Consider the following 922746-nt stretch of genomic DNA (forward strand, 5'->3'; position numbering starts at 1 on the left):
CCTGCGCGGCATCCGGCGCGACACGGTGTCCCTGTCGGCGCTCGCCGACCCGGGGCTGCTCGGCGATGCCGCGGTGGTCGTCAACACCACCTCGCTGGGGCTGCACGACGCCAGCTTCCCCCCGCTCGCGGCGGAGGCCACGCCGCGACGCTGCCTCTTCGTCGACCTGCTCTACGGCCGCGACACGCCGTTCCTGCAGCGCGCGCGCGCCGCCGACCGCCGCGCCTGCGACGGCGCCGAGATGCTGCTGCACCAGGGAGCGCGCGCGTTCACCCTGTGGACCGGGCGGCGCGCGCCGCTGTCCGTCATGCGCGAGGTACTGAGCGAGCAGTCAAAATAGCGATTGACCGGGCACCTGACCGCCGCTACCGTCGCTCCCCGCCGCATGCGCGGCATATGACGGTGATTGTGATCGCCCCATGAGCACCAGGCTCGGAGAGCTGCTCGTCAAACGCGGGCTCATCACCTCGGCCCAACTCGACAAGGCGATCGAGCACACCGACAGCCAGGAGAACGGCGCGCTCAGCACCTCCCTGGTCGAGCTCCGCCTGTTCGGCGACGCGGAGCTCACCGCCTTCCTGCAGAAGGAGTACCGCCTGCCGCTGGTCGATCCGGCGGCGATGGAGGTGCCGCCGGAAGTGGTGCGGCTGGTACCAGCCAATCTGGCCCGTCGGCATCATCTGGTGGCGATCAGCCTGACCGGATCGACGCTGACCCTGGCGATGTCCGATCCGTCGAACCTGGTCGCCATCAACGAGGTCAAGTTCCTCACCGGCTACGACGTGAAGGTCGCCGTCGCCGCCACCGGCTCGGTGACGCAGGCGATCAACCGCCTGTACGACGAGGGCGCCGACTACAACAACGTGCTGGCGGAGGTCGAGAGCGACGACGTCGAGCTGGTGAAGACCGAGGACGACGTCGACGTCAAGGAGCTCGAGCGCGCCACCGAGGACGCGCCGGTGGTCCGCCTGGTCAACGCCATCCTCACCAGCGCGATCAAGCGGCGCGCCAGCGACATCCACCTCGAGCCGTTCGAGAAGATGTTCCGCGTCCGCTACCGCGTCGACGGCGTGCTCGAAGAGATCATGAAGCCGCCGCTCAAGCTGAAGAACGCCATCACGTCGCGCATCAAGGTCATGGCGCAGCTCGACATCGCCGAGCGCCGGTTGCCGCAGGACGGGCGCATCAAGCTCAAGTTCGGCCCCGGCCAGGACATGGACTTCCGCGTCTCGGTGCTACCGACGATCTTCGGCGAGAAGATCGTGCTGCGCCTGCTCGACAAGTCCAACCTGCAGCTCGACATGACCAAGCTGGGCTTCGAGGAGCAGGCGCTCAAGGATTTCAAGGACGCGATCTACAAGCCCTTCGGCATGGTGCTGGTCACCGGCCCGACGGGCAGCGGCAAGACCACCACGCTGTACTCGGCGCTCTCGGAGCTGAACAAGATCACCTCGAACATCTCCACCGCCGAGGATCCGGTCGAGTACAACCTGGTCGGCATCAACCAGGTGCAGATCAACGAGGACATCGGCCTCAACTTCGCCAACGCGCTGCGCTCCTTCCTGCGCCAGGACCCGGACATCATCATGGTCGGCGAGGTGCGCGACTTCGAGACCGCGGAGATCGCGATCAAGGCCGCGCTCACCGGCCACCTCGTGCTCTCCACCCTGCACACCAACGACGCGCCGTCGACCATCAACCGCCTGCTCAACATGGGCGTCGAGCCGTTCCTGGTCGCGTCGTCGGTCAACCTGGTGCTGGCGCAGCGCCTGGCGCGCCTCATCTGCGGCGCCTGCCGCGAGCCGGTCGAGATCCACCCGCAGGCGCTGATCGAGCTCGGGCTCAGCCGCGAGGACGCGCAGGGCGCGACCTGCTTCCGCGGCGCCGGCTGCCCGCAGTGCGGCGGCACCGGCTACCGCGGCCGCGTCGCCCTCTACGAGGTCATGCCGGTGAGCGAGGAGCTGCGCGACCTGGTGCTCAACGGCGCCTCCGCCACCGACATCAAGAAGACCGCCGTGTCGCTCGGCATGATGAGCCTGCGCCAGAGCGGCCTGCTCAAGCTGCGCCAGGGCCTGACCACCATCGAGGAGGTCCTGCGCGTGACCATGGCGGATTGATGCACACCGATGCCGCGGCTCAGCGACAGAAGGACACGAATGCCCACCGAGGAACACGGATGAACACCGAGGAACACAGATGAACACAAACCCCACCTCCCGCGCCCCAATGAACGCCCAATCCCTTGCCGTCAGCACGCAGCGGTGGAGTGGCGGGGCCCTGTGTTCATCGGGGGGCGGGAGGTGGGGTTTGTGTTCATCTGTGTTCCAGGGGCCGAGCGCATGAGCGACGCAGCCGAAACCTCGGTCTCCGGCGCCCCGACGCTGCAGGATTTCCTGCGCATCGTCGCCGAGAAGGGCGGCACCGACCTGCACATCACCTCGGACAGCGCGCCGGTGATGCGGGTCAACGGCGAGCTGCGGCCGCTGCCGTTCCCGCCCCTGTCGGCCAACGACACCAAGCAGCTCTGCTACAGCGTGCTCACCGAGACGCAGAAGCACCGCTTCGAGGAAGAGCAGGAGCTCGACTTCTCCTTCGGCATCCGCGGCCTCAGCCGTTTCCGCGGCAACCTGTTCCTGCAGCGCGGCGCGGTCGGCGGCGCCTTCCGCACGATCCCCTATTCGGCGCGGCCGCTGTCCGAGCTCGGCCTACCGCCGGTGGTGGGCGAGATGACCAAGCTGCCGCGCGGCCTGGTCCTGGTCACCGGGCCGACCGGCAGCGGCAAGTCGACCACGCTGGCGGCGATGATCGACAAGATCAACCACGAGCGCCACGAGCACATCATGACGCTCGAGGACCCGATCGAGTTCGTGCACCAGCACCGCAACTGCGTCGTCAACCAGCGCGAGGTCTTCGCCGACACCCACAGCTTCAACGAGGCGCTGCGCCACGTCCTGCGCCAGGATCCCGACGTCGTGCTGATCGGCGAGATGCGCGACCTGGAGACCGTGCAGTCGGCGCTGACCGTCGCCGAGACCGGCCACCTCGTGCTCTCGACCCTGCACACCAACAGCGCCGTGCAGACGATCAACCGCATCATCGACATCTTCCCCGAGCAGCAGCAGCCGCAGATCCGCGCCCAGCTCTCGCTCATCCTGCAGGCGGTGGTGTCGCAACAGCTCATCCCGCGCCAGGATGGGCGCGGCCGCGTGCTGGCGGTCGAGGTGATGATCCCCAACCCCGCCATCCGCAACCTGATCCGCGAGAACAAGATCCACCAGCTCTACTCGCAGCTCCAGGTCGGGCAGTCGAAGTTCGGCATGCAGACCATGAGCCAGTCGCTGCTCGACCTCTACACCCGCAAGCTCATCTCCTACGAAGAGGCGATGGGCCACGCCACCGAGCCCGACGAGCTGCGCCCGATGCTGGGCACGCCGTCGCGCCTGTCCCGTTCAGCGTAACCGGCCGGCCGCGCGCCCGCGCGGCCGCACCGCGCGCTGACATCGCAGCGCACGCCGGCCGATGCGCGGGCGCCGGTCGGGCGCGTCGTGCCGACCCGGCGCGCCGTGCCCCGTACCCTCGTTCGTACGGCCGCGCGGGCGCGCGGCCCGCTAGGCGATGTTGGCGCACGGACGTCCGCCGTTGCCTGCGAATGAACACATTGCAGATGACATGGCACGCGCTTCGACATGCCAGGCGATCGAGCGATGGACGCATCGTGGCACAGGCCGTGCTGTTCCTGCGGGCGCAGGCCGTCATTCGACTCCAAGTCGTTGAGAAATCGCGCACCTGCGGAACGGAGCGGAGGTCAAAAAAATGGCGATTTACCGGTGGCAGGGCGTTTCCCCGCGCGGCGAGACGATCAGCGGCGAGATGGAGGCCCCGACCCGCGACGCGGTGCTGGCGCGGCTGCGCGCCCAGCGCATCCAGCCGGTGCCGGCGAAGATCCGCGAGCGCGGCAAGGGGCTCGACCGCGAAATCGCGCTGCCCGGCCTGGGCGAGAAGGTGCGGGCCCGCGACGTCGTCGTCTTCACCCGCCAGCTCGGCACCATGATCGACGCCGGCCTGCCGATCGTGCAGTGCCTCGACATCCTCGCCGCCCAGACCGAGAACAAGAAGTTCCGCGGCATCATCCGCCAGCTCAAGGACGACGTCGAGGCCGGCTCGACCTTCACCGAGGCGCTGCGCAAGCACAACAAGATCTTCGACGACCTGTTCGTCAACATGATCTCCGCCGGCGAGGTCGGCGGCATCCTCGACACCATCCTGCAGCGCCTGTCGGTCTACATGGAGAAGTCCATGAAGCTGAAGGCGAAGATCAAGGGCGCGATGATCTACCCGGCGACCATCGTCACCGTCGCCACCGGCGTCACCGCCGTGCTCCTCATCTGGGTCATCCCGGTGTTCGCCGAGCTCTTCTCCAGCTTCGGCCAGGATCTGCCGGCGCCGACCCAGTTCGTCATCAACCTGTCGAACTTCACCATCGCCTACTTCCACTTCATGGTGATGGTGCTGATCGCCGCCGCGGTGGCGCTGCGCTACGCCTACCAGACCGAGAACGGCCGTCTGGCGATGGACCGCGGCTTCCTCGAGGCGCCGGTGTTCGGCGACCTGATCCGCAAGTCGTCGATCGCCCGCTTCACCCGCACGCTCAGCACCCTGGTGTCCTCCGGCGTGCCGATCCTCGACGCGCTGCTGATCACCGCCAAGACCTCCGGCAACAAGGTCGTCGAACGCGCCATCCTCGCCACCCGGTTGAGCATCAGCGAGGGCAACTCGATCTCCGAGCCGCTGGTGGCGAGCAAGGTGTTCCCGCCCATGGTCTGCCAGATGATCGCGGTCGGCGAATCGACCGGCGCCCTCGACGCCATGCTGCAGAAGATCGCCGAGTTCTACGAGGACGAGGTCGACAACATGGTCGCCAACCTCACCACCCTGATGGAGCCGCTGGTCATCCTCTTCCTCGGCGTCATCATCGGCGGCCTGGTGATCTCGATGTACCTGCCGATCTTCAAGCTCGGATCGGTGATCGGGTGAGCGCCATGACCGCCGCCGCGCCCGACGCCGCCGGCGAGCTGCGCAGCCGCCTCAAGTGGTTCCTGCTCGGCCGCGTCGCCGCCATCTCCTGCTTCCTCGCCATCGTCGCCGCGCCCTACATCTGGAGCGCCCGCGAGCGCTACGACGTCCCGATCCAGAACCTGATGCTGGCGGTGGCGGTGACCTATGCGTTCTCCGCGCTGTCGGCGCTGGTCCTGCCGCACGCCCGCCGCCTGCGGCTCTACACCTACGTGCAGATCGCCTTCGACATCGGCCTAGTGTCCGGCGTCATCTACCTGACCGGCGGCGTCGACAGCCCGTTCTCGTTCCTCTACAGCCTGCCAATCATCAACGCCGCCGTGCTGCTGTTCGGCGAAGGGGCGATGGTCGGGGCCGTCGCCTCCGGCGTCGCCTACGGCGCGCTGGTGACGACGCTGGCGGCGTTCGGCGACCACGACGGCGATGGCCAGATCGGCCTGCGCATCGGCTCCGCGCTCCTCACCTTCGGCCTGATCGCTTTCCTGGCCAGCATTCTCACCCGCCGCCTCGACGCCGCCGAGCGCCTGCTGCGCGAGAAGCAGGCCGAGCGCGACCACCTGGCGCTGCTCCAGGACACGCTGTCGCGCACCATCAACAGCGGCCTGCTCACCGTCGACGCCGACGGCCGCATCACCTCCGCCGACGCGGTCGCCGCCGAGCTCGCCGGCCGACCGGCCGACCTGCTGGTCGGCGAGGAGATCGGCGCCGTCTTCGCGCCGCTGCGCCAGACCGCGGCGGCGCGCCTGGCATTCCTGCAATCGTCGGCGGCGTCGGGACCGGTCGAGTTCCTGCACGCGGCCGACACCGACCGTCCGGCGCACCTGCGCTGCGTCGCGGCGCCGCTGGCGAGCACCTTCGGCTATCCGATCGGCGCCCTCTACGTGCTGCAGAACGTGACCCAGCTCAAGCAGGAGCTGGCGGCGGCGGAGCCGCCGGCCGGCGATGCCGGCGAGGACGCGAGCCGCTTCGACCTCGACGCCGGCGGCGAGGTGGTGGACGCCGCCGACGGCCTGTACGGCGTCAGCCCGGCGATGGCGCGCATCCGCGAGCTCATCGATCGCGTCGCCGCCTCCGACGCGACGGTGCTGATCGCCGGCGAGAGCGGCACCGGCAAGGAGGTCGTCGCCCGCGCCATGCACGCCCGCGGCCCGCGCCGCGACAAGCGCTTCGTCGCCATCAACTGCGGCGCCATCCCCGAGAACCTGATCGAGAGCGAGCTCTTCGGCCACGTGCGCGGCGCCTTCACCGGCGCCGTCGCCGACCGCCCCGGCTGCTTCCGCCAGGCCGACGGCGGCACGCTGTTCCTCGACGAGATCGGCGAGCTGCCGCTGCACCTGCAGGTCAAGCTGCTGCGGGTGCTGCAGGAGCGCACGTTCCGACCGGTCGGCGGCGAGACCAACGTCGCCGTCGACGTGCGCATCGTCGCCGCCACCAACCGCGACCTGCACGCCCAGGTGAAAGCCGGCAAGTTCCGCGAGGACCTCTTCTACCGCCTCAACGTCATCGCCATCGAGCTGCCGCCGCTGCGCGAGCGGCGGGAGGACATCCCGCTGCTCATCCGCCACTTCCTGCGCCAGTTCTCCGACATGCACGAGCGGCGGGTCTGCCGCTTCTCGGTCGGCGCCGGCCGTCTCCTGCTCCAGCACCACTACCCGGGCAACATTCGCGAGCTGGAGAACGTCGTCGAGCACGCCGTCGCGCTCTGCGACGGCGAGACCGCGACCGAGGAGCATCTGCCGCCGTACCTGACCGGCGACGTGCCCATGCGCGCGCCGGCGGCGGCGCCGGCGCAGCCGATCGCCATCGCCGCGGGCGCCGACGCCGGCCACGCCGCCGCCGGCTGGCCGGCACCGCCGCGCCTGCCGACGCCGGCAGACCCGGTCGACCTCGAAGCCGACCTCGCCGCGTATGAGAAGGCGATCCTGTTGCGCGCCCTCGATCAGGCGGGCGGCGTGAAGAAGCGTGCCGCCGAGCTGCTCGGCATCAACTACCGCTCGCTGCGGCACCGCCTGCAGAAGTACGGGCTCAGCGACGCCTACGACGACCAGGCGATGGCGTCATAGGCAGCACGCATGCGCTCTCGCCACGCTCATCTGCCGCCGGCCGCGACCGCGGCGGCGCCTGCCGCCATGCCTGCCGTGGCGGCATCACCCGCGATGCCGGCGACGGCGCGGCACGGTTGGCGTCGCGCCGACACGGCATACGCTTCAGCGTCACAATTCGGATGCCGGCGGCGTCCGAATGGCGTCGGCCATCGACACAAATCGTCACTCCGTGCCGGCGCCTCCATTCGGCCCGTGCGGAAGCTCCGATCGGGTACGGAGCAAACCGGATGGTACACCGCTTGCAAAACCTCCTGCCGTGGAACGCGACAACATGAATGCTCCCGGGGACGGACAGGAGGTGTCGATTGCTGCCAACTCACAGCCCGCCTTGACGAATAGGACGCACCGACGGTCGCAACGATGTGACGGTCGGATTCACGGATCCAGAGAAGAACGCAAACCACCCATCACGGTCTTCGGACCCACAAACAGGAGGAGAAGAGAAATGAAGGCACTCAGGGACAGCAAGGGCTTCACCCTCATCGAGCTGCTCGTCGTCGTGGCGATCATCGGCATCCTGGCCGCCATCGCCATCCCGCAGTTCGCCTCGTACCGCCAGCGCGGCTTCGACGCCCGCGCCAACTCGGACCTGCGCAACGCGGCGACCTCGGAGGAGGCCATCTTCGCCACCACGCAAGCGTACGTCACGTGCGCCAACGGTGCGTGCAATGATCCGGCGCTGCCCGGCTTCCAGCTCTCCGGGACGGTCGAAATCGGGATGACCGGCGCGGCCGGTACGAACCCGTCGTTCACCGGCACGTCGACCTCGACGAGCGGCTCGGGGAAGGTCTTCTCGTACAACAGCGCCGCTGGCGGCATGCAGTAAGCGCCTGCTGACGCGCCAACCCAGGGGAGGGCCATTGGCCCTCCCCTTTTTTTTCCCCGCAGGGCCGATGAGGGGCGCGAAATCGACGTCGACGGCGGCGCCAACCGCCGCTAACCTGCGACCTGCCATGCTGCGGCCAATCGTCAGAGGCACCACCTGGGTGCTCGCCTCCGTGCTCTTCGCCTCGGCCGCCGCCTGGAGCAGCCAGCGGCTCGATGGGATGGCATCGCAGACCGCCGACAGCGAGCCGGTCTACCTGCCGCGCGCCGAGTACCTGCGCCCGATGGCGCTCGGCTGGAACAACGCCCTGGCCGACGTGCTGTGGTTCCGCACCATCAGTTACTTCGGCGCCCACTATCGCAGCGATCACACCTATCCGTGGCTGGCCGCGATGTGCGATCTGGTCACCGACCTCGACCCGCGCGCCGAGCACGTCTACCGCTTCGCCGGCGTCATCCTGCCGTGGGAGGCGAACCAGGTGGACGCCGGCATCGCGCTGCTCGAGAAGGGGGCGCGGCAGTTCCCCGACGACTGGGTCCTCCCCTACTACCTCGGCTTCCACTACTACTTCTTCAAGAACGACATCCCGTCGGCGTTGCGCCACCTGAAGACGGCGATGGCCCTGCCGGGCGCCCATCCCTCGATCGCCCACCTGGCCGCCGTGCTGGCGCAACGTCAGTACGGCCCGGAGACGACCCTGGCGTTCCTCGAGGAGGCGACGGGCAACATCGACTCGCCCGAGGTGCGCGGCGTCATCGAGGAGCAGAAGCGCGAGGCGTATCTGGCGCGCGACCTGGCGCGCTTGCAGGCCGCCGTCGAGACCTACCGCGAGCGCACCGGCGTGCTCCCGTTCTCGCTCCAGGCGCTGGTCGACGCCGGCATCCTCGACAGCATTCCCGCCGAGCCGTTCGACAGCGTCTACGAGCTCGATCCCGCCACCGGCGCGGTGCGTTCGGCGAGCGGCCGCACGCCGTCGGCGCTGCACGAGAGCCGCATCCGCCAGCGCGCGGTGCGCGGCGAATCGGTGCGCGACCTATGACCTCCCTCGCCCTCCTGCCCGCCGTCGACGCGCCGCCCGCCTCCTCCTGGTCGGCGCCGGCGCCGGATGCCGAGCCCCTGCCGCACCTCGAGCTGCGCGGCCTGACCAAGGACTACCGGCACAACTGGACCATGCGCCGGCTGCGCGTGCTGCACGCCCTCGACCTGGTGGTGCGGCGCGGCGAGATCCTCGGCCTCATCGGGCCGAACGGCGCCGGCAAGACGACCACCTTCAAGTGCCTGCTCGGCCTGCTGCGGCCGAGCGCCGGCCAGGTGGTGTTCGAGGGCCGGCCGCTCGACGTCCGCCAGCGGGCCGCCATCGGCTTCCTGCCCGAACAGCCCTACTTCTACGACTACCTGACCGTGCGCGAAACCCTGTCGCTGTACGCCCACCTGTACGGCATGCACGGCGGCGCCGCGCGCGCCCGGGTCGCCGAGGTCATCGAGCAGGTGCAGCTCGGGCCCAAGCAGCGGGCGTCGCTGCGCACGCTGTCGAAGGGCACCATGCAGCGCGTCGGCATCGCCCAGGCGATCCTCAATCGGCCGCGACTGCTCATTCTCGACGAGCCGATGTCCGGGCTCGATCCGATCGGCCGGCACGCCATGCGCGAGTTGATCCGCTCCCTGCACGCCGGCGGCACCACCGTCATCTTCTCCTCGCACATCCTTCCCGACGCGGAGGCGCTGTGCGACCGCGTCGCCATCCTCACCGGCGGCCGACTGCGCGAGATCATCGACCTGCGGCTCGACGCCGGCGCGACCGTCTACCATCTGGTCGTCGGCGCCCTGCCGGCCGAGATCCTGACGGCGCTCGAGCGACTCGCCGGCGCGCCGCCGATGCCGCAGGGCAGCGGTTGGCGCCTGCGCCTGCCCGGCTCGAACATCGTCGGACCGGCGCTCGACCTGGTGCGCAACGCCGGCGGAACCGTCGAGAGCCTGGTGCCGGCGCATCCCTCGCTCGAAGAGCGCTTCCTCGCCCACGTCGGCGCCACCTCGCTCGAATGACCGCGCCCGCCCCCACCACGACATCGGATCACTCCCCGCGGCCGGCGCGGCGCACGCGCTGGGACGTCATCGCGATCGCCGTGCTGGCGTTGCTGCCCTACCTGAACGCGATCGGCGGCGACTTCGTCTTCGACGACGTCGGCGTCATCCGCGACAATCCCGTGGTCCAGCGCGAGCCCGCGTGGCGGGTCTTCACCACGGTGTACGAGCCGGGCGCGCTCTACCGTCCGCTCACCATGCTGTCGTACGTCGCCAACGCGCGGATCGACGGCGGGGCGAACGCGTTCCATGCCGTCAACGTCGCCCTCCACGTCCTGGTGGCCGTCGCCGTCTACGCCCTCGCCGCCCGCCTGCTCGGTACGCGCGGCGCCGCCTGGGTCGCGGCGGCGCTGTTCGCCGTCCACCCCATCCACACCGAGGCGGTGACCGGCATCGTCGGCCGCGCCGAGCTGCTCGCCGCCCTCTGCTCGCTGCTCGCGCTCCTGGCGCTGGCGCGCGCGCTCGCCGGCGGCGTCGCGTCACGGCGCTGGCTCGCCCTGTCGGTGGCGGCGTTCGCCGCCGGGCTGCTGTGCAAGGAGAGCGTCTTCACCACCATCGCCCTGGTGCTGGTCGTCCACTGGCGCCTGGCGCCGGCCGACGGCTGGCGGCGGCGGCTCGCCGTCGTCCTGCCGTACGCGCTGGTCGGTGCCGCCTACCTCGGGCTCCGCCTGGCCGTCGTCGGGGCGCTCGGGCTGCCGGCGCCGCCGGGCGCCCTCGACAATCCGCTCGCCCACGTCGACGGCGCGACGCGGCTGCGCACGGCGCTCGCCATCCTCTGGGATTACCTGGCGATGCTGATCGCCCCCGTGCACCTGTCGGCCGACTACTCGTTCAGCCAAGTGCCGCTGGTCGCCAGTTGGGCCGATCCGCGCGTCTGGGTGCCGGTGGCGATCCTGGGTGGGGGCGCCGCCGCGGCGCTGGCGTCACGCACGCGGCGGCCGGAGCTGCTCGTCGCCCTGGCGTTGTTCGCCATTCCGCTCTCGTTGACCGCGAACATCCTCTTCCCCATCGGCACCATCAAAGCGGAGCGCCTGCTCTACCTGCCGTCGGCCGGCGCCTGCCTGGCGGCGGGGTGGCTCCTGCTGCTCCCGTGGCGGACACGGCCGCGGACGGCGGCAGTGCTGATCGCCGCCGTGCTCGGCCTCTTCGCGGCGCGGACCTGGGTCCGCAACCAGGATTGGCGGGACGAGGGCACGCTCTACGCCGCCACGGTCCGGATCGCCCCCGACAGCGCCAAAGCGCATCACAATTTCGCCGTGGCGCGGCAGCGCGCCGGCGCCTACGACGAGGCCCTCGCCCACTACCGGCAGGCGCTGCGGATCTATCCCGACTACGCCGACGCCGCGTTCGGCATCGGCCACATCGCCACCCTGCGGGGCGATGATGACGCCGCCCTGCGCTGGTACACCGCGACCCTGTCGCTGGACCCGGATTTCACCAAGGCGCACCTGCAACTCGGGCTGCTCTATCAACGCCACCGCGATTTCGCCGCCGCCGAGTCGGCCTTCACGGCGGGGCTGGCCAAGGACCCGGACAACCCGCTGCTGCTGGTCAACCTGGCCGCGGCGCGGCTGTCGCAGGGGAACCGCTGGGGCGCGATCGAGGCGCTGGCGCGCCTCGATCGCGCCCGGCCGCCGGTGGATCAACAGACGGTGGCGCTGATCGCCACGGCGCGCCGGGAGGTCGAGGTGGCGGTCCGATGAGACAGATGGCGGCAATCGCGCTCAACACGGCCCGCGAGGCGATCCGCAATCGGATCCTCTACTCGATCCTCTTCTTCGCCATCCTCATGGTCGGCGTCTCGGCCGGCTTCGGCGCCGCCTCGATCGGCGATCAGGTGAAGTACATGAAGGACTTCAGCCTGATGAGCGTCTCGCTGTTCGGGGTCATCATCGCCGTCGTGCTCGGCGTCAACCTCCTGCACCAGGAGCTGGGCAAGAAGACCATCGTCAACATCCTCTCCAAGCCGGTGGCGCGCTGGCAGTTCCTGGTCGGCAAGTTCTTCGGCCTGTTCGGCACCCTGATGATCGTCGTCGGCGCGATGGCCGGCGGCGTGGTGCTCGCTTTCGCGCTCTTCACCGGCGGGCTCGACTGGGGCCTGGTGGTCGCCGCCGGCGCCACCCTGCTCGAGATCATGATCGTCATCGCGGTGGCGGTGTTCTTCTCCTCGCTGGTGGTCACGCCGTCGCTGGCCGGGATGTTCACCGCCGCGACCTTCATCGCCGGGCGGTCGTCGAGCTACCTGCTCTACTTCCTCGGCGACGATCACTCGCCCGCGCTCCGCGTCGTCGCCCAGGGGCTGTACTGGGTGCTGCCGCGCCTCGATCACTATGCGATCGCCGACCAGGTGGTGTACGGCCAGATGCTGCCGCCCGAGTACCTCGGCGCCCTGGTGGGCTACGCCGGCGCCTACGCCGGCGTGCTGCTCCTGCTCAGCGTCGGACTCTTCTCGCGGCGCGAGTTCGCCTGAGACACCGATGGACGCCGATGGCCACCCCGGCGGCACGTGATCGGCGACATGGTCCGATGACCTTCCCGTTCATCTGGAAGGGGGAACCAGGCTCCGTGTGCATCGGTGGCCATCGGCGTTCATCTGTGTCTACACGGGGCCGATGCTGACGGTCGCGGTGTTCGTCTTCGGGGCGCTGGTCGGGAGCTTTCTCAACGTCTGCATCCATCGCATCCCGGGCGGCGAGTCGATCGCCTTCCCCGCCTCGCACTGCCCGCGCTGCCACGCGCCGATCAAGCCGTACGACAACATCCCGATCGTCAGTTGGCTGCTGCTGCGCGCCCGCTGCCGGCGCTGCGCGGCGCCCATCTCGCTGCGCTATCCGCTGGTCGAGATGCTGGGCGGCATCGCGGCGGTGGGCGCCGTCCACGCCTTCGGCCCCACCGCCGGGGCGCTCCTCGTCTTCGCCTTCCTCGCGGCGCTGATCGTCATCACCTTCATCGACCTGGACCACCAGATCATCCCCGACGCGATCAGCATTCCCGGCATCTTCGTCGGCTTCGCCGCCGCGCTGCTGTTCGGCCGGCCGACCTGGCTGTCGTCGCTGGCCGGCATCGCGCTCGGCGGCGGCATCCTCTGGCTCGTCGCCGCCGGCTACGAATGGCTCACCGGCCGCGAGGGCATGGGCGGCGGCGACATCAAGCTGCTGGCGATGATCGGCGCCTTCCTCGGCTGGCGCGCCATCCCGGTGACGGTGCTGATCGCCTCGCTGCTCGGCAGCGTCATCGGCCTCTCGCTCATGGCGGTTCGCGGCCGCGACACCAGGATGGCGATCCCCTTCGGACCGTTCCTCGCCGTCGCCGCGGTGTGCGCGCTCTTCTGGGGCGACGCGCTGATCGAGTGGTACCTGAACCTGGCGCGCCCGATCTGAGCTGATCGCGGCGGACACCGATCCGCCGCCTGGCGTTCCGGCATCGAGGCGGCGACGCGATTGACGCTGGCGCGGCGCGCGTCCTACCCGGGGGCGCATGACACGGCGCGGTTTCACGCTGCTCGAAGTGCTGCTCGCGGTGGCCCTGCTCGGCGTGCTGGCCGGGATCGGCGTCCCTTCGGCCCAGCGCCAACTCGAGCGCTGGCGGATCGCCGCCGCGGCGCGACAGGTGGTCATGGACCTCAAGGCGACGCGCGGGCGGGCGATCATCGGCGGCGCCACGCACCGCCTGCGATTCGCGGTGCCCGGCGAGAGCTATCGACTGGAGCGCCAGCGGCCCGGCGGCGCCTATGCCGCGGCGGGGCCGGCGACGCCGCTGCCGGACGGCGTCCGCGTCGTCGCCTGCACCGCCGCCGGCGACGGCATCGGCTTCCGGCCGCGCGGCCACGCCATCACCTTCGGCACCGTCATCCTGCGCAACGGCCGCGGCGACGAACGCCGGGTGATCGTCGACATCGCCGGCCGCATGCGGGTGCAGTAATGCGCGCCGCCGCCGGCTTCACGCTGATCGAGGTGATGGTGGCGCTCTGCCTCTTCGCCCTCGGCGCCGCCGCCCTCGCCGAGACGCTGATGATCGCGCAGCGCGTGCGCGCCAGCAGCGCCCGCTGGAGCCAGGCCGTCGGACTCGCCGAGGACCGCCTGGAGCGCCTGCGCGCCGGCGACCGCGACGACGACGCGGCGCCGATCGGCGAATTCACGCGCGCCTGGCGGCGCGAGCCCTGGACCGACGCGCCGGGGCTCGATCGCGTCGAGGTCAGCGTCGTCTGGGAGGACCACGGCGCGCAGCGCTTCGCGCTGCAGGCGCTGTTGCGGAGGTGAGACGTGATCCGCACGCCCCGTCCACCGGCGCCGCCGCCGCGCGGCTTCACCCTGATCGAGCTGCTGCTCGGCATCGTCGCCTGCACCCTCTTCGCGACCGGCGTGCACCAGTTCAGCCGCGCCATGCTGCGCGGCGTGCGCGTGCTCGAGGCCGCGGCCGAGGCGCAGGAGGCGGCGCGCCTGGGCGCGCAGCTCATCGCCGGCGACCTGCGCGACGCCGGCTTCAGCCCCGACGGCCGTCTCGGCAACGGCCTGCGCCGCGCCGCGCCCGACGCGGTGGCGCTGGTGCGCGACCTCAACGGCGACGGCGACAGCGACGACGCCAACGAGGCGGTGGCGTACACCTACGACCGCGGCCGGCGCTGCCTGCTGCGCGCGCCCGGCGGGGCGTCGCCGCAACCGTTGCTCAACGACATCGCCGCCGATGGCGTCCGCTTCGCCTTCGTCGCCGCCGATGGCGTCGCGCTCGCCGGCGGCGAGCTCGACGCCGCGGCGCGCGCCCGGGTGCGGCGCGTCGTGGTGCGCGTCGCGGTGGAGATCGCCAACCCCGACCCCGCGGCGCGCCAGCCGCTGCGCGCCGAACAGGAGACGACGGTGGTGTTGCGCAATGGCTGACCGCGGCGGCAACGAGCGCGGACACGCGCTGCTCACCGCGCTGATCGCGACCGCCCTGCTGCTGCCGTTGGGCGCCTTCGCGGTGATGCAGGCGCGGCTCGACTTCCTCGTCCAGCACTACGCCCGCGCCGCCAGCGAGACCTTCGCGGTCGCCGAGTCCGGGCTCGAGCACGCCCTCGCCGACCTGGCGCGCGACCCGCGCTTCGAGCGCCTGCTCGCCGGTCCCGACGGCCGCCTCGGCACCGCCGACGACGGCGACTATCCGTTCGCGCAGCCGCCGCCGGCATTCTTTCCGGCGGCGCCATCGCGCTACGACGTGCGGGTCGCGGCGCAGACCGCCGAGCGGGTCGAGATCGTCGCCCGCGGCTACGGCGCCCTCGGCAGCGTGCGCGGCGTCGCGTCGGCGGTGCAGCGCGCGGCGCTGCCCTATCTGCCGGGCGCGCTCGCCACGGCGGCGGGCGCGCCCGACCTTCAGCTCGGCGCCGACTGGCGGATCGACGGCGCCGCCGGCGTCCCGCCGCTGGCGGTGGCGAGCGACCAGGCCGCCGACCATCTGCGCCGCGGGCTGGATGCCGACGCGCGCAGCCGGATCGCCGCCCCGGCGGGGACGCCCGACATCGGCGTCGCCGCCCTGCCCGACCTCGCCGCGCTGCTCGCCGCCGCCGCCCGTCGCGGCGACCTGCGCGCCCTCGGCGGCGAGGTCAGCGGCGCGCTGGGCGAGGGCGTCTTTCTCGCCCCGGCCGGGGCCAGCCTGCGCGACGTCGTCGGCGGCGGCATCCTGTTGGTCGACGGCCCGCTGGAGATCGCCGGCGACTTCGGCTTCGACGGGCTGGTGGCCACCACCGCCGGGTTGACCGTGGCCGCCGACGCGACGGTGCGCGTCGCCGGCGCCGTCCTGCAGGGCCCGCGCGGCGGCGCGCTCGCCCTGCGCGGCAGCGGCCGCATCGCCTTCGACGAGCGCGTCGCCGAACGCCTGGCCGCGCGCTACCCCGGCCTGCTGCCCTCGCGCGCCCGCGTGCTCGCCTGGCGCGAGCTCGCCGACGCCGAGGGCTGAGCCGGCGCTGGGCGCCTGACATGGCGTATGGCGAGCGCGGGCCCCATGGAAAAAAAACAGCGCTGCGGAGGGGAAACCCCCATGCTAAATTGCGCCGCGGCTGGATCGGGTGACTGGCAGATGAGCAAGAAGATTCTGGTCGTGGACGACAATGTCGACAGCATCATGATCCTGCGCTCGATCCTCGAATCGCAGGGGTACACGGTGCGCACCGCGCAGAGCGGGGTGGACGCGCTGACGCTCCTCTCGCACGAGCTGCCCGATCTGGTGCTGCTCGACGTGATGATGCCGCAGATGAGCGGCATCGAGGTCCTCGAGCGCATCAAGACCACGCACACCTGGTCGCGGGTGCCGGTGATCATGGTCACCGCCAAGATCCAGGACGAGGACGTGATGACCGGCTACCAGCACGGCGCGGACTACTACATCACCAAGCCCTGCACCGCGAAGCAGCTCCTCTACGGCATCAGCCTGGTGCTCGACCGCGTCGAGGCCGCCGCCGCCAAGGAATAGGCGGCCGGGCTCTGGCCCTCTCGGCGGACGTCCGGGCAAAGCCGGCGCCGCACTCCACGCCGGCGCGGCGACCGTGTATAGGACTGCGCCATGTCTGCCGCGGGATGCCTCATCGCCTTCGAGGGGCCGGAGGGCGCCGGCAAGTCGACCCAGTTGCAGCGCCTGGCGGCGGCGCTGCGCGCCGAGGGCCGCGTCGTCGAGATCACCGCCGAGCCCGGCGGGACGGCGCTCGGACGTGACCTGCGCCAGCTCCTGCTGCACGCCCGCGACACCGTCCCGGTGCCGCTCGCCGAGCTCTTCCTCTACCTCGCCGACCGCGCCCAGCACGTGCAGCAGCTCATCGCGCCGGCGATCGCCGCCGGCGCCGTGGTGCTCAGCGATCGCTTCTCCGCCTCGACCATCGCCTACCAGGGCTACGGTCGCGGCCTCGATCTGGCGCAGGTGACGCGCGCCGATACCTGGGCGCGCGGCGGCCTCGAGGCGCGGCTGACCCTGCTCCTCGACTGCCCGGTGCGCATCGGCCTGCAGCGCGCGCGCGGCGAGAACGACCGCTTCCACGCCGAGGAGGAGGCGTTCCACGAGCGGGTGCGCGCCGGCTTCCACGCCCTCGCCGCGGCGGCGGCGGAGTCCTGGCGGGTGATCGACTCGACGCAACCGGCGGACGCGGTCCACGCGGCGGTGCTGGCCGCCGTTCGCCCGGCGCTGACGCCATGAGCCTGCCGGTCCTGCACGGGCACGCCCAGACCTGGGCGCACCTGACGCGCCTGCTCGACGCCGGCCGGCTGCCGCACGCGCTGCTCTTCGTCGGCCCGCCGGGCATCGGCAAGGCGCTGGTGGCGCAGCGGCTGGCGGCCCGCCTCGCCTGCGGCGGGCCGACGCCGCCCTGCGGCGCCTGCGCCGGCTGCCTGCAGGTGGTCGCCGGCAGCCATCCCGACCTGCGGGTCATCGGCGCCCCCGGCGCCGGCGGTCGCAAGGAGGGGCGCACCAAGAAGGAGATCGGCATCGACCAGGCGCGCGAGCTGAAGCGCTTCGTCGCCCTGCGGGCGATCAGCGCCGGACGCAAGATCGCGGTCATCGACGACGCCGACCGCCTGTCGATCGCGGCCCAGAACGCCCTCCTCAAGACGCTCGAGGAACCGCCGGGCGCGGCGATGCTCATCCTCATCACCGCCAGCCCCGGCGCCCTGCTCACCACCGTGCGCTCGCGCTGCCAGCGCATCGCCTTCCGGCCGCTGGCCGCGACGGCGGTGCAGGCGGCGCTGGTCGATGCCGGGATCGCGGCCGACGAGGCGGAGCGGCTGGCGGCGCGCGCCGAGGGCAGCCCGGGGCGGGCCCTGGCGCTGCGCGGGAGTTGGACGGACGACGATCAGGGCGAGATCCGAACCCTGCTTGCGGGTCTGGCGGGCGGCCGATATGGGTCGGTGCTCGCCATGAGCAAGGCCCTCGGCAAGACGGAGCAGGAGACCGTCGCGCGGCTCGACGGCCTGCTCGCCGGCTGCCGCGCCGACGCGGCGGCGGCGATCGCCGACGGCGACGCGGCCCGCCTCGCCGAGATGGTGCGGCGCGGCGAACTGGTCGCCGAGGCGCTGACCACGCTGCGCCGGCGCACCCCCAACCGCGCCCTGCTCACCGAAGCCCTCGCCCTGCGGCTGGCTGGCGGATGATGCCGATGGTGGACCCCTTCGAGCTCGAGGACCCGCCGCCGCCGCCGACCATCGCGGTGGTCGGCATCCAGTTCCGCGCCACCGGCCAGGTGGCGGACTACGACGCCGGCTCGATCCCGCTGCGCATCGGCGATCGCGTCCTCGCGCAGGTGGCGCGCGGCAGCGCCCTGGGCACCGTGGTCGTGCCGCCGCACCCGGTGGACGCCCGCATCGCCCGCAACCTGCCGCGGGTGCAGAAGCGCGCCGATCACCGCGAGCTGGCGCGCGAGGACGCCAACCGCCGCCGCGCCGCCGATGCGCAGCGCATCTGCCTGCACCGCATCCACGAGCGCGGCATGCCGATGAAGCTCATCAAGACCGAGGTCTCCTACGACGGCTCGAAGATGATGTTCTTCTTCTTCGCCGAGGATCGGGTCGACTTCCGCGACCTCGTCCGCGACCTCGCGCAGACGCTGCACATGCGCATCGAGATGAAGCAGATCGGCCATCGCGACGAGACCAAGCTGATCGGGGGCATGGGCCCGTGCGGCCGCGAGCTGTGCTGCTCGAGCTGGCTGCGCGAGTTCAGCTCGGTGTCGGTGAAGATGGCCAAGGAGCAGGGCCTGTCCCTGAACCCGTCGAAGCTGGCCGGCATGTGCGGGCGCCTGAAGTGCTGCCTGCGCTACGAGTACGACACCTACCTCGAGCTCGGACGGGCGCTGCCGCCGATCGGCAAGCCCGTCGAGTCGGTCAAGGGCGACGGCATCGTGCTGCGCCACAACATCCTCAAGCAGACGGTACTGATCCGCCGCCGCGAGGACGACGTCGAGGTGGAGGCGTCGCTCGAGGATCTGGTGGCGAAGAAGCCCGACGCCCCCTGAGCCGCGGCGCCCGCCGCGTCGCGATCCCGCATGGCCCGCGTCTATCTCACCACGCCGATCTACTACGTCAACGCCGAGCCCCACCTCGGCCACACCTACACCACCGTCGTCGCCGACACGCTGGCGCGCTGGCACCGGTCGCGCGGCGACGAGGTGCTGTTCGTCACCGGCACCGACGAGCACGGCGACAAGATCGTCCAGGCGGCGGCCGCCGCCGGCGTCGAGCCGCGCGCCTACGTCGACCGGGTGAGCGCGCTCTTCCGCCGCACCTGGGACGAGTGCGGCATCGGCTACGACCACTTCATCCGCACCACCGATCCCGAGCACGTCGCCTGCGTGCAGGACGTCCTGCGCCGCCTGCACGCGGCCGGCGACGTGTACTTCGGCAGCTATGGCGGCCTGTACTGCTACGGCTGCGAACGGTTCTACACCGAGAAGGAGCTGGTCGACGGCCGCTGCCCCGATCACCAGGTCGCCCCCACCTACATCGAGGAGGAGAACTACTTCTTCCGCATGAGCGCCTACCAGCAGCGGCTGGCCGAGGAGCTGGAGCGCGCGCCGTCGCGCATCCTGCCCGATCGCTACCGCAACGAGGTGCTGGCCATGCTGCGCGGCGACGCCCTCGGCGACCTCTGCATCTCGCGGCCGAAGAGCCGCCTGAGCTGGGGCATCGAGCTGCCGTTCGACGACCGCTACGTCGCCTACGTGTGGTGCGACGCGCTGACCAATTACCTCACCGCGCTGCGCCACCTGCGCCCCGACGCCGTCGACGCCTGGTGGCCGGAGGCGCAGCACCTGATCGGCAAGGACATCGTCAAGCCGCACGGCGTCTTCTGGCCGACCATGCTGCTGAGCGCCGGCCTGCCGCTGTACAAAGGGCTGCGCGTCCACGGCTACTGGACGCGCGGCGAGAGCAAGATGTCGAAGAGCCTGGGCAACGTCATCCGCCCGCTCGACATGCGGCAGCGCTTCGGCATGGACGCTTTCCGCTACTTCCTGCTGCGCGAGATGGCGTTCGGGCAGGACGCGACCTTCAGCGAGGACGCCTTCGTCACCCGCGTCAACGCCGACCTCGCGAACAACCTGGGCAATCTCGTCAGCCGCACGCTCGCCATGCAGCAGCGCTACTTCGCGGGCGCGGTGCAGCCGCTCGGCGCGTGGACACCCGAGGATCGCGAGCTCGCGGCCAGCTACGCGGCCGCGATCGCCGAGATGCCGGGCCACATGGAGCAGCTCGCCTTCCACCGCACGCTCGAGGCGCTGTGGCGCGCCATCGACGCCGCCAACAAGTACATCGTCGCCACGGCGCCGTTCACGCTCGCCAAGACCCCCGCCACCCTGCCGCGCGCCGGCGCGGTGCTGCACCACCTGCTGGAGGCGCTGTTCGCCACCGCCGTGCTGCTGCGGCCGTTCCTGCCGGAAACCTCGTCCCGCATGCTGGCCCTACTCGCCATGCCGACCGATGCCGTGCTGCCCGGCGGCGACGCGTGGTGGGGCACGACGATTCCGGACGCGCACGTCACCAACAAGCCGGAGATCCTCTTCCCGCGCATCGAAGACTAGCCGCCGCGATGGCCTGGAAACCGCTCGACGCCGTCCCCGACCTGCCGCCGCTCCACGGCGCGGCGCTGATCGACTCGCACTGCCACCTCGACATGGACTTCGACGCCGACCGCGGGGCGGTGCTGGCGCGCGCCCGCGCCGCCGGCGTCGAGGCGATGATCACCATCGGCGCCAGCGGCCGCTTCGACGCCAACCGCGCCGCGGTCGAGATCGCCGACGCCAACGAGGCGGTCTACGCCACGGTCGGCATCCATCCGCACGAAGCGGCGTCGCTGGACGACGCGGCCATCGCCGTCCTCGGCGAGCTGGCGGCGCACCCGAAGGTGGTGGGGATCGGCGAGACCGGGCTCGACTACCACTACGAGCACGCGCCGCGCCCGGCGCAGCGGGCGGCGTTCGCGCGCTTCCTCGGGCTGGCGCGCGCCCTGCGCAAGCCGATCGTCGTCCACCTGCGCGAGGCCGACGACGATGCCGTCGAGGTGCTGCGCGGCGAGCGCGGCGGGGAGATCGGGGGCGTGATCCACTGCTTCTCCGGCGATGCGGTCAGCGTCCGCCGCTTCCTCGACCTCGGCTTCCACATCTCCTTCAGCGGCATCGTCACCTTCAAGACGGCGGACGCGCTGCGCGAGGCGGCGCGCCTCGTGCCATCGGATCGCCTGATGCTCGAGACCGATGCGCCGTTCCTGGCGCCCGTCCCATACCGGGGCCGCCGCAACGAGCCGGCGCTGGTGGCGCAGACCGCGGCGACCATCGCCGCGGTGCGCGGCGAATCCATCGCGCAGGTCGCCGCCGCGACCAACGCCAACACCCGGCGACTGTTCCATCTCCATCGATGACCGCCGATCCCGCCGCCCCGCGTCGATGGATGCGGAGCCCCGCGGCCGCCATCGAGCGCAGGCGGGCGCGGGCGACCTCGGTGTTCGTCGGGGCGAGGCGGCGGGATCGGTATCCGCCGGTGTGTCACGCGGCCTGGCGCCGCTGGGCGCGGAGCTGGCGCAGGACGCGGCGCACCTCGTCCTGGGTGCAGGGCTTGGCGAGCACCGGTTGCGGCGGCAGCTCCTGCCGCAGGCGGCTGTCGCTGCGCCAGACGCCGCCGGTGACGAAGACGACGCGTTGGGCGAGCGCCGGGTTCGACGCCGCCAGGCGGCGATAGATCTCCGGTCCCGGGAGATCCGGCAGCCGGACGTCGAGGAACACGGCGTCCCACGATTCGGACTCGAGCAGCGCCAGACCCTCGGTGGCGGTGGCGGCGTGGACGACGCGCAGGCCCTCGCGCACGAGCATCGCGGTCAGCGCCTCGGCGACGTCGGGCTCGTCGTCCACCAGCAGGGCGCGCTCGAACCCGCTGCTGCTCGCCACACGCGCCGCCATGGGCAACAGCAGGGTGAAGGTCGTGCCCACCCCGGGCGTGCTGTCGACGCGCAGGTCGCCGCCGTGGGCACGGGCGATCGCGTAGCTGACGCTCAGGCCGAGGCCGCTGCCTTCCGCCTTGGTCGAGAAGAACGGGTCGAAGATGCGCGGCAGGACGTCGGGCGCGATCCCGGGGCCGCTGTCGGAGACGCGCAGCGCGAGCTGGTCGCCGACGCTCGCCACCTCGACGCGCAGCCAGGCGTCGCGGCGACCGGCCATCGCCTGGATGGCGTTGCCGAAGAGGTTCAGCAGGACCTGCTGGAGCTGCTGCGGGTCGGCCTCGGCGGGGGGCAGGTCCGGAGCGTGGACCGACTCGAGGCGGATGGCCTGGCGGGCGAGGTCGTGGCGCACCAGCTCGAGCGTCTTCGCCGTCAGCGTCGCCAGATCGACCGCGACCGGCGACGGCGGCCGCGGCCGGGCGAAGCCGAGGACGCCGCGCACGATGTCGGCGATGCGCCGCGCCTGGGCGTCGACCCGCGCCAGCGCCTCGCGCAGCTCGCCGGGGTCCCGCAGCTCCGGCCCTTCGGTCTGGCCGAAGATCGCCGCCAGGGCGTTGTTGATCTCGTGCGCGATGCCGGCGGCGAGCTCGCCGACGGCGGCGAGGCGGTCGGCGCGTTGCATCTGCTCCTGGAAGCGCTTCTGTTCCGAGACGTCCTCGAGGATCACCACGGCGCCCTGGATACGGCCGTCGCTGTCGCGGATCAGGCTGGCGTTGAGCGTGATCGGCAGCGCCGTGCCGTCCGGCCGGCGGATCGTCGTCTCGCCGCGCCAGCTCCGGCGCTGCAGGGTGTCCGCGAAGTGTTCCAGCGGCTCGTCGAGACTGGCGATCTGCAGCGCATCGCGGCCCATGATGTCCTCCCGGCGGACGCCGAGGGTGCGGATCAGGGCCGGGTTGACGAAGATCACCCGCCGTTTGGCGTCGGTGATCAGCACCGCCTCCTCGGTGCTCTCGACGGCGCGCACCAGGCGGCGGCTGTCCTCCACCAAGCGGGCGCGCTCGATCGCAACCGCGGTCTGGCGGGCGATGCCGTCGGCGATCGTCATGTCGCGCTGGGTGAACGAGCCGCGGGCGCTGCGGCGCGCCAGCTCCATCACGCCGAAGAAGCGCGGGCCGCTCGACAGCGGGGCGATCAGCACCGCCGGGACGTCGGTCGGCACCACCTGCAGGCTCTCGGTCACCGGCACGACGACGCAGTGGCCGAGCCGGCGCACCCACTCGAAGTCCGGCACCTGCTCGGCGGTCAGGTGCGTCCCGTCGGTGGCCGCGCCCGGCGAGGCGACGGTGCGCACGTACTGGCCGCTGTCCTCGTCCCACAGCGCGATGCCGCAGTAGTCCATCTCGATGGCGCGGGGCGCGATCTCGGTCACCTTCTCGAGGATCTCGTCGAGGCGAGTGAGGCTGCTCACCGCTTCGCTGACCATGAGCAGCGCGTTGGCGACGGCGGCGGAGTTGGCGTCGCGGTCGATGGTCAGCCGCGGCCGCGGCGGCACCGAGTCGAGCGCCGCGCGCAGCCAGATGGCGGCCAGCGGGCCGCCGACGACGGTCTCGACGATCGCGAACCAGACCACGTGGCTGAAGCTCCCCTTGACCAGGTCGCTCAGGGGGACGACCGAGATGAGCACCTCGCGATCGGCCCACTCCATCGCCCCGAGCATCGTCGCCGCGGCGGCGAGGAAGATGGCGCCGACCGCCGGCCCGAAGACCAGGGTGTAGGCGATCGCCTTCAACGGCAGCAGCAGCATCAGCGGGCTCAGGTGTCCGCCCGAGGCCGCGATCGGCAGGCCGAGGGTGAGGATGTTGACCCCGATGTCGAAGGCGATGAGCGCGTTCGACCCGCGGCCGAAGCGGTAGCCGAGCACCGCCACCAGGTTGAGGAGCAGGTAGGCGATGAAGGCCCCCTGCACCACCCAGCGGACCGCCTGGATCGAGAAGTACTCGTTGAAGAACAGCCAGGCGATCAGGCCTTCGACGACGCGGATGATCAGCCACGGGCCGACGGCTCGGCTGACCTGCTCGATGGTCGCGCGCCCGCTGAAGCGCCCGCGCCCCCACGTCATGCGGCCAGTCTAGATGCGCCGCTGGAGGGGCGGCAAGCGGGATTCGCCGGAACGCCGCGGCGTCGGCGTTGCCCCGCGAGCGCCGGCGTCGCTCGACGCCGCGCCGGGCGGTTGTCCGTCGTCAGGTGGTTGGTGGGTCCGGGCGATCCCGTCGGGACCTCGACGGCGCACCGCCCACAGGCCTGGAACCCTCAGCGCGGCGGCGGCGGCTCGGCCTTGGGCGTCGCGCCGCCACAGGGCTTGTAGTTCTCGGGCAGCATGAACAGCGCATACTCCGCCGCCTTGCTGTCCTTGGGCATGACGCGATCGCCGAGATTGATGATCTGCGCCTTGCCCTTGCGCTCGACCGTGGCCCCGAGGAGCAGGCGGAACGTGCCGTCGTCCGTGGTGCGGGTGCGCACCGTCCAGGTGTTGGGGAGATAGAGGCGGACGAACTTGCCCTTCAGCGGCTCGCCGTTCTCGTCCTTCAGATGGCCGGTGAACTGGAGATCGTAGGCGTAGGGAATGCGGGTCGGGTAGTTGGCGTCGAGCAGGCACTTGCCGCACGGCTTGCCGTCGTTGAACCCGTTCTCCGCCCCGGTCTCGCACTTGGCGCCCTTGGAAGCGGGGTTCTGGCAACTGTTGCAGTCGACGATGACGGCCAGCGTCTTGCCGTCCGGATCCTTCACCAGGTCGGTGGTCGCCCCCGCCGGCGCGACCAGGGACACGAGCATCAGTACGAGCACACCCATCAACCGCATGTCAGATCCTCTCCTCGCCGCGCCGCACGGGCCGCGGCGTGTCCGGCAGTTCACGATCCTGAATCCTATACTGGACGCGGTGCGGCGCTTCAATTCGCGCCGCCCGGGGCAGGCCGTGCCACGCCGCGGGTGGGACGGCGAATTGCCCGCGCCGCCACCCTGGTCTACTCAGGAGCCGGGTCGATGCCGCTCGAGTTCCGCAAAGAGGATGGACGCCTGGTCTGGGTGCGGAACCCGTTCACCGGCACCATCACCTACTTCACCGAGGTGCATCGCAAGACCAGCGGATTCCCGCGCCGCACCCAGGAAATGCCGGCGTCGACCCCGCCCGACTGGACGGCGGCCGAGGCGGCGCGGATGGCGGAGCTCGAAGCGGCGCGGCGCGACTGCCCCTTCTGCCCGGGCAACGAAGCCCTGACCACGGCCGAGGTGCTGCGCGTTCGCCCCGACGAGGTGCCCGGCGCCGTCGCCACCGGCTCGCCGTGGCTGATCCGCGCCTTCCGCAACCTGTTTCCCCGCATTCCCGAGATCTGCACCGGCGGCCGCAACGAGTCCTACGTGGTGGTCGAGGACCCGCGCCACTTCGCCGACGACGCCCGCCACCACGACGAGCTGCTGTACACCGCCCTGCTGCCGCCAACGCAGTTTCTCGCCATGCTGCGCGCCGACATCGCGGTGGCGCGCATCGCCTACGAGAACCCGGCCGTGCGCGCGGTGCTGATCCGCAAGCACCAGGGCCGGGAATCGGGCGCCTCGCAGCCGCACCTGCACAACCAGGTCATCGGCACCGATTCCTCGTTCCCCCCGATCGACCAGGAGCGCGCCTGCGGCGAGCAGCATCCCGACATCTGGCGCGAGATCCTCGCCTTCGCCGAGGACGAGGGATTCCTGATCGCCGAACGCGACGGCTGTTTCCTCTACTTCTGCCCGTTCGGCATCTTCCCGCGCAGCTACGAGATCGTCTGCCCGGCGATCGATGGCCCGATCACCGAGGTGCCGCCGGCGACCATCGCCGCCTTCTCGGCGCTGCTGCACCAGGCGCTGCAGCTCCTCGGCCCGCTGCCGCTCGACTACGAGGTCCACGACGGACGCGGCGTGCCGCTGCACGCGCACGTCTGCGCCCGCTTCTTCCCCTATTCGAACGTCGGCGGCACCCTGAATCTCCCGAGCGAGCTCGCCCCCAGCACGGCTCCCGGACGGCGTGGGTGAATCGTCGCTCACCAGGGTGGGCGAGCGATTGACAAGGTCACCCCACTCGCATAGGTAGGCGAGCGGCGGTGGGGCTGGGACGGTTGGAACCCCTCCGTCTACCCTCACAATTTCAGACTTCGGGCGCCTGCCAAAGCCCGTCATTCCACAAGGAGGATAGTTCGATGGCAGTAGCAGACGACATCAAGGCGATCTTCGACGCGATGCCGACTCAGATCAACGCTGATGCGGCGAAGGGCATGAACTCGACCATCCAGTTCAAGCTCACCGGCGACGGCGGCGGCGACTACTACGTCGAGATCAAGGACGGCACGGCCAAGGTGTCGCAGGGCTCGGCGCCCTCGCCCAACATGACCATGACCCTGGCCGCCCAGGACTACGTCGACCTCATCGGCGGCAAGCTCAACGGCCAGATGGCCTTCATGAGCGGCAAGCTGAAGATCGCCGGCGACATGGGCCTGGCGATGAAGATGCAGACGCTGTTCAAGCGTCCGTAAGACCGCCATCCGGTTCGATCGAACGGCGCGGGGCCAGCGGCTCCGCGCCGTTCGTCGTTTCTGGGCCGGATCCGCCGCGGTTCCCGCCGCGGCATCGCCGGGATATACGCCCACCGTGCTGCAGGACGACATCCGCGCCATCTTCGCCGCCGCTGCCGACGCGCAGCGCCAGTTCGTCGAGCGGCACGTCGACGCCCTGGCGGAGGTGATCCACGTGACCGTCGCGGCGTTGCGCAACGGGCGCACGCTGTTCTTCTTCGGCAACGGCGGCAGCGCCGCCGATGCCCAGCACCTGGCGGCCGAGTTCACCAACCGCTACCTGCTCGACCGGCCGCCGTTGCCGGCGATCGCGCTGACCACCGACAGCTCGGCGCTGACCAGCATCGCCAACGACTTCGGCTACGAGGCGGTGTTCGCCAAGCAGATCGAGGCCCTGGCCCGCCCCGGCGACGTCGCTTTCGCCATCTCCACCAGCGGCAACGCCGCCAACGTGCTGCGCGCCGTCGCCGCCTGCCGGGCGCGCGGCGTGACCACCGTCGGCATCAGCGGCGGTCGCGGCGGCCAGCTCGCCGACGCGGTCGACCACCTGCTCTGCGTCGACGGCACGACCACGACCCCGCGCGTGCAGGAGGCCCACAGCGTCATCGGCCACGTGCTGTGCGAGCTGGTCGAACGCGAGCTGGCGGCGAGCCGGCGCTGATGGCACCGCGCCGCCCATCGCGCCGCCCGCTCGGGACGCCGATCGACCTGTCGCGCGTCCGCACCTACCCGCTGGCGGGCCGCCACAGCAAGGTCGCCGCCGCGGCGCTGGGCGCGATGCCCCGCCCGGCGATGGCGCTCGGCCGCTTCCTCGACTCGCTGCCCGACATCCTCGCGGTGCGCGACCTGCGCGCCGTCGCCGCCGCGATCGCCGAACGCCATCGCGCCGGCGGCCGCGTCGTCCTCGGCATGGGCGCCCACCCGATCAAGGTCGGCCTCAGCCCGTTGATCATCGAGCTCATGCGGCGCGGCATCCTGTCCGCCGTGGCCCTGAACGGCGCCTGCATCGTGCACGACTTCGAGCTCGCCTATCACGGCGCGACCTCCGAGGACGTCGCCGCGGCGCTCGGCACGGGCGCCTTCGGCATGGCCGAGGAGACGGGACGCTTCCTCAACGCCGCCATCGGCGCCGGCGCCGAGCTCGGGCTGGGAGCGGCCGTCGGCCGCGCCATCCTCGCCGCCAGGCTGCGGCACCGCCAGCTCAGCATTCTCGCCGCGGGCGCGCGCCTGGGCGTGCCGGTGACCGTGCACGTCGCCGTCGGCACCGACATCATCCACATGCACCCGAGCGCCGACGGCGCCGCCATCGGCGCCGCCAGCCTCGCCGACTTCCGCCGCCTCGCCGGCGTCTGCGAGCACCTGCACCGCGGCGTCTTCATCAACCTCGGCTCGGCGGTCATCATCCCCGAGGTCTTCCTCAAGGCGCTCAACCTGGCGCGCAACGTCGGCACCCGCGTCGGCGAGCTGGTCACCGTCGACATGGACTTCATGCGCCACTACCGCCCGGCGGTGAACGTCGTGCAGCGACCGACCATGGGCGATGGCAGGGGCTACCAGCTCACCGGCCACCACGAGCTGATGTTCCCGCTCCTCTGCGCCGCGATCCTGCACGCGCTCGACACCCCGCGCCGGCGCGTCCGCCGCGCCAATGGCCGCTGAACGCCCGGCGCCGCCGCCGCGAGCCGCGCTGGCGCTCCCCTCTCCTCGTCCCGTCGGGGCGCGGCTGGAGTCTGTGTCCATCGGCGGCCATCTGTGTTCATCTGTGTCCCCATGACGACCGCCCAACGCGTCCGCGATCTCGCCGCCGAACGACGTCCACTGGTGATGGGAGGCGTCTACGATGGCCTCACCACCCGACTGGCCGAGCAGGCGGGCTTCGAAGTCCTGTTCATGGGCGGCTTCAGCGTCGCCGCGACCCTGCTCGGCGAACCGGACTTCGGCTATCTGACGCAGACCGAGATGGCGGAGGCGGCGCGACGCGTCTGCCGCCTGACGAGCCGGCCGGTGCTGGTCGACGCCGACACCGGCTACGGCAACCCGCTCAACGTGCTGCGCACCGTCGAGCTCTACCACGCCGCCGGCGCCGCCGGGCTGTTCCTCGAGGACCAGGTGTGGCCGAAGCGCTGCGGCCACATGCGCGGCAAACAGGTGGTCGAACGCCGCGAGTGGCTCGCCAAGCTGAAGGCGGTGGTCTCCGAACGGGACCGCCGCGATCTGTTCCTGGTCGCCCGCACCGATGCCCGCGCCGCCATCGGCCTCGAGGAGGCGATCGCGCGCGGCCAGGCGGCGCGCGATCTCGGCGCCGACGCGGTGTTCATCGAGGCGCCGGAGTCGGTCGCCGAGCTCGAACGGATCGCCAGGGCCATCCCCGGCCCCAAGGTCGCCAACATGGTCGAGGGCGGGAGGACGCCCCTGCTGCCGCCCGACGAGCTGCACGCCCTCGGCTTCGATCTCATCGTGACGCCGTTGGCGGCGCTCCTGTCGGCGGCCAAGGCGGTGCGCGAGACCTACGCCGAGCTGCGCCGCGCCGGCACCATGCGCGGCCAGCTCGACCGCCTGCTGAGCTTCGACGAGTTCAACGCCCTGATCGACCTCGAGCGCCACTACGCGCTCGAACGCCGCTTCCGCGACGAGCCATGACCGCCCACACCGAGTACCTGACCTTCTCGACCGCCAGGCGACGGGAGCTGATCAACATCACCGACCGGCTGGCGCAGATCGTCGAACGCTCGCGCATCCAGGAGGGGATGTGCCTGGTCAGCGCCATGCACATCACCGCCGCGATCTGGGTCAACGACGAGGAGGACGGCCTCAAGCAGGATTTCCAGCAGTGGCTGGACGAGCTGGCGCCGGCCAAGCCGGACTACCTGCACCACCGCACCGGCGAGGACAACGCCGACGCGCACCTGAAGCGCACACTGGTCCACCACCAGGTGATCCTGCCGATCACCGCCGGGCGCCTCGACCTCGGCCCCTGGGAACAGGTGTTCTACGCCGAATTCGACGGCCGGCGGAAGAAGCGGGTGGTGGTCAAGATCCTCGGCGAGTGAGGCGCGCGGACCGGACCCCCACCACCTGGCGCGGCGCTGCCTTGCAGCGGCGCCACGGCAGACGCCGCGGCGACCGCCGGCACCCGCCGGACGCGACAACGGCCGTTTGCCGGCGCGAGGCACGGCCGTTGCTCGACCGTGGCGGTCGGGGGTAGACGGCATGACCATGCGACCAGCGCGGCTGCTCGCGGCCATCGGCGCCGCGACGCTACTCGCCGTGACCGCCGCCGCTGCGGCGACCACTCCTGCGGCGCTGCGCCGCGTCATCGGCGCCGGCGATCCCGTTCCGCGCCTCGGCCGCGTCGGCACCTACGGGTTCACCCTCGCCGGGCTGGACGATGCCGGTCGCGCCCTCCTGGTTCGCGCCGGTGGCGGCCGCACGCCGTCGCTGTACTGGGCCGACGAGCGAGGAATCGCCACTGCCTTCGCCCCCGAGGGCGTCGCCCCACGACGCCCCCTGGAATGGGAGTTGGGCTGGAACGTGCGTGGCGCGCTGGCCGTGCGGCTCACCGATCCCGCGCCGGCGTGGTCGTGGCGCGGCAGCGCGCTGCACGTCGTCCAGCCGGATGGCCGCGGCGAGACCTGGGTCGCCGCCGGGGCGGCCGACGCCGAAGGCAACATCCTGTGCAACATCGATTCGGCGCGCATCAACGATGCCGGCCAGGTGGCGATCGGGGCCTGGATCGCCACCGGCGGCCGCCCCTGCGGCGAGCGGGACGAAGAGGGCGACACCCGCGACGAGAGCACCGTCTACGTCTTCGACGATCCCGCCGTGCACGAGTTGGCGGCGGCGCGCACGATCCACGCGGGCGATCAGCAGCGAGTCGGCCTGGTCGCGCTCGCCGAGGACGGCGCCGCGATCGTCGCGGTGACGACGGCAGGGCGCGGGCCGAGCCTCGTGCGCTTCGACCGCCAGGCCCCGCCCGTGGTGCTCGTCGATCCCGGCACGCTCGGCGCGGACGGCGCGCCCTTGGGTCCGGTTTCGGTGATGGCGGCCAATCGGCGCGGCGACGTGCTGTTCGCCGGCGCCGAGAATGGCCGCGCCGGGCTCTACCGCACCGCCGGCCGCGGCATCGTCCGCGTCTTCGCCAACGGGGACGCACCGCCGCCCGGACTGCGCTACCCGCTCGCCGTCATTCCCGATGGCTGGGCGGCGCTCGACGACGCCGGCGACGTCATCGCCCAGGTCGAGTATCGCGCCGTCCTGTTCCCGGCCGACGGCCCGGCCGCCCGACTGCTCGACGGCATCGCGCTCGCCGGCGCGCTCAACGACCGCGGTGACATCGCGCTCACGGAGTTGGTGGGTGACGGCGTGATCGCAGTGACCCGCTGGCGCGATGGCGAGGCGACGCGCCTGGCGCGCACCGGCGACGTGCTGCCGGACGGCGACGTGCTCGCCGACGACGGCATCCACGCCGGCTGCGCCGCCGCGGACGGCCGCATCGCCGTCGGCCTCGAGGGCACCGAGGGTGTCGCCGGCCTGGCGTGCATCGACGCCAGCGGCCCGCGGCTGGCGGCCCGCGTCGGCGATCCCGCGCCCGGCGGCCGGCGCTTCTACGCCTTCCACCAGTGCGCCTTCTCGCCCGCCGACTCGCTGCTGTTCACGGCGTCGATCCTGGTGCCGAGCGACGACTTCGGCAGCGACGGCTACACCAGCTATCGCGTCGAGCCGTCGATCTACCGCGCCACGCCGGCGCGGCTCGAGCGGGTCATCGGCCGCGGCGATGTCGCGAGCGACGGATCGGTCGTCTTCGATCTCCAGTTCGCCTCGATCGACGACGGCAACTACCCGCTGCTGCTCGACGCCGATGCGCGCGGCCGGGTGCTGGCGCTGGCGACGCTCGACGGACCGTACGGTCCCAACGCGCTGGTCGTCCGAGACTCCGACGGCAGCCTGCAGCGCCTGCCGATCGCGCTCGCCAACGGCGGCGGGTCGTCGAGTGGCGTCGGCTTTCCCGACCCCAGCATCATCGACCACCGCTTCCTGTCCGGCGAGACCGACACGCCGACCCTGCCCCCCTTCACCAGCGCCGCCCTGGCGGGCGCCGGCGCGTCGCGGTCGGGCGGGGCGCGGATGCAGGCCGGCACGGGAGGCGACGGGCGCTACCGTCTCCACCAGGCGCGCCTGTTCGGCGACGGCGTCATCCTCCTCGCCAGCGAGCGCATCTACCGCAACTTCGGCGCCGACTACTACGAGCAACCCGTCGTGCTGGTGTGGTCGGCCGGCATGTTGACGCGCGTGCTCGAGGCCACCGGGGTCGACGCGTCGTACGGAACCTACTACGGCGGCCTGCGCGTCGTTGGTCCGCGCGCCGCCTTCCTCGTCCCCGGCGACCGCGGCGCCCGGCTGTTCACCTACACCGCCGGCGACGCGGCCGCGATCGAGCAGACGGCGCCGCCCGGGCGGGCGCCGAGCTGGAGCCTTCCCTACCTCGGCCTCTGGCGCGACGGACGCTCGCTCCTGTCGGGGCTGGCGAACGACGGCGAGGTGACGGCGTGGGACGGCGCGACCGAGGAGACGCTGCTCGCCATCGGCCCGGGCGAATGGCTCGATCTGGTCACGCCCGAGGCGCTCTTCGTGCGCGACGGCAACACGCTGCGCGCGCTGGCACCGGCAGCGGATCCGTCGGCGGCGTGCCCGGCGCCGCCGACCCTGGTGATGCCGACGCGGACCGTGACGCCGCTGTGGTCGCCGACCCCCAGCCGGTCGCCGTTGCCGGCAACGCCTCCCCATGGGACATCGCCGACGCCGGCCGGCGACTGCATCGGCGGCGCCCCGTGCCTGCACGTCGGCACCGCGACGGGGCGCGCCGGCGAGCATGCCACTCTGGTCGTCGCGCTCAGCGGTGGCGGCGACGTGGCCGGCACCCAGAACGATCTTCTGCTACCCGGCATCGCCGGCCTCGACGACTGCAGCGCCGGCGCGGAAACCGGCAAGCAGGCGATGTACCGAGAGACGGAACGCGGCTCGCGCGTGCTGGTGCTGTCGCTCACCGACGTCGATCCGATCGGGGACACCGCCACACTGTACACCTGCACGCTGCGCATCGCGCCCGGCGCGGCCCCGGGCCGATACCCGATCGGCTGCAGCGGCGCCGGCGCTTCCGACCCCAAAGGCCGGGCGCTGCCCCTCGGCTGCACCAGCGGGGCGCTCGTCGTATCCGACGCGCGTACGCCCACCGCGGTGCCGGTCGCGACGAGTCCGGCGGCGCGGGCCACCACCACGCCTCCGGCGGCGCAACGCGCGGACGCCGCCCATGCCAGCGGCGGCTGCGCGGTGACACCCGCGACGTCGGGCGACGCCTGGCCGGTCGGCGCCCTGCTGCTCGCCCATCTCGCCGCGGCGCTGGCGTCGCGCCGGCAGCGACGCGTCGTCCGCCCCCCGGCTCGACCCGACTCGTGACCCGCCGTCCGCTGTCGCGCCGCTTCTACTCGCGTCCGACGCTCGAGCTGGCGCGCGCCCTGCTGGGCAACTGGCTGTGCCGCGAGCTCGACGGCCAGATCCGCCGCGGCCGCATCGTCGAGGTCGAGGCATACACCCACGATGCGGCGTCGCACGCCCGCGACCATCGCCGGACGCCGCGCAACGCCGTCATGTTCGGCGCCGCCGGGCACGCCTACGTCTACTTCACCTACGGCATGCACCACTGCGTCAACGTCGTCGCGGAGCGCGACGGCATTCCCGGCGCGGTGCTGATCCGCGGCCTCGACGGCCTCGGAAACGCCAACGGCCCGGGGCGTCTGTGCCGCGCGCTGGCGATCGACCGGGCGCTCGACGGCGTCGACCTCACCGCCGGCGAGCGCCTGTGGATCGAGGCCGGCCGCCACCGCGAGGCCATCGTCGAGACGACCCGCGTCGGCATCCGCCATGCCGCGGAGCTGCCGTGGCGCTTCTATCTCCTCGGCAGCCCCGGGGTGTCGCGGCGCGACCGCGCCCTGGAGGGCGCCGCCGGTGCGCGCCGCGGGATCAGCCGGCGCTGACCGGGATGCGCCGTGGCTTGGCCTCTTCCGACCGGGGCAGATGGACCGCCAGGACGCCGTCGATCAGCTTCGCGGACACCCGCGCCGGATCGAAGCGGTGGCGCGGCGACAGCGCGAAGCGGCGCAGGAAGGAGCCGACCCGGTACTCGCTGTAGATCGGCGTCAGCCCCTCGTACGGCGCCGGGCTCACCTCGCCCTGCACGGTCAGGACGTTGTCGTGCAGCTCGACCGACACCGCGTCCGGCTCGACGCCGGGCATGTCGGCATACAGCCACAACCCGTCCTCGCCCTCGGCGATGTCGACGTCCGGCACGTAGTAGCGGCCGGGGCGGGTCTGTTCGCCGCCCTGCACTTCCTGCTTCTCCCTGGGAGTGAGCTGTTCGCTTGCCATGACCTCCTCCACTACGCGGCGCGTACCGAGATCTGCCGCGGCTTGGCGGCCGCATGCTTGCCAAGGCGAACGGTCAGGACGCCGTTCCGGCACTCCGCCGCGACCTGCTCGGGATCGATCTCCGGCGGCAACTGGAGCGTCCGCGAGAAGCGTCCGAACTGGCGCTCGCGCCGGTGCAGGCTGCCGGAGGACGCGGGCATCGAACGCTCTCCGCTGATGGTGAGCTGGCCCGCCTCGACCTGCACCGACAGCTTGTCCGCCGGAATGCCCGGAACCTCGGCGCGTACCACCATGCCATTCGCGTCGGTGAACACGTTGACCAGCGGGTAGACGCTGGCGCCGCTCAGGCCGGAGTCGACCAGCGGTTTGCCGAAGAAGCGGTCGAGCTCCGCCTGTAGCTGCGACAGCGAGTCGAATGGGAAACGCGGCATCGCAACCTCCTTGTTGGGCTGTGAGAGCGCCCGCAAGCTAATCCGGGTCGCGGTGCTGTCAACGTGCGGCGCGAGACTTTTCCGGCGCCGCCGCGTAGGGTGGAGCGAGTCCGTTCGGCCGGCGCCGGTCCCTGCGATCCGCGGTCGCCGGCAGCTCACGCAGACAGGATGGGAATCATGCGACGGTCACGGATCATCGCCGGCGCCGGACTGGCGGCGCTCGGCTTTCTCTGCGGTCTGGGCTGGAATGCCCTCAGCCCCGCGGTCGGCGTCGCCACCCGCAGCGGCCGCCTGGCGAGCGCGCCCGGCAGTCTCACCGAGGCCGAGCGGGCCACCGTCGACCTCTTCCAGCGCGCCGCGCCGTCGGTGGTGTTCATCACCTCGCTGGAGCTGCGCCGCAACGTCTTCCGCTTCGACGTGACGCAGATTCCGCGCGGCACCGGCTCCGGCTTCATCTGGGACACCCGCGGCAACATCGTCACCAACTTCCACGTCATCCAGGGCGCCGACGCGGCGCGGGTGACGCTCGCCGACCAGACCTCCTGGGAGGCCAAGCTGGTCGGCGCCGCGCCGGAGAAGGACCTGGCCGTGCTCCACATCGACGCCCCCGCCGCGCAACTGCAGGCCCTGCCCCTGGGAGCCGCGAGCGAGCTGCTGGTCGGCCAGCAGGTGTTGGCGATCGGCAATCCCTTCGGGCTCGACCACACGTTGACCACCGGTGTGATCAGCGCCCTGGGACGCGAGATCGGCTCGCTGGCGGACGTCCCGATCCGCGACGTCATCCAGACCGACGCGGCGATCAACCCCGGAAACTCCGGCGGGCCGCTGCTCGACAGCAGCGGCCGACTGATCGGCGTCAACACCGCCATCTACAGCCCCTCCGGCGCCTACGCCGGGGTCGGCTTCGCGATCCCGGTCGACACCGTCCAGTGGGTGGTGCCGGATCTCATCCAGCACGGGCGGGTGATGCGGCCGACGCTCGGCGTGCAACTGGCGAGCGCCCAGGTGGCGCGGCAGCTCGGCATCCGCGGGGCGCTGATCCTCGACGTCAGCGGCCGGGCGGCGCGCGCCGGTCTCCAGCCCACCCGGCGCGACGAGCGCGGGCGGCTGATCCTCGGCGACGTCATCACCGCGATCGACGGCCAGGAGGTCAAGTCGTCCGGCGACGTGCTGCTCCTCCTCGAGCAGCACGACGTCGGCGACAGCGTGCGGATCACCGTCGCGCGCGGCGGCAGGACACGCGACGTCGCGGTCGTCCTGCAGGCGCCCAGCGCGGGACGCGAACGCGGCGAGCGCGCGGAGTAGAAGGGCGCCCCGACGACGAGGGGACGGCGGTGCTCAGCGAGCCCCGGCCAGGACGACGTTGCGGTAGGTGAAGCGCACGCGATCCGCCTCGCGACGGGTGGCCAGCCCCATGGCATCGCCGGGGATCGATTCGCGGAACATCTGCCGAATGGTGGCCTCGCTGCCATCGACCGGGAACGAGCGCTGGAGGAGGTCCTCGACGTCGACCTCCATGCTCCAGAACGCCTCCCGCGGCGGCGGGAAGCCGGCGGCGTGAAACAGCCCGCGCAGCTCGTCGAGCGTGAGCGCGCGCGCATGCGACGGATCGCGCAGCGTCTCCATGCGGTGGAACGCCGCGGCCTTGGCGGGATCCGGCGACGCCGTGAGGTCGGCCACCACCACCCGACCGCCGGGCCGGCAGACGCGCCGCATCTCCGCCAGCGCCGCCGCCGGATCCTGGAAGTGATGAAAGGCGAAGCGCGAGACGACGATCGAGAAGGACGCCTCGGCGTAGGGCAGCGGCAGCGCGTCCCCCTGCTCGAAGGTGACGTTGCCCAGTCCCTGCTCGGCGGCGAGTCCCCGCGCGTGCGCCAGCATCGCCGGCGTGAGGTCGATGCCGGTGACCTGCCGCGCGGTGCGCGCGAAGGCGCAGGCGACCAGGCCCGGACCGCAGGCGACGTCGAGGACGGTGTCGTCAGCGGTGGTTCCCGCCGTGTCGACGATCAACTGGATCGCCGCCGCGTCGCGGATCGGCGCCGCCGTGGCGAACGGGACCGCCTGGCGGGTGAACTGGTCGACGATGGTGTCGCGGTGCGAGGACATGCGCTGGCGGGGTCGCGCTCCGCGGCCGCGGCTACTTGCAGGCCTGCTCGTACAGCGCGCTGAGCTGGCCGCGCAGGTCGGCGTCGGACAGCGCCGGCAGCGATGGGCGGAGGGCCTCGAGGCGCTTGCAGGCGCCCGTCGCGTCGCCGGCGGCGACCTGCAGCCGCGCCTGCTGGTACTCGCCCTGGAACCAGCCCTGGTCGCCGGCGCGTGACTTCTTGGTGTAGTCGGCCCAGTGGGCCTGCGCGGCGGCGAGATCGCCGCGCGCCTCGGCCACCCGCGCCAGGCCGCGGACGGCCAGCAGGGCGTTGGGATCGGCGGCGACGATGCCCGCATACGTCGCCTCGGCGGCGGCGAGGTCGCCGGTCGCTTCCTGCAACTGCGCCGTCTCCATCCGCTGCTTGGCGCCGCCGCCGCGCTCGCCGGCGAGGGCCAACAGGGCGAGGGCGGTGCGCGCCGCGGCGGCGCTGCCGGCGGCGTCGCCCTCGGCCTTGCGCCGCGCCGACGCCTTGCGGAAGCCCGCCGCCAGGCCCTCGAGCGCGTCGCCGCGCTGCTCGGCGGCGAGCGCCGGACCGTGCGCCGTCACCACCTGCTCCGCCTCGGCGAAGCGGCCGAGGGCGAGCAGCGCGCCGAGGCGCAGGCGCACCGCCTGCGGCAACAGCTCCTTCTGCTCGGGGAAGCGGGTCGCGAAATCGACCAGCAGCACCGCCACCTGCTCGTCGCCCTTGTCGCTGGTGAGGCTGAGGTACACGGCGCGCAGCAGCGTCGCCTTGGCCTGGATCTCGGGCAGGGCGATGGCGGCGCCCTTCTGCGTCTGCAGCGCCCTGGCCTGCGCATCCACGGCGTCGAGATCGGCGCCGATGGCCGCCAGCCGCGCCGTGCGCGCCGGCGGCTGCGCGTCGGTCTTCAGCAGCTCGAAACGCGACTGGAGGGTGCCGAAGCGGGCGCGCAGGACGTAGGCGGGATCGCCCTGGACCTTGCCGTATGCCTCGATGGCGGCGGCGAAGTCGCCGTTCGCCTGCAGCAGCTCGCCCGAGCGGTAGCGCGCCTCGTAGGCCAGTGGGTGGTCTGGATTCCTCTCGAGGAAGTCGCGCAGAGCCGCCTGATAGCGCGCGGCGAGCGCCGGATCGGCCTGCCGCTGCGCCATCAGGCTCTCCAGCGCCTTGAAGCGCAGGTAGCGCGCCTCGCCGGCCCACTCGCCGCCGCCGGCCGCCAACGCGGCGTCGAGCTCGCCGGCCGCGGTGAGGAACTCGTTGTTCTTGAAGGCGCCGACGCCGAGCCAGTAGTGCGCCTCGGGCTGGAATTCCCTCGCCTCCGCCGCCTGGCTCGCCGTCACCTGCTGCAGCAACGGCGTCGCGCCGGCATAGTCGTTCTTGACGAGCATCAGGCGCGCCAGCTCCCACTGGACGCGCGGCGAGTCGGCCTTGCCGGCCCACTGGCGCGGATCGTCGACCCGCGACACCAGCAGCGCGTCGACCTTGTCCGACCAGCCCTTGCCGGCGGCCCGCAGCGTGTCCATCAGGCTCGCCGCCTCCCGCCGATAGCGGTCGCCCTCGGCGCCCTTGGTCTTGTCGGCGGCGTCGAACAGGGTCACCAGGCGCACGTAGCGGACCACGGTGGCGTCGGCGGCCGGCACCTGGCCGCCGCGCAGCAGCTCGTCCGAGTAGCGCAGCGCGTCCTGGGTGCGCCGGGCGCGCGAAAAGGCGTCGAGCATGGCCAGGCGGGCCTTCGCCTTGCGCTCCGGCGACGCGACGGGCGAGTCGATCACCAGTTGGAAGTCGCGCAGGGCGCCGGCGGTGTCGCCGAGCTCGAGATTGGTGAGACCGCGGCCCAGCAGACTCTCGGTCTTCAGCTCGCCCGGCTGGTCGCCGATCGCGAACTCGCCGAACCCCTTCTCGGCGGCCGCCAGCAGCTCCTTCTGGCGCCCGCCGTCGTAGAGCCGGGCGCCGTAGTAGTCGAGCCAGTTGCGATAGTAGAGCGCGGCGGCGGCGACCGCCTGCGACTGCTTGAATTCGGGCGTCTCGTAGAGCGCCTCGAGGTCGCCGTCCTGATCCATGACCCCCTTGGCCAGCGCCTCGAGGCGGGTGGCGCGCGCGCCGTAGATCGATTCGAGCGGCCCGTTGATCGCCTCGAAGGCGGCGCGCAGCTCGTCGCGCCGCGACGTCTCGGCGCCGGCGCGGGCGGCGCTGTCGCACTGATCGATGAACGCCAGCACCAGCTCGCCGAGCTGGGCGACGCGCTGCTGCTCGACCGCGGCGTCGCCGCTGGCGCCGCCGATGCCGCGCGCCTGGGCGCGAATCTCCGCCGTCGACAGCGCCGCCGCCGGCCGCGTCGCCACCGCCAGCAGCGCCAGCGCCGCCACCACCCCCGCCGCGCGCCGCATGAGTCTAGGAGAGCTCCTTGAGGTGCGCGGCCATCTCTTCCTTCCAGCGCGTGCCGAAGGTGAGCACGAGCACGTCGCGGATGAGCTTCTTGTCGTCGTCGAGGCGCACGAGGTCGCCGCCGCCCTCCTTGGCGAGGTCGCCGTAGATGCGCGTTACGTCGGCATAGAATTCCGGCTTGGGCGGCGCCTCGAAGGGCTTGTCGCCGTGCAGCGACTTCCACATGGCGCGGCTGAACTCGAGGTGCAGATGGTCGGTGACGTCGATGGTGCTGAGCGTGCCGCCATCGCGGCGGAACTCGCCGATCAGCGCCTCGAGCGGCTTGACGTCCTCGGGATGCGGCGGCGAGCCGCCGATGACGATGATGATCTTCTTCGACTTCTTGCGCCAGCTCAGTTCCTTCATCGCGGCGTCGACGCCTTCGAGCACCGCCTCCTCCCAATCGCCGCCGCCGGAGGCGCTGATGGTGGAGATGAAGCTGGTGAGCTTGTCGGTCTTGAAGCTCAGGTCCGACCACTTGGTGACGTACTCGTCGCCCTGGTCGCGGTACACCACGACGCCGACGCGGCTGGTCGGCACCATGCGCTGGATGGCCTTCACCAGCGAGGCGGCGTGCTGCTTCACCTCGTCGATGACGAACTGCATGCTCTCGGTGGTGTCGATCACCAACACCAGGTCGAGGCCGGTCTTGCGCAGCCCGCCGACGTAGTCGCCGAAACTGCCGCCGAGGCCGCCGACGCCGCCGCCGCCGAGCGACAGCGCGGCGCTGTCGAGGTCGACCTTGGGCCCGGTCCCCAGCTTGGGCCCGATGCTGGCGAGCGACGGCACCCGCGGCGCCTGGACGTTGCGCACCACGGGGCCCTGCGGCCGCTGCGCGTCGCGCCGCGGCGCTTTCGTCACCTCCAGGAGACCGGCGTAGTCCTCGAGCGACGGCGCGCCGTCGCTCTCGATGCCGACCTCCTCGATCTTCACCGGGATGGTCTGGACGCTGCGGATGACGGTCAGCGAGATGCCGGCGAGCACCAGGAGCAGGACGACGTGCACCACGGTGGAGACGGCGAAGAAACGCGCCCCGCCGTACTGGCTCCCCGACCAGGGATCGAACCGGGCGGGATCCTGGTTCTGGTCGGAGCCGGGCGGGCGCTCCTCGCTCATGGCGGCGCGCTCACTCCGACTTGCTGCGCTGCGCGGCGATGGCGACCTGCGAGGCGCCGGCCTTCTGCGCGATCGAGAGGATCTTCACCGCCTCGCCGAACAGCACCTGGCGGTCGCCCTCGAGCACCACCGGCACGTCCGGCTTGCCGCTGATGAGGGCGCGCAGCACGTCCTCGACCTGGTCCATCGAGGTGGGCTGGCTGTTGACGTAGATCTCCTGCGCCGAGGTGACCGTCACGGTGATCTCGCGCGGCTGCGCGGTGGTGCTGTCGACCTCCGGCAGGCTGATCTTGGCGCCGGAGTCGATCATCGCCGCGCTGCTGACCATGAAGATGATCAGCAGCACCAGGAAGATGTCGGTGAGCGGCGTGATGTTGATCTCCGACATGATCGGAGAACGGCCGCGTTTCTTGAGACTACCGAGCGCCATGCGCCTGGCGGCCGAGGTGGATGGCGTCGAGCACGCGGTTCGAGGCGATGGTGAGGGCCGCTTCGACGCGCTCGATGCGGGTCTGGAAGTAGTTGTAGAAGATGACCGCGATGATGGCGACGGCGAGGCCGAGCCCGGTGGCGACCAGCGCTTCCGAGATGCCGGCCGCGACCACCGAGAAGCCGCCGCTGCCCATCACCGCCATGTTGTGGAAGGCCTTGATGATGCCGACCACGGTGCCGAACAGGCCGATGAACGGCGCGCTGGCGCCCACCGTGCCGAGCACCCAGAGCGGCCCCTTCAGCGCCTCGACCTCCTCGAACCGCTTCTCCTCGGTGAGGTCGGCCAGGTACTCCAGCGAATCGCTGGCGTGCCGCGACAACACGTCGGTGAAGATGCGCCCGGCCGGGGTCGCCACCCGGGCGCGCGCGGTCTGCAGCGCCTCGCTCACCTGTCCCTTCTCGAGGCTCGGCGTCAGGCCGCCCGAGAGCTGCAGGGTCTCCGTCACGACGTTGCGCAGGGCCCACAGGCGCTCGAAGATGATGCTCACGGTGACGATCGAGAAGACGATCAGCGGGTAGGTGGCCATCCACCCCTTCTGGATCATTTCGAGGACGCTCAAACCCTCCACGGGAGGTCTCCTTCTGTCAGGCGACTCGGGGCGGTCGCGCGCCGATGCGATGGCCCACAGCCCGAGCGCCGTCGCGAGTCCGGAATGTCGCCGTCGCGAATCTGGGATGTACGGGGATCAAGCAAGCTTCGGTCGGATCGTCCCTCGTTACCGGCCCCCCTGTGGGCTGTCAAACCTTCCCCGCCCTGCGGCTCGCCGACGCCGGCGACCGGGCGCGGACGCGGCGCCAGCGGCTCGCCGGGACGAATTATTTCCTTGCGTTGGTCGTCAGGGAGCGCATGATGCGGCCACACCTGGTCAGGTGGGGGCCTGTCCACTCCACACACGGGAGACAGGCGATGCACGGAATCGCGAGACTCACCTTCAGCGGCGGCGAGCGACTGATGCCGGCGCGCAACGGGTACGACCGCGAGTTGGTCTTCGACGAGGCCGAGTGCTGCGCCAAGCGCCACGGCGAGGTCCGGCTCGAGCTCAGCGCGAGCGCGGTGCTGATCCGCCCGACACCGGTACCGGTCAGCGCCTGCGCCCAGTGCGAGCGGCCGATCGACCGCATCGACTTCGCCATCGGGGCTCGCCATCTCTGCCGGCGCTGCGTGCGACTGAACGCCCGCTGAGGTCCGCCCTTCCGCACCGACGGTCGACGGGGCAGAATGCCCCATGGCCGTGAAGGACACGTCCGCCAGCGAGCCCTGGCTGGTCACCGAAGAGGCGGCGGGGCGGCTCGCAGCCGAGCTCGAAGCGCCGGCCGACGTGCGCCTGCGCGCCGGCGTGCTGTCGCTGGTCGTCGGCACGCTGCTGCTGGGCGCCAAGTACCTGGCGTACCAGCTCACCGGCTCGACCGCGATCCTCTCGGACGCCCTGGAGAGCATCGTCAACGTCATCGCCGCGCTCTTCGCGCTCGGCGGCCTGGTGGTCGCCGGCTGGCCGGCGGACCGCAACCACCCCTACGGGCACGGCAAGATCGAGTTCTTCAGCGCCGCCTTCGAGGGCGGCCTGATCGCCTTCGCCGCGGTCCTCATCATCAAGGAAGCGGGCGAGGCGCTGCTCTTCGGCCACGAGGTGAAGCAACTGAGCTTCGGCCTGCTGATCACGATCGGCGCCGGCCTGGTGAACGCGGCGCTCGGTCTGTTTCTGCTGCACACCGGCCGCCGCCATCATTCGGCGACCCTGATCGCCGACGGCACGCACGTGCTCACCGACTTCTGGACCAGCGTCGCCACCGCCGTCGGCCTCGGCCTGGTGATGCTCACCGGCATCGTCTGGCTCGACGCCGTGGTCGCCGGCCTGGTCGGCCTCAACCTCGTGTGGACCGGCCTGGAGCTCGTCCGGCACGCCGCCGGCGGCCTGCTCGACGAGGAGGACGTGCCGCTCCTGCAGCGCGTCATCCACGCGATCAACGCCAACCTCGTCCCCGGCGTCGTTCGCGTCCACTTCCTGCGCGCCATCCGCTCGGGACGCTTCACCCACGTCGACGCCCACCTCGTCGTCCCCGAGTTCTGGAGCGTCGAGCAGGCGCACGAGTTCGCCGACCGCTTCGAGCGCCGGGTGATGCGCAGCCTCGATCTGGACGGCGAGATCGCCTTCCGCATCGATCCCTGCCACCGGCAGTTCTGCGCCGGATGCGACGTCGACGCCTGCCCCATCCGCCTGACGCCATTCAGTCGCCGCACCTGGATCCCGCTCGACGAGGCGGTGCGCCCGGACGGCTGACACGGACGAACATCGAGCCCCTCCCCCCGCCTGCCACTGTCCGGGATCAAGCGGGGCTCTGTGTTCACCGGGAAGGGCCGCCGTGTCTCACTCCCGCGTCAGATCGCGCCCCTCGCGCGCGGCCTGCTCGATCTCCTCGACGGTGAACGACTCCCCCGCCGGCGCGCCGGCGAGATCGCGCAGGCGGACGCCATCGACGTCGGGCCGCTTCCGCAGCGCGTAGAAGTCGACGTAGCGCGCCACTTCCCGCTCGACCTCCGACCGCGAGCGTCGGGGAACCCCCAGCGGTCGATCGCGCGCCAGATCGCGCTCGTAGCTGTTGTAGACGTAAGCCGCCCAGGGGAAGTCGATCGCGCCGCTGGCGACCCGCGACGACACCGCGGTGATCAGGTCGAACAGCTCCGGCACCAGCGCGTCCGGTGGCGGGCTCAGCAACAGCAGGCCATGCATCCGCGCCACCGCCGCCCGCCGCTCCGCGAGCGACCCGCTCGCCTCCTCGCGCGCCGCCACCCGCTCCAGGTACCAGCGCGCGCCGACTCCGATGAGCTCGCTCTGCCAGTACCAGCCGGCGCCGCCGAGGACGACGGCACAGCCGGCGGCGGCGATCGCCAACCGGGCCGGGCGCCTCACGCCCCTCCCCCGCGACATGACGGCGGCGCGGAGGCCGTCATTGGATGAGCTCCAGCAGCTCGAGCTCGGTCTCCGCCGTGCGCCGTCCGAGGCTGGCCAGCTCGACGCTCTGCACCAGCCCGTCGAGATGCGTCTTCGCCTGGGCGATGCAGATCGTCGCCCACTTGAGGTTGCCGAAGACCTCCCAGAAGCGAACCCGTTCGGCGCCGACCTCGGCGCCGCCGGCGGCGCGGTAGGCGGCGAGCAGGTCCTCGCGCCGGCCGATGCCGCCGACGGGCCGCTCGTCGCTGCCGAACCGCCAGGCGCGCACGCACAGCCACCCGAGGTCCTCGGCGGGATCGCCGATGTGCGCCAGCTCCCAGTCGAGGATGGCGCGCAGCCCTTCCGGTCCGAACATGACGTTGCCGATCCGATAGTCGCCGTGCACCAGCGTCCGGTGGGCGGCGTCGGGCAGCCGCTGGCGGAGCCAGCGGAAGGCGAGCTCGAACACCGGATGCGGCTCCGGCGCGATGCCGCGGAAGATCTGCTCGTAGCGTTCCACCTCGGCCAACGCCGGCGACTCGCCCGCCGCCGGCGCGGCGAGGAAGCCGAGGTCGTGGGCGGCGACGTCGATGGCGTGGATGCCCGCCAGCGTCGCGCCGAGCTGCGCGGTCAGCGCCGCGCGCGCCCCGGCGTACGCCTCGTCGCGCAGCAGCCGGCGCGGCAGCGTCTCGCCCTCCACCCGCGCCATCACGTACGACGGCGCCCCGAGCTCCGCATCGTCCTCGGCGAGCCAGTACGGCCGCGGCACCGGCACGCCGCAGGCGAAGGCGGCGCGCTGCACGCGGTACTCCTCCCGCCGCTGCGTCTGCATCGTGCTGCGACCGGGATCGCGGCGCAGGATCAGCGGCAGGCGCTGGTCGCCGATCGTGGCGTCGAACGACCAGATCTCGCGCGACGCTCCGCCCGGCAGCTTGCGCAGGTGCTCGACCCGCACGGCGCCACCGGTCTGGCGCGCGATGAAGGACTCGAGGCGCTGGCGCAGCTCGTCGGCATCCATCGTCTCACTGCTGCCACAGTTGCCCGGCGATGAGTAGTCGCGGCGCGCTCACCGCTGGACGGACGCGCCGGCGCTCGGCGCGACGACGAAGCACGGCTCGCCCCCCGCCGCCGCCGGGCGATCGCGGTAGAACGTCTCCCGCATGCGCCGCACGAAGCCGCCGGCCTCCCCCGCCGGCACCAGGTTGATGGTGCAGCCGCCGAATCCGGCGCCCGTCAGGCGGGCGCCGAGCGCCCCAGCGGCGCGCGCCGCTGCCACCAGCGCCTCCAGCGCCTCGCAACTGATCTCGTAGTCGTCGCGGCAGCTCGCGTGCGACGCGTCCATCAGCGCCCCGAGCGCCTCCCACTCGCCCGCGGCGAGCGCGCCCGCCGCGGCGTCGACCCGCTCGGCCTCGGTGAGCACGTGGCGGACGCGACGCAGCAGCAGCGGATCGGGCGCCGGCTCGGCCCGCGCGAAGCGCGCGACCCAGTCGCGCAGCGGCCGCTCCGGCAGCCGGCGGCGCAGCTCGCCCAGGGTGGCGAGCGGTGGCCCGCCGCCGCCGAGCAGCCGGTCGAAGATCCGGCACGCCCGCGCGCACTCGCGGACCCGCTGATTGTACGCGTCGCGCGCCGCGCCCGCCTTTTCCGCCTCGACCAGGCTGTGACAGACGACGAACGCCGCGCCGGCCGGGATCGGCACCGGCCGGGTGCGCAGCGGATCGAACGCGATGCGCAGCGCGTGCCCGCGCTGCGCCAGCAGGCAGACCGCCTGGTCCATGCCGCCGCTCTGCGTGCCGACGTAGCGCTCGGCGCGCGCCGCCAGCTCCGCGAGACCGGCCGGCGGCAGGTCGCGGCCGCTGATCGCCAGCAGTCCCAACATGCTGCCGACCACCAGCGCCGAGGACGAGGACAGGCCGGCGCCGGGCGGGACGTCGCCGTCGATCAGGAAATCGCCGCCCCGCAGGGCCGCGGGCCCGAGCACGTCGATCAAGCCCTGCGCGGCGGCGCGATGATAGTTCGCCCAGTCGCCGGACGGCGCCGGTTCGATCGCCGGCGCCAGGAGGTACTGGCGCGGCGGGAAGCGCGCGCTCGAGCTGGCGAGAACGACGTGGCGGTCGGCGCGCGGCGCGGCGGCGATGCGCACCGCGCGGTCGATCGCGAAGGGCAACACCGGCAAGCCGTTGTAATCGGTGTGCTCGCCGATCAGGTTCACCCGCCCGGGCGCCCGCACCAGGGCCGTGGGTGGCCGCCCGTAGCGGGCGGCGAAGCGCTGCGCCAGCGTCGCGTCCGTCGGGCTCACCGACGCGGCTCCGCGAACAGCGTCTGCGCCGCCGCGAGGTCCTCGGGCGTGCCGACGTCGGACCACGGCCCGCGCACCGGCAGCGCGCGCACGTCGCGCCCGTCGCGCACCATCTGCGCCACCGCCTGTGGCAGCTCGTACTCGCCGCGCGGCGACGGCGGCAGGCGGCGCGCGTACTCGAGGGCGATCGGCGCCAGGGCCATGATGCCGGCGTTGTTCCAGCCGGTGGTCGAGCTGCCGCGGGGCGGCTTCTCTTCGACCCGCCGCACGCGCCAGGCGGCATCGACGTAGACGGCGGCGCCGCGCCAGGGATCATCGACGGCGTTGACCGCCAGCAGCGCCTCGCACGGCCGCGTCGCCCAGGCATGCAGCAGCTCGCCATAGAAGGCCATCGGCACCAGGATATCGGCCCAGCTCACGACGAACGGCGCCGCGTCGAGCAGGTCCGCGGCGAGCAGCAGGGCCGGCGCGGTGCCATCCGTCCGCTCCTGGCGGCGATAGGTGATCGCCAGCCCGAGCCGGCGGCCGTCGCCGAGCGCCGCCTCGATCTGGTCGCCCAGGTAGCCGGTGACCACCACGGCCCGCCGCACCCCGCCGCGCGCCATGCCGGCGAGCACGCGCCCCAGCAGCGGCTCGCCGGCGACCGTGAGCAGCGGCTTCGGCGTCCGCGCCGTCAGGACGCCCATGCGGGTGCCGCGCCCGGCGGCCAGCACGACGGCGGTCTCGATCGCGGCCATCGTCACACGCTACCTGCTCGCCGCCCGCTTGTGGAGCGCGGCGCGTCGGCGCCGCCGCTCCACATCGCGGCGCAAGTGTGGTTTCCTCGCCGCTTCGCAGGAGGTGCGTAGATGTCCGCCCGACGATCGGCGCTGGTGCGCCCGAAGCTCGACTATCCCCGCGTCCCCTACCACGGCCTCCTGCGCCGCACGGTCGAGCGGTGTCCCGACAAATGGGCCACCGTCTTCCACGACGAGATGGTCACCTTCCGCGAGCTCGAGGGCCTGAGCAACTCGCTCGCCAACGGCCTGCGCGCCCTCGGGATCGGCAAGGGCGATCGCGTCGCCCTGTTCATGACCAACCGCCCCGAGTACCTGGTCAGCTTCGAGGCCACCTCGAAGGTCGGCGGCACGGTGACGCCGATCAATCCCGCGTACCACGCCGAGGAGGTCGCCTATCAACTCGACGACTCCGAGGCGCGGGTATTGATCGTGCACGAGGACCGCTACCCGATCGTCGAATCGATCCGCGCCAACCTGAAGACGGTGCGCCACGTCCTGGTGATCGGCGACCAGGCGCCCCCGGGCACCGAATCCTGGGACGCGATCGTCCGCGCGCATCCAGCGAGCGCGCCGCCCGCGGTCGAGCTCGATGTCGAGCGCGACCTCATCGCCCTGCCCTACTCCAGCGGCACCACCGGCCTGCCGAAGGGGGTGATGCTCACGCACCGCAACCTGGTGTGCAACCACCTGCAGTGCACGTCGGCGGCGCGCATGAGCGAACGCGACGTGCTGCTGCTGTTCCTGCCCTTCTACCACATCTACGGCAGCATGCTGATGGGCGCGTCGATCGCCAGCGGCGCCACGGTCTGCATCATGGAGCGCTTCGAGGCGATGACGGCGCTGTCGATCACCCAGCGCTACCGGGTCACCCTCTTCTACGCCGTGCCGCCGGTCCTGCTGGCGCTCAGCCACCTGCCGCAGCTCCGGGACTTCGACCTCTCCTCCGTGCGCTACATCATGAGCGGCGCGGCGCCGCTGCCGCCCGAGGTCGCGCGCCGCATGCAGGAGGTGAGCGGCATCACGGTGCTGCAGGGCTACGGGCTCACCGAAGCGGCGCCGCTGACGCACCTCAACCCGGTGGACGACCCGCGTCAGGTGCGGCTCGACTCGGTCGGCCTCGGCATCTCCGACCAGGAGGAACGGATCGTCGACGCCGACGACCCGACGCAGGAGCTCGGCCCGGACGCCGTCGGCGAACTGATCGTGCGCGGCCCGCACGTCATGCAGGGCTACTGGAAGGCGCCGGAGGAGACGGCGCGGGCGCTGCGCGACGGTTGGCTGCACACCGGCGACATCGCCCGCAAGGACGCCGACGGCTTCGTGTACATCGTCGATCGCAAGAAGGAGATGATCAAATACAAGGGCTTCGGCATCGCCCCGGCGGAGCTCGAGGCGGTGCTGCACGAGCATCCGGCGGTCGCCGACTGCGCGGTCGTACCGCGCAGGGATCCGGACGCCGGCGAGATTCCGCGCGCCTTCGTCGTGCGCGAGCGCGGCGCGACCGTCACCGAAGCGGAGCTGATGCAGTTCGTCGCCGGCAAGCTCGCGACCTACAAGCACGTGCGCGAGGTGACGTTCATCGACGAGATCCCGAAGAATCCGTCGGGAAAGATCCTGCGCCGGGTGCTGAGGGAAAAGGACTGATCGACGCGCACGGAACCCCGCCGCGACTGATCCACCGATGCACACGACCCCCCGCCGCCCCGATGAACGCAGGACCGCCCCGCCTCTCCCCCCAGCACACGCGGGGCTTCGCCATTCAATTCTGGGCGGCCACCGCGCGCGGCGCTGAATCCGCGATTCCATGCGCGTCCTGATCGCCGGGGCTGGCGCGCTCGGGTCGGTGTTCGGCGCGTTCCTGGGGCGCGCCGGGGATGACGTCACGTTGCTCGGGCGGGCGGCGCACCTGGAGGCGATCGCGCGCGACGGACTGCGGGTGGACGGCCTGTGGGGCGAGCATCTGGTGCGCGGCCTGGCGACCGCGACGGATGCCGCCGCGCTGCGGGGCGTGTTCGATGCGATCCTGCTCCCCGTGAAGTCGTACGACACGGCGGCGGTGAGCGAGGCGGTCGCCCCGCGGCTGGCGGACGACGGGGTCGTGATCTCGCTGCAGAACGGGCTCGGCAACGTCGAGACGGTCGAGCGCATCGTCGGCGCGCCGCGCGTCCTCGGCGCGCGCGTCATCTTCGGGGCGACCATTGCGGCGCCCGGGCACGTGCGGGTCACGGTCTTCGCCGACCCGACGGCGATCGGCGCCCTCGCGCCCGGCCGGCACCCGGGCCGCGATCGCGCCGCGCGCGCGTGGGCGGCGCGCATCGACGCCGCCGGCGTGCCGGCGATCTACACCGAGACCCTCCCGGCGCTGTTGTGGGCGAAGGTGTTCTACAACGCGGCGCTCAACCCGCTCGGCGCGCTGCTCGACCTGCACTACGGCGCCCTCCCCGAGCATCCGTCGAGTCGCGCGCTGATGGACGCGGTCATCGACGAGGCGTTCGCCGTCGCCCGCGCCGAGGGCGTGGCCCTCGCGTGGCCCGACGCCGCGGCCTACCGCGACGAGCTCTACGGCCGGCTGGTGCCGGCGACGTATCACCATCGCTCCTCCATGCTGCAGGACCTCTCGCACGGCCGGCGGACGGAGATCGATGCGATCAACGGCGCGGTGTGGGAGCGGGGCGCCGCGGTCGCGGTCGAGACGCCGATCAATGCGGCGTTGACGCGCTTGCTGCGGATCGCGGCGGCGAAGGGCGCGACACGAGGCCGGTCGTCTTGAAGGCGGCGCGCCAAACCCTCTATGGGGGGGCCTGGCCGGTGCCCCGATGCCCATCCTGACCAACGCCCTGCTCGACGCCATCCTCGACGATGCGCGCGCCTGCTTTCCCGACGAGGCCTGCGGCTTCATCGTCGACCGCGACGGCGTCACCGAGGCGGTGCGCGTCACCAACATCCAGAACCAGAAACACGCGGAGAACCCGGAGCAGTTCCCCCGCACGGCGGCGACGGCGTACACGATGGGGCCGGAGGCCGTGCCGGTGCTGATCGGGCACGACCGTGGCGAGCTGGTGATCCGCGCCGTCTACCACTCGCATCCGCAGCATGCGGCCTACTTCAGCGCCGAGGACAAGGCGCAGGCGACGGTGTGGGACGAGCCGAGCTATCCCGAGGCGACGCAGATCGTGGTCTCGGTGATCGACGGCGAGGTGCGCGACGTGAAGGCGTTCCGTTGGCAGGAGGCGGCGCGCGACTTCCTCGAGGTGCCGCTCGAGACGGAGGCGTGATGGCGCTGCACTACACGCTCGCCGGCGACGGACCACTCGCCGTCGTGCTCAGCCATGGGCTGGCCGCCGGCGAGGCGGTCTGGGCGGCGCAGGTGCCGGCGCTGGCGCCGCGCCACCGCGTGCTCACCTGGGATCTGCGCGGTCACGGCCGCTCGGCGCCGGATCCCGGACCGTGCACGATCGCGGACCTCGCCGACGATCTGCGCCGCGTGCTCGACGCCGCCGGCATCGAGCGCGCGGTGGTGCTCGGCCACTCCGCCGGCGGCGTGGTGGCGATGCGCTTCGCCATCGACCATCCGGCGCGGACGGCCGGCCTGGTGCTGGTCGGCACCGCCAGCGAGTGCAACGACCGCGCCCGCCAGTTCTACGAGGACCTGGCGGCGATCGCCGAGGACCGCGGCATGGAGTCGGTGCGCCGCCGGCTCGGGGTCAACGCCGAGCAGGGGCGGCAGTCGCCGACTGATCCCGCGACCTTCGCGCGCGTGGCGCGCGCCATGGCCAGTCTGAACGCCGCGCCGCTGACGGCGCGCCTCGGCGAGATCCGCTGCCCGGCGCAGATGATCGTCGGCGAGAAGGACTTCCTCGGCGCCGGCGGCTCGGTCATCCTCCACCGCCACATCGCCGGCTCGCGCCTGGCCATCGTGCCCGGGCGGGGGCACGGTCTCTTCGCCGAGGATCCGCCGGGCTTCAACGCCCTCGTGCTCGAGTTCCTCGACACGCTGCGTGCCTGAGCGCGCCGGGCCGCGTGCTGCCGCGCGCGGCGCGCGCCTCAGCGGCGCCGGAAGGCCTCGTCGAACAGCGCCTGGTTGCGGCCGTAGATCTGCTGGCCGCCGGCGACGTAGAGCACCTCGCCGGTGATCCAGCTCGCGGCCGGCGAGGCGAGGAACACGGTCGCGTAGGCGATCTCGTCCGGGCCACCGAAGCGCGCGATGGGAATGCCCTCGCACAGCGTCTCGATCTGCGGATCGTAGGTGACCTTGAACGCCTCCGTCTGGATCGGCCCCGGCGCGATGCAGTTGACCCGCACCGTCGGCCCCCACTCGATCGCCAGGCTCTTGGCCAGCTCGAGCAGGCCGGCGCGCGCCGCCGAGGTGTGGGCGATGCCGGGAAAGCCGCGGCCGATGACGGCGATGATGGTGGTGATGCTGCCGCCGCGGCCGTCGAGCATCTGGCTGCCGAGCACCTGGGTCATGTTCCAGGTGCCGGTCAGGTTGGTCTCGATCACCGCCTGCCAGCCCCTGGGGGAGAAATCGCGCGCCGGCTGCGCGAACTGGCCGCCGGCGTTGTTGATCAGCATGTCCACCTGGCCGTGGCGCTGGCGCACCAGCTCGCCGAGCGCTTCGACGCTGGCGCGGTCGCGGATGTTGACGAAGGCGGTCTCGACCTGCCGTCCGTGGGCGGCGCGGATCTCCGCCGCCGCCTGCTCCAGCCGCTCGACGTTGCGCGCCGCCAGGATCAGGTCGGCGCCCGCCTCGGCGAGCTGATCGGCGATGGCCCGTCCGAGCCCGGTGCCGGCCCCGGTGACCAGCGCCGTCTGCCCCTTGCAGAGCTCGGGATGGAAGACGCGAATGCGCGCGGGAGGAGGAGGGAGCACGCGAACCTCCTCAGCGCCGAGACGCGGAGACGCCGAGGCGTCCCGCCACCCGTCCAACTCGCGCCGCGCCTCGGCGTCTCCGCGGTGCGGCACCCATCACACGTTCCCGTACCCCTCCAGCTTGGCGATGATCTGCAGCATCACCTCGTCGGCGCCGCCGCCGATGCTGAGCAGGCGCGAGTCGCGCCAGTAGCGCGACACCAGGTACTCGTCCATGTAGCCGTAGCCGCCGTGGAACTGCATGCACCAGTCGGCGACCTTGCGCACCAGCCGGCCGGCGGCGAGCTTTGCCATCGAGGTCTCGCGCGTGCACTCCTCGCCGGCGACGTACATGCGCACGCAGTGGTAGTTGAGCTGGCGCAGCAGCTCGATCTCGGTCTGCAGCTCGGCGAAGGTGAACTGCACGTGCTGCTTGAGCGACAGCGGCTTGCCGAAGACCGCGCGATCCTTGGTGTACTGGATGGTGCGGTCGAGCATCGCCTGCGCCCCGGCCGCGGCGCCGATCGCCGCCACCATGCGCTCCTTCTGGAACTGCTTCATCTGGTAGATGAAGCCCCAGCCCTCCTCGCCGATGCGATTCTCGATCGGCACGCGCACGTCCTCGAACACCAGCTCGGCGGTGTCGGAGCAGTGGTTGCCGACCTTCTCCAGCTTCTTCGCCACCGCGAAGCCGGGCGAGTCGGTGGGCACGACGAACAGGGTGAAGCCGTGGTGGCCGGCGTCGGGATCGGTCTTGGTCAGCAGGGTGATGAAGTCGGCCTGGGTGCCGTTGGTGATGAAGATCTTGCGCCCGTTGATGACGTAGGAATCGCCGTCGCGCCTGGCCTGGGTGCGGATCGAGAACACGTCGGAGCCGGCGCTCGGCTCGGTGACGCCGATGGCGCCGACCATCCGGCCCTCGATCGCCGGCCGCAGGAAGCGCTGCTTGAGCTCCTCGCTGGCGAAGTCGTGCAGCGCCGGGGTGCACATGTCGGTCTGCACCATCAGCGCCATCGGAATGCCGTTGCACGGGCAGGCCTCCGACATCGCCTCGCAGTAGGCCGCCGTCCACCAGTAATCGAGGCCGCTGCCGCCGTACCGCGGGTCGTAGGTGATCCCGAGCATCCCGAGCTCGCCGGCGCGCCGGAACACCTGGTGCGCGGGAAATGTCCGCGCCTTCTCCCACTCCTCGATGTGCGGATTGACCTCGTTGACGAAGAAGTCGCGGATCGTCTTCTGGAAGGCCTTCTGCTCGGGCGTGTAATAGTCCATCGCCGATCGACGTAGCATCCCCGCCCGGGGCTTGGTAGCCGCGGCGCAGGCCCGCATCGCCGTGCGCGGCTCCACCCGGGCGGGTGGGCGGCATGGCCATCCGTCCATCCGGCCGAGGCGTTCGCGTCGCCGTGCGCCGAGCGACGACGCGGCTACGCGGCGGCGCGATACCTGAGAATGCGGTGCACCGGATAGCGCTCCGCCAGGCGCGCCCACATGCCGTACATGACCGGCAGGACGACCAGCGTCAACGCGCAGGCGCTCAGCGTGCCGCCGACGATCACCACCGCGATCGGGCGCTGCACCTCGCTGCCGATGGCGTGGCTCATCGCCGCCGGCACCAGGCCGAGGGCGGCGAGCGCGGCGGTCATCAGCACGGCGCGCAGGCGATCGCGGCAGCCGGCGCGGATCGCCGCGTCGAGGGCCCGGCCCGCGCGGCGCTGTTCGAGAATGGCCGACAGCACCAGCACGCCGTTCAGGGACGCCTGGCCGATGAGGGCGATGAACCCCACCGCGGCCGACACCGACAGCGGCATGCCCATCCACACCAGGCCGGCGACGCCGCCGACCAGCGCGAACGGAACGTTGAGCAACACCAGCACCGCCGGGGCGAAGGTGCCGAAGGCGTTGAACAGCAGCACCAGGGTGATCAGCAGGGCGACCGGGACGACCAGACGCAGGCGCGCCATCGCCCGCTCCTTGCTCTCGAACTCGCCGCCCCATTCCATGGTCACGCCGGCCGGCAGCGGCGCCGCGGCGGCCACCTTGGCGCGCGCCTCGTCGACGAACGAGCCCATGTCGCGCCCGCGCACGTTCATGCGGATGCCGATGTAGCGATGGCCGTTCTCGCGGCTGATCGCGGCGCGCCCGAGGCCGACGTCGACCCGCGCCAGGGTCTCGAGCGGCACGGTGATCGCCCCCTGGACGGGGATCTGCAGCTTGCGGATCTTCTCGATGTCGTCGCGCGCCGCGGTGGGATAGCGCAGCACGATGTCGAAGCGGCGCTCGCCGTCCCAGAACACGCCCACCGGCTGGCCACCGAGCGCCGCCTGCAGGATGTGCTGGAAGTCCTGCATGTCGAGGCCGTAGCGGCCGAGCGCCTGGCGATCCGGCTCGACCCGCACCTGCGGCACCTCGCTGCTCTTGACGATGCCGAGGTCGGCGACGCCGGGCACGCCGGCGATCGCCGCCGTCGAGCGCTCGGCGAGATCCTGGAGCTGGCGGAGATCGTCGCCGTAGATCTTGAGCGCGATCTGGCCGAACTGACCGGAGATGTTCTCGTTGACGTTGTCGCGGATCGGCTGCGAGTAGTTGGCCTCGATGCCCGGGATCTCCGCCAGGGCGGCGTCGAACTCGGCGATGACGTCGGTCAGCGAGTTGACGCCGGGCTGCCACCGATCGGGCGGGGTGAGGCGCACGAAGAATTCGAGGTTGTTGGTCAGCGTCGGATCCGTGCCGTCCTCCGGACGTCCCAACTGCGACAGGATGGAGTCCACCTGCGGGTTGTCCTGCAGGAGGTGGGTGATGCGCGGCACCAGCGTCCGGCCCTCGTCGAGGCTGATGTTCGAGGGCAGGGTGAAGGTGATGTAGAGCGAGCCCTCGTTGAGCTCGGGCAGGAACTCCGACCCCTGCCGCGACAGGGCGACCAGCGCGGCGCCCAGCGCCAGCACGCTCCCCAGCAGCACGAGCGGCCCGTGCTTCAGCGCCCAGCGCAGGGTCGGCTCGTAGGCCGCCTGCGCCAGGGTCAGCACCGGCGAGACGCGGTGGCGGATGGGTTTGCGGAACACGAAGGTCGCCAGCACCGGCACCAGCGTCACCGAGAAGAGGAGCGCGCCGACCAGGGCCGCCACCACGGTGTTCGCCATCGGCGCGAAGATGCGGCCCTCGACCCGCTGCAACATGAAGATCGGCAGGTAGGCGGCGATGATGATCAGCAGCGCGAAGACGGTCGGCCGCACCACCTCCGTGGTGGCGCGCTCGATCACACCTCGGATCGCGTCCGGCCCGCCCTCGGACTCCCGCGAGGACAGGCGATGGACGATGTTCTCGATGATCACCACGGCGCCGTCGACGATGATGCCGAAATCCACCGCCCCCATGCTGAGCAGGTTGGCGCTCATCCCGCGCAGGTGCAGGTAGAGGAAGGCCGAGAGCAGGGAGAGCGGGATCACCACGGCGACGATCAGCGCGGCGCGCAGGTCGAGCAGGAAGACGAACAGCACCAGGGTCACCAGCAGTCCGCCCTCGAGCAGATTGCGGGCGACGGTGTGCAGCGTGGTGTCGACCAGATCGGTGCGGTCGTAGAAGGGCGACACCTGGACGCCGGGCGGCAGCAGGCGCTCGTTGAGCTCGGTGATGGCCTCGCGCACGCGCTCGAGGACGACGGTGGGGTTCTCGCCGCGTCGCATCAGCACGATGCCCTCGACGGTGTCGAACTGCTCGGCGCGGCTGACCACTCCCTGGCGCGGCGCCCAGCCGTCGGCGACCGCCGCCACGTCCTGCACCCGCACCGGCGTGCCGTCGCGCGTCGTCACCGTCGTCTTGGCGATGTCGTCGAGGTGGCTGAACAGCCCCTGGCTGCGGATCACCATCTGCTCGGCGCCGCGGCGGAGGATGCCGCCACCGGCGTTGCTCGAGGCGCTGAGCAGGGCGCGCTCGAGGTCCTCGAGGGTGAGATCGTAGGCGGCGAGCTTGGCGGGCGAGGGCTGGACGTGGACCTCGCGCACCAGGCCGCCGTAGCTGACGACGTCGGCCACCCCGTCGACGCGCAGCAGTCGCGGCTGCACCACCCAGTCCTGCAGGGTGCGCAGTTGCATCGGATCGCCGCCGGCGCCGGTGAGCGTGTAGCGGTAGATCTCGCCGATCGGCGTCGCCAGGGGGCCCAGCTCGGGGGTCACGCCCTCGGGCAGCTCGGTGTTGCGCAAGCGCTCGAGCACCTGGGCGCGGGCGAAGAGCGGATCGACGCCGTCGTTGAACGTCAAGGTGATGTTCGACAGCCCGAACAGCGACAGGTTGCGCAGCCGCGCCAGTCCGGGCGTGCCGTTGAGGGCGCGCTCGATCGGCAGGCCGATCTGTCGTTCCACCTCCTCCGACGGCTGGCCGTTGAACAGGGTGATGACCGTGACCTGGGTATCGGTGGGATCCGGGAACGCCTCGATGGTCAGGCCGCGGTACGCCGAGATCCCGGCGACCACGACCACCAGCGTGAAGAAGAGCACCGCGCCGCGACTGCGCAGCGCGAAGGCGACGATCCGATCGAACATCACGCGCTCACTGGCTGGCGAGATCGACGGCGTTCAGCAGCAGCAGCGCGCCCTTGGTCACGTACGCCTCGCCGGGCGCGAGGCCGCTCAGCACCTCGACCTGTCCGCCCTGCTGGTGCCCGAGCGTCACCTGGCGCCGATCGAGGGCGGTGTCGCTGCCCGCGGCGCGCACGAAGACGAACGACTCCTGGTCGTCGGTGACCACCGCCCCCACGGGCACGACGACGCGCGGCTGCTCGTCGGGCGTGAAAGCCACCTGCACGAACCCGTTGGGGCGCAGACGCCCGGCGGCGTTGGGCACGCGGACGCGGACGTCGACCATGCGGCGCTGCGGGTCGACCACGGCGCCGATCGATTCGATCGTGCCGGAGACGCCGCCATCGCTCGCCCCGCTTTCCAGGATGCGCGCCGTCTGCCCGACGCGCAGCTCGCCGACGCTCGCCTCGGGCACATCGGCGGTGACGATCACCTCGTCGAGGGCCGCGATCACCAGCAGCGGATCGCTGCGTTCGGGGCCCACCTGCTGGCCGGCCAACGCATCGCGCGCCACCACCACCCCGGCGCGCGGCGCGGTGAGCCAGTACAGTCCTTCGCTGGCGGTCGCCACCGACAGGCTGCGCAACTTGGCCTCGGCGGCGGCGCGCGCGAGCTGCGCCTGCGTGTGTTCCTGCTCGGCTTCCACCAGTTTCTTCTCCGGCTCCGCGGCCAGCGCCACCAGCGCCCGCAGGCGCTCGACGGTCTTCGCCTTCGCCGCCTCCTTCGACTTGATCTGGTCGAGCTCCTTGGCGAGATCGACCAGGTCGGGCGAGCGCACCGCGATCAGGTGCTCGCCCGGCTCGACGCGCTCGCCGAGCTTCACCGCCACCGTATCGATGCGCCCCGGCAGCGGCGCCTCGATCGGCTGGGCGCGCGCCTCGTCGACCGCGACGCGCCCGGGGACCGGCGGCGGCAGGAGCGCCGGCTGCAGCGCGGCGTCCGCGAACGCGAGATAGGTCCAGGTCGGCGCGCCGGCCCGCACCTCGACCCGGGTGCCCTCGACGGTGAAATTGGCCTCGCGCGCCACCGCGGGCTCGCCGCTGCCGCGCAACGCGGCGCTGAGGCCTGCGCCGAGCGCCAGGGCCGCGGCGACCACCACGGCCAGGCGGGCCGGGGTCACGTGCAGCGGGGAATGCGGCAGCGCCGCGCCGTCGTTGTCCGTCATGGGGTGTCGCTCCTGTTGGCGGTGCCGTCATCCGCGAGCCCCGGCGCCAGCGGCGCGCCAGGGGGCGTCGGGAACAGCGCCGCCGCCTGGCGGCCGGCCAGCGCTGCCGCATAGCCGTCGAGATCGAGTTGCGTCCGGTCGAGCAGGACTTCCTGGTAGCGGCGCCGCGCCAGCAGCACGTCGACCTGGGAGACGCCGCCCTCGCGCGCCGCGCCGCTCATCGCGGTGCGCAACTGGTCGGCCTTCTCGAGCGCGGTCTCCAATTTGGCGCGCCGCTCCGCGATCAACCGCCGCCGGCGCAGCGCCGTCGCCAGCGCCACCTCGCCGGCAGCGGTCACGGTGTCGCGAGCCCGTCGGGCACCGAGCAGCTCGGCGCGTGCCCGCGCCTCCTCGGCCTGGCCGCGGTCGGCGACCGGTAGTGGCAGTTGCATGCCGACGCCCAGGCTCTGGCGCTGGTTCCCGGCGACGACGAAGGTGTCGTAGGTGTACCCGAGCCGCAGCGTGACATCGGGGATGGCCTGGTTCTTCGCCAGCGCCACCCGCTGCTCGGCCGCGCGCTCGGCGGCGGCGAGCGCCGCCAGATCCGGCCGCCGGGCGGCGATCTCCGGCGACCACGCCGGCGGCAGCGACGCGCCGGCGCCGGCGAGCAGAAACGCCCGTGCCGCCTCCTCGCTGCCGAACGGCGCGCACGGTTCGGCGACCAGCTCGGCGCAGGCCGCGCGCGCCTCCTCGAGATCGCTGCGCGCGCCGTCGCGCTCGGCGACCAGGCGCATGTGCTCCGCCTCGGTGCGTGCCGCCTGCATCCTGGCGATCTCGCCCTTGTCGGCGCGCGCCTGTTCGAGCTGCAGCAGGCGCTCGCTCTCCTCCACCTGGCGGTCGAGCATGGCGGCGCGCTCCTCGGCGGTGGCGATCTTGCCGATGGCCGCCAGCAGCGCGAAATACTGGTCGGCGAACGTCGCGATCGCGCGCCAACTCGCCGCCTCGCGCTCGGCGCCGCTGGCCGCCTGGCGCGGCCCGCGCTTGCCGAGCTCGATCAGTTGCGAGAGCCCGGCCGTATAGTTGGGCACGTTGCCGAGCGGATCGTTCAGGTTGCGCGGGTTGCTGGGCCCGACGGGAATGGTTCCCCACTCGAGGTCGAGCTGCGGGTTGGGCAGGAGATGCGCCTTCACATCCTCGCTGGCCGCGACCATCGACTCCTGGCGGGCGTCGATGACGTCCGGGGACCGCTCCCAGACGGCGGCGGCGAGTCGCGCCTCGTCCGCGTAGTCATCCGGGGTCAGGCCCGCATCCGCGAGAGCAGGGCTCCGGCCAGCGGCGGCGAGCGCCATCCAGGCGACCATGCAGGCGGCCCGGCATCCCACTGTCCACGCCGGTCGAGACGTGCGGCGGCCTGCCGCCGGTCGGTCTACCCGCACGTTCCGTTCCCCCCCGCCCTACCCGGGTAGCGCCGTCTTCGCGCACGTCACGACCGCCACAGACGGCGGAAGCGAACGGAGATTCAAAGTTTTCTGTTTCCCCCGCCGCGGCCGCGGCGCCCTCCGGTACCCCGGCGGCGGTCAGGCGGCGATCAGCGTGTGCGCCGTCGCATCGGCGACGCGCACCCGCACCAGGTCGCCGGGCCTGGCGTTCCCGGCGGGCAGCACCGTGGTCTTGAACTGCGGCGTCTTGCCGGCGACCCAGCCCTCCGGCCGCTTGGCCGGCCCTTCGACCAGCACCTCGACCTCGCGGCCGACCCAGCCGCGGTTGATCTCGGCGGCGATCTCCTCCTGCAGCGCGATCACCGCCTGCAGGCGGCGGGTCTTCTCGACCTCGTCGACGGTCTCGTCCCACTTCGCGGCGCGGGTGTGGTCGCGGCGCGAGTACTTGAACATGAAGGCGCTGTCGTAGCGCACGGCGCGCATCAGTCGGAGGGTCGCCTCGAAGTCCGCCTCGGTTTCGCCCGGGAAGCCGACGATGATGTCGGTGCTCAACGCCAGCTCGGGAACCGCGGCGCGCAGCCGCTCGACCAGGCCGAGATAGTCGTCGGCGCTGTAGCCGCGCGCCATCCGCTCGAGCACCGCCGTCGAGCCCGACTGCAGCGGCAGGTGGAGCTGCGGCGCCACCTTGCCACAGCGCGCCATGGCGTCGATGGCCGCCGCGGTCATGTCGCTCGGATGCGGCGAGGTGAAGCGGATGCGCTCGATGCCGGCGATGCCGTCGGCGGCGCGCAGCAGGGCGGCGAAGTCGGTGTCGCCGTCGCGATACGCGTTCACGGTCTGACCGAGGAACACCACCTCGCGGTAGCCCTGCGCCGCCGCGTCGCGCACCTGCTCGAGCACCGCAGCAGCCGGCACGCTGCGCTCGCGGCCGCGCACGAAGGGCACGATGCAGAAGGTGCAGAACTTGTCGCAGCCGCGCATGATCGTGATCCACGCCCGGACGCCGTCGCCGCGTTGCGGCGCGATGTCGGCATAGGTCTCGTCGCGATCGAGGCGCACGTCCACGAAGGGATCGCCGCTCAGCAGCTCGGGCAGCCGCCGGTAGGCATCGGGCCCGACCACGAAGTCGAGCCGGTCGAGCAGCCGGTCGCGAAAGTGCTGCGCCATGCAACCGGCCAGCCCGATCTGCAGGTGCGGCTTGCGCAGCTTGTGCTGCGCCAGGGCGCCGAGCCGGCCGAAGATCCGCTCCTCGGCGTGCTCGCGGATGGCGCAGGTGTTGAGGAGGATGACGTCCGCCTCCGCCGGATCGCTGGCCGCCGTGTAGCCCGCGCGCGCCAGGTGGCCGCGCATCAGCTCGCTGTCGGCCAGGTTCATCTGGCAGCCGTAGGTTTCGATGTAGACGGACGGCATGCGACTGCGAGGTATAGCCCAGCCCGCCAGCGCGGGACAGGCGGGGCCGCTGGACCTCGCGAGGCGGCTGTGTCCTCTGTGGGGACCGCCATGCGCATCGCTTCCCTGCTGCCCAGCGCCACCGAGATCGTCTGCGCCCTGGGGCTCGCCGACCAGGTGGTCGGGGTCTCGCACGAGTGCGACTTCCCGCCCGAGATCGTCGGCCGGCCGGTGCTGACGGCGTCGAAGATCGATCCCCGCGGCACCTCGGCGGCGATCGATGCCGCCGTGCGGCGCCTGGTGCGCGACGGGCTCAGCGTCTACCGCATCGAGGAAGCCGCGCTGCGCGCCGCCCGCCCCGACCTGATCGTCACCCAGGACCAGTGCGAGGTCTGCGCCGTGTCGTTCACCGAGGTCGAACAGGCGGCGCGGTCTCTGCTCGACACGCCGGCGCGCGTCGTCTCCCTGCGCCCGTCGCGGCTCGACGACGTCTTCGACGACGTCACCCGCGTCGCCGAGGCGGCCGGCGTGGGCGAGCGCGGCGCCGCCCTGGTGACGGCTGGCCGGCAGCGGCTCGACCGCATCCGGCGCGCCGTCGCGCCGGCGCGCAGCCGGCCGCGCGTCGCCTGCATCGAATGGCTCGAGCCGCTGATGGTCGCCGGCAACTGGGTGCCGGAGATGATCGCGCTCGGCGGCGGCACCTACGACCTCGTCGCCGCCGGCGCCCACAGCCCGGCGATCACCTGGGACGCGCTCGTCGCGGCACAGCCGGACGTGGTGATCCTCATGCCCTGCGGCTTCGACCTGGCGCAGACGCGCCGCGAGCTGCCAGCCCTGACCGGCCGCGGCGAGTGGCAGGCGCTGCCGGCGGTACGCAATGGCCGCGCCTACGCCATCGACGGCAACGCCTACGTCAACCGCCCCGGCCCGCGCATCGTCGACAGCGCCGAGCTGCTCGCCGGTTTGATCCAGCCCGGCTTCTGCGCCAGCTTCATGCCCGCGGGGTGGGAGAAGATCTGAACCGATGACCGTCGCACGGGGACACGGAGGGCATCCGGTCCCGGCCCCGCTCCGCCGCTGCTCCGTGTGACCGTGCTGGGGGGACGCCGATGCCAGGTCCGTTGGAAGGGATTCGCGTCGTCGAGCTGGGCTTCTGGGTCGCTGGCCCCGCGGCCGCCGGCATCCTGGCCGACTGGGGCGCCGAGGTGATCAAGCTCGAGCCGCCGACCGGCGATCCGATGCGCGGCCTGTTCCTCACCGCGGCGGGCGTCGACGTGCCGATCAACCCGCCGTTCGAGCTCGACAACCGCGGCAAGCGCAGCGTGTCGATCAACCTGCAGTCGGCCGAAGGCCGCGCCGTGGCGCGCCGCCTGATCGAGCGCGCCGACGTGCTGGTCACCAACCTGCGCATGGGCGCCCTGGCGCGCGTCGGGCTCGACTTCCCCAGCCTGCACGCGATCAACCGCCGCCTCGTCTACTGCAACCTCACCGGCTACGGCGCCGCGGGGCCCGATCGCGATCGGCCGGCCTACGACGTTGGCGCCTTCTGGGCGCGCGCCGGCGTCGCCATGTCGCTCACGCCCAAGGGCGGCGCGCCGCCGCAGCAGCGCGGCGGCATGGGCGACCACACCACCGCCATCGCCGCGGTGGGCGCGATCTGCGCCGCGCTGGTGGCGCGGCAGCGCAGCGGCGTCGGCCAGTTCGTCTCCACCTCGCTCCTGCGCACCGGCGTCTACGTCCTCGGCTGGGACGTCAACACTCGCCTGCGCCTCGGCCGGGTGGAGTCGCCGTACGATCGCCACCACATCCCGAACCCGCTGGTGAACTGCTACCGCGCCGGCGACGGCAAGTGGTTCTGGCTCCTCGGCCTGCAGGCCGACCGCCACTGGCCCGACCTGGTGCGCGCCCTCGCCCGCCCGGCGCTGCGCGACGACCCGCGTTTCGCCAACATCCGCGTCCGCCGCGAGCACGCCACCGCCTGCGTCTCCCTGCTCGACGAGATCTTCGCCAGCCAGCCGCTGGCGCACTGGACGGCGGCATTCGACGCCGCCGGCATGTGGTGGGCGCCGGTGCAGACGATCGGCGAGATGCTGGAGGATCCCCAGGTCCGGGCCGGCGGCGTGCTGGCCGAGGCGGAGGTCGCCGAGGGCCGCGCCGAGATGGTCGCCAGCCCCGCCGAGTTCGCCGGCACGCCCTGCGCCACCCCGGCCATGGCCCCCGAGCTCGGCCAGCACACCGAGGAGGTGCTGCTCGAGCTCGGCTACGACTGGGACCAGATCGCGGCGCTGCGCGAGAGCGGCGCGCTCGGCTGACGGCGCGGATCCGGCTCGCGAAGGAAGCCTTGCACTTTCTCCTTATTTTCGCCATGGGCAGTCTTGGCGATCGAGGGGTGCCTATGACAGGAGGGTTCTGGATATGAGTGAGGTCGCGAAGAAGGCGGCGCGCAGACCCCCCAGAAAAAGCGCACCTGCGACGGGAGCTCAGTTGCCTCTTCGCCAAGTCCTCCCGCCGGATGTGCCGCCATCAACCCCGCCGCGACACCGGCAGTCGCTCCAGGCGGTCGGACTGTTCGCTGGAGTCGGCGGTATCGAGTTCGGGCTGCACTCGGCGGGGCATCGAACCCTTCTTCTCTGCGAGAACGATCCCGGCGCGAGTGAGGTCCTCAAAGTCCGATTTCCGAACACGCCTCAGCATCAAGACGTCCGAACACTCTCTGCTCTCCCCAAGGAAGTCGATTTGGTGGCGGCTGGCTTCCCTTGTCAGGATTTGAGCCAGGCCGGCAGCACCAGAGGGATCTCGGGGTCGCGGTCGGGGCTCGTCGGGGAGGTCTTCCGGCTACTCGAACAACGCCGTGTCGATTGGGTATTACTCGAGAATGTCCCGTTCATGCTCCAGCTCGCATCCGGTCATGCGCTCGACGTTATCGTTAGCCAGCTAGAGCGCCTCGGCTATGCTTGGGCCTACCGAACGGTCGACACGCGGGCGTTCGGTCTCCCCCAGCGCCGGGAGCGCGTATTCCTCCTAGCCACGAACCAAGGGGACCCCAGGACTGTATTGTTCGCCGATGACGCTGGAGAGCCCGCCCTTCCCGAGTACCGGTCCGGCGCAGCATTCGGCTTCTACTGGACGGAAGGAGTTCGCGGTCTGGGCGCTGCAGTCGATGCCGTACCCACATTGAAGGGTGGATCGACGATCGGCATCCCATCGCCTCCTGCCATCCTGATGCCGAACGGAGATGTTGTGAAGCCCGACATCCGAGACGCGGAGCGGCTGCAGGGATTCCCCGCGGACTGGACGCAACCCGCGTGTAGCATTGTAAAGCCCGGCCACCGATGGAAGCTGGTAGGGAACTCCGTAACGGTCGACGTCGCAAGGTGGATCGGTGAGCGCTTGGCAGTGCCGGGCGTCTACGATGGCTCTTGGGACGCGCGAATCCTCCCAGGGGCCCCCTGGCCTCGGTCGGCTTGGAATCTCGGGGAGGGCAGATACACAGCGCAGTTGTCGACTTGGCCCTTCCAACGGCCAATCATCCGGCTCGCCGAATTTCTCCAGTACCCGACAACGCCTCTCTCCTCCAAGGCAACCGCGGGATTCTTGACACGAGCCGGAAGAGGGTCACTCCGTTTTCCCACAGGGTTCCTCGCCGCCATCCAAACGCACCTGAGCAGGATGGAAGCTAGCAACGCCGGGGAACCTCCCCGCCGTGCGAACCGTGACAAGCGTGCACGCACCGATCGAACCACGGCTTCGGCGACGTCGATCCAAGCCTGAGGACGAACCGCGAGATCCGTCCCGACGAGGCCTCGAATCAGATACCGCAACATCCCAGAGGCTTCGGGCGATCCCGCGTCAGGGAACGCGGACCGAACGAGCCGTGCGTCGACTGCTCCACGAAGCTGGGCTCCGGTTCCGGATTGAGAACGGCGATCTACCAGGCTCGCCCGATGTTGCGAACCGACGTAATCGTTGGGCGGTCTTCGTCCACGGTTGCTTCTGGCATCACCATGTCGGATGCCCTCGGGCAACGGTCCCCAAGCGCAACGCGGACTTCTGGAAGGCAAAGTTCGCGGCCAACCGCGCTCGCGATGAGAGAGCGGTTCGGTACCTCCATAACGGAGATTACTACGTTCTGACCCTGTGGGAATGCGAGGTCAGCAATCAAGCCAGACTCCGTCAACGGTTGAGCGATCTATTCCACTACGCTCGCGGGAAGCGGGCCTCGTAAAGTTGAACCAGGCGGTGAATCATTGAGTCGTAGTGGAAGATCTCGCCCGGTGCCGGCGCCGGACGTTCCTCCGCTAGCCGAACGGGAGTTTTCCCGTCGTTGCGGCAATCGACGACGGTGATGGCGAGTGCATCGAAACCATCCTGCCCGACACCCGAGCGCCTCGGGAGTTCTTCGAGCTTCCGGATGACGCTCGATGTCACGTCCGGTTGCCTGTGCGACGATAACGCCCCGCCCCGCATCGGGCTCACAAATTCGCGCGCGATGTTCACCATCACGAATCCTACCGCGATCAATATCTCGCCTGACCCGTGGATCGTCTGATGGCTGGAATTGAGCTCGTCGAACAACCGCGGGCGCGCCTTCATGTGTTCAGTCATGCACGCTTTTGCCTCCAAAGCACACTGCACTACCCCCACCGGCCCTTCGTACATCGGCGGCAAATCACGCAAGGCGTTGCGATCTTCATCGCTCAGTTCGATGCGATATTGAGGAACGAGGTCGAGAAGGGCCCGGGGACGTTGCCCCGGCGTGGGACGACCTGGCGTACAGATTACCAAGTCGAGGTTCTTTCTTCGGTTCTGCTTGAAGTCGCGCATCTCGTGATTGATTCCGAACACAACCTCGCCTCGCTCGGCCTGCCGCGCGAGAAGTTCGCAATTCGCCATCAGGTCCACGAGAATTCCCCAACAGGCGATCTTCGAGTGGCGGTCACTGCGGGGATGGTACTGCCAGTTGGCCGCTGAGCGGCCCATCGGAACCGGCACACTCAAGGAACGTACGAGAATCTCAGGGCCCCGCATTTCGCGGGGACCTTCTCACGCATGTCCAGCGCCAGTCAAAGCGCACCGCGCGGGACCCGATTGGGCGTTCGGGTTCTACGGCTGCGCTTGCCAACAACGGCCCCCCGCACACCGAGGAGGTGCTGCTCGAGCTCGGCTACGACTGGGAACAGATCGCGGCGCTGCGCGAGGGCGGCGCGCTCGGCTGACCTTGCGGATCCGGCGCGGTGTCCATGGCATCGGCCGCGGCGGCGGGGAACGGCCAGCAGGCGTCGGGGCGCGCGTACTGGCGCACCAGAGCGTGCCAGTCGACGACCTCGCCGTGGCGGCCGCGCGCCGTGGCGAGGCAGGCGCGGCGCAGTCGACGGCGCAGCAGTGGCCAGCGCCCGGTGGCGAAGTCCGGCCACGCGTCGGCAAGGCGCTGGCGGCCGATGTCGACCACCGCCCAGGCGCGGTCGAGCCCGTAGGTGAGCGGCACGACGACGCCGTCCGGCTCGAGCACCAGGATGCGCGGCGCCTGCGGCGCCCGCAGGGGCGCGCCGTGGAGCGCTGCCGGGGCGCGGCGGGCCACCAGCCGATGCACGAGGTCGAGCTGGATACGCAGGCGCGGATGGGCGTCGCCGAGCACCGCGGCGAGGAGCAGCGCGTCGAGCCGCTGCTGCGCGTCGAGCGCGGTCATCGCCGTCGCCGCGGCGCCGCGACCCGCCGGCTCGAAGGGGTGCAGTTGCAACAGCGTCGCGCCCCACTCGCTGGCCAGGGCGGCGACGTCCTCGAGCTCGGACAGCGATTCGGCGCACAGCGTGTGGATGACGCCGAACGGCTGCCCGGCGGCGCGCAGCAGCGCCGCCGCCCGCTGCACCTGCGCGAAGGAGTGGCGAGCGCCGCGAATGCGATCGTGGCGCGCCGCCAGGCCGTCGAGGCTGAGCGCCACGACGCCGAAGCGGCCGGCGGCGCGGGCGTAGCGGGCGGTCGCGATCAGGGCGCCGTTGCTCACCAGGTTGACCCGGCTGCCGACCCGTTCGGCGGCCGCGAGGATCTCGTCGAGGCCGTCGTAGAGGAGCGGCTCGCCGCCGGAGAGCGAGACGATGCCGAATCCGAGCGCCGCCGCGTCGACGATCGCCGCCGCCACCGCCGCCGGCGCCAGTTGGTCGCGCTCGCGTGGTGACGAGGCCGAGTAGCAGTGCGCGCACGCCAGGTTGCAGCGGCGGGTCGGATGCACCTGGAAGATCCCGTCGCCGGCCACCCCGGCGTGCGCGCGCGCCATCACTTGCCCTTGGTCGCGATGCCGATGTCGATGCGCCCGATCTCGGGATTGATGATCCCGTACGGGAACACCTCGAAGCGCCCGAGCCCGGGCCGCGCCGTCAGCGCATCGACGATGCGCTTGGCGCTCGCCGCCGAGCTGGGGAGGACGCTGATCACCCACTCGTCGGGGAACGGGATCCCCTTCGGGAAGACGCGCACCTTGCCCAGATTCTCCAGGCTGGTGCCGACCAGCTTGTTGGCGATCGCCGCCTTGGCTTCGACTGGCAAGGCCTTGAGCGCCGCCGACGTTCCGCGTGCTGCCATGCGAACCTCCTGTGACTGACGCTGCGGACCGCACGCCCCATGCGGCGATCCTCGTGATGGCCGCCGCGTACACCCGCCGGCGCGGGGCGCCCAGTTGGGACTTTCCCTGATGCCGTCCTGCGGCCGTGGCGCCGGCGCGCGAGCGCGGCCGTCCAGTCACCGGAAGCGGTAGCGGACGTACCCCGGCCACGCCGACGGGTGGCGCAGCACGCCGGCGATCAGGGGCAGTTGGTCGAAGTAGACGGTGCGCTCGGCACCGAGGCCGTCGCGGAGGAGGAAGCGATCGACGGCGGGGATCCGCACCACCGAGCCGCCGAGCGGAAAGCGCATCGTCCACTCGACGAAGACCACGCCGTCGCCGCCGCCGGCGCGGTGGACCTCGCCGCGCAGCGCCGGCAACCAGCGGAACAGGCGCTGAAACTCCGCCAGCGCGGCCGGCCGCCCGCGCAGCGGCGGCCGGTGCGGCTGGTAGAGCACGACGTCGTCGGTGAGCAGCGCCACCAGCCGCTCCGCCGTCGGCGCCGCCCAAGCGGCGGCGAACTGCTCCGCGAACGCCAGTTCGGCGCTGCTCACGACGCCGCCGCCGATTGCGCCCCCAGGCGGTGCAGGCGGACGGGAACGCCGTTCAGCACCGATTGCCCGACCACGGCCTCGACCACCTGGTCGTCGGTCCAGTCGTTCGCCGACACGCCCGGCCGGCGCCCCGCGACGGACTGCCACGGCGCCGCGTCGGCGTGGCCCCAGCCGTGCGGCAGGCTGACGACGCCCGGCCGCATGTCGTCGCTGAGCTGCACCGCGACGGCTCCCGAATGCACGCGGCTCTCGAGCAGCGCCAGCTCGCCGTCGGCGACGCCGGCGCGGCGCGCGTCGTCGGGATGCACGAGCAGCGTGCAGCGCTCGCGCCCGGCGACCATCGCCTGCACGTTGTGCATCCAGGAGTTGTTGGTGCGGATCTCGCGCCGGCCGATGAGCAGCAGCTCGTCCGCCGGGGGCGGTGCCGCGGTCTGGCGCGCCAGGTCGCGCAGCGCCCCGAGCAGCGGTGGCGCGTCGAGATGGACGCGGCGATCGGCGTGGAAGATGCGGCGCGCCGCGCCGGTCTCCAGCGGCCCGAGATCGATGCCGTGCGGCGCCGCCGCGAGCCGCCGCCGGTTGAGCCCGCGCCGCCAGGGGAGGAAGCGGTCGCCGTGGCGGCCGCCGCGCAGCGCCAGCGCCGCCATCCGTTCCGGCGTCCAGCCGAGGCCGAGGCGCTTGCCGAGGCGGAACAGGCGATCGACGAACGGCCGTCCGGTCGGGCCGCCGCCCAGGCGCTCGGCGATCTCGAGCAGGATCTCCCAGTCGGCGCGCTCCTCGGGCCCGCGCGCGAAGACCGCCGGCGACCAGCGGGCGACGTTGCGGGCGAAGAAGTTGGCGAACATCACGTCGACGTGCTCCTCGCCGAGGCTCCAGGCGGGCGGCAGGATGACGTGCGCGTGGCGCGTCGTCTCGTTGAGGTAGATGTCGATCGCCACCATGAAATCGAGCCGCGCCAGCGCCGCCGAGACGCGCCGGCCGTTGGGTGTCGACAGCACCGGGTTGCCGGCGTAGCAGAGCAGCGCCCGTACCTGGCCCGGCCCCGGCGTCTCGATCTCCTCCGCCAGCACCGAGGCCGGCAGATCGCCGAGCGTCTCGGGCAGGCCGCGGACGCGGCTGCGCCAGCGGCCGTGACCGTCGCCGCCCATCAGGCGCACCAGCTCGACGACGTCGATCGCCGGGCTGGCGAAGAGCGCGCCGCCCGCGGCGCCCAGCCGGCCGGCGGCGAGGTTGAGCAGGTCGGTGGCGTAGGTGGCGAGCGTTCCGAAGGCGCTGTTGCAGACGCCGACGCGCGAGTAGGCGACCGCCGACGGCGCGCCGGCGAACTCCAGGGCCAGGCGCTCGATGATCGCCGCGTCGACGCCGGCGTGCGCCGCGACCCGTTGCGGCGTGAAGCGCGGCAGCTCCGCCGCCACCGCGTCCCAGCCGACGCTGGCGCGCGCCAGCGCCTCGCGGTCGATGCGCCCGCGCGCCGCCAGCACCTGCACCATGGCGAGCAGCAGCATGGCGTCGGCGCCGGGACGGATGGCGACGTGCTCGTCGGCGGCGCGCGCCGTCTCGCTGCGCCGCGGGTCCACCACCACGACCCGGCCGCCGCGGGCGCGGATGGCGCGCAGGCGGGCGCGCATGTTGGGGGCGCTGAGGAAGCTGCCGTTGGAGACCACCGGATTGGCGCCGACCACCAGCAGATACTGCGTCCGGTCCACGTCGGGGATCGGAATCGACAGCGAGCTGCCGTACAGGTACCACGAGGTCGCGAAGCGCGGGCTGGTGTCCTGCGAGCCGGCGCTCATGCAGTTGCGCGAGCCGATGGCGCGCAGCAGGCCGGCGCGCACCATCAGGGCGCCGTGGTTGTGGACGATGGGATTGCCGATGTAGACCGCGGTCGCGTCGGCGCCGTGCGCCGCGCGCACGGCGCGCAGCCGCTCGGCGACCAGCGCCAGCGCGGCCTCCCAGCTCGCCGGCCGGAACGAGCCGTCCGGCTGCCGGATCAGCGGCTGGCGCAGGCGGTCGGGATCGTGGTGGACGTCGGCGCTGGCGATGCCCTTCGGGCAGGCGTAGCCGCGCGAGAGCACGTCGTCGTCGTCGGGGCGCACCGAGACGACGCGGTCGCCCTCGACCTCGAACGTGAGGCCGCACGAGGCCTCGCACAGCGTGCAGGCGCGGAAGACGGTTCGGCGCATGGCTTCCTCCTCAGGCGGGGCGCGCGGCGCGCAACAGGTGGAGCGCCTCGCGGACGGCGACGAGCGAGACGCCAAGCTGGTCGCACAGCGTCGCGAGGTCGAAGAAGAAGCGCTCGCCGACGAGCAGACCGTCGGCGACCGCAAAGGTGCTGACGAACGGCAGCGATGCCGTGCGTCCGCTGGCCGGAACGGCCGGCAGGTCGCCGCGCATCGTCATCCGCGCCGTCCCCCAGCAGGCAACGGCGCGCGCGGCGAAGGTCATCTCGTCCACCGTCACGCCGTAATCCGGGAACACCCGGAAGAACGCGCGCAGGTGCGCGGCGGTCTCGGCTCGGTCGCGCGACGCGAGGCCGAAGCCGACGGTCTCGAGCTGGAAGTCGGGGTGGCAGAAGGCGAGCGCGCCGTCGACGTCGGCCCGGCACTTGGCGCGGGCGTAGCCCTCGACCAGCGCCCGCAGGTGTCTGCGATCGGACATCGCGCTTCCCCGCTCAGCGCGCCGGCGCCGACGCGACCTTGTAGGTGACGGTGGCGCGCGCCGCCAGCGTGCCGTCGATCCCGTGCACGGCGACGTCGCACACCGCGATCGAGGCGCCGCGCTGGATCACCGCCGCCGTGGCGACCAGGTCCTGTCCGCGACCCGCGGCGAGGAAGTTGATCGAGAAGCCGATGGTCGTGCCGCGCGCCCCGGGCTCGACCCGCGGGCTCGCCCAGCACGCGGCGGTGGCGGCGACGTCGACCAGCGAGGCGATCGCGCCGCCGTGCACCATGTCGGCGATGGTCGTGTTGTCCTCGACATACGGCAACCGCACCCGCACGCGATCCCGCTCGACCAACTCCTCGAGACACACCCCGAGCCGCCGCGCGTACGGCGCGCCGACGATGAAGGTCTCGACCAGGCTCCTGATCTCATCCAGCCGTTGTGGCTCCATGGCGGCGCATGGTACGAGCGGCAGTGGCACCTGGAAATATCCACTTCTGGCTCTTTCGATGATGCCACTTTCCCCTCCGCGGATTTCGCGGATCAGAAGCCGAGCGCGTCTCGGGCCTCGGTGCGCGAGTCCCTCCGCGTCTCATCGGTGACGTCCGCGCCATCCCTGGTGTGGATCGGGCGACCGCATGCACTCCCTCTGGCTGCGCCTGGACGGCGAGGGTCCGCGCTTCCGGCAGCTCTATCGGGCGCTGCGGGCGGCGATCGTGGACGGCACGCTGGCGCCGGGCGCCAGGCTGCCGGCGACGCGCGCCCTGGCGGGCGAGCTCGGCGTGTCGCGGACGACGGTGTTGCTGGCCTTCGAGCACCTGGCGGCCGAGGGCTACCTCGCCGGCCGGCACGGCTCCGGGAGCTACGTACAGGCCGCGCCGGCGCCGCGCCGGACGACGCTGGCGCGCGGCGCGAACCAGCCGGCGCCGCGGCTGTCGGCGTACGGCGCGGCGCTCGCGGCGGCGCAACGGCGGCCGCTGTTCAGCGGCTACAGCAGCGAACGGCCGGCGCTGCCCTACGACTTCCGCTACGGCGCCCCGTCGATGGTCGATTTCCCGCTGCGCGCCTGGCAGCGCTGTCTCGGCCGCCGCGCCCGCCGCGCCGCGCCGCGCGCCTACGACTACGGCCATCGGCAGGGCTCGCCGGCGCTGCGCGCCGCCCTCGCCGGCTACCTGCGGCGGGCGCGCGGCATCGCCTGCGAACCGGACGAGATGCTGATCGTCAACGGCTCCCAACAGGCGCTCGACCTCGCCGCCCGCGTGCTGCTCGACCGCGGCGACCGCGCCGTGGTCGAGGAGCCGGGCTTCGAAGGCGCGCGCAACGCCCTGCGCGCCGCCGGCGCCGAGTTGGTGTTCGCGCCGGTCGACGGCGAGGGGTTCGACCCCGCCGTGTTGGCGCGCGGTGGACGCGCCGCGCGTCTCGCCTATGCCACCCCGTCGCACCAGTATCCGCTCGGCGGCGTGATGCCGTACGGCCGGCGCGTCGCCCTGCTCGACTGGGCGGCGCGGGCCGACGCGTGGGTCATCGAGGACGACTACGACAGCGAGTTCCGCTTCGCCGGCCGGCCGCTCGAGGCGCTGAAGGCGCTCGACGAGCAGCGCCGCGTGCTCTACGTCGCCACCTGCTCGAAGGTGATGTTCCCGGCGCTGCGCATCGGCTACGCGGTGCTGCCGCCGGCGCTGGTCGAACCGTTCACCCGCGCCAAGGCGATCGCCGACGGCGGCTCGCCGGTCCTCGAGCAGGACGCGCTCGCCGACTTCATCGCCGGCGGCGACTTCGAGCGCCACCTGCGCCGTTCGCGGTCGCGCCTCGGCGCCCGGCGCGCCGTCCTGCTGGCGGCGCTCGAGCGCGAGCTGGGCGACGCCGTCGAAGTGGCCGGCGCCAATGCCGGCATGCATCTCGTCGTCTGGCTGCGCGACGTGCCGGCGACCCGGATCGGGGCCCTCGCCCGCGCCGCGGCCGAGGTCGGCGTCGGCATCTACTCCGTGTCCCCCTTCTACGCCACGCCGCCGGCGCGCGCCGGCCTGCTGCTCGGCTACGCGGCGCTGGACGAACGCGACATCCGCCTCGGCGTCGAGCGCCTGGCGCGCCTCATCGCCCATCGCCGGTGGGGCGACGGATCGCCCGCTTGATCTGGCGCTGCGACAGGCGACCGGTCACTGAATCGCTGCGTGGCGAGTTGCTGCACGAGCACCGCCCGATGTGCTCGCCATGCCAGCTCGAGCGCGTGCCGGGCACTGTCGCTTCGAGGGACAGCCGCGATGCTGCGAGAGGCAGCGCGGCGCGCCGATGCCACCGCAGGGGACTACGCCGCCGGCTGCAGCGCGATGCTGCGCGAGGCGAACCGGCCGCACCACGCGCGCACGTCGGCCAGCACCGCGTCGGTCGCCGCCGCCGATCCGGCGGCGCGACCAATCCGCGCCGTGCATTCGTCGAAGGAAATGGGCTGCGGATGCTGCTCGTCGCGATCGCGGCTGCGGTCGAAACGCAGCGGTCCCTCCCCACGGACCACGAGCTTGTCGTCCGCCGTGATCACCGCCAGCAGGTTCTGCCGATACCGCTCCGCCATCCCGGCCAGCCGCGGGTAGTGAAAGTGCTCGGCCACCGCGAACGGGTGCGCCGCTCGATGGCCCGCGTCCAGCAGCGTGTCGCTCCATCGCCGTTCGCCGGCGCTCGCCAGCAGCACGCCGAAGAGGTCGCGGGTGCTGACGATGTCGTCGATCGACGCCGCGCCGCGATCGGGGTGCCGGATCCAGAGCGGCACGTGCAGATGGGTGTCGTACACCGACGCATCGTGCAGGTAGAGCCCGTGCTCGCCGAAGGCTTCGCCGTGGTCGCTGGTCAGGATCACGACCGTGTCATCGAGCAGCCGGCCGGCGGCCGCGAAGAACGCCGCGAGCTTGCGATCCATCAGCTCGATGGCGCGGTGATAGCGACCGCGCAGGACCACGCCCGTGCGCGGCCTCACCTGCGCCCCCTCGCGCAGGTACGCGTGCTGGCCGAGAGCCGCGAGATGGAACGGAACCGACAGGTTCTCCCACACGGCGGCCGGCGAGCGCCACGGCCGCAACAGCGAGTGCGGCTGGGGGGCGTACGGCGCGTGCACGTCGTACAGATTGCAGCAGATGAAGACGCGCTGCCCGGCGCGCCGCTGGGCGGTGATCAGGTCGAGCACGCGCGCCAGCGCGAGGTCGTCGGCCGGCATGAGGGTGCGCGCGAAGGCGCGCACGAAATCGCGGCCGGCGGCGTGCCGGGGATGGAAGAAGCCGGTGCGCTGAATGTGCCGGCGCACCCGCGGCTTGGCGAGGGCGAGGAACATCGCGGCCAGATCGGCGCGGGAGGAGCTCGCGATGGGGCGCTCGCGGATCTGAAATCCGCGCGTCACGCCGGGGATCGCGCCATCGAAGACGAAGTTCCGCGTCACCAGGGCCGTCCGATAGCCGACCGCAGCCAGGCGTTCGGCTATGGTCGGCGACGGATTCCTGTACGCCATGGTTTGGAAATGCGCGCCGTGCTCCGAGGGGAGCCGTCCGGTGAACATGCTGAGGTGGCTCGGCAGCGTCCAGCACTCGCTCGCGTAGGCGCGCCGGAACCACAGCGCCTGCTCGCCGAGCCGATCGAGGAACGGGGTGGTGGGACGCCCAGGCCCATGGCCGCCGAGCGACGCGGCGCGCAGCGAGTCGACCACCAGCAGGAGGACATCGCGCCGGCGCGCGCTCACGCCAGCGCTCCGCGCCGTGCCGGGACGGCGCCGCGCGCGACCAGCAGCGCCGCGGCGCCGAGCGCCACGACCAGCGCCATGTACTGGACGTGGGGCAGCGGCGTGAAGCGCAGAAACTCCAGCAGGAACTGCCCGGTCCCGTACGCCGCCATGTAGAGGAGGAACACCTGCCCGTCGTACCGCTTGTGCCGCTGCAGCCACAGCGCCAGACAGCCGAGCCCGAGGGCGAGCAACGCGAAGTACACCTGCAGCGGGTGCACGGGCAGCGTGGCCGTAGCCGTGCGCGGCACCAGGTCGGCGCGCACCTGCGCCCACCAGAGCTGCGAACGGGCCGGGAACGCGATCGCCCACGGCAGCGTCGAGGGATGGCCAGCGCAGCAGCCGGCGAGCAGGCAGCCGATGCGGGCGATCGCCATCGAGAAACCGAAGGACGGCGCGATGACGTCGGCCAGTGCGCCGGCCGAGATGCGTCCCCAGCGGCCGAGCGCCCAGAGGGTGATGGCGACCGCGATCACCGCGCCGGGAAAACGGTAACCGGCGAACACTTCGGTCCCGATCGGCGCCAGGATGCCCGGCCGCTCGATCAGGCCGTACAGCTTGGCGCCGAGCGGCGCCGCGATGGTCAGGACGAACAGCGCGGCGAGGAACGGGCGCATCGCGAGCCGCGCCCGGCGAGCGCACAGGATCGCGACCGTGGTCCCGACCAGCGTGCCGGCGACGAGAAAGATCGGGTACGCCCGCACGCCCGCGAGCATGGGGTGCATCGCGGCTCACCCGTCCACGACCATGCGCTCTCAGTCGCCGCCTGCGGCGCCGGCTGCCGCAGCCGCGCCCTGTGGCACCGGGCCTTCCCAGGCCCAGGTCCCGCTCTTGCCGTGCAGCGTCGTGAACGTGCCCGCCATCCCATCCGCGGTGACCGTGCCGGTGAAGGACGCCAGCGCCGGGCCACCGCTCGGGCTCGCCACCGTGCCGGCCAGCGTCGAACCGTCGAGGTGCCAATCGACGGTGCCCAGGCGGTCCGCCTGCAGCGGCACGCCGGCGACCCGCACGGTGCCCGTCACCCCCTGGGCGCTGATCTGCAGCCGCTGCGCCCCGGCGCCGGCGCCGTCATCGAGCGCCCTGGCGGTGAGCGCCAGGGTGCCCGACATCGGCGCGGCAACGGCCGCCGCGTCCGCCTCCACGCCCGAGCTGGGCGACCCGCCGAGGGCGAGCGCCGAGACCAGCATCGCGGTCGCGATGTACATGCGCATGGTCGTGTCCTCCCTCCCACTCACGGGCAACCGCAATCGCCGCAGACCACCGTCACCGGCACGTTGGTGCTGGCGGCGCCGAAGTACGTCGTCGTGTCGCCATCTTCCTTCAGCATCCGCCATTGGAAGTTGTAGGTGTCGGCCGGCGACGGCGCCGTCACCGTGAAGCTGAACGTCACCTGCTCCCCGGGCGCGACCCCCGCGGGCGGCAGCTCGACGCGGTTCAGGCCCCAGGTCGTGTTGTCGACGTCGTTCACCGCCCCGAGCGCGAAGCGCGGCAGCGTGTCGGCCATCCACACCGTCCCGCCGGTGTTCTGCATCCGCACCCACACCTCGTAGTCCGCGCCGGCGATCATGTCGGTCGGCACGCTCTGGCTGACGAAGCTCGCCCCGTCGCCGCCGCCGGCATTCACTCCCAGGCTTCCGCCCTCCACCAGGGCCTCGAAGGTGTCGCCGTAGATATCGCTGATCACCGGGTTGAAGGTGTCGATCATGTGCCGGCCGGTGATCGCGTCGTTCAGGATCTGCGCCGTGCAGACCGCCAGCGCGCCATCGGGCGCCACCGGGCACGGGCAGTGCAAGTCGCCCATGCCGCCGCCCGGCGCCAGATCCGAGAGCACCAGGCGCTCGGCCTTGAGGCCGAAGAGGTTGCCGTCATACGGCGTGCTGCTGCTCAGGCGCATGCCCTTGGCGGCGAGCGCCGGAGCCGCCGTGCACTGCGGCAGGGTCATCGCCAGCGACTGGTAGATCAGGTCGAGGCTCACCCCGGCGGGCTGCGCGGCGCCGCCCACGTAGTCGATGGTGAAGCGGATGGTGTCGCCGGGGTTGCCGGCCGCCGATCCGATCTTGAGCGTCACCGGCCCCTGTTCCCCCACGTGCGCGATGGCGGCGGCGCCGGCGCACCCCATGAGCGCCGATTGCACGCCGCGGATGAGCTCGTTGATCGCCACCTCGCCGTCCGGCATTGGCCGGGCGCGCCGGTCCACCACGTCGAACGCCGGACATGCCTCGAGCGGCGCGAGGCCGAGCGCGATGTTGACGCCGACCAGCAGCTCGTTGATGGCGACGTCCTGGTCGCAGTTGCAGTCGCCGACGCAGGTGGCGCCGCACGGCGTCGGATACGGCGTCGGCGTTCGCGTCACCGTCGGCGTGCGCGTCCGCGTGAAGGTCAAGACCGGCGTCGGCGTATTGGTACGCGTGCTCGTCCGCGTGCCGGTCGCCGTCGCCGTGCCGGTGATCGTCGGCGTCAGCGTCTGCGTCACCGCCTGATACGCCCCCATGTCGTAGCCGGTCCCCGGAGCACCGGCGCGCGGCCGCGGCTCGCCGTTCGCATCCTGCGACTGCGCCACCCGCACCGAAAAGCCGTGCAAGGCTGCGGGCGTCGCCGGCGGAACCGCCGCGTTCACCCCGGCGCTGTTCGGCGCCAGGATCAACGACGCATCGAGGAAGGTCGGCATCTTGTTGACCTGTCCGGTCGACTTGCTACAGCCGTCGCCGCCGGTCGAGAGGTTGTAGCCGCAGTGGCGCGTCGTCGCGTCCACCAGCAGCGGCCCACCGGAGGCCTTCACGACGGAGTTGTACACGTTCATGATCCGCCCCTGGTAGATCTGCCGCTTTTTCTTGCCGTCGTTGTCGACGAAGGTGTTGTTCAGAATGTTGCCCTGCGTATTCTGCGCCGCGTCTCCGGCGTTGATGCCGTACCGCGCATTCTTGTGCAGGACGGAGTTCTCGACCTGCAACGTCGAACGCACCGCGGTCCGCGACGGCGTCGCGCCGACACCCCACATGATTATTCCGTTCCCCTGATCGGGCTTCGGTGTCGGCGTCGGCGTTCCTGGCGTCGGCGTCCCGCGCAAATTGGGCCCGTTGTCCACGGCCTGCGAGCACAGCACCTCGACGAGCGGTCCGCCGACATTGTAGCCGTGGCCTTTGTTTCCAGTCGCATTGGAGTTGAGGAATTGGATCCGGTCCAGTGACACCGGGGCAGGATTCACGACCCGAAATCCATCCGCGGCGTTATTCATGACGGTCACGCCGCGGAGATCCAGGGAGCCCGCAGCAGTAGCCGCGACAGAGATTCCGTTACTAGAATTAAACTGGCCACCAGCATCCATCACCGCTGCATCGCGAGCACAGAAATTGGTTCCCCCGATCGTGATGCCTGCGGTCGCCGATCGAGAGATAGCCACCCTCTCAAGCGTGACGTTCTGCGCCGTGCTTCTGATCACAACCGGCTGATTGAAGCGTATGGGGTTGGGCGTCGGAGTGGTCGCGCCGACTGGAGTTCCGTCGAATTTGGCTACGATCCGAATGTTCTTGATCGCGACGTTCGTGCCGGAAATATCGAATAGATCCTGCGCGTTATCACTATTTGACTTCGGCGCAATCGCAACGCCGAAATCGCCTGTGCCTTCGATGACGACGTTCGTCAGGTTGGCTCCGATCACCTTCACCTGCGACACGCAATTCGCACTCGGCGAGATGAGCACACGCCGGCTTGATTGGAAGGTGTAGGTATCCAATGCGGAGCAGGAAATCGAATCCGTCGACGTCGTGGTTGGCACTCCGCAGCGCGGCAACAGCGTGGGCGCTGGGTTACACCACGGCGTGGGCGTTGGCGTCTGGCCGAAGCTCGCCGCTGCGAAGACGGCGTTCGCGGCTGTAGCCAGAACGACCGCCCATATTGGCCGCAGCGGCGAATCCAAACCATCGAACCCCGCTCCTCGCGGAAGCAGTGCGACGTGGCAACTCATGGACATCCCCCCAATGCGCGGCTGACGGCGCGCACCAGCTCGTCGATCGTGATCAGGTAATCGACGTTCCCATCAGCGGCCAGACATTCACGGACGACGCTGGGTCTCCCGTTCAGCGCGCCGCCGGTGGCGGACACCAGCTCATCGATCGACACCCGCCGATCCCCGTTGCAGTCCCCCGCACACTCGCCGGTGCGCTCGACCGTGTAGCGCTGCCCGTAAACCTCGCAGTCCTGCGATCGATGACAATCGGTCCAGGCAATGAGCCAATCGCCATTGGCCATCCGGGTCACGCCGGCGCCGTACGCATCGCCGAGGCTATCGATGGCGATGCTCAGTTCACCCCGAAACGTATCGTCGACGTCGAACAGGCGCGCGCGCATTCGCGGCCGCGGGGTGTCGGGGCCGCTATCCTCCATCCAGGTGACCATGACCTCGCCGTCGCTGCAGGCGACGTTCGGCACATATTGGTACGGACTCCCTTCTTCGGGATCGACCCAGAACGCCGTGCCGCTCGGGCTGCCTTCGCGATCAACACGCTCCAAGATCACCGGTCTCGACTCTTCAAGGTCGTCGCCGTCGGTCGCCCAGGCTACCGCGATCTGCCCGCTCGGCTGCGTACACAGCACCGGTCCCTGAAAAAACAGGGTGATGACGGAGTTCACCTTGTGCGACGGGCCGGTCGGCTCGACGCCGCGGAATTGCTGCGCACGGACCTCGGCGTACCAGGGCTCGTACCACGCGACGACGTAGGTGCCGCTCGGCTCCGTCGGCGTGGGAACGAAGAAATACTGCGTTCCGGCGGTGATCGGCACCGAGGCGCCGGGGCCCTCCGGACCCACCAGGCGCACCCGACCGCGGGGAAACTGCGGCGTGTCGTCCTGCCAGGCGACCACGAACTGCCCGGTGCCGATCGCCGCCACCGAGGGCTCGCTGCCGATCGGGTACGGCCGTTGCGAGATGCTCAGCAGCGGGCCGATCGGCTGCAGGCTGGCGTCGAGCCGCTGGCCGACGATGCCGGTGACCGGCTCGGGAAAGCCGCGCGGTTGGATCAGCGCCATCCACACCACCAGCAGCGTGCCGTCCGGGGAGACGGCGGCGCGCGCCACCGGGTTGATGCCGCCGTGCATGGCGTTCACCTGCACATCCGGACCGAGCGGCTCGGCGTTGCCGTCGAAGCGCCGCACCGCGACGCCGCCGGGGTTCTGGAAGAGCACGACGAAGCCGCCGTCCGGCATCGCCACCAGTTGCCGGAGCTGCTGGTCGCCCTCGGTCACGCTGTTGAGCTGGAACTCCCCGCCGCGCCGCGCCAGCGCCGCCGCCGCGGTCTCCGCGCCCAGACAGAGCACCAGGGCGGCGACTACGGCGACGCGCGCCCACAACCCCTGCCGATCACACCGAGCCATGCAGTTGCCCTCCCAGTGCGATTCGAGCGGTCCCGCCACTGCCATGCAACCGCGGCACGGCCCCTGCGGCCGTCTTACCCGGTGCGGTGCGAGCCGCACGGAGCGTGGCCGATGATGGTCGCTGCTCGGGCCTGAAGCCGCGCCAGCAGCCCTACGCCCCCCCCCGCGGCTGTTCGCACGCCTCGACCGACCGGAAGGTTCGTCCACGACAGGGTGGCGTCGCTGTGTGACTTCTAGATGAGTTGATACTATCATTCTGTCGCTGCTCATCCGCCAATTCACGTCGAGGGCGCGGCAGCTATCGCGCGCATTCATCTTTCCTGTCAAGTGTGTAGTTTTATTTACATGACGATGCATGGGCCGCGTGTGCGTTGAATGCATGCGCTGCAGTCAGTGGCCACGCCCGCATGGAATACCGACCAGCGACGCGGAATCCCCGAAGTTCCTGGCCCCCGCGAGCGCGGCGTCGCCGAGGAGCCGTCGCGACATCGCCGCCGGCATCGCGCGCCTGGCCCGGACCATCCGCAGCGTGGCGGGCGCCGCTCCCGAGGAACCTTTCCTCCGATCTGCGGCGTCGCGAAACGATCGCCATGGCGGGCGCCGCAGGCGAGAAACCTCGCCTGGCGAAGACCGTTCAACGTAATTGCGTGCGCGCCGCTACGACGAACCTCGGATCCGGCGAGGCCGTTTCAATACGATGCCGTGGAGGGCGCCGCTCCGTCGGCGCTTGTTGAAAGGGCCTCCGTCGGTCGTTTCAACGGGCGCCAACGGAGCGGCGCCCTCCACGCGCATTACATTGCCCCACACGCCACCGCAGGTGGTCCAAGAGCGGCGAATCCACACCATCGAACCCCGTTCCTCGTGGCCGCAGTGCGACGTGGTGATTCATGGACATCCCCCCAATGCGCGGCTGACGGCGAGCACGAGCTCGTCGATGGTGATCAGGTAATCGACGTTCACATCTGCGGCCAGACACTCCCGGACGAGAGTGGGCCGCTCATTCAGCGCCCCGATGGTGGCCGACACAAGTTCATCGATCGAGACCTGCCCGTCCTGATTGCAATCGCCGGCGCACTTGCCGGTCCGGTCGAAGGTGTAGCGCTGGGCGAAGACGTCGCAGTCGACGGATCGGTGGCAATCGGTCCAACCAACGAGCCAATCCGCACTGCCCAGCCGGGTCACGCCGGCACCATCGGTGTCGCAGATGTGGTCGATCGCCACACTGACCTCACCACGGATGGCCCCATCATCGCCAAATAGCCGCGCTCGGACCCGATTCCGGGGAGAGCTTGGGCCGGTGTTTTCGATCCAGGTAAGCATGACATCCCGATCGCTACATGCGATGCCAGGTATTGTTTGATATGGGTTACTTTCGTCGGGATCTACCCATCTCGGTCCGCCGATAGGGCTTCCATAGGGTGGTGTCGGTCAAGTGGTGGAAAAGAGTCGCGCCTCGCATCCGGCAGCGTAACCAGTAATGGACTCTATGCGGTCAGGCCGCGTTGCTCCGTTGGGTAACCGCCGGCATCTCCTGCCAGCCGACCATGCGCCGCAAGGTGATCTGCCCGCTGCGGATCAGGCCGAAGAGCAGCAGCAGGACGGCATCCTCGCTCGGCAGGCTCGCCTGGGTCTTGGTGCGGCGGCGGAACTCCTCGTTGATGCGCTCCAGCGCGTTGGTGGTGCGCAGCGCCTTCCACTGCGCCACGGGATAGCGCAGGAAGGTGAAGAGGCGATCCCCGCCTCCTCGAAGCTGCTCCACGCCGCCTTGCAGCGCAGCTTCCACTTGCGGCTGAACGCCACGCGCGCCTTCCACGTCGGCTGCCGTCGTGCGGTAGATCATCCGTTGCAGTCCCTCCGCGGTTCTCGCGCAGGTGCGCCGGGGCCTTGGCGAGCAGGTTCAGAGCTTGTGATTGGTGCAGCGCTGTACTGTCGAGCTGCGGCCAGGTCGCCCGCCAGCAGGGGGCCGCCTTCCAGGCCGGGTTGCCGTCGATCACCGCCAACACCGCGTCCCAGCGCTGGCGCTTCTGCAGCGCCTCCAACACCTCCTGCCAGGCGGTGGCCGTGCTCTCCTCGCCCTCGCCACGCGCAGATCGAGCAGCACCCGCCGCCCGTCCGCGCACGTCCCCATGTCACCAGCACCGGGACCGTACCCGCTTCTTTTGCCGATGTGGACCCGTGGATACCAGCCGTCGAGGAAACAGGTAGCGGATCTGCTCGGCCGCCAGGTCCCGCTGGCTCCACGTAGAAGTCTTCTGCGCAACGCCCGACCAGGCGCGCGAGATCGCGTCCCCCAGCGGCGCGCCGCGCAGCACGGCGCCGCGCCCTGCGTACGCCGCGTGCTGGTGCCGCTCTGTAGATCCCCAACAGCCCTCGTCGACCCGCGCCGTGTGCGCCGCGCGTAGCGCTCGAACATCGCGCTGCGCCACTGCGCCTCGCCGGCGGCGTCGCAGCCGGGCGACGCGGCAGCGCGAACGTCGTCGGTCCCGCGCTGGTGCTTCAACGTCCGCGGCCGCCGGCCGTGGCGATAGCCCACTCGCTCGCCGCCCACTCGCGCCGATTTCGCCGCGCCCAGCGCCGCTTCCAGCTCCTCCTCGACCAACACCTCGATCGTCTCCCGAATCCGCTCCCGCATCACCTGCTCGATCGAATCGCGGCCGAACGCTTCTCCCGGTCTCGTCCCCTTGCTATCGCTTCCCATGGCGTCATCCTCCGGCACCCGCTCTGGCCAGCGGGCGCGAGCTGTGGGTTACAACTCGCCGGATGATGACGCCTTTTCGCTTTTCCACCAATCAGCCGACACTACCTTCCATAGCGGTCATACCTCGCAAAGATTACAGGCCTCGACTCTTCGAAATCATCCCCATCTGTCGACCAGCCGACGGCAATCTGCCCGCCGGGCTGCGTACACAGCACCGGTCCCTCGAAGAAACCGGTGATGACAGAGCTCACCTTGTAGGACGGGCCGGTTGGCTCGATGCCGCGAAATGCGCGCGCGCGGACCTCGGCGAACCAGGGCTCGTACCAGGCGACCAGGTACGTTCCGCTCGGCTCGGTCCACGTGGGAACGAAATAGTACTGCGTCCCGGCGGTGATCGGGACCGAGGCGCCGAGTCCGTCGCGGTCGACGAGGCGCACCCGACCGCGGGGGAATTGCGGCGTGTCGTCCTGCCAGGCGACGACGAACTGCCCGGGGCCGATCGCCGCCACCGACGGCTCGCTGCCGATCGGGTACGGCCGTTGCGAAATGCTCAGGAGCGGGCCGATCGGCTGCAAGGTGGCGTCGAGGCGCTGGCCGACGATGGCGGTGACCGGCTCGGGGAAGCCGCGAAACGGGATCAGCGCCATCCACACCACCAGCAGCGTGCCGTCCGGGGAGACAGCGGCGCGCGCCACCGGGTTGATGCCGCCGTGCATGGCGTTCACCTGCACATCCGGACCGAGCGGCTCGGCGTTGCCGTCGAAGCGCCGCACCGCGACGCCGCCGGGGTTCTGGAAGAGCACGACGAAACCGCCGTCCGGCATCGCCACCAGTTGCCGGAGCTGCTGGTCGCCCTCGGTCACGCTGTTGAGTCGGAACTCCCCGCCGCGCCGCGCCAGCGCCGCCGCCGCGGCCTGCGCCCCCAGACAGAGCACCAGCGCGGCGAACACGGCGACGCGCGCCCACAACCCCTGCCGATCACAGCGAGCCATGCAGTTGCCCTCCCGGTGCGATTCCAGCGCTCGCGCCTCTGCCATGCAACCGCGGCGCGGCGCCGGCCGCTGCGATTCCCCGTTCGGCGCGCGCCGCCCGGAGCGTTCGCGTGGTCGGACAATGGTCGCTGCTCGGCCGCGAAGCGGCGATCGCAGCCTGAGGTGCGCTACGCCCCCCGCCGCCGCGCCGCACGCCTCGACCCACCCGCGGGCTCGCCCGCAACAGGACAGCATCGCTGTGCGATTTCTAGCTTGGTGGAGAACTATCATTCCGTCACCGCTCGTCCGCCAATTCACGTCGTGGACGCGGGCACTTATCGCGCGCATTCATCTCGCCTGTCACGTGTGCATGTCGATTTACACTATGGTGCATCGGCACGACGACGCGACGAGGGCGTTGAATAGATGCGCCGCAGTCAGTGGGCCCCGCGCTGGCACGGCGCGCGGCGTCCGCCTCGCCGTTGGCGTTGCCGGAAGCGGCGAAGACGATGCGCGCCAGCAATGCGAGCGTGGACCTCCGACGCGCTCCAGCGAGGCGCGCCGCCCTTGCCTTCCGCCGCCGCCGAATGATCGGTTCCCAATGCTGAGCTCGTCGCGGGCGCGCCGTTGCCATCCACGATGCGCGCGCGAGCTCGACCTTGATGAGACAGAAAACTCCTCACCACGGAGGCACGGAGACACGGAGGGCTCGGTGCCATAGCGAAGGCGCGGGGCCTCTTCTCACTCCATTTCTAATGAACGTTGGGATGAACGCTGGGCGGGCTTCGAGATCAGTACTCTCCGTGTCTCCGTGCCTCCGTGGTGAAAGTCTTTTGTCGCATCAAGGTCGATTACTAGGTATGCGCCGACCGGTGCGCCGCAGCGATCGGCCGTCGAGCCGTCCGCAGCGACGGAGAACCCGGGAGCGCACGCTCCGGCCGCGCCACCGCGACGGCGACGCGGCGGGCGGTCAGTGCTCGCGACCGCCGCGGCGCCGAGCGCTTCGCCGCGACCACCGGACCACCTTGCGAACCGGCGGCGGCTGGCCGCGACCGTCGTCCTCGATCACATCCTCGCCACCGACGTTGCTGGTCGAGCAGGCGTACCAGACGCCAACCAGCAGCAACGCCAGGGTGCAGCCGAACAGCGTGAAGTCGATCATCGTCGCCTCCGAATCCATGCCGGTGCGGAGCAATCGCCACACCAGCCGGCGCGCGGCGCCACGGCGTCGGCGACGCGCGCCCGCTCACCGCCGGGTCCACGACCCGCCGGCGCCGCCAGCTCCCGGATCGTGCGAACTGCCCGGCGCCAAGTCATCGAATCAGCGCGTTTCCCCAAGCGCCCGGACCGGTGGAGCGCGCCTCCGGGCGGCGCATCGGGCGGGATGCACGATGTTCCGCTATGCATCGAGGCGAGATGCGGACACGGAATCGCTGGCCCCGTGCTTGCTGAATCGGCATGCGGAGGAGTGAGGCATGGCAGACCTGATCTTCATCCTGGTGACGGTCGTGTTCTTCGCGATCGCCGCCGCCTACGTGCGCGGCTGCGACAGGCTCTGAAGAGGACGGCGGCATGGCCCTGGACTACGTCGTCGGCGGCGTCATCGCCGTCCTGATCTGCGCCTACCTGGCGTACGCGCTGCTGCGTCCCGAGCGCTTCTAGGATCGAGCGATGGAGCTCGTCGGCTGGTTCCAGATCCTGCTCTTCTTCGCCGCGGTCGTGGCGGTCACCAGACCGCTCGGCGTCTTCATGTACGATGTCTTCGAGGGCGCGCGGCAGCCCGCGCCGCGCCTGCTCGGCCCGATCGAGCGCGGCCTCCTGCGGCTGTGCGGCGTCGACCCGACGCGCGAGCAGCCGTGGACGGACTACGCCCTGTCGCTGCTCGCCTTCAGTCTCTTCGGCGTGCTCGTCACCTACGCCATCCAGCGCCTGCAGGGCGTACTGCCGTTCAACCCCCAGGGGCTGCCGGCGGTGAGCGCGGACTCGACCTTCAACACCGCGGTCAGCTTCACCACCAACACGAACTGGCAGGGGTACGCCGGCGAAGCGACCATGAGCTACCTGACCCAGATGGCGGGCCTGGCCTGGCACAACTTCACCTCGGCGGCGGCCGGCATGGCGGCCGCCATCGCCCTGGCGCGCGGCCTGACGCGGCAACCGGCGGCCGACGGCACGCGCGGCATCGGCAACTTCTGGGTCGACCTGATCCGCGCCACGATCTACGTGCTGCTGCCGATCAGCATCGTCATCGGACTCGTGCTGGTGGCGCTGGGCGTGATCCAGACGTTCGGCCCGTACGTCGACGTGACGACGCTCGAGGGCGTCAGGCAGACGCTGGCGATGGGCCCGGTCGCCTCACAGGAGGCGATCAAGCAACTCGGCACCAACGGCGGCGGTTTCTTCAACGCCAACGCCGCGCATCCCTTCGAGAACCCGAGCCCGCTGTCGAACTTCCTCTCGATGTGGCTGATCTTCGCCATCCCGGGCGGGCTCACCTACACCTTCGGCCGCATGGCGCGCGATCAGAAGCAGGGCTGGGCGCTGTTCACCGCCATGGCGCTGCTCTTCCTGGTCGGCGTCGGCGTCGCGTACCACTTCGAGGCCGGCGGCAACCCGGTGATGCAGGGCCTGGCGGTCGACCAGGGAGCCGGCAACCTGGAGGGCAAGGAGGTGCGCTTCGGGGTCGCCAACTCGGCGCTCTACGCGACCATCACCACCGACGCCTCGTGCGGCGCCGTCAACGCGATGCACGACAGCTTCACGCCGCTCGGCGGCCTGGTGCCGCTGGTCAATATCATGCTCGGCGAAGTCATCTTCGGCGGCGTCGGCGCCGGCCTGTACGGCATGCTGGTGATGGTGCTGCTGGCCGTCTTCATCGCCGGCCTGATGGTCGGCCGCACCCCGGAGTACCTCGGCAAGAAGATCGAGCAACGCGAGATCACGCTCGCCATGCTGTACGTGCTGATCTTTCCGCTCCTCATCCTGGGCTTCGCGGCCTGGTCGGCGGTCGCGCCGTACGGTCTGTCGTCGCTCAACAACGCCGGCCCGCACGGGCTGAGCGAAATGCTGTACGCGTTCACCAGCGGCGCCGGCAACAACGGCTCGGCGTTCGCCGGCCTGAATGCCAATACGCCCTGGTACAACACCACGCTCGCGCTGACGATGCTCGCCGGCCGCTTCCTGATGATGGTGCCGATGCTGGCGATCGGCGGCTCGCTGGTCGGCAAGCGGACCGTGCCTCCCTCGGCGGGCACCTTCCCGACCGACGGCGGGTTGTTCGTCGTCCTGCTGATCGGCGTCATCATCATCGTCGGCGCCCTCACCTTCTTCCCGGCGCTGGCGCTGGGGCCGATCGTCGAGCATTTCCTCGCCAACGCCGGCCGCTTCTTCTGATGACCGCGATCGTCACCCGGAGTCACGGCAACAGGGAGCGGAGCGCGGTCGCCTCCGTGCCGCCGCGTCTCGGCGTGAGGGAGTGAGGACACGATGACCAAAGCTCGCGAGCTCTCGCTCGTCGACCCGGACATCCTCGCCCAGGCGGCGATCGCCAGCCTGCGCAAGTTGGCGCCGCGGCACGTGGCGAAAAATCCCGTCATGTTCGTGGTCGAGATCGGCAGCGCGCTGACGACGCTGGTCTTCGTGCGCGACCTGGCGACCGGCATCCACACCGCGCCGCCGTGGTTCACCGCCACCATCAGCCTGTGGCTCTGGTTCACCGTGATCTTCGCCAACTTCGCCGAAGCGGTCGCCGAGGGGCGCGGTCAGGCGCAGGCCGCGAGCCTCCGCAGGATGCGCCAGGACACCACCGCCCGCCGCCTCAGCAACGGCCGCGAGGAGGCCGTGCCGGCGTCCCAGCTCCGCAAGGGCGACACGGTGGTCGTCGAAGCGGGCGAGCTGATTCCCGGCGACGGCGAGGTCATCGAAGGCATCGCCTCGGTCGACGAGTCGGCCATCACCGGCGAATCCGCGCCGGTGATCCGCGAGAGCGGCGGCGACCGCTCCGCCGTCACCGGTGGCACCAAGGTGCTGTCGGACCGCATCGTGGTGCGCATCACCACCGACCCCGGGCAGTCGTTCCTCGACCGCATGATCGCGCTCGTGGAAGGCGCGGCGCGGCAGAAGACGCCGAACGAGATCGCGCTGCACATCCTGCTGGTCGGCCTGACGATCATCTTCCTCATCGCCTGCGCGACCCTGGTGCCGATCGCCCTCTATTCGCACGTCACGCTGCCGGTGACGGTGGTGGTGGCGCTGCTGGTCTGCCTCATTCCGACCACCATCGGCGGCCTGCTGTCGGCGATCGGCATCGCCGGCATGGATCGGCTGCTGCGCAAGAACGTCCTGGCCATGAGCGGCCGAGCGGTCGAGGCGGCCGGCGACGTGGACACGCTGCTGCTCGACAAGACCGGCACCATCACCCTCGGCAACCGCATGGCGACCGAGCTGATCCCGGTGGCGGGCGTCACGGCCGAGGAGCTGGCCGACGCGGCGCAACTCGCCAGCCTCGCCGACGAGACGCCGGAAGGGCGCTCGATCGTCGTGCTGGTGAAGGAGCAGTACAAGCTCCGCGGCCGCGACGTGCGCGAGCTCGGCGCGCACTTCATTCCGTTCAGCGCCCATACCCGGATGAGCGGCTGCGATCTCGATGGCCGGCAGGTGCGCAAGGGCGCGGTCGACGCCGTCGCCGCCCACGTCCAGTCGCTCGGCGGCCACTTGCCGCCCGGGCTCGACGCCATCGTCCACAGCATCTCCGACACCGGCGGCACGCCGCTCGCGGTCGCCGACGGCCCCCGCCTGCTCGGCATCATCCACCTCAAGGACGTGGTCAAGGGCGGCATCAAGGAACGCTTCGACCGCTTCCGCGCCATGGGCATCCGGACGGTGATGATCACCGGCGACAACCCGCGCACCGCGGCGGCGATCGCCCGCGAGGCGGGGGTCGACGACTTTCTCGCCGAGGCCACGCCGGAAACCAAGATGCAGCTCATCAAGAACGAGCAGGCCAAGGGCAAGCTGGTGGCGATGACCGGCGACGGCACCAACGACGCCCCGGCCCTGGCGCAGGCGGACGTCGGCGTGGCCATGAACACCGGCACGCAGGCGGCGAAAGAGGCCGGCAACATGGTCGACCTCGACTCCAACCCGACCAAGCTGCTGGAGGTGGTCGAGGTCGGCAAGCAGTTGCTGATGACCCGCGGCTGTCTGACGACGTTCTCGATCGCCAACGACGTCGCCAAGTACTTCGCCATCCTGCCGGCGCTGTTCGTCGTCGCCTACCCCGAAATGAAGGCGCTGGACGTCATGCACCTCACCTCGCCGTTCAGCGCCATCCTCTCGGCGGTGATCTTCAACGCCATCATCATCATTCTGCTCATCCCGCTGGCGCTGCGCGGCGTGCGGTACCGACCGCTCGGCGCCGCGGCGCTGCTGCGGCGCTCGCTGCTGATCTACGGCATCGGCGGCGTGATCGCGCCTTTCGTCGGCATCAAGCTCATCGACATGGCGCTCGCCGCCGTCGGCCTGGTGTGAGGAGAACCCCGATGCGCTCCATCCTGCTCACCGCGCTGCGTGCCACCGCCGTGACCCTGGTGCTCACGGGGATCGTCTACCCGCTGCTCATGACCGGCCTGGCGCAGGGCCTCTTTCCCTACCGCGCCAACGGCAGTCTGCTGCGGGACGGGACCGGCGCCGTCATCGGCTCGGAGCTGATCGGCCAGGCCTTCACCCGCCCCGAGTACCTCTGGCCACGCCCCTCGGCGGCCGGAGCCAACGGCTACGACGCCACCGCGTCCGGCGGTTCGAATCTCGGCCCCACCTCGCGGACGCTGCGCGACCGCATCACCGCCGAGATCGCGCGGCTGCGCGCGAGCAACCCCGAGGCGCCGGGACCGATCCCCGCCGACCTCGTGACCGCATCCGGCAGCGGCCTCGATCCGCACCTCTCGCCGGCGGCGGCGCGCTGGCAGGTGCCGCGCATCGCCGGCGCGCGCGGCGTGGCGCCCGAACGCGTGCTGGCGCTCATCGAGGACAGCGTCGAGGGCCGGACCTTCGGCGTCCTCGGCGAGCCGCGGGTCAACGTCCTGCTCGTGAACCTGGCGCTGGATCGCCAGTTCGGAAAGACGCCGCGGTGAGCCGATGAGCGCCGCTCCACGGTAGGAGGCTCGTGACCGCGCGCCGCCCAGAGGACTTCCTCGAGATCGTCGAACGCGCCAAGCGCGGGCGGCTCAAGGTGTACATCGGCCCCGCCGCCGGCGTCGGCAAGACCTACCGCATGCTCGAGGAGGCGCACGCCCTGCGGCAGCGCGGCGTCGACGTGGTGCTCGGCTTCGTCGAGACGCACGGCCGGCCGGAGACCGAGGCCCTCCTGCCGGGCCTGCCGGCCGTGCCGCGGCGGCAGGTCGAGTACCGCGGGTTGCGCGTCGAGGAGATGGATCTCGATGCCGTGCTGGCGCGCCACCCGCAGGTGGCGGTGGTCGACGAGATCGCCCACACCAACGTCCCCGGCTCGCGCAACCGCAAGCGCTATCAGGACGTGCTCGAGCTGCTGGCCGCCGGCATCAACGTCATCTGCGCCTTCAACGTCCAGCACCTCGAGAGCCTGAAGGACGTCGTCGAACGCGCCACCGGCGTCACCATCCGCGAGACGGTGCCCGACACGCTGCTCAAGCAGGCGGACCAGGTGGTGAACCTCGACCTCGATGCCGAGGACCTGCTCGAACGCCTGCGCAGCGGCAAGATCTACGCCGCCGACAAGGTCGAGTGGGCGCTGCACCACTTCTTCAAGGAGGAGAAGCTGTCCAGCCTGCGCGAGCTGGCGCTGCGCGAGGTGGCGGAGCGGCTCGACTCGCGCGCCAGCGCGACGCCGGGCGGCGGTGAGACGCGCGCCCCGACTCCCGGTCGGGTGATGGTGTGCCTCGCCTCGGCGTCGCCGCGCGCCGCCGAGCTGCTGCGCCGCGGCTCGCGCATGGCCGGGCGGCTCAACACCGACTGGTTCGTCGTCTACGTCGAGACGCCGGGCGAGGCGCCGACGCGCATCGACGCCGAGGCGCAGCGGCGCCTGCTCGACAACATCGAGCGCGCCACCGAGCTGGGCGCCCAGGTGCGCCGCCTGCAGGCCGCCGATCCGGTGCCGGCGCTGCTGCAGTTCGCGCGCACGCACGGGGTGTCCCACATCCTGATCGGCCGTTCGCAGCAGCCGCGCTGGCGACAGCGGCTCGGGCTGACCTTCGTCCACCGCATGCTGCGCGCAGCCGACGATTTCGACCTCCACATCGTGTCGCTCGAGCGCGAGGAGAACGCGTGAGCTTCCGCGTCAAGGTGCTACTGGCGCAGGCGCCGCTGGCGGTGGCGCTGCTGCTGATCGCCCTCGTCGCCATCCGCTCGAGCACCTCGCTGGGTGCCGGCGCGGGCGCGATCCTCACCGAGAACTACCGCAGCGTGCTGGCGGCGCAACGCATGAGCGAGGCGGCCGAGGCCCTCGACCGCGCCGCGCTCCTCCATCTCACCGGCCTGGGGGCGATCGACGCCGCGATGATCGAACAGCAGACGCGCCGTTTCGAGGCGGAGCTGGCGGTGGAGCAGCGGAACTTCACCGAAGCCGGCGAACCGGTCCTGGCGGCGGAGCTGACGCAGCGCTGGCAGGCGTATCGCGACCGCCTGTCCGCCCTGCCCGGACTGGACCCCGCGGCGGCGCGCGCCGCTTACGTGGACGAGCTGGCGCCGGCGTTTCTCGCCGTGCGCGCCACCGCGACGCGCATCCTCGAGCTCAACCAGGACGCGATGGTGCGCAAGAGCGACCGCGCCCGCGCCGAGGCCGAACGCACGGTCTCGGCGATGCTGCTCGCCACCGCCGCCGCCCTGGCGATCGGCTTCCTGGTGTCGTCGCTGCTCACCACCCGTCTGCTCGGCCCGCTCAGCGCGCTGCGCGCGGCGGCGGATCGCATCGGCAGCGGCGACTTCGGCGCCCGCGTCCCGGTCGACGGCCGCGACGAGCTGGCGCAGCTCGGGGCGACGTTCAACGTCATGGCGGAACGCATCGACCGCTACCGGCGCAGCTCGCTCGGCGAGCTGCTGCTGGCGCAGCAGGCGGCGCAGTCGGCGGTGGACAGCCTGCCCGACGCGGTCCTGGTGTTCGACGCCGAGGGCGAGGTGCTGATCGTCAACCGCGCCGCCGAGGAAGTGCTCGGCATCGGCCAGGCGGGCAGCACGCGCGCCGCGCTCGACCGCCTGGAGCCGCCGCTGCGGGCCGTGATCGACGAGGCCCGCACCCACGTGCTGAGCGGCCGCGGCGCCTACGTGCCGCGCCTGTTCGAGGACGCGGTGCGCCGCGCCGCGGCGGGGGATGGCGACCTGTACTACCTGGCGCGGGCGACGCCGGTGTACGGCGAACAGGGCAGCATCTCCGGCGCGACGGTGATCCTCCAGGACGTCACCCGTCTGCACCGCTTCGACCAATTGAAGAACGATCTCGTCGCGACGGTCGCGCACGAGTTCCGCACGCCGCTCACCTCGCTGCACATGGCCATCCATCTCTGCCTCGAGGAGGTCGCCGGCCCGCTCAGCGACCGCCAGGCCGACCTGCTGCAGGCGGCGCGCGAGGACTGCGAGCGCCTGCAGCGCATCGTCGACGAGCTGCTCGACCTGGCCAGGCTGCAGGGCGGCCGCCTGCAGTTGCGGCGGCGGCCGGCGGCGGTGCGCGACCTCGTCAGCAGCGCGCTCGACGCCCAACGCGCCGTCGCCGCCGACCGACAGGTGGTGCTCGCCGCCGAGGTGGCGGCCGGCCTGCCCGAGGTCGTGGTCGACGAGGATCGCCTGCAGTTGGTGTTCGCCAACCTGCTGACCAACGCCATCCGTCACTCGCCCCCTGGCGCCGCGGTGACGACGCGCGCCCTCGCCGGCGACGGCGGCGTCCGCGTCGAGGTCCGCGACGAGGGCCCCGGCATCGACCCGGCGCGGCGCGACGTCATCTTCGAAAAATTCGCCCAGGGACCGGAAGCTCCGGGCGGCGCCGGCCTGGGTCTCTCGATCGCCCGCGAGATCGTCACCGCCCACGGCGGCAGCATCGGCGTCGACAGCGAGGTGGGCCGCGGCAGCACCTTCTGGTTCACGCTGCCGGTCGACGCCAGCGCGTGACGGCCGGCGCCGCGACCCGGAGATCGGCGCCGCGACCGACGGCGTCAGCCGCCCTCGTAGCGCTTGCGCCTGCGGTACAGGGTCGACGCGTCGATGCCGAGAATGCGGGCCGCGTCGTCGAGCGTCGCGGTGCGGGCGATGACGCGCAGGATGTGCTCGCGCTCGATCTCGTCGAGCGTGCAGTCGCCGCCCAGCCGGGGGCCGGCTGACGGTTGGGCGGCGATGCGCTCGGGAAAGGCCGCCGGCACCAGCACCGGCGCCGGCCACAGGATGAGGGCGCGCTCGATCGCGTTGCGCAGCTCGCGCACGTTGCCCGGCCACGGGTAGGCGACCAGCGCCTGCGCCGCCGGGGGCGAGAGCTCCGGTACCGGCCGCCGGGCGGCGCGCGCGAAGAAGACGAGGAAGTGGCGGGCCAGGCGCAGGATGTCCTCCGGCCGCTCGCGCAGCGGCGGCAGGCGCAGCTCGACGACGTTCAGCCGGTACAGCAGGTCCTCGCGGAAACGCCCGGCCTTCACGTCGGCCTCGAGGTCGCGGTTGGTGGCGGCGAGGAGACGCACGTCGGCGCGCCGGGTCTCGGTCTCGCCGACGCGCTCGAACTCGCGCTCCTGCAGGAAGCGCAGCAGCTTGGCCTGCAGGCCGGGCGAGATCTCGCCGATCTCGTCGAGCAGCAGGGTGCCGCCGTCCGCCGCCTCGACGCGCCCCGGCTGATCGCGCACCGCGCCGGTGAAGGCGCCGCGGGCGTGCCCGAACAGCTCGCTCGCCAGCAGCTCCTCGGAGAGCGTCGGGCAGTTGACGGTGACGAACGGCCGCGCGGCGCGCGGGCTGCCGGCGTGCAGGGCGCGCGCGACGACCCCCTTCCCGGTGCCGTTCTCGCCGCGCAGCAAGACCGTCGCGTCCGACGCGGCGACGCGCGGCAGCACGTCGAGCACGGCGCGCATCGCCGGCGCGTCGCTGTCGAGCTCGACCTCCGGCGTCGCGCTCGCCAGCTCGGACTGCAGCGCCGCCACCCGGCGCACCAGGCGCTGGCGGTCGGCGACCTGTTCGACGACGTGCCGGATCTGCGCCGGCGTGAACGGCTTCGGCAGGTAGTCGCGGGCGCCGCGGCGCATCGCCTCCACGGCGGTGTCGATGGTGGCGTAGGCGGTGATGATCACCACGTCGAGGTCGGGCCGGCGCGCCAGCAGCTCGGGCAGCAGATCGAGCCCGCTGGCGTCACCGAGGCGGAGGTCGAGAAAGGCGAGATCGTAGCCGGCGGCGGCGACGGCGGCGCGCGCCGCGTCGGCGGTGGCGACCCCGGTGACCGCGCAGCCGAGCCCTTCGAGGCAGATCGCGACGGTGGCGCGGATGTTCTTCTCGTCGTCGATGACGAGCACCCGCAACCCCGGCCGGTCCGTCATGGCCCCGCGATGCTAGCGCGGGGCTCGGGCGCGCGCCACGCCGACGCCGTGGACCGGCCAGCGGCGGCGCGGTAAGCGTGCCGCGTGCTCGTCGCGAGCCTGCTCTCCGCCGTCGCCGGCCTCGCCGGGGCGCGCGCGTTGGCGCTCGGCCATCCGCTCGGCCTGCTCGGCCTCGCGATCGGCGCCCTGCTCCTGCGCTGGCCGGTGTCGCTGTGGACGGTGCCGCCGCCGCCGGAGCTGGCGCCGCGCGCGCGCCGCTGGTTGCTGCTCGGGGTGACGGCGGTGGCGGCCGGCTTTCGCTGCTACCGCCTCGACCAGCCGGGGCTGTGGGGCGACGACGCGATCAACGGCCTGCTGGCGTTCGACGTGCTCGACGGCAGGATCACCTCGCCCTTCGCCCTCGTCGCGCATGCCCACAGCGTCTTTCACGCCCTGTCGAGCTATCCCGTCGCGGCGGCGTTCCACCTCTTCGGCGCCGACCTGTGGACGCTGCGTCTGCCGGGCGTGCTCATGGGCATCGCCGGCGCGCCGCTGCTGTACGCGATCGCCGCGCCGCTCTTCGGCGCCCGCGCCGGCCTGCTGGCGGCGCTGATCTACGCCTCCTCGCCGCCGCAACTGACGCACGCCAAGCAACTGGTGCAGATCATCACCGGCGAATTCCTCCTGCTCGCCGGCCTGGCGCTGCTGGTGCAGGGCTGGAGCGCCGCGCGCCGCTGGTGGGTGGTCGTCGCCGGCATCCCCCTGGCGCTCTCGGTCTGCACCTACCACGCGACCCGCATCGCCCCCCTGATCGCGGTCGCCTACGTCGCCGCGGCGTGGCGGCAGCAGCGCCGATCGCCGGCGCGCCGGATCGGCGGCGGCACGCTGCTGCTCCTGCTGCTGGTGTTCGCGGCGGCGCTCGCGCCGGCGATCGTCGGCTATGTCCGCGATCCGGACGCGCTCACCCATCGGGTGAACGCCACGTCGATCTGGGTCACCATGCGCGAGGCGCACAGTTGGCGGCCGCTGTGGGAGGCGACCTGGCGCACGCTCGGCATGTTCCACTACCAGCAGGGCCCCGAATACCACTGGTTCGGCCTCGGCTTCGATCCCGCGTTCAACGTCGTGGTCGGCGCGCTGCTGGCGCACGGGCTGATCGCCAGCCTCCTCGGCTGGCGTCAGCCGCGCCACGTCCTGCTGCTCGTCTGGGTGGCGATCGGCCTCGCGCCGGGCATTCTCTCGGGCGGCGCGCCGCGCCTCTACCGCTCGCTGCTGGCGACGCCGCCGCTCTACATCTGGTCGGCCCTGCCGCTGGCGCAGATGCTGGCGGCGGCGCGGGCCTCGACCCTGCCCGCCCTGCGGGCGACGGCGCTGGCGCTCGCGATCGCGGTGCCGCTGATCGACTCGCAGTACTACTTCTATCGCGTCTACACGCATCCGCTGTTCCACTGGTACCAGGGCGAGCGGCTGGTCGAGATGGCGCGCACCCTGCGCCGCCGCGGCGCCGGCTGGACCGGCTACCTGCTGGCCGACGTCTTCGATGCCAACCACGAAACCTTCCGCTTCCTGGCGCGCGCCTGGCATCTCGACATCGAGCCCGTGGCAAGCCTCGCCGACGTGCTGCCGCTGCGCGAGCCGCCGCCGCGCGGCGCGCTCTTCATGATGAGCGAAGCGGCGCTGCCGGCCGCCGACGCCGTGCGCGCCATCTACCCGGAGGCGGGCCCCCTGTCGCTGCGGCACGAGCCGGCGCTGCGCTCGTGGTTCCTCGACCGCTGGTGGCCACTCGCCTCCTGGCCCGACCCGCCCCGGCCGGTCGCCGGCTTCGTGGCGGTGGATCGCGCGGCGCTGGCGCACCCGCGCCTGCAGCCGCCGATCGGCCTGAACGCCGACTACGACTTCGGCTCGCACACGCTGGTCCGCCGCGAGCCGTATCCGTTCTATGCCTTCCTCACGCCGACCTTCTCGGCGCCGTTCAGCGCGCGCTTCAGCGGCCGCCTGCGGATCCCCGCCGACGGCTACCGGCTCGACGTCGACAGCAACGGCGCCTGGACGATGCGGATCGACGACCGCGAGGTCGGTCCGGGCGACGCGCTCACCGCCGGCTGGCACGCCGTCGAGCTGGCGCTGCGCGGCGTGCCGCCGACGCTGCGCCTGCGCATCGAGTGGTCGGCCCCGCGGCAGAAGAAGGAACCGGTGCCGCCGGACGCGTTCGCTCCATGACCCGAACGGCTACAGCCACCGCTGCAGCCACTCCAGCGCGGCCTCGACCTCCGGCCCGCTCATGCCGTGGCCCTCGCCGTCCAGGCGGAGATAGCGGAAGCGAGCGGGATCGCCGGCGCGGGCGTAGGCGTCGGTGAGGATGCGCGCCGTCTCGTCGGCGCAGTCGACCGGGATGAGCGGATCGCCGGCGCGATTGACCATCAGCAGCGCCGCGTGGGTGATCGCGGCCGGATCGCGGATCACTTCCTGGGTCCGCATCCACGCCGCGTAGTCCGGCGCCAGACGCAGCGGCTGGCCGTTCATGCCCATGGCCGACCCCTGGAGGAAGCGCTGGTAGTCGGCGCACGCGGCGATCGCCACGACGACGCCGATGCGCTGATCGACCGCGGCGGCGCGCAGGGCGATGAACCCGTTGGTCGAGCCGCCGACGAAACCCAGGCGCTTCGCATCGACCTCCGGCTGGGCGATCAGCCAGTCGACCACCGCCGGCACGAATTTGTCGGCGGTGGTCGAGATGTCGCGCAGGTAGCGTTCGCCGAGCACGGCCTCGCTGGGCGAGGCCAGGACCCACTTGCCGACCACGGCGGCATCGGGCGCCGGCGTCGGCGCCGGCCCCAGCAATCCCCAGCGCACGGTGTAGGTGGCGGCAACGAAGCCGGCGGCGACGATCGGGTGGGTGTCGCCGAGCAGCGCGATGACGGCCGGCTTCGGCCCGCTCGGCTGCAGCGGAATGTTGAGACGGACGGTGACCGCGCCATTGACCAGGGTCGCTTCTTTGACGAGGTAGGTCGTGGTGGGCGGGCCCGGCGGCGCCGCGCCATCGTCGGACCGCACCGCGCCGCAGGCGACCAGCAAGGGAACGAGCAGGATGAAGAGGCGGGTCGGCATCGCAGGACCCACGCTACGCGAGCGGTGGCTCGCTGGACAACCGCTCGCCCCCCTCGGGCTGGCGATCGCAGCCGCGCTGCTGTCGTGCGGCTGCGCGACCCGCCCGCTGCTCGAGCGCGCGCTGGCGGCCCGCGGCGGCCCGCTGCACGGCGTCGTCCTCGACGCCGCGGCGCGCGTCTACAGCGGCGCGCCCGGCCGTTGGCGGTATGCGCGCGTCTACCTGTCGCCAGGTCTCTACGCCTGGCGCATCGAGACCGCCGGCGAGCCCGACACCTACATCTTCGACGGCGGCGCCGTGCGCGCGTACATCGGCGCCGCGGCGACCTCGGTGGACGCCAGCCCGACGGCGCCGCTGCGCAGCCACGCGCGCTGGACCGCCGTCTCGCTGCTCGACGGCCTGACCGCGCCGGACGTCAGCGTCGCCGAGCTGCCCGCCGACGAGGTGCCGGCCGGCGCCCGCGAGGGACTGCGCGTCACCTTCGCCGACGGCGGCACCTACCGGCTCGGCTTCGACCGACGGGCCCTCCTGACCTCGATCGACGGCCCCCTCGACCTCTCGCCGCTGGCCAGCGGCCCGGCCAGCGCCCGCTACGACGATCCGCGCCGCGTCGGCGGCGTCACCCTGCCGTTCCGCGCCACCTATTTCGCCGGCGGCCAGCGCGTCGCCGAGGAGGCGATCCAGGCCGCCTGCGTCAACCCGCCGGCGCTGACCCCCGCGGCGTTCACGGCGCCCGAGCGGCTCCCGACCTGCGACGGCGGGCGGTAGCCGACATCGCGCTTGACGGCGCCGCGCCGCCTCTGTTACGCGAGGCTAACGACTGTTAGCCAGAAGGAGACCCTCCGATGCAGTACGACATCGTGTCGGCCGATTCGCACATCATCGAACCGCCGGACCTGTGGGAGAAGTGGTTGCCGAGCGAGTTCCGCAAGCGCGCCCCGCAGCTCACCAAGGACGAGGAAGGCGGCGACGCCTGGGACTTTCACGACGGCGGGCGGCCGATGACCATCGGTCTCGTCACCAAGACCCGCGGCAAGAGCTACGACCAACTGCGCTGGGGTGGTTCGAAGTACGACACCATCAACCAGGGCTGCTTCGAAGCGACGGCGCGGGTCAAGGAGATGCTCGAGGACGGCGTCCAGCTCGAGGTCATCTACCCGCCGCAGCGCACCATGCGCCACTTCATGCTCGACGAGGACAAGGAGTTCCACCTCGCCGGCGTGCAGGGCTACAACGACTGGCTCGCCAAGGGCTTCGTCGGCAAGGCGCCGCAACACTTCGTCGGCCAGGCGCAGATCCCCAACCTCGGCGTCGAGACGGCGATCGCGGAGATGCAGCGCTGCCACAAGATGGGCCTGCGCGGCGTCGTCATCTCGAGCTGGCCGTCGGGCAAGCCGTTCCTCGACGACGACTGCGATCCCTTCTGGGCCGAGGCGGAGAAGCTGAACGTCCCGGTGAGCGTGCACATCAGCCTGGTGCACCGCGGCCAGCAGCGCGAGCAGATCGGCAACATCGCCCGCAAGGGCGAGGCGGCGCTCACCGGCTTCAGCGCCGCCGGCCTCACCACCATGCCGCTGATCGTCGGCGAGACCATCTTCTGGGGCCTGTTCGACAAGTTCCCGAAGCTGAAGATGGTCGGGGTCGAGTGCGGCGCCGGCTGGGTGCCGTACTTCCTCGAACAGATGGACGACCGCTACTGGCGCAATCGCGGCTGGGCCAAGAGCACGCTCAAGCACCAGCCGAGCGAGTACTTCCGCCGCCACTGGATGACGACCTTCATCGTCGACCACTACGGGGTCCAGAACCGGCACGCGGTCGGTGTCGCGAACATGATGTGGTCCACCGACTACCCGCACCACGGCGCCGACTGGCCGTACTCGCGCAAAGTCATCGACGAGATGTTCCTCGGCGTCCCGGCGGAGGAGCGGCAGCGCATCCTCGCCGGCAACTGCATCGAGCTGTACGGCCTGGGCAACTGAGGAAGTCAGGTCGGGGGGATGGGGTTGGGAGCCCCTGACCCGCATCCCCTCGCCTCCATCCCCGCTCATGCGGGACTCCGCCGCCATCGTCGGCATCCATCAGACGCCGTTCGCAGCCCGGCTTGGCGGCAGCGACCTGTCGCTGGCGACGCAGGCGATCGTCGCCGCCCTCAACGACGCCGGGCTGTCGCCGCGCGACGTCGACGGACTGGTGAAGAACGCCATGGAGGAGACCGAGGAGCACGCGGTCGCCCGCGCCCTCGGCATCCACAACCTGCGCTTCTTCGGCCAGGTGCCGTACGGCGGCGGCGCCACCTGCGGCATGGTGGCGCAGGCGGCGATGGCGATCGCCGCGGGGCTGGCGACCACCGTCGTCTGCTGGCGGGTGCGCAAGCGCGCTTCCGGCGGACGGCCATGGGCGCAGGGCGGCCCGCGCATCGGCGGCGACGCGCAGTTCGCCGCTCCGTACGGCCTGCTGCGGCCGGCGGATCACGTCGCCCTGTTGATGCGCCGCCACATGGTCGAGCGCGGCAGCAGCAGCGCCCAGCTCGGCGCCATCGCCGTCGCCTGCCGCGCCCATGCGGCGCGCAATCCGTTGGCGCAGAAGCGCACGCCGATCACGGTCGCCGATCACCAGGCGTCGCGACCGGTGAGCGACCCGCTGCGTCTGCTCGACTGCTGCCTCGAATCCGACGGCGCCGCGGCGCTGGTGCTGACGGCCGCCGACCGCGCCCGCCACGGCCCGCGGCCGCCGGCGCTGGTGCGTGCCGCGACCCAGGCGACCGGCGCCCAGGTCGGGCGCATGCTCGACTGGAACAAGCCCTTCCCGCTCGAGTCCTCGGGCCGCGCCGCGGCCGACGTGCTCTATCGTCAGGCGGGACTCGGCCCGCGCGACATCGACTGCGCCCAGATCTACGACTCCTTCACCCCGTTCGTGCTCTTCGCGCTCGAGGACTACGGCCTCTGCCCGCGCGGCGAGGGCGGTCGCTTCGCCGCCGACGGCCACCTGCAGTGGCCCGACGGCGACCTGCCGGTCAACACCCACGGCGGCTCGCTCTCCGAAGGCTACATCCAGGGCATGAACCACGTGGTCGAAGCGGTGCGGCAGTTGCGCGGCACCTCCACCTGCCAACTGACGCGCGTCGATCACGTGCTGGTCACCAGCTCGACCAGCGTCCCCACCAGCGCGCTCATCCTCGGCCGCGACCACTGAGCCACGGCGCCGGGCCGCCGCGCGGCGCACTCCGCCGCGGGGAGATGGCCTCACCCCGGCGCGCGGCGCCACCGCCGCGGCCACCCGCCTCGCAGCCGGAGCCAGATCCCGTACAGGATCAACGCCAGCGCCAGGTCGATGGAGAAGCGGGCGCCCATCAGGTGGCGGGGCAGACCGAAGAAGCCGTCGCCGAGCACGCTGGCGATCACCAGCACGACGGCGTTCATGAACAGGAACGACAACGCGGCGTGCCTCCCGTCCCAGCGGCGCGCCAGGGCGGCCCGCGCCAGCGCGAGCAGGCCGACGCCGAGCAGGAACCCGACGAGCGGGAGGGGCGCGCCGCGCAGGCGCGCGAACTGCCACCACCCGCGGTAGACCGCCGGCGGTCGCGCGCGGTCGGCGAAGCTCGGATCGGCGGCCGTGGTCTGGCGAAGCGCCGGCAGCAGGCGCGGCAGCGCGCGCGTGACACGACGCGGATCGCGGGCGTAGGCGAGCACGACGCGGACGCGCGACAAATCGCGCAGCGCCGCCGCGGAGCGGTCGCGTTCCGCCGCGTTCAGCTCGAAGTAGGCGCGACCGACCAAGGGCGCCTGCCCTGGATCGACGCCCAACTCGGCGAGCAGGCGCGCCGGGTCGTCGGCGACTTCGGCGACGCCGCGGAACACGACGTGGTGGTTGTTGATGTCGGGAAAGCGATAGCCGCCGCCGGCGGTGAAGTGCCAGGTGGTGAGCGCGCCGGCGAGCAGCAGCGCCACCAGCAGCGGCGCCGCGGCGCGCAGGTGGGCCGCCCACGGGCGCATCGGCCGGGCCAGCACCGCCGCCGCGACCACGAACGGGGTCAGCATGTAGAGGTTCTTGCTGAAACCCGCGAGCAGCGCCGCGCCGTTGAGCAGCGCCGGCCGCATCCAGCCGCGCGCGTCGCCGGCGCCGGCGAGCAGCGCCAGCGCCACGGCGAGCACGCCGAGCAGGGCCGCCGGGTCGGCGAAGAAGCTGTTGCAGTAGAGCGAGTACGACACGTCGAGCGCCGCCCAGGCGAGCAGGGCGCAGAGCAGCGCCGGCACGCCGGCGCGCATCGCCAGCGCGAGGGCGAGCGCGTACAGCAGGAGGTACACCGCCCCGACCTGGCGGATGTCGAGCGCCGCCGCCCCCATGCCGATTCCGAGCGCCTTCGCGGCCACCGCGAGCAGCGCCGCCGACGAGAACCCGGCGCCGAGGTGGGCGGTCGATACGCCGTAGGTTGGGCTCACGTACTGGTGGATCACCGCCTCGCGCGCGTCGAGCGGCACGATGCCGGCCGGCCTCATGACCCGCCAGAAGTCGCCGTTCTCCGCCGCGCCGACGAGCGGCTGGCGGAGCAGGATGGCGGCGTGGCCGGCGATCACCGCCACCAGCAGAACGATGCCGACGCGGCGATCGCGCCGCGGCTCCGCCGGCAGCCCGGACATCAGGCGTGGTCGCTCCCGAACGCGCGACCGTCGTCAGCCATGCCGGGCTCCAGCGGCGGGCATCGGCGTGTCAGCGGTGGAGGGTGCCGATGCGTTGGCCCAGCCGCACGGCGGTGCCCGGGGGCTGGACGTCCAGGGTCAGCAGGCCGGGGGCGGCGACGAGCACGATCGTCGATCCGAACTCGAAACGGCCCCACTCTTCGCCCTTGGCGAGCGGAATGCCGTCGCCGTAGCCGCGCGCCTCCAGCGCGCGGGTGCGGCGGTTGGTGGTGAGGTCGTCGAAGGTCACCCGAACCTTCCCGACCATGGTGGCGCCGACGGCGACCAACGCCAGCTCCTCGCTCGCGCCGGCGACGGAGAGGAAGGCGCAGAGCCGTTCGTTGACCGCGAACAGACCGGCGATGCCCTCGACGCCGATGCGGTTCACCGGCCAGAGCGCCCCCGGAATGTGGACGGCACGCCGCACCCGGCCGGCGCACGGGGCGTGGAAGCGATGGTAGTCGCGCGGCGAGAGATAGAGCGTGGCGAAGGCGCCGCCCTCGAACCGCGCCGCCGCCGCGGCATCGCCGAGCAGCGCGGCGCAGTCGTAGTGCCGGCCCTTGACCTGCAGCAGTTGTCCCTGCTCGATGCGCCCGGCCGCGCCCCAGGCGCCGTCGCAGGGCGACACCAGCGCGTCCGGGGCGGCGTCGATCGGCCGGACGCCGTCGCGCAGCCGACGGGTGAAGAAGGCCTGCACGCTCTCGAAGGCCTCGAGCGGCTCGGCGACCTCGGAGAAGTCGACGCCCACCGCACGGCCGAACGCGCGCACCGCCGGGGCGCGCAACGGGCGGGGCAGCCGGCGCGCCGCCAGCCACCCGGCGCCGCGCGACAGCGCGTGCGTGGGCAGCGCCCGGAGCAGCGCCAGGGCGATCCGGTGCGATGACATCCCGGGGTCCCTACACAGCCACCGCGCGCCACGCCAGCGATGCCGGACGAAGCGCGCTGGCGCGGAGGCGAATTGCGGCCGTCTGACATTTTCTCATGGGCGCAGCAAAGCGCTGGACGCGCTCGTCTCTCCAGTCGGATCCGCCGTCGCGACTCCGACTCTTCACTTCCCCCTCATGCCCCTGTCACCACGCTCCAGTATGCTCCTCGCCAGTCGCGCCCGGACGGCGATGCCAAAGGTGACTCACCGCGTTCCCTGTCCGCTGTGCCGCATCGAGTTCGATCTCTTCGCCGCGACGTGGTGCAGCCACCTCGAGGGCGAGCCGTCGAAGATCTGCCCCCACTGCCGGCAATGCCTGTGCGAACACCCCGCCTACCTCGAGCCCAACTTCTGGAAGGACGCGCCGCTGGCGTTCCGCCAGCAGGGCTTCCAGCGGCTGTTCCTGCTCTACCTCTGAGCGCCGCCGCGCCACCGGGAGCGGCTGCGGCGATCGACTGGCGGCTCACGCTGCCGGCGCGTTCGCCCTACGACCGCCAGGTCCTGGCGCAGACGATTCGCGCCGCGATCGCCCGCTGGGGCCGCGTGCGCGTCGCCGTCGGCCGCGTCGTGCTCCTGCTCGATGCCGCCGCCGGCGCCGCCGAGCCATGCGACCGGTGCGGGCGGCGCGCCGACCGGATGCAGTGCCGGCTCGAGGCAATGGCGACCTGCCTGCGCTGCGCGCTCGACGCGGTCGCGACGGACGTGGACGCGACCCTGGACATCGGCACCCTGACACCGGTCGCGCCGCATGCGGCGCGCTCGCCGCACAGCGGACGCCGCAGCAAGCGCGGCGACGCGCCGCGCCCATCGGTGACACGGCATCGTCAGTGAATTGACACTGATGGCCGTTCGCTGCCGTTCGAAGTCGTGCGGCCAGAGCCCGATTCGGCGCTTTCCCGTCCGGTGACCGACGTCCGTTTCTTGGCACGTTTGTTGGTCTTTGCGACGCGAGGAGGGGTGCCGTGCGAAAGCTGCGCAGCCAGGGCAAATCGCGAGCCGCCGAGCGCGGGCTCACGCTCATCGAACTGCTGATGGTGGTGGCGATCATCGGCGTCCTGGCCGCGATCGCGCTGCCCCAGGTCCTCAGCTATCGGCAGATCGCCTTCGACGCGCAGGCGAAGTCCGACCTGCGCAACGCCGCCAACGCCCAGGAGGCGTACTTCCTCATCGAAGGCGACTACCTCGACTGCGCCAACGCCACCTGCGCCAGCCAACTGCCCGACTTCCGGCTGTCCAACACCGTGTCGATCGCCATGACGGCCGACAATGGCGCCCAGCCGACGTTCACCGGCACCGCCGCTTCGAACGGCGGCAAGCGCACCTTCACCTACGACAGCGCCGCCGGCGGCATGATCAACTGACGATCCGCGCGGGTGGGCCTCGCCGCCCCTTTGCGCGCCGCCGCCGGTTCGGGTTTCCTCTCCTGACGGAGAGGGGCCAGGGTGAAGGGAAGCCGAGCACGCGCCAGCACGTCGCCACCGGCCCGGTGGGTCCTCGGGCTGGCCGCCCTGGCCACCCTGCTCGCCGCCTGCGCCGTCCGCCCGGCGCCCCGCGGTTCCGCCGTCGATCAGCCATTCATCCTCACCTTCTGGTGCGCGCCGCCCCTGCCGGTGCTCGACGATGCGCGGATGGCCGAGATCGCCGCCGCCGGGTTCACCACCCTCGGCGCCCCGTGCGAGGGCGACCTCGAACCCGCCGAGAACCTGCGCATGCTGGCGCTGGCCGAACGCCACGGCCTGCGCGCCTGGGTCGCCGACCACCGCCTGTACTCCGCCGCCGCCGGCGCGGCCGATGGCAGCGCGCTCACCGCCGCGGTGGTCGACACCTACCGCGCCGCGCCGGCGCTCGCCGGCTACGTGGTGGCCGACGAGCCGATCACGTCGCAGTTTCCGCGCCTGGCGCCGGTGGTCGCGGCGCTGCGCGCCGCCGACCCGGCGCGGCTCGCCTACATCAACCTGCTGCCCGACTACGTGCCGCCGCCGCTGCTCGAGGCCGAGTCCTATCCCGACTATCTCGAACGCTTCGTCGCCGAGGTCCGCCCGCGGATGCTGAGCGTCGACTACTACCCGTTCGGCAAGCACAAGGATCGCTCGACCTTCTTCGCCAACCTGGCGGCGCTGCGCGAGACCGCGCTGCGCCACGACCTGCCGTTCCTCTGGATCGCGCTCGCCATGCCGCACGGCCCCTACCGCGCGCCGAGCGAAGGCGAGCTCTCCTGGCAGGCGTTCCACGCCTTGGCGTACGGCGCCCGCGGCGTCTCCTACTTCACCTACTGGACGCCCTCCGGGGAGAGCGACTGGCATCATCGGCGCGGCCTGCTCGACGCCGGCCGGCCAACCGCGCGCTACTTCCAGGTGCAGCGCATCAACCGCCAGTTGCGGGCGGCCGGCGACGCGCTCGCCGGCTGGCGCTCGCTCGCCGTCGCCGACTCGCGCGGCGAGGTCGCCGCGCCGCTGCCGATCGGCCCGCTCGCCGGCGTCGACGGCGGCGACTTCACCATCGGCTTCTTCGGCGACGGCGACGGCATCGCCGCGCTGGTGGTGAACCGCGACTATCGCGACGGCGCCACCGCCACCCTCCGCCTGCGCCCCGGCGTCGCGCCGCCGCTCGAGCTGGTCGACGGCCGCTGGCAGCCGGCGCGTTCCCTCAGTTGGGTGATCGAGCCCGGCGGCGCCCGCCTGCTGAAGTGGGCGTCCTGACCCCGCCGGCGGGCGCGGGCGCGAATGGCGATGCCCGGCGTCGCCCGGCCGAAGCCGACGCGGGTCCTCCAGGTCACGTTCCGAGCAGCGCCACCAGCCCCTCGGCGACGGCGCGCTCGGCGGCGCGGGCGCTCAGTCCCTGGTGGACGCGCAGCACGTGCCAGGTGGAGAAGCCACAGAGGGCGGCGACGACCGCGGCCCGCCGGCGGCGCTCCGGCGGCGGCAGGCGGCGCAGCTCGGCGGCGAAGACGCGCCCCGCCTCGCGGCGCTGCGCGCCACGCAGGGCGGCCAGTCGACCCGCGATCGCCGGCGAGGTGCCGGCGATCAGCAGCGCCGCGCGACGCACCGGCGCGATGAGCGCGAACATCCGCGCCCGCTGCGCCGCCAGCGCCGCCGCCCGCTCCGCCAACGGCAGGCCGGGGTCGATGGCGGCGCGCAGCGCGGCGATGCGCGCCGTCTGCCGGTCCGACACCGCCGCGTAGAGCGCCTCGCGGTCGGCGAAGTGCTGGAAGACCGACCGCACCGAGACGCCGGCGCGGGCGGCGATGCGCGGCATCGACGGCTGCTGATCGCCCGCCTCGAGCAGCGCCAGCAGCGCCTCGACCACCGCGGCCCGGGTCGCCCGCGAGCGGGCGCGCCGGCGATCGCCACGGCGCGGCAGCCGCGCCGACGAAGTTCTTGCACCCATAGTGCAGATTCTGTAGACGGCCGGTCGGCGTCGGGCAACCGGCGCCGCCCGCCATGGACGCGCCCTACACCCTCTACGGCATGGATGTGTCGTACTTCACCGGCAAGCTCGAGGCCTACCTGCGCTACAAGCGCGTGCCGTATCGGCGGGTGGAGGCGACGTGGCGCATCCTCATCGGCCCGCTGCGCCGGCACACGGGCGTCGCCAAGGTGCCGGTCGTGCACACGCCGGAGGGCGACTGGCTGCAGGACTCGACGCCGATCATCGACTGGTTCGAGGCCCGCTGGCCGGACGGCGCGGTGCTCCCCGACGATCCCCTGCAGGCGTTCTGCTGCCGGCTGCTGGAGGACTATGCCGACGAGTGGCTGTGGCGGCCGGCGTTGCACTTCCGCTGGAGCCATCGGCGCGACGCGCGCCTGCTCGGCGATCGCATCGCCGCCGAGGTGCTGGCCGGCATCCCGCTGCCGCACGCCCTGCGCGCCTTCAACATCCGCCGCCGGCAGTACAAGGTGTACGTCGCCGGCGACGGCGTCACGCCCGCGACCCGCGCGCACGTCGAGCGCGTCTACACCGACACCCTGGCGCGTCTCGAGGCCATCGTCGGCGCGCGACCGTTCCTCCTCGGGGCGCGGCCGTGCCTGGCGGACTTCGGCTTCTTCGCGTCGATGTTCCGCCACTTCAGCCTCGACCCCACGCCGGCGCGGTTGATGCGCGACACCGCGCCCGCGGTCTACGAATGGGTGGCGCGACTGTGGAACGCGCGTTGGGATCGCGTCGGCGCCGCCTGGCCCGCCGCGGGCACGCTGCCGGACGGCTGGGCGGCGCTGCTGCGCGACGTGGGCGAGGCCTACCTCCCGTACCTGCACGCCAACGCCGTCGCCTGGCGCGACGGACGTCGCCGCTTCGACTGCGACCTTCAGGGCGCCCCGTATCGGGCGCTGCCGGCGGTGCGCTACCGCGTCTGGTGCCGCGAGCGGCTGCAGGACCATTTCGAGGCGCTGCCGGCGGCGGCGCAACCGGCGGTCCGCGGGCTGCTCGAGGCCCACGGCTGCTGGGAGCCGCTGTGGCGGGATGGTCGCATCGCCTCGCGCCTGCACGATCACGACGCGCCGCCGCTCTGCCGGCCGCGCCCCGACCAGCGCCGCTGGTCGACCTCGCCCTGGAACCCGTGACCCGGGGCATGCGAAGGAGCCGACCATGAAACGACTCGCCCTCCTGCTGATCCTGCTCGCCGCGTCCGGCTGCGACCGCATCCTGCAGCGCCAGGTCGAGAAAGGGATCGAACGCGACACGGCGCTGCTCGAATCGCCGGACATGACGGTCATCCTCTGCGGCACCGGGTCGCCGCTCGCCGATCCGCAGCGGGCCGGGGCCTGCACGGCGGTGATCGCCGGCGGCCAGCTCGTCATGGTCGATGCCGGGCCGGGCTCGTGGGAGACGCTCGACCTCACCAAGGTGCCGACCGGCAAGCTGAGCGCCGTGCTGCTCACCCACTTCCACTCCGACCACATCGGCGATCTCGGCGAGGCGATCACCCAGAGCTGGATCGCCGGCCGCGACGCGCCGCTCGACGTCTACGGGCCGATCGGGACCAAGCGGGTCGTCGACGGCTTCGACGAGGCCTACAGCCAGGATGCGGACTACCGCACCCTGCACCACGACGAGCAGCACATGCCGCGCGCCGCGGCGCCGGCGTTGGCGCACGAGATTCCGCTCGGCGAGGCGGCGGACGCCGACGCGGTGGTGTTCGAGCGCAACGGCCTGAAGGTCACCATGTTCCGCGTGCTGCACGACCCCGTGAAGCCGGCGGTCGGCTACCGCTTCGACTACAAGGGCAACGTCGTGGTGATCAGCGGCGACACCGCGAAGAGCGCGAGCGTGATCGAGCACGCCAGGGGCGCCGATCTCCTCATCCACGAGGCGCTGAGCCGCGAGATGATGGGGCGCATCGCCGCGATCGTCTCGCAGCACGATCCCCGCCTCGGCAAGATGGCGAACGACACCCTCGGCTACCACACCAGCCCGGTCGAGGCCGCCGAAGTGGCGCGCGACGCCGGGGTGAAGACGCTGGTCTTCAGCCACGTCGTGCCCGGCCCGCGCAACGTCATCATGCGCCGCATGTTCCTCGCCGGCGTCGACGACGTCTTCAAAGGCGAGGTCATCCTCGGCGAGGACGGCCAGCGCTTCACGCTGCCGCCGAAGCGCTGACGCACGCCCCGCTTGTCGGCCACGCCGGCGACCGCTAACGACCGGTCAGCTCGCGAGGTCGACGCCGTGGACATCCAGCACATTCCCCTCGATCAGATCGACGTCATCAGCGCCCGCCTCTACGGCGAGCACGGGTATCCGCACGACGCCTGGACCCGGCTGCGCCGCGAGTCGCCCGTGCACTGGAGCCAGCCCGAGGGCTACCGCCCGTTCTGGGCGATCACCAAGCACGCCGACATCATCGAGGTCTCGAGCCAACCAGAGATCTTCCGCAGCGCCGGCCGCTTCATCCTCTTCCCCGAGGCGGCGTCCGGCTTCGGCCCCTCGATGGAGGAGGAGCCGCCGCTGCGCATGCTGGTGAACATGGATCCGCCCGAGCACCGCGAGTATCGCAAGCTGGTGAGCGCGTGGTTCACGCCGCGCGGCATCCAGCGCCTGCGGCAGCGGCTGGAGGAGATCACCGCCGAGCTGTTCGACGACCTGGCGGGCGACGGCGGCAGCCGCGAGGGCGACTTCGTCACCGACATCGCCGCCCGCCAGCCGCTGCGGATGATCACCGAGATGCTGGGCATCCCGCGCCAGCGCGAGGACTTCGTCCTGCGCATCACCAACGAGAACTTCGGCATCGAGGATCCCGAGTTCGCGCGCCAGGGCGACACCCGCGAGGACCGCCTCGGCTTCCTGCAGGAGGCGTTCGCCTTCCTGTCGGAGATCACCGAGGACCGCCGCCGCCAGCCGCGCAACGACCTCTCGTCGGTGCTCGCCAACGCCACCATCAACGGCGAGCCGGTGCCGCAGTTCGAGCTGTTCTCGCTCTACTTCCTGGTCATGGTCGCCGGCCACGACACCACCCGCAACGCCATCTCCAGCGGACTGCTGGCGCTGCTCGCGCACCCCGACCAGTTGGCGGCCCTGCGCCGCGCCCCGCGACTGGTCGCGACCGGCGCCGACGAGATCGTGCGCTGGACGACGCCGGTGAACCACTTCTCGCGCACCGCCACCCGCGACTACGTGCTGCGCGGCCAGCAGATCCGCGCCGGCGATTCCGTCGCCCTCTTCTACGCCTCCGCCAACCGCGACGAGGAGGTGTTCGCCGACCCGTTCGCCTTCCGCCTCGACCGCGAGCCCAACCCGCACCTCGGCTTCGGCGTCGGCGAGCACTTCTGTCTCGGCGCCCATCTCGCCCGCCTCGACCTCGAGGTCTTCTGGCGCCAGTTCGCGGAGCGCGTCGAATCGATCGAGCTCACCGCCCCGCCGCAGTTGCTGCACGCCAGCTTCGTCGGCGGCCCGAAGCACATTCCGGTGCGCTACCGCATCCGCCCGCGCTGACGGGGCGGCCGCGCGCCGAGCGGGCGCTCAGGAATCGCAGGCGCCGAGCGCGGCGGCGACGGCGGCGACGATCTCGTCGATGGTGATCGCCGCGTCGCCATTGCCGTCGATCGCCGGGCAGACCTGGAGCGGCGTCGCGCCGTTGGCGATGCCGATGGCGAGCACCAGCTCGTCGATGCCCACGGCGCCGTTGCCATCGCAGTCGCCGGCGCAGCGCGCCACCGGGCTGGCGCTGGGCGGCGCGGTCGGCGTGACCGACGGCGTCGCGCTGGGCGGCGCGGTCGCCGTGACCGAGGGCGGCGTGGTGGGGACGCGCGTGGGCGTCACGGAGACCGTCGGGGTCGCCGCGGTCGTGGTGGTCGGCGGCGGCGCCGTCGCGGTGGCGGTGCGGGTCGCGCTCGGCGCCGCGGTGCGGGTTGCGGTCGGGCGCGCCGTCGGCGTCGCCGACGGCGCGTCGACATCCACCGTCAGGATGCCCGGAACGGCGCGGACGCCCAGCAACAGGGTGCCGTCCACGTCGGCCGCGAACGGACGGTCCAGGGCGAGCGGGTAGCCGCCGGGCGGGGCCTCGGGGCGCAGCGGCGCCGCGCAGGTGAGCAGGGGACCGCCGCCGAGCACCTGCGCGGGAACCGTCTGCTCGGACACCACCAGGCGCAACCGCCGCAGATCGGGCGCGGTCGGCGGATCGCCCACCGGCGCGGCGCTGAGCGCGTGCGCGGTCACCCGCGGGTCCAGGGCGCAGCCGGGCGCCACGACGCGCACGTCGAAGACGGCGACCGGGAGGAGCAGATCGAGCGTCAGGCCGGACACGCGCTCGGTACGGTCATCGAGGCTGATGCGGATCACCGCGGCGGCGCCGGGCGCGGCCACGGCGTCGGCGGCGCGCAGCAGCACCGCCGGGGTCGACGTCGGGGTCGCGGTCGGGAACGGCGTCCGCGGCGTCAGGGTGCGGGTCGGAGTGCGCGTCACCGTCGGCGTGCGCGTGACCGTGCCGGTCGCGCTCACGGTCGGCGTCGGGCTGGCCGTCGCGGTGACGCTCGGCGTCGCGGTCGGCGTATCGCTCGGCACCGGCGTCGGCGAGGCCGTCGCGGTGGCAGTGGGCGCCACCACCTCGATCGCGCCGCTGCTCCCCGCCACCGCCAGGGCGCGGCCGACCACGCCGGTGGCGCGCGGCGCCAGCAGGCGCAGCGGGTAGCTGCTCCCCGGCGCGGCGGTGGGCGCGATCAGGAAGGTGCAGGCGTAGAAGAGCCCGGCCGGCAGCGCGCCGCCGCCGGCCGGGCGGAAGACCAGGGCGCGCAGGCGGGTGCACGTCCCCCCGGACTGCGTCACGCAGGTGAAGCTCGGCGGCAGAATCGGCGCCAGCGCGGGGTTGGCGACGCAGTCGAGATCGCCATCGGCGCGGATGCGAATCGGGGTCGACGCGGTGAGCTCGATGTCGTTGCCGCCACCGATGACCGTCTGGTCGGCGGGATCGATCCGCACGTCGATAGTGACCGCGCCCCCGGGCGTGCCACGCCCGCTGCCGACGGCGATCTCGACCGGCGCGGCGGCCGCGGCGTTCGCCGTCGCGATCAGCAGCACGAGCAGCGCGCGGACCATGATCGTGGGGAGTCCTAGCCGGGATCACCAGGCGATGCCACGCCGCGCCGCCGACCGGCGCCGGCGCCCGGGTTGCTCGCCCGGTCGCCCGCCGCTAGTGCACCGTCGTTGAGATAGGGTTGAGCAGGTTGCCGGTCATCGGCGGTCCTCGCGAGGAACGCCGACGCAGGAATATCGGGAATATTCCAAGGAGGCGTGACGCTGCGAGGGACGCCGAGGGCCGGCAAAATGCTTGAGCCTATCTCAACGACGGTGCACTAGACGGCTGAGGGCGGCACGCGCATGGGATTTCTCTTCGTCGATCGGATCGAAGCGCTGGACGAGCACGGGGCGCGCGGCACGTTCGACCTCGCCGCCGGCGACGGCGCCCTGCCGCCCTGGCTGGTGCTCGAGGCCGTCGGTCAGCTCGCGGCCTGGGTGGCTATGGCGCGCACCGACTTCCTCAGCCGACCGGTCGCGGCCCTGATCGGCGACGCGGCGCTCGATCGGTCGCTCTGGCGCGAGCGCGCCGAGGGGCCATTGCTGCTCGCGGCGCGGCTCGAACGCATCGACAGCCGCGCCATCCTCTACAACGGCACCGCGCGCTGCGGCGGACGGGTCATCGCCGAGCTGTCACGGTGCGTCGGTCCCCTGCTGCCGGTGGCGCTGTTCGACGATCCCGACCGGGTGCGCGCGCACCTCGGCGCGCTGCGCCGCGGCGAAGCCGTGTCCGGACACGAGCCGATGCCGCTGCCGGCGGCCGAACCGGTCGAGGTCGAGGCCAACGGGCTGCGCCGGACACGACTCGTCGTGCCGGCGACCGCACCCTACTTTCCGGAGCACTTCCCCCGCCGGCCGGTGTTTCCCGCCTCGCTGCTGGCGGCGACGCTCGATCGCCTCGCGGCGCCGGCCGCGGCGGCGGCGCTCGGCGTCGGCGCCGCGTGCACCGTGGCCGTGCACGACTACAAGGTCCGCGCCTTCTGCGAGCCGGGGAGCGCGCTCGAGCTCAGCGCCGAACCGCAGGCGGTGGTCGACGGGCTCGCCTCGATCCGCGTCCACGCCGCGGCCGGCGGCAAACGCACCGCGAGCGGTCGTTTCGACTACCGCGTGGCGTCGTGACCGACCCGGCGGCGCCCGCCCGCCGGCCGCCGCCGTCGCCGGCGCCGGCCCGCATCCTGATCAAGGAGGTCAACTGGCTCGGCGACCTGGTGATGACGCTGCCGGCGCTGCGCGCCCTGCGACGCGCCTTTCCGCGCGCCGCGCTCGCGGTGCTGGTCAAGGAGGAGCTGGCGAGCTTCTTCGACGGCACGCGCTGGATCGACGAGGTGCTCGGCTACCGCGTCCGCCGCGGGCTCGCCGGGTTCGCCGACCGGCGCCGCATCGTGGCCGACATCCGTCGCAACCGCTTCGACCTGGCGATCCTTCTGCCGCGCAGCTTCGAGGCGGCGCTGTGGGCGCGGCTGGGGCGCGTGCCGAAGCGCGTCGGCTACGTCGCCGATCGCCGCGGCCCGCTGCTGACGCACCCGGCGGTGCGCGGCGCGGCGGTGTTGCAGCAGCACCAGGTGCAGGACTACCTGCACCTGCTGCACGCCACGCTCGGCATCGTCGGCGATCCGGCGGAGTGCGGCATCGACGTCGACCCGCGCCATCGCGCCAGCATGGACGGCTGGCTGGCGGCCCACCGCCGGCGGCGCGGCCCGCTGTTGGCGCTCGCTCCGGCCGCCGCCTACGGTCCGGCGAAGGAATGGCCGGCGGCGCGCTGGAGCGCGCTCGCCGACCGCCTGGCGGATCGCCACGGCGGCGAATGCGTGCTGGTGGGCGCGCCCGGCGAGCGCGCGCGCTGCGCGCAGATCGCCGCCGGCACGCGCCAGGGGGCGCTGGTCGCCGCCGGCGAGACCAGCATCGGTCAGATGGTCGCCCTGCTGGCGCGCTGCCAGGGATTCGTCGGCAACGACTCCGGCGCCGCGCACGTCGCCGGCGCCCTCGGCATTCCGACCGTGGCGCTCTTCGGCTCGACCAACCCGCAGCGCACGGCGCCGCTCGGCCCGCGCACCCGCGTCGTCTACCACCACCTCGACTGCAGCCCGTGCATGGAACGCACCTGCCGATTCGGCCACTACGACTGCCTGCGGCGGATCGAGGTGCCGGAGGTCGAGCACGCGCTGCTCGCGCTCGGGGCGCTGCCGGGCAGACCGTGAGTTGGTGACGCGCGCGCGCCGGCGCGCGGACTCAGCCGTAGGCGCGCTGCACGAAGAGGAAGACGCCGGCGGTGAGGATCGCGAAGGAGCCGTACTCGATGATCGGGCGCTGCAGGCGGCCGTCGCCGATGCGCCAGGCGTACTGGAGCAGGGGCCAGAGCAGGAGCACGCAGGCGACCTGGCCGAGCTCGACGCCGAGGTTGAACCCGAACAGCGTGACGGCGAGGCGCTCGCTCGGCAGTTGCGCCTCGAGCAGCACGCCGGCGAAGCCGAAGCCATGGACGAGGCCGAACAGGAAGGCGACGGCGGCGCGCAGCGGCGCCGGGCGGTCGAGGGTCGCCAGCAGCGCGAAGTAGCAGCCGGCGAAGAGGGCCAGGCCGAGTAGCGTGAGCGCCGGCACGGCGCCGCGGCCACTGGCGGCGAGCGCGGCGAGAGCGAGCAGGACCAGCACGACCGCCCAGCGCACGGCGCGGCGGCGGCCGCCGGCGAGCCACAGGTTCTCGGTGGCGACGAGCGCGATCGACAGGCCGATCAGCGCCTCGATCGCGCCGCGCGGAGGGCGGGCGACGCCGAACACGGCGAGCGCCAGCGTCAGGCTGTGGGCGATGGTGAAGCCGGTGACGATGCGGACGACGTCGCCCAGACGGCCGCCGAGCAGGATCAGGCCGAGCAGGAAGACGAGGTGATCGTAGCCGGTGAGAATGTGTTCGATGCCGAGCGAGACGATCGACAGGAACGAATCGGCGAGCGGCGCCGGGCCGCCGGCGGCGGCGACCGTCCAGGTCTCGGCGCCGGCGGAGAGCACGCGCTCGAGCGCCGCGCCGTCGGCGAAGCGCAGGCGGGCGAAGTGGAGATGCGACGGCGCCTCGGCGCGCAGCAGGTCGCTGCGCACTTGCAGCGCCGTACCCTCCGGACAGGTGAGCTCCCAGTCGAAGACCACCTGGTCGGGCGCCGCGGTGAGGCGCTGTGGCGGTCGCGACACCGCGCAGGGCGCGCCGTCGCTGCGCGCGGTCAGCCTCTGCGACAGGTACAGACCGAGGCGGGTGTTGACGTCCGGGCCGGCCGCCGCCGCCCAGGGCAGCCGGGAGACGTCGAGGGCGGCGAGGCGCGCGGTGACGCGGATCCGCGGCGGCGCGATCTCCCACGTCGAATACGAGACCGTCCGCTCGTGCGCGGCGGCGGGCGCGGCGACCAGCAGCAGGAGCAGCGCGGCGCGGCGGATGGAGCTCACGGCAGCGGCTCGCGGAGCGTGATCGCGGCGCCGGCGCGCAGCTCATCGAGATAGCTGCGCAGCGCCTGCTCGCTGGCCTGGCGCTGGAATTCGGCCGCCACCTGCGGCCGCACGTCCTCGAACGCCGGCGCGCTGTCGGCCTGGCGTTCGGCGACCTGCAGGACGTGATAGCCGGTGCCGGAGCGCACCGGGTCGCTGACCTCGCCGACGTCCAGCTCGAGGGCGGTGCGCAGCGCGGTCGGACCGAGGTAGTCGCGGAGCTTGCCCGGCGGCAGCGCCGCATCCGGCAGCGGCGCCAGCGGCGGGTCGCCGAGGGCCGCCTGCACGGCGTCGATCGACTCGCCGGCGCGCAGGCGCTGCGCCGCCTGGTCGGCCCGCGCCAGCGCCGCCGGGTCGCTCGGGGTGGTGACGCGGATGAAGACCTGGCGCACGCGCAGGCGGCCGGGGCCGGCGAAGACGTCGCGGTGGGCGTCGAAGAAGGCCCGCAGCTCCGCGTCGCTCGGCTGGCGCTCGCTCGCCTGGCTGGCGATGCCGTCGATCACCGTCTGCGTCAGGTCGGCGCGCACGCGACGGTCGAGGCGCGGCAGATCGAGCGTCAGTCCGCGCTGCACCAGCAGCTCCTCCTCGATCAGCCGGTCCAGCACGCGCTGCTTGTCCGCCGCCTCGAGCGGCGCCCGGCGATCGCCGGCGACGGCTTCGCACATGCGGACGTAATCCTCGGTGCGGATCGGCGATTGGTTGACCAACGCCACCACGTCGGGCGGCAGGGACGTGCCGCCGGAGGCGGTGAGCCCCGCCGCCGCCAGCAGGGCGCCGAGCACCGCGCCGGCGGCGAGCAGCGCCGTCGGGCGGCGTGGACCGGTCTTCGTCATCGTGTCAGCTCTCTCGCCGCCGGCGGCGCATCGGTCAACCGCGCCGGCCGCGGTCCTCCACAGGACGCGCCGGCGCCGCACTTTGCAAGCGTCGCGACGACACGATACAGAGCGCCAACTGTTGTTGGGGGGAGGATCTATGCCGAAGAGCGTCTGCCAGTGGCTGAGTGGGGCCGCCGTGCTGCTCGTCGCCTCGGCGGCCTGGGCGCAGCTCGCGCAGGACATCACCGATGCGGTGAAGGACGGCGTTCCGGTCGTCGGACTGGACGTCGGCGCGGCGCTGCCGATTTCATCCTTCCGCAGCTCCGGCGATCCCGGCGGCTCCGTGTCGCCCTGGGTGGGATGGCAGATCGGCAGCGGCGCCGGTTTCACGATCACGCCGGTCCTGCAGGCGCAGTACGCCGGCTTCACCAAGAGCTCGTCGAACAACGACGCCCCGAGCTTCACCTCGCTCGGCGGCGGCGCCCGCGCGGCGCTGAACGACGAGGCGGCCGAGATCTACTTCGGCGCCGGCGGCAACTATTACTGGGCGACCAGCGGGCCGCTCGACAACGGCGGCGGCTTCAACCTCAACGGCGGCGTCAACTACGAATTCTGGCGCGGCACGGCGCTCGGCATCTTCGCTCGCTACGACCAGGTGTCGGTCAACTCGACGCCCAGCGACGACCTGACCAAGTTCATGACCACCGGCCTGGAGGTGCGGCATCGGTTCCTCCCCGAACCGCCACCGCCCCCACCACCGCCACCCGCTCCGGTCGCGGCGGCCCCGGCCCCGCCGGTGAAGAAGAAGATCGTGCTGCGCGGCGTCAATTTCGACTTCGACAAGGCGAACATCCGCGCCGACGCGGTGCCGATCCTCGAAGAGGCCGCGAAGACCCTCAAGGAGGAGAGCGAGCTCACGGTGTCGGTCAACGGGTACACCGACAGCGTCGGCACCGAGGCGTACAACCTCCGCCTCTCGGAGCGCCGCGCCGACGCGGTGAGAGCATACCTGGAGAAGCTGGGCGTCGCTGGCTCGCGCCTCACCGCCAGGGGCTTCGGCAAGTCCAACCCGGTGGCGAGCAACGAGACCGCCGAGGGCCGGGCGCAGAACCGCCGCGTCGAGCTGATCGTCAATCCCTGACGCCTTCCCCCGGCGTGCGACATCCTGTCATCCGGCGGCCGGCGCGTGCTAGCAATCGCGAATGTCGTTTCGCGCCCATCTGCCGATCGAGGTCCTGCCACCGCCGGGCACCGGCGCCACCCTGCCGCGGCGTGAGTTCCTGCGCCTGCTGAGCGCCGCGCTGGGCGGAATCGCGGCGCTGTCCGTGTTGCCGGCGCGCCGCGCCTTCGCCGGCGCGGTGCCGGCGCCGATCTTCCCCGACGGCATCAAGTCGGGCGATCCGAAGCCCGGGAGCGGGGTGATCTGGACGCGCGTCGCGCCGCTACGGGACGGTCCGGCGACCGTCCTGTGGTCGGTGGCGGAGGACGCCGCGATGCAACAAGTGGTCGCCGGCGGCATGGTGAGCGCCGACCCGGCACGCGGCCACACCGTGACCGTCCCGGTGCGCCGCCTGCGCCCGGATCGCTGGTACCACTACCAGTTCGAGCACGAAGGCGTGGCGTCGCCGGTGGGGCGGCTGCGCACCGCGCCGGCGGTCGGCACGCGACCGGATCGGCTGCGCTACGCCTTCGCGAGCTGCCAGCAGCGCAACGACTCGTACTACGTCGCGCACCGCGCCATCGCCGCCGAGGGCGTCGACTTCCTGCTCCACTTGGGCGACTACGTTTACGTGAGCGACGGCGGCACGCTGACGCTCGATGACTACCGCGGCGTCTACCGCCGCTTCCACTCCAATCCCCTGCTCCAGGAGTTGCAGGCCGCCGTGCCGCTGGTGGCGGTCTGGGACGACGGCGAGTTCTACAACGGCGTCGACGCCACTGGCCCGGCGGAACGCCTCGCCGCGGCGCGCACGGCCTGGTTCGAGCACATGCCGGTGCGGCGGCCCCGCAACGACCGCGTCTTTCGTACCGTCCGCTGGGGACGGCTCGCCGAGCTGCACGTCCTCGACACGCGCCAGTACCGCGACCCCGAGGTGCCGGCGAACACTCGCTTCGGCGACATCATCGACGCCCAAGACACGGCGCTGCCGCCGGGCGAGCAGATGTTCGCGCCGGGCCGCACGACGCTCGGCGCGCGCCAGAAGCGCTGGCTGAAGCGCAACCTCACGCGGCGCCGCGCCACCTGGCAGCTTATCGGCAGCAGCTACGACATGGCGCCGTGGAAGCTCGTCGATCGCGACACCCCCGAGCTGCGCGCCATGGATCCGATGCTGCAGCGCAACGGCGGCATCTACGTCTCGAACGAGGCGTGGGACGACTACCAGGCTGAGCGCCGCGAGTTGATGGAGCACATCGACCGCCACAGCGTCGCCAACGTCGTGGTGACCAGCGGCCACACCCATTTCTACAAGGCGAGCGAGATCATGCCCGACTTCGACGACCCGACGTCGCCGATCACCGCCGTCGAGTTCGTCACCGGCTCCCTCACCGCCGATCCCGACCCACGCACCATCGCGCCGGAGGCGCTGCTGCACGTCGCGGAAGCCATCATGCTCGGCGCCAACGCGCCGTATCTCAAGCAGGTCGATCTGCTGCACCAAGGCTATGGGCTGGTCGACATCACGCCCGAGGAGACGATCGTCGACTTCCGCGTCCTCGACACCTTCGATCCCGACGCCACCGCCAGCACATTCGCCCGCTTCCGCGTGGTCACCGGCCGGCCCGGCATCGAACAGGTGCTGTGACTCGACGCGAGGAGCGATCGGCCCAGTGATCCGCCACCGGCCCGAGTCCGGCGGCGCCGCGGATTGGGCGCGGAGAGTCAAACGGCGTCACCCGGCCCAACGCGCCCGCACGGCGGCGCGATGGATCTTGCCGCTGTCGGTGCGCGGCAGGGCGTCGACGAGCTCGAGCTGCTCGGGCAGCTTCGGTTTGGCGAGCCCCGCGGCGAGGAGGAACCGCGCGAGCTCGGCGAGGGTGAGCACGGCGCCGGCGCGGGGGAGCACGACGGCGCAGGCGCGCTCGCCGGTCCGCGAATCCGGGAGCGCGACGACGCACACCTCGGCGACGGCGGGATGGCGCGCGATCGCGGCCTCCAGCTCCGCGAGGCTGAACTTCTCGCCCTTGCGGATGACGATCTCCTTGAGCCGACCGCTGATGCGCAGGTAGCCGGCGGCGTCGACCGCGCCGAGATCGCCGGTGCGGAACCACCCGTCGGCGGTGAAGGCATCGGCGTTGAGGGCGGGATCGGCGTAGCCGACGCAGCACTCCGGACCGCGCGCCTGCACTTCGCCCTCGCCGCCGGGTGGCAGGGGGCGGCCACGGTCGTCGACGATGCGCAGCTCGGCGGGAGCGATGACGCGCCCCTCGCTGACGCCCCCCATGGTCTCGGCATCGGTCACGTCGGTGGTGGTGATGGTCGGAAACTCCGTCGAGCCGTAGACGCGTTTGGCGACGCAGCCGAGCGCGACGCGGGCGCGGCGGACCAGCTCGGTGGATACCGGCGCGCCGCCGCACGAGAACAGGCGCAGCGAGGTGCCGCCGGCGGGGGCGCGGTCGCTGAGGTCCTGGAGGAACGTCGGCGCGCCGACCATGTAGCTGATCCGCTCGGCGGCGATCAGCGACAGAGCGGCCACGGCATCCCAGCGCTCCATCAGCACGACGCTGGTGCCGAGCAGCGCCGGCGTCAGGATGGCGTGGATCACCCCCGAGATGTGGGTGAGGGGGGACGGCATCAGGGTCCGATCCGCGGGCGTGAGGGCGTGCACGCGCTCGAGGCTGCGCACCTCGGCGAGCAGCGTGTTGTGGGTGTGCAGCACGCCCTTGGGATCGGCGGTGGTGCCGGAGGTGTACATCAGCATCAGCAACCCGTCGGGATCGACGGCGACCGACGGCGCCGGCGCGTCGGCGAGGAGATCGGCGAACGGCTGCGTCCCGTCCGGCGCGGGCGCGCGAACGACCAGCACCGTGCGCAGCGCCGGGGCGTCGGCGCGCAGGCGTGCGATCAGCGCCGGATGGTCGCAGCCGCGGAGCTCGCCGGGGATGGCGAGCACGCGGGCGGCCGACTGGCGGAGGGTGAAAGCCAGCTCGCGCTCGCGGAACATCGGCAGGAGCGGATTCACGACCGCGCCGATGCGCGCCGCGGCGAGGAACAGAACCGCGGCCTCCCACCAGTTCGGCAGTTGGTAGGCGACCACGTCGCCGCGCTCCACGCCCAGGCGTCGCAGCCCCTGCGCGACCGCGGCCGACCGGCGATCCCAGTCGGCAAAGGTCAGGCGGCGGTCGCCATCGATCAGCGCCACGCGCGCGCCATGGGCGCGGCAGGTGCGCGCGAAGCAGGCGCCGAGGGGCTCGTCGCCCCACTCGCCGGCGGCGTGGCGGCGCCGGATCTGTTCCGGCGCGAGGGCTGTGGGGCGGAGCGTCATGGCCGTCCGCCCTCTGTGCGCCACCGCGTCCCCGGTGGTCAATGGTCGTCGTTGCAAGTCGTCCGGGCGCCTCGCTATCGTCCAGCGAGTGGGCATGACGACCCGGTTTGACTCGCTTCAATCAAACGCCCTATAAGCCGCTGCGCTTTCCGGCGGGATCCAATTCAGTGGGAGCAGTGTCACGAAGAATGGCGTTGGCGCTGGCGTGCGGCCTGAGCCTCGCGGCCGCGATCGTGTCGCCGAGTGGCGCGGCGACGACGCCGGCGGGCGCCGCCCGGCTGAAGGACAATCTCTACGGCGCCAAGTTCGTCGATCCCGACTCGGGGTGGGTGGTCGGCGGCTTCGGAACCATCTTCCGCACCGATGACGGCGGTCAGACCTGGTCGCCGCAGGCGTCGAAGACCTCCGAGCACCTGTACGACGTCGACTTCGTCGACTCGCAGCGCGGCTGGGTGGTCGGGCGGTCGGGCACCATCCTGCACACCGACGACGGCGGCAAGACGTGGACGCCGCAGCAGTCCGGCGTCGGCATCGAGAAGCACCTCTTCAGCGTCGACTTCGCCGACGCGCAGCACGGGGTCGTCGTCGGCGACTGGGGCGTGATCCTCACCACCAGCGACGGCGGCCGCACGTGGGAGGACCACTCCCTGCCGGACGACGTGATCCTCAACGACGTTTCGATGGTGGACCCGCAGCGCGGCTGGATCGCCGGGGAGATGGGCACGGTGCTGCGCACCGAGGACGGCGGGCACACCTGGACGCCGCAGACGACGGGCGTCGACAAGACGCTGTTCGGCATCTACTTCGCCGACCCGCAGCACGGCTGGGCGGTCGGCATCGACGCGCTGATCCTGCACACCGACGACGGCGGCCAGACGTGGGTGGTGCAGCACGGCTCGACCGAGATCCACGAGCTGGAGCAGGTGGGATTCAGCTCGGCGTATGACAATCCGAGTCTGTACGCGGTGCAGGTCGTGGGCGACCTGGGCGTGGCCGTGGGCGAGATCGGAGCCGTGTACACCAGCGCCGACGGCGGCCGCACCTGGGTGCGGCGGCCGGGCGAGGCGAAGGGCGGGCCGAAATGGTTCCGCGCGCTGTCGCTGGTGCCCGGGACGCACGGCGTGATCGTCGGCGCCGGCGGGGAACGGCTGCGCATCGTGCAGGGACGGGTCGAGTCACCGGACGGGGGGACGCGTGCTGCCGAGACACTTCATTGAAGCGTATCTCCGCTTCCTGCTCCGCTACCGGATTCCGGTCGCGGTGGTGGTGTCCGTCATCACCGGCTTCTTCATCTGGTTCATCGGCGCCCAACTGACGATCTTCACCAACTTCTTCGACCTCTACCCGCCGAAACATCCCTACATCGAGGTCTACCAGAAGTACCGCAAGATGTTCGGCACCTCGAACGTCCTGCTGATGACGGTCGAGGCCAAGGACGGCGACCTGTTCTCCGATCCCGACGTCATCAAGACCGTCGACCGCATCACCATCGACCTCCTGCACAAGGTGCCGGGCGTGAACGGCGAGCAGGTGATGTCGATCACGCACCCGAAGATCAAGACCACGCTGACCACCGGCGCCGGGCTGAAGACCGTGCCGCTGACCTATCCGCGGCTGCCGGAGGACAAGGAAGATCTCGAGTTCTTCCGCCGCAAGGTCGATACCACCGAGGGCGTGCGCGGCTTCCTCGTCTCGCAGGACGACAAGGCGACGCAGATCATCGCCGGCTTCTGGGAGGAGTACTTCGACCTCGGCGGCATGTGGAAGCAGGTGCAGGAGATCGTCGCCCGCGAGGAAGCGGGCGGCAAGGTGAAGATCTACGTCTCCGGTCCGCCGGTGCTCTTCGCCTACTTCGGCGACGCCGTGCACGTCATGGTGTGGTACCTGATCGGCACGCTGGCGCTGATGATCCTGCTGCTGGTGTTCTACTTCGGCACCGTCCAGGGCGTGATCATCCCCACCTTCTCCGCCCTGCTCAGCGCCATCTGGGGCCTCGGGTTCGCCGGCCTGTTCGGCTACAGCCTGGACCCGCTGGTCATCGTCGTCTTCGTGCTCATCACCGCCCGCACCCTGAGCCACTCGGTGCAGTCGATGGAGCGGTACCACGAGGAGTACTTCCGCTGCCACGACAAGCACACGGCGATCATGCGCTCCTACATCAGCCTGTACGCGCCGGCGATGGTGTCGATCATCGCCGACGGCCTGGCGATCATGACCATCGCCGTGGCGACGATCCCGCTGATGCAGAAGCTCGCCTTCGTGTCGGCGTTCTGGATCATCTCGATCTTCATCAGCGTCGTCACCCTGCACCCGATCATCCTGAGCTTCGTGCGGCCGCCGAAGACCCACAACACCAACAGCGCCTTCAACCGCATGGCCAACGCCGTGGGCCGCCGCCTGGTGACCCTGGCGATCGGCAACATGCGCTACGCCGTGGTGGCGCTGTTCGTCGCCACCATGGTCTTCGGCGTCTACTTCGCGCACCAATTGCGGACCGGCGACACCTCGCCGGGCATGGCGCTGCTGTATCCGGATCACCCGTACAACGTCGCCTCCGCCAAGGCGAACCACTACTTCGTCGGCAACAGCCCGCTGGTCATCATCGCCGAGGGCAAGAAGCCGGGCGCCATCAAGGACGCGGCGACGCTGAACCAGCTCGACCTCTTCCAGCGCTACATGGAGCAGGGCGAGGGGGCCGGCGGATCCGTCACCGCGACCACCATGCTGAAGACCATCTTCCGCGTCTTCCACGAGGGCGACCCGAAGTGGGAGATGTTGCCGACGCGCAACGATCACGTCGGCCAGCTCTTCTTCATGGTCACCGCCGGCACGCGCCGCGGCGAGCTCGATCGCTTCTTCTCGCCCGACTACACCAACGCGACGATCACCGTCTTCTACAAGAACTACGACCACGAGACGATCAAGGGTGCGATCGAACGCGCCAAGGAGTACATCGCCACGCACGCGCGGCCCGAGGACAGCGTCCGGTACCGCCTGGCCGGAGGCCTCTTCGGCATCCTCGCGGCGCAGATCGAGGAGGTGGACTGGTCGTACGAAGTGAACGTGCCGCTGATCTTCCTCGTCGTCTTCCTGCTCAGCTACCTGACCTACTGGTCGGTGCTCGGCGCGCTCATCGTGATGCTGCCGTCGATCGTCGCCCAGCCGCTGTCGGAAGCGGTGATGTACCTCGTGGGCATCGACTTCAACATCAACTCGCTGCCGGTCGCGGCGATCGGCATCGGCATCGGCATCGACTACGGCTATTACGTGCTCAGCCGCATCGTCGAGGAGTACGAGGTGACGCGCGATTTCGACGAAGCCAACCGCCGCACCCTCACCACCACCGGCGAAGCGGTGATGTTCACCGGCCTCACCATCACCACCAGCATGGTGCTGTGGCTCTTCCACCCGTTGAAGTTCGAGGCGCAGATGGCGTTCCTGCTGATGATGCTGATGGTGTTCCACGCCATTGGCGCGCTCGTCTTCATCCCGGCGATGGTCTCGCTGCTGCGGCCGCGCTTCGCGACCCAGCGCGCCGACCAGCGGGCCGATCTGGCCGTCGAGGCCTGACGGGGGACGTGCCGAGGTGACGACGGAGCGCCGGGCACGGCCGACGCCCGCTGCGTCAGCACGTCGGGATCTCGGCGCGGCTTCCCCATGGACTTCCGGCTGACCGCCGCCGAGGATGCCTTCCGCGACGACGTGCGGCGCTGGCTGGCCGTCGCGCTGCCGCGCTTCCTCGCGGTGCCGGCGCAGCGCGAGCCGCGCACCGCGGCCGAGCGCATCGCCGCCTCGAAGGCCTGGCAGCGGACGCTGCACGACGGCGGCTGGGCGGGCATCACCTGGCCGCGGGCGCACGGCGGACGCGGCGCCAGCATCGTCGAGCACCTGATCTTCAACGAGGAGTGCGCCGCCGCCGGCGCGCCGGACAGCATCAACCTGGCGGTGGCCCTCGGGCTCGCCGGGCCGACGATCATGGCCTGCGGCACCCCGCAGCAGCAGGCGCGGTTCCTGCCGCGCATCCTGGGCGGCGACGACATCTGGTGCCAGGGTTTCTCGGAACCGAACGCCGGCTCCGATCTCGCCGGCCTGCGCACCCGCGGCGTGCTCGAGGGCGACGTCATCGCCGTCACCGGGCAGAAGATCTGGACCAGCTTCGCCCAGTACGCCGACTGGTGCATCCTCGTCGTCCGCACGGATCCGAGCGCCGGCAGGCACCGCGGCCTCACCTTCCTGCTGGTCGACATGAAGAGCCCCGGCATCACCATCCGGCCGCTGGTCGAGATGACCGGCGAGGCGTGGTTCAACGAGGTGTTCTTCGACGACGTGAAGGTGCCGCGCGCGAACGTCGTCGGCGAGATCCACAAGGGGTGGGACGTCGTCCTCACCACCCTCGCCCACGAGCGCGGCGGCTCGGCGCCGCACGCGCGCCTGCGGCGCGAGCTCCACGGCCTGCTGGACCTCGCCCGTCGCCGGCCGCGCGACGGCGTCGCCGCGGCGCGCGATCCGCGCACCCGCCAGGATCTGGCGCAGCTCGCGGTCGAGGTCCAGATCGCCAAGCTGACCGCCTACCGCAACGTCACCGTCATCCAGCGCACCGGCAGGCCCGGTCCCGAGGGGTCGATCCTGAAGCTCTTCTGGAGCGAGCTCGAGCAACGCCTGATGGAGACGGCCTGCGCCGTACTCGGCCCGCATGCCTCGCTCGCCGGCGATGAACCGCGCGGCGTCGACGCCAACGTCTGGACCCGCGAGCTGTTGTGGACCCGCTCGGCGACGATCTATGCCGGGACGTCCGAGGTGCAGCGCAACATCATCGCGCAGCGAGTGTTGGGGTTGCCGCGAGCCTGAGGGAGAGACCGCCCCGCGGAAGCGGAATCACGGCGTCGACGCCCCTCCGGGCCTCGGGGCCGCCGTGGGGCAGAATCTGGAGTGAACGCATGGAGATCATCGACGTGTGGACGCAGTACCTGTCGCCGACGCCGCCGGAGAAGCGCTCGGTGGCGGCGGAGAACGTGTTCCGCAACTACGGGCGGCTGGACTGGTACCACAACGGCACCGACGTGGCGCAGATGCTCGACGACATGGACCGCAATGGCGTGCGGCTCGCCTGCATCTCCGGCGAGCCGGCGCACGTGCGCGAGGCGGTGCGCCGCCACCCCGACCGCTTCATCGGCGAGTACCATGCCGATCCCACCAACATCATGGCGGCGGTGCGCGGCCTCCAGGAGCACGTCGAGACGTACGGCTTCAAGGTGCTGCGCATCGAGCCGTTCATGTGGCGCAAGCCGCCGACCGACCCCTGCTACTACCCGCTGTACGCCAAGTGCATCGAGCTCGACGTCGCCTTCCAGACCCAGGTCGGCCACACGGGGCCGCTCTTCCCGTCGGAAACCGGCCGCCCGATCTACATCGACCAGGTCGCGCTCGACTTCCCCGAGCTGCGGATCATCTGCGGCCACATCGGCTGGCCGTGGACCGAGGAGATGATCGCCGTCGCCTGGAAGCATGCCAACGTCTACATCGACACCTCGGCGCACGCCCCCAAGCACTACCCCGCCGAATTCGTCCACTTCATGAAGACGTTCGGCAAGAAGAAGGTGCTGTTCGCCACCGACTACCCGCTGCTGCCCTTCGACCGGGTGCTCGCCGAGCTCGACGCGCTCGAGCTCTCCGACGAGGTGCGGACGTTGTTCCTGCGCGACAACGCGCGCCGCGCGCTCAAGATCGGCTGACGCTGCTCGGCCTTCCGGCTCGTCCTTCGTCCTTCAGCCTGCCCAGGAGATCACGATGTCGTTCGAAGCCATCACCTACGTCCTCGAGAACCAGGTCGCGTGGATCACCCTCAACCGGCCGGACGCGCGCAACGCGGTGAACGACGCGATGCGCGAGGAGCTGCTGCAGGTCCTGACCGATGCGCGCACCAATCTCGACATCCGCGCCCTCGTGATCACCGGCGCCGGCAAGGGATTCTGCACCGGCGCCGACCTCAGCCGCCGCGGCAGTGGGCCGCAGGGGCCGGGGGCGGCGCGCGAGATGCTGCGCACCCGCTCGCAGCGGCTGATCCGCGCCGTCTGGGAGCTGGAGAAGCCCGTGATCGCCGCGGTCAACGGCGTCGCCGCCGGCCTGGGGGCGCACCTGGCCTTCGCCTCCGACATGGTCATCGCCGCCGCGGAGTCCAAGTTCATCGAGATCTTCGTCCGCCGCGGCATCGCCATCGACGCCTGCGGTGCCTACCTGCTGCCGCGGCTGATCGGCCTGGCGAAGGCGAAGGAGCTGGTCTTCTTCGGCGACGACCTCGCGGCCGACGAGGCGCTGCGCATCGGCCTGGTGAATCGCGTCGTGCCCGGGACGCAGCTCCTGGCGGCGGCGCGCGAGTGGGCGGAGCGGCTGGCGACCGGTCCGACGTACGCGATTGGCATGTCGAAGCGGCTCCTCAACCGCTCGCTCGAGGTCGACATGGAGACGGCGCTCGACGACGAGGCAATGGCGCAGTCCCTGGTGACCCAGTCCGAGGACACCAAGGAAGGGATGCTGTCGTTCATGGAGAAGCGGCCACCGAAGTTCACCGGCCGCTGAGGCGGGGCGGTCAGGCGCGCTCGTAGCGCCAGCCGTCCTCGCGCATCCACAGGCGATGGCGCGACCCGGGGCGCTCGAGCTCGGCGTCGTCGTAGCCGGCGTCGCCGGCATAGAGGGTGACGGCACCGCCCTCGATCGGGAACAGGCGCGGCTCGAAGACCTCGAGCGGACCGCGGCCGAGCGCGGCCAGCGCCGATTGCGCGGTGCGGTGCGCCGCGATCGCCGTGATGGTCACGAAGGTCGGCGGGGGCAGCTCGATCTCGCCGGCGCGCTGGGCCGCCAGCGCCTCGGTTGGCGCCATCCAGGCGTGGTCGTGGATTTCGCCGCCATCGACCGCGACCGGCGCATCGGTCCCGGTGGCGGCAAAGAACCAGGTGTCGAAGCGCTTCGGGAGCTGCACCGGGGTCACCCAGCGCGAGATCGCCACCAGATCCCCCGGGGCGAGCACCAACCCGGCTTCCTCGCGGGCTTCGCGCACCGCGGCCCGCCGGGCGGCGGCGAGCACATCGTCGCCCGGAATCCAGTCGTCGGGGTCGAGCCGCCCACCTGGGAACACCCAGGCGCCGCCGTGGAACGACAGTTGCGCGCTGCGCCGGACCAGCAGCACCTCGCACCCCGAGGGACGGTCGCGGATCAGCACCACGGTGGCGGCGGGGTGGGCGGGAGCTGGCTCCTGGGGCATGATCGGAAGCTCTTTAAATCAGGCGAATTGTCGCTTCGCCAGGGACCGATGAAGGAGGCGGGCGAAAAAGTGTGAATCAATCCTGGGGGCGCGCCGTCTGAAAGGGCATACGTAGCGAGCAACGCGGACCCCCCCTCCGCGCGCTACGGCGCATCTGCGGAACCCGTTCCGCATGCGCCTCCTCCCCCCGAAGGCCGGCAGCCGGTCCCCCCTGGCTGCCGGCCGCTTTTTTCTGGGGGCGGAAATTTTCGTTTCCGCCGACTTTCGTCGTGAATCATCCTGGGAAGCGCGCGTCCAACCGGCTCGCGTGGCTGGTGGGACCCCCCTCCGTCACTGGCTGCGTGCGCTCCGGGCGACCGGCGCGTTGCTTCCTCCTCCCCGAGAGGGCCGGGGGCGCGATCCCGCGAAGATCGCGCCCCCGGCGTTGCCTCAGCCGGCCGCGGGCCCGGGATGGAAGAAGCAGTCCGGAGACGGCACCAGCCACATCGTCTCCGACTCGGCGCACATGCGCTCGGATCGTTCGCGCCAGCCGCGCAGCTCCGGATCGCCCGCCCAACCGTCCATCATCCGGCAGAGGTGGCGGAAGTCCGGCGCCGCCCACAGGACGAGCACCTCGTCCGATCGCATGGGCACGGAGTAGGCACCCATGAGGGTGCATTCACGATCGCGCAGCAACGACGCGAAGCTCTCGCGCACCGTCGCAAGATAGGCCTCGCGTTGCCCCGGCTGTGTTCGCGCCAGGGTGTGCACACAGACCCAGGCCCTGAGACCGTCGGCGCGCAATTGGTCACGGGTGGGCGACCCGGGCGCCGGTTCGAGGATGCGGTCGAACCCGCCGCTGCGCCACTGCGTTGCCTTGGCCCACCACGGCGCCAGTGCCGCGTCGACCCGTCCGGGCAGGAACTGCCGCTCGAGGGTCCCGGCCCACTGCTCCCAGCCGTCCATTTCCCAGAGGTTCACCACCCGCGGCCAGCGATGGGTGCTGCCGATCACCTTCCAGGTCCCCATCAGGCGGGACATGCCCTCGCGCTCCGAGTGGCGTGCCCGTTCGCCGACGGTCTCGAGGTACGATTCCTGCCCGGCGCCGATGATGTCGATGATCTCGTGCAGATAGAGCATGGCGCGACGACATCGGGAAATGCGGGACGAATGTCAAAGCGCGAGCGGGCGACGCGAGAACGCCACCACGCGGCCGCGGAGAGCGCGGTCCGGTGTCTCGTACCGAGAATCCCCCACCTGCCGCCGCGCCACCCCGCCGCGTTGACAGTCCGAGCCGCGCGCTGGTATCGCGGCTAACGCTCGTTAGCCCGATGTCGATCAACGGACCCGACACCAGCGCCCCGCCCGCTTCCGTCGCCGCCGCGCTGCGCGCCCGCGCCGAGGACTGCGCCGACCGCATCTTCCTTCGCGCCGACGACCGCTCGTGGACGTTCGCCGCCGCCCATCGCGAGGCCTGCCGCTACGCCAACCTCTTCCTCGCGCGACGCGGCGACGGCCCCTTTCACGTCGGCGCGCTGATGGACAACCTGCCGGCCTTCGTGTTCGCCGAGCTGGGGTGCGCCCTCGCCGGCGCGACGCTGGTCGGGCTCAACCCGACGCGCACCGGCGACGCCCTGGCGCGCGACATCGAGTATGCCGACTGCCAGCTCGTCCTCACCGAGGCGCGCTATGCCGACTCGCTGCACGGCGCCATCGGCGCCCGTCTGCCGGTGCTGCTCGCCGACGGCCCGGCGCCGTCGCTGGCGGCGGCTCTGGCGAGCGCCGACGACCGCGACCCCGGTCTCGAGATCGCCGCCGACGCGCTGCTGATGATCGTCTTCACCTCCGGCACCACGCGCGCCCCCAAAGGCGTGCTCAACAGCCAGGGTCGACTGATGATGCTGGGCTGGGGCGCGTGCCTGCAGATGTGCCACGCCACCGCCGACGACGTCATCTACTGCGCCATGCCGCTCTACCACGGCAACGCGCAGGTCCTCGCCTTCGCGCCGCCCCTGGTCAGCGGCGCCTCGCTGGCGCTGGCCCGGCGTTTCAGCAAGTCGCGCTTCCTCGCCGACATCCGCCGCTACGGCGCCACGCTGTTCAACTACGTCGGCAACCCGCTCGCCTACATCATGGAGACGCCCGCACAACCGGATGACGCCGACAACCCGCTGCGTCTAGCCTACGGCAACGAGGCCCCGCGCCAGTACATCGCCGCTTTCGCCGAGCGCTTCGGCTGCGAGGTGATCGACGGCTACGGCTCCAGCGAGGTCGGGGTCGGTTTCTCGCGCACCGCCGATGATCCGCCGCGCAGCCTGGGCCGCGCGCCGGGCGTGAGGATCATCGGCGAGGACGGCCGCGAGTGCCCGCCGGCTCGGCTCGGTGGCGATGGCCGGCTGCTCAATCCCGATGAGGCGGTCGGCGAAATCGTCAACACCAACGGCCGCTTCCTCTTCGAGGGCTACTACAAGGACGAGCAGGCGACCGCCGATCGTACCCGCGGCGGTTGGTTCCGCACCGGCGACCTCGGCTACGCCGACGCTGACGGCTACATCTACTTCGCCGGCCGCGACGCGGAATGGATCCGCGTCGGCGGCGAGAACTTCCTCGCCCGCCCGATCGAGGAGGCGCTGGCGCAACACCCGGACGTGCTGCTGGTCAGCGTCTACGGCGTGCCCGATCCGGAGGCCGGCGACCAGGTGATGGCCGCCATCGTCCTCCGTCCCGGCGCGCATTTCGATGCCGCCGCGTTCTCGCGCTTCCTCGACGCGCATCGCGGCCTGCCGCCGCGCTGGCGTCCGATGTTCCTGCGCATCGCGTCGCAGTTGCCGATGACCGCAACCAACAAGATTCTCAAACGGACGCTGCGGCGGGAGAAGTTCCTCCTCGATCGCGTCGCCGATCCGCTGTACTGGCGGCCGCGCGGCGCCGAGACGTTCGCGCCCTTCACCGCCGCCGACCTGCAGACCCTGCGCACCCGCTTCGCCAACGCCGGTTACGCCGATCGCCTGGAGGAGTGAGATGAGCACCCCGCACGGCCTCGCCTTCGCGCCGGTGAAGATCGGCGTCCTGATCGACATGGACATGGGCACCAAGGCCGACTTCCTGGCGACCCTGTGCTTCGCCTTGGACGAGGCCCACGAGCAGAAGATCATCACCCGCCCCGTCGAGCTGGTCGTCGAGGAGGCCGTCGGGCTGCCGCGCCTCGAGGCGAGAAATGCGATCGACGGCTATCGCCGTCTGGTCGACGCCGGCGTGTTGGCGACCATCGGCCCGCTCATCACCGACAACTCGCTGGCGCTCGCGCCGGTGATCAACGAGCTCGGCGTGCCGGCGGTCACCTGGACGGGCACCGATCGCTACTTCGGAGAGTACTGCTTCAACCTCGGCAACGGCGGCCTCGCCGAGGAGGCGGCGCTGATGGCGACCTGGATCCGCCGCCAGGGCTTCAAGACGGTGGGGATGATCCACGAGATCAGCCCCGGCGGCGTCGAGTACGCCGGCAATTTCCGCTGGTTCGCCGCCCGCGAGGGCGTCGACATCCTGATCGAGGCCTACACGACACAGGTGCCGGACGACCTCGAGACGACGCTGCGCAAGATCCGCGACCAGCGCCCCGATTGCCTCGCCTATCTCGGCTACGGCTACCCGACCATCCTCATGGCGCCGATGTTTCCGCGCCTCGGCTGGAACCCGCCGCGCGTCATGACCACCGCCTTCCAGTTCTGTTACGCCAAGCCGGAGTGGATGGCGGCGCTCGAGGGCTGGCACGGCGTCGACCAGATCTGCGAGGACAACCCGCGGCTGGCGCCGATGCTGCAGCGCTTCAAGGCCAGGACCGGCAGCACCAAGGATCACACGGTCATCGCGCTCAGCTATGACACCGCCCGCCTGCTCGCCGAGGGCATCGCCCGCGCCAACCTCCTCACCCCGCGCGGCGTGAAAGAGGGCCTCGAGAAGGTGCGCATGCTGCCCGCCGTCAACGGCGGCCCCCGCACCCACATGAGCCTCGGCCCCTTTGACCACAAGGCCTACAAGGGCGACTGGCTGCTGATCCGCAAGATCGAGAACGGCAAGACCCGCTTCGTGGAGCTCTATGAGCCCTGACTCGAGCCGCAGAGACCGCCCGGAGCCCGCGATGCCCCACTGCGACGTCGCGCCCCACCGGCGCGTCCGCCGGGCGCGGGTCGTCGACGACGCCTGATGCCGCTCCCGACCTCGCTCGACTTCCTCGCCCTGCAGCGCGCCCGCCGCGGCCCGCGCGGGGGATTGATCCACCGCGATCGCCACGTCGCCTACGGCGCCCTGCACGCCGAGGTCCAGGCGCTGGCGACCTGGCTGGCGCGGCGCGGCCTCGGCGCGCGCCAACACGTCGGCGTCATGGCGGGCAACTCGCCGGCGATGGTCGTGGCATCGTACGCGGCCTGGAATGTCGGCGCCGCCAGTGTCCCGATCGCCGTGCGCTCCACCGCCGCGGAAGCGGCGCGGCTCCTGACCCACTCGCGCGCCGCGGCGCTGATCTGTGATCCGGCGCGGGTCGAAGTCGCCCGCGAGGCCGGCGCCGCCGCCGGCGTCCCGGTGTTCGCCATCGAGGCCACGTTGCCATTGCGGCCACGCGTCGCCCGCCGTGCCCCCGCGGCCGCGGCGCGCGCCAGCCGCGCCCCGCGGGCCCAGGACCTCGCCGTCCTCGCCTACACCTCCGGCACCACCGGCGCGCCGAAGGGCGTGATGATCCGCCATGCGCACCTGCAGTGGGCGGCGCTCGCCTGCGCCACCGCGCGCGGCGACACCCAGGACGGCGTCGGCGCCAGCATCAGCCCGCTCACCCACACGCCGGTCTTCGTCTCCCACCTGCTCTGCCGGATCCTGAGCGGCGCCACCACCGTGTTGCTGGAGAAGTTCGACCTGCCGACGCTGCTCGAGCAGGTCGAGCGCCACGGCATCACCGACCTGCCGCTGATCGGCGGCATGACCTTCGAAATGGTGGCGATGGGCGACCTCCCCGGCGGCGTGCGGCGCACCGTGCGCAAGGTCAGCGTCGGCGGCGCGCCGACGCCGATGACCACCAAACGCGCCCTCGCCGAGCTCTACGACGACGCCGAGATCATCGAGGCGTACGGCCAGACGGAATCCACGGACGGCGTGACCATGGCGCGCGGCGGCACCATCTTCGAGCGCCCGGGCACCGTCGGCCGCCCCAATCCGTACGTCGTCGTCGCCGTGCGCCGCGCCGATGGCCGCCTCGCCGCGGCCGACGAGGAGGGCGAGATCGTGGTCGGCGGACCGACCGTCATGGCGGGCTACTACCGCGACGCCGCCGCCACCGCCGCCACCCTGCGCGACGGGTGGCTGCACACCGGCGACCGCGGTCGTCAGGACGGCGACGGCTACGTCTTCATCACCGGCCGGATGAAGGACCTCATCATCACCGGCGGCGAGAACGTGTCGCCGATCGAGGTCGAGGAGGTGCTGCGCGCCCACCCGGACGTGGACGACGTCGCGGTGATCGGCACGCCGCACCCGAAATGGGGCGAACAGGTCACCGCCATCGTCGTCGTCCGCGGCGGCGCCCGCCTCGACGCCGCCGCCATCGCCGACTTCGCCGGTCAGCGCCTCGCCGGCTTCAAGAAGCCGCGCCGCGTCGAGTTCGTCGATGCGCTGCCCCGCAACGCCGCCAAGAAGGTGATGACCGGCGTCCTGCGCGAGCAGTTCAAATGACGTCGTGCACCGCCGAGACGAGGACACGGCCTCCCGTGCAGCCGTCATCCGGCCTCGCGTCTCGACGGCGCTGCGGGAAAGGATCTGCCTGATGGAGCACATTCTCTACGACGTCGCCGAGGGCATCGCGACGATCACCCTCAACCGCCCGGAGCAACTGAACGCGCTGCTTCCCGAGATGAACGACCACCTGCCCGAGCTGGTGGCGCGGGCGGAGCTCGACGACGCGGTGCGGGTGATCATCCTCACCGGCAACGGACGCGCCTTCTCGGCCGGCGCCGACATCAAGCGCATGAGCGAGCCGGGACGCCTCGGGCGCAGCGCGCTGGTCGGCCGGCAGCGAACCCTGCACGGCGCCGAGGTCGTCGAGGCGCTGCTGCGCCGCGAGAAGCCGATGCTGGCGGCGGTCAACGGCGTCGTCGCCGGCATGGCCTGCTCGTTCGTGCTCGCCTGCGACTTCGCGATCGCTGCCGACCGCGCGCGCTTCATCTTCAGCTTCGTCAAGGTCGGCTTCATCCCCGACTCCGGTTGCACCTATCTGCTGCCGCGCCGCGTCGGGCTCGCCAACGCGCAGCGGCTCTGCCTCACCGGCGAGCCGATCGACGCCGCCGACGCGCTCCGCCTCGGCCTGGTGAGCGAGGTGGTGCCCGCCGCGGATCTGGCGGCGCGAGCGCGGGCGCTGGCGACCACCATCGCCGGCCATTCGCCGAACGCGGTGGTGCAGACCCGCGGCCTGCTCGAACGCGCCGCCGACAGCGACTACCAGCATGCCACCCAGGCCGAGGCGCTGGCGCAGGGCATCCTCGGCGAGACCGCCGATCACCAGGAAGCCGTGCGCGCCTTCGTCGAGAAGCGGCCGCCGGCGTTCACCGGCAAGTGATGGAGACGCTCGGCGCCTTCCTCGATACCGTCGTCGCCGCCGCGCCCGATCGCGAGGTGGTGGCGCACGCGCCGGCCGACCGGGTCACCGCGCGGCTGTCGGCGACCCAACTGCGCGACGCCAGCCGCGCCGCGGCGCGCGCCCTGGTCGGCCTCGGCGTCACCAAGGGCACGCGCGTCGGATTCCTCTGCCCCAACCGGCTCGACTGGCTCCCCATCGCCTTCGGCGCGCTGCGCATCGGCGCGGTGCTGACGCCGCTGTCGACCCTGTGGAAGCGCGACGAGATCGCCTATGCGCTGGCGCACGCCGACGTCGTGACGCTGATCGCCGTGCCGCGCTTCCTCAAGCACGACTACCACGCGCGCCTGCTGGAGATCGCCCCGGACCTGCGCGACCTCGGCGGCCGGGTCCTGCGCGAACCCGCGGTGCCGAACCTGCGCCGCGTCGTCCTGCTCGACGACGGCGCCGCCGGCCTGCCGCGCTGGCGCGACCTGCCGGCCGATGCCGACGATGCGCTCCTCGACGCCATCGAGGCGGCGGTGTCGCCGACCGACCTGGCGACGATCTTCTTCACCTCCGGCACGACGGCGCAGGCGAAGGCCGTGGTCCATGCGCACGGCGCGCTCACCACCTCGGCACGACGCATCGCCGACTGTCTCGGCGTGACGCCCGACGACGCGTGGTGGGGCCACATGCCGCTCTTCTGGAGCGGCGGCTTCGTCCTCGGCGCGCTGGCGACGCTCGCCGGCGGCGGCCGCGTCGTGCTGCAGGAGGTCGTCGACCCCGGCAGCGCGCTGACCCTGCTCGAGGCCGAACGCTGCACCATCATGGCCGGCTGGCACCAGGCAGCGCCGCTGCTCGAGCATCCCGACTTCGCGCAGCGGCGGTTGGCGCTGCGCAAGGGGACCTACCACGTGCAGGCGGCGCGGCTGATGGGACCGGACAACCAGACGATCGGCGTCTACGGCATGTCGGAAACCGCCACCTGCGTCACCGCCGCCCGTTTCGACGATCCCGAACCGATCCGCAGCGGCACCTTCGGGCGCGCCCTGCCCGGCATGGAGATCCGCATCGTCGACCCCGAGACGCAGCGGGCGCTGCCAGGCGGCGAGAGCGGAGAGATCCTGGTCAGGGGCTCGACGATGATGGAGGGCTACTACCGGGTGCCGCGCGACGCGACCTTCGACGGCGAGGGTTTCTTCCGCACCGGCGATCGCGGCTGGCTCGACGAGGCCGGCAACCTCCACTTCGGCGGCCGCATCAAGGACGTGATCAAGACGGCCGGCGTCAACGTCGCCGCCGCCGAGGTCGAGGACGCCCTCGCCCGCCACCCGGCGGTGCAGAGCGCCCACGTCGTCGGCGTGCCCGACCCGGTGCGCGGTGAGAACATCGTCGCGCTGGTGGTGCTGCGCCCGGGCGCTCCCGCCACCGCCGACGCCCTGCGCGAGCTCTGCCGCGCCGAGCTCGCCAGCTACAAGGTGCCGCGCCACGTCTTCGTGGTCGACGCCGACGCCGTCCCGCGCACGGGCACCGGCAAGGTCGAGAAGCCCGCCCTCCGTCGCGCCGCCGAGGCCCTGATCGCCGCTCGCGGGCACCCCTGAGCGGAGCGCGGGCGGCCTACTCACTCCGCGCAATTCCGGCGCCGCTGCCGGCGGGCGAGCCGCCTAGATCTCCTGCGGCGTCTCTGTCTCGGTCTCGGTTGCCGTCGCTTCCGGGGTGATGGTGGCGCTGACCGTGCCCACCGGCGTGGCGGTCGGCGTCCAGGTGGGAAACTCCAGCGACTCGCTCGGCGTCGGACTCGGCTCCGACTCCGGCGTGATGGTGGCGCTGACGGTCCCCGCCGGCGTTCCGGTTGGCTCCTCTTCCACGTCCGTCGGCGTCGGCGTCGCCTCCGAGTCGTCCGGAGTGATGGTCGCGCTCGCGGTGCCGGCCGGGGTCGCGGTCGGCGTCCACGTCGGATCGTCGTCGCTCGGCGTCGCGGTGACATTCGCGGTGCCGGCCGGGGTACCGGTGGGGGTCGCGGAGAAGTCCTCGGTTGGAGTGACCGTGGCGGCGGTGGTGCCGGCCGGCGTCCCGGTGGGCGTCTGCTCGCCCGCGGCGGCGGTCATCGTCCGCGTCACGGTCGCCGTCGCGGTGCGGGTGGGAGTGAACAGCGGGAAGATGATGAACGGCGTCCGGGTGCGCGTCGGGGTGGCGGTGCGGCGCCGGGTCGGCGTCTCGGTCGGCGCCTCGGGTTCGATCGTCTCGGTGGGCGTGACCTCGACCGGCGTCTCGGTGACGTCGGGGCAGCCCTCGAGCGAGTTGACGACCGCCATCACGATCTCATCGATGGTCGCCTCGTCGCCATAGACCGGGCAGCGCGCCGGGTCGGTGATCTCGAGCGCGATCCCCACGCCGCGAATGATCTCGTCGATGGTGACCTGGCCGTTCTCGTCGCAATCGCCCATGCACTGGGCGGCGGCGGTGCCGCCCCACGCGAGCAGCGCGGCGACGCAGCCGGCGGCAAGGAACAATCGCTGTCGTATACGCATCAATCAGGACCCGCGTTTCGAGATGCCATGCCGTGACGGTCTATTGCATGAAATCGAGCATGCCGCTCGATCAATCTGACGCCAGCAACGGAACCCCGCGCCGCGCATCCGTCCGACAGGCAGGCGCCGCTCTAGCACGTCGGCACCCGAGCGCCAACCTCCGCGCCACGCTAGCGGACACCGGCCTCGGCACCGATGCCGCCGCCTCTGGCGCGGCCCTCGGTTGCGCATTGTCCCGCGCGGACGCGGGCGGTAGACTCCGACGCACCCTATCTGGAGGTTCCCCTCATGAGCCAACCGTATCTCGGTGATGACATCACCCGTTCCACGTCCGTCGGCGTCAGCTCGCGCTCGGAGTTCATCGCCCGTACGTACACCCACCTGCTCGGTGCCATCGCGTTCTTCCTCGCCATCGAGGTCTGGCTGTTCCAGAGCGGCGCTGCCGAGACCATCGCCCGCGCCATGCTCGGCACCAGTTGGCTGGTCGTCCTCGGCGGTTTCCTGATCGTCAGTTGGCTCGCCAGCTCGGCGGCCGCGACATCGCTGTCCAGGCCGATGCAGTACGTGGCGCTCGGCGCCTACGTGGTCGCCCAGGCGATCATCTTCGTGCCGATGCTGTACATCGCCAACGCGGTGGCGCCGGGCGCCATCCAGAGCGCCGGCCTGCTCACCGCCCTCGGCTTCGCCGGGCTCACCGCCGTCGCCTTCATCAGCCGCACCGATTTCAGCTTCCTGGGCGCGCTGCTGAAGTGGGCCTTCATCGTCGCGCTGCTGGCGATCGTCGGCTCGGTGCTGTTCGGCTTCCAGCTCGGCACCTGGTTCTCGGTCGCCATGGTCGGCCTCGCCGGCGTCGCCATCCTGCGCGACACCTCGAACATCCTGCTCCACTTCCCCGACGACCGTTACGTCGCCGCCGCCATGCAGCTCTTCGCCTCGGTGGCGCTGATGTTCTGGTATCTGATCCGGTTGTTCATGGATCGCCGGTAGAGAAGGGGAGCGGGGGGGTGGGGTCCGCCCCCACCCCCCTGATCCCCGTCCGCCGCGCCTACCGGCGCTCCGCCACGCTGCCGCCGCTCGCGCATGAAGAACATCCTCGCCGCCGTCGATTTCTCTCCGGTGTCCAGCGCCGTCATCGAACAGGCCACGGCGCTGTCGCAGGCATTCGGTGCCGCGCTCTGGATGCTGCACGTGGCGGCTCCCGATCCCGATTTCGTCGGCTACGAGCCGGGACCGCAGAGCGTGCGACGCTCGGTGGCAGCCGGGTTGCACGACGATCATCGCCGGCTGCAGGAGGAGTCGGCGGCGGTGCGCCAGCGCGGCGTCGACTGCACCGCGTTGCTGGTGCAGGGAACGACGCCCGACACCATCGTGCGCGAGGCCGATCGGCTGGGCGTCGATCTCGTCGTCCTCGGCTCGCACGGCCACGGCGCGATCCGTCGCGCCCTCCTCGGCAGCGTCAGCGAGCACGTGCTGCATCACGCCCGCCGCCCGCTCCTGATCGTGCCGGCGCCGCGCGCCTGAGACGGCGGTGCCGCACGTCGAGCGGCCGAGCGCGGCCATCTACTACGAGGTGTGCGGCAACGGGCCGCCGCTCGTCTTCGCGCACGGCGCCGGCGGCAACACGTTGGTGTGGTGGCAGCAGGTCCCATACTTCGCCGGCCGCCATCGGGTCGTCACCTTCGACCATCGCGGCTTCGGTCGTTCGCGCTGCGCCAGGGGACACGAGCAGGCGCGCCATTTCGCCGATGATCTGGCGGCGGTGCTCGACGCGGCGGGCATCGAGCGCTGCGCCCTGGTCTGCCAGTCGATGGGAGGGTGGACCGGCCTGCAACTCGCGCTGGCGCACCCACGGCGCGTCGCCGCCCTGGTGCTGTCCGGGACGCCGGCCGGCATCGCCACCCCTGGCGTCGTCGCCGCGCTCCGCGCCATCGCCGCGGCGAGCGCCGCCGCCGAGCTCGCCGCGCCGGCGTGGAACCAGCCGCACGTCGCGCTCGCCGCCGATCTCTTCGCGCGCGATCCCACCCGCGCCTTCCTCTACGAGCAACTCGCGGCGCTCAATCCCGCCGATGCGTTGGCACGCAGCGCCCTGCACGAGGTCATGACCGACCCCGCCCACCTCGTCGGCTGGCGGATCCCCACCCTGCTGATCGGCGGATCCGAGGACCGGCTGTTCTCCCCCGCCGTCCTGCGCGAGGTCGCCGCGGCCATCCCGGGGGCGACCTTCGAGGAGATCCCGGTCGCCGGCCACTCGCCCTATTTCGAGACCCCGGAGCGGTTCAACGCCCTGGTTGGCGGCTTCGTGCAGGCCGTTCCCTGACGGCGATCATCGCCGCGGGTGACGTTGAATCAACCCTGCGCGTGTGGAACAGACCCGACTGTGCGACGAGACCGGGGTGACGCGCTGCGACACTGACATCGGGGGTCCCATGACACACGGCAGGATCGGACGCGCGCTGGCGATCGCATGCCTCGCGCTGGCATTCGCCGGCTGCGGCGGCGGCGACGGCGGCGGCTCCGGCACCGCCGCCGCGACGGCCTGGGTCCACCACTGGAACGAGATCGCCATCGACGCCGCCGGGCTAGACCACACGCCCGTGGCCCCGGGCGAGCAGCGCGTCTTCGGCGAACAGATCGGCCCCGGTCGCTCGGCGCGGGCGATGGCCATCGTGCACATCGCCGTCTTCGACGCGATGAATGCCATCGCAGGCGGGTACGAGAGCTACACCGGGATCGCGCCGGTGCGCGGCACGGCGTCGATGGAAGCGGCGATCGCCCAGGCCGCCTACGAGACCCTGGCGACGCTCTACCCGTCGCAGGCGCAGGCCTTCCACGACGAGCTGACGGCGGAGCTGGCCGGCATCCGCGACGACGAGGCGAAGACCCGCGGCATCGACGCCGGCCATCGCGCCGCGGTCGCCATCCTGGCGCTGCGCGCCTCCGACGGCTCGCAGCATGCCGAGCCGCGCTACGGCGTCGACTACATCGCCGGCGACGGCCCCGGCGAGTGGCGACAGGACCCGGTCAGCCGTCATCCGCTGGCGCTCGGTGCCCGCTGGGGCGCGGTGCGGCCGTTCGTCCTCGCGGCGGGCGACCAGTTCCGCGCCCCGCCGCCGCCGGCGCTCGACAGCGCCGAGTACGCCGCTGCCTATGCCGAGGTGCAGAGCCTGGGCGGCGACGACATCACCACGCCCACGGTGCGCACCGAGGACGAGACCCACATCGGCATCTTCTGGGCCTACGACGGCACGCCGAGCCTCTGCGCGCCGCCGCGCCTGTACAACCAGATCACCACCCAGATCGCCGAGCAGCGCCACACCAGGGGCATGCAGTACGCGCGCCTGCTGGCGCTGGTCAACGTCGCCATGGCCGACGCCGGCATCGCCGTCTGGGACTCGAAGTACCATTACAAATTCTGGCGCCCGGTGACCGGCATCCGCGAGTCCGATGCCGGCACCGGCCCGACCGGGCTGGGCGACGGCAACGACGCGACCGCCGGCGACCCCGACTTCACTCCGCTCGGCGCCCCGGCCAGCAACCTCACCGCGCCCAACTTCACGCCGCCCTTCCCCGCCTATCCGTCCGGGCACGCCGGCTTCGGCGGCGCGCTGTTCCAGACCCTGCGCCGCTTCTACGGTACCGACCAGGTGCCGTTCACCTTCGTTTCCGACGAATTCAACGGCGTCACGCGCGACAACCGGGGCAACGTCCGGCCGTACCTGCCGCGCAGCTTCACCCGCCTCTCGCAGGCGGAAGACGAGAACGGCCAGAGCCGCATCTACCTCGGCATCCACTGGGCGTTCGACAAGTCCCAGGGCATCGCCCAGGGCAACCGCGTCGCCGATTACGTCTTCGAGCACGCCTTCCGGCGCCGGCGGTAGCCTCAAACCGCGGCACCCGCCACACTCGCCAGGTGCGTTCTCCGGGACCATCACGGCGCGCCTGGTGGAGGAGCGGCGCGGCCCTGGCCATCGCCGCGCTCCTCGCCGCCTGCGGCGACGGCGGCAGCGCCGACGGCTCGGCCGCCGCGGTCCTGCAGTGGAACGAGGTCGCCCAGCGCGCCGCGGCGATCGACCACCGTTACGTCACCCGCAGCGAGGATCCGCGCTCGGCCGGCTGGCAGTTCGGACCGACGCGCACCAGCCGCGCCTTCGCCATGGTCCAACTCGCCGTCGCCGACGCGGTGGCGACGACCAGCGGCGCCTTCGCCCCCTATCTGCGCCGCGCGCCCGCGGCGGCGGACACCGATGCCGACGCCGCCGTCGCCCAGGCGGCGCACGATGTCCTGGCCGCGCTCTACCCGCTGCAGGCGGCGGACCTCGCTCGCGATCTCGCCGACGCGCTCGGCCCGCCACCCCACCCGGCGGCGGTCGACCGCGGCATCGACCTCGGCCGCGACACCGCCGCCGCCGTGCTCGCGGCGCGCGCCGACGACGGCGCGCAATGGCAGACGCCGTTCCAGCCGGTCGATTACCTCTACGGCGACGGCCCCGGCGAGTGGCGCGCCGATCCATTGCACCCCGACGTCAAGCCGCTGACCCCGCACTGGGGCGCGGTGATCCCCTTCGCGATCGCCAGCGGCGCGCAGTTCCGCGCCCCGCCGCCGCCGGCGCTCGACAGCGTCGCCTACGCGCAGGCCTTCGCCGAGGTGCACGCCCTGGGCGGCGACGGCCGCGGCTCGCCGACCGCGCGCACCGCCGATCAGACGGTCGCCGGCATCTTCTGGGGCTACGACGCCCAGCCGTTCCTCTGCGCGCCGGTGAAGCTCTACAACCAGATCGCGGTGCAGATGGCGCGGCGCCGTCACCTCGGCCGCGCCGCCGCGGCCCGCCTGCTGGCGCTGGTCAACGTCGCCATGGCCGACGCCGGCATCGCCGTCTGGGAGACCAAGTACTACTACAACTTCTGGCGCCCCGTGACCGGCGTCCGCGAAGCCGATCCGGGCAGCGGCCCGACCGCTCTCGGCGATGGCAACCCGGACACCACGGGCGATCCCGACTGGCTACCGCTGGGCGCGCCGGCCGACAACGGCAGCGGCCGCAACTTCACCCCGCCCTTCCCGGCCTACACCTCCGGCCACGCCGGATTCGGCGCCGCGCTGTTCCAGACCCTGCGCCGGTTCTTCGGCCGCGACGACGTCCGCTTCACCTTCGTCTCGGAGGAATTCGACGGCGTCACCGTCGACCAGGACGGGGTCGTCCGCCCGCGCCTGCCCCGCACCTTCGCCAGCTTCAGCGCCGCCGAGGAGGAGAACGGCCAGAGCCGCATCTACCTCGGCGTGCACTGGGCGTTCGACAAGGTCGAGGGCATCCGCCAGGGCCGCGCCGTCGCCGACCAGGTGTTCGATTCGATCCTGCGGCCGCGTCGCGCGGCGCCGCGCTGAGCGCGCGCCCGGCCGGTCAGGACAACAGCTCCACCTCGATGCGCGCCTTGGCCGTGACCTCGTCGCGCTGGTTCTCGCACCACACCTCGAGCGTCACCATGTTGCGGCCGTTCTCGCGCGCCTTCGCCGCCACCTTGCCCTTGGTCCAGGTGACGTCGCCCATGTAGTTGAACTTGCGGTACTGCGCCTCGATCTTGCGCAGGATGCCGTTGTCGCCCATCCAGTTCGTCGCCCCCTGCATCAGCCAGGCGCAGCGCTCCGGCCCGAGGTCGTAGGCGCCGGGCAGGCCGAGCAGGTTCTTGGTGAACAGGTTGTCCCAGTGCACGCGCTGCGGCGGCTCGGGGACGCCCTGCTCGTTGGGGATCATCAGCTTCGGGTGGCGCTTGTAGAGGTTGGCGGCGACCTTGTTGCCGACCAGGTAGACGCCGAAGAACGATTCGAACGCGATCTCCGCGGTCGGCGTCAGCGGCCCCTTGAGGATCGGCTTGAGCTCGTCGCCGACCTGCACGCTGTCCCAGGTGCGCTCGACGGCGCGCTCCTCCTCCTCGTACGACTTCCAGAGCTCGTGGATCTGATCGAGCGTCCAGGTGGAGAGCTCGGTGCCGCCGTACTTGCCGGTCTTCTTCGTGGTGTGGCGCTCGTTGCGGATCCAGGTGTCGTTGCGGACGCCGATCTTCTCGTCCTTCTGGTTCCAGTAGACCGCCTCGTAGGTCTGGAAGACGGTGCGGCCGCCGGCGAAGCTGCTCTCCACCTCGCGGACCTCCTTGAGGTACGACTTCGAGCGCACCTTGTCGCCGAGCTTCAGCGGCTGGTCGAACTCGTACATCGACCCGGACCAGATGGAGTGTACCCCCGGCAGGCCCTCGGGCAGGCCGGCGCTGCCGACGGCGCGCAGCGTGTCGAAGCACTGGATCATGATCGGCGGCGCCAGCAGCGTGCCCCAGCGCGTCCGCTTGGCGTAGTCCTCGTCGACGTACAGCGGGCTGAGATCGCCGATCGCCAGCGCGAGATGGTAGATCGCGTCGACCGTCACCTCGGTCCGCCATGGCCGCCGGTTCTCGAACCCCTTGCCGATGCGGGCGCGAATGCGCGTCAGCTCGGCTTCGGTGATCTTGCCGTATTCGACATCTGCCATCTCGAAATCCGCCTTTCGTGTCGTTGGTCGGAGAAAGGCGTGGCCGGCGACCGGTCACGCAGTTGGCTGTTCCTCATCCACCACCCGCGCCGCCTTGAACGCAAACCGCGGCAGCGCGTTCGGCGCCAGGAGCTCCAGATCGACGGGCACGCCGAGGCGCTCGCGCGCCCGCTCGGCGATCGCGGCGGCGACCGCGGCGCCGTCGCTGGTCCCGGCGGCCGGATGCTCGACGCGCAGCGGCAGCGCCCGCAGGCCGGGGCGGCGGACGATCTGGTACTCGATCGCGGTGCCGGCGAGCGGCGCGCAGTCGACCAGCGCCAGCAGCACGTCGATGGGCAGGATCTCGCGGCCGGCGACCGGCACGATGTCCTTCACCCGTCCTTCGTAGAAGAGCCGCCGGTGCGTCTCGCCGCACGGGCACGGCTTGTCGTTCACCCGCAGCACGTCCTGCAGGTCGTAGCGCAGGAAGGCGTTGTCCTTGCCGAGCACCGTGACCACCAGGTTGCCGCGCTCGCCGTGGCCGACCGGCCGGCCGCTGTCGCGGTCGAGCACCTCGGCGATGGCGAGATCCTCGTGCACGTGGGCGCCGTCGTCCTCGTCGCAGGCGGTGCCGAGCATGCCCAGCGCCTCCAGGCCGGCGCTCACCGACTTGTACTGCTCGCGCGGATCCTCGCCCTGCACGTGCAGGTTGAGATCGCGCTCGGCGTCGTACCCGGCGGCGCGCGCCGCGTCGGCGTACTGGGCGCCGGCGTTGCCGAAGAAGCGGTAGTGCTCGGGCCGCACCATCGCCAGCAGGCGCACCACCTCGCGCGTCCACGGCCCCTTGCCCGGCGGCGCGCACGGCACGTTGAGCAGCCCGAGCGCCTCGATGCCCTTGGAGAAGCTGATGCCGCCGCCGTACTGGCCGAAGGGATGCCCGTGCGCCAGGCTCGAGCCGGGGCGCAGCCCCCAGCGCCAGCGCCCGCGGCACACCGCCTCGAGGTCGACGGCCTGGTCGGTGCGGGTCCAGAGGATCAACGTCGGCTTGCCGCTGGTGCCGGTCGAGCAGCCGATGCGCACGCACTCGTCGATGGTCGAGCCGCGGTAGTCGCCGAGCGGCGGGTGCTCCGCTTCGCTGGCGCGCAGGTCGTCCTTCACCGTCGTCGGGATGGCGCGCAGGTCGTCGAGCGAGCGGATGTCGCGCGGCGTCAGCTTCGCCGCCTCCAGCTTGCGGCGGAAGAAGGGGATCGGCCGCTCCCAGATGCGCGCCACCAGCGCCTGCAGCTTCTCGAGCTGCAGCGCCGCGATCCGCTCGCGCGGCATCGTCTGCACCTCGGGCCGGTAGAAGCGTCGATCTTCCGCGTTCATCCGTGGCTTCTGCGATCGAGGATGGGCGAGGCATCGGCCGCAATGGCGCTGGGGTCGACGAGGCTCACCTCCATGTTGATCAGCACGTGCGCCTTGAGCCGGTCGCGCACCGCGGCCGCGAGCGCGGCCGTGGGCTCGGCGCAGGCGATGCGGATGACGGCGGTGTCGTAGCGCTCGCCGGGCGGGTGGTCGACCTCGATCTGGAAGGCGCCGAGCTCGGGAAAGTGGGCCAGGGTCTGCTTCACCTGCGCCGGGTGGACCAGCACGCCCTTGATCTTGCGGATGCCCCCCACCTGGCCGACGAAGGCGACGCGCGGCGACGGGTCGCCGCACGGGCAGGGCTCGGCGTAGGTGCGAAACACGTCGCCCGGCGCGTAGCGCAGCAGCGGCATGGCGCGCTCGCCGAGCTGGGTCACCACCACCTCGCCGCTCTCGCCCGGCGCCACCGGCGCGCCGCTCTCGGGGTCGAGGAGCTCGACCCACATCTCGCGCGCGTGCAGGTGCATGCCGTCGTGGACGTGGCACTCGCCGGCCAGCGGCCCCATCACCGCCTCGCCGCAGTGGTCGAACAGCTCGATGCCCAGTCGCTCCTGCAGGCCGGCGCGCAGGCGCGGCGTCAGCGCCTCGGCGGTCGAGAAACCGAGCCGGTAGCGCAGGGGCAGCCGCTGCTGCTCGGCCGCGTCCGCGATGGTGGCGAGAAACGAGGGCGTGCCGACGTACACCGTGGCGCCGAGCGCGCTGGCGATCTGTGCCTGCAGCTCCGAGTTGCCGACGCCGCCGTTGATCACCCGGCAGCCGAACGACTCGAAGGCGCGGTGCATGCGCAGGCCGCCCGGCATGATGTGGTACGAGAGCGTGACGTGCGCCACGTCCTCGCGCCGCACGCCCATGTGCCGCAGGCTCTCGTGCAACGCCTCGACGCCGGTCGGCTCGTCGGCGGTGCGCGGGATGTACAACGGCCCGGGCGAGATGCTGACGCTGCCGATGCGCTCGACCGGCACCGCGAGCATCGGCCCGAAGGGCGGCGCCGTCTTCTGCGCCGCCGGCACCTCCGGCTTGCGGGTCAGCGGCACCAGGCGACGGAAGTCGTCCGGCGTGCGGATGTCCGCCGCGAGCACGCCCGCGGCCGCCAGCTTCTCGCGGTAGAACGGCGAGTCGCGGGCGACGCGCGCGAGCGCCTCGCGCACCTGTTCCCAGGCGTCGGTTGTGGACGAGCTGGCGGTCACGACAATGCCCAAACGACCGTTTGGCTATCAGACGTTAGCCGCGAGGGTCAAGGCACGCGACCGGCGCGCGGCGGGCGTCGTCGCCGCGCCTTTCTCCACCGCCGCCGTCTGTGCTCTACCTGCCCGCCATGTCCGACGAGCTCGCCCTCCTCGATGCCACCGCGCAGGCGGAGCTGGTGCGGCGCCGCGAGGCGACGCCGCTAGACCTGGTGGACGCCGCGATCGCCCGCTGCCAGCGCCTGAATCCGGAGCTCAACGCGGTCACCCTGCCCGCCCTCGAGCAGGCGCGGGCGCGCGCCGCCGCCGCCGATCTGCCGCGCGGGCCGTTCCACGGCGTGCCCTTCCTGATGAAGGACCTCGGCGGCATCGAGGGCGGGCGCCCCTACACCGCCGGCATGCGCTGCCTGAAGGACGCCAACTGGACCGAGACCACCAACGCCTACCTCACCGACAAGCTTCTCGCCGCCGGTCTGGTCATTCTCGGCCGCACCAACACCCCCGAGCTCGGGCTGCTGCCCACCACCGAGCCGGCGGCGTTCGGCGCGACGCGCAATCCGTGGCAGCCGTCGCACAGCCCCGGCGGGTCGAGCGGCGGCTCGGCGGCGGCGGTCGCGGCCGGCATCGTGCCGGCGGCCCACGCCAGCGACGGCGGCGGCTCGATCCGCATCCCCGCGGCGCACTGCGGCCTGGTCGGCCTCAAGCCGACGCGCGGCCGCAACTCCTTCGGCCCCGGCGCCGGCGAGCGCTGGAACGGCTTCTCGTCCGAATTCGTCGTCACCCGCTCGGTGCGCGACGCGGCGGCGCTGCTCGACGTCACCAACGGCGCGATGCCGGGCGACCCCTACGCGGCGGCGCCGCCGTCGCGCCCGTACACGGCGGCGCTGCAGACGCCGCCGCGCCGCCTGCGCGTCGGGTTGATGCGCAGCGCGCCGCCCGATCGCGGCTTCGCGCTGCATCCGGAGTGCCGCGCCACCGCCGAGCGCGCCGCGCAGCTCCTCGAATCGCTCGGGCATGTCGTCGAGGTGGCGCATCCGCCGGCGCTCGACGATGTCGGTCCGCTGCAACAGTTCGTCACCGTGGTCGCCGCCAACATCGCGCGTCTGCTCGACGCCACCGGCGACAAGCTCGGCCGCGCGCTGACCCCCGACGACGTCGAGCCGCTCACCTGGGCGATCGGCGAACGCGGCCGCCAGCTCTCCGCCGCCCAGCTCCTCGCCGCCCTCGAGGCGGTGCACGGCTTCGGCCGCGCCCTCGCGGCGTGGTGGCGGGACGGCTTCGACCTGCTCCTGACCCCGACCACCGCGCAACCGCCGCCGCCGCTCGGGCATCTGTGCTCGCCGCCCGACCAACCGTTCCTCGGCTTCATGCGCTCCGCGCCCTACGGCGCCTACACCTCGGCCTTCAACCTGTCCGGCCAGCCGGCGATCTCGCTGCCGCTGGGCTGGACCGCCGACGGTCTTCCGCTCGGCGCCCAGCTCGTCGCCGCCACCGGCGGCGAGGACCTGCTGCTGCAGGTCGCAGCGCAGCTCGAGGAGGCCGCGCCGTGGGCCGGGCGGCGACCACCGGTCCACGCCTGATGCCACACGCCGTGCCGCCGCCGCGCCACACGGGCGGGCAAGGTCGCCGCGCGCTCGCCAGCGCGCTGCTGGGCGCCAGCCTCGCCGGCTGTGGGGCGAGCGCCCCGACGGGCGCGCCGTGAACGGCATCACCTGGCCGCCGCGTTTCGCGCCGGCCAACTGCCCGGTCCACGTCCGCAACGAGCTGGCGATCGCCGCCACGCCGGAACGCGTCTGGCACTGGTTGGTGCGCGCCCCGGACTGGCCGCGCTGGTACGTCAATGCCGCCGACGTGCGCTTCCTCTCTGGCGCGCCGCCCGATCTCGCCGCCGGCACGCGCTTCCGCTGGCGGACCTTCGGCGTGCGCATCGAGTCGACGGTGCGCGAGTGGGAGCCGCCGACGCGCCTCGCCTGGGACGCGCGCGGCATCGGCGTCGAGGCCTACCACGCCTGGCTGATCACCCCGACCGCCGACGGCTGCCACGTGTGCACCGAGGAGACGCAGCACGGCGGCCTGGCGCGCCTCGGCGCCCTGCTCATGCCGCGCCGCATGTGGCGCTACCACCAGATCTGGCTCGAGAGTCTGCGCGCCCGCGCTCTCAGCGGGCCACCGGCGTGAGCGCGAGGCCGGCGGTCACGCCGCGTCCAGGCTGGGCTGACGCGGCGCGCCGCGAGCGCTAGGGATCCGGCCATGTCCAGCCGCCGCGAATCGCTGCGACCGGTCGCGCGGCAGACCCCGCGCGACGGCGACCTGCCACTCGCCATCGCCATCCGCCGCGCGCTCGCCAGCGGCTACGACACCGCCGCGCTGCGCGCCGACCTGCTCGCCGGCGCGGTGGTCGGCATCGTCGCGCTGCCGTTGTCCATGGCGCTGGCGATCGCCGTCGGGGTGCCGCCGCAGCACGGGCTCTACACCGCCATCGTCGCCGGCGCGATCGCGGCGCTGTGCGGCGGCTCCAAGTTCCAGGTCACGGGACCGACGGCGGCGTTCGTCGTCATCCTGGCGCCGATCGTCAGCCGCCACGGCCTCTCCGGCCTGCTCACCGCCGGCCTGCTCGCCGGCGGGTTGCTGGTCGCCATGGGCGCCGCCCGCCTCGGCCGCTTCGTCCAGTTCATTCCCTATCCGGTCACCAGCGGCTTCACCGCCGGCATCGCCATCGTCATCGCCACGCTGCAGCTCAAGGACGTGCTCGGCCTCGCGGTGGCGAAGATGCCCGACCATTTTCCCGACAAGGTGGCGGCGCTGTGGGCGGCGCGTGGCAGCGCCTCGCTCGCCGAGCTCGCGGTCGCCGCCGCGACCCTGGCGCTGCTGCTCGCCGTGCCGAAGCTGGTGCGCCGGGTCCCGGCGCCGCTGATCGCCCTCGGCGCGATGGCGCTGGCCGCCTGGGCCCTCGGGCTGCCGGTCGACACCCTCGGCACCCGCTTCCACACCGTGGTCGGCGACCGCACCTTCCCCGGCATCCCGCCGCTGCCGCCGACGCCGGCGCTGCCGTGGGGCGCGACGCCCCTGAGCCTCGGCCTGATACGCGAGCTGCTGCCGGCCGCGTTCGCGATCGCCATGCTGGGCGCCATCGAGTCGCTGCTCTCGGCGGTGGTCGCCGACGGCATGACCGGCAAGCGCCACGATCCCGACGCCGAGCTGGTCGGCCAGGGGCTCGCCAACCTCGTGGCGCCGTTCTTCGGCGGCATCGCCGCCACCGGCGCGCTGGCGCGCACCGCCACCAGCATCCGCGCCGGCGCCCGCTCGCCGATCGCCGCCCTGGTTCACGCGGCGGTGGTGCTGGTGTCGATGGTCCTGCTGGCGCCGCTGCTCGCCTACCTGCCGATGGCGTCGCTGGCGGCCCTGCTGCTGCTGGTCGCCTGGAACATGGCCGAGCTGCGCCACATCGCCCACATGCTGCGTGTCGCGCCGCGCAGCGACGTCTTCGTGCTCGTCGTCTGCCTGGTCCTCACCGTCGTCTTCGACATGGTGGTCGCGGTGACCGTCGGCATCGTGCTCGCCGCGCTGCTGCTGATGCGGCGCATGGCGGAGATCACCCGCTCGCGCGTCCTGCAGGAGGACGACGGCGGCGAGACCTCCTACGCCATCCCGCCCGGCGTCGCCCTCTACGAGATCGCCGGCGTGCTGTTCTTCGGCGCCGCCGAACAGGCGATGAAGGCGCTCGGCGCCATCGGCGGCGACATCAGGGTGGTGGTGCTCGGCCTCGGCCGCGTGTCGGTGATCGACGCCAGCGGCCTGGTGGCGCTCGAGAGCGCGCTCGAGCGGCTGCGGCGCGACCGCAAGTTCGTCATCATCACCGGCCCGCTGCCCGAGCCGCGGCGCGTCTTCGAGCGCGCCGAGTTGGAGGCCAACCTCGACCACGTGCTGTTCGCCGACGACCTGGCGGCCGGCCTGCAGATCGCCGCCGACCTCGCCGCCCTCAACCCGGACTGGAACAGCGCCCGCCTCGGCGCGGCGGCGCCCTGAGATCCTGCTCGGCGAGGTGCAACGGTCGCGCTGTTGCCGCGCTTCGTGGCCGTGTGTTCCTCGGCCGCGGAGCGGCCCGGCATCCGGCTCGATGAGGGGCGTCTACATCGATCAGACGATGGCGATCGGCGACCCCGGCGATCATGCGCGGGGCATCGTCCGCCGCGAACACAACGGTCAAGCGGCGGGGCCGAGACGAAAGGAGGTCAACGCGGATCGATCCGTCGGGATCCGACGAGCGCTCAGAGCATGAGCACTCGCCGCAGGCGGTCCTCGTAGGCGCGCAGATCCCGAGTCGCGATCCGGCCTATGGTGCGCTCGATCATTCCACGCTTGATCGTCCGGAGGATGCCGGTCACCACCGATGGCTTCGGAAGACCCGCGACCTTCCATTCGTCCAGTTGGAGATCCCCCGGCAGCAGGCGAGCCAGGTTGCTCGTGACCGCCGCGACGACAACCTCCTGACGCCCGGCGTGGTACTCATCGCCCGAGAGGATCAAGACGGGGCGTCGCTTCGCGCCTTCCTCATCGGCAAACACGAAACGAACGAGCGCGATGGCGCCGCGATCACAGGTCGTCGTAGACGGCATCGGCGTCGTTCGACCAGAGCTCTCCGAGCACCGGATCGTCGTCGGCACGCAGGGCGGATGGCGCATCTTCCGCCAACTGCCGCTCGACAGCGCGTCGCACGTACTCCTGGAGCGTGAGGTCACGCCTGGCCGCGATCGTCCGAAGCCGCCGGCGCATCGCCTCGGAGAGATCGACCGTGATCCTCGAGCGAGCAGGCCCTCCTCCGGATTTCGCCATGGCGCCTTTCTGCCATGGCGATCAGACCGCCGCAAGGACCTGACGCAGCACCTGCCCCTCGCCGTCGGCGCCAGCGGCGGCTGCAGCACCGCGTGGCGGAACCGCGCGAGCGCGGATTCACGAGAGCACTCCCGCGCGATCACCGCCCGTCTGATCCATTCCGCCTGACACCCGGCCACATAAGGCGCGACGCAGATGCCATTGCCATCGCAGGTACGGCCGCCATCCTCGTTGCAAGCCGAGCCCGCTTTGCGTTCACCGCCCGCGGGATGCCACCGGCGCGCGAAGGCTCACGCAGCCCGACGTGATCGAAGGACGATCGCCGTCGTCTCGCACGCTGACCGAGCTTCCCTTCCATCGGGAACCGCCCGTTGGCAGTCGCCCCAGAAGCCTGGCTGGGGGGTCCTCGACCGCTCGCAGTCGGTGCCGCACGCGGTGGATGTCGCGCGTCACGGCTGGATCGGCGGGCGAACATGCGCCGGCGATCCTCGCCGACGCGGGGCGCCGGGCGATCCGCTCGGCCAGCGTCACGGTTCGGGCCCGATGCTGCGGCCCCCGACCGCTCGACCGATCGGCGTGCCAATTCGGTGGCGATCGGCCGCCGACTGTGCTCTTGCGGGCCTGGGTGAGGAGACAACCATGACCGACACCACTCCCGTTCCGTCCAAGGGCCAGGCCGGCGCCGATCCCTGGGCGATCCCGCTCGAGCGCATCGACGTCTCCGACTCCGAGCTGTTCGAGACCGACACCCACTGGGGCTACTTCGAGCGGCTGCGCCGCGAGGACCCGGTGCACTACTGCGCGCGCAGCGACTTCGGGCCCTTTTGGTCGGTGACCCGCTACGACGACGTCCTGCACGTCGAGAAGCATCCGGAGATCTTCTCCTCGGCGCACAGCATCGTGCTCGGCGACCCGCCCCCCGAGTTCCCCCTCGAGGCCGGCTTCATCACCATGGACGGCGCCCGACACGACGCGCACCGCAAGGTGGTGCAGCCGGTGGCGGCGCCGCGCAACATCGGCTTCCTCGAGCCGCTGATGCGGGCCCGCATCGCGGAGATCCTCGACGGGCTGCCGGTCGGCGAGACCTTCGACTGGGTCGATCGCGTGTCGATCGAGGTGACGACCTGCATGCTCGCGACGCTGTTCGACTTCCCCTACGAGCAGCGCCGCAAGCTGACCTTCTGGTCGGACATGGCGACCGCCAGCCCCGCCGGCGTCGGCGCCGTCGGCGTCACCGAGGAGGAGCGCCGCGTCGCCCTGATGGAGTGCCTCGAGGTCTTCACGGCGCTGAGGGAGGAGCGCCAGCACGCGCCGGCCAGCGGTCGCATCGATTTCGTCACCGCCCTGGCGACCGCCGAGGCGACGCGCGGACTGTCGCCGATGGAGTACCTCGGCACGCTGGTGCTGCTCATCGTCGGCGGCAACGATACGACGCGCAACTCCATCTCCGGCGGCGTCCTCGCCCTCAACCAGCACCCCGACGAGCTCGCCAAGCTGCGCGCCCGCCCGGAGCTGGTCGCCAACATGGCGAGCGAGATCATCCGCTGGCAGACGCCGCTGGCCTACATGCGCCGCACCGCCACGCGCGACACCGAACTGCGCGGCAAGCGCATCGCCCGCGGCGACAAGGTGGCGATGTGGTACGTGTCGGCCAACCGCGACGAGGACGTCTTCGCCGAGCCGAACGCCTTCCGCATCGAGCGCGAGAACGCCCGCGAGCACCTCGCCTTCGGACGCGGCGTCCACTTCTGCATGGGCAGCCGCATCGCCGAGATGCAGCTCCGCGTCCTCTGGGAGGAGATCCTCGCGCGCTTCCGCGACGTCGAGGTGGTCGGCGAGCCGGTGCGCGTGCGCTCGAACTTCGTCAAGGGCTACAGCCGCCTGCCGGTGCGCGTCCACCGCCACTGACCACCGAGCGCGAGCGGTCACGGCCCGGCGGCGTCGCGGGCGGGGGGTTGGTAGCCCAGTTCCCGTGAGCTATCCGCGCGCCACGCGGCTGGATCGAGATTGGAGAGCTCGGCCTCGAGCAGTGACGCAGGGATCCGCGAGCACATCACGACGACCCGTCCGTGCCCGGCCGCGACCACCCCATAGCGCGTGCTGATGCGCGCGTCGGGGCTCAGCTCCAGCAGGGCCGCCAGCGAGGCCATGTAGGCATCGGCGCCCTCGATCCGCCCGAAGCCGATGCGGCGACGGTCGTCGAGCGCGAAGTCGTCCGGCAGCGTGGCGCGCACGGCGGCGAGATCGCGCGCCGCGAAGGCACGCACGCACGCCACCAGCGCCGCCGGCATGCGGTGCTCGTCGCTGCGCAGGTAGCGCGCCAACAGCTCGGCCTCCGCCGCCGCGCTATCGTCGCCATCGAACGCGATGGCGGCGACGACGCGGCCGTCGCCGTCGCCTCGACGAGCTCGGGCGTCTCGACTGCGGCGGCGTGCGCGAGCAGGCGTCCGACGGTGCGCGTCGCCGCGTTGGGCGGGATGTGCGCTGGATCGGTCTGCCGGGCCGCGCGTCACTCGGGCGCGGCGGCGGCCGCCTGCAGCTCGGCGAAGCGCGCCCGCGCCAAGGCGAGTTGATCGACGTCGTAGACGTCGATGCGGGTGAACCGCCACTGCGCGTCCAGCTCGATGACGGCGACGAACGCGAGCGCGAAGGCGCCTCCTTCGCGCGAGCCGGCGAGGGCGATCTCCGCCAGGATGCCCCGCGCGCAGCCGCGGACGTGCGTCTGGCGGGCGACGATGTCCGGGGCGAGGTCGAGCCAGACGCGGACGTTGTTCTCCACCCACTGGTCGGCGCCGCGCGTCGTACCGAGGCCGGTGAGGCGGCGGTGATCGTGCTCGACCAGGGTCGGCGCGCAGAGCGCCGCGACGCCCGCCCAGTCGCGGGCGGCGACGCCCTGGATGAATCGGGTCACCACGCCGCCGTGGACCGCCCCCTCGCCCGCATCGTAGCGGCGATCGAGCTCCGCGTGGGCGGCGTCGACGGCGTCGGGATCGAAGAGGACGACGAAGGCGCTGCGCCCCTCGGCGTCGACCTCGTCGAGGCCGAGATACTCGATGGCCAGCGCCCCGCCGCTACCGCCGACCTCGCCCTCGTAGACGATGTGGCTGAGCGCCAGCCGTTCGCCGCGCGTGGCCAGCGGCCGGATGGCGAAGCGACTGCCCGGCACGTCGAAGAGGAAGCGGAGCTGCGCCATCGACGAGTCCGCCGGCAACTGCATCTGCATCAGCCGGCGGCGGTCATCGGCGCAGTGCGGCGGCGGATGCAGCGCCAGGATCGCCTGCCAGTCGCCGGCGCGCCAGGCGCGCACGAAGCGCTCGTTGAAGCGCGTCGCGGCGTTGGCGAAGGGGTCGGCGGGAGACGATCGCGGCGACGGCCGCTCGCCCGCGTCCGTGCTCCCGTCGCGGCGGTCGAGCAGCGCGTCGAAGCGGGCGAAGGCCTCGTCCTCGCCGTCGACATCGAACAGCTCCCAGTGCGTGATCCGACCGTCGTCGCCGCAGCGCCAGAGGACCAGGCACTCGCCCTCGAAGGCGCCGCCGCTCTCGCGGTCGAGGCCGGTGAACAGTCGCCGCAGGAGCAGCGCCGCGGGGTGCGACGCGAGGACATCGACTTCACGGCCATGATGCGCCTCGCCGACCGCGAGCCAGGCATCGACGTGCCGCAGCGCGGCCGGCAGGCCGCGCGCCGACCACGTCCCGAGCAGCCGGTGATCGGCGAGCTCGACATCGGCCGCCAGCGCCGAGGCGATGCGCCCGCGCTCCAGGGGCCCGGTCATCAGAGCGAGCGATCGGGCGACCGCCGCGGCGCGATCGCGTTCACGCCCCTCGGGCAGCAGCGCCGCGTAGCGCTCGTAGAGGCGCGCGACGGCGTCGCCGAGCCGGTCCGGGGCGTAGGTTTCGAAGACGCCGCAGCGGCCGGCGGCGTCGACCTCGACGACCCCGACGTGCTCCATCTCGTAGGCGCCGACGTCGAAGGCGCCACCGGCGGCGCCGCTGGCGCTCACCCGGCGGCGGAGGAGCGCGAGGTCGTCGCCGAGCGTCGCCAACGGCTCGACCCGGAACGACAGACCGGGAATGCGCATCATGCGCCGGCTCGACTCGAGCTGGCCCTGGCGCCCGTAGGCGGCCTCGGTCGGGTGGTCGACGCTCTCCATCGCCTCGCCGAGCAGCGCATCGACGGCATCGAGGTCGCGTGCCGCGAAGGCGGCCTCGGTGCGTGCCATCATCGCGGTGGCGCGGTTGGCGCGAACGCGGCGCATCGGCGCGACGCCGGCAGGCGCGCGCCGCGGCGCCACCGTCGCATCGGCCGCCACGGCGCCGCCCTCCCACTCGCGCGGTCGCGCCCGTTCCGCCAGCAGCGTCGCGCCCTTCGTCTCCCACAGCGCGATGGCGCGTCGCTCCTCGGCGGCGGCGTCGGCGGGACGACCGGCGGCACGCAGCGCGGCGGCGAGCACCCGGCGAGCGTCGGCGTGATCGAGCAGCGCGTCGGTGGCGGCGGCGATGGCCACCGCGGCCCGCGCCAGCTCGATCGCCGCGGCGTGCTCGCCGCGTCGCGCCAGGACCTCGGCGCGGGCGCCGTGCCAGGCGATGGCGGCCTGCAGATCGTCCCCGGCGAGCGCTTCGCTCTCGTGCGCCAGCGCCTCGGCCTCGGCGGCGCGGTCGCCGGCGAGCAGCGCCCGCGCCAGCAGCGCCCCGGCGCGAGCGGCGTCGATGCCGAGGCCGAGCGCGCGCAGACCATCATAGGCGCTGCGCAGCCGGCGTTCGGCGCCGGCGGCATCGCCTTCGAGCAGGTCGACGCGGCCGGCGAAGACGTCGCACTCGTGCAGGCGATGGGCGATGCCGAGGTCCTCGACCATCTGGCGCGCGCCGGCGAGCATGCGCCGCGCCGCGGCGGTGCGGCCGCGCAGCGCCTCCAGGACGCCCTGGCAGCTCAACGCCACCGCCTCCACCGCCGGCGCGCCCTGGGTGATGCGCAGGACGCGCACGACGTCGAGGCAGCGGCCGCTGGCGCGGGGCACCGGGCTCGGCCCCCAGAGCGCGGCCAGCGGCGCCCCGGCGAGCACCGCATTGGCGCGGCGGCGGTCGCCGGCGCGGCGCGCCGCGGCGAGCGCCGTATCGAGCGCCGCCTCGCAGGCGCCGACCTGGCCGAGGCGCGCCAGCGCCTGGGCGTGCACGGAATGGGCTTTGGCCTCGCCGGCGGCATCGTCGACCGCCGCCAGGGTGGCCGCCGCGGCGGCCACCGCGGCGGCGGTCGCCTGCAGCGCCTGCGGCGCGGTGAGGACGGTGAGCTGGCCGGCGAAGCAGGTGTGCCAGGCGGCGAGGCGGGAATTGGCGGCGCGGGGGCGGAGGGGGATCGCATCGTCCGCGGCGCCTGCCGGCTCCGCCCCCGGTCCCGGCGCCGACGCGACGAGCCGCTGCAGCTCGGCGATCGCCTGCGCCGCCGGTCCCACGTCGCCGGCCGACAGCAGCGCCTCGCACCAGTCCAGCAGCAGATCGGCGCGGCCTGGGTCGCCGGCGTCCAGGCGGGCGAGGGCGCGGCCGAGGAGGGCGGCGGCGAGCGCGACATCGTCGCCGGCGAGGGCGCGACGGCCGGCGGCGGCGAGGCGCGTCGCGGCCCGCCCGCCGAGCGCGGTGGCGGCGGCGTCGAGCGGGCCGAGCTCGGCGAGGAGCTGATGCGCCTGCTCGAGGTGCCAGCCGATGGTCTCGTCGTGCTCGGCGGCGTCGCCGACCTGGGCCTCGATCCAGTCGGCGAGGCGTGCGTGCAGCGCGGCGCGCGTGCCCTTGAGCAGGCGGCGATAGGCGGCGTCGCGGATCAGCACGTGGTGGAAGCGCAGCGCCGGCTCGCCGAGCAGCCAACTGGCATCGCGTTCGATCAGCTCGCTGCGGCGCAGCGATTCGAGCCGCGCGTCGAGATCGGCGGCGCCGATCTGCAGCAGCGCCGCGACCGCGCCGCGCGAGAAGTGGCGGCCGACGACGGCGGCGCGCTCCAGCACTTGGCGCTCCTCGGGGCGCAGGCGCTCGATGCGGGCGGCGAGCAGGGCGTGGATGGTCGGCGGCATCTCCAGCGCCGCCAGGCCGGCGCCGACGATCCAGCGCTCGCCCTCGCGGGCGAGCGCGCCCTCCTGTACCAGCATGCGCACCAGCTCGCCGACGAAGAGCGGGTTGCCCTCGCTGGTGGCCAGCACCTTGGCGGCGACCGCGGCGGGCAGGTCGGCGGCGCCGATGACGTTCGCCGCCAGGCGCGTGGCGGCGCCGGCGTCGAGGCCGGCGAGGATGACGACCTCGGCGACCAGGGCGCCCGGGGCGGCCAGCGTCGAGCGCAGCTCGCGCAGCTCGGGGCGGGCGCCGACCAGCACGAACAACGGCACGCCGCCGCCCCACTGCACCAGATGCTCGACGAGGTCGAGCAGCAGGGGCTCGGCCCAGTGCAGGTCGTCGATGAGCAGCATCACCGGCGACGCGGCGGCGAGCCCGGCGAGAAAGCGGCGGACGACGAAGAAGGTCTCCTGCGGCGGTGGCGGCGCGCCGGCGAGCAGGGCGGCGACGCCGCCGGCGATGCGGGCGCGCTCGCCGTCGTCGCCGGCCAGCGCCCCCTCCACCGCGGCGCGCACCGCCACCACCGTGGCGCCGTCCGCGATCCCGAGGTGGGCCCGCAGCGCCGCCACCAGGGGCGCGAAGGTGGCGCCGCCGGCGGCGTCGCAGTGGGCGGCGAGCCGGATCGCCGCCTCGCCGCGGCGGCGGCCGAGCTCGTCCATCAGGCGCGACTTGCCGAGCCCCGGCGAGCCGAGCAGCACGGCGAGTCGGGTGGCCGGCGCGGCCACCGCGTCGGCGTACACCGCGTCGAGACGCGCCAACTCGTCGGCGCGGCCGACGAACGGCGCCGCCGTCGCGCCCGCCGGCGGCGCCAGCGAGACCACGCGGTAGGCGGCGACGCTCCCGGCGCGGCCCTTGAGGGGCACGCTGCCGAGCGGCGCGAGGGTGATCCGCGCCGCCACCAGCCGGTGCGTCGCCTCGCCGACCACCACGTCGCCGTCGCGCCCCTGCTCCTGCAACCGGGCGGCGACGTTCACCGGATCGCCGATGAGGTCGTCGTCGGCGCCGCCGACCACCATCTCGCCGCTGTTGACCGCGACCCGCAGCCCGACGGCGCCGAGCCCCGCCTGGTCGCGCACCAGCAGGCGGAAGGCATCCTGCATGGCGACGCCGGCGCGCACCGCGCGCAGCGCGTCGTCCTCGGCCACCCGGCGGATGCCGAAGGCGGCCATGACGCCGTCGCCGAGCAGCTTCACCACCGTGCCGCCGTGCGCCTCGACGGCGCCGCGCAGCGCCGCGTAGTAGCGCTCCATCAGGCGGCGCGCCGATTCGGCGTCGAGCCGCTCGTGCAACGCCGTCGAGCCGGCCAGATCGGCGAAGACGATGGTCACGACCTTGCGCGCCCCGGCCTCCGCCGCCGTCAGCGGCGCGCCGCAGGCGTCGCAGAACCGCGCCCCGGCCGCGCGCTCGGCGCCGCACGACGGACAGCGCGCAACCAGCGCCGCGCCGCAGTCGCCGCAGAAACGGGCCCCCTCGCGACAGGCCTTGCCGCAGTTGGTGCAGATCATCGTCGGCGGGTGCGAGCGCGGGGCGCCCGTCGATGTGGGGAGAGCGGGCCCATCCACGTGTCGCGCCGCGACACCCGGGGCGTCCATTTCAGATCCCGGGATTCACGGCAAGCGAAGATTCGCCAGCTCATACGCCGCATCGAAGACGGGCCGCCGCCTCGAACCGCGATATGGCGCGCGGCCGACCGCGGGCGCATCCAGACTGGAGCCCCGCGAGAGAGGACGCGGCCCGATCGAGGAGATCGAGGGCGGCGACGATCCGCCGCTGCCGCTCGATCGGGCCATGGGCATCGCCGACGACAGGAAGCGCGACGAGCGGATGATCGCCGACCTCGGCAACCACACCGTCCGCCTGGCGCCGAAGTCGCCGAGCGGCGCGAGCGGCGCCACGCGTCGTTGGTCAGCGCCAGCCAGCGGTGGACCAGATCGACGCCTGGCATCGTGCGCGGCGACTACCACTTCGCCAACCTGATGTAGGCGCTCGACGGGCCGCGCCTGGTGGCGATCGTCGACTGGGAGATGTGCACCATCGGCGACCCGCTGCTCGACCTCGGCTGGCTGATCGCCACCTGGCCGAGCGAGGCTTCGCCAGTCCCGCCACCGCGCTGGCGGAGGGCGGCGCGCTGCCGAGCACCGACGAGATCGTCACTCGCTACGCCGAGCTCTCGACCCGCGAGCCCTCCTCCATCCAGTGGTACGCGGTGATGGCGTGCTTCAAGCTCGGCATCGTCCTCGAGGGCACGCACGCCCGCGCCTGCGCCGGCAAAGCGCCGCAGGCCACCGGCGACCTCCTGCAGGCGATCGCCCTCGGGCTCTTCAGCCGCGCGCAGGAGCTGATGCGGGCGTGATCGGCGGACATTCCCCGGCGCCCGTGTTTGGGGTATGGGGCGGCTGCGGCTTGTCCGAAGGTCAACGAGATCTCGCCGCCGGAGGGGTTCGATGAAGACGTCGCTGCTGCTGGTTTCGTTGGCGCTGCTGCTCACGGCATCGTCGGGCATCGCCGGGCCGCTCCCGCCGGAGGCCTGCTGCGCCTGTCTGGAGAGCCTGGGGGCGCAGACGGCGCAACTCCCGGCGTCACCCGTGCCCGCGTTGTTCTGCCGGCTGGTCACCAGCCAGGCAGAGCAACTGGCCTTCGCGGCGAGGTGCGACGCGATCCACGGCGCCGGCCTGTGCCTGTCGCAGACGGCGAACGCGGGCCTGCAGGACAACCTCGACTGCCGCGCGCTGCTGGCCGAGGAGCAGATCCTCTGTCCCAGCGCCGTGCCGGCGCCCACCGCCAGTCAGCCGGTGCTGGCCTTGATCGTCGCCGCGCTGGTCGGAGTCGGGGCGTGGGCCACACGCCGTCGGCGGCGCGGCGCTCGCGCCTGAGCAGGCGCCGCGCCTTTACTGCGCCGGGCCGCAGGCGCCGATGCAGGCCTGGAAGGTCGTCCTGCAGGACTCCTGCAGCGCGATCACCAGCGGGTGGGCGCGCCAGCTCTCGCGGCAGTTGTCGCGGCAGATGAAGCTGGTGACCTGGGCGGCGTCGACGCAGCCGTCGCAGGTCGTGTCGCCGTTGCAGGGCGCACCGCACGCTGTCTCGGCGGTCTCCAGGCCGGCGCGGCAACCGTCGGTGCCGGTGGCGCGGTTGGCGAGCGTGCCGCCGCCCGCCAGATGGCCGGTCGCGAGGATGGGGCCTCGACGGATTCGTTCTGGAGCGTGCCCATCGCGTCTCTCCCGAGCGTCGGCGAGCCCGCTCTCAGTCCGAGGCGCGCAGATCGTCCAACAGGGAGCGGGCCTCGGCGAGGTCGGCGGTGGAGAAGCCTTCGCCGAACCAGGAGTAGACCGGCGAGAGCGCGGCGAGGGCGGCTTCCCGCTTGCCCCGGCGGCGCAGGAGCCGCGCCAGGCTCGTCGCCGCTCTCAGCTCCTGCGACTTCGCGCCCTGTCCGGCGGCGATGGCGACGGCGCTGCGGAAGTGCTCCTCCGCCGCCTCCTCCGCGGTCTGCATCGCGAGCGACGAAGGGTCGGCGCCGGAGAGGCGATACTCTCCCCGCAAGCGATGCAGCTCGGCGTCCCAGAAGTGCTGCCCCAGATGCGCCGCGAGGGCGGTGGCCATCTCCAGCGTCTCGACGGCCCGGTCGATCCTCCCATTGGCCCGGAAGACCTCGGCCAGCATCGCCTGAAAAACGGGGGCGCCGGCCTGCCCGCCGAGCCGCGTCGCCACGTCCATGCCGGTGAGCATCCGCGTCGTCCCCTCCGCGGTCTGGCCTCGCTTCAGAAGCGGAACTGCGGAGAGCATGTTTCCCAGCCCGAGCCACAGCGGAAACCGATGCCTCTCGGCGATGCGGACGACCTCGTCGGCCGCCTCGGCCTGCGCCTCGAAGTCCCCCCGCATCCACTGGACGCAGGCGCCGAAAGCGATCGCGAAGCCCAGGCTGAAGGGATGCCCGCGACGCCGCGCCAGCTCGACGGCTTCGCGCGCGCGCACGGCCGCCTGGTCGGGGAATCCAAGCTGCCACAGATTCATGGCGCAGTAGATTCGCACCGGCACCCCGGGCTCGGTGGGATAGATCCAGGCGAGCGCCTCGCTGCGGGCGTGGTCGTAGCGCGTGTCGTAGATCTGCACCCCGGCCTCCGCGTGCCGCAGCGACGAGGCGAACTCGCCGCGGTAGTACTTCGGGACGGCGAACTCTTCGTGCGCGCTGAGGAAGTGGATGTCCTCGCCCGTTCGCTCGGCGATCTCGAGCAGCCGCTCGGCGAACTCGATGCCCCGCTGTAGTTGCCCGGCTGCCGTGTGGATCACCGACAGACCCCAGGCGCTCGGGGCGCGTTGCCAGTCGTCGGCGGCGTGGTCGCAGAGCGCGTTGGCCCGCTCGTAGGCAAGGCGCGCCTCGTCGCTCGACAAGCTCCGCGCCGACATGAGGGAATTGCCGAGAGCGAGTTGCAGAGTCAGCTCTCGCTGCGAACGATCCGGAGTCGGCGGCAGCGTCTCCAGCAGCTCGAGGGCACGGCGCAGGTGCGCAATGGCCTCCTCGTGAGCCGACCGGATCACGGCCTGGCCGGCGGCCAGCTCGTAGTGTCGCACGGCGCCGTTCGGCTCTGCGGCGGCCTCCCAGTGACGGCCGACGACCTCGGGCTCGCGCACGGCGCGATCCGGGAAGCGCGCCTCGAGCGCCGTCGCGATGCGGCGATGCAGATCACGACGCGTGTTCTTCAGCATCGACTGGTACGCCGTCTCCTGGATCAGGGCGTGCTTGAAGACGTAGGCTTCCTCGGCCGACGCGTCGCTGCGGAACAGAAGCTCCGCCTCCATGAGGCGAGCGAGGCCGCCCCGCAGCTCGGCCGGCGGATGCGTCGCCACCGCCTCGAGCAGGGCATACGAGAACTCGCGCCCCAGCGCCGCCGCCACCTGCGCCACCTGCTTCGCGGTGTTCAGCCGGTCGAGGCGGGCCATGAGCGAGTCCTGCAAGGTCATCGGCACCGTCGGCTGGTCCGCGTCGCGCCGAGATCCGGCGCGGGTCTCGTCCGCCACGCTCGACTCGAGCACGGACTTGGTCAGCTCCTCGATCCACAGCGGCACGCCGTCGGCCCGTGCGACGATCGCCTCGGCGACCTCGGCGGGAAAGGCCGTATCGCCGGCGAGCCCCATGATGAGCGCGTGGGCATCGGCGCTCTCGAGCCGACGCAAAGAGATCGTCTCCGCCGAAGGCGGAGCCCAATCCAACCCCGCTTCGGCGCGCACGGTGAGCAGAACGAGGACGCGGTCGCGCGAGCTCTGAGCGATCAGTCGCTCCAGCAGCTCGAGCGAGGAGGGATCGCACCAGTGGAGGTCTTCGACCACGACCACCACCGGTTGCAACCGGCTGAGGGCGACGATCCAGCGGACCATCGCCTCGAGCGTCCTCTCGCGTCGCAGCCCGCGCGGCAGGAGGGCGATCGGATGCTCGTCGGGCAAGGGAATGGAGAGCAGCGCGGCCAACGGAGCGACTGTCTCTTCGGTGCCGAGCGCGACGGCGTCGAGGCCCGCCCGCAGTTTGGCGAGCCTGTCCGCGGCGGTGTCCGCCGGCGCGAAGCCGAGGGCCTGTTCGAGCAACTCGATCGCGGGCTGAAACGCGCTCTGCTGCGTGAACGGAGCGCAGCGGCTCTCGAGCCAGAGCCACGACTGCTGCTCGCCCCGCAAGCTCTCCCGCAGGCCGTGGACCAAGCGAGACTTGCCGACGCCGGCTTCACCCGAGATGATCACGGCGCCGCCGGCGCCGGCGGAGCTCGCCTCGCCGGCGCGCCGGAGGACGGCGATGTCCTGGCCTCGCCCGAGCAAGGGCCCGAGGCGTGCGCCGCGCACTTCCCAGCGGCTGCTCACGCTGCTCGGCTGGATGACGCGGAAGGCCTGCACCGGTTGCGGAATTCCCTTCAACGTCTGCGGTCCCAGATCCTCGGTGTCGAAGACGCCGCGCACCAGGCGCAGCGTGGCGGAGCTGATGACCACGGTGTCGGGCGCCGCGACACCCTGAAGCCGAGCCGCGAGATTCGGCGCCTCGCCGAACACCTCGAGCTCCTCCCCGCCCCCGGCTCCCACGACGACCGCGCCGGTATGCAGACCGACCCGAACCGAGAGAGCAAGGGCGCTCCTGCCCTGGAGTTGTCCATTGAGCGAGGCGACGGCTTCGACGATCGCGAGGCCGCCGCGGACGGCGCGCTCGGCGTCGTCTTCGTGCGCCTGCGGGTAGCCGAAGTAGACGACCAGGCCGTCGCCGAGATACTTGGCGACGTGACCGCCGTAGCGCGTCACCGCTTGGCTGGCGGCGCGCTGATAGGCGCCGCCGATCTCGTGCCACTCCTCCGCGTCGAGCCGCGCCGCCAATTCGGTCGAGCCGACGAGGTCGCAGAAGAGGAGCGTCAGTTGGCGCCGCTCGCCGACGCTCCGAGGCTCCGCCTCCGGGAGCATCGGCCGTCGCGTCTCGGCGCCGACCGCGCCGATGCGGGCGCCGCACTGGTCGCAGAACCTCGCGGTGTCGAGAACCGCGGCACCGCATCCGGGACAGCGCGCGGCGAGCCGACTGCCACACTCGCTACAGAACCGAGCACTGGCCGGGTTGTCCCGTCCGCAGCCATCGCACTTCATCCCGTTCCGCGCGTCCCTCGCGGGTGCGTCGCTCCCTAGCGCGCGCCGGCGTTCCGGGTCAAGCCGACGTCAACAGCCGACGTCGACCGGCGTCGAGTGCCCCGTTTGCGGGTCACCGTCTGCGTCGCCGTTGGTGTCGGCGACGTCGTCGCTGGCGGCGCTGGTGCCGCGGCCGCGCGCCAATCTGCTCCTGTACCGCGGCGCGTCTGCACGCCCGGCCGAGAATTCACACCGACATACGGCGGCCCTGCCCGTCATGTGAGATCGTCAGCTCATACGCGCGATCCGCCGGCGGCGCGGGTGAGCCGGGCAGCCAGATTCTGGTCCAGCAGGCCCGCGCCGGCGAGGCGCCGAAAAGCGTCGCCGTAACTGTCAGGCGTGCCGAGGTTGAAGCGCAGGCACGCCGACAATCCGAGGTCGATCACGATCTGGACGGCCTGCCACAGGTGCAGGATGACCGCATCGGCGGCGTCGCTCGCCGGGAGAAGATCCCTGGCGTTCTCGGTCGGCTTGCCGGGCCGGATGAAGTTCAGCTTCACCCCGTGGCGGTACGCCCAGGCGTCGAGCGCCTTGCCGGCGAACTCCGGCCCATTGTCGATCACGATCATTCCCGGCACGTCGCACTCGGCGACGACAGCGTCGATCTCGCGCACGATCCGCTCGCCGGGCAGCGAATGATCCACCACGATCGCTGGCGCTTCCCGCGAGAAATCATCGACGAGATTGAAGGTACGGAAGGTGCGTCCATCGGCCAAGCTGTCGCCCATGAAGTCCATCCAGTTGAGGACGACATCGGCGGAGTGGACGCCGTGGGCGGGCGCCTCGGCGCCCGCCCACGCGACACGGTCTCCGTCGGCAGGGCGCACGCCTACGACCGCCGCTGGTGCCGCGTTGGTAGGCGAAGCAGCGCGCGCTTGCGAAGCGCAGTCTGTGCTGGCACTGTGCTGGCATGCCGGTACAGATCACCATCCGCGACGTTCCCGAGTTGGTCCGCGATGAGCTGGCGGCGCGGGCGGCGCGCGAACGAAAATCCATGCAGGAGTATCTGCGCGAGGAGCTGGAGCGCATCGCCGCGCGCCCCTCGGTTCACGCGTGGGTGGAGCACGTCCGTGAGCGCAAGCACGCGGCCGGGCGGCGGATCGCCGCGCGCAGGATCATCGACCATCGAGACGCCGATCGGCGATGAGCCTGGTCGTCGATGCCTCGTTGCTCGTCGCCGCCACGACCGACAGCGGTCCGGAGGGCACGTGGGCGGAGGAGATGCTCCTGGCGGGCGGGATCGTCGCTCCGCATCTCGTATTGGTGGAAGCGACGAACATCCTGCGCCGCCTCGAGCGCGCGCAGGAGTTGAGCCTCCTGGAGGCGACCGCCGCCCACCGAGATCTGGTGCGACTCGCCATCGATCTCCTTCCGTTCGAGCCGTTTGCCGAACGGGTCTGGGAGTTGCGCGCGAACGTCACCATCTACGATGCGTGGTACGTGGCCATCGCCGAAGCGTTCGATCTTCCCCTGGCCACGCTCGACGCCCGGTTGGTCCGAGCGACCGGCCCGCGCTGTCGATTTCTCACCTGCTGAGCGCGACCGGCTCCTCGCCTCGAGAATCGGGCGACGCAGGCGGATCGGCGTCTCCTCGGCGCTCGACGGCCTCGGGCGGAGCAAAAGGAGGAGCCGGTGGGCGTCAACATCGAGGCCGCGCCATCGAGGGGCCCTGCCACCGGATCGCCGGCACCACCGCCACGTACCGGATCGCCGCCGCCGGCAGCGGCCCGCCGTCGGCGAGTAAGGGGCGTGCGGAACGCCGTTCCGCCCTCACTGGTCCGTTCCGCGCTCGCCCGGATGGGCGGGCGCGTGGAAGATCGGGGACGCCAGGAGGACATCGGCGGCGAGGCGATGTCCGGCCGACGTCCAGTGCGCGTCGACCGCGTAGATGAGCCGTTCGCCGGCCGCGGTCCGTTCGCGGAACGGCTGCGACAGATCGAGCATCGCGATGCCTTCGCGCCGCGCGATGTCGTCGACCATCGCGTGCACGGCGCGGACGTACGGGAACGGCGCCTCGAGCTCGAGCTCGCTGCGCTGCGGGACGTAGACGAGCCAGAAGCGCGCCCCGTGCTCGCGCGTCAGGCGCTGCATCGCGGCGAGCAGGCGCGCGGTCACGGCGTAGCCCGGCAGGTCGTGGAAGTCGACCGCCGGCGCGTCCCGGTAGCCGCGCTCGTCGTTCGCCTCGCCGGCAAAACGGCGCTTCAGCGTGCCCAGTTGGACCTCGAGGAAGCGGTAGGCGCGGCTGTGCTCCTCGACGAATCGCTCCAGCGGGTTGCCCCGCGCCGCGGCGGGCTGGTTGCGCGGACGCAGATCGCCGTCGACCAGCTCGAAGTAGGGCCGGTGGCCCTCCTTCCCGTCGATGTTGTCCGCCAGATCGTTGATGAAAAACAGCAGCACCACCGCATCGTAGGCGCGCGCGGCGAGCTCGCGCCGCAGCAACAGATACTCCTGCGCGGTGCCGAAACCGATGACGCCGCGGTTGTACACCGCGACGCCCGGCGACAGAGCGGCCTGCAGCAGGTCCGTGAACACCTCGCCCTGGCCGACGCCCCAGCCCCAGGCGAAAGAGTCGCCCAGCACCAGGACCCGCTGCGCCGCCACCGCGGGTCGCGCTGGCTCCGGCTGGCGCCACCCCTCGGCGTCGAGCCGCACGGGCGTGGCGAACTCCGGTCGGCGGAAGCGCAACTGGACGTCGGGCTTGCCCCTCCAGCCGAGGCTCGGATCGTCGTCGTGAAAGGCGAAGAGCGGGCTGCCGACTTCGGGCACGGCATCCGAGACGCGCAGCACGATCTCCAGCGCGACGCCGGCCAGGAGCACGCCGAACGCGATCAGTCCTACGCGTCGAAGCACGCCGGGCATCGGGCAACGTCGAAGGGCACCGCCGTAGGAGGCCACGCGATCGTGCCGGTGGCAAGCGGCGCCTGGATCAGCCCCCCGGATCTCAAGCGATGCCGTGGAAAGCCCACGGGACGAGCCGCACCTCAGCGCCGGCCGCTGGTTGGACGCCGAGCGAGGCCACCCGCGCGCTCATGGACACGGATGACGGCTCGACCGACTTCGCCCTCGAGCTCCGCCGCGCCACGGCCGCCGGCGCGGAACCCCGCACTGACGGGGATCGCGGAGCAGCTCGACGCGGAGCAGCGCCGCGATGGCGCGCGGGCCACCGCAGGTGGCGCACCTCTTTGCTGCACGGGCGGCACCCTGGACGTGCCCCCGAACGACCACGCGGCCGGCGCGGACCGTCCTACGAGTGCCGCCGCAGGGAGAACCATCCGGCGATGGCGAGCAGCGCGGCCAGGGCGATCACGCCGGTCGTCCCGACCGACGGCGCGGCCGCGCGGCCGCCGGCGGGAGCCGGGCCAGAGGTCGCGCTCGGGGTGCCCGTCGGCAGCGCCGTACCGGTGGCCGTCGCGGTGGCGGTCTGCGTCGCGGTGGCGGTGGCAGTGGCCGGGCCGGACGCCGAGAACGACAGGATCACCTGGCCGGCGGCGCCGGCACCGCCACTGCGGTACAGCGCCACGCCGGCGTTGCCGACGCCGCCGCCGCCGGCACCGCCAGGCGCGCTGCCGGCGCCGGGCACGGTGGACGAGTTGCCGCCGATACCGCCGGCTCCTTCGCCGGTGCCGGCGGTCTGCCCGGAGGCGTTGCCACCGCTCGCGGTCGCCTGCGCGGAGCCGCCGCCGCCGCCGCCGGTGTTGCTGCTGACGGCGTTGGCGCCGATGCCGCCGGCGAACATACTGGCACCGCTGGCCGTGCACCCAGTCACGTCGCCGCCGGCGCCCCCACCGCCGCCCTGGCTCCGACCGCGGGCGCCGCCATTGGCCACCAGGCCGCTGATAGACGTGCTGGTCACCGAGCTCGGCCCGCCGTCGGTGGCGGTGTCGGTGAACTGCAGCGCGCCGGCGCCGGCCTCACCGACGCTGACGGTCAGCGCATCGCCAGGCATGACCGAAAACACCGCGCCGCAGAAGGAGCCGCCGCCGCCACCACCACCGGAGAGGTTGCTCCAGCCCGCCCCGGCGCCGCCGCCCCCGCCCCAGGCGGAGATGGTGACCGACATCATCCCGGCCGGCACCTCGCAGACGACGTCAGCGGTGATCGCGATTCCATCCGGACAGTCGGCGGCGAGCGCCGCCTGCGCCGCCCAGAAGACGGCGAGCGCGCCCAGCCAATGACTACCGCGGGCTCGAAGTGTGGTCGCGCTTCCCACCTCTCTCCTCCCTTTCGGCGGCATGTCATGACGATTTCAGCGCCGACCGTCAATGATCCGGGTATCCACCGCCCCCCAGGGCGGGATGCGGTCGGCTCCGTCGTGCGTCGCGCGCCGGCGGCGGCGGGCGCCGCCGTCAGTCGAGGTCCTTGCCGTCCATGCCGGCGTTCTTGCGGGCGCTGCGCATCAGCGTCTCGACCAGTGGCCCGATCCTCGTCGGGTCGTCGACCGGCTCGACCGTCGGGCCGCGGTGCCAGCCCTCGGCGACCGCCAGCACGGCGCCGGAGGCCTCGAAGACGCGGCCGCTGATGGCCGCCGACTCGGCGCTGGCGAGCCAGGTGACGATCGGCGCGATCCAGCGCGGGTGCATGCGCGCCTTCGCCGCCTCGTCCATCTGCCCCATGCCGAGATCCTCGGTCATGCGGGTGAGCGCGCCGGGGGCGATGGCGTTGACCGTGATGCCGTAGCGGCGCAGCTCGCGCGCGGCGATGATCGTGAACGCCGCGATGCCCGCCTTGGCGGCGCCGTAGTTGGTCTGGCCGGCGTTGCCGTAGATGCCCGACACCGAGGTGGTGTTGATGATGCGGGCGTCGACCTTCTGCCCCTGCTTCACCAGCTCGCGCCAGTGCGCGGCGGCGTGGTGGGCGGGCGCGAAGGTGCCCTTCAGGTGCACCTTGATCACCGCGTCCCACTCGGCCTCGGCCATGTTCACCAGCATGCGGTCGCGCAGGATGCCGGCGTTGTTGATCAGCACGTCGAGCCGGCCGAAGCGGGCGACGGCGGCCTCGATCATCCGCTGGGCGCCGGCGAAGTCGCTGACGTCGTCGCCGTTGGCGATCGCCTCGCCGCCGCCCTGCGCGATCGCCTGCACCACCTCCTCGGCCGGGCCGAGCGAGGCGCCGGTGCCGTCGCGCGAGCCGCCGAGATCGTTGACCACCACCTTCGCCCCGTGCGCCGCCAGCATCAGCGCGTACTCCCTGCCGATCCCGCGCCCGGCACCGGTGACGATGCACACCCGTCCGTCACACAGCTTGGCCATCATCTTCTCCTTCGGGGTTGTTCACACGGAGAAGCGGAGCGCCGGAGCGACGCCGGCTCGGCGCCGCGCCTTCGTTCCTCCGTGTGGGATTCGTTCGTCTCAGCTCTTCAGGATCCACTCGCTCATGGGGGCGGTGTTGATCGATTCGAAGTCGCTGAAGGTGGCGATGTCGTCGAGCACGCGCTGAATGTTTTCCGGCGCGCCGAAGAAGCGGTTGGGGTCGAGCAGGTCCTCGAGGGTGCGGAAGCGCTCCTCGACGATGGCGCGATGGGGCGGCGCGCCGGGCGTCAACACCCGCGCCACCGCGTTGCGGGTGTACTCCCACAACGGATGGATCTCGAACGACAGCGGCGTGTGGTGGCCGTGCCAGCGCTCGTAGAAGACCTCGTCGCTGATCCGCTCCGGCTTCGGGAAGGCGGTCCACAGCGTGACGCCGGGGCTGCGCGTCCCGTCCGGCCAGTCGCGGTCCGGACAGCGCAGCGGCATCGACTCGGTGACGAGGTAGCCGTCCACCCGCGCGGCGATGCCGCGCAGCGCCTCCTCGAGCTCGCCGCGGCGATCGATCGAATCGACCCACACCGACACCGAGGCCGCGATCGTCTTCCCCTCGCCCAGGTACTGCGATGTCCCTCGTCCCACCTGCTCACGCAGGTCGGACACATTGACGATGAGCCGCGACACCCCACCGGCGAGCAACTGCTGCGCGACGTCGCCGACGAGCCGATCGCGAAACCCCTCGATCGCGTCGCCGTCCCGCTTCCACGTCAGATAGACGATCTTCTCCATTACTGTTCCTTACCGCAGAGACGCCGAGAGCGAGCCGATGGTCTCCGCGTCTCCGCGCCTCCGCGTCTCCGCCGTGAAGAGGATCACAAGCAGAGCTCCGCCATGAGCCGCAGCGTCTCGACGTCGCGATTGGCCAGCAGCAGGGTCGTGATCGGCGTCTTCTTCCACTCGGCGAGCCGCTCCCGGATGCGCTCGATCGGGCCGACGAGGGAGATCTCGTCGGCGAACTGGCTGGGCACGGCGGCGACCGCCGCCCAGCGGTCGCCGGCCATGAACAGCTCCTGGATCTTCTCGGCCTCGTCGGCGAAGCCCATGCGGCCCATCAGCTCCTTGTGAAAGTTGCGCTTCTTGGCGCCCATGCCGCCGATGTAGAAGCCGAGCATCGCCTTCACCGGGTTGAGCCCGGCCTCGATGTCGTCGGTGACGTTGACGGTGAGGAACTGGGCGATCTCGAAGCCCGGCTTCATGCCGGCCAGCGACTCGGCGTACACCTGCGGTCGGAACGGCGAGTAGTAGAGCGGCAGCCAGCCGTCGCAGATCTCGGTCGCCATGGCGACGTTCTTCGGCCCCTCGGCGCCGAGGAAGACGGGGATGTCGGGGCGCAGCGGATGGGTGATGCTGCGCAACGGCTTGCCGAGGCCCCAGGCGTTTGGGCCGTGGTAGGGCAGCGGGTAGTGCGGGCCGTCGTTGGTGACCGGTTCCTCGCGCTTCCAGATCTTGCGCAGGATGGAGATGTACTCGCGCGTCCGCGCCAGCGGCTTGGCGAACGGCACGCCGTACCAGCCCTCGACCACCTGCGGGCCGGAGACGCCGAGGCCGAGGATCATCCGGCCGTTCGACAGGTGGTCGATGGTGAGCGCGTGCATCGCCGTCGCCGCCGGGGTGCGCGCCGAGAGCTGGCACACCGAGGTGCCGAGCTTGATGCGCGTCGTGTGGGCGCCGATCCAGCACAGCGGCGAGAAGCAATCCGAGCCCCACGCCTCGGCCGTCCAGACCGAGTCGTAGCCCAACCGCTCCGCTTCCTGCGCCAGCTCGACGCAGCCGGGAGTGGGGTGCGCCTGCCAGTAGCCGAGTTGTAGTCCGAGCTTCACGTATCCTCCGGGCAGCGGTCGGCGATCCGCTCGCCGCCGGGGTTCGCCGGCGGCGAGAGCCGACAGCGGGGCTAGATGGTGAGTCCGCCGTCGATCGAGACGATCGAGCCGCTCATGTAGCGGCCCTCGTCGGAGGCGACGAAGGCGATCAGCGCCGCCACCTCCTCGGTGCTGGCGGTGCCGAGCGGGGTGCGCAGCTTGGCCAGGCGGGTGGCGTCGGCGCCGTCGGGCAGTTGGTGGAAGCTGCTCTGCAGCGGCGTCTTCATGCCGCCGGGCGCGACGCAGTTCACGCGCACCTTGCGGGTGAAGAGGTACTCGTCGGCGAGCGCCCGGGTGAGTTGGATGACGCCGCCCTTCGAGGCGCAGTACGCGGCGCTGTAGGGCTGGCCCATCAGGCCGGCGTTGGAGGCGATGGTGACGATGTTGCCGCCGTGCTCGAGCATCGCCGGCAGCACCGCCTGCGCCAGCAGGAAGGTGCCCGTCAGGTTGACGCCGATGATCCGCGACCAGTCGGCGAACGGCATCTCGTGCGAGTTGGCGAAGCGGCCGATGCCGGCGCAGGTGACGAGGACCCGCGGCGGGCCGAGATCGCGGGTCGCCGCGCCCACCGCCTCGCGCACCGAGGCGGGGTCGGCGACGTCGACCTGGTAGGCCCGCGCCGTGCCGCCGGCGGCGCGGATCTGCTCCGCGCTCTCGCCGGCGGCGTCGAGCGCGAGATCGAGACAGGCCGCCGCCGCCCCCTCCTGTGCGAGCCGCGCCGCCGTGGCGCGGCCGAGGCCCGAGCCGGCGCCGGTGACGACGGCCATCCGTCCTGTGAAACGACTCATGTCGGGTGCGATCCTCCTCCCCCTGCCTGACGCAGCGGCGCGGCGAAATCTAGTGGACCGGCCGGCGCGCGCGCAACGGCGGCGGCGCGCCGCCGCTTGCCATGGCGGCGCGATGCGGCCTACACGCCGGACCGCATGGCAGGCACGACGCGGGCGGCAGGACGGCGTCCGGCGCGCGCGCCGGCATCTCCAGCGCGCGGCCCGGCGCCGCGATCGCGCCGGCCGCCGCGCCGGGGCGTCGACTGGCGCACGCTCGCCGGCGCGGCGCTGATCGCGGTCGTCTCGTTCGTCATCTACGCGCCCGCCCTGCGCGGTCCGTTCGTGTTCGACGACATCCTGCTGGTGTCGGACAACCCGCTGCTCAAGCTGGCGGACGGCCCCTACCGTTTCTGGTTCACCACCCAGGCGGTCGACTACTGGCCGGTGACCAACACCTGCTTCTGGATCGAGTGGCGGCTGTGGGGCGCCGATCCCACCGGCTATCACCTCACCGGGCTGCTGCTGCACATCGCCATCGCGCTGCTCGTCTGGCGCGTCCTCGCCGTCCTGGCGGTGCCCGGCGCGTTCCTGGCCGCGCTGCTGTTCACCGCCCACCCGGTGAACGTCGAGACCATCGCCTGGATCGCGCAGCGCAAGAGCCAGCTCGCAGCGCTCTTCGCGCTCCTGGCGACGCTGGCCTTCCTCCACGCCGAACGGCCGCCGCCGCTGTCGGGCGCCTCGCGCCCGGTGTGGAACCGCTGGTACTGGCTCGCCCTGGGGTCGGGCGCCCTGGCGATGCTGAGCAAGATCTCGGCGGCCGTCCTGCCGCCGGCGCTGCTGCTGATCGTCTGGTGGAAGCGACCCCTGACGCGGCGCGACCTGGCGCGCGTCGCGCCCTTGTTCGCCCTCGTCGCGGCGCTGCTCGCCGTCAATCTCTGGTTCCGCAGCCGCGGCATCGCCATGGGGCCGGCACCGAGCAGCGCCGGCCCGCTCGAGCGCGTCCTCGGCGCCGCCGGCGTGGTGTGGTTCTACCTCGGCAAGGCGGTGCTGCCGCGCGATCTGGCGCTCATGTATCCGGACTGGCACGTCGACGCCGCCGCGATCGGCTGGTGGCTGGCGCTGGCCGGGGCGGTGCTCGTCACCGCGGTGCTGTGGTGGTACCGGCAGCGTGGGACGCGTTCGCTGCTGTTCGCCTGGCTGTTCTTCGGCGGCACGCTGTTTCCGGTCATGGGCTTCACCGACGTCGGCGTCGGCCAGCACATCGTCGTCGCCGATCACTACCAGCACCTGGCGCTGATCGCCGTCGTCGCCGTCGTCGCCGCCGCCCTCGCCGGCTGGCGGTCGCGCCTGCCGACGGCCCGGCAGTGGTTGCCGCCGGCCGTCGGGATCGCGGTCGCCGGCGTGCTCGCCGTCCTCGCCTGGCAGCAGAGCGCGCTCTACGGCGACGGCGTCACGTTGTACGAGGACACGCTGCGCAAGAACCCCGACGCCTGGGCGGCCCACAACAACCTCGGCAGCCTGCTGTTCGACGCCGGGCGCCTGGCCGAGGCCGAGGCGCACTTCCGCCGCGCCCTCGACCTGAATCCGAATTACGCGGAGGCGCACGACAACCTCGCCAACGTCCTGCAGCGCACCGAGCGCAACGCCGACGCCATCGCGCACTACCAGCGCGCGCTGGCGATCCGCCCCGCCTATCCGCTGGCGCACAACAACCTCGCGGTGGCCCTGATCGGCACCGGCGATCTCGACGGCGCGATCGAGCACTTCCAGCGCGCGCTGGCCCTCAAGCCCGACTATCAGAGCGCCCGCGACAACCTGGCGCTGGCGCAGGCGCTGAAACAGGCCGCCGAGAGCGGCCAGCCCGCGCCCGTTCCGGGCGCCGTCCCGTGAGCCAGGCGCGGACGCCATCGCCGGCGTGACATCGCTCGTCTCCATGCGCTAACAGGCAGCGCAGCGCGCGAGACGAGATGCGGACCGGACGACGCACCTTCCTGACCCTGCTCGGCCGCTGCACGCTGGCCCTCGCCGGGGTCGGTCTGCTCGGGCGCCGCCGCGCCGCGGCGCTCGGTGGCACGCTGGCCGCACGGCCCGTGCGGAGCGCCGACGCGAGCGCGCTGCAGGCGATCATGACCTCGTGCGTCAACGACGGCGATGCCTTCTTCGGCCGCTGCGGCGAGTGGCCGCTGAGCTGGGCGGCGGAGCTGGCGCAGACGCGTCCCGACTCGCCGGTGATCACCCGCAACGGCGTCGCGGTGGCGTTCTTCGAGGTGCCGCCGATCCGACCGGCGATCGCGCTCGCCGCCGACGCCTCGCCCGCCGAGGTGGCGCAGCACGCGCTGCGCGAGCAGCGGCGCACGACCTTCCGCGTCCGTGCCGCGGGCGTCCGCTTCGACCAGCTCGGCGCCGAGGATGCCGTCCGCGTCTTCCGCACGGCGCTGCTGGAAGGGTTCCGCGCCGCCCGCCAGCTCGGCTACACGCACGTCGAGGCCTGGGCGCCCTGGGATCGGCACCCGCTGCTGTCACGCCCGTTCACCGACTATCCCGGCTGCGAGCTCATCGAGCCGGTGGCCTCCGACCCCGCCGGCGGCGCGGCGGTGTACCGCCTGCGCTGGCAGCTCGCCGATGCCCTGGCCGCGCTGGCGACCGAGGCGCACTACGATGTCGCGTAGGCTGGCCGCCGCCGGCGCCGTCGCGGCGCTGCTCGGCATCGCGACCGCGGCCGGGGCGGCGGTGACGCTGGAGGCGACGGCCGATACCTTCGTCGACAGCGAGATGGCGACGGTGAACTTCGCCGGCTTCTCGATCGCCGAGGTCGGCGTCGGCGGCGCGCCGAAATACCCCATCGACCGCGCCCTGCTCGCCTTCGATCTCGGCGCCATCCCGGCGGGGACCGAGATCCGCGGCGCCCGCCTGCGGATCCTGCTCAGCGGCGGCGCGCCGGATCCGCCCGATCTCCCGGTCACGGTGGCGCTGGTCGACGGCGGGTTCGACGAGGCGACCGTGACCTGGAACACCCAGCCGGCGGTGCTGCCGTCGCCGATCGCCACCGCCGTCGTCAGCGAAACGATCGGCAGCGTCGCCACCATCGACGTCAGCGAGCTGGTGCGCGCCCAGCGCGCCGGCCCGATGCCCGCTGTGCTCTCGCTGCGCATCGCGGCGAGCGACGAGTCGACGATGGCGGGCGGCCGCCTCATCGAGATCGCGACAAGCGACGCCCAGCCGCCGCGCCCGCCGCTGCTCGTCATCGATCTCCCGGAACGCGCCGTCCCCGCCCTCTCCGGCGGCGCTCGGATGCTGGTGCTGGCCGCGCTGTCGACCCTCGGCGTGCTCGCCCTGCGCCGGCGAGAACGAGAACGGCGGCGATCAGGGTGAGCCACCCGCGGTCGCCGTCGACCCCGGGCGGCGCCTGGATCGCGCACCCCCCGCCGCCGGCGCGATCGCGGTCGGCCGTCGGCGACGCCGCCACCGGCGCGGTCGGGGTCGGGGTCGGCGTCGGGGTCGGCGCGTCGCCGGCCGCGATGACGAGCGCATAGGGCGCCGAGACGTCGCCGACGAAACCGTAGAAGACGCTGCCCGGACAGCCGATCTCGGACTCGTAGTTGACCGACAGTTGCAGGCTGGCGGCGCCGCTGCCGACCGCGGTGAGCCGGAAGGTCACGGTCTGCGACACCGGACCCGATCCGGCCACGGACGTCTCGCCGCTCAGGAGGGGCTCGGCGCCGAGCAGGCGGAAGCTCGGGATCCCGCCGCGACCGTTGACCGTCACCCGTACCTCGACCGAGTCGCCGACTACCGGCTGGTCCGGCGTGACGGCGACTGCGAACCCCAGTCCTGCCTGCGGCGTCCGCGAGGTCACCGAGCCGTGCGCGCACATGGCGTCCAGCGGCGCGCCGCCGGCGGCGGTGAGCGTCAGATCGCGACAGCGCAGTTGGTGGGAGCAGGTGTCGGCCGGCTGATCGGTGATCGCGGCCTGACAGCGGAAGAGCACGGCGTCGTCCGCCACCACGGCGGCGCCGATCTGCACCTCGGCCCGTACCGCGGCGCAGTCGACCCCGGCGGCGCAGCCGACCGGCAACCAGCCGAAGCTGGCGGCCTCGACCGCGGCGACCGGCTCGCAGTCGGGTCCGCCCGCGGCGGCCACCGCGATGCGCGCCTCGGGCGCGAAGTCGATCGTGGCCGTCACGCGGGCGGGGGCGACGCCGCCGGTGTGCAGCGCCACGTCGACCGGCACGGTCGCGCCGGGCGCGCCGGTGACGTCGGCGATGTCCAGGCGCGCCACGTCAGCCCGCAGGGTCGGACAGAAGGAGGCGCCGACGTCGAACGTGCTGACCGTCACCGGGCGCGGCGCCCAGCAGCCGTCGAGGGTGCAGGCCGGCTCGGTCCGCACCGTGTACTCGCCCGGCGGCACGTTGGTGAAGGCGTAGAAGCCGGGGGACAGACCGACCGTGGCGCTCTCGGTGCGGCGACCGAGCGGCTCGAGCACGACGGTGACGCCGTCGACGCCGCCGTCGCAGGGCGGCGATTCCGTCACGACGCCGCTGATCGTGTGGCCGGTGCCGGCGTCGAGCGGCTCGAGTCGGATGTCGAGCTGGCGCAGCGGCACCGACGTGTACGGGGCGTCGCTGAATGGCGCGTAGCCATCCGCCTCGGCGAGCACCGGAACGTCGTAGTCGAGTTGGCAGGTGTCGGGCCGGCTGCCGAAGGCGCCGTAGGAGCCATCGTCGTTGCTCAGCGTTTCGATGCCGGCGACGGTGACGCGCGCCCGCGCCAGCGGCGCGCCGGTGCGCGCATCGGTCACCGTCCCGGAGGCGCCGTAGGCGAGCTGGCAGGGAGCACCCGCCCCGTCCACCGAGCCCCCGCAGCAGGCCGTGCCGTCGCAACACGACCTCAGCGGCGTCGGCGTCGTCGCCGACAGGCGCTGCGCATCGACCGCGCCGAGCCAGATGACTGCCGCCGCCAGCCAGATACCTCTCCCGTTCATTCGTGGCCCCGCCATGCGTCCCTCCAACCCCAGAGAGGCGGAGGAAACAAAACTTGTTGCATCGGGGCGAGCCCGGGGGGGCTACAACTGGACCTCCTCCGGGAAACACCAGCCCCAGGTCTCGCCCGGCTCGAGCGAGCGCATGATCGGGTGCTGCGTCTCGTGCCAGTGGCCGGTGGCGTGTCGGTAGGGCGAGGAGTCGCAGCAGCCGACGTGGCCGCAGCTCATGCAGATGCGCAGGTGCACCCAGCGTGTGCCGTCGCGCAGGCACTCCTCGCAGCCGGGCGTGCGTGGCCGCACGACGGTGATGCGGTCGAGGTGCGCGCAGGCGGCGTCGGCCGCCGGGCGCAGCTCGACGCGCTGCGTCGTGTCGACCCGCCGCCGCTCGGTGGCGCTCTCCAGCGCCGCCGTCTCGGCCTCGGAGAGCGTGCCGACGCGGAACAGCGGCGCCGCCTGCGCGAAGGCATCCGCCGAGCCGGCGAGGCACAGCTCGTCGCCGGCGGCCACCTCGGTGCTGGCCGCGGGCTCGGCGAGCGCGCGGGCGCCGCGGCGCAGCGACTCGACGTGGATGGCGAATCGCCGCTCGAGGTCGAGGGCGGCGAGCGTCTGCCCCGCCGCCGGCGCGCCCGCGCGCACCAGCACCGTGCGCCGGTCCAGGCAGTCGGGGCCGAGCGTGCACTCGGCGACCGGCTCGCCCGGCCGGCCGAGGTCGCGCAGCGCCGCGTAGCCGGCGCGGCGGATGCCCTCCTCGTGCTCGAGGATCTCGCCGCCGTCGATGTGGTAGGTGCGCATCACGTCGGTGAACAACTGCACCACGCTCTCCAGCTCTTCGGCGATGACGCGGTCGACGCCGACCGCCGCCAGCGCCTCGACCTCGGCGACGTAGGGCGTGCGCACGAGGATGCGCATGGTCGGATTGACGGTGCGCGCCACCGCGGCGATGCGCCGCGCCGTGCCGGGATCGTCGTCGGCGATGACCAGGAGCTTGGCGCGCTCGACGCCGGCGAGTTGCAGGGTGTGCAGCTTGGTGGCGTCGCCGCGCAGCACCGGCAGGCCGTCGGCATCGGCCTCGTTGGCGCCGGTCGGGCTCAGGGTGGTGATGACGTACGGGATGTGCGAGCCGTGCAGCACCCGCACCAGCCGCCGCGCCGCGTCGCCGTAGCCGGCGACGACGACGTGGTTCTCGAGCCCGGCGTGCGTGCCGGCCTCCGGCGCCCGTTGCTCCACTCGCGCCTCCGCGAGCTGGCCGAAGCGGCGGCCGAACGACACGCCGAGCGAGGAGAGCAGCGGCGTCGCGACCATCAGCAGCACGGTCGAGGCGATGAATACCTGCGAGCCGTCCGCCCCCAGCCCCGCCGGGCTGAGCCCGAGCGCGCGCCCGGCGCGCTCGAGCACGAAGGAGAATTCACCGATCTGCGCCAGCATCAGGCCGCTGGCGGCGGCGACCGGCAGCGGGTAGCCGAGCAGGCGGACGCTGCCGGCGGTGGTCGCGACCTTGACCAGCAGCACCGCCAGCACGGCGAGCAGCACCAGCGGCAGGTGGGTGACGAGGAAGGCGAGGTCGAGCAGCATGCCGACGGAGACGAAGAAGGCGGCGCTGAAGAGGATCTGCAGCGGCAGGATCTCGCCCAGCGCGTGCTCGCTGAAGCGGCTCTCGCTCACCACCAGCCCGGCGAGGAAGGCGCCGAGCGAGAGGCTGACCCCGGCGAGGTTGGTGAGGAAGGCGGTGCCGAAACAGATGGCGATGACGCTGAGCAGGAACAGCTCGGGCGAACAGGTGCGCGCCACCTGCTCGAGCACCGGCGGCATCACCCGCCGCGCCACGACCAGCACCAGGGCGATGATCGCGCCGGCGCGGCCGAGGGCCGAGCCGATCGCCGCCGCCGAGCCGCCGCCGCCGGCCAGCATCGGCACCAGCAGCACCATGACGATGACCGCCAGGTCCTGGAAGATCAGCAGCCCGAGCGCCACCTGCCCGTGCGGGCTGCTGGTCTCGAGGCGGTCAGCGAGCAGCTTGAGGACGATCGCCGTCGAGCTCAGGGCGACCAGGAAGCCGGTGTACAGGCCGGCCCGCCACTCGACGCCGAACAGCGCCAACAGCGCCAGCATGCCGAGCGACGCGCTCGCCACCTGCAGGCCGCCGCCGCCGAAGATCAGCCGCTGGATCCGCGCCAGCTTCTCCAGGCTGAACTCGATCCCGATCGTGAAGAGCAGGAACATGACGCCGATCTCGGCCGCGGCGTCGACCATCGCCTGGTCGCGCACCAGGCCGATGCCGTGCGGCCCGATCACCACGCCGGCGACGAGGAAGCCGACGATCGGCACCAGGCCGATGCGGAAGCAGGCGTAGGCGATGAGCGCCGCGGCGAGGATCAGGGCAACGGCTTCGGCGATCGCGTCGTGGCCCATGGGCGGCATCCATACGTGGGATGCGGCGACGGGAGAAGGGGTGTCGGCGGCGACAGGCGGCGGCGACGATGGCGGTTGACTCGCCGCCGTGGCTCGGTCACCAACGGCGCATGGAGCACCCCGCCCGGTTCGCCATCGCCAGCGCCATCCTCGCGGTCATGGCCATGATCATCTGGCTCGGCGCGCCCATCGTCCCGACCGTCATCGGCGCCGCCCTCGCGGGGTACTACGTGTACTGGCGCGACACGCGGCGCCGGCGCTGAGCCGGTTCCTCACACCAGGCCGTGCACCTTGGCGAAGGGGTCCCAGCTCGCGTCGCGGTGCCAATCGTACTCGGCGCCGGTGGCGAGGGTGTCGGCCACGTCCTGGCCGAGCAGCTTGGCGATCACGGCGAGGGACATGTCCATCCCCGCCGAGACGCCGGACGAGGTGAAGAACGGGCCGTCCTCGACCCAGCGCGCGGCGCGCACCCAGTCGACCTTCGGCCCCTGGTCGGCGACCCACTGGAAGACCGCCTTGTTGGTCGTGGCGCGGCGGCCGTCGAGCAGGCCGGGACGGGCGAGCAGCGCGGTGCCGGTGCAGACGGTCATCGTCAGCTCGGCCTGCGGCACGCGGGCGCGCAGGAAGTCGAGCAGCGCCGGATTGTCGATCTCGGCGCGGGTGCCGATGCCGCCCGGAATCAGCAGCAGATCGCACGGCGGCGCGTCGGCGAAGCCGTGATCGGCGACGGCGCGCACCCGCTGCGCGCTGGCGACCGGACCGGCCGCGGCGGCGATGGTGACGATGTCGATGATGCCGCCGAGATGGCCGAACAGCTCCAGCGGCCCGAACGTGTCGAGCAGCTCGAAGCCGGGGAACAACAGGGCGCCGAGGCGGCGGGAGGTCTGCTGGCTCATGCGAGTCTCCTTCGTGGTGGCGGCGAGCCGGCGGCGGCGTCGCGGCGGAAGCGGCGGCGGTAGTCGAACGGCAGCACCCGCAGATGGCGGCGGAAGGCGCGGCGCATCTGCTCGCCGGAGGCGAAGCCGGCGCGGCTGGCCACCTCCTCGAGCCCGAGCGCCTCGTCCTCGAGCAGGCGGCGGGCGGCGTCGAGGCGGGCGCGCTCGACGAACTTGGCCGGCGTGACCCCGGTCTCGCGGTGGAAGACGCGGGCGAAGGTGCGCGGGCTCATCGCCAGCCGCTCGGCCAGGCGTTCGACCGCCAGGTCCTCGGCGAGGTGGTCGACGATCCACGCCGGCAGGTCGCGCAGCCGGCCCGGCGCCGGCGTCTGCGCGGCCAGGTGGGCGCTGAACTGCGACTGGCCGCCGGGGCGCTTGAGGAAGACGACCATCCGCCGCGCCACCGCGAGGGCGAGCGCGTGCCCGAGGTCCTCGGCCACCATCGCCAGCGCCATGTCGATGCCGGCGGTGACGCCGGCGGACGTCCAGAGGCGGCCGTCGCGGACGAAGATCGCGTCCGCCTCGACACGGACGCGCGGGTAGCGCCGCGCCAGGCGCGCCGCGGCGCGCCAGTGCGTGGTGGCGCGCCGGCCGTCGAGCAGACCGGCCTCGGCGAGGATGAAGGCGCCGCTGCACACCGAGGCGAGGCGGCGCACCCGCCGCGACCAGGCAATCAGCCACCGGCGAACGCCGCGATCGGCGGCGATCGCGCGCACGTCGCCGCCGGCGACGATCAGCGTGTCGACGCCCGGCCCGACGTCGCGACAGGCGCGATCGGCGAGCAGCCGCAGCCCCGAGTGCGCGGTCACCGGCCCGGCGGCGGGCGCGACCACCTCGACGCGGTAGGCGGGCGGCGCGCCCGCATCGCGCTCCTGGCATTCGAGATTGGCGAGCGCGAAGACCTCCAGCGGCCCGGTCGCGTCGAGCGACTGCAGGCCGTCGAAGATCAGGATCACCACCCGCCGGGTTCGCGCCTGCCGCCTGGCCATGGCGGCAGACTAGGCGCGACGCGCGGTGGCGGCAATGACCTTCTGCACGCAATTCCTGCCAACGCGCCGGGAGCGCGCGGCGGTCCGTCAGCGCTCGCCGGGGACGGCGAAGCGCGCCTGGTACGCCGCGTAGCGCGCCCGCTCGACGGCGGGATCGAGGGAGGCGTCGGCGAGCGTGTAGCGGTGGGCGCCGTGCTTGTGGCGCGGGTTGCGCGCCAGGAAGGCGCGCATGCGCGTCTCGGCCTCGCCGCTCAGCGCGCGGCCGACGTGAGCGTAGATGCGGCGCACCATGGCGATCTCGTCGCGCAGGAATTCCGCGAACTGCATGTCGAACGGCGGCGGCGCGGTCGTCGGCCAGCGGTCGCGGCTGGCGGCGGCGCGGGCCAGGCCGTCGGCGAGGAAGCGGGTCCACTCGGCGCCGATCGCGGCCCGGTCGATGTCCGCGCTCGCCATGGCGCGCAGCGTGGCGACCAGGCTGGCGAGCGAGGCGACGACCGCGAGCGGATCGCGGTGCGTCTGCACGACGCAGGCGTCGGGGTACTCGGCGAGCAGGGCGTCGAGCGCCCAGAGGTGGCCGGGCGATTTGAGCACCCAGTGCTCGGCGGGACAGCGCCACTGCAGGTACTGGAGCTGGCGGCGGTGCGAGCGGTAGACCGGCCGCAGGTCGGCGCGGTCGAGCCACGCCTGATAGCTCGGCACGCGGTGCGTGGTGCTGAACAGCATGCTGGCGAAGTCGTGCGCGGTCAGCGCGACGCACTCCTGCGGCAGCTCGGCGCCCATCGGGTGCATCGTCTTGAATTCCGGCAGCAGGCGATCGACGCCGGCGAGGTGCCGGTCGAGCGCCGCGATGCGCGGGTCCGTGGCGTAGGTCGCGCGCTCCGGCGGCGGGTACGGGTGCATGACCTCCCAGGTCATGGGGACGCGGTTGGCGGGATCCTGCGCCAGCAGCTCGTGCAGGATCGAGGTGCCGGTGCGCGGCAGGCCGACGATGAACAGCGGTCGCCGGATCGGCGCCGCGGTGATCTCGGGATGGCGGGCGATGACGTCGGTCATGCGCAGCCGGTTCTCGAGCAGGCGGGTGAGATCGCGGCGGGCGATCACGCGGCCGAGCAGATGCAGCGCGGCCTCGCCCTCGAGCGCGGCGAGCAGCACGGCCAACGGCTCGCGGAACCACGGATCGCCGAAGTCGTCGAGCCCGGTGGCGCGCCGGGCGCGGGCGCACAGCGACGCCGCATCGAGGCGGAGCAGCGGCACGCCGGCGGCGCGCAGGGCACCGCCGGCGGCATTGAAGGCGCGAACGGGCAGCGGCAGCGGCATGGGGGCGCTTCAGCACACGGGCGCCCCCGTGGTCCAGCGCGCGGAACGCGCCGCGGTGGGACGGTCGCCGCGCCCGCCGCGGGGTCGGAAGCGCGCGCCCGCGCCGCGCTCCGGGCAGGTCAGGAATAGCGGTCGTTGCGCCAGGGGTTGGCGGTGTTCGAGTAGCCGCGCTGCTCCCAGAAGCCCTTCTGGTCGTGGCGCAGGAACTCGAGGCGCGTGACCCATTTGGCGCCCTTCCAGGCGTAGAGTTGGGGGGTGATGACGCGCACCGGCCCGCCGTGCTCGCGCGGCAGCGGCTGGCCGTCGACGGTGTGGACGAGCAGGACGTCGTCCGCGAGCGCCTCGTCCAGCGGCAGGTTGGTGGTGTAGCCGTCCTTGGCGTGGCAGAGCACGACCGCGGCGTCGTCCTCGAGATCGGCGAGCGCGGCGATGGTGGAGAGGCGGACGCCGCGCCACGGCACGTCGAGGCGCGACCAGCCGGTGACGCAGTGGAAATCGCTGACGTCGTCCACCTGCTCGAGGGCGCTGAAGTCCTCCCAGCTCAGTCGGGTCGGCAGGCGGCAGGCGCCGTCGACGGCGAGCGACCACCGGTGCAGCGGGATGATCGGATGGATGCCGAGGTCGAGCACCGGCCACTTGCCCGGCGCGGTCGGCGTCTGGCCGACGGGGATCTTCGGCATGCCGTGCCGATTCGGCGGGCCGCTGCCCTGCGGTCGGGCATCCGCGGCCGGCGTCTGGGCGCGGCGGGCGAGAAAGCGCTCGCGCAGCTTTTGCCGCGCGGCGAGGATGCGGTCGCGGGTCTCGTCGTTCATGCCGGCGCCGCGCTCGCTCTACCGCGAATCCCGACGTCGGTCCACGGCGATCACCCGGCCTGCAGCATCGCCGGCCCGTGGTCGACCGGCGACAGGTACCAGCGGCGCGGGAAGTGGCGGAGGGCGATCGGACGTTGGGCGACGGCGACGACGGTGACGTTCGGCAGCCGCTCGGCGAGCAGCTCGTACACCTGCTGCTCGCTCGCCTCGTCGAGCGCCGAGGTGATCTCGTCGAGAAAGAGCCAGTCCGGACACTGCACGAAGACGCGCGCCACGGCGAGGCGCTGCTGTTCGGCGCCGGAGAGCCGTTGCTCCCAGTGCGCGCGCTCGTCGAGGTGCGGCGCCAGATGGCCGAGGCCGAGCATCTCGAGCACCTCGGCGATGCGCTCGGCCGGCACGTCGTCGGGCGGCGACGGATAGGTGACGGCGGCGCGCAGCGTGCCGATCGGCAGATAGGCGCGCTGCGGAACGAACTGGATGCGCGCCGCGGCCGGGATCTCGATGCGGCCGGCGCCGAACGGCCACAGGCCGGCGATGGCGCGGAACAGGGTCGTCTTGCCGGTGCCGGCGGTGCCGAGGATGGCGACCCGCTCGCCGGCGCGGACGGTGCCGTTGGCGCCGCGCACCAGCACCGTGCCGCTCGGCGCGTCGAGGCGGACGTCGGTGAGACGCAGCACCGGCTCGGAACCCGGGGCGACGTGGAGCCCGGCGCGGTCCGGGTCGACCTCCTTCGCGGTGGTGCGCATGGCGCGCGCGAAGGTGGACAGACGCTCGATGTTGGCGCGCCAGCGGGCGATCTCCTGGTAGGCGTTGACGAACCAGGTGAGCGCGCCGGAGACCTCGGCGTAGGCGACCCGCACCTGCGCCACCATGCCGAGCGTCAGATGGCCGGCGAAGAAGAGCGGCGCGGCGATGAGCAGCGGCACGACGGTGTTGGCGTGGCCGATGCCGCTGGTGAGCAGCGTCAGGTCCCGCTGCGCGCCGATCAGGCGCAGGTAGTTCGCCACCACGCAGCGGAAGTTGGCGGCGAGCGATGTCTGCTCGACCCCTTCCCCGCGCGCCAGCAGGACGGCCTCGGCATGGTCGCGGAAGCGCACCAGCCCGTAGCGGAAGTCGGCCTCGCAACGCAGGCGGTCGAAGTTGATCGGCACCAGCTTGCGGCCGACGAGGTGGGTCACCCACATCGCCAGCACGGCATAGATGATCGCCACCCACATCATCAGGCCGGGGACGTGATACGCGACGTCGCCGACGTGGATCGGCCACCGCCCCGAGAGCTGCCACAGGATGCCGCCGAAGGAGGCGAGCGTGACCACCGCCGAGAGCAGCGACAGCGACAGGCCGAGGGCGCTGGCGACGAAGTCGCGGATGTCCTCCGCGATGCGCTGGTCGGGGTTGTCGATGTCGCCCTGGTGCAGCTCGGCCTGCCAGTACGCCTGGGCGCCGACCCAGCGATGGACGTAGTCGTTGGTGAGGAACTCGCGCCAGTGGATCTCGAGGCGCTGGCGCAGATAGATGCGGAACGTCGCGGCGAGGAGGGTGCCCAGCGCCGCGGCGAGGAAGAAGGTGAGGCCGACCCCGAAATCGGCCGCGGCGCGGTCGCCGAGCGCGTCGAAGATGCGGCGCTGGCCGTCCGACAGCAGGACGTTGCCGTAGACGGTCGCCAGCTCGAGGCTGATCGCCCCCAGCAGCAGCAGCCCGCCCCAGCGCGCGGACCGCGACGTCCAGTAGATGCGAACCAACCGCCAGAGCTCGCGAGCGAACGCCCGCCCGAACACGGCGCTCCGCGGCATGCGGAGTTCTGACATGCGGCGACTCCCTCCCGGGACGGGTCGCCGCCGCCAGCGCGACGCGCGACCGGTCCCGCGTCGCGCTTACAGGCGGTGCCGCCGGGGCGCAAATCGCCGCCGGCGGCGGCGCTCCCGGCCGCGGGGGGGACGGCCGGGAGCGCGGGGGGAGGAGAGGGTTACTCGGCGCCGAGGCGGCGGCGCCGCTGCACCATGAAGTGGATCGCCTTGCGCCGCCGGCCGCCGCCCTTGCGCAGCGAGCGCAGCGCGCAGCGCGAGGTGGCGTTGTCGTCCGCCGGTCGGTCCGCCAGCGCCAGCAGGCGGCAGCGCGCGTAGTCGGCATTGATGCCCAGCGCCTCGCAGACGCTCTCGAAGGCGAACACCCAGGCGCGCGAACGCGACTCCACCCAGGCGCGCGCCTCGGCATAGAGCTGCGGCCGCTCGTTCATCGGCGCCGCCTGACACATCAGGCAGAGCACCGCGTCCTGCAGCATCGCCTGCATCAACGCCTTCTCGGGCCCGCCGACGCCGTTGGCGCGCGGACCGCCGAGCAGATCCTCGAGCTGCTCGCGCACGAACGGGCTGACGATCGGGCCGTCGTCGGCAACGAAGGGGTCGCTGGTCAAGATCTCCACCGGGGCGTGCTGCATGGTCTCCTCCTCTGCGCGGCGACGGCATCTCCAGCCGCCGGCGCGCTCCAGACAGTCGGGAGAAGGGAATTGCAGCGCCTGTGCCAGGCCCGGAAAAGGCTTGCCCGGACGGCATTTTTCCGGTTGGCGCGGGGCCGGTGGCCGCTTGCAGCCGGTGGCGGCCGAAAGGAACCAGCCGCCCGCGGAGCGCGGTCCTCCAATCAGGGCGGCGGGTGTGGCAGAAGACGGCGATGCCGCGCCGCGTGCTCGCCGCCCTCGCCTTCGCCGTCGCATTGCTCCTGCTGGTCTGGGGCGCGCTGGCGCTGCGCTTCGCCGCACCGCCGGCGCTGGCGACGGCGCTGCCGATCGCCTGGAGCGCCGGCGGCCTGGCGCTGCTCCTCCTGGTGCGACCGCGGCGCCGCGGACTGCTCGCCTTCGCCGCCGCGTTCGCAATGCTGCTGGTCTGGTGGACGCACCTCGAGCCGCGCAACGACCGCGACTGGCAGGACGACGTCGCGCATCCGCCGACCGGCGAGGTGCACGGCGACTTCCTCACCCTGCACAACGTGCGCAACTTCGAGTACCGCTCGGACAGCGACTTCCGGCCGAGCTGGGAGACCCGCACCTACGACCTGTCGCGGCTGCGCGGCGTCGACCTCGTCCTCTCCCACTGGGGCTCGCCGGCGATCGCCCACACCATCGTCAGTTGGGACTTCGGCGGCGACGACCACCTCGCGATCTCGATCGAGACCCGCAAGGAGAAGGGCGAGTCGTACTCGGCGATCGCCGGCTTCTTCAAGCAGTACGAGCTCTACTACGTCGCCGCCGACGAGCGCGACGTCATCCGCGTGCGCACCAACGTGCGCGGCGAGGACACCTACCTCTACCGGCTGCGCGCCCCGCTCCCCGCCGTCCGCGCCCTGCTGCTCGACTACGTGGAACGCATGAACCAGCTCGCGGCGCAGCCGGTGTTCTACGACGCCGCCACCCAGAACTGCACGACGACGATCCGCATGCACACCCGGCACGTCGGCGCGGCGCGCCCCTGGGACTGGCGGCTGCTGGTCAACGGCTATCTCGACGAGATGCTGTACGAGAACGGCGTCATCGACACCGGGCTGCCGTTCGCCGAGCTGAAGGCGCGCAGCGCGATCAGCGAGCGCGCCCGCGCCGCGAACGACGATCCCGACTTCTCGACCCGCATCCGCGAGGGCCTGCCGCAGCCGCCGCCCGCCCCCTGAGCCGCCGGCCGCGCCGGCTCCGTGAGAGTCGGCTCACGGCCCCTCCCCACGCCGCATTCGATGCGGTATGCGGTCGCGGTACATGGCCCCCGCCACCCGCGCCCTGCCGCCGTATCCGAGCGGCTGGTACGTGCTCGCGTTCTCGCCGCAACTGTCGCGGGAGCGCCTGCTGCGCCGCGCCGCCTTCGGGCGCGAGCTGGTGCTGTGGCGCACCGCCGCGGGGCGCGTCGCGGCGATCGACGCCTACTGCCCGCACCTCGGCGCCCATCTCGGCCACGCCGGGCGGGTGCGCGGCGAGCAGCTTCGCTGCGGCTTCCACGGCTTCTGCTTCGACGCCGAGGGCGCCTGCGTCGCCACCGGCTACGACAGCAAGCCGCCGCCAGCGGCGCGGCTGGCGACCTGGCCGGTGCGCGAGGTGAACGGCATGGTGCTCGTCTACCACGGCGCCGACGGCGCGGCGCCGCCCTGGGAGGTGCCGCCGCTCGAGCAGCGCGGCTGGAGTCGGCCCGTCCATCGCCGCTTCGAGCTCGCCGCCCATCCGCAGGAGACGACCGAGAACAGCGTCGACCTCGGCCACTTCGCGCACGTGCACGGCTACGACACCGTCCGCATGCTGCGCGACGTCGTCACCGACGGCCCCTATCTCAGCACCGCCTACGCCTCGCGCCGCCCGCTGCCGCTGCTCGGCCGGCGCGCCCGGCTGCGCTTCGACTTCGAGTTCGAGACCCACATCCACGGCCTCGGCTACTCGCAGGTCGACGTCCTGGTGCGCGGCTTCGACATCCGAGCCCGTCTCTGGGTGCTGCCGACGCCGATCGACGGCCACCGCCTCGCCCTCCACCTCGCCGCCAGCGGCGACGGCAACGGCGACGACGTCCACCGGCTGCTGCGCTGGATCCCGCGCCGCCTGCGCGCCGTCGCCGTCGGCTACGGGCTGCTGATCGGTCTGGTCGCCGACGCCCGCCAGGATTTCGCCATCTGGGAGCACAAGCGCTACGTGCACCCGCCGGCGCTCGCCCAGGGCGACGGCCCGATCGGCCGCTACCGCGCCTGGGCGGCGCAGTTCTACGGCGAGCCGCCGGCCGCGATCGACGCGCCGCCGCTGCCGCTGCGCGCCACCCACGGAGCCGTCGGTTGACGAGTCGCCGGCCGCTGCTATGGCGGCAGTGAGTCGCGGGAGGCGTTCGTCGGCCGGTCGGTTCAGGCCACTGTGCGGATCACGCGCTCGGCGGTCGCCCGGTGCGCCTGCCGAGCCCAACCATACGCGAGGAGGTCGTCATGCCATTGTCGCGCAAACTGGCGGCGGAGCTCATCGGCACATTCTGGCTGGTCTTCGGCGGTTGCGGCAGCGCCCTGTTCGCCGCCGCCTTTCCCAACAATCTCGGCATCGGCTTCGCCGGCGTCGCCCTGGCCTTCGGTCTCACCGTGCTGACGATGGTCTACGCGGTCGGCCGCGTCTCCGGCGGCCACTTCAACCCCGCCGTGTCGCTCGGCCTGGTCGCCGGCGGCCGCTTCAGCGCCAGCGAGCTGCTGCCCTATGTCGTCGCCCAGGTGGCCGGGGCGGTGCTCGCCAGCGCCGTGCTCTACGTGATCGCCAGCGGCGCCGCCGGCTTCAGCCTCGCCAACGGCTTCGCCGCCAACGGCTACGGCGAGCACTCGCCGGGCGGCTATTCGCTCCAGTCCGCCCTGGTCGCCGAGTTCGTCCTCACCTTCGCCTTTCTGTTCGTCATCATGGGCGCGACCCATTCGCGCGCCCCGTCCGGCTTCGCCGGCATCGCGATCGGACTGACGCTGACGCTGATCCATCTGGTCAGCATCCCGATCACCAACACCTCGGTGAACCCGGCGCGCAGCACCGGACCGGCGCTCTTCGTCGGCGGCTGGGCGATGGCCCAGCTCTGGCTCTTCTGGGTGGCGCCGCTGCTCGGCGGCACTGCCGGCGGGTTCGCCTACCGCGCCCTGATCGAGGGCGGCGAGGAGTAGCCGGCCGGATTCGCGCACCCGGGGGCGACGGCGGCGCGACCGCCGCCGTCGCCCCGGCAGGTCAGCCCAGCCCGTACAGCTTCACCGCGTTGCCGGCGCACATCCTGGCGCGCTCGTCGGCGGGGACGCCGGCGAACAGCTTGTCGACCGTCTCGCGGGTGTGCGGCCAGTCGCAACCGTGGTGCGGGTAGTCGGTCGAGAACATCAGGTTGTCGACCCCCATCTTGTGCCGGTTCTCGATCGCGTAGCGGTCGACCATGAAGGTCGAGCGCCAGTTGCGGCGGTAGTAGAAGCTCGGCTCGTGCTGCAGCTTGACCGGCAGCCAGGAGCGGTTGCGCTCCCAGCGATCGTCGAGCTGCTCGAGGATGTAGGGGATCCAACCCGAGCCGGCCTCGACCATCACCCACGTCAGGTCGGGGAAGCGATCGTGCACGCCCGACTGGATGATCTCGCCCATGTCGACGATCATGTTGGCGGCGCCGACGCTGGCGAGGCCGATGAGGTCGTCGCCGCGCGCCCCCTTCGGCTTCGGCTTGGCGAGGGCCCGCATGACGCGCACGTGGAAGTGGATGGCGACGCCGTTGGCCTGCGCCGCCGCCCAGAACGGGTCGTCCTCCGGGCGGATGGCCGGTCCGACGCTGGGCATGGTGTTCAGCCACACGCCCTTGAAGCCGAGCTTCAGACAGCGCTCCATCTCGGCGATCGCCGCCTCGACGTTCAGCGCCGGCATCGCCGCCAGGCCGATCAGGCGGCTCGGATCGACGGACAGGATCTCCTGCGCCAGCCAGTCGTTGTAGGCGCGCACGCCGGCGAGCTGGAATTCGGGGTCGGGGTCGGAGAAGAAATGGCTCATCATCCGCGCCGAGCCGAACATCACCTCGGCGTCGATGCCGTCGGCATCCTGCTCCTCGAGGCGCGGCTGGCCGCGGAAGTTGCCCTGGTTGGCGGCGGCGAAGGTGACGCCGGTCCAGCGGATGTCCTCGTGCGCCCGGCCGGCCGAGGCGTAGATGCCGATCGGCGCCGGCGGAATGTCGGGCGCGAACTGCCACGCCTCGCCGCCCTCGCCGTCGGACACCACCCGCGGCACTTTGTCGTGGAATTTCTTCGGCATGTAGGTGGTCCACAGGTGCGGCGGCTCGAGCACGTGCGAGTCGGCCGAGATCAGCGAGTACTGGCGCGTCATGCGGGTCGTCCTTTCCTGGCGGCCCGGCATGCGTGCGCGGGTCCGCGGGCTGGGGAGATTGATTAATTCGCTATCGAATTATACGAATTGAACCATGAGGGCAAGACCGAAACGCGGCCCGCAGGACCGCACGCCGCCGGCGGCGCTGGCGCCGGCGCGGCCGGTGCGGGTGCCGAAGGCGGCTGAGCTGATCGCCGACGCGGTGCGCGGCCAGATCGCGCGCGGCGAGTTGCGGCCGGGCAACCCGCTGCCCAACGAGAGCGAGTTGCTGGCGCACTTCCGGGTGGCGCGGCCGACCGTGCGCGAGGCGCTGCGCATCCTGGAGGCCGAGCGGCTGGTCGAGATCGCGCGCGGCGCGCACGGCGGGGCGCGGGTGCGCGAGCCCGACATCCGCGCCGCCTCCGGTCACTGCGCGCTGCTGCTGCAGTTGCGCGGCGCCACCATCGCCGACGTCTACGAGGTGCGCCTGATGCTCGAGCCCGCCGCCGCCCGCCTGGCGGCCGAGCGCGCGCCGGGCGACGCGGCGCGGCAGCTCGAGGCGGTGATCGCCGAGGAGGAGCGGATGGTCGACGGCGGCGACTCGCTGGCGACCCTCGCCATGCGCTTCCAGGAGACGCTGGTCGAGTGCTCGGGCAACGCGGCGCTGGTTCTGCTGGTGCGCCTGCTACACGACCTGGTGGCGCGCCAGGCGGTGTCGCGCACGCCGATGATCGACGTCGACGCCGCCGGCCGCGACCAGCTCCGCCGCCGCCTGATCCGCGCCCAGCGCGACGTCGCCGCCGCCATCGCCGCCGGTCGCGGCGCCGACGCCGAGACGCAGTGGCGGCGCTACCTCACCGATCTCGCCGCCACCGTCCTCGGGCAACACGAGGGCCGCGCCAAGGTCACCCGCCACGCCGCGCAGCGCGGCTGAGCCCGCCTCAGCCGCCGCCGAGCGCGCGGTCGGCGGCGAGATAGCCGACGGTGATGGCGAGCACGAGCAGCGCCCCCATCAGCTTCGGCGGGCTCGGCACCGGGACGTCGAACACCCGACAGGTGGCGCCGATGGCGAAGGCGAGCAGCAGGCCGATGAGCGATTTCGTCATGCGCCGCTCGTACGCGGGCCGGCGGCGCCGGCGCAACCGAGGCGCCCCGCCGTCAACCATCGGTTGCCAGCGGGCGGCGGACACGGTCAGCGCCGGAAGTAGTCCGGCGCGGCGCCGGTCTTCCATTTGATGTTGCAGCCGATGCTCGGTCGCTGCTCGGGGCCCGGCGTCTCGCCGGCCAGCACCGCGTCGGCGGCGGCGCGCAGGTCGGCGCCGGTCACCGGCCGGTCGCTGCCCGGGCGGCTGTCGTCGAACTGGCCGCGGTACACCAGCCGCCGCGCCCGGTCGAAGAGGAAGAAGTCGGGCGTGCAGGCGGCGCGATAGGCGCGCGCCACCGCCTGCGTCTCGTCGTAGAGGTAGGGGAACACGTAACCGGCGCGCCGCCGCTCGGCGACCATCCGCTCCGGCCGGTCGTCGGGATAGACGCTGGCGTCGTTGCTGTTGATGGCGACCATCGCCAGGCCGCGGGCCTGGTAGTCGCGTCCGAACCGCGCCAGCCCGTCGCGGATGTGGATGACGTACGGGCAGTGGTTGCAGATGAACATCACCAGCAGGCCCGGCGCGTCGCGAAAGTCGTCCCGGGCGACCAGGTTGCCGTCGGTGTCCGGCAGGCGGAAGTCGGGCGCCGGCGTGCCCAGCGGCAGCATCGTCGAATTCACTGCGACCATGGGCAGGGTTCTGCGCCGGACGGCGGGTGCGCGCAAGATGGGAGGAAGACGACCGACCGCGTTCGTCGTTCTCACCCTACCAGCGCACGACGCCGGCGCCGCCGCTGACCGCGCCGTGCGCGCTCTCGACGGTGACCGGACCGCTGGCCGTCACGGCGCCGTGGCCGTCGCTGCCGAGACTGAAGGTCGGGCTGCGGAAGCGGGCGCCGCCGCCGACGGCGAGGCTGCCGCGCGGCGTCGGCTCGATGCCGAGCAGACGCAGGTAGGCGAGCAGGGGCTGGGCGTGGCTGTGGTTGTTGTTCACCGGATACTGCTGCATCGCGAACAGCGGCGCCGCCGACCAGGTGCGACCCGGGCGCGTCGATTCGGGACCGTTCCACGCGTCCGGCCCCGACAGCGTGCCTTCCCAGATGTCGGGGTAGGCGGCGGTGTGGGCGGCGAGCGTCATGCGGCGCCACGCTTCCCAGGCGAGATCGGGGTCATGGCGCGCCGCCGCCCAGACCAGGGTCATCTCGATCGCGTACCAGATGCCGCCGCTGGTGCCGTCGCCCCAGGTGCCGGCCTCGACGCGACCGGGTTCCGCCGGCCAGCGCAGGCGCGTCCCGAGCGGCGAGCCGGCGCGCGGCCCCTGGTCGAGCGTCGCCAGCAGCGACGCCGCCTGCGCCGCATCAGCGGCGCCGCACAGGATCGCCCACGGCTGCACCTCGAGCCAGCAGTCGTGCTCGCCCACCGGCGCGACGCCGGGCGCGTAGGCGCGGTGGAACCAGCGCCCGTTCCACGCCTGCGCCACCAGGGCGCGCAGCTCGGCGGCCTGCGCCGCGGCCTCGCCGGCCAGCGCCGCCTCGCCGAGCCGCGCCGCCAGCCCGGCGAACACCGACAGCACCCATGCGGCCATGGCGGAGTTCAGCACCGACCCGCCGCGCTCGATCATCGTCGCGCGGTCGACGCCGGACTCGGCGATGGCGACGTCGTTCCAGTCGGCGTTGAGGATGCGCACGTGGCCGCGCTCGCCGCGGCCGATCCGGTCGACGAAGAAGCGGAACTGCCGCCGCAGGTGCTCGCGCAGCGGCACCGGCTCGGCGGCGCGCGACGGGTGATAGGCGAGCGCGGCATCGAACGCCGCCAGGTCGCCGGTGGCGGCGGCGTACTCGCTCGCCAGCCACAGCGCCCACAGGTTCTGATCCGACGGCCGGAAGCCGAACGCCTGCGGCTGCTTCCTGGCGTCGAGCGCGTACGGCAGGTCGCCGTCGGCCCCCGCCCAGGCGCAGGTGTTGCGCAGCACCGAGAGGGCGCGCGGCGGATCGAGGTAGACGAGCGGCAGGGCGTGCTGCAACGGGTCGCGCGCCGCGCCGTTGAAGCCGATCGCGTAGGCATACGCCGAGCCCTGGTTGAGCGAATGGCCGCCGAGCACGCGGTCGGCGGCGAGCCCGCCGGTGAGCAGCGCCGCGTGCCAGGGAACCTCGCGCCGCGCCTCGGGGGCGCGCGGCGCGCCGGCGCGCGGCAGGCGACCCGCCAGGGCGCGGCGCGAGTCGCGCAGCACGGCGGCGGGGTCGATCGCCGCGTCATCGGGGCGTCCGAACCGGAACCACAGCTCGCGGCGTTCGCCCGGCTGCAGGGCGATCGGCACCGCCAACCGCAGCGTCGGATGCGGCGCGCCGGCGGCGCTGGCGACCGCCGCGCGGGCGCCGAGCTGCTCGAGCCGCAGGGTCGCCGGCGGCCCGATCAATGCCTGCGCCGCCTGGCCGACCGCGCCGCCCGCATCCGGGGACGCGAAGCGCTCGCGCGCTTCGACCATCCCGATGCCGGTGGCGACCTCGTACTGCACCGCCAACTCGGCGCGCTGGCGGCGCTGGTCCGCGGTCTCGAGGAAGTTGCAGAAGCGCGGCCGCAGCGCCCACTGCTCGCTGAGCTCGATGCGGCGCTCCGCGGCGTCGGCCGCCAGGGACAGCCGCACCCGCACCAGCAGCCACGGCACCTCGCCCTCGGGACAGAGCACCAGGCGCGCCAGCGCCAGCCCGGCGCGCGAGTCGCGCACCTCGAACCAGGTCGGGCCGAAGGTGCGCAGCGGCGGCGCCGCGCCGCCGCGCTGGCGGTAGTCGCTTCCCCAGGAGCTGCCGTCGCTCTCGGCGACGAGCGAGATGCCGGTGCCGACCGGGTCGGGAGCGGTGAGCCAGCGCAGGCCGTCGCCCTCGTCGAAGACGCCGACCGTGCCGTCGTTCGCCACCTGCATGCGGATGGCGCGGTTGCCCACCATCACCCAGTGCCGGCGCGTGCGCGGCGCGAGGATCGGATCCCACTCCGCGGCGGCGAGCGCCTCCTGGTCGGCCGAGTAGACGAACGCCGGCACGCCGCCGCGCCGCACCCAGCGGCCGTATGGACTCGCCCCCACGCCGCCGCCGCGCGACGCCAGCGCCCGCGCCCGGCCGCGGGCGCCGATGCCGGCCATCATGGCGATGCCGCTCGCCGCCGCGAGGCGGAGAAGCTCACGCCGCCGCATCGCCCGCGGCCGCGTTGGCGGGCGCCGCTACCGCGGCGCCGGTCTGTGCCGTCATGCGTCCTCCTCGCCGATCGTCACGCGGCGCACCGTCCAGTAGCCGCCGGCCGCCTCGGCGGCGTTGGCCGGCGGCGTGAACTGCTCGACGACGTGCGACGGCCCGAGATCGACCTCGATGCGCAGGCTGCCGTCCGGGTCGGCGACCAGCACCTGCGGCGCGTCGGCCGCGCCGCCGACCCGGTACGCCGCGCCCGGCCGGTAGATGCCGGCGGTGCGCACGGTGGCGCGGCCCGAGCCCTGGATCTCGAAGCCGTCGCGGTCGACGTGGCGCAGATCGAGGAACTCGCGCACGTCGCGCGCAACGTCGACCTGGTAGCCCCAGACGCTGAACGACGGCGCCACCGAGCGGTAGCGGAAATCGGCGCGCGGCGTCGGCGACGGATCGGCGACGTCGGCCGGGTGGGGATCGGCGAGGCGCGCGAGCAGGAATGGCAGATGGCGATCGCGCAGCCACGGCGACCACCAGCGCCAGGCGTGCGCCCCCTCGCCCTCGCGGTATTCCAGCCCGCCGTCCCCCGCCGCTCGCACCGCGGCGAGGCGGCTGCTGAAGGCGCGGTTGGCGGGAACGAACACCTGCTCGAACTGGTAGGCGAGGCAGTTGTCGACCATCCGATCGGCGTCGCAGACGGTGCCGATGTCCATCGTCACGTCGATGCCGTCGAGGTTGCTCGCCAGCTCCACCGGCAGGCTGCCGCGGGCGAACGCCGGCGCGGTGCCGGCGGCGAGGCCGACGAAGGTCAGCCCCGCCAGGTTGCCCGACATCGAGCCGGCGGCGACGAACCGGTCCGGCGCCCTGGCGGCGAGGTGCAGCGCGCCATAGCCGCCGTTCGACAGGCCGTCGATGGCGCGGCCGTCGCGCGAGGCGATGGTGCGGAAGTGCCGGTCGACGTAGGGAATCAGGTGGTCGAGCACGTAGCGCTGGTTGCGCAGGCTGCCGTCGATGTTGTCGTACCACTGCGCGTCGGTGCCGTCCGGCGCGACGACGATGGCGGCGGCGCTCGGGTCGGCGGCGATCGCCGCGTCCATGATCGCCGGCACCTGGCCGAACACCATCCAGTCGGCCTGGTCGCCGCCGCCGCCGTGCAGCAGGTAGATGACCGGATAGGCGAGGCCGCTCCTGAGGTACCCGGGCGGCAGGTACACGCAGGCGCCGGCGGTGAAGGCGAGGCCGCCGTCGTCGGCGAGCGGTCCGCGCGGCAGGATGCGCAGCAACAACGAGCCGGCGCTGTCGCGCAGGGTGTCGGCGCAGGCATCGGCGGGGCGCACGTGGTTCGGGTCGCCGAACGGGTTGCGGCCGTCGGCGCCATTGTCGAGCGCCGGCGGCAGCTCGTCGTCGATCGTCGGGGGCGCGGTGGCCGACGGGGTCGCGCTGGCGGTGGCGATCGCCGTCGCGCTCGCCGCCGGCGCCAGTGTCCAGGTCGGCGTCGGCGACGGCCGCGCCGTCGCGGTGAACGGCGCGGTGGCGGTCGCCGGCGGTGGCGCGGTGGCGGTGAGCGGCGCGGTCGCGGTCGCCGTGGCGACCGGCGTCGGCGTCGCCGGGGGCGCCGCGCCGTCGCTGCCGCCGCACGCCGCGATCAGCAGCAGCGGCAGCAGCAGCCCGCCGCCGCGCCTCAGGTGACGATCCCGGCGCGCATCGCCGCCGCCGACACGCCCGCGGTCGCGTCGATGATCTCGGTCACCGCGCGCCCCACCGGCTCGAGGCTGGCGACGTGGATCTTGTCGAGCGTGTCGCACGAGTCGAACAGATACATCGGCGCGGTGAGAAAATGCACGAGCGGCACGCCGGCGGGATGGAAATAGGCGCCGTCGGTGGTCGGCATCGGCCCGAAGACGTCCGGCCGCAGGACGAGCGAGCGGCGCAGGTCGTGCGCCCGCAACGCGGCGCCGACCGCCGCCTCGAGCCGCGGATTGCGGCTGGTGAACCACCACCGCACCTCCGGCTCGTCGGTCGGCACCAGCGCGCCGTCCACCGGCAGGCAGCGGCGCGCCGCGTGCTCGAGATGCACCTGGAGCACGACGCGCGGCAACAGCCCGGCATGCCGGGCGATGAAGGCGCGCGTGCCGGCCGCCTCGGCCATGTGGCCGGCGCTGAGCAGGAAGAGGAGGTTGTGCGGCCGCGCGGCGCGCGGCTGCGCCGCCCAGTACGCCGCCTGCGCCAGCACCATGGCGACGCCCGAGGCGTCCTCGACCGCCGACGCCCACGGGGCGTCGTGGTGCGAGGCGATGATCACCCACTCGTCCGAGGCGCCGGGCAGCGTGCCGACGACATTGTGCGAGGTGGCCGGGTGGCGGTCGACCTCGACCGTCAGACGCGCCCGCGGCGCGGCGTCGCCGAGACCAGCCAGCAGCCGGCGTCCGTCGCCGGCCGACAGCCACAGGCCGGGGATCGGACGGGCGATCGCATCGTACGGCACGTAGTAGTCGCGCGTTTCCCAGGGAAAGCCGGTGAGCAGGCCGACGAAGCCGACCGCGCCGGCCGCGATGGCGGGATCCATCACCTCGCGGAATCGGGCGCCGAACGGCAGCACCTGCTCCAGGGTGTCGAAATCGGCGTCGGGATCGTAGGCGGCGGTGGCGAGCAGGCGGAAGCCGCTCTGCGGCATCCGCAGCAGGGCGAGCTCGGACACGGCGATGCCGCCGGCGAGCTCGCCCCCCTCGCGCACCAGCGCGGCCTCGATGTCGCCGCCGGCGGCGTGCGGCAGGGGAAAGCCGGTGAACGACTCGCCGGCGAATCGCAGCTCGGCCCGCCGCGGCGCCCAGTACGGCAACGCGAGCGGCTCGAGACGGACGTCGGCGACGCCGAGCTGGCGCAGTCGTTCCGCCGCCCACGATTCCACCCAACGATCGGCGGGATACGCCGGCCGGCGCAGCCCCTGCGCCACGATGGTGGCGATCCACTCCATCATCCGCGCGGCGCTGGGGAGCTGGCTCACCAGCGCATTTCACCACAGCGCCGCGCGGAGGAACACCGACGGCCTCCGAGGCGCGCCGCCGTGCCCCGCCGCGGGCGCGCGCTTGACAGCTCGCGCCGCGGTCGCCAAGCGTGCGCCGATGCGGCGGCTGCTCTCGCTCCTTCTCGTCCCCCTGCTCCTCTCCGCTCCGGCGCGCGCCGCCTGGGTCGTCGACGCAGCCGGCGGCTGCGTCGAGCAGTGGGCGCCGAGCGACATGCTGCGCGGCCCGACGGCGGTGCTGAACGGCCCCATCCTGCCCTTCCGCCAGATGGCGGGCGGCGCCGCGTACGCCTGGAACACCCAGGAGTGGTGGCCGTGGCAGATCGCCGGCATGGGCCCCGGGGTGACCCTGTTCAGCGGCGCCGCCGGCGTCCTCGAGGGCACGTGGTGGATGACCACGGGCCTCGCCGACACGGTGACCGGCGGCTACTTCCAGGTGGCGCCGGAACAGGCGACCGAGCTCAGCATCGAGCCGCAGGTGTCGACGATGATCGCCGACGCCGCGCCCACCCCGAAGCCGACCACCGATCGCTGCGGCCGGCCGCTGGCCGCGCCGTGACGGCGGCGCGCCGGCGTCTGGCCGCGCGGGACCTCAGAGGCGCGGCGCGGGGGGGCCGGCGGCGACCAGGAACATGACGGCCTTGCCGGCGGCGTGCGGCGAGAAGAGCTCGATGACGTCGTCATCGAAGAAGGTCAGGCCGGTGGCGCCGAGGCCGAGGGCGTAGGTGGCGAGATAGAGCTTGCCGCCGGCGATCGCCGCGGCGAGGGCCGCGGCGCGATAGCTGCGGTCGCCGGCGTCGAGCAGGCGCGGCAGGTCGGCGAGACAGTAGACGTTCACCGCCGCCTCGGCGGCCAGCGCCTGGCCGAGGTCGAGATGACCGGCGACGGCGCGGAGATCGCCACGCGACAGCGGCGTCAGCGCCGGCGCCCGGCGGTCGAAGGCGTACGTACCGGGCGGCAGGTCGGTGACCGCATGGACGATCAGGTGCGGCTCGACCAGCGCCATGCCGTCGCTGCCGTCGTCGAACGGGATGCCGCCGCTGGCGGCGCGCAGCATCGCCGCCAGGGCGTCGAAGGCGATCGGGGCGCGGGCGAAGCGTCGCGCCGAGCCGCGACGGCGGATCACCTCGTCGATCGGGCGCGCCGGCGCCGGAGCTGGTGCCGGGAGGGGAACCGGCTCGCCCATGCCGGCCGCCGCCGGGCGCGGCGCGAGGGCCGCCAGACGCGTCCGCCAGGCGCGCACCGCGGTGGCGTCGGCGAGTGAGGTCGCCGCGTGCGCGGCGCGGATCAGCGGATAGTCGACCTCGCGCGCCGACAGCGGTCGGGTCGCCAGGCGCAGCGTCGGAACCGCCGGCGCCGGCGGCGGCGGCGCGCCGCGGCCGAGGGCCACCAGCGACAACGCGACCTCGCGCGCGCCGTCGAGCCCGAGCAGCGCGTTCACCGCCGCATCGGCGAAGCCGACCACCACCCGCGCCGGCACGCCGTCGGCCGCCGCCACCGCCAGCAGGTTCGCGAGCAGCGTGCCGGCGTCCCAGAAGCAGTGCCGATAGGTGCGCGCCTGATACTTCCAGGCGTTGCGCCAGAAGGTCGACGCGCAGACCAGGAGCGCCGGCGCGGCGGCGACCGCCGGCTCGCCGCCGCTCGCCTCGGCGAGCACGGCGCGGAAATCGCCGCGGCGCAACTGGTGCAGCGCGCCGTCATGCGGCCCGAACTGGTAGACGCCCGCCGCCAGGCCGGGCAGCGCGCCGCACGCCACGTAGACGTCGATGTGGTAGAGCGCGCCGGTGCAGGCGGCGGCGCGGAAGTCCATCACCTGGCCGCCGGGATACGTCCGGCGCCGGGTGATGCCGGCGCTCAGGTGCAGCAGCCGCGCCAGGTGCCGCAGGTCGGGCGTCGCGACCTCGCCGCCGCCCGGCGCGGCGAGCGCCGACAGCGCCGGCCGCGCCGACGCGCCGAGGTCGCGCGGCAGGGGCAGCGCCGGCGCGTCCTCGTAGATCTTGAACGGCAGCGGCTGGATCGCCCAGTCGAGCGTGTGGCGACTGGCGCGCACGCTGGCCGGCGAATGCTTGCTGCGCTCGTGGTACTCGGCGATGCTCGTCATGGCGGGCCGGCGCCAGCACACCAGGGATCGCGCGCCGTGTCGATGGCCCCGCCCGGGAGCGGCCGCGGACGATCCCACCCTCGTCAAGCCATATCGTCTCCGGCCGGCGTCTGTGTCAGGCTGCCTGGCGACGTCGATGTCCCGCTTGCCCTCCGCCACCGCCGGCGCCGCGCTGGCCGTCCTGCTCCTCGGCGGTTGCACCGTCGGCCCCGACTACCACCCGCCCGAGCCGGCGATGCCGGAGGGGTGGGAGGAGCTGTCGAGCGGCGTCACGCAGCAGCCGGCCGACCTCTCGCGCTGGTGGACGCTGCTCGGCGATCCGACCCTCGACGGGTTGGTGACCGAGGCGCTGCACGGCAACCTCACGCTGCGCGAGGCGGTGGCGCGGGTCGACGAATCGCGCGCCCGCTACCGCATCGCCCGCGCGGCGCTGTTCCCGCAGCTCGACAGCACCTCGACCGTGACCGGCAATCTGGCGAGCGAGAACGGCCCGGCGTTCAGCGGCGACACCACCGACGCGCCGCAGGTGCCGAACCCGCCCACGCCGCAGGTCTACGCCGAGTACACCATCGGCCTCGCCGCCAGTTGGGAGCTCGACGTCTTCGGACGGGTCCGGCGCTCGGTCGAATCGGCGAACGCGCTCGCGCAGGCGAGCGAGGACGATCTGCGCGACGTGCTGGTGATCGTCTGCGCCGACGTCGCGCAGTCGTACGTGACGCTGCGCACCATCCAGCAACGCCTGTCGGTGGCGCACCAGAACCTCGCCTCGCAGGAGGAGATCTTCCGCCTGACCCGGACCCGCTTCGAGCTCGGCCTGGCCTCCGGCCTCGACGTCGCGCAGGCGACGCAGGTGCTGGCGAGCACGCGGACGCTGATCCCGCCGCTCGAGCTGGCGATGACCATCGAGCTCAACCGGCTCGGCGTCCTGCTCGGCGAGCAGCCGGGGGCGTTGCGCAGCCGCCTCGCCGACAGCGCGCCGATCCCGCATCCGCCGGAGCGCTTCGGCGTCGGCCTGCCGGTCAACCTGCTGCGCCAGCGGCCCGACATCCGCCGCGCCGAGCGCCAACTCGCGGCGGCGACGGCGCGCATCGGCGTCGCCGTCGGCGACCTCTATCCGCGCTTCGTCCTGCTCGGCACCTTCGCCTTCGACTCGACCCAGGTCGCCAATCTCATCGAGGGACCGAGCCGCAGCTTCACCGTCGGCCCGGCGATGGTCTGGAACGTGTTCGACGCCGGCCGGCTGCGCGCCCAGCTCAACGCCGAGGAAGCGCTCACGGCGCAGGTCCTGGCGCGCTACGAGCAGCAACTGCTGATCGCGCTCCAGGAGGTGGAGAACGCGCTCGCCGCCTACGGCCAGACGCGCGAGGAGCGCGGCGCCGTCGCCGACGCGGTGGCGGCCTCGAGCGAGGCGCTGGACCTCTCGATCCTGTTGTACAAGGACGGCGCCGTGGACTTCCAGAACGTGCTCGACGCGCAGCGCACGCTGCTCGACCTCGAGGAGCGCCTGGCGATCACCGACGGCAACGTGGCGCGCAGCGTCGTCCAGCTCTACCTGGCGCTCGGCGGCGGCTGGGATCCCGACGCGGGAACGGCGCCGCCAGCGCAACAGGTCGCCGCCGCGTCGGCGGCGCCAACGGAGGCGGCGCGGTGACGCCGCCGCGCCGCCTCGACGGGAACATCGCATGAGCCATCCCTCCCCCACCCGCATGGTCGAGACGCGCGGCGAACAGATGTTCCCGCGTCTCAGCGACGCCCAGCTTCTGGACCTGCTGCCGTTCGGCGACCACCGCACCTACGCCGCCGGCGAGATCCTGTTCGCCGAGGGCGAGCGGCACGTGCCGATGTTCGTGGTGCTGTCGGGCGCCGTCGACATCGTGCGCCACGGCCGCGACGGCAGCGAGGTGCCGATCGTCACCCACCTGCCGGGGCAGTTCACCGGCGAGGTCGGCGTGCTCGCCGGCCGCGGCGCCATCGCCAGCGGGCGGGCGCGCGAGCCGAGCCGCGTGCTGGTGATCGCCGAGGCGAAGCTGCACGAGCTGGTGGTCAACCGCGCCGAGCTGAGCGAGCTGATCATGCGCGCCTTCATCCTGCGCCGCGTCGCCCTGATCGACCAGCCGGACGCCGGCCTGACGCTGATCGGCTCGCGCCGCGCCCCCGACACCCACGCCCTGCGCCAGTTCCTGGAACGCAACGGCCAGCCGCACGTCTACCTCGACCTCGACGACGATGCCGACACGGCGGCGGTGATGGACCTGCACGGGGTCACCGTCGACGAGCTGCCGGTGGCGATCACCATCGGCGGCCAGGTGCTGCGGCGCCCCGGCATTCGCGAGCTCGCCGACGCCATCGCCCTCACCCCCGATCGCCTCGACGGCCGGACCGTCGACGTCGTCGTCATCGGTGCCGGTCCCGCGGGGCTCGCGGCCGCGGTCTACGCCGCGTCGGAGGGCCTGTCGGTGGTGGTGGTCGACGCCAAGGCGCCCGGCGGCCAGGCCGGCTCCAGCTCGAAGATCGAGAACTACTTCGGCTTCCCCACCGGCATCTCCGGCCAGGCGCTGGCCGGCCGCGGCTTCGTCCAGGCGCAGAAGTTCGGCGCCGAGGTGGCGATCCCGCGCCGCGCGGTCGATTTCGAGTGCGGGCACCGGCGCCGCACCGTGGTCATCCTCGACGGCGGCGAGCGGCTCACCGCGCGCGCCGTCGTGCTCGCCACCGGCGCCCGCTACCGCAAGCTCGACACGGTCGACAACCTCGAGCGCTTCGAGGGCCGCGGCGTCTACTACGCGGCGTCCATGATGGAGGCGACGCTGTGCAGCGGCGAGGAGGCGATCGTCGTCGGCGGCGGCAACTCCGCCGGCCAGGCCGCCGTCTTCCTCGCCGCGCACGCCAAGCACGTGCACGTGCTGGTGCGCGCCACCGGGCTGGCGGCGAGCATGTCCGACTACCTGATCCGCCGCATCGCCACGACCAGCCGGATCACCCTGCACACCGAGACCGAGATCACCGAGCTGCTCGGCGACCGCGTGCTCGAGGGCGTCGTGTGGACCAGCCGCGCCACCGGCGCGCGGGCGCCGCGGCCCATCCGCCACGTCTTCCTCTTCTGTGGCGCCGAGCCGCACACCACCTGGCTGCGCGACTGCGTCGCGCTCGACGACAAGCACTTCATCCTCACCGGCGACGACATCGGCGCCGAGGCGCTGCGCGCCGCCGCCTGGCCGCTGGCGCGGCCGCCGATGCGGCTCGAGACCAGCCACCCCGGCGTGTTCGCGGTCGGCGACGTGCGCAGCGGCTCGGTGAAACGCGTCGCCGCCGCCGTCGGCGAGGGCTCGACGGCCGTGCAACTCCTGCACGCCTACCTCGCCGAGCAGGCGGGGGAGGCGCCGTGAGACGCGCCGCCTCGACGATCCCGGAGGGCCGCGCGGGCCGCGGCGGCGCGCGAGCGCGGACCTCCAGGGCGCTGCTCGCGCTCGCCGCGCTGCTCGCCGCCTGCGCCCAGGCGCCGCCGCCGGCGAGCGTCGCGCCGCCGAAGGTGACGGTGGCGACGCCGGTGGCGAAGTCGGTGGTCGAGTGGGACGAGTACACCGGCCGGCTGGAGGCGATCGACGCGGTCGAGGTGCGGGCGCGGGTGAGCGGCTATCTCGAAGCGGTGAAGTTCACCGACGGCGCGATGGTGAAGAAGGGCGACGTCCTGTTCATCATCGATCCGCGGCCGTACACCGCCATCCTGCGCCGCGCCGAGGCTGAGCTGGCGCTCGCCAAGGCGCGGCTCGAGCTCGCGGAGAGCCGCTACGAACGCGCCAGTCGGCTGGTGGCGCGCAACGCCATCTCGCAGGAGGAGGCCGACACGCGCGCCGCCGAGGCGCGACAGGCGGCGGCGGCGGTGCAGGCCGCGCAGGCGGCGCTGGAAGCCGCGCACCTCGACGTCGAGTACACCGAGGTGCGGGCGCCGGTGAGCGGCCGGGTGAGCCGCAAGCTGGTGACCGAGGGCAACCTGGTGAACGGCAGCTCCGGAACCCAGGGCACGCTGCTGACCACCATCGTCTCGCTCGACCCGATCTACGTCTACTTCGAGGCCGACGAGCGCTCCTATCTGAAGTACGTGCGCCTGGCCCAGGAGGGCAAACGCCCCAGCTCGCGCGACACGCGCAATCCGGTGCAGATCGCCTTCGCCGACGAGGAGGGCTTCCCGCACCAGGGCTACGTCGACTTCGTCGACAACCGGCTCGACGAGCAGACCGGCACCATCGCGGCGCGGGCGGTGCTCGCCAACCCCGACCTGCTGCTCAGCCCCGGCCTCTTCGCCCGCGTCCGTCTCATCGGCAGCGGCGAGTACGCGGCGCTGCTCATCCCCGACGCGGCGGTGGGCACCGACCAGGCGCGCAAGTTCGTCTACGTCGTCGACGCCGAGAACCGCGCCCGCTACCGTCCGATCGTCCTCGGCCCGATGATCGACGGCCTGCGGGTGGTGCGCGAGGGGGTGAACGCCGACGACCGCATCATCGTCACCGGCGTGCAGCGGGCGAAGACCGACGCCCTCGTCGATCCGCAACTCGCCACGCCGGCGGCGACCGCGGCGGCGCCCGCCACGCCCTGATCCATGTCGCGGTTCTTCATCGACCGGCCGATCTTCGCCTCGGTCATCTCCATCGTCACCATCATCGTCGGCGCCCTCGCCTATCGCGCGCTGCCGGTGGCGCAGTACCCGGAGGTGGTGCCGCCGACCATCGTCGTCCGCGCCTCGTATCCCGGCGCGCCGCCGGAGGTGATCGCCAACACCGTCGCGACGCCGATCGAGCAGGAGGTGAACGGGGTCGAGGACATGCTCTACATGTCCTCGCAGTCGACGACCGACGGGCAGATGGTGCTGACCATCACCTTCAAGCTCGGCACCGATCTCGACAAGGCGCAGGTGCTGGTGCAGAACCGCGTCGCGATCGCCGAGCCGCGGCTGCCCGAGGACGTGCGCCGCATCGGCATCACGACCCTGAAGTCGTCGCCCGACCTGCTGATGGTGATCCATCTGCTGTCGCCGGACGGCCGCTTCGACCAGCTCTACATCGGCAACTACGCGCTCATCCAGGTGCGCGACGCGCTGGCCCGGGTCGACGGCGTCGGCGACGTCAACCTGTTCGGCCTGCGCGAGTACAGCATGCGCATCTGGCTCGACCCCGAGCGGCTGGCGTCGCGCAACCTGACCACCGGCGACGTCGTGGCGGCGCTGCGCGAACAGAACATCCAGGTCGCCTCCGGGATCATCGGCCAGCCGCCGGTGCCGGCCGGCGAGGCGTTCCAGCTCCCCGTGGTCACCCTCGGCCGGCTGCTGACGCCGGAGCAGTTCGAGCAGGTGGTGATCAAGAGCGGCGAGGACGGGCGGCTGATCCGCGTCCGCGACGTCGCCCGCATCGAGCTCGGGGCCCGCGACTACGCCGTCAACAGCTACCTCAACAACCAGCCGGCGGTGGCGATCGCCATCCTGCAGCGCCCCGGCTCGAACGCGCTCGCCACCGCCGACGCGATCGAGGCGACGATGCGCGAGCTGGCCTCGCACTTCCCCGCCGGCCTGGAGTACCGCATCCTCTACAACCCGACGGTGTTCGTGCGCGAGTCGGTGAACGCCGTCATCCACACGCTGTACGAGGCGGTCGGGCTGGTCGTGCTGGTGGTCCTGCTGTTCCTGCAGCGCTGGCGCGCCAGCCTCATCCCGCTGCTGGCGATCCCGGTGTCGCTGATCGGCACCTTCGCCGCCATGGCGGCGCTCGGCTTCTCGCTCAACATGCTGTCGCTCTTCGGCCTGGTGCTGGCGATCGGCATCGTCGTCGACGACGCGATCGTCGTGGTCGAGAACGTCGAGCGCCACATCGCCAGCGGCATGACCCCGCGCGACGCGGCGCGCCTGGCGATGGACGAGGTGACGCCGGCGGTGATCGCCATCGCCTTCGGCCTGTGCGCGGTGTTCGTGCCGACGGCGTTCGTCGGCGGCATCTCCGGCCAGTTCTACCGCCAGTTCGCGCTCACCATCGCGGTCTCGACGCTGCTCTCGGCCTTCAACTCGCTGTCGCTCAGCCCCGCCCTGTGCGCGCTGCTGCTGCGGCCGCACGACGCGCCCGCGGACTGGTTCGAGCGCCTGTGGGAGCGCCTCTTCGGGCGCTTCTTCCGCTGGTTCAACCACAGCTTCGAACGGCTGGCGCACGGCTACGCCGGGGCGGTGCGGTGGCTGCTGCGACGCTCGGTCATCGCCTTCGCCGTCTACCTGCTGCTGTTCGCCGCGGCCGGCGTCGGGTTCCAGGTGCTGCCGAGCGGCTTCATTCCCGCCCAGGACACGGGCTACCTGATCGTCGCCATCCAGCTCCCGGACGGCGCCTCGCTGGAGCGCACCGACGCCGTCATCCGCCGGGCGTCGGACGTGATCCTGAAGACGCCCGGCGTCCGCTTCGCGGTCGCCTTCGCCGGCTTCTCCGGCGCCACCCGCGCCAACGCCTCCAACGCCGGCGCCATCTTCGTCGGCCCGGAGCCGTTCGAGGAGCGCACCGCCGCGAGCCCGACCGCCGACGAGCTGATCCACGCCCTGCGCGGCCGGCTGAGCGAGATCCAGGACGCCGACATCTTCGTCATCCCGCCGCCGCCGGTGCGCGGGCTCGGCACCTCGGGCGGCTACAAGCTGCTGGTGCAGGACCGCGCCGGGCGCGGGCTCGCCGCGCTGCAGGACGCCGCCGACCAACTGGTCGATGCCGCCAAGCACGATCCCCACCTCACCGGCGTGTTCACCACCTTCCGCGCCGCCACGCCGCAGCTCTATGCCGACGTCGACCGCATCCGCGCCGAGAAGCTCAACGTCCCGATCGCCAACATCTTCGACACCCTGCAGGTCTACCTCGGCTCGGTGTACGTCAACGACTTCAACCTCTTCGGCCGCACCTTCCAGGTGCGCACCCAGGCCGAGGGCAGCTACCGCGCCGAGCCCGAGGACATCGCGCGGCTGAAGACGCGCAACGCCTCCGGCGGCATGGTGCCGCTCGGCTCGGTGCTCGACGTCCAGTGGCGCAACGGCCCCGACCGCGTCGTCCGCTACAACATGTACCCGAGCGCCGAGATCACCGGCGACACCGCCGCCGGCGGCAGCCTCGGCACCGCCATGGCGACCATCCAGCGCCTCGCCGACGAGGTCCTGCCGCCGGGCACCGCCATCGCCTGGACCGACATCGCCTACCAGGCGCAGCTCGCCGGCAACACGGCGCTGTTCATCTTCCCGCTCTGCGTGCTGTTCGTCTTCCTCGTCCACTCCGCCGAGTACGAGAGCTGGTCGCTGCCGCTGGCGATCATCGCCATCGCGCCGATGTGCCTGCCCTTCGCCCTCGCCGGCCTGTGGCTGCGCGGCATCGACAACAACCTCATCGCCCAGATCGGCTTCGTGGTGCTGATCGGCCTGGCGGCGAAGAACGCGGTGCTCATCGTCGAGTTCGCCAAGCAGCAGGAGGAGCACGGCAAGGACTGGTTCAGCGCCGCCGTCGAGGCCTGCCGGCTGCGCCTGCGCCCGATCCTGATGACCTCGTTCGCCTTCATCCTCGGCGTGCTGCCGCTCGCCCGCGCCACCGGCGCCGGCGCCGAGATGCGCCGCGCCCTCGGCACGGCGGTGTTCAGCGGCATGCTCGGCGTCACCGCCCTGGGCCTGTTCCTGACGCCGGTGTTCTACGTCAGCCTGCGCCGCTTCTCGACCTGGCTGCTGAGGAAACGCGCCCTGGAGGGCCGCGCGCCCGCGCCGCCGTACGACGCGACCGCCTCGCGAGAGGGATCGCCTGGGCGCGACGGATGATGCGCCCGCGTCGCCCGGCGGCGCGGGCGCGCGGCCTCCAGGTCAGGCGGCGAGCAGGTGCCCGGACAGGTAGTGCCAGTAGGTGACGGCGCCGTCCTGCCAGCAGGCGAAGCGCACGCCGCCGTCCTGCGAGACGATGATCGCGACCGCCTCGGGCATCGCCTGGCAGAGGCGGTAGGCGGAGCGGTGCCGGGTGCCGACGCGCTCGGTGGACTCGGGCACGCGCACCGTGCCCTCGAGGTCGTGGGCCCGCATCACCACCGGCACGTCGGGCAGGTTGCCGGCGATCTCGGCGCCGAAGCCGAGCAGCTCGAAGGTGTGGGTCATCAGCACGGCGCCATCGACCGCGGCGAAGCCGGCGATCAGGTGCGCGACCTCGAACAACGCCTCGTCCAGCCCCGCGACCGTCGCCCCGCTGCTGTGCCGGTACTCCGCCCAGCCCACCGCCTCGGCCAGCGGTCCGGCGTGCTGTGCCGCCAGCGTATCCATGATGCGCAGGATCAGGGTCCGGTAACGGCGCCGCGCCTCGCCGTCGGCGAGGCGATAGTGCACGCGCAGGAACGACGGCGGCGACGACAGCGCCGCCTCCGCCGCGGACGGGACGACCAGCACGGTGGCGCCGTGGCGGGCGGCGCGGATGACGGCGATGAGCTGACGCACCATGTGCTGGCCGATGCCACGGATCAGGCTCTCGTCGAGCGGCGCCCACGGCACCTTCGCCGTGGCGCGGTCGGCGGCGTGTTCCGCCAGGAGGGCCGCGCGCACCGCCGCGAAGCGGCGCGGCAGCCACTGCGAGGCGAAGACGTCGACCGTGGTGCCGCCGATGCGGCCGGCCTCGAGCCGCGCCAGCACCTCGTCGCCCAGCTCCACCTCGATGCGACCGGGGCCGCCGACGCTCACCACCAGGGCGCGCGGCAGCGCCGGCGCCGGCAGACGGCCGCCGGTGCGCACCCGCAGCCAGCGCGCGCCGGCGTGGACGATGCCCCACAGCGCCGGCCGGCCGCCGTCGCCGATGCAGGCGCCGATCAGCGCCCGATGGTACGGCGCCGCGGCGGCGAGCCGGCGCAGCTCGCTGACGTCGCAGAGCCGGCGCTCGCGGAAGCGCAGCACGTGCAGGCCGCTCGGCGGTCCGCCGCCCTCCGGCATCACCTCGGGCGGCGCGACCAGCAGGCGGAAGATCACCTGCCGCCCCTCGTCGCGCAGCAGGCTCGCCTGGTAGGCGGTCGAGAGCAGCGACTCGAGGCGCGCCGGCTCGAGCAGCGGCGAGGCGACGGCGCCGTCGCCGCGGCGGCGCAACGCCGCCAGCACCGCCGCCGCCAGGTCGGGTGGATAGGCGTGATGCGCCGGCGGCTCGCCACCCGCCGCCTCGTCGCGATCGCGCTCGTCGGCCATGGCCGTCAGCGCGCGGCCGCCGGCCGCGCTGGCGATGGCGGGCGTGTCAGACGCCCGCCTCGTCGACATGACACCAGCGCCAGCGCTCGCCCGGCGGAGCGCGCCGTCACCGCGCGAATGGCGGCGGGATGTTCACAGGGCATGCCGGCCATCCTGCCGTCGGGCGTCACCACACCGTCGGCGGCCGACGCGAGAGCCTTGGCGCATGGACCCGAATCCTAACCACAACGGGCCATCGAGGACACGGGGGGCGCCATGCGCCCCCACGACGGCCGCCGAGGGGACCGACGGAACCCGGCGTTCCGCGACCGGCCGGCTGGTGATAGGGTCGCGCGCGGGATGGCCGGCGCGCGCATCGAAACGATCGCCGAACTGTCGCGCCGGGAGCGCCAGCGGATCGCCACGGCGGGGGCCGGAGGGACGACCATGGACGAACCGGCGGACAAGGTGGGCGCCCTGCGAGACGCGGTGCGTGCCCTCGACCAGGTGGCCGCGGCGTGCGCCCTGATCGGCGGGGTGGCGGTGGGCATCCGTTCCGGCCTGCCGCGCGCCACGCTCGACACCGACCTCGCCGTCGTGTCGACCGCTGACCGTGCCGCGACGGTGCGCGCCCTCGTCGCCGCGGGCTTCGAGCCGCGCGGCGAATTCGCGCACAGCGTCAACTTCCGCCATGCCAGCGGCGAGCCTCTCCAGATCGTCTTCGATCCCTCGTTCGACCCGATGATCGAACGGTCCGAGGTGATCCCGGTCGGCGGCGTGCCGGTGCGCGTCGTCACGACGGCCGATCTGATCACCATGAAGGAACGCGCCGCCGCGGATCCCGGCCGGCGACGCAGCAAGGCGCTCCGGGATGCCGCGGACGTCGCGCTCCTCCGCGGCGACGTTCCGGATCCCGACGAGGGCTGGTGACCGTCCGGCCCGCGGGCGCGATGGCGCGCGCGGACGATCGCGCTTGTGGCCGCGGGCGCAGCGGAGTAGGCGGCTGCTCATGCGCCGCCCTGCCCTCTTGGCCGTTCTCGCCCTCCTCGCCCCGGCCGCCGGCGCGGCGCAGAGCGCGCCGCCGCCGACGCCGCTGATCGTCGGCGTCACCGACAGCCGGCCGCTGTCGTACCAGAACGACGACGGCGTCTGGACCGGCCTCGGGGTCGTCGTCTGGGAGCAGATCGCGGCGCAGGTGGGGCTCACCTACGAGCTGCGGCCGATCGCCATGGGTGACGTCACCCACGCCCTCGCCGACCACTCGATCGACGCCGCGATCGGCGCCATCCCGGTGACCCCGGAGGGCGAGGCCGTGCACGACTTCAGCCAGCCCTACCTGGTCACCGGCCTCGGCTTCGCCCAGCGGCAGCAGGACGGCATGCTGTGGAGCGCGCTCATGCGCGCGTTGCTCGACCCGCGCCTGCTGACCATGGTGGGCGGGATCATCGCCAGCGTGCTCGTCGTCGGCGTGCTGATCGCCCTGGTGGAGCGGCGCTCGCACAGCACCGACTTCGGCGGCTCGATGCGCGAGAGCGTGTCGATGGGCGTGTGGTGGGCGGCGGTGACCATGACCACCGTCGGCTACGGCGACGCGACCCCGAAGACCACCACCGGCCGCGCCCTGGCGCTGGTGTGGATGTTCGTCGGCGTCGTCGCCGTCGCCTTTCTCACCGCCACCGTCACCTCGGTGCTCACCCTCGCCCACCTGCGCGGCGCGGTGGAACACCCCTCCGATCTGCTGCGCATGCGGCTCGGCGTCGTCGACAGCGGCGCCGGCGCCGACTACCTCGGGCACCGCCACGTCGCCTACGCCACCTACCCGACCTACGAGGACGCGCTGGCGGCGCTCGATCGCGGTTCCGTCGACGCGGTGGTGGGCACCCTGCCGGTGTTGCGGGCGCTGGTGTCGCAGTCGTGGACCGGCCGCCTGCAGGTGTCGCCGATCGTCCTCGAGCCGCTGCTCTACGGCGTCGCCCTGCCCGACGGCAGCCCGCTGCTCAGCCGCGTCAACCAGGCGCTGCTCGCCATCACCCACGACGACGCCTGGCACGACACCGAGGAGCGCTTCCTCGGCCGCCGCTGAACGGGTCAGCGGGCGGCGTCCGCCTCGCGCGACGCCGGCGGGTAGAGCCAGGCCAGGACGGGCGCCGCCATCATGGTGGTGGCGATCGCCATCAGCACCATCATCGCGAACACCTCGGGGCCGATCAGGCCGAGGTCGAGACCGAGGTTGAGGATGATCAGCTCCATGAGACCGCGGGTGTTCACCAGCACGCCGAGCCCGGCGGCGTCGCGCCAGCCGAGGCCGACCAGGCGCGAGGCGATGAGCGTGCCGCCGAGCTTGCCGGCGACCGCGACCGCGATCAGCAGCGCCACCAGCGCCCACTCGCCCGGCCCGTCCAGCAGGCCGATCTGTGTCCGCAGACCGGTGTAGGCGAAGTAGAGCGGCAGCAGGAAGACGGTGGCGAAGTCCTCCACCGTCGCGCCGAGCGCGCGCGCGAAGCCATCGCGCTTGGGCACGACGACGCCGAAGAGGAAGGCCCCGAACAGGGCGTGGATGCCGATCGACTGCGTCGCCAGCGCGCTCAGCATGAGCAGCACCAGCATCGCCGCCAACACGTTGGGCGTCACCCGGCCGACGGCCCGCGCCGCAAGCCGCGCCAGCAGCGGACGCACGACGCCCAGCATCGCCGCGGCGTAGAGCGCCACCTGCGCCAGCACGCCGGCGACGCCGATCCCACCGCGCGCCGCGCCGACGGCGGCGACCAGCGACAGCAGCGTCCAGCCGGCGACGTCGTCGACCGCCGCGCAGGTGAGCGCCAGCGCGCCCAGCCGGGTGCGCAGCAGGCCGCGCTCCATGAGGATGCGCGCCAGCACCGGAAATGCCGTGATCGCCATGGCCGCGCCGAGGAAGAGCGAGAATCCCGCCGCCGTCGCCGACGGACCGGCGTGCGCCGGGTAGAGCGCCACCGCCACCCACGCCCCGAGCGCGAAGGGCAGCGCGATCCCGGTGAGCGAGATCACCGCCGCCACGCGCCCGCGCTGCCGCAGCAGCGCCGGATCCAGCTCGAGGCCGATCAGGAACATGAAGAGGATGATGCCGACCTCGCTCAGCAGCTTGAGGAACGGCATCGCCGAGGCGGGAAACAGGGCGGCGGCGGGCGCCGGCGCCAGCCAGCCGAACAGCGACGGTCCGAGCAGGATGCCGGCCACCACCTCGCCGATCACCTGCGGCTGGCGCAGGGCGCGGAAGGCGAGGCCGAGGACCCGCGCCACGGCGATGATCACCGCGATCTGCAGCAGCAGGACGGCGAGGAGATGGTCGATCTCGGCGGCGGGCATCGGCGGCGGTCGTCGGCCCCAGCCACGTACAGGATGCGCCGGCCGCCGCAAGGGGCGAACGGCGTTTCCCCCGGCGCCGCGCCCCGTCTCCCGCCCGCCCGTCGGGCCCAGCGGGCCCGCCGCCGCGGACGCGGCGTACATTGAATCAATCGCGCAAAAGTGAAAAAAGCTGAAGGCGCATGTCGAACACCGCGTCGCCCGTGGGCGCCGCTCGCCGCGCCCGCTTTGCCCTCGCGATCGCCGTATCGCTCTCCCTATCGCTCGCCGCCTGCGGTGGCGGCGGGAGCGGCGGCGGCAACGGCGCCGCGTCCCTCGACCGCCGGCTCGAGCGCCTGATCGCCGACAACCATCTGCACGGCCATCCGACGCTCGATCATCCGCCCCTCGGCGCCGAGCAGACGGCGCTGCTCGAGAAGCGGATCGAGCTCGGGCGTCTGCTGTTCTTCGACCACGCGCTGAGCGGCGTCGAGCAGACCTCGTGCGCCACCTGCCATCACGCCGCCTTCCAGTTCAGCGACGCGCGCAACATCGCCCGCGGCGTCTTCTGCGACCTGGTTCCCGAGGTGAGCATCACCTGCCACCCGGCGCCGGCGCCGGGCAGCGATGGCAACGTCGTCGGCCCCGAGCGCGCCTCGCCGCTCAACAGCCGCAACAGCCCGTCGCTGATCAACGCCGCGCTGTTCCCGCGCCTGATGTGGAACGGCCGCTTCCGCTTCATCGACAACCGCAGCACCGACGTGAACCAGTGCGATCCCGAGGAGGGCTTCCGCCTGCCGGCGCCGGAGGGCGACATGTTCGTCCGCTCCCTGCTCACCGCCCAGGGGCACATTCCGGTCACCGAGCTGGTCGAGATGACCGGCAACTTCCCGCACAGCGACGGCAGCATCGAGGACGCGGAGGAGGCCAACCCCGAGATCCGCGAGGCCCTCACCACCCGCATCGACTTCACCCCCGCCTACCGCGCGCTCTTCGAGGAGGCATATCCCGACCGGCCGGACCTGATGCTCTCGCCGCTCGATCCGATCGTCGGCCCCAACGACGACCTCAGCTACCTCGCCATCGCCGACGCGCTCGGGCATTTCCAGGAGTCCCTGATCATGACCGACGCGCCGTGGGACGCCTACCTCGCCGGCGATCGCGGCGCCCTCAGCGCCGCCGCCAAGCGCGGCGCCATCGCGTTCTTCGACGGCGGCCGCTGCTCCTCCTGCCACGCCGGCGAGCTGTTCAGCGACTTCGACAACTACAACATCGGCGTGCCCCAGGTCGGACCCGGCACCGGCCGATCGGCGGCGCGCGATGCCAGCTACGGCGGCCGCACGAACTGGGACTTCGGCCTCGAGGAGATCACCACCGAACGGAGCGACCGGTTCAAGTTCCGCACGCCGCCGCTGCGCGGCGTCGCCCTCACCTCGCCGTACATGCACAACGGCGCCTACGCGACCCTCGAGGACGCCATCCGCCACCACGTCGACCCCGCCGCGGCCTATGCCGCGTACGACCTGTCGCAGATCGAGCCCGCCATGCAGGCCTTCGGCCTCAACCCGGCGGGCCCGGTGTTCGACGCCCGCAATCCGGTCGTGCTCGGCCGCGGCCCGGGGCAGCGGCGCATCGATCTGAGCGAGGCGCAGGTGGCGGACCTGGTCGAGTTCCTCAAGGCGCTCACCGATCCGCGCATGCTGGACACGGCGGCGTTCGCGCCCGCCTCGGTGCCCAGCGGTCTGCCCGTCGATGTCGCCGGACCACGCCATTTCCCGACCTACGAATAGCCGTCGCCGTCCGCTCATCGGTGTCGCCGTCGCCGCCATCCTGCTGTGCGGCGCCGGCGTCCGGGCGCAGCAGACGGTCGACTTCCTGGCGCCGTTGTCGTTCCCCATCGGCGGCATGCCGAACGACATCCTGGTGCGCGACTTCGACGGCGACGGCGCGCTCGACATCCTGACCACCAACTTCGACGCGGCGACGATCTCCGTCCTGCTCGGCGACGGCCACGGCGACTTCACGCCGCTCGACGACCAGTTCGCCTCGTCGGCGCCGTCGCAGGTCGCCGCCGGGCTGTTCAACGACGACCCCTACCTCGACCTGGTGATCTCCGAGGGCGAGGGCGACTGGGTGAACATCATGCTCGGCAACGGCGACGGCACCTTCCAGGCGCCGCGCCAGAGCCCGTGCAGCCACGATCCCGCCGGCGTCGCGGTCGCCGACATGAACGGCGACGGCATCCTCGACATCGTCGTCTCGATCGCCGCCGAGGCGAATGGCGAGATCGACGTCCTGCTCGGCCGGGGCGACGGCACCTTCAGCTTCGACCCCGAGACCCAGGGCCGGCGGCTGAGCGCCCAGGCGTACGGCGTCGGCGTCGGCCACCTCGACGGCGACGGCGCGCTCGACGTCGCCGCCGTCACCACCAACGGCCAACTCGCCATCCTGCTCGGCAACGGCGCCGGCGGCGTGTCGCGGCCGGTGAGCCAGCCCACCGGCATGGCGCCGCTGCGCCTCGCGCTCGCCGACCTCGATCGCGATGGCCGGCTCGACGTCGTCACCGCCGACAGCGGCAGCGACCAGCTCACCCTGTTCCGCGGCGACGGCCTCGGCGGCGCGACCAGGACCGGCACCGTCGCCACCGGCCAGGCCCCCGTGTCCCTGGTGCTCGCCGACATCACCGGCGACGGACTGCTCGACGCGCTGACCGCCAACACCACCAGCGGCGACCTCAGCGTCGTTCCCGGCCGCGGCGACGGCACCTTCGGCCCCGCCCGCCACTTCGTCTCGCCGGTGCGCCCGTTCGCGGTCGCCAGCGGTGACTTCGACAACGACGGCCGCGTCGATCTGGTGAGCGCCAATTCGGGCAGCTTCGGCGGCGAGGCGGTCGTCCTGCTCGCCCGCCCCGGCGGCTACGACGCGGTCGAATCGCTGCTGCCCGGCCGCGGCGTCCGCGACCTCTCGCCCGCCGACCTCACCGGCGACGGCCTGCCCGACCTGCTGCTCGCCGTCGCCAGCGACAAGACGCTCGCCGTCCTGCCGGCGCTCGCCGGCGGCGGCTTCGCGCCACCGCTGGTGCTGGCCAGCGGCGTCGACGCCGCCTACGTGCGCGCCGCCGACGTGAACGGCGACGGGCGGCTCGACCTGCTGGCCTTCGACGCCGAGCAGCCGGATCTGCACGTCTTCCTCGCCCGCCCCGACGGCAGCTACGCGCCGGCGCCGCGCGCCGACCTGCCGGGCCCGGCGATCGGCGTCGCCATCGGCGATCTCGACCGCGACGGCCTGCCCGACGTCGTCGCCACCGGCCGCTCCGGGCTCAGCGTCGGCGTCCTATTCAGCAATGGCGACGGCACCTTCACCGTCGCGCCGTCGCTGCCGCTCGCCGGCGAGGCGGCGGGGGTGGCCATCGGCGACTTCGACGGCGACGGCCGCCGCGACATCGCCGCCGGCAACGTCCGCACCAGCAGCATCACCGTGTTCCGCGGCGCCGCCGGGCGCCAGTTCCAGTCGCCGCAGGCGCTCGACACCGGCCTCGGCCCGTTCGCCCTCGCCGCCGCCGACATCGACGGCGACGGCTTCGACGATCTCGCGGTGCTCACCAGCGGCGCCCGCCAGGCGCGCCTGTTCTTCGGCAGCGCCGCCGGGACGTTCACCCCGGTGACCGGCCCATCGGTCAGCGGCGCCACCATCGCGCTGCGCGACGTCACCGGCGATCTGCGGCCGGACATCCTGATCGCCGACCAGATCGGCAACGCCGTCGCCATCGCCCCCGCGCGCGACAACCGCAGCGTCGGCCCGCCGCGATCGTACCTGGTGGGTCTGCGCCCCAATACCGTCGCGACCGCCGACTTCGACGGCGACGGCCGCTACGACGTCGCGGCGCGCGGCAACGGCAACTGGGTGCTGACCAACCAGGCCGGCCCCGACGTGCGGCGCGGCGACGGCAATGGCGACGGCCAGCGCACCGCCGCCGACCTCGTCGCCCTCGCCCGCGCCCGCCTGGTAAGCGACCGCCCGGTCGAAACCGCCGCCCGCGCCGCCGCCGCCACCGCCGGCATCGACGCCAACGGCGACGCCCTGGTCGACGCCCGCGACGTGGGCGCCCTGTGCGCCCACCTCTTCGGCGGCTGAACCGCGTCCCGACCCGCCGTCGATCACGGCAGAAGGCGCGCCCATCGGCCGGGCCGCGGCCTGTGACCTTCGGCCACGGGGGTGGACCCGGGCGAGGCGCTGGGGCTACGATTCGACCGCGTCACGCTGCACACGCAGCGGTCTCGTCTCCCGGCGATCGTTGGCACGGCTCGTGCCCTGGTAGATCGGCACCGCGTCATGCGGATTACCCCATCACGAGGAGGACACGATGGACGAAGCGAAGTTGGAGGCTTTCGTACACCAGGCGCTCGGCGACATAGGGTCGGCGCTGACCGCCGCGCTGGTGGTGATCGGCGACAAGCTCGGGCTCTACCGCGCCATGGCGGGCGCCGGTCCGCTGACCTCGAGCGAGCTGGCGGCGCGCACCGGCACCACCGAGCGCAGCGTGCGCGAGTGGCTCGCCGGGCAGGCGGCGGCCGGCTACGTGACCTACGACCCGGCGAGCGAGCGCTACGAGCTGCCGCCGGAGCACGCGGTGGCGCTGACCGACGAGAGCAGCCCGGCCTGCGTCCTCGGCGGCTTCCAGGGGATGACGGCGGCGATGCGGGCGACGCCGAAGGTCGTCGAGGCCTTCCGCCACGGCCGCGGGGTCGGCTGGCACGAGCACGATCCCGAGCTGTTCCTCGGCACGGAGCGGTTCTTCCGCCCCGCCTACAACGCGCACCTGGTGGACGAGTGGATCCCGGCGCTCGACGACGTGCAGGCGAAGCTCGAGGCCGGGGCGGAGGTCGCCGACGTCGGCTGCGGCTACGGCGCCTCGACGATCATCCTCGCCAAGGCCTTCCCGCGCTCGCGCTTCGTCGGCTTCGACTACCACGCGCCGTCGGTGGCGGCGGCGAGCGAGCGGGCCGGCGCCGCCGGGGTCGCCGACCGGGTGCGCTTCGAGGTCGGCACGGCCAAGAGCTTCCCCGGCCGCTACGATCTGGTGGCGTGCTTCGACTGCCTGCACGACATGGGTGATCCCGTCGGCGCCGCGGCGCACGTGCGCGATGCGCTGCAGACCGACGGCACGTGGCTGCTGGTCGAGCCATTCGCCCATGACCAGGTCGCCGGCAACCTCAACCCGCTGGGCCGCATCCTCTACTCGGTCTCGACCCTGGTCTGCACCCAGGCGTCGCTGGCGCAGGAGGTCGGCGCCGCGCTCGGCGCCCAGGCCGGCGAGGCGCGGCTGCGCGACGTCGTCACCCGCGGCGGCTTCAGCCGCTTCCGCCGCGCCGCCGAGACGCCCTTCAACCTGGTGTTCGAAGCGCGTCCGTAGGAGCGCGTCCGACGGCCCCGCCGCCGGTCAGCCGCGGCCCGCGACCACCGGCAACTCGCTGCGCCGCCCGGCGCGCGCGCCGGCCCGCTGGGCGGCCGCCGACGTGCGGTAGAGCTCCAGATCGGCGACCGCGGCCGGCGCGATGGCGGCGTCGGAGTAGTCGCGGCGGCGCGGATCGCGCGCGATGCGGCGCCGCATGCGGTCGATCGACCACAGCAGCTTCAGGGTCGGCACGTAGGTCGTGACGATGTCGCGCACGCGGCGGACGGCGAAGGTGGCGAGAGGCTCCCGCGGCAACCCGCTGCGGCGCTGGCGGCGCAATTTGCGTCGCAGCAGGCCGCCCTGCAGCGGATGGACCCCCTCGAAAGCCGCCGTGGCGTAGAAGTAGAAGGCCATCTCGGCGACGCGGCGACCACTGGTGCCGTTGGCCATGGCGCGCCGGATGAGCGTCGCGATGTGATCCGGCGAGTAGTACAGGTGCCAGGCGCGGCGATAGATGCCGGCCCATTCGGCGTCGGACATCCGCGGGTGCGCGGTGGTCACGTGCTCGCTGTCGTAGCGATTCATGTCCGGGTCCATGGCGACGCCGGCGCGCGCCAGCTCCTGGTGGTCCTTCGAGCCCGGCAGCGGCGTCAGCATGAAGAACTCCAACGCGTCGATCGGCAGCTCGCGCTGGATGATGCCGATGTCGCGCTCGATGCTCGCCACGGTGTCCTGCGGAAAGCCCAGGATGTAGCCGGCGAAGGTGAGGACGCGCCGCCGCCGCCATTCCTGCAGCATGGCGCGGTACTCGTCGATCTGGTTCTGCCCCTTGGAGGTCGCCCGCAGGCTGTCCGGATTGATGTTCTCCAGGCCGATGAACACCTTGGTGCAACCGGCGCGCGCGGCCTTGGCGATGAAGTTCGGGATCTTGTGGCAGCAGGTATCGACCTGCATGTTGAGATGGATCTTGAATCCGTGCTCGTGGCGCAGCGCGATGATGCGGTCGAGAATCGCCTCCCAGTTCCGGTTGCGGGCGAAGTTGTCGTCGGTGATGAAGAAGCTGCGGATGCCGCGCGCGGCGTTGACGCGGATGAGCTGTTCGACGTCGTCGGCGCTGCGATGGCGCGACGTGCGTCCCTGGACGTTGATGATGGTGCAGAAGCTGCAACTGAACGGGCAGCCGCGACCAGCGTCGAAGGAGGCGATGTTGCCGAGGTAGCGGCGGACGGTGCGCCGCGGCAGCACCGGCAACGGTTGCGCCTCGAGCCCGGGCAGATCGCTCATGAAGTTGTAGAGCGGCGCCAGGGTGCCGGTGTCGGCGGCGCGCAGCAGCGCATCGAGCCGCCCCTCCGCCTCGCCGGCGAAGAGGGTGACGCCGAGCGCCCGCGCCTCCTCCAACTCGGGCGGCAGCGCCGGCAGCATCGCCAGGCAGCCGCTGACGTGGAACCCGCCGATGGCGACCTGGATGCCGGCGGCCCGGAGCGGCCGCGCGATGTCGAGGGCGCGCGGGAACTGGTTGGTCTGCACCCCGACCAGACAGACGAGCCCGCGCCGCCGGTTGCGCTCGAAGCGGCGGATGATCCGGCGCAGCGGCAGGACGGTGGTGGTCTCGTCGCGCACCCGCACGTCGAGCCGCACCTCGCTGCCCAGCACCTGCCGCTGACTCGCGCTCGCCGCCAATCCGTAGAGGCTCGACAGCGAGTTCGAGGGGACGCTGCCGCGCCACCACTGGATCACATAGCCGTCGTCGTCGTAGTGCGACGGCTTCAGCAACTCGAGCAGAAAGGTTCCGGCCCCGGCGGATGATCGCTGCATGCGTCCCCTTGGGTGGTGGCCGCGTGGACCCGGTCCCGCCGCCGAAGCCCACCTGCGCCGGCGCCGCGGACGACAGACCCGTGATGGCTGCGCCCGGGCCCAGTAGAGCGCCCGCGCGCGTTCGGACAAGGGCTCTCGCAAACTGTGACAGAAGCGTGATGAACGGGCGCGCGCCATTGGTTGGTTGCGACGGGCCGCGCGGATCGCCCATCGCGCGCCCCGCTCCGCGGTCATCCGCACCTCACCCTCGCTTGCGGTCGCGGGGTCGATGGGCGATGGTGGCCATGGAGCGGTGAGGACGGTGGAGGAGGAGGCAGCCCGCTGCCATCCGTGGCGGCAGCAGAATGGAGGCCTCTTCCATGGCGTCCGCTTGGTTCGGCCCATGCCCGCACTGTCATTCGGCCCTGTCCTATCTGGAGGGCGTGACCGGTAGCACCATGAAACCCGTCTGTCCGCGCTGCCGGGTCGCCGTGGCAGTGGAGCGCGCGACCTTCCTGATGGCGGACCACTCGCGGCCGGTGCCCTATCCGAAGGAGCGCCGCCCCACGAAGGTCGAGTAGGGAAGCGCGGTCCGCCGCGATCGTTCGCGAGCGCGGTCGACGGACCGGGTCTCCGGCCGCCAACTGTCGATTCAGATCACGCGACGGGCGGCGTCTCGCGGGCGGCGAAACGATCGCGGCGGACGATCGCGAAGCGGGCCGTCAGGCGCTCGGTGTCGTAGTCGTTGGCGACGCTGCACAGATCCTCGGGGCCGCCGTAGGTGACGTCGCCGCCGACCAGGGCGCGCAGGTGCAGGTCCTCGGTGACCTGGTAGCCGTCGAAGTGGGTCCACAGCGCCTGCCGGCCCCACCCGAACTGCGGCGCCAGGCGCAGGTAGACGTCGAACGGAATCGGCACCACCGCGTACGCGGCCGGATCGAGCCCCAGGTCGGCGCAGACGCGCGGCCCGCGCCGGCGCACGCAGTCCTCGATCGCCCGCCGCGACAGCGCGCGGCGGCGCGGCAGCGCCAGCGCGTCGAGCAGCGGGGTGCGGGCGTTGGGATCGCTCTCCGGAACGGTCTCGACGAGGAGGGTCTCGGCGCCGAAGTACGGCAGGTAGCGGGTGCCGGCCGAGGTGACGAAGGGATGCAGCATGAGCAGGTCGAGGGCCTGGCGCAGGGTGCCCGACATGCCCGGTGGATAGGCGTGACCGCAGGTGCTGCCGGCGGCGGCGCGGTGGGTTTCGGTCAGCGGCCGCTCCGGGAAGGCGGCGCGGGCGGCGCAGTCGCAGCTCAGGTAGTCGTTCAACGCCCCGTCGTCGGCGATGGCGATCATCGCCAGGCCGAGCGCCTCGGCCCGCCGCGCCACGTCGTCGGCGAACGGGGCGCGCAGCGATTCGACGAGGTTCGCCGGCGGCAGCGGAATGCGGACGCGCGCCAGCCGGCTCTCCGGCATCGCGACGAGGAGCGCCGCGCTCAACCGCTCCGCCTGGTCGAAGTCGCCCTTCTCCGCCGCCTCGATGATGCGCCGCTGCACGTCGCCGGCGCTCACCGGCGTCGGCGCGGCCACGTCGGCGACCACCTCCAGACGCTCGAAGTGCGCCAGGCGGGCGCGATAGAAGTCCGCCCGCTCGCGGTCGCGCGCGATCAGCAGGCGGAGCCAGGCGACGCACTCGTCGCGGGCGCGGCCGAGGTGCGCGCTGGGCCGGACGATCAGGCCGCTGAGCGCCAGGGCATCGGCGTCGGCGACGAAGACGCGCGGCCCGTAGACGACGTCGCCGAGCGCCAGCAGGCGCTGGTGCGCGGCCAGGTGGTGGCGGTCGCGCGCGCCGCGCTGGGCCAGCGTCCGCACCGTCGCCCAATCGCCGCGCTCGGCGCCCTGGCGCAGCTCCCGGGTCAGCGCGCCGAGATGGGCGCGCTCCTGCCGCAGCGCGGCGTACCGCTCCTCGGGCAGGAGCGGCGCGAGCAGGGCCTGCGCGCGCTCGAGATAGACCTCGCCCCAGGGGAGATCGGCGGCGTGCAAGCGCACCAGGGCTTCGATCGCCGCCAGCTCGCCGTCCTGCGCTTCGATCATCGCCGGCCCCGCCCACGCATCACCGCGAGTCTCCTCACCCACCTTCCACCGGCCCCGATCGGTGATCAAGCGCGATGCGTTGCAGATCGCCGGCGACCGCCGCGTTCCAGCCCAGGGTCGCGCGCAGGGACGCGGCCAGCGCCGCGGCGGCGGCGGGTTCGCCGTGGACGACGAAGACGCGCCCCGGCGGCCGGGTGAAGCCGGCCGCCCAGCGCAGGATCTCGTCGCGATCGGCATGGGCCGAGAAGCCGTCGAGGGTGACGACCCGGGCGCGCACGGGGATGTCCTGGCCGTACATGCGGAGCGCGCGGGCGCCGTCCTGCAGCGACCGCCCGCGCGTGCCGGCGGCCTGGAAGCCGGGCAGCAGCACGGTGGCGCGCTCGTCCGGCAGCCGACGCGCGAGGTGGTGGAGCACCCGGCCGCCGGTGGCCATGCCGCTGCCGGCGATGATGATCATCGCCCCCTGGCGGTCGTTGAGCGCCCGGGAAGCCGCCGCGGTGCGCACCAGCGTGTAGTGCGTCGTCGAGAGCGGCGACTGGTTCGCATCGATGAGGCGCCGCATGTCGAGGTCGTGGTCTTCCGGATGCCGGCAGTAGATCTCGCTGACGTCGATCGCCATCGGGCTGTCGACGAACACCGGCAGCGCGGGAATGGCGGCGGATTCCTCGAGCTGGCGCAGGGTCCAGACCAGCTCCTGGGTGCGGCCGACGGCGAACGCCGGCACGATCAGCGGCCCGCCGCGCGCCACCGCCTCGCGCACCACGGCAGCGAGCGCCTGCGCCGCCTCGGGAGCGTGGACGCGATCGCCGTACGTGGACTCGACGAGCAGCACGTCGGCGTCCCGCGTCGGCTCGGGATCGCGCAGGATCGGCCGCTGCCAGCGCCCGAGATCGCCGGAGAAGACCAGGCGCAGCGGCCGCGGCCCGACCTCGAGGTCGACCGTGGCCGACCCGAGGATGTGGCCGGCGCGGCGGAACAGCGCCGACAGCCCGGCGACGACGGGAAAACGGGAGCCGTAGGGGTGCGCCATCGCCAGCTCGACCGCCGCCTGGGCATCGGCGGCGGTGTAGAGCGGCAGCGCCGGATGGTGCTTGGTGTAGTGGTAGCGGTTGGCGCGCTGCGCTTCCTCCTCCTGCAGCTTGGCGGTGTCGAGCAGCAGCACCGGCAGCAGATCGGCGGTGCCCGCCGTGCAGTGGATCGGACCGCGGAAGCCGCGCCGCACCAGCAGCGGCAGGTAGCCGGAGTGGTCGAGATGCGCGTGGCTCAGCACCACCGCGTCGATCGTCGCCGGATCGAAGGGCGGCGCCTGCCAGTTGCGCAGCCGCAGCGCCTTCAGACCCTGGAACAGGCCGCAGTCGAGCAGCACGCGGCGGTCGCCGACGGTGACGAGATACTTCGACCCGGTGACCGTCCCCGCCCCACCGGCGAACAGCAGTGTCGGCGCCTCGCTCATCGAGCCTTGCCCATAGCGGAACCCGCCGCCGATGCCAGCGGCGGGGCGCGGCGGATGGCGTCGGCCACCCGCGCGTTCACGGTGGCGCGGGGCCGGCGGCGGCTCCGGCGACTGGCGGGCCGAGCGAGCCGCAGAGGACGTCCGCGAAGACGATGCCGACCTGCAACTCGACGATGGGGCCGATGACGCCCGCGAACGCCCCACAGCGCTCCGGGCGAGCGTCGAGGCGCGCGCGATACGCCTCGGTGGCCTGCTGCCCGCAGGCCAGGTCGTCGAGTCGGCGGTCGCGGAGAATGCTCGTGCGGTGGCACGCGAAGAGATCGTCGATCAACGATCCGCTGGCGGCGAGCGCCGCGGCGCTGCAGCGGACCCGCAGCCGGGGCGCGTCCGGACCGGCCATGTACCGGACCACCCCACGGAAGCCATCCACCTGCGCGCGCAACCGCTGCCCCAGCCGCTTGGGATCGAAGCACGTGCCGCAGCCGACGACCGTCCGGTCGTAGACGGCCTGCGCGGCGGCCTGACACGCGGCGAGATCCGGCGCGCCGGCCGCGGCCTGGCGCTCGCACCGCAGCAGCCGGCGGACGAAGGCCATGGCCTGCCTGGCGCTGCGAAGCTGGCACGCCGTGCGCGAGGCCTCGGTGTCGACCCCCGGGGTGACCAGCATGCGCGACAGCCAGCGACTGCTTGGCGGGCGGAATGCCCGACGGGTCGGCGGGTCGACGTCCCAGAAGCGCAGCTCCCGCCCCTGCCAGCGGTCGGAGCCGGTGGCGACCAGGGCCAACGCCGCCGTTCCCGGAAGGAGATGCCGCGCGAAGACGCCGGCGACCGGCGTGGGCAGCGGTTGGTTCTCGAGATAGACGGTCGCGCCGGGCGGCGCCGCTTGCGCCGCCGCGGCGACGCGCGCGAGTTGGCGGTCGACGGTCTGGCGGACGGCCGCTCGCGGCCTGATCCAGACCGGATGCCGATACAGCCCCCACGCGTCCACGGCGACCAGCGCCAGCCCGGCGACGATCCACGCCGTCCATCGCCGGCGCGCCAGCGCGACCACGGCGGTCGCCAGGCAGAGGGTCAGGACGGCGGATCCGGCGTAGTGATACCGCTGCACGGTCGCCGTCGCGTCCGGGCCGCCCCAGGAGCGACCGAGCGCGATCACGCCGTACACCGCCAGCGCCAGCAGCAGGGTCGCGACGATGGCCCGGCGCGCCGCCGCGTCGGCCCGGACGACGGCCGCCGCCAGCGCCAGCGCCGCGGCGGCCGGCAGTCCCCACGACCACGGACCGGCCGCGCCGGCGAGCGGGGCCCAGGGGCCGGCCACGATCCCGAGCAGCGCTTGGCGAAGGAGCCCAACGAGGATGACGGGCACCGCGTCCAGGTGCTCGGCCGCCATGCTCAGCGCCAGGTCGTTCTGCCACGAGCTGTCGCCGATCCAGCGGGCGAGCCAGCGGAGCCCGAAATAGAGGAGCGGCGTCGCGAGCGACGTCCCCAGCAACGCGGCGCGCGCGCCGCCCCGCCGGGCGGCGGGCGCGATCAACATCACCGCCAGCGGCGCCGTCACCGCGATGGCGAGGCCGGTGCCGAAGCAGGTGGCGCCGAGCAGGAGCAGAAGGCCGGATGCCGCCGCGACCGCCGCCGACGGGTGCCGATCGCCGAACGGGCGCGGGGGCAGGACGAGCGCCAGGGCGCCCAGGAGCGCCGTCGCGCTGAGCACGTGGCCGTACACCGCGTACCACCCCAACGGCTCGGCGTGCAGCGGCGAGGTCCCCCACAGCAACGCGCCGATGGACGCCGCCAGGCGCCGACCGGTGAGCAGGCGGAGGACGCGGAAGAGCAGGCAGACGTTCAGCAGATGGGTCGCCAGGACGACGGCGAAGTAGCCTTGCGCGTCCAGGCCGAAGAGCCCGAAGTGGAGGCACATCAGCAGGTTGCGGGCGACCAGGACGTGCCCGGCCATGGGCTCCAGGGCGAAGCGCGCGCAGCCGCGGTCGGCGATGCGGGTGAAATTGAAGAGGTCGTCGGCGAAGAAGTAGCTGCCCAGCAGCGGCGCGTAGACCAGCGCGCTGGCGACCACGGGGAGGGCGACGGCCGCCGCGGTCCACCCTCTGCCCCAGCGCCCTGGCACGACCGACCGACCCGCGACTACGCCGGCATCCCGGCGACGCGGCGCGGCGCGGTGCCGATGGCGGGGATCGCGTTCTCCTGGTTCACCTCGTCGAGGCGACCGAGGCGCGCGCTCGTCACCGGCAGACCCTCGACGGCGCCGCGCCGGGCGCGGCGGTGGTGAGCGTGCCCTTCTCCACGTCGCCGCGCAGGTACGACACTCCCCCCAGCGGGTCAACCGCGCGGCGCCCTGAGGGCCGGATCCCGGCGCCAACGGAGCGCCGCCCCCCGGCCGGCTCGCCCACCGCGCGGCACGTGCCCGGCGCCGCCGGCTGCCACGCCACGGCGGCGGGCGGCGGCCGGCGCCTCACGGCGCGGTCTCGGCCGGGGCGCTGCCCTTGAGGAGGCGGAAGAACTCGCTGTCCGGCGACAGGATCGCGGTGGTGCCCTCGCCGAGCGTCTTGCGGTAGGCCTCCAGGGTGCGCACGAACCGGTAGAAGTCGGGATCGCGCCCGTAGGCGTCGGCGAAGATCGCCACCGCCTGCGCGTCGCCGGTGCCGCGCAGGATCTCGGCCTTCTGCCGCGCGTCGGCCATCAGGATCTGCACCTGCTTGTCCGACTCCGAGCGGATCTTGCGCGCCTCCTCGTCGCCCTCGGCGCGGAACTTCTTCGCCAGCCGCTCGCGCTCGGTGCGCATGCGGTTGAAGACGTTGAGCTCGTTCTTCTCCGGCAGGTCGACGCGCTTGACGCGCACGTCCACCACCTCGATGCCGTACTCGCGCGCCTTCTCGTCGCTGCGCGTGGTGACGCTCTGCATCAGCTCGCTGCGTTTGCCGCTGACGATCTCGGCCAGCGTGTGGCGGCCGAGCGTCTCGCGCAGGTTGGAGTAGACGATGTCGTCGAGGCGCGACTGGGCGCCGTTCTCGTCGCGCACCGAGCGCACGAACTGCAGCGGGTCGACGATGCGCCAGCGGGTGTAGTTGTCGACCACGAGCTGCTGCTTGTCGCGGGTCAGGATCTCCTTCGGCGACGACGCCTGTTCGAGCAGGCGGCGGTCGAAGTAGGTCACCGTCTGGATGAACGGGATCTTCCAGTACAGGCCGGGCTCGCGCACCACGCGCACCGGGTCGCCGAGCTGGACGACCATCGCCTGCATCCACTGCGGCACCACGAACAGCGCCGTGTTCCACAGCAGCACCAGGGCGGCGAAGACGGCGACGATGCCGATCCAGCGCCGATCCATCACGGCGCTCCCGGCGCCGCGTCCGGCGCGCCGCGGCGCATCAGCGGGTCGAGCGGCAGGTAGGGCACCGCCTGGCGCGCGGCCGCGTCGTCCATGATGATCTTGTTCATGCCGGGCAGGATGCTCTCCATCGTCTCCAGGTAGAGCCGCTGGCGGGTCACGCCGGGCGCCTTGGCGTACTCGGTCTGCAGCGCCGTGAAGCGCTCGGCCACGCCGCGGGCGTCGCGCACCTTGGCCTCGCGGTAGGCTTCGGCCTCGTTCAGCAACTGCGCCGCGGCGCCGCGGGCGCGCGGCACGACGTCGTTGGCGTAGCCGGCCGCCTCGTTGATCAGGCGCTCCTTGTCCTGCTGGGCGCTGATCACGTCCTTGAAGGCGTCGGACACCTGCGGCGGCGGATCGACGTCCTGCAGCTTGACGGTCACCACCTCGACGCCGACGCGGTAGCGGTCGAGGATCGCCTGCAGCACCTTCTGCGCCTCCTCCTGCACCTCCTCCTTGCCCTCGGTCAGCGCCTGGTCGATGGCGGTGCGGCCGATGACCTCGCGCATCGCCGCCTCGGCGGCGGCGCGCACGGTCTCCCGCGGATCGCGCACGTTGAACAGGAAGTCGGTCGGCCCGCTGGCGTCGGCGCGCACCTTGTACTGCACGATCGACTCGAGCGAGACGATGTTCTCGTCGCCGGTGAGCATCAGCGCCTCCACCGGCACCTCCTGGTAGCGCGCCGGCGGACCCTGCGAGACGGTGCGGAAGCCGATCTCCTCCTTGCGGATGGCGGTGATGCTCGGTCGGATCACCTCCTCCATCGGCCACGGCAGGCGGTAGTGCGGACCCGGATCGGTCTCGCGCACCACCTTGCCGAAGCGCAGCACGATGCCGCGCTCGTCCGGCGCGACGATGTAGACGCCGGTCAGCAGCCACAGGACGACGAGCACGCCGAGGATCAGGAAGGGATTGAGGGTGAACCGGGGCGGGTCGCCGGCGCCGCTGGGCAGGCGCGCGCGCAGGCGCTCCCAGAGCTGGCGCAGGTCGTCGAAGGGATCCTGGGACGACCGCCGCGGCGGCCACTCGGTGCGATCGGGCATGGGTCGCCGCAGCTTGCAGGTGCGGCAGCGGCACGTCAACGCGCGGCCGCCGATTTCCGCGCCGCGCGCCGGATCGCGACGCGATCGGACTACGCCAGGAGGGCGCTCAGCGGCTGCGACGCCTGCAGCGAACCGGTGCCCCAGGCGCCGACGGTCAGGCCCATCACCTGCTGCACGGTGAGCCCGATGCGGGTCACCGGCTCGCCGTTGCCGCGCACGTGCACGCCGGCGCGCAGGCGGCCGCCGGCGCGGCCGGCGATCATCACCGGCAGGGCCGTCACCTGGTGCGACTTCGCGAACGAGCTCTCGGAGTGGGCGAGCACCAGGCAGTTGTCGAGCAGGCTGCCGGCGCCCTCCGGGGTCGATGCCAGGCGCTGCACGAAGCCGGCCCAGGCGTCCATCGACGCGAGCACGAAGCTGGTCGCCTGCGGCTGGTAGCCGAGCACCGGATCGACCACTTCGTCGTGCGTGTACTGGTGGTGCGCCGTCTCGGCGCCGCTGCGGCGCAGCTCCGAGGTGCCCCAGGAGAAGAGCATGTTGAACACCCGCGTCTGGTCGCACAGCAGCGCGAAGACCAGCAGGTCGGTGAGCATGCGGTGGGTGGCGGTGGTGCGGTCGAGATCGGTGCCGAGCCGCTCGCCGGCGGGCGGACGCGGTCGCCTGCAGGCGGCGAGGTCGGGCGGATCGAGCGACAGCGCGATCTGGTTCTCGAGCTGGCGCAGCGAGGTGAAGTACTGGTCGAGCCGCTGCCGATCGTGGCTGCCGAGGCGGGCTTCGAGGCGCCGCGCGTCCTCGCGCACCAGCGACAGGACGCTCTGCCGCAGCACGGTGCGCGGATCGGGCATCTGGTTGCCGTCGCCGGGGGCGACGAACTCCGGCCCGAAGATGCGCGTGTAGAGCTCGAGCGGCGACACCGTGCTGGCGTTGACGATGCTCTGGCTGGCGCGGCTGTAGCTCTGCCCGGGTACGCCGGTGGCCGCCAGCTCCAGCGAACGGAAGCGGGTGGCGCCGCCGAGCCGGGCCGAGATCAGCACGTCGAGGGTCGGCGCCGGCACCTCCGGTTCGACGCTGGGCACCGACCCCGTGAGGGTGGCCATCACCCCGGTCCAGTGCGGCAGGTTCGGGCGCCCGTCGAGGATCACGTTGAAGCCGCTGAGCACGCTGACGTGCTCGCGCACGTCGGCGATCGCCGTCAGCTCCGGCGGCAGCGCGAAGGCGGCGCCCTCGGCGCTCGGCACCCAGCGATCGGGGTTCATGCCGCAGCCCCAGAACCAGGTGCCGAAGCGCACCGGCAGCGGCGCCCCCTGGGCCAGCGCGGTGCCGTGGTCGTTGAGGAAGCAGTCGAGCAGCGGCAGCCCGAGCGACACCGCCGCGCCGCCCAGCATGCCGCGCAGCAGGGTGCGCCGGGTGATGCCGGCGCGCGACGCGGTGCGTTGGCTCATGGCATCGCTCCCGCCGCGATCCAGCCGCGGATGGCGGCGATCTGATCCTCGCTCAATGGTCCGCCGACCAGCGGCATGCGGGCGCCGTAGGTGGCGCTGGTCGGCTGCGTGAGCTTGACGAGCAGGAAGCTCTGGTCGGGCTCGAACGGCGTGACGCGCGCCCATCCGGCGGCGCGCGCCGCGGCCAGCGTCGGCGCCGCGCCGACCAGATTGTCGTAGGCGGCGCCGGCCTCGAGCACCAGCCCGCCGGAGCGCGCCTGCTGGCTGTGGCAGTAGCGGGTGGCGCAGCTCGGGGTGAGGATCTCGTCCTGGATCTGCGCCAGCGTCGCGCCCGCCGGCGTCGCCGTCGGCACCGCCGGCGAGGGCGTGGCGGTCGGCGCGCCGCCGCCGGTCGGCGGCGCGCCGCGGGTCGCGGTGGGCGTCGCCGCGGGCTCGCCCGGCGTCGGGGTGGCCTCGGCGACGCGCGCGCCGGAGGCGCCGCGGAAGGGAGCGCTGAGGACGATGGCGCGCAGGATGTCGCGCAGCCGGTAGCCCTCGGCATCCAGGCGCGCCTCCAACTCGGCGAGGAACGGCTGGTCGCCGGCGACGAGGTCGCGGCCGACGGCGTAGCGGTACAGGCTCTCGACGAAGCACGGCCCGAGCGCCGGGTGGCGCGCCAGCACCTCGCCGAGGCCGCGCGCGTCGGCGAACGGCTCGCCGTCGAGCTGGCCGGAGGGATCGATGGTCGCGCCGTTCTCGGTCTCGCGGTAGACGCCGATGCCGTCGAGCTGTTCCAGCGCCAGGCCGATGGGGTCCATCAGGCTGTGGCAGCCGGCGCACACCTCGTTGGCCACGTGCACCGTCAGGCGGTCGCGCGCCGTGCGCCGGTTGGGACCGCCCTCCTCGGCGAACTGGGAGAAGTCGATGTCGCCCGGCGGCGGCGGCACGTCCTGGCAGAGCAGCACCTCGCGCACGAACTTGCCGCGCAGCGTCGGCGAGCTGCGGCCGGGGTGGGAGCGCAGCGCCAGCAGGCTGACGTGGGTGAGCAGGCCGGCGCGCGGGCCGTCGGCGGGGAAGTCGTACGGCTCCCAGCCGGCCGCGGCGCGCACCGGCACCTGGTAGACGAGACCGAGCGAGCGGGTCATGAACGCGGCGCGGGTGGTGAACAGCTCGCGGTAGTCGCCGTCGTCGTCCAGGAGGTGCTGCACGATGACCCGCAGCGTCTGCTCGCGCGCGTCGCTGATCATCTGCTGGTTGAAGGCCGGGAAGAGCGCCGGGTCCTTGCGCACCAGGCCCTGCTCGATCTCCTCGAAGCCGTAGAGATCGGAGAACAGCGCCCGCGCGGCGGCGGCGAGCCGCGGCGAGGCGAGCAGGCGGTCCACCTGACGGGCGAGCCCGTCGTCGTCGACCAGCTCGTCGCGCGCCGCGGCGGCGAGCAGCTCCGCGTCCGGCGTCGTGTTCCACAGCAGGTAGCTGAGCCGCGTCGCCATCGTCAGGCTGCCGAGGCGCTGGCGCCCGGGATCGCCGGGATCGGCCTCCGCCTCCTCGACGCGGAAGAGGAACTCCGGCGACAGCAGCAGCGACGCGAGCGCCGGCTCGAGGCCGGCGTAGAAGTCGCCCAGCGCGCTGGCGCCGGCGGCGGCGAGCGCGACGCGCGGCGCGACGTCGTCGTCGGCGAGCGGCCGGCGCAGCAACCGGCCGCCGACGTCGCGGACGAAGGCCGCCGCGCAGGCGTCGTCGGGCCGCGCCGCATCGCCCGGCGCGCACGGCACCAGCCGGTCGCGGTGCGCGGCGTCGAGGGCCTGCTCGGCGACGCCGCGGGCGATGGCGTCGTACTGCTCGAAGCCGGCGCCGGTGACGCTGACGAACGAAGCGCCGACGGCGAGCAGGCCGTCGCGGCGATTGTCGGGCTCGAAGCGACCGGCGACGACCAGATCGTCACCGAGCACGTCGGCGATGCTGGCGCGGTACTGCGCCTCGGTGAGCCGGCGCATGGCGAGCGGTCCCGGCGGTGGGCCCGGCGTCTGGGTCGGCGCCGGGGTGTGGGTCGGCGCCTCGCTGGGCGGCGCGGTCGGCGGCAGGGCGGTGGCGCTGGGCACGGCGGTCGGAATGGCCGTGGCGACCGCGCTCGGCGCCAGGGTGGCGGTCGACACGACGGTCGCGGTGGCGCTCGCCACCGCGGTGCGGGTCGGCGTCGCGTCACCTCCGCCACCGCCGCCGTCGCCGCAGGCGGCGAGCAGGAGCAGCGCGGCGGCGGCGCAGGGGATCGCGCGCCGCGGGGCCGGATCGCGCTGACCACTGACGCGCTTCGCCCCGGCGATGCCAATGGCGGCGGCGGCGCCGCCCTCCGGGTCGGTCTGCCGAACCATCAGCGGGCGACGAAGGCGGGCACCGCGGTGAGGTGATAGCCGGTCGACAGCGAGGTGCAGCGTCCGGTCCCGGCGTCGTAGTCGCCGTCGGCTTCGCTCACCAGCGCGGCGTGGAAGCCGGTGCAGGTGTAGCCGAGGGCGGCGGCGCCGGCCTGCCCGGCCTTGCGGCCGAAGATGTCGTAGAACTCCTCGAGCGGCTGGTAGCCGAAGATCTGCCCGCGCACGCTGCCGTCCGCTTGGCGCGCCAGGCTGATCCAGGCGTGGCGGAAGGTCAGGTCGCCGGCGACGATCTGGATGTTGATCGGCACCCGCACGTCCATCGGGCCGGCGGTGAGGACGCCGTCGCGAACCGAGCCGGCGCCGACCCCGCTGCGATAGCGGGCGTCGGGATGGACGGTCAGGGTGCCGTAGGGCAGCACCGTGCCGGTGGCGCCGATCGGCGGCGCGTCGAGGCTGCCGAACACCTGGACGCGCACCGCGTCGTCCGCCTCCCAACTGTCGAGGCCGCGCACCTCGACGAGGACGGTCATCGATCCGTCGCGCACCGCCTGGCCGACGACGATGTCGGCGATCTCGCCCGCCTGGAAACCGCGAATGCAGCCGACGGCGCGCCAGAGCTGCAGGTCGAAGCCCGGCTCGCCGAGCGGACCGCTGAAGTCGTCGTGCGGACACCGATCGTCGTCCGGCGCGGCGCGGCGCGACACCTTGCCGTCGAGATCGACGCCGTCCAACGTCCCGGGTGCGTCGAAGGTGCGGAAGTCGGGGTCCTGGCTCGCCTCGGGGTCGAGGCAGTCGTCGGCGAGCGGCGGCAGGCCGCGCGTCAGGCGCTCGACCGGGCCGAGATTGAAGCCGCCGGGGCAGGCGCCGGCCTCGAAGGTCGGGACGACCGAGGCGAAGCTGGCGACGACGAAGCCCGCGACGTCGGCCGGGGGATGGCCGGGATCGTCGTCGGCGCGATAGCGCAGGGTGATCGGCGCGAAGGCATCGGCGATGCCGGCGCCGAGACCGACCGCGGGTTCGTCCAGGGCGAGCGCGGCGCGCGCGTGGGCGACGGTGAAGTGCTGCGCCACCCGCCAGAATTCGGCCGGCGCGATGTTCTCCGGCCGGCAGCCGTCGATCGCCTGCGCCAGCAGCGCCGGCGGAATCGGGAAGCCCGCCTCGACCAGCCGCTCGAGGAAGTTGTTGCCGCCCCAGATGATCGCGCACTGGTCGGTGAAGCTGTTGTGGCCGGCCTGGTCGATCGACACGAAGCGCTTGACCGCCGACAGGTCGTCGTAGGCGCTCTCCAGGGCGCCGACGCCGCCGTCCTCGCTGCCGGCCAGCAGCAGGATCGGCTTGCCCGTGACGCCGCTGCTCGCGTTGCCGGTGGCGAAGCCGATCATCGCCTTCACTTCGGGGTGGTCGGACAACGCGAACGCGGCGCGGCCGCCGGCGGAATGGCCGGCGGTGATGATCCGGCTGGCGTCGACGCCGCCGGCCAGCGGCGAGCCGGCATCGGCGCTGGCCGCCGCCAGGCGGCTCACCGCGGCCAGCGCGACCTCGCCCGGATCGCGGTTGGTGCCGGGCGGCAGCAGCCCGACCTGGGCGAGCAGGCCCCACTCGAGATGGTCGAGCGAGGCGACGACGAAGCCGTGCGAGGCGACGCCGGTGAGGAACCCCGAGTACGCCTGGCGGAAGCCGCCGGCGCCATGGCTGAAGGTGAGGATCGGGAACGGCCCGGCGTGGCTGATCGGCAGGTCGCGGTAGGCGTCCATCGGCACGACGATGTTGAGGTCGGGCGGCAGGAGCGCCTGGATCGCCGCGGGCAGGACGGTGAACGAGGCGTAGCTCGCCGGCTCGGCGCCGGCTTCGCTGCCCGGATCGAGCGGGTACCAGACCTCGATGTCACGATCGCCGATGTTGAGCGTCGTCACCCCGACCGGATACGGGCCGCGCTCGGCATAGGCCGCCCGGGCGCCCGGATCGGGCGTCGCGCTCGCCGTCGCCGACGGCGTCGCGGTCTCGCTCGGCGTGGCGGTGGCGCTCGGCGCCGCCGTGGCGGTCGGCGACGGCGTGCTGCTGCGCGTCGCGGTCGGCGGCGCGGTGGCGCTGGCGATCGCCGTCGCGGTGGCGGTCGGCGCGCTGGTCGCCGTGCCGGTCGGCGCGCTGGTCGCGGTCGCGGTCGGGCGCGGCGCGCCGTCGCCGTTGCCGGCACAGCCCGTCAGCGCGACCAGTGCCACGGCCAGCGCCAGTCCCACCAGGCCTGCTGCCCGATCCCCCACGGCACCGTCAGACCACGATCGCCGCGAGATTGGCAAGCGCGACCCGCGTCGCGCCGGTGCCGGCGCGGCGAGCCGGCAATCAGATCGAATGCACGACGACCGTGTGCACGCGACCGCGGATCGGCTGTTCCCCGCGCGGCACGGCCTGGCACCGCAACGCGTCGGGCAGGCGGATCAGGGTGTCTTCGGTCATGAGGGTGTCGGTGCCGAGCGTCTTGTTCAGCTCCTCGACCCGGGCCGTGACGTTCACCGAATCCCCGATCACCGAGTACTGCTCACGGCGCGGCGTGCCGATGTTGCCGGCGATCACCGCTCCGGTGTGGATGCCGATCCGCATCCGCAGATGCGCCGCCCCCTGCCCGTGCCAGAGCTTGGTCTCCAGTTGTTCCCAGTGGCGGTTCGCCTCCGCCAGCCGGGCCTGCATCTCGATCGCGCAGCGCACCGCCCACTCGGCATGGTCGGGCAGCGCATCGGGCGCGCCGAAGACGCACAACAGGCCGTCGCCGGTGAACTCGATCATGCACCCGTGGTGGCGGTCGATGATCTCGCCCATCAGCTCGAAGTAGGTGTTCAGCAGCGTCACCACCTCGGCCGGCGCCATCTGCTCGCTCAGCGTCGAGTATCCCGACAGGTCGGTGAGGAGCATGGTCACGATGCGCTCCTCGCCGCCGAGCGCGGCCCCCTCCTCCGACGCCAACACCCGCCGCGCGACGTCCTCGGAGACGAAGCGTCCGAAGGTCGCGCGGATCAGCTCGCGCTCGCCCAAGCCGGCGGCCATCTGGTCGAGATGCCGACCGAGAATCCCGAATTCGTCGTTGCGTTGCAGGCGGACGCGCGTCTCGAGCCGGCCGGCCGCGATCTCCGTCGTCGCCTCGGTGATGTGGCCGAGCGGCTTGCGCACGTTGCGCCCGACGAACCAGCCGAGCACCGAGATGCTCAACGCGGCGACTCCGAAGACGCCGAGCGTGAGCATGCGCACCTCGAGCTTCAGTTGCCGCACGTCGGCCGCCGAGACGTCGACGCCGACGACCGCGATCGCCTGGCCCGTGGCGTCGCGGATCGGTGCGTAGCCGGACAGCACGGTGCCCCAGCGGTCGGTGGTGAAGCGGTCCGCGACCGTCGGTTGCCGGAAGCCGGCGTCGATCGACGGCGCCTGCCGCTGATCGTATTCCTCGCCGACCATCGCCGGCGAGGTGCGGCCCGGCGCCACGAAGTCGGCCGCGAAGGCCAGCACGTTCGCCTGCTCGGTCGGGCGCAGCACGTAGATGCTCACGAACTGCGGCTCGTCCGCCGCCACCTCGCGAAACAGCGCGATCAACTCGCGGTACTCCGGCTTGTCGCGGTCCGCCGCGACGTTGAGCGCCTGCACGGCCTCCGGGCGGATCTGGTGCGACAGGGTCACCGCGGCGGTGCGCAAGCGGCTCTGCAGCGCCCGCACCTGATGTCGCACCCCGACCTGGTAGAACGCGATGCCCATGAGCAGGAGCACGAACAGCACGAGGCCGCCGAACAGGCCCGACATGCGAACGTGGAACCGCCGCCAGAAGGCGAGCTCGTGGACGCCACCCAGTGGAGAGGCCGACGGTGGCAGCGGGCGCGGTTGAGGTGGAGTGTCCAACGCGGCTCTGGTCCGGCAGGGGGCGCAAGGCGGATAGTCCGGGAGGCCCGCGGCGGTCAAGACGCCGCACCGCCTCGGCGTTTGAACAATGGTTGCCTTGCCCAAGAATTCGCCGCTCGCGCGAGGCAGCCCCAGGTTGTTAGGTTGTTAGGTTGCTAGGTTGTTAGTTGTTAGGCCTGAACGGCCTCTGAGACTAACAACCTAACAACTAACAACCTAGCAACCTCTATTGGGCAAAGCCAACAATGGTGTCTTCCTCTGGCCGGGGCGCCCGCGGCATCGCCGTGATAGGCGGAATCCGATGAGCCAGCCGGGTGATCCGCTGTGGGTCGTCACGTCCTATTTCAATCCGGCGCGGTCGCCGACCCGACGGGAGAACTTCCGCCTCTTCCGGCGACACCTCGACGCGCCGCTGCTGGTGGTCGAGTTGGCGCCGGCCGGGCAACACCAGTTGCACCGCGGCGATGCCGACGTCGTCGTCTCGCTCGCCGGCGACGATCGCCTCTGGCAGAAGGAGCGGCTGCTCAACCTCGGCATCGCCGCCCTGCCGCGACACGTCCGCCACGTCGCATGGATCGATTGCGACGTCGTGCTCGAGCGCGCCGACTGGCCAGGCGCGGCCGCCGCGCACCTGGCCGAGCGCGGCGGCCTGCTGCAGTTGTTCACGCGGGCGATCCACCCGACACGCGACGGGTCGCGCCGCTTCGCCGGCGAGCGATCGCCGGCCGGTCTCACCCCCGTGCTCAGCGAGGAATCGATCGGCGCCGCCGCGCGGGCCGGCCGCGCCGTGCCGGCATTCCGGCGCTGCCTGGACCCCGCCCAACGGCGCGCCAACGGCGACGTCTGCGCGCTGGGAATGGCGTGGGCCGCGGCGCGGTCGGTGGTCGAGCGCTGCGGCCTGTACGACGGCGCGATCGTCGGCAGCGGCGACGCGCTCCTCGTCGCCGCTGCGCTGGCGCAGGACGACGAGGCGCTCCTCGGCCGCATCCTCAATCGCTCGCAGCGCCGCCACTTCCTGCTCTGGGCGCAGCAGGCCCGGCTGTCCGGGTTGTTCCACCACCTCGACGCCCTGCCGCAGGCGGCCGTGCATCTCTGGCACGGCGACCTGCGCGATCGGGGCTATGGACGGCGGCACCAGATCACCGCGGCGTTCGGCTTCGACCCGGCCGTCGACCTGCAAGCGACGCCGAACGGCCCCTGGCGCTGGTCGGTTCCCGACTCCCCCCTGGCCCGCGCCGTCGCGGCGTACCTCCAATCCCGGCGCGAGCAGTAGCTCCGATCCGCCCCTCGCCGGCACCCGCCCCGGCGAGAGGCGGGCCGCGAGAAGCCCGCCCACCGAGGCGGCGTGCCGCCGACGCGCGCCGCCACCCAACGGCGTGGCAGCCGGCCGCCGTCTGCTCACACCCCCGCACGGGCAGGGTCGTGTCAGGCACCAGCAGCGACGTGCTGTCGTCGAGATCGAGGAACACCACGTTGCGGCTCAGCCAGAGGAACTCGGCATCGCCGAAGAAGCGCAGGCCGGTCGCATAGCCGCCGGCGCGCGTCACCAGCCGGCGGAACACCAGGGCCTGCGCCACATGGCGCTGCGACACGGCTATCGGGTCGGCCGTTGAAACGCCGGCGCCGTGACGCGAGGCGGCGCTACCGCTCGCGCGCGGCGTGCCACGCGATCCCCGGCCCGGCGCTCAGGCCGTGGACGAAGATGCTGAGCAGGACGGTGACGATGACGGCGGTGCGGATCGTCGCCTCCGCCGGCAGGCGCAGCTCCTGCTCGATGTAGACCAGGCCGAGGACGATCGACGCCAGGCCGCGCGGCCCGAACCACCCCATGAAGGCGATGCTCGGCCCGCCGAGGCCGGCGCCGGCGAGCGCCAGCCAGACCGGCAGCATGCGCACCAGGGTGAGACTGAGGACGGCGTAGAGCCAGAACGGCGCGCCGACCTGCATCCAGTCGCGCGCCGCGACGACGCCGAAGAGAAAGAACACGGCGAGGTTGAGCACCTGCCCCCACTCCTCGGCGAAGTCGACGCTGTGCCGCCCGGCGTCGGGAAAGGCCCACTGCACCGCCAGCCCGGCGACGAAGGCGGCGATGAACATGCTGGCGCCGCTCGCCTCGGAGGCGATGAGGCAGAAGAGCGGGATGGCCACCACGGCGATCTGCCGGAAGGACGCGGCGATCCACTCGCGCCGCGCCGCGACGCCGAGCAGCCAGCCGGCGAGGAGCCCGACGCCCAGGCCGACCAGGATGCCGAAGCCGAGCTGCTCGACCATGAACTGCGTCAGGCTGGCGCCGCGGCCTTCGATCGGCGCCGCCGCGAGCGCCATGCAGAAGAGGAGGAAGGGCACCGACAGGCCGTCGTTCAGCCCGGCTTCGACGGTGAGCGCCTCGCGGATGCGCGCCGGCACGCGCGGGCTGGTGACGATGACCTGGCCCAGTCCGGCGTCGGTGGGGGCGAGGATCGCGCCGAGGATGCCGCACTCCCAGGGCGGCAGGCCGAGCACGAGGTGCGCGGCGACGGCGCCGAGCAGGATCGTCGGCAGCATGCCGATGGCGAGCAGGCGCGCCGACAGGCTGCCGGCGGCGCGCAGCGCCCGCAGGTCGGTGCGGTTGGCGTCGGTGAACAGCAGCAGCACCAGGCCGACCTCGGCCAGGTGCAGGAACACCGTCGGCGTCATGCCCGCCTGCACGATCATCGGTCGCAAGGACGTCAGCAGCATGCCGGCGGCGGTGAACACCATCGGCGCCGTGACGTTCCACCGCGCCAGGCGCCGCGACCCGGCGCTGTAGGCGAAGAAGAGAAGGACGAGTGCGGTGAGCAGGATCACGGGATGGAGACTGGGGCGCTTGATGTGACGAAACCATGTCACCACGGAGGCACGGAGACACGGAGCAACCTGGACACGAAGGGGTTCGGCGGCGAGATCCCCAACGCCATCAGCAATGGCCCTAGGGATCGCACCGACCCGCCATTCCGACGCTGCACCCTCCGTGTCTCCGTGCCTCCGTGGTGAAGGTGTCGTGTCGTATCGAGGCTCTAGCCGTCCTGGCCACGGCGGAGAAGAGGGTCGCCGTCATCAACTGTCATCGCGGCGCAGCGGCGCTGTCACCTGCGGCGCGTATGGTCCGCGCCAGGCCCGAACACGAGCCGCGCCCCACGCCAACCCCCGGCGTCGAGTCCGCATCCCTGCGGATGGGGGTGCGGCTCGTGGCGGGTCGAAGCACGGCGCGCATGACCGACCCGGCGATCGTCCTGCAGAGCGGGATCATCGGCATGATCACCGCGGCGGTGGTGATCGCCGGCCGCGACGCCTGCGCCAGGGCGGTGTGGGCACGGTGCCGCCTGGCGCCGCGCTGGCTGCCCGTGTTGGCCGGGGCCGTGACCGGGTCCGGCCTGGCGATGCTGATCGCCGCCGCATGGGTGGTGCACGGCGTGATCGCGCCGCCGCGCTGAGGCGGACCGCCGCCCCGCGCCGTGGCCATCCCGCCGGCCGTGGTGTACGAGCCCGGCATGTGGCGACGCGCGGATCGACGTCTCCTCCCGCGGCTGGCCGGGGCGCTGCTGTGCGCGCTCGCCGCGACCCTGCCACCGGGCGCCTCGCGCGCCGCGGTCGTCTTCGTGAACCTCGGCACGGCGGCGCCGCCGTCGACGCTGGGACCGTTCGCGGTCACGCCCTACGACCAGGGTCCGCAGGCCGCGATCCCGAACATGAGCAACACGTCGGTGATCCCCGGCTCGCCGATTCCGCCCGACACCACCACCAGCTTCGCGGTGCAGAAGCGCACGGTCGGCGACGGCTGGACGTCGTGGAGCCACGGCTACGGCGGCCCCGTCTTCTACACCGTGCCCAAGGTGCCGCCGCTGGCGCTGACCATCGCGCCGGCCCGCGCCTTCTACGTCTACGTCGAGCCGGCCGCGTTCGGATCGCCGTTCGCCGTCACCGTCGCCACCAACGGCGGCGGCGCGTCCGGTCCGGTGTTCGTCGACGCGGCCGGCGGCGCGACGGGGTTCGGCTTCTACACGACGGCCGGCGAGTCGATCACGACGGTGACCATCGACGCCGACCCGAATGCCGGCGGCTTCGCCTTCGCCGAGCTCGGGCTCGGCAACTACGGCATCGGCACGCCGTCGCCGACGCCGACCCCGCGCCCGCCGCTCCACCCCGGTGGCGGCTGCTCGCTGCTGGAGCGGCCGCGCCCGTCGCTGGCCTGGTGGACGGCGGTGGCCGCGATCGCGCTCTGGGGCCTGCGGCGAAGCCGCCGCGCGCGAACGCCGCGGCCTCAGGTGCCGCAGAAGGTGCGATAGCGAGCGGTGACCTCGCGCGGCGCCGGCTCGCTCCAGCGCTCCCAGCCCGGGCGCTCCGCGAAGGGGTGCGTGACGACCTCGAGCAGGCGCTCGAACGGCCCCAGGTCGCCCTGCGCCGAGGCGGCGGCGAGCGCCTCCTCGACGCGCTGATTGCGCGGGACATAGAGCGGGTTGACGCGCTGCATGGCGGCCCGCCGATCCGCTCCCGTTCGCCCGTCGCGCGTCGCGCGCCGCCGCCAGCGTTCGAGCCAGGACGCCGGCGCCGCCGGATCGGGGAACAGCGCCGCGAGCGGCGCCTCGTCGCCGGCGGCGGCGTCGCCGAGCCGTCGCCACGCCAGGGTGAAGTCGACCGCATGTGCCGCCAGGAGCGCCAGCCAGTCGGCGGCGAGTGCCGCGTCGCCGTCGTCGGCATCCGCCAGCCCGAGCTTGGCGCGGGCGCCGGCCAGCCACCGCGCGCCATGGTCCGCCGGGAAGGCGTCGATCACCTCGCTGGCGCGGGCGATGGCGCGTTCGCTCGACCCGGGATCGATCAGCGGCAGCAGGGTCTCGGCCAGGCGCGCCAGGTTCCAGCGCGCGATCGCCGGCTGGTTGCCGTAGGCGTAGCGGCCGTGCGCGTCGATGGAGCTGAAGACCGTCGCCGGGTCGTACGCCTCCATGAAGGCGCAGGGACCGTAATCGATGGTCTCGCCGGACACCGTCATGTTGTCGGTGTTCATGACGCCGTGGATGAAGCCGACCAGCATCCACTGCGCGACCAGCGCCGCCTGCCGCGCCGCCACCCGGCGCAGCAGGCCGAGGTAGCGATCGGGATCGCCGGCGAGGTCGGGATCGTGGCGGGCGATGACGTAATCCGCCAGGGCCCGCACCGTGTCGTGGCGCTGCCGGGCGGCGAAGAACTGGAAGGTGCCGACGCGCACGTGGCTGGCCGCGACGCGGGTCAGCAGCGCGCCGGGCAGCGGCTGCTCGCGCCACACCACCTCGCCGCTGCGCACCGCCGCCAGCGCCCGGGTGGTCGGAATGCCGAGCGCGTGCATCGCCTCGCCGATCAGGTACTCGCGCAGCACCGGTCCGACCGCCGCCTTGCCGTCGCCCTGGCGCGAGAACGGCGTCCGGCCGGAGCCCTTGAGGGCGATGTCGCGCCGCCGGCCGTGGCGATCGATGACCTCGCCGAGCAGCACCGCGCGGCCGTCGCCGAGCTGCGGCACGAAGCCGCCGAACTGGTGGCCCGCGTAGGCCTGCGCGATCGGCATCGCGCCGGCGGGCAGGACGTTGCCGGCGAACACCGCGGCGCCGAGGTCCGGATCGAGCGCGGCGACGTCGAGGCCGAGCTCCGCCGCCAGCGCGTCGTTGAGGCGCAGCAGCGCCGGCGCCGGCACCGACGCCGGCGTCACCGGCGCGTAGCAGCCCGCCAGCTCGCGGGCGTACGTGTTGTCGAAGCGGAACAGCTCGGGGGCGGTGGCGCTCATCGGCGGCGGCACGCGCCGCGGCGGCGGCGCGCGGGCGACGATTCCACGCCCCGGCGGCCCCGGCAAGCCGCCCGGCGCGCGGCCGCGTCGCGGCGGCGCGGGCGGCGGTCGCAGGCCACCGGCCGCCGGGTCACTTGCCCTCGAAGCGCGGCGTCCGTTTCTCCCGCCCGGCGGCGAAGCCCTCGACGAGGTCCTCCGAGACGAAGCCGACCGCGGCGTTGAGCGCCTCGAAGCGCAGCGCCTCGTCGAGCCCGCGATCGGCGAACAGGTCGATGGTGCGCTTGGTCGCCTGCACGGCCAGCGGCGCGGCGGCGGCGATCTCGCCGGCCAGCGCGTGCGCCGCGGCGAAGAGCGCGTCGGGCGGGTGGACCTCCTGCACGAGACCCAGCCGGTGGGCGAGCGCGGCGTCGAAGCGGCGGCCGGTGAGCGTCATCCACTTCGCCCACGACGGGCCGACCTCCTGCGCCAGTCGCAGGTCGAGGCCGCAGTCGATGGCGACGCCGATGCGCACCTCGGGACAGCCGAACACCGTGCCCTCGGCGGCCAGGCGGAAGTCGCCGAGCATGGCGATCTCGAACCCGGCGCCCAGGCAGTGCCCGTGCAGCGCCACGATGATCGGCTGCGGAATCGCCTCGATGCCCTGGGTGCGGCGGTGCGAGCCGCGGTAGCGGTGGTAGTAGCCCAGCACCTTCTCCGCCGGCGAGCGGCCGACGATGCGCTCGCGCACGTCGGGCTTGAGGTCGATGCCGGCGCAGAACGAGCGCCCGGCGCCGCGCAGCACGACGACCCGCACCTCGCGGTCGGCGGCGACCGCTTCCATGCGCTGGCTCAGCGCCATGCCCATCTCCCAGCTCCAGGCGTTCAGGCGCTCGGGACGGTTGAGCGTCACCGTCGCGATCGGACCGTCGCGCTCCAGCAGCACCGCATCGGCGAAGTCGTCGGCCATCGAGGCATCCTCCCTTTGGCGCGGCATCTAGTGCACCGTCGTCGAGATAGGCTCAAGCACCTTCACCACGGAGGCACGGAGACACGGAGGGTGCAGCGTGGGAATGGCGGGTGGGTGCGATCACGATGGCCATTGCTGATGGCGTTGGGATCTCGCCCCCGAACCCTCTCTTGTCCAGGTTCCTCCGTGTCTCCGTGCCTCCGTGGTGAGCTTATTTCTGCCACATCGAGGCTAGTGCGCCGCGCCGGCGGCGGACAAGCCGCGCGGCGCGCGCGGCGCCGCGCCCGTTGACCGCCATGCCCGCGGATGCGACATGGGCGCCGATGTCGTTGCCCGAACCGCCGCCGCTCGGCACCGCGATGCTGCCGGCCGGGACCTTTGCCGGCGAGGTCGTGCTGGTCACTGGCGGCGGCACCGGCCTCGGCAAGGCGATGGCGGTGGAGTTCGCGCGCCTCGGCGCGGCGGTGGCGATCGCCAGCCGCGACGACGCGCACCGGGCGCGCGGCATTGCCGCCGTCGAAGGCGTCGGCGGACGCGCCGCCGGCGTGGCGATGGACGTGCGCCAGCCGGAATCGGTCGCCGCCGCCTTCGACGCCGCCGAGGCGGCGCTCGGCCCGGTCGGCGTGCTGATCAACAACGCCGCCGGCAACTTCCCGGTGGCGGCGATCGACCTCAGCCCCAACGGCTGGCGCGCGGTGGTGGACATCGTGCTCAACGGCACTTTCATCTGCGGGCGCGAATTCGCGGCCCGCCGCATCGCCCGCGGCGCGGCGGGCGCGATCCTCAACATCGGCGCCACCTATGCCTGGACCGGCGGGCCGGGCGCCGCGCACTCGGCGGCGGCCAAGGCCGGGGTGGACAACCTGACCATGACCCTGGCGGTCGAGTGGGCGGAGCACGGCATCCGCGTCAACACGCTGGCGCCCGGCATGTTCCCGCACGAGGACATGGCGGCGCACATGACCGCCAACCGGCCCGAAGGCTACGCCGAGGCCGGCCGCACGATCCCCGCCGGCCGCGTCGGCCGCCTGCACGAGCTCGGCTGGGCGGCGACCTACCTGTGCTCACCGTTCGCCAGCTACGTCAGCGGCCACACCTTCGTCATCGACGGCGCCAACTGGCAGCGCCGCGGCCTGAAGATGCCGGCCGTGGTGCCGATCCGCGAGCAGCTCCCGAAGCGGCCGCCGCGTTGAACGGACGGGCTACGGCAGCAACTCGCGCAGGCGCGCCGCGAGGCGCAGCCGCTCGCCGAGATAGCCGGGATCGTCGGCGCGGTTCTGCAACTGGTCGGGATCGGCGGCGAGATCGTACAGCTCGACCTCGCCGCTGGCGTGCTCGACGTAGGTGTACTGGTTGGCGACGTCGCGCACGCCGAAGAAATCGCCCAGCGGGTAGTCCGGCGCGAAGGCCCCGGCCTGGTCGAGCTCCTCGCGCCATTGCACCATGAGATAGCCGGGCGCGGTGTCGGTGATGACCAGGCGCTGCCCCGCCGGATCGAGCCCGTACGTCGTCCCCGCCACGGCCGCCTGCACCGCCGCGCCGAGGTTGGCGTAGGTCGTCGTCGCGTCGGGTCCGATCGGCACCGCGATCGCTCCGGGGCCGATGCCGTCGCCGGCATCGAATTCGAACACCTGCGCGGCGCGCGGCGGCAGCGGCGGGCCGGACAGCAGGCGGAGGCGATCGCCGTCGCGCGGCTGGTCGCTCCAGGTGAGCCCGTTGGTGCGCCCTCCGGCCCAGTGTTCGAGCAGGAAGTCGTCGCGCCAGGCCGGCGGCGGCGCGCCGGTCAGCCAGCCGGTGAACGCCGCGCCGTCGATCGCCGGCGCGCTCACCCCCGCCAGGTCGGCGATGGTCGCCGGCAGGTCGATGTTCAGCACCGTCGCCGACACCTCCGCCGGCGTGGTCGACACCCGCCGCGGGTAGCGCACGACCAGCGGCACCCGCAGCGCCTCCTCGTACGGCGACTGCTTGCCCTGGCTGAACATCCCGTGCTCGCCCCAGGTGACGCCGTTGTCGCTGGTCAGGATCACCAGCGTGTCGTCGCCGACGCCGAGGGCCTCGAGCTGGTCGAGCAGCAGGCCGAGCTGTTCGTCGACCGCGAGCAGCGATTCATAGGCGCGGCGGCGCATTCGATCGGTGAGCAGCACCGTGGCCGGGCTGGGCGACGGCAGGGCCTGCAGCCAGAGCGGCTTGTCGCTCAGGTCGGACTCGTTGTAGCTCGCCGGTCGCCACGGCGGCAGCGCGAGAAACGCGTCGAGATGGCGCTGCGCCGGCTTGGGCACCAGCCCCGGCGTGTCGGCGTGCGACGCGTAGGGATTGAAGACGACGAAGAAGTTCTTGCCCGCGCGCACCGTCTCGCCGACGAAGGTCTGGATCTCGCCCGCCAGCAGGTCGGTCGAGTACTGCGCGTCGGTGGCGTGGTCCGCGTAGGTGGTCGTGGCGCCGCGCTCGTCCACCAACGTGTACGTCGCGCCGTTGATGCCGCCGTAGTGCTCGCCGCCGCCCATCGCGCGCCAGCGATCCCAGCCCGGCGGCACGTAATACGCGCCGCCCGGACCGGCCGTCGCCTCGCTGCCGCCGTAGGAGTTGAGGTACTTGCCGAACAGCCCGGCGCGGTAGCCGGCGGCGCGCAGCCAGGTCGCGATGGTCTGGCGATCGCCGCCGCTGCGGCGGAAGAACGGCGCGCCGCCGATCGGCAGGACGAGGGTGCGCGTCCCGTGGTTGACCGCGTAGCGGCCGGTGAGGAACGACGCCCGGCTCGGGCAGCAGAGGGCGTTGGGCACGAAGGCGTTGCGGAAGCGCACCCCCTCGCCGGCGAGGCGCGAGAGCAGCACCGGCATGCGATCGATGCCGTCGGCTCGCGTGTCGTCGAGATCGATGACCAGCACGTTCGGGCGCGGCGGCGGACACGGCGTCGTCCCCCTGGCGGCGATGATCCGCTGGGCGCGGTTGCGGCGGAAGGTGCCGAAGCGGCCGCAGGCCCGCTCCGCCCCCACCTGCAGGGCGACGTCCAGAAACGACACCGGGCCGGGGATCTCGGCCGCCGGCGGGCCCGCCAATTGGATCTCCAGGCTGTCCGGCCGCAGGACGATGCGGCGCACGCCGCCGCCCCCCGCCGGGTCCTCGTAGGCGAAGCCGTCGCTGATCGCGCGCCAGTTGGCGCACGCCAGTGGCGCCACCCGATAGTCGCCGACGCCGATGCCGATGCGCAGCCCGGAGCGCGCCGGACAGCGCGGATCGCCGAGGCTCGCGAGGCCGGCGTCGCCGCGGAACGTGAACGACGCGGCGGCGCCGGCGCCGCTGCGCCGCACGCGGGCGACCCGCCCGCCGTGCAGCGGGATCTCGGCCGCCGAGAGCGCCGGCGCCCATGTCGACCCGAACGCGAGCGCGGCCAGCAGCACCCCCCACGCGGACCACCCGCGGCGAACGTGCCCCCGGTCCCCCCGTCGAGCCATGCACGCCAGCTCTAATTTCGCGCCCGCGAGAATGTCAATTGGCGCGACGCGCCGGCGAACGGTCGAGCCCCCGACCGCCGGCCGGCTCAGGAGGCGCGTCGCCGGCGCAGCATCTGCCAGACGCCGATCGCCGCCAGCAGCGCCGCGGCGCTGGTCAGGCCCGTCGCGTCGAGCGCCGGCGCGCCGGCCGGGGCCGCCGCCTGGCACGCCGCGACGTCGGCGCACGTGCCGTCCATCGTCGTGGTGGGGGTCGAGCTGGGGCAGTTTCCGGCGCAGAAGTCGCCGCAGTTGCCGGGACCGCCGAGGTTGTCGAGGTCCCGGCAGGTCGCCTGCGCGCCGCCCGACGGGCACCCGGCGCAGATGCAGCATCCGGGCACCACCCCGGCCGGCGCGCGCGGCGGCAGCGTCAACAGCGCGATCCCGAGCACCGACATCGCCAGCATCATCCCCAGTCGCGCGCGCATGCGTCCCTCCCGAGCGGCGCCGCCTGTATCAACCGGCGGCGCCAAGAGCAATCGCGGCGCCTACGCCCGACGATCCATCAGCGCGACGATGCGCTGCAGCACCTGCGGGCGCCGCTCCATGACCGCGATCTCCCACTGCCGCGCCTCCGCCAGGCGCTGCCGCAGCGTCTGGCCCTCCGCCTGCACCCGGTCGAGCGCCCGCCGCACGTCGGCCACGCTCGGGAGCTGGCCGATCGCCGGTCCCAGCGGCACCGCCAGGCCGAGCGCCTGGCAGCGCGCGGCGAGCGCCGGCTGATCGCCGAAGAGCGGAAAGGAGATCATCGGCACGCCGTGCATGATCGCTTCGTGGGTCGAGTTCAGGCCGTTGTGGGTGATGAAGACCCCGGCACTGCGCAGGGCCGCGATCTGATCCACGTACTGTTCGACGCGGACGTTGGCGCGGCGCAGCCGCGCTTCGGTTCCCGGCGGAACGAAGGGGCTGCCGAGAGCGATCAGACCGCGCGCCTGCGGATGGGCGGCGATGGCGTCGGCCAGGACCTCGAGCAGGGCCATGGTGTAGTCCGGGAAGGTCATCCAGGCGGCGGTGCCGAGCGCCACGTAGATGCGCAGCGATGCGGCCGCATCGGGGCCGAACGGCGGCGGCGCCGCCGCCGGCGCCGCGCCGCTGCCCGCCGGCCAGTACGAACCGAAGAACGCCAGCGGCTCGAACGGCGCCCGCTCCTCGGGGGCGAGAAACTCCGGCGGCTCCGAACAGATGTTGAGGTCGGCGGCGTCGTCGAAGAAGTAGGAGAAGGGCGAGGCATCGGGAATACCGTGTCGCTGCCGCAGCAGCGCCACCGAGGCGTGGCAGGCGTCGGCGACGCGCACCGCATCGCTGGCCTGCAGGGCGGCGAGCGCCCGCGTCGGCTCGAGATTGTGTCCGGCGCGCATGTTGACGCGCGGGATGGCGAGGTGGAAGGCGACGACCCTGCCGATCACCGCGAAGGTATCGTGCAGGACCAGCGCGGGCCGCAGCGGCGCGACCTCGCGCACGATGTCGTCCGCCCAGTAGCCGGCGAAGCTGACGTTGCGCATCGGCACCGGCAGCGAGGTGCCGTCGGGCACGTCCATGTCGCGGCCGGCGTAGACGTCGACGAAGCGGGCGCCCGTCCGCTCGATCTGCCGCCGCGCCATCGCGTGGGCGAAGAAGTCGACCGACACGCCCATCTCGCACAGCCCGGCGACGACCGGCAGCAGACGATTGATGTGCCCCTGCCCGGGAATGGTGAACGCGACCACGTGACGGCGGCTGGTGCTCATCGGCTTCCCTCTCCGATTCGGCGGATCCTGGCGACGTGGGACGGGACCTCGGCATCACGGCCCGCCGCCACCGGCGACGCGCCGCAGGGTATCGCAACTCCGCGCCATCCTGTCACCGCCGCGGGGCTCTCATCCAGCGGCGGAACGGGATATGGGACTCCATCCGGACCGGAACCGATCGCCGAGCCGGAAACGACGGGGACACGGACGGACAGAGGATGCACCGCGGGCTCGAATCACTGGAGGAGGCGGCGGCACCGGATCGCGGCGGCCCGCCGGCGCCGCTGGTCGGGCTGGCCCGGCTCGCGCGCGAGGCCGGAGCGCCGGAGATCGCCGGCGAGGCGTCGGCGCTGGCCGAGCGGCTGGCCGAGGGCCGCTTCTACGTCGCGTGTCTCGGACAGTTCAAACGCGGCAAGTCGACGTTGCTCAACGCCCTCGTCGGACAGCCGCTGCTGCCCGCGGGCATCGTGCCGATCACCACCGCCGTGACCGTGCTGCGCTGGGGACCGGCGCTGCGGGCGCGCGTCCGGCTCGCGCAGGACTGGCGCGAGATCGCGGTGGGCGAGCTCGCCGCCTACGTCTCCGAGGAACGGAATCCCGCCAATCGCAAGGGCGTGTCGCTGGTGGAGGTGTTCGTGCCGAGCCCCGTTCTGGCGCACGGCCTGTGCCTGGTGGACACGCCGGGAGTCGGCTCGGTGATCCGCGCCAACACCGACGCGACGCGGGCGTTCGTGCCGCAGATCGACGCGGCGCTCGTCGTCATCGGCACCGACCCGCCGCTCTCGGGCGAGGAGCTGGCGCTGGTCGAGGACGCCGCCGCGCAGGTGGACACCCTGCGCTTCGTGTTGAGCAAGGCCGACCGCGCGACCGACGCCGAGCGCGACGAGGCGGTGGCGTTCACCCGGCGCGTGCTGGCGGAGCGGCTGCGGCGGGATCCCGGCCCGGTGCTCCAGGTCAGCGCCCTCGAGCGGCTGCAGGGCGGGCACGCGACCGGCGACTGGGCGGCGCTCGAGGAGACGCTGCGCGCGCTCTCCGGAGCGGTCGACGGCACGCGGCTCGACCAGGCGGCGGCGCGCGGCGTCGAACGCCTGGCGGAGCGCCTGCGACGCGACCTCGACGAGCAACGCCGCGCCCTGGCGCGCCCCGTCATCGAGACCGAGCGCCACGTCGAGGCGCTCGGCGCCTGCGTCGCCGACGGCCGCCGCGCCCTGCACGAGCTCGGCTTCCTCTTCGCCGCCGAGCAGAAGCGCCTGCTCGGACGCTATGACGAGGCGTTGCGCGGGTTCGTCGAACGCGAGCTGCCGGTCGCCGCCGCCGAGCTCGCGGCGGCGCTGCACGCGCGCGCCGGGCGGCGCGGCGCGCTGCGCCGCCAGGCGCTGGAGATCGCCCGCGCGATCGCCGATCGCTCCGTCCACCGCTGGATGGTCGAGACCGAGCCGGTGGCCGAGGCGCTGTACGACGAGGCGGCGCAGCGCTTCGCGGATCTCGCCAACGGGCTGCTGCGTCGCGTGGCGCGCGACGGCGACCTCGCCGGCCTCCCGCCCAGCGTCAGCCCGCCCCCCGGCTTCCGCGGCCAGCGCCGCTTCGTGGCGATCGGCATGATGAAGGCGGCGGCGCGCCGCCCGAGCCGCTGGCTCCTGGACGCGCTGCGCCCGCCCGCGGCGGCGCGGCGGGCGGTCGAACGGGACGCGCACGCCTTCCTCGCCACGCTCATCCGCGGCAACGCCGGGCGGGTCGCGGACGATCTCGACCATCGCATGATCGAGAGCCGCCGCGCGCTCGAGTCCGAGATCCATGCCGCGCTCGAACGGATCACCGCCTCGGCCGCGCGCGCCCTGGAGCGCGGCCGCGCGCAACACGCCGCCGGCCACGACGCCGTCCAGGCGGAGCTGACCCGGCTCGACCGGCTCCGAGAGGCCGTCGAGCGCCTGCGCGCCGCGCCGTGATCCGGTGCGACATCGCAACGCGCGGAGCTGGCTCCGCAGGCCGTCGCCTGAAGGGCTCATCGAGCAGCGGTCCGCGCTCGGCCCACAGGTCGCGGGCTGCCGGTTTTCAGGTGCGCCGGGGACGTGTCCTGACGTGCCTCGCCGTCCCCCGGGGCCGAGCAACCGCGGCCAGTGACCAGCCTCGGTGTCCCTCGCCATGGCGCCGGAGCCACGGCGTTGGTCCGCGGAACGTTGGCAACCGCCGGGCCGTCTCGAACGCTGTGAAGGGAGCTTCACAGCGCGGTGCCCCCGCTTCACGGCGCTGGCCTTGCGACGGCACCCGACTGCAGCGTCGGCGAGCCGTGGGGGCCAGGCACGGACGTTGCGCGAGGGGTCGCGAAATGTCCGATCAGGAGATTCTCAAGATGGCTGCCTTCCAGATGCATTCGTGCGCGGGCCGCATCCAGAAGCTGGCCCGCGAGACGAGGCTGTCCGCGGCGGCCGACCAGCTCGCATCGGTCGCCACCGAGTTGCTCGAGATCGAAGCGCGCCTTCTCCTGCTGGCGGGAAGGGGAACCGACCGGGACAGCAGCGAAGCGTAGCGCTGCGGTCGGCTCCGAGCTCGCCCGTTCACGACTCCCCGCTGCGAGCGGAGGCGGGGAGCACCCTACGCGGTCGCACGCGCGCGGCCGCCGCCAGCGCAAGCGCCAGCGCGCACGACCACGCGAACCAGTCGCCCCAGCGACGGTAGGGACTCCCCCCCACGGTCGGGGCGACTTCGCCGGTGATCGCGGCCGTCGCGAAGAGCGGCGTCGGTTGGTGCACGACGCCGTTCGGATCGACCAACGCCGAAACCCCGGTGGTGGTGGCGCGGATCAGCCACGTGCGCTCCTCGACGGCGCGCGGCACCACCATCGCGAAGTGCTGCGCCGGACCGCTGCCGCGACCGAGCCAACCGTCGTTGGAGAGGTTGATGAGCGCCGCGGCGCCCTCCCCCATGCGCGCGCGAACCAGCTCCGGGAACACGCCTTCGAAGCAGATCACCACCGCCGTCGGGCCGAGCGGCGTCGGCAGAATGCCCTGGGTATCGCCGAACGCGAAGGTCCGAACCCGTCCGAAGCGGCGGCGGAGGAAGGCGATGAAGCGGAACGGAAAGTACTCCGCGAAGGGCAGCAGGCGCTCCTTGTCGGCGCGCGCCTGGATCCCGTCGGCGGTGATCGCGAAGGCCGAGTTGTAGAAGATCGGCACGGCCGGATCCGGATCCTCGACGTGCGGCGCGCCGGTCACCAGGGTCGCGCCGAGGTCGCTCAGGAGAGCCTCGATCGCCCCCAGGTGCCGGGGCTCGTTGGCGAGGAAGGACGTGACCGCGCTCTCCGGCCAGATCAGCAGACGCGGGCGAGCGCGCGCCGCGACCTCCCGCGAGAGCGAGAGATAGGTCGGCAGCCCGGCACCGTAGTATTCGGCGCGCCACTGGGCGCCGACGTCGTTGTTGCCCTGGACCACGGCGACCGACACCGGGACGCCGGCCGGCGGCGGCGGCGAGATCCGCCACGCGCCGTAGGCGACGAGGCACGTCCCCGCCGCGGTGGCGACCGCGACCGAGGCGATACGCCCGTTGCCGCCGACGAGGGTGGCGACGGCCGCGTTGACGAGCGCCAGGACGAACGACAGCAGGTAGATGCCCCCGAGGTCCGCGGCCTGTAGCAGCATGGGCGCCGGCACGAGGGCGTACCCGAGGAGCAACCAGGGATCGGCGGTCGGCCCGCGCGCGCGCAGCAGCTCGAAGGCCGTCCACGTGACGGCGAGCAGCAGGACGCGCGCCGCGCCGCTTCGCGTGCGGATCAGCCAACACGCGGTGGCGGCGAACGCCGCGTAGTGCAGGCCGCGGTAGAGGAACGAGCTCACCACGCCGAACGCGACCGCGAACCACATCGGCTGGTCGTAGTAGTAGCTCATCGCCGGCAGCACCCACGCGGCTTCCGCCCAGTGCGCCGCCATCCCCCACGCCAGCCCCCACCCCGCCGCCTGCAATGGCGTGACGCGCTCGATCAGGGCGAGCAGCGGCGCCAGGGCGACGAAGGCCAGCGGCCACCATCCCCAGGGCGGCATCGCCAGCGCGTGCAGCAGCGCCGAGGCGAGGACCGCGGTCGCGGCGGCGCGGATCGAAATGCGAGACACGGACGCGCGAACGGACGGCCCGTCAGCGCAGGCCATACCGCTGCAGCTTGTCGAGCAGTCCCCGGCGGGAGAGGCCCAGCTCGGCGGCGGTATGGGTGTGATTGCCGGCATTGCGCGCCAACGCCGCCTGGATGAGCTCGCGCTCGAGGCGCTCGACGGCGGGGCGCAGCGTGCCGTTGGTCGACTCGAGCGGCTGCACCGACGCGAAGCGCTCCGACAGCAGATCGGGCGCGATCAACGCCTCCGGCTCGGCGAAGGTGAACGCCCGCTCCACCTCGTTGCGCAGCTCGCGGACGTTGCCCGGCCAGTCGTGCGCGGCGAGGATCGCGACCGTCTCCGCGCTGAACCCGGGGGAGGCCTTGCCGCGCTGGAGGCAGAGCTCGGCGAGGAAGTGCTGCGCGAGCTGCGGGATGTCCTCGCGCCGCTCGCGCAGCGGCGGCGTGCGCAGGCTGATGACGCTCAGGCGATAGTAGAGGTCGCGGCGAAAGCGGCCGGCGGCGACGTCCGCCTCCAGGTCGCGATGCGTGGCGGCGATGATGCGCACGTCGACGGGTATCGACCGGTTGTCGCCGACGCGGCGGATTTCGCCCTGGTCGAGCACGCGCAGCAGCCGCGTCTGCAGCTCCGCGGGACAGTCGCCGATCTCGTCGAGGAACAGCGTGCCGCCGTTGGCGACCTCGAACAGGCCCTGGCGGTCCTCGTGCGCGCCGGTGAAGGCGCCGCGCCGGTGCCCGAACAGCTCGCTGGTGAGCAGCTCCGGCGCCATCGCGGCGCAGTTCTCGCTGACGAACGGCCGCTCGGCGCGCGGGCCGTTGTAGTGGAGCGCCCGCGCCACCAGCTCCTTGCCGGTGCCGGTCTCGCCGAGGATGAGCACCGTGGCCTCGCTCGGCACGACGCGCTCGAGCTGCGCCAGGAGGCGCTGCAACGCCGCGCTGGCGCCGATGATCTCGTCGAAACGGTAGCGGCCGCGGGCGTCGCGGCGGAGCTGCGTGTTCTCCTGGCGGAGGCGTTGATTCGCCGCCCGCAGCTCCTCCTGCAAGCGCACGTTGTCGATCGCCAGGCGGTGCACCTCGAGCCCCTGGCGCACGGTGGCGAGCAGCTCCTCCATCGACCACGGCTTGGTGAGGTAGCGGAACACCCGTCCGGCGTTGATCGCCTGGATGAGCGCGTCGATGTCGGTGTAGCCGGTGAGGATGATGCGGATCAGATGCGGGAATGGATCGATGGTGCGCTGGATCAGCTCGGTGCCCGTCATCCCCGGCATGCGCTGATCGATGATGGCGACCGCGATCTCCGGGTGGCGCTCCAGCAGCTCGAGCGCGCGCTGGCCGCTGGTCGCGGTGTGGATCGGGTAGTCGTCCGAGAGCGTGATGCGCAGCAGCTCGACGCTCGCCGGTTCGTCGTCCACCACCAGCACCGCGCGCGTGTCCGCTGGCTCGATCCCCACGCGGCATTGATTCGAGATCACCCCGAGAAAGTCAAAACATCCACCGCGGCGATCGCGCCGCGCCCGATCGGCGTTCTCATCCTGCCGCCGCGTCCCCGTTGAAAGGGGCGGACGCCCCGCCCTGCGGACCGCCCCGCGGCGGTGTGCTAGAGCGCCCTGCGATGCACCGGCTGCGACCGTACTGGCGCCCGCTCCTCGCCGCGGCGCTGGCGCTGCCGTTGCTCATCGGCGCGGTCGCGGTCAGCGCGCCCTGGATCGGCCGCAGCTTCCCCGGCTTTCTCGTCCTCCACGACGGCGTCGTGCCGACGGTGAGCGCGTTCGACTGGCCCAGCGATCGGCGGGCGCTGTTCCACTCCCAGGTGGTGGCCGTCGACGGGCGGCCGGCCGCCGACAGCGCCGCCATCTACGCCGCGGTCGCAGACCGGCCCGCGGGTACGCTGGTCCAGTACCGCATGCAGCGCGACGGCGCCGAGCGCGCCATCACCCTGCCCGTGCGCCAGTTCGGCATCGGCGACTACCTGCAGACCTACGGCGTGCTGCTCCTGTTCGGCGGCATCTGGCTCGCCTGCGGGCTGGTGGTCGGCGTGCTCCAGCCGCGCAGCCGGCAGGCGCGGGTGTTCCTGCTGCAGAGCGCCATCGCCGGGCTCTATCCGATCTCCGCCGTGTTCCTCTATCAGCCCGGCCTCGCCTGGCTGGGCTGGCTGCCGGTGGCGCTCGAATGCCTGCTCGGCGCCACCTGGATCCACCTGGCGCTGGTGTTCCCGGTCGAGCGGCCGCTCGGCGGGTGGCGGCGATCCGCGGCGGTCGGCGCCTACGCGCTCGGCGGCGCGCTCGCGATCGCCGCCGTCCACGGCCTCGCCGAGGCCCCGCCGCGGCTCGGCTGGCTGCACGCCGAGTACGCCTTCTCCGCGTTCGGTGTCTCGGCCTTCGTCCTCGCGCTCGTCGCCGGCTATCGCGAACACCCGAGCGGCCCCGTGCGGGCGCGCATCAAAGCCCTGCTGCCCGGCGCCGTGCTGGCGGGATCGCTGGCCGCCTACGCGCTGCTCAACGCCGCTCTCGCCGGGCGCGATTTCCCCGTCCAGTTCGGCCTGCTGCTGAGCCCGGTGTTCTGCGTCTCGGTGGGCTACGCGATCGCCAAGCACGACCTCTTCGACGTCGACCGCGTGGTCCGCCAGAGCTTCGTCTACGCGCTGCTGACGCTGGTGGTGCTCGCCGCGTACGCGCTGACCCTCGCCGTCTCCGCCCGCGCCCTGCCGGCCTCCGACCGCCTCACCGCGGTGCTCAGCATGGCGTTCGTCGCCCTGCTCGCCTTCGTGCTCGAACCGCTGCGGCTCGCCATTCAGCGGGCCGTGGATCGCGCCTTCTTCCGCTCCCCGGTCGACTACCGCAAGACGCTCGCCGACCTCGGCGAGGCGATGACCACGCTGCTGCACACCGAGGACATCGCCGCCGAGCTGACGCGGGTCGGCACCGAGGTCGTGCAGCTCGAAGCCGCCGGCCTCGCGCTCGTGGAGTACGGCGGCGCGCCGCGCTACTGGCTGCGCCGCGCCGACGCCGCGCCCGTGCACGGCATCGCCCCGGCCGGCATCGCGCCGCTCTGTCGAGCAGCCGACGCGCTCGGCCGCCCGGCGCTGGTCGAGGAGCATCTCCCCGGCATCGCCGACCCCGCGGCGCGTGCGGACGCCGAGCGCTTCCTCGCCGCTCATCGCCTCGAGGTCGCGCTGCCCCTGACCTTCGACGGCGTCGTCATCGGCGGCCTGCTGCTCGGCCGCCGCCGCTCGGGGCGGACGGTGTCGTCCGAGGACATCCGCCTGCTGCGCACGCTCGCCAGCCAGGCCGCCATCGCCCTGCAGAACGCCCGTTCGTACCAGGCGCTGGAGACCCTGACCCGCGAGCTCGACTCCCAGGTCCAGCACCGCACCGCCGAGCTGCGGATTTCCAACGAGCAGCTCAGCCAGGCCTACGACGATCTCAAGCGCGCCCAGGCGCAGATCGTCCAGTCGGCCAAGATGGCGTCGCTCGGCCAGCTCGTCGCCGGCGTCGCCCACGAGCTCAACAACCCCGCCAGTTTCATTCACGGCGGCCTGCAGAACCTGAGCCGCGCCCTCGACCGCCTGGTCCGCCTGCTGCAAGCGCACGAAGCCATCGCGCCGGCGGATCCGGCCGATGCCGAACGGTTGGCGGCGATCCGCCGCGAGATCCGCCTCGACACGCTGCTGCAGGACGTCCCGGCGCTGCTCCGCATCTGCGCCGAGGGGTCGGAGCGGGTGAAGAAGATCGTCGACGATCTGCGCGTCTTCGTCCGCGCCGACCAGGGCGATCGCGCGCCGGTGGACGTCGCGCAGTCGATCGACGCCACCCTGGCGCTGCTCGGCGACCGCATCGAGCGCGGCGGCGTCACCGTGCACCGCGACTACCCGCCCGTGCCGCCCATCGACGGGCAGGCGGGCCAGCTCAACCAGGTGTGGATGAACCTCCTCGTCAACGCCCTCGACGCGCTCGAGGGCGTCGCCGATCCGACCCTGACCATCTCCGTGCGCGCCGCCGGCGAGGCCGACGCCCGCCGCATCGAGGTGACGGTGCGCGACAACGGCGCCGGCATGGACGAAGCCACCCGCGCCCGCGCCTTCGAGCCCTTCTTCACCACCAAGCCCATCGGCCGCGGCACCGGCCTCGGCCTCAGCATCGCCTTCGGCGCCGTACAGAGCCACGGCGGGTCGATCGACATCGAGAGCGCGGGCGGCGAGGGCACCAGCGTGGTGGTGCGCCTGCCCCTGGCGGATCGCCCGCGGTAGCCGACCTGTCCTGCAACGGACTGCTGGAGGACGCCGCTCCATCGGCGCCTGTTGGAATCACATCGCGCCGCCATCCTGCAGGCGCCGATGGGCGGCGCCCTCCACCGGGTGCCTCACTCGTCGGCGGGGAAGCGAGCGATCAATCCGACCACGAACGTCGCGTCCGCCAGCGCCGCCTCGGCGTCCTCGCGCCGGTACTCCTCGGTCGGAATGAAATCGTCGTCGCCGTAGAAGGCGAGCTCTCGTTCCCTGCGCAACCGCTTCGAGATCGCCGCCAGGCGCTCGGTTTCCGCCGCGACGGCCGCCGGCAGGCGGCCTGCGTGCTCCAGCAGCAGCGCCCCGACGTCGTGCTGCTTCGGCGGCTCGATGCCGACGAACCGCAACATGCCCTCGAGCGCCAGCTCCACCAGCTCCTGCGCCTCGCGCACGACGTCGGAATAGGCCTCGTCCTCGAGCAGGGTGCGGAGGGCGCGCAGTCCCCGGCGCGCCTTGTCGAAATGGGCGCGCGCCAGGGCGAGGCTGGTCATAGGCGAATGATCTCGCCGCGCTTGTAGTCGGGCTTGAGATCCCAGTACCACTCGCTTCCGCGCCAGATCCGTCTGGCGCCGCTGCGCCGCAGGCGGGCGCGCAGGTCGTCGAGCGCCGCCGCCAGGATGCCGTCGCGGTCCTCGAGGATCACCGCGTCCTCGGTCAGATCGAGCATCAGCGGGCTGGCGGTGCGGATGTCCTCCGGCGTCCGCAGCACCGGCGAGAGCTCGGTGTGGATGCCGCCGCGCGCCAGCTCGGCGATCGCGTCGGCGAGCCGCGCCTCGACCGGATCGAAGCTCTGCAGACGCGCCCGCCGGCCGCGCGGCAGGTCCGCAACGACGAGGAAGAGATCGACGTCCGAACCCGGTCGCGCGGTCCGCCGCGCCACCGACCCGAACAGCGCCACGCTGCGCAGCCGCTCGCCATAGGTGGCCTTCATGGCCGCCAGGACGGCGCTGATGAACGGGTGCTCGGGCGTCAGTGAGGCAGCGCCGGCGGCCATGTGCGCAGCGTAGCACGAGCCGGCCGCGCCTGTCCCCCGGGGACGAGCGCCCCGGGGGACGGCGACCGCGATCGGGAGCCGCCGCGGACGGCGCGGACCGGCCACGGATTCGCGTTGGAGAGGCTCTCGGTCCGGCCGTTGCCGAAGTGCTCGATCCACTGCCGGCCGGTATCGAGACGCGTGGTCGCCGCATAGTGGAACGTCGCGGCCGTGCAGCTACACGCGGCATTCGCGAGGTCTGAGCACGCGGCCCCGCAACTGGCGCCCTGGAACGCGGGATCCACCATGGGCGGGCCGGCCGCGGGCGCGACGAGGCCCTGCAGCTCCTCGATGGTGGGGATGCGCCAATCGGTGTGGCCGGCGAACCCGGCGCCGGCGTTGAGGTGCACCAGCCAGTCCCAGATCGTGGTGCCGCTCGCCCTCGACGCGCTCGAGGGCGTCGCCGATCCGACCCTGACCATCTCCGTGCGCGCCGCCGGCGAGGCCGACGCCCGCCGCATCGAGGTGACCGTGCGCGACAACGGCGCCGGCATGGACGAAGCCACCCGCGCCCGCGCCTTCGAGCCCTTCTTCACCACCAAGCCCATCGGCCGCGGCACCGGCCTCGGCCTCAGCATCGCCTTCGGCGCCGTGGCGAGCCACGGCGGGTCGATCGACATCGCGAGCGCCGTCGGCGAGGGCACCACCGTCACGCTGCGCCTGCCGCTGCGAATGACGACGAACCTCAACGCGAAGGCGCGACGCCTCGCCGAGCTGGCGGCCTCCCGACGTTGCTCGCCGCCGCGCGGCGCGGCGCTTGCGCGTTGGCGATGTTGAGCGCCGCGCCGCAGCGTCGATATCGCGCTCGCGCGACCTTCAATAGCTTGCCTTGTAGCTCGCCTCGCTGTTCGCGGCCGCGGCCGTGAACGTGCTCTGCCAGCACGAGTCGTCGGAGTTGACCACTTGAACTGTGACCGTGCCGCTCATCGGCACATCGATGACGTCGGGCTGGTTCGTTCCTTGGGCTTTCACGAAGAGCTTCGTGCCACCGTGCGTTCGCTTCAGCATCGCCTTTCGCACGCCAGCGTTGACGCCGTTGGGGTCGACATATCTGTACAGGTTGCTGGTCGAAGTCCACGGCGGCCCGGGCGGAATCGTCGCCACGCCTTTCAACCCGGTATCGTCGTATAGGCAGAGCGCATAGGCGGTCGACTGCGTCGGCTGACCGAACGCTGCCGGGAGTGTTGGCGCGACCCCCGCGTCGAGCTTCACGAGCAGCTTGTCCTTGCGATCGTCGGCGTCGTTATGGATCGCCAGCTTGCTCCTGGCAGCCGGCTGGCATCCGCCGATCGGGCTCGCAGCACACGTACGCTGCGGCGCCGGGGTGCGCGTCACGGTCAATTGCGGGGTGGGAGTGGGCGTGGGCGACGTCACGGATGGCGTGACCACTGCGGCCACGTTCCACTTGCTCGCATGCGTAGAGAGGACCGTGACCTGAACGTCACCGTCAGGCAGATCGACGCGTTCGGAGACGCACGGGTCGGGAACCGCCGCACCGGAGGAGTCGTTGCAGGGGGGTGCCGGGACGCCGTTACGAGGGATCTGGATGGTCGCCGCGTCCACTCCCGCGGGGAGGATCGATGCGTCGACGGTGTACACGAAGACAAGCGGTCTGGACTCGGGCGTGACGCCCGACGTGGCGCCATCGCCAGCGGCGATGTTCTCTGGCGCTTCGACGTCGATGCGGGTGCCGAAGAATCCGAGACTCGTATCACCCGGCAGCGGTTGTCCCCCGCTCAGATGGATGGACACGAAGCCGGCGTTGGGGGTGGTGATCGCGAGCTCGATCGGACTCGCCGGCGTCGCGCCGTCACTCTCGGTATCGGTGCTCAGCGTCCCGTAGGAATCGAGCGTGGCCGAGACCGTCTTCTCGAACAGCGAGCAGTCGGCGGCGCAGCCGTCGCCGTCGAGGAGATTGCCGTCGTCACACTGTTCGCAACCCGGCGTCAGCGTTCCGTCGCCGCACGTGGGAGCGGTGCCGCGGCACTCGCCGCCGCGGCATTCATCGCCGGTCGTGCACGCGACGTGATCGTCGCACGCGATCCCGTCGGCGGCCGCTGGATGCGTACAGGTCCCGGTGCCATCACAGACGTCATCGCGGCAGGGATTGCCATCACTCGCGCAGGCGACGCCGGACATCTGCGGCGCGCACGTGTCCACGCCGGCGCCGCTGCAGTTCCAGCATTCCTCCACTTCACAATCTGACGAGCATCCGTCTCCCGCCAACGAGTTGCCGTCGTCACACGCCTCACCGGCATCGAGCACACCGTTGCCGCACGTGATTTCGAACACCGCGATCGCGGGTGGTGTGGTCATCGTGACGTACAGGTTCCTCCCGTCGGGACTGACCGCCGGCGCGACAGTGCCAATCAGGTTCTCCAGGCCCGGATCTCCGCCGATGCCGCCCCGGTGTTGCTCATGGCGGGTCAGGCCACCGTGCACCGGGTCGACCAGGAACACGGATACGAAGCGATCCCAGGTGACGCCAAACAGGCGCGTCGCGCCGACGCCCATCATCAACTCCGCGGGTTGGGCATAACCGCCGACCAGCGGCTCGACCTCGGAGAAGGAGAGGTCGCCGGTCAGCACGTTGCGCTTGAGCGTCGTGATCACCCCATCACCCCAACTCGCGACGGTGAAGAAAAGACCGTTGGGGCTGAGTGCCATGCCGGCGGGACGATAGAACCCCACCACACCGTTCTCGCCCTGCTTGACGCGGCCGGCGTACGTCACGAGTCCGGAGAGCGGATCGCGGTTGAAGACGCTGACCGCGCTGTCTTCGTACGCGGTGACGTAAATGGTGTTGCCGTCGGGGCTCATGATGGCGCGCGCGTACCAACTGCCGCTCGTGGACGGGGGCGAGAACTCCGCGCCGAGGAACGACAACGTGCCGAAGTCCGGGCTCATCGGGTCGTCGTCGCGGACGAACGCCGCCAGGGAGGAGGGCTGATGCGCGTCGTGTAGATCGCCGGCCGCGGCGGAGTACACGAACTTGCCATCCGGGCTCACAGCGACGTCGGTGGTGCGTGCGAGTCCGGTGTTTGGCGGCACACCGTCGATCACGTCTTGCAGATGCGTCAGTTGCCCAGTGACCGGATCGATGGCGTAGACGATCACGCGCCCGTCACCGCTGCCGCCGCTGGCGCCCAAGTACAAGTGACGGCCATCCGGACTTGCACTCCCGCGCCACCAGTTCGCGCCCAGGCCCGTGTGCTGCTCGATGAACGTCAGACTGCCGGTCGTACCGTTGCGACTGAACGCCGCGATGGCGCTCGTCGGACCTGGACCCTGGTTCGTATACACGAACTGTCCGTCGGGCGTGACGATGATGCCGTCTCCGCCGTAGCCCGCCTCGATCTCTCGGAGCGCCAGCACCGGCGCCGCGGAGACCGTGTTCACGCGCACAGTCGTCGCTCCGACGCACGCGACGAGCACAAGCAGCAGCTCACGGACCCCTCTGAGCGTCACGACTCGCATACGACATCCTTCCCCTTCGTTCGGTGGGTGCGTGCCTCGCGCTCGTGGGCGTCGATCACTCGGCGACGTGTCCCTCGTATCGTGCGTTGCGTCATCGGTCCGAAACGGCCGCGCCGCGGCGGCGGGCCGCTGATGGGCTCCCCCCGGGCGCCGGCTGCTATGCCCCGGCCGGCCATCGCTGTCGTCATGCAAATGGTGGAGGGCACGCCATTCCCCAGCGACCGCCGCTGCCGTCATGCCTGGTGGATCTCGCCCGGCGGCAGGCGCAGGGCGGCGGCGCCGCTCAAGAGCAGGCGGGCCAGTTCCGACTGGCGCGCGGCGCCGGTCTTGGCGAGCACGCGCTGCAGGTGGGTGCGGACGGTCGAGCGGCGGACCCGCAGCTCGGCGGCGATGTCGTCGAGGGTGCCGCCGGCGGCGAGCCGGGCGGCGATGCGCGCCTCGGCCGGCGTCAGGCCGTGGAGGCGGCGCAGCAGAGCGAGGTTGAGCACGGCGGGTCCGTGGTCGGCGGCGAACACGGCCACCAGCGCCTCCGCCGGCGCCGCGACGCTCCAGAGCAGGAGGGTGAGCACCTCGGCGCCCGCCCCGCGCAGGGCGAGCAGGGTGCGGCGCTGGGCCTGCCCGTGCGCCGCGGCCACGGCGTGTCGCAGGCGCTGGGTGTCGGCGGCGCCGGCGGCGAGCAGGCGGTGCCCCGAGACGCGCAGCGCGCCGCCGCGCCGCAGCAGGTCGCCGGCGGCGGCGTTCGCGAAGCGCACGCCGGCGTCGGCGTCGACCAGCAGCAGGGCCCGCGGCAGCGCGTCGAGCAGCGCGGCCAGCGCCGCGCTCGGCGCCTCGGCGGTGGCTGCGCCGCCGGCCGTCGGCGGCGCGCACGGCACTGTCGTGGCGGGCTGGGTCATCCGATCGGCGGACCATCGCAACCGGCGTACCAGCGAGGGCGCGGGCATCCGCGCACGGCGGGGACGCCCCCCGCTGCGCAGCCGCTGCACGGCGCCACGGGCGCGCTGCGCAGTTGCCGCACAGCGGCGGCCGCGCGGCCGCGTGGGCGCGCGGCGTGTCAGCGCCGCTGATCGGGTCGCCTCAGCGCGGCCTGGAGACGTCGCGGCGCTGATGCGGCGCGGGGAAGAGCGGCGCTGACGGGCCGCCCTCCGGGCGCGGCCCGTCGGGCGTCGACGTCAGCGTCCCGCGCGACCGCGAGCCGTTCAGAGCTCGCCGAGACGGCGGAGCTTCTCCTTCACCTCGCGCAGGATGCTGGGTGGCAACGTCCCCAACCGCCGGCGCAGGCGGCGATTGTCGATCGCCCGGCTCTGATCGATCATGATCTCGCACTCGGCGGCGTTTCCCGCCATGCGCTTGGGGAGCACGACGCGAAGCAGGTTCTGCCCGGAGAGCCGGGTCGTGCAAGGCAGGACCCAGGTCGAGGGATGCCCGACGCCGTTCAGCAGATCGGTCTGGATCACCAGCACGGGCCGCAGTTTCCAGCCTCCGTACCCCGTGTCGGCCGCAGATCGGCCAGATACAGGGCCCCATGCGCGATCGACGCGCTCAATCGAGCCCCTCGTCCGACAGGTGGTCCAGGTCGTCGGTCGCCTCCCGGCTCGACCACCGCGTGGCGCGGGACGCCTCGCGGTACGCCTCCCGGAGCGCGCGGCGCTCGGTCGTCTCCTGCAGGAGCCGCAACCCGCGACGGATCACCTCCACGTTGCTCTTCAGCTTGAGGCGCGACTTGAGCGCCTGCACCAGCTCCAGCTCGGGTCGGGGAAGGGTCACGCTCGACTTGGTACTCGATTTCATACCGGTCTCGATACCCGGATCGTCCCACGGCGGCAACGCCCGATTCGCGGCGCGGCAAGGACGGTCGCGGCTGATTGCGCGCGGCGCGCGGCGCCATCGCGAGCAGGGTGCGGGCGAGATCTTCACCGCGGATCGCGTCGTCCAACACGTTGCAAAACCATCGACGATCGACGATGCAAAGACGTCGTGAACCCCGCTCGCATTTCGCCGCTGGTTCTCGCGCGGCACGCGCTGACGGCGCTGGTGATGCTGGTCGGGGCGCGGGGGGCGGCGCGGGCGACCTGCAACGTCATCCCCGGCGTCAGCAACACCTTCCGCGGCGCCCGCGGGACCATCGACCGGCCGTTCGCCGGGCCGGGGGACGTGCTGACGCTGCGACTGAGCGCGTCGTGCGACGGTGACGCGAGCGCCTTCGGGACCGACCCCGGCGCCCTGGTGGCGACCTTCGTGTTCACGCCGCCGGCGGGGCCGCGCAACGTGGTGGCGCTGGCGGCCGACTGCGGGGCGCTGGCGGAGCGCCTGGCGCGCTGCCGCGGGCGCGGCGACGTCGCCGGCGCGGTCTGCGTGCCGGCGCGCACCAGCATGCCCGAGGGCGGCGTCGACCTGGCGCTGCGCGACGGGCGGCTCGACGTGCGCGTGCCGGACACCGACGCGCTGCTGCCGCCGGCCGGCGACGGCCGCGGCTTCACCGGAGCGGCGGCGGTCGCGATCACCGGCGCGGACGACGAGCTGCCGTGCGCGCTGGCGGCGCAGCCCTGCCGCGAGCAGGCCGGCGCGCTCGCCTGCATCGACGAGCTCTACAGCGTCAACGACACCTGCGACCGGACGCCGCACGAGCTGTTCTCCCACTTCACCGCCCTGCCGGCGGCGAACGAGTACGGCGCCCTGTGCAGCGACGGGCGCGGCTGCAGCGGCGCCGCGGACGAGCTGCGCTTCACCATCGACGCCGATGGCAACGTGCTGGCGCCGATCCACTGGAGCGACGTGCTGCCGCCGGAGAAGGTCGACCTGGCGCGCCTGGTGCGCGCCACCGTGGCGGTCCGCGCCTTCCCCGATCGACCCGACCTCGTCCGGGTGCCGAACCGCGGCTTCCTGCACGCCTATTCGCCCGAGGGCAGCGTGTTGCCGCCGCTGTTCCTGCCGCAGCGCGACCCCACCGCGCCGGACGGCGTGACGCTCTTCGGCACCGCCGACGCCGACCGCGGCGTGGTGCGCGTCGATCGCCGCAGCGTCACCTTCCACGCCTGCGCCGGCGGCGCCAACGACGGGCTCCCCTGCTACAACGGCGGCGACTGCCCCGCCGGCCGGTGCCGGCCCGCGACCTGCAACGGCGGCTCGCGCGCCGGCGAGCCCTGCGCCGGCGACGGCGAATGCCCGGAGGGCGAGTGCGGCGCCGCCCTCTTCGATTTCCGCACCCGCCTGACCGCCGGCGTCGGTCCGGTCACGGTGGCGCGCACCGGCGCCGGCGCCTGCGCGCGGTCCGGCACCGCGTGCGGCGGCGACGGCGACTGCGCCGCCGGCGATCACTGCGCCGGGTTCACGCTGCGGGCGCAGAATCCGGTCGGCCTCGACGGCCTGTTCGAATCGGACACCATGCTGGTGTCGGTCATCCCGGAGGCGTTCGCCAAGGAGGACCTCGACGGCGACGGCGACCAGACCGACGACGTGCTGCTGCTCACCGATCGGGTGTCGGGCGCGCGCCTGGCCATCGGCCGCGACGGCGCCCCCGGCCGCGCCGTCGCGCGCATCGACACGCCGCCGCTCAGCTTCCCCGCGGTGGTCGTCGCCGACGACCTCGTCGCCTTCCTCGAACCCGAGCCGCTCGCCGGCGAGGCGGATCTCAACGGCGATGGCGACGCGGTCGATACCATCCTGCGGGTCTTCCAGCGCACCCCCAATGGCATCGTCGAGCTCACCGAGGGGCGGGTGCTGACCGCCGACGCGGCGCCGGTGATCGACGGCGACAGCCTGGCGATCATCGGCGGCCAGGTGATCTTCCGCACCGCGGAAGCGTCGGCGGCGCCGCGCCGCATCCGGCGGGTGAGCGTCGCCAGCGACGGCGCGGAAGCCGACGCCGCGTCGGCCGCCCCGGCGATCTCCGCCGACGGCCGCCAGGTCGCATTCGAGAGCGCCGCCACCAACCTGGCGCCCGGCCTCGACGCCCACGGCGTGTTCGTGCACGAGCTCGACAGCGGCGTGACGACGGCGCTGCCGCTGCGCGACCCGCGCCACGACGGCGGCTGGCCAGGGGTGCGCGTGCCGCCCGGCGCCGCCGCCGAGTCGCCCGCCCTCTCCGGCGACGGCCGCTACGTCGCCGTCGCCGCGCCGGACGAGCTGGGGCGGAAGCAGGTCTGGATCACCGACCGCGACGCCGACGGCAACGGCGTGTTCGACGAAAGCGACGGCGTCTCGACGGCGATCGTCAGCACCGACGTGCGCGGCCGCCAGCCCGGCGAGAAGGACAGCCTGTTTCCGTCCCTGACGCCCGATGCGCAACTGCTCACGTTCCTGACCGCGTCGCGCAACCTGCACGTCGATGGCGCCGGCAAGCTGCGCAACATGTGGCAGCACTGGGACCCCGACACCGATACCGTCCTCGCCAGCGATGCCGTGGAGAGCGGGGGCGTGCTGGCGAACACCGACTCGCTCCGCCAGCTCGCCCCGATCGCGCCCAATGGCGACGTCGTCTTCTCCTCGCCAGCCGACAATCTGGTCGACGACGACACCAACGACTTCTGCCTCAACGCCGGCGGCAATACCCGCTGCGCCGACATCTTCGTCTACTCGCCGCTGTACTGGCCGCTGCGCGTGCGCAACGGTGACCGGGAAGACTACCGGCGCACGGGTTTCGAGCGGGTCAGCCTCGACAGCGATGGGCGGCAGGCGAACCAGCAGTCGTCGGCCCCGGCGATCTCGTGGGACGGCCGGTTCGTGGGGTTCATCAGCGTGGCCTCGAACCTGGTGCCGGGCGACACCAACGGCACCGCCGATGTCTTCCTGCGCGACCGGCGCGCGCGGACGACGACGCGCGTGTCGGTCGCCTCCGACCGCGCGCAGGCCGACGGTCCGTCGTTCGACCGCGTCCTCGCGCTCTCGGCCGACGGCCGCTACCTCGCCTTCACCAGCACCGCGACCAATCTGGCCCCCGGCAGCACGCTGTGCGACGCCGACGGCGACGGTCGGGCGAGCGAGACGTGCGCGAACGTGTACCTGCACGATCGCTTCACCGGTTTCACCCAGCGCGTGAGCGCCGGCCTCGGCGGCGCCGCGCCGGATGGCCCCTCGAGCAGCCCGGCGATGTCGGCCGACGGCCTGACCGTCGCGTTCCGCAGCGAGGCCGGCAACCTGGTCGCCGGCGACGACAACCGCACCTGCGCGCGCGGCGGACGCCCCATCAACTGCGGCGACATCTTCGTATCCGAACCGGACCCGGCGGCGCTGGCCGCCGACCCGGCGCTCGATCTCGACGGCGACGGCGACCTCGACGACACGGTCCTGCGCGCCTTCGATCCGCAGTCGCGCACCGTGACCACCATCGGCCGCGCCAGCGCCGCGGCCGCCGCCGGCGACGGCGTCGCCTTCCTCAGCCCGGAATGCGACGGCGGCGCGCGGGCATGCCGCCACGGGATCGACCTCAATGGCGACGGCGACCTCGACGACACGGTGGCGTTCTTCTGGCGGCCCGGCGCGGCCGCCGAGAACCTGCGTCAGGACGGCAGGGAGATCGCCGCCTCGGACAGCGTCGTGGCGGTGGTCACCGATCGACCGCGCCCCTCCGCGGTGCCGCAGGACGGGCCGTACACCTCGCTCAACGTGTACCGCATCGGCGACGCGCCGGGGCAGTGGGCGCACGTCGACCGCGACGCCGCGGACGTGCAGGTCGCCGGTCACATCGTCGCCTTCACCGAGGGCGAGTACTGGCCGAACGGGCTCACCAGACGGCAGGATTTCGACGCCCATGACCGCGTCCTGCGCGTCTACGACGCCGAGCAGCGGGCGATGCGCGCCGGCCTCGAGGGCGCGTTCGCGCAGGCGGCGGACGACTTCGTCCTCGGCACCTCGCTGCTGGCCTTCAGCCAGCGCGAGGGATCGCGGGGGCAGGGCTACAGCAGCGCGTGCGATCCGAACGACGATCACGACTGCCTCGACGGCGTGCTCGAGGTGTACGACCTCGCGGCGGACGAGGTGATGGAGACCGGCCAGGCGGTGACGCCCTGCGCGATGGCGGCCTGCAAGCCGCGGCACGCCTTCCAGGTGTCGAACGAGACGGTCACGTTCCTCACCGACGAGCGACAGCAGGGCGACCGGGATCTGAACCAGGACGGCAAGCTCGGTCTCGTGCTGCAGAGCTTCAACGTCCGCGCCGCGCGCGCGGCGCACGCGGCGGCGACCGCGGGCGCGGCAGCGGTCGGCAGCGGCGGCAGCAACGGCGCGGTCACGGTGCTGGGGGCGATCGCCACCGGCGTCTGCACCACCACCGGCGAGCCCTGCGTCGCCGCCGACGCGTGCGGCAGCGGCGGCGAGTGCTACCTGCCGCCCGGCGGCTGCCTCGTCGATCTCGGCACGACCTGCGACTTCCTCGATCCCGCCATCGCCAACCACGGCTGCCCGAGCGGCGCGTTCTGCGAGCCGACGCGATTCGGCCGGGGCCGCTGTCGCGTCCAACAGGGACCGTGCGCCAGCGATGCCGACTGCTCTGCGCCGGCGCACTGCAGCGACGGCGGCACGTCGTTGCAGCGCCTGCTGGCCCCGTTCACCGACCGCTCCGCCGACGACGGCCAGTTGTTCGTCGGCTCGGGCCGCTGCGTCGAGGATCTCGGCACCGCGTGCAGCCGCGGCGGCAGCGCGTGCGCGGCGGGGCTGAGCTGCGACGTCGCCGACGCCGCCTCCGGCCGCCGCACCTGCCAGCGCCGGTACGGCACCTGCCGGACCGACGCCGACTGCGCCGCCGGCGCGCTCTGCCGCAACGCCGCCATCGTCGCCGCCGCGGCCGACAGCGACGGCGACGAGATCCCCGATCCGTACGACAACTGCCCGTTCCTCAGCAACGTCGACCAGCTCGACAGCACCGGCTCCGGGGTCGGCGACGCCTGCCGCGGCTCCGCGTCGCCGTCGCCGACGGCGTTTCCCACGGTGACGCGGACGCCGTCGCCACCTGCCGGCGCGACGGTACCGGCGACGCCGACGGCGATGGCGACGCGCACGGCGACGGGGACGCTGACCGCGACGCCGACCCGCCCGGCCACCGCGACGGCGCGGGACACGGTCACGCCGACGCGGCGAAACGACGGCGGCGGCTGCGCGATCGGCCGCGGGCGTCGCGGGGCGGCGGATGCGGTGCCCGTGCTGTTCGCCCTGGCGCTGGCCGCCCTGTGCGGCGCCCGGCGCCGGCGCTGAGGGCGCTCGGCATCCCTGCGCGCCGGCGGCTGCCTGGCGCGCCTCCGGAACCCTCGCGGCGCCGCGCGCCGCTACTCGCAGACGTCCCGCGGCAGATCGAGGCAGGAGGCGTAGGTGGTGACGTCGCCAGCGCGGTCGAGCCGCACGCCGCCGTCGGGGCCGAACGTCGCCTGCACGCTGCCGGCGGGAAGGCCGATGTGCAGGATGCCGCCGGTGAAGCACGGCTGGCCGAGCGGATACGCGAGCGGCTGCTCGCTGTGCAGCGCGATGCGCTCGCCCAGGCAGTCGGCGTCCATCGCGCCGTCGATCTCGATCGTGCCGCTGTCGCGGTGTTGCGTCACCGTCATCTGGTGCAGCGTTGCGGCGAAACCGAACGGCCCGTCGCCATGGGTGTCGTCGATGCGGACGGGACCGTCGGCGATCGCGACCACGGTGATCGGATCACAGGTGCCCTGGAAGCCGTGGAATTCGACCGTCACCTGCGTCGCGTCGAACTGCGCTCGCACCGTGCGGCCCTGCGCGCCGGTGTAGGTGATCGGTCCGTTGATGGTGACGACCCCGCCCTTGATCTGGCACGGCGGGTCGCCGAGCGTGAGGTTCCGCAACGTCACCAGCGCGTCGACGCGGGAAGCCAGCAGCGGCACCCGGTCGGAGGATTGGAGCGAGGCGTCGAGGGCGAAGTCGATGGCGACGTTGAACGGCAGAAGCTGGTCGGGGCACTGGCCGGGCGCGGTGATCTCGGCGCTGCCGGTCGACTCGACCACGCCGTCGACGGTGGCGATGGCGCAGTGATCGGCGGTCGCGGAGGTGACGAAGGTGCCCGTCCCCGTGTCCTCGCAGGCGCTATCCAGGGTGCCGCCCAGCTCGCACTCCTGCGAGCGACCGATGCTGTCGAGCGCCCCGGCGACGAGGTCCGAGAGCCCCGGCAGCGGCGCCAACGCGCGCGCGGTCACGAGGGCGACCGCCGCGGGATCGCCCGACGCCGCGGGGCAGCCCACGAGCGCGTTGTTCACGGCCGCGATCAGCTCGTTGATCGTCACCGCGCCATCGCCGTTCGTATCGCCGACCGCGCACGTCGCCAGGTCCGCCGTGCCGAGGGCGACGTTCACCAGGCTGATCAGCTCATTGATGGCGACGGTGCCGTCCGCACTGCAGTCGCCGGCGCAGGACGCGGCAATCACCCGCGAGGACACGAGCAGCGCGCAGCAGGCGAGCGCCGCGCAGGCATGGCGACGCAATGCACCGATGAGAGTCGTCCGCATGAACGTCCACACTTTCACAGCGCGACGAACATGCCAACTCGGGACGCCGACGAGCCAGGCGATCGCGCCGCGGTCTTGGCGGAGGGGGCACGCATACCAGCCCCCGGGGCACTCCAGAGAGTGAAGCGGACCCAAGGGCGTGAGCGCGAAGCGAAGACGCGCGGGATCGGATATCGGACGATCATCAACCAGGCGCTGCCGAAGGCGTCGGCCTGTTCCAGGAACTCGCGTAAGGCGCTCTCCCGACATGCCGCGCTCCTCCACTGCGGCCCGCCGGGTTGCCGTGCAGACGATTCGCAGATTCGGACCGAGACGCGCGCGCCCTCGGCAGGAGCGCGCAGCCCGACGGCACAAGCCTGGGCGCGGCGGCTTCCTGCCGCCAGCCGACGCCTTTCCTGCTGCGCCCATAGCGTCGAGATCCGGCAAACGGATCCCGGCAACCAGGCTGGCGAAGGACCGCCTGCCCAGGGATGCACACGACCTCATCAGGGATATGGAGTCGAGAAGCGGAGCCCCGAGCCCTTGCGGGATGCCGGTTTTCAACTGCGCCGGGGTGGGTGTTGTGGCGTGCCGTGCGATAGCTCCGTGTCCGCAAAACCAGGGCCCCACGGCCCGGCGTGGTGCCCTGGCGTGCCGCGCGGCGCCGCTACGGCCCGCCGCGTTGATTTGCAGGGTATTTGCGGAATCGGACAGCGGAAACGGCTCGCCCCTCACCGGGTGCGCGCGCGGCCTGACGGCGCACGCCTGGCCGGGGCCTGCTTCCTTCTGCCAGCCGACGCCTCCTCTTCACCGGCCGCTCCCACATCGTCGAGATCCTCCAAGCGGACTCCCTTGCCGGCGCGCAGGCTGCCCCGCGCCGCAGCGATGCGATCGAAAAAGGGCGGATCGTTCTCCAGCCGGTAATCGAACCACTCATCCTCGGAGTCAAAACCGATCAGGACGCCGGCCGCCTTGCCATGGCGCGTGATCACGATCTCTTCCTTCGCCGCCTGGCGCAGGTAGCGAGACAGGTCGTCTTTCACTTCCGACAACGGGACTTCCTTCATCGCGCATCCTTTCCTTCATTCTCCGGACGCCTGAGGACCCGGTTCGCCGTGGCGCTCGAGCCAGGCGGCCGCGTGCGACTTCGCCACGACCGCCAGCACTTCGACGCGTTGCTCGACCACGTCGCAGAAGATTCGGACATCCTCCACGCGGAGACGGTACTGCGGGCGACGCATGCCCCGCAGCCTCTTGATCCGGCTTCGGCTGGTCTTCGTTGGTTCATGGCGCAGCCATCGCTCCAGAGCGTCCCGAACCGCTGCTCGATCGGCGGCTCTCAGCGCCTCGAGATCCTCCACTGCCTCGGGGGCCAGGACGATCAAATGGCGCATTCTGGCCAGACTCTCGCCAGATTTCCGGAATGCGGCAACCGACCTCTGGCAACCTGCCGGGACCAGCATGCGAGCTTCGGATACGAACGCGGTGATACCAGCCACCAGGCTTCTGAACTGCTCGGCAGTGATCTTGCGCGCCGCGAGCAGCGCCTGAGGAACCGTGCGATACGCCGCCATCGGTTCGGGCGCGACGCACACCTCGGCCGATCGCGGCACCTCTTCCAGGGCCCGCTGCGGTACTCCGCCAAACGCGAAGGCGGAGACGACGACGCCGGTATCAACGACGACGCGTGGCCTTCGTCCCACGCGTCGCGACACGCTTCCTCCGCACCGTGCGGACTGCCTCCTCGACGTCGTCGACCGTCAGAGTGGTGCCCCGAAACGCTTCGCGCGCCACGCGAAAGGCCGGCTCCAACCGCTGCTCGGGAGAGAGCGCGGCGAGGATGAGCTCCTCAGGGGTGAGTTTCTCGGCACCGGCCTTCACGGTTTCGACCTCTGAACTTCCAGTGGCCAGATCGCTCGCCCGCGTCACAATGAACAAGCCAGAGGGTGGTCCCGCCCAGCCAGTCCACACGAGCATGACCGCACCGCCAGCGGAGGGGGTATGCGTTCCTCTAAAGAAACGACGGAGGGGGAGGGATTCGAACCCCCGAGCCCTTGCGGGCTGCCGGTTCTCAAGTGCGCCGGGGTGGGTGTTGCAGCGCCCCTCGGCGTGCCTTGGTGTCCGGAACATCGGGCCTGCGCGCCCGGTTTCATATCGGCCCGTCCCATGTTGTACCGATTGGTGCCGCGGCGTTGATTTGCAGAGTATTGGCCGATCCCCTCGCAGACCGTGGACAGACCGGCTGAATTTCGGTATTTACCGAAAGTGCGGTTCGAGTGGGATGGTCGGAAGGCCTGGGCGAACCGCGCGAAGCACGGCGTCAGCTTCGAGGAAGCGATTACAGCATTCGATGATCCATTTGCCCTGGTGGCGGTCGATACGCGCCACTCGACGCCGGATGAGGAGCGCACATGGCTGATCGGGGCCGCGGATGTTGCCGCCCTCGTCGTCGTCTACACAACCCGGGACGCGGGCGAGGTGTTTCGTATCATCAGTGCGCGGCGTGCCAGCCGGCGGGAGCGGAAGCGCTATGAAGAAGCTCGAGGAATTTCCGTTTGAGAAGGCCCGGCGACGAACCGCCCGCGAAGTCGAGGCCGCACGCAAGGCCATCGAAACCAAGCTGGGCACGACGCGGCCGCGGCGCGGGCGTCCCCCCAAGGGCGACGACAAGTACACCCCGGTATCAATCCGACTCGATCCACGCGTCCTCGCCTGGGCCAAGCGCGAAGCCAAGAAGCGCGGGCTCGGGTATCAGACGATCATCAACCAGGCCCTACTGAAGGCGTCCGCCTGATTCGGCGTCGCGCGTCGAGCGCTCTGCCGACACCAGCCGAGAGGAAGCGGAGGGGAAGGCATTCGAACCCCAGAGCCCTTGCGGGCTGCCGGTTTTCAAGTGCGCCGGGATGGGTGCCCTGGCGTGCCTCGCCCTCCCTCGGTGTCCGGCAATTCGTGGCCAGTGACCCGACGCCGCGCCTCAGTGTCCCTCGACATCACGCCGTGTGCCGCGGCGCTGATTTGCAGAGTATTTGCAACGATCGGGCTACGCCGCGCGCGTGTCGATCCCCTCGAACCCCACCGACAATCGCCCGCCGAGGGCACGGGCGATACGGTCCAGCAGGTCGAGCGAAGGGGTGAAGGCCGATCCACTCGTTGCCCCTCACGCCGCCTCGATCTCGACCCTGTATCTCAACCCGGCCGCGTCCAGTTCCCCCTGGATGGCGAGACGCACCAGCACGGATTCGGGGTAACCGAGCGTGCGCGCCCACTTCGCCGCACGCTCGGGACTCACGGTCTTGCGCCCCTTCTCAACGTCGCAGAGATGCGACTTCGAGACGCCGAGCTTCTTGGCGCACTCGTCCTGCGAGAGGTCCTCGCTCTTCCGGATGGACTCGATGGCCCTGCCGAGGGTCAGGGAGCCGCCCGAAATCTTCTCCAGCCGCTTCATTGTCTCCGACTTCATTTCCTTGCCCTTGCGCATGGACACCCCGTCAGTAGTCGTGCTTGCTCACCTCTTCGATCGAAACGAACCTGGCCGTGCCTTCCTTGACCTCGTAGATGGCTCGGTACGCACGGCTCAGCCGGATCGACCGCTGGCCCGCGCGGTCTCCCTTGAGCGCCTCATCGTGGTAGCCCCGCACCTTGCGTACCTGTTCGACACCATCGCGTTCGACTGCCGCGACCCAGATCATCAGATTGTCCACAATGTGCCGTGGACACTTGCGGAGCTGTTTCTCCGCAACCCTGGTGATCTCGACCCGGCGGATCATCGGGCGCGACGGTACACCCGTAGGGTGAACCCATCAAGGGGAGCCAACGGGTGCAGGCTGCTCGACTGCTCGGCTCCGGGCGGTCAATCGCGCCGCTGGCTCGACGCCGCATGACGAGCCGCCCAGCGGTTCAGGAACGGAGGGGGAGGGATTCGAACCCCCGAGCCCTTCCCTTGCGGGCTGCCGGTTTTCAAGTGCGCCGGGGTGGGTGCCCTGACGTTGCTCGCCGCCCCTGGTGTCTGGAAATCAGTGGTCGGGGACCCGGCGCGGTGCCTCGGCATCCCTCGTCATGACCTCGTGTGCCGCGAAGTTGATTTGCAGAACATTGAACATTGGCAACTCGCGGGCTAGGCAGCGCGTGTACCGATCCCCTCGAACCCCACCGACAGGCGCCCGCCAAGGGCACGAGCGATACGATCCAGCAGGTCGAGCGACGGGGTGAACGCTGAGCCGCCCTCGATCCGGGCGACGACCGCCTGCGTCGTCTTCGCCCGCGTGGCGAGTTGCGCCTGCGTCAGGCCAGCCTGTGAGCGCGCTCGCTTCACCATCACCGCGATCGTCGCCCGCACGACACTCGCGTCGATCCGGGCGCGCAGACGGGGATTGCCTACCACCCTGCGGCGGACGTCCGCGAGCGCGTCACCGCCGATGTGCGGGTTGCGAGCTTTCGGCTTCTTCATCGGAACCCTCCCAGAACTTCCCTCGCCCGTCGCGTGGCGAGGTCGAGATCGCTGCGCGCCGTTCGCTGTCCCTGCTTCTTGAAGGCATGCAGCAGCACCATCTCCGGTCCGCGAACGATGACGTACGCCACTCGGTGCCGCCCTACCCGAACCTCCCAGAGTTTGCCGTCGAGTTGGTGCAGCGACACCGGCGCATCGAGACCGAACAGTCCGAGCAGCGTCAGAGTCTCATCCCAGTCATCTCGCTCGCGGGTCGGCAGCGTGGCGATATACGCGGACCGGCTCGTCTCCCCAGCGGAGCGGTAGTACCGGATGCGCACGACACGGTTTACTCCCTATCGGGCATACTCCTGCAACGTCGTCTCCGTTGACCATGTCGCCGCCGGCAGGATCGGCGCGATTGAGGAAGCGGAGGGGGAGGGATTCGAACCCCCGAGCCCTTGCGGGCTGCCGGTTTTCAAGACCGGTGCCATAGACCAACTCGGCCACCCCTCCTCATGACGAAATCGACTGCTTACGACGTCTCCTGTTCGACGCAAGGTCCGAATTGTGGCGCTGATGGCGATCCAGTAGGCCTCATCGGCGGAGCGCCCGCCACGCCCGCTCGTCCCTGGGTCCGCCGTGCAGCCGGGGATGAAGGTTCCTCGCCAGGTCCGGCACCCTCCGCCACGGGGAATCCGGAGATCCCCGGCGGCCTCTCGAATGTGCGCGACAAGAACGGATCACCGCCGCCGGCTATCCGGCCAGCTTCTCTTTGAGCCACAAGTTGACAAGGCTCTCGGGGGTGAGGCCTCGCGTCGCGGCGCACCGGCGCACTTCACGCAAGATACCGGGGTCCACCGCCACGAGGAAGCGACGGCGCTTGATGGCCACGTCGAAGACGGCGGCACGCGTCGGCTCGCCAACGTTACCGAGGTCGTGCGTATCCCAGTAGGCTCCGATTTCCTCGTAGGTCTGCGCCTTCGATATGGCGGACCTCTTCGGTTGTTCCCCTCCCTTACTTCTTTTCATAGAGTCTCCGCTCCCGACGGCTTGGCTCGCGCGCACTGAGAATCAGCGCGTCGTGCATGCGCGGTTTGTAAATGAAGAACACGAGCAGGCGCCGGCCGGCGTGCGTTCGACCAAGCGCCACGTACACGTTCTCGCCAGGCTTGTGCCCCCGTTCCACGAAGCGAAATCGCGGCTGCGCTGCGAGCACGTCCTCTACCTCCGCAGTAGTCACGTGATGCTTGCTCTCCAGCTTGTCGACGATCGCTTCGAGCCATGTGATGCCCTCAATCCGCACGCGCTGCGCCTCCGCCAGCTCCCGCCGACCGAGTTACCATAGCAGCATCTCGCCCCGCGACATTCGGGGACGCACAGTGTCCCAGAAGCGTCCACGCAGGGTTCGAAACGAGGAGAACTGATTCGAACGGAGATGCGCTGGGCAGCGCGAGAGAATCCATATGGCCCAGGCATTTCCGCGAAATCCTCCGCCGGCTCTGCGGTTGCGGGAGCCAGCCCAATCAGCTTTCAAGACCGGTGCCATAGACCAACTCGGCCACCCCTCCGGTGGGCTGTTCGTGGCTACCACTCCGCTCGCGGGCAGGCCACTCCGGCGGCACGGGCGAGCGCCCCGCGGCGTCAGTCGCGGCGGCGCTCGCGGGCGCGGTCGGCGCGCAGGCGCGTGGCGCGGTAGAGCAGCGTGATGGCGATCCACACGGCGAGCACCGCGAGCGGGTAGGCGAGCAGCCGCGGGAAGGCGGCGGCGAGCAGGCCGGCGGCGAGCAGGAGCGCGCCGGCCGCCAGCAGGACGCGCGCTTCGATCGGCTCCAGCACGCGCTGGTTGGTGAAGGCGGCGCCGACGGTGCGGCCGATGCGCAGCGCGCCGGCGGCGGCGCGGCCGGCGCTGCTGCTGCGGTCGCCGGGCGCGGTCGCGGCCGGCGGGCGGCGCGGCGGCGATGCGCGCGCCGGGGGTGCAGCACGACCTCGGTCGCGTTCTCCAGGTCGCGCAGATAGACCTGCTCCATGGCGCGCGCGAACCCCTCGTCCTCGACGACGACGTCGAGCTCGCAGTTGCCGAGCCAGCTCGCGACGTTGAGGTTCGTCGAGCCGACGCGCGCCCAGATCGAATCGGCGACCGCGGTCTTGGCGTGCAGCATGGTGCCGTTCCACTCGTAGACGCGGACGCCGGCGGTGAGCAGCGGCCGGTACCCGGCGCGCGACAGCGGCCGCAGCACCGGAATGTCGGTGCCGCCCGGGACCAGCAGGCGCACGTCGACGCCGTCCAGCGCCGCCGCCCGCAGCGCCTGCACGTAGGCCGTGGTGCCCGCGAAGTAGGCGTCGGTGAGCCACAGGCGCCGCCGCGCCACCGCCGCGACGAGCTGGTCGACGCGAAAGAGCGCCGCGGTGCCGGGCAGCGTGGCGACGACGCGCAGCGCGGTGTCGCCGACGGCGGTCGCGGCGACCGCACCGGCATCGGCGGCCGGAATCGGCTCCCCGAGCATGGCCCACATCTGGGCGAAGGCCCGCTCCATCTCCGCCACCGCCGGACCGCGCACCTCGATGCCGGTGTCGCGCCAGGGCTCGAGCCCCGCCTCGGGTCGCCCGATCCACATGTGGCCGACGCACAGGCCGGTGACGAAGCCGATCTCGCCGTCGACCGCGAGCATCTTGCGGTGATCGCGACTCAGCCATCCGAAGGCCGAGTCGACGCGCGGCGGGTTGTAGCACCGCACCTCGACGCCGCCGGCGCGCAGGGCGCGCCAGAAGCGGCGCGAGGTCCGCCCGACGCCACCCATCCAGTCGTAGATCAGCCGCACCCGCACGCCGTCGCGCGCCCGGGCGATCAACGCCGCGGCGAACTGCCGGCCGACGTCGTCCTCGTGGATGATGTAGCTCTCGAAGTGGATGGTGCGCCGCGCCGCGGCGATGGCGTCGAGCCAGGCGGGGTAGTTCTCGCGCGCATCGATCAGCAGCCGGAGGCGATTGCCCTCGACCAGCGGCGCGCCGGCGACCCGCGAGAACGCCTGGTCGGCGCGCGCGCGCGGCAACAGGCCGGCCATCACCTCCCCGCCGCGGCGACGTCCGGCGATCGCGTGGATCGTCGACGCCGGGCCAGGGCGGCCCCCGATCGGGCCCCCCTCGTCAGGCCGATCGGGCGGCGTCCGATCGCTGGCGCGCGCGCCCCGCACCGCGGCATCGCGTCAACCGCGGCGCAGATACTCGACGACCGCCGCCGGGCGCAGCCCGAAGAGCGCCTTGCGCTCGTTGAGGTAGGCGCTGAAGCAATCGCCGCATTCGTGCCGCTGGGCGTGCCGCAGCGCCGCGTCGTAGCCGTCGCGCACGAGGTTCCGAGGGCGAAAGCTGGCGGCGGTCTGCACGCAGGGCTGGACGTCGCCGTTGGGCTCGATGTGCACGTACACGCGGCCCATGACGCAGTCCGAGCGCCCGGCGCTGGGCCGCGTGAGCTGCCCATAATCGGGCCAGGCGACCGCACGCTCATAGGTCGCGGCGGCGAACATCAGCGGCCGCCCGGCGCGCTTCAAGCGCGCCAGCGTGCGGTACATCTCGCGCGTCTCCCCCTCGTTCAGCGCCAGCGACCGGGCGCCGGCGTCGTAGTAGGGCAGACCGAACATCGCCGGCTGGACGTTGAGGCCGATGCCGCGCGCTTCGCAGTAGCGCAGCATGGGCTCGATCTCGCCGAGGTTGGCGCGCACCACGACCATGTTGATGAACAGCCGCGGCGGGCGCGGCCGCTGCCGCGCCACTTCGATCGCCTCGAGCACGGCGCCGTGCACGCCGGCGCCGCGCACCGCGTCGGTGTGCCCCGGATCGACGGAGTCGAGGCTGAACACCACCTCGTCGACGTGGTCGAGCAGCGACGGGTTCGCCGCCACCTTGGTGCCGTTGGTGACCACGGCGCAGCGAATGCCCGCCGCCCGCACCGCCGCGCAGAGGGTGGCGAAGTCGTGCCGCAGCATCGGCTCGCCGCCCTGCCACTTGAGGCGCATCGTCCCGACCGATCCCAGGTAACGGATGACGTCGAGCCACTGCTCGGTGGTGAGCAGCTCGCTCTTGATGTCCGGACAACTGCAGTAGGCGCAGCGCAGGTTGCACGCATTGAGCAGCACCGCCTGCACCTCGAAGGGATGCACCGGCGCGAAGCGATGGCGCAGGAAGCGGCCGGCGAGCCGGAGCTGTTGGCGACGCGACATCCCGGGTGTCCTACACCGGGCGCGCCCCGGACTGTAGAGGGGGTCGGGCTGGCGCCGGCGGGGTGGGCGGCGCCTCAGGGCGTGACGATCGGGAAGTCCGGGTCCGGGCGGTCGAAGAGGCGGAGGAAGTCGACCAGCGCGAGGCGGCTGCCCTCGACCTGGAGCTCGTCCGAGAAGACGAGATCGCGCAGCCCGGCCTGGCCGGTGGCGAGGCGGACCAAGAGCGGCCGCGTCAGCCGGACCGTCACGTCGGCGTCGGGATCGGGAGCGGCGCGCCGGTGGTGCAGGACGCTGTTTTCGAGCGTCAGCACGTAGCTCTCGTCGAGGTCGGTGAAGATGTAGTTGACGACGGCTCTCTTGCCGTCCGCCTTCGGCCCGTCGAGGCGCGCCGCCATGGCGGTCAGGAACTGCTCCGCCGGCACGTTCTGCAGCAGCTCGGCGGCGGCGCGGCGGGTGAGCGCGTTCTCGGCGACGCCGTGGCGCAGCTCCTGGGCGCCGGTGAGATACGAATCGCGCCACGGGCCCGATTCCTGCTGATAGCCGAGCTGATCGTAGGTGCGGGCGAGCAGCGCGCGCGCCGCCGCGTCGTCCGGGTCGGCGAAGACGAGGTGGTCGAGCAGCATCGCCGCCCAGCGATACTCGCCGCGATCGAACGCCGCCTGCGCCTTGTCGCGCACCGCCGCGGCGCCGCCCATCGCCTCGACGTAGCGCGTCCCCGCCTCCACCGGCGGCAGCGGGTCGAGGTGCGCCGGATTGCCGTCGTACCAGCCGAAGTAGTTCTGGTAGACCGCCTTGGCGTTGTGGCGCACGGTGCCGTAGTAGCCGCGCACCGCGAAGACGTGGCGCAGCGACGGCGGCAGCTCGAGCTGCTCGGCGATCTCCTGCGGCGTGGCGCCGCCGTTGGCGAGGCGCAGCGTCTGGTCGTGCAGGTAGAGGTACGCGTCGCGCTGCTGCGCCAGGTAGGTGCGGACGCGCGCCCGCTCCCACACCGGCCAGTGGTGGCTGGCGAACGCCACCTCGGCATCGGGAAACGTCGCCAGCGCCTCGTCGATGTAGCCGCTCCACTTCAGGGCGTCGCGCACCTTGGCGCCGCGCAGCGTGTAGAGGTTGTGCAGCGTGTGGGAGACGATCTCGGCGCCGCAGTAGGCCTTCTGCGCCGGCAGGTAGAAGGCCATCTCCGCCGGCGCCTCGGAGTCGGGCACGTACTGGAAGACGAACGCCACGCCGTCGATGGTCATCGCCTGCGGCGTGTGGTCGACGAGCTCGGTCGGCACGGCGAAGCTCAGCGAGCCGCTCGCCGGCTGCTTGCCGAGCCCGGTGTCGATGTGACCGCGCTCGCCGCGCGCCAGATTGAGGCCGTACATGTATTGGGCCCGCCGTCCCATGGCGATGCCGGCGAGGATGTTCTCGCTCGTCGCCTCCTCGACGAAGCCCCTGGGGGCGATGATCCGCACCTGGGCGCGGGCCGCCGGATCCTCGGGCAGGACGGCGCGCACGCCGGCGAAGTGGTCGATGTGGCTGTGGGTGAAGAGCACCGCCACCACCGGGGCGCGGTCGAGATGGTCGCGCGCCAGCGCCAGCGCCGCGGCCGCGGTCTCGACGCTGGTCAGCGGGTCGACGACGATCCAGCCGGTCGCGCCGCGGATCAGCGTCATGTTGGACAGGTCGTAGCCGCGCACCTGATAGACGCCGTCGGCGACCTGGAACAGGCCGTGGATGTCGTTGAGCCGCGCCTGGCGCCACAGGCTGGGGTTGGCGCTCGCCGGCGCGGCGCCGTCCTCGAAGCGGTAGGCGGTGGTGTCCCAGACGACCGAGCCATCGGCGCGGGTGATGGTCACATCGCCGTCGCCGGCGATCAGGCCGCGGCGCGCGTCGGCGAAGTCCTGTGCATCCGCCAGCGGCAGGGCATCGGCGACCGCGGCGTTGCGGGCGGTGGTGACGCCGCTGGGGGCCGTGTGGCCGCGTTCGTCGGCATCGGCAGCGTGCTCCACCGCCGGCGGTCGGTGACACGCGGCGAGGACGAGCACGGTCGCGAGCAGGGGCCGAACGGAGCGCATTCGGCGCTTCTACCACGCGGCCGGTGGAGCCGCCCAGCAACCGCCGGCGCGGCAGCTCAGTCGACCGGCAGCGTGAAGGCGAACGTCGCACCGTCGCCCGCCAGCGGCTCGACCCACAGCCGGCCGCCGTGCGCCTCGACGATCGAGCGGCTGATCGACAGGCCCATCCCGAGCCCGTTCGACTTGGTGGTGAAGAAGGGCTCGAACAGGCGCTCGCGCGCCGCCGCGGGCACCCCGCCGCCCTGATCGTGCACCGTCACCTCGACGGCGCGGCCGGCGGCGCGCGTCGCGACGCGGAGGGCGCCGCGCGCGCCGGCGTTGGTCATGACCTCGAGCCCGTTGCGCAGCAGGTTGACGATGACCTGCTCGACCTGGACCGGGTCGACGCGCGCCGCCGGCAGGTCCGGCGCCAGGTCCAGAGCGAGCGAGATCGCGGCACGCCGCGCCTCGGCCTCCACCAACCCCACCGCCGACCCGACCAACTCGTTGACGTCGACGGACCGCCGCGGCGACGCGTCCTTGCGCATGAAGACGCGCAGCCGCTGCAGGACGACGCCGGCGCGCAGCGCCTGGGTGGCGATGTGGGCCGCGGCCTCGACCAGGGCGGCGCGGTCGCTGACGCCGTTGCGCAGCCGCTCGGCGAGGCCGCTGGCGTAGTTGGCGATCGCGCCCAACGGCTGGTTGATCTCGTGCGCCAGCTCGGCGGCGAGACAGTTGACGGTCTCCAGGCGCAGGATGTGCGCCAGCTCGGCCTGGTGGCGGGCCGCTTGTTCCTGGATCCGGCGGCGCTCGGTGACGTCGAGGTAGGTGCCGGTCACGCGCAGGGCCCGGCCGTCCGGCGCCCGTTCGACGACCTTGCCGCGCGTCCGCAACCAGCGATACTCGCCCGACTTCGCGCGCAACCGGTGCTCGACCTCGTAGTGCGGGCTCGTCCCTTCGATGACGTGCGCCGTCCAGGCCTGCTGCACCATGGCCTGGTCGTCGGGGTGGGTGATCGTCACCCAGAAGTCCGATGGCCGTTCGATCTCGCGCGCGACGTAGCCGAGGATCTCGGCCCAGTGCGTGTCGCCGACCACCCGCCCGGTGCGGCCGTCCCAATCCCACATCCCGAGCTCGGTGGCCCGCAACGCCAGGTCCAGGCGCTCCTCGGCCTGCCGACGCTGGGCGACCTCGTTGCGCAGGAGCACGTTCGCCGCGGCCAGGCCGGCGGTGCGCTGCTGCACGCGCTGCTCGAGGGAGTCGCGGGCCTGCTCCAGTGCCCGCTCGGCGCGCTTCTGATCGTCGATGTCGACGGCGAACACGATGACACCGACGATCTCGCCGCGCTCGTTGCGGTCGGGAATCTTGTCGGTGCGGATCCAGCGCTTGTCGCCGCGCGCGGTCTGGATCTGCTCGACGATGCCGAGCTTGGGGACCCCGGACTCGATCACCTCGAGGTCGTCGCGGTGGTAGCTCTCGGCCTCGTCGGGAAAGAGCTCCCACGAGGAACGGCCTTCCATGTCCGCCGGCGTCAGGCCGGCCGCCGCGGCCGCCGCGGCGTTGGCGCGCAGGATGTTGTTGTGGCGGTCCTTGTACCAGACCATCGCCGGCATGCCGTCGAGGATGACGCGCAGCTCCTCGCGCTGCCGCGCCTCCTCGGCGCGGGCGCGATGGCGGTCGGTGACGTCGTTGGTGCAGCCGATGGTGCCGATCACCTGCCCGCCGGCGTCGCGGCGCAGCGAGATGCGCAGGTCGACGAAGATCTCGCTGCCGTCCTTGCGCCGGCTGCGCCACTCGCGCTCCGCGACGCCGTGGTCGCGGAGCTCCGCGACCACCCACTGCATGGCCGCGTCGCGGTCCTCCGGAAAGTAGAGGCGCCCGACGGGCTGCCCGATCATCTCCGACGCGCGGTAGCCGTAGATGCGTTCGGCGGACGCGTTCCAGGCGTTCACGACGCCTTCCCGATCGGTCGCCACCACCCCGTCATGGATCTGATCGAGGAGATCGGCCGAGACGGCGGGCGGCGGCAGCGGCGCGTCGTCCGGGTCCGAGGGCCGTGAGACGCCGGCCACCCTGCGCGCACCTGATGCCATCTGATGATTGGCGCTCTAGCACTCCGGGTGCGGGGTGCCCAGCGCCGAGGGGGACCCCGCCGCCGGGCCCCCCGATCGCCCCACCCCCGTTGCCGGCGCGGCGGCTTGACGCTACCCCCGCCCGCACCGATTATGCGGCCTTTGCCGTGCCGGGGGGACGCACTGGGATGAAGCGCTGGGGAGTCTGGGTCGCTGGAATCGCGGTGGCGCTGTGCGCCGCCGCCGCCTCGGCCGAGCCGTATTTCGCCGTCCGCGAGGGCCAGAAGTGCAGCGCCTGCCACGTCAACATGACCGGCGGCGGCATGCGCACCAGCTTCGTCTCGGCGCACGCCAAGGAGATCCTGCGCTATCCCAACTGGTTCGCGCCGCTGACCAAGCCGACGGACCCGTTCACCGGCGACATCAACCAGTACGTCGGCATCGGCGCCGACCTGCGCGTCGACATGACCGCCACCATGCAGGACAAGCCGAACGCCAACGGGACGGTGCCGAACAATGTCGCCTTCCGCGGCCGCCTCGAGGAATTCGACGTCAACGTCAACCAGGCGACCGGCTACCTCAACGTCAACCTGATCCCCGACCTGCTGAATTTCTATCTCGACCAGCGCTTCGCGCCGAGCCTCGACACGCGCGAGGTGTGGGCGATGGCGCTGCTGCCGTACGACGCCTACATCAAGGCCGGCAAGATGTTCCTGCCCTACGGCCTGCAGTTGCAGGACGACACCGCGTTCATCCGCGGCGGCCGCAACGGCTCGGCGACCACCGGCTTCAGCTTCAACGTCAGCCAGCCGGCCTTCGAGATCGGCTGGGAGCCGGGCCCGATCTCGTTCGCCGCCAGCGCCTCGCAGGGCATCGTCGACGACCGCGACGTCCAGGGGACCGGCACCACCTACGCGCTGTTCGACGGCGTGCCGGTGATCAGCAACTTCCTGATCGGCCAGTCCTGGACGTACGCCGGCACCTCCAGCGGATCCAATGCGTGGGTCGGCGGCTTCACCGGCTTCAACCTCGGTCCCTTCTTCTACGAGGACATCAATCTCGGCACCTTCACCTATCTGGGCGAGGTGGACTGGGGCTTCTTCAACTTCGTCGACCCGAACACCAATCAGCGCGTCAAGCCGGGCGCCTTCATCACCTACAGCGAGGCCAACTACCTGTTCTTCAACTGGCTGAACTTCAAGGTGGCGTTCGACTACGCCGACTACGACGGCAGCCTGCCGCGCCAGGGCAGCGACGCCGAGAACCGCGTCAGCGTCGGCTTCGAGCCCTTCCTTGCCCGCTTCCTGCAGACCCGCTTCTTCTACCGCTGCAGCAACGGCATCGAGACCAACGCCACCCACAACCAGGATCTGTGGATCTTCGAGCTGCACGCCTTCTTCTGACCGGCGGCGCCGCGTCCGCGGCGCCGCCCGTCACTCGCTGTTCGGCGCGCCGGCGTCGATCCAGCCGACGAGGAGCGCGATCTGCTCGGCGGTGAGCGGGGCGCCGGTGAGCGGCATCCTGCTGCCCTCGCCCGGGGCCGGCTCGGTCACCTTGATGATGAGGAAGCTGTCGGCGGGCGCGTTGGGCTGGACGCGCAGCAGGCCCTTGCCGCGGGCGACCGCGTTGTCGGGCTGGACGCCGACCAGGTTGACGTAGGACTGCCCGTCGGAGAGGTCGAGGTTGGCCGAGGCGGTGGCGGCGTCGTGGCAGAAGGCGGTGGCGCAGCGGGGATTGAAGATCGTCGTCTGGATGCGCACCAGCCAGGGCAGCGGCGTCTCGGTCGGCGAGGCCGTCGGCGTCTCGGTGACGGTCGCGGTCGGCGGCGCGGTGCCGGTGATGGTCTGGGTCGGCGTCGCGGTGTCGACCGGCGTCGGCGTCACCGTCGGCGTCTCGGTCACCGTCGGCGGCACGGTGGCGCTGGGCGACGCCGTCGGCGTGGCGCTGGGCCCGGCGGTCCCCGGCGGCGGCGCGCCGTCGGCGATCCAGGCGCGGATCATGTTGATGTCCGAGGCGGGGAGCGGGCTCATCCCCTGCGGCATGCGGGTCCCCTCGCCCAGCCCTGGCCCGGTGAGCTTGCTGAGCAGGAAGCTGGCGTTGGGATCGAACGGCGTCACCCGCAGCAGCCCGCGGGCGGCGGCCACGGGATTGGTCGGGGTCACCCCGACCAGATTGCCGTACGACACGCCGGCGCTGAGGTTCAGGTTGCCCGCCTGGTTGATGCCGTTGTGACAGCCGGCGGACAGGCAGTGCGGGTTGAAGATCTGCTGCTGGATGACGTCGTAGGCGCTGTTCGCCCCACTCGGCGGCGGGCCGTCGCCGGCGCACCCGTAGAGAAGCAGCGCCGCCGGCAGCGCCGCGAGAACCGCCCAGCGGCGCACGCGATCACTCGGCCTTGGTCTCGGCGACCAGGACGGATTGCACGCCGCCCTTGACGAACTTCTTGCCGCTGACGGTGGCGCGCTCGCCCGCCAGTTCCTTGACCTTGTCGTACGGGCCGGGATCGTCGTGATCCTCGAGCAGCAGGTAGACGTCGCCGGCGTCGGTGAGCACGCCCAGCGGCATGCCCTTCTTGGCGCACAGCTCGGCGCACTGCTTGTGCCGCTTCCCCTTGCTGCCCTTCGACAGATAGCAGGCGAGGTCGACCACCTCGCCGCTGACCGTGATCGCGTCCTGCGCCCCCGCCCGCGGCGCCGCCACCGCCGGCGCCAGGCCGACCAGACTGGCCAGCGCCAGCCACCGCGTCACCTCGAAGCACACGTGCCGGAGCTCTCGAAGCTTCATCGCGCCACTATCGGACAGCCGCAGGGGTTGAGTCAATTTGGGGGAGAAGAGGTGTCGCTGCTCAGTGATTCTGTCCGCCCTCAACTGCTCAGTGATTCCGTCCCCCCGGGGTTCATCGTGGTGGTGACGGGATCATGTCGGTGGGGGAAACGGAAGGAGCCCGCAGGGCGACTGGAGTTTTCCCCACCGAGGCGGCGCTCGGCGGCCGCCGCCGCCGGCGCTTGAGCGTGCGGAGGGCGCCGGGCGAGGTGGCGGCGGCCGTGGCGATCACCGTGTCGCCGCCGTAGACGCGCCAGCTGCCGTCGAGGAGCTGGCGCACCTCGACGCGCGTCCCCGCATAGCTGCGCTTGCGCGGGCCGGGCGGGATGTCGAGGACCAGGCCGCCGATCCGCACGGTGTTGTCGTTCAGCACGGTCGCCTCGTACTGGAAGCTGCAGATCCGGCTCAGATCGGTCCCCCGTCGCACCGGCCGCCACGCCGGGGTGGCCTCGGCCGGGGGAATGGCAAACCGCTGGTTGTGCTCCGCCCGAAAGGCCTCCAGCACGGCATTGGCCTCCTCCACGGTCGTGGCCCCCACCAACCGGAGCTCGGAGACCAACCGATCCTGCAGCGTGCCCCACAGCCGCTCCACTCGGCCCTTCGCCTGCGGCGACAGCGCGTAGATCACCTCAATCTCCAAGGCCGCGAGCGCCCGGCCCACCTGCGTCGGGTCTTGGACCCCGCGTAACTCCTCTTCCAGCGTCCAGTGCGCGTCGTTGCGCTTCAGGCTCCCGTGCCGATCCATGTAGGCGCTGTACGGAAGTCCTTTCGCCTCCGCGATCGCTCGCAGCACCCGCAGGTACCCTGCCGCGCACTCCTGCTCCACGAACGACGCCCCAGGCAGCAGCTCGCCGGTCGCGTCATCGATCGCTCCCATCAGGCACAGCATCGGCCCGCGCCCCTCGAGCCACTCGTGTCGGCTGCCGTCCCAGAGGATCATCAACCCCGCCTGCGGTTTGCGGTCTCTGCGCCGGCGGTGTTTCGGGGCGCGCCGCCGGCGCGGCGGCCCGATGCCCGCCGCGCGCAGCAGCCGCTGCACGCTGGCCCGAGAGACCTTGACCCCTTCCACGTCCCCCAGCTTCTCGGTGAAGTGCTGGTCGTTGAACCCGTCGTACTTCTTGCGCCGCAGCTCCAGGATCTGCTCCCGCACCGCTTCCCCCAAGCGGTGCTTCGGCGCCCGCCCCGTGTTCCCGTGCTGCACTCCTTTCGCCCCACGCCGCCCCACCGCCCGCCGCAGCCGTCGCACCTGCCGCTTCGACAGTCCCAGCACCTCCGCCGCTTCTCCCACCGTCAGCGCCCCTCGCTCGATCCGCTCCACGGCGTCCAGCCGCTTCCATTGCCGCTTGCTCATCCTCTCCATCCCTCCTTCTTTGCCGCGGAGGGGCGGACATTTTCACTGAGCAGTTAGGCGGACAAAATCACTGAGCTTCAACATTTGGGGGAGAAGAGGCGGCGAGGAGGCGCGCGAGAGCCCGTGGAAGAACGCCTCCCTCGCCTGCCCCTGGCCCCGACGCCGCGCGGCCGCGCGTCACTCCTGCAGCGGCATCTCCCGCCACTTCCCCGACGCCAGCCACTTCACGTAGGCCATGATCGCCTCGAGCTCCTCCGGCTTCAGGTGGCTGCCGAAGGCGGGCATCTGGACGCGCTGGCGGTCGATGAAGAAGCGCGCGGCGCGGTCGTCGCGCAGGCGCGGGATGCCGCCGTCGGCGATCCAGCCGCGCAGCTCCTCGTCGTCGAGCACCAGCTCCTCGTAATCGGAGCCGCCGAAGCCGGGGATGTATCCCTTGAGCGAGCCGGGGTTCGGCAGCCCGCCGCCGCCCATCTCGCCGTGGCAGGCGAAGCAGCCGTTGGCGGCGGCGAGCTCGGCGCCGTGCGCCGCCGGCTCCTCGCTCGGCGCCAGCAGATCGGAGGCGGCGCGCAGGTAGGCGACCAGCAGGTCGACCTCGCGCTCGCTGACGAAACCGCGATACGCCGGCATGCGGATCGCCTGCGCCGCCATCTCGGCCTGGTACGCCGGCCGCGCGCGCTTCTTCGCCGGCGCGCCATCGAGGATGTACTCGCGCAGGTCCGCGTCGTCGTGCGCGTACATCATCACCGTGCCCTCGCGGAACGCCGGCACCTCGCCGCCCTTGCTGCCCGGATTGTGCACGCCGCCGCGCCCGCCCGGGCCGTGGCAGTTGAAACAGCCCAGGCGCGTCGCCAGCGCCCGACCCTGGTCGATGTCGCTGGCGTACGGCGGCATGACGATGTCGCGCGCCACCGGCCAGGCGAGATACGCGGTCTCGAGGCCGACGACGACGAGCAGCACGAGGGTGACCACACGCAGCATGAACCCGCAGGGTTAGCCGGAAACCTCGGCTTTCACCACCGCCGCGGCGCGGGTAGACAGGCGGTGGCATGCCCCCCCTCGCGCCCGTCCTCCTCGCCGCGATGCTGGTCGGCGCGCCGCCGGATTACGTCGGCCGCGCCCGCTGCGCCGAGTGCCATGCCGACGAGGCGCGGCGGTACGCCGGATCGCACCACGACCTGGCGATGCAGCCGGCGACGCCGGCCACGGTGCTCGGCAGGTTCGACGGCCGCCAGCTCACCTACAACGGCGTGACCTCGACGTTCCGCCGCGAGGGCGGCGCCTTCATCGTCCGCACCGATGGGCCGGACGGCACGCTGCGGGACTATCCCGTTGCCTACACCTTCGGCGTCGAGCCGCTGCAGCAGTACCTGGTCGCCCTGCCCGACGGCCGCCTGCAGGCGCTCAGCCTGTGCTGGGACAGCCGCCCGGCCGCCGCCGGCGGCCAGCGCTGGTTCCACCTCTATCCGGACGAGAAGATCGACTTCCGCGACGAGCTGCACTGGACGGCGCCGGCGCAGAACTGGAACTACATGTGCGCCGCCTGCCACTCGACCGGCCTGCGCCGGCGCTACGACGCCGCGACCGGCCGCTTCGACACGCAGTGGAGCGAGATCGACGTGTCGTGCGAGGCCTGCCACGGTCCCGGCGCCGCGCACGTCGCCTGGGCGGCGCGCCCCGACCGCGCCGCCGACCCGAGCCGCGGCCTGACCGTCGACCTGACGCCGCGCGGCGGCGCCTGGGTCTTCGGCGACGGCGATGCGATCGCCCACCTCTCGGCGCCGCGCGCCAGCCGCGCCCAGCTCGACACCTGTGGCCGCTGCCACGCCCGCGCCGCGCAGATCGCCGAGGAGGACGCGCGCGGGCAGCCGCTGGAGCAGACCCACCTCCTCGCGGCCCTCGACCCGTCCCTCTACCACGCCGACGGTCAGGTGCATGGCGAGGTCTACGAGTACGGGTCCTTCGTCCAGAGCCGCATGCACGCCGCCGGCGTCGTCTGCGGCGACTGCCACGACCCGCACAGCGGCGCCCTGCGCGCCGCGGGCAACGCGGTCTGCGCCACCTGTCACCGCGCCGCCGTGTACGACACGCCGGCCCACCATCACCACGCCGCCGGCAGCGAGGCGGCGCGCTGCGTCACCTGTCACATGCCGGCGCACGACTTCATGGTCATCGACCGCCGCCACGACCACAGCTTCCGCGTGCCGCGGCCGGATCTCGCCGCGGCGTTGGGCACGCCCGACGTCTGCAGCGGCTGCCACGCCGATCGCACGGCGACCTGGGCCGCCGATGCCGTCCGCCAGTGGTACGGACCCGACCGCCGCCGCGGCCCCCGCTTCGCCGACGCGCTCGCCGCTGGCCGCGCCCACGCCGCCGGCGCGGGCGCGCCGCTCGCCGCGGTCGTCGACGACGCCACCCAGCCGGCGATCGCGCGCGCCAGCGCCCTCGACCTGCTGGCGCCGTACCTCACCTCCGGTGACCAGCCGCGCCTCGAACGCGCGCTGCGCGACCCCGATCCGCAGGTGCGGCGCGCCGCGCTGGCGCTGCTCGTCGCCTGGGAGCCGGCGCAACGCTGGCCGCTGGGGGCGCCGCTGCTCGCCGACCCGGTGCGCGGGGTGCGCCTGGCGGCGGTGGATGCCCTCGCCGATGCCGCCGCCGCGGCGCCGCCGGCGCAGCGCGCCGCCTTCGACGCCGCCGTCGCCGAGTACCGCACCGCCCAGATGTTGAACGCCGATCGCGCCGAGTCGTGGCTCAACCTCGGCGCGCTCGACGCCCGCCTCGGCGACGCCGCCGCCGCGGAAACCGCCTATCGGCGCGCCATCGCCACCGACCCGCGCTTCGCGCCGGCCTCCGTGAACCTCGCCGATCTCTACCGCCAGCTCGGCCGCGACGCGGACGGCGAGCGGGTGCTGCGCCAGGGCCTGGCGCACTCGCAGGACCCGACCCTGCACTATGCGCTCGGCCTGCTGCTGATCCGCCAGCAGCGGCGCGCCGAGGCGCTGGCGCCGCTCGCCACCGCCGCCGGCACGGCCCCCGACGCGCCGCGCTACGCCTACGTCTACGCCCTGGCGCTCGACGGCGCCGGTCGCCGCGGCGACGCCATCGCCGCCCTGGAAGCGGCCCATCGCCGCGCCACCGGCGACCGCGACATCCTCACGGCCCTGGTCTCGCTCAACGCCCAGAGCGGCAACACCGCCGCGGCGCAGCGCTGGGGCGCCGCGCTGCAGCAGCTCGGCGCCGAGGCGAAGACGCCCTAGCCATGGCTGGCCCCGATACGACAAGACACCTTCACCACGGAGGCACGGAGACACGGAGGGCTCGGTGCCATAGCGAAGGCGCGGGGCCTCTTCTCACTCCATTTCCAATGAACGTTGGGATGAACGCCGGGCGGGCTTCGAGATCAGTACTCTCCGTGTCTCCGTGCCTCCGTGGTGAAAGTCCTTTGTCGCATCAACGCCAGCCCGGATCATTCATGATCCGCGCTGGGCGGCTCAGAAGCCGATGCGGCGCATGACGGCGCGCGGCAGCAGGCGAATCGCCAGCATGATCCAGCGCCAGATGGCCGGCGCGTAGACGACCGGGGTGCCGCGGTCGAGCGCCCGCACGACCCGCCGCGCCACCGCCTCGGGCTCGCCGGCGAAGGGCGGGGTCGGCAGGCCGGCCGTCATGCCGGTCTTCACGAACCCGGGCTTCACCAGCACCACCTTCAGCCCATCGCCGGCGAACTTGTGATCGAGGCCGGTGAGATAGTGCGACAGGCCCGCCTTGGCGGCGCCGTACAGGATCACCGGCTTGCGGGCGCGGTCGCCGGCCACCGAGCTGAACACGCACAGGCGCCTGCCGCCGCCGGCGGCCATCAGGCGCTCGCGCGCCAGCTCGCAGAACTGCACCGTGTTGGCGAAGTCGGCGGCGAGGAGCCGGGCGCGCAGCCCGGCGTCGCGCTCCAGTTGCTCCTGGGTGGCGAAGAGACCGGCGGTGACGACCACGGCGTCGAGGCCGCCGAGGTGGCGCACGGCGGCGTCGAGCGCCGGGGCGAAGCCGCTCGGCTCGAGCAGGTCGCAGGCGACGATGCCGACCTCGCCGGCGGCGCCGCGCACCGCGAGATCGGCGGCACAGCGCTCGAGCTCGCCGCGGTCGCGGCCGAGCAGGCACAGGGTGTCGCCGCGCTCGGCCAGCACGCGCGCCACCGCGCGCCCCATTCCCTTGCTCGCGCCGAGCAGGGCGACCTTCACGGAGCGTCCCCGAACAGGCGCACCGACAACGCGCTCTTCAGGCGCCGTTCGGGATCCCACGTATCGCGCACCGCCTGAAAGGCGGGCAGCCGGTCGCGCTCCATGGCGCGGAAGTGCTCGGCGCGGGTGAGCGCGTCCTTGGCGAGGTAGATGCGTCCGCCCTCGGCGATCACCAACTCGTTCAGCGCGTCGACCAGCGACTGCGTGCCGCGGCCGACCGGCAGGTCGAGCGCGTACGAGACGCCGGGGCGCGGAAAGCTCAGCAGGCCGCGGCCCTCGGCGCCGCAGTCCTTGATGACACAGAGGTAGACGTCGCCGCGGCGCCTGCGCAGGGTGGCGATGAGCTGGCGGTGGCGCGGGTGGTCGTGCGGACCCGGCAGCACCGCCTGGTACTGGATGAAGCCGCGGCGGCCGTAGAGGCGGTTCCACTCGCGGACGACGTCGAGCGGATAGAAGAAGGTCTCGGGGTGCGCGATGGCGTGGCGGACGCGGGCGCCGTGCGCGAGGTAGCGCGCGAGGTTGTGCACCCGCACCATCCACGGCTGCAGCGCCCAGCTCGGCAGCAGCAGTGGCAGCGTCGGCGCGCTGCGCCACGGCGGGCGCCGCGCCGGCGCCTCGCCCGGCTCCGCCCAGCGGCCGCGGACGATCAGGCCGCGTCCGAGGCCCGGGCCGTCGTTGAGCAGGTCGTTCCAACACACCGTGTACGGCCAGTCGCGGCCGGCGTCGGCGAGACGCTCGAGGATCGCCTCGAAGCTCGCGACCTGCTCGCTCTCCTGCCAGATCCAGGGCGAGGGCACGCGCGCCATCTGGAAGGTCACCTCGAGGATGTGGCCGGTGAGCCCCATGCCCCCGAGGGTGGCGCGAAAGAGCGCGCGCTCGTGCTCGTCGCTGACCTCGATCCGGCGCCCGTCGGCCAGGCGCAGACGCAGCGAGCGCACGTGCTCGCCGAAGGTGCCGGCGACGTGGTGGTTCTTGCCGTGCACGTCGGCGGCGACCATGCCGCCCAGGGTGACCCAGTGCGTGCCCGGCGTCACCGGCACGAACCACCCGCGCGGCAGCGACAGGCGGTTGAGCCGCATCAGGGTCACGCCGGCCTCGGCGCGCACCAGGCCGGTCTCGCGGTCGAAGGCGAGCAGGCGGTCGGCGAGCACCGACCCGGCGACGGTGGCGCCGGGCGCGCCGGGCAGCGAGGCGTCGCCGTAGGAGCGGCCGAGGCCGCGGGTCAGCGTCGCGCCCTCGGTGATCCGCTCCAGGTTCTCGGACAGGCGCTGCCGCCCCTGCACCCGCGGGTACATGCCCCAGCCGCTGAGCTCGCTCGGCGGCGGCTCGGCGGGGAGCTCGCGCGCCGGCTCCTTGCCGCCGTGAATGACGCGCAGGGTCGGTTCCACACGGCCCTTGTAGCGCGCCGGCCGTTCTCAACAAAGGCCGGTTTCGCCGCCGCGCGGCGCGCGGGGTCGCAGCCGACGGCGGGGATGCTACAACCGGCGGCGATGCGGCGGGGGTGGCGGACGCTCGGGGCGCTGGCGGCGGCGCTGGTCGTCTACACGCTGTTCTTCTATCGCGACCTGCTGTTCGAACGGCGGGTCACCGTGTTCCGCGACCAGTACGCGATCCTGCTCCCCCTCGACTGGGTGGTGCGGTTCCTGTCGCAGTGGAGCTGGCCGCCGTTGTGGACGCCGTTCCAGGTGCTCGGCAAGCCGCTCGCCGCCGACCCCCTTGCGGCGGTCTACTATCCGCCGAACTGGGGGCTGCGGCTGCTGCCGTTCCCGCTCGGCTACAACGCCTCGCTCGCCGTTCACCACGCGCTCGCGGTGCTCGGCCTCTACGTCCTGCTGCGGCGGCGCGGCAGCGGCCGCGAAGCCGCGGCGTTCGGCGGCCTGCTGTTCGGCTTCGGCGGCCTCTTCGTCGCCTTCGACAACATGAGCAACGCCGTGCAGTCGTCGACCTGGCTGCCGTGGACGCTGGTCGCGTTCGACGCCTGGTGCGAGCGACCGCGCGGCAGCCGGCTGGTCGCCACCGCCGGCGGACTGGCGCTCACCCTGCTCGGCGGCATGCCGGAGGTGTTCTTCTTCGCCCAGGCGCTGTGCGCCGCGATCGCGCTCGAGCATCGCCGGCGCGGCGGCCCGACGCTGCCGCGCGCCGCGCTGGCCCTGGCGGCCGCCAACGCGCTCGGCATCGGGTTCGGCGCCGTGCAACTGCTGCCGACCGCCGAGTACCTGCTGCGCTCGTCGCGGGTCGCCGGCCTCGAGCTGGAAAGCGTGATGCGGCTGGCGCTGCGGCCGCTCGGCCTCTTCGCCTTCCTCGTGCCCCGCCACTACGTGGACGCGGCCGGCGCCTTCCACGAGACCGCGGCGCTGTGGGAGGGCGATTTCAGCGACGCGCCGTGGGCGCTGACGCTCTATCTCGGACCGCTCCTGGTGGTCGCGGCCGCGGCGCGCATCGAACGGCGCAGCCTGCTGCTGTGGTCGGCGATCGGCGTCGCCTTCCTCGCCCTCGCCTGCGGCGACGCCCTGCCCGGCTACCGCTGGACGATCGCCCACCTGCCGCTGCTGCGCGCCGCCCGCCACCCGGAGAAGTTCCTGCTCGTCGCGCACCTGTTGCTGGCGGCGGTCGCGGCGGTCGGGCTCGACGCCGCGTGCCGCGATCCCAGCCGCTTCCGCCGCATCGCGCTCGCCGCGCTCGCGCTGGCGCTGACCGGCGGCGCCGCCGCCGCGGTCCTCGGACTGCGCCCCAGCCTGGGGCGTGATCTGCTGCGCGGCGACCTGTTGATCGCCGGCGCCCTGGCGCTGCTGATCGCCGGCGTGGCGCTGGTCGGCCGGCGCCGTCCCGCGCTGGCCGCCGGCGCGCTGCTGGCGCTCGCCGCCGCCGATCTCTACCGGGTGAACGGGCGGCTGCTGCCGACCGTCGACTGGAGCGAGTTGCGCCGCGTGCCGCCGACCCTGCAGGCGATGCAGCGGGGCGACGATCCCCTGCGCATCTACAGCGACGGCGTCGGTCGCCCGCCGGTGGCGCCGTTCCCCGACGCCTTCCACCAGGAGCGGCACCTGCTGCTGATGGAGGTCGCCAATCTCTTCGCCGTCGCCAACCTCAACGCCCCGGCGTCGATCAACCTGCGCGACCACGAGCGTCTCGCCGAGCTGATCGAGTCGCTGCCGGCGGAGCGCGTGGCGCCGCTGTTCGCGGCCCTCAACACCGCCTACGTCACCAGCGGCAAGGACCTGCGCCGCTATCCCGGCCTGGAGCTGGCGCGCGCGCCGCGGTCGGCGATCGACGCCTACGTCTACCGCGTCGCCGGCGTCGCGCCGCGCGCCTACGTGCCGGCGGAGATCGAGCCGGTCGGCCGCGCCGAGGATGCGATCGACTATCTGCGCCGGGCCACCGCGCCGGCGGCGCGGGTCGCCGTCGCCGCCGCCGACGTGCCGCTCGGCGGCATTCCCGAGCGCATGCGCGGCACCGTGACCCTCGCCGCCTACCGCGCCGAGGCGGTGGAGCTCGACGCCGCCATGGAGACCGCCGGCCTGGTGGTGCTGAGCGACACCTTCTACCCGGGCTGGGAAGCGGACGTGGACGGCGCCCCGGCGCCGATCGTGCGCGCCAACTACTTCAGCCGCGGCGTCTTCGTCGACCGCGGCGCGCACCACATCGTCTTCCGCTATCGCCCGGGGAGTCACCGCGCCGGGCTGCTGGTGTCGTCGCTCGCACTGCTGATCGCCCTGGCGCTGATCCTGCGCCGCTAGCCTCGATACGACACAACATCTTCACCACGGAGGCACGGAGACACGGAGGGCGCAGCGTCGGAATGGCGGGTGGGTGCGATCCCCATGGCCATTGCTGATGGCGTTGGGAATCTCGCTCCCGAACCTCCTCTCGTCCAGATTACTCCGTGTCTCCGTGTCTCCGTGTCTCCGTGGTGAAATGTTTCGGTCACACCAAGGCTAGCCCGGGGCGAGCCGGGGCTGGCCGCGACGGCTTTACATTCCCTCGTCTTCCCTCAAGGTAGGCGCATGACCGAAGCGCAACCGCGACCGCTCGAGGGGATCCGGGTCGTCGATCTGACGCAGTACGAAGCGGGACCGGCGGCGACGCAGATGCTGGCCTGGCTGGGGGCCGACGTCATCAAGGTCGAGCCGCCGGGCGGCGAGCCGAGCCGCCACCTGATCGGCGGCGACGACGAGCGCGACAGCATCGTCTTCGTGCTCTTCAACCAGAGCAAGCGCAGCGTCGTCCTCGACCTCGCCGACGAGCGCGACCGCGCCCGCCTGCGCGACCTGGTGCGCGGCGCCGACGTGCTGGCCGAGAACTTCGCCCCCAACACGCTCGAGCGCCTCGGCCTGCCGATCGACGAGCTGCTGCGCGAGCAGCCGGCGCTGATCGTCGCCTCGGTGCGCGGCTATGGACCGAACGGCCCGTGGTCGGGATACAAGTCGCTCGACTTCGTCGCCCAGGCGGTGGGCGGCGCGATGAGCGTCAATGGCGATCCCGACGGCCCGCCGACGCGGGTCGGCGTCACCATCGCCGACAGCGGCACCGGCCTGCACCTGGCGGTCGGCATCCTCTCCGCCCTCCTGCGGCGCCAGCGCACCGGCCGCGGCGGCCGCGTCGAGGTGGCGCTGCAGGACGCGATCGTCAACCTGATGCGCAACGCGATGTCGCCGACCTACGTCGCCGGCACGGCGGCGGCGCGCACCGGCAGCGCCTACGTCACCTCGGTGCCGAGCGATCTCTACCCCTGCCGCCCGGGCGGTCCGAACGACTACCTCTACATCCTGCTGGCGGCGAAGCAGCACTGGGAGAGCCTGCTGCAGGCGATCGGTCGCGAGGACCTGCGCGACGACCCGCGCTTCGCTCGCCAGTCGGCGCGCAACGCGCGCCCCGAGGAGACCCGCGCCATCGTCCGCGCCTGGACCGCGACCCGCGACAAGTTCGAGGCGATGGAGCACCTGTCGAAGTTCGGCGTGCCCTGCGGCGCGGTGCTCGACACCGCCGAGCTGCTCGCCAACGAGCAACTCCGCGCCTGCGGCATGATCGTCGACCACCACCACCCGCAGTGGGGCGACCTGCGCGTCCCCGCCTGCCCGATCCGCCTCGACGGCTTCAGCGCCCGCCTCGATCCGGCGCCGGCGCTCGGCGCGCACACGGACGAGGTGCTGGCGGAGGTGGAAAAGATGCGCTGAGGCGCCCGCGGATCGCCGTCGTGGATCAGGTCTTCTTCTTCGCTCGCGCCGCCGTCGGCCGGCGCGCCGGCTTCTCGGCCGCCGGCTTGGCGGCCTTCGGCGCGGCCGCCGCCTTTGCCGTCGCGGCGCGCCGCGGCCTGGCGGCCTTCGCTCTGGCCGGCGCGCCGTTGCCCTTCGCCTGCTCGGCCTCGAGCTCCACCTGCGCCTGCACCCAGTGCTCGAAGTCGCGCCCGTGCGGACGCCCTTCGCGCACCCAGATGTGGTACGCGCGTTCCTTGATCGCCTCGTCGGAGATGCCACCCATCGCCATGTCCTGTTGCCCTCCCGGCTCGTGGTCCGCGTCCCCCCCAACGACTGCGCCTTCGTCCTTAGCGAGAAATCGCCGCCGCGGCTACGGGGTTTTCGCCGATTCTCCGATGCGCGAGCGCCGCCGTGGTTGCAGCGCGCCCGCGACGGCGGCGGGCGATCACGCGACCTGGGCGCCGCCATCGCCGCCGCTGATGGCGCGCGGCGAGCGCCGGTGGTCCGAGGCGGCGCGCCCCCGATGACCGTCCCGACGCTGCACCAGTTCCGCTTCTCGCACTACAACGAGAAGGTGCGCTGGGCGCTCGACCACAAGCGCGTCGCGCACCGCCGCCGCTCGTATCTGCCGGGCATGCACATCCTGCCGGTGCTGCGCCGCTCCGGGCAGAAGCAGGTGCCGGTGTGGTGCGACGGGGACACGACCATCGCCGGATCGGCGGCGATCATCGCCCATCTCGAGCAGCGCCATCCGGAGCCGCCGCTGCTGCCCGCCGATCCCGCCGAGCGGGCGCAGGCGCTGGCGGTGCAGCGCTGGTTCGACGAGGAGGTCGGCGGCCCGCTGCGCGCCGCCGGGTTCGGCGTCTGGCTGGACGATGGCCGCTACATGGCGGCGCTCTTCGCCGGCCACGCCGGGCCGCTGACGCGCGCCGCCTACCGGGCGGCCTTTCCGCTGATCCGGGTCGCCATGCGCGCCGACATGGGCCTCACCGCCGAGCGCGCGGCCGCGGGCCTGGCGCGCGCCGCCGAGGCGTTCGCCTTCGTCGCCGAGCGCCCGGGACCGAACGGCTACCTGGTCGGCGACCGCTTCACCATCGCCGACCTCGCGGCCGCCGCGATCCTCAGCCCGGCGGTGCTGCCGCCGGAGTTCCCGTACGCCGCGCCGCAGCCGTATTCGCCCACCTTCCGCCGCTTCCTCGATCGCTGGGCCGACCACCCCGGCGCCGACTGGGTGCGCGAGATGTATCGCCGCCACCGCGACCCGAGCGCCGAGATACGCTGAGGCGCCGAGGGGCGGCTCAGCGGGCGAGCCACCAGATGAGCAGCAGCAGCGGTCCGAAGGTCCAGACCAGGGCGGCGGCGCTCCAGGCGAGGAACGCGACCCGGTCGCCGGCAGTGGCGGGCGGCGCGGCGCGGTCCAGCCCGAGTTGGCGGCGGACGTCGCCCACGGAACGGCTGAGCATCGCCTCCTCGAGCTCGCCCTGGTGATAGAGCGTGCCGGCGTGGCGGCCGCGGACGAAGGCGCGGAACAGCGCCCGCGGCGCCAGCAGCAGACCCAGCGCCATCGCCTGCAGGTTGAGCACCCACGCCCAAACGAACCGCCCGCAGCCGCCGCCGATCTCGAAGCCGCCGATCTCCGCCTCCCCGGTCCAATCCGTCGCGTAACCGGCGGCGATGTGGTGCAGGTCGTGGAGCTTCACCGCCCGCCGCCGCCCTTCGGCGTTCGGGAAGTAGAGCGGAATCGGCCCGGCCTTCAGCTTCACCCAGCGCTCCGCATAGGCGCCGTCGAAGCCGTTGGCGTCGAGATAGCGCTGCCGGGCCGCGCCCATGGTCATGCCGTCGTCGTAGGTGGTGTGCATCGCGTCGTCTCCCCGGTGGCGAGGCCGGCGAACAGCAGGTCGAGGCTGGCGCGCAGTTGCGCGCGCGCCACCTCGGGATCGTCGAGGCTGCCGCCGAGCCAGTTGATGAGGGTGAAGCAGTAGAGGCCGAACGCCGCGTAGGCGAGCTGCCGCGGCTCGAGCGCGGCGGCGATCTCGCCCCGCGCCTGCGCGGCGGTGATCAGGGCGGCGATGCGCTCGAGGAAATCGAGCGTGAACGCCGTCACCCGCTCGCGGCGCGGCGCGTCGAGGAACAGCAGCTCCTTGATGAAGACGCGCGACAGCGCCGGGTCGCGGGCGTAGTAGGCGTAGAGCGCGTCGAACATGTGCAGGAGCTGCGCCCGCAGCGGCCGCGCCGGCAGGCCGGCGAACATCGCCTCCACCACCGCGCCGATGTCGCGATGGAAGAGATGCACCAGCAGATCCTCCTTCTTGGCGAAGTAGAGGAACAGCGTGCCGATGCCGATGTCGGCCCGGGCGGCGATCGCCCGCGTCGTCGTCGCGTCGAAACCGCGGCGGGCGAACAACGCCCGCCCCGCCTTCTCGATGCGCGCCAGCTTGTCGAGCTTGCCCCGCCCCCGCCGCGTGTCGTGAGCAGGCTCATTCCTGAGCATGCTCAGTTCTGGCACGGCGCGGGGGAGGAATGCAACCCACCCGCCCGCTGGCGGGACGGCGGCTACGATCGCAGGCGCTGCCAGCGTTCCATGGTGAGGAAGAACGCCGCGCAGAGCAGGTAGCCGATCGCCCAGCGCCAGCCGGTGGCGAGGCCGATGTCGTAGAGGCCGCCGGCGGGGGTGACGGTGCCGGCGTGCACGAAGCCGAAGAAGGCGGCGACGGCGCCAATGCCGGCCCAGGCGGCGGCGCGGCGGAACTGGCGGTCGATGAGGTGGGCGCTCATCGCCGACCACACCATCGACGTCACCATGAAGCCCTGCGCCAGCGCCACCAGGCCGTCGAGATGCAGGCCGCTCTGCGCGAAGGCGTCCGGGCTGGCGAGCACGCGCGCCGCCAGTCCGCGCTCGCCGCTCACGGCGGCGGCGGCGCCGACGCTCTGGGTGAGCACCAGCAGGCCCCAGCCGGCGATGGCGGGGAAGAGGCCGAACGCCACCGCCGGGGCGTGCGCCGGCGGCGTCGCCTGGAAGGCCTGCGCGGTGATGACGATGCCGATCCACAGCACGATCGCCATGCCGGCCTCCATCGGCACGGCGGCGTTGATCAGGTAGGTGAGGCCGCCGAGCGCGATGACGGCGAAGAAGAGGCCGTTCAGCACCGAGTAGCCGGAGCGCGCGCCGAGCTGCTTCCAGCCGGGATGACCGATGTAGATCGTGGTCGGGAAGCAGGAGCCGAACGCCGCCGCGACCACCGAGCCGGCGCCGTTCACCGCCAGCGACGGCATGGTCGCGTAGCGATCGCCGGCCGCCTCCGCCGACTCGATGTTCTGCAGCGAGCCGAGGATGTTGAAGAGGCCCATCGGCAGCACCACCGGCACCAGGTACTGGCGCAGCAGCGGATGGGCGAGGCCGGCCATCAGGTCGCCGAGCACCGGCACCGGCCAGTAGAAGCCGACCGTCGATGCCGCCGACACGAGCCGCGCGCCGCTCACCGGCGACGGCGCCCCGAGCCCGGCGAGCAGCCAGGCGGCGAGGCTGCCGAGGCCCACCGCCCAGGCGCCGCCCGGGATGCGCCACGGCATCGGCAGGTGCGAGAAATACGTCGTCAGGATCACGCCGAGGGGCAGCATCGCCACCAGCGGCGCGGCGAAGGTCTTGATGGCGAAGTCGATGGCGATGAAGCTGACGGCGATGCCGGCCAGCGTCGACAACAGCGCGGCGCGCGGCGTCACCCGGCGCACCGCGTCCGCCACCAGCGCGCCGACCAGCTCGAGGACGCCGCACAGCAGGCAGGCGGCGAGCCCGAGCTGCCACGCCAGGCGAGCGGCGTCGGCCGCGCTCATCCCGTCGCCCTGCGCCGCCAGCTTCACCGGCAGCATGACCAGGAAGACGTAGGCGAACAGCGACACGGTATTGATGCCGTACGGCAGGGCCGTCACGTCGCGCCGCCCGGTCTCGGCCGACAGCCGCTGCGCCTGCCAGGCGTAGAACAGGTTGCCGACGACGATCGACAGCGCCGCCCCCGGCAGCACGGTGCGCAGGACGAGGTCGAGGGGAAAGCCGAGCACGCCGGTGCACAGCCCGAGGATGAGGAGGAACTGGATCAGGTTGTCGACGGCGAGCCCGAAGAAGCCGTCGACGTCACCGGCGGTGAACAGCGGCTGCGGCATGGCGCGCAGCTAAACAGGCACGAGCGGAAAGATTCAACGCGGAGAACGCCGCGGGCGCAGCGGCGCCCCGGAGCGCGCGGCCGACATCCGCGGCGCCCGCGGCGTCGTCGGCGTTGCATCGCCTATCCGGATGCGCGCTGGGCGCCGGCGATCGCCAGCAGCTTGAACGCCGGCTGCGGCTGGTGGAAGCCCTTGAGCGTCAGCTCGCCCACCGGCTCGGCGAGGAAACCGCGCAGCTCGCCGTAGCTGCGGGCGGAGATGAGGATCTCGCCCGGGCCGGCGGCGTCGGAGAGGCGAGCGGCCAGGTTGGTGACGTTGCCGATCACCGCGTAGTCGCGCCGCCCCTCGTAGCCGATGAAGCCGCAGGTCGCGTAGCCGCTGTGGATGCCCATGCCGACGTGGATGTTGTAGCCCTTGCGCTGCCATCCGGCGCGCAGGCGCTCGACGTCGTCGCGCATCGCCAGCGCCATGCGGGCGGCGCGCTCGACGTGGTCGGGCTGGTCGACCGGATCGTTGAAGAAGACCATGAAGCCGTCGCCGGCGAAGTGCTCGAGGGTGCCCTCGTGCTCGGCGATCCGCGCCCCCATCGCGGTGTGGTACTCGTCGAGCGTCGCGATCACCTCCTCCGGCTCGACGCTGTCGGAGAACGACGTGAAGCCGCGCAGGTCGGCGAAGACCACGGTCACCAGCTTGCGCTGGCTGCCGAGCTCGGCGGCGCCGCCGCGCGCCATCACCTGGTCGATGATCTGCGGCGGGAAGTAGCGCTTGAGGTCGGCGAACTCGCGCTCGCGCGCCCGCAGCCGCTCGGTGGCGACGACGCGCATCACCGCCTGCACGGTCTGCTGGCAGGCGGCGTCGAGGGCATGGATGTCCTCCGCTTCGTACGGATCGCCGCTGGCGCGCGGCCCGAGGGCCAGGCCGCCGAGGACGCGCGCATCCTGCACCAGCGGCAGCAGCAGCGTCGCGCCGAGGCGCTCGAAGCCGGCCTCGCACTCGTCGCGGATGTTGGCGTACTGCGGCTCGACCGCGATCTGGTCGCGATCGATCGCCCGCCGCGTCGCCCGCATCAGTTGCACGATCAGCTCCTCGCCCAGCGGCGTCGCCAGCCGCGGCCGGGCGCCGGCCCAGCGCAGGGTCTCCGCCGGCCCGACGGCGCCGGCGAGCAGAAAGGCGACGCCGCTGCGCGCATCGCACAACGTCGCCGGCGCCGCCGCCAGGACGTCGAGCACGGTCGCCGGGCTCGCCGCGGCGGCGAGCGCATCGCCCATCTCGTGCAGCAGCGCCGGAAAGCGCGCCCGCTCGGGATAGAGGCGGCGGTTCAGCCGCGCCTCGAAGCGCGGCCAGAAGTAGAGCAGCGGGAAGAGCAGCGCCGCGACGGCATACGGGCGTACCGTCGCCAGCAGCATCGCCGCGGCGGTGAGGATCGCCACCGCGGCGGTGTAGAGCACCGCCTTGCGCACGGCGATGCGCGCGTTCATCAGCGCCGGTCGCACCGTGACCCGCGCCAGCGCCAGGACGAAGATGCCGAGCGGCCAGAGGAGGAAGCGATTGTCGATCTCCAGCGCCCCGAGCGCCTCGCGCAGGAACTGCACGACGGCCACCGGCACGCTGCCGAGCAGGCTGCCGGCGAGCAGGATGCGCGCCCGCTGCGCCACCAGCGGATCGCGCGCCCGCAGCGCCAGGTGGAGGCAGCGGCCGACGATCAGCAGGATGCCGAGCAGCAGCACCGTCGAGCCGACGGTGCGCGCATAGGCGAACACCCCCTCGTACTGCCGGGACCAGGCGGCGAGATTGAACGCCGCCTGCGCCGCGCCGGCGCCATAGAGCAGCCAGAGGATGCGCGGCCGGCGCACCAGGATCGGATGCACGATCGGGAACGCCAGCCCGGTGTGCAGCGGCACGTAGGCGACGAAGCCGACCAGCGTCAGGAAGTAGCGCGCCGCCCACGGGTGCGCCGCGTCGACCGGAATCAGCGTCGTCAGCAGCGTGCCGCCGCAGAGGGCGCAGAGGCTGAGCAGGGCCCAGCTCGGCGGCTCGTACGGGCGCAGCGCGAAGGTGATGACGCCGACCGCCAGGAAGAGCAGCCCGATGATGTCGGACGCCCCCTGGGTGAAGACGAAGTCCTCCCAGCGCCACGGCTGCACGGTCAGGGTGATCTCGCGCTCGCCGCCGCCGGGCGCGCGCAGGCGCAGGGTGTTGGTGGCGCCCGGCTCGGTGCGCAGGCCGGGACCGGTGGTGTGCCCGTGGACGGCGTCGGGCGGCAGCGCGATGCCGTTGATGCTCAGGGCGCGCCCGCCGCCGCGCAGACCCGCCTCCGACGCGTCCTGCCGCGTCGGCGACACGGAGATGCCGTCCATCAGCCAGCCGACGTTCGGCGTGCCGATGCGGGTCAGCTTGTCGCCGACCGCGAACGCCAGCCCGATCAACGCCACGGCGACCAGGGCCGCGAAGCGCAGTTGCTGTCCCAAGGTGCCGTCGCGCAGGGACATGGCGGCGTCAGATGTAGCACGGGCGGCGCCGATTGCAGACCAGGGCCGCCGTCTCGCTCCGCGCCGCGCCGCGGCCGCGGCGCGTTCGGCCCGGACCGGCTGTTCGCCCGGCCGCCCGCGCGCTAGCCTGCGCCCATGGCCCCTGTCTTCAGCGCTCGCGCCCCGTGGTTCGGCGGCGATCTGCAGACGATCCGCAACATGCTGCGGCCACCGCGGCCGCTGCCCGACGCCGGCGAGCGGCTGGAGCTGCCGCTGCGCGACGGGTCCGGAGACCGATTGGCGGCGCGCCTGCAGATGCCGCGCGATCGACGGCGGCCGTTGACGGTCCTCATCCATGGCCTCTCGGGCGGCGAGGACAGTCCCTATCTGCTGGTCAGCGCCGCCGCCCTGCTGGCGCGCGGACATCCGGTGCTGCGCCTCAACCTGCGCGGCGCCGGCGCCTCGCGGCCGCTCTGCCGCTTCCAGTACCATGCCGGCCGCACCGCCGACCTCGCCGACGCGCTGGCCGGGCTCGATCCGTCGCTGACCGACGGCGGCGTGTTCGTCGTCGGCTACTCGCTCGGCGGCAACCTGCTGCTCAAGTTCCTCGGCGAGCGCGGCGCCGCGGCGCCGGTGCGCGCCGCCGCCGCGGTGTCGGCGCCGATCGATCTCGCCGCCGCCGCGCGCCGCATCCTGATGCCGCGCAACCGCGTGTACCACTGGAACCTGCTGCGGGCGATGAAGGCGGAGGCGCTGGCGCCCGCCGCCGCCCTGGCGCCGTCGGAGCGCCTCGCCATCGCCGCGGCGCGCCACATCGTCGAGTTCGACGATCGCTTCGTCGCGCCGCGCAACGGCTTCGCCGGCGCCGCCGATTACTACGCGCGGTGCTCGGCGGAGCCGTTCCTGCCGGCGATCCGCGTCCCGACGCTGGTGGTGCACGCGCTCGACGACCCGTGGATTCCGCCCGCCGCCTACCGCCGCGTCCGCTGGGCCGACACCCCCCACCTGTACCCCGCCCTCAGCCCGGGCGGCGGCCACGTCGGCTTCCACGCCCGCGGCAGCCGCCTGCCGTGGCACGATCAGGTGGTGACGGAGTTCTTCGCCGAACGCGCCGCGCCCTGATCCGCGCGTCCGACGGCGATTTCTCGCCGCGACCAGCGCCGACCATGCTATGAGCGCTGCCAGCGATGGCAGTCGATCTCGCACTGGTGCGCGAAGCATTCGATCTGTCCGGCGAGAAGCACTTCGGTCTCGCGCGCCGCCTGTATCCGCTCGTCTTCGGCGGGCGCTGGACCGACGCGGTCCTCGCCTTCGCGTATCTCAAGTGCCTCGACGATCTCGTCGACGAGGACCCCGACGGCGAGCGGGCGCTGCGCACCCTGGCGCGCCAGCGCGTCGCCATCGCCGCGGCGTACGACGGCGACGGCGCGGAGAGCGCCGGCGCCCTGCCCGGGCGCTTCGGCCTGCCGGTCTTCATCCGCGATCGCGCCCGCGGAGCGCGCCTGCGCGGCGCGCTCGAGACCATCCTCGACAGCATGGAGCTCGACACCCGCCGCCGCGGCATCCAGTTGAGCGCCGCCGAGCTCGATGCCTACGTCGTCGAGCTCGGCGGCGCGGTGCTGGCGCTGTTCGCCGAGCTGGCCGCCCCGGGGGCGACCCTGCCGCCGGCGGCGGTGCGCGAGGGCAGCCGCGCCTATCTCTATGCCGACGCGCTCATCGACCTGTCGCACGATCTCGCGCTCGGCGTGGTCAACGTGCCGCGCGAGGACGGCGACTGGCGCACGTGGGCCGGCGCCGGCGCGGAGGGGGTGCGCCATGCCTGGATCGCGCGCCGGGTGCCGCAGGTGCTGGCCCACTTCACCCGCTCGCGCGCCGAGCTGCGCCGCATCCGGCCGTGGACCCTGCGCGTCTTCCTCGGCCTCTACCTCGCCGCCAAGCGGCGCAAGCTGCTGCGCCACCTGGCGCGGCGCCGTCAGGCCGCGGGTAGTGCCGACACAGACCCATCACAGTCATCGACGGCAACTCGAACGGGGAGACCGGAATCGCCGAGCTGATCGCGGCCGTCGACACCGCGATCGGCGCTGTCGACATCTGTTTCGACGGGCGGTTGCGTCCGACGCAATGAGCGAACCGCGTCCAGCCAGAAGGAGCGACTACCCCCTAACCAGGAGACGCCAGCATGACACCGAGCCGCGCCGGCGACCGGTCGTGCTGTCTGGAGATGATCGCAGCGGATTGAGAAGGCCGAGCTCAAGCTTCGACGGGGATTCCGGGAGCGCGCAGAGTACGCGCTGACCGAAGGGGTTCGGGCATCTCGTCCCACGTTCGACCGTCGAGCAGACGCCCGGCCTTCTTCTTGTTTTTGCCGCCCCATTGCTTGAAGAAGAACGCGACGCCTGCACGCGCGCACTGGTCGCGGATATCGATCACCCAAGCTGGATCCATTGAGCGCGCGCGATGACCGGACTCGCCACCAACGATGACCCAGTCAATGTTCGCCAGGTTCAGTTGTCGTAGCGGTCCCAACAGAGGCTCGAGCGAGAGGAACTTCACATGCGCGCCCGTCGTCCGCAGGGCGTCGACACGGTTCACGTAGTCCGCGTTCTCGACGCTCACGCCCACCCACACGTTCCTCGGCCAGTCGATCTCGGGGCTGAGCGCAGCGAGGCGCTCGGCGCGTTTCGTGAGCACCTGGAATCGATGCCAGTTCGCCCGGCGCATGATGTCGACGACGCGCTGGATGTAGTCGAGCGGCACATCCTGGTGGAACAGGTCGCTCATCGAGTTCACGAAAATTGTCTGCGGCCTCTTCCATTGGAGAGGCAGCGCCAGCATCTGTGGCTGCGGCGTGAGCTTGAACCCATTCCTGTAGTTGGCCTGCCCCATGGCCTGCAGGCGCTCCGCCATGCGCTCCGCGTAGCAGTACGTGCAGCCGGGACTGATCTTGTTACACCCCGTAACGGGATTCCACGTAGACTCGGTCCACTCGATTCCGGAACCGAAGGCCATCAGCCCACCTCCCTGAGCAGATGGTTGGCGATGCGGAGCGCGATCGCCTTGCCGCGCTCATTACCGACCGCGAAACAGAAGAGGTACAGGGGGTTGTTCGCCGAGTTGCAGAGCGCAACTGGATGCTCGGCAACACCCGCAAACACCTGCTTCAGGCGGTTGTTGAAGTAACGGGCCATGATGTCCATCGACGCCTTAACCTGGACTCGATCGTCGCCAAACAACGTGGGCTTCGTCTCGATCCTGTAGAACTCCTCGTACCAGTCACTCGTGCCGAGGAATGCGTCCATGCGTTGGCGCCAGGAGTCGGGGAGCTTGCCCGACTTCGGTGCAAGTCGGTTCATCCCCATCCCAAGCGGCACGAGCAGCCAGAGATCAATCGCCCTTGTCGCTGCGACGGCCTCGATTGTGTCCCACTCGACTTGCATGCCGTAGGGATCGAGGAACAGCACCGCGCGGCGCGACCTCCACGCATCGACTGGGGCGCAGAGCTGCTTGATCACATCGTTCGCATCCCCTTGCCGTACGTCGATGTCGTCGGCCAGGGCGGGGAACTCCTGCTTCAGCGCCTCGAGCTGCCGACAGCGGCCCGGGCTCCGCTCGATGAAGATATACTTGTCGAAGCGAGGCTCGACCTGTAGGGCCAGTTTCGCCGAGCCGTCGAGCATCTGCCGGGACGCTGGCTCGTTGAGGTCAGGAAAGAGCCGCCTTCCGGGTGAGCTGCTCGTTTCGCGCTCGCGGGCCGCACGTGAGCCCGTTCCAGCGAAAGCGTCGATATACGCCTTTCGGAACGGCTGAGCGGCCGAGGGCTTGCCCTCCAGCGCCCGAGTGTATGCGGTCAGGTAGTCCTGGAGCAGTCGGAGCTTCGTCTGGGTCCAGTCCCCTCCGAAGCGGTGCGCCTTGCCCTTCGAGATCGGTCGCGGCTTCGCCATCTGAGATGCGAATATACCTCGTAGGTGCGCTCCTGCCGCAAGGTACGAAAGAGATCGTCGCTCACGATGCACCCCGATGACTGCGCCGCATCCGGCCGTGGACCCTGCGCGTCTTCCTCGGCCTCTACCTCGCCGCCAAGCGGCGCAAGCTGCTGCGCCACCTGGCGCGACGCCGTCAGGCCGCGGCGGCGGCGGCGGGCAGCGGCAGGTAGTAGACGACCTCGGCCTCGCTGCGGCCGCGGACGCGGACGTCGTCGCGGCGGCGGAACGCGGCGGCGCGCTCGCCGGCGCGGTGGCGGGTGGTGGCGTCGATGGCCATCAGCGCGTCGAGGTCGCGGGTCAGGCTCTGCAGGCGGGCGGCGAAGTTGACGATGTTGCCGACCGCCGTCCAGATCACCTGGTCGGCGGAGCGGATGTTGCCGACGTGCGCCGACCCGGAGGCGATGCCGATGCCGACCGTGAGCGGCGAGCCGTCGGGGCGGCGCGGTCCCTCGGCGGTGAGCGCGGCGACCAGCTCGTCGGCGGCGACGAGCGCGGCGCGCTCCTTGTCGGGCAGCGCATCGGGCGCGCCGAACACCACCATCAGGCCGTCGCCGCTGAACTCGACCAGATTGCCGCCGTGCCGGCGCAACACCGCCGAGACCACGGCGGTGAAGCGGTCCGTGAGCGCGAAGACCTCCGCCGCCGGCAGCGGCTCGCAGAGCGCGGTGTAGCCGCGCAGGTCGACGAACATGACGGTGATGTCGCGCTCCACCGGCCGCAGGTCGGCGCCCTGCCCGATCGCCGCGGCGACGGTCGCCGGCACGTAGCGGCGCAGCGCGTCGCGCATCCGCCGGGTCTGCGCGATCACCTCGCTCTGCGCGAAGTGCTCGAGGCGTTGCGACGCCGTCTCGCCGACCGTGCCGAGGAGGCGCACGTCGGTCGGCGTGTAGATGTCGCCCGAGCGCTTGCCGCCGAGGCAGAGGAGCAGCGCCAGCTCGTGCCCGCGGCGGATCGGCACGACGACCTCGGCGTCGAGGGTCTCCAGGACGGCGCGCTCGAAGGGATCGAGACGCGCCTCGAAGGCGCCGGCGGCGCCGCGGGCCAACGGCCGGCGCCGGCCCTCGAGCGTGGCCATGAGCGGCCCGTCGAGCGCCAGGTGCGGCGGCACGCTGCCGCCGTGCGCGAGCAGCGGCGTGTAGCCGCCGTCGCCGCGGGCGTAGACGACGCAGGCGCGGGGCCGCACCAGCCGGTGCAGGCGGTCGGCCATGTCGCGCACCAGGCTCGCGACGTCCGCCGCGTCGCGCAACTGCAGGACGAGATCGTGCACGCCGGCGTCGAGCGCGTGGCGCTCGGCGAAGAACAGGCGCTCGATGCGCGGCCGCAGTTGCCGCTGGGCGTAGAAGATGCCGAGGCCGAGCACGCCCGAGAGGCCGAGCTGGCCGACGTTGGCGTCGATGCCGAGCAACTCCGCGCCGGCCTGCGCGGCGCGCGGGATGACGGTGACGCCGACGATGACGCCGCCGGCGATCAGCAGATTGTACGTGCCGGCGGTGCTGAGCAGGCGGTCGATGTCGAACAGATTGACGCGGCGGATGGCGATCAGCAGCGCCAGCGGCAGGCAGGCGACGGCGGCCAGGGTGAGGAAGTAGACGTTGATGTAGGCCGGATCGGCGGCGGAGAGCAGGGCGCCGATCACCGGCGGCAGCGCGGCGCAGTAGACGCCGAAGAGCACCCATTTCAGACGCCGGCGGCCGACCGGATCGGCGCGCCGGTAGGCGCGGGTCGCGATGGCGATGCACACCACCTGCAGCGCCGCGACCACCAGCGCCGCCAGGGCGTTGCCGAGACGCGGCGGCGCCGGCGTGCCGACGTACGCCGTGTGCAGGAGGCCGAGGACGGCGAACAGCCAGGGCCACTGCCGCTCGGGGACGGTCAGGCGGGGGCGGTCGGGGAAGAGCAGGAAAGCGCGCACGGTGAGCGGTCCGACGAGGGTCATGGTGGCGACGTGCAGCAGCATCGCCGTCCACGTCACCCACGGCGCGCCGCCGAAGTTGGCGACCAGGTAGAAGGCGATGTCGACCAACGCCAGCGTGAACGCCCAGGCGGCGGCGTTGTGGCGCGCCCGCAGCCAGAGCACGAGCGCCACGATCACGAACACCGGCGACACCAGCAGCAGCGGCAGCACGATGTCCATCGAGCCGGGCACCACCGTGGTGACGCCGGGCGCGCCGTCGCGCAGGTAGGCGATCGCGATGGGCGCGCCGGTCGGCACCAGCTCGACGAAGCGGACGAAGAAGCCGGCCGGGCCGAGCCCGCGCACGTCGTGGCCGGCGACCGCGAGGAGGCGATCGCCGCGGCGCAGGTCGCCGGGCGCGCCGCCGAGCAGGGTCGGCCGGAAGGCGCTGACGATCGGCGCGCCGCCGTCGGGGTCGGCGCTGACGAAGAACGGCGGGTAGCCGGTGCCGCGGTAGAGCGTCACCGCGCTCGCCGTCGCGCACACCCCCCAGGCGAGCAGGAGGACGACGGCGATCAGGCGCTCGCGGCCGCCGCGGGTCATTTCACCTTGTCCACCACCACCTGCGATTGCTCGAGCACGGTGGCGCCGGTGGCGCGGCCGTAGATCGTCGCCGTGCCCTCGTAGGTGCCGGCGTCGAACTGCTCCGGGGTGGTGAAGTAGGCGCCGTGGTCGTTGGCGAGCGACAGCACGAACCCCGCGAGGCCGGCATCCTTCGCCTGCTGCTTCATGATCAGGCCGAGGGTGGTCACCGGCTCGCCGGGCATGGCGATGAAAACGGCCTGGTTGATGCGCAGGGCCTGGAAGGGCAGCGTCTTGGAGACCCAGTTGCCCGGCAGCGGCACGGTGATCGGGGTGTGCGTCGGCGTCAGGTCACAGACCGTGGTGCTGGAGTTGGCGAGCGGCATGCAGCCGGGATTGTAGCGCACCGCGGGCATGGTCTTGTCGGTGAACACGCCGTGCAGCGTGACGGTCGGATCGGTCGCGGTGGCGGTCCACAGATTGACGACGGCATCCGCCACCGGCTTGGCCGCCGCGGCGAGCGTCTGGCCCGGCGGCTTCTCGGGCGTCACATCCCCCTCGGCCCCGTTGGTGAAGATCGGCACCACCCCGGCGGGCAGCGCCGCGGCCACCTGCGACTCGATGGCGCCCATGTAGTCGGCCGAGGTCTGCAGATTGGCATCAGTGTACCAGGTGCCGTGGACGGCGAAGTTGAACAGCGCCGCGATCGGCTGCGGCGTGGCGCCGGCGGTGGTCACCTTGACCAGCCCGAGCTCGATGTCGGGCAGGCTCGGCTTCGACGGGTAGTCCTTGCCGCGCAGGCGGGTGGCGCCGTTCACCACGGTCGAGCCGATGCCGAGCCGCGCCGGTTGCAGGCCGGCGACGGCGGCCTGCAGGGCCTGCACGGCGGCATCGCGCACCGCGTCGTACACCGCCTGCGAGAAGCAGTCGGAGGCGATGATCTCCCAGGCCGCCTGATCGGAGACGCCGCCCGGTCCGGAATGGGTGTGGGTGGCGACCATCGCGAACAACCCGTCGGTGACGCCGAGCCCCTGGCCGACGCCGGCAACCTCGTTGCGCAGCTTGCGCGACATGCCGATGGCGTCGACCTTGACGATCGCCATCCGATCGGCGCCGTTGTCGAGCACCAGGGCGCGCGCGTACAGCGGATCGAGGGCGCCGGTCGATGGCTTGAAGAACACCGCCGCGGTGCTCGGATCGGGATCGACGCAGACGCCGAACAGCGGCCCGCCGGTGAGCAGGATGCTGCCGTCCATCTGCCGCCGCCCGGCGCTGCCATAGCCGGCGAGCGCCACGCCATTCGGCAGCGCGATCGGTACCGCCGCCGCGCCCGCCGCGAGCGGACCGCTGCTGGCCGCCGCCGGCCCGGTGAAGGTCTGCGGTGTGGGCGGCTTGGCGGCGCAGCAGCCGGCGACCAGCAGGAGGACAGCGGCGATGCGGGGGACGACGGAGCGCATGGCGCGGTCATGATCCTGTTCGCGCCCGCCCGCAATCAGGGAAAACCCTAGCCTTGATGCGACAAAAGACTTTCACCACGGAGGCACGGAGACACGGAGAATACTGATCTCGAAGCCCGCCCAGTGGTCCTCCCAAAGTTCATTAGAAATGGAGTGAGAAGAGCCCCCGCGCCTTCGCTATGGCACCGAGCCCTCCGTGTCTCCGTGCCTCCGTGGTGAGGAGTTTTCTGTCTCATCAAGGCTAGCAGCCCGTTGAAAAGCAGGTCGGCTACTGCGGGCGGGTCTCGTGCGCCAGCTCTTCGTTGCCGAATCCTCGACAAAACCGACCGCTTTGCCTCCGCTTCGGCGCCTCGATCTGGCGCACAATCCCTCGCCCTCGCGACGCCGCCTGCTTTTCAACGGACTGCTGAGCGAGACCACCTGGCGCGTTGCATCCGCATGTGCGCAAAGAACAGCGCATGGACGTCCTGCTGTCGCCGCAGGCTCTGGCGCTGGCGGTGCTCGTCGCCGCGACCGTGGCGGTGCACCTGCGCGGACGGGAGCGCATGAGCCTCAAGCGCCAGGTGAGCGACTACTCGACGTTCACCGCGCCGTACAACGTCTTCCTCTATCTCGCCTCGGCGGTGCCGAACCGGCCGTACCTGGACCTCGCCGCCTTCCCCGAGCTCGAGCTGCTGCGGCGCAATTGGGAAGCGATCCGCGACGAGGCGCGGGCGCTGCACGAGGCCGGCCACATCCGCGCCACCGAGGGACACGACGACGTCTACGGCAACTCGCTGTTCAAGAAGGGCTGGCGGCGCTTCTACCTGAAGTGGTACGGCGACCCCCTCGCCTCGGCGCGGCGGCTGTGCCCCACCTCGGTGGCCCTGCTCGAGCAGTTGCCGCGGGTGCATGCGGCGATGTTCAGCCTGGTCGGGCCGCGCAGCCGGCTCGGCAAGCACCGCGACCCGCTGGCGGCGTCGCTGCGCTATCACCTCGGGCTGATCACGCCCAACTCCGACGCCTGCCGCATCCTGGTCGACGGCGTGCCCTACGCCTGGCGCGACGGCGAAGGCGTGCTGTTCGACGAGACCTACTTGCACTGGGTGGAGAACGACACCGACGAGTCGCGCATCGTCCTCTTCTGCGACGTCGAGCGGCCGCTGCGCTGGCGCCTCGCCACCGCCGTCAACCGCTGGGTGATCCGCCGCGTCGCCCCCAGCACCGCGGCGCGCAACGAGGCCGGCGAGCCGCTCGGCGCCGTCAACCGCCTCGCCGCCGCCTACTATCCGCTACAGCAGGCGGGGCGCCGGTTGAAGGCGCGCAACCGGCGATTGTATTACGGCCTCAAGTTCTCGCTGATGATCGCCGTCGTGGCGGCGATCCTGGTGTTGCTCTGAGGGGACGCGATGACCAAGATGCTACTGCTCGGCCTGGCGGCGCTGGCGGTGATCAGCGCCGTGGCGCTCGCGTCGCGGCCCGCGCCGGCGCCGCGAGACGGCGCGCCCGGCGCCGCGCAGGTCGCCGACGCGCCGTCGGCGCGCGACATCTTCCCCAAGGTCCTGAACCGCTGACTCGGGCGGCGGGACGGCGCCGCCGGCATCAGCGCAGCGTCAGGCTCGGGATGTCGTCGCGCTTCCACTCCTCGTGGAAGAGCGCGCGATAGCCGATGTGCTCGAAGCGCCAGGCGCCGCCGACCTTGACGTAGCGGTCCTCGTAGTAGGCGCCGATGCGGATGCCGCGGTTCTCGCGCGCGTTGAACATGTAGTTGTAGAGCGCCCAGGTGCCGGTGGCGGTGGCGCGGCTGGTGAGCGCGATCTCGGGATGGTGCCCGTGATGGATCGTCACCGAGCCGCGGGCGTCGCCGAGCGACTCGCGCAGGAAGCGCATGATCGCGTCGACGCCGGCGAATTCGTACGTTCCCGAGCTGTAGCAGACCGTCGCCTCGGGGATGAACAACGCCGCCAGGTCGTCCCACTGCTTCAGATCGAGGTGCCGCCAGTAGCGGTACTTGAGCTGCTTGATCGCCTCGATGTCCTCCAGGTGCTGGACGCGGAGAGCGAGCGCGTCGAGATCGGGCATGATTCCTCCAGTGCGCGAGTCCCGGCGCGCGCTCAGCGGATCCGCGGCAGCACCTTGGCCTCGAACAGCCGCAGGCTCTCCCAGCCGATGGCGGGATCGAGGCCGCCCATCAGCGGGTGGAGGATGACGCGACCGGTCTCCTCGGCGAGCCTGACGCAATCGTCGGGCGTGAGGACGGTATAGGCGCCGCTCCGCTTGACGTCGTCCAGGGTGTTCCCCGCGACGTGCATCTGCGAGCGCTGGTCGGGCGTCTGCCAGGCGGCATAGGTCTGGGCGTCGTAGAGGACGTGCGGAGCGATGCGCTGCCAGTCCCGCTCCGGGTCCTCCGACACGTGCACGAAGCCGGGGCCGTTGGGCATGCTGACGAAGCCGCCGTGGAAGCCGAGGCGCGCGCACTCGGCGGTGTAGATGTCGGCCAGGCGCTGATCGCCGATCGCCGGGAAGAAGCCGGCGCGCAGCTTGGCGGCGCGCTTGGCGGCCTTCTCGGTCGAGCCGCCGACCAGGATCATCGGCGGCGACGGCGGCGCCGGGGTCACCCGCACCGTGCGGCCGCGCCATTCGAACGGCTCGCCGGTCCACGCCTGGCGCATCGCCTCGACCGCTTCCTCGAGCAGCGTGCCACGCCGCTTGCGGTCGACGCCCGCCATCTCGAACTCTTCCTGGCGATAGCCGAGCCCGGCCACGAAGCCGACCCGGCCGCCGCTGACCAGCGCCGCGGTCGCCAGTTGCTCCGCCAGCCGGATCGGGTCGTGGAGCGGCACGAGCACGGCGGCGATGTTGATCTGGATGGTCTTCGTCCGCCCGGCGATCGCCGCCGCCAGGGTCACCGGCGACGACATGAACCCGTCGTCGACGCCGTGGTGCTCGGAGAGCACGACGATGTCCAATCCGAGGCGGTCGGCCCACTCGCACTGGTCGAGGCAGGCCCGGTACATCTCGGCGTGCGTCGTCGTGGCGAACGACGGCACCCGCAGGTCGAAGCGAATTCCCACCATGGCCATGGGCGCGGGTCTACAGGTGGGGGCCGACGCGGTCAACGCGCCGGTCGCTCGGCGCGGCGAACGACGTTCATCGCCAGCGAACGCCGGAGGGGCAACTACTCAGGAGGTTCGCTCCATGATCGCCCGTCTCATCTTCTCCGCCGTGCTCGCCGCCACCCTCGACCCGCGCCTCGCCGCCGCCGCCTGCGCCGGCGACTGCGACGGCGACGGCAACGTGGCCATCAACGAGCTGGTGCTCGGCGTCGGCATCGCCCTCGGCGCCGGGTCACTGAGCGGCTGCGGCGGCTTCGACGGCGACGGCGATGGTCAGGTCGCCATCAACGAGCTGGTCGCCGGCGTCAACGCCGCCCTCACCGGCTGCGGCGCGAGCACGCCCGCGCCCACCGCCACCGCGACGCCCGGCAGCGGCGCTTCCGGCAAGCTGGTGTTCACGGTCAACGACTTCCAGACGTTCTCCGCCGACCTCGCGGTGATCAACGCCGACGGCAGCGGCCGCCGCAAGCTGACCGACACTCCCGAGGATTCCGAGAGCCAGCCGGTGTGGAGCCCGGACGGCACCCGCATCGCCTTCATCGACAACGCCGGCATCAGCGTCATGAACGCCGACGGCAGCGGCCGCCGCCAGGTGGCGGCCGGCAGCCCACGCGCCGTGTATCCCGCCTGGAGCCCGGACGGCCGCGAGATCGTCTTCTCCGGCGGCGAGTTCAACCAGATCGAGATCGTCGGCGCCGACGGCGGCAACCGCCGCACCGTGCTCGGACCCGACGCCTTCGAGTACACTGCTCCCTGCTTCAGCCCCGACGGCCGCCGCATCGCCTTCGTCAGCAACCGTCCGAACGGCGGCTTCGGCGAGGTGCTCGAGATCTTCGTCATGGACGCCGACGGCGCCAACGTGAGCCGGATCACGACCGACGACACGGAGAACGCCCACCTCGACTGGAGTGCCGCCAATCGGCTCCTCTTCGATTCCTTCCGCGGCAGCGGCGGCGGCGCCTACGCGATCGCGCCCGACGGCAGCGGCGAGACGCCGCTGATCGCCGACGCCATGTTCCCGAAGTGGAACCGCGACGGCTCGCGCATCGCCTATGCGACCTTCGCCGGACTGGCGACCGCCGCCGCCGACGGCTCCAGTCCCCGGGCGGTCCCCAACACCACCTTCGACGACACGGCGCCGGACCTCTACTGAGCAGCCGGCGGCGGTGGTGCGGCCGCGCGGCGCGGTGTATGGGGCGGGCATGGCCACCGCGCACGATTTCACCGCCACCAGCATCGACGGCACCGCCACGCCGCTGAAGGATTACGCCGGCACGGCGCTGCTCATCGTCAACGTCGCCTCGCAGTGCGGCCTGACGCCGCAGTACGCCGGCCTGCAGCACCTGCACGAGCGCTACCAGGGCCGCGGCTTCGCCGTGCTCGGCTTCCCCTGCAATCAGTTCGGCAGCCAGGAGCCCGGCAGCGAGGGCGAGATCAAGACCTTCTGCGAGACGCGCTTCGGCGTCACCTTCCCGATGTTCGCCAAGGTCGACGTCAACGGCGCCGGCGCGCACCCGCTCTACGCCTTCCTCACCAGCCAGCCGACGCAGCCCGACGGCTCCGGCGACATCCAGTGGAACTTCGCCAAGTTCCTGGTCGGCAAGGACGGCGCCGTGCTGGCCCGCTTCGCACCGACCGAGAAGCCCGATTCGCCCGCGATCGCGGCGGCGATCGAGCAGGCGCTGTGAGCCGGTGAGCCCGCGCGCCGCGGCGGCGCGACGCCCGCGTTGGCTCGCCGGCTGACGGGCGCCCGCCGGTCCCTCCCATGTCAGCCCTCGACGCGGTCGAGTGGGAAGCCTGTCTGCTCGAGCCGGTGGACAATCCGCCGGCCGAGCGGGCGGTCCGCAAGGCGCTCGGCATGGTGCCGCCGGCCATGCGCTATTTCCTCGACTCCGCCTGGTGGGCGGACGCGGCGGTGGCGCTGGGCATCACCCACGCGCCCATCTTCCACGTCCCGCCCGGCCTGGCGGATCTCGTCACCCTGGTGGTCAGCCAGGAGAGCGCCTGCCGCTACTGCTTCAGCCTCACCCGCGGCATGCTCGGCGTCCTCGGCTTCTCCGAGGCGCGCATCCGGCGCATCGAGGAAGACCTCGCCGGCGGCGAGCTCGGCGACGGCGAACGGGAGGCGCTGCGCTTCGCGCGGCAGGTGGCGCGATCGACCCCGATGGTGACGGCCGCCGACGCGGCGCCGCTGCGCCAGGCCGGCTGGAACGACGCGGCGGTCAGGGAGCTCGCCGCCCTCGCCGCCGTCAACGTCTTCTACAACCGCGCCGCAACGCTCCCGGCGCTGCCCTACGAGGACGCCGAGCGGATGTTCGGTCGGCCGCTGTTCCGGGTGCTGGGACCGCTGCTGCGGCCGTTCATCAGGACGCGGCGCGCCCGAAACGCGCCGCCGCTGTCCGCGGCCGAGCGTCGGGGACCGTTCGCCGCCTTCGTCAACGCGCTCGACGGCCTGCCGCTGGCGCCCCGCCTGCGCACCGCGATCGACGCCTGCCTGCGCGGCTCCGCGCTCGGCCCGCGCACCACCGCGCTGGTGTTCGCGGTCGTCGCGCGCGGCATCGGGTGTCCGCTCTCGGAAGCCGAGGCGATCGCCATGCTGCGCGCCGACGGCGTCCCCGCCGAGGAGATCGATGCCGCATTGGCGCACCTCGCCGCGCCGTGGATCGGCGATCGCGAGCGCGCGGCCGCGGCGCTGGCGCGCGACTCGATCTGGCCGCAGCCGGCGGCGCTGCAGCGGCACGCCCGCACCGTGCGGCCGCTCTTCACCCGGCAGGAATTCGTCGATCTGATCGGCGCCGCGGCGCTCGCCAATACGGTGTGCCGGCTGGCGGTCGCGGTCGACCTGGCGCGGAGCGGACACTGACGGCGCTCGCCGCGTCCGCGCTCGCGCTGCTGGCCGCCGCCGCGGCGATCGCGTGGCTGGCGCGCGAGCGCCGCCGCCTGCGCCGCCGGCTGGATGCCGCCACCAGCGAGTTGCAGCGCATGCAATCGGCGTTCGGCCGCTTCGCGCCCGAGGCGGTGGTCGACCGCATCGTCGCCCGCGGCGAGGCCGGCGCCGCGGAGCGGCGCGAGGTCACGGTCCTCTTCGCCGACCTGTTCGGCTTCACCGCGCTCGGCGAGACACTGCCGCCGGAGGCGCTGGTGGCGCTGCTCAACGACTACTTCGGGCGCATGAGCCGGGTGATCGAGCAGCACCGCGGCGAGGTCTCGAAATTCATCGGCGACGGCCTCATGGCGGTGTTCGGAGCGCACGCGCCCAACCCCTGGCAGGTCAACGACGCCGTGCACGCGGCGCTGGCGATGCAGGCGGCGCTGGCCGAGCACAACGCCGCCCGCGCCGCCGCCGGCGGACCGGCGCTGCGGGTCGGCATCGGCATCCACAGCGGCCCCGCCGTCGCCGGCGTGCTCGGCGGCCGCGCCCTGATGGAGTTCACGGTCATCGGCGGCACGGTCAACCTCGCGGCGCGCGTCGAGAGCCTCACCCGCGTCCACGATGCCGGCATCCTCGTCACCGACGCCGTGCGCGCCCGCCTCGACCCGCGCTTCCGCCTGCAGGCCATGGCGCCGACCGCGGTGCGCGGCGTCGCCGAGCCAGTGGCGACCTGGGCGGTGCTGGGGTGGGAGGAGGATGCCGCGAGCGCGTGACCGGCGGCCGGCCCCTGCGGCAGCAGAGGGTGTCTCGGTCCGCATGATCCCGCCACGACCGCTGCCGACGGCGGAGCCGCTCGGCGCCCCTGGTCAGCGCGCACGCCCTCCGCCGCCCGTCATCTCGCAATCCAGGAAGCCGTCGCTGAAGATCTGTCCGATCAGCAGGCGGTTGGCGAAGCGGGCGCCGACGCTGGACGCGGCGATGGGAGTGCCGTCGTTGAGGTAGATCTCATCGACGGTCCTGCCGTCGGCGGAGACGCGCAGCACCTGGGCGGGCGCCGGCACGCTCGGGTCGGTGGCGTGCCTGGACATCGCCAGCAGCTTGGGATGGGCGCCGATCCAGAGCTGGCCTTCGTCGTCGATCTCGATGTTGTCGCCGCCGCTGTGGATCGGGATCTCGCCGCGCGGCGTCAGCGCATCGGTGGCGGGATCGCGGTCGTACACCAGCACGCTGCGATCGGTGACCGCGGCGACATAGATGGTGCGCCCGTCGCGGCTGACGTTGATGCCGTTGGGGAAGACCAGCTTGGCGATCGCGGTGGTGAAGCCGCCGGGCCCGTACCGCAGCACCTGCGCGCCGCGCAACCGCAGGTAGGTCTCGATCACCTGCATGCGCCCGCGGCCGTAGGCGTGGGTGTTGGTGACGTAGAAGCGATCGACGCCGACGGCGACCAGGTCGTTGGGCATCACCAGCCGCGGGTCGGTGAGCGTCGCGCGGTGCGTCAGGGTGTCGCCGGCGAGGTCGTAGATCTCGATCGTGTGCTCCGGCCAGCCGTGTCCAGGCGCCGGGTGATTGACGGCGAACAGCACCTCGCGTCCGTCGGGTTCGCGCCACAGGCTGATCCCGTGCGGCTGCAGGTAGAGCCCGGCGTCGGGCGTCAGGTTCACCGGCACCGCGTCCACCGCGTCGAGCGAGTACGACCAGATGCCGCCCGGCACCGGCCGGCCCGACCGCGCGGCGCGCCGGTCGTAGGCCGAGATGATGGCCCGCCGCGCCGGCGCGTCGATGGTGAGATCCTCCGGCCCGACCGGGCCGGTAACCAGCCGGCAGTGGCCGTCGAAGTGCGGCGTGATGCGGATGAACATCCCCCCGACCCAGGCGAGGCGGGCGAGTGCCGCGACCACCAACGTGGCGATGGCGAGCAGGGCGACGAGGACGATGCGCCGGCGCCTGGGCATGCTCCTCATGTGGCGGCCATGGCATGGAAGTCAATGCGCCGCCGCGACTTGCCGCTGGCGTTGGCCACGTGGCAATGCACGGCGATGCGCATTCCCGCCAGAGGTCTACCGAAGGACGAGATCTTCCGCCGCCTGGAAGCGTTCCGCGCCGACGACGTGAGCTGGCGCAGCGGCCGCACCTGGGCCTACGTCTACGATCCGGGCGCGGAGGCGGAGGCGGTCATCAAGCAGGCATACACGATGTACCTGTCGGAGAACGGGCTCGACCCGACCGCGTTTCCGAGCATGCTGCGACTGGAGAACGCGCTGGTCGGCATGGGCGCCGCCCATCTCAACGCCACCCCGGGGGTGGTCGGCAATTTCACCAGCGGCGGCACCGAGAGCATCATCCTGGCGGTGAAGACGGCGCGCGACCACGCGCGCGCCCATCGGCCGCAGATCACGGCGCCGGAGATCGTCCTGCCGGTCACCGCGCACGCGGCCTTCCACAAGGCCTGCCACTACCTCGACGTGCGCCCGGTGCTGGTCGAGGTCGATGCGACGACGTTCAAGGCCGACGCCGAGGCCATGCGGAGGGCGATCACGCCCAACACCATCCTGCTCGTCGGCTCCGCGGTGTCCTACGCGCACGGCGTCGTCGATCCCATCCCCGCGCTCGCCGCGCTGGCGCAGGAGCACGGGCTGCTGCTGCACGTCGACGCCTGCATGGGCGGCTTCCTGCTGCCCTACTTCCGCCGCCTCGGCGTCGACGTGCCGCCGTTCGACTTCAGCGTCCCGGGCGTCACCTCGATCTCGATGGATCTGCACAAGTACGCCTTCGCCGCCAAGGGCGCGTCGCTGATCCTGTACCGCGACAAGGAGCTGCGGCGGCACCAGATCTACGCCTGCGGGCAGTGGACCGGCTATTCGATCGTCAACCCGACGGTGCAGAGCACGAAGTCGGGCGGCCCGCTCGCCGCCGCCTGGGCGGTGCTGCACTTCTTCGGCGACGAGGGGTACCTGGCGCTCGCCCGTCAGGCGCTGGAGGCGACGCAGGCGATCGTCGCCGCCATCGACGCGATGCCCGATCTGCGCCTGCTCGGCCGGCCGCAGATGAATCTCATCGCCTTCACCTCCGACACGGTGAACGTCTTCCACATCATCGACGAGATGAAGACCCGCGGCTGGTACATCCAGCCGCAGCTCGGCTTCCACGGCTCGAAGGAGAACATCCACCTGTCGGTCAACCCGGCGAGCGCCCGCTGGGTGGAGCCCTTCCTCGCCGATCTGCGCGCGTGCACGGCGATCGCCAGGACGCTGCCGAGCGGCGCCATCGCCGCCGGCATCCGCGACGCCTTCGCCACCGTGCGGCCCGATCAGGTCACGCCCGAGATGCTCGAACAGATGCTCGCCATGGCCGGCGCCGGCGGCAACGCGCTCCCCGGCCGCATGGCCGAGATCAACGAGGTGCTCAACGCGCTGCCGCCACAGCTCACCGAGCGCCTGCTGACCGAGTACATGAACCTCCTGCAGGTGCCGCCCGAGGATGACGGTTGATCGGCGCCCGCCGGGCGCGAGCGGCCCCCACCGCCGAACAGGCGGCTGCGCGGCGCGCGCCGTCCCGGCGGCGCCGAACCGATCCGTCGGGTGAGGAGGACACGGGCTCGGCCCCGACTGGATCGGCGATCGTGGCCGCCTGTGCGGATCCGCCGCCCGCATGGTCGCGAATCCGTCACCGCGCGACATCAGAACATCACCGCGGCAACAACCGGCGGTAACATCGGCGCGATATGTGGCCGAGCGAGGGAACCGCCTGGAGGACCCCGGGGGGGGATGGGCGATGCCTCGAGGGATGATCAGCCGGTCGAGCGCCGCGCTCGGCCGATGGTGGGGGATCCGCATGGAGTCCATGGATGCGTGGGCGGCGCCGCCGCCCGCACGCCTCGTCCTCGTCTTGAGCTCGGAGCGATCGGGATCGACGCTGCTGCGCGTGATCCTCGGCGAGCACAGTCGCATCGTCGCGCCACAGGAGCTGTTCCTGCTCCGCTATCCGGACTTCGACGCCTGGCGGGCTCGCAAACCCGAGGCGCTCGAGAGCCTGCTGGAATTCTTTCTCCTCGCCGGCCACCCGCTCTCGGAATCGGCGATCGAAGCGGCGTGCCGAGGACGGGCGACGACCGACGTGTACGAATGGATGTTGACGCATCTGCCGGCGGGCGGCCTGTTGATCGACAAGACGCCCGCCTATGCCAACGACTCGATCGCGCTGGTGCGCTCGGCGTCCCTGCGGCCATTCTACATCTGGCTCATCCGCCACCCGCTCGCGGTCGTCGACTCGCACGTCCGCCTCAAGGAGGCCGCGCCGGACCGCCGCCCGCTGCCGCGGCGCGTCCTGCGCCCGATCCGCGCCGCGGTGGAGCGGCTGGTGGGCGGCATGAGCGCCCTGGCGCGGGAGCGGGAAGCCAAGTGGGTGGTGCAGAACCTCAACATCCAGACCTTCCTGCGGCGGATCCCGGGCGCGCGACGGGCGACGGTGCACTACGAGGATCTGGTGCGACAGCCCGACGCGGTGATCGCGTCGCTCTGCGCGGCGATGGGCATCGCGTTCGAGCCCGGGATGCTCCAGCCAGAGACGCGACAGCGCCAGAATCCGCACCTCGGGGATCCGAACTTCCACCGGCACGCCGGCATCGACAGGCAGACGGTCGAGAGCTGGCGGAACCGCTACGAGGAGCGCCACCTGCGCCCCGAGACGCTGCAGTTGATGCAGCAGATCGGGGTGCGCCGGGCGGACGCCCTCCACGCCTCCGCGGCGTGACGCGGGCCGCCGCCGGGCGTGCGCCGGCCTCGGCGCGCGCCGCGATCAGGGCCCGCAGCCGTCGTCGAGGGCGTTGTTCAGCGCGGCGATGAGCTCGTCGATCGTCACCTCGCCGCTGCCGTTGCGGTCCATGGCCGGGCAGGTGGAGACGGGCAGCGAGCCGAGGGCGATCGACACGCCGCGGATCAGCTCGTCGACGCGGACGACGCCGTCGCCGTCGCAATCGCCGACGCAGGGGATCGCGGTCGCGGTCGGCGACGGCACCGGCGTCTCGGTCGGGGTCGGCGAGGCGGTGTCGCTCGGCGTCGGCACGGCGGTGTCGGTGGCGGTCGGCGCCGGCGTCTCGGTCGGAGCGACGGTGTCGGTCGGTTCCGGCGTCTCGGTCTCGACCGGCGCCTCGGTCGGCGTCGCCTCCTCCTCGACGGTGGCGGTCGCCGACGCCTCGGGCGTCGGGCTCGGCGACGGCGTCTCGATCTCTCCGGTCGGGGTGGACGGCGCTTCGGTAATCGTCCCTTCGGCCGTCGCGGTCGGCGTGCCGGTCTCGACTTCCGCCGTCGGCGACGGCGTCGCGGTGCGGGTGACGGTGCGCGTGTAGGTCGGCGTCCGCGACGCCGTCGCCGTCCGCGTGCCGGTCGCCTCGGGCGTCGCGGTGCGGGTTTCCGTCGCCGTCGCGGCGCGAGTGGCGGTGCGGGTGGCGGTGTCGGAGGGGGTCGCGGTCGCGGTCCGCGTCGCGGTGTCGGTGCGGGTCGCGGTCGGCGGCAGCGAGCCGGTGATGACCGGCGTCGGCGTGCGCGTCGCGGTCGCGGTGCGCGTTCCGGTCACGGTGCGGGTGGCCGTGACGGTGACCGTCGCGGTGATGGTGGGCGTGACCGAGCGGGTGACGGTGAACGTGCGGGTCGCGGTCGGCGTGCGGGTGACCGTCGCGGTGCGGGTGTTGGTGGGGGTCGGCGAATGGCTCGGGGTGGCGGTGATGCTCGGGGTCAGCGTGATGGTGCGGGTCGGCGTGATGGTGCGGGTCGGGGTCTCGGTGCTGGTGCTGGTGATCGTCGGCGTCGCCGTCGGCGCGGTCGAGGTCACGGTCGGCGTCTGGCTCGGCGTCAGGGTGATGCTCGGCGTGCGGGTCACCGTGCGCGTGCTGGTCGGCGACAGCATGCCGACGACGCGGACGACGCCGTTGTTGCTCGAGGTGAGCAGGGCGTTGCCGGTGGCGCCGAAGGCGATGGCGAGCTCGTTGAGCAGCCCCAGGTTCACCTCGGTCGGGGCGTCCGCGGCGATGATGACGTGGCAGGAGTACACCAGGGTCGCCGGCAGCGGGTCGGCGCCGAACTGGCGGAAGACCGTCGCCCGCACGGTGCCGCAGGCGTCGTCCTGACAGACGAAGGTCGGCGGCACCAGGGCGGAGAGGCCGGGGTTGACGGCGCAGTCGGGCGCGCCGCCGCCGAGGCGCGCCACCGGCAGCAGGGGGTCGAAGACGATGTCGTTGCGGATGCCGACGACGACCTGGTCGCCGGGGTCGAGCGAGACGCCGATGCTCACCTGGGAGCCGGGAACGCCGAGCGCGTTGCCGACGGTGATCAGGGGCTTGGTGTTCATCGCCGAGGAGTCGGTCGGGGTCGGCGAGGCGAACGCCGGCGAGGTGCGGGTCGGCGTGGCGGTGCGCGTCGGCGTCAGCGTCAGCGTGACCGTCTCGGTCGCGGTCGGCGTCGGCGTATCGGTCGGCCGGGTCGGCGTCGCGGTGCGGGTGTCGGTGGGCGTCGCGGTGATGCCCATGGTGGGCGTGATGGTCGGCGGCACGGTGTCGGTCGGCGTCGCGGTGACCGACGGCGTGCGGGTCGCGCTCGCCGTCGGCGACGGCGGCACCTCGCTCACCACCTCGACCACGCCGGCGGCGCCGTCGGACGGCAGCGTCTGATTGACGTTGTCGCGCACCTCGACCGCCACGGTGGACAGCGGATAGCTGCCGAGCGGCGCGGCGGCGTCGACGGCCGCGACGCAACTGTAGAGCAGGCCGCCGGGCAGCGGCGGGCCGCTGCTGCGAAACACGATCACCCGCGTCTTGCGGCAGCCGCCGGCGACGACCTCGAGGCAGTTGCGCGAGATGGCGGTGTTGGCGGCGAGGTCCGGATTGAGGCTGCACTCCGGCTCGCCGTTCGGCAGCCGTTTGAACAGCACCGACGACTGCAGCTCGGCGACGATGTCGTTGCGCGCGTAGTAGACGGTCTGCGCGCCGGGATCGAGCGCGACCGGCACGTCGACCTCGCTGCCCGGCTGCGCCGAGGCCTTGCCGACGGCGACGATCGCCGGCACCACCGGCGTCCGCGTGCGGGTGGCGGTCGCCGACGGCGACTGCGCGAGGGCCGCCGCGGCCAGCCACGGCGCCGCGACGATGAAGCCGATGGTCAGGCGCAATCGATCACCCGAGATGGCGGCGCAGGAACTCGCCGATGCGCGCCTGCGCAGCGCGCGCCTCGGGCAGCAGGCCGAAGGCGTGCCACACGTGGATCATGTCGTCCCACACCTCGAGCGTCGCGTCGACGCCGGCCGCGCTGGCGCGGGCGGCGAAGCGGCGCGCGTCGTCGAGCAGGGTCTCGGCGCCGCCGACGTGCAGCAGCAGCGGCGGCAGGTGGCGCAGGTCGGCGAACAGCGGCGAGGCGAGCGGCGTCCGCGGATCGGCGCCGGCCAGGTAGGCGTCGGCCATGCGCTGCAGGCCGTCGCGCTGCACCATCGGATCGAGCGCCGCGCGGCTGGTCATCGACTCGCCGGACTGGCTGAGGTCCAGCCACGGCGACAGCAGCGCCGCCGCCGCCGGCAGCGGCACGTCGCGGTCGCGCAGGGCGAGCAGCGTTGCGGCGGCGAGGCCGCCGCCGGCGGAATCGCCGGCGATGGCGAGCCGTCGCCGGTCGAAGCCGGCGTCGAGCAGAAAGCGGTAGGCCGCCACCGCGTCCTCCACCGCCGCCGGGAACGGGTGCTCGGGCGCCAGGCGATAGTCGAGCAGCAGCGCGCGCACGCCGGCGGCGCGCGACAGGTCGGCGGCGAGCAGGCGGTGGCTGTTGATCGAGCCGATGCAGTAGCCGCCGCCGTGCAGGTAGAGCAGGGCCCGCTGCGGATCGGCGCCGGCGGCGCCCACCCACTCCGCCGGCCGGCCGCCGACCTCGCACGGGGTGCAGGTGACGCCCTCCGGCGGCGGCGCCAGCGCCGTCAGGTTCTCCATCGCCGCCCGCTGCTCGACGAAGCTCGCGTCGCGCGGAATGGGCTGGCCGCGCAGGAGATCGATCACCATCTGCAGCTCGGCGCTCGCCATGCTCTCCCCCGGGAAATCAACGATTTGTTGCCGTCGCGGAGAACGCAGCTAACCACACGCGCGCGGAATTGAGAAGGCGGCGACCGACGTCGCGATTGGGGCGCGCGCGGCCCCGTGGTACGAGCCCGGCCATGACGGATCGGGTGGACGACCTCCTGGCGCGGATGACGCTGGATGAGAAGCTCGCGCAGCTCGGCTGCGTCTGGTCGACGCAGCTCGTGGCCGACGACGCCTTCTCCCTGCCGCGGGCGAAAGAGCTGCTGCGCCACGGGACCGGCCACATCACGCGCATCGGCGCCTCGACCGGTCTGCGGCCGGCGGAGAGCGCCGCCTTCGCCAACGCCATCCAGCGCTTCCTGGTCGAGGAGACGCGGCTCGGCATCCCGGCCATCATCCACGAGGAATCGACCGCCGGCTTCACCGCCCGCGATGCCACCCAGTTCCCGCAGGCGATCGGCCTCGCCAGCACCTGGAACCCGGCGCTGCTCGAGGAGGTGGGGGCGGTGATCCGGGCACAGATGCTGGCGGTGGGGGCGCGGCAGACGCTGGCGCCGGTGCTCGACATCGCCCGCGACCCGCGCTGGGGGCGCACCGAGGAGACCTACGGCGAGGATCCGTACCTGGCCAGCCGCCTCGGCGTCGCCTACGTGCGCGGCGTGCAGGGCGACGACCTCGCCCGCGGCGTCGCCGCCACCGGCAAGCACTTCCTCGGCTACGGCGCCTCGGAGGGCGGCCTCAACCACGCGCCGGCGCACCTCGGACCGCGCGAGCTGCGCGAGGTCTACGCGCGGCCGTTCGCGGCGGCGATCCGCGAGGCGGGGCTGGCGTCGGTGATGAACGCCTACAACGAGATCGACGGCCTGCCCTGCGGCGGCTCGCGCGCCATCCTCGACGAGCTGCTGCGCGGCGAGCTCGGCTTCGACGGCGTGGTGGTCGCCGACTACTACACCACGGCGCTGCTCTGCGCCTTCCACGCCGTCGCCGCCGACAAGGGCGCCGCCGGGCGCCTGGCGCTGGCGGCGGGGCTCGACGTCGATCTGCCGCAGCTCGACTGCTTCGGCGAGCCGCTGAAGGCGGAGGTCGAAGCGGGCCGGGTGGCGCTGGCGCTGGTCGACCGCGCGGTGCGCCGGGTGCTGCGCCTGAAGGTCGCGCTCGGCCTCTTCGAGCGGCCGCTGGTCGATGCGGCGGCGGCGCCGGCGGTCTACCAGACGCCGGCGCAGCGGGCGCTGGCGCGCCGCGTCGCCCAGCAGTCGATCGTGCTGCTGAAGAACGACGCCGACCTGCTGCCGCTGTCGCCGTCGCTCGCCCGCCTCGCCGTCATCGGCCCCGCCGCCGACGACGTCCGCCTGCTGCAGGGCGATTACAGCTACCCGGCGCACCTCGAGATCATCTACCAGGGCGGCCGCCGCCGCCCGGCGGCCGACATCGCGCCGCGCCCCGACGCGGTCGCCTTCCGCCCCGGCCCCTACTTCGTGCCGATGATCACGCCGCTGGCGGGCATCAGCGCCGCGGTGAGCCCGCGCACCGAGGTGCGGCACGTCGCCGGCTGCGCGATCACCGGCGACGACGACAGCGGGATCGCCGCGGCGGTCGCGGCGGCGCGCGCCGCCGAGGTCGCGGTGGTGTGCGTCGGCGGCCGCTCCGGACTGCGACCGGAGTGCACCAGCGGCGAGTTCCGCGACGCCTCCGACCTCGGCCTCACCGGCGTGCAGCAACGGCTGGTCGAGGCGGTGGTCGCCAGCGGCACGCCCACCGTCGTCGTGCTGGTGAACGGCCGCGTCTTCGCGCTGCCCTGGATCGCGGCGCACGTGCCGGCGATCGTCGAGGCCTGGCTGCCCGGCGAAGAGGGCGGCGGCGCCATCGCCGACGTCCTCTTCGGCGCCGTCAATCCGTCCGGCCGGCTGCCGATCTCGATGCCGCGCACCGTCGGCCAGGTGCCGGTCTACTACGGCCACAAGTCGGGCGGCGGCCGCAGCCAGATGCTCGGCGATTACAGCGACGGCCCGACGACGCCGCTCTTCCCGTTCGGGCACGGGCTGTCGTACACGCGCTTCACCTACGCCGACCTCGCCATCGCGCCCGAGCGCGCCGACGCGACGGCGCCGATCGACATCCGCTGCGCGATCAGCAACGCCGGCCCGCGCGCCGGCGAGGAGGTGGTGCAGCTCTACGTCCGCGACGTCGTCGCCCGGGTCACCCGGCCGGTGATGCAACTGGTCGGCTTCGCCCGCGTCGGCCTGGAGGCGGGCGCCACCCGACACGTCACCTTCCGCCTCGACCCCAGTCAGCTCGCCTTCTTCGACGAGGCGATGCGCTGCGTCGTCGAACCCGGCGACTTCGACGTGCTGATCGGCGCCTCGGCCGCCGACATCCGCCTGCGCGGCCGCTTCACCATCGACGGCCCCGAACGGACCCTGACCATCCCGGACCTGGTCCCCACCGCCGTGACCTGCGCCGGCTGAACCGGCCCTTGCCCGGCGGGGCCGTGGGGGAATCGAAGCGGCGCGCGGATCGGCCGTCGGCGTCCCGCGGGATGCCAGGGGCGTGCGCTGCAGCAGCCGCCCGGTCCGGGCCGTCGGCGTTCGCCGCTTCCCAAAGGCGAGAAAAACTCCTTGAGACAGCTCTGCGCCGATGGGTATCGCTGGCGGTAGCTGGCAGTGGGCAGCGCCGGCCGGGGGGAACATTCGAGTCAACGGGGAGCCTCGAGGGGGGCCGTCCGGCCGGACTGACGCATCACCATCCCCAGGAGTGATCTGTGATGAGGAAGAGCATCGGATTGTTCACCGCCGCCGCACTGACCCTCAGCGGGTCGGTCACTTTCGCTCACGTCATCGACCCGGCCACGGACAAGGCCGCCGCCAAGCTGCGGGCCGACGTCGCCAAGCAGGTGGCGAAGTACACCTTCTGCCTCGTCAAGGCGGCGGCGGGTTGCGAGAAGGGCGGGGCGACCTCCGCCGTCGAGTGCAACCTCGGCACCGGCGCGGTCGCCTACGAGATGCCGGCCGGCGCCGCCACCGCCAAGTTCAACGCGGCGATCGGCAAGTGCGACGACAAGATGGTGCTGAGCAAGAAGGGCAACGACTACATCGGGATCGGCTGCCCCGGCGACTGCGACGCGGGCACGCCCGGCGTCCAGCAGTGCGCCGGCATGAGCGCCTTCGAAGCCTCGGTCGAGTCGGCGGCGGCCAGCAGCGCCAAGGGCCAGCTCGGATTGTTGGCCACCCTGATCGACCTCGCGTGCGGCACCGATCTGGGGGTTCCCAACACCGACCCGGCTCGCATCAAGTGCGCCACCGACCAGGCGAAGCTGATGAGCAAGTACGCGCAGGGCGTGTTCAAGTGCCAGGCCAAGTGCGAGAACGATTTCAAGAACAGCAAGGGCAATGGCGGCCCGAGCAACGGCGCCGAGTGCAAGGCCGGCGACGTGGGCGCCGCCCCGGCCTTCGCCACCTGCGTCAGCGCCGGGCTGGGCAAGGTGTCGCCGAAGTTCTCGCCCAGCGTGGCGGCGCTGGTGCCGGCCATCAACGCCGTGGTCAACGACGCCACCGGCGGCCTCTACAACCGCTTCGACCCCACCACGGCCGATCCCAGCGCCAGCCCGTGCGGCACCTGCGGCAACGCGACCCGCGAGGGCGCGGAGCAGTGCGACGGCGCGGACGACGCCTTCTGCGGCGGTCCGGCGTGCAAGCCGGATTGCACCTGCCCGTAAGCCATCGTCGGCGCGGCTCCAGGGGTGGCGGCCTTTCGGCCGCCACCCCGTCCGCGGCCAGCGGCGCGGGCGGCGCCCCCGCATCTCCGGCGCCTCGCCACGACACGCTCCCCGGTCCTGCCCACGATTCGAGCAGGACTGACTAGCGAAGGGGCATCGCCGCGAGCGTGATTCGAGTTCGCCGGGGCGGCTGGAACCCGTCCCGGGGTGGCATGCATCTCGCTCTCCGGTGCCTTCGCGACTAGGGTTCCGGCCGGCTCATACCCCGGCGACTGGTCCGAGGGTCGCGATCCGGCGACGTGCCGGACACACGGCGGGACAAAAGCCCGGGAGGAATGTCCGAGTGGGGGAACCCCTCGGTTGGGCCTCCTGACGCGGGGCGCCGCCGGGCGGGACTCCCGTCATCAGCACATGGGAGGACTGGCGATGCGCGAGACGACGAGGATCCGGATCACGGCGCTGCTCGGCGCGGTGGCGATGCTGGCGCTGCTCGGCGGCGGCACGGCGCGGGCGGAGGAGAAGAAGCAGTTCACCCTCGCCTGGACGATCTACGCCGGCTGGATGCCGTGGCCCTACGCCGCCGACGCCGGCATCGTGAAGAAATGGGCCGACAAGTACGGCATCGGCATCGACGTCGTGCAGGTCAACGACTACGTCGAGTCGATCAACCAGTACACCGCCGGCAAGTTCGACGCGGTGACGGTCACCAACATGGACACGCTGACGATTCCGGCCGCCGGCGGGGTCGACACCACGGTGGTGATCGTCGGCGACTACTCGAATGGCAACGACGGCATCGTGCTCAAGGACGGCAAGACGCTCGCCGACATCAAGGGCCGCAAGGTCAATCTGGTCGAGCTGTCGGTGTCGCACTACCTCCTCGCCCGCGGCCTGGCGAGCGTGAAGATGAGCGAGCGCGACGTGAAGACGGTCAACACCTCCGACGCCGACATCGTCTCCGCCGCGGCGTCGCCTGACGTCAACGCGCTCGTCACCTGGAACCCGCAACTGAGCGAAGTGGTCAAGATGCCGAAGATGACCGAGGTGTTCTCGTCGAAGCAGATCCCGGGCGAGATCCTCGATCTCGCCGTCGTCCACAGCGAGACGCTCAAGGACAATCCCAGCTTCGCCAAGGCGCTGGTCGGCGCCTGGTTCGAGACGCTGGCGCTGATGGCGAAGAACGACGACGCCGGCAAGGCGGCGCGCAGCGCGATGGCCAAGCTCTCGGGCACCGACCTCGCCGGCTACGATGCCCAGCTCGCGACCACCGCGATGTACTACGAGCCGAAGGCCGCCGTCGCGTTCACCAACAGCCCCGAGCTGATCAGGTCGATGGACCTGGTGCGCACCTTCTCCTTCGAGCACGGCCTGCTCGGCGAGGGCGCCAAGACCAAGGACGCCGTCGGCATCGCCTTCCCCGGCGACAAGACGCTCGGCGACGCCAAGAACATCAAGATGCGCTTCACCAGCCAGTACATGCAGATGGCCGCGGACGGGAAGCTGTAAACGGCGCGGCCACCGATGGACACCGAGCGCTCGTATTCGCGTCCGTCGCCGGCCATCGGTGCGTCCGTGGAGGCGTGATGGCGCGCCGCCTGATCAACCGCCGCCTCGACCGCCTCGGGCTGGTCACGCTCGGGCTGGCGCCGTTCCTGTTGCTGGTCGCGCTCTATGCCGGGGCGTCGGCGCTGCGGCACGCGGAGAACGACGGCGACAAGCTGCTGCCCACCGGGACGGCGTTCGTCGATGCGGTGCGGCGGGTGGCGATCGAGCCGGACGCGCGCACCGGCGACGTGCTGCTGTGGGCGGACAGCGCGGCGAGCCTGCGGCGACTGGCGCTCGGCCTGCTGGTGGCGACCACGCTGGGGATGATCGTCGGCGTCGCCACCGGCCTGATCCCCTACGTGCGCGCCGGCCTGTCGCCGCTGGTCGCCGTCGCCTCGATGGTCCCGCCGATGGCGCTGCTGCCGATCCTCTTCATCGTCTTCGGCCTCGGCGAGCTGTCGAAGGTGGTGCTGATCGTCATCGGCATCTCGCCCTTCATGATGCGCGACCTCGCCCTGCGCATCGAGGAGCTGCCGAACGAGCAGCTCGTCAAGGCGCAGACGCTCGGCCTCTCGTCGTGGCACATCGTCACCCGCGTCGTCGTGCCGCAGATGCTGCCGCGCCTGCTCGACGGGCTGCGCCTGTCGCTCGGCCCCGCCTGGCTGTTCCTCATCTCGGCCGAGGCGATCGCCGCCGAGGTCGGGCTCGGCTATCGGATCTTCCTGGTGCGGCGCTATCTGGCGATGGACGTCATCATCCCCTACGTGGCGTGGATCACGACGCTCGCCTTCCTCATGGATCTGACCCTGCGCGCCCTCAACCGCCGCGCCTTCCCCTGGCTCTACGTCGGACGCGAGGCCTGATGAGCACCGTGTCCGTCCGCAACCTCTGGAAGACCTACGACGGCCAGGTGGTGCTCGAACGCATCAACCTCGAGGTCGGCGCGCACGCGTTCGTCTCGATGGTCGGCCCGTCCGGCTGCGGCAAGACCACCTTCCTGCGCCTGCTCCTCAGCCAGGAGACGCCGAGCAGGGGCGAGATCCTGCTCGACGGCGCGCCGCTGGCGCCCGAGCCGACGCCCGACCGCGGCGTCGTCTTCCAGCGCTACTCCGTGTTCCCGCACCTGACGGTGCTCGAGAACGTCGCCCTCGGGCTCGAGGTCGAACACTCGCCCCTGCTCGGCCGCCTCTTCGGCGCCGCCCGCCGCGCGGTGTTCGCCCGCTGCCGCGAGATGCTCGACCACGTCGGGCTGCACGGCGCCGCCGACAAGTACCCGGCGCAGCTCTCCGGCGGCATGCAGCAGCGCCTCGCCATCGCCCAGACGCTGGTCAAGCGGCCGGCGCTGCTGCTGCTCGACGAGCCGTTCGGCGCCCTCGATCCCGGCATCCGCGCCGACATGCACGTCCTCATGCGCCGCCTCTTCGACGAGACCGGCATGACGGTGTTCATGGTCACCCACGACCTGCGCGAGGCCTTCCAACTCGGCACGCGCGTCCTCGCCTTCGACCGCCATCGCACCCGCGAAGAAGAGCGCGAGGCCTACGGCGCGACGATCATGTTCGACCTTCCGCTCGACCGCGACCGGCGTCGCCGCGAGGCCGAGCGCGAGATCGCGGCGCGGCTCGCCGCCGCCCACGCCAGCCAGGACGACCTGGCGCGCGATGCGGAGCCCCACGCCGGGCTCCACCTCGGGACGACCCGACGTTCCCCCGTCCTCGCCGGCGGGCATTGAGGGAGGTTTTCATGGTTACCGAGGCGGCTCTGTTCGAGGACGAGCTGGCCGGCGGCGCGCACTGGTCGTTCGTCGTGCGCCGCGGCACCATCCTGCGCCTGATCGACGTCGTCGGCGGCGCCAACGTCGGCATGCTCCTCTACAACCCGGCCAATCCGCTCGAGCGCTACAACATGCCGGACACGTTGAAGTGCCAGCACACCTTCAAGCTGACGCGCGGCCACTGCCTGTACTCCGACATGGGACGCATCTTCTGCTCGATCGTCGACGACAGCGTCGGCTGGCACGACACGGTCGGCGGCAATTCCACCCGCGCCGGCGTCGCCGCCCGCTGGGGCCACCGCTCCTACCAGGAGGCGCGCAACGAGTGGACGCAGAACGGTCACGACAGCTTCCTCGTCGAAGCGGCCAAGTACGGCCTCGGCCGCCGCGACCTCGCCGCCAACGTCAACTGGTTCAGCAAGGTGAGCGTCGCCGACGATGGCGCGATGACCTTCCACCCCGAGCACTCGCGCCCCGGCGACCACGTCGCGCTGCGCTTCGAGATGGACACGCTGGTGCTGCTGCACACCTGCGCCCACCCGCTCGACCCCGCGACCACCTATCCGCGGCGCCCCGTCCGCTACCAATTGCTCAGGGCGGAGCCGGTCGCCGCCGACGACTACTGCCGCAACGTCCGCCCCGAGAACTGGCGCGGCTTCGAGAACACCCGCCTCTACCACCTCGACCCGCCGCTGCCCGGCGACCCGCCGGCGCTGCCGCGCCCCTCCGAAAAGGCCGAGCCGCTGCGCGTCCGCACGCTCGCCAGCCCGCGCCTCGCCGCGGACGCCGTCTTCCGCCACGTCATCCCCGCCGGCGACTACTGGCTGCACCAGGTGCGCGAGGGCCAGGCGCTGCGCATCGTCGACCTCGAGGGCAACCAGTCCGCCGATACCCTCTTCTACGCCGCCGCCGATCCGGCGGAGCGCTACAGCGCCGTCGACACGCTGCGCGCGCAGCACAACATCTACCTCGGCGTCGGCACGCCGCTGCGCTCGACCGCCGGCCGCGTCATGCTGGAGATCGTCGCCGACACCGTCGGCCGCCACGACACCCTCGGCGGCGCCTGCGCCACCGAGTCGAACACCGTCCGCTACGCGCTCGAGAAGAAGACCATGCACGCCTGCCGCGATAGCTGGCTGCTCGCCGTCGGCGAACGCCCGGAGGTGGGCATCGGCAAGCGCGATTTCGGCCCCAACATCAATTTCTTCATGAACGTCCCGGTGACGCCCGACGGCGGCCTCACGTTCGCCGACGGCGTCTCCGGACCCGGCCAGTACGTCGAGATGAGGGCGGCGATGGACGTGTGGGTGCTGATCTCCAACTGCCCGCAGCTCAACAACCCCTGCAACGCCTACAATCCAACGCCGATCGAGGTGCTGATCTTCGATTCCTGAGCGGCGCCACGGAGGCGCGCGGCGACCGCCGCGATCCTCCGTGCTGCTCGATGGTTGACCCATGTTCGAGACGGTCCTGGTCGCCAATCGCGGCGCCATCGCCTGCCGCATCTTCCGGACGCTGAAGCGGATGGGCGTGCGCTGCGCCGCGGTGTACTCCGACGCCGACCGGCATGCGCGGCACGTCGCGATGGCCGACGTCGCGCTCGCCATCGGCCCGCCGCCGGCGGCGCGGAGCTATCTCGACGTCGACCGCATCGTCGCGGCGTGCCGCGCCAGCGGCGCCGAGGCGGTGCACCCGGGCTACGGCTTCCTGAGCGAGAACGCCGCCTTCGCCGAGCGCCTGGCGGCGGAAGGCATCCGCTTCATCGGCCCGCGCCCCGAGCACCTGCGCGAGTTCGGCCTCAAGCACACGGCGCGCGCCGCCGCCGAACGCTGCGGCCTGCCGCTGCTGCCGGGCACGGGGCTGCTCGCCGACGCCGCCGCCGCGGCCGACGCGGCGGAGCGCATCGGCTACCCGGTGATGATCAAGAGCACCGCCGGCGGCGGCGGCATCGGCCTGCAGCGCTGTCACGCGCCCGACCAGCTCGCCGCGCTGTTCGCCTCGGTGCAGCGGCTCAGCCGCAGCAACTTCACGGACGGCGGCGTGTACCTGGAAAAGTACGTGCCGCGCGCCCGCCACGTCGAGGTGCAGATCTTCGGCGACGGCCGCGGCGGCGTCCTGGCGCTCGGCGAGCGCGACTGCTCGCTGCAGCGCCGCCACCAGAAGGTGGTCGAGGAGACGCCGGCGCCGCGGCTGCCCGAGGCGACGCGGGCGGCGATGCTCGACGCCGCCGCGCGCCTCGGCCGCGACGTCGCCTACGAATCGGCGGGCACCGTCGAGCTCATCTACGACGACGACGCCGACGCCTTCTACTTCCTGGAGGTGAACACCCGCCTGCAGGTCGAGCACGGGGTCACCGAAGCGGTCACCGGCGTCGATCTGGTCGAGTGGATGGTGCGGCAGGCGGCCGGCGAGCTGCCGCCGCTGACGACGCTGGCGCCGACGGCGCGCGGCGCCGCGATCCAGGTGCGGCTCTATGCCGAGGATCCGGGCAAGAACTTCCTGCCGGCGTGCGGCCGCCTGACGCACGTCGCCTTCCCGCCCGAGGCGCGCGTCGACGCGTGGGTCGAGACCGGCACCGACATCACGCCGCACTACGATCCGATGCTGGCGAAGATCATCGTCCACGGCGACGACCGCGACGCCGCCCTCGCCCGCCTGCGCGCTGCCCTCGCCGCCACCGAGGTGTGGGGCGTCGAGACCAACCTGGCGTACCTCGCCGCCATCGCCGACTCGGAGCTGTTCGCCTCCGGCCGCGTCAGCACCGCCGCCCTGGCGTCGTTCCCCTTCGCCCCCGACACCGTCGACGTCCTCGCCCCCGGCGCCCAGAGCAGCCTGCAGGACTGGCCCGGCCGGCTCGGCTACTGGCACGTCGGCGTGCCGCCGAGCGGTCCCATGGATCCGCTCTCGCACCGCCTCGCCAACCGCGTCCTCGGCAACCCCGACGACGCGGCGACCCTGGAGATGACGCTCGCCGGCCCGAGCCTGCGCTTCAACCAGGACGCCGTCATCTGCCTCGCCGGCGCGGCGATGACGGCGGCGCTGGACGACGTGCCGGTGCCGTACTGGGAGGCAGTGCCGGTCGCCGCCGGCCAGGTGCTGACCCTCGGCCGCATCGCCGGCCCGGGTCAGCGCGCCTACCTCGCGGTGCGCCACGGCTTCGACGCGCCGCGCTACCTCGGCAGCCGCGCCACCTTCGCCCTCGGACACTTCGGCGGTCACGCCACCGGCGTGCTGCGCACCGGCGACGTGCTGCGCCTGCGCGCCGCCGGCGCCGGCGCGCCGCTCGCCGCGCCGTTGCCCGAGGCGCTGCGCCCGGCGCTGACCCGCGCCTGGGATCTCGGCGTGCTCTCGGGCCCGCACGGCGCGCCCGACTTCTTCACCGCCGACGACATCGCGACCCTGCTCGGCGCGTCGTACGAGGTCCACTTCAACAGCGCCCGCACCGGCGTGCGCCTGATCGGTCCGAAGCCGCAGTGGGCGCGCGCCGACGGCGGCGAGGCCGGCCTGCACCCGTCGAACATCCACGACAACGCCTACGCCGTCGGCACCCTCGACTTCACCGGCGACATGCCGATCCTGCTCGGCCCCGACGGCCCCAGCCTCGGCGGCTTCGTCTGCCCGCTCACCGTCGCCCAGGCCGAGCTGTGGAAGCTCGGCCAGCTCGCGCCCGGCGACACGGTGCGCTTCCGTTTGCTGGACCCGGACGAGGCGGCGGCGCTGCGCGCGGAGCAGGATCGGGGCATCCGGGAGGGCGCCGCTCCGGCGGTGGCCGGCGCCGGGCGCGCACGCGTCTCCAGCCGCCCGGCGCCGGCGGCGCGGCCGCCGGCGGACGCGATCATCGACACCCTCGACGCCAACGGCACCGCCGTCTGCCTGCGCCGGGCGGGCGACGACTATCTGCTGGTCGAGCTCGGCGCGCCGCAGCTCGACCTGACGCTGCGCTTCCAGGTTCACGTGCTGATGGAGCAGGTGCAGGCCCTGGCGCCCCCCGGGCTGATCGATCTCACCCCCGGCATCCGCTCGCTGCAGGTCCACTACGACAGCCGCGTCCTGCCGCTGGCGCGCCTGCGCGGCGTGCTCGGCGACGCCCTGTCGGCGCTGCCGCCGGTCGACGACATCGCGGTGCCGACGCGCATCGTGCACCTGCCGCTCTCCTGGGATGACGAAGCGACGCGCCTCGCCATCCGCAAGTACCAGGAGCTGGTGCGCCCGGACGCCCCCTGGTGTCCGTCGAACATCGAGTTCATCCGCCGCATCAACGGCCTCGCCGACGAGGACGCGGTGCGCGCCATCGTCTTCGGCGCCAGCTACCTGGTGCTCGGCCTCGGCGACGTCTACCTCGGCGCGCCGGTGGCGACGCCGGTCGACCCGCGCCATCGCCTGGTCACCACCAAGTACAACCCGGCCCGCACCTGGACGCCGGAGAACGCGGTCGGCATCGGCGGCGCCTACCTCTGCATCTACGGCATGGAGGGCCCCGGCGGCTATCAGTTCGTCGGCCGCACCGTGCAGGTCTGGAACACCTGGCGGCAGACGCCCAACTTCACCGGCGACAGGCCCTGGCTGCTGCGCTTCTTCGACCAGATCCGCTTCTTCCCGGTGAGCGCCGCCGAGCTCGCCGCGGCGCGCGAGGCCTTCCCGCACGGCGCCTACGCGGTGCGCACCGAGGAGGCGGTCTTCCGCCTCGCCGACTATCGCCGCTTTCTCGCCGAGCACGCCGCGTCGATCGCCGCCTTCAAGTCGACGCAACAGGCCGCCTTCGCCGCCGAGCGGCAGCACTGGCGCGACCTCGGGCTCGACGCCGCGGTCAGCGAGGAACCGGCGGCGGCGCCGGCGCCCGACGAGGTGCCGGCCGGCCACGTCGCCGTCGAGTCGCCGATCCCCGGCAACGTCTGGAGGATCCTCGTCGCGCCCGGCGACCGGGTGCATGCCGGTCAGGTGGTGGCGCTGCTCGAGTCGATGAAGATGGAGATGGAGGTCCTCGCCCCCGCCGACGGCCTGGTGAGCGAGATCCAGTGCCAGGTCGGGCGCACCGTCGGCGCCGGCCAGCACCTGCTGCTGCTGGCGACGGAATGATCGCGATGCGCGGAGCCGACGGATGACGATCGAGTCCCTGCGGGCCGAGTATGACGGGGGGCGATCGCCGCTCGACGTGGTCGACGAAACCTTCGCCCGCATCGCGGCGAGCGCCGATCCCGCCGCGTGGATCGCGCTGCGCGATGCGCACGCGGTGCGCCGCGAGGCGGCGGCGCTGCGCGACGCGGACCGCGGGCGGCTGCCGCTGTGGGGCGTGCCGTTCGCGGTGAAGGACAACATCGACGTCGCCGGCATCGACACCACGGCGGCGTGCCCGCCCTTCGCCTATCGGCCGCGCGCCGATGCGACCGCCGTCGCGCGGCTGCGCGCCGCCGGGGCGCTGGTGATCGGCAAGACCAACCTCGACCAGTTCGCCACCGGCCTGGTCGGCGTGCGGTCGCCGTACGGCATTCCGCGCTGCGTCTTCGACCCCGCGTACGTGTCCGGCGGCTCGAGCTCCGGCTCGGCGGTGGCGGTGGCGCGCGGCGAGGTCGCGTTCGCGCTCGGCACCGACACCGCCGGCTCCGGCCGCGTGCCGGCGGCGTTCAACCACGTCGTCGGCGTCAAGCCGACGCGCGGCCTGATCGGCGCCGGCGGCGTCGTGCCGGCGTGCCAGTCGCTCGACGTGGTCAGCGTCGTCGCCGCCAGTTGCGGCGAGGCCGACCTGGTGCGGCGCGCCGCCCAGGGCGCGGATCCGCGCGATCCCTACTCGCGCTCGGCGCCGGCGCGGCCGTTGCCGCGGTGCGGTCTGCGCGTCGGCGTGCTGGCGGCGCGCGACCGCGACTTCGAGGGCGACGCGGCGGCGGCGGCGCAGTACGACCGGGCGGTTGCCGGCGCCGCCGCGCGGTGGGAGACGCGCAAGATCGACTACGCGCCGTTCCGCGAGACGGCGGCGCTGCTGTACGACGGCCCGTGGCTGGCGGAACGCTGGCTCGCCCTCGCCGACGCCCTGGCGCGCCACGGCGAGGCGGTCGACGCGACGGTACGGGCGCTGGTCGAGCCCGCGGCCCGCCTCACCGCCGCCGACGCCTTCCGCGGTCTGCACCGCCGCGCCGCCCTGGCGGCGCGCGCCGCCGCGGTGTGGGAGGCGGTCGACGTGCTGCTGCTGCCGACGGCGCCGACCCAGCCGCGGGTCGACGCCGTGCTCGCCGATCCCATCCGCCGCAACGCGCCGCTCGGCCGCTACACCAATTTCGTCAACCTGCTCGACTACTGCGCGGTCGCCGTGCCGGCGGGCTTCCGCCCCGATGGCCTGCCCTTCGGGGTGACCCTGATCGCGCCCGCCTTCGCCGACGACGACCTCGCCGCCATCGCCGACCAACTGCACCGAGCGCTGGAGCCGACCTGGGGTCTGGCGCGCGCGCCGCTGCCGGAAGGGCTCCCGGCGGCCTGCCGCGGCGGCGGCGTGCGCCTGGCGGTGGTCGGCGCGCATCTCACCGGCCTGCCGCTGAACCACCAGCTCGTCGAGCGCGGCGCCGCGCTGGTGGCGCGCACCCGCACCGCCGGCGGCTACCGGCTCTACGCCCTCCCCGGCAGCGCGCCGCCGAAGCCGGGCCTGGTGCGCGACGCCGCTGCCAGCGGCCCCGGCATCGAGGTGGAAGTGTGGGAGCTGTCGATCCCCGCCTTCGGCGCCTTCGTCGCCGAGGTCCCGCCGCCGCTGGCGATCGGCACCGTCGTCCTCGCCGATGGCGACCGCGTCAAGGGCTTCGTCTGCGAGCCCGCCGCGGTCGTCGGCGCCGAGGAGATCACCCGTTTCGGCGGCTGGCGCGCCTATCTCGCCGCCCGTTGAGACCTGTCGGCGCGCCGCTGCCCACGATTGCGGCACCGCCGCGCCGCCGAATTGGGCACCCTCGCGGCATCGGCCGAGAAAATCGCACCCACCGCGCCAGGCAAATCCGCGCCGCCCGCTGGTATGGGCGTTGCTCTCTCACGGGGCAAACACAACGCGGCTGATCGTGCGGCGCCCGGGTGCGTGGGAGCGCGCGCGGTCGGCTCAACCGGGAGAGAGGGGGCACTGAATGAGCACCACCACACGTATCGCCGTGATCGTCTGCAGCGTGCTGGCGATCCACGCCACACGCGGCTGGGCGCAGGAGCCAGGCGGCGAGGCCGAGTCGACGGAGACCGCCGGCCAGGTCAAGGCGGAGGACAAGGCAGCGTCGGAGAAGACCAGTTGGCTTCCCGGCGGCCTGTCCGGCAACGTCGCGGTCTACAGCGACTACTCCTTCCGCGGCATCTCGCAGACCAAGCGCAACGCGGCGATCCAGGGCGGCATCGACTGGAACCACGACAGCGGCATCTTCCTCGGCACCTGGGCTTCGCCGGTCGATTTCGGCGACGCCTACATGGAGAGCGACTGGTACGGCGGCTATCAGGGGGCGATCGACAACTTCTCGTACAAGGCGAGCGTCACCTATTTCTACTATCCGAACTTCGCCACCGCGAACTACTGGGAGTTCGGCGCCTTCTTCGGCTACGACTTCGGCGTCCTGTCGGTGAACACCGGCTTCATCGGGTCGCCGGACTACTTCGGCTCGCTCGGCACCGGCGAGTACGTCCCCTTCGGCTTCGCGATCCCGATCGGCACCGTCTCCTGCCCCTTCCCTGGCAAGGAGTGGGAGAACTGCTTCGACCTCGGCTTCAGCGCCAATGCCGGCTACACGCACAGCGACGAACAGATCTTCCCGAACACGCACCACTACTGGGACTACAACGCCGGCCTGACGGCGACGATGCCGTTCAATCTGGCCCTCGACTTCCGCTTCGTCGGCACCGACGTCGAGAACTTCTCGGGCTTCGACAACGCCGGCGGCAACCGCTTCGTCTTCGGCGCCAAGTACAGCTTCTGATTGCGGCCGCCGCGCGGCGCCACGAGGGGCACGGAGACATCCGTGCCCCTCTTTTTTTCGCGTCAGAAACAATCAGGCTTGATTGTTTCTTTTGGATCGCCTAGATCCGACGCGTGGCTCCCACCCGCCGGACCCAGGCCGAACGCAGCGCCGCGACCCAGGCGAAGCTGCTCGACGCGGCGCTCGACTGCCTGGTCGAGCTCGGCTACGCCGGCACGACCACGACCGTGGTCGCCGAGCGCGCCGGGGTGTCGCGCGGCGCCCAGTTGCACCACTTCCCGACCCGCGCCGCCCTGGTCGCCGCCGCCGTCGAGCATCTCTACCGGCGCATGACGGCGGAGTATCAGCGCGGCTTCGCCGCCCTGGCGCCGCGCGCCGAGCGGCTGCGCGGCGCCATCCGGCTGCTCTGGTCGATGTATTCCAGCCGCCACTTCCCGGCCGTCCTCGAGCTCTTCACCGCGGCGCGGTCGGATGGCGAATTGCGGGCCCATCTCGAGCCGATCGCCAGCCGGCACGAGCGCAACGTCCATCGCCTGGCGCGCGCGTACTTCCCCGAGGCCGCCCGCCTGGGGCGGCGCTTCGATGCGACGCTGGCGCTGGTGCTCGATGCGATGCAGGGCATGGCGTCGAGCGATGCGCGGCGCGGACCGGTGAGCATCGCCGCCCGTCTCGATTTCCTGCACGACATCGCCGCCGCCGCCCTGGCGAGCGCCACGGAGCCTTCGTGAACCGCCTCGACCTCGACCTCACCCTCTACGCCGTCCCCGCCTTCTTCGCCCTCATGGCGCTCGAGGCGGCGCTGCTCGCCGGCACCGCCTGGCGCGGCTACGAGCGGCGCGACACGGTCGCCAGCCTGACCATGGGCAGCGTCAACGTGCTCATCAGCATCGCCGGCAAGGCGCTGCACTTCGCCCTGCTGGCGCTGGTCGCCCGCGCGGCGCTGTTCGACATCGCGCCGTCGTGGTGGAGCTGGCCGCTGCTGCTGCTGCTCGGCGATCTCGCCTACTACTGGTTCCACCGGCTGTCGCACGACGTCCGCTTCCTCTGGGCGGCGCACGTCAACCACCACTCGAGCGAGCGCTACAACCTGTCGACGGCGCTGCGCCAGTCGTGGACGACGCCGTTCACGCTGATGCTCTTCTACTGGCCGCTGGCGCTGCTCGGCTTCCCGCCGGCGATGATCCTCACCGGCATCGCGCTCAACACCATCTACCAGTTCTGGATCCACACCGAGCTGATCGACCGCGTCGGCCGGCTCGAAGCGGTGCTCAACACCGCCTCGCACCACCGCGTCCACCACGGCACCAACGTCCAGTATCTCGACCGCAACCACGGCGGCATCCTGATCCTCTGGGACAAGCTGTTCGGCACCTTCGCCGCGGAAGGCGAGCCGGTCCGCTACGGCCTGACGCGCAACATCCACACCTTCAACCCGCTGCGCATCGCCTTCCACGAATGGCAGGCGCTGTGGCGCGACGTGCGCCGCGCCGCCACCTGGCGCGATCGGCTCGCCTACTGCCTCGCCCCGCCGGGCTGGAGCCCGGATGGCTCCTCGCTCACCTCGCGCCAGCTCCAGGCGCGCGCCGCCGCCGAGGCGGCGCGGTGACCCACCCCTCGCCCGTCGAGCTGGCGGCGGCGAAAGTGCTGCTCGAGCCGTGGCGTTGGCTGACCGCGCCGCGCTTCAGCGGCCTCGAGCACCTGCCGCGCGACCGGCCGGTGCTGGTCGCCGCCAACCACACGCTGATGGGCGTGCTCGACGCGCCGCTGCTGGTGCTCGGCCTGCACGACCACACCGGCGTCTTCCTGCGCGCGCTCGGCGACCACCTGCACTTCCGCGTCCCCATCTGGCGCGACCTGCTCGCCCACTTCGGCACCGTCGACGGCAGCCGCGCCAACTGCCGGCGCCTGATGCGCGCCGGCGAGTCGATCCTCGTCTTCCCCGGCGGCGGCCGCGAGGTGTTCAAGCACAAGCGCGAGCAGTACCAGCTCATCTGGAAGGAGCGCGTCGGCTTCGTCCGCCTGGCGGTGCAGTTCGGCTACCCGATCGTGCCGCTCGCCGCGGTCGGCGCCGAGGAGTGCTACGACATCCTGGTCGACAGCGACGAGCTGCTGCAGACGCCGCTCGGCCCGCTGCTGCGCCGGATCGCGCCGCGGCCGGACGAGATCCCGCCCCTGGTCCACGGCATCGGCCCGCTGCCGCGACCGGAGCGCTTCTACTTCCACCTCGGCCGGCCGATCGAGACCGCGCCCTGGCGCGGCCAGCAGGACGACGACGCGCTCTGCCTGCGCCTGCGCGAACGCGTCCGCCGCGCCATCCAGCGCGGCATCCGCCAGCTCCTCGCCGACCGCGCCCGCGATCCGCAGCGCTCGCTGCCAGCGCGCCTGCTGCGACAGGTGCGTCGGGCGACGCGCCCGCGCTCCCGTCCCCGGTGATCCGCCGCCAGCCGCCGTGGTAGGGTCGCGGCATGCGCGTCGTCGACAGCGATCAGCATCTCTACGAACCGCGCACCCTGTGGCGCGACCACATCGATCCCGGGCTGCGCGACGAGGCGCTGCGCATCGAGGACGACGCCGGCGGCACGCCGCGCCTGCGCTGGCGCGCGCACGAGCTCGGCATCGCCGAGGTGCAGATTCCCGGCCGCTCGGACGAGGTCGGCGAGCGGCACCGCCGCGCGCGCGCGGGCCTGCCGGCCGGCGAGCGCTACGACGACGTGCTGCCGCGCGACTACTGGGAGCCGGCGGCGCGGGCCGCGAAGCTGGCGGCGCTCGGCGTCGACGAGGCGGTCCTCTTTCCCAACTACGGCCTGCTCTGGGAGCGCGCGTTGCACGCCTCGCTGCCGGCGCTGCGCGGCAACATGGCGGCGTGGAACCGCTGGTGCGCCGCGGTGGCGCGCGACGGCGGCGGCGCGCTGCACCCGGTCGGCCACTGCACGCTGCGCGATCCCGACTGGCTCGAGCGCGAGCTGGCGGCGTTGGCGCGCGCCGGCGTGCGCCTGGCGATGATCGCCCCCTCGCTGGTCGACGGCCGTCCGCTCTCGCATCCCAGCCACGACCGCCTGTGGGCGGCCTTCTGCCGCCACGGCGTGACGCCGGTCTTTCACGTCGCCGACCAGCCGCGCCCCTTCGCCGATGCCTGGTACACCGACCAGGGCACCGCCTTCGTGCCGGCGCTCGAAGCCGTCTTCCTGCACGTTCCGCCGGCGCTCGGCTGCGCCGACCTCATCCTGAACGGCGTCCTGGAACGCTTTCCCGACCTGCGCCTCGGCATCGTCGAGCTGTCCGCGATGTGGGTGCCCATGTTCCTGATGATGCTCGACGGCGCCTGGGCCTTCACCCGCCAGATCAGCGGTCTGCGCGCCGACGCCCTGCCGCTGCAGCCGAGCGACTACTTCCGCCGCCAGGTGCGGGTCTCGTCGTTCGCCTACGAGATGCCGTCGCGCGTCGTCGAGCAGCTCGGCGGCAACGACCTGCTCATGTGCTGCTCCGACTACCCGCACTCCGAGGGCACCGCCACCCCGCTCGCCGACTACGCCGCCTTCGGTCTCGACGCCACCGGCGCCACCGCGCCGGCGTTCTTCGCCGGCAACGCCGACTTCCTGCTCCGCCGCTGATCCCGCCTGGCAAGCCCGCCGCGTCCGGTCTACGTAGGGAAGGGCGATGAACGGGCACAACAAGACCGAAGCGTGGATCTTCGATGCCAGCGGCACGCCGCGGCACGGCTGGCTGGAGATCGTCGAGGACGGCGGCGAGCTGCGGCCCGCCGACCGCGGCTGGCAGCGGGTGAGCGGCTATCCGCTCGAAGGCGGCGCGGCGCGGCTGGCGCTGTGGGCCGACCAGCGCGACAAGTACGTGCTGCGCCTCGACCTCGGCAGCATCCAGCGCTGGCTGATCTGCGAGCGCTTCCCCGCCCTGCTCCACGCCGCCGGCTCGTTGAGCGCCCTCATCCAGCTCGGCCGCGCCTGACCGCCCGCCGCGGGGCGGGTCGGTGGGGTCGTTCCCGAGCGGCCCGGGCGGGCGGCGCTCAGTGCACGGTCGCCGCCGCCTCGCGCGCCGCCGGCACCGCCGCGGCGCGCGGCAGGGTGAAGCGGAAGGTGGTGCCGCGCTCCGGGTTGGGCGTCGCCCACAGCAGCCCGCCGTGGCTCTCGATGATCGATCGGCTGATCGCCAGCCCCATGCCGAGGCCCGCCGGCTTGGTGGAGAAGAAGGGATCGAAGATGCGCGGCGCGAGCGCGCCGAGGCCGCACCCCGGATCGGCGACGGCGACCTCGAGCTGTCCGGCGGCGTCGGCCCCGATCGAGACCGTGATCCGATCGCCGTCCGCCGCCGCCGTCACCGCCTCGAGCGCGTTCAGCAGCAGGTTGACGATCACCTGTTCGATCTGGATGGCGTCCACCGACGCGAACCATTCGCCGCGCGGCGCGGCGATGGCGATCGGCAGCCTGGCGCGCGCCGACTCCGCCGCCACGGTGTGCGCGGCCTGCGCCACCAACGCGGCAACGTCGACGATCTCGCGCTGCGGCGGCCGTTTGGCGACATAGGAGCGGATGCGGCGGACGATCTCGCCCGCCCGCAGGCCCTGCGCCGCGATCAGCTCGAGCCCCTGCAGCAGCTTGGCGCGCTCGTCGCGGCCGCTGCGCACGTAACGGGCGCAGGCGCTGGCGTAGTTGACCATCGCCGCCAGCGGCTGCGTCAGCTCGTGCGCCATCTCGGCCGCCATCTCCCCCATGCTGCTGAGGCGCAGCACGTGCGCCAGCTCCGCCTGCTGCTCGCGCCGCTCCTCCTCGAGCCGCTTGCGCTGGCTGATGTCGCGCAGGATGGCCTCGAAGCCGATCACCGCGCCGCTGCCGTCGCGCAGCGTCGAGCCGGAGATGGACACGGTGAGCTCCGTGCCGTCGCGCCGGCGCCAGCGCATCTCGACGTCGCCCAGCGGGTCGCGGCTGTCGATCAGCGCGCGGCCGCGCTCGACGTCGGTCGGCGCGAACAGCGCCGCGGCATTGGTCCCGAGGAGCTCGTGCGGCTGGTAGCCGAACCTGGTCACCGACGGGCTGATCATCTCGATGCGACCGCTCGTGTCGACCCGCAGGTACACGTCCTGGATGCGCTCGAAGATGCCGCGGAAGCGCCGCTCGCTCTCGCTCGCCCGTGCCGTCGCCGCCCGCAGTTGCGCCTTCTGCCGCCGATCGCGCGCCCGCCGCTGCTCGGCGCGCAGCCGCGCCTCGTCATTGGCGCGGTGGATGAACAGCGCCACCGGGGTGGCGACCAGGAAGATCGGCAGATACTCGTTCACCCAGGGGCTGCCCGAGAGCACGTGGCCGGCGAGCCACCCGAGGTCGACGGCGGCGATGAGCGGGTACGCCCACGCCGCCGAGACGCACAGGTAGCCGACGGCCAGGATGACCAGCGCCAGGAAGCCGATCTGGCTGTCGTCGCCGATCAGCGCCCACCCGAGCAGCACGCGGACGACGAGGACGGCGAGCGCCAGACCGAGCGCCAGGTGGGCGCGGCGGTGCGGCAGACGGCGGCGGGCCTGCGCGCGGCGCAGCCACAGCATGGCGCACATCGCCACGAGGGTGACCGCGAACAACACGCCGCCGCGTGGCAGGCCAGCGCGCAGCAGCGGCAGCGGCGCGGTGACGGCGTAGGTAGCCGCCAACCCGCCGGCGACGTTCCACGCCATCCGATAGGCGGCGGCGCGGTGGATCGCCGCCCGTCGCAGCGGCGACAGCTCGGTCGCCTCGTCTTTCTTCGCTCCGCCCGTCGACATCGCGTGCGGGCGCCCGGCGCCCGCTCCAGATGGCGACCACTACACAGCAAATCGCCACTCGTTGCCAGCGCGGAAGCGGGCGAGGCCGCGCCCACGGAGGACGCGGGGCGGCCTTGCTCGCCGCGCCTCGCATGCGAAAGGAAGGGCAGACATGGGCGTACCCGAGGGGCTCCCGATCGAGGGATTCTGCGACCCCGCCTTCGCCGCGGTGCGCGACGAATTCGTCGCCAACTTCACGGCCCGCGGCGACGTCGGCGCCGCGGTCGCCATCACCGTCGGCGGCCGGCCGGTGGTGGACCTCTGGGGCGGCTGGTTGGACGGCGCGCGCCGCCACCCCTGGCAGCGCGACACGCTGGTCAACGTCTTCTCGGTCAGCAAGGCGCTGAGCACGCTCTGCGCGCTGCAACTCGTGGAACGCGGCCTGCTCGACCTCGACGCGCCGATCGCCCGCTGCTGGCCGGCGTTCGCCAACGCCGGCAAGGAGTCGATCACCCTGCGCCAGGTGCTCAGCCACCGCGCCGGCCTGCCGGCCCTGCGCGCGCCGCTGCCCGACGGCGCGATGCTCGACTGGCCGCGCATGACGGCGGCGCTGGAGACCGAGGCGCCGTGGTGGACGCCAGGGACGGCGCACGGCTACCACGTCAACACCTTCGGCTTCCTGGTCGGCGAGGTGGTGCGCCGCGCCAGCGGCGACACGCTCGGCGCCTGGCTGCGCGCCCACGTCGCGGCGCCGCTCGGCGCCGACGTGCACGTCGGCCTGCCGGCCGCCGAGCATCCCCGGGTGGCCGAGTTCCTTTGGCCGGACGGGCTGCGGCCGCCGCGGCCCGAGCGGTTCGCCGACGAGGACGAGCGCATGCGCTGGAACACCTACTGGAACCCGCCCGGCCTCTCCGGCGCCGGCTGGGTGAACCGCGCCGAGTGGCGACAGGCCGAGCTGCCGTCGACCAACGGCCATGCCACCGCCCGCGGCATCGCCCGCGTCTACGCGGCGCTCGCCGCCGGCGGCGCGCTCGCCGGCGTGCGCGTGCTGGCGCCGGCACTGCTCGAAGCGGCGCGGCGCGAGCACAGCAATGGCCCCGATCGCATCCTGCAGCGGCCGTCGCGCTTCGGCATCGGCTTCCAGCTCACCCAGCCGGAACGGCCGCTCGGCCCCAACCCGGGCGCCTTCGGCCACTTCGGCACCGGCGGCTCGGTCGGCTTCTGCGACCCCGAGGCCGGCGTCGCCTTCGCCTACGTCATGAACGATCTCGGCCCGCGCTGGCAGAACCCGCGCAACCGCGCCCTGATGGACGCGCTGTACGACTGCCTGTGAGCCGGCGGCGGGCTTTGCCATTGTTGGCCTTGATGCGACAAAAGACTTTCACCACGGAGGCACGGAGACACGGAGAGTACTGATCTCGAAGCCCGCCCAGTGGTCCTCCCAAAGTTCATTGGAAATGGAGTGAGAAGAGGCCCCGCGCCTTCGCTATGGCACCGAGCCCTCCGTGTCTCCGTGCCTCCGTGGTGAGGAGTTTTCTGTCTCATCAAGTCTAACAACCTGGGGCTGCCTCGCGGGAGCAGCGAATTCTTGGGCAAGGCCCCGGCGGCGGCCGCGAACCGCCCCACTCCCGCGACCGGTTTGGCGGAGCCCCGGCTGGCAACACACGTCGCGGCCGGCCAGGATCGGGTCATGCGCCGCCGACTTCGCCTGCTCGCCGCCGCGATGCTGCTGGCGGCGTCCGCCTGCGGTGACGGGACGTTGATCATCAGCTTCAACAGCGGCGTCATCGCCGGCCCGCCGCTGTGCCACGGCCCCGGCGGGCAGTTCGATCTGCGTCAGGCGGGCGGCCTGCAGGTGCTGGTGGTCATCACCAGCAGCACCACCATCATCCTCGCCAGCAGCGGCGGCGGCACCTGCGCCGATCTCGACGCCGGCCAACTGGTCGAGGTGCGCGGCCGCGACAGCGGCGGACAGATCGTCGCCTCCAGCATCACCGTCCGCTGAGGGCGGGCGCGGGCGCGGCTGCGCCGTTCGCGCCGGCCGGATGCGAGCGCGGCCCTACGCCTTGCTGATGCGGACCGCGGTGCGCTTGTACTCCGGGGTGTCGGTGCGGCGGTCGCGGTGCGGGCCGGTCAGCAGATTCACCCAGGTCGCCGGCTCGTTGAAGGTGGCGAAGAGCTCGCCCTCCCGCGGCGCGTCGTCGATGTGCAGCGGCAGCGTGGTGCTGCCGTAGCGACTGGCGATGCGCACCCGGTCGCCCTCGGCCAGCCCGTAGCGGGCGGCGTCCGGCGGCGAGATGTCGAGGCGGTCGCCGGGGCGGAGGACGCGGTTCGGCGTCCGCATGGTCATCGTGCCGGCGTTGAAGTGGTACAGCGAGCGGCCGGTGACCAGCAGCAGCGGATAGTCGGCCGACGTCTCCTCGGGCGACGGCCGATGCTCGATGCAGCGCAGCGCGGCGCGCGGCCCGGCGGTGAACGATTCGCCGTGCAGGCGCGCCGTGCCCGGATGCGCGGTGTCCGGACACGGCCACTGCAGCCCGCCGCCCTCGAGCCGCTCGTAGGTGATGCCGCGGCCGGCCGGCCAGACGGCGCGGACCTCCTCCCAGATCGCCGCCGCGGACGCGAACCCGAAGCCGTCGCCGCGACCGAGCGCCCGCGCCACGTCGCACAGCGGCGCCCAGTCCGGCCGCGCCTCGCCCGGCGGCGGCAGCACCTGGCGGACGCGCTGGATGCGCCGCTCCGCGTTCATGAACGTGCCGTCCTTCTCGAACGAGCAGGCCGACGGCAGCACGACGTGCGCGTAGGCGCGCGCCGTCTCGTTGAGGAAGATGTCCTGGACCACCAGCAGCTCGAGCGCCGCCAGGCTGCGGTGGCTGGCCGCGACGTCGGGATTGGTCGGCAGCACGTCGTACCCCATCGCCCACAACGCCTTCAGCTCGCCGCGCGCCGCCGCGTCCATCATCCCCGGCAGGCGCAGTCCGGGACGCGTCGGCAGCGGCGCGCCCCACGCCGCCGCGAAGCGCGGCGCCGCCTCGGCCAGGCGGGCGGAGCCGGTGAGCAGCGCCGGCTCGCACCCCATGTGCGCCGAGCCCTGGACGTTGTTCTGGCCGCGCAGCGGATTCACCCCGCTGCCGGGGCGGCCGACGTTGCCGGTGAGCAGCGCCAGGTTGGCGAGCGCGATCACCGCGTCGGTGCCCTGCACGTGCTCGGTCATGCCGAGGCCGTGGAAGGCGATGGCCGGCGTGTCGGCGGCGTAGCGGCGCGCCGCCTCGCGCAGCAGCGCCGGCGCCACGCCCGCCGCCGGCCCGACGTCCTCGGGGCGGAAGCGCAGCACGTGGGCGCGGAAGTCCTCCCAGCCGTCGACGCGCGCCCGCAGGAACGCCGCGTCGACCAACCCCGCCTCGACGATCGCGCACGCCAGGGCGTTGAGCACCGGCACGTTGGCGCCCGGGTGCAACGGCAGGTGCAGCGCGCCGGGCACGCGCGCCAGCTCGATGCGGCGCGGATCGATGACGATCAGGTTGGCGCCGGCGAGGGCGCGCTGGCGGATGCGGGCGCCGATCACCGGGTGGCCCTCGCTGGCGTTGGCGCCGCACACCAGGATGGTCCGCGCCAGCTCGATGTCGTCGAAGGCGCTGGTCGCCGCGCCGGTGCCGAAGACGTCGGCGAGGGCGGCGGCGGAGGGGGCATGGCAGACGCGGGCGCAGCAGTCGACGTTGTTGGTGCCGAGCGCGACGCGGGCGAACTTCTGGGCGACGTAGTTCTCCTCGTTGGTGGCGCGCGCCGAGCCGAGCACGCCGACCGCGTCGGCGCCGTGCCGGTCGACGATGGCGCGCAGGCGCGCCGCGGTGACGGCGATCGCCTCGGGCCAGGCGACGGCGCGCCAGCCCGCGTCGGTGCGCAGCAGCGGCGTCGTCAGGCGATCGCCGGCGGCGACGAAGTCGAAGGCGTAGCGGCCCTTCACGCACAGGTGTCCCTTGTTCACCGCCGCGTCCATCGCCGGCAGCGCCTGCACGATGCGGCCGTCGCGGGTGCCGACCTCGAGCTCGCAGCCGACGCCGCAGTACGGGCAGACGGTGCGCGTCAGGCGCGTCGGCACGCCGTGCTCGCGGACGCTCTGGTCCTGCAGCGCGCCGCTCGGGCAGGCGGTGACGCAGGCGCCGCAGGCCACGCAGGAGCTGGCGAGCAGCGTCGTGCCGGAGTCGGGCCGGATCACCGTCCGGTCGCCGCGCTCCCACGCCCGCCAGACGAACTGGCCCTGGAGGCCGTCGCAGATGCGAACGCAGCGGTAGCAGTCGATGCAGCGTCCCATGTCGACGTGGATGTAGGGGTGCGCGTCGTCCACCGGCGGCGCGTCGGCGCCGCCGCGCGCCGCGTCCGCCAGCCCGTAGGCGCCGACCAGCCGCGCCAGCTCCGAGGCCGCGGGGTCGCGCAGCGCGTCGGCCGGCTGGCGGCGCGCCAGCAGCTCCAGGGTGACGCGCCGGTGCGCCTCCAGCTCCGGCGAGCGCGTCCGCACCTCCATGCCGTCCTCGACCGCCGTCGCGCACGCCGGCACCGGGTGCGCCACGCCGCCGACCTCGACCACGCACAGGCGGCAGGCCGGCTGCGGCGCCAACCGCGGGTCGTGGCACAGCGACGGCACGTCGCAGCCGAGCCGGCGCAGCAGCGGCAGCAGCAGATGCTCGCCGCTCACCTCGTGGATCCGCCCGTCGACTCGGATGCGCATCGCTCGCCCTCGCCGGATCCTTCGCACATCCCCGCCCGATTTGGAGGGGCGCGCGCCGGCGGCTGGGTCGTCCGCGGAAACGGGCTGCTAGGCCGGCGCGCGGACGGTCAGCACCGGCATGCGGGCGTGACGGACGACCTTCTCCGCCACCGAGCCGAGCACCAGGTGCGCGAGGCCCGTTTTCCCATGCGTGCCGAGCACGACGAGGTGGCAGCCGAGCGCCTCCGCGGCGCGCACGATCTCGCCCGCCAGGTCCGGCGGCTCGAGGCCGCCGTCGAAGACATGCACGTGGACCTCCTTCGCGGCGGGGAATCTCCGCTCGGCGAGCGCCCGCAGATGCCGGCGCGCCTCGCGGCGGATCTCGTCGCAGCGATGCTGGCGCCAGGCCGGCTCGCCGCCCGCATCGGTGACCGAGGAGATGTCGACCACCGTCACCAGCTCCACGGCCGCGTCGAGCTGGCGCGCCAGCTCGGCAGCGACGCCGGCCGCCGCCTCGGCGCAGGGGGAGAAGTCGGTCGCGACGAGAATCCGACGGAACGGTGTCATGACGGCTCGCCGTGCGTCCTCAGGATCGCGACGTCGTCGCCGGTGTGGCTGATGTCGTGGTCGCGACCAGGCCGCGGCGCCGCCCGATCGCCTCGCCGACGCGCTCGATCAGGCGCCGCGACGGCTCGCGGTGGCCGCCGATCGACCCGATGTCCGCCTCGATCACGCTCGGTGTGCTCCTCATTGGCCGGCCCTCGGCGCTGCCGCGCTCGTCGGATGATTGAGCAAGGCACGCGCCAGGCGTTGGCGGGCCGGGCCCATCCGCAGGCCCGGCATCGCTTCCCAGCGCTGCCATGCGGCGCATCCCGGGATTGGGAAGCGTCCCGATCGCGTCGTCAGCGCTATGCGGACGCGGTCGAGCGGTCAGTCGCGCCGCGGCGCCTTGGGGCGCGCGCCGCCGGTGGACGCGGACGGCGCGGCGTCGCCCGGCCGCGCCGCGAAGGCGCCCGTCTCGCGCGCCGCCTCGATCTCCTCGAGAACGCTGAAGGCCTCCAGCACGTCGCTGCGCGTGAGGATGCCGACGACGCGGCCGCCGTCGATCACCGGCAGCGCGCCGATGCGCAGGGTGCGCATCAGCCGCGCCGCGTCCGCCATCGAGCTGCCGACCGTGATCGCGGTGGGCTCGGGGCTCATCACCAGCTCCACCCGCACCGTCTGCGGATCGGCGGTCGGCACCGGCGGCCGCTTGCGGCGCGAGCTCGCCGCGTCGAAGACGGAGGGGAACGCGTCGCGCAGGTCGCGATCGGTGACGATGCCCACCAGACGCCCGTCGACGATCACCGGCAACTGATTGACCCGGTGCCGCTCCATCAGCTCGCGCGCGTGCTGGATCGAGTCGAGCGGCTTCACGGCGTGCACCGGGCTCTTCATCCATCGTCGGACTTCCATTTGCTGCCTCCTCGTCTCTGGCGCCCCGGCCGCTGCCGCTCACCGCGCCGCGGCGCTGGTCACACCACTTCGATCTCGCACGCCAGCACCGGCCGCAGGGCCAGCGAGTTGGTGACCAGGCACGCGCGCTCCGCCTTCTCCAGCAGCCGCGCCGCCTTCTCGCGCTCCGCCTCGGCGGAGAGGACGAGATGGGCGCGCAATGCGATCGCGGTGAAGCGGGTGACGCCCTCGATGCGGTCGAGGGTGCCGTCGCCGTCGCAGGTCAGGCGCACCCAGGTGAGCTTCGAGGCCTGCGCGATGGCGCGGAAGGTGAGCACGAAGCAGGTCACCACCGCGCCGATCAGCAGGGTCTCCGGCGACCACTGGTCCCCCGGACCGCCGAACTGCGGCGGCGCAGCGGCAGCGAGCGGCGGCAAGCCGGCGCCGGTGACGGCGATCGCGCCATCGGCGCCACCCGAGCCCTGGACCCGATACTGGTGCGGAAGTGGATGCATGCCCGGGAATCAAGCAAGCACCTTGCCCGAACCGACGTTCCCCACCAGCGCGGCGCTTCGCGACCGACGGAAGCGCTCGCGTCTCACTTCTCGGAAGATTCGCCGCCGCCACCCCCTCGGTGGGCGCGGCGCGAGCCCGCACGGCAATGGTCTCCGGATTGCTCCCGCGAACGATCGGGAGAACGGCGATGGCGAGGCAGTCGGCAGAGGAGCTGGACGCGGCGAAGACGGTGCTGATCCGCGATCGACGCGAGGGGCTGGAGGCGATGGTCGTGGTCGACGACGTCGCCTGCGGACCATCCATCGGCGGCATCCGCATGGCGCCGGACGTGACCCTCGAGGAGGTGGCGCGGCTCGCCCGGGCGATGACGCTCAAGAACGCGGCGGCGGGCCTGCCGCACGGCGGCGGCAAGGCGGGAATCGTCGCCGATCCGCTCATGCCGGCGGAGAAGAAGGAGCGTCTGGTGCGGGCCTTCGGGCGGGCGATTCGCGGCCTGGACGAGTACATCCCCGGCCCCGACATGGGCACCGACGAACGCTGCATGGCCTACCTGCACGACGAGATCGGGCGCGCCGCCGGACTGCCGCGCGTGCTGGGCGGCATCCCGCTCGACGAGATCGGCGCCACCGGCTTCGGCCTGGCCTGCTGCGCCGAGGTGGCGGCCGACTACGCCGGCATCGCGCTGCGCGGCGCGCGGGTCGCCGTGCAGGGATTCGGCGCCGTCGGCCGGCACGGGGCGCGCTTTCTCGCCGAGCGCGGCGCGCTGCTGGTGGCGGCGGCCGACAGCGGCGGCGCGGTGGTCAATCCCGATGGCCTCGATCTGGCGGCGCTGATCGCCTTCAAGGAAGAGCGGCGGTCGGTGCGCGACTTCCCCGGCGGGCGGCCACTGGCGAGCGACGACCTGGTCGCCGTCGACTGCGACATCTGGATTCCCGCCGCTCGCCCCGACGTGCTGCGCGCCGACAACGCCGAACGGCTGCGCGCCAGGCTGGTGCTGCAGGGCGCCAACGTGCCGGCGACGGCCGAGGCGGAGGCGCGGCTGGACGCCCGCGGGATCGTCAGCGTCCCGGACTTCATCGCCAACGCCGGCGGCGTGATCTGCGCCGCGGTCGAGGTCCGGCACGGCAGCCAGGCCGAGGCGTTCGCGGTGATCGCCGACAAGATCCGCGACAACACCCGTGCCGTGCTCGAACGCGCGCGCCAGGCGCGCATCCTGCCGCGCGCCGCGGCCGACGAGCTGGCGCGGCAGCGACTCGAGGAAGCGGCGAGCTATCGGCGGCACCGGTGAGAAGCGCCGCGGCCGTGCGACGCCGCAACATGGCGATCCTGTCCACCTGCGACATCCGCGCGGGAGCGCCGCCCTCCAGGTTGTGCCGGAGCTGGCCGGGCGCCCAGTCGCGAACCGGGGGGCGGACGGAGCGGCCGGCGGGCGGCCAGGCAACGTCAGTCGATGACGTATCGGCATCCTCGCGCGCGGCGCCGGGTCGGCGCGGGGAAGCGCTCGCATGCCGGGCTCCGGGCGCGGCGCCAACGCCGCGCCGGTGCGTGCCCATGCGGCATTCTGTGCGCTGCCGCCGGTCGCGGGGAGGCCGCGACGGGACGTGGCGCGGCCTACTGGACCTGGAACGTGGCGGTGATCTGGTTGCTCAGGTGGCCGGCGGCATCGGAGGCGCGCACCGCCGCGGCGCAGGTGCCGAACGGCAGCGGGCTGGCGGCGATCGGCGAGGTGGTCTGGATGGAATTGATCAGCCGGTTGCCCGGCACCAGCGCGGTGCAGGTCTGTTGCGGCTCGAGCGGCGCGCAGGTGATGGCAATGCAGATGCGGTTGATGTCACCGTTCAGGTCGGACACGCCGAAGCGGAAGGCGATGGTGCCGGACCGCGACACCGGATTGGGGAGGACGGTGAGGTTGCACAGCACCGGCAGCGGCGAGACCAGGCCGCCGCAGACGCTCATCGGGATGGTCGGCGTGCGTGTCGCCGTCGTGGTCGGCTTCGTCGTGCGGGTCGGCGTCGGGGTCGGGCTGTCGGACGCCGCCGGCGTCACGGTAGCGCTGGCGACCGGCGTCACGGTAGCGCTGGCGACCGGCGTCGCCGACGCGGTGGCGGTCGGCGGGGCGGTCGGCGGCGCCACGCCGCAGCCGTAGAGCAGATTGCTCACCCCGGCGATCAGCTCGCCGATCGCGACCATGCCGTCGCCGCCGTCGCGATCGAACGCCGGGCAGACGTCCAGCGGGGCGCTGCCGAGGGCGATGTTGACGCCGGTAATCAGCTCGCCGACGGTGACCACCCGGTCGCGATTGCAGTCGCCGACACAGACCGCGTCGCCCGCTTCCGCCGTCGGCGGCAGCGGCGAGGCGACGGCCTGGAGCGCGAGGACGATGAGGCCAAGGCGCAGAGCGGCGAAGGATCCGTTGCTCGGCTCACCGCTCATGCCTCCATCCCCTCCTCCAGGCTCCGGCCCGGCGTCTGGCGAGCCAGGCGCCGGTCGTCTGCTGTCGCATCTCAGATCGGCCCCCGGCTGTCGAGCCGAGCGCGGGCAGGGGGACCCATGGGGGCAGAGGACGCGGGGTCGCCTTGGCGGATTGCGTGCGGCCGGCCGAGCCGACCCCACCTCGCCTCAGGGTGGCGTCCACTGCGCCGTGAGGCGCAGTGGACCGGGGGTGCTCATGACCGTGCGCAGCGATTGATCGAAGTGGATGGTGGCATTGCCGACCATGCTGATGGCATTGCCGTCGAAGGCGCCGTACAGGACTCCGTTGCCGTTCAGCGACAGCGTCGACTGCGGCGCGTAGATGGTGCCGGCGAAGGTGCTGTTGCCCGAGTAGGTGACGGCGGCGCCGCCGACCTGGACCAGGCTGAAGTTGCTCGGCAGGCCGCTGGTATTGACGATGCCGTTGCCGCCGATCGACGCCGCGCCGGTGACGTACAGCGCGATCGGCCCCTTGCTCACGTCGGCGGTCAGCGAGGCGCCGCCGCTGATGTCCAGGCTGGTGGCCACGTAGGTGCCGGCGGTCAGGGTCTGCTTGGCGCCGCCGCTGAGCTTGATCGCCCCGAGGTTGACCGCGCCCGCCGGAACCGCCGCCGCCGGCAGCAGGCGCGTCGCCGCGGACTGCTGTCTGAGGCCGCTGACCGTACCGCCGGTGGCGCTGCCGTTCGGACCGGCGATGGCGTTGCCCTTGATGACGGCGTTGGGGCCGAGGGTGATGTCGCCGTTGCTGCCGACGTCGCCGGTGTTGAACACGTTGCTGCCACCGTAACCGCCCAGGCTGGCGTCGTAGCCGTCGGTCACCCCGTTGCCGCCGATGCTGACGTACTCGGCGCCGAACAGGGCGGCGGTGAAGAGCGAGGCCTGCGAACGCACCAGGAGCGCGCCGACCCGGCGCTGCGTCGTGCCGACGGTCGCCGTCGCCACCACCTCCCAGGTCTCCGGCTGGTAGGCGATCAGCGACGACTCGACGCTGTAGGTGCCGGCGCCGAGGGCCTGCTGGCTGAGCGACTTCTTGTAGCTCGCCACCATGCCCGTGCGCGCCTGACCGAGCAGGTCCTTGTAGGCGTCGGGATGGTTCCCCGGCAGGATCACCGCCGCGCTGTTCGCCGCCAGCTTCACCGGCACGCCGGCGGTGACCAGGGAGCTGGCGGGGAGGCGATAGTCGGCGCTGTCGAACCAACGCACGGCGCGCGCGATGGCGCCCTGGGCGAGCGCCTCGGCGGCGAGGCGCTGGCGGTCTCGGCCGCTGGCCTGGATCTGGCGCAGGACCAGGCCGTGCACGCCGGCGGCGATGACCAGCAGCACGACGAGAAAGCCGAGCGCGAAGACCATGATCGAACCGCGCTCATTGCCGCTCCGCTGTCCTCGACGCCGTGTCATAGGACGAGATTCGGCGGCGCGATGCGGGCGCCGAAGGTGACCGTGCGCCGCGCCCGACCGAGATCGGCGGCGCGCGTCTGCACGGTCATGCTGACGTCGATCAGGCGAACGTCGCCCGGCGTCTTGGCGTCGTAGGTGAACTGGAGCCCGGTGACGTTGGGAATGAAGACGCGGCCGTTGCGCGTCAACGCGCCGTTGACGAGCTCGTAGGTGACCAGCACCGCCGGCGTCACCAGCGACCCGGCGGCGAAGTTGTACGTCAGCGCGGGCGTCAGCTTCACCGTGTTGCCGCTGATCGCCTGCACCGTGCCGCGATACCAGCGGCTCTGGTCGCTGAGGTAGACGGTCGCGTCGACTTTCAGTCCGGCCGTCGACAGCACGGTCACGGTCGACGCGTTCATCGCCGCGGCGGCGGTCAGGAAGGTGTGGGCGGTCGAGACGACCGTCCAGAATTGCACCCGCGAGGGTTCGGCGACGACGATCGAGGGGGCCGACGATGGCACCGCCGGTTTCGGCACGCCGAAGCCGGCGTTGGCGATCTCCGCCGTCATGTCGTCGAAGGCCAGGCGCCCGGCATGCAGCATCTCGGCGATCATCATCTGGTCGGCGTGGCGGCGGATCTGGGCGATCAGGCTCGCGTACGCCGTGCCCGCGGCGAGGGCGAAGATGGCCGCGGCGACCAGCACCTCGATGAGGGTCGTGCCGTCGCAGGCGCGCAGGCGCCGCGCCGCCGCACCGCGCTGCCGCGGACGAGATGCCGGCTCGCGCCCCGGTCCGGTCATTTGGCGATCTCGGTCGCGAAGACGCTCCGGCGCTCGCCGCGATCGGTCCAGCTCATCGTCACCGTCACCGCCCGCAGATCGCTGAGCGCGCCGCTCGCCACCGTCGTGGTGCGCACGAAGATCACGCCGGTGCCCGCGCCGGCCGACCACGACAGATCCGTGGTGGTCCCGACGGGGGCCTTGTCGTAGCCGGCCTTGCGCAGATCGTTGATCTTCGCCGCCGCCAGACGACTGGCCTGGTCGATGAGCCGGGCACTGAGGTTGCCGCGGGTCATGCTCACCACCAGCGCGTTCATGCCGATGATGCAGAGCGCCACCAATCCGAGGCCGACGATCACCTCGATCAGACCCATGCCGTGGTCGGAGCGAACGCCGCGCGCCGTGCGGCGTGGCGTCGATGCGGCGCGCGCGCTCCGGGGCGCGCCGCGGCGACCGCCGGCGGGGGCGCGCATCTCAGTCCCCTCCCTCGCGCCGGCCCTCGCCGTCGGCACCGGCGCCGGCGCGCAGGGCGTCGATCGCGGCGCGCTCCCGACGCGCCTCGTCGACGACCAGATTCTCCTGCTCGCGACGCGCCGCGCTGTCCACCCCGGCCGCCCGCAGGAGCCGCAGGTACGCCTCGCGATCGGCGAGGCGCGCCTCGTGCCGTCGCAACTGCTCCGCGGCCGCGTCGGCCGGGTTCGGATGCGCCGACAGCGACACCCCCTCCACCGCCTGCGCGCCGGCGGCCTCCGCGGCGGGCGCGGACGCAGACGCGTCCCCCTGCGGCGGCTGGCGCGGCGCGGGCTGGTTGGTCACGTGCACGACGCCGCGATCGTCGCGCCACTCGTACCATTGGGCCGAGAGCGAGGCCGGGAGGAACACGAAGGCGAGCCCAAGCCATCGCCAGGTCATGTGCTACGGCAGAGCAAAGGCCATACCGCCCGGCCGGTCGCCTCGCGAGCGACCCGCGGACTCGCCGCGCCGCGTCGCCGCGTCGTCGCCCTCGCCGTTCCAGGGGATTCCGTCGTGGGAGTGGCAGAGGCGCGCCTCGCACGGCGGCGGGCAGGAGCCACGATGGCGTCTCGCCGGACAACCCCGGCGGGGCGGATCACCTTTCCGCGAGGCCCGCCGGGGGGAGCGGAATCACGCCGCCCAGTAGGCGTCGACGTCGGCCTGCAGGCGCCGCAGCACCTCGTCCTGGCGCACCGGTTCGAAGAGGTGGCGGTAGCGCGCCTGGCCGCGCAGGTACTCCTCCACCGGACGGCGGCGGTGCGGCACCACGGTGTGGACGACGGCGCCGTCGCGTTCCTCCTTGACCGGCCAGATGCCGCACTCGACCGCCAGCCGGGCGACCTCGACCGAGCGCGCCGGCTCGATGCCCCAGCCCGGCGCGCAGGCGGCGAAGCTGAGGAACAGCTTCGGACCGCGCAGCCGGCGCGCCCGCGCCACCTTGTCCATGAGGTCGAGCGGATGGGCCGGCGAGACGGTGGCGACGAAGGCCGGGCGCTGGGCGCGCCAGAGCGCGAACAGGTCCTGCTTGCGCGCCGTCGTGCCGGCGGGGGCGGCGGCGCCCGGCGGCGTCGTCGCGGTGCGCGATCCGTACGGCGTCGCCGGCGACATCTGGAAGCCGGTGTTGGCGAAGCCCTCGTTGTCGTAGCAGTAGTAGTAGAAATCGAGGCCGCGATGGATGGCGGCGAGGGTCGCCTGCAGACCGATGCCGCCGGCGGCGCCGTCGCCGCTCACCACCACCACCGCGAGATCCTCGTCGGCCGCCAGCGTGCCGCGCGCGATCAGGACGTCGAGCGCGTCGCGGATCCCCTGCGCGCCCGCCGGCGCCGAGGCCATCGCGGTGTAGAGCCACGAGGCCCGGAACGGCGAGTAGGGAAAGGTGGTCAGCAGGGTCAGGCAGCCGGCGGCGTTGACGAAGACGACGTTGGCGCCGAGCGCCTTGTGGAACAGACGCAGGCCGAGCAGGCCGCCGCAGCCGCCGCACAGGCCGGTGCCGCCGGCGAGCGGTTCCTCGCGCGGGATCTGCTGGATGCTCGTGTAGATCTCGCGCCGGGTCATCGCGGCGCCTCCTCGCCGCCACGCGCGATGCGCAGCAGGTCGCGCACCGCCGCGTACTCGTCGGCGGTGAACAGCAGGCGCGGCTCGGCCGACCCGCCCTCGCGCTCGGCGACGTGCAGGGCGGCGGCGATCTGCTCGAGCTCCTGGTCGCGGAAGCGGCGGCCGCCCAGGCCGCCGACGTACGAGAGCAGCGGCGGCGCGGCGCGATCGCGCAGCGCGCTCGCCACCTCGGCGAACAGGATGCCCCCCTTGCCGACCGACAGGTTCTGGTCGACCACCGCCACGGCGCGGCGTCCGGCCAGGCGCGCGGCGATCTCGGCGTGCGGGAACGGCCGCAACAGGCGCAGGCGCAGCAGCCCGATCTTCTCGCCCCGCTGCCGCAGCCGCGCCACCGCGGCGCGACCGACGGTGGTGAACGAATTCGACATCACGATCACGTGCTCGGCGTCGTCCAGCCAGGCCCCCTCGGTGGCGCCGTAGCGGCGGCCGAAGCGCTCGCCGAGCTCGCTGGCGATGGCGGCGTGGGCGTCGAGCGCCGCCTCCATGGCGCGCTGCATCTGGTACTTGAAGAAGGCGTAGGCGCTGCTGCCGAGGACGGCGACGCCCTGGGCCATGGCGTGCGAGGCGGCGAAGCGCGCGTGGGTGGGCGCATAGGGCGGCAGGAAGGCGCGCACCGCGGCCGGGTCGGGGATCGCCACCGGCTCGCGCGTGTACGACAGGTGGAAGCCGTCGAGGTTGACCAGCGCCGGCAGCAGCACGTCGGGGTGCTCGGCCAGGCGATAGGCCATCAGCACCGAGTCGAGCACCTCCTGGCAGGTCTCGGCGTGCAACTGGAGGAAGCCGGCGTCGCGCGCCGCCAGGACGTCGTTGTGATCCGGCTCGAGGGTGATCGGCGCCGCCAACGCTCGCGAGACGTTGACCAGCACCAGCGGCACGCGCCAACCGGCGACGGCGTAGAGCATTTCCAGGGCGTAGAGGAGGCCCTGGCTCGAGGTCGCCGTGAACACGCGCGCCCCGGTCGCCGCGGCGGCGCCGGCGGCGGTGAGCATGGCGTGCTCGGAGTCGAGCGTCACCAGGCGGGCGGGCATCTCGCCGCGCCCGATCCAGTGCGCCAGCGTCTCGATGATCTCGGTCTGCGGCGTGATCGGGTAGGCGGGCACGTAGTCGACGTCGGCGAGGCGCGCCCCCCACGCGGCGGCGCGGTTGCCGCTCAGCAGGTCGACGGTCGCGCTCATGGCGCGTGCTCCGGCACCTCGGCGATCGCCCGCGGCGGGCACTCCGCGACGCAGATCGCGCAGCCTTTGCAGTGCTGATAGTCGACCGCGGGGTAGCGCTCGCCGTCGAGCCGGATCGCGCCCTCCGGGCAGAGCGCGAAGCAGAGCAGGCAGCGCGTGCAGCGGGCGCGATCGATCACCGGCCGGACGACGCGCCAGCCGGCGGTGTCGCGCCGCTGCGAGGTCGGGCCGGCGGTGATCGCCGGCGCCGCCAGGCGCGCCGGCAGGCGCGGCAGGACGAACGGCGCGCCGGCGGCCGGCGGCGGCGCGGGCGGCGACGCGGCGGCGCGGCCGACGACCGGCGCGGCGTGGAAGGCGCGCCGCATGGCCGCGGTGTTGCGCTCGACCACGTCGGCGGCGGCGTCGATCTCCGCCAGCTCGACGCGCAGCGCGCCGGCGGCGAGCGGCCACGGCGCGATGCCGGTGGCGCGCAGCACCAAGCCGGCCATCGGCGCGCTGAGCAGCGCCTGACCGAGCTCGGCGAGGGCGAGCGCCGTGCAGTCGTGCGCCACCGCCGGAGCGTCGCTGCCGCAGCGCCGCTGCAGCTCTTCGCCGGCGCGGCGGCTGTTGGCCACGATCAACGTGCCGCCGCCCACGCCTTCGAGCACCCCGGCGTCGGGGTCGTCGAGCAGCGATTCGTCGAAGAGCGCCAGGGCGTCGGGACGCGCGATGTAGCCGCGTTCGCCGATCGGCTGGCAGTCGAGGCGGACGAATGCCGCCACCGGCGCGCCGCGCCGTTCGGCGCCGTAGAGCGGGAAGTCCTGCACGGTGAAGCCGGCGAGGAACGCGGCGCGGCTCACGATGCGACTCGCCAGGCGAACGCCCTGGCCGCCGCGCCCGTGGAAGCGCACCTGGTAGACCATGGGGCGCAGGGTGAGCGAGGAGCGTGCCACGCCGGCCGCGGCGACCGCGGCGGACGCGCGGGCGACGGGGCGCTCGCGCCGTTGCGTTGCGCTCATCGATCCGGCCGCGGTCTTCCGAGATTCGAGAAGGAGCGCGGCCGATGCTCGCCCGCGGAGGCTTTCGGACCCTCTCGATCCCGGGAACCACCCGCCGCCGGATCCGTGCGGTTGGCCGGGTGGCGGGCCCGGCACGTCGGTTGCGTCGCAGCGGTCGTATGACGTTCCTCATGTTGGAGAGCGGCGCGGTCGCGCTGGCATTCCTGATCGCGGTCGAGATGTGGAACCAGCGCCGATCGTGGGCGTTCATCGTCGGCGGATCCCTGGCGGTGCTCGGCGTCCTCACCCTCATGATCGGCATGTGGCGCGGACACTGACCCCGCCGCGGCGCGCCACGGCGTCCCGCGTCCGACTTGCGCCCCGCCCGGCCAGCGCCCAGGGTGTGCGCCATGCGACGATTCCTCTCCCTGGTGCTGCCCCTCGGCCTCGTCCTCGTTGCGCTCGCGGCGCGCGCCGACGATGCGGCGCCGACCTGGCCGCGGACCTTCGCGAACGATGGCGACCAGCTCGTCGTCGCCCAACCGCAGCTCGACACCTGGGCCAACCGCATCGATTTCACCGGCCGCGTGGCGGTGACGCTGACCCCGAAGGGCGGCGCGGCGGCCAGCGGCGTGCTGCGCATCGCGGCGCGCACGACGACCGACCTGCCGCAGCGGGTGGTGGCCCTGAACGACGTGCGCGTCCTCGACGGCCAGTTTCCGTCGCTGCCGCCGGCCGCGGCCGCGCAGACGGTGCGGCTGGCGAGCGCGCTGCTGCCGACCCAGGGGCTGACCGTGCCGCTCGACTACCTGCTGGCGGCGCTGGTGCAGGCCGGGCAGACCGCCGCCTCGACGACGCTCGACACCGCGCCGCCGACCATCTTCCTCGCCGAGCAGCCGGCGCGGCTGGTGCAGTTCGACGGCGCGCCGGTCTTCGCGCCGGTGGCCGGCACCAACGTCCAGTACGCCGTGAACACCAACTGGCCGCTGCTGCGCAGCAGCGACGACGCGGCCGTCTACCTGCTCGACGCCACCGGCTGGCTCACCTCGCAGTCGCTGGAGACGGGGGTCTGGCAATACGCCGACCAGCTCCCGGCCAGCTTCGCCTCGCTCCCCGACACGGCGGAGTGGCAGGACGTCCGCCAGAGTCTGCGCGCGCCGGCGCCGGTCGGACAGGCGCCGCTGCTGATCGACGTCGCGACCGCGCCCGCCGAGCTGATCAGCATCGTCGGCGAGCCGCAGTACCAGCAGGTGCCCGGCACCGGCATCTACGTCGTCACCAACACCAGCAGCCTGGTGTTCTGGGACGGCTACGCGAAGGCGTACTACTACCTGGTGGCGGGGCGCTGGTTCCGCGCCGCCGCCCTCGACGGGCCGTGGACGTTCGCCACCACCACCCTCCCCGCGGATCTGGCCAACATCCCGCCGGACGGACCGCTGGCTGCCGTCCTCGCCTCGGTGCCGGGCACCGCCGAAGCGCGCGAGGCGGCGCTGCAGGCGCAGATCCCGCGCCTCGCGACGGTGAGTCGATCGACCACGGCGACGGTGGCGTACGACGGCGAGCCGCAGTTCGCGCCGATCGCCGGCACGTCGCTCGCCTACGCGGTGAACACGCCGAACGACGTCGTCCGGGTCGGCGCCGCGTACTACCTGTGCCAGAACGGCGTCTGGTTCACCGCCGCGGCGCCGTCGGGACCGTGGAGCGTCGCCGCCGCGGTGCCGGATGCGATCTACGCCATCCCGCCCAGCTCGCCGCTCTACCACGTCACCTACGTGCGGCTGTACCAGGTGAACGACGCGCAGGCGGTGTACGGCTACACCGGCGGCTATCTCGGCGAGTACGTCGCCGACGGCGTGGTCACCTGGGGCACCGGGTACCCCTACGCGCCGTACGTCGGCAGCGGCGCGGCGCCGATCTACTATCCGCGTCCGTACACCTACGGCTGCGACGCGTTCTACAACCCGCTCACCGGCACCTTCCATCGCGCCGGTTACGGATACGGACCGTACGGCGGGATCGCCGCCGGCGCGGCGTACGATCCGGCCACCGGCACCTACGCGCGCGGCGCGGCGGTGAACGGGCCGTACGCATCGGACACGGCCGCGCAGGCGTACAACCCGCGCACCGGATCGTATGCCGCGGTGGAGACGCGGTCGAATCCCTACGCGGCCTGGGACCAGGGCGTCGTCTACGGCCCGCGCCGCGCCATCCAGGTCGGGTCGGTGTCGGACGCGCGCGGCACGGCGACCCGGGCGCAGACCGCCGGGGGTGGAGAGGCGGTGGCGGTCCAGGGCGACGACCGCTCCGCCACCGTCGTGCGCGCGCCCGGCGGCGACTGGTACGCCGGCAGCGACGGCCACGTGTACCAGCGCAGCGACGCCGGCTGGCAGCGCGCCGACGCCGTGCCCGGTCACGACGCCGCCAGCCGCGAGGTGTGGAACGGGCTCGCCGCCGAGTACGCCGCCCGCCAGCGCCAGATGATGATGCGCCAGCGCTATGCCGGCTGGGGCGGCGGCGACTTCGCCGGCCTCGGCGGCGGCCGCTACGCCGGCGTGCGCGGCGGCGGCCGCCGCTGACCCGGCCCCGTCGATCGTCCGCGTTGCCCGCGATGGACCCCGCGCGCCCACTCGCCCGCTGTGACGGGCTCGAGGTGATCGCGACGCCGGACGGCTACGTCGTCCACCAGCCGGCTCGGGATCGGGTGCACCATCTGAATCCCACCGCGGTGCTGGTGTTCGAGCTGTGCGACGGGACGACGCCGGCAGGCGAGATCGCCGCGCGCGTGCAGGCGGCGTGGGCGCTGGCCGACGCACCGGTCGACGAGGTGCGCCAGTGCCTGGCTCGCCTGCTCGACGAGGGCCTGGTCACCGCCGTCTGAACCCGCGCGCCGCCGATGGCGGGCCGCTCCGCGGGCGGCGGCGATGACGGCTTGGGCCGGGGTCGCGACGGACCAACGCCGCGACTTTGACTCGCTCGCATCCTTCGCCTATCACCGACCCGGCTGGCGGGCGGCGAGACGACGTGACCATCGGAGGACGGCGACATGGCGACGGCACCGAGCATCGAGCAGATTGAGCGCGCACTGCGGACCATCGACCCGGCGAAGCGCCGCCTGGTCGCGAGCCTGGTGAGCGACGCGGAGTTCGCGGCCCCGCTGGTGGCCTCCTTCGCGACCACCGGAGTCTCGAGCCACGCCGTCCAGCCGCAGAGCGGCTCGAACCTCGGCCGCCGCCTGCGGCAGACCCGCTAGCGGCACCGCGTTCCCCGCGACGCGACGCGCACCGCGACACAGCGGTCACGCGTCGCGCCCGGCGCCTCCCGGCGGCGTGCCCTCACCCCCCAACACGGACCTGGCGTCGCCGGACACCGTCCGCCTCTCCGCCGCGATCATCGTCAGGGACGAGGCGGCGCACCTCCGGCGCTGCCTCGCCTCGATCGTGCCGCTCGTGCACGAGATCGTCGTCGTCGACACCGGCTCGAGCGACGACAGCCCACGGGTGGCGGCCGCGTTCGGCGCCCGCGTGTCGTCGTTCCCGTGGCGCGGCGACTTCGCGGCGGCGCGCAACGCGGCGCTCGAGCGCGCCACCGGCGCCTGGATTCTCTACATCGATGCCGATGAGCGCGCGCAACCGACCGACACCCGCGCGCTGCTGGCGACCCTCGCCGACCCGCGGCTGGTGGCCGCCTCGGTGCGCTTCCGGCCGCGCGCCGGCGTCACCCGCTACGACGAGTGCCGGCTGTTCCGCAACGACCCGCGCATCCGCTTCCGCAACGTCATCCACGAGACCATGCTGCCCAGCGTGCACGCCGTGGCGCGCGCCGACGGCCTGGCGATCGGCCGCACGGCGCTGGCGCTCGACCACCACGGCTACGACGGCGACCAGGGCCGCAAGCACCGGCGCAACATCCCGCTGCTGCGCCAGCGCCTGGCGCGTGATCCCGATCACGTCTACTCGTGGAATCACCTCGGACAGGCGCTCGACGGCAGCGGCGACCGCGCCGCGGCGCTCGCCTGCTGGCGCCGGGCGATCGCGATCGTGCGCGCCCGCGGCGTCGAGAGCGCGCTCGACGCGCTGCCCTACGGATCGCTGCTCCTGGCCGAGGGCGTCGAAGACGCGCCGGCGCTGCTCGACGAGGCGCGCGCGCGCTTCCCCGGCGATCTGCTGTTCCGCTGGCTCGCCGGGCGCCGGATGGCGCAGGCGGGCGCGTTCGACGACGCCGTCCGCCTGCTCGACCCGCTCGCCGGCATCGACGCCGAGACCTACTGCGCCGAGAGCGGCGTGTCGTACGACGCGTCCATCTTCGGCGTGCCCACCTGGGACACCCTCGCCATGTGCCACTTCCAGCGCGGCCGCTACGCCGAGGCCGCGTACTGGTGGGGACGCGCGGCGGACGCCGAGCCGCAGCGCCTCGAGCTGCGCACCAAGCGCCGGCTCGCCGAGGCGCGGAACGGCGCGCGGCGTCCCGGGCCGCGACCGGAGCCGGATCGATGAGCGACGCCCCGGTGATCGCGCCGGTGACCGACGGGGCGGCGCGGCCGTTCTGGTCGGTGATGATCCCGACCTACGAGCCCGATCCCGCCTTCCTCCGCCAGGCCCTCGCCTCGGTGCTGGCGCAGGATCCGGGCCCGGCGGAGATGGAGATCGTGCTGGTCGACGACGCCTCGCGGCGCGTCGACCCGCGCGACGGCATCCCGGCCGGCGCCCGCGACCGCATCGGCTGGGTGCGGCAGCCGCAGCACGTCGGCATCGGACGCAACTGGAACGCCTGCGTGCAGCGGGCGCGCGGGCACTGGGTGCACCTGCTGCACCAGGACGACCTGCTGCGCCCCGGCTTCTACGCTCGCCTGCGGGCCGCCAGCGCGCGCTGCCCGCAGGCCGGCGCCGCCTTCTGCCGCGATGTCATCATCGATCGACGCGGCGAGGTGGTCGCCGCGCAACGGATCCTGCGCCAGCCAGCGGGCATCTTCGAGGACTGGATCGAGCACATCTTCGTCGGTCTGCACCTGCGCTGCGTGGCGCTGGTGGTGAAGCGCGAGGTCTACGAGACGCTCGGCGGCTTCCGCCTCGACCTCGACTACGCGCTCGACTGGGACATGTGGAAGCGCATCGCCGCCGCCCGCCCCCTCTGGTACGAGCCCGAGGCGCTCGCCTGCTACCGCAGCCACGGCGCCTCGGCGTCGATCGGCTTCCAGCGGGTCGGCGACAACCTGGTCGAGATCGCGCGCAGCATCGCGCTCTCCGAAGCGCTGCTGCCGCCGGCGACGGCCGCCGCCATCACGCGGCGGACGCGCGCGAACTACACCCGCTACGGCGCCGGCCTGGCGTGGCAGGCCCTCGCGGCGGGCGACCTGCGCACCGCCCTCGCCCAGCTCCGCGCCGCCCGCGCGCTGGGCACGCGGCGGGACATCGCCAGGGCCTTCGTCGCGCGCGCCCGCCGCGCCTGGCACGAGCGCTGAGCGCGCTGCGCGCCCGCCGGGCCCGCGGGCAGGGCCGCGCTCGCGCGCGGCCCTGCCCGCCCTCACCGTCGGACGCTCAGTCGGTGGCGCAACACGACGCCCGCTGCGGCGTCGGTTGCGGGGTGTCGGCCAGCACCGTGTAGATCTCCCACTCGCGGTTGTCCGCAGCGGTGATCCAGAACTTGTCCTGCACCGCATAGCAGCACGTGACGCCGTCCTCGTGCCGCGGCGCGAATCCCTCGCCCGTCAGGCGCGCGGATTCCGTCACCACCTCGCCGGTCGATTCCACCTCGATGCCGAGATGGTTGAGCGAACCCGGCTCACCCATGCCCTCGATGAGCACCAGCTTCAGCGGCGGATCGGCGATCACGAAGTTGGCATAGCCGGGTCGCCGCTTGGCGGGCTCGGTGGCGAAGAGGCGGCGGTAGAGCTCGACCGCCGCATCGACGTTGCTGACGTTCAGGGCCAGTTGGACACGCGACATGGAACCTCCTTCTGTATCGATGGATGTCGATATTGAAACATGCATCGACAACTGTCAATATGGATTCACCAGGTGGGCGAGGATGGCAGCGATGAAGCAGGAGACAGCGATGAGGAAGAAGGTGGCGACGATCGGCCGCTGTTGCGCGCCGGTGTTCCACGGCGAGCTCGGCCAGGAGCACGCCGAGCACCTCGCCGACGCGTTCAAGGCGATTGCCGACCCGGCGCGGCTGCGGCTCCTGAGCTTCATCGCCGCGCAGCCCTCCGGCGAGGCCTGCGTCTGTCATCTCACCGAGCCGCTCGGGCTGTCGCAGCCCACGGTCAGTCACCACCTGAAGGTGCTGTTCACCGCCGGCCTGCTGCAGCGCGAGCGACGCGGCACGTGGGTCTACTACCGCATCGTGCCGGACGAATTGGCGAGGCTCCGCGACGCCCTGGCGGCGCCGGCCGCCGCCTCGCGCAAGACGAGCGCGGGGACGCGATGACCGCGATGCCCGTGGCGACCCGGCGGCTCGCCGTCCTCGACCGCTACCTGACCGTGTGGATCTTCCTCGCCATGCTGGTCGGCATCGGCAGCGGCTACCTCGTGCCCGGCCTGGAAGCCTTCCTCGACCGCTTCAGCGTCGGCACGACGTCGATTCCCATCGCCGCCGGCCTGATCCTCATGATGTACCCGCCGCTGGCCAAGGTCCGCTACGAGACGATGGGCCGCGCCTTCCGCGATGCGCGCATCCTCGCCCTGTCGCTGGTGCAGAACTGGGTGATCGGGCCGCTGCTCATGTTCATCCTGGCCATCGCGTTCCTGTCGGACCGGCCCGAGTACATGGTCGGCCTCATCCTCATCGGCCTGGCGCGCTGCATCGCCATGGTGCTCGTCTGGAACGACCTGGCCCAGGGCGACGCCGAGTACTGCGCTGGCCTGGTGGCGTTCAACTCGGTGTTCCAGATCCTGTTCTTCTCGCTCTACGCGTATGTCTTCATCACCCTCCTGCCCGCCTGGCTGGGACTGCCGGGCGTCGCGGTCGACGTGACCATCGGCGAGATCGCCACCAGCGTGTTCGTCTATCTCGGCATCCCGTTCCTCGCCGGGCTGCTGACCCGCGTCGCGCTGCTGCGCGCCCGCGGCCCGCAGTGGTACCAGGAGCACTTCATCCCGGCGATCAGCCCGCTGACGCTCGTCGCCCTGCTGTTCACCATCGTCGTCATGTTCTCGTTGAAGGGCGAAGCGATCATCCAACTGCCCTTCGACGTGCTGCGCATCGCGGTGCCGCTGCTGATCTATTTCGTGGCGATGTTCCTCCTGTCGTTCTTCATGAGCCGCGCCATCGGCGCGACGTACCCGCAGTCGGCGACGCTCTCCTTCACCGCCGCGTCGAACAACTTCGAGCTCGCGATCGCGGTCGCGGTGGCGACCTTCGGCATCCATCATGGAGCGGCGTTCGCGGCCGTGATCGGCCCCCTCGTCGAAGTGCCGGTGATGATCGGCCTGGTGACCGTCGCCCTCTGGTTCCGGCGCCAGTACTTTCGCGACACGGGAGACGCCGCGGCGCCGTTCCCCTCCGCCGCCGGGCCGCCGAGATGACCACGGTGATCTTCGCCTGCGTGCACAGCGCCGGCCGCTCGCAGATGGCGGCGGCGTTCTTCAACGCGCTCGCCGACCCGGCGCGCGCCCGCGCCGTCGCCGCCGGCACGGCGCCGGGCGACCGCGTGCACCCCGAGGTGGTGGCGACGATGCGCGAGATCGGCATCGACCTCTCCGCCGCGCGGCCCCGCCGCCTCACCGATGCCCTGGCCGCCGACGCGCAGCTCCTGATCACCATGGGCTGCGGCGAGGCCTGCCCGCTCGTCCCCGGCCTGCGGCGAGACGACTGGGCCCTGGCCGATCCGAAGGGGCGATCCGCCGACGAGGTGCGGGCCATCCGCGACGACATCCGCGCCCGCGTGTCGCGCCTGGTGGCCGAGCAGGGCTGGCAGCGGGCGACCGCCTGATCCTCACGGGCCCGTCACGAGCGGCACGCGACGGAGGCGCCCCTTGCGGCCCGCCCGTGCCGACGGGACACGAACGATCGGCGGCTCCAGCCTAGTCTGGCTAGCGGACGCGGAGGATGAGAATCGCCCCGGCGATGCTGAGGACGGCGGCGTACAGGAGCCCGGCGGCGACGGAGACGTGCGCCCAGAGCGCGCCGACGATGATGCTGGAGAACAGATCGCCGACGCCGTTGACGCTGCCCAGCACGCCGTAGCCCAGGCCGCGGATCTCGGCCGGCAGGAGCTCGGCGGCGATCGCCCCTTCGAGCGCGTCCTCGACGGCCATGAAGACGCCGGCGGCGGCGAAGAGCAGCGACAGGTAGGCGAGATCGCTGCTGTCGCGCATGAATCCGACGAAGGTGAGCGCGGCCAGCAGATACCCCGCCGCCAGCAGCGCACGCCGTCCCACCCGATCGCCGAGCACGCCGACGGGGAAGGCGGCGGCGGCGTAGAGCGCATTGCGCAGCGCGTAGAGCAGGGCCGCCACCTGCGCCGCGTGCGCCATGCCGTGGGTCTCCCCGAGGATGTCGGTGGCGCGCAGGATGAGCAGCGTCGGCGCGAAGTCCGCCAACCCGAAGACGAACACGCCGACCAGGAAGCGGCGGAAACCGATCGGCAGGGCGCGCAGGCTACTCCAGAATCCGAGGTTGTGATTCGGCGCCCGCCGGCGCTCCCGCACCATGACGGCGAAGGCGAGCGCCGAGCCGAGGCCGGGAATCAGCGTCAGCAGGAACACCACCCGGAACGGCATCGCCGCATCGGTGAAGCGGCCGTGCAGCAGGCCGATGGCCACGACGCCGAGGAGCGGTCCGACGACGGCGCCGATGGTATCGCCGGCGCGATGGAAGCCGAACGCCTTGCCGACGTCGGCGGGGGCGACGGATTCGACCAGCATCGCGTCGCGCAGCGAGCCGCGGACGCCGCGGCCGAACCAGGCCAGGACGCGCCCGACCAGGACCAGCGGCCAGCCGGCCGCCAGCGCGAACAGCGCCTTCGCCGCGCCGGTCAACGCGTACCCGCCGACGGTGATCGCCTTGCGGTGGCCGATGCGATCGCTCCACCACCCGCTGCCCAGCTTGGCGAAGCTCGCCACCGCGTCCGAGACGCCCTCGATCGCGCCCAGCGCGGCGGCCGAGACGCCGAGCGTCGCGAGGAACGCGGGCAGCACGGCGGTGGCCATTTCGTGGCCGGCATCGCTGAGCAGACTGGTCAGCCCCATCCCCACGACGTTGCGGTTGAGCCAGGAGCGCCGGCCGCTGCCGTCGTCGTGTCCCGCCGACCGCACGGCGGCCCGCACGCGCGCATCGGCGTCATCGGCGGCGATCGCCAGCAACGCCGAATGGTCGCCATCCCCGTTGCGCTCCAGGCCGCGCACCGCTTGGTAGCGCACGGCCGCGTCGGGATCGCGCAGCAGCGGCTCGCAACGGGCGGCAAACGCCGCCGGCGCGCCGGCGCTCGCCACGGCGACGAGGCGGCGCCGGGCGCGGCTGCCGAGGGGCACCTCCGCGCCATTCGCGGTCCGCACCCGGCCGGTGATTGCCGCCTCGAGCACGGTCGGAGCGACGCGCGGCAACAACGTCCGCAGCGCGTCCTCGCACTCGCTCTGCGTCGGCACGTCCGGCGCGTCCAGTCCGCGCAGCAGCGGCGCGATCCCCGCCGCGTCGCCCGCCACGGCGACCAACGCCAGGGCCGCCGCCGATGCCACGGCCGGGTCATCGTCGCCCGCCGCCATCCGCAGCTCCGGGACGGCATCGACCGCGGCGAGCTCGCCCAGCAGGCCCGCGGCCTGCGCCCGCCGGATGCGGCTGCCGGGGGGCTCCAGGCCGCGCACCTGCCGCGGCGTCACCAGCGCGGCGCGCAGCGCCGGGATGGCGCGGCCGCCGAACCGCCGCAGCGCGGCGGCGGCGGGCTCGCGCTTGGCGTCGTCCTCCAGGCACGCGATCAGCGGCTCGATCGCCGCCTCGTCGCCCAAGCGCGACAGCGCCTCGCCGGCGCCGATGAGATGGGAGCGAGCGAGCGCATCCCGCAGGACGGCGCGCGCCGGCCCATCGTCGAAGCGCGCCAACTGCCGCGCCGCGGCGTTGCGCACGGTTTCCTCCGCCTGCCGGAGCACCGGATCGGCGATCGCGGCGTGATCGCGCGCCACCGCGCCGACGAGGGCCGCCCGCGCCGACGCGCCGCCGAAGGCCCCCAGACACTCGGCCGCCGCCACGCGGGGCTGCGGAATCACCGACGGCGGCCCGGCGAGCAACGCCGCCAGCGCCGGGATCGTCACCGGCCCGGCGGCCAGGATCTCGCCCTGGATGCGAACCAGCGCGTGCAGGTCAGCGAGCTGCGCGACCAGCGCCCTGGCGCGCGCGCCAGTGGCGTCGTCGACCTGGGGCTCGCCGCCGAGGACGTCCACCATCGCGCGCCGCTCGCGGCGGGCTCACCCAGCGCGCCGGCCAGCGCCGGCGAAGCGGGCGCGCGCCCCCAGCTCGGCCTCGATGCGCATCAGCCGGTTGTACTTGGCGGTCCGCTCGCTGCGGCAGGGAGCCCCGGTCTTGATCTGCCCCGCGCCGCACGCCACCGCGAAGTCGGCGAGGAACGCGTCCTCGGTTTCGCCGGAGCGATGCGAGACGAGTTGGCGATAGCCCGCGGCGCGCGCCGTGGCGACCGCCTCGAAGGTCTCCGTCACCGTCCCGATCTGGTTCAGCTTGATGAGCACCGAGTTGGCCACGCGCTCGGCGATGCCGCGGCGAATGATCGCCGGGTTGGTGACGAAGATGTCGTCGCCGACGAGCTGCAGGCGGCCGCCGAGCTCGGCGGTGAGCACCTGCCATCCCGCCCAGTCGTCTTCGCCGAGGCCGTCCTCGAGGAGGATGATCGGGAACGCGTCGGCGAGCTCGCGGTAGCGCTGCACCATCGCGGCGGCATCCTCCGCCGCTCCGCCGGTGCGCTCCAGGACATAGCGTTCGGACTCGCAGAATTCGCTCGCCGCCGCGTCGACGGCGATGGCGATGTCCTCGCCCGGCCGGTAGCGCGCGGCCTCGATCGCCTCGACCAGGATGGTCAGCGCCTCCTCGTGCGACCGACAGGCCGGGGCGAAGCCGCCCTCGTCGCCGACCGCGACGCCGAGCTGCCGGCGCAACAGGATGGCGCGCAAGGCCTGATAGGTCTCCGCCGCCATCCGCATGGCTTCGGCGAAGCTCGGCGCGCCGTGCGGCACGATCATGAGCTCCTGGAAGTCGAGCCCGTTCACGGCGTGGCGGCCGCCGTTGATCACGTTGAGCATGGGGACCGGCAGCAGCGTCGCCTCGGCGCCGCCGAGGTGCTGGTACAGCGGTCGGCCGAGGGCCGCGGCGGCGGCGCGCGCCGCCGCCATCGACACGCCGAGGATCGCGTTGGCGCCCAGCCGGCCCTTGTTCGGCGTGCCGTCGAGATCGCAGAGATGGCGATCGAGATCGCTCTGCAGGCTGGCGTCGCGACCGCGCAGCGCCGGCGCGATCACCTCGACGACGTTGCGCACCGCCCGCTGCACGCCTTTGCCGGCGAAGCGGCCGGGATCGCCGTCGCGCAGCTCGACGGCCTCCAGGCGGCCGGTGGAGGCCCCCGACGGAACGGCGGCGCGGCCGCGCGCCCCACCGGCCAGGATCGCCTCGACCTCGATCGTGGGATGGCCCCGCGAGTCGAGAATCTCCCATGCCTGCAGGCCTTCGATAGCCAACGCTGCCATGCTCATCCTCCATCGCTCGCGGCGGCCACGGCCGCCGCGGCATCGCGCGCGGGCGCCGGCGGGCCACCGCCGACGAGCGGCTCCGCCTGCTGTCGCAACGCATCCAACCGCGCCACTTCGGCGCGCACCGCGTGCTCCCCCTCCGCCTGCCGCGCCCGCGCCCGCTGCAAGGCGCGTTCGGCCGAGGTCGAGACCTGCTGCAGGTAGCCGCGGATCTCCGCCTCGAGGCGCCGACGGCTCTCGACCACGCGATCGTCGAAGTCGTTCGCCACCCGCGCCGCGTTCGCCGCCAGCAGGCGTCCCAGATACCCGCGCGCTTCCTCGGCGAGCGCGCGCCGCGCCGCCGCCGGCGAGCGCAGGGCGTCGCGCAGCCACTGCTCGATCGGGCGCGCGGAGTAGCGCATGAGATGGGATTGGAAGAACCGGCGCGCCGTGCGGAAGCCGAGGTCGGGGCTGACCGTCCTGGGCAGCCCGGCCAGCGCCTCGTCGGATGCCGCCAGGCGCGCGAGCAACCCATTCGCCAGGTCGGTGAAGCGCTGCGCCGCCTGCGTGTAGAGCGCCTCGGCGGCGGGCTCGCAATCGACCAACCAGGCTTTGATGACCCGCTCGGCGATGTCCCGCGCCGCCTCGAACGCGCGCTCGCGCATCGCGCCGCGGCGGCCCGTGAGCCCGTCGATCACCTGATCGAGCTCGCGCTCGGCCGCCGGCGCCGCCGTCGCCAGGAAGGCGGCGCTGCGCTCGCCGAACGCCTGGCTCAGTCGATGCTGTTCGGCGCTGAACAGATAGCCGAGATCGTTGAGCGCCTGGGTCGCGTCGGCGACGCAGCCGCGCAGGGCCGCGGCCCGGCGCTCGGACTCCTCCACCGGCCGCGTCAGGGCGTCGCGCTGCTCGGCGAGCTCGCGCAGGAGCCGCTCGCTCAGCCGCGCGCGACCGCGCGCGGCGGCCGCGCGCACGAAGTCCGCGCCGGCGGAATCGGCGAGGCCGCGCAGCGTCCGCTCGAAGGCTTCCCAGTCGCGGGTCGGGCCGCGTTCGAGCCGCTCCAGCGCGCTCACGTTGAAGACGGCGGCGACCGCGACGCCGAGACGCTCCTTCAGCACCCGACGCGCGAACGTCGCCGCCTCCTGCCGTTCCGCGTCGCTCGAGCGATCGGCCTTGTTGATCACGAACAGCAAGGTCGACACGTGTTCGGCGGCGTGGGCGACCAGCCCCAGCTCCTCGCCCGAGATCGGCGGATCGGCGCCGAGCACCACCAGCGCGGCGTCGATCTGCGGGACGAACTGCCTGGTCACGTCCGTGTTGGCGCCGATCACCGAGCCGATGCCCGGCGTATCCACCAGACACATGCCGCCGGCGAGCAGCGGGCTCGGCACGAACACCTCGACCAAGGTCACCCGTTTGCGATTCGCCGGGTTCTGCTCCTCGGAGACGTAGGCGGCCAGTCCGCCGACATCGATCTCCTCCCAGGTCGCATCGATCCGCACCCGCGCCCGCGTCGCCGGACCCCAGCGCAGGATGGTCACCGCCGTGGTGATCGGCACCACCCCGGCGGGGAGCAGCCGCTCTCCGACCAGGGCGTTCAGCAGCGTCGACTTGCCGCGTTTGAACTGGCCGACGCAGGCGACGTAGAAGCGGCCTTCCGCCAGCCGCTCGGCGAGCGCCGTCGCGTCCGCCACCAGCTCCGGCGCGTCAGCGGCGGCCGCGAGACGAGCGAGCAGTGCCAGCTCGTCTCCCTGCGTCATCGACGCGGCGTCGCGCGCAAGCGGCGCGGGCGCCATGCCCTCCGCCGTCGTCCCGGCGGACGCGGTGGGGCTCGCGTTCACCGGACGACCAGCACCGAGCAGGGAGCGTGGTCGACGATCTTGTCGGCGGTCGTGCCGAGCAGCTTCCCCCAGAGCGCCGAGTGGCCGCTGTGGCCGATCACCAGGAGATCGGCGCCGACGTCCTGCGCGAACTGCGGCAGCAGCACCGCCGGATGTCCGCGCCGCAGCTCGACCCGCGCGGTGACGCCCGCGGCACTGGCGCGCGCCAGCGCGTCCTTCTGGATCGCCTTGAAATAGCGCCGCGCCGCCTGCTCCTCGCCATTGATCTCGTCGATCGTATCCGCATAGCGCGGCAGCTCCTCGACCGACAGGAGATGGAGCTCGGCGCCCGTCGCGCGCCCCAGGTCGAGCGCCGCGCGCAACGCCTGCTTGGCGCCGTCCGAACCGTCCAATCCGACCACGATGCGATGATACATGGTTAGCTCCCGGATTCTGCCTGCAGCTCGGAACGCGCCGCCGCCGCGAGCGGCGCCGCCGCCGGCTGCGGCGCGAAGAACGTCTGCGCGATGAGGGTCGGCACGACGGCGCTGCCGATGACCACGGTGACCAGCACCGTGTACTGCGTCTGGTCGATGAGATGGTTCTCCAGGCCGAAGAGCGCCGAGATGGTGCCGAAGGTGAGCCCGGTGGCCATCAGGAGCGACGTGTACGTGGCCTCGCGCGCCTCCAGCTTGAAGGCGCGGGCGGTCGGCCAGACGCCGAGCAGCTTGGTGAAGAGCTTGACCGCCAGCAGCGCGGCGATCAGGCCGGCGCTGCCGACCACCGCCGGCAGCGAGACGTAGAGCCCGGCTTTGATGAAGTAGAAGGGCGTCAGCATCGTGAACGCGATCGAGCGCATCCGGTTGACCAGGATGCGATCCTGCAAGAAGACGCCCGCCACGACCAGCCCCACCAGGTACGCCGGCAGCACGGCTTCGCTGCGCGCCGTGGTGGCCAGGCCGCCGAGAAAGAACAGGACGAGGAAGAGGAACTTCACCTCCGGCTCGCTCACGCGCGCCTCGCCGAAGCGGCGGATGATCAACCGCGTCAAGCGCGGCAGATAGCGCAGCACGACCGCCAGCACGAGGATGAACACCAGCATCCAGCGGTTGAAATCGGCGAAGAACCCGCCGAGGGCGAGCACGGTCCCGAAGTCGGTCACGAAACAGGCGGCGAGGATCATCTTGCCGATGTCCGTGCTGCTCAACCCGCTCTCCACCATGACGGCATAGACGACCGCGACCGACGTGGTCGACAGGGCGATGCCGCAGATGATCGACGCCTGATAGGTCCAGCCGGCGATGCCATACGCCACCGCCACCGCCGCCGCGAACGGAACCAGGAACGAGACGATGCCGATGACCAGGGCCGCGACGAGATGCGCGCGCAGCGAGGCGGGGTCGATCTCGGCGCCGGCGAGGAAGGTCAGCAGACCGGCGCCGAAGGTGGCGAGAAAGCTGATCCACTCCGTGGCGTGGAAGCCGGCGAAGTTGCCGGCCAGGATGCCGATGCCGATCTCCAGCAGCGCCACCGAGATGCCGGTGCGGATCGAGATCACGCTGGCGAGAAAGGCGAGGAACATCCACGCCGCGGCGATGAACCACACGTTGCTCACGTGTTCCATCATCCCTCTCCCTCGGCTCCATCGGGTGGCGGCGCCGCGCCCGGGCGCGCCGCCGCCACCGTCACGCGGATCACCTGGTCCCCCCTTCGCGATCCGCGTTGAGCGCCGCCGCCAGCAGCGCCGGGCGCGCGACGATCCCCACCGGGCGGCCGTTGGCATCGATCACCGGCACCCGCTTCAGTCCGCGCTCGACGGTCAGGGCCAGCGCCTCGGTCACGCTGGCGGTGGCCGCCACGGCCAGGGCGGGGCTGGTCATGACGTCCGCCGCGCGCTGCCCGTACGCGCGCTCCACGGCGTGGTGGGCGGCGGCGTTCCAGCGGCTGCGCAGCCGGGTCAGCAGGCCGGGGCGGAGCTCCGGGTCGACGCGCGCGACGAGATCCGTGTCGGTGACCACCCCGATGAGCTTCCCGGCATCGTCCACCACCAGCACGCGCTTCACCTCGGCGTCGAGGAGGCGGCCGATGAGGTCGGCCACCGGCGCGGTGCTCTCGACCGTCACGATGCGCGGGTCCATGACGTCGGCCGCGGCGGCGTGTTCGGCCGGCAGGCGGGCCTCCGTCGGCACGGTGCGTCGCGCGAACCCCGCGGCGACGCTCTTGAGCACGTCGAGCCGGCCCAGCACGCCGACCAGCCGGCGGTTCTCGTCGACGACCGGCAGCCGCTTCAGATTGCGCGTGTGCATGAGGTGGGCGGCGTCCTTCAGCGATGTGGAGGATGTGACGGTGATGGCCGGCGTGGTCATCGCCTCGCGCACCGTTCGCCCCTCGCGGCGGAGGCGGTCGAGGCACTCGCGGACGTGCTGGTCGCCGCTCACCTTGTGGAGACTGACGCTCAACTGCGTCACCCCGGCCGACAGCATGTCGGTGTCGCTGATGATGCCGATGACGCGGCGCTCGCGGTCGATCACCGGCAGCGCGGTGTAGTCGCGGGTCGCGAGCTGCTCGACCACCTCGCTGATCGGCACGTCCGCGGTGACGGCATCGGGCTCCGTCGTCATGAGGTCGCCGACGCGCACGTCGGGCAAGCCACCGCGAAACGCCGCCGAGTGAAAATAGATCTCGACCTCGTCGACGATCACCAGCCCCCCGGCGAGCATGCCCGACACCTCGGGCAGCAGACGGTCGATGCGCTCCGCCGCGTCGACCGCCGTGATGAGCACCGGCAGGTCCTCGGAGAGCCGCAGGATGGTCGCGGTGTGGATGCGCGAGTCGGCGCCGAATCCGGCGATGCCATGCAGCACGGTGGCCCCCGCGCACCCCGCGGCTTTCAGTCGCCCGAGAATCGCCAGATACAGCGGCTGATGATGCCACTGATCGCTCTCCCCGACGAAGATCGTCATCCGCTTGGCGCGCATGAGCCTTTCTCCGGGCAGGGATCGGACCCCTACCCGTTCGTTGGCTTCGAGTAGGAGTCATTGATCTGCGTCGGGCGGCCCGAGCGCAGATGGTTGAGGCGGACTCCACCGCCTTGACGCTGCTGGAACGATAGGCGGCAGGGATCGGGGTGTCAATCGACCTTCGGCGCGATCAGGGGTCGGACAGAGGCGACCCGCACGCGTCAGGCGCGGGTGTGCCCGCGCCCTCGTCGCCCTCGGCGACGAGGGCGCGCGACAGCAGCCGGTAGAACACCGGCGTCGCGATCAGCGAGAGCAGCACGGACAGCGTGAGCGCGCCGATCACCGCGATGGCCAACGGCCGCAGCATGTCGGCGCCGCTGCCGATGCCGTATGCCAGCGGGAGCATGCCGATGGCGGCGGCGAGCGAGGTCATGAGAACCGGTCGCAAGCGCCGGCACCCGGATCGCACCAGCGACTCCTCGATGCTGGATCCGCGGGCGCGCCATTCCCCGACGAGGTCCAGCATCAGGATGCCGTTCTTCGCCACGATGCCGACGCCGATGATGGCGCCGAGGAACGAGACGATGTTGAGCGACGTGCCGGTGAGCCACAGGGCGACGACGCTGCCGGTGAGCGCCAGGAGGGCGCCCAGGACGATGGCGACGGGCTCGACGAAGGAACGGAATTCGATCAGCAGCACCGTGAACACCAGCACCACGGCGCTGAGCAATACCAGCAACAGGTTGCGGAACGACTCCTGCTGCTGCTGAAAGAGCCCGCCGAGCTCGATCGTGCCCGGGGGGATCGACGGATCGTTCGCCAGCCGGGCGCGGATCTCCGCCATCGCGCTGCCGAGATCGCGCCCCTCGAGGCGCGCGGTCACGGCGACGTCCTGTCGCAGATCCTCCCGGCGCAGCTCGACGTCGCCCGCCACTTCCACGACATCGGCGACCTGCGAGAGCTTGACCAGGCTGCCATCCGCCGCCTGCAGGGGCAGCTCCTGCAGGGTCGCCAGGCGATCGAGCCCGGCCCCATCGGCCACCACCCGGATGGCGATGCTGCGGTCGCCCTCGAGGACCGTCGACGCCCGCTGCCCGAGCATGGCGGTGTTCACGGCCGTCGCCACATCGGCCGCGGTGATGCCGAACCGCTGCGCGTCCCGCGGCCGGACGCGCAGGCTCAGCGTCGGGCCCGTGAACACCAACCCGTCGAAGGTGTCGACGACCCCCGGCACCTGCTGGAGCTGCGCCTCGACCTCCGGCGCCTTGCGCTTCAGGAATGCCAGGTCGCTGGAGAACAGCTTCACCTCGATCGGCTTCGGCGACCACGTCAGGTCACCGATGAGATCGCTCAGGATCCCCGGGAAGTCCCACTGCACGCCCGGAACGGCGGCGTGGAACTGGGCGCGCAGATCGGCAACCACGTCCTCCGTCGCGCGGGAGCGGTCGGGACGCAGCTTCACCAGGTAGTCGCCGCTGTTCGGCTCGGCGATCGCCAACGCCAACCGCGCGCCGGTGCGGCGCGAATAGCTCTCCACGTCGGCGGTCGCGCGCAGGATCTGTTCGGCGCGCTGCAGTTGCCGGTCGGTCTCCGCCAGGCTCGTGCCCCACGGCGTATGGTAGTCGATGACGAAGGCGCCCTCGTCCATCGCCGGCAGGAAGTCGCTCTCGAGCCGCCCGTACAGCAGGACGCCGAACGCGACCACCAGCGCGCAACCGGCGACCGTGAGCGCCGGGTGCCGCAGCGCCTGGCGCGCCGCGGCCTCGTAGGCGCGAATGATCGCGCGCAGCACCCGGCCGCCTTCGTGATCCCCCGCGGCGGCGGCGCCGGGGGTCGGATCGCGCAGGAACCAGGCCGCCAGCGATGGCGTCAGGGTCACGGCGAGGAGCAGCGAGGTGAGCAGGGACACCACCATGGTGAGCGCCAGGGCGCGGAAGAAGACGCCCGCGATGCCGTCGAGAAACGCCAGCGGAATGAACACCACGACCGGCGTGAGCGTCGAGCCGACCAGCGGACGGGCGATCTCGCCGATCGCGATCTCGATCGCGCGCAGGCGCGGCAGGCCGGCGGCGATCCGGGCGTAGATCGCCTCGACGACGACGATGGCGTCGTCGATCACCAGCCCGATGGCCGCGGCGATGCCGCCCAGGGTCATCAGGTTGAAGCTCAGCCCGGTGAGACGCATGGCGACCAGCGTCATCAGCACGGTCAGCGGGATCACGACGATCGCGGTGAGCGTCGTGCCCCAGCTCTTGAGAAAGAGAAAGATGATCACGATCGAGAGCAGCAGGCCGAAGATCACCGCTTCCCAGACGCTGCGCACGGAGTCGCGGACGAGCAGCGACTGGTCGTAGAAGAAGGCCAGTCGCATGTCCGGCGGCAGCTCGGCATGCAGCGCCGCGAGCTCGGCGCGCAGCGCCTCGGCGATGGCGAGGGTGCTGCCGTCGGGTTGGCTGCGGACGTTCAACAGCACCGCGTTGACGCCATCCGCGGTCACGACGTTGAACGCGGGTTCCGGGCCGCGCTCGACGCGCCCGACGTCGCTGATCCGGATCGGCCGCCCGCCGGGCACGGCAAGCACGAAGTCTTCGATGTCCTCGACGCCGTGCACGCGCCCGTCGACGACGGTGAGGTAGAGCGTGTGGTTCTCCTCGTGCATCCCCGTCGGCGCGACGAGGTTGTTGCGCACCAGCGCGTCGGTCACCTGCGACAGCGTCAGGTGCGCAGCGGCGAGACGCAGCGGATCGACGATCACGTGATATTCGGGCGTCCGCCCGCCGACCAGGTCCACGCGGGCGACGCCCGGAATGCGCAGGAAGCGCGGCTTGATCTCGTAGCGAGCCGTTTCCCACAGCGCGGTGATGTCGCGCGTCGGGCTGGTCAGGCTGACGCCGATGATGGGAAAGGCGGAGAAGGTGAGCCGCCAGACGGTCGCCACGGCCGTGGGCGGGAGCACGCTGCGGATCTGCGCCAGACGGCTGTTCACGTACAGCTCGGACTGGATCATGTCGACGTGCCAGTTGAAGAACACGTTGACCTCCGCCGAGCCGCGGCCGGTCGAGGAGCGCACCGACACCGCGCCCGGGATGTCCTTCATCGCCTCCTCGATCGGGCGCGTGATGGTCGCCATCATCTCGTCCGCCGGCATCACGCCGTTCTCGACGAGAATGACGCAGCGCGGGAAATTGGTCTGCGGAAACACCGACGAGGGCATCGACAGCGCGGCGTAGACGCCGGCCAGGCTGAGGGCCATCGTGATGAAGGTGATCGCGACCGCGTGGTGGGTCGAGAATCTGCCGAGAGCGGAGACTTCCCGCTCGACCGTGGACTCGTGCATGACGGAAGGAGCCGACCGGCGCCGCTAGGGGCGCGGCTGATACACCCGGATCGCCGCCGGATGCCCCTCGCCGGCCGGCACGGCCAGGAACAGGCGATCCATTTCGGGCACGAACAGCGACGTCGACGCGCCGCGGGCCGTCGGCACGCGCGCCACCCGCTGGTAGACGTCCGCTCCGCGCTGCTCGACCACGTCGATGGTGCCGCCGCCGCACGACACGTAGATCAGATGGCGGGCCGGATCGTAATGGAGACCGTCGGGATCGGCGCCGACCTCGAGGCTCGCCACCACGGCGCCCGACGCCGTGTCGAGCACCGCCACCACGCCGGCCTGGTCGCTTCCGCCGCCGACCAGAAGCCGCTGATTGGCGCGGTCCAGCGCCAGCGGATCGTTGCCGGTGGCCGGCAACGCCGACCAGGTGGCGATCGTCGTCCCGCGGGCGCGATCGACGACGGCGACGCGATCCTCCTTCGGCTCGTTCACGTAGAGGCGGGATCCGTCGAGCGCGAACTGCTTCGGCGGACTGCCCAGGGCAATCGTCGGGCCAACCGTTCCGGCGCGCGTGTCGATGCTGGCGATGGCGCCGGTGGTGCGCCCGACCCCGACCAGGAGATGACCCGACTCGCCATCGAAGCGCAGCGCGTTGGCTTTCTCGGGGAACGAGAATGACGACACGACCGCGAAGCTGGCGGCATCCAGCGCGACCACCTTGCCGTCGCCGGCCGTCGACACGAAGACGCGTCCGCTGTCCGGCCGATGGACGACCCACTTCGGCTCGTCGAATCCCGGCACGCTGCGGATGCGCGCGCCGCTCCGCAGGTCGACGACCTCGAGGCTGTGATTGTCCTGCGCCGCCACGAACAACCGCTGGCCTTCGAGATCGACCGCCATCTGGTCGAAATCGCCGCTGACGTCGGGCAGCGGGATCGTCTGCAGCAACGTCAGCCCCGGCGCCTCGGCCGCCGCCGGAGCCTCGGTCGCCGACGCCTCGGGCGCCCCGCCGTCGGCGAGCACGCGCACCGTGGTCTCCTCGGGCAGACCGTACGCGCCGGTGGTGACCACCGTCATGCCCTCGCGCACGCCCGGTCCGTCGACCTCCGCCAGGCCGCGGTCGCGCAGCCCCACCGTGACCGGGATCTGCCGCGCCACCTCGCCGTCGACGACCGCGACGACCGTCCCCGCCGCCGTCTTGACCAGGCTGTCCACCGGGACGGCGAGCCGGTCGCGGCGCTCCTCGGTGATGATGCGCACGTTGACGAACTGCCCGGGACGCAGCCGGGCGTTCGGAGCGATGGCGATCCGCACCGGCGCGGTGTCGGTGCGCGGATCGATCTGCGCGCCAATGAAGCTGACGGTTCCGACCCCCTCGATCGGCGCGTCGGCGGGACGCCGCCCGTCCCGTGTCGGCCGCTCGCCGGTCGTGATCTCGACCGGCTGGCCGACCGCGATCGCCGGCAGCTCGGCGGACGGAACGTTGGCCGTCACCACCAGGCGATCCAGGTCGATGACCTCGGCCAGCACGGTGGTCAGGTCGACCGCCTCGCCGGGCTTGACGTTCACCCGCGTGACGACGCCGCTCAACGGCGCGCTGATGCTCAGCAGCGCGCGCTGCGCCCGAGCCGCCGCGAGCTCGCTCGTCGCCAGGTCGAGCTGCTGCTGCGCCTCCTGCACCGCCTTCTCCGATGTGCCCTCGACGCGGAGGAGTCGCTGCTGGCGAGCGAGCGCCATGCGGGCGAAGTCCGCGGCGGCCTGCGCCTTGGTGATCGCCACGTCCGCCGCGCGGGTGTCGAGCCGGAAGAGCTCGTCCCCCTTCTGCACGCGCTCGCCCTCGGCGCACCGGGCGAGGGTGAGCACGCCGGCGACCGGCGCCGCCATCCGGGCGCTGGCGGCCGCGCGCGCGGCCGTCGCCGGCTCGGGCTCGACCATGCCATACGCCACGACCATGTCGCGCAGCGTCGCGCGGACGACGCGTCCGACGCGCACGTCCACTCGCCCCTGCGCCGGCGCCTCGGATCCCGCGTCGGCGCGCGGGCTCGCCGCGAACAGCAGACCGGACAGCGTCGCAACGGCGCCCAGCGCCACGGACCGAAGGTGGCGGCTACTCATTCCCCGCCACCTCGCGTCGCGGCGCCGCCAGCCACACGGGGTCCGACACGTCGAACGGACGCTGCAGCGCGTCCTCGAGTTGCCCCAGGGCTTCCTGCCCGCGCACCACGGCGTCGAGCCGCGCGATCTGGTTCTGGATCAGCTCCAGTTGGGTGGTGTACCGGGTCAGTCCCGCCAACTCGCCGGCGGCGATCATCTCGCGCACGGTCCGCTCCTGCGCCGTGGTGTGGGCGACCAGGGTGTCGGCGGTCGCCACCTTCTCCAACGCCGCGCGATAGACGGCCCGCGTGCGGTCGACCTCCCCGATCACGCGCGCCTGCAGGGCCACGAACTGCTGCGCGGCGGCACGGCGCCGGGCCTCCGCCTCGGCGATCGGCCCCTGATTCTGATTGAAAGCGGGCAGCGTCAGTGACAGGCCGAAGCCCCATTTGTTGTCCCCCTGATCGAACTCGTACCCCGGGTTCAGGTGCACGTCCGGATACTGCTTCGCGATCTCGAGCTGCAGCGCCGCCTCGGCGGCCGCGTAGGCGCGCAGCGCGCTGAGGATGTCGGAGCGGCCGAGCAGCGCCTCGCGGCGTAGATCGGCGGCGAGCAGCTCCGTCGGGAGATCGGCGAAGCCCTCCAGCGCGAGGTCGACGTGCTCGAGCGCCTGTGCGGGCACGCCGAGGGCGGTCGCGACCTGGGCGCGCGCATCCACGTACTGCCGCTGCGCCTCGCGCAGCGCGAGCTGGCTCGCATCCAGGCCGATGCGCGCCTGCGCGACGTCGAACGGCGACACCGCCCCCTCGCGCAATTGCGCCTCGAGCCGCTCCACCACCACCGCCTGCGTCGCCCGCTGCCGCTCGACGAGACCCACGGTGGCCGAGGCGGCGTAGAGGGCGACCAGCGCCCGCCGCAGGCGGCTGCGCACGTCCCACGCGACGGTGGCGATCGCCAGCCGCGCCGCCTCGGAGAGGTGCGCGGCCTGCGAGAGTCGGTAGTGGCGCTTGCCCGCGGTCTCGATCGGGACGTCGAGGGTCGCGGTGACCAGCCACGGCGAGGGCGAGGCGCGCGAGGTGTCGAAGGCGGGATACACGCTGATGCTCGGATTCGGGAATTCGCCGGCCGTGATGCGCGCCGCTTCCGCGGTCGCCCACTGCGCCCGGGCGACGTCGAGATCGGGATGGAAATACACCGCCACCAGCGTCAGCGCGGTGAAGTTCCAGGCCGCGAGCGGCAGCGGTTGGTCCAGGTGCGCCTCGAGGAACGCCCGCAGGTCGGGATCGTCCAGGGTGCGCGCGTCGAACGCGGCCGCCCGCTCCTCCGCGGTGAACGGCGCGGCGTGGTACTGCGCGCACCCGGTCAGCGTCGCCACCGCGACGGCGAGGACCGCCGCCACGGCGCTGCGTCGCGCGGCCGGCGATGGCGGCGGGGCGAGGGTTGGGAACGGAAACGGCACGGCGGCGGGGAACGCGGCGGCGGGGGCGCTCGCCGCGTGCGAGCAGGCGGACGCGACTGCTACTCCGGAACGACGGTACGCGGCGGCCGGAGCGCGCGCGCGGCCCGCGCTGCCGCCCGGTCGCCGAGAAGGCCGGGCGTCACGCGTCCGCGTCGTCCTGAGCCCAGCGCAGCGCTGCGCCGTAATGGAAACACCCTACCTCCCTCGTTCGGTTGTGGTGGTAGGAGTCATCAGCCCATGGAGCGGGCGGTTGAAGGCGAACCCCATCGCCGTCGTACGCTGCCGGGACGATAGGTTGCGGCGCGCGCGAGAGTCAACCACTGTCGACGCGCATTGTCGCTGCTCAGTGATTCTGTCCGCCCTCAACTGCTCAGTGATTCCGTCCCCCCGGGGTTCATCGTGGTGGTGACGGGATCATGTCGGTGGGGGAAACGGAAGGAGCCCGCAGGGCGACTGGAGTTTTCCCCACCGAGGCGGCGCTCGGCGGCCGCCGCCGCCGGCGCTTGAGCGTGCGGAGGGCGCCGGGCGAGGTGGCGGCGGCCGTGGCGATCACCGTGTCGCCGCCGTAGACGCGCCAGCTGCCGTCGAGGAGCTGGCGCACCTCGACGCGCGTCCCCGCATAGCTGCGCTTGCGCGGGCCGGGCGGGATGTCGAGGACCAGGCCGCCGATCCGCACGGTGTTGTCGTTCAGCACGGTCGCCTCGTACTGGAAGCTGCAGATCCGGCTCAGATCGGTCCCCCGTCGCACCGGCCGCCACGCCGGGGTGGCCTCGGCCGGGGGAATGGCAAACCGCTGGTTGTGCTCCGCCCGAAAGGCCTCCAGCACGGCATTGGCCTCCTCCACGGTCGTGGCCCCCACCAACCGGAGCTCGGAGACCAACCGATCCTGCAGCGTGCCCCACAGCCGCTCCACTCGGCCCTTCGCCTGCGGCGACAGCGCGTAGATCACCTCAATCTCCAAGGCCGCGAGCGCCCGGCCCACCTGCGTCGGGTCTTGGACCCCGCGTAACTCCTCTTCCAGCGTCCAGTGCGCGTCGTTGCGCTTCAGGCTCCCGTGCCGATCCATGTAGGCGCTGTACGGAAGTCCTTTCGCCTCCGCGATCGCTCGCAGCACCCGCAGGTACCCTGCCGCGCACTCCTGCTCCACGAACGACGCCCCAGGCAGCAGCTCGCCGGTCGCGTCATCGATCGCTCCCATCAGGCACAGCATCGGCCCGCGCCCCTCGAGCCACTCGTGTCGGCTGCCGTCCCAGAGGATCATCAACCCCGCCTGCGGTTTGCGGTCTCTGCGCCGGCGGTGTTTCGGGGCGCGCCGCCGGCGCGGCGGCCCGATGCCCGCCGCGCGCAGCAGCCGCTGCACGCTGGCCCGAGAGACCTTGACCCCTTCCACGTCCCCCAGCTTCTCGGTGAAGTGCTGGTCGTTGAACCCGTCGTACTTCTTGCGCCGCAGCTCCAGGATCTGCTCCCGCACCGCTTCCCCCAAGCGGTGCTTCGGCGCCCGCCCCGTGTTCCCGTGCTGCACTCCTTTCGCCCCACGCCGCCCCACCGCCCGCCGCAGCCGTCGCACCTGCCGCTTCGACAGTCCCAGCACCTCCGCCGCTTCTCCCACCGTCAGCGCCCCTCGCTCGATCCGCTCCACGGCGTCCAGCCGCTTCCATTGCCGCTTGCTCATCCTCTCCATCCCTCCTTCTTTGCCGCGGAGGGGCGGACATTTTCACTGAGCAGTTAGGCGGACAAAATCACTGAGCTTCAACACCACTGTCGACGCGCATGTCGCTGCTCAGTGATTCCGTTCCCCCGCGGCGCGGCACATCGCCCCCGACGGGGCGGCACGGTCACCGCGCCGGCGCACCCTGGTCGAATATCCGCCGGTAGAGGTCTTCGCCATGGCCGGTGTCGAGCGGCGGAGCCTCGATGAGGCAAAAGCTGCGCGTACCGTCGGGACGCCGTTCGTCGCGCAGGAACAGCGTCCGGTCGGCGTCGCTGGCGAGCGTCTGGCGCGCGAGCTCGTAGAGGTGGGTCACGAAGAAGACGCGGATCCCCTTCTCCAGCAGCGCCTCCACCACCTGGCGCGCCAGCGCCGACCCCTCGCGCTCGTTGGTGGCGGCGAACGTTTCGTTGCACAGCAGGATGCACCCGGGAGCGATCCGGTCGGCGATCTCGCTCAGGCGTCGCAGCTCCTCGTCGAGCTTGCCGCTGGTCATCGTCGCGTCCTCTTCGCGCCGGTAGTGGGTGAACAACCCTGGGCACAGCGCGCCGGCAAACGATTCCGCGGCGACGAACATCCCGCACTGCATCATGAGCTGCGCCACCCCCACCGCCCGCAGAAAGCTGGACTTCCCGCCCTGGTTGGCGCCGGTGATGATCACCAGGGGCCGGCCGTCGGCGTGCAGCGCATTGCCGACCACCGCCTGCTCCATCTGCAGCGCCAGGCAGGGGTCGTAGAGGCCGGTGGCGCGGTGGCGCGCGGCGTCGGGCGGCTCGGGGATCGGGAAGCACACCGGTGCCGCCAGCGTCGTCAATTGCGCATGCAGGTTGAGGCAGCCGATGTAGAACGCCAGCTCGGTGCGCAGCAGGCGGAAGAAGCCGAGGACGTGGTCGGCGGATTGCGCCAGCGCGTTGGCGACGCCGTTGAGCCCCTGGCCGCGCAGCTCCTGCAGCGCGCGCGCCCCCGCCTCGTCGCGATCGTCGAGGTGAAACGTGTACGGCGAGCGCGCCGCGCCGACGAGCCACGACCACCAGGAGGCGGGCGCACCATCCGCGGCGCGCACGACGTAGCCGGTGCCCCGGTTGCCCTCGCCCAGCTCGGCGCTCAACACGGTGCCGTGGCGGAAGCGGAGCGCCTGCATCTGCGCCTCGACGCGGTCCAGATAGGCATCGGTCAACTCGCCCACGAGGGTGGAGAACAGCCGCGTCAGTCCCTCGGAGGCGACGACGTCGAGCTGCTGCGCGGCGAGATCGCGCACGCGTCGCAGGGCCGGCAGCAGCAGCTCCAACAGCTCGATCGAGCTGTGCAGAATCGACGCCGGATGCCGCGAATGGATGCCCCAGTAGCGGTGCCGTTCGGTCTCGATCGCCTCGACCACGAGCTCGTAGAGCTGGCGGACGACCGGCCGGTGGTTCAGGCAGTCGCGCAGCACGGCCTGGCGGTAGAGGATGGTCTCCACATCGCTGGCGAGCGCGGCGACCAGCGCCCGCCGCGCCACGTCGGCGATGAAGTCGTCCTCGCCGGCCATGCCGCGCACGAGGACCTCGAGCTCGAGGTCCTGCGTCAGGGTGGGAGCGTCCCACCGCCCGCGCTCGGGCGGGGCGAAGTCCCGCTCCCGATGGAGCAGCAGCGCTCTCATTCGCGGATCCGTTGCCGCAGCCACGCGCGCGTGACGCGATGCGCCTCGGCGAGCGCCAGCGCGTGCGCCAGCCCGTCCGCCGGCCGGCGTTCGAGCCGATAGGTGCGTACGGCGGGATCATCGGGTTCGACGCCGCCGACGATGCTGACCGTCTTCTCGTCGAAGGTCGCCAGCTCGTCCAGGAAGGTCACGCAGACGGCCAGGAGGTCGAGCCGCGAGAGGTGCCCGAGGATGCGACGGCCGAGCGCGAGGGCGTCGCGCAACGTCGTCGAGGTGAAGATCTCGTTGATGACGACGATGCTCCGTTCCGTCGCGGCGGCGAGGATGTCGCGCATGCGGACGAGGTCGTCCTCCAACTTGCCGCGTCGCGTGGCGAGGTCCTCCTCGCGCTCGAAGTGCGTGAAGACCCGGTCGCACAGGAGCAGGCGGGCCTCGCGACCGGGAACGGGACAGCCCAACGCCGCGAGATAGTGCATCTGGCCGAAGGTGCGGGCGAACGTCGTCTTGCCGCCCTGGTTGGGACCCGTGACCACCATGATGCGCTCCGGCCCATGCAGGGCGAAGTCGTTGCAGACGACCGCGCGCCGCTCGCCGATCAGCTTGCGGGCGAGCGCCAGGTCGAAGCCCTGCCGGCTGCAGACCGCCTTGTCGTCGGCGGAGACCTGGGGATAGCAGAACACCAGCCCGGCGCGGCGCACCTCCGCCATGTGCTCGAGATAGGCGACGTAGAACTGGATCTCGCGATCGAGCCAGGCGATGGTGGGTGCGACGAAATCGGCGTGCGCGGTGCGGAAGCGCGCCAGCGCGGCGAACGGCTCCGGATGCAGGAGGGCGACGCGATCGAGGATCTCCGCTTCGACGTGGTTGAGCCCGCCGCGGTCGACAACCGCCACCCGGTAGTCCTTCGCCGGCTCGCGCCGGAAGGGTGCGAACGTCTCGGCCACGATGGCGCCGTAGTCGTCCTCGCCGGCGTATGGCTGGACGGTGACGCTGCCCGCCTCGATGCGCAGGCCGTAGCGGATCGCCGCCAGCGCCGCCGTCAGGGATCGCGCCGCCAGCGCGCACTCCACGAACCGGCTCGACGCGACGTACGCGGTCAGGTGCGCGCGCACGCGGCGCAGGGCGCGGGAGCGGAGTGGCAGCGCCCGCAGATCCGCCAGCAACGCCTCCACCGCGCCGCAGTAGGCGACCGCGGCGTCGAGGAACCAGCGCTGCTGCTCGCGCGCGTACGACCGCTCGGTCGACGCGCCGAGGTGGGCGCGCATGCGCCGCATCCCGGCGGCGAACGCCTGCACCGCGGGCATGGCGCCGCCCTCGTCGAGGTCGCGCATGACCTCCTGCCGGTAGCGCACGGCATCCGCGTCGGGGAGGAGGAGGTGAAAGAATGGGGCCAGGTCGTAGGCGTCGCGCCCGGCGACGATGGCGCCGACGATCTGGTCGAGGTTCAGATCGGGAAAGCAGGCCGGCTGGGCCGCGCCCTCCGCCTCGGCGCGCAGCGCCGGGGTCGGAAAGAGGACGCTGCAGAACGCCTCGCCCCCCTCCGGCGCGATGGCCCCCGTGGCATCCTCGGCGATCGGATCGACCGCGGTCGTCGACGCGCGCTCCATCAGGTCGACCCTCCGCGAAGGCGGTCGGCGGGCGGGGGCGGCTCCGCGGGCGCCTCGCGCCGCGGCTGTCCGTCCAGGCGCATCGCGGCGGCGGCGCGCCGCACCGCCGGGCTGGGATCGGACGCCGCCTGCGCGATCGCCTGCTCCGCGGCCGCGCCGCCGATGGTCGCCACGGCGCGCAGCGCCGCCAGGCGCACCAGGAACGCCGGATGGCGGAGCGCCTCGATCACCAACGCCGCGGCGTCCGGTCCGCCGATGCGCGCCAGCGCCGCGACGATGTCGCTGGCCAGGAATGGATCGTCGGTCGCCCGCAGGTGGGCGCCGAGCGCGGCCACCGCCGCCCCGGCGCGGCGCTCGCCGAGTATGCGCGCCGCCCGCCGCTGCGTCGTCGCCTCCGGGTGGCGCAGCGCCGCGATCAGCTTGTCGGTGAAGTCGCGGTGGTCGAGGGCGCGCAGATCGTGCGCGCAGTGCGGGCACTGCGTCGCCGTCGCCGCGACGGTCCGCCAGCACGCGGGGCAGAAATGGGTCATCGGCGCACCTGGCGGCGGTCCGGTCGGTGGGCGCTGGCGCCTCGGACGCCACCGCGCGGCGCGTCTCGCCACGGCGCCGGCGGCGGAGTAAGAACGTGCGGAGGCAGAAGCAGGCGCATGTCGGGAACGAGCGTCGAGGTGGTGGCGGCGGCCCTGCGGCGGCGCGGCTGCCCGATCTGCAACGTCGTGCGCGGCATGGTGTTCGACGAGCTCAGCCGCCTGCAACGGCAGGCCGTCGTCGATCCCGCCACCCGCGCGGACATGGTGGCGCGCGGCGGATTCTGCGCGGCGCATCTCCGCGACCTCGAACACCTGGCCAGCCCGCTCACCATGGCGACGCTGCTGGCGCCGCTGCTGGAACGGGTGGCGGAGAGCGCCGGCGCGGTCGCGGCCGAGATCGCCGGCGGGGTCGACCTGCTGCGCCGCCACCCGGGGGAGATCGCCGACCAGCTCGGCGCGCCGCGCGCCTGCCCGGTCTGCGAGCGCGTCGTCGTCTGGGAGGACGCCGCGGTCGCGGACCTGCTCGCCATCGCCAGCGATCCCAGCGGCGGGGTGGCGTATCGCGGTAGCGATGGATTGTGCCTGACGCACCTGACCAACGCCGTGCGCGCCTGCGGCGATCCGGTGTTGGCGCAGCACCTGCTGGAGGTGGCCGCGGAGCAGACGCGCCGGCTGGCGTCCCAACTCGCGGCGCTGGTTCGCAAGCGCGGCGAGCGCGATCGCCGGCCGGGCGCGGAGGACGCCGCCCCGAGGGTCGCGGCGCAGAAACTCGGCGGCGGCTGAGCGCGGTCAACCGGCATCGCTGTCCCGGTGCAGTTGGTCGTGCAGGACCGCGAGCTCGACGTCGATCGGACTCGCAGGGGCGGCCACGGTCGGCGCCGCGTCCGCGGCGCACGGGTCGAGCGCGGCGGCGAGCGACCGCCGCCAGGCGCTGGCCGCCTCCTCCAAGGTCCTGGCAAGGTCGCGGCCCAGCGCCGCGCGGCGCGCCGCCAACAGCGCCGGGACGTTGGCCGCGACCCATCGTTCGGCGCGACGGCGGAGGTGTCGCCGGCCCACCGCGCCGGGCAGCAGCAGGGTCCGGGCGAGGCCGATGGGCGGAATGTCCAGCGTCGGCGCCGCGAGGTCGAGGTGGGGAGCGGCAAGCGGCGGCAGGCCGCGGATCGACGCGGCTGCGTCGATCGCCTGCTGCCGCCACTGCGCCACCAACGCGGCGGCGGCAGCCTGCAGACACTCGTGCTCGCCGGCGTGCCAGCAGCTCAATGCCGACGCCAGCTCCTGACGGAGCGCGCCCTCGAAGGCGACCGCCCAGGCGCGAACCGAGCGAGCGCCGCTGCGCACCGGAAAACGGCGGATGCAGTCGCGGAGCCGCTGCTCGACCGCGGCCGTCGTCGGGCCGGCGCAGGTGCGCAGCAGCGTCCGCGCCGCCTCCGCGGCGCGCTCGCGCGTCTCCAACAGCTCGCGCAGCAGCACGAGACCGAGCTGCTGTCGCCCGTGCGCTCGTCGCTCCTCGTCCCACAGGGCGGTCAGCGGCGCCGAGCGCGCGCGCATCTGCTGCGTGGCGACGGCGCGCGCCGCGATCCCGGCCAGCCGGCGACGGGCCGCGGCCGTCACGATCGCCTGTCCCTCACCGCGCACCAGCTCCGCCAGCAGGGCCGCGAGCGCGGGCACGCCGCTCGCCTCCAGCGCCGCCCCGTCGCCAGCGCGCGCCGCGCGGCGCGCCGCGGCCGCTGAGACGGCCAGCACGGGAAGCGCGCCCTGGTGTCGCAGGCGGCACAGTTGCGCCCGGGTGAAGTCGATCACCGGACCGCGCTCATCGTCGGAGACCAGATCGATCTTGTTCTCGACGATGATCGTGCGGCGACCGGCGGCCAGCGCCTCGCGCACGAATTCCACCTCGCGGCGGCTTGCCGGCTGTTCGGCGCTGAGGACCACGATGAGCACGTGCGCCGCCGCCAGCGAGTCGCGCGCGATGGCGCCGACGTCGGCGAACGCGCTGCCGGTGCCCGGCGTGTCCACCAGGTCCACGCCGTGGCGCAACACCGCCGCCGGGGCCGCGACGGTCACCTCCGAGACCCGCCGCCGGTTGCCGGGATTGCCGCGCTCGGTCACGTAGTCCGCGAGCGCCGCCGGGTCGACGACCAGGCGACGGCCATCGCGCAGCGCGACCGTCACCGCCAACACGTCGCCGTGGGTCAGGCGCGTGCCGACGGTCGTCAGCGGCAGGGCGCCGACCGGCAGGAGATCCTGCCCGACGAGGGCGTTGATCAGCGACGACTTGCCGCGTTTGAACTCGCCGACCACGGCCGCCACCAGCGTTGGGCGGCGCAGCCGCGCCACCTCCGCACGCGCCTCCGCGGCGAGCGCCGGAAGCCGCGCCCGCGCCAGCAGCCAGGCCAGACGCCCGCCCAGCTCGCGCACCGCGGCGTCAGATGGAGCGCAGGGCGTGGAGGCGGCGCGGCTCATCCGTGCTCCGTCCGCGCCTCGCCGAGCCCGCGAATGCGCAAGTCGATCTCCAGCAGCCGCCACTGGATGGCGCCGTTGGCTCGGTAGCGCGCCTGGGCGGCGGCGTCGAGCAGCGTCTGCAGGCGGCCCGGATTTCCGGCCGATCGACGCACCGCCTCGCGCAATTCCGCCGGACGCCACGGCGCGCTCCCCGGCCGCGACAGGCGATCGCGCGCCAGGCGCGACATCGCCGCCGACGGCAACGGCGGCAGCGCCAGCGGCGCGCACCCCGACAGCAGCCAGCGGACGCGGCCGACCTGCTCCGCCGCGCGCGCCACGATCACCACTGGGGCGCGTTCCATCCAGGTTTCGAGCAGACGCGCCACCGCCGGGTGCGGCGCCTCGACGTGGTCGAGCAGGAGACAGGCGCGCTGGCGTTCGAGACTTCGGTGCATGAGGCGCGAGAGGTCCGGCAGATGAGCGTGGGCGAGAAAGCGCCGCATCTGGGCGAGCGATCCGACCCGCGTCGGGCGCTCGATGTACCGACTCTCCAGCACGCCGCGCTGGAGGAGCAGGTTGACCAGGACGTGGACGATGATCGCGCGCCGGCTCCGCCCCGCGGCCGCGTACAGCAGCGGCAGGGGAGCCGGCGGCGGCGCCGCGGGATCGCGGAGGATCTCGCGCAGCAGCGCCGTCTTGCCGATGCCGGCCGGCCCGCTGAGGAACACGCAGCGGCCGGCGCGCAGATGATCGCGCAGGGCGGCGACCTCGGCTTCGCGGCCGACCAGGGGCGGCGGGTGGGCAGCGCGGGCGAGCGACGCGGCGATGCGCAGCGGCGAGTCTGACATGGCCGCTCACAGCAACCGGCCGACGACCGTGCCGCCCCAGACCGAGGCGAGGCAGGCGGCGAGCGTGACCCCCAGGTTCGCGAACCCGCCAGCGCCGCTGCCCTCGCGCAGCAGGGCCATCGTCTCGTAGCTGAACGTCGACATGGTCGTGAATCCCCCGCAGAAACCCGTCGCGAGCAGGATGCGCACTTCGGGACTGATCAGTCCGCGCTCGAGGGAGAGCGTCATCAGCAGGCCGATGACGAAGCTGCCGAGGACGTTCACGGTCAGCGTGCCGACCGGAAATTGACCGCCATTCACGGCTTGCGCCCAGCCCGCGACCCAGTATCGCGCCACCGATCCGACCAGGCCGCCGACGGCGACCAGCACCGTGCGGGTCATGCTCGCACTCGTCTCATGGGCGCGGCTCCGGACCTCACTCCGGCTCGTCCAGATGCCAGGTGCTGTTGAGCAGGCGTACCGCCCACGTGTCGCCGTCGCGGCCGAGCTCGTTGAGCGTCGCCGTGTGCTGCACGATGCCGCGGTAGCTGCGCAGGGGGATGCCGAGCATGCGGCAGAAGAGGAGCTGCAGGATCGCATCGTGGCTGACGATGGCGATGCAGCCCGCCGCCGATGCGGTGCGCTCGACGAGCCCCGCGAAGGCGCGGTCCTGGATGGTGCGCGGGTCGTCGGCTCCCGGCAACGGGACGTCCGGCCGCCGCAGCCAGTCGCGAAACCGCTGCCGTTCGGTGGCGGAGAACGTGTCCACGGTCCGCCCGGCCCAGGCGCCGTAATCGAGATCGGTGAAGCGGGGATCGACTTCGACCGCGATGCGCGACGCCGCGCCCACCGCCGCGGCCGTGGCGCGCGCCCGTGCCAGCGGGCTGGCGTAGATCGCGGTGAGGGCGTAGTCGTCGCGAACCCGCTGCGCCAGCCGCTCCGCCTCGCGCTCGCCCGCCGGCGACAGGGGCACGTCGATCTGGCCGCGCAGGGCCCCGCTGCGGTTCAGCTCGGTCTCACCGTGGCGCAGGAGGAGCACCGTCGTCATGCGATCTCCGTGGCGCGCCCAGGGGCGCGCGTGTCGTCGACGTCCGCGCCGTCATCCGGCGCGAGATCCGCCGCGCAGCGCTCGATGAGCGCCAGGTCTCGGCGGTCCGGGTCGTCCAGCGGCTCCCACCCCGGCTGGCCCGCTGGGCCGACACGACGCCCCTGCAGCGACCGCAGGGGATCCAGGTGCGCGGCGATCTGCCGGCGAAGACTCTCCAGGGTGCGCGCCGTCCACCCGTGCAGCTCGGCGGCGAGATGCGCCAGCGCGTCCGTGGCGGGCCGCTCCACCTGCGCGCGCAGCCGCCGAACGAGGTAGCGCTCGAGCGCGCGCCGGCTGGCGCCGGCCCAGAACGACGGCTTCACCGTCACGTCGTGGATGGCGGCCGGAAGCCGCAGCGCGGGGCGCGAGAGGAAGTCGAGCGCGAAGGCGTCGGGCGCCGGCGCCATTCCTGCGAGCGTTCCGGCGCGGCGCAGGCATTGCCCGAGCTCTTCGGTGAGGCGCGTCAAGGTTCCTTCGATCTCGTCACCGGTGGCGTCTGCTGCCGTCTCCAGCGCGGCGGTCGCCGCCGGACCGGCGACCGACCAGTCGCCGTCGGCTCGGATGTGGTCGGCGGCAACTCGCGCCGCCGCCGCGAAGGCCTGCGGCACGCTGCCGCGGAGCTCGTGGATGCCGTCGTCGCACCGCTTGCGCGCCTCGGCGAGCGCGCGCTCCGCGCGGGCTGCCGCGACCTCCAGCTCATCGAGCGCGGCCGGGGCGCGCCCGGCGCCGTTCGCGTCGCCGGCGGTGAGCGCCCGCACCGCGCCGACCAGCGTCGCGAAGCGCTGGCGCGACGACGCGGCGGCGCGGGCGCGGCCATCGACGCTCCGGGGAACGATCACCTCGCGAAACCACTGGTCGGCGAGCGCGGCCGCCGCGCCATGGGTGCTGACGGCGTGGACGGCGATGGGGTGACCGAGCGCGCCGGCGAGCCGCTCCTGCGCGTACCGCAGGGCGCGCGCCCGCTCGGACTCGGACAGCAGGTCGATCTTGGTGAGCACGACGCAGGCCGCGATCCCCGAGGCCTCCAGCAGGTGCAGGAGCTGCACATCGTCGCGCGTCGGCGGACCCGCGGCATCGATCAGCACGATCCCCAGGTCGGCGCGCGGCAGATATCGGTAGGCCGCACGCGCGCCTTCCGTCGCCAGCGAGCCGATGCCCGGCGTGTCGACGAAGGCAACGCCGTCGCGGAGGCGAGCGGAGCGGACACGGACACACGCCGCGGCGACGCCTTTGCGGTTCTCGGGGTTCTCCTCCTCGGACACGAATTCCCGCAAGCGAGTCAGCGGCACGCGCACGCGCTGACCGTCGCGAAGCTCGATGGTCGCATCGTCCGCGCTGCCGCGCACCACACGCGTCGGCACGGCCGTCACCGGCGTGACGCCGACCGGCAGCGCGGTGGTCTCCAGCACGGTGTTGAGCAGGGAGGACTTGCCCGCGTTGACGCGACCGAAGACGCAGATCTCGAAGCACTGCCGCTCCACGCGCTCGACGAGGGCCTCGAGCGGCTCTCGCAGCGTCACCAACCCGCGGCGCCGGATCAGCCGTTCGAGGGCGCTCAGGGCGCGGGCGTCGACGACGCCCTGGTCGAGGTGCGCGATCCGCTGGCCGAGATCCTCCGCCGTCCGGCGCGCCACGACCTCCCGCAGCCGTTGCAGCAGCCGACACAGGTTCGTCCGCGTCTGCTCGACCAGCGCGGCGCTCTCGGCAGGCAGCGGGCCGTAGCCGCGCAGCGTCTCGACCCCGATCTCGCCGAGCTCGATCTCCGCCCCGAGCAGCGTGACCTCGACCGCCCGACTGGTGGGGATGACGCCATGGGCCGGGGCGAGGCCGAGGTCGGCGACCATCGCGCTCATTCGCGACCGGATCTCCCCGAGGTAGTCGTGCAGCAGGTGCACCTCGGCGGGCGCCAGATCCGCCACATAGGGGGAGAACGGCGCGCCAGCGGTGGCCGCCGACGCGATGGTGGCCACCGCCGCCAGGCGGTCGTCCAGGTGCGTGAGCCCGCTCATCAGCACGCGGCGGTGGTTGTCGTTCAGCTCGACGGCCCGGCGATCCATCGGACGCTCCCTCACGTCAGCGGATCGACGCATAGCCGCCGGCCACCCCGTCTGGCGAGAGCACGAGCTGCCAGAGCTGGTTGCGCCGGGCGCGAAACGCGCCGGCGCACGACAGGAGATAGTAGCGCCAGGTGCGCAGGAACCGCTGGTCGTAGCGGTGCCGCAGTGCCGGCCACTGGGTGACGACGTTGCGTTCCCAGGCGAGGAGCGTGCGGTCGTAATCGGCGCCGAAATTGTGCCAGTCCTCGATCACGAACGCGTTGCCGATGCCCGCGCACAGCGTGCGCACGGATGGCAGGTGCGAATTGGGAAAGATGTAGCGCGAGATCCACGGGTCCCCGGCGACGGAGTCGGTGGGACCGCCGATGCTGTGCAGCAGGAAGAGCCCTCCGGCTCTCAGGCAGCGGCGCACGACGTCGAAATAGGTGCGGTAGTTCTTCGCGCCCACGTGCTCGAACATCCCGATCGACACCACGGCATCGAACGGCTCGGCGAGATCGCGATAATCCTGCAGGCGGAACGTCACGGGCAGCCCGCGACCACGGGCTTCCGCGAGGCGCCGCTGCTCTTCCGACACCGTGACCCCCACCGCCTGCACGCCGTACCGTTGCGCCGCGAAGATCGCGAAGCTCCCCCAGCCGCAGCCGATGTCGAGCACGCGCATCCCGGAACGCAGCGAGAGCTTGCGGCAGATCAGATCGAGCTTCGCTTCCTGCGCCGCGTCGAGATCGCTCGCGTCCTTCCAGTACGCGCAACTGTACGTCATCCGCCGATCGAGCATGGCCGCGAACAGGTCGTTCCCCAGATCGTAGTGGCGCCGGCCGATCTCGAACGCCCGGCTCCGCCTCCCCTGGTTGCCGATCCACGCTCGGATGGCCGCCAGCGCGGCCCGCCAGCCGCGGAATCCGACCTCGAGACCGGCGCGCAACACCCGGCTCACCATTTCGTCGAGCTGATCGCAGTCCCACCATCCGTCGACGTACGCCTCGCCCAAGCCCAGCGTGCCATCGCGGAACAGGCGATCGAACACCCGCTCATCGCGGATGCGGGGATCCCACGGCCGGGCGCCGTCGAGACGCACATCGACCGCGGCCAGCCACTCCTCGACCGCCCGGCGGGGCGCGCCGGCCCCGACGCATCGCGCGATCGAACCCGTTACGCCGCCGAAGCGTGGATGCGCCTTCGTCGCGCTCGCCGCCATCGCGTCACCCCTTCCGGGCAGGGACGACGCGTTGGCGTTGCCACCCTCGCCGTGTCCTTTGCGGTCCCTACCATCGCGTGCCTCTCGCCAAAGCCGGTGTGGTAGGGGTCATCAGCCCGTCTGGGCGGTTGACGGCGAACCCCATCGCCGTAATGCAATCTCTAGCCCACCGAACCCGGGCGTTCAACACGGTGGCGGACAGACGACAGCGGAGAATGCGGCTCAGGACACGCCCGGCGACTCCCGACGCCAACACGCCCGACGCGAACGCGGTCGCCGCAAGGCGAGACGCTGATCGCGCCCCCGTCGGGAGGCTCGGCGGCAGGTGATCGGGCTAGGCGGTGGGGATGTGGAGGGTGCAGACCAGACCCTCGGCGGAGAAGTCGAGCTCCGCGTCTCCCGCCAGCTCGTGGCCGACGGTGCCTTCGATCAGCCGCAGTCCGTAGCCCGGGAGCGGACTCGCGGCGGGTGGGGGCCCGCCGCTCTCGCGCCAACTGATGCGCAGCGTGGCCGTCGCGCTGCGCGCCCACGCGACGGAGACCCGGCCGCCCTGCCGCGACCACGCCCCATACTTCGCGGCGTTGGTTGCCAGCTCGTGCAGCACCACCGTCAGCGGGCCGACCTGGGACGGGGCGAGCGTCGCCGGATCCCCGCTGGCCAGGAGATGGTCGGACCCGACGCTGGCGAAGGGCGCGAGGGTCATGGCGACGATGTCGTCGACGCGCATGGGTTGCCAGTTCGAGCGCGCCAGACTCTCGTGGGTGCGAGCAATGGCGCGGATCCGCCCGATGACGCCGGCGCGAAAGTCCTCGAGGTCGATCGCGCGATCACCGCTTCGCTCGGTGAGCGCGATGATGGTGGCGAGCGTGTTCTTCACCCGATGGTCGAGCTCGGCGAGGAGACGACGCTGGTGATGGAGCGCGTGGTCCCGCTCGCCGATCAAGCCGCCGCCGGTGAGACTGACGCTGCCGACCACGGCGAGAAACAGCCACAGCGAAAGCATTCCGGACCGCGGAGACTGGACGATGAAAGGTCCGATCCCGAGCGCCGTCGCGACCACGAGCACGAGCGCCACCGCCGCCACGGCCAGGAACACGCCGCGCAGCCCGGCGCGCGCCAGGATCCAGGGAAACAGGAAGGCGAATGCGTACGGGAGCGACACCAGGCGCTCGCCGAACGCCAGCACCAGCGCCGAGACGATGACGACGGACAGCGCCATCGCGGTCTTCTCCACGGGCGGTGCCGGGTTGGCGACGATCGGATCTGGGGCCGACAACCACGTGAGGAGCAGTGGCCCGACGATCAGCGACCCGGCCGCCTCGCCGCCGAACCAGCTCATCCAGACGGTGGCGTAGTCGCCCCATGGGGCATCGCCGAATGCGCACAACCACGACGCGCCGAGCGTCGCCGTGATCAATCCGGTGCCGACAACCCCGACGGCCAGGTAGAGGAACGCATCGCGCAGGCGATCGAGTTGCGGTCGGAAACCGAACCAGCGCACGAGGGCCGTGCCGGTCAACGCCGGGGCCAGCGTGTTGCCGATCGCGATCAGCGCGGCCGGCCCGAGGTGTCCCGGCTCGAGCGTCGCGTTCAGCCCGAAGCTGCCGAGCACAATCCCCGGGATGACGAGCGGTCCAGCGACAATGACGGCGGCGAGGGCGACGGCCGTGGGCGCCCAGACCAGCGTCACGTGCTGGCCGTAGTAGGGGATCTGCAGCCCCAGCCATCCCGTCGCGAAGTAGGCGGTGGCGACGATCAGGTTGAGCGACGAGGCGCTCATCGGCCGGCGACCCGGATGGCCTGCAGGTGCTGGACGCGGGAGGGCGCGCCCTCGCGGATCGCGGACCACGCCGCGGCAGAAACCCGATGCGTCACCGTCGCCGCGTGGTTGGCGGCGCGGCTGAATCGGATTCAGCGGGATCCGCGTCACCGGAGAGCACCAGGTCGTAGCGACGAGCGGCGTCCTTCACGTCGAAGACGTCGATGCTGGCAGCCAACAGATCCTGGCGCGCCATCAGATATGCTCGAACGCCGATATCCCCCGGCAGCCCGAGCGGCGCCATCTCTTCCTCGGCATCGACGAGGAACGGCTGAAACCAGATCGACATACGGCTCGCTCCATGTTCTGGCGCTCGCTGGCGCCCTCCGCGCGGCGCGACGCAACCGTCGGATGCATCGGTGTTCGAGCGCCGCGCCGGCGTCCGCTTGGCGCAGCCCAGAGCCTGTATCCCCCACTGGCGGAGAAGGGAAGGAGTCGAACCTTCCGTGCCGCTGACGCGACACCACGCGGTTTTGAAGAGCGTGACCGGCCGTATCACGACGTGTCGTCTTGCGACGTGAAGTGTTGTTTTCTCGCATCTTACGCGATCGCCCGTGTCGTCTCTTCGACTCTGATCGACCCCTGTGTCGCGGTGTTCGTTAGCAATCCGTTAGCAACTCGGACGGACAGCTTGTGCACCGGCGAGTGCCGGCAGGGCAGCACGATCAGGTGCCTGCTGCCGCTTCTCAATGATCCGGCGGACGCGACCAGTCTCGGCCTCCGGAAGAGCACCGTTCCCGCACTCGCAACGACGCGGCCGCATTCCCCGCAGTACACGGACTACAACTGGCGTATGCTGTCGATGACGACAGCATGGTCCGGGCGGCTGGCCAGGAGTGCGAACAGCGCATCGAACCCGCTGAGCGTCGCCGGTGTCTGGTGGGTGCGCCAGACAGCGTGACTGTCGCCAACGAGCAGTCGGTACTCCTCGCCTTCGATGCTCAGCGCCAGAAGGCGGGGGGCGGCCCGTGTGCCGCCAGGAACATTGCGCAGTGCGATCATCTTCGGATGATCGCGGCCCGCACGACTGACCTCGACCAGCACCCCCCGAGTAACCCGCGCCGTCGCGATGTTCGTGGGCGGCGTCGAGCGCACCTGAACCCTCGGTGCCCGCCGCGTAGGCGGCCTCTCTCGCGATGGAAGTGATTGTCGGACATCAACCGCTGTCGGGATCGCAAAATCCACTGCTCCGCCGCTCGGCTCCACATCCCAGATGATCCCCTCCACCAGCCGATGGACGCCGTCGTCATGCTCGGCGATGAACGCTGCTCGGCCCCGTGGAAGTGCTCTGAGCGGACCACCGACGATGCTCGCCGCGCAGAGCGCGGCGACCACCGCCTGCAGATCATCATGGCTGACTACCTCGAAGCGCGGCAATGCATAGGCGCGCCTCAGTGCCTCCGCATAAGGCGCCAACGATGATCGCCGGCCTTTGCCAGGCAGTGGCGCGATGCCAGTCGATCGCCAGGCCGATGTCGGAAAGCACTCGAGGAGGACATAGCCGCTCGCCGGCGGCGACTCCGGCAGCTCATTGGCCAACACCACGCCCGGCCTCGCCAGTAGTGAATCGAAGACGGCTATGCAGAACTCGATCCACGGACGTTGCGTCCGAGGGAACGTGATGCCGTAAGCGCCCGTCTTGCCCTGCGTCTGGCACGCCAACTCGCAACGCCGCCCGACGCCCCGCGTCCCCTCCGGCGTTGACGGGTCACGCCATCCCTGAGGTCCGTCGAGCGCCACGGCGCGAATCTCACGGGCACGAACATGTGCGTCGATCACGTCCGCAAGCGTGAATGCTGAGAGTGGCAGATGGGTGGGCCAGGCGATCGCCCCAGGCCTCACGTCGCGCACTGCGGTAGCATCGAACACCACTTCAGCGCTGCCGTTGCTTGACCAACTGGCGCTAGCCAGGTCGATTCCAAGTACGGTCAACATGGTGAACGTTCGAGGTCGGTGGCCAAGGCGGATTTCAGACCCCGCGACGGAGTTCCTCACCCCGTCGCGAGCGACAAAAGACCATCGGCCAGTTCGACGATCCGGTCCTTGAGCGCAACACGCTCCACCCATCGCGGCGGAATCCCTGATCGCGCGTAGAAGGCTCCCGCGAGTTGCCCGTAGATCGCGCCGGTTGTGTCGGCGTCGTCGCCGAGATTCACGGCGCGCAGTGCCCCGTCGCGGAAGCCTGCGCCACGGTGAAACGCCCACAGCGCTGCCTCCAGCGAGCGGACGACGTGGCCGGTGCCCCGGATCGCTGGCGGCTCCGCCGTCCGAAATGACCCGCGAGCGATCGCGTCGATGTTCTCGGAGAGCGGTTCCGCTCGCCAGCAGCCAGGAGTCGGTTCGAAGCGTGCTTCAAGGAGATCTTCTTTCGAACGGCCCTGCAGCGCGCCGATCAGCAGTGCCCCGAGATAGCGACACGCGTCGATCGAGTCCCTCGCCCCGTGCGTGGTCCGCGAGCTCTCACCGCAGAGATGAATCGCCTTCGTCGGATCGGCGGCGAAGGCGAGCGCGACCGGTGCGAGGCGCATGAGAGCGCCATTCCCGGCCGAACGCGGATTCGTACTGCCGCTGAACGGCTCTCCCGTCTTCTCGAAGCGGCTCAGTGCCGCGGCAACCGTGTTGCCGATGTCGAAGCAGGACCCGTTGCTGCTCAGATACCCCTCCCGCCACCAGCGCACGTAGCGCTCCATCTGGTCCCTCGGGTCGAACGCGCCGTGCTCCACGAGGCTCTCCGCCAGACAGAGCGCCATCGAGGTATCGTCGGTCCACTCGCCGGGACGGAGTCGGAAGGGGCCGCCGCCGACCATATCGCCGATGGGTTCGAACGACCCTGGCGTTCGGAACTCCAGGGTCGTACCCAGCGCGTCACCGACCGCCAGGCCGAGCAACGCGCCGCGATAACGATCGCTGGTGGTCAGCTCAGAGGTGCCCATCGTTCCTTGGCCGCGGCGATCAGATGGAAGACTCGCCCGTCGTCGTCTTCTCGCGTGCGACCGAGCAGTCCCTTCTTCCACCGTTCGGGCAGCGCTTCGGCACCGTGAAGGGCGCCGACGGCCGCGCCGACGATGGCGGCGATGGTGTCATTGTCCTTGGTGTCGTTCACCGCCCGCACGATCGCCTCCTCGGGATCGTCACCGTGACGCGCAAGAATGTAGAGCGCTGACGGGATCGTCTCGAGCAGGAACGCGCCCGAATACCACCGCTCGCAGGCCTCGAGCACCGGCAGCTGCCCACGCACGGCCTCCCTCACTCTCGTGTCCACGAGGTGCCACACTGGCCCGCGGAAGGTTTGCGCAAGGGCTTGAAACCGCGGCGTGAGTGCTACGTCTCCCTCCAGCACGCGGGCGCGGCTGCAATACGCATCCACCCACCAGATCGGCTCCGGCGCCCTGGGCGCTCCGACGAGCTCCCAGAGGATTCCCGTCATCGCCACGCATGCCGCGATCGAGCTCGCGTCGTTGTGCGTGATTGCCCCAGCCACGACCGCGTCTTCCCACAGTGCGCTCGATGGAGCGCGCAGGTGCGGAAGTATCACCGGCGCGATGCGCATCACCGCTCCGTTGCCCGCGGAGTGCTCGCCGGCCTCGTACCAGCGGCGTCCCTCCTTCCGCGCCCTGACGAATCCTCGCACCGCCTGCCCGATCCCAAAGATTCGCCGCGAAGCGAAGGTATCCGCCAGACGCTCCGGGTCCAAGCCACCGTCCTCCAGCAGTCGCTCCAGTGTCCAGAACGCGAGCTGGCTGTCATCCGACGGAAGGCCGACGGCCCGTCCCTCGGCGTGGCGATTGGCAACGTAGTCCCGAATCTCGCCATATTCTGAAAACCGAGCCCCGGGTAGGCTACTCTCGGTTGGATTGCCCAGTGCATCGCCGATCGCCAGCCCGAGCAGCATGCCCTCGACACGGTCCCAGTGGGCCGCGATCCGCGGCGGCGCGTCGAGTTCTCGCAGGCCTGCAGCACGAAAGCGGAGCACTGCGTAATCCTGAAGCGATTCCACGGCTGAGCACCTCACCTGCTCATCGAGCGCCTCGGAACGCGGACGCCGCGGCGTAGCCCTCAGGCATTCTCCGACATCCGCTGACCTACAACCACGTCGGCCATCTGCTTGACCAGCGGTTCCATGCCGATCACGCGCACGCGCTGCCGGAAGTCCTCGCGGCCGAGCTGGGCGGCGAGCCTCCCGAGGAGCTCGTCGAGGAAGCTGCTGGAGGCGCTGCGGACGCCGGCGAAGTCGAGCAGTAGCGGGCCGTCGAGATCGGGAAGCAGGGCGAGGATCTTGCGGCGCAGGCGCTCGGCGGGCGGACGGGTGCCGGTGTTGCTGCACTGGGCGGCGATGCGGATGCCCTGGTCGGCGACGCGTTCGGCCTCGGCGTTGAGGAAGGACCATTCGGCGCCGCGCGCGATCCAGGTCTGCGAGAGATCGACGGGACGCTGGGTGTCGAGCGAGAACGCGACGCCGGTCCCGGGTGACGGCGGAATCGCGGCGATCTCCTGCTCGACGCCGGCGGCGAAGCGGTAGAGCGCGTCGCCGCTCCAGATACGCATCTCGCCGCCGTTCTGGCGCACGATCTCGAGCGCGCCGGCCATGCCGTTTCCCTGGCCGACGTTCTGGTCGCGGGTGACGCCGCGCTGCAGCGCGGTCCGGATCGCCTCGGCGTGTGTCGCCACCGGATGGGCCGCCCCGAGCGACGCCTTGATGCCGCGCCCGACGTCGCAGATCGCGAACTCCAGCCGGTGCATCTGCGGGAAGTACTGCGCGCAGACTGCGCCCTCGGCCGGGCTCTCGGCGTGGATGAGGATGTTGTCGATGATCTCGTTCGCTGCCCACTCGACCGCGGGAACGAATGCACGGGCGTTGTCGAACTGGTGCACGATCAGATCGCAGATGGCGTTCACGGCTTCGTACACGGCATCGCCGTCGGCAATCAGCTTCAACGGGATGAATCGACCCGCCTCCGGCAGACGATGGCCATCCGGGAAGGTGATGCCGAGGTGCCGGAGCAGATCCATGCGCGCCGGATAGCCGAGCGCCTGGTCCGGGCCACGCAGCTCCAGGCGATGTTGCTGGGAGACATGCCAGCGCCCCCAGGTGCAGAGGAACGCCAGGGACGGCATCGGCAGGAAGGCGTCTCCGGGCACCTGCAGGACGAGCCGGTCCCACGACGAGTCGAGTGCCCGACCACCGGCGAGCGCGCCGAGCAGCGGGCCGATGTCGCAACGTTGCGGCAACAGAATGAGCGGCGCCGCATGATACTCGCCGGCGGGCTCCGCGACTCGAGGACTGGCGGCATCCTCCGAACCGAACGCCGGTGGCTGGTCATCAACGTACCAGGACGCGTCGTCGCGAACCGCGCGTGCCCGATCCCTGCCCTCGACCATCCTGGCGATGCGCGCCACGTGGTAGATCATCTGATCGCGGTCATAGAGGTCGGTGGCCGCGATCTCGACCACCTCGTAGCGCCGGCCCCGCAACGTCGTGCGGATCGCCTCGTCCCTGGCCTTCGTGCGCGGATTGCCGTGGATGTGCTCGCTCAGCCCGTCGAGGTACACACAGATCCCACGCTCGAGCTCGTCCTCGCCAGGGAAGAACACGTCGGGGCGCGTGCTCCCAAGCGGCAGACCGAGGTCGATCGGATGCTGCCATTCCCCCTCGGGCAGATGGGCACGGTTGAGCAGATCGCGCAGCCGGCGCTCGGCCGCGTTCACCGGAATCTCGGCGTGCTTCGGCGCCGAAGCAGGCAGCCGGGCGGGGATGACGTGCGCGAGCTCGAGCGCGCTTCCCCACTCGCCGATGAGCTGCGCGGCGACGTGCCGATTCAGGTGGCGGTGGAAGAAGGCGTTGCGGAAGGTCTGCAGGCAGTCGATGCACGATCGCTCGCACAGCGAGGGACACCCCTCCAGCACCGCGACCGCGGCGGCCACGACCTCGCCCCAGCGGGCGCAGGCCTGCTCCAGCAGACCGGAACCGCCGGGCATGGGATCGTAGAGCAGGCCATCGACCGCGTCCTCGCCGACCCGGCCGATGACCAGGACCTGCAGGTCCTCGCGCTCCATCTCGAGCACCCGGGTCATGCCGACGCGCAGCGCCTCGAGCACCGTGTAGGCTTCGCTCCGATCGGCACAGCCCTCGAGACTGAGGGCGTCGGCGACGACGTCGGCGTAGAAGCCGACGGACGGCGGCGGCTTCCCGTAGCGCTCCTGCTCGCGCTGGGTGAAGTGCTTCAGCTCCGCCTGGGAGGCAAACGGCGAGCGCGACTGGCCGCTGACCAGCGACGTCGGGTACCCGAGCTGCTGCCGGCCGACGAGCTGGGCCGGCCCGATGTTGACGAGCCGCATGTAGACGTTGCGGCGGAAAGCCAACTGGCGTTCGCCCCAGCGGTACATCCGACCCGCGCTGTGTCGGCCCTGCTCGTACCCGTAGACGGCGACCGCGAGCTGGAACCGATACTGCTCCTCGTCGTTGATGTGCGAGACGTGCGCGAGATCGACATCGCAGATCTCGACCGCATGCAGGCTTGGCCCGCCGATCGCCGCGACGCCGTCGCGCGCCACTCCCACCTCGGCGACCGCCTCGTGCGCCAGATCGAGATGAAATTCGAGCGGCTCGCTCGTCAGCAGATGGAACTGCCGCGGCACGAAGCGGCGGCCGTTGGCGTAGACGAGGTTGCCGGGAATGTACTCGCGCAACGCGACCGCCGACGGCCGCGGCAGCGGGTAGTCGCCCTCGGCACCGACGCTCGCCGGCACCAGCGCCATCCCGCGCACGGAGCCGGTATCGAGTCCGTAGCCGGGGAGGAACCCCTCGGCGGCCAGGACCCCATACGTATAGCGGTCGTCGAATCCCTCGGCCTCGGCACGGCGCCTCTGCCCGACGCCCTTCAGCCGCTTCACCATCTGGTCGCAGCGGCGGTACAGCGCGTCCTCGTCGCCGTCGAGCGTGCCGCGCAGCCGGCGCCGCTCGTCGAGCTTCGCCATCTGATCCATGCACCAGTCGAGGCGCCGGCGGATGGTGCGGATGACCCGCTCCAGCGCCGGCGCCATCTCGAGGATGATCTGCCGCAGACGCTCCGGCTCGACCGCCTCGACGTCGTCGGCCGGCCAGGTGTCCCGGAAGATGCGCTGCGTCTCGCGCAACAGGTCGTCCGCATGCTGCCGCACCACGGCATCGAGCGGCGACACGTCGAAGGGCGTCGTGCGCACCAGCTCGTTGGCGTCGAAGAGATACTCGCGCACCCACAGCGGCAACACGCGTTCGAGCGCCGCGCCGATGCGGCCCCGCTCCGCTTCGGCAAGCGGCGAGCTCTCGCGGGACAACTGGTGCAGGCGCGTGATCACCGCCGCGTGCACGTGCTTGGCCAGCATCACCTCGTTCTTGAGATTGAAGCGCGGCGGATCGACACGCCCGCCGAGCAGCTTCATCGGCTCGGCGAAGTAGGCCCGATCGTGACTCGCCGGGCGCGCGTAGGTGAGGTTCACCGCCAGGCGATGCCGCCGGCCGGCCCGGCCGACGCGCTGCCAGTAGTTGGCCGGCAGCGGCGGCACGTTGCGCAGCAGCACGGTATCCAGGCCGCCGATGTCCACGCCCATCTCCAGGGTCGGCGTGCACACCAGGGTGTTGATGGCCTCGCCGTCGCCCTTGAACAGGCGTTCGAGCTCCTCGCGCCGAGCGGTCGGCACCTGCGCCGTGTGCTCGGCGGGCAGGAGGAGCGCGAAGCGCTCGGCGAGGACCTGCAGATCGTAGTTGTCGGGGTCGTCCTTCTCCGGCTCGAGCGTGCCGCCGCAACCCCAGGCGAGGCAGCGCTCGTGCGGCGTCGGCCGCACCGCGGTCCGCCGGCAGCGCCGGCAGCGCCAGCGACCGCCGTGCGGCGCGATCAGCAGTCGATCGCCGTCGATCTGATGCGTTCCCGAGCAGTGCGGCAGGACCTTCCCTTGCGCTCCCTGCAGAGAGACCGGCGCCAGGATCCCAACGGTCGTGAGCGCGTTCCACAGCTCTTCGAGAAAGCGCTCGACGTCGGCGGCGGGCACGCCGAACTCGCGGACCGCCCGGGCCACGAGCGTGCCCCTCGGCCCGATCCAGGCGCTCACCCGGGTCGGATCGTCCGTCGGTCCGCGGCGCAGTTTCAGCCCCTTGGGCACGGCGCGCAGCAGCGGCAGGTACCCGTTCTGGATCTCCGGCATGCCGTCTATCCAGAGGTGCGAGAACACGCGTTGCTCGCGATCGAGCAGTACCAGCAGCGACCGCCGCTGCTGATCGAGGACGGCGCCGATTCCATCCGCCAGGCGTTGTGGGTCGAGGTCGAGGCGCGAGGCCCAATCGCGTACGAACGGCAGCTCCGCGTCGAGGCCGACGTAGTCGATACGGATGCGTCCCCACGGCTCGAGACCGAGGCGCTGCCGCGGTGCGGTGGCGAGCTCGCGCAGCACGGCGATGCGCAGGAACCGACGGCGCTCGCGCGCGTGCTCGAGGCCGACGGCCTCCTTGCGCGCCACGGCCCACACCTCGGGGATCAAGCCCCTCGACGTCTGATCGTCGGCATCCAACGTGCGATCCAGATCGGCGACCAGATCGCCGATCGACACCGGGCCGCGCCCGATGCGCTCCGCCATGAGGGCGCGCAGCCGGAAACGCCGGGCGTGATCCGCCATCCACCCGGCCTGGAAGGCGGCATCCTGGCGGTTGTCGGCGAAGATCAGCAGCCGCCGGCGTTCGGCGTGCTGGATCATGTTCTGCGCCAGCACATGCACGTCGGCCACGGTGACCGCTCGGACCGGGCGAGCGGGTTCCCGATACCCACCGCCTGCCGGTCTGCCGGTCTGTCCACACGCCAGGCAGCTCGTCAGATATCCGCCGTGATCGGGATGGTGCTCGACGGCGAGCAGGTGAACCAGCGCCTTCTCGCGCCCGCAGCCGTCGCAGCGCGGCCGATCGGCAGCGTGTATGGCGCCGCAGAAACGGCAGACCCACGCATCGTGCGCGCGCGCCGGCGGATCTTCCTCGTCCGTCACCAGCGCATCGACCAGCACCACCCGGCTGGCGCCGTCCAACGTCGCGTCGAGCGCCTTCCACACGGTGCGGTCCTCGATCGCCTCGCCGCCCTCGAGTCCCTTGGGAGTCACGCGCAGATCCGCGGCGTGGTGAACGAAGTAGTGTTGTCCGCATGCGCCGCAGGTGGTGACGGGGAAGCGGAAGAGTCGCGCTTCCGCGCCGTCGTCCTCCGCTTCCTCGGCGGCGGCTTCCGCTTCCTCGGCGGCGGCTTCCGCTTCGGCGGACAACCACAGCCGCGGACTCGGCGCTTCGGGTGGAAACGTGACCACCGCGCCGGCGACGCCGCTGACGAACGCGTGCAGCACCGGACGCAGGAGCGGACGCCCATCCCGGCGGGATGCGGCCCCGAGCGCCAGCCAGGCGAGAAGCTCTTCTTCGGCAAATGGACGACCCGCCGCCCGCGACAGCTCGCCGACGAGCGCGTCGAGGTCGCGAGGCCGCTGCAGGCTCTCCGCCAGCAGATAGCAGAGCTCGTTCGCGGTGAGCTGATCGTACAGCCGCTCAGGAACCGACTCGTCGGGACCGCCCGGCAGGGATTCACCCGTCAACCGCTCGTAGGCAGCGGAGAGCCGGAACCCGGAGCCGCCCTCGCCGTCCACGGCGGACAGGATCGCCTGCAGATGGTCCGCGACGTTCCCCTGCGGCGGCGTTGGCAGGCGACGCCGCGCAGCCCAGTCGTCGCGCTGGTACTCCTCGCCGACCAGGACCACCGCATCGGCGGGCACGCCGAAGAAGCGCGCGGCGAAGTCGCGTCCCGCCTCGACGCCGCGGTCGGCATCGACGAGCGTGGCCGAGGTGCCGATGCAGACCGTGTCGGCAGCGCTGCGCCCGCAGAAGGTGCGCAGACGGCGGATCAGACAGGCCGTCTCGGCGCCGGCGGCGCCGGCGTGGGTGTGCGCCTCGTCGAACACCAGGAGCTCGAGCCTGGCGTCGTCGAACATCTCGATGTCGGCGCCGCGGGTCAGCAGCAGCTCGAGCTGCTTGACGTTGGTCAGCAGGATGCGCGGCGGCTGCTTCTGCATCTCCTCGCGCGAGCAGCGCTCCTCGCTGGGATGCACCGCCGTGGTTCGCCCCTCGGCGCGGGCGCGTGCGAGCGTCGCGACGTAGTCGGCCTGCGAGGCTCCCGGACGCAGGCGCTCGCCGGTCACGTCAGCGGCGCGACGGGGCGTCTTGCCGACGTACATGCCGAACGGGATGCCGGTGCCGGCCAGCAGTTCGCGCAGACGGCCGAGCTGGTCCTCGGCGAGCGCGTTCATCGGATAGACGAACACGGCCACGATACCCGCGGCGGCGCCCTCATCGCGCAGTTGCAGGCAGCGACTGATCGTCGGATAGAGAAAGCACTCCGTCTTGCCGGACCCGGTACCGGTCGAGATCAGCGTCGTGCGCCCGCTGGCGATGGCGCGGATCGCCCGCTCCTGGTGCCCATACAGGTGTGGGAAGGGGATCAGGTTCGGCATGAAGGGGTGCAGCACGCCGTCGGCCACGAGGTCGCGCACCGCCGCGCCGGTGCGGAACGCCCGCGAGAGACTGACGTACGGCCCCTTGAGGAGCGGCGTCGCGCGCGTCCGCTCCAGCGAGAGCAGGTCGCGCAGTTGCCGGTAGAGGTCCGGATCGGCGAAGGCGTAGGTGGTCAACTGGTAGCGAAGGAAGTCGCCGACCACCTTCTCGGTGTAGAGGATCGGATTCAGCGGCATCAGCGTCTCTCGTTCCAGCGACGGGCGTTGTCCGCTTTCCACACCAGTACCGGATGCGAGCGCAGCCGGTCGGCCGTCTCCGGATCGTCCGGAAAGATCAACTCCGGGCGCAGCTCGCCTCGCTGGATGCGGTCGGTGAATTCGCGCTCTTCGGCCTCGAGTGTCAGCAGCGGTGCGATGACGTCCCAGCAGCGCTCCCGCAGCTCCGTCGCCGAGATGTGCTCGTCCCGGTTGAGCATGGGCGCGAGCTGCTCCTGCACCATCGCGGCGGTCACACGCTCCAGTCGTTCTCTCCCATAGCGATGCAGCGGGTGATCCAGCATCCCCGCCATGGCGACGAACAGCCTCCGGAAGCGGCGCCCGTGCCAGTCATCGCCGAGTAGGGTCGGCAGCCGCAGCGCATCGAACAGATCGCGCGGCAAGGCCCGCGCCATCAGCGCGCACAGCTTGCCGACTGCCAGCTCTTCCAGAGAAGCGATCGCGACCGATGGCTGCTCGTCCCCTTCGGGCTGCCAGAGCGAGCGCCGCGTCGGAGGAGAGAGCGATACGCGCATGAGGAAATTGAGATCGACCTCGATCCGATCGGGCGTTCCCGCGCTCGACGTGTACCGGAGGTGCAGCTTGCCGCCGGCGTGTTCCGGTTTCGACTCCTGGACGCGATACCCCTGGGCCGCCGCGATGGCGCGCACCGCGCGCTCCACCTCGGGACGTTCCGCCAGCATCGCGTCGCGCTCGACCGCGCCGACATAGTTGAAATCCAGATCGACCGACAGACGGCGCGGTGGTCCGAAGCAGAGATTCAGTGCCGTGCCGCCCTTCAGCACGAGGACACGCGAGAGCAGCGGATGACGCCCGACGTCGGCCGCGAAGGTTCCGAGTCGCACGACCTTCTCGAGCGTCTCGGCCGCGAACCCGCTGGTGGCGGCGAGTTGCTGGACGCGCTCCCGGCTAGGGTTCATCGGGCTCCGCGCCGGCGACCAACGCCTCCGGCACGACCAGGTTCCAGCGCGCCACGAGGCGCCCGTGACCTCGTTCGGTATCGAGATAGTGCGGCGACTTGGGACGGTGCCGCTCCAGCTCGCTCAGGTACTCCGGCTGGACGAAGAACGTGCGGTGATAGCGCTCGAGAAACCATCCCACCGCCGCCCACAGCGCCTTGCGGCCGTATGTCGTCAGGACGTCACGCAGGAGGTCCAGGTCGAGCACGCCGAACCCGGACGCGGAGTCGATGAGCTCGCCGAGGCCGCCGACGAGGTTTGGCTGCCAGAAGCCATCGACGAGCGTGCGCTCCGGTCCCGTGACCCGCAACCGACGACCGAGCCGATCGACCTCGCGCACTCCGAGATCCTCGCCGCGCTGCCGCACGAGCATGGTCGGATAGGGCACGAAGCGGAGAGTCACGCCTCCCACCACCGCTGGCGGTCGCCGCCGGCGCGTCAGCACGGTGCACTCATTCCAGTCGGAGTGCGCCGCTCCGAGCAGCTCGAGCGCGGCATGGTACGCGAAGACCGCATCGTCGCGCAGACTGGCGGCGACGAGATAGCGGTCGGCGGTGAACCCCGCGGATGCCACTCCCGGGGGCACGGCGGCATAGACGCCGTGCGCCACCTTCTTCACCAGGCCGCGTCGAGCAAAGTACTGGAGGCGGTCCAGGGCTCCTTTGCGGTTCCCGGGCGTCATACTCGCGACCGCCTCAGCGAGCGTGAACACGGGATGGGTACTCAGAAACGCCCTGCTTTCCATGAACTTGATGTTTTGCCGGAAAATACCGGGTTAATTCCGGTACTTCCAGACAAATCTCCAAGTCTCAGAACCCCCGCATTGTGACCCATAGTCCCTGGAAGCCAGATCCTCATTCGTGATGGCGCCGACATGCCTGTTCGCAGTCGCAGCTATTCCGCCTCCAGGGCGCGCCGGCGCTCAGAAGCATGTCCTGCACCTGGCCAACGGCTTCGCGAGCCTGGGGCCGACCTGTCGGCGCACTGCTTCCTCGTCGGTCCCACACACCTTCTCGGTTCTCGCGAGGTCGCCGTGATCAGGTCGGCGCCAGTTCGCGATGTGGGGACAGCCGACCCGGTGGAGCATCGCGGCATTCGGGCTGCGGAAATTGACGAAGAAGCCCTTCTGGTTGGTCTCGCACCAGCGCACGAACTCGTCGTGCGCGTTGCGATCGCTCGTCGAGTGAAAGGACGTGACAACGCTCATTGCTGATCCTCCAAGGAGACTCATCCGCCAATCGATCGCCGCGACCGCCGCGCCCGATCAGTCACCGAGGGCGATGCGGTCGCCGAGCTGGCGCAGCGCGCCGTCTTCCAGCAGGTGCTGCAGCGCCATCTCGAAGGCGCCGCGGATTCGGGAGCCGACCCGCTGGTGGCCGACGTGCACCGCGGCGGCTTTGATGAGCGCGTCGAGGGGCATGGCGCCGGACGCGTGCAACACGGCGACGATGGCCTCGCGGCGCATCTGGTGCGTGACCAGTGCCGGGTCGATCGGCTCGCCCACCGTCCGCAGCGGCGCGGCGGCTTCGACGCGCGGCGGGGCGGACGCCGTGGCGACCGGGGCGGCCGTCTCCGCGACGATCTCCGGTGGCTTCAACTCGCCGTTCGCGCCGCGGCCGGCGGGACGCCGGGAACGCGCGACCGCCGCGTCGTACGCCTGCCGCAGGCGCGCGATCTCGGCATCGCGCGCCAGGCGCCAATCGGTGGACCAGATGCGGTGCAGCGTCCACCCCAGGTTCTCCAGCACGGCCTGGCGCAGGCGGTCGCGGTCGCGGGCCGTCGCCGCCGAATGATACGTGGCGCCGTCGCATTCGATTCCGAGCACGTGCCGGCCGGGCAGCGCGGGATCCCGCGCCGCGAGATCGATCCGGTAGCCGGAGCACCCCACCTGCCGATCCATGCGCCAGCCGAGGCTCTCGCACACCGACAGCACGTCCTCCTCGAACGGCGATTCGCAGTCGGCGAGCGCATCGACCGAGACCGCGGCCTGCAGCGCCCGCACGCCGTCGCGGGCGTAGGCGAGAAACTCGCGCAGATGGCGCACGCCGAGCGAGCCCGTGCGCGACAGGTCGATCTCTTCCGGATCCATCGACGACACGACGATCAGGCGCTCGCGGGCGCGGGTCACCGCCACGTTGAGCCGGCGCTCGCCGCCCTGGCGATTCATGGGGCCGAAGTTGAGGGTCATGCGCCCCGTCGCGTCCTTGCCGAAGGTGGTCGAGAAGATCATCACGTCGCGCTCGTCGCCCTGGACATTCTCGAGGTTCTTGACGAACACCGGCTCCGGCGCGGCGGCGCTGAAGTACGGCTCGATCTCGGGATGCGCGAGGCGCTGCTCCTCCAACAGCGTCTCGATGAGGTCCTGCTGCTGGATGTTGAACGTCACCACGCCGATCGAGCGCTGACGACGCTCCGGATCGCGCAGGCGTTCGACGATCAGATCGACCACCCGGCGTGCCTCGACCTCGTTGCGCCGCGAGGCGCCGCGATCGAAGACGCCCGGCACGCGCACGAGCTCGACGCCGCAGCCCTCCGCCTCGGGATCGGCGGCGGGAAACGTCACCAGCCCGTTGCCGTAGTAGTTGCGGTTGGAGAACGCGATCAGTCGCTCGTCGCGGCTGCGGTAGTGCCAGGCGAGCATCAGCCGCGGCACGCCGGACACGAACGCTTCGTCGAGCACGCTCTCCGCATCCTGCGGCACGCCGTCGGCGACGGGCTCGTCGCCGCCGTCGCCGCCGGTGAAGAAGTCGGTCGGCGGCATCTGCTGTGGGTCGCCGACGACGATCACCTGGCGGCCGCGCCAGAGCGCGCCGACCGCATCCGCCGTGCGCACCTGCGACGCCTCGTCGAAGATCACGGCGTCGAACTTCTCGCACTCGACGGGCAGGAAGTGCGCCACCGCCAGCGGACTCATGAGCATGCAGGGCGTGAGTCGCGGCACCAGCGTCGGCAGCTCGGCCAGGAGACGGCGCACCGGCATCCTGCGGCGGCGCCGCGCCGCTTCGCGGCGCAGGATGCCCACCTCGCTCTGCGCATGCACGGCAGCGGTCGGCGCAGGCCGGCGCTGCAGCACCTGGCGACGAGCGCGTCCCTGCCCGGCCGCGAAGAGCTCGCGGTCGGCATGGCGGAACGCCTCCACCACGCGGTCGTGCTCCCGACCGCGGAACTGCCCGAGGATCGGATGCACTTCGGTCATCTCGGCGACCCACGCCTTGAGGAATCCAGCTTCGTAGGCGCGCGCGATGTCCGTTTCCGGGGCTCGGCCCTCGCGCAGCTCGTTCACGAACGCCCGCAGTCCGATCTTCTCCGCTTCTGTCGCCGCCGCCTCGGACGCCGTCTTGTCACGCAGGCGCGGCAGCGCTGCCGCGGCGGCGGTCGCGAACGCCGCGGTGTCGCGCAGTCGGCCAACCGGGTCCGTCGCGCCGAACGCTTCGACGCGATCGACCGCCAGGACCTCGGCAGCGTGGTCCGCAGCGCTCCGCACCCTGGCCAGCGCGTCCCCGACGGCTGCGACGTGCGAGGATGCGTCGGCGGCGGACAGCGCGGGCATCGCCGGCCTGGCGGCAGCATCGGCTCGCGCCGCGCCGGCGAGCCGCTCCATCGCGGCATCCCAGCGCGCCACCATCTCGGCGCGCGCGAACGTCTCGGCCGGGGTCCGGGCCCCGGCGAACGCGGGTCCCATCAACTGCGCAACCGCCGCAGACGCTTCGTCGAGCGTCGCGGCATCGCGGCGCACCGCAATGGCGAGATCCAGATCCGCCAGCAGCGAAGCGGGCGCGCCCAGCCGGCCCTTCACGACGCCGCGCAACGTGGCGCGCGATCCGCGCAGCGCCAGCCAGCGCGCCAGCGCCCACCGCCCCTGCGCGGCGCGGATCTGGGCGGCCAGGGCGGCGGCGTCGAGGGCGAAGAACCCAGCATTCCAGCGCTCCGCGAGGGCATCGCGCGCCGCGGCGTGACGCGCGGCGACGGCGCCGAGCTCGGCCAGCGCGGTCAGATAGTCGGCGCGGTCCGCCCGTCCGCTCAGCTCCCGGACCCAGGCGGGCGGCGCCTGCGCCAGGATCTCGAGCAGCGCGAGCACGGCATCGGGCATCGCGTGCGCATCGTCGGAGGCGATGCCGATGGCCGCCACCGCGCCGTCGAGCGCGGCGGACGCAGCGTGCGCATCACGGGCCAGCGCGGCCAGCGCCGCCGCCGCCGCCTCCTGGCGCCGTTCGGTCCAGGTCGCGAGGCGGACGGCGCGCAGCGGGTGCTCGCGCCATCCGCCGCAATCGCGGATGGCCGCCTCCAGCGATCCGAGCGCCCGCAGGCGCTCCTCGAACACGGCGCGCGTCGTCTCGAGGAGATCGTCGTGCTCGACCGCCGGCGCCGCGACGTCGCGTAGCGCGTGCCGCCGCGCCGAGGCCCGGAAGAAGGAGAGCCCCAGCGGCGTCGGCTCGTGCAGCCGCTGCACGAACGCGTTCAGGCGCGTGCGCGTCTCCTCGACGCGCTGCGCGACGCGGTCGAAGTCGTCGTCGCCGGGGAGGTGTCGATCGCCGTCGAGGGCGTTGACCAGGGTCGCCGACACCACGCCGGGATCGGCCTTCTCGCTGTGCAGCTCCAGGCACGCGGAGCCGAGTCCGGCGCGGGCGAGGCGATGGGCCACCACCGAGAGCGCGGCGCGCTTCTCGGCCACGAACAGCACGCGACGCCCGGCCGCGAGGAGGCAGGCGATCATGTTGGTGATGGTCTGCGATTTGCCGGTGCCCGGCGGCCCCTGCAGCACGAACGACTTCCCCGCCAGCGCCGCCTGCACCGCCGAGAGCTGGCTGGAATCGCAATCGACGACGAGCGGCAGATCGGCGGCGCGCACCAGCTCGTCGAGCCGACGCGGCTCGGGGAACACGACCTCGTCGCCGCCATTGCCGTAGCGCTCGATGCGCTCGCCCCCGAGCTTCGGCTCCAGGCGGGCGAGAAAGTCGTTCGGCGACGCATGACCGGAGGCGAAGATCGTCTGCAGATCCTTCGCCATGACCTGCTTGCGGTAGTCGAACATCCCGAGCGTCGCGATCGGCACGACCTCGAAGCGACGCCGGCGCACGACCGCGTCCGAGATCATCGCGAAGACCGCGGGCACGTCGATGCCGCAGTCGTCCTCGGGCAGATCCGCCGCCAGGCCGGACAGGTCGATGTCGAAGTCGCGCCGCAGCTTCTGCACCAGCGCGGTGTTCAGCACCGCTTCCGCATCGGCCATCCGCAGGGTGAAGTCGCCGCCGACCGAGATCCGTTCGAGGTGGGCGGGGACCATCAACAACGGTGCGTAGCGCGCCTGCGCCGACGACTCGCTCTCGTACCAGCGCAGGAATCCGATGGCGACGTGCAGGGCGGAGATCCCCTTCTCCTCGATCGACTGGCAGTGCTTCTTCCACAGCGCCTTGACGCGCTCCGGCACCGTCTTGCCGCCGGGATCGGCGACGAGAACGCGGCGCTCCTGCTGCTGCGCCAGGAAGGCGCGGAATGCGACCGTCGCCTCGTGATCGGTGGTCGGCGGGGAGGCAGGCGCATCGGCGCGGATGCGGAAGACGACGCCGTCGGCGAGATCGTTCTCGAAGGCCGCCACGTCGGGCACCGCCAGGGTGATGCCCCGTTTCGGGCGCAGCCCACCCCAGGCGTTGGGGTCATCGGCCATGGTGCCGCCGATGAGCTCGTTGCGCAGCGTGAGATCGACCAGGGTGTCGATCCAGGCCTCGAAGCGACTGGTCAGCCTGCGCTGGCCGGGATCGGCGTCGCGTCGCAGCGGGGTGGTCGTCGGCAGGGTCAGATCGGGATGATCGACCGGGACCCCCTGCCCCTCCGCGACCACGTCGTCCACGACCGCATTCAGGGGCCGGATCCCGAGCAGACGTGCCGCCGAGATGTCGATCAGCTCGTGGAACGCGTTGTCGGTGACCTGCGCCAGCGCAGCGCTGCAGGCGTCCCTGAACGACACGGGCGGGCGCGTCGTCGCGCTGGTCGTCTCGACCAGGACCAGGGACCCGAGTCCGCCGGCGGCTCCGGCGCGACCGCGCACGACCGAGGCGTCGGTTTCGATGGCGTCGAGAAGGCCGGCGTCGCTGCTCAGCCAGAAGCCGGCGAAGGCATGACCGCGAAGCAGCACGAGCACGGCGCGGAGCCCGCACGCCTCGAGCGCCGCGGCGTACCAGGTCGCCACCTCGATGCAGTTGCCCTGCTTCTCCTGCCGCAGCGCCTCCGGGAATCGGACCTTCTGGCCGCCTTCCTCGAACGACGCCGGCGTGCCGAGGTAGGTGATGCCGCGCTTCTGAATGGCGCCGTAGACGGCCGCCGCCTGTTCCTTCACGCGCTCCGCCGAGCCCGACTGGTAGCCGTCGAGCTCCGTCCGCCCGAACTGCTCCTGCTGCACCTGGCTCGCCTCGGAGACCAGCTCGCGGATGGCCGGGTGATTGGGCATGACGAAGGCGGCGATCAGGTCGCGCCGGATGGCGCGGTGCCACTCGTTGTGCGCCAGCACCATGAGCGGCTCGCGCGCCGTCGCCACCTCGGCGCCGCGCCAGAGCAGGCGGACCGTCAGCGTCGCGACCTCGGCTTCGATCAACTCCTTCAGCCGCCCCAGGTCGGCCGCGCACGCCGGCCCCTGAATCGCCGCCTCCGCGCCGGGGTTGATCGGCGTCAGCGCGAAGCTGGCCGGATGGAGATAGCCCGGCTCGCAGGACAGCTCGACGGTCAGATCCCGCACCACGGACTCCGCCCCGTTGACGACGGTGATCTCGACGACCGGCAGGACCCGATGCGCGGCCGCCGCCCAGTAGAGCGGCCCGCTCGCGGCGACGCGCACGCTCAGTGCCCCCGGGGCAGGGGGCTGGGGCTGGTTCACGGGCGCTGAGGTATCCATCGCAGTGCGGTCCGACGGCGGCTACTTCAGCCGCAGCTCCATCCGCGTCGCGAAGTCCTCCCAGGAGCGGCGGAACGCGGTCCCGTAGCGGCGGTTGCGGTACGGCTTCCAGAAGATGGAGCCGCGCCCGACCTCGACGACGCCGATCTCCTCCTCGTCGGCGAAGACGCGGAACGCGAACCAGTTGCCGGTGTTCTTCGGCAGCATCATCCCCGTCTTGCGCTGACCGAGCACCAGCTCGACCTCGTACTTGGGTTCGACGGTCTTCTTCTTCCGCGCCATCGCACTCTCCTTCGGTCGTCACTCGCCGAGGAACACCGACGAGGTGTGCCAGTCCAGGAACTCGCGGTTCGGCCGGTCCTCGGCTGTCTTGGGCAACCAGATCTCGCGCCCGCGGAGCGCGTAATAGTGTTCGCCGTTGTTGAAGTCGTCCTTGAGGCGGCGGCTGATACGAATGCGATACTCCGGCGTCACGCCGACGTACCCGCGGTCGAACAGCGTGTGGATGTCCGAGCGGAGCAGCAGCCCATTGTCGATGCGGTGGCCGCCTTCGCGAGTGACCGGCCGGATGTGGGCCGCCTGTAGGACGGGTAACGCCTTCTCACCCGTGAGGGCGCAGCGGCGCTCGTACGTGTCGGTTACCAGCAACCGGAAGGCGCCCTGCCCCAGACGTTGCCGCACGAGCCGCGGCGCGCTCCACAGCTCGCCCGCGATTTCGCGCACGCCGAGGCGGCCAGCGTTCGCCTGTACCCGTTCCTGGACAGCGCGCCAGAGCGCGGCGCCAACGCCAGATGTGGCGTCATAGGTCTTTCCCTGGACGACGTTCTTCTTCAGATCGGCAGGCGCCGGAATCCACTGGTCGCGAGGGAAGAAGAAGGGCTCGCGCAGGACGATGCAGCCGATCACGTAGTTGGCGCGCCGATCGAGCGGCTCGTGGCGCAATCGCGCGAGACGACCGCGCATGTCGTCGAGCGTCGCCAGGCCGTTGCGCTCACCGAACGCCTCCCACGCCAGGTCGAGCGGGCACAGAGTGGCGTGTTCGAACAAGCCGCCGCCAACGATGAAGTGATCCGGATAGTGCAGCTTGAAGAGGAACGGATCGCCGGGCGCGAGCGCCCGAAAGAGCCGCGACCCGCCGGGCTGCCAGAAGTTGACTTCGTCCAACTCCGGCCGCGCCGCGAGGAATCGGTACCAGTCGCCATCGGTGATGCCGATGAAGAGCTTCATCGCCCCGCCTCCCGCGGATGCGAGCTGAGCGAAGCCGGATCGCCGACGGACCTGCGCGCCGCCGCCAGTGGGTATCGCTGGATCGCGCGCCCGAGGTTCACGGCGCGGAGCAGACCGCTGTCGCGTACGACGTCATCGCCCGTGGGGAACTCGTTGGCGTCGAGATAGTCCTCCGGCCGACAGGTCAGCAGGACGATCTGGATGCGCTCCGCGGCGCTGAGCAAGCGGTCGCGGAACCAGTCGATCTTGGCCGGGTCGCACTGGCTCAGGTGGTCGTCGAGGACGATGAAGGTGCCGAGCTGCTCGGCGATGCACAGGCGGAAGATGGTGCCGAGCTGGTCCTGCGTGCCGGCGGAGAGGAGCGTGTAGGAGCGCAGCTCGCCGGCTGCCTCGACGCATTGTTCCGGTAGATCCAGGTCCTGCCCGACCGCGATCGGGCCGTAGCGCCCGCCGGTCACGGCGCCGAACTGCTCGGCGAGCGGACCCGCGAGCGCCCGGCCGAGATGGGCGCCGTCGCTGTTCTCTGCCTCCCGCAGCGTGTCCTGGAGCAGCCTCCACCCCCTGAGCTCGACCTCGATCCGTCGCTGGCGGTCGAGCGCGAGCTGCAGGGCGCGCTCGACGTCCTGGAGGTTCTCGCGGACGACGTTCCCGCCCACCTGCTCGAGCGCGCCGCGCGCCTGGAATATCCGGCTGCGCGTGTCCTCGATCGCGGCCCTGATCTGACGGACGCGCTGCTCCGCCGCCTCGATCTCCGCCTCGCCGGCCGGGATCGCTGGCACCGGCAGAGCGGCGAGCCGCCGCGTGATCTCCTCGACCTTCGCCTCCGCCGCCGGCAGATCGAGCCGTTCCGCCTGGCGGCGGCGCTCCTCGAGGCTACCCGAAGCGCGCGCAAGATCCTGCCGCAACTCATCCCGCGCCGTGCGGGCGGCGCGCACCGCCTCTTCCGCCGCTTCGAGACGTTCGCCCGCGGCCTGCCGCTCCTGCCGCGCCTGGGCGAGCTCGTCTTCCGCCTGGTGCGACATCGCCTCGATGCGAGCGGCGAGGTCGGTGAGCGACGGCTCGATCTCCGCGAGCTCGCGGCGCGCATCGCCCAGGAGCGCGTCCACCCCATCCGGGAACGGCGCCATCGCCTCGGCGGCCATCGCCGCCGCCTGCCGGTGCGCCTCGCCGCAACCCTCCTTCTCCGCGTTCAACGCGCCGAGGTTGTCACGCGCGGTCTGCAGCGCCCACGCGGCCTTCCGCGACGCCTCGTCCGCGGCGGCCTTGCGGCGTTCGATCTCGGTCTCCCATCCGGCGCCGAGGTCGCCGAGCTCCGCCTCCAGCTCCGCGCGATCGCGTCCACCGAGTCCCGATTCCAGATGGCCGACCCGCCGCCGCAACTCTTCCACCCCCTCCGCCCGCCGCTCCGCTTCGGCCACCCGTTGATCGAGCGCCTCGATCTCGCCGCATCGCTCGGCGACCTGCTTCCGCAGGGCCTCGGCCTGCCGGCATCGCTCCTCCAGGTCGCCGAGCGACGACACCCCCGCCGCCGCGAGGACAGGCAACGCCTCGCCATTCCAGCGCGCGCGCAGACGCTCCGCCTCGGCGCGCGCCGTCGCCTCGCCGGCGGTGATCGCGATGTCGAGCAGCTCGTCCACGCGGATCGCAACCGACCGCTTCGCGTCCCGGATCAGCGGCTCCCGGCTGGCAACCTCTTCGGACGCGCCGCCATCGAGCGCGACCTGCACGCGCACGTCAGCCAGCGGCCGCAGCTCGACCGCGAGTCCGACGTCGAGGCGCGCTTCGGCGAGCTGTACCTGGCGCTCGAGCTCCGCAAGCTGCCGCACGACAGCGTCGGCCGGAGCCCGGAGCGCAACGATCCGCTCCTCCAAACCGGCCGACTCCTCGCGGCGCTTGCTCGCCGTCTCGCGGTCAATCCGCGCCTGGGCGGCCGATTGCTCGGCGGCCTCGAACCGCGCCCGCGCGTCGCGCAGGCGCGCCACCGTCTCGAGCAGACTCTGACGCGACACCTCCGCGCGGGCCGCGCCATCCGCCGCGGCGCACGCCGCCAGCGCGCTCTCCGCCGCCACAAGCCGGGCGTTCACGTCGTCCAGCCGCGTCCGCGCCGCGGACTCCTCCTGGCTACGCTGCCGCGCCGTCTCCGCCGCGGCGACGCTCCGTTGGAGCTCATCGCGCCGCGTCGTCGCCTTCAGGCGCTCGTTCTCCAGCTCCTGCAACGCGAGTCGCCGCGCCGCCACGCCCTGTTCGCTGCTCACCCGCTGCAGGCGCTGTTCCGCCTCGTCGCGCGCCTGCGCCGAGGCGGCCGCGGCGGCGCTCTTCTCGGCCAGCGCGCGCTCGGCCAGCTCGACCTGCTCGCCCAGCGCGGACACCGCCTGCTCCGCCTGCGCCAGCTCGTTCAGCTCCGCCTGGATGGCGTCGGAGGCGGATCGCGCCTGCCGCAACTCCTCCTCCACCGCTGCGCGCGCCGCGCCCTGGGCATACGCCTCGCGAACCGCGGCCAGGTGACCGTCCGCGTCCGCGAGCTTCGCCATCTGCTCATCGAGCTCGCCGCTGAGCGCCTCCAGCATCCGCTGGGCGCTGATGGTTTCGGTCAGCTTGGCCTGCAGCGCCTGCTTCTGGGTCTCGAGCGTCTCGATCTCCTGAGCAACGTCCCGGAACGGCGACCTCTGACCTCGTTTGAACTGGCCGGTGGCGGTGAACGCGTTGTCCACCTGCTCCGCGGCGACGTCCAGGATCCGCTTGAAGAGCGGGTCCTGCGCCAGCGCCTGCAACGCCTCGTTCAACCGCTGGCGCGCGGACTGGTGGCGGTCGCCCGCGAGCCCGCGAGTGAGGACATCGGGAACGTTGATCTGCTCGGCGAGGAGCACGTTGCAGAGGAAACTGTCCGGCAGCCCATGTCCGGCGCCTTTGCCGCCGGGCGGGGCGATGCCCCACTGCAGCAGCGCGCGAAGGTTGCCATCCACCTGGCGACCGCTGGCGTCGGTGGCGAAGGACGCGCCGTCCTTCGAGAACTCGAGGAGCGACGAGCCGTCCGACCCGAAGCGCTTGGTCACGCGCCAGATCTCGTGCGCGTCGGTGCTGAAGGTCAGCGCCACCCGCGGCGCGTCGCCGGCGTGCCAGGACGCGAGGTCCTTGGCCGCCGCGGAGCCGTGCGGCAGCAGCAGGACATTGCGGATCGCGGCGGCCAGGCTCGACTTGCCGAGATCGTTCGGCCCGTAGAGCACGTTGAGGCCGGCGGCGAGCTCGACCTCGGCGTGCGCGATGCACTGGAAGGCATCGACGGCGACGCGGATCAGCCGCATGCGCGCTCCGCCTGCCGCACGGCGCGGTAGAGATGCATGAGGGCTTCGCGGGCGATCTCCGCCTCGTCGCCGCCCGCGGCCTCCTTTGCCTTCAACCGATCGACCGTCGCCCGCAGCACATCCGGCAGAACCGGAAAGGCGGCGTCGATGCCATGCGTGTCGAGCTTCAGCTTCGCGCGTTGCTCCACCAGGATGCCGACCCGCCCGTGGATCGCGTCGGTGCCCTTCAGCTCGCGCAGAATCGCCTCCGCTTCCTCGTACTCGGCGGCCGGGACCGTCATCTCGATGGTGAGCCGCAGCACGTGGCGGCGCCGATCGATGCCGTCGTCGCGCAACCGGCGCAACTCGGCGATGCTGCGGCAGGTCGCCTCCTCCCACGTCCAGTGTGCGACGCGCTCCTTCTGCAGGATGGTGCGGCGCTGCCGCGTGACGAACAGGACGGCGACGTACCCGGCGTCGGGTTCGCCGAACGAGGTCGCCTCCGGCGCGCTCGGGTACACGGTGCGCGGCTGCGCGCCTTCGGGCACTTCGCGGAAGCTGTGGGTGTCGCCGATGGCGAGGTAATCCAGCCCGCGCTGGATTACCGCGTCGCGGGCGATGGGGAAGTTCGCCTGATGGCCTTCCATGTCGAAGGTGCTGCCGTGCACCAGGCCGATCCGAATGCGCTCGTCGCCCGGTTCGCGTCCGGGCAGGGACAGCGCCAGGTCGCGCGAGCCGGACTGCGAGCGGCAGGGTGCACCGTAGAGCACGGCGTCGGGGGTCAGTTGGTATTCGAAGGGATCGCCGTCCACGACGTGCACGTTGTCCGGCAGGCCGCGGCGGAACGAGTGATCGGCGGCGTACACCGACGCCGGCATGAGCGGATCGTGGTTCCCGGGCAGCAGGAAGATCGGCCGCGTCCCGCCGTGCCTGCGCAGCTTGTCGAGCAGCGGCCCCCACCAGTCGCGGCCCGGGTCGGGCTCGTCGAACAGGTCGCCGGCGCAGAGCACGGCGTGCGCGTTCTCCCGATCGGCGACCGCGAGGATGCGGTCGATCACGTCGAGCCGGGCACGGCTCAGCGTCATTCTGTCCGCCTCCGGAAAGTTCGGGAAGCGGCGCCCGAGGTGCCAGTCCGCGGTGTGGACGAGCTTCAGTGCCACGTCGTCATCCTCCCGCCTCGATGGGCTCATTCGATCCTCAGCTCCGCCGCGAGCAGGCGCTCGATCTGCGGCGGCGCGTACCGCCGCGCCTCTGCGCGCTCGCGGAACTGCTGGTAGGTGTCGTCATCCCGACGCTCGAGGCGGGCGATCTCTTCCTCGACCTTTTGGAGCTCCGCGCGCACCGTCGCCAGGCGCTCCTCGGCCGCCGTGCGCTCCGGCGCGCCGATGGCGCGGTTGCGCTCGGCCTCGGCGCTCGCGACCTGTCGGTCGAGCCGCTCGCGGCGCCGCCGTCGGATCAGGAGGCGGTCGGCGACGTTGCGGTCGATCTGCGTCATCGAGCGCTCGAACTGCCGTTCGTTGCCATCGGCACCGGTCGCGCCGCCGGCGAAGAGCAGCAGCTCGAGTGCATCCGCCATGTCCTCGTCGGAGATGCGCACCGGAGCCGCCGAGCCGTCGTCCTCCATCGGGCACGCGAGCAACTGCGCGGCGAGACCGGGCGCCAGCGGCTCCGACTCGCCTTCCAGCAGCACCACCGGAATCAGCCGATCGCTGGTTTCGAAGCCTTCATGGCGAATCCTGGTGAGCGCCAGCCGGGCGGCGCGACCGCGCAGCGGCAGCAGGCCGTCGGCGTCCGCTCCCACGCGCGCCCGGACGCGAAAGGGCCGCGCGGTCGCCTGCCGCGCCTCGTCCAGCGCCGCGGTCACGAGGGGGTGCCCGAGATGGAGCGGCTGCGCCTCGGCCGTCTCGGCGCTGCGCCCCACCGTGACGGTCAGTCCCTCGCGCAGCTCCTCCGGCAGCGCCGCGCACGGAGCGATGCGCAGGACCACGGCGCCGTCGAGCTCCTGGCGCTCGAAGGCGGCGCCGGTCGCCTGGAGGTAGCGGGTCACGACGCCCTCCAGCTCGCGATCGAGCGCGCGCAACTCCCGCGGCAGCTCGTCGCGGATGCGGCGGAACACCTGCTGCACGGATTCGTCGAGTCGGCTCTTGATGACGTCGGCGGTGCGCCGGTAGGCGTCCTCGAACTCGTGCCGCCGGCTGTCGAGCGTGTCACGCAGGCCGCGCAGCTCGGACTCGATCTCCTCCAGCGTGCGGGCGCGCTCGTAGATGCGGCGCAGGCGCGACTCGAGCTCGGCGCCGAGCGCGCCGACCAGGGTCTCCGGCGCGTCGCCCTGCGAGGCGTGCAGGATCTCGTCGCTGGCGCCGAGCACGGTGCCGAACAGCTCCAGCTTCTGGCTCAGGATGTCGAAGGTGAGGCGCTGCGCCTCGTTGTCCCTGGCGATGAAGTTGATCACCGTCACGTCGTGCGTCTGGCCGTAGCGATGGCAGCGGCCGATGCGCTGCTCGATGCGCTGCGGGTTCCACGGCAGGTCGTAGTTGATCAGGGTCGAGCAGAACTGGAGGTTCAGCCCCTTGGCGCCGGCCTCCGTGGAGACGAAGACGCGGGAGCGGGTCTTGAGCTCGTGCACCAGCGCCAGCCGCACCGCCACGTCGCGGCTCGGCCGGTTGTAGGCCGGGATCTCGCGCCCCACTTCCTCCTGCCAGCGCGCCAGCGCCTGCGCCGCGCGGGCCGAGTCGTTGGTGCCGCGAAAGAGCGTGATCTCCTCGTCGGACACCAGGCCGCTGCCCAGCAGCAGCTCGCGCAGGTAGTCCTGCGTCGTCAGCGACTCGGTGAAGATCACCACCTTGCCGCTGCCGTGGCCCTCGGCGGCGCGGCGCAGCACCAGTCCGACCGCCTGGATCAACGCTTGTGCCTTGCCGTCGCTCGGCAGCGCCTTCGCCTGGGCGATGAACCCCTCGACGCGCGCCAGTTCCGCCTGGATCTGTTCCGCCGTCGCCGCCGCGCCCTCGTCGGTGTCCGTGCCCTCGGCGTCGTCGTCCTCGAGGTCGTCGGCGAACGCCGCCGCGTCGCGCCCCTCGTCGCTTCGACCGTCGGCCAGCATGCGGCGCAGGCGTTCGGCGACGCGCACCAGGCTTGCGGACAGGGCCCGGGTGGACGACGCCATGCGGCGGTGGAAACCGATCAGCAGCAACCGGCGCTGGTTGCCGCGGAAGGCGCAGATGTTCGGCTCGAGCAGGTACGCCGTCACGTCGTCGTAGAGTCGCCGCTCCTCCGAGCTCATCTCGTACTCGAAGAGCTGGGCGTGCCGACCGACGAAGGGGCGTTCCATGAACTCCTGCGCCTGCCGGCGCAGCGTGCGCTTGAGTACGCTGTGCATGCGCTCGTGCAGCTCGTGCTCCTGTCCCGGCGCCAGGACGCGATCGTCGGCGGCGCAGAACAGCTCGCGGAAGGTCGGCAGATCGCCGAGCAGCGTGCCGGTGCGATCGACGTACTGCACCAGGCCCCACAGCTCGGGCAGCGAGTTCTGGATCGGCGTCGCGGTCAGCAGCAGCACCGGCGTCCCCCACCCGCGCAGCACGGCTCGCAGCCGTCCCGCCGTCTTCGCCTCCTCGGAGTCCTCGCGATACTCTCCCCAGCTGTCGAAGCGGCGGTAGATGTTGGCAAACACTTCGTGCGCCTCGTCCACGACGCAGAGATCGAACTGCTCTGCGTCGCGCAGCGCCGCCTCGCCTTTCTCCGTGCCGACGAACTCGCGCCCGACGATGAACACGCCCGAGCCCTCGAACCCTCCCGGGTGCGCGCCGCCCTCGCGGGCCTCGATGCCGAAGAGCGCGTACAGCTCCTGCTTCCACTGCCCGAGCAACGGCTTCGGCGTCACCAGCAGCACCCGCCGCGCCCCCTCCGCCAGCCGCTGCGCGATCACCAGCCCCGCCTCGATCGTCTTCCCCAGCCCCACCTCGTCGGCGAGGATGCACCCGCCCTCCGGCAGCCGCGACAGCGCGAACACCACCGCATCGATCTGATGCGGATTCGGGTCGATCCGCCCGGCGCGCTGCGAGGCGACGTACCGCCGCTGCTCGTCGGAGCGCCGGAGGCGGACGAGGTCCTCGGCCAGGTAACGGCGCTGGATGGGGTGCGCGGAGCTCACTGCCGGGGGTTCCCGAGGTTGGGCCCGCTGATCGTCGTCACGGCTTGCCGGGCGCCGGAGTAACTCGTACTCTCCGGAGACGCCGGAGGACCGATGGCAACCGAGCAGGTGACCGTGACGCTGCCCAAGGACATGGTGGAAAGCATCGACCGGCAGGGCCCAAACCGCAGTCGATTCGTCGCCGAGGCCGTCGCTCGGGAGCTCGACCGACGCCGCCGCGAAGGACTGGCGCGCTCGCTGCGCGCGCCGCACCTGGAAACCCGGCAGCTGGCGGATGTGGGCTTGTCGGACTGGGCGGCACGTCTTCCGGCGGGCGATGAGGATCTCGTCGATCCGGCGGCGGGCACACCGGTGCGTTGGGTCGAAGGGAGGGGCTGGGTCGAGGAGCCGCAGTGACGCTCGAACGCGGGACGGTGGTGCTCGTCGAGCTCGACCCCATCGTCGGGCACGAACAGCGCGGCACCCGCCCGTGCATCGCCGTCAGCGATCCGGTCGTCAACGCCGACCAGCGCTTTCCGATGATCGCCGTGGTGCCGGTCACGGGCACCGCAGGGGCCGGGGCGCTGTATCCCGCTCTCGCGGCCGGCGCCAGCGGTCTGCGGAAGTCTTCCTACGCGCTCATCGACCAGGTCCGCTCGATCGACAAGCGGCGCATTCACCGCCGCTTCGGTCGCATCGCGCCACCCGAGCTCGCCGCCATCGACGAAGGGCTCGCGCGCTTTCTCGGACTCGGCGCGGACTGACGCCGCGGGTTGGAGCGACCAGCACTCGGCTCCCCAGCATCGTGCGCCAGGTCCTCTGTAGCGGCGTTGGAAGGGGTGGGAGATCTGCACGACTCAGTGATCGATGTATCCGAGATACCGGAGCAGTCCGGCGGCGAAGATGCGCGCCGTCTGCTCCGGCTCGATGTCGACGATCGGCGCATCGATGTCCGGATCGAATTCCGGCGGTCGCAGCGCGATGGTGCCGAGGATCGACTCCTGTTGGGGGCGATCGGGGCCGTGCTCCGTCCATGTGACCGCCGGATCGCGGCAGGCGATGCCGCCCGCGTTCGGGTAGGCCAACCACACCTGGCGCACGACCTGCTGCCCCCCGTCGACGGCGCGGATCTCCGCGTATTTGGTGGTGGCCGCCCAGTGCTCGTCGCGAATCTCGCGGGAATACTTGGCGTCCACGACCACCGCATAGTCGATGGAATCCGTCGAGCGAAACTCGATGAGGATGTCGGGACGCCAGGCTGTGCTCCCCGCCTTGCCGCGGCAGACGGCCTGCTGCGCCTGTCGCGCCGCTTCCCGAGGTAGGATCCACGGCTCGTACCGGACGATCACCCGTCGCCCGCCTGACGATCGCATGACCACCTGGGCTCGCTCGTCCAGGTCGAGCGTGAAGCGCTCGCTCCCGAGACGCCGCAACAGGCCTCCAAGGTCCTCGCAGGACAGGCCGGCGCTCCGGAAGGCGGCGACGAGTTGGAAGAACACCCAGTGCTCGTAGAGCCGACCGGTCGACTTGATCCGTTCGCTGTCGCCGTCGTCGAGGATGGCAACCGACGAGCGGAGATAGTCGTGCATGGCGCTGCGAATCCGATGATACGGCGCGACGTGGTCGAAGACGGGCGTCCGCGGCGGCCCGAACGCCGGTCGTATGTCGCGCAGAAACGAGAGTCTGGCGGCGCGGCGGAGTCCGCCGAGGAGCTCATCCGCCGACCGCACGGCGTCTCTCAGCTTCTCGATCCGCGGCCGATCGTACAGCTCGTAGAGGGTCGGACCGGGGTCGATCCTGACGTCGCGATGGGCGCGCTGCTCCTCGAGTCGCGAGATCTGGGCTGCGGCGTTGCGCCCACAGTCGAGGGCCCGGCGTGCCAGCAGTGCCATGAACCCGGCTAGGATGCGATGCTCGGTGGTGTCGGCGCTCTCCTCCAGTACGGCCTGCAGAACGGGCACGGGGCGCGGGGTGTGCGGACTGCGGACGTCGATGCCGGCGGCCGCCAGCCTGCAGATGGCGTTCGGCCGAACGGTCTGCGCCCCCCAACTCGGCCTGGTTCGCGCGGTCCGGATGAGGCGCAGCACCGGGTCGCGCTCGATCTCGTACAGGCCGCGGGCGATGACCCGCCAGGTCTGCGCCAACGCGTTCAGCTCGAGCTGGCTCGAGCGATGCGACGCCCGGCTGCCGACAACGGGGGCGTAATGCACGTCCCGCGCCATCTTCGAGAGGAGGTCGAAAAGCAGACCCGCAGCCAGGGCACGCAGCTGCTCGAACATCCCGAGGTAGCGCGCCTCGCCGACCTTGCTGGGCACCACGACCACCCGGATGCGCGCCCGCAGGCGCCAGGACTCGCTCGACTGCAGGGCGCGACTCCGCACCGACACCACGACGAGGCCTCGGCTGCTCTCGAAGTAAGCTGCGTTCTCCCAGAGGACGTTGGGCCCGAAGACTCTGCCGAGGGCCGGGTCGCTGACCGCTCCGCCGCTCCCCCTGAGATCCGGCTCGATGTCGCCGATCAAGAGGGAGTACTCGATGTCCGCCTCCCGCGGCGAGACCTGGGCGCCGCAGTACTGCAGTTCGCTGACCGGCGCGCCGGCCTCGGCCGGCGCCACCGCGTCGAGCGCGACGCTGGCGAGTGGCCGGTCGTTGCGCGTCAGGCTGAAGATCGGGTCGCTTGGCATGATCGCGGCGTCACTCCCCCATCAGCAGTGACCCGGACGAATCCTCGCGACGGAGCTGCTCCAGGTAGCGCTGCGACTCCGGGAAGTCGACGCTCTGTCGATCGAGGATCTGCGCAACGTCGTCCAACGCCTCGTGTGCCTCGCGGCGGAAGAGGCCGCGGACCTGCGGCAGGATGCGTTGGCTGATCTGCAGGTCCAGGGCGACGCCCGGCTCGCACAGGCCCTTCGCGCTGGTGACGAACTGCGTGATCGCCCGGTATCGCCTCGGCCCAAGGGGACACCCCAACGCATGCAACGGCTCACGCAGCCCGTCGATGATCGCCCCGAGGCCGGTGTCGAGCGTCCCCCGCCCGACCCACGACTGGTACACGCGCAGCGTGACCGGCGGCCCGGCCGCGGCCCCGGCGCGGCGGTCGGAGGCGCTCTCGAGGTTCAGATCGGGCAGTCGGCCCGGGCGGAGCTGGATGAGATTGGCGCGATCGAGCACCCGCAGGCTGAGCTGCTTGGTTGTCTCGTCGAAGTTGACGGTACCGACGAAGCGAGCGGAACGCGGAATCTCGATCGTGGGCCAACGACTGAACGGGTCGTCCTCGTCGACGTTCTGGGCCGCAAACACGGGGACGGTGCGAGATCCATCGGGCCGCTCGAACGCCTGCAGGAAGCCGCTGAAGTAGTGCTCGACGTGCGACAGGTTCATCTCGTCGAGGCAGGTGATGTAGAGGCCGCTGGCCGTCCCGCGCCGGCGCAGCTCTTCGGCAGCGACGATCATCTGCTGGTAGAGGCCGGTCTCGGCCGGGTGGAAGACGCGATCGAGGGTGTTCACGTGCCCGAGGAGATCGCGCATGTCGAGCCAGGATGGGCTGACGCCGACCGCCAGGTAGCGCTCGCGAGCACCCGCGCCCGCTCCGCCGAGCGCTTCGGCGTAGAGCCTGGGGAGGGTCGATTTGCCGGTGCCGGAGACGCCGCCGAGAATGGTGAGGTCCGAGCACTTCACGCTGACGTGGAAGCTGACCAGGTCGAGCTTCCGGTACGCGAACCCGGCTGCCTCGACATGGGCTAGGAAGCGCGAGAAGAACGCCTCCTCGCTCACATCCTCGCCCGCCTCCCCATCGACGTGAGCCGGTAACTCGAAGGGGACCCGCGGCCTGAGGTCGGCGCGCGACTTCGGCGCCGCGTTCCCCTCCGCAGCCGATCCCCCCGACATCCCGACGATGCCGGCCTGCGTCAGGAGCGGAACCAGCTCCAGGAACTGGTTCAACACCTCGTCACGCGCGTCGGTGAAACGCGTCGTCACCGCCTCGAGGTGCTGGCGGATGACCTGCCGCTGCTCCTCGAGCTTCCGCTCCTGCGCTATCAACTCTTCCCGGCGGCGGTCGAGGTCCGCCAGCCGCGATGCGCGGTGCTCCTCGATCTCGCGATCGACCCGCTGCCTGCCGGCAACCAGGCTCTGCTCCAGCGCCGTTCGTTGAGATTCGAGTTGGTGCAGCTCCTCGCGCACCCGGCCGATCTTGGCTGCCACCTCTGCCTGCAGGCTCGCCGCCCGTTCTTCGATGTGCTGCTCCGCCCGCGCCTGGATTCCCTTGTCGATGCGGTCCTGGATCAGTCCGGATGACAACAGGGCCTCCGACAGCTCCGCAGCGAGGGCCTCGTCGCGCTTGAGCACCGAACCCACCGAGCGCAACGCCGCATGCTCCTCCTCGGTCACCGCCTCGCCGCTGGATGCGATCGCGCCCTCGAGCTCCGACAGCAACTGATTGAGCTGCTGCTTCTTCTTGCGAATCAGAAGCTTTCTGGACGCGGAACGCAGGAGGTCGGCGTTGGAGGCCAGGGAGATGCGCGTTCCGTCGAGCGCCAGCGTCTTGAAGCGATTGCCCAGGATTACCTCGTAGGTGCAGTGAATGGGTTGGCGCGTGCGTTCTGGTGGTTGCGCGTCGCCACAGAGAGCGAGCGAGAACTTCCGCTCCCCGGCCGGCACCAACGCATCCAGTGCAGCCGATGGAATCTCCAGGACGGTGTGGTCCGCCGCTGGATTGTCGAACCTGATGGCGTACTGGTGGACTGCATGCTCCAGCGGGAAGGCGTTGGCGCGCAGCGGCCCGTGAAGCCGTTCGCGCCAACGCACGAGCACCTCGGAAGTGGGCGGATGGTCGAGGCGCAGGTTGGCGTTCATGTCGAGAAGCTCGCGGACGCTGCCGATCGCGTCGTCGCTGACGGTGAGGATCTCGAGCAGGTCATCCCGCCGTGCCGGCTCTGCGCTGTTGACGTTCACCTGGTAGTAGTCGTTGAAAGGGTTGTCCCGGTCGAACTTGCGCGCCTCTTCGAGGATGCCGGTGAACAATCGACCAGGCTGAGCGAGGGCACGCAGAGGCGATCGAACCAACCACCAGACGAGACCGCGATTGGGAAAGTCCTGCTCGTCAGCCGTCGAGCCGTCATCCATGAGCAGGAGGGGCCGCAGCGTGCAGAACAGATTGACGGGCATACCCTCTTCCGTTCCGTACTCGAATGGGCACTGTGCGACGGCCGCGATGATCCGCTCTCCCAGGTGTTCGCTCATACGATCCTCCAACATGGACGGGGCCGGATACCGTCACGCCCAAGCACCTCGCTTCGGTGCGAACGGCAGGTCCCGGCGACCACGCCGGTCACCGTTCGCCTCTCCTGTTGCTTGACCGGCCGCGCCCGCCCGCAGAACCGGGGCCGAACAAGCCATATTGTGCCGGCTGCTCGGCGACAGCCGCTGTCGGCTGATCCTCGGCGGCGACCTCGGGCGCTTCCCCGCGCAGCTCCGCCTGCAGCGTGGCGAAGCCGGCCTCGCCGAGGATGTTGCGGGCGTGGATCTCGCAGTCCTTCCACGACTCCTCGGGTGACTGCTCGAGCTGCCAGGGGAGGAAGCGCTCGCCGAGGCGGGCGCGGACGGGCTGCGGCTCCTTCGCCCGCTGGTCGTGGCCGAGGCCGTAGTCGGCGAGGCGCAGCGTCTCGGGGAGCTGCCAGCCGGAGGCCGGGTCGAGGAACGGCAGGTCGGGAACGAGCGCCGGATCGAGCGTGCCGCAGAATGCGGCGATGGCGCGGTCGCGGTCGCCCGCGCATGCAGCGAGCGTGTTGTCCAAATCTCGGAAGGCAACCAGAGTCAGCACTGTTCGCCGAATCTCCGGATCGCTGCTCTTGTCGGTTCGCCAGAACCCTTTCGGATCGAGAGCCTTGAACTCGAAGCCTGCAGGGAGATCGCAATCGCGAAGGAGCCATGAGAGGTCGTCGAAACTCAAGCCGAAGCAGAAGGCGGCGAGCGCATCGACGATGCACCACCTGCGGCTGCGCTCGTGCTCGGTGAGCGCCCAGTGTATCGGCCAGCCGCTTCGCCTGAGAGCGTTGCCGAAGGTGGCACCTGCAGCCATCCATGTAGGTGCAAAGCACACGTCTGCTGTGGAAAGTGCGCCGGCCGTCAATGCGATCGAATCGACTACGCTGGCTGGATGGGGCAGCGGCGTCTCCTCGATGACAAAGTAGTTGAGGTGAAGCCCTCCACATCGCGCTCTGGCCACGAAGTCGTAGGTCACCGAGTCGAGTATCGCAGCGAGGGCTGCCGGCTGCTGGCATCCCCGAAGCAGAGGAGCGGAGTTTCCGCACGGCAGGTCGGGAATCGTGCTGGCAATCATGGTGCGCGCATTCGTCGCCGAGGTGATGTCCATGAACGCCAGCTTCACCGCCCAGTCGAGGCGCAGCCCTGATTCCACCTTGCTCTGGCGGTAGTCGGCGGCCGACATGAGGTACTGCGGCTGCAGCCGCTTGTGGCTCCAGGGAAACTCTTCCCAGACGGCCTTTCGTCCCTTCCCGCTGACCCATCCTTTCTGGCTGAAGTCGAACTGGCCGATCATGCGGCCTTCGTAGAGCGGGAGGGCGATGTCCTCGATATCGGATTCGTCCACCGCCCCGCTGCCGTCGCGGAGGCGGATCCAGCCGATGGCGGGAGTGGTCTGCTTGGGATTTGGGCGGCCCTTGAACTTGATCCAGCGGCCGTATTCGTCGGGGACGTAGCCGCGCTCCTCCCACCAGGGGCGGGGTGGGAAGAGCTTGGAGTCGCTGGTCATGTTGAAGTCGCCCTGAGCGTACTCGATGCCCCAGCCGTTCTCGCTGTCGTCGCCGAGCAGGACGGAGTTGGCGTAGATCTTCTCCAGCACCTCGAGGTCGCGCTTCTGGCGGATCTCGAGGATGGCGCGGGTGCGGGGGCTGAAGCGCGCCACCTGCTCGCGGCCGTAGGGGATGACGTGGCGCTCGGCCTCGGCCCAGTCGGCGAGCTCGTGGCGCATGAAAGCGGCGCGGATGGCCTCGGTGGCGCCGCCCTTGCGGACGATCACGGGGCAGAACTTGAAGCGGCTGTCGATGTCGAAGATCTTCAGCCGGTTCTCGAAGCCGAACAGCCACTGCCAGCGGCACTGCTCGAGGAAGAGGCGGCGCAGCTCGGTCGAGCCCTTGTCGGTGTACAGGCCGGATGGGACGATCATCCCGACATGCCCGCCCGGGCACATCAATGCGTGGGCCTGCTCGAGGAACATCTTGTAGGTGTAGGGCTTACCATCTCCCTGGTGGCGGAAGGCGTGGCGCGGGTCGGCGTAGCTGCGACGACCGCCGCGCACACCTGCCCATCGCACGTGTAGAGCTTTGCTGTCTGGACCGAAGCTGAAGGACTCGCCGTCGTCCGATCCGTCGCCAAATGGCGATCCGGCGCACTTGTTCCAGTTCGCGTACGCTTTGAAACCAGCGTTGTAAGCCAGCCAGTCGCGCTCATCCGTGCGAGCCGCCTCGAACATCGCCGTCTGGGTGCGCAGCGCCTCCTGCTTACCGTAGGTTCGATAGAGCGGGTCGCGGTTGGAGAAGAACTCCTTCGAATTGGGCTGCAGGGTCTCCCACGGCGGGTTGCCAACGATGGCGTCGAAGCCGGCGTGCGGCGGCGCACCCGCATCCGACTGCATCTCGCGCTCGCGGCAGAAGACGTCGGGGAACTCCAGCTCCCAGTGGAAGAAGCGCAGCTCGCGCCACAGCTCGGCGACGACGGCGCGCTGCTCGTCCGAGAGGGCGTGGAGGCGGCGCGGCGTCGGCGCCAGGTCGAGGCGGTCGGCGGGCCAGAACCACAGGGCGCACCACGCGTCGAAGGCGGCGCGCAGGGCCTGGAGCGGCGAACGACTGCCGAGGTGCTCGCGGTAGACCTCGGAGCGCCGGTCGCCGTCGGCGACGCCCATCGCGTGCATGGTTTCGAGGGCCGCGGCGGCCTCGTCGTGCAGCGCTTCCGGAGTCCGGCCGGCGACGTGATCGTCGAACGTGAGCTGCCGGCTGATCAACTCGACCAGCTCGCGCTTGACGACGCCGTCGCGCATCGCCTTGATCGCCCTGGTCCACCCCTCCTTCGCGAAGTGGACGCCGTTGGCGTGCGTCTTGTCGCCGCCCTCGCGGTTCCAGGCCAGCACCGGGTAGTCGCGGAAGCGGTCGAACCAGCAGCCGACCAGGGCGTTGCCGACCTTGAGCTTGTGGTCGAGGAATTCGAACGGCAGATCGCGGTCGAGGGTCTCGATCCATAGCGCCAGTCGTCCGAGCTCGACGGCGAGCGGGTCGAGATCCACCCCGTACAGGCAGCGCTCGACGACGTAGCGCTTGAGGACGGCGCGCAGGCGCGGCTCGAAGTCCTCGGTATCGGGCCGGCAGGGCAGCGTCTCCTCGCCGAGGCTGCCGGTCGAGGGCCGGCCCTCGGCGAGCGTGACGAGGGTGTGCTCGCCCTGCGCCGCGATGCGGCCGTGGTGGTGCAGGCTCTGGTAAAGCGCGTCGGTGAGGAAGCGCAGGCTGGCGACCAGGAACGACGCCGAGCCCATTGCCGGGTCGCAGACCTTCAGGGCGAGGATCTCCTCGGGTCTGCACGGCGTCCACTCGGCCGCCGGGGCTGACTGGTCGGGCCTGCCGTCGGCGCCGGCCGGCGGGTCGAAGGCGAGCGGCCGCAGGGTGCGCTGCACCGTCGGCACGGCGAGGCCCGGGCGGGTGTAGAACGTCCCCGCGCCCTTGCGCGTGCCGCCCCAACGGACGAGGAACCACTCGCCGGGGAGCACGATGCGGGCGATCAGCGACCGGGCCGTCGCCGCGACGACGGCGGCGTGGTGCTCGAGCGTTTCCTTATTCTTGGACTTCGGCTTGCGGACGAGCTTGCCGGCCTCGACGGCTCGCCGCGCCCATGTCTGCGCCCGCTCGTCGGCGGCCTGGCGGGCATCGTCGGGCTCGTCGGCGGTCTCGTCGGCCGCCTCCTCGACCTCCTCGGCGGCGGTATCGTCGTCGCCTTCGACATCGGCATCGGCTTCGCCGTCATCTTCGTCGTCCGCCTCCTCGTCGGCAGGCGGCTCGGCCTTGGCCTTCAGCTTCTCGACCAGCTCGCCGAGGGCCTTGTCGCTCATTCCCTCCAGGCGGGAGAGCGGGAGGGCCGGCTGGTCGCCCAGAGCGAGGAAGACGATCGGGTCGTTGGCCGCAGCGCGGCGCAGCTCGTAGTCGAGCAGGCCCTCGTAGAGGATGCCGATGTACTCCGACGACAGGTCGGAGAAATCGACCGGCACGTTGACGCGCTTCCAGCCCGCGCCCTGGCGGAGGCGCATCTCGGTGACGCAGAGCAGGTCGAGCATGCGGTAGACGTCGGCGTCGTGGGGGCCGCGGGCGGGATCCTCGAGGGCGGCGAGGGCGCGGCGCAGCGGATCATCCGACGCGGGTTCGCCGGGCTCGAACAGGCCGCCGCCGTAGCGGATCAGGGTGAGGTCCTTGTGCGGCGATCCGTCGTAGATCAGGCGGAACAGCGCCAGCACGCGCGGCCAGGCGGCGTGACGGTGCGCCAGACGGGCGAGGCCGTCGCGGGTGCCGGCGCCGGCCTGCTGCAGCGCCTCGCGCAGGCCCTGCAGACCGTAGGAGAGATGGTAGACCGGGTTGCCGCGCGGCAGCAGGTCGTCGCGCGCCTCGGCGAAGAGGACGACGACCATGCGCATCACCACGCGAGTGGCGGCACGGTAGATCTGCTTGCGCGTCGCCTCGTCGGCGGCGAGGCCGTTGGGCAGCTCCGCATCGCGGAAGACGCGCTGGATGAGCAGTTCGACCGCCTGGCGGACGCGCTCGCCGAGCGCCGCCGAGAGCTCGCCCTGCCCCTTGCGCGAGGCGGCGATGGCGGCGAGCAGCGGCGCCGGCATGTTCTCCACCGGCGGCGTCAGGCGTTCGCGGTCGAGCAACGCGCGCAGCGCCGTCACCTGCGCGCCGGGCTCGCCCTCTTCGAACCAGAGGCCGACGTCCCACTCGGCGAAGGCGTCGGCGTCGAGCGAGGCGTGGATCAGCCGCCACTGCCAGCCGTTGGTCAGCAGCGCCAGCGAGCGCTCGCCGGCGCGCAGCCACTCGACGACGCGCGCCGGCATGCGGCGACCGCGGCCGATGCCGAGGCGGCGCTCGCGATCGACGAAGAGCGGCAGCTCGGCGCCGTTGGTCCCCTGCCAGACGCGCTGCGGTCTGACCGCCTCGCCGCTGAGGGCGCGGTGCGTCCACTCGCTGCCGAGGGCGCCGCCCTTCAGCCAGTGGCCCGTCTCTGGCTCGAGCGGACGGCCGAGGCCGAGCACCTCCTCGAGCACCACGTCGAGCAGCGCCGGCGGCGGTCCCGCGCCGTCGAGGGAAGCGATGGCGCGGCGCAGCCGCTCGACCGTCTTCCAGGGCAGCGGCTCGAGATGCGGCGGGAAGACGTCAGTCAGGCGCGACGGCGAGAGCAGCAGGCCCGCGGTCCTGACGCTCTCCCAGGCGCTGAGAGGATCGAGGATCGAGGAACGAGGAGCGAGTCCGGAGGTGGGCTGCTCGTTCCTCATTCCTCGTTCCTCGTTCCTCGCGCCAGGCGGATCTCGATCGCCACCGGGAACACCTGCGCGCCGCCGCGCAGCGCGAACCGCCTCGGGATGATGCCGTTCAGCACCCGGTCGCGCTCGATCTGGAGCTGCTCGCGCAGCTCCTCGTAGTGCTGTCGGCGCCGCCGCACCTCGGCCTCGCGCTCCTCGACCGACTGCTCGAGCTCGCGCAGCCGCGAGTCGCGATCGAACAGCACGCCCTGCTGGCGCTCCGCCTTCAGCTCGTCGATCTCGCGCTGCAGGCGCTGCACGGTGCTGCGCTCGATCAGCACCGAGACCTCGCCCTGGCGCTGCTGGAAGCGCTCGCGCTCCGCGGCGTCGGCCGCCTTGCGGTCGCGCTCGAGCGCGGCGGCGAGGCGTCGCGACAACGCGGCGGCCTCGGCGCGGACGAGATCGCGCACGTCGCGATCGATCTCCTCCCACAGCTCGCGGGCGGCGGCGACCTGCTTCGGCGTCGGCGTCGCCGTGTGCGCCGCGCGCAGCGCGCGCGCGGGCGCGTGCGGCAGGGCGTCGGCAAGCTCGCCCCTGCGGATCGGAACGGCCACGGTCCGCACCCAGTGGTGGAACGTCTCCCGCAGCTCGTTCACCGCCAGCTCCTCCAGGGTGAGCAGCAGCAGCGCATCGGCGCCCTCCGGCACCGCACCCTGGCGAACGCCCCAGCGGGTGGCGCGACCGTGGACGGACGCTCCCGGGAAGCGAGAGCGGGCGAAGGTGTTGAGGGCGCGCCGGTACACCGGGTGTCCGAGGTGCATCAGCACCGTATCGCGGCGCGGGTGGAAGACCTGGCGCGGCCCGACCTCGCGCATCAGGCGACGCGAATCGAAGCAGAGGCCGCGCAGCGCGCCGAGGCTGCCGTTGGCCGGGAGCCGCAGCGTGTCATCGACCAGCTCCTGCCAGGCCACCGGCACGGGCAGCACGAGCTGGAAGCGGCCGTGGTCGTCGGGGCCGTGCAGGCGCGATCCGCCGGCTCCCAGGCCGAGCGCGACGTCCAGCGTGCTGGTCAGCGCCTCGGGGTCGAGGTCGATCTCCTCGGCGAGGGCGGCGAGCTTGCGCAGCTCGGCGTCGCCCATCTCGATCTCGCGAGTGCGCGGCAGGGCGGCGCGATCGCGGGCGCGCTCGACGGTGATCTCGAGCTCGTCGAGAACCGCGTCGGCGTCGGCGCCCTCGATCAGGCGGCGCTCGACGGCGCGGTCGAAGACGTCGCCGGTCGAGCCCAGGTCCTCGCGGATCGTGTTCACCTTCTGCGCCACCTTGGCGAGGAAGCGGAGGTCGGCGTCCTCGTTGCTGGTGAAATGGTGCACGGTGACGTCGCGCGCCTGGCCGTGGCGGTCGAGGCGGCCGTTGCGCTGTTCGAGGCGGGCGGGATTCCAGGGGATGTCGTAGTGGAAGAGGAAGCGCGCCGTCTCTTGGAGGTTGAGACCTTCCGAGGCGGCGTCGGTGGCGATCAGGATGCGCACCGGGTCGGCCGGATCATTGAACGCCGTCTTGATCGCGTCGCGCTCGCGGTCGTCCATGCCGCCGAACAGCACCCGCACCGCGCCGGCGTCGGGGTAGCGCTCGCGCAGGCGGCGCTCGAGATAGTCCAGCGTCGTCTTGTACTCGGTGAAGATCACCAGGCGCTCGTCGGCGACGAAGCCCTTGCGGCCGGCGCGCAGGTGGGTGTCGATCCAGGTCACGAGCGTGTCGAAGCGAGCGTCGCGGCGCGGCGTCGAGGCGGCATCCGCCAGCCCGAGCGCCTCGAGGGCCGCGTCGAGGGCGCGCATCTCGGCGGCGAGCTCGGCGGCGAGCGGGCGCAGCCAGGCGCCGACGACGTGGGCGGCGTGGCCGGTGCGGCCCTCGACCTCGCGGTCGTCGGGCGTCTCGTCGAGGAGCTGCCGGCGCGCGGCATCGACGGCGGCGAGGGCTGTCTCGTCGGCGCCGTCGGCCTCCTCGACGCCGATCCGGTAGCGCTGCCACGAATCGGCGAACGCGACGGGGCACGAAAGCAGACGCTTGCCGAGCACCTCGACGGCGAAGGCGCCGGCCAGCTCCTCCCTGCGCTTTCCCCTGGCGACGAGACCGCGGACGCGCTTGCGGAAACTGTCGAACGCCGCGCCGAGGGCCTGCTCCTCGGGGCTGAGCACGAGCGGCACGGCAACGAGGTCGCGCTCGCCGAAGCGCGGCGGGTTCGTCCGCTCGTTGATCTCGCGCTTCAGGCGGCGCACCACCACCTGCTCGACGCGCACCTTCTCCGAGTCGGTGAGCGCCTCGCTCTTGCGGGTGAAGCGGACCGGGTCGAGGCACTCGAGCAGGCCGGTGAAGCTGCGGGTGTGTCCGTTGTGCGGCGTCGCGGTGAGGAAGAGGCGGTGCTCGAACCAGGGCGCGATGCGGCGCAGCATCTTCGACGCGTCGCTGTCGTCGCCGAGCGAGGACGGCGAGAGGTTGTGCGCCTCGTCCACCACCAGGAGGTCCCAGGCCAGGTGTGGAGACGCCTTGATGGCCTGACTGGCTGCGTGGAAGCTCTCGAAGACGTCGTCCTGCTTCAGGTAGTCGAAGCTGGTGATGGCGCGCGGGAAGGTGCGCCACGGGTTGGCGTCGAGTCCGAGGCGGCGTTGCAGCGCGTGCGTCGCCGGGCGATCGACGACCTCGAAGTCGAGGGCGAACTTCTCCCGCATCTCCTGGCGCCACTGGGTGCGCAGCGAGGCGGGGCAGACGATCAGGATGCGGCGGACGCGGCGGCGCAGGATCAGCTCGGTGAGGATCAGGCCGGCCTCGATCGTCTTGCCGAGGCCGACGTCGTCGGCGAGCAGCAGCGCCACGCGCGGCATGCGCATCGCCTTCAGCAGCGGGACGAGCTGGAAATCCTCGACCTGGATGGCGCCGTGCAGCGGCGAGGCGAGCGGGAAGCGGTCGAGCGGACCGTCGGAGCCGTCGGGATCGACGTAGGGCGTCAGCGCCGACCAGCGCGTCGCCCGCACCAGGGCGTCCAGCTCGGCCGGCGCCATCGGCGCGTCGGAGGCGATGGCGGGAAGCGCCGACGGCTCGAGGATGGTCGCACCGAGCTGCTGCTCGGTCTCCCAGAGGAGCTGATCCTCGGGCGCGCCGTCGGCGTCGATGTACTCGACCGAGACGAGGTGGACGGTCTCGTCGCGCCCGCCGCCGCTCGGCTCGACGGCGGTGACCAGCCCGCGCCGATTGCGCACGGTGGCGAGCATGCCGACGCGCGGCGGCGCCTGCGCCGCCACGCTCACGGCGAGACTCTCCCGTTACCCCGACGACGCTCCGGGCGTTGCTGTCCCACGGTCCCCCACTGCGGTGAATGTCTGCGCGATTCGGAGCCGACGTAGATAGTCGATCGCGAGCGGGGCGACAACTGCAAACCAGGGTTAACGGCGGTCATGGACCGCGCGCTGAATTCGACGGGGCGAGGGCGTGAGACGCGGTGTGGCGCGACGACGACCTGGTGTGCGACGAAGGACGGCATGAGCGAACGGACCTCGAGCGCGAAGCAAATCACGGCCCGCCTGATCAAGCTCAAGCGCGGGCGCAAACGGCGCCACGTGCGGGCGCGAGAAGAGGGGCGGCGCAGAGGCGCGTTGACACCTCGTCAACGCCGTGACGTGCTCGCCAAGACGGCCGGCCGTTGTCACGTGTGCGGCGGCACGGTGGATGGCGCCTGGCACGCCGACCACGTGCTCGCGCACAGCGGCGGCGGACGACATCGGGCGGACAACTTTCTGGCGGCGCATCGGCTCTGCAACACCTATCGGTGGGATTACTCGCCCGGCGAGTTCCAGCTCATCCTCAAGCTCGGCGGCTGGATCGCGAACGAGATCCGGCGCTCGACCCCCGTGGGGCGTGCGGCGGCGGACGGGTTCGTGAAGAAGGAGCGGCGCCGGGCTGGGCGAGCGAAGAGGAGTGCGTAGATCCTCCGGCGGCGGCGGCGTTGTCGCCTCGCATCCCTGTCGCGGCCGAGATCGATGCCCATCCACAACTGCGGCGCCGCAGATGGGAGCCAGCGAGGGCGCTCCGGGCGCACGGAAGGCCGGGGGCCTTGCCTCCCGGCGACACGGTAACGTAGTCGCGATGCCAGATGCCGCGCCGCGAGGGCGGTGACCGGCGCGGCGTTGTGCCAGGGCACAGGGGGGAAGCACGTGAAGAATGGAGGCGGGATCTTCCTCATCGCCGGCGATGAGCAGCTCGTCGAAATGCGGGAACGGCAGTACGACTCCGAGGACCTGCTGCAGGAGCTGCTGTCCAGGTACCCACACCTGCTGGCCGGGGACCAGATCGACGCGGCGGCACCGCGGCGATGGCTGTTGGTATCCCGAGAGCTCGGCGTTCCCGATCAGGACGGCGGGGGCGGTCGCTGGTCCGCCGACCACCTCTTCCTCGACCAGGACGGCATCCCCACCATCGTCGAGGTGAAGCGCAGCACGGACACCCGCATCCGGCGCGAGGTCGTCGGCCAGATGCTCGACTATGCGGCCAACGCCGTCGCGTACTGGCCGGTGGAGTCGATCCGCTCGCGGCTCGAGGCTCGCTATGCCGGGGATGTGGCCTCACTCGACCAGTCGATGGCGGACCTCATCGGGATCGATGGTGATCGGGACAGCTTCTGGCAGTCCGTGAAGACCAACCTGCAGGCCGGCCGCGTGCGTCTCGTGTTCGTCGGCGACGAGATCCCGACCGAGCTCAGGAGAGTCATCGAGTTCCTCAACAACCAGATGGATCCGGCCGAGGTCCTTGCCGTTGAGATCAAACAGTATGTCGGCGAGGGCGTGAAGACCCTGATCCCGCGGGTCTACGGGATCACCGCGGAGGCGAGGCAGCGCAAGTCTCCGTCAGCCGGCGAGAAGTGGCAGTGGGATGCGGACTCATTCTTCGCCGCCCTCGCCACGCGCGGCATCGCCGACGAGGCACGGGTTGCGCGGACGATTCTCGACTGGGCATCGGCGCGGCAGCTCCGGATCTGGTGGGGCCAGGGGAAGACCGATGGGTCCTTCTATCTCAGTGTCCCCTACCTCGGCGGTCGGCACCTCCTGCTCGCCGTCTGGACGTACGGACGCGTCGAGATTCAGTTCCAACACATGGTCGATGGGGGCGGCCCGTTTGCCGACGAAGCCCGTCGCCGGGAACTGGCGGATCGACTGCGGGCGATCGCGATCGAGATTCCGGCCGACCGCCTCGCCAAGCGGCCGAGCTTTCCGATCACCGCGCTGCACGATGACGAGCGGCTGACCGCGTTCCTGGCGATTCTGGACTGGATGTTGGAGACCATCCGGAGCGGTGGCTGATCGGAACCAGAGAGGAGACGCATCATGCCGAAGCAGAAGAGCAAGTCTCCGACATCTCCGGACGGGGACAGGAGCAGAGTCGGGGGGAAAGCCCTACGCCCGGAAGAATTCGACAAACCTTCGGGTCTCTCCCTGTCCGGCAAACAGGTCGCGATCACCGGAAAGTTCGAGTTCGGCACCCAGGAAGAGGTGCTGCGCGCCACGCGACAGGCGGGCGGGCGCGGCGAGATCACCGACCGCGTCGGTCCCAACACCGACATCATCGTCGTCGGCGCGAACCGCAGCCCGCTGTACAAGTTCGGTACCCACGGCGTGCACTGGGCGGAAGCCCTGAAGCGGCGGGAAGAGACGGGACGGCCGCTGATTATCGACGAATGGGTGTGGGAACGTGCGCTCCGTCGTTGACGGCACGGCGAACCGCCAGCATCGAGCCCGTCGTGCGACGCAGGTGTCTGATGTCTTTGGAGCCTGTGTCAGCTCGGAGCCGCGGCAGGGTGCGGCGCGGCCAGTCCGCACGGTTATCGATCGCGTCGTAATCCGACGGGGCGCCATGACGCGGCAAGGCCGGATCTCTGCAGTCCTCGCAACACTCCTGTTGATGGTCGGAGGGGCGACACTCGTTCGTGCCGCTTACGAGGAACAGCGCGAGTTGCTCGAGGACATCTGCCAGGTCCGAGCGGCCTGGGAACAGGAGATCGTGGCGGAGCGCCAGCCGACCCGCGCCACCGATCGGCGGCTCTCGGAGCTGGTGAGCCGCTGGCAGCGCCGCTTTCCCGAGTCGCGCCTGTTCGACTGCCGGCCCGGCGGCTACTGCTACAGCCTCTGCCCGGCGATCCAGCACCCCGGCAGCGCCGGCTTCCCGCCGGTGGTCGCGGCGGCGAAAGCCCGCTGTGCGCCGGCGCTGGCGCCCGACGACGCGTGCGCCCGGCTGAAGAAGCAAGCGTGCGCCGACGGCTCGTACCTCTGCGCCCAAGCGGAGGTGCTGGCCGACTACGCCCGCTGCTACCCGAAGGACGATCTGCTGGCGGTGCTCGCCCGCGAATCGTGCGGCGGCTACCTGGCGAACTGGAAGGGCGAGGCGCTGCCGGCAAAGCCGTACGTCAGCACCGCCGGCGACCCGGCCTGGTGCAGCCGCTTCGCCAGCCCGCCGCCGGAATGTGGCGGCGCGCCGGCCCCCACGCCCACGCCCCCCACGCCGGAGTCCTTCTGCGGGGATCTCTCGCGCACCGACGAACAGCGCGCCGTCTGCCTGCGCTGCGTCACCGCTCCGCTCTGGCATCTCGGGCAGTGCGAGGTGGAGCTGCGCCAGGTCTTCCCGCAATTCAACCGTGAAGGCAGAGCCACGAACGAAGTCACGCGCGTCCTGTTCGCGATGGAGTACCACCAATTCACCCGACGCCAGGGTCGATAGGCTGGCCGTCACGGCGCACCTCGTAGTGGAGGTGCGGGCCGGTGGCGCGCCCGGTCTGCCCGACGGCGCCGATCTGCTGCCCTGCGACCGCCGATGCCCATCGCGGGACGATACCGGCAGATTCGGTTCTCCACGAAATCAGGCCCAATCCAGAGCGGCGGCCCCGCCGCGGCAGATCACGATCAGCGCACGCGCCTCGAGCGGGTGCTGCGGGAATTCGAATTGGGAGAGATCAGTCGGTCGTGACGGCGGGCGGCGTCCACGATCTCAGGCGCGTCGATCGTCGCAGCCCACAGATCCTGGTGCGCCATCAGGTACGTTCGAACGCTGACGTCGTCCGGCAGGGCGAGTTGGGCTCCACCATCACCGCGTGCTGCGCAGGGCGCTACGACAGGGAGTCCGCTGGCAGCTGCTCGGCCGCAACGTCGCGGACGCGGTGACGCCCCCACGTGTCGAGCGGCGCGAGATGACCGTGCTGGACGAGAATCAGACCGCCGTGCTCCTGGAGGCGGCGCGCCATACCCGCCTCGGCATCGTGGTCCTGCTGGCGGTCGCCACCGGGCTGCGGCGCGGCGAGATCCTCGCGCTGCGCTGGCAGGACGTGGACCTCGACCGCGGCGTCGCGCACGTCCGGCGCAGTCTCGAGCAACTCCGCGGCGGTCTCAATTTCAAGCAGCCGAAGACGGCCAAGAGCCGGCGTACCGTGGCTCTCCCGTCGGTCGCGGTCGAAGGACTGAAGCATCACCGCCTGGAGCAGAAGAAGGAGCGGCTGGCGATCGGGCCCGCCTACCAGGACCAGGATCTCATCTGCGCCCGCGTGCACGGAACGCCGATGGACCCGTCCGAGGTCACGGCCGGTTTCGCTCGCCTGATCGCCGGGCTCGATCTCCCGAAGATCCGCCTGCACGACCTGCGGCACGGGCACGCCACGCACCTGCTCGCGCAGGGCATCCACCCCAAGGTGGTGAGCGAGCGGCTCGGACACTCCACCATCGGGATCACGCTCGACACGTACAGCCACGTCATGCCGGGGATGCAGGAGGAGGCGGCGCAGAAGCTCGACAGTGCGCTCCGCGCCGCGATCGACCGCCGCAGCGGCGGCGCCTGAGCTGCGGCGCCGCAGTTCCTCGGGATCCACGGTCTCAGCGCCAGCTGCGGCGCCGCAGCTGGCCGCCTGTCCACTGGCCCGGCTGCGATCTTGTGATCAGTTCCGAGCTCGCGTTAGCAAATGTTAGCAATTTGCCTCGCGCAAGGTCCCGTCAATGTCGGCTCGCACTGGGCTGGTGCCGATAAGTTATTGTTTTCGTTAATGGCGGAGAAGGGAAGGAGTCGAACCTTCCGTGCCGCTGACGCGACACCACGCGGTTTTGAAGACCGGGAGGGCCACCGGGCCCCATCCTTCTCCGTGTGTGGCGTCCCCGGTCAGCTCGCCGGGGGCGGGGGCGGCAAGCGCGGCATGGCGGCGAAGCCGCGCTGGTCGTGGGCCGGGACGATGATGAGCTCGGGGAAGCGCGCCGCGAGGGCTGCCATGCGCAGCAGGTTCTCGCGCACGCCGCGCGGGTCGGAGTCCGCCAGCGCGCGCTGCGGCCAGGGGCGTTCCTCGCGCTGGCTGATCCCCTCGCGCTGCCAGACGAGGTCGCCGACGAGCGCGTAGCGGCGGCCGTCCGGCAGGGCGAGAAAGACGATGACCGAGCCCGGGGTGTGGCCGGCGGCCGGCACGATGACGATCGCCCCATCGCCATAGACGTCGTGGCTCGCCGGGAAGCCGAGATAGGGGCCGCCGTCGAAGGCGTAGGTCTCGTAGCGGAGGTCGCCGGCGGCGCGGGCGATGGCGGTGATCCAGCCACCACGGGCGATGAAATCGCGCTCGGCGGCGTTGACCCACACCGGCGTGCCGGCGAAGTCGGGCAGGCCGCTGGCGTGGTCCCAGTGGGCGTGCGTCAGCAGCACGGCGCGCAGCCGCCGGCGGTCGTAGCCGGCGGCGTCGAGCGCGTCGGCGGCCGGCGTCCCGCGCTGGTAGGGTGCCGCGGCGGCGAACCAGAACGGCATCAACGCCACCTGCCGATCGATGCCGCGGCCGAGGCCGGTGTCGATCAGCAGATCGCCGCGCGGATGGCGCACCAGCGTCGCGGTCATCGCGAAGTCGCGGTGGTCGCTGAACGCGCCGCCGCGGTAGGCGAAGGCGGCGCTGCGTGGAATCGTCCCGGTCGGCACCTGGTACGCGGCCATCTCGGGCGGCGGCGCCGCCGGCGGCAGCGCGCCCGCGAACGGCGGCGGCGCCGGCAGCGGGGCGGCCGCGAAGCCGTGCGCCAGCAGCGCCAGCGCGCCGGCGATCGCCGCGGCGGCGGCGAGCAGGATGGTCTTCGCCGCTCGGCCGCCGCGCATCGGCCCGCTCACTGCCGGCCGTTGCCGCCGCGCAGGATGCGCATCGCGGTCGTCGGATCGACGGCGTGCTCGAGGCCGCGGCGGGTGTCGGCGCTCTGCAGCAGCAGCGACACGCCCGCCAGCGTGTCGAGATGGTCGCCGACCAGCTCCGGCGCCGACAGCACGACGACGACGATCGAGATCGGGACCCCGGCCATGGCGTAGTAGACGGCGGTCGGCGAGACCGCCATCGCCGCCACGACCCCGGCGACGCCCTCGACGCGCGCGTGCGGCACGGCGACCCCGATCTCGACGATGGCGGTGCTCTGCATCGCCTCGCGTTCGACGACGGCGCGCGCCGCCCGATCGCGCAGCGCGGCCGGCATGCAGCCGTTGGCGATCAGCACGTCCACCAGGCCGCGCACCGCGTCCTCGAAGGATCCGCATGCCGGGCGCAGCAGGACGCCGCCGGAGGCGATCAGCTCGGCCGCCCGCACCCGGTTCCCCGTGGGCCCGCTCCGCGGCCCGCCACCGCCGCCGAGCACGCATCACTGCGCATGCGCTGTCCCCTCGATTCCACGAGCCTTGGATTTTTCATTCCTGTCGCGCAGCCGCAAGGGGGTCGCGCGCCGCGCCGGCCCGCCCGGCCCGCCAGCCCGACTGCGCAGTTGGTATGGCAGCGTCGGGAAATCGCCACTGCGTCCTTTCGATGCGGCCGGCTCGCGGCCGCGAGCCGGCGCGGCGGGCGGGGTCGCACCCCGCCGGGTGGTGGTATGCGAATTGCGACAGCCGGGCGCGTGCAGGTGGATCCACGTCATCCCGCGGCCCCCGCCGCCTCCGACGGCCCCGCTGGCCCGGCGCGGTTGCGGCTGGCCGCCGGGCGGCTGGCGCGCGGCACGGCGCTGGTGTTGGACATCCAATCCATCTCGCCCTCGGGGCTGGCGGTGTTCAGCGCGCCATGCGCGGCGAATCAGATCGACCCCGCGGTGCTGAGCGACCCGCCCGAGGGCGAGACGCTCGTCTTCGAGCTGGAAAGGGACGGACAGAGGATGACGCTGCAGGCGAGTCTGGTGTGGGTGGAGCTGTCGAGTGAGCAGCGGCTCGAACTGATCGTCGATACCGGCGATCAGCCCGGATGGTTGGAGGTACAGCCAGCCGGCGCGGCGGGGTGACGCATGGGCCTGTTCTCACGCGTCCGCCGCCAGTCGGCCGCTCCGGCCGCCGCCGCCGAGGCGGGGCCGGTCGAGGAGGTCACCGCGCCGACGGCGTTCGCCGAGCCCGCCGCCAATGAGACGCCCTCCGACCTGCCCGCCGAGACGCCAGCCGCGACCGCCACCCTCGGCGCCGCCGTTCGTCCCGGCACCGCCGGCCTCGCCTCGCTGCGCGACAGCCTGCAACAGGTCTACGCCATCCGCCCCTCGCGCGACGCCTTCGCCGAGGAGGCGATCCGGCTGATCGCCCGCAGCACCAACACCAAGGCCGCGGCGCTGCTCACCTACGAGGCGCGCAGCGGCCGCATGCAGCTCGTCGGCCACGTCGGCCTCGAGGCCGAGGCCGAACAGGTGCTGAGCGGCGACGCGATGGTCAGCGCCTGGGACATCCCGTTGCGCAGCATCCGCAATCGCCGCATCAACGTCATCGAGGCGGCGCACGAGAACCCCTTCGTGCCCAAGCCGCTGGCGGCGATCAGTCCGCGCCGCCTGACCATCGCGGCGGTGCCGTTCTTCCACGCCAACGCGCCGGTCGGCGTGGTGGTGCTGTTCTCGCCGACGCCGCGCGGCTTCGCCGACGGGCTGCTGAAGACGCTCAGCCAGTCGCTGCGCGTCTGCGCCCTCGCCCTGAGCGAGCTGCCCCTCTCCGCCGCCGCCACGGCGCGCGCCGTGGAGGAAGAGGCGAGCACCGCCCAGCCGACCCTGCTGCGCGGTCTGGCGGCGCTGAAGAGCGAGCTGGTTCGCCTCACCCAGGCGCTCGAGGAATCCGAGCGGCAGCGCGCCGCCGAGACGGCGGAGCGCGTCACCGCGCAGTCGTTCCTCAAGGCGGCCCAGGAACGCGCCGCCGGACTCGAGCAGGAGATCACCGAGCTGCGCGCGGCGCAGGAACAGATCCCGGCGATCGAGGAGCAGGTCCACAGCCTCAGCCGCCGCCTCGCGGCCGCGTCGGAGGCCGCGGACACCGCCCAGTCCGAGATCGCGCAGCTCCGCGCCGTCCTCGCCGAGGCGGAGCGCCGCGCCGTGGCCCAGGACGCCGCGCTGGCGGCGTTGAAGGTCGAGCGCGCCGCCCTCGAGACACAACTGCAGGAAGCCCTCGACAGCGCCCGCGCCCGCGGCGAGGAGGCGGCCGCCCTGCACGCGCAGGTGTCGGACCTGACGCCGCGCGCCGCCAGGCTGGGCGAGCTGCAGACGGCGCTGGCGGCCGCCGAGGCCGCGCGCAGCGAGACCGAGACGGTCATCGCCCGCCTGCGCCAGGAGCTGGTCGCCACCCACGAGCAGCGCAGCCGCGCCGAGGCGGCGCTCGAGCAGGCATCGAGCGCGCTGGCCGCCAGCGACGCGGACCGCGGCGAGCTGACCGCCCTGCTCGAGGCCGCCCAGGTCGAACACGCCGAGCTCGAGCGCATGCGCGGCGAGCTGGCGACGCTGCGCGACGGTCAACAGGCGCTGGAGGCCGCGCTCGCGGCCCGGACCGCGGAGCTGGAGTCGACGCGGGCATCGCTCACCGCCGACGGCCAACAGCGCGCCGCCGAGGCGGAGGCGGCCCGCGCCCGCGTCGCCGAGCTCGAGCGCGCGCGCGAGGCGATCGCCGGCGAGCTGGCGGGCGTTCGCGCCGAGGCGGCGCGGCAGGCGGCGGCGCTGTCCGAACGCGGCAGCGAGCTGGCGAGCCGGCAGCAGGAGCTCGAAGCGGCGCGCGCCGCGATCGCCGACGCCGACGCCGAGCGCGCCGAGCTGCGGGCGCGCCTGGCGGCGGTCGACGGCGAGCTCCAGACGGCCGGCACCGCCCGCCGCCAGCTCGAGGACCAGCTCGTGGCGCTGCAGGCGGAGCGCGACCGGCTCGCGTCGCACCAGCGCGAGCTGCAGGGGCGCGTCGAGGCGCTGGCCGCCGGCGGCCAGACGCTCGAGCACGAGAAGCGGACGACGCTCGCCGCCGCCGAACAGCGCGTCGCCGGGCTCGAAGCCGAGATCGCCCGTCTCACGGCGGCGCTCGACGCCACGCGCACCAGCGCCGCCGACGAGATCACCCGCACCCGACACGACGCCGACGCGACGCTCGATGGGCTGCGCGTCGACCTCGCCGAGGCGGCACGGGCCCGCGACGAGTTGCAGCGCAGCCTCGCCGCGACCCAGCAGGAGTGCGCGAACCAACAGCGCGCCCTGGCGGAGATGTCGGCGCAGCGCGCCCGTCTCGAGGCGGCGACCGAGCGCCTCGCCGCCGAACGCGCCGAGCTCGGCGGCCGGATCGAAACCGGCGCCGCGCAGCAGGCCGAGCTGCAGCGCGCGCACGCCGAGGCGCAGCAGCGCGTCGCGGCGCTGGAGCGCGAGCTGGCGAACGTCCGCGACGAGCAGCTCGCGGGCTTGCAGGCACGGCTGGCGAGCGAGGAGGCGGCGCGCCGGGCGGCCGAGGCCAGCGCCGCGGCGGCGGCCAGCCGCTACGCCGAGGAGCTGGCGCAACTGCAGGAGCAGGTGGCGGCGCAGCACGAGGACCAGGAACGCCTCAATCAGCAGTTGGCGGAACAGGCGGAGCTGCTGCAGTCGGCGGAGCAGAACCTCGGCGTGCTGGACATCCCGGCCGGCGACGAGGGAGCCGACGACGACGTGCTCGAGATCGACCGCGACGCCCCGACGGTGGCCGACCAGGCGGTCGACGCCGGGGGCGCCGACGACGAGGGCGACGCCGATGCCGATGCCGGCGAGCTGGTCCTGCTCGATGGCGACGAGGCCGCCGCCGGCGCGGCGCGCCAGTTGGCGGAGTTCGGCCATCGCATCAGCGCCTTCGCGCCGAGCATTCCGGCCGCCGACGGTCTGAAGGGTCGGCTGGTCGCCGGCGCGGCGCTGAACCTCGCGGCGGCCGGCGCCTGGAGCGTCGTCCGCCATCTGCGCAACGGCGGCGACATCCCGCGCATGCCGCTGATCGCCTACGCTTTGGCGGAGAAGGCGAACAAGGGCTTCTGGCTGGGTCCGGTCGACTTCGCGCCGCTGCCGGTCGGTCAGGTGGCGCTGCCGGCGCTCCTGAACCGCATGGTGCCGAAGATCCGCCGCGTGCTGGCGATGAGCAACGACATCGACGTCATGAGCGACGTCCGCACCCAGCTCACCGGCGCCGGCATCTCCACCGCCGTCGTGCTCGACGGCCGCCAGGCGCTCGACCTGGTGCCGACCATCCGACCGGAGGCGGCGGTGCTGCACCTGTCGCCCTCGTGCGTCGACGTCTTCCGCGCCATCGCCGGCCTGCGCGCGGCGGAGATCGCGCGCGACATCCCGATCCTGTTCCTGCTCGACGCCGAGCCGCAGCCGCGCGAGGAGGCCTTCCTCACCGCCGGCGTGCGCATGCTCGCCAGCCGCGGCGGCCTCCTGCCCGACGGACTGGCCGAGACGCTGGCCTCGGCCTTCGACGTCTACCGCGCCTGAGCGTTCCCAGCGGGACGCGGAGCGCGCGAGCGGCGACGCCCGCGCCGCCCGCCGCGTGCCGCGCGGCGCGTCGGGTCAGGATCCGCGGCGCTCCCGCAGCGCCGCCAGGGCCACCAGGCGATCGTCGAAGTCGTGGCGAACGCCGGCGATGAGTTGGTACGGCTCGTGCCCCTTGCCGGCGATGAGGACGATGTCGTCGCGGCCGGCGCGGGCGATGGCGAGCCGGATGGCGGCGGCCCGGTCGACGGCGACGACGGTCCGCTCGCCGAGCCGGTCGACCGCGCGCGCGCCGGCGACGATCTCGGCGACGATGGCCGCCGGGTCCTCGCTGCGCGGATTGTCCGACGTGATCACCGTCAGGTCGCTGCCGGCCGCGGCGATCCGCCCCATCACCGGCCGCTTGGCGCGATCGCGATCGCCGCCGCAGCCGAAGACGGTGATCAGGCGGCGCGGCCGCAGAGCGCGGGCGCTCTCGACCAGGCGCGCCAGCGCGTCCGGCTTGTGGGCGTAGTCGACGGCGACGACGAAGTCCTGTCCCGCATCCACCAGCTCGAAGCGACCCGGCACCGGCGGCGCCGCCGCCAGGCCGTCGGCAATGACGTCGAGCGGCAGGCCCTGCGCCTCGCCGACCGCCAGCGCGGCGAGCGCGTTGTAGACCGAGTAGCCGCCGAGGTGGCGCAGGCGCACGTCGATGCTGCCGCGTGGCGTGTCGGCGCTGAAGCGCACGCCGGCGAGGGTCGTGTGCACATCGCGCGCCCGCACGGCGGCGTCGCCGGTCAGCCCGTAGGTGACGAGCCCGCCGCGGTTGACCTCGATGATGTACGCGGCGTGCGGGTCGTCGACGTTGACCACCGCGGTGCCGCGCTTGCCGCCGCTCGACAGCTCCTCGAACAGGCGGCCCTTGGCGCGGCGGTAGTGGTGCATGTCGGGGTGGAAGTTGAGGTGGTCGTGGCTCAGGTTGGTGAAGACCGCGACGTCGAAATCGATCGCGGCGACGCGGCGCAACGCGAGCGCGTGCGACGACACCTCCATCACCGCGGCCGTGCAGCCGCCGTCGACGGCGTCGCGCAACAGCGATTGCAGGAGCGGCGCCTCCGGCGTCGTCTGCGCCGCCGGCACGGTGCGGTCGCCGAGCCGGTAGTCGATGGTGCCGAGGCGGGCGACGCGATGTCCGGCGGCGGCGAGGACGGCGTCGACGAAGTACGTCGTCGAGGTCTTGCCGCTGGTGCCGGTGACGCCGATCATCGTCAGCGCGCGCGACGGATGGCCATGGAGCGCGGCCGCCATGTCGGCGACCGCCGCCCAGGCGTCGGCGACGCGCACCACGGCGACCTCGGGCGGCGCGCTCACCTCGCGCTCGACGACCAGGGCGCTGGCGCCGGCGGCGAGCGCCGCGGGGACGAATTCGTGCCGGTCGGCGCGCGTCTCGCCGCCCTCGCTGCGATAGCCGGGCAGGCAGACGAAGACATCGCCGGGCTGGACGTCGCGCGAGTCGGTGGTCACGCGCCGCACCGCGACGTCGAGCGACCCGCGCACCGCGACGATGCGGTCGGCGGGCAGCAGGGCGCGCAGCGCGGGCATGCGCGGCCGCTCAGCCGCCGGCAGGGGCGACGCCGGCGCGCAGCCGGTCCGCCACGGCGGGCACGGCTTTCAGCAGCATGTCGATGCGCGCCCGGTCGGCGCCGACCACCTCGGCGAGCTTGGCCTGATACTGCGCCAGCAGCGCGTCGAGCTCGCCTTCCTTGCCGTCGACGATGGTGTCGCGTTCGCCGAGACAGGCATTGATCTGCTCGGCGATGCCCTCGAGCGCCTTCTCGCCGTCCTCGCCCAGCTTGCCGCCCACCTGTTCCGCCCACAGGCCCTGCAGCGCCAGGCTCGCCGGCACCTGGCGGCGCAGCCCGCCGGTGAGCTGCCAGAGCTGGCTGGCGAGCGCCTCGGCGTTGGCGGCGCCGCGGCGCGTCACCAGGCCGCGCATCGCGACCAGTTTGTCGCGCAGCCGCTGCACGCCGAGCTCGTCGGCGAGGCAGCGGACGAAGTCGCCGAACTCCGCTTGCGTGAGGATCGCCATCTCGTCGGCTCTTGCCTGCCGTGTCGGGGCGTGTCAATCCGCCCGCGGGCGCATGAGCGAGCGGTGTCGAGGTCCGCGCGGCGCGCGCGCGGCGCGCGCCATCCGCGGCGTGGTGGCGCTGGCGGCGCTGCTCGCCGGCTGCGCGACGCACCCGCTGCGCGTCGCCAGCAGCGGCGACTACCCGCCGTTCACCAGCCTCGCCGCCGACGGCGCGCGCCAGGGCCTGGACGTCGCCATCGCCACGCGCCTCGCCGCGGACCTCGGCCTGACGCTGGAATGGGTGCCGCTGGCGTGGCCGGAGCTCGCCGCCGCCGTGGTGCGCGGCGACTTCGACGTCGCCTTGAGCGGCGTCACGATGCGCGCCGACCGGGCGCTCATCGGCCGCTACGCGCGACCGTACGCGCTGACCCGCGCCGTGCCGGCGATCCGCCCCGGCGACGCGACGCGCTGGCGCTCGCCCGCCGACCTGAACCGGCGCGGCGTGCGCATCGCCGTCAACGCCGGCGGCCATCTCGAGACCGTCGCGCGGCAGCGCTTCCCGCGCGCGACCATCGTCCCGGTGGCCGACAACCGCCTCGCCGAAGCGCTGGCCGAGGCGCGGATCGCGGCGATCGTCACCGATACCGCCGAGCTCGCCGCCTGGCCGGCGGCCGGGCCCCGCCCGCTGGCGCTGGCGCCGCTGAGCGTCGACGACAAGGCGCCGCTGCTGCCGCCCGACCGCGGCGAGCTGGCGGCGCGCATCGACGACTGGCTGATGGCGCGCGAGGCCGACGGCTGGCTCGACGCGCAACGCGTGCGCGCCCTCGGGGAATCGGCGGCGCGCGACGACGCCGCCGCCGCGCGCCAGGCGGTGGCGGCATGGGTGCGGCTGCGGCTGGCGCTGATGCCGGACGTCGCCGTCGCCAAGCGCGCCGCCGGGCTGCCGATCGAGGACCGCGAGCAGGAGGCGCGCGTGCTGGCGCGGGCGCGCGAGCAGGTGCCGGCGGCGCCGGACCGCGCTGCGGCGGTCTACGGCGAGCTGATCGCGATGGCGAAGGCGGCGCAGCAGCGGACCCCGGAACGCCCCGGCGCCCCGCCATCGCTCGCGACGCTGCGCGCCGCGCTCGCCCGCATCGACGAGTCGCTGTGCCGCGAGCTGGCGCACCTGCCGCCGGGCTCGCTGCCGGAGTGGCGCGCGGCGCTGCAGCAGACCGGCGCCCCGCCGCCGTCGATCGAGCGCCTGGCGGCGGCGCTGGCGTTCTGACGCGACGCGGGGTTGGCAGCGCGCCGGCGCTCGACTATGGGCAGCCGCATGTCGCGCAATGCCGATCGTCTCCGCCAGCTCTTCGCCGACCTCGAGCGCCTCGACTTCGTCGCCGTCGCCGATCACTGCGCCGAGGACTGCTCCTACGAGGACGTCCCCTACGCCGAGGCGACCGTCGTCGGTCGCGAGGCGATCCGCGCCAAGCTGGCGCTCGGCCTCGGCACGCTCGAGCGCCTGCCGACCACCATCCACGAGCTGCTCGAGCAGGGCGATACGATCATGGTCGAGCGCACCGAGGTCTGGCACCATCCGACCGGCGAGCGCGCCACCCTGCCGGTCGCGGCGGTGTTCAAATTCCGCGACGGCCTGATCACCCTCTGGCGCGACTACTGGGACGCGCCGACCCTGTTCCGCCAGCAGCCCGCGAGCTGGCTGCCGGACATCCCCCGATAGCCCGGGGGCGCCGCGGTCGCGGCGCTCCAGGTCAGCCGTGCTGCCAGACGCGGTTGAAGATGCCGCGCTGGCCGAATTTGGCGACCGCGTCGAGGGTGGCGACGTCGGCGGCGGACAGCGTCCAGCCGAGCGCGCCGGCGTTCTGCGCCGCCTGCGTCGCGTTCTTGGCGCCGGGGATCGGCACCGCGCCCTTGCACATGATCCAGTTGAGCGCCACCTGCGCCGGCGTCCGGCCGCCGGCGCGGGCGCCGATCGCGCACAGCGCCTGCAGGACCGGCTCGATCTCGTCCATCGGATAGGCGGAGAAGTTGCGCTTGCCCGGCGGCGGATTGGCGGCGCTGTACTTGCCGCTGAGGCGGCCCATGGCGAGCGGCGAGTACGCCAGCACGGTGACGCCGAGCTCGCGGCAGGCGGCGAGCAGGCCGGTGCGCTCCGGCATGGCGCGCAGCAGCGAGAGCTCGACCTGATTGGTCGCCAGTGGCACGCCGTGCGCCGCGAGCGCGGCGTGGATGGCGCGCACCTCGGCCGCCGAATAGTTCGACACGCCCGCCGCCTGGAAGAGCCCGTCGCGGTGGGCCGCGGCCAGCGCGTTGGCGATGGTGCGCGGCGAGCGCATGCTGATCGGACCGTGGATCTGGTACAGGTGCACCGACGGGCGCTGCAGCCGCTCCAGCGACGCCTGCAGCGACTCGCGCAACCGTTTCGCGAACGGGACGCGCCACGGATACGGCATGAACTTGGTGGCGACGATGACCCGCTCGGCGCGCGCCGGATCCTCGGCGAGCAAGCGGCCGATGATCCGCTCGCTCTCGCCGTTGCCGTACATCTCGGCGCTGTCCAGGAGGGTGACGCCGGCATCGACCGACGCCCGATAGGCGGCGCGGATGGTGTCGAAGTCGTAGCTGCGATCGTACGCGTCCATGCCCCAGGTCGCGCTGTCGCCCCACGCCCAGGTGCCAAGTCCGAGAGCCGGAAGCGAGAGGGTCATGGCGGGCTCGATACCACAGCCGGGCACGGCGGCGCACAGAGCCGCGGCGAGTCGGTGGCGGCGATGCCGTCGCCGTCCTCGACCAGCGCCGCCAGCCCGCGCGTCTGCGCCGCCGCCAGCGCGGCGCGGCCGTCGACGATCAACGCCTTGGTCCACGCCTCGGCGCTGGTCGCGTCGCCGGCGCGGGCGGTGGCGATCCGCGGCGCGAACACCGGCGCGCCGCGGCGCGGATCGATGATCGGACCGGCCGGGCTCGGACCGCTGCTGGCGCGCGAGGTCGACAGCGCGGCGTCGCGCAGCATCGTCTCGCCGAGCAGCCTGCCGGGCGCCAGGCCGCCGAGCGCGACGCGCCAGCCGGGGGCGTCGTTCGCCGGGGTGCCGATCGCGAGCTGGCTCGAGCCGCCGAAATCGAGAAAGGCCGCGCGCGCCCCGGCGCGGCGCAGCAGGGCTGCCATGGCGTCGAGCGCCAGGCCCTTGCCGACCCCACCGGCATCCAGCGCGGCGCCGCTCACCAGCGACGCGCGCTGGCCGTCGAGGCGCAACGCGGTGGCGATGCGCGTCGCGTCCGACGCCAGCGGCGGCGGCCGCGGCGGCTCCGGGCCGCGCCAGCGTTCGACCAGCGGCCCGACGGCGGGGTCGAACGCGCCGTCGGTCTCGGCGGACAGCGCGACCATGGCGCGCAGCGCGGCGGCGAGATCGGCGCTGACCTCGACCGGTCCCTGTCCGGCGCGGGCATTCAGCCGCGCCAGCTCGCCATCCGGCCGCCAGGTGGTGAGGATGTCGTCCCAGCGGCGCGCCTCGGCGATCGCGGCGTCGGCGAGGCGGCCGGCTGTCCGCTCGTCGGCCGCCACGACCGTCACCGTGAGCACGGTTCCCATCACCGGCTCGCCACGACGCGCGAGCGCGGCGCGCGCCGCCGCAGGGGGCGTCAATGCGCCGGCGAGGCAGAGGACGGCGAACGCGAGCCGCGCGCCGGTGGGCCGCGCCGGCGCCGCTCCCGTTCCCGGGCCAGGCGGCCTTCGTCGCGGCCGCCCGTTCACGTCACCGGGCGAACCGGCGTGCCCTGTCCCTGCGTGTAGGCGCTCGGCGCCCTGGTCAGCAGCGCGCGCCCGACGGCGATCACCAACCACAGGATCGAGCCCTCGAGGAGCAGGAAGCAGGCGATCTTCAGGTAGGCGAACGCCGGGTGCAGAAAGCGGACGCCCCAGCCGCTGAGCTCGCCGAGGATGCCGGAGGAGAACGCGGTGGCGATGCCGATGGCCTTGGTCCGCATCGAGATCGGCACGAACAGCACCAGGTGGGTGAGGGTCATCAACAGGATGCCCATGGCGAAGGCGTGGAAGTGCAGGGTCTCCAACAGGCCCTGGAGGGAGCGCGGTTGCAGGAACTTCTCCTCGTTGCCGCGGTAGTACTCGACCACCGAGCTCGGCGTGAGGCTCATCTTGGCGAAGAACAGGCCGGCGTTGGTGACCCACAGGATCACGGTGTAGGCGAGAAAGCACCAGACGATCACCTTGAGCAGGCGGTTGCGCGTCCACTCGCCGGTGACGACGAAGCGCATCGCTCACTTGCCCTTCAGCAGCACGTCGTAGATCGCCAGCGCCCGGCGCACGCCGCCGGTCACCGCCTCGGACGTGAGGGTCGAGCCGGTGATCGCGACGATGCCGCGGCCGATGCGCAGGTCGTCGGTGAGGGTGGCGTCGTGAAACTGCTGCAGCCAGCGCACCGGCGGGGAGTATTCGAGCGGCTCGTAGAACGCCAGCAGGTGCGTGGCGGCGACCGTGCCCTGGGGGGAGAGGACGATCAGGAACGTCTCCGGCAGGGTGCGCACCGTATGGGTGTCGAGCATGGCGTAGCCCAGCCGGGCGCCGCCGCGCTCGCCGACGTAGATCGTCAGCAGGTCGGAATCGAGCTTCGACTTGGCCTTGTCCTCGATCGCGGCGCGTTGTTCGGGGGTGAGGAAGACGTCGCGGGTCTCGATCGCGTCGGCGTCGGGAAAGGCCAGGCGCAGCGCCTCGTCCTTGGCGTAGAAGACCTTGGCGGGCGCGACGCTGGCGAGCAGCATCAGCGCCAGCGACAGAGCGGGCGTGCGGCGGCGCATGCGGATCGCGTGGGCGGCTCGGCTCAGCTCTTCGCGGCGCGCGCCGCGGGCTCCTCGATGGCAACGTCGGGCTTGGCGGCGCCGGGTCGCAGGGCGACAGCGGCAGCGTAGACGGCGCAGAGGAGCAGCACCCCCTGGGCGGCCAGGGTCTCGACCGTCGGAAAGACGCCGAGCGCGTCGATGCGCGGCATCCACGGCACCAGCGTCGTCGAGACGACGCCCGCGCCCTGGAACTCGGCGACGCCCTTCCCGGCGAAGACCACCGCCAAGTAATAGAGCAGGCCGCCGGTGATCAGGAAGAACTGGCGCAGCGGCAGGCGGCGGCCGAGCCGCTGGTAGAGCACGTAGACCACCGCCAGTCCGGCCAGGCCGAGGCCGAAGCCGAGCACCACCGCGCCGCGCTGCTCGCCGGCGCCGTCGAGCAGCGCCTTGTAGAAGAGCACCGTCTCGACGCCCTCGCGGTACACCGCCAGGAAGGCGGCGCTGGCGAGGGCGAGGAGGTTGCCGGTGGCGACGGCGGTCTTCACTTTGCCCTGGATGTAGCGCTGCCAACGCTCCGCCTCGGCCTTCGAGATCAGCCAGTAGCTGACGAAGAACAGCACCGCGGCGGCGAGCAGCATGGTCGCGCCTTCGAGCACCTCGCCGGCGGCGCCGGTGGCCTCGAAGATCTGCGCCAGCACCCAGGCGGTCAGGAGACTGGCGACGATGCCGATGGCGCCGCCCCAGAGGATCGGCGGCCGCATCGCCTTGCTGCCGCTGCGCACCGCGTAGGCGAGCAGCGCGCCGACGATCAGCACCACCTCGAAGCCCTCGCGCAGGATGATGAAGGCGCCCTGGAACATCAGGTTGCCGGCGCTCTCGCGCGGCGCGGCGGCGAGGCGGACCGCTTCCAGATCGGCGCTCATCGCGGCGACCAGCGCCGCGGCGTCGGCCTCGCGGCCGGGCTGGCTCATGACGCCGCGCAGCTCGGTGAAGCGAGCCTCGATGCGGCGCACCAGGGTGCCGTGCGACAGCGCCAGCGCCTGCTCCAGCGGGTCGAACTGGAAGTAGGCGTCGGAGACGATGTAGACGGCGCGCGGATTGCCGGCCTGGTAGGCCGCGAGCGCGTCACCGAGCAGACGCTCGGCGGCGGCGAGCGCGTCGGGCGCGGACGTCGCCCCCGCTTCGCCGGCCGCCGGGAACTGCGCCTCGACGAGTTGCTTGGCGCGGCCGGCGGCGGCGACCACCTCGACCGCCGGCGCGCGGCGCCCGATCGCGTCCGCGGTCGCCGCCAGCGCCGATGCGAGCTGCGCCGCCGCGGCGGCATCGCGCTGCGCGAGCGTCGCCTGCAGGTGCGGCGCCTGCTGCTGCGCCTGCGCCAGCAGGATGCCGACCTCGACCATCTCCTGCTCGACCACCGCGCCGCTGGCGGGCACTGCCTTCTGGTACTCGCTGGCGATCAGCGTCAGGAGACCGGCGAGCCGGGCCGCTTCGCCGTCGGCGGCGACGCGCTGCGTCCCGTCCTCGCCGCCGAGCGAGAGCTGGCGGACATAGGCGGCCGCGGCGTCGATCTGCGCCGGGCTCAGCCGTCCGGCGAAGCCGGGCATGGCGGTGCCGGGTCGGCCCTCGGCGATCAGGCGCGCCAGATCGGCGTCGCTGCTGCGCGCCAGGGTCGCCGCGACGTTGAGCGGCGCCAGCGGCGCGCTCAACGCGGCCGCGTACTCGCCGCGGCCGTCGCCGGCCGCGCCGTGGCAACTGGCGCAGGCGGAGAGGTAGACGCCCTGCCCTTCGGCGGCGTGTCCGGGGGTGCCGGCGACCGTCCACAGGAAGCTCACCAGGTCCCAGCGGTCCTGCAGCGAGAGCACGTCGCCCCAGGCCGGCATCGCCGCCGTGGCGCGGCCGAGGGTGATGATGTGGAAGAAGTCGAAGGGCGTCTCGGCGCGCATGAACGCGGCGTCGGTGAAGTTCGCCGGCGGCGGGCGCAGCGCCGCGGCGGCGGGGCCGTGGCCGTCGGCCGCCGCGCCATGGCAGGCGGTGCAGTGGTCCTCGAACAGGGCCCGTCCGCGCGCCGCCGACGGGCTGCGCTCCGGGAAGATGGGCTCGCTGACGCCGGTGCGGCTGGTGACCTCGCCGCGCAGGGTCTCGAGCTGGGTGCGGACCCGGTCGACCGGCGCCTGGGCCTCGATGGCGGCCCGGATCTGGTCGAAGCTGGCGGCCAGCGCCTGCGCCACCGCCGGGTCCGACGTCGTCAGCCGCCCGCGCGCCTCGTCGAGGAAGGTGCGCGCCTCCTCGTATTCGACCGGCAGCACCACCTGCCCGTCGACGACCCCTTCGCGATACTCCTCGCCGACGACGTTGAGCAGCGTCAGGCTGCGCCGGATGTCGGCGGTCGCCGCCGCGTCGGGCGCCGCGGCGCGTGCGGAGCACGCGAGGAACAGCACCGCCGCGCCGAGCGCGCACGGGCCGAGAGCGGGAGGACGCCAACGCATGGGCCGATTCTGAAAATCATTTTCAATGGCTGGCGACGCAAGTCAAGCTGGAATGAGCTCGCGCTCAGACTCAGATGGCTTCCTGCTGGGCGCGAGCGCGGCGGCAGTCCCGGCACACCCCGTAGAGCTCCATCTTGTGGCCGGTGAACTGGAAGCCGAGGCGCTTGGCGGTGTCCTCCTGCAGGTGCTCGATCCGCGGCTCCTCGAACTCGACGATCTTGCCGCAGCGCTCGCAGATGAGGTGGTCGTGGTGCTTCTTCTCGGCGCTCTCGTAGCGCGCCTCGCCGTCGCGGAAATGGCGCTCGGCGGCGACGCCGCACTCGGTGAGCAGCTTCATGGTGCGGTAGACCGTCGCGTAGCCGATGCGCGGGTTGCGGCGGCGCACCTCGGCGTACAGCTCTTCGACCGAGACGTGGCGCTGGGTGTCGAGGAAGGCGCGGACGATGGTGTCGCGTTGGGTGGTCGACTTCAGCCGCTGGAGCCGCAGGTGCTCCTTGAAGCGGGTGAAGCGCTCATCCGCCGTGCGCTTCGCGTCCGTCATCGCGTGGTTCCTTGACGGCGGCGCGTTCGACCAGCGCGCGAGCGGCGGGCGACAGGTAGACGTCGTCCAGGGCACGGCCCGCCAGCTCGTCGACCAGCACGTCGATCTGCGCCGTGACGGGCAGCGTGCGGTCGATGAAGAGCAACTGATCGTCCGCCAATCGGCACCGGCCGCTGCGGACCCGATAACCGACCTCGCGCAGCAGGCGCTCCTCGCGCACCCGCAAGCCGATCTTCTCCGCCGCCGCCTTCAGCTCATCCAGCAGCGCGAGCTGCGCTGCCGACGCCTGCACCACCTTCGCCGCCATGCGCGGGGAAAGTAAAAGAGGGGCGCGCGGATGTAAAGGCGGCGATTCTGCCGAGAGGTCCGTCCCGCGGATCGACGACACGTCCGCCTCTGGTCGGTCGGTGGTGCGCGTGCTACGGCCAAACCGTGATCAAGACGATTCTCGTCGGCCTCGACGGATCGGAGCACTCGCGCGCCGCGGCGCGGTACGCGCTCTGGCTGGCGGAGCGGCTGCACGGCTGCGTGGTCGGCCTGCACGTCGTCGACATCGTCTCGATCGAGGGCTCGTTCTTCCACGACATCTCGGGATCCCTGGGCTTCGAGCCGTACCTCGACTTCTCGTCGAAGATGCGCGGCGTGCTCGAGGAACGCGGGCGCGGCCTGCTGGACGCGTTTGCCGAGCAGGCGGCGCAGCGCAGCATCCGTGCCGACACGGTGATGGCGATGGGCATCGTCGCCAACGAGATCAGCGAGCGGGCGCGCACCGCCGACCTGGTGGTGATCGGCCACCGGGGGGTGAACGAGCGCTTCTCGACGGGGCTCCTCGGCGGCACCTCGGAGAGCGTCACCCGCAAGTGCCCCAAGCCGGTGCTCATCTCGCCGATGTCGTTCAGCGAGATCCGCGCTCCGCTGCTCGCCTACGACGGCAGCGCGCGCGCCGCGGCGGTGATGCAGCAGGCGGCGGAGTTCTGCGCCTCCCTGCACCTGCCGCTCACCGTGCTCACCGTGAACCGCGACGAGGAGCAGGGGCGGCGCGTCCTCGCCGAAGCCGAGGCGTATCTCGGCCCCTATGGGTTGACGACGCGGACGGAGTTGCAGCAGACGGGCAACGCGCCCGAGCGCATCGCCAACTTCATCCGCGAGCGCGGCCACGATCTGCTGTTCATCGGCGCCTACGGACACGGGCGGATCATCGAGATGGTGCTGGGCAGCACGACCGAATACGTGCTGCGCAACGCCGAATGCCCGGTGTTCCTGCACCGGTGAGCGCGACGCCGCGGCGCCGGTGAGCCGAGCGGAACGCGCCTGGACCTTCGACCCGACGGTGACGTCGGGCCCGGTGGTCGGCCGCGCCTTCCACCGCGTCCTCGCGGCCATCTTCTGCGTCGCCTGGCTCTCCCTCGGCTCGCAACTCGACGTCCTGATCGGCAGTCGCGGCCTCCTGCCGGCGGCGCCCTACCTGCGCGCGGCAGCCGACGCCGGCGCCGGCTTCTGGAACCTGCCGACGCTGTTCTGGATCGATGCCAGCGACGCCGCGCTGCGCGCCGGCGTCTGGGTCGGCGGCGCGTTGTCGCTGGCGGCGCTGCTCGGCGTCGCGCCGCGATTGTGCATCGGGCTCGCCACCGCGCTCTACCTTTCGTACGCGACGGCGGCTCGCTCGTTCCTCTCCTTCCAGTGGGACAACCTGTTGCTCGAATGCGGCGCGCTGGCGGTCTTCCTCCCGACCGATCGGCCGGTGCGCTGGATCCACGTGCTCTTCCGGGTCCTGCTGTTCAAGCTCTACTGGGAGTCGGGCCTGGCGAAGTGGCAGTCGCCGCTCGGCGACTGGCAGGACGGCAGCGCGATGACCTTCTACTACGAGACCGCGCCCCTGCCCGTCTGGCCGGCCTGGTACGCGCATCACCTGCCGGCGTGGTGGCACCACGTCGAGAGCTGGGCGATGCTGGTGGTCGAGTTGCTGTTGCCGCCGCTCGCCTTCGGCCCGCGTCGCGCCCGCCTGCTGCTCCTGGTCGCCCTGACGGGCTTTCAGATCGTCAACCTCGCGACCGCCAACTACGGCTTCTTCGTCTACCTGGCCCTGGCGCTGCACCTGTTCCTGCTCACCGACCGCGATCTGCAGCGCCTCCTCGCCCGCCTGCCGGGCTGGCGGCCGCCGCGCCCAGCGGCGCCGCCGCGCTGGCGCCGTCTGCGCGGCGCGGGCGCTGCGCTGGTCGCGTCGCTCTACCTCGCGCTGTCGCTCGCCACCGCGATGCTGACCTTCGCGCCGCTGCCGCCGGCCGCCGCGTCGACGCTGGCCCACGCCACCGCGATCGCCGAGCCCTGGCGACTGGTGAACACCTACCACCTCTTCGCGCAGATCACTCGCGCGCGCATCGAACCCGCCTTCGAGGTCGAGCGCGACGGCGACTGGCAACGCCTGAGCTTCTGGCACAAGCCGGGTGATCCGACGCGTGCCCCCGATCTGGTCGCCCCACACCAGCCGCGGGTGGATTTCCAGCTCTGGTTCTACGGCCTGTCGTTCGAGCGCGGCACGCCGGCATACGTGACGACGCTGCTCGAACGGCTGTGCCAGGATCCAGCCGCGGTGCAGCCGCTGTTCGCGACCCCACTGCCGGCGCAGCCGGCAGCGGTGCGCATCGTGTTCGAGCGCTACCGGTTCAGCGATGCACGGACGACCGGCGCGTGGTGGACCACGACGCCGGTCGCCGAGACTCGGCGCATGTCCTGCAGCGCGCTGCGAGCGGCGCCGCAGCCAGGCGATCAGGCCGCCTCGGACACTTCCGTTGGCGTGTCCGTGGCCGGCACGAACATCGGCGCCGAATTGCCGATCAACTGCTCGCGCAGGCGCTCGGGAGCGACGTTCAGCATCTCCGCGATGTTCTCGAACGAATACGGCCACTGGCGGTCAGCCGACGCCACCCAGCGGTACGCCTCCATGTAGAGGCGCTGCTGGCGGCGGCGCTTCGCGAAGCGGAACTTCTGCAGGTCGATGACCGCCTGCCAGACGACCGACAGGACCAGGGAGCGTTCCGGCGACGTGTACCGCGTCCGGTGCCAAATGTCCTGGAACTGCACGGGAAGGGCCGGCTCGGAGGCGATGATCTCCTCCGGAATGATCACCGGCGACATCTTTGGAACCATGATGGACCTGCCTTCTCGGCTCTCGGCCGATGCGCGCTCTATTAAGTCGCGCTCTGCATGAGATTAGAATTGCTGTGGAGAATGACGATTCAGTTCTTGATCACTTATCATAGACGTGTGGCGTCCACAAATGAAAAGTGAACGCAAGGGGGGCTTGCCGAGAAAGGCCTTCGGCCGCCGGACAAACCCCGTAGCGCTCGGCCGCTGGGCAACTTTCGCAGCCGATACAGGCACTTAGGAACGGAAGCCCGGAACGCTGGCAGCGCTCCCAGGCGCACGGCGGGGCGGCGCGACACCGCCGTGCGCGGAGGTGCCCCCTACTCCATGCCGAGCTTGGCGCGCCCCTCAGGGGAGATCATGTGCGGGTTCCAGGGCGGGTCCCACACGACCTCCACGTCCGCCGTGTCGACTCCAGGCAGGCTCTCGATCCGGTGCTTGGCGTCCATCGAGATCGGACCGCCCATGCCGCACCCCTGAGCGGTGAGGGTCATCTTGACCTCGACCCGGCTGCCACCGCTCGGCGCTGGCAGGATGCGCAGGTCATACACCAGGCCGAGATCGACGATGTTGACCGGAATCTCGGGGTCGTAGACGTTCTTCAACTGCGCCCAGACGTGCTCTTCACTGACTGGGCCGCCGGAGTCGCCCTGGGCCTCGCCGACCGCCTCCGGCGTCAGGCCCAACGCATCCGCGTCGCGGCCCGCGACGCGGAACAGACCGCCCATGCTGGGGATCTGCAGCGTGTAACTCCCGCCAAGTGACTGGGTGATCACCGCCATGGTGCCGGCCGGAATGCGCACGGGCGTGCCCTGTGGAATCGCGACCGCGTCGCACTCGCGCCTGGTCTCGATCTGATCATATGCCATGTCGGGCTCCTGTCCTCGGGCTGAAGGCGCCGTCGTCGATTGCGGGCACGGGGCCCGCGCTCGAGAACGATCGACGATGCGCGGCGGCTGGTCAATGGTGGGGCCGAACCCTCACGACAGGCTCTTCATGCGCCGCAGCAGGCCTTCGTCCTTGCGCCGCTCGGAGAGGATCTTCTCGATGTAGGCCCGCTTGAAGATGCGCCGCTGCTTGCCGGTCGTGATGAAGGTGGGGACGTACGCCCAGCCCTCGTCCTGCTCGAAGGGCTCGATCTCGCGGTGCAGGCGGAAGAAGTAATCCGCCAGGTCGGGATCGATGCCGAGGCGCTGGAACGCCTTCACCAGGGGGCTCGAGGCGCTCGCCTGCTCGATCAGGCCCTCGCCGGCGACGCCTCCCTGCCCCAGCCCGTGCGCTCCTTTCCCCAACCGCTGCTTGGCCGCCGGCGGCGGGCCGAGATGGAAGGCCGCCATCGCCTCCTCCGGCAGGCCGTGAGTGAGGAACCACTTGGTGACGTAGTGGCTGCCGATCGTCTCGGTGGGGGGAATCCATTCCTGCAGGTCGCGGCGGGTGATCGCGAAGGCGCGCTCGCAGAAGTCGGCCCAGATCTCCATGTGACAGCGGGTGAGATAGCCGCCCGATTCGGTGGCGAAGGCCTGCGCCATCGCCGGATACGCCTTGGCGTCGAGCATGTGGCTGAGCTGCCCGGCGATGGCGCGGGTGGCGTCGAGCTGGAAGAAGTCCTGGGCCAGCTCGCGGGCGGCCGCCAGCGACGCGCGCCCCGACATCAGGAAGCCGAACGCGGTCTCCGTCGGCCGCGGCAGCGCGCAACAGAACTCGGCCAGCTCCGCCTCGAGCTCCTCCTGCGACTGGTCGTCGCCGGTCGAGAAGCGCGAGCCCGGCGGCGGCCAGACGAATTCGGGCAACGGATACGTGCCCGACACGATCTCGCTCCAGGCATGGCGCATGTTCTGATACAGCAGCAGCCAGTGATGCAGCACGGTGCGCAGCCGCTGCTGCTGCGATCCATCGACCGCGATCTCGCGCGCGATGTCCCACACCGGCTCGCGGACGAAGCCGGTGAAATCCTCGTAGGCGCGCCAGTAGGCCACGGCCTCGTCATCGAGACCCCAGGCCCGCTTCACGTACTCGGCGATGCCGCGCTGGCAGAGGAACGGACGCTCGTCGCGCACCACGTCGAGCAGCGACCCCTCCGCCGCGAGCGCCGACACCACGAATCCTTCGTCGAAGGTGGAGAACTGGAATTGCAGGCGCGTGAACGTGGCCTGCATCGTCTCCGCGCAGGCGAAGTGCGCCTCGAGCTCGGCGCGGGAGACATCGAAGGCGGCGGCGAAGCGCACGAACAGCTCCAGCGCCGGCGTCGTGACCTGGTAGAAACCGGTCTTGCGGCTGACCAACGGGCTCAGCGCCAGGAAGAGGCCGCGGCGGGGGCAGCGCGCGATCGTCGCCGCCGTCCCCTGCGCATCCCGCCGCAGCCACTGGTAGTAGTCCTTGATCCACCGCTGCATCGCCTCGCGCGACGCGCCCCCGTACCTGAGAAGGTGCGGCAGCCGGGCATCGATCGGATGGGCGCGGATCAGCGCCCGCAACTGATCGAGGAATTCCTCCACCGGCAGCGCGGGCGCCGGGCGCTCGTGCCGATACAGCTCGAGGAAGTCGCTCGCGTTCGGCGCCGCGACGGCGCCCACCTTCTGCGCGGGAAGTGCCATGCCTGAGCCTCCGATCGAGCCGCGGCTAAACACATGTTGGCATGAGCGCGCAAATCGAGCCGCGCGACGCCGCGCTCAGGGAGCGCCACGGGCGACGAAGCGGCCGCTCGCCGCGTCGTTGCGCACGACGGCCACGGTGGGCACGTCGATGGCGAAGCAACCGTCGGCATTGACGGCATTCTGCACCTGCACCTCCAGCGGCACCGGCAGCGGGAGCTCGGGAAGGCCGGTAGCGGTCCCCAGCAGGCCGCTGCCGCGACCCGCGACGATCGCCTCGCCGCGACCGTGGCGATCGGCGACGACGCGCAGCGTGGTAATGCCGTCCGCGGCGCCGCTGGCATCGCGGTAGGCGAAGCCCCCGCTCACCGCCCGCCAGCAGGGACTGCCGCCGCAGGTGCCGCCGGCGGGCACGCGCGCGCCGAAGAGCAGCCGCGGCAGCGGCAGCGACCGATCGTAGAGGCACACCTGGTAGGCGGCGCTGGTCAGCGGATCGCCGAGCAGGGCCATGGGCAGACCGCTCGTCTTGCCGGTCTTCGCGCCAATGAGATCGCGCGCGGCGTCCGCGCGGCGCGCCAGGCGCACGGTCGCGCGGCGCGGCTCCTGCGGACGGGCACAGTGCGGCGTGTAGGCCGTGCTGCACGCCGACGCCGGCGCGCCGACACAGGTCCAGCACGGCTCGACGGTGCAATCGGCCGCGCAGCCGTCGCCGGAGGTGGTATTGCCGTCGTCGCACGCTTCGCCGCTGGTGCGGACGCCGTTGCCGCAGCCGGTCGCCGTGCAGTTCGCGTCGCAGCCGTCGCCCGAGGTGGTGTTGCCATCGTCGCACTGCTCGGGCGCCACCACGACGCCGTCGCCGCAGGTGGTGCGGCGGACACCGGTGGCGCCGTAGGCGTCCGCCAGGCAGCCGTGCAGCGTCGGCACGCTGGCGCTGCCGGACAGCGTGAAGGCGGATCCGTCCAGCGCCGCGGTCCCCGTGGCGTGCTCCACGCCGATGCACAGGATGTAGGTCACGGGCACGTCCAGTGCCAGCGCGCCGGTGAGGAAGTCGAGATGCCCCAGCAGGCCAGGGGTGCCGCCGGCGGCATCGCGGAAGAGCACCGTCTCGCCGAACTGCTCGACGCGTTCGGCGGTGTCGAAGGCGACGAAGCCGCTCTCGTAGTGGACATCGAACACCCCGCGGAGGTCGATGCAGGGGCTGACGCTGCCGCCGCCGCCGCACTGGCCGGCGCTGCAGGTCGTGCCGGCCGTGCACGGCGATCCGTCCTCGCAGGTGCCGCCATCCGGCGTCGGCGTGCAGGTCGACGGCATGCCAACGCAACTGAAGCACGGCTCGATGCGACATGCGGCAGAGCAACCGTCGCCATCGCTGCTGTTGCCATCGAAGCACTCGCACCGGCGCCCCAGCACGCGCGAGGTGCCGGGAAGCGGGGGCGCGCCGAGCACCAGGACACCGTCGAGCCAGGTCCCGTCCGGCAGGAGCCGCGCCGAGAGGGTGGCGAAGCAGGCGGGCGGCGCGCAGCCGGGGACGCTCAGGCTGAGCGACAGGCCGATGTCGTCGACGGTGCCGGACATCGCGACCGGGACACCGCCGGGCGCCAGGGTCGCCGTGACGGCGCTGCCGCTCTGCGCCAGATCGACGATCTCCGTGCCGCTGGCGCCGTACTCCACCCGCCACTTGCCGGTGAGATCGATCGCGGCATCGGCCTCCATGGCCACGAGCAGAAGGGCGAACGCGAGGCCGGGACAGCGGTGCGTCATGCGGTCGTCTCCCCCGGGCGCACAGTACTTCCACCGCACGGCTGGCGACAAGCGCGATTTCAGCCGCGCGACGACTCGGGGCGCTCCAGCCGCGCCGCGGCGAGCCGTGCCAGGGTGGCGCGCTGCGGCTTCGACGTCGCGCCGAGCGGTACCTCATCGCGGTCGATCGCCAGGTAGCGCGATGGCCGCTTGTAGCCCGACAGGTTGGCGGCGGCGTGCGCCCGCAGCTCGGCCTCCGGGAGCGCTCGGCCGCCGCGGGTGATGATCAGCGCGACGACCTCCTGATCGAGCCCGTCCGCGGGCAGCCCCACCACGTGCGCGGCTTCGACGTCGGCGTGCGCCGCCAGCACGTTCTCGACCTCGGCCGGCGACACGTTGATCCCCTTGACGCGCAGCAGGTCCTTGCTCCGGCCGGTGAAGCGGAAGCGCCCCTCGGCATCCACCGAACCGAGATCACCGGTGCGGAAGTACCCCTGGTCGTCGAGCCCCGTACCGGCCTGCTTGTAGTAGCCGCTGAACAGGCCCGGGCAGCGGACGCGGATCTCGCCGGTCTCGCCGGCGGCACAGGCGCGGCCGTCGGCTGCCACGATGCGCAGCTCGACGCCGGGGAGCGGCGTCCCGATCTCGCTGGCGCGCTCCGCGGCCGCATCCCGCCAGTCGAGCGCCGTCACGTAGCCGGCGGTCTCGGTCATGCCGTAACCAGTGATGAAGCGGGCACGGTCGGCATCGAGGTGCCCGGCGAACCAGTCCACCCGCCCACCGCCGCGGCGGATCGGCGCCAACATCGACGGCTCGAAATCGGGATGCGCGAGGAGCTGCCCGACCTGTGGCGGACGCAGGTGCAATGCGGTCGGCCGATGGGCGCGCAACGCGGCGACCGCCGCGCTCGCCGAGAACGTCTCCAGCAGGACGAGCGCGCTGCCGGAGGCGAGCGTCGGCAGCGCCCGAATGACCAACCCCGCGACCCAGAACAGCGGCAGGGTGGACAGGACCACATCGCCCGGCGCCAGACCGCCGCGTTCGGCGGTCGGCGGCACGGTGGCGAGAATCGCGCGGTGGGACAGCATCACCCCCTTCGGCTGGCCGGTGGTGCCGGAGGTGTAGAGCACGCAGGCGAGCGCCTCGCCGTCGTTGGCGTCGGCGGGCGCGCGCGCCGGGCCTCGTCCCCGCGGGCCATCGCTGGCGAGCGGCCACACCTGACGCGGGCGGACGCCGTCCGGCAGCGCCCTCACCATCGCCGCGAAATCCCGCTGCCCCATCCGCGGCTGGACGATCATCGCATCCACGTCGGCATGGGCGATGATGTCGCCGAGCTCGCGTTCGGTCGCGAAGGTCGATACCGGCACCAGGGTCGCCCCGGCCCGCCACACGCCGAACGCCGCCGCCAGCCATGCCGGCTGATTGGCGCCCCACAACGCGATCCGCGATCCCGGTCCCGCGCCGGCGCCAGCGAGCGTTGCCGCCCAGCGCGTCGCGGCGTCGTCGAGCGCGGCGAACGAGAGCGCCGTGTCGCCACCGAGGACGGCCGTGTACCCACCCCAGCGCGTCGCCCAGTCGCGCAACAGGGCGTCGAGGGTCATCGCGTCAGACACGCGCCGGCAGCTCGCACACTTCGCCCGCCACCTCGGCGGGTTCGAGCAGGAAGGGAACGGAGACTGACCAGGTGAGACCGAAGCCGCAGAAGTAGAGCGCGTGATGGCCGCCCTCGCCGCCGGCGACCGCGATGAGGAACTGTTCCGGTGCCGCGCACAGCGGCACGAGGCCGTCCTCGACGTAGCCGCGCTGTTCGAGCTTCGCCCAGTACCCGCGCGGCCAGCGCTCGATCGGCGTCCGGGTGTGCCGTAGCAGGAGCTGCTGCACGTCGGCGACCGCCAGGCCGTCGCGCGCCATCCGGTCGGCGAAGTCCGGACAGAGCAGCAACAACACCTCGCCGTCCCGCTGCGGCACGAGCACCTTGTTGTTGCCGATCCAGTCGATCGAACGGGCCAGGAGGATGCACAGCTCTTCGCCGCTCTCGGCCCAGATGTCCGCGATGTCCTGGGTGCCGGTGGCGCAGTGCACGGTCACGACGTTCTGCTCGGCGGCGAAGCCGCGGCGCACGTGGAACGGCGCCCACGGGCTCCGCTCCTCCCACTCGCCGAAGCACAGGGAGATGCGGCCCGGCTGTCCGAAGGTGGATTTGCTGACGGCGCCGGGGATGGATCCGCCGACGTTGCGCATCACCAGTCGCAGGGCGCGGCCGATGGTGGCATTGGCGCGACCGTTGTGGCCCAGGCAACTGTAGCCGCACTGGATGTCGAGCGCCTGGCGTGCCGGGCCGTTGATCATCAGCGCCGGCGCGGCGCAACAGGTGGTGGTGTTGAGCGCGTACAGATTGTGGCGGGGGTCGCAGACGGCGCGCACGGCCGCCACGACGACCGGAAAGCAGGGCGGCGGACAACCGGCCATGACGGCGTTGACCGCGATCTTCTCCGTCGTCGCCTCGCCGCGCCGCGGCTCGACGACACCGATCACCGCCTCCGGCGCCTCCTCGACCGTCTCGAGCAGCGCCTGCACCCGCTCCGCCGTCGGCGGGATCAGCGGCAGCCCGTCGCCCCAGCCGCGCGACTCGGCGTAGGCGAAAAACTCCTCCGCGTCAGCGGGGGCGGCGTAGGAATCCGAGGTCAGCGTGCCGCGCATGGCGCCCGAGACGAACCACAAATGGACGCGAATGACCACCAATGTCCACGAAGCCCCGGGCCGCGGAGCGGAACGGCGTGCTGTTGTTCGTGGTCAGTCGGGTTCTCCGTCGTCCACGATCAACCGCATCGCCGCCGCGAAGCGCTCCTCGGCGATGCGGTCGATCTCGGCCGGGGCGCGCCCCTCCATCGGATGGGGCAGGACGAGCATCGGAATCGGATCGACGCCGCGGGCGCGCGCCGCCGTCTGCGCGAGGTTGACGAACACCTCCGTCACCACCACGGCGGCCGGCTTCCCCGCGCGCAGCACTTCAATCGTGTCGTGGACACTCCACGACGTGCACGACCCTCAGGTGCCGAGGCCGACGATCGCCATGTCGATGTCGCGGACGAAGCCGGCGACCTTGCGACGCTCCTCCTCGGTGGTCCCGATGCGGGTGTCGGGATCGAAGAGCACGACGTCGCGCACCCCCAGGCGCAGGCGGGCGAGCGCGACGAAGCGGTTGGCGACCCGGTGGAACGACGGCCAGGCGCGATCGACGCGAATCCCGAGCACGCGACCGCGGGCGTCCGCGAGCCGTCCCGGCAGGCTGAGGCGCTCGGCGGGGCCGCGCACGCTCGGATCGAGGACGGTCACCATCGTGGACATGCGGGGCCTCAGCGGAGCCGCGGCTTGGTCAGGGTGCCGCTGAGCGTGCGCGGCGCGTCGGCCTTGGCCCCCTTGGCCGGCGGCGGAATCAACGCCGACAGCAGGGTCTTCACGTCGTCCGGCGCTTCGGGCCCCGGCGCCAGGGCGACCTTGAGGTTCAGCACGCTGTCCCCCAGTGGCTGCCGCATCGCCACCTGGCCGCTGGCATTGAGCGTGATCTCGCTGCCGTCGGCCGAGAGCTCCTGCAGGTCGAGGCGCCCACCCTGCAGATCGAAGCGGGTGGCCACGGTCTTGAAATGCAGCGGCGGGATCGGGAATTGGCTGTACTTGGCGTCGGTGACGCTCGCCCCGTCGAGTTGCAGATCGCCGGCGGCGCGCACGTCCCCGATGTCGCTGCCACGGCTCTCGACGCTCACCACGCCGCTCAGCCGGCCCGCGATCTGCCCGCCCTGCAGCGCGCTCGCCAGCAGCGCATAGCGCTGCAACTGCAGGCCATCGACGTTCAGCGAGACGCGATTCACCTCGCCGCCGTTGACCGTGCCGTCGAAGGTGCCCCCGTACAGCGCGCCACTGAGCGCCAGCGACTGGACGCGGCCGCGGACCAGATCGGAGAGCGCCGGGCGGACGTACAGGCTCGACGCCTCGAAGAACGCCGGCAACGACGGATCGCTCGGGGCGACGACCACCTGCTGCAGCTCGAACCCGTGCCACCAGGCGAAGCGCACGTCGCCGACGGTGATGCGCACGCCCGGGATCTCGACCGACTGGAGCACGCGCTGGACGAGGACCTTGTGGGGAAAGTTGGCGAACAGGAAGATGCCGAACAGCACCAGCGTGTAGAGCGCGTAGAGGATGGTGCTGCGCGAGCCGAGCTCGGCCCAGTCGAACGAGGGCCGCCAGGCCGGCAGGCGGAGGGCCGGAACGCGCATCAGGCCCCTGCCCCGCCACCGCTCTCGGCGCCGGGCGGCGGCTGCTGCGCGCGCAGCATCGACACCGTCGCCGTGAGATCGAAGGTCGACGGTTCGCGCACCCGCTTCTTCACCTGCATGCGGGTGAAGCGCAGCGGCTGCGGCGATTTCTCGATCTTGTACATCAGGTCGGTGAGCTGCTCGAGGGTGACGCCGGTGAGCTTGATCTCCACCGACTCCTCGCGATAGGCGCCGCCGCCGAGCTCCTTGTTCTGCGGGTTCATCGAGGTGATCTTGTCGCGTCCCACCACCTGGCCGACGGTCGCCTCGATGTGCGGGAAGAGCGAGAACTTCGGGTCGGCGCGGTCGATGATCTTCTGCCGCAGCTCGAACTGGTTCAGGAGATCGAGGTAGACCTCCCGCATGTGCTGCATCTCCTGCAGCTCGGTGGTCTTGATCTGGATGCGGCGCGCGAGCCCGAGACGGCCCGTCTCCAGCGGCTCCCAGACCAACAGGTAGAGCGCCATGACGAGCACGACGCCGCCCGCCAGGCCAACCAGCATCCGTTCGCGGGGAGACAGGCGCTGGTAGTACGCCAGCAGCGCACCCCAATTCATCGTCGGCCGCCGCTCGGCGGGCGCACCGCCTTGTTCAGCTTCATCGTCATGCGGAAGTCGATGCCGCCCTTCGGGTCCGGCTTGGCGTCCTTCACCTCCACGCCGCTGAACACCCCGGTGTGCTCGAGGCCGGCCTTGATGTCGTCCACCGTCGTATACGTCTCGGTGTTGCAGCGCACCCGCACCGCGTCCGGGTCCATCGTCCATTCCTCGCAGTCGATGCGGATGTTGTTCGGCACGGCGCCGGCGGCGGCGCGCAGGATATCGATGCTGGTCGACGTGCTCACCGGTACGATGTCGGTGACCAGGTCCACGCGTTCGCGCAGCGCATCGGTCTCCTGCTGCAACACGCCCTTGGGATTGAGCGGGCGGCCGAGGTCGGGCAGGGTCGCGGCGAAGACCTTCTGGATCTGGGTGTCGATCGCCGCCGCCTGCTGGCGGAGCTGCTGGTACTTCACGAACATGTCGAGCACCGTCAGCACCAGCACGACGACGCCGAGCAGCGCCACCGTCCGCAAGGCCCGCCGCAGCTCCTGCTGGCCGCGATGGAAGGTGAACTCGCCCTTGCGGAAGTTCACGCCCAATGCGGCGTTCGGCGACACCTCGCGCAGGGCGAGGCCGAGGCTCGAGCTGAAGGCTGGTGCCTGCGTCCCGATCTCGGGCGTCAGGGTGGGGAGGCCGATGCGATCGAGACGGCGCACGCTGACGCCGAGCGCCGCGGCCAGCGGCCGTTCGAGGCCGTCGACCAGCGCCGGGTCGCCGGCGACATAGCACGGCAGCTCGTCGTCCAGCGCGGCGCCGTTGAGCGCCAGCAGGGTCCAGCGCAGGTCGGCGATCGTCGCGTCGGCGCCGGCCTCGCCGCTGCCGTTGCTCTCGGCGTCGGGCAGCGGGCGCGCCAGGGTACGCAGGCCGACCAGCTCGCGTTCGCGGTACAGCGCGACGGTGATGGTGCCGACGCCGAAGTCGACGAAGGCGAAGGTCGGCGGGCGGTCCGGAACGAGGCTCAGGACGTTGAGCGCGGCGAGCGGCCCGATGCCGACCACCTTGGGATCGGCGCCGCTCTCCTGCAGCAGCTTCAGATGCGCTTCGAGGTCGTCGCGTTGGACCAGGGCGGCCAGCACGGTCGAGCCGGCGCTGTCGCGCTGCAGGACCTGGTAGTCGACCACCACCTCGTCGAGGCCGAAGGGGACGCTGTTCTCGAGCTCGAACGGGATGGTCTGCGAGAGCTTCTTCTGGTCGCGGAACGGCAGGAAGAGCGTCCGCCAGGTGACCCGGTCGCCGGGCAGCGCCGAGAGGATGGTGTCCCCGGGCTCGCTGTGGGAGGCGACGAACTGCCTGACCTGGTCGCTCGCGTTCCCGTTCAGGGCCTCGCGAAAGAAGCCCGCGACCTTGTAGTCGCGGAAGCTGGTCTGCACGACCGCCGCCTTGAGCTCGGCGTCGCCGATCTCGAGAGACAAGATGCGTTGTGGCATGCTGCTGGGTCAGCCGCGCCGGTCGCGCGGCGCATTCTCCTCGTCCATCGTCCCGGGCTGGTCCTCATCCTCGCCGGGGAGCGGACGGAAGAGGCGCGCGCCCCCCTCCTTTTGCCAGTCCAGCGGCCGCAAAGTCCAGTTGGGGAGGGGTTTACCGTTGCTCCCGACCTGCTGCACCCCGCCGCTGCGCGGGCGCAGCGAGGTCTGCCGCGCCACCAGGATGCTGATCGTCTGGCCGATGCCGCCGCTGTCGGGGTTGTCGGGATCGACGTTGGTGAGCGCGCTCGCCTCCAGGCGGAAAAGGCGACTCTGCACGCCGAAGAGGGTCGACTTGATGTTCGAGTTCTCGAGGCTGCCGATGATGCTGTTCAGATCGCCGCTGGCGCGAAACGGCTGGTCGGGATCGCGTTGCCGCTGCACCACCTCGTCGACCGTGCCGCTGTCCGCGCACGCGCCCTGGTGTTGCTCGGCGTTGAGCACGGCGGCGAGCACCTCGCGCGGCGCGGTGTTGACGTTGATGCGCGGCAGCAGCGCGCGCGGCTGCGCGGTCAGGACGCCGCGCAGCTTCTGCAGGTCCTGGCTGGAGATGCGGAAGGTGGCGCCGAAATCCTCGAGCGAGGTGAAGTCGGGAATGACGCCGGGGTTGCCGTCGTCGCGCGGAGGCGGCTCCTGCTGCCAGTACTCGGCCAGGCGGTCGACCACCTCGACGTCGATGCCGCGGCCGGCGAACAGGCAGCGCATGGCGTCGCGCAGCACGGCGCTGCCGGTCACCGACTGGCCCTGGACCCGGCGCGGCGGTTCGCGGGTGTTGTTGACGTTGATCTTGCCGCTCTCGTCGCGCACCGTGCAGCGCAGGCGCATGGTCGGGTCGATGTTCAGCTCGCGGCAGAACTGGACCATCTGCGGGAACCAGTCCTCGCTGTAGGCGTCGTACGCCGGCTCTTCGTCGAGCATGAGGAAGCCCTCCGCGAGATTGATGCCGGAGCGGGCGAGGAGCTGCGCCTGGAGGGCGTGGACGGCATTGCGCGTCCGGTGCTGATCGAGCTGCGTGTTGAAGGTGAACTCGGTCACCAGAATGGTCAGCAGGGCGACGACGGCGAGCACGATGACCAGCGCCAGACCGCGCTCGTTGTCGAGCGGGCGCGGCGCCGCGGCGGCGGCGCCGCCGCGCGCGGCCTCACTCCGTCCCGTGGTCGGACTCATCGTGCTCATCCGCGTCGTGGTCGCCGTTCTGCCCTGTCGCGCGCTGGTTCGCGGACACCGCCGGCGTCGGCTGACCGCGCGCCAGCGGCAGGTCGACCACCGTGTAGAAGGGATGCTCGGCGCCGTCCTCATCGGCCAGGGTCAGGGTGATCTCCACCGCCGCGGGGAGACGGCCGTAGGTGGCGCTGTTGTCGACCGTGCTGTCCCAGTCGTCGCGCCAGTCGCCGACGGTGTCGTCGAAATAGCGGAAGATCAGCGACGTGACCGGCAGGCAGGAGCCCGGGAGATCGAGGTCGTCCTGGACGTTCGGGCACTCGAGCAGCAACGAGGCCTGTTCGGTGGGCGCCTGGTCCTCGTCCTGCTCGTCGAGGCTCGAGGACGGCTGCTGCTGGATGCCGTCGGCCTTGTCGAGCATCGCCTTGTAGAGGTACTCCTCGCGCAGCAGCGAGTACTGGCCGCGCCGCTTGGCGATGGGCAGGAGGCTGTACACCACGAGCACGCGCCCGGGGCGGACGCGGTTCATCCCGAAGCCGCCGCGGTTCATGGTCACCAGGTGCAGCTCCGGCGCGCTGCTACGGCCCCCGCCGCCGCGGAAGTAGATGCGGTCGCCCGATGGCGGCGGCAGCGCCGCCTCGATGTCGCCGGCCAGCTTCATCACCGCCAGGCGGCCGGCGGAATAGAGCTCGGAGCGGCTCTCGGCGATGCGCTTCGACGATTCGGTGCGCGACAGCGAGCCGTAGACCGTCGCCGTCACCAGGCTGAGGATCACGATCGCGAGCAGCAGCTCGAGCAGCGTGAAGCCGCGGGCGTCAGGTCTGCTTGTCGGGGTCACGGCCATCACGGATGAAGTAGAGCAGCTCGACGGCATTCGGATTGCGCTCGTCCCAGAAGACGTGCAGGACGACGCGGCGGACGGTCGCGACGTCGGTGTCCTCGACGTCGCGCTCCCAGTAGAAGCCCGGCATCTCGGAGAACTCGCCGTGCGAGATCCCGGTGTCCGGCCACTGTTCGATGACCTCCATCTCGGTGATGAAGCGCCGCGCCAGCAGCGTCGCCTGGGTCAGGTTCTGGTCGTCGCCGATCATCTTCAGGTTGCGATTGTGCAGGCCGAGCAGGCCCACGAAGGCGAAGGCGACGATGGTCATCGCCACCATCACCTCGATGAGGGTGAACCCGGCGGCGCGGCCGCGCTCAGCTCGAGGCGCCAAGGTCGATGTATCCCGCCGCGACGTGGGCGCGGCCGGTGAGCCCGTTGGCGACGTAGAGCGTGTAGAATTCCTGGCCGTTCTGCAGGTGGACGGCCATCGGCTCGACGAAGCCGTCGGGGAAGAAGTGCGCCAGGGCGACGCCCTGATAGAGCTTGCCGCCGGTTTCCGGGGTATCGACGTCGGCGATCTGCACCGTCGACGGCAGGGTCACGTCGCGCGCCAGGATGCCGCTGCTGTGCGTGAAGGACGCGGCGTCGTCGGTGACGTCCGCCTCGGTGACGAAGTAGCGCTGCTGGTCGAGATCGAAATTGATGCGGTAGACGCGCCCGTTGAGGATCGCCTCCTCCTGGAGGAAGCGGAAGGTGGCCGCGAGCTTGCGGGTCTGGGCCTGGAGCTCGGCGCGCGACTGGTCGCGAAAGCGGGGGACGACGAGGGCGACGATGGTGGCGATGATCAGCAGCACCAGGCCGATCTCGATGAGCGTGAAGCCGCCCTCGCGGCGACGCCGACGCTCATTCGATGTTGAGGTTGCTGATGTCGGCATTGTAGCCTTCGCCGCCCTCGACGCCGTCGGCGCCCAGCGAGGCGACGATCACGCGGCGGCCGTCGCTCTGGTAGATGTACTCGGCACCCCACGGATCGACCGGGATCTTGTCGAGGTAGCCGTCCGGGTTCCACTTCTTGGCGCGCGGCGGCGCCTGCACCAGGGCGGTCAGACCTTCGGCGCTGGTCGGATAGAAGCCGTTGTCGATCTTGAACAGGTTGAGCGCGGATTCGATCGCCTTGATGTCCGCCTTCGCCTTGGTGACGCGCGCCTCGTCGGTGCGGCCCACGATCTTGGGCACGACGAGCGCGGCGAGCAGGCCGAGGATGAGTACCACGACCATGATCTCGATGAGGGTGAATCCGGCGGTCGAGGAAAGACGACGCATGAGGAACCTCCAACGCGGGCGGCTGTTCGTCGCCCGCATCATTTCACGAGTTGGTTGAGATCGAAGATCGGCAGCAGGATCGCCATGACGATGAAGAGCACGACGCCGCCCATGAAGATGACCAGCACCGGCTCCATGACGCTGCTCAGCGCCGACACCGAGGCCTCCACCTCGCCGTCGTAGGCGTCGGCGGCGCGCGACAACATCTGCTCCAGCTCGCCGCTCTTCTCGCCGACCGCGATCATGTGGACCAGCAGGGGCGGAAACAGGCCGCTCTTCTTCAGCGGGTCGGCGACGCTGTGGCCTTCGCGGATGCTGTTGCGACCATCCTCGATGGCGTTGCTGAGGACCATGTTGCTGACCACGTGCTTGACGATGTCGAGCGCCTGCAACAGCGGGATGCCGCCGAGCAGCAGGGTCGAGAGCGTGCGCGCGAAGCGCGCCAGGGCGACCTTCTTCAGCACCTTGCCGAAGTAGGGAACGCGCAGGGTGAGGGCGTCGAAGCGCAGCCGGCCGGTCGGCGTGCGGGTGGAGACGCGGACGGCGATGACCGCGATCACGATGACCGCCAGGATCGCCCACCAGTAGGTCGAGAGGAAGTTGCTGATGGCGAGCAGGACGATGGTCATCGTCGGCAACTTGGCGTTCCGCTCCTCGAAGATGCGCGTCACCTTCGGCACGACGTACGACAGCAGGAAGAACAGGATGCCCATCGAGGCGATGCCCATGAACACCGGATAGGTGAGCGCCGAGCGAACCTTGCCGCGCAGCGCCGCGGCGCGCTCGGTGTATTCGGCGAGACGCACGAGCACGATGTCGAGGGCGCCGCTGGCCTCGCCGGCGCGCACCATGTTCACGTACAGATCGCTGAACACCGCCGGGTGCTGCTTCATCGCATCGGCCAGCGTGCCGCCTTCGACCACCAGCTCGCGCACCTGCGACAGGACCTTCTTGTGGCGCGGCGTGTCCACCTGCTCGATCAGGGCGCCCAGGCAATCCACCAGCGGCAGGCCGGCACCGACCAGGGTCGCCAACTGGCGGGTGATCAGTGCCAGGTCCTGCGGCGTCATGCCGCGCTCGAACAGATTGCCGAGGTTCAGATTGAAGCCGCCGATGCGGACACCGCCACTGGCGGCCGCCGCGGCCGGCGCCTGTTCGCGCGTCTCGCTCAGCTCGGTGGGGAAGATGCCCGAGCGGCGCAGCTTCAGGCGGGCGTTCTTGGGCGTGTCGGCGTCGACGATCCCGCCGACGTTGCGGCCTTTCTCGTTGAGCCCCTTGTAGGCGTAAACCGGCATACCGACGCAGCTTCCGACGATCGGGCAGCGCTGGAGATTCACTCCGCGCGGCCCGCCCACGGGCTCAGATCAGGTCCTCCTGAGTGACCCGCAGCACCTCTTCGATGGTGGTCTGGCCGCTCAGCACCTTCTCCGCGCCGTCCTCGCGCAGCGAGCTCATGCCCTTGGCGGCGGCGACGCGGCGGATCGAGGCCGAATCGGCGGCCTTCATGGTCAGATTGCGCACCTCGTCATCGATGATCAACAACTCGTGGATGCCGAGGCGGCCGCGATACCCCGTCTGCTTGCAGTCCGGACACCCCGGCCCGGGACGGTACACCTGGCGCCCCTCGAGGTCGTCCGCCGAGACGCCGAGCTGCCGCATCTCCTCCACCGAGGGCCGATAGGGCTGGCGGCAGCTCGGGCAGACGCGGCGCAGCAGCCGCTGCGCCATCACCGCGATCAGCGAGGAGGCGACCAGGAACGGCTCGATGCCCATGTCGATGAGGCGGGTGATGGCGCCGCAGGAGTCGTTGGTATGCAGGGTCGAGAACACGAGGTGGCCGGTGAGGGCCGCCTGGATGGCGATCTTGGCGGTCTCGGGGTCGCGGATCTCGCCGACCATGATGACGTCGGGATCCTGGCGCAGGATCGAGCGCAGGCCGCTGGCGAACGTGAGATCGATCTTCGGGTTGACCTGGATCTGGCCGACGCCGTGCAACTGGTACTCGATCGGATCCTCGATGGTGATGATGTTCTTGTCGGTGCTGTTGATGCGCGACAGCCCGGCGTAGAGGGTGGTCGTCTTGCCGCTGCCGGTCGGGCCGGTGACCAGGATGATGCCGTGCGACTGGTGGATCAGCGAGTCGACGAGGCCCAGCTTGTGGGCGTTGAGGCCCAGCTCTTCGAGCTTGAGGATGGTCGCCGACCGGTCGAGCAGACGCATGACGACGCGCTCGCCGTAGGCGGTCGGCACGGTGGAGACGCGGATGTCCACCTCCTTGCCGGCGAGCTTGATGCGGATGCGGCCGTCCTGCGGCAGGCGCTTCTCGGCGATGTTGAGGCCGGCCATGATCTTGACGCGCGAAATGATGACCGGCTGGAAGCGCTTCGGTGGCGAGATGATGTCGTAGAGGATGCCGTCGATGCGGAAGCGGATCGCGAGATCGCGCTCGAACGGCTCGACGTGGATGTCGCTGGCGCGGTCCTTGACCGCCTGGAAGAGCACCGAGTTGATCAGGCGGATGATCGGCGCCTCCTCGTCGGCGTCGAGCAGATCCTGGGTCTCCTCGAAGTCGGTCGCCATCATCTCCAGGCGCTCTTCGTCGAGGCCCTCCATCAGGTCGGAGGCGGTGTTGGAGGCCGCGTCGTAGATGCGGTTGATGGCGTCGACGATCACCGGCCCGGGCGCGACGACGACGCGGATCGGCTTGTGGAGCAGCAGGCGGACGTCATCCAGCGGGCCGAGCTGACTGGGATCGGCGGTGGCGACGACGACGCTGTCGCCGCTGCGCTGCACCGGCAGGAGCTGGTAGCGCTTGGCGAAGTTGATCGGCAGCTTGTCGACGCACTCGGCCGCGGTGCCGTCGTCCGGCAGATGCTCGACGAAGGGCAGGCCGAAGTGGCTCGCCATCGCCCGCGCCCAGACGTGGCCGTCGATGGCGCCCATCTCCTGCAGGACGTCGCCGAGCCGCTTGCCGTCGCGTTGGCGCTCGCGCGCCTTCTCGATGATGGCTTCGGAGACGGCGCCCTGCTCGATGAGACAGGCTTCGAGTGACTTGGCCGCGACCGCCATGGTCACGTCACTGTAGCGCAGACCAGGCGGTCACGTCAGAGGATGTTGCGTCGTCGAGCTGCCGCCAGTGCAGGTAATCGCCCTTGGCGGCGTCGACCGGCAGACCCTCGGGATAGACCAGCAGGGCCTCCCGGGCGGTCGGGTAGGCTTCCAGCACGCGGTAGTAGCCCTCGTACTTGTCGCTCGTGAACCGGTACTGGTTGCCGGCCTCGAAGAGGTTGGAGAGGCTCGAGTCCTGCGGCAGCTCGACGGCCAGCAGACCGCTGGCCGTCTGCAACCCCGGCGGCGGCGTCCCCATCTGGGCGAAGGCGGCGAGCAGGACATAGCGGGCCGGCGGGTGGGGGACGGCCGGCTGCGGCTCGCTGCGGATCGCGTCGATCGCCGGGCGATTGACGTCGACCGCCGCCATCTGCGTGCCCGCGGCCCCGGTCGCAACGCCCGCACCGGCGGCCGGCAACGGGGGCGGGCTGTAGATCGTGGCGCCCTTGGCACGATTCTCGGCCACGTCGCCACCGCCGGTCGCCTCGCCTTCCTTGGGAATGTCCGGCGTCCACGACGGGTTGTCGAGGATCTTGCGCTTGCGGTAGCGGATGCCGCGCTCCTCCATGAACGACTTCATCTTGTCGCGCTCTTCGACCGACTTGTCGCGGTGCTCGGCCGCATCGCGGATGATGTGCGGAGTGAGGAAGATCAGCAGATTGATCTTCTCTCGCATGCCGGAGGTGCTGCGGAAGAGGTTGCCGATCACCGGGATGTCGCTGATGAACGGCACGCTGTTCTCCTGGTTGTCGGTGCCGTCGGAGATCAGGCCACCGATGACGACCGTCTGCTTGTCGCGGACGACCACCGACGTGGTGGCGGAGCGGATCGTCGTCACCGGGCCGAGCTGGTTGGCGTTGATGAGTGCGTTCTGCACCAGCGCCGAGACCTCCTCGAAGATGTCGAGACGGACCATGCCGCCCTCGGAGATCTGCGGCGTCAGGCGCAGCGTGATGCCGACGTCGCGGCGCTCGATGGTGTTGAAGGTGTTGCCGAGGTTGGTCTCGCTGGTCGACGTCGAGGCGATGAACGGCACGTTCTGGCCGACGACGATCTCGGCCTCCTGGTTGTCGGTGGTGACGATGTTCGGCGCCGACAGGATGTTGACGTCGTCGTTGCCCTCCGAGGCGGTGATGATGAGCTGCTGCGCCGGCACCACGGTCCCGTTCGGCAGCCGGATCGTCTGGTTGCTGGCGGCGGCGGCGAGCAGTCCGGAAATGCCGCCCAGCGCCGCGCCGGTCGGATCACTGAGCGCGTTCAGGTTCCTGAAGTTGACGCGGCCGAGCAGCACGCCGTTCCCGGTGCCGGCGGCGCCCTGCATCTCGATGCCGAGGGCGCGCTGGGTGCTCAGGCGAACCTCCATGACGATCGCTTCCACGTAGACCTGCCGCCGGCGCACATCGAGCTGGACGATGACCTGCTTCAGGGTCTCGTAGTCCTGCGGCGAGGCGTTGATGATGAGCGCGTTGGTGGAGGGATCGGCGGTGATGCGGACCTGGCCCTCGAACTCGCCGCCGCCGCCGCCGACGATCGAGGCCACGCCGCCCTGGCCGAGGCCACCCAGACCGCCGCCGCGGCCGCCGCGCAGACTGCCAGAAGCCCCGCCGCCGAAACCGCCGCCGCCGAAGCCGCCACCGCCGAAGCCGCCACCGCCGAAGCCGCCACCGCCGAAGCCCCCGCCGCCGAACTGGCCACGGGTGCCACTGCCGAACTGACTGCCGAGACCGCCGAGACCGCCCTGCTGACCCAGACGGCCGCCGCGAAAGCTGGTCTGGCCGGCGAGGCCGCGCGCCGCCAGACCGGCGCCGAGGCCGGCCGGGCCGCCCTGGCCGCCGATCAGGTCGGAGAGGACGGGCACGATCTCGAAGGCATTGGCGAACTTCAGGTAGTAGACGTGGATGCGGCCGGTGCCGAAGGGCAACGGCACGTCGAGGCGCACGATCAGATCCTTGATCTTCCGCATCTCGAGCGGACCGGCGACCAGGATCAGCGCGTTGGTGCGCTCGTCGGGAATGATCTTGTAGGCGGCGGCGCCCGTGCCTCCCTGCACCGGCTGCGCGTTCGCGGCGGCGGCCGCCACGCCCGGGCGGGCACGCGCCTGGGCAGCAGCCTGCGCAGCCGCCGCTCCGGGACGCGGCCCCACCGCCCCGGTGGGGGCGGCATTCGCCGGGTCCTCGAGCACCTGCGCCAGGGTCGCGGCGAGCTCGCCGGCGAAGGCGTAGTTGAGGCGCACCACCTCGACGCCGCGATCCTTCACGTCGACGTCGAGCTCCTTGAGAATGCCGGAGATGCGGTCGATGTTCGAGGCGCTGTCGATGATGATCATCGTGTTGGTCGCCGTGTAGGCGGCCAAGAGACCGTTCGCCGACACCAGCGGCTGAACGATCCCCAGCATGTTGTTCACGTCGACGTTCTCGAGCTTCATCAGCTTGGTGATGAACTCGTCGCCCTTCATTCGCGGAGCGCCGGGAAACACCGTCTCGACGGTCGAGCTCTTCGCCTCCTGGGAGGGCAGGATTTTCAGCACCGCGCCGCTCGGCACGGTCGTGAAGCCCTTCACCTGCAGGACCGAATTGAAGACGGCGTACGCCTCGTCGATCGAGATCTTGCCCGGGGAGATGATCGTCACCTTCCCCTTCACCCGGTCATCGAGGATGAAGTTGCGACCGGTGATCTCGCTGATGAACTTGACCAGTTGGTCCAGATCGACGTCCTGGAAGTTCATCACGATGCCGTTCTCTTCGGCGTCGTCCCTGGCCGCGGCGGGCTTGGCGCCGCGCGCCATGCCGCCGGCCGGCGGCGGTGGCGCGGGAGCCTGGACGGCGGGAGCGTTCCCAAACCCCGGCGGCGGCACGGGCGGCGCTTTGGGAACGCCCGCCGGCGGATTCTCGGCCACCACCGGTGGCGGATTCTGGGCGGCGGCGGGCGCCGCCGCGTTGGCCCCCGCGGGCGGGGCGGGCGGCGGCTGCGCCGCGACGATGACCGGCATGCACACCGCGGCGACCAAGCCGAGGAGCGACAGCCCCGAGCGCAACCACTGCATAGTCCCTCGCACGGCTTGGCTTTACTGGATGTTGTACGTCAGCTTCTGCGGCTGCTGATTGCGGGTGATCTCGACGTCGAGGTTGTTGGAATCGCGCAGCGCCTGGAGCAGCGTCATGGCCTTGCTCGGGTCGGTCATCTCATTGCCGTTGATGCTGCGGATGATGTCGCCGTTCTTCAAACCGATGCGATCGAACAGGCTGCCGCGGCGGATGGCGAAGAGACGGAACCCGATCGACTGCCCCCCCTCGAAATGCGGCACGGCGCGAATCTGCGTGAAGAGCTGGCTCATGTTCTCCAGCGCACTGTCAACCTCGGCCTTGGGCACGGTGAATTCGTTTTCCGAGAGCTGCTGGATGCCGCTGCCGTTGGCTGCCGGCGCCCCGGCGGGTGCCGCCGCAATCGCCCGCGCCGGTCCGGCGACCGACTTCGGCTCCTCGAGCTCGAGGATCTCGTCCTTGCCGTTGTGGGAGAGGATCACTCGGTTCCACTCGATCGCCTTGACGACCGCGTTTCCGGGCACGACGGCGTTGATGCCGTAGACCCCCTGTTTGCGCGCCCCCTGGTCCTCGATGATGCTGAACGAGTTGCCCTTGTCGAAGACCGCCGTGCCCCACAGCTTCAGCTTCAACTGGGTCGGGGCCGCTTCCACCTTCTCCTGCACCGGCACCGGCGTCGGCTTGACCGAATTGAAGATGTCCCGCTTCGGGATCAGGGCGTAATAGGTCGCCGGCTTGGCCGGCTCGATCTCGAGCGGGGCCGGGGGCGGGCTGATCTCCACGTCGGGAGGCGGAATCAGCCGAGCGGCGAGCGCGGTACCCACGATCGATGAGGCGGAATAGGCGGCGAGAGCAAGCAGTAAGAGGTTGACGACAACCAAATATCGTGGGGAGAGCGACATGTCGCGCAAACCGCGCATCTATAGGCAAAAGCCTCCTGCGAGTTCAAGGTTGCGACCGCCCCGCGCTTGACTGCGTCGGGTCGTGCCGTTAGCGGTGAGCTGTGACGCTCGAGCAAGCAAAAGCTTCACCAGCATCTGCCGGCGAGTCGCAGAGCCCGTCGTCGGTCGACCCTGGGCACGGCGCGGCCAGTCCGGTCGTCAGCCTCACGGAAAAGGCCGCCGAGATGGTCAAGGCGGCGATGGTCAAGGAGAAGGTCGCCGGTTTTGGCCTCCGGGTCGGGGTGGTCGGCGGCGGCTGCTCGGGGTTCCAGTACCACCTGGCGTTCGAGGAGACGCCGGGCGCCGACGATGCGGTGCTGGAGCAGTACGGCGTCCGCATCTTCGTCGACGGGGTGAGCCAGGAGCACCTGGGCGGAGTGACCATCGACTACGTGACCGGTCTGCACGGCGCCGGGTTCAAGTTCCTCAACCCGAACGCCTCCCGCACCTGCGGGTGCGGCTCCTCCTTCGCCACCTGACCGAACGGGCTCACGGCCGGCGCTGCCGCCCGACCCCCAGCTCCGCCGGCAGCAGATTGAGCATGCCGACGAAGGCGGCGACGCTCAGCACCATGTCGATGAGCTGCAGCACCGCCGGCGCGCCATCCAGCGCGTAGAGCACCTGATAGGTGCCGATCGCGCCGCGCAGGCCGAAGACGAGCAGCGCGACGTAGAGAATCAGGCGGTACGAGCGCGGCGCCATCGCCGCCGTCCAGAAGAGGACGGCATAGGCGAGATTGGCGACGGCGAGCGCGTATCCCATCGCCCGCGCCGCCGGGTCCGCGGCGGCGCCGCCCGGTAGGAGAGTCGGAAGGGCCAGGCCGACGGCCCAGGCCAGCGAGTACACCGCGGCGATGCGCAACACCAATGACACGCCAGATCGCTCCGCTGCGGCGATAGAGAAGCCGCCGCTCGAGTGCAAGCCGTGCGCCCACCTTGCCAGGCCGGAGTGCGGTGGGTACAGACTGCCAGGGTTGTGCTGAGCATCAGCAATCTCTGCCGGCAATTCGGCAGCCAGGTGGTGTTCGATCGCGCCAACTGGACGGTCGGCGAGCGCGAGCGGGTCGCGCTCGTCGGCGCCAACGGCTCCGGCAAGTCGACCCTGCTGCGCATGATCGCCGGGCTGGACGAGCCCGATGGCGGCACCATCAGTATCCCGCGCGGCTGGGCGGTCGGCTATCTGCCACAGGACGGCATCACCGTCTCGGGCCGCACGGTCCTCGAAGAAGCACTCGGCGCCTTTGCCGGCGTGCTGGCCCTCGAGCGCGAGTGCCGTGCGCTCGAGGAGGCGCTCGCGCACGCGCCCGCCGACGATCCGGGCCACGACGAGCTGCTCGCCCGCTACAGCGACGCGCGCGCCCGTTGGGACGTCGAGGGCAGCTACGATTACGAGAGCCAGGCCGAGCGCGTGCTGCTCGGCCTCGGTTTCACGACCGCCGACTTCACCCGCGACGCGGGCGAGCTCTCCGGCGGCTGGCAGATGCGCCTCGCGCTCGCGACCCTGCTCCTGCGCCGACCGAACGTCCTGCTGCTCGACGAACCGACCAACCACCTCGACCTCGAGGCGCGCAACTGGCTCGAGGAATTCCTCGTCGCCTATCCGCACACGGTCATCCTGGTCGCCCACGACCGCTACTTCCTCGACGTCACGGTCACCCGCATCACCGAGGTCTCGAGCGCGCGCCTCACCGACTACCCGGCGCCGTACAGCCGCTATCTCGAAACGCGCGAGAGCCAGATCGCACAACAGGCGGCGGCCCATGCGCAGCAACAGGAGGAGATCGCCCGTCTCGAGGCCTTCATCAGCCGCTTCCGTGCCCAGGCGTCGAAGGCGACGCTGGTGCAGAGCCGCATCAAGTACCTCGAGAAGCTCGAGCGCATCCCGCCCCCGGAGGGCGGCCCGGCCACGATCCACTTCCGCTTCCCGCCCTGCGAGCGCAGCGGCCGCGAGGTGCTGCGCCTCGAGCGCGCCAGTAAGCGCTATGGCGACCTCACCGTGTACGACCAGTTGTCGCTGACCATCGAACGCGGCCGCAAGGTGGCGTTGGTCGGCCCGAACGGCGCCGGGAAATCGACCCTCATCAAGATGCTCGCCGGCGCCGAGCCGCTGAGCGGCGGCAGCCGCCACCTCGGCCACAAGGTCCGCATCGGCTATTTCGCGCAGGACCAGGCGAGGGTCCTCGATCCCAATCGCAGCGTGCTCGAGCTCGCCACCGCCGCCGCGCCGACCGATCTGGTGCCGCAGGTGCGATCGCTCCTCGGCGCCTTCCTCTTCAGCGGCGACGCCGTCGACAAGAAGGTCCGCGTCCTCAGCGGCGGCGAACGCAACCGCCTCGCCCTCGCGCTGCTGCTGCTCGAGCCGCCCAACTGCCTGCTGCTCGACGAGCCGACGAATCACCTCGACATGACCGCCAAGCAGGTCCTGCTGGAAGCGCTGCAGCGCTACAACGGCAGCCTCGTATTGGTGGCGCACGACCGCTACGTGCTCGACAACCTGCCGGAGGAGATCATCGAGGTCGGCGCCGGCCACGCGACGCGATACCTCGGCAACTACGAGGACTACGTCCGCCGCAAGGCGGCGGAGTCCGACGGCAGCCTGCCGCCGCCGATCGCGGTGCACGACGACGCGCTGGCGGCCGGCGACGAACCGCCGCCCGCGGCGCCGCCGCCCAACGCCGAGCGTCGCGCCGCCGCGAAGACCGAGGCCCGCGCCGCCGCCCGCCGCGACCGCGACCAGGCGAAGCTCGAGCGGGAGATCACCGACAAGGAGGACGCCCTGGCCGCCGTCTCCGCGGTGATCAACGCGCCCGACTTCTACCAGAGGCACGAGAGCCCGCAGCAGATGTTCAGCCAGTACGCCGAGCTCAAGCGCGACATCGACGCGCTGTACGCGAAGCTGGATCGCCTCGAGCGCGCGTGAGGCTCAGTCGCGATTCGGCTGGAACCGGCGCACGGCGCGGTTGTGGTCGTCGAGCGTGTCCGAGAAGACGTGCGAGCCGTCGTTGCGCGACACGAAGTAGAGCGCGTTGGTCGTCGCCGGCGCGACGGCCGCCGCGAGCGCGGCGCGCCCGGGGTTGGCGATCGGACCCGGCGGCAGCCCGCGGTGCACGTAGGTGTTGTAGGGCTGCTCGCTGGCGAGGTCGGCGCGCGTCAGCGGCGCCCGTCCGTTGCCGCGGCCGTAGATGACGGTGGGATCCGACTGCAGGAGCATACCGAGGCGCAGCCGGTTGTGGAACACGCCGGAGATCAGCGGCCGCTCGTCGGCCTGACCGGTCTCCTTCTCGATCACCGACGCCAGCGTCACCATCGCTGCCTCGCTGAGCCCCATCGCTTCGCGGCGCGCCGCCAGGTCGGCGGTCTGGGCGCGGAAGCGCCCCACCATCACGCGCACGATGTCGGCCGGTCCGGCGCTGGCGTCGAAGACGTAGGTGTCGGGGAAGAGGAATCCCTCGACGCCGGTCGCCGGCAACCTGAGCTCCAGCAGCAGCGCGGGATCCTCCATCGCGCAGCGGAAGGCGTCGCGTCCGCCATAGCCGCGCTCCTCGAGCGTCGCCGCCACCTGCTCGGCGGTGAACCCCTCGGGAATCGTCACCTGCCGCGCCGCGTCGCTCGCCGACTGCAGGAGCGCCAGCACGGCCACCGGCGAGATCGGCTCCGCGAACCGGAACTCGCCGCAGCGCGCCGTTCGGTCGAGCCCGACGGCACGCGCGTAGGCGCGCAGCAGCAGCGGATGGGCGATGACGCCCGCGGCGTACAGGCGGTCGGCGACGGCGCGGAAGCTCTCGCCCGAGGGGACGATGACGACGATGCCAGGGGTGACGGGTGGGACCGGCGTGAACAACGTCTGCCACGCCCACCAGGCACCGCCGGCCGCGGCGAGCACCAGCGCCAGACACACCAGCGTGAATGCGCGCGCCGCCCGCCTGATCACGGGCGCACGCTACCAAGCAAGCCCTGGCCGGGCAATTTCGATTCCCGGGTACGCGCCCGAATGCGTTGACCCCGCCGCCGGGCTCTGGCAGGGTCCCGGCACCCTGACATGTGGATGAGGCTGCACGGGAGCGGGTCGCGCCGACGCGACCCGGCAGCCGGTGTGTGTGCTGTGGCGACAGGTGCAGTGCGGCGCTGGCTGTCCACCATCGCGGGCGTCCTGCTCGTCGGCGTGCCCGTGCACGCACTGGCGCCTGCCGGCACGCCCGCGCCGCCGCTGGTGGCGCGCCGGGTGGAGCTGCAGGCGGCGCGTGGCGACACGCTGGATGCGCTGCTGCGCCACGAGGGGATCGCGCGCGACGAGGTCGCCCGGTGGCAGCGTGCCGCTCGGCGCGTCACCGATCTGGGACGCCTGGTGGCCGGCCGCGTCCTCGAGCTCGACCTCGGCGATCGCGGCCACCTGCTCGCCCTGCGCTACGAGCTGCCAGGCGAGGAGCGCCTCGTGATCGAAGTGGACGGCCGCGGTCGTCCGGCGGCGCGGCGGGAGCCCGTCCCCGTGCGGGTGCGCACCATCGGGGCGCGCGGCACCGTCGGCCGCAGCATCGAGGACGCGGCCGTGCGCGCCGGCATCCCCGATGCGGTGGTCTCCCAACTCGTCGACCTGCTGAGCTGGCGCCTCGATTTCAACGCGAACGTGCATCACGGCGACCGCTTTCGCGTCCTCTGGGAACAGCGGACGACGCTCGCGGGCCGGCTGCTCCGGCCGGGCCGCATCGTCGCCGTCGAGTACGAGGGGCGCTCCGACCGCGCCGCCGCCTACCTGCTCACCGACGGTGACGCCCCCACCTACGTCGACGGCGCCGGCCATCCGCTCGACGACGCGCCGCTGCGCTACCCGCTGGAGCTGTCGCGCATCACCTCCGCGTTCACCGACGCGCGCATGCATCCCATCCTGCACGTCAACCGGCCGCACCTCGGCGTCGACTTCGCGGCCCCCGCCGGCACGCCGGTACGCGCCATCGGCATCGGGACGGTGCAGTTCAGCGGCGTGCAGAGCGGCTTCGGCAACCACATCGAGATCGCCCACGGCCGCGGATTCGTGTCGGCATACTCGCACCTCGAGAAGATCGCGCCCGGCGTCGGCGGTGGCGCCAAGGTCGCGCGCGGCCAGGTGATTGGCTGGGTGGGACAGAGCGGCCTCGCCACCGGGCCGCATCTCCACTTCGCGACCTTCGAGGATGGCCAGTACGTCGATCCACGGAGCATCCAGTACCCGGCGCGGCCCGAGAAGGGCGCGCTGGTGGACTCCGCGACGCGGCGGCGGCAGCTCTCGGCCCGCCTGCGCACGCTGCCGCCGAGCTCGCCGGCGACCCCGATCGCGCCCGAGATGGGCCTGCCGGCGCTGGCCGTCGCCAGCGGCGTCGGCCCGATCACGCTGACCTTTTGAGCGCCGCGACCTACCTGGCGCGGCCGCGGCCGCGCGTCTTCGGGCATCGGGGCGCCGCCGGCGTCGCGCCCGAGAACACGCTGCCGTCGTTCGCGCTCGCCGCCGCGCTCGGCGCGAGCTACCTCGAGCTCGACGTGCACGCGACCAGCGACGGCGAGATCGTCGTGCTGCACGATCCCCTGCTCGACCGCACCACCAACGGCGAGGGCCCGGTGCGCGAGTGGCGATGGGCGGATGTCGCGGCGCTCGACGCCGGCTGGCACTTCACGCACGACGGCCACGCGTACCCGTATCGCGGCCAGGGCGTGCGCGTCCCGCGGCTCGCCGAGGTGGTCGCCGCCCATCCCGGGCACGCGTTCAACATCGAGATCAAGCAGGCGGAGCCGCCGATCGTCGACGCGACGCTCGCCATCCTGCGTCACGGCGGCGCCCTCGAGCGCACGCTGCTGGCCGCCGAGCACGACGACATCATGGCCGCGATCCGCGCCGCGGTCGGCGACCGGGTCGCCACCGGCATGAGCGTCGGCGACGTGATGGCGTTCATGGACCGCTGGCTGCGCGACGACTGGGGCGGCTACGCGCCACCGGGCGCGGCGCTGCAGGTGCCGCCGGCACACGGCGAGGTGGAGATCGTCAGCGCCGCGAGCGTGGCCGCCGCGCATCGTGTCGGCCTCGAAGTGCACGTGTGGACGATCAACGACGCCGCGGAGGTGGAGCGCCTGCTCGACCTCGGCGTCGACGGCGTGATGTCCGATCTGCCCGGTCTGGTGGCGACCGCCGTCGCCCGCCGCGCCGCCCGCTAGCAGCGAGCGCGGGGCGCGCGGCGGCCGCGTCAGGCCCGCGTGCCCGTCGGCGCCGGCTTGCCGACGCGGGCGATGACGGCGCGGATCGGAGCGAACAGGGCCGCGTTGGTGGCGATGATGCCGGGGAGCAGCGGTTTCTCGCTGTTGAAGCGCAGCGGCACGCCGTGGCAGTCGGTGATGCGGCCGCCGCCGGCGAGGATCAGCGCCGCGCCGGCGCACACGTCCCACTCGTGCTTGGGGGTCAGGCTGAAGGTGCCGTCGGCGCGGCCGGCGGCGATCAGCGCCAGCTTGAAGGCGACGCTGCCGGTCAACTCGACCTTCATCAGGGACTTGTACGGATCCCACTCGCCGCGCTTGTCCTCCGAACGACTGGCGAGCACCCGCGCCTGCTGGACGTCGGCGGTGTCCGTGCAGTGGGCGGGCGTGCCGTTGACCTGCAATCCATGCCCCTCGGCGCCGGCGAACAGCTCGTCGGTGACCGGGTTGTAGCTGACGCCGACCACCGGCCGACCGTCATCCACCAGCGCGATGCAGATGCAGAATTCGGGGATGTGCTGGGTGAACTCCTTGGTGCCGTCGAGCGGATCGACGATCCACACCCGCCGCCGCGACAGGCGCTCGCGGGAATCCCGCGTCTCCTCCGACAGCCAGCCGTCGCCAGGAAACGCCGCCAGGATGGCCGCGTGGATGCAGTCGTTGGCCCGTAGATCCGCCTCGGTCAGTGGATTGTCGTGCGATTTCTCCACCACCTCGAACGGCCGCTCGTACACTTCGCGCACGATCGCCCCGGCGCGACGCGCCGTGTCGATCGCCACGTCCAGCTCGCGTTCCCACATGGCGGTCAGTGGTAGCGGACGGCCCGCGTGCTGGCAATTTCCGCGCTCAGCGCGTTCAGCGCGGCCCGCAGCTCGCGGGTGTTGCCGCGGAAGTCCTGCTCGAGCTGACGCAGGCGCTGGCGCGACCCGCTCTGGCGCAACGCCACGTACCGCTGCTGCAGGGCGGCGCGCTCGTGGAACAGGCGGTCCGCCTTGGCGAGCGAGATCAGCCGCACGCGCTGCCCCTGCACCGAATCGGCGGCGGCGATCAGGCGGCTCAGCAGCCCGGTGTGATGGTTGGCCACGGCGCGCGCCATGGTGGCGGTCTGCGGCGGCTGCGGATACAGGGCGGCTTCGAGCTCGAGCAACGCCGCCGAGACGTCGCCCTCGCGCAGCAGGCGGTCGGCGCGCTCGATGCGCGCCACATGGCGCTCGAACTGCTGCCGCTCGAGGAAGGCGCCGAGCGGCCCGCGCGCCGCGCCCCACAGGACGCTGCCGAGATAGGCCACCACGCCGAGCGATACGGCGAGGACGGCGACTCCGATCAGCGTGACGAGCATGGCGGCGCGAGCGTGCTCCTAGCCTGGAGCGCCCGCCCCCTTCAACCGCGTTGACGGCGCGGCGCGGTCGCCCATATGGTCCGCCCCATGGCGATCGAATTCTTCCCCGCGCACGAGGTGTTCGTCGGTCGCGACATCGGCGGACGCCGTGCCACGGTGACCCCGGCCGAGGTGGCGCGCTACGGCGACGGCACCGGCGACCGCCACCCGTGGTATCGCGGCGATTCCCCGTTCGGCGGCCCGATCGCCCCGGCGCTCCTCTACCACTCCGAGGTCTACCGCGACCTCAGTTGGTACCTGCCGAACCTGATCGGCAATCTGCACGCCAAACAGGAATGGGATCTCTTCGCCCCCATGCCGGTGGGCTCCGTGGTCCGCACCCGGTCGACCGTCGTCGGCCGGTACCGCAAGCGCAACCGCGACTACGTCGTCAACGAGGTCCTGGTCACCGATGACGACGGGCGTTGGCTGCAGCGCAGCCGGACGCACCAGAGCTTTCTCGCCGACGCCCCCGGGGATGCGATGGTGGTGGACAAGGAGCGGGAGCGCCGCCCGGAGCGCCGCTTTGAGCCGCCCAATAGCGGCGAACCGCTGCCCGGATTTCGCCGCGTCGTCACCCTCGAGATGTGCGAGGCGTTCTCCGGCCCGGTGCGCAACTACCACACCGATCGCGAGATGGCGCAGGCGCTCGGCTTCCCAGACGTCGTCGTCCAGGGGATGCTCTCGGTCTGCCTGCTCGCCGAGCTGATGACCCAGGCGTTCGGCATCGGCTTCTTCTGCGGCGGCCAGATGTCGCTCAATCTGGTCAACGTGCTGTGGGGCGGCGAGGCGGTGCGCGCCGCGGGGCGCATCCGCGACGAAATCCCCGAGGGCTCGCGGGTTCGGGTGGTGACCGACGTCTGGTGCGCCAAAGACGATGGCACGCCCACGATCATCGGGACGGCCAGCGCCCTGCGCTGACCGCGCCGCGAAAATTGACCCGCTGTCGATGCGCCGGTAAGGTCGCGCGTTGACACCCATGCGGAAGGACCCACTCATGCCCAGCACGCTTCGTTCGCTCGCCATTCTCGCCGCCCTGGCACTCATCCCCAGCCTGGCGCAGGCCGGCTGGGTCATCGAGTGGAGCACCGCCGCCGCGGGGCCGAAAGGGCAGGCGATGGCGGCCCAGAAGGCGACCCAGTCGATCGCCAAGAACCAGGTTCGCATGGACCAGCCGGAGGTGGTCACCATCACCGACTACGACAAAGATCGCCTCGTGATGATGAACCCGACCAAGGACTACTTCTGGAGCGGTTCGTCGAGCGACTACCTGCGCGAGATGACCACGGCGCGCGACGCCGCGATACGCGAACGCATCGGCCACCTCACCGGGAAGAAGAAGGACAAGGACGCGGCGGCCAGCGTGCCGACGCCCAGCACCGTCGACCCATCCAAGTTGCCGCCGGTGTCCATCACCGCGACCGGGGTGACGGAAAAGATCGCCGGCTACGCCGCCGAGAAGTACGAGGTGAGGGTGGACGGCGATCTGTTCGAGGAGATGTGGATCGCGCCGGTCGATCTGTCGTCGGATCTCAACTACGACCGCTACCTCGCGCAGCAGCTCAAGAACAGCGCCGTCATGCAGGGCAAGTCGGCGGATGCCTACAACGCGATCTATCGCGATCCCGAGTACCGGCGGGTGACCGAGAAGGCGCTGGTGGTGAAGAGCGTCACCCACCACGTGGCCGGCACGTTCGAGCGCACCGCGACATCGGTGCAGCAGCGCGACATCCCGCCGTCGACGTTCACCGTGCCCGATTCCTACCGCAAGGTCCGCCTCAGCGACCTGATGGAGCCGCCGCCGACCCCCGCGCCGGGCGACGCGAGCCCGTCCGGCGCCATGCCGAAGAACTGAGGGGCGCTCAGGCGGCGCGCCGGCCGTTGCCGGACAGCGGATCCTCGGCGCGGCCGCCGCTGCCGACGGCGACCCGGGTCTTCTCCACCCGCAGCTTCAGCTCCTTGATCACCTGCAGATCGGACTGCATGCGGTTGAGCGACTCGACCAGGCGAGTCACTTCCTGAATCGCCGGATCGAGGTCCTCCAACGCCACCGCCTCGAGCCCGCGCTCGAGTTGCTTGAACATCCCAACCAGCGACCCGGTGTCGTTGACCCCGGCCTGTGACAGCCGGTTCTGCATCTTGCCGTAGAACACCAACAGGTCGTTCGCTTGCTTGCGCAGATCTTCCATCGGTCCGGCCTCCCGTCCGCCAGTAGCGGCAAGGCAGAAGCCAGAAGCGTGCCGCCAGTCGCGGCGCTCTGCCGGCCTTCCTGCGACCGGGGAGGTGGCACTGCGAGTGACGTGTCGGTGTCAGCGCGGTGACGGACGGGCGGCGCGCTGCGGCCGCTCACTCCGGCTCGTCGCCGAAATGAGCGCGGGCGATGCGTTCCTTGAGATACTCGAGAGTGCCCAGGTCCTCGATGATGTCGCCGCCGGTGTCGTAGAAGAAGATCTCGCCTTCCTTGTTGCGGCCGACGGCCACCAGCCACTCGAGCTCGTCGCGATCCTTCAGCAGGTAATTGATCGTCTGGGAGACACCCCGCCCGGGAATGATGGTGATCTTGGGCGCCAGGGTCTTCGGCGGCTTGGCCATCAGGGCTCACACCTTTACAGGCTGCGTGTGCGTCATCGCATGCGGCGTCGCCTGCGTGGGCGCGTCCGCGAAAGGCTCGGCCCGTGACGCCGCGCAGACGCTACATCAGGGGCTGGGGGGTCGCAAGCGAGCGTTGCGGTGACGACGGTTTCGACGTGGTACGTGTGCGGAAAGAAGTCGATCGGCTGCACGCCGTCGATCCGATACGCGGTGTGCAACGGCCGCAGATCGCGCGCCAGGGTGGATGGATCGCACGACACGTACACCAGGCGGGGCGCCGCGATGCGCAGCAGCGCCGCGACGCAGGCGGCAGCGCCGCTGCGCGGCGGATCGAGGATCACGGCGTCGAAGCGTTCGCCGGCACCCGCGAGCTCCGCCACCGCCCGCTCCGCCGTCATCGCCAGCATCCGCAGCGGCGTCCCCGGTTCGCTGTCCGCCTGGGCGCGCGCGTCCGCGGCGGCGGTGCGGTCCTGCTCGACCGCGGTCACCAGCGCCCCGGCGCGGCGCAGCGGCAGTGAGAGGTTGCCGGCGCCGGCGTACAGGTCGAGCACGCGCATGCCGGGCCGCGGCGCCACGGCGGCCACGACCTGCTCGATCAGCAGGCGGTTGGCGGCATCGTTCACCTGCGTGAACCCCGGCGCGTGCACCTGGAGCGGCGGCGCGGCGGCGCCGACGACCGAGACCACCGCATCGCCCCAGACGCGCGTCCAACCACGGCCGCGCAACACCAGGCCGGCGACCGCCGGATGCGCGGCAAGCCAAGCGCGGCAGGCGGCCTCGTCGGCGGCGTGCCAGCCGCCCTCCGCCTCGCCCGCCACCACCACCCGCGCGCCCTCGCCGCGCGACGCGACCTCGAGACGCCGCAGCGCCGCGCGCAAGGCCGCCACCAGCGCCGGCAACCAGGCGAGGGCGGCGTCCACGTGCGGCTCGGCGAGCAGGCAGTGGTCGACCGCCACCAGGTCGTGCGAGGCGGCGGCGTGAAAGCCGACGACCCCGTCGGCGACGCGCAGCTTGAGCCGGCGGCGATACCCGTATTCACGCGGCGACGGCAGCGGCGCCTGCACCGGAACGGTCAGGCCGGCGAGTCGCCGCAACTGCTCGGCGACGATGCGGCGCTTGGCGGCGAGCTGGGCGGCGTAGTCGAGGTGCTGCCAGGGACAGCCGCCGCAGCGCGGCAGGTAGGCACAGGGCGGGTGGCGGCGCGCCGCCGACGGACGGCGAACGGCGACGACGTCGGCGAAGGCGTAGCGCGGTCGTGTCTCGCGCAGCGCCACCTCGACTTCCTCGTGCGGCGCCGCGCCGCGCACGAAGATGACCTTTCCGTCCACCCGCGCCACCGCGTGCGCGCCGTACGCCATCTCCCCGGTGGTGACGACCAGCCTCGCGGTCGTCTCGTCGCCGGCGGCCATGGCAGGCGGCTACCACACGGGACCGGCAGCGCCTACCGCACCTGTCCGCCTCCACCCGGTGTGCTACGCTGCGCGGCTGCGATGGAAGCTCGTCCGATCCGCTGCCGCCGCGCCCGCCGCACCGATGCCGGGGCGATCTTCGCCCTCCTCACGGCCGCCGCGCCGGCCCCGGCGGACCGCGCCACCCGGCACCACTTCCGCAAGCTGGTCGCCGACCTGGGCGCCGACTGCTACGTCGCCCTGCGCGACGGCACGGTCGTCGGCGTGGTCCACGTGACCTACGCCCGCCACCTCCTCGACGGACAGCGGGCGACGGTCGAGCTCGTGCGCGCCTCGGAAGACGACGTCGCCCGCGCCCTCGCGGCGCTGGTCCGCGAGCGCGCCGCGCGCCGCCACTGCCTGCTGATCGACTGGCGAGACGCCCCGGAGGACGGGGCGGCGGAAGCATTCGCGAGCGCGCTGGGCGCTCGCCGGATCGGCGCCACGGTGCGGGTTGAAATACCCGCACCGCGCGAGTAACCCCGCGGCGGGATCCCCATGGCGTCACTGCAGAAGGCGATCGCGCAGCTCATGGAGAGCCGCGCCGAGCAGCGCCCCACGCCGCCCGAGGGCGGCGCCGAGGAGACGCCGGCGCCGGGACCGCTCGGCGCACCGCCCGCGACGCCCCCGCCGCCCGATCCGGTCCGCGTCGAGACCTTCGCCCGCGAGCTCTACGGCGCCGGCGGCGCGCTCGCCGAGGACGCCGACGCCTGGCCGCGCGCCGCCAGCGCCCTCGCCTTCCTGGGCGAGCGCACGGCGCCGATCGCGCTGCGCATCTTCACCCCGGAGCGCGGGCGCGACGGCTGGAGCAGTTCGCTGACCGTGGTGGAGACGGTGCTCGAGGATCGGCCGTTCATCGTCGACACGGTGCGCGCTTTCCTCCAGCGCGAGGGCGGCATGGTGCGGCTGCTGCTGCACCCGATCCTCGGCGTCGAACGCGATGCCGCCGGCCATCTGCGGCGCGTCACCCCGCCCACGCCCGGCGTGCCGCACGAATCGTTCGTGCACGTCGAGGTCGCCAACCTGGCGGCGAGCAGCGCGCTGCAGGAGCGGCTCGCCGATCGACTCGAACGCCTGGTCGCCGTCACCGACGACTATCGCGCCATGCGTGCCCGCCTCGCCGACGCCGCCGCGACGCTCCGCGCCGCGCCGCTGCCCTCCCCGTGGGAGGAGGAGCGGGAGGAATCCGCCGCGTTCCTCGACTGGCTCGCCAACAAGAGCTTCGTCTTCCTGGGCTACCGCGAGTATGCGCTGACCACCGACGGGGCCCTGCGGGCGACCACGCGGGCCGGCAGCGGCCTCGGCCTGCTGCGCACCCCCGCGCCGTCGCGCTGGGCCGCGGGCGGCGACGTGCCGGCGGAGATCGCGGCGCGGCTCGGCGGCGCGCCCCTGATCCTGATGTCGAAGACGAATGCCGCCAGCCCGGTGCACCGCGACGCGCCGATGGACGACATCGCCATCAAGGAGGTGGACGCGCGCGGGGTGCTGGTCGGCGTGCGCCGCCTGATCGGCCTCTTCACCTTTCGCGCCGAGGGCCAGGCGGCCAGCGAGATCCCGCTCCTGCGTCGCCGCCTGGCGGCGATCCTCGACCGGCAGGGCATCGTCGCCGGCTCGCACGACGCCCGCAACCTGGTCGACCTCTTCAACAGCTTCCCGCGCGAGCAGCTCTTCTCCAGCCGCATCGAGGACGTGCTCGACGCGATGCGCGCCATCGTCGACGCGGAGTCGGCGCTGCACGTCGGCCTCTTCGCCCACGCCGACGCCACCGGTCGCGGGCTGTTCGTGATCGCGCTGCTGCCGCGCGCCCGCTATTCGACCGAGCTCGGCGAGCACATCACCGCCGCCGTCGCCCGCCATCTCGGCGGCCCGCTCCTGCTCGATCACCTGGCGCTCGACGACCGTACCGTCGCCCGCCTGCACTTCCAGATCGCGGTCGCGCCCTCCCAGCTCGCCGGGCCGGCGATGGCGGCGCTGCGCGAGGAGCTCGGCGGCCTGCTGCGCACCTGGGACGACGCCCTGGCCGAGGAGCTGGCGGCGCTCGTGCCCGCGGCGCAGCGCGGCGCGCTCGTCGCCCGCTATCGCGCCGCCTTCCCGGCCGCCTACAAGGCCGGGACCGAGATTGCCGCCGCCGCCCGCGACGTCGCCTGCATCGAAGCGCTGTGCGCCACCGGGGAGGCGCAGATCGAGCTCGCGCGCCCGGCGCCCGGCGCGGCGCCGACGCTCAACCTGTACGCCAGCAACGAGACGCTGGTCCTGAGCGAGTTCGTCCCCGTGCTCGAGAACCTCGGCCTGCGCGTGCTCGGCGAGGACGTGATCGCCCTGACGATGCCGGCGGGCGAGCGCGTCGCCATCCACCGCTTCGGCGTCGAGGGGATCGACGGCCGCGCGCTCGACGCCGACCGCGATGCGCCGCGCCTGGTGGCGGCGCTGCACGCGGTGCGGGCGCGGCGCACGGTCAATGATCCCCTGAACGCCCTGGTGCTCAGCGCCGGCCTCGACTGGCAGGCGGTGGCGGTGCTGCGCGCCTATGTCGCGCGCGCCAGTCAGAGCGGCGCCGGCGCGACCGCGACCATCGTCGAGACGCTCAACGCCAATCCCACCTGCGCGCGCGCCCTGTTCGCGGTGTTCGCGGCCCGCTTCGATCCCGCCGCCACGACGCACCCGCCGCGCGAGCGGCTGGCGGGACCGGCCGCAGCGGCCGAGGCCGCCCTGCAGGCGGGCATCGCCGCCGTGCCGCTGCTGGTGCACGATCGCATCCTGCGCCATCTCGCCGCCGCGGTCGCCGCCACGGTGCGCACCAATGCCTACGCGATCGCGCCGGGCGAGGCCCTTGCCCTGAAGCTCGATCTCACCCAGTTGCCGCAGCCGACGCCGCCGGCCGCCTTCGAGATCTGGGTCGAGGGCGTCGACCTGCGCGGCGTCCACCTGCGCGCCGGCCGCGTCGCCCGCGGAGGCATTCGCTTCAGCGATCGTCCCGACGACCTCCGGGCCGAGATCATGGGCCTGCTGCGCACCCAGGTGGTGAAGAACGCGGTCATCGTGCCGGTCGGCGCCAAGGGCGGCTTCGTCGTCGCCGGCGGCGCCCGTGCCGCCATCGAGCCGGCGCGCATCGAAGCCGGCTACCGCCGCTTCATCACCGCCGTGCTCTCGGTCACCGACAACGTCGAGCGCGGCACCATCAAGGCGCCCCCGGGCCTGATCGTCTACGATCCCCCCGATCCCTACCTGGTCGTCGCCGCCGACAAGGGCACCGCGGCGTTCTCGGACGTCGCCAACGAGATCGCCGCCGCGCGCGGCTTCTGGCTCGGCGACGCCTTCGCCTCCGGCGGCCGCAACGGCTACGACCACAAGTCGCTTGCCATCACCGCCCGCGGCGCCTGGGAGTGCGCGCGTCAGCACTTCCGCGAGCTCGGTCGCGACCTCGATCGCGATGCCGTGCGGGTGGCGGGGATCGGCGACATGAGTGGCGACGTGTTCGGCAACGGCCTGTTGCGCTCGCGTCATCTGCAGCTCGTCGCGGCCTTCGACCACCGCCACGTCTTCCTCGACCCCCACCCGGATCCCGAGCGCGGCATCCGCGAGCGGCAGCGGCTGTTCGCCATGCCGCGTTCGACATGGGCCGACTACGCCCCCGCGGCACTCGGCCCCGGCGGCGGCGTCTACCCACGGGACGCCAAGGCGATCCCGCTGTCGCCCGAGGCGCGGGCGCTGCTCGAGCTGGACGACCCGGCGCCGTCCGGCGAGGCGGTCGTGCGGGCGATCCTGCGCCTGCCGGTCGACCTGCTGTGGAACGGCGGCATCGGCACCTACGTCAAGGCGAGTGACGAGACGCACGTCGCCGTCGCCGATCCGGCCAACGACCCTGTGCGGATCGACGCGCGCGAGCTGCGCGCCACCGTCGTCGTCGAAGGCGGCAACCTCGGGTTCACTCAGCGCGGGCGCATCGAATACGCGCTCAACGGCGGCCGCATCAACACCGACGCGATCGACAATTCCGCCGGCGTCGACTGCTCCGACCACGAGGTGAATCTGAAGATCGCCCTGCACCCGCTGGTCGCCAACGGCACCCTGCCGGAGCCGGCGCGCAACGCGCTGCTGGCGGAGCTCGCCGAACCGGTGTGCGCGGCGGTGCTGGCGCACAACCGTTCGCAGGCCCGGACGCTCCATCTCGACCAGACCCGCTCGCGCAGCGACCTGCCCCTGTTCCGCGATCTGATCAGCATCCTGGAGGCCGAAGCCGGCCTCGATCGGCAGGCGGCGCAGATGCCGACGCGCGAGGCGTTGCGCGTCCGGCGCGGCCTCTACAGCGGCCTCACCCGCCCCGAGCTCGCCGTGCTGCTGGCCCACACCAAGCTCGATCTGCAGCGGCGCCTGCTGCAGGCGCCGCTGTGCGACGACCCGGCGCTGGAGCCGCTGCTGCTCAGCTACTTTCCCGACGCGATTCGCGAGCGCTACCCGCGCGCCGCGGCGCAGCACCCGCTGCGGCGCGAGATCATCGCCGTTCAGCTCGCCAACCAGCTCGTCGATGACCTGGGAATGACCTTCCTGGTGCGCGCCGTGCGCGACACGGGCGGCGACGTCCTCGAGGTGGTGCAGGCGTGGCTGGCGGCGCGCGCCCTCGCCGACGGCGCGGCGTTGGATGCGGCGCTGAACGGCGCCGCCGAGCGGATGAACGGGGAGGCCGACGCCGCGTGCGCCATGCGGATCGAGCGCGCGTTCGAGGCCGCGGTCGCCGGTCTCGTGCCGTCGCTGCGTCCTCAGCGGCCGTTGGATGCGATCGTGCGGCCGCTGCAGGAGCCGGTCGGTCTCCTGTTGTCGGAGTGGCCGGCGCTCCTCGGATCGCGACGCGGCGCGGCGTACGCGGCCGACGTGCAGGCGCTCGAGGCGGCCGGCGTGCCGCCGCCCCTGGCCCAGCGGGTGGCGCTCCTGGCCGGCCTGGGCGACGCGATCGAGATCGCGCGCATCGCCGCCAACGCCAGCTCGCCCCTCCCGGCTGTCGCTCAGGTGTACGGCGAGCTCGGGACGGCGCTCGAGCTCGACTGGCTGCGCGAGGCGTTGCCCGGGGCCCTCTCCACGGACGACCGCTGGGAGGCGCGCGCCGCGGCCGGCCTGTTGGATCGGCTGCGCGCCACGCGCCGCCACCTGGTGGCCGACGTGCTGGCCACGCGCACGGTCGCCGCGGACGGTGCCGGACGCGTGGCCGCCTACACCGATGCCCGTCGCGATCAGGTCGACGTCATCGTCGGCCTGGCCCAGGACCTGCGCGCCGGCGCCACGCCTCCCCTTGCCGCCCTGCTGGTGCTGCTGCGCGAGATCGATCGCCTGAGCGAGCCCGGCCCGGCCCGCGGAAGGGCGTAGTAATCGCCCGCCAGTGGCGCCATAATGCGCGCCGTCAAAACGGCCATGAGGAGCCCTGGGTGAGTGTGTCCGTCCGTTTCCTCGGTACCGGCGATGCGTTCAACGCGCGCGGCCGTTGCCACGCGAGTTACCTGGTCGAAGCGCCGAGCGGCACGTTGCTGCTCGACTGCGGCGCCTCGGCGCTGCTCGCCATGCAGCGCGACGGGGTCGACATCGAGCGCCTCGACGCCATCTGCCTGAGCCATCTGCACGGCGACCATTTTGCCGGGCTGCCGTTTCTGTTCATCGCGCAGACCTTCGACGTCCCGCGGCGGCGGCCGCTGACCATCGTCGGACCGCCGGGCACCCGGGCGCGGGTCGAGGATCTCTTTCGCGCCATGTACCGCGACCTCGCCGCGCGCCCGCTGCCGTTCGAGGCGCGCTACGTGGAAGTCAGCGGCGGGACGCGGACGCCGATCGGCTCCGCCGAGCTGCTCTCGTTCGCCGTCCCGCACCAGGCGACCGAGATCTCGCTGGGCTACCGGCTCGAAATCGACGGCAAGGTGGTGCTGTACTCGGGCGACACGGGATGGACGGAGGCGCTGGTGACGTTGTCGCAGGGCGTCGACCTCTTCATCTGTGAGTGCTGCTTCTACGAGACGCAGGTCGACTTCCACATCGACTATCCGCGGCTCGCCGCCGAGCGCCGTCGCTTCGGGTGCCGACGCCTGGTGCTGTCGCACTGCGGCCGCGAGGTGCTCGCGCACCGCGACGAGATCACCGAGGAGATCGCCTCCGACGGTCTCGTCGTCGCGCTCTGACCGACGCGCTCAGCGCGGTTCGCGCTGCCGGGCCGCCTGACCGGGCGTCACGATCAACGAGCCCTTGGCGCGCTCGGCCTCCTGCCGCGCCGCGAGCTGCGCGAAGTAGGCGAAGCTCGCGCGCACCAACTGATCGCAGAACGGAATGTCGCGCGGCGGCGCGCCGGCGGCGAGCGCCGCGGCGACCGCGCCGGCCTCGGCGGCGCGGTCGGGACGGCGGGTGGCGGCGAAGTAGCGCGCCATCTCCGCCAGCCGCCGCCCCCAGCGCTCGCTCTGCGCGCCGCCGAACGTGTGGTCGACGGCGCGGGCCAGAATGTCGTCGAAGCGCTCGCGCTGCTGCAGCTCGTTCAGCACCAGTGGGCTGTCCTGCACGCTGCTGAATTCCTCCAGGAACGGCGCCAGCTCCTCGGCCGGGCGGAACCAGGTGCGCAGCTCGGGCTCGCCCAGCATGTCGGCCGAGCGGGCGAGCGCGGCCGCGTCGGCGGCGGGCGGCGGCAGCGGCGACGCCTCGGTCGGCGCCTCGCGCCACAGTTGCGCCCGCAACGCCGGATAGTCCCCCTCCATGCGCCCACCGCTGGCGCGCGCCGCCTCGAAGGCACGCCGCACCAGGGCGTCGGCGTGGCGCCAGTCGACGGCCGCGAGACGGACGTCATGCCGCTGCTCGAGCTCGCCGCGCAACGTCTTGAGGGCCTTGCGGCTGGCACTGTGCAGCGCCACCTCGCGCAGGCCCTCGACGTCGTTGATGACGGCGAACAGATGGAGCACCCCGCCGGGCTGCGGCCGGATCAGCCACACCAGTTGGTCGCCGCGGCCGTCGACGCTGGAGACGTAGCCCTCGAGCGGCGGCGCGGACGGTGGCGTCGCGACGGGCGCCGCGGCGGGTCCATCGGCGATCGCGACGCCGCGCTGCTCCAGCCGGTAGAGCGCGCGCTTGATCTCCTTGCGCAGGCCCTTGTCGGTCGCGGCGGCGCGCATCTGCTGCAACTGGCGCGCGCTCGCCTGGCTCGCGATCCCGCCCAGTCGGTGCGCGATCGCGACATCCGCATCCGCCGCGCGGCCGGCGTGGGCCGTGAGCGCCGCGACGTCCGCGTCCGCGGCGACGCCCCAGTCGGTCAGCAGGCGCTCGCCCACCGCCTGCCGCTGATCAGTGCCCGGCTTGGCCATCGGCCGCGGGCTGACCGCCGTCGTTCGCCGCCGGCGGTGGGGCGGCGACGGCCGCCGGCTTGGCGGCGGGCTGGCTCGCGAGTTGATCGGCGAGGTGCTCGCGCATCCACTTCGGATCCCACCACTCGACCGGGTCCACCTGAACGCCGCGCACGAGGATCGAGAAATGGAGATGGTCGCCGCCGGCCAGGCCGGTCTCGCCGGTCTGGCCGATGACCTCGCCGGCAGCGACGCGTTGCCCCTCCTTGACCCCGATGCTGCTCAGGTGGCCGTAGAGGGACGAGACGCCGAGGCCGTGGTCGATGACCACCGTATCGCCGTAGATGCCGAGGTAGCCGGCGAACAGGACCACCCCAGCCTGCGTCGCCTCGACCGGCGCGCGCTTGAGTGACGCGAGGTCGTAGCCGAGGTGCGTCTGCTTGTCGATCGTCTCTCCCTTGTAGACGTAGGCGCGGCGATCGGCGAAGGCGCTCATCGGAGCGGCGTTGGTCTGGCGCCGGAAGACGCCCGTCCACAGCGGCACGTCCGCCGTTTGCGCGGTGATCGCGTCGAGCTTGTCCTCCGACTCCTTGCGCACCTCGCGGTTCACCACCAGGTAGCCCTGGACGAGGTCGGCCGGCACCGGCTTGCCGACCTTGGAGAGAATCTCCGGCACCTTGCGTTGCAGGAAGGCATCGTCGATCTGCAACTGGCGTTCGGGAAACTGGCGGTTCTTGATCGACACCGGCACGGACACCTCGGTGGCGTTGCCGGCGGCGTCGACGGCGCGCAACACCGGGCGTGCCTGCGCCGTCAGATCCTGCGGGACCGCGAACAGCACCATGACCAGGCTCGGATCGGCGAAGTAGCCGCGGACCGCCGGAAAGGAATACGGATCCACCTTGACGGAGACGTCGGTGGCATCGGGACTGACGCGGAAGAGCGCCAGCGCCGCGCCGCCGAGTCGCATGTTGTTCTGGGTGGTGAGGACGTCGACGCGCGGCGGCGTGGTGTCGATCGTGACGTCGCGCGACGCGACGGTCTCGCGCTCGCCGCCGAACAGATGCCAGGCGTAGGTGCCGGCGACCACCTCCAGCTTCGCCGGCCCTTCGACGGCGCCGGTGGCGCTGAGGTCGGCGTTCAACGCGATGTCCTGCTCGCGGGTGCTGGGACTCGCCGGGAGCTCCTGGCGGTAAAGCGTGATCGCCTGACCGTTGGCGACCAACCGGACCTCGACGTAGCGCAATCCGGGATGCCCGGCGGCGCGCACCACGAGGTCGCCGGTGACGGTGCGCCCGATGGGATCGGGCACCTGCGCGAAGTCCACCTGCGGCGGGCCGGGCTCGAGCTTGAACCACCAGACCGCGCCCACCAGCACCGCGAGCGCCCCGAAGAGAACCAGCGCTCCCTTCACCAGCAGCCACCCCGCCAACGCATGCGCAGACGCTTCCCGATGCCTGCCGGCAAGTCAAGGACGCGCGGCGCTCGAGCGGATCTCATTGTCGATCGCGCGGCGGGAGGTTTGGCGCCGTCGCCGGTCCCGTCGTCGCCCAGGGATCACCTTGCCTTGCCCAGGGGAACCTTCTAACACCGAGCGCCATGACCGCAGCGCAGATCGCCCCGGCCGAGGGCCGTCTCGGCGTCCTCCTGGTCGGGTTGGGCGCCGTCAGCACGACCCTGGTGGCCGGCGTCGAGCTGATTCGCAAAGGTCTGGCGCGACCCATCGGGTCACTGACCCAGCTCGGGACGATCCGACTCGGCAAACGCACCGATGAGCGGGTGCCGCTGATCAAGGACTTCGTGCCGCTCGCCGGCCTCGACGATCTGGTGTTCGGCGCCTGGGACATCTTTCCCGACACCTGTTACCAGAGCGCCCGCAAGGCCGGCGTGCTCGATCCGACGCAGCTCGCGCTGGTCCGCGACGAGCTCGACGCGCTGACGCCCTGGCCAGCGGCTTTCGATCCGCATTACGTCAAGCGGCTCAACGGCCCGCACGTGAAGCAGGCGGCGACGAAGATGGAGCTCGCCGAGCAGATCATGGCCGACATCGACCGCTTCGCGGACTCGAGCGACGTCAGTCGACTGGTGATGGTCTGGTGCGGCAGCACCGAGAGCTTCCTCAGCCCGCAGCCGGTGCACTTCAACCTCGAGTCGTTCGAAGCCGGCCTGCGCGCCAACGATCCCGCCATCGCGCCGAGCATGCTCTACGCCTATGCGGCGCTGCAGCGCGGCATCCCCTTCGCCAACGGCGCGCCCAACCTGACGGTGGACATCCCCGCCATGGTCGAGCTGGCGCAGGCGCGGCGCCTGCCGATCTGCGGCAAGGACTTCAAGACCGGCCAGACCCTGATGAAGACCATCCTGGCCCCTGGCCTCAAGGCGCGCATGCTCGGGCTGCAGGGGTGGTTCTCGACCAACATCCTCGGCAACCGCGACGGCGAGGTATTGGACGAGCCTGCCAACTTCCGCACCAAGGAAGAGAGCAAGCTGTCGGTGCTCGACGTCATCCTGCGCGAGGACCTGCATCCGGAACTGTACGGCGACTACGTCCACCGCGTGAGCATCCACTACTACCCGCCGCGCGGCGACAACAAAGAGGGCTGGGACAACATCGACGTGTTCGGCTGGCTCGGCTACCCGATGCAGATCAAGATCAACTTCCTCTGCCGGGACTCGATCCTCGCCGCCCCGCTGGTCCTCGACCTGGCGCTGTTCCTCGATCTCGCCCGCCGCGCCGGCATGCACGGGGTCCAGGAGTGGCTCTCCTTCTATTTCAAGAGCCCCCAGACCGCCCCCGGCCTGTATCCCGAGCACGACCTGTTCATCCAGCTCATGAAGCTCAAGAACACCCTCCGCCATCTGCGCGGCGAGGAGCTGATCACCCACCTCGGGCTCGAGTACTACGACTGACCCCGGAGCCGGCCTCGAGCCCGGTTCATGAGTCTAAGTCTGGGAGAGGCGAGAGAAATTTTCACTTGCATTCCGACATCGGCCTTGACTCGTTACCTGGCGCCATTTAAGACGGTCATGCCCGGTAGGATCTCTTCTGTGGGCCGCTCCAGCCGGATGGCGACCGCTGGCATACCCCAGTTCTTTCGACAAGTTACAGTGCTTCTCTTGCAGACGCGCCAGCGCGCGCAGGGGTAAGGTCGGCCGACGCTCGTGAGGCGCGGTGCGCGGGGTACCCGCGGTGCCCCTTCGGGGAGGCTTGAGTAGGTGAAAGCGATGCAGCGAAACCGTTCCCACGCCAAGGCACGCAAGCTGGCGGACGATTCAAAGGCGCACGGGCGCGCGTTCGATGATCTGGGCGATCGGTTGCAGGGGGCGGAGGCTGGGGGCGAGGAGATCGACGGCGTCATCTCCATGTTGGGCGAGATCGACGTCGAGAGCGTCGAGTCATTGGCCGAGGCGGGCCTCGGCAAGGACGTCGCGGAGAAGGAAGGCGAGTGGGTCGAGGAAGAGCGCGAAGAGCCTCGTCCGGCTGCCGCCGCCGCCACCACCGCGTCGAGCTTCGCGGAGGACACCTCCGACCCGGTTCGCATGTACCTGCAGGAGATCGGCGCGGTCTCCCTGCTGAGTCGCGAGCAAGAGGTCGAGATCGCCAAGCAGATCGAGGAGGGAGAGAAGCAGGTTCGTGAAAACGTCCTCAACCATCCCTTTCTCATCAACTACCTTCTCGAGCTCGCCGATCGCATCAAGGCGGGCGAGCTGAGCGAGCGCGAGCTCAAGGACGAGGAGGCGGAGAGCGACGAGAACCAGGAAGAGGGCGCCGAAGAGGCCAGCGCCAGCGATGGCGCCATCCTCAAGATCCTCGAAAAATTGCGCAAGGTCGCCGCGGAGCGGACGCAGGCCCGCGAAGCGCACCGCAAGCTGAAGAAGCCGACCCCGGCGGCGACCCGCAAGCTGCAGAACGCCGAACAGAAGGTGCGGCGGACGATCGACGAGCTCCAGCTCGGCAGGCGCCACATCACGACGGTGGTCGAGAAGCTGAAGAAGGCCGAGCGCGTGCTCGACCGGCAACACGACGTGATCGGCGCCGTCGAGCGCAAGACCAAGCAGACGGCGCCGGCGATCCTGCGCCTGGCGCCGCGGATCAAGAGCGATGACAGCCGTTCGGCGGCGGCGGCGGCGCGCCAGCTTCGGCTCGGCGTCGAGGAAGCGCGCCGTCAGGTCGACGAGCTGAAGGCGGCGCGCAAGCAGATCGCCGATCTCGAAGCCGAGGTCGGGATGAACCTCGAACAACTGACGCAGACCCTGCGCGTCATCCGCAAAGGCGAGTTCAAAGCCCAGGACGGCCAGAAGCGCCTCATCGAGGCCAACCTGCGCCTCGTCGTCAGCATCGCCAAGCGCTACACCAACCGCGGTCTCGGCTTCCTCGACCTGGTGCAGGAGGGCAACATCGGCCTGATGCGCGCGGTGGAGAAGTTCGAGTACCAGCGCGGGTACAAGTTCTCGACCTACGCGACATGGTGGATCCGCCAGTCGGTGAGCCGCGCCATCGCCGATCAGGCACGCACGATTCGCATTCCGGTGCACATGATCGAGACGATCAACAAGGTCGTCCGCTCGTCACGCTACCTGGTCCAGCAACTCGGGCGCGAGCCAACCCCGGAAGAGATCGCGCAGAAGATGGAGATGCCGCTCGACAAGGTGCGCAACGTGCTGCGCATCGTGAAGGAGCCGGTATCCCTCGAGACGCCGATCGGCGACGAGGAGGAGAGCTCGCTGGGGGATTTCGTCGAGGATCGCCAGACGGTGTCGCCCGCCGACGCCGCGGTCTACACGAGCCTCGAGGAGCAGACCCGCAAGGTTCTGGCGACGCTGACGCCGCGCGAGGAGCAGATCCTGCGCATGCGCTTCGGCATCGGCGAAAAGTCGGACTATACGCTCGAAGAGGTCGGGCAGCGTTTCGCCGTGACCCGCGAGCGCATCCGCCAGATCGAGGCCAAGGCCTTGCGCAAGTTGCGCCATCCGAGCCGCGCGCGCTCCATCGAGTCGTTCGTGGGGAACTGACCGGTTCGCGCAACGTGACACGGTGGTGGAGGGGTTGAAGGAGGAGGGGTCATGTTGAAGGGCAACGATCTCGAGGACGAGCTGAGACGCTGGCGCGCGGATCGAGCGCGCAAACAGACGGTGCGACAGCCGCTCAATGATCGCCGCACCGTGCGGGTGAACGGCCAGGAAGTGGTGGTCGTCACCAAGCCGAAGCGCGGCGCGTCGATCGTCTGACCACCATCCGACGCGTTCCGCGTTGACATTGCAGCGCGCGGGACCCTAGGGTCGAGCCATGCGCTCGATTCGAATCCGTTCGCTGCTCGTCGCCGCCGCCGGCCTGGCGCTGCTCGCCGGTCCGGCCGCGGCGGATCGTCCGACGTGCGAGGATCTGCTGTCAGCGCGCGCACTGGGGCAGTCGGATGAGCAGATCGCGGCGAGCTTCCGCACCACGACGGTGCGCGTCGCGGCGTGCGCGCGGGTAGCGGAGCAGCACGAGCGGCTCGACGCCAATCGACAGCACCTCGAAGCGGCGCGCGAGCAGCGCGTCGCTCGCTGATCCGCGCTTTCACCTTGCCTCGGCGCAACCCGCCGCGTATCGTTTTTTGTGATGCCCTGGCATCGAGTCCTGTTCGGGCTGTTGGCAATCGCCCTGGGAGCGCTTGCCCGACCGGCCGAGGCGCAGACCGTGCGCTATGTGCTCACGACGGAGAGTCGCCTGACCACCGTGTGCACCGATTGCGCCCCGATCGAGACGACCTCCAGCCCGCTGACCGGCTCGTTCGAGGTCAGCGTTCTCCCCGGTGATGCCTATGCGGTCGCCGCCGTGACCGGTGTCGCGTGGACGAGCAACAATCTGACGATCACCGGATCCGGCTTCCTGCAGCGCTTCGCCGACGAGCGCATGGCGGTGGTGCTCGATAGCCGATTCAACGGCCTCCCGGTGCTGCTCACGAGCGGCCGCCGGCAACCGTCCACGGCCAACGAGATTCGCCTGCGGCTCAGCTCGGCGCGGGGCGCGCACCGCGCCTTCTCGGTGACGATCGTGGCGGTTCCGGCGACGCCCGGCGCCCGCGACACGGACGGCGACGGCATCGCCGACGACGTCGACAACTGCCCGAGCGCGGCAAACGCCGATCAGCTCGACAGCGACGGCGACGGCGTCGGTGACGTCTGCGACGCCTGCGCCGGCACGGCCGCTAACAGCCTGGTACTGGCCGACGGCTGCGCCATCGATCAGGCCTGCCCCTGCGACGGCCCGCGCGCGGACGAGGAATGGTCGAGCCCGCGCGCCTACGTGCAATGCGTGGCGCAATCGCTCCGGGCGCTTCGCCTCGCCGGCCACCTCGGCAAGAGCGAGATTCGCCTGCGTCTGCAGGACGCCGTGCGCTCCGGCTGCGGCCGGCGCGTGCTGGCGATGGGCTGACGCCGCCTCAGTGGGTGTAGCCGTGCGTCGACTGCACGGCGGATTCGGTGGCGCTGTTGAGGTACGCCAGCACCCCTGGAGCATCGAAGTACTCGAAGCAGTACATCGCCGCCGCACCCAGGATCACGCCGTAGAAGAACTCCCGCACCGCCCGGTCCTCGCTCCGTGGCGAGTATAGGACAGCCCCGGGACCCCGCAACGGCGATTTGGCCACGGTTTCGTCGGCCACCCGCCGGCGAGGCCCCCGCCGACAGCACGGGTGGTCTCCATCCCCGATCGCGCGAGAATCGCACCTCCGACGGGACACGGTCCCGCCCGGAGAACGAACAGCACCGCCAGCCGCCCACCCGCCGCAGGCGGACGTCAGGGGAAGATGACCGTCGACTCCCGCCCGCCCTCGAGGAAGGGCTCGTTGGCGGTGGTGTGCAGAGTGTTGTTCTGGCCGATGAAGCGGTCGATCACCAGACCGACCAGCGGCGAGGAGACGCCGCGGATGACCAGGTGCGCGGTGTCGGTTCCCAGGGTCGCCTTGCTCAGTGTACCGAACCGCGAGAAGGTCTGGTCGCTCGGCTTGCCGAGGCACTTCTGGCGGTACGACGAGGAGAACACCTGCTCGAACTCGTTGATGATCGCCATCTGCACCACCGTTTCGGTCTGCGTCTGGGTGAGCAGGTCCTCGGCGCAGGGGACCGTGATCAGGGTGCTGCTGGTGCTGCCCTGATTGGTGAGAACGATGAAGTGCAGCCGATCCGGGCACGACTCGTAGGTGAAGCCGTCCAGATTGATGACGCCGGTGTACGAACCGGGCGTCAGCTTCTGGAAGCCGATCGCGTCGTAGCCGACGGTCTCGCCAGAGAGCTTCTCGTAGATCAGCACCCGCCCCTGCAGCACGTTGTGCGTGCTCAACTCGGCGCGGTTGGACGCGACGGCGCACTTGAGCTCGCCGACGCCGTCGAACGGCGGCACGGCGCTGAAGGTCAGCGGGTTGTTGGCCCCGTCGTTGGCCAGCCAGGACAGCGGTTGGCCGGCGGTCAACGACACGAAGAAGCCGACCTCGATGCAGTCCGACTGCCGCACGTAGAAGCACTGCAACTGGATGGTCTGGTCCGACATGTTCATCAGCTCGACGCGGGTGTCCTGGGTCGCGCTGGTGACGATATAGGGGAAGATGACGAACGCGGAGGCGAGCTTCTGCGCCGGCGGCAGACCCTGAGCGGCGGCCAGGGCGATCTGCCCGTCGCTCGCCAGGGTCGGCACCGGCGTCGACGTCGGGCGCGGCGTCCAGGTCGAAGAGGGCTGCCGGGTCGAGGTCGCCGTGCGCGTCGGGGTGGTTGTCCTGGTCTGCGTGCGAGTCCTCGTCTCCGTCGCCGTCACCGTCGGGGTCTTCGTCGCCGTGCCGATGCGGGTGGGAGTGAACGTGCGCGGCGGCGTCACGGTGCGCGTTGCCGGGAGCGTCGTCGGCGTGCTCTGCGCGAATGACGACTGCCGCCAGGAGTCGAGCGCTCCACCGAGGGCGCGCATCACCGCGTTCCAGTCCACGCCGGTGACCGCCCAGGTCGGCCGCGCCACCAACAGCGCCAACGCCGCCACCGCGATGCGCATGCCCCGACCGCCGCGTGTCATGGGAAGCGAATCTCCGCCGGGCGCCCGCCGCGCAGCGCCGGCTCGTTGCCGGCCGTCGCGGTGGCCCCTCCCGAGGTCTGGAAGCGGTCCACCAACATCGCCAGGACCGGCGTCTGCACACCGCGCACGATGAGATGGCCGGTCTCCGACCCTAGCGTCGCGCGCGTGAAGGTACTGCTGATCTGGCGCAGCGTGCGCCGGGCGTAACAGGTCACCGTGGTCGACGCCGACAGGTGCTGCTCGAATTCGTTGATCACCTCGAACTGCACCGTGGTCGGCGGCGCGACCAGATTCTCCAGATCCTCCGAGCACGGCGCGATGACGATCTCGCTCTCCGAAGCCGGATTGCCGGTGCTGGAGAGAAAGAGGAAGTGCTGCTGATCCGGACACTGCGAATAGGTCGCGCCGTCGAGCGGGATCGTGTTCTCCAACGGACCGTCGACGAGACGGAGGAAGCCGACCGAGCTGTAGCCGATGGTCTGACCGTCGGACCCGAACACCGCCGCCCGCCCCTGAATGGCGTTGTGGCGGTCGACGCCCTCCTGATCGGGCTGGACGATGCACTTGAGCTCGCCGGTGGAGCTGAACGGCGGCACCGCGGTGCCCGGACTGTTGGTGAAGAGGCCGCGACTGGCCAGCCACGAAAGCGGTTGGTTGGCGGTGAGGCGGACATGGAAGTCGATGCCGCTGCAGGTCTGCTGCGGCACATAGATGCACTTCACGTCGACCGGCCGCGAGGTCAGGTTGACGATTTCGACCCGGGTGTCGACCGTGGCACCGCTGCCCTCGACACGGATCAGCGGATAGACGAGCACCGCCGACGGCAACCGTTGCGGCGGCGCCTGCGCCCCAGCCGTGGCGGCCAGCGCACCCGCGATGCCGAGGGCGATGGCGGCGGAGCGGAGGATCTTTGCTTCCTGACGCATGAACGAAAACCGGCGCCATAGTAGGCAGCGCCAAGAGACAAATCAACCAAAAAACCCTGGTCGTTTGCTGGCGCGCAAGAGTCTGATTTACAGGATCTTTATGTCGGATGAGCACGAGGCGAGGTTCTGCGACCGGTGCGGCGCGCGGCTGCTCGTCGACGGCCGCCGTCGACGCTGCGCCGGGTGCGGCCGGGTCGCCTATCGCAACCCGGCGGTCGGCGTCGCCGTGCTCCTCCGCGACGGCCCCCGCGTGCTGCTCGGGCGCCGGGCGCGCGGCCCCCATGCCGGACTCTGGTGCGTGCCCTGCGGCTACGTCGAGTGGGACGAGGACGTGCGCGCCGCCGCACGCCGCGAGCTGCGCGAAGAAACCGGCCTCGCGGTGACGGTCGGCGGCGTCGTCGCCGTCCACTCCAACTTCCACGACCGCGCGCGCCAGACCGTCGGCGTCTGGTTCGCCGGCGAGGTCACCGGAGGCGTCGCGGTGCCGGGCGACGACCTCGATGCCCTCGCCTACGTCGCGCTCGCCGCCCCGCCTCCGCTCGCCTTCCCAACCGACGCAGAGGTCCTCGCCACGCTCGCGCGCTAGGACCCGGCCGACCCATCCGCCAGAACCACGCCGGCGCCGTGGCGTGCCTTGACTTGCCGGCGCCTTTCGGGGCAGCTTTCGTCGGTTCTCGACGCGTTGCGGCGCCCCACTCCAGGGCGCTGCTCGGGCACCCCGCACACCCATACAGACACCCCGCAGAGGAGGCACTCACATGGCAGGTTTGCTCGAGGGCAAGGTTGCGATCATCACCGGCTCGGGTCGCGGCATCGGCCGCGAAGAGGCACTGTTGATGGCCAAGCACGGCGCCAAGATCGTGGTCAACGATCTCGGCGCGCATTTCGACGGCACGGGCAGCGCCGACGTCCACCCCGCCCAGGAGGTGGTCAACGCGATCAAGGCGATGGGCGGCGAGGCGGTCACCAACGGCGAGAGCGTCTCCGATTTCAAGGGTGCCAAGCGCATCGTCGAGTGCGCGCTCGACCACTTCGGCAAGCTCAACATCGTCGTCAACAACGCCGGCATCCTGCGCGACCGGATGATCTTCAACATGGGCGAGGAGGACTGGGACTCGGTGATCGGCGTCCACCTCAAGGGCACCTTCGCCATGAGCCGCCACGCCTGCGAGTACTGGCGCGAGGAACACAAGAAGGGCAACGTGCTCAACGGCCGCATCATCAACACGTCGTCCGACGCCGGCCTGCTCGGCAACGTCGGGCAGTCGAACTACGGCTCGGCCAAGGCCGCCGTGGCGCTGATGGCGATCGTCATGGACGCCGAGATGCAGAAGTACGGCGTCTGCTGCAACGCCATCGCGCCGGTCGCGCGCACCCGCCTGACGGTCGAGGCGACGCCCTCGACCGCGGCCTTCATGGGCAAGCAGGTCGAGGAGGGCAAGTTCGATGTGTTCGATCCGCGCAACATCGCCCCGCTGGTCGCCTGGCTGGCAAGCGACGACGCCGCCAACGTGCACGGCGAGGTGTTCCGGGTCGGCGGCGGCACGGTCTGGCTGATGCAGGGCTGGCACTCGGTCGGCAAGGTCAGCCAGCGCGCCACCTGGGAGCCCGCCGCGCTCGGCGACAAGCTCAAGGCCGAGCTCGCCAAGGGGCTGACCGCCAAAGAGAACATCGGCGCCATCATGGCCGAGGCGCTGAGCGCCTGAACCCGTCGCGGGCATGGCGGATCCCCCCGCCATGCCCGTCCGCTTCCCCCCGTGTCCATCCGCACGATCCTCATCATCTGTCACGCCAACACCAGCCGCAGCGCCATCGCCGAAGCGCTGCTGCGCAAGATGCTGGCGGAGCGCGGCGCCGCCGACCGCTACCGCATCGAATCGGGCGGCGTCGCGCCCTATGCGCGCGACGGCGCGCTGGTGTCGCTCGACGCCCGCCTCGTCCTGCGCGACGAGGGCATCGAGCTGCCGCCCGACAGCGTCGCCACCGACCTGAAGCGCAACCGCCACCTCATCGATCGGGCCGATCTCATCCTGGCGATGACGCGCGAACAGATCCGCATCCTGCGCGCCGGCTGGCCGGAGGCGGCCGGCAAGGAGATCTACACGCTGCGCGAGTTCGCCGGCGAGAGCGGCGACATCGAGGATCCTGCGGGACGCGACGAGTCGGTGTTCGCGGCCTGTCGGGACGAGATCAAGATCTGTCTCGAGCGCGCGCTGCCGCGCCTCATCTGACGGCGGGGTCCACCCGCACCGGCTGGCGCAACGCGTCGGGCCCGACCACCCCACGCCGGCCGTCGATCGACTGCGACACCCGCAGTTCCAACTCGTAGTCCCCCGGACGCGGCGGCGCTTCGAGGCGGACCCGCATCTCCGCGGATTCCCCCGGCGACAGGTTCTCCGGCAGCAACACGACGTCGCCGACGCCCGGCACCGGCGCGCCGCCGGCGAACCAGCGCACCAGCAGGAACACCAGGTAGCGAGCGCTGATCGTGCCCTCGCCGTTGAATGCCGGCCAGCCGACGTCGCTGCCATTGGTGATGCGGACCGTCGCCTCGACGGAGCCGCCGACGGTCATCCGCGCCGGCAGCTCGAGGGCCGCGATCGGCCCGGCGAGCTGCGCCGGCGCCAGCTCGGCGATCCGCGCCGCCGGTCCGTGATGGATGCTGTCGAAGATGACGCGGCTCAGCTCGAGGGGGTGCAGCCCGCGGCGCGCGCTGCGCACGATCTGCAGATCGCCCCAGTCCCACACCCGCCACGGCGCCCGCTCCAGGGGCGTCGGCTCGCGATTCCAACTGTCGTCCTCGGCATAGGTCCCGATGGCCTGCACGACGACACCGAAGAGCGCCAGCGCCGTCGCGACGACGCGCACCGCCGGCCAGCGCCAGTACGGCACCAAGCCGTAGACGAGAAAGATGACCAGGGCCGGCAGCACATCGCTGAAGTAGCGCGGTCCGTAGGTGTACCCCGCCCACCACTCCTTGAAGGTCGCGTACACCAGCACGTGCAGCAGCAGCACGATGCTCAGCCAGCGCAGCCACGGCGGTGCCGGCACCCGCCACACCCGCAGCGCCCCCCAGAGCGCGAACCCCATGATCGGGGTGAACACCAGGAGGCCGCGGTTGGGGCTCGCCAGCAGGCCGCTCGCGCCCTGGACGAGCGAGCCGCTGAAATGCCCGAGACTGCCGTAGCCGCCGAGCGTCGTGCTGAAGATGGCGTAGTTGTAGATCGCCAGACCGAGCCCGGCGATTCCGGGCAGCGCGGCATAGTAGAGCGCGCGCCAACGCTGATGGACGACGAGGAACAGGAACACCAGGCCAGCCAGCACGGCGGTCTGCGGCCGATTGGCCACCGACACCGCCGCCACCGCGCCGGCGGCGAGCAGCGCCAGCCGCGTCGGCGACGGCGCGATCAGGATGAGGCAGAGCAGCGCCAGCGTCACCTGCGCCAGCGCGTGCGCCCACAGCGCCTGACTCGAGATCGACCAGGCGCTGGTGCCGATGCCGTACAGCAGGGTCAGGGCCACCGCCCAGCGCCAGGTGGCCAGACGGCGCAGCACCAGGAAGACGACGACCGCCGAGAGCGCGGTCAGCGCCGCCGCGGCAACCCGCTCCATCACCACCTCGAGGACGCGCGCCCGCACGTCGTCGTAGTCGATGTGGGCGCGCGCCAGCCACCAGGCCGGCAGCACGTACAGCGGCGTGGCGACGATCGCCGTCGCGATCGGGGTCACCGAATAGATGTGCCCGCCGTGCGCGTGGACGAAGTACGGCAGCGTGCCCCGCTCGCCGCGCTCCCACGTGAACTCGTCGAGATCGAGATTGCCCTCGCGCAGCAGACTGAACGGCAGCCGCCGGGTCGGCACGCTGTCGCCGGCGCCGCGAACACGGAAGTTGAGCGTGTACAGCGCGAAGAGGAGCACGAAGATGCCGAGCGCCAGGATCCACGGCGCAGGCCCGTGGTCGATGACGGGCCCCGGCCCCGCCACGCGCGGGGGGGACGTCGAGCGGGCGCGCGCGCGGACAGCCATGCGGCGCCGATGCTGCCCCGCCGCCCCGAGCCGAGCAAGCGCGCGCGGCGCGCGTCCCTTGCCGCGATCGCCCTGCGCGCTACACGGAACCCATGCGCGCCATGCTGCTCGCTGCCCCCGCCCCGGTCGAGACGGCGCCGCTGCGCCTCGCCGACCGGCCGATCCCCGATCCCGGGCCCGGCGAAATCCGCGTCCGGGTGCACCTGTGCGGCGTCTGCCGCACCGACCTGCACGTCGTCGAGGGCGACCTGCCGCCGCAGCGTTCGCCGATCGTGCCCGGCCATCAGGTCGTGGGCACGGTGGACGCGCTGGGGGCTGGTTGCACCCGCCTCGGGCGCGGCCAGCGGGTCGGCATCGCCTGGCTGCGCGCCACCTGCGGCACCTGCACCTTCTGCCGACGCGGCGCGGAGAACCTGTGCCCGAACGCCCGCTTCACCGGCTGGCACGAGCACGGCGGCTACGCGGAGTATGCCGTGGTGCGCGAGGACTTCGCCTACGCACTGCCCGAGACGATCAGCGACGCGGAGGCGTCGCCGCTGCTCTGCGCCGGCATCATCGGCTACCGCGCCCTGCGCCGGGCCAACATCGAGCCCGGCTGCCGGCTCGGGCTGTATGGATTCGGCGCCTCGGCGCACATCGCGATCCAGGTCGCGCGCCACCTCGGCTGCCGGGTCTTCGTCATGACCCGCGAGGCGCGTCACCGCGCGCTCGCCGCCGCGCTCGGCGCCGAGTGGACCGGCGGCGCCACCGAGGCGCCCCCCGAACCGCTCGACAGCGCCGTGCTCTTCGCCCCTGCGGGCGAGCTCGTGCCGCCGGCCCTGGCCGCGCTCGATCGTGGCGGCACCCTGGCGCTGGCCGGCATCTACCTGACCCAGGTGCCGCCGCTCGACTACCAGCGCCACCTCTTTCACGAACGCACGCTGCAGAGCGTCACCGCCAATACCCGCCAGGACGGCATCGAGCTGCTGCGCGTCGCCGCCGAGATCCCGATCCGCCCACGCACCGTGCCGTTCCCTCTCGAGCAGGCGAACGAGGCCCTGCGGCAACTGAAGCACGACGGCTTCGAAGGCGCCGCGGTGCTGCAGGTGGGGTGAGCGCGCCGCAGCCGGCGGCCCAGCGCTCGTGGCGTCGCCGCGCGCAGCGCGGATCGACGATCAGCGGCCGGCGCAGCAGCGGGCCGCTGCCGAGTCCGCCGCGAACAGCAGCGCCAGGAGCGCCGCGCTGACGGCCAGCCCGCGCGTCGCCGCCGGCGAGAGACGGAGACAGCGTTGTCCCACCGTTCCCGCCTGCGGCACCCAGCGGGCCGCGACCCTCAGCCGCGCCCGGCCGCGCGCCAGCGCTCGAGGCGCTCGGCGAACGGCCGCACCAACGGATGCCGCGGACCGAGCAGGGCGACGCCGGCGATCAGGATCGGGATGCCCGGGATGACCGGCAGCACGCAGCCGAGGACGCCGATGGCGACGAGCACGATGCCGGCCACCACCCGCGCCGCCTGCCACAGGATCGCCAGGCGGCCGCGGATCGCCGGCCACGAATGGTCGGGCGGCGCGTCGGGATCGAAGGACGGGTGCTCGGTCGTCATGACGTCTCGAGATCGCCGCGAGCCTACCCGGCCATCGCCGCGATCGGCAATGAGATAATTCCGCGCCGCCAGCTCGATCCTACCGATGCCAGCGGGGAATGAAAGCGTCACCAGATGAACGGCGCATCGCCGCCAACGGACCTGGAGCTCCACGCCCTTCTCGACGAGACGGAGCCCGATTCACACGGAGGCACGGAGCAAGCAGGAGCGCAGGCGGAGGCACCGTCCCGATGCGCGCCGCGACTGGACGCGCCGACGGCCGGGATCGGGACGGCGTTCTCCGCGCCTCCGTACCTCCGGGTGAGTGTTTCTCCTGTCACATCGACGCTAGGACGGCGATGCGGCGATCACCTCCTCGCCGAAGCGCCGCACGCGCTCGACCAGCGCCGCGGTGGTCGGCAGCGGCCAGTAGGGGATCAGGCGGTGCACCCCGAGCTCGGCGAATCGCTCGACCGTCTGGCGATCGACCGGCCCACGCGGCGTGATGCTGATCTCGAGCCCGCCGAGCGCCGCCGGACGCGACATCTCGCCGGCGGCGCTGCGCAGGCCGGCGAGGCACTCCGCCGCCTGCCCCAGGTCCATCGAGAACCCGTACCAGCCGTTGCCGTGCGCCACGGCGCGGCGGAAGGCCTCCGGCGTGCTGCCGCCGATGACGATCGGGGGATGCGGCCGTTGCACCGGCCGCGGCTGGGCGTCGATGCCGCGGAAATTGACGAAGCGCCCCTCGTGCAGCGGGCGCTCCGCCGTCCACAGCGCGAGGATGGCCTCCAGGTAGTCCATCGCCCGAGCCCCTTTGTGCGCGAAGGGAACGCCGAGCGCGTCGAACTCCGGCTTCAGGTAGCCGATGCCGAGCCCGAAGATCAGCCGGCCACCGGACACCACGTCGACGCTCGCCAGCTCCTTGGCGAGCACCAGCGGATTGCGCTGCGGCAGGATGATGATGCCGGTGCCGAGGCGCAGGCGCGTGGTCGCCGTCGCCGCGACGGCGAGCGCGACGGCGGGATCGAGGAGCGGCGTCTGGGGCGGCAAGGGCGAGGGCGCGACCTGGGGATCGGGCAGCACCACGTGCTCACCCGTCCAGACCGACTCGAACCCCGCCGCCTCCGCCTCTCGTGCGACGTCCGCCGCGGTCAGACCACTGGCGCACGGACCGATGTTGATGCCGAACAGACCGAAACGCATGCACACCTCCGAGGCCGGACGAATGGGGGACAGGCCGTGCCCGACCGTCCGGGCGGCCGTCGGGCGCCGCCCTGCGTCGCGCATCCGCAGGGGGCTCGCCCCGTAGCGTAGCACGGGAGCGCGATATAGGGTGCGCGATCGTCACATGCGCTGCTCCGCATCGACCCGTGCCCTGGCGTTCGCGCTGGCGCTGCTCTGCATCGCCGGCGGGCCGCCGCCGGCGCGCGCCGGCGAGACCGCCAGTCCGACCACCGATCTGGAGGTCATTCCGCTCGACGAGCACGCGTTCGAGCTCGAAGCCCACGAGGCTCCGGCCGGCTTCCCCGATCCACTGGAGACCACCAACCGCAAGACGCTGTGGTTCGATCAGCAGCTCGACCGCTTCCTGATCGATCCGCTCGTCCGCGGCTACCAGTTCATCGTGCCGCCGCCGGGACGGCGGGCGGTCCGGCGCTTCACGCTCAACATCAACTCGGTCTCGATCCTGATCAACGACCTGCTGCAGCGCGAGTGGGGCGACGCCTGCGTCACCACCGAACGCTTCGCGATCAACTCGACGATCGGCCTCGCCGGCCTCTTCGATCCGGCGGCCGCCCTCGGCATGGAACGCCACCACTCCGACTTCGGCCAGACCCTGGCGCTGTTCGGCGTCGGCAGCGGCCCGTATCTCGTGCTGCCGTTCTTCGGCCCGTCGAACGCCCGCGACTCGAGCGGCACGGTCGTCGACTTCTTCCTCCAGCCGATGCTCTACATCCTGCCGTTCGCGCAGCTCTTCGTGTACGAAGGCTCGCTCGGCCTGTCGTCCGGCCTGGCGGCGCGCGACGCGTACAGCGAGGGCATCGCCGCGCTGCGCTCGTCGTCGGTGGACTACTATTCGGCGCTGCGCAACGCCTACTACCAGACCCGCACCGCCGAGGTCTGGGATCGCCGCGCCGCGCACCGCGAGATCGCCGACGACGCGCAGGCGCCCTGACCGCCAGCCTCGAGATCAGCCCGAAGGCGCGCAGACGCGGAGTGGCGCAGGACTCCACGCCTCGTTCCGGTGCCGCCGACGCGATCGACCATGGGCGGCTCGCCGCTGCCGTCGGACGACATCCTCCCCCAGATCGAGGTCAGTTCGTGATCTTCCCCGACGCGTAGTCGGCGACCTTGGCGTCGACCGTCTGCACCAGCTTGTCGAAGCCGTCGCGCTTGAGCACCGAGGAGTAGTCGGAGCGCCGCAGGGCGAGCTCGCTCACCGTGCCCTTGTTGTAGATGTCGACGATCTTCCATCCGCCGTCGCTCTGCCGCAGGCGGTAGGTGAGCTGGACGTTCTCGGCGTCGGGACGGTCGAGCACGGTCTTCACGAACACCGTGTCCTGTGCCGCCGGCTCCTCGCCCAGGGTCTTGAACTGCTCACCGCCCCAGCCGGTGAAGCGGCCGGCATAGGTGGCGACGGTGATGCGCTCGAAGGCGTCGCGCCACCGCGCCTGATCGGCGGCGCTCAGATCCTTGCCGTCCGGCCCGAGGACGAACCTGGCCATGAAGTCGAGGTCGAAGCTCGTGTCGACGGCCGGCTTGATGCGGTCATAGCGGCCCTGGTAGCCGAGCGCCGCCGCGTCCTTCATGGCGCCGAGCAGCGTCGCGTGCAGGTGCTCGACCACCGCCGCGGCGCCGCTGTCCGCCGCCGCCGAGGTCGCGCAGAGCACGCCCAGCAGCAGGACCGTCGCCCCTCGCAACATCCTCATCACCTCGCAGCCCTGGGCGGCGCCGGCGCGTCCGTGCTCACAGCGGTGTCCTATGACAGCGGAGGTGAAATAGCCAGGTGATCGCCGGGGTTGACGAACCCGGCCGCATGCCGTCCTATGAAGAGCCTCCCACGGGCTGAAGGAGAGACGATGGCGGAGCACATCACCCACGACCCGATCTACAATACGGTGGACCGCGACGCCTTCCCCGCGCTGATCGAGGTCGACCGCTACGGCGAGCGCACCGACGCCTTCGACAAGATCGTCTCCGCCACCAACGACCACTTCTGGGATCCGACCGACGCCGCCTACGTCGATTTCACCCAGCCCTTCGACCTCGCCAACGAGACGCTGATGCCGCGCTCGATGGTCATCGAGCTCAACTGCGCCGTCGCCGACCGCCTCGACGAGGGGCAGAAGGTCCGCATGGCGAACGAGAACACGCACTTCATGCTCTCCAGCATTCTGCACGGCGAGCAGGGCGCGCTGTCGCTGTCGGCGAGCCTGTGCCTGATCCTCCGCGACCCGGGCGCCCAGGAGTACGCCGCCAACCAGGCGCGCGAGGAAGCGCGCCACGTCACCGCCTTCGCCCGCTACATCGAGCAGCGCTGGGGGAGGCCGCTGGCGGTCGGGACGACCCTCAAGAACCTGATGACCGAGCTGGTGCTGGCGCCGGAGGTCTACAAGAAGCTCGTCGGCATGCAGATGTTGATCGAGGGCCTGGCGATGGGCGCGTTCGCCACCATCCACTCGCGCACCCACGATCCGCTGCTGCGCCGCCTGGTGCAGATGGTGATGACCGACGAGGCCTTCCATCACAAGTTCGGCAAGATCTGGGCCGACCGCACGGTGCCGAAGCTGAGCGAAGAGGAGCACGAGAAGGTCGAGGCGTGGGCGGCGCGCTGCTTCGAGACGCTGCTCTTCAACCTCGTCAACTCGGAACAGAAGCAGGCGATCTATGCCCAGTTCGGGCTCGACTGGCAGTGGGTGCGGAGCGCCGTCCTGGAGGCTTTCACCGACGCCGACCGCCGTCGCCTGATGACCGAGAGCACCAACATCTTCCGCGTCCTCATCAAGACCCTGCTCAAGGCCGGCATCATCACCGACCGCACCCGGCCGATGTACGCGGCGTGGGTCGACATGGACGAGCTGGCGCGGGAGCCCGACGAAGTGGTGGGCAGCGACGTCGCCGAGGAGGGCATCGCCCACCTGCGCGAGATCAACAAGAACCGCCGGAAGATCGGCAGGGCGTTGCGCCACGCCAACTGAGCCGGAGGATCCGACGACGCCATGAGCACCGCACTGGCCGTTCCCCTGTCCCGCCTGGAGCCCGACGAGGTCGAAGCGCTCCTCGCCGCCGGCACCCGCCGCACCTTCCGCGTCGACGAGACGGTGCTGCAGCAGGGCGTCACCGATCCGACGCTCTACATCGTCACCCAGGGCATCCTGCACGTCCGCCGCCAGGCGGAGGGCCGCCAGGTGCTGCTCGGTCGCATCGAGCCGGGCGGCTTCTTCGGCGAGATCAGCCTGTTCGACCCCGGCCCCACCACCGCCGCCGTCGTCGCCGCCACCAACGGCGAGTTGGTGCGACTGTCGCGCAACCAACTCCAGGACTTCGCCCAGCGCAGCCCGGCGATCGTCGTCAACGTCCTGGTCGGCCTGCTCGAGGGCATGGCGCAGCGTCTGCGCCGCACCGACGAACGGCTGGTGGAGGCGATCTTCTGGGGCGGCCTGAAGCGGTAGCGGTCAGCCCCCGGCAGGTCGTCTGGCCGGCGGCCGACCGGCCGCCGGCGACCGCACCGCGATCCGGTAGTTCCCGAAACGGTCGAGCGTCGCCACCTGTCCGGGGTGGACGACGATGGTCGTGAACGGCTCCTCGATGATCGCCGGACCGCGGAGGCGGTGGCCGACCCGCACCCGGGGACCGTCGTAGATCGCGGCGTCGACGAACCGGCCGCCGAAGTAGGCCCGACGCCGCCCCTTGCGCGGCGGTTTCGAGGACGACCGGCCGATGCGCGGCAGCCGCGGCTTCTCGGTGACGCCGACCAGTGTCAGGCGGAGGCCGCGCAGGATCGGCTGCTCGTCGCGCGAGGCATAGGTGTGCAGCTCCTCGTGCAGGGCGTGGAACCGCTCGACCGTCGCCGCGAGATCGCGCGCCGTCAGCGTGCCGCTCGCCGCGGCCAGCGGCACCGCCATGTCGAACGTCTGCCCCGGGTAGCAGAGCTGCATCGACCGCCGCACCTCGAGCCGCGCGTGCTGGCCGCGACGGCTGCCGAGGACGCGCCTGGCCGCCGCTTCCATTTCGGCGAACAGCGCGTTGACGCGCGCCAGGTCGACCGCGCCGACCGGCGCGATGTAGGCGCGCATCTCGTCGATGAGGTGATCCGAGAGCTGCAGCCCGAGGGCCGAGAACGCCGGCGCCAGCTTCGGCACCAGCACCTCGCCGATGCCCAGCTCCTCGGCCTGCGCCGTCGCGTGCACTGGTCCGTTGCCGCCGTACGCCACCATCGTCAGCCGCCGCGGATCGACGCCGCGCGCCGCGGCGACGCGGCGGATGGCGTTCGCCATGTGCGCGTTCACCAGACGATAGATGCCCTGCGCCGCCTCCACCCAGCCGATGCCGAGGGGCCGCGCCACCTGCGCCTCCAGCGCCTCGCGCACCCCGGCGGGGTCGAGCGTCATGCGCCCGGCGCAGAAATCGCCCGGGTTGAGATAGCCGAGCAGCAGGTTGGCGTCGGTCACCGTCACCTCGCGGCCGCCGCGGCCGTAGCAGATCGGCCCCGGCTGGGCGCCGGCGCTGCGCGGCCCGATCTGCAGCGCGCCCTCGACCACCGACGCGATCGAGCCGCCGCCGGCGCCGATCGAGTGGATGTCCACCATCGGCAGGCCGATGAGATAACGGTGGTGCCAGTTCCACCCCGCCGTCACCTCCGGCTGGCCGCCGCGGATCAGGCAGATGTCGTAGCTGGTGCCGCCCATGTCGGCGCAGACGAACCCGTCGATGCCCGCCTGCCGGCCGACCGCGCAGGCGGCGATCACGCCGCCGGTCGGCCCGGAGCTCAGCGTCGTCACCGGCCGGCGGGCGATGTACTCGGGCGTCATGATGCCGCCGTTCGACTGCATCACCAGCAGCGCCCGCGCGTAGCCCGCGCCCCGCAGGCGATCCACCAGCCGCTGCAGGTAGCGCTGGATCTTCGGCCCGACGTAGGCGTTCACCAGCGTCGTGCTGGTGCGCTCGAACTCGGGCGCCGACGGCATCACCTCGTGCGACAGCGAGACGTGGAGCTGCGGGCATTCCTCGGCGGCGATCTCGCGCACCCGACGCTCGTGCGCCGGGTTGACGAAGGAGAACATGAACACCACCGCCAGCGACTCGGTGCCGAGCTGCACCAGCCGTCGCAGCGCGGCGCGCACCGCCGCCTCGTCGAGCGGCGTCACCACCTGCCCCTCGAAGTCGAGCCGCTCGGGCACGCCGATCCGCCGCCGGCGCAGCGCGATGGGCGGCGGCGGCGGCAGCGCCGGATTCCAGATGTCCTCCTTGAAGCCGCGCCGCAGCTCGATCTCGTCGCGGTGCCCGGCGGTGGTGATCAACCCGGTCACCGCCCCGCTCATCTCGATCATCGTGTTGTCGGCGGTCGTCGTGCCGTGGACGATGGCGCTGGTCTTCGCCAGCAGCGCGCCGAGGGCCACGCCCTCGCCCGCGGCGAGCAGACCAATGCCGTCCAGCACCCCACGCGATTGATCGTCCGGCGTCGTCGGACTCTTGGCGAGCGCGATCGACCCGTCCGGCCGCGCCAGCACGAGATCGGTGAAGGTGCCACCGACGTCGATCCCGATGCGGTAACTCATGCGAAGCCACTAATGAACACGAAGGCACACGAAGGCACACAAAGGCGTGCGGGTCGCGATGGCGATTCCAGGTCGAACGCGTTTGTGTTCATTGCGGCCCTTCGTGTTCATTCGTGGGTTCTTCGCTCCGCGCGCAGCGCGCTCGTCGCGGCGTGGTCGATGGCGAGGTCGAGCGCCGCCAACGAGCCGGTGAGGACGACGCCGTAGTCGCGGCGCGCGCCTTCGACGGAGACGTACTCGTCGAGGACGTCGTCGAGCACCGCCTGCGGATCGCGCGCCAGCGGATCGCCCCAGCCGCCGCCCCCGCCGTAGCGGTACTCGTAGCGGTCGCCCGTCTCGTGCGGGACGTAGAACGCGGTGGTCTCGACCACCTGCTCGCGGGGGCTCCCGGCGCACAGCGTCAACTCGTTGGGCGCGCCGTTGCCGCCGCCGGCGATGCCGGGCATCGGGTACTTGCGGCCGACCACGTAGGTGTAGATCTGCGACGGCGCCAGGATCTGCTTCACGTAGCGCGTGCCCGGACAGCCGCGCCACTGGCCGGGACCGCCGGTGTCGGTGGCGTAGTCGCGCGCCAGGTGGCGCACCGGGAAGATACTCTCGTTGATCTCGCCGGTGGCGCGGATGAGGTTGCCGAAGCTGACGTTCATCGCCCCCCAACCGTCCTGCCCCTTCACCGCGCCGCAGTAGGCGCCGAAGGTGTCGACCGAGTGGTCGATGAAGAGCTGGCCGGTGCGCGGGTGGGTGCCGAAGATCACCGTCGGCATGCCCATCTTGTAGATCTGCGGGCAGCAGCGCTCCGGGATCACCTGCTCCAGCGCCTTGGCGATCGCCTCGCCAACCTCGGTGCCGGGGTGGTGCGTGCCCGCCGCCACCGACTTGTTGGGCGGCGGGTTGAGGCAGCAGCCCTTGGGAACGATCAGCTCGATCGAGTCGAAGAACCCCTCGTTCTTGGGGATCGACGGGTCCATCATCGTGGCGATCTGCGCCACCACGTAGCCGCGGGTGTTGCCGAAGGTCGAGTAGGCAGCGAGGTTCTCGCGCGTGTCAGAGCCGGTGAAGTCGACCGTGAGGCGGTCGCCCTTGACCGTCACCTTGCAGTGGATGTGGATGTCCTTGTTCCCCTTCGGATCGTGATCGACGTACGCATCCGACTCGTAGGTGCCGTCCGGCCACGAGGCGACCTCGGCGCGGAAGCGGCGCGCCGCGTAGTCGATCATGTACTGCGCCGCCCCGCGCACGGCGGCGACGCCATGGCGCTCGATCACCTCCTGCAGGCGGCGGGCGCCGAGTTGGGCGGCGCCGACCTGCGCCCGCAGGTCGCCCACAAAGGTCGGGGTGCGGTTGTTCACCTTCATGAAGTAGGTGATGTCCTTCCGTTCGACGCCCTTCTCGAAGATCTTCACCGCCGGGAAGCGCACGCCCTCGGCCCAGATGTCGCCGGCGTCCACGTTGTACCCGCCCGGCATGCCGCCGCCGGTGTCGGCATGGTGGCACTGGATGGAGGCGATCAGCACCAGCTCGCCCTGGTGAAACACCGGCGCGAAGATGTTGTAGTCCGGCAGGTGGCCGCCGCCGTGGTAGGGATCGTTGGCCACCAGCACGTCGCCCGCGTAGAGGCCGTCGACGCCGAAGAACTCGAGCGCGAAGCGCACCGGCAGCGTCGAGCTGAGCATGAACTGCGGGATGCCGACCGACAGCGCCGCCAGCGCGCCGCGGCCGTCGAGAATGGTGGCGTTGCGCTCGTTCGACTGGTTGAGGATCGGCGTCGTCGCCGTCAGGCTGACGTGGGTCGCCATCTCGTAGCAGATGGTCTCCATGCAGCCGCGGATGATCTCCGCGGTGACGGCATCGACCGCCGGCTTGCGCACCGCCGCCTTCTTCTTCCGCGTCACTGGTCGCTGTGGCTTGCGTCGCGAAGCGATCGCCATGTCGATTCCCATTCTCACCGCAGAGGCGCGGAGACGCGGACATCTCCGTGTCTCTGCGCCTCTGCGGTGAAATCGTCTTCAGGCCCTCTTCCAGCGCACCAGCGCGGTGTCGTCGCTCACCTTGTCGAACACCACCTCGACCGGCATGCCGATGTGGATCTCCTGGTTCGGCGTGCCGACGAGATTGCCGTGCAGGCGCGGTCCTTCGTCGAGCTGGATGATCACGACGTTGTACGGCGCGTCGGGATTGAATGCCGGATGCTGCGACTGGTGCACGACGACCCAACTGTACACCGTGCCGCGGCCGCTCAACGCCACCCACTCGGCGGCCTCGGACAGGCAGCGGGGGCAGAGGAGCGAGGGCGGAAAGCGAACGTGGCCGCAGCCGCCGCACCGCTGCATCCGCAGCTCGCCCCTGAGCGCCGCCTCCCAGAACGGCGCGCTGTCCTCGCTCGGACGCGGCAGCGGCTTCTCGATGGCGCCGAACATCGCTCCTCCTAGTCGCGCCCGAGCAGGAGGGCGCTGTAGCTGACCGTCGGCGGCGCCTCGTGCGGCGCGCCGCCGTAGCCGGTGACCAGGCAGAGCTCGCAGTCGGGCACCTGTCGCGCCGCCGCGGTGCCGCGCACCTGGCGCACCGCCTCGCGGATGTGGCCGAACCCGGAGAGGTGGCCCTCGGAGATCAGCCCGCCGGCGGTGTTGCACGGCAGGCTGCCGCCATGGGTGACCTGGCCGGCCTCGACGAAGGCGCCGGCCTCGCCCGGGGCGCAGAAACCGTAGGCGACCAGGTCGTGCATGACGCGCGGCGTGAAGGCGTCGTAGAGCTGCGCGCAGTCGACGTCCGCCGGCTGCACGCCGGCCATCGCGTACACCTGGTCGGCAGCGCGGCTGCCGGAGAGGCGCTCGGGGTCGCGGCCGTTGGGATGGATGATCTCGGTGGCGTGCGTCTGCCCGGCACCGAGGATGCGCGCCGGCTTCTGCTTGAGATCGCGGGCGCGCTCCAGCGAGGTCACGATGCAGGCGCCGCCGCCATCGGTGTTCGGACAGCAGTCGAAGAGACGCAGCGGCTCCACCACCCAGCGCGAGGCCAGGTACTGCTCGAGGGTCATCGGCTTCTGCATCTGCGCCTCGGGGTTGTCGCGCGCGTGCGCCCGCCAGGTGACGGCGATCTGCCCGTACTGCGCCTCGGTGTAGCCGTGCTCGTGCATCTGCCGGCGCTTGATGTGGCCCATCAGGGTGAGCGCGCCGACGTCGCCGTACGGGACCTGGAACTCCGAGCCGAAGAGCTGCATGGCGACGCCCTGCGGCCAGTTCTGGGTCGCGAAGCAGCACAGCACCGCCGTGCAGTAGCCGGCATCGATCGCCGCCATCGCCGTCTGCACCGAGCCGCAGGCGGTGGCGCCGCCGAGGTCCATGGTGGCGGAGAACGTCGGCTCGAGGCCGAGGTAGCCGGCGACCCGCGCCGCCCAGCCGTGCTGCTCGCCCATGATCGCCGGCATCATCACCAGAACGCCGTCGATGGCGTCGCGGCCGATGCCCGCATCCTCGATCGCCCGCTTGCTCGCCTCGAGGGTGAAGCCCATCGTGCTCACCCCCTGCAGCTTGCCGAAACGCGACGTGCCCACGCCGACGATCGCATACCTGCCGCTGACGCTGCTCATCCCCCCACTCCCGGATTCAATCAAACGACCTAGCCAGTTGCCTGGGGGGAGGCCGCAAAGTCAAGGAACGGGACGCGGAGGTAACGCGTCACGCGGGGGCGCAGAGGCGCGCAAGCCAGAAGACGACCCCCTGTCAGGCTCGTCCGCGCGTCGCCCCTCGGCGTCCCGGCATCGAAATCATCGGGCCCGGCTCCCACGGGCGCGTCCGCGCTACTTCTTCGGTGCGGCAGCGTTTGCCGCCGGTTCCGGTGCGGCGGGTGCGCCGCTGACGGTGACCTGGGGGCGCAGTTGCTCGAGCATCTTGTCGCCGACGCCGCGCACCAGTCTGAGGTCGTCGACGCTCTTGAACTGACCGTTCTTGTCGCGGTGCTCGACGATCGCCTGCGCCTTGGCCGGGCCGATGCCCTTCAAGGTCGCGAGCTCAGCCGCCGAGGCGGTGTTGATGTTGAGCGGGGTGGTGCCGGCGAACAGCGGCGACGCGGCGCACAGCGCCAGCGCCGCGAGCATCGCCGTCACGGTACGCGTGATGGGTCCTGCCATGGGTTCCTCCTCCTGTCTCGGCCGGCGCGCAGGCGCCGGTCTGGTGGTGTGGGCCCGTGGGAGCCGGGTGCCCGTGGCGTAGCGCGCCGCGCCCTGGCATGTAAAGATGCTTTCTATCATTGATATCTATTATTTTGACTGCACGACTGCTGACTGACGAACGGCTGCGCGACATGGCTGCACCGCCGCCAACTCCCCTCTACTGGCTGGTTCTCGGGCTGCTGCTCGGCCAGCTCGCCGGCGCGCAGGGGCCGACGCTGCCGTGGATGGTCGCCGCGGCCGCGATGGCGCTCGGCGTCGGGCTGGCGGCCCGGCGCCGCCGGCTGCTGCCGGCGGCTCTGACTGCCGCTGCCTTCGCGCTCGGCCACTGCCAGGCCCAGGCGGTGCTGCGGCGCGGCGATGCTCCGGACGACGTCGGGGCGCTGCGCGGGGCGCGCGCCTGGATCCGCGGCGTGGTCGTCGATGCCGCGCCAATCGGCGCCGCCGGCCAGCGCCTGATGGTCGACGTCCACGCCGCCCGCCGCGGCGCCGACTTCCAGCCGGCGCGCGGCGGCCTGCAGGTGCGCATCGACCACCCCGCCCTCGCCTGGCGGCGCGGCGACGGCATCGAGGCGCTGCTCGCGCCGCGCCCGCCGCGCAACTTCGGCAACCCCGGCGAGCTCGACTATCGCGCCTATCTCCAGCGCCGCGGCGTCACCGCCACCGCCGTCGCGCGCGACGACCGCGGCTGGCAACGCACGCCCGCGGACGACGACTGGCGGGCGCCCTTCGACCGCTGGCGCGCGGCGACCGCGGCCGCCGTCTCCGCGACCCTGCCGCCCGCCGACGCGGCGATCGCGCGGGCGCTGCTGATCGGCGACACGAGCGGGCTCGACGATGCGCAGCGGGCGCGCTACGCGCGCGCCGGCGTCAGCCACGTGCTGGCGATCTCCGGTCTGCACGTCGGCCTGGTCGCCGCCGCGGCCTACGCGGCGGCGCGCTGGCTGCTGGCGCGCAGCGAGCGCCTGCTGCTCACCGCCAGCGTACCGAAGCTGGCGATGGCGGGCAGCCTCGTCCCGCTCGCGCTCTACGGCGCCATCGCCGGCAGCAGCGTCGCCACCATGCGCGCCGAGCTGATGGCGGCGCTGGTCGCGGGCGGCCTGCTGCTCGACCGGCCGCGGGAATGGCTGGCGCCGGTGAGCGCGGCCGCCGGCCTGATCCTGCTCGGCCGGCCCGGCGCGGCGGCCGACATCTCCTTCCAGCTCTCGTTCGTCGCCGTGCTCGCGATCGTGCTCGGCGTGCCGCGGCTCACCGCCTGGTGGGACGCCTGGGAGGAAGCCCGCCTGCTCCGTCTGCGCAGCCCGCACTGGCGTTGGCTGCGCTGGCTGGTGCTGTCGCAGGCGGTCACCGCCTGCGCGGTGGTGGCGACCGCGCCGCTCACCGCCTGGCACTTCAACCAGGTCTCGCTGGTGGCGCCGCTGGCCAATCTGGTGGTCGTGCCGCTGCTCGGGATCCTCACCGTCGCCGTCGGCCTGATCGGCACCGTCGCTGTCGCGCTGTGGCCGGCCGCGGCGCCGCCGCTGTTCTGGCTCGTCGGCATCGCCATTCGCGTCGCCGATCTCGGTACCGCCTGGCTCGCCGGCTGGCCGGGAGCGGCGGTGCGCGTCCCGACGCCCAGCCTGCTCGAGTTGGCGCTGGTGTATGCCGCGCTGGGCGGGTGCCTGCTGCGGTCGCGCCGCTGGCGCGCCTGGGTGGTCGGGCTCGCGCTCGGCGGTCTCGCCGTCGATGCCGCGGCCTGGGCGGTCGAGCGCCGCGCCGCCGGCGTGTTGCGGGTGACCTTCGTCTCGGTCGGCCAGGGCGACTGCACGGTGATCGAATTCCCCCGGCGGCAGGTGTGGGTGGTCGACGGCGGCGGGCTGGCGGGATCGCGGCTCGACGTCGGCGAGCGCGTGGTGGCGCCGGCGCTCTGGCGGCGCAAGATCCTGCGCCTCGACGCGCTGGTGCTCTCGCACGCCGACTACGACCACGCCGGCGGCCTCACCTTCCTGACCGAGGCGTTCGCGCCGCCGCGACTGTGGTGGAACGGCCAGCCGGGGCGGGGCGCCGGATTCGCGGCCCTGCAACGGGCACTGCGCCGCGGCGCCGTCGCGCGCGAACAGCCGGCGCCCGGACACACGGCGCGCATCGACGGCGTCACGGTGCGCGTCCTCCATCCCGCGGCGGACGACGCCGGCGGCGACAACGACCGCTCGCTCACCCTGCAACTGCGCTTCGGGCCGACCGCGGTGCTGCTCCCCGGCGATCTCGAGGCGGCGGGCGAAGCGGCGCTGGTGGCGCGCTGGGGCGCGGGACTGCGCAGCACCATCCTCAAGGTGCCGCACCACGGCAGCGCGACATCCAGCACCCCGGCGTTCCTCGACGCCGTCGCGCCGCGTCTCGCCGTCGTCTCCGCCGGCGCCGACAACCGCTTCGGCTTTCCCGCGCCCGCCGTCGAGCGCGCCTATCGGGAGCGCCGCGCCGCGCTGTGGCGGACCGACCGCGACGGCGCCGTCGCGGTCGTCATCGACGCCGACGGCGCCGTCGCGGTGCGCGGCGGAGGCGGGCGCGCGGCCGCGCTCGCGCCCCTCCCGCCGTCGCTTGACAGTCAGAAAAGCGGAAGCCTAAAAGGCGGCGTCGCTGATCCTGAGTGACGTCGGCGCGCGCGCAACAACGCGCGGGGACGGTGGGGCACCAGGCCGACGACTCGGGCGGCTCTGCGCGCGGTACGGGTCGAAAGGAGGGGGGAAATGGTGAGACGGCAAGCCTGGCTGGCATGGCTGGCGGGCGGCGTGGCACTCCTGCTCTCCAGCGGCGCGCGCGGCATCTACCTCGACGAGGCGCAGAACATCACGCTGCGCGGCCGCATCTACAGCCAGTTCTCGGTGCGCAGCGAGGACTCCCAGGTCTTCACCTTCCCGGAGACGTTCACCGGCCAACTGGTGCAGAACCGCAACTTCTTCAATCCCGAGGTCGACGCCAAGCTGACCTCGTACTTCAACTGGATGAACGGCTCGTGGGCGGACTTCATGACGCCCGACGATTTCCGCTTCCGGATCGCCGCCTGGGCCTTCTACGACGGCATCTACGACTACGGCTCGGCGCAGTTCGACCGCCAGCAGGCGCAAATGAACAGCACGTTCAACAACGCCGTGCCGCCGATGACGCCGCGCACCAACGGCTGGTACGCCCGCGGCGCCAGCATCAAGCTGCCGAAGACCGCGACCAGCGCGACCAGCTTCGGCCAGGTCTTCGACGGCTACAGCGAAATGGTGCCGCGCGACATCTACGCCCACCAGGCGCGCGTCAACGAGCTCTACCTCAGCTATTCGAAGGGACCCTTCTTCCTCCGCTTCGGCCGCCAGAGCATCTCCTGGGGCGAGTCGGACACCATCGCCCTGCTCGACCAGAGCAACCCGTTCGACATCACCATCGCGGCGCCGGGCCTGTTCGAGGACATCGACGAAGCGCGCATTCCGCTCTACACGCTGCGCACCAGCTACAACCTGTTCGACGTGCTCGGTCCCCTGTCGAGCGGCTTCGTCGAAGGCTACTGGGTGCCCGGCTTCATCGACAACACCACCGCCCAGGTGCCGTTGATCGCCGGCGTCAGCCCCTACTCGCCGCGCGGCATCGATCCGCAGAAGCAGGCGGGGTTGCCGGGCGGCGTCTTCCCGCCGACGTTCCAGTTCCTGTACTTCGACCACACCCTGCCGCAGGACATCTCCAGCAGCCGCTGGGGCATCCGGCTGCAGAGCGTCGTCGATCGCTTCCTGACCCTGCAGACCTGGGTCTACCGCACCTACCCGCAGGGTCCGACGCCGGTGAAGCTCGGCTTCCAGGAGAGCCCGAACACGCCGGTACGGATCAACGGCACCAACTTCTTCCCGGTCATCCTCGAGCACAAGCCGGTGATGGTCTACGGCCTGGCGGGCACGTTCTTCTCCGAGTGGCTGGACGGCATCATCCGCCTCAACGCCCAGTTCTTCGAGCACGAGGCCGGCTTCATCCCGCAGAAGAACCTCAACATCTGTCCCCAGGACCAGCAGCACCCGGGGCAGTGCGCGCCCTATCCGAAGCGCCCCAACCTGCGCCCCAACGCGATCACCAGCCCGGGCAACATCCCCTACGCCGACGTGCTGCGCTACGAGATCGGCTTCGACCGCTTCTTCTTCGCCCGCTTCCTCAACCCGACCAACAGCTTCGTGCTCAGCAGCTCGATCGTCGGCTCGTGGAACGCGTCGGCGGACAACGGCGACCCCGCGAAGCACTTCCGCATGCAGGGCCAGCTCAAGCCGGGCCCGGTCTGCTTCCAGGGCAACGGGCAGGGACAGTGCAACGTCTTCCGCCAGCGCGGCAACTTCCAGAACGACTACGTCAACGCCTACGAGGCCGACGCGCAGGGGCAGATCACCATGCAGACGGACTACCTGCACGGCCGCCTGTCGCCGCGCCTCACGTACATCCAGTTCGTCCGCGGCACCGCCGCCCTGCACCCGACGCTAACCTATCGCTGGAACGACTGGCTCCTGTTCCAGGCCGACTACGTCTACATCTCGGGCGCCTACCAGTCGGTCGGCTTCTTCCGCGACCGCGACCAGGCGTCGTTCCGCGTCACGTACCAGTTGAATTGACCCGGAGGGCCGCGCGCTGCGGTGGATGGCAACGGGCGCTGAAGTCCCTCGCCTCGTCCCATCCTGCGACGGCCGCGCGGGAGCGCGGCCCTCCAGCGAAGACGGCGTCGCATCCCTTCGCGGTTGCACGGCCCCCCGCAGGAGCGCGGTCGTCCAGGGTGTCAGATGCGATTCGCGGCGACGATGTCGGCGATCGTCCGCTGCCAGGCGATCCGCGGCTGCCACCCGGTCGCGGCGCGCAGCGCGGCGGGGCTGCCGACCAGGCGCGCCACTGGCGAGCGACGCTGGCGGTCGGCGGCGGCCACGATCTCGACCGACACCCCGACGGCGGCGATGAGGTCGTCGAGCAGCGAGCGGATCGAGCGGCCGACGCCGGAGCAGACGTTGTACACCGCCCCGCGCCGGCCGCGCTCGGCGATCGCGACGTAGGCGTCGACGACGTCGCGCACGTCGCTGAAGTCGCGCACCGGGTCGAGGTCGCCGACCTCGATCCGCGGCGGCGCCGCGCCGCGCGCCACCGCCAGCAACTGCCGGGCGAAGTCGGCGCTGACGAAGCGCGCATCCTGCCCCGGACCGATGTGGTTGAACGGCCGCACCCGCACGACGTCGAGCCCCATGCCGTCCGCCCACTGCCCGGCCACCACCTCGGCCGCCGCCTTGCTCGCGCCATAGGCGCTGAGCGGCCGCAACGGCACCGATTCGACGATCGGCTGCGCGTCGTCCGCCACCGCGCCGTAGCTGTCCGACGACCCCACCACCAGCACGCGGCAGCGCGGCGCGTGCCGGTGGATCGCGGCGAGCAGGTGCACTACCCCCAGCGCGTTGACGGTGAACACGCCGGCGGGGTCGGCGGCGGCGTCCGGCACGAAGGTGCGCGCCGCGAGATGGAACACCACCTCGGGCGTCACCGCCGCGACGATCGCGGCGACGGCGCCGCCGTCGCTGACATCGAGCGGGCGCAGCGACGCCGCCGCGAGCCCGGCGAGCGCCGGCACGCGGTCGGCGCGGCGCACGGTGCCGTGCACGTCGGCGCCACCGGCCCGCAACCGCGTCGCGAGATGGCGGCCGGCGAAGCCGTCGATCCCGGTGACGAGCGCCCGCATCGCCAGGCTGCCACCCCGCGTCAGCCGCCGGCGCGGCCGTAGCGGTCGGCGAGGCGGACGACGTCGTCGAGCTCCGGGGTCGAAACCTCGAGCACCTGGCAATCGGTGCGCGCCGCCAGACGGTGCACGCGGCCCGGCCAGACGTGCACCCGCTCGCCCGGCTCCAGGCGATGCGTGGTCAGCGCGCCCTCGCTCTCGCCCAGCGTCAGCTCGAGCGTGCCTGCCAGCACGTACAGCGTCTCGTCCTTCTGCCGGTGGTACTGGAGGCTGAGCGACTCGCCGGCGCGGATGTGCAGGATCTTGCCGACGTAGCGGTCGGTGTGGGCCCAGATCAGCTCGTGCCCCCACGGCTTGTCGATCCGCTCGCCGTGGCGGCGCTCGTCGCGACCCATCACGGCCAGTACAGCACCAGCGCCGCGGTGAGGATCCACAGCACGACGCCGAGCAGGAGCGGTTGGTCGGAGAGCAGGAGCTGCGTCGGATTGCCGCCCTCCTCCTTCTGGTGGACGAGGTAGAGGTAGCGGAAGATCCCGAACAGGACGAACGGGATGGTCAGGTACAGCTTGTCGGTGCCGAGCTTCTCCTGCACCTCCGGCGACGCCGTGTAGCTGGCGTACGCCACCACGACGGAGGCGGTCACTACCGACATCATCTGATCGAGGAAGTACGGGCTGTACTCGCGCAGCGCCGCGCGGTGCTCCTCGGCGCGGCCCTCGAGCAGCACCAGCTCGTGGCGCCGCTTGGCGAAGCCGAGGAAGAGCGCCAGCAGGAAGGTGCAGATGATGAGCCACGGCGACACCGGGACGCCGATGACGACGCCGCCCGCCGCGGCCCGGATCACGAAGCCGGTGGCGATCGACATCACGTCGAGGATCACCATCTCCTTGAAGGCGAAGGTGTAGACCACCTGCAACAGCAGGTAGCCGACCGTCAGGACGAGGAAGCCGCTGCCCAGCATCCCCGCGCCGACCAGGCCGGCGGCCATCAGCGCCAGCGACAGCCCGATCGCCACGCCGCGCGACACCCGGCCGGACGGCAATGGCCGGCGCGACTTGAGCGGATGCTGACGGTCGCGCTCGCAGTCGCGCAGGTCGTTCATCACGTAGGCGCCGCTGGCGACGGCGCAGAAGCACACGAACGCCGTCACCACCCGCGCCGAATCGGCCCAGACGAACAGGTGCTTGGAGAAGATCAGGGCCGCGAAGAGCACGGTGTTCTTCGCCCACTGCGTCGGCCGCAGCAACTGCCAGACGTCGCGCACCAGCACCCCGGCCCCGGCGACGGCCCCGCTGCGGGCCTCGAGTTTGCGCGCCTCTTCCAGGTCAGCCCCCGTCCGAGGGTGCAGTACCACGCCGTATGCGCTGAAACCACAGCGACGCCGCGCCCTCGGTGGTTCTCCGTGGCCTCCGTGGTGTAATGCCGGAGCGATGTCCGAATTCCGCTCGGCGCTGCGCAACCCGTGGTGGATCCCGCCGATCCTCGGCGGCGTGCCGGACGTCGAGCCGCGCCTGATCTCGCTGCTCGGACTGGTCGCCCTGGCGCTGTTCTTCGAGCAGTACGACAACTCGATGCTGACGGCGGCGCTGAAGCACATCGCCGCCGACCTCGAGATGCCCGAGAAGGACCTCGGCAGCTTCCTGGCGATGGTGAAGCTCGGCGCGGTGCCGGCGTTCCTCATCGTCCCGTTCGCCGACCGCATCGGTCGCCGCCGCGTCTTCCTCGCCGGCGTGCTGCTGTTCAGCCTCGGCACCCTGGCGACGGCGTTCACCCAGACGGCGCTGCAGTTCGTGCTCGCCCAGACGGTGACCCGCACCTTCATGCTCACCGCCTCGGCGGTCGCCTTCGTGATCGTCACCGAGGAATTCCCGGCCCTGCACCGCGGCTGGGCGATCGGCATGCTCGGCGCGCTGGCCGCCTGCGGCAACGGCCTCGGCGCGGCGCTGTTCGCCGCCGTCGACGTGCTGCCCTACGGCTGGCGCGCCCTGTACGTCATCGGCCTCGTGCCGCTGTTCCTGGCGCCGCTGCTGCGGCGGCGGGTGCCGGAGACGCACCGCTTCCGCCACCATCGCGCCGCCGCGCTGGCGCAGGGCGACGACGCCGGCGTGCTGGCCGGCTGGTACCGGCCGCTGCTCGACCTCGCCCGGCGCTATCCGGGCCGCGCCCTCGCCATCGCCCTGGTCGGCGGCCTGATGGCGGTCGGCGAATCGGCGGTGTTCCAGTTCACCGCCTACTTCGTGCTGACCGTGCACGGCTGGTCGCCGGGCGAATTCGCGCTGATGTTCATCATCGGCGGTGCCGTCGGGATCATCGGCAACATCGTCGCCGGCCGCATCGGCGACCGCGTCGGTCGCCGCGCCGTCGGCTTCACCTTCCTGGCGCTCTTCCCGCTCTTCGCCTGGACCTTCTACCACGGGCCGGGATGGATGCTGCCCATCGCCTGGTCGCTGTTCGTCTTCTGCAACACCGCCGGCGGCGTCGTCGTCCGCGCCTTCTCCACCGAGCTCTTCCCGACCTCGTACCGCGGCACCTCGGCGGCCTGGCTGTCGCTGGTGCAGACCCTCGGCTGGGCCCTCGGCCTGGCGCTGGTCTCGCTGGTCGGCGGCGAGATCGCCGCCGCCACCAGTTGGATCTCGACCGTCGTGCTGGTCGCGGCCGTCGCCCTGCTGGGGCTGCCGGAGACCTACCAGCAGGAGCTCGAAGCCATCAGCCGTGATCCCGATGATCCCGCCGTCGCCCCCACCCCCTCCCTCCCCTAGGGATCAGCCGGCGCGCCTGGTGCGCGACGCCCTCGGCCGCGAGCTGCGCGTCCTGCCGGGACATCCGCTGCCCTTCGGCGTCACCGAAACGCGACACGGCCTGAACTTCGCCGTCTTCAGCAAGCACGCGACGGCGGTGACGCTGGTGCTCTTCGGGCGCCGCCGCGACGCCCCCGTGCTCGAGCTGCCGCTCGACCCCGACAGCAACCACACCGGCCACGTCTGGCACGTCGAGCTCGCCGGCCTCGATCCGGGGACCCGCTACGGCTGGCGCGCGGCGCGGCCGGGCAACGACTCGCCGCTGCACCGCTACGAGCCGGACGCGGTGCTGATCGATCCCTACGCCACCGCGCTCACCGGCGGCAGCCGTTGGGGCGCCGTCGAGCCGCGCGACGGCGAGGTCGCCCCCAACCGCTGGCCGCGACGCCGCTCCCTCTACGTCAGCACCGCCTTCGACTGGGATGGCACCCGTCCGCCGCGCATCCCGCTCGAGGACAAGGTCATCTACGAGCTGCACGTCCGCGGCTTCACCCGCCACGCCTCCGCCGGCGTCGCCCACCCGGGCACGTTCTACGGCCTGATCGAGAAGATCCCCTACCTGCGCGACCTCGGCATCACTACCGTCGAGCTGCTGCCGGTGTACGAGTTCGACGAGCTCGAGCCGCGCATCGTCGATCCCACCAGCGGCCGCCGGCTGCTCAACTACTGGGGCTACAGCCCGCTCTGCTTCTTCGCCCCCAAGGCGTCGTACGCCTCCTTCGGCTTCGACGGCGCGCAGGTGACCGAGTTCCGCACCATGGTGCGCGAGTTCCACCGCGCCGGCCTCGAGGTCATGCTCGACGTGGTCTTCAACCACACCGCCGAGGGGCCGCTGCCGCCGGGCGCGCCGCCGCTGTCGCTGCGCGGACTGGACAACGCGACCTACTACCTCGTCGATCCGATCACCGGCGCCTACATCGACTTCTCCGGCTGCGGCAACACGCTCAACTGCAACCACCCGGTGGTGCGCAATCTGATCATCGACGCGCTGCGCTACTGGGTGGCCGAGATGCACGTCGACGGCTTCCGCTTCGACCTCGCCTCGATCCTCGGCCGCGGCCAGGACGGCGAGGTGCTGTCGAATCCGCCGGTGCTCGAACGCATCGCCAACGATCCGGTGATCGCCGACGCGGCGCTGATCGCCGAGGCCTGGGACGCCGCCGGCCTGTACCAGGTCGGCACCTTCCCGTCGTTCCGCCGCTGGGCCGAGTGGAACGGGCCGTTCCGCGACGATGTCCGCCACTTCGTCCGCGGCGATCCCGGCTACGCGGCGGCGCTCGCCTCGCGCCTTGCCGGCAGCGCCGACCTGTTCGCCCGCTCCGGGCGCACGCCGTCGCACTCGATCAACTTCGTCACCTGCCACGACGGCTTCACCCTCGCCGACCTGGTGTCGTTCAACGAGAAGCACAACCAGGCCAACGGCGAGGACAACCGCGACGGCCACAACGACAACGTCAGTTGGAACTGCGGCGTCGAGGGACCGACCGACGACCCCGCCATCCTGGCGCTGCGCGGCCGCCAGATGCGCAACCTCCTGACCCTCCTGTTCTGCGCCCAGGGCACGCCGATGCTGCTCGCCGGCGACGAATTCGGCCGCACGCAGCGCGGCAACAACAACGCGTACTGCCAGGACAACGAGATCTCCTGGCTCGACTGGGGGATGATGGAGCAGAACCGCGATCTCCTCCGCTTCACCCGGCTGCTGATCGCCTTCCACACCGCCCACCCGGTCCTCGGGCACCGCGACTATCTCAACGGCCAGCCGCGCGGCCCGCTCGGCCGCCCCGACGTCACCTGGCACGGCGTCGAGCTCGGCAGGCCCGACTTCAGCCACGAGTCGCGCTCGCTCGCCATGCACCTCGCCGGCGAGCTGGCGCCGCGGCCGGACTGCGACATCTACCTCGCCGCCAACGCGTGGACGGAAGACCTCGGCTTCGCCCTGCCCGCCACCCCACCCGGCCAGCGCTGGCTGCGGGTGATCGACACCGCCGAGCCCGCGCCGCGCGACATCCTGCCCCAGGGGAAGGAAGCGCCGGTGCGCAAGGCGCGCTATACGGTGCGCTCCCGTTCGGTCGTCGTCCTGCGCAGCTCGGCGGTCGCGATCGTGCCGTAGGCGCGGGACCAGCGCGCGGGCGACGCGAAGCGCCGCCCGCGCGCTGCATTCAACGACGCCGGCGGAGCAGCAGCAGCACGCCGACTGCGACGCCCCACCAGCCGGCGCCACCGGACGGCGTCGGGGCGACGACGGCGCAGCCGCCGTCGCTCGGCGCCCGCCGCGTCGCGGTGGCGGTGGGCGGCGCCGTCGCGGTGGCGGCGCGCGTGCTCGTGGCGGCGGCCGTCGCCGTCGAGAGCGCCGTCGCGGTGGCGATGACGGTCGGCGTCGACGGCAGCGCGGTCGAGGTCGCGGGCACCGCCGTCGGCGTGGCCGAGACGGTCGCCGAGGGCTCGGCAACGGTCGCCGTGATCGTCGGCGAGAGGGTCAGCGTCGGCGTCGGCGTGCTCGTCGCCTCCGTCGGCGGGGCCTGGGTGAACGTCAGCGTCGGCGTCGCGGTATCGGCGGGGCTGGCGGTGTGGGTCGGGCTCGGCGTCGGCGTCGCGGTCGGTTCGTCCGTCGGCACCGCCACCGGTCCGACGCCGGCGAGGGTCGAGCGATTGCCGGCGGCGTCGCGCGCCACGACGCCGACGTACACGGTGCGCCCCGCGAGCGCGTCGCCGCGCGCCACGATCTCGCCCGGGCGGCGCGAGCCGGGATCGCTGTCGGTGACCTGCAGCGGCTCGGCCGCGGCGAAGCCGGCCTCGTCGACGATCGGCTGCGCGGCGACGCGGACGTCGAACGCGGCCGTGCCGCAGTACAGGCCGTCGCCGGGGACGCGGGCCAGCGTCAGACGGATGTGGCGGGCGTCGACGGCGGCGGCGGCGATCTCCTGCGGCCGCAGCGAGGCCGGCGGGCGAGCATCGGTCTCGGCGTTGCCGCTGCCCCACTCGTCGTGGTGCCAGCGCCGCCACGGGATGGCGCCGCACTCGTCGCCGCTGGTGCGCCAGACGAACAGGCCGCCCTCGCGCGTCGTCGCGACCACCTCGAGGCGGCCGTCGCCGTCGAGGTCGCCGACCGCCGGCGCCTGCACCATCCAGCCGTTGGTGAACTTCGGCCAGCCCGCGGCCTCGACGCCGGCGGCATCGACGGCGTGCACGTCGTAGACGCCGGAGCCGGCGATCGCCTCCGGTCGGCCATCGCCGGTGATGTCGGCGACCGTCGGACCGGCGAGGAACTGCAGGTCCGTGACCTGATGCGGGAACGCCGGCAGGAACTGGCGATCGCTCGGCGCGCCGCCGGCGTCGGTGATCGCCCACGCCGAGAGGTGGTTCTCGGCCGGAAACTGGCGCGCCGGGAGCTGGTTGTCGATCAGCTTCCCGAACCCGGCGGTCGGCGCCAGCAACTGGTAGCCCCCGTCGGCGCCGGCGAAACGCGCCAGGGTGACGGCGCCGAGGCCGCCGAAGCTCGGCTTGTCGGTCGCGTTGCTGGCGCCGCCGAGGCGCTCGCTCTCGAGCGTGCGGTCCTGGCCCCCCGGATGGCGGCCGAAGAACGACACGCCGTCGTGCTTGAAGAGGTACACGGGACCGATCGCCGACATGGTGCCGATCTCGAGCGTGCCGTCGCCGTCGACGTCGGCCAGCGCGGGCGGTCCGTTGCTGCCGGTGCCGACGGTGGGCAGGAGCTCGGTGGTGAGCAGCGCCGTCTTCACCGGCCAGCCGGCCATGAAGGCGTCGGGATTCCAGCCGCGGGCGATGCCGTTGGCGCCGTGCATGGCGCCGTCGGCGTGCAGCGCGTAGACGCGGGTGTTGCCGCTCTCGATCACGCCGACCGCCTGGAAGAGCTGGATGAGCGGATTCTCGAACACCGCGTTGGGCGCCTCGACGTACTCCTCGTTGACCGCGGCGACGACGTCGAGCGCGCCGTCGCCGTCGATGTCGCCGAGCGAGGGGGGCACGATGATCTTGGTGCCGAGGGCCGCGCCGCTGCCCGGAATCAGGGTCACCTCGTTGGTCTCGGGATCGACCGCGGCGACCTTCGCCGGATCCTTCAGCAGCACCGGCCACCCGGGCACCGGCGTGCCGTCGGCGTGCCAGGCGTAGAGGTGGCGATCGTAGGCGCCGGCGACGATCTCCAGCGAGCCGTCGGCGGACCCGTCCAGGTTGCCGAGGGCGGCGCCGCCGAGCAGGGCGCGCCCGAGTCGGTTGTCGCGGTCGTGGCGATTGGTGCGATCGGGCACCAGATCCTCGGCGCCGGCGCCAAGGCGCTCGGAGCGGTAGGCGAACGAGTACTCGGGCAGCGTGCGCACCGGGAATCCCGGTCGCCGCGAGCCGTCGCGCTGCCACACGTAGAGCCGGCCCTGGAGGTCGCTGGCCACGACCTCGAGCGTGCCGTCGCGGTCGAGGTCGCCGACGCTGACGCCGCCGAGGATCGAGCTGTGCACCGGCACGTCGATGTCGTCGGTGGCGTAGCCGGACGACTCGGCATGGATCTCGAGCGGATCGGTGTGCACCGGCCAGCCGGGCAGCTCGCTGCCGTCGGCGCGCCAGGCGTGCACGGCGCCGTTGGCGTCGCCGAGGATGATCTCCTCGTTGCCGTCGCCGTCGAGGTCGGCGGTCGCCGGCGCCGAGCCGCCGTCGGCGACGAAGTGCGGGAAGCCGGGCAGCAGGTCGGGATCGTGGTGCAGCGCCAGGGCGCGCCGATCCTCGCCGGCGTTGCCGCGGTCGTCGACGACGCGGACGCGGATGGTGACCGTGAAGCGATCGGGATCGGGGCTGCCGTCGTCGTTGAACGCCGCGCCGCGGCTGCCGTGCGGCAGGCGGGCCGCCAGGGCCGCGACGTCGATCGTCCCCAGCGCCCCGTCGAGCGCCTCGGTGAGGTCGTCGCCGGTCGCCTGGACGACGAAGTCCGCCTCCGCCGGCTGCACGCCCGGCGCCGCTTCGAGCACGTAGCGGAAGGACGCGGCGCGATTGGCGGCGACGCGGCCGCGCACGGTGAGGGTCGGCGTGCGCTCGGGATCGACGAGCGCGAACCAGTCCGGCGCCGACAGCGACGCCTCGGGCGGGATCTGGCCGGAAGCGACGCGCAGCACGGCGGTGTCGGCATTCAGGCGGCCGTAACCGAAGTACTGGTCGAAGCCGGCGATCGAGTGGAAGCGCTCGTTGCCGCCGACCCCGGGCACCGGCAGCGTCGTCGAGTAGTTCTGCGGCAGCGGCGGCGCGACGTCGGTGCGGGCATCGAAGTTGATGTCGTCGGCGGTCAGGGTGAGGATCTGCTTGACCTCCTCCGCCGAGAGCGGGAACGGGGCCAGCGTCCCGTCGTCGCGCGGGTACGGCGTCAGCGCGCCGCGGTCGATGGCGTTGAGCGCCGCCGACACCACCAGGCCGGCGACGCCGGAGCTGCGGCCGGTCGCCTCCGAGGAGCAGCTCGAGGACGGCACCGCGAGCGCGATGTGGGCGCCGTAGTTGGTGCAGCCGTTGAGGTACAGGTACGACTCCGGGCTCTGCTTGATGCCGCTGACGTTGGCGAACTTGGTGACCGAGTTCACCTGCACCGTGTGGTTGTACGTGGCCGGGTAGTTGTGGTGGTTCGACTCCTCGTCCGCCGCCGAGGCGATCACCACCGTGCCGCGGGCGTAGGCGTAGTCGATCGCCTGCTGGCCGAAGCGGCTGCGGTTGAGCGTGCCGAGCGCCTCCTGGACGACGCGCGCGCCGCTGTCGACCGCGAACACGACGCCCTGCGCGAAGTGGTTCACCTCGGTGACGAAGCTGTCGCCGACCCGCACCTCGAGCAGCAGGCAGTTCGGGCAGCTTCCGGGGAAGCCGCTGCCGTTGTTCGCCTCGCTGCCGGAATCGTGCGACTCGCCGGTGCCGTGGCCGTAGCGGACCTCGTCCAGCGGGTCGTTGTCGTCCTCGAAGAAGTCCCAGCCGCTGATGTCGTCGACGTAGCCGTTGCCGTCGTCGTCGACGCCGTCGGAGAAGATGAAGATCAGATCCTCCGGATCGATGACGCCGTTGCCGTTCTGGTCGCTGACCCGGCTGTCGGCGGCGTGCACGCCGTCGGCGCGGTAGTCGGCGAGGTTGAAGACGCCGTCGCCGTTGCGATCGTAGGGATCGCGGGCGTTGGTGCTGCCCTCGGGCACCGGCAGCTCGCCGCGGTTGAGGTAGAACTTGTCGACCAGGTCGGCCTGCGGCTCGGCCCAGCGGATGCCGGAGTCGAGCACGGCGATCACCACGTCGGGACGACCGGTGGTGGTCTGCCAGGCGCGATCGATGCTGGCGCCGGTCACGCCGAACAGCTCCTGGGCGCTGGTGTCGATCTGCGGGTTGCCGGTCGGCTGGCTGCTGTACTTCCACACGTCGCCGCCGCGGTAGTCGTCGGGCAGCACGCCGGGCGGCAGGAAGAGAAAGCTGGCCCAGTCGGTCGCCTCGATGCATCCCTGATCCCCGGGCGAGGCGCAGGGCGCCGGATTGGCCGGATACGGCATTTCGGCCAATGCCACCGGCGCGCTCAGCGCCCCCACCACCCACAGCAGCGCCGCGGCATACGTTCGCATCATGTTCCCCCCCGGAATGCAGCCTGTCTGCGAGCTGTATTCCCGCTCTCGCCGATGTGTCAAAGCGGCGAGACGCGCCGGGGATCGGGCGACAGGCCGTTCGCTCCGCGCTGTCGGCGTTCCTCCCCATGGTTGTCCCGGGCCGACCACGCCTGCTAAGTGTCTCTCCTCATGGCTGCTCCCGCCCCGGTCGTCGGCAAGGACATCGAAAGCTGGTGTACCAAGTGCAAGTTGATGCTCGCCCACACCGTCGAGGCGGTGGTCGGCGGGCGCGTCACCCGCGTCCACTGCAACACCTGCGGCGGCCAGCACGCCCATCGGGCGAAGCCGCCCGGGAGCACTGGGACGACGCGCCCCAGAGCCAAGCGCGATACCGAACCGAAGCCGCCCAACTATGCGAATTTGCTGAAGGGGCGCGATCCATCGAAGGCGAAGAGCTACGCCACGACGCAGCGCTTCGCGGTCGGCGATCTGATCAACCACTCGGCCTTCGGCCTCGGCATGGTGACGTCCCTGCGGGACGTCAACAAGATCGAGGTGGTCTTCAGCGACGGGCCGAAGGTGCTCCTGCACCGCCGCGGCTGAGCCGGGCGGCGCCTCGGTCGGTCAGCGCCGGCTCTTGCGCTCCGGCGGGCGCCGCTTCGCGGCGGTGGCCTTGGCGCCGCGCCGCGGCGAGCCCTTCGCCGCCGGCTTGGGCGGCGGGTAGAGGTCGTCGATCGGCAGGCTCTTCCAGGCGCAGTAGCGCTCGATGCCGGGGCGGCTCATCGTGAACGCCAGCTCGAAGACGATCGCGTCGTCGGTGATGCCGATGCCGGGGATCCAATCGGGGATGACGTCGACCGGGTCGCTGAAATACAGCAGCGCCACCGAGAGGGTGGCGATGGTGTAGTAGGGGATCTGCGGGCAGCGTCCCTTGCTGTGCTCCGCGACCAGCGTCAGCGCGAAGTCGATCTGCCGCCGCATGCGCGGGTGATCGGCGCCGACGTCCTTGGCGCGTCGCCGGATCGCCGCCGCCTGCGAGAGCAACGTCTTCACGTCGCCCGGCGCCAACTGCATGCTCTTCTCGTTCAGGTAGCTGGTGAAATCGGCGGAATTGAGCAGCGGTGTCGACTTCGGCATGCGGCCGTTTCAATCCCAGGATGCCCCGGGCCAGTCAAGTCCGCAGGCGACGACGATCCCCGCCGCCAGCCATTCGCCCAGTCCGGCGATGACGGCGGCCGGATCGTCCGTTCGCTCGGCGGCGACGACCAGCGTCTCCCCGGCGAGCAGCGCCTGCAGCGCGGCGGCGCGGCCGGCGTCGATCGGCGCGCAGGCGACGCCGAACCCGACGCGGTGCACCAGCACCCGTTCGCCCACGGTGAGGTCGACGTCGATGCCACCCGGGGCGGCGTCGCGCGCTTCCCACAGGGCGCGGATCGGCCAGCGCGAGGCGCGCACGGCCACCGACGGCTGGAAGCGGATGCGACCGCCGAGGACGGCCTCGGGGGTCAGCGCGGCCAGCGCCGACGGCGTCAGCGGCGGCTCCTCGGGCGCGTGAAAGGCGCGCGCCACCGCCCATTCGAGCGCCGCGAGGTCGGGCAGGAACGGCAGCTCGGCGGCGAGCCGATCGTCGCGCAACATGGCGCTCAGCTCGGCGCCGGCGTCGTTCAGATTGTACGACGGCAGCCGCGCCGCGCCGAGGTAGCGATGGACGAGCGCGTGGAAGCGCGCCGGCCCGATCAGCCGCGCGATGGCGGGGAACTGCTCGCGCAGCGCGTCCTGCAGACGCGCCGGGTAGCCGTCGACGTACACCGCCACCCGTTCGCGCGGCGCGACGCCGGGCGGCACCGCGAGCCAGCGCCCGAGCGCCGCGCCGGGCACGGCCTCGCCGCCGCGGATCTGCGCCGCCATGGCGCGCTGCAGCTCACGCAGCGAGGGGGCGTGGCGATGGATGCCGTGCAGGCTCATGCGGTGTCTCGCGCCGGGCGCGTTCCGCCTCGGCGTGCAGCCGCGCGAAGGGCGGCAGGTTGGCATCCCACTCGATCAGCGTCGCGGGCGCGCCCAGGCGATCGCAGGCGAAGCGGTAGAGGGCCCACACGTCCTCGTGCACCGGCGCGTCGTGGGTGTCGAACAGGAAGCGGCCGCGATGACTGAAGCCGGCGAGGTGGACGTAGGCGACGCGCGCGGCGGGGATGGCGGCCACGTAGGCGGACGCATCGAAGCCGAGGTTGCGGGCGCTGACGTGGACGTTGTTGACGTCGAGCAGGATGCCACAGTCGGCCTCCGCGGCGAGCGCCGCGAGGAACTCCCACTCCGGCATCGTCGAGTGGCGGAAGCCGAGGTAGGTGGACGGGTTCTCGAGCGCGATGCGGCGGCCGAGCGCCTCCTGCACCCGGCCGACCCGCGCCGCCACGTGGTGCAGCACCTCTTCGGTGTAGGGGAGCGGCAGGAGGTCGTGCAGGGGGCGGCCGTCGACGCCGGTCCAGCACAGGTGATCGCTGACGACCGCCGGGGCGATGCGGTCGACGAGCCCGCGCAGGCGGCGCAGGTAGGCGCGGTCGAGCGGGTCGCTGCCGCCGAGCGACAGGGCGACGCCGTGCAGCGCGACCGGGTAGTCGCGGCGCACCGCCTCGAGCGCGTGCAGCGGCCGGCCACCGGTGTCGAGGTAGTTCTCGGTCAGGGCCTCGAACCAGTCGACCGGCGGCCGCTCCGTCAGCACGTGGTCGTAGTGCTCCGCGCGCAGGCCGACGCCGTAGCCGAGTCGGGGCCAGTCGAGCGACGACATGCGCGCGGTCCTTTCCTCCTCCTCGCCTGCGCTCACTTCGGCGGTGCGTTCTCGGTGAGGCGGCCGCCTTCCATCTTCAGGCAGGCGTCCTTGCTGTCGGTCTCGACGAAGCCCTGCCCCTTGCAGGCGTTCTTGCCGGCGCAGCCGTGGCCGGCGCCGGCGCAGCCGCCCTGGCCCTTGCACGCGTTGGCGCCGTAACACTTCACCTTGTCGGCCGCCTGGGCGCCGGTGACGGTGGTGGCGGCGAACGCGCCGACCGTCAGCAGGCCGGTAACCGCCGCCAGCAGCAGGGTGTTGGTCTTCTGAGCCATGTCTCTTCTCTCCTCTCGGTTTGTGTCCGGCACCACGCCGGATTCGCGAGGTGAGATGCGTCGGGCCGGCGGCGGTTTCAGGGCCACAGACGAACACGGACCCCGGCGCTCCCGCCCTTCCGGGAACACAGATGAACACGGACCCCGCCGCTCCACCCCGCCGGGGAACACGAATGAACACAGACCCCGCCGCTCCACCCCGCCGGGAACACAGATGGACACAGTCCCCGCCGCTCCACCCCGCCGGGGAACACGAATGAACACAGACCCCACCGCTCCACCCCGCCGGGAACACGAAACCCTCCTTGGCGGGGAGAGGGGCGGCTTCGCGTTCATCGGAGGGTGGCGGTGTGGGGTCCGTGTTCATCTGTGTTCCCCGGAAGGGCGGCGAGGTGGGCCGTGTTCATCAATCTCATCATGCTGGACACGCGCGGCGCGGCCGTGCATCCCAGCGGCGATGGCGTCGTTCACCGATCACAGCCGCGAATGGTTGGAGGCCGATGGGCTCGGCGGGTTCGCCTCCGGAACCGTGGCGGGGGTGCGGACGCGGCGCTACCACGCGCTGCTGCTGGCGGCGACGACCCCGCCCACCGGGCGCATGGTGCTGCTGAGCGGATTCGACGCCTGGCTGCGCACCGCCGCCGGCGACCAGGCGCTCACCACCCAGCGCTACGCGCCGGGCACGCTCTACCCCGACGGCCAGTGGCGGATCGACGCGTTCACGCTCGATCCGTGGCCGCGCTGGCGCTATCGACTCGCCGACGGCACCCGCGTCGAGCAGGAGCTGTTCGCGCCACACGGTCGCGCCGCGGTCGTGGTGCGCTGGCGCCTGCTGGAACCGACGGCCACCGCCGTCCTGCGCCTGCGACCGTTTCTCTGCGGCCGCGATTACCACGCCCTGCACCACGAGAATCCGGCGTTCCGTTTCGCGGCCGAGGGCGATGGGCAGCAGCGCGTGTTGCGGCCGTACGACGGCGTGCCGGCGGTGCGCTGGTTGGCCAACGCCGACTACGCCGCCGATCCGACCTGGTACCGCAACTTCCTCTATGGCGCCGAGCAGGAGCGCGGTCTCGACGCGGTCGAGGATCTCGCCTCGCCCGGCATCCTGTCCTGGGACCTGGCGCGCGGCGACGCGGCCTGGATCGTCACCACGGACGAGACGCTGCTCGCCGGCGGCGACGCGCCGCCACTCGCCGAGAGCCTGGCCGCGGCGGAGCGCGCGCGCCGCCGCTTTCCGTCGCGCCTGCACCGCGCCGCCGATGCCTACCTGGTGCGCCGCGGCGACGGCCTGAGCGTCGTCGCCGGCTACCCGTGGTTCACCGATTGGGGCCGCGACACCTTCATCGCCCTGCGTGGCCTCTGTCTCGCCGGCGGCCGGCTCGATGACGCCCGCCGCATTCTGCTCGCCTGGGCGGGCGCCGTCTCGCAGGGCATGCTCCCCAACCGCTTCCCCGACCGCGGCGAGGCGCCGGAGTACAACGCCGTCGACGCCTCGCTCTGGTTCGCGGTCGCCGTGCACGAGTACCTGGCCAGCGGCCACGCCAGCGCCGCGGATGGCGCCGCGCTGCGCGCCGCCGTGGAGCAGATCCTCGACGGCTATGCCGCCGGCACCCGCTTCGGCATCCGCGCCGATGCCGATGGGTTGCTCGCCGCCGGCGAGCCCGGCGTTCAGCTCACCTGGATGGACGCGCGCGTCGGCGACCGGGTGGTGACGCCGCGCATCGGCAAGCCGGTCGAGGTCCAGGCGCTGTGGCTGAACGCCCTGTGGGCCGCGGCGCAGTGGGCGCCGCGCTTCGCGCCGCCGCTGGCGCGCGGCCGCGCCGCGTTCGCCGAGCGCTTCTGGAACGCGGCCCGCGGCTGTCTGTTCGACGTCGTCGACGTCGACCACCGCCCCGGCACCGCCGACCCGACGCTGCGCCCGAACCAGATCCTCGCCGTCGGCGGCCTGCCGCTGGCCCTGCTCGAGGGGGCGCGCGCCCGCCAGGTCGTCGACGTCGTCGAGGCCGAGCTCGCCACGCCGCTCGGTTTGCGCTCGCTGGCGCCGGGCGAGCCCGACTATGCCGGCCGCTACGAGGGCGACGGCGGCAGCCGCGACAGCCGCTACCATCAGGGCACCGTCTGGCCGTGGTTGATCGGCCCGTTCATCGACGCCTGGCTGCGGGTGCGCGGCAACGGCCCGGCGGCGCGACGGGAGGCGCGCGACCGCTTTCTCGCGCCCCTGATCGCCCACCTCGACGAGGCCGGGCTCGGCCACGTCTCCGAGATCGCCGACGGCGATCCCCCGCATACCCCGCGCGGCTGCCCCTTCCAGGCCTGGTCGGTCGGCGAGCTGCTGCGCGCCGAGCTGGCGCTGGCGCCGTGACCCGGGGGGGCGCCCCCCGGACGGCTCGCCGGAAACCCCGTGCCGCCCGCGACATCTGAAGCACTGGCAGAGGCCAGCGATGAGTGACAAGGGTGCGATCATGAACCGGGCGCGGCTGCTGCCGGACGACGAGCTCAACCAGGCGCTGGTCGCCAACGTCCACCCGCCGGACTGGCGCAATCCGACGCCGCACGGCCGCTACAACCTGGTCGTCATCGGCGCCGGCACCGCCGGTCTGATCACCGCCGCCGGCGCCGCCGGGCTGGGGGCGCGCGTCGCCCTGGTGGAGCGCGACCTGATGGGGGGCGACTGCCTCAACGTCGGCTGCGTTCCCTCGAAATGCGTCATCCGCGCCTCGCGCGCGGCGTTCGACGCCCGCGACGGCGGGCGCTTCGGCATCCGCGGCGGCGAAGCGGCCACGGCCGACTTCGCCGCCGTCATGCGCCGCATGCGCGGCCTGCGCGCCCGCATCAGCGCCAACGACTCGGCCCGCCGCTATCGCGACGAGAAGGCGGTGGACGTCTTCCTCGGCGAGGCGCGCTTCGCCGGCCCCGACACGGTCGCGGTCGGCGGCCAGACGCTGCGCTTCAGGAAGGCGGTGATCGCCACCGGCGCCCGCGCCGTCGCGCCGCCGATCCCCGGCCTCGCCGAGGTCGGCTTCCTGACCAACGAGACCGTCTTCTCGCTCACCGAGCGGCCGCGCCGCCTGGCGGTGATCGGCGGCGGCCCGATCGGCTGCGAGCTGGCGCAGGCGTTCCAGCGACTCGGCAGCCAGGTCACCCTGCTCCACGACCAGGCCCACCTCCTCGACCGCGAGGACGCCGACGCCGCCGCGATCCTGCAGGCGCAGTTCGCGCGCGAGGGCATCGAGCTGGCGCTGGCGGCGCGCATCACCGGCGCGCGCCGCGACGGGCTCGACCTCGCGCTCGAGTACGTCGGCGACGACGACCGCGCCCGCGAGGCGCGGGTCGACCAGATCCTGGTCGGCGCCGGGCGGGCGCCCAACATCGACGGCCTCGACCTGGAATGCGTCGGCGTCGCCGCCGACCGGCAGCGCGGCGTGCAGGTCGACGACCACCTGCGCACCACCAACCCGCGCATCTTCGCCTGCGGCGACGTGTGCATGGACTGGAAGTTCACCCACGCCGCCGACTTCGCCGCCCGCCTCGTCATCCAGAACGCGCTCTTCTTCGGCCGCAAGCGGCTGAGCGCCCTGCACATGCCGTGGGCGACCTACACCGACCCCGAGATCGCGCACGTCGGCCTGCACGAGCGCACCGCGCAGCGGCGCGGCATCGCCGTCGACACCTACCTGCGCCCGTTCGCCGAGGTCGACCGCGCCATCGCCGACGGCGAGGAGGACGGGTTCGTCAAGGTGCTGACCCGCAAGGGCACGGGCGAGATCCTCGGCGCCACCATCGTCGCCCGCCACGCCGGCGAGATGATCTCCGAGCTGACCCTCGCCATGGTCGCCAAGGTGGGCCTCGGCACGCTGGCGAACGTCATTCACCCCTACCCCACGCAGGCCGAGGCGATCCGCCAGGTGGGGGACATGTTCAACCGCACCCGCCTGACGCCGACCGTGAAGCGGGTCTTCAACGGCCTCATGGCCCTGCAGCGGTGAGCGCCGCCGCCGATGCGCGTGCTCCCCTTTCGCCGGCCGGCGCGATCCCGCCAGAGGCGTGGTCGCCCCTGCCGCCTGCGAGCGGTGACGAATCCAATGAGTGAGCTGACCTGCCGTGACGTGGCCGACTTCCTGATGGCGTACCTGGACCGCGAGCTCGATCCGCCCCAGCGCGCCGCCTTCGAGGCGCACCTCACCGTGTGCGACGAGTGCGTCCGCTACCTGCGCGCCTACGAACGGACCGTCCGCCTGGCCAGGACCGCCGGCCGCGACCCGGACGAGCCCGAGAACGTGCCCGAACGCCTCGTGCAATCGATCCTCAAGGCCAGGAAGCGCTGACCGGGCGACCGCGCGACGACCCCGGAGCGATGGCGTCCACCTGGAATCCCGACCAGTACAATCGCTTCCGCGAGCAGCGGCGGCAGCCGTTTCTCGATCTCATCGCGCTGCTCGAACCGGTGCCGAGCCCGCGCCTCGTCGACCTCGGCTGCGGTACCGGCGAGTTGACGCGCCTCCTGCACGACCGCCTGCCCGGCGCCGAAACGCTCGGCGTCGACAGCTCCGAAACCATGCTCATCGACAGCGCGGGGTTCGCCGCGCCGGGGCTGCGCTTCGCGCGCCGCGACGTCGCCACCTTCGCCGCCGACGCCGCCTACGACATCATCGTCTCGAACGCGGCGCTGCACTGGCTGGCCGATCACGCCGCGCTCTTCGCCCGCCTGGCGCGCGCCCTCACCGATCGCGGACAGCTCGCGGTGCAGATGCCGTTCAACTACGACTATCCCTCGCACGTCGTCGCCGACGCGGTCGCCGCCGAGCCGCCGTTCCGCGAGGCGCTGGCCGGCTTCGCCGTCGGCCATCCGGTGCACGCCCCGGAGTGGTACGCCGCCCTGCTCCAGCGACTCGGCTTCGCCCGCCAGCACGTGCGCCTGCAGGTGTACGCGCACCTCCTGGAGACCCGCGAGGACGTCATCGAGTGGGTGCGCGGCTCGCTCCTCACCGCCTACCAGCAGCGCCTGCCCCCCGACCTGTGGCCGCGCTTCCTGGCCCGCTACCGCGAGCGCCTCCTCCCCGAGCTCGCGGACGGGCGCCCCTTCTTCTACCCCTTCAAGCGACTGCTCCTCTGGGGACAGCGATGACCGCCGATTCCACGGATGGACGCCGACGGCCCACCCGGACTGGCCATCGGTGTTGATCTGTGGCCATCTGTGGCCATCGGTGTCTGGAGGAGAGCAGCGACTGCTCCTCTGGGGACAGCGATGAACGCCGATTCCACGGATGGACGCCGACGGCCCACCTGGACTGGCCATCGGTGTTGATCTGTGGCCATCTGTGGCCATCGGTGTCTGGAGGAGAGCGATGTCGCGACCATTCGCGGTACTGGGGGTGCAGCAGATCGCCGTCGGCGGGCCGGACAAGCAGGCGCTGCGGCGGCTGTGGATCGACACCCTCGGCCTGACGCAGACCGGCACGTTCCGCAGCGAGTCGGAGAACGTCGACGAGGACATCGCCATCGCCGGCAGCGGGCCGCTGAAGGTCGAGGTCGATCTCATGCAGCCGCTCGATCCCGAGAAGCGGCCCAAGGTGCACGAGCCGCCGCTCAACCACATCGGGCTGTGGATCGACGACCTGCACGCCGCGGTCGCATGGCTGACGGCGCAGGGCGTGCGCTTCGCCCCCGGCGGGGTGCGCAAGGGCGCGGCCGGCTACGACGTCTGCTTCATCCACCCCAAGGGCAACGAGCAGTTCCCCATCGGTGGCGAGGGCGTGCTCATCGAGCTCGTCCAGGCGCCGCCGGAGGTGATCGCCGCGCACCGCGGCGGCTGAGCCGCCGGGCTATTTCTTCTTCGCGGTCGGCGCCGGGCTCGCGGCCGCCGCAGCGGCAGCCGGCGTCTTCGCGGCGTGGCGGGCGCGCGCGTCCAGCATCGTCTTGCATTCCGGCGAGAGCTGGTCGGAGTGGCTCTTCAGGCACTCGAAGACTCGCCCCTGTCCGGGCGGCACGTCCTTGCACAGCTTCTCGACGTCGGCCTGACAGCCCCTCGGGCCGGCGCCCTTCGCCGGCCGCGGCGCGCCGGGGGTCGCGTTGGCGACGACCGCCTTGCACGCGGCGCTCAGCTCGCCCTGGTGCTGGCGCAGACAGTCCATGACGCGGCCGCCTCCCGGACTCACCCCGGGGCACAGTTTCTGCGCATCGTGTACGCAGGGAATATCCTTCTTCTGCGCGTGGGCACTCGCCGCGCAGATCAAAATCGTCACCAGCAGTGCACCGCCGAGTCGCATGGCTCCCCCTTTGTCCGGTCGTCGCATGACACCGCCTGAATAGGCCAAGCCCCGGAGCGGCTCAAGTCGCCCACGGCCGCCAGACGCACAGCGCCACGCCGACGGCGCCCAGCATGGCGCCGGGGACCCAGAAGGTGGCGGCGAGGCCGACGTGCACCGCCAGCCAGCCGCCGAGCAGCGGGCCGATGACGTTGCCGATCATCATCGCCGTCGATCCCAGCCCCGCCATGCGGCCGCGGGCGCCCTCGGGCGCGCGCGCGTTCATCCACTCGAAGGTGAGCGGCACGAACCCCGCCACGCCGGCGCCGGCGCAGGCGCGCAGCGCCAGCACGGCCGGCAGACCGCTCGCCAGCCCCATCGCCAGGTTGGCGGCGCCGCTGAGCAGCAGCGACACCGTCAGCGCCGGCAGCGGTCCGATGCGGCGGCCCCAGCGCGACCACACCGTCGCCATCAGCATCGCCGGCAGGCCGGCGGCGAAGACGACGACGCCGGTGGTGGTCGCCACCGCGGCGCGTTCGATCCCGAGCTGCGCGACGTAGAGGGCGAGCGTCGGCCACGAGCACATCACCGACGCCTGGAAGAGGGTCAGCAGCACCAGCATGGCGAGCAGCGGCCGCGCCGCCAGCAGGGCCCGCCAATTCGGCGCGTCGGCCGCCGCGGCGGCGGCCGCGGCATCGTGGCGCGGTTCGGCGATCAACACGGCGCAGGCGAGTCCGGCGGCGGCGGCCAGCGCGCCGACGGCGAAGAAGAGGCCGCGGATGCCGATCAGGTCGGCGAGCACGCCGCCGATCAGCGGCCCGCACAGCGCGCCGCCGGCGCGCGCCGACTGCAACAGCGCCAGCGAGCGGCCGACGCGCCGCTCGGGCGTCATCGCCGACACCAGCGCCACCGCGGCGGGAAAGACGCCGCTCACCGCGCCCTGCACCGCGCGCCACGCCAGCAGCGCCAGCGGCGTGCCCGACACGCCCATGCCGGCGGTGGACAGGGCCAACCCGAACACCGAACGGACGACCATCGGCTTGTAGCCGAGGCGGTCGCCGAGCGCGCCCCACACCGGGGTCGCGAACACCGCCACCGCGAAGGGCGCCGCGCCGAGGGCGCCGGTCCAGTACTTGAGCGTCGCCCGATCGGTGATGCCGATGTGCTGCAGGTACAACGGCAGCAGCGGCAGCACCGCCGTCATGCCCGCCAGGGTGAGGAACTGCGCCGCGCACGTCGCCCAGAGGTTGAGCCGCTCCTGGCGCGCCGCGACGTCGGTCATCCGGTTGTTGTTTCCGGCGCCGCCCGGCAACGCAAGCCGCCCGGCCGCGCGCGCCCCGCGCTCTTCCCAAAGCCGCCGCCGCTGATATGACTGGCGATCGTTCCAACCGAGGAGATCGACATGGATGGCCGTCGCGACACGCCCGAACAGGCCGAGTTCCGCGAGTACTGCCGGCGCTGGCTGCGGGAGAACCGCCCGCCCGCGCCCGCGTTCCGCCTCCCGGAGCACGCCATCGAGGTGATGACCGAGGAGCAGCGGACCTACCTCTGCGCCTGGCAGAAGAAGTGTTACGACGCCGGCCTGGTCGGCGCCGACTACCCCAAGGCATACGGCGGCGGCGGCCATCAGGGCTTCCAGCGCATCGCCAGTTGGGAGATGTCGGCGCTCGGCGTGCCCTACATGATCAACGTCATCGGCCTCGGCATGGCGGCGCCGACGATCCTCCACCACGGCACCGAGGAGCAGAAGCGCCGCTACCTGCCGCCGCTGCTCTCCGGCGAGGAGATCTGGTGCCAGGGCTTCTCCGAGCCCGGCGCCGGCAGCGACCTCGCCGGCGTGCAGACCTCGGCGGTGCGCGACGGCGACAACTGGATCATCAACGGCCACAAGGTGTGGACCAGCCTGGCCCATTTCGCGAGCTGGATGATCCTGCTGGCGCGCCACAGCTCGGCCGACAAGTACAACGGCCTCACCTATTTCATCACCCCGATCGCCGGCGCCCCCGGCGTCACCGTGCGGCCGCTGATCAAGATCACCGGCCAGACCGGCTTCAATGAGGTGCTGTTCGAGGACGCGGTGATCCCCGACCGCCTGCGCGTCGACGAGGTCGGCAAGGGCTGGCAGGTGGCGATGACCACCCTGCTGCACGAGCGCGGCGCGGCGGAGAACGCCGGCAGCGGCGGCGGCCAGTCGGTGGAGGATCGCCTGGCGGCCCTGATCGCGCTCGCCAAGCGCATGCCGCGCAACGGCGGCACCGCCTGGGACGACCCGGTGATCCGCGACCGCCTGATGCAGATCGTCGTCCGCGTCGAAGGCTTCCGCCAGGTCTTCCGCCGCGCCCGCGTCGGCGCCCTCACCGACCACCCGATGCGCATCCCGCTGTCGTCGAAGCTGCTGATCAGCGAGCTCAACCAGGACATGGCGGCGCTGGCCCTCGACATCGAGGGCGCCTTCGCCTCGCTCTACCTCGGCGACGAGCGCGCCCCCGACGGCGCCGAATGGCCGCTCGCCTACCTGAATTCCTACGGCATCACGATTGCCGCCGGCACCAGCGAGATCCAGCGCAACATCCTCGGCGAGCGCGTGCTCGGGCTGGCGAAGACGAAGTGAGCGCGCCCACTCGCGCCGACGAGAGGATCCCATGACCCAACCCCGCAACTTCGGCTTCGGCGAGGACGAGACGATCCTCCGCGATTCCGCCCGCAAGTTCCTCGCCGACCACGCCGGCGTCGAGGCGCTGCGGCGTCTGGTGGCGCGCGATCACACGGTCGCCTACGAGAGCGCCGTGCCGCCGGCGCCGTGGGACGAGACGCTGTGGCAGCAGATGGTCGAGCTCGGCTGGTCGGCCCTGGCGGCGCCGGAGCGGGCCGGCGGCCTGGGCATGAAGATGGTCGCCGTGGCGGCGCTGGCCGAGGAGGCGGGGCGCGCGGCGCTGGTGTCGCCGTTGGTCACCGCCCTGTTCGCCACCTGCGCGCTGCGCGAGTGCGACACGCCGGCGGCGACGGCGGCGCTGCGGCGCATCGCCGGCGGCGAGGCGATGGCGCTGGCGATGACCAACGACCGCGGCTCCTGGGCGGTCGAGGACAGCGACGTCGCGGCCGCGCCGTCCGCGGACGGCGCGGAGCTGACCGGCACGGCGTGTTTCGTCCAGGACGCGCGCAAAGCGCGCGCCTTCGTCGTCGCGGCGCGCGGCCCCGCCGGCCTCGGTCTCTACGTCGTCGACGCCGACGCGCCCGGCGTCACCGTGCTCCCCGACCGGGTCATCGACCTCACCCGCGACCAGGCGCGCGTTCGCCTCGCCGGCGTGCGGGTCGGCGCCGACCGCATCGCCGCCGCCGGCGATGCCGGGGCCGCCGCGCTGCGCCGGGCCACGCCGGCGCTGCTCACCATCGTCGCCGCCGACATGTGCGGCGCCGGCGAGTGGCAACTCCAGACGACCACCGCCTACGCCCAGGTGCGCAAGCAGTTCGACCGACCCCTCGGCTTCTTCCAGGCGGTGAAACATCCGCTCGTGAACATGATGCTCGCCGTCGACCAGGCGCGCTCGCTCGTCTACAACGCCGCCTGCGCCATCGACAGCGAGCCCGACCAGGCCGAGCGCTTCGCCCGCATGGCCAAGGCGAGCGCCGGCGACATGGCCGCCCTCTGCTCGGGCCGCTCGGTGCAGCTCCACGGCGGCATCGGCTTCACCTGGGAGTGCGACGTCCACCTCTGGTTCAAGCGCCAGCAGCACAACCAACTGCTGTTCGGCGACGCCGCCTACCAGCGCGCACGCCTGGCCGCGTTGGAATAACCCCGGCCGGCAGCTCCGGCCGCGCTCCCGCGCGGCCGTGCCCTACGCCCCGGCGGCAGCGGACGCCTGTCTCGGCGACGTTCGCGGCCGCGCCGGCTGCCGGCGCGATCCGGCGGCCGGCGTCAACCAAACCTCCGGCCCATCGTCGTACCAGGCAAGGAGGTCACACGATGAGACGAACGATGTGGGCGCTCGGCGGCATCGCCGGCGCGGCATTGGTGGTGGCACAGGCCCAGGCGCGACCGCCCGGACCGCCGCCGATGGGCGACGGCGCCATGCGCGCGGTCATGCAGATGCTGCACGACGGCGACCTGACCGACGCCCAGCACGATCAGGTACGCGCGCAGATGAAGACCGAGCGGGCAAGCGCGGAGGGCACCATCGACCAGTTGCGCGCCGCCAACGACGAGCTCACCGCCGCGCTGCTCGCTAGTACCGCGCCGGACGAGGCGACGTTGCGCGCCTCGCTGGACAAGATCGCCGCCCTGCGGTCCGCCCTGCTCGACCAACAGGTGCAGAATGCGCTGACGATCCGCGGCCTGCTCTCCGCCGACCAGCTCGCCGCCGCGGCGGCCGCTCCGGCGCCGGACGCCGATTGCACGAAGCACCCGATGCCCTGACCCCCGACAGGGCGTCGGCCCCCCGGAGCGCGCGCGCCCCGACCCGCACGGGCCGGCCGGCGCGCGCGTCTCTGCTTGACGTCCCGGACTCCCACTCGCCAGATGCAGGCAGCAGGCCACGCTTTGACCGACGACGCGGCGACGGCGGAACCGCCGGCGGACTACGGCGATCTCCATCGCGCCCACTACCCTCGCATCCTGCGCCTCTGCCGGGTGATGCTGGGCGATCCGGACGATGCCCAGGAGGTGTGCCAGGACGTTTTCCTCAAGCTCCATCGCGCCCTGCGCGACCACGGCGAGCCGGTGCGCTGGGAGGCGTGGCTGACCACGGTCACCGTCAACGCCTGCCGCGATCAGCGCCGCTCGCGCTGGTGGCGCTGGTTCCGCTCCCATGAGACGCTCGATGACCACGACATTCCCGATCACCGCGGCGGACCCGAACAGCTCGCGCTCGACGGCGAAACGCGGCGCCGCGTCTGGCGAGCGCTGGACGCGCTGCCGGCCCGGCAGCGCGAGGTCTTCGCGCTGCGCCAGCTCGAGGGGCACTCGACCGACGAGACGGCGGCGCTGCTCGGGCTCAGCACCGGCAGCGTCAAGCAGCACCTGTTCCGCGCCATCCGCCAGCTTCGCATGGCGCTGGAGACGTGACGCCCGATGAACGCCTGCCTCAGCGAACGCATCCTGGTCGAGCTCGCCACCGGCGACGGCACCGCCGCCCTGCGCGCCCACGTCGCCGCCTGCCCCGACTGCGCCGGCCGACTGCAGGCGCTCGAGCGCGACCTCTCCCTGGTGCGCGTCGCGCTGCGCGACGCGCCGGGGCGCGTCGCCGCCCGCCGCCAACCGTGGCTCCGCCTCGCCGCCGCCGCGACGGCCGGCGCCGCGCTGCTGCTCCTCACCCTGACCTCGATCCGTCCCACCGCCCCGGTCTCGCTCGCCGCCGCCGGCGGCGAATCGACCAACGAGCTCGCCGAAGCGCTCAGCACCGCGCTCTTCGCCGACGCCGACCTGGGCACCGCCGATCCGGCTTCCGACGACCACGCCCTCGCCGCGGCGCTCAACGGCGGCGCGCTGTGCGACGGCGGCTACGGCGACGACTGCAGCGCCGAGGTGCTGCTCGCCAGCTACGACTGACCCACGAAGGAGAACCCCGATGACCCCACGTCGATTGATCGCCATCTCGTCGCTCGCGGCGCTGATCGCGGCGCCCGCGGCACTGCTCGCCCAACCGCCCGACGGCCCCGACGGTCCCGACGGGCCGCACGGCCCGCCGCCGATGATGATGCGCGGCATGCCGGGCGGCGGCGACGCGCCGGGCATGGTGATTCCGCTCATGCTGCACGCCGCCAACCTGACGCCGGAGCAGCGCGACAAGGCGAAGGCGCTGATGAGCGCCAACCGCGAGCCGCTGCGCAAGTTGTTCGACCAGCTCAAGACCGCCAACGACGCGCTGGCCGGCAAGTTGGTCGGCCCGGCGCCGGTGGACGCGGCGGCGCTCAAGCCCGAGGTCGAACGGATCGCGCAGGCGCGCCAACAGCTCATGGAGCACGGTCTCACCATCGCCCTCGGCCTGCGCGCCATCCTCACCCCCGAGCAACTGGCGGCGGTCACCGCCAAACGCGCCAAGCTCGAGGACCTGCAGCGCCAGATGCGCGAGCTGATGCGCGACTGAGCCCGACCTCGGCCGCTCGATCCGCCGTCGATCCCGATGCGGTCGACTGGCGGATCGTCGTCGGGCGGAGCCCGCCCGCGCCGCCGATCACACGGCGCCGAGCGCCGCGGGCCCGCGCCGCCTCGTCGCTGTTAGCCGAGGTGTGATCGCGCCGTGACCTGTCGGTGACACCCGGTTCGCTATCCTTCCTGGCTCGAGGGAGGGACCGGGGTGACCGAGCAGGGGGCGAGCCGTTTCGAGCAGTACACGGTGCAGGAATACGCGCGGGCGCTGCGTCCGCATCTGCCGGCGGAGATCTTCCGGCCGCGGCCGGCGCGGCTGGGGTGGCTGCCGGCGCACCTGGCCGTGATCATCGGCCTGGCGGCGTACATCGTCGGCGGGCAACCGCCCTGGTACGTCGCGCTCGCCTGCGCCTTGGTCGCCGGCCACAGTTGGGCCTGCCTCGGCTTCCTGGCGCACGAGGTGCTGCACCACGCGGTGGTCCGCAACCGCGCGGTGGAGCGGCTCGTCGGCTATTGCGGCCTGCTGATCTTCTGCCTGTCCCCGACGTTGTGGATCGCCTGGCACAACCAGCAGCACCACGGCAACACCGGCAGTCCCGCCGCCGACCCCGATCATTTCGGCACCCTGGCGAGCTGGCGCGAGAGCGCCGCCGACCGCGTCGTCGTCGACATCGCGCCCGGCTCGCGGCGCAAGCGCAGCGCGCTGTTCCTCTTCTTCACCTTCTCGGTGCACTCGGCGATCGTCCTCCTCGCGCACAGCCGGCGCGGCGACTACTACGCGCGCGTCTCGCGCCGCACCGTGTACCTGGAGACCGCCGCCATGGTGGCCTTCTGGCTCGCCGTGGCGGTCGCGGTCGGGGCGTGGAGCTTCCTCTTCATCGGCATCGTGCCGGCGCTGATCGCCAACGCGGTGGCGATGTCGTACATCGCCACCAACCACTTCCTGAACCCGCTCACGGCGATCAACGATCCGCTGGTCAATTCGCTCTCGGTGCGCGGGCCGCGCTGGGTCGAGTGGCTGCACCTGCACTTCGGCTACCACGTCGAGCACCACATCTTCCCCACCGTCAGCGCCCGCCACGGGCGCACCGTGCGCGCCGCGCTGGTCCGCCTGTACGGCGACCGCTACCTGTCGCTGCCGCACGGCCGGGCGCTCCGCCTGCTGTACACGCGGCCGAAGGTCCATCGCGATCACGACACGCTGATCGATCCGCGCACCCTGCGCGCCTTCCAGGCGCTGGCGCCAGGCGACCTGTCGATGGCGGCGCTCGCCGACTGAGCCAAAACCCCCGCGCGGGGACGATTCGTCACATTTCGGTGACCCGGCGGCCGGGCCGGCGTTCGGCGCGACCATCGTCGGGTGGGACGGCATGGCGTGTGCTGAACCTCGGCGCCGTGCCGACCCGGAGGAGATGAGACATGCGCCTGAGTCCGATCACCGTGATCTGTCTGGCCCTGCTGTGGGCGCCGTTGGCCGCGGCTGCGGGCGCGGGCGATGCCGGCGCGGCGTGCGCCGCCGGCCTGGCCAAGGATCCGCGCGCCATCTACGACGCCAGCGTCGGCGCGGTGCAGCCCTCGACCGACCTCAAGGCCCTGCTGACCGATACGACCCGCGGCCTGGTGCGCGCCGGCACCGTCGCGCGCGCCGGCGCGCGCGATTCCGCGCGCGCCGCCTACCAGTGCCTGGAGCTGGTGCAACGCGCCGAGTGATCGCCGCGCCGCCGGATCGCCGACGTCCCGCTCCTCCAGCGCGCCCGGGCGCCGTGGCTGCCCCGCGCCGAGCGCTGATTCCAGCCCGGATCATTCATGAGCTCGCTACGGCGAGCGCCGAAGGCACGGCCAGAGATGGAGCACCCTTGGCGCTCTCGCGACGCGAACCTACGACAAAACACCTTCACCACGGAGGCACGAAGACACGGCGGGTGCAGCCTGGGAATGGCGCGTGGGCGCGATCCTCATGGCCATTGCTGATGGCGTTGGGATCTCGCCCCCGAACCCTCTCTTGTCCAGGTGTCTCCGTGTCTCCGTGCCTCCGTGGTGAAATGTTTTCGTCACATCAAGCTGCCTAGCGACCGCGGAAGACGGGCTCGCGCTTCTCGAGGAAGGCGCGCGGCCCTTCCTTCGCGTCCTCCGACGCCATCACCGCCATGCCGTGCGTCTGCTCGATCGCGAACGCCTCGGCCTCCGGCATCATCTCCGTCTCGCGCAGCGTGGCGACGATCGCCTTCACCGCCAGGGGGCCGTTCCTGGCGATGCGGTCGGCGATCTGCCTCGCCTTCGCCAGCGCCTGGCCGTCGGGCACGACGTGGTTGATCAGTCCCAGCTCATGGGCGCGCCGCGCCGGCAGATCCTCGCCGCAGAGGAGCATTTCGGCGGCCACCGCATAGCCGATCTGGCGGCGCAGCCGCACCGTCGAGCCCGCCATGGGAAAGAGGCCACGCTGCACCTCGGTGACGCCGAACACCGCGCTCTCGCCGGCGACGCGGATGTCGGTGCCCTGCAGGATCTCCGTCCCGCCGGCGCGCGCGAAGCCCTCGGCGGCGAGGATGACCGGCTTCGCCGGCCGGTAGGTCTTGAGCCAGGCGCCGTAGATGATCGACATGTCGCCGAACACCCGGGTCATCCACTCGTTGTCGGCCTTGCCGCTCATCAGCTTGCCGATCTCCGACAGGTCCATGCCGGCGCAGAAGGTGGAGCCCCGGCCGGTGAGGATCGCGACCCGCAGCGCGTCGTCCTCGTCGAGTTGCTTCCAGGCGTCGTAGAGGCGGCACATCACCTCGCAGTTGACGGCGTTGCGTTTGTCGGGGCGGTTCAGCGTGACGGTGAGGACGTGTCCGTCCTGCTCGACGATGACGGCGGGCTCGGCCATGGGCGACTCTCCTGTCGTGGGTTGAAAATGCCGCAGCGTTAGAGCGGAACCCCCACCGCAGTTCAACCTCCCGCATCCGCCCGTTGCCTCGGTTCCGACTGGCCAGTACGCTGCGCCCGGTCATGACGCTCGACCTCACATCGTGGCAGAGAGCCCTGGCCAGCCTCGAACGCGCCATCGTCCGATCGACCGCGGCCCCCGGCGATGACGAGCCGCGCGATGCCGTCATTCAGCGCTTCGAATACTCGTACGAGCTGTCGTGGAAGATGCTGAAGCGTCATCTCGAGCAGGTCGTGCCCGACCCCGGCGCCGTGGACCACTGGTCCTTTCGGACGCTCATGCGCGAGGCCGCCGAGCGCGGGCTGATTGCCGCCGTCGAGCCGTGGATCGAGTATCGCCACCAACGCAACCTGACCGCGCACGCCTACGACGAACGGACGGCGAGGCGGGTCTACGAGAGCAGCCGATCCTTCATCGCCGACGCCAGGGCGCTGCTCGCGGCCGTGGAGCGGCGGAATGTCGATTGATCTCGCGCCCCACGTCCTGGAGCGCGTGCGGACCATCCTGCGCGCGCACGTCCGCGACTGCGAGGTGTGGGCCTTCGGCTCGCGCGTCGATGGTCCGAGCAAGCCCTTCTCCGACCTCGACCTGGCCGTGGTCTCGGCGACCGAGCTGCCGACCCGGCGCCTCGCACTGCTCGCCTACGCCTTCGAGGAGTCCGATCTGCCCATCAAGGTCGACCTGATCGACTGGCAGTCGGCGTCGCCGGCCTTTCGCCAGCGGATCGCCGCGCACCACGCGATCATCGAGCGGCCTGAACCGACCCGGTGACCGTGGCGTCGCGCCGATCGCGGCGTCGGAGCACCGCCGGTGGCCGCGGCGACGGCCGGCACGGCGGTGCGGGCCCTCACGGGCTGCGCCGCTCCAGAGCGAGGTTGGGATCGATGGCCGCTCGGCGCGGATCGTCCGGGCCGACCGTCCTGGTGTGCATGTAGCGGAAGGCGCCGTGGGCGATGCACAGGTCGTCGATGTCGGACACCAGGCGGTCGAGGGCGCCGCGCATCGCGACGGGCTCGACCCCGAGGTAGAGCACGATCTCCGAGAAGGGTCGCCCCGGCTGGCCGCAGGCGCGCTCGAGATAGGGCGACTGGATGCCCTTGACGTACATGCAGATGAACGTGAGGCAGCCGGACTGCGCCCGGTGCCGCCGCAGGAGCGCTTCCAGCGCGCCGGCGACGGCGCGGTATTGGTCGGCAGGGGGGAAGACGATGAGCATGCGGGTCGGATCGCCGACGCTGGAGTCGATGATGCGGTCGGCGAAGGTCTCGACGTTCTTGATCGACGCGTAGCGCGGGCTCAGCACCACCCCGGCCATGCCGGCGTACTGGACGAGGCGGTCGAGCCACCCGGGCAGGCGGCCGGCGACGTAGCCGAGCGCGTGCAGCGCGCCGTAGGCGACGCGGTTCCACGCCACCGCCCAGCAGGTGCGCGGGGTCGCGACGTAGCGCGACACCTGTCCGACCCGCAGGCTGCCCACCGGGGTCGGCAGATCGACCCACATGGCGCGTTCCATCGCCGCGCCGCGGTCGCCGGCCACCAACGCCGCGGTCCAGTCGAGAAAGCGCTCCAGGCTGGTCGTCAGCCGGCGCTCGTTGCGGAGGATCGTGCGCTGCTTGTCGATCTCGATGATGCGCAACTGCAGGCGGGTGATGACGCCGTGGCGAGCGGTGCCGCCGCGCAGGCGGTCGAAGTCCGCATCGCCCGGGCCGCAGCTCCGCACGGCGCCGTCGGGCGCCACGTACTCGAGCCCGGCGAGCGTGTCGATGAACATCCCGTTGCGGTGCGACGCGGGACTGACGCCGCCCACCGAGGCGAAGCCCCCGGCGGTGATGTGGTTGTGATCGCCGATCACCGGCAGGCCGAAGCCATGGGTGGCGAGCGCGGCGTCGATCTCCGCCATCACCGCGCCGCACTGGACCCAGACCGTCCGCGACTCGGCGTCGGGGGGCTCGATGCGGTTCATGTACTCGGTGCAGATGATGCTCGTGTCGCGGTCGCCGAGGACGAGGCCGTTGCTCGAGTGGCCGCGGGCGCGGATCCGGTAGGGGATGCGCTGCTCGCGGTGGGTCGCGATCAGACGCGCCATCTCCTCGGTCGTCTCGGGAAAGAAGACCGCCAGCGGCCGGCGCGGCGCGACGTCGGGATCGGCGGCCAGCGACCAGTCGTGGCCGAGGTTGTCGAGGCTCTTGTGCGAGATGGTCTCGTGCGAGGTGACGACGTAGCGCGGGGCGGGATGCTCGGCGACCATGGGCGGGCTCCGGATGGGGGTCAGCCGCCGCGGCGGCGGAGGAAGTCGGCGATGTGGGGGAAGACGTCGCGGTCGCTGTCGCGGCCCATGAAGATGTCCTGGTGGCCGTAGCCGGGAACCACCCGCAGCTCGAACAGGGATCGGGCCGCCGCCGGCGCGTAGGTGTGCAGGCGCTCGAAGCAATGCGGGTTGGAGTCGGTGAAGACGTTGTTGTGGTCGCCGCAGAGGAACAGCACCGGCGTGGTGAGCGCGTGCGCGGCGGCGGCGTAGCTGGCGGGCAGTTCCCGGTAGCGCGGCTCGCGGCGAAGGGTGCAGGCGACGCCGCGGCGCACCATGGCGCGCACGTGGCGGTAGTAGGTCATGCTGCTGCCGCCGAAGAGGTCGCCGATGCGCTGGTGGGTGACCGCGTGCAGGTTGGCGTGGTTGAAGAGCGCCGGATCGCCGCTCCCCCACATCATGCTCACCATGTGACAGGCCGGTTCGTCGCACTCGCGGTGCCACCAGCTCACCAGTCGCGCCACCAGCTCGCTGCGGGTGAGGCCCGGCTGGTCGCGCCAGCGCGCCGTCACGTACGGCCGCCCGAGCAGCGTCTCGACGAGAAACGGCGCGACGCGGAGCTTGACGCGCGACCACCACGGCACCCGCGGAGTCAACGCGACGCTGTTGCAGACGACGCTGGCGATGCCGGCGACCCGGCCGGCGGCGAGGCTCATCATGAAGGTGAGCGATCCCAGGCAGTGGGCGACGACGTGCAGGTTGCGCTCGGGGCCGATGGCGGCGCGCACCGCCGCGATCAACGCCGGGTGGTCGAACAGCGCCACGTCGTCCATCGTGTCGCGCTGCCGCCGCAGGTTGTGGACGAAGCGCCCGCTCATGCGGAAGTCGGCGCACCAGACGTCGGTGAAGCCGTGCTCGAGCAGGTAGCGCACGACGTTGCGATGCTCGGGCATGATGAACATGTCCGAGGAGCTGGTCAGGCCGTGCAGGAGCAGCACGGCGCCCGGCGCCGGTCCGGGGGCGGGACGCCGCACGCGCAACAGGGTCAGGGTCAGCCCGTCGTCGGTCTCGACGTAGTGGGTGGTCACCAGGTCCCCGGGATCGCTGGCCCCGCGCGGGGTCCCGATCGCGATCGGGCTCTGGCGCGTCGCCGCGAGATGGCGGCGCCGGCGCCAGGCGGCGATCTGCGGCGTGACGTACACCCGCCACAGGGCGCCGGCGAAGAAGGCGTTGTAGCGCGCCGCGGCGGCGAGGCGGCGCCGGCGGCTCGGCTGGCCCGGCGCCAGGGCGCGCCGCAGCATGCTGCGCAGGAGGGCCGCGAAGGCCCCGACCGACACCAGCAGGATGCCGGCATGGCGCGCGTCGCCGTGGCGCAGATCGACGTGCAGACGGGTGGTGTCGCGCCAGATGTCGAACCCGGGATCGTCCTTGACGAATTTGATCCCGACCAGGGAGAGCGGGCCCTCGGCGCCGGTGCCCGACAGCTCGTAGCGCATGACCCGCGCGCTGGCGTCGCCGGCGTCGGCCGCGAGCAGGCTCACCCGACCCTCCACCGCCACCGCGCCGCCGAGCAGGGGCCCCTCGATCCGGCCGCGCAACGCCGCCCAGTGCTCGGGGTCGTCGAGAAAGGCCGCGACGTCCTCGATCGACACCTCGAGATCGATCGCCAGGGAGACCCCGTCGGCGCGGCCGAGGCGGAAGCCGCGCTCGTAGTCGGTGGCGTCCGGCGCCGCCGCGCGATCGGTCGCGCACGGATGGACGAAGCCCTCCATGCGCTCGTGGAAGCGAACGGGGGCCGGCGGCCGGCTGTCGGTCATGGGCGTGGCGGCGCCTCGGGGCCGACCCGGATCAGCTCGTCGGCACAGCGGTCGGCGAAGGCGGCGATGGTGAGCGACGGGTTGACGCCGACCGGACCGCGCATCGCCGCGCCGTCGACGACGTGCAGACCGGGAACGCCGAAGACCGCGCCGAACTGATCGACGACCCCTTCGGCGCGGCTGCGGCCCATCGGACAGCCGCCGAGCGGGTGCACGGTGATGATGCGCCGCAGGCGACCGAGCGGATTGCGTTCGTAGTCGGCGCGCATGCGCGCGGTGGCGTCGGCCATCACCGCGTCGATGGCGCGGTAGAAGCGGCGCGTCGGACGGTAACGCCAGGTCGACTGCAACTGGCCGCGGCGCAGATAGAGCCGCCCGTTCGGCATCTCGCGCCCCATGCCGAGCAGGGGCAGCGCGCTGGGCCCGAACAGCGACGAGAGCTCGGCGCTCAGGTTGCTGTCGGTGTCGAATCCCACCTGCCCGGCGAGGAAGCGGCAGGCCAGCCGGACCAGTCGTCGCCAGCGTGACGGCAGCGCCGCCACCTGCAGGATCCAGTTCATCCCCTCCGGGATGCCGCCATCCTCCAGGCAGTAGCGCTGGCCGTCGCGCTCGCCGAGCAGGGCGGCGGTGATCACCGGACCGAAGGTGGCGCCGAGCGGTCCGCTGCCGTCCGGCGACTCGCGCTCGCGGGCGAACGCCAGCCAGTCGCCGTTGCCGCAGAAGCGGGTCCCGAGCTGCGTCGCGTCGATGCCCGGGAAGGCGCGCCGGTTGCGCAACAGCAGGAAGGTCGTGCCGAGGCTGCCGGCGGCGAGCAGCAGGCGCCGGGTGGTGATCCGCTCCAGCGGCAGCCCGGCGGTGTAGGTCGGCTGCCCCTCGGCGGCCTCGTGGTGGCGCACGAAGCGGACCTCGAAGCCGCCGCCGCCCGGGAGCGGCCGGAAGTCGCGCACCTCGCACCGAACGCGAATGTCGGCGCCGGCGTGGGCGGCGGCGGAGAGATAGGTGTGGTCGAGGGTGTTCTTGCTGCCCTGGTTGCAGCCGAGGTCGCACTCGCCGCACAGCGTGCAGGTGCGGCGCGGGGCGTTGTGGAGATTGGGAAACGGCGCCGCCAGCGGCTCGCCGCACCGCGGCGGCTGGCCCGGGTTGGCGAACGTCACCGCCAGCGGCGGCAACTGGGCGAGCGGCCGCTCGGGCAGCGCCGCCGCCGCGGCGAGCAGCGCGTGGGTCTTGTGGCTGCGGTCGTAGCCGGGCTCGTGCAGCGGGTAGCGCTGGGCGCCGAGCGCGTGCTCGACGCGATCGTAGTGCGGCTCGAGATCGGCGCGGCGCAGCGGCCAGGGCGCATGGCCGTTCTCGGCATCGCGCCGCTCGAACCACTCGGCCGGCATGCGCAGCAGGACATTGGCGTAGATCAGGGAGCCGCCGCCCAGCCCGCTCGACACCAGCGCCTCCAGGCCGCGGAACGACCAGAGGTCGAACAATCCGTGCAGGCCCTCGCTCGGATCCCACAGGTTGCGCCGCATCGCGTCGGGGGTGCGCGCGAAGGCGCCGGGCGGGTACGCCTTGCCGCGTTCGAGCACGCACACGCGCCAGTTGGCGGCGGCGAGCCGGAAGGCGCTCACCGCGCCGCCGAAGCCGGAGCCGACGATGACGGCGTCGAAGTCGCAGGGGGCGCTCATGCCGGGTCGAGCGAATCGCTGTCGAGGCGGGCAGCGAGCGCGGTCATGCCGAGCGCCGCCGCGGTGGCGCGCGCCTCGGCCGCGAGGGCGGCGGCGCGGGCGCCGGCGCCGGCGCGACCCCGACGGCGCAGGAGGGCGGCGTAGTCCGCCTGCACGTGCGCCAGCGCCGGCGGCGAGTCGACCCGCGCGTTGAGCTGCAGCGCGGCCTCGAACCAGCGGGCCGCATCGTCGTCGTCGCCCATGGTCGCCGCCAGCAGACCGAGGTTGCGGGCGGCGGCGCCGAGCGGCGCGGTGCCGGCGGCGACGACGAAGTGGTGGGCGCTCGGCAGGTGCAGGGCGTAGAGCCGGCGCGCCGCCGCCGCGTCGCCGACCCGGGCGCAGAGGCGACTGAGGTAGGTGAGCTGGACGTTGAACGTCAGATCGCGCGGCAGGGCGCGGAAGTCGTTCGCCGCCAGGGCCGCGAGCTCGCGCGCCGCCTCGTCGAGCCGGCCGGTCTCGGCGTACAGATACGCCAGCGCGACCGGCCATCCGGCATTGTGCGGGTACTGGGCGCGCATCATCTCGAGCACCGGCTCGATCTCCGCCAGCCGGCCCTGTTCCTGGCGCAGCGAGTACATCTGGGCCCCGAACACCTGCCTGGCGCCGTCGATCTGGGCGCGCTCGCCGAGCCCCGGCGTCTCGAACGCCATCTGCTCCACCTCGGCGAAGCGGCCCCGCAGCAGCGCCAGCATGGTGCGCCGCAGATGGGTGACGTATTCGAACACCGGCTGTCGCAGGTCCGCCGCCTCCCGCGCATGGGTGTCGAGCTCGCGTTCGAAGGCCTCGACGTCGCCGAGCTCCATGAGGTCGACCATCCGCCAGCCGCGGCCGCTGAGCGCCAGCCCGCGCTCGTCCGATGCCTCGGCGAGCTCGATCAGCTCGCTGGAGAGGGCGAGCCGTTCGGCGGCGTTGTCGGGTCCCCACAGCGCCCAGCGGGCGTGGCGCAGCACGTGCGCCAGCGACACCAGGTCGGCGGTGCGGCGGGCGAGCGCGATCGCGTCGCGCGCCAGGGCTTGGCGGCGGCCTGGATCGCCGGGCGCGAAGGTGATCGCTTCGGCGAGGCGCGCCATGACCCGCGCGCGCAGCGGGTCGGGGCGATCGCCGAGCGCCGCGACGCTGGCTTCGAGCAGCGCCACCAGGGGCTCGTCGACGAACCCGATCTGCATGCCCGAGTGCTTGCCGCCGGCGGCCAGCGCGGCGCGCGCCAGCAGCGGCGCCGCGCCGAGGCGGCGGGCGGTTTCCGCGATCTCGCGCGCCATGCGCTCCGCGGTCGCCGACTCGCCGGCGTTCCACAGCGCATCGGCCTGGGCGAGCTGGATCTCGCCGCGCTGCACCTCGTCGACCGGTGGCCGGGCGGCGAGCGCGGCGAGGGCGCGGCCGTACAGGTCGGCGCTCTCCTGGTAGGCGAGCCGGCGACCCGCCGCCGCGGCCGCGCGCAGGGCGAAGGGCAGGGCGCGCGCCGGATCGCCGGCGGCCTCGTAATGGTGCGCCAGGTCGGCGGCCCGCGCGTCGGCATCGCCGGCGGCCTCGACCTCGATGGCGCGCGCGACGGCGGCGTGCAACTGGCGGCGGCGGGCGCGCGTCAGGCCGGTGTAGAGCGTCTCGCGGAACAGGGCGTGGGTGAACCGATAGCGCGCCGCGGCGTCGGGGACTTCGGCGAGCAGCGCGAGCGCCACCGCTTCGTCGAGCACGCCCACCAGCGCGTCGGCGTCCAATCGGGTCACGGCGCCGAGCAGATCGGCGTCGAGCTCGCGGCCGATGACCGCCGCGGCCTGGAGCGCCTGGCTGGCGCGCGCGTCGAGCCGCGAGAGCCGCTGGCGGATCACCTCGCGGACGCCGAGCGGCACGGTCAGCTCGGGATCGGCCAGGGCGGCCGCCCACGGTCGATCGACGCACTGGCCCTGGAGATGGCGCACCGTCTCGGTGATGAAGAACGGGTTGCCCTCGGTCCGCTGATGGATGGCCGCGACCGCCGCCGGCGGCACCGCGCTGCCGGTCATCGAGACGATCAGCTTGCGCGAATCGTCGGGCGCCAGACCGTCGAGCGCCAGCCGCTCGAGGCGCTGCTGGCGATGGAGGTCGGCGAGCGCGGCGGCCAGGGGATGCGCGTCGCCGACCTCGGTCTCGCGGTAGGAGAGCAACACCACCAGCGATGCGGCGTCGGCATGGGCGACGACGTGCAACAGCAGGCGCAGGGTCGAGCGATCCGCCCAGTGCAGGTCCTCCAGCACGACCAGCAAGGGCCCCGGCTGCGCGGCGGCGGCGAGCAACCGGGAGACGGCGTTGAACATCTGGTAGCGCGTCGTCTCGGTGTCGGTGTCGCTCGGACCCACGACCTCGGGCAACCGTTCCGCCAGCTCGGGCAGCAGGCGTCCCAGCTCGACGGCGTCGCTGGCGAGCTGGGCGCGCAGGGTGTCGGGCGCGGTGTCGCGCACGTAGCGGCCCAACGCCTCGACGAACGGTTGGTACGGGATCAGCGGCTCGGCGCTGGCGCCGCCCAGCAGCACGCTGCCGCCGTCGTCGTAGACGACGCGCGCGAACTCGCGCGCCAGGCGCGTCTTGCCGATGCCGGCCTCGCCGCTGATCGCGATCACGCGCGGCCCGGCGACCCGCTGCGCCATCGCCCGGTCGAGCGCCGCCATCGCGACGTGCCGGCCGACGAACGCCGTCGTCTCCTCGACGGCGAACCAGGCCGGCAGCGCCAGCCGCGGCGCGCCGGCCGCGCGGCTGGCCCTCGACGCCCAACGCGCGAGGGCGGCGCGCACCGCCGTCGCGGCGGGGCGGGCCGACGGGTCGATGGCGAGCAGCGACGACACCAGCTCGCTCAACGCCGGCGGCACGTCCGGCCGCCGCTCCAGCACGGGTGGCGGGGTCTGACGCAGCTTGCGGCCGAGCAGGTCGTTCAGCGTCTCCGCCTCGAACGGCGGGGCGCCGACCAGCAGCTCGTACAGCAGGCTGCCGAGCCCGTAGAGATCGCAGCGCGCGTCCAGCACCCCGCCGCTGATCTGTTCGGGAGCCAGGTAGGCCGGGGTGCCGATCAGCTCACCGTCGGACCGCGGCATCAGCTCGGCGACGCGCGCCAGGCCGAAGTCGCCGAGGAAGACGTCGCCCTTGCCGTCGAGCAGCACGTTCGACGGCTTGACGTCGAGGTGGACGACGCCGCGCTGGTGCGCCGCCACCAGCGCCTCGCACAACTGCAGGCCGATCTGCACCACCCGCTCGACCGCGAGCGGCGCCGGGCCGCTGCGCGCCAGCTCCGAGGCGAGGTCGCCCCCGGCCATGAACTCGTTGATGATGAACGCCGCCGTCGGCGTGTCGATGACGTCGTAGACGGTGACCACGTGGCGGGTGCCGCCCACCCGGGCCATGATCCGGGCCTCGCGCAGGAGATCGTGGGTCAGCTCACCGAGCGCCGCAGTGTCGAACGCGGCCACCGCGACGTCGCGGTCGAGCACGGCGTCGCGGGCGAGGTAGACGCTCTTCTGGGCGCCGCGTCCGAGCAGGAGCAACGGCTGGAAGCGCGCCGGCAGGCTCTCGAGCAACGGCGGCGGCGAGGCGAGGAGACCGCCGGACGGCGTCGGGTCGCCCACGTGCGTCCGACAGCAGCGGCACGGCCCGCCCCCCTGACTGTTCGTGAACCCGCACGACGTGCAGGCGCGAAAGTCGATCGGCAGGCGCGCCGCCAGCGGCGCGCTGGCGGCGGTCTCTACCATCGCCCCGCGTCCGGATCGTCGTCCTGCCTACGTGTCATCGCGATCGCTCACTCGAACGCCCAGGAACCCTTATGACCGATGCGGCGGCGGTTCCCTATCAGGGATTTCCCTGATCGTCAGCCGGGCGAGGCGCCGCGCGCGCGCGCCACCGGCCGGCATCGCGATAACGGCCTCGAGGTGGCAGGACGCCGGCCGGCCGCGGCGGCGCGTGTCAGTCGGCGGCGGGCGCGATCTGGTGGCAGGGCGCCGCGGGGGCGCCGCGCAGGTGGGCGATGGCGCCGCTGGCCGCGAAGGTCCAGAGGGCGAAGGCGATGAGCATCGCGCCGGCGACGCGGCGCGGCGCGGCGGCGCGGGCGAGGCCGCCGACGCGGCCGGCGAGCAGGCCGGTGGCGACCATCGCCGGCAGCGTGCCGAGGCCGAACCCTGTCATCAGGAGCGCGCCCTGTCGCCAATCGCCGCTGGTCGCCGCCAGCGCCAGGGCGCTGTAGACGAGCCCGCAGGGCAGCCAGCCCCACAGCATGCCGAGCGCCAGCGCGCCAGGCAGCGAGCGCCCGGGGCGCAGGCGCGCCGCCAGCGGCGCGATGTGGCGCCAGACGCGCGCTCCCTGGCGCTCGAGGCGCGCCAGGCCCGACGACCAGCCGGCGAGGTAGAGGCCGAGCGCCAGCAGCAGCAACGCCGCCGCCGCGCGCAGCGCGATGACGCCGCTGTCGCCGAACAGCCGCGCCAGGGCGACGCCGAATCCGCCCGCGAGCGCGCCGGCGGTCGCGTAGCTGACGACGCGCCCGAGATTGTAGGCCACCTGGCGTGCCGCCGCCGGCGCGGCGCGGCGCGCGCCCGGCGCCAGCGCCAGCGCGCCGGCGATGCCGCCGCACATGGCGACGCAGTGGGCGCTGCCGAGCAGGCCCAGAGCGCCGCCGCCGAGCAGGCTGAGCGACCCGACGTCCGGGATCATGGCGGCGGTCCGGGTCGCCCCGCGTCGTCGTGGTCGAAGAGGATGCGCGTCGCGGGCGAGTCGAGATCGTCGAACTGCCCGTGCCGCACCGCCCAGAAGAAGGCGGCGATCGCCACCACGAGCAGCATCAGGGCGAGCGGAATGAGGACGAAGATGATGTTCATGCCGGCTGCTCCAGCGGGCGCGCGACGGCGGGCGCCAGCGGCGCCGGCGCGGGAGCGGCGCGGCGGGCGCCGAGGCGCAGGGCGTTCAGCACCACCACCAGCGAGCTCGCCGACATGCCGAGCGCCGCCCACAGCGGCGTCACCCAGCCGAGCGCCGCCAGCGGCAGCGCGACGGCGTTGTACGCCACCGCCCAGGCGAGGTTCTGGTGCAGCACCCGGCGGGCGCGCCGCGCCAGCGCCAGCGCCGCCGGCAGGACGCGCAGATCCTCGCGCAGCAGCACCGCGTCGGCGCGACTCATCGCCAGGTCGGTGCCGCCGCCCATCGCCACCGACACCTGCGCCGCGCCGAGCACCGGCGCGTCGTTGACGCCGTCGCCGACCATCACCACGACGGCGCCGGCCGCCTGCAGGGCGCGGACGTGCCGCAGCTTGTCCTCCGGCGACGCGCCGCGCACGGCGACGGCGATGCCGAGCCGCTCGGCGAGGCGGCTCACCGCCGGCGACGGATCGCCGCTCAACATCTGCACCGCCACGCCCTGGGCCCGTAGGGCGCGCACCGCGGCGGCCGCCTCGCGCCGCGGCGCGTCCTCGAGCGCGAACCACGCCACGGCGCCGCGGGCGTCGCCGAGCAGGATCCACATCGCCTCGTCGTCCGGCGGCGGCGCGCCCGCCCCGGCGGCGAGCTCCAGCACCCACTCCGGGTTGCCGATGCGATAGCGCGTCCCGTCCACCGCGCCTTCGACGCCGAGACCGGCGACGGCGACCGCATCGGCGACGGCGCCGTCCGCGTCGACGGCGGCGAAGGCGCGGGCGATCGGATGCCCCGAGCGGCTCTCCAGCGCGCCCGCCACGCGCCGCGCCGCGGCGGCGTCGCGGCCGGGCAGCGGCACCGTGCGCAGCAGGCGGAAGCGGCCCTCGGTGAGCGTGCCGGTCTTGTCGAACACCACGTGGGTCGCGGCGTGCAGCCCTTCGAGCACGTGCGGGCGGGTGATCAGCAGGCCGCGGCCGAGCAGGCCGCCGGTGGCGGCGGTGAGCGCCGCCGGCGTCGCCAATGACAGCGCGCACGGACAGCTCACCACCAGCACCGCCAGGGTGACCCACAGGGCCTGCTCGCGGTCGACCCGCCACCACGCCGCGACCACCGCCAGCGCCAGCAGCAGCACGCCGGGGACGAAGACCCGGGCGACGCGATCGGCGAGCCGGGCGACCGCCGGCTTCTCGGCGCCGGCGCGATCGACCAGGCGCTGGATGCCGGCGAGGACGCCGTCGGCGCCGGTGCGCTCGACCGTCACCTCGAGCGGGCTCTCGCCGTTCTGCGTGCCGCCGATGACCCGGTCGCCGGGCCGGCGGGCGCGCGGCCACTGCTCGCCGGTGAGCATCGCCTCGTCGACCCAGCCCTGGCCGCTGACGACGACGCCGTCCGCCGGCACCGTTTCGCCCGGGTTCACCAGCACGCGATCGCCGGGCCGCAGCTCGGCGGCGGCGACGATCTCGCTGCGCCCGTCCGCCAGCCGCGTCGCGTGCGCCGGCGGCCGCCGCAACGCCCCTTCGATCGCCGCCTGGGCGCGATGGCGGGCGCGCATCTCGAGGAAGCGCGCCAGCGACAGCAGGAACACGAACATGCAGACCGAGTCGAAGTACACCTCGCCGCGCCGCAGCGCCGTGGCGACCAGGCTGGCGACGAAGGCGATGGCGATCGCCAGCGCCACCGGCACGTCCATGCCGACGCGGCGGTTGCGCAGGTCGCGCCAGGCGCCGGCGAAGAAGGGCCGCGCCGCGTAGGCGACGATCGGCGCCGTGACCAGCGCGCTGACCAGGCGCAGGTAGTCGCGATAGGCGGGCGCGATGTCCTGCCAGGCGCCGGCATAGAGCCCGACCGCGAACATCATCACCTGCATGGCGCCGAGGCCGGCGAGCGCCAGGCGGCGCAGGGCGGCGCGGTACTCCTCGCGGCGCGCCGCCTCCTGGCGGTCGGGCCGGTACGGCTGGGCGCCGTAGCCGAGGCGATCGATGGCGGCGAGCAGCGTGCTCAGGCGCGTCTCGTCCTCGCGCCAGCACAGCTCGGCCCGCTCGCTGGCGAGGTTGACGTGCATCGCCAGCACCCCCGGCTGGCGCTCGAGATGGCGCTCGATCAGCCAGGCGCAGGCGGCGCAGCGCAGGCCACTGAGCGCCAGCGTGACGCGACGCCCGCCGGCGCCGTCCTCGCGCACCACGCCCCGCTGCAGCGCCGGCTGGTCGTAGCGCAGCAGCTCGCGGACGGCGTCCGCGGAATGCTCGGCGAGCGAGCCGCCCGGCGCCTGGCGATAGCGGTAGTAGTCGGCCAGCCCGGAGGCGACGATCAGCTCGGCGACGGCGGCGCAGCCGGGACAACACATGGCGCGCGCGGCGCCGTCGACGACGGCGTGGCAGTCGACCCCGGCGGGAATCGGCAGGCCGCAGTGGAAGCACCCGCCGGCGACGGGGGCCGCGTCGCCGGTCATGGCAACGGCGGCGGGGCGGGCGGACCGCCCGCGCTCCCGGCGCCCATCCGCGGCGGCGTCGGGGCGTCGAAATCGATGCGGGCGGCGAGGCGCCAGCCGCCGCCGGCGGGGGAGAGGACGGCGTTCCACGCCCCGTGCAGGGCCGTCGCCAGCGGCGCCCGGAAGGCGCCGTCGGCGAAGCGCAGGGTCAGGGTGCGATCGCGCGCCGCGTCGGTGGGGTGGGCGAGCAGCAGGGTGAGCTGGCTGCCGGGGTCGATGGCGTCGCCGCGCAGGTCGAGCGTCAGCTCCTGGCGCGCGGCGTCGTCGCGCAGCGTGGCGCCGAGGTGGCGCGCCGCGGCGGCGCGCTCGAGGGCGAAGTCGCGGTTGATGGCGAGCCCGGCGCGATAGTAGTCGTCGCGCACCAGCGAATCGGCGTGCCGCACCGCGACCACCAGCATGGCGATGCTGGCGACGACGCTGAGGCCCGGGACGGCGATCAGGAACCAGGGCCAGAACTGCCGGTACCACGGCGTTGGCGCCGGCGGACGGATGGCGATCACGTGTCCCATGCAGGCTCCTACTCGTGCTCGTGCCGGTCGTGCTCGTGCTCGCCGTGCTCGTCGTGATGCGGCGGGGCGGGGGCGAGGAAGCGGCTCTTCTCGCGCACCGCCAGGTCGGGAGCGTCGATGGCGCTGACCGTGAAGCGGACGTCCATCGACTGCCGCGCCAGCCCGGCGGGTGGCGCCTGCAGGCGCACCGGCACGTCGGCGATCTCGCCCGGCGGGATGCGCACGTCGTCCGGCGCCACGACGCTGAGGTGCTCGGGGCCGCTGGCGACGATCCAGTAGGCGTGCGGCTGCTGGTCGAGGTTCATGATCCTCAGCGTGTAGGTGTTCTCGACCAACCCGTCGTTGGTCATGCGGTAGAGGCGGGCGCGGTCGTGCAGCACGTCGACGCGCAGCGGCACGCGCTGGCTGAGGGCGTAGGCGAAGGTGCTGGCGATCAGCGCCAGGATCACGCCATAGGCGACGACGCGCGGGCGCAGGACGCGCAGGTGGCCGGTGCGCAGGCTGGTCTCGCTGGCGTAGCGGACCAGGCCTCTGGCGTAGCCCATCTCGTCCATGACGCTGTCGCAGGCGTCGATGCAGGCGGCGCAGCCGATGCACTCGTACTGGGTGCCCTTGCGGATGTCGATGCCGGTCGGGCAGACGTGCACGCACAGGCCGCAGTCGATGCAGTCGCCGAGCCCGGCGGCGCGCGCCTCGATGGCGCGGCCGCGGTGGCCGCGCGGCTCGCCGCGCGCCGCGTCGTAGAAGATGGTGAGCGTGTTGGTGTCGAACATCGCCCCCTGGAAGCGGGCGTAGGGGCAGGCGTACTTGCAGATCTGCTCGCGCATCCAGCCGGCGTCGAGATAGAGCGCGGCGGTGAAGAAGACGGCGAAGAAGACCTCCCAGCCGCTGAGCCCGCCGGCGAGGCGCGGCAGCAGGGCGCGGATGGGCGTGAAGTAGCCGATGAAGGTGAGCGCGACGACGCACGCCAGCAGCAGCCAGGCCGCGTGCTTGCCGGCCTTGCGCAGCACCTTCTCGGCGTTCCAGCGGCTGCGGTCGAGGCGGATGCGGTCGTTGCGGTCGCCTTCCACCAGCCACTCGATCCACATGAAGAACTTCGTCCACACCGTCTGCGGGCAGGCGTAGCCGCACCACAGGCGGCCGGCGATGGCGGTGAAGAAGAACAGGCTGAAGGCCGCGATCATCAGCATCCAGGAGAGGAAGATGAAGTCCTGCGGCCAGAAGGTGAGGGCGAACAGATAGAACTTGCGGCTCGGCAGGTCGAACCAGATCGCCTGCCGCCCCTGCCAGGTCAGCCACGGACCGGCGAGAAAGACGCCGGCGAGGATGAACAGCGCCACCATGCGGCGGCGCTGCCACGGCCCCTGGATCTCCTTCTGGTAGATGTGCTCGCGCTTGGCGTAGAGGGGGACCTCGCGAACGGCAGCCGGGCGCGCCGGGGGGTCCTCGGGGGCGCGCGGGGCGGTGGCGGTGGTCATGGCGGTGGATCCTCTCGCGCCCGCCCTCACCGCGCGTGGGACAGGCTGTAGACGTAGGCGGCGACCACGTGCACCTTCTGGGCGCCGAGGAGGTCGGCGTGCGCCGGCATCACGCTGTTGCGCCCCTTCCAGAGCCCCTCGGCGATCGTCGCCGAGTCGTTGCCGAAGAGCCAGACGTCGTCGGTGAGGTTGGGGGCGCCGAGGGCCTGGTTCCCCTTCCCCTCCGGACCGTGGCAGGCGATGCAGATGGTGTCGTACTTCGCCTTGCCGGCGGCGGCCTGGGCGGGATCGACCTTCATGCCGCTGAGGCTCTGCACGTAGGCGACCACCAGCGGCACGCCCTCCTCGCCGCCGATCGCGGGAGCGAACGGCGGCATGACGCCGTTGCGGCCGTTCATGATGGTGGTCTCGATGGTGTCGGGATCGCCGCCCCACAGCCAGTCGTTGTCGGTCAGGTTGGGGAAGCCGACGCCGCCGCGCGCGTCGGCGCCATGGCACTGGGCGCAGTTGTTGGCGAACAGCCGCTGCCCCATCTGCAGCGCCTTCGGATCCTCGATCAGCTCGGGGATCGGCTTCGCCGCGTAGGCGGCGTAGAGCGGCCCATACTGCGCGTCGGCCTGCGCCATCTCGGTGCGGAGCTGGCCGGACGAGGTCCAGCCGAGCAGGCCGGGGAAGTTGCCGAGCCCGGGATAGAGCACCAGGTAGACGAGCGAGAAGAGGATGGTGCCGACGAAGATCCACAGCCACCAGCGCGGCAGCGGCGTGTCGAGCTCCTGGATGCCGTCGTAGTCGTGGCCGAGGGTCTCCTGCGCCGCGCCGGCGACGCGCTTGCTCCGCGCCCACAGCAGCAGGCCGAAGCAGGCGAAGATGTTCGAGAGGGCGAGGACGATCACCCACACGCTGAATCCGGTGCTCATGAACGCCTCCGCTCGGGCGACGACGGGTCGGACGGCTTGTCGTCGTCCCCGAGGAACGGCAGCTCGGCCGATTCCTGCCAGCGCCGCTTCTGACCCGGGCTGAAGGCCCAGATGCACAGGCCGATGAACGCGACGAACAACACCACCGTCGCGATCGTACCCACCACGCTGCTGGCCATCGTCACGGCCTCCCCTTCAGCGCCAGGCCGAGCTGCTGCAGGTAGGCGATGAGCGCCTCCATCTCGGTATGGCCGTCGACGGCGGCCCTGGCGCCGTCGATCTGTTCATCGGTGTAGGGCACGCCGACGACGCGCAGGGCGCGCATCTTGTCGGCGGTGCGATCGGCGTCGACGGTGTTGGTCGCCAGCCACGGGAAGGCGGGCATGTTGGACTCCGGCACCAGATCGCGCGGGTTGAGGAGGTGGATGCGGTGCCACTCGTCGCTGTACCGGCCGCCGACGCGCGCCAGGTCCGGCCCGGTGCGCTTGGAGCCGAAGAGGAACGGGTGGTCGTAGACGGACTCGCCGGCGACCGAGTAGTGGCCGTAGCGCTCGACCTCGGCGCGCAGCGGCCGGATCATCTGCGTGTGGCAGACGTGACAGCCGTCGCGGATGTAGATGTCGCGCCCCTCGAGCGCCAGCGGCTCCAGCGGCCGCACCCCCTCGATCGGCTCGTTGACCTGCGTTCCCGCCAGCAACGGGACGATCTCGGCCAGCCCCGCGAAGCTGACGACGATGAAGATCAGGATCCCCATGATCCCGATGTTGCGTTCGACCAGTGGCTGTTCGACAGCGGCCATCATGCGTCTCCCCGCGCCGCCCTCAGGCGGCGCTCACCGCCGGCTCGACGCGCGGCGCGGGCGTCGTCTCGACCACGGCCGTGCCGGCGCGGATGGTGCGGATCATGTTGTAGGACATGACCAGCATGCCGATCAGGAAGATCGTGCCGCCGGCGAGGCGCCCGACGTAGTAGGGATAGGTCGCCTTGATCGACTCGATGAAGGTGTAGGTCAGCGTCCCGTCGTCGTTCACCGCGCGCCACATCAGCCCCTGCATCAGGCCGGCGATCCACATCGAGGCGATGTAGAGGACGATGCCGATGGTGGAGAGCCAGAAGTGGGTGTTGATCAGCGGCACGCTGTACATCTGCTTGCGGCCGTACAGGCGCGGCATCAGCGAGTAGAGGCAGCCCATGGTGATCAGGGCCACCCAGCCGAGGCTGCCGGAGTGGACGTGACCGATGGTCCAGTCGGTGTCGTGGCTGAGGGCGTTGACGGTCTTGATCGACATCATCGGCCCTTCGAACGTCGACATGCCGTAGAAGGACAGGGCGACGATCATGAAGCGCAGGATGGGGTCGGTGCGCAGCTTCTCCCAGGCGCCGGAGAGCGTCATGATGCCGTTGATCATGCCGCCCCACGACGGCGCCCAGAGGATGATCGAGAACACCATGCCCAGCGTCTGCGCCCAGTCGGGCAGCGCGCTGTAGTGCAGGTGGTGCGGCCCGGCCCACATGTAGATGCCGATCAGGGCCCAGAAGTGCACCACCGACAGGCGGTACGAGTAGATCGGCCGCTCCGCCTGCTTGGGCACGAAGTAGTACATCATCGCCAGGAAGCCGGCGGTGAGGAAGAAGCCGACCGCGTTGTGGCCGTACCACCACTGCACCATCGCGTCGGTGGCGCCGGAGAAGACCGAGTACGACTTCAGCGGCGCGACCGGGATCTCCAGGCTGTTGACGATGTGCAGCAGCGCGATGGTGATGATGAAGGCGCCGTAGAACCAGTTGGCGACGTAGATGTGCTGGACGCGCCGCTTGGCGATGGTGCCGAAGAACACCACCGCGAAGCACACCCAGACGACGGCGATCAGGATGTCGATCGGCCACTCGAGCTCGGCGTACTCCTTCGCCGTCGTGTACCCGAGCGGCAGGGTGATCGCCGCCGCGACGATGACCGCCTGCCAGCCCCAGAACGTGAACTCCGCCAGCCGCGGCAGGAACAGGGTGGCGGCGCAGGTGCGCTGCACGACGTAGTAGGCGGTGGCGAACAGCGCCGAACCGCCGAACGCGAAGATGACCGCGTTGGTGTGCAGCGGCCGGAGACGCGAATAGGTCAACCACGGAATGCCGGGATTGAGCTCCGGCCAGGTGAGCTGGGCGGCCAGGATCACTCCGACCAGCATCCCGACCACTCCCCAGACCAGGGCCATGATCGCGAACTGGCGCACCACCCGGTAGTCGTACGGCACCGGCACCACTCGCGCCTCACTCATCATTTGCCTCCCGTTTCCCGGCGGCCGCCATCTCGGGTCGGCCGCCACTATCAGCAGGGACTCGCGTGGGAGGGAGCAGACAACGTGCCCAGCTAATGGAGGACCGCTCTGACTGAACAGCGGCGCGCGCTGTCGCGGCTCTGGGAAGCCCGCCGCGAACATTCCCAGGACTGGGAGCGAGCCCCTCCGAGTGTTCCGCTCCTGGCCCGATCTCGGGCGCCGGTGGGAGACCAAACGAGGATCGACGGAGAAACGGCGGCCGGTTGACCGAACACAGGCCGATTCGGTATCGCAGCGCACCGATGTCGACGCGGCGCTGTGGGCAAGGCGCGCTGGTGTCTCTCGTGTTCCTGCTGGCCGCGGGTGCGCACGCGGGGGTCGCGGGCAATCTGCAATCGATGCCACCGCTTGCGGGTGGACGGGCGGCCGGGGCGGGCGAGCAAGCGGATGCGTGCGAGGTGCTGAACGCGGCGGAGTGTCTGCTCCCGTACCCGTCGTCGCATTTCCTCGAGCCCGCCGACACGCCGACCGGGTACCGGCTCGCCCTGCCCGCCGCCGGCATGCCGCTGCAGAATGGCGTCCCCCTGTCGCCGGAGCCGTACCGGGATGTCGACGGTTTCAGCCCGACCGTGCAGATAGTCATGCACTTTCCCGGTGGGGTCGATCCGGCGAGGTCGAACGCCGCGCGGCTGCTCGAGGCGACTCGCACCCTCGATCAGCGCTCGCTCGAGGTCGACAGCCCGACGGTGCTGCTGGACGCCGACACCGGCGAACGAATCCTCCACTTCATCGAGCCCGACGCGCGCGCCGCCGATCCGGCCCGCCAGGTGCTCTTCCTGCGCCCGGCGCGCAGCCTGACGCCTGGCCACCACTACATCGTCGCGGCGCGCCGGCTGCGCCATGCCGACGGCAGCGCGGTCACGGCGGAAGCGCCGTTCGCGGCGCTGCGCGATGGCCAGCCGACCGACGCGCCGGCGATCGAATCGCGCCGCCCCGCCTTCGAGACCCTGTTCGCGCGCTTGGCCGATGCGGGCGTGGCGCGCGACGACCTCGTCCTCGCCTTCGATTTCGTCGTGCAGAGCGATCGGAGCCTCGCCCACTCGATGCTGGCCATGCGCGACCAGTCCTTCGCCTGGCTGGCGGACGCGCTGGCGCGGGGCGAGCAGACCTTCACCGTCGATCAGATCACCGAGAACGACTGCGCGCGGCCGTCGAGCTTCGTCTGGCGGCAGATCCAGGGCACCTATCAGGTGCCGCTCTTCCTCACCCACGATCCAGCCGCCGAACCCGACGCGGTCGGCTATCTCACCCGCGACGCCGCTGGCGAGCCCGTGGCCAGCGGCTTCACGCACCCGACCTATACCATCGCGATCCCGTGCGCCGCGCTGACGGCGCTGGTGGGCGATTGCGACGGCGACCGGCGCGTCACCGTGCCGGAGCTGGTGACGGGCGTCGGCCTCGCCCTCGGCACCGCGGCGGCGGAGTGTCCCGCCTTCGACGTCGACGCCAGCGGCTCGGTCACCGTCGATGAGGTGCTGCGCGGCGTCCACGACAGCCTGTACGGCGGCGGCCGGCCACTCGCTCCGGCGGTGCTCGGCCACGGCCTCTTCATGACCGGCGGCGAGATCGTCCCCCTGGTCACCGCCGCGGTCGGTCCCCTCACCGCCCTACACGGCCTCGAGCCGATCGAGCTGATCGCCGGCGCCACGGATTGGAGCGGCTTGTCGCAACGCGACCTCCCCTTCCTCGCCACGGTCATGACGCAGCTCGACTCGATCGCCGCGCTGCCCGACCGGCTGCGCCAGGGCCAGCTCAACGCCCTGGTGCTCGGCCGCATGCTGAAGGACGCGGCGTTCAACCGCGACCCGAGGTTCCAGACGCCGTCGGGTGTCGGCGTGCTCGCCGGACCGGACGCCGACATGTACTACTACGGCATCAGCCTCGGCGGCATCATGGGGCTGATGCACGCGGCGCTGTCGCCCGACGTCGCCGCCGCCGCGATCGACGAGGGATCGATCAATTTCTCGCTGCTCCTGCAGCGCTCCACCGACGCATCGCTCTTCGACGCCGCCTTCGCGTACTCGGGCATCACCGACCCGATGCAGCAGGCGCTCACCATCGGCCTGATGCACGAGCTCTGGGTGCGCGGCGAGTCGGCCGGGTACGCGACCCACATCACCCGCGACCTGCTGCCGGGCACGGCGCCGAAGCGCATCCTGATGACGGCCGCCTGGCTGGACCAGCAGGTGACCAACCACGGCACCGAGATCACGGTGCGCACCCTGGGCCTCCCGAACCTCGTGCCCGGTTCGCTGGTGTCCGACCTGCCGCAGATCGAGGACCGCCCCGGTCCGCTCGAGTCCGCCTACGTGATGTACGATACGGGCTCCTTCCAGCTCTCCATGCCGGGACCGTTCATTCCGCCGCTCGCCAATCTCATCCCGGCGTCGAACCGCTGCGATCCGCACGGCGAGCGCCGCCCGTCGATCCCTGCCTCGCTCGCCCAGGTGGGCGCCTTCCTCAGGCCGCACGGCGCGGTGGAGAACTTCTGCGACGGGACGTGTGATGCCGGCACGGCCTTCGAGTTTCCCCTCGGGCTGGCGCAACGCTGCGATCCGTTCCGCTGACCGCTCCCTTCCCCCGCACGCCCCCCGGCGCGACGACGCAAGGCGCCGGGTTCAGGGAAGCGCGGCCCACTGATCCCAGGTCACCGCGTCGATGAAGACAGGCGCGCCGTCTCCGTTCGGCTTGTAGATGACGGCACCCGCCATCGACAGCGAGCTGAGCGGCGGGCAGGTGTTGCCGGCGTGGCCGATGAGCGCCGTGTTGGTGCCCGGGGGTGGCGGTTCCATCAGCAGCGTGAAGGTGTCGGCGCAGCGATTGGCCTCGTCGTGGACGAAGTACGTGAGCGCCTCCCGGGTCTCGATCGGCGGCCCGAAGTCCATGAGCTCGGCGGTCTGGCGGGCGCGGCAGAATTCGCTCGACAGGACGCGGCCGACCGGGATGCCGCGCTCGGCGAAGGCGGCGCCGATCGCCGTCGCCTCGCCGCGGCCGGTGTCGGAGAGCTGTCGTGCGGTCGCGGTCACGGCGACCATCGTGCAGGTGGCGTCGCAGCTCTTCCACCAATCGGGGAACAGGGTGGTGGCGGCGGGGCCGTAGTCGGTGCGATCCTGGCACGTGAAGGCGCTGGCGTGGCGCCAGAAGATGACGTAGCCGCCGGCGCGCAGGACCTCGACGATGGTCGGACTGAGCATCGCGGTGGCCGGCTCGCCGAGGCAGTCGCCGAGCGGCGTGCACGGAAACACCGCATAGTGGTAGACGCGCGCATGCCCCTCCGTGGTCGGCAGCAGATCGGCCAGCGGATGGGTGGCGATCGCGGCACTACCGAAGAAGACGGGGGTCGCGTCCGGATCCTCCGGTCCGCCCACCGGCGCATTGAGGCGGCGCAGCACCAGGGCCTGCGTGTAGGCGCCGGCGGGATCGGGATTGGTCCATGCCATGCGCACCGTATCGCCGTCGATGACCGCGCTGAGATCGCTGACGGCGATCGAGGGCGTTGGCGTCGCGGTGGCTGACGGTGTCGCAGTCTCGCTCGCCGTCGGCGTCGCGGTGTCGGTGGGCGCGAGCGTCGCCGTCGGCACCGCGCTGTCGGTCGGCGTCGCGCTCGGCGCCGGCGTCGCGCTGTCGGCCGCCGTCGCGGTGGCGCTCGCCGTCGCTGTCGCCGCGTCGGTGGGCGCGAGCGTCGCCGTCGGCACCGCGCTGTCGGTCGGCGTCGCGCTCGGTGTCGGCGTCGCGCTGTCGGCCGCCGTCGCGGTGGCGCTCGCCGTCGCTGTCGCCGTGTCGGTGGGCGCGACCGTCGCCGTCGGCACCGCGCTGTCGGTCGGCGTCGTGCTCGGCGCCGGCGTCGCGCTGTCGGCCGCCGTCGCGGTGGCGCTCGCCGTCGGCATCGCCGTGTCGGTTGGCGCGACCGTCGCCGTCGGCGTCGCGCTGTGAGTCGGCACTGCGCTGTGAGTCGGCGTCGCGCTGTCGGCCGCCGTCGCGGTGGCGCTCGCCGTCGGTGTCGCCGTATCGGTCGGTTCGACCGTCGCCGTCGGCACTGCGCTGTCGGTCGGCGTCGCGCTCGGCGACGGCGTCGCGCTGTCGAGCGCCGTCGCCGCGACGGTAGCGGTGAGCGTCGGAGGCGCCGTCGCCGCCATCGTCGCGGACGGCGGTATGGTCGCGGAGCAGCCGCCGATCGCCGCGGCGACGGCGGCCAGCAGCTCGTCGACGGTCACCTGGCCGTCGCCGTTGCGATCGAACGCTGAACAACTCTCCGGCGCCTGCTGGCCGAGGGCGATGTTCACGCCGCGCACCAGCTCATCGACGGTCACCCGCTGATCGCCGTCGCAGTCGCCGGCGCAGGTGGCGAGCCCGGCGAGGGCCGGCGTCGACGCGGCGAGCACGACGACGAAGGCGTGGACGACGGACTGCCGCAGAAACCCCATGATCGGACGACCCCCCAACTCGCGTGCGCCGCGTGCGTGTATCAGACCGCCGCCGGCGCGGAAATGGAAGCCCGCGGGCGTGGCCACGCGGCCGCCGCCGCGTCTATGCCAACTCGGCGGCGATCTCGCGGGCGACGAAGTCGATCTGCGCCAGATCCGTCGGGTCGGGCAGCACCAGGATGAAGAGCGTGACGCCGCGGCGCACGTAGTCGCGCAGGCGGGGCACGACGATGTCGGGGGTCCCCTGCACGAGCTGGTCGTCGTAGGCGAAGGTGCCGCCGCGCCGGCGCGCCGCTTCGAGCTGATCGCGCACCTCCTTCTCGCGCCGCGCCGTCACCAGCGGCACCATCAGCGACTGGTCGAGGCTGGCCGGATCGCGGCCGATGGCGGCGCAGTGGGCGTGCAGCACGGCGCGCTTGTGCTCGTAGGCCGGGAGCGGGATCGGGAAGTAGTTCCAGATGTCCGCGTGGCGCGCCACGGCGCGCAGCAGCAGCTTCTCGCCGCCGCCGCCGATGGTGATCGGTGGGTGCGGGCGCTGCAGCGGACGCGGCCGGCACTTCGCCGCCGCGATCCGGTGGTGCGCGCCGGCGACGGTCGTCGGTTCGCCGCTCCACAGGCCGCGGATGATGGTCAGCCCCTCCTCCATGCGGGCGATGCGCACCGCGGCCGGCGGGAACTCGTAGCCGTAGGCGCGAGTCTCCGACTCGTGCCAGCCGGCGCCGTAGCCGAGCTCGAGGCGGCCGCCCGACAGCACGTCGAGCGACGCCGCCATCTTCGCGGTCAGCGCCGGGTTGCGGTAGCCGTCGCAGAGCACCAGCGAGCCGAGGCGGATGCGCTCCGTCCACCCGGCCAGCAGGCCGAGCAGCGTGAAGGCCTCCAGCACCTCGGGCTGCTCCGGCGAGGGGTAGTCGTCGAGATGGTCGTAGACCCAGAGGGAGTGCAGGCCGACGCGCTCGGCGGCGTGGGCGATGGCGCGCAGGGTCGCCGGCGCGGCGTCGCCCTGCGGCACGAACAACCCGAAGCGGACGGGAGGGGTCATGCGCAGGTCCTACACCGCGTCCACCCCTCTCGCCACGCCCCCGGACACTCGATAGGGTCCGGGTGATGCCGACGCCGCAGGAGATCCTCGAGGACCTGAAGCAGGTCAAATACCCCGGGTACTCGCGCGACATCGTCTCGTTCGGCATCGTGCGCGACATCGAGATCGGCAGCGCCGGCGTCACCGTCACCCTCGCCATCGGCAACGCCAAGGCCGACGCGGTGGACGAGATCTCGCGCGCGGTGCGCGACCGGGTGCGGGCGATGACGGGCAGCGGCGCCATCGAGATCGTCATCCAGGAGCCGGAGAAGCCGAAGCCGGCGGCGCCGGCGCGCGCCCCGGGGATTCCCGGCGTGGCGCAGGTCATCGCGGTGGCCAGCGGCAAGGGTGGCGTCGGCAAGTCGACGGTGGCGGTCAATCTCGCGCTCGCCCTCCGGACGCTGGGCAAGCGGGTGGGCCTGCTCGACGCCGACGTGTACGGCCCGAGCGTGCCGCTGATGCTCGGCCTCGACGAGCGGCCGCGCAGCAGCGAGCGCGAGCGCATCGTGCCGCTCGAACGGCACGGGCTGAAGGCGATCTCGCTCGGCTCGTTCATCCAGCCGGGACAGCCGGTGATCTGGCGTGGGCCGATGATCACCAAGCTGCTGACGCAGTTTCTCTACGAGGTCGAATGGGGCGAGCTCGACGTGCTGGTGCTCGACCTGCCGCCCGGCACCGGCGACGCCCAGTTGACGATCACGCAGCAGGCGCCGCTGGCGGGCGGGGTGATCGTCACCACGCCGCAGGACGTCGCCCTGCTCGACGTCCAACGCGGCATCGCCATGTTCGCCCAGGTGAACGCGCCGGTGCTCGGGGTGGTGGAGAACATGAGCTACCATGTGTGTGGCGGCTGCGGCGCGCGGGCCGAGATCTTCGGTCACGGCGGCGGCCGGCGCATGGCCGAGACGCTGCACATCCCCTTCCTCGGCGAGATCCCGCTGGTGCGGCTCATTCGCGAGGGCATGGACCGCGGCGCCCCGGTGGTCGTCGACGCCCCGTCGAGCCCGGAGGCCGAGGCGTTCGTCACCATCGCCCGCGGCGTCCTCGAGCAGCTCGCGGCGCGCGGCGCGACCCGACTGCCGACGGTGCACTGAAGCCGGCGCCGCGGCCACCGCCCGACCGGCGTCTCAGCGGACGCGGATCAGCATCTGCCGCGGCGCGCCGAGGTTGCCCTGCACGTCGCGCACCCGGGCGGTGACCAGCGTGTCGCCGCGGGGGAAGGTCAGCGCCTGGCCGACGAAGCCGCAGAACTGGATCGTCGCGTCGCTGCTGGCGCAGCCGAAGATGCCATCATCGCCGAGGACGCAGGCGGTGCTGTCGCCGCACTGACGGCCCACCTTGTTGCCGCCGCCGTCGATGAAGCGGCAGCCGAGGTCGTTGAGCCGGTCGGTGTTCGCCGCCGTGTCGGCGAAGCTCGGCGGGTTGATCGCCGGCACGCCGCCGAGGTTCGGCGGCGCGTCGTCGCAGACGAAGGTGCTGCCATTGCCGAGCGGCCGCGTCACCTGGATCTGCAGGTCGGGCGAGCCGCCGTCGAGGTAGGTGGAGCCGCCGACGCGGGCGCGCGACGGGCCGGGCTTGGCCTCGATGACCAGCGAGAAGGCGAAGCCGAACGCCGGCTGGTAGACCGTCACGCCGTTCTCCACCCCGGCCGGCTGCATGCGGATGTCGTCGGCGCGGGTGAGGCCGAAGAAGGTGATCTCCGGTCCGCGGGCGTTGCTGGTCGGGGTCGGCGTCGGCGAGATCGTGCGGGTGCGGGTGACGGTCGCCGTCGCCGGCGGCGGCGGCGTGATGGTGGCGCTCCGCGTCGGAGTGCCGGTGCGGGTCGGGGTGCCGTTCGGCGTCGTGGTGCGGGTCCGCGTCGGCGTCGGCGCGGTCGCGGTGCGGGTCGGCGTCGCCGCGCCGCTGGCGGTGCGGGTGGCGGTCGCGCCGCCGCTGGCGGTGCGGGTGGCGGTGGCAGTGGCGGTGGCCGACGGACCGGTGCGGGTGCGGGTCGGCGTCGCGGCGGTGGTCGGCGTGCTGGTGGCGCCGGCGGTGGTGGTGCGGGTGCGGGTGGCGGTGAGCGCTGGCGTCGGCGTCACCGAACGGGTGGCGGTGAACGAGGGCACCGGGGTCGCGGTGGTGGTGCGGGTTGGCGTCGCGCTGCGGGTGCGGGTGCGGGTGAGGGTCGCCGTCGGCGTGCTGCTGGCGGTGCGGGTGACGCTGGCGGTGGCGGTGGGCGACGGGGTGTCGGTCGCGGTCGGCGTGGCGGTGGGCGGCACCGGCGTGAAGGTTGGCGGGAAGGGTCCGCTCTCCACCCGCAGCATCACCTTCTGCACCGGCCCGACGAGGCGGGACTGGTCGCGGAGCTGGACGGCGAGCAGCGTGTCGCCGCTCGGGAAGGCCATGCCCGAGGTGACGGCGAGGCAGAACTGGGCGCGGGTGGCGCTCGTCACGAAGCCGAGCTGGCCGAAGGCGTTCTGGGTGCAGGCCGCATTGGGGCGGGTCGCGACATCGAAGCGACACGACAGATCGTTGATGCTGTCGGCGAGCGGCTGGGTGAGCGGCGAGAAGTCGAGCGAGGGATTGGCGGGGACGCCGAACTCGTCGCAGATCTCGCGGCTGCCGTTGCCGAGTTGGCGGTCGGCGATGACCTGCAGATCGGGCCGGTGTCTGGGATCACCGGCGACCGCGTCGACGACGCTGAGGCCGATCGGCGCGCCGCTCGGCGGCGTGCCGCCCTCGACGACGACGAGGAATCCGAAGCCGGCGTTGCGGAAGTAGACCGGCGTGCCGTCGGGCAGCGTGCCCAGCAAGGGGGCGGGACGGCCGTCCGGGCTGGCGATGCCGATGAACGTCACCGCCGGACCGCGCGCGAAGGCGATCAGGTCGGCGGCGTTGGGCACCCCGTCGCGATTGACGTCGGCGGACTGGCAGGTGCTGCGCGTCGGGGCGAACAGCAGGCGGACCAGGCTGGCGCGGTCGCGTTCGTCGACCACACCGTCGCAGTTCGCATCGCGAAATGGCTGCGCCGCGGCGGGCGCCGCCAGGGCGAGCAGGAGGAGCGAGAGCGACCGGAGCAGGCGCGACATCATGGCTTGGCGTCCGCTCGCCAAGATGCGCCGCCTCGACGCTTTATGGAACCGGCGCCGCGCGGCCGGCGCCGCGCGGCGCGATGTCACTCCGAGAGGTCGGAATCGACCGTGATGTCGATCTCGTCCGAACCGGTGCCGCCGTCCGGCGCGGTGACCGTCACGGTCGCGACGTAGTCGCCCGCCTTGGCATAGGTGTGGACCGGCTTCGGATCGTTGCCGCCCTTGGTGCCGTCACCGAAATCCCAACTGTAGGTCACCGGCTGACCGGTGCAGTCGATCTCGGTGATGAAGTTGACGGTGAGCGGCGGGGCGCCGAAATCCGGCTCGGCATCGACGATGACGAAGCAGTCGACCTCCGAGTCGGCGCCGCCGGGCGCGGCGGCCTTCGGCTCCTCGCCCGGCTCGGCGGCCGCCGGGGCCGGCGCCGCGGCGGTGGCCGCGGGCTGGGCCGGGGCGGAGGGCGCCTTGTTGTCATTGCACCCGCCGCAGCCGCTGACGGCCGTGGCGAATGCGACGAGGACGAGTGAGCGCGGAAGTCTGATCATGGACGTCGCCTCGCTGGGGTTGCGGTGGGCACCGGGGTCGCCGCCTTCTTGGCCGGCGACGGGAGCGGCTGGTAGCGGAGGACGAAGCGGCTCACCGGCCCGGGGTTGCCGTCGGTATCGCGCAGGCGGACGCTCACCAGCGTGTCGCCTTGGGGAAACTGCCAGGAGCGCGCCACCACCATGCAGAACTGCACCTTCGAATCCTTCCGCAGGAACTCGAAGTCGCCGTACTGGTTCACGGTGCAGGAGGCGTTCGACTCGATGAAGGTCTCGAAGCGGCAGGAGAGGTCGTTGATCGCGGCGCTCACCTTCGGCGTCTCCGCGAAGCTCGGCGGGTCGATGCCGGGCACGCCGCCGATGTTCGGCCGGCGCGCATCGCACACGGCGAGGCTGCCGTCGCCGAGCGCCCGCGTCACCTCGATCTCCAGGTCCGGTCGCTGGCTCGGATCGTCGGGGCTGTAGCGGTAGATGCTGCGCCCGTTCTCGACCTTGTTGATGCCCGGCCTGCCCTCGATGACGATCATGAAGCCGGAGCCGACGGGATGGCGATAGATCGGCGTGCCGTCGGCCGTCTTGCCGTCGGCCTCGACGCCGCGCCCGTCGGCGCGGGCGATGCCGGCGTAGGTGACCACCGGCCCGATGTCCTTGCCCGATCTCTTCGCCGCGGCGGCGGCCTTCTCGTCGGCGACCGGGCGCACCGCCAGGGTGGGCGGCGCGCCCTCGCTGCCGGCGAGCGGCGTCGGCGTGTACATGCCGACGACGCGCTGCGCCGGCGCCTCGGCCGCGGGTGGCGGCGTGTTCGACGACTCCTGGGTGCTGCACGCAAGCGCGCCCAGCAAGACCGCCCCCACCGCCGCAGCAGCCCTACGCATCGCTACCTCCGCTTTTTTCAACGCTGATCCGTGGCGAACAATCTTGGGTTTGTATCGGCGGGTCTGGGGGGAGTCAAGTTTTCGCCCAGCGCGCGGCGCGCCTGTCCGCCGTCAGAGTTGCCGCCGCCGTCGCGCTCCTGTATCCGCTTGGGTGATGGGTCCTTTCCGCGCTGCTGCCGTCGGCGCGCTGGCCGTGCTCGCGTTGGCCGGCTGCGCGTCCCACAAGGCCTCGAGGGATCTCGCCGGCGAGCCCTCGGCGCTCCCCGCGGCGCTGGGCGAGAACATCCCGCTCGACGTGCGCGAGTTCGACGTGGTCAGCGGCGAGGGCGGCTTCCGCGGCGTCTTCCTCAAGCTGTCGCGCCTGCCGACCGGCGTCACCCACAGCAGCGAGGCGGCGCCGCCGCGCATCGTGCTCAACATCGCCGGCCCGACCGGCAGCGCCACCGCGCCCGAGAGCTATCCGAGCGGCGACGACCTGATCACCCAGGTGCAGCTCGCCCGCCAGACGGGGATGCTGCAGGTCGTGCTCGACATCGCCGGCGACGACGTGCCCGAGTACGAAGTGTTCCCGATGGCCGACTGGGTGATGGTACGCGTCAAGCCCGCGGGCGCGCGCCGCCCCTGGGCGCACCGCGCCAGTTGACGCGCGGCGCGAGCGGAACCATGACCTCCGGACACCGGGACCGCGCGTTGAAAGTCTCCCCCGCCTCCCGCACGTGAACCCCATGCGTCGCCACATCCCCCCTCCGCTGGCCGCTGCCCTCGCCGTCGTCGTCCTGCTGCTCGCCGCGCCGGCGCCGGCGCAGATCTCCGCCGATCAGGTGAAGCAGCGGTACGACAAGCAGACCAAGGGCGCCGGCGTCGAGGAGTGGGCGCGCAAGATGAACAGCGACGACCCGCTCGAACGCCTGGAGGGCGTGCGCTCGCTCGCCGATTCGACCGACCCCGCGGCGGTCCCCTACCTCGTGCAGGCGCTCGGCGATTCCGACATGCGGGTGAAGGCGAAAGCGATCGACGCCTGCGGCACCGCCCGCGCCGCCGACGCGACGCCGGTGCTGGTGCAGATGCTCTTCCTGCGCGGCACCAGCCCGGAGGTCCAGCAGCGCATCCTCGCCGCCCTCGGCAAGATCGGCGACCAGCGCGCCGCCGTGTCCATCGTCGAGTTCCTCGGCCGCGACACCGACCACGCCACCCGCGGCACCGCCATCTTCGCGCTCGGCGACATCGCCGACCCGAGCACGCTCGAGTTCCTCGACAAGCTCGCCGGCGAGGAGGCACACCCGACCCTCAAGCGCCTGGCGCGCGAGGCGGCCGCCAAGGTCCGCTATCAACAGACCGTCAAGAACACGGAAGCCAAGCAGCCGCTCGACAGCTTCCTGCGCCAGGACCAGCCGCCGCCGTAACCCGACCGCACCGCCCACCCGCACGGCCTCGTGGTGGAATTGGCAGACACGGCAGACTCAAAATCTGCTGTCCGCAAGGGCGTGGGAGTTCGAGTCTCCCCGAGGCCATTCAGATGATGAGGCCGTTGGCGTCGTAGTGCGGGCCGGGCGCGCCGGCGCCGGGTCGAGACGCCGGACACTCGGCGGACAAAATCCGCAGGCCGTGCGGCCGTTCGCGTTGCACGGTGCCGCGCGCCCTCTCTCCCGCTCAGAACCTCGATCACGGTAGAGGTAGGCGCCGGTCGCCGCAGGCACCACCTTGCCGCCTCCCGCGGACGCGGGTAGCTTCCGATCGTCCGCGTGGAGGTCGCTTGCCGCGCCGTTGGTCGTCCGTTGGCGTCGTCGCCGTCGCACTCGCTCTGGCAGCCCTCGCGCGCGCGCAGGCGCCGGACGGCACGTCCACTCCGGCAACGGGAAAGGAGCCCCAGGTGAGCTTCAAGAAGCCGAACGCCGAGGAGCTGAAGCAGACGCTCACCCCCGAGCAGTACCGGGTGACGCAGGAGTGCGGCACCGAGCCGCCGTTCCACAACGCCTACTGGGACAACCACGAGCCCGGCATCTACGTCGACGTGGTCACCGGCGAGCCGCTGTTCTCCTCGCGCGACAAGTTCGATTCCGGCTCCGGTTGGCCCAGCTTCACCAAGCCGCTCGAGCCCAACGTCGTCGAGACCAGCGACCGCTCGCACGGCATGGTGCGCGTCGAGGTGCGCAGCAAGCACGGCGACTCGCACCTCGGGCACGTGTTCGACGACGGCCCGCGGGATGCCGGCGGCCGGCGCTACTGCATCAACTCGGCGTCGTTGCGCTTCATCCCGGCGTCGAAGCTGGCCGAGGAGGGCTACGGCCAGTACGCGGCGCAGTTCGCCGCCGCGCCGGGCGCGGCGACGACGCCGGCGGCGAGCGAGCAAAGCGCGCACCGGGAGGTGGCGATCCTCGCCGGCGGCTGCTTCTGGGGCATGGAGGACATCCTGCGCAAGATCCCCGGCGTGCTGGAGACGGAGGTCGGCTACACCGGCGGCTGGCTCGAGCACCCGACGTACGAGGACACCCACGACTCGAAGTCCGGCCACGCCGAAGCGGTGAAGGTCACGTTCGACCCCGCGGTGCTGTCGTACGAGACGCTGCTCGAGCAGTGGTTCTTCCGCATGCACGACCCGACGACGCTCAACCGCCAGGGCAACGACGTCGGCACCCAGTACCGCTCGGCCATCTTCTACACCTCGGAGGCGCAACGGCAGACGGCCGAGGCGGTCAAGCAGCGCGTCGACGCCTCGGGCAAGTGGAAGAACCCGGTCGTCACCGAGATCGTCGCCGCGTCGGCGTGGTGGCCCGCCGAGGGCTACCACCAGGACTACCTGCAGAAGCACCCCAACGGGTACACCTGCCACTACCTGCGGCCCTGACCGCATCGCCTCCCGCTCGCGGAGGCGTGCCGACGATCATCCAGACGCCGCGCGTCCAGACGCCGCGCGTCCGGGCGCGCCCGCGCGCCTCCCCGCTGGACCGTTGAAGGTCGAGCGGGCGCGACGAACCCCCGGCGGGCGGAAGGCTTCCGCGCCTACCGTACCGGCGGCGCGGCGATCGTCGCCATGGCCGGGGACCGCGACGCCACCGTCCCACTGACCAACGCCAATCCGCGCCGTCCGGCACCCGAACGCCCGCGGACGAGACGGCGCGAGGGCGGCGGAACCGCCACGCACCCCGCTCCTGCGCCAGGCGCGCAGGAGCGGGGTCGCATCTGCCGTCAGCGCTTCGCCTTGAATTGCGCCGCCTCGTTCTTCTTCTCGTCGGCGGCGGTGAACGTGCTCTCCAGACACAGCGACGAGCCGTTCTTCTTCATCTGGACCGTTACCGGATACGCCAGCGGCAGCGCCGGGTCGGGCAGCGCCGCTCCCTTGCCCTTGGCCAGCGCCTTCGACTTGCCCGCGACCCCGCCCTTCAACAGCACCAACGACAGCCCGTCGGGGCTGCTGCCCTTGAACTTGTACCCCTTGGCTCCGACCGCGCTCCACCCCGCGCCGGGCGGGATCGCCGCATCGGCGACCAGCGCGCTCGTCGTGCCGGCATAGACGCAGAGCGCGTACCCGGCGCTGCCGGTTGGATCGGCGAGATCCATCTGCGCCAGCGCCGCGCCCTTGATCCACTTCCACAGCAGCTTGTCCTTGCCGTCGTCGCTCGCGTTCTTGATCAGCACGATCGCCTTCTGCGCCGTGAGGCAGCCGCTGGCGGGCGCCTCGTCGTTGACGCAACCGGCCAGTGGATCGCAGGAGTCGGCGGTGCAGCCGTCGCCGTCGTCGCAATCGAGCGGATCGGCGCCGACGCAACTGCCGCCCTGGCAGGTATCGGTCTGCGTGCAGGTGTCGTCGTCGTCGCAGCCGGTGCCGTCGACCTGTTTCAGGTCGCCCGGACACGCGGCGCTGCTCCCCGTGCAGCTTTCGGCGACGTCGCACTGATCGATGGCGGCCCGGCACGGCGTCCCCATCGCCACGAAACCGTCCGCCGGGCAGGCGGCATCCGACCCGGAGCAGAATTCGGCGAGGTCGCACGCCTCGCCAGGGCTCGCGGCACGGCATTCGACGGTCGCCGGCTGGAACGCGTCCGCGGGGCAGGCCGCGCTCGCGCCATCGCAGCTCTCCGCGACGTCGCACACGCCGGCCGCGGCGCGGCACTCGCCGCCGGATGCGAACTGATCCGCCGGGCAGTTCGGGCCACTACCGTCACAGCTCTCGGCGAGGTCGCAGACGTCGGCAACCGGCCGGCAGACGCCGCTGCTGGCGAACCCGTCGCCGGGGCAGGTGTCGCTGACCCCGTCGCACGACTCGGCGACGTCGCACACGCCGGCCGCGCCGCGGCACACCGCGCTGCTCTTGCCGTCCGCCGGGCAGGTCGCCGACGACCCGGTGCAGGTCTCCGCCACATCGCAGGCGCCGACCGCGGCGCGGCAGACGACCGCGCTCGACTCGTACTGGCAGCTCGCCGAGCAGCAGTCGCCGTTCAGCGTGTTGCCGTCGTCGCACTGCTCGCCCGCGTTCACCACGCCATTGCCGCACTGGCCCCGGAAGAGCATCACCCGGTTCATGTTGCGACCGCTGACCAGCAGCCCGCCGCTGGCCGTGAAGGCGAGGTTGTAGACGTACTGCATCGACTGCGCGGAGACGCCGCCGTTGAACGGCACGTTGCTCGTGAAGTTCGGTTGCCCGAGCACCGTCGTCGCCGCGGCACCATTCGTCACGGGAATCGCCGGAAAGAGGAGGACGCGGTGATTGAGATACTCTCCGATAGCCAACTCGCCGCTGGCGCTCACCGCGACACCGATGGGAATGCTGAGTTGCGTCGCGCTCGTGCCGCTCGCGCTCGAGCCGAATCCGGGTTGACCGATCACCACCGCGGCCGACGCGCCGTTGGTCGACGGGATGCTGTTGAACACGACGACGCGATTGTTGGACTCCTCCGCCACCAGCAGTCGTCCGTCCGGAGCCAGGGCGGTGTGCCAGGGGCGGGACAATTGGTTTGCTGCCGCGCCAGCCGCATTTCCCGTCATCGTCGACTGGCCGATCACGACATCGGCCGCGGTGCCGTTGACGGTCGGAATCGCGTTGTAGACCAGCACCCGATTGTTGAAGAGATCCGCGACCACCAGCTTGCCGTCCGGGGTGGTCATCACGCCCGAGGGATAGCTCAGCTTGGTGGCCGACGTTCCGCCGGCGCTCGACACGAAGTCGGTCTGGCCGATGACGACATCCGCCGCGGCGCCGTTCGTGGTCGGAATGGTGTTCCAGATCAGGACGCGATTGTTTCCGCTATCGGCAACGATGAGCTTGCCGCTCGAGGAGAAGGTCACGCCGTCGGTGCTGCTCGTCAGTTGGGCGGTCGCGCCAAACGCCGTGCTGGTGAAGTTCGGCTTGCCGACGACCACATCGGCGGGCTGGCCGTCGGCGGCGGGAATGCTGTTCCAGATCAGCACTCGCCCTGAGCTCTGCGCCGCGACGGCGACATGGCCGAACGGGCTGATGGCGACGTCGGTCGCGCCCGGGGCGGTGATTTGCGAAGCGACCGTATTCTGCGCCGTGAAGTTGGCCTGGCCGATGACGACGTCGGCGTTCTGAAAGGTCGTGAACGCGCCGGCCGTGCCGGCAGCCAGCATCGCGGTCGCGCAGGCTGCGAGCGTCGGCACGACGCGGCGTCTCGACAGCCGCTCTCGGGTTGCGATTCGAGGCGAAAAGGTCCCCGGCGGCGACACCTGGCGCATGCTCCCCCCTTCAGGCTTCTCCGGGCCGACCCCACCGCCGGCCCGTGCTCTCACTGCCTGGCTGCCAGGGGCAGCGCCTGAATACAATTAGGGAAAACCCTATGCGCCTTCTACAGGCTCAATAGCCTCGATTGATATAGACAGTCCGCCGTCCTCACCGCGGTCGCTTGCACGGGGCGGCGACGCGCCCGCGCGCCGGTCAACGCCCCCACCCGCAGCGTGGGCCCGGAGGACTCCTTTCCGTCCGCGATCGCGCCCGCGGTGAGCGAGAAGCTGGCCTTCGTGCACCACCCCACCCGGCGGCGGAACGAGGCGGGAGGGGCGGCGCCTGCGGGCCGGGGCGGCGTGTCACAGCGGCGCCGCGGCGCGGGAGCCGCGAATTCCAGGGTCCGCTGGCGCGGCGTTCGCGATCACCCCGGGCCGAAGATGTTGTTGCCGAGCACCACCCACAACAGCAGGAGCAGTCCGACGGGAACGCCCATGAGGTAGAGGACGAAGTAGCCGACTCGTCCGTTCTGGTTCGTGAGCTGACGCATGATCGATTCCCTCCTGGGCGTGGAGGGAGCAACGTCCGCGCCACGGCGCCACTGAACCGTGCGCCCGCCGAGGGCGACAGCGGCGGGTAAGAAGTGCCCGCGCCGTGTCGACGCTACAGGTGCTCCGCGAGCACGCGCGCGATGCGTTCGCCGGCGCGTCCGTCCCAGAGCGGCGGGGGCGGGCGCTCGCCGACGCCGGCGCGGCGCAGCGCCGCGTGCGCCCCGGCGAGGATCCGCTGCCGATCGCGGCCGACCAGCACGCTGGTGCCGGTGGTCAGGGTCACCGGCCGCTCGCTGTGGTCGCGCAGCACCAGGCAGGGCGTGCCCAGGACCGTCGTCTCGTCCTGCACGCCGCCCGAGTCGGTGAGCACCAGGCGGGCGCGCGCCAGCAGGTGGACGAAGTCGAGATAGCCGAGCGGCTCGCTGACGAGCACCCGCGACCGCGGCGGCGCGCCGGGCTCGCACACGAAGCCGGACAGTCCCCACTCGCGGATGCGGGCGCGGGTACGCGGATGGACGGGAAGGATCACCGGCAGCTCGCCCGCCAGCTCGGCGGCGGCGCCGAGGATCGCCGCCAGCGGCGCCGGCGCATCGACGTTGCCGGCGCGGTGCACGGTGAGGATCGCGAGATCCCGGTCGCCGGCCAGGCCGAGCCGCTCGAGCACGCGCGACGACCCGGCCTGCGGCAGCGCCCACAGGAGCGAGTCGATCATGACGTTGCCGACGAGATGGATGTCCGTCGCCTCCCGCCCCTCGCGCCGCAGGTTGTCGACCGCCGCGGCCTCGGTGACGAACAACAGCTCGGCGAGCGCGTCGGTCACGACGCGGTTCACCTCCTCCGGGACGCGACGGTCGAAACAACGCAGCCCGGCTTCGACGTGCGCCAGCCGGACCCCGGTCTTGGCCGCCGTGAGCGCCGCCGCGACGGTGGAGTTCACGTCGCCGAACACCAGCACGAGATCCGGCCGCTCGGCGAGCAGCACCGGCTCGAGGCCGCGGATCACCGCCGCCGTCGTCGCCGCGTGGCTCCCCGATCCGACCCCCAGGCGATAGTCGGGCGGCGGCAGATGCAGGTCGGCGTAGAATCGCCCGGACAGCGCCTCGTCGTAATGTTGGCCGGTGTCGACCAGCACCGGCGTCAGCCGGCCGGTTCCAGCGGCGGCCTGCGCGGCAAAGGCGCGGAGGACCGCCGCGACCTTGACCAGATTGGGCCGCGTTCCGACGACGCACAGAACCTTTCTGGCCATCAGCCTCGCCCCCGGTCAGGCAAGCGGGAAGCGCAGCGCCGGCAGCGACCGCGCGGCGGCACGCGCATCGCGCTCCGCCAGCTCCCTCCGACCGCGACCGCGCCGCCCCGTCGTCGGTCCCTCAGCACCCTGGACCTCCCACCGTGGACGCCACCTCTGCCCCTTTCGCGCCTCCGCGGCAACCCGCATCCCGCCCAGGCCCGGCGTCAGTCCCGGGCCGGCTACGGGAACTCCCCAATTGCCGCCCGCCGTCGCGCCTGTCAGAGCAGTCGGGTCGGTGGCGCTGCTGCCTCGGGAATAACGATGGCGGGGGGCCGGCGGAAAGATTTTCGTGACAAATGACTGGTCACAGTGCTTGAATACGGCCCGCATAGCGGGGGAGAGCGTCGATCAGACGCGAAGGGCGAGCCGGCGCAGGCAACCCTTCACACAACGAACGGAGGCATCATGCGTCACCATGCGCGCGCTACAGGGGATCGGAGCGCTGCGGCGCGGTTCGCCGTCGCCGCCGCCGTCGTCGGTTTCGCCCTGGTTTCGGCGACGGCGGGATACGGACAACTGAGCCAGGGGCCGCTGAGCCCGGCGACCGCGGTCGACGACGCGTCGTTCGGCGGCGCCGGCTGGTTCCCGGCAGCGAACGCGATCAGCAGCGACAACCAGTGGGCCTCGGTCACGCCCGCCGGCTCGCCGACCCATTACCTGAAGGTCACCACCTTCGGATTCTCGATTCCCGCCCCGGCGCAGATCCAGGGCATCAAGGTGTTCGTCGAGCGCCACTCGGCCGTCGGCACGGTGTTCGACGCCCGCGCCCGCATCGTCAAAGGCGGCGTCATCGGCAGCGCCGATCGCGCCCTGCCCGGCAACTGGCCGATGGGGAGCGACGTGACCGTCAGCTACGGCGGTCCGGCGGATCTCTGGGGCACGACGTGGACGCCGGCCGACATCAACAGCAACGGCTTCGGGTTCGCCCTCTCGGTCGATGACAACGTCGACAGCGCCGCCGTCGACCACATCTCCATCACCGTCTACTACACGCTCTGCGCCGCCACCCCGGCGGTCGGCTGCCGGACGGCGCAGAAGTCGGGCCTGGTGCTCAAGAACAACCCCACCCCCGCCAAGAACAAACTGGTGTGGAAGTGGGCGAAGGGCCAGAGCACCACCCAGGCGGACTTCGGCGACCCGAAGGATGGCACCGCCAACTACGCGCTGTGCATCTACGACAACGGGGCGCTCGCCGGCTCGACCCTGGTCGCGCCCGGCACCGGCTGGAGCGTGCTCAGCACCAAGGGCTGGAAGTTCCTCGACAAGGCCGGCAGCCAGACCGGCGTCCAGAAGATCATTCTCAAGGGCAGCACCGACAACAAGGCCAAGGCGCTGGTGAAGGGCAAGGGCGCCGGCCTGCCCGTGATCGCGCCGCCGCTGACCGGACCGGTCACCGCGCAACTGGTCAACAGCCAGTCCGGCCTCTGCTGGCAGAGCGTGTTCAACTCGCCCTTCACCAAGAACGGGGCCGGCTCGTTCAAGGCCAAGGCTCCCTGAGTCGGCCGCCATCGCGCGCCGTCGGCTCCGCCGGGAGCCGACGGCGCGTCACCGGCGCGCGGCCCGCCAGCGCGCGCTACCGCCGCGTTCCAGCACCGCGGCGTGTGCAAGCCGCAGCGCGGCCATTGGCTGCGCGCGCTGACTGCGTCGCAGTCATGCGAAGATCGCATTGACGGCGCGCCCGCGGCGGGACTATCGCCGCGGCCGATGACGCTCTCGCTGCGCATGCCCCGCCGCTTCCTGCGCGGCGGCTACGGGCGGCTGCTGCTGACGATCCTGGCGCTGGCCTGCGGCGTGGCGCTGGTGTGCGCGCTCGATCTCGTGAACCGCGCCGTGCTGCGCGGCTTCGTCGAGATCATCGACGGCATGGCCGGCCGGGCGACGTTGCAGGTCGCGGTGGAGGACGCCGGCGCCTTCCCCGAGGCGCTCGCCGACGAGGTGGCCGCGGTCGACGGCGTCGCGCAGGTCCTGGCGGTCGTCTCGGCCACCGCCTTCACCGTCACCGATCCGCCCGAAGCGCTGACCGTGCAGGCGTTCGACGTCACCGATCCGGCCGCCGTCCGCGTCTATCAACCCGGCGACGCCCCGGGCGCGATCGTCGACGATCCGCTCGGCTTCCTCAACCAGCGCGACTCGATCATCGTCACCCGCGACTTCGCGCGCCGGCACGGGCTCGCGATCGAGGACCGGCTGCCGCTCGACACCGCGCGCGGCCGGCGGACCTTCACGGTGCGCGGCCTGGTCGACCCGCAGGGCATCGGTCGCGCCTTCGGCGGCACCCTGGTGCTCATGGACGTACAGGCGGCCGAGGCGGTGTTCACCAGCCCCGGGCTCGTCAATCGTCTCGACATCGTCACCGATGCGGCCGCCGACACCGCGGCCGTGGCGCGCCGCGTCCAGGCCATGCTGCCCGACGGCCTGCGGGTCGAGGCGGTGGCGCAGCGCAAGGCCGACCTGCGCGCCGTCCTGCGCTCGATGCAGGTGCTGCTACGGGGCGTCAGCCTGGTGGCCCTCGGCGCCGCCTTCATCATCGCCTTCTCCCGCTTGTCGATGTGCTTCGCCGAACGCACCTGGCAGCTCGGCGTGCTGCGCGCCGTCGGCATGCGCCGGCGCGCCGTCTGCTGGGAGCTGCTGAAGGAGAGCCAACTCCTCGGGCTCGCCGGCGTGGCCCTCGGCCTGCCCGCCGGGGTGGCGATGGGGCGGGCGCTGCTGCCGCTGGTGGCGACGACGATGGCGCTGAACTTCCGCACCGTCGCGCCGCCGAGCGAGCTCGCGGTGCGGCCGGCGGCGCTGGCGATCGCCGCCGCGCTCGGCCTCGGCGCGGCGTTGGCGGCGGCGCTGCCGCCGGCCTGGCGGGCGGCGAGCGTCGACGTCGCCGAGACGCTGCGCGGGCGCGGCGCCGATCTCGCTCCGGCGCGCCGCGAGTCGCTGGCGGGCATCGCCGCCCTGGCGCTGATCGCCCTCGCGGCGGTGATCGCGCAAGGCGTCCTGGCGGCGCCGGCGGCGGGCCTGGTGGCCTCGGCGGCGCTGGTGCTGCTGACCGGGGCGCTGGCGCGGCCGCTCGTTCGCCGCTTCGACCGCCTGGCGGCGCGCGCCTCCCTGCCCGGCATGGGCGCCGTTGGCCGCCTGGCGCTGCGCCTGCTGCGCCACGACCTGCGGCGCGCCGCGCTGGCGGTGGCGATGGTCGGCATCGGCGTCGGCACCGTGGTGTGGCTGGCGCTGGTCGCCTATTCCTTCGAGCGCACGGCGGTGCGCGTCTTCGAACAGGCGATGCGCGCCGACTACGTCGTCAGCTCCTCGCACACCGGCGCCGGGGCGTTGGAGATGCCGGTCGACGAGGGCCTGGCCGCGACCCTGGCGGGCGTCGACGGCGTCGCGGCGGTGATCGGCGTGCGCCTCGCCAACTGGCAACACCAGGGCGAGCCGATCGTGCTCGACGCCTTCGACCCCGCGTACTTCCGCAACCCCGCCTACGGACGCTGGCCGCTGCACGGCGCGCGACTCGACGACGCCTGGGAAGCGGTCGCCGCCGGGCGCGCCGTGGTGGTCTCGAGCAACTTCGCGCAGAACATGCGCGTCGGCGTCGGCGATACGGTGACGCTGACGACGCCGCGCGGCCCGCTGCCGCTCCTGGTCGCCGGCATCACCACCGACTTCGCCTCGCCGCGCGGCACCATCGAGATGAGCCGCGCGCTCTACCGCGAGCACTGGAACGACGGCCGCGTCACCCGCTTCTTCGTCCAGGGCGGCGAGCCGGCGGATCCGGCGTTGCGCGGCCGCCTGCAGCAGCGGCTGGCGGCGCTCGGCGGCGCCTGGCGGGTGATCTCGTCCGGCGAGCTCGTCGCCTACTGGGAGCAGCAGATCCGCCGCGCCTTCGCCTCGCTCTACGCGCTGGCGGTGGTGATCCTCGGCGTGGTGCTGTTCGGCATCACCGACAACCTCGGCGCCAGCGTCGTCGAGCGCACACGCCAGCTCGGCACGCTGCGCGCCGCCGGCGTGCGCCAGGGGCAGCTCCGCCGCCTGGTGGTGAACGAGGCGCTCGTCATCGTCGGCCTCGGCCTGCTGCTCGCCGCCGCCGAGGGCGCCGGCATGGCCCTGCTCTGGGTGCGCACCACGGTGCCGCTGCTGCTCGGCTGGATCGTCGATCTGCACGTCCCGGTCGCCTTCCTCGCGATCGTCGCCCTCTCCACCGCGGCGAGCGGCGCTCTGGCCGCCCTGCTGCCCGCGCGGCGGGCGGCGCGGCTCGAGCCCGCCGCCGCCCTACGATGGGAGTAATCGCCATGACCACTCTGCGCAGTCTCAGCACCGAGCATCCGCACGGCTCCGCCGACGCCGCCGCGACCGCGGCCTTCCTCGCCCGCATCGACGGCGCCGCCGGCGGCGATCGCTGGCGCGACGCCGTCGCGCGCGCCGGCGTGCATCGGCGCAGCGTCGCGCTGCCGCTCGACCGGCTCGCGCGCCTCGGCGGCGTCGGCGAGCGCACCCGCGCCTATGCCCGCCTCGCCCCGGCGCTCGCCGAACGCGTGGCGCGCGCCGCCCTGGCGCGCGCCGGCGTCGCCGCCGCCGACGTCGCGGCGCTGCTCGTCGCCTCGTCGACCGGCCACCTGGTACCGACGCTCGACCACCATCTCGCGCAGCGCCTCGGCCTGCCGCCGACGGCGCGCCGCCTGGCGCTGCTCGACCTCGGCTGCGTCGGCGCCGTGCGCGCCGTCGCCACCGCCGCCGACCTGTTGCGCGACGGTGGCTGCGCGCTGGTCGTCGCCGTCGAGCTCAGCTCGCTCTGGCTACCCGCCGCCGAGCCGACGCCCGCCGACCTGCACGCCGCGATGGTCTTCGGCGACGGCGCCGGCGCCGCCGTGCTCGCCGCCGGCGACCGCCCCGGCCCGCGACTCCTCGCCACCCGCTCCGTGCTCTGGCCGGACAGCCTCGACGCCCGCGGCGCGGTGCAGACCGGCGCCGGCCTGCGCCACGTCGTCTCCCCGCGCCTGCCCCGCGCCGTCGTCGCCCACCTGCGGCGCACGGTGGGCGACTTCCTCGCGGCGCAGCACCTCGGACCCGGCGACCTCGCCTTCGTCGCCGTCAATCCGAGCGAGCTCGACCTCGCCGTCGCCATCATCTCCCATCTCGATGTCGACGCGGCCGCGATCGAGCTGCCGCGCGCCGTCTGGGAGCAGCACGGCAACACCCTGTCGGTCGGCCCGCTGCACCTGTTGCGCGCCCTCGCCGAACGCCAGACGCCGCGCGACGGCGATCTCGGCCTGCTCCTCGCGGTCGGCCCCGGCCTCACGTGCGACCTGACGCTCCTGCGCTGGGGATCGCTGCCGGTCGACCATCGCGTCCACTGAGAAGGCCGGCCCGTCGATCCCTCGCCCGCGCCGGATCGCGGCGGCGCCCCACCGCATCCCGGGAGCTTGCGATCGACCCGCCCGCGTGTCCGTTCGCGGGTCTGAAAAAAGAACCACGCACTCCGCGCTCCCGCTTCCCGACAGTGGGAAGGACCGATTGCGCCTACGGGGGAACCGGGGCCCTCGGATGTCTCGCCTCGCCGGCACCTGGCTTGCTAATCCTGGTGCTCCATTGCCGGCGTGCGTCGGCACAACCAAACGGGGAGTCGACATGAAGATGAGGTGGATTCGCAGCGGTCTGTTGATGGCTGGCTATGCGGCCCTGGTGCTGGCGGCGCCGGCGCGCGGCGCCGATCAGATCTCACCCGCGGCGGAGAAAGAGGCTCAGGACATCTTCAAGAACCGGTGCACGATGTGCCACGGCGCCAGCGGCAAAGGCGATGGCCCGGCCGGCGTGGCGCTGAATCCGCGGCCGCGCAACTGGACCGACGCCGCCTGGCAGAAGGCGACGCCGGACGAGGAGATCGAGAAGGCGATCGTCGGCGGCGGCCAGGCGGTCGGCAAGAGCGTCCTGATGCCCGCCAACCCCGATCTCACCAACAAGCCCGAGGTCGTGAAAGCGCTGCTGCAGATCGTACGCAGCTTCTCGGGCAAGTAAGGATCCGCAGGCGCGCCCGCCGGTCCCGGCTTCCGCCGGGCCGGCGGGCGGCCGTCGAGGCAGCCCCCATGCAGGCAGAGATGCACGATAGGCCCCTCACCCCCGCGGCGCTGGTCGACACCCGAGAGCGGCTGCGCCTGATCGGCTCCGGCGCCCTCCTCGGTCTGGCGCTCGCCCTGCTGGTCGGCGCCCTCGGCGGCCTGGGACTGCTCTGAGCCGCCTGGGCTTGGCCGCGCCCTGCGGCCGATCCCCAACCCGACTTTCGCCCGCCGCGGGATTCTGCTGAAACCATCGCGGTCGGTCCGCGCCGACCGTGGCGAGCGATGTGGCAGACAACTGGTGATCGGAGGCGGGCGACGACGTGGGGGCGCCGGCTCGCGCTCCTGGCGCTGATCGCCCCCCTCGCCACCTCGGCGGCGCAGCCGACGCCGGCCGCCAGCGACACCCCACCCGGCGTCGCCAGCGCGCCACGCGAGCCGACCGCGACGCCCACGCCGGGATCGCCGACCGCCGCCCCCAGCAGCACGCCGACCGTGTCGCCCAGCGCGACCGCGACGCCGACGCTGCCGCGCCCGAACGACCCCGCCGCGCTGGTCATCTACGGCGTCATCGTCGGCGGCGCGCACCCGTGGATGCGCGCCCATGTCTTCCCCGGCTACGAGGCGCCCCTGCGCCGCCTCTACGAACCGCGCGAGCTGACGCCGCTCTGGGTCGAGGGGGGCAGGCCGACCGCGCAGGCGACGGCGATGCTCGCCGCCTTCGACAGCGCCGACTCGCGCGGGCTGTCGGCGCAGGACTACGACGTGCAGATGCTCCGCGACGCGGCGCGGCGCCTCGCCGGCGCCGAGCCGCCGAGCGCCGAGGAGATCGCCTACTTCGACACCGCGCTGTCGATCGCCACCCTGCGCTACGTCTCGGACACGCACCTCGGGCGCATCGATCCGCGCCGCGTCGACTTCCCGTACGACGCGCCGCGCCGCGGCTTCGATCCCGCCGGCGTGGCGCGCGAGATCGCCGGCGGCGCCGAGCCGCTCGCCCGCCTCGCCGCCCTCGATCCGCCCTTTCCGCAGTTCGCCGGGCTGCGCGACGCCCTCGGCCGCTACCGCGCCCTGGCGGCGCGCGGCGATCTCGCCGTGCCGCGCCTGCCGAAACTGCGCCCCGGCGACTCCGATCCCGGTGTACCCGCCCTGCGCGCCCACCTCGCGGCGCTCGGCGATCTGCCCGCCGACGCCCCGGCACCCGCGCCCGCGCACGCGCACGTCTACGACGGCGCGCTGGCGCAGGCGGTGAAGCACTATCAGGCGCGCAACGGACTCGCCGCCGACGGCGTCATCGGCGCCGCCACGCTGCAAGCGTTGCAGGTGCCGATCGCGCGCCGCGTCGAGCAGATCCAGTTGGCGATGGAGCGGATGCGCTGGCTGCCGCCCGCATGGCCGCGGCGCTTCATCGTCGTCAACATCCCGGAATTCCGCCTGCGCGCCTACACCACCGGCGACGGCACGCCGCCGCTGGAGATGAACGTCGTCGTCGGCGAGGCCGCGCTGGCGAGCAAGCACGAAACGCCGGTCCTCATGGCGGACATGAGGTACCTCGTGTTCCGCCCCTACTGGATGGTGCCGCCCAGCATCGTCCGCAAAGAGCTGGCGCCGAAGATCGCCGCCGACCCCTCGTACCTCGCGCGCAACCACATGGAGGTGCACAACGGTCGCATCCGGCAACAACCGGGCACTCACAACTCGCTCGGGCTGGTGAAGTTCATCTTCCCCAACCCGCACCACGTCTATCTGCACGACACGCCGTCGAAGGGCCTGTTCGCGCGCGCCCGGCGCGACTTCAGCCACGGCTGCATCCGCGTCGCCGACCCGCCGGCCCTCGCCGAATACGCGCTCGCCGAGACGCCCGGCTGGGACCCGACACGGATCGCGAAGGCGATGACCAGCGGTCCCGACGACCGCCACGTGCCCCTCGCGGCGCCGGTCCCCGTCTACCTGCTCTATGCCACCGCGGTCGCCGACGCGGCCGGCCAGGTCCACTTTTTTGATGACATCTACGGCCACGATGCTAGCCTGCAGCGGGAGTTGGCGAAGGGATACCCGTACTGATGCGGTGGGGCGCGGGGGTTGGGCGGAGGTCGATCCGCCGCTGGATGTGGGGCGTGATCGTGACCGCCGCCCTGCTGCCGGCCTGCAGCGCCGCGCCGCGCTACACCACCCGCGCCACCGTCCGCCCGCGCGCCACCGCCACCGCGCAGTGGCCGCGCCGCGAAGTGCTCGACCTGGCGCTGCGCGCCTATTCCTGTGGCCGCGCCCGGGGTGAGCTGACGCAACCGCTGCTGACGGTCATCGACTTCTCGCTGCCGTCGACCAGCAAGCGGCTCTGGGTCATCGACCTCGATCGCCGCCGCGTGCTGTTCAACGAATTCGTCGCCCACGGCGCCAACAGCGGCGACACCTACGCCACCGCGTTCTCGAATCGCGTCGGCTCCCGGCAGTCGAGCCTCGGCCTGTTCCGCGCCGACGAACCCTACTACGGCCGCCACGGCCTCTCGCTGCGCCTCTCCGGCCTCGAGCCCGGCTTCAACGACAAGGCGCGGGAGCGCGCCATCGTCATGCACGGCGCGCCCTACGTCAGCGCCGCGACGGTCTCGACCTTCGGCAGCCTCGGCCGCAGTTGGGGGTGTCCGGCGCTGCCGCAGGAGGTCAACGCGCGCGTCATCGACCGCATCCAGGGCGGCAGCGCCGTGTTCGCCTACTACCCGGACCGCGCCTGGCTGCAGAGCTCGCGCTTCCTCAACTGCGACACGACCGTCGCGTCACGCTGAGGCGGCGCCGCCGGCGCGGTCGCGCGACGCGGGCGCGCGCAGCGTCAGCACGGCGATCTCCGGCGGGATGCCGACGCGCATCGGGTAGCCGTAGAAGCCGACGCAGCGGGTGACGAAGAGACGCATCTCGCCGCGGCGGAAGACGCCCTGGTCGGGAAAGCCGGCGAGCCCGACGACCGTGATGGCGCGCTGCGGGCCGAGCTGGACGCCGATGTGGCCGCCGTGGGTGTGGCCGGAGAGCACCAGATCGGCGCAACCCGCCGGCAGCAGCGCGAACTCCGTGGGATCGTGCAGCAGCAACAGCCGCGGCGCGCCGCTGCGGCGCGGCCAGCGGCCGATGCGGCGCGCCGCCGACGCGGCGCGCGCGCCGCGATCGAAGCCGAAATCCAGGCCGGCGATCTCGACCGCGTGGCCGGCGATCCGGAGGGTCGTCAGCGCGTCGCGCAGGACGGTGACCCCGGCCGCGCCGAGGCGGGCGGCCAGCCGCTCGGGATCGTCGAAGTCGTGGTTGCCCAGACAGGCGAACTGCCCGTGGCGCGGCCGCAGGGTCGCCAGCGCCTCGTACAGCGGCGCGTCGAAGTCGCCGCTGCGATGGGTGAGAAAGTCCCCGGTGTGGACGACGAGATCGGGACGCGCCGCGGCGGTGAGGGCCGCCACCCGCTGCAAGCGGGCGCGGTCCATCGCGCCGCCGACGTGGATGTCGGAGAGATGCGCGATGCGCAGCCCGTCGAGCGCCGGCGGCCAGCGCGGCAGCTCGATCTCGTGCTCCTCGACGCGGAAGTCGTAGGACAACGGCACGCCCGACAACGAGACGGCGAACGGCGCCGCCGCTCCGAGCACGCCCATCTGCCGCAGCAGCTCGCGCCGGCCGAGCCGCGGCGCCTCGGCGTCGGGCGTCGGCGCGCCGCGGCGCATGGCGGCCGCCACCCGACGCAGCGCGCCCAGGGGCAGACGCAGCAGACCGCGCGCGCCGTAGGCGAGCGCCGCCAGGGCGTGGGTGCTGAACCAGACCGGGCCGATCCATTCCACCCCGGGCGCCTGCAGCCACGCCACGCCGGCGGCGGCGCGCGCCGTCAGGAGCTGCGCCACCATCACCGCGTCGGCCGCGACCGCCAGCGACGCCGCGACCGCGATCAGCGCCGGGCGCCGGCGCAGCGGCGCGGCGAGGCGCGCGAAGAGCCGCAACCGCGCATACGCCACCGGCGCGAACGCGGTCGGCACCAGCAGCGCGAGCAGCCAGGCGCGGCGGCTGCCGGTCAGCCCGAGGTACGACGCGGCCAGCGCGAGACACAGCGCCAGCGCGATCAGCCACCGGCGCTGCCAGCGCAGCGCGCGGAGGAGGTCCGTCGTACCCATGGGTTCCATCTTACACGGCGGGACGGCGCAGCCGAGGGGGGAGCGGCCGCCTCAGCCGAGCGCCGGCAGGCGGAGGCAGAAGGTGGCGCCCTCCCCCGGAGCGCTGGCGACCGTCAGCTCGCCGCCGTGGAGCTCGGCGACGGCCTTGGCGATCGCCAACCCCAGGCCAGCGCCGCCGGAATGGCGTTGGCGGGCCGGATCGACCCGGTAGAAGCGGTCGAAGACGTGCGCCTGCTGCTCGGCGTCGAGGCCGGGGCCCCGGTCGCGGACGCTGACCGTGGCGTGTCCGTCGGCGCGCCGCACCGCGACCGACACCGCGCTGCCGCGCGGCGCGTAGCGCAGCGCGTTGTCGAGCAGGTTGTCGACCAGGCTGCGCAGGCGATCGGCGTCGCCGGAGACCACCGCGTCGCGCGCCGTGTCGAGCGCCAGCTCGACGCCCGCCTCGGCGGCCCGTGGCGCGGCGGCGCGCAGCGCCGCCCGCGCCACGGCCGCCAGGTCACAGGGCGCGGCGCTCAACGGCAATTGTCCGGCGTCGGCGCGCGACAACGCGAGCAGCTCCTCGACCAGACGGCAGAGGCGCTCGATCTCGGTGCGGCAGTCCTCCAGCGTGCGCTGGTAGTCCACCGCCGCGCGCGGGCGGCGCAGCGCCACCTCCACGGTGCCGCGCAGGTTGGTGAGCGGCGTGCGCAGCTCGTGCGACGCGTCGGCGATCAGACGCCGCTCGGTCTCCAGCGCCGCCTGCAGCCGGGCCAGGGTCGCGTTCAGCACCCCGGTCAGGGTCCGCAGCTCGGCATCGGGGGAGGTGTCGGGGATGCGCGCCCCCGGCGTCGCCTCGCCGATCTCCCGCGCCGCGGCGGCGATCGCTTCGAGCGGCCGGGTGAGGCGCGCCGCCAGTCGGCTCGCGCCCCATGCGGCGCCGATGCCGCCGAGGACGAGCGCCGTCCCCAGCACCGCGAGCAGAAAGGCGAGCGCCTCCTGCATCGGCCGCGTCGGCACGGCGATGACCGCGACCAGCGGGTGGCCAGCGGTGGCGCGCAGCGGGTAGTAGACGGCGCGCAGGCGCTCGTCGCCGCGCCAGACGAATCCGAAGGAGGCCTTGCCGCGCAGGGCCTGCGACTCGCGCCGCGCCTCCGTCTGCAGCGGCGGTCCGTCGGCGATGTTGCTGGTCCGGGCGAGGATCTGGTGGCTGGTGTCGGCGATCAGGGCGTACTTCTCATAGCCGTCGCTGTCGGGCAGCGAGATCGGCACCCAGCCCTCGTCGTGGACGTGGACCTGGCCGTCCGGCCGGTCGATCGCCGACGCCACCTCGGTGCGCGCCAGGGCGAGCAGCGTCTCGTCGAGCGTGACGTGGAGGACGTAGCGGCCGCCGAGGTAGATGGCGACGCTGGCGGCGGTGAGAACGACCAGAGCGAAGCCGCTCATCCACAGCGCGACGCGCCGCCGCAGCGTCGCTCCGCCCGTCATCACTCCTGCCGCGGCACGTCGCCAGCTTCGAGCAGATAGCCGCCGCCGCGGACGGTGGTGATCAGATCCGGCGAGCGGCCGAGCTTGTTGCGCAGGTAGCGGACGTAGACGTCGACGACGTTCGACTCCGGCTCGGACTGGCTCTCCCAGACGTGCTCCCAGAGATCGGCGCGCGAGACGACGCGCCCGGCATGCCGGGCCAGGTACTCGAGCAGACGGAACTCGCGCGCCGTCAGCGGGATCTCCGTGCCGCCGCGTCGCGCCTGGCGGCGCGCCGCGTCGATCACCAGATCGCCGACCCGGACGGTCGCGCGCGGCGCGGCGCCGCGCCGCAGCAGCGCCTGGACGCGCGCCACCAGCTCGGCGAATGCGAACGGCTTGGCCAGGTAGTCGTCGCCGCCGATGGTCAGGCCGCGCACCCGATCGCGCACCTCGTCGCGCGCGGTCAGGAACAGGATCGGCATGGTCTGCCCGCGCTCGCGCCAGCGCTTGCAGAGCGTGAACCCGTCGCAGCCCGGCAACATCACGTCGAGCAGCACGAGATCGTAGTCGGTGGCGGTGATCGCCGCCTCGGCGGCGGCGGCATCGCGCGCCACGTCGACGGCATAGCCCTCTTCCTGCAGGCCGCGCTGCAGGAACGACACGGTGGCGGCCTCGTCTTCGACGACCAGCAATTTCATGCGGAATCGTTAGCAGAACGACGTCGGGTGAGAATGGCTCATCGACTCAGATTCCTCTCATCGCCGTACGCTATCATCCGGCACTGGAAAAGGAGGTTTCCGCATGAACCCTGCCCATTGGCATCTCGCGCTCAACCACCTGCCGGTGGTGGCCGCCCTGATCGCCGCCATCCTGATCGCGGTGGCGTACTGGCGACGCGCCGACGGCGTGCTCCGCGTCGGCGCCGCGGTGGCCATCGGCGCCGCGCTGGCGACGGCGCCGGTCTACCTCACCGGCGAGCCGGCGGAGGAACAGGTCGAGGACCTGCGGGGCGTCTCCGAGCGGGCCGTCGATAGGCACGAGGACGCCGCCGGGGTCGCCGCCGTGGCCGTCGCGGCGCTTGGAATTGCCGCCGCGGCCTGCCTGGCGCGCTACCGGGGCGGCGCCGTGCCGCGCCCGGCGGCGGCGATCCTGCTGGCGATGGCGCTGATCGCCACCGCCCTGTTCGGCCGTGCCGCCAACCTCGGCGGCCAGATCCGGCACCCGGAGATCCAGGGCGCCGGCAGCGCGGTCGCCGCGCCCGGCGATCGCGACTGAGCGCCCCCTCCCTCAGGCGGCCGCCACCTGGCGGCCGCCGCTCGAATCCGGGGCCGCCTGGGCACCGGCGCGGCGGCGGACGGCGCGGTAGGCGGCGCGGTCGAAGTGGCGGGTGCGCAGCCAGTAGACGAAGGTCGACCACGGCCAGTTGTTGGTGATGTGGCCCTCGGCGTCCTTGTACCAACTGTCGCCGGCCGCCGCCCAGGCGGAATCCCGCAGCGCCGCCTGCACCTCGGCGTTGTAGGCGTCCATCATCACCGGCTGCAGATCGAGGTACGCGAGGTCGTCGCGCTCCAGCGTCTCGAGCGCGCCCATGATGTACGCGATCTGGCACTCGAGCATGAAGATGATCGAATTGTGGCCGAGATTGGTGTTGGGACCGTACAGCATGAAGAAGTTCGGGTAGCCGGCGACGGTGATGCCGTAGTAGGCGCGCGCTCCGTGCGCCCAGTCCTCCGCCAGCACCCGACCGCCGAGCCCCTCGATGCGCAACGAGGCGAGGAACGGGTTGGTCTTGAAGCCGGTGGCGAGGATCACGACGTCGAGCGGGTGATGACGGCCGTCGGCGGTGATGACGCCGTCTTCGACGACGCGCTCGATCGCCGCGGTCACCACCGCGACATCGTCGCGGTTGAGCGTCGGGTAGAAGTCGTCAGCGATGAGAATGCGCTTGCCGCCCACCGGGTAATCGGGCGTCAGCACGCGACGCAGCGCCGGGTCGGCCACCGTCTCGTCGATGTGTTTGCGGCACTGGTCGGTCATCGCCCGACTGGCCCAGCCGCGGCGGCGCATCACCGGGTAGAGGAAGAGCTCGCCGCGCACCCACAGCCAGAAGCGGTACAGCGCGGTGACGAACGGCAGGTGCGCGAACACCCAGTGCTCCCACGGACGGTAGGCGCGATCGCCGCGCCGGATCATCCAGTTGGCGCTGCGCTGGAAGATGGTGAGCTGCCGCGCCTGGGGCGCGATCTGCGGAATGAGCTGGATGGCGCTGGCGGCGTTGCCGATGACGCCGATGCGCCGGCCGGCGAGGTCGACCGCGTGGTTCCAGCGCGCCGAGTGGAAGCACGGACCGCGGAAGCTCTCCAGCCCGGGGATCGCCGGCAGGTGCGGGACGTGGAGCTGGCCGACGCCGCTCACCAGCACCTCGGCCACCAGCTCCTCGCCGTCGGCGGTGCGTACCGTCCACGTCCCCGCCGCCTCGTCGAAGCGGGCGCCGGTGACGCGGACGCCGAAGCGGATGTGGCGCAGCAGGTCGTTGCGCCGCGCGCAGTCCTCCATGTACTGCCGGATCTCCGGCTGCGGCGACCACTTCCGCGTCCAGTCGGTCTTCTGCTCGAACGAGAAGCTGTAGAGGATCGACGGCACGTCGCAGGCGGCGCCGGGATACGCGTTGTCGCGCCAGGTGCCGCCGAGCGCGTCCGACTGCTCGAGGATCGTGAAGCGGTCGATGCCCGCCCGCTTCAGCCGGATCGCCAGCCCGAGCCCGCCGAAGCCGCTGCCGATGATGAGGATTCGTCGTTGCATGCGCATCGCTCCCGACCGCGGACTCGTCGCATTCGCGTCCGCTCGCGACCAGTCTCGCTCCGGGCGGCGGAGCACGGGCCGCTAGCCGCCCGCCGCCGCTTTCAGAAACGTCACCGTGTCGCCATCCACCAACGGCGTGCTCATGCCCCGCTGATGGTTGGACAGCACGCCGTTGACGGCGACCGCGGCGACGCGGGTCAGCTTCGCGAACGCCTCGCCCTGCTCGCCGAACCGCTCGCGCGTCAGGCGGACGACGTCGGCGACGGTGCGGGCGTCGGCGACCTCGAAGCGGCGGACGCCGCCCAGCGCCTTCGCCATGTCGTAGGTGAGCTCGACCGTGATGGCCATCAGATCCGCACCTGCAGGCGCTCGAGCGTGCGCCGCGTCGGCACGCCCTGCGCGTCCCAGCCGCGCAGCGTGTAGTAGCGCGGCAGCAGTTGCGGCAGGGGATGGCCGCTGGTCATGCCCTTGAACGTCGGCTCGTGCAGCATGCGCGGCGGCAGCGTGTCGTCCGCCGCCGTCAGCCCCTCGCGCAGGTTGTACATGCGCTCGAGGTTGAAGATGCGGCCGCCGATCTCCTGCAGGTGGCCACCGGAGACGGTCGTGCCGGTGATGTAGGTCAGCCACTTCTCGAACCACATCATCGGCTTGCCCTTGAGCTGCATGGCGGTGCGCATGAGCGGACCGCTGTTCTCGAACAGCGTCGTCACCAGCTTGTAGGTGAACGAATTGGGATCGAGGTTGTGCACCTGCTTGGGGATCATCCCGTAGGTGGTGAAGATGCACAGCACCATCGAGTTGATGGCGCAGGCGAGGTTCTGCTGCAGGATCGGGATGTCGGCCTTCAGCTTCAGGTTCATCGGGTTGATGGTCAGCGGGCCGACCGACTCGAGATACATGCTGGCGCCCTGCACGTGGCAGCCGCCGCGGTTGGTGGTGGCGTACTCGACGCCCTGCGCGTAGGAGCCGCGCGGATCATAGGCGGAGAGCTCGAGCCCCTTCACGTGCATGGCGAACTCGTGGCCGCCGTAGCGCTCGGCCAGGCGCTTCACCCCGTCGGCGAGGTGGTCGCCGAGCGCGCGGCGGTGGCCGATGTCCCTGATCATGTCGCTGACGCCGCTGACGTCGCCGAAGCGCAGGCCGGCGTTCAGCATGCCGCGCTCCTGCAGCTCCATGGCGAAGCTCAGGACGGCGCCGAGGCTGATGGTGTCCATGCCGAGGTCGTCGGCGAGGTAGTTCCACTCCGCGATGCGCTTGAGATCGAGCACCTCGAGGTTGGTGCCGAGCAGCGCCACCGTCTCGTATTCCGGCCCCTTGACGCGGCCGACGCCCTCGAGCTCGACGTCGCGCCCGCAGGTCACCGGGCAGTGGATGCAGCTCGACTTGACGCCGGTGAGCTCGTGGTCCTCCATCCACTCGCCCGAGATCTGCATGGCCTCGGGATGGTGGCCGTACTTGAAGTTGTGGGTGGGGATGATGTTGCGGGCGTTGGTGGTGTTGACGATGCCGGCGGTGCCGTAGCGCTTGAGCTTCTCGCCCAGCACCGGGTGGTCGCGGAACATCTCGCGTACCCATTTGGTGTAGGCCTTGAACGCGTCCTCGTCGTCCATCTCCAGCTTGCGCGGGCCGTTGACCGAGATCGCCTTCAGCCGCTTCGATCCCATCACGGCGCCGACGCCGGTGCGGCCGGCGATGCGCTCGTTGGAGACGATGCCGGCGTAGAGCACCTGGTGCTCGCCGGCCGGCCCGATGACGGCGTGGTACTTCTTCTTGTCGAGCGCCGCCTGGGTGGCGTAGGTGCCCTTGCCCCACAGCTCGCCGGCGGGGAGGAAGCGGACGCGGTCGTCGGCGCCGTCGATCTCGATCCGCAGCGGCGCGCTCGCCTGGTTGCGCACGATCACCACGTCGATGCCGGCGCGCTTCAGACCGTACGCGAACGAGCCGCCGCAGGCGGCGTTGCCGATGCCGCCGGTGAGCGGGCTCTTGCACACCACCGCGAAGCGGTTCGACTGCGGCGCCACCGAGCCGTTGAGCGGTCCGGTGGCGAAGATGAGCGGATTGTCGGGGCCCAGCGGGTCGATCCCGGGCCGCGTCATGTCGTAGAGCAGCCGCGTCCCGTACCCCTTGCCGCCGATGTACAGCCGCGCCGTGTCCTCGTCGAGCGGCTGGTAGGTCGCCGTCTGTGTCGCCAGGTCCACGTCCAGGACGCGCCCCGCGTAGCCTTTGATCATGCGGTTGGTTCTAAACCGCGCCGGTGGGGGCGGCAATGCGGGACACCGATGAACACCGATGGGCGCGAAGGATCGCCGGCCGTCGTTCCTTCGCTGCCATCGGCGGCCGTCGGTGGCCCTCGGCGTCCATCTGCTGATTCTCGCCCGGGACACCGGGGCTTCCCGCTGGCGGGAAGCTTTCGCGAGCCGGGTGTGGATCAGCGGCTTCGCTGACCTTGGTCAGGCGATTGCTGTGCAGGGGTCAGGAGGGGTCCCCGATATGCGTCGAATCGCCTGTGAAACCTGTACCGCCCGGTCCGGCAGCCTGGTGTGCGATGTCCCGGCCGACGTCCTCGGCGACCTGCGGGCCGCCTGCACGGCGACGCTGTACCGGCCGCGCCAGGTCATCTTCGGCGAGGGGACGCCGGCCGCGGCCCTGTTCCTGGTCTGCCATGGGGCGGTGAAGCTGTACCACTCGGACCGCTTCGGCCGCGACCACATTCTCGAGGTCGCCGGGCCCGGCGCGCTGGTGGGCGAGCTCTCGCTCGACGACGGCGACGTCATGTCGGTCTCGGCCGAGGCCCTGACCGAGGCGCAGGTGTCCTCGTTCTCCCGCGAGCGCCTGACCGCCTTCATCCAGCGCCATCCGGAGACCGGAGTGCGCTTCCTCGCGGCGCTCAGCCGCGAGCTGTCGCTGGCGCGGCGCAAGGCGCGCGACCTGGCGCTGAAGGGCGCCGAGAGCCGCCTCGCCGGACTGCTGCTGCAACTGGCGCGCGCCGCCGGCGACATCGGCCCCGGCCAGTCGCTCGGCCTGCGCTACTCGCGGCGCGAGCTGGCGGAGATGATCGGCGTCTCGACCGAGACCGCCATCCGCCTGCTCGCGGCGCTGAAGCGCAAGGGCGCGATCCGCAGCAACGGACGCGACGTGGTGTTGGCCGACATCGACCGCCTGACCCGCATCGCGCAGCACGACGAGATGCGGGATGTCGCCTGACCGCCCGGCGGCGGCCGGCGCGCGGCGCTTCCTGGTCACCAGCCTGCTGTTCGCGCTCACCTTCGGCACCGCCCTCGGCGCCCTGACGCTGGCGGCGTTGACCGCCCCGGTCGGTCCACTGGTCCGGCTGCCGATCTACGCCGCCCGCGTCGCCCACGCGCACGCCCAGGTGTTCGGCTTCGCGGCGCTGTTCATCATGGGCGTCGCCTACCACGCGCTGCCGCGCATGGTGGCGGCGCCGCTGGCGCGGCCGCGGCTGGTCGACGCCTCGTACTGGCTGCAGAGCGGTGGCGTGCTGGCGATCGCGCTCGCCGCCTTCGTCGATGCGCCGCTCGGCCCGGCGATCCACGTCGCCGGCGCCGCCGCTCTCCTGCTCGCCGCGATCGCCTTCTCCATCGTGGTGGCGCGGACGTTGGGATCGGGCACGCCGACCCGCGAGCGCATCGAACCCTGGCTGCGCGCCGGCTGCGTCTGGCTGATCGTCGCCTCGCTGCTCGCCCTCGCCGTCGCCTGCGGCCATCCCGCCCTGCTGCCGGCGCTCTGGGACGCCGCCCTCTACGGCTTCGCCGCCTCGTGGATCTTCGGCTTCGGCCTGCGCATGCTGCCCGGCTTCCTGCAGCTCCGCGCCGCCGCCGGCGGCCGCCGCGCCGTGGCGCTCGCCTACCAGGCGGCGGTGCTGGCCTGGGTGGGGGTCGTCGCGCTGGCGCCGATCACGGCGCTGCCGCTGGCGCGCGCGCTCGCCGGCGTGCTGCTCTCGCTCGTCGTGCTCGTCTACGTCGGCCGGCTCGACATCGCCAGCGCCGCGACCCGATCGAGCGCCCTCGCCGGCCGCTTCTTCGAGGCCGCCTACGGCTGGCTCCTGGTGTGGGTGGTGTGCGTGCCGGCGGCGAGCGCGCTGGCGGCGGCGGTCGACAGCGAGGTGCCGCCGGCGGTCGCCGACTTCGGTCGCCACGCCTTCACCGTCGGCTTCCTCACCCAGATGATCGTCGGCGTGGCGCTGCGCATCCTGCCGGCGCTGAGCGGCGCCGCGCTGTGGAGCGGCGCCTGGCGCGACGCGACATTCTGGCTGCTCAACGCGGCGGTGGCGCTGCGCGCTCTGCAGGTGGTGGTGGCGCTCGGCGGCCCGCCGGCGCTGTGGCCGGCCACCGCGGTGAGCGGCATGCTCGGGGTCGCGGCGCTGGTCGCGTTCACGGTCAACCTGGCAATGACCCTGCGCGGCGCGGGCGCGCCTCCCGTTGCCGCGCTTCATCAGCTCCGACCCTGACCAACGTCATGTGCGGCATCACGGCTCGCCGCTACTGAATTCGCATTCACTTATCGCCCAAGGAGGGTCGTGATGTCTGATTTCCTGTCCGCGTACTCGATCCAGAACTGGCTGGAGTCCTGCCCGCAGGGCTACCTGGAGAACACCGAGTACGGCCACCAACCGGGCGAGAAGGAGCCCGAGCTGCTGATCACCAACCCGCTGCTGCACGAGGAGACGCTGCGCGCCACGGTGCAGCTCGTGGTCGGCGAGCGCTGCGCGTTGTCGGCGTCGTCGGGCCTGATCAACGCCGCGCCGGACGAGGCGTCGAAGCGCTTCCTGGCGACGCAGACGCTCGACGAGGCGCGCCACGTCGAGATCTTCACCCAGCGGCTCTACGACCTCGGCGTGAAGAAGGAGGATCTCGAGTCGACGATCCGCCACTTCGCCAATCCCAACCTGGTCAAGTTCGCCGAGGTGCTGCTCGACAAGGTGGACCGCAAGGACTTCATCGCCGGCGTCGTCGGTCAGAACATCGTCCTCGAGGGCATGGCGTTCAGCGTCTTCGAGATGCTGCACGCGCTCAACCAGGACATGAACCCGAAGTTCGCGCACACCCTGAGCGGCACCATCGCCGACGAGCGGCGGCACGTCGGCTTCGGCGAGAACCGCATCGGCTCGCTGATCAAGGCCCACCCGGAGAAGAAGGCCGAGGTCGAGCGCATGCAGAAGGAGATGTCCTACTGGATGCTCGCCACCTTCGCCGACGCCTTCCGCAACAACACGGCGGCGGCGGAATTCAAGCGCATCGAGCAGGAGGCGGGGCTCGAGCACCACGCGCGCTTCCAGGGCGTCGACCTCGCGGGCATGGAGCCGGAGGCGATGGAGGTGGTGCTCGCCGACACGGTGCTGAAGGAGTTCAAGGTCCGCCTCGGCCGCATCGGCATCGACTACCAGACGCCCGTCCGGCCGTGAGCGGCGCGGTCCGCGAGCGCTCGGCGGTGATGGACATCCACGACCTCGAACCGGAGGAGTTCCTCGAGGAGGTGCACTCCTTCGAGTTCTGGTTCCAGGCCGTGGAGGGCTACCTGTCCGGCCTCACCTGGGGCCATCGGCCGGACACCGCCGAGGCGCCGCTCGGCGAGCTCGAGCGCGACCGCCTGATCACCGTGCTGTGCAACTACTGCATCGGCGAGACGGCCGCGCTCGAGGGCGCCAGCGGCCTGATCGCCTTCGCGCCCAACCGGCTGGCGAAGGTGTTCCTCTCCACCCAGGTGGCCGACGAGGGCCGCCATCTCGAGGTGCTGCTGCGCCGGCTGCGCGACCTCGGCGTCGCCGAGCCCGAGGTGGAGATGGAGAAGCGCGCCAGCCGCGGCATCCTGCTCTTCCGCCAGCGCCTGCTCGAGCTGGTCGCCAGCCGCGACTGGGAGGCGGCGATCTTCGCCCAGAACGTCATCCTCGAGGCGCTCGAGTTCGCCGTCTTCCACAGCCACGCGCAGACCGCCGACCCGATCACCCGCGAGGTCCTGCAGGGCATCATCAAGGACGAGCGCCGCCACATCGGCTTCGGCGAGAACGAGCTCGGGCGCCGCCTGGCGGTCGCGCCGCACATCCGCGCCCGCCTCGGACGGGTGAAGAGCGAGCTCGACCACCTCGTGCTCGACGCGCTCGAGGAGACCATGCTCGCCATCGCCACGCCGCAGGACGAGCGCGGCCGGGTCGGCCGCGCCTACCTGGAATCGGTCGAACGCCTGGGGTTCGCGCGATGAGCGATCCGCTGCAGCAGTCGGAGGAGGCGCTCGAGGCCGAGCGGCCGCGCCAGCGCTACCTCCTCGAGGACACCGGCTTCGACGAGGTGCCGAAGAAGTACCGCAAGTTCTACCGCAAGTGGAAAGGCGCCGGCGACGAGCTGGCGCCGAACGAGGTCATCTGCCCGGTGTGCAAGGTGGTGATCCGCTCCAGCCGCGAGCTGCGCCCCGGCGACCGCGTCTACTGCATGCCCTGCATGTCGCGCCTGGTCGTCGTCCGCACCGAGCAGGGCACCCTCGAGGCGCACGTCGCCTACTGAGCCCGCGTCCCACATCGGGCTGCGCGATGGCGGGAATCCCCGCCCGGGGCCCGGCGCGGGGTTGTCCGCCGGCGGCGAACGCACTATGCGCGGCGCCGATGCTCGGACACGAATCGTTCGCTGACCTGGCGGGCGTGCCGCTGCGCCCCGGGATGACCACGGTCGACGGGGTCGATCTGCATTTCGTCGAGGCCGGACCGCCGGATGGCGCGCCGGTCGTCCTGCTGCACGGCTTTCCCGAGCACTGGATCGGCTGGCGCCGGCAGATCCCGGCCCTCGCCGCCGCCGGCTTGCGCGTCGTCGCCCCCGATCAGCGCGGCTATCACCGCTCCGGCAAGCCCGCCGGCGTCGGCGCCTACGATCTCGACCGCCTCGCCGGCGACGTCCTCGCCCTCGCCGACCACCTCCGACTCGATCCGCTGCAGGTCGTCGGACACGACTGGGGCGCCTCCGTCGCCTGGTGGATCGCCACGACGCACCCGCAGCGCCTGCGCCGCATGGCCGTGCTCAACGCCCCACACCCCCTGCTCTGGCGCCGCGCCATGCGGCACAACCCGCGGCAGCGGCGGAAGAGCTGGTACGTGTACGCGCTGGCCCTGCCCGGCCTGCCCGAGCGGGTGCTGCGCGCCGGCGACTTCCGGGCGCTGGCGCGCAGCCTGGTCGATTCGAGCCGTCCGGGCACGTTCGGCGACGCCGATCTCGCCGCCTATCGCCGGGCGTGGGCGCAGCCCGGGGCGCTGACGGCGATGATCAACTGGTACCGCGCCCTGCTGCGCAAGCGCCTGCCCGCCACGCTGCCGCTCATCGACGTCGAGACGCTGATGATCTGGGGCCTCGACGACCGATTCGGCGACCGCGCCGTCGCCGAGGAGAGCATCGCGCTCTGTCGCCACGGCCGCGCCGAATACCTCGCCGGCGCCTCGCACTGGGTCCAGCACGAGGAACCGGCGCGGGTGAACGAGCTGCTGCTCGCCTTCCTGGGCGCCTGACCGCGGCCGCGCGCTGGCGACACGCCGGCGAGGTTGGGCGTTTCCCCGGGCACGGCGGAGCCGTGCCCTCGTGGCGGGCGATCCGGTCAGCGGCGGCGAGCCGCCGCGCGCAACGGCTACTCGGACGGGCGCCGCGCGGGCGCGTCCGCCAGGGTGGCGGCACCCGGGACCCAGAGGCTCTGGGACGCTATCGCCATGGGCAGCCGTACCTCGGTCACCGCCCACCTCATCGAGATGGACCAGGTACCGGCGGTCATCGTCGTGGGGCTCGTGGCGGCGGAGGCGGCGAGGCGATCGATCTCGCCCAGGGCCGCCAGCACCGCGTCGCCGAGCCTGTGGTCCGGGTGCGGGTGGCTTCCGTTCTGCGGTTCCATCATCTTCTCCTCGGCCGCGGGTGCGGCGGGTTGCACGGAACGCGAGCCGGCCGGCCCGCGCGCTGGTTCATGGTGCTCGTCTCAGCACGGTGCGGATACCGGAAGCGGCGGCGGCGGACAATGGTCGGCGAGACCGACCGCCCGCAGGCGGTCTGACCAGACCGCCGCCTGCTCCGGCGACATCGACGGCGCGAGGCGGATCGCCAGCGCCAGGGCGTGGACGCGGTAGCGCGGATCGTCCACCACGGCGTCGAGCAGCGGGTGGGCGATCGCCGGCGGCAGCCGCACCAGTTGGGCGAAGATCGCCGACAGCCGCGACTCGGGCACCGCATCGAGCAGCGGGCGCAACGCGCGGCCAGCGCGCAGGCAGCTCTCGGCGAGGATGTGCCAGACCGGCTCGTCCACCGTGGCGCCGCGCGCCACCCGCGACCCGGCATCGGCGGCCGCGGCCCACTCGCCGAGGACGAAGTGACAACGGGCGCGGCAGAGGTCGACGAGGTGCCGCGGCAGCGCGGTGCCGTCCTCGTCGCGCGGCTCCTCGAGCCCGCCCAGCTCCTCCAGCGCGTCCCGCCAGCGGCCGAGATCGGCGTAGGCGCGGCCGCGCAGATAGCGCGCCAGGTCGGTCGCCGCCGACGCCCGCTCGAGATCGTCCAACCAGGGCAGCGCCTCCGCGGCGCGGCCGGCGTCGAGATGGAGCTGCGCCGCCGAGCGGCACAGAATTCGCCGCAGGCTCGGCGCGTCGCACGCCAGCGCGCGCGCCTGGACGAAGAGGCCGAGCGCCTCCTCGCGGCGCCCGGCCATCATGTACGAGCGCCCCAGGTTCACCAGCGCCGCCACCGGGTCGCCGCCGCCGGCCGTCTCCAGGGTCGCCAGGCGGATGTTGCGCTCGGCCTTCCGCTTCGCCTGCATGCGCTCCGGCGTGTAGCCGCCATGGATCAACCACGCATGGGGCATGAGCGCGACCGGGCGAGCCCGCGCGCCGGCGCGTGGCACGACCTGCTCGTGCAGCCGCCCCTGCCAGCGGAAGTCGGCGCGGCGGAACAACCGGCAACTGCGGTGCCAGACGTCGCTCTTGCCGTCGCCGTCCAGGTTCTGGATGGCGATCAGGAACGCATCCGCGGCGGCCATGGCGAGCGCCGCGCGCAGCGCGCCGGCATCGCCGGCGACGCATTCGTCGGCGTCGACCTGCAGCACCCAGTCGCCGCCGCAGTGCGCGAGGGCGCGGTTGCGGGCGCCGCCGAAGTCGTCATCCCAGTAGCCCTCGACGACCCGCGCGCCGGCGGCGCGCGCCAGCCCCGGCGTGCCGTCGGTCGAGCCGGTATCGTAGACCACGATCTCGTCGGCGAGCCCCTCGAGGGAGGCGAGGCAGACCGGCAGCAGCTCGCGCTCGTCGCGGACGATCAGGCAGGCCGACAGCAGCGGCCGCTGCGGATCGCGCTCCGCCGCGCCGCCGTGTTTGGCGGCGAGGCGCTGCAGGTTGTCCTGCTGGATGGCGAACCAGTCGAGATCGTTGCCGACGAAGGTCGCGTGTCCGTGGTGATGGACGAAGGTGTCGCGGCAGATCCGCAGCCCCCCGCCGGCGGCCGTCAGGCGCAGGCAGAGGTCGTCGTCCTCGGCGCCGCCGATCGCGAAGCCCTCGTCCCAGCCGCCGACCGCCCGCAGCGCGCTCGCCCGCACCGCCAGGCAGAAGCCGACCAGGCGCGGCGTCTCCTGCGTCTGCCCGAGGTGCTGGCGGCGCCAGCGGGCGGCGAAGGCGCGGAAGGCGGTCAGCGACCCCGCGTCGTACGCGGCGCGCTCGACCCCCTGCGGACCGGAGGCGCAATTGCTCATCGGCCCGGTGGCGACGACCGCCGGATCGGCCAACGGCGCCAGCAGTCCCTCGAGCCAGTCGTCGGGCACCAGGGTGTCGTTGTTCAGGAAGACCACCACCGATCCGCTGGCGACCGCCGCCCCCTGGTTGCACGCGGCGGCGAAACCGCGGTTGGCCTCGTTGGTGAGAACACGCAGCCACGGCATCCGCGCCAGCTCGGCCGCGGTCGCGTCGCGCGAGCCGTTGTCGACCACGATCACCTCGTCGCGCGGCCGCCGCGCTGACGCCAGCGCCGCCAGGCAGGCCCGGGTCAGCGGCCACTGGTTCCAGACCGGGATGACGATGCTGACGTGATCCATGGCGCGGCGCCTGCGGCTGCGCGCTGTATCAGAAATCGAAGCGAATCGCGCCTGGCGGCGGTTCAGGCGGAGGCGGCGCGGCGGACGGGCCGGCCGGCGCGGGCGGCGCGCTCGAGCGCGGTCAGCTCGCGCTCGAGCAGGGCGGCGATGCGCTCCGGGTCGGGAATCTCGGCCGGGTCGCTGTCGATGCCGAAGCCGACGCGCCCGGCGTAGGACATGAGGGCGATCGACAGCGGCGTGCCGCGCATCACCGGCGCGAAGGGATGGACCGCCTGGATGCGCGCCCCGGCGAGGTAGCGCGGCGTCGGCGGCCCCGGCACGTTCGAGCAGAGCAGGTGCAGCTTGCCGGCGACCATCTGCCCGGCGGCGCGGAACAGCACCGGCGGCACGTACGCCGCCGCCTGCATCATCGCCTTGAACGCCGAGGCGTGGCCGTCCGACTTGGCGCGCCGGGTTTGCGCCTGGATGTGCGCCAGCCGGGCGGCGGCGCCGCGCTCGCGGATCGGCAGCCCGACGGTGAAGCCGCCGACGCGGTTGCCGAGCGCGGCGCGATCCTGCTGATCGCGCAGACTCATCGGCACCATGCACTGCAGCTCGCGCGGCCCGCGGCGGCCGAGGTCCTCGTAGGCGCCGAGGGCGCCGGCGACGGCGGCGAGCACGACGTCGTTGAGGGTGGCGCCGAGGCGGTGGCGGAGGCGCTGCAATCGCCCCAGGTCGACCTCGAGCATCGCCAGCCGCCGCCCGACCCCGGAGCCGCCGGCGTGCCACGCCGCGCTCTCGCTCGCCCGTCCCACCTCCCCCAGCATCCCGGCCAGGCCGCGCGCCAGGCGGCGCAGTTGCGCCGGATCGGCGAGCCCGGAGAGCAGATCCGCGGCGGCGCGCAGCGTGTCGGCGAGCGAGGCGGGCGGGCGCGGCGGCGTGCCGAGGCGCGCCCGGCCGCCGCGCGGCACCCGGATGGCCTCGCCGCGGTGGGCTTGCGTGAGGCCGTCGAACAGCGCCACCGAGCCGGCGCCGTCGAGCAGCGAGTGGTGCATCTTCAGGAAGAGGGCGGCGCGGCCGCCCTCGAGGCCCTCGATCACGTGCGCCTCCCAGAGCGGGCGCATGGGGTCGAGCGGCGCCGAGAAGATCTCGCCGGCCAGCGCCAGCAGCGCCGGCGCGTCGCCATCGTCGGTGAGCGACACCACCCGCAGGTGGTAGTCGAGATCGAACCCGGCATCGCCGACCCACGACGGCAGCCCGATGCCGAACGGCGGATCGACGATCCGCTGCTGCAGCCGCGGCGCCAGCGCTACCAGACGCTGCAGGGCGCGCCGCAGCCGCGGATGGTCCGGACAGCGATCCAGCATGAACAGGCCGGCGACCAGCGGCCGCAGCTCCGGCGTCGCCTGTTCGGCATGCCAGAAGAACGCATCCGACGGCGCCATCACCGTCGTCGGCGGAGTCGATCCGTTGCGTGATCCCATGTGGTGCGGATAGCGGCCCGGGGCGGCGCCGGCAATGCGCGCGACAGCGCGATCGCTGATCTTGGTCATTGCCGGCGCGCCGCCGCCCCGATCAGACGCGCTGGGCGAGCAGGTCGCGGATCTCCGCCAGCAGCTTCTCCTGCGCCGGCGGTTCGGCGGGCGCCGGCGGCGGGGCTTCCCGCTTGAGCCGGTTCACCTGCTTCACCAGCAGGAAGATGGCGAAGGCGACGATGACGAAGTCGATGATGCTGTTGACGAAGGTGCCGTAGTTGAGGGTCACGGCGCCCGCCGCCCGGGCCTGCGCCAGGGTGGCGTAGTCGCCGCCGCTCAGGCTGATGAACCAGTTGGTGAAGTCCACCTTGCCCATCAGCATGCTCAACGGCGGCATCATGATGTCGGCGACGAACGAGCTGACGATCTTGCCGAACGCGGCGCCGATGATGATGCCGATCGCCATGTCGAGCACGTTGCCCTTCATCGCGAAGTCCCGGAATTCCTTCAGCATGGCTCTCCTCCTCGAATGCGGCGGGTGCGCGCCGCGGTCAGCGCGGCGCGCCGGCGCCGCGATCGTGTCATCGCTCGTCCGGCTCCTCGGCCTCGGCGGTCGCCGCGGTCCGCAGGTTGATCCCGACGATCGGCTTCGTCGCCTCCTCCGGCGGCGCGCCGCGGCTGATGCGCGAGGGGTCGATCCCCTTCTCGCGCAACACGCTCTCCACCGCCGCCAGCCGCGCCTCGGCCAGCGCCTGCAGCGCGTCCGGGGGCGGCGGCGGAATCTCCTGCAGCCAGGCGGCGAGCGTCGCGGCGTCCTCCGCCGACAGCTCCGGCTTCTGATCCGCCACCCGCGCCTCGAGATAGGCGCGGATGCGCTGCCGCGGACCGCGCTCGGTGACGAAGGCGAGCGAGCGGGCGAAGACGCCCTCGTCCGCCCACGAGGCGAGCAGCGCCTGCTCGTGCAGCCAGCGGGCGTCCTCCGGGGTGGCGGCGCAGGTCAACTGCACGCCCATCGCCGGACGGCTGGCGAGGAAGGCCGCCAGGCGCGCCGCGCTCTCCGCGCCCGGCCCGGTCGGCTCGGCGCGGCCGAGGCGGAAGGCGATCGGCTGCGGCGCGATCGGCGCCCCGGCGCCGCCGGCGACCGCGCCGAGCATCTTGAGCGGCGAGGTGATGGCGCCGGCCAGCGCCTGCTTCAGGGCGCTGCGCACCACTGCCATGAGGTCGATCTGCGTGTTGCCCTGGCGATCCACCTGCATCGGCACGCTGAGGTCGATGTTGCCCTGCACGTCGCGCAGCAGCGCCAGCGCCAGGCTGAGCGGAATGCCGAAGTTCTGCTCGAACAGCGAGTCGCCCTCGCTGCCGCTGAGATCGAACTGGTGCAGGCGGATGTCGTTCTGCACCGTGTAGTTGCCGCCCTTGGCGTCGGCCTTGACGTCGATGGTCAGCGCGCCGTCGGCGATGCCGTACGGCGAGTAGGTGGTGGCGTAGGCGTTGAGCGGCGCCAGCGGCAGGTCGTCGACCTTCAGCTCGAGGGTGCTGGCGTCGGGGCCGAGGTCGCCGCGGACCGTGATCCGACCCTGCTGCAGCGCGGTGATGTCCACCTTCAGCGCTTTCGCCTGCGGTCCCGGCAGCGCGATGTCGCGCGCCTCGATCTCGATCGGGGCGAAGCGCAGCGTCGCCGGCGGTTGCACGGCGCGATCGGTGAAGTCGATGCCGCCGCGCAGGACGCGCAGCGCCGCGACCTGCACCGCCAGCGGCTGGGCGCTCGGCGATGCGGCGGGCGCCGCCGGCGTCGGCGCGGCGGTCGGCGAGGCCGCCGCGCCCGCCGGCGGTCCGCCGCCCATCGCCGGCAGGACGATGCCCTCCTTGGTCCGCGTCACCCGGATCGCCGGCGCCTCGACGCGGATCTCGCCGAAGGCGGCGCGGAGCGGCGGCACGGCGGCGCCGGGCGGAATGCCGCCGGGCACGCCGGGCAGCGACAGCGATTGCAGCGGCACGCTGATCGACCTGGCGCTGATCGCCAGCTCCTTGCCGTCGCCGCGCGCCAGCCGCGGCGCGGTCAGCGACAGGGTCGCCTTCGCCTGCAGCGGCTCGGCGCTCGGCGCCAGCGGCGCGCCGGCGACGAAACCGGGCAGCCGCACGTCGGCGAGCTGGAGCCCGATCGCCTGCGCGCCGGCATTGAGCTCGCGGCCCTGCTCGCTGGTCAGCTTCGGGTCGACGAGGTCGAGCTGCAGCGCCAGCGCCGCCGGCGGGTGGACCGCGACGCCCGCCGCCTCGCCGCAAACCGCGTCCGCGGCGGCGGCCGTCGCCAGGATCGGCAGGCTCGCGTCGCTGATCCGCAACCCGACGTGCGCGGCCTCGAAGCCCATGGCCTCGCCCTGGGCGACGCGCGGGCGCTCGAGGTCGAGCCCCAGCTCGCCGGCGACCCGCACCACGGCGTCCCCCGGGCCGAGCCTGGCGAGGGCGGCAGGGACGGTGAGCGACGGCACGGCGAGCGCGATCGACTGCGCGGCGACGTCGAGCGGCGCCGCGCCGCCGCGCGCCACGTGCGGATCGCGCAGGGTCAGCGCGGCGGCGAGCTCGATCGCCGCCCCGGGCGCGGCCGGCCGTCCCGGCGGGATGACCCCGGGCACGGCGACGTGGTCGAGGCGCAGCTCGAGATCGGGCAGATCGAGGGCGAGGTCGGGGACCTGCGGCGGCGCCAGGCGCAGGTTGGCGAGCCCGAGCGTGCCGCTGAGCGCGACGCGGTCCGCCGCCGCCTCGCCGCCGGCGGCGGACGGCAGGCCGGCGGCGATCGCCAGGTCGGCGCGCAGCTCGCCGGAGGGCATCGCCGACGACGGCAGGATGCGCCGCACCACCGGCAGCACCGGCAGCGGCAGGGCGGCGATCCGCAGCGTGCCGCCGAACGCCGGCAGCGGCGCCAGGCGCAGGTCGCCGGCGAGATCGATGGTGCCGGAGGCGATGGCGACGGCGAGCGCGAGATGGCCGATCGCGTCGGCGTCGCCAGTCAGCGATGCGGCGTCGAGCCCGACACCGATGTCGATCGGCTCCAGGTCGCCGACCACCCGCAGCCGGGAATCGGTGATCGTGACGTTCGCCACCTGCCAGCCCCACGGGCTGGCCGCCGGCGTCGGCGCCGCCGGCGAGGCGGCCGCGGCCGGCGCCGACTCGCTGGGCGGCGATTCCGTCGCCCCGGGCGCGCCCTCGTCCGGCGTCGGCGACGGGGTCGCCGAGGCCGCGCCCTCGGTGTCGGCCGCGCCAGTGGTGGTCGGCTCCGGCGCCGCCGGCGCCGGCGTGTCGGTCGACGGCGCCAGCGCGGGGCTCGCAACCGCGCCGCCCTCGCCGGCCGCCGGCGTCTCCGCCGCCGTCTCTGCCGCCGTCGGCTCCGCCGGCGTGTCGGTGGGCGGCGCGGCGCCCCTGGGCGCCAGCGCGGGGAGCAGATCGCCGCCCTCGACGCGCACCGCGACGGTGGCGCCGTCGAGCGCCACGGACCGCACCGCGGCGCGCTGGGCGAGCAAGTCGATGCGCTCGAGCGTGAGCTCGAGACTGCGCCAGCCGACGGCCACGTCGCTGAGGCTGGGCACGGCGACCGACACGTCGCGCAGCGCGACGGTGCCGTGCAGCGCGTTGGTCTGCTCCGGCACCAGCTCGTAGGTGAGACCGAGGTCGAGTGCCCCCTGCAGATCGCTCCATCCGACCGTCGGCACGTACAGGCGCGCCCGGCGCAGCGGCAGGCTCTGCGCCGTCACGTCGGTAACGACGCTGACCCGGCTGTCGTCGAGGGTGACGTGCGCCGTGACGTCGATCGTGCCCTCGTCGACGCCGAGCTTGACGGCGATGGTCCCCGGCTTGCCGTAGACCGCCGGCGTCAGGGCGATCTGGTCCACCGAGACGCGGGCGATGCCGAGCTCGACCGGCTCGCTGCCCTGGAGGGCCAGGTCGCGGAAACGGACGCGGCCGTCGGTGAGCTCGAACTTGTCGAGCCCGAACGCCCACGGCGTGCCCTCGGCGGCGACGGCGGCCGGCGTGGCGCCGGCGGTCGGCGGCGCGCCCGCCTCGACCGCGACCGGCTGCTGCGGCACCAGGGCCAGCAGGTTGAGGTCGCCGCTCGCCAGGCGGTCGAGCGCGACGCGCGGCGTGTCGAGGGTGATCGAGCGGAGCTGGATCGTCTTGCGCAGCAGCGGCAGGTAGCGGAGCTCGACCGCCAGGCGCTTGAAGCCGACGATCGGGCTGTAGGCGTCGAACGCCGGCGGCGGCGGCGCGTGCTCGTCCTCCTCCTCGGCGGCGGGGGGCGGCGGCTCGGGCGCGCCCTTCTCGCGCACCGCGACGTCCTCGAGCGCGATGCCGCCGCGCCACAGGCGCAGGTCGACGTCCCCGACGTCGACGCGCGCGTTCAGCGCCTGCGACGCCTGGCTGACGATGACGCGGCGCAGCACCTCGGGCAGCGCGGCGCGGATGACCAGCAGCACCGCGGCGGCGGCCAGCCACCAGCGCCAGCGGTGGAGTCGCGCCCGCCAGGTGTCCGTCACCGTCTCCTACCGCCGCCCCTCACCAGCCGAGCGAGAGACCGAACGCCAGGTAGAGGCTGTTGCGCTGGGCGTCGGCGGCGGGGTTGTTGTTGTACTCGTCGAGCAGCGAGAACTTCGCGCTCAGCGGCGTGATCAGGGGCGCCGTCAGCTCGAGCGCGTTGCGCAGCAGGTAGTCGGTGGTGAAGTTGTCGATCGCCGGCAGGTAGTCGAGCCGGTAGCCGAGGGAGATGTCGTAGGGAAAGTAGTAGGCGGCGGCGGCGCCGAAGGCGACGGCGAAGTAGTCGTTGTGGTCGCGGGTCTCGCCCGTCGTCTTGTTGACCACCGGTCCGGTGCCGCTGAAGTAGCCCTCGTACACCCAGGCGCCGCCGGCCTCGACGGCGAGGAAGTTGCGCTTCGGGGCCTCCAGCTTCTCCTGCCAGACGGTGTAGCCGACGCCGAGCCGGGGCACGCCGCGGATGCTCAACTTCTGGATGGCGTCGTACGTCACGTCGCCGGCGGCGAACCCGTAGAAGGCATCCGTGAAGTCGTACTCCTCGCGCAGGGCGCCGAAGGCGCGGTCCTCGATGGTGGTGGTGTTCTCGCCCTGCTTCTTCTGCGTCGAGTAGCGGTAGTCGCCGCCGATCGAGAAGCGGGTGGGCGCGTTGACGCGGGTGGTGTGGAGCCCGAGCAGGAAGCCGAACGTGTCGGTCGTCGCCTGCTGCAGGTTGAGGCCGAAGTCGGCGCTGCCGTCCCAGTAGCGCCAGGCGCTGCGCAGCTCGTCCTGCCAGGTCAACCCGTCGGGGCCGATCGGCAGCGCCGAGTGGATGTCGGCGGTCGGGATGGCGGTGGCGGTGGCGGCGGCGCCGCCGACCAGCAGTTTGTCGTCGCTGATCCCCTGCAGCGGCGCGTCGGCCTCCAGGCCGTCGCCGTAGAGCACCTGGAAGGGGCCGTCGGTCTTCACGTCCTCGACGTTCTCCCACGCGATCGCCAACGATCCTTTGCCATACTCCGGCTCCAGGGTCAGGCCGGCACTGGTGAACCCGGTGATCGTCCCGGTCAGCACCGTGCCCTTCGACGTCACCTGGTCGGCGAGCGCCGCGCTCGCCAACAACAGGATCGCCGCCGCGAGCGTCGCGCTCGCCAGAGTCTCCCGTCTTCTCTCAGCTCCGCCTCCCGTCATGGGCCCCCCTCCGCTGATGTCCGCGGGATCTCCCGCCGGTCGCTGGTGCCGGGAAAATACAGAGCAAGGCGGATTCGACAAGGGTCGCGGGCACGGTTTTTCGCGCCCGCGACCGGCGCCGTGGTGGCTCGCCGGACACGGCGCTCGCCCGCCACCTCGGCCGCCGCGGGGCAGCGCGCGGCGATCGGGTGCTTCGGCCGCCCCGGGCGTGTGCTAACAGTCCGTTGAAAAACAGGCGGCGTAGCGAGGGCGAGGGATTGTGCGCCAGATCGAGGCGCCGAACCGGAGGCAAACCGGTCGGTTCTGTCGAGGATTCGGCAACGAAGAGCTGGCGCACAAGACCTGCCCGCAGTAGCCGACCTGTTCTTCAACGGGCTGCTACGGCGCCCGCGAGGGAGTGCCCATGGATTCCACCGCCTTGCCGATCGCCAGGGGCGACGAGGTCATCGAGCTGCTGCCGCGCATGGCCAATCGACACGGGTTGATCGCGGGTGCGACCGGCACCGGCAAGACCGTCACCCTGCGGGTGCTCGCCGAGCAGTTCAGCCGCATCGGCGTGCCGGTCTTCCTGGCCGACGTGAAGGGCGACCTGTCGGGGATGGCGCGGCCGGGCGGCGACAACCCCAGGGTGGTCGAGCGCGCCGCCCAGCTCGGCGTCGCGCTCGCGCCGGCGGCCTGTCCGGTGACGTTCTGGGACCTGCGCGGCGAACAGGGGCTGCCGGTGCGCGCCACGGTCAGCGAGATGGGGCCGCTCCTGGTGGCGCGCCTGCTCGGGCTCAACGACACCCAGGCGGGCGTGCTGGCGATCGTCTTCAAGGTCGCCGACGACCGCGGCCTGCTGCTCCTCGATCTCAAGGATCTCCGCGCCATGGTGCAGGAGGTCGGCAACCGCGCCGCCGAGCTGCGCAGCGCCTACGGCAACGTCTCGACCGCCAGCATCGGCGCCATCCAACGCGGCCTGCTGGGGCTCGAGCAGCAGGGCGGCGAGCGCTTCTTCGGCGAGCCGGCGCTCGATCTCGACGACCTGCTGCGGACACGGGACGGCGCCGGGGTGGTGAACATCCTGGTCGCCGACTCCCTGATGCAGACGCCGGCCCTCTATTCCACCTTCCTCCTGTGGCTGCTGGCCGAGCTGTTCGAGCGGCTGCCGGAGGTCGGCGATCCGGAGAAACCGACGCTGGTGTTCTTCTTCGACGAAGCGCACCTCCTCTTCGACGACACGCCGAAGGCGCTGATCGACGAGGTCGAGCGCGTCGTCCGCCTCGTCCGCTCCAAGGGCGTCGGCGTCTACTTCTGCAGCCAGAGCCCGCTCGACCTGCCCGACGCGGTGCTGGGCCAGCTCGGCCACCGCATCCAGCACGCCCTGCGCGCCTTCACGCCCAGGGACCAGAAGGCGGTGAAGACCGCCGCCGATACCTTCCGCGCCAATCCGCGACTGCAGACGGCGACCGCGATCACCGAGCTCGCCGTCGGCGAGGCGCTGGTCTCGGTGCTCGACGCCCAGGGCGCGCCATCAGTGGTCGAGCGCGCCCTCATCTACCCGCCGCGCAGCCAACTGGCGCCGCTGACGGCGGCCGAGCGCGCCGCGCTGGTGCGCGACTCGCCGCTGCGCCAGCGCTACGAGCAGACGATCGACCGCGAGTCGGCCTTCGAGCGCCTGAGCCAACGCGCCGAGCGCGCCGCCGGCACGCCGCCCGGCGGCGGCCGCGGCGGCGCCGCGCCCCAGGACCCGCTGACCAAGGCGGCGATCTCGATCGGCACCAGCGTCATCCGCAGCATGGGCACGCAGGCGGGTCGCTCGCTGGTCCGCGGGGTCCTGGGCGCGCTGTTCGGCGGCCGCCGGCGGTGAGCCGGCGGCGCCGCCCTTTCCGGCTTGTGCAACCGAACGACTCGGCTAGACGTGAACGCGGCGACCCGGCGGCCACCGGCCTGGCGCCCGACGAAGCGATGGCGAAGCCCCTGCGCGTACTGCTGATCGAGGACAGCGAGGCCGACGCCGAGCTGCTGCTGCGCGAGCTGCGGCGCGGCGGCTACGAGACCGCGTGGCGCCGGGTCGACACCGCCACCGATCTCGCCGACGCGCTGCGCGACGGGCCGTGGGACGTCATCACCTGCGACTACGTCATGCCCCGGTTCAGCGCCCTGGCGGCGATGAAGATGATCCGCGCCTCCGACCCCGAGCTGCCGGTGATCATCGTCTCCGGGCAGGTCGGCGAGGAGGTCGCGGTCAGCGCCATGAAGGCCGGGGCGCAGGACTACGTCAGCAAGCACCGCATGGTGCGCCTGGTGCCGGCGATCGAGCGCGAGCTGGCCGACGCCCGCGAACGGCGGCGGGTCGCGACGACCCTGAAGGAATCGGACGCCCGCTACCGCGAGCTGGTCGAATCGCTGCACGACGTGGTGTTCGAGATCGGCGCGGACGAGCGCATCACCTACCTCAGCCCCTCGATCGTGCCGCTCGCCGGCTCCCCGCCCGAGGCCTACCTCGGGCGTCCGTTCCGCGACTTCATCTACCCCGACGATCTGCCGGCCGTGCTGCGGAGCCTGCAGCGGACGCTCGCCGGCCAGCGCGACCCGCAGACCTATCGCATCCTCGACGCCGCCGGCGGCGTGCACTGGGTGCGCTCGTCCACCCGCCCGGTGCTCGACGAGGCCGGCGGCTTGCGGGCGCTGCGCGGCGTGCTCACCGACGTCACCGAGCAGGTCGAGGCCGAGCAGGCCTATCAGACGATCGTCGAGCACTCGCAGCAGGGGCTGGCGGTGGTGCAGGACGACCGCATCGTGCTCGCAAACCCCGCCCTGGCGGCGCTCACCGGCTACTCGGCGGATGAGTTGCGCGGCGGCTCGCTCCTGGCGCTGACCGCGGCGCTCGTCCATCCCGAGGATCACCAGCGCATGGCGGCGGCGGCGCGCCTCTACCTCGAGGGCCGGGCGCGCGCCGGCGGCTTCGAATTCCGCATCCGCCGCCGCGACGGCCAGACGCGGCACGTCATCACCACCCACACCGACGTGCAGTACCGCGGCCGGCCGGCGCGCCTGGTGGTGTACATCGACGTCAGCGAGCGCGCCCAGGCGGAGGAGGCGTATCGGACCATCTTCGAGCGCTCGGTGAACGGCCTGGCGGTGATTGCGGGCGACCGCATCCAGCTCGCCAACCCGGCGATGGCGGCGATCACCGGCCGCTCGCTGGAGGAGCTGACGAGCACGCCCTTGCAGCAGCTCATCGACCTGATCGTGCACCCCGACGATCGCGAGGAGCAGCGGCAGGCCGTCCGCCGCTATGCCGACGGCCATCGCGACGACGGCGCGCTCGCCTACCGCATCCGTCGCCCCGACGGCAACGTGCGCCACATCGTCGCCCTGCGCACCGACTTCCCGTATCGCGGCGAACCGGCCCGGCTGCTCACCTACGTCGACGACACCGAACGCTGGCAGGCGGAGGAGGCCTACCGGACGATCTTCGAGGGCGCGATCCACGGCATGTTGCTGATCCAGGGCAATCGGATCGTGATGGCCAATCCGGCCGTCGACGCGATGCTCGGCGCCGGTGGGCGCGCCGTGCTCGAGCGGCCGCTGAGCGAGATCATCGAGCAGCTCGTCCATCCCGACGAGTTGGAGACGATCCACCTCTACATCGAGCGCTGGCGCGCCACCGGCCAGGTGCCGCGCCGAGCGGCGCTGCGCGTCCACCGCCTCGACGGCACCGAGGGCCACCTGTTCCTGCAGACGGCGACCGTCAGCCACCGCGGCGCCCCCGCGGCGCTGGTGGCGGTGGCCGACCTCACGGACCGCTGGCGCGCCGAGGAGGCCTACCGCGCCGTCTTCGAGCGTTCGCTCGAGGCGCTGCTGGTGGTGAGCGGCGACCACGTGCTGATGGCCAACCAGGCGGCGGCCGAGCTGAGCGGCTACCCGATCGACGAGCTCACCGGCATGCCGACCGCGGCGCTGCTGGAGCGCCTCGTCCATCCCGACGATCGGGAACCGATGCGCGAGGAGCTGGCGACCTACCTCGCCTCCGGCGCGGCGCGCACCCGGCGCTTCGAGTTCCGGCTGCGGCGGCGCGACGGCGAGGAGCGGCGGGTGCTCAACTCCTGCGCGCCGATGACCTTCGCCGGGCGGCCGGCGGTGCTGATCGGGCACATCGACATCACCGAGCGCTGGCGGGCGGAGGCCGCGCTGCGCGAGCTGAACGCGGTGCTCGAAGCGCGCGTGGACGAGCGCACCGCGGCGCTGGAATCGACGGCGCGCGAGCTCGAGGCGTTCACCTATTCGGCTTCGCACGACCTGCGCGCGCCGCTGCGGGTGATCGACGGCTTCTGCCAGGCGCTGGTCGAGGACTACGGCGACACCCTGCCCGAGGACGCCCTGGCGCTGCTGCGGCGCGTCGTCGGCGCCGCCGCCAACATGCGCCAGCTCCTCGACCAACTGCTCGTGCTGTCGCGCGTCGCCCGCGGCGAGCTGCGGCGCGAGCCGGTCGATCTGAGCGCCCTGGCGCGCGAGGTCGCCGCCGCGCTGGCGCGCGACGACACGGACGGGCGGATCGACGTCGCGGTCGAGGAGGGGCTGCGCGGCGAGGGCGATGCGGCGCTGCTGCGCGCCGTGCTCGACAACCTGCTCGGCAACGCGGTGAAGTTCTCGCGCCCCCGCCCGCGCGCCGCCATCGCCGTCGGCGCCCGCCGCGATGGCGACCGGGTGGTGTTCTTCGTCCGCGACAACGGCGTCGGCTTCGACCCGGCCTATGCCGACCGCCTCTTCCGTCCGTTCCAGCGCCTGCACGCCGCCAGTGAGTTCAGCGGCCACGGCATCGGCCTGGCGACCGTCGCCCGCATCATCACCCGGCACGGCGGCCGGGTGTGGGCCGAGAGCGCCGCCGACGGCGGCGCGACCTTCTACTTCACCCTCGGCTGACGGCGCGGCCCGAAGGCATCATACAGGGGTGCCAGCGCCTGGTGCCGGGCGGCTGGCGGGACATCGCGGTGGCGGATTAGAAGGAGCCGATGGCCGCCGAGATCGATGCCCTGGTCGCCGCCGCGGCGCAGCGGCCGCTGCCGGTGTACCTGATCATCGGCGAGCCCTTCGCGACCGAGCCGGTGGCGCGGGCGCTCATCGACGCGCTGGTGCCGCCGGACAAGCGCAGCTTCAGCCTCGAGCAGTACGACGGCCGCTCGGCGCCGATCGGCCCGATCCTCGACAGCCTGCGCATGCCGAGCCTGTTCGGCGGCACCAAACTGATCTGGGTGCGCGAGCCGACCCTGTTCCTCTCCGGCGAGAAGCGCGCCGACGTCGCCGAGGCGCTGTTCGCCGCGGTCGAGGAGGAGCGGCCGCTCGAGGCCGCCGAGAAGCTGCTGGTGCTGGCGGCGCTCGCCGGCTGGACGCAGGCGGAGCTCGCCGCCGCCGACTGGAGCGCCATGAGCGGCAGCGAGCAGAGCGCGCTGTTCGGCCGCCGCCTGGACGCCGGCGAGGCGGCGGTGCTGGACGGACTGCGGGCCCTCTGCGCCGAGCGCGGCCTGACGGTGAGCGCCTTCCGCGACGAGAGCGGCCAGCTCGAGCTGTATCTCGCCAGCCCCTCGCCGCAGACCGTGCTGCTGTTCACCGCCAGCGCCGCCGACCGGCGCAAGCGGGTGGTGAAGACCATCCAGCAGGGCGGCGCGGTGCTCGAGCTGGCGGTGCAGCGCGAGCGCTCGGGGGCGCTCAGCGCCGAGAGCGTCGACGCGCTGATCGCCGGCGTCGTCGGCGGCGCCGGCAAGCGGCTCACTCCCGGCGCCCGCCAACTGCTCGTGCGCCGCGCCGGCAGCCAGGCCGGCGTCCTCGCCGGCGAGCTCGAGAAGCTCTGTCTCTATGCCGGCGACGCGGCGACCATCGACGAGGCCGCGGTGCGCGAGAGCGTCCGCGACCTGGCGGAGTCGTGGGTCTTCGACTTCACCAAGGCGCTGGCGCAGCGGCAGGCGGGCGCCGCCGTCGCCCAGCTCCGCGCCCTGTTCGCCCAGGGCGAGCACCCGCTGCGCCTGCTGTCGCTGATCGCCCGCGAGCTGCGCCTGCTGCTGCTGGCCCGCGACTGTCTGCGCGGCTCGCTGGCCGGGAGCTGGACGCCGCGCACCACCTACAACACCTTCCGCGACCGCCTCCTCCCCACCCTGGACGAGGACGAGAAGGCGGCGCTCGGCGGCATCCACCCCTTCGTCCTCTACCAGTGCCTGCAGAACGCCGGCCGGGTGGGCGGCGCCCATCTGCGGCGCGCCATGCTCGCCCTGCAGGACCTCGACATCGCCTTCAAGAGCACGCCCACCGACCCGCGCATCCGCCTCGAGGCGTTCGTGCTCGATTTCTGCCGCACCTGAGCCGGCGCGGCCCCCGACGGACCAGAGCGTGGCGCGCGCGGCGTTCGCGGGCGGCGATCGACTCCCGCCCTCGGTGTTTCTTGATGGTCATTGGTGTGCATTAGTGCTTCCGTTTCCCCTGACCCGATGAACGGCACCCCGATCGCCGCCGAGTCCTGGTTCGAATCGCACGTCCTGCGCCCCTGGGTGCCGGCGACGCTGATCGTGCTGCCGCTGGCGCTGGTGCGCTTCCTCGCCCACCAGTGCATCCAGTGGGCGGCGGCGCTCGCCTACTACACGCTGATCGGCTTCGTGCCGCTGTCGGCGGCGATCTTCGCCCTGATCAAGCTCTTCGGCCTGCACCGGCAGCTCACGCCGTTCGTCGTCAGCACCGTCGGCGCCGGCTCGCCGGCGGTGGCGCGCGACGTCGTCGACTTCATCGACGCCACCAACCTGAAGGCGGTGGGCGTGCTGGCGGCCCTCGGCGCCGTGCTCGCCGTGATCGGCATCATGGGCAACGCCGAGCTGTGCTTCAATCAGATCTGGAACGTGCGCGGCCGCACCTGGCGGCGCAAGTTCCGTTCCTTCGTGCTGCTCTGCGTCGCGGCGCCGCTGCTGCTGCTGCTGGCGCTCACCCTCACCGCGATCCTCCAGCCGGGCCACGGGATCTACGACTTCCTCGAGACCTGGCGGCTCGGCGTCGTCGTGCTGGTGTTCCTGCGCTGCCTGCCCTACGGCCTGCTGTGGCTGAGCTTCACCCTGCTCTTCACGCTGCTGCCCAACACCGAGGTGCGCACCCGCTCCGCGGTCTTCGGCGCCGTGGTCGCCGGCACGCTGTGGCAGTTCGCGCAGTGGGGCTACGTCCTCTTCGTCATCCGCCTGGTGCGCTACAGCGCGGTCTACGGCGCCCTGTGGCAGTTGCCGATCCTGCTCGCCTGGATCTACGTCGCCTGGGGCATCATCCTCTTCGGCGGCGAGGTCTCGCGCGCCCACCAGGAGGTGACGGTGCGCCGGCTCACCTGGCGTGAGGCGGCACGATCAGCACCGGACATGGGGCGTGATGAATCAGTGCCTGGGTGACGCTCTCGTGCAGGAGGTCGGTCGGTTGGTGGTGCGTGTGGCGATCGGTCACGGCGGTGACGATGATGTCGGCGTTGCGCTCCCTGGCGAGCGCGATCGCCGACTCCGCCGGGGCGCCGAACCTGGCGACCAGCTCGACGTCCGGGTAGTCGCCCGCCAGTCGCTGGCGCAGCGCGGCGAGCTGCTCCAGCGCCCGCTCGCGCCCTTCTGACAGCGTCAGGTGCGTCGGCCCGTGCGGGTCGTGCGACAGCAGCTCGCCGCTCGCCACGTGGACCAGGTGGGCGAGGACGAGCGTGGCCTTCGTCGCGCGCGCCAGGCGCACCGCGTGCACTGCGGCGTGTTCCGCCTCGGGGGAGAAATCCGTGCAACAGAGGATGACGCCCAACGTGTCCGACATGCTCGACCTCCTTCGCCCCTCGGCCATTGCGCGTCCGCCGCGGTGGCGTCAACCGGACGGGAGAAAAAGCCGCGCGCACCGATCGCCGCCGAGGTCGCGGATGCGCGGCACGATGCCGTCGCGCGCGACGCCCTCGACGCGGCGCCACCAGCCGCGGTGGCGGAGCTGCGGATCGGCGGCGAGATCGGCCGGCGTCGCCACCACCGCGGCAGCCACGCCGGCCTCCTGCAGGCGCGCCACCAGCGCCTCGGCCGGCTGCGCGCCGGCCGCCGCCAGGAGCGCCGTCGGATCGGCGCGCTGGCCGGCATCGTCCGGCGGCGCCACCGCGCACCAGCGCTCCCCGTCGTCCGCGTCCGCGCAGCGCACGATCAGGCCCGCGGTCGGCGGCCGCGCGCCGGCGCGCGCCGCCGCCAGGACGGGCGCCAGCAGGAGGCCGAGGACGTCGCGCTGGGTGAGCGCCAGGCGCGCCGCGCCGCCGCGCCACAGCGCGGCGGTGATGGCGACGGCCGCCGCCCAGGCGGTCGCCGTGTCGGCCCAGGCGAATCCCGGGCCCGCCGGCCGGCCGTCGCCGTCGCGCATGGCGTCGACCAGGCCCGACATCGCCTGCAGCGTCGGGCCGAAGGCCGCCCAGTCGGCGCGCCCGTCGCCGGGCGGGAAGCCGGTCAGGTGGACGATCACCAGGCGCGGGTTGAGCGCGTGCAGCGCCGCGTCGTCGAGGCCGAGGTTGGGCAGCACGCGGCGGCTGAAGTTGTCGACCACGACGTCGGCGTCGCGCAGCAGGGCGCGCAGCGCCGCCAGGCCCTCGGCGGCGCGCAGGTCGAGGGACAGCCGCCGCTTGCCGCGCTGCAGATTGATCGCGCTGGTGCCGGCGGGCGGCGGCGCGTCGGGGCGCTCGACGCGGATCACCTCGGCGCCGCAGTCGGCGAGGATGCGCGTCGCCAGCGGCCCGGCGACCACCCAGGTGAGGTCGATGACCCGCGCCCCGGCCAGCGGGCGCGGCGGCCCTGGCGCGATCGCCGCCCCGGCGGACAACAGCGACGGGCCGGGCGGCTCGCCCAGCTCGCGCGCGAAGCGGGCCCAGCTCCACACCGGGGCGAACGGCAGGCGGCGCAGTTGCGCCTGCTCGACCAGCGCGTCGACCTCGTAGGTCGCGGCCCAGGCGTCGAGCACGTCGAAGACGTGCGCGGCGTGGCGGCAGCGCTCGTCGACGTCGTCCCAGCGCGGCGCGGCGAGGTCGGCGGCGGCGCCGTCGGCGCGCAGCCACTCGCGCAGCGCCGTCCAGTCGCCGACGTGCGAGAGCAGCGCCTCGCCATCGCGGCAGCGGCCGACGCGAAAGGTGCCGCTCCAGTGCAGCGACCCGCGCCGCCGCCCGAGGTCGCGGCGGTCGAACCATTCGCCGGCGAGATGCTCGAGCGACGCCGTCGCGCTCTCCTGCAGGCTGACGTCGACCAGCCGCCCGCGGCCGTCGCGCTGCCGAGCCTGCAGCGCGATCAGCGCCCCCAGGGTCGCGTGCAGGCCGGCGACGCGGGTCGCCGGCTCGCCGGGCAGCGGCAGCGGCGGCGTCCCCGGACTGCCGTTGGGCCACACCATGCCGCCCGCCGCCTGCGCCACCAGCTCGCCGCCCGCCCACTCGGCGCGCGGGCCGTCGAGCCCGAACGGCGTCACCACCACCCAGACGAGCCGCGGCCACTCGCCGGCGCGCCGCAGCCAGGCGCGATCGGCGCGTCCGCAGACGACGACGTCGGCGCGCGCCAGGGCGGCGGCGGCGAGCGGCGCCCGCGCGACCTCCGCGCCCAGCCCGCGCATCACCTCGACCGCGAAGCCGCCGAGCCGATCGGCGGCATCGAGCACGCGCACGCCGTTCATCGCGACGACTCCGCCTCGCGCGCCGCGCCGCCGCGGCGGTCCATGGCGGGCGCGTAGCCGGCGGCGCGCGCCGCGTCCTCGGTCGGGAAGTAGACGCGGTTGGCGGGCGCGATGTCGTCGTAGTGCGCCTGCCCCGGCAGGTGGTAGAGCCGCGAGCGCCGGTTGCCGATCACCGGGCCGGCGGGCGTCAGCCCCCACAGGCCGCGGCCGGCGCGCCGCGCCGCCGCCTCGTCGGCCAGGAACGCGTCGCGATAGCGGAAGGGGCCGCGCGCGTAGGCGCGGGCATAGCCCTGGCGCAACAGCTCGCGATTGAAGAAGGTGCCGTCGGCGAGAAAGACGTAGGCGAGCGTCCGCCCGTAGCGGTCGTGGCGGTCGCCGGCCTCGTAGGCGAGCTCCACCGATCGACCGCGCAGGCGGGCGCGGGTGAACGCCGCCGCCTCGCGCGCGTACGGCTGCGGCGGCGCGCCGCGGTCGGCGCGATCGCCGAGCTCGGGCGTGTCGACCCCGATCAGCCGGATGGTCAACCGCTCGCCGCGCATCAGGACGCGGATGGTGTCGCCGTCGACCACCGACTCGACCCGCGCCGTGTCGCGGGCCGCCGCCGGCCCAGCCAGCAGCAGCGCGACGAACAGGAGCACCGCCGCCGAACGCATACGGTCCGTTACCAGCTCGCGGCGCGGAAGACATCGCGACCGCGCCGCGGCAGGCGGGGAATTTCGTGTCGTCAACGCTTCCGTCCGTGCTATGGCTCGCAGGAGCGATCTTTTCCCGGGGGACGGACCATGTACAGGGATATCGGGCAGCGCCTGGTCTGGGCAGCCGTGGCGATGGCGATCATCTGCCAGCCCGCCGTCGGCCGCGCCTATTCGACCGGCATCGCCAGCACGGTCTTCGGGCCGAGCGGCTGCCCGGCCTGCCACACCGGCGGGGTGACGCCGACCGTCATCCTGAGCGGACCGACGACCGTGGCCCCCGGCAATACCGCCGACTACACGCTCACCATCTTCGGCACCGCCGCGCAGCCGGCCGGCGGCCTCAACGTCGCCGCCGACGACGGCACGCTCTCCACCGGCGGGCTCTTCGCCGGCGGGACGCAGACGGTGTCCGGCCTGGGCGGTCGACAGGAGATCACCCACAGCGCGCCCAAAGCGGGCGACCTGCTGCACATCATCGAGTTCAGCTTCCGCTGGACCGCGCCGCCCACGTTCGTCGGCACCGTCCACCTGCGCGGCTGGGGCAACGACGTCAACCTCAACGGCGCGCCCAGCGGCGACGCCGCGGCGCTGGCGACGCTGAGCATCGTCTCGTCCGCGCCCTCGCCGACGCCGACCGCGACGCCGACGCCGGCGCCGAATCTGTGCCTCGACGTCGCGCCGCTCGACCCGGCGCTGGTCGCCGACGACGGCCAGTCCTGCCAGAAGGCGATCGCCAAAGCTGGCGCCCTCTATGCCAAGCAGGGCCTGAAGGCGGCGCAGAGCTGCCTCAAGGCGCTGCAGGCGAGCGGCACCCCAGGCGACCCGATCGGCCTCTGCGCCGGCAGCGCCGCCGGCGCCATCGCGCCCGCCGACGCCAAGGCCGCCGCGGCGCTCGCCAAGGCGGAGAGCAAGCTGCGGGCGCTGATCGGCGGCAAGTGCGGCGATCCCGCGGTCGCCGCGCTCGGCCTCTGCGCGTCCACCGCCGCCGGGCTCGCGGACTGCCTGCTCGCCGCCCACCACCAGGGCATCGTCGACGCGATCGCGACCCAGTACGGCGCCCTGCAGCCGACCAACGACCCCAACGCCCGCCGCTGCCAGGGCGCCATCGGCAAGAACGCCGCCGGCTTCCTCGACGCCTACCTGAAGGCGAGCCAGAAGTGCCTGAACGACCGCAACAGGAACGCCACCGCGGGCTCGGGCGCCGAGCGCTGCATCGGCTCGATGAGCGGCGGCTTCGTGCCGCCGAGCGACGGCGACGTCGCGGCGGCCCTGCAGAAGGCGACCGGCAAACTGTCGTCGAAGATCAGCTCGCTGTGCAGCGAGACCGACGTCGGCCATCTCGACGCCTGCGCCGGTAACAAGGCCGATCTGATCGAATGCCTGGTCTGCGGCCAGCGCAGCATTGCGTTCGCGCTCCTGGGCGCGCAGTACGGGGGCAACTAGCCAACCTTGATCTGAAAAAGAACTCCCACCACGGAGGCACGGAGACACGGAGGGTACAGCGGCAGGATGGCTGGTTGGTGGAATCCCTATGGTCATTGCTGATGGCGTTGGGGATCTCGCCCCCGAACCCTCTCTTGTTTAGGTTACTCCGTGTCTCCGTGCCTCCGTGGTGAAATGTTTTCGTCACATCGAGGCTAACCAGGACCTTCGCGGGAGGATCGCGTGTCACAGGACGATGTCGCCGCCGAGCTCGAGCGGCTGAAGAGAGAGAACGAGGCGTTGCGCCAGCAGGCGAAGGCCAAGCCGGGGCAGGTCAGCCTGAAGGTCAGCGAGAAGGGCGCGGTGAGCGTCTACGGGCTCGGCCGCTTTCCGGTCACGCTCTACCAGGAGCAGTGGCTCAAGCTGCTGGAACGCGGCGACGAGATCCGCGAGTTCATCCGCCTCAACGAGAGCCAGTTGAAGAAGAAGGACGCTTGAGCGGCGCGCGCCCGGGCCGGTCCAGATACGACAAACACCTTCACCACGGAGACACGTCGACACGGAGGACTCGGTGCCATAGCGAAGGCGCGGGGCCTTCTCACTCCATTTCCAATGAACTTTGGGATGAACGCCGAGCGGGCTTCGAGATCAGTACTCTCCGTGGTGAAGTGTTTTCGTCAGATCAAGGCTGGTCCGGCTGGGCGACCACCCGGCCGTGGATCTGGCGCGTCAGCTCTTCGATGCGCTGCGCCAGCTCGCGGGTGATGCGCGTCAGCTCGGTGTTCTGATCCATCAGCGCTCGGAGGGCGGCGGTCTCCTGCGCCGCCAGCTCCTGGCGTTCGATGCTGGCGCGCGCCAGGTCCTCGCGGTGCAGCGCGTCGGCGTCGGCGTGCGCCTTGTCGCGATCCGCCTGTCGCGTCTGCGCCAGCAGGATCAGCGGCGCCGCGTACGCCGCCTGCAGGCTGAACGCGAGGTTGAGCAGGATGAAGGGATAGAGGTCGAACTGCACGAGGCCGACGACGTTGGCGAGGATCCAGACGCCGACGATGATCGTCTGCACCACCAGGAACGTCGGCGTGCCGAAGAAGCGCGCGAAGCGCTCGGCCGACGCGCCGAACCAGCCCTCGCCGAAGGTCGGCGCCAGGTGCGCGTGCGGCGCATGGAAGCGGAAGTGGCGCCGGTTCCCTGTCGTCTCGTCCGTGGGGGTCGTCATGCCGTCTCCTCCTCGTCGCCGGTCGCCAGCGCGCCGGCTTGGCGGGCCCGCTCGAGCACCTGCTCCTCGGCCGCCACCAGTGGCGCGTCGACCATCATCCCGTCGAGCGTGAGCACGGCGTGGCCGTCGCGCCGCGCCGTGCGCCAGGCGGACACCACCCGCCGGGCACGCGCGATCTGCGCCGGCGTCGGCGTGTAGACCTGGTTGACGATCGCCACCTGCTGCGGGTGGATGCAGAGCTTGCCGGCGAACCCGAGCTCGAGCCCCAGCCGCGCGTCGGCGCGCGCCGCCTCGGCGTCGCGCACCGCCAGGCAGACGCAGTCGATCGCCGCCAGGCCGCGGCCGCGCGCCGCCAGCGCCAGGGCGCAGCGCGCGTGGTGGAGGACCCCGCGCGCGGCGTCGGCGCCGGCGAGACGCAGGTCGCGCGCCAGGTCCGCGTGCCCGAAGCACAGGGCCTCGAGCCGCGGCGTCGCGGCGCCGAGCGCGAAGGCGTCGGCGATGCCGGCGGCCGTCTCGACCAGCGCCAGCAGCCGCACGCTGCCCGGCGGCCGGCCGTGGGCGCGCTCCAGCCCGTCGAGCCGCTCGGCCACTGCCGCCAGCTCGCCGGCGCGCTCCGCCTTCGGCACCATGATCGCGGCGGCGCCGGCGGCCACCGTCGCCGCGAGGTCGGCCCCGAACCACGGGGTGCCGGGGGCGTTGACGCGCACCGCCGGCTCGCTGGCGCCGTAGCCGCCGGCGCGCAGCGCCGCCGCCACCAACCCCCGCGCCTCGCCCTTGGCCGCGGGGGCGACCGCGTCCTCGAGATCGAACACCACCGTGTCGGCGCCGGCGGCGCGCGCGCGCGCCAGATGGCGCGGCTCGCTGCCGGGCACGAAGAGGAGGGAGCGGCGAAGCGACGCGGCCATCGAGACTCGCCTTCTACCCGCTCGTCGCCGCGGAGCACAGCGGCGCGACGCCGGAGTGGACGCGGCGGTCAATTCCGCGACGACATGGTCGCGCAGCGCCGCGCGCCGCTACGGCGCCGCCAGGCAGACGAGGCGCACGACGTCGGCGTCGGTGCGCGCGCCGGCGTCGGCGCGGGTGCGGATGGCGAGGCGGGCGCTGCGGCGGCCGTTGAGCGGCAGGACGACCGGCACCGCCGGGCCGCAGGTGCCGGGCGCGGCGAGGGTGTCGAGGCTGGCCTGCAGCGCCGCGGCGATGGCCGGATCGGCCGGCGCCAGGCGGCCGACCGCGACGGCGCTCGGGATCTCGCCAAGGCAGGCGACGCGGCGGTCGTCGCCGGGCGTGCACGGCTGCAGCTCGATCGTGCACTGGCCGGCGACGGCGTCGGTGTCGCAGAGCGGATCGCCGTCGCGGCAGACGAAGCGCGAGCGCGGCGACGGGCGGTCGATGGGAATGGTCGGCGCGGTGCTCGTCCACTCGACCAGGCAGTCGCTGCCGGCGCGGCCGGCGAAGCCGGGGGCGAGGGCGCGCCGCGGCGCCGCCGACGCCGTCACGGCGCGCAGGCGGTCGGTCACCTCGGGCCACGGGTCGTCGTTGATGTCCACCAGGCCGAAGTTCTGGTTCTCGCCGTCGAAACGTCCGGTCGCCGGCTGGTCCATGTACTGGAACCAGTGCGCGCCGACGAGGTACGGGCGCGCCAGCACGCGGCGCAGATAGGTGCCGAGCGCCTGGGCGCGCTCCACCTGCGTCGGCAGGGTGGGGAAGAAGGGCGGCAGGGTGTTCGGCAGGCCGGCGTCGGCGGCGCGATAGCTGTACTCGCCGATCAGGATCGGCGTGCCGGCGATGCGCTGCATGGCGTCGAGGTCATCGAACATGCGGCTGAACGGGATCCCGTAGTCCGCGGGGTAATCCGGCGCCAGGGCGAGGATCGCGGCCGCGATCTCGTAGTAGTTGACGGTGAGGACGTCGACGTACGGCGCGATCGCCGCCACCACCTCGGGACGCGTCGACATGATCAGCAGGCGGCTGCCGAGAATCAGCAGGTCGGGCGACAGCGCCCGCAACGCGTCGTGGGTGACCTGGTGGAAGCGCGCCGCGACGTGGGCGTCGAAGGCGCGCCGGTCGGCGATCTGCGCCGGCGAGCCGGTGGGCCGCGCCGGCGCCGAGGCCGGCGCCGGCAGCAGCGCGCCCAACGTCTGGACGTCGTCGAACGACGCCAGCGCCGTGCCCCACACGGCGTTGAACGCGGCCACGTCGCCGCCGTAGCGATCGGCCAGGAACGCCTGCGCCGCCACCTTCCCCGGCGCGCCCGGCGGCAGCAGCAGGTAGGCATCGAGGTACGGCAGCACCGCCGCCAGGCTCTGGTTGAGGCCGAGCTCGTTCTCGGTGAAGACGCCGATGCACCACGGATCGGCGGCGCACGGCGCCGCCGCGGTGGCGACGCTCGCCGCGACGCCGGCCGGGAACGCGGGGTCGAAGTAGTCGCGCGTCACCCGCGCCACCAGCGGCGGCGGCACGCCCGGCACCGCCGGCGCGTTGGCCGCCAGCGCCAGCGTCACCGTGTACGCGATGGCGTTGGGAAAGCGCGCCGGCTCGCTGAAGGCGCCGATGGTGTTGATGCCGAAGTCGCGCAGGCGCGGCAGGGTCGCCGCCGCCCACGCCGTCTCGCTGCCGTACCTGGCGATGATGTTGTCCTGGTACGGCGCGGTGCCGAGCGGCGGCGAGAAATCGCCTCCCGGCCGCAGGTGGTCGACGCCGACCGAGAAGAAGCCGTGGCCGGCGGGGGTGATCAGCCACCAGACGCCGTCGATGCGCTCGGTGCGAAAGCGCCCGGTGGCGGCGGTGGTGATGCCCTGCCAGCCGCCCCAGGCGTCGTACCCGGGATCGGGGGCCGCGGCATGGGCGGTCGTGGCCGCGACGGCGAGCGCGAACAGCACGGTGCGGAGCATGCCCGTGCCTAGGCGGGGCCCGGCCGCGAAGTCAATGCGATCCGCGCCCGCCGCCCACCGCCTCCGGCCCGAGGCGTGCCCCCGGTGACGGCCGGCGTGGCCTGGACGCGAGACGTCGCAGCAAGGAGCTCGTGCCCGCGGGTGGGAATCGCAGCGAGGCGAGGAGACCCCGGCGGCACCCTTCAGGCGACGCAGCATCTGGCGGGCGATGCCGCATCGCCGCGCCCGGCGCGAGGCCAGCGGCACGGGCGCTCGTCGACGCGCAGCGGTGGCGGCCACAAATTCGCACTGACGCGCCGCCGCCCGTGGTGTAGACAGATCCAGCCACGGGCCGCCGGCGGGGCGCGCCGGCCCAGCCGGCGCTGCGCGGCCGCGGAGCGAACCCACACGTGCCGAACGATCCGACCGAGGCGGAGGCGACCGCCGGCCGCGGGCTGCGCGACGAGGAGGCGCGGTTCCGCGCCCTCCTCGAGCATTCATCCGACGTCGTCACCGTGCTCGGCGCCGACGGCACGGTGCTCTACAACTCGCCGTCGGTGCGGCGCGTGCTCGGCTGGGCGCCGGACGAGCTGCGCGGGCGCCGGGTCTTCGACCTCATCCATCGCGACGATCTCGATCTCGTGCTGCAGCGCTTCGGCGAGGCCCTGGCCGCGCCCGGCGCGCCGGTGCCGGTCACCTTTCGCTTCCACCACCGCGACGGTCACTGGGTGTTGCTCGAAGCGATCGGCAGCAGCCGCCTCGACGATCCCGCCGTGCGCGGCGTGGTGGTCAACAGCCGCGACGTCACCGAGCGCGCCCGGGTCGAGGCGACGCTGCGCCAGAGCGAGCAGCTCTCGCGGCTGCTGTTCGAGCAGGTGCCGGTGGGGATCATCTTCACCGACCCCAGCGGCCAGGTCACCAGCGCCAACCCGGCGGCGCTGGCGATGCTCGGCTCGCCGAGCGCCGACGCGACCGCCCAGTTCAACGTGCTGCGGATGGAGCGCCTGGCGCGCGCGGGCATCAGCGACGCCTACCGCCGCGTCCTCGACACCCACGCCACGGAGCGCGTGGAGATCGCGTACGAATCGCATTGGGGGCGGCGCGCCGAGATGCGCGCCCTCATCGCGCCGCTCTTCGAACAGCCGGCGCGGCTGCTCGGCACGGTGGCGATCGTCGAGGACGTCACCGAGCGGGCCCGCGCCGACCGCGAGCGGGCGGCGTTGCTCGAGATCGCGCACGAGATCGGCGGCTCCCTCGACCGCGGCGCGATCCTCGATCGCGTCCACCGCCGCGCCGCCGAGCTGCTGCCCTGCGACCGGGTGGCGACGCTGATCGCCGACGCGGCCCACGGCAGCCTGCGCGCGCTGGCGGAGCACGGCGCGCCGGCAGGCCGCGCCCTCGTCGAGCGCCTCACGCTGGCGCCGGACCACCCCCTGACGCAGGCGATCAGCCGCGGCCGCATCGCGATGTGGAGTGATCCCGAGCAGCAGCCCTGGATCGCCGCCGCGCAGCTCCGCGCGCTCGGCATCGGCGCCGCCATCGTCGCGCCCCTGATCGGCCGCGGGATCGTCACCGGCGCTCTCATCGCCATCCGCCAACCGGGCGCTCCCGGCTTCGTCGACGCCGACGTGCAGCTCCTCAACGGCATCGCGCGGCAGACGGCCTTGGTGCTGGGGGCCGCCGACCTGCATCGGGCCGAGCAGGAGGAGGCGGCCGTGTCGACCGCGCTGGCGCGCGTCGGACAGGCCCTGATCTCCTCCCTCAGCGGCCCCGAGATGCTCGCCCGACTGTGCGAGGTGACCGCGCAGGCCCTCGGCTGCGACCGCAGCCACACGCTGCTGTTCGAGGACGACGACGCGATGCTGCGCATCGCCGCCGGCTACGGCGACACCGCCGACGAGCAGGCGTTCGCCGCCAGCATGCGTCTGCCCGCGTCGCTGGCGGCGGGCGCGCTGGCGCGCCTGCGCGAGGACGACGTCACCCAGGTCGATCGCGAGCGCGATCCCGTGGTGTTCGCGGTCAACGAACAGTACGGGGTCAGCGCCGCCATCTATCTGGCCCTGCGCCGCGGCCCGGCGCTGATCGGGCTGCAGAGCGCCGAGTATCGGGGCGGCGCCACCCGTTTCAGTCCGCGCCAGGAGCGGATCGCCCGCGGCATCGCGCAACTGGCATCGCTGGCCCTCGAGGTGGCGCGGCTGGTCGACGAGCTCGAGCGCGCCAACCGGCTGAAGTCGGAATTCGTCGCCACCATGTCGCACGAGCTGCGGACGCCGCTGAACATCATCCTCGGCTACCAGGACCTGCTGCTCGACGAGACGTTCGGCGAGCTGACGCCCGAGCAGCGCGACGCGCTCGAGCGCTCGGAGCGCAACGCCCGGGCGCTGCTCGAGCTGATCAGCGCCACCCTCGACCTCAGCCGCCTGGAGTCCGGTCGGCTGCCCGTCGACCGGCGCGAGTTCGATCCCACCGCCGTGCTGCGCGAGCTGGAGCTGGAGAGCCGCGACCTGGCGCTCTTCCCGGGCGTGATCGTGGACTGGCCGCCGCCGCCGCCGCTGCCGCCGCTCTACAGCGATCCGGCGAAGTTGAAGGTCGTGCTCAAGAACCTGCTCGGCAACGCGGCGAAGTACACCCACGCCGGACGCATCACCGTGCGCGCCGCGCCGCGCGGCGATGGGGTCGAATTCGCGGTCGCCGACACCGGCATCGGGATCGCCGCCGACCTGGTGCCGACCATCTTCGAGGCCTTTCGCCAGGTCGGCGACGGCGTGCCGCTGCAGGGCGGCGTCGGCCTCGGGCTTTACATCGTCCGCCGCCTGCTCGGCGAGCTGGGCGGCACCGTCCAGGTCGAGAGCGAACCCGGCCGCGGCTCCGTCTTCCGGGTGGTCCTGCCCGGGCGGGCGTGAACGCCGGCGGCGTCCTCACCCGGCCATGGTCAGGCCGCCGCTGACGCTCAGGACCTGGCCGGTGACGTAGGCCGCGTCGGGCGAGGCGAAGAAGGCCACGGCGGCGGCGATCTCCTCCGGCGCGGCGAGCCGGCGCATGGGGATGGCGCGGGTCATGGCGGCGATGATCCGCTCGCCCTGCGCGCCGCTGGTGATCTCGTCGAGCAGCGCCGTGCGCGTCGGACCGGGACAGACGGCATTGACGGTGATCCGGTGCCGCGCCAGCTCGCGGGCCAGGGTCTTGGAGAACGAAACGACGCCGCCCTTGCACGCGGCGTAGACCGCTTCGCCGCTGCTGCCGACGCGCGCCGCGTCGGAGCTGATGTTGACGATCGCCCCGCCGCCGCCGGCGATCATGTCGTCGAGGACGGCGCGCGTGCAGTGGATCGGCCCCTTGAGATTGATCGCGATCAGGCGATCCCAGAGCGCCGGCTCGTTGTCGACGAAGGGCTCGACGCGGTCCCAGCCAGCGTTGTTGACCAGGACGCCGACGGCGCCCAACCGGGTCCGCACGGCGGCGGCGGCGGCCCGCACGGCGGCGAAGTCGGTGACGTCGACGGTCACCGCCTCGGCCGATCCGCCGGCGCCGCGGATCGCCTCGACCGTCGCCGCGGCGCCGGCCGCGTTGACGTCGGCCACCGCGACGCGCGCCCCCTCACCGGCCAGGCGCTGCGCGATGGCGCGCCCGATACCGCTGCCGGCGCCGGTGACCAGCGCGATCCGTCCCTCCAGGCGCGACATCGCGCCCACCATACGCCTGCAGCGGCGCCGACGTCCACGCCGGCGCTCGCCAGCGGGCTATGGCGCCGCGGCGACGAAACGCGCTATGCGAGGCTCCGTCGGCGATCGGGGCAGCGAGGAGCGCGTGGACGAAGTCGAGCTGGCGGAGGCGGCCATCTTCAGCTTGAAGCAAGCGGCGCAGCGACTGCGGACGCTCGCCGAGCAGACGCAATCCGCGGATCTGCGCGATCGCCTGCGCGCGCTCGCGGACTCGATCGACGAGCAGACGCGGCATCTGCTCGCGCAGCGCCGCGCCTCCGCCTGAGGCGGGTTGTCGCGTGGCGGATCGCAGCGCGGCGCGCCGCGCCGCACGGATCGCGGGGCGCTGGCTGCCGCTGCTGGCGTTGTTCGCGATCTTCCTCTGGCTCACCCATCCGCCGGCGGAAGCGGGGCGCCTGCCGATCAAGGTGTTTCCCGACTCGGCGAGCTACACGACGTGGGGCCACGGCCGCCCGCCGGTGCCGTTCCTCTTCTACTCCCTGTTCGGCAGCGGCGCCGCGGCGGCGGTCGCGCAGACGATCCTGTCGCTGATCTGCTGGTTGGGGCTCGGCTGGACGGCGCTCGGCCTGCCCGGCGCGCTCGCCGCCGGCGTCCTCGCCGGCGCCCTGCCGGTGGTGCTGTGGAACGAGACCGTGCTCTCGGAATCCCTGGCCCTCAGCCTCGGCGCCGCCTTTCTCGCCACCAGCCTGGCGCTCGGCCGCCGCTGGACGACGACACGGCTGTCGCTGTGGGTCGCCTGCCTGCTGCTCTACACCGGCGTCCGGGTCGAGAATTTCTTTCTCGTGCCGCCCGTCCTCGCCGCGCTGTCGCTCTGGCACTGGCGTCACTGGAAGGCGCTCGGCGCCGCCGGCGCGATCGCGGTGGCGCTCTTCGTCACCTTCAGCGTCGTCATCGACAAGCAGAACCGCAACTGGCAGATCCGCATGACCAACATCGTGCTGACGCGCATCCTGCCGGACGCCGCGTTGCGCGACGAGCTCATCGCCCGCGGCCTGCCGGACGAGCCGGCGCTGCTCGCCGCCAGGGGCCGCATGCTGGCGGCCTACGACCCGGACTTCGTCGCCGCGACGCCGCGCTTCCAGCGCTGGCTCGACGAAGAGTCGCGCGGCACCTACCTGGCCTGGCTGCGCACGCTCGCGCCGCACCGCATGTTGATCGGTGGAATGGACGCCGCCATGACGCACTGGCCGTACGCCTTCAACTACTACTTCGCCGGTCTGCGCCTCCCGGCCAGCGCCTGGGACTTCTACCCCTGGTCGCACGCCATGCGCCTGCCGTTCGCGCAGTGGCGATGGCTGACGCTGATCCCCGTCGCCTGCGTCGTCCTGACCTGCCAGCTCACCTTCGCCGACCTGTTCGCCGTCGCCTACCTGCTCGGCGTCTACCTGATGGCCTTCGCCGTCTTCCACGGCGACACCGGCGAGCTCGACCGCCACCTCGTGCTCACCGCCGCGCTCTACCGCTTCGCGCCGATCGTCGCCCTGACGCCGATCTGGGAACGCACCCGCCGGCTGTGGAGCGAGCCGCGCGGCGCGAGCGCGGCTCACCCGCGCGCTCTTCGTTGACGACCACGATCATGATGTGGTAGTGGAGGACATCATGAAACCGCTACAGGTCTACCTCGACGAAGCCGAGTTGGCTCGGCTCGACGCCTGGGCGAACGAACGCGGCTGGACCAAGTCGCAGGCGATCCGGGCTGCCGTGCGGGCGCTGACGCGGCCGCCTGACGCCGATCCCCTGCTCACCATCAGCGGCATGATCCAGGACGGGCTGCCGGTCGACAGCGCGGCCCAGTTCGACCGCCATCTGCAGGCCACCTTCGTTGCGGAATCGCCGACGAAATACGCTGCGCGTCGTCGGTCGCGCCCCCGTTCTCGTCGATAGCGGGGTGTGGATCGCGCTCGCCTCGGCGCGCGACCAGCATTACCGCGCCGCCGACGCCGCGCTGCGCGAAGCGATCGCGGCCCACACGCCGCTGCTGACCACCAGCCTCATCCTGGCGGAGGTGCACCGTTTCCTGCTCTTCCACGCCGGCATCCACGCGGCGGCGGTGATGTTGGAGCGGATTGCCGCGAGTCCCAGCGTCGCGATCGTCTACCCGGGCGCCGAGCACGATGCCGCCGCCCGCCAGTGGCTGGCGCGGCTCGATGATCAGCGGATCACCCTGACCGATGCGGTGAGCTTCGCGGTCATGCAATCGCACCGCTGCGCCGCGGCCCTCAGCTTCGATCGCGACTTCGCGATCGCCGGCTTCGCGATCCGCCCCTGAGCGATGCGGCGGGATCGGGAGGTCGCGGGCGGCGCCGCGGCGTGGTCGAGCGGGTCGCGTCCGGGCGCGGCGCGGCGTCAGAGCCGCAGCATGTCGACCGACACCTCGAGGGTGTGCGGGCCGCCGCCGAAGATGACGCCCTTGAGCGGGGTGACGTCGGTGTAGTCGCGGCCCCAGGCGGTGGTGACGTGGCGGTCGGTCGGCAGGAGATCGTTCGTCGGGTCGAAGTCGACCCAGCCGGCGTCGGGCACGTGGACGGCGAACCAGGCGTGCGAGACGTCGGCGCCCTGCAGGCGGTCCCGACCGGGCGGCGCCACGGTTTCGAGGTAGCCGCTGACGTAGCGCGCCGGCAGGCCGAAGGCGCGGACGCAGGCGATCGCCAGGTGCGCGAAGTCCTGGCAGACGCCGTGGCGCTGCGCCAGCACGTCGCCGAGCGGCGTCGCGACGGTGGTGCTCTCGGGATCGAAGGTGAAGTCGCGATGGATGCGCTGGTTGAGGTCGGCCACCGCCTCGAGCAGCGGCCGCCCCGGGGAGAACGACGGCGCCGCATAGGCGCGCACCTCGGCGGTGACGGCGGCGCCGGGCGAGTCGAGGCGGAACTGCCGCGCCAGGCGGGTCTCCGGCTGCGCGCTCTCGAGCAGCCGCTGCAGCGCCGTCTCCCACGCCGGCGATGCGGGCGCCGCGGCCGCCGCGCCGATCTCGACCTCGCTCGTCGCCGTCACCGTCAACGCCTGATGCGGCTCCTGCACGGCGAAGTAGAGGACGCGGTTGCCGAAGGCATCCTCGTGCTCGGCGCGCTGCTGCGGCGGCGGATCGATGGCCAGCGCGGCGGCGGCGCAGGTCTGGATGGCGGTGGCGCGCGGGTGCATGCGCGCCTCGCTGTGGGCCAGCACCACCGGCTGGCTGTAGACGTAGCGGGTGCGGTGGACGATGCGGTACCTCATGCGACCCGCACCAACTGTTGCGGCCGGTCGCCGCGGCTGAAGTAGGCGGCGGCGAGCGCATCGGCGGCGACGCCCAGCGCGGCGCCGATCCGCTGCAGCGTGTCGTCGAGGCCGTGATCCAGGGCGCGGCCGGTGGTCGGGCCCGGGTGGCGCAACTCGCCGCGCGCGGCGCGCACCGCCTCGCGCGCCGCGCCGGGCGTGCCGGCGCCGGCGGTGAGGCCGTCGAGCAGCGCGTCGAGCTGCAGGAGCTGGTAGGCGAGCGAGCGCGGATTGCTCTCGTCGTCGATCAGCAGATCGAGCACGGCGCCGGCATCGGCGGTGGCGCGGTAGCGGCGGCGGTACGTGATCGAGGCATCGGCGACGGCGAGCAGGGCCTCCCACGGCACGGCGGCGATGTCGGTGCCGGGCGGGCACAGGCCGCGCAGCAGGTTGACGACCCCGAGGCCGCGTTCGAGGCGGCGGCCGATCTCGAGGAAGCGCCAGCGCTGGCCGCGGCTCATGCTGTCGGCGCTGAGGCCGCCGAAGGCGGCGAGGAGGAGCAGCAACTGTTCGATGCGCTCCGGGGCCGCCTCCAGGCTGGCGCCGTCGGCGAGCGCGCGCTGCATGGCGGTGAGGACGCGCCAGGTGTCGGTGGAGAGGCGGTCGCGCACCGCACGCGCGGCGCGGGCCAGCGCCTCGAGGTTGAAGCGGGCGCCGCCGACGCGGGCGCGATCGAACAGCAGCCCGCGCAGCTCGCCATCGGGGACCGCCGCGCGCTCCGCGGCGCCGGCGCCGGCGAACCCGGGGAAGGTGCCGGTGACCCAGGTGACGGCGCGCAGCAGGGCGGCGCGGTGCGCATCGCGCGGCGCCGCATCGCCGTCGAGGACGCGGTTCAGCGCCTCGCGCAGCACCCGCGCCGTCGCCTCGGCGCGCTCGGCATAGCGGCCGATCCAGAAGAGATTGTCGGCGACGCGCCCCGGCACGTCCTGGCCGCCGCGCTCGACCAGCAGTGGATGGGTCGCCGGCACCAGCACGCCGACCTCCGGCTCGGGCTCGGAGGCGAGCACCCAGACGTCCTTGCTGACGCCGCCCTGCTGGTTGGAGACCATCAGGGTCGACGGCGAGGGCGCCACCCGGCAGAGGCCGCCGGGCATCACCGCGTAGCCGTCGCGGTCGGCCACCAGGAAGCCGCGCAGCACGCTGGCCCGCGCCTCGAGCGCGCCGCCGGCCCACACCGGCACGGTCGAGAGCGCGACCCGTTCCTGGCCGACGAAGGCATCGGGCCGCCACTCGATCTGGGCGCGCAGGGCGTCGAGATCGGCGGCGCTGAGCTCGTCGCCGAACGCCGTCACCCGGCTGGCGTGCGGATCGATCGGCTTCACCACCAGCTCGGGCAGATGCTCGAGCACGTAGGCGCGCGACTGGGGGTCGCCGCACCACCAGGTCGGCACCGACGGCAGGGCCAGCTCCTCGCCGAGCAGCGCGCGCGCCAGCGCCGGCAGGAACGGCATCAACCCCGGATTCTCGACGGCGCTGCTGCCGAGCGGGTTGAGCACCGCGACGTGGCCGGCGCGCACCGCCTGCAGCAGGCCGGGCGCGCCGAGCAGCGAATCGGGCCGCAGCTCGAGCGGGTCGCAGAAGGCGCCGTCGACGCGCCGCAGCACGACGTCCACCGCCTGCAGCCCGTCGAGGGTGCGCAGCCACAGCCGTTGATCGCGCACCGTCAGATCGTCGCCCTGCGCCAACGTGCAGCCGAGCTCGCCGGCGAGCAGCGCCTGCTCGAAGAAGGTCTCGCTGCCCGGCCCCGGCGTCAGCAGCACGATCTGCGGATCGTCGCCGCCGGCCGGCGCCAGCGCCGCCAGGGTGGCGCGGACGCGGCGCAGGAATGGCGGCAGCCGGTGCGCGTGCGCGTTGCGGAAGACGCTGGGCAGGATGCGCGACAGGACGACGCGATTCTCCAGCGCGTAGCCGACGCCGCTCGGCGCCTGGCTGCGGTCGCCGAGCACGCAGCGGCCGCCGCCGGGCAGGCGCGCCAGGTCGGCGGCATAGAGCGCCAGGTGCCGACCGCCGGCCGGCGCGACGCCGACGCACGGGCGCGCGAACCCGGCGTGCGCGAACACGACTTCGGGCGGCAGCAGCCCGCGCCGCACCAGCGCCTGCGGGCCGTAGAGATCGGCGAGCACCAGCTCGAGCAGCTCGGCGCGCTGCACCAGGCCATGCTCGATCGCCTGCCACTCGGCGCTGGTGAGCAGCAGGGGCACCGGATCGAGCGGCCACAAGCGCTCGATCGCCTGCGGATCCTCGTACACGTTGTAGGTGGCGCCGTGCTCGCGCAGCAGCCGCCGCGCCTCGCGATGGCGCTGCGCCAGCTCGTCGCCGCCGAGCGCGTCGAGCGCGTGCAGCACCGGCGCCCAGTGCGGGCGCGGCCGCCCGTCGTCGGCGACGCACTCGTCGTAGCCGCCGCCGCCGCGATAGCCGGCGAGCAGGGACGAGGGCGCGCGCTGCGGATCGATCATCGGCGGGCGCATGGGTATCTCACGCGGGCGGCGAAGTCATCCGCGGGTGGACCGGCGGGCGCGCCGCCTCACGCGCAGCGGGCGGCGCGGCGCAGGTCGAGCGTGCAGGGATACTCGAGGCTCGGCTCCTCGGGGGGCGCGGCGAGCGGACCCGGCGTGTGGCCGTAGGGCCAGAACCGCGCGCTGCGGCGCGCCTCGGCTTCGTTGGCGTTGACGGGAAAGGTCTCGTAGTTGCGCCCGCCGGGATGCGCCACATGGTAGGTGCAGCCGCCGATGGCGTAGCCGCTCCAGGCATCGACGACGTCGAAGACCAGCGGCGCGTGCACCGGGATCGTCGGGTGCAGCGCCGACGGCGGCCGCCAGGCGCGGTAGCGCACGCCGGCCACCGCCTCGGCGCGCCGGCCGGTCGGGCGCAGCGGCACGCGGCGGCCGTTGCAGGCGACGAGGTGTCGGCCCTCGGTGAGGCCGGTGACCCGCACCTGCAGGCGTTCGACCGACGAATCGACGTAGCGCGTCGTGCCCTGCGAGCCGACCTCCTCGCCGAGCACGTGCCAGGGCTCGATCGCCATCCGCAGCTCGAGCTCGACGTCGCCGAGCTGCACCGCGCCGTAGCGCGGAAAGCGGAACTCGAGGAAGGGCGCGAACCACTCGAGGGCGAGCGGGAAGCCGGCCCGCTCGAGATCGCAGACCACCTCGCGCAGGTCGTTCCAGAGGAAGTGCGGCAGCATGAAGCGGTCGTGCAGCGCCGTCCCCCAACGCACCAGCTCGCCGCGATACGGCGCCGCCCAGCAGCGGGCGATCAACGCCCGCAGCAGCAGTTGCTGGACGCAGCTCATGCGGGCGTGCGGCGGCATCTCGAAGGCGCGCATCTCGACCAGGCCGAGGCGGCCGGTCGCGCCGGTGGGCGCGTACAGCTTGTCGATGCAGAACTCGGCGCGGTGGGTGTTGCCGGTGACGTCGATCAGCAGATTGCGGAACAGGCGGTCGACCAGCCACGGCGGCGCCGCCGCGCCGGCCGGCGTCTGCTGGAAGGCGAGCTCGAGCTCGTACAGGCTGTCGGTCCGCGCCTCGTCGACGCGCGGCGCCTGGCTGGTCGGACCGAGAAAGAGCCCGGAGAAGAAGTACGACAGGCTCGGATGGTGCTGCCAGTACGTCAGCAGGCTGCGCACCAGGTCCGGGCGGCGCAGCGCCGGGCTGTCGGCGGCGGTGGCGCCGCCGATGGTGATGTGGTTGCCGCCGCCGGTCCCGGTGTGGCGGCCGTCGAGCATGAACTTCTCGGTGCCGAGGCGGCAGTGATGCGCTTCCTCGTAGAGCAGCTCGGTGAGCGCGGCGAGCTCGTCCCAGCTCCGCGAAGGATGGACGTTGACCTCGAGCACGCCGGGATCGGGCGTGATCTGCAGCTTGCGCAGGCGCGGATCGGCCGGCGCCTCGTAGCCCTCGAGCACGATCGGCAGCCCGAGGTCCCGCGCCGTGGCCTCGATCGCCGCCAGCAGGGCGACGAAAGCCTCGAGGCAGACGAGCGGCGGCAGGAAGACGTACAGATGGCCGTCGCGCGGCTCGACGCAGAGCGCGGTGCGTGTCAGGCCGCCGGTGACGGTGGCCGGGGCGCCGTCTGCGGACTCGGTCGGATCGGGCGCGCCCTCGGGGGTCGCGCCGGAGCCGGGCGCCGCGGCGGCGCCCTCCGGCGGGAACTGCATGACCGGCAGCGGCGGGTGGGGAGCGAAGGGGTCGAGCGGGTACTCGCGCTCGCGCGCCGCCTCGGGCGCCCACGGCAGGGAGTCGAGCGGCAGCCGGTAGCCCATCGGCGAGGAGCCGGGGAGGAGGTACATGCGGGCGCGGCGGAACTCCCACCGGCTGCTGACCCAGGTGCCGCCGGAGCGGCTGGGCTCCCAGCGCAGCGGCAGCGCGTAGCCGGTGACCGTGCCGAGGCCGCGGCGCAGCAGCGTCGCCAGGCGCTGGCGCTCCTCGGGATCGTGAAGGTTGCGCTGCAGGGGATCGACGTTGATCGGCAGGCCGCCCTCCTTCCACAGGTAGTAGAAGACGTCCTCGTAGCCGGGCACGGCGAGCTCGGGGGCCAGATCGAGCCGGCTCGCCAGACGCTCGATGAAGCGCGCCGCCTCCAGCGGACCGCAGCCGCCCGGCGCGCGCTCGTCGGCGAACAGCGCCTGGTCGCGCCAGAGCGGCTCGCGATCGCCGCGCCAGTAGCAGGTGAGCGCCCACCGTGGCAGCGGCTCGCCGGGGTACCACTTGCCCTGGCCGAAGTGCAGCGCGGCGCCGGGCGCCAGCCGCCGCTGCAGGCGGCGCAACAGGTCGCCGGCGCGCAGTCGCTTGCCGGGACCGAGCGCCGCGGTGGTCCACTCGGCGCCGTCCATGTCGTCGCTGGCGACGAAGGTCGGCTCGCCGCCCATGGTGAGGCGCACGTCGCCGGCGGCGAGCGCGGCATCGACCGCGTGGCCCGCGTCGGTGATCGCCGCCCACTGCTCGTCGCTGTAGGGCAACGTGACGCGCGGCGTCTCCCGCACCCGGCGCACCACGTTGGCGTAGGTGAGCTCGACCTCGCACGGATCGGCGTACCCGGTGACCGGCGCGGCGCTCGCCGGCTCCGGCGTGCAGGCGAGCGGAATGTGTCCCTCGCCGGCGAACAGGCCGGAGGTCGGATCGAGGCCGAGCCAGCCGGCGCCTGGCACGTACACCTCCGCCCAGGCGTGCAGATCGGTGAAGTCGGCCGTCGGCCCGGCGGGACCGTCGAGCGCCTTCACATCGGCGGTGAGTTGCACCAGGTAGCCGGAGACGAAGCGCGCCGCCAGGCCGAGGTGGCGGAGGACCTGCACCAGCAGCCAGGCGCTGTCGCGGCACGAGCCGCAGGCGAGCGCCAGTGTCTCCTCGCAGGTCTGCACGCCTGCCTCGAGGCGCACGGTGTAGGCAATCGCGCGTTGCAGACGCTGGTTGAGATGGACGAGGAAATCGACGGTCGGACGCGGCGCGCGGTCGATCCCGTCGAGCCAGCGCTGCAGCAGCGGACCGCGCTCCCGGATCTCGAGGTAGGGCGCCAACTGGGCCGCCAGGTGCTCGTCGTAGCGGAAGGGATACTGCTCGGCCGACTGGTCGACGAAGAAGTCGAAGGGATTGATCACCGTCTGGTCGGCGATCAGATCCACCTCGATCGCCAGCTCACGGGTCGGTTCCGGGAAGACCAGCCGCGCCGCCCAGTTGCCGAAGGGGTCCTGCTGCCAGTTGATGAAATGTCCCGCCGGCTCGATCCTCAGGCTGTACGCCTCGATCGGGGTCCGACAGTGCGGCGCCGGCCGCAGGCGGACGACGTGCGACGACAGCGCCACCGGCCGATCGAACCGGTAGCGGGTGCGGTGGTTGAGATTGACGTGAATGCTCATGACGACGCGCGGGCGCAGAGGCCCCGCGCCGGGAGAGCGAACGGCGTGCCGACCGCGGGCGGCGGACCGGCGCCATGGCGCGGCGACGCCGGACCGGATCCGCGGTGCCCACTTCGTGCTCACCTGCCTACGCAGCGGGCGGCGGCGGGCGGTCGCTGCCCTATCGCGCGGCAGCGAGGCGAGACCGCGCCACCGAACGGCGATGCGCAGGCTCCCAGCGCCCGCCGGCAGGCCGCGACGGTGGCGGCGCCGCGGCGATTCCCCTTGGCGTCGAGCTCGGCGAGCCTCGGCGGCGGGCCTGGGCGGGCCCCGTTCCGACGGACGTGGCTCGCCGCCCCGGGCTCCCGCGACGCGTCCGCCACCCGGCTACCGCAGCCGGTGGCGATCTGCGACCGCTCGCGGCTGTCGCGCGCCCCAGCCCCACCACCCTTCCGCCTCGCCGACCATGCCGCACTGCACGGATTGTCGCTGCCGTCAATAATGTTTCTGGCGACACGATCATACACACAAAATGTATTGCTCCGTCACATCCATCGCGTATTCAGCCATGCACGATGCAGGGGTTGGCATGAATGAAGGCAGATGGATCGTCGATAATATGAGTGAACATGACAGCGGATCACGCGACTTTCTCGGCAACCACATATCTTGCGCCGCACGCCGGGGCATCTTGTTGTGGCTGGCGCTACTGACCACCGTGTTCCCCGGGCGGGCCGCTGGGGAGGGAACGTCGACCCCGACGCGCACGGCGACGCGGACAGCGACGCGGACCGCAACGCCAACCAGTACCGCGACCCGGACGCCGACGCAGACCGCGACGCGCACCGGCACCGCCACCGCGACGCCGCCGAACACCCCGACGGCCACGCCAACCTCGACCCACTCCGCGACTCCAACGTCGACCCACTCGGCGACTCCGACCGATACCGCCTCGCCGACCCCGACCGCGACCAGCTCGGCCACACCGACCGACACCGCCTCGCTGACCCCAACCGCGACCAGCTCGGCCACGCCGACCGAGGTCGACACCCCGACGGGGACGGCAACCGCGACCGCCACCGCGGTGGACACTCCCACCAGCAGCCCGAGCCACACGGCGAGCGCGACCGCCACGACGACGGCAACGATCACGGAGACCGTGACTGCCACCGTCACGGCCACCCCGACCGACACGCCCGCGGCCACGGCCAGCGTCACCCCGATCGACACCCAGACGGCGACCCGCACCGAAACCGTCACGGCCACGCCAACGGCATCGGCGACGCCGACCGGCTCCGCCACGGCCACCAGCACGCCGACGGCGAGCCGCACCCTCACCGCGACCGCCACCGCTTCCGCGACGGCGAGCCGCACGCTGACGGCATCCGCGACGCAGACGGCCACCTTCACCCCGACCGCCACCGCCTCGTCGACCCGGACCGTCACCGACACGCCCACGGTCACCGTCACGCCGACGCCGACGTTGGCACCGCCGGACATCGGCACCGGCGTCGCGCCGGGTAGCGACGACGTCTCGGGCACGGGCACGCCGAACTGCCACATCGACATCTGCAGTATGGGCGGCACCGTTCCGGGTCCCCAGGCGTGCCACGCGCCCGACAGCCTGCTCGGCTCCGGCACGACCAGTGGGGCGGGCCGATTCGAGATCGCGATCGCCCCGCCCCTGGCGCCCGGGGCCTGCGTGTACGCCGTCGACACCTGCACGATGCTGACGAGCGCGGTGGAATGCGCGACCTCGGCGGCACCGGCGCCGGCGCTCGGACCGCGGGCGCTGTTGCTCGCGCTGGCCGCGCTGATGGCGGTCGCCGTGGTCGGACTGCGGCGGCGGCCACTCTAGGCGATGGGCCGCGACGACCGCACGCCGCCTCCGCGCCGCCTGGCCGCGGGTCGAGTCGCGGTCGATGGCCGACCGGTGTTCATCGGCGGCGATCTGTGTTCATCTGTGGCGGGTGCGGGTCCGTCCCTGGTTGCTGATCCCATTCGCGCTCGCCGTCGCCGTCGGTCTGCCGCTCGCCTGCGGGTACCTGAAACTGCCGGGCGGCTGGACGGTGAACTTCCCCGGCTTCGGCCGCGAGCCGATCCCGGATGATGAGCTGCGAGCGCGCCTGCGGGTCCCCGAGGGGTTCAGCGTCAACACCTACGCGGCCGGCATCGAGAATGCCCGCCTGCTGCTGTTCACGCCGGCCGGCGACCTGCTGGTGAGCGCGCCGCGCACCGGCACGGTCTGGCTGCTGCAGCGCGACGCCGACGGCGACGGGGTCGCCGATGGGCGGCGGGTGCTGCTCGACGGTCTGTACCAGCCGCACGGGCTCGCCCTGCACGACGGCTGGCTCTACATCGCCGAGACGACGGGGGTGCTGCGCCTGCGCTATGACGCGGCGGCGGGCGCGGTCGGCGGTCCGCCGGAGCGGATCATCAGCGGCCTGCCGGATGGCGGCAACCACTGGACGCGCACCGTCCACGTCGGACCGGACGGCAAGCTCTACGTGTCGATCGGCTCGAGCTGCAACGTCTGCATCGAGGACGACCCGCGGCGCGCCACGATCATGCGCTTCGACCTCGACGGCGGCCAGGGCGAGATCCACGCCACCGGGCTGCGCAACGCAGTCGACTTCGACTGGCAGCCCGGCACCGGCGCTCTCTACGCCACCGACAACGGCCGCGATCTGCTGGGCGACGACTTCCCGCCCTGCGAGCTCAATCGGATCGTCGCCGGCGGCTTCTACGGCTGGCCGATCGCCAACGGCGACCGCGTGCCCGACCCCGATCACGGCGCCGGCAACGAGGCCCGCATCGCCGCCTCGATCCCGCCGGCGCACCAGTTCGGGCCGCACGTCGCGCCGCTCGGCATGACCTTCTACCGCCGGCCGCCGGGCCCCGCGCCGGCGGCCTTCCCAGCCGAGTACGACGACGTCGCCTTCGTCGCCGAGCACGGTTCGTGGAACCGCTCGCGCAAGATCGGCTACCAGGTGGTCGCCCTGCGTTTCGCCGCCGACGGCGGCATCGCCGAGACGCCCTTCCTCAGCGGCTTCCTCGCGGACGACGCGGTGTCCGGACGGCCGGTCGATCCCGCCGTCGGCCCCGACGGGGCGCTCTACGTCTCCGACGACTACACCGGCGTCGTCTATCGCATCGCCTACGGCGAGCCGGCGCGCGCCAGCGGCGTCGCCGCGCCCGCCGCTTCGCCGGGCGATCCGTTCGCCGGCCTCGACGCCGCGGCGCTTGCCGCCATGCAGGCGCGCGGGGCGGCGCTCTGGGACGCGCATCCCTGCGCCGACTGTCACGTCGCCACGCAGGCCACGCCCGGCGCCTACAAAGCGCTCGAGCACCTCACCGCCCGCTACTCGGTGGACGCGCTCGCCGCCTTCCTCCGTACCCCGCAACCGCCGATGCCGGTGTTCCCGCTCGACGAGCCGCAGCGCCGCGACCTGGCGGTGTACCTGCTGCGCGCCCATCCCTGAGGCGCGCGGCGCCCGCTCGCCACCGCGGGGCGGCGGCGAACGAATCAGGATCCGCGGCCGCCGCGGATGATCCGCGCCAGCACCTGGGTGTGGGTGCCGACCGGCCGCAGCGACGGGTCGTGCGGCATCGCCTCTCGCGTCACCGACGGCAGCAGGTACGCCGGGATCGCCGGGAACGCATGGTGCGTGGCGTGGTCGACGAAACCGTAGGCGCCCCAGATACAGCGCTCGATCAGCCCGGGGGAGAAGTTCCGCAGCGCCGCGTCGCCGACCACCACCTCCCCGGCACCGCGCGGTTGGTGCTCGGCGATGCCGCGCAGGGTGTGCACGAGCGGCGTCAGGCTGGCCAGGCCGTAGCCATAGACGAGGAGATAGGCCGCCGCGGCGGCCATCATCGTCGCCGCCGGCGCGCCGGCGTGCCCCCAGTACGCGCAGAGCACGATCGTGCCCAGGAAGCCCGCCTGGACGGCGGCGATCCAGAGGGCGGAACGCGGACGCAGGCCGCCGTCGATCGCCGACGTCGTCTGCAGCTTCATCTTCGCCGCCCCCTCCCGCAGCAGGAGCGAGCGCGCCACCAGGCCGAGGACGGCGGTGCCCCGAATGTCCACGCGATAGGTGTATTTCGGGTCCTGCGCCGTGCCGAGCGCCCGATGGTGCGCCCAATGGCGGCTGCGGAAGGCGGCGAAGTCGGTCAGGAACAGGGGCGACACCGCATAGGCGAGGGCTTCGTTCCAGACGGGATTGCGGAAGGCGAGCTTGTGGATGCACTCGTGCAGGAGGAGCAGCAGCCCGTGCGCCAGCACGCCGAACCACACCCAGCACGCGAGCAGGTGCCAGCCGATGCCTGTCCACGCGGCGAGGTAGATCGGGGCGACGACGGCGGCGACGTGGCCGCCGTAGATCGCCAGCGACAGCGCGTCGGAGCGGCGCGCCTTGGCCGCCAGCGCCGCGCGGGCGACGGCGCGCGCCGGCGCGTCGTCGAGCATGGCCGTCATGCCGCCGGCCCTGCCGGTCGGGTGGCCTGGAAATCGACCACGCCCGAACGGCCGCACGACGCCTGGACCACCTCGAGCGGCAGGCTGGCGAGCAGCAGCGGCCCGAAGAGCCGGGCGCGGCCGAAACGCAGGCGCAGGTTCCAGCCGCGGCCGACCAGCGCGTTCTGCAGCGAAAGCGGAATCTGGATGTGCGGCGTGGACCGGATGCGAATGTCGACGAAGCCGACGCGCTGCAGGAGCCGCGTCAGCCCGGCGCGCGAGAAGACGTGCAGATGGCGCGGAAAGTGATAGCCGGCCCAGTACGGTCCGAAGGCGCGCGCCTCCCAACTGGAATTGGTCGGCAATTGGCCAACCAGGTGACCGCCGGGCCGCAGCAGTTGGAAAGCGCGCCGGGTCACTTCGCCGGGATCGATCACGTGCTCGAGCACGTGGTTCATGGAGACGATGTCGTAGCGGCCGAGGTGGCGCGTCAGGTCGGCGCGCTCGAGCGTCCCGCTTTCGACATCGAAGCCGCGCGCCCGCCCCTGCTCCGCCATGCGTGGGTTGATCTCGATGCCGGCGCAGGTGAACGGGTGGTAGCGCAGGAGCTCGGTGAAATGCCGGCAGTCGCCGGCGCCGACGTCGTAGAGGGCGCCCGGCCGTCCCCCGACCAGAGCCGCGTAGGCGCGGGCCCGCAAGCGGGCGCGGATGCCGACGAGCAGCGTCGCCACGGCACCGTGGTCGTCGTTGTAGGCGTGATAGCCGGGCGGATAGAAGCTCAGCAGCTCGGCCTCGGTCGGCGTCGGCGTCAGCCGCTCGCTGCCGCACTCCGGGCAGCGCGCGAAGGCGAAGGGGCGCGCCGGTTCCACGCCGTATTCGTAGTCGGCGACGGGGAGCGCATCCGCGGTGGTCGCGGAGGCCCCGCAGGCCGCGCAGGAGGTGCCCTCGGCCGGCAGCGCGTCCCGGCGCGCCGCGTTGCTCTCGCCGCCCGTCACCGCTTCAGCTAGGCCGCCGCGCCGAGGGCTGTCAAGAAAGCCCGGCGGGCGGGCGAGGCGCGGTCACAACCGGGCGACCACCGCGATCCCGGCATAGCTGTTGAAGGTCGGCGCCGGCTCGAAATAGCGGCCGCCGAGGGCGTTGAGGCGGACGGTGCCGGCGTAGCTCTGGTTGGCGAGGTTGTTGAAACCGACGTAGGGCGCGACCTCCCAGTGCTCGTTGAAGCGCACCTGGTAGCCGAAGCGCAGGTTGAGCAGCTCGTAGGCCGACGTGCTGGCGGTGTTGGCGTCGTTCACGAAGTAGCCGTCGACCAGATAGGCCTGGGCGGCGGCGAAGAAGCCGAGCGGGTGGTCGTAGCGCAGCTCCTGGAAGATCCACCACTGCGGGATGCCGGGCTCGTCGTTGCCGGCGAAGTTCTGCGTGCCGACCTGGTAATCGGTGTACTCGCTCTTGATCAGCGTCACCGCGCCGCTCCAGCGCAGCGGCGCCAGCAGGCGCGCCTGCCAGTCGAGCTCGAGGCCGTAGCGGCGCGAGCGGCCGGCGCTGCGGTAGGCGGCGCGGCCGTTCGGCGCCTCGAACTGCACCAGCTCGTCCGCGACCTCGATGTAGTACGTCGAGGCTTCGGTGATCAGGCTGCCGGGCCAGTGGGCGCGGCCGCCGATCTCGTAGGTGACCGAGGTCTGCGGCTGCACGTCCGGATTGAGCCCGACGCCGCTGACGTTGACCAGCTCGGTGGTGGTCGGCGTCTGGAAGGCGGTGCCGATGGTGGCGAAGAGCGACAGGTCGCGCAGCACCGCCGGGCGGCCGTCGAGCCACGTCCAGCGCAGCCCGCCGGTCGGACTGAGCTGATCGAAGGTACGCGAGCCGGAGTCGGGGCTGCCGGGCGGGGTGTCGACGTTGACGTCGAAGAAGACGGCGTCGTAGCGCAGGCCGACGCTGAGCTCGAGATCGGGGCGCAGCATCACCGCCTCGCGCGCGTACGGACCGACGCTGCCGACCTGCTCGCGCTGGCGGATCGCCAGCGGCCCGGCGTCGCCGCCCTGGTTCGGATAGCGGCTGCGGTCGTCGTCCTGGTACTGCAGATCGATGCCGGTGGTGAACGTCTGATCGAAGCCGAACAGCGGCCCGAACAGCGTCCAGCGCGCGCCGCCGCCGGGGGCGAGGCGGTTGAAGGTGACGATGCCCTGGCCGTTCATCGGCAGGATCGGTAGCGCGCTGTAGAAATCGCGGGTGATCACGTAGCCGTAGGCGTTGAGCTCGCTCGCCGCGGCGCGGTGGTTGACGCTGAAGCCGACGCGCGCCTGCCGCACGTTCTCGCCGGCGTCGAGCCGGACGTTGAGATCGCGCGCCTGGCGCGGATCCGCCGCCATCTGCTCGGCGGTGAGCCCGCCGGGATCGTTGGCCACCGGCGTGTCGACGCCGTTGGCGAGGAGCGTCAGATCGGTGTCGTCGGTGAAATCGTAGCGCAGCTTCGCCAACCACGTCCCCGACTCGGTGTTGCTGTGCTGGCGATAGCCGCCGAGCTGGAGGAACGAGCCGAAGGCGTAGGTCGAGGCCCTGCCGGCGCGGGCGCCGCCGGCGAGCTGGTACTTGCCGAAGCCGTACGAACCGCCGCTGATGTCGAGGGTCGCGGTCGGCACCGGCGGCGCGTCCTCGCTGAAGAGCTGGATGACGCCGCCGGAGGCGTTGCCGTAGAGCGCGCCGGCGGGGCCGCGCAGGACCTCGATGCGCGCGATGCTGCCGAGGTCGAGGTCGTCGATCTGCGTCTGCCCGTCGGGCATCGTCTCGGGGAAGCCGTCGAGCAGCACCCGCACCTCGCGAATGCCGAACGCGGCGCGGGTGCCGAAGCCGCGGATCTGGATGCGCACGTCCTGGGCGAAGTTGTCGCTGTTCTGCACCAGCACGCCGGGGACGCGGTCGAGCGACTCCTGCAGCGCGTTGCCGCGCTGCCCGCCCTGGACGTCGAGCCCCTCGAGCACGCTGACCGACGCCGGCACGTCGCCGAGCGGCTGCGCCAGCCGCGTCGCCGTCACCACCACCGGCTCGAGCTGCAGTGGATCCTCCTGCGCCGCGACGGCCGTGGAGAGCAGACAGAGAAGCACCGCCCACAGCAGCGGCGAAACGGCGGGCGCACGGTTGAGGTGGGCGACGCATCCCTTTAACCAGGAAGGATGCCGCCGTGGCCCTCGCCTTCTCCGTCGCTGCCGTGCTCCGCGTGAGCTCCCGGCATGGCTGAGCACGCGCGGGCGCTGCGCCTGCTGTTCGTGTCGCTGGTCTGCATCGGCATCGGCCAGTCGATGCTGTTCAGCATTCTGCCGCCGGCGGCGCGGCAGATCGGCATCACCCCGTTCCAGGTGTCGACGATCTTCGCCACCTCGGCGACGCTGTGGGTGTTCATCAGCCCGTGGTGGGGGCGGTGCAGCGACCGGCGCGGCCGGCGGCCGATCATGATGATCGGGCTGTGCGGCTACGCCTTCTCGATGTTCGCGCTGGCGGTGGTGATCGAGGTCGGCCTGCACGGCTGGTTGCCGGGGGTGCTGATCTACCCGCTGCTGATCCTGGCGCGCTGCCAGTTCGCGATCTTCGGCTCCGGCACCGGCCCGGCGGCGCAGGCCTACGTCGCCGATCGCACCAGCCGTCACGACCGCACCGCCGGCGTCGCGCTGGTGAGCGCCGCGATGGGGGTCGGCGAGACGCTCGGGCCGGGCGTCGGCGCGCTGTTGGCGACGGTCGATCTGCTGGCGCCCCTCTACCTCTCGGCGGCGCTCGCCGTGCTCAGCGCCCTGGCGCTGCATCGCTGGCTGCCGGAGGAGCGACCGGTGGTCCACGCCGGCATGGCGGTGTCGCGCCGCCTCAGCCCGCTCGATGCCCGGGTCGCGCCCTTCGTCCTGGTCTCGGCGGCGCTGCAGGCGACGCGGGCGACGACGGTCATCACCTTCGCCTTCTTCCTCCAGGATACGCTCGGCCTGACGCCCGAACGCACGGTGCAGTTGTCCGGCATCGGCTTCGTCGCCCTCGCCATCGCCAGCCTGGTGGCGCAATTGGTCATCGTCCAGCGCTTCAAGCCGACGGCGCGCCGCATGCTGCGCATCGGCCTGCCGCTGTCGGTCGCGGCATACGCCCTGCTCGCCGTCGGTCACGGCCTGCCCGCCTATCTGACGGCGCTGCTGCTGCTCGGCATCGGGCTCGGACTGATCCGTCCCGGCAGCGCGGCCGGCGCCTCGCTGTCGGTGGACGCCAACGAGCAGGGCGCGGTCGCGGGGCTGGTGAACGGGGTGGCGGTGATCGGCAATGTCGTGGGCCCGATGATCGGCACCACCCTATACGCCATCAACCCGGTCGGGCCATACGTGATGAACGCCGCCGTGATGGCCGCCGCCTGGGCGCTGCTCTACGCCAACCGGCGGCTGCGCCTGCTGCGGGCGTGAGCGGAGAGCCGAGGGCGCGCGGTCGCGGCGCCCTCCCGGGCGGCAGGCCTGCCCAGAAGTTCAGCAGGGCCGGTGGGCGCGCCGGCGTCCGACCGTGACACCTGCCGGGCCCGGATGCTGGCACGGGAGTTGGACTTCACGCCCCCCATGCTCGGCCTGCCCACGGAATCGCCCGCCAATGACCGGATGCCCTACCACGAGTTCTACCTCGACGACTTCGCGCCGCGGCCCCACTACCGGCCGCTGTGGGAGCACATCCGCCGCACCGGCCAGAGCGCCCTCGGATCCAAGGTCCACGAGGCCGACCTGGCGCTGCGCTCCGAGGGCGTGACCTTCACCGTGTACAGCGACAAGGAGGAGGGCATCGAGCGCGTCTGGCCGTTCGATCTGATCCCGCGCATCATCCCGGCCAACGAGTGGGCGACCATCGAAGCCGGGCTCAAGCAGCGGGTACGGGCGCTCAACCTCTTCGTCCGCGACCTGTACCACGACCAGCAGATCCTGCGGGACGGCGTCGTGCCGGCCGAGATGATCTTCAACGGCAAACACTTCCTGCGCGAGATCATGGACATCGACCCGCCGCAGGACATCTACGTCCACATCAGCGGCATCGATCTCGTCCGCGACGGCCCCGGCCGCTACCTCGTCCTGGAGGACAACCTGCGCACCCCGTCCGGGGTCTCGTACATGATCGAGAATCGGATCGTGGAGCGCCACATCCTGCCCGAGTTCTTCGCCAAGTACCGGGTGCGGCGGGTCGAGCACTATCCGGCGCTGCTGCTCGAGGCCCTGCGCTTCCTCTCGCCGCGCGGCAAGGACTGCGCCGAGATCGCGCTGCTCACCCCCGGGGTCTACAACTCGGCGTACTTCGAGCACACCTTCCTCGCCAAGGAGATGGGCATCGAGCTGGTCGAGGGGCGCGACCTGGTGGTGAAGGAGGACGTCGTCTTCATGAAGACGACGCACGGCCTGCGGCGCCTCGACGTGCTCTATCGCCGGGTCGACGACGCCTTCCTCGACCCGCTCTGCTTCCGCGCCGACTCGGTGCTCGGCGTCGCCGGCATCATCAACGCCTGGCGCGCCGGCAACGTCGCCATCGTCAACGCGCCCGGCAACGGCATCGCCGACGACAAGGCGATCTACCCGTTCGTGCCCGACATCATCCGCTACTATCTCGGCGAACAGCCGGTCCTGCAGAACGTGCCGACCTACCAGATGACCAACGACGACGATCGCGCCTTCGTGCTCGACAACCTCGAGCAGATGGTGGTCAAGGAGGTCAGCGAGTCGGGCGGCTACGGCATGCTGATGGGCCCGTCATCGACCCCGGCGCTGCGCGCCGAGTTCGCCAGCCGCATCAAGGGCAACCCGCGCAACTACATCGCCCAGCCGGTGGTGCCGCTGTCGCGGCACGTCTGCTACCTCGACGGCGAGCTCGAGTCGCGCCATATCGACCTGCGCCCGTTCGTCATCTACGGCGAGGACATCCAGGTCGTTCCCGGCGGTCTGACGCGGGTGGCGCTCACCAAGGGCTCGCTGGTGGTGAACTCCTCGCAGGGCGGCGGCAGCAAGGACACCTGGGTGCTGGCGGAATAGGCGGCGCGCCCCGCGTGCTCACCGCGCAGCGGGCAGGTAGGTCGCCTGGCGGTCGAGCATCGCGGCGAACGCCGCCAGCAGCCCGTCCAACCCCGTCGTCTCGGGCTCGATGATGCGCAGCGCGCCGACGATCGCCTCCACGGTCGCCAGGCAGTGCGCCTGCGGCTCGCGGCGCAGACCGCGATAGGCGCTCGGGCGGCGTGGCGTGAGCGCGACGTGCGGCAGCGCCCGCAGCCAGGAGTGGGCGTCGTAGATCTTCTTGGCGAGAAACCAGGTGCCGTCGATCACCACCAGATGCCGCGGCCGCTCGCGGGGCGCGAGCGTGGCGAGGTCGCGCGCCGCCGGACCGGGATAGAGCAGGGCGGCGTCCCCCGGCAGCCGCTGGCGGATCGCCGACGCATCCTCCCACGGCGCGCACCACTCGACGCGAGCCCGCGCCAGGCCGAGGCGCGCGATGCGGACGGTGCCGAGGGCGTGAAAGCGCTCGCGCGGGTGCTGCAGGATGGTGACTGGGGTGCGGTTGGCCACCGTGCGCACCGCGTCGCAGATGCAGGCCACCCGCGGCTTGAAGCAGCGATAGCAGGAGGCGCGGGCCTCCGTGGCGCCCGCCGATCGGCGATCGGCGGGCACGCCTGCGGATGACTCAGCGCCGGCCGTAGCCGCCGCCCCGGCCGCCACCACCGCCCCGACCACCACCGCCGCCGCCGAAGCCGCCGCGACCGCCACCACCGCCGCCCCGGCCGCCACCGCCGAAGCCACCGCCGCGGTCCTCGCGCTCGCGCGCTTCGTTGACCTTGATGGCGCGGCCCTTGAGCTCGTGCCCGTCGAACTGCTGCACCGCCCGTTGCGCCTCGGATTCGCTGCTCATTTCCACGAAGCCGAAGCCGCGCGACTGACCGCTGAACTTGTCCGTGATCACGGTCGCCGAATCGCAGCTTCCGGCCTGAGAGAACAGCTCCTGTAGATCGGCGTCGGTCACTTGGAATGCGAGATTACCGACGTACAGCCTTCGTCCCATTGCGAACTCCTAGTTGGTGGGCCGCGGCAGCGACCGGTTTGTCGAGGCGTCCTGGGTCTGCCGAAACCCGGGGCGGCGGATCGTCTGCCGTCAGAACGACGACATGGACCGCGCAGCCACTGCGTCAGAATGCGCGGGACTGCAGTCCCCGCGACGCCTATGTGTACAGGCGGTTTGTCCGCGACCAAAGCTGAGCAACGAGGCGTCTGTAGCAGCTCCGATGTCCACCTGCCAAGAGCGAAAAGCTCAATGTTTTCAACAGAAGATATCTGGCAGCACTTTCGCGCAGGGCACCCGTGGCGCCGCCGCCCCGGCCATTCGGGCGGCGCTGTAAGCTCTGGTTGTCAATCTGCCTAGCGCTCGGTCGTGCCTGCTCAAATCGAAGGCACTCGGGCGCTGGGGGTCTGCTGCCCAACTCGCCAGCCCGACCGCCATGCGGTGGCATGGAGATTGCCGTTTTGCTGATCGGCCCGACGGCGTGTTGCGTCGGACAGCCGGGGGTCGTTCCAAATGCTCAGCCGGATCGCGGATTCTCTCTACTGGATGTCGCGCTACCTCGAGCGCGCCGGCAACACGGCGCGTCTGGTGGAGATCAACCTGGTCCATCTGCTGGAGGCGGAGGACGCGCTGCCGGAGGCGGCGCAGTGGCGGCCGTTGCTGTCCATCGGCGGCAGCGAGGAGGCCTACCAGGCGCGGTTCGACGGCGCCGAGGTCACCGCCGCGCGCACCATCCAGTTCATGACCCGCGAGCGCAGCAATCCCAACGGCATCCGCACCAGCCTGCGCCTGGCGCGCGAGAATGCGCGCGTCGTGCGCGACCGCATCTCGAACGAGATGTGGGAGGCGATCAACGAGATGTGGCTGCGCATCGACCGGCTGATGGAGCGCGGCGGCGCCGAGCGGTCGCCGGGCCTGTTCGCCGAGGTGCGCAACGGGGTCGCCCGCTTCCACGGCATCTCGGTCAGCACGATGATGCGCGGCGAAGCCTTCGGCTTCTACCTCCTCGGCACCTGCGCCGAGCGCGCCGACATGACGGCCCGGATCCTCGACGTGAAGTACCACCTGCTGCTGCCCGACGTGGCGATGGTCGGCTCGCCGCTCGACTACTACCAGTGGGCGGCATTGCTGAAGTCGCTGTCGGCGTTCGAGGCCTTCCGGCGCCGCTACCACGCCGGTCTGCGGCCGGTGGACATCGCCGAGTTCGTCCTCTTCGAGCGCGACTTTCCGCGCTCGCTGCGCTTCTCGGTCGACCGCATGGGCCACGCGTTGCGCGAGATCGGGGTCGGCGACGACGACCGGCAGGCGGCGGCGCTGCGCGACCTCGACGCGCACCTGGCGGAGTCGACCGCCGAGCAGATCTTCACCGTCGGCCTGCACCAGTATCTCGACGCCTTCCTGGCCAAGGTCGGCGCCTTCAACACCGCCGTCTCGCGCGCCTATTTCGAACAGGTTCTCGGGGACGAACGGTGAGATACGAGATCGCCCACACCCTCCGGCTCGCTGCCGCGGCGCCGGTGTGGGAGCACCATTGCGAGCTGCGCCTCGCCCCGAGCCCGACGCCACACCAGCAGGTCGGCGAGGTGGCGCTCGCCGTGGCCCCGGAGGCGGCGGTGCGCCGCTACCGCGACGGCTTCGGCAATACCGTCCACGCCTTCGATCTGATGGCGCCGCACGACGCGGCGCGCGTCACCCTGCGCGCCGCGGTGGAGACGACGCTCGCCAATCCCTTCGACTTCGCCCCGCTGCCGCCGGGCAACGAGCGCGCCTGGATCGCCCAGGCGCTGCACGGCCAGCCGCGGCTCTGGGACTATCTGCTGCACCGCAGCCCGCTGACGCCGGCGCTGGCGACGCTCGAGCTGGCGGTGCCGGACCGCGACCCGGGCAAGCCCCTGCTGGCGGCGCTGCAGGCGGTGATGGAGTGGATGCGCGACGCGCTCAGCCGCGAGGCCGACGCCGCGCCGGCGCCCGTCCTCGCCCAGGCCCTGCGCGGCGAGGCCATCGACGCGCTCGCCCTCGGCCACCTCCTGGTCAGCATCGCGCGCGCCTGGGGCGCCCCGGCGCGCATCGCCCGCGGCTACCGCGATCCCGCCTACGCGGAGGACGACGCGGAGCAGGTGCTGCACGCCTGGGCCGAGATCCTCGTCCCCGGCGCCGGCTGGCGCGGCATCGACCCGTGCACCGGCCTGGTCACCAACGACACCTACATCACCGTCGCCGTCGGCCGCGACGCCGCCGACTGCCCGCCCGTTCGTTCCGCCTGCAAGGGCGACGAGACCGAGCTGGCGCGCGTCTCGGCGGTGGAGGTGCGCGGTGAGCAGTGACCGGCGCCCCCGCCCGACTCCGGGCCGCGACTCGCGCTGGTAGCGAATGATGGAGATCCTCCACGACGACATCGTCTCCCTCGCCCTGCCCTACCGCGAGACGCTGCGCGTTCAACGCACCAGCTTCGTCGGCGGCGGCGGGCCGCGCGTGGCGGTGATCGCCGGCATCCACGGCGACGAGCTCGAGGGACTGTTCGTGTGCCACCGCCTGGCGGCCTGGCTCGAGCAACTGGCGGCATCGCACCCGCACGCGCTGCGCGGGCGCGTCGACCTGGTGCCGGCGATCAACCCGCTCGGCATCGACACGCTGGAGCGCTTCGTGCCGGTGTTCGACGCCGACCTCAACCGCAACTTCCCCGGCGACGCGGAGGGACTGCTGCCGCAGCGCATCGCCGCCGGCGCCATGGCCGCGCTGTCGGGCGCGGCGCTGGTCATCGACATCCACGCCAGCAACATCTACCTGCGCGAGATCCCGCAGGTGCGCATCGCCGAGGACTTCGCCGCGACCCTGGTGCCGCTCGCCCAGGGCATGAACCTCGACCTCATCTGGCTGCACGGCGCCGTGACCGTCCTCGAGGCGACCATCGCCCACAGCCTGAACAGCACCGGCACGCCCTGCCTGGTCGTCGAAATGGGCGTCGGCATGCGCATCACGCCGGCGTTCACCGAGCAACTGCTGATCGGCATCGTCAACGTCTGGCGCACGCTCGGCGTCCTGGCGCCGGATCTCGAGCTGCCGCCGCCGACGCACACGCCGCTGGTCGCCGACGACTCCAACGTCCACTACCTCAACGCCGCCACCTCCGGCCTGTTCGTTCCCGACATCGAGCACTGGATGGCGGTGCGCAGGGAGCAGACGCTGGGGCGCATCGTCTCGCCGCTGCACGGCGGCACCCTCGCCGCCGTCCGCTCCCCGGTCGACGGCATCCTGTTCACGCTGCGCGAGTACCCCGCCGTCTACGAGGGCTCGCTCATGGCGCGGATCATGGCGGTGTGATGCGCGCGCGCCCGCGCGCCCACGAGAGGCCTCCCGTGACCACGCCCACGCTGCTGGAAATGACCGCACCGCTGCGCGACGACTTCGCCATCCCGTACCACGACCTCGGACCGGCGGGAGAGCGGCCGGCGCTGGCGCTGGTCGCCGGGCTGCACGGCAACGAGCTGAACGGCATCTTCGTGCTCTCGCGCCTCGCCGAGTTCCTGGCCCGCGTCGCCGACGGGCGCGAGCCGGCACACGCCCTGCGCGGCCGGGTCGTCATCGTGCCGGCGGTGAACGTGCTGGGCGTGAACACGCGCTCGCGCCGCTGGCCGTTCGACAAGACCGACATCAATCGCATGTTCCCCGGCTACGACGCCGGCGAAACGACGCAGCGCATCGCCAACGCCGTCTTCCAGGCGACGCGCGCGGCACGCTACCGGGTCGACATCCACAGCTCCAACCTCGACTTCGAGGAACTGCCGCAGGTGCGTCTCTACGAACCGAGCGAGGACGAGAAGGCGAGCGCGCTGCTGTTCGGCCTGCCGGCGGTGATCGAACGGCGCACCGACCAGGTGTTCACCAGCACGCTCGGTCACGCCTGGCGCGGCGCCGGTGGCGAGAGCTTCGTCATCCAGGCGGGCCGCGCCGGCGACCTGCAACTGCCGCACTGCGAGCGGCTGTTCCGCGCCCTGATGGCCTTTCTCCACCACACCGGCCTGGTCACCGGCATCGACCTCGCCGCCGAGGACCAGGACACGCACTACTTCGGCGTCGACCGCACGCTGTCGCTCGTCTCCGACCACGCCGGCCTCTTCGTCACCCATGTCCAGGTCGGCACCTGGCTGCAGGCCGGGGCGCTGATCGGCGAGGTCTACGACGGCTTCTCGGGCGAACGCCGCGCCGAGGTCCGCGCCCCGACCGCCGGCCTGCTGAGCGGCATCCGCCGCCAGCCCCTCCTCTACGAGGGCGACCTCATCGCCCGCCTGCAGACCCGCACCCCGACCGGCAGCGAGAAGCAGGTGAAGGGCCAGGAGCAGTGACCGGGCGCGCCAGCCAACCTCGATGCGACAAAACACCTTCACCACGGAGGCACGGAGACACGGAGGGGGCAGCGTTGGAATGGCGGGTGGGTGCGATCCCCATGGCCATTGTTGATGGCGTTGCGGATCTCCTCCCCGGACCCCCTCTTGTCCAGGGTACTCCGTGTCTCCGTGCCTCCGTGGTGAAATGTCTTCGTCACATCACGGCCAACGCGCGCCGCGGATGGTGAGCTCGACGATTTCCGCCGGCGCGAAGAGGCGCAGGGCCGGGCCCCAGAAGCCGGTGCCGCGGCTGACGTAGAGTTGCGACCGGCCGCGCCGATAGTAGCCGGCGACGAACGGCGTGCTGAGGCGCACCAGATAGCGGAACGGCCAGATCTGGCCGCCGTGCGTGTGCCCCGACAACTGCAGATCGACGCCGCGCCGCGCCGCTTCCTTGAATGTGAGGGGATCGTGCGCGAGGAGCACCAGCGGCCGATCCGGATCGCGGCCGGCGAGCGCCGCGCCGAGATCGCTGCGCCGCGTCGCACTGACCAGGTGCGCGCGATGATCCTCGACGCCGGCGAGGTCGAACCCGGCGGCGCCGTCGCCGATGCTGACGCGCTGGTTGCGCAGCGGCCGCAGGCCGAGCGCCGTCACCCGCCCCACCCAGGCGTCGGCGCCGGAGTAGTAGTCGTGGTTGCCGGTGACGAAGAACACGCCGTGCGCCGCGCGCAGGCCGGCGAAGGGCGCGATCTCGTCGCCGACGTGACGCACGTCGCCGTCGACCAGGTCGCCGGTGATCGCGACGAGGTCGGGTGCGAGGGCGTTCACCTGCTCGGTGAGCGCCGCGGCGAAGCGGCGATCGAGGATCGGGCCGATGTGCAGGTCGCTGATCTGCACGATGCGGAAGCCGTCGAGCGCCGCCGGCCAGCGCGCGATGCGCACGGTCACCCGGGTCAGGCGCGGTCCCTGGCGCAGCTCGCGGCTGCCGCGCCAGAGCGCGACCACCGCCAGGGCGGTGATCAGCATCGCCTGCGCCCGCGCCGCCGTCTCCGGCGCCGCCACGCCCGGCGTCACCGCGCCCATCAGCGCGCCGAGCCCGTCGCTCAGCAGCGCGCCGACGAGCAGGAAGAACGCGGCGCCCATCCACAGCGAGGCCGGCCAGGCGATCAGCCGCCCCAGTCGCCGCGGCAGGGTGCGCTCGGCGATCGGCTGCAGCAGCAGCGAGAGCGCCCCGGCGGCGAGCAGCCCGAGGGCGAGATCCCGCCATGGCGCCGGCAGCGCCGGCCTCCAGACCAGGCGCTGCGCCAGGTAGAGGTGGCCGCCGACCAGCACCGCCAGCAGGACGCCGACGAAGACGGCCACCAGGACGAGACGACGCATGGCGGTACAGTACCGGATGCGGCACGGCGCGCCAGCCGAGCCACCGGCTGCTGTTTCCTACTTGGCGCCGGCCGACGGCGAGCTATGGATCGTCTCGAGAGGTGCTGCCATGGCCGAGATCAAGACCGTCCTCTGTCCGATCGACTTCTCCGAGCTCTCCCGCCACGAGCTGGCGCTGGCGATCGAGGTGTGCGCGGCGCTCGGATCGCGCCTGGTCATGCACCACAACCTGAGCGAGATCGCCCCCGGCCTGACCCGCCAGTGGGAATGGGACCAGTTCCATCGCGCCGGCTATCTCACCGCGGACGAGACCGAGTCGCGGCTGCGGGCGCTGCTCGCCGAGGTGCCGGACGGCGTCGCGGCCGAGGCGACCGTCAGCCGTGGACCGGTGGGTCTGGTGCTGCTCGACATGGCCGCCACGCTGCCGGCGGACCTCGTCGTGCTCGGCTACCACGGGCTGAAGGACCTCGACCACGCGTCGGTCACCGAGCGCATGCTCGACCAGTGCGCCGCCCCGATCCTGACCGTCCACGAGGGCGCCGCGATCGACGGCTTCAAGCTGCGCGGCGACACCGTCCCGGTGCTGGTGCCGGTCGACCTCGCCAACGGCGCGGCCGTGCTCACCGACTACGCCTGCGCCCTGGCGCGGCGCCTGCCGCTCCACCTGCATCTGCTGCATGTCGCCTCCAGCATCGCCTCCGCCGCGGCGGTCGAGCAGGCGCAACAGAACCTGCGCGCCCTGGTGCCGCCCGACCTCGCCGGCCGCGCCACCTGTCACATCGCCCGCGGCAACGCCGTCGGCCACATCCTCGAGGCGGCCGAGCGACTGCGCGCCGGCTTCATGATCATGGGCGAGCACAGCCGCAGCCTCCTCGTCAGCCTGTTCGTGAAGGACAACGCGAAACAGATCCTCGAGAAGTCGGTGTGCCCGGTCTGGTACGTTCCACGCCCGCGAGCGTAGGGACCACCGCCGCGCCCGCTCCGCCATCGCCTGCTCGACCCTGACGCAGAGGAGCTCGCCTCCGCCGCCGCGTGTACCTGGCCTCGATAGGACAAGACAACTTCACCAGGGAGGCACGGAGCCACGGAGGGTGCAGCGTGGGAATGGCGGGTGGGCGCGATCCCTATGACCATTTGCTGATGGCGCGGGGATCTCGCCCACGAACCCTCTCTTGTCCAGGTTGCTCCGTGCCTCCGTGGTGAAATGGCCTTCGTCACATGGTGGTCCACTGCCCCTCCGACTTTGCACTGCCAAGTCGCGTGTGCAGTCCGTGTACTGCGACCGCAGTCTGGGCTTTGCAGCGACTCGAACTCGCCCGCGTGCTCTCGTGCGCCGCCCCGATGGGCACATCACTTGCTCTGACGTGTCAGCGTCGAGGAGGTCAGACATGATGGTGATCGACTTCACAGCCGAAGCAGCTCCCGTCATCTACGTGATGATCGCGATCCTCGTGGTATCCGCCGTCGGTGTCGCGATCGAGCCGACCGCCCGCGCGTTGCGCACCTGGGTGCGCGCATTGCAGCCACGCTTCCACATTCGCCGCCCGGCGCTGGGGCATTCGCGGTGACCTGCGGCGCTCTCGAGATTGGCGCGACGGCGGTCGCGCCACCGGTGCACCCTGCCGACCCGACGTCGGAGGCGTGGTCGCGTTCGCCCGAGCGCGGCTGTGCCTGTGTGCAACGGCCCACGCAGCGGCTCGTCCCGCTCCCCCCAGACGATGACGAAGCCGCGATCCACCAGTAACACCGCGCGACCCCAAGCGCGCGGCTGACGCACCCCCCTCCCTCCCCAGCGAGCTCGCGGGCCACACGGTCCGCGAGCTCGTCCATCCGAGCACCGGGCTACGTCTCTCCGGTGCCTTCCCGCCAGTCCACCCAGCGCCCGTGCGGGCAGGCGGCGGCGAGCGTGCGCGGCGCGCCGCCGGGCCACAGGCGGAGCTCGACCTCGTAGTGCGCGGCGCCGAAGAGATCGAAGCGCAGCCAGGCGAGCGGCGCGGCGGCGGTGGCGCGGGCGCCGGCGGTTTCGATCAGCGTCGTGACCCGCTCGCGCTCCGCTTCCGAGAGGTACCACCACATCACGGAGTGGAAGACCACCGTGGCCACCCCGTCGCCCGCCGGCGCCAGTCGGACCGCGAGCCAGTCGGCGGCCGAGCAGCGTTCGATCGCCGGTGGATCGCGGCGCGCGGCGGCGATCGCGGCGCGCAATTGCGCCAACCGCTGCGGCTGGTCGCCCCAGATGAACGCTTCGAGGCGCCGCGTCTGGTCGGGATCGGTGACGTCGATCGGCGCCAGGTCGCACCCCTGCCGCGACGCCACACGCGCGGTGCCGCGCAGCACGTCGCCCGGACCGTGCCATCCGGCGCGCACGGTCATGGTGGCGTCGTCGGCGCCCCAGCGATGGACCACCGGCGCGTCGGCCGCGGGCGGGGTGGTGGCGGCGGCGGCGAGAAATTCGTACCGATAGCGGTCCCAGCGCAGGTTGAGGCCGGCGCTGCAGCCGATTTCGAGCAGGCGCAGCGGCAGGCCGGTCGCCGCGGCGACGGTGAGGAAGCCGCCGAGCAGGGCGCCGCTGCGGCGCACCTCGTTGGTCTGCACCTGGCGATCGAGCTCCGGCCGGATCGCCTCGGCGCGCGCGGCGAGCACGGCGCGGAAGGCATCCCAGGCGGCGGGCCAGCGGGCGCTGCCGCCGACCGTCGCGTAGTGGGTCGCCAGCTCCGGCGCCGCGCCGTCGAGCACCAGGCGGTGTACCGCGCCGCACAGGCGCATCGGCAGCGCGTCGGGAATCGGCTTGCCCTGCCAGCCGTCGAGCAAGCGCGCCAGCGGCCCGCCCTGCTCGATGTCCTCGGCGCAGCGGCGCAGCAGCTCGCCGTAGAACGGCGAGCCGAATTCGGCGCTGAAGTGGGCCTGGAGGCGGAACGACTCGACGATGCCGTCGGCGAGCATGGACGCAGGATGGCCGATGGCGGGCGAAAGATGAAGCACGCCGTTTCCTCTCTCGTCGGCGGCTTTCGTCGCCCGCCGGCCTTTGGGCTAGGCTGCGCGCATGTCGACCCTCACGCTCGCAGAGCTCACCCGCTTCGGCATCACGCCCGCGGACGAACACCCGCATCCGTTCAGCCCCGAGTACGAGTGGTGGAACGAGTCGGTCTTCTACGACTGGTACGACGCCGACGGCGGCAACGCCGGCCACTGCCGCATCGGCTGGCACCCCAACCAGCAGCGCCTGTGGGTGTGGCTGTTTCTGTGGAACGGCGCGGAGTGGGTGGCGATCGAGGAGCCGCGCCTGCCGCTGGCGGCGCTCAGGCTGCCCGCCATCGCCTACGACGACGGCTGGGGCCTGGCGTTCTCCTACGCCGTCGACGAGCCGCTGCGCCGCGGCCGCTTCGCGGCGCGCGGCTTCGGACGCGTGCTGTGCGGGCCGCGCGCCGGCATGATCCTGCCGGTCGGGGTCGAGCTCGAGGTCGAGACCGTCGGGGCGGCGCATTCGCTCGGCCAGCAGCAGCTCGCCGGCCACAGCGCCGAGGGATACTCGGTGAGCCGCTTCGAGCAGCCGATCCGGGTGCGCGGGACGTACCACGTCGCCGGCGACCGACGCGCCATCGTCGGCCGCGGCGAGCGCGACCACTCCTGGGGCCCGCGCTGGTGGAACATCGAGTGGAACTTCTGCGTCGCCCACGCCGACGCGTACCGCTTCCAGGCCGCGCACGTGCGCATCCCCGGCGCCTCGGAGATCGACACCGGCTACCTGCACGTCGGCGAGCAGACCGGCAACCTGAGCGCGCTGACCCTCGACCTGACGTTCGATGACGCCAACGTCACCCGCCCGGTGTCCGGCCGTTTCGCGTTCACCGCCGACACCGGCGCGGCATTGTCGGGCCGCATCGAGCCGATCACCGCTGCCGAGATCGACATCACCCACACCTTCGTCCCGCCCCGCCGCTCGGTGTACCGGCGGAGCCTGATCCGGGTGATCCCGGACGACGCCCCCGCCGGCATCGGCTGGCTGGAGTCGAACCGCTTCGCGGAGGAGTCGTAGCCGCGGCCGCGTGCCCGAAGACTGCTCGGCCGCCTCCGCGCAGGGGCGACGCGCACCCGTGCCTTGCGCTCAGCGGCTCAGCACCGCGATCGCCACGTCGGCGTTGAGGTTCGGATCGTCGGTCACCCATCGCCCGGCTTCGCTGTCGAGGTACACCTGGCGCGCCATGCGGATCCCCTTGGCGGCGCAGAAGGCCTCGAAATCCGCGATCGACGGAAAGCGGCGGTTCGGCGTGTCGTACCACTCGAAGCTGTACGGCCCCTCCGACTTCGGCGACCGCCCCTCCTCCGCCAGCATGCGGCGGAGCTTGCGGTAGGCGAAGTTCGGGAAGCTGACGATCACCTGGCGGCCGACGCGCACCGCTTCGTCGACGATGCGCTCGGTCTCGACCACCGACTGCAGCGTCTGCGACAGCACGACGACGTCGAACTGCCGGTCGCGGAAGGGCGCCAGCCCCTGCTCGAGGTCGCACTGCACGACATCGAGGCCGCGCCGCACGGCGGCGAGGATCGCCGCCTCGTCGAGCTCGACGCCGAGCAGGCGCGCGTGGCCGCGGGCGCGCAGGCGCGCCAGCAGCTCGCCGCCGCCGCAGCCGACGTCGAGCACGCTGGCGCCGGCCGGGATGAGATCCAGGATGCGCTCGTAGTCGAGCCGGCGGCCGTGAAAGATGCTGGTCGGCGCGGTTTCGCTGCCGGCCGGCGCGACCGCGGGGTCGGGCGGCGCCGCCAGGTGGGCGAGGAAGCCGGCGATCAGGCCGCCGGTGGTTTCGAGTTTCTCGGCCAGCAGGAAGGCGTCGTGGCCGCCCGAGGCGGCGATGTCGCAGTACGACACGCCGCGATCCTCGGCGAGCAGGGCGTCGACGAGCTGGCGACTCTGTTCGGCGGGGAACAGCCAGTCGCTGCTGAAGCTGGCGACCAGCCAGCGGCAGCGGCTCCGGCCGAGCGCGGCGCGCAGCGCGGCCGGGGTGTCGCCGAGGTCGAAGAGGTCCATCGCCATCGACAGGGTGACGTAGCTGTTGGCGTCGAACCGTTCGACGAACTTGTGCCCCTGGTGGGCGAGGTAGGAGCCGACGGAGAACTTCTGCTCGAAGGCGGTGGCGACCTCGCGCGGCGCCAGGCGGCTGGGGTCGAACTTGGCCGTCATCGCCTCGCGCGAGAGGTAGGTGACGTGCGCCAGCATGCGCGCCAGCGCCAGGCCGGTCGCCGGACCGGGGCCGCGATCGTAGTACTCGCCGCGCCGATACCCGGGATCGTTGAGGATGGCGTTGCGGCCGACCACGTCGAAGGCGATCGCCTGGCTGGTGAGGCGCGCCGAGCTGGCGAGCGCCACGCAGCCGCGCAGCCGCGCCGGGTGGGTGATCGCCCAGGTGATCGCCTGGTGGCCGCCGAGCGAGCCGCCCACCACGGCGTGCAGGACGTCGATGCCGAGGTGGTCGACGAGCCGGCGCTGCGCCTCGACCATGTCGGCGACCGTCACGGTCGGAAAGTCGGCGCCGTACGGCCGACCGCGCCGCGGGTCGATGCTGTTCGGCCCGGTGGTGCCGCGGCAGCCGCCGAGCACGTTGGCGCAGATCACGAACCAGCGCTCGCTGTCGATCGCCCGACCGGGGCCGACCATCAGGTCCCACCACCCCGGCTCGTCGTCCGCGTCGTGCCGCGCCACGTGCGAGTCGCCGCTGAGCGCGTGGCAGACCAGCACCGCATTGTCGCGCGCCGGGGCCAGCCGCCCGTACGTCTCGTACGCGACCGTGACCAACGGCAACGCGCCCCCGAGCGCCAGCGCCAGCGGCTCGTCGAAGGTGACCGACCGCGCGTGCCGCAGCGGCGCCCCGCTGCGCACGCTGTCGGACGAGTGGAAGGAGTCACTCATGAAAGAGCTTCACCGCAGAGACGCGGAGGCGCGGAGACATCGCAGCTCGGAACCGGATCGCTCTGCGTCTCTGCGTCTCTGCGGTGAAGTCACTTCTGCGATGCCGCCATCGCCTGCTGCAGGTCGGCGATGATGTCCGCGACGTCCTCGATGCCGATCGACAGGCGGACGTACTCCGGCGTCACGCCGGTATCGCGCTGCTCCTGCTCGGTGAGCTGCGAGTGGGTGGTCGAGGCGGGATGGATGACCAGGGTCTTGGCGTCGCCGATGTTAGCCAGGTGGCTGGCGAGCTTGACGCTGTTGATGAACTTCACGCCGGCGGCGCGCCCGCCCTTGATGCCGAAGCCGACGATGGCGCCGGCGCCGTGCGGCAGGTAGCGGCGGGCGTTGGCGTGGTCGGGATGGTCGGTGAGGCTGGGGTAGTTCACCCACTCCACCGCCGGGTGCTGGCGCAGCCACAGGGCGACGTCGAGCGCGTTCTTGCAGTGGCGTTCCATGCGCAGGTGCAGGGTCTCGAGACCGAGCAGGGTGAGGAAGGACGCGAACGGGCTCATGCAGGCGCCGGTGTCGCGCAGCCAGTGGGTGCGGATGTGGAGGATGTAGGCGATGTTGCCGATCGGGCGCAGCGCCTCCTCGAACACCAGGCCGTGGTAGGCCGGATCGGGGGCGCACAGCTCCGGCCAGCGCTGCGGGTCCCTGGCCCACGGGAAGGTGCCGCCGTCGACGATGGCGCCGCCGATGTGCACGCCGTGACCGCCGATGAACTTGGTGGTCGAGTAGACGACGATGTCGATGCCGTGCTCGATCGGCCGCAGCAGCATCGGCGTCGTGACGGTGTTGTCGCAGATCACCGGCAGGCCGCAGGCGTGGGCGGCATCGGCCACGGCGCGGAAATCCGGCACGTCGTTCTTCGGATTGCCGAGGCTCTCGAGATAGACGCAGCGGGTGTTGGCGTCGGCGAGCTGCGCGATCTGCTCCGGGTGGTGCGGGTCGAAGAAGCGCACCTCGATGCCCAGCTTGGCGAGCGTCTGCGTGAACAGCGTCCAGGTGCCGCCGTACAGCGACGTGGCGGAGATGAAGTTCTGCCCGCTGTGACAGATGGTGAGCAGGGCGGCGGTGATCGCCGCCTGGCCGGAGGCGAAGGCGAGACCGGCGGCGCCGCCGTCGAGCGCCGCGAGGCGCTTCTCCAGCACGTCGTTGGTCGGGTTCATCAACCGCGAGTAGATGTTCCCGAACTCCGCCAGGGCGAAGAGCCGGGCGGCGTGATCGCTGTCGTCGAAGACGAACGACGTGGTGGCGTAGATCGGCACCGCGCGCGCGTGGGTGGTGGGATCGGGGGTCTGGCCGGCGTGCAACGCCCGGGTGCCGAGCCCCTGCGGCGGCGTGTCCTGCGAGCTCATGCGCGTCCTCCTGGTCGCGCGTTGGACAGAGCAGGATGCCGGCGCCCTGGCAAGCCCGCACGGGTGAGAGGATCGCCCCGCGCCGGTTGCGTGAGGGCAGCGCGGCCGGTAGCCAGGGAGAGTGATCCGGCCGGCGACCGCTGCCCTGCTGCTGGTGTGCGCCGGCAGCGCGTTCGCACACGACGTCTGGCGCGAGGAGTTCCGCAGCCTGCCGTTGGGCTGGGAGGTGCGAACGGTGCCGGGCACCGCCGTCACCAAGTTCCGCGCCGATCCCGACGGCGCCGACGGCGCCGGCGTCCTGGTCATGGAGGCCGACAACGCCAGCGCCACCTTCGCCACCCAGCTCAAGACCGTCGACCTGCGCCGCACGCCGCTGCTGCGCTGGCGCTGGCGGGTGCTCGAGTACCCGCGCGACGCCGACGGCCGGGTCAAGGCGCGCGACGACCAGGCGATCGCCATCTACGTCAGCCACGGCGGCCTGCTCGGCCAGCGCTCGATCGCCTATCGCTGGGAGACCGACACGCCGGTGGGCACCGAGGGCGATGCCACCTACGCCGCCGGCATCGTGAAGGTACACTGGATCGCGGTGCGCAATGCCGCCGACGGCACCGGCCAGTTCCACATCGACGAGCGCAACGTCGCCGCCGATTTCCAACGCGTCTTCGGCTTCGTCCCCGACGATCCGATCATCGCCGTCACCAGCAACAGCCAGTACACCGGTTCGCGCGCCGTCGCCGAGCTGGACTGGCTGGAGCTGGCGCCGCTGGCCGAGATCCGCAGCCGCGAGTGATGCGGCGGCTGGCGAGCCGCCGCACGGTCGTGGCCATGCGCGCCCTCGCGCCGGCGCCGCGGTCTCCTGTATGGTCCTCCCCTCGAAGGGGGGATCCATGCATCGAACGCGCTCGCTCGCCCTGCTGGTCGTGCTGATCGCCGGCGCCTGCGGGCGCGCCGGGCGCCCGCCGGCGACCGTGGACCCGACCTCGGCGCGCACCCTGCCGGCGGGGCCCGTGGTCGGCGCGGCGGGCGACGCCGGCGAGCACGCGTGGCGCGGCATTCCCTACGCGCAGCCGCCCACCGGGGCGCGGCGCTGGCAGGCGCCACAGCCGTTGCCGCCCTGGCAGGAGACGCGGCAGGCGTTGCGCGCCGGCTCGCCCTGCCCGCAGTACGCCAGCCCGCTGGGCGGCGTGCCCGGCACGGACGGCACCGTGGTCGGCGACGAGGACTGCCTCTACCTCAACGTCTACGCGCCGCGCTTCGCGCCCGGCGACGTGCCCACCGGAGCGCAGCGGCTGCCGGTCATGCTGTGGATCCACGGCGGCGGCAACTCGATCGGCGAGGCCGGCTTCTACCATCCCGGTCGGCTGGCGGCCGACGAGCGGGTGATCGTGGTCACCACCAACTACCGCCTCGGTCCCCTCGGCTGGATGCGGCACGCGGCGCTGCGCGACGGCGCGACGCCGGTCGAGCAGTCGGGCAACTTCGCCACCCTCGACCTCATCGCCGCCCTGCAGTGGGTGCGCGACAACATCGCCGCCTTCGGCGGCAATCCGGACAACGTCACCATCTTCGGCGAGTCGGCCGGCGGTCAGAACGTCTTCACCCTGCTCCTCGCGCCGCAGGCGAAGGGGCTCTTCCACCGCGCCATCTCACAGAGCGGCGGCCTGTGGATGTCGTCGCCGGCGCAGGCCGAGCACTTCGTCGACGACGCCGAGCCCGGCGACGCGCGCAGCTCCAACGAGGTGTTGCTGGCCCTGCTGCAGCGCGACGGCGCCGCCGATCGCGCCGCCGCCAGGGCGAGGCTCGCCGCCATGTCGCCGGCGCAGATCGCCGCCTACCTGCGCGGCAAGTCCGCCGCCGAGATCCTCGCCGTCTACACGCCATTCCCCCGCAACGGCATGATCGAGATGCCGAAGGTGTTCCGCGACGGCACCGTGCTGCCGGACGAGGACCCGATGGCGCGCTTCGCCCGCGCCGACGGCTGGAACCAGGTCCCGGTGATCCTCGGCACCAATCGCGACGAGAACCGCCTCTTCATGTTCGGCGATCCGCACTGGGTGACGCGCTGGTTCTGGATCGTGCCGCGGCTGCGCAACGAGCCGCTGTACGTGGTCACCTCGGAGTACCTGGCGCGCAACTGGAAGGCGACCGGCGCCGACATGCCGGCGGCGGCGATGCGCGGCAACAGCGACGACGTCTACGTCTACCGCTTCGACTGGGACGAGCAGCCGCGCGTCCTCGGCGCCGACCTCTCGGTCATGCTCGGCGCCGCGCACGGCTTCGAGATCCCGTTCGTCTTCGATCATTTCGACCTCGGCCCGCAGGGGAACGTCATGTGGACCGACGAGAACCGCGCGGGGCGCGAGCAACTGTCGCAGGCGATGATGGGCTACTGGGCCGAATTCGCGCGCACCGGCCGCCCCGGCCGCGGCGGCGACGGCACGGTCGAATGGCTCGCCTGGGACGCGCGCGCTCCGGCGGCGCCGAAGTACCTGGTGCTCGACACCGCCGCCGGCGGCGGCATCCGCATGTCCAGCGACGTCGTCACCCTCGAGGGTCTGCGCGCCGCCCTCGCCAGCGACCCACGCCTCGCCGACCCGCGCGACCGTTGCGCGGTGTACCACGAGCTGTCGCGCTGGGGCCGCGGCTTCAGCCGCGCCGAGTACGACGCGGCGCCGGAGTGCCGGGAGTTTCCGTTCGACCAGTACCCGTGGGGGTGAGGAGGTCACGTCGCTGCGCGCGACGCCGGCGGCGCCGGGGCGCGGCCCTCCAGGCGCAGCGGCAGTGACGTCACGCCCTTGAACACCAGGCTCGGGTGCAGCGGCAGCGGGTCGCTGGTGGCGCGGGCGAACGCCCGGGTGTGGCGCAGCAGGGCGCCGATCGCGGCCTGCGCCTCCAGGCGGGCGAGGTTGGCGCCCAGGCAGTAGTGGGGACCGAAGCCGAAGGCCATGTGGCGGTTGTCGGCGCGGGTGATGTCGAAGCGCTCGGCGTCGGGGAAGATCTCCTCGTCGCGATTCGCCGAGCCGAGCCACGAAACGACGATCTGGTCGGGCTCGATCACCTCGCCGCCCAGCTCGACCCGGCGGGTGGCGCGGCGCGGATCGAGCTGCACCGGCGACGAGAACCGCAGCACCTCCTCGATCGCGGTCGGCAGCAGCTCCGGCTCGGCGCGCAGGCGCGCCAGCGCGTCGGGATGGTCGAGCAGCTCGAGCACCGCGTTGCCGATCAGCGTCGTCGTGGTCTCGTTGCCGGCGACCAACAGCAGCACCAGCATGGTGATCATCTCGGCGTGGCTCAGCCGCGAGCCCTCGACCTCCGCCCGCACCAGGCCGCTGAGCAGATCCTCGCGCGGCGCAAGCCGCCGCGCGTCGGCGAGGGAGGTGAAATAGGCGCCCATCTCGCGCAGCACCGCCTGCACCTGCTCGAGACGCGCCATGTCCGGCGGCGCGAACAGACCGGTCCCCAGCCCGGCGACGGCGATGTCCGACCACGCCTTGAACTGCGGCCGCTCCTCCGCCGGAACGCCGATGATCTCGGCGATGACGATGACCGGCAGCGGGTAGGTCATCGCCTGCACGAAGTCGACCTCCCCCTGCGCCAGCGCCGTGGTCATCAGCTCGTCGGCGATCGCGTGCAGCCGCGGCTCGAGGCGGCGGATCATGCGCGGCGTGAACGCCTGGCTCACCAGGCTGCGCAGCCGCGTGTGGTTGGGCGGGTCCTGCCCGAGCATACTGGGCGGCGGCAGGCGCTCCGGATCGACGCCGGGCGGCGGCGGAAACTGGCTCGACCAGGTCTCGGGATCGCGCAGGATCGCCTGCGCGTCGGCGTAGCGGAACACCGATACGATCGGCAGCCCGGGATGGCGATACACCGGATGCTCGCGGCGCGCCCGGGCGTAGATCGGCCCCGGATCGCGGCGCGTCTCTGGGTCGAAGGGATTGAAGTCGAAGTCGGTCATGTCACGATGGGCGGCGGCCGACGACGATCAGATAGGTCTGATCCGCGTCGAGGCGGAAGCCGTTGAAGGTGGGATTGGCGCGCGCCCGTTCGTCGTAATAGGCGCGGTAGTCGGAGCCGAACACCGGCGCCAGGCCGGCGGCGTCGAGGGCGGAGCGGACGGTGTCCACGTAGGCCGGCGGCGCGGCGTCGGCGGCGAAGAGGTAGACGCCGGGCCTGATCGCGAACGACACGCCGCGCTCGCCGCGCACCGTCCACCCGGCCTCCTCGAAGGCGGCGCGCAGCGCCGCGGCGAGCTGGCGGGCGCCGGCATCGCCGTCCTGCACCGCCAGCCAGACCGGCGTCCCGGCGGGGTGCGCGTGGAGCGCCGACACCAGCGCGGCGCGCGCCGCGGGATCGAGGCCGGGGCCGAGCGGCGCCGCGACGGCCGCGGCGTCGCCCGCGGGGCGGATCTGATCGACCAGCGCGCGCGCCTCGGCGTCCGTGGGATCGATGCGCAGCGCCCGCTCCAGCTCGGCGATCGCCGCCGCCGTCCGCCCCTTGCCGTGCAGATAGCGCGCCCAGTAGACGAAGCGGCGCGGCGTGTTGGGATCGCTGGTCCGGGCGCGTTCGTCGGCCGCGTTCGCCTCCTCGGCGCGGCCGAGCGCGCGCAGGATGCGGGCGCAGGTCTCGTGCGCGTTCTTGAGGTCGGGGAAGATCGTCGTCGCCGTCCGGCAGTGCGCCAGCGCCTCCTCGAGCTGGCCCTGCTTCTCGAGGATCTGGGCCCAGCGCAGCTCGCTCATCTCGTGCGCCGGGTCGACCTCCAGGGCCGCGCGCAGTTGCGCGACGGCGCCGTCGAGATCGCCGCCGCGCTCCAATCCGACGGCCCAGAAGTAGTACGCCGTCTGCGGCTTGGGGTCGGTGGCCACCGCCGCCTGCCAGTAGCGCACCATCTCCTCCGGCGGGGCGTGCTGTTCCATCAGACTGCCGAGCAGGTAGTGCGCGTCCTCGTTGTACGGACCGATGCGGATCGCCTCCTCCAGGGTGGCAATCGCCTCCGCCCAGCGTTCCTCGCCGCGGAGCTGGCGCACGCGCTTGTAGAGGTCGCCGACGCTCGGCCCGCCCGGCGTGCGCGCCGGCGCGGGCGCCGCCGCCGCGGGCGGGCTCGCCGCGCCACCGCCGCGCGCCTTCTCCAGGCGCGCCAGCGCCTCCTGCGCCGCGCGGCTGTCGGGGCGCAGCGCCAGCACCCGTCGCATCGCCGTCTCGGCCCGGTCGTACTGGCGGCGCGCCAGGTAGATGTCGCCGAGGGCGCGCAGCGAGGCGGGCACCGCGTCGGCGTCGACCGCCACCGCTTTCTCGTAGGCGGCGATCGCGGCATCGGTGTCGCCGGCATCGGCGCGCGCCGCGCCGTAGTTGTGATAGGCGATCGCCAGCGCGCTGCGGCGCACGTCGCCGAGCCACGCCGGATCGTGCGTCAGCAGCAACGCCAGCCCGCCGACCGCCGCGCCGGCGAGGCCGGCGCGGCTCCAGTCGCCGGCGGCGGCGGTGCGGCGCAGCCAGCCGATGCCGCCGGCGGCCAGCACCGCCAGCGGCGGCGCGAGCGGGGCGCGAAAGCGGGCGAGGACGAAGAAGCCGATCACCGCCAGGCAGTAGAGCGCCGCCGTCGCCGCCAGCACGCGCACCGGCCGCCGCCGCCAGCCGACGACCGCGCCGAGCAGCGCCAGCGGCGCCAGCAGGCCCATCCACAGCACCGGCAGATGGAGCACCGGCGAGACGTCCGCGACCACCTCGATGTGGTCGTTGTCGGGCGTCTCGTACTGGTGCCAGAACAGGTACAGCTTGCGCAGCGTGCGCGTCGCCGCCGCGGCGGGATCGGCGCCCACCGCGGCGAGGCCCTGGCCGAGCCAGTAGGCGGACGTCGCGGACGGGTCGAGCGCCGTGCCGGTACGCCGCCGCGCCTCGGCGTGGAAGTCGCTCTCCTCGTAGCGCGGATCGGGACGGACGAAGGGCGGCGGCGTGTAGACGCCGAGCGTGTTCTCCGCCTGCTGGCCGATGTAGAAGTTCTGCCCCGCGTTGGCGGTGGTGAGCACGAAGCGGCCGCCGGCGGCGAGGTTGTGCAGCGTCGCCAGCGCGATCACCGCCAGCGCGCCGGCGGAGAACGCGGCGACGCGCGGCAGGCTGGCGCGCGCCGCCCGCCAGTCGACCAGGCCGAGCGCGCCGGCCGGCACCAGGATCAGAAGCGTGCCGCGCGCCAGGACGCCGCAGCCGAGGGCGACGCCGGCGGCGAGGGCCGCCCGGGTGCCGCCGGCGAGGTAGCGGTCGAGCGCCAGCGCCAGCAGGAAGACGCCGAGCGCCGTCTTCTCGATCGCCGACTCGTAGTGGACGGCGGGAATGAAGATCGCCAGCAGCAGCGCCGCGAGGGTGGCCAGCGCGGCGTCGCCGTAGGCGCGGCGGGCGATGCGCGCCGCCAGCCAGCAGGTGGCGACGCCGAGCCCAACCTGCAGCAGGCGCACCAGCAGCAGGCTGTGGCCGAACGCCGCGTACACGCCGCCGAGCGCATAGGCGTAGAGCGGGTCGACGAAGAACGGGCCGCCGCCGACCAACTCGCCGCCGGCGATGCGCTGGCCCCACTCGTCGTAGAAGCGGTGGTCGAGTTGCAGGGCGGTCGCGAACGGCGAGCCGCTGATCGCCGCGAAGTGGAACACGCGCAGCGCCGCGGCGAGACCGAGCACGGCGGGCAGGCTCCACGGCGCAGTCAGCAGGCGCTCGAAGGTCCCGGCCGACGCCGCGGCAGCGGCGGGCCCGGGCGCGCTCCCCGGCCTCGGCGCGGACGCAGGCGCCAGACGCGCGGCGGCGCGACGTTCGCGACGGCGGGCGGACACACTCGCTGACTAGCCACAGCCGGCGCGGAAACACCACCGGGGAACGGCAGGGCAGCGCCGCCGCGTCCCGGCGCCGCGGCCTCAGACGGCGGGCACCTTCATGCCCCGCTGCACGGCCGGCCGCTCCCCCACCCGCTCGAGCCACGCGCCGACGTGCGCCATCGGCCCGCACTGCTCGGGGGGCAGCGCCTTCAGCAGCGGCCAGGCGCTGACCACCCAGGGATAAGTCGCCATGTCGGCGATGGTGTAGTCGCCGGCGAGGTAGTCGTGCTCGCCGAGCCGGCGGTCGAGCACCGCCAGCAGGCGCAGCGATTCGTCGAAATAGCGCTTGGTGGCGTACGGGATGGGCTCCGGCGCCTGGGTGGCGAAGTGGTTCGCCTGCCCGAGCATCGGTCCGATCCCCGCCATCTGGAACATCAGCCACTGCACGGCGCGGCTGCGCGCCCGCACCTCGCCGGGAAGGAACCGACCGGTCTTCTCGGCCAGGTAGATGAGGATGGCGCCCGACTCGAAGACCGTCAGCGGCCCGTCCGGCAGATCGTGGTCGACGATCGCCGGGATGCGCTGGTTGGGATTGATGTCGCGGTAGACGTCGCTGTGCTGGTGCCCGGCCCGCAGGTCGATGGCGTGCACCCGATACGGCAGGCCGGTCTCCTCCAGCATGATGGAGACCTTGCGCCCGTTCGGCGTCGTCCAGGTGTAGAGATCGATCATGCGGACCCCCTCCGGCGGCACAGCCTAGCCCGATCCGCGCCGAGCGGGTAGCGGCGGGCGCGCGCCGGAAAGCGGCGTTGAAAGTGCGCCGGCCCTCGCATAGACGTCGGGCGCGCATGGCCAAGAAGGACGAGCATCGCCTGATCGTGCAGCCGGATGACGGCGTCGCGCCGGTGGTCGAGCTGATCGACGGCGCCGCCCGCTCGCTGCGCGTCAAGCAGTTCACCCTCACCGATCCCGACGTCATCGCGGCGATCCAGCGCGCCCACGGGCGCGGCGTCGGGGTGCGGGTGATGCTCAACCCGCACCGCTCCTCGGGTGACCGCGCCAACGACGACACGCACGCGGCGCTGAAGCGCGCCCACATCAACGTCGAATGGACCAGCCCGGCGTTCGCGGTGACGCACGAGAAGTCGATCGTGGTCGACGACCACACGGCGCTGATCGCGACCTTCAACCTGTGCACCAAGTACTTCACCGAGACGCGCGACTACGGCGTCGTCACCACCTGCCCCAGGGAGGTGAACGAGGTCATCGCCGGCTTCGAGGCCGACTGGAAGCGCGACGCCTTCGATCCGGCCGAGGAGTCGACGCTGCTGTGGAGCGCCACCAACGCCCGCCACCGCATGGCGTGGTTCATCGACGGCGCCAGGCACGAGCTGCTCATCCAGCATCCGAAGTTCGTCGACGCCACCATCGTCGAGCGCATCGCCGCGGCGCGCGACCGCGGCGTCAAGGTCGACCTGCTGTGCGGCGGCAAGCACGGCATCAGCGACTGGGACGTGCTCGACACCTTCGCCTCGCTGCGCCTGCTCGAGCGCGGCGGCGTCAAGGTGCGGCGGCAGAAGCACCTCAAGCTGCACGCCAAGCTGCTGCTGGTCGACGAGAAGCGCGCCCTGGTCGGCTCGATGAACATCGACCGCAGCGCCTTCGACCTGCGCCGCGAGCTCGGCGTGGTCACCGAGGCGGACGGCGTGGTGAAGCACCTGCGCAAGGTCTTCGAGCACGACTGGCACGAGGCCAAGCCGTACGAAGCGCCGGATCCGCTGCGCCCCGAGACGCACCACGAGGGCGAGCTGCCGCACGATCCGCACTTCCGGCATGAGTGAGCCGCCACGCCCGGCGCCGACGCTCGGCGCGCTGGCCGTCTGCTTCCTCCAGATCGCGCTGTCGAGCTTCGGCGGCGGCCTCTCGGCGTGGACGCGGCGGCTGGTGGTCGAGCAGCGGCGCTGGATGACCGACGAGCAGTTCCTCGGCGCGCTCACCATCGCCCGCCTGTTCCCCGGTCCGAACCAGGTGAACATGGCGATCTACGTCGGCGTCCATTTCCGCGGCCTCGCCGGCGCCCTGGCGGCGCTCGCCGGCCTGCTGGTGGTGCCGCTGACGATCCTGATCGCGATGGGCATCGCCTACTTCCACTTCCACCACGTGCCGGCGCTGCAGGCGACCCTGAGCGGGGTCGTCGCCGCGGCCGCCGGCATGGCGCTGTCGATGGGCTTCAAGATCGTCGGCGGCTACCTGCGCCAGCTCGACGCCCTGCTCTTCGCGGCGGCGGCGTTCGTCGCCGTCACCGTGCTGCACGTCCGCCTGCCGCTGGTGGTGCTGGTGCTGGCGCCGCTGACGATGCTGTGGTTCTGGCCGCGCGACGGAAAGCCCGGAGCATGAACGACGAGTGGTCGACGCTGCTGAAGGTGGCGGCGGTGTTCGCCTCGCTGTCGCTGGTCTCGCTCGGCGGCGGCAACACCGTGCTGCCGGAGATCCATCGCGCCGCGGTGCAGGACAACCAGTGGATGACCGATCAGCAGTTCGCCGCCGTCTACGCCATCGCCGAGGCGGCGCCGGGTCCGAGCTCGATGATCGTCAGCCTGGTCGGCCTGAAGGCGGCGGGCGTCCTCGGCGCCCTGGTGGCGGTGGCCGCCATCCTCGGGCCGTCGAGCCTGGTGATGTACATCGCCTGCCGCACCTGGAACCGCTTCCGCGACGCCAAGTGGCGCATCGCCTTCGAACGCGGCCTCGGCCCGGTGAGCCTCGGCCTCTTGTTCTCCAGCGGCTGGACGGTGGTGAAGACCTCCGATCACTCGCCGGCGGCGTTCGCGATCACCGGCGTGGCGTGCGTCCTGCTCGTCCGTACCAGGGTCTCGCCGCTGCTGATCATGGTCGCCGCCGGCGTCCTCGGCGCGTTGGGACTGGTGTGATCGCGCCCGTCACCCGGCGGAGGTGAAGACCGGCGCGAAGCCGCCGCCGGCGGTGCGGAAGTTGGTGGTCTGGCCCTGGTAGAGGCGGGCCGCCACCAGTTGCACGGCGCCATCGTAGACGTAGGCGCGGAGGTCGAGCTTGAGCGGTTGCTCGGCGCCGGCGACCAGGATCGTGCGCTCGCTCGGCGGCACCAGGCGCTGCGCGACGTACGGGCGGGCGAGGATCTGCGCCCAGGTGCCGCGCGTCAGCTTGTCGCCGCGGTAGGCGGCCCTGCTGCCGTAGCCGTCCACCGGCTTGAAGAAATACTGGCGCCGCGCCGCCCACAGCGCGTCGGCGTCGGCGGCATCGACCAGCCGGGTCGCCGGCACGCCGGCGGCCAGGGTGTCGATCGTCGTGTCGTCCACTCCCCAGGCGCGCAGGCGCGGCGGATCGGAGAACACGGTCAGGTGCCGTTTGTCGGCATGCAGCGCGTAGTGGTGCGGGTTCGGCGTCACCACCACCGCGCCGGCGTCGTACGCCGCGCGCAGCGCCGCGCAGGCATCGCCGGCGAGCATGAAGTCGGTGAGCCGGTTGTAGACCAGATCGACCGGTGCGCCGTCGGCGAGGAGCGCGCCGCCGGCGAGCTGCAGCGTCCGCGGGTCGGCGATCACCGCCTCCAGCCCGGCGGCGCGGAAGAGCTGCTGGAAGAGCAGGAACTCGGGGTACAGGTACTGCGCCGGCGGCTCCTCGTCGACGATCGCGATGCGGCGCAGCGGCGCGTCGCCGCGCTGGCACGCCCATTCGGCGCGGAACATGGCGAGGAAGGCGGCTTCGACGTCGCCGCCCGGCACGCCCGCGACCGCCGCCTCGACCTCGTCGCAGCAGGCGCGCTGCGCCCGGGCGAGGACGGCATTGAGCAGGCCGCCGCCGGCGTTGGTGTTGATCTCGATGAGCTGCGCGCCGTCCGGGCCGAGGTGGAAGTCGTAGCCGAGGAAGACGCCGCGCGGACCGTGGTCGCGGCGCGCGATCGGCGGCGCGAGCGCGAAGGCCCAGTCGCGGAACCCCGCCGTGCGCACCACCGTCTCCACCGCCGCGATCACCGCCTGCATGCGCTCGAGGTCGGCGCGGGCGAGGAACACCGGCGCGGCGGAGAAGAGGTTCGGCTGGTTGGCGAGGATCGAGCGGTAGACCCCGGTGGTCGTCGGGCTCGTCTCCAGCAGCGCGCGCATGCGCTCGGCGTCGAAGGTGATGCAGTGGCACGCCTGGTTGAGGGCGGTGATCGGATCGTGGGGCTCGGCCATGCGACTGCTGAGGTAGCACAGCCGCCGTCGCCGGGGCACCGGAGGGGCGCCCCGGCGCGCACGCGGGGTGGTGGAGGACCCGATGGCCCGCGCCCGCGACGCGGCGCGCCGCCCTGCGGCGACGAGGGCCGCGGCTACCCATGGCGCGGTCGTCGCGATAGACCGGAGGGCGTGACGGCGGATGAACCTTCCTTCGCGGAGCGGGCGCGGACGTTGGTCGAGGTGGGACGGGTGGGCGCGCTGGCGACGCGGCTCGCGGAGCGCGGCGGGGTGCCGTTCGGCTCGCTGATGCCCTACGGGGTCGACGACGACGGCCAGCCGACGCTGCTCATCAGCCGGCTCGCGGTGCACACCCGCAACCTCGCCGCCGATGCCAGCGCCAGCCTGCTGGTCGCCGAAGCCGGCGCGGACGACCCGCTCGCCATCGCCCGGGTGACATTGATCGGCCGCGTCGAGCCGCTGCCGGACGGCGCGCGCCCCGGCTGTCGCGACGACTATCTCGCCCGCCATCCCACGGCGCGCGGCTGGGTCGACTTCGCCGACTTCGCCTTCCATCGCCTGCGCGTCGAGGCGGCCTACGTCGTCGCCGGCTTCGGCGCCATGGGCTGGGTCGACGGCGCCGACTACCGCGCCGCCGCCGCCGACCCGCTGGCGCCGCACGCCCCCGGCATCCTGGCGCACATGAACGCCGACCACGGCGACGCGCTGCGCCTCTACTGCCGCGCCTTCGCCGGGGTCGAAGCGGAGCGGGCGACGATGACGGCGATCGACCGCCTCGGCCTGCGGCTCCGCGCCGAGACCGCCGACGGGCCGCGCACCCTGCGCATCGCCTTCCCGCGCCCGGCCGAGACGCCGGGCGAGGCGCGCGCCGTGCTCGTGGAGATGGTGCGCGACGCGCGCGCCCGCGCCTGAGCCCGCTCCGACGACGCCCGCCGCATGTTCGAGCTCTACGTCCGCCACGAGTGGTGGTTCGCCGCCGCCCAGCTCGCGCTGGCGATGCTCGGCATGGGGGCGACGCTGAGCGCCGGCGACTTCCTCGGCGTCTTCCGCCAGCCGCGCGCCTTCGCGATCGGCGCCGCGGTGCAGATCGCCGGCACGCCGCTGCTGGCGCTGGCGCTCACCTCGATGCTGCCGCTGCCGCCCGGCATCGCCTTCGGCCTGCTGGTGGTGGGAGTGATGCCCGGCGGGGCGATGTCGAACGTCGCCACCTATTTCGCGCGCGGCAACGTCGCGCTGTCGATCGCGCTGACGGCGGCGATCACGCTCGCCTGCATCGCCACCACGCCGCTCGCGCTCCGGCTGCTGGCCGGCGAGCTCATCCCGGCCGGGTTCAGCATGCCGGTGGCGGCGATCGCGCTCGACATCGCCATCTGCCTGCTGATCCCGCTGCTGCTCGGCATGCTCGTCGGGCAGCGGCTCGGCAGCGCGGCGCGGCGCGGCGCGATGGCGCGCTGGTGCATCCGCCTCAGCTTCGCCGTCGTGGCGTGCATCGCCATCGGCTCCGCCGGCGCCGGGCGCCTCGACGTCGGCGCGCACAGCGCGCTGCCGCTCGCCGCCATCGCCGCCCTGGCGGTGCTCTGCCAGCTCGCCGGCACGGCGCCGGGCTGGCTGCTCGGCCTGTCGCGCGGCGACCTCGCCGCGCTGGCGATCGAGAACAGCATCCGCAACACCAACCTGGCGCTGCTGCTCAAGGTGTCGCTGTTCCCGATCACCCCTGGCGTCGCCAACCCGCTCGCCGACGGCGTGCTCTTCGCGGCGTTGCTCTACGGCGGCCTCGCCGCGCCGCTGGCCATCCCGCTGATCCTCGTCCATCGTCGGCTGGCGGCGCAGTGACCGCCGCCGGCGGCGGGCCCGGCTTGCCCGCCGCCCCGCTGTCGTGGTCCTGTCGGCGCATGACCTACGATCCCTTTTCCCGCGGCCCGTATCCGGTCGGCGTGCGCTCCTACGACACCCTCGATCCGGCGCGCGAGCGCCCGCTCGCCGTCGAGGTCTGGTACCCGGCCGGCGAAGCGGCGCGCGGCCGCGACGTCGACCCCGCGACCCGCGACGCCTTCGAGCTCCTGCCCGGCTTCCCGCCGGTGTGGCAGGAGGCGGCGCGCGATGCCGCGGCGCGCCCCGGACGCTACCCGCTGGTGCTGTTCTCGCACGGCTTCGGCGGCCATCGACGCCAGAGCACCTTCCTCTGCACCCATCTCGCCAGCCATGGCTACGTCGTCGCCGCCGCCGACCACACCGGCAACACCATGACCGACATCATGCAGGCGATGCTGCAGATCGCCGGCGGCGGCGCGCCGCCCGACTTCGACGGCGAGCTCGACCGCTTCATCGCGCTGCGGCCCGACGACGTGCTCTTCCTGCTCGACACGATGCTCGGCGACCTCGATCGGGAGATCGCGCCGCTGATCGACGCCACCCAGATCGGCATGAGCGGCCACAGTTTCGGCGGGTGGACGACGCTCAAGCTCAACGAACGCGAGCCGCGCATTCGCGCCGCGCTGCCGCTCGCCCCCGCCGGCGGCTGGACACACATGCCGGCCGAGCCGCTGCGCCGCGCCCTCACCTTCGCCTGGCCTCACCCGGTCGCCACCACCTATCTGGTGGCCGACCGCGACTCGCTGCTGCCGCTGCGCGGCATGCGCGAGCTGTACGAGCGCACGCCCGGCGCCAAGCGGCTGTTCGTGCTGCGCGACGCCGACCACATGCACTTCTGCGACCGCGTCGAGGAGGTGCACGAGATGTTCCGCGCCGTGCCGCCGCCCGGCGCCTTCACCGAGGTGGCGGCGAGCGTGCCGCCGATCAGCGAGCTGGTCCCCGGCGAGCACGCCTACGTCTTCACCCGCGGCCTCGGCCTCGCCCACTTCGACGCCGCGTTGCGGGGCGAGGCGGCGGCGGCGGCGGTGCTCGACGACGCGGTGGCGGCGTTGGCCGAGCGCGGCGTGGCGATCGAGGCGGCGTGAAGCGCCGGCGGGATCCACGCCGGGCGGCGCGCCTCACGGCCAGAGGCCGAGCCAGTGCGTGGGATACGGGCCAGCGGTGAGCGGCGCGACGTACACCGGCAGGGCGGCGAGCAGCAGCAGGGCCACGGCGATGCCGGCCAGCGCGGCGGCGCGGCGCGGCGGCGGAACGCGGCGGGCGAGGAAGCCGGACAGCCAGAGCAGCAGGGCGCCATAGGCGAGCGTCTGGACGGCGAACAGCGCCCCGAGCACCGCCGGCGTGAGGCCGAAGTCGCGGAGGTTCAACGGCACGACCAGCGCCGCGTACATCGCCAGTTGCACGGCGGGGATGCGACCCGCCTGGATGGCGAAGTAGGGCAGCGGCAGCAGCAGCACCAGCACCAGCCACAACAGCCAGCGCATGCGGGCGACGCTCACGGCGCGCCTCGCAGCTCGCGCTCGGCGGCGGCCAGCGCGCCGGCGGCGCGCTCGGCGAGCAGGGCCTCGGCGACCGCGGCGCGGATCTCGTCGAGCGGCGGTAGGCGAGCCGGCGTCCGCGCCTCGACGCGCAGCAGGTGCAGGCCATAGGGCGAGGCGATCGGCTCGCTCCACTCGCCGAGCGGCAGCGCGAACGCCGCCGCGGCGACCGCAGCGCCGAGGAGGCGCTCGAGATCGGCGGCGCTGAGCGACGACGCCAGCGCGATCGGCAACGGATCGCCGGCGGGCGCGCCACCCGCCCGCGCCGTCGCGCGCCAGGCCGCGGCATCGGCCGCCAGCGTCGCGCCGCGGGCGCGGTCGAGAAAGACCTGGGTCAGTTGGACGCGCGCCGGCACCAGGAACGGCTCGGGGTGGCGGGCGAGGTAGGCGTCCAGCTCGGCGTCGCTCGGCGGCTCGGCGCGCGCGGCGGCCTCGATCGCCAGCCGCAGGCGATTGGCGAGGCGGCGCTGGACGACCAGGTCGCTGTCCTCCAGACCGAGGCCGGCACCGTCGTCGGCGCCGAGGAAGCGCCCGTTGCGCTGCAGTTGCCGTTGCACGACGGCGTCGTCGCGATCGAGGCCGAGGGCGCGGGCCGCGGCGGCGAGGCGCGCCTCGGCATCGCCGGCGGCCGGCGGCGGCGCGGCGGCGCGCGGCCAGGCGGCGTGGGCGGCGAACAGCAGGGCGCCGAGGGCGGCGAAGCGCCAGGCCGGCCGGCTCATGAGCCGGCCTCCGGCGCGTACCAGATCGGCGAGCTCCAGGCGCGCTCCTGGACGACCTTCGGGTAGGTGGTGTCGCAACACGTCGCCAGCGCCGCGGGCACCGACGCCGGGTCGGCGCAGTCGACGCCGCGGGCATTGCACGCGTAGGCGCTCCAGCGGCAGGTCGGGTTCTGCAGCACGCGGGCGTAGTAGAACGCCGGCTGGGCGGGGTCGAAGCTCGGGTCGCGCCACACCGCGCAGAGCTGCGCGGCGCCGGCGCCGCGCGCCTGGCAGGTGGCGGCATCGACGTCGGCGTCATTCGGGCCGCCGGCGACGTCGAACACCCGCTCGCGCGCCGCGCCGTCCTCGATCCATCCCTTGACGATCTGCAGCCGCTGCAGCGGCGCGCCCTTGGCATCGTCAGGATCGGCGAGCGCCGAGACGGCGAAGGCCGGCGCCGGCGCGCCGCCCGGCGGCGGCAGCTCGCCGCCCATCGGCACGCCGTCGGCATAGCCGCGGCGGACGAAGTCCGGCTGCCGGCAGAGGTCGTCGGGAAAGTCCCATCCGGCGAAGAAACGCAGGACGATGCGCGGCCCGCTGGTGCCGTAGGCCTCGCGGCGGCGCATGGCGGCGAACAGCGCGGCGCGCGAGTTCTCCTCCGCCCACAGCACCGCCAATCCGCCGGGGTTGAACTCGATCTGGTCCGGCAGGCCCGCGCCCGGCGCGTCGGGTGGCGCGCCGGCGCCGCCCTGGCCGATGAAGGTCCGCGGATCGACCGAGCCGGGCGCGGCGACGTGCGTGTCGGTGCTGGCGATCAATCCGTACTGGAACGGATTGACGCCGAGCCGCTGGCGCTCGGCCAGGCCCTGCTTGAGCGCCCAGCGGACGAAGCTCGCCTCCGGCGCCGGCTTGGCCGACGACGCCACGTAGACGGCCATGAAGTTCTGGTAGGGCAGCTTCTCGAAGCCGCACTGCTCGTCGGTGGTCTCCGGACCGAGGCGGCACTCCGAATCGCCCTTGTGCTGCATCACCTCGACCAGCGGCTCCCAGTCGTGGCGCAGCGTGGCGGTGGCGACGCCGAGCGGCGCCCCGTCGGCCTCGGTGGGCGCGAACATCAGGCCGTTGCTGAGGTTGGAGTTGTGCGGAATGGTCAGCACGTCGCACCCGGGCAGCGCCTCGCGGCACTCGGCGCGCAGGCGGGCGAGAAAGCGATCGAGCTGCGGCTCGTCCACGTAGCTGAGCGGCAGGTCGGGAACGGTGGCGTTGGCGTAGATCACGTTGCGGTGCAGGTTGTTGCTCCCCGGCGCGCCGGTCCACTCGTAGCCGACGAAGGTGCTGAAGCGGCAGGCGTCGGTGTGGTCCTGGTACGCCTCGGCGGCCTCCTGCACCACCCGCCACGGCGTGCGGGCGGCGTTGCGGCAGCGCGAGCCGTCGGCGCCGCAGAAGGCGAAGCGATGGGGCGTGGCGCTGTTGGTCACCTGCGCGTTGGCGATGAAGAAGGCGAGGCGCGGGAACCAGCGCTGGATCAGGCAGGGCAGCGAGTCGTAGCCCGGCAGATCGGGGCTGTGGCAGACGGTCAGCTCGCCGAACAGCTCGGCGTGGTCGGTGACGGCGGCGAAGTCGAGCGGACGGCCGAGGCGCAGGGTGCGGGTCGGCCGCCCCTCGGCGTCGAACGGCTGCACGCCGAGCGGCTCGCCCCTCGCGAAGCGGTAGGCGTCGGCCGGCATGGCGCGGGTGCCCTGGGTGCTGGCGTCGAGCGACAGCGCGGTGTGCACGTGGAGATCGCCGAAATACGGGCTGCGCAAGGGATCGTAGCGAGCGCACCGCTCGGCCGCCGTGGCAGCCGCCGGCACGACCAGCAGCAGCGCCATCCATCCCCACCTGCGCATGGCGGCCACCTTAGACCGCGGAGGGGCCCGGAGGCACGCGGAGACGCGCGGCCGCGGCGCCCGGTGATGGTTTTGACCGCTTGCGAAACGCCGACGGGCACGCCAAGCAGGACGGATGGATGAAAACACGCCCGCCAGTCGCGGCTCGGTTGCCCCCGTCATTGCAGTCCTTCTCGCTGTCGCGCTGGTCGGCGCCGCCGTCTACATCGGCTCGTTGCGCGGCCAACTGACCGCCGCCCAGCAGCAACTGGCGCCGTTCGCGAAGATCGCCAAGACGCTCTACCCCGACGCCGACCCGGCGACCGCCCTGCGCTCGGTGGCGCAACGCATCGAGCCCCTGGCCGCCCGCGCCAACAGCCTGCAGCAGCAGGCGGCCGCGGCGGCGGCCGCACCGGCGGCACCGCCGCCGGCCGACGCGCCGGCCCCGCCGCCGGCGGACTTCCTCACCGCGCAGCAGGAGGAGGCGATGGTCGGCGTGCTGCGCAACGAGACCGACTCGGGGCGCAAGGCGTGGTTCCTGGTGGCGCAGAACAACCGCGAGGCGGCGGCGGCGCAGGCCGAGCTGCAGCAGATCTTCGAGAAGGCGGGCTGGCCGGTGGCGATCGAGCGCGCCCCCTACACCGTCAAGGCCGGCATCTTCATGCTCGCCGGCGACGAGACGCCGCCGCACTTCGTCGACACCGTGAGCGACGCCTTCGACGCCGGCGGCGTCGAGCTGCAGTACCTCACCGGCTACCGCGATTTCTACAAGGGCCGCCAGGCGGAGAATCCCAAGTGGGTCGGCCCGACGCTCGCCGACGACCAGCCGTTCACCATCGTCATCGGCTCCAAGCCGCAGCCGAAGGTCGCGGAGTAGCCGCCGTTCAGGATCTGGCGGTGACGATCCAGCTCGCCGAGTCCATCTGCACGCCGGCGGCGGTCTGATAGGGGCGCAACGCCTCACGCACCGACGCGGCGACCAGCGGCGGCAGCTCCGGATCGTCGGCCTCGCGCAGGGCGCGGGCGGTCGGCCCCATGCGCAGCAGGAAGTCGACCGTCGCATCGAGGTCCTGGCCCCCGCCGACGCTGAGCGTCATGCGCACCGGCTCGAGCGCGACGGCGGTGAACCCGGCGGCCTCGAGGATGCCGCGCACGTGGTCGGGGTCGGCGAAGGCGAATGGACCCGGGGCGCCGGGCGCCGGGATCGGCGGCGGCGGCAGATGTTGCAGCGCCGCCGCCATCGGCACTGTCATCCACGGGTTGTCCATCATCGACTGCCAGCAGGCGAAGGCGAGCTGGCCGCCGGCGCGCAGCGCCGAGCGGAGGTTGGCGAAGGCCGCCGCCGGGTCGGCGAAGAACATCACCCCGAAGCGGGAGAACAGGACGTCGAATGCCCCCGCCGGGAACTGCGCGATCTGCGCGTCGGCGATCTCGAAGCGGGCGTTGGTGACGTTGGCGGCGCGCGCCTGTTGGCCGGCGCGGGTGAGCATCGGCGCCGAGATGTCGACGCCGAGCACCTCGCCGCCGGGCGCCACGCGGGCGGCGAGCTCGATCGTGGTGTCGCCGCAGCCGCAGCCGACGTCGAGGACGCGCAGCCCCGGGCGCAGCCCGGCGCGGTCCATGGCCAGTCGGCCGAGCGGTCGAATCTGCTGATCGATCGACGCCTGGACGGCGACCCAGGTCGGTCCCGCCTGCTGGTTCCAGTAGGTGATCTGTTCGGCGTTGGGACCTTCGAGCGGCAACGGCATGGCGCACCTCAGGCGCTGGCGCTCGGGCGCGCCGAGACGGCGGCGTGCCAGCGCGCCAGATTGGCGAGCTCGGGAGCGATGCGGATCTTGCTCACGCGGCCGAAGTCGATGCCGCACAGCGCGGTGATGTCGGCGATGGTGTAGCGCGTCCCGGCGATGAACTCGCGATCGGCGAGCTCGCGGTCGAGCCAGCCCATGGTCGCCAGCGCGTGCGCCCGGCTGACCTCGCCCCACTCCGGCACCTGGGGAATGCGGCCCGCGAAGAACGCGTGCGTGTGGCGGAAGACCTGGGCGATGGGAATGAAGAGCTCGAGCTCCATGCGCCGCTGCCACATCTCCACCAGGGCGCGGTCGCGCGCGTCGGTACCGAGCAGCGGCGGCGTCGGGTGCGTTTCCTCGATGTAGCGGCAGATCGCCACGCTCTCGGCGATGCAGGTGCCGTCGTCCAGTTCCAGCACCGGCAGCGTGCCGAGCGGATTCTTGGCGCGGAACGCCGGCTCGCGGTTCGCGGCCGTGGCGATGTCGACCTGTTCGGTCGGGATCGCGACGCCCTTCTCGGCGAGAAAGACGCGCACCCGGCGCGGATTCGGCGCGGCGGCGGAGTCGTAGAGCTTCATGTGCTGCCGCTACGCCGCCAGGACGCGAAACTCAACCGAGTGCCGTGCCGCGGTGACGCGCCGTCCGTCCTACTGGCAGGTCGAGGTCACCGGCACGTCGAACAGGCCGCCGCTGGTGTCGACCCGAGTGCCGGCGGAGAGCCCGATGCAGCCGGCGCCGGCGGCCTGGAACTCGCCGTTGGCGAGAACGGCGCGCGCCGCCGAGCCTTCGATGCTGCCGCCGATGCCGCGGGCGCGGAACCGGCCGCTCAGCGTCAGGTCGCCGGCGGTAGCGTCGAAGCGGATGCGGCCGCTCGGCTGATCGCCGTCCACCTGGATGCGAGCGGGTGCGGCCACCACCACGCCGTCGCCGGTGACCGTGACGGAGCCGCCGACCGCGCCGCGGGCGGTCAGTTGGGTGCGAGCGCTGAGTGTCACGCTGCGGCCGTTGACCCGGATGTCGCCGCCGGCGGCGCGGCCGTCGACGTCGCACAGGCTGTCGACGGTCATCGCGCCGGCGGCGCGGAGGGCGATGCTGCCGCCGGCGCCGGTCGCGCCACTGGCCACCAGCGGCGCGACGGTCCGCAGGTCGCCGCCGGTGCACACCACCTGGATGCTGCCGCCGCTGGTGCCGGCGGCGGAGATGGAGGCGAGCAGGCTGACGGCCGCGCCACCGGAGGCGACGATGGTGCCGCCGGCCCCCGCCAGCGAGCTGCCGCGGGCGCGCAGATGCCCGCTGGCGGTGAGCAGCGTGCCGCCGATGGCGAAGATGGCGCCGCCGCCGCCGACGCCCTGGGCGTCGATGTCGTCGAGCAGGTAGACCGAGCCGGTCTGGGCGAAGGTGACGACGCTGCCGCCGGTGCCGAGCCAGCCGCTGGCGCTCACCTGGCGGAAGGTCCGGATGTCGCCGGTGGTGGAGATGATGGCGACGCTGCCGCCGTCGCGTCCGTCGGCGCCGATGCGATTCTCGAGCCGCAGACCGCGGCCCGCCGAGAGCGCGACGCTGCCGCCCGCGGTGCCGGAGGCCCCCTCGGCGCGGATGCGGGCGCGGCCGCTGGCGGTGATGCGGCCGCCGGCCGAGATGGCGATGCGGCCGCCGGGCGCCGTCGGGTTGGGGCCGTTCGCCGCGGCGCGGATCGGCCCCATCAGCCGCACGTTGCCGCCGGCCTCGAGGGTGATGCGGCCCGGCGCGGTGCGGCCGGAGGCGTCGATGCGCCAGTGGACGTCGATGTCGTTGACCGCCGACAGCGCGATCGTGGCGCCGGCGCCGACGAACGGCGTCGCGTGCCGGCCGACGATGGCGCGGCGCACGTCGATGTCGCGCGCCTTCAGATTCAGCGTGCCGCCGTTCGGAACCGTCAGCGTGCCGCCGATCACCAGCGTGCGATCGCCGAAGTCGAGCACGCACGGGCTCGCCACCTCGACCTGGCGGATGACGCACGGATCGCCGGTGCAGAGGTCGGCCGGCTTGGTGCACTTGATCGCCTGCGCCGCCTGCGGCGCGAGCGCCAGCGCGAGCGGCGCGATGAACGGAACCACCTGCCAGGGCAGGCCGTGCTTGCGCGAATGGACTGCGGCGCCCATGTGTCCCCCGATCCCCCGAAGCGCGCGCGGACCGCGGCCGGTCCAACGAGTGTCAGTGCTGAAGTGCGCGGATAGTCGCGCAGCCGCGGCGGACAAGTCAATACGAACGTGCGCCCGCGGCGCGCGAGCCCGCGCGCCCGTGCTCCGGGCCGGCTACGGGCGCACCGGCTCGCGCAGCGGATACCGCTTGGTCGCCCGCAGGCGCCGCCACAGGGTCGCGAGATCGGCCGGCAGGCGATTGCAGTAGGCGATGAACCCCGGCAGCGTCGCGAACTGGCGCTCGGCGGCGGCGAAGGCGGGATCGGCGCGCAGCGTCTGTTCGGCGCGCACCGGCGGCGGCGTGTTCGGGTCGCGGCGGAAGCGGCGCACGTAGTCGAGCAGGCGGGCGTGGTACTCGGGATCCTCGACGATGGCGGCGATGGTGCGGGCGCGCGGGTGCGTGCCGTCGACCATCGCCTGCACCTGGCGTTCGAAGTCCTCGAGGCCGTCGGGGAACATCTGGATCAACTGCAGGTCGTAGACCGGGTTGAGGTGGACGACCTGCATGACGTGGCCGACGATGGTGTCGCGGTCGGAGAGAAAGCCGGTGGGATCGAGCAGCGAGACCGGGTCGTCGAGCAGCCGCAGGAGCTGGTGAAAGCCGAACGAGATCCCCTTCTGCCGGTAGTAGTCGCGCGACGCGGGCTCGATCACGAAGCGCAGCATGTCGAGCCCGCCGAACAGGATCTGGAGCCGCGTCGGCCGCTGGGCGATGTACCCCTTCGCCTGCAGCGCCTGCAGCCGGCGCTCGATCTCGGCGCCGTCCGCGTACAGACGCAGCGTCCGGCCCAGGCGCGCGGCCTTGCCGGCCACGGCGCGCGGCCCGCCGATCGCCTGCGCGATCAAGCGGAGCGGACTCGAGGTGAGGCGGGCGGGTTCCATTGCCGGGAACACAGATGAACACAAACCCCGTCGCCCCACCACCCCGATGAACGCGGAGGCCTCCGCCGCGCGGCGGGACGGCGGTCTCCAGGACGGAAGGCGATCGAAGGGATGGCGGGGGGTTCGGTGCGCATCGGGGCAGCGCGGGCGGGCCCCATGGGCTGAACACGGATGAACACAGACCACCCCGATGAACGCGGAGGCCTCCGCCGCGCGGCGGGACGGCGATCTCCAGGACGGAAGGCGATCGAAGGGACGGCGGGGCGTTCGGTGCGCATTGGGGGGCAGCGCGGGCGGGCCCCATGGGCTGAACACGGATGAACACAGACCCCGTCGCCCCACCACCCCGATGAACGCGGGGGCCTCCGCCGCGCGGCGGGACGGCGATCTCCAGGACGGAAGGCGATCGAAGGGACGGCGGGGAGTTCGGTGCGCATTGGGAGGCAGCGCGGGCGGGCCCATGGGCCGAACACGGACGAGCACAGACCCCGTCGCCCCACCACCCCGATGAACGCGGAGGCCTCCGCCGCGCGGCGGGACGGTTATCCGCAGGAACGGGGCGTGTTCATTCGTGCCGCAGCCAATCGAGGCACCCGGCCTCCGCGAGGATCGGATCGAGCGCCGACTTGTCGGCCACCGCGGCATAGCGCGCCTGCAGGGCGGCGAGCGACTTGGCGTGGTACTTCTGCGTCTCCTGGGTGAAGGGAACGCCGTTGAGCTCGACGGTGAATTCCTTCTCGCCGGCGGCCAGCGCCCGGGCGTTGGCGGTCGACCAGGGGAGGAAGACGGCGCCGATCTCGTCGCGCAGCAGCGGCATCAGGGTCGGCGCCAGCGCGGCCCATGGTTCGAAATCGCCCTCGGCGCGCGGTCCGAGCATCTCCTGGATCCAGCGCACGACGCGCGGCGCGCGCTCGCGCATCAGCGCCGACGGCGTGGGGTCGGTCGAGAGCTGATAGAGCTGCGCGTAGAGCCCGAAGTCGGCGAAGGCCGGCCGCTCGCCGAACAGGTAGGTGCGGGTGGCGAGGTGGCGCTCGAGGATCGCCAACTGGCGGCGGTACGAATCCTCGATCGGGCCCTTGGTGGCCTCGGTGGAGCCGACGAAGGCGAGGCGCGGGATCATGCGCTGCTTGATCATCGCCACGCCGCCGGCGACCTGGTCCTCGGCGAGGCCCGGCATCATGCTGCGCGCCAGGCGTTCGCCGGCCGAGTCCTGATCGGCGGGGTAGAACCAGCGATAGTGGAACATCGGCTTGTTGCCCCACTCGTCGGCGTACTCCTCGATCAACGCCGAGACGAACGCGACGGCGGGGTCGGGCGGGTGGATCGACGGTTCGGGAAACCGCGCTTCGAGCTGCTCGATGATCGGGGTCGAATCCTGGATGCCGCGCCCGTCGGGCGTCACCACCAGGGGCACCAGCGGCAGCTTGGCGTAGCGCGCGAACTCCTCCTCCACCGCCGGCGTGCGCACCACCCATTCGTGCGGGATGTGCTTGTAGCGCAGGTACGAGCGCACCTTCACCGAATAGGGGGACAACTCGTTGCCGAAGATCTTGTACGATTCGGGCATGGCGTTCTCCGTCGGACGCGAACTGGTCGCGGCTTCATAGCGCGTTTCGACATCCGCGGCATCAGCAATTCCCATGGCGCGCCGCGTCGGGGTTGTTGTGGGCCGCGCCCCCGACCGCTACTGATGCGGTGGATCGAACCCGCCCAACGCGCCCGCCCGGGGCGCGGACGCGCAGACGGAGGACGCCATGCCGAAGGACACCGTGACGATCACCGACAACCGCACCGGCAAGCACTACGAGCTGCCCATCGAGCACGGCGCCATTCGCGCCGCCGACCTGCGCCAGATCAAGACGAGCGACGACGATTTCGGCCTCATGGCCTACGATCCGGCCTTCACCAACACCGCGTCGTGCAAGAGCCGGATCACCTACATCGACGGCGACCGCGGCATTCTCCAGTACCGCGGCTACCCGATCGAGGAGCTCGCCGAGCACAGCAACTACCTCGAAACCGCCTATCTGATCGTCAAGGGCGAGCTGCCGGACGTGAAGCGCTTCGAGATGTGGCGCCACAACATCACCGTCCACACGCTGATCCACGAGAACGTGAAGAAGTTCATGGAGGGCTTCCGCTACGACGCCCACCCGATGGGCATGCTGGTCAGCACCATCGGCGCCCTCTCGACCTTCTACCCGGAGGCGAAGAACGTCGACGACATCGAGGTGCGCCGCCTGCAGACCCGCCGCCTGATCGGCAAGCTGCCGACCCTGGCCGCCTTCGCCTTCCGGCGCACCCGCGGCCTGCCCTACGTCTATCCCGACAACGAGCTCAGCTACACCGGCAACTTCCTGCAGATGCTGTTCATGATGGGGGAGCGCGTCTACCGGCCGAACCCGGTGCTCGAGCGCGCCCTCGACGTCCTGTTCATCCTCCACGCCGACCACGAGCAGAACTGCTCCACCAACGCGGTCCGCTCGGTGGGCAGCTCGCGCGTCGACCCCTACTCCGCGGTCGCCGCCGGCGTCGCCGCCCTCTACGGCCCATTGCACGGCGGCGCCAACGAGGCGGTCATCCGCATGCTCCAGGAGATCGGCTCGGTGGACAAGGTCCCGGCGGCGATCAAGGACTTCAAGTCCGGCAAGGGCCGGCTGATGGGCTTCGGCCACCGCGTCTACCGCAACTTCGATCCGCGCGGCACGATCATCAAGAAGCTCGCCTACGAGGTCTTCGAGGTGACCGGCAAGAACCCGCTGATCGACATCGCCCTCGAGCTCGAGCGCATCGCCCTGCAGGACGAATACTTCGTCTCCCGCAAGCTCTACCCGAACGTCGACTTCTACTCCGGCATCATCTACCAGGCGATGGGCTTCCCGGTGACCATGTTCCCGGTCCTCTTCGCCATCCCGCGCTGCTCCGGCTGGCTCGCCCAGTGGGCCGAGATGGTGCGCGATCCCGAGCAGAAGATCAGCCGCCCGCGCCAGCTCTACATGGGCGAGCTGTCGCGCCGCTGGCAGCCGATCGAGCAGCGCCCCGAGCCGCTCGACCGCGAGGAAGCCGTCAGCACCCAGATCTGATTCACCCGGCGGCTGGCGACCATGGCCGAGATTTGCTCATCCCCCGCGGCCGGCGCGCCGGCCGCGGCATCTTACAAAATGCCGCTTGCGTGATCCTCGCCGTGGTCGCATAGTTGCTTCGCGGTCGACCACGGCAATGGGCGCTGACGTTCTCGTAGGACACGCTTCGTCATCGCCCGATCTCAGCGGCAGCCTCGCTGCCGCTCCGCGCCGGCGGCGGCGCTTCGTCCGCTTCGTCTTCTGGTCGTTCGCCGTCCTGCTGGCGGTCAGCATCGCGGTGGCCATCGGCTACGAGCTGCAGACCTCGGCCCTGCAGGCCTATCTGCTGCCGCGCTACACGGCGAAGATCACCTACAAGGTCGCCGAGGGCGCGAGCCCGAGCATCGCCTTCCCGCGCGGCGCGCCGTTCGACGACCGCCTCGGCTATTCGCGCATCGGCGACTTCCAGCGCCGCCTGGAGGAGCGCGGCTTCATCGTCGATCGCCAGGCGGTGGTCTCGCCGGAGCTGATCCAGCTCCTCGACCTCGACATCGCCCCGCCCTACCGCGAGCCGCTCGTCGCCGGTCTCACCATCCACGGCATGAACGGCACGCGGCTGTACGACGCGGCGCGGTCGGCGCGCGCCTTCCGCAGCTTCGACGACGTGCCGCCGCTGCTCGTCCAGACCCTGCTCTTCATCGAGAACCGCGAGCTGCTGGCGCCGATCGACCCGCGTTCGAACCCGGCCATCGAGTGGGATCGCATGGCCAAGGCGAGCCTGCTCTACACCGGCAGCAAGCTCGGCCTGAACGTGCCGATCCAGGGCGGCAGCACCCTCGCCATCCAGCTCGAAAAGTACCGCCACTCGCCCGACGGTCGCACCAGCTCGCCGCTCGACAAGCTGCGTCAGGTCGCTGGCGCCACCCTCAAGGCCTATCGCGAGGGCGCCGACACCCGCGGCTGGCGGCGCCAGATCGTCGTCGACTACCTCAACACCGCGCCGCTCGCCGCCGCGCCGGGCTATGGCGAGATCTACGGCATGGGCGATGCGCTCTACGCCTGGTTCGGCATCGACCTGAAGGACGTGAAGGCGCGCCTCGCCAACCCGGAGGCGCCGCTCGAGGAGCGCGCCAGCGCCTACAAGCACGCCCTGGCCCTGGTCATCGCGCTGCGCGCTCCGACCTACTACCTGCAGCGCGATCGCCTGGCGCTCAACCAGAAGGTCAACGAGTACACCCGCCTGCTCGAGAACGGCGGCGTCATCGAGCCGGCCCTCGCCGCCGCCGTGCGCGAGGCGCCGATCGAGTTCCTCAGCCGCGCCCCGGTCGCGCCGCCGCTGCCGTTCGCCCACAAGAAGGCGCCGAACGCGATCCGCACCACCCTGCTGCAGTATCTCGACGTGCCGAGCTTCTACGAGCTCGATCGCCTCCACCTCGAGGCCGACGGCACCATCGATCTGCCGCTGCAGAACACCGTCGAACGCCTGTTCGCCAACCTGGGCGACGAGAAGTTCGTGCGCGCCAACGGCCTGACCGGCGAGCGCCTGCTGCGCAACGCCGATCCCACGCAGGTGGTCTACAGCCTGATGCTCTTCGAGCGCACGCCGCAGGGCAACTTCCTGCGCGTCAACGCCGACAACCTCGACCGGCCGTTCGACATCAACGGCGGCGTCAAGCTCGACCTCGGCAGCACGGCGAAGATGCGCACCGCCGCGCACTACCTCGAGGTGGTGGCGCTGCTGCGCGACGAGCTGGCCGGCCGGCCGCGCGAGGAGCTGACGGCGCTGGCCAAGGCGAAGAAGACCAGCGACCCGCTCACCGCCTGGGCGGCGGAGACGCTGGCGGCGACGCCCGACATCGCGCTCGACGACCTGCTGCAGCGGTCGCTCGATCGCAAGTACTCGACCAGCACCGGCGAGACCTTCTTCACCGGCGGCGGCCAGCACGTGTTCGGCAACTTCACCAAGGACAACCCGCCGACCCTGATGCTGCGCGATGGCCTGCGCACCTCGAACAACCTGGTGTTCGTGCGCACCATGCGCGACCTGGTGCGCTACCACACGGCGCGCCTGCCCTACGACGCCGACGCGCTGCTGAACGACCCCAAGTACCCCGATCGCGAACGCCTCGTCGCCCAGCTCGCCGACGACGAGGCGCAGCAGCATCTCGAGCGCGCCTTCAGCCGCTACCATGGCCTGACCACCGACGCGGCGGTCGCCAAGCTGCTCGGCTCGAAGGCCAAGAACCCGCGCCAGCTCGCGGTCCTCTTCTACGCCTGGAAGATCGGCACGACGCCGGCGCAGCTCGGCGACTGGCTGCGCACCCTCGGGTCGCCGGTCGACGACGCCACCGTGCAGCGCCTGATGCGCGCCTACGGCGGCAAGCTCACCCTGCTCGACTACGGCTACCTGGTCGGCCGCCACCCGCTCGAGGTGTGGACCGCGGGCGAGCTGGTGCACGAGCCGGGCACCAACTGGGACGCGCTCCTCGAGCGCAGCGCCGCCGCTCGCGGCCAGGTGTCGCAGTGGCTGCTGCGCGCCAAGCTCGGCCAGGCGCAGCGCACCCGCATGCGCATCTACATCGAGCGCGACGCCTTCGCGCGCATGACGCCGTACTGGCAGCGGCTCGGCTTCCCCTTCAAGCACCTGGTGCCGTCGCTGGCGACGGCGATCGGCAGCTCCTCGGATCGCCCGGCGGCGCTCGCCGACCTGATGGGCATCGTCGTCAACGACGGCAAGCGCCTGCCGATGCTCCGCCTCACCGAGCTCCACTTCGCCGAGGGCACGCCGTACGAGACGGTGATGGTCCCCGACCCGAAGGCCGGCGAGCAGGTGATGCGCCCCGAGGTCGCCCGGGCGCTGCGCGGCGCGCTCGCCACCGTCGTCGAGGCCGGCACCGCCCGCCGCCTCGCCGGCGCTTTCAAGGACGCCAACGGCAAGCCCATTCCCACCGGCGGCAAGACCGGTTCGGGCGACAATCGCTTCAAGACCTTCGCCCGCGGCGGCTTTCTCAAGTCGTCGCGCGCCGTCAGCCGCACCGCGACGTTCACGTTCTACGTCGGCGACCGCTACTTCGGCGTCATCACCGCCTTCGTCCCCGGCCAGGATTCGGACAAGTACGAGTTCACCAGCGCCCTGTCGGTCAGCGTCCTGCGCCTGCTCGCCCCCGCCATCAACGCCCGCGTCGCCGGCAAACCCCTGCCCGACCAGCCCGAGACCGAGGGCCTCGCGACCTCGCGCCCCGTCCAGCGCACCGGCGGCTGATCCGCCGCCACGCCGACAAACGCCTTCTCGCCTCTTCCCAGCGCCGAGAAGTGGCGCGCCGCGGGGGCACCGCCTCGCGGCAACGCGAACCTGGGCACGGGGTGTGCTCCTCCGCTTCACTGGAGGACGAGATGCGCACGCGCGGGCGCGGCGGAGTGTTGGCGTTCGCCATCGCGATCGCCATCGGCGGGGCGGCATTCCAACGTGCCGATGCCGCCCCGTGCGTCGGCGATTGCGATGGCGACGGCACGGTGACCATCAACGAGCTGATCACCGGCGTGACCGTCGCCCTCGGCGGCGCGCCGGTGTCCGCCTGCGCGGCGTGCGATCGCAACGGCGACGGCGCGATCACGGTCGAGGAGCTGATCGTCGCCGTCACCCACGCGTTGCTCGGCTGTCAGACCGCGCCGACGCCGACGGCCACGCCCGGCTCGCCGACGCGAACGCCGACCCGCACGCCGACGATGTCGACGACGCTCGAGCTCTTCGACGTCGGCGCCAACTTCTTCAGCATCCGCAAGCCGAAGGGTTGGGAGGTCCACATCGGCGGCGTCTGCAGCACACTGGGCATCCTGCTGCGCGACCCGGCGGTGCCGATGCGCCAGGCCTTCTACTTCGGGCTCATCGGACCCGTGTACCTGAAGGAGGCGCAGCGCCAGATCGATCAGGCCTACATCGATGGTGGCGGCTACAACTTCATCACCTGGCTGGATGCCCCCGCGGTCGACCCGCTGACCGCCGAGAACTTCTTCGCCCACTGGCCGCGGATCGCGGCGATGAAGGCCGCCAGGGAGTTCCTACCCGAGTTCCCGCCGCTGACCGACCTCACCGCGGTGACGACGACGCCGCAGTCCTCCGTCTTCCCGGGTGGCGATGCCGCCCTGGTGCGCGGCGTGTTCAGGGATGGCGAGGCCGTCGGCCAGGGCCAGTGGCTCGGCACCACCTGGGTCTTCATGCCCTTCACCGGCGTTCCCGGCGGCGGCACCGGCTACGGCAGCATCATCCTCGGCGTCACCGCGCCGATGCGCGAGTTGCAGACCGTCGAGGCGACGCTGATCGCCAGTCTCGACAGCTTCACCGTCACCCAAGCGTACATCGACTGGTGCCGCCTGCAGTCGAGCCAGCTCTGGGGCGCCGTCGCGCAGGCCGGGCGCACGCTGAGCGAGACCTCCGACCTGATCGCCGAAGGCTGGCAACAGCGCACCCAGGCATCGGACATTCTCGCCGAGCAGCGCTCCGACACCCTGCGCAGCGTCGAACGGGTCTACGATCCGTCCACCCGCCAGGTCTACGAGGTGCCGCTCGGCTGGTACGACGCCTACGACACCCACCGCGGCAACTACTCCCTCGACGACCTGCAACTCCTCCCCAGCAACGACTACGGGCTCTGGACCTCGCTGCCCGCCGACGGCGGCCAGATCCACTGAAGGCCGGTTCAGGTCTGTCGGGCGGCCCCTCGACGCAGCAAGATTGCGGTTTTGCCCTCTGATCTGCTACACACCGCGCCGGCCGTCGAAAACGGGGACAGCGCTTCGGCGGTTGGCAAAATTGAGCCTTTGTTGCCGACCGGTATGGGCTATGATGCCCCCCGCGATTCGAAAGGAGTCGAATATGCGCAGGCAGAGGATCCTCCCGACGCTCAACGTTTCCCGGCCTCCCTTCGAGTCGGCCCTCCGGCAGATGGGCCTGGTCGCCATCGCGATCGCCATCGTCGCGCTCGCCGGTTCCCGGGCGGCGGTCGCCGTCTGCAATTTCAGCGGCCCGAGCGGCATCTGCGTCTCGCCCGAAGAGTGCGACGACGGCAACATGGTCAACGGCGACGGATGCAATAACGATTGCACCATTACGACCGGCTATTCGTGTACCTGTGCTGGAGCCTCGGGCGGCGCGTCGGTCTGCACCGCGCACACGCCGACCCGGACGGCGACCAGGACAGCGACGCGCACCGCCACGAGGACGGCGACGCGCACCGGGACGGCGACCGCCACCCGGACGGCGACGCGCACGGCGACCGCCACGGTCACCGATACGCCGCAGGACACGCCGACCAACACGCCGACGCCGGAGGACACCCCGACCAACACGCCGACTGCGGAGGACACCCCGACCAACACGCCGACGCCGGAGGACACCCCGACCGTTACGCCGACTGCGGAGGACACCCCGACCGTCACCGGGACCCCGGACGATACGCCGACCGCCAGCGCCACGGCTACCAGCACCGCGACGCGCACGGCGACGGCGACCGCTACCGTGAGCAACACGCCGACGAGCTCCTCGACGCGCACGGCGACGGGCACGGCGACGGTCACCAGGACGCCGGCCAATACGGCGACGGTCACTCAGACGCCGGTCGCGACGGCGACCGCCACCCCGAGCCCGCCGTCGCTCGACGGCGGCGTCGAGGTCGGCGATGGCTCCGTCGGCGGCAACGGGTCGCCGAACTGCCTCATCGACATCTGCAAGATCGGCGGCGGCGGGACGACGCCGAGCATGCCGCCCTGTCAGGCGCCGGATTCGGTGATCGGCATGGGCATGTCGAACGGCTCCGGCAAGTTCAACATCCCGGTCAATCCGCCGCTCGCGCTCGGCGAGTGCATCTACGCCTACGACACCTGTTCGATGCTGGTCAGCCCGACGCAGTGCGCAACCGCGCCGGCGCCGGCGCCAGCGCTGTCCAGGACGGCCCTGCTCGTCGCGGTGACGATGCTGAGTCTCATCGCCCTGCTGGCATTCCGGCGCCGCAGGGACTCGTCGTCCTGAGCAATGCGGCCGGGACGGGCGGTGCTGACGCGCCGTCCGTCCCGGCCGGCGATGCCGTTCCCGCGGCATCCGGCTCCACCGTTGGCGGTCGGGCGGCAGTAGCCCGCCGACCGACGAGCACGGGGCGCGCGCCTGCTCTCGCGCCCAAGTGACCCCACCCGGGGGAGGTCAGTCGTTCGGTCCGTGCCCCAGCGGCTCGACGGCGCCCGGCGCGGGCTGCACGCCGTCGTCGTCGACCGGCACCGCCTCCTGCAGCTCGCCGTGCTGCGGCTTGCGCTCGCGATGACGGGACGCGTCGTCGCCGATCCCCATCATCTCGCGCGGCCGCGGCGCCACCGCGGCGCCCTCGTCGTCCTCGGAATCCGTGCGCCGACTGTCGACCGGCCCGTCGAGCGGCATGGACTCGTCCGGCATCGACTCCCTCGGCATCGCCTCGTCCGGCATGCTGTCGAGGGGGCGCCAGTCGCCCGCCTCGCCCTCGAAGGTGCGCGCGCCGCCCCAGTCGTCGTCCGCGGCGCGCGCCGGCGCGAGCGCGAGCACGCCGGCGGCGAGCACGACCGACGCGATCGACGTCCAGCGCATGCCGCGACGACAGCACCGCGCCCCGGGCGGCGTCAAGCAGTAGCCGGGGCACGGTCCGTGCGGTACACCTGACCCGTGTTTCATCCGCTGGTCGCTGGCTGGTTCGACGAGACGTTCGCCGAGCCGACCGCCGTGCAGCGCGCCGGCTGGGCGCACATCGCGGCCGGGCGCGACACGCTGCTCGCGGCGCCGACCGGGTCGGGCAAGACGCTGGCGGCCTTCCTCGCCGCGCTCGACGACCTCGCCCGCCGCGCCCTCGCCGGCGCGCTCGAGGACCGCATCCACGTCGTCTACGTCTCGCCGCTCAAGGCGCTCGGCAACGACGTGCAGAAGAACCTGCAGGCGCCGCTGGCCGGCATCGCGGCGCGCGCCGCCGCCGCCGGCACCCCGCTGCCCGAGATCCGCGTCGCGGTGCGCACCGGCGACACCCCGGCCCGCGAGCGCCAACTGCAGGCGCGGCATCCGCCGCACATCCTCATCACCACCCCGGAATCGCTCTACATCCTGCTCACCGCCGCCGGCAGCCGAGCCCTGCTGCGCCAGGCCTCCACCCTGATCCTCGACGAGATCCATGCCGTCGCCGGCGACAAGCGCGGCGCCCACCTGGCGCTGTCGGTCGAGCGGCTCGACCGCCTGGTGGGCGGCGGCCTGCAGCGCATCGGGTTGTCGGCGACGCAGAAGCCGATCGCCGAGGTGGCGCGCCTGCTGGTCGGCAGCGGACGCGACGCACCCGACGGCGCGCCGCGCTGCGCGGTCGTCGATGCCGGCCACCGGCGCGACCTGCGGCTGCGCGTCGAGGTTCCCGATCAGGAGCTCGGCGCCATCGCCAGCCAGGAGCTGCGCGGCGCGGTATACGACCGCATCGCCGCGCTGGTGGGACAGCACCGCACGACGATCGTCTTCGTCAACACCCGCCGTCTGGTCGAGCGCGTCGCGCACGCGCTCGGCGAACGCCTCGGCGAGGCGCGGGTCGGCGCCCACCACGGCAGCATGTCGCGCCAGCAGCGGCTCGCCGTGGAATCGGGCCTGAAGAGCGGCGCGCTGCCGGTGGTGGTGGCCACCGGCTCGCTCGAGCTGGGGATCGACGTCGGCGCCGTCGACCTGGTCTGCGCCCTCGGCGCGCCGCGCTCGCTGGCGCAGCTCCTGCAGCGCGTCGGCCGCTCCGGCCACTCCATCGGCGCCGTGCCCGAGGGCGTGCTCTTCCCCTTCACCCGCGACGAGCTGGTGCAGTGCGCCGCCGCGGTGCGTGCCGTCGAGGCCGGCGTCCTCGACGCCCTGACGATCCCCATTGGCAGCCGCGACGTGTTGGCGCAGCAACTGGTGGCCACGGTCGCCAGCGAGGAGGAGATCGCGGTCGACGAGCTGTTCGCCCTGGCGCGACGCGCCCATCCGTACCGGGACCTGCCGCGCGCGACCTTCGACGCGGTGCTCGACATGCTCGCCGAGGGCGTGGCGACGCGGCGCGGGCGGCGCGCCAGCTACCTCCACCTCGACCGCGTCCACGCCATCGCCCGGCCGCGGCGCGGCGCCCGGCTCACCGCGATCACCGGCGGCGGCGCGATTCCGGACACCGCCGACTACGAGGTGGTCGAGGACGCCACCAACGCCCGCCTCGGCACGGTCAACGAGGACTTCGCCATCGAGAGCCTCGCCGGCGACGTCTTCCAGCTCGGCCACCACGCCTGGCGCATCCGCCGCGTCGAGGCCGGCCGGGTGCGCGTCGTCGACGCCACCGGCGCGACCCCGACCATGCCGTTCTGGCTCGGCGAGTCGCCGGCGCGCACCGCCGAGCTGTCGGCGGCGGTCGCCGACCTGCGGCGCGAGCTGGCGAGACGGGCCGGCGATGTCGACGCGGCAGCGCGCTGGGCGATGCGCGAGGCGCACGTCGACGCCGCCGGCGCCGAGCAGCTCGTCGCCTACCTGCGCGCCAGCGTCGCGGCGCTCGGCGCCGTGCCGACGCTGGACACCATCATCGCCGAGCGGTTCTTCGACGAAGCCGGCGGCATGCAGCTCGTCCTGCACGCGCCCTTCGGCGGCCGCATCAACCGCGCCTTCGGCCTGGCGCTGCGCAAGCGTTTCTGCCTGACGTTCGACTTCGAGCTGCAGGCGGCGGCGACCGACGACGGCATCGTCATCTCGCTCGGCGAGCAGCACAGCTTCCCGCTCGAGACCGTCTTCGGCATGGTGCGCGCGCACCGCTTCCGCGACGATCTCGTCCAGGCGGCGCTGCAGGCGCCGATGTTCGGCACCCGCTGGCGCTGGAACGCCACCCGGGCGCTGGCGCTGCCGCGCGTCAGCGGCGGACGCCGCGTGCCGATGCCGCTGCAGCGCATGCGCGCCGACGACCTCCTGGCCGCCGTCTTTCCCGCCCAGGCGGCCTGTGGCGACAACCACCCCGGCCCGATCGAGCCGCCGCCGCACCCGCTGGTCGACCAGACGATCGCCGACTGCCTCGACGAGGCGATGGACGCCGACGGCCTGCAGGCGGTGCTGGAGGGGATCGAGTCGGGCGCGATCGGCACGCTGGCGGTGGAGAGCGCGGCGCCGTCGCCGCTGTCGCACGAGCTGCTCAACGCCAATCCCTACGCCTTCCTCGACGACGCGCCGCTGGAGGAGCGGCGGGCGCGCGCCGTGGCGCTGCGCCGCACCGATCCCGACCTCGCCGCCGGCGTCGGCGCGCTCGACGCGGCGGCGATCGCCGAGGTGCGGCACCAGGCCTGGCCGGCGCCGCGCGACGCCGAGGAGGTCCACGACGCGTTGCTGACGTTGGGGGTCCTGCCCGCCGCCGACGCCGCCGCCTGGCGGCACTGGCTCGAGTCGCTGCGGGCCGCGGGGCGCGTCGCGGTGATGACGGGCGCGTCCTACGCCGCCGCCGAGCGCGGCGCGCTGGTGCGGGACGCGTATGGCGACCGCCCGCTCTCCGAGCGCCTCGACGCGGTCCGCGCCATCGTCGGCGGCTGGATGGATTGTCTCGGACCGACGACGGCGGCGGCGCTGGCGCAGCGGCTCGGCTTCGACCTCGCGACGGTCGAGGCGGCGCTCGAGCGGCTCGAGGCGGACGGCAACGTGCTGCGCGGTCGCTTCACCCCTGGCGCGCCGGGACCGGAGTGGTGCGCGCGCGGCCTCCTGGCACGCATCCACCGGCTGACCCTCAACCGCCTGCGGGCCGAGATCGAGGCGGTGGCGCCGGCCGACTTCATGCGCTTCCTGTTCGCCTGGCAGCACGCGGCGCCGCACGCGCGCCTGCGCGGCCGCGACGGCGTGCGACTGGCGATCGCGCAACTGCAGGGGCTGGAGCTGCCGGGCCCCGCCTGGGAGCGCGACGTGCTGCCGGCGCGCATCGAGGAGTACGACGCCGGCGATCTCGAACACCTCTGTCTCGCCGGCGAGGTCGTGTGGGGCCGACTGTCGCCGCCGACCACCGATGACGGCGCGCAGGACGCCGCCCCCGCGCGCCGCCGCCAGGCGCCGACCCGCAGCGCGCCGCTCGCCCTGGCGTTGCGCGCCGATCTCGGGGAACTGTTGGCGCCGCTCGACGACGAGGTCGCGGTGCTGAACGAGCGGACGCCGGTCGCCCAAGCGGTGTTCGCCCATCTGCGGAGCCGCGGCGCCTCCTTCCTCGCCGACATCGCGCGCGCGCTCGGGCGGCTGCCGAGCGAGGTCGAGGACGGTCTGTGGGAACTGGTCGCCGCCGGGCTGGTGACCGGCGACGGCATCGCCGGCCTGCGCACCCTGCTGCTCCCGGAGCACGAGCGGCGGCCGCGCCGCGGCACCCACCTGCGGGCACTGGCGGGCGGCGGGACGCGCCGACTCATGCCGGTCGGCCGCTGGGCGCTGCTGCGCGAGCAGTCCGCGACGGACCGCGACCCACCGCAGCGAGCCGAGCGCGCCGCGCGCCGCCTGTTGCTGCGCTGGGGCGTCGTGTTCCGCGACCTGCTGGCACGCGAACGCGGCCTGCCAGCGTGGCGGGCGCTGCTCGCCGCGCTGCGCCGCCTGGAAGCGCGCGGTGAGATCCGCGGCGGGCGCTTCGTCGACGGCTTCGTCGGCGAGCAGTTCGCGCTGCCGGAGGCGCTGGACGCCCTGCGCAGCGTGCGCCGGCGGCGCGACGAGCAGGTGGTGGTGGTCGCCGCCGCCGACCCGCTCAACCTGGCCGGCATCGTCACCGCCGGCGCGCGCGTCTCGCCCTTCTCCGGTCTGGTGCTCGCCTATCGCGCCGGCGTGCCGGTGGAGATCGGCGAGCTCGGCAGCGTCCGCTCGCGGCTGCGGGCGAGCGCCGGTGGCTGAGGCCGGCGCCGCGCCGCGCGCCGCGTCAGGCGGCCTGGCGAACCACGGCGCGGCCGGCGACGCGCTCGCGCAGCCAGGCGTTCACCCGGTCGCGCACCCACTCCGGCTCGATCCGCAGCACCTCGCAGATGCGCAGGAACGAGTACGGCCACTGGCCGTCGTCGGACCGCACCCAGCGCAGCGCCGCGTTGGCGCGGATGCGGTCGCGCCCGTCCGGCCGACGCCAGCGCACGTCGGCGATCGCCTGCGCCAGCACCGCCGCCGCGAGGCGCACCTCCGGGGTCCAGTGCGACGCGCTCGGCAACTGCGCGGGCAGGATCTCGCCGCCCTGGATCATGTCGCGCAGGACGCCGATCGACTCCTCGTCGCCCGTCCACGGACGCTGCGGCGGGTCGACGGTTTTGGGCATCTTCACGGTCACGACTGCCATTGCTCGTTCTCCCTTCGCCATGGGGCGATGCCCATCACCAAGTTCCGTGCCGTGTCAGGTGCATGGCGCATTGCGAACGGTTATGGCGTGCTGACCACCACGTCGGACGGCTCGCGCTCGCGGCGGGCTGTCACCGGAATTCTGCTTTCAAACCGAGCGTCACTTTTTTGATGGCCGACGTCCGACTGCGCAGAGTCTGTGTCTTCTGCGGCTCCAGCCCCGGAAACTCGCCGGAATTCGCCCGCGCGGCCGAACGCCTCGGCCGAGCGCTGGCGGAGGCCGGAATCGGGCTCGTCTACGGGGGCGCCAGCGTCGGCCTCATGGGCCGGCTCGCCGACAGCGCCCTGGCAGCCGGCGGCGAGGTCGTCGGCGTCATCCCCCGCGCCCTGGTGGACCGCGAGGTGGCGCATCACGGGCTCGCCGACCTGCGGGTCGTCGGCTCGATGCACGAACGCAAGGCCCTGATGGCCGACCTGGCCGACGGCTTCGTCGCCCTGCCGGGCGGCCTCGGCACCCTCGACGAGCTGTTCGAGATCCTCACCTGGGCCCAACTCGCCCTGCACGCCAAGCCAGTCGGGCTGCTCGACGTCGACGGTTACTTCGCCCCCCTGCTCGCCTTCCTCGACAGCGCCGTCGCCGCCCGCTTCCTGGCCCCGGCCCACCGGGCGATGCTGCTGGTGGCCGACGACCCCGCGGCGCTGCTCACCGCGTTCCGCGGCTACACTCCACCGCCCCCCTTCAAATGGATCGACCGGCCGCAGCGGTAGCGCCGGCCTGGTTCGACCGGCGCGGCGACGGCGGCGCGGCGCGCACGGCATCCAGGCCACCCGTCTGGCGATTGCTCCTCCGATCGACCTGAGATAAGGCGACGCGCCGTGAGACGCTGCCGACTCCTTCTCATCGCTGCCCTCGTCGCCGCCGGGGCATTGCCCGCGGCAGCGCAGGAGCATCTGCGCCTGGCAACCACCACCAGCACCGAGAGCTCGGGACTCCTCGGCTATCTGCTGCCGGCGTTCGAGCAGGCGTTCCACCTCCAGGTCGACGTCGTCGCCGTCGGCTCCGGGCAGGCGCTGACGCTGGCGGAAAACGGTGATGTCGACGTCGTCCTCGCGCACGCGCCAGCGCTCGAGGAGGCATTCGTCGCCAACGGCTTCGGCGTCAACCGCCGCGGCGTGATGTACAACGACTTCGTCATCGTCGGCCCGCCGGACGATCCCGCCGGCATCAGGGGAACGGCGGCCGCCGACGCCTTGAAGACACTGGCGGCGAAGCAGGCGACGTTTCTCTCGCGCGGCGACGAGTCCGGAACCCACATCAAGGAGAAGGAGCTGTGGACGGCGGCCGGCATGGCGCCGAGCGGCGCCTGGTACCGGCGCGCCGGCGTCGGCATGGGCCAGTTGCTGCAGATGGCCGACGAATTGCGCGCCTACACGCTCACCGACCGCGGCACCTACCTGTCGCGCAAGCAGAAGGGCGACCTGGCGATCCTGGTCGAGAAGGAGCCGGTGCTCTTCAACCCCTACTCGCTGATCGCCACCAACCCGGCGCGCCATCGCACCGTCAAGTACATCGCCGCGATGGCGCTGATCGCCTGGATGACCTCGCCCGAGGGCCAGCAGCGCATCGCCGCGTTCCAGATCGACGGCCAGTCGTTGTTCATCCCCACCGCAGTGCCCAGCGCGCCTTGACGGCGACGCCGGCGCCCTCCACAGGTCGCTGGCATGGGATTCGGCGAGGCGCTGACGACGGCGTTGCACCTGCTGGCGACGCGCGATCCGCACGTCGTCGCCGCGGTCACCGTGTCGCTCCAGGTGGCGCTGCTGGCGACCCTGTTCGCGACCCTGCTCGGCGCGCCGCTCGGCTTCGCCGTCGGCAGCGGACGATTCCGCGGCCGGCGCGTCGTCGAGGTCGCGCTCAACACCGCCACCGCCCTGCCGACCGTGGTGGTGGGCCTGCTCGTCTACGCCCTGCTGTCGCGCCGCGGTCCGCTCGGCGACTGGGGGCTGCTGTACACGCGCAGCGCCATGGTGCTCGGCGAAACCGTGCTGGTCGCGCCGCTGATGGCGGCGCTGACCATGGCGCTGGTCAGCGGCGCCGACCCGCGCATCCACGAGACGGCGCTGACCCTGGGCGCGTCGCGCCTCGGCGCCGCCTGGGCGGTGCTGCGCGAGCTGCGGCGCGGCGCGCTGGCCGCCGTCGCCACCGGCTTCGGCCGCCTGATTTCCGAGCTCGGGGTCGCGCTCATGCTCGGCGGCAACATCGAGAACGCCACCCGCACCATGACGACGGCGATCGCGTTGGAAACCGGCAAGGGCGAGCTCGCGCTGGCGCTGGCCCTCGGCTTCATCCTGCTCGGCGTGGCGCTGCTGGTGAACGCGGGCGCGGCGCTGGTGACCGCGACGCGATGACGCCGCCGCTCTACGCGCTGCGCGCCGTCAGCGTCGAGCGCGACGGGCGCGCCATCCTGGCCCTGCCGGAGTTGGCGATCGCCGCCGGCGCGATCACCGCCGTGGTCGGCCCCAACGGCGCCGGCAAGTCGACCCTGCTCCGGCTGCTCGCCTTTCTCATCGCCCCCACCCGCGGCGCGGTGTTCTTCGCCGGCCAGGCGGTCGGCGCCCGCCCCGCCGCGCTGGCGGCGCTGCGCCGCCGCGTCACCTACGTCGGCGCCTCGCCCTACCTGTTCCACGGCAGCGTCGGCCACAATGTCGCCTTCGGCCTGCGCGCCCGCGGCCGGCGCGATCCCGCCGCGGTGCGGCGGGCGCTCGATGCCGTCGGCGCCGCGGCACTGCTCGAACGCGCCGCGCATACGCTGTCGAGCGGCGAGGCGCAGCGCGTCGCGCTCGCCCGCGCCCTCGCCTGCGCGCCGCAGGTGCTGCTCTTCGACGAGCCCACCGCCACCGTCGACCGCGCCAGCGTGCCGCTGATCGAATCGGCGCTGGCGCGCCTGCCCGCCGCCGGCTGCACCGTGATGCTCGCCACCCACGACGCCGACCAGGCGCGCCGGCTCGCGGCATCGGTGGTCGCGCTCGACGCCGGGCGCCTCGCTCCGACGCCGGTGGTCACCGTGCTGCGCGGCACCGCGGTGCGCGACGGCGAGCGCTGGCTCTTCGATGCCGCCGGGCTGCGGCTCGAATTGCCGGCCGAGGCGCACCCACCGGCGGTGGCGATCGATGCCGACGACCTCATCGTCTCGCTGGCGCCGATCGCCTCCAGCGCGCGCAACCAGTTGCGCGGCCGGGTCACCGCCATCGACGCCGATCCCGGCGGCGTGCTGCTCACCATCGACTGCGGCCAGCCGCTGCGGGCGCGCATCACCGAGCAATCGCGGCGCGCGCTCGGGCTGGCGATCGGCAGCGCGGTGTTCGTCATCTTCAAGGCCCACGCCGTGCACCCGCTGCGCCAGTGACGGCCCGCCGGGCGCGGCGAGCGGCCACCCTGGGGTCGCCCGCGGGCGTCGCGTCCGCGTCCTTGTCCTTCCCGGCGGCTTGGGTAATAAAGCCGGTCGTTCCGGACGGCAGACCTTCGCGAAGGGGGACGATCATGCAGCGCGCAGCACGGTGGACCGTAGTGGCGATCGCCGCAGTGGGACTCGCGGCGCCGGCGATGGGGCAGGAAACCGGGCGTGGCACCTTCATCAACGCCGAGGGCAAGAACGTCGGCACGCTGACCGTGGAGCACATGCCGAGCGGCACGATGTTCCTGCTCAAGCTGCACGACCTGCCTCCGGGGGTGCACGGCATGCACATCCACTCCGTCGGCAAGTGCATGCCGCCGACGTTCGACTCCGCCGGGCCGCACTTCAATCCCGCCGGCCACCAGCACGGCAAGGAGAACCCGAAGGGTCCGCACGCCGGCGATCTCGACAACATCACCATCCCGGCCGACGGCAAGCTCGAGCTCCAGGTCGACCTGCCCGGCGTCGCCCTGCGCGGCGCGGGCGGGCTGCTCGACGAGGACGGCGCGTCGATCGTCATCCACGCCAACCCCGACGACTACAAGACCGATCCCTCGGGGAACTCCGGCGCGCGCATCGCCTGCGCGCCGATCACCCTCGACGAGCGGGAGGAGTGAGCGCCACGCGACGGGGGCGGCCCCGCCGTGCTGCGCCTGATCGCGTATTCCGATTACCTGTGTCCGTGGTGTTTCAACGCCGCCGCGCGGCTGCGGCGGCTGGAGGACGAGCTCGCGGGCGGGCTCGCCGTCACCTGGCGCAGCTTCCTGCTGCGGCCGCAGCCGGACCCGCGGCGCACCCTGGAGAAGTTCCGCGCCTACACGCAGTCGTGGCTGCGCGCCGCCGCTGACCCCGACGGCGGCACCTTCTCGGTCTGGCGCACCGACGCCGGCCCGCCGTCGCACAGCATCCCGCCGCACCTGATCGCCAAAGCGGCGGCGCGGCTCGGCGATGAAGCCTTCGCCCGCGTGCACGAGGCGCTGCTGCGCGCCTACTTCACCGACAACCGCGACATCACCGACGCCGCGACCCTGCGCGCCATCTGGAACGAATGCGCGCTGCCCGCGGCGGCCTTCGACGCCAGCGCCGACCCGGCCCTGCTGCGCCAGGTGCTCGCCGAGCACGAGGAGGCGATCGAGCGCGGGATCACCGGCGTGCCCGCCGTCTGCGTCGACGGCACCGATCTGATGGTGATCGGCGCCCAGCCCCTGGAGACCTATCGCCGCTGGGTCCACCGCCTGCTGGCGGCGCGCTGACTCCGGTCGCTGCTCGCCGAGGGCAGGCGCGCCGCCGCGCGTTGCCCTCCGCCACCCGCCCTCGGTGGTTTGTGAGCGGCGGCCCGTGCTATCCGGCCGACATGCGGCTGCACGAGATCGCGACGGATGTCTACGCCTGCCTGCAGCCGGATCGCGGCCTGGGCTGGAGCAATTCGGGGTTGATCAATCGCGGCGGCGGGGTGGTGGTCGACACCTTCTGGGACCTGCCGCGCACGCGGGCGATGATGGCGCAGTACGCGCGCGTCTGGGCGGCGCCGGCGCGGCGGGTGGTGAACACCCACCACAACGGCGATCACTGCTGGGGCAACCAGCTCTTCCCCGGCGCCGAGATCATCGGCCATCGCCTGTGCGCGGCGAGCTTCGGCAAGGAACAGCCGCGCACGATGCAGATGCTGAAGGCGCAGGCGGGGTCCGCCGACCCGGCGCTGGCGGCGCTGGCGCGCGAGCTCGACGCCTACGACTTCACCGGCATCGAGCTGACGCCGCCGACGACGGTGTTCGACGACCGGCTCGACCTCGACCTCGACGGCCTGCGCGTCGAGCTGCTCTACGTCGGCCCGGCCCACACCGCCGGCGACGCCATCGTCCACCTGCCGGCGCAGCGCGTCGTCTTCACCGGCGACGTCCTGTTCCGCCTCTGCACGCCGATCGGCTGGGAGGGGACCTTCGCCAGGTGGACGGCGGCGCTCGATCGCATCATCGCCCTCGATCCGGCGGTGATCGTCCCCGGCCACGGTCCGCTCTGCGGCGTCGAGGGACCGCGCGAGATGAAGGCCTACCTCGAGTACGTGCGCGGCGAGGCGGCCCGCTGCTTCCACGACGGCCTGAGCGTCGAACAGGCGGCGCGGCGCATCGACCTCGGCCCCTATGCCGGCTGGACCGAACCGCAGCGCATCCTGTTCAACGTCGCCCGCGCCTACCGCGAGCTGCGCGGCGAGCCCTACGACGCCCCGATCGACGCCGGCGCCATGCTGCGGGCGATGTTCGCCCTGCGCCAGGAGCGCGCCTGACCTGGACGCGCCGCTCGCTGCCGCTGTCGGCCTACTGGTTCCTCTATTTCACCGGGCTCGGCATCTTCTATCCGTTCTACTCGCTCTATCTGCGTGACAACGCCGGACTGAGCGGCACCGAGGTGGGCAGCATCCTGGCCGCCGTGCCGCTGGTCGGCATGGTCGCCCAACCGCTGTGGGGCCAGCTCGCCGATCGCAGCGGCGCGCGCAGCGCCGTCCTCGCCCTGCTCACCCTCCTGTCGGCGCTCGGCTACCTGGCGCTGACCTGGCTGCACGGCTTCACCGCGCTGCTGCTGGGCACGGCGCTGCTGGCGGCGGCGGCGACCGCGGTGGTGCCGGTGTCGCTCTCGGTGACGTTCGGCGCCCTCCACGGCCGCGGCCCGCACGCCTTCGGCCTGGTGCGCGTCTGGGGCACCGTCGGCTACCTGCTGGCGGTGGCGCTGTTCCCATGGGCCCTGCGCCACCTGGCGCCGCCGGCCGGCGGCGCCGTCGAACCGGCACTGGCGGCGATGTTCCCGGCGACCGCCGCGTTCACCCTCGCCGCCGCCGCGGTGTGGCCGTGGCTGCCGCGGCGCAGCCCGGCCATCCACCGCGCCGGACGCGGCGAGTGGCGCGTCCTGCTGCGCTCCGCGCCGCTGCGCCGGCTGCTCGCCTACGCGTTCGCCGGCTACCTCTTCCTGCAGGGACCGATGTCCCTGTTCCCGCTCTTCGTGCGCGACCGCGGCGGCGACCTGATGACGGTGGGCCACATGTGGATCGTCATGCTGCTGCTCGAGATCCCGCTCGTCGCCCTCTCCGGCACCGGGCTGCGCCGGCTGGGAGCGCGCGGCCTGCTCGCCGCCGGCGTGCTCGCCGGCGGCGCGCGCTGGCTGGTGTGCGCGTCGAGCCGCGACCTGGCGGTGCTCTATCCCGTCCAGTTGCTGCACGGCGTGGTGGTCGCCGGCCTGCTGCTCGGCGCGCCGCTCTATCTGGAATTGATCGTCCCCGAGCGCCTGCGCGCCACCGGTCAGGGCCTGCTGGCGACCGTGGGCGTCGGCCTCGGCGGCATCCTCTCCAATGCCGCCTGCGGCTGGCTGATCGATCACATCGGAATCGACGCGACGTACGCGATCGGCGGCGTGGGCGGCCTGCTGTTGGGGGCCGCGGTGACCTGGATTCTGCCCCGGCCGGAGGGGCGCCCGGCGCCGGTCGACGCGCGCGCCGCGGCGGCGCCGGCGCCGTCGGCCGACCGCTGAAGCCCCGGGACGGTCCGACGCTACGCGTGCCCCGGCGCCCGGTCGAGGTGCCGGAGCTTGTCGCGATTGGTGATCGAGAAGAGCGCCTGGATGCGCCCGGCGGCGATGCCGAGCGCCAGCACGCCCTGCGCGCGGCCCTCCTGGAATCTGACGAACCCGGGCAGGCCGTTGATCGTCGCGGGGCGGACCTCGCCCCCCGCCGGACCGACTGTGCGCAGGACGTTGATCAACACCCGGGCGATGGGCGTCGCGCCGTGAAGCGGCCGCCGCAGCGCTCCCGGCTTGTCGCCGGCGTCGAGCACCAGCACTGCGTCGTCCGACAGGCTCGCGACCAGAGCCTCGAGATCGCCGTCTCGCACCGCCGTGGCGAAGCGGGCCACCAGCCGCTCCGCGTCGGCGCGCCCCGCGTCGTAGCGCGGCCGGCGCTGGTCGATGCGCTTGCGAGCGCGGACGAGGATCTGCCGGCAATTGGCCTCCGACTTGTCGACGATGCGCGCGATGTCGGCGAACTCGCAGTCGAAGCCCTCGCGCAGGATGAAGACCGCGCGTTCCATCGGGCTGAGGGTTTCCAGCACGACGAGGAAGGCGAGCGACAACGAGTCCGCCAACTGCGAGACCGTCGCCGGATCGCCGGCCGGCTCGTCCACCAGCGGCTCGGGCAACCAGGACCCGACGTAGGACTCGCGCGCGACCCGTGCCTGCTGGAGGTGGTTGATGCACAGGCGCGTGACCACCGTCGTCAGCCAGGCGCGCGGAGAGCGGATGGGTTCGTCCGTCGCCTGCTGCCAGCGGAGATAGCTCTCCTGCACGATGTCCTGGGCGTCGGTCACCGACCCCAGCATGCGATAGGCGATGCCGAAGAGCAGACCGCGGTGCTCCTCGAAGCGCGCGAGCGTCGGGTCGATCATCGTGGCAGTCCGCCGCCTCCCATGGATTCGGCAGTATAGACCGATCCGGGGACCCGGTTGTGACAGGAAGGCGGACATCCGCCCGCCACCGACGCCGGCGCCCCGCCTGTCACGGAACAGCCGCCAGGGCGGTCATTGATCGCGACTCCGCCACGCCGACGACGGCCGGCTGGCCCCGGAAGTCACGAGAGCGATGGACCCATCTCCGTATTCCACCCTGGTTTTCCTGCACGTGCTCGCCGCCATTCTCGGCCTGGGCCCGCTCACCACCCTCGCCGTCGCGTCGTCCTGGCCGGCGCCCTCCATGCCGGCCGAACGCTTCGCGCAACTCCTCCGCGTCGTCGGCGTAAGCCTCGGGGCGATGCTCGCCACCGGCGTCCTGCTCGTCCAGCAGACGAACGGCGCCCTCGGCAGGACGGGGTGGGTGCGCGCGTCCCTGGCCCTGTTCATCCTTCTCGCCGTGCTGCACCACATCGTCCGACGGCGCGCGCGACGGCGCCAGGGCGGCTCGCCGCCCGCCGCATTGCCCCCAGGGCTGCGGCCGCTGCTGTGGGCGATGTGCGCGCTCGTCGCGGCCATCACCTATCTGATGACGGCGAAGCCCTTTTGAGCGCGCTGGGGTGGATGGCACGCGATGGAGGACAGCGACGAAGACCGAGGGACGACGATCAACACCGGCGGCGCGGACCGCGCCGGCGGCGCCCATCCCCGTTTTTCTTTGCGTCCAACTGTGGTCATTAGTGTTCTCCGTGTCGCCCGAGCCGCCCGCCGTGTCCGCTGAAGCGCTGATCGAGATCCGCTCCGTATCGCGCCTCTATCGGCGCGGGGTCGACGAGGTGCACGCGCTCGATCGGGTCTCGCTGACCATTCCCGCCGGCCGCTTCGTCGCCTTCATGGGCCCGTCGGGATCGGGCAAGTCGACCCTGCTCAACCTGGTGTCCGGGATCGACCGGCCGAGCGACGGCGAGGTGATCGTCGCCGGCGAGCGGCTCAACGACCTCACCGAGGACGAGCTGGCGCACTGGCGCGCCCGCCACGTCGGGCTGATCTTCCAGTTCTTCAACCTGATGCCGGTGCTGACGGCGCGCGACAACGTGGCGCTGCCGCTGCTGCTGACCCACCTGGACAAGCGCGAGCGGCTGCAGCGCGCCGAGACGGCGCTGCGCGTCGTCGGCCTCGCCGAGCGCATGGACCACTATCCGCGCACGCTCTCCGGCGGCGAGCAGCAGCGCGTCGCCATCGCCCGCGCCGTGGTCACCGACCCGGACCTGATCGTCGCCGACGAGCCCACCGGCGACCTCGACGCGCGCAACGCCGAGGAGATCCTCACCCTGCTGCGGCAGCTCAAGCACGAGTTCGGCAAGACGATCGTCATGGTCACCCACGACCCGCGCGCCCTGCGCTTCGTCGACGACGCGCTGCACCTCGACAAGGGCATCCTGCTCGAGGGCGAAGCGGCGGCACGAGCCGGCGAGGCGATCCGGCTCGCCGCCGGCGGCGGGCTGCTCGGCGAGGGACGGCGGCGATGAAATGGCTTGGCCTGGTGCGCGCCAACCTCGGCCGCAACGCGCTGCGCACCGCGCTCACCGGCGCCGCCATCACCCTCGCGGTGGCGTTGGTGTGCATGCTGCTCACCATGCCCGAGGGGCTGAATTCGCTGCTCGACAACCTGACCAACAACACCCGCATCTCGGTGCACAACAAGGCCGGCGTCGTCTACGCGATGCCGTACGCGTTCACCCGCAAGGTGCGGCAGGTGGACGGCGTCGCCGCCGCCGCGGCGATGACCTGGTTCGGCGGCGCCTACGAGGAGGCGGGACGGGTCACCTTCCCGAACTTCGCCGTCGAGGCCGATCAGGTCGGCGCCGTCTACCCCGACTACGGCATCCGGCCCGAGCAGCTCGCCGACTTCCAGCGCTACCGCGACGGCGCCATCGTCGGCCGCCAGACGATGCGCAAGTACAACTGGAAGATCGGTGACCGCGTCACGCTGCGCTCGACGGTCTGGCCGGTCACCCTCGACCTGCGCATCGTCGGCGAGGTTCCCAACGAACGGGCGCCGATGCTGTGGCTCAACCGCGAGTACCTCGACCAGGCGCTGAAGGCGCAGGGCCGCCCTGGGCTCGGCATCGCCGGCGTCATCTGGGTGCGCGCCGAGAGCCCCGAGCGGGTGAACGCGATCATGCGCACGGTCGACGAGCTGTCGCGCAACAGCGAGGCGGAGACGGCGAGCGAGACCGAGAAGAGCTTCTTCGCCAACTTCTTCGGCAGCCTGCAGGGCTTCGTCACCATCGTCCTCATCGTCACCGGCCTGGTGGCGCTGTGCATCGTCTTCATCGCCGCCAACACCGCCTCGATGGCGGTGCGCGAGCGCGCCGGCGAGCTGGCGGTGATGAAGGCCATCGGCTTCACCCGCGGCATCATCTTCGGCACCCTGCTCGCCGAGGCCGTCGTGCTCTCCACGGTCGCCGGGCTGCTCGGCGTCGCCCTCACCATGGGGCTGACCGGCCTGCTGCGCGCCTTCGCCGGCTGGAACGAGACCCTCGGCCCGCTCGGCAGCTTCATCGTCACCGGCCCGGTGATCGTGCAGGGGGTCTTCCTCTCCCTCTTCGTCGGCATGCTCTCCGGCGTCGTCCCCTCCTGGGGGGCGGCCCGCAAGCCGGTGGTGCAGACGCTGCACGAGGTGTTCTGACGACTGGTCACCGGTCGCGGTCGCGCCGTCGCCCCATGAGCCTCCCCCCGTCCTACGCCATCCGGAACGTCACCGCGCGGCCCGCCCGCAGCCTGATGACGGCCGGCGTGATCGCGCTCGTGGTGGTGGCGTGCACGCTCTTCCTCGGCCTGATCTCGAGCCTGCGGCGGACGCTGGTCTCGAGCGGCGAGCCGCTCAACCTGGTGGTGATGCGCAAGGGCTCCGACAACGACGGCTCGAGCCAGCTCACGCTCGAGGCCTATCAGGCGATCAAGTACCTCGACGGCATCGCGCGCGACGCCGACGATCAGCCGCTGGTCTCTCCCGAGCTGGTGGTGCAGCCGTTCTTCCGCACCCGCGACGGCGGGCGCGAGAACGTCCTGGTGCGCGGCGTCGAGCCGGTGGCGCTGCAGGTGCACCGCGAGGTGCGGATCGCCGAGGGGCGCATGTTCAACCCCAGCTCGGCGGAGGCGGTGGTCGGCAGGGGCGTCATGGGACGCTACGAAGGCGCCGCCCTCGGCGACGAGCTGCAGTTCGGACGCGGCCGCTGGAAGGTGGTCGGCGTGCTCGACTCCGGCGGCTCGTCGTTCGAGAGCGAGGTGTGGGTCGACGTGCGCGAGCTGGCCAACGACGCCAAGCGGCCGTTCCCCTATTCCGGCATCCGCCTCACCGCCGCCAGTCCGGACGCGATGGCGGCGCTCGAGCGGCGCATCGACGACGATCCGCGCTACGCCATCGAGGCGCAGAGCGAGACCGCCTACTACGCCAAGCAGGCGGAGTCGGCGAACGCCCTCTACGTGCTGGTCGTCGGCATCGCCGTGCTGGCCGGCATCGGCGCCGGCTTCGGCGCCGCCAACACCATGTACGCCGCCGTGCAGGCGCGCACCGCCGAGATCGGCACCCTGCGCGCGCTCGGTTTCAGCCGCGGCGCCATCCTGTGGTCGTTCCAGCTCGAGGCGGTGGCGCTGGCGGTGCTCGGCTTCCTGCTCGGCGCCGCGGTCGCGGTGCTGCTGACCAAGGCGATCGCGGCGCTGGTCGGCGGCGTCGCCTTCGGCGCCCGCACCTTCACCACCAACGTGGTCACCCTCGCCGTCGCCCCCGGCGACCTCGCCGCGGCGCTCGTCCTCTCCCTCCTGATCGGTCTCGCCGGCGGCCTGGGCCCGGCGTGGCGCGCGGCGCGGCTGCGGCCGATCGAGGCGCTGCGCAAGGCGTGACGGGCGGCGCCCGCGCGCGTGGTGTGATAGCAACCGGGCGATGACGAGCGAGCGCGAAGACCAGTTGCGTGCCGACCTGCAGTCCCTGCGCATCGAGCGCGCGCCCGCGCGGCGCGCCGGGGCGCGGCGACAGCGGCGGCGCTGGCCGTTGCCGGTGCTCGCCGTCGCCGTGCTGGCGGCGGCCGCCGCCCTCGTCGTCGCCCGCGTCCGTCCGCTGCCGGTGACCGTCGCGGTGGCGGAGCGCTCGACCGCCGGCGCCACCGGGCCGGCGCCGCTGCTCTCCGGCTCCGGCTACGTGGTCACCGGCGACCGCTACGTCTCCATCGGCGTCCGCGTGCCCGGCCGCATCGATCACTATTTCGTCGAGGAAGGGCAGAGCGTGCGCAAGGGCGACCCGCTGGTGCAGCTCGACGACCGCGACTACCGGGCCGCGGTGGCGGCGATCCAGGCGCGCCAGGCCTCGGCGCGCGCCGATCTCGCCCTCGCCGACGCCGACCTGCAGCGCGGCCGCGCCCTGCGCGCCCAGGGGGTGATCTCGCAGCAGGAGCTCGACGTGCTGGTGAACCGCGCCGCCGTGACGCGGGCCCAGATCGGGCAGCTCGACGCCGAGCTCAACCAGGCGACGGTGAACCTCGACTACACGACCCTGCGCGCGCCGGCCGACGGCGTCATCCTCGCCAAGCTGAAGGAGGTCGGCGAGATCGCCGTGCCGGGCGGGTTCGCCGGCTCCGGCGACCTCATCCGCATGGCCAATCTCACCGACATGCGCGCCGAGGTCGACGTCAACGAGGCCGATCTGGCGCGGGTGCAGATCGGCCAGCCGGCGCAGGTGACGCCGGACGCCTACCCGGACGCGAAGTACGACGCGCGGGTGGTGAAGCTCTACCCGCAGGTCGACCGCCAGAAGGGAACGCTCAAGGTCGAGGTCCACATCCTCCACCCCGACGCGAAGCTGCTGCCCGACATGAGCGCCCGCATCACCTTCCTGCAGCCGCCGCAGAGCGTGCGGACCGACGAGGCGGTGGTGCTGGTGCCGGCGAGCGCGCTCCACCGCACGACGGCGGGCGACACCGCGGTGTGGGTGGTGCGCGACGGCCGGGTGACCAGCCGCGTCGTCGAGCCGCGCGGCGACGTCGGCAGCCAGGTGCGCATCGGCAGCGGCCTCGAAGGCGGCGAGACCGTGGTCGTCGGCGACGTCGCGCTGACGGAAGGCCAACGCGTCGTCGCGCAATAGCGCCGTCGCGCGCGCGCTCCGGACGGCTCACGCCGCCTGGAACGCCCGGGCGCCGCCCGGCAGACGGATGCGAAAGGTCGAGCCGCGGCCGACCTCGCTCTCCAGCTCGATCGTGCCGCCGAGCGCCGCCACCAGGCGCTGGACGATGAACAGCCCGAGGCCGACGCCGCCAAAGCGCGCGCCGATGCTCGCGTCGGCCTGGCGAAAGGGCTCGAAGACCGCCTCCTGCACCTCCTTGGCGATGCCGATGCCGGTGTCGCTGACGACGAGCTCCACGCCCCCGGCGTCCTGCCCGACGCGCACCGACACCCGACCGGCGGCGGTGAACTTCAACGCGTTGCCGACCAGGTTGACCAGGATGATGCGCAGCTTCGCCGCGTCGGTGACCAGCGGGCCGACGTCCGCGGCGACCTCGAAGGTGCACGTCACGCCGGCCCGGGCGCGCAGATCGCGGGTGCGCGCCTCCACCTCGGCCAGCACCGCCGCGAGGTCGACGGGCGCCAGGTCGAGCGGGATGCGCCCGCTCTCCAGGCGACTGACGTCGAGGGTCGCGTTGATCAGCTCGAGAAGCTGCACGGCGTTGTCGTGCATGCGCTGCAGGGTCGCCGCCTGCCCGTCCTGCAGCGGCCCCATGGCCCCCTCGAGCAGCAGCGAACCGTAGCCGATGATGACGTTCAGCGGCGTGCGCAGCTCGTGCGACATCGTCGCCATGAATTCCGACTTGAGATTGTTGGCGCGCCGCAACTCGTCGTGCAGGCGCGCGTTCTCCAGCGCCATCGAGGCGAGTTGGGCGACGCCGCGGGCGATGCGCAGCGCGCGCTCCCCCGGCTCCGGCGCGTCGCGGTAGGCGATGAGGAGCACCCCGGCCGTCTCGGCGGCGCGGCGCAGCGTGATCCACATGAGGCCGCGAAGCTCCGCCGCGAGCAGGCGATACGGCATCGCCAGCTCGGCGGCGGGGATCCACAGGGCGCCGTCGCGATCGGCGGCGGCGCGGTGGACCTCGACCGAGTCCGCGGGCACGCTGATCAGCCGCACCGCCTCCTCCCAGCCCTCCTCGCGATCGCCGGAGCGACAGGTCGGCTGATAGACGGCGCGCGCCGGGTCGAGCAGCCAGACCTGGGCGCTGTCGGCGCCGAGGGCGTCCTGGGCGAGCCCGCACAGGCGCTGCAGCAGGTCGGCGCGGTTGAGGCCGGCGATGAGCCCCTCGCCCACCTTCGCCAGCGCCGCGGCGACGCCGGCGTTCTCCTCGAGCTCGCGCTCGCGCGCCAGGCGCCGGCGCTGCTCGACCCGCGTCAGGTGGCGCTGCCGCTGCAGCTCGCGCGCGATGAACACCGTCCCGAGGTTGATCACCACCAACGCCACCAGCTCGCGCGAGCGGTCGTGCAGCGCGCCGTACAGCACGAGGACCTCGAGCGCGAACATGGCGCTGTTCCACAGCGCCACCACGACCTGCGGCCGCGCCCCCCAGGGCACGAAGACCGCCGTGCCGGCGGCCAGCGACACGAGCACGATCAGCGACGTCGCCGTGTGCCCGGTCGCGATCGCGATCGCGGCGCTGCCGAGCCCGCACCACAGCTCGGCAGCGACCGCGATCACGACCACGGACTCGAAGCGGCGGGTCCGCGCCAGCACGGCCAGCGCCACGACCACCCCGAGCGCGGTGAGCAACTGCAGCGCCGTGACGGCGGGATTCTCCCCCGGCCGCTCGATCAGCTCGCCGGCCGCCAGGACCGCCAGGCCCGCCAGCACGAAGCGCCCGGCGGCGCGCACGCGTTGGTAGAGCAGGCTCTCCCGCAACGGATCGGCCGCGCGGTCGATGCCAGCGGTCAGCCAGCGCACCATGCGCCAGAGTCTACTATGCGTCGCGCGGGGCGACAGCGGAAATCCGCGTCGCGTGGCGATGTAACCATTGCGATACACCGGCGCCGCGGAGCGCCAGGCATCGGTGGCCGCGGCCGCTCCAGCGTCGCGACCACGCGCGCCGGGTCAGCGGGCGTGATCGGCGAGGATCGCGGCGACGCAGGCGGTCAGGCGGGCCCCGGTCTCGAGGTGCAGGAACTCGTTCGGGCCGTGCGCGTTCGAGCGCGGGCCGAGGACGCCGGTGATGACGAACTGCGCCGCGGGGAAGCGCTCGCCGAGCATGGCCATGAACGGGATGGTGCCGCCCTCGCCCTGGAAGCAGGCCTCGCGGCCGAAGCAGTCGCGCGAGGCGCGCGCCACCGACTCGGCGAGCCACGGCGCCAGCGGCGGCGCGTTCCAGCCGCTGGTGCCCTGCTCGGCCTCGAACGCGACCTCGGCGCCATACGGCGGATCGGCGGTGAGAAGGGCGCGCAGCGCGGCGGTGGCGGCGCGCGCGTCGAGGGTCGGCGGCAGGCGCAGCGAGAGCTTGAGCGTCGTCCATGGACGCAGCACGTTGCCGGCGCTCGCCAGCGCCGGCAGGCCGGCGGCGCCGGTGATCTCGAGCTGCGGCCGCCAGGTGCGATTGAGGAGCAGCTCGGTGACGTCCTCGCTGAGCGGCCGGGTCGTGCCGGCGAACGGGAAGCCGCCGGCGACCGCCGGACCCAGCACCGCCGCCGCGGCGGCCGCCTGCTGGCGGCGCTCGGCCGGAATCTCGACGTGCAGCGCCGCCGGCAGGATGGCGCCGCTGCCGGCGTCCTCGAGACGGCCGAGCAGCGCGCGCAGGATGCGGAAGGTCGAAGGCACGATGCCGCTGGCGGCGCCCGAGTGCACGCCTTCCTGCAGCGCGCGCGCGCTGAGGGTGCCGCCGACCAGACCGCGCAGCGAGGTGGTGATCCACAGCCGCTCGTAGTCGCCGCAGCCGGAGTCGAGGCAGATCACCAGGCTCGGCGTGCCGATGCGATCGGCCAGGGCTTCGACGTACGCCGGCAGGTCGTACGAGCCGCTCTCCTCGCACGCCTCGATCAGCACCACGCAGCGGGCGTGCGGCAGGCGATGACGGCGCAGCGCCTGCAGCGCCGCGACGCAGGCGAACGCGGCGTAGCCGTCGTCGGCGCCGCCGCGGCCGTAGAGCCGGCCGTCGCGGATCACCGGCGTCCATGGCCCGAGGCCGTCCGCCCACCCCTCCATCGGCGGCTGCTTGTCGAGATGGCCGTAGAGTAGCACGGTGTCGGCCGCCGGCCCGGCGCCCGCCGCGCCGAGCTCCATCCACACCACCGGCGTCCGCCCCTCCAACCGCACCACCTCGACCTGCAGGCCGTCCACCCGCTGGGCGCGCGTCCAGTCGACGATCAGTTGCACGGCGCGCTCCATGTGGCCGTGCGTCTGCCACTGCGGGTCGAACGCCGGCGACTGGTTGGGAATCGCGATGTAGCGCTCGAGCGCCGGCACGATGCTGCGGCGCCAGGCGTCGTCGATCTCGGAGCGGAGCGCGGCGGTATCCATGCGGCCATCGACCCTGGCACGAATTCCACGGCCGGCAAAGGCCGCCAGGGGAGGCGCGAGCGCCCGCGGGACGTCAGATCAGCTCGGCGCTGGCCGGGGCGAGCCCGACGTGGCGGGCGAGGACGGCGCGCAGCAACGCCGGCCGGAGCGGCTTGGCGACCCAGCCGTCGAAGCGGCGGCAGTCGTCGGCCGACATCGACTCCTCCGGGTTGGTCGCGGTGAAGGCGACGATCGGCGTCGCCGCGTTGAGCCCGTCGGGCATCTCGCGGATGCGCGCCGCGGCGTCGATGCCGTTCAGCTCCGGCATGAAGATGTCCATCAGGATGAGGTCGAAGCGCCGGCTGGCGGCGCAGGCGACGGCGGCGACGCCGTTCTCCGCCGTCTCCACGTCGCACCCCCAGTCGGCGAGCATGCGGACGGCGAGCTGGCGGTTGACGACGTTGTCGTCGACCACCAGCACCGTGTGCCCGGCGAGATCGCCGCGCGGCCGCTCCGCCGCGGGGCGGATCGCGTCCGCGATCGGCAGCGTCAGGCTGAAGCGGAAGGTGGCGCCGTGCCCGGGTTGGCTGTCGACCGTGATCACCGCCCCCATCAGGCCCGCCAGGCGTTGCGCGATGGTGAGGCCGAGACCGCTGCCGCCGTAGCGGCGCGTCGTGTCCGCGTCGGCCTGCATGAACACCTCGAAGATCGCCTGCTGCTTGTCGGCCGGGATGCCGATGCCGGTGTCGGTGACCCGAAACGTCAGGCGCGCCTGCTGGCCGTCGACGGGCGCGGCATCGACGGCGACGGTGACGCCGCCGGCGGGCGTGAACTTGATCGCGTTCGAGATCAGGTTGGTCAGGATCTGCGCCAGCCGCAGCGGATCGCCCACCACCCGCGGCAGGTCGGCGGCGAGCTCGGCGTGCAGCGACAGATCGGCCGCCGCCGCCTGCGGCCGGAAGGTGCGCAGCAGCATCTCGACCAGGGCCCGGGGGTCGAGCTCGCGCCGCTCGAGCTCGATCTTGCCGGCCTCGATGCGATTGAAGTCGAGCACGTCGTTCACCTGCGTCAGCAGCGCCTCGGCGGCGAAGCGCAGGGCGTGCAGGGACTCCTGCTGATCGGCGCGCGGCTGCTCGTCGAGCAGGATGTCGGCGTAGCCGATCACGGCGTTGAGCGGCGTTCGCAGCTCGTGGCTCATCACCGACAGGAAGTCCGTCTTGGCGCGCGCCGAGCGCGTCGCCAGATCGCGCGCCTCGCGCAGCGCCTGTTCCGACTGCCGCCGCATCTCGATCTCGCTCAGCAGCGCCTCGCGCTGATCGAGAAAGCTGCGGATCAGGCGCGCCATGGTGCCGAGCTCGTGGCGGGCGTCGAGGTAGCGGCGCACCGGTCCGATGTCGTGGCGGTCGAGGCTCTCGGCCAGCCGCTGCAGCGGATTGCGCACCCAGACGATGACGAACACGGCCAGCAGCAACAGGTTGGCGCTGGCGAACAGCAGATAGAGGTGGTTCGAGGCGGCGAGCGCCTGGTTGAGGACGGGCAGGCCGAGGTTCTCGCGCCGCGCCTCCAGCATCGCCACCGGCGCGTGGTCGGCGTCGCGCAGTCCGGCAAAGAGCTCGATGCTGCTGGTGGCGACGTCGACGCGGTTGAGCGGCACCGCGCCCTCCACCGGCGCCAGCCGCACCTGGGCGCCGGTGGCGGCGGCGAGACGCTGCAGGTAGGCGGCATCGAGCGGGCGCGCCGCCACCAGCCAGCCGCGCGGGACGGTCCGCCGCGCGCTGTCCTCGCTCGGCTGGATCGGGGCGGAGAAGTACTCCATCACCGTCCCGTCCGGCAGGCGGCGATAGAAGCGCGCGAAGGGATCGCGCGCGGTCGCGCGCCGCACCTGTTCGATGTCCGGCCGGCGCGACGCCCCCTCGTCGTCGGCGCGGATGGCGTACACCTCGCGCAGCGTCGGATCGAAAACCCAGGCGTCGCGGATGCCGAACACCGGGAAGGCCTCGGCGAGGTTCTCCTTCGCCCAGCCGGGATCGGGGTGGCGGACGAAGCGGACCATCTCGTCCCAGAACGTGTTGTCGAAGACCGCGCGCTCGATCGGCGCCCGTTCCATCCCGAGCACCGTGTCGAAGTGGCCGGCCGCCTCGGCCAACTGGGTGTCGAGCACGCCCTCGCTGACCCGCTCGCCGGCGCGCCGCATGCCGCTGACCGCCAGGGCGTAGAAGGCGATCGAGACGAGCAGGAACAGCAGCAGGCGGGTATGGATCCGCATCGTCGCGCCGTGTGCGGACCCCTGTCCGCGCGGCGCTCAGGCTAGCAGCCAGCGAGCGGCGGAGGGAGGGGGAATTTCAGCACCTGGCGCCCCGGTCAGTACGATGGGCGCGGTTCGTACCCCATCGGCAGGTTGATGCTCTTGGGCTCGAGGTAGGCGCCGAGGCCCTCGGGGCCGAGCTCGCGGCCGATGCCGGAGCACTTGAAGCCGCCGAACGGAGCGCCGAACTCCATCATGAAGTTGTTGACGGTGTAGGTGCCGGTGCGGACGCGGCGGGCGACGTCGAGACCGCGGTCGACGTCGGCGGTCCAGACGGTGCCGGAGAGGCCGTAGTCGGACTCGTTGGCGATGCGCAGCGCGTCGGCCTCGTCCGCGTACGGGATCAGGGCGATGACCGGGCCGAAGATCTCCTCGCGGGCGATGCGCATGCGGTTGTCGACGTCGACGAACAGCGTCGGCTCGACGTACCAACCGCGCGACGGCGACGCCGGGCGGCCGCCGCCGACGGCGACGCGGGCGCCCTCGGCGCGGCCGCTGGCGATGTAGCCCTCGACCCGCTCGCGCTGGCGGGCGGAGACCAGCGGCCCGCACATCGTCGCCATGTCGGCGGGATCGCCGACCGTCACCGCGCCGAGCGCCGCCGCCAGCGCCTCCGCCACCTCCCGGTAGCGCCGGCGCGAAGCGAGGACGCGCGTCTGGGCGACGCAGGCCTGGCCGTTGTTCATGATCATGGCCGGCAGCAGGCCGGCGACGGTGCCGTCGAGATCGGCGTCGTCGAGGATGATCGCCGCCGACTTGCCGCCCAGCTCCAGCGTCACCCGCTTGAGCTGCTCGCCGCACACGGCGGCGATGTGGCGGCCGGCGGCGGTGCTGCCGGTGAAGCTCACCTTGTCGATGCCGGCGTGGCGCACCAGGTAGTCGCCGACCTCGCGGCCGGCGGGCAGGATGTTGACCACGCCGGGCGGGATCTCCGCCTCGACCAGCGCCTCGGCGAGCAGGACGGCGTCGAGCGGCGTCTCCGGCGCCGGCTTCAGCACCACCGTGCAACCGGCCGCCAGCGCCGGACCGAGCTTCAGCATCGCCGTGAACAGCGGCACGTTCCACGGGGTGATCGCCGCCACCACGCCGACCGGTTCGCGCCGCACCAGCGTCGGGCCGATCATCCCCTGGCGCACGTCCTCGAAGGCGAACTCGCCCGCCAGGCGCGCGAAGTAGTCGAGCACCAGGGTGGCGGCCATCACCTGGCCCATGGTGGAGAAGGAGATCGGCGAGCCCATCTCGGCGGTGATCACCTGCGCCAGCCGCTCGCTGCGCGCCTGCAGCGCCGCCAGCAGGCGGCGCATCGCCGCGCCGCGCGCGGCGGCCGGCGTGCGCGGCCACGGCCCGTGGTCGAACGCCGCGTGGGCGGCGGCGACGGCGCGGTCGACGTCGGCCTCGCGCGCCTCGGCGACCCTGGCGATCACCGCCTCGGTGTGCGGCGAGACGACGTCGATGGTCGACGCCGTCGCCGGCGTCACCCAGGCGCCGTCGATGAACAGCTCGGTGTGCGTCTCGATCATGGGTTCCTCGGCGGATGGCCCACGGCGGGCCGCGCGTTCGCGGGTCAGATCAGCTCGACCGGATCGCCGACGGCGACCGCGCCCGCCTGCGCCACCGCGGCGTACACGCCGAGGTTCTGGTTGGCGTCGCGGACGATGGTGCGCAGCACCGACGGATCCTTCGGCAGCTCGGCCACCGCCTGGGTGGTCATGCTGCAGCGCATCGCCGGGATGGTGACGGCGACGGTCGCGCCGCCGATCCGCAGGGTGTGGCCCACCCAGTCGTTCTCGACCAGGCCGCTGGCGCCGTCCGCGGCCTCGAGCAGCAGGTTGGGGCGGAAGCGGCGGCGGTCGAAGCGCGCGCCGGGCGTGCGCGCCGCCAGGTGCGCCAGCGAGGCGGTGGTGAGGAGATGCAGCGGCGCCAGATCGAAATAGGTGCCGAGCGGCGAGGTGTACTCGAACAGCTCGGGCGGCATGACCGACAGATCGGGCAGCGGCTCGTCCGGCAGGCGGCCGAAGATCTGCCGCAGCTCGCTGTCGAGGTCGGGGGTGTCCGGCAGGCCGCGGCGGTAGTGGTCGGCGCGCTCGGCCGGCTGGCGCGGCCACAGGGTCAGGCGCCGCCCGGTGAGCGCCGAGAGGCGCGCCGCCGCGTCGGCGTCGCCGCTGTGCACGACCGCGCCGTCGGGCAGCGTCATCGTCACCGGCGGCACGCTCGCCGCGGTCGGCTCGGCGTCGTAGCGCGCGGCGCACTGCATCAGCACCGGCATCTTCTTGGCGCCGCGGATCTCGCCCGCATCCTCGTCGCGCAGCGCCCAGCCGCGGTCGCCGGCGATGCCCTGCGGCCCCACCGCCGCCCGCGGCAGGGGCTCGCCGGCCATCGATTTCACCGGATAGCGCCACACCTCGAGCACGCGCGCGACGATCGCCATGGGGCGAACGAATACCACCACGGCGTGAAGGGAGGAACACCGCGGCCCCGGTGGCCTCCGCGGCGCGTCAGCTCAGGAACGCCCGGTTGCCGTAGCGATCGAGCGACACCACCTCGCCCACCGGCCGTCGCCGCGTCGGCCCGTAGCGCCCCTTCGGCCAGCCGAGCGGAATCACCGCGCAGGGCGCGACGCTGGACGGCAGCCCGAGCGCCCGCCGCGCCAGGAAGCGGCTCCACAGCGGCAGCGTGATCAGCGCCGCGCCGAGGCCGGCGGCGCGCGCCGCCAGCAGCAGGTTCTGCACCGAGGGGAAGATCGAGCCGTAGAGACTCGCCGTCGCCGCCGGCGGCCAGATCGGAATCCGCGCCTTCAGACAGGCGACCACGATCACCGGGATCTCCTCGAAATGATCCGCCTGCCACTGCACCGCATCGAGGATCTTCCCCATCGCCACGTCGCCGCGGCGCGCCACCAACCGCCGCCCCAACCCGCCGTACAGATTCCACGCCTGCCGATTGTACTTCGCCAGCTTCGCCTTCACCGCCGCATCGCGCACGACGATGAACTCCCAGTTCTGCGCGTTCGACCCCGTCGGCGCCTTGAGGGCGAGCTCGATGAGCTTCAGCACCAGCGCGTCGTCGACGGGATCGGGCTTCAGGCGGCGGATGGCGCGCTGGGTTGAGATCGCCTCTTCCAGGGGCATGTCGAGCTTGATCGCTTCTGGCATGGCTGGATCAGACCACAGGTGCGCGATCGTAGCCAGGATTCCGCCCCGCTCGCTTGTCGTCGACCCCGAGCCTCCGGGTCTCCCCTGAGTGTCGGTTGGGTGCGACATCGATCGCAACCTGCCGCTCGCCAGACGCTGGATGGCCGCCGGTCCGTACTCCCGCCCGGTCGAGGGCTTCACCGAACTGATCGCCTCGACCTCACCGTCGAGTCCCTCGTCCTGCAGCCCGAGTGGCACGGCTGCTTCGCTGACGCCGACCCGCCACGCCACCCGCACCCGTCTGCTCGACGGCGGCATGCAGCGCCACCGATCTGCCGTGAGACCGTCTCGCGCCATCGCTGGGCGACGGAACACGTTGACCTGATCGGATGATTGTCGCTAGTCTGAATTCAGCCCAACAGAGGTTCCGAATGCGCATCCTTCCGCTTGCCGAAGCGAAGGCGAAGCTCAGTCAGCTCGTCGCCGAGATCGAATCGACCGACGGCGAGGTCACCATCACCCGGAACGGCAGGGCCGTCGCCGTCCTGGTGAGCCACGAGGATTTCGAGCGCTGGAAGGAGACGGCGGAGATCATGGCGGATCCCGAGTTCCTCGCCGAAATCCGCAAAGGCATGCAGGAGATCCGCAAGCGTCGTGCGCGGCGCTTCGACGCCGCGGCACTGGACAAGCTGTTCCGCGCCAGCCGCTAGGAGTCCGTGATGCGCGCACGGCTGATCGGTCTGCCGGATCACGTGCAGGCCACGATCCGCGCGCTGCATCCCGAGCTCAGGCGCCAGGTGCGTGCCGCCCTCGACCAACTGCAGGCCCTGCCGGAGGCCGGCAAGGAGCTCAAAGGCGACCTCGCCGGGTGGCGCAGCCTCCGCGTCGGACGGCTGCGGATCGTCTATCGCGCAACCCGGGCCACGCTCGATGTCGCCGCGATCGGTCCGCGATCCTCGATCTACCTCGAGGCCGCCCGCCTCACGCGCACCCGGCGCCGGCGCCTCGGTCCCCGCTGAAGACCCACCCGAACGGGCACGTAGTTCCCCCTCCCGATTCGTGCGGCGGAACACGCTGTGGTCGTCGATGATTGCGAACGCGACGTCACGGAACACCCCGGCGACCCCCGGCGCCGCCAGCGCGACGCGGAACAGCTCGGCGGCGTGCCTGGTTCGCGCGCTTGTAGATCGTCAGCATCGCCTGATCGGAGCGCTTGGTGCGGTCGAAGACCATCTCAGGGACATGCGGAAGAGAAGCGCGATGCAGTGGAATCCGGAAGGCACCTCGGGCACCGGCACGCTCTCCGAATTCTCGCCCGGGAAGGGAAGATCGCTAACCTGCGACCCGGCACGACGGAGCCATCGCCGCCTGAGGCAAGCCGGCCGGATGCCGCGCCGGGCGGGTCGGGAAGGCTATTGGATGCAGCCCCTGTAATGCCCCAGGGCCGCTGGACACGTGAGATTGTGTAATCAAGCTCATGCTGCGGTAGCAAGTGGCTGCTCGGTGAGGTCAGCGAGGACCTGGTCGGGGGTTCGGTAGCGGTGACGCTGGAGCAGCCACTGAGAGTTGTACGTGGCTTGGAAGTCAACGAGCGCCGCGCGGAGTTCCTCGATCGTCTCGAAGTGACGGACCCAGAGGAGATTCTCCTTGAGGGTGCGAAAGAAGCGCTCGGCGCAGCCGTTGCCCTCGGGCTCGCGCACGAAGGCCGGCGAGCTCTCGATCCCCAGGAACGTGATCTCGTTCTGGAAGTCGTCGGCCATGTAGTTCGAGCCGTGGTCGTGACGCAGCGTGAGGCCGCTGGCGCAGCCCTCGGCGAACTCGCCGAAGTGCCTCGCGACGCCCTGTCGGATCGGCTCGAGCGCCTCGAACCGATCCTGGCGCTTGGCGGCATGAATGCCGACGATCTGGCTGGTGCAGTGGTCGATGGCGATGAAGACCGCGGCCTGCCCATCGCGGATCGTCGGCGTGGTGGTCATGTCGGTGCCCCACATCACATTCGGCGCCGCGGTGGTGATGACGCCGTCATGGAGCCTGGCCTCGGTCGGCACCAGCGGGCGACACGGCGCCTGGAGGCCGTACTCGCGCATCAGCCGCCGCGTGCGCTCCTTCGAGGTTCGAATGCCGCCGTAGCGCAGGCGTGCCCAGATCTTGCGGTAGCCTTCGCCGGTGAAGGGAGACCCCTCGATGGCCTGGCGGATGTGCGCCACCAGCTCCAGGTCCGGGCACGACCCCTGCGGTCCGCGACGGCCCGGCGGGGGCGCATCCGGACGGTGTCGCAGCCGACGGGCGTAGATCGCCGAGCGCGACCGTCGCCATACCCTGCACACCCGCGCGAGCCCGTAGTGGCGATTCGCGGAGGGCGACACCGTCGAGCTCATCGCCTCGACCTCCGCATCGCTAAAGGGTGGCGGCCCTCCAGGAGATCGACCTTCTGGTTCAACAGCTCGATCTCCATCGTCAGCTCGCCGATCTTCGCCTGAAGCCGCTGGCGCTCGCCGTCCTCGGCCGCATCCATCGCACGGCTCTTCAACCCCTGCGTCCCGCGGTCCATGAAGGCCTCCCGCCACGTCGACAGCCGCGCGGCCGTCACGCCCAGCTCGCGCGACATCTTCTCCAAGCTCTCCCCGCGCAGCAGGCGCAGCACCGCCTCCCGTTTGCGCTGCGCCGAGAACCGCCCCCGGTCCCCGCCGGCCGCCACGCCCGCCGCTCCGGTCGCCCTACGGGCTCCCTCCGCGCCGGGCGTGCCTCCTCCCTTGCTCTGCCCCATCTTCCACACACTCCTTCCTGCGAGACTCGTCCTATCCTCGCTGTCGAGCGTCCAGAGAAACTCTGGGGCGGGGGAATTGGATGCAGCCCCAGTGTGGCGGCGCGCAGAGGCTGTACAGTGGGTTACAGCAGAGCTCGCCGAGGGGGCAGAGCACCGATCCGCACGGCTCGCGCCCGTCGGGTGGCGGTTCGCAGTCATCGCGCATCGCGGCATTGACCGCGGCGATCAGGCAGGCGATGGCGACGCGGTCACCGCCGTCGCAGGCGATCGAGGGGCACGCGGCCAGCGGCGCTTCGCCCGCGGCCACTCTCACCGCCGCGATCAGCTCCGCGATTCGCACCCGCCCATCGCCGTCGCAGTCGCCGATGCAAACGGGAAGGGAGGAACACCGCGGCCCCGGTCGGCGCCTTGAGCGCCAGCTCGATGAGCTTCAGTACCAGCGCGTCGTCGACCGGGTCGGGCTTGAGGCGGCGGATGGCGCGCTGGGTCAACATGGCGTCTTCCAGCGGCATGCTGAAGTCTGGCGGCTGCGTCATGCGGCGCATGAAAGCACGGCCGGGCCGCCGAGGGCGAGCGTTCACGCGGCGGCGCGGGGCGCACGACGTTCTGGCGAGACCGCCGGCGGGCGTCGTCGATCCGCGCGCACGGCGCTCGAGGGGCGGCTGGCGGGCAGCGCCGGAGGCGGGATCCGAGCAGCGCGCCGGGCCTGTTCGACGGGGTGGCGACGGGCGGCCGGGCAGTTTCTGTATTGACCGACGCCGCGTCTCGCGTAGTCCAGATGGGCATGAAAGAGCCCCAGCGCGCAGTCCTCCCCGTTCGCCTGGCCGTTCTGGCCCTCGCCGTGCTGCTCGCCGGCTGCGGCGATGACGATGCCGACGCGCTTCCCGCCTGCAGCGGCGGACCCAGCCCCGGCGTGCCGCCGGCCGCGGGCTACCTCACCCTGCGCGAGGACGTGCTGATCAACGCCGACTACTGGGAGGACGAGCCGCGCATCCTCGGCGCCGGCCTCGGCTTCACCGCCATCATCGGCGTGCCCGGTCTGAGCTCGAGCGATCTCAACACCCAACGCCTGTCGGTGCTCGACGCCGGCGGCGCGTGGAACACGGTCACCACCTCGTCCGGCACCATCGCGCAGCGCGCCTACACCTCGGCCGCGTCGCCGGCCGCGGTCGCCAACGGCTACGGATGGCAGGTGCAGTACTGCGACGGTCTGCCGATCGAGTTCAGCTGGCCGGTGCGGCCGAGCACGGTCGATGCAAGCGACTTCCGCGTCCACCTGAACGACGGCACCGTGGTGACGCCCAAGGTGGTCTCGATCAACCCCAACCTGGAGTACAACGAGCGCTCGACGGTGGTGATCTTCGGCGGCTTCGGCAACCGCAAGGTGCCCGGCGTGAAGGGCGCCCGTTATCCGGTCTTCTTCGAGATCGTTCCCGACGCTACCCCGATGCAACTGGTCGGTCCGGGCGGACGGATCGTCAGCGCCGTCGGCCTCACCTTCGGCGACGGCACGACACCGCGGACGGCGTACAACCCGGGCAACGGTCCGACGCTCGCGGCGGCCAAGCTGAGCCGCATGTCCACCAGCGGCGAGGGCGCGCCGGTGTTGTTCGCCGCCCAACTGCCCAATGACGGCGTCGCGCTCTACGGCTCGGCAGCCGCCTACCGTCTGCGCGTGCTCACCACCGGCGGCTTCTCGCCCGACGGCGTGCGCAGCGTCTACCCGACCGAGTTCAGCCGCTACTTCCGCGTGCTGGCGGTCGACGCGCAGGGCAACGACCACTGGATCGAACAGGCCGGTCAGGCCTACGCGATCGACGGCGGCTCGCTCACGGTGCTCGGCCTGGCCGACCTCGGCGTGGCGCAGGACAGCTACGACGAGGCCTACGTCGAGGACCACGACAACCAGATCGACATCGTCATCGCTGGCGACGAGTCGGCGGTTCGCGCCATCCGCATGGTCGAGGTGCCGAGCAGCGGCGGCTACTCGCCCTTCTACAACCCGGGCGGCCCAGGCAACGCCCCGGCGCCGGGCACCGTCTACACCCAGCCGACCGGGCTGATTCAGCAGTCGGTCACCATGGCCCTGGATGATCCGATGACGGTGACCTGGCAGGCCGTCCGATAGGACCGGGACGACCACCGTTCGGGGACCGGACGCCCGTCCGCGAGATCGGCGCCATGCCTGCGTCGAACATGACGTGAACGGCACGCCCACGAACGTCGCGGCAACCGGGGCCGACGAACGCGGGCGCCTGCGCCACACTGCAGGAGGAGGCGGCGGGTAGGTACCTTGTGCTCGTGAGCGAAGTCTCGCGAGGCGAGGCACCCCGACTGGCTCCGCTGAGGACGAGGGCCACGGCGCGGCCGGAAGCCGGCGCACGCCGCTGCCCCGAGCTCGGCCTACTTCGCCACCCAGGCCGCCTCGTAGGCGCGTTTCACCACCGAGCAGGCCTCGCCGTAGTCGCCGCGCCGGGAGTTGATCAGCAGCACGGCCTGCACCCCCGCGGGCAGGTCGGCGATGCAGGTCGAGTTGCCGGGCTCCTTGGTCCGGAAGCAGGTCTGGGTGCCCTCCGAGCCCGGCTGCGGGTAGCAGACGCCGCCGCCGTGCATGCGGTAGGTGCCGAGCTTCCCGGCGGTGAAACCCGTCCACGCGTTCGGATCGAGCCAGCCGAGGAAGCGGTCGTACATCAACTGCCGCGTCTTCGGCTTGAGCACCTTGTCGTTGTACCGCACGTGGGCGAGGAACTGCGCCAGCTCCATCGCCGACATGTACCAACCGCCGCCGCCACCTGTGAAGTACCAATCGCCTGCCGAGACTCCGCCGAGCGCCGGCTCGCGCGAGTCGTACAACAGCGCCTCCGGCCCCTCGGCTAGGTTGGGCGCCAAGCCCGGTCCGCCACACGGTCCGTCCCCCGGCGGCGCCGCCAACCCCATCGCCGCGAAGACATTGCATTGCATGTGGGTGGCGTACGTCAGCGCCGTAAAGCCTGGGCAGAATCCGGTCCAGGGAAATCCACCGCATGCGAAGCCCTGCATGTAGTACAGCATGGCGCGAAACAGGGCGAAGTTGGCGTTGTTGTAGTGATACACCTTGTCGGCGGGGTCGACGCCGAGCTCGACGCACGCCTTCATTCCGTCCCAACTCGTGGGACACGTCTTCCGGTTGCCCTCGCTGTCCCGACCGCCCAGCCCAGTCTTCTGGGTCAGCAGCTCCTCGAACGTGAGCTCCGCCACGTTGGCGCCGGGCACCCAATCCGGAGGCAGGTAGGGACCGATCGGCGATGCCAACAGCGCTTCGACGTCCGGGCCCATTTTCTGCAATTGGATGAGTACGCCGACGGCGGTCAGGGTCTTCGAGACGCTGGCGAGATGGACCTCGTCGTTGAGGCCGAGAGGAACGACGGGATTCGAGTCGATGATCGTCTGGCGCAGCCCGGTGGCGAAGGAATTGACCGGCTGTCCGTGCCGGTTCACCACCACCGCGTACCCGGTGACCGAGAACGCCAGATCGCCCTGGACGCTGGCGATGAAGGTCTGGGAGTCGAAGTCCAAAGCGTTCTTGATGTTCAGGGTCTTGGCGTACGCCGCCCCGGCCTTGGTGTGGTCGCCGGCGGCGACAGCCAGGTCGCCGGCAGCTAGCGCCGCCTGGGCTCGCGACAGCATGCGCGGCGGCACCGCCGCGCGCTCCGCCAGTTCCAGCCACCCATCGGCGATCGCGCGACCGACTTCGGAGAGGTCGGCTCGCCAGCGCCCGATCTCATCGACCCGATCCGGGTCTGCTGCGGCCCGGCGCGCCGCGGTCGCCAGCCGCCGTTGCGCCGTCCGAATCCGCGCCAGCGCGCTGCGCAGGTTGGGCTCGAGGGCGGCCATGCTCCGGCGCGCGCGATCGAGTTGGAGCGACGCCTTCGCGAGCTCGCCAGCGACATCGCCGGACGCGCCTGGGCTGGCCGCGAGCGCGGAGCGGATTTCGTCGAGGCGCGCCAGCGGGCTATCGACCGGTTCGACCTCGGGCGGGGTCTGAACGGTGATGTCGTCGTCGGGCTCGGGTGGCGTCTGTGCCGGTGCGCTTCCGGCGACCGCCAGGGCTGCAGCAAAGGCCATGATCACGTTCTTCATTTGGCTCCTCCCGGCGAGTTTGGTCGCGGCTCCGCGTCGGGGCGGGCGGTCGCGACACGCGGTTACCGGAGAAGGCGGGACATCGGCTGTCCCGGGCGGGACACGGGTGCCGTCCCGAATACCGAACCCGACGCAGCACCGAGGGCGCTGAACCGCCATTCGGCATCGTGTCGTGATTCGCTCGGACTGATCACGATGGCGAACGTCGCGCCGCTCACCGACGCGGTCTCCGTCTGCGAGGCCGGCGACGCCAACCGCGACGGCCAGATTACCATCGGCGAGCTGGTCACGGCGGTGCGCCACGCCCTCGACGGCTGCCCGCTGGTCGGCTGACGAACCCGCGCAAGGCCCGCCTCGCGACGCGCCCTTCGAACGCCGCTCGCGAGCCAGGCCTTCATCGTCGCCGATGGCGCAAGCGAGGTGAAAGATCTCGCGCCTTCTGTGGGGCTCACGCACCGATCGTGGCGTCCGCGCGTTGTGGATCGAGGACCGAGCGCAGCGGTGGGACGGCGGCTTGACCGGGCGCACGGAGCCGCGTCTCGACGGCGGCCTCGGAGCGCGCTCCCTTCCGGTTTGCCTTCAATCGTCGCCAGCCCTGTTGTACTGACTCACCTGATGGTGTCGTCGCACTCGGTGGTCAGCGTGCAGACGAACCGCGAGCCGCTGTTCATCGGACGCGAGGCGGAGATCGCGGAGCTGGGCGCCGCGTTGGCCAGGGCCGCTGCCGGCTGCGGCCAGGTAGTTCTGATTGGCGGTGAAGCGGGAATCGGCAAGACGGCGCTGGTCGCCCGCGCGACGCGTGAGCTGCGGCCGGGCGATGAGGGATCGGCGCCGCTGCTCCTCTGGGGGCGTTGCTGGGAGGGTGACGGCGCGCCGCCGTTCTGGCCCTGGTCTCACGCGCTGAGGCACTACATCGTCGACCGCGACCTCGCCGACCTGGAGGACGAGCTTGGTGACGGTGCCGTCGAGATCGCGCGGATCGTTCCGCAGTTGCGGCGGCGCTTTCGCGCCGTGGCCGACGTCGGCGAATCCGATACCGAGCCGGCGCGCGTTCGCCTGTTCGATCACTTCACCGGTTTCCTGCGCCTCGCCAGTGCGACGCAGCCGCTGGTCATCGTGCTCGACGACCTGCAATGGGCCGATGTCCCGTCATTGCGGTTACTCGAGTTCGTGGCGCGCGAGATTGCCGACTCACCGATCGCCATCCTGGGGACCTACCGCGACACGGACATCGGGCCGGGGTCTCGGGTGTCTCACTCTCTCGGCGCGCTGACGCGCGAGCCGGTGACCGTGCGCCTGGTCCTCTCCGGTCTGGACGCCGGCGAATGCGCGCGGGTGGTGGATCGGATCGCCGGCGTCGAGGTGTCTCCTCGCGTCGCGGCGGCGATCCACGCGCGCACGAACGGCAACCCGCTCTACATCTGCGAGATCGTGCGCTGGCTGGCCTCCGAGGGCAGCCTCGCTGCAGCCGAGGACAGTCAGATGTGGACCCGCAGCGTTCCCGCCGGGCTGGCCCAGGTGATCGGCCGGCGCCTCGAGCCGCTGGGCGCCGATGCCGGCGCGGTCCTCGAGGTGGCGGCGTTGATCGGGCCACTCTTCGACCTCGATACGCTGTGTGCCGTGTGTGTGCGCGTCTCCACCGTCGGCGCGGGCGATGTCGCGGCGCACCTCGACCGCGCGGCTGCCGCGGGACTCGTGGGCGCGGGGAGTGACGGCGCCGGACAGCTCGCGTTCACCCATGCCCTCATCGCAGACGTCGTCCGTTCGCGGATCGGCCCGATCCGCCGCCGGCAACTGCACGCCGAGATCGTTGCGCAGCTCGAAGGCTCGGGCGCCGTCTCCGCAGATCGCCTCGCGGCGCTCGCCTGGCACGCGTCCGAAGCCGGCCCTGGCTACGCCGCGCGGGCCTATCGCTATGCCTGCCGCGCCGGCGACGCGGCGGCGGAGCGGGGAGCCTTCGAGGACGCGGCCCGCTTCTACGAGGCGGCGTTGCGGACCGTGGTTGCCGGAGATGTCGGGATGGCGAGCGAGCGCATCCACCTCCTCGAGGCCCTCGCCAACGCGCGGCGGGCCGCCGGATCCCTGTCGGAATCCCGCCCGCTCTACGCCGAGGTTGCCGGTGAGGCGCTGCGAACCGGCGCGCACGACCGCCTCACGCGTGCCGTCCTCGCGCTCGCGCACGTGGTCCCCGAGTACGGCAGGTCCGACCCCAACACGAGTCTCTGGCTGGATACCGCCCTTCGCCACGTCGGCAACGGCGATCCGGTGCTGCGCAGTCGGCTGCTGGCTCGGAGCGCCATGGAGCTGTGGTCGGTCGATTACCACCGCGCCGGCGCCATGGCTCGCGAAGCGCTGGACCTGGCCCTGCGCGCCAATGATGCGAACGCCATTGCCTATGCCTACTACGCTCGCTTCGGCGGCGATCTCGATATCGATCGCGCGGCGGCCGGCGCGGCGATGTTGGCCGCCGGCGAGCGGGCCGGCGACCTCGAGCTGATCGCCGAGGCGCGGATCCAACGCTTGCGCAGCTTTCTCGAAGTGGGGGATGCCGGCGCCGTGGGCGTCGAGATCGTCGCCCTGCAGGATCTCGCCGGCCGCTCGCGTCGGCCACGACATCAATGGCTGGCGCAGATGTCCCAGGCGAGCTGGCTGATCACGCAAGGTCAGTTCGACGCCGGCGAGGAGACCGCGCTACGCGCGCAGCGATTCGGTGAGCGCGCGGAGGAGCCGAACGCGGCGCAGATTCTGGCGGCCCAGGTGGCGCAGATTCGCGACCGGCAGGGCCGCCTCGAGGAAATCATGCCGGTGGTCGAAGCCGTGGTCGCGGAGCGCGGCGAGGTGCCGGCCTGGCGAGCGGGGCTCGCCTACGGCTACGCGCGCCTTGGCCGCATGGAGGAGGCGTCGGCCGCCTTCGCGGCAATCATGGACCGGGACGAGGTCCTGGCGCGCCGCGACAATTCCTGGATGGTCATGATGCACTATCTGGCCTGCGCCGCCGGCGAGATCGGTGACCGTCGCCGAGCCGCCGTCGTGTACGGCCTGCTGCAGCCGTACTCTGGACGCAACATCGTCGATGACAATAGCTGCTACGGGCCGGCCGATTACGCGCTGGCGCGACTCGCCCTGGTCCTGGACGACGCCGCCGCTGCCGCGCGTCACTTCGAGGGGGCGTTGCGCGTCAGCCGCAGCACGTTGGCCTTCCCGGCGTTGGCCGAGGCACAGGCTGAGTACGGTGCCTGGTTGGCGCGTGACGGCGGCGATGCCGAGCGAGCCGGCGACCTGTTGCGCGCCGCGCATCGCACCGCCGACCGCCTGGGGATGCACGCGCTCGCGGCCCGCACCGCGGCAGCCATCCCCGTGTCGGCGCCGGGCAGCGCCGCTACCGAGGCCGAGGACGTCACCGCGACGTCCGATCGGCCCACGTTCCGTCGAGACGGCGATTTCTGGACCCTGACCTACCGCGGAACGCTGTCGCGGGTGCGCAACAGCAAGGGATTGCACTATCTGGCGATGCTGCTGCGTGAGCCCGGGCGCGAATGGCACGTGACCGACTTCGTGGCGCAGGCGGCGCTGGCCGCGAATGACCGCGCTGCGGAGGGGCTGCACGCGTCTCGTCTGGACTCGCAGGCCGTCGCCGATGCACGCGCGATCACCGACTATCGGCGCCGCCTCGTCGAAGCGGAGGCAGAGCTCGCCGAGGCCGACGCGTGTCACGATCTCGGCCGCAAGGAACGGCTGCAACAGGAAATCGAGATGCTGCTCGACCACCTGAAGGAACGGATGCGAGCGCACCGCCACCCGCACGCCTCCGGAGGTCTCGAAACCATGCGCAACACCGTCACCAAGACGCTGCGCCGCCAGTTGGTGACGATCCAGCGGGAGCACCCGGCGCTCGGGCATCACCTGTTGTGCGCCGTACGCATCGGCATGTGGTGCAGCTACCGCCCGGAGACCATCATCCACTGGGATCTGGGAACGGATCAGGGCACCTGAGACGCGTCGCGCCGCGGTCTCCCGGATCGGCGGCTGCGTGAAGGGGAACGCCGCCGCGGGCGGTTCAGCGCGCGAAGAGGATCTCCGTGTCGACCCGGCGGGTAGGCGGTATGAGGTGGCGCCTCGATGGAACCAGCCAGCTCGGACCTCCCGGCGCGATCGCCCCCACGCGCGTGCAGCGGTCGGCCGCGGGTCGTGCGACGATCGCAGGGTCGAAAATGGGCACCCCGACTGGCCCCGCTGAGGACGAGGGCCACGGCGCGGCGGGGAGCGGAGCATCGATCCGAGACGGTTGAGGCCCCGCTGCAGCTCCTTGACCGCGTCACCCTGATCGGGGCGGTGCGGGTAGTTACCACGTGTGCTCGTGAGCGAAGTCTGGCGAGGAGAGATGGGAGCCGTACCCTTGCCGGCCTCACACACAACGGCAGGAACTGCGCGCTCAGGTCTCGCGACGGCCGCGCTGGAGCGCGTAGATGGGACGGGTGCCGCTCAGGCCCCTGAGAGCGTGCTCGCCGCGCGGCTCGAGCGAGAAGCCCGCGCCGTCGAGCAGGTCGTGGGTCGTGCCGGAGACGAGAACCTCGCCCGGGCCGGCGAGGGCGGCGACCCGGGCCGCGGCATGGACACCGACGCCTCGCGGCTGCCCGCCGACGATCTCCACCTCGGTGGTGTGGAGGCCGACACGGACGCGGATTCCGAGCGGCTCGACCGCCGGATCCATGCCGGCCGCGGCCCGGACCGCTTTCGCGGCCCCGTCGAACAGCACCAGGAACCCGTCGCCGGTCGCCGCCATCTCGCGGCCGCGGAAGCGGTCGACCACGGCGCGGATCCGCTCGTTGTGCTCGCGGACCAGCCGGGCCCACGCGTGATCGCCGAGCCGCTCCAACATCTCGGTCGACCCGACGATGTCGCTGAAGAGGACGGTCGCCAGGACGCGATCGCCGAACTGCTCCGGGGCGAGCCCGAAATTGTGCGCGCTCGCCACCTCGATCGACTCCCAGGGGGCGTCGCCGATGACCTCGACGTCGTGCCCGGGCGGAATCTCGTACCCCTCGCCCGCGGTGATGACGAGGCGCGTGCCGTCGTACATGGTCACGCGCAGCGTGCCGGAGATCGCATACCCGACGTGTCGGTTCTCACAGGCGCTCGTGTGCACGGTGGGCGCGACGTCGTGCGACCAGCGCCAGCCGGGCCGGAGAAGGAAGCGGCCGATGGCGGTCTCGTCGAGCTGGATGACTTCGACGCGTCCGCTCGGGAACGTCCGTACTTCGTCCGGCGTCGCGAAACTCTTGCACTGCAGTCGAGGCATGCGGTTCGTCCTTCCCGCCGCTCGAGCCGACGGCGGATGTGGGATGCGGTGTCGTCCCGCCGCCGTCGCGCCGGCGATTCGCGGCGCGGCGGCAGCGGATGTGCCCGCGTCACGCGACCGAATGGCTCAACCACTCGTCGAGCCGCGTCGGGCCCACGTACGGTGCGTCTCCGGGAACCAGGCTGCCGTCGTTCACCGCCAGGCCGAAGTAGGAGGCGCTCGCGTCGGCGGTCACGCTCCGTCCGTCGTGCCTGGCGCGCAGGTAGCGGCGGACGAAGTCGTCCATGCGGATGCGCTCCGGGCCCGCGATCTCGACGATGCCGTTGACGGGGGTGCCGAGCGCGACCTCGGCCAGCGCGGCGGCGACGTCGTTCGACACGATGGGCTGCATCATGGCCGGCGGCAGCCGCACGGTCGCGCCGTCGGTGGCCGAGGCGGCAATGCTGCCGGCGAACTCGAAGAACTGCGTCGAGCGCACGATCGTGAAGGGAATGCCGGAGGCGCGGATCAGATTCTCCTGCGCCATCTTGGCGCGAAAATAGCCGCTGCCCAGCAGCCGATCGGTGCCGACCACCGACAACGCCACATGGTGGCCGACACCGGCCGCCGCCTCCGCCGCCGCGAGATTGTGGCCGGCCGTTTCGAAGAACGTCATCGCGACCTGATCCTCGAACGACGGCGAGTTGGCGACGTCGACCACCACCCGCGCGCCCGCCAGCACCCCCGCCAGCCCCGTGCCGGTGAGCACGTCGACCCCGGTGGCCGGCGAGGCTGCCACCGCCTGATGGCCGCGCTGCCCCAGCAGCGTGACGAGCTTGGAGCCGATGAGTCCGCTGCCGCCGATCACGACGATTTTCATGATGTACCCTCCTTTGGATGAATGGCCCGACCTCGGGCGGTCTGCGTTCCGTGCATGGGTCGATCAGGTGCTGCTCAGTCCGCCGTCGACGACCAGGACCTCCCCGGTCATCCACCCGGCGGCCGGCGACGCCAGCGCGACGATCCAGTGCGCGACGTCCTCGGGCGTGCCGCGACGGCGCAGCGGAATGCGCGCCCGCTCATCCGCCCTGATGGCTTCCGCCTGCGCCGCGGTCAGCGCCATGCGCTCGGCGAGGAACTCGGTCTCCGTCGGGCCGGCCGCAACGGCGTTCACCCGCACCCCCGCGGGGGCAAGCTCGAGTGCCCAGCAGCGCGTCAGATGCTCGAGGGCGGCCTTGCTCGCGGCATAGTGCGACAACCCGGCTGCCGCCTTGTGCCCGAACGTGCTGGAGACGTTGACGATCGTTCCGCCGACCGCGATCAGGTGCGGCACCGCGGCGGCCGCCAGCAGCGACGGGCCGAAGACGTTGACGGCGAAGATCTCCTCGATGCGCTGCGCGTTCGCCTCCGCCAGCGGCAGAATCGCTCCGGCGCCGGCATTGTTCACCAGCACGTCCAGCCTCCCGAACCGCTCCACGGCCTCGCGTACCGTCCGCGGCGCGTCCGCGGCACTGCCCGCGTCGGCCACCGTAAAGGTGATGCCGTCGTGCCGGTCGGCGAGGACGCGGAGCGGCGCCGCGCGGCGCCCGGTGACCATCACGTGGGCGCCTTCCGCCGCGAACGCCAGCGCCGCGGCACGGCCGATGCCCGCGCCGCCGCCGGTGACGAGCACGCCTTTGCCCGTGAACGGATTGCCGTGTGGCCGATCGACCAAGGGATACTCCCGCCTGGCGGCGAGCCGGCGCGCAGCGTCCGCTCGCGATTCGCGCGACGCCACTGCGCACCGGCCAACCGCTGCTGAACCGGATCGCGTCACCGCGACGACCGAACAGCGCGCCGCTTCGTGACAGATGCGCCGGCGCGGTGGGGCGAGCGGAGAGCCGCGACGCGCGCCACGGGCGATCGGCGGCGCTGGTCCGCTGGTCCGGCTACTCGCCGCGCGCTGGGGAACGCACCAGGGTGATGAGCTTGCTCGGCCGCATCATCCACATCAATTGGTGGATGCCGCGCGGCGACGCGGTCACCGTCAGCAGGCCGATGGCGTCGTCGTCGCGCCGGATGAGCGCCGACCACTGTCCGTTCGTTTCGATCCAGTCCAGCGTCACCCCGCTCCAGAAATGCGACGCCACCGCGGCAACGAACCGGGCCACGCGCGTGCGACCCGACACCGGGCGGCGGGCGGCGCGCACGAATCCGCCGCCGTCGGAATAGGAGACGATGTCGGCGGCGAAGACCGCTTCCAGCGGCGCTACCTCGCCGGTCTGAGCCGCGGCGACGAAGGCGGTGAGGAGGCGCCGCTGGTCGGCGGCGCTGGCCTGGGCGGGACGCCGGTTGGCGATGTGTGTGCGCGCGCGCTTGGCCAACTGGCGCGCGTTCGCCTCCTCCAGCCGGAGGATCTCGCCGATCTGGCGGTACGAATAGTCGAACGCCTCGCGGAGCACGTAGGCGGCGCGCTCGGTGGGCGACAGATTCTCCAGCAGCATCAGCACCGCCAGCTCCAGGGCTTCGCCCCGTTCCGCGCCCAGCTTGGGATCCGTGCTGGTGTCTACCGGCTCCGGCAGCCACGGTCCGACGTACGCCTCGCGGCGCGAGCGCGCCGATTCCGCGACGTTGATCGCGAGTCGCGTCGTCGTCGTCGCCAGAAAGGCGGCCGGGTCGCGCACCGCGCTGCGATCGGTCGTCTGCCAGCGCATCCAGGTATCCTGTACGACGTCCTCTGCTTCGGCGGCACTGCCGAGCATCCGGTACGCGATGCCGAAGAGCCGGCGACGCGCGGCGACGAAGGCCGCCAGGCCATCATCCGGCGGAGCGGATCCCTCGGGGTGTTCGACATCGACCATGAATCGGACGCTCGGCGCCGCAGTGTATGCACGCCCTTCCCCTCCGGGCTAGCGTCGCGAATCCGAAATCCCCGCTCCATCTCGCTGGCCCTCGCCCCGCCTGGCGGCGTTGCGCCGCGGGCCCGATGTTCCCGCGGCGGCGCGCCCAGCCAGGCGTGACAATGGCTCACCGAGCCGTAGCGGGGATTTCGGATCCACGACACTAGGCTAGGGGCGGGCGGCGGCGCGCGCCCTTGTCACGAACCGCGCCGCCGTCCGGTCGTGGCGGGCGGAAGCCGGCCGACAACGGGCGCGGCTCGGCGATCACCGACCGCCGCCAGAGGAGACCGCTCATGACCAACCCGATTCGCACGATCGACGAGCTCCGGATGGGACTTCTCGCCTGCCTGATCGCGGCTCTGTTGCCGGCCGCGGTCGCGGCGGCCGAGACCGCGCAAGTGAGGGACCTGTTCGCGGTCGATCTCGCGGACTACCCGGGCAGGGAAGGGCGCATGGTCGAGGTGACGTATCCGCCGGGCTCGCAGGACGCCGTTCACCGGCACGACGCCGATGCGTTCGTCTACGTACTCGAAGGCGAGATCGTCATGCAGTTGCAGGGCCAGCCGCCGGTCACGCTCGGCCCAGGGCAGACGTTCTACGAAGGCCCGAAGGACGTTCACCTGATCGGGCGCAACGCCAGCCACACCAAGCCAGCCAGGTTCGTCGTCGTGTTGCTGAAGGCGAAGGACGCGCCGATCCTCGTGCCGGTGGACGCGGAGCGGTGATAGCCAGCGGTGCCCCGCGGCCGCCGGCCCAACTCGGCGCCGTCCAAGAGCTCTCGGTGTGGACGCGACCTCGGCGGCGCGGGTCGGCATCCGGCTGGGCCGGCCGGATGCCGCACCGGGCGCGCCGGGAAGGCTATTGGATGCAGTACCGGTCCGGCGGCGCGCAGAGGCTGTACAGTCGGTTGCAGCAGCGCTCGCCGAGGGGGCAGAGCACCGATCCGCACGGCTCGCGCCCGTCGGGTGGCGGTCCGCAGCGATCGCGCATCGCGGCATTGACCGCGGCGATCAGGCAGGCGATGGCGACGCGGGCGCCGCCGTCGCAGGCGATCGACGGGCACGCGGCCAGCGGCGCCTCGCCCGCGGCCACGCTCACCGCCGCGATCAGCTCCGCGATTCGCACCCGTCCATCGCCGTCGCAGTCGCCGATGCAACTCCAGAGGGTGATGACCCGGGCCGCCGCGACGCCGGCCAGCGTCAGGAGCACCGCGCCGATGAGAAGCGCCCGCGCCATGCCGGTCTCCTACCACGGTGGCGCCGGTCGGCGCGATGGAAATCGGCGGCGCTCGACGGGCACGGCGATGCGCCGCCGGGCTGGCGCGGCGCCGGCTTGCCTGCGCCGGCGGGCTGCCGCATCGTCGGGCGATGGCGGGACGGCGGCGGCAGCGCGCGGAGCGGCGGCAGCGTGAACAGACGCGGCGGCGGCTGGCGCGGGAGATCGAGGCGCTGGCGAGTCTGGACGAGGGCGGGTCGCCGGAGCGGCCGATCGCCGTCGATTCGGTCGCCGTGGTCGAGATTCGCGCCCTCGCCCGAGCGTGTCCGCTGTGCGGCGGGCCGCCGCGGCTCGCGGCGCACCGGGCCGAGGTGATCGACGGCGTTCGCCTGCGCGTCGCCGCGGTCGCCTGCGCCATGTGCGGCGTCGAGCGCGCGATCTACTTCCGCCTCGACGAGCCGCTCGCCCACTGAGGCCGCCGCCCGTCAGGCGCGCAGCGCGTGCCAGAGAACGCTGCCGGCCATGGCGTAGACGACCAGCGAGCCGATGGTCCAGAGGGCGGCACGGGCCTCGTGCGAGCGCGCGGTGAGGACGACGTAGAAGTGGCCGAGGCGCGTCAGCACGTAGAGCGTGAACAGCGCCAGGGCCAGTCCGGGGCGCGGGCCGGTGCAGACGTAGAGGAGCCCGGCGACGAGAAAGAGCGGAATGTTCTCGACGTCGTTGCCGTGCATGCGCCGCGAGCGCTCGACCCATTCGTTGGGCAGCAACTGCGCGGGGTCCGGGGATGGATTGGTCAGCGACCTGCGTGCGTCCTCCGGATAGCGGAAGCCGCCGTTGACCCGGATCATGCGGAAGACCGTGATCCAGCCCTGCGACATCATCTTCACGATCATCAGGGCGGCGGCGATGGCGTAGTAGCCGAACACCGGGTTGTCGAACGTGAGCAGACTCATCGCTCCCCCTCCTGCGACGGCGGCGGGCGCTCGTCGTCCAAGCCGAACACCGCGCGCGCGGCGTCGAAGCCGGCGAGCTGGAACTCCCCCACCGGCGCGAACGCCGCCGGGCAGTGGCGCGCGAATGCCTCCGACGCCAGGATCGTGCGCCCGAGCGCCGCGGTCAGCTTCTCGATCCTGGCGGCCAGATTCACCGCCGGCCCGATGCAGGTGAAGTCGAGCCGGTTGGCGCTGCCGATGTTGCCGTAGAGCACCTCGCCGACGTGGAGGGCGAGGCCGAAGCGCACGCCGGCGAGGCCCGCGGGTCCGGCCCCGGCGAAGGCGGCGGCGACGGCGGCGCGCGCCTCGCGCGCCGCGGCGAGCGCCGCGGCGCAGACCGCCTCCACGTCCCCGCCGTCGGGGGCGACCGAGAAGATCGCCAGCAGGCCGTCGCCCATGAACTTCAGCACGTCGCCGCCGTGGGCGAGGATCGACGGCACCTGGCAGTCGAAGTAGCGATTCAGCAGACCGAGCAGCGTCGCCGGCGCCAGCCGGTCGGCGAGGCCGGTGAAGCCGCGCATGTCGGAGAGCCAGATCGCCGCCCGGATGGCGTCGGCGTCGCCGCGCCGGATCTTCCCGGCGAGGATGCGCGGCGCGCCCTGCCGGCCGACGTAGGTGTCGAGCAGCGTGCCGGCGGTGCGCCGGAGGGTGTGGATCTCGGCCACCCGCGCCAGGGGGGCGGCGACGGCGTGCAGGGCGGCGAGGTGGGCGTCGGTGAAGCCGCCGGGATCGTCGGTGGCGAACGTCGCGGCGTGGATCGCGCCGTCCGTGAAGCGCAGCGGCACGGCGAGGTAGTCCGTCGCTCCCTGCTCCCGCAGGTCGCGAATCATGGCGAAATCCATGGGGAAATCCGCCGCGGCGAGCCGCCGGCGCAGCGGCGCGTCGGTGTCGATGACCCGGCGCACCGGGCTGTGGCGGAAGTCGGCGGACCGGAAGGCCGCGAGCGGGGCGCTGTTCACGTCCACCGCCGCCCCCGGCCGCCAGAGAAACCGCTGGCCGGTGATCTGCGGATGCAGGGTGAGCACGAACAGCCCGACCCGCGCGAGCGGAATGCCGCACGCGAGGAGCCGATCGCACAGCTCGCTGACGACGCGCTCGGTGTCTGGAGCCGAGCGCGCGCCGTCGACCAGCCAGTCAACGAGCGCCCTCGTGTCGCATTCGATCACCAGGACCTCGGAGCTCTTGGTGTGCGACTGCTTGCAAGTCTCGCGGTCGCCAGTCAAGGCAATCCGGCACGTGGGCCCGAGTGCTCATGGGATGCGCGGAGACGACAGGCGACGCAGAGCGGCGCGGCGCGGCGACGGACCGTCCGCACGGTCGCCTGCCGCACCGCGCCATCGTCGCCCTGTCGTTCGCGCCGCGGCTCGACGCCGCGGCGCGGGCGGAGCTGGCGCGGCGCGCCGGCCGCGCCCTGGAGTTGCTCTGCGACGCGGCGCCACGCGCGCTCCACGCCGAGACGGATCTGCTGGTGCTCGAGGCCGGCGAGCCGGCCCCCGGGTGCGTCGCCGAGGACGGCGCCTTCGCCCACAGCGTCGGCATCGGCGGCACCAACTGGCGCCGAGCGCGCGCCTGCGAGGGGCCGGCGCTGCTCGCCGACGTGCGCGCCACCGGCGCGGCGGCCCTCGCCGACTACACGCCGCCGTTCGCGGCGCTGTTCCGCGCCGGGCCCACCGCGCCGCTCGAGGCGGCGACCGACACCTGCGGTCTCATGCACCTCTTCGTCACCGCCGGGACGGGCTTCGCGGCGTGCAGCTCGTCGTGCCTGGCGCTGGGCGCGCTGCGCGACGACGGCCTCGACCTCGAGTCGCTCGCGGCCTACGCCTACCTGAGCCTGTACCCGGGCGCGCGCACCCCCGTGTCGGGGGTGCGACGACTGCAGGCGCGCGAGCGCTGCACGCTCTCGGCCGGCACGCTGCGCGTCGCGGTCTGGGCCGATCGCCCGCCGCGCCAGCCCGCGTTCACGAGCTTCGCGCAGGCGGTCGACGCCGGCGCCGACGCGCTGCGCGCCGCCCTGGAGACGTTCGCGGCGGCCCATCCGCGCCTCGGTCTCTCGCTCTCCGGCGGGCTCGACAGCCGCCTCGCGCTGGCGGCGCTGCCGCGAGGGCGGCGGGCGGCGCTGCAGGTGCTCTGCATCGAAACGCCGGGGCAGGAGAACGCGGCCATCGTGCGCCGCCTGGCGGCGCTGGTTGGATTCGCGCCGACCTTCGTCGCCGTCGACGCGTTTCCCCGCCAGCGGGCGCTCGCCGCCGCCAGCACGGCGGCGCGCCAGCGCGGCTACTGCGCCAATCCGTTCGCCACCGCGATCCTCGAGTGGGTCGAGTCGAGGCTGCCGAACACGCCGCGCATGAACGGACAGAACGGCGAATTCCTGCGCGGCCACTACTACGGGAGGGGCGCGCCGACCGACGGTGCCGTGACCCGCGAGCGCGTCGCCCCGCTGGTGCGATCGGGCGAGCTGCGCGGCGGCAAGCCGGCGTCGCCCCAGGTGCTCGCCGCCGCGTACCGCGCCCCGGTCGAGGCATCCCTGCACGAGGAGACCTACGCCTGGCTGGCGGCCACCGGGCTCCCCTGGCACGACGCCCTCGACGAGCTCTACCTGTGCCAGCGGATGGCGGGGTGGATCGGCACCGAGCTGAGTCGCACCTCGATGTGGCGGATCGACCTGTCGCCCTTCTTCGACCCGCGCGTGCTCGCGTTCGCCCGCCGCGCCGCGCCGCGGGACAAGCTTCGGTTGCGGCTCGCCGCCGCGGTGCTCGAGGCGCTCGATCCCGCCCTCGCGGCCCTGCCGCTCGACGGCCGGCCGGCGCCGGCCACGCTGTGGCGCGCCGACCCGGCGGCGGCGACGGCCGGGAGCCCCACGCCGCCACGCAGCGCGGGCGCGAACGAGCCGGTGGGCGCCGCCGCCGTGCGCCGGTCGCTGCTCCACGACGCCGAGCGCGCGGGCCTGTCGTTGCGCCGCGCCGCGGCGCTGCCGCTGTTCCGCGAACACGCGCTCGACGGCCCCCTGCGCGTCGATTCAACGCTGGACCTGGCGACCCTCGGCTTCGTCCTCGACGTCGAGTGGATGCTCGCGTTCCTCGAGCGGGCGCGCGCCGGCCAGCCTCGATGAGACGGAATGACCTTCGCCACCAGGCTCGGAGACGGCGAGCCCGGAGGAGAGATCGGCTGTCACCCGGCATGGCGATCTGGTCATCGCTCGCCCTGCCGCCGCACGATCACGAATCGAGGACCGTGAGCTGCCCGTTCTTGGTCTCCAGCATGTGCAGGTACACCGAAGGCGCGAAGGCGCGGTCGGCGTACAGGGCCCGCAGGGTCTTCTTGTCGACGGCGGTGAGCTTGCTCGTGGCGATGCCGCTGCCGCCGCCGTTGATCCACGCCGCCTGCCAGATGGAGGCGAGGAGCGCGGCGCCGTCGGCCATGCGCTCGATGGTCCTGGCCCCGTGCGCGGCGAACAGCGCCCGCACCTGGCCGCGGCCGCGGTTGGCGACGTAGGTGGCGATCAGCTTCTCCGGCGGCAGGCTCTTCAGCGAGCGGCGCATGAGCTGCACCGTCGCGTACCCGGCGGCGCGGCCGCCGTCGAGGTCGATCAGCGGACGCGACGCCAGCGCCGTGTTGACGCCGGCGATGATCTCGTCGGCAAAGGTGTCGACCATCCGCGTCTCGTAGGCGGAGTGGACGCCCTTCCCTTCGCCGCTGTCGGGATCGCCGTCGTGCAGGTACGAGGTGTGCAGCGGTTGGCAGGCGTCGCCGACGTAGTGCGCGAGCACGCCGGCGGCGCACAGGAAACGCGGCACGTCCTTGGCGCGTGCCGCCGCCTCCATGACGTCGTAGAGCTGCCAGACGCGGAACGGCAGCAGGCCGCGGTGGCCACGGTCGACGTCGAGCGACTCGTAGAACCTGCTCCACAGGGCGACGTCGAGCTTGGCCGGGCTGGTGCACACCTCGAGCAGGGTCTTGCCGGCGAAGGCGTCCGACGGCTGGTCCATGTCGGCGAAGTGGTTCGGGCTCTCGCGGCCGCGCTTGGCTTCGGCGCCCTTCCAGACGATGTCCGGCACGTCGGCCAGGGCGACGAACTGGCTGCGCCGCAGGGCGCTGTCCAGGTCGGCGAGGTCGGCGTCGCTGAACGAGATCCGGTCGAGGTTCTTGTCGAGGAACTTGCGCAGCTTCGGATCGGTGACCGCGGCGCAGGCGGCGGCGCCGATCTTGTAGTGGCCGAGCTTGCCCCAGGTCTCCGGCAGGCCGACGTTGAGATCGCGGACGATCTCGACGTCGAGCTCGCGGCAGACGGTGCTGACCAGGGTGGCGAGCGCGAACTCGGTCTCCTCCTCGCTGCCCGGCGCGGTCAGGATCTGGCCGCCCCAGTGCAGGCCGAGCGGTCGCGGCAGGTGCGCGTCGGGGCGCGGGCCGGGCCGCGACGGGTCGGGCTCGACCAGCCACAGGGCGCCGGAGTTGCCGTGCCGCGCCAGCCGCCCGCCGCCATGGGCGCGCGGGCCGATCAGGAGATCCGCGACGTAGTCGACGCCACCCACCGAGCGGTAGCGGTAGAAGAAGCCCTGCACCTCGCCCAGCATCAGCCCCGACGCGGCGCCGTAGGCGCGCACCGAACGGCCGATGAGATCGAGCGACAGATTGCCGGCGTGCAGGTCCATCATCTCGCCCAGCTCGCCGATGCCGTAGACCTGCGACGTCCAGCGCCGCGCGTCGGCGATGCGGATCAGGCCGGCGTCGACCGTGGCGCTGGTGCGGCGAGCGGTCCATCCCGGGAAGGCGTCCTCGAACGGCAGCTTGCCGAGCTGGCGGCGGTCGCTGATGCCGACCGTCTCGCGCTCGCCCTGCACCAGCGTGTAGAGCATCCGCCCCTCGTCGCCGACGACGTGGCGGTCGGTGAGCGCGTAGAGCGCGTCGCCGCTGCCGACCAGGCAGCCGATCGAGCCGACGTGCGTCTGGCCCTGCACGTCGGCGAGCACCGGGTAGCCACCGCCGAGGGCGCTGACCGGGAAGCGCGGGGTCGCCGGCGTCACCACCCGCTCGGCGCGTTCGGCGTAGATGACGCAGGTCGGCACCACCCGGCCGTCGGGAAGGTACAGCCGTGGCGGGATCATCTCGTCGGCCTTGCGCGCGAACTCCTCCGGCGCCAGCCACTGGCGCACGAACACCATCACGCACGGCGGCGACAGGCTGGTGACGGCGCTATTGGCCAGGGTGCGCGGCTGCGATCGACCGCGGCGATACGGCGCCCCGGGGTCGTGGGCGCCGGGATCGTGCGGCGCGAACCGATAGCGGCCGATGGCGGTCGCGATCACGTTCTCCTTGTGCGCGAGATGCACGTGGTAGGCGTCGCGCGCGTCGAGCAGATCGCGGATCGACAGCGAGGCGAAGGCGTGCGGATTGTTCCTCGCCGGCGCCGGCGCCGCCGGGCGGCGGGGCGCGACGTGTGTCATCAGGCGAGGGGCGCGGTGCGGCCGAGCGATGCGGCGGCTGCGTCTCGTCATGGCGGATGTCCCTCCTTGGCGGCGGCGTGATCGGGGCCGATGGCGCCGCGACGCTTAGCGCGCCGACCGCCGAGCGCGATATTGGGACTTCCCCGCATGCGGGCGGCGCTCCCGGCCGTCCCCATCAGCGCGGCTGATCGCGGCGTTCAGCGTCGCCCGGACGACGATCGGCATCGCGTCGTCAACGCTCGACACCCGACGGCGAGCGGCGGCGCGGGCGCGCGGCGGCGCCGCTCGCCGCGCGCCGACTGGCATCGCATATGCTCCGTCGCATCGATGAGGGCGAGACACGTGGCGGCGCGGGCAGAGCGGCAGGTGGCGAGGAGGGTGCGCAGGAGAGGACCATGCGCTCTCAGCGCGCTGCTCGTCCTCGTCGGCAGCCTGGCCGGCGACCGCGCCGCGGCAGCAAACGGCAGCGTCATGGGCACGGTGCGCGCCTACGACGGCGCCGCCGGCGTCGGCGGCGTGGTGATGGCGCTGTCGGGCTCCGGCCAGGCGAGCATCACCACCGGCGGCGACGGCGGCTATGCGTTCGCCGACCCGGGCAGCGGCAACTGGCGACTGACGGCGGCGAAGAACGGCGGGCTCGCCGCGGCGGTCACCGCGGCGGACGTCGGCTGCGCGCTGCGGGCAGCGGTCGGGGCGCGGGCGCTCACCCCGCAGCAACTCCTCGTCACCGACGTCACCGGCGACGGCCGCGTCACGGCGCTCGACGCCGCCCGCATCCTGCAGCTCCTGGCCGGTCGCCGCGCCCACCTGCCGATCGCCGAGCAGTGCGGCTCCGACTGGGCCTTCATCCCCGCGCCCGCGGCGATGCCCAATCAACTGGTGACCGCGCCGCAGACGGTCCCCGCCTGCGCCCCCGGCGCGATCGCCTTCTCCCCGCTGGTTCCCCCGGTGAGCGGGCAGGACTTCCTCGCCCTCGCCTTCGGCGACTGCGATGCGGAGGCGCGCACGCCCACGCCGGCCGCCGGCACCGCGACGCGCACGCCGACGCGGACCTTCACCCCGACGCCGACGCCGACGTCCACCCCGACGCCGCCCGCGCGCGACTGGCGCGTCTGGCCGTTCGACCGCACCTCGCCGTGGAACTACCCGATCGGCAGCGCGGCCCAGTACGCGGCGGTGCCGGCGCTGGCGCAACTGCCGATCGGCATCAACTACGACGATCGCTGGACGTCGGCGGTGATCGTCGCGTCCGCCGCCGATCCCGTCGCCACGGCCCGCTTCACCCTCAACTGGGGCCCGACCTCGAGTTGGGCGTTTCTCAGCGGCGGCGGACTGACGTGCCGCAACCCCGCGAACGTCGAGTCGTCGCTGCTGGCGGCCGCCGCCGGCACCTGGCCGCCGAGCGACGGCAACTACTATTCGACCACCGTCGTCACCAGCAACGGCTCGCAGGTGTTGCCGACCAGCTACCACCGCGCCAGCCAGGACTGGCGCGGCAGCTTCCACCTGCCGGACGGCGCGTGTCCGTCGCCCGACACCGACGGCCTGATGGCCGTGGTGCAGCCGGACGGCTGGGTGCTCGACGTCTACGCCGCGGTCGTCACCTCGAACCGCGCGGTGGTGAGCACGATGGGGAGCTGGATCGACGCGCGCGGCGACGGCACCGGCTGGTGGAACGGCCGCCGCGCCAGCATGTTGCCCTCGTTCGCCGGCTTGATCCGCACGGGCGAGATCGCCGGCGGCCGCATCCCGCACGCGCTCGCGGCGCTGGCGCCGCCGCGCCTGCTGGCGCACGCCTACGCCTGGCCGGCGGCCGCCTTCGATCGCGACGCCGATTACGGCGGCACGCTGCCGATGGGGGCGCTGCTGGCGATCCCGGCAAGCGTCGACATCACCCGCCTCGGGCTGTCGCCGCGCGGCCTGATCCTGGCGCGCGCCGCGCAGGACTACGGCATCTACCTGGTCGACCGCGGCGGCGACGGCCTCACCCTGCTCGCCGAGCTCGGCAACAGCGAGATCCGCTGGAACAAGGAGGGGTCGTATCCGCCGGACTGGCTCGACCTGCAGATCATCCGCGACCACCTGGCGCGGGTGACCAACAACAGCGCCGCGACGCGCGGCGGCGGCGGCACCCCGCGCGTTCCCCTGGCGCCGAACCTGTGATCGGGCGGTGGTCGGACCCGCGGCGACGGCTATTGCGACGCGTACACGAACCCCGGCTGCGACGGCGGGCCGAGCAACGGCGACCAGCGCTGGTCGCCGGCCAGGTGCGTCTGGAGGAACGGCAGAACCCAGCGCAGCACGTCGGCATGCGCTTCGGCGGAGGTCAGGGTCGCCGGCGGGTTGCAGTCGGAGGTCGAGAGACAGACGTCGGAGAAGGCGTAGTGGCCGGTGTGCTCGATCTCGACCAGCAGTTTCGGGCTGGCCGAGCGATCGTAGGCGGCGCGGGCGCCGGGGTTGCTGATCACGCTGTCGATGGTGCCCAGCATGGTGAGCGACGGCACCGGCAGGACGGAGTTGTAGAACGACGCGGGCGCCATCGCGACGGCGACGTCGATGCGCGGCTCGATGGCGGTGACGAGATAGGTGGTGAGGCCGCCGAAGGAGTGGCCGGTCATGGCGATGCGGGTCGGGTCGATGGCGCCGAACAGCGGCGACAGCGGATCGGCGGCCGCGGCCAGCACCTGATCGAGCACGAAGACCACGTCCTGCGGCCGCTCGACGAGCGCCGCGCCGAGCGCCGCCGGCGTGTTGCAGTTGGGAAAGTCGTAGATCGTGTTGCCGGGGTGCGGCGGCGCGACGACGACGAAGCCCCACGACGCCAGCAGCGGGGTGAGGAACCGGCTCTGCAGCGGCGTGCCGCAGGAGCCGTGCGAGAACAGCACCAGCGGGTACGGGCCGCCACTGGCAGCGAGCGGCGCGTCGGCGACGCCGCCGGTGGCGGCGACGATCGGTCCGCTGCCGGACGGCGCGGGATACCAGATGCTGGTGTTCAGCACCCGCGGCGTGCCCGGGCTCGCCGCCGAATCCTTGGTGTACTCGATGACGCGGTAGCCGGGGACGTACGGACCGGAGCGACGCGGGTCGAGACAGGTGCCGGCGGTCCAGTCGACGACGTCGGCGCAGTGCGTCTGCGCCGCGCAGGCCGTGCGCGCGAAGCGACCGGTATCGGTGCACGCCGCGGCGCGGCTCAGCGTGCAGGTGGCGCGGTCGTCCGCGCGGCGGACGCGGCCGCAGGTGGACCTGGTGCTGCCGCAGGTCGCGCCCTTGGCGATGTCGCGCGCCGTGTCGCGGCAGTCGGCGCGCAGGCTGCCGGCGGCGATGGCGTCGTCGATCGCGGCGCGGGCGCAGCGCTGATAGGCGCCGCGGCGGCTGAAGGTGGCGCACGGACACGCCGTCTCGGTGGCGGCGCGCAGGGCGGCGAGGGCGCGCTGGTCCTCGAGCGTCCAGGCGTCGGTCAGGCAACTGCTGCTGCGCGCCGACGCCGACGACGCGACGCCCAGCAGCAGCACCAGCCACAGTCGATTCGCAACCGTCATGTGCACCCCCCGAACGACAGCCCACGCCCGGCAACGGACGCGCCCCCGCCCGCTCGACACCCCGTGCGATGTGCCGCCGTGTGCGCGTCGTAGCGCACCGCGGGCCGGTTGGAAACCCGCGCTGGCGGTGCGCCCCATTCATCGCTGCCCGCTCGCGCGCCGCGGCCCCGTCGCGCCCGGATCCGGCGCGACGGGATGGGGGTTGGCTCTTCGCCGTGGCGTGTGGGATCTGGGGTCATGCGCCTGGTCGCGGCCCTGCTCGCGCTGCTGGTCGTCGGCTGCGGCGGCGACTCGGGCGATCGCCCGCAGCCAATGCGCGGCGCGATCGAGGGCTTCTACGGGCCGCTGTACTCCTTCGAGCAGCGGCTCGACCTGCTGCGCTTCCTGCCCCGGGCAGGGCTCGACACCTACGTCTACGCGCCGAAGACCGACCCGTACCATCGGGCGCGCTGGCGCGATCCCTATCCAGCGGAGTGGATGGCGCACTTCCGCGAGCTGGCGAGCACGGCGCGCGATCTCGGCCTGCGCTTCGTGTTCGCGCTCTCGCCGGGCGCGCAGTTCGATCCCGACGCCGGCGACCAGGCCGCCGTGCAGGACAAGCTGGCGACGCTGCTGGACGTCGGCGTGCGCCACTTCTGTCTCTTCTTCGACGACCTCGCGCCGGGGGGCCGCGCCGCCGAGCCGGCGGTACAGGTCGCGCTGGTCACCGATACCCTCGCCTTCCTGAGTGCTCGCGGGCGCGACGCCGACCTCTGCTTCATCTCCCACTACTACGCCGGCACCGCCGCCGAGCTGCGCGCCGACCGCTCGCCGTTCGACGGCACGTTCGCGGCGCCGGCGTCGGCGACCTACGCCGCTTACGCGGCGATCCCGCGCGAGGTGGCGATCCTCTGGACCGGACCGCGCGTCTTCAGCCGGCTCACCGTCGCCGACACCGCCGCCTATCGCGCCTTCGCCGGGCGCCCGGTGGTGATCTGGGACAACTTCCCGGTGAACGACGTCATCCTCAGCCGCGAGCTCTTCCTCTCGCCGTACCGCGATCGCGAGGCCGGCATCGCGCGCGTCGCGGACGGGGTGCTGCTCAACCTCATGCTGCAGCCGGAAGCGAGCAAGCTGGCGCTGTACACCGCCGGTCGCTTCTTCGCCGAGGGCGGGCGGTACGATCCGGACGCGGCGCTCGACGCCGCGCTCGACGTCGTCGCCGGCAGCCACGCCGGCGGCCGGATCGTGGCCCGCATCGCCGAACAGTTCCACAGCCACCCGCTGATCGGCCACGTGCAGGAGTCGCCGCGCCTGGCGGCGCGCATGGCCGCCTTCCTCGCCTCGCGCTCGGCGGCGGACGCCGCGGCGCTGCGCGCCCTGTTCGCCGAGCTCGCCGCCACCGCCGACGACCTCGCCCGCGACGTCCCCAACCAGGCGCTGGTCGCCGAGCTCGCCGCGCCGGCGGAGAAGCTGTCGTTGCTCGCCACCGCCGGACTGCTGGCGCTCGATCGGCTCGAGCGCCAGTCGCGGGGCGAGCCCGACGACGACGACGCCCTCACCGCGGCGCTGCGCGCCGCGCGCGCCATTCCCTGGCTGGTCGCCGCCAACTCGCCGATCGGCGCGCCGCTCGATCAGTTCCTGTCCGGGCAGGATGCGGAGCCGGCCAACGTCTTCGGCGACTTCTTCGCCGCCGTCGGCCCGTGAGCGCGGGTCGCGCGCCGGCGCGGCGACGGACCGGCCGCGCCCCGGCGGCCCGTCACCAGCCGAGCACGTAGGCGAACAGCAGCGGCGCGACGATGGTGGCGTCGGACTCGATGACGAACTTCGGCGTCTCGAGGCCGAGCTTGCCCCAGGTGATCTTCTCGTTCGGCACCGCGCCGGAATACGACCCGTAGCTCGTGGTCGAATCGCTGATCTGGCAGAAGTAGGCCCACTTGCGGATGCCCTCCATCCGCAGGTCCTGCTCCATCATCGGGACCACACAGATCGGGAAGTCGCCGGCGATGCCGCCGCCGATCTGGAAGAAGCCGATGCCGCCGCCCACGGCGGCGTTCGCCTGGTACCACCGCGACAGCGCGATCATGTACTCGACGCCGGAGCGCAACACCTCCACGCGCCGGATCTTCCCGGCGATGCAGTGGGCGGCGAAGATGTTGCCGAGGGTCGAGTCCTCCCAGCCCGGCACGAACAGCGGCAGGTCCTTCTCGCAGGCGGCGAGCAGCCAACTGTGCTTGGGATCGATCTGATAGGACGGCGCCAGGCGGCCGCTGCGGATGAGCTTGTAGAAGAACTCGTGCGGCAGCCAGCGCTCGCCGGCGCGGTCGGCGGCGTGCCACTCCTGCGCCAGGTTGTGCTCGAGATGCCGCATCGCCTCTTCCTCGGGGATGCAGGTGTCGGTGACGCGGTTGAGCTGGCGGTCGAGCAGCGCCTGCTCCTCCCGCGGCGAGAGCTCGCGGTAGTTCGGAATGCGCACGTAGTGGTCGTGCGCGACGAGGTTGAACAGATCCTCCTCGAGGTTCGCGCCGGTGCAGGAAATGGCGTGCACCTTGTCCTGGCGGATCATCTCGGCCAGCGACAATCCGAGCTCGGCGGTGCTCATCGCGCCGGCGAGGCAGGCCAGCATGCGGCCGCCGCCCTCGACGTGGGCGCGGTACGCGCGCGCGGCATCGACCAACGCCGCCGCATTGAAGTGCCGATAGTGGTGGGTGAGGAACTGGCTGATCGGTCCGCTGCTCATGGTGGACCGAAAATGGAAGAATCGGCTGCCGGGCGCAACCGGTGGGAGGACGCGGCGCGGGGGCCCGGAGGCCCCCGCCGCGAGGTCACGGCATGCGGCAGGAGAGGCTGAGCTGGCCCTTCTTGCGGCAGATGTCGATGCTGCCATTGCGCGGGATGAGCGCCTGCTGCATCGACGCGGCGACCGGACCGCTCGGCTGCGACACCCCGGTCTGGGTGCGCGGCAGGTGGCGGCGGGTCAGCGTCATGTTGAAGATGTTCGGATCGTCGCGCAGCACCTTGATAGTGGCTCGCGTGACGCCGTCGCCCGAGCGGCACTTGTAAATCCGGTCACTGCGCTGGGCGCAGCCGGTGAGCGCCGCCGCGGCGTCGAACTGCCCGCTGTCCTTCACGTTCAGCGACACCGCGCCAGCGAGCAGATCGGCGCGGAAGGTCTTGGCCGTGCTGTCGTCGACGATGGCGCGCACGCGCATGCTGCCGGTGTCGCGGTTGGCGCTGCTGGCGGTGAGGTTCACCTGGCGCAGCGCCAGGTTCGGGGTGTCGGTGACCGCGCCCTGCAGCAGGGCGATGAACGGCCGATGCAGCACCGCCGACTCGCGGCCCATGCGGATGCGTTTGCCGATCAGCGCTCCCTCGATCTTCGAGAAGGCGCCGATCGACACCTTCGGGCGCTTGGCGGCGAGCAGCGTGCCGGGGAATGGACTCTGCGTGTGACTGCCGATGCGGACGAAGCGGCCGGCGCCGCTCACCATCCACAGCACGTTGGCCGGGAGGATGTTCTCCAGCACGACGCGCGAGCGCGTGCCGATGCGGAAGGCGCCGGCGACCCGGAAGACCACCACCGTGTCGGCGAAGCCCTTGATGGTCAGGCCGCCGTCCTGGCCGATGCGCAGCGCGTCGATGTCCACCACCTGCTGGCCGTGCCCCAGGTTGATGACCTGCGACTGTCCGGCGCGCAGCCGGATCTCGCCCAGCGCTTGCGTCTGCGGCAGCGCGAAGATCGTCCTCTCGGTGTCGGGGACCGCATCGATGGTCTTCTGGCAACGGAGGTACTCGGGCGCCGTGCCGGTCTTGTCGACGTTCGGATTCGCCGGATTGTCGATCGTGAGCTGCGTCTCGCACTTCAGGCCCTGCGGGCACTGGCTGTCGTTCTGGCAGGGGATAGTGCCGCCGGTGCACATCGCCGGCGGACCGACGAGCGGCACCGTCTGTCCGACCACGACCGCTCCCGGCGATGCGTTGTCGTTGACGAACTGGTGCAGGATGCGGATCACCGGCCGGCCGCCGCTGAAGCGGACGTTGCCCTCCAGGGCCACGGCGCCGGTGACCAGCACGCCGATCGATGCCTTCATGTCGACCCCACACGCGCCGGCGCGGATGGTCGCGGTCAGCTCGGCGATGCCCGCGTCCGCCTCCATGACCTTGGCCTCGCGGCCGAGGCGCAGGCTGCGCAGGCCGTCGACGGCGGTGCCGATGATCGCGTAGCGCTGGAGCTGGTAGAAGGTCGAGCAATTGGGGTTCTCGGCGTCGATGACGCCGTCGCCGTCGTTGTCGATGCCGTCGGCGCACGAGTTGCACTCCGGGCTCTCGACGCCGACCTCGAACAGGCAGCCCAGCGTCGGCTCGCAGGTGTCGGTGGTGCACCCATCATTGTCGTCGCACACCGTGGCGGTGCCGCCGACGCAGGCGCCGGCGACGCACTGTTCGCCGGTGGTGCAGGCATTGCCGTCGCTGCACGGCGTGCCGCCGGGCGCGTTCTGGTGCAGGCAGACGCCGCTGCCATCGCACTGATCGAGCGTGCACTGGTTGCCGTCGTCGGCGCAGGGCGAGCCGGGCGACTCGAGCTGGCAGGTTGCCGAGCAGCAGTCGCCGCTCACGTTGTTGTGATCGTCGCACTGCTCCGGCCCTTCGACGATGCCATTGCCGCAGTAGGGCGTCTGGGTCGGCGTCGCGCTCGGCGTCGGCGTGTTCGTGAAGGTCGCGGTGACGGTCGGCGTCCGCGTGTTGGTCGCGGTGACGGTGGACGTCGCGGTGCGCGTCGGGGTCAGGGTGAAGGTCGCCGTGGGCGTCGGCGTCCAGGTCGGCAGCGGCGGCGCGGCGCTGCTGTCGTTGCGTGATCCGGCGCTGACGACGCTGTTGGGCGAGCACCCCGGCGCGCTGAGGCCGTTGGTGTCGATGCCGAAGCCGGCGGCGCCGATGTTGAACCCCGACCCGGCCAGCGCGCCGTTGTAGATGAAGATCACCGCCTGATTGGCGCCGAGCGCGAAGCCGTCGCTCGGCTCGGGCGCGCAGATGGTGGTCGACGTGGTGACGCTGCTCGGCGAGGTGCACACCGGCGGATTGCCGGTGGCGGGCACGCCGAACGCGATCAGCGTGCGCTGCGCGCTGCCGTCGCAGGCCGTGCTCACCGTCTGCGCGATGCAGGCGGGCGGCACGTCGCCGCTGCCGTCGCTCAACGGCACCAGCGGCGAGCTCACCCCGCCCGGGCAGTCGCCCGGGACGCGACAGACATTGACCGAGCCGGCGCCGGTGCCGAGCGTCAGCTTGCCGGCGTTGTTGGCATCGAAGGCGACGGCGCTGACGCTGTTCGGCACCAGAATGGCCGTGCGCCGCACGAAGTCGAAGTCGTGCAGCATCTGGTTCGGCGGCAGCGCGCCGACCACGGCGGCGGCGGTCTGGCCGGCGACGCTACCCGAGACGCTGCAGCCGCCCGTCCCGGCCGACGATCCCACCAGGCTGGTGACCCGCTGCCGCTCGGCGCCAGCCCCCAGCGGCGGCAAGACGCGCACCAACTGGTACGCGGTGCCGTCGGCGGCGCGGAAGACCGACTGGGTGAACTGCGCGCGCGCCGGCCCCGCCCAGGCGGCGAGCGCCAGCACGGCCAACAGCGCGAGCCGACCGGCGCATGCGCCGCGCTCGCTCATCCGAGTCGTTCCCCCCATGTCAGTCACAGACCCGCGGCGGGCACCATCGCGCCCGTCCGCCCCGCTCATGATCTCCGCAGCGCCGGCGTTTCCCTCAACACCGCGACCACCCCCGCGCTGCCTGTCCCCTCAGTTCAGAATCGGCTTCGGATCAGCAAATCACTCGACGGCACGCATGGCAAAGAGCAGTGCGTTGCGATGCGCGCCTGCTGTTTCTCGTCCCCCAGAAGGCGGTGTTTAGTCAAGTAGTAATTCCCGCGCCAAGAACAAAATCCACTGCTTTGCGACCTGACCTGCGCGGTCTCGGAGGAGCCGCTCAGCGGGGGACGAAACGCACCCGGAACAGTTTCGGCCACAGCTTGCCGGTCAGCAGGTAGGTGTTGTTGGAGGGGTCGAAGGCGATGCCGTTGAGGATCGCCTCGCTGCCGATCTGCCGCCGCTCCTCGGGGCTGAGGAGGCCGCTGGCGTCGATGCTGGCGCGGACGAGGCCGCTGGCGGCGGCGATGGCGACGATGCGGTCGGTCAGCCAGACGTTGGCGTAGATGGTGTCGCCGACGCACTCGAGCTCGTTGAGGCGGGGCACCGGCTGGCCGTTCTCGGTCACCGCCAGGGTGCGCTGCACGGCAAAGGTGGCGGGGTCGCGGAAGGTGAGCTGGGCGCTGCCGTCGCTCTGCACCAGCGCCTTGCCGTCGAAGCAGAGGCCCCAGCCCTCGCCCTCGTACCGCCACTCGCCGCGCGGCTCGAAGGTGGGCGGATCCCAGCGCAGGGCGCGACCGTTCTGCCAGGTGAGCTGCACCAGCTCGTCGCGCGCCCAGGCCAGCCCCTCGCCGAAGAGCGGCGGCGGCAGGTCCTTCTGCCGCAGCACCCGGCCGCTTTCCAGCTCGACCTGGCGCAGGCTCGAACGTCCGACCAGGCCGGTGCTCTCGTAGAGCGCGCCGTCGTGCAGCAGCAGGCCCTGGGTGAAGGCGCGCGGGTCGTGCGGATAGGCCGCCAGCACCTGCACGCCCAGCGCCGTCGGCTGCGCGCCGCTGGAGGTCCCCGTCGCCAGCAGCAGCAACCCGACCAGGACCGGCAGCACCCGGGCGCGATAGCGAGCCCCGCCGACGCGGTCAACCGAGCCCATCATCATCCACCGCGACGATCAGCGTCAGCCCGCGCACCGCCACCACCCGCACCGCCGCCCCGGCCTCGACCGGCGCCGCGCCGGCCGCGATCTCGGCGCGCCAGAGCTCGACGCCGACGGCGACGGTGCCGCGCGGCGCCAGGCGGCGGCGGGCGATGCCGCGCCGGCCGATGAGCGCCGCCGCGCCCGCCGGAACCGGCTCGTAGGCGCCGCGCAGGAACGGATAGAGCGCGGCGTCCTTCGCCACCCAGGCGGCGAGGAGCGCCATTGCCGCCCAGCCGGGCAGCCCCGCCCACCGCCAGAGCGCCCAGACGAGGACCGCGGCAGCGGCGATCTCGGGCAGTTGGAAGAGCGCGTAGCGCAGCAGCGGCGGCATCCGGGGACGATCCTACCCCGCCAATGCCGACCCGCCAGACAGGCTGCCACGCCGTCGGGCCTCGGCTCCACGTCGTCGACGACATCGTCGGGCAGGGTCCGGACGCGCGATGCGCGCGGTCGTTCGCCGCGCCGCGGCGGCTCGGGCATACTGCGCCGCGGGAGCGGCGGGTGGACGCGGCGCAGGCGGAACGACCTCAGGCATCGCGCATCGGCGCGGCGGCGGTACTGCTGGCGTCGAGCGTGCTGCTGTCGCGGATCTTCGGCTATGCGCGCGAGTCGCTGCTCGCCTACCGCGCCGGCGCCGGTCCGACCACGGATGCCTATTACGCCGCCTTCCAGATCCCCGATCTGCTGAACTACCTGCTCGCCGGCGGCGCGCTCTCGATCGCCTTCCTGCCCCTCTACACCCGCCACCTGGCGGCCGACGATCGCGCCGGCGCCGAGCGCCTGCTGGCGACCGTGCTCGGCACGCTGACCGCCGCGGCGGCGCTGGCGACGCTGCTCCTGTGGTGGTTCGCCGAGCCGCTGATCGCGCTGCAGTTCCCGCGCTTCGATGCCGCGACCCGCGCCACCACCGTCCATCTGACGCGCATCGTGCTGCCGGCGCAGGTGCTCTTCATCAGCGGCGGCATCATCAACGCGACCCTCTTCGCGCACGGCCGCTTCGCCGCCGCCGCGATCGCCCCGCTGCTCTACAACAGCGGCATCATCGCCGGTGGCCTCCTCCTGGCGCCGCTGCTGCCGCTGCCGGTGGAGGGCTTCGCCTGGGGCGCGCTGGCCGGCGCCTTCTGCGGGCCGTTCCTGGCGCCGCTGCTCTACGCCCGACGCCACGTCCGCCTGGCGGCGCGGGTGGCGCCGCTCGACCGCGCCTTCCTCGCCTATCTCGCCATCGCCGCGCCGCTGATGTTCGGGCAGACGCTGCTGACCGTCGACGAGTGGTACCAGCGCTGGTTCGGCGCCCTGCTCGGCGCCGGCACGGTGTCGCACCTGAGCTACGGCATCCGCCTGATGCAGGTGCCGGTGGCGGTGGTGGGCCAGGCGATCGCCGCCGCGGCGCTGCCGACCCTGTCGCGCCTCTATGCCGAAGGCCGGCGCGAGGAGCTCAACGCCACCGTGCTGCGCACCCTGCAGGCCGGGCTCGGCCTCGCGGTGGTCGCCGCCGGCGGCGCCTTCGCGCTCGCCCACCCGCTGGTGCGGCTGGTCTACCAGCGCGGCGCCTTCACCGCCGCCGATACCGCGGCCGTGGTCGGCATCCTCTCCCTGCTCTGCTGCGCCGTGCCCGCCTGGATCGCGCAGCAGATCATCGCCCGCGCCTTCTACGCCCGCGCCGACACCTGGCGGCCGATGCTGCTCGGCACGGCGGTCGCGCTCGCCGCCATCCCCCTCTACCTCCACCTCGGCCGCACCTACGGGGTGCGCGGGCTGGCGCTGGCGCCCGGCATCGGGATGAGCGTCAATGCGCTGGCGACCATCGCCTGGGCGCGGCGGCTGCACGGCGCGCCGTCGCTGGCGGCGCTGCTCGCGACCGCGGCGCGCGCCGCGCTGGTCGCCCTCCCCGCGGCGGCGCTGATCCGCTGGTCGCTGCCGGCCACCAACGCCACCGCGGTCGCCGCCCTGGGCAGCTTCGCCGCCGGCGGCGCCGCCTACGCCGCCCTGGTCGGCGCCGGCACCTGGCTGTTCGGCGACCAGGCCCTGCGCGACGCCCTCGCCCGCGTCGCCAGCCGCCTCGCCCCGCGCCGCCGCTGACCGCGGCTACGACGCCTTGGCCTGCGCCAGACGCTGCAGGCGCTGGTTGGACACCAGCTTCACGAAGCGCTGCGGCGCCAGGCGCTTGAGGCGCCAGACGATGCGGCCCTCGCGCATCGGCAGACAGTAGAGGCGCCCGCGCTCGACGGCGCGCAGCGCGGCGGCGGCGACGTCGTCGGCGCTCATCGTCGCGCGCGCGAAGGCGCCGCGCGCCATCGCCATCAGTTGCGGGTCGGTGGCGCGCGCCCCCTCCAGGAGGTTGGTCTTGAAGAAGGCCGGGCAGAGCACGGTGACGCGCACGCGCTTGTCCGCCACCTCCGCCGCCAACGTCTCGCTGAGCGCGATCACGCCCGCCTTGGTGACGTTGTAGGCGCCCATCATCGGCGCGCAGGCGAAGCCGGCCATCGAGGCGGTGTTGAGGATGGCGCCGCCGCCCTGCGCGACCAGCCGCGGCACGAAGGCGTGGCAGCCGTGGATGACGCCGAACAGGTTGATGCCGACGATCCACCGCCAGTCGTCGAGCGGCGCCTCCCCGACCGCGCCGGCGGCCGCGACGCCGGCGTTGTTGACCACCAGGTCGATGCGTCCGAGGCGCTGCGCCGCGTCCTCGGCCAGCGCCTCGACCTGGGCCGCGTCGGCGACGTCCACCGCCACCGCGTGCGCGGTGGCCGCGCGCTCGCGCGCCAGGCGCGCCGTCTCTTCGCAGGCGGCGAGGTCGAGATCCGCCAGCAGCAGCACCGCCCCCGGCCGCGCCAAGCGCAGCGCCAGCGCCCGCCCCAGGCCGCTGCCCGCCCCGGTCACCACCGCGGTCGAGAAAGTCATGAGCGCACCTGCCGGCGACCGGCGAGCGCGAGCGTCGCGAATCCCATCTGGTCTCCTCCTCCGTGCCGCGCGCTGCCTTCGATGCGTCCCGGCGACGCCGCGTGTCTCCGCGCCGGCGACGTACCGTTCTGTACGGACCCGGCGCGAGGTGAGTCAACGCGGGGCGTCCCCGGGGCGAGGTGTTCATTCGTCGGCGTGTCTGGTAACCGCAGGACCATGGCCGGTGACCTCCGCCATCTGCCGCTGCTCTTCAAGCCGCACCCCTGGCACGGCATTCCCATCGGCGACGAGGCGCCGCGCACGGTGACCTGCTTCATCGAGATCGTCCCGACGGACACCGTCAAGTACGAGCTCGACAAGGAAACCGGCTATCTCAAGGTCGATCGGCCGCAGAAGTTCTCCAACATCTGCCCATCGCTCTACGGCTTCATCCCGCAGACCCACTGCGGCGAACGGGTCGGCGCCCTCTGCAGGGAACGCACCGGTCGTCAGGGCATCGTCGGCGACGGCGACCCGATGGACATCTGCGTGCTCACCGAGAAGGGCATCCCGCACGGCGACATCATCCTGAAGGCGATCCCGATCGGCGGCCTGCGCATGATCGACGGCGACGAGGCCGACGACAAGATCATCGCCGTGCTGCAGAACGATGCCATGTACGGCGACTGGCGCGACATCACCCATGCGCCCGCCGCGCTGGTCGAACGGCTGCGCCACTACTTCCTCACCTACAAGCAGGCGCCGGGCGCCGCGCCGCCGCGGGTCGAGATCGCCGGCGTGTACGACCGCGACGAGGCCTACGACGTCATCAACCGCAGCCGCGCCGACTACGAGGCGCACTTCGCCGCGCTGAAGGCGCGGATCGCGCATACGACTGCGTGAGCCGCGGCCGGCGAGGAACCCGATGCCGCTCTACCTGGACGAGATCTGGATCCACTGGGATTCGCCGGCGCGCGCCCGGGAGGTGCTGCAGCAGTTCAGCGGCATGGCGAACGGCACCTTCCCGTACCCGGAGGGCGTGACCCAGGTCGCCGGCCCGTGGTTCTCCAACGAGGAGGCGAAGATCGTCCTCGTCCTCGACATCGCCGACCACGCCAAGACGTTCACCGCCTTCGGCGTCGGGCTGGCGCACGGTCTGATCACCCGCCGCCGCCTGACGCCGGTCGTCGACTGGCGCGCCGTCGACACGCTGATCGACGCGCTCTGAGCGCCGCCGGCTCGCCGCGGCGATCGGACGGCCGGCTCACACCTCCAAGCCGACGGCGCGCATGAGGGCGAGCGCGTTGCTGTGCTGCACGACCCCGGGCTGCATGCGGTAGTCGAAGCGCATGACGCCGTCCTCGAGGTGATCGGCGAAGTGGACGTTGGCGGCGCGCGGCGCCAGGGCGTCGACGATGCCGGCCAGCGAGAGATCGTGGGTGGTGATGCAGCCGATCGCGCCGCGCCCCAGCAGCCCGCGCACCACCGCCTCGGCGCCGATGCGGCGGTCGTGCGAGTTGGTGCCGTGCAGGATCTCGTCGAGCAGGAACAGCAGCGGCGGCGGCGTGCTGGCGCCGTCGACGAGCTGCCGCAGGCGTTGGATCTCGGCATAGAAGCGCGAGGTGCCCGCCTGCAGGGAGTCGTGCACGCGCATCGACGTGCCGACCGCCAGCGCGCTCGCGGTCAGTCGCGTCGCCCGCACCGGTGCGCCGGCCTGCGCCAGGACGACGTTGGTCCCGATGGTCCGCAGCAGCGTGCTCTTGCCCGACATGTTCGAGCCGCTGATCACCAGCACCGCGTGCTCCGGACCGAGGCGGACGTCGTTGCGCACGCAGCGGGCCGCCGGCAGCAGCGGGTGCCCGAGCCCTTCGCCGGCGAGCTGCGCCGGCCCGTCGACGAACGACGGGAAGCGATCATCCGGATGCTCGGCGGCATACGCGGCGAGCGCCTGCAGGGCCTCGTACTCGCCGAGCGCCGTCACCCAGCGCGCCACCGCGGCGCCGGAGGCCGCGCGCCAGGCCTCGATCGCCAGCGCGAGCTGGGTCTGCCAGAGCAGCAGCGGTGCCAGCGGCGCGAAGAACTGGTTGCGCCGCGCATCCAGCAACCCCACCAGGCGCTCGAGCTGCGCGATGCGCGCCGACGGCGCGACGCCGCCGCTGTCGAGCGCCGCGCGCAGCGCGGCCAGGCGCGGCACCTCGGCCGGCTCGCGTTCGATCCGCGCCAGCAGCCGGGCCAGCAGCGCCAGGTCGCGCCCCGCCGGCTCGACGTCGCGCACCACCGCGCGCACGCCGGCGCGCCACCACGCGCCGAGGGCCGCGGCGACGCCGAGCGCCGCCAGCATCGGCAGCGGCCCGACCATGCCGGCGCCCCACGCCGCCGCGCTGCCGACCACGGCGAGCGCCGCCAGCGCCGCCGCCAGCCGCGCCGGAGCGCCCGGCAGGCGGCGCGGCGCGCCGCCCCAGGCGGCGAGGCTGTCGGCGTGCAGCGCGTCGCCGAGCGCATCGCCGAGCACCGCCAGGTCCTCGCGCAGGTCGAGCCGCGGCCGCAGCGCGGCCACCGCCGCCTGCCGCGCCCGCACCTCGTCCGGCGGCGCCGGCGCCAGCAGCCACGCCGCCAGCGTGTCCTGGCCGGCGCGCGTGCGCGCCGTGCACAGGAGCTCGAACAGCGATCCGGCGCCGAAGAGGTCGAGGTCGGCGGCGTACGGATGGCGCGGATCGAGATAGCGCTCGCCGCCGACGCCGCCGCCCGCCCACGCCTCGTCGAGCCGCGCCAGGCCGCGCTCGTAGAACGCGACGGCGCGATCGGCGGCGCGACGCGCCGGAATGACCGCCGCGTGGCGCAGGATCAGCGCCGCGAACAGGACGGTGGGAAGCGCCAGGCTCCAGCCCGGCACGAGGTGCAGGCCGAAGGCGAGCCAGGCGAGCCCGCCGGCGGCAGCGAACACCGCCAGGCGCGCGCTGCCGATGCGTCGCTCGCTGCGCGCCAGCGCCGCGGCGCGGCGCCGCCGCTGCGCCAGCCGCACCGTGTAGTCGGCCCGTGCGTCGACACTCATCGGCGGTGTGGTATCAACTCGTGCCAGGCATGAACACCGCCCCTGCGACGAGCGCACCCGCGGTGGGGCGAGAGGTCGCCGACGCGTCCGCCCGCGGGGCGCGACGCGCCGCGCTGCTCGTCGGCGTGTTGACCTTCGCCGTCTATCTGTCGCCGTTGCGCGAGGTGCGCTCCGGCGACACCGTGCCGGCCCGCCTGCTGCCCTTCACCCTCCTGCGCGACGGCGATCTGAATCTCGACGAATTCCTCTGGCTGCGCGTCGCCGAGCCGCAGCCCTATTTCCTGCGTGCGATGCCGGACGGGCACTGGCGCTCGAAGTACCCGCTGGCGACGCCGCTGCTGGTCACGCCGCTCGCCGCGCCGTTCGTCTGGTGGGCGGCGGCGCACGGCATCGGCGACGACGACGCGCGCTTCCGGCTGCTCACCGTCGTCTTCGAGCGCGTCGCCGCGGCGGCGCTCGGCGCCATCGCCGTCGCCCTGATCCTCCTGGCGGCGCGGGAGATCGCGCCGTTGCGCTGGGCGGTGGCGGCCGCGCTGGTCGCCGCCTTCGGCACCAGCCTGTGGCCGCACAGCCTGGCGCTGTGGCAGCACCCGCTCACCGCGCTGGCGATCGCCGGCGCGGCGCTGGCCCTGCTGCGTCCGCCGACGCCGCGCCGCGCCCTGTCGGCCGGCCTGCTCGTCGGCGTGGCGGTGGCGGCACGGCCGACCGCGATCATGCTGCTGCCCCTGCTGGCGCTCTACGCCTGGCGCGAGCGCCGGGCCCTGTTCTGGTGGCTGGTCGGCCCGAGCCTCGCCGGCGCCCTCGCCGTCGCGGCGCTCAACCTGGTCGTCGCCGGGCGCGCCAGCGGTGGGTACATGCTCTTCCTGCCGGTCCCCGCCCTCGCGCCGGCGCTCGGGCTGCTGCTCAGTCCCAATCGCGGCCTCTTCGTCTACACGCCATTGGCCGTGCTGGCGCTCGACGCCTTCCGCCGCGGCACGCGGCCGGTGGCGCTGCGCTACTTCGCGCTGATGCTGCCGATCTACGTCGCCGTGTTCTCCGGCTCGACGTCGTGGTGGGCCGGATGGTCGTACGGACCGCGCTTCTTCACCGACATCGTCCCGCTCATGACCCTGTGCGCGCTGCCGGCGGCGCGGCGCGCGTGGGGGCACGGCGTCGGCCGCGCCCTGCTGATCGCCGCCGCGCTCTGGGGGGTCGGCGTCCAGGCGATCGGCGTCTATTGCGATCACGAGGACTGGAACCGCTTTCCCGTCAGCGTGGACGCGCGACGGGAGCGCCTCTGGTCCTGGTCGGACCCCCAGATCCTGCGCGCCCTCGGCGCCGGCTGGCACGGCGACGAGCTCGCCGGCGTGTTGCGCCAGTTGTGGCGCGACCCGCGGCCGGTGCCCCTGATGCCGCTCGACGCCGAGCAGCTCGCCGGTGCCGTCGAGCCACTGACGCCGACGCCGTGGCGCTGTCGGGCCGGCCGCCCCTGCAGCGCCGAGGTTCGCGTCACCAACCACAGCCCGGCCAGCATCTGGCCCGCCTACACCGACGTCGGGCCGTACGGCGTCGTGGTCGGCGCCTGGTGGACCGGGGGCGAGGCGCCGCCGCCCGTCCGCGGCATGTGGGCCCGCCTGCCCCGCCATCTCGGCCCCGGCGACACGGCGACCGTGCGCCTGCCGATCACGGCGCCCACGACGCCCGGCGCCTACACGCTGGCGGTCGCCGTGCTGCAGGACCGGGCGCCGGACCCGCCGAGCGGCGGCGCCTGGATCCCGGTGCCGGTCGTCGTCGAGTAGCGGGCGGCCGGCGTCGACCACCGCCTGGGCGATCCTGCGGCCGACCAATCCCGTGCCGCCGGTGACGGTCGCTCATCGCACGACCACCCCCTTCTGACGGCTGCGGTGAAGCACGTCGCCGATGCGACAAAAGGCTTTCACCACGGAGGCACGGAGACACGGAGAGTACTGATCTCGAAGCCCGCTCGGCGTTCAGCCCAAAGTTCATTGGAAATGGAGTGAGAAGAGGCCCCGCGCCTTCGCTATGGCACCGCGCCCTCCGTGTCTCCGTGCCTCCGTGGTGCAGTCTTTTCGTCATGTCTGGATCGGTGCGCGGCGCTCCGCGTGCGGACGCTCCAGGGCGCGCGAGGCGGTTGACTCTCATCGCCGAGAAGGGAAGTCACAGCCATGCGCGTCCCGAAAGTCACACTCGTCGGAGCCGGCGGCCTGTCCTTCGGGCCGACCATGGTGAACGACGTCATCCACACGCGGTCGCTGGCCGGCAGCCGCCTGGTGCTGCACGACGTGAATGGCCGGCGGCTCGACCGCGCCTTCCGCTTCGCCGCGAGGCTCAACGCCGCCAACGGGTCGCCCGTGGTGCTCGAGCAGCAGACCGATCCGGCGGCCGCGCTCGACGGTGCCGACTTCGTCATCTCCTCCGCCGAATTCGGCCGCTTCGACTACTGGCGCCAGGACTACGAGATCCCGCGCCGCTACGGCGCGACGCAGATCAACGGCGAGAACGGCGGCCCGGGCGCGGTGTTCCACTCGCTGCGGAGCATCGGGAACACCCTGAGCATCTGCCGGAACATCGAGCGCTACTGCCCCGACGCCTTCCTGGTGAACCTGTCGAACCCGATGAGCCGGGTGACGCTGGCCATCAACAAGGGCACGAAGGTGCGCAACGTCGGCATGTGCCACGAAATGCCCATCGGCGTGGTGCGCCTGGCGCGGCTCCTGCGCATGTCGCCCAAGCGCATCGACGCGCGCGCCTCGGGCATCAACCACTTCACCTTCTTCACGCAGATGCAGGATCGCGACAGCGGCGAAGACCTGCTGCCCCGGGTCCGGGCGCTGTTCCGGCGGAAGGTCTTCGACTTCGGGCCGCTCCTGACGCGCCTGGTCGCGGCAACCCAGCGCCGCCCGGTTCTCGCCATGCTGGCCGACCAGCTCTATTCCCCGCTCGTCGCCCACATGGTGCGCACGTACGGGATCGTTCCCTGTTCCGTCGACAGCCACATCGGCGAGTACCTCCCGTTCGCGCACCAGATCGGCGCCCACCACCCGGCGCACGTGGATCAGTTCCGCCGCATCGACCAGGTGATCGAGCGGCTCACCACCTGGGTCGCCACCACGCGCCTGCCGCTGCCCGTGCAGCGCATCGGGCACAGTCTCGAAGAGGTCGTGCCGATCATCGCCGCCCTGTGGACCGGCACGCGCGCTCGCGTCATGGCGGTGAACGTCCCGAACCGCGGCTACCTGCCCAACGTCCCCGACGGGGCGATCGTCGAAGTCGGCGCCGAGGTCGACGGTGAGGGCATCCACCCGGACAGCATGCCGCCGGTGGTCGAGCCGATCGCCGGCTACATCGCCACCCAGGTCGCGTTGCAGGACCTCATCGTGGACGCTGCCTTCACCGGTGACCGCGCCCTGGCGCTGCGCGCCGTCGTCGAGGACCCGGCCTCGCCCCCCGATCCGGCGGCCTGCCGGGCGATGTTCGACGAGTTGGCCCGCCTGCAGAGCGAACACCTGCCGTTCTGAGCGCGAGCCCCACCCCCTCATCGCACCAGCCGAGGTCGCGAACCGCGTTTGCGATGCGGCGCCGATGGGCTGTCCGCGGCCGCGGCCGCCAGGGCTCCGCCGCCGCGCTTTCCTTTTCGCCGCCGACGGCGCACAAGACGTAATTCCGATGGGTCGAGCCGCGCGCCGCAAGCAGGAGGCCACGCCCACCGCGCCGGGCGGCGCGGCGCCGGCGCCGCGCCGCGCCGCCACCGGCTCGGGCGCCATGCCGGAGTGGCTGCGCGCCGTCATCGGCCCCGCCTGCATCGTCGCCGTCGGCTGGCTGTTCTACGCCAACAGCTTCGCCATTCCCTTCCTGTTTGACGACTATTTCGAGATCCAGGCCAACCCGACGGTGAAGGAGCTGGCGCCGCTGTCCAGTTATCTCACCCGATCGCGCGGCCTGACGGCGCTCAGCTTCGCGCTCAACGTGCGCCAGGGCGGCATGGAGGTGTGGGGCTTCCATTTCGTCAACGTGGCGCTGCACATCCTCAACGCCCTGCTGGTCTATGCGCTGGTCGCGTGGACCCTGCGCCGGCCGGTGTTCGCCGACCGCTACGCGCCGCGGGCGCGGGTGCTCGCCGCGCTGGTGGCGCTGGTCTTCCTCGCCCACCCGCTGCAGACCATGGCGGCGAGCTACATCGTGCAGCGCGCCGAGAGCCTGGCGTCGTTCTTCTATCTCGCCACCCTGCTCTGCGCCGCGCATGCGTTCACCGCCAACGGCGGGCGGCGCGCCCTGCTGGCGGCGCTGGCGCTGCTGGCGGCGGTGCTCGGCGTGATCAGCAAGGAGATCCTCGCCACCGTACCGCTGGCGGTGGCGCTCTACTGGTTCTGCTTCCTGCGCGACGCCGAGGGCCAGGGGCCGGGCGGCGGCCGCCGCCGCTGGCTGCTGCTGGTGGCGCTGCTGGCGCTGCCGGTCGGCCTCGGCCTGCTGCTGGCGCGCGACTACCTGATGCCGGCGATGGGGCCGGTGGATCCGCTGGCGGGGCCGCGCGCCTGGCTGTTCATCCCGACCGCCGGGTTCCAGGTCGAGGGGATCGGCTCCTGGCAGTACCTGATCACCCAGTTCGGCGTCGTCACCTGGTACCTGCGCCTGTTCCTGGTGCCGACCGGGCAGGTGTTCGACTACGGCTGGCCGTTCGCCGACACCGTCTGGCGGGCCGACGTGCTGCTGCCGCTGGCGCTGCTGCTGGCGCTGCTCGCCGTCGCGGTCCTGAGCTACCGCCGCTACCGCCTGGCGACCTTCTGCCTCGGCTGGGTGTTCATCACCCTGGCCCCGACCTCGAGCATCATTCCGCTGCGCGACGCCGCCTTCGAGCATCGCATGTACCTGCCGATCATCGGCCTCGCCTGGTTGCTGATCGTCGGCGGCGCCGACCTGTTGGCGCTGCTCGCCGCCCGCCTCGGCCAGCCGCCGCGCGCGCTGTGGCGCGGCGCGGCGGTCGCGGCGGCGATCTGGATCTTCCTGCTCGGCCTCGCCACCGCGCAGCGCAACGCGGTGTTCGCCGACCCCTTCCGCTTCGCCGAGGACAACGCCCTGAAGGCGCCGCAGCACTGGCGCGCCCAGTACCAGTACGGCCAGGCGCTGCTGAAGCAGGGCCGGACCGACGACGCCGTCGCCGCGCTCGAGGACGCCATCCGCCTCAACGCCAACCAGGGCTCGGCGCGCATCGCCCTCGGCGGCATCTACCTGCAGCGCCGCCGACTCGACGACGCCGAGCGCGTGCTCGAGCCGGCGACGCGGCAGCCCGAGGAGAGCGTCGTCGCCGCGGCGCAGCAGAACCTGGCGGTCGTCTACCAGGCGCGCGGCGACCTCGACCGCGCCGAGGAGGCGCTGCTGCGCGCGCTCGAGCTCAAGCCGCAGTGGAGCTCGGTGCAGCGCCAGCTCGCCACGCTGTACGCCCGCAAGGAGTTCTGGCTGCCGGCGGCGCGCTATTACAACGATGCGCTGCGCGCCAACCCGCGGTTGCGGAGCCAGCTCGCCGGCGCGGCGGCGGTGGCGAACTTCAAGGCCGGCATCCAGCTCACCAGCGAGCGCGAATTCGACTGGGCGCTGGCGCTGTTCACCCAGGCGCTCGACTACGATCCGAGCCTGTGGCGCGCGCGCGGCTACGTCGCCTACGTCGCCGTCGCCCAGGGCAACTGGGCGCGCGCCGAGGACGAGCTGCGGCGCATCCAGCGCGAGCATCCCGGCGAGGAGTGGAGCGCCGAGTCCCTGCAGCGCGTCCGCGACGGCCTGCCCATCGTCCCGCCGCCCGCCGCCTGAGGCCCGCATCGTCGTCCATTGCGCTCGCGCCGGCCGCGTGGGACACCGGGGCATGGCCGACGACCCCCTCAGCGCGCAGCAGATCCAGATCCAGGTCGATCCGCATCAGGGCACCGGGGTCTACTCGAACCTGATGATGATCAGCCACCGCCAGGAGGAGTTCATCCTCGATTTCCTCTTCCTGCAACCGCAGCGCTCGCCCCAGGGCCAGGCGGTGGCGACGCTGCGCTCGCGCGTCATCACGTCGCCGGAGCACGCCAAGCGCATCCTGCGCGCCCTGCAGGAGAACGTGCGCCGCTACGAGGAGCACTTCGGCGTCATCGAGGAGGCGACCGACCTGCCGAAGGTGACGCACTGACGTTGCCGGCCGCCGCCGAGCCGTCCCGCCATCCCCGCGATCGACTGAAGCGCGAGCTGTCGTTCGTCGACGCGACCATGCTGGTGGTCTCGTCGGTGATCGGCGTCGGCATCTTCCTCACCCCGGGATCGATCGCCGAGCTGCTGCCGGCGCCGGGCTGGATCCTGGCGGCGTGGCTGGCGGGCGGGGCGCTGTCGCTCGCCGGCGCGCTCGCCAACGCCGAGCTGGGGGCGATGTTCCCCCACGCCGGCGGCGATTACGTCTACCTGCGCGAGGCCTACCATCCGGTGGCCGGCTTCCTCGCCGGCTGGCTGTCGTTCTTCGTCATCTACGCCGGCACCGTGGCGACCCTCGCCGTCGGCTTCGCCGAGGGCCTGGGGTTCTTCATCCCAATCGGACCCGGCGGGCGCACCGCCATCGCCATCGCGATCATCGTCCTCGCCTCGTGGATCAACTACGTCGGGGTGCGCACCGGGGCGCGGGTGAACAACCTCACCGCGGCGATCAAGCTGGTCGCCCTGGCCGGCCTGGCGTTCGTCGGGCCGCTGTTCGGCGGCGGCCATTGGGCGCACCTGACGCCGCTGCTGCCGGCGTCGGACGGCGTGCCGTGGGGCGCCTTCGGGCTGGCGCTGTCGCCGGTGCTCTTCAGCTACCTGGGCTGGAACTCGTCGGTGTACGTCGCCAGCGAGATCCACGACCCGCACCGCAACGTGCCGGCGTCGCTGTTCGCCGGCCTCGGCGTCTGCACCGTGGTCTACCTGGCCGTCAACCTCGCGTATCTCTACGCGCTGCCGGTGGAGGCGCTGCGCGGCAGCCCGCGCGTCGGCGAAGCGGCGGCGCGGGTCTTCTTCGGCGGCGCCGGCGGCGCGCTCGGCGCCGGATTGATCCTCGCCTCGATCCTGAGCTGCCTGAACGCCACCATCCTGGTCGGCCCGCGCATCGCCTACGCGATGGCGCTCGACCGCCTGTTCTTCCGCGGCGTCGACCGCGTCCACGCCGCCAACCAGACGCCGCACGTCGCCATCGCGGCGCAGGCGCTGACCGCGATCGCCCTCATCCTCGTCCTCGAGCGCTTCCCGAGCGTGCTCGACTACACCACCTTCGCGATCGTGCTGGCGACCATGGCGGACACCACCGCTCTCTACGCCCTGCGCCGGCGGCAGCCGCACCGCCCGCGCCCGTATCGCGCCTGGGGCTACCCGCTGGTGCCGGCTCTGTACCTGGTCGCCAACGGCGCCATCGCCGGCGCGATGCTGATCGGCCGCCCGCTCGAGTGCGCCGTCGCCCTCCTGGTCGCCGCCACCGGCCTCCCCTTCTACGCCTGGTTCGCCCGTCTCCGCGGGTGAGGGGCCGGCCGCCCGCAGCTCCGCCACGCGAAAGTCGATTTCCACCAGCGGAGTCCGCCCGCTAGCATGCCGGAGGAATGGCCGGCGAGCCGCGATTCGACCTCGAGCTGCTCGGGTACCGCAACGACCTGGCGCGGGAGCGGGTGCTGTCGATGTTGCGCCGCGTGCCCGAGATCGGCGGCTCGGCGGTGATCGCCCGCGACACCCCCCTGCCGCACCGCCTCGAAGCCGGCCTCCCGCACGAGCAGGGGCTGCGCCTCCTCGGCGCGCTGCGCGACCACGGGGCGCACGTCCGGCTGGTCCCCTCGGTCGCCGCGGTCGCCCCGACGCCCGCCCCGCCGCCAGTCGCCGCCGCGCCGCCGGCGCATCGGCGCGGCACGGCGCCGGCGCTCGCCGCCCTGGTGCTGGTCGCCCTCGCCGCCGCCCTGCTGGCGCGCCTTCTGCCGCTGCCGCGGCCGCAGCCGGCGCAGCGGCCCGAGCCGGCGCTGGCGCTGGCGCCGTTCGAGCAGGCGGCAGGCGAGGCGCGCGGCGGCGGCGGCTCCGGTTCGCATCGGCTCAACGACGAGGCGGTGGAGCTGAACGCCGCCGGTCGCTACCAGGCCGCCGCCGACCGCCTGCGCGAAGCGCTCGCCGGGGCGCCGGAGGAGCCGGCGCTGCGCCGCAATCTGCGCACCGTGCTGCAGAACTGGGCGGTGGCCGAGCTCAACGCCGATCGCCCGCGCGATGCCGTGCCGCTGCTCGAGGAGGCGCTGGCGATCGCCGAGGATCCGGCGGTGCTGAGCGCGCTCGGCATCGCCCACGTGCGCCAGGGCGATTTCCAGGTCGGCCGCGACCTGCTCGAGCGCGCCGACGCGCAGGGCGCGCGCGACGCGGCGACCCTCACCGCCCTCGCCACCGCCGATCGCCAACTCGGCGATCGCGCCGCGGCGGTCGACGCGCTGCACCGGGCCCGCGAGGCCGGCGCCCGCGGCGCCGACTTCGACGCCATGGTGCTGCGCGCCGAGCGCGAGATGGACGCGGAGTGGGATTTCGACGAGACCCGCAGCGCGCATTTCACCATCGGCTTCGCCGGCGAGCGCGAGAGCCAGGCCGCCGCCGGCCTGGTCGCCCAGGTCCTCGAGAGCGCCTACTTCCACGTCGGCAACAAGCTCGACCTCTATCCGGCGGAGCGCGTTCCGGTGGTCCTCTACCCGAGCGAGGATTTCCACGACGTCACCCAGACGCCGGGCTGGACCGCCGGCGTCTACGACGGCCGCATCAAGCTGCCGGTCGGCGGCCTGGCCGAGACCGACCGCGAGGTGCTCGAGCGCACCCTGCGCCACGAGTACGGCCACGTCCTGGTGCACCAGCTCACGCGCGGCCGCTGCCCGGTGTGGCTCAACGAGGGCGTCGCCATCTGGGCCGAGGAGAGCCGCGACGGCGAGCGCGCCGACTGGGCCCTGCAGGGCATCGCCGGCCAGCGGCTCTTCCGCCTCGGCGATCTCGCCGGCCCGTTCACCCGCCTGCCGGCCGACCGCGTGCCGGTGGCCTACGCGCAGAGCTATCTCGCGGTGCGCGCCCTGGTCGACGGGCACGGCGCGCAGCGGCTGCGCGCGCTCCTCGAACGCATCGGCAACGGCGCCAGCTTCGAGCGCGCCTTCCAGGAGACCCTGTACGGCGACCCGGCGGCCTTCGAGGAGGCGCTGCTGCGCCAGCTCACCGGCTGAGCCGGGCCGCCACGGGGAATGATCGGACCGCCGGTTCGTGCTACTGCGCAGCCCATGCAGGGCATGCTGAACGAGGCCGAGCTGCGCGACCTGGCGGCGCGCGGCGAGATCGACACCGTCCTGGTGGTCTTTCCCGATCTCTACGGACGCCTGGTGGGCAAGCGGTACGACGCCGAGCTCTTCTGCGCCGAGGTGGCGGCGCACGGCATGCACGCCTGCGATTACCTCCTCGCCTGCGACATGGAGATGGACCCGGTGCCCGGGTACCGCTTCACCTCGTGGGAGAAGGGCTACGGCGACGTGCGCTGCCGGCCGGACCCGGCGACGCTGCGCCGCGCCGCCTGGCTCGAGCGCACGGCGCTGGTGCTCTGCGACGTCCACGCCGACGCCGACGATGCGCTGGTCGCGGTCGCCCCGCGCACCATCCTCCGCCGCCAGCTCGAGCGCGCCGCCGCCGCCGGCTACGTGCCGATGGGCGCCTCGGAGCTCGAGTTCTTCATCCTCCGCGACAGCTACGAGCAGGCGCACGCCAAGGGCTTCGACCGCCTGACCCATGCCGGCTGGTTCATCGAGGACTACCACACCCTGCAGGGGTCGAAGGTGGAACCGCTGGTCGGCGCCATGCGCCGGGCGCTGAAGGCCTCGGGCGTGCCGGTCGAATCGTCGAAGGGCGAGTGGGGCCCCGGCCAGCACGAGCTCAACGTGCGCTACGCGCCGTTCCTCGAGATGTGCGACCGCCACGTCATCTACAAGCAGGCGGCGAAGGACCTCGCCATCCAGCAGGGCTGCGCCGTGACCTTCATGGCCAAGCTCGACGAACAGCTCGCCGGCAGCTCGATGCACCTGCACTCCAGCCTGTGGGCGGACGGCGGCGCCCGCGCCGCCTTCGACGCCCCGGCGCCCGCGCCGGGGGCGCTGCCCGACCTCTGCCGCTGGTGGCTCGGCGGCCTCATGCGCCACGCCCGCGCCTGCACGCTGCTGTTCGCGCCGTACGTCAACTCCTACAAGCGCTTCCGCGCCGGCTCGTTCGCGCCGACGGCGATCGCCTGGGCGCACGACAATCGCACCGCCGGCTTCCGCATCGTCGGCCACGGACCGTCGCTGCGGGTCGAGTGCCGCATCCCCGGCGCCGACGCCAATCCGTACCTGGCGTTCGCCGCCACGCTCGCCGCCGGGCTCGACGGCATCGCCCAGCGCATCGAACCGCCGGCGCGCTTCGACGGCGACGCCTACGCGGCGGCCGAGCTGCCGCGGGTGCCGGCGACGCTGCCGGAGGCGATCGCCGACTTCGAGGCCTCGCCGCTGTTCCGCGCCGCCTTCGGCGCCGAGGTGGTCGACCACCTGGTCCACTTCGCGCGCACCGAGCAGCGCAAGTTCGACGAGACCGTGACCACCTGGGAGCGCCGGCGCTATCTCGAGCGCGCATGAACCTGAACCTCAGCGCGCCGCGCCGCCTCGGCGCCATCGATCTTCCCCTGGTCGGCATCTCGTCGTACGCGCGCGCCGGCCAGCGCGTCGTCTCCTTCGCCATCCCCACCGGCTACGTCGACGCCGTTCGCGGCGCCGGCGGCGTGCCGATCATGCTGCCGGTCGGCGAGCCCGATCCGGGCAAGCTGCTCGCCCTGCTGAGCGCCCTGATCGTCTCCGGCGGCGGCGACATCGATCCCGCCGCCTACGGCGGGTCGACCCACGAAACGGTGTATTCCGTGTGCGAGGAGCGCGACGCCTTCGAATTCGCCCTCACCCGCGCCGCGCTCGCCGACACGCGGGTGCCGATGCTCTGCATCTGCCGCGGCCTGCAGGTGCTGAACGTCGTCTGCGGCGGCTCGCTGCACGTGCACCTGCCGGAGGCCGTCGGCGAGCAGGTCGATCATCGGCTGCCGGAGCGGCGGCCGACCGCGCACCGCGTCCGCGTCGACCCGGACAGCCGTCTCGCCGCCATCCTCGGCACCACCGACTGCGAGATCGTCTCCTGGCACCACCAGGCGATCGATCGCCTCGGCGACGACCTGCGTCCCGTCGCCTGGGCCGACGACGGCGTCATCGAGGCCGTCGAGCACGTCCGCCACCCCTGGTGCATCGCCGTCCAGTGGCACCCCGAGATGCAGCTCGGCGACCCGATCCAGTCGCGGCTGTTCCGCGCCCTGGTCGGCACCCTGGATCCACGGATGCAGACGGATGGCCGCGGATGAACACGACTGACCACCGCGCTCGCGAACCGGCATCGGCTTCGTGGGCTTGGTGGTCATTCGCGTGCATTTGTGGTTCTTCCTCGCCATGGCAGGACGACTCGCGAACAAGGTGGCGCTGATCACCGGCGCCGGTGGTGGCATCGGGCGCGCCTCGGCGCGGCGCTTCGCGGCGGAGGGGGCCAGGGTCGTGGTCTCCGACGCGATCGAAGCGGCGGGACGGGCGACGGTCGACGCGGTGCGGGCGGCGGGCGGCGAGGCCGATTTCGTCGGTGGCGACGTCGTCCGCGCCGCCGACGTCGCGGCGATGGTCGAATTCGCCGAACGCCGCTACGGCGCCCTGCACGTGCTGTTCAACAACGCCGGCATCTTTCCCGACGAGGACGGCTCGGTGATCGACACCGACGAGGCGGTGTTCGACCGCGTCATCGCGGTCAACCTCAAGGGCGTGTTCCTCGGCTGCAAGTACGGCATACCGGCGCTGCTGCGCGCCGGCGGCGGCTCGGTCATCAACACCGCCTCGTTCGTCGCCGTCATGGGCGCCGCGACCTCGCAGAGCGCCTACACGGCGTCCAAGGGCGGCGTGCTGGCGCTGACGCGCGAGATCGCGGTCGAGCTCGCGCGCCAGAACATCCGCGCCAACGCCCTCTGCCCGGGGCCGGTCAACACGCCGCTGCTGCAGGCCCTGCTCGCCGACCCCGCCGCCCGCGCCCGTCGCATGGTACACCTGCCGATGGGCCGCCTGGCCGAGGCCGAGGAGATCGCCAACGCGGCGCTGTTCCTCGCCTCCGACGAATCCTCGTACGTGAACGGCTCGACCTTCCTGGTCGACGGCGGCACCGCGGGCGCCTACGTCACGCCGCTCTAGTGTCCCGAGTTGGAAGTTCGTTGCCTATTTCGGCAAGCAATCGGCGCCCCTGGCAAGGCGTCCCGACGCAGGAATATCGGGAATATTCCAAGGAGGGGCAACGCAGCCAGGGGCGTCGAGGGCCGGCGAAATAGGTGACGAACTTCCGACTCGGGACACTAGCCTCGATCTGACGAAAACATCTCACCACGGAGACACGGAGACACGGAGTAACCCGGACCAGAGGGGGTTCGGGGCGACATCCCCAACGCCATCAGCAATGGCCCTGGGAATCGCACCCACCCGCCATTCCGACGCTGCACCCTCCGTATCTCCGTGCCTCCGTGGTGAAGTTGTTTTGTCGTATCGAGACTAGCCCCGGCGCAGGCAGGCTCGGGTCGGGCGCCGACCGCGAAGCCGTCGCGGACCACGGCCGGGGCACGGGTCGAGAGCCCCCCGCCGCGGCGGGAATGGTTGGCCAGCCCTTCCCGCAGCCGGCGGAAACCGCCCCCCGGGAACCCCGTCCACCGGGCTGGGCCACCGCACACGCTTGTACGGCGCCGCTGTACAGGTCCGTTCAGTGGCCGGGGAGCTGCTGCCGAGATCCGGCTGCCGACCGTGGCACGCGGCTTGCCCTACCCCTCCCCAGCGAAACGCAGTGGGGAGGGAAGGGACATGCAGGTGATCGCGACGGGGAAGTGGTCGAAGGCGTTGAAGCGGTGGCAGATGGTGGTGGCGATCCGGCGCCCGGGGAAGGACGCCCCGGTGGCGCGGCGCCAGCCGACCCGTCCGGCGAAGTGACCGATCCCTCTCCCACCGGAGAGGGCCGGGCCTCCGCGGCCGCGGCCCCCCTGGTGTGAACCCCGCCCTTCCCTGTAGGCAGACTGCCGCGAAGGAGCGGGTGGGCGGTGCGACTGTTCTGGATCTGCGTCGGTGGGGCGTTCGGCAGCGGCGCCCGGTATCTGTTGTCCGGTTGGGTCCTCGAGCAGTTCGGCCCGGCGTTTCCCTCGGGGACGCTGGCGGTCAACGTCATCGGCTCGTTTCTGCTCGGGCTGCTGATGTATCTCGGCGTCGAGGCCGGCATGCTGCCGCCGACCCTGCGCCTGGCGTTGACCACGGGGCTGATGGGCGGGTTCACCACCTATTCGACGTTCAGCTACGAGACGATGCGCTATCTCCAGGACGGCGCCTGGGCGCTGGCGGCGATCAACATCGCCGTCACGGTGGTCGCCTGTCTGATCGCCTGCCTGTTCGGTTGGGGCGTGGCGCAGTGGCTGGCGGGGCAGTCCGCCTGAAGGGAGCATCGATCATGCGCGTGCTGACGGGTGAGCAGGTTCTGGTCCGCATCTTCATCGGCGAGTCGGATCGCTGGCATCATCAACCGCTGCACCTGGCGCTGGTCGAGCGGCTGCGTCGCGAGGGTTTCGCCGGCGCCACCGTCTTCCACGGCGTCTCCGGCTTCGGCGCCCGCAGCGTCCTGCACACCGCGAGCATCCTCCGCCTCTCGGAGGACCTGCCGGTGGTCGTGGAGATCGTCGACTCCGCCGAACAGATCGAGAAGCTGACGCCGATCCTCGACGAAATGGTGAGCGAGGGCCTGGTGACGATGGAGAAGGTGCAGGTGTTGAAGTACGCGTCCGGTCCGCGGCCGAGCGCCTGACGGCGCGAGCGGGCATCGGCGACGGCGGGTGTGATACAGCCGCCGGCATGGAGCTGAACCCGTTCTCCTGGGACTTCCACGCCGATCCCTATCCGACGTACCGCTGGCTGCGCGATCACGCGCCGGTGTATCGCAACGAGGCGCTCGGCTTCTTCGCGCTGTCGCGCTGGGACGACGTCGTCGCCGCCTCGCTGGCGCACGAGGTGTACAGCTCGGCGCAGGGCACGGTCCTGGAGATGGACCGCGCGATCGCCGAGAGCTTTCCGATCATCATCTTCATGGACCCGCCGCGGCAGACGCGCCTGCGCCGCCTGGTGAGCAAGGCCTTCACCCCGGCGCGCATCGCCGCCCTCGAGCCGTTCATCCGCGCCACCGCCGTCGCGCTGCTCGACCGGATGCGCGACGCCGGCGGCTGCGACTTCATCGCCGACTTCGCCGCGCGCCTGCCGATCGCGGTCATCAGCGCCATGATCGGCGTCCCCGACGGCGACCGCGACATGGTCCGCGCGTGGACCGACGAGTCGCTCGATCGGGACGCGGACAGTCCCCAGATCCCCGCCCGCGCCCTCGCCGCCAGCGCCCGCCTCGGGCAGTACTTCTACGCCCTCGCGAGCGAGAAGCGCGCCCATCCCAGCGACGACATGATCAGCCTCCTGGCGCACGCCGAGGTCATCGATGACGAGGGCGGCGCGCAGCGTCTGACCGACGCCGAGCTGGTCGGCTTCTGCAACCTGCTGTCGGCGGCCGGCAACGAGACGGTGACCAAGCTGCTCGGCAACGCCGTCGTGCTCCTCGCCCGCCACCCCGAGCAGCGGCGCCGCCTGGTCGCCGATCCGGGGCGCATCCCCGACGCGGTCGAGGAATGCCTGCGCTACTGGCCGCCGTCGCAGTACCAGGGGCGGACGCTGACCCGCGACGTCGCCCTGCACGGCGTCACCATGCCGCGCGGCGCCTTCGTCCTCCTGCTCACCGGCGCCGCCTGTCGCGACGAGCGCCAGTTCGCGGATGCCGACCGCTTCGACATCGCGCGCGAGGTGCCGTTGCAGCTCGCCTTCGGCCACGGCGCCCACAAGTGCCTCGGCGCCGCGCTCGCCCGTCTGGAGAGCCGCATCGCCCTCGAGGAGCTGCACGCCCGCATCCCCGCGTACGAGATCGACGAAGCCGCCTGCCGCCGCGTCCACATGAGCAACGTCCACGGCTTCGCCGCGGTGCCGATGACCTGGACGCGGTGATCGCGGGTCGCCCGCCTGGCGGGCGGACCTATAGGACGCTGCTCAGGTACTCGTCCGTGCGGGCGCGGATGCGGCGGGCCCGTTCGGCCGGGTCCTCGACCACCAGCTTCTCGTCCGGCTCGACCTTGAACAGGGTCTGGCCCTTGCGCACGACGACGCCGGGCTCGTGCATGACCAGCTCGGTGACGGTGCCGGAGAACGGCGCGTAGACCTTGTTGAACATCTTCATCACTTCGATGATGTAGAGCGGCTGGCCCTTCTCGAAGTGGCTGCCGACCTGCACGAACGGCGGCAGGGTCGGCGCCTCGCGATCCCAGTAGACGCCGCCCATGGCGGCGACGATTTCGTCCGAGCGCATCGCCGGCGGCGGCACCAGCACCTTCTTCATCGCCTCCTGCAGCGCCGGATCGTGCAGCCGCTCGGGGATGATCGGCGACAGGTCGTCGCCGAGGCGCAGCTCGTAGAAGCCGGCGCGGGTGGCGATCAGCGGCACCAGGGCGAGGATCTCGAGCCCGAGCTGGTGGCCGAGGTGACTGGCGCGGACGCGCGCCCACTGCTCGGCGGCGATGCCGAACGCCGGCCGGGCGCCGCGCAGGGCGCGGTCGATCTCCTCCCACGCCAGGCCGGCCGGCAGGTGCCGCGCCAGCGCCGCGTAGAAGGCGAGGGCGGTATCGAGCAGCGCGCGGTCGTGGCTCCAGATCAGCTCGGCCGCCGGCGCGCTGGCATCGTCGATCATGTCGAGCAGGCGGTAGGTGTCGTAGAGGATCTCGACCGGGTTGCGCCGCCAGGTCACCCGCCCGTCGCCGACGGCGAAGTCGTGCATGTGCCGCGACAGCCAGGCGGAGAGGAAGTGCGGCTCGTGGAAGAGCAGACGCAGCGGCCGTTCGATCAGCGTCTCCTTGAGATCGAAGCAGGCGCGCGCCTCGGGGCCGAGCTCGGCGATGCGGCGGCGTTCGACCTCGTGGAAGGCGTATTCGAGGTCGATCTGCTGCGCCTCCTGCTCGATCAGCCCGACCAGCGTCAGGTAGGGCACGACGAACTTGGTCGTCGGCTTCGCCCACGGGTCGCGGCACAGGAACCAGTTCATCAACCCGAGGTGGAACTCGCGGTTGGTGGCGAGGTCGATGCCGCGCAGGCGGGTGCGGCGCAGCACCTCGGTCAGGCGCGCCCAGCTCTCCTCGCGCGTCGCGCCGGTGGCGAGCAGCAGGGCGACGTTCGAGTCGTAGGCGCCGGCCAGGCGGTAGCGCATGAAGAGGCCGGTATCGGGGTTCTTCAGGCTGATGCCCTGATCGTCGCGGATCTCGACCTCGATCGGGTCCGACCACGACACCATGATGCCGCCCGCCGCCGGCTGCAGCGCGCCGTCGGTGGCATTGAGCCGCACCTCCAGCGCGGCGCCCTCGCGCGGCACCCGGGTCGGCCGCGGCAGCCGCGTCCCGTGCCTGGCGATCAGCGCCATCGCCTCGATCAGCGAGTGGACGTCGAAGGACGCCGCCGGATCGCTCGGATCGGTGAAGCGCAGGGCGTAGCAGAGCTCGGAGACGCGGTGCTCGACCTGGATCCGGGTGTTGACCTCCATGAAGTAGTGGCGGTCGCCCTCGACGATGCACTCGAAGGTCGAGGCGCTGTCGAGCTTGACGGCGCGGCCGAAGCGCTCGGCCTCGGCCTCCATGCGCTCGAGCACGCCGAGGTCGGTGGCCAGCACCGCCGCCTTGTCGCCGTCGCCGGCGGCGCGCGCCCGCTCGATGGCATCGCGCAGCCCCTCCTGGGTGATCGAGACCTCGATCAGCTTCTGCTCGTGCATCTGCAGCGAGCAGTCGCGGCCGCCGAGCGTCACGCACCAGGCGCCGTTGCCGAGCATCTGGATCTCGTTGTGGCGCGTCGACTCGACGTTGAGCTCGATCAGCATGTTCTTGTTGTCGCCGACGCCGCCCGCCTTCACCTCGGCGAGGATCTCGCGCACCAGCCCGGGCACGCCGTCGGCGGCCGAGAAGATGCGCTGCCCCTTGCCGCCGCCGCCGCCGATCGCCTTGAGGCGGAAGCGGCGGCCGGGATTCTCGCGCAGCAGGCGGGCCGCTTCGTCCTGGATCGCGGCCGCCAGCTCGTCGATGGTGAAGAGGTCGAGGTGGGCGCGGTACGACGCCTCGAGCAGCGCCTCGGCGGCGGCGTGCAGGTCGCCGTCCTCGCCCAGCCCCGCCACCTCGAGCCGGTGTTGCGCGGCGCACTGCCGCAGCGCCGCGCGGTCGGGATGCTTGCGCAGCAGCGCGCGCACCGTGGCGTCGTTGATGCCGGGCGTCACCGACACCTGGTTGGCGATGGCGGTGCGCTTGGCCTCGTCCTTGGCGCCCGCCGCCGACTGCGTATACGAGCCCGGGCCGATGAAGCGCAGGCCGGCCTCCTCGAGCGAGCGCACGAAGTGCGCGTCCTCGGCCATGAAGCCGTAGCCTGCGAAGACGTAGTCGTAGCCGTGCGCGCGGCAGATGGCGATGATCTGCTGGATGCGCTGCTCGCGCTCGTCCTTGGTGGCGCCGCTGTAGTCCGGCACCGGATGGACGTGGCGCGGGTCCATGATCCGCACCTCGGGCGAGAGGGCGCGCGAGAAGACGATGCTGTCGCGCTCCGAGAGCAGGATGCCGATGTGGGTCATGCCCATCTCGCGGAAGACCTCGATCGCTTCCTTCCGCACCGGCCCGCGGCAGACGATCAGGACGCGCATGTCGTCGCAGGCGAAGGTGCGCACCCACTCCGACTCGGCGAGCCCGAGCCGCCGGTCGCGATGGACCAGCGGGTTGTTGCTGTACGGATCGACGGCATTCATCGGCGCATTCATCTTCTTCACCGCAGAGGCGCAGAGACGCGGAGACCTCTGCGCCGCCGCGTCTCCGGGGTGAAAATTCCTCAGTGGAATTCGCGCTGCGGCCCGGTCATCGGGCCGGGGGTGTAGGCGCGCAGCAGCCCTTCGAGGTTGCGGGCGAGAACGTGGCGCAGGTCGTCGGGCATGACGATCTCGGAGATCGAGCCCAGCGACAGCGCTTCGCGCGGGTTCATCAGCTCGCGCTCGTAGCGCTGGCCGATCTCGGCCTCCTGCGCCTTGAGCCAGTCCTCGCCGTGCTCCCTGGCCTTGGCGCGGGCGGCGCGCAGCTCGTCCTTGTAGACGTACTCCTTGCCCGCCGGGCCCATGACCGCGACGCGGGTGGTCGGCAGCGCCAGCACCAGGTCGGCGCCGGTGGCGTAGCAGTTGAAGGCCGCGTAGGCGCCGCCGAAGGCGTTGCGCAGGATGAGCAGGATGCGCGGCGTGCGCAGGTCGATGATCGAATCGAGCATGGCGCGCCCGGCCTGGACGATGCCGCGGCTCTCCTGCTCGCGGCCGGGCAGGAAGCCGGTGGTGTCCTCGATGAAGATGACCGGCACGTTGTACAGCGAGCAGAAGCGGACGAAGCGGGCGATCTTGAAGGCGGCGTCGACGTCGATCTGGCCGCTGGCGACGGCGCTGTTGTTGGCGACGAAGCCGACCACGTGCCCGCCGAGGCGGCCGAAGGCGGTGATCGCGTTGCGCGCCCGGTCGGGCTGCAGCTCGAAGTAATCGCCGCGGTCGCACACGCGCTCGATGATGATCGAGACGTCCAGCGGGGTGTTGAAGCCGGTCGGCGAGTTGAACGCCTTGCGCAGCAGGGCGTCGACTTCGATGGTGCGGCGCTCGATCGGGTCGCCGGTCGGCAGGAACGGCGCCATCACCTTGTTGGAACTCGGCAGGTAGGAGAGCAGGCGGCGGGCGGTGCGCAGCGCCGCCACCTCGTCGGTGACGCACACGTCGGTGACGCCGGAGGCGCCGTGGACGCGCGGGCCGCCGAGCTCGTCGGGCGACACGTCCTCGCCCAGCACGCTCTTCACCACCCCCGGCCCGGTGAGGCCGAAGAAGGTGTCGTCGGGCTGGATCATGAAGCTGCCCTGGCGCGGCAGGTAGGAGCCGCCGCCGGCGTTGAAGCCGAACATGCACATGATGCTCGGCACGACGCCGCTGATCCGGCGCAGGGCGGTGAACGCCTCGGCGTAGCCGTCGAGACCGCCGATGCCGGCCGGCACGTAGGCGCCGGCGCTGTCGTTCATGCCGATCAGCGGCATGCCGCGCTCGCCGGCCAGGTAGATCAGGTTGGCCAGCTTGCGGCCGTTGGTGGCGTCCATCGAGCCGGCGCGGACGGTGAAGTCGTGGCCGTAGATGGCGACGTCACGGCCGTTGATGGTGGTCACCAGGGTGGCGATCGAGGCGCCGTCGAGGTTCTTGCCCCAGTTCTGCCAGAGCACGGTCGCCTGGGCGTCGCGATCCTGCAGCGCGTCGATGCGCTCCCAGACGGTCATCCGGTTGCGGGCGTGCTGGCGCAGGATCTGCACGGTGCCGGCGGCGGTGTACGGCCGGCGGCGCAGCTCCTCGCCGTCGCGCAGCGCCTGGTCGTAGGGCGGCAGGCTCTCGTCGCGGATCGTCGGGGCCTCGGCGAACGGGTTGTCGAGGCTCGGCTTCACGGTCTCGGTCGGGGGCGATTTGGCGGCAGCTCGTGTCGTCATCGTCGATGGCTCTGGTGGCCCCGGGAGCGGGGCCCCTTGGGCAGCTACCACATCGCTGCCGGTTTCCAAACGAGGGGGCGCCGACCTTGCACGGTCCTGACGGAGATCGGGGTGCACGGCGAGCCGGCTCAGGGGCGGCACACGTCGGGACGGAGCTCCCGCGCCTCGGCCCGCGGATCGAGCGGAGGCGTGCGTTGGCCACGCCGAGAACCAGCGCGACCCTGGACCATCAAGGCGCGGCCATCTGCTCCGGCGTGGCGTGACACCCGCCGCGGCCGGCGCCCGGTCCGGGTCGGCGGACGATACGGATGGGGCGCCGAGCGGCCATGGAGCCGAGCGCCACCGCCGTCTTCCGGTCCGGGCCGCCGGCGCGCTGCGCCGAGGACAGCGCCGGCATGTTCAGCGATACCCGGTCACGTCCGCCGGCTTCCCGGCGTCCTGCACCTCGACGAGGTAGCGCCACGCGTCGGGGCGGCTGCCGTCGACGTCGGTGAAGCCGTACACCCGCGCGAGCTCGCCCGACGACACGGACGCGCCGTTCCAGCGCGCGACGTCCGGATCGGACGCGAGCGCCACGACGGCGCGGCCGACGTAGGTGGGGGTCTCGGAGATCGCGAAGTGCGGCTGGACCTTCGTCGCGTCGCGCCAGGTAGCCTCCGTCACCCGATAGGCATCGAGCATCGCCTCCGAGCGCAACCAACCCGGCGTGAGCGACAGCGCCGTCGCCCCGTGCGGCCCGAGCTCGTGCGCGAGGGCGAAGGCCATGCGGTTCACCGCCGCCTTGGCGAGGTCGTAGAAGAACGAGACGCGGTAGTGGCGCGCATTGTAGGCGTCGGTGCCATCGGTGACCTCGACGACCAGGCCACCGCGCGTTTTCAACAGCAGCGGGATCGCGAAGTGGCTCGTGATGGCGTGCGTGTCGACGGCGCGGCGCAGCGTGTGCAGCCCGAGGTCGAGCGACGACTCCCACACGGGCTTGCCCCACTCCATCGTCGTGAGGCCCCAGATGTCGTTCACCAGCACGTGCAGACGGCCTTGCTCGCGCTCGATGCGTGCGACGAGCGCGCGCACCTCCTCCGGGACGAGATGGTCGACGCGGACGGCGATGCCGCGTCCGCCCGCCGCCGTCACCAGCTCGGCGGTCTCCTCGATGGTTTCCGGGCGGTCCATCTCGGAACGCTGCGTCCGCGTCGTGCGCCCGGTCGCGTACACGGTTGCCCCCGCTGCGCCGAGCGCGACGGCGATCCCGCGGCCCGCGCCGCGCGTCGCTCCCGCCACCAGCGCCACCTTGTCCTGCAACGCGGTCGTCATGCCGGCGCGCCTAGCAGGAGCCACCGGGAGTGGAAAAGCGGAACACGGCGGGAGAGGTCGAGCGAGCGCATGAACCGCGGCGCGGTCGCGCGGTTCGGGGCGGGACAGCGCAGAAGCCGCGGATGCGTGAGCACGACCTCGCCCGCTCTACCCGTCAGCACGAGATGCGCAGCGGCGGCGACGCCATGACGCGCCGTACGGCGTCCCGCCCATCCTCGCCGCGGGCGCACCTCGGCGAGGAAGGTCTCCAGGTGCTGGCGCACCACCCGCTGCAGGACGCCGTGCTCGCCCGGCGCGGCTCACAGCATGTCGTCGGGAAGAAGCAGCGCCAGCGTCACGCTGATCGCGAAGGCGGTCAGCAACAGGATCCCGAGCACCAGCAGGCCGATGCCGAGCACCCGCCATGACGAGTGGCGACGCCCTCCTGCCGCGAGGTGCGCCGCGAACGCCGGGCCCTGCAGCCGGTTCGCCGCCAGATGCATGATGACCCCGTAGATCAGCGGCAGCAGCAGCCGGGGAAAGCGGTCGGGAAGGAACCAGGCAATGACGAAGACCGCGATCGTGCCGAGAATCCCCCAGGTCAGGGACCGGGTCCGCGCCGGTCGATCGCCAAGGCGCTGGAAGTTCGCGGCGAGCAGCCATGCGCCGGCGAGCGGAGACGCGAGCATGGTGGCGCTGACCACCTGCCTCGGGGAGTACAACGCGCCGGCGAGCGGAGCAGACCCCTCCTCGGACATCGTCGGGAGGAGAAGCACAGATGCGCCCGGATGGCGAGAGGCGAACACGGTTGGGTGCCCGCAGGGCCGGGATCGTGCGCCTGAAGCGGCCGTTCGTCCCCGAGGCGTTTCCAGGGGCCCATCGTCGTCGCTGAGCCCTCGCACCGAACGACGTTCGGTCGATTCTCACGCCTGGTGGGCGGCGAGGTGTCGATGGCGATCGGTTCTGTTCGCGCCGGGGTGGTGATCCCGCTGCTGCTCGCACTGCCGCTGGCGGCGGCGGCGCAGACGACGGCGTTCACCTATCAGGGCGAGCTGAGCTCCGGCGGCGTCTCGGCCGGCGGCAGCTACGACCTCCGGTTCGGCCTCTTTCCGGCCGCGGCCGGCGGGACGCAGATCGGCAGCAACCAGACGGTCTCCGCGGTGCCGGTGGTCGACGGCGTCTTCACCGTGCAGCTCGACTTCGGCGCCGCCGCCTTTCCGGGCGCCAACCGCTTCCTCGAGATCGCGGTGCGGCCGGCCGGCAGCGGTGCCTTCACCACCCTGGCGCCGCGCCAGCAGATCAGCTCCTCTCCGTACGCCATCCGCACGCTCAGCGCCGCCACCGCCGACGGCCTGTCGAGCGCCTGCGTCGGCTGCATCAGCGACGCGCAGATCGGTGCCGTCAGCGGCGGAAAACTGATGGGCCAGATTCCGGCGTCCAGCGTGCCGGGGGGCAGCGGCAGCTACATCCAGAATGGCACGACGCCGCAGGCCAACGCGCGCTTCAACGTCGCCGGCAACGGCACCATCGGCGGCGTGCTCAGCGCCGTGACCGCCGCGGTCGGCGGCGCGACCGTGCCGAACGGCGTCGCGCTGGCCGTGAACGGCCCGGCGCGCGTCAGTCCCGGCGGCAGCGGCGGCTTCGTGCAGATCGGCAGCCCCGGCGGCGAGACCGGCCTGTCGATCATCGGCGCCAACAATCGCGCCGATCTGCGCTTCAACGACGGCACGCTGAAGCTCGTCGCCGGGCCAGGCGGCGGACCGCCCGGCTCGATCAGCGGCCTGTCGATCAATGCCGCGGGCCAGGTCGGCGTCGGCGCCGACGGCGCGTTGGGCGGGCAGCTACACGTCTTCGGCAACCAGCAGCCTGGCATCCGCGCGATCAGCGACGGCAACCGCGCCATCTGGGGGAGCAGCCTGGGCAGCAGCCGCGGCGTGTTCGGCGACAGCGTCAGCGGCGAGGGCGTGCACGGCGAGAGTCAGAGCGGCACCGGGGTCGCCGGGGTTACCGGTGCCGGCAGCGTCAACAACCCGGGCGTGTTCGGCGCCGCGAGCGGGGCGGGCGGCGTCGGCACCCGCGGCGACGGCGCCACGGGCGTCTACGGCCGCTCGACGGTCGGCGGCGGGGTCGGCGTGACGGGCGAAGCGGGCGCCGGCGGCGGCACCGGCGTGTACGGCTCGAGCCCTTCGGGCCCGGGCGTGTGGGGAACGACCAGCAGCGTCACCGGCGCGGCCATCCAGGCCAGCAATACCGCCGGCGCCACCGCCATCGCGGCGGACGGCAACGCCAAGCAGACGCTGACGCACGGCGGCTGGGTGAAGGCGATGCTGTTCATCGAAGCGAACGGCGCCATCAGCCGCTGCTACAACTCGCAGACCAGCGGCAGCGCCGTGTCGACGCCGCCCTGCGGCTTCGGCGTCCAGTACACCGGTGTGTACTTCATCACGCCGCCGTTCGACATCCACCAGCGCTTCATCAGCGTCACCTCCTCGCCATCGGGCACCGCGCAGACGATCCCCAACGTGCTGGTCAGCATGCCGCGACTCTTCGACGTGTCGCTGCAGACGGTGGATGGCGACTACGCCGCGGCGTCGTTCGCGCTGTTCATCTTCTGAGCGGCGCAGGAGTCGGCTCGCAGGGATGAAGACAGGGCTCTCCTTCGTCGCGTTCGGGGTGCTGCTCGTGCTGCCGCTGGCGGCGACGGGGCAGCCGACGGCGTTCACGTATCAGGGCGAGCTGCGCAGCGGCGACGCGCCGGCCGACGGCAGCTTCGACCTGCGCTTCGGCCTGTTTCCGGCCGCCGCCGGCGGCGCGCAGATCGGCGGCGATCAGATCAGGTCGGCCGTGGCCGTCGCCGCCGGCGTCTTCACCGTGCAGCTCGACTTCGGCGTCAGCGCGTTTCCCGGCGCCAGCCGTTTTCTGGAGATCGCCGTGCGCCCGGCGGGCAGCGGCGGCTTCACCACCCTGACGCCGCGCCAGCAGATCAGCTCGGCGCCGTACGCCATCCGCACGCTCGGCGCCGCGACGGCCGATTCGCTGTCCAGCGCCTGCGTCGGCTGCGTCTCCGACACCCACATCCAGTCGATCAGTGGCAGCAAGGTGAACGGCGCGATTCCGGCATCCAGCGTGCCGGCGGGCAGCGGCAGCTACATCCAGAACGGCACGACGCCGCAGACCAACGCGCGCTTCAACATCGCCGGCAACGGCACCGTCGGCGGCGTGCTCAGCGCGGCGACGGCCGCGGTCGGCGGCGCCGCCCTGCCGAACGGCGTCGCGCTGGCGGTGAATGGCCCGGCGCGCGTCAGCCCCGGCGGCAGCGGCGGCTACGTGCAGCTCGGCTCGCCCAGCGGCGAGTCGGGCGTCTCGATCATCGGCGCGAACAATCGCACCGACCTGCGCTTCAACGACTCCACGGTGAAGCTGGTCGCCGGGCCGGGCACCGGACCGCCCAATCAGACCAGCGGCGTGTCGATCAACACCGCCGGACAGGTCGGCATCGGGGTCGACGGCGCGCTGGACGGGAAACTGCACGTCTACAGCGACACGCAGCCCGCCGTGCGCGCCATCAGCTACGCCAACCGCGCCATCTGGGGGAGCGCCCAGGGCAGCAGCCGCGGCGTCTTCGGCGACAGCTACAGCGGCGAGGGCGTGCACGGCGAGAGCCTGAGCGGCACCGGGGTGGCCGGCATCACCGGCGCCGGCGCCGCGGATACCGCCGGCGTCTACGGCGCCTCGAGCAACCCGACTGGCGTCGGCACGCGCGGCGACGGCGCCACCGGCGTCTACGGCCGCTCGACGGTCGGCAGCGGCATCGGCGTCCGGGGCGAAGCCACCGCCAGCGGTGGCACCGGCGTGTCCGGCAGCAGCGCCGCCGGACCCGGGGTTTCGGGAACCAGCAGCAGCAACACCGGCGCGGGCGTGGTCGCGGTCAACAGTGGCACTGGTCCCGCCATCGCGGCGCAGGGCAACGCGGTGCAGTCGCTGGCCGCCGGCGGCTGGGTCAAGGCGATGCTCTACGTCGAAGGCAACCGCACGATCAGCCGCTGCTACAACTCCCAGGCGACCGGCGCCGCGGTGTTCACGCCGCCCTGCGGATTCCAGGTCAGCGCCGGCGCGACGGGCGGCTACCCCATCACGGCTCCGTTCGACATCAACAACCGATTCATCAGCGCCACGCCCGCCAACTCCGGCCTCGCGCAGACCAACCTCAACATCTCGATCAACGCCCCGCGCGTGTTCTACGTCACCATCCAGACGAACGACGACGGCGACTCCATCGACGCCTCGTTTGCGCTGTTCATCTTCTGATGCGACGCGCTCGGCACGGATGAATCGCCGCGTCGCGGTTGACCGGCCGCCGGCAGGTGCGCGAACGTCCAGGCGGACGGGAATCGCGTGCCGCCGCGACACCTCATCGCATCCATCCTCATCGCCGGGACCACCCTGGCCGGCGCCGCGCGCGCCGCGCCGCCGCTGCGGCTGGACGGAAGGCATGGCGAGTACCGCCTCGCCGGACGGTTCGCGCTGCTGGAGGATGCCGACCAGCGCTTCACCATCGACGAGGTGCGCGCGCCGCCGCTGGCCGAGGCATTCGTCGCCACCACCGACACGGTGCCCAACCTCGGCCTCAGCGACTCGGCCTGGTGGGTGCGCCTGCCGCTGCGCGCCGCCACCGCCGGCGAGTGGTATCTCGAAGTGCCGTGGCCGGTGGTCGATCGCGTCACCGCCTGGCTGCCCGACGGCGCCGGCGGCGTCGTGCGACAGGAGGCCGGCGACGCGCTGCCGTTCGCGCGCTGGCCGATCCCCGCCCGCAACCCGACCTTCCGCCTGCGCCTGTCCGCCGGCGCGGAGGACACCGTGTACCTGCGCGTCGCCGGCGAGGACACCATGCTGTTGCCGCTGACGCTCTGGTCGGCCGACGCCTTCGCGCTCGAGCAGCAGCGCGACGCCTTCGGCTTCGGCATCTACTACGGCGCGCTGGCGGTGCTGGTGGTCTACAACCTGATCCTGCTGCTGACGCTGCGCGACCGCGCCTACCTCTACTACGTGCTGCTGGTCGGCGCCTGGACGCTGTATCACGCCTCGCTGAACGGCTTCGCGGCCCAGTACCTGTGGCCGACCGCGCCACGCCTGGCGCAATGGTCCGTCCACCTCACCGCCCTGCTCGCCTTCGCCTTCGCCGGACTGTTCGCGCGCAGCTTCCTGCTCACCGCCACGCATGCGCCGCGGCTCGACCGCGCCCTGCGCCTCCTCACCGGCGTCGGCGTGCTCTTTCTGCTCTGGCCGCTGATCGGCTCCGTCCACGCGTTCATCGTGCTCGGCGGCGCCGTCGGCCTGAGCGGCGCGGCGCTGATGGTGGTCAGCGGCGTGGTGTGCTGGCGCGCCGGCTTCCGCCCGGCGCGCTACTACGTGCTCACCTGGAGCATCGGCATCGCCGCGCTGTTCGTCTGGGGCCTGCGCGGCTACGGCCTGGCGCCGAGCAACGTGGTCACCGACCGCGCCTTCGAGTTGGTCGTCCTCTCGACCGCGATCACGCTGTCGCTCGGCCTCGCCGACCGCTTCAACCTGCTGCGCAGCGACCTGGAGCGCAGCGCGCGCGAGCAGGGCCGCCTGCTCGGCGAGTTGCAGACGCTCAACCACGAGCTGGCGGCGCGGGTCGCGGCGCGCACCGCCGACCTGGCCGAGCGCACCCGCCAGCTCGAAGCGGCGAGCCGTCACAAGTCGGCCTTTCTCGCCCACATGTCGCACGAGCTGCGTACGCCGCTCACCGCCATCATCGGCTTCGCCGAGCTGCTGGCGAGTCGTCCGTTCGGTCCGCTCAACCCCAAGCAGGCGGAGTACGTCGAGGACATCCGCGATTCCGGCCAGCACCTGTTGGCGCTGATCAACGACGTGCTCGATCTGTCGAAGATCGAGGCCGGCCGCATGGAGCTGGAGCCGAGCCGCTTCGACCTGCCGGCGGTGATCGACGGCGCGCTGACGCTGGTGCGCGAGCGCGCCGAGCGCCAGGGGGTGGCGCTTGCCGCGACGGTCGACGCCGACGTCGGCGAGCTGCTCGCCGACGAGCGCAAGGTGCGCCAGGTGCTGGTCAACCTGCTCGCCAACGCGGTGAAGTTCACGCCCAGCGGCGGGCGCGTCGACGTCCACGCCTCGCGCCGCAACGGCAGTTGCGAGATCGCCGTGCGCGACACCGGCGTCGGCATCGCCGCGGCCGATCAGCGGGCGATCTTCGAGGAGTTCCGTCAGGTCGGCGGCGACGCCGGCGCGAAGACCGAGGGCTCTGGCCTCGGCCTCGGCCTGGCGCGGCGGCTCGTCGAGCTGCACGGCGGGCGGCTGTGGGTGCGCAGCGCGCCGGGCGAGGGTTCGACCTTCACCTTCAGCATCCCGGTGACCTGATGAGCGGACGCATCCTGGTGGTCGACGACACGCCGCGCAACCGCAAGCTGCTCGCCGACCTGCTGACCGCCAGCGGCTACGAGGTGGTGCTCGCCGCCTCCGGGCCCGAAGCGCTGCAGCGCCTCGCCGACGACCCCCCCGACCTCGTGCTGCTCGACGTCGTCATGCCGGAGATGAGCGGCTATGACGTCTGCCGCGCCATTCGCGCCCGGCCGCGGAGCGCCGTGCTGCCGGTCGTGATGGTCACCGCGCTGGAGCCGTCGAGCGAGCGGGTCAAGGGGCTGGAGGCGGGGGCCGACGACTTCCTCGCCAAGCCGATCAGCCAGCCCGAGCTGCTGGCGCGCGTCCGCTCGCTGCTGCGCGTCAAACAGCTCTACGACCGGGTCGAGGACCAGGCCGGCCAGCTCGCCGAGTGGAACCGCTCGCTGGAGCAGCGGGTGCGCGAGCAGGTGACGGCGCTCGAGCGCCTGGAGACGCTGAAGCGCTTTCTGCCGCCGCAGATCGTCGCCCAGGTGGTGGCCGGCGGGGCCGGCGATCCGCTCGCCAGCCACCGCCGCGAGATCGTCGTGCTGGCCCTGGAGCTGCGCGGCTTCACCGCCTTCGCCGAGACCGCGGCGCCGGAAGACGTGATGGGCGTGCTGCAGGAGTTCCACCTCGCCATCGGCCGTCTCGTCGTCGACTACCAGGGCACCATCGAGCGCGTCACCGGCGACGGCATGACGGTCCTCTTCAACGACCCACTGCCGCAACCGGATGCCGCGGAACGCGCCCTGCGCCTGGCGCTGGCGGTGCGCGAGCGCGGCCGCGCGCTGGCGGCGCAGTGGGCGCAACGCGGCTTCGACCTGCACGTCGGCCTCGGTATCGCCCAGGGCTACGCGACGCTCGGGCCGATCGGTTTCGATGCCCGCTCCGCGTACGCCGCGATCGGCACCGTCACGCAGGTCGCGGCGCGCCTCGGCGAGGCGGCCGCAGCGGGCGAGATCCTCGCCGCGCAACGCCTGCGCGCCGCGCTCGAGCCGATGGCACGCTGCGACACGCCCGGCGAGCTGGCGCTGCGCGGGTTCGCCCGCCCCGTGGCGGCATTCCGCGTGCTCGACGCGCGCGCGACGCCCGCCGCGGCGGGGCCGGCCGACGCGGCGCCGATGCGGCTCTTCCGCCGCGAGGGCGAGTACTGGACGATCGGCTACCAGACCGAATGGGGGCGGCTGCGCGGGTCGAAGGGGCTGATCTACATGGCGCACCTGCTGCGCTCGCCCGGACAGGAGTTCCACGTCCTCGACCTCATCGCGCTCACCCGCGCGCCGGCCGACGGCACCGGGCCGCTCGCCGCCGCCGGCGACGAGCTGGCCGTCGGCGGCCTCGGCGACGCCGGCGAGCTGCTCGATCCGCGCGCCAAGCAGGCGTATCGCGAGCGGCTTGCCGAGCTGCGCGCCGAGCTCGCCGAAGCGGAGGGCTTCGCCGACAGCGGCCGCGTGGCGCGCATGCACGAGGAGATCGCGCGCCTGTCGCAACAGCTCGCCGCCGCGGTCGGCCTCGGCGGCCGCGACCGGCGCGCCGCCGCGGCGACCGAACGCGCGCGCGTCAACGTGACGCGCGCCATCTCCGACAGCCTCAAGCGCATCCGCGAATCCGCCCCCTTGCTGGCCCGCCACCTGGAGGCGTCGATCCGAACCGGCGCGTTCTGCGCCTACCAGCCGGCGGACTCGTCCGGCGTGCCATGGCAGACGTAGCGGTCGGCTGACGCCGATCGAACATCGTTCGGTCGATCCTCACGCCTGCAGCGCCGAGGAGGGCTGCCCATCCGACGACGGCGACAGACGGCGGTGCGCGCCGGCGTGCTCGCGTTGCTGTTGCTCGCGGCCGCGGCGCCGCGTGCGCTCGGCCAGCCCTACGGCCTGAAACGCGGCGCCACGCACAGCGGCGGCGCCAGCGCGGCGACGGGTGGCGGCTTTCAGCTCGGCGCGGCGATCGGCCAGCCGCTCGCCGGCGGCGCCGGCGGCAGCGACTACGGAATCGGTGCGGGCTTCTGGGGCGGCGCGCCGATCGCGGCGCCACCGACCGCGACGCCGCCCCTCACCGCCACCCGGTCGCCGTCCGTCTCCCCGAGCCGCACGGCGAGCGCGAGCGGGACCGCGACCGCGACGAGCACGCCGGTCGCCAGCGCGACCGGCACGGCGACTCTGTCGATCGGCCCGGCGACCGCGAGCGCGAGCGCGACGCGCACCGGCAGCGCCTCGCCGACCGCGTCGACGACGCCGCCGCCGTCGCTGACCATCACCGCGACCGCCACGCCATCGCCGTCCGTCTCCCCGAGCCGCACCGCGAGCGCGAGCGCGTCCGCGACGAGCACGCCGGTCGCCAGCGCGACCGGCACGGCGACCCTGTCGATCGGCCCGGCGACCGCGAGCGCGAGCGCGACGCGCACCGGCAGCGCCTCGCCGACCGCGTCGGCGACGCCGCCGCCGTCGCTGACCATCACCGCGACCGCCACGCCGTCGCCGTCCTCCTCGCCGGCCGTGCCGTCGGCAACGGCGACGCCCGCCCCGACGCGCAGCATGACGACGACGACGAGCGCGACGCCGAGCCCCTCCGCGTCACCGTCTCCCTCGCCGACCGAGACGCTGCCGCCGGCTGCCTGCGCCGGCGACTGCAACGGCGACGGGGTCGTGCTGGTCGACGAGCTGGTGCGCGCCGTGAGCATGGCGCTCGATACGCTGCCCCCGTCGGCCTGCCCGGCGGTGGATGGCGACCGCGATGGGCGCGTCTCGATCGCCGAGTTGGTGCGCGCCGTCGACCGCGCGCTGAACGGCTGCGTCGATGCCGCGGCACGGCTCTGACGACCTCGGCGGGCGGGCGCGGGGGTTACGGCGCGATCTTCGCGAAGCTGTCGGCGGTCAATTCGGCCATGGCGGCAGACGTCGTCTGAGGACAGGCATCCTCAGCCTGGCCGGCGCGAGCGCCCGCACCCGGGGCAGCAGGTCTTCGCCGCTGTCGCGATCCTGCATCTGCGTGAAGAAGGTGAAGTGGTTGATGCCGGAGGCGCGGGCGTCGATGCGTCGGGTCGACATGCGCAGGAGCCGCGCCAGGCGCACCACGCCGATGGGCATTTCGCGGCACATGCCGACATTGCGCACCTTCGTGCCCCTGTTGATGGCCAGCGTCACACGGCTCATCGGGTTCGACAGGTTCACCAGGAAGGCATCGGGGCAGTGGCGCTCGAGGTTGCGGCAGATGCGTGCTTCGATGCGCGCTTCGCCATCCGCGTGGGACAGCGGCGGTGCGCATGCCGCGGTCCGGCGCGGCGCCGCGCCGGCGCGGCGGTCGGCACCCAGGCGCAGCACCCGCTGACCGGCGCGCGCGCCTGTGGCCACCCGTCCGCCCGCCGCGGCGCCGGCCAACGCCGCCGGGGTGCTGGCCGTTCGCGGATCGGCCCCGCGCCCTCACCTGCCGCCGCGTTCGAATTCCAGCACCTGCTGGAAGGTCGGGCGGTTGGTGGTGGGGAAGGTGTCGGGCAGCAGGCCGGGGACGAAGCCGGTGCGCGACGCCGTCTTGCGCCAGAGGGACGGGTCCGCCTGGCCCTGCTGCGCGGCGACGGTGGCGGCGGTCTGATGGATCGCCTGCCACAGCGAGGCACGGCAGGCCGCCAGATCGCCGGCCCCGCAGTAGGCGAGGTTGAACCGCCCCCGCACCGGATCGCCGAGCAGGGTGCGCAGGTCCTTGTCGACGTAGGAGGCGCCCTCGAGGCCGTCGAGGTCGCGGATGCGGTCGAGCTGCGGGATCAGCGCGCCGATGACCGGCGACATGACGGCGTTGACGAGCGGCCGCCAGATGGCGTCGAAGACCGCCGTGCCGGCGTCATCGAAGAAGCCGTCCAGATCGGCGTCGAGGCGCGGCGCGTCGCGCCCGATCCATTCGTCGACGATGTCGAGGATCTGCTGGTCGCGGGCGTCCGGCGCGGCGCCGGTGCGCAGGACGCGGCTGATCACCGGCCAGGCCGACGAGCGCACGTCCTCGGTCGCGGCGCGGTTCATGATCCCGACGTTGTCGGTGATCCGCGCCAGCGCCGGCCATTTGTCGAAGTTCTCGACGCGCTGCACCGAACCGTACGGCTCGTCATCGCCGTGCATGAAGCCCGGGGCCGAGCGGTTGTTCCAGTTGAGCAGCAGGCCGCCGGGTCCGAAGACGGCGTGCGGGTGCCGTCGCTCGGAGAGGAAGCCCTGCCATTCGTACGCGCCCGTGCCGAGCGTCGGCAGCCGGCGGTCGAGGCCGGCCGAGCGCTTCGGCAGCAGGCCCGAGGAGAAGTAGGCGGTGGCGCGGCGCGAGACGTAGGCCCAGTTGAAGGTGAAGCCGAACTCGTTGGCGATGTGCCAGAACTTGCGCGGCGAGCGCGCCCTGCCCTCCGTCATGTGCTTGAGCGCCACCAGGTTGAGGACGTCGCGGCCGAAGGTCGAGCGCTGGCGCGACAGCGCGTACGGCTGGCCGTTCACCGTCGCGGTGGCGAACACCGGGCCGTGCACGGTCAGGTTGTAGACCAGCGGCGTGGTGCCGAGCAGGCCGGCGTTGAAGCTGGTCATGGCGCGGCACTCGCCGTTGAACAGGTAGTGGGTCGAGGCGCGGGTGGGCGCCGAGTGGTCCGGCTCGCAGAGTTGCTCGGCGAAGACGTCGCGCACGTCGTGGCCGGCCGAGGTGAGGCTCCACGCGTAGTCCGGGGTGCGGCCGATGAGGATGTACATCGCCAGCCCCGGCACGGCGGCGCCCTGGGCGGTGAAGTCCGGGTAGTGCAGGTCGATCTGCTGCACGATCTCCGGGTAGTAGTAGCCGAGCTGCGGCCCCATGACGGCGAGCGAGTTGCCGGTGGCGGAGCGCATCGGCGCCGTCACCAGGAAGTTCGAGGCGCGCCGGCGCGCCGGCGCCGCCGCCGCCTGGGCCGGCGACTGCTTGGGATCGATGCTCTGGATCGAATCGGCATCGAGGACCACCGAGCCGGTCACCGCGCCGCCGGTGAGCGTCGGGTAGTTGAAGCGGCGGCTGATCGTCGTCGGCGCCTCCGGGTCGTCGGCGAGCATGACGTCGGACCACGCCTGGTGGCCGGCGTCGGCGCCGAGCTGCCCCTGCAGCTTGGCCAGCAGGTCGGCGTTCGCCGCCTCGCCGCCGCCGCCGGCGCCGAATATCGAGCCGATGAACGCGGTCACCGCGACGACGTCGTTCACCCCCACCGGCGGCTGGTCGATCTGGTGCGCCGCCCAGTAGGCGTTGACGCCATCGGCGTACGCCTGCGCGTCGGCGAGCAGCTCCTCGCCGTCGGCGCCGTAGGTGTCGCGGATGAGCTGCACCTGCTGCGTCACCAGCGCCTCCGCCTCCGCGCTCGGCGTGAACGGCTGGATGCTGGTGACCAGCGAGAAGGCGTCGATGTTCGGCACGTCGGCGACGGCGACGCGCGCCGGTCCGCGCCCGACCTGCAACAGCAGGCCGCGGTCGCGCGCCGTCACCCAGCCGGCGCCGAAGGCGACGTCGGCGCGGGTGTTGCCGTAGATGTGCGGAATGCCATACGCGTCGTAGCGGATGTGCGTGCCGGGCCGGCCGGTCGCCTCCTCCTGCGAGGGCTCGATCGGCTGGAAGTCCTCGGGCAGGTAGAAGTGCTCGATGTCCGCCGGCGTGATGTTGTCGCGCAGCGGCGTCAGCCCGGAATAGAGCGGCAACTGATCGGTGGAATGCGACGTCGTCGGCAGGCCGCCGTAATTGCCCGGCGGCAGGATGTAGCGCGCGGTGTCGGCGGCCGGCGCGGCCGATGCCGTCAGCACGGCGAGCGCCAGAGCGAAGCAGAGCGATGCCTTCATGGAACGTCCCCTTTCGCGCGGCAGCCCCGACGCTGCCGGCTTCCCAGCGCTACCAACGCCGCGCGTGAAAGGCCATGGCCCGAGGAGACGAGGGCAGATGACAGCGATCTCACCGGCCGCGACGGCTCCGTCGTCGTCCGGCCACGGCCGATGCGCGACCGCTGCCCGACACGGACGGCAACCGGCGGCTCGTCCGCTCAGCCGGCCCGGCGAATCCACCCCAACAGCGCCGCCCGCATCGCCTGGTGCAGGTTGAGGTGCTTGGCGCGCGCCGTCGTCTCGAGCTGCTTCCACAGGGCTTCCGGCAGGCGGACCGATCTCGCCACCGTCGTTCGGCGCTTGCCGCGGCCCGGATGACCCCGCCGCAGCAGCACCACCTCGGTCGCCAGTTGCGGCATCTCCCACAGCGCTTGCAGCGACGGTCCGCCGGGCGCGCCGGCGCCGGCGAAGGCATTGCGGCGGACGGGGCCGAAGCGCGCGAAGTCGACCGGCCCGGCGAGTGGATCAGTCGCTCTCGTAGCGCGTCTGTTCATGCCTGGTGGCCTTTCTGGCGCTGATGATGCGGATGACGTCGAGCTGGACCTCCGCATGGACGACGTAGAGCAGGCGCTCGCGGCGCGAATAGCCGATCAGGAGAAGCGGTCGGCGTGCAGCGTGTCGGGGTAGTAGGCGCCGAGCTCGTCGTCGAATGCCGACGCGGCCTCCTCGAACGAGACGCCGTGCTTGCGGAGATTTGCCGTCGCCTTCCTGCGATCCCATACGAAGCGCACCGGTAAAATGTATGACAATAGATCCCGAGATCCCGGCGGGCGCAACGCGGCCGTGACCGCCGCCGCGACGCCGCGGACGCGTCCGGGACGCGTCGCGCGGACCGGCCACCGATTCGCGTCGGGGCCGCGGAGCCGCGATCTCGCAGGTGCACGGCGGCCCGCCCGGTGCTACAACGCCGCGCGTGCGGATCCTCGTTCTGCTGCTGGCTGGGCTCATGGGCTGCGGCGGGCTGGCGCCGAGCGCGCCGGGCGTGCCGGCGAGCGCGGTGGTGGCGACCCTGCCGGTGGGCGACGCGCCGACGCTGCTGGCCGCCTCGCCCGACGGCCGCCGCCTCTACGCCGCCTCGAACGGCTCGATCACGGTCATCGACGCCGCCAGCAACACGGTGGTGACGTCGCTGAAGGACGATCCCAACAGCACCGGCATCGCCGTGGCGCCGGACGGCGCGCACGTCTACGTCACCCACCTGTTCTCGATCGACCTGACGGTGATCGACACCGCCACCGACACCATCGGCAAGCCGGTCGTGATGTTCCTCTCCCGTCTGCGCGGCGGCTTCGGCCGCCTGGCGGTGGCGTCCGACAACCGCACCGTCTATCTCGCCAACACGGCGAACCAGGCGTTCGCGATCATCGACCTCGGCGGTGGGCCCGGGAGCCTCCTCAAGCCGACCGTGTGGCCGGTCGACGTCGCCATCGCCGCCGACGGCCGCACCGTGTACGGCGCCGGGTGCAAGCGGATCTGCACCCCCGGCTTCGTCCAGCTCTACGACGTGGCGACGCAGCGCTTCACCGGCGAGATCCGCGTCGACGGCAACCCCTACCGCATCGTCCTGTCGCCCGACGGCGCCGCCGCCTACGTCGCCAACCTCACCGGCCCCAGCGTCTCGTTCGTCGACCTCGCCAGCCGCGCGACGACGACCACCGTCGCCGTGCCGCCGCAGCCGACCGGCATGGGGATCAGCCCCGACGGCCGCACCCTGTACGTCGCCAGCCAGACCGCCGGCACGCTCAGCGTGCTCGACGTCGCCAGCGCCTCGGTGCGCGGCCAGCTCCCGGTGTACCAGGCGCGCGACGTGGCGGTCAGCCCCGACGGCCGCCACGTCTACGTCTCGTCGGCCGACAAGGTCCTCGTCCTCGACGCCAGCCAGCTCTGAGCCATCGCCGCAGCGCGGCTGTCGAATGCGCCGGTCCCCGCGGCTATGGTGCGCTCGGCGAGAGCGATGCCAGTGACCTGCGCCACGTGCGGCCAAGCGAACCGTTCCGGCGCGCGCTTCTGCGACAACTGCGGCGCGGCGCTGGGGACCGCCGCGGACGCCACGGTGGCGCGCAAGGTGGTGACGATCGTGTTCGCCGACCTGGTCGGCTCGACGGCGCTGCACGAGCGCCTCGACGCCGAGTCGGCGCGCGCCGTGATGGACCGCTACTACCAGGCCCTCCACCGTGTCGTCGCGGCGCACGGCGGCACGGTGGTGAAGCTGCTCGGCGATGGCGTCATGGCGGCTTTCGGCGTGCCGCGGGTGGCCGAGGACGACGCCCTGCGCGCGGTGCGCGCGGCGGCGGCGATGGTCGACGCCGTGCGGGCGCTCGGCGCGCCGGCGGCGGACGCGGCGACGGAGGGGCTGGCGGTGCGCGTCGCGGTCAACAGCGGCGAGGTGGTGGTCAGCGCCGACCAGCGCGACGTCGTCGGCGATCCGGTGAACGTCGCGGCGCGCCTGCAACAGCAGGCCGGCGACGGCCAGGTCCTGCTCGGCGACGCCACCCGCCGCCTGGTGGGCGACCAGGTGACCCTGGCGCCGGTCGGCGCGCTGGCGCTGCGCGGCCGCGCCGAGGCGGTGGCCGCCTACCGCCTGGTGTCACTGGCCCGCCCGGTCGGCGCCGCGGCGGCGCCGTTCGTCGGCCGCGACGAGGAGCTGCGCCATCTCGCCGCGCTCCACGACGACGCCGTGCGCGCCCGCCACGCACGCCTCGCCGTCGTGCTCGGCTCGCCGGGCCTCGGCAAATCGCGCCTGCTGAGCGAGATCCAGCAGCGGCTGGCGGCGCACGCCACGGTGCTGGCGGCGCGCTGCGACGCCGCCGGCGGGGCGACCTTCGACCCGCTGGTCGAGGCGCTGCGCGCCCATCTCGACGTCGCCCGCCACGCCGACGCCGAGGCGCTGCGCGCCGCCGTCGCCGCGGCGCTGCCCGGCGACGATCCCGAACGCGCCCGCATCGCGGCCGGCGTCGCCGCGCTGCTCGCCGGCACGGCCGCGGCGCCCGAGGAGACGTTCTTCGTCGTCCGCCGCCTCCTCGGCGCGCTCGCGGCGGCGCGCCCGGTGGTGCTGATCGTCGACGACGCGCAGTGGGCGGCACCCCTGCTCCTCGACCTCGTCGAGCACCTGGCGCAGTGGACGACCGACGCGCCGCTGCTCCTGCTGCTGGCGGCCCGACCCGAGCTGCGCGAGCTCCGTCCCGCGCTCAGCCGCGGCGACGGCGCGCGCCGCCAGGTGCTCACCCTGGCCGGATTGGACGCCGGCGCCGCCACCCGTCTGGCGGCCAGCGTGATCGGCGCCGACGAGCTGCCGGCCGCCATCGCCGGGCGGGTGCTCGCCACCAGCGAGGGCAACCCGCTCTTCGTCGGCGAGCTGGTGCGCATGCTGGTGCAGGACGGCGCGCTGCGCCGCGACGGCGATCGCTGGACCGCCGCCGTCGAGCCGGCGGCGCTCGCGATGCCGCCCACCATCCACGCCCTGCTGGCGGCGCGCATCGAGCGCCTGCGCCCCGAGGAGCGCGCGGTGTTGGAGCGCGCCGCGGTGGTCGGGCGCAGCTTCTCGCGCGCCGCCGTGGCGGCGTTGCTGCCGGCCGAGGCGGCCGCCAGCCTCGACACGCACCTGCAGGCGCTGCGCCGCGGCGAGCTGATCGAGCCCGACCCGGCGCCGTTCCTGGGTGAGCCGGCGCTGCGCTTCCACCACGTGCTGATCCGCGACGCCGCCTACCGCCAGGTCCTCAAGGGGACGCGGGCGGCGCTGCACGTGCGCTTCGCCGACTGGATCGCCGGCGGCGGCGGCGAGCACGAGGAGACGATCGGCTGGCATCTCGAGCAGGCGCACGGACACCTGGCGGAGCTGGGACCACTCGATGCGAGCGGCCGCGCCATCGGTGCCCGCGCCGCGCAGGCGCTGGCCGCGGCCGGCCGGCGGGCGCTGGCCCGCGACGACCTGCCGCTGGCGGCGGCGCTGCTCGGCCGGGCGTCGGCACGCCTGGAGGACGGCGATGCGGCGCGCGCCGGGATCGCCCTCGACTGGTGCGAGGCGCTGCTGGCGGCCGGCGACGTCGGTCCCGCCGCCGCCGCGCTCGCCGAGCTCGAGCGCTTCGCCGACGCCGCGCCGCGGCTGCGCGCCTGGCACACCTGCCTCACCGGCCGGCTCGCGGTGCTCGCCGCGCCGCGGGCGCTGCGCTCCACCGCCGACGCCGTCACTCGCCGCCGCCGAGGTGCTGGCCGCCACGCCGGCGACGCGCTGGCGAGGCGAAGGCGCACGCGGTGCGGGCCGACGCACAGCGCGCCTGGGCGCCATCGGCGCCAGCGGGCGGCGCCTGTTCGCGCCCTCGCCGCCGCCCGCCGCGCCGGCGATCGCCGGCGCGCCAGCGCGGTGCTCGCCGGGGTGCCGCTGGCGGCGCTCTGGGGGCCGAGCCCGGTCACCCGCGCCAGCGGTCGCTGCCTCGATGTCGTGCGCGTCCTGCGCATCACCCAGGGCGCGCCGGCGGTGGAGGCGGTGGCGCTGCGCTGCCAGGCAGTCCTCGAAGCCCTGCGCAGTCGCGCCGACGCGGCGCGGCGGCTCATCGCCAGCTCGCGCCGCCTGGTCGAGGAGCTCGGCATCACCCACCGCCTGCTCGAGGCCGACCTGTTCGCCGGCATGATCGCCCTGCTCGAGGGCGATGCCGTGGCCGCCGAGCGCCGTCTGCGACCGGCTTACGAGGGCCTGCGCGCCCAGGGCCTCGGCATCGACGCGGCCCGCGCCGCGGCGTACCTGGCCAGCGCGCTGCTCGCCCAGGCACGCCTCGACGAGGCGGAGGCGCTGAGCCACGCGTGCGAGACGTTGGCCGGCGACGACCTGCAGGCGGCGATCGCCTGGCGCGGCGTGCGCGCCGAGGTCCTGGCGCGGCGCGGCCAGCCCGAGGCGGCGGTGGCGTTGGCGCGCGCCGCGGTCGAGATCGCCGCCACGACCGACGCCCTGCTCGATCACGCCGATGCCCGCCGGGCGCTGGCGACGGCGCTGCGCGCCGCCGGTCGCGATGCCGACGCCGCCGCCGAGACGGCGCGCGCCGTCGCGTTGTGGCAGGCCAAGGGCGCGGTGGTGCTGATCGCGCGCGAGCGCGCGGAGCCTTCAGCCGATGATCGGGTGGCGGCGCGTCCGCGGCCGTCCGAGGCATGGCGCGCGCCCGCGGCGCTGCCTCCGGCACCGCCGGCGGAGACCCCGCCCGCGGGCCCGATGCGATTCGAGAACGCCGCCCTCCGCACCGCCGAGCGGATGCGCGTCGCGGCGCTGGCGCGCGACGCGCGCGCCTTCGCGGCGCTGCTGGCGCCGCACTTCCGCAGCGCCGATCGGACGCCCGCCGTCCAGCTCGAGCTGGACCGCGACGAGTGGCTGACCTCCGGCCGCGCGATGCTCCAGGGCGGGTCCATCCTGGCGATCGATCACGAGGTGCTGGCGACGCGCGGCGAGCGGCTGTCGCTGCTGCGGGTTCGCTGGGTGGCGGGCGGCGGAACGGTGGGGCCCGGCCAGCTCGACTGGCTGCAGGTGCTCGAGGTCGCGGCCGACGGTCGCGCCGTCGCCGAGGTCGCGTTCGATCCCGGCGACGTCGACGCGGCCTATGCCGAGCTCGATCGGCGCTATGCGGCCGGCGAGTCGGCGCCCTTCGCCGCGGTGACGGCGGCGATGGAGATCTTCCGCCACGCCCTCGCGGCGCGCGACTGGGAGGCGCTGGCCGACGTGCTGGCGCCCGACCTGGTGGTGCACGATCACCGGCCGCTCGGCTGGGAGGCGACGCGCGGCCCGCAGCCGTACGTCGATGCCCTGCGCGAGCTGGTCGCGCTGGCGCCGGACGTGCGCCTGCGCCTCGACCACGCCGACGTCTGCGCCCACGGCTACCTGGCGCTCTCCACCTGGGTGGGCACGCACGAGGGCGGCATCTTCGAGGCCCCCAGCTACATCGTCGGCGAGCTGGACGCCTCGCGACGCGCCCGCCGCTTCGATCAGTACGACCTCGCCCAGCTCGCGGCGGCGCAGGCGCGCTGGGCGGCGCTGCGGCAGCGCCCCGCGCCGCTCGATAACGCGGCGTTCCGCCTGCGCACGCATATCCGCGGCCTGTTCGCGGCCGGCGACTGGCCGGCCCTGCGCGCCCTGGCGGCGCCGGACTTCCGCTACGACGATCGGCGGCGCTGGACGCAGCTCGCCGGCGGCGTCGACTTCTGGATCCGCAGCATGCGGACGGTGCGCGAGGCCGACGTCCTGCCGACCTTCGAGCTGCTCGTCGCCGTCGGCGACCGCGTCTCGGTCGAGCGAGCCCTGTGGCGCGGACAGTCGGAGGGCGGCGGGGTGGAGATCGAATACGTCTCGCTCACCCAGCTCGACGTCGAGGGCCGCCTGCTGCGCTCGCTCAACTTCGATCCCGAGGATCGCGACGCCGCCGTCGCCGCCGCGCGGGCGCTGGCCGGCGCCGCCTAGCTCGCAACGGGGCGCAGGCGGCCGGCGGGCTCAGCCGGTGAGCTGCGCCATCAGGCCGAGGGTGTCGGCGAAGTGGAGATCCTCCACCACCAGGCCATCGGCGCCGAGGCGGGTGAAGGTCGCGCCGTCGATGCGCACCCGCCTGCCGGTGGGCGGAATGCCGAGCAGCTCGCCGCGGTGGGTGCCGCGCAGCACCCAGCGATCGGCGTGGCGGTCGCCGTCGATGAGCAGCTCGACGCGCTCGAGCGTGAGATCGGGGAAGGCCGTCAGCAGCGCCGCGGCGCGGGCGCGCACGGCGGCGCGGCCGCGCGCCTCCTGGCCGGTGCCGACCTCGCGCACCACCGCGTCCTCGGCGAACACCGCCGCGACGGCGTCCGGGTCGTGCGCGTTCCAGGCGGCGTAGGTCGCGTCGTTGACGGCGAGGGCGCGGCGGCGATGGTCGTCCATGGCCGATCGGGATAGCGCCGCGGAAGCGCCAACGCCATGGCGCCGCGCGGGGTGAACGTGCTGACCTCCGCCGGGAGATCTCCTCCGGCGGCCGATAGCGCCACGTCTTCAGCGCCGGATCGCGGCCCGACACGGATTGGTGCGCCAGGCCGACGACCCGTGCCGCCCCGCCGAGGACCGTGAGCACTCGCTCGCGCCGGGCCTGCGCGACGCGCAATGGAGGAGGTTGTCGGCCCTGGCGCGGGGTGCCAGGCGCGTGGCCGTGATCACACCGCGTTCAGCAGCGCCGCGAGGAAGGCGCGGCGCAGGCGATCCTTGCCGGGGTCGTCGGCGTGGACGGCCCACAGGGCCGGGGCGCCGCGCGGCGGCGCCTCGCTCCACGCCGGCAGGACGCGCGCCAGGGCGCCGCTGGCGAGCGCGTCGCGCACCGCCCAGTCGGGCAGGCGGGTGATGCCGAGGCCGTCGACCGCGAGCCGCACCAGCAGCTCGAGGTTGTTGCTGCGCACCGGGCCGGCGACCTCCACCGTGCGGACGACGCCGCGGCGATGGCGCAGGCTCCAGGTCACGCGCTGGCTGCCGCTGCCGTAGAGCAGGCAGGGCACGGCGGCGAGGCGCCCCGGATCGCGCGGCGCGCCGTGCGCCGCCAGCCAGGCCGGGGCGGCGCAGATGACGCGCTGGAAGCCGACCAGCCGGCGGGCGCGCAGGGACGAGTCGGGCAGCGGGCCGAGGCGGATGGCGAGGTCGTAGGCGTCGGTGATGACGTCGCGGAAGTCGTCGCTGGCGTGGACGTCGAGCTGGACGCCGGGGTGGGCGGCGACGAAGCGCCGCACCACCCGCGGCAGCACCTGCTCGGCGACGAACACCGGCACGGTGACGCGCAGCGTGCCGCGACGCGCGTCCTTCGCCGCCGCGATCTCGTCGCGCACGGCGTCCTCGGCGGCGAGCACCTGGGCGACGTGGGCGGCGTAGCGGCGGCCGGCCTCGGTCAGCGAGAGCCCGTGCGTCGAGCGCCGGAACAGGGCGACGCCGAGGCGCGCTTCGAGGCGCTGGACGGCGCGGGTGGCGGTCGACACGGTGACGCCGAGGGCGCGCGCCGCGGCGCTGAACGAGCCGCTGCTCGCCACCTGGTGGACGACGCGCAGCTCGAAGAGATCGTCCGCCGCCGGCAAAGCGGTTTTGCTCGCCATGCGGATTCCATCCAGCGCCGCGCCGCGCCATGTCAATCGCCGACGACAGGAGGACGACATGCGTGCGCTCCATTTTCTCGAACCCGGACGGCTCGCCTGGCGCGAGGTGGCGGATCCGGTGCTGCGCGCCCCCGGCGAGGCGCTCGTCCGCCCGCTGGCGGTGGCGCGCTGCGATCTCGACCTGGCGATCGTGCGCGGCGAGGCGCCGTTCCGCGGCCGCGCCCTGCACTGGCTGCGCAACCACCTGCCGCCGGCGATCGGTCAGCGCGGGCTGTTCCGCAACGCGCCCTTCCAGGGTCCGTTCGCCTTCGGCCACGAGTGCGTCGCCGAGGTGGTGGCGGTCGGCGACGCGGTGCGCGGCGTGCGGCCCGGCGACCGCGTCGTCGTGCCGTTCCAGATCTCCTGCGGCGCCTGCGGCCGCTGCGACCGCCACCTGACCGCCAACTGCGCCGGCGTCCCGGCGCGGTCGATGTACGGGTTCGGCGAGCTCGGCGGCATGCGCTGGGGCGGCGCCCTCGCCGATCTGCTGCACGTGCCGTTCGCCGACGCGATGCTGCTGCCGCTGCCGGCGGGGCTCGACCCGGTCGCGCTCGCCAGCGCCAGCGACAACCTCTGCGACGCCTGGCGCACGGTGGCGCCGTTTCTCGCCGCCCACCCCGGCGCGCCGGTGCTGGTGGTCGGCGGCGGCGCCCAGAGCATCGGCCTCTACGCCGCCGGACTGGCGGTGGCGCTCGGCGCCGAACGGGTGGACTACCTCGACCGCGACCGCGAGCGCCTGGCGATCGCCGCCCGCCTCGGGGCGCAGCCGATCGAGGCGCCGTACGACGCCGAGCGCGACGCCCGCTACCCGATCACCGTCGACGCCAGCGCCGACCCCGCCGGTCTCGCGCGCGCCCTGCTCAGCGTCGAACCGGGCGGCACCTGCACCAGCGTCGGGATCTACTACACGCCGACCACGCCGGTGCCGCTGCGCACGCTGTACGGCACCGGCGTGACCTTCGTCACCGGCCGCGTGCACGCCCGCAACGACCTGCCGGCGGTGCTCGACTTCGTCGCCCGCGGCGGCTTCGCGCCGCAGGCCGTGACCAGCCGCGTCGCCGCCTGGGACGACGCGCCGGAGGCGCTGTTCGACCCCGGCCCGAAGGTCGTCATCACCCGCCACCCTCCGGCCGCCCTCGCCGCCTGAACCGTCCGCCGGCACCCGGCGTCGCCTGGGAGCGGCGCGCCGACTTGTGCTACAGGCCCGGCGTGCCCGAGCGACGGCGACTGGCGGAGGCGCGCGACGGCGTCCCGTGGCGCAAGTGGGGGCCCTACCTGAGCGAACGCCAGTGGGGCACGGTGCGCGAGGATTACAGCGACGACGGCAACGCCTGGGCGTACTTCACCCACGACCAGGCGCGGGCGCGCGCCTACCGCTGGGGCGAGGACGGCCTGGCGGGCTTCGCCGACGAGCGCAGCCGCCTCTGCTTCGCGCTGGCGCTGTGGAACGGCGTCGACCCGATCCTCAAGGAGCGCCTGTTCGGCCTCACCAACGCCGAGGGCAACCACGGCGAGGACGTCAAGGAGTACTACTACTACCTCGACGCGACGCCGACCCACTCGTACCTGCGCTGGCTGTACAAGTATCCGCAGCGCGCCTTCCCGTACGCCGACCTGGTCGACACCAACCGGCGCCGGCGCCGCGACGAGCTGGAGTACGAGCTCATCGACACCGGCGTCTTCGCCGACGATCGCTACTTCGACGTCGAGGTCGAGTACGCCAAGGCCGCGGTCGAGGACATCGGCATCCGCATCACCGTGCGCAACCGCGGGCCGGCGGCGGCGCGGGTGCACGTGCTGCCGACGCTCTGGTTCCGCAACACCTGGTCGTGGGGCGACGACGACCGCCGGCCGCTGCTGCGGGCCGTCTCCACCGGCATCGCCGCCGAGCACGCCGACCTCGGGCGCCGCTGGCTCCACGTCGCCGGCGCGCCGGCGCTGCTGTTCACCGAGAACGAGAGCAACTGCCAGGCGTTGTGGGGGCAGCCGAATCGCTCGCCGTACGTCAAGGACGCGTTCCACCGCTATCTGATCGGCGGCGAGACGGCGGCGGTGAACCCCGCCCGCACCGGCACCAAGGCGGCGGCGGCGTTCGCCCTCGACGTGCCGGCGGGCGGCAGCGCCGCGGTGCACCTGCTGCTCACCGACCGCGAGCGGCTGGACGGCGTCGGTGCGCTCGCCACCGAGATCGACGCGCTGGTCGCGGCGCGCCGCGGCGAGGCGGATGCGTTCTACGCCAGCCTGCTGCCCGCCGCGGTCGGCGACGACGAGCGCCAGGTCTTCCGCCAGGCGCTGGCCGGCATGCTGTGGAGCAAGCAGCACTACTACTTCAACCTCGACGCCTGGCTCGAGCAGCACGGCGCGCACCCGCTGCGCGCCGACCAGGGGCGGGCGGTGCGCAACCGCAACTGGTTCCACATGGTGAACGACGACGTCATCTCCATGCCCGACAAGTGGGAGTACCCGTGGTTCGCGGCCTGGGACCTCGCCTTCCACTGCATCGCCCTGGCCGTGGTCGACATCGACTTCGCCAAGCAGCAGCTCGAGCTGATGCTGCGCGACCTCTACCTCCATCCGAGCGGGCAGATCCCGGCGTACGAATGGAACTTCGGCGACGTCAACCCGCCGGTGCACGCCTGGGCGACGCTGGTGATCTACTTCGCCGAGAAGGGGCAGACCGGCGCCGGCGACGTCGCGTTCCTCAAGTCGGCCTTCCAGAAACTCCTGGTCAACTTCACCTGGTGGCTGAATCGCAAGGATCCGAGCGGCCGCAACGTCTTCGAGGGCGGCTTCCTCGGGCTCGACAACATCGGCGTCTTCGATCGCAGCGCGCCGCTGCCCACCGGCGGCACGCTCGAGCAGGCCGACGGCACGGCGTGGATGGCGCTGTTCGCGCAGAACATGTTCGAGATCGCGCTCGAGCTGGCGCAGCACGACGCCACCTACGTCGAGATGGCGCTCAAGTTCGCCCAGCACTTCCTGTGGATCGCCGCCGCCATGGATCGCGTCGGCGATCACCAGGACGAGCTGTGGGACGAGGCGGACGGGTTCTTCTACGACGTGCTGCGCCTTCCCGACGGCACGGCGCAGCGGTTGCGGGTGCGCTCGATGGTGGGGCTGTTGTCGCTGTGCGCGACGACGGTGATCGAGCCCGAGGTGCGGGAACGGTTCCCCGAGGTCGCGGCGCGCCTGCGCGCCTTCCTCTCCCGCCATCCCGAGGTCGATGCCAGCGTCGCGCCCATCGCCCAACCGGGCATGCGCGGCCGCCGCATGCTGGCGGTGCTCGACGAGACGAAGCTGCGTCGCGTCCTGCGCTACCTGCTCGACGAGGGCGAGTTCCTCGGCCCGCACGGCATTCGCGCCCTCTCCCGCCATCACCTCGAGCACCCCTTCGTCTTTCGCTGGGGCGGCGAGGAGTGGCGCGTCGGCTACGAGCCCGCCGAGTCCAGCTCCGGCCTGTTCGGCGGCAACTCGAACTGGCGCGGGCCGGTGTGGATGCCGGTGAACCTCCTGATCCTGCGCGCCCTCGGGCAGTTCTACTCGTTCTACGGCGACGACTTCCGCGTCGAGTGCCCGACCGGCTCGGGCCGGATGCTGACGCTCTACGAGGTGACCCGCGAGATCACCGGACGGCTGATCGGCACCTTCCTGCGCGGCCCCGACGGGCGGCGGCCGGTGTTCGGCGGCAACGAGGTGCAACAGCGCGACCCGCACTGGCGCGACCTGCTGCTGTTCTACGAGTACTTCCACGGCGACAACGGCGCCGGGCTCGGCGCCAGTCACCAGACCGGATGGACCGGCGTCGTCGCCTACCTCATCCACGTGCGCCACGCGGTGCGCGGCGAGCAGGTCCTGGCGAGCGGCCTGCGCGCCGCGGTCATGGCGAACACATAGGGGGACGGACGATGCGACACGTCGTGGTGCGACTGGTCGGCGCGGCGGCGCTGTGCCTGGTGATGGGCGGCGCGCCGGCACGGGCGAATCTGCCGCTCGGCGCCTGCTGCTTCGCCAACGGCACGTGCCAGGACCTGATGGTGACGCAGTGCGACGGCCTCAGCGGCGACTTCATCGGCGAAGGCACCTCGTGCCAGCAGATCGACTGCGCCGCGCCGGTGGCCGCGCCGGTGCTGTCGATCGCCGGCCTGGTCGCCGCCTGCGGCGCCCTGGCGGCGCTCGCGCTGTACCGCCTCGGCAGGCGCCGTCACAGCTAGCCCGGCCAGTGGCGCGCGCCACTGGCGTGGGTCGTGGCCCGCCCGGCCGGGCGCGCGCGCTCCATCGCGGAGCGCGCGCTGCCAGGCGCGGGCAGCCGCTCAGCCGTTCAGCGCCTGCAGGCGCTCGACCGCCTCGACGTACTCGGTGACCAGCCCCTGCATGACGTCGCGCACGCTGCGCGACTGGTTGATGTGGCCGATGACCTGCCCGGCGGGGTTGAACATCACCTTCTTGGCCTTGTCGGCGTAGCGGTGGCCGCGGCTCACCGCGTCGGCGGTGACCATGAACTGCAGCGGCATGCCGAGCGTGCCCGGCGAGTCGGGGCCCTCCCACGCATCGGTCCAGTCGTTCCTCAGCATGCGGCAGGGCTTGCCGGTCCAACTGCGCGAGCGGACGGTGTCGCGGGTGCCCGCCTTCAGGTACGAGTCCATCTGCGCCGGCGGCACGTCGGCCTCCTGCACGGTGAGCCACAGGGTGCCGGTCCACACCCCCTGGGCGCCCATCGCCAGCGCGGCGGCGATCTGCTTGCCGCTGCCGACGCCGCCCGCCGCCAGCACCGGCGTCGGCGCCACCGCCTCGATCACCTCCGGCCACAGCACCATGCTGCCGACGTCGCCGGTGTGACCGCCGCCCTCGGTGCCCTGGGCGATGATGATGTCGATGCCCGCCGCCTGGTGCGAGCGCGCCTGCTTCGCCGCGCCGCACAGGGCCGCCACCAGGCGGCCGCTGTCGTGGATCTCCTTGATGATCTCCTCGGGCGGCGTGCCGAGCGCGTTGGCGATCAGCTTCACCTTCGGGTGCGTGAGCGCGATCTCCACCTGCGGCGTCGCCGTCGCCGCCGTCCAGCCGAGAAGCTGCTGCGCCTGCTCGCCCTCGGGAAGCTTCGGCACGCCGTGGTCGGCGAGGATCTTGTCGGCGAACTTGCGATGCTCCTCGGGGATCGCCGCCATCAGCATCTCCTCGAGCTTCTTGGGGTCGACCTCGCCCATGCCCTCGTACTTGCCGGGGATGACGATGTCGACGCCGTACGGCTTGTCGCCGATGTGCTCGTCGATCCAGGCGAGCTCGACCTCGAGCTGCTGGGGCGAGAAGCCGACGGCGCCGAGGACGCCGAAGCCGCCCGCCTTGCTCACCGCGGCGACGACGTCGCGGCAGTGGCTGAAGGCGAAGATGGGGAGCTCGATGCCGAGCCGGTCACAGAGGGGGGTGTGCATGGGGCAATCCTTTCTCGAGCAATGTCAGCGCCGCGCCACCGCGGCGGGGAGGCGTCCAGCGCGCTCCGCGCCGCGGCGGCGCGACGGTGACGGGAGGGACAGATCACTCGCCAGGCCGGCGATGAGATGGCGCAGGCCGAATTCGAAGACGCGGTCGGCGTCGCCGCGGTGCGTCTGTTCGAGGACCGCGTAGGCGGCGGCGCCGTCGGCCGGGCGCTCGCGGCGCAGCGTCGCCTGGATCTGCCGGTGCACCGGGCCGGTCGAGCGGTTGCCGGCGAGGAAGCTGAAGCCGATGACGTAGGTCGTCAGCGCCGTGATCGCGAAGCCGGTCTGCGCCTCCGAGAAGCCGGCGCGGCGCAGCGGCGCGGCGGCGGCCTCGATGAAGCGCAGCGCGTTCGGACCGTGCGGCGTGCTGTAGGCGAAGAGCGTCGCCAGGCGCGGCTTGCGCGCGAACAGCGCCCGCAGGCGGCGCATCAGCTCGGCCACCTGCTCCTGCCAGGGGCCGTCCGGGGGCGGCGTCAGGTCGCCCATCACGTGATCGAGGACACGCGCCAGCAGCGCCTCCTTGCTGCCGATGCGGCGGTAGAGCGCCGGCGCCTGGATGCCGAGCGCCGCCACCAGCGTGCGCATCGACCAGGCCTCCATGCCCTTCGCCTCGATCAGCCGCCGCGCCGCGACGACGATGGCGTCGACGTCGGGCGGCGTCCGGCGGCGCGGAGTTAACGACGTTACCATGATGCGGTAACACCGTTACCGCACGCACCGGGGCGAATGCAACCGCGGCGCCGCGGCGGGCGGCGACTCGCGCCCCGCCGGCCCGCCCGCATTGTCCCCGGCGCGGCCGCCGGATAAGGGGCTGGGGTTCCCGCATGCTGCTGCCGATCTTCCTCATCGTCCTCGTGGACATCCTCGCCTTCACGCTGGTGATCCCGCTGCTGGCGATCTACGCCGAGCACCTCGGGGCGACGCCGTTCGTCGCCACCCTGCTGGTGTCGGTGTTCGCGGTCTGCCAGCTCATCTCGGGACCGCTGCTCGGCCGCATCTCCGATCGCGTCGGCCGCAAGCCGATGCTGATCGTCAGCCAGGTCGGAACCCTGCTCGGCCTGCTGGTGATGGGCAGCGCCAACTCGCTGTGGCTGCTCTTCCTCGGCCGCATGCTCGACGGCGCCACCGCCGGCAACCTGTCGCTGGCGCAGGCGTACATCGCCGACAACACCAAGCCGGAGGATCGCGCCCGCTCCTTCGCCATCATCGGCATCGCCTTCGGGCTCGGCTTCTTCCTCGGGCCGTCGATGGCCGGCTACGTCTCGCAATACGGCCTGCACCAGCCGTTCCACGTCGCCGCCGGCCTGTCGCTGCTCAGCATCCTCTGCACGCTGGCGCTGCTGCCCAACCAGCCGCCGGTGGCGCGGGCCGCCGGCGCCGCCGCCGGGCCCGGCGGCGCGCGCCTGGCGCTCACCGACTGGGGCACCTACGCGCAGTACTTCGAGCGCCCGGTGCTCGCCGGCCTGCTGCTGCAGTTCCTGCTGTTCGGGTTCGCCTTCACCACCTTCACCTCGGGATTCGCGCTGTTCTCCGAGCGCACCTTCCGCTGGCACGACCAGCCGTTCACGCCGCGCGAGATCGGCTACCTGTTCGCCTACGCGGGCTTTCTCGGCATCGTCCTGCAGGGCGGCCTGATCGGCCGGCTGGTGAAGCGCTTCGGCGAGCCGGTGCTGGTCAGCGCCGGCTTCCTGTCGATGGCCGGCGGCTTCCTGCTGCTCGGCCTCATCGACCAGGTGCCGCTGCTGGTCGTGGTGGCGACGCTGGTCGCCTTCGGCCAGGGCGTGCTGCGGCCGACGCTCACCAGCCTGCTCAGCCAGAGCGCCGATCCGAGCGAGCAGGGCGTGGTCCTCGGGCTGTCGCAGTCGCTGACCTCGATCGCGCTGGTGCTGGCGCCGCCGCTCGGCGGCTGGCTGATCGGCGCCGGGCATCTCTCGACCTGGGCATTCGTCGCCGCGCTCGCCGCCGTCCTCGGGTGGCTCGCCGCCGGCTGGGGTTCCTCGCGGGCCTTGGTGCTCACCCCGCCGGCCCGCGCCGACGGCCAGGGCTGACCCCGCCGCGGGGGGCACCCCGCGGCCGGTGTTCACGCGGCGCCAACTGTGATGAGGTGGCGCCGTGATCCTCGTCCTCAACGCCGGATCGTCGACTCTCAAGCACGCGCTGTTCGCGCCGCCGGCGCTGCACCGCGCCGCCTCGGGGACGATCGAGCGCATCGCCGCCGGCGCGCACGTCGCCCGTCTGCCGGAGCTCTTCGCCGCCCTCGGCGCGGCGCCGCTCACCGCCATCGGCCATCGCGTCGTGCACGGCGGCGAACGCTTCTCGGCCCCGGTGCGGGTCGACGCCGAGGTGCTGGCGGCGCTGCGCCAGCTCGCGCCCCTGGCGCCCGAGCACGCGCCGCAGGAGATCGCGCTCATCGCCGCGCTGGCGGCGCAGCGGCCCGACGTGCCGCAGGTGGCGTGCTTCGACACCGCCTTCCACGCCGACCTGCCGGCGGCGGCGCGCCTGCTGCCGATTCCGCGCCACTACGCGGCGCAGGGCGTGCGCCGCTACGGGTTCCACGGCCTCTCTTACGCCTACCTGCGCGACGAGCTGGCGCGCCTCGACCCGGCGGCGGCGCGCGGCCGGGTGGTGTTCGCCCATCTCGGCAACGGCTGCAGCCTGGCGGCGGTGCGCGACGGCCGCTGCGTCGACACGACGATGGCCTTCACCCCCGCGGCCGGCCTGGTGATGGGAACGCGCAGCGGCGATCTCGATCCCGGGCTCGTCGCCTACCTGGCGCGCCGCGAGGGGCTCGACGCGGCGGCGTTCGACGCGCTGGTGAACGGCCGCTCCGGCCTGCTCGGCCTCTCGCAGACGAGCGGCGACGTGCGCGACCTGCTCGCCGCCGAGGCGCACGACGCCCGCGCCGCCGAGGCGCTCGCCGTCTTCTGCCTCAGCGCCCGCAAGTGGATCGGCGCCATGGCCGCGTCCCTCGACGGCCTCGACACGCTGGTGTTCAGCGCCGGCATCGGCGCGCACGCGGCGCCGATCCGCGCCCGCATCTGCGCCGGCCTGACGCACCTCGGCGTGCGGCTCGACGGCGAGCGCAATGCCGCCCACGCGGCGGTGATCTCGGCGCCCGGCAGCGCCGTCACGGTGCGCGTCATCCCCACCGACGAGGAGCGGCAGATCGCGCGCGAGACCGCCGCGCTGCTCGCCGCCTGAGCCGCCGGCGCGCCCGGCTGTACGGACGGCGCGGCGGTGGTAGAACCGCCGCATGCGCTGGCAGGAGCAACGGCGGAGCGACAACGTCGAGGATCGCCGCGGCGCGGGCGCCCCGCGCGGCCGCGGCATCGCGCTGAGCGGCGGCACGCTGCTCCTGGTCCTCGCCATCGCCTTCCTCACCGGCGAGAACCCGCTGGTGCTGCTGGAGGCGGTGAACGACGGCGCCGGCAGCGCGGTCAACGCGCCACGGGCGCCGGGCCGGCCGGGCGCGCCGAGCGATCAGCTCGGCCAGTTCGCCTCCGCCGTGCTCGGCTCCACGGAGGACGTCTGGGGCCGGGTGTTCGCCGACACCGGCCGCCGCTACCAGCCGCCGGTGATGGTCCTCTTCTCGGGCGCGGTGGAATCGGCATGCGGCTACGGCAGCGCCGCCGTCGGTCCCTTCTACTGCCCGCTCGACGACAAGCTCTACCTCGATCTCTCCTTCTTCGACGAGCTCGCGCGCCGCTTCGGAGCCCCCGGCGACTTCGCGCAGGCCTACGTGATCGCGCACGAGGTCGGCCACCACGTGCAGAACCAGCTCGGGATCGCCGCCGAGGTGCGCGCCGCGCAGCGCGGCGCGGCGCAAGCGGACGCCAACGCGCTCTCCGTCCGCATGGAGCTGCAGGCCGACTGCCTCGCCGGCGTCTGGGCCGCGCGCAGCGATCTGCTCGAGCCGGGCGACGTCGAGGAGGGCCTGCGCGCCGCCAGCGCCATCGGCGACGATCAACTGCAACGCCGCGCCCAGGGCTATACCGTCCCGGAAACCTGGACCCACGGCTCCTCCGCCATGCGCACCCGCTGGCTGCGCCGCGGCCTGCAGAGCGGCGACCTCGACCAGTGCGACACCTTCGCGGCGGCGGCGCCGTGAGGCGCCGCGGTCAGCTCCCTTCCGGCCTTGCCCAAGAATTCGCTGCTCCCGCGAGGCAGCCCCAGGTTGTTAGGTTGCTAGGTTGTTAGTTGTTAGGCCTGAACGGCCTCTGAGACTAACAACCTAACAACTAACAACCTAGCAACCTTTCTTGAGCAAAGCCTTCCGTTCCTCCGCCTGGGCCTCCGACACCGAGGCCTCGCCCATCAGGAGCTGGCTGACGGCGATCGCCGCCAGGCCGGCGATCGAAATGGTCACGCTGCCGCTCTGCTCGCCGATCCACAGCATGCCGGCGATCGGCAGCCGGTAGCCGGCGGAGAGGAAGCAGGCGGCGCCGAGCAGCGGCAGCAGGTGCGCATGGCCGCGGCCGATGGCCTCGGCGATCAGTTGGCCGATGAAGGCGCCGTTGCAGGCGAGCGAGGTGAACACGCCGCCGCCGCCGCCGCCGTAGACGCAGATCAGGTTGCCGGCGGCGCGGACGGCGAGCACGGCGCCGATCAGCCCCAGCGGGTGCGGCTCGCGCAGCAGCCAGTCGGCGGCGACGTAGCCGGGGCCGAAGGTGATCCAGGCGCCGGAGAGCGCGAAGCCCACGGCCGCCAGCAGCCCGAGGCCGGCGCCGCCGATCGCGGCCCGGGTGAAGCGCGTCTGGCGGCGGCCGATCGCCCGCAGCCCGTCCTCGATGGCGGCGAACAGGCGGGCGCCGAGGCCGCAGCAGATCGCCACCGCGGCACAGGCGGCGACGTAGGTGGCGTCGATCGGCGGCAAGGGCGCCACCTGCAGCAGCAACTCGTCGCCGACCAGGGCGCGCCGCACCAGGTAGGCGCTGACGGCGGCGATGGCGCAGGGCGCCAGTCGCGGCGCGTCGACGTCGCGCCGGTACGGCACCTCGATGCCGTACAGCGCGCCCATCGCCGGCGAGGAGAACACCGCCGCGATGCCGGCGCTGGCGCCCGCCGCCAGCAGCGTGCGGCGGGTGTCCTCCGAACGGGTCCACCGCGCCAGCAGTTGGCTCCAGGCGGCGCCGATCAGCGCCGACGGCGACTCGAACCCCTGCGAGCCGCCGAAGCCGACGGTGGTGACGGCGGCGAGGAGGCGGCCGGGTACCTCGCGCAACGGCAGGCGCGCCCCGGGCGTGACGTAGGTGTGGATGTAGAGCTCCGAGGTCGCCGGCGTGAAGAAGCCGGTGACGAGGCGTCCGACCCCCCAGGTGGCGAGCAGGGCGAGCGGCGTGAGCAGCGCCGGCAGGTAGCCCGGCAGGTCCGCCAGCCGCTCCATGAGCTGGCCCTCGACCAGCCCCGACGCCGCCGCCACGCAGGCGCCGGTGAGAGCGCCGATCAGCGCCGGGGCGAGGAACTGCGAGAGCAGCGGGCCCATGGCTGCCGTGGCTCGCAAATTCGCGCCGCCGACACAACTCGCCTCCCCCGCGGCGGGCAGTGGCGAGCGGCGGGGGAAAAGCCGGTGTTCCGGCGCCGCCGGCTGTGGTTGAATGCGCGCCATGCGCCAGGTCGACCTGTGTGTGATCGGCAGCGGTCCGGGCGGGCAGAAGGCGGCGATCCAGGCCGCCAAGCTCGGCAAGCGGGTGTGCCTCGTCGAGCAGCGCGAGCAGGTGGGCGGGGTCGCGGTGCACACCGGCACCATCCCCTCGAAGGCGCTGCGCGAGATGATCCTGCGCGCCGGCGGCATCCGCAGCGCGGCGCCGCGGCTGCAGGACTTCCTCGCCGCCGGCCGCGCCGCGACGCTCAAGCAGCTCTGGAGCTACTACGACACGGTCATCCAGACCGAGGTGCAGATCGTCCAGCGGCAACTGGCGCACAACGAGATCGAGCTGGTGTACGGCAGCGCCCGCTTCGTCGACCCGCACACCGTCGAGGCCGCCGGCCTCACCGCCACCGAGACCATCGTCGCGGACGCGTTCGTGATCGCGGTCGGCAGCGTGCCGGCGCGGCCGGCGCAGGTGCCGTTCGACGGCGTCACCGTCTTCACCACCGACGAGCTGTTCTCGCTCCCCGCCGTGCCGCACTCGATGGTGATCGTCGGCGGCGGCGTCATCGGCACCGAGTACGCGTCGATGCTGGCGGTGCTCGGCGTCCGCGTCACCCTGATCGAGAGCCGGCCGCGGCTGCTCGAGTTCGTCGACGGCGAGATCGTCGAGGCGCTGCAGTACCACCTGCGCCAGCACGGCGTGGCGCTGCGGCTCGGCGAGCACGTGGTGACCATCCGTGCCGTCCCGGCGAGCGGCGGCGGCCGCTCCGCCACCGGGCAGATGGCCGAGGTGACGCTGGAGAGCGGCAAGTCGGTGATCGCCGACTGCCTCATGTACTGCGTCGGCCGGCAGGGCGCGACCGCGGGGCTCAACCTCGCCGCGGTCGGCCTCGAAGCCGACGCCCGCGGCCGCCTCAAGGTCGACGCCGGCTACGCCACCAGCGTGCCGCACGTGCGCGCCGTCGGCGACGTCATCGGCTTTCCCGCGCTCGCCTCGACCAGCATGGAGCAGGGTCGGGTGGCGGTGTGCCGGATGTACGGCGCGGCGTGCGATTCGATGAACGCGCTGTTGCCGTACGGCATCTATTCCATCCCCGAGATCGCCACCGTCGGGCGCACCGAGGAGGACCTCACCCGCGCCGGCATCGCCTACGAGACGGGCATCGCCCAGTACCGCGAGATCGCCCGCGGACAGCTCCTGGGCGACGAGTTGGGGATGCTCAAGCTGCTGATCGCGCAGGACACGCACGCGGTCCTCGGCGCGCACGCCATCGGCACCGGCGCCACCGAGCTCATCCACATCGCGCAGGCGGTGATGGCCCTGAACGGCACCGCCGACTACTTCGTCGACGCCGTCTTCAACTACCCGACGCTGGCGGAGTGCTACCGCGTCGCCGCCCTGAACGGCCTGAACAAGCTGCGCAACGCCTGACGCCGTCGCGGACGGTACCGGCGTGATCGGCCGGCGCGGCGTGGCACCCCCAGGGGCGCCCTGCTAGGACTGCCCGCTGTGACGATCGGTCGGGCTTGGTGCGCTGCGCTGCTGGCGGTGCTGCTGCTCGGCGGGCGGGGCGGCGCCGCGGAACCGACGGCGGCCGCCAAGGCGCCGGCGCCGACGGCGACCGCGGTGCTGCCGATCGCGCTGGCCGACGTCGCCGCGAAGAGCGACGAGCTCGCCGTCTACCTCACCCAGGTGGACGAGCGCTGGCAGCCGGGCCCCGACATCCAGGCGATCGTCAGCGGACTGCCGGTGGTCGCGGCCGAGATCCACGACAAGGCGACCGCCACGCGCCGCCTGCTGTCCGGCAGCCCCACCCTGCGCGACGTCGACAACCTGAGCGAGAAGTGGCGGCTGCTGCGCAGCCAGCTCGACGCCTGGAGCGCGACGCTCACCGACATGGCGTCGGCGCTCGATCGCGAGATGGGCGGGCTGGACGACCTGCGCGTCATCTGGCGCGCCACCAAGGACGAGGCGCGGGCACAGAACGCGCCGCCGGCGCTGCTCGACCGCATCGACACCGCGCTCGGCAGCATCGCCGGCGCCCGCAAGGGCGGCGAGGCGCGCCGCCAGCGCCTGCTCGAGCTCCAGGACCAGGTGGTGGCGCAGGCGGCGATGATCCGCGAGCCGCTGCGCGATCTCGCCAACGTCCGCCGCCAGAGCTTCGGCCGTCTGCTGGTCGCCGACCGCGATCCGGTGTGGGCCACCTACCCGGCGGAGGGAATGGCCGCCGCGGTGGGCAGCGCGCTGGCGGCGTCGCGCGAGGAGATCGGGGGGGCGCGCGACTACCTGGCCGGCCGCGGCGCGCGGGTGGCGTTCCAGCTCGCGCTCTTTCTCGTGCTCGCCGCCGCGCTGCGGCGGGCGCGCCCGCTGGTGGCGCAGTGGGCCAGGGACGACGGCAGCCTGGGACGCGGCGCGCGCGTCTTCGAGGTGCCGGCCTCCGCGGCCGCGGTGGTGACCCTGCTGGCGACCGGCTGGTTCCTGCCCGACATGCCGCTGCTGCTCGTCGATCTCGTCGGATTCGCCGCGCTGCTGCCCACCCTGCGCGTGCTGCGCCGCCTGGTCGACCCGCCGGCGGTGCCGGCGCTGTGGGCGATCGGCATCTTCTATGCCGTCGACCAGCTCACCCGCTTCCTGTCGTCGCAGCCCTTCCTCGAGCAGCTCCTGTTCACGGTCGAGCGGCTCGGCGCGGTCGCCTTCCTGGTGTGGTTCATCCGCAGCGGCCGCTTCCGCGCCATGTGGGACCGCGACTCGCGCTGGGCGCCGGTGGTGGAGCGGCTGGCGCAGGCGCTGGCGGTGCTGATCGCCGTCAGCGCGATCGCCGGCGCGCTCGGCTACATGCAGCTCTCCCGCTACCTGCAGGAGGCCAACTTCGACAGCGCCTACGCGGCGCTGGTCCTCTTCGGCAGCCTGCAGGTGCTCGAAGCGCTGTGGGCCTACGTGCTGCGGACCCGGGCGGCGCGCCGCCTGCTGATGGTCACCCGTCACCGCGCGCTGCTGCAGCGGCGGGGCGAGGTGCTGCTCGGCTGGCTGGCCGGCATCGTCTGGGTGGTGGTGACGCTGCGCAACGCGCGCCTGTTCGAGCCGCTGACCGAGGCCCTGCGCGCCGCGCTCGCCGCCGAGGTGACGGTCGGGTCGCTCACCCTGTCGCTCGGCGCCGTGCTCGCCTTCGCCGTCACCGTCTGGCTCAGCTTCGCGCTGTCGCGGCTGGTCCGGTTCATCCTCGCCGAAGACGTCTATCCGCGCGTCGCCCTGCCGCCCGGCATGCCGTACGCGTTGTCGACGCTGACCAACTACGCCGTGCTGCTGGTCGGCTTCCTGATGGCGCTCGCCGCCAGCGGCCTGCAGCTCGACCGCTTCGCGCTGCTCGCCGGCGCCTTCGGCGTCGGCATCGGCTTCGGCCTGCAGACCATCGTCAACAACTTCGTCTCCGGCCTGATCCTGCTCTTCGAACGCCCGGTGAAGGTGGGCGACGTCATCCAGGTCGCCTCGTTCTCCGGCGAGGTGCGGCACATCGGCATCCGCTCGAGCACCCTGCGCACCTTCGACGGCGCCGACGTCATCCTGCCGAACGGCGAGCTGATCTCGGGGGCGGTGACCAACTGGACGCTCAGCGACCGCATGCGCCGCATGGAGGTGACGGTCGGCGTCGCCTACGGCAGCGATCCCGATCAGGTGCTGGCGCTGCTGCGCGGCGTCGCCGTCAACCACCCCCGGGTGCTCGAGCATCCGGCGCCGGTGGCGCTGTTCACCGGCTTCGGCGACAGCGCGCTGAACTTCGTCCTGCAATGCTGGACGGACACCCTCGACAAGCTGGCGACGACGCGCAGCGAGCTGGCGGTGCAGATCAACGCCGCGCTGCGCGGCGCCGGCATCGACATCCCGTTCCCGCAGCGCGACATGCGCCTGACGGGGGCGCCCCTGGCCATCCGGCTGGTGCGCGACCGCGGGCCGAAGGAGTAGGGGGCCGCCATGGACACGCCGATTCCCGCCATCGACATGTGGGCGCCGATCGTGCCGACGCGCGAGCTGATGGCGCACATCGCCGACCACTTTCCGCTGCCGCAGCTCGACTACCTGCGCGTCTTCTGGAAGGGCGAGCCGACGCTCGAGACGCTGCGCCGCGCCGCCGCCGCGCTGGCGGCCGACGATGCCGACATCGTCGCGATGCTCGACCAGGCCCATGTCACCCGCACCCTGATCACCGGCTTCGACGAGGCGAGCAGCGGCGGCACCGTCTTCGTCCCCAACGAGTTGGTGGCGGCGGTGGCGGTCGCAGAGTCCGATCAGCAGGTCCCCCGCGACAGTGTCTTCGTCCCCAACGAGTTGGTGGCGGCGGTGGCGGCCCGCCATCCGACGCGGTTCATCCCCTTCGCCGGCGTCGACATCCTGCGCGGCGCCGCGGCGGTGCGCGAGACGCGCGAGTGGATCGCCGGGCGCGGCTTTCGCGGCCTCAGCCTGCGGCCGTTCATGATCAACCTGCCGCCCGACGATCGGCGCTACTATCCGTTCTACGAGCTGTGCGTCGAGCTCGACGTGCCGGTCAGCGTCCACGCCTCGGCGAACTGGACCACCAGCCGGCCGAGCGATCTCGGGCATCCCCGGCACTTCGACCAGGTGGCGTGCGATTTTCCGGAGCTGAAGCTGATCCTCAGCCACGCCGGCTATCCGTGGGTGCTCGAGGCCTGCCTGCTGGCGTGGAAGCATCCCAACCTCTACCTCGAGCTGGCGGCGCACCGCCCGAAGTACTTCACCGCGCCGGGCAGCGGCTGGGAGCCGCTGCTGCGCTTCGGCCAGACGACGATCCAGGACAAGATCCTCTACGGCAGCGGCGCCTTCCTGATCGGCCGCCCGGTGCGCGAGCTGGTCGACGAGCTGCGCGCCCTACCGCTGCGGCCGGCGGTGATGGAACAGTGGCTGTGGCGCAACGCGGCGCGCCTGCTCGGAGAGGCGTCGTGAACCACCGGACCAGGCCGCGGCCACGGTGTCATCCGCCGGCCTGCTGACTCGCGCCGCTCGACGGCCGCGGGGGGGCGCGCGGCGGCCGGTCCGACAGGGGGGCCGTGTGGAATCCCCAGCGCACACGGGCTACCGCCGCCTTCCCGCGCTGCTTCGCCAGCGCCAGATCGCGCCATGACGTGAAGGGTTCGCCTTCGCGCCCTCATCGCCAGCCGGCTCTGCTGCGCGCACGTCGCCAGCCGGAACAGTCCCCGGAGAGCGGAACCGTCCCCGTGCGCCGCCGTGAGGGATCCAGCTCGCGAGCGAGGCGCCGGCCCGGCGCAAATTGAACCCAAATCGAACAGATCGGGCCTTCCATCCGTCCCCCCCGCCCGGTCACGATCCGCCCATGCGCAGACCCTTCCTGTCGATCGTCCTGCTGCTCACGGCCCCTCCCGCGAGCGCCGAATCGTCCTTCACCGGCAACTTCGAGCTGCGGCGGCCGGACACGAACGGCGCCGTCGTGCGCGGGGTGATCGCCTACGACGTCGCCCGGCATCGCCTGCGCTACGACTACGTCGATCGCCTCTTCCACGAGATCCGCCGCTACGACGATCCCGGATTCGGCCCCCCGCCTGTGCCGCGCGTCAACCAACGGCGCTACGAGGTGGGCGTACGCTGCGACGGCGGCTGCCGCGCTCACCCCATCGCGGACGCCTTCCCGATCTATGTGAACGACCCCGTGATCTACGCGCCGACCGGTGCGCCCCCGGTCACCATCGCTGGCCTGACCTGCACCGAGGTCGCACCGCGGGCCGGCGTCGACACGCCCCTCGTCAGGCTCTGGTTCGCGGCGGACGTCATCTGCCGAGCGCGCTGGGCCGACGGCGCCGAGTACACGTTCGACACCGTCGTCCCCGCGGACCTGAGCGACAGCGCCGTCTTCACCGAGCCCGTGGATTGCCGCGGAACCGATCGCCTCGATCTCCTGGTCCTGGTCGATCGTTCCGCGTCGATCACGAACGCCGCGTACGACCAGGCGCGCGAAATCATCGCGGAGCTGGCGCGACGCCTGCGCGTCGCGCCGTCGGAAGCGAACGTCGCGATCGCCCACTTCGATGTCGGCGTCGAGCCGATCATGAGCTTCTCGGAGGGCACGTCGCTCCCGAGCATCGACGCCGCTGCGGGCGCGATGGACTGCGCGTGCACGGACACGCTGGATCCGGCCCTCCTGCCGGAGGAGGTTCCGCCCGGAACGCCGGCGTGCTGCGCGCGCCGGACGTCGATCGCCGCCGCGCTCGACGCCGCCTCGAATCTCCTCGCCTCCAGCGGCCGCCCCGATGCGAGCCCGACGTCGCTCACGCGGAAGGCCATCGTCGTGGTGTCCGACGGCGTGACGACGACCCTCCGCGACGGCGTCACCCCGTGCAAGGTCTCCGCATGCAAGAAGGACGTGAAGCGCGCCCTCGCGGACCTGAAGCAGGCCCATCACAGCATCGAGGTGTACGGGGCCGCGATTGGCCCGCGCCGCGGCGGGTCCGTGCTCAAGCTCATGAAGCCGGTCGCGAAGCTCGCGTCGAACGCGCCCCGGTGCCCCGCGGCGGACGTGTGCGATCCGACCACGTGCGGCGGGCTCTGCGAGTGCGCGGAGTGTACGGCGCCGAGCGCGTGCGACCCCTCGGGCCTCTACTGCAAGATCAACACGATCGTGCCGGGCGGGACGACCTGCGAGCTGGTCGACCGGATCTGCGCGGCCGAGTACCCGAACCACTGCGAGAACCGGTCCTGCGACGAAGCGACGGCCTCCTGCGAGCCGGAACCCACCGTGTGCCTCCCCCCGACCCACCCGAGCTGCATGGTGCGCCAATGCGTCGCGGCCACGGGCCAGTGCGTCACCCAGATCTACCCGGACGGGCCGTGCGGCGACGATTGCGCGCTCGACGCGGACTGCGACGACGGCAACGCCTGCACCGTCGACCGCTGCATCCAGACGGACACGTACAAGGTCTGCCAGTTCATCCCCAGGACGTGCGACGACGGCGATCCGTGCACGGAGGACTTCTGCCTCTCGCCGAGCCGCGGGTGTGAGTCCCGTCCGCGGCCCTCCACCTTCTGCGACGACGGCATCTCCTGCACCGACGACGTCTGCGTCCCCTTCCTGGGGTGTACCAACGTGCCCCGCCCCTGCGACGACGGTCTCACGTGCACGACGGACGTCTGCGACGTCGTCACCGGTCATTGCGTGAACCGCGATGCGACCTGCCCCGAGGGAACGACTGCGCTGCTCGGCGCCTGCTGGACCCTCACCCCCTTCAACGTCGCGAGCGGGATCGCCGGCGCGCCGACCGACTGCAAGACGACATGCAAGAGCATGGGTCTCCGCTACGACGTCGCCACCCGTGCCGTCGCGGGCAGCGGAGGCACCGACGCGAACTGCGCGGCCGTGTTGCAGGCCCTCGGCGCCTCGGCCGGCGGCCTCGATGCGCCGTCAGCGGATTGCCGCAGCGACCGGGGTGGCAGCGGCTGCTTCATCGACAGCATCTTCTTGCCCGGAGGGTTTCCCGGCACCGGACGCTGCGCCAAGCCCGCCACGAGCCCGAAAGCCACCGACGGCTTCCAGCGCGTCGCGTGCGCCTGCCGGTAGTCGGCGGCGGCAGGCGCTTCCCACACTCGGGCGCCGCGCCGGCGCGCGAGCTCGCGGGGGTACGAGAGGTTGTCGGGCGCCTGTCGCACGGCTCGGCGTCGTCGAGGGCGCCGGCCGTGGCGGCCACCCGATAGGCAGAGCCGTCATGCCATTGCGAGCGCGCGAGCACATACGCGTGATCCATGCGCCAGCATCACTCCGCGCTGTTCGGCCTCTCTCTTGCTTCCGGCTGGGACGCTGGAAGGGACGCTACGATGATGTCTTGTCTGGGCGAGTGGCGTGACGGTGCTCGCGATCGCCCCGCTCGGCGGGTCGGCGAGGGCGCTGGTGGGCGATTGCGATGGCCCCGAGCGGGTGGCTGTCAGCGAAATCGTCAGCGCCACCTCCTCTTCGTGGGATCTGCGTTGGCGCTGGCGCTCGGCTGTGGCGAGGGGCATTCGCCCACCGCCGTTGCAGCCAGGGCGCCCTCCGCGGCGCGGCTCTTCCCCGGTGCAAGCTTCGATGTCGGCGGCTCTGCGAACGCGGTGGCGGCGGCGGACCTCGATGGCGATGGCGCGCCCGATATGGTGACGGCAAATGGGTATGATGACGAAATCGCGGTGCTCTTTGGACGTGGAGATGGCACGTTTCTCGATGCGCGCCTGTTTGCCACCGGTGTGGCCCCGAGCGCAGTCGCGGTGGCGGATATCAACCGGGACGGGTATGCCGATGTGGTCACCGCCAACGCCGATTCGAACGACGTCTCGGTGTTCCTCGGACGTGGCCACCGAACCTTCGCTCCGGCGAGGCCGTTTCCGGTAGGAACAGGGCCGATCGCGGTTGCGGTCGCGGACGTGAACCGGGACGGCGTCCCCGACCTGGCTACGGCCAACGCGGATTCGCACGATGTGACGGTCCTGCTCGGGCGAGGCGACGGAACATTCGCGTCCCCGTTGGCTATTCCGGTGACGAGCCCACGCGCACTCGCGCTGGCCGATTTGAACAAGGACGGCCGCATCGATCTTGCCGTCGCCACTGCTGATCTCAACCAAGTGACGGTTGCCTGGGGACGCGGCGATGGAACGTTTCCGGTCATGGCCGCCTTCCCGACCGGCACCGAGCCGGTCTCACTGGCGGTGGCGGATGTGAATCGCGACAGGCGGCCTGATCTGATCAGCGCGAACCACGCAAGCGACGACGTCTCGGTGTTGCTCGGATTGGAGGACGGAGGGTTCACGACAGGGGGGACGTTTGCCGTCGGCTCGGCACCGAGCGCGGTCGCCGTCGCGGACCTGAATCGGGACGGTCGGATTGATCTGGTCACTGCCGATACCGAATCGGGGACGCTCTCGGTCCTCTTCGGGCATGGAGATGGCACCTTCGCGGATGCACAGCACGGCGCAGCCGGGGAAATCCCTGTTGCGCTTGCGGTGGCAGACTTTGATGGCGACCGCCGTGTCGATATTGCCGCCGCCGGTTCATCGAGCGTGTCGGTGCTCTTTGGCACCCGCACTGGAACCTTCGCCGACGTGCGAAGGTTCGCCGTCGGCAGCTATCCGTCCTGTCTCGTCCTCGCTGATCTCGACCGAGATGGCCGGCTCGACGTGGCTACTGCGAACAGCGACTCCGGCGACGTGACTGTCGTCCTGGGGCGAGGTGATGGGTCATTCGATGCGCCGCAGAGTTTCCCGATCGGCAGCGGACAAGGATCGATCGCGATGGCCGACCTGGATGGGGACGGCAGCATCGATCTCGTGAGCGCCGATTCCGCTGGAGACGGGGTATGGGTGCTGTCGGGGCATGGCGATGGCACGTTCTCCGCCCCACGACCGTTTGTCGTCGACGGCGGTCCACATGCGGTCGCGATCGCAGACCTCAATGCGGACCGTCGTCCCGATCTCATCACCACAAACTTCTATGGAGACGCCGCCTCCATCCTATTCGGAGACGGCGACGGGACGTTCTCCCCGTTCCAGTCCGTCGAGCTCGACCGCAGTCCGCACTCAATTGCGGTGGCGGATTTCAATCGTGACGGCCGCCCTGATCTGGCAACCGCCAACCTGAACGCCGGGAACGTGACGGTGCTCTTGCAGGCGAGCGACGGAACATTCGAAACAGCGCAGCGGTTGGCGGTGGGAAATCGCCCGGTCGCCATCGCGGCGGAAGATCTCAATGGTGACGGTCAGCCCGATCTGGCAGTCGCCAATTGCGGCTCGGAGAGTGTCTCGATCCTGCTCGGACGTGGCGCCGGAAAGTTGGCGGTGACTCAGGCCATCCCCGTGGGGCTGCAGCCGGACTCCATCGCGATTGCAGACCTCAACGCCGACCGCCATCCCGATCTCGTCATTGGCGACTTCGCGACCTCGGATGTGTGGGTGCTGCTCGGACATGGCGATGGAACGTTTGAGCGAGCGCAGACCTTTCTCACCGGCGGATCCTCCCCGAGCTGCATTTCGGTCGCGGATCTGAACGGTGACGGCCGTCCGGATCTCGTGACTGCGAATTACTACTCGGCCAACATCTCGGTGCTGCTCGGCGGCTCGCGATGAGCGACGTGGTCACCAGCATGATGTCGACGTCGCTTCCACTGCCTATACCGCTGACACCTTCGCGCGGCCCGCGACGCTGGCGAAGTTCTGAGACTGGAGATAAGGGCGTGACGAAGGCGTTGGCGCCTTCTTCCGCGACGGCAGCGTGCGCGCTGCGTGGTGGCGGATCGCCCGCCCACGGATCGCGAGGTGGACGGCCTGCTGGCCACCATGCGGCGGCGCATACTGCCCTTGGTGCGCCGCCGCGGGCTGGCGCTGGACGGTGATCGCGCCCTCGCGTGATCGGCAAGGCGATCCCGCCAGACTGCACCAACGTCACGGTGGGCTTTTCGAGCCCCGCCGAGGTGACGGACAAGTCCGTCAGGAGCCTCATGCGCATGCTGGGGCCGGGCGGCAATCCGTTCCCGGTCGCACTCAGTGCTGGCATGCCGTCATTCGTCCTGGAAATATGACGGCATGGCGTCAGGGCGATCCTACCGACGGCTGCTCACCGCTCCCCGGGAGAGCTTCTTCCTGTTCGGCCTGCGCGGGGTCGGCAAGAGCACCTGGGCGCGGGCGACGTTCCCGAAGGCGACGCGGTTGGATCTGCTCGACGAGCGGGTCTACCAGGCCTATCTGCGCGACCCCCGCCTCTTCGCCGACGAGCTCCGCCGCCAGCGGCGCGGCGACTGGGTGGTGGTGGACGAAATCCAGCGCCTACCGGCGCTGCTCAACGAGGTGCATCGCTGCATCGAGGACCTGGGCCTGCGCTTCGCGCTGCTCGGTTCGAGCGCGCGCAAGCTGAAGGCGACGGGGACGAACCTGCTCGCCGGGCGCGCGCTGCGGCGTGAGATGCACCCGCTGCTGCCGGAGGAGCTGGGGGCCGACTTCGCGCTTCCCGAGGTGCTGCGCTACGGCAGCCTGCCGATCATATGGCAGGCGGCGGACAAGCGCGACCGCCTCGAAGCGTACACCCAGCTCTACCTGCGCGAAGAGATCCAGGCCGAGGCGCTGGTGCGGAACCTGCCCGGCTTCGCCCGCTTCCTGCCCATCGCGGCGCTGTTCCACGGGCAGGTCGTCAACGTCGCCGGTCTGGCGCGCGACGCCGGCGTGGCCCGCACCACCGTGGCGGGCTACCTGGAGATTCTCCAGGACACCTACCTGGTCCGCCTGCTGCCCGCCTACGAGGCGCGCCTGCGCGTGAAGGAGCGCAAGCACCCGAAGCTCTACTGGACCGATCCTGGCGTGGTGCGGGCGATGAAGCGCGACTTCCACGCGCCGTCGGCGGAGGAGCGCGGCGCGCTGCTCGAGGGGTGGGTCGGCGGCCTGCTGTACGCGACGCACGCCTATCGCGGTCTCTACGACGAGATCTTCTACTGGGCCCCGGCGCAGGGCGGGGTGGAGGTCGATTTCCTGCTGCGGCGCGGTCGGGAGTTGGTCGCGATCGAGGTGAAGTCGACCGCCCGGCCTGGGCCGGCGGACCTCGCCGGACTGAAGGCGATCGCCGAGCTGAAGGCCACCAAGCGGCGCATCCTCGTCCATACCGGCGACCGGGCCTTCCGGACGACCGACGGGATCGAGGCATTGCCCCCCGACGAGGTCGTCCGCCTGCTGGCCGACGGCAAGCTGTGAGCGCCGCGGGGTCGCCGCCGCGCGTCCGCGCCGTTCACCCGAGCCAGGCGCAGGTGGCGCTCAGCAACTCGTCCATGACCTGCGCCGCGCCGCGGCCGCTCTGTTTGCGCACCGCGAAGGAGTGGTCGGCGTCGTCGACGACGTGCAGGGTGGCGGTGGGGAGCGCCGCCAGGATCGGGCGCAGGGTGGACAGCGGACAGAGGGCGTCGCGGCTGCCGGTGAGGAAGAGCATCGGCGCCTGGATGCGCGGCAGATGGGCGGCGCGCAGTTGCCGCGGCCGGCCGGCGGGGTGCAACGGGTAGCCGAGGAACAGCAGGCCGTCGACCGGCTCGCCGGCGGCGGCGAGGTGCGAGGCGATGCGGCCGCCCATCGACTTGCCGCCGATCACCAGGCGGCCGGCGAGCGCGGGGTCGGCGCGCACCGCCGCCAGGACGGCGCGGTAGCAGGCCTCGAGCAGCGGGGCGCGATCGGGGACGCGGCCGCCGCGTTCGGTGTAGAGAAAGTTGAAGCGCACCGCGGCGATTCCGCGCGCCGCCAGGCCGCCGGCGAAGGCGACCAGGAAGGGATGGTCCAGCGCCGTCCCGGCGCCGTGCGCGACCACGACCGTGACCCCGCGCGGCCGCGGCGGCAGCGAAACGGCGCCGCTTACGGAGCCGTCGTCGACGGCGAAGCGGCGCGGGACGGCGGGCATCGCGACCGCCGGAGGCGCCTCAGCGCGTCGCGGCGACCGGCGCCGAGGCGCCCTCGAGCGCGGCGCGCAGGCGGGTCGCCAGGACCGGACCGAGGCCGTCGTCCTCGTGCTTGAAGTAGGCGAAGACGTCGCGCCAGCCGCCGGCGGCGCCCTGGATCCGTTCGGCGAGCGCGGCCATCTCGGCATCGTCGTAACTCGGCTGGCGCAGGCGGAGGTAGCCGAAGTCGGCCGTCGCCTCGAACGGCGTCGCCCGCTCCGGCGCCTCGACCACGCACATCGCCACGTTGAAGCGGCGCAGCGTGTCGTAGACCTCGTCGGTGAACCAGGTCGGATTGCGGAACTCGAACGCGACCCGGAAGCCCTCCGGCATCTGGTGCAGGAAGTCCTCGAGGCGTGGCGTGTCGCGCTTGAGGAAGGGCGGCAACTGGAAGAGCAGCGCGCCGAGCTTGTGCTTGAGGGCGCGCGCGGTGTCGCAGAAATCGGCGGCGAGATCGGCCGCGTCGCGCAGCCGCAGATCGTGGGTGATGCGGCGCGGCGCCTTCAGCGTGAAGGTGAAGTGCTCGGGCACTTCCTTGGCCCAGTTCTGGAGCTGGCGGACCGTCGCGGTGCGATAGAAGGTGTAATTGATCTCCACCGCCGCGAAGCGCTCGCCGTAGTAGCGCAGCATCTCGCCGTCGGGCAGGGACTCCGGGTAGAAGAGCCCCTTCCAGGTCTTGTAGCTGTACCCCGACGTGCCGATCCAGTACGTGGCCATTTCAGCCAATCCGTGTAGCACGCCGGTTTACGCTCAAACCAGCCCCGTTCCCCAGCCCGGCCCCCCGAGGCCGACACCACCGGCGCGGAGGCAGTGCGGCCGCCCCGGAGGCCTGCCGGCGGACTCCGTGCCCGCCGTGGCGGGGAGTCTGGAATCCCTTCAGTTCAGCTCCTTGTTCGAGTACCCGAGGATGCGGCGGGCGACGATCATCAGGTTGATCTGCTGCGTGCCCTCGAAGATGTCGTTGATCTTGGCGTCGCGCATCCACTTCTCGACCAGCAGCTTGCGCGAGTAGCCGAGCGGCCCGAGGATCTCGACCGCCTTCTGGGTCACCTGGGTGACGGCGAGGCCGGCCTTCGACTTGCACATCGAGGCTTCGAGGTTGTTGTGCATGCCGCGGTCCATCATCCAGGCGGCACGCCAGGTGAGGAGCCGCGCCGCCTGCAGGGTGGACTCCATGTCCATGAAGTCGCGCTCGAGGGCGGTCAGCTTGTGCGCCGGCGCCTCGTAGCGGATCTCGACCCCCGCCTTGGCGAGCGCCTCGCGGACGAAGTCGACGGCGGCGCGGGCGATGCCGATGGCGCTGGCGGCGACCGCCGGGCGGGTGGCGTCGAAGGTCGCCATGACGCCCTTGAACCCCTCGCCCTTCACCTCCGGGTTGCCGAGGATGTTGTCGTAGGGGATGCGGCAGTTCTCGAAGACGATGGCGGCGGTGTCGGAGGCGCGGATGCCCAGCTTGTCCTCCACCCGCACGACCGTCGCGCCGGGCGTGCCGTGGTCGACGACGAAGGCCTTGATGCCGGCGCGACCGGCCGACTTGTCGACCGTCGCCCAGACCACGACGAAACCCTCGGACTTCTCCAGCGCGCGATGGCCGCTGGTGCAGAAGATCTTGGTGCCGTTGAGCACCCACTCGTCGCCGTCGCGCGTCGCGGTGGTGGTGATCGCCGCCGAGTCGGAGCCGGCGCCCGGCTCGGTGATCGCCATGCCGGCCCACTTCGGCGCCCCCTCGCTGAAGCGGGCGAGGAAGCGCTTGCGCTGCTCCGGCGTGCCGGCGGCCGCGACCGCGGCGCCGCCGAGGCCGGGATTGGGAATGCTGAGGTAGAGGCCGGCGTCGCCCCACGACAGCTCCTCGATCGAAACCACGCTGGCGAGGTTGCTCTCCGAGGGCCCGTCGCCCTTCTTCTTGCCGCCGCCGAACGTCACCGGGCTCTGGCTGGAAATCGCCCAGATCATCTGGTGCCACTCGGTCGGATCCTCGTGCTCGCGCTCGTCGTACTCGCGCGAGATCGGCCGCATCGTCTGCTCGGCCATCATGTGGATCATCTGGCGGGAATTCTCGATGCCGGGAGAAAGCTCGAAGTCGATCATGGGTGCAACCTCACTTGTCCGTCGTTGTCGAAGCGATCGTCCAGGGTTCCTGAGGGTGTGACGCTGTCAGGGGCCGGAGCTCCGGAAGCATGACAGCCGAAGAGCGCACCAGCCCGCCTTTCACGCCATCGCCAGGCCGTCGATGACGCCGAAGCCGCGCGCGTTGCGCAGGAACAGCTCGACCAGGTGGTCGCGGATGTAGCCGTGGCCACCGAGCACCTGCACCGCGTTGTCGGTCACCTTGAGCGCCATGTTGGCGGCGTAGCGGCGCGCCAGGCAGGCCTCGCGGGTGGCGTCGTCGTCGCGGTCGATGCGCCACGCCGCCTCCCAGGTGAGCAGGCGGGTGGCGTCGATCTCGATCGCCATCTCGGCGAGCATGAAGGCGATCGCCTGCTTCTGGGCGATGAACATCCCGAACGCCTTGCGCTCCTTGGCGTAGTCGCGCGCGTACTCGAACGCGGCGCGGGCGACGCCGACGGCGAGCGCGGCGCTGGCCACCCGCTGCCGGTTGAGCAGCGGCTGCAGGCTGCCCTGGAGCTGGTTGGCCACCGGCACGCGACAATCGGTGAGCTGCAGCTCGTAGGTCGCCAGCCCCTTGAGGCCCATGTTCTGTTCGCGCGCGCCGATGGCGAGGCCCGCGGCGTCGCGCGGCACCAGGACCGCCGTCAGCCCCTGCTCGCCGTGCGCGTAGACGAGGATCTGCTCCGCCTCGGCGGCCAGCGGCACGTAGCACTTGCTGCCGTTCAGCACGAGATCGCCGTGGGCGCGCACCGCCGTGGTGTGCATCGCGTGCACGTCGTAGTTGAAGGCCGGCTCGACCATCGCCGCGCTGCCGGGCACGTAGCGCGCCCCGGCATACGCCGGCAGCACCGCCTGCTTCTGCGCCTCGCTGCCCAGCTCGAGCACCGGCTCGACGACCAGCCGCGGCGCCAGAATGTGCAGCGCGATCGACAGGTCCGCCCACCCCAGCTCCTCGCAGAGGAGGGCGCTGGTCATCGCCGAGTGATCGGCGCCGAAGCCGCCATAGGCCTCGGGGATGGTGTTCTGCACCAGCCCGAGTTCCCACGCCTGCTGGGCGAGCGCTTCGGACACCGCCCCGCTCTCGTCGGTCGGACGCGCCTGTGGGCGCACCTGCTCGACGGCGAACTGGCGCACGGTGTCGCGGATGAGCTGTTGCTCCTCGGACGGCTCGAAGTCGACCATCACGGCCTCCTCTTGCGGGCCGGCGCCGCGGCGGGGCGCGCCAGCCAGGTGAGATACGAATCGAGAAAGGTGCGCAGGTGCTCGCCGAGATCGATGTGGCCGGGGTCCTGGTAGTACTCGATCTCGGCACCCATCACCGCGCCGGCGTAGACGCCCGCGGCGGTGACGGCGCTGACGTCGGCGCGGAAGACCCCCTGGCGCTGGCCGACCTCGATGATGCCGCGCAGAAAGGCGCGGAAGCGGCGCATCATGTCGCGAAACTGCGCCGAGAGCCGGGCATTGGTGCCGAAGGCTTCGACCATCAGGGTGACGATCAGCCGGCGGTGATTGCTCCGGGTCGCGTGCTCCAGGCAGACGTCGGTGACGTGGCGCAGCGCCGCGACGGCATCCTGCACCGTCCCGAGGTCGCTGCTCACCCGCCGCTCGAATTGGCCGACGCGATTCTTCACGGCCGCGAAGAGCAGCTCTTCCTTGTCCTTGAAGTGGTAGTAGATCGCGCCCTTGGTCAGCCCCGCCGCCTTGGCGATGCGATCGATCGACGCCCCCTGGTAGCCGTAGCGGGCAAAGCAGTCGATCGCGATGTCCATCAGGTCCCGCCGCCCGTTGTCCGGGCGTGCGGGCCGTGGCGAAGCGCCCATACTGAACGTTCAGTATGTTTCGCGGCGAGAGTCAAGACCGGGCACCGATCGATACGGGTCGCCGCCGATGGACACGGACCGGCCGCCCCCTGCGCCCCGACGTTCGCCGCCGGCGATGGCCATCGGCGTCCGTCTGTGGGCTATGAGAGGCGTATGGACGCTCCCTGGGTCTACATCGAGGACATCGGCCGGCACGAGGGCGAGACGGTCACCCTCAAGGGGTGGCTGTACAACAAGCGCTCGAGCGGCAAGCTCCACTTCCTCCTGCTGCGCGACGGCACCGGCATCCTGCAGTGCGTGGTGTTCAAGAAGGACGTGCCGGAGGAACAGTTCACGCGCGCCGACCACCTGCCGCAGGAGTCCTCGCTGATCGTCACCGGGGTGGTGCGCCGGGACGAGCGGGCGCCGCTCGGCTACGAGCTCGGCGTCACCGACCTGCAGGTCGTGCACGAGGCGGCCGAGTACCCGATCACGCCCAAGGAGCACGGCGTCCACTTCCTCCTCGACCACCGCCACCTGTGGCTGCGCTCGGCGCGCCAGCACGCGATCCTGCGCATCCGCGCCGAGGTGATCCGCGCCTGCCGCGAGTACTTCGACCACCGCGGCTTCGTCCTCTTCGACGCCCCGATCCTCACCCCCGCCGCCTGCGAGGGGACGACGACGCTGTTCGAGACCCCGTACTTCGACGAGACCGCGTACCTGACCCAGAGCGGCCAGCTCTACGGCGAGGCCGGCGCCCTGGCGCTGGGCAAGGTCTACGTTTTCGGGCCCACCTTCCGCGCCGAGAAGTCGAAGACCCGCCGGCACCTGATGGAGTTCTGGATGGTCGAGCCGGAAGTCGCGTTCATGGATCTCGCCGGCGACATGGACCTCGCCGAGGATTTCGTCGCCACCATCGTGCAGCGCGTGGTCGCCACCCGGCGCCGGGAGCTGGAGACGCTCGAACGCGACGTCGCGCTGCTCGAACGGGTGCGGAAGCCGTTCCCGCGCATCACCTACGGCGAGGCCATCGCCCTGCTCCAGCGCAAGGGCTTCCCGGTGGAGTGGGGCGCCGACTTCGGCGCCGACGAGGAGACCGCGATCTCCAGCGAGCTCGACCGCCCGGTGCTGGTGCACCGCTACCCGATCGAGATGAAGGCCTTCTACATGAAGGCCGATCCCGCCGATCCACGGCTCGCGCTGTGCGTCGACATGCTGGCGCCCGAGGGCTACGGCGAGATCATCGGCGGCGGCCAGCGCGAGGACGACCTGGCGACGCTGGAAGCCAAGATCCGCCAGCACGGCCTGCCCGAATCGGCCTTCGGCTGGTACCTCGACCTGCGCCGCTACGGCTCGGTCCCCCACGCCGGCTTCGGCATGGGCATCGAGCGCGTCGTCGCCTGGCTGTGCGGCATCCCGCACGTGCGCGAGACGATCCCCTTCCCGCGCATGCTGGAACGGTTGACGCCGTGAGCACGGTCACCACGGAGAGCCCCCAGGAACACCGGGGCGGCAATTGGACGCGGCGCGGCTCGACGGCTCGAAACGCGCTCCGAAGAACGGTGCCGTCAGCGGCGGCCCTCGGCGAGCGCCGCCTGTTCGCGACGCGCGCCCCGGTGCCTTCGGCGCGTGGTCGTCACCGCCGCTCCAGGATCGCGAACGGATGGCGGAGGCGACGGCTCAGCGTTCCCAGACCACGTACTCGTCGAGCTCGTTGCCGTCGACCAGGATGTGATACGGGCCGGCGACCTGCATCTCGGTCGGGGCCGGCGGCGCCGGCTGCCGCAGGCGCTCGCGGTCGGTCTGCAGGGCGGCGCGCAGCCGTTCCTCGCTGGGACGCGCCTCGCCGCGGGCGACACGGATGAGCGCGAAGGCCGGTGACGCTCCTGCAGTCATGATCCGTTCCCACTTATGAGGCGCCCTGGGAACGGTCAACCCAGGGGATGGGACCGGGCGTCGTCGTCGCGGCGGCGCGGGGCCGCGGGATCCGCGTTCATCCGCGTGTCTTGATCGGCCCGCCGCCATCTGTGAATCCTTCCCCTTCCCTGGGAGGTCGCGATGAACACCAACTTCAATCTCGCCGAGATCAGCGAGGCGATCGCGGCGGCGATCCCGGAGCGCGAATGCCTCGTGTTCCGCGACCGCCGCTATAGCTGGGCGCAGTTCAACGAGCGGACGCGCCGGCTCGGCAACTACCTCGCCAGCCGCGGCCTGCGCTGCCGGCAGGAGCGCAGCGCGCTGCGGAACTTCGAGTCCGGCCAGGACCACCTCGGGCTCTATCTGCACAACTGCAACGAGTACCTCGAGGGCATGGTCGGCGCGTACAAGGCGCGGGTGGCGCCGTTCAACGTCAATTACCGCTACGTCGACGACGAGCTCATCTACCTGCTCAACGACGCCGACGCCCGCGCCCTGGTCTACCACGCGCGCTTCGCCCCCAACGTCGCCCGCATCCGCGGCGAGCTGCCCAACCTCGACGTGCTGATCCAGGTCGCCGACGAGTCCGGCCATGCGCTGCTGCCCGGCGCGGTCGACTACGAGGCGGCGCTGGCCGCGGCATCGCCCGAGCGACCCGCCCTCGCCTGGTCGCCCGACGACCTCTACATCCTCTACACCGGCGGCACGACCGGCATGCCGAAGGGCGTGCTGTGGCGGCAGGAGGACATCTTCTTCGGCGCCCTCGGCGGCACGCCGACCATGGGCCCGAAGTTCGCCAGCGTCGACGCCATCGTCGAGGCGGCGCAGCAGGGCACCCTGCGCGCCTGCCCGGCGCCGCCGCTGATGCACGGCGCCGCGCACTGGATGGCGTTCATGACCCTGCACCAGGGGGGCACCGTGGTCATCCAGTCGATCCCCGAGCGGCTCGACCCCGACGACATCTGGTCGACCGTCGAGCGCGAGAAGGTGCGCTTCCTGGTCATCGTCGGCGACGCCTTCGGCCGGCCGCTGATCGACCAGCTCGACAAGAAGTCGTACGACCTCTCCGCCTTCGGCATCCTGCTCTCCGGCGGCGCCATCCTGACGCCGGCGCTCAAGGACGCCTTCCTCGAGCGCATCCCGCACCTGATGATCATCGACGGCTTCGGCGCCTCGGAGACCGGGGGCCAGGGCCAGCAGGTGTCGCTGGGCGGCGGCAAGGCGTCCACCGGCACCTTCCGCATGAACGAGGACACCGTCGTCCTGCGCCACGATCTCAGCGGCGTGCTCGAACCCGGCAGCGCCGAGTCCGGTTGGCTGGCGCGCAAGGGCCACGTGCCGCTCGGCTACTTCAAGGACGCCGAGAAGAGCGCCAAGACCTTCCCCACCATCGGCGGCATGCGCTGGGCGGTGCCCGGCGATCACGCCACGGTGGCGGCCGATGGCACCATCACCGTCCTCGGCCGCGGCTCGGTGTCGATCAACTCCGGCGGCGAGAAGATCTACCCCGAGGAGGTGGAGAAGGCGCTCAAGCACCATCCGTCGGTGTACGACGCGGTCGTCGTCGGCACGCCGAACCAGCGCTTCGGGCAGCAGGTCACGGCCGTGGTGCAGACGCGCGCCGGCGAAGCCCCGACCGAGGACGAGCTCGCCGAGTTCGCCGCCCGCCACCTCGCCCGCTACAAGCTGCCGCGCGTCATCCTCTTCGTCGACGAGATGGTGCGCAGCCCGTCGGGCAAGGCCGACTACCGCTGGGCGAAGAAGCTCGCGTACGAGCGGCTGGGGATCAAAGAGTGACCGACCACGGCGGCACGCGGCGGCGTACCGCGCGCCGCCGTGACCGCCGTGGCGCATGCCGATGCCGCTCCTCGCCTTCGATCTCGACGGCGTCCTCTATTCCTCGGAGCCGTTTCTCGGCGAGGCGTATCGCGAGGCGATCGCGCACGTGAACGCGCGGCATCCCGGCGCGTTTCCGCGCGTGCCGGCGACGCGGGAGATCCTCGCCCATGTCGGCTGGCCGATCCCGGTCATCTTCGCCAACCTGTTTCCCGATGCCGCTCCGGCGGCGCTCGCGGCGCTGCACGGCGAGACCGTGGAGGTGATCTGTCGCCGCGTCGCCGCCGGCGAGGGGATCCGCTACCCGCACGTGCCCGAGACGCTGCGCCGTCTCCATGATGCCGGGCATGCGCTGTGTGTCGCCTCCAACGGGCGCGCGCGCTACGTCGAGACCGTCCTCGCCACCTGCGGCGTCGCGGAGTTGTTCCTGCCGCGCATCACCGCCGACGACGTCGGCGACAAGACCGCCATCCTCCGCCACTACCTGGCGATTCTGCCCGCCGCGCCGCGGCGCACGGTGATGGTCGGCGACCGGGCGAGCGACGTCGAGGCGGCCCGCGCCGTCGGCTGCCACTTCGTCGGCTGCGACTACGGCCACGGCCATCGCCAGGAGATCGCCGCCGCCGGCCCCTTGGTCGCCGACTTCGCCGCCCTGCCGGCGGTCATCGCCGGCGTGCTCGGCTGACCGCACCCGCTGTGGACCTCCGCCCCGCGCTGTGGTGAATTGCGCCCCATGTCGCTGGTCGCCGACCGCGCCCTCAGCGCCCGCGAGTTGCTCGACGAGTGCGTCGCCTTCAAGCGCGAGCACGCGCCGCGCAGCCGCTTCCTGCGCGCCCTGGTCACCGGCGACTTGGACCGGCCGCAGCTCGAGCGCTGGGCGATGGACTTCTACTGGTACGTCGAGCCGGCGATCCCGACCATCGCCGCCTGGCTGTCGTCCGCCCCCACCCTGCCCGACCGCGAGGCCTACAAGCTGATCGCCCGCAACCTCGCCGGCGAGATGGGCTACATCCGCGAGGCCGAGCATCACGACCTCTACCTGCAGTTCTGCGCCGGTCTCGGCATCGGTCGCGAACGCCTGCTGGCGCACACGCCGCTCGCCTCGACCATCGGCGCCGCCTCGACCATGGGCTACTACTGCCGCAGTTCGTTCGCCGAGGGCCTCGGCGCCTTCGGCCTGGCGGTCGAGATGGACGTGCCGGGCCGGCCGAACGGCGCCCAGGTCCTGTGCGACGGCCTGTCGCGGCACTACGGCTTCGACGACCAGGCGCTGGAGTTCTGGCGCATCCACGTCGCCGCCGAGGAGGAGCACGGCGAGAACGCCGAACGGGCCCTCCTGCTCTGCGGACAGACGCGCGAGCAGCAGGCGCTCATCCGCCGCGCCTTCCGCTTCAGCGTCCTCGCCCACACCGCCATGACCGAGGGCTACGACCGCCTCCTCTGACGACGATCGCACCACGAAGTTGCGCGGAGGCGCGGCGCCGGACGTCAGGCCACGGCAGTCGATGGAACGCTCCCTGCCTCCGCGGTGAAAGGTCCGCGCTGTGACCCGCTCCCTGTCCGACCGCCACGCCATCATCATCGGTTCCGGCATCACCGGCCTCGCCGCGGCGCGCGTGCTCTCCGATCGCGGCGCGCGCGTCACCATCCTCGAGCGCGACGCCGAGCCCGAGGCCGCCGATCCGGCCGGCGCCTTCACCCACTGGCAGCGCAAGGGCGCGCCGCAGGTGCGCCACTCGCACGCCTTCCTCGGCCGCCTGCGCAAGCTGCTGCGGGAGAAGTATCCCGACCTGCTCGACGGCCTGCTGGCCGCCGGCGCCGCCGAGCTCGACATGCTGTCGCGGCCGCCGCTGACCCTGCCGCCGCTGGCGCCCGAGCCGGGCGACGTCGACCTCGTCGCCCTCGGCTGCCGGCGGACGACGTTCGAGTGGGTGGTGCGGCGCAACGTGCTCGCCCGCCCCGGCGTCACCCTGCTCGGCGGCGCACAGATGCGCGGCCTGGTCGCCGAACCCGGCACGCCGCCGCGGGTAACCGGGGTCCGCTTCGCGCGCGACGGCGCGGAGGAGACGCTGGCCGGCGATCTCGTGATCGACGCCAGCGGCCGCCAGTCGAAGGGCCCGGCGTGGCTGGAGGCGATCGGCGCCGCGGCCCCGCCCGAGGAGCTCGAGCCGTCCGGGGTCGTGTACTACACCCGCTTCTACCGCTTCCGCCCCGGCGCGGTGGAGCCGCCGCGCAGCCCGCATCCGGCGGCGGCCGACTACAACTGGGTGAAGTACGCGATCTTCCCGGCCGACGGCGGCACCTTCTCCATCACCTTCGCCATCCCGCTCGCCTTCCCGCGCCTCAAGGTGCTGGCCAACGTCGCCGCGTTCGACGTCATGACCCGCGCCCTGCCGGCGCTGGCGCCGTGGGTCGACCCGGCGGTGTCGGAGCCGATCGGCGACCCGCAGCACCCGGTGCAGGCGATGGGCGGCCTGATCAACCGCCTGCGCCGCTTCGTCGTCGACGGCCGGCCGCTGGCGCGCGGGTTCTTCGTCCTCGGCGATGCCGCGTACTGCACCAACCCGCTCTACGGCCGCGGCTGCGCCCAGGCGTTCCTGCACGCCGACCTGCTCGGCGAGGCGCTCGACGCCCACCCCGCCGATCTCGCCGCCGCCGCCGCGGCGCTCGACCGCGCGGCCCGCGCCGCCATCGAGCCGTTCTACCGCGCCTCGATCCTCGCCGACCGCGAGGCGGTGCGCAAAGCCGAGGGCCGCCAACCGCGCACCTGGAGCGGCCGGCTGCGCGCCCGCTACTTCGACGAGGGCGTCGCCATCGCCACCCGCTGCGACCCGGTCGTGTTCCGCGCCTTCGTGCGCATGTTCAACATGCTCGAGACCCCCGAGCAGGCCTTCGGCAATCCGCGCGTGCTCTGGCGCTCGCTGCGCGTCATGCTGCGCGGCGCCCGGCGCAACGCGCCCTACCAGTTGCCGCCGCCGCCGGACCGCGAGGCGACGATCGGCCGCTGCGAGGCCGCCGTCGCCTGAGCGGCGCGGCCCGCCGACCGATCGATGACCTGGGAAGCGTGGCTCACCGTCGGCGTCATCGTCGGCACGCTCGGCGCCCTCGTCTTCACCAGTTACGCCGCCGACCTGGTCGTGCTGACCGGCCTCGGCGTGCTGCTGGCGAGCGGCGTGCTGACGCCGCAGCAGGCCTTCGTCGGCTTCGCCAACGAGGGACTCGTCACCGTGGCCGTGCTGTTCATCGTCGCCGCCGCGCTGCGCGACACCGGCGGGATGACGCGCCTCACCCAACGGATCCTCGGCATCCCCCGCTCCGTCGTCGGCGCCCAACTGCGGCTGATGCTGCCGGTCGCCGCCATGAGCGCATTCATGAACAACACGCCGCTGGTGGCGATGATGCTGCCGGTGGTCGACGACTGGTCGCGCAAGGCGCGCCTGTCGGCCTCGAAGCTGATGATCCCGCTCAGCTACGCCTCGATCCTCGGCGGCACCTTCACGCTCATCGGCACCAGCACCAATCTCGTCGTCAACGGCCTGCTCATCCGCGCCGGGCACCCCGGCATGTCGATGTTCGAACTCAGTTGGGTCGGCGGCCCCAGCGCGCTCGCCGGCATCGCCTTCGTCATCGCCTGCGGCCGCTGGCTGCTGCCCGACCGCCTGCCGGTGGTGAGCGTGCGCGACGACGCCCGCCGCTACACGGTCGAGATGATCGTCGAGGCCGGCAGCCCGCTCGCCGGCCAGTCGATCGAAGCGGCCGGCCTGCGCCATCTCCCGGGCATGTTCCTGATCGAGATCGAGCGCGACGGCGAGGCGCGGCCGGCGGTCGGCCCCGAGGAACGCCTGCGCGAGCAGGACCGCCTGGTGTTCGCCGGCGTGGTGGAATCGGTGGTCGACCTGCAGAAGATCCGCGGCCTGGCCCCCGCCACCAATCAGGTCTTCAAGCTCGACGCCCCGCGCGAGCGCCGGGTGATGACCGAGGCGGTCGTCTCCGACACCTGCCCGCTGATCGGCAAGAGCGTGCGCGACGGCGAGTTCCGCTCGGTCTACAACGCGGTGATCATCGCCGTCGCCCGCAACGGCGAGCTGCTGCGCCAGCGCATCGGCGACATCGTCCTGCGCGCCGGCGACACGCTGCTGCTGGAGGCGCCGGCCTCGTTCGCCCGCGAACAGCGCGACTCGCGCGACTTCTACCTGGTCAGCCAGGTCGCCGGCTCGGTGGCGCCGCGCCACGAGAAGGCCTGGCTGGCGGTGCTCATCCTGCTCGCCATGGTGACGGCGGCGACCACCGGCCTCCTGCCGATGGTGACGGCGGCGATGCTCGCCGCCGGCCTGATGGTCGGCACGCGCTGCGTCAACTGGGGCGCGGCCAAGCGCGCGCTCGACCTGCGCGTGCTGCTGATCATCGGCGCCACCCTGGCGATCGGCACCGCGCTCGAGACGAGCGGCGGCGCGCAGACGATCGCCGGCGGCCTCATCCGCCTGGGCGGCAACGACCCCTGGGTGCTGCTGGTCGTCGTCTACGGCGTCACCATGCTGTTCACCGAGCTGATCACCAACAACGCCGCCGCCGCCCTGGTGTTCCCCATCGCCATGGCCACCGCCGAGGGCATCGGCGTCAATCCGCGCCCCTTCGCCATCGCCATCGCCATGGCCGCGTCGGCGAGCTTCTCCACCCCGATCGGCTACCAGACCAACCTCATGGTGCTCGGCCCCGGCGGCTACCGCTTCACCGACTTCTTCCGCATCGGCGTGCCGCTCAACCTGCTGATGTGGCTCCTGTCGTCCCTGATCATCCCCCGCGTGTGGCCGTTCTGAGCGGCGGGCAGGCCGCCGCCGCCCTCGGGCAGGGGCTGGCGGGCGAGCGCGTCCGCCGCGCGGGCGTCCACTCCGAGGCCGCGCAGGATGGTGGCGGCGACGTCGCTGGCGTGCTCGGCGCCGGCGCGGCCCTCGAGGACGGTGCGCATGCCAGCCAGGACGGTCCCCTGCACGAGGTCGATCGCCGCCGCCTCCGAGACGTAGCGCAGGCGCCGGCGGCGGCGGCCGCGGCGCAGGTCGTCGAGCAGCGGCGTCGCCGTGCGGTCGACCAGCAGGGGCGTGGTCGCCCACACCCGCAGCAACGCCCGCCCCCAGGTCGCCTCCGCGATCGCCTTGAGCACGAACCGCCGGGCCCCGATCGCCACCCGCCGCGCCGGATCGTCGATCCCCGTCATGCTGGCGGTGATGTCCTCGAACAGGCGTTCGGCGAGCGCCAGGCTGGCCGCCGCCACCAGGTCCTCGCGGCTGCGGAAGTAGTTGTAGAAGGTGCCGTTGGAGACGCCCGCCTCGGCCGCCACCTCGTGCAACGCGGCGCCGCCGGCCCCCTTGCGGGCGAACACGCGCAGCGCCGCATCGAGCAGCAGTCGGCGGGTGCGGTCGCGCGCCCGGCTCGGCGGCCGGCGGCGGGCGGGGACGGGCATGGCCCCGACTACCCGTTGAATGAGGGATCAGTCAAGAATTGACAGATTTCTCAACTCGCGATAGCCGTGCGCACCAAGGGAGGATCGACGGCATGCGTTACGCGAATCTCGCCGGCCGCGCCGTGCTGCTGCACGACGACCGGGCCCTCGACATCGAACGCGCCTCGCGCGGACGTTTCACCGCCGACCCGCAGGCGCTGTACGCCGACTGGGCGGCGCTGCGCGCGTGGGCGCGCGACGTCGATGCGACCGCCGCCCAGCCCTACGCGGTCGCCGAGCTCGGCGCGCCGGCGCCGCGGCCGACGCAGGTGTTCGGCATCGGCTTGAACTACCGCGACCACGCCGCCGAGTCGGGCATGCCGCTGCCGGAGCGCCCGGCGACGTTCACCAAGTTCCCCACCTGTCTCACCGGCCCCGAGGCGCGCGTGGCGCTGCCGTCGCCGGCGGTGGACTGGGAAGTGGAGCTGGTGGTGGTGATCGGCGCGCGCGCCCATCGCGTCGCCGAGGCCGACGCCTGGCAGCACGTCGCCGGGCTCACCGTGGGCCAGGATCTGTCCGAGCGCGTCGTGCAGTGGTCCGGCGGCGGCCAGTTCTCGCTCGGCAAGTCCTTTCCCGGCTTCGGACCGATGGGGCCGTGGCTGGTGACGCCGGACGAGCTCGCCGACCCCGACGACCTCGAGCTCGGCTGCGAGATCGCCGGCGAGGTGCTGCAGAAGGGGCGCACGTCGGACATGGTGTTCAGCGTGCCGCGCCTGATCGCCGAGCTCTCGGCGGTGCTGCCGCTGCTGCCCGGGGACGTGATCTTCACCGGCACGCCGGCGGGCATCGGCGCGACCCGCAAGCCGCCGCGCTTCCTGCAGCCCGGCGAGGAGCTGCACAGTTGGATCGCCGGCATCGGCAGCCTGCACACGACCTTGGTGAGCGAATGAGGCATCGCGCGGAGAACGGGCGCCGCGGCAGCGGCGCCCTGCAGAGAGTTCAGAGCAGGCGCCGCTGTCGCGGCGGCCTGCAGGGCCAGAACAGGCGCCGCTGTCGCGGCGCCCTGCAGGGCCAGAACAGGCGCCGCTGTCGCGGCGCCCTGCAGGGCCAGAACAGGCGCCGCTGTCGCGGCGCCCTGCAGGGGGTTCCATGGCACTGCACCGATTGACGTCGGTCACGCTCGGCGTGCCCGACGTCGCCGCGGCGGCGGCCTTCTACGAGGATTTCGGACTGACCCGCATCGGCGAGGACCGGTTCGCCACCGTCGACGGCGGCGAGCAGTTGCGTCTGCTGCCCACCCCGATGCGGCGGCCGCTCGCGCTCGGGATCGGCGCCGACGACGCCGACGACCTCGGCCGCGTCGCCGCGGCGCTGCGCGGGCTCGGCGTCGCGGTCGAGCAGGACGACGGCGCGGTCAGCGCCAGCGACGGCGGCACGGCGGTCCGCGTCACCGTGCGCGTGGCGCCGCGCATCGCCCCCCCGGCGGCGGCCGCCGAGCCGGCGAACGGCCCCGGGCATCTCGACCGGATCAACGCCCGCGCCGCCGCCGTGCTGCGCGCCGCCCCGGTGCGACCGCGCAAGCTCGGCCACGTGGTGTTCGGCTCCACCGATCTCGAGGCGAGCCAGCGCTTCTTCATCGACGGCCTCGGCTTCAAGGTCAGCGACTCGATCCCCGGGCTGGGCGCCTTCCTGCGCTGCTCGTCCGACCACCACAACCTGCTCGTCCAGGCGGCGCCGGTGCCGCTGCTGCACCACACCTCGTGGCAGGTGGACGACGTCGACGAGGTCGGGCGCGGCGCCAGCGCCATGCTGCAGCGCGATCCCGACCGCCACGTCTGGGGCCTCGGCCGCCACCACATCGGGTCGAACTTCTTCTGGTATCTGAAGGATCCAGCCGGCAACTTCGCCGAGTACTACGCCGACCTCGACTGCATCGTCGACGACCAGCTCTGGACGCCCGGGGTCTGGGACGGCGCCCGCGGGCTCTACAACTGGGGCCCGCCGCCGCCGCCCTCGTTCCTCGCCCCGGACGACCTCGGCGCCCTCATGGCGGCGGCGCAGCGCTGACCCGTTGATCCCTCACGCCACGGCTGACATGGCGCCGCGCGACTACGACATCGCGATCGTCGGCTACGGACCGGTCGGCGAGACGCTGGCCATTCTGCTCGCGCAACGCGGTTGGCGGGTCGGCGTCATCGAGAAACAGGCCGCCGCCTACCCGCTGCCGCGCGCCGTCCACTTCGACGAGGAGGTGGCGCGCATCTTCCAGGCGGCGGGCATCGCCGACGGCTTCGCCGGCCTGACCGAGACCGCCGACTGGTACGAGTGGCGCAACGGCGACGGCCAGACGCTGCTCTGCTTCCGCGCCGCGCCGCTCGGGCGCAGCGGTTGGCCGGAGGCGAACATGTTTCCACAGCCGGAGCTGGAACGGCTGCTCGACCGCCGGGCGCGCGCGCTGCCGACGGTCGCCGTCGAACGCGGCTGCGAGGTGGTCGCGCTCGCAGCCGACGACGCCGGCGTCACCCTGCGCGCGCGCCGCGCCGACGGCGAGACGCTCGAGGTCCGCGCCCGCTTCGCCGTCGGCTGCGACGGCGCCAACAGCTTCGTCCGCTCCTGCATCGGCTCGACCGTCAGCGACCTCGGCTTCTTCTACGAGTGGTTGATCGTCGACGTCCTCCCCAACCAGCCCACGGTGTGGAGCCCGCTCAACATCCAGATCTGCGATCCGGCGCGACCGACGACCATGGTCTCCGGCGGCCCCGGCCGCCGCCGCTGGGAATTCATGCGCCTGCCCGGCGAGTCGATCGAGGAGCTGAACACCGAGGCCACGGCCTGGCGGCTGCTGGCGCCGTGGGACGTGCGCCCCGACAACGCCCGCCTCGAACGCCACACGGTCTACCGCTTCCAGGCCCGCTGGGTGGAGGGCTGGCGCCGCGGCCGGGTGCTGCTCGCCGGCGACGCCGCGCACCAGATGCCGCCGTTCGCCGGCCAGGGCATGTGCGCCGGCGTGCGCGACGCCGCCAACCTGGCGTGGAAGCTCGACCTCGTGCTCGCCGGCGCGGCGCCGGCATCGCTGCTCGACAGTTACGAGCCGGAACGCGTCCAGCACGTGCGCATGATGATCGGCGTCTCGATGGAGCTCGGCAAGATCATCTGCATCGCCGACCGCGACCAGGCCGCGGCGCGCGATCGCGCCATGCTCGCCGCCCGCGCCGGCGACCAGGTCCAGCTTTCGCCGATCCTGCCGATCGGGTCCGGCATCACCCGCGACGGCGATCCCACCGCCGCCCAACTCTTCATCCAGCGCCGCGTGCGGCGCGGCGGCGCCAGCGGGCTGTTCGACGACGTCGTCGGCCGCGGCTGGATCCTGCTGGCCGCCGACCGCGAGGCGCTGGCCGGTCTCGACGCCGACGCGCGCGCCTTCCTGGCATCGATCGGCGGCCGGGCCGTGGCGCTGGGCGACGATCTGGACGACGCCGACGGGGCGTACGGCGCCTGGTTCGTCGACAACCGGGTCGCGGCCGTCCTGCAGCGCCCGGACTTCTACGTGTTCGGCAGCGCCGCGACCGCCGCCGAGGTCGGCCCGCTGCTGGCCGACCTGCGGCGCAAGCTGGGAACGCGGACGGCCTGAAACGGGCCGTCCGCGTGCCGGTGATCAGCGACTGCCGAGCGCCACGCGCCGCGGCTCGAGCGCCGGCGCCTCGTCGCCGCCGGTGCGCAGCAGATAGAGGAGCGGGCCGATGCTACCGAGGATGAGGCCGACGACCAGGTACGGCACCACGGCGATGCCGCGCCGCTCCGCGTCGCGCCACATCCAGATCCCGACCATCGTCAGCGCGATCACCAGGTCGACGCACACCAGAACGCCCGGCAGGGTCGACAGCGCCTCGCGCATGATCCCCATGTAGCTGTACCCGTACGCCACCAGCACGTAGACATTGAGCGCCGCGAAGCCCGCCAGCACGCTGCCGATCAGCCACTGTTTCTTCGTCATCCTGTAGCTCCTTTCCGCCGGCACGGGGGCCGGCGCCATGGGTGTGCCGAGGAGGCGTTTCAATCGCCGTGCCGGCGCTCGGCGGCGGCGAGCGCCGCCGGCCCAACGCGCGCCGCCTGGCGGCGTGTTGCGGCGCGGCAACATCGGCGTTGCCGCGCGGCAACGGCGGAGCGGCCGGCGCCGCGCGATTCCCTTCCCGCAGCGGCGGTGCGAAACTTGCGGGCGATGCCGCTCATGGACACCGACGCCGCGACCGGCGCCGTCGACGACGGCGATCAGTACTGGCACGGCCTCCGCCTGCGCTGGTGGGGCCTGGCGCTCGGCCTGGCCGGCGGCGTGGCCGACATCGTCGGCCTCTCGCTGGCGGGCGTGACCTTCGCGGTCAACGGCTGGGACGCGCGGCCGCTGCTCGCCGTCTATTTCGGCGTGTCATTCGCCGTGCTCGGCTTCCTCGTCTGCTACCTGGTGGAGAGCCGGCGCCGCGACCGGCGGACGGCAGCGCTGCTGCAGGCGCAGACCGCGACCGTCGCCGCGTGGCGCGCCCGCGTCGCCCAGAGCGACAAGCTGGCCGCGCTCGGCCAGCTCGCCGCCACCATCGCCCACGAGGTGCGCAATCCGCTCGCCGTCATGCGCTCGGCGGCGCAGACCCTCGGCGACACGCTGCCCGCGGCCGACGGCGGCGCACGCCAGGCGAGCGCCTTCATCATCGCCGAGATCGACCGCCTGGCGAGCGTCGTGAGCTCGATCCTCGCCTACGCGCGACCGCTGCAATTGGCGCCGCGGGCCGTGGCGGTCGATGACCTGTTCGACCGCGCCCTGCTGCTGGCGCGCGACGACCTGGCGGCGCGACGGGTGGACGTCGAACGCGCCGACTGTTCCGCGCTGCCGCCGGTCCACGCCGATCCCGATCTGGTCACGCAACTGCTGCTCGGGCTGCTCGCCAACGCCGCCGATGCGATGATCGCGGGCGGCCGCCTCCGACTGACGGCGAGCAGCGCGCGCGGCGCGGTGCATCTGCACGTGGCGGACTCGGGTCCCGGCGTCGCGCCGGAGCTGCGCGAGCGCATCTTCGAGCCCTTCTTCACCACCCGCAGCCGCGGCACCGGCCTCGGGCTCGCGGTGGCGCGGCAGATCGTCGAGGCGCACGGCGGCCGCATCGAGGTCGGAGACAGCGAGGGCGGCGGCGCCCGCTTCACGGTGACGCTGCCCGCCGCCGCCGCCGAGCTCGCCGCCTGACGCTGATCGCGGCGCTGGCCCTCTCTCGTCGGTCCTCGGCGCCTGCTCACGCCGCCTCGGCAGCGCACGCCGCCGGCGCCGAGAGATCGAGCAGGTGCTCGCGCACCGCGGCCGGGGACAGTTGCAGCGCCTCGCACAGGTTGACGAACGAGAACGGCCATTCCCGGTCGTCCGAGGTCAGCCACTGGTAGGCGCGGACATAGAGCCGCTGCCGCGGCCCGCGACGCGCGTACCGATTGGCGCGCAGATCGTGCGCGGCCATGCCGATGACCGCGGCCGCCAGCGTGCGCTCGGGACTCTCGCCACTCCCCGCCCAGAGATCGCGGAACTGGACCGGCAGCAGTGAGGTCAGGGGCAGGAAATCCTCGGCGAAGCCGGGAATTCGCGGCACGTCGGACGATCTCGGGACGGAAACACGTCGGCTCATGAACCCTCCTCCAGGTTACGTGTCTGGCGGTGGGTCGTAGAAAGAATCGCGCCAAGGCGCCCCGTCACCTGCGAGGCGCGCTCACCCCACGGCGATGCGTGGTGAACCCGGTAAGCGGTCCAGCGGAGCCTGTAGAATTTGCCGATCGGGCGCAGCGCCGCGCACGGGCGCGCTCACTCCGTCCCGCGCCCCGCCTCGGCGCGGTAGGCGGAGAGACGGTTGTAGAGCGTCTTCAGACTGATGCCGAGCATCTCGGCGGTGCGCTGCTTGTTGCCGGCGCAGTGCGCCAGGGTGGCCTCGATCAGTCGGCGCTCCGCCGAGGCCACCGTGCTGCCGACGGCGATGGCGATCGAGCCCTCGTTCGCGCTCTCCGGGCCCGTTCGCGACGGGCCGCCGTTGCGCGGCGGCGCGCCGCCGAGCTGATCCGCGATGTGCGCCAGCCCCAACTCACGGTCGGCGAGGATGTAGGCGCGGTGCACCAGGTTCTTCAGCTCGCGCACGTTGCCGGGCCAGGCGTGCTCCTGCAGGCGCCGCAGGGCGGCGGCGTCCCACGTCTTGGTGGTGCCGTTGGCGGCATTGAGCTCGCCCAGGAAGTGCTCGGCGAGCACGCCGATGTCGCCGCCGCGGTCGCGCAGCGGCGGCAGCACGACCGGGAAGACCTTGAGGCGGTACCACAGGTCCTCGCGCAGCTTGCCGGTCGCGACCGCCTCCTCGGGCACGCGGTTGGTGGCGGCGATCACCCGCGCGTTGACGCGGATCGATTCCTCGCCGCCGACCCGCACCACGCTGCCGGTCTCGAGCACGCGCAGCAGCTTCACCTGCAGCTCGATCGGCATCTCGGTGATCTCGTCGAGGAAGAGCGTGCCGCCCTCGGCCTGCTCGAACACGCCGCGGTGCTGGCGCTCGGCGCCGGTGAAACTGCCCTTCTCGTGCCCGAACAGCGTCGTCTCGATCAGGTTGACGGCGACGGCGCCGCAGTTGACCGGCACGAACGGACCGCGCCGGCGGCGGCTCAGCTCGTGCACCGCCTGCGCGACCACCTCCTTGCCGGTGCCGCTCTCGCCGATGATGCAGACGGTGGCTTCGGTGGGCGCGACCTTGGAGAGGAGATCGTAGACCGCCCCCATCGGCGCCGAGTTGCCGACCAGCGGCCCGAAGCGTCCGAGGCGGCGCAGCGCCGTGCGCAGCTCGCCTATCTCCTCCGTCAGCTCTCGGGTGCGCGCGACGTTGCTGAGGATCGCCTTCAGTCGGCCGAGATCCAGCGGCTTGGTGAGGTAGTCGGTGACGCCGCGGCGCAACGCCTCGACCGCCGTGTCGACGCTGGCGTGTCCGGTCATGAGCACCATCGCGGCGCCACACGCGGCGACCTCGTCCAACAGGTCCATGCCGCTGCCGTCGGGCAGCACCAGGTCGCACAGCACCAGCTCGACCGGTTGCTCGCCGAGCCGCTCGCGCGCCTCGGCGACGCCGCGCGCCGCAACGGTCTCGAAACCTTCTCGCGCGACCAGCTCGACGAGCGCTTCGAGGGACGGGGCCTCGTCTTCGATGATCAGAGCGCGTGGCACCAGCCGGCAGTCTCGCGAATGCTCCTCGCCGGCACAAGAGGCCCCGCGAGGGTCAATGGGTCCCGGGCGGCTCATTCCCTGCCGGGGGCGGGGAAGGGCCGCCATGTCAGGCCGCGCACCGTCGTTCACCGTCGCCGCCGATGATCCGCTCATCGTCGGCAATCGAGGCATCGGACATCTGGGACGGCCGCGCGGCCGCGCGGCCGTCCCAGTGCCCCCGGCCCGCCCCCAGCGGACCGGGGGGCCCGCGTCTCGCTGTGCCCTCAGCGCGACGCGTGTGTCGCGTCGACCCGGAGCGAGTCGACGACCGAGCGGACGCCATCGGTGGCGCGAGCGATGGTCAGCGCCTGCAGCCGCTCGCTCTGGCTGCCGACGGTGCCGGTGAGCCGCACCGTGCCGTTGCTGACCTCGACGTCGATATCGTGGCCGATCGCCGCGTCCTTCTCGAGCCGATTCTCGACCCGGGTCCTGATGTCCGCGTCACTCGCCGCCACCGCCTTCTCCGCCCTGGCTGGGACGATGGTCAGCTCGTTCTTCACGCTCCTGACGCCGGAGACCTCACGCACCTCGGCCTCGGCGGCACGCTTGGCGGCGGCGGTGGGGACGCTGCCGAACAGCGTCACCCGGCCCTCGTCGGTGTCGACGTTGATGTCGGACGCCGGCGTCTGGCTGTTGGCCATCAGGCGCACCTTGGCGGCGCTGGTGATCCAGGCGTCGGTCATGGTGCCGGTCGCCGCGCGGCCGGCGTCCGCGACCGAGCCCGCCGCGGACTTGCCGGCTTCGGCCGCCCCATGCGCCACCTTCTTGCTCGCATCGCCCACCGCCGCCGCGGAATCGCGCGCCGCGCCGGCGACGGTGTTGCCGGCCTGCCGCGCCGACTCCTTCGTGTCATGCCAGATCTCGCTGTCGCTCAACGTGTCCGGACCGGTGATCTCGCTTGCCACCGCGCGCACGCCGGGCACCGCGCTGGCGATCTCGAGCGCGCGCAGGTGAGCGGTCATGGTCTTCGCTTTGCCCGACAGCACCACCGTGCCGGCGTTCACCGACGCGACGTCGATGTCGCTCTCGTCCAGCGCGCGGTCCCGCTTCAACGCCGCGGCGACGTTCGACTTGATCTGTTCGTCGTTCGCGGCCACGGCATCCTGCCGCGTCGGCGCCACCACCTGCAGGAGGTCGCGCACCGCGCGCACGCCCTGCACCTGCCGCGCCGCCAGCTCGGCCTTCGCCTTCTCGTTCGCGGTGTCGACCGTGCCGTGGAGCGTGACGCGGCCGTCGATGGTGTCGACGTTGATGGCATTGGCGTGGACGCCGCTCGTGGTGAGCAGCGTCATCTTCACCTTGGTCGTGATCCAGGCGTCGGGCGTCGCCGCGCGCGCCGGGGCGCAGACGGCGACGGCCAGCGCCAGCGCGGCGGCGGCGCACACCGAGTATCTCCAATCATGTCTCATGACGTTCTCCCTTCCCGGGCGCTCAGACGCGACCGAGCAGAACGAGGATCAGCAGCACGACGACCACGATCCCCAGCGCGCCGCTCGGCCCGTATCCCCACCCGGAGCTGTACGGCCAGGCCGGCAGCGCGCCGAGCAAGGCCAGGATCAGCACGATCAACAGGATGGTCATCAACATGGAATCGAACCTCCCGGCGCTCGGCGCGCCGCGTTGGCCGTCAATCGTTGGCGGCGTTCTTCACCCGGTCAACGGTCCGGTCGACAGCGTCTTTCACCTTGCCGGCGACCTGATCGCGCTTGCCCTCGCGCTTCAGCTTGTCGTTGCCCGTCAGTGCGCCGGCCGCTTCCTTGATGCGGCCCTTCGCCTTGTCCATCGTTCCACTCATATGGTCCTCCTTCGTTCGTTGCGTTGGCGTCGTGCGCCAGCGTGCCGGGGCAGAGAGCAGTCGCTGTGCCAATCGCCGCCGGTCGCGGCAGGGCGTGCGTGGCGAGCGGCGCGTGGACACGCGGACGGTAAGACCGGTCGGTCGCCGGTAAGAGTTACGGCGCCGCCGTTGCCAACGTCGCCGCGCGGCATCGCAAGGCGCCGCGGCGGCCAACGACACGTGTCGGGGAGCATCCACCTGCGGGAGGGCCGCGCGGGCGCGCGGCCAACCGCTCAATTGGACAGGAGCTCGCCCACCATCGAGAGCGATGGCACGTAGTCGCAGACGATCTTCGCGGTCATCAGGATCGGCATGGCGATCAGAGCCCCGGGGATGCCCCAGATCCAGCTCCAGAACAGGAGCGTGATCAGCACCACCACCGGGTTGAGCGTGAAGCGGCGGGACAGGACCGCCGGCGTCACCAGGTAGGCCTCGACGGTGGTGATCGCCAGATAGGTCGCCGGCGGCGCGATCGCCTCGCCGAGCGTGTTGAAGGTGATGAGCGACGCGGCGGCGACGCAGACGATGCCGACGCCGGCGCCGATGTAGGGAACGAAATTGAACATGGCCGCCAGGGCGCCCCAGAGGAGCGGGTTGGGCACGCCGTAGAGGGCCATGGCGCTCGCGACCCCGACGCCGACGCCGAGATTGATCAGGCTGACGGTCAGCAGATAGCCCGAGATGTGGTCCTGCAGCTCGCGCGCCATGGTGAGCAGCAGTTGGCGATCGCGTCGCGTCGGCAGCACGCGCAGACACTTGCGCAGGAAGAGATCGCCGGACGCGAGCAGGAAGTAGGTCAGCACCAGAATGATGCCGAGGCCGGTCAGGACCTCGGACGTGCTGGCGAGCAGCAGCGAGCTCAGGCTGCCGCCGCCCTGCACGGCGACCAGCCGCGGCGTCTCGCCGACCGTGGCGATCTGCTCGACGCGGCTCGTCGCCTCCTGCACGTCGGCGACGGTCTGCTTCACCACCCGGAGGCGCGTCTCGATGCGGCGCAACGCCTCCGGCGCGGCGGCGAACCAGGTCGCGGCCGGCCCCGAGAGCGCGTAGATCCCGTAGCCGGCGACCGACGCCAGCCCGAGCAGCACCACCATCGCGCCAACCGCCTCCGGCAGGTACAGACGGCGCAGGGCGCGAACGATCGGCCAGAGCACCAGGCTCAGCAGGATCGCCAGGACGACGGGCAGGATCAGGACGCGGGCGATGAACAGGGTGTAGAGGACGGCGAGGACGAACAGCCCACCGACGGCGGCGCCGAGCCGCCGCGGCGGTGGCAGGTCGGCGGCGACTTCGGCCGCCGACGCGATCACTGCCACCGGCGTTGACACTGCGTCGCCGGGAAGCGCAGCGGCCTCTTGCGGAGCGGCCGTGGCCACGCGGTCAGTTGTCGGCTTCGAGCTCGTCCGCCGCGGCGCCCACCCGCTCGCGCAGCTCGTTCGCGCGCTCGCTGATCTCCTCGCGCAGCTCGCGGCCGCTGGTCGGCGCCAGCAGGAGCGCCAGGCCGGCGCCCACCAGCAGCCCGGCGCCGAACAGCGCCAGGCTCGGCGCCATCTCGGCGCCGGCACCGCGCCGCGGCGGCAACCCGAGGGCGCGAATGATGTCCTCCGCGGCCGGCAGACTGCCGGCCAGTTTGCTCATCTCCATCGTGGTCTCCTTTCGCTGGCGAGTGGAATTGCCCGCCTCAACGCGCCGGCGCCGTCCCGGCGGCGCTGGCGGCGAGGTTGGCGATCGCGCGCTCGAGGGCGACGCGGCCGCCGCACAGGAGCAGACGGCTGACGACGCCGCGCGGCAGTCCGCCGCCGAGCACGTAGCCGAGGCCGGCGGCGACGGCGATCACCACGTAGGGCTGCCGTTCGAGCTGCTGACGCGCGACGGCGCGGCAATCGCCGACCAGCGCGTGCAGCGTGCCGCGCATCTCGCTCAGCTCGCCGGTGAGACGCCGCGCCTGCCGCTGCAGATCGGCCATCGAGTCATCGTGTCCGTTGCCGCGGTCGGCGACCTCGCGAACGCGCGCCCTCTGTTCGGCCATGATCGATCTCCTCAGCGACGCAACAGGCGGCCGAGGAGGAAGCCGGCCGCGAGCGCGCCGGCGATGACGGTCAGCGGCTGCGTCCGCGCCGCGCGGCGAAGCCGCCGATCGAGCGCCGACAGCTCGGCGCGCACGGCGTCGAGTTGCTCGTGCCACTGCCCGTCCGTCGCACGGTCGAGAATCGGTGTCGTGTTCACGAGTCCTCCCGTCTCTGGCCCGCGCCGCCCAACCAGCAACCGAGCAGCAGCGCGCCCAGGATCCATGGCGCGGGATCGTCCGCGATCCGCTCGCGAACGTGCGCCAGCAGTGGTCGCCGCACCGCGTCCTTGAGCTCGGCGACGGCGCGATCGAGCTCGCGCTCGTGGCGCGCCACCGACGCGAGCAGCTCGACCCGGCGTTCCTCGGTCGTCATGGCTCGGACGCCGGCGCGATGGCGCTGAGCTCGAAGGCGCCGACGCGGCGCAGGCTGCGCCCGATCAGCGCCGCGCCGGCGGCGGCCGAGGCGAGCGCCACCGCGACCAGGCTCGCCGCGAACGACCATCCCAGGCCGCGCTGCAGCTCCAGCGCCAGCGCGACGACGATCGCGCACCAGGCGCCGGAGAGGAGCACCGTCGCCGCCGCCATCGCCACCGCGGTGCGGACACCCAGGCTCACCAGGCGGAGCACGTCCAGCCGCGCCAGATCGAGGCGGTCGAGCAACACGCGCTGCCCGGTCTCGACGACGCGGAAGGCAGTGTCCGCGAGTCGTGGCGGCCGCCGTTGCAGACGCACCGGTGTCGAGGGCATCGGGCCACCGCGTCCTTCGGACCCGCGAGCGCGGCCGCTCCTCAGACCTGCGGCGGCCGCCCGCGCACCAGGCCGAGCAGCAGCGACACCAGGAAGACGATGAGGAACAGGCCGAAGAGGACTTGCGCGATGCTCGCCGCCGTCCCCGCCACGCCACCGAATCCGAGCACGCCGGCAACCAGTGCCACGACCAGGAACACCAACGCCCAGTACAACATCTGAACCTCCGTGGATCGAAGAGTCTCGTCGCGGGGCTGAGCAAGGCGCGGGCCAGCGCCGCCGCCTGACGGGCGGTCCGCCGGAACGCCCCGACGCTCGGACGTGGCCGGTAATCGTTACCGGCCACCGGGAGGAAGCTACACGCGCCGGCGCGCCCAGACGCTGATCAGCGTCAGCGCCACGGCGATCAATCCGGCGCACAGCCCGATCCACAGGCCGGCGACGCCCCAGCCGACGCGGAAGCAGAGCGCGACGCCGATCGGCAGGCCGATCAGCCAGTGCCCGGCGAGGTTGGCCAGCATCGGCGTGCGCGTGTCGCCGACGCCGCGCAGCACGCCCGTGGCGACCACCTGCAGGCCGTCGAACAACTGGAAGGCGGCGGCGACGCCGAGCAGCGTGATGCCGATCGCGATCACCTCCGGGGCATCGGTGAAGACGCGCAACACCAGGCGCGGCGCGCTGACGAAGACGACCGCCGACGCCGACATGAACGCCGCGCCGAGCAGCAGCGCCGCCCAGCCGGCGCGCCGCGCCGCCGCCGGCTGCCGGCGCCCCACCGCGTGACCGACGCGCACCGCGGCGGCGGCGGAGACGCCGAGCGGCACCATGAAGGTGAAGGCCGCGGCGCTGAGGGCGATCTGGTGCGCGGCCAGGGCGCTGGCGGTGAGCGAGCCGGCGAGCACGGTGGCGGTGGCGAAGACGCCGCACTCGAGCAGCATCTGGGTCGCCGCCGGCAGGCCGAGTCGCGCCAGACGACCGAGCAGCACGCGATCGGGTGCCCAGCGCAGCGGCGCGCCGCCGCCGGCCCGCCGTTCGAGGCGCCACACGGTCACGACGAGGAAGGCGAGCATGTACACGCGCGAGGCGCAGGTCGCCCAGCCGGCACCGACCGCACCGAGCGCCGGCGCGCCCCAGTTGCCGAACACCAGCAGCCAGCCGGTGACCGCGTTGATCACGTTGGCGCTCACCAGCGCCACCATCACCGGCCGCACGCATCCGATCGCCTGCAGGTAGCGACGCAGGGCGGCGAAGAGCAGCAGCGGCAGCAGGCTCCAGATCAGCGTCCGCAGGTACGGCCGCGTCGCCACGGCGACGTTCGGCTGCAGGCCGAGGCGATCGAGGTTGGCCTCGACGACGAACAGCACCGCGGTCAGCACGGCGCTGACCAGCACCGCGAGGTGGAGGCCCTGCACCAGCGCCCGTCGGCCGTCGTCGGCGCGACCGGCGCCGAACGCCGTGGCGACCAGATAGTCGAGGCCGAGCAGCATGCCGATGCCGGTGATGGCAACGGCGAAGAAGAGGTGGCTGCCGATGCTGACGGCGCCGATCGCTTCCGCGCCGACGCGGCCGACCAGCATGGTGTCGACGAGGCCCATCGCCATCCAGCCCAGCTCGGCCGCCGCCACCGGCCAGGCGAGCGCGAACATCGGCCCGATCTCGGTGCGCAGCGCCCGCGCCACCGTGGAGAGGGAGGCGGACAGCGGGTCGGCGGCGACGATGCGACCCATGCGGCGACGATCAGTCGCAGTTGAGATCGAGCTGGACGCCCTGGTGATCCGAGGGCCAACAGATCGGCAGCGGCGCCGCGCCGCAGCGGCGATGGAACGGATTGGGCGCCGCGGCGAAGAGCCCGGTCGCCGTGCCGTCGCCGTCGTCGTCGCGCGGCCCGTCGAGACGGTTCGCGCACAGCGCCGTGTCGCGCGCAGGGATGACGAAGATGAAGTCGATGCGCTCGACCTCGTTGGAATCGCGCGACTCGAGCTCGCTCAGGTTCTCGTCCTCGCGGCCGGAGGTGCAGCCGCGTCCGGTCCGCGCATCGCACTCCGGATTGCCGCTCGCGAGATGGACGTCGATCCAGCCGCGGTCGACGAACTGCCGGTACTCGAAGCTGCCGGGCTCGGCGTTGAAGTCGCCGCCGATCAGCACCGGCGCCGCGTCGCCGTGCGTGGCCTCGATGTACTGCGCCATCTGCACCGCCTGGCACTGGCGCCGCGTCTGCGCGCCGGCGTCCACGCACGCCGCGGGACAGGAGGTGTTCGCGGCGCAGGGCACCGTCGCGCCGTCGCTCCCCGAGGCGAGGTGGGTGGAGTAGACGTCGACCGGGCCGAGCGCCGGATGGTCGATGCGCGTGTGCACCACCTTGCGGAAGCCGGGAAAGAGCGGCTGGCTGGCGATCGAGAGGACCGGATAGCGGCTGAGGATCGCCGACTCGTCGGGACCGAGGCGATCGGTCGCCACCCTGACCTCGTAGGTGAACGGACACGGCCCGGCGGCGCCGGCCTGCAGCAGCGACAGCGCGCCGCTCCACACCTCCTGCAGGGTGACGACGTCGGGACACCCGCTGCGCGCGATCCACTGGAAGAGCAGGTCGATGCGATCGGCGAGACGGCAGTTCGCCGTCTGCGTGCACATGCCCGAGGTGCCGTGCAGGATGTTGAGCTGCGCCATGGTGAGGTCGCGCGACGGCGCGCCACCCCCGGAACCGCCGCCGCAGGCGGCGAGGAGCAGGAGGACGAGGAGCCAGCGGCGCATGCGAACGACCTTGCCACGCCGCCGCCGGCGAAGGCCAGGGTCGGCGAGGCGGCACCGTCGCGAAGGACCGCGCGCGCGGCCGTCTCAGCTCACGATGTTGACCGGCGAGCCCGCCAGGAAGGCGCGGACGTTGCTCACCGTTGCCGCCATGAGGCGGCGGCGGGCGGCGAGGCTCGCCCAGGCGATGTGCGGCGTGACGACGCAGTTCGGCGCCTGCAGCAGCGGGTGGTCGGGCGGCGGCGGCTCGCGCGACAGCACGTCGAGCGCGGCGCCGGCGAGGCGCCCCTCGGCGAGCGCCGCGGCCAGCGCCGGTTCGTCGATCAGGCCGCCGCGCGCGGTGTTGAGCAGCAGCGCGCCGGGACGGACGCGCGCCAGCAGCGCGGCGTTGACGAACGCGGCGTTGTCCTCGGTCAGCGGACAGTGGAGGCTGATGACGTCCGCTTCGGCGAAGAGATCGGGAATCGTCCGCCAGCCGTCGGGCGGCTCGCCGCCCGCCGGTCGCTCCAGGCGGCTGCTCGCCAGCACCTTCATGCCGAGGGCGCGGGCCAGACGCGCCACCTGGCGGCCGATGCGGCCGTAGCCGACGATGCCGAGCGTCTGCCCGGCGAGCGCCCGCGGCGGCGTCAGCCAGAAGCAGAAGTCCGGCGCCTGCGACCAGGCCCCCTCGCGCACGGCGCGCGCATGGTCGCCGACGCGGTGACAGAGCTCGAGCAGCAGCGCCAGCGTGTGCTGGGCGACGTCGACGCTGCCGTACACCGGAACGTTCGCCACCGGCACGCCGCGGGCCCGCGCCGCGGCGACGTCGACGACGTTGTAGCCCGTGGCGAGCACGGCGATGAACCGCAGGTCCGGCAGGCGCGCCAGCGCCGCGGCGTCGATCACCGTCTTGTTGGTGAGCACGATCGCCGCCCCGGCGGCGCGCGCCACGACCTCCCCCGGCGGCGTGCGATCGTGGACGGTCAGCTCGCCGAGCTCGGCGAGGTCGTCCCAGGGATTGTCGCCCGGATTGAGCGTGTAGCCGTCGAGCACGACGATGCGCATGCGGCGCGTCGGTAGCACAGGCGGGGGGGCGGCGGTAACGGCCCCTCGCCGCGGCGGCGCCGCGCCCGGCCTTGCCCAAGAATTCGCTGCTCCCGCGAGGCAGCCCCAGGTTGTGAGGTTGCTAGGTCGTTGGTTGTTGGGCCTGAACGGCCTCTGAGACCAACAACCTAACCTTGATGAGACAGAAAACTCCTCACCACGGAGGCACGGAGACAGGGAGGGCTCGGTGCCATCGCGAAGGCGCGGGACCTCTTCTCACTCCATTTCCAATGAACTTTGGGAGGACCACTGGGCGGGCTTCGAGATCAGTACTCTCCGTGTCTCCGCGCCTCCGTGGTGAAAGTCTTTTGTCGCATCAAGGCTGACAACCAACACCCAGCAACCTTTCTTGGGCAAAGCCGCAGAGCCCGGTACCCCCGTTCCGCCGCGTGTGCTAGCGACGCCGGCCATGGCCGTCCCGTCGGGGTTCATGGAGTTGATCGGCAACACGCCGCTGGTCCGTCTGCGCAGGGCGTCGGAACAGACCGGGTGCGAGATCTACGGCAAATGCGAGTTCCTCAATCCCGGCGGCTCGGTGAAGGACCGCGCCGCCGCGTACATCGTCCGCGACGCCGAGGCGCGCGGCCTGCTGCGGCCGGGCGGGGTGATCGTCGAGGGCACGGCCGGCAACACCGGCATCGGCCTGGCGCTGGTCGCCTGCGCCCGCGGCTATCGGACCGTCATCGTCATGCCCGAGACGCAGAGCCGCGAGAAGCAGGAGATGCTGCGCCTGTGCCGCGCCGAGCTGCGCCTGGTGAAGGCGGTGCCGTACCGGGATCCCGGCAACTACGTGCGTGTCTCGGAGCGGCTCGCCGCCGAGCTGGCGCGCAGCGAGCCGCACGGCGCCGTGTGGGCGAACCAGTTCGACAACCTCGCCAACCGGCAGGCGCACGTCGAGACCACCGGGCCGGAGATCTGGCGCCAGACCGACGGCCGGGTCGACGCCTTCGTCGCCGCGGTCGGCACCGGCGGCACGCTGGCCGGGGTCGGCCTGGCGCTCAAGGAGCGCAACCCGGCGGTGCGCATCGTGCTCGCCGATCCCGCCGGCTCGGCGCTCTACCACTACTACGCGCACGGCACGCTCAAGGCCGAGGGCGATTCGATCACCGAGGGCATCGGCCAGGGCCGCATCACCGCCAATCTCGAGGGGGCGCCGATCGACGAGGCCCTGCAGGTGAGCGACGCCGAGGCGGTGCAGGTGGTGTTCGACCTGCTCGCCGAGGAAGGATTGTGCGTCGGCGGCTCCTCGGGCATCAACGTCGCCGGCGCCGTCCGCGTCGCCCGCGCCCTCGGGCCGGGGCACGTCGTGGTCACCGTGCTCTGCGACTACGGCACCCGCTACCAGAGCAAGCTGTTCAATCCCGAGCTCCTGCGAGCGCGGCACCTGCCGGTGCCGCCATGGCTCGCGGGCGATCGGCCACCGGCAGAGGAGCACGGCGCATGATCGCGGTCACCGGATCTGGGTCTGGCATCGGCGCCGCCATCGCGGCGCGGCTGCGGCGCGACGGCGCGGAGGTCATCGGGGTCGATCTGCGCGGCGCCGAGGTGATCGCGGATCTGTCGACGGCGGCCGGCCGCGCGGCGGCGATCGAGGCCATCCGGGCGCGCGCCGGCGCGGCGCTCGACGGCCTGGTCGCCTGCGCCGGCCTCGGACCGCACGTCAGCGATCATCCGGCGATCGCCTCGGTCAACTACTTCGGCGCCCAGGTGCTGCTCGAGGCGCTGCGGCCGCTGCTGGCGCGCGCCGCGCGGCCGGCGGCGGTGGCGATCTCGTCCAACTCGACGACCATCCCCGGCGCCGAGTCGCCGCTGGTCGACCTGTGCCTCGGGGGCGACGAGGCGGCGACGCGCGCGCTGGCGGCGACGCTGCCGGGGCAGATGGTGTACGCCGGCTCGAAGCTGGCGCTGACGCGCTGGCTGCGGCGGGTCGCGCCGAGCCCCGAGTGGGCCGGCGCCGGCATCCGGCTGAACGCCGTCGCCGCCGGCCCGGTGCAGACGCCGCTGCTGCAGGGCGGCCTGGAGCATCCGATCTACGGTCCGGCGATCCGCGGTTTCCCGGTGCCGACCGGCGGCCCGGGCACGCCGGACGACATCGCCGCCGCGGTCGCGTTCCTGCTCGGCCCCGAGGCGCGCTACATCTGCGGCAGCGTGCTGTTCGTCGACGGCGGCACCGACGCGCTGATCCGCGGGCCGCAGTACTGATCCCGGCGGGATCTGCGGGACCCGAGCGCTCGCGGCCCCGTGCCCGACGACCAGCGAACCGCCATCGCTGCCGCCTCACTGCCCCCACCGACCGCGGGTGGACCGCCGCGGCCGCAGTTCCTCACGCGCCGCAGCCGGCCAGCGCCGCGTTGACGGCGCGCACCAGCTCGTTGACGGCGACGGCGCCGTCGCCATCGGCGTCGAACACCGGGCAGTCGTCCACCGGCGCGTTGCCGAGGGCGATGCCGACGCCGCGGATCAGCTCGTTGATGGCGACGCTGCCGTCGCCATCGCAATCGCCGGCGCAGCGCGGCCGCTCGCTGGCGGTGGGCAGCGGCGTCGCCGTGTCCACCGCCGTCGCCGTCGCCGGGTCCTCCGGGGTCGCGGTGGCCACCGGCGTCGGGGTCGCCGTGTCCACCGGCGTCGGCGTGACCGTGCACACCGCGCCGCTGCAGCCGCGCCGCGGATCGCACTGCTGACAGGCGTCGCAGACCCGCGGCGGGCCGCCGGCACAGAGGCCGCCGCGGCAGGCGTCGTCGCGGCTGCAGAGGTCGCCGTCGTCGCATTCGGTGCCGTCGTCGACCACCGCGTCGTCGGGACAGACGCCGCTGTCGCCGCCGCACGCATCGGCGACGTCGCACTCGCCGCGGCTGGGGCGGCAGATCGAGCCGGCGGCGCGGAAGCGGCAATCGACCGCGCAACACGAACCGGGCGCGCCGTTGGCGGCGCCGCGGTCGCATTCCTCGCCCGCATCGATCGACCCGTTGCCGCAGCTCACGGCGGTGAGGCGGAGGGCGAAGACGCCGCCGCCGGCGGTGCCGGCGTAGACGTTGCGGCCGTCGTCCGGGTCGATCGCGATGGTGGTCGACCGCGCCGTCAGACCGTTGTTCACCCCGACCCAGGAGTCGCCGCCGTCGCGGCTGAGCAGCGCGCCCAGCGAGCCGGCCGCCCAGACGCGGCGCGGATCGCTGGGGTCGATGGCGAGGGCGGTGATCGCCGCGCCGCTCACCTGCCCACCGGGCGGTCCGGCGCTCGGCTGCCACTGCCCGCCGGCATCGCTGCTCTTGTAGATGCCGGCGCCGCCGGTGCCGGCGTAGACGATCGCCGCGTCGCCGGGATCGACGGCCAGCGCCTGCACCGGCGCGCCGACGGGCAGCCCGGCCGACGCCGGCAGCCAGCGGGCGCCGCCGTCGTCGCTGCGGTACACGACGCCGGCGCCGCTGGCGTAGATGCGCGCCGGGTCGCTCGCCGCCTGCGCCAGCGCGTCGATGCGCGGTCGGCCGATGCCGTCGCCGAGCGGATCCCAGCGCGCGCCGCCGTCGACGGTGCGGAAGAGGCCCGCCTGCGTCCCGGCGACGGCGCGCCGGGCGTCGGCGGGATCGACGGCGACGGCGCGCACGAAAGCATCGATGCCGGCGCCGGCCGGCATCCACGTGGCGGCGCCGTCGTCGCTGCGGTAGACGCCGTCGCCCGACGTCCCGGCGTAGAGGGTCGCCGGGTGCGACGGCGCCACCGCCAGCGCCGCCACCTCGGCGACGTCGAGGCCGTTGGATGCCGCCGCCCAGCTCGCGCCGCGGTCGGCGCTGCGCGCCGCGCCGCCGGCGAAGGTGCCGGCATAGATGGTCGCCGGCGACCGCGGATCGACCGCCACGGCGCGCACGATGGTGTTGGCGAAGCCGGCATTGGCGGCGCGCCAGGTCTCGCCGCCGTCGGTGGAGCGATAGACGCCGGCGCCGCCGGTCGGGCCGGCGAGCAGGATCGCCGGCGCGCTCGACGCCAGCGCCACCGCCTCGACGCCGACGCCGTCGGGCAACCCGTCGCGCGCCGACGTCCAGCTCGCGGCGCCAGCGCGCCAGCGCCAGACGCCGCCGTCGGTGGCCGCGTACAGCGTGCGCGGCGGCAGCGGATCGAGGGCGAGGGCGAAGGCATTGGGCGGCGCGAGCCCGCCGGCGGCGAGTTGCCACGTCGCGCCGGCGTCGGCGGTCGCGAAGACGCCGCCCGGCGTCGCCGCGTAGACGACGCCGGCGGCGCCTGGATCGACCACCAGCGCGCGCACGAAGGAATCGGTCAGACCGGCGCTCGCCCGCTGCCAGGCGTCGCCGCCATCGTCGGAGCGGAACACGCCGTCGACCGTGCCGGCGTAGAGCCGCCGCGGCTGCTGCGGATCGATGGCCAGGGCGAGCAGGAAGGCGTTGGTGATGCCGCTGTCGCGCCGCGCCCACGCGGTGCCGCCGGTGGTGCTGCGGAAGAGGCCGGCGCCGCGCGTCGCGACGTGGAGGACGCGGCTGTCCTCGGGATCGACGACGATCGCCGCGATCGATGCCGTCGCCAGCTCCGCGACGCCGCCGTTGAGCTCGCGCCAGGTCTCGCCGCCATCGCCGCTGCGGAACACGCCGCCGCCATCGGTGCCGGCGTAGGCGACGAGCGGGTCGCGCGGGTCGACGGCGACGGCGAGGACGCTGCTCGGCTGCAACCCGCGCCCCGAGCCTCGCCAGGTGGCGCCGAGATCGCCGCTGCGGAAGACGCCGCCGCTGGTCGCGGCATAGGTCATCGTTCCCGCGCCGGTCGACATGGCGAAGGCCAGCGCCTGGCCGCCGTGCGGACCGGACGCCGTCCAGACGTTGTCGCCAGCGCCCGCCGCGCTGGCGAACAGCAGGCCGAGCAGGAGCGCCGCGCCTCGCATCACCGGCAATTACGACAAACGGCGGCGAGTGAGTCCACCGGGTCGGGCAGAGGCGACGCGGATCACCGCCGACCACCGCGAACCCGAAGGCGTGCCGCTGTTGACGGTCGGTCGCGTCCTTCCCGTTCTCCGGTCCCCCACGTGTTCAGTGGCCCGAGGCCGTGTAGGCTGCCGCCATGGCCGCGGCGGTGATCCTCTACGACGGCGTCTGCGGGTTCTGCGACCGCACCGTGCGCTTCGTGCTGCGGCGCGATGCGCGCGGGCGCTTCCGCTTCGCGCCGTTGCAGAGCGACTTCGCCGCCGCAGCGCTGGCGCGCCATGGACGCGACGCCGGCGACCTGGACACCGTGGCGCTGTTGCGCGACGCCGGCAGCGCAGACGAACGCCTGCTGGTGAAGTCCGACGCGGTCCTCGCCATCCTGCGCGAGCTGGGCGGCGGCTGGGCGCTGCTCGGCCCGCTGCGCTGGCTGCCGCGCCGGCTGCGCGACGCCGCCTACGACGCGTTCGCCCGGCGCCGCTACGCCTGGTTCGGGCGCTTCGACGCCTGCCCCCTGCCGACCCCGGAGTTGCGGGCGCGACTGGCCGCGTCGCCGTCCGACGCGGAGACCGCGCCACCACGGGTGGCAGCGCAAGGCGACTGAGCGCCAAGGCGGGCGACGGCGGCCGCCGCCCGCTTCACGACGCGGGACGCGCTGGCGCCGCGTTCATGACGGTTCGGGCGCCGCTGGTCCGAACACGGTCGTGCGTTGGAGCAGGCGCAGCTTGAGCTCGTCGAGCACGAGTGTGGTGGCCAGCACGGCGGCCAGCGTCGCCAGGAGGACGAACGCCGGCACGGCGGCGGCGAGCAGCCCGAACAGCCCCATGGCGGAGGCGATGAGCACGTTGCCCAACGTCGCCAGGGCCACCCATCGGCTCGGAGCGAACGACCAGAGCCGTCCGCGGACGCGCGTCAGGTAGATCGTCGCCTGCGCGGAATAGATGAGGAAAGCGAACATCAGCGTCTGGATCTGCGGCACCGACAGGTGCAGGCCGTTCAGGGCCCAGGCGAGGATGACGAAGGCCAGCGCCAGCCAGGCGACGGCGAACAGCCCGGCGACCTTGCCGATCTCGGCGACGTTCCACCGCTCCGGCAGCGGCGAGATCCAGGCGCGGTCGGTGGCGAGGGTGATCGTCACCACGTCGTTCAGGATCACGAGCACGGCGATCAGCAGCAGCGAGGTCACGAAGAATCCGGTCGCGATGTAGCCGACGGCCAGCAGCGCGGCGAGCTCGACGGTGCGCGCGATCTTGGTCAGGGTCCAGGTCAGCATCCGGCGGTAGACGCGCCGGCCGCTGTGGACGACGGCGATCATGTCCTGCAGGCCTGGTCGCGTGAGCACGACCTGCGCCGCCGCCTTGGCCACGTCCGACGCCGAGCTGACGGCGATGCCGACCTCGGCCTGCTTGAGCGCGGGCGCGTCGTTGACGCCGTCGCCCGTCATGCCCGTCACCCGACCCGAACGCTGCAGCGTCTGCACCAGGTCGAACTTGTCCTGCGGGTAGCAGTGGGCGAAGCCATCGAACCGCAGCGGCTCGAGCTTGGCCGCGGCCGCGTCGCCGAACCGCTCGCCCAGACCCACCTGGCGCGCCACCGCGCGCGCCGTCGCCAGCGTGTCGCCGCTGAGCATGAGAAGGCGCACGCCGAGCCCGCGAAGCGCCTGGACGAGAGCCGCGGCGTCGCGGCGCGGCGTATCGGCGAGCGCGACCAGGCCGCGAATCGACAGCGCGCCGTCCGGACCGGCGGCCACCGCGAGGACGCGGGCGCCGGTCGCCGCGAGCCGCTCGACCTGCGCCGCGAGCTCGGGCCGCGCCCCGGCCAGGTCCTGCACGACGAGCGGCGATCCCATCACCACCCTGAGGACGGCGCCGTCGCGCTCGATGGTCGCCTCGGAGCGCTTGCGCGCGGGATCGAAGGCGACGAAGGACTGCCGCGCCGGCAGCGGCACCGCGCGCTGCCGCAGCGCCTCCAGGATCGCCGCCTCGAGCGGCTCCTGCGTCGAGGCATCGCAGGCGGTACCGGCCAAGGCGAGCACCTCGTCCTCGCTGTCGGTCGCCAGCGCCACCACGGCCACCACCACCTGGCGGTTCTCGGTCAGCGTGCCGGTCTTGTCGACGCACAGCACGTCCATCGTCGCCGCCTCCTGAACCGCGGACAGCCCGGTGACCAGCACCCCTTCGCCGGCGAGCGCGCGGGCCTCGACGGCGTTGGCGACGGTGAACGCGGCCGGCATCGTCACCGGAACGGTCGCGATCACGAGCACGAGCAGGAATGGCACCAGCTCGAGCAGCGGGGCGCCGCTCCACAGCGCGAAGGCCACCAGCACGGCCGCGAGGATCGCATCGATGGTCACGAGGTGGCGGACGACCGCGAACAGCAACTGGTCGAGGTGGCCGGCCGAACGAGCGGAGCGCACCAGCTCGGCGGTGCGGCCGAAGAAGGTCCGCCCGCCCGTGGCGGTGACGACGGCCGTGGCCTCGCCGCGGCGCACCGTCGACGCCGAGTAGATCGCCTCGCCGGCGCCGCGGCTGACGAGCGCCGACTCGCCGGTGAGCGATGACTGGTCGAGCTCGATCGTGCCGTCGCGCACCGTGGCGTCGGCGGGCACGAGGTCGCCGGCGCGGAGGCGGATCTCGTCGCCGGCGACGATGTCGCGCGCCGCGATCATCCGCCAGGCGCCATCGCGCCGCACGCGCGCGCTGACGCGCAGACGGCTGCGCAGCAGATCCAGCACCCGTTGCGCACGCTGCTCCTGCACGCCCCCGACGACGGCGCTGAACAACAACCAGGCGGCGATCATCGCCGGCTCGGCGACCTTGCCGAGCGCCAGCTCGAGCACGAGCGCCCCTTCCAGCATCCACGGGATGGGCCCCCAGAGGCGCTTGAGCACGCCGCGAAACGGGTCCGGCGCCTGCTCGGGGATCTCGTTGCGCCCGTCGCGGTCGAGCCGCTCCCGGGCTTCGGCTTCCGACAGCCCGCGTGGTGACGCCGGCAGTGTGGCATCCATCGTGGTGACCTCCTCGCGATGCGCCAGCGGTACGCCGGCCTCGCTCGCCATCGCGTGCGCCGCCGGGGCATCCGCCCGGCTACATGATGCGGACCTGGACCCCGACGAAGGCCAACAGCACGCCGACGCTCATCAGACCCATCGCCCACGTCAACACGTTGCCCTCCGCGGAGCGACCCAGGAAGCCGCCCAGGACGCCCAGCGCGGCGATGGGCCCGCCGAGCGAGATCCAGCTCGCCCCGGGCAGGGCCATGGCAACGAGCAGCGGGAACACCGCCCCCATGAAGCTGCACGAGCCGGAGACCAGGCTGCCGATGATGGATTCGACCAGAACGGCGCGGCCGAGCTGCGTCCTGACCAGCGGCCCCCGTGAGCCGAGCGTGAGATGCTTCGCCGCTTCCACCAACCGATTCCGGAACGTCGCATATTGCGCCACGAAGAAGGTGAAGGCCGCCGAAATCGAGGCCACCACCGCGACGCGGATCACGTCGCCGGCGTCGACCGCCGCATGACTCGCGACGACCTTGCCGGCGGCGAGCACGAGCGCCGTCAGGATGCCGTCGACGAGGCCGACGACCAACGCGAATCCATGCTCCCCGCGCGCGGAGACCGCCATGGCTCAGCGCGCCCGCTTCTCCCGCTCCACCATGCGCTCGCCACAGACGATCTGATCGACGCTGTTGACCACCGCGCCGGTTCGTTCGATCGCCTTCTTCACCGCCTCGAAATCGATGTTCTGACCCTCGACGGTGATGTCGGTTCCCACCGTCTCCATGTCGATCCCGTTGACGGTGACGTTGACGCCCTCCACCCCCGTCACGGCCTCGACGGCAGCCGCCAACGCGATCAGATCCGGGCGGTCGTGAGCTTTGTCGACGTCCAGTGCCAGTCTGCGGATGTTCATCGATTGTCCCTCCTCGAGCGCGGCCGCTCCGCGCCACAGTCGCGCGCGCACCGTATCGCGGCGGATCATACCGCGCTGCGCTCCGGATCGCATCCGGACCGATCGGTGCACGGGACGGGGCGGTGGTTTCTCGTGGACTTGTCGTCGAACCCGTACTACACGCCGAGCCGCGAAGTCTTCGCGGTCAGAACGTCCTCGAGAGGGGGGAACCTCATGGGGGTCTCGACGTTCGCGAGAGTCGGTGTCGGTGGTTTGGTCGCGCGGTGGGTGCGCGGCGGAGCGGCCGTCGTGATCCTGCCGGCGATGGCACTGGCGATGGCCGACGACTGCGCCCTGGCGCAATCGCGCTGCACCTCGCTCAAGTACAAGTTCGCGGGGAAAGGCGCGCTGTCGAAGGCGAAGTGCGTGGCGCGCGCCGCCCGCACCGGCAGCGCGGTCGATCCGGCCTGCCTGGCGGCGGCGGAGCAGAAGCTCAGCGAGAAGTGGGCGATCGCCGAGAGCAAGGGCGATTGCGCGTCGGTCGGCGACGGGGGCGTGGTGCAGGACAAGATCGACGACTTCATCGCCTCCCTGACCGGCTGTCTGCAGGGGCTGCCGACGCCGACACCGATTCCGACGCCCACCCAAACGGCGACCGGCACCGCCACGGCGACCGCGACCGAAACCCCGACGGGCGGACCGCCGCCGGCGCAGTGCTGCTCGTTCGTCGAGCCCAGCGCCGGTCAGGTGTGCCTGATCCTCTCTCCCACCGTCTGCGCGCTCTTCGGCGGCACCTCCAGCAGCGGCGACTGCGATGCCTCGACCGGTCTCTGCGGCGCCCCGCCGGTGAGCACCGGCGATTGCTGTTCCGACGCGGTCTTCGCCTTTAGCTGCCTGGCGGGACCGGGCGTCGGCGCGCACTGCGCGACCACCTGGAGCGGGACCTTGCACTCCGGCACGACGTGCCTGGCCGGCGGCTGCGGCATTCCCTGACAACACGAGCCGCGGCCGTCGCTCGCGCGTCTCGCTCCGGGCGGCCTCCTGGCGATCGCCCGGCGGCGCGCGCGGAGAGGTCGGCAGCGGAAACCGAACGACGGCCGCGGCATCGAACATCCGCTGCTCCAGGCCGTCGCAGGGACCACCCCATGCTGATTCGCATCCCCCGCCCGTGGGACCTCGCCGCGAACGAGATCACCGACGAGACCCTCTATCTCCGCCGCCGCGAGTTTCTGCGCGGCGCGGCGCTCGCCGCCGGCGCGCTGCTCGTGCCGGCGTGCGGCCCGCCCGGCGACGCGCCCGCCGGCGCCACCGGCGCCGCCGCCGCCGAGACGCCGCCCTTGGCGTCCATCCCCGGAATCGTCCGCGGCCCGTTTGCCACCGACGAGGAGATCACCGCCGAAGGCAAGGCCACCAGCTACAACAACTTCTACGAGCTCGGCACCGACAAGAGCGATCCCGCGGCGAACGCCGGCCGGTTGGTCACCAAGCCGTGGTCGGTGGCGATCGAGGGCGAGGTCGCCAGGCCGGGCACGATCGGGCTCGAGGATCTGTTGCGCGGGCTGACGCCGCAGGAGCGCGTCTACCGCCACCGCTGCGTCGAGGCGTGGTCGATGGTGATCCCCTGGGTCGGCGTGCCGCTCGGCGAGGTGCTGCAGCGCCATGCGCCGACGTCGAAGGCGAAGTACGTCGCCTTCCGCACCCTGCTGGATCCCGAGCAGATGCCCGGCCAGCGCCGCCGCGTGCTCGACTGGCCGTACCGCGAGGGCCTGCGCATCGACGAGGCGATGCACCCGCTGACCCTCCTCGCCTTCGGCATGTACGGCAAGGTGCTGCCGAACCAGAACGGCGCGCCGCTGCGCCTGGTGGTGCCGTGGAAGTACGGCTTCAAGGGCATCAAGACGATCGTCGCCATCCGCCTGCAGGAGGCGCAGCCGGAGACGAGCTGGAACATGGCGGCGCCGAGCGAGTACGGCTTCTACTCGAACGTGAATCCGGCCGTCGATCACCCGCGCTGGAGCCAGCGGAGCGAGCGCCGCATCGGCGAGCTGCGGCGTCGCGACACCCTGCCCTTCAACGGCTACGCCGAGCAGGTCGCGTCGCTGTACGCCGGCATGGACCTGGCGAAGAGCTTCTGACTCCGCGCACGGGCGCCGCGGCGCATCGCTCACCCCGACGTGCCGCGGCGGGCGCGGACGCGCCGGCGCCGACGGATGCCGACGGCGAACAGGGCCGCGGCCGTCAGCGCCAGGGCCCAGGTCGACAGCGCCGGAGCGGTGCTCTTGGAACGGCACGGGGCGAGCTCGTCGAGCGGGATGTCCACGAGCAGCGGCGACTCGCCCTCGATGCCCAGGCGGATCGCCCGATCCTGGAGCGCGACGTACAGATCGACCAGCGCGAACGAGCCCAGATTCGGCGCCCCGAGCTCGTACGGAACGTGCGGGATCCTGAGATGCGTGGGCGCGGCCGCGCTCGGGTAGAGGTCGAGCGGGAGCCGCACCGAGGCGACGCCGAAGTCGATCAGCACCGCCGGTCCGCCGGCAGCGCACAGGTAGCCGGTGGCGAGCACGGTGCCGCTCCCGGTCTCGAACTCGACGGTGTTCAGCGCCGCCGGGAACCCATCCGGATGGTCGTTCGGGAACTCCTCGTACGCGTCGAGGCGGAACGGGATCACGAACAGGCCGGCGAGCGGCGGGCGCGGCGGCGTCGCGCCGCTCGGCGTGCTCGTCGACGTCACCTCGGTGACGATGTAGTCGCTGCTCGCGTCCTGGCCCGTCACCATCGAGCCGGACGTCGTGCCGCCGTTGCACCCCTTGATCAGCGGCGTGTTGGTCTGCGTCTTGGTGAAGGCGAGGTTGTAGCCATCGAAGGTCGCGCGGATCGTGCAGTCCTCGTCGGGTTCGGGACCATCGCCGTCCGCATCGATGACGAGAAGGATCGCGCTCCCCGCCACCTGGACGTACGGCGCGGCATCGGCGGGCGAGAACCCCACGGGCAGGAGCATGGCCGCGACCGCTGAGAACGCGACTGCTTTCATACCGTCACCTCCGAGCCTCGACGGGCTGACGTCTCGCCGCGTAGCGCGGGTGCGCCGCGGCGTGCAAGCGAACTGAGGCCGCCCGCGGCCGCCGCCGGCGCCGCGAGCCCATGACGCCGCCCCCGCCAACGGAGACCGCACCAGGCGGCGGAAACCGAACCCCGGCGCCCGGCATCGCACGTCCACCGGCGCCGCCGTCAATCCGCCGAGGCCCAGACCATGCCAGCCCGACCAGAGCGCATCACCATCCGCCGACGGGGAGCGGGCGCCGCTCTTCCCACCTCGCTGAGCGGCCGCGGGGCGCGGCGAGTGGGAAGGTGGGGGCTCGTCGCCCTGGCGATGCTGCCGGCGGCGTGGCTGGCGGTGGCGGGCTGGCGCGACGCGCTGGGCGCGAATCCGATCGAGGCGATCACCCATGGCAGCGGACTCTGGGGACTGCGCTTCCTGCTCGCCTCGCTGGCGATCACGCCGTTGCGCCGGGCGACGGCGTGGAACTGGCTGATCGCCTATCGCCGCCCGCTCGGCCTGCTGGCCTTCACCTACGCGCTGCTGCACGTCGCGACCTTCGTGGCGCTCGACCACTGGTTCGACTGGGCGCGGATTCTCGCCGACCTGCGCAAGCGGCCGTACGTCACCGCCGGCGCCGTCGCCTTCCTCTGCCTGGTGCCGCTCGCGATCACCTCCACCCGCGGCTGGATCCGCCGCCTCGGCAGGCGCTGGACGACGCTGCACCGCCTGGCCTACGTCGCCGCCGCCGCGGTGGTGATCCACTACTGGTGGTTGGTGAAGGCCGACGTCCGCGCGCCCGTCGGGTACGGAGCCATCCTGGCGCTGCTGCTGCTGGCGCGCGCGGCGCCCGTGGCGCGGCGGCGCGGCGCCACGGCTTGACCCGTGCGGCGCTTTCTGGTCAGGTGAGGCGATGCAGCGGCGCCACAAGACCCTGATCGCCGTCGGCCTGGCCGTCTTCATCCTCGGCTGGCTGGCCTGGTCCGTCCTCCTCACCGAGAGCGAGGTCGACCAAGCCCCCGCCGCGGTCCAGCAGCAGCCGTAACCGCCGCCGACTGCCCGCTGTCGCGGCAGCCGCTGCCGCCGCCCTGAGCACGCGGCCGCGACGCCGCGGCGATCGCGGCGCCGCTGTCGCGACTGACGCGGCTGGCACCGCCGTTGCTCAACCGGTGCGCGGAGATTCCGCGTCATTCATGTTGGGCCTGGTGCTGACCGCAGGTGGGGCGCGCGGTGCCTATCAGGCCGGTGTGCTCAAGCGCATCGGTGAGATACCGGCGCTGCGCGACCGGCCGTCGCCGTTCGCGGTCGTCGCCGGCGCCTCGGCCGGCGCCATCAACGGCGCCATGGTGGCGGCCACGGCCGAGGACGTGAGCGCCGGCACGCTGCGTCTGGCCGAGCTGTGGGCGGATCTGTCGGCGGGGCAGGTCTTCCGCTCCGACCCGCTGGCGCTCGGCGCCGGCGGCATCCGCTGGCTGCGCGACCTCTCCCTCGGCGGCCTGCTCGGCGGCGGCAACATTCAATCGCTGCTCGACGCCAGCCCGCTGCGCGCCCTGCTCGCCCAGCACCTGCCGCTGGCGGGCATCGCCGAGTCGATCCGCGCCGGGCACCTGTACGCGGTCGCGATCTCGGCGACCAGCTACCACTCCGGCAAGTCGTTCACCTTCATCCAGGGCCGCAAGGGTCACCCGCTGTGGCTGAAGAGCCGGCGGGTCGCGCTGCCGGTCGAGCTGACGGTCGATCACGTCTGCGCCTCGGCGTCGATCCCGATTCTCTTCGCGCCGGTGCAGGTGCCCTCGCCCGAGGTCGGCGAGTGCTGGTTCGGCGACGGCGGCATGCGCCTGGTGACCCCCTTCAGCCCGGCGATCCGGCTCGGCGCCTCGCGCATCTTCGCCGTCGGCATCCGGTGCAAGAGCTCCGCCGATGCCCTGTCGCGCGCCGAGTTGCGGGTCGACGAGGAATCGCACGGCGGCGTCGGCTCGATCGCCCGCCCGCCCCTGGCGCAGATCTGCGGCGTCTTTCTCAACGCCATCTTCCTCGACCATCTCGATACCGATCTCGACCACCTGCTGCGGATGAACGAGCTGATCGCCGCCAACGGCCACCCGTCCGGCAACGGCAACGGCCGCCGCAAGAAGGCAGCGCCGGTGAGCGAGCCGATGCGCCGCATCGAGCCGCTGGTGATCAGCCCCTCGGCCGACCTGGCGATCGTCGCCGCGGCGTTCGCCCACAAGATGCCGCGCCCCGTCCGCTACCTGCTCGACGGCCTCGGCACCCCGAACGCGCAGAGCGCCGATCTCATGAGCTACCTGCTGTTCGACTCGTCCTACACCCGCGCCCTGATCGACATCGGCTACCAGGACGCGCACGCCCGCATCGACGAGATCGAGGCCTTCGTTCGCCGCTGAACCGGCCCCCGAGGCGGCAACGGAAGCCTCCCCCCGCTCCGCCCAGGCGACGGGGCTCACTTCGGGACTGCCTCGATGACGCACAGCCCGGGCCCGGCCTCGGAGACCCCCGCGAGCGCGAAGCCGGCGGCGTCCAGCAGTTGCGCGAACTGCGTACGGGTGCGCTCCCGCCCGCCGAAGAGCACCATCATGAGGACATCATCTGCGAGCTTCTCGGCGTGCTCGGGCGTGGCGGTGCCGGCGGGAACGATGCCCTCGACCAACAGCAGCCGGCCGCCCGGTCGCATCGCCTGCCGACAGTGCGCAAGGATCGTCTGGGCGTGCGCGTCGTCCCAATCGTGGACGATCCACTTCAGCACGTACGTGTCCGCCCCCGGCGCGACCGACTGCAGGAAATCGCCGCCGACCAGCGTGCAGCGATCGAGGACGCCCCGCTGCTCGAGGAGAACGCGCGCCCCCTCGACCACCTGCGGGGCGTCGAACAAGACACCGCGCAAGGTCGGATGCGCGGCCAGGATCGCCGCCAGCAGGGTTCCGTGCCCGCCGCCGACGTCGACCACCGTGCCACACCTGGCGAAGTCATAGGTCGCGACGATGGCGTCCGCCTGCCAGCGGGTCAGGCCCACCATCGCGGCGTCGAGCACGGCGCCGGCGGGAGTGCTCGCCAGATACGGCCAGTAGGGCTGTCCGAAGGCGCGATCGAACCCGGGTTCCCCGGTGGTCACCGCGTGGAGGAGCTGACCCCACGCGGGAAATTCGAGCTCCATCGTCATGATCGCGTACGGGCGCTGCGATCCGACCGCATCGGAACGCAGCAAGGCGCCCATCGGCGCGAGCGCGAAGCGATTCTCGGCGACCTCCGCGAGAACCTCGTGCGCGGCGAGCAGCCGCAGCAAACGCGACAACGACGGCGCGTGGGTGTTGGTCGCGCGCGCGAGGTCAGCTCCGTCTCTCGCACCATGGGCCAGCAGGTCCGGCACGCCCAGCTTCGCCGCGACGTACACGGCTTGGGACAAGGCGTAGCCGAAGACGAGGCGACTCAGGGTGACCGCGGGGTCCACACCGGATTCCATCGTTCCCTCCCTCAGGCCGACAACCTGGATGCGCTGGCGAGCGACAGCGGGCGACGCGGGTCGCGCGCCACGGGGGGCGGCGCAGGCCCGCTGCCCGTGGGCAGGGTCACCGCGGTGTCCGCAGCCGGCGGACGTCGCGCAGGCGCCAGGCGGCGATGCCGCAGAGCAGCAGTGCCGCCACGCCCAGCGCGACCGCGCTCCCCGCCGGGGTCGGTTGCACGACCGGGACGGCACAGACAGGCAGGTCCGCGCAGGGGGTGAAGATGACCTCGCCCTCGCACTGACTGCCGCCCAGCCCGCAGCCGGAGGCGACGAACTCATCACAGACGCCGGGGCCGAGCGCCGGCGTGCAGGCCGTCGCGCTCCCGCACTCGCACACGCAGCAGAATCCGGCGCCGGCCTCGGCGCGCGCCGTGAGCATGACGATCATCGCGATCGCGAGCAGCAGGTTCCGAAATTCCATGCGCCCCTCCGTGTCCGTGCGACCGGAACCGAGATCCGGCCGGAATGTGGGTGTCCAGCGGCCCCCCCGGCGAATCGCCGCGTCGCGGGACCCCCGATCGTCTGCGTGCGCTCCTTGCACGCGCGGCGACCGGGGTCCAGCAACCTTGGGATCGGTCCGTCCACCGACACCAGGGGGCGGCGGATGCGCGCGCCGTCGCCGCCCGCTTGGCGCCGGGCGGACGCGGACCGCCGGGCCGGTGCTGTCAGTGAGAAAGCAACCGGAACCCCTCCCGCGGGCGCTCGTCGAACGGGACGATCGCGTCGCCGGCGGTGTCGCCGGGCGGCCACGGCAACGCCGCGAGTTGGGACACCGTCGGAGACGCGCAACGGATGAGCGGCCAACAGCCGCGCGCCGCCCGGCACCTGTCGCACGGCAGGCTGCGCCGCCCGACGGGGTGACGCCCTGGCGCTTCCCCCCCGCCCGCTTGTGTGCTCTTTCGCCGGCATGACCAAGCAGATCGTGAATCCCGCCGGAATGGCGCCGCCGACCGGCTACTCGTACGCCGTGAAGAAGGGCGGCACGCCGGTCTTCATTTCGGGGCAGGTGGCGCTCGACGGCGAGGGCAAGCTGGTCGGCGAGGGGGACCCCGCGGCGCAGACCGAGCAGGTGTTCGAGAACCTGCGCACCGTGGTCGAGGCGTGCGGCGGCACGATGGACGACATCGTGAAGATCACCATCTTCGTCACCGATCCGGCCTACCGCCCGGCCGTCGCCGCGGCGCGGCAGAGGCACTTCGCGGAGGGCCACTACCCGGCGAGCACCTACCTCGTCGTCTCCGCCCTCGCCGTTCCCCAGCTCCTGGTCGAGATCGAAGCCGTCGCCATGATCGGCTGAAGACGTTTCAGCGCACGAACGGAATCAGGCGCCAGACGACGGGCCGGGCTGGGCCCGGATCGCGTCCAGCATGGCGCGCCAGCGCTGGCGCGCCTCGCCCTCGAGGCTGGTGTAGTGCACCAGCATCAGGCGGTCGGCGATGCCGCCGTAGCGGGCACGGAGCTGGGCCGGGATCTCCTCCGGCGCGCCGACGGCGGCGAAGGTCGCCAACATCTCGTCGCTGATCCGCTCGCCCATCGCGCCCCATTCGCCGCGCTTCGAGAGCGCGTGCAGCTCCTCCTGCAGCGGACCCCAACCGTGCGCGTCGAGGATCGGCCGATACGCCGGCGTCGACGCGTAGAACGCGAGCTGGCCGCGCACCATCGACGTCGCCAGCTCGCGCTCGGCGTCGGTGACGCCGGTGGCGACCAGCGCCTGGCACATCACGGTCAGCGCGCCGCGCGTCCGGCCGCCGCGCGCGCAGCCCCGATCGAGCGCCGGCAGCAGGTCGCGCTCGAGGAAGCGGCGCGAGTTGAAGGGATGGACGATCAGCCCGTCGGCGACCTCGCCCGCCACCGCCGTCATGCGCGGCTGCACGCCGGCGAGGTAGACGGCCGGCGGCCCGAACGGATGCGGCGCCGGCTCGAAGATCGGCGTCATCAGCGTGTGCCGGTAGAACCGGCCGCGGAAATCCAGGCGGCCGCCCTCGTACCAGCAGCGCCAGATCGCCCGCAACGCCAGCACCAGCTCGCGCATGCGCGCCACCGGATGGTCGTAGACGGCGCTGAAGCGCTTCTCGATGTGGGTGCGGATCTGCGCCCCGAGCCCGAGGACGAAGCGCCCCCGCGACTGCGCCTGCAGATCGTGGCCGATGTAGGCGAGGTGCATCGGGCTGCGCGGGAACGCCAGCGCCACCGCCGTGCCGAGCGTCAGCCCGGGCGCGTGCTCGGCCGCCAGCACCAGCGGCAGGAAGGGATCGCTCTTGCCCTCGAAGGTGAAGAGGCCGTCGTAGCCGAGCGCCGCCAGGTCGCGCGCCGCCGCCGGCACGTGCGCCAGCTCGAGGGTGGTGAGTCCGCCGTCGATGCGCATGGGACGTCCCTCAGCGCCGCCGGGCGGCACCGGTGAGCAGCGCGACCAGCGCGCCGGCGACCCGCCGCAGCTCGGCGCGCGATGCCCCGGCGCGCGCCCGGATGGCGATCGCGAACATGGTGCCGGCGATGAGCTGCGCCAGCGCGCGCACGTCCGCCGAGGCGGCAAGCTGACCGGCGGCGCGCGCCGTCTCGAGGCGCGCCGCGATGGCGCGGTCGACCTGGGCGAAGGCGCGCGCCAATTGCGCGCGCGCCACCGGCGAGGCGCCCGCCTCCGCCGGCAGCGTGCAGGCGAGCGCGCAGCCGGTCGGGCCGTGGCGGCCGGTGGCGACGTCGATGACCGCGGCGAAGAACGCCGTCAGCGCGTCGGCCAGCGCCGGGGGGCGGTTCAGCGCCGCGACGTAGGCGCGGCCGACGGTGTCGACGTAGTGGGCGATGGCGGCGGCGTAGACGGCGTCCTTGTTGCCGAACGCGGCGTACAGGCTCGGCCGGTTGAGCCCCATGGCGGCCGTGAGATGATCGATGGACGTGCCGGCGTAGCCGCGCTCCCAGAAGGCGCGCAGCGCCGCGTCGAGCGCCGCGTCGTACTCGAACTGGCGCGGCCGGCCGCGCCGCCGCGGCGCGGCGGCGTTCGTCGATCGTGGCATGCGGCGACCTTGACCGAGCATGGTTTTTTGTATCATACGGTACAGAAATAGTCCGGCGCCATCCGGCGCCGGCGCAGCCCCCTGGGGAGGTTCGTATGGAGCTCTATTTCGCGCCCTTCGCCTGTTCGCTGGTCAGCCACATCACGGCGCGCGAGGCCGGCATCCCGCTCGACCTGCGGCAGGTGAGCCTGGCGACCAAACGCCTCGCCGACGGCGCCGACTATCTGGCGGTGACGCCCAAGGGCTACGTGCCGGCGCTGCGCCTCGACGACGGCACGCTGCTGACCGAGAGCCCGGTGGTGGTCCAGTACCTCGCCGACCAGCGGCCGGAGTCGGGCCTGCTGCCGCCGGCCGGCTCGCGCCAGCGCTACGAGGTGCTGGAATGGGTCCTCTATCTCTCGACCGAGATCCACAAGGGCATCCTGAACCCGATCTTCAGCCCGCTCGCGCCGGAGGCGGTGAAGGCGCATGCGCGCGCGCTGACGCCGCGCAAACTGCCGCTGCTCGCGCGGCAGGTCGAGGACCGCGAGCTCCTGGTCGGCGACCATTTCACCGTCGCCGATGCCTACCTGACGTGGGCCCTCACCCTCTGCCGCCACGCCGAGATCAGCCTCGACCAGTGGCCGTCGCTGCGCGCCTACCGCAAGCGCATGCAGGCGCGTCCGGCGGTGCGGGCCGCCATCGCCTACGAACAGGAGCGCCTCGCGGCCTGAGCCCCGCCAGCGCCCCAGCAGGACGGCTCAGCGCCCCTTGTCCATCAGGCGTTGCAGCGAGAAGAGGCTGGGCGACAGCGGGATGCGCGAATCGGCGGGGACGTTCTGCCCGGCGGCGATGCCGGCCGTGGTGGCGCGGTCGAGCTTCCAGTTGAACGCCAGCGCGACCGCGCCGCCGGCCCATCCCCAGAGCTCCCCCGGCGCGACCCTGACGATGTTGGTGCGGATCGCCGAGTAGGAGCCGATGAGGGTACCCTGCCAGTCGTACTTGGAGCTGTAGCTGCCCATGAACAGCTCCTTGTCGAAGCGGAAGACGAGGCGGCCGAAGAGATAGTACGGGTCCTTCGGCACCGCCTCGACGACCCAGTGGGGGCGCCGGACCAGGATCTCCTGCAGCGGGCACCACGGCGCGCCCGTCCAGTCCGGGCGCTGGAAGCCGACGCGCGCGCCGCCGGGGATGAGCATCCGCCAGCCGCCGCCGGGGAGACGCTCGAGGGTGGGCGCGCGCTCGAACGACGGCGCGTCGAAGAGCACCAGCAGGTCCTGCTCGCCAACCAGCTTCCAGGTGAAGTCCTCCACCTTGCCGTCGAAGTAGTTGCCGTCGTCCTGCGTCAGGTCGGAGCCGAGGAAGCCGTCGGAGCGGTTGGCGGGCGATACCTGGCGCACCCGGCGCAGCGCCGGGACGAAGGTCCAGATGGCGTCGCGGCGGTCGGCGCCGCGGTAGCGCCAGGAGAGCGAGACGATGCCGCTGACGTCCGCCGGCGCCCGCACCTCGGCCAGGCTCTGGGTGAGCAGCTCGCGGTCGGCGTCGGGCTCGCGGAAGCGCGGATGCTGGCCGTCGTAGTGCTTCACGTGGCTGTCGACCTCGATGGCGCGATCGAGCCCGCGCCGCGACACCCACAGCAGATCGGCGCGGTAGTGCGCGTTGCCGCCGTAGTAGGTGGTGTAGAAGAAGTTCCACACGATCTTCATCGCCGCCTGCGGATCGCGGGGATCGATGTCGGGGAACGGCCACGCATACACGTAGTCCGGCGCCTGCCCGGTGCGGACGTCGATGATCGATCCGGCGTCGTTCAGCGCGTAGCGGCCGCGGTTGGCGTCCAGCGCCTCCCGGAACACCGGGTCGTCGCCGATGCGGTCGATCGCGAAGTCTCCGACGCGATGGCGGAAGTCGCCGCGCCGGTAGCAGTCGAGCATCTCGTCCGGCAGCAGCCCCTTCGCCTCCTGCCAGTTGTCCGCACCGAGCACGTCGCCGGGCCGGAGCTCCGCGCCCGCGACCGATGCGAGCAGGCAAGCGACCCCACAGAGGAGGTGGAGGCGCACGGCGTCACCCGTCGAGCAGCTTGGTGAGAAAGCGGGTCGGCAGGGGCGCCCCGCCGAGGACGTAGTCCGTGAAGCCGAATCTGGCGTACACCGCGCGGGCGCGATCGTTGTTCTCCTGCACCTCGAGCGTGAGCTTGCAGCAGCCGCGGGCGCGCGCCCGCGCCTCCGCCTCGGCCAGCAGGGCCGTGCCGATGCCGGCGCCGCGGCGCGCCGGAACGACCGCGAGATCGTGGACGTTGAGCAGCGGCCGCGCCGCGAAGGTCGAGAAGCCGAAGAAGCAGACCGCGAGGCCGACCGGCTGATCGACGTCGAACGCGAGCAGCACCAACGTGTTCGGCTGCTGCCGCAGCCCCGGCACCAGTCGGCGGCGGATCTCGGGACTCAGCGGCCGGCCGCCGCCGATCGGATCGCGCGCGTACGAGTCCAGCACCGCCACGATCGCCTCGCCATGGATGGGATCGTCGAGATCGGCTTCGGCGATGATCAGCGCCATCCTCTGTGCCCCCTCGCGGCCTCCGCGATCTACAGCGCGATCCACACCGACTTGAGTCGGGTGAACGACTCCAGCGAATGGATCGCCATCTCGCGCCCCCAGCCGCTCTGCTTGACGCCGCCGAAGGGGCTGGCGAAGTCGTAGCAGCCGTAGCGGTTGACGAAGACCATGCCGGCATCGAGCTGCGCGGCGACGCGGTGGGCGCGGGCGACGTCGCCGGTCCACAGGCCGGCGGCGAGGCCGTAGTCGGTGTCGTTGGCCAGGCGCACCGCTTCGGCCTCGTCGTCGAACGGCAGCACCGCCAGCACCGGGCCGAACACCTCCTCGCGCGCCAGGCGCATCGCCGGCGTCACTTCGTCGAAGATGGTCGGGCGGACGAACAGTCCCCGCGCATTGGCGCCGCGCGTGTCCGGGCCGCCGCCGGCGCGCAGGCGGGCGCCCTCGGCCCTGGCGCCGTCGATCGCGGCGAGGATCTTCTCGAACTGCGGCCGGTTGCACTGCGCGCCCTGCTGGCTGGCGGGATCGAACGGGTCGCCGCACACCACCGCCTCGGCCCGGGCGGCGAGGCGCTCGACGACGGTCGCGTACAGCGGCCGCTCGATCAGGAAGCGCGTCGGCTGCGAGCACTTCTCGCCCTTCTGCGCGAACATCAGCGTGAAGGAGCGGTCGATGCAGCGGTCGAGATCCGGGACGTCGGCGAAGAGGATGTTCGGTGATTTGCCGCCCAGCTCGAGCGCCACGCGCTTGAGGTTCGACGCGGCCGCGCCGTGCAGCACCTGGCGGCCGACCGCGGTCGATCCGGTGAACGACACCGCGGCGACGCCCGGGTGGGCGGTGAGCGCCGCGCCGACCGGCGCGTCGCCGAGCACGACGTTCACCAGACCCGGCGGCAGCGCCGCCTCGCCGTGCAACAGCTCCATGAAGCGGTGCAGCGAGAAGGGCGTGAAGGGCGACGGCTTGAGGACGGCGCTGTTGCCCATCGCCAGCGCCGGCGCCAGCTTCCAGGCGGCGAGCAGCAGCGGGTAGTTCCAGGGCGCGATGAGCGCGCAGACGCCGAGCGGCTCGCGCAGGGTGTAGTTGAGGAACGGACCGTCCACCGGACAGGTCTCGCCGTACAGCTTGTCGGTCCAGCCGGCGTAGTAGTCGAAGACGTCGGCGGTGTCCGGCATGTCGTCGTCGAGCGCCTCGCGGTAGAGCTTGCCGTTCTCGAGCGCGATCAGGCGCGCCAGCTCGTCGCGGTGGCGGCGGACGATGTCGCCGATGCGGCGCAGGACGGCGGCGCGCTCGCGCCGCGGCGTGGCGCGCCAGGAGGGAAAGGCGCGCGCCGCCGCCGCGACCGCCGCGTCGACGTCGGCGAGCGAGGCCGCCCGCACCTCGGCGAGCAGCTCGCCGGTGGCCGGGTTGGTGTTGCGGTGCGCATCGTCGCCGGTCGCGGCGACGAAGCGGCCGTCGATGTAGAGGCGCGGCGGCGTCAGCACCGGCTCACCACGGAGGCGGCCAGCGCCCGGCAGCGCGCGTCGTCGATCGCGATGCCGCGCAGGCACCGGGCCTCGAAGCGCTCCAGGACGTTCGCCAGCATGGCCAGGGCATCGAGGATGTTGACCAGCGCGACGGCGTCGAACACCTGCAGGTGGAGCTCGGCTCGGGCGTGCGCCTCCTGCACGGCGCGCTCGCCGCCGAGCACCTGGCAGGCGCACTGCAGCACCGATTCCGGCACCACCGGGTTGGACTTGCCGGCGAAGACGCTCGAGCCGGCCTGGACGTGCGGCAGGCGCAGCTCGCCGAACCCGCCGCGCGGCCCGGAGGCGAGCAACCGCAGGTCCTGCGCCACCTTGATGAGCGCCCGCGCCAGCAGCCCGAGCTCGGCGGCGACGGCGGCCAGGTCGTCGCCGGTCTGCAGCGCGGCCGCCGGATGCGGATGGGCGCGCAGCGGCCGGCCGACCACCGCCTGCAGCGCCGGCACGACGCGCGTCCGATAGGCAGCCGGCGCGCCGTGGCCGTCGCCGATCACCGTCGCGCCGAGGACCACGGCGTCGAGCGGCTCGAGCGCGGCGCGCAGCCCGTCGGCGCGGCGCGCCAGCGCCGCCGCGTGGCCGCGCAGCAGCACGTCGGCGGTGGTCGGCATCGCATCCTGCAGGCAGGTGCGGGCGAGGGTCGGCACCGCCGCGAACGCGGCGGCGCGCGCCTCGAGGGTCGCAATGCAGGCCGCGAGGGCGCGCAGCGCCGGCTCGGCGCCGTCGCGCACCGCCAGGCGGGCGGCGGTGTGGCAGACGTCGGCCGTCGACTGCGAGGCGTTGACGTGGCGCAGCGGGTGCACCGGCTCGCCGCGATGACGCTGGCCACCCAGCGCCTCGCTGGCGAGGTTGGCGAGCACCTCGTTGACGTTCATGTTGATGCCGATCGAGCCGCCGCCGCCCAGCGGGTCGACGACGAGCTGCTCGCGGTGCGCTCCGGCGATCAGCGCCGCCGCGGCGTCGGCAATCGCCGTCGCCCGCGCGGCATCGAGCACGCCGGCGTCGCGATTGGCGGCCGCGGCGGCCCGCTTCACCGCCGCCAGGGCCGCGACGTAGGGCGGATGATCGCCGAGGCGGTGGCGCGAGAAGGCGAGATTCTCCAGGGCGCGCGCCGTCTCGAGGCCGTAGAGCGCCTGCGGCGGCAGGCGGGGCGCGGCGTCGTCGGCGGTCATCCGGTGCGGCCGTAGCGCGCCAGGCGCAGCAGCTCGCTGCTGCAGGTGCCGGCTTTGGTGTCGTAGGCGAGGAGGCCGACCAGGCGCTCGGTCGGTCCCGCGATGCGGCTGACGCGATGCACCGAATGGCGGCCCTCGAAGATGAGCAGCGTGCCGGGCGTCATCGGCAGCCGGACGACGTCGTCGCCCTCGCCGCGCAGGACGCGGGCGACCGCCTCGTAACGCTCGTCGCCGGCGCTGCGAATGCGCGGCGCGACCTCGAAGTCGCCGCCCTCGTCGGCGTCCTGCACCGCCAACGAGACGACGAAGTCGGTCATGTCGAAGTGCCACTGCAGCTCGTCGCCGTCGCCCATCACCGCCAGGTTCAGCGCCCCGAGCGGATCGGCGTAGCGGTGGAGCACGCCGCGCTCGAGAACGGCCTCGATGAAGCGCATGAACGGATCCCACTCGTAGAGGCGGCGCAGCGGCGAGTCGACGGGGAACATGTCGTAGGCGACGACGCCGACCGCGGCGCGACCGATCCAGCGGCGCGGATGGTCCTCGGGCAAGGCGAAGTCCGGCAGCTCGAGGTACGCCGTCCCGTACCCCTCGCTGCGATAGGCGGTCGGCGCCAGCGCCAGCGCGTCGGCCCGGATCGCCGCCAGGCCGGCGGCTGTGAGGAAGCCCGGCACCTCGCAGGCGCCGGTCTCGCGCAGTTGGGCGCGCGCCCAGGCCAGCACCTCGCGCAGGCGGGCGCCGGCGGGATCGAGGATCGGGTAGCGGGTCAGGTCGATGAGGGCGGCGGGATCGACGGCTGCGGCCATGGGTTCTCCGATGCCGACCGAATCGCACGTGTCGCCGCGCAACGCCACGGATTTCCCTCGTCATCTCTCGCCGCGGTCGACGCGGAACGGTTCCACGTGGGTCGCGATGCTGGCTGTGGCGGGGTCGAGGTACCATTTCTCCACCACCACCTCGACGGCGGCGGCGTCGGGGCGGGCGTCGAGCAGGGCGGCGGCGGCGCGCGCCGGCGAGGCCAGCGTCCCCCAGACGGCGCGGCGGTCGCGCAGCGCGTCGACGGCGCGTCGTTGCGGGGGGCTGAGCGATGCCACCGGCACCTCGACGCGCTCGCCGCGCTCGATCGCGAACAGGCGCACCTCGGCGGGCAGCTTCGGCGTGCAGTACATGGCCCAGCCGAAGAAGCGCCACGGGTCGAGGTCGTAGCGCGCCACCAGGGCGCGGTGCGCCAGCGGCCACGCCGCGAGCACGGCGAGCACGGCGACGACCAGGCGCTGTTTGGCGGCGAGGGTCAATTGAACGAAAAGGACGGCAGCAGGCCGACGCGGGCCGCGGCGAGCACGGCGAGCGCGGCGAGCGAGGCCGGCAGCAGGGCGCGGTTCACCGGACGGGCGAAGAAGAGCAGCAGCAGGTTGACGAACAGGATGCCGAACAGCAGCTCGCGCGCCCCGATCTCGATGGCGCCGATCACCGCCAGCGCGGCGACCGCGGCATAGGGGCGCGTGCGCCGCCAGAGCAGCAGGACGGGCGCGCCCATCTCGAACAGGTAGACGCCGTTGGCGAGCGCCAGGGCGCCCGGGCTGCGGATGTCGAAGGGGCCCTGGCCGGGCACCAGCGGGTGCAGGTCGCGCAGGCGGTTCAGCTCGGCGGCGGGGACGATCCAGCCGAACAGCCAGGCGAGCGCCGGCTTGTGGCCGATCGATACGCCGAGGAACTGGGCGTCGAAGTACGTCGCGTACAGGACCTTCTGCAGGCCGCTGTAGAAGAAGACGATCACCGTCAACCAGCGCGCGGCGCTGAGCAGCAGCGCCCGCTCGTCGGCGTCGCCCGGATCGCAGAGCGCGATCAGGCCGAGACAGAGGAGCTCGATGAAGAAGTGGTTGGAGGTGGTCGGAAAGGAGGCGGCGAGCTTGACGCACAGCAGGAGCAGCGCCAACGCCGCGGCGGCGCGGGCGCGCTCCGGCCGGCGCCAGGCGACGGCGGCGCAGCCGGCGAGGAGCGCGGTCATCAGCCAGCGGCCGGCCAGCCAGTCGCCGCCGCGCAGGGTCCACTGCATGGTCCGCACGACCAGGTGGGCGAGCAGAAACAGGGTGAAGGCGCGCACCATCGCCGCCTGCCCAGAGCGGTCGGCATCGTCGGTGACGGAGAGGAGGCGGGCAGCGAACATGGCGACGGCGGGCGGGCTGGCCGGCGCCCGCCCGGTCAGCCGCGGAACTGCGGCGCCTCTTCCTCGATCAGCGCCGCGAACGAGGGCCGCGCCAGGCCGCGCGCCAGGTAGGCGGCGAGCTTCGGCCAGCGCGCCGCGGCCGGCGCGACGCCGGCATGGCCCAGGTTCACGAATTGGGTCAGCACGCCGATGTCACCGATCGAGAAGGCGGTGCCGACCAGGAAGTCGCCGGCGCCGAGCTCGCCCTCGAGGTAGTCGAAGAACGGTGGCAGCTCCTCGTCGATGGTCTTCTGCACGGCGGCGCGATCGACCTCGCGGCCGAAGAAGCGCGGCCCGACCACCAGCGGAAAGAACACCTTGCCGCCGGCGACCGGCGTCAGCCCGCCGTCCGCCCACTCCTCGAACCAGAGGGCGCGCGCGTACTCGTACGGATCGCTCGGATACAGCGCCGGCGTCGGATGCGTGCGCTCGAGGTAGGCGCAGATCACCGACGAATCGGCGAGTGTGCGCTCGCCGTCGCGGAAGGCCGGGACCTTGTTCAGTGGGCTGATGGCGCGAAACTCCGGCGGCGCCATCGGCCCGGGAAACACCGGCTCGAGCTCGTAGGGAATGTTCTTCTCGGCCAGGACGACGCGCACCTTGCGCACGAACGGCGAGGCGTTGACTCCGTAGATCGTCGGCATGCGGGCGCTCCCTCGATGACCGCGTTCATGACTACGGAACGCCCGCCGGAGTCAATACACCGTCGCGGCGCTGTCGCTGCTCAGTGATTCTGTCCGCCCTCAACTGCTCAGTGATTCCGTCCCCCCGGGGTTCATCGTGGTGGTGACGGGATCATGTCGGTGGGGGAAACGGAAGGAGCCCGCAGGGCGACTGGAGTTTTCCCCACCGAGGCGGCGCTCGGCGGCCGCCGCCGCCGGCGCTTGAGCGTGCGGAGGGCGCCGGGCGAGGTGGCGGCGGCCGTGGCGATCACCGTGTCGCCGCCGTAGACGCGCCAGCTGCCGTCGAGGAGCTGGCGCACCTCGACGCGCGTCCCCGCATAGCTGCGCTTGCGCGGGCCGGGCGGGATGTCGAGGACCAGGCCGCCGATCCGCACGGTGTTGTCGTTCAGCACGGTCGCCTCGTACTGGAAGCTGCAGATCCGGCTCAGATCGGTCCCCCGTCGCACCGGCCGCCACGCCGGGGTGGCCTCGGCCGGGGGAATGGCAAACCGCTGGTTGTGCTCCGCCCGAAAGGCCTCCAGCACGGCATTGGCCTCCTCCACGGTCGTGGCCCCCACCAACCGGAGCTCGGAGACCAACCGATCCTGCAGCGTGCCCCACAGCCGCTCCACTCGGCCCTTCGCCTGCGGCGACAGCGCGTAGATCACCTCAATCTCCAAGGCCGCGAGCGCCCGGCCCACCTGCGTCGGGTCTTGGACCCCGCGTAACTCCTCTTCCAGCGTCCAGTGCGCGTCGTTGCGCTTCAGGCTCCCGTGCCGATCCATGTAGGCGCTGTACGGAAGTCCTTTCGCCTCCGCGATCGCTCGCAGCACCCGCAGGTACCCTGCCGCGCACTCCTGCTCCACGAACGACGCCCCAGGCAGCAGCTCGCCGGTCGCGTCATCGATCGCTCCCATCAGGCACAGCATCGGCCCGCGCCCCTCGAGCCACTCGTGTCGGCTGCCGTCCCAGAGGATCATCAACCCCGCCTGCGGTTTGCGGTCTCTGCGCCGGCGGTGTTTCGGGGCGCGCCGCCGGCGCGGCGGCCCGATGCCCGCCGCGCGCAGCAGCCGCTGCACGCTGGCCCGAGAGACCTTGACCCCTTCCACGTCCCCCAGCTTCTCGGTGAAGTGCTGGTCGTTGAACCCGTCGTACTTCTTGCGCCGCAGCTCCAGGATCTGCTCCCGCACCGCTTCCCCCAAGCGGTGCTTCGGCGCCCGCCCCGTGTTCCCGTGCTGCACTCCTTTCGCCCCACGCCGCCCCACCGCCCGCCGCAGCCGTCGCACCTGCCGCTTCGACAGTCCCAGCACCTCCGCCGCTTCTCCCACCGTCAGCGCCCCTCGCTCGATCCGCTCCACGGCGTCCAGCCGCTTCCATTGCCGCTTGCTCATCCTCTCCATCCCTCCTTCTTTGCCGCGGAGGGGCGGACATTTTCACTGAGCAGTTAGGCGGACAAAATCACTGAGCTTCAACATACACCGTCGCGGCGCGCCGCGGATTCCCGACCCCGGAATCACACGGAAGCTGCGGCAGACCGGCATCACTCGCCGCGGTGACGGCTCTTCACTCCTCCGCCACGAGCTGCTTCGGCGTCGGCAGCGTCGAGGCGTCCCAGCCGCCGCCCAACGCCTGGATGAGCTGGACGCTGGCGAGCATGCGGCGGCCGCGGACGTCGTTGGCGGTGCGCTCGTTGTTGAGCGCGGCCGCCTGGGTGACGACGACGTCGAGGTAGCTGGCGTTGCCTTCCTTGTAGCGGTTGGTGGTCAGCGCCACCGACTCGCGGGCGGCGGCGACGGCGGCGGCGGTGACGGTCGCCTCCTGCTCGAGGATGCGCAGCGCCGCCAGGTTGTCCTCGACCTGCTGGAAGGCGGTCAGCACGCTCTGCCGGTAGCCGGCGACGGTGTTGTCGTACTGGGCGCGCGCGGCCGCGGTCTGCGAGGCGCGGTAGCCGCCGTCGTAGATGGTCTCCGAGATCGTCGGACCGACGGAGAAGAAGCGGCTCGGCCAGGTGAACCACTGGTCGATGTGCGAGCTCTCGAAGCCGCCCGAGGCGCTGAGGGTGACCGTCGGATAGTAGGCGGCGATGGCGACGCCGATCTGCGCGTTGGCGGCCGCCATCGCGCGCTCGGCGGCGGCGACGTCGGGGCGCCGCTCGAGCAGTTGCGAGGGCACGCCGACCGGAATCGCCGGCGGCTCGGCGTCGAGCGGCATCGGCGGCAGCGAGAAGCGGGCCGGCGGCTCGCCCATCAGCACCGCGATGGCGTGCTCGAGCGCGGCGCGCTGGACGCCGAGGTCGATCGCCTGGGCGCGCGTGCTCTCCAGTTGCGTCTGCGCCTGGGCGATGTCGTCGCGGGAGGCGATGCCGCCCTCGTAGCGGCTCTGGGTGAGCTTCAGCGAGCGCTCGAAGACGGCGATGCTGTCGTCGAGGATGGCGCGGTCGGCGTCGACGCTGCGCAACTGGAAGTAGTCGGCCGCCAGCTCGGCCTGCAGGCTGAGGCGGGCCGACTCGACGTCGGCGGCGGAGGCCTGGGCGCTGGCCTCGCTCGACTCGACGTTGCGGCGGATGCGGCCCCAGACGTCGAGCTCCCACCCGATGCTGACCGGCATGGCGTAGTCGGAGACGTTGGTCCCCGAGCCGCCGAGGTTGTTGTGCAGCGTGCCCGACTGGTGCGAGCGGCTGAACGACAGCCCCACCGCGGCCTGGGGGAAGAACGCCGAGCGCGCCGAGCCGACCAGCGCCCGCGCCTGGCGGAACTGCGCCTCGGCGGCGAGCAGGTTCTGGTTCGACACGCTCACCCGCTCCACCAGCGCGCCGAGCTGGGGATCGCCGTACACCTCCCACCAGGCGCCGCGCTGGATGGCGTCCGCCGGCGCGGCGGACTTCCAGGTCTCGTTCTCCTTGAAGGCGTCGGTCATCGGCGCGGCCGGCCGCTGGTAGTCGGGGCCCACCGCGCAGCCGGCGAGCCACAGCAGCGACAGCGCGAGCAGCGCGTGCGTCGAGCGCGGCGTGGTCATGCTCCGGTTCCGTGTCCGAGCTGGAGCGCCAGGCGGCGGGTGACGGCGGCGCGCGCGCGGCCGACCCAGAGGCGCAGGCGCTCGAGGTAGAGGTAGATCACCGGCGTCGTGTAGAGCGTCAGCGCCTGGCTGACGATGAGGCCGCCGACGATGGCGAGGCCGAGCGGGCGGCGCAACTCGCCGCCGACGCCGTGCCCCACCGCCAGGGGCAGGGCGCCGAACAGCGCCGCCATGGTGGTCATCATGATGGGGCGGAAGCGCAGGACGCAGGCCTTCTCGATCGCCGCCGCCGGCGTCAGGCCGCCGGTGCGCTCCGCCTCGAGGGCGAAGTCGATCATCATGATCGCGTTCTTCTTGACGATGCCGATCAGCAGCAGGATGCCGATCAGCGCCATCACGCTGAGGTCGATGCCGAAGAGCAGCAGCGCGGCGATGGCGCCGACGCCCGCCGACGGCAGGGTGGAGAGAATCGTGATCGGGTGGACGTAGCTCTCGTAGAGGATGCCGAGGACGATGTAGACGGTGACCAGCGCGGCGAGGATGAGCAGCGGCTGGTGGTTGATCGACGACTGATAGGCCTGCGCCGTGCCGGCGAAGCTGCCGCGGATGTCGTTCGGCAGGCCGATCTCGCGCGTGGCCGCCTCGATCGCCTGCACCGCGTCGCCGAGGGCGACGCCGGCGGCGAGGTTGAACGACAGGGTCACGGCCGGGAACTGGCCCTGGTGGTTGACGGCGAGGGTGGTCGAGTCGGTCACGTAGTGCGCCAGCGCGCTGAGCGGCACCTGCCGCCCGTCGTCCGAGCGCACGTAGAGGGTCTCGAGCGACTCCGGGTGCTGCCAGTGTTCCGGCGCCAGCTCGAGGATGACGTGGTACTGGTTGAGGTCGCCGTAGATGATCCCCACCTGGCGCTGGCCGAAGGCGTCGTTCAGCGTGTCGTCGATGCGCTGCGGCGAGACGTGCAGGCGGGCGGCGGTGTCGCGGTCGACGACCAGCGTCGCCTGCAGGCCCGCGTCCTGCTGGTCGCTGTTGAGATCGGTGATCTGCGGCAGGTGACGCAGGCGCTCGGCGACCTTCGGCGCCCAGGCCGCGAGCTCGTCGAAACGCTCGCCCTGCAGGGTGTACTGGTAGAGCGCGTTGCCCAGGCGGCCGCCGATGCGCAGGTCCTGGATCGGCTGCAGGAAGGTCTGCGCGCCGGCCACCTTCGCCAGCTTCGGGCGCAGGCGGGTGATGACGTCCTCGGCGCTGTCGCTGCGCTGGTCGAATGGCTTGAGGCCGATGAAGAGGCGGGCGGTGTTCTTGGCCGAGCCGCGTCCGGCGCCGCCGCCGCCGGTGAACGCCATGACGCTGTCGATGGCGGGATCCTCGCCGATGATGCGGGCGACCTCGCGCAGGCTCTTGAACACGCTCTGGAACGAGACATCCTGGCTCGCCTGCAGCGCCCCGGTGAGGCGGCCGGCGTCCTCCTCCGGGAAGAAGCCCTTCGGCACGATCGCGAAGAGGCCGGCGGTGACGGCGACGGTGAGGACGGTGAGCGCCAGGATCGTGCGCGGGTGGCGCAGCGCCCAGCGCAGGCTGCGGTCGTAGACGCGCAGCACGGCGTTGACGGCGCGCGTGCTCAGGCCCGGCGCGCGCGCCTGGGACGGCCCGTGGCGGCGAAGGAGGGCCGCGCACATCGCCGGCGTCGTGGTGAGGGACACCAGCAACGAGATGACGATCGCCACCGAGAGCGTCACCGCGAGCTCGCGGAACAGGCGCCCCACCATGCCGCCCATCAGCAGGATGGGGATGAAGACGGCGATCAGCGAGGCGCTCATCGACAGCACGGTGAAGGTGATCTCGCGCGCGCCCTGCATCGCCGCCTGGCGCGGCGCCATGCCGTCCTCGATGTGGCGGCTGATGTTCTCCAGCACGACGATGGCGTCGTCGACCACGAAGCCGGTGGCGATGGTCAGGGCCATCAGCGACAGATTGTCGAGGCTGTAGTCGAGCAGGTACATCACCCCGGCGGTGCCGAGCAGCGACACCGGCACCGCCACGCTGGGGATCAGCGCCGCGCGCGCGTTGCCGAGGAAACAGAACACGACGACGATGACCAGGACGACGGCGGTGAGCAGGGCGCGCTCGACGTCGCGCAGCGAGGCGCGGATCGGCGGCGAGCGATCGAGCAGCAAGTGCATGTCGACCGCCGCCGGCAGCGACGCCTGGAGCTGCGGCATGACCTCGTTCACCCGCTCGACGGTCTCGATGATGTTGGCGCCCGGGCTGCGGAAGAGCACCAGCAGCACCGCCGGCTTGTTGTTGGCGACGCCGGCGGTGAAGAGGTCCTCGGTGCCGTCCTCGACGGTGGCGACGTCGGACAGGCGCAGCACCGCGCCGTCGCTGCCGTGCAGGATGAGCGGACGGAACCCGGCGGCGTCGTCGAGCTGGTCGTTGGTCTCGATCTGCCAGCGCCGGGCGCCCGCCTGCAGCTCGCCCTTGGGTCGCCGCAGGTTGCTGGCGCGCAGCGCGGCGCGCACGTCCTCGAGCCCGAGGCCGTAGCGGCTGAGCGCCGACGGGTTGACGTCGACGCGCACCGCCGGCAGCGAGCTGCCGCCGACGAACACCTGGCCGACGCCCTGGATCTCCGAGAGGCGCTGCTGCAGCACCGTGGAGGTGATGTCGTAGAGCCTGCCGATCGGGATGGTGTCGGAGGTGATGCCGTAGATCAGGATCGGCGCGTCGGCCGGATTCACCTTGCGGTAGGTCGGGTTGGCCGGGAGGTTCGAGGGCAGATTGCCGCGCGCCGCGTTGATCGCCGCCTGCACGTCGCGCGCGGCGCCGTCGATGTTGCGGTCGAGGTCGAACTGCAGGACGATCGACGTCGAGCCGAGGAAGCTGGTCGACGTCATGTCGGTGATGCCGGCGATGCGGCCGAACTGGCGCTCGAGCGGCGCCGCCACCGAGGTCGCCATCGTCTCCGGGCTCGCGCCCGGCAGCGCCGCCGAGACCTGGATGGTGGGGAAGTCCACCTGCGGCAGCGCCGCCACCGGCAACATGCGGAAGCCGATGATCCCCGCCAGCGCCACCGCGATGGTGAGCAGCGTGGTGGCGACCGGTCGGCGGATGAAGGGTGCCGAGAAATTCATCTCTCAGAGGGCCACGAAGAACACGAATGGCCACGAAGAACACAAAGGCTTTTGTGCCCTTCGTGGTCCTTCGTGTTCTTCGTGGATTCCTTGTTCATGGGGTTTCCGTCGCCGGCATCGCCACGCGACGTGCACGGGCCGCCAGTCGATCGAACGCGAGGTAGACGACGGGGGTGGTGTAGAGCGTCAGGGCCTGGCTGACGAGGAGTCCGCCGACGATGGCGATGCCGAGCGGGCGGCGCAGCTCGGCGCCGGTGCCGCGGCTGAGGGCGAGGGGGAGGGCGCCGAGCAGCGCCGCCATGGTGGTCATCATGATCGGGCGGAAGCGGAGCAGGCAGGCCTCGTAGATCGCGTCCTCGGGCGACTTGCCGCCGCCGCGCTCCGCCTCGAGGGCGAAGTCGATCATCATGATGGCGTTCTTCTTGACGATGCCGATCAGCAGGATGATGCCGATGACGGCGATGATGCTGAGGTCCATGCCGAACGCCATCAGCGCCAGGATGGCGCCGACGCCGGCCGAGGGCAGGGTCGAGAGGATGGTGACGGGATGGATGTAGCTCTCGTAGAGGATCCCGAGCACCAGGTAGACGCTGACCAGCGCCGCGAGGATGAGCAGCGGCTCGTTGGCGAGCGCGGCGCGGAAGGCCTGGGCGGCGCCCTGGAAGCTGCCGCGGATGCTGGGGGGCACGCCGACCGTCTCCAGTGACGCCTCGACCGCGCGCACCGCGTCGCCGAGCGCGGCGCCGGGGGCGAGGTCGAACGACAGCGTCACCGCCGGGAACTGTCCCTGGTGCGCGATCGACAGCGGCGCGGTGGTCTCCTCGAGGTGGGTGACGGCGTTGAGCGGCACCTGGCCGCCGCTGCCGCTCGCGAGGTACAGCGCGTCGAGGGCGTCGGGGCGCTGGAAGTCGGGGGCGACCTCGAGCACCACCCGGTACTGGTTGAGCTGGGTGAAGATGGTCGAGATCTGGCGCTGGCCGAAAGCGTCGTAGAGCGTATCGTCGATGTACTGCGGGGTGATGCCGAGGCGCGAGGCGGTGTCGCGGTCGATGCGCAGCAACGCCTGCAGCCCGTCGTCCTGCTGGTCGCTGCTGACGTCGCGCAGCTCGGGCCGCCGGCGCAGCTCCTCGACCAGGAGCGGCGTCCAGCGCCGCAGCGCCTCGGGGTCGGCGCCCTCCAGGCTGTACTGGAACTGGGTGCGGGTGATGCGATCCTCGACCGTCAGGTCCTGCACCGGCTGCAGGTAGAGCTTGACGCCCGGCACCGCCTCGAGCCGCGGCGTCAGGCGGCGGATGACGGTGGTGGCGTCCACCCCGCGCTCGGCGAGCGGCTTGAGGTTGATGAGCAGGCGGCCGCTGTTGAGGGTGGTGTTGATGCCGTCGATGCCGATGAACGACGACAGGCTGGCGACGGCGGGATCCTCGAGGATCACCTTCGCCAGCGCCTGCTGGCGCGCGGCCATGGCGGCGAAGGACACCGACTGCGGCCCTTCCGAGATGCCGAGGATGACGCCGGTGTCCTGGATGGGAAAGAAGCCCTTGGGCACGATCGCGTAGAGCACGACGGTGAGGATCAGCACCGCCACGGCGACCAGCAGGGTGGCGCGCTGGCGCGCCAGGACCCAGCGCAGGCTGCGCGCGTAGGCGTCGATGACGCGGGCGAAGAACGCCTCCGAGGCGCGGTAGAAGCGGCCCTGCTGCGCCGCCGGCGTGTGGCGCAGCAGGCGGGCGCACATCATCGGCGTCAGGGTCAGCGACACCACCGCCGAGATGAGGATGGTGACGCCGAGGGTGACGGCGAACTCGCGGAACAGGCGGCCGACGACGTCGCCGAGGAAGAGCAGCGGGATCAGCACCGCGATCAGCGACACGGTGAGCGAGAGGATGGTGAAGCCGATCTCGGCGGCGCCCGCGAGCGCGGCGGCGCGCGGCGCCCTCCCCTGCTCGATGTAGCGGGAGATGTTCTCGATCATCACGATGGCGTCGTCGACGACGAAGCCGGTCGCGATGGTGAGCGCCATCAACGAGAGATTGTTGAGGCTGTAGCCGAGCAGGTACATGACGCCGAAGGTGCCGACCAGGGACAGCGGCACGGCGACGGCGGGAATGGCGGTGGCGGCGAGGTGGCGGAGAAAGACGAAGATCACCGCCACCACCAGCACCACCGAGAGCATGAGCTCGAATTGCACGTCCTCGACCGAGGCGCGGATGGTGGTGGTGCGGTCGGTGAGGATGCTGAGGGTCACCGCCGACGGCAGGCTGTGCTGAAGCTGCGGCAGCAGGCGGGTGATGCGGTCCACCACCTCGATGACGTTGGCGCCCGGCTGGCGCTGGATGTTGACGATCACCGCCGGGGTCTCGTTCATCCACGCCGCCTGGCGCAGGTTCTCGGCGTCGTCGGCCACCTCGGCGACGTCGGAGAGCCGCACCGGCGCGCCGTTGCGCTGGGCGATGATCAGCGGCCGGTAGTCGGCGCTCGACAGGAGCTGGTCGTTGGCGCCGATGACGTACGACTGGCGCGGGCCGTCGAAGCTGCCCTTGGCCTGGTTGACGTTGGCGGCGGCGACCGCGGCGCGCAGGTCCTCCAGCGTCAGGCCGTAGGCGGCGAGCGCGGTCGGGTTGGCGCGGATGCGCACGGCGGGGCGCTGGCCGCCGGAGAGGCTGACCAGGCCGACGCCCGGCAGCTCGGCGATCTTCTGCGCCAGGCGGGTGTCGGCGAGGTCCTCGACCTGCGGCAGCGGCAGCGTCGCCGAGGTCAGCGCCAGGGTGAGGACCGGCGCGTCGGCGGGGTTCACCTTGCTGTACACCGGCGGCGTCGGCAGGTCCTTGGGCAGGAAGGTGAAGGCGGCATTGATGGCGGCCTGCACCTCCTGCTCGGCGACGTCGAGGCTGAGGTCGAGGCTGAACTGCAGCGTGATGAGCGAGCTGCCGCTCGAGCTCATCGACGTCATCTGCGTCAGCCCCGGCATCTGGCCGAACTGACGCTCGAGCGGCGCGGTGACCGACGACGCCATCACGTCCGGGCTGGCGCCCGGATAGAAGGTGACCACCTGGATCGTCGGGTAGTCGACCTGCGGCAGCGCCGACACCGCGAGCTGGCGGTAGGCCACCCCCCCAGCGAGCAGGATCGCCACCATCAGCAGCGTGGTGGCGACCGGGCGCTCGATGAAGAGGCGCGACGGGTTCATGTGCCCGCCTTCGGCGATTCGTCGGTGGGCGTGCGCAGGCTGACGGCGCGGCCGGCGCGCAGGGCGTCGGCGCCGTCGACCACGACCAGCTCGCCCGGCGTCAGCCCGTGGGCGATCGCGGTGTCGTCGCCGTCGTCGTCGCCGAGCGTCACCGGTCGTACCTCGGCCGTCTGGTCGGCCTTGACGACGTAGACGAAGGGGCCCTGGCTGCCGCGCTGCACGGCGGCGGTCGGCACCAGGGTGACGCCGCGCCGCAGGTCGAGGAGCAGGCGGGCGTTGACGAACTGGTTGGGGAACAGCGCGCCGTCATCGTTCGGGAACTGCGCCTTGAGGCGCACCGTGCCGGTGCTCGGGTCGACGGCGTTGTCGAGCGTCAGCAAGCTGCCGGTGGCGAGCAGCGTGCGCTTGCCGCGGTCGTACGCCTCCACCGGCAACTCGGCGCCGGCGCGCACCTTCTCGAGCACCGGCTGCAGGCTGTCCTCCGGGATGGTGAAGACGACGCCGATCGGGCTCATCTGGGTGATCACCACCAGGCCTCCGGCGTCGGCGGCGTGCACCATGTTGCCGGGATCGACCAGGCGCAGGCCGAGCCGACCGCTGATCGGCGCGGTGATGCGCGCATAGGTGAGCTGCAACTGGGCGTTGTCGACCTGCGCCTGATCGGCCTGCACGACGCCCTGGTACTGCCGCACCAGTGCCTGCTGGGTGTCGAGCTGCTGATGCGGGATCGAGTCCTCGGCGACCAGGCGCTTGTAGCGAGCCAGGTCGACGTTGGCGTTGGCGAGCAGCGCCTGGTCGCGCGCCAGTTGTCCCTGCGCCTGCTCGAGCTGCACCTGGAACGGTCGCGGATCGATCTCGGCCAGCAGGTCGCCGGCCTGGACCATCTGCCCTTCCTCGAAGTGCACCCGCATGAGCTGACCGTCGACGCGGCTGCGGACGGTGACGCTGGCCAGCGGCGTCACCGTGCCGATGCCATCCAGGGTCACCGGCAGATCGCCCCGCCGCGCCGCGACGGCGACCACCGGCGCCGGCGGCGCGACGCGCGGCGCGCCGGCCGCCGGCGCCGACTGACGGGTGACGGCGAGGGCGTAGGCGGCGAGCGCCAGCACGGCCAGCGCCGGCAGCAGCAGCCAGCGGCGGCGGAGAAGAGCGGTCAGGCGTCGGTTCGGCATGGGGCGCGCTTTCCGTCGCCGCCGGCGCCGCGCAGCCCGGCGATCGCCGCCAGCGAGAAGCGGGTGACGTGATCGGCGATGCGCTGGAGCTCCTGCGCCGGCGCGAGCTCCGGGTAGAGGCGCGCCACGATCGGCGCGCAGTTGCGGTAGAACACGCACTGGGAGACGACGCTCAGGACGCACAGGTTGACCGTCTCGAGCGGCGCGTCGGCACCGACCAGCGTGCGGACGATGTCCGCGAGCTGCCGGTGATTGGCGCGCATGCGGTGTTGCACCAGGCGATCGAGCGCCGGCGTCGGGTCGATCATCTCGCGCGCCAGCAGGCGCGCGAACCACGCCGGTCGGTCGGCGTCGAGCAGGCGACCCAGGAAGGCGGTGACGAAGCTCCGCAACCGCGCGTCGGGTGGCCCGTCGGCGACCTCCTCCGGCGGGTGATCGCGAGTCGCCCGTTCCTCGGCGTACTCGAACACCGCCGCGTAGAGGCCCTGCTTGTCGCCGAAGTGGTAGTGGGCGGCGGCGATGTTGGCGCCGGCGCGCCGGCAGATGGTCTGGATGCGGGCGTTGCGGAAGCCGTCGGCGGCGAAGACCTCCGCCGCCGCCGCGAGCAGACGCTGTCGTGTCTGCGCCGATCGGGCAGCCTGCTTCATGGAATTCAAATGAACTTTTGAAATAGTCGATTGATAGTGTCAAGAGGGCCCCCGGACGCACGCTCCGGTTTTTCGACTTGACTGGGGTGGGTACGGCGTAGGAAGAGCGGCGGCATGACTCGGCGCATGACCTGCGGAATGACGATGGCGGTCCTGCTGCTCGCCGCGCTCGTGGGCGCGAATCCGGCGGCCGCCGCGACGTTGACCTACAGCGGCGACATCATGACCGATCTGCAGTACGACCTGTACACGGTCCCGCTGCAGGCTGGTCAGGTGATCACGGCGACCCTGGTGTGCGATGAGATCGCGCCCGGCGACCGCCCCCTCGATCCGGTGCTGAGCGTGTTCTTCCCCGGGGGCGACCCGTCGTCCATCGCCAGTGCCGACCTCTACAATGACGACGGCTTCGGGCAGGACGACGCCAACAACGGCGTCGAATGCAACAGCTTCGACAGCTCGCGGATCCGATTCCTGGTCCCCCAGACGGGCAACTACGTGTTTCGCGCCGACGGCTTCGGCAGCGCCACCGGTCCCTACACGTTGGACATCCTGATCGGCCCGCCGGTCGGAGCCCCGGCCCTCGACGCGCTCGGCATGGCGCTCGGCGTCCTGGCGCTGGCGGCGGTCGCCCTGTTGCAGGTCCGGCGCCTGCGCGCGTAGTCGCGTACCCCGCCTCGCCTCGACCCGGCGAGACGGGGTTGTTCGGGCCGCTGGCGCGTCAGATCGTCGGCGGCTCGAAGGGCCAGTTGGTGGCTTCGGTGCCGCCGTCGACCTCGAAGACCTTGCCGGTCACCCACCCCGCGGCCGGCGATGCCAGGTAGAGCGCCGCGATGGCGATGTCCTCGACCGTGCCGATGCGCCGCATCGGCGTCAGCGCTTCCATCCGGCCGCGCAGGTCGTCGTCGAGGAACGGCGCCAGGGCCGAGGTCTCGACGGCGCCGACGGCGATCGCGTTCACCCGCACCTTGGGCGCGAATTCCCGCCCCAGCTCGCGGGTCATGAACGACAACGCCGCCTTGGCGGTGCCGTAGGCGACGAAACCGGCCATCACCAGGCGCCCGGCGGCCGAGGAGATGTTGACGATGCTGCCGCCGCCGGCGCTCTCGAGCATCTTCGGCACCAGCAGGCGGGTGAGGAGGAAGGCGGAGGTGACGTTGAAGCGGAAGGCCTCCTCGAACATCGCCTCGCTGGTGTGGAGCGCCTCCATCGGCGGCGTGCCGCCGGCATTGTTGACCAGGATGTCGGCGCGGCCGAACGCCTGCATCGTGGCGGCGACCAGCGCCTCGAGGTCGGCGCGCTGCATGACGTCGCAGACCACCGGCAGCGCCTGCACGCCGTGCGCGCGCGCCTGCTCGGCGGTGGCCTCCACCTGCTCGCGGGTGCGCGCCGCTACCACCACGTTGGCCCCCTGCTCGGCGAACGCCAGCGCGCAGCCCTGGCCGATGCCGCGCCCGGCGCCGGTGACCACGGCGACCTTGCCATCGACACGAAAGCGATCGATCAGCATCACGGATCCTTTCAGCACAATCGCACACGGAGAGCGGAGCCGGACCAGCGCCCCCCGCGGCTCGGTTCGCGTCCGAAGTCCCCTCAGCGCCCGTCGGCGCGATGGCGCGGCACCGGCGGCGACGCCTCGGCGACGTTGCGGATGCGCAGCGGCTTGATCTCGTCGATCATCTTGAAGTCGAGCGCCTCCTGCGGCGAGAGGTAGTACTCCTCGCCGCCGACCATCGGGAACCAGGCATCGGGCAGCGCCGCGCGGCGGCGCCACACCCGCTCGTAGCGCTGGAGGGCGAGCCGCTCGTACGAGTACGACTGCTTGGTGTCCTCGTCGAGGCTGGCGTGGATCATCAGCACCGAATTCGGCGTCGCGTAGCGGCGGCCGGTGCCGGCGGTGAGGATGAGCGCGCCGGACGAGTAACAGCCGCCGATCGCCCAGGTGTTCACCGGCGCGTCGATGAGCTGCATGGCGTCGATGATGGTGAAGGCGCTGTCCACCCACCCGCCCTGGGTGGACAGGTAGAGGTCGATCGGCCGGTGCGGATCGAGGCTGTTCATGTACAGCAGCCGCCCGACGACGTCCTTGGCGGTGCGCTCGTTGATGTTCTCGGTCACCAGGATCTGGCGGCTGGCGATCATCGGGTCGTCGGGCCGCAACTGCAGGTTGGCGGGCACCGAGGAGAGGATCTGGTCGATCACCGGCTCGGCGATCGAGACCGGATCGGCGAGCGCGTCGTCGAGCGCGCGCAACGAGCGGATGATGTTGGCGACCGCCCCCGCGAGCACCAGCGCGACGACGGCGGCCGCGCCGATGAGGATCACACGCCAGCGGGGCGACATCTGCGTGCGTATGACCGAGCCGCCGGCGGGCTGCAAGGGGGGCTGCGAAGACGGCCGCTTTCAGGCCGGATCGCCGAACTTGGGCATCCGCTTCTGCAGATTGGCGCTGACCGCCTCGAGCTGGTTGGCCGAGCCGAGCAGGCCGCGCTGCAGCCGCGCCTCCAGCGCCAATCCCTCGGCCACCCCGAGCAGCGGCGCCTGGTTCAGCAGGCGCTTGCCGGCGCGGATCGCGTCCGGCGATTTCTCGGCGATCTCGCGCGCCATGGTCAGCGCGGTGGCGCGCGGATCGTCGGCCAGGCGGGTGACCAGGCCGAGGTTCAAGGCCTCGCGGCCCTCGACGATGCGGCCGGTGAAGGTCAGCTCCTTGGCCACGTCGAGCCGGATCAGGTGGCGCAGCGTCTGCGTGCCGCTCATGTCCGGGATCAGCCCCCACTTGATCTCCATCACCGAGAGGTGGACGTCCGGCGTCGCGAATCGCAGGTCGGCGGCGAGCGCGATCTGCAGGCCGCCGCCGAACGCCACGCCGTGCAGCGCGGCGATCACCGGCACCGGCACCTCGGTCCACACCCACGCCGCGTGCTGGGCGAGGTTCGCCGGGCTGTCGGCCTGCCGACGTTCGAGCAGCGGGGCGCCCGGATCACCGCCCTCGCCCGCCATCGCCATGAAACTGGCGAAGTCGAGCCCGGCGCAGAAAGCCCGTCCCTCGCCGGAGAGCACGATGGCGCGGAGGCTGCGGTCGGCGGCGAGCCGCAGCCCGGTTTCCACCAGCCCCTCGAACATCGCCCGATCGAGCGCGTTCATTTTCTCCGGCCGATTGAGCCGGACATCGGCGACGCCGTTGTCGATGGTGACCCGTACGCGATCGGTCATGCTGCCTCCTCGAACGCGCCCACAAAGAACACAAAGCGTCGCAAATGAACACCAAGGGGCCCCGCGGGAGGCTCGGTGTCCATTCGCCGGCGTTTGTGTTTCTGTGTGGCCTCCATGGTGCAGCTCCACGGGACGGTTCACCCCGACTTCTGGCCGGTGGCGCGGCGGCTGGCGAAGCAGCTCCGGGGCGGGCCGGGAGGCGCGGCGGTCTGCGTCTACCACCGCGGCGAGAGGGTGGTGGACATCTGGGGCGGCGCCCGCAACGCGGCGGGCGATCCGTGGCGGGAGGACACCCTGGCGGTGTCGTTCTCGACCACCAAGGGCGTCACCTCCACCGTCCTGCACGTGCTCGCCGACCGCGGCCTGGTCGACTACGACGAGCCGGTCGCCACGTACTGGCCGGAATTCGCCCAGGCGGGCAAGGAACGCATCACCGTCCGCCACCTGCTCTCGCACCGCGCCGGCCTCTACGACATCCGCCACCTCATCGACGACGCCGCGCGCATGCGCGACTGGGAGCACATGACCGAGGCGCTGGCGCGCGCCACGCCGGCGCTCGAGCCCGGCACGGCGAGCGCCTACCACGGCATCACCTACGGCTGGCTGGTCGGCGAGGTGGCGCGGCGCATCACCGGCAAGCGCTTCGCCGACGTCGTCCGCGACGAGCTCGCCGCGCCGCTGGAGCTCGACGGCCTGTACGTCGGGGCGCCGCCCGAGGCCGCGGCGCGCGCCGCCGAGCTGCTGGTGCCCGCGTCCGGCCGCCAGCGCATGGCGGACCTCGGCAACCGCCTCGAGCGCGCGCATCGCGTCATCGGCCGCTTCGTGCGCTACGACCTGCGCCGGGTCGCCGACGCGCTGCTCGCCCCGGGGGTGACCGACTTCCGCTGGGACGAGGCGGAGACGCTGGCGGCGTCGATCCCCGCCGCCAACGGCCTGTTCACCGCCCGCTCGCTGGCCAAGCTCTACGCCACGCTCGCCGCCGGCGGCGCCTTCAACGGCACGCGCCTGCTGTCGGCGCGCACCGTGGAGCGCGCCACCGAGGTGCAGACGCGCGGCATCGACCTCGTCGTCCCCTTCCCCATGCACTGGCGCCTCGGCTATCACCGCGCCGCCACCACCGCCGGCACGCCGCCGCGCGGCTTCGGCCACTACGGCTTCGGCGGCTCCGGCGCCTGGGGCGACCCCGATCGGCAACTGGCGATGGCCATGGTCCTGAACAGCGGCATCGGCACGCCGTTCGGGGACCTGCGCACGGCGCAGATCGGCGGCGTCGTCCTGCGCTGCGCCCGCCGACGCGGGTGAGCGCGCGGCCGACGCGCGCGCCCGCGAACCACGGTTGACACCCGCCCCCCTGCGTGATGGTCACGCCCGCATGCAGCACGTCGAGGTGCACCATCACTTCCGCGCCCCGATCGAGCGCGTCTGGGAGCGCTACACCGATCATGCGTCGTGGAGCGACTGGGCGGGCCTGGGGCGGGTGACCGTGGCGCGCCAGGGTGTGCCGGCGCCGAACGGCGTCGGATGCGTCCGCGAGTTCGCCGCCGGCGGCATGGGGCTGCAGGAGGAAGTGCTGACCTTCGAGGCGCCGCGCCGCATGACCTACCGGATCGCCCGCGGCGGCTGGCCGCTCGCCGACCACGCCGGCGAGGTGACGTTCGCGCCGCGCGACGGCGGCACCGATGTCACCTGGCGTTGCCACTTCCGCTGCCGCGCGCCCGGGCTCGGCGGCCTGGTGCGCATCGGCATCACCCGCGTCTTCCGCGCCGCCCTGCGCGGGCTCGAGCGCGACCTGGGATGAGGTCGACGCGCGCCGCCGCGGCCGCGCGCCGCGCCGCATGATCCGCGGCCTGCTCGAATTGGTCGGCGGCCTCGGCCTGCTGCTGTACGGCCTGCGCACCGCCTCCGAATCGCTGCAGGTGCTGTTCGGCGAACGGCTGCGCCGGCGCGTCGCCGCGGTGGGCGGCGGCCGCCGGGCGCAGTTCGAGATCGGAGTCGTCGCCGGCCTGGTCACCCAGTCGTCGGCGGCCGCCGCGGTGCGCATCGTCAGCTTCGTCAACGCCGGCCTGATGACCCTCGCCCAGGCGGCGAGCGTGCTCGTCGGCGCCAACCTCGGCGCCACGGTCTCCGCCCTCGTGCTGGCGCTGCCGGCGGGACCGATCGCGCTCGGACTGCTCGGCCTCGGCGCCGCCCTGCACCTCTTCGCCAGCCGCGAATCGGCGCGCTTCGCCGGCGCGCTGGCGATGGCCGCCGGCATGCTGTTCGTCGCCATCGGCTGGCTGGCGGACGGCTGGCGGGCGCTCGGGCCGCAGGCGCTGCCGCTCTGGATCCTGCAGCCGGACGTGGCCGGTCCGACCGCCTACCTCGCCGCCGCCCTGGCGGCGGCGCTGGCGACCGCGGCGCTGCAGTCGGCGATCGCCGCCATCGGGGTCGGCATCGCCCTCGCCACGGCGGGCGATCTCTCGCTGGCGGGGGCGGCGACGCTGGTGATCGGCGCCAACGTCGGAAGCTGCGTGACGGTGCTGCGCGCCGCCGCCCCAGCCAATGCCGACGGCCGCCGCGCGGCCGTCCTCGACATCCTGCTGAACGCATCCACCGGCATCGCGTTGCTCGTCCTCATCGGCCCCTGGGTGCACCTGCTGGCGATGCTGCCGAGCACGGCGCCGGACGGCATTGCCCGGCCGCTGCACCTCGCCGCCACCCACGCGGTCTTCAACCTGCTGCTGGCCGTGCTGTCGCTGCCGCTGCTGGCGCCGCTGCGTCTGCTCGCCGAGCGGCTCGTCGTCTCCTCGTACCGCGACCGCCCGGCGCTCCGCTACCTGCGCCAGAGCGTGGTCGAGGCGCCGGCGCTGGCGATCGAGCAGGCGCGCCTCCAGGTCCTCAACATGGCGGCCCTGACCATCGATGCGCTGCAACTGACGCGCATGCTGTACGCCGAGGTGCACACCCCGCAGGCGGAGCTGCGACGGCAGATTCTGGAGCGCGAGAAGGCCACCGACGCCATCCAGCACGAGGTGACGGTGTTCCTCGCCCGCGTCCTCACCGGCACCCTCAGCTCCGCCCAGAGCGACGAATGCCGGGCCCTGATCCGCGCCGCCGACGAGATCGAGAGCGTCGCCGACTACTGCGAGCGCCTCGCCAACTATCGCCGTCGCCTGATCCGCGAGGGCACGGCGTTCGACGACGGCAGCCTGCGCGACCTGCAGTCCTACCTGGAGCGCACCGGCGCGCTGTTCGAGGACGTCGTCGACCGCATCCGCCGCAACGAGGTCGCATGGCTCGAGGCGGTCGCCACCAAGGGCCAGTACCTGGCGACCGAGGCCGACACGCTGCGCGAGGCCAACCTGCATCGCCTGACCGCCCAGCGCATCGATCCCACGGCCGGCATCTTCTTCAACGACATGCTGGTGGCCATGCGCCGCATCCGCAACCACTCGCTCAATCTGGCCGAGGCGATGCTCGGCCAGAAGTGACCGCCGCCCCTGCCACCCCCCAAGCCCTCGTTCGCCCGAGAGCGGGCGGGAGCACGGGGAGGTGTCAGGAACGGCCCGCTCGCACGGGCCTCACTTGCAGGGGCAGGAGTCGTCCTTGTCGCCCTGCGCGACCCTCACCTCGAGCTCGTCGTTGAACTTCATGGTCCGGGCCGGAGCGCCGTCCCACAGGACGCACATCACCACCTTGCCGTCGTCGGGCTCGGAGTCGGCCTCCACCTTCAGCGTCTTGACGGTGGCGAACGGCGCCGGCACCGCGAAGGTGGTCTCCACGTCGTCGCTCTTCCAGTTCACCAGCTTGCGCTCGCTCTTGCCGTCGCCGACCTCGATCTCGATCGCCGACGCCTCGGTCTGACCGCGGCAGATGCGGATCTCCCAGCCCTTCTGGTCCGCGGCCAGCGCCGGGCCGCCGATGCAGAGCCCCAGCGCCACGGCGCCCGCCGTCCACGTCGATCGCTGCATGACCTCCCCCTTTCTCGCCGGCGACTTACTGCCGCGCCGCGAAGCGAGTCAAGCGAGCCTCGCGGCGCCCGGCGATCCGCCGGGGTGTTTGAACGAGCGAGGAGTCGGCTTGAAATCGCCGCCGCGCCGGCGCAGCGTCGCGGCGGATGGACGTCGCCGCCGAGTACCTGAGCCGCATCCTGCGCGCCCGCGTCTCCGACATCGCCATCGAGACGCCGCTCGAACCGGCGCGGCGGCTGTCGGCCCGGCTGGACAACACGGTGCTGATCAAGCGCGAGGGATTGCAGCCGGCCTTCTCGTTCAAGATCCGCGGCGCCTACAACAAGATGCGCCTGCTCGACGCCGAGCAGCGCCGGCGCGGGGTCATCGCCGCCTCCGCCGGCAACCACGCGCAGGGCGTGGCGATGGCCGGCGGCACGCTCGACATCGACGCGCTGATCGTCATGCCGACGACGACGCCGGCGATCAAGGTCGACGCCGTGCGCGCCCTCGGCGGCCGCGCCGTGCTGCACGGCGACACCTTCGACGACGCGTACGGCCACGCGCGCGAGATCGCCGCCGCCGAGCAGCGGGTGTTCATCCACCCCTACGACGACGCCGACGTGATCGCCGGCCAGGGGACGATCGCCGCCGAGATCCTGCGCCAGTCGCGCCAGCCGATCGACGCCGTCTTCGTGCCGGTCGGCGGCGGCGGCCTGATCGCCGGCATCGCCGCCTACGTCAAGGCGGTGAGCCCGCAGACGCGCGTCGTCGGCGTCGAGCCCGACGACAGCAACGCCATGCAGGCGGCGCTGGCCGCCGGCGAGCCGGTGATGCTGGACAGCGTGTCGCTGTTCGCCGACGGCGTCGCGGTGCGCCAGGTGGGGGCGGAGCCGTTCCGCGTCGCCCGCGTCTGCGTCGACGAGATGGTGCTCGTGAACACGGACGAGATCTGCGCCGCGATCAAGGACATCTTCGAGGACACGCGCGCCATCGCCGAGCCCGCCGGCGCGCTCGGCGTCGCCGGCCTGACCCGCTGGGTGGCGCGCGGCGGCGCCCGCGGCCGCGTGCTGGTGGCGATCGAGAGCGGCGCCAACCTCAACTTCGACCGCCTGCGCTACATCAGCGAGCGCACCGAGACGGGCGCCCACGCCGAGGTGCTGCTGGCGGTGCGCATCCCGGAGGAGAAGGGCAGCTTCCGCCGCTTCTGCGGCGCGCTCGGCGAGCGCGCCATCACCGAATTCAACTATCGCTTCTCCGACCCGGCGCGCGCCGACATCTTCGTCGGCCTCAAGGTGCGCGCCGGCGACGACGACCGGCGGGCGCTCATCGCGGCGCTGCAGGCGCAGGGCTACCCGGTCACCGACCTGACCGACAACGAGGTCGCCAAGTCGCACGTCCGCTACATGGTCGGCGGCCGCGCCCGCGTCCCCGACGAGGTGCTCTACCGCTTCGAATTCCCCGAGCGCCCGGGCGCCCTGCTCCGCTTCCTCAATCAGATGGGCGAGCGCTGGAACATCAGCCTCTTCCACTACCGCAACCACGGCGCCGCCGACGGTCGCGTCCTCGCCGGCATGCAGGTGGCCGCCGGCGAGCGCGCCGCCCTGCGCCAGTTCCTCGCCGACCTCGGCTACCCGTACCACGAGGAAACCGACAACCCCGCCTACGCCGTCTACCTGGCGGGATGAGTCCCGCGCGGCGCCGCCGGGGCTCGATGCGGCGCCGCCATTGTCGCCCCTCGGCGCGATCTGCCAGAGGACGGCAGGTCGATGACGGCCGCCATCGGAACGACGACCTGCTATAGGGGGCGCATGCCACGCACGACGCAGGCAACGCGCGCCGGAGCGCTCACCTATCGCGACCTCTGGCACACGCCCGACGACGGCAACCGCTGGGAGATCATCGGCGGGGAGGTGTACGTGAGCCCGGCGCCGTTCGTGCCCCATCAACAGGTCGTGTTCAATCTGGCGTCGCTCCTGCGCGCCCATGTGCGGGCATATCGCCTGGGACAGGTGCTGATCGCCCGCGTCGCCGTGGTGCTCGAGCGCCCCAGCGGCGTGCAGCCGGACGTGGTGTTCGTCGCCCGCGCCCGCCGCCGCATCATCCAGGAGAAGGGAATCTTCGGCGCCCCGGACCTGATCGTCGAGGTCACCTCGCCGTCGACCGCCTCCCGGGACCGCGGCATGAAGCTCGACCTCTACGCCCGCGTCGGCGTGCCCCACTACTGGCTGGTCGATCCCAAGCGCGGCACCTTGCGCGCCCTCCGCCTGGCGGGCGATCGCTACGCCGCCGAGGCCGAGATCGGGCCGCGCGGCCGCTTCACCCCGTCGCGCTTCCCACGCCTCAGCGTGCGCATGCGCGAGGTCCTGGCGCCCTGAGCCGCCGCCGGCGCGGCGCTACTTCCACAGCGGGCTGTCGGCGGCCTTGGCGAGCTGCGCCGGGTCGAACAGCTCCGGCGGAATGGGAATGCCGTAGGCGATCTCGGCGGTGCGGTACTCGCTGCCATACCCGGTCTGCACGTCCTCGATGCGCACCCGCTGCGCGGTCGGGATGCCGTGGATGTCGGCGACGTGCTCGAAGGTTTCCGTTTTCCACAGGCGATTGGCCACGTCGTAATACTCGCGCTTGAGCGGCTGGCCGGTCTCCGGCACCACCCAGGTGACGATCCTGGCGAAGGTGCGCTTGTCCTTGGGCACTTCCTGCACCTTCACCGCGGCGACGCCGTCGACGGTGTCGCTGCCGCCGCTGCTCACGTCGCGGTTGCCGATCTCGACGAAGCCGACGTCCGCATAGGTGAACTCGGTGTTGAGGAACGACTCGAACTCGTCCACAGGCAGGACCTCGCGCACCCGGCGCAGGTACGGCAGGTAGAGCCACTCGCGGTCGGGGCCGTTCGGCTGTTCCTGCACCAGCAGCGCGGTGCCGCGCAGGTCCGCCGGCGCGAGCAGCACGGTGAGCGCGTAGTTCCTGCCGTCGACGCTGCCGCGCGCCTGCCCGGCGGTCCACTGCGCAACCTCGGCGCCGGTGCGGACGCTCATCGCCAGTTGGCGCGTGCTCGGCTGCGCCGGCTCGAGCCAGCGCTTCATGCGCTGCAGCAGCGCCGTCGGCGAATCGGCGGCGTGAGCCGGGAGAGCGGTGAGGACCAACAGCGGGAGGACCAGCAGCATTGGTCGGCGCATGCGGGGCCTGTTAGTGGACCGTCGGTCGGCCGGCAAGCCCCGCCCCGCGGGGCCCCGCGGCGGCGGGCCCGTTGCGCCGCGGCCGCGAATCCAGCATTGCAGCCGCGATGGCGCGGATGCTGTGGCGGCAGGTGGTCTGGCTGCTGGCGGCGGCCGCCGCGGGCGGCGGCGCGCTGTACTTCGTCTATGCCGAGCGCTGGTCGCTGCTGTTCGCGGCGCGGCTGCGCGAGGTGTCGCCGTATCTGCCGCCGCTGCTGCTCGGCGTCGGCATGGTCGTCATCATGCGGGCGCGCGACCGCCTCTTCCCCGGCACCGAGGGCACCGGCATCCCGCAGGCGATCGTGGCGCTGCGGCTCGGCGAGGGACCGACGCGGGCGTCGGTGCTGTCGCTGCGCATCCTGGTGGGCAAGATGATCCTGCTCACCATGGCCCTGTTCGCCGGCGCCACCGTCGGCCGCGAGGGACCGTCGGTGCACGTCGCCGCCTGCGCCCTCTACCTCGCCAACCGGCTCGCCAGCTTCGCGCCCAACCACGTCGAGCGCGGCCTCATCCTCGCCGGCGGCGCGGCCGGCATCGGCGCCGCCTTCAACGCCCCGATCGCCGGCCTGGTGTTCGCGATCGAGGAGATCGGCCGCGCGTTCGAGAAGAACAACGCCAGCCTGATGATCCGCACCGTCCTCGTCGCCTGCCTGGCGTGCGTCGCGGTGCTCGGCAACTATCTGTTCTACGGCCGCGTCGAGGCCGGCCTCGCCGACGCCCGCGCCTGGCTCTGGCTGCCGCTCATCGGCGCCGCCGGCGGGCTGCTGGGGGGCGCCTTCGCGCGCGCGGTGGTGGTGGCGACGCCGCGGGTCTCCCGCCTCAACCGGCGGCGGCCGTACGTCGTCGCCGCCTCGCTCGGCCTCGCCATGGCGGTGCTCGGGGTGATCAGCGGCGGCCTGACCTACGGCGCCGGCGACGCGCAGGTGATGGCGGTGCTGCGCGGCGAGCCGCTGCCCTTCTACTATCCGCTCGCCAAGGCGGCGGCGAACTACCTGGCGCTGATCAGTGCCATCCCCGGCGGCCTGTTCACGCCCAGCCTGTCGGTGGGCGCCGGGCTCGGCGACCTGGCCGCGCCGCTGCTCGTCGGCATCCCCCGCCAGGCGGTGATCCTGCTGGCGATGGGCGCCTACTTCTGCGGCGTCGTGCAGAGCCCGATGACGGTGGCGATCATCATCGTCGAGATGACCGAAGCGCGGCAGCTCCTGTTGCCGCTGCTCGTCACCACCGTGGCCGCCTATCACGCCTCCCGGCTGCTGTGCCCCGAGTCGATCTACGAGGCCCTGGCCGACGGCTTCGCGACCCGGCTCCGCGTCGGTGCGCCACCGGCCGGCTGACAGCAGAGGGGCCCACCGCGACCGTCGGCCGACCGTCCCCGCGCATTGTCCCCCCGCGTGCGCGGAGTGCCGTGCGGTCGATGCTGACCGACGCGCAGATCGCCGCCTTCCTGCGCGACGCGATCCCGGGGCTGATCGCCGTCTATCGCTTCGGCTCCACCGCCGGCGGCCAGACGCGTGCCGACAGCGACGTGGACATCGCCTTCCTCGCCACCGCGCCAGTGGACGCGATGGAGCGGTTCGCGACGCAGGAGCGCTTGGCGGCCCGCATGGGGCGCGACGTGGACCTGGTCGACCTGGGCCGCGCCTCGACGGTCATGCGCATGCAGGTCGTCTCGACCGGCGTCCTCCTGGCGGCGCTCGACGCGGCGGCGCAGGAGCGCTTCGAGGACCTCACGTACTCGGCCTACGCGCGCCTCAACGAAGAGCGCCGGGAGATTCTCGAACAGATCCGTCGCGAGGGACGCGTGCATGGCGGATGACATCGTCCTCAACAAGGCCGCCATCATCGAACGCTGCATCGCGCGCGTGCGCGAGGAGTACGGCGGCGATCCGCGCAACCTGACCGACAACATCACCCGTCAGGACTCCATCATCCTGAACCTCCAGCGCGCCTGCGAGGCGGCGATCGACGTGGCCATGCACGCCGTGCGGCGTCGCCGGCTCGGCATCCCCCAGGAGACGCGCGACGCCTTCCGCGTCCTGCAAGAGGCCGGCGTGCTGTCGCCGCCGCTCGCCGACCGCCTCATGCGGATGGTGGGCTTCCGCAATGTGGCCATCCACGACTACCGGCGGCTGGATCTCGACGTCGTGCGGGCGATCGTCACCGCGCATCTCGACGGCTTCCTCGCCTTCACGGCGGCGCTGCTGACGACGCCGGAGGAGTAGCGCGGCGATGACGCCGCGCGCCGGCCGCTCGCCGGTGAGCGGTCAGAGAACCTGATTCAGCAGCAGGCCGAGCACGAACCAGCCGCCGGCGGTGCGGATGAAGGTCATCGCGAAGGCGACGTACCACAGCGGCCACACCGGATAGCCGGCCGGCGGCTGCGCCGGACGCTCGTTGGCGTAGACGACGTGCAGCAGCCGCAGGCGCGGCAGCGCCAGCAGGGCGAGCAGGACCCAGGGGCCGGTGGCGCCGCTGATCACCAGCGCCGCCAGCGAGATCAGGAACAGGTGCGCGAGCAGCACCACGAGCTGCTTCGAGCGCTCGGCGCCGATCCGCACCGGCAGCGTGCCGACGCCCTTCGGGCCATCCTGCGGCAGCTTGTCGAGGTGCTTGCCGACCAGCACCGCGCCGACCAGGATGCCGTACGGCAGCGACAGCAGCCACGCCGACGGCGGCGCGCCGCCGCGCAGCGCGTAGTAGGCGCCGACGATCATCAGCGGACCCCAGACGACGGCCGCGGTCAGCTCGCCGAGCCCGCGCTTCTTGAACGAGAACGGCGGCATCACGTAGGCGATGGAGAGGAACAGGCCGGCGAGCGCGAACCAGGCGACGCCCCAGCCGGCCGCCCACACCAGGATCGCCAGGATGAGCGCATCGACGGCGTGCACCACGGCGGCGCCGAGCAGCACCTGGTTGGCGGTGAGCTGGCCGGAGAGGATCGGGTGCGGCGCGTACTCGGTGCGGAAGTACCCTTCCTTGTCGATGCCGTCGTGGACGTCGATGTAGTCGTTGAGCAGGTTGTTGCCGGCGTGCGCGGCGATCGAGCCGATGACCACCAGCAGCGACAGCGCCGCCTCGCGCGCCCCGAACGGCCCCGCCGGCACCGCCAGCAGGACGCCGATCAGCACCGCCATGATGCTCATCGGGAAGACGCACGGGCGAACCGCCATCCACCACAGGGCGGCTCCCGTCAGGCGGTCGGAGCCCTCGCAGTCGCAGGTCTGCAGCAGCGCCAGGTACGGATTGCGGGCCAGGGTGACGCGAGCGGTCTGTGTCGGTGCATCCATGTCGCCGGGCATCTATCCACAGATGCGCGGCGATCGCCACCGAGGGGACGCCGGCCCTTGCGCGTCGCGCTTCATCGCGGTGCCGGCGCCTCCCGCGGCTCGACGTCAAGGGTCAGACACTCGGTGCCGCGCAGCGCGGCCACCCGCGCACGGGCCCCGACGTGCTCCTCGGTGAGCAGCCGCTGCAGATCGTCGATGCCACCGACGACCGCGTCGTTGAAACGGACGATGACGTCCCCCTCGCGCAAGCCGGCGCGCGCCGCCGGGCTGCCCGGCTCGATCGCGGCGACGCGCACGCCGCTCTCGGCGCCGAGGCCGTGGAAGCGCACGACGCGGCGCTGCACCGGCACGTTCTGGCCGGCGACGCCGATCCAGCCGCGGCGGATGCGGCCGTCGCGGATCAGACGGCCGGCGACGAACTCGGCGGTGCGCGAGGCGATGGCGAAGCACAGCCCCTGGGCGGGGCGGATGATCGCGGTGTTGACCCCGATCACCGCGCCGCGCGAGTCGACCAGCGGGCCGCCCGAGTTGCCGGGGTTGAGCGCCGCGTCGGTCTGCACGACGTCGTCGATCAGCCGGCCGCCGGCGCCGCGCAACGAGCGGCCGAGGGCGCTGACGACGCCGGCGGTCACCGTGCACTGGAAGCCGTAGGGGTTGCCGATCGCGATCGCCAACTGGCCGACGCGAATGCGCTGCGAGTCGCCGAAGCGCACCGGCGGTCCGACCTCGCCGTGCACCCGCACCACCGCCAGGTCGGTGCCGGGATCGTCGCCGGTGAGCTCCGCCTGCAGCCGGCGGCCGTCCGACAGGGTGACCGCGATCTCGGCGGCGCCGTGGACGACGTGGCTGTTGGTGACGATGAAGCCGTCGGGCGTGACCACGAAGCCCGAGCCGCTGCCGGCGTCGGCGCGGCGCTGCGCGTGGCGCACCTCGATGTTCACCACCGACGGGCTGACGACCTCCGCCACCCGGGTGACGGCGCGCGAGTAGGCATCGAGCAAGTCGGCGTCGTCGTTCGCCCGCGGCCGCGCCGCCGGC

754 protein-coding genes, 3 tRNA genes and 9 pseudogenes (2 of these 766 cut by a window edge) are annotated in these 922746 nt (G+C 72.4%); 354 read left to right on the plus strand and 412 right to left on the minus strand.

Translation table 11 applies throughout. The features are described 5' to 3' along the window. From KF840_00950 to KF840_01050, 21 genes are all read left to right on the plus strand, one after another. Positions 1 to 340, plus strand: partial view of a shikimate dehydrogenase gene (locus tag KF840_00950; GenBank protein ID MBX3023454.1) — the 3' portion only. The gene continues 557 nt to the left of window position 1, outside the view; the window shows 340 of its 897 coding nt (coding positions 558-897); the start codon falls outside the window, past its left edge; its stop codon occupies positions 338 to 340. A 79-nt stretch (positions 341 to 419) separates the two neighbouring features. After that, complete coding sequence (pilB, locus tag KF840_00955) at positions 420 to 2117, plus strand: type IV-A pilus assembly ATPase PilB (GenBank protein MBX3023455.1); 1698 nt, start codon at positions 420 to 422, stop codon at positions 2115 to 2117. Positions 2118 to 2339: 222 nt separating this feature from the next. Then, positions 2340 to 3458: a type IV pilus twitching motility protein PilT gene (locus KF840_00960; GenBank protein ID MBX3023456.1), complete on the plus strand. Its 1119-nt coding sequence runs from the start codon at positions 2340 to 2342 to the stop codon at positions 3456 to 3458. A gap of 355 nt (positions 3459 to 3813) precedes the next feature. Beyond that, positions 3814 to 5034, plus strand: coding sequence for a type II secretion system F family protein (locus KF840_00965; protein ID MBX3023457.1), 1221 nt, complete (start codon positions 3814 to 3816; stop codon positions 5032 to 5034). A gap of 5 nt (positions 5035 to 5039) precedes the next feature. Further along, positions 5040 to 7136, plus strand: coding sequence for a sigma 54-interacting transcriptional regulator (locus KF840_00970; protein ID MBX3023458.1), 2097 nt, complete (start codon positions 5040 to 5042; stop codon positions 7134 to 7136). Between the two features lie 487 nt (positions 7137 to 7623). Continuing rightward, positions 7624 to 8004, plus strand: a complete 381-nt coding sequence (locus KF840_00975; GenBank protein MBX3023459.1) for a prepilin-type N-terminal cleavage/methylation domain-containing protein — start codon at positions 7624 to 7626, stop codon at positions 8002 to 8004. Between the two features lie 127 nt (positions 8005 to 8131). Continuing rightward, positions 8132 to 9043, plus strand: a complete 912-nt coding sequence (locus tag KF840_00980) for a hypothetical protein (protein ID MBX3023460.1) — start codon at positions 8132 to 8134, stop codon at positions 9041 to 9043. Beyond that, the gene (locus tag KF840_00985; GenBank protein MBX3023461.1) at positions 9040 to 10047 is read left to right on the plus strand and encodes an ABC transporter ATP-binding protein; all 1008 of its coding nucleotides are present in this window, start codon (positions 9040 to 9042) and stop codon (positions 10045 to 10047) included. The genes KF840_00980 and KF840_00985 overlap by 4 nt, the downstream gene beginning before the upstream one ends. Further along, positions 10044 to 11789, plus strand: coding sequence for a tetratricopeptide repeat protein (locus tag KF840_00990; GenBank protein ID MBX3023462.1), 1746 nt, complete (start codon positions 10044 to 10046; stop codon positions 11787 to 11789). Before KF840_00985 ends, KF840_00990 begins: the two co-directional genes overlap by 4 nt. Positions 11790 to 11794: 5 nt before the next feature. Next, positions 11795 to 12556: an ABC transporter permease gene (locus KF840_00995; GenBank protein MBX3023463.1), complete on the plus strand. Its 762-nt coding sequence runs from the start codon at positions 11795 to 11797 to the stop codon at positions 12554 to 12556. A 142-nt stretch (positions 12557 to 12698) separates the two neighbouring features. Next, positions 12699 to 13466: a prepilin peptidase gene (locus tag KF840_01000; GenBank protein ID MBX3023464.1), complete on the plus strand. Its 768-nt coding sequence runs from the start codon at positions 12699 to 12701 to the stop codon at positions 13464 to 13466. Positions 13467 to 13563: 97 nt separating this feature from the next. Continuing rightward, positions 13564 to 14007 (plus strand): prepilin-type N-terminal cleavage/methylation domain-containing protein, encoded by a 444-nt coding sequence (locus KF840_01005; GenBank protein MBX3023465.1) that lies wholly within the window; start codon positions 13564 to 13566, stop codon positions 14005 to 14007. Next, positions 14007 to 14345, plus strand: a complete 339-nt coding sequence (locus tag KF840_01010; GenBank protein ID MBX3023466.1) for a prepilin-type N-terminal cleavage/methylation domain-containing protein — start codon at positions 14007 to 14009, stop codon at positions 14343 to 14345. The genes KF840_01005 and KF840_01010 overlap by 1 nt, the downstream gene beginning before the upstream one ends. A gap of 3 nt (positions 14346 to 14348) precedes the next feature. Then, the gene (locus KF840_01015; protein MBX3023467.1) at positions 14349 to 14960 is read left to right on the plus strand and encodes a prepilin-type N-terminal cleavage/methylation domain-containing protein; all 612 of its coding nucleotides are present in this window, start codon (positions 14349 to 14351) and stop codon (positions 14958 to 14960) included. Next, positions 14953 to 16014, plus strand: coding sequence for a hypothetical protein (locus KF840_01020; protein MBX3023468.1), 1062 nt, complete (start codon positions 14953 to 14955; stop codon positions 16012 to 16014). The genes KF840_01015 and KF840_01020 overlap by 8 nt, the downstream gene beginning before the upstream one ends. Positions 16015 to 16134: 120 nt before the next feature. Beyond that, positions 16135 to 16527, plus strand: coding sequence for a response regulator (locus KF840_01025; protein MBX3023469.1), 393 nt, complete (start codon positions 16135 to 16137; stop codon positions 16525 to 16527). 90 nt (positions 16528 to 16617) lie between these two features. Next, positions 16618 to 17241: a dTMP kinase gene (gene tmk, locus KF840_01030; GenBank protein MBX3023470.1), complete on the plus strand. Its 624-nt coding sequence runs from the start codon at positions 16618 to 16620 to the stop codon at positions 17239 to 17241. Next, positions 17238 to 18191, plus strand: coding sequence for a DNA polymerase III subunit delta' (gene holB, locus KF840_01035; GenBank protein ID MBX3023471.1), 954 nt, complete (start codon positions 17238 to 17240; stop codon positions 18189 to 18191). The genes tmk and holB overlap by 4 nt, the downstream gene beginning before the upstream one ends. 5 nt (positions 18192 to 18196) lie before the next feature. Then, complete coding sequence (locus KF840_01040; protein ID MBX3023472.1) at positions 18197 to 19051, plus strand: stage 0 sporulation protein; 855 nt, start codon at positions 18197 to 18199, stop codon at positions 19049 to 19051. 30 nt (positions 19052 to 19081) lie between these two features. Then, positions 19082 to 20614, plus strand: a complete 1533-nt coding sequence (metG, locus tag KF840_01045; protein ID MBX3023473.1) for a methionine--tRNA ligase — start codon at positions 19082 to 19084, stop codon at positions 20612 to 20614. Positions 20615 to 20622: 8 nt separating this feature from the next. Continuing rightward, positions 20623 to 21450 (plus strand): TatD family hydrolase, encoded by an 828-nt coding sequence (locus KF840_01050; GenBank protein MBX3023474.1) that lies wholly within the window; start codon positions 20623 to 20625, stop codon positions 21448 to 21450. Between the two features lie 124 nt (positions 21451 to 21574). Here the strand turns inward: KF840_01050 and KF840_01055 are convergent, their stop codons facing one another. After that, entirely contained in the window at positions 21575 to 24082 is a 2508-nt protein-coding gene (locus KF840_01055; protein MBX3023475.1) for a PAS domain S-box protein, read from the minus strand. Positions 24083 to 24273: 191 nt separating this feature from the next. Next, on the minus strand, positions 24274 to 24822 hold the full coding sequence (locus KF840_01060; GenBank protein MBX3023476.1) for a hypothetical protein: 549 nt from the start codon (positions 24820 to 24822) through the stop codon (positions 24274 to 24276). 183 nt (positions 24823 to 25005) lie between these two features. On the opposite strand from KF840_01060, the gene KF840_01065 reads away from it, so the two are divergent. The 7 genes from KF840_01065 (at position 25006) to KF840_01095 (ending at position 33598) form a co-directional block, all read left to right on the plus strand. Next, entirely contained in the window at positions 25006 to 26031 is a 1026-nt protein-coding gene (locus tag KF840_01065) for a DUF4921 family protein (GenBank protein ID MBX3023477.1), read from the plus strand. A 164-nt stretch (positions 26032 to 26195) separates the two neighbouring features. Beyond that, complete coding sequence (locus KF840_01070; protein MBX3023478.1) at positions 26196 to 26528, plus strand: SCP2 sterol-binding domain-containing protein; 333 nt, start codon at positions 26196 to 26198, stop codon at positions 26526 to 26528. 115 nt (positions 26529 to 26643) lie between these two features. Further along, positions 26644 to 27228, plus strand: coding sequence for an SIS domain-containing protein (locus tag KF840_01075; GenBank protein MBX3023479.1), 585 nt, complete (start codon positions 26644 to 26646; stop codon positions 27226 to 27228). Continuing rightward, positions 27228 to 28226 carry a hypothetical protein gene (locus tag KF840_01080; protein ID MBX3023480.1) on the plus strand — a complete coding sequence of 333 codons (999 nt, stop codon included), beginning with the start codon at positions 27228 to 27230 and terminating at the stop codon, positions 28224 to 28226. Before KF840_01075 ends, KF840_01080 begins: the two co-directional genes overlap by 1 nt. 111 nt (positions 28227 to 28337) lie before the next feature. Then, a complete protein-coding gene (locus tag KF840_01085; GenBank protein ID MBX3023481.1) occupies positions 28338 to 29207 on the plus strand; it encodes an isocitrate lyase/PEP mutase family protein in 870 nt (289 codons plus the stop codon). Then, the gene (locus tag KF840_01090) at positions 29204 to 29617 is read left to right on the plus strand and encodes a secondary thiamine-phosphate synthase enzyme YjbQ (GenBank protein ID MBX3023482.1); all 414 of its coding nucleotides are present in this window, start codon (positions 29204 to 29206) and stop codon (positions 29615 to 29617) included. The genes KF840_01085 and KF840_01090 overlap by 4 nt, the downstream gene beginning before the upstream one ends. A gap of 2544 nt (positions 29618 to 32161) precedes the next feature. Continuing rightward, positions 32162 to 33598: a DNA-3-methyladenine glycosylase gene (locus tag KF840_01095; protein ID MBX3023483.1), complete on the plus strand. Its 1437-nt coding sequence runs from the start codon at positions 32162 to 32164 to the stop codon at positions 33596 to 33598. Here the strand turns inward: KF840_01095 and KF840_01100 are convergent. Both KF840_01100 and KF840_01105 read right to left on the minus strand, forming a co-directional pair. Next, positions 33585 to 33989 carry an Hsp20/alpha crystallin family protein gene (locus tag KF840_01100; protein MBX3023484.1) on the minus strand — a complete coding sequence of 135 codons (405 nt, stop codon included), beginning with the start codon at positions 33987 to 33989 and terminating at the stop codon, positions 33585 to 33587. The two genes, KF840_01095 and KF840_01100, sit on opposite strands and share 14 nt — an antisense overlap. An 11-nt stretch (positions 33990 to 34000) precedes the next feature. Continuing rightward, positions 34001 to 34420 carry an Hsp20/alpha crystallin family protein gene (locus tag KF840_01105; protein ID MBX3023485.1) on the minus strand — a complete coding sequence of 140 codons (420 nt, stop codon included), beginning with the start codon at positions 34418 to 34420 and terminating at the stop codon, positions 34001 to 34003. A gap of 174 nt (positions 34421 to 34594) precedes the next feature. Between KF840_01105 and KF840_01110 the strand changes: the two genes are divergently transcribed. Beyond that, entirely contained in the window at positions 34595 to 35725 is a 1131-nt protein-coding gene (locus tag KF840_01110; protein MBX3023486.1) for a trypsin-like peptidase domain-containing protein, read from the plus strand. 33 nt (positions 35726 to 35758) lie between these two features. Here KF840_01110 and KF840_01115 read toward each other — a convergent pair whose 3' ends face one another. The 5 genes from KF840_01115 to KF840_01135 are packed head-to-tail and all read right to left on the minus strand — an operon-like array spanning position 35759 to position 41099. Continuing rightward, positions 35759 to 36526 carry a methyltransferase domain-containing protein gene (locus KF840_01115; GenBank protein MBX3023487.1) on the minus strand — a complete coding sequence of 256 codons (768 nt, stop codon included), beginning with the start codon at positions 36524 to 36526 and terminating at the stop codon, positions 35759 to 35761. A 31-nt stretch (positions 36527 to 36557) separates the two neighbouring features. Continuing rightward, positions 36558 to 38909, minus strand: coding sequence for a hypothetical protein (locus KF840_01120; protein MBX3023488.1), 2352 nt, complete (start codon positions 38907 to 38909; stop codon positions 36558 to 36560). A 4-nt stretch (positions 38910 to 38913) separates the two neighbouring features. Beyond that, a complete protein-coding gene (locus tag KF840_01125) occupies positions 38914 to 40062 on the minus strand; it encodes a VWA domain-containing protein (protein ID MBX3023489.1) in 1149 nt (382 codons plus the stop codon). A gap of 10 nt (positions 40063 to 40072) precedes the next feature. Further along, entirely contained in the window at positions 40073 to 40450 is a 378-nt protein-coding gene (locus tag KF840_01130) for a biopolymer transporter ExbD (GenBank protein MBX3023490.1), read from the minus strand. A 28-nt stretch (positions 40451 to 40478) separates the two neighbouring features. Then, positions 40479 to 41099 carry a MotA/TolQ/ExbB proton channel family protein gene (locus KF840_01135; protein ID MBX3023491.1) on the minus strand — a complete coding sequence of 207 codons (621 nt, stop codon included), beginning with the start codon at positions 41097 to 41099 and terminating at the stop codon, positions 40479 to 40481. Between the two features lie 362 nt (positions 41100 to 41461). On the opposite strand from KF840_01135, the gene KF840_01140 reads away from it, so the two are divergent. Together KF840_01140 and KF840_01145 are read left to right on the plus strand one after the other, a co-directional pair. Beyond that, positions 41462 to 41737 carry a hypothetical protein gene (locus KF840_01140; GenBank protein MBX3023492.1) on the plus strand — a complete coding sequence of 92 codons (276 nt, stop codon included), beginning with the start codon at positions 41462 to 41464 and terminating at the stop codon, positions 41735 to 41737. Positions 41738 to 41780: 43 nt separating this feature from the next. Further along, the gene (locus tag KF840_01145) at positions 41781 to 42833 is read left to right on the plus strand and encodes a cation transporter (GenBank protein ID MBX3023493.1); all 1053 of its coding nucleotides are present in this window, start codon (positions 41781 to 41783) and stop codon (positions 42831 to 42833) included. 87 nt (positions 42834 to 42920) lie between these two features. On the opposite strand, the gene KF840_01150 is transcribed toward KF840_01145, so the two are convergent. Genes KF840_01150 through KF840_01165 form a run of 4 tightly spaced genes read right to left on the minus strand, consistent with a single transcriptional unit; the run spans position 42921 to position 46517 of the window. Beyond that, positions 42921 to 43463, minus strand: coding sequence for a hypothetical protein (locus tag KF840_01150; GenBank protein ID MBX3023494.1), 543 nt, complete (start codon positions 43461 to 43463; stop codon positions 42921 to 42923). Between the two features lie 37 nt (positions 43464 to 43500). Then, the gene (locus KF840_01155) at positions 43501 to 44502 is read right to left on the minus strand and encodes a phosphotransferase family protein (GenBank protein ID MBX3023495.1); all 1002 of its coding nucleotides are present in this window, start codon (positions 44500 to 44502) and stop codon (positions 43501 to 43503) included. A gap of 48 nt (positions 44503 to 44550) precedes the next feature. Next, positions 44551 to 45780: a galactokinase gene (galK, locus tag KF840_01160; protein MBX3023496.1), complete on the minus strand. Its 1230-nt coding sequence runs from the start codon at positions 45778 to 45780 to the stop codon at positions 44551 to 44553. Next, the gene (locus tag KF840_01165; GenBank protein MBX3023497.1) at positions 45777 to 46517 is read right to left on the minus strand and encodes a nucleotidyltransferase family protein; all 741 of its coding nucleotides are present in this window, start codon (positions 46515 to 46517) and stop codon (positions 45777 to 45779) included. The genes galK and KF840_01165 overlap by 4 nt, the downstream gene beginning before the upstream one ends. Before the next feature lie 111 nt (positions 46518 to 46628). Here KF840_01165 and KF840_01170 point away from each other — a divergent pair, with 111 nt between their 5' ends. The 4 genes from KF840_01170 to KF840_01185 all read left to right on the plus strand — a co-directional run bounded on the left by KF840_01170 (position 46629) and on the right by KF840_01185 (position 50565). Beyond that, positions 46629 to 48203, plus strand: a complete 1575-nt coding sequence (locus tag KF840_01170; GenBank protein MBX3023498.1) for a long-chain-fatty-acid--CoA ligase — start codon at positions 46629 to 46631, stop codon at positions 48201 to 48203. 160 nt (positions 48204 to 48363) lie between these two features. Beyond that, a complete protein-coding gene (locus KF840_01175) occupies positions 48364 to 49329 on the plus strand; it encodes a ketopantoate reductase family protein (GenBank protein MBX3023499.1) in 966 nt (321 codons plus the stop codon). A gap of 46 nt (positions 49330 to 49375) precedes the next feature. Further along, positions 49376 to 49834, plus strand: a complete 459-nt coding sequence (locus KF840_01180) for a Mov34/MPN/PAD-1 family protein (protein ID MBX3023500.1) — start codon at positions 49376 to 49378, stop codon at positions 49832 to 49834. Next, on the plus strand, positions 49834 to 50565 hold the full coding sequence (locus KF840_01185; GenBank protein ID MBX3023501.1) for an alpha/beta fold hydrolase: 732 nt from the start codon (positions 49834 to 49836) through the stop codon (positions 50563 to 50565). Before KF840_01180 ends, KF840_01185 begins: the two co-directional genes overlap by 1 nt. Positions 50566 to 50603: 38 nt before the next feature. On the opposite strand, the gene KF840_01190 is transcribed toward KF840_01185, so the two are convergent. The 6 genes from KF840_01190 to miaB form a co-directional block, all read right to left on the minus strand. After that, entirely contained in the window at positions 50604 to 51428 is an 825-nt protein-coding gene (locus KF840_01190; GenBank protein ID MBX3023502.1) for an SDR family oxidoreductase, read from the minus strand. A 96-nt stretch (positions 51429 to 51524) separates the two neighbouring features. Then, the gene (locus KF840_01195; GenBank protein ID MBX3023503.1) at positions 51525 to 52679 is read right to left on the minus strand and encodes an acyl-CoA dehydrogenase family protein; all 1155 of its coding nucleotides are present in this window, start codon (positions 52677 to 52679) and stop codon (positions 51525 to 51527) included. A 152-nt stretch (positions 52680 to 52831) separates the two neighbouring features. After that, positions 52832 to 55942, minus strand: a complete 3111-nt coding sequence (locus KF840_01200; GenBank protein MBX3023504.1) for an efflux RND transporter permease subunit — start codon at positions 55940 to 55942, stop codon at positions 52832 to 52834. Positions 55943 to 55949: 7 nt separating this feature from the next. Continuing rightward, positions 55950 to 57143, minus strand: a complete 1194-nt coding sequence (locus KF840_01205; protein ID MBX3023505.1) for an efflux RND transporter periplasmic adaptor subunit — start codon at positions 57141 to 57143, stop codon at positions 55950 to 55952. Next, positions 57140 to 58483, minus strand: a complete 1344-nt coding sequence (locus KF840_01210) for a TolC family protein (protein ID MBX3023506.1) — start codon at positions 58481 to 58483, stop codon at positions 57140 to 57142. The genes KF840_01205 and KF840_01210 overlap by 4 nt, the downstream gene beginning before the upstream one ends. A 216-nt stretch (positions 58484 to 58699) precedes the next feature. Next, entirely contained in the window at positions 58700 to 59971 is a 1272-nt protein-coding gene (gene miaB, locus KF840_01215) for a tRNA (N6-isopentenyl adenosine(37)-C2)-methylthiotransferase MiaB (protein ID MBX3023507.1), read from the minus strand. A 90-nt stretch (positions 59972 to 60061) separates the two neighbouring features. Here miaB and KF840_01220 point away from each other — a divergent pair, with 90 nt between their 5' ends. The 4 genes from KF840_01220 to vsr all read left to right on the plus strand — a co-directional run bounded on the left by KF840_01220 (position 60062) and on the right by vsr (position 64175). Further along, positions 60062 to 60970, plus strand: a complete 909-nt coding sequence (locus KF840_01220) for a cobalamin-binding protein (GenBank protein ID MBX3023508.1) — start codon at positions 60062 to 60064, stop codon at positions 60968 to 60970. Between the two features lie 89 nt (positions 60971 to 61059). After that, complete coding sequence (locus tag KF840_01225) at positions 61060 to 62262, plus strand: CoA transferase (protein ID MBX3023509.1); 1203 nt, start codon at positions 61060 to 61062, stop codon at positions 62260 to 62262. Between the two features lie 103 nt (positions 62263 to 62365). After that, positions 62366 to 63721, plus strand: coding sequence for a DNA (cytosine-5-)-methyltransferase (gene dcm, locus KF840_01230; GenBank protein ID MBX3023510.1), 1356 nt, complete (start codon positions 62366 to 62368; stop codon positions 63719 to 63721). Then, a complete protein-coding gene (vsr, locus tag KF840_01235) occupies positions 63684 to 64175 on the plus strand; it encodes a DNA mismatch endonuclease Vsr (protein MBX3023511.1) in 492 nt (163 codons plus the stop codon). Before dcm ends, vsr begins: the two co-directional genes overlap by 38 nt. Here the strand turns inward: vsr and KF840_01240 are convergent. From KF840_01240 to KF840_01270, 7 genes are all read right to left on the minus strand, one after another. After that, the gene (locus KF840_01240) at positions 64148 to 64852 is read right to left on the minus strand and encodes a hypothetical protein (protein MBX3023512.1); all 705 of its coding nucleotides are present in this window, start codon (positions 64850 to 64852) and stop codon (positions 64148 to 64150) included. The genes vsr and KF840_01240 overlap by 28 nt on opposite strands. 262 nt (positions 64853 to 65114) lie before the next feature. Further along, positions 65115 to 66221, minus strand: coding sequence for a radical SAM protein (locus KF840_01245; protein ID MBX3023513.1), 1107 nt, complete (start codon positions 66219 to 66221; stop codon positions 65115 to 65117). Continuing rightward, the gene (locus KF840_01250; GenBank protein MBX3023514.1) at positions 66221 to 66526 is read right to left on the minus strand and encodes a hypothetical protein; all 306 of its coding nucleotides are present in this window, start codon (positions 66524 to 66526) and stop codon (positions 66221 to 66223) included. Before KF840_01250 ends, KF840_01245 begins: the two co-directional genes overlap by 1 nt. Positions 66527 to 66682: 156 nt before the next feature. Continuing rightward, positions 66683 to 67099 carry a nuclear transport factor 2 family protein gene (locus KF840_01255; GenBank protein ID MBX3023515.1) on the minus strand — a complete coding sequence of 139 codons (417 nt, stop codon included), beginning with the start codon at positions 67097 to 67099 and terminating at the stop codon, positions 66683 to 66685. Further along, on the minus strand, positions 67096 to 69279 hold the full coding sequence (locus KF840_01260) for a molybdopterin-dependent oxidoreductase (GenBank protein MBX3023516.1): 2184 nt from the start codon (positions 69277 to 69279) through the stop codon (positions 67096 to 67098). The genes KF840_01255 and KF840_01260 overlap by 4 nt, the downstream gene beginning before the upstream one ends. A gap of 10 nt (positions 69280 to 69289) precedes the next feature. Next, complete coding sequence (locus tag KF840_01265; protein MBX3023517.1) at positions 69290 to 69754, minus strand: nuclear transport factor 2 family protein; 465 nt, start codon at positions 69752 to 69754, stop codon at positions 69290 to 69292. Between the two features lie 13 nt (positions 69755 to 69767). Next, complete coding sequence (locus KF840_01270; protein ID MBX3023518.1) at positions 69768 to 70208, minus strand: PaaI family thioesterase; 441 nt, start codon at positions 70206 to 70208, stop codon at positions 69768 to 69770. 187 nt (positions 70209 to 70395) lie between these two features. Between KF840_01270 and KF840_01275 the strand changes: the two genes are divergently transcribed. After that, positions 70396 to 71889, plus strand: coding sequence for a PLP-dependent aminotransferase family protein (locus KF840_01275; GenBank protein ID MBX3023519.1), 1494 nt, complete (start codon positions 70396 to 70398; stop codon positions 71887 to 71889). 173 nt (positions 71890 to 72062) lie between these two features. On the opposite strand, the gene KF840_01280 is transcribed toward KF840_01275, so the two are convergent. The 10 genes from KF840_01280 to KF840_01325 all read right to left on the minus strand — a co-directional run bounded on the left by KF840_01280 (position 72063) and on the right by KF840_01325 (position 83736). Then, positions 72063 to 73478 carry a sulfatase gene (locus tag KF840_01280; protein MBX3023520.1) on the minus strand — a complete coding sequence of 472 codons (1416 nt, stop codon included), beginning with the start codon at positions 73476 to 73478 and terminating at the stop codon, positions 72063 to 72065. Next, complete coding sequence (locus tag KF840_01285) at positions 73475 to 74242, minus strand: prolipoprotein diacylglyceryl transferase (protein ID MBX3023521.1); 768 nt, start codon at positions 74240 to 74242, stop codon at positions 73475 to 73477. Before KF840_01285 ends, KF840_01280 begins: the two co-directional genes overlap by 4 nt. Before the next feature lie 30 nt (positions 74243 to 74272). Continuing rightward, entirely contained in the window at positions 74273 to 74728 is a 456-nt protein-coding gene (locus KF840_01290; GenBank protein MBX3023522.1) for a hypothetical protein, read from the minus strand. 20 nt (positions 74729 to 74748) lie between these two features. Beyond that, positions 74749 to 77190 (minus strand): hypothetical protein, encoded by a 2442-nt coding sequence (locus KF840_01295; GenBank protein ID MBX3023523.1) that lies wholly within the window; start codon positions 77188 to 77190, stop codon positions 74749 to 74751. Between the two features lie 287 nt (positions 77191 to 77477). Next, positions 77478 to 78758, minus strand: a complete 1281-nt coding sequence (locus KF840_01300) for a hypothetical protein (GenBank protein ID MBX3023524.1) — start codon at positions 78756 to 78758, stop codon at positions 77478 to 77480. A gap of 1014 nt (positions 78759 to 79772) precedes the next feature. Further along, a complete protein-coding gene (locus KF840_01305) occupies positions 79773 to 80108 on the minus strand; it encodes a hypothetical protein (protein MBX3023525.1) in 336 nt (111 codons plus the stop codon). 271 nt (positions 80109 to 80379) lie between these two features. Further along, entirely contained in the window at positions 80380 to 80727 is a 348-nt protein-coding gene (locus KF840_01310; protein MBX3023526.1) for a transposase, read from the minus strand. Between the two features lie 150 nt (positions 80728 to 80877). After that, positions 80878 to 81603: a transposase gene (locus KF840_01315; protein ID MBX3023527.1), complete on the minus strand. Its 726-nt coding sequence runs from the start codon at positions 81601 to 81603 to the stop codon at positions 80878 to 80880. 83 nt (positions 81604 to 81686) lie between these two features. Further along, positions 81687 to 82577 (minus strand): hypothetical protein, encoded by an 891-nt coding sequence (locus tag KF840_01320; protein MBX3023528.1) that lies wholly within the window; start codon positions 82575 to 82577, stop codon positions 81687 to 81689. A 949-nt stretch (positions 82578 to 83526) separates the two neighbouring features. Beyond that, entirely contained in the window at positions 83527 to 83736 is a 210-nt protein-coding gene (locus tag KF840_01325; protein ID MBX3023529.1) for a hypothetical protein, read from the minus strand. 392 nt (positions 83737 to 84128) lie between these two features. On the opposite strand from KF840_01325, the gene kdpF reads away from it, so the two are divergent. The 6 genes from kdpF (at position 84129) to KF840_01355 (ending at position 91688) form a co-directional block, all read left to right on the plus strand. Further along, a complete protein-coding gene (kdpF, locus tag KF840_01330; GenBank protein ID MBX3023530.1) occupies positions 84129 to 84218 on the plus strand; it encodes a K(+)-transporting ATPase subunit F in 90 nt (29 codons plus the stop codon). A gap of 9 nt (positions 84219 to 84227) precedes the next feature. Further along, entirely contained in the window at positions 84228 to 85949 is a 1722-nt protein-coding gene (gene kdpA, locus KF840_01335; protein ID MBX3023531.1) for a potassium-transporting ATPase subunit KdpA, read from the plus strand. Between the two features lie 93 nt (positions 85950 to 86042). Next, on the plus strand, positions 86043 to 88085 hold the full coding sequence (gene kdpB, locus KF840_01340) for a potassium-transporting ATPase subunit KdpB (GenBank protein MBX3023532.1): 2043 nt from the start codon (positions 86043 to 86045) through the stop codon (positions 88083 to 88085). Positions 88086 to 88096: 11 nt separating this feature from the next. Next, on the plus strand, positions 88097 to 88687 hold the full coding sequence (gene kdpC, locus KF840_01345) for a potassium-transporting ATPase subunit KdpC (protein MBX3023533.1): 591 nt from the start codon (positions 88097 to 88099) through the stop codon (positions 88685 to 88687). A 32-nt stretch (positions 88688 to 88719) separates the two neighbouring features. Beyond that, positions 88720 to 89859: a histidine kinase gene (locus KF840_01350; protein MBX3023534.1), complete on the plus strand. Its 1140-nt coding sequence runs from the start codon at positions 88720 to 88722 to the stop codon at positions 89857 to 89859. Next, positions 89856 to 91688, plus strand: coding sequence for a HAMP domain-containing protein (locus tag KF840_01355; protein ID MBX3023535.1), 1833 nt, complete (start codon positions 89856 to 89858; stop codon positions 91686 to 91688). Before KF840_01350 ends, KF840_01355 begins: the two co-directional genes overlap by 4 nt. Positions 91689 to 91732: 44 nt before the next feature. On the opposite strand, the gene KF840_01360 is transcribed toward KF840_01355, so the two are convergent. Beyond that, positions 91733 to 93085, minus strand: coding sequence for a sigma-54-dependent Fis family transcriptional regulator (locus KF840_01360; GenBank protein ID MBX3023536.1), 1353 nt, complete (start codon positions 93083 to 93085; stop codon positions 91733 to 91735). An 84-nt stretch (positions 93086 to 93169) separates the two neighbouring features. Here KF840_01360 and KF840_01365 point away from each other — a divergent pair, with 84 nt between their 5' ends. After that, positions 93170 to 95284, plus strand: a complete 2115-nt coding sequence (locus KF840_01365; protein MBX3023537.1) for a glycosyltransferase family 39 protein — start codon at positions 93170 to 93172, stop codon at positions 95282 to 95284. Between the two features lie 9 nt (positions 95285 to 95293). On the opposite strand, the gene KF840_01370 is transcribed toward KF840_01365, so the two are convergent. Further along, the gene (locus tag KF840_01370) at positions 95294 to 96172 is read right to left on the minus strand and encodes a prolyl oligopeptidase family serine peptidase (protein ID MBX3023538.1); all 879 of its coding nucleotides are present in this window, start codon (positions 96170 to 96172) and stop codon (positions 95294 to 95296) included. Between KF840_01370 and KF840_01375 the strand changes: the two genes are divergently transcribed. The 3 genes from KF840_01375 (at position 96153) to KF840_01385 (ending at position 99362) form a co-directional block, all read left to right on the plus strand. Continuing rightward, positions 96153 to 96938 carry a hypothetical protein gene (locus KF840_01375; GenBank protein MBX3023539.1) on the plus strand — a complete coding sequence of 262 codons (786 nt, stop codon included), beginning with the start codon at positions 96153 to 96155 and terminating at the stop codon, positions 96936 to 96938. The two genes, KF840_01370 and KF840_01375, sit on opposite strands and share 20 nt — an antisense overlap. A 77-nt stretch (positions 96939 to 97015) precedes the next feature. Next, positions 97016 to 98149 (plus strand): amidohydrolase, encoded by a 1134-nt coding sequence (locus KF840_01380; protein ID MBX3023540.1) that lies wholly within the window; start codon positions 97016 to 97018, stop codon positions 98147 to 98149. A gap of 67 nt (positions 98150 to 98216) precedes the next feature. After that, positions 98217 to 99362: a lipid-transfer protein gene (locus KF840_01385; protein ID MBX3023541.1), complete on the plus strand. Its 1146-nt coding sequence runs from the start codon at positions 98217 to 98219 to the stop codon at positions 99360 to 99362. A gap of 50 nt (positions 99363 to 99412) precedes the next feature. Here KF840_01385 and KF840_01390 read toward each other — a convergent pair whose 3' ends face one another. Then, positions 99413 to 100807 carry a hypothetical protein gene (locus KF840_01390; GenBank protein ID MBX3023542.1) on the minus strand — a complete coding sequence of 465 codons (1395 nt, stop codon included), beginning with the start codon at positions 100805 to 100807 and terminating at the stop codon, positions 99413 to 99415. 70 nt (positions 100808 to 100877) lie between these two features. After that, positions 100878 to 101732, minus strand: coding sequence for a phosphatidylserine decarboxylase (gene psd, locus KF840_01395; protein ID MBX3023543.1), 855 nt, complete (start codon positions 101730 to 101732; stop codon positions 100878 to 100880). Positions 101733 to 101961: 229 nt separating this feature from the next. Here psd and KF840_01400 point away from each other — a divergent pair, with 229 nt between their 5' ends. From KF840_01400 to KF840_01415, 4 genes are all read left to right on the plus strand, one after another. Further along, positions 101962 to 102189: a hypothetical protein gene (locus KF840_01400; protein ID MBX3023544.1), complete on the plus strand. Its 228-nt coding sequence runs from the start codon at positions 101962 to 101964 to the stop codon at positions 102187 to 102189. Between the two features lie 125 nt (positions 102190 to 102314). Beyond that, positions 102315 to 102602 carry a hypothetical protein gene (locus KF840_01405; protein ID MBX3023545.1) on the plus strand — a complete coding sequence of 96 codons (288 nt, stop codon included), beginning with the start codon at positions 102315 to 102317 and terminating at the stop codon, positions 102600 to 102602. Between the two features lie 131 nt (positions 102603 to 102733). Further along, positions 102734 to 103132 (plus strand): prepilin-type N-terminal cleavage/methylation domain-containing protein, encoded by a 399-nt coding sequence (locus tag KF840_01410; GenBank protein MBX3023546.1) that lies wholly within the window; start codon positions 102734 to 102736, stop codon positions 103130 to 103132. 81 nt (positions 103133 to 103213) lie between these two features. After that, a complete protein-coding gene (locus tag KF840_01415) occupies positions 103214 to 104470 on the plus strand; it encodes a hypothetical protein (protein MBX3023547.1) in 1257 nt (418 codons plus the stop codon). 73 nt (positions 104471 to 104543) lie between these two features. Here the strand turns inward: KF840_01415 and KF840_01420 are convergent, their stop codons facing one another. Further along, complete coding sequence (locus KF840_01420) at positions 104544 to 105158, minus strand: TetR/AcrR family transcriptional regulator (GenBank protein MBX3023548.1); 615 nt, start codon at positions 105156 to 105158, stop codon at positions 104544 to 104546. A gap of 53 nt (positions 105159 to 105211) precedes the next feature. On the opposite strand from KF840_01420, the gene KF840_01425 reads away from it, so the two are divergent. From KF840_01425 to KF840_01435, 3 genes are all read left to right on the plus strand, one after another. Next, positions 105212 to 106330 (plus strand): glutathione S-transferase, encoded by a 1119-nt coding sequence (locus KF840_01425; protein MBX3023549.1) that lies wholly within the window; start codon positions 105212 to 105214, stop codon positions 106328 to 106330. 25 nt (positions 106331 to 106355) lie between these two features. Beyond that, the gene (locus KF840_01430) at positions 106356 to 107366 is read left to right on the plus strand and encodes an MBL fold metallo-hydrolase (protein MBX3023550.1); all 1011 of its coding nucleotides are present in this window, start codon (positions 106356 to 106358) and stop codon (positions 107364 to 107366) included. A 66-nt stretch (positions 107367 to 107432) separates the two neighbouring features. After that, positions 107433 to 108695, plus strand: a complete 1263-nt coding sequence (locus tag KF840_01435) for a cytochrome P450 (protein MBX3023551.1) — start codon at positions 107433 to 107435, stop codon at positions 108693 to 108695. Positions 108696 to 108722: 27 nt separating this feature from the next. Here KF840_01435 and KF840_01440 read toward each other — a convergent pair whose 3' ends face one another. Beyond that, the gene (locus KF840_01440; GenBank protein ID MBX3023552.1) at positions 108723 to 110294 is read right to left on the minus strand and encodes a hypothetical protein; all 1572 of its coding nucleotides are present in this window, start codon (positions 110292 to 110294) and stop codon (positions 108723 to 108725) included. A 282-nt stretch (positions 110295 to 110576) separates the two neighbouring features. Here KF840_01440 and KF840_01445 point away from each other — a divergent pair, with 282 nt between their 5' ends. After that, on the plus strand, positions 110577 to 111392 hold the full coding sequence (locus KF840_01445; protein MBX3023553.1) for a hypothetical protein: 816 nt from the start codon (positions 110577 to 110579) through the stop codon (positions 111390 to 111392). Beyond that, positions 111389 to 112471, plus strand: coding sequence for a lipopolysaccharide heptosyltransferase II (gene waaF, locus KF840_01450; protein ID MBX3023554.1), 1083 nt, complete (start codon positions 111389 to 111391; stop codon positions 112469 to 112471). Before KF840_01445 ends, waaF begins: the two co-directional genes overlap by 4 nt. A 31-nt stretch (positions 112472 to 112502) precedes the next feature. On the opposite strand, the gene KF840_01455 is transcribed toward waaF, so the two are convergent. Together KF840_01455 and KF840_01460 are read right to left on the minus strand one after the other, a co-directional pair. Then, complete coding sequence (locus KF840_01455; GenBank protein ID MBX3023555.1) at positions 112503 to 113702, minus strand: HupE/UreJ family protein; 1200 nt, start codon at positions 113700 to 113702, stop codon at positions 112503 to 112505. After that, a complete protein-coding gene (locus KF840_01460) occupies positions 113699 to 114574 on the minus strand; it encodes a peptidyl-prolyl cis-trans isomerase (protein ID MBX3023556.1) in 876 nt (291 codons plus the stop codon). The genes KF840_01455 and KF840_01460 overlap by 4 nt, the downstream gene beginning before the upstream one ends. 139 nt (positions 114575 to 114713) lie before the next feature. Here KF840_01460 and KF840_01465 point away from each other — a divergent pair, with 139 nt between their 5' ends. Together KF840_01465 and KF840_01470 are read left to right on the plus strand one after the other, a co-directional pair. After that, on the plus strand, positions 114714 to 115697 hold the full coding sequence (locus KF840_01465; protein ID MBX3023557.1) for an OmpA family protein: 984 nt from the start codon (positions 114714 to 114716) through the stop codon (positions 115695 to 115697). Positions 115698 to 115758: 61 nt separating this feature from the next. Further along, on the plus strand, positions 115759 to 117360 hold the full coding sequence (locus tag KF840_01470; protein MBX3023558.1) for an alkaline phosphatase D family protein: 1602 nt from the start codon (positions 115759 to 115761) through the stop codon (positions 117358 to 117360). 87 nt (positions 117361 to 117447) lie between these two features. Here the strand turns inward: KF840_01470 and KF840_01475 are convergent, their stop codons facing one another. Continuing rightward, a complete protein-coding gene (locus tag KF840_01475) occupies positions 117448 to 119040 on the minus strand; it encodes an AMP-binding protein (GenBank protein MBX3023559.1) in 1593 nt (530 codons plus the stop codon). A 176-nt stretch (positions 119041 to 119216) separates the two neighbouring features. Between KF840_01475 and KF840_01480 the strand changes: the two genes are divergently transcribed. The 5 genes from KF840_01480 (at position 119217) to KF840_01500 (ending at position 125616) form a co-directional block, all read left to right on the plus strand. Continuing rightward, complete coding sequence (locus tag KF840_01480; GenBank protein MBX3023560.1) at positions 119217 to 120257, plus strand: hypothetical protein; 1041 nt, start codon at positions 119217 to 119219, stop codon at positions 120255 to 120257. After that, on the plus strand, positions 120235 to 122610 hold the full coding sequence (locus KF840_01485; protein ID MBX3023561.1) for an MMPL family transporter: 2376 nt from the start codon (positions 120235 to 120237) through the stop codon (positions 122608 to 122610). The genes KF840_01480 and KF840_01485 overlap by 23 nt, the downstream gene beginning before the upstream one ends. 87 nt (positions 122611 to 122697) lie before the next feature. Next, positions 122698 to 123888, plus strand: coding sequence for an acyl-CoA dehydrogenase family protein (locus KF840_01490; GenBank protein ID MBX3023562.1), 1191 nt, complete (start codon positions 122698 to 122700; stop codon positions 123886 to 123888). Positions 123889 to 123977: 89 nt separating this feature from the next. Beyond that, entirely contained in the window at positions 123978 to 124772 is a 795-nt protein-coding gene (locus KF840_01495; protein ID MBX3023563.1) for an amidohydrolase, read from the plus strand. A 55-nt stretch (positions 124773 to 124827) separates the two neighbouring features. Then, positions 124828 to 125616 carry an enoyl-CoA hydratase/isomerase family protein gene (locus KF840_01500; GenBank protein MBX3023564.1) on the plus strand — a complete coding sequence of 263 codons (789 nt, stop codon included), beginning with the start codon at positions 124828 to 124830 and terminating at the stop codon, positions 125614 to 125616. Between the two features lie 10 nt (positions 125617 to 125626). Here the strand turns inward: KF840_01500 and KF840_01505 are convergent, their stop codons facing one another. Beyond that, entirely contained in the window at positions 125627 to 126298 is a 672-nt protein-coding gene (locus KF840_01505; protein ID MBX3023565.1) for an NUDIX domain-containing protein, read from the minus strand. Between the two features lie 429 nt (positions 126299 to 126727). Continuing rightward, positions 126728 to 127417, minus strand: coding sequence for a hypothetical protein (locus KF840_01510; protein ID MBX3023566.1), 690 nt, complete (start codon positions 127415 to 127417; stop codon positions 126728 to 126730). 191 nt (positions 127418 to 127608) lie between these two features. Between KF840_01510 and KF840_01515 the strand changes: the two genes are divergently transcribed. The 5 genes from KF840_01515 (at position 127609) to KF840_01535 (ending at position 134476) form a co-directional block, all read left to right on the plus strand. Next, complete coding sequence (locus tag KF840_01515; protein MBX3023567.1) at positions 127609 to 129297, plus strand: AMP-binding protein; 1689 nt, start codon at positions 127609 to 127611, stop codon at positions 129295 to 129297. A 1-nt stretch (position 129298) separates the two neighbouring features. Further along, a complete protein-coding gene (locus tag KF840_01520; GenBank protein ID MBX3023568.1) occupies positions 129299 to 130384 on the plus strand; it encodes an ABC transporter substrate-binding protein in 1086 nt (361 codons plus the stop codon). 96 nt (positions 130385 to 130480) lie between these two features. Further along, the gene (locus KF840_01525; protein ID MBX3023569.1) at positions 130481 to 131995 is read left to right on the plus strand and encodes an AMP-binding protein; all 1515 of its coding nucleotides are present in this window, start codon (positions 130481 to 130483) and stop codon (positions 131993 to 131995) included. Between the two features lie 91 nt (positions 131996 to 132086). After that, a complete protein-coding gene (locus KF840_01530) occupies positions 132087 to 132875 on the plus strand; it encodes an enoyl-CoA hydratase/isomerase family protein (protein MBX3023570.1) in 789 nt (262 codons plus the stop codon). Next, on the plus strand, positions 132875 to 134476 hold the full coding sequence (locus KF840_01535) for an AMP-binding protein (protein MBX3023571.1): 1602 nt from the start codon (positions 132875 to 132877) through the stop codon (positions 134474 to 134476). The genes KF840_01530 and KF840_01535 overlap by 1 nt, the downstream gene beginning before the upstream one ends. 63 nt (positions 134477 to 134539) lie before the next feature. Here the strand turns inward: KF840_01535 and KF840_01540 are convergent, their stop codons facing one another. Then, positions 134540 to 135406, minus strand: a complete 867-nt coding sequence (locus KF840_01540; protein MBX3023572.1) for a hypothetical protein — start codon at positions 135404 to 135406, stop codon at positions 134540 to 134542. Between the two features lie 288 nt (positions 135407 to 135694). Here KF840_01540 and KF840_01545 point away from each other — a divergent pair, with 288 nt between their 5' ends. From KF840_01545 to KF840_01565, 5 genes are all read left to right on the plus strand, one after another. Beyond that, positions 135695 to 136393, plus strand: coding sequence for a US12 family protein (locus KF840_01545; protein MBX3023573.1), 699 nt, complete (start codon positions 135695 to 135697; stop codon positions 136391 to 136393). A gap of 93 nt (positions 136394 to 136486) precedes the next feature. Next, positions 136487 to 136927: a universal stress protein gene (locus KF840_01550; protein MBX3023574.1), complete on the plus strand. Its 441-nt coding sequence runs from the start codon at positions 136487 to 136489 to the stop codon at positions 136925 to 136927. Between the two features lie 7 nt (positions 136928 to 136934). Beyond that, positions 136935 to 137723, plus strand: coding sequence for an alpha/beta fold hydrolase (locus KF840_01555; GenBank protein MBX3023575.1), 789 nt, complete (start codon positions 136935 to 136937; stop codon positions 137721 to 137723). Positions 137724 to 137832: 109 nt separating this feature from the next. Continuing rightward, positions 137833 to 139284 (plus strand): phosphatase PAP2 family protein, encoded by a 1452-nt coding sequence (locus KF840_01560; GenBank protein MBX3023576.1) that lies wholly within the window; start codon positions 137833 to 137835, stop codon positions 139282 to 139284. A gap of 32 nt (positions 139285 to 139316) precedes the next feature. Next, complete coding sequence (locus tag KF840_01565) at positions 139317 to 140786, plus strand: vanadium-dependent haloperoxidase (protein MBX3023577.1); 1470 nt, start codon at positions 139317 to 139319, stop codon at positions 140784 to 140786. Between the two features lie 16 nt (positions 140787 to 140802). Here KF840_01565 and KF840_01570 read toward each other — a convergent pair whose 3' ends face one another. From KF840_01570 to KF840_01580, 3 genes are read right to left on the minus strand one after another with little or no spacing between them, the layout of a single operon-like run. After that, positions 140803 to 141921, minus strand: a complete 1119-nt coding sequence (locus KF840_01570; protein MBX3023578.1) for a MaoC family dehydratase N-terminal domain-containing protein — start codon at positions 141919 to 141921, stop codon at positions 140803 to 140805. Positions 141922 to 141975: 54 nt separating this feature from the next. Then, the gene (locus KF840_01575; protein MBX3023579.1) at positions 141976 to 143268 is read right to left on the minus strand and encodes a phenylacetate--CoA ligase family protein; all 1293 of its coding nucleotides are present in this window, start codon (positions 143266 to 143268) and stop codon (positions 141976 to 141978) included. After that, the gene (locus tag KF840_01580; GenBank protein ID MBX3023580.1) at positions 143265 to 144494 is read right to left on the minus strand and encodes a hypothetical protein; all 1230 of its coding nucleotides are present in this window, start codon (positions 144492 to 144494) and stop codon (positions 143265 to 143267) included. Before KF840_01580 ends, KF840_01575 begins: the two co-directional genes overlap by 4 nt. A gap of 128 nt (positions 144495 to 144622) precedes the next feature. On the opposite strand from KF840_01580, the gene KF840_01585 reads away from it, so the two are divergent. The 3 genes from KF840_01585 (at position 144623) to dauA (ending at position 148517) form a co-directional block, all read left to right on the plus strand. After that, entirely contained in the window at positions 144623 to 146071 is a 1449-nt protein-coding gene (locus KF840_01585) for an amidase (GenBank protein ID MBX3023581.1), read from the plus strand. 118 nt (positions 146072 to 146189) lie between these two features. Next, on the plus strand, positions 146190 to 146669 hold the full coding sequence (locus KF840_01590) for an SRPBCC domain-containing protein (GenBank protein ID MBX3023582.1): 480 nt from the start codon (positions 146190 to 146192) through the stop codon (positions 146667 to 146669). A 72-nt stretch (positions 146670 to 146741) separates the two neighbouring features. Further along, positions 146742 to 148517, plus strand: a complete 1776-nt coding sequence (dauA, locus tag KF840_01595) for a C4-dicarboxylic acid transporter DauA (GenBank protein ID MBX3023583.1) — start codon at positions 146742 to 146744, stop codon at positions 148515 to 148517. Between the two features lie 242 nt (positions 148518 to 148759). Here the strand turns inward: dauA and KF840_01600 are convergent, their stop codons facing one another. Beyond that, positions 148760 to 149107, minus strand: a complete 348-nt coding sequence (locus KF840_01600; GenBank protein ID MBX3023584.1) for a type II toxin-antitoxin system PemK/MazF family toxin — start codon at positions 149105 to 149107, stop codon at positions 148760 to 148762. Next, a complete protein-coding gene (locus KF840_01605; GenBank protein MBX3023585.1) occupies positions 149085 to 149324 on the minus strand; it encodes a hypothetical protein in 240 nt (79 codons plus the stop codon). The genes KF840_01600 and KF840_01605 overlap by 23 nt, the downstream gene beginning before the upstream one ends. Before the next feature lie 639 nt (positions 149325 to 149963). On the opposite strand from KF840_01605, the gene KF840_01610 reads away from it, so the two are divergent. Next, the gene (locus tag KF840_01610; GenBank protein MBX3023586.1) at positions 149964 to 151232 is read left to right on the plus strand and encodes a cytochrome P450; all 1269 of its coding nucleotides are present in this window, start codon (positions 149964 to 149966) and stop codon (positions 151230 to 151232) included. Between the two features lie 17 nt (positions 151233 to 151249). Here KF840_01610 and KF840_01615 read toward each other — a convergent pair whose 3' ends face one another. After that, on the minus strand, positions 151250 to 151648 hold the full coding sequence (locus KF840_01615; GenBank protein ID MBX3023587.1) for a nuclear transport factor 2 family protein: 399 nt from the start codon (positions 151646 to 151648) through the stop codon (positions 151250 to 151252). A gap of 185 nt (positions 151649 to 151833) precedes the next feature. After that, positions 151834 to 156921: an AAA family ATPase gene (locus tag KF840_01620; protein ID MBX3023588.1), complete on the minus strand. Its 5088-nt coding sequence runs from the start codon at positions 156919 to 156921 to the stop codon at positions 151834 to 151836. Between KF840_01620 and KF840_01625 the strand changes: the two genes are divergently transcribed. The 3 genes and pseudogenes from KF840_01625 (at position 156911) to KF840_01635 (ending at position 158289) form a co-directional block, all read left to right on the plus strand. Continuing rightward, positions 156911 to 157393 (plus strand): hypothetical protein, encoded by a 483-nt coding sequence (locus tag KF840_01625; GenBank protein MBX3023589.1) that lies wholly within the window; start codon positions 156911 to 156913, stop codon positions 157391 to 157393. The genes KF840_01620 and KF840_01625 overlap by 11 nt on opposite strands. Further along, a pseudogene (locus KF840_01630) lies at positions 157393 to 157769 on the plus strand (phosphotransferase). The gene KF840_01625 and the pseudogene KF840_01630 overlap by 1 nt, the downstream one beginning before the upstream one ends. 91 nt (positions 157770 to 157860) lie before the next feature. Further along, positions 157861 to 158289, plus strand: a complete 429-nt coding sequence (locus tag KF840_01635; GenBank protein MBX3023590.1) for a hypothetical protein — start codon at positions 157861 to 157863, stop codon at positions 158287 to 158289. 367 nt (positions 158290 to 158656) lie between these two features. Here KF840_01635 and KF840_01640 read toward each other — a convergent pair whose 3' ends face one another. After that, positions 158657 to 162019 (minus strand): AAA family ATPase, encoded by a 3363-nt coding sequence (locus KF840_01640; protein MBX3023591.1) that lies wholly within the window; start codon positions 162017 to 162019, stop codon positions 158657 to 158659. A 272-nt stretch (positions 162020 to 162291) separates the two neighbouring features. Then, positions 162292 to 162885: a DDE-type integrase/transposase/recombinase gene (locus tag KF840_01645; protein ID MBX3023592.1), complete on the minus strand. Its 594-nt coding sequence runs from the start codon at positions 162883 to 162885 to the stop codon at positions 162292 to 162294. 83 nt (positions 162886 to 162968) lie between these two features. Here KF840_01645 and KF840_01650 point away from each other — a divergent pair, with 83 nt between their 5' ends. Together KF840_01650 and KF840_01655 are read left to right on the plus strand one after the other, a co-directional pair. Further along, positions 162969 to 163205, plus strand: a complete 237-nt coding sequence (locus tag KF840_01650; GenBank protein MBX3023593.1) for a hypothetical protein — start codon at positions 162969 to 162971, stop codon at positions 163203 to 163205. After that, positions 163202 to 163594: a type II toxin-antitoxin system VapC family toxin gene (locus KF840_01655; protein ID MBX3023594.1), complete on the plus strand. Its 393-nt coding sequence runs from the start codon at positions 163202 to 163204 to the stop codon at positions 163592 to 163594. The genes KF840_01650 and KF840_01655 overlap by 4 nt, the downstream gene beginning before the upstream one ends. Before the next feature lie 234 nt (positions 163595 to 163828). Here KF840_01655 and KF840_01660 read toward each other — a convergent pair whose 3' ends face one another. The 6 genes from KF840_01660 to KF840_01685 form a co-directional block, all read right to left on the minus strand. After that, on the minus strand, positions 163829 to 164908 hold the full coding sequence (locus tag KF840_01660; GenBank protein MBX3023595.1) for an SGNH/GDSL hydrolase family protein: 1080 nt from the start codon (positions 164906 to 164908) through the stop codon (positions 163829 to 163831). 394 nt (positions 164909 to 165302) lie between these two features. Beyond that, positions 165303 to 166268, minus strand: coding sequence for a hypothetical protein (locus KF840_01665; GenBank protein ID MBX3023596.1), 966 nt, complete (start codon positions 166266 to 166268; stop codon positions 165303 to 165305). Positions 166269 to 166404: 136 nt separating this feature from the next. Further along, on the minus strand, positions 166405 to 167307 hold the full coding sequence (locus tag KF840_01670; GenBank protein ID MBX3023597.1) for an SDR family NAD(P)-dependent oxidoreductase: 903 nt from the start codon (positions 167305 to 167307) through the stop codon (positions 166405 to 166407). Positions 167308 to 167406: 99 nt separating this feature from the next. After that, the gene (locus tag KF840_01675; GenBank protein MBX3023598.1) at positions 167407 to 168093 is read right to left on the minus strand and encodes an EthD domain-containing protein; all 687 of its coding nucleotides are present in this window, start codon (positions 168091 to 168093) and stop codon (positions 167407 to 167409) included. An 83-nt stretch (positions 168094 to 168176) separates the two neighbouring features. Beyond that, positions 168177 to 169184 carry an LLM class F420-dependent oxidoreductase gene (locus KF840_01680; GenBank protein MBX3023599.1) on the minus strand — a complete coding sequence of 336 codons (1008 nt, stop codon included), beginning with the start codon at positions 169182 to 169184 and terminating at the stop codon, positions 168177 to 168179. A gap of 71 nt (positions 169185 to 169255) precedes the next feature. Next, on the minus strand, positions 169256 to 170011 hold the full coding sequence (locus KF840_01685) for an SDR family oxidoreductase (GenBank protein MBX3023600.1): 756 nt from the start codon (positions 170009 to 170011) through the stop codon (positions 169256 to 169258). 135 nt (positions 170012 to 170146) lie between these two features. On the opposite strand from KF840_01685, the gene KF840_01690 reads away from it, so the two are divergent. From KF840_01690 to KF840_01700, 3 genes are all read left to right on the plus strand, one after another. Next, positions 170147 to 171880 (plus strand): tetratricopeptide repeat protein, encoded by a 1734-nt coding sequence (locus tag KF840_01690; protein MBX3023601.1) that lies wholly within the window; start codon positions 170147 to 170149, stop codon positions 171878 to 171880. Positions 171881 to 171957: 77 nt separating this feature from the next. After that, positions 171958 to 172659: a hypothetical protein gene (locus tag KF840_01695; protein MBX3023602.1), complete on the plus strand. Its 702-nt coding sequence runs from the start codon at positions 171958 to 171960 to the stop codon at positions 172657 to 172659. Then, positions 172649 to 173362, plus strand: a complete 714-nt coding sequence (locus tag KF840_01700; protein MBX3023603.1) for a DNRLRE domain-containing protein — start codon at positions 172649 to 172651, stop codon at positions 173360 to 173362. Before KF840_01695 ends, KF840_01700 begins: the two co-directional genes overlap by 11 nt. 2044 nt (positions 173363 to 175406) lie before the next feature. On the opposite strand, the pseudogene KF840_01705 reads toward KF840_01700, so the two are convergent. Further along, positions 175407 to 177389 (minus strand): annotated as a pseudogene (locus KF840_01705) (cation:proton antiporter). 59 nt (positions 177390 to 177448) lie between these two features. On the opposite strand from KF840_01705, the gene KF840_01710 reads away from it, so the two are divergent. Next, complete coding sequence (locus KF840_01710; protein ID MBX3023604.1) at positions 177449 to 177643, plus strand: hypothetical protein; 195 nt, start codon at positions 177449 to 177451, stop codon at positions 177641 to 177643. Between the two features lie 9 nt (positions 177644 to 177652). Here KF840_01710 and KF840_01715 read toward each other — a convergent pair whose 3' ends face one another. From KF840_01715 to KF840_01740, 6 genes are all read right to left on the minus strand, one after another. Next, positions 177653 to 178276 carry a DJ-1/PfpI family protein gene (locus KF840_01715; protein ID MBX3023605.1) on the minus strand — a complete coding sequence of 208 codons (624 nt, stop codon included), beginning with the start codon at positions 178274 to 178276 and terminating at the stop codon, positions 177653 to 177655. Further along, a complete protein-coding gene (locus KF840_01720; GenBank protein ID MBX3023606.1) occupies positions 178273 to 179304 on the minus strand; it encodes a DJ-1/PfpI family protein in 1032 nt (343 codons plus the stop codon). Before KF840_01720 ends, KF840_01715 begins: the two co-directional genes overlap by 4 nt. A gap of 87 nt (positions 179305 to 179391) precedes the next feature. After that, complete coding sequence (locus KF840_01725; protein MBX3023607.1) at positions 179392 to 180621, minus strand: sulfotransferase; 1230 nt, start codon at positions 180619 to 180621, stop codon at positions 179392 to 179394. A gap of 119 nt (positions 180622 to 180740) precedes the next feature. Next, positions 180741 to 181433, minus strand: coding sequence for a molybdopterin-dependent oxidoreductase (locus KF840_01730; protein MBX3023608.1), 693 nt, complete (start codon positions 181431 to 181433; stop codon positions 180741 to 180743). Between the two features lie 50 nt (positions 181434 to 181483). Further along, entirely contained in the window at positions 181484 to 183241 is a 1758-nt protein-coding gene (locus KF840_01735) for an ABC transporter ATP-binding protein/permease (GenBank protein ID MBX3023609.1), read from the minus strand. Between the two features lie 158 nt (positions 183242 to 183399). Beyond that, entirely contained in the window at positions 183400 to 183870 is a 471-nt protein-coding gene (locus KF840_01740; GenBank protein ID MBX3023610.1) for a hypothetical protein, read from the minus strand. A gap of 230 nt (positions 183871 to 184100) precedes the next feature. Between KF840_01740 and KF840_01745 the strand changes: the two genes are divergently transcribed. The 3 genes from KF840_01745 (at position 184101) to aqpZ (ending at position 187073) form a co-directional block, all read left to right on the plus strand. Next, entirely contained in the window at positions 184101 to 185090 is a 990-nt protein-coding gene (locus tag KF840_01745) for a DUF4105 domain-containing protein (protein MBX3023611.1), read from the plus strand. An 82-nt stretch (positions 185091 to 185172) separates the two neighbouring features. Beyond that, the gene (locus KF840_01750) at positions 185173 to 186228 is read left to right on the plus strand and encodes a Rieske (2Fe-2S) protein (GenBank protein MBX3023612.1); all 1056 of its coding nucleotides are present in this window, start codon (positions 185173 to 185175) and stop codon (positions 186226 to 186228) included. Between the two features lie 146 nt (positions 186229 to 186374). After that, positions 186375 to 187073: an aquaporin Z gene (gene aqpZ / locus KF840_01755; protein MBX3023613.1), complete on the plus strand. Its 699-nt coding sequence runs from the start codon at positions 186375 to 186377 to the stop codon at positions 187071 to 187073. A gap of 61 nt (positions 187074 to 187134) precedes the next feature. Here aqpZ and KF840_01760 read toward each other — a convergent pair whose 3' ends face one another. After that, complete coding sequence (locus KF840_01760; GenBank protein ID MBX3023614.1) at positions 187135 to 188256, minus strand: amidohydrolase; 1122 nt, start codon at positions 188254 to 188256, stop codon at positions 187135 to 187137. 94 nt (positions 188257 to 188350) lie between these two features. On the opposite strand from KF840_01760, the gene KF840_01765 reads away from it, so the two are divergent. Beyond that, positions 188351 to 189169 carry a FadR family transcriptional regulator gene (locus tag KF840_01765; protein ID MBX3023615.1) on the plus strand — a complete coding sequence of 273 codons (819 nt, stop codon included), beginning with the start codon at positions 188351 to 188353 and terminating at the stop codon, positions 189167 to 189169. Between the two features lie 7 nt (positions 189170 to 189176). On the opposite strand, the gene KF840_01770 is transcribed toward KF840_01765, so the two are convergent. The 4 genes from KF840_01770 to KF840_01785 form a co-directional block, all read right to left on the minus strand. Then, positions 189177 to 189341 carry a DUF1427 family protein gene (locus KF840_01770; GenBank protein MBX3023616.1) on the minus strand — a complete coding sequence of 55 codons (165 nt, stop codon included), beginning with the start codon at positions 189339 to 189341 and terminating at the stop codon, positions 189177 to 189179. 86 nt (positions 189342 to 189427) lie between these two features. Further along, a complete protein-coding gene (locus tag KF840_01775; GenBank protein MBX3023617.1) occupies positions 189428 to 190009 on the minus strand; it encodes a thioredoxin family protein in 582 nt (193 codons plus the stop codon). Positions 190010 to 190085: 76 nt separating this feature from the next. Further along, positions 190086 to 192506 carry a hypothetical protein gene (locus tag KF840_01780; GenBank protein MBX3023618.1) on the minus strand — a complete coding sequence of 807 codons (2421 nt, stop codon included), beginning with the start codon at positions 192504 to 192506 and terminating at the stop codon, positions 190086 to 190088. Positions 192507 to 192557: 51 nt separating this feature from the next. Beyond that, positions 192558 to 193829: a hypothetical protein gene (locus KF840_01785; GenBank protein ID MBX3023619.1), complete on the minus strand. Its 1272-nt coding sequence runs from the start codon at positions 193827 to 193829 to the stop codon at positions 192558 to 192560. A gap of 85 nt (positions 193830 to 193914) precedes the next feature. Between KF840_01785 and KF840_01790 the strand changes: the two genes are divergently transcribed. Continuing rightward, positions 193915 to 194181: a hypothetical protein gene (locus tag KF840_01790; protein ID MBX3023620.1), complete on the plus strand. Its 267-nt coding sequence runs from the start codon at positions 193915 to 193917 to the stop codon at positions 194179 to 194181. Here the strand turns inward: KF840_01790 and KF840_01795 are convergent. Then, entirely contained in the window at positions 194174 to 195469 is a 1296-nt protein-coding gene (locus tag KF840_01795; protein ID MBX3023621.1) for a M28 family peptidase, read from the minus strand. The two genes, KF840_01790 and KF840_01795, sit on opposite strands and share 8 nt — an antisense overlap. 145 nt (positions 195470 to 195614) lie before the next feature. Between KF840_01795 and KF840_01800 the strand changes: the two genes are divergently transcribed. Beyond that, entirely contained in the window at positions 195615 to 196073 is a 459-nt protein-coding gene (locus KF840_01800; GenBank protein MBX3023622.1) for a hypothetical protein, read from the plus strand. Positions 196074 to 196106: 33 nt separating this feature from the next. Here the strand turns inward: KF840_01800 and KF840_01805 are convergent, their stop codons facing one another. Further along, positions 196107 to 197615 (minus strand): SagB family peptide dehydrogenase, encoded by a 1509-nt coding sequence (locus tag KF840_01805; protein ID MBX3023623.1) that lies wholly within the window; start codon positions 197613 to 197615, stop codon positions 196107 to 196109. 136 nt (positions 197616 to 197751) lie between these two features. On the opposite strand from KF840_01805, the gene KF840_01810 reads away from it, so the two are divergent. From KF840_01810 to KF840_01825, 4 genes are all read left to right on the plus strand, one after another. Continuing rightward, on the plus strand, positions 197752 to 199266 hold the full coding sequence (locus KF840_01810; GenBank protein ID MBX3023624.1) for an efflux transporter outer membrane subunit: 1515 nt from the start codon (positions 197752 to 197754) through the stop codon (positions 199264 to 199266). Positions 199267 to 199297: 31 nt separating this feature from the next. Next, positions 199298 to 200998, plus strand: coding sequence for an FAD-dependent oxidoreductase (locus KF840_01815; GenBank protein MBX3023625.1), 1701 nt, complete (start codon positions 199298 to 199300; stop codon positions 200996 to 200998). A gap of 89 nt (positions 200999 to 201087) precedes the next feature. Next, positions 201088 to 202206: an efflux RND transporter periplasmic adaptor subunit gene (locus tag KF840_01820; GenBank protein MBX3023626.1), complete on the plus strand. Its 1119-nt coding sequence runs from the start codon at positions 201088 to 201090 to the stop codon at positions 202204 to 202206. Positions 202207 to 202209: 3 nt separating this feature from the next. Continuing rightward, positions 202210 to 205422, plus strand: coding sequence for an efflux RND transporter permease subunit (locus KF840_01825; protein ID MBX3023627.1), 3213 nt, complete (start codon positions 202210 to 202212; stop codon positions 205420 to 205422). A gap of 42 nt (positions 205423 to 205464) precedes the next feature. Here KF840_01825 and KF840_01830 read toward each other — a convergent pair whose 3' ends face one another. Beyond that, complete coding sequence (locus KF840_01830) at positions 205465 to 206883, minus strand: hypothetical protein (GenBank protein MBX3023628.1); 1419 nt, start codon at positions 206881 to 206883, stop codon at positions 205465 to 205467. Positions 206884 to 207240: 357 nt separating this feature from the next. Between KF840_01830 and KF840_01835 the strand changes: the two genes are divergently transcribed. Together KF840_01835 and KF840_01840 are read left to right on the plus strand one after the other, a co-directional pair. Then, positions 207241 to 207723, plus strand: coding sequence for a nucleotidyl transferase AbiEii/AbiGii toxin family protein (locus KF840_01835; GenBank protein MBX3023629.1), 483 nt, complete (start codon positions 207241 to 207243; stop codon positions 207721 to 207723). Between the two features lie 79 nt (positions 207724 to 207802). After that, positions 207803 to 208876: a transporter substrate-binding domain-containing protein gene (locus KF840_01840; protein MBX3023630.1), complete on the plus strand. Its 1074-nt coding sequence runs from the start codon at positions 207803 to 207805 to the stop codon at positions 208874 to 208876. A gap of 5 nt (positions 208877 to 208881) precedes the next feature. On the opposite strand, the gene KF840_01845 is transcribed toward KF840_01840, so the two are convergent. Next, positions 208882 to 210135, minus strand: a complete 1254-nt coding sequence (locus KF840_01845) for a cation:proton antiporter (protein MBX3023631.1) — start codon at positions 210133 to 210135, stop codon at positions 208882 to 208884. A gap of 179 nt (positions 210136 to 210314) precedes the next feature. Here KF840_01845 and KF840_01850 point away from each other — a divergent pair, with 179 nt between their 5' ends. From KF840_01850 to KF840_01860, 3 genes are all read left to right on the plus strand, one after another. Further along, entirely contained in the window at positions 210315 to 211901 is a 1587-nt protein-coding gene (locus KF840_01850; GenBank protein ID MBX3023632.1) for a hypothetical protein, read from the plus strand. Continuing rightward, a complete protein-coding gene (locus KF840_01855; GenBank protein ID MBX3023633.1) occupies positions 211864 to 214245 on the plus strand; it encodes a VCBS repeat-containing protein in 2382 nt (793 codons plus the stop codon). The genes KF840_01850 and KF840_01855 overlap by 38 nt, the downstream gene beginning before the upstream one ends. A 229-nt stretch (positions 214246 to 214474) precedes the next feature. Beyond that, on the plus strand, positions 214475 to 215524 hold the full coding sequence (locus KF840_01860) for a methyltransferase domain-containing protein (protein ID MBX3023634.1): 1050 nt from the start codon (positions 214475 to 214477) through the stop codon (positions 215522 to 215524). A gap of 27 nt (positions 215525 to 215551) precedes the next feature. Here the strand turns inward: KF840_01860 and KF840_01865 are convergent, their stop codons facing one another. Beyond that, the gene (locus tag KF840_01865) at positions 215552 to 217321 is read right to left on the minus strand and encodes a radical SAM protein (protein MBX3023635.1); all 1770 of its coding nucleotides are present in this window, start codon (positions 217319 to 217321) and stop codon (positions 215552 to 215554) included. Positions 217322 to 217743: 422 nt separating this feature from the next. Here KF840_01865 and KF840_01870 point away from each other — a divergent pair, with 422 nt between their 5' ends. After that, positions 217744 to 217881, plus strand: a complete 138-nt coding sequence (locus tag KF840_01870) for a hypothetical protein (GenBank protein MBX3023636.1) — start codon at positions 217744 to 217746, stop codon at positions 217879 to 217881. Positions 217882 to 217957: 76 nt separating this feature from the next. Here KF840_01870 and KF840_01875 read toward each other — a convergent pair whose 3' ends face one another. The 9 genes from KF840_01875 to KF840_01915 form a co-directional block, all read right to left on the minus strand. Then, positions 217958 to 219373: a hypothetical protein gene (locus KF840_01875; GenBank protein MBX3023637.1), complete on the minus strand. Its 1416-nt coding sequence runs from the start codon at positions 219371 to 219373 to the stop codon at positions 217958 to 217960. A 34-nt stretch (positions 219374 to 219407) separates the two neighbouring features. Then, the gene (locus tag KF840_01880; GenBank protein ID MBX3023638.1) at positions 219408 to 220826 is read right to left on the minus strand and encodes an MBL fold metallo-hydrolase; all 1419 of its coding nucleotides are present in this window, start codon (positions 220824 to 220826) and stop codon (positions 219408 to 219410) included. 76 nt (positions 220827 to 220902) lie between these two features. Beyond that, positions 220903 to 222948 carry a hypothetical protein gene (locus KF840_01885; GenBank protein MBX3023639.1) on the minus strand — a complete coding sequence of 682 codons (2046 nt, stop codon included), beginning with the start codon at positions 222946 to 222948 and terminating at the stop codon, positions 220903 to 220905. A gap of 345 nt (positions 222949 to 223293) precedes the next feature. After that, positions 223294 to 224169 carry a protease modulator HflC gene (gene hflC, locus KF840_01890; protein MBX3023640.1) on the minus strand — a complete coding sequence of 292 codons (876 nt, stop codon included), beginning with the start codon at positions 224167 to 224169 and terminating at the stop codon, positions 223294 to 223296. After that, the gene (gene hflK / locus KF840_01895; protein ID MBX3023641.1) at positions 224169 to 225251 is read right to left on the minus strand and encodes an FtsH protease activity modulator HflK; all 1083 of its coding nucleotides are present in this window, start codon (positions 225249 to 225251) and stop codon (positions 224169 to 224171) included. The genes hflC and hflK overlap by 1 nt, the downstream gene beginning before the upstream one ends. A gap of 89 nt (positions 225252 to 225340) precedes the next feature. Then, positions 225341 to 226693 (minus strand): DUF1552 domain-containing protein, encoded by a 1353-nt coding sequence (locus KF840_01900; GenBank protein MBX3023642.1) that lies wholly within the window; start codon positions 226691 to 226693, stop codon positions 225341 to 225343. Continuing rightward, entirely contained in the window at positions 226690 to 229041 is a 2352-nt protein-coding gene (locus KF840_01905) for a DUF1588 domain-containing protein (protein ID MBX3023643.1), read from the minus strand. Before KF840_01905 ends, KF840_01900 begins: the two co-directional genes overlap by 4 nt. Next, on the minus strand, positions 229041 to 231302 hold the full coding sequence (locus KF840_01910) for a hypothetical protein (GenBank protein MBX3023644.1): 2262 nt from the start codon (positions 231300 to 231302) through the stop codon (positions 229041 to 229043). Before KF840_01910 ends, KF840_01905 begins: the two co-directional genes overlap by 1 nt. Positions 231303 to 231381: 79 nt before the next feature. Then, positions 231382 to 232824 carry a HAMP domain-containing protein gene (locus KF840_01915; GenBank protein ID MBX3023645.1) on the minus strand — a complete coding sequence of 481 codons (1443 nt, stop codon included), beginning with the start codon at positions 232822 to 232824 and terminating at the stop codon, positions 231382 to 231384. 397 nt (positions 232825 to 233221) lie between these two features. Between KF840_01915 and KF840_01920 the strand changes: the two genes are divergently transcribed. After that, entirely contained in the window at positions 233222 to 234193 is a 972-nt protein-coding gene (locus KF840_01920; protein ID MBX3023646.1) for a hypothetical protein, read from the plus strand. 368 nt (positions 234194 to 234561) lie between these two features. Here KF840_01920 and KF840_01925 read toward each other — a convergent pair whose 3' ends face one another. Next, entirely contained in the window at positions 234562 to 235746 is a 1185-nt protein-coding gene (locus tag KF840_01925; protein MBX3023647.1) for a cation:proton antiporter, read from the minus strand. Between the two features lie 380 nt (positions 235747 to 236126). On the opposite strand from KF840_01925, the gene KF840_01930 reads away from it, so the two are divergent. Together KF840_01930 and KF840_01935 are read left to right on the plus strand one after the other, a co-directional pair. After that, positions 236127 to 236372, plus strand: a complete 246-nt coding sequence (locus KF840_01930) for a hypothetical protein (GenBank protein ID MBX3023648.1) — start codon at positions 236127 to 236129, stop codon at positions 236370 to 236372. A 57-nt stretch (positions 236373 to 236429) separates the two neighbouring features. After that, positions 236430 to 237224 (plus strand): hypothetical protein, encoded by a 795-nt coding sequence (locus KF840_01935; protein ID MBX3023649.1) that lies wholly within the window; start codon positions 236430 to 236432, stop codon positions 237222 to 237224. Here the strand turns inward: KF840_01935 and KF840_01940 are convergent. Continuing rightward, positions 237200 to 238690 (minus strand): YdiU family protein, encoded by a 1491-nt coding sequence (locus tag KF840_01940; protein MBX3023650.1) that lies wholly within the window; start codon positions 238688 to 238690, stop codon positions 237200 to 237202. The genes KF840_01935 and KF840_01940 overlap by 25 nt on opposite strands. A 130-nt stretch (positions 238691 to 238820) precedes the next feature. Continuing rightward, positions 238821 to 239636 (minus strand): enoyl-CoA hydratase/isomerase family protein, encoded by an 816-nt coding sequence (locus KF840_01945; GenBank protein MBX3023651.1) that lies wholly within the window; start codon positions 239634 to 239636, stop codon positions 238821 to 238823. A gap of 323 nt (positions 239637 to 239959) precedes the next feature. Between KF840_01945 and KF840_01950 the strand changes: the two genes are divergently transcribed. After that, positions 239960 to 240829, plus strand: a complete 870-nt coding sequence (locus KF840_01950) for an SDR family oxidoreductase (protein MBX3023652.1) — start codon at positions 239960 to 239962, stop codon at positions 240827 to 240829. 9 nt (positions 240830 to 240838) lie between these two features. Here KF840_01950 and KF840_01955 read toward each other — a convergent pair whose 3' ends face one another. The 3 genes from KF840_01955 to KF840_01965 form a co-directional block, all read right to left on the minus strand. Further along, entirely contained in the window at positions 240839 to 243034 is a 2196-nt protein-coding gene (locus KF840_01955) for a sulfatase-like hydrolase/transferase (GenBank protein MBX3023653.1), read from the minus strand. 140 nt (positions 243035 to 243174) lie between these two features. Beyond that, the gene (locus KF840_01960; protein ID MBX3023654.1) at positions 243175 to 243552 is read right to left on the minus strand and encodes a hypothetical protein; all 378 of its coding nucleotides are present in this window, start codon (positions 243550 to 243552) and stop codon (positions 243175 to 243177) included. A gap of 60 nt (positions 243553 to 243612) precedes the next feature. After that, on the minus strand, positions 243613 to 244851 hold the full coding sequence (locus tag KF840_01965; GenBank protein MBX3023655.1) for a glycosyltransferase family 1 protein: 1239 nt from the start codon (positions 244849 to 244851) through the stop codon (positions 243613 to 243615). 218 nt (positions 244852 to 245069) lie between these two features. Here KF840_01965 and KF840_01970 point away from each other — a divergent pair, with 218 nt between their 5' ends. Continuing rightward, a complete protein-coding gene (locus KF840_01970) occupies positions 245070 to 246797 on the plus strand; it encodes a dynamin family protein (protein ID MBX3023656.1) in 1728 nt (575 codons plus the stop codon). Between the two features lie 380 nt (positions 246798 to 247177). Further along, positions 247178 to 247378: a hypothetical protein gene (locus KF840_01975; protein MBX3023657.1), complete on the plus strand. Its 201-nt coding sequence runs from the start codon at positions 247178 to 247180 to the stop codon at positions 247376 to 247378. A 28-nt stretch (positions 247379 to 247406) separates the two neighbouring features. On the opposite strand, the gene lnt is transcribed toward KF840_01975, so the two are convergent. Next, positions 247407 to 248954 carry an apolipoprotein N-acyltransferase gene (gene lnt / locus KF840_01980; protein MBX3023658.1) on the minus strand — a complete coding sequence of 516 codons (1548 nt, stop codon included), beginning with the start codon at positions 248952 to 248954 and terminating at the stop codon, positions 247407 to 247409. 22 nt (positions 248955 to 248976) lie between these two features. After that, positions 248977 to 250401, minus strand: coding sequence for a sigma-54-dependent Fis family transcriptional regulator (locus KF840_01985; GenBank protein MBX3023659.1), 1425 nt, complete (start codon positions 250399 to 250401; stop codon positions 248977 to 248979). A 161-nt stretch (positions 250402 to 250562) separates the two neighbouring features. Between KF840_01985 and KF840_01990 the strand changes: the two genes are divergently transcribed. Then, positions 250563 to 253196: a GAF domain-containing protein gene (locus tag KF840_01990; GenBank protein ID MBX3023660.1), complete on the plus strand. Its 2634-nt coding sequence runs from the start codon at positions 250563 to 250565 to the stop codon at positions 253194 to 253196. Positions 253197 to 253309: 113 nt separating this feature from the next. Here KF840_01990 and KF840_01995 read toward each other — a convergent pair whose 3' ends face one another. Genes KF840_01995 through KF840_02005 form a run of 3 tightly spaced genes read right to left on the minus strand, consistent with a single transcriptional unit; the run spans position 253310 to position 254615 of the window. Then, a complete protein-coding gene (locus tag KF840_01995; protein ID MBX3023661.1) occupies positions 253310 to 253723 on the minus strand; it encodes a HEPN domain-containing protein in 414 nt (137 codons plus the stop codon). After that, complete coding sequence (locus KF840_02000) at positions 253720 to 254226, minus strand: nucleotidyltransferase domain-containing protein (GenBank protein MBX3023662.1); 507 nt, start codon at positions 254224 to 254226, stop codon at positions 253720 to 253722. Before KF840_02000 ends, KF840_01995 begins: the two co-directional genes overlap by 4 nt. Next, positions 254202 to 254615: a DUF1566 domain-containing protein gene (locus KF840_02005; GenBank protein ID MBX3023663.1), complete on the minus strand. Its 414-nt coding sequence runs from the start codon at positions 254613 to 254615 to the stop codon at positions 254202 to 254204. The genes KF840_02000 and KF840_02005 overlap by 25 nt, the downstream gene beginning before the upstream one ends. On the opposite strand from KF840_02005, the gene KF840_02010 reads away from it, so the two are divergent. Then, on the plus strand, positions 254512 to 255042 hold the full coding sequence (locus tag KF840_02010; protein MBX3023664.1) for a hypothetical protein: 531 nt from the start codon (positions 254512 to 254514) through the stop codon (positions 255040 to 255042). The genes KF840_02005 and KF840_02010 overlap by 104 nt on opposite strands. Before the next feature lie 39 nt (positions 255043 to 255081). Here KF840_02010 and KF840_02015 read toward each other — a convergent pair whose 3' ends face one another. The 3 genes and pseudogenes from KF840_02015 to KF840_02025 form a co-directional block, all read right to left on the minus strand. Then, positions 255082 to 257742: a beta-propeller fold lactonase family protein gene (locus KF840_02015; protein ID MBX3023665.1), complete on the minus strand. Its 2661-nt coding sequence runs from the start codon at positions 257740 to 257742 to the stop codon at positions 255082 to 255084. A gap of 233 nt (positions 257743 to 257975) precedes the next feature. Further along, positions 257976 to 258635, minus strand: coding sequence for a helix-turn-helix transcriptional regulator (locus KF840_02020; protein MBX3023666.1), 660 nt, complete (start codon positions 258633 to 258635; stop codon positions 257976 to 257978). 303 nt (positions 258636 to 258938) lie between these two features. Next, positions 258939 to 259627 (minus strand): annotated as a pseudogene (locus KF840_02025) (type II toxin-antitoxin system PemK/MazF family toxin). A gap of 89 nt (positions 259628 to 259716) precedes the next feature. Between KF840_02025 and KF840_02030 the strand changes: the two are divergent. Next, positions 259717 to 264927 carry a hypothetical protein gene (locus KF840_02030; GenBank protein MBX3023667.1) on the plus strand — a complete coding sequence of 1737 codons (5211 nt, stop codon included), beginning with the start codon at positions 259717 to 259719 and terminating at the stop codon, positions 264925 to 264927. Between the two features lie 71 nt (positions 264928 to 264998). Here the strand turns inward: KF840_02030 and KF840_02035 are convergent, their stop codons facing one another. The 4 genes from KF840_02035 to KF840_02050 form a co-directional block, all read right to left on the minus strand. Beyond that, a complete protein-coding gene (locus KF840_02035) occupies positions 264999 to 266189 on the minus strand; it encodes a hypothetical protein (protein ID MBX3023668.1) in 1191 nt (396 codons plus the stop codon). 710 nt (positions 266190 to 266899) lie between these two features. Next, positions 266900 to 267235 (minus strand): type II toxin-antitoxin system Phd/YefM family antitoxin, encoded by a 336-nt coding sequence (locus KF840_02040; GenBank protein MBX3023669.1) that lies wholly within the window; start codon positions 267233 to 267235, stop codon positions 266900 to 266902. A gap of 15 nt (positions 267236 to 267250) precedes the next feature. Then, on the minus strand, positions 267251 to 267562 hold the full coding sequence (locus tag KF840_02045; protein MBX3023670.1) for a type II toxin-antitoxin system RelE/ParE family toxin: 312 nt from the start codon (positions 267560 to 267562) through the stop codon (positions 267251 to 267253). Between the two features lie 280 nt (positions 267563 to 267842). Then, the gene (locus tag KF840_02050) at positions 267843 to 268145 is read right to left on the minus strand and encodes a hypothetical protein (GenBank protein ID MBX3023671.1); all 303 of its coding nucleotides are present in this window, start codon (positions 268143 to 268145) and stop codon (positions 267843 to 267845) included. Between the two features lie 288 nt (positions 268146 to 268433). Between KF840_02050 and KF840_02055 the strand changes: the two genes are divergently transcribed. Together KF840_02055 and KF840_02060 are read left to right on the plus strand one after the other, a co-directional pair. Beyond that, positions 268434 to 268727 carry a BrnT family toxin gene (locus KF840_02055; protein ID MBX3023672.1) on the plus strand — a complete coding sequence of 98 codons (294 nt, stop codon included), beginning with the start codon at positions 268434 to 268436 and terminating at the stop codon, positions 268725 to 268727. Further along, positions 268699 to 268962 (plus strand): BrnA antitoxin family protein, encoded by a 264-nt coding sequence (locus tag KF840_02060; GenBank protein MBX3023673.1) that lies wholly within the window; start codon positions 268699 to 268701, stop codon positions 268960 to 268962. The genes KF840_02055 and KF840_02060 overlap by 29 nt, the downstream gene beginning before the upstream one ends. 363 nt (positions 268963 to 269325) lie before the next feature. Here KF840_02060 and KF840_02065 read toward each other — a convergent pair whose 3' ends face one another. From KF840_02065 to KF840_02115, 11 genes and pseudogenes are all read right to left on the minus strand, one after another. After that, positions 269326 to 269628: a helix-turn-helix transcriptional regulator gene (locus KF840_02065; GenBank protein MBX3023674.1), complete on the minus strand. Its 303-nt coding sequence runs from the start codon at positions 269626 to 269628 to the stop codon at positions 269326 to 269328. A gap of 28 nt (positions 269629 to 269656) precedes the next feature. Continuing rightward, on the minus strand, positions 269657 to 269935 hold the full coding sequence (locus KF840_02070) for a hypothetical protein (GenBank protein MBX3023675.1): 279 nt from the start codon (positions 269933 to 269935) through the stop codon (positions 269657 to 269659). A gap of 347 nt (positions 269936 to 270282) precedes the next feature. Next, positions 270283 to 270615, minus strand: coding sequence for a helix-turn-helix transcriptional regulator (locus tag KF840_02075; protein ID MBX3023676.1), 333 nt, complete (start codon positions 270613 to 270615; stop codon positions 270283 to 270285). Continuing rightward, positions 270612 to 270935, minus strand: a complete 324-nt coding sequence (locus tag KF840_02080; protein ID MBX3023677.1) for a type II toxin-antitoxin system RelE/ParE family toxin — start codon at positions 270933 to 270935, stop codon at positions 270612 to 270614. The genes KF840_02075 and KF840_02080 overlap by 4 nt, the downstream gene beginning before the upstream one ends. An 89-nt stretch (positions 270936 to 271024) precedes the next feature. Continuing rightward, positions 271025 to 271110: transfer RNA gene (locus KF840_02085), tRNA-Ser, on the minus strand. 240 nt (positions 271111 to 271350) lie between these two features. Continuing rightward, complete coding sequence (locus KF840_02090; protein ID MBX3023678.1) at positions 271351 to 271626, minus strand: hypothetical protein; 276 nt, start codon at positions 271624 to 271626, stop codon at positions 271351 to 271353. Beyond that, positions 271613 to 271900, minus strand: coding sequence for a BrnT family toxin (locus tag KF840_02095; protein ID MBX3023679.1), 288 nt, complete (start codon positions 271898 to 271900; stop codon positions 271613 to 271615). The genes KF840_02090 and KF840_02095 overlap by 14 nt, the downstream gene beginning before the upstream one ends. Before the next feature lie 338 nt (positions 271901 to 272238). Then, positions 272239 to 273659, minus strand: a pseudogene (locus KF840_02100) (cardiolipin synthase B). A gap of 141 nt (positions 273660 to 273800) precedes the next feature. Beyond that, the gene (locus KF840_02105; protein MBX3023680.1) at positions 273801 to 274811 is read right to left on the minus strand and encodes a radical SAM protein; all 1011 of its coding nucleotides are present in this window, start codon (positions 274809 to 274811) and stop codon (positions 273801 to 273803) included. Positions 274812 to 274885: 74 nt separating this feature from the next. Continuing rightward, positions 274886 to 276868 carry an MBL fold metallo-hydrolase gene (locus KF840_02110; protein MBX3023681.1) on the minus strand — a complete coding sequence of 661 codons (1983 nt, stop codon included), beginning with the start codon at positions 276866 to 276868 and terminating at the stop codon, positions 274886 to 274888. Positions 276869 to 276924: 56 nt separating this feature from the next. Continuing rightward, complete coding sequence (locus KF840_02115) at positions 276925 to 278919, minus strand: PAS domain S-box protein (protein MBX3023682.1); 1995 nt, start codon at positions 278917 to 278919, stop codon at positions 276925 to 276927. 188 nt (positions 278920 to 279107) lie between these two features. On the opposite strand from KF840_02115, the gene KF840_02120 reads away from it, so the two are divergent. Next, positions 279108 to 280322 (plus strand): hypothetical protein, encoded by a 1215-nt coding sequence (locus KF840_02120; protein ID MBX3023683.1) that lies wholly within the window; start codon positions 279108 to 279110, stop codon positions 280320 to 280322. 30 nt (positions 280323 to 280352) lie between these two features. Here KF840_02120 and KF840_02125 read toward each other — a convergent pair whose 3' ends face one another. The 4 genes from KF840_02125 to KF840_02140 form a co-directional block, all read right to left on the minus strand. Then, the gene (locus KF840_02125; protein MBX3023684.1) at positions 280353 to 281300 is read right to left on the minus strand and encodes a hypothetical protein; all 948 of its coding nucleotides are present in this window, start codon (positions 281298 to 281300) and stop codon (positions 280353 to 280355) included. Between the two features lie 4 nt (positions 281301 to 281304). After that, on the minus strand, positions 281305 to 281703 hold the full coding sequence (locus KF840_02130; protein MBX3023685.1) for a hypothetical protein: 399 nt from the start codon (positions 281701 to 281703) through the stop codon (positions 281305 to 281307). A 112-nt stretch (positions 281704 to 281815) separates the two neighbouring features. Beyond that, positions 281816 to 283093, minus strand: coding sequence for an ISNCY family transposase (locus KF840_02135; GenBank protein ID MBX3023686.1), 1278 nt, complete (start codon positions 283091 to 283093; stop codon positions 281816 to 281818). A gap of 177 nt (positions 283094 to 283270) precedes the next feature. After that, on the minus strand, positions 283271 to 284071 hold the full coding sequence (locus KF840_02140; GenBank protein ID MBX3023687.1) for a c-type cytochrome: 801 nt from the start codon (positions 284069 to 284071) through the stop codon (positions 283271 to 283273). 68 nt (positions 284072 to 284139) lie between these two features. On the opposite strand from KF840_02140, the gene KF840_02145 reads away from it, so the two are divergent. Next, the gene (locus KF840_02145) at positions 284140 to 286347 is read left to right on the plus strand and encodes a tetratricopeptide repeat protein (protein MBX3023688.1); all 2208 of its coding nucleotides are present in this window, start codon (positions 284140 to 284142) and stop codon (positions 286345 to 286347) included. Between the two features lie 234 nt (positions 286348 to 286581). On the opposite strand, the gene KF840_02150 is transcribed toward KF840_02145, so the two are convergent. Both KF840_02150 and KF840_02155 read right to left on the minus strand, forming a co-directional pair. Next, on the minus strand, positions 286582 to 287322 hold the full coding sequence (locus KF840_02150; protein ID MBX3023689.1) for an SDR family NAD(P)-dependent oxidoreductase: 741 nt from the start codon (positions 287320 to 287322) through the stop codon (positions 286582 to 286584). After that, a complete protein-coding gene (locus KF840_02155) occupies positions 287319 to 288710 on the minus strand; it encodes an FAD-binding oxidoreductase (GenBank protein ID MBX3023690.1) in 1392 nt (463 codons plus the stop codon). Before KF840_02155 ends, KF840_02150 begins: the two co-directional genes overlap by 4 nt. Positions 288711 to 288812: 102 nt before the next feature. On the opposite strand from KF840_02155, the gene KF840_02160 reads away from it, so the two are divergent. After that, the gene (locus tag KF840_02160) at positions 288813 to 291059 is read left to right on the plus strand and encodes a hypothetical protein (GenBank protein ID MBX3023691.1); all 2247 of its coding nucleotides are present in this window, start codon (positions 288813 to 288815) and stop codon (positions 291057 to 291059) included. 267 nt (positions 291060 to 291326) lie between these two features. Further along, on the plus strand, positions 291327 to 292496 hold the full coding sequence (locus tag KF840_02165) for a CoA transferase (protein ID MBX3023692.1): 1170 nt from the start codon (positions 291327 to 291329) through the stop codon (positions 292494 to 292496). Between the two features lie 25 nt (positions 292497 to 292521). On the opposite strand, the gene KF840_02170 is transcribed toward KF840_02165, so the two are convergent. After that, positions 292522 to 292800, minus strand: coding sequence for a DUF2934 domain-containing protein (locus KF840_02170; GenBank protein MBX3023693.1), 279 nt, complete (start codon positions 292798 to 292800; stop codon positions 292522 to 292524). Between the two features lie 240 nt (positions 292801 to 293040). Between KF840_02170 and KF840_02175 the strand changes: the two genes are divergently transcribed. Further along, complete coding sequence (locus KF840_02175) at positions 293041 to 293799, plus strand: glutathione S-transferase N-terminal domain-containing protein (protein MBX3023694.1); 759 nt, start codon at positions 293041 to 293043, stop codon at positions 293797 to 293799. Between the two features lie 16 nt (positions 293800 to 293815). Here the strand turns inward: KF840_02175 and KF840_02180 are convergent, their stop codons facing one another. The 4 genes from KF840_02180 to KF840_02195 all read right to left on the minus strand — a co-directional run bounded on the left by KF840_02180 (position 293816) and on the right by KF840_02195 (position 299164). After that, positions 293816 to 294376 carry a hypothetical protein gene (locus tag KF840_02180; GenBank protein ID MBX3023695.1) on the minus strand — a complete coding sequence of 187 codons (561 nt, stop codon included), beginning with the start codon at positions 294374 to 294376 and terminating at the stop codon, positions 293816 to 293818. After that, positions 294349 to 295008 (minus strand): TetR/AcrR family transcriptional regulator, encoded by a 660-nt coding sequence (locus KF840_02185; protein MBX3023696.1) that lies wholly within the window; start codon positions 295006 to 295008, stop codon positions 294349 to 294351. Before KF840_02185 ends, KF840_02180 begins: the two co-directional genes overlap by 28 nt. Before the next feature lie 62 nt (positions 295009 to 295070). After that, positions 295071 to 296675: an NCS2 family permease gene (locus tag KF840_02190; protein MBX3023697.1), complete on the minus strand. Its 1605-nt coding sequence runs from the start codon at positions 296673 to 296675 to the stop codon at positions 295071 to 295073. 122 nt (positions 296676 to 296797) lie between these two features. Beyond that, entirely contained in the window at positions 296798 to 299164 is a 2367-nt protein-coding gene (locus KF840_02195; protein ID MBX3023698.1) for a hypothetical protein, read from the minus strand. Between the two features lie 135 nt (positions 299165 to 299299). Here KF840_02195 and KF840_02200 point away from each other — a divergent pair, with 135 nt between their 5' ends. After that, positions 299300 to 300265 carry an alpha/beta fold hydrolase gene (locus KF840_02200; GenBank protein MBX3023699.1) on the plus strand — a complete coding sequence of 322 codons (966 nt, stop codon included), beginning with the start codon at positions 299300 to 299302 and terminating at the stop codon, positions 300263 to 300265. Positions 300266 to 300330: 65 nt separating this feature from the next. Continuing rightward, positions 300331 to 301197 carry a hypothetical protein gene (locus KF840_02205; protein MBX3023700.1) on the plus strand — a complete coding sequence of 289 codons (867 nt, stop codon included), beginning with the start codon at positions 300331 to 300333 and terminating at the stop codon, positions 301195 to 301197. A gap of 196 nt (positions 301198 to 301393) precedes the next feature. Here KF840_02205 and KF840_02210 read toward each other — a convergent pair whose 3' ends face one another. From KF840_02210 to KF840_02225, 4 genes are all read right to left on the minus strand, one after another. Then, a complete protein-coding gene (locus KF840_02210; GenBank protein MBX3023701.1) occupies positions 301394 to 302152 on the minus strand; it encodes a phage Gp37/Gp68 family protein in 759 nt (252 codons plus the stop codon). After that, positions 302152 to 303084: a three-Cys-motif partner protein TcmP gene (locus KF840_02215; protein MBX3023702.1), complete on the minus strand. Its 933-nt coding sequence runs from the start codon at positions 303082 to 303084 to the stop codon at positions 302152 to 302154. Before KF840_02215 ends, KF840_02210 begins: the two co-directional genes overlap by 1 nt. A 175-nt stretch (positions 303085 to 303259) precedes the next feature. Beyond that, positions 303260 to 305623: a hypothetical protein gene (locus KF840_02220; protein MBX3023703.1), complete on the minus strand. Its 2364-nt coding sequence runs from the start codon at positions 305621 to 305623 to the stop codon at positions 303260 to 303262. Next, a complete protein-coding gene (locus tag KF840_02225) occupies positions 305620 to 307059 on the minus strand; it encodes a neutral/alkaline non-lysosomal ceramidase N-terminal domain-containing protein (GenBank protein ID MBX3023704.1) in 1440 nt (479 codons plus the stop codon). Before KF840_02225 ends, KF840_02220 begins: the two co-directional genes overlap by 4 nt. Before the next feature lie 458 nt (positions 307060 to 307517). Here KF840_02225 and KF840_02230 point away from each other — a divergent pair, with 458 nt between their 5' ends. Then, the gene (locus KF840_02230; GenBank protein MBX3023705.1) at positions 307518 to 308438 is read left to right on the plus strand and encodes an aspartyl/asparaginyl beta-hydroxylase domain-containing protein; all 921 of its coding nucleotides are present in this window, start codon (positions 307518 to 307520) and stop codon (positions 308436 to 308438) included. Between the two features lie 9 nt (positions 308439 to 308447). Then, positions 308448 to 308612: a hypothetical protein gene (locus tag KF840_02235; protein MBX3023706.1), complete on the plus strand. Its 165-nt coding sequence runs from the start codon at positions 308448 to 308450 to the stop codon at positions 308610 to 308612. A gap of 28 nt (positions 308613 to 308640) precedes the next feature. Here KF840_02235 and KF840_02240 read toward each other — a convergent pair whose 3' ends face one another. Both KF840_02240 and KF840_02245 read right to left on the minus strand, forming a co-directional pair. Further along, positions 308641 to 309120 carry a nuclear transport factor 2 family protein gene (locus KF840_02240; GenBank protein ID MBX3023707.1) on the minus strand — a complete coding sequence of 160 codons (480 nt, stop codon included), beginning with the start codon at positions 309118 to 309120 and terminating at the stop codon, positions 308641 to 308643. Between the two features lie 32 nt (positions 309121 to 309152). Beyond that, a complete protein-coding gene (locus KF840_02245) occupies positions 309153 to 310121 on the minus strand; it encodes an LLM class flavin-dependent oxidoreductase (protein MBX3023708.1) in 969 nt (322 codons plus the stop codon). A 115-nt stretch (positions 310122 to 310236) separates the two neighbouring features. Here KF840_02245 and KF840_02250 point away from each other — a divergent pair, with 115 nt between their 5' ends. From KF840_02250 to KF840_02265, 4 genes are all read left to right on the plus strand, one after another. Beyond that, a complete protein-coding gene (locus tag KF840_02250; protein ID MBX3023709.1) occupies positions 310237 to 311307 on the plus strand; it encodes a PD40 domain-containing protein in 1071 nt (356 codons plus the stop codon). A gap of 49 nt (positions 311308 to 311356) precedes the next feature. Beyond that, complete coding sequence (locus tag KF840_02255; GenBank protein MBX3023710.1) at positions 311357 to 311842, plus strand: glutathione peroxidase; 486 nt, start codon at positions 311357 to 311359, stop codon at positions 311840 to 311842. A 77-nt stretch (positions 311843 to 311919) separates the two neighbouring features. After that, a complete protein-coding gene (locus tag KF840_02260; protein MBX3023711.1) occupies positions 311920 to 313017 on the plus strand; it encodes a carboxymuconolactone decarboxylase family protein in 1098 nt (365 codons plus the stop codon). Then, positions 312972 to 313799, plus strand: coding sequence for an adenylate/guanylate cyclase domain-containing protein (locus KF840_02265; protein ID MBX3023712.1), 828 nt, complete (start codon positions 312972 to 312974; stop codon positions 313797 to 313799). The genes KF840_02260 and KF840_02265 overlap by 46 nt, the downstream gene beginning before the upstream one ends. 93 nt (positions 313800 to 313892) lie before the next feature. Here the strand turns inward: KF840_02265 and KF840_02270 are convergent, their stop codons facing one another. Continuing rightward, the gene (locus tag KF840_02270; GenBank protein ID MBX3023713.1) at positions 313893 to 314981 is read right to left on the minus strand and encodes an SMP-30/gluconolactonase/LRE family protein; all 1089 of its coding nucleotides are present in this window, start codon (positions 314979 to 314981) and stop codon (positions 313893 to 313895) included. Between the two features lie 84 nt (positions 314982 to 315065). On the opposite strand from KF840_02270, the gene KF840_02275 reads away from it, so the two are divergent. After that, complete coding sequence (locus tag KF840_02275) at positions 315066 to 316517, plus strand: aspartate aminotransferase family protein (protein MBX3023714.1); 1452 nt, start codon at positions 315066 to 315068, stop codon at positions 316515 to 316517. Positions 316518 to 316869: 352 nt separating this feature from the next. Then, positions 316870 to 317778, plus strand: a complete 909-nt coding sequence (locus tag KF840_02280; protein ID MBX3023715.1) for a sulfotransferase — start codon at positions 316870 to 316872, stop codon at positions 317776 to 317778. Between the two features lie 45 nt (positions 317779 to 317823). Here KF840_02280 and KF840_02285 read toward each other — a convergent pair whose 3' ends face one another. Further along, positions 317824 to 320187, minus strand: coding sequence for a hypothetical protein (locus KF840_02285; protein MBX3023716.1), 2364 nt, complete (start codon positions 320185 to 320187; stop codon positions 317824 to 317826). Positions 320188 to 320191: 4 nt separating this feature from the next. Further along, positions 320192 to 321079: an alpha/beta hydrolase fold domain-containing protein gene (locus KF840_02290; GenBank protein MBX3023717.1), complete on the minus strand. Its 888-nt coding sequence runs from the start codon at positions 321077 to 321079 to the stop codon at positions 320192 to 320194. 131 nt (positions 321080 to 321210) lie between these two features. Here KF840_02290 and KF840_02295 point away from each other — a divergent pair, with 131 nt between their 5' ends. From KF840_02295 to KF840_02365, 15 genes and pseudogenes are all read left to right on the plus strand, one after another. Further along, positions 321211 to 323541 carry a glycoside hydrolase family 3 C-terminal domain-containing protein gene (locus KF840_02295; GenBank protein ID MBX3023718.1) on the plus strand — a complete coding sequence of 777 codons (2331 nt, stop codon included), beginning with the start codon at positions 321211 to 321213 and terminating at the stop codon, positions 323539 to 323541. Between the two features lie 296 nt (positions 323542 to 323837). Then, positions 323838 to 324788 carry a hypothetical protein gene (locus KF840_02300; protein MBX3023719.1) on the plus strand — a complete coding sequence of 317 codons (951 nt, stop codon included), beginning with the start codon at positions 323838 to 323840 and terminating at the stop codon, positions 324786 to 324788. 477 nt (positions 324789 to 325265) lie between these two features. Continuing rightward, positions 325266 to 326294, plus strand: a complete 1029-nt coding sequence (locus tag KF840_02305; protein ID MBX3023720.1) for a putative urea ABC transporter substrate-binding protein — start codon at positions 325266 to 325268, stop codon at positions 326292 to 326294. Positions 326295 to 326371: 77 nt separating this feature from the next. Then, positions 326372 to 327196 carry an ABC transporter permease gene (locus KF840_02310; GenBank protein ID MBX3023721.1) on the plus strand — a complete coding sequence of 275 codons (825 nt, stop codon included), beginning with the start codon at positions 326372 to 326374 and terminating at the stop codon, positions 327194 to 327196. Beyond that, positions 327196 to 328065 carry an ABC transporter ATP-binding protein gene (locus tag KF840_02315; GenBank protein ID MBX3023722.1) on the plus strand — a complete coding sequence of 290 codons (870 nt, stop codon included), beginning with the start codon at positions 327196 to 327198 and terminating at the stop codon, positions 328063 to 328065. The genes KF840_02310 and KF840_02315 overlap by 1 nt, the downstream gene beginning before the upstream one ends. Before the next feature lie 11 nt (positions 328066 to 328076). Next, a pseudogene (locus KF840_02320) lies at positions 328077 to 328790 on the plus strand (urea carboxylase-associated family protein). A 60-nt stretch (positions 328791 to 328850) separates the two neighbouring features. Further along, the gene (locus KF840_02325; protein ID MBX3023723.1) at positions 328851 to 329501 is read left to right on the plus strand and encodes an urea carboxylase-associated family protein; all 651 of its coding nucleotides are present in this window, start codon (positions 328851 to 328853) and stop codon (positions 329499 to 329501) included. Positions 329502 to 329562: 61 nt separating this feature from the next. Then, a complete protein-coding gene (gene uca, locus KF840_02330; GenBank protein MBX3023724.1) occupies positions 329563 to 333183 on the plus strand; it encodes an urea carboxylase in 3621 nt (1206 codons plus the stop codon). A 22-nt stretch (positions 333184 to 333205) separates the two neighbouring features. Further along, on the plus strand, positions 333206 to 334972 hold the full coding sequence (gene atzF, locus KF840_02335) for an allophanate hydrolase (protein ID MBX3023725.1): 1767 nt from the start codon (positions 333206 to 333208) through the stop codon (positions 334970 to 334972). Between the two features lie 229 nt (positions 334973 to 335201). Next, a complete protein-coding gene (locus tag KF840_02340; protein ID MBX3023726.1) occupies positions 335202 to 336032 on the plus strand; it encodes a TorF family putative porin in 831 nt (276 codons plus the stop codon). 113 nt (positions 336033 to 336145) lie between these two features. After that, positions 336146 to 336760: a TetR family transcriptional regulator gene (locus tag KF840_02345; protein ID MBX3023727.1), complete on the plus strand. Its 615-nt coding sequence runs from the start codon at positions 336146 to 336148 to the stop codon at positions 336758 to 336760. Positions 336761 to 336813: 53 nt separating this feature from the next. After that, positions 336814 to 337638, plus strand: a complete 825-nt coding sequence (locus KF840_02350; GenBank protein ID MBX3023728.1) for a sterol desaturase family protein — start codon at positions 336814 to 336816, stop codon at positions 337636 to 337638. Further along, on the plus strand, positions 337635 to 338465 hold the full coding sequence (locus tag KF840_02355; protein ID MBX3023729.1) for an acyltransferase family protein: 831 nt from the start codon (positions 337635 to 337637) through the stop codon (positions 338463 to 338465). Before KF840_02350 ends, KF840_02355 begins: the two co-directional genes overlap by 4 nt. Before the next feature lie 32 nt (positions 338466 to 338497). Beyond that, positions 338498 to 339643, plus strand: a complete 1146-nt coding sequence (locus KF840_02360) for an amidohydrolase family protein (protein MBX3023730.1) — start codon at positions 338498 to 338500, stop codon at positions 339641 to 339643. Positions 339644 to 339689: 46 nt separating this feature from the next. After that, on the plus strand, positions 339690 to 339995 hold the full coding sequence (locus KF840_02365) for a hypothetical protein (GenBank protein ID MBX3023731.1): 306 nt from the start codon (positions 339690 to 339692) through the stop codon (positions 339993 to 339995). Positions 339996 to 340053: 58 nt separating this feature from the next. Here KF840_02365 and KF840_02370 read toward each other — a convergent pair whose 3' ends face one another. Beyond that, positions 340054 to 341796, minus strand: coding sequence for a PAS domain S-box protein (locus KF840_02370; GenBank protein ID MBX3023732.1), 1743 nt, complete (start codon positions 341794 to 341796; stop codon positions 340054 to 340056). A gap of 151 nt (positions 341797 to 341947) precedes the next feature. Between KF840_02370 and KF840_02375 the strand changes: the two genes are divergently transcribed. After that, the gene (locus tag KF840_02375; GenBank protein MBX3023733.1) at positions 341948 to 343108 is read left to right on the plus strand and encodes a beta-lactamase family protein; all 1161 of its coding nucleotides are present in this window, start codon (positions 341948 to 341950) and stop codon (positions 343106 to 343108) included. A gap of 357 nt (positions 343109 to 343465) precedes the next feature. Beyond that, a complete protein-coding gene (locus KF840_02380; protein MBX3023734.1) occupies positions 343466 to 343780 on the plus strand; it encodes a hypothetical protein in 315 nt (104 codons plus the stop codon). 54 nt (positions 343781 to 343834) lie between these two features. Here the strand turns inward: KF840_02380 and fdhF are convergent, their stop codons facing one another. The 5 genes from fdhF to KF840_02405 form a co-directional block, all read right to left on the minus strand. Next, positions 343835 to 346501: a formate dehydrogenase subunit alpha gene (gene fdhF, locus KF840_02385; protein MBX3023735.1), complete on the minus strand. Its 2667-nt coding sequence runs from the start codon at positions 346499 to 346501 to the stop codon at positions 343835 to 343837. 87 nt (positions 346502 to 346588) lie between these two features. Then, entirely contained in the window at positions 346589 to 347047 is a 459-nt protein-coding gene (locus KF840_02390; protein ID MBX3023736.1) for a universal stress protein, read from the minus strand. A gap of 19 nt (positions 347048 to 347066) precedes the next feature. After that, on the minus strand, positions 347067 to 347213 hold the full coding sequence (locus tag KF840_02395; GenBank protein MBX3023737.1) for a hypothetical protein: 147 nt from the start codon (positions 347211 to 347213) through the stop codon (positions 347067 to 347069). Between the two features lie 197 nt (positions 347214 to 347410). After that, positions 347411 to 347935: a CBS domain-containing protein gene (locus tag KF840_02400; protein MBX3023738.1), complete on the minus strand. Its 525-nt coding sequence runs from the start codon at positions 347933 to 347935 to the stop codon at positions 347411 to 347413. Between the two features lie 59 nt (positions 347936 to 347994). Then, a complete protein-coding gene (locus KF840_02405) occupies positions 347995 to 348429 on the minus strand; it encodes an OsmC family protein (GenBank protein ID MBX3023739.1) in 435 nt (144 codons plus the stop codon). A gap of 188 nt (positions 348430 to 348617) precedes the next feature. Between KF840_02405 and KF840_02410 the strand changes: the two genes are divergently transcribed. After that, a complete protein-coding gene (locus KF840_02410; protein ID MBX3023740.1) occupies positions 348618 to 349718 on the plus strand; it encodes a Glu/Leu/Phe/Val dehydrogenase in 1101 nt (366 codons plus the stop codon). A 323-nt stretch (positions 349719 to 350041) separates the two neighbouring features. Here KF840_02410 and KF840_02415 read toward each other — a convergent pair whose 3' ends face one another. The 8 genes from KF840_02415 to KF840_02450 form a co-directional block, all read right to left on the minus strand. Then, a complete protein-coding gene (locus tag KF840_02415; protein MBX3023741.1) occupies positions 350042 to 350863 on the minus strand; it encodes a hypothetical protein in 822 nt (273 codons plus the stop codon). Between the two features lie 186 nt (positions 350864 to 351049). After that, positions 351050 to 352252 carry a hypothetical protein gene (locus tag KF840_02420; GenBank protein MBX3023742.1) on the minus strand — a complete coding sequence of 401 codons (1203 nt, stop codon included), beginning with the start codon at positions 352250 to 352252 and terminating at the stop codon, positions 351050 to 351052. Between the two features lie 44 nt (positions 352253 to 352296). Next, positions 352297 to 353082 (minus strand): prepilin-type N-terminal cleavage/methylation domain-containing protein, encoded by a 786-nt coding sequence (locus KF840_02425; protein MBX3023743.1) that lies wholly within the window; start codon positions 353080 to 353082, stop codon positions 352297 to 352299. Further along, entirely contained in the window at positions 353079 to 353435 is a 357-nt protein-coding gene (locus KF840_02430) for a hypothetical protein (protein MBX3023744.1), read from the minus strand. Before KF840_02430 ends, KF840_02425 begins: the two co-directional genes overlap by 4 nt. A 100-nt stretch (positions 353436 to 353535) precedes the next feature. After that, entirely contained in the window at positions 353536 to 353973 is a 438-nt protein-coding gene (locus tag KF840_02435) for a DUF4124 domain-containing protein (protein ID MBX3023745.1), read from the minus strand. A 231-nt stretch (positions 353974 to 354204) separates the two neighbouring features. Beyond that, on the minus strand, positions 354205 to 355128 hold the full coding sequence (locus KF840_02440) for a pyruvate synthase (GenBank protein MBX3023746.1): 924 nt from the start codon (positions 355126 to 355128) through the stop codon (positions 354205 to 354207). Then, on the minus strand, positions 355125 to 356363 hold the full coding sequence (locus tag KF840_02445) for a pyruvate synthase (protein ID MBX3023747.1): 1239 nt from the start codon (positions 356361 to 356363) through the stop codon (positions 355125 to 355127). Before KF840_02445 ends, KF840_02440 begins: the two co-directional genes overlap by 4 nt. Beyond that, positions 356360 to 357295, minus strand: coding sequence for a 2-oxoacid:acceptor oxidoreductase family protein (locus tag KF840_02450; GenBank protein ID MBX3023748.1), 936 nt, complete (start codon positions 357293 to 357295; stop codon positions 356360 to 356362). The genes KF840_02445 and KF840_02450 overlap by 4 nt, the downstream gene beginning before the upstream one ends. Before the next feature lie 110 nt (positions 357296 to 357405). On the opposite strand from KF840_02450, the gene KF840_02455 reads away from it, so the two are divergent. The 6 genes from KF840_02455 (at position 357406) to KF840_02480 (ending at position 362798) form a co-directional block, all read left to right on the plus strand. Further along, a complete protein-coding gene (locus KF840_02455; protein MBX3023749.1) occupies positions 357406 to 357678 on the plus strand; it encodes a hypothetical protein in 273 nt (90 codons plus the stop codon). 72 nt (positions 357679 to 357750) lie between these two features. Beyond that, positions 357751 to 359916 (plus strand): hypothetical protein, encoded by a 2166-nt coding sequence (locus KF840_02460; protein ID MBX3023750.1) that lies wholly within the window; start codon positions 357751 to 357753, stop codon positions 359914 to 359916. A 32-nt stretch (positions 359917 to 359948) separates the two neighbouring features. Continuing rightward, the gene (locus KF840_02465; GenBank protein MBX3023751.1) at positions 359949 to 360218 is read left to right on the plus strand and encodes a PqqD family protein; all 270 of its coding nucleotides are present in this window, start codon (positions 359949 to 359951) and stop codon (positions 360216 to 360218) included. A gap of 165 nt (positions 360219 to 360383) precedes the next feature. After that, the gene (locus KF840_02470) at positions 360384 to 360590 is read left to right on the plus strand and encodes a hypothetical protein (protein MBX3023752.1); all 207 of its coding nucleotides are present in this window, start codon (positions 360384 to 360386) and stop codon (positions 360588 to 360590) included. A 76-nt stretch (positions 360591 to 360666) separates the two neighbouring features. Next, positions 360667 to 361833: a glycosyltransferase gene (locus tag KF840_02475; protein ID MBX3023753.1), complete on the plus strand. Its 1167-nt coding sequence runs from the start codon at positions 360667 to 360669 to the stop codon at positions 361831 to 361833. After that, the gene (locus KF840_02480; GenBank protein ID MBX3023754.1) at positions 361830 to 362798 is read left to right on the plus strand and encodes a glycosyltransferase; all 969 of its coding nucleotides are present in this window, start codon (positions 361830 to 361832) and stop codon (positions 362796 to 362798) included. The genes KF840_02475 and KF840_02480 overlap by 4 nt, the downstream gene beginning before the upstream one ends. Positions 362799 to 362874: 76 nt before the next feature. Here the strand turns inward: KF840_02480 and KF840_02485 are convergent, their stop codons facing one another. Then, the gene (locus KF840_02485) at positions 362875 to 363282 is read right to left on the minus strand and encodes a glyoxalase/bleomycin resistance/extradiol dioxygenase family protein (GenBank protein ID MBX3023755.1); all 408 of its coding nucleotides are present in this window, start codon (positions 363280 to 363282) and stop codon (positions 362875 to 362877) included. 109 nt (positions 363283 to 363391) lie between these two features. Here KF840_02485 and KF840_02490 point away from each other — a divergent pair, with 109 nt between their 5' ends. The 3 genes from KF840_02490 to KF840_02500 are packed head-to-tail and all read left to right on the plus strand — an operon-like array spanning position 363392 to position 365270. After that, positions 363392 to 363766, plus strand: a complete 375-nt coding sequence (locus KF840_02490; GenBank protein MBX3023756.1) for a helix-turn-helix transcriptional regulator — start codon at positions 363392 to 363394, stop codon at positions 363764 to 363766. Positions 363767 to 363771: 5 nt separating this feature from the next. Further along, on the plus strand, positions 363772 to 364863 hold the full coding sequence (gene arsB / locus KF840_02495) for an ACR3 family arsenite efflux transporter (protein MBX3023757.1): 1092 nt from the start codon (positions 363772 to 363774) through the stop codon (positions 364861 to 364863). Further along, entirely contained in the window at positions 364860 to 365270 is a 411-nt protein-coding gene (locus tag KF840_02500; protein MBX3023758.1) for an arsenate reductase ArsC, read from the plus strand. The genes arsB and KF840_02500 overlap by 4 nt, the downstream gene beginning before the upstream one ends. Before the next feature lie 100 nt (positions 365271 to 365370). Here the strand turns inward: KF840_02500 and KF840_02505 are convergent, their stop codons facing one another. The 13 genes from KF840_02505 to KF840_02565 all read right to left on the minus strand — a co-directional run bounded on the left by KF840_02505 (position 365371) and on the right by KF840_02565 (position 386148). After that, positions 365371 to 366528, minus strand: a complete 1158-nt coding sequence (locus tag KF840_02505; GenBank protein ID MBX3023759.1) for an MFS transporter — start codon at positions 366526 to 366528, stop codon at positions 365371 to 365373. Positions 366529 to 367737: 1209 nt separating this feature from the next. Then, positions 367738 to 369024 carry a phosphopyruvate hydratase gene (gene eno / locus KF840_02510; protein MBX3023760.1) on the minus strand — a complete coding sequence of 429 codons (1287 nt, stop codon included), beginning with the start codon at positions 369022 to 369024 and terminating at the stop codon, positions 367738 to 367740. A 2-nt stretch (positions 369025 to 369026) separates the two neighbouring features. Next, positions 369027 to 370763: a dynamin family protein gene (locus tag KF840_02515; GenBank protein ID MBX3023761.1), complete on the minus strand. Its 1737-nt coding sequence runs from the start codon at positions 370761 to 370763 to the stop codon at positions 369027 to 369029. Positions 370764 to 370840: 77 nt separating this feature from the next. After that, complete coding sequence (locus KF840_02520) at positions 370841 to 371260, minus strand: universal stress protein (protein MBX3023762.1); 420 nt, start codon at positions 371258 to 371260, stop codon at positions 370841 to 370843. A gap of 2 nt (positions 371261 to 371262) precedes the next feature. Next, positions 371263 to 372447 carry a cation:proton antiporter gene (locus KF840_02525; protein ID MBX3023763.1) on the minus strand — a complete coding sequence of 395 codons (1185 nt, stop codon included), beginning with the start codon at positions 372445 to 372447 and terminating at the stop codon, positions 371263 to 371265. Positions 372448 to 372517: 70 nt separating this feature from the next. Further along, entirely contained in the window at positions 372518 to 373801 is a 1284-nt protein-coding gene (locus tag KF840_02530; GenBank protein MBX3023764.1) for a DUF190 domain-containing protein, read from the minus strand. Between the two features lie 172 nt (positions 373802 to 373973). Continuing rightward, on the minus strand, positions 373974 to 377120 hold the full coding sequence (locus tag KF840_02535) for an efflux RND transporter permease subunit (protein ID MBX3023765.1): 3147 nt from the start codon (positions 377118 to 377120) through the stop codon (positions 373974 to 373976). Between the two features lie 24 nt (positions 377121 to 377144). Then, a complete protein-coding gene (locus KF840_02540; protein MBX3023766.1) occupies positions 377145 to 379202 on the minus strand; it encodes an efflux RND transporter periplasmic adaptor subunit in 2058 nt (685 codons plus the stop codon). Positions 379203 to 379218: 16 nt separating this feature from the next. After that, entirely contained in the window at positions 379219 to 380604 is a 1386-nt protein-coding gene (locus tag KF840_02545; protein MBX3023767.1) for a TolC family protein, read from the minus strand. Between the two features lie 454 nt (positions 380605 to 381058). Then, positions 381059 to 382336 (minus strand): ISNCY family transposase, encoded by a 1278-nt coding sequence (locus KF840_02550; protein MBX3023768.1) that lies wholly within the window; start codon positions 382334 to 382336, stop codon positions 381059 to 381061. Positions 382337 to 382499: 163 nt separating this feature from the next. After that, the gene (locus KF840_02555) at positions 382500 to 384011 is read right to left on the minus strand and encodes a DNA mismatch repair protein MutS (protein MBX3023769.1); all 1512 of its coding nucleotides are present in this window, start codon (positions 384009 to 384011) and stop codon (positions 382500 to 382502) included. Beyond that, the gene (locus KF840_02560) at positions 384008 to 385618 is read right to left on the minus strand and encodes a DNA mismatch repair protein MutS (protein MBX3023770.1); all 1611 of its coding nucleotides are present in this window, start codon (positions 385616 to 385618) and stop codon (positions 384008 to 384010) included. Before KF840_02560 ends, KF840_02555 begins: the two co-directional genes overlap by 4 nt. Beyond that, positions 385618 to 386148 carry a HEAT repeat domain-containing protein gene (locus tag KF840_02565; GenBank protein MBX3023771.1) on the minus strand — a complete coding sequence of 177 codons (531 nt, stop codon included), beginning with the start codon at positions 386146 to 386148 and terminating at the stop codon, positions 385618 to 385620. Before KF840_02565 ends, KF840_02560 begins: the two co-directional genes overlap by 1 nt. A 117-nt stretch (positions 386149 to 386265) precedes the next feature. Here KF840_02565 and KF840_02570 point away from each other — a divergent pair, with 117 nt between their 5' ends. Beyond that, a complete protein-coding gene (locus tag KF840_02570; protein MBX3023772.1) occupies positions 386266 to 386931 on the plus strand; it encodes a hypothetical protein in 666 nt (221 codons plus the stop codon). A gap of 6 nt (positions 386932 to 386937) precedes the next feature. Here the strand turns inward: KF840_02570 and KF840_02575 are convergent, their stop codons facing one another. The 20 genes from KF840_02575 to KF840_02670 form a co-directional block, all read right to left on the minus strand. Continuing rightward, complete coding sequence (locus KF840_02575) at positions 386938 to 388611, minus strand: dynamin family protein (GenBank protein ID MBX3023773.1); 1674 nt, start codon at positions 388609 to 388611, stop codon at positions 386938 to 386940. Next, positions 388608 to 389438, minus strand: a complete 831-nt coding sequence (locus tag KF840_02580; protein MBX3023774.1) for an ATP-binding protein — start codon at positions 389436 to 389438, stop codon at positions 388608 to 388610. The genes KF840_02575 and KF840_02580 overlap by 4 nt, the downstream gene beginning before the upstream one ends. A 6-nt stretch (positions 389439 to 389444) precedes the next feature. After that, on the minus strand, positions 389445 to 389819 hold the full coding sequence (gene crcB / locus KF840_02585; protein ID MBX3023775.1) for a fluoride efflux transporter CrcB: 375 nt from the start codon (positions 389817 to 389819) through the stop codon (positions 389445 to 389447). A 34-nt stretch (positions 389820 to 389853) separates the two neighbouring features. Beyond that, entirely contained in the window at positions 389854 to 390465 is a 612-nt protein-coding gene (locus KF840_02590) for a histidine phosphatase family protein (protein MBX3023776.1), read from the minus strand. Continuing rightward, positions 390462 to 392561, minus strand: a complete 2100-nt coding sequence (locus KF840_02595; protein ID MBX3023777.1) for a dynamin family protein — start codon at positions 392559 to 392561, stop codon at positions 390462 to 390464. Before KF840_02595 ends, KF840_02590 begins: the two co-directional genes overlap by 4 nt. A gap of 16 nt (positions 392562 to 392577) precedes the next feature. Further along, positions 392578 to 393762 carry a cyclopropane fatty acyl phospholipid synthase gene (gene cfa, locus KF840_02600; protein ID MBX3023778.1) on the minus strand — a complete coding sequence of 395 codons (1185 nt, stop codon included), beginning with the start codon at positions 393760 to 393762 and terminating at the stop codon, positions 392578 to 392580. Between the two features lie 334 nt (positions 393763 to 394096). Then, on the minus strand, positions 394097 to 395542 hold the full coding sequence (locus KF840_02605) for an MASE1 domain-containing protein (protein ID MBX3023779.1): 1446 nt from the start codon (positions 395540 to 395542) through the stop codon (positions 394097 to 394099). Positions 395543 to 395633: 91 nt separating this feature from the next. Next, entirely contained in the window at positions 395634 to 395870 is a 237-nt protein-coding gene (locus tag KF840_02610) for a hypothetical protein (GenBank protein ID MBX3023780.1), read from the minus strand. Between the two features lie 491 nt (positions 395871 to 396361). Beyond that, a complete protein-coding gene (locus KF840_02615; protein MBX3023781.1) occupies positions 396362 to 397516 on the minus strand; it encodes a DUF429 domain-containing protein in 1155 nt (384 codons plus the stop codon). A 56-nt stretch (positions 397517 to 397572) separates the two neighbouring features. Beyond that, positions 397573 to 398514 (minus strand): ADP-ribosylglycohydrolase family protein, encoded by a 942-nt coding sequence (locus KF840_02620; GenBank protein ID MBX3023782.1) that lies wholly within the window; start codon positions 398512 to 398514, stop codon positions 397573 to 397575. After that, a complete protein-coding gene (locus KF840_02625; protein ID MBX3023783.1) occupies positions 398496 to 399473 on the minus strand; it encodes an ADP-ribosylglycohydrolase family protein in 978 nt (325 codons plus the stop codon). Before KF840_02625 ends, KF840_02620 begins: the two co-directional genes overlap by 19 nt. A gap of 164 nt (positions 399474 to 399637) precedes the next feature. Then, the gene (locus tag KF840_02630) at positions 399638 to 406324 is read right to left on the minus strand and encodes a DEAD/DEAH box helicase (GenBank protein MBX3023784.1); all 6687 of its coding nucleotides are present in this window, start codon (positions 406322 to 406324) and stop codon (positions 399638 to 399640) included. Continuing rightward, on the minus strand, positions 406324 to 407283 hold the full coding sequence (locus KF840_02635; GenBank protein ID MBX3023785.1) for a nucleotidyl transferase AbiEii/AbiGii toxin family protein: 960 nt from the start codon (positions 407281 to 407283) through the stop codon (positions 406324 to 406326). Before KF840_02635 ends, KF840_02630 begins: the two co-directional genes overlap by 1 nt. Continuing rightward, positions 407273 to 408004 carry a hypothetical protein gene (locus KF840_02640; GenBank protein ID MBX3023786.1) on the minus strand — a complete coding sequence of 244 codons (732 nt, stop codon included), beginning with the start codon at positions 408002 to 408004 and terminating at the stop codon, positions 407273 to 407275. The genes KF840_02635 and KF840_02640 overlap by 11 nt, the downstream gene beginning before the upstream one ends. A gap of 240 nt (positions 408005 to 408244) precedes the next feature. After that, entirely contained in the window at positions 408245 to 408529 is a 285-nt protein-coding gene (locus KF840_02645) for a hypothetical protein (protein ID MBX3023787.1), read from the minus strand. 57 nt (positions 408530 to 408586) lie between these two features. After that, on the minus strand, positions 408587 to 414190 hold the full coding sequence (locus KF840_02650; protein MBX3023788.1) for a DUF4011 domain-containing protein: 5604 nt from the start codon (positions 414188 to 414190) through the stop codon (positions 408587 to 408589). Positions 414191 to 414229: 39 nt separating this feature from the next. After that, a complete protein-coding gene (locus tag KF840_02655) occupies positions 414230 to 414490 on the minus strand; it encodes a hypothetical protein (protein ID MBX3023789.1) in 261 nt (86 codons plus the stop codon). A gap of 18 nt (positions 414491 to 414508) precedes the next feature. Then, positions 414509 to 415435, minus strand: coding sequence for an HNH endonuclease (locus KF840_02660; protein ID MBX3023790.1), 927 nt, complete (start codon positions 415433 to 415435; stop codon positions 414509 to 414511). 3292 nt (positions 415436 to 418727) lie between these two features. Then, positions 418728 to 419876, minus strand: coding sequence for a DNA repair exonuclease (locus KF840_02665; GenBank protein MBX3023791.1), 1149 nt, complete (start codon positions 419874 to 419876; stop codon positions 418728 to 418730). A gap of 26 nt (positions 419877 to 419902) precedes the next feature. Further along, the gene (locus tag KF840_02670; GenBank protein ID MBX3023792.1) at positions 419903 to 422863 is read right to left on the minus strand and encodes a hypothetical protein; all 2961 of its coding nucleotides are present in this window, start codon (positions 422861 to 422863) and stop codon (positions 419903 to 419905) included. A 93-nt stretch (positions 422864 to 422956) separates the two neighbouring features. Between KF840_02670 and KF840_02675 the strand changes: the two genes are divergently transcribed. Further along, positions 422957 to 423259, plus strand: coding sequence for a hypothetical protein (locus KF840_02675; GenBank protein MBX3023793.1), 303 nt, complete (start codon positions 422957 to 422959; stop codon positions 423257 to 423259). A 20-nt stretch (positions 423260 to 423279) separates the two neighbouring features. Further along, on the plus strand, positions 423280 to 423606 hold the full coding sequence (locus KF840_02680; GenBank protein ID MBX3023794.1) for a type II toxin-antitoxin system PemK/MazF family toxin: 327 nt from the start codon (positions 423280 to 423282) through the stop codon (positions 423604 to 423606). A 93-nt stretch (positions 423607 to 423699) separates the two neighbouring features. On the opposite strand, the gene KF840_02685 is transcribed toward KF840_02680, so the two are convergent. The 4 genes from KF840_02685 to drmD all read right to left on the minus strand — a co-directional run bounded on the left by KF840_02685 (position 423700) and on the right by drmD (position 436618). Then, complete coding sequence (locus KF840_02685; GenBank protein MBX3023795.1) at positions 423700 to 425526, minus strand: hypothetical protein; 1827 nt, start codon at positions 425524 to 425526, stop codon at positions 423700 to 423702. Positions 425527 to 425536: 10 nt separating this feature from the next. After that, a complete protein-coding gene (locus KF840_02690) occupies positions 425537 to 428083 on the minus strand; it encodes a hypothetical protein (GenBank protein MBX3023796.1) in 2547 nt (848 codons plus the stop codon). Positions 428084 to 428171: 88 nt separating this feature from the next. After that, the gene (locus tag KF840_02695) at positions 428172 to 433388 is read right to left on the minus strand and encodes a hypothetical protein (GenBank protein ID MBX3023797.1); all 5217 of its coding nucleotides are present in this window, start codon (positions 433386 to 433388) and stop codon (positions 428172 to 428174) included. Beyond that, entirely contained in the window at positions 433385 to 436618 is a 3234-nt protein-coding gene (gene drmD, locus KF840_02700) for a DISARM system SNF2-like helicase DrmD (protein MBX3023798.1), read from the minus strand. The genes KF840_02695 and drmD overlap by 4 nt, the downstream gene beginning before the upstream one ends. Positions 436619 to 436885: 267 nt before the next feature. Here drmD and KF840_02705 point away from each other — a divergent pair, with 267 nt between their 5' ends. From KF840_02705 to KF840_02720, 4 genes are all read left to right on the plus strand, one after another. After that, positions 436886 to 437329 (plus strand): HNH endonuclease, encoded by a 444-nt coding sequence (locus KF840_02705; protein ID MBX3023799.1) that lies wholly within the window; start codon positions 436886 to 436888, stop codon positions 437327 to 437329. 282 nt (positions 437330 to 437611) lie between these two features. Next, positions 437612 to 438700 carry a hypothetical protein gene (locus KF840_02710; protein ID MBX3023800.1) on the plus strand — a complete coding sequence of 363 codons (1089 nt, stop codon included), beginning with the start codon at positions 437612 to 437614 and terminating at the stop codon, positions 438698 to 438700. Between the two features lie 24 nt (positions 438701 to 438724). Further along, positions 438725 to 439105 (plus strand): hypothetical protein, encoded by a 381-nt coding sequence (locus KF840_02715; GenBank protein MBX3023801.1) that lies wholly within the window; start codon positions 438725 to 438727, stop codon positions 439103 to 439105. Positions 439106 to 439298: 193 nt separating this feature from the next. Beyond that, a complete protein-coding gene (locus KF840_02720; protein MBX3023802.1) occupies positions 439299 to 440111 on the plus strand; it encodes a hypothetical protein in 813 nt (270 codons plus the stop codon). Here the strand turns inward: KF840_02720 and KF840_02725 are convergent. Next, positions 440089 to 440196, minus strand: a pseudogene (locus KF840_02725) (M23 family metallopeptidase). The gene KF840_02720 and the pseudogene KF840_02725 sit on opposite strands and share 23 nt — an antisense overlap. 351 nt (positions 440197 to 440547) lie before the next feature. Between KF840_02725 and KF840_02730 the strand changes: the two are divergent. Continuing rightward, positions 440548 to 441219 (plus strand): site-specific integrase, encoded by a 672-nt coding sequence (locus KF840_02730; protein MBX3023803.1) that lies wholly within the window; start codon positions 440548 to 440550, stop codon positions 441217 to 441219. Between the two features lie 202 nt (positions 441220 to 441421). Here the strand turns inward: KF840_02730 and KF840_02735 are convergent. From KF840_02735 to KF840_02745, 3 genes are all read right to left on the minus strand, one after another. Further along, positions 441422 to 441516 (minus strand) — tRNA-Sec (locus KF840_02735). Positions 441517 to 441533: 17 nt separating this feature from the next. Further along, positions 441534 to 442340 (minus strand): MBL fold metallo-hydrolase, encoded by an 807-nt coding sequence (locus KF840_02740; protein MBX3023804.1) that lies wholly within the window; start codon positions 442338 to 442340, stop codon positions 441534 to 441536. A 164-nt stretch (positions 442341 to 442504) separates the two neighbouring features. Further along, on the minus strand, positions 442505 to 442972 hold the full coding sequence (locus tag KF840_02745) for a PTS sugar transporter subunit IIA (GenBank protein MBX3023805.1): 468 nt from the start codon (positions 442970 to 442972) through the stop codon (positions 442505 to 442507). A gap of 366 nt (positions 442973 to 443338) precedes the next feature. Between KF840_02745 and KF840_02750 the strand changes: the two genes are divergently transcribed. Then, complete coding sequence (locus tag KF840_02750) at positions 443339 to 443647, plus strand: hypothetical protein (protein MBX3023806.1); 309 nt, start codon at positions 443339 to 443341, stop codon at positions 443645 to 443647. Positions 443648 to 443650: 3 nt separating this feature from the next. Continuing rightward, a complete protein-coding gene (locus tag KF840_02755; protein MBX3023807.1) occupies positions 443651 to 447094 on the plus strand; it encodes a hypothetical protein in 3444 nt (1147 codons plus the stop codon). 75 nt (positions 447095 to 447169) lie between these two features. On the opposite strand, the gene KF840_02760 is transcribed toward KF840_02755, so the two are convergent. Both KF840_02760 and KF840_02765 read right to left on the minus strand, forming a co-directional pair. Next, positions 447170 to 448675: a UDP-N-acetylmuramoyl-L-alanyl-D-glutamate--2,6-diaminopimelate ligase gene (locus KF840_02760; GenBank protein MBX3023808.1), complete on the minus strand. Its 1506-nt coding sequence runs from the start codon at positions 448673 to 448675 to the stop codon at positions 447170 to 447172. A gap of 10 nt (positions 448676 to 448685) precedes the next feature. Then, the gene (locus KF840_02765) at positions 448686 to 449162 is read right to left on the minus strand and encodes a hypothetical protein (protein MBX3023809.1); all 477 of its coding nucleotides are present in this window, start codon (positions 449160 to 449162) and stop codon (positions 448686 to 448688) included. A gap of 52 nt (positions 449163 to 449214) precedes the next feature. Between KF840_02765 and KF840_02770 the strand changes: the two genes are divergently transcribed. Beyond that, complete coding sequence (locus tag KF840_02770; protein MBX3023810.1) at positions 449215 to 450405, plus strand: transporter substrate-binding domain-containing protein; 1191 nt, start codon at positions 449215 to 449217, stop codon at positions 450403 to 450405. Between the two features lie 48 nt (positions 450406 to 450453). Then, entirely contained in the window at positions 450454 to 450858 is a 405-nt protein-coding gene (locus tag KF840_02775; GenBank protein MBX3023811.1) for a nuclear transport factor 2 family protein, read from the plus strand. Positions 450859 to 450889: 31 nt separating this feature from the next. Here KF840_02775 and KF840_02780 read toward each other — a convergent pair whose 3' ends face one another. From KF840_02780 to KF840_02810, 7 genes are all read right to left on the minus strand, one after another. Further along, positions 450890 to 451846 (minus strand): aldo/keto reductase, encoded by a 957-nt coding sequence (locus KF840_02780; GenBank protein MBX3023812.1) that lies wholly within the window; start codon positions 451844 to 451846, stop codon positions 450890 to 450892. Next, on the minus strand, positions 451843 to 452724 hold the full coding sequence (locus tag KF840_02785) for an FAD:protein FMN transferase (protein ID MBX3023813.1): 882 nt from the start codon (positions 452722 to 452724) through the stop codon (positions 451843 to 451845). Before KF840_02785 ends, KF840_02780 begins: the two co-directional genes overlap by 4 nt. A 158-nt stretch (positions 452725 to 452882) precedes the next feature. Then, positions 452883 to 453407, minus strand: a complete 525-nt coding sequence (locus KF840_02790; GenBank protein ID MBX3023814.1) for a hypothetical protein — start codon at positions 453405 to 453407, stop codon at positions 452883 to 452885. A gap of 3 nt (positions 453408 to 453410) precedes the next feature. Next, on the minus strand, positions 453411 to 453947 hold the full coding sequence (locus KF840_02795; GenBank protein ID MBX3023815.1) for an FMN-binding protein: 537 nt from the start codon (positions 453945 to 453947) through the stop codon (positions 453411 to 453413). Positions 453948 to 453970: 23 nt separating this feature from the next. After that, a complete protein-coding gene (locus KF840_02800; GenBank protein MBX3023816.1) occupies positions 453971 to 456415 on the minus strand; it encodes an FTR1 family protein in 2445 nt (814 codons plus the stop codon). A gap of 70 nt (positions 456416 to 456485) precedes the next feature. After that, the gene (locus tag KF840_02805; protein MBX3023817.1) at positions 456486 to 456956 is read right to left on the minus strand and encodes a transcriptional repressor; all 471 of its coding nucleotides are present in this window, start codon (positions 456954 to 456956) and stop codon (positions 456486 to 456488) included. Continuing rightward, positions 456928 to 457344: a hypothetical protein gene (locus tag KF840_02810; protein ID MBX3023818.1), complete on the minus strand. Its 417-nt coding sequence runs from the start codon at positions 457342 to 457344 to the stop codon at positions 456928 to 456930. The genes KF840_02805 and KF840_02810 overlap by 29 nt, the downstream gene beginning before the upstream one ends. A gap of 44 nt (positions 457345 to 457388) precedes the next feature. Between KF840_02810 and KF840_02815 the strand changes: the two genes are divergently transcribed. Next, on the plus strand, positions 457389 to 458228 hold the full coding sequence (locus KF840_02815) for a universal stress protein (protein ID MBX3023819.1): 840 nt from the start codon (positions 457389 to 457391) through the stop codon (positions 458226 to 458228). Between the two features lie 19 nt (positions 458229 to 458247). Next, positions 458248 to 459903, plus strand: a complete 1656-nt coding sequence (locus KF840_02820) for a lipase maturation factor family protein (protein ID MBX3023820.1) — start codon at positions 458248 to 458250, stop codon at positions 459901 to 459903. A gap of 517 nt (positions 459904 to 460420) precedes the next feature. On the opposite strand, the gene sufT is transcribed toward KF840_02820, so the two are convergent. The 19 genes from sufT to gspC all read right to left on the minus strand — a co-directional run bounded on the left by sufT (position 460421) and on the right by gspC (position 481188). Next, positions 460421 to 460969, minus strand: a complete 549-nt coding sequence (sufT, locus tag KF840_02825) for a putative Fe-S cluster assembly protein SufT (GenBank protein MBX3023821.1) — start codon at positions 460967 to 460969, stop codon at positions 460421 to 460423. Between the two features lie 111 nt (positions 460970 to 461080). Continuing rightward, positions 461081 to 462694: a hypothetical protein gene (locus KF840_02830; GenBank protein MBX3023822.1), complete on the minus strand. Its 1614-nt coding sequence runs from the start codon at positions 462692 to 462694 to the stop codon at positions 461081 to 461083. Positions 462695 to 462769: 75 nt separating this feature from the next. Next, positions 462770 to 464452: a DUF4215 domain-containing protein gene (locus KF840_02835; protein MBX3023823.1), complete on the minus strand. Its 1683-nt coding sequence runs from the start codon at positions 464450 to 464452 to the stop codon at positions 462770 to 462772. Between the two features lie 59 nt (positions 464453 to 464511). Further along, positions 464512 to 466044, minus strand: a complete 1533-nt coding sequence (locus KF840_02840) for an acyl--CoA ligase (GenBank protein MBX3023824.1) — start codon at positions 466042 to 466044, stop codon at positions 464512 to 464514. Beyond that, complete coding sequence (locus tag KF840_02845; protein MBX3023825.1) at positions 466037 to 467170, minus strand: hypothetical protein; 1134 nt, start codon at positions 467168 to 467170, stop codon at positions 466037 to 466039. Before KF840_02845 ends, KF840_02840 begins: the two co-directional genes overlap by 8 nt. 54 nt (positions 467171 to 467224) lie before the next feature. Next, a complete protein-coding gene (locus KF840_02850; protein ID MBX3023826.1) occupies positions 467225 to 467440 on the minus strand; it encodes a hypothetical protein in 216 nt (71 codons plus the stop codon). Positions 467441 to 467479: 39 nt separating this feature from the next. Continuing rightward, entirely contained in the window at positions 467480 to 467779 is a 300-nt protein-coding gene (locus tag KF840_02855; GenBank protein ID MBX3023827.1) for a hypothetical protein, read from the minus strand. Positions 467780 to 467787: 8 nt separating this feature from the next. After that, positions 467788 to 468708 (minus strand): type II secretion system protein GspN, encoded by a 921-nt coding sequence (gene gspN / locus KF840_02860; protein MBX3023828.1) that lies wholly within the window; start codon positions 468706 to 468708, stop codon positions 467788 to 467790. Continuing rightward, positions 468708 to 469304: a type II secretion system protein M gene (locus KF840_02865; protein ID MBX3023829.1), complete on the minus strand. Its 597-nt coding sequence runs from the start codon at positions 469302 to 469304 to the stop codon at positions 468708 to 468710. The genes gspN and KF840_02865 overlap by 1 nt, the downstream gene beginning before the upstream one ends. Then, positions 469301 to 470776, minus strand: a complete 1476-nt coding sequence (pilM, locus tag KF840_02870) for a pilus assembly protein PilM (GenBank protein ID MBX3023830.1) — start codon at positions 470774 to 470776, stop codon at positions 469301 to 469303. Before pilM ends, KF840_02865 begins: the two co-directional genes overlap by 4 nt. 9 nt (positions 470777 to 470785) lie before the next feature. Beyond that, positions 470786 to 471979: a general secretion pathway protein GspK gene (locus KF840_02875; GenBank protein MBX3023831.1), complete on the minus strand. Its 1194-nt coding sequence runs from the start codon at positions 471977 to 471979 to the stop codon at positions 470786 to 470788. Then, on the minus strand, positions 471954 to 472817 hold the full coding sequence (locus tag KF840_02880; GenBank protein MBX3023832.1) for a prepilin-type N-terminal cleavage/methylation domain-containing protein: 864 nt from the start codon (positions 472815 to 472817) through the stop codon (positions 471954 to 471956). The genes KF840_02875 and KF840_02880 overlap by 26 nt, the downstream gene beginning before the upstream one ends. Then, a complete protein-coding gene (locus KF840_02885; GenBank protein ID MBX3023833.1) occupies positions 472789 to 473187 on the minus strand; it encodes a prepilin-type N-terminal cleavage/methylation domain-containing protein in 399 nt (132 codons plus the stop codon). Before KF840_02885 ends, KF840_02880 begins: the two co-directional genes overlap by 29 nt. After that, positions 473171 to 473731, minus strand: a complete 561-nt coding sequence (locus KF840_02890) for a hypothetical protein (protein ID MBX3023834.1) — start codon at positions 473729 to 473731, stop codon at positions 473171 to 473173. The genes KF840_02885 and KF840_02890 overlap by 17 nt, the downstream gene beginning before the upstream one ends. Then, complete coding sequence (gspG, locus tag KF840_02895) at positions 473700 to 474119, minus strand: type II secretion system major pseudopilin GspG (protein MBX3023835.1); 420 nt, start codon at positions 474117 to 474119, stop codon at positions 473700 to 473702. Before gspG ends, KF840_02890 begins: the two co-directional genes overlap by 32 nt. Before the next feature lie 38 nt (positions 474120 to 474157). Then, positions 474158 to 475414 carry a type II secretion system inner membrane protein GspF gene (gene gspF, locus KF840_02900; GenBank protein MBX3023836.1) on the minus strand — a complete coding sequence of 419 codons (1257 nt, stop codon included), beginning with the start codon at positions 475412 to 475414 and terminating at the stop codon, positions 474158 to 474160. A gap of 64 nt (positions 475415 to 475478) precedes the next feature. Then, positions 475479 to 477188 (minus strand): type II secretion system ATPase GspE, encoded by a 1710-nt coding sequence (gspE, locus tag KF840_02905; GenBank protein ID MBX3023837.1) that lies wholly within the window; start codon positions 477186 to 477188, stop codon positions 475479 to 475481. A 7-nt stretch (positions 477189 to 477195) separates the two neighbouring features. Continuing rightward, positions 477196 to 480270, minus strand: coding sequence for a type II secretion system secretin GspD (gene gspD, locus KF840_02910; protein ID MBX3023838.1), 3075 nt, complete (start codon positions 480268 to 480270; stop codon positions 477196 to 477198). A gap of 21 nt (positions 480271 to 480291) precedes the next feature. Continuing rightward, positions 480292 to 481188: a type II secretion system protein GspC gene (gene gspC / locus KF840_02915; protein ID MBX3023839.1), complete on the minus strand. Its 897-nt coding sequence runs from the start codon at positions 481186 to 481188 to the stop codon at positions 480292 to 480294. 206 nt (positions 481189 to 481394) lie between these two features. On the opposite strand from gspC, the gene KF840_02920 reads away from it, so the two are divergent. Continuing rightward, positions 481395 to 481688 (plus strand): iron-sulfur cluster assembly accessory protein, encoded by a 294-nt coding sequence (locus tag KF840_02920; GenBank protein MBX3023840.1) that lies wholly within the window; start codon positions 481395 to 481397, stop codon positions 481686 to 481688. A 10-nt stretch (positions 481689 to 481698) separates the two neighbouring features. On the opposite strand, the gene KF840_02925 is transcribed toward KF840_02920, so the two are convergent. Beyond that, entirely contained in the window at positions 481699 to 482082 is a 384-nt protein-coding gene (locus KF840_02925; GenBank protein ID MBX3023841.1) for a hypothetical protein, read from the minus strand. Between the two features lie 102 nt (positions 482083 to 482184). Between KF840_02925 and KF840_02930 the strand changes: the two genes are divergently transcribed. After that, positions 482185 to 484128, plus strand: a complete 1944-nt coding sequence (locus KF840_02930) for an ABC-F family ATP-binding cassette domain-containing protein (GenBank protein ID MBX3023842.1) — start codon at positions 482185 to 482187, stop codon at positions 484126 to 484128. Between the two features lie 3 nt (positions 484129 to 484131). On the opposite strand, the gene mltG is transcribed toward KF840_02930, so the two are convergent. Continuing rightward, positions 484132 to 485139, minus strand: coding sequence for an endolytic transglycosylase MltG (mltG, locus tag KF840_02935; protein ID MBX3023843.1), 1008 nt, complete (start codon positions 485137 to 485139; stop codon positions 484132 to 484134). Positions 485140 to 485310: 171 nt separating this feature from the next. On the opposite strand from mltG, the gene KF840_02940 reads away from it, so the two are divergent. Then, the gene (locus KF840_02940) at positions 485311 to 486585 is read left to right on the plus strand and encodes a M23 family metallopeptidase (protein ID MBX3023844.1); all 1275 of its coding nucleotides are present in this window, start codon (positions 485311 to 485313) and stop codon (positions 486583 to 486585) included. Further along, the gene (locus tag KF840_02945) at positions 486582 to 487388 is read left to right on the plus strand and encodes a glycerophosphodiester phosphodiesterase (GenBank protein ID MBX3023845.1); all 807 of its coding nucleotides are present in this window, start codon (positions 486582 to 486584) and stop codon (positions 487386 to 487388) included. Before KF840_02940 ends, KF840_02945 begins: the two co-directional genes overlap by 4 nt. Positions 487389 to 487417: 29 nt before the next feature. Here KF840_02945 and KF840_02950 read toward each other — a convergent pair whose 3' ends face one another. Together KF840_02950 and KF840_02955 are read right to left on the minus strand one after the other, a co-directional pair. Continuing rightward, a complete protein-coding gene (locus KF840_02950; protein MBX3023846.1) occupies positions 487418 to 488224 on the minus strand; it encodes a 3'(2'),5'-bisphosphate nucleotidase CysQ in 807 nt (268 codons plus the stop codon). A 5-nt stretch (positions 488225 to 488229) separates the two neighbouring features. Further along, complete coding sequence (locus KF840_02955; GenBank protein MBX3023847.1) at positions 488230 to 488763, minus strand: hypothetical protein; 534 nt, start codon at positions 488761 to 488763, stop codon at positions 488230 to 488232. A gap of 87 nt (positions 488764 to 488850) precedes the next feature. Here KF840_02955 and KF840_02960 point away from each other — a divergent pair, with 87 nt between their 5' ends. Then, on the plus strand, positions 488851 to 489723 hold the full coding sequence (locus KF840_02960) for a MaoC family dehydratase (protein ID MBX3023848.1): 873 nt from the start codon (positions 488851 to 488853) through the stop codon (positions 489721 to 489723). 76 nt (positions 489724 to 489799) lie between these two features. Beyond that, the gene (locus tag KF840_02965) at positions 489800 to 490657 is read left to right on the plus strand and encodes a hypothetical protein (GenBank protein ID MBX3023849.1); all 858 of its coding nucleotides are present in this window, start codon (positions 489800 to 489802) and stop codon (positions 490655 to 490657) included. Between the two features lie 7 nt (positions 490658 to 490664). Here the strand turns inward: KF840_02965 and KF840_02970 are convergent, their stop codons facing one another. The 3 genes from KF840_02970 to rlmD all read right to left on the minus strand — a co-directional run bounded on the left by KF840_02970 (position 490665) and on the right by rlmD (position 492803). Further along, a complete protein-coding gene (locus KF840_02970) occupies positions 490665 to 490991 on the minus strand; it encodes a hypothetical protein (GenBank protein ID MBX3023850.1) in 327 nt (108 codons plus the stop codon). 157 nt (positions 490992 to 491148) lie between these two features. Then, entirely contained in the window at positions 491149 to 491394 is a 246-nt protein-coding gene (locus tag KF840_02975; GenBank protein MBX3023851.1) for a hypothetical protein, read from the minus strand. Between the two features lie 32 nt (positions 491395 to 491426). After that, positions 491427 to 492803: a 23S rRNA (uracil(1939)-C(5))-methyltransferase RlmD gene (gene rlmD, locus KF840_02980; GenBank protein ID MBX3023852.1), complete on the minus strand. Its 1377-nt coding sequence runs from the start codon at positions 492801 to 492803 to the stop codon at positions 491427 to 491429. Between the two features lie 81 nt (positions 492804 to 492884). Between rlmD and KF840_02985 the strand changes: the two genes are divergently transcribed. The 3 genes from KF840_02985 to KF840_02995 are packed head-to-tail and all read left to right on the plus strand — an operon-like array spanning position 492885 to position 499000. After that, a complete protein-coding gene (locus tag KF840_02985; GenBank protein MBX3023853.1) occupies positions 492885 to 493322 on the plus strand; it encodes a hypothetical protein in 438 nt (145 codons plus the stop codon). Between the two features lie 18 nt (positions 493323 to 493340). Further along, positions 493341 to 498200: an NAD-glutamate dehydrogenase gene (locus KF840_02990; GenBank protein ID MBX3023854.1), complete on the plus strand. Its 4860-nt coding sequence runs from the start codon at positions 493341 to 493343 to the stop codon at positions 498198 to 498200. A gap of 59 nt (positions 498201 to 498259) precedes the next feature. Further along, a complete protein-coding gene (locus KF840_02995) occupies positions 498260 to 499000 on the plus strand; it encodes an MBL fold metallo-hydrolase (GenBank protein ID MBX3023855.1) in 741 nt (246 codons plus the stop codon). A 9-nt stretch (positions 499001 to 499009) separates the two neighbouring features. Here KF840_02995 and KF840_03000 read toward each other — a convergent pair whose 3' ends face one another. Together KF840_03000 and KF840_03005 are read right to left on the minus strand one after the other, a co-directional pair. Continuing rightward, entirely contained in the window at positions 499010 to 500164 is a 1155-nt protein-coding gene (locus KF840_03000; GenBank protein MBX3023856.1) for a hypothetical protein, read from the minus strand. After that, a complete protein-coding gene (locus KF840_03005; protein MBX3023857.1) occupies positions 500145 to 501557 on the minus strand; it encodes a M23 family metallopeptidase in 1413 nt (470 codons plus the stop codon). The genes KF840_03000 and KF840_03005 overlap by 20 nt, the downstream gene beginning before the upstream one ends. A gap of 185 nt (positions 501558 to 501742) precedes the next feature. On the opposite strand from KF840_03005, the gene KF840_03010 reads away from it, so the two are divergent. The 5 genes from KF840_03010 to KF840_03030 all read left to right on the plus strand — a co-directional run bounded on the left by KF840_03010 (position 501743) and on the right by KF840_03030 (position 506561). Further along, complete coding sequence (locus KF840_03010) at positions 501743 to 503053, plus strand: inositol-3-phosphate synthase (protein MBX3023858.1); 1311 nt, start codon at positions 501743 to 501745, stop codon at positions 503051 to 503053. A gap of 315 nt (positions 503054 to 503368) precedes the next feature. Next, positions 503369 to 505156: an RNA polymerase sigma factor RpoD gene (gene rpoD / locus KF840_03015; GenBank protein ID MBX3023859.1), complete on the plus strand. Its 1788-nt coding sequence runs from the start codon at positions 503369 to 503371 to the stop codon at positions 505154 to 505156. A gap of 51 nt (positions 505157 to 505207) precedes the next feature. Continuing rightward, positions 505208 to 505372, plus strand: coding sequence for a hypothetical protein (locus KF840_03020; GenBank protein ID MBX3023860.1), 165 nt, complete (start codon positions 505208 to 505210; stop codon positions 505370 to 505372). A 58-nt stretch (positions 505373 to 505430) separates the two neighbouring features. Further along, positions 505431 to 505694, plus strand: coding sequence for a hypothetical protein (locus tag KF840_03025; GenBank protein ID MBX3023861.1), 264 nt, complete (start codon positions 505431 to 505433; stop codon positions 505692 to 505694). A 345-nt stretch (positions 505695 to 506039) separates the two neighbouring features. Next, positions 506040 to 506561 (plus strand): thrombospondin type 3 repeat-containing protein, encoded by a 522-nt coding sequence (locus tag KF840_03030; GenBank protein ID MBX3023862.1) that lies wholly within the window; start codon positions 506040 to 506042, stop codon positions 506559 to 506561. Positions 506562 to 506568: 7 nt separating this feature from the next. On the opposite strand, the gene KF840_03035 is transcribed toward KF840_03030, so the two are convergent. The 3 genes from KF840_03035 to KF840_03045 form a co-directional block, all read right to left on the minus strand. Next, the gene (locus tag KF840_03035; GenBank protein MBX3023863.1) at positions 506569 to 506709 is read right to left on the minus strand and encodes a hypothetical protein; all 141 of its coding nucleotides are present in this window, start codon (positions 506707 to 506709) and stop codon (positions 506569 to 506571) included. A 215-nt stretch (positions 506710 to 506924) separates the two neighbouring features. Beyond that, a complete protein-coding gene (locus KF840_03040; GenBank protein ID MBX3023864.1) occupies positions 506925 to 508163 on the minus strand; it encodes a hypothetical protein in 1239 nt (412 codons plus the stop codon). 17 nt (positions 508164 to 508180) lie between these two features. Beyond that, complete coding sequence (locus KF840_03045; protein MBX3023865.1) at positions 508181 to 509110, minus strand: hypothetical protein; 930 nt, start codon at positions 509108 to 509110, stop codon at positions 508181 to 508183. A gap of 100 nt (positions 509111 to 509210) precedes the next feature. On the opposite strand from KF840_03045, the gene KF840_03050 reads away from it, so the two are divergent. The 3 genes from KF840_03050 to KF840_03060 all read left to right on the plus strand — a co-directional run bounded on the left by KF840_03050 (position 509211) and on the right by KF840_03060 (position 511341). Further along, on the plus strand, positions 509211 to 509696 hold the full coding sequence (locus tag KF840_03050; GenBank protein MBX3023866.1) for an NUDIX hydrolase: 486 nt from the start codon (positions 509211 to 509213) through the stop codon (positions 509694 to 509696). Positions 509697 to 509868: 172 nt separating this feature from the next. Then, the gene (locus KF840_03055) at positions 509869 to 510816 is read left to right on the plus strand and encodes an SDR family NAD(P)-dependent oxidoreductase (protein MBX3023867.1); all 948 of its coding nucleotides are present in this window, start codon (positions 509869 to 509871) and stop codon (positions 510814 to 510816) included. Between the two features lie 51 nt (positions 510817 to 510867). Continuing rightward, on the plus strand, positions 510868 to 511341 hold the full coding sequence (locus KF840_03060) for a hypothetical protein (GenBank protein ID MBX3023868.1): 474 nt from the start codon (positions 510868 to 510870) through the stop codon (positions 511339 to 511341). Here KF840_03060 and KF840_03065 read toward each other — a convergent pair. Continuing rightward, the gene (locus KF840_03065) at positions 511334 to 513094 is read right to left on the minus strand and encodes a hypothetical protein (protein MBX3023869.1); all 1761 of its coding nucleotides are present in this window, start codon (positions 513092 to 513094) and stop codon (positions 511334 to 511336) included. The two genes, KF840_03060 and KF840_03065, sit on opposite strands and share 8 nt — an antisense overlap. 134 nt (positions 513095 to 513228) lie before the next feature. On the opposite strand from KF840_03065, the gene KF840_03070 reads away from it, so the two are divergent. Then, positions 513229 to 514230, plus strand: a complete 1002-nt coding sequence (locus KF840_03070; protein ID MBX3023870.1) for a zinc-dependent alcohol dehydrogenase family protein — start codon at positions 513229 to 513231, stop codon at positions 514228 to 514230. 218 nt (positions 514231 to 514448) lie between these two features. Here KF840_03070 and KF840_03075 read toward each other — a convergent pair whose 3' ends face one another. Together KF840_03075 and KF840_03080 are read right to left on the minus strand one after the other, a co-directional pair. Further along, the gene (locus KF840_03075) at positions 514449 to 514718 is read right to left on the minus strand and encodes a hypothetical protein (protein MBX3023871.1); all 270 of its coding nucleotides are present in this window, start codon (positions 514716 to 514718) and stop codon (positions 514449 to 514451) included. A 327-nt stretch (positions 514719 to 515045) separates the two neighbouring features. Continuing rightward, complete coding sequence (locus KF840_03080) at positions 515046 to 515900, minus strand: TIGR03619 family F420-dependent LLM class oxidoreductase (protein ID MBX3023872.1); 855 nt, start codon at positions 515898 to 515900, stop codon at positions 515046 to 515048. Between the two features lie 145 nt (positions 515901 to 516045). On the opposite strand from KF840_03080, the gene KF840_03085 reads away from it, so the two are divergent. Beyond that, positions 516046 to 516873 carry a VacJ family lipoprotein gene (locus KF840_03085; protein ID MBX3023873.1) on the plus strand — a complete coding sequence of 276 codons (828 nt, stop codon included), beginning with the start codon at positions 516046 to 516048 and terminating at the stop codon, positions 516871 to 516873. Positions 516874 to 517012: 139 nt separating this feature from the next. Here the strand turns inward: KF840_03085 and KF840_03090 are convergent, their stop codons facing one another. After that, positions 517013 to 517621 carry an ABC transporter substrate-binding protein gene (locus tag KF840_03090; GenBank protein ID MBX3023874.1) on the minus strand — a complete coding sequence of 203 codons (609 nt, stop codon included), beginning with the start codon at positions 517619 to 517621 and terminating at the stop codon, positions 517013 to 517015. Positions 517622 to 517777: 156 nt separating this feature from the next. On the opposite strand from KF840_03090, the gene KF840_03095 reads away from it, so the two are divergent. Both KF840_03095 and KF840_03100 read left to right on the plus strand, forming a co-directional pair. Next, positions 517778 to 518896, plus strand: a complete 1119-nt coding sequence (locus KF840_03095) for a ferritin-like domain-containing protein (GenBank protein ID MBX3023875.1) — start codon at positions 517778 to 517780, stop codon at positions 518894 to 518896. Positions 518897 to 518917: 21 nt separating this feature from the next. Then, entirely contained in the window at positions 518918 to 519370 is a 453-nt protein-coding gene (locus KF840_03100; GenBank protein MBX3023876.1) for a cyclic nucleotide-binding domain-containing protein, read from the plus strand. Positions 519371 to 519373: 3 nt separating this feature from the next. Here the strand turns inward: KF840_03100 and KF840_03105 are convergent, their stop codons facing one another. From KF840_03105 to KF840_03125, 5 genes are all read right to left on the minus strand, one after another. Further along, positions 519374 to 521476, minus strand: a complete 2103-nt coding sequence (locus KF840_03105; protein MBX3023877.1) for a hydantoinase/oxoprolinase family protein — start codon at positions 521474 to 521476, stop codon at positions 519374 to 519376. 107 nt (positions 521477 to 521583) lie between these two features. Then, positions 521584 to 523368 carry a hydantoinase B/oxoprolinase family protein gene (locus KF840_03110; GenBank protein MBX3023878.1) on the minus strand — a complete coding sequence of 595 codons (1785 nt, stop codon included), beginning with the start codon at positions 523366 to 523368 and terminating at the stop codon, positions 521584 to 521586. Between the two features lie 114 nt (positions 523369 to 523482). Further along, positions 523483 to 523893: a Zn-ribbon domain-containing OB-fold protein gene (locus tag KF840_03115; GenBank protein ID MBX3023879.1), complete on the minus strand. Its 411-nt coding sequence runs from the start codon at positions 523891 to 523893 to the stop codon at positions 523483 to 523485. 8 nt (positions 523894 to 523901) lie between these two features. Continuing rightward, the gene (locus KF840_03120) at positions 523902 to 525062 is read right to left on the minus strand and encodes a thiolase family protein (GenBank protein ID MBX3023880.1); all 1161 of its coding nucleotides are present in this window, start codon (positions 525060 to 525062) and stop codon (positions 523902 to 523904) included. A 210-nt stretch (positions 525063 to 525272) separates the two neighbouring features. Then, complete coding sequence (locus KF840_03125) at positions 525273 to 525569, minus strand: helix-hairpin-helix domain-containing protein (GenBank protein ID MBX3023881.1); 297 nt, start codon at positions 525567 to 525569, stop codon at positions 525273 to 525275. Positions 525570 to 525775: 206 nt separating this feature from the next. On the opposite strand from KF840_03125, the gene KF840_03130 reads away from it, so the two are divergent. Further along, positions 525776 to 528271, plus strand: coding sequence for a DNA internalization-related competence protein ComEC/Rec2 (locus tag KF840_03130; protein ID MBX3023882.1), 2496 nt, complete (start codon positions 525776 to 525778; stop codon positions 528269 to 528271). Between the two features lie 96 nt (positions 528272 to 528367). Next, positions 528368 to 530251: a hypothetical protein gene (locus KF840_03135; protein ID MBX3023883.1), complete on the plus strand. Its 1884-nt coding sequence runs from the start codon at positions 528368 to 528370 to the stop codon at positions 530249 to 530251. A 161-nt stretch (positions 530252 to 530412) separates the two neighbouring features. Here KF840_03135 and KF840_03140 read toward each other — a convergent pair whose 3' ends face one another. From KF840_03140 to KF840_03150, 3 genes are read right to left on the minus strand one after another with little or no spacing between them, the layout of a single operon-like run. Next, complete coding sequence (locus KF840_03140; protein ID MBX3023884.1) at positions 530413 to 531354, minus strand: GDP-mannose 4,6-dehydratase; 942 nt, start codon at positions 531352 to 531354, stop codon at positions 530413 to 530415. A 20-nt stretch (positions 531355 to 531374) separates the two neighbouring features. Beyond that, the gene (locus KF840_03145; protein ID MBX3023885.1) at positions 531375 to 531746 is read right to left on the minus strand and encodes a cupin domain-containing protein; all 372 of its coding nucleotides are present in this window, start codon (positions 531744 to 531746) and stop codon (positions 531375 to 531377) included. After that, positions 531746 to 532948 (minus strand): decaprenyl-phosphate phosphoribosyltransferase, encoded by a 1203-nt coding sequence (locus KF840_03150; protein MBX3023886.1) that lies wholly within the window; start codon positions 532946 to 532948, stop codon positions 531746 to 531748. Before KF840_03150 ends, KF840_03145 begins: the two co-directional genes overlap by 1 nt. Here KF840_03150 and KF840_03155 point away from each other — a divergent pair. Beyond that, positions 532842 to 534110, plus strand: coding sequence for an MFS transporter (locus KF840_03155; GenBank protein MBX3023887.1), 1269 nt, complete (start codon positions 532842 to 532844; stop codon positions 534108 to 534110). The two genes, KF840_03150 and KF840_03155, sit on opposite strands and share 107 nt — an antisense overlap. Further along, positions 534073 to 536262 (plus strand): glycogen debranching protein GlgX, encoded by a 2190-nt coding sequence (gene glgX, locus KF840_03160; GenBank protein ID MBX3023888.1) that lies wholly within the window; start codon positions 534073 to 534075, stop codon positions 536260 to 536262. The genes KF840_03155 and glgX overlap by 38 nt, the downstream gene beginning before the upstream one ends. A 49-nt stretch (positions 536263 to 536311) precedes the next feature. On the opposite strand, the gene KF840_03165 is transcribed toward glgX, so the two are convergent. Further along, positions 536312 to 540739 (minus strand): hypothetical protein, encoded by a 4428-nt coding sequence (locus KF840_03165; GenBank protein MBX3023889.1) that lies wholly within the window; start codon positions 540737 to 540739, stop codon positions 536312 to 536314. Between the two features lie 168 nt (positions 540740 to 540907). Between KF840_03165 and KF840_03170 the strand changes: the two genes are divergently transcribed. After that, positions 540908 to 541321 (plus strand): hypothetical protein, encoded by a 414-nt coding sequence (locus KF840_03170; GenBank protein MBX3023890.1) that lies wholly within the window; start codon positions 540908 to 540910, stop codon positions 541319 to 541321. A 21-nt stretch (positions 541322 to 541342) separates the two neighbouring features. Here KF840_03170 and KF840_03175 read toward each other — a convergent pair whose 3' ends face one another. Genes KF840_03175 through KF840_03190 form a run of 4 tightly spaced genes read right to left on the minus strand, consistent with a single transcriptional unit; the run spans position 541343 to position 543811 of the window. After that, complete coding sequence (locus KF840_03175) at positions 541343 to 541855, minus strand: DUF1232 domain-containing protein (GenBank protein MBX3023891.1); 513 nt, start codon at positions 541853 to 541855, stop codon at positions 541343 to 541345. A 9-nt stretch (positions 541856 to 541864) separates the two neighbouring features. After that, positions 541865 to 542683 (minus strand): putative DNA-binding domain-containing protein, encoded by an 819-nt coding sequence (locus tag KF840_03180; protein MBX3023892.1) that lies wholly within the window; start codon positions 542681 to 542683, stop codon positions 541865 to 541867. Next, positions 542640 to 543500 carry a DUF692 domain-containing protein gene (locus tag KF840_03185; GenBank protein MBX3023893.1) on the minus strand — a complete coding sequence of 287 codons (861 nt, stop codon included), beginning with the start codon at positions 543498 to 543500 and terminating at the stop codon, positions 542640 to 542642. The genes KF840_03180 and KF840_03185 overlap by 44 nt, the downstream gene beginning before the upstream one ends. A 32-nt stretch (positions 543501 to 543532) precedes the next feature. After that, positions 543533 to 543811: a hypothetical protein gene (locus KF840_03190; protein ID MBX3023894.1), complete on the minus strand. Its 279-nt coding sequence runs from the start codon at positions 543809 to 543811 to the stop codon at positions 543533 to 543535. 457 nt (positions 543812 to 544268) lie between these two features. On the opposite strand from KF840_03190, the gene KF840_03195 reads away from it, so the two are divergent. The 5 genes from KF840_03195 (at position 544269) to KF840_03215 (ending at position 549624) form a co-directional block, all read left to right on the plus strand. Beyond that, positions 544269 to 546173 carry a glycogen debranching enzyme family protein gene (locus tag KF840_03195; GenBank protein ID MBX3023895.1) on the plus strand — a complete coding sequence of 635 codons (1905 nt, stop codon included), beginning with the start codon at positions 544269 to 544271 and terminating at the stop codon, positions 546171 to 546173. A gap of 79 nt (positions 546174 to 546252) precedes the next feature. Beyond that, the gene (locus KF840_03200; GenBank protein ID MBX3023896.1) at positions 546253 to 547797 is read left to right on the plus strand and encodes a mercuric reductase; all 1545 of its coding nucleotides are present in this window, start codon (positions 546253 to 546255) and stop codon (positions 547795 to 547797) included. Positions 547798 to 547893: 96 nt separating this feature from the next. Next, entirely contained in the window at positions 547894 to 548136 is a 243-nt protein-coding gene (locus KF840_03205) for a zf-HC2 domain-containing protein (GenBank protein ID MBX3023897.1), read from the plus strand. Positions 548137 to 548165: 29 nt separating this feature from the next. Further along, positions 548166 to 548936, plus strand: a complete 771-nt coding sequence (locus tag KF840_03210; GenBank protein MBX3023898.1) for a methyltransferase domain-containing protein — start codon at positions 548166 to 548168, stop codon at positions 548934 to 548936. Positions 548937 to 549156: 220 nt separating this feature from the next. After that, positions 549157 to 549624: a VOC family protein gene (locus KF840_03215; GenBank protein ID MBX3023899.1), complete on the plus strand. Its 468-nt coding sequence runs from the start codon at positions 549157 to 549159 to the stop codon at positions 549622 to 549624. Between the two features lie 9 nt (positions 549625 to 549633). Here the strand turns inward: KF840_03215 and KF840_03220 are convergent, their stop codons facing one another. Together KF840_03220 and KF840_03225 are read right to left on the minus strand one after the other, a co-directional pair. Then, complete coding sequence (locus KF840_03220) at positions 549634 to 550104, minus strand: hypothetical protein (GenBank protein MBX3023900.1); 471 nt, start codon at positions 550102 to 550104, stop codon at positions 549634 to 549636. A gap of 34 nt (positions 550105 to 550138) precedes the next feature. After that, positions 550139 to 551338: an MFS transporter gene (locus KF840_03225; GenBank protein ID MBX3023901.1), complete on the minus strand. Its 1200-nt coding sequence runs from the start codon at positions 551336 to 551338 to the stop codon at positions 550139 to 550141. 120 nt (positions 551339 to 551458) lie between these two features. Between KF840_03225 and KF840_03230 the strand changes: the two genes are divergently transcribed. The 8 genes from KF840_03230 to KF840_03265 all read left to right on the plus strand — a co-directional run bounded on the left by KF840_03230 (position 551459) and on the right by KF840_03265 (position 557851). Beyond that, positions 551459 to 552667, plus strand: coding sequence for an acyl-CoA dehydrogenase family protein (locus tag KF840_03230; protein ID MBX3023902.1), 1209 nt, complete (start codon positions 551459 to 551461; stop codon positions 552665 to 552667). A gap of 31 nt (positions 552668 to 552698) precedes the next feature. Then, complete coding sequence (locus KF840_03235) at positions 552699 to 553850, plus strand: acyl-CoA dehydrogenase (protein MBX3023903.1); 1152 nt, start codon at positions 552699 to 552701, stop codon at positions 553848 to 553850. Positions 553851 to 554020: 170 nt separating this feature from the next. Continuing rightward, positions 554021 to 554470: a periplasmic heavy metal sensor gene (locus tag KF840_03240; protein ID MBX3023904.1), complete on the plus strand. Its 450-nt coding sequence runs from the start codon at positions 554021 to 554023 to the stop codon at positions 554468 to 554470. Positions 554471 to 554572: 102 nt separating this feature from the next. Further along, positions 554573 to 555118, plus strand: coding sequence for an RNA polymerase sigma factor (locus KF840_03245; protein ID MBX3023905.1), 546 nt, complete (start codon positions 554573 to 554575; stop codon positions 555116 to 555118). Positions 555119 to 555124: 6 nt separating this feature from the next. Beyond that, on the plus strand, positions 555125 to 555601 hold the full coding sequence (locus KF840_03250; protein MBX3023906.1) for a hypothetical protein: 477 nt from the start codon (positions 555125 to 555127) through the stop codon (positions 555599 to 555601). Positions 555602 to 555620: 19 nt separating this feature from the next. Beyond that, positions 555621 to 556139 (plus strand): periplasmic heavy metal sensor, encoded by a 519-nt coding sequence (locus KF840_03255; GenBank protein ID MBX3023907.1) that lies wholly within the window; start codon positions 555621 to 555623, stop codon positions 556137 to 556139. A gap of 210 nt (positions 556140 to 556349) precedes the next feature. Further along, positions 556350 to 557420 (plus strand): fatty acid desaturase, encoded by a 1071-nt coding sequence (locus KF840_03260; GenBank protein ID MBX3023908.1) that lies wholly within the window; start codon positions 556350 to 556352, stop codon positions 557418 to 557420. 140 nt (positions 557421 to 557560) lie between these two features. Beyond that, complete coding sequence (locus KF840_03265) at positions 557561 to 557851, plus strand: hypothetical protein (protein MBX3023909.1); 291 nt, start codon at positions 557561 to 557563, stop codon at positions 557849 to 557851. Between the two features lie 355 nt (positions 557852 to 558206). On the opposite strand, the gene KF840_03270 is transcribed toward KF840_03265, so the two are convergent. Beyond that, on the minus strand, positions 558207 to 559010 hold the full coding sequence (locus tag KF840_03270) for a crotonase/enoyl-CoA hydratase family protein (GenBank protein MBX3023910.1): 804 nt from the start codon (positions 559008 to 559010) through the stop codon (positions 558207 to 558209). A gap of 122 nt (positions 559011 to 559132) precedes the next feature. Here KF840_03270 and KF840_03275 point away from each other — a divergent pair, with 122 nt between their 5' ends. Together KF840_03275 and KF840_03280 are read left to right on the plus strand one after the other, a co-directional pair. Continuing rightward, positions 559133 to 559537: a nucleotidyltransferase substrate binding protein gene (locus tag KF840_03275; GenBank protein ID MBX3023911.1), complete on the plus strand. Its 405-nt coding sequence runs from the start codon at positions 559133 to 559135 to the stop codon at positions 559535 to 559537. Continuing rightward, complete coding sequence (locus KF840_03280; GenBank protein ID MBX3023912.1) at positions 559527 to 559841, plus strand: nucleotidyltransferase domain-containing protein; 315 nt, start codon at positions 559527 to 559529, stop codon at positions 559839 to 559841. Before KF840_03275 ends, KF840_03280 begins: the two co-directional genes overlap by 11 nt. 76 nt (positions 559842 to 559917) lie before the next feature. Here the strand turns inward: KF840_03280 and KF840_03285 are convergent, their stop codons facing one another. The 13 genes from KF840_03285 to ccoN form a co-directional block, all read right to left on the minus strand. Further along, the gene (locus KF840_03285; protein ID MBX3023913.1) at positions 559918 to 561318 is read right to left on the minus strand and encodes an FAD-binding oxidoreductase; all 1401 of its coding nucleotides are present in this window, start codon (positions 561316 to 561318) and stop codon (positions 559918 to 559920) included. A gap of 20 nt (positions 561319 to 561338) precedes the next feature. Then, a complete protein-coding gene (locus KF840_03290; GenBank protein ID MBX3023914.1) occupies positions 561339 to 562616 on the minus strand; it encodes an alpha/beta fold hydrolase in 1278 nt (425 codons plus the stop codon). Positions 562617 to 563128: 512 nt separating this feature from the next. Further along, on the minus strand, positions 563129 to 564805 hold the full coding sequence (locus KF840_03295; protein MBX3023915.1) for a GMC family oxidoreductase: 1677 nt from the start codon (positions 564803 to 564805) through the stop codon (positions 563129 to 563131). Beyond that, positions 564802 to 568557, minus strand: coding sequence for a protein kinase (locus tag KF840_03300; GenBank protein MBX3023916.1), 3756 nt, complete (start codon positions 568555 to 568557; stop codon positions 564802 to 564804). Before KF840_03300 ends, KF840_03295 begins: the two co-directional genes overlap by 4 nt. A 211-nt stretch (positions 568558 to 568768) precedes the next feature. Next, the gene (locus tag KF840_03305; GenBank protein ID MBX3023917.1) at positions 568769 to 569506 is read right to left on the minus strand and encodes a sulfite exporter TauE/SafE family protein; all 738 of its coding nucleotides are present in this window, start codon (positions 569504 to 569506) and stop codon (positions 568769 to 568771) included. Next, complete coding sequence (gene ccoS, locus KF840_03310) at positions 569506 to 569673, minus strand: cbb3-type cytochrome oxidase assembly protein CcoS (protein MBX3023918.1); 168 nt, start codon at positions 569671 to 569673, stop codon at positions 569506 to 569508. The genes KF840_03305 and ccoS overlap by 1 nt, the downstream gene beginning before the upstream one ends. Beyond that, positions 569670 to 572153, minus strand: coding sequence for a cadmium-translocating P-type ATPase (gene cadA, locus KF840_03315; GenBank protein ID MBX3023919.1), 2484 nt, complete (start codon positions 572151 to 572153; stop codon positions 569670 to 569672). The genes ccoS and cadA overlap by 4 nt, the downstream gene beginning before the upstream one ends. Continuing rightward, a complete protein-coding gene (locus KF840_03320; protein MBX3023920.1) occupies positions 572150 to 572701 on the minus strand; it encodes a FixH family protein in 552 nt (183 codons plus the stop codon). Before KF840_03320 ends, cadA begins: the two co-directional genes overlap by 4 nt. 8 nt (positions 572702 to 572709) lie before the next feature. Continuing rightward, positions 572710 to 574179, minus strand: coding sequence for a cytochrome c oxidase accessory protein CcoG (ccoG, locus tag KF840_03325; protein MBX3023921.1), 1470 nt, complete (start codon positions 574177 to 574179; stop codon positions 572710 to 572712). 26 nt (positions 574180 to 574205) lie between these two features. Continuing rightward, positions 574206 to 575096: a cytochrome-c oxidase, cbb3-type subunit III gene (ccoP, locus tag KF840_03330; GenBank protein MBX3023922.1), complete on the minus strand. Its 891-nt coding sequence runs from the start codon at positions 575094 to 575096 to the stop codon at positions 574206 to 574208. Continuing rightward, positions 575093 to 575275, minus strand: coding sequence for a cbb3-type cytochrome c oxidase subunit 3 (locus KF840_03335; GenBank protein MBX3023923.1), 183 nt, complete (start codon positions 575273 to 575275; stop codon positions 575093 to 575095). Before KF840_03335 ends, ccoP begins: the two co-directional genes overlap by 4 nt. A gap of 2 nt (positions 575276 to 575277) precedes the next feature. Then, positions 575278 to 575895 (minus strand): cytochrome-c oxidase, cbb3-type subunit II, encoded by a 618-nt coding sequence (gene ccoO / locus KF840_03340; protein MBX3023924.1) that lies wholly within the window; start codon positions 575893 to 575895, stop codon positions 575278 to 575280. Positions 575896 to 575917: 22 nt separating this feature from the next. Further along, positions 575918 to 577369, minus strand: a complete 1452-nt coding sequence (gene ccoN, locus KF840_03345) for a cytochrome-c oxidase, cbb3-type subunit I (GenBank protein ID MBX3023925.1) — start codon at positions 577367 to 577369, stop codon at positions 575918 to 575920. A 458-nt stretch (positions 577370 to 577827) separates the two neighbouring features. On the opposite strand from ccoN, the gene KF840_03350 reads away from it, so the two are divergent. After that, positions 577828 to 579996, plus strand: coding sequence for a hypothetical protein (locus KF840_03350; GenBank protein MBX3023926.1), 2169 nt, complete (start codon positions 577828 to 577830; stop codon positions 579994 to 579996). Between the two features lie 51 nt (positions 579997 to 580047). Here the strand turns inward: KF840_03350 and KF840_03355 are convergent, their stop codons facing one another. Together KF840_03355 and KF840_03360 are read right to left on the minus strand one after the other, a co-directional pair. Further along, complete coding sequence (locus KF840_03355; GenBank protein MBX3023927.1) at positions 580048 to 581853, minus strand: histidine phosphatase family protein; 1806 nt, start codon at positions 581851 to 581853, stop codon at positions 580048 to 580050. 103 nt (positions 581854 to 581956) lie between these two features. Next, on the minus strand, positions 581957 to 582892 hold the full coding sequence (locus KF840_03360; GenBank protein MBX3023928.1) for a TIGR03560 family F420-dependent LLM class oxidoreductase: 936 nt from the start codon (positions 582890 to 582892) through the stop codon (positions 581957 to 581959). 65 nt (positions 582893 to 582957) lie between these two features. Between KF840_03360 and KF840_03365 the strand changes: the two genes are divergently transcribed. Next, positions 582958 to 584025 (plus strand): Mrp/NBP35 family ATP-binding protein, encoded by a 1068-nt coding sequence (locus tag KF840_03365; GenBank protein ID MBX3023929.1) that lies wholly within the window; start codon positions 582958 to 582960, stop codon positions 584023 to 584025. A gap of 33 nt (positions 584026 to 584058) precedes the next feature. On the opposite strand, the gene KF840_03370 is transcribed toward KF840_03365, so the two are convergent. The 3 genes from KF840_03370 to KF840_03380 form a co-directional block, all read right to left on the minus strand. After that, a complete protein-coding gene (locus KF840_03370) occupies positions 584059 to 585999 on the minus strand; it encodes a hypothetical protein (protein ID MBX3023930.1) in 1941 nt (646 codons plus the stop codon). Positions 586000 to 586085: 86 nt separating this feature from the next. After that, entirely contained in the window at positions 586086 to 586547 is a 462-nt protein-coding gene (locus tag KF840_03375) for a PKD domain-containing protein (protein ID MBX3023931.1), read from the minus strand. Further along, positions 586544 to 587419 carry a hypothetical protein gene (locus KF840_03380; protein ID MBX3023932.1) on the minus strand — a complete coding sequence of 292 codons (876 nt, stop codon included), beginning with the start codon at positions 587417 to 587419 and terminating at the stop codon, positions 586544 to 586546. Before KF840_03380 ends, KF840_03375 begins: the two co-directional genes overlap by 4 nt. A 154-nt stretch (positions 587420 to 587573) precedes the next feature. On the opposite strand from KF840_03380, the gene KF840_03385 reads away from it, so the two are divergent. From KF840_03385 to KF840_03400, 4 genes are all read left to right on the plus strand, one after another. After that, a complete protein-coding gene (locus KF840_03385) occupies positions 587574 to 588062 on the plus strand; it encodes a hypothetical protein (GenBank protein ID MBX3023933.1) in 489 nt (162 codons plus the stop codon). An 82-nt stretch (positions 588063 to 588144) separates the two neighbouring features. Continuing rightward, positions 588145 to 588822: a HEAT repeat domain-containing protein gene (locus KF840_03390; protein ID MBX3023934.1), complete on the plus strand. Its 678-nt coding sequence runs from the start codon at positions 588145 to 588147 to the stop codon at positions 588820 to 588822. 24 nt (positions 588823 to 588846) lie between these two features. Beyond that, a tRNA-Leu gene (locus KF840_03395) sits at positions 588847 to 588930 on the plus strand. A gap of 242 nt (positions 588931 to 589172) precedes the next feature. Then, positions 589173 to 590264 carry a bifunctional methionine sulfoxide reductase B/A protein gene (locus KF840_03400; GenBank protein ID MBX3023935.1) on the plus strand — a complete coding sequence of 364 codons (1092 nt, stop codon included), beginning with the start codon at positions 589173 to 589175 and terminating at the stop codon, positions 590262 to 590264. A gap of 341 nt (positions 590265 to 590605) precedes the next feature. On the opposite strand, the gene KF840_03405 is transcribed toward KF840_03400, so the two are convergent. Next, positions 590606 to 593035 (minus strand): hypothetical protein, encoded by a 2430-nt coding sequence (locus KF840_03405; protein MBX3023936.1) that lies wholly within the window; start codon positions 593033 to 593035, stop codon positions 590606 to 590608. A gap of 724 nt (positions 593036 to 593759) precedes the next feature. Beyond that, on the minus strand, positions 593760 to 594893 hold the full coding sequence (gene wecB, locus KF840_03410; protein ID MBX3023937.1) for a UDP-N-acetylglucosamine 2-epimerase (non-hydrolyzing): 1134 nt from the start codon (positions 594891 to 594893) through the stop codon (positions 593760 to 593762). A 447-nt stretch (positions 594894 to 595340) separates the two neighbouring features. On the opposite strand from wecB, the gene KF840_03415 reads away from it, so the two are divergent. The 6 genes from KF840_03415 (at position 595341) to KF840_03440 (ending at position 603756) form a co-directional block, all read left to right on the plus strand. Beyond that, positions 595341 to 596432: a hypothetical protein gene (locus KF840_03415; GenBank protein MBX3023938.1), complete on the plus strand. Its 1092-nt coding sequence runs from the start codon at positions 595341 to 595343 to the stop codon at positions 596430 to 596432. Positions 596433 to 596639: 207 nt separating this feature from the next. Continuing rightward, entirely contained in the window at positions 596640 to 599207 is a 2568-nt protein-coding gene (locus tag KF840_03420) for an ABC transporter permease (GenBank protein MBX3023939.1), read from the plus strand. Between the two features lie 5 nt (positions 599208 to 599212). Continuing rightward, entirely contained in the window at positions 599213 to 600277 is a 1065-nt protein-coding gene (locus KF840_03425) for a hypothetical protein (protein MBX3023940.1), read from the plus strand. Positions 600278 to 600548: 271 nt separating this feature from the next. Beyond that, positions 600549 to 600935, plus strand: a complete 387-nt coding sequence (locus KF840_03430) for a c-type cytochrome (protein ID MBX3023941.1) — start codon at positions 600549 to 600551, stop codon at positions 600933 to 600935. 323 nt (positions 600936 to 601258) lie between these two features. After that, entirely contained in the window at positions 601259 to 603037 is a 1779-nt protein-coding gene (locus tag KF840_03435) for a L,D-transpeptidase family protein (protein ID MBX3023942.1), read from the plus strand. A gap of 44 nt (positions 603038 to 603081) precedes the next feature. After that, a complete protein-coding gene (locus KF840_03440; GenBank protein MBX3023943.1) occupies positions 603082 to 603756 on the plus strand; it encodes a murein L,D-transpeptidase catalytic domain family protein in 675 nt (224 codons plus the stop codon). Here the strand turns inward: KF840_03440 and KF840_03445 are convergent. The 3 genes from KF840_03445 to KF840_03455 are packed head-to-tail and all read right to left on the minus strand — an operon-like array spanning position 603748 to position 607256. Continuing rightward, positions 603748 to 605112, minus strand: coding sequence for a metallophosphoesterase (locus KF840_03445; protein ID MBX3023944.1), 1365 nt, complete (start codon positions 605110 to 605112; stop codon positions 603748 to 603750). The genes KF840_03440 and KF840_03445 overlap by 9 nt on opposite strands. A gap of 51 nt (positions 605113 to 605163) precedes the next feature. Beyond that, a complete protein-coding gene (locus KF840_03450) occupies positions 605164 to 606576 on the minus strand; it encodes a HAMP domain-containing protein (protein MBX3023945.1) in 1413 nt (470 codons plus the stop codon). Beyond that, the gene (locus tag KF840_03455; GenBank protein MBX3023946.1) at positions 606576 to 607256 is read right to left on the minus strand and encodes a response regulator transcription factor; all 681 of its coding nucleotides are present in this window, start codon (positions 607254 to 607256) and stop codon (positions 606576 to 606578) included. Before KF840_03455 ends, KF840_03450 begins: the two co-directional genes overlap by 1 nt. 103 nt (positions 607257 to 607359) lie before the next feature. Between KF840_03455 and KF840_03460 the strand changes: the two genes are divergently transcribed. Further along, positions 607360 to 607833 (plus strand): hypothetical protein, encoded by a 474-nt coding sequence (locus KF840_03460; protein MBX3023947.1) that lies wholly within the window; start codon positions 607360 to 607362, stop codon positions 607831 to 607833. A 12-nt stretch (positions 607834 to 607845) separates the two neighbouring features. On the opposite strand, the gene KF840_03465 is transcribed toward KF840_03460, so the two are convergent. The 3 genes from KF840_03465 to KF840_03475 all read right to left on the minus strand — a co-directional run bounded on the left by KF840_03465 (position 607846) and on the right by KF840_03475 (position 611591). After that, positions 607846 to 609366 (minus strand): NAD(P)/FAD-dependent oxidoreductase, encoded by a 1521-nt coding sequence (locus KF840_03465; protein MBX3023948.1) that lies wholly within the window; start codon positions 609364 to 609366, stop codon positions 607846 to 607848. Between the two features lie 75 nt (positions 609367 to 609441). Beyond that, a complete protein-coding gene (locus KF840_03470) occupies positions 609442 to 609708 on the minus strand; it encodes a MoaD/ThiS family protein (protein MBX3023949.1) in 267 nt (88 codons plus the stop codon). Then, entirely contained in the window at positions 609708 to 611591 is a 1884-nt protein-coding gene (locus KF840_03475; GenBank protein MBX3023950.1) for an aldehyde ferredoxin oxidoreductase family protein, read from the minus strand. The genes KF840_03470 and KF840_03475 overlap by 1 nt, the downstream gene beginning before the upstream one ends. 259 nt (positions 611592 to 611850) lie before the next feature. Here KF840_03475 and KF840_03480 point away from each other — a divergent pair, with 259 nt between their 5' ends. The 6 genes from KF840_03480 (at position 611851) to KF840_03505 (ending at position 616864) form a co-directional block, all read left to right on the plus strand. Beyond that, a complete protein-coding gene (locus KF840_03480) occupies positions 611851 to 612564 on the plus strand; it encodes a Crp/Fnr family transcriptional regulator (GenBank protein MBX3023951.1) in 714 nt (237 codons plus the stop codon). Then, on the plus strand, positions 612554 to 613828 hold the full coding sequence (locus KF840_03485) for an NnrS family protein (GenBank protein MBX3023952.1): 1275 nt from the start codon (positions 612554 to 612556) through the stop codon (positions 613826 to 613828). The genes KF840_03480 and KF840_03485 overlap by 11 nt, the downstream gene beginning before the upstream one ends. 72 nt (positions 613829 to 613900) lie before the next feature. After that, the gene (locus tag KF840_03490) at positions 613901 to 614782 is read left to right on the plus strand and encodes a ferritin-like domain-containing protein (GenBank protein MBX3023953.1); all 882 of its coding nucleotides are present in this window, start codon (positions 613901 to 613903) and stop codon (positions 614780 to 614782) included. Beyond that, positions 614779 to 615576, plus strand: a complete 798-nt coding sequence (locus KF840_03495; protein ID MBX3023954.1) for a long-chain fatty aldehyde decarbonylase — start codon at positions 614779 to 614781, stop codon at positions 615574 to 615576. Before KF840_03490 ends, KF840_03495 begins: the two co-directional genes overlap by 4 nt. Continuing rightward, positions 615573 to 615875, plus strand: a complete 303-nt coding sequence (locus KF840_03500; protein ID MBX3023955.1) for a hypothetical protein — start codon at positions 615573 to 615575, stop codon at positions 615873 to 615875. The genes KF840_03495 and KF840_03500 overlap by 4 nt, the downstream gene beginning before the upstream one ends. 152 nt (positions 615876 to 616027) lie before the next feature. Continuing rightward, complete coding sequence (locus KF840_03505; protein ID MBX3023956.1) at positions 616028 to 616864, plus strand: alpha/beta fold hydrolase; 837 nt, start codon at positions 616028 to 616030, stop codon at positions 616862 to 616864. Between the two features lie 116 nt (positions 616865 to 616980). On the opposite strand, the gene KF840_03510 is transcribed toward KF840_03505, so the two are convergent. The 6 genes from KF840_03510 to KF840_03535 all read right to left on the minus strand — a co-directional run bounded on the left by KF840_03510 (position 616981) and on the right by KF840_03535 (position 626549). After that, a complete protein-coding gene (locus KF840_03510) occupies positions 616981 to 617238 on the minus strand; it encodes a hypothetical protein (GenBank protein MBX3023957.1) in 258 nt (85 codons plus the stop codon). An 81-nt stretch (positions 617239 to 617319) separates the two neighbouring features. Continuing rightward, entirely contained in the window at positions 617320 to 619407 is a 2088-nt protein-coding gene (locus KF840_03515; GenBank protein ID MBX3023958.1) for a glycosyltransferase, read from the minus strand. 62 nt (positions 619408 to 619469) lie between these two features. Next, positions 619470 to 620870 (minus strand): wax ester/triacylglycerol synthase family O-acyltransferase, encoded by a 1401-nt coding sequence (locus KF840_03520; GenBank protein MBX3023959.1) that lies wholly within the window; start codon positions 620868 to 620870, stop codon positions 619470 to 619472. Positions 620871 to 620961: 91 nt separating this feature from the next. Continuing rightward, positions 620962 to 621375: a large conductance mechanosensitive channel protein MscL gene (gene mscL, locus KF840_03525; GenBank protein ID MBX3023960.1), complete on the minus strand. Its 414-nt coding sequence runs from the start codon at positions 621373 to 621375 to the stop codon at positions 620962 to 620964. A 67-nt stretch (positions 621376 to 621442) separates the two neighbouring features. After that, the gene (locus KF840_03530; protein ID MBX3023961.1) at positions 621443 to 625390 is read right to left on the minus strand and encodes a DUF748 domain-containing protein; all 3948 of its coding nucleotides are present in this window, start codon (positions 625388 to 625390) and stop codon (positions 621443 to 621445) included. Positions 625391 to 625409: 19 nt separating this feature from the next. Continuing rightward, positions 625410 to 626549 carry a DUF481 domain-containing protein gene (locus KF840_03535; protein ID MBX3023962.1) on the minus strand — a complete coding sequence of 380 codons (1140 nt, stop codon included), beginning with the start codon at positions 626547 to 626549 and terminating at the stop codon, positions 625410 to 625412. A gap of 403 nt (positions 626550 to 626952) precedes the next feature. Here KF840_03535 and KF840_03540 point away from each other — a divergent pair, with 403 nt between their 5' ends. From KF840_03540 to KF840_03555, 4 genes are all read left to right on the plus strand, one after another. Further along, entirely contained in the window at positions 626953 to 628398 is a 1446-nt protein-coding gene (locus tag KF840_03540) for a DUF853 family protein (GenBank protein ID MBX3023963.1), read from the plus strand. Between the two features lie 98 nt (positions 628399 to 628496). Beyond that, complete coding sequence (locus KF840_03545; GenBank protein MBX3023964.1) at positions 628497 to 631457, plus strand: PAS domain S-box protein; 2961 nt, start codon at positions 628497 to 628499, stop codon at positions 631455 to 631457. An 89-nt stretch (positions 631458 to 631546) separates the two neighbouring features. After that, positions 631547 to 632887 (plus strand): DNA polymerase III subunit delta, encoded by a 1341-nt coding sequence (gene holA, locus KF840_03550; GenBank protein MBX3023965.1) that lies wholly within the window; start codon positions 631547 to 631549, stop codon positions 632885 to 632887. A gap of 126 nt (positions 632888 to 633013) precedes the next feature. Further along, complete coding sequence (locus KF840_03555) at positions 633014 to 633946, plus strand: YihY/virulence factor BrkB family protein (GenBank protein ID MBX3023966.1); 933 nt, start codon at positions 633014 to 633016, stop codon at positions 633944 to 633946. Here KF840_03555 and KF840_03560 read toward each other — a convergent pair. From KF840_03560 to KF840_03570, 3 genes are read right to left on the minus strand one after another with little or no spacing between them, the layout of a single operon-like run. Continuing rightward, positions 633882 to 634343, minus strand: coding sequence for a universal stress protein (locus KF840_03560; protein MBX3023967.1), 462 nt, complete (start codon positions 634341 to 634343; stop codon positions 633882 to 633884). The two genes, KF840_03555 and KF840_03560, sit on opposite strands and share 65 nt — an antisense overlap. Positions 634344 to 634391: 48 nt before the next feature. Next, a complete protein-coding gene (locus tag KF840_03565; GenBank protein MBX3023968.1) occupies positions 634392 to 636209 on the minus strand; it encodes a CoA transferase in 1818 nt (605 codons plus the stop codon). Continuing rightward, positions 636206 to 636862: a thermonuclease family protein gene (locus tag KF840_03570; GenBank protein MBX3023969.1), complete on the minus strand. Its 657-nt coding sequence runs from the start codon at positions 636860 to 636862 to the stop codon at positions 636206 to 636208. The genes KF840_03565 and KF840_03570 overlap by 4 nt, the downstream gene beginning before the upstream one ends. Positions 636863 to 636991: 129 nt before the next feature. Here KF840_03570 and KF840_03575 point away from each other — a divergent pair, with 129 nt between their 5' ends. Then, positions 636992 to 638347: a hypothetical protein gene (locus tag KF840_03575; GenBank protein ID MBX3023970.1), complete on the plus strand. Its 1356-nt coding sequence runs from the start codon at positions 636992 to 636994 to the stop codon at positions 638345 to 638347. Between the two features lie 222 nt (positions 638348 to 638569). Continuing rightward, positions 638570 to 638824: a hypothetical protein gene (locus KF840_03580; GenBank protein ID MBX3023971.1), complete on the plus strand. Its 255-nt coding sequence runs from the start codon at positions 638570 to 638572 to the stop codon at positions 638822 to 638824. Between the two features lie 184 nt (positions 638825 to 639008). On the opposite strand, the gene KF840_03585 is transcribed toward KF840_03580, so the two are convergent. From KF840_03585 to KF840_03595, 3 genes are all read right to left on the minus strand, one after another. Further along, on the minus strand, positions 639009 to 639539 hold the full coding sequence (locus tag KF840_03585) for a DUF1003 domain-containing protein (protein MBX3023972.1): 531 nt from the start codon (positions 639537 to 639539) through the stop codon (positions 639009 to 639011). Next, entirely contained in the window at positions 639536 to 640444 is a 909-nt protein-coding gene (locus KF840_03590) for a CoA ester lyase (GenBank protein MBX3023973.1), read from the minus strand. The genes KF840_03585 and KF840_03590 overlap by 4 nt, the downstream gene beginning before the upstream one ends. A 108-nt stretch (positions 640445 to 640552) precedes the next feature. Next, entirely contained in the window at positions 640553 to 642430 is a 1878-nt protein-coding gene (locus KF840_03595; protein MBX3023974.1) for a hypothetical protein, read from the minus strand. A gap of 389 nt (positions 642431 to 642819) precedes the next feature. Here KF840_03595 and KF840_03600 point away from each other — a divergent pair, with 389 nt between their 5' ends. Next, a complete protein-coding gene (locus KF840_03600) occupies positions 642820 to 645312 on the plus strand; it encodes a PAS domain S-box protein (protein ID MBX3023975.1) in 2493 nt (830 codons plus the stop codon). A gap of 15 nt (positions 645313 to 645327) precedes the next feature. On the opposite strand, the gene KF840_03605 is transcribed toward KF840_03600, so the two are convergent. Further along, complete coding sequence (locus KF840_03605; GenBank protein MBX3023976.1) at positions 645328 to 646092, minus strand: glucose 1-dehydrogenase; 765 nt, start codon at positions 646090 to 646092, stop codon at positions 645328 to 645330. A gap of 124 nt (positions 646093 to 646216) precedes the next feature. Between KF840_03605 and KF840_03610 the strand changes: the two genes are divergently transcribed. From KF840_03610 to KF840_03625, 4 genes are read left to right on the plus strand one after another with little or no spacing between them, the layout of a single operon-like run. Next, positions 646217 to 646396, plus strand: coding sequence for a hypothetical protein (locus KF840_03610; GenBank protein ID MBX3023977.1), 180 nt, complete (start codon positions 646217 to 646219; stop codon positions 646394 to 646396). Positions 646397 to 646409: 13 nt separating this feature from the next. Beyond that, a complete protein-coding gene (locus KF840_03615) occupies positions 646410 to 647696 on the plus strand; it encodes a hypothetical protein (GenBank protein MBX3023978.1) in 1287 nt (428 codons plus the stop codon). A gap of 22 nt (positions 647697 to 647718) precedes the next feature. Next, entirely contained in the window at positions 647719 to 648015 is a 297-nt protein-coding gene (locus KF840_03620; GenBank protein ID MBX3023979.1) for a CopG family transcriptional regulator, read from the plus strand. Between the two features lie 4 nt (positions 648016 to 648019). Next, on the plus strand, positions 648020 to 648400 hold the full coding sequence (locus KF840_03625) for a type II toxin-antitoxin system VapC family toxin (protein ID MBX3023980.1): 381 nt from the start codon (positions 648020 to 648022) through the stop codon (positions 648398 to 648400). Positions 648401 to 648477: 77 nt separating this feature from the next. Here KF840_03625 and KF840_03630 read toward each other — a convergent pair whose 3' ends face one another. The 4 genes from KF840_03630 to KF840_03645 form a co-directional block, all read right to left on the minus strand. Beyond that, positions 648478 to 649344, minus strand: coding sequence for a transglutaminase family protein (locus KF840_03630; protein ID MBX3023981.1), 867 nt, complete (start codon positions 649342 to 649344; stop codon positions 648478 to 648480). After that, positions 649341 to 651851: a circularly permuted type 2 ATP-grasp protein gene (locus KF840_03635; GenBank protein ID MBX3023982.1), complete on the minus strand. Its 2511-nt coding sequence runs from the start codon at positions 651849 to 651851 to the stop codon at positions 649341 to 649343. Before KF840_03635 ends, KF840_03630 begins: the two co-directional genes overlap by 4 nt. 56 nt (positions 651852 to 651907) lie before the next feature. Continuing rightward, entirely contained in the window at positions 651908 to 655231 is a 3324-nt protein-coding gene (locus tag KF840_03640; GenBank protein MBX3023983.1) for a transglutaminase family protein, read from the minus strand. Between the two features lie 498 nt (positions 655232 to 655729). Continuing rightward, positions 655730 to 656779, minus strand: a complete 1050-nt coding sequence (locus KF840_03645) for a hypothetical protein (protein MBX3023984.1) — start codon at positions 656777 to 656779, stop codon at positions 655730 to 655732. 7 nt (positions 656780 to 656786) lie between these two features. On the opposite strand from KF840_03645, the gene KF840_03650 reads away from it, so the two are divergent. Next, a complete protein-coding gene (locus KF840_03650; protein ID MBX3023985.1) occupies positions 656787 to 657068 on the plus strand; it encodes a hypothetical protein in 282 nt (93 codons plus the stop codon). A gap of 64 nt (positions 657069 to 657132) precedes the next feature. Next, positions 657133 to 658692 (plus strand): sorbosone dehydrogenase family protein, encoded by a 1560-nt coding sequence (locus KF840_03655; GenBank protein ID MBX3023986.1) that lies wholly within the window; start codon positions 657133 to 657135, stop codon positions 658690 to 658692. A gap of 44 nt (positions 658693 to 658736) precedes the next feature. Here KF840_03655 and KF840_03660 read toward each other — a convergent pair whose 3' ends face one another. The 3 genes from KF840_03660 to KF840_03670 all read right to left on the minus strand — a co-directional run bounded on the left by KF840_03660 (position 658737) and on the right by KF840_03670 (position 662764). Next, positions 658737 to 659687 carry a fatty acid desaturase gene (locus tag KF840_03660; protein ID MBX3023987.1) on the minus strand — a complete coding sequence of 317 codons (951 nt, stop codon included), beginning with the start codon at positions 659685 to 659687 and terminating at the stop codon, positions 658737 to 658739. Next, a complete protein-coding gene (locus tag KF840_03665) occupies positions 659684 to 660661 on the minus strand; it encodes a class I SAM-dependent methyltransferase (GenBank protein MBX3023988.1) in 978 nt (325 codons plus the stop codon). Before KF840_03665 ends, KF840_03660 begins: the two co-directional genes overlap by 4 nt. Before the next feature lie 63 nt (positions 660662 to 660724). Continuing rightward, complete coding sequence (locus KF840_03670; GenBank protein ID MBX3023989.1) at positions 660725 to 662764, minus strand: TonB-dependent receptor; 2040 nt, start codon at positions 662762 to 662764, stop codon at positions 660725 to 660727. A gap of 126 nt (positions 662765 to 662890) precedes the next feature. On the opposite strand from KF840_03670, the gene KF840_03675 reads away from it, so the two are divergent. Next, positions 662891 to 664090 carry an MFS transporter gene (locus KF840_03675; protein ID MBX3023990.1) on the plus strand — a complete coding sequence of 400 codons (1200 nt, stop codon included), beginning with the start codon at positions 662891 to 662893 and terminating at the stop codon, positions 664088 to 664090. Positions 664091 to 664237: 147 nt separating this feature from the next. Beyond that, complete coding sequence (locus KF840_03680) at positions 664238 to 665686, plus strand: circularly permuted type 2 ATP-grasp protein (protein MBX3023991.1); 1449 nt, start codon at positions 664238 to 664240, stop codon at positions 665684 to 665686. An 18-nt stretch (positions 665687 to 665704) separates the two neighbouring features. Here the strand turns inward: KF840_03680 and KF840_03685 are convergent, their stop codons facing one another. Together KF840_03685 and KF840_03690 are read right to left on the minus strand one after the other, a co-directional pair. Further along, complete coding sequence (locus tag KF840_03685; GenBank protein MBX3023992.1) at positions 665705 to 666316, minus strand: DTW domain-containing protein; 612 nt, start codon at positions 666314 to 666316, stop codon at positions 665705 to 665707. Positions 666317 to 666329: 13 nt separating this feature from the next. After that, the gene (locus tag KF840_03690) at positions 666330 to 666704 is read right to left on the minus strand and encodes an RNA-binding protein (protein ID MBX3023993.1); all 375 of its coding nucleotides are present in this window, start codon (positions 666702 to 666704) and stop codon (positions 666330 to 666332) included. A gap of 510 nt (positions 666705 to 667214) precedes the next feature. On the opposite strand from KF840_03690, the gene KF840_03695 reads away from it, so the two are divergent. Genes KF840_03695 through KF840_03710 form a run of 4 tightly spaced genes read left to right on the plus strand, consistent with a single transcriptional unit; the run spans position 667215 to position 671044 of the window. Further along, entirely contained in the window at positions 667215 to 668174 is a 960-nt protein-coding gene (locus KF840_03695; GenBank protein ID MBX3023994.1) for an alpha-E domain-containing protein, read from the plus strand. After that, positions 668171 to 669025, plus strand: coding sequence for a transglutaminase family protein (locus KF840_03700; protein MBX3023995.1), 855 nt, complete (start codon positions 668171 to 668173; stop codon positions 669023 to 669025). The genes KF840_03695 and KF840_03700 overlap by 4 nt, the downstream gene beginning before the upstream one ends. Before the next feature lie 49 nt (positions 669026 to 669074). Further along, the gene (locus KF840_03705; GenBank protein ID MBX3023996.1) at positions 669075 to 670022 is read left to right on the plus strand and encodes a succinylglutamate desuccinylase/aspartoacylase family protein; all 948 of its coding nucleotides are present in this window, start codon (positions 669075 to 669077) and stop codon (positions 670020 to 670022) included. Between the two features lie 35 nt (positions 670023 to 670057). Continuing rightward, complete coding sequence (locus KF840_03710; GenBank protein MBX3023997.1) at positions 670058 to 671044, plus strand: succinylglutamate desuccinylase/aspartoacylase family protein; 987 nt, start codon at positions 670058 to 670060, stop codon at positions 671042 to 671044. Positions 671045 to 671245: 201 nt separating this feature from the next. On the opposite strand, the gene KF840_03715 is transcribed toward KF840_03710, so the two are convergent. Continuing rightward, a complete protein-coding gene (locus tag KF840_03715; GenBank protein MBX3023998.1) occupies positions 671246 to 672409 on the minus strand; it encodes a metallophosphoesterase in 1164 nt (387 codons plus the stop codon). 109 nt (positions 672410 to 672518) lie between these two features. Here KF840_03715 and KF840_03720 point away from each other — a divergent pair, with 109 nt between their 5' ends. Together KF840_03720 and KF840_03725 are read left to right on the plus strand one after the other, a co-directional pair. Then, positions 672519 to 673370, plus strand: coding sequence for a universal stress protein (locus KF840_03720; GenBank protein ID MBX3023999.1), 852 nt, complete (start codon positions 672519 to 672521; stop codon positions 673368 to 673370). 427 nt (positions 673371 to 673797) lie between these two features. Then, positions 673798 to 673977, plus strand: coding sequence for a hypothetical protein (locus KF840_03725; GenBank protein ID MBX3024000.1), 180 nt, complete (start codon positions 673798 to 673800; stop codon positions 673975 to 673977). A 274-nt stretch (positions 673978 to 674251) separates the two neighbouring features. Here KF840_03725 and KF840_03730 read toward each other — a convergent pair whose 3' ends face one another. Beyond that, complete coding sequence (locus KF840_03730) at positions 674252 to 675352, minus strand: DUF2332 domain-containing protein (GenBank protein ID MBX3024001.1); 1101 nt, start codon at positions 675350 to 675352, stop codon at positions 674252 to 674254. A gap of 100 nt (positions 675353 to 675452) precedes the next feature. Here KF840_03730 and KF840_03735 point away from each other — a divergent pair, with 100 nt between their 5' ends. Next, complete coding sequence (locus KF840_03735; GenBank protein MBX3024002.1) at positions 675453 to 676445, plus strand: hypothetical protein; 993 nt, start codon at positions 675453 to 675455, stop codon at positions 676443 to 676445. Positions 676446 to 676514: 69 nt separating this feature from the next. On the opposite strand, the gene KF840_03740 is transcribed toward KF840_03735, so the two are convergent. Continuing rightward, the gene (locus KF840_03740) at positions 676515 to 678314 is read right to left on the minus strand and encodes a homoserine O-acetyltransferase (GenBank protein MBX3024003.1); all 1800 of its coding nucleotides are present in this window, start codon (positions 678312 to 678314) and stop codon (positions 676515 to 676517) included. An 89-nt stretch (positions 678315 to 678403) separates the two neighbouring features. Continuing rightward, positions 678404 to 679714 (minus strand): O-acetylhomoserine aminocarboxypropyltransferase/cysteine synthase, encoded by a 1311-nt coding sequence (locus tag KF840_03745; protein MBX3024004.1) that lies wholly within the window; start codon positions 679712 to 679714, stop codon positions 678404 to 678406. A 121-nt stretch (positions 679715 to 679835) separates the two neighbouring features. On the opposite strand from KF840_03745, the gene KF840_03750 reads away from it, so the two are divergent. Both KF840_03750 and KF840_03755 read left to right on the plus strand, forming a co-directional pair. Continuing rightward, positions 679836 to 680504, plus strand: coding sequence for a DUF3047 domain-containing protein (locus tag KF840_03750; GenBank protein MBX3024005.1), 669 nt, complete (start codon positions 679836 to 679838; stop codon positions 680502 to 680504). A 97-nt stretch (positions 680505 to 680601) separates the two neighbouring features. Then, on the plus strand, positions 680602 to 682431 hold the full coding sequence (locus tag KF840_03755; protein MBX3024006.1) for a carboxylesterase family protein: 1830 nt from the start codon (positions 680602 to 680604) through the stop codon (positions 682429 to 682431). 5 nt (positions 682432 to 682436) lie between these two features. Here KF840_03755 and KF840_03760 read toward each other — a convergent pair whose 3' ends face one another. From KF840_03760 to KF840_03770, 3 genes are all read right to left on the minus strand, one after another. Further along, positions 682437 to 683669, minus strand: a complete 1233-nt coding sequence (locus KF840_03760) for a cytochrome P450 (protein MBX3024007.1) — start codon at positions 683667 to 683669, stop codon at positions 682437 to 682439. Between the two features lies 1 nt (position 683670). Then, positions 683671 to 686379, minus strand: coding sequence for a tetratricopeptide repeat protein (locus tag KF840_03765; protein MBX3024008.1), 2709 nt, complete (start codon positions 686377 to 686379; stop codon positions 683671 to 683673). A 231-nt stretch (positions 686380 to 686610) separates the two neighbouring features. Continuing rightward, positions 686611 to 687243 carry a glutathione S-transferase N-terminal domain-containing protein gene (locus KF840_03770; GenBank protein ID MBX3024009.1) on the minus strand — a complete coding sequence of 211 codons (633 nt, stop codon included), beginning with the start codon at positions 687241 to 687243 and terminating at the stop codon, positions 686611 to 686613. Between the two features lie 116 nt (positions 687244 to 687359). On the opposite strand from KF840_03770, the gene KF840_03775 reads away from it, so the two are divergent. Genes KF840_03775 through KF840_03785 form a run of 3 tightly spaced genes read left to right on the plus strand, consistent with a single transcriptional unit; the run spans position 687360 to position 689438 of the window. Continuing rightward, positions 687360 to 688352 carry a cardiolipin synthase gene (locus KF840_03775; protein ID MBX3024010.1) on the plus strand — a complete coding sequence of 331 codons (993 nt, stop codon included), beginning with the start codon at positions 687360 to 687362 and terminating at the stop codon, positions 688350 to 688352. Then, complete coding sequence (locus tag KF840_03780; protein MBX3024011.1) at positions 688345 to 688908, plus strand: chromate transporter; 564 nt, start codon at positions 688345 to 688347, stop codon at positions 688906 to 688908. Before KF840_03775 ends, KF840_03780 begins: the two co-directional genes overlap by 8 nt. Then, positions 688905 to 689438 carry a chromate transporter gene (locus tag KF840_03785; GenBank protein ID MBX3024012.1) on the plus strand — a complete coding sequence of 178 codons (534 nt, stop codon included), beginning with the start codon at positions 688905 to 688907 and terminating at the stop codon, positions 689436 to 689438. The genes KF840_03780 and KF840_03785 overlap by 4 nt, the downstream gene beginning before the upstream one ends. 9 nt (positions 689439 to 689447) lie before the next feature. Here the strand turns inward: KF840_03785 and KF840_03790 are convergent, their stop codons facing one another. After that, positions 689448 to 690719 carry a hypothetical protein gene (locus KF840_03790; GenBank protein ID MBX3024013.1) on the minus strand — a complete coding sequence of 424 codons (1272 nt, stop codon included), beginning with the start codon at positions 690717 to 690719 and terminating at the stop codon, positions 689448 to 689450. Positions 690720 to 690890: 171 nt separating this feature from the next. Here KF840_03790 and KF840_03795 point away from each other — a divergent pair, with 171 nt between their 5' ends. Genes KF840_03795 through KF840_03805 form a run of 3 tightly spaced genes read left to right on the plus strand, consistent with a single transcriptional unit; the run spans position 690891 to position 693676 of the window. Continuing rightward, positions 690891 to 691631: a HugZ family protein gene (locus KF840_03795; protein ID MBX3024014.1), complete on the plus strand. Its 741-nt coding sequence runs from the start codon at positions 690891 to 690893 to the stop codon at positions 691629 to 691631. 24 nt (positions 691632 to 691655) lie between these two features. Continuing rightward, positions 691656 to 692552 carry a bile acid:sodium symporter gene (locus KF840_03800; protein ID MBX3024015.1) on the plus strand — a complete coding sequence of 299 codons (897 nt, stop codon included), beginning with the start codon at positions 691656 to 691658 and terminating at the stop codon, positions 692550 to 692552. A 59-nt stretch (positions 692553 to 692611) separates the two neighbouring features. Next, on the plus strand, positions 692612 to 693676 hold the full coding sequence (locus KF840_03805) for an alpha/beta hydrolase (protein ID MBX3024016.1): 1065 nt from the start codon (positions 692612 to 692614) through the stop codon (positions 693674 to 693676). Positions 693677 to 693709: 33 nt separating this feature from the next. Here the strand turns inward: KF840_03805 and KF840_03810 are convergent, their stop codons facing one another. The 3 genes from KF840_03810 to KF840_03820 are packed head-to-tail and all read right to left on the minus strand — an operon-like array spanning position 693710 to position 696716. Beyond that, the gene (locus KF840_03810) at positions 693710 to 694090 is read right to left on the minus strand and encodes a hypothetical protein (protein ID MBX3024017.1); all 381 of its coding nucleotides are present in this window, start codon (positions 694088 to 694090) and stop codon (positions 693710 to 693712) included. Further along, on the minus strand, positions 694087 to 694848 hold the full coding sequence (locus KF840_03815; GenBank protein ID MBX3024018.1) for a peptidyl-prolyl cis-trans isomerase: 762 nt from the start codon (positions 694846 to 694848) through the stop codon (positions 694087 to 694089). Before KF840_03815 ends, KF840_03810 begins: the two co-directional genes overlap by 4 nt. Next, on the minus strand, positions 694845 to 696716 hold the full coding sequence (locus tag KF840_03820) for a DUF3604 domain-containing protein (GenBank protein MBX3024019.1): 1872 nt from the start codon (positions 696714 to 696716) through the stop codon (positions 694845 to 694847). The genes KF840_03815 and KF840_03820 overlap by 4 nt, the downstream gene beginning before the upstream one ends. Before the next feature lie 115 nt (positions 696717 to 696831). Here KF840_03820 and KF840_03825 point away from each other — a divergent pair, with 115 nt between their 5' ends. Beyond that, positions 696832 to 697572 carry a hypothetical protein gene (locus KF840_03825; protein MBX3024020.1) on the plus strand — a complete coding sequence of 247 codons (741 nt, stop codon included), beginning with the start codon at positions 696832 to 696834 and terminating at the stop codon, positions 697570 to 697572. A 7-nt stretch (positions 697573 to 697579) separates the two neighbouring features. Here the strand turns inward: KF840_03825 and KF840_03830 are convergent, their stop codons facing one another. From KF840_03830 to KF840_03850, 5 genes are all read right to left on the minus strand, one after another. Beyond that, on the minus strand, positions 697580 to 698443 hold the full coding sequence (locus tag KF840_03830) for a methyltransferase domain-containing protein (protein ID MBX3024021.1): 864 nt from the start codon (positions 698441 to 698443) through the stop codon (positions 697580 to 697582). A gap of 8 nt (positions 698444 to 698451) precedes the next feature. After that, entirely contained in the window at positions 698452 to 699060 is a 609-nt protein-coding gene (locus tag KF840_03835; protein MBX3024022.1) for a glutathione S-transferase, read from the minus strand. Positions 699061 to 699129: 69 nt separating this feature from the next. Next, on the minus strand, positions 699130 to 700623 hold the full coding sequence (locus KF840_03840) for a hypothetical protein (protein ID MBX3024023.1): 1494 nt from the start codon (positions 700621 to 700623) through the stop codon (positions 699130 to 699132). 153 nt (positions 700624 to 700776) lie between these two features. Continuing rightward, on the minus strand, positions 700777 to 701544 hold the full coding sequence (locus tag KF840_03845; GenBank protein ID MBX3024024.1) for a hypothetical protein: 768 nt from the start codon (positions 701542 to 701544) through the stop codon (positions 700777 to 700779). Between the two features lie 565 nt (positions 701545 to 702109). Further along, positions 702110 to 703111, minus strand: a complete 1002-nt coding sequence (locus KF840_03850) for a glutathione S-transferase family protein (protein ID MBX3024025.1) — start codon at positions 703109 to 703111, stop codon at positions 702110 to 702112. Positions 703112 to 703298: 187 nt separating this feature from the next. Here KF840_03850 and KF840_03855 point away from each other — a divergent pair, with 187 nt between their 5' ends. From KF840_03855 to KF840_03870, 4 genes are all read left to right on the plus strand, one after another. Continuing rightward, the gene (locus KF840_03855) at positions 703299 to 704627 is read left to right on the plus strand and encodes a citrate synthase (protein MBX3024026.1); all 1329 of its coding nucleotides are present in this window, start codon (positions 703299 to 703301) and stop codon (positions 704625 to 704627) included. A 136-nt stretch (positions 704628 to 704763) separates the two neighbouring features. Further along, positions 704764 to 707868: a transglycosylase domain-containing protein gene (locus KF840_03860; protein MBX3024027.1), complete on the plus strand. Its 3105-nt coding sequence runs from the start codon at positions 704764 to 704766 to the stop codon at positions 707866 to 707868. Positions 707869 to 707999: 131 nt separating this feature from the next. After that, a complete protein-coding gene (locus tag KF840_03865) occupies positions 708000 to 709295 on the plus strand; it encodes a hypothetical protein (GenBank protein MBX3024028.1) in 1296 nt (431 codons plus the stop codon). A 184-nt stretch (positions 709296 to 709479) separates the two neighbouring features. Continuing rightward, positions 709480 to 710631, plus strand: coding sequence for a hypothetical protein (locus KF840_03870; protein ID MBX3024029.1), 1152 nt, complete (start codon positions 709480 to 709482; stop codon positions 710629 to 710631). A 168-nt stretch (positions 710632 to 710799) separates the two neighbouring features. On the opposite strand, the gene KF840_03875 is transcribed toward KF840_03870, so the two are convergent. Then, on the minus strand, positions 710800 to 711213 hold the full coding sequence (locus KF840_03875; protein MBX3024030.1) for a hypothetical protein: 414 nt from the start codon (positions 711211 to 711213) through the stop codon (positions 710800 to 710802). Positions 711214 to 711288: 75 nt separating this feature from the next. Between KF840_03875 and KF840_03880 the strand changes: the two genes are divergently transcribed. Then, positions 711289 to 715497 carry a DEAD/DEAH box helicase gene (locus KF840_03880; GenBank protein MBX3024031.1) on the plus strand — a complete coding sequence of 1403 codons (4209 nt, stop codon included), beginning with the start codon at positions 711289 to 711291 and terminating at the stop codon, positions 715495 to 715497. 25 nt (positions 715498 to 715522) lie between these two features. Here KF840_03880 and KF840_03885 read toward each other — a convergent pair whose 3' ends face one another. Then, positions 715523 to 715927 (minus strand): hypothetical protein, encoded by a 405-nt coding sequence (locus KF840_03885; protein ID MBX3024032.1) that lies wholly within the window; start codon positions 715925 to 715927, stop codon positions 715523 to 715525. A gap of 185 nt (positions 715928 to 716112) precedes the next feature. On the opposite strand from KF840_03885, the gene KF840_03890 reads away from it, so the two are divergent. The 8 genes from KF840_03890 to KF840_03925 all read left to right on the plus strand — a co-directional run bounded on the left by KF840_03890 (position 716113) and on the right by KF840_03925 (position 722900). After that, positions 716113 to 716694 (plus strand): TIGR00730 family Rossman fold protein, encoded by a 582-nt coding sequence (locus KF840_03890; protein ID MBX3024033.1) that lies wholly within the window; start codon positions 716113 to 716115, stop codon positions 716692 to 716694. A 108-nt stretch (positions 716695 to 716802) separates the two neighbouring features. Beyond that, positions 716803 to 717615, plus strand: coding sequence for a substrate-binding domain-containing protein (locus tag KF840_03895; GenBank protein MBX3024034.1), 813 nt, complete (start codon positions 716803 to 716805; stop codon positions 717613 to 717615). A gap of 33 nt (positions 717616 to 717648) precedes the next feature. After that, a complete protein-coding gene (locus tag KF840_03900) occupies positions 717649 to 718335 on the plus strand; it encodes an ABC transporter permease (protein MBX3024035.1) in 687 nt (228 codons plus the stop codon). Then, positions 718332 to 719333: an ATP-binding cassette domain-containing protein gene (locus KF840_03905; GenBank protein MBX3024036.1), complete on the plus strand. Its 1002-nt coding sequence runs from the start codon at positions 718332 to 718334 to the stop codon at positions 719331 to 719333. The genes KF840_03900 and KF840_03905 overlap by 4 nt, the downstream gene beginning before the upstream one ends. Positions 719334 to 719467: 134 nt before the next feature. Further along, complete coding sequence (locus KF840_03910; GenBank protein ID MBX3024037.1) at positions 719468 to 719998, plus strand: superoxide dismutase family protein; 531 nt, start codon at positions 719468 to 719470, stop codon at positions 719996 to 719998. 27 nt (positions 719999 to 720025) lie between these two features. Further along, the gene (locus KF840_03915; protein ID MBX3024038.1) at positions 720026 to 720634 is read left to right on the plus strand and encodes a DsbA family protein; all 609 of its coding nucleotides are present in this window, start codon (positions 720026 to 720028) and stop codon (positions 720632 to 720634) included. A 101-nt stretch (positions 720635 to 720735) separates the two neighbouring features. Next, positions 720736 to 721665: an MBL fold metallo-hydrolase gene (locus KF840_03920; protein MBX3024039.1), complete on the plus strand. Its 930-nt coding sequence runs from the start codon at positions 720736 to 720738 to the stop codon at positions 721663 to 721665. A gap of 122 nt (positions 721666 to 721787) precedes the next feature. After that, positions 721788 to 722900 carry an MFS transporter gene (locus KF840_03925; GenBank protein ID MBX3024040.1) on the plus strand — a complete coding sequence of 371 codons (1113 nt, stop codon included), beginning with the start codon at positions 721788 to 721790 and terminating at the stop codon, positions 722898 to 722900. Positions 722901 to 722920: 20 nt separating this feature from the next. Here KF840_03925 and KF840_03930 read toward each other — a convergent pair whose 3' ends face one another. After that, positions 722921 to 723808: an RNA polymerase sigma-70 factor gene (locus tag KF840_03930; GenBank protein MBX3024041.1), complete on the minus strand. Its 888-nt coding sequence runs from the start codon at positions 723806 to 723808 to the stop codon at positions 722921 to 722923. Between the two features lie 193 nt (positions 723809 to 724001). Between KF840_03930 and KF840_03935 the strand changes: the two genes are divergently transcribed. The 5 genes from KF840_03935 (at position 724002) to KF840_03955 (ending at position 728948) form a co-directional block, all read left to right on the plus strand. Next, a complete protein-coding gene (locus KF840_03935; GenBank protein ID MBX3024042.1) occupies positions 724002 to 724418 on the plus strand; it encodes a hypothetical protein in 417 nt (138 codons plus the stop codon). Positions 724419 to 724578: 160 nt separating this feature from the next. Further along, positions 724579 to 725337 carry an ABC transporter ATP-binding protein gene (locus KF840_03940; GenBank protein ID MBX3024043.1) on the plus strand — a complete coding sequence of 253 codons (759 nt, stop codon included), beginning with the start codon at positions 724579 to 724581 and terminating at the stop codon, positions 725335 to 725337. Beyond that, positions 725334 to 726500, plus strand: coding sequence for an ABC transporter permease (locus KF840_03945; GenBank protein MBX3024044.1), 1167 nt, complete (start codon positions 725334 to 725336; stop codon positions 726498 to 726500). The genes KF840_03940 and KF840_03945 overlap by 4 nt, the downstream gene beginning before the upstream one ends. A 35-nt stretch (positions 726501 to 726535) precedes the next feature. After that, positions 726536 to 727714 carry an ABC transporter permease gene (locus KF840_03950; GenBank protein MBX3024045.1) on the plus strand — a complete coding sequence of 393 codons (1179 nt, stop codon included), beginning with the start codon at positions 726536 to 726538 and terminating at the stop codon, positions 727712 to 727714. A 40-nt stretch (positions 727715 to 727754) separates the two neighbouring features. Next, positions 727755 to 728948, plus strand: coding sequence for an efflux RND transporter periplasmic adaptor subunit (locus KF840_03955; GenBank protein ID MBX3024046.1), 1194 nt, complete (start codon positions 727755 to 727757; stop codon positions 728946 to 728948). Positions 728949 to 728975: 27 nt separating this feature from the next. Here KF840_03955 and KF840_03960 read toward each other — a convergent pair whose 3' ends face one another. The 6 genes from KF840_03960 to KF840_03985 form a co-directional block, all read right to left on the minus strand. Continuing rightward, the gene (locus tag KF840_03960; GenBank protein ID MBX3024047.1) at positions 728976 to 730790 is read right to left on the minus strand and encodes a HAMP domain-containing histidine kinase; all 1815 of its coding nucleotides are present in this window, start codon (positions 730788 to 730790) and stop codon (positions 728976 to 728978) included. 144 nt (positions 730791 to 730934) lie between these two features. Beyond that, positions 730935 to 732350: a M20/M25/M40 family metallo-hydrolase gene (locus KF840_03965; protein ID MBX3024048.1), complete on the minus strand. Its 1416-nt coding sequence runs from the start codon at positions 732348 to 732350 to the stop codon at positions 730935 to 730937. A 73-nt stretch (positions 732351 to 732423) separates the two neighbouring features. Continuing rightward, on the minus strand, positions 732424 to 734595 hold the full coding sequence (locus KF840_03970) for a response regulator (protein MBX3024049.1): 2172 nt from the start codon (positions 734593 to 734595) through the stop codon (positions 732424 to 732426). Positions 734596 to 734690: 95 nt separating this feature from the next. Then, positions 734691 to 736154, minus strand: a complete 1464-nt coding sequence (locus tag KF840_03975) for an aldehyde dehydrogenase (protein ID MBX3024050.1) — start codon at positions 736152 to 736154, stop codon at positions 734691 to 734693. Positions 736155 to 736198: 44 nt separating this feature from the next. After that, positions 736199 to 737062, minus strand: coding sequence for an MOSC domain-containing protein (locus KF840_03980; protein MBX3024051.1), 864 nt, complete (start codon positions 737060 to 737062; stop codon positions 736199 to 736201). Between the two features lie 67 nt (positions 737063 to 737129). Continuing rightward, entirely contained in the window at positions 737130 to 737762 is a 633-nt protein-coding gene (locus tag KF840_03985; protein ID MBX3024052.1) for a nitroreductase family protein, read from the minus strand. 434 nt (positions 737763 to 738196) lie between these two features. On the opposite strand from KF840_03985, the gene KF840_03990 reads away from it, so the two are divergent. After that, complete coding sequence (locus KF840_03990; GenBank protein MBX3024053.1) at positions 738197 to 738475, plus strand: type II toxin-antitoxin system Phd/YefM family antitoxin; 279 nt, start codon at positions 738197 to 738199, stop codon at positions 738473 to 738475. Positions 738476 to 738484: 9 nt separating this feature from the next. Further along, on the plus strand, positions 738485 to 738784 hold the full coding sequence (locus KF840_03995; GenBank protein MBX3024054.1) for a type II toxin-antitoxin system RelE/ParE family toxin: 300 nt from the start codon (positions 738485 to 738487) through the stop codon (positions 738782 to 738784). A gap of 456 nt (positions 738785 to 739240) precedes the next feature. Here the strand turns inward: KF840_03995 and KF840_04000 are convergent. Further along, a pseudogene (locus KF840_04000) lies at positions 739241 to 740463 on the minus strand (IS3 family transposase). Between the two features lie 461 nt (positions 740464 to 740924). Then, positions 740925 to 741044, minus strand: a pseudogene (locus KF840_04005) (nitroreductase). A gap of 272 nt (positions 741045 to 741316) precedes the next feature. On the opposite strand from KF840_04005, the gene KF840_04010 reads away from it, so the two are divergent. Then, positions 741317 to 742660, plus strand: a complete 1344-nt coding sequence (locus KF840_04010) for a hypothetical protein (protein MBX3024055.1) — start codon at positions 741317 to 741319, stop codon at positions 742658 to 742660. Positions 742661 to 742935: 275 nt separating this feature from the next. Here the strand turns inward: KF840_04010 and KF840_04015 are convergent, their stop codons facing one another. Further along, positions 742936 to 744651: a serine hydrolase gene (locus tag KF840_04015; GenBank protein MBX3024056.1), complete on the minus strand. Its 1716-nt coding sequence runs from the start codon at positions 744649 to 744651 to the stop codon at positions 742936 to 742938. Between the two features lie 195 nt (positions 744652 to 744846). Here KF840_04015 and KF840_04020 point away from each other — a divergent pair, with 195 nt between their 5' ends. After that, positions 744847 to 744984: a hypothetical protein gene (locus KF840_04020; GenBank protein ID MBX3024057.1), complete on the plus strand. Its 138-nt coding sequence runs from the start codon at positions 744847 to 744849 to the stop codon at positions 744982 to 744984. 282 nt (positions 744985 to 745266) lie between these two features. Further along, positions 745267 to 748644, plus strand: a complete 3378-nt coding sequence (locus KF840_04025; protein MBX3024058.1) for an AAA family ATPase — start codon at positions 745267 to 745269, stop codon at positions 748642 to 748644. 439 nt (positions 748645 to 749083) lie between these two features. Here KF840_04025 and KF840_04030 read toward each other — a convergent pair whose 3' ends face one another. The 4 genes from KF840_04030 to KF840_04045 form a co-directional block, all read right to left on the minus strand. After that, positions 749084 to 749950, minus strand: a complete 867-nt coding sequence (locus tag KF840_04030) for a hypothetical protein (protein ID MBX3024059.1) — start codon at positions 749948 to 749950, stop codon at positions 749084 to 749086. A 109-nt stretch (positions 749951 to 750059) separates the two neighbouring features. Continuing rightward, positions 750060 to 750809, minus strand: a complete 750-nt coding sequence (locus KF840_04035; GenBank protein ID MBX3024060.1) for an SDR family oxidoreductase — start codon at positions 750807 to 750809, stop codon at positions 750060 to 750062. A gap of 63 nt (positions 750810 to 750872) precedes the next feature. Beyond that, the gene (locus KF840_04040) at positions 750873 to 751643 is read right to left on the minus strand and encodes an SDR family oxidoreductase (protein MBX3024061.1); all 771 of its coding nucleotides are present in this window, start codon (positions 751641 to 751643) and stop codon (positions 750873 to 750875) included. A 214-nt stretch (positions 751644 to 751857) separates the two neighbouring features. Then, on the minus strand, positions 751858 to 752769 hold the full coding sequence (locus tag KF840_04045) for an RNA polymerase sigma-70 factor (GenBank protein ID MBX3024062.1): 912 nt from the start codon (positions 752767 to 752769) through the stop codon (positions 751858 to 751860). Positions 752770 to 753137: 368 nt separating this feature from the next. Between KF840_04045 and KF840_04050 the strand changes: the two genes are divergently transcribed. Beyond that, complete coding sequence (locus tag KF840_04050; protein ID MBX3024063.1) at positions 753138 to 753533, plus strand: cupin domain-containing protein; 396 nt, start codon at positions 753138 to 753140, stop codon at positions 753531 to 753533. Positions 753534 to 753666: 133 nt separating this feature from the next. Here the strand turns inward: KF840_04050 and KF840_04055 are convergent, their stop codons facing one another. Further along, entirely contained in the window at positions 753667 to 754044 is a 378-nt protein-coding gene (locus KF840_04055) for a hypothetical protein (protein ID MBX3024064.1), read from the minus strand. A 131-nt stretch (positions 754045 to 754175) separates the two neighbouring features. On the opposite strand from KF840_04055, the gene KF840_04060 reads away from it, so the two are divergent. Next, on the plus strand, positions 754176 to 754496 hold the full coding sequence (locus KF840_04060; protein ID MBX3024065.1) for a hypothetical protein: 321 nt from the start codon (positions 754176 to 754178) through the stop codon (positions 754494 to 754496). A 12-nt stretch (positions 754497 to 754508) separates the two neighbouring features. Here the strand turns inward: KF840_04060 and KF840_04065 are convergent, their stop codons facing one another. Further along, complete coding sequence (locus tag KF840_04065) at positions 754509 to 754976, minus strand: MAPEG family protein (protein ID MBX3024066.1); 468 nt, start codon at positions 754974 to 754976, stop codon at positions 754509 to 754511. Next, the gene (locus KF840_04070; GenBank protein MBX3024067.1) at positions 754973 to 756181 is read right to left on the minus strand and encodes an adenylate/guanylate cyclase domain-containing protein; all 1209 of its coding nucleotides are present in this window, start codon (positions 756179 to 756181) and stop codon (positions 754973 to 754975) included. Before KF840_04070 ends, KF840_04065 begins: the two co-directional genes overlap by 4 nt. Positions 756182 to 756267: 86 nt before the next feature. Between KF840_04070 and KF840_04075 the strand changes: the two genes are divergently transcribed. Next, the gene (locus KF840_04075) at positions 756268 to 758124 is read left to right on the plus strand and encodes a hypothetical protein (protein MBX3024068.1); all 1857 of its coding nucleotides are present in this window, start codon (positions 756268 to 756270) and stop codon (positions 758122 to 758124) included. Positions 758125 to 758230: 106 nt separating this feature from the next. Here KF840_04075 and KF840_04080 read toward each other — a convergent pair whose 3' ends face one another. Next, positions 758231 to 760507: a hypothetical protein gene (locus KF840_04080; GenBank protein ID MBX3024069.1), complete on the minus strand. Its 2277-nt coding sequence runs from the start codon at positions 760505 to 760507 to the stop codon at positions 758231 to 758233. 276 nt (positions 760508 to 760783) lie between these two features. On the opposite strand from KF840_04080, the gene KF840_04085 reads away from it, so the two are divergent. Then, a complete protein-coding gene (locus KF840_04085; GenBank protein MBX3024070.1) occupies positions 760784 to 762619 on the plus strand; it encodes a hypothetical protein in 1836 nt (611 codons plus the stop codon). Positions 762620 to 762648: 29 nt separating this feature from the next. Here the strand turns inward: KF840_04085 and KF840_04090 are convergent, their stop codons facing one another. Continuing rightward, entirely contained in the window at positions 762649 to 763995 is a 1347-nt protein-coding gene (locus tag KF840_04090; GenBank protein MBX3024071.1) for an alpha/beta hydrolase, read from the minus strand. A gap of 237 nt (positions 763996 to 764232) precedes the next feature. Here KF840_04090 and KF840_04095 point away from each other — a divergent pair, with 237 nt between their 5' ends. Then, entirely contained in the window at positions 764233 to 765681 is a 1449-nt protein-coding gene (locus tag KF840_04095; protein MBX3024072.1) for a beta-N-acetylglucosaminidase domain-containing protein, read from the plus strand. A 52-nt stretch (positions 765682 to 765733) separates the two neighbouring features. On the opposite strand, the gene KF840_04100 is transcribed toward KF840_04095, so the two are convergent. The 4 genes from KF840_04100 to KF840_04115 all read right to left on the minus strand — a co-directional run bounded on the left by KF840_04100 (position 765734) and on the right by KF840_04115 (position 771136). Beyond that, positions 765734 to 766714 carry a deoxyhypusine synthase family protein gene (locus tag KF840_04100; protein ID MBX3024073.1) on the minus strand — a complete coding sequence of 327 codons (981 nt, stop codon included), beginning with the start codon at positions 766712 to 766714 and terminating at the stop codon, positions 765734 to 765736. Positions 766715 to 766799: 85 nt separating this feature from the next. Next, positions 766800 to 769349, minus strand: coding sequence for a hypothetical protein (locus KF840_04105; protein ID MBX3024074.1), 2550 nt, complete (start codon positions 769347 to 769349; stop codon positions 766800 to 766802). Between the two features lie 604 nt (positions 769350 to 769953). Beyond that, on the minus strand, positions 769954 to 770760 hold the full coding sequence (locus tag KF840_04110) for a glutaminyl-peptide cyclotransferase (GenBank protein MBX3024075.1): 807 nt from the start codon (positions 770758 to 770760) through the stop codon (positions 769954 to 769956). Next, positions 770747 to 771136 (minus strand): hypothetical protein, encoded by a 390-nt coding sequence (locus KF840_04115; GenBank protein MBX3024076.1) that lies wholly within the window; start codon positions 771134 to 771136, stop codon positions 770747 to 770749. Before KF840_04115 ends, KF840_04110 begins: the two co-directional genes overlap by 14 nt. Positions 771137 to 771306: 170 nt before the next feature. On the opposite strand from KF840_04115, the gene murJ reads away from it, so the two are divergent. After that, entirely contained in the window at positions 771307 to 772884 is a 1578-nt protein-coding gene (murJ, locus tag KF840_04120) for a murein biosynthesis integral membrane protein MurJ (protein ID MBX3024077.1), read from the plus strand. Positions 772885 to 772890: 6 nt separating this feature from the next. On the opposite strand, the gene KF840_04125 is transcribed toward murJ, so the two are convergent. Next, complete coding sequence (locus KF840_04125) at positions 772891 to 773706, minus strand: SDR family NAD(P)-dependent oxidoreductase (protein MBX3024078.1); 816 nt, start codon at positions 773704 to 773706, stop codon at positions 772891 to 772893. 216 nt (positions 773707 to 773922) lie between these two features. Here KF840_04125 and KF840_04130 point away from each other — a divergent pair, with 216 nt between their 5' ends. Both KF840_04130 and KF840_04135 read left to right on the plus strand, forming a co-directional pair. After that, complete coding sequence (locus tag KF840_04130; protein MBX3024079.1) at positions 773923 to 774588, plus strand: inorganic pyrophosphatase; 666 nt, start codon at positions 773923 to 773925, stop codon at positions 774586 to 774588. A gap of 22 nt (positions 774589 to 774610) precedes the next feature. Then, entirely contained in the window at positions 774611 to 774913 is a 303-nt protein-coding gene (locus KF840_04135; protein MBX3024080.1) for a hypothetical protein, read from the plus strand. A gap of 36 nt (positions 774914 to 774949) precedes the next feature. On the opposite strand, the gene KF840_04140 is transcribed toward KF840_04135, so the two are convergent. Continuing rightward, positions 774950 to 776737: a DNA mismatch repair protein MutS gene (locus KF840_04140; protein MBX3024081.1), complete on the minus strand. Its 1788-nt coding sequence runs from the start codon at positions 776735 to 776737 to the stop codon at positions 774950 to 774952. Between the two features lie 62 nt (positions 776738 to 776799). Here KF840_04140 and KF840_04145 point away from each other — a divergent pair, with 62 nt between their 5' ends. From KF840_04145 to KF840_04200, 12 genes are all read left to right on the plus strand, one after another. Further along, entirely contained in the window at positions 776800 to 778515 is a 1716-nt protein-coding gene (locus KF840_04145; protein ID MBX3024082.1) for a hypothetical protein, read from the plus strand. 387 nt (positions 778516 to 778902) lie between these two features. After that, positions 778903 to 780255, plus strand: a complete 1353-nt coding sequence (locus tag KF840_04150) for a hypothetical protein (GenBank protein ID MBX3024083.1) — start codon at positions 778903 to 778905, stop codon at positions 780253 to 780255. Positions 780256 to 780403: 148 nt separating this feature from the next. Then, positions 780404 to 782539: a tetratricopeptide repeat protein gene (locus KF840_04155; protein ID MBX3024084.1), complete on the plus strand. Its 2136-nt coding sequence runs from the start codon at positions 780404 to 780406 to the stop codon at positions 782537 to 782539. 52 nt (positions 782540 to 782591) lie between these two features. After that, on the plus strand, positions 782592 to 782897 hold the full coding sequence (locus KF840_04160) for a DUF3467 domain-containing protein (protein MBX3024085.1): 306 nt from the start codon (positions 782592 to 782594) through the stop codon (positions 782895 to 782897). Positions 782898 to 782899: 2 nt separating this feature from the next. Further along, complete coding sequence (locus KF840_04165) at positions 782900 to 784243, plus strand: APC family permease (protein ID MBX3024086.1); 1344 nt, start codon at positions 782900 to 782902, stop codon at positions 784241 to 784243. A gap of 77 nt (positions 784244 to 784320) precedes the next feature. Continuing rightward, positions 784321 to 785949 carry a hypothetical protein gene (locus KF840_04170; GenBank protein ID MBX3024087.1) on the plus strand — a complete coding sequence of 543 codons (1629 nt, stop codon included), beginning with the start codon at positions 784321 to 784323 and terminating at the stop codon, positions 785947 to 785949. Between the two features lie 63 nt (positions 785950 to 786012). After that, positions 786013 to 787377, plus strand: coding sequence for a glutamine synthetase (locus tag KF840_04175; protein ID MBX3024088.1), 1365 nt, complete (start codon positions 786013 to 786015; stop codon positions 787375 to 787377). Beyond that, entirely contained in the window at positions 787374 to 788141 is a 768-nt protein-coding gene (locus tag KF840_04180; protein MBX3024089.1) for a gamma-glutamyl-gamma-aminobutyrate hydrolase family protein, read from the plus strand. Before KF840_04175 ends, KF840_04180 begins: the two co-directional genes overlap by 4 nt. An 85-nt stretch (positions 788142 to 788226) precedes the next feature. Then, positions 788227 to 789006, plus strand: a complete 780-nt coding sequence (locus KF840_04185; GenBank protein MBX3024090.1) for a glucose 1-dehydrogenase — start codon at positions 788227 to 788229, stop codon at positions 789004 to 789006. An 887-nt stretch (positions 789007 to 789893) separates the two neighbouring features. Next, positions 789894 to 790280, plus strand: coding sequence for a fluoride efflux transporter CrcB (gene crcB / locus KF840_04190; protein ID MBX3024091.1), 387 nt, complete (start codon positions 789894 to 789896; stop codon positions 790278 to 790280). 14 nt (positions 790281 to 790294) lie between these two features. Next, positions 790295 to 790645, plus strand: coding sequence for a DUF190 domain-containing protein (locus KF840_04195; GenBank protein ID MBX3024092.1), 351 nt, complete (start codon positions 790295 to 790297; stop codon positions 790643 to 790645). A 47-nt stretch (positions 790646 to 790692) separates the two neighbouring features. Next, positions 790693 to 791877 (plus strand): cytochrome P450, encoded by a 1185-nt coding sequence (locus tag KF840_04200; protein ID MBX3024093.1) that lies wholly within the window; start codon positions 790693 to 790695, stop codon positions 791875 to 791877. 28 nt (positions 791878 to 791905) lie between these two features. On the opposite strand, the gene KF840_04205 is transcribed toward KF840_04200, so the two are convergent. The 4 genes from KF840_04205 to KF840_04220 form a co-directional block, all read right to left on the minus strand. Further along, positions 791906 to 794695, minus strand: coding sequence for an HlyD family efflux transporter periplasmic adaptor subunit (locus tag KF840_04205; GenBank protein MBX3024094.1), 2790 nt, complete (start codon positions 794693 to 794695; stop codon positions 791906 to 791908). An 80-nt stretch (positions 794696 to 794775) separates the two neighbouring features. Then, positions 794776 to 796437: an acetyl-CoA carboxylase carboxyltransferase subunit gene (locus tag KF840_04210; protein MBX3024095.1), complete on the minus strand. Its 1662-nt coding sequence runs from the start codon at positions 796435 to 796437 to the stop codon at positions 794776 to 794778. 399 nt (positions 796438 to 796836) lie between these two features. Continuing rightward, positions 796837 to 797748 carry an SDR family oxidoreductase gene (locus KF840_04215; protein ID MBX3024096.1) on the minus strand — a complete coding sequence of 304 codons (912 nt, stop codon included), beginning with the start codon at positions 797746 to 797748 and terminating at the stop codon, positions 796837 to 796839. 299 nt (positions 797749 to 798047) lie between these two features. Beyond that, positions 798048 to 798485 (minus strand): hypothetical protein, encoded by a 438-nt coding sequence (locus KF840_04220; GenBank protein MBX3024097.1) that lies wholly within the window; start codon positions 798483 to 798485, stop codon positions 798048 to 798050. Between the two features lie 192 nt (positions 798486 to 798677). On the opposite strand from KF840_04220, the gene KF840_04225 reads away from it, so the two are divergent. From KF840_04225 to KF840_04240, 4 genes and pseudogenes are all read left to right on the plus strand, one after another. Continuing rightward, positions 798678 to 800342 (plus strand): hypothetical protein, encoded by a 1665-nt coding sequence (locus KF840_04225; protein MBX3024098.1) that lies wholly within the window; start codon positions 798678 to 798680, stop codon positions 800340 to 800342. A gap of 25 nt (positions 800343 to 800367) precedes the next feature. Next, the gene (locus KF840_04230) at positions 800368 to 802035 is read left to right on the plus strand and encodes a hypothetical protein (protein MBX3024099.1); all 1668 of its coding nucleotides are present in this window, start codon (positions 800368 to 800370) and stop codon (positions 802033 to 802035) included. Positions 802036 to 802122: 87 nt separating this feature from the next. Then, a complete protein-coding gene (locus KF840_04235; protein ID MBX3024100.1) occupies positions 802123 to 804123 on the plus strand; it encodes a hypothetical protein in 2001 nt (666 codons plus the stop codon). Further along, positions 804123 to 805199: pseudogene (locus KF840_04240) on the plus strand (response regulator). The gene KF840_04235 and the pseudogene KF840_04240 overlap by 1 nt, the downstream one beginning before the upstream one ends. 929 nt (positions 805200 to 806128) lie before the next feature. Here KF840_04240 and KF840_04245 read toward each other — a convergent pair. Beyond that, the gene (locus KF840_04245) at positions 806129 to 806680 is read right to left on the minus strand and encodes a hypothetical protein (GenBank protein MBX3024101.1); all 552 of its coding nucleotides are present in this window, start codon (positions 806678 to 806680) and stop codon (positions 806129 to 806131) included. On the opposite strand from KF840_04245, the gene KF840_04250 reads away from it, so the two are divergent. Next, positions 806679 to 806960 (plus strand): hypothetical protein, encoded by a 282-nt coding sequence (locus KF840_04250; protein MBX3024102.1) that lies wholly within the window; start codon positions 806679 to 806681, stop codon positions 806958 to 806960. The two genes, KF840_04245 and KF840_04250, sit on opposite strands and share 2 nt — an antisense overlap. 57 nt (positions 806961 to 807017) lie before the next feature. Here the strand turns inward: KF840_04250 and KF840_04255 are convergent, their stop codons facing one another. The 4 genes from KF840_04255 to KF840_04270 form a co-directional block, all read right to left on the minus strand. Next, on the minus strand, positions 807018 to 807464 hold the full coding sequence (locus KF840_04255; GenBank protein MBX3024103.1) for a hypothetical protein: 447 nt from the start codon (positions 807462 to 807464) through the stop codon (positions 807018 to 807020). A gap of 99 nt (positions 807465 to 807563) precedes the next feature. Continuing rightward, a complete protein-coding gene (locus KF840_04260; protein MBX3024104.1) occupies positions 807564 to 809960 on the minus strand; it encodes a penicillin acylase family protein in 2397 nt (798 codons plus the stop codon). A 197-nt stretch (positions 809961 to 810157) separates the two neighbouring features. Continuing rightward, positions 810158 to 810493: a hypothetical protein gene (locus KF840_04265; protein MBX3024105.1), complete on the minus strand. Its 336-nt coding sequence runs from the start codon at positions 810491 to 810493 to the stop codon at positions 810158 to 810160. Beyond that, positions 810465 to 810719 carry a BrnT family toxin gene (locus KF840_04270; protein ID MBX3024106.1) on the minus strand — a complete coding sequence of 85 codons (255 nt, stop codon included), beginning with the start codon at positions 810717 to 810719 and terminating at the stop codon, positions 810465 to 810467. The genes KF840_04265 and KF840_04270 overlap by 29 nt, the downstream gene beginning before the upstream one ends. A gap of 193 nt (positions 810720 to 810912) precedes the next feature. Between KF840_04270 and KF840_04275 the strand changes: the two genes are divergently transcribed. Next, positions 810913 to 811887 carry a hypothetical protein gene (locus KF840_04275; protein MBX3024107.1) on the plus strand — a complete coding sequence of 325 codons (975 nt, stop codon included), beginning with the start codon at positions 810913 to 810915 and terminating at the stop codon, positions 811885 to 811887. A gap of 66 nt (positions 811888 to 811953) precedes the next feature. Then, positions 811954 to 816435: an AAA family ATPase gene (locus KF840_04280; protein MBX3024108.1), complete on the plus strand. Its 4482-nt coding sequence runs from the start codon at positions 811954 to 811956 to the stop codon at positions 816433 to 816435. A 30-nt stretch (positions 816436 to 816465) separates the two neighbouring features. Here KF840_04280 and KF840_04285 read toward each other — a convergent pair whose 3' ends face one another. Further along, positions 816466 to 816882 (minus strand): SgcJ/EcaC family oxidoreductase, encoded by a 417-nt coding sequence (locus tag KF840_04285; protein ID MBX3024109.1) that lies wholly within the window; start codon positions 816880 to 816882, stop codon positions 816466 to 816468. A gap of 266 nt (positions 816883 to 817148) precedes the next feature. Next, a complete protein-coding gene (locus KF840_04290; protein MBX3024110.1) occupies positions 817149 to 818069 on the minus strand; it encodes a LysR family transcriptional regulator in 921 nt (306 codons plus the stop codon). Between the two features lie 58 nt (positions 818070 to 818127). Here KF840_04290 and KF840_04295 point away from each other — a divergent pair, with 58 nt between their 5' ends. From KF840_04295 to KF840_04305, 3 genes are read left to right on the plus strand one after another with little or no spacing between them, the layout of a single operon-like run. Further along, positions 818128 to 819255 carry an alcohol dehydrogenase catalytic domain-containing protein gene (locus tag KF840_04295; protein ID MBX3024111.1) on the plus strand — a complete coding sequence of 376 codons (1128 nt, stop codon included), beginning with the start codon at positions 818128 to 818130 and terminating at the stop codon, positions 819253 to 819255. 44 nt (positions 819256 to 819299) lie between these two features. Next, complete coding sequence (locus KF840_04300) at positions 819300 to 822002, plus strand: glucosidase (GenBank protein ID MBX3024112.1); 2703 nt, start codon at positions 819300 to 819302, stop codon at positions 822000 to 822002. Positions 822003 to 822013: 11 nt separating this feature from the next. Continuing rightward, the gene (locus tag KF840_04305) at positions 822014 to 822319 is read left to right on the plus strand and encodes a hypothetical protein (GenBank protein ID MBX3024113.1); all 306 of its coding nucleotides are present in this window, start codon (positions 822014 to 822016) and stop codon (positions 822317 to 822319) included. 99 nt (positions 822320 to 822418) lie between these two features. On the opposite strand, the gene KF840_04310 is transcribed toward KF840_04305, so the two are convergent. Together KF840_04310 and KF840_04315 are read right to left on the minus strand one after the other, a co-directional pair. Further along, a complete protein-coding gene (locus KF840_04310) occupies positions 822419 to 823534 on the minus strand; it encodes a nitronate monooxygenase (GenBank protein MBX3024114.1) in 1116 nt (371 codons plus the stop codon). A 24-nt stretch (positions 823535 to 823558) separates the two neighbouring features. Then, positions 823559 to 824269, minus strand: a complete 711-nt coding sequence (locus KF840_04315) for a TetR/AcrR family transcriptional regulator C-terminal domain-containing protein (GenBank protein MBX3024115.1) — start codon at positions 824267 to 824269, stop codon at positions 823559 to 823561. Positions 824270 to 824403: 134 nt separating this feature from the next. Between KF840_04315 and KF840_04320 the strand changes: the two genes are divergently transcribed. The 3 genes from KF840_04320 (at position 824404) to KF840_04330 (ending at position 827687) form a co-directional block, all read left to right on the plus strand. Then, entirely contained in the window at positions 824404 to 825627 is a 1224-nt protein-coding gene (locus tag KF840_04320; GenBank protein ID MBX3024116.1) for an MFS transporter, read from the plus strand. A 64-nt stretch (positions 825628 to 825691) separates the two neighbouring features. Further along, positions 825692 to 826780, plus strand: a complete 1089-nt coding sequence (locus tag KF840_04325) for an acetate/propionate family kinase (protein ID MBX3024117.1) — start codon at positions 825692 to 825694, stop codon at positions 826778 to 826780. A 52-nt stretch (positions 826781 to 826832) separates the two neighbouring features. Next, on the plus strand, positions 826833 to 827687 hold the full coding sequence (locus KF840_04330) for a neutral zinc metallopeptidase (GenBank protein MBX3024118.1): 855 nt from the start codon (positions 826833 to 826835) through the stop codon (positions 827685 to 827687). Positions 827688 to 827825: 138 nt separating this feature from the next. Here the strand turns inward: KF840_04330 and KF840_04335 are convergent, their stop codons facing one another. Beyond that, positions 827826 to 829061, minus strand: a complete 1236-nt coding sequence (locus KF840_04335) for a chloride channel protein (GenBank protein MBX3024119.1) — start codon at positions 829059 to 829061, stop codon at positions 827826 to 827828. 121 nt (positions 829062 to 829182) lie between these two features. Here KF840_04335 and sthA point away from each other — a divergent pair, with 121 nt between their 5' ends. From sthA to KF840_04370, 7 genes are all read left to right on the plus strand, one after another. After that, entirely contained in the window at positions 829183 to 830601 is a 1419-nt protein-coding gene (gene sthA, locus KF840_04340; protein MBX3024120.1) for a Si-specific NAD(P)(+) transhydrogenase, read from the plus strand. A gap of 78 nt (positions 830602 to 830679) precedes the next feature. Beyond that, positions 830680 to 833130 carry a mechanosensitive ion channel gene (locus tag KF840_04345; GenBank protein ID MBX3024121.1) on the plus strand — a complete coding sequence of 817 codons (2451 nt, stop codon included), beginning with the start codon at positions 830680 to 830682 and terminating at the stop codon, positions 833128 to 833130. 9 nt (positions 833131 to 833139) lie between these two features. Then, positions 833140 to 834126, plus strand: coding sequence for an amidohydrolase (locus KF840_04350; GenBank protein MBX3024122.1), 987 nt, complete (start codon positions 833140 to 833142; stop codon positions 834124 to 834126). Between the two features lie 388 nt (positions 834127 to 834514). After that, a complete protein-coding gene (locus tag KF840_04355) occupies positions 834515 to 836749 on the plus strand; it encodes a VWA domain-containing protein (protein MBX3024123.1) in 2235 nt (744 codons plus the stop codon). Positions 836750 to 837153: 404 nt separating this feature from the next. Continuing rightward, positions 837154 to 839277, plus strand: coding sequence for a VCBS repeat-containing protein (locus tag KF840_04360; GenBank protein MBX3024124.1), 2124 nt, complete (start codon positions 837154 to 837156; stop codon positions 839275 to 839277). 278 nt (positions 839278 to 839555) lie between these two features. After that, positions 839556 to 839729: a hypothetical protein gene (locus KF840_04365; protein ID MBX3024125.1), complete on the plus strand. Its 174-nt coding sequence runs from the start codon at positions 839556 to 839558 to the stop codon at positions 839727 to 839729. 4 nt (positions 839730 to 839733) lie between these two features. After that, a complete protein-coding gene (locus tag KF840_04370) occupies positions 839734 to 840888 on the plus strand; it encodes an ATP-binding protein (GenBank protein MBX3024126.1) in 1155 nt (384 codons plus the stop codon). 34 nt (positions 840889 to 840922) lie between these two features. Here KF840_04370 and KF840_04375 read toward each other — a convergent pair whose 3' ends face one another. The 5 genes from KF840_04375 to KF840_04395 form a co-directional block, all read right to left on the minus strand. Beyond that, positions 840923 to 841579 carry a dienelactone hydrolase family protein gene (locus KF840_04375; protein MBX3024127.1) on the minus strand — a complete coding sequence of 219 codons (657 nt, stop codon included), beginning with the start codon at positions 841577 to 841579 and terminating at the stop codon, positions 840923 to 840925. 19 nt (positions 841580 to 841598) lie between these two features. Then, on the minus strand, positions 841599 to 842333 hold the full coding sequence (locus tag KF840_04380) for a DUF72 domain-containing protein (protein MBX3024128.1): 735 nt from the start codon (positions 842331 to 842333) through the stop codon (positions 841599 to 841601). 159 nt (positions 842334 to 842492) lie between these two features. Further along, positions 842493 to 843704, minus strand: a complete 1212-nt coding sequence (locus tag KF840_04385; protein ID MBX3024129.1) for an acyl-CoA dehydrogenase family protein — start codon at positions 843702 to 843704, stop codon at positions 842493 to 842495. A gap of 120 nt (positions 843705 to 843824) precedes the next feature. Continuing rightward, entirely contained in the window at positions 843825 to 844907 is a 1083-nt protein-coding gene (locus KF840_04390; GenBank protein ID MBX3024130.1) for an acyl-CoA dehydrogenase family protein, read from the minus strand. Next, positions 844907 to 845494 (minus strand): TetR/AcrR family transcriptional regulator, encoded by a 588-nt coding sequence (locus KF840_04395; GenBank protein ID MBX3024131.1) that lies wholly within the window; start codon positions 845492 to 845494, stop codon positions 844907 to 844909. Before KF840_04395 ends, KF840_04390 begins: the two co-directional genes overlap by 1 nt. Positions 845495 to 845698: 204 nt before the next feature. Here KF840_04395 and asnS point away from each other — a divergent pair, with 204 nt between their 5' ends. Next, complete coding sequence (gene asnS, locus KF840_04400; protein MBX3024132.1) at positions 845699 to 846997, plus strand: asparagine--tRNA ligase; 1299 nt, start codon at positions 845699 to 845701, stop codon at positions 846995 to 846997. 207 nt (positions 846998 to 847204) lie between these two features. On the opposite strand, the gene KF840_04405 is transcribed toward asnS, so the two are convergent. Further along, positions 847205 to 847420 carry a hypothetical protein gene (locus tag KF840_04405; GenBank protein ID MBX3024133.1) on the minus strand — a complete coding sequence of 72 codons (216 nt, stop codon included), beginning with the start codon at positions 847418 to 847420 and terminating at the stop codon, positions 847205 to 847207. A 162-nt stretch (positions 847421 to 847582) separates the two neighbouring features. Between KF840_04405 and KF840_04410 the strand changes: the two genes are divergently transcribed. The 5 genes from KF840_04410 (at position 847583) to KF840_04430 (ending at position 854094) form a co-directional block, all read left to right on the plus strand. Further along, positions 847583 to 849238: an acyl-CoA synthetase gene (locus KF840_04410; GenBank protein ID MBX3024134.1), complete on the plus strand. Its 1656-nt coding sequence runs from the start codon at positions 847583 to 847585 to the stop codon at positions 849236 to 849238. A 55-nt stretch (positions 849239 to 849293) separates the two neighbouring features. Next, positions 849294 to 849962, plus strand: a complete 669-nt coding sequence (locus KF840_04415; protein ID MBX3024135.1) for an HAD family hydrolase — start codon at positions 849294 to 849296, stop codon at positions 849960 to 849962. 48 nt (positions 849963 to 850010) lie between these two features. After that, the gene (locus KF840_04420) at positions 850011 to 850721 is read left to right on the plus strand and encodes an iron-containing redox enzyme family protein (GenBank protein ID MBX3024136.1); all 711 of its coding nucleotides are present in this window, start codon (positions 850011 to 850013) and stop codon (positions 850719 to 850721) included. 100 nt (positions 850722 to 850821) lie between these two features. Then, a complete protein-coding gene (locus KF840_04425) occupies positions 850822 to 852303 on the plus strand; it encodes an FAD-dependent oxidoreductase (GenBank protein MBX3024137.1) in 1482 nt (493 codons plus the stop codon). A gap of 24 nt (positions 852304 to 852327) precedes the next feature. Beyond that, positions 852328 to 854094: an SLC13 family permease gene (locus KF840_04430; protein ID MBX3024138.1), complete on the plus strand. Its 1767-nt coding sequence runs from the start codon at positions 852328 to 852330 to the stop codon at positions 854092 to 854094. Here the strand turns inward: KF840_04430 and KF840_04435 are convergent. Continuing rightward, on the minus strand, positions 853998 to 854735 hold the full coding sequence (locus KF840_04435; protein ID MBX3024139.1) for a TetR/AcrR family transcriptional regulator: 738 nt from the start codon (positions 854733 to 854735) through the stop codon (positions 853998 to 854000). The genes KF840_04430 and KF840_04435 overlap by 97 nt on opposite strands. 92 nt (positions 854736 to 854827) lie before the next feature. Here KF840_04435 and KF840_04440 point away from each other — a divergent pair, with 92 nt between their 5' ends. From KF840_04440 to KF840_04450, 3 genes are all read left to right on the plus strand, one after another. After that, complete coding sequence (locus KF840_04440) at positions 854828 to 855664, plus strand: fumarylacetoacetate hydrolase family protein (GenBank protein MBX3024140.1); 837 nt, start codon at positions 854828 to 854830, stop codon at positions 855662 to 855664. Between the two features lie 199 nt (positions 855665 to 855863). Further along, positions 855864 to 856781 (plus strand): VOC family protein, encoded by a 918-nt coding sequence (locus KF840_04445; protein MBX3024141.1) that lies wholly within the window; start codon positions 855864 to 855866, stop codon positions 856779 to 856781. Positions 856782 to 856809: 28 nt separating this feature from the next. Then, positions 856810 to 858345 (plus strand): bifunctional 3-(3-hydroxy-phenyl)propionate/3-hydroxycinnamic acid hydroxylase, encoded by a 1536-nt coding sequence (locus KF840_04450; protein MBX3024142.1) that lies wholly within the window; start codon positions 856810 to 856812, stop codon positions 858343 to 858345. A 24-nt stretch (positions 858346 to 858369) separates the two neighbouring features. Here the strand turns inward: KF840_04450 and KF840_04455 are convergent, their stop codons facing one another. Beyond that, complete coding sequence (locus KF840_04455; protein MBX3024143.1) at positions 858370 to 858708, minus strand: DUF2834 domain-containing protein; 339 nt, start codon at positions 858706 to 858708, stop codon at positions 858370 to 858372. Between the two features lie 225 nt (positions 858709 to 858933). Here KF840_04455 and KF840_04460 point away from each other — a divergent pair, with 225 nt between their 5' ends. Next, the gene (locus KF840_04460) at positions 858934 to 859944 is read left to right on the plus strand and encodes a hypothetical protein (GenBank protein ID MBX3024144.1); all 1011 of its coding nucleotides are present in this window, start codon (positions 858934 to 858936) and stop codon (positions 859942 to 859944) included. Between the two features lie 46 nt (positions 859945 to 859990). On the opposite strand, the gene KF840_04465 is transcribed toward KF840_04460, so the two are convergent. From KF840_04465 to KF840_04535, 15 genes are all read right to left on the minus strand, one after another. Then, positions 859991 to 860335 carry a hypothetical protein gene (locus KF840_04465; protein ID MBX3024145.1) on the minus strand — a complete coding sequence of 115 codons (345 nt, stop codon included), beginning with the start codon at positions 860333 to 860335 and terminating at the stop codon, positions 859991 to 859993. Between the two features lie 209 nt (positions 860336 to 860544). Further along, entirely contained in the window at positions 860545 to 861936 is a 1392-nt protein-coding gene (locus KF840_04470; protein ID MBX3024146.1) for a sigma-54-dependent Fis family transcriptional regulator, read from the minus strand. A gap of 263 nt (positions 861937 to 862199) precedes the next feature. Continuing rightward, positions 862200 to 863384 (minus strand): BON domain-containing protein, encoded by a 1185-nt coding sequence (locus tag KF840_04475; GenBank protein ID MBX3024147.1) that lies wholly within the window; start codon positions 863382 to 863384, stop codon positions 862200 to 862202. Positions 863385 to 863406: 22 nt separating this feature from the next. Further along, on the minus strand, positions 863407 to 863562 hold the full coding sequence (locus KF840_04480) for a DUF3309 domain-containing protein (GenBank protein ID MBX3024148.1): 156 nt from the start codon (positions 863560 to 863562) through the stop codon (positions 863407 to 863409). Positions 863563 to 863602: 40 nt separating this feature from the next. Next, positions 863603 to 863770, minus strand: coding sequence for a CsbD family protein (locus tag KF840_04485; GenBank protein ID MBX3024149.1), 168 nt, complete (start codon positions 863768 to 863770; stop codon positions 863603 to 863605). A 272-nt stretch (positions 863771 to 864042) separates the two neighbouring features. Beyond that, a complete protein-coding gene (locus KF840_04490; protein ID MBX3024150.1) occupies positions 864043 to 865125 on the minus strand; it encodes an AI-2E family transporter in 1083 nt (360 codons plus the stop codon). 64 nt (positions 865126 to 865189) lie between these two features. Then, positions 865190 to 865360: a YtxH domain-containing protein gene (locus KF840_04495; GenBank protein MBX3024151.1), complete on the minus strand. Its 171-nt coding sequence runs from the start codon at positions 865358 to 865360 to the stop codon at positions 865190 to 865192. A gap of 130 nt (positions 865361 to 865490) precedes the next feature. Beyond that, a complete protein-coding gene (locus tag KF840_04500) occupies positions 865491 to 865838 on the minus strand; it encodes a hypothetical protein (protein MBX3024152.1) in 348 nt (115 codons plus the stop codon). 11 nt (positions 865839 to 865849) lie between these two features. After that, positions 865850 to 866035, minus strand: a complete 186-nt coding sequence (locus KF840_04505) for a hypothetical protein (GenBank protein MBX3024153.1) — start codon at positions 866033 to 866035, stop codon at positions 865850 to 865852. Continuing rightward, positions 866032 to 866250 (minus strand): hypothetical protein, encoded by a 219-nt coding sequence (locus KF840_04510; protein ID MBX3024154.1) that lies wholly within the window; start codon positions 866248 to 866250, stop codon positions 866032 to 866034. The genes KF840_04505 and KF840_04510 overlap by 4 nt, the downstream gene beginning before the upstream one ends. Continuing rightward, entirely contained in the window at positions 866247 to 866624 is a 378-nt protein-coding gene (locus KF840_04515; GenBank protein ID MBX3024155.1) for a hypothetical protein, read from the minus strand. Before KF840_04515 ends, KF840_04510 begins: the two co-directional genes overlap by 4 nt. 41 nt (positions 866625 to 866665) lie before the next feature. Continuing rightward, a complete protein-coding gene (locus KF840_04520; protein MBX3024156.1) occupies positions 866666 to 866842 on the minus strand; it encodes a DUF1328 domain-containing protein in 177 nt (58 codons plus the stop codon). Positions 866843 to 866980: 138 nt separating this feature from the next. Next, positions 866981 to 868351: an MATE family efflux transporter gene (locus KF840_04525; protein MBX3024157.1), complete on the minus strand. Its 1371-nt coding sequence runs from the start codon at positions 868349 to 868351 to the stop codon at positions 866981 to 866983. 10 nt (positions 868352 to 868361) lie between these two features. Then, a complete protein-coding gene (locus KF840_04530) occupies positions 868362 to 869375 on the minus strand; it encodes an endonuclease/exonuclease/phosphatase family protein (protein MBX3024158.1) in 1014 nt (337 codons plus the stop codon). An 84-nt stretch (positions 869376 to 869459) separates the two neighbouring features. After that, entirely contained in the window at positions 869460 to 870416 is a 957-nt protein-coding gene (locus tag KF840_04535; GenBank protein MBX3024159.1) for a D-2-hydroxyacid dehydrogenase, read from the minus strand. Positions 870417 to 870864: 448 nt separating this feature from the next. Here KF840_04535 and KF840_04540 point away from each other — a divergent pair, with 448 nt between their 5' ends. Beyond that, positions 870865 to 871899 carry a cysteine synthase A gene (locus tag KF840_04540; protein MBX3024160.1) on the plus strand — a complete coding sequence of 345 codons (1035 nt, stop codon included), beginning with the start codon at positions 870865 to 870867 and terminating at the stop codon, positions 871897 to 871899. Further along, complete coding sequence (locus KF840_04545; protein ID MBX3024161.1) at positions 871854 to 872657, plus strand: SDR family oxidoreductase; 804 nt, start codon at positions 871854 to 871856, stop codon at positions 872655 to 872657. Before KF840_04540 ends, KF840_04545 begins: the two co-directional genes overlap by 46 nt. Positions 872658 to 872778: 121 nt before the next feature. On the opposite strand, the gene KF840_04550 is transcribed toward KF840_04545, so the two are convergent. Beyond that, on the minus strand, positions 872779 to 875340 hold the full coding sequence (locus tag KF840_04550; GenBank protein MBX3024162.1) for a hypothetical protein: 2562 nt from the start codon (positions 875338 to 875340) through the stop codon (positions 872779 to 872781). Between the two features lie 176 nt (positions 875341 to 875516). Between KF840_04550 and KF840_04555 the strand changes: the two genes are divergently transcribed. After that, positions 875517 to 875981, plus strand: a complete 465-nt coding sequence (locus tag KF840_04555) for a DUF393 domain-containing protein (GenBank protein ID MBX3024163.1) — start codon at positions 875517 to 875519, stop codon at positions 875979 to 875981. 63 nt (positions 875982 to 876044) lie between these two features. Here the strand turns inward: KF840_04555 and KF840_04560 are convergent, their stop codons facing one another. From KF840_04560 to KF840_04570, 3 genes are all read right to left on the minus strand, one after another. Continuing rightward, positions 876045 to 878384, minus strand: a complete 2340-nt coding sequence (locus tag KF840_04560) for an HAD-IC family P-type ATPase (protein MBX3024164.1) — start codon at positions 878382 to 878384, stop codon at positions 876045 to 876047. Between the two features lie 79 nt (positions 878385 to 878463). Further along, positions 878464 to 879000 (minus strand): hypothetical protein, encoded by a 537-nt coding sequence (locus tag KF840_04565; GenBank protein ID MBX3024165.1) that lies wholly within the window; start codon positions 878998 to 879000, stop codon positions 878464 to 878466. A 3-nt stretch (positions 879001 to 879003) separates the two neighbouring features. Next, on the minus strand, positions 879004 to 879288 hold the full coding sequence (locus tag KF840_04570) for a DUF211 domain-containing protein (GenBank protein MBX3024166.1): 285 nt from the start codon (positions 879286 to 879288) through the stop codon (positions 879004 to 879006). Positions 879289 to 879576: 288 nt separating this feature from the next. Here KF840_04570 and KF840_04575 point away from each other — a divergent pair, with 288 nt between their 5' ends. Both KF840_04575 and msrP read left to right on the plus strand, forming a co-directional pair. Further along, the gene (locus tag KF840_04575) at positions 879577 to 880260 is read left to right on the plus strand and encodes a hypothetical protein (GenBank protein MBX3024167.1); all 684 of its coding nucleotides are present in this window, start codon (positions 879577 to 879579) and stop codon (positions 880258 to 880260) included. Positions 880261 to 880412: 152 nt separating this feature from the next. Next, a complete protein-coding gene (msrP, locus tag KF840_04580) occupies positions 880413 to 881402 on the plus strand; it encodes a protein-methionine-sulfoxide reductase catalytic subunit MsrP (protein ID MBX3024168.1) in 990 nt (329 codons plus the stop codon). Between the two features lie 29 nt (positions 881403 to 881431). Here the strand turns inward: msrP and KF840_04585 are convergent, their stop codons facing one another. Further along, positions 881432 to 882268, minus strand: a complete 837-nt coding sequence (locus KF840_04585; GenBank protein ID MBX3024169.1) for a hypothetical protein — start codon at positions 882266 to 882268, stop codon at positions 881432 to 881434. Between the two features lie 372 nt (positions 882269 to 882640). On the opposite strand from KF840_04585, the gene KF840_04590 reads away from it, so the two are divergent. Beyond that, positions 882641 to 883189, plus strand: a complete 549-nt coding sequence (locus tag KF840_04590; protein ID MBX3024170.1) for a sulfoxide reductase heme-binding subunit YedZ — start codon at positions 882641 to 882643, stop codon at positions 883187 to 883189. Positions 883190 to 883500: 311 nt separating this feature from the next. Next, positions 883501 to 884712, plus strand: coding sequence for a patatin-like phospholipase family protein (locus KF840_04595; GenBank protein ID MBX3024171.1), 1212 nt, complete (start codon positions 883501 to 883503; stop codon positions 884710 to 884712). 56 nt (positions 884713 to 884768) lie between these two features. Here KF840_04595 and KF840_04600 read toward each other — a convergent pair whose 3' ends face one another. Next, complete coding sequence (locus KF840_04600; GenBank protein ID MBX3024172.1) at positions 884769 to 885785, minus strand: methyltransferase; 1017 nt, start codon at positions 885783 to 885785, stop codon at positions 884769 to 884771. Positions 885786 to 885891: 106 nt separating this feature from the next. Continuing rightward, on the minus strand, positions 885892 to 886248 hold the full coding sequence (locus KF840_04605) for a hypothetical protein (GenBank protein ID MBX3024173.1): 357 nt from the start codon (positions 886246 to 886248) through the stop codon (positions 885892 to 885894). A 486-nt stretch (positions 886249 to 886734) separates the two neighbouring features. Here KF840_04605 and KF840_04610 point away from each other — a divergent pair, with 486 nt between their 5' ends. Beyond that, on the plus strand, positions 886735 to 887124 hold the full coding sequence (locus KF840_04610; GenBank protein MBX3024174.1) for a RidA family protein: 390 nt from the start codon (positions 886735 to 886737) through the stop codon (positions 887122 to 887124). Between the two features lie 24 nt (positions 887125 to 887148). Here the strand turns inward: KF840_04610 and KF840_04615 are convergent, their stop codons facing one another. Both KF840_04615 and KF840_04620 read right to left on the minus strand, forming a co-directional pair. After that, positions 887149 to 888192 (minus strand): TIGR03617 family F420-dependent LLM class oxidoreductase, encoded by a 1044-nt coding sequence (locus tag KF840_04615; protein MBX3024175.1) that lies wholly within the window; start codon positions 888190 to 888192, stop codon positions 887149 to 887151. Positions 888193 to 888202: 10 nt separating this feature from the next. Next, the gene (locus KF840_04620) at positions 888203 to 888838 is read right to left on the minus strand and encodes a TetR/AcrR family transcriptional regulator (protein MBX3024176.1); all 636 of its coding nucleotides are present in this window, start codon (positions 888836 to 888838) and stop codon (positions 888203 to 888205) included. Between the two features lie 95 nt (positions 888839 to 888933). Here KF840_04620 and gstA point away from each other — a divergent pair, with 95 nt between their 5' ends. Beyond that, complete coding sequence (gstA, locus tag KF840_04625; GenBank protein ID MBX3024177.1) at positions 888934 to 889551, plus strand: glutathione transferase GstA; 618 nt, start codon at positions 888934 to 888936, stop codon at positions 889549 to 889551. Between the two features lie 27 nt (positions 889552 to 889578). On the opposite strand, the gene KF840_04630 is transcribed toward gstA, so the two are convergent. The 14 genes from KF840_04630 to KF840_04695 all read right to left on the minus strand — a co-directional run bounded on the left by KF840_04630 (position 889579) and on the right by KF840_04695 (position 908064). After that, positions 889579 to 890799, minus strand: coding sequence for an outer membrane lipoprotein-sorting protein (locus tag KF840_04630; GenBank protein ID MBX3024178.1), 1221 nt, complete (start codon positions 890797 to 890799; stop codon positions 889579 to 889581). A 79-nt stretch (positions 890800 to 890878) separates the two neighbouring features. Next, the gene (locus tag KF840_04635; protein MBX3024179.1) at positions 890879 to 891367 is read right to left on the minus strand and encodes a GNAT family N-acetyltransferase; all 489 of its coding nucleotides are present in this window, start codon (positions 891365 to 891367) and stop codon (positions 890879 to 890881) included. A 29-nt stretch (positions 891368 to 891396) separates the two neighbouring features. Continuing rightward, entirely contained in the window at positions 891397 to 892842 is a 1446-nt protein-coding gene (locus tag KF840_04640; protein MBX3024180.1) for an aldehyde dehydrogenase, read from the minus strand. Continuing rightward, positions 892839 to 894053: an aspartate ammonia-lyase gene (locus tag KF840_04645; GenBank protein ID MBX3024181.1), complete on the minus strand. Its 1215-nt coding sequence runs from the start codon at positions 894051 to 894053 to the stop codon at positions 892839 to 892841. The genes KF840_04640 and KF840_04645 overlap by 4 nt, the downstream gene beginning before the upstream one ends. Then, positions 894050 to 894856, minus strand: a complete 807-nt coding sequence (locus KF840_04650; GenBank protein ID MBX3024182.1) for a 2OG-Fe(II) oxygenase — start codon at positions 894854 to 894856, stop codon at positions 894050 to 894052. Before KF840_04650 ends, KF840_04645 begins: the two co-directional genes overlap by 4 nt. Positions 894857 to 894916: 60 nt before the next feature. Then, entirely contained in the window at positions 894917 to 895345 is a 429-nt protein-coding gene (locus tag KF840_04655; protein MBX3024183.1) for a hypothetical protein, read from the minus strand. Then, entirely contained in the window at positions 895342 to 896217 is an 876-nt protein-coding gene (locus KF840_04660) for a hypothetical protein (protein ID MBX3024184.1), read from the minus strand. Before KF840_04660 ends, KF840_04655 begins: the two co-directional genes overlap by 4 nt. Positions 896218 to 896252: 35 nt before the next feature. After that, on the minus strand, positions 896253 to 896900 hold the full coding sequence (locus KF840_04665) for a glutathione S-transferase family protein (GenBank protein ID MBX3024185.1): 648 nt from the start codon (positions 896898 to 896900) through the stop codon (positions 896253 to 896255). Between the two features lie 131 nt (positions 896901 to 897031). Next, positions 897032 to 898309, minus strand: a complete 1278-nt coding sequence (locus KF840_04670; protein ID MBX3024186.1) for an ISNCY family transposase — start codon at positions 898307 to 898309, stop codon at positions 897032 to 897034. A gap of 172 nt (positions 898310 to 898481) precedes the next feature. Further along, positions 898482 to 899933 carry an efflux transporter outer membrane subunit gene (locus tag KF840_04675; GenBank protein ID MBX3024187.1) on the minus strand — a complete coding sequence of 484 codons (1452 nt, stop codon included), beginning with the start codon at positions 899931 to 899933 and terminating at the stop codon, positions 898482 to 898484. After that, positions 899930 to 903058, minus strand: coding sequence for a multidrug efflux RND transporter permease subunit (locus KF840_04680; GenBank protein MBX3024188.1), 3129 nt, complete (start codon positions 903056 to 903058; stop codon positions 899930 to 899932). Before KF840_04680 ends, KF840_04675 begins: the two co-directional genes overlap by 4 nt. 94 nt (positions 903059 to 903152) lie before the next feature. Next, the gene (locus KF840_04685) at positions 903153 to 906245 is read right to left on the minus strand and encodes a multidrug efflux RND transporter permease subunit (protein ID MBX3024189.1); all 3093 of its coding nucleotides are present in this window, start codon (positions 906243 to 906245) and stop codon (positions 903153 to 903155) included. Next, a complete protein-coding gene (locus tag KF840_04690) occupies positions 906242 to 907417 on the minus strand; it encodes an MdtA/MuxA family multidrug efflux RND transporter periplasmic adaptor subunit (protein ID MBX3024190.1) in 1176 nt (391 codons plus the stop codon). Before KF840_04690 ends, KF840_04685 begins: the two co-directional genes overlap by 4 nt. Beyond that, positions 907399 to 908064 carry a CerR family C-terminal domain-containing protein gene (locus KF840_04695; GenBank protein ID MBX3024191.1) on the minus strand — a complete coding sequence of 222 codons (666 nt, stop codon included), beginning with the start codon at positions 908062 to 908064 and terminating at the stop codon, positions 907399 to 907401. Before KF840_04695 ends, KF840_04690 begins: the two co-directional genes overlap by 19 nt. A 138-nt stretch (positions 908065 to 908202) precedes the next feature. Here KF840_04695 and KF840_04700 point away from each other — a divergent pair, with 138 nt between their 5' ends. Beyond that, positions 908203 to 908724, plus strand: a complete 522-nt coding sequence (locus tag KF840_04700; GenBank protein MBX3024192.1) for a hypothetical protein — start codon at positions 908203 to 908205, stop codon at positions 908722 to 908724. 58 nt (positions 908725 to 908782) lie between these two features. On the opposite strand, the gene KF840_04705 is transcribed toward KF840_04700, so the two are convergent. The 3 genes from KF840_04705 to KF840_04715 form a co-directional block, all read right to left on the minus strand. Next, positions 908783 to 909571: a glucose 1-dehydrogenase gene (locus KF840_04705; GenBank protein ID MBX3024193.1), complete on the minus strand. Its 789-nt coding sequence runs from the start codon at positions 909569 to 909571 to the stop codon at positions 908783 to 908785. A gap of 83 nt (positions 909572 to 909654) precedes the next feature. After that, positions 909655 to 910404: an ATP-dependent Clp protease proteolytic subunit gene (locus KF840_04710; GenBank protein ID MBX3024194.1), complete on the minus strand. Its 750-nt coding sequence runs from the start codon at positions 910402 to 910404 to the stop codon at positions 909655 to 909657. A 60-nt stretch (positions 910405 to 910464) separates the two neighbouring features. Next, positions 910465 to 911274 (minus strand): crotonase/enoyl-CoA hydratase family protein, encoded by an 810-nt coding sequence (locus KF840_04715; protein ID MBX3024195.1) that lies wholly within the window; start codon positions 911272 to 911274, stop codon positions 910465 to 910467. A 114-nt stretch (positions 911275 to 911388) separates the two neighbouring features. On the opposite strand from KF840_04715, the gene KF840_04720 reads away from it, so the two are divergent. From KF840_04720 to KF840_04730, 3 genes are all read left to right on the plus strand, one after another. Continuing rightward, the gene (locus tag KF840_04720) at positions 911389 to 912576 is read left to right on the plus strand and encodes a beta-lactamase family protein (protein ID MBX3024196.1); all 1188 of its coding nucleotides are present in this window, start codon (positions 911389 to 911391) and stop codon (positions 912574 to 912576) included. Between the two features lie 70 nt (positions 912577 to 912646). Then, positions 912647 to 913072, plus strand: a complete 426-nt coding sequence (locus KF840_04725; GenBank protein MBX3024197.1) for an SRPBCC family protein — start codon at positions 912647 to 912649, stop codon at positions 913070 to 913072. 37 nt (positions 913073 to 913109) lie between these two features. Further along, positions 913110 to 914744, plus strand: a complete 1635-nt coding sequence (locus KF840_04730; protein ID MBX3024198.1) for a Na/Pi cotransporter family protein — start codon at positions 913110 to 913112, stop codon at positions 914742 to 914744. Positions 914745 to 914834: 90 nt separating this feature from the next. Here the strand turns inward: KF840_04730 and KF840_04735 are convergent, their stop codons facing one another. Next, positions 914835 to 915224, minus strand: coding sequence for a hypothetical protein (locus tag KF840_04735; GenBank protein MBX3024199.1), 390 nt, complete (start codon positions 915222 to 915224; stop codon positions 914835 to 914837). A 146-nt stretch (positions 915225 to 915370) separates the two neighbouring features. On the opposite strand from KF840_04735, the gene ilvA reads away from it, so the two are divergent. Further along, positions 915371 to 916891: a threonine ammonia-lyase, biosynthetic gene (ilvA, locus tag KF840_04740; protein ID MBX3024200.1), complete on the plus strand. Its 1521-nt coding sequence runs from the start codon at positions 915371 to 915373 to the stop codon at positions 916889 to 916891. 123 nt (positions 916892 to 917014) lie between these two features. Further along, entirely contained in the window at positions 917015 to 917581 is a 567-nt protein-coding gene (locus KF840_04745; GenBank protein ID MBX3024201.1) for a Uma2 family endonuclease, read from the plus strand. 18 nt (positions 917582 to 917599) lie between these two features. On the opposite strand, the gene KF840_04750 is transcribed toward KF840_04745, so the two are convergent. After that, on the minus strand, positions 917600 to 918382 hold the full coding sequence (locus tag KF840_04750; GenBank protein MBX3024202.1) for an outer membrane lipoprotein-sorting protein: 783 nt from the start codon (positions 918380 to 918382) through the stop codon (positions 917600 to 917602). Positions 918383 to 918489: 107 nt separating this feature from the next. Here KF840_04750 and KF840_04755 point away from each other — a divergent pair, with 107 nt between their 5' ends. From KF840_04755 to KF840_04765, 3 genes are all read left to right on the plus strand, one after another. After that, entirely contained in the window at positions 918490 to 919755 is a 1266-nt protein-coding gene (locus tag KF840_04755) for a chloride channel protein (GenBank protein ID MBX3024203.1), read from the plus strand. Positions 919756 to 919826: 71 nt separating this feature from the next. Further along, positions 919827 to 920237 (plus strand): nucleotidyltransferase domain-containing protein, encoded by a 411-nt coding sequence (locus KF840_04760; GenBank protein MBX3024204.1) that lies wholly within the window; start codon positions 919827 to 919829, stop codon positions 920235 to 920237. Then, positions 920227 to 920643 (plus strand): DUF86 domain-containing protein, encoded by a 417-nt coding sequence (locus KF840_04765; protein ID MBX3024205.1) that lies wholly within the window; start codon positions 920227 to 920229, stop codon positions 920641 to 920643. Before KF840_04760 ends, KF840_04765 begins: the two co-directional genes overlap by 11 nt. 42 nt (positions 920644 to 920685) lie before the next feature. Here the strand turns inward: KF840_04765 and KF840_04770 are convergent, their stop codons facing one another. After that, entirely contained in the window at positions 920686 to 921708 is a 1023-nt protein-coding gene (locus tag KF840_04770) for a prenyltransferase (GenBank protein MBX3024206.1), read from the minus strand. A gap of 71 nt (positions 921709 to 921779) precedes the next feature. Then, positions 921780 to 922746, minus strand: the 3' portion of a protein-coding gene (locus KF840_04775; GenBank protein ID MBX3024207.1) for a trypsin-like peptidase domain-containing protein. It continues 71 nt past the right edge of the window; the window shows 967 of its 1038 coding nt (coding positions 72-1038); its start codon lies beyond the right edge, outside the window; the stop codon is at positions 921780 to 921782.

This window comes from bacterium (assembly GCA_019637795.1).
Taxonomy (GTDB): domain Bacteria; phylum Desulfobacterota; class Binatia; order HRBIN30; family CADEER01; genus JAHBUY01.

Bases quoted from the DNA above. Each gene is read 5' to 3' on its own strand.
- KF840_01010 (MBX3023466.1), top strand. From the start codon at position 14,007: ATGCGCGCCGCCGCCGGCTTCACGCTGATCGAGGTGATGGTGGCGCTC.
- KF840_03715 (MBX3023998.1), bottom strand. From the start codon at position 672,409: ATGCGTCGTCTCGTCCTGGTGGCCGTCTTCGTCGGCGTCCTGCTGGCG.
- KF840_03040 (MBX3023864.1), bottom strand. From the start codon at position 508,163: ATGCGCATCGCGGTGGCGGCGTTGGCGCTGTTGGTGGCGCGGCCGACC.
- KF840_01440 (MBX3023552.1), bottom strand. From the start codon at position 110,294: ATGGTCCGCGCGCTGCTCGTGCTGCTGATCGCGACGGCGAACGCCGCG.
- KF840_04685 (MBX3024189.1), bottom strand. From the start codon at position 906,245: ATGAACCCGTCGCGCCTCTTCATCGAGCGCCCGGTCGCCACCACGCTG.
- KF840_02560 (MBX3023770.1), bottom strand. From the start codon at position 385,618: ATGGAGCGCGCGTCGACGACCGCGGTCGATCCGATCGCCGAGGATGCC.
- KF840_02550 (MBX3023768.1), bottom strand. From the start codon at position 382,336: ATGAGCAAGCGGCAATGGAAGCGGCTGGACGCCGTGGAGCGGATCGAG.
- KF840_03800 (MBX3024015.1), top strand. From the start codon at position 691,656: ATGTTCGAGCTCTACGTCCGCCACGAGTGGTGGTTCGCCGCCGCCCAG.
- KF840_04060 (MBX3024065.1), top strand. From the start codon at position 754,176: ATGGCGGGACGGCGGCGGCAGCGCGCGGAGCGGCGGCAGCGTGAACAG.
- KF840_03875 (MBX3024030.1), bottom strand. From the start codon at position 711,213: ATGCGCTGGACGTCGATCGCGTCGGTCGTGCTCGCCGCCGGCGTGCTC.
- KF840_04225 (MBX3024098.1), top strand. From the start codon at position 798,678: ATGGCGATCGGTTCTGTTCGCGCCGGGGTGGTGATCCCGCTGCTGCTC.
- KF840_03120 (MBX3023880.1), bottom strand. From the start codon at position 525,062: ATGAGCAGCGTCAGCGGCAGGTATGCGATCGTCGGCGTGGGCACGTCG.
- KF840_01760 (MBX3023614.1), bottom strand. From the start codon at position 188,256: ATGACGCGCCAGTACTCGCTGATCTCGGCCGACTCGCACGTGCTCGAG.
- KF840_01090 (MBX3023482.1), top strand. From the start codon at position 29,204: ATGACCGCCCACACCGAGTACCTGACCTTCTCGACCGCCAGGCGACGG.
- KF840_04140 (MBX3024081.1), bottom strand. From the start codon at position 776,737: ATGAGTGTCGACGCACGGGCCGACTACACGGTGCGGCTGGCGCAGCGG.
- KF840_01765 (MBX3023615.1), top strand. From the start codon at position 188,351: ATGAGGGCAAGACCGAAACGCGGCCCGCAGGACCGCACGCCGCCGGCG.
- KF840_02685 (MBX3023795.1), bottom strand. From the start codon at position 425,526: ATGCCAAGCGACCCGATCTTCAGCCTGACGCGCAACGACCGGCCACTC.
- KF840_02445 (MBX3023747.1), bottom strand. From the start codon at position 356,363: ATGAGCGCGACCGTCGACCTGCTGAGCGGCAACCGCGCCGCCGCGTGG.
- KF840_03760 (MBX3024007.1), bottom strand. From the start codon at position 683,669: ATGACCGACTTCGACTTCAATCCCTTCGACCCAGAGACGCGCCGCGAT.
- KF840_04195 (MBX3024092.1), top strand. From the start codon at position 790,295: ATGCGCGTGCTGACGGGTGAGCAGGTTCTGGTCCGCATCTTCATCGGC.
- KF840_02160 (MBX3023691.1), top strand. From the start codon at position 288,813: ATGCGGCGGGGGTGGCGGACGCTCGGGGCGCTGGCGGCGGCGCTGGTC.
- KF840_01965 (MBX3023655.1), bottom strand. From the start codon at position 244,851: ATGAGCACCAGCCGCCGTCACGTGGTCGCGTTCACCATTCCCGGGCAG.
- KF840_03955 (MBX3024046.1), top strand. From the start codon at position 727,755: ATGACGAGCGAGCGCGAAGACCAGTTGCGTGCCGACCTGCAGTCCCTG.
- KF840_04460 (MBX3024144.1), top strand. From the start codon at position 858,934: ATGCCGCTCATGGACACCGACGCCGCGACCGGCGCCGTCGACGACGGC.
- KF840_00990 (MBX3023462.1), top strand. From the start codon at position 10,044: ATGACCGCGCCCGCCCCCACCACGACATCGGATCACTCCCCGCGGCCG.
- KF840_02605 (MBX3023779.1), bottom strand. From the start codon at position 395,542: ATGAGCGCCTCGTCGCTCAACCTGATCGTCGCCACCGCCTACTTCGCG.
- KF840_03385 (MBX3023933.1), top strand. From the start codon at position 587,574: ATGGGTCCTTTCCGCGCTGCTGCCGTCGGCGCGCTGGCCGTGCTCGCG.
- KF840_03825 (MBX3024020.1), top strand. From the start codon at position 696,832: ATGGATGAAAACACGCCCGCCAGTCGCGGCTCGGTTGCCCCCGTCATT.
- ccoN (MBX3023925.1), bottom strand. From the start codon at position 577,369: ATGAGTGAGGCGCGAGTGGTGCCGGTGCCGTACGACTACCGGGTGGTG.
- KF840_03465 (MBX3023948.1), bottom strand. From the start codon at position 609,366: ATGCGCATGCAACGACGAATCCTCATCATCGGCAGCGGCTTCGGCGGG.
- holB (MBX3023471.1), top strand. From the start codon at position 17,238: ATGAGCCTGCCGGTCCTGCACGGGCACGCCCAGACCTGGGCGCACCTG.
- KF840_04475 (MBX3024147.1), bottom strand. From the start codon at position 863,384: ATGAGACATGATTGGAGATACTCGGTGTGCGCCGCCGCCGCGCTGGCG.
- KF840_03320 (MBX3023920.1), bottom strand. From the start codon at position 572,701: ATGGGACACGTGATCGCCATCCGTCCGCCGGCGCCAACGCCGTGGTAC.
- KF840_03070 (MBX3023870.1), top strand. From the start codon at position 513,229: ATGCGCGCCATGCTGCTCGCTGCCCCCGCCCCGGTCGAGACGGCGCCG.
- KF840_03435 (MBX3023942.1), top strand. From the start codon at position 601,259: ATGTGGCAGACAACTGGTGATCGGAGGCGGGCGACGACGTGGGGGCGC.
- KF840_04695 (MBX3024191.1), bottom strand. From the start codon at position 908,064: ATGAAGCAGGCTGCCCGATCGGCGCAGACACGACAGCGTCTGCTCGCG.
- KF840_04705 (MBX3024193.1), bottom strand. From the start codon at position 909,571: ATGCTGATCGATCGCTTTCGTGTCGATGGCAAGGTCGCCGTGGTCACC.
- KF840_01610 (MBX3023586.1), top strand. From the start codon at position 149,964: ATGACCGACACCACTCCCGTTCCGTCCAAGGGCCAGGCCGGCGCCGAT.
- KF840_03555 (MBX3023966.1), top strand. From the start codon at position 633,014: ATGAACGGCACCCCGATCGCCGCCGAGTCCTGGTTCGAATCGCACGTC.
- KF840_04605 (MBX3024173.1), bottom strand. From the start codon at position 886,248: ATGGAATTTCGGAACCTGCTGCTCGCGATCGCGATGATCGTCATGCTC.
- KF840_03705 (MBX3023996.1), top strand. From the start codon at position 669,075: ATGGAGATCCTCCACGACGACATCGTCTCCCTCGCCCTGCCCTACCGC.
- KF840_03460 (MBX3023947.1), top strand. From the start codon at position 607,360: ATGAACCCTGCCCATTGGCATCTCGCGCTCAACCACCTGCCGGTGGTG.
- KF840_01950 (MBX3023652.1), top strand. From the start codon at position 239,960: ATGTCGTTGCCCGAACCGCCGCCGCTCGGCACCGCGATGCTGCCGGCC.
- KF840_01265 (MBX3023517.1), bottom strand. From the start codon at position 69,754: ATGTCCGATCGCAGACACCTGCGGGCGCTGGTCGAGGGCTACGCCCGC.
- KF840_01250 (MBX3023514.1), bottom strand. From the start codon at position 66,526: ATGGCAGCACGCGGAACGTCGGCGGCGCTCAAGGCCTTGCCAGTCGAA.
- hflC (MBX3023640.1), bottom strand. From the start codon at position 224,169: ATGGATCGGCGCTGGATCGGCATCGTCGCCGTCTTCGCCGCCCTGGTG.
- KF840_04690 (MBX3024190.1), bottom strand. From the start codon at position 907,417: ATGCCGAACCGACGCCTGACCGCTCTTCTCCGCCGCCGCTGGCTGCTG.
- KF840_02185 (MBX3023696.1), bottom strand. From the start codon at position 295,008: ATGCTCAGGAATGAGCCTGCTCACGACACGCGGCGGGGGCGGGGCAAG.
- KF840_02990 (MBX3023854.1), top strand. From the start codon at position 493,341: ATGGCGTCACTGCAGAAGGCGATCGCGCAGCTCATGGAGAGCCGCGCC.
- KF840_04355 (MBX3024123.1), top strand. From the start codon at position 834,515: ATGCGCAGACCCTTCCTGTCGATCGTCCTGCTGCTCACGGCCCCTCCC.
- KF840_01420 (MBX3023548.1), bottom strand. From the start codon at position 105,158: ATGGGTGCAAGAACTTCGTCGGCGCGGCTGCCGCGCCGTGGCGATCGC.
- KF840_01775 (MBX3023617.1), bottom strand. From the start codon at position 190,009: ATGGTCGCAGTGAATTCGACGATGCTGCCGCTGGGCACGCCGGCGCCC.
- KF840_04370 (MBX3024126.1), top strand. From the start codon at position 839,734: ATGGCGTCAGGGCGATCCTACCGACGGCTGCTCACCGCTCCCCGGGAG.
- KF840_03355 (MBX3023927.1), bottom strand. From the start codon at position 581,853: ATGGGGTTTCTGCGGCAGTCCGTCGTCCACGCCTTCGTCGTCGTGCTC.
- KF840_02470 (MBX3023752.1), top strand. From the start codon at position 360,384: ATGGCGACGGCACCGAGCATCGAGCAGATTGAGCGCGCACTGCGGACC.
- KF840_01995 (MBX3023661.1), bottom strand. From the start codon at position 253,723: ATGACCAGCCTCGCCCTGGCGCGCGCCCATTTCGACAAGGCGCGCCGG.
- KF840_03500 (MBX3023955.1), top strand. From the start codon at position 615,573: ATGAGCGATCCGCTGCAGCAGTCGGAGGAGGCGCTCGAGGCCGAGCGG.
- ccoO (MBX3023924.1), bottom strand. From the start codon at position 575,895: ATGGCCGCTGTCGAACAGCCACTGGTCGAACGCAACATCGGGATCATG.
- KF840_02000 (MBX3023662.1), bottom strand. From the start codon at position 254,226: ATGGCCGCCGGCGCTGCCTCACTGACGCCCGAGCACCCGTTCATCAGC.
- KF840_01445 (MBX3023553.1), top strand. From the start codon at position 110,577: ATGGGATTTCTCTTCGTCGATCGGATCGAAGCGCTGGACGAGCACGGG.
- KF840_04035 (MBX3024060.1), bottom strand. From the start codon at position 750,809: ATGAAAATCGTCGTGATCGGCGGCAGCGGACTCATCGGCTCCAAGCTC.
- KF840_03240 (MBX3023904.1), top strand. From the start codon at position 554,021: ATGAGACGAACGATGTGGGCGCTCGGCGGCATCGCCGGCGCGGCATTG.
- mscL (MBX3023960.1), bottom strand. From the start codon at position 621,375: ATGCTGAAGGAATTCCGGGACTTCGCGATGAAGGGCAACGTGCTCGAC.
- KF840_02175 (MBX3023694.1), top strand. From the start codon at position 293,041: ATGACCGTCCCGACGCTGCACCAGTTCCGCTTCTCGCACTACAACGAG.
- KF840_04675 (MBX3024187.1), bottom strand. From the start codon at position 899,933: ATGACCACGCCGCGCTCGACGCACGCGCTGCTCGCGCTGTCGCTGCTG.
- KF840_01475 (MBX3023559.1), bottom strand. From the start codon at position 119,040: ATGACGCTCCGCCCCACAGCCCTCGCGCCGGAACAGATCCGGCGCCGC.
- KF840_04415 (MBX3024135.1), top strand. From the start codon at position 849,294: ATGCCGATGCCGCTCCTCGCCTTCGATCTCGACGGCGTCCTCTATTCC.
- KF840_03545 (MBX3023964.1), top strand. From the start codon at position 628,497: ATGGCGAAGCCCCTGCGCGTACTGCTGATCGAGGACAGCGAGGCCGAC.
- KF840_03440 (MBX3023943.1), top strand. From the start codon at position 603,082: ATGTGGGGCGTGATCGTGACCGCCGCCCTGCTGCCGGCCTGCAGCGCC.
- KF840_01545 (MBX3023573.1), top strand. From the start codon at position 135,695: ATGAGCCAACCGTATCTCGGTGATGACATCACCCGTTCCACGTCCGTC.
- KF840_01655 (MBX3023594.1), top strand. From the start codon at position 163,202: ATGAGCCTGGTCGTCGATGCCTCGTTGCTCGTCGCCGCCACGACCGAC.
- KF840_03230 (MBX3023902.1), top strand. From the start codon at position 551,459: ATGGATGGCCGTCGCGACACGCCCGAACAGGCCGAGTTCCGCGAGTAC.
- KF840_02500 (MBX3023758.1), top strand. From the start codon at position 364,860: ATGACCACGGTGATCTTCGCCTGCGTGCACAGCGCCGGCCGCTCGCAG.
- KF840_04750 (MBX3024202.1), bottom strand. From the start codon at position 918,382: ATGCGCCGACCAATGCTGCTGGTCCTCCCGCTGTTGGTCCTCACCGCT.
- KF840_01640 (MBX3023591.1), bottom strand. From the start codon at position 162,019: ATGAAGTGCGATGGCTGCGGACGGGACAACCCGGCCAGTGCTCGGTTC.
- KF840_03085 (MBX3023873.1), top strand. From the start codon at position 516,046: ATGCGCTGCTCCGCATCGACCCGTGCCCTGGCGTTCGCGCTGGCGCTG.
- KF840_03075 (MBX3023871.1), bottom strand. From the start codon at position 514,718: ATGACGACCGAGCACCCGTCCTTCGATCCCGACGCGCCGCCCGACCAT.
- KF840_01575 (MBX3023579.1), bottom strand. From the start codon at position 143,268: ATGAACGCGGAAGATCGACGCTTCTACCGGCCCGAGGTGCAGACGATG.
- KF840_04480 (MBX3024148.1), bottom strand. From the start codon at position 863,562: ATGTTGATGACCATCCTGTTGATCGTGCTGATCCTGGCCTTGCTCGGC.
- KF840_02675 (MBX3023793.1), top strand. From the start codon at position 422,957: ATGGCAACCGAGCAGGTGACCGTGACGCTGCCCAAGGACATGGTGGAA.
- KF840_03975 (MBX3024050.1), bottom strand. From the start codon at position 736,154: ATGATCGAGACGCACACCGAGCTGTTCATCGACGGCGCCTGGGTGACG.
- KF840_01605 (MBX3023585.1), bottom strand. From the start codon at position 149,324: ATGGCGAAATCCGGAGGAGGGCCTGCTCGCTCGAGGATCACGGTCGAT.
- KF840_04270 (MBX3024106.1), bottom strand. From the start codon at position 810,719: ATGGGATCGCAGGAAGGCGACGGCAAATCTCCGCAAGCACGGCGTCTC.
- KF840_02455 (MBX3023749.1), top strand. From the start codon at position 357,406: ATGCTCGCCCGCGGAGGCTTTCGGACCCTCTCGATCCCGGGAACCACC.
- KF840_03300 (MBX3023916.1), bottom strand. From the start codon at position 568,557: ATGGTAGAGACCGCCGCCAGCGCGCCGCTGGCGGCGCGCCTGCCGATC.
- KF840_04175 (MBX3024088.1), top strand. From the start codon at position 786,013: ATGCTGAACGAGGCCGAGCTGCGCGACCTGGCGGCGCGCGGCGAGATC.
- KF840_04680 (MBX3024188.1), bottom strand. From the start codon at position 903,058: ATGAATTTCTCGGCACCCTTCATCCGCCGACCGGTCGCCACCACGCTG.
- KF840_03690 (MBX3023993.1), bottom strand. From the start codon at position 666,704: ATGGGACGAAGGCTGTACGTCGGTAATCTCGCATTCCAAGTGACCGAC.
- KF840_04095 (MBX3024072.1), top strand. From the start codon at position 764,233: ATGCGCCTGGTCGCGGCCCTGCTCGCGCTGCTGGTCGTCGGCTGCGGC.
- metG (MBX3023473.1), top strand. From the start codon at position 19,082: ATGGCCCGCGTCTATCTCACCACGCCGATCTACTACGTCAACGCCGAG.
- KF840_01550 (MBX3023574.1), top strand. From the start codon at position 136,487: ATGAAGAACATCCTCGCCGCCGTCGATTTCTCTCCGGTGTCCAGCGCC.
- KF840_01635 (MBX3023590.1), top strand. From the start codon at position 157,861: ATGAAGACGTCGCTGCTGCTGGTTTCGTTGGCGCTGCTGCTCACGGCA.
- KF840_01800 (MBX3023622.1), top strand. From the start codon at position 195,615: ATGCGGCGGCTGCTCTCGCTCCTTCTCGTCCCCCTGCTCCTCTCCGCT.
- KF840_02240 (MBX3023707.1), bottom strand. From the start codon at position 309,120: ATGCCCGATCTCGACGCGCTCGCTCTCCGCGTCCAGCACCTGGAGGAC.
- KF840_03870 (MBX3024029.1), top strand. From the start codon at position 709,480: ATGCGCAGGCAGAGGATCCTCCCGACGCTCAACGTTTCCCGGCCTCCC.
- KF840_04445 (MBX3024141.1), top strand. From the start codon at position 855,864: ATGGCACTGCACCGATTGACGTCGGTCACGCTCGGCGTGCCCGACGTC.
- KF840_02370 (MBX3023732.1), bottom strand. From the start codon at position 341,796: ATGTCGACGGGCGGAGCGAAGAAAGACGAGGCGACCGAGCTGTCGCCG.
- KF840_04540 (MBX3024160.1), top strand. From the start codon at position 870,865: ATGGCCGTCCCGTCGGGGTTCATGGAGTTGATCGGCAACACGCCGCTG.
- KF840_01940 (MBX3023650.1), bottom strand. From the start codon at position 238,690: ATGAGCGCCACCGCCCCCGAGCTGTTCCGCTTCGACAACACGTACGCC.
- KF840_03565 (MBX3023968.1), bottom strand. From the start codon at position 636,209: ATGAACGGCGTGCGCGTGCTCGATGCCGCCGATCGGCTCGGCGGCTTC.
- KF840_03165 (MBX3023889.1), bottom strand. From the start codon at position 540,739: ATGATGCGAACGTATGCCGCGGCGCTGCTGTGGGTGGTGGGGGCGCTG.
- KF840_01185 (MBX3023501.1), top strand. From the start codon at position 49,834: ATGGCGCTGCACTACACGCTCGCCGGCGACGGACCACTCGCCGTCGTG.
- KF840_03885 (MBX3024032.1), bottom strand. From the start codon at position 715,927: ATGGCAGTCGTGACCGTGAAGATGCCCAAAACCGTCGACCCGCCGCAG.
- wecB (MBX3023937.1), bottom strand. From the start codon at position 594,893: ATGGCCAGAAAGGTTCTGTGCGTCGTCGGAACGCGGCCCAATCTGGTC.
- KF840_02570 (MBX3023772.1), top strand. From the start codon at position 386,266: ATGTCGGGAACGAGCGTCGAGGTGGTGGCGGCGGCCCTGCGGCGGCGC.
- KF840_02340 (MBX3023726.1), top strand. From the start codon at position 335,202: ATGAGCACCACCACACGTATCGCCGTGATCGTCTGCAGCGTGCTGGCG.
- KF840_02390 (MBX3023736.1), bottom strand. From the start codon at position 347,047: ATGACACCGTTCCGTCGGATTCTCGTCGCGACCGACTTCTCCCCCTGC.
- eno (MBX3023760.1), bottom strand. From the start codon at position 369,024: ATGGCAGCGTTGGCTATCGAAGGCCTGCAGGCATGGGAGATTCTCGAC.
- KF840_01130 (MBX3023490.1), bottom strand. From the start codon at position 40,450: ATGTCGGAGATCAACATCACGCCGCTCACCGACATCTTCCTGGTGCTG.
- KF840_03490 (MBX3023953.1), top strand. From the start codon at position 613,901: ATGTCTGATTTCCTGTCCGCGTACTCGATCCAGAACTGGCTGGAGTCC.
- KF840_02420 (MBX3023742.1), bottom strand. From the start codon at position 352,252: ATGGTCTTCGCGCTCGGCTTTCTCGTCGTGCTGCTGGTCATCGCCGCC.
- KF840_03730 (MBX3024001.1), bottom strand. From the start codon at position 675,352: ATGCTCGCCGACGGCATCGTCGAGTCGTTCCGCCTCCAGGCCCACTTC.
- KF840_04260 (MBX3024104.1), bottom strand. From the start codon at position 809,960: ATGAAGGCATCGCTCTGCTTCGCTCTGGCGCTCGCCGTGCTGACGGCA.
- KF840_04550 (MBX3024162.1), bottom strand. From the start codon at position 875,340: ATGCGAGGCGCGGCGCTCCTGCTCGGCCTGCTGTTCGCCAGCGCGGCG.
- KF840_02365 (MBX3023731.1), top strand. From the start codon at position 339,690: ATGAACGGGCACAACAAGACCGAAGCGTGGATCTTCGATGCCAGCGGC.
- KF840_03790 (MBX3024013.1), bottom strand. From the start codon at position 690,719: ATGGCCGAGCCCCACGATCCGATCACCGCCCTCAACCAGGCGTGCCAC.
- KF840_03695 (MBX3023994.1), top strand. From the start codon at position 667,215: ATGCTCAGCCGGATCGCGGATTCTCTCTACTGGATGTCGCGCTACCTC.
- KF840_04510 (MBX3024154.1), bottom strand. From the start codon at position 866,250: ATGACGACCGAGGAACGCCGGGTCGAGCTGCTCGCGTCGGTGGCGCGC.
- KF840_04090 (MBX3024071.1), bottom strand. From the start codon at position 763,995: ATGACGGTTGCGAATCGACTGTGGCTGGTGCTGCTGCTGGGCGTCGCG.
- KF840_03910 (MBX3024037.1), top strand. From the start codon at position 719,468: ATGCAGCGCGCAGCACGGTGGACCGTAGTGGCGATCGCCGCAGTGGGA.
- KF840_03185 (MBX3023893.1), bottom strand. From the start codon at position 543,500: ATGTCGTCGCTCGACTGGCCCCGACTCGGCTACGGCGTCGGCCTGCGC.
- KF840_02580 (MBX3023774.1), bottom strand. From the start codon at position 389,438: ATGTCAGACTCGCCGCTGCGCATCGCCGCGTCGCTCGCCCGCGCTGCC.
- KF840_02865 (MBX3023829.1), bottom strand. From the start codon at position 469,304: ATGAATTGGGGTGCGCTGCTGGCGTACTACCAGCGCCTGTCTCCCCGC.
- KF840_01715 (MBX3023605.1), bottom strand. From the start codon at position 178,276: ATGAGCCAGCAGACCTCCCGCCGCCTCGGCGCCCTGTTGTTCCCCGGC.
- KF840_00975 (MBX3023459.1), top strand. From the start codon at position 7,624: ATGAAGGCACTCAGGGACAGCAAGGGCTTCACCCTCATCGAGCTGCTC.
- KF840_02575 (MBX3023773.1), bottom strand. From the start codon at position 388,611: ATGAGCCGCGCCGCCTCCACGCCCTGCGCTCCATCTGACGCCGCGGTG.
- KF840_04635 (MBX3024179.1), bottom strand. From the start codon at position 891,367: ATGGCGCTGATCATCGCCGAAGCCGATCTCGACGATCCCATCCATGGC.
- KF840_03225 (MBX3023901.1), bottom strand. From the start codon at position 551,338: ATGACCGACGTCGCGGCGCGCCAGGAGCGGCTCAACCTCTGGGCGACG.
- KF840_02490 (MBX3023756.1), top strand. From the start codon at position 363,392: ATGAGGAAGAAGGTGGCGACGATCGGCCGCTGTTGCGCGCCGGTGTTC.
- hflK (MBX3023641.1), bottom strand. From the start codon at position 225,251: ATGCCCGATCGCACCGAGTGGCCGCCGCGGCGGTCGTCCCAGGATCCC.
- KF840_04280 (MBX3024108.1), top strand. From the start codon at position 811,954: ATGCCAGTGACCTGCGCCACGTGCGGCCAAGCGAACCGTTCCGGCGCG.
- KF840_02405 (MBX3023739.1), bottom strand. From the start codon at position 348,429: ATGCATCCACTTCCGCACCAGTATCGGGTCCAGGGCTCGGGTGGCGCC.
- KF840_04330 (MBX3024118.1), top strand. From the start codon at position 826,833: ATGCGCTGGCAGGAGCAACGGCGGAGCGACAACGTCGAGGATCGCCGC.
- KF840_01670 (MBX3023597.1), bottom strand. From the start codon at position 167,307: ATGGCCAAGCTGTGTGACGGACGGGTGTGCATCGTCACCGGTGCCGGG.
- KF840_03270 (MBX3023910.1), bottom strand. From the start codon at position 559,010: ATGGCCGAGCCCGCCGTCATCGTCGAGCAGGACGGACACGTCCTCACC.
- KF840_02375 (MBX3023733.1), top strand. From the start codon at position 341,948: ATGGGCGTACCCGAGGGGCTCCCGATCGAGGGATTCTGCGACCCCGCC.
- KF840_04405 (MBX3024133.1), bottom strand. From the start codon at position 847,420: ATGACTGCAGGAGCGTCACCGGCCTTCGCGCTCATCCGTGTCGCCCGC.
- KF840_01840 (MBX3023630.1), top strand. From the start codon at position 207,803: ATGCGCCGCCCTGCCCTCTTGGCCGTTCTCGCCCTCCTCGCCCCGGCC.
- KF840_02595 (MBX3023777.1), bottom strand. From the start codon at position 392,561: ATGGATCGCCGGGCCGTCGAGCTGAACGACAACCACCGCCGCGTGCTG.
- KF840_01145 (MBX3023493.1), top strand. From the start codon at position 41,781: ATGGCCGTGAAGGACACGTCCGCCAGCGAGCCCTGGCTGGTCACCGAA.
- KF840_02790 (MBX3023814.1), bottom strand. From the start codon at position 453,407: ATGCGCTTCGTCGTCACCGGCGAGTGGACGCGCAACCGCCTGCTCAAG.
- KF840_03455 (MBX3023946.1), bottom strand. From the start codon at position 607,256: ATGAAATTGCTGGTCGTCGAAGACGAGGCCGCCACCGTGTCGTTCCTG.
- KF840_03450 (MBX3023945.1), bottom strand. From the start codon at position 606,576: ATGACGGGCGGAGCGACGCTGCGGCGGCGCGTCGCGCTGTGGATGAGC.
- KF840_03520 (MBX3023959.1), bottom strand. From the start codon at position 620,870: ATGGGATCACGCAACGGATCGACTCCGCCGACGACGGTGATGGCGCCG.
- KF840_03905 (MBX3024036.1), top strand. From the start codon at position 718,332: ATGACGCCGCCGCTCTACGCGCTGCGCGCCGTCAGCGTCGAGCGCGAC.
- KF840_02070 (MBX3023675.1), bottom strand. From the start codon at position 269,935: ATGATCCGCCGGGTCGAGATCACCAGGGTTGCGGAGAAACAGCTCCGC.
- KF840_03095 (MBX3023875.1), top strand. From the start codon at position 517,778: ATGGCGGAGCACATCACCCACGACCCGATCTACAATACGGTGGACCGC.
- KF840_01100 (MBX3023484.1), bottom strand. From the start codon at position 33,989: ATGGCAAGCGAACAGCTCACTCCCAGGGAGAAGCAGGAAGTGCAGGGC.
- KF840_01500 (MBX3023564.1), top strand. From the start codon at position 124,828: ATGTCGTTCGAAGCCATCACCTACGTCCTCGAGAACCAGGTCGCGTGG.
- KF840_01385 (MBX3023541.1), top strand. From the start codon at position 98,217: ATGCGGGACTCCGCCGCCATCGTCGGCATCCATCAGACGCCGTTCGCA.
- KF840_04115 (MBX3024076.1), bottom strand. From the start codon at position 771,136: ATGCCGCCGCTGCTGCGCTACGCGCTCTTCCAACTGCCCGAGATCGCC.
- KF840_03515 (MBX3023958.1), bottom strand. From the start codon at position 619,407: ATGGATCACGTCAGCATCGTCATCCCGGTCTGGAACCAGTGGCCGCTG.
- KF840_01745 (MBX3023611.1), top strand. From the start codon at position 184,101: ATGCCGCGCCGCGTGCTCGCCGCCCTCGCCTTCGCCGTCGCATTGCTC.
- KF840_01025 (MBX3023469.1), top strand. From the start codon at position 16,135: ATGAGCAAGAAGATTCTGGTCGTGGACGACAATGTCGACAGCATCATG.
- KF840_03245 (MBX3023905.1), top strand. From the start codon at position 554,573: ATGCAGGCAGCAGGCCACGCTTTGACCGACGACGCGGCGACGGCGGAA.
- KF840_04110 (MBX3024075.1), bottom strand. From the start codon at position 770,760: ATGGGCTCGGTTGACCGCGTCGGCGGGGCTCGCTATCGCGCCCGGGTG.
- KF840_03135 (MBX3023883.1), top strand. From the start codon at position 528,368: ATGGTGAGACGGCAAGCCTGGCTGGCATGGCTGGCGGGCGGCGTGGCA.
- KF840_04245 (MBX3024101.1), bottom strand. From the start codon at position 806,680: ATGCTGCGCGTCGGGGCGGGCGTCGCCGTTGCCGACGGCACGGCCGGC.
- KF840_03805 (MBX3024016.1), top strand. From the start codon at position 692,612: ATGACCTACGATCCCTTTTCCCGCGGCCCGTATCCGGTCGGCGTGCGC.
- KF840_04500 (MBX3024152.1), bottom strand. From the start codon at position 865,838: ATGGCCGAACAGAGGGCGCGCGTTCGCGAGGTCGCCGACCGCGGCAAC.
- KF840_01275 (MBX3023519.1), top strand. From the start codon at position 70,396: ATGCACTCCCTCTGGCTGCGCCTGGACGGCGAGGGTCCGCGCTTCCGG.
- kdpC (MBX3023533.1), top strand. From the start codon at position 88,097: ATGCGCTCCATCCTGCTCACCGCGCTGCGTGCCACCGCCGTGACCCTG.
- KF840_02295 (MBX3023718.1), top strand. From the start codon at position 321,211: ATGACGGATCGGGTGGACGACCTCCTGGCGCGGATGACGCTGGATGAG.
- KF840_04670 (MBX3024186.1), bottom strand. From the start codon at position 898,309: ATGAGCAAGCGGCAATGGAAGCGGCTGGACGCCGTGGAGCGGATCGAG.
- KF840_02640 (MBX3023786.1), bottom strand. From the start codon at position 408,004: ATGACGCCCGGGAACCGCAAAGGAGCCCTGGACCGCCTCCAGTACTTT.
- KF840_03250 (MBX3023906.1), top strand. From the start codon at position 555,125: ATGAACGCCTGCCTCAGCGAACGCATCCTGGTCGAGCTCGCCACCGGC.
- KF840_03130 (MBX3023882.1), top strand. From the start codon at position 525,776: ATGGCTGCACCGCCGCCAACTCCCCTCTACTGGCTGGTTCTCGGGCTG.
- KF840_04125 (MBX3024078.1), bottom strand. From the start codon at position 773,706: ATGACTTTCTCGACCGCGGTGGTGACCGGGGCGGGCAGCGGCCTGGGG.
- KF840_01830 (MBX3023628.1), bottom strand. From the start codon at position 206,883: ATGTCGACGAGGCGGGCGTCTGACACGCCCGCCATCGCCAGCGCGGCC.
- KF840_01155 (MBX3023495.1), bottom strand. From the start codon at position 44,502: ATGGATGCCGACGAGCTGCGCCAGCGCCTCGAGTCCTTCATCGCGCGC.
- arsB (MBX3023757.1), top strand. From the start codon at position 363,772: ATGCCCGTGGCGACCCGGCGGCTCGCCGTCCTCGACCGCTACCTGACC.
- KF840_04215 (MBX3024096.1), bottom strand. From the start codon at position 797,748: ATGACGACCGCGTTGCAGGACAAGGTGGCGCTGGTGGCGGGAGCGACG.
- KF840_04285 (MBX3024109.1), bottom strand. From the start codon at position 816,882: ATGGACGACCATCGCCGCCGCGCCCTCGCCGTCAACGACGCGACCTAC.
- KF840_04385 (MBX3024129.1), bottom strand. From the start codon at position 843,704: ATGATCGACTTCGAGCTTTCTCCCGGCATCGAGAATTCCCGCCAGATG.
- KF840_04565 (MBX3024165.1), bottom strand. From the start codon at position 879,000: ATGGCGGTCTCCGCGCGCGGGGAGCATGGATTCGCGTTGGTCGTCGGC.
- KF840_03170 (MBX3023890.1), top strand. From the start codon at position 540,908: ATGGCTGCTCCCGCCCCGGTCGTCGGCAAGGACATCGAAAGCTGGTGT.
- KF840_03290 (MBX3023914.1), bottom strand. From the start codon at position 562,616: ATGCTGCGGCGCGCCCTGGCGCCGGGCCAGCCGAGCCGCCGGCGCCGC.
- KF840_02435 (MBX3023745.1), bottom strand. From the start codon at position 353,973: ATGACCTGGCGATGGCTTGGGCTCGCCTTCGTGTTCCTCCCGGCCTCG.
- KF840_03640 (MBX3023983.1), bottom strand. From the start codon at position 655,231: ATGAGCATTCACGTCAATCTCAACCACCGCACCCGCTACCGGTTCGAT.
- KF840_01360 (MBX3023536.1), bottom strand. From the start codon at position 93,085: ATGACGGACCGGCCGGGGTTGCGGGTGCTCGTCATCGACGACGAGAAG.
- crcB (MBX3023775.1), bottom strand. From the start codon at position 389,819: ATGACCCGCACGGTGCTGGTCGCCGTCGGCGGCCTGGTCGGATCGGTG.
- KF840_04350 (MBX3024122.1), top strand. From the start codon at position 833,140: ATGGACACGCCGATTCCCGCCATCGACATGTGGGCGCCGATCGTGCCG.
- KF840_01850 (MBX3023632.1), top strand. From the start codon at position 210,315: ATGTCGAACACCGCGTCGCCCGTGGGCGCCGCTCGCCGCGCCCGCTTT.
- KF840_03090 (MBX3023874.1), bottom strand. From the start codon at position 517,621: ATGTTGCGAGGGGCGACGGTCCTGCTGCTGGGCGTGCTCTGCGCGACC.
- KF840_04130 (MBX3024079.1), top strand. From the start codon at position 773,923: ATGGCCGGTGACCTCCGCCATCTGCCGCTGCTCTTCAAGCCGCACCCC.
- KF840_04455 (MBX3024143.1), bottom strand. From the start codon at position 858,708: ATGACGAAGAAACAGTGGCTGATCGGCAGCGTGCTGGCGGGCTTCGCG.
- KF840_01525 (MBX3023569.1), top strand. From the start codon at position 130,481: ATGCCGCTCCCGACCTCGCTCGACTTCCTCGCCCTGCAGCGCGCCCGC.
- KF840_01795 (MBX3023621.1), bottom strand. From the start codon at position 195,469: ATGATGGAGTGGATCGCCACCATCGTGGCGCAGGGGCTGCGCCGGCCG.
- KF840_01875 (MBX3023637.1), bottom strand. From the start codon at position 219,373: ATGATCGAAGCGCAGGACGGCGAGCTGGCGGCGATCGAAGCCCTGGTG.
- KF840_01700 (MBX3023603.1), top strand. From the start codon at position 172,649: ATGTCGCGTAGGCTGGCCGCCGCCGGCGCCGTCGCGGCGCTGCTCGGC.
- KF840_01380 (MBX3023540.1), top strand. From the start codon at position 97,016: ATGCAGTACGACATCGTGTCGGCCGATTCGCACATCATCGAACCGCCG.
- KF840_04770 (MBX3024206.1), bottom strand. From the start codon at position 921,708: ATGGATGCACCGACACAGACCGCTCGCGTCACCCTGGCCCGCAATCCG.
- KF840_04720 (MBX3024196.1), top strand. From the start codon at position 911,389: ATGGTGCAGCTCCACGGGACGGTTCACCCCGACTTCTGGCCGGTGGCG.
- KF840_02210 (MBX3023701.1), bottom strand. From the start codon at position 302,152: ATGGCCTTCGGTTCCGGAATCGAGTGGACCGAGTCTACGTGGAATCCC.
- KF840_00980 (MBX3023460.1), top strand. From the start codon at position 8,132: ATGCTGCGGCCAATCGTCAGAGGCACCACCTGGGTGCTCGCCTCCGTG.
- KF840_01860 (MBX3023634.1), top strand. From the start codon at position 214,475: ATGGACGAAGCGAAGTTGGAGGCTTTCGTACACCAGGCGCTCGGCGAC.
- KF840_02190 (MBX3023697.1), bottom strand. From the start codon at position 296,675: ATGCCGCAGCCGCTGTTCACCGCCGGTGACGTCGACGGCTTCTTCGGG.
- KF840_02235 (MBX3023706.1), top strand. From the start codon at position 308,448: ATGACCAAGATGCTACTGCTCGGCCTGGCGGCGCTGGCGGTGATCAGC.
- KF840_04305 (MBX3024113.1), top strand. From the start codon at position 822,014: ATGCGACACGTCGTGGTGCGACTGGTCGGCGCGGCGGCGCTGTGCCTG.
- KF840_04290 (MBX3024110.1), bottom strand. From the start codon at position 818,069: ATGGCGAGCAAAACCGCTTTGCCGGCGGCGGACGATCTCTTCGAGCTG.
- KF840_01470 (MBX3023558.1), top strand. From the start codon at position 115,759: ATGTCGTTTCGCGCCCATCTGCCGATCGAGGTCCTGCCACCGCCGGGC.
- KF840_03145 (MBX3023885.1), bottom strand. From the start codon at position 531,746: ATGGGTCGCGACGAGCGCCGCCACGGCGAGCGGATCGACAAGCCGTGG.
- KF840_02830 (MBX3023822.1), bottom strand. From the start codon at position 462,694: ATGGCACTTCCCGCGCAGAAGGTGGGCGCCGTCGCGGCGCCGAACGCG.
- KF840_01285 (MBX3023521.1), bottom strand. From the start codon at position 74,242: ATGCACCCCATGCTCGCGGGCGTGCGGGCGTACCCGATCTTTCTCGTC.
- KF840_04595 (MBX3024171.1), top strand. From the start codon at position 883,501: ATGTTGGGCCTGGTGCTGACCGCAGGTGGGGCGCGCGGTGCCTATCAG.
- KF840_04135 (MBX3024080.1), top strand. From the start codon at position 774,611: ATGCCGCTCTACCTGGACGAGATCTGGATCCACTGGGATTCGCCGGCG.
- KF840_02630 (MBX3023784.1), bottom strand. From the start codon at position 406,324: ATGCCGCTGAATCCGATCCTCTACACCGAGAAGGTGGTCGGCGACTTC.
- KF840_01165 (MBX3023497.1), bottom strand. From the start codon at position 46,517: ATGGCCGCGATCGAGACCGCCGTCGTGCTGGCCGCCGGGCGCGGCACC.
- KF840_02290 (MBX3023717.1), bottom strand. From the start codon at position 321,079: ATGGCGAGCGCCGAGCTGCAGATGGTGATCGATCTCCTGCGCGGCCAG.
- gspE (MBX3023837.1), bottom strand. From the start codon at position 477,188: ATGGCGGTCGCGGCCAAGTCACTCGAAGCCTGTCTCATCGAGCAGGGC.
- cadA (MBX3023919.1), bottom strand. From the start codon at position 572,153: ATGACCGGCGACGCGGCCCCCGTCGCCGGCGGGTGCTTCCACTGCGGC.
- KF840_04560 (MBX3024164.1), bottom strand. From the start codon at position 878,384: ATGGATGCCACACTGCCGGCGTCACCACGCGGGCTGTCGGAAGCCGAA.
- ccoS (MBX3023918.1), bottom strand. From the start codon at position 569,673: ATGAACATCATCTTCGTCCTCATTCCGCTCGCCCTGATGCTGCTCGTG.
- KF840_03820 (MBX3024019.1), bottom strand. From the start codon at position 696,716: ATGCGCAGGTGGGGATGGATGGCGCTGCTGCTGGTCGTGCCGGCGGCT.
- KF840_03100 (MBX3023876.1), top strand. From the start codon at position 518,918: ATGAGCACCGCACTGGCCGTTCCCCTGTCCCGCCTGGAGCCCGACGAG.
- KF840_02985 (MBX3023853.1), top strand. From the start codon at position 492,885: ATGGAAGCTCGTCCGATCCGCTGCCGCCGCGCCCGCCGCACCGATGCC.
- KF840_03335 (MBX3023923.1), bottom strand. From the start codon at position 575,275: ATGGCCAGCAGCGTGGTGGGTACGATCGCGACGGTGGTGTTGTTCGTC.
- KF840_02250 (MBX3023709.1), top strand. From the start codon at position 310,237: ATGATCGCCCGTCTCATCTTCTCCGCCGTGCTCGCCGCCACCCTCGAC.
- KF840_02050 (MBX3023671.1), bottom strand. From the start codon at position 268,145: ATGCTCGTGTGGACTGGCTGGGCGGGACCACCCTCTGGCTTGTTCATT.
- KF840_02315 (MBX3023722.1), top strand. From the start codon at position 327,196: ATGAGCACCGTGTCCGTCCGCAACCTCTGGAAGACCTACGACGGCCAG.
- KF840_04570 (MBX3024166.1), bottom strand. From the start codon at position 879,288: ATGAACATCCGCAGACTGGCACTGGACGTCGACAAAGCTCACGACCGC.
- KF840_03595 (MBX3023974.1), bottom strand. From the start codon at position 642,430: ATGCTCCGCACCGTGCTGTTCGCGCTCGCCGTCGCGGCCACGACCGCC.
- gspD (MBX3023838.1), bottom strand. From the start codon at position 480,270: ATGCAGTGGTTGCGCTCGGGGCTGTCGCTCCTCGGCTTGGTCGCCGCG.
- KF840_01375 (MBX3023539.1), top strand. From the start codon at position 96,153: ATGAAGAGGCGGGTCGGCATCGCAGGACCCACGCTACGCGAGCGGTGG.
- KF840_03295 (MBX3023915.1), bottom strand. From the start codon at position 564,805: ATGAGCGCCCCCTGCGACTTCGACGCCGTCATCGTCGGCTCCGGCTTC.
- KF840_01175 (MBX3023499.1), top strand. From the start codon at position 48,364: ATGCGCGTCCTGATCGCCGGGGCTGGCGCGCTCGGGTCGGTGTTCGGC.
- KF840_02615 (MBX3023781.1), bottom strand. From the start codon at position 397,516: ATGTTGACCGTACTTGGAATCGACCTGGCTAGCGCCAGTTGGTCAAGC.
- KF840_01530 (MBX3023570.1), top strand. From the start codon at position 132,087: ATGGAGCACATTCTCTACGACGTCGCCGAGGGCATCGCGACGATCACC.
- KF840_04160 (MBX3024085.1), top strand. From the start codon at position 782,592: ATGGCCGACGACCCCCTCAGCGCGCAGCAGATCCAGATCCAGGTCGAT.
- KF840_02165 (MBX3023692.1), top strand. From the start codon at position 291,327: ATGACCGAAGCGCAACCGCGACCGCTCGAGGGGATCCGGGTCGTCGAT.
- KF840_01095 (MBX3023483.1), top strand. From the start codon at position 32,162: ATGGCTCGATCTGGTCACGCCCGAGGCGCTCTTCGTGCGCGACGGCAA.
- KF840_03055 (MBX3023867.1), top strand. From the start codon at position 509,869: ATGGCAGGTTTGCTCGAGGGCAAGGTTGCGATCATCACCGGCTCGGGT.
- KF840_03675 (MBX3023990.1), top strand. From the start codon at position 662,891: ATGGCTGAGCACGCGCGGGCGCTGCGCCTGCTGTTCGTGTCGCTGGTC.
- KF840_01510 (MBX3023566.1), bottom strand. From the start codon at position 127,417: ATGCTCTATCTGCACGAGATCATCGACATCATCGGCGCCGGGCAGGAA.
- KF840_01085 (MBX3023481.1), top strand. From the start codon at position 28,338: ATGACGACCGCCCAACGCGTCCGCGATCTCGCCGCCGAACGACGTCCA.
- KF840_01620 (MBX3023588.1), bottom strand. From the start codon at position 156,921: ATGATCTGCACCAACTGCGGCAAGGCCTGTCGCGAGGGGGCCCGTTTC.
- msrP (MBX3024168.1), top strand. From the start codon at position 880,413: ATGCTGATTCGCATCCCCCGCCCGTGGGACCTCGCCGCGAACGAGATC.
- KF840_03740 (MBX3024003.1), bottom strand. From the start codon at position 678,314: ATGAGTGACTCCTTCCACTCGTCCGACAGCGTGCGCAGCGGGGCGCCG.
- KF840_00970 (MBX3023458.1), top strand. From the start codon at position 5,040: ATGACCGCCGCCGCGCCCGACGCCGCCGGCGAGCTGCGCAGCCGCCTC.
- KF840_04265 (MBX3024105.1), bottom strand. From the start codon at position 810,493: ATGAACAGACGCGCTACGAGAGCGACTGATCCACTCGCCGGGCCGGTC.
- KF840_04380 (MBX3024128.1), bottom strand. From the start codon at position 842,333: ATGGCCACGTACTGGATCGGCACGTCGGGGTACAGCTACAAGACCTGG.
- KF840_03215 (MBX3023899.1), top strand. From the start codon at position 549,157: ATGTCGCGACCATTCGCGGTACTGGGGGTGCAGCAGATCGCCGTCGGC.
- KF840_01780 (MBX3023618.1), bottom strand. From the start codon at position 192,506: ATGCGGCGGCGTGAGCTTCTCCGCCTCGCGGCGGCGAGCGGCATCGCC.
- KF840_03360 (MBX3023928.1), bottom strand. From the start codon at position 582,892: ATGACCCCTCCCGTCCGCTTCGGGTTGTTCGTGCCGCAGGGCGACGCC.
- KF840_02975 (MBX3023851.1), bottom strand. From the start codon at position 491,394: ATGGCCAAGCCGCCGAAGACCCTGGCGCCCAAGATCACCATCATTCCC.
- KF840_02660 (MBX3023790.1), bottom strand. From the start codon at position 415,435: ATGAAGCTCTTCATCGGCATCACCGATGGCGACTGGTACCGATTCCTC.
- KF840_02835 (MBX3023823.1), bottom strand. From the start codon at position 464,452: ATGACGCACCGCTGTCCCGGCCTCGCGTTCGCCCTTCTGCTCGTGGCC.
- KF840_03200 (MBX3023896.1), top strand. From the start codon at position 546,253: ATGAGTGACAAGGGTGCGATCATGAACCGGGCGCGGCTGCTGCCGGAC.
- KF840_04730 (MBX3024198.1), top strand. From the start codon at position 913,110: ATGATCCGCGGCCTGCTCGAATTGGTCGGCGGCCTCGGCCTGCTGCTG.
- gspF (MBX3023836.1), bottom strand. From the start codon at position 475,414: ATGCCGGTTTACGCCTACAAGGGGCTCAACGAGAAAGGCCGCAACGTC.
- KF840_02180 (MBX3023695.1), bottom strand. From the start codon at position 294,376: ATGCACACCACCTACGACGACGGCATGACCATGGGCGCGGCCCGGCAG.
- KF840_04210 (MBX3024095.1), bottom strand. From the start codon at position 796,437: ATGACGACACGAGCTGCCGCCAAATCGCCCCCGACCGAGACCGTGAAG.
- KF840_03935 (MBX3024042.1), top strand. From the start codon at position 724,002: ATGGACCCATCTCCGTATTCCACCCTGGTTTTCCTGCACGTGCTCGCC.
- KF840_04735 (MBX3024199.1), bottom strand. From the start codon at position 915,224: ATGCAGCGATCGACGTGGACGGCGGGCGCCGTGGCGCTGGGGCTCTGC.
- KF840_00995 (MBX3023463.1), top strand. From the start codon at position 11,795: ATGGCGGCAATCGCGCTCAACACGGCCCGCGAGGCGATCCGCAATCGG.
- KF840_01055 (MBX3023475.1), bottom strand. From the start codon at position 24,082: ATGACGTGGGGGCGCGGGCGCTTCAGCGGGCGCGCGACCATCGAGCAG.
- KF840_02710 (MBX3023800.1), top strand. From the start codon at position 437,612: ATGCGGGAACGGCAGTACGACTCCGAGGACCTGCTGCAGGAGCTGCTG.
- KF840_01460 (MBX3023556.1), bottom strand. From the start codon at position 114,574: ATGACGAAGACCGGTCCACGCCGCCCGACGGCGCTGCTCGCCGCCGGC.
- KF840_01975 (MBX3023657.1), top strand. From the start codon at position 247,178: ATGTCCGATCAGGAGATTCTCAAGATGGCTGCCTTCCAGATGCATTCG.
- KF840_02245 (MBX3023708.1), bottom strand. From the start codon at position 310,121: ATGGCCATGGTGGGAATTCGCTTCGACCTGCGGGTGCCGTCGTTCGCC.
- KF840_01845 (MBX3023631.1), bottom strand. From the start codon at position 210,135: ATGCCCGCCGCCGAGATCGACCATCTCCTCGCCGTCCTGCTGCTGCAG.
- KF840_04700 (MBX3024192.1), top strand. From the start codon at position 908,203: ATGACGATGGCGGTCCTGCTGCTCGCCGCGCTCGTGGGCGCGAATCCG.
- KF840_02415 (MBX3023741.1), bottom strand. From the start codon at position 350,863: ATGAGCGGTGAGCCGAGCAACGGATCCTTCGCCGCTCTGCGCCTTGGC.
- KF840_01725 (MBX3023607.1), bottom strand. From the start codon at position 180,621: ATGCCGCTGCCGCTGCCCGTTCGCGCCTTCAATGCCGCCGGCGGTGCC.
- KF840_03255 (MBX3023907.1), top strand. From the start codon at position 555,621: ATGACCCCACGTCGATTGATCGCCATCTCGTCGCTCGCGGCGCTGATC.
- KF840_01225 (MBX3023509.1), top strand. From the start codon at position 61,060: ATGCCAGGTCCGTTGGAAGGGATTCGCGTCGTCGAGCTGGGCTTCTGG.
- KF840_02705 (MBX3023799.1), top strand. From the start codon at position 436,886: ATGAGCGAACGGACCTCGAGCGCGAAGCAAATCACGGCCCGCCTGATC.
- pilB (MBX3023455.1), top strand. From the start codon at position 420: ATGAGCACCAGGCTCGGAGAGCTGCTCGTCAAACGCGGGCTCATCACC.
- KF840_01400 (MBX3023544.1), top strand. From the start codon at position 101,962: ATGCCAAAGGTGACTCACCGCGTTCCCTGTCCGCTGTGCCGCATCGAG.
- KF840_04065 (MBX3024066.1), bottom strand. From the start codon at position 754,976: ATGAGTCTGCTCACGTTCGACAACCCGGTGTTCGGCTACTACGCCATC.
- dauA (MBX3023583.1), top strand. From the start codon at position 146,742: ATGTCCAGCCGCCGCGAATCGCTGCGACCGGTCGCGCGGCAGACCCCG.
- KF840_04155 (MBX3024084.1), top strand. From the start codon at position 780,404: ATGGGTCGAGCCGCGCGCCGCAAGCAGGAGGCCACGCCCACCGCGCCG.
- KF840_01370 (MBX3023538.1), bottom strand. From the start codon at position 96,172: ATGCCGACCCGCCTCTTCATCCTGCTCGTTCCCTTGCTGGTCGCCTGC.
- KF840_00965 (MBX3023457.1), top strand. From the start codon at position 3,814: ATGGCGATTTACCGGTGGCAGGGCGTTTCCCCGCGCGGCGAGACGATC.
- KF840_02275 (MBX3023714.1), top strand. From the start codon at position 315,066: ATGCGCATTCCCGCCAGAGGTCTACCGAAGGACGAGATCTTCCGCCGC.
- KF840_03930 (MBX3024041.1), bottom strand. From the start codon at position 723,808: ATGATCGACCCGACGCTCGCGCGCTTCGAGGAGCACCGCGGTCTGCTC.
- KF840_02280 (MBX3023715.1), top strand. From the start codon at position 316,870: ATGGATGCGTGGGCGGCGCCGCCGCCCGCACGCCTCGTCCTCGTCTTG.
- KF840_04375 (MBX3024127.1), bottom strand. From the start codon at position 841,579: ATGCCCGCCGTCCCGCGCCGCTTCGCCGTCGACGACGGCTCCGTAAGC.
- KF840_03205 (MBX3023897.1), top strand. From the start codon at position 547,894: ATGAGTGAGCTGACCTGCCGTGACGTGGCCGACTTCCTGATGGCGTAC.
- psd (MBX3023543.1), bottom strand. From the start codon at position 101,732: ATGTCATCGCACCGGATCGCCCTGGCGCTGCTCCGGGCGCTGCCCACG.
- KF840_02205 (MBX3023700.1), top strand. From the start codon at position 300,331: ATGGCAGTCGATCTCGCACTGGTGCGCGAAGCATTCGATCTGTCCGGC.
- KF840_01060 (MBX3023476.1), bottom strand. From the start codon at position 24,822: ATGCGGTTGATGGGTGTGCTCGTACTGATGCTCGTGTCCCTGGTCGCG.
- KF840_02010 (MBX3023664.1), top strand. From the start codon at position 254,512: ATGGGCGGGCCGGCCGCGGGCGCGACGAGGCCCTGCAGCTCCTCGATG.
- KF840_02535 (MBX3023765.1), bottom strand. From the start codon at position 377,120: ATGCACGAGTCCACGGTCGAGCGGGAAGTCTCCGCTCTCGGCAGATTC.
- KF840_03415 (MBX3023938.1), top strand. From the start codon at position 595,341: ATGCGTCACCATGCGCGCGCTACAGGGGATCGGAGCGCTGCGGCGCGG.
- KF840_03105 (MBX3023877.1), bottom strand. From the start codon at position 521,476: ATGAGTTACCGCATCGGGATCGACGTCGGTGGCACCTTCACCGATCTC.
- KF840_03650 (MBX3023985.1), top strand. From the start codon at position 656,787: ATGGGCGGCACCGTTCCGGGTCCCCAGGCGTGCCACGCGCCCGACAGC.
- KF840_04755 (MBX3024203.1), top strand. From the start codon at position 918,490: ATGGCGCGGATGCTGTGGCGGCAGGTGGTCTGGCTGCTGGCGGCGGCC.
- KF840_02755 (MBX3023807.1), top strand. From the start codon at position 443,651: ATGGGCCTGTTCTCACGCGTCCGCCGCCAGTCGGCCGCTCCGGCCGCC.
- KF840_02230 (MBX3023705.1), top strand. From the start codon at position 307,518: ATGGACGTCCTGCTGTCGCCGCAGGCTCTGGCGCTGGCGGTGCTCGTC.
- KF840_04030 (MBX3024059.1), bottom strand. From the start codon at position 749,950: ATGCCTCGACTGCAGTGCAAGAGTTTCGCGACGCCGGACGAAGTACGG.
- KF840_03045 (MBX3023865.1), bottom strand. From the start codon at position 509,110: ATGCGTCAGGAAGCAAAGATCCTCCGCTCCGCCGCCATCGCCCTCGGC.
- KF840_04600 (MBX3024172.1), bottom strand. From the start codon at position 885,785: ATGGAATCCGGTGTGGACCCCGCGGTCACCCTGAGTCGCCTCGTCTTC.
- KF840_04085 (MBX3024070.1), top strand. From the start codon at position 760,784: ATGAGGGCGAGACACGTGGCGGCGCGGGCAGAGCGGCAGGTGGCGAGG.
- KF840_02075 (MBX3023676.1), bottom strand. From the start codon at position 270,615: ATGAAGAAGCCGAAAGCTCGCAACCCGCACATCGGCGGTGACGCGCTC.
- KF840_03370 (MBX3023930.1), bottom strand. From the start codon at position 585,999: ATGTCGCGCCTGCTCCGGTCGCTCTCGCTCCTCCTGCTCGCCCTGGCG.
- KF840_02690 (MBX3023796.1), bottom strand. From the start codon at position 428,083: ATGAGCGAACACCTGGGAGAGCGGATCATCGCGGCCGTCGCACAGTGC.
- holA (MBX3023965.1), top strand. From the start codon at position 631,547: ATGGCCGCCGAGATCGATGCCCTGGTCGCCGCCGCGGCGCAGCGGCCG.
- KF840_04530 (MBX3024158.1), bottom strand. From the start codon at position 869,375: ATGCGCCGCTGGCTCCTCGTCCTCCTGCTCCTCGCCGCCTGCGGCGGC.
- KF840_04315 (MBX3024115.1), bottom strand. From the start codon at position 824,269: ATGGTAACGTCGTTAACTCCGCGCCGCCGGACGCCGCCCGACGTCGAC.
- KF840_03920 (MBX3024039.1), top strand. From the start codon at position 720,736: ATGCGGCTGCACGAGATCGCGACGGATGTCTACGCCTGCCTGCAGCCG.
- KF840_02610 (MBX3023780.1), bottom strand. From the start codon at position 395,870: ATGTCGATCTGGTTTCAGCCGTTCCTCGTCGATGCCGAGGAAGAGATG.
- KF840_04435 (MBX3024139.1), bottom strand. From the start codon at position 854,735: ATGCCCGTCCCCGCCCGCCGCCGGCCGCCGAGCCGGGCGCGCGACCGC.
- ilvA (MBX3024200.1), top strand. From the start codon at position 915,371: ATGGACGTCGCCGCCGAGTACCTGAGCCGCATCCTGCGCGCCCGCGTC.
- KF840_03050 (MBX3023866.1), top strand. From the start codon at position 509,211: ATGTCGGATGAGCACGAGGCGAGGTTCTGCGACCGGTGCGGCGCGCGG.
- KF840_00985 (MBX3023461.1), top strand. From the start codon at position 9,040: ATGACCTCCCTCGCCCTCCTGCCCGCCGTCGACGCGCCGCCCGCCTCC.
- KF840_02310 (MBX3023721.1), top strand. From the start codon at position 326,372: ATGGCGCGCCGCCTGATCAACCGCCGCCTCGACCGCCTCGGGCTGGTC.
- KF840_01290 (MBX3023522.1), bottom strand. From the start codon at position 74,728: ATGCGCATGTACATCGCGACCGCGATGCTGGTCTCGGCGCTCGCCCTC.
- KF840_04025 (MBX3024058.1), top strand. From the start codon at position 745,267: ATGGTGTCGTCGCACTCGGTGGTCAGCGTGCAGACGAACCGCGAGCCG.
- KF840_01270 (MBX3023518.1), bottom strand. From the start codon at position 70,208: ATGGAGCCACAACGGCTGGATGAGATCAGGAGCCTGGTCGAGACCTTC.
- KF840_03190 (MBX3023894.1), bottom strand. From the start codon at position 543,811: ATGGCTCAGAAGACCAACACCCTGCTGCTGGCGGCGGTTACCGGCCTG.
- KF840_01920 (MBX3023646.1), top strand. From the start codon at position 233,222: ATGAGCCAGCCGGGTGATCCGCTGTGGGTCGTCACGTCCTATTTCAAT.
- KF840_04180 (MBX3024089.1), top strand. From the start codon at position 787,374: ATGAACCTGAACCTCAGCGCGCCGCGCCGCCTCGGCGCCATCGATCTT.
- KF840_02635 (MBX3023785.1), bottom strand. From the start codon at position 407,283: ATGAACCCTAGCCGGGAGCGCGTCCAGCAACTCGCCGCCACCAGCGGG.
- KF840_04495 (MBX3024151.1), bottom strand. From the start codon at position 865,360: ATGGCGCCGAGCCTGGCGCTGTTCGGCGCCGGGCTGCTGGTGGGCGCC.
- KF840_01000 (MBX3023464.1), top strand. From the start codon at position 12,699: ATGCTGACGGTCGCGGTGTTCGTCTTCGGGGCGCTGGTCGGGAGCTTT.
- KF840_01865 (MBX3023635.1), bottom strand. From the start codon at position 217,321: ATGCAGCGATCATCCGCCGGGGCCGGAACCTTTCTGCTCGAGTTGCTG.
- KF840_01675 (MBX3023598.1), bottom strand. From the start codon at position 168,093: ATGGAGAAGATCGTCTATCTGACGTGGAAGCGGGACGGCGACGCGATC.
- KF840_04105 (MBX3024074.1), bottom strand. From the start codon at position 769,349: ATGCTGCACGACTTCGACTTCGTGCGGCGCACGGCCATTCTGGTGCCG.
- drmD (MBX3023798.1), bottom strand. From the start codon at position 436,618: ATGCTCGCCACCGTGCGCAATCGGCGCGGGCTGGTCACCGCCGTCGAG.
- KF840_04525 (MBX3024157.1), bottom strand. From the start codon at position 868,351: ATGGGTCGCATCGTCGCCGCCGACCCGCTGTCCGCCTCCCTCTCCACG.
- KF840_02060 (MBX3023673.1), top strand. From the start codon at position 268,699: ATGAAGAAGCTCGAGGAATTTCCGTTTGAGAAGGCCCGGCGACGAACC.
- KF840_01005 (MBX3023465.1), top strand. From the start codon at position 13,564: ATGACACGGCGCGGTTTCACGCTGCTCGAAGTGCTGCTCGCGGTGGCC.
- KF840_04150 (MBX3024083.1), top strand. From the start codon at position 778,903: ATGCGCGTCCCGAAAGTCACACTCGTCGGAGCCGGCGGCCTGTCCTTC.
- KF840_04610 (MBX3024174.1), top strand. From the start codon at position 886,735: ATGACCAAGCAGATCGTGAATCCCGCCGGAATGGCGCCGCCGACCGGC.
- KF840_03655 (MBX3023986.1), top strand. From the start codon at position 657,133: ATGGCCGACCGGTGTTCATCGGCGGCGATCTGTGTTCATCTGTGGCGG.
- KF840_03660 (MBX3023987.1), bottom strand. From the start codon at position 659,687: ATGACGGCCATGCTCGACGACGCGCCGGCGCGCGCCGTCGCCCGCGCG.
- KF840_01200 (MBX3023504.1), bottom strand. From the start codon at position 55,942: ATGTTCGATCGGATCGTCGCCTTCGCGCTGCGCAGTCGCGGCGCGGTG.
- KF840_03720 (MBX3023999.1), top strand. From the start codon at position 672,519: ATGGCCGAGATCAAGACCGTCCTCTGTCCGATCGACTTCTCCGAGCTC.
- KF840_02400 (MBX3023738.1), bottom strand. From the start codon at position 347,935: ATGGAAGTCCGACGATGGATGAAGAGCCCGGTGCACGCCGTGAAGCCG.
- KF840_01685 (MBX3023600.1), bottom strand. From the start codon at position 170,011: ATGAGTCGTTTCACAGGACGGATGGCCGTCGTCACCGGCGCCGGCTCG.
- KF840_01815 (MBX3023625.1), top strand. From the start codon at position 199,298: ATGAGCCATCCCTCCCCCACCCGCATGGTCGAGACGCGCGGCGAACAG.
- KF840_01540 (MBX3023572.1), bottom strand. From the start codon at position 135,406: ATGCGTATACGACAGCGATTGTTCCTTGCCGCCGGCTGCGTCGCCGCG.
- sthA (MBX3024120.1), top strand. From the start codon at position 829,183: ATGCGCCAGGTCGACCTGTGTGTGATCGGCAGCGGTCCGGGCGGGCAG.
- KF840_02920 (MBX3023840.1), top strand. From the start codon at position 481,395: ATGGTCAAGGCGGCGATGGTCAAGGAGAAGGTCGCCGGTTTTGGCCTC.
- KF840_02465 (MBX3023751.1), top strand. From the start codon at position 359,949: ATGGACCCCGCGCGCCCACTCGCCCGCTGTGACGGGCTCGAGGTGATC.
- KF840_03275 (MBX3023911.1), top strand. From the start codon at position 559,133: ATGACGCTCGACCTCACATCGTGGCAGAGAGCCCTGGCCAGCCTCGAA.
- KF840_03860 (MBX3024027.1), top strand. From the start codon at position 704,764: ATGGGCGCTGACGTTCTCGTAGGACACGCTTCGTCATCGCCCGATCTC.
- KF840_04020 (MBX3024057.1), top strand. From the start codon at position 744,847: ATGGCGAACGTCGCGCCGCTCACCGACGCGGTCTCCGTCTGCGAGGCC.
- KF840_02955 (MBX3023847.1), bottom strand. From the start codon at position 488,763: ATGCTCGTCACGCTGATCGGAGTCGCCGTCCTCGCCGTATCGCTCGGC.
- KF840_01770 (MBX3023616.1), bottom strand. From the start codon at position 189,341: ATGACGAAATCGCTCATCGGCCTGCTGCTCGCCTTCGCCATCGGCGCC.
- KF840_04410 (MBX3024134.1), top strand. From the start codon at position 847,583: ATGAACACCAACTTCAATCTCGCCGAGATCAGCGAGGCGATCGCGGCG.
- KF840_02970 (MBX3023850.1), bottom strand. From the start codon at position 490,991: ATGGAAGATCTGCGCAAGCAAGCGAACGACCTGTTGGTGTTCTACGGC.
- KF840_02170 (MBX3023693.1), bottom strand. From the start codon at position 292,800: ATGGGTGGCATCTCCGACGAGGCGATCAAGGAACGCGCGTACCACATC.
- tmk (MBX3023470.1), top strand. From the start codon at position 16,618: ATGTCTGCCGCGGGATGCCTCATCGCCTTCGAGGGGCCGGAGGGCGCC.
- KF840_02220 (MBX3023703.1), bottom strand. From the start codon at position 305,623: ATGACCCGCGGCGGCCGCGAGCGCCTGATCGCCGTCGTCCTCCTGCTC.
- uca (MBX3023724.1), top strand. From the start codon at position 329,563: ATGTTCGAGACGGTCCTGGTCGCCAATCGCGGCGCCATCGCCTGCCGC.
- KF840_01220 (MBX3023508.1), top strand. From the start codon at position 60,062: ATGCGCATCGCTTCCCTGCTGCCCAGCGCCACCGAGATCGTCTGCGCC.
- kdpF (MBX3023530.1), top strand. From the start codon at position 84,129: ATGGCCCTGGACTACGTCGTCGGCGGCGTCATCGCCGTCCTGATCTGC.
- KF840_03000 (MBX3023856.1), bottom strand. From the start codon at position 500,164: ATGGCCAAGCCGGGCACTGATCAGCGGCAGGCGGTGGGCGAGCGCCTG.
- KF840_02460 (MBX3023750.1), top strand. From the start codon at position 357,751: ATGCGACGATTCCTCTCCCTGGTGCTGCCCCTCGGCCTCGTCCTCGTT.
- KF840_04045 (MBX3024062.1), bottom strand. From the start codon at position 752,769: ATGGTCGATGTCGAACACCCCGAGGGATCCGCTCCGCCGGATGATGGC.
- KF840_01740 (MBX3023610.1), bottom strand. From the start codon at position 183,870: ATGCAGCACGCCCCGGTGGAGATCTTGACCAGCGACCCCTTCGTTGCC.
- KF840_03950 (MBX3024045.1), top strand. From the start codon at position 726,536: ATGAGCCTCCCCCCGTCCTACGCCATCCGGAACGTCACCGCGCGGCCC.
- KF840_01945 (MBX3023651.1), bottom strand. From the start codon at position 239,636: ATGGCCGACGACTTCGCCGATGCGGTGCTGCTGGAGCGCGACGGTCCG.
- KF840_01180 (MBX3023500.1), top strand. From the start codon at position 49,376: ATGCCCATCCTGACCAACGCCCTGCTCGACGCCATCCTCGACGATGCG.
- KF840_04395 (MBX3024131.1), bottom strand. From the start codon at position 845,494: ATGGACATCGCGATCGACTGCTTTGCCCGCTACGGCTACCAGGGGGCG.
- KF840_03010 (MBX3023858.1), top strand. From the start codon at position 501,743: ATGACCGCAGCGCAGATCGCCCCGGCCGAGGGCCGTCTCGGCGTCCTC.
- KF840_04390 (MBX3024130.1), bottom strand. From the start codon at position 844,907: ATGGTCGACTTCGAGCCGTCCGAGGAGCAACAGCTCATCCGCGACACC.
- KF840_03235 (MBX3023903.1), top strand. From the start codon at position 552,699: ATGACCCAACCCCGCAACTTCGGCTTCGGCGAGGACGAGACGATCCTC.
- KF840_02410 (MBX3023740.1), top strand. From the start codon at position 348,618: ATGGCGAGGCAGTCGGCAGAGGAGCTGGACGCGGCGAAGACGGTGCTG.
- gspC (MBX3023839.1), bottom strand. From the start codon at position 481,188: ATGCGCGGTTTGCGCGACATGTCGCTCTCCCCACGATATTTGGTTGTC.
- KF840_03770 (MBX3024009.1), bottom strand. From the start codon at position 687,243: ATGATCGATCTCTACACCTGGACGACGCCGAACGGGCGCAAGGTCTCC.
- KF840_04725 (MBX3024197.1), top strand. From the start codon at position 912,647: ATGCAGCACGTCGAGGTGCACCATCACTTCCGCGCCCCGATCGAGCGC.
- KF840_04485 (MBX3024149.1), bottom strand. From the start codon at position 863,770: ATGAGTGGAACGATGGACAAGGCGAAGGGCCGCATCAAGGAAGCGGCC.
- KF840_02300 (MBX3023719.1), top strand. From the start codon at position 323,838: ATGAGGAAGAGCATCGGATTGTTCACCGCCGCCGCACTGACCCTCAGC.
- KF840_03420 (MBX3023939.1), top strand. From the start codon at position 596,640: ATGACGCTCTCGCTGCGCATGCCCCGCCGCTTCCTGCGCGGCGGCTAC.
- KF840_02765 (MBX3023809.1), bottom strand. From the start codon at position 449,162: ATGGCGATCCTCACGCAAGCGGAGTTCGGCGACTTCGTCCGCTGCCTC.
- KF840_01050 (MBX3023474.1), top strand. From the start codon at position 20,623: ATGGCCTGGAAACCGCTCGACGCCGTCCCCGACCTGCCGCCGCTCCAC.
- KF840_01205 (MBX3023505.1), bottom strand. From the start codon at position 57,143: ATGACGGACAACGACGGCGCGGCGCTGCCGCATTCCCCGCTGCACGTG.
- KF840_02090 (MBX3023678.1), bottom strand. From the start codon at position 271,626: ATGAAAAGAAGTAAGGGAGGGGAACAACCGAAGAGGTCCGCCATATCG.
- KF840_02105 (MBX3023680.1), bottom strand. From the start codon at position 274,811: ATGTCGCGTCGCCAACAGCTCCGGCTCGCCGGCCGCTTCCTGCGCCAT.
- KF840_04710 (MBX3024194.1), bottom strand. From the start codon at position 910,404: ATGTCGCCCCGCTGGCGTGTGATCCTCATCGGCGCGGCCGCCGTCGTC.
- rpoD (MBX3023859.1), top strand. From the start codon at position 503,369: ATGCAGCGAAACCGTTCCCACGCCAAGGCACGCAAGCTGGCGGACGAT.
- KF840_03960 (MBX3024047.1), bottom strand. From the start codon at position 730,790: ATGGTGCGCTGGCTGACCGCTGGCATCGACCGCGCGGCCGATCCGTTG.
- KF840_03725 (MBX3024000.1), top strand. From the start codon at position 673,798: ATGATGGTGATCGACTTCACAGCCGAAGCAGCTCCCGTCATCTACGTG.
- KF840_01585 (MBX3023581.1), top strand. From the start codon at position 144,623: ATGTCCGACGAGCTCGCCCTCCTCGATGCCACCGCGCAGGCGGAGCTG.
- KF840_04420 (MBX3024136.1), top strand. From the start codon at position 850,011: ATGTCGCTGGTCGCCGACCGCGCCCTCAGCGCCCGCGAGTTGCTCGAC.
- KF840_04715 (MBX3024195.1), bottom strand. From the start codon at position 911,274: ATGACCGATCGCGTACGGGTCACCATCGACAACGGCGTCGCCGATGTC.
- KF840_01040 (MBX3023472.1), top strand. From the start codon at position 18,197: ATGGTGGACCCCTTCGAGCTCGAGGACCCGCCGCCGCCGCCGACCATC.
- KF840_03195 (MBX3023895.1), top strand. From the start codon at position 544,269: ATGGCGTCGTTCACCGATCACAGCCGCGAATGGTTGGAGGCCGATGGG.
- KF840_01080 (MBX3023480.1), top strand. From the start codon at position 27,228: ATGGCACCGCGCCGCCCATCGCGCCGCCCGCTCGGGACGCCGATCGAC.
- KF840_02775 (MBX3023811.1), top strand. From the start codon at position 450,454: ATGTCGCGCAATGCCGATCGTCTCCGCCAGCTCTTCGCCGACCTCGAG.
- KF840_01730 (MBX3023608.1), bottom strand. From the start codon at position 181,433: ATGAACGACGAGACCCGCGACCGCATCCTCGCCGCGCGGCAAAAGCTG.
- KF840_04545 (MBX3024161.1), top strand. From the start codon at position 871,854: ATGGCTCGCGGGCGATCGGCCACCGGCAGAGGAGCACGGCGCATGATC.
- KF840_03285 (MBX3023913.1), bottom strand. From the start codon at position 561,318: ATGGTCGCCGAGCATCCCGCCCCGCGCTACGTCGTCACCTCGCACGAG.
- KF840_01570 (MBX3023578.1), bottom strand. From the start codon at position 141,921: ATGGCAGATGTCGAATACGGCAAGATCACCGAAGCCGAGCTGACGCGC.
- KF840_04650 (MBX3024182.1), bottom strand. From the start codon at position 894,856: ATGGCCGCAGCCGTCGATCCCGCCGCCCTCATCGACCTGACCCGCTAC.
- KF840_03150 (MBX3023886.1), bottom strand. From the start codon at position 532,948: ATGTGCTTCAGCGCCGCCGTCAGCATCGAGTTGTCGTACTGCTCGAAG.
- KF840_04050 (MBX3024063.1), top strand. From the start codon at position 753,138: ATGGGACTTCTCGCCTGCCTGATCGCGGCTCTGTTGCCGGCCGCGGTC.
- KF840_02040 (MBX3023669.1), bottom strand. From the start codon at position 267,235: ATGAAGGAAGTCCCGTTGTCGGAAGTGAAAGACGACCTGTCTCGCTAC.
- KF840_02225 (MBX3023704.1), bottom strand. From the start codon at position 307,059: ATGCGCTCCGTCGTCCCCCGCATCGCCGCTGTCCTCCTGCTGGTCGCC.
- KF840_03445 (MBX3023944.1), bottom strand. From the start codon at position 605,112: ATGGGTACGACGGACCTCCTCCGCGCGCTGCGCTGGCAGCGCCGGTGG.
- sufT (MBX3023821.1), bottom strand. From the start codon at position 460,969: ATGGCATATGATCAGATCGAGACCAGGCGCGAGTGCGACGCGGTCGCG.
- KF840_04660 (MBX3024184.1), bottom strand. From the start codon at position 896,217: ATGTTCGCTGCCCGCCTCCTCTCCGTCACCGACGATGCCGACCGCTCT.
- KF840_04585 (MBX3024169.1), bottom strand. From the start codon at position 882,268: ATGCTCCTGCCCGTGGGGTTCTCGCCCGCCGATGCCGCGCCGTACGTC.
- KF840_04745 (MBX3024201.1), top strand. From the start codon at position 917,015: ATGCCACGCACGACGCAGGCAACGCGCGCCGGAGCGCTCACCTATCGC.
- KF840_01560 (MBX3023576.1), top strand. From the start codon at position 137,833: ATGACACACGGCAGGATCGGACGCGCGCTGGCGATCGCATGCCTCGCG.
- ccoG (MBX3023921.1), bottom strand. From the start codon at position 574,179: ATGACCACCGCCACCGCCCCGCGCGCCCCCGAGGACCCCCCGGCGCGC.
- KF840_03505 (MBX3023956.1), top strand. From the start codon at position 616,028: ATGACCACGGTCGACGGGGTCGATCTGCATTTCGTCGAGGCCGGACCG.
- fdhF (MBX3023735.1), bottom strand. From the start codon at position 346,501: ATGCGCATCCGAGTCGACGGGCGGATCCACGAGGTGAGCGGCGAGCAT.
- atzF (MBX3023725.1), top strand. From the start codon at position 333,206: ATGACGATCGAGTCCCTGCGGGCCGAGTATGACGGGGGGCGATCGCCG.
- KF840_01135 (MBX3023491.1), bottom strand. From the start codon at position 41,099: ATGATCCAGAAGGGGTGGATGGCCACCTACCCGCTGATCGTCTTCTCG.
- KF840_01320 (MBX3023528.1), bottom strand. From the start codon at position 82,577: ATGGCTCGCTGTGATCGGCAGGGGTTGTGGGCGCGCGTCGCCGTGTTC.
- KF840_02140 (MBX3023687.1), bottom strand. From the start codon at position 284,071: ATGCTGCGTGTGGTCACCCTCGTGCTGCTCGTCGTCGTCGGCCTCGAG.
- KF840_01020 (MBX3023468.1), top strand. From the start codon at position 14,953: ATGGCTGACCGCGGCGGCAACGAGCGCGGACACGCGCTGCTCACCGCG.
- KF840_03265 (MBX3023909.1), top strand. From the start codon at position 557,561: ATGCGCCTGAGTCCGATCACCGTGATCTGTCTGGCCCTGCTGTGGGCG.
- KF840_04170 (MBX3024087.1), top strand. From the start codon at position 784,321: ATGGCCGGCGAGCCGCGATTCGACCTCGAGCTGCTCGGGTACCGCAAC.
- KF840_01600 (MBX3023584.1), bottom strand. From the start codon at position 149,107: ATGCCGTCTACGACGACCTGTGATCGCGGCGCCATCGCGCTCGTTCGT.
- KF840_02360 (MBX3023730.1), top strand. From the start codon at position 338,498: ATGCGCGTCGTCGACAGCGATCAGCATCTCTACGAACCGCGCACCCTG.
- KF840_01735 (MBX3023609.1), bottom strand. From the start codon at position 183,241: ATGTCAGAACTCCGCATGCCGCGGAGCGCCGTGTTCGGGCGGGCGTTC.
- KF840_02195 (MBX3023698.1), bottom strand. From the start codon at position 299,164: ATGTCCCTGCGCGACGGCACCTTGGGACAGCAACTGCGCTTCGCGGCC.
- KF840_04590 (MBX3024170.1), top strand. From the start codon at position 882,641: ATGCTGCCGGCGGCGTGGCTGGCGGTGGCGGGCTGGCGCGACGCGCTG.
- KF840_02120 (MBX3023683.1), top strand. From the start codon at position 279,108: ATGAAGCGCTGGGGAGTCTGGGTCGCTGGAATCGCGGTGGCGCTGTGC.
- KF840_02145 (MBX3023688.1), top strand. From the start codon at position 284,140: ATGCCCCCCCTCGCGCCCGTCCTCCTCGCCGCGATGCTGGTCGGCGCG.
- KF840_02015 (MBX3023665.1), bottom strand. From the start codon at position 257,742: ATGCGAGTCGTGACGCTCAGAGGGGTCCGTGAGCTGCTGCTTGTGCTC.
- KF840_02715 (MBX3023801.1), top strand. From the start codon at position 438,725: ATGCCGAAGCAGAAGAGCAAGTCTCCGACATCTCCGGACGGGGACAGG.
- KF840_01120 (MBX3023488.1), bottom strand. From the start codon at position 38,909: ATGCGGCGCGCGGCGGGGGTGGTGGCGGCGCTGGCGCTGCTGGCGGTG.
- KF840_02305 (MBX3023720.1), top strand. From the start codon at position 325,266: ATGCTGGCGCTGCTCGGCGGCGGCACGGCGCGGGCGGAGGAGAAGAAG.
- KF840_02430 (MBX3023744.1), bottom strand. From the start codon at position 353,435: ATGGGTCTGATCGAGGTGATCGTCGGCCTCGGATTGGTGGCGCTCTGC.
- KF840_02425 (MBX3023743.1), bottom strand. From the start codon at position 353,082: ATGACCGGACCGGGGCGCGAGCCGGCATCTCGTCCGCGGCAGCGCGGT.
- dcm (MBX3023510.1), top strand. From the start codon at position 62,366: ATGAGTGAGGTCGCGAAGAAGGCGGCGCGCAGACCCCCCAGAAAAAGC.
- KF840_01710 (MBX3023604.1), top strand. From the start codon at position 177,449: ATGGCGGTTGACTCGCCGCCGTGGCTCGGTCACCAACGGCGCATGGAG.
- KF840_03180 (MBX3023892.1), bottom strand. From the start codon at position 542,683: ATGAGCCTGCACGGCATCCATCGCCACGCCCCCTCGCTGCGTGAGCTG.
- gstA (MBX3024177.1), top strand. From the start codon at position 888,934: ATGGAGCTCTATTTCGCGCCCTTCGCCTGTTCGCTGGTCAGCCACATC.
- KF840_02260 (MBX3023711.1), top strand. From the start codon at position 311,920: ATGTCAGCCCTCGACGCGGTCGAGTGGGAAGCCTGTCTGCTCGAGCCG.
- KF840_02720 (MBX3023802.1), top strand. From the start codon at position 439,299: ATGGTCGGAGGGGCGACACTCGTTCGTGCCGCTTACGAGGAACAGCGC.
- KF840_03965 (MBX3024048.1), bottom strand. From the start codon at position 732,350: ATGGATACCGCCGCGCTCCGCTCCGAGATCGACGACGCCTGGCGCCGC.
- KF840_03645 (MBX3023984.1), bottom strand. From the start codon at position 656,779: ATGTCGATGTGGCAGTTCGGCGTGCCCGTGCCCGAGACGTCGTCGCTA.
- KF840_02880 (MBX3023832.1), bottom strand. From the start codon at position 472,817: ATGGCCGTGACCCCGACAAGCAGACCTGACGCCCGCGGCTTCACGCTG.
- KF840_03635 (MBX3023982.1), bottom strand. From the start codon at position 651,851: ATGCGCCCGCCGATGATCGATCCGCAGCGCGCGCCCTCGTCCCTGCTC.
- KF840_02760 (MBX3023808.1), bottom strand. From the start codon at position 448,675: ATGCCCGCGCTGCGCGCCCTGCTGCCCGCCGACCGCATCGTCGCGGTG.
- KF840_03380 (MBX3023932.1), bottom strand. From the start codon at position 587,419: ATGCGTAGGGCTGCTGCGGCGGTGGGGGCGGTCTTGCTGGGCGCGCTT.
- KF840_02270 (MBX3023713.1), bottom strand. From the start codon at position 314,981: ATGCCCAGGCGCCGGCGCATCGTCCTCGTCGCCCTGCTCGCCATCGCC.
- KF840_03140 (MBX3023884.1), bottom strand. From the start codon at position 531,354: ATGCGGGCGCTCGTCACCGGGATCGACGGCTTCGCCGGCCGCCATCTC.
- KF840_01960 (MBX3023654.1), bottom strand. From the start codon at position 243,552: ATGCGCGCGCGACTGGGGATGATGCTGGCGATGTCGGTGCTCGGGATC.
- KF840_04520 (MBX3024156.1), bottom strand. From the start codon at position 866,842: ATGTTGTACTGGGCGTTGGTGTTCCTGGTCGTGGCACTGGTTGCCGGC.
- KF840_01750 (MBX3023612.1), top strand. From the start codon at position 185,173: ATGGCCCCCGCCACCCGCGCCCTGCCGCCGTATCCGAGCGGCTGGTAC.
- KF840_02515 (MBX3023761.1), bottom strand. From the start codon at position 370,763: ATGACGCAGGGAGACGAGCTGGCACTGCTCGCTCGTCTCGCGGCCGCC.
- KF840_01520 (MBX3023568.1), top strand. From the start codon at position 129,299: ATGAGCACCCCGCACGGCCTCGCCTTCGCGCCGGTGAAGATCGGCGTC.
- KF840_01495 (MBX3023563.1), top strand. From the start codon at position 123,978: ATGGAGATCATCGACGTGTGGACGCAGTACCTGTCGCCGACGCCGCCG.
- KF840_02480 (MBX3023754.1), top strand. From the start codon at position 361,830: ATGAGCGACGCCCCGGTGATCGCGCCGGTGACCGACGGGGCGGCGCGG.
- gspG (MBX3023835.1), bottom strand. From the start codon at position 474,119: ATGCGTCGTCTTTCCTCGACCGCCGGATTCACCCTCATCGAGATCATG.
- KF840_02255 (MBX3023710.1), top strand. From the start codon at position 311,357: ATGGCCACCGCGCACGATTTCACCGCCACCAGCATCGACGGCACCGCC.
- KF840_03030 (MBX3023862.1), top strand. From the start codon at position 506,040: ATGGCGGTGGTGCTCGATAGCCGATTCAACGGCCTCCCGGTGCTGCTC.
- KF840_03485 (MBX3023952.1), top strand. From the start codon at position 612,554: ATGTCGCCTGACCGCCCGGCGGCGGCCGGCGCGCGGCGCTTCCTGGTC.
- KF840_01915 (MBX3023645.1), bottom strand. From the start codon at position 232,824: ATGTCGGGCCTGTTCGGCGGCCTCGTGCTGTTCGTGCTCCTGCTCATG.
- KF840_03755 (MBX3024006.1), top strand. From the start codon at position 680,602: ATGCATCGAACGCGCTCGCTCGCCCTGCTGGTCGTGCTGATCGCCGGC.
- KF840_01535 (MBX3023571.1), top strand. From the start codon at position 132,875: ATGGAGACGCTCGGCGCCTTCCTCGATACCGTCGTCGCCGCCGCGCCC.
- KF840_02035 (MBX3023668.1), bottom strand. From the start codon at position 266,189: ATGCGGACGACTCTCATCGGTGCATTGCGTCGCCATGCCTGCGCGGCG.
- KF840_02485 (MBX3023755.1), bottom strand. From the start codon at position 363,282: ATGTCGCGTGTCCAACTGGCCCTGAACGTCAGCAACGTCGATGCGGCG.
- KF840_04310 (MBX3024114.1), bottom strand. From the start codon at position 823,534: ATGCACACCCCCCTCTGTGACCGGCTCGGCATCGAGCTCCCCATCTTC.
- KF840_01425 (MBX3023549.1), top strand. From the start codon at position 105,212: ATGGACGCGCCCTACACCCTCTACGGCATGGATGTGTCGTACTTCACC.
- KF840_03390 (MBX3023934.1), top strand. From the start codon at position 588,145: ATGCGTCGCCACATCCCCCCTCCGCTGGCCGCTGCCCTCGCCGTCGTC.
- KF840_03980 (MBX3024051.1), bottom strand. From the start codon at position 737,062: ATGGCGATCGTCGCGCGCGTGCTCGAGGTGTGGCGCTATCCGGTGAAA.
- kdpB (MBX3023532.1), top strand. From the start codon at position 86,043: ATGACCAAAGCTCGCGAGCTCTCGCTCGTCGACCCGGACATCCTCGCC.
- KF840_04450 (MBX3024142.1), top strand. From the start codon at position 856,810: ATGGCGCCGCGCGACTACGACATCGCGATCGTCGGCTACGGACCGGTC.
- KF840_01835 (MBX3023629.1), top strand. From the start codon at position 207,241: ATGGACGAACCGGCGGACAAGGTGGGCGCCCTGCGAGACGCGGTGCGT.
- KF840_02525 (MBX3023763.1), bottom strand. From the start codon at position 372,447: ATGGAACACGTGAGCAACGTGTGGTTCATCGCCGCGGCGTGGATGTTC.
- KF840_02785 (MBX3023813.1), bottom strand. From the start codon at position 452,724: ATGGGAACCGTGCTCACGGTGACGGTCGTGGCGGCCGACGAGCGGACA.
- KF840_03575 (MBX3023970.1), top strand. From the start codon at position 636,992: ATGTACAGGGATATCGGGCAGCGCCTGGTCTGGGCAGCCGTGGCGATG.
- KF840_01115 (MBX3023487.1), bottom strand. From the start codon at position 36,526: ATGTCCTCGCACCGCGACACCATCGTCGACCAGTTCACCCGCCAGGCG.
- KF840_02565 (MBX3023771.1), bottom strand. From the start codon at position 386,148: ATGACCCATTTCTGCCCCGCGTGCTGGCGGACCGTCGCGGCGACGGCG.
- KF840_02130 (MBX3023685.1), bottom strand. From the start codon at position 281,703: ATGAAGCTTCGAGAGCTCCGGCACGTGTGCTTCGAGGTGACGCGGTGG.
- KF840_02950 (MBX3023846.1), bottom strand. From the start codon at position 488,224: ATGTGGGAACGCGAGCTGGACGTGGCGATCGACACGGCGCGTCGCGCC.
- KF840_03365 (MBX3023929.1), top strand. From the start codon at position 582,958: ATGCCGACGCCGCAGGAGATCCTCGAGGACCTGAAGCAGGTCAAATAC.
- KF840_02380 (MBX3023734.1), top strand. From the start codon at position 343,466: ATGCGCCGCCGACTTCGCCTGCTCGCCGCCGCGATGCTGCTGGCGGCG.
- KF840_03590 (MBX3023973.1), bottom strand. From the start codon at position 640,444: ATGGCCGCGTCGCTTCGCCGCTCCCTCCTCTTCGTGCCCGGCAGCGAG.
- KF840_03900 (MBX3024035.1), top strand. From the start codon at position 717,649: ATGGGATTCGGCGAGGCGCTGACGACGGCGTTGCACCTGCTGGCGACG.
- KF840_03025 (MBX3023861.1), top strand. From the start codon at position 505,431: ATGCGCTCGATTCGAATCCGTTCGCTGCTCGTCGCCGCCGCCGGCCTG.
- KF840_02740 (MBX3023804.1), bottom strand. From the start codon at position 442,340: ATGGCCGCGTACCAGGTGCCGACCGGGACGATTCCACGCAGCGCCGCC.
- KF840_02590 (MBX3023776.1), bottom strand. From the start codon at position 390,465: ATGACGACGGTGCTCCTCCTGCGCCACGGTGAGACCGAGCTGAACCGC.
- KF840_02200 (MBX3023699.1), top strand. From the start codon at position 299,300: ATGGCCCCTGTCTTCAGCGCTCGCGCCCCGTGGTTCGGCGGCGATCTG.
- KF840_02020 (MBX3023666.1), bottom strand. From the start codon at position 258,635: ATGACCCAGCCCGCCACGACAGTGCCGTGCGCGCCGCCGACGGCCGGC.
- KF840_03210 (MBX3023898.1), top strand. From the start codon at position 548,166: ATGGCGTCCACCTGGAATCCCGACCAGTACAATCGCTTCCGCGAGCAG.
- KF840_04185 (MBX3024090.1), top strand. From the start codon at position 788,227: ATGGCAGGACGACTCGCGAACAAGGTGGCGCTGATCACCGGCGCCGGT.
- KF840_02350 (MBX3023728.1), top strand. From the start codon at position 336,814: ATGGCGCTCGAGGCGGCGCTGCTCGCCGGCACCGCCTGGCGCGGCTAC.
- KF840_01170 (MBX3023498.1), top strand. From the start codon at position 46,629: ATGTCCGCCCGACGATCGGCGCTGGTGCGCCCGAAGCTCGACTATCCC.
- KF840_02440 (MBX3023746.1), bottom strand. From the start codon at position 355,128: ATGACCCGGCGCGAGATCTACACGAGCATCCAGCAGATCCCGCGCGAG.
- KF840_03175 (MBX3023891.1), bottom strand. From the start codon at position 541,855: ATGCCGAAGTCGACACCGCTGCTCAATTCCGCCGATTTCACCAGCTAC.
- KF840_01140 (MBX3023492.1), top strand. From the start codon at position 41,462: ATGCACGGAATCGCGAGACTCACCTTCAGCGGCGGCGAGCGACTGATG.
- KF840_01310 (MBX3023526.1), bottom strand. From the start codon at position 80,727: ATGATCTACCGCACGACGGCAGCCGACGTGGAAGGCGCGCGTGGCGTT.
- KF840_03425 (MBX3023940.1), top strand. From the start codon at position 599,213: ATGACCACTCTGCGCAGTCTCAGCACCGAGCATCCGCACGGCTCCGCC.
- rlmD (MBX3023852.1), bottom strand. From the start codon at position 492,803: ATGGCCGCCGGCGACGAGACGACCGCGAGGCTGGTCGTCACCACCGGG.
- KF840_03840 (MBX3024023.1), bottom strand. From the start codon at position 700,623: ATGGGCGCCGCAGTCCATTCGCGCAAGCACGGCCTGCCCTGGCAGGTG.
- KF840_02805 (MBX3023817.1), bottom strand. From the start codon at position 456,956: ATGACGGACGCGAAGCGCACGGCGGATGAGCGCTTCACCCGCTTCAAG.
- KF840_03280 (MBX3023912.1), top strand. From the start codon at position 559,527: ATGTCGATTGATCTCGCGCCCCACGTCCTGGAGCGCGTGCGGACCATC.
- KF840_02655 (MBX3023789.1), bottom strand. From the start codon at position 414,490: ATGGCGCGGAAGAAGAAGACCGTCGAACCCAAGTACGAGGTCGAGCTG.
- asnS (MBX3024132.1), top strand. From the start codon at position 845,699: ATGGACGCTCCCTGGGTCTACATCGAGGACATCGGCCGGCACGAGGGC.
- KF840_03995 (MBX3024054.1), top strand. From the start codon at position 738,485: ATGCGCGCACGGCTGATCGGTCTGCCGGATCACGTGCAGGCCACGATC.
- KF840_01690 (MBX3023601.1), top strand. From the start codon at position 170,147: ATGGCAGGCACGACGCGGGCGGCAGGACGGCGTCCGGCGCGCGCGCCG.
- KF840_03510 (MBX3023957.1), bottom strand. From the start codon at position 617,238: ATGGAACCGCAGAACGGAAGCCACCCGCACCCGGACCACAGGCTCGGC.
- KF840_01695 (MBX3023602.1), top strand. From the start codon at position 171,958: ATGCGGACCGGACGACGCACCTTCCTGACCCTGCTCGGCCGCTGCACG.
- KF840_01900 (MBX3023642.1), bottom strand. From the start codon at position 226,693: ATGAGCCAACGCACCGCGTCGCGCGCCGGCATCACCCGGCGCACCCTG.
- cfa (MBX3023778.1), bottom strand. From the start codon at position 393,762: ATGGCGGCGAGCGCGACGAAGGCGCATCCACGCTTCGGCGGCGTAACG.
- KF840_02890 (MBX3023834.1), bottom strand. From the start codon at position 473,731: ATGCCGACATCAGCAACCTCAACATCGAATGAGCGTCGGCGTCGCCGC.
- KF840_03970 (MBX3024049.1), bottom strand. From the start codon at position 734,595: ATGCGGATCCATACCCGCCTGCTGCTGTTCCTGCTCGTCTCGATCGCC.
- KF840_02135 (MBX3023686.1), bottom strand. From the start codon at position 283,093: ATGAGCAAGCGGCAATGGAAGCGGCTGGACGCCGTGGAGCGGATCGAG.
- KF840_02505 (MBX3023759.1), bottom strand. From the start codon at position 366,528: ATGGGGCTGACCAGTCTGCTCAGCGATGCCGGCCACGAAATGGCCACC.
- KF840_04555 (MBX3024163.1), top strand. From the start codon at position 875,517: ATGGCCGCGGCGGTGATCCTCTACGACGGCGTCTGCGGGTTCTGCGAC.
- KF840_02215 (MBX3023702.1), bottom strand. From the start codon at position 303,084: ATGGCGAAGCCGCGACCGATCTCGAAGGGCAAGGCGCACCGCTTCGGA.
- KF840_01970 (MBX3023656.1), top strand. From the start codon at position 245,070: ATGCACCGCGGGCTCGAATCACTGGAGGAGGCGGCGGCACCGGATCGC.
- KF840_01825 (MBX3023627.1), top strand. From the start codon at position 202,210: ATGTCGCGGTTCTTCATCGACCGGCCGATCTTCGCCTCGGTCATCTCC.
- KF840_04615 (MBX3024175.1), bottom strand. From the start codon at position 888,192: ATGCGCATCGACGGCGGACTCACCACCCTCGAGCTGGCGCACGTGCCG.
- KF840_03605 (MBX3023976.1), bottom strand. From the start codon at position 646,092: ATGTCGCGCCTGGAGGGACGGATCGCGCTGGTCACCGGCGCCGGCAGC.
- KF840_04075 (MBX3024068.1), top strand. From the start codon at position 756,268: ATGGGATGCGCGGAGACGACAGGCGACGCAGAGCGGCGCGGCGCGGCG.
- KF840_03125 (MBX3023881.1), bottom strand. From the start codon at position 525,569: ATGCTCGCGGCGCTGGCGCTGTGCGCCGCGTCGCCGCTGTTCGCCGGC.
- KF840_01070 (MBX3023478.1), top strand. From the start codon at position 26,196: ATGGCAGTAGCAGACGACATCAAGGCGATCTTCGACGCGATGCCGACT.
- KF840_01490 (MBX3023562.1), top strand. From the start codon at position 122,698: ATGGACTTCCGGCTGACCGCCGCCGAGGATGCCTTCCGCGACGACGTG.
- KF840_03470 (MBX3023949.1), bottom strand. From the start codon at position 609,708: ATGGCCATCACGGTCGAGCTCACCTACGACATGGCGAAGGCGCTGGGC.
- KF840_02625 (MBX3023783.1), bottom strand. From the start codon at position 399,473: ATGCTGCTCGGGCTGGCGATCGGCGATGCACTGGGCAATCCAACCGAG.
- KF840_04320 (MBX3024116.1), top strand. From the start codon at position 824,404: ATGCTGCTGCCGATCTTCCTCATCGTCCTCGTGGACATCCTCGCCTTC.
- KF840_03985 (MBX3024052.1), bottom strand. From the start codon at position 737,762: ATGCCCCTGGAAGAGGCGATCTCAACCCAGCGCGCCATCCGCCGCCTG.
- KF840_03865 (MBX3024028.1), top strand. From the start codon at position 708,000: ATGCGCACGCGCGGGCGCGGCGGAGTGTTGGCGTTCGCCATCGCGATC.
- KF840_03480 (MBX3023951.1), top strand. From the start codon at position 611,851: ATGCGTCGAATCGCCTGTGAAACCTGTACCGCCCGGTCCGGCAGCCTG.
- KF840_02555 (MBX3023769.1), bottom strand. From the start codon at position 384,011: ATGAGAGCGCTGCTGCTCCATCGGGAGCGGGACTTCGCCCCGCCCGAG.
- KF840_00960 (MBX3023456.1), top strand. From the start codon at position 2,340: ATGAGCGACGCAGCCGAAACCTCGGTCTCCGGCGCCCCGACGCTGCAG.
- KF840_01720 (MBX3023606.1), bottom strand. From the start codon at position 179,304: ATGGCCAGGCGGCAGGCGCGAACCCGGCGGGTGGTGATCCTGATCTTC.
- KF840_02045 (MBX3023670.1), bottom strand. From the start codon at position 267,562: ATGCGCCATTTGATCGTCCTGGCCCCCGAGGCAGTGGAGGATCTCGAG.
- KF840_01515 (MBX3023567.1), top strand. From the start codon at position 127,609: ATGTCGATCAACGGACCCGACACCAGCGCCCCGCCCGCTTCCGTCGCC.
- KF840_03020 (MBX3023860.1), top strand. From the start codon at position 505,208: ATGTTGAAGGGCAACGATCTCGAGGACGAGCTGAGACGCTGGCGCGCG.
- KF840_04665 (MBX3024185.1), bottom strand. From the start codon at position 896,900: ATGCCGACGATCTACGGAGTCAACGCCTCGCCGTTCGTGCGCAAGGTG.
- KF840_04015 (MBX3024056.1), bottom strand. From the start codon at position 744,651: ATGAAGAACGTGATCATGGCCTTTGCTGCAGCCCTGGCGGTCGCCGGA.
- KF840_03815 (MBX3024018.1), bottom strand. From the start codon at position 694,848: ATGAGCCGGCCGGCCTGGCGCTTCGCCGCCCTCGGCGCCCTGCTGTTC.
- KF840_04295 (MBX3024111.1), top strand. From the start codon at position 818,128: ATGCGTGCGCTCCATTTTCTCGAACCCGGACGGCTCGCCTGGCGCGAG.
- KF840_04535 (MBX3024159.1), bottom strand. From the start codon at position 870,416: ATGCGCATCGTCGTGCTCGACGGCTACACGCTCAATCCGGGCGACAAT.
- KF840_01105 (MBX3023485.1), bottom strand. From the start codon at position 34,420: ATGCCGCGTTTCCCATTCGACTCGCTGTCGCAGCTACAGGCGGAGCTC.
- KF840_01880 (MBX3023638.1), bottom strand. From the start codon at position 220,826: ATGAGCGAGGCGCCGACACTGCTGTTCGCCGGTGGGGCGGGGACGGTC.
- KF840_03780 (MBX3024011.1), top strand. From the start codon at position 688,345: ATGAGTGAGCCGCCACGCCCGGCGCCGACGCTCGGCGCGCTGGCCGTC.
- KF840_01260 (MBX3023516.1), bottom strand. From the start codon at position 69,279: ATGCGCCGAACCGTCTTCCGCGCCTGCACGCTGTGCGAGGCCTCGTGC.
- KF840_03785 (MBX3024012.1), top strand. From the start codon at position 688,905: ATGAACGACGAGTGGTCGACGCTGCTGAAGGTGGCGGCGGTGTTCGCC.
- KF840_03845 (MBX3024024.1), bottom strand. From the start codon at position 701,544: ATGGAACCCGCCCGCCTCACCTCGAGTCCGCTCCGCTTGATCGCGCAG.
- KF840_04765 (MBX3024205.1), top strand. From the start codon at position 920,227: ATGGCGGATGACATCGTCCTCAACAAGGCCGCCATCATCGAACGCTGC.
- KF840_02800 (MBX3023816.1), bottom strand. From the start codon at position 456,415: ATGCGTTGGCGTCCTCCCGCTCTCGGCCCGTGCGCGCTCGGCGCGGCG.
- KF840_04230 (MBX3024099.1), top strand. From the start codon at position 800,368: ATGAAGACAGGGCTCTCCTTCGTCGCGTTCGGGGTGCTGCTCGTGCTG.
- KF840_01245 (MBX3023513.1), bottom strand. From the start codon at position 66,221: ATGGCGCGCGCGCACGCCGGGGTGGCCGGCGACGGGATCTTCCAGGTG.
- KF840_04335 (MBX3024119.1), bottom strand. From the start codon at position 829,061: ATGGGCCCGCTGCTCTCGCAGTTCCTCGCCCCGGCGCTGATCGGCGCT.
- KF840_03540 (MBX3023963.1), top strand. From the start codon at position 626,953: ATGGATTCCACCGCCTTGCCGATCGCCAGGGGCGACGAGGTCATCGAG.
- KF840_01935 (MBX3023649.1), top strand. From the start codon at position 236,430: ATGTGGCGACGCGCGGATCGACGTCTCCTCCCGCGGCTGGCCGGGGCG.
- pilM (MBX3023830.1), bottom strand. From the start codon at position 470,776: ATGCCACAACGCATCTTGTCTCTCGAGATCGGCGACGCCGAGCTCAAG.
- KF840_01990 (MBX3023660.1), top strand. From the start codon at position 250,563: ATGCACCGGCTGCGACCGTACTGGCGCCCGCTCCTCGCCGCGGCGCTG.
- KF840_04055 (MBX3024064.1), bottom strand. From the start codon at position 754,044: ATGGCGCGGGCGCTTCTCATCGGCGCGGTGCTCCTGACGCTGGCCGGC.
- KF840_02965 (MBX3023849.1), top strand. From the start codon at position 489,800: ATGCCCAGCACGCTTCGTTCGCTCGCCATTCTCGCCGCCCTGGCACTC.
- KF840_02110 (MBX3023681.1), bottom strand. From the start codon at position 276,868: ATGCGCTCCGTTCGGCCCCTGCTCGCGACCGTGCTCGTCCTCGCCGCG.
- KF840_01195 (MBX3023503.1), bottom strand. From the start codon at position 52,679: ATGGACTATTACACGCCCGAGCAGAAGGCCTTCCAGAAGACGATCCGC.
- KF840_02875 (MBX3023831.1), bottom strand. From the start codon at position 471,979: ATGAGTCCGACCACGGGACGGAGTGAGGCCGCGCGCGGCGGCGCCGCC.
- KF840_03220 (MBX3023900.1), bottom strand. From the start codon at position 550,104: ATGCGACGACCGGACAAAGGGGGAGCCATGCGACTCGGCGGTGCACTG.
- KF840_03945 (MBX3024044.1), top strand. From the start codon at position 725,334: ATGAAATGGCTTGGCCTGGTGCGCGCCAACCTCGGCCGCAACGCGCTG.
- KF840_03680 (MBX3023991.1), top strand. From the start codon at position 664,238: ATGCTCGGCCTGCCCACGGAATCGCCCGCCAATGACCGGATGCCCTAC.
- KF840_04620 (MBX3024176.1), bottom strand. From the start codon at position 888,838: ATGCCACGATCGACGAACGCCGCCGCGCCGCGGCGGCGCGGCCGGCCG.
- KF840_01210 (MBX3023506.1), bottom strand. From the start codon at position 58,483: ATGGTCGCCTGGATGGCGCTCGCCGCCGCTGGCCGGAGCCCTGCTCTC.
- KF840_03990 (MBX3024053.1), top strand. From the start codon at position 738,197: ATGCGCATCCTTCCGCTTGCCGAAGCGAAGGCGAAGCTCAGTCAGCTC.
- KF840_04515 (MBX3024155.1), bottom strand. From the start codon at position 866,624: ATGCCCTCGACACCGGTGCGTCTGCAACGGCGGCCGCCACGACTCGCG.
- KF840_02645 (MBX3023787.1), bottom strand. From the start codon at position 408,529: ATGAGCGTTGTCACGTCCTTTCACTCGACGAGCGATCGCAACGCGCAC.
- gspN (MBX3023828.1), bottom strand. From the start codon at position 468,708: ATGCGCGTTCCGGCCCTCCGCCTGCCGGCCTGGCGGCCCTCGTTCGAC.
- KF840_01905 (MBX3023643.1), bottom strand. From the start codon at position 229,041: ATGGTTCGGCAGACCGACCCGGAGGGCGGCGCCGCCGCCGCCATTGGC.
- KF840_01065 (MBX3023477.1), top strand. From the start codon at position 25,006: ATGCCGCTCGAGTTCCGCAAAGAGGATGGACGCCTGGTCTGGGTGCGG.
- kdpA (MBX3023531.1), top strand. From the start codon at position 84,228: ATGGAGCTCGTCGGCTGGTTCCAGATCCTGCTCTTCTTCGCCGCGGTC.
- KF840_03735 (MBX3024002.1), top strand. From the start codon at position 675,453: ATGTCGACCCTCACGCTCGCAGAGCTCACCCGCTTCGGCATCACGCCC.
- glgX (MBX3023888.1), top strand. From the start codon at position 534,073: ATGATCCCGCCGTCGCCCCCACCCCCTCCCTCCCCTAGGGATCAGCCG.
- KF840_03080 (MBX3023872.1), bottom strand. From the start codon at position 515,900: ATGCGTTTCGGTCTGTTCGGCATCAACATCGGTCCGTGCGCCAGTGGT.
- KF840_01505 (MBX3023565.1), bottom strand. From the start codon at position 126,298: ATGCCCCAGGAGCCAGCTCCCGCCCACCCCGCCGCCACCGTGGTGCTG.
- KF840_03560 (MBX3023967.1), bottom strand. From the start codon at position 634,343: ATGTCGGACACGTTGGGCGTCATCCTCTGTTGCACGGATTTCTCCCCC.
- KF840_03375 (MBX3023931.1), bottom strand. From the start codon at position 586,547: ATGATCAGACTTCCGCGCTCACTCGTCCTCGTCGCATTCGCCACGGCC.
- KF840_01465 (MBX3023557.1), top strand. From the start codon at position 114,714: ATGCCGAAGAGCGTCTGCCAGTGGCTGAGTGGGGCCGCCGTGCTGCTC.
- KF840_03745 (MBX3024004.1), bottom strand. From the start codon at position 679,714: ATGAGCTCGCAGGACACGCCGCCGCAGGGGCTCGGCACCCGGGCGTTG.
- KF840_02780 (MBX3023812.1), bottom strand. From the start codon at position 451,846: ATGACCCTCTCGCTTCCGGCTCTCGGACTTGGCACCTGGGCGTGGGGC.
- KF840_04430 (MBX3024138.1), top strand. From the start codon at position 852,328: ATGACCTGGGAAGCGTGGCTCACCGTCGGCGTCATCGTCGGCACGCTC.
- KF840_04250 (MBX3024102.1), top strand. From the start codon at position 806,679: ATGACGACGACGACGAGCGCGACGCCGAGCCCCTCCGCGTCACCGTCT.
- KF840_01430 (MBX3023550.1), top strand. From the start codon at position 106,356: ATGAAACGACTCGCCCTCCTGCTGATCCTGCTCGCCGCGTCCGGCTGC.
- KF840_01650 (MBX3023593.1), top strand. From the start codon at position 162,969: ATGCCGGTACAGATCACCATCCGCGACGTTCCCGAGTTGGTCCGCGAT.
- KF840_03775 (MBX3024010.1), top strand. From the start codon at position 687,360: ATGGCCAAGAAGGACGAGCATCGCCTGATCGTGCAGCCGGATGACGGC.
- KF840_04100 (MBX3024073.1), bottom strand. From the start codon at position 766,714: ATGAGCAGCGGACCGATCAGCCAGTTCCTCACCCACCACTATCGGCAC.
- KF840_03830 (MBX3024021.1), bottom strand. From the start codon at position 698,443: ATGCCGTTGCCGCTCGAAGGTCCCAACGCCGAACAGATCACCTACTGG.
- KF840_02855 (MBX3023827.1), bottom strand. From the start codon at position 467,779: ATGTCCACGATGGTGACCGTCCTCGATCCGAGCGTGCGCGGCCCCGCC.
- KF840_03585 (MBX3023972.1), bottom strand. From the start codon at position 639,539: ATGACGACCCCCACGGACGAGACGACAGGGAACCGGCGCCACTTCCGC.
- KF840_03430 (MBX3023941.1), top strand. From the start codon at position 600,549: ATGAAGATGAGGTGGATTCGCAGCGGTCTGTTGATGGCTGGCTATGCG.
- KF840_04440 (MBX3024140.1), top strand. From the start codon at position 854,828: ATGCGTTACGCGAATCTCGCCGGCCGCGCCGTGCTGCTGCACGACGAC.
- KF840_03630 (MBX3023981.1), bottom strand. From the start codon at position 649,344: ATGAGGTACCGCATCGTCCACCGCACCCGCTACGTCTACAGCCAGCCG.
- KF840_04200 (MBX3024093.1), top strand. From the start codon at position 790,693: ATGGAGCTGAACCCGTTCTCCTGGGACTTCCACGCCGATCCCTATCCG.
- KF840_04220 (MBX3024097.1), bottom strand. From the start codon at position 798,485: ATGTCCGAGGAGGGGTCTGCTCCGCTCGCCGGCGCGTTGTACTCCCCG.
- KF840_02795 (MBX3023815.1), bottom strand. From the start codon at position 453,947: ATGCGCCGCCGCACGCCCGCTCTGTCGCTGGCGCTGATGCTGCTCGCC.
- KF840_02770 (MBX3023810.1), top strand. From the start codon at position 449,215: ATGAGCGAGCGGTGTCGAGGTCCGCGCGGCGCGCGCGCGGCGCGCGCC.
- KF840_02520 (MBX3023762.1), bottom strand. From the start codon at position 371,260: ATGTATCATCGCATCGTGGTCGGATTGGACGGTTCGGACGGCGCCAAG.
- KF840_04010 (MBX3024055.1), top strand. From the start codon at position 741,317: ATGAAAGAGCCCCAGCGCGCAGTCCTCCCCGTTCGCCTGGCCGTTCTG.
- KF840_02695 (MBX3023797.1), bottom strand. From the start codon at position 433,388: ATGAGGAACGAGCAGCCCACCTCCGGACTCGCTCCTCGTTCCTCGATC.
- KF840_01855 (MBX3023633.1), top strand. From the start codon at position 211,864: ATGTCGCCGGACCACGCCATTTCCCGACCTACGAATAGCCGTCGCCGT.
- KF840_02620 (MBX3023782.1), bottom strand. From the start codon at position 398,514: ATGGGCACCTCTGAGCTGACCACCAGCGATCGTTATCGCGGCGCGTTG.
- KF840_03535 (MBX3023962.1), bottom strand. From the start codon at position 626,549: ATGACGGGAGGCGGAGCTGAGAGAAGACGGGAGACTCTGGCGAGCGCG.
- KF840_03850 (MBX3024025.1), bottom strand. From the start codon at position 703,111: ATGCCCGAATCGTACAAGATCTTCGGCAACGAGTTGTCCCCCTATTCG.
- KF840_04205 (MBX3024094.1), bottom strand. From the start codon at position 794,695: ATGAATGCCGTCGATCCGTACAGCAACAACCCGCTGGTCCATCGCGAC.
- KF840_01810 (MBX3023624.1), top strand. From the start codon at position 197,752: ATGTCCCGCTTGCCCTCCGCCACCGCCGGCGCCGCGCTGGCCGTCCTG.
- KF840_04080 (MBX3024069.1), bottom strand. From the start codon at position 760,507: ATGACGAGACGCAGCCGCCGCATCGCTCGGCCGCACCGCGCCCCTCGC.
- KF840_02960 (MBX3023848.1), top strand. From the start codon at position 488,851: ATGGCGATCGAATTCTTCCCCGCGCACGAGGTGTTCGTCGGTCGCGAC.
- KF840_03835 (MBX3024022.1), bottom strand. From the start codon at position 699,060: ATGAAGCTCTACGACTCCGCCGCCGCGCCGAATCCGCGCCGGGTGCGC.
- KF840_03475 (MBX3023950.1), bottom strand. From the start codon at position 611,591: ATGATCAAAGGCTACGCGGGGCGCGTCCTGGACGTGGACCTGGCGACA.
- miaB (MBX3023507.1), bottom strand. From the start codon at position 59,971: ATGCCGTCCGTCTACATCGAAACCTACGGCTGCCAGATGAACCTGGCC.
- KF840_01325 (MBX3023529.1), bottom strand. From the start codon at position 83,736: ATGGATTCGGAGGCGACGATGATCGACTTCACGCTGTTCGGCTGCACC.
- KF840_01805 (MBX3023623.1), bottom strand. From the start codon at position 197,615: ATGACGAGCATCGCCGAGTACCACGAGCGCAGCAAGCATTCGCCGGCC.
- KF840_02065 (MBX3023674.1), bottom strand. From the start codon at position 269,628: ATGAAGTCGGAGACAATGAAGCGGCTGGAGAAGATTTCGGGCGGCTCC.
- KF840_02530 (MBX3023764.1), bottom strand. From the start codon at position 373,801: ATGCGCGCCAAGCGGATGACGATCTTCGTCGGGGAGAGCGATCAGTGG.
- KF840_03115 (MBX3023879.1), bottom strand. From the start codon at position 523,893: ATGTTCGGCGCCATCGAGAAGCCGCTGCCGCGTCCGAGCGAGGACAGC.
- KF840_04645 (MBX3024181.1), bottom strand. From the start codon at position 894,053: ATGACCGCCGACGACGCCGCGCCCCGCCTGCCGCCGCAGGCGCTCTAC.
- KF840_01125 (MBX3023489.1), bottom strand. From the start codon at position 40,062: ATGAGCGAGGAGCGCCCGCCCGGCTCCGACCAGAACCAGGATCCCGCC.
- KF840_01390 (MBX3023542.1), bottom strand. From the start codon at position 100,807: ATGTCCGGGCTGCCGGCGGAGCCGCGGCGCGATCGCCGCGTCGGCATC.
- KF840_03855 (MBX3024026.1), top strand. From the start codon at position 703,299: ATGCCGAAGGACACCGTGACGATCACCGACAACCGCACCGGCAAGCAC.
- KF840_03570 (MBX3023969.1), bottom strand. From the start codon at position 636,862: ATGCGTTCGGCGGCGGTGCTCCTGTTCGTCGCGCTGCTGCTGGCTGGG.
- ccoP (MBX3023922.1), bottom strand. From the start codon at position 575,096: ATGAGCACCGGATTCAGCGTGTGGGTGATCGTCCTCGCCCTCTCGAAC.